Source organism: Streptomyces sp. LS-MS-L19, assembly GCF_058382285.1.
On sequence record NZ_JBYCLL010000001.1, the window covers coordinates 2,499,919 to 3,416,746 of the forward strand.

The window sequence follows — 916,828 nt, forward strand, 5'->3', positions numbered from 1 at the left end:
TGGAGTGCCGGGTCTTGGCGACCCACGGGTAGACCTTGTGGCCGGGCAGCTGGCCGCCCTCGCCGGGCTTGGCGCCCTGGGCCATCTTGATCTGGATGTCGTCCGCGTTGACCAGGTACTCGGAGGTCACACCGAAGCGGCCGGAGGCGACCTGCTTGATGGAGGACCGGCGGGCCGGGTCGTAGAGACGGTCCGGGTCCTCGCCGCCCTCACCGGTGTTGGACTTGCCGCCCAGCTGGTTCATGGCGATGGCGAGGGTCTCGTGCGCCTCCTTGGAGATGGAGCCGTACGACATGGCGCCGGTGGAGAAGCGCTTGACGATCTCGGAGACGGGCTCGACCTCGTCGACGGGGATCGACGGGCGGTCCGACTTGAAGCCGAACAGGCCGCGCAGCGTCATGAGCCGCTCGGACTGCTCGTTCACGCGGTCCGTGTACTTCTTGAAGATGTCGTAGCGGTTCGCACGCGTCGAGTGCTGGAGGCGGAAGACCGTCTCCGGGTCGAACAGGTGCGGCTCGCCCTCGCGGCGCCACTGGTACTCGCCGCCTATCTCCAGCGCGCGGTGCGCGGGAGCGATGCCGGAGGCGGGGTACGCCTTGGCGTGCCGGGCGGCGACCTCCTTGGCGATGACGTCGATGCCGACGCCGCCGATCTTGGAGGCGGTCCCGCTGAAGTACTTGGCGACGAAGCCCTCTTCGAGACCGACGGCCTCGAAGACCTGGGCGCCGCGGTAGGAGGCGACGGTGGAGATGCCCATCTTCGACATGACCTTGAGGACACCCTTGCCGAGGGCGTAGATCAGGTTCCGGATGGCCTTCTCGGCCTCGATGTCGGAGAGGAAGGTGCCGGCTCGGACCAGGTCCTCGACGGACTCCATGGCGAGGTACGGGTTCACGGCCGCGGCGCCGAAGCCGATCAGCAGCGCGACGTGGTGGACCTCGCGGACGTCACCGGCCTCGACCAGCAGGCCCACTTCGGTGCGCTGCTTGGTGCGGATGAGGTGGTGGTGGACGGCCGCGGTGAGCAGCAGCGACGGGATCGGCGCGTGCTCGGCGTCGGAGTGGCGGTCCGAGAGGACGATCAGCCGGGCGCCGTTGTCGATGGCCGCGTCGGCCTCGGCGCAGATCTCCTCGATGCGGGCGGCGAGGGCGTCGCCGCCGCCGGAGACCCGGTACAGGCCGGACAGGGTCGCGGCCTTGAAGCCGGGCATGTCGCCGTCGGCGTTGATGTGGATGAGCTTGGCCAGCTCGTCGTTGTCGATCACCGGGAAGGGCAGGGTGACCGTACGGCAGGACGCGGCGCTCGGCTCCAGCAGGTTGCCCTGCGGGCCCAGCGAGGAGCGCAGGGAGGTGACCAGCTCTTCGCGGATCGCGTCCAGCGGCGGGTTGGTGACCTGCGCGAACAGCTGGGTGAAGTAGTCGAAGAGCAGCCGGGGGCGCGAGGAGAGCGCGGCGATGGGTGAGTCGGTGCCCATCGAACCGATGGGCTCGGCACCGGCCTTGGCCATCGGGGCGAGGATGACGCGCAGCTCCTCCTCGGTGTAACCGAAGGTCTGCTGGCGGCGGGTGACCGAGGCGTGGGTGTGCACGATGTGCTCGCGCTCGGGCAGGTCGGAGAGCTCGATCTCCCCGGCCTCCAGCCACTCGGCGTAGGGCTGCTCGGCGGCGAGGGCGGCCTTGATCTCGTCGTCCTCGATGATGCGGTGCTCGACGGTGTCGACGAGGAACATCCGGCCCGGCTGGAGACGGCCCTTGCGGACCACCTTGGCGGGGTCGATGTCGAGGACGCCGACCTCGGAGCCGAGGACGACGAGGCCGTCGTCGGTGACCCAGTAGCGGCCGGGGCGGAGGCCGTTGCGGTCGAGGACCGCGCCGACCTGCTTGCCGTCGGTGAAGGTGACACAGGCCGGGCCGTCCCAGGGCTCCATCATCGTGGAGTGGAACTCGTAGAACGCGCGGCGGGCGGGCTCCATGGAGTCGTGGTTCTCCCACGCCTCCGGGATCATCATGAGCACGGAGTGCGGCAGTGAACGGCCGCCCAGGTGCAGGAGTTCGAGGACCTCGTCGAAGGACGCCGAGTCGGAGGCGTCCGGCGTGCAGATCGGGAAGATCCGCTCCAGGTCCTTGCCCTCGCCTCCGAAGAGGTCGGAGACCAGCTGGGACTCGCGGGCGACCATCCAGTTGCGGTTGCCCTTGACGGTGTTGATCTCACCGTTGTGCGCGACGAAGCGGTACGGGTGGGCGAGCGGCCACGACGGGAAGGTGTTCGTGGAGAACCGGGAGTGCACGAGCGCGATCGCGGAGGCGAAGCGGCGGTCGGACAGGTCCGGGAAGAAGGGCTCCAGCTGACCGGTGGTCAGCATGCCCTTGTAGACGATGGTCCGCGCCGACAGCGACGGGAAGTACACGTCGACCTCGCGCTCGGCGCGCTTGCGCAGCACGAAGGCCTTGCGGTCGAGGTCGATGCCCTCCGAGGAACCGTCGGTCACGAAGACCTGGCGGAAGGCGGGCATCGTGGAGCGGGCCGTGGCACCCAGCAGCTCGGGGGCGACCGGGACCTCGCGCCAGCCGAGAACCGTCAGTCCCTCGTCCGCGGCGATCGTCTCGATCTTCGAGACGGCGTCCTCGGTGCCCTCCTCGGGCAGGAAGGCGATACCGACGGCGTACGCACCGGCCGCGGGCAGCTCGAAGCCGGCGACCTCGCGGAAGAAGGCGTCCGGAACCTGGGACAGGATGCCCGCGCCGTCACCCGAGTCGGGCTCGGAGCCGGTGGCACCGCGGTGCTCCAGGTTGCGCAGAACCGTGAGCGCCTGCTCGACCAGCGCATGGCTCGCCTCGCCGGTGAGGGTGGCCACGAAACCGACGCCACAGGCGTCCTTCTCGTTGCGGGGGTCGTACATACCCTGCGCAGCAGGGCGAGCATCCATGAACGACCACTTCTGGCCATTCGTGGAGTGCTGGGACGGCTGGCGCGGCGTACGCATCGGCTCTCCCGTCGTCGTCAATTGGCATATTCAGCTTGCCGAGGGACGACGTTGGCCCTCTGCGTGAGTGCAAAATTTCGTGCAGGTTACATGATGGAGCGGATCTCGGGAACCGGATACTCCGTTCCAACATGCGGACGCCACGCGGTGCGAGGGGGGTGCCGCACACGTGGCTTGAAGTATGTGGGGGTCGAGCCGGACTGATCGGTCAGATCCTTGTCCGTCGACCCAGGAGGCGGGGAAGGCGTCGTCGCCGACCCCGCGGGTGCGCCGCAAGCGTCATTGCCCACAGTGCTTACGGCTCATGCCCAGTGGTCATGCAGTCGAAACCAGCGAGTAACGGCTACTTATGCGGCCCAACGCATAAGTAGCAGCCGACCTATCCTACGGCCGTTCCGAACAAACTGCCCAGGGCGTACGTCACACCGGCCGCCGCACCTCCCAGGGCGAGCTGCCGCAGTCCGCTGTACCACCAGGTCCGCGCGGTCACCCTGGCCACGACGGCACCGCACGCGAACAGCCCGAACAGGGCGAGCAGCAGGGCGGGCCAGAGCGCGGTCGCGCCGAGCAGATACGGCAGTACGGGGAGCAGGGCGCCCAGCGCGAAGGAGCCGAAGCTGGAGACGGCGGCGACGAGCGGCGAGGGCAGGTCGCCGGGATCGATGCCCAGCTCCTCGCGGGCGTGGATCTCCAGGGCCTGCTCGGGGTCCTTGGAGAGTTGCCGGGCGACCTCGCGCGCCAGCTCCGGCTCGACACCCCGCCCTTCGTACAGGGCCGCGAGCTCGGCCTCCTCGTCCTGCGGGTGCCGGCGCAGCTCGCGCCGCTCGACGTCCAGCTCGGCCTCGACCAGCTCACGCTGGGAGGCGACGGAGGTGTACTCACCGGCGGCCATCGAGAAGGCACCGGCGGCGAGCCCCGCGAGTCCGGTCAGCACGATGGTGTGCTGACCGACGGCTCCACCGGCGACACCGGTCATCAGGGCGAGGTTGGAGACCAGTCCGTCCATGGCCCCGAAGACGGCGGGCCGGAGCCAGCCGCCGTTGACGTCCCGGTGCGTGTGGTTGTCGCGGTGCGCCTCGTGCAGTGGCGCCTCGATGTCGATGATGGCCATTCCGGTCCCCCAGGGAAGCTAAGCCAAAGCTAACTTTGGACACGTTCTAATTCTCAACAACGCCCACAGTACGTCGGCTCATTCCCGTCCGCCAGCAAGGAAAGGCTGGGCTAACCTGCGGTTTTACCATCGAGCGCTCATTCGATAGCGCGGCTGCACAGATGTCGACCGGGTGACGTTGCGGGCCAGGAGGCTCCGGTCAACCGCCGATGGTGGGACACATCCGCGAAAGGTGTCTCAGCAAAAGGTGTCTCTGTGGAAAGGCCCGCGTATGACATCGATCGCCTGCGTTCCCCCGGTCCCCGCGCCCCAGGGCGCCGCCGAACTCCGCGAGCGGGCCCGCGGCGCCCTGCTGGGCCTGGCGGTCGGGGACGCCCTCGGCGCCCCCGCCGAGAACCTGAAGCCGTCGCAGATCCGGGACCGCTGGGGCCGTATCGAGGGCTTCGTGGCCGAGACCCCGTCGGGCACGGACGACACGGAGTACACGATCTTCTCGGGGCTGCTGCTGGCCCGGCACGGCTCGGCCCTCACCCCCGCCCATGTGGAGGGGGCCTGGCACGAATGGATCGCGGACCGCGACGAGGGCCCGTTCCGGGGCGCCGGTTTCAGCGAGCGGGGCACGCTGGAGAACCTCCGCCGGGGCCTCGCGGCCCCCATCTCGGCCCAGCACCGGCACGCCTGGAGCGACGGACTGGCCATGCGCGCGGCCCCCTTCGGCGTCTTCGCGGCGGGCCGCCCCGCCGAGGCGGCCCGGCTGGTGGCGATCGACGGCTCCGTGAGCCATGACGGCGAGGGCATCTACGGCGGCCAGGCGGTCGCCGCGGGAGTGGCGGCGGCGATGGCAGGGGCCCCGACGATCGCCGTCGTCGCCTCCGCGCTGGCGGTGATCCCGGACGACAGCTGGACGGCGAGGTCCCTGCGCAGGGCGGTGGCGGTGGCCCACCGGGGCGAGAAGGCGGTCCGCTCCGCGGTGGTGATCGGCGGCTACCCGTGGACCGACCTGGCCCCGGAGGCGGTGGCCCTCGCCTTCGGCGCGTACGCGGCGGCCGACGGCGACTTCCGCGAGGCGGTCCTGACGGCGGTGAACATGGGAAGGGACGCGGACACGACGGCAGCGGTGGCGGGAGCGCTGGCGGGCGCGACGCGGGGGGTGTCGGCGATCCCGGCCGCCTGGGCCACGGCCATCGGCCCGGCGAGAGGCAGCTGCCTCCCGTCGATGGCGGGCCGACACGTACTGGACGTGGCGGACCTGCTGGTACAGAGCACCGGGCCGGAGGCCACCTCATGACACCACCGCTCCCCTGGGACGAACCGACGACACTGACGGCACCGCCGAAGGAAGCCGCCGACGGCGAATTCGCCCCACAAGGGCCACCCGCACCCGACGACGAAAGCGAAACGGGTGGTTCGGGTGGGAACACAAGAGCCGAAGCCGAGGCGGGCAGAACCGTCGGCCTCCTGCTGGGCCTGGCCGCAGGCGACGCCGCCGGCTGGCCCTCAGCCCGCCACCGAGCCACCCGCCTCCCCGACTGGACCCGCCGCCTCACCCGCGAACTGGACACCTTCGCCGAGCAGAACGCCACCACCACCCTCCCCGTCCCCATCGCCCTCAACCAACCCCCCGACCCCCTCCGCCTCGGCCCCTCCGACGACGCCGAATGGGCGGCCCTCACCGCCGAGGCCCTCCTCAGAGCAGCCGACGGCACCGCCCTCGGCGACCTCCCCCGGGACCGCCGTACGAGAACCGCGATCGACCTCACCTGGAACGCCCTCGCCGACGAAGTGGCCGCCGCGACGGACAAGGCCCCGGAGATCGAGTCCGCCGAGATCCCCCTGCGCGCCCGCATCTCCGTACGCGCGGGACTCGGCAACCTCGCCACCGGCCTGCGCCCACCCGCCACCGGCCACGACAACCCCCACTACTTCGACGACGCGGCCTGCGTCCGGGCCTGTGTCCTCGCCGTCGCCCACCCCGGCGCCCCCCGACTCGCCGCCGACCTGGCCGAGTTCGACGCCCGCTACACCCAGGACGGCGACGGAGTGCACGGCGCCCGGGCGATGGCGGCGGCCGTCTCCCTCGCCCTGACGGGAGCGACCGTGGAGACCTGCGTGTCCGCCGCCCTCGCCGAACTCCCCGCCCAGACGGAGATCGGCCGCAACGCCCGCCACGCCCTGCACCTCGCCCAGTCCGCCGACAGCGCCTTCGCCCTGATCCCCGCCCTGGAACACGACATCGTCGACCACGTCTACAGCTACGGCATCGCGGCCGCCGAGACCGTCCCCGTGGCGCTCGCCCTGGCCACCGCCGCGCAGGGCCGGATCGCGGAGGCGATCCCCGCGGCCGCCTGTCTGTCCCGGGTCGCGGACTCTGCCCCGGCCCTGGTCGGCGCCCTGACCGGCGCGCTGGGAGGCAGCGGATCGATCCCCGCCACCTGGCAGGCCGCCTGCCGCACGCTCTCCGGCTGCGCCCTCCCCCGCCTCACCGGCACGGACCTCGTGGAACTCGCCGGACTCCTGGAAGCCGCACAACAACCCCTCCCAGGAGGATGATTCCGGGCATGACGCCCAAAAACCAAGAAAGCAGTCTTGAGGAACGGATCACCGGAGCCCTTGTGGGCGCGGCGGTGGGCGACGCCCTCGGCGGCCCCGTCGAGGGCTACTCCCCCGAGCAGATCCTCGAGCGCCACGCCGGCCGCGTCCACGGCATCGTCGGTCCCTGGAACGGCGAGGACTGGCGCACCGCCCGCCCCATCGCGCCGTACCACAAGGGCGACGGCCACGTCACCGACGACACCTTGATGACCCACGCCCTGATCAGGGTCTACGACCGGGTCGGGGACCACCTGGACGCCTACGCGGTCGCCGACCACCTGGTCCCCGACCTGATGACGACCCCGCGCTGGATCCCCGAACTGGAGGCGGAGGCCCTCCCCCTGCACCGCCTCTTCCTCGCGGAGAAATGGCTGGTCACCCGCCTCCACTACGGCCATGTCGATCCCCGGGAAGCGGGCGTCGGCAACATCGTCAACTGCGGTGCGGCGATGTACATGGCCCCGGTCGGCCTCGTCAACGCGGCGAACCCGGCCGCCGCCTACGCCGAGGCCCTGGACGTCGCGGGCGCCCACCAGTCGTCGTACGGCAGGGAGGCGGCGGGCGTGTTCGCGGCGGCCGTGGCGGCGGCGAGCACCCCGGGCGCCACCCCCGACTCGGTCGTCGCGGCCTGTCTGTCGCTCGCCAAGGACGGCACCCGCACCGCCGTCGAGAAGGTCTGCGAAGTGGCGTCCCGGCACACGGACTTCGAGTCGGCGCTACGGCCGCTGCGCGCGGCGGTGTCCCCCTACGACACCGTCGGCGACGACTACCGCGCCCCCTCGCTCGGTGCCCGCCGTCCCTCGCGCGTGCACGCGATCGAGGAACTGCCGGTGGCGCTGGCCATGTTGGTCGTGGCCGGCGGCGACTACCGGCACGCGGTCCTCGGCGCGGTGAACTACGGCAGGGACTGCGACTCGATCGCCACGATGGCGGGCGCGCTGGCGGGTGCCCTGGGCGACCCCGTCCCGGACGACTGGGCCAAGAAGGTCGCGGAGGCCAGCCGCCTGGACCTCTGGGGTCCGGCGACGACCCTGACCGCCGTCACCCGGCAGATCTTCGAACAGGACGTACGCCGTCGCCGGGCCCACGAGTCGGCCTTCACCGCGCTCGGAGGCCCGAGATGCTCCGACTGACCTGGGTCCAGCCGGAGGACCTGGTCGGCCACGAACTCCGCCAGGCGCGCCAGGACGGCCGGGAGCCGTCGGCGATCGCGGCCCGGTGGAAGGCGGCCGGTGGCGCGGAGGCGCCGATCCGGGCGGGTGCCTCTGCCGAACCCGCGACCAGGTACCTGCGGCAGCTCGCGGAGGACCTCCTGGACGAACTGGCGGACCTGCCGAGCAGGTTGGCGGACGACGAACCCACCGACCTCGCGAGCATCAGGGCCCGCTGCCCGGCGTGGCCGTCGCCCGCCCCGGCCGCGCTCACCCGGTCCGCGCTGGAAGCCGCCTGGCTGGGGCGGGCCGTCGGCTGCCTCCTCGGCAAGCCGGTGGAGAAGCTCCCCCTGGAGGCCATCCGTGAACTCGCCCGCCGCACCGGCAACTGGCCCCTGAGGACCTACTTCACGGCGAAGGGCGTCCCCGCGGACCTCCTCGCCGCGCACCCCTGGAACCGCCGCTCGGCCGCCACCTCCCTCGCCGAGAACATCGACGGCATGCCCGAGGACGACGACCTCAACTACCCCTTGCTGAACCTGCTGTTGCTGCAACGCCACGGCCGGGACTTCAGCACCGCGGACGTGGCGAGGCTCTGGCTCGACGAGCTCCCCGCGGGCCGCACCTTCACCGCGGAACGCCTCGCCTACCGCAACCTCCTGGAGGGCCTGGAACCCCCGCGGACCGCCCGCCACCGCAACCCCTTCCGCGAATGGATCGGCGCCCTGATCCGCGCCGACGTCCACGGCTGGACCAACCCCGGCGACCCGGCCGCGGCCGCCGCACAGGCCCACCGGGACGCCACCCTCACCCACACCGCGAACGGCGTCTACGCGGCGATGTTCACGGCGGCGGTGATCGCGCAGGCGGCGGTGACCCCGGACGTCCACGCCTGTCTGAGCACCGGACTCACCGTGATCCCCCCGGCCTCCCGCCTGGCCGGGGCGATCACCCACGCGATCGGGCTGGCCCGGCGGCACGCGGACTTCGACACGGTCGTGGACGAACTCCACGCCACCCACGCCGGGACCCACCACTGGGTCCACGCGATCCCCAACACCGCTCTCGTCGCCGCCGCCCTCACCCACGCGCACGGCGACTTCACCGGCTCCGTGTCCCGGGCGGTGGGCGGCGGCTGGGACACCGACTCCAACGGTGCCACGACCGGCAGCATCGCCGCCCTGCTGACCGGCTCCCCCGAACGCCTCCCCGACCACTGGACCGCGCCCCTCAAGAACCGGCTCGCCACCTCCGTCGCCGACTTCAACGGGGTCGGCTTCGACACCCTGGCCCACCTCACCCACCGGGAGGCTGCTCGCCCATGAACCGCATCGCCCACCGGGAGGCTGCTCAGCCATGACCCACATCGCCGTCCTCGGCAGCACGAACATGGACCTGGTCGCCTACGTCGAGAAGGCACCCCGGCGCGGAGAGACCGTCACCGGCAGGGAGTTCCGGACGATCCCCGGCGGCAAGGGCGCCAACCAGGCGATCGCCGCGGCCCGCGCCGGTGCCACCGTCTCGATGATCGGCGCGGTCGGCAACGACGGCTTCGGCCCCCGGCTGCGCTCCACCCTGGAGCACTCCGGCGTCACCACCGACCACCTGCGCACCGTCGAGGGCCCCACCGGCACCGCGCACATCGTCGTGGACGACGAGGGCGGCAACGCGATCGTCGTCGTCCCCGGCGCCAACGGCACCGTCGACCACCTCGTCCCCGGCGACGAGGGCCTGATCGCCTCCGCCGACGCCCTGCTCCTGCAACTGGAGATCCCCCTGGAGGCGGTCCTGGCCGGCGCCGAGACCGCCCGCGCGCACGGCGTCCGGACGATCCTGACACCCGCCCCGGCCCGGCCGCTGCCTCCCGAACTCCTCGCCGCCACCGACCTGTTGGTCCCCAACGAGTACGAGGCGGCCACCCTGACCGGTATCGTCGACCCGTTCGCCGCGGGCGCCGCCCTCCTCGACCGGGTCCCCCGGGTGGTGATCACCCTCGGCGCGGCCGGCAGCCTCTACCTGACCCGGGACGCCGAACCCCTCGCCGTCCCCGCGCCCCGGGTCACCGCGGTGGACTCCACGGGCGCCGGCGACACCTTCGTCGGCGCGCTCGCGGTCGCCCTCGGCGAGGAACGCCCGATCCGGGAGGCGATGGCCTGGGCCGCCGCGGCGGCCGCCCTCTCCGTCCAGCGGGAAGGCGCCTCGGCGTCGATGCCCTACCGCTCCGAGATCGAGGCCCGGTACACGTCATGACCGAGACCCCCCTCAAGGGCCTGCGCGTGCTCGACGCGGCCACCCTCTTCGCCGGTCCCCTCGCCGCCACCATGCTCGGCGACTTCGGCGCGGAGGTCGTCAAGATCGAGCATCCGACGAAGCCCGACCCCTCCCGTGGCCACGGCCCCTCGAAGGACGGCATCGGCCTGTGGTGGAAGCTGCTGGGCCGCAACAAGCGAAACATCACCCTCGACCTGTCGAAGCCGGGCGGACGTGGCACCTTCCTCAAGCTGGCCGGGACGGCGGACGTCGTCATCGAGAACTTCCGTCCCGGCACCCTGGAGAAGTGGGACCTCGGCTGGCCGGAGCTGTCCGCCGTCAACCCCCGTCTGGTCCTCGCCCGTGTCACCGCGTTCGGCCAGTTCGGCCCCTACTCCCGCCGCCCCGGCTTCGGCACCCTCGCCGAGGCGATGAGCGGCTTCGCGGCGATCACCGGCGAACCGGACGCGCCCCCGGTCCTGCCGCCCTTCGGCCTCGCCGACTCGATCGCGGGTCTGGCCACGGCGTACGCGGTGATGACGGCCCTCGCGGCCCGCGACCGCACCGGCGAGGGCCAGGTCGTCGACATGGCGATCATCGAGCCGATCCTGGCGGCCCTCGGACCCCAGCCCACCTGGTACGACCAGCTCGGTCACGTCCAGGAGCGCACCGGCAACCGCTCCGCCAACAACGCCCCGCGCAACACCTACCGCACCGCCGACGGCACCTGGGTCGCCGTCTCCACCTCGGCCCAGTCGATCGCGGAACGGGTGATGCACCTGGTCGGCCGCCCGGAGCTGATCGACGAGCCGTGGTTCGCGACGGGCGCGCAGCGGGCGGAACACGCCGACGTCCTCGACGCGGCGGTCGGTTCCTGGATCGCCGCACGCACCCGCACCGATGTCCTCGCGGCCTTCGAGAAGGCGGAGGCGGCCATCGCTCCCGTCCAGGACATCCGGGACGTGATGGCCGACCCGCAGTACCAGGCCCTCGGCACCGTCACCACCGTCGACGACCCCGAGCTCGGCCCGCTGCGCATGCAGAACGTCCTGTTCCGGCTCTCCTCGACCCCCGGCGCGATCCGCTGGGCGGGCCGCCCGCACGGCGCGGACACCGACGAGGTCCTGACGGAACTGGGCCTGACCGAGGCCGAGTTGAGGGCCCTGCGTACGGAGGGCGCCCTGTGAGACCGCACCCCCTCACCTGGCTCTACGTCCCCGGCGACCGCCCCCACGTCGTGGACAAGGCGCTGGGCTGCGGCGCCGACGTCGTGGTGATCGACCTGGAGGACGCGGTCGCCCCCGACCGCAAGGCGTACGCCCGCGAGGCGACGGCGGAACGCCTCACCGACCCCCAGCCGATGCCGGTCCACGTCCGCGTGAACGCCGTCGACACCCCCCTGGCGGCAGCCGACCTGGCGGCGCTCGCTCCCCTGGCCGGCCTCTCGGCCCTCCGCCTGCCCAAGGTCACCTCCCCGGCCCAGCTCACCCGCGTCGCCGAGACGACGGCACCGGCCGGGAAGGGCGCCCCACCCCTGTACGCCCTGCTGGAATCGGCCCTGGGCGTCGAGCGCGCCTACGACATCGCGCTCGCCCACCCCGCCCTGCGGGGCCTCGCGCTCGGCGAGGCGGATCTACGGGCCGATCTGGGCGTACGGCACGACGCGGGCCTGGACTGGTCCCGCTCCCGGGTGATCGTGGCGGCCCGAGCGGCGGCGCTGCCTCCCCCGCCCCAGTCGGTGCACCCCGACACCCGGGACCTGGAGGGCCTGAGAGCCTCCTGCGCACACGGCCGCACCCTCGGCTTCCTGGGCCGGGCCGCCATCCACCCCCGCCAGCTCCCGGTCATCGAGCGCGCCTACCTCCCCACCGAGGAGGAGATCGAGCTGGCGCAGTCCATCCTCGCGGCGGCACAGACCGACCCGGGAGCCCAGACCCTCCCGAACGGCACGTTCATCGACACGGCGGTGACAGCCCAGGCCCACCGGACCCTCTCGCTGACCCACCGCTCCTGACACACCGCTCCTGACACACGACGAGGGCGCCCCGGAATCCCGGGGCGCCCTCGTCGTCGTACAGGCGACCGTCAGGTCTTCTTCGCCGACTCGGCCGCGTCCGCATCGGCGTCGGCCTCGGCCTCAGTCCCGTCAGCGTCGGCCTTGTCCCCGTCGGCGGCGGCCTTGTCGGAGTCGGCCGCGGTCTTCTCGTCGCCGTCGGCCTTCTCGCCCTCTTCGCCCTCACCGTCGGCGGCACCGGGCTCGACGACTGCCTCGCGGCCCGGGCGCTTCTTCGCCGACACCACGATGTAGGTCACCGCGAGCAGGAACACGATGATCGCGGTCCAGACGTTGAGCCGGACCCCGAGGATGTGGTGGGCGTCGTCGATGCGCATGTACTCGATCCAGCCGCGCCCCGCGCAGTACGCGGCGACGTACAGCGCGAACGCCCGTCCGTGGCCCAGCTTGAAGCGGCGGTCGGCCCAGATGACGAGCAGGGCGACGCCGATGCACCACAGCGACTCGTACAGGAACGTCGGGTGGTAGTAGCCCGGCACCCGGCCGTCCGTCGAGGACGTGATGTGCAGGGCCCACGGCAGGTCGGTCGGCTTGCCGTACAGCTCCTGGTTGAACCAGTTGCCCCAGCGGCCGATGGCCTGCGCGAGGGCGATGCCGGGCGCGATGGCGTCGGCGTAGGCGGGCAGCGGGATGCCACGGCGACGGCAGCCGATCCAGGCGCCGACCGCTCCGAGCGCGATCGCGCCCCAGATGCCGAGGCCGCCCTCCCAGACCTTGAAGGCGTCCACCCAGTCACGGCCCTCGCTGAAGTACAGCTCGTAGTCCGTGATCACGTGGTAGAGGCGGCCGCCGAGCAGTCCGAACGGCACGGCCCAGACAGCGATGTCGGCCACCGTGCCGACCCGCCCGCCACGGGCGACCCAGCGTTTGTTGCCGAGCCAGACGGCTACGAAGACGCCGATGATGATGCAGAACGCGTAGCCACGCAGCGGGATGGGACCGAGGTGGATCACCCCGCGCGACGGGCTGGGAATGTAGGCAAGTTCCATGGCAGGGTCGACGCTACCCTGCCGGGCCGGGCCCACGGCAGGCGGCCCGGCAACGGGTCCATAACAGGGGGGCCTGAAATCCTTACCCCTTGGCGGCTTCCTGTACCTGCTGCCTGAGCTTCGCCGGGGTCATGGTCTGATCCTGGTAGATGTTCTTGCCGTTCAGCAGAACCGTCGGCGTACCGCTGAAGCCGCCGTTGCGGAAAGCCGCCGCGGACTTGTCGACCCAGCTGTCGTGGGTGCCCTTCTCGACACACGTACGGAACGCGGGGGTGTCCAGTCCGTCGACCTTCTTCGCCAGTTCGAGCAGTTTCGCGTTCTCGGCGTAGTCGTCGCTGGTCTCCTCGGGCTGGTTCTCGTAGAGCACGTCGTGGTACTCCGGGAACTTCCCCGCGTCCTGGGCGCAGGCTGCGGCATTGGCCGCGGTGCGGGAGCCGGTGCCGCCCATGTTGCCGTCGATGATGGTCGCCAGGTGGTACTCGACCTTGAGCTCGCCGGAGCCGGTGAGTTCGTGGATCACCGGGCGGTACGCCGTCTCGAAGGCCTTGCAGGCCGGGCAGCGGAAGTCCTCGTAGACGACGAGCGTGGACTTGGCGCCCTCCTCGCCGACCGGGATGGCGAGGCTGTCCTGGCCGTTGGCCCCCGAGGGTGCCACCACCGGGCCAGAGGAGTCCTTGGTGTCCTTTCCGGAGTTCGCCGCGACCACGCCGATCACCGCGGCCAGCCCCAGGACGCACACCACGCTCGCGCCCACGATCAGCACCCGGCGCCGCTTCTCCGCGGACTTCTGCTTCGCGCGCTCCTCCGCCAGCCGCTCCCGGGCGGTGCGCTTTCCCTCACGGTTCTTCTCACTCACACCCGCAGAACGAACCGGGGAGGCGCACCGCGCCTCCCCGGCCCCAGGTCCACCCGTTCGAGTGACCGAACCTTCCGTCACGCCATGACGGGCGTGGTGTGCCTACGCCTGTCGGCGCACGCCCTTGGCCAGCTCGGCGGCGAGTTCACGGACGCCCTCGACTCCGGCCTTGTCGTCCGGCGCGTCCAGCATGCGCTTCACGAAGGCCGAGCCGACGATCACACCGTCGGCGAAGCCGGCCACCTCGGCGGCCTGCCGCGCGTTGGAGACGCCGAGCCCGACGCAGACGGGCAGGTCGCTCCCGGTGGCCCGGGTGCGCTCGACGAGGTCCTGCGCCTGGGCGCCCACCGACTCACGCGTCCCGGTGACGCCCATCAGCGAGGCGGCGTACACGAACCCGCTGCCCGCCGCGGTGATCTCGGCGAGCCGCGCGTCCTTGCTGCTGGGCGCGACGACGAAGACGGTGGCGAGCCCGTGCTTCTGCGCGTGCTCCCGCCACAGCGCCGACTCCTGCACGGGCAGGTCGGGCAGGATGCAGCCGGCGCCCCCCGCTTCCGCCAGCTCGGCGGTGAAGCGCTCGACGCCGTAGCGGTCGATGGGGTTCCAGTACGTCATCACGAGCACCGGCTTCCCGGTGGCCTCGTGGGCCTCCTTGACCGTGCGCATGACGTCCGCGATCTTGACGCCGCCGCGCAGGGCGATGTCGTCGGCGGTCTGGATGACGGGACCGTCGAGGACGGGGTCGCTGTGCGGCAGACCGACCTCGACGACGTCCGCGCCGCCGTCGAAGACGGCCTTGATCGCCTCGATGCCGCCGTCCACGGTCGGGAACCCGGCCGGGAGGTAGGCGATGAGCGCGGACCGGCCCTCGGCCCTGGCGGCGGCGAGGGTCTCGGACAGCAGTTGGATGTTCCCGCTCACTTGGCGTCCCCCTCGATCTCCGCGCCGGTGCCGGCCTCGTCCGCGGCGACGGCCGCGTCCGTGTCGTAGAGGCCGAAGTAGCGTGCGGCGGTGTCCATGTCCTTGTCGCCGCGGCCGGACAGGTTGACGACGATCAGCCCGTCCTCGCCGAGCTCCCTGCCGACCTCCAGCGCGCCGGCCAGCGCGTGGGCGCTCTCGATGGCCGGGATGATGCCCTCGGTGCGGGAGAGCAGGCGCAGGGCCTGCATGGCCGCGTCGTCGGTGACCGCGCGGTACTCACCGCGGCCGGAGTCCTTGAGGTAGGAGTGCTCGGGGCCGATGCCCGGGTAGTCCAGACCGGCCGAGATGGAGTACGGCTCGGTGATCTGGCCTTCCTCGTCCTGGAGGACGTAGGAGCGGGAGCCGTGCAGGATGCCGGGCTCGCCCGCGGTGAGGGTGGCCGCGTGCTCGCCGGTCTCCACACCGTGCCCGGCGGGCTCGCAGCCGATGAGGCGTACGGCCGTGTCGGGGATGAAGGCGTGGAAGAGGCCGATGGCGTTGGAGCCGCCGCCGACGCAGGCGACGGCCGCGTCGGGAAGCCGCCCCGCCCGCTCCAGGAGCTGGCGGCGGGCCTCGACGCCGATCACGCGGTGGAAGTCGCGGACCATCGCCGGGAAGGGGTGCGGGCCCGCCACGGTGCCGAAGAGGTAGTGCGTGCGGTCGACGTTGGCGACCCAGTCGCGGAACGCCTCGTTGATGGCGTCCTTGAGGGTGCGCGAACCCGACTTCACCGCGATGACCTCGGCGCCGAGCATGCGCATCCGGGCCACGTTGAGGGCCTGGCGCTGGGTGTCGATCTCGCCCATGTAGATCGTGCACTCGAGGCCGAACAGCGCGCAGGCGGTGGCCGTGGCGACGCCGTGCTGGCCGGCGCCGGTCTCGGCGATCACGCGGGTCTTGCCCATGCGCTTGGTGAGCAGGGCCTGACCGAGGACGTTGTTGATCTTGTGGGAGCCGGTGTGGTTGAGGTCTTCCCGCTTGAGGAAGATCCGTGCGCCGCCGGCGTGCTCCGCGAAGCGGGGGACTTCGGTGAGTGCCGAAGGGCGTCCCGTGTAGTTCACGAGCAGGTCGTCGAGCTCGCGGGCGAACTCGGGGTCGTGCTTGGCCTTGTCGTACTCCACGGCGACCTCGTCGACTGCGGCGACGAGGGCCTCCGGGATGAACTTGCCGCCGAACGCGCCGAAGTAGCCTTCGGGGCTGGGGACTTGACCCTCGGGGTCAGGGATGAAGAACTCGCTGGGCATGACTGAACCTCACGGTGAGTTTGGAAATACCTGATCGCCGTGGGGGCGGGGTGTGTCCGACGGCTGACGGCCGCCTGTGGCTTGTCGCGCAGTTCCCCGCGCCCCTAAAGGGCGCGCTGCCATCGACGGCCGTTCACCTGCCCAGGTTCGTCGCCGATGACGTACCTCACCCTGCGGCCGTGCACCCTTCGCGCGGGTGCGCGGCAGCCCCGTGGACGGCAACCGCGCGCGAGGCGCGCGTGCCGGTCCGCGGTCGTCAGAGTGAGAGTCATCGGCAGCACCCTACCCGGTGATCAGCCGCGGCCGTGCCGCAATGCCGGGTGCTCGCCCGCCGCCACCAGGTCCGCGACCGCCGTCTTCGGGTCCTTGCCCGTGACCAGGGACTCGCCGACCAGGACCGCGTCGGCGCCGGCGTTGGCGTAGGCGATCAGGTCGTGGGGGCCGCGGACGCCGGACTCGGCGATCTTGACCAGGTTGGCGGGGATCTCGGGAGCGACGCGCTCGAAGGTGCCGCGGTCGACCTCGAGGGTCTTGAGGTTACGCGCGTTGACGCCGATGACCTTCGCTCCGGCGTCCACCGCCCGCTCGACCTCGTCCTCGTCGTGGACCTCGACGAGCGGGGTGAGACCGATGGACTCGGCGCGCTCGATCAGGGACTCCAGGGCGGGCTGCTCCAGGGCCGCGACGATGAGCAGCGCGAGGTCGGCGCCGTAGGCCCGGGCCTCCCAGAGCTGGTACGACGTGACGATGAAGTCCTTGCGCAGGACCGGGATGTCCACGCGCGCGCGGACGGCCTCCAGGTCGGCCAGCGAGCCGCCGAAGCGGCGCTGTTCGGTGAGGACGGAGATGACGGCCGCGCCGCCCGCCTCGTAGTCCGCGGCCAGCCCGGCAGGGTCGGCGATCGCGGCCAGCGCGCCCTTGGAGGGGCTGGAGCGCTTGACCTCGCAGATGACCTTGACGCCGTCGCCACGGAGGGCGGCCACGCCGTCCTTGGCGGCGGGAGCCTTCGCAGCGCGCTCCTTGAGCTCGTCGAGGCTGACGCGCGCCTGCCGTTCCGCGAGGTCGGCACGGACTCCGTCGATGATCTCGTCGAGCACACTCACGCGAGCGGCCCCCTTCCAGACGGTTGACAGTTCCAGCGACCGATGAAAACAGTGGTCACTGCGATGGTATCCGCAGGAGGGCGTAGGCCTCGCATCCGGTTGACGCCGTTCCCACTACCTGGACATTCACCAGTTGATCAAGGATGAAGCCAGCCACCGAACGGCAGGTTCCGGACAACCGTGAAGACCAGCGCCAATACCCCCACGGTCCACAGGTGCACGGGCCCGAGACCCAGCCGCAACGGCCGCCCGCGCACCGCGCGGACCACCCAGACGGTCCACAGCACCGCGAAGCCCAGATAGCCCACGACGGCCATCGCGTTGTCCTGGAGCGCGGCCAGGAAGTCGCCGTGGATGAACGCGTGCGCGCTGCGCAGTCCGCCGCAGCCGGGGCAGTACAGGCCGGTGATCCGGTAGAGCGGGCAGACCGGGTAGTGGCCGGGCTGGTTGGGGTCCACGGTCCCCACGTACGCGAAGGCCCCGGCGACGGCCGCGAAAATCCCGGCCGGGACCGCCACGCGTCCCAGCAGACCGTCGGGGGGCAGCGTTCGCTGCGTGTCGGCGTTCACGTCCCGCATTCTCCCCCGCCCTCCCGTCGAACGCGTGAGGGGCGGCCCCGGCGGTTTCGCCAGACCGCCCCTTCACGAGGTTCGTGTCAGCTCTTGGCGTCCGCCGCCTCGGCCTTCGAGGTGACGAGCGGCTTGTGGGCGTCCTTGGGCATGCCCATCCCCATCGCGCTCATGATCCAGCCGATGATGCCGCCGACGACCACGATCGCCATACCGGCCCAGAAACCCGCCGGCTCGGCCATCACCATGAAGACGCCCGCGACGCAGAAACCGATGAAGGCGATAGTGACACCGGTCCAGGCGGCCGGGGTGTGACCGTGGCTGCTGCCCGCCATTGCTTGCTCCTAGGTGCTGAGTACGTGACTGAGCCGAACGCTCGAAGCCCATTCTTCCGTACGCGAGGGAACGATGTCTTCGGGGGTCACCCTGACGCGCCCCTTCAGGGGCGCGGGGAACTGCGCGACCAGCCCCCACCGGCCCGCGGGCGAGATCCGACCGCTAGGCCCCCGTAGGGTCTTCCCCACGATCAAGCGCCTTCCAGATGTCCTCGGGCCGATCCGGATCTACGACCACCGGCTTACGACGAGCCCGAGGCGCCCCGTCCCGCTCGTACCGCCCCGACATCGCCGGCCACAACCGCCCGTACCGCAGAGCCAGCAACCCGGCGAGAAGAATCAGCGCACCACCCACCACGGCGACATACGGCCAAGCGGTATGGCTCAGCGCAGTGACCGTCGCCGAGGTGTCCCCGGACGCCTTCGCCGCCTCCTCGTCCAGCGCGGACGAATCCCCGGCACCGATCAGCGCCGCCGCCACGATGCCCGCCCCGGAGAGCGCGAGCACCCCGGCGACCAGCAGCCGCCCCGCCTTGCGTACGGCGAAGACGGCGACGAGCGCGGCGAGGCCCACTATGGCCAGCGCGGCCGGGACACCGGTCACGTCGCTGCCCTTGGCGGTCAGCGGAAACGCGCCGCCGGCCACCGTCGCGGTGCCCTCCGCCCATCGTTGACGGGTCGCGAGCAGCGCCACGGCCGCGCCCAGCGCACCGGACAGCAGTGCTACGGCGAGACTGAGGCGGCCGGCCCTGGCGGGTCCTGCGGCTTCGGAACGGGGGTGAGGTACGGCAGTCACGTACCCCACTATCACCCGAACCCCGGGCGAACGGTCACCCGGGGCTCCGTGAGAATCGCCCTACTTGCCCAAGCGGTTCGCGGTGTGCACCGCCCTGAGGACCGCCGCCGCCTTGTTGCGGCACTCGGTGTCCTCGGCGACCGGGTCGGAGTCGGCGACGATGCCGGCCCCGGCCTGGACGTAGGCGGTGCCGTCCCTGAGCAGCGCCGTGCGGATGGCGATGGCGGTGTCGGAGTCGCCCGCGAAGTCGAGGTAGCCGACGCAGCCGCCGTACAACCCGCGCCGGGACGGCTCGAGTTCGTCGATGATCTGCATCGCGCGGGGCTTCGGCGCCCCGGAGAGGGTGCCGGCCGGGAAGCAGGCGGTGAGGACGTCGAAGGCGGTGCGGCCCTCGGCGACCTTGCCGGTGACCGTCGAGACGATGTGCATGACGTGGGAGTACCGCTCGACGGACATGAAGTCGACGACCTCGACCGAGCCGGGTTCGCAGACGCGCCCCAGGTCGTTGCGGCCCAGGTCGACGAGCATGAGGTGCTCGGCGCGCTCCTTCGGGTCGGCGAGGAGTTCGTCGGCGAGGGCCTGGTCCTCCTGCGGGGTCGCCCCGCGCCAGCGGGTGCCGGCGATGGGGTGGACCATGGCGTGCCCGTCCTCGACCTTGACGAGGGCCTCGGGGGACGAGCCGACGACGTCGAAGCCGTCGAAGCGGAACAGGTACATGTACGGCGACGGGTTCGTCGCCCTGAGGACCCGGTAGACGTCCAGCGCGCTCGCCGTGCACGGGGTCTCGAAGCGCTGGGAGGGGACGACCTGGAAGGCCTCGCCGGCCCGGATGCGCTCCTTGATGTCCTCGACGGCCTCCTGGAAGTCGGGGCCGCCCCACAGCGCGGTGTACTCGGGGAGCTCGGACGGCGGGAGGACGGCCGGGGGCTGCGCGACCGCGCGCGAGAGGTCGGCCTCCATGGCGTCGAGGCGGGCCACGGCGTCGGCATAGGCCTCGTCGACGCCGGTGTCCAGGTCGTTGTGGTTGATCGCGTTGGCGATCAGCAGGACCGAGCCCTCCCAGTGGTCCATGACGGCGAGGTCGCTGGTCAGGAGCATGGTGAGCTCGGGAAGCTTCAGGTCGTCGCGCTCGCCGGGGCCGATCTTCTCCAGGCGGCGGACGATGTCGTAGCCGAGGTAGCCGACCATGCCGCCGGTGAAGGGCGGCAGGCCCTCCTGGTGCGGGGTGTGCAGGGTCTCGATGGTGGCGCGCAGGGCGGCGAGCGGGTCGCCGTCGACGGGGACGCCGACCGGCGGGGTGCCGAGCCAGTGGGCCTGCCCGTCGCGGGCGGTGAGGGTGGCGGCGCTGCGGACGCCCACGAAGGAGTACCGGGACCACGAGCGGCCGTTCTCCGCGGACTCCAGCAGGAAGGTGCCGGGGCGCTCGGCGGCGAGCTTGCGGTAGAGCGCGACGGGGGTGTCGCCGTCGGCGAGGAGCTTGCGCGTGACCGGGATGACGCGCCGGTCGGTGGCGAGCTTGCGGAAGGTCTCGAGGTCCATGGCGGCTGACCTTACTGATCCGAGGGGGCGGCACCGGAATCGGCGCCGTCCTTGAGGAGTACGTCGGCGTCGAAGCAGGTGCGCGCGCCGGTGTGGCAGGCGGCGCCGACCTGGTCCACCTTCACCAGCACGGTGTCGGCGTCGCAGTCCAGGGCGACGGACTTGACCCACTGGAAGTGGCCCGAGGTGTCGCCCTTGACCCAGTACTCCCGGCGGCTGCGCGACCAGTAGGTGCAGCGGCCGGTGGTCAGCGTGCGGTGCAGGGCCTCGTCGTCCATCCAGCCGAGCATGAGCACCTCACCGGTGTCGTACTGCTGGGCGATCGCGGGGACGAGCCCGTCGGCGCTGCGCTTGAGGCGCGCGGCGATCTCCGGGTCGAGGCTGCTGCTGGGCGGGGGCGTGCTGGTCATGAACGCCATTGTGCCGCGCGCCACTGACAGTGACCGGGGGGCGTCCACTGGGCGGACCCCGGGGGCGGTCGTAGGCTGACTGCATGTCGACTTTCGCCAAGCGTGAACGACTTCTCCTCGCCGACCTGTTGGAGGCCGAGGGTCCGGACGCCCCCACTCTCTGCGAGGGCTGGCTCACCCGGGATCTCGCGGCGCACGTGGTGGTGCGCGAGCGCCGCCCCGACGCGGCGGGCGGGCTGCTGATCAAGCAGCTCGCGCCCCGCCTGGACCGGGTGATGGCCGAGTTCTCGGAGAAGCCCTACGAGGAACTGATCCAGCTCATCCGCACCGGCCCGCCGCGTTTCTCGCCGTTCCAGCTCAAGCAGGTCGAGGAGCTGTCGAACACGGTCGAGTTCTACGTCCACACGGAGGACGTCCGCCGGGCCCGCGAGGACTGGGCACCGCGCGAGCTCGACCCGGTCTTCCAGGACACCCTGTGGTCCCGCCTGGAGCGCACCGCCCGCCTGATGGGCCGCAGCGTCCCCACCGGCCTGGTGCTGCGTCGTCCGAACGGCCAGACGGCGGTCGCCCACCGGGGCACACCGGTGGTCACGGCGACGGGCGAGCCGTCCGAGCTGCTGCTGTTCCTGTACGGCCGGCAGAGCGCGGCCAAGGTGGACCTGGAGGGCGACAAGGAGGCGATCGCCAAGCTGCACGAGGCGAAGGAACTCGGGATCTGACGAACCGGGAGGCCAGAGGTCCGGCCTCCGGAGTCGGAACACCCCGGCCGCGCTGAACGGGTCGGTCAGGTCGGGAGTTCGGCGCGGCGCAGGTTGCGGGCACACAGGGCGACGACGCCGCCGAGCCCGCACACCGCCGCGCTGGTCACGAAGACCGGGCCGGTGCCCCAGGCGCCGATCGCGGCGGCGGACAGCGGCATGCTGAGCGGTGCGAAGCCGAGGCTGACCAGTGAGGCCACGGCGGTGACCCGGCCCAGGTAGGCGGGGTCCGCCTGGGTCTGGAGCAGGGCACCGCACAGGGCGCCGCTGAGCCCGGCGAGGAGTCCGATCAGCAGGGCGACTCCGGCGGCCGCGACGACACCCGGGACGAAGGCCAGGGCGCCGATCGCGGCCGCCCCGCCGAGGCAGGCGTACGCGATCACGTGCCCGGCGTGCGGCACGCGCCCGCGCACGGCCAGCAGCAGCGAGGCGAAGCCGGCCCCGACCCCGAACCCGCCCAGCACCCAGCCCATCCCGGCGGCACCCCAGCCGCGCTCCTCGGCGAGCAGCGTCAGCCCGACGTTGAGCGGCCCGACGAAGCCGAGGTCACCGAGGGCTAGGGCCGGCATCAGCGGGGCGAGGACCCGATGCCGTCGGATGTACCGCAGCCCGACACACAGGTCGTCCCAGGCGCTGCCCACCACGGCCCTGGCGCCGGCTTTCTCACGACGGGCACCCGCGACGACGACGGCCGCATCATCGTCCGCCCCGGCTCCCCAGCCGTCCCCCGGCACCTCCCGTATCCGCACCGACACCAGCAACGGCACCGATATCGCGATCAGCAGCCCCGCGAAGGCGAACGCGGTCGCCGCTCCCCCGACCGCCACCGCGAGACCGCCGAGCGGGCCCCCCACGACGCCGGCGAAGCGGATGCCGAGCCCCCGCATACCCTGCACGCGCGCGAGCTGTCCGCGGCTCGTCACGCGCGCGGGGAGCGCCCCCACGGCCGGCATGAACACGGCGTCGACGGTTCCGAACACCAGCGCCAGCAGGGCCAGCGCCCACAGGCCGGGGCTGGCGAGGAACAGCAGCGCCGCCACCGCGAGCACCGCCGCGCAGCGCACCGCGTCGCTGCCGATGACCACCCTGCGCGGCCCGAGCCGGTCGGCGATCACTCCACCGCCCAGCATCAGCAGGGCCCGCGGCAGCGCGCTGACCGACATCACCACCCCGGCCTGCGCGGGTGTGCCGGACTGGACGGCCGCCCAGGACAGGGCGATGTAGTACACGCTGTCGCCGGTCATCGAGGCGGTGTAGGCGGCGAGCCAGCGCAGGACGTTGCCGTCGCGGTGGGCGGGGGTGTCGACGGCCTCGGCCGGGTCGGTCAGGGTGACGGTCACTGAGGCGGGTCCCTTCAGACGCGGAACGGAAAGCCGTACACGTGCAGCGCGACGTTCTCGCGCCCCTCGGTGTCGCCCGCGGCCTCGGCGGCCCGGCCCTTCTCGTCGTACTTCCTGGCGAGGGTGAGCAACTCCTCGCGCAGCTCGTCCAGTTCGCCGGCCGTCAGCCGCAGCAGCGACTCGCTGTCCGGGGCGGCCGCGTTCCACTCGGCGCTCCAGGTGGGCCGTTCGTCGAGGTAGCGGCGGTACATGTCGGCGCGCTGCTCGTGGAAGAGCCGGGTGGCCGCCAGGTGTGCCGCCGCCCGCTCCGGCGCGTCCCGGAAGTCCCGGTCGCGGATGCTCACGCCCTCGGACGAGGGCTGCCACCAGCGCTCCCGGCCGTCCCCGCTCTGCGGCTCGGCCTCCTCGATCAGCCCGTGCTCGGCCAGCTTGCGCAGGTGGTAGCTGACCAGGGACACGGCCTCGTCGACCTGGTCGGCGAGGTGCGAGGCGGTGGCGACCCGGGCCACGCACAGGCCCCGGTACAGCTGCATCCGCAGGGGATGGGCCAGTGCCTTGAGCGTGCCGAGGTCGGTGATGGGACGGTTCTCCTCGCGTGACATGAACTCACCGTAGATACGAAAGAAAAGTTGCACAATGGATTTTGCGCAACTTCTCTTTCGTACCTTGAGGGTTCAGCGAACCGGGTGCCCCGCCCCCCGCAGCGTCTCCTTGACCTCGCCGATCCGCAGATCGCCGAAATGGAACACCGAGGCCGCCAGGACGGCGTCCGCGCCCGCGCCGACGGCCGGGGGGAAGTGGTCCAGTGTGCCCGCGCCGCCGGAGGCGATCAGCGGGACGGTGACGTGCTTGCGGACGGCCTCGATCATCTCGATGTCGTAGCCGTCCTTGGTGCCGTCCGCGTCCATCGAGTTGAGCAGGATCTCACCGGCGCCCAGTTCGGCGGCCCGGTGCGCCCACTCGACCGCGTCGATGCCGGTACCGCGACGGCCGCCGTGGGTGGTGACCTCGAAGGAGCCCGACTCGGTGCGCCGCGCGTCCACCGACAGCACCAGCACCTGCCGGCCGAACCGCTCGGCGATCTCCTTGATCAGCTCGGGACGCGCGATGGCCGCCGTGTTCACGCCCACCTTGTCCGCGCCCGCCCGCAGCAGCTTGTCCACGTCCTCGGCCGTGCGGACCCCGCCGCCGACCGTGAGCGGGATGAAGACCTGCTCGGCGGTGCGGCGCACCACGTCGTAGGTGGTCTCGCGGTTGCCCGAGGACGCGGTGATGTCCAGGAACGTCAGCTCGTCGGCGCCCTCGGCGTCGTACACCTTGGCCATCTCGACCGGGTCGCCCGCGTCGCGCAGGTTCTGGAAGTTGACGCCCTTGACGACCCGGCCGTTGTCCACGTCCAGGCAGGGGATCACTCGTACGGCGAGGGTCATGCGGGGGCTCCTCGGAACGCCTCCACCTCGACCTCGACGACCAGGCTGGGGTCCACGAAGCCGGAGACGATGATCAGGGATGCGGCGGGCCGGACGGCGTCGAACAGCTCCTTGTGAGCGCGTCCGACCTCCTCCACGTCCCGCGCGTGGGTGATGTACAGGCGCGTCCGCACCACGTCGTCCCGGCCGAGCCCCAGCTCCCCCAGCGCCGCGAACGCGACGTCGAAGGAGTTGACGGTCTGCTCGTACGGGTCGCCCGCGACGATCTCGCCGTCGACCACCGAGGTGCAGCCGGACACCAGCACCAGGCCGTTGGGAAGTTCCACCGCGCGGGAGTACCCGAAGGTCTCCTCCCAGGGCGCACCGGTCGTGACGCGTCGCAGATCGCTCACTGAGCCACCGCCTCCAAGGCCTCTTCCAGGGTGAACGCCTTCGCGTACAGCGCCTTCCCGACGATCGAGCCCTCGACACCGAGGGGCACGAGCTCGGCGATGGCCCGCAGGTCGTCCAGCGAGGACACCCCGCCGGAGGCCACCACCGGGCGGTCGGTCGCCGCGCAGACGTTCTTCAGCAGCTCCAGGTTGGGGCCCTGGAGGGTGCCGTCCTTGGCGATGTCGGTGACGACGTAGCGGGCGCAGCCCTCCTTGTCGAGCCGCTCCAGCGCCTCGTAGAGGTCGCCGCCCTCACTGGTCCAGCCCCGGCCCTTGAGCGTCGTGCCGCGCACGTCCAGGCCCACCGCGATCTTGTCGCCGTGCTCGGCGATGACCTTGGCGACCCACTCCGGGCTCTCCAGGGCGGCCGTACCGAGGTTCACGCGGGTGCAGCCGGTGGCGAGCGCGGCGGCCAGGGAGGCGTCGTCGCGGATGCCGCCGGACAGCTCCACCTTGATGTCCATCGCCTCGGTGACCTGGCGGACCAGCTCGCGGTTGTCGCCGGTGCCGAAGGCCGCGTCCAGGTCGACCAGGTGCAGCCACTCGGCGCCCGACCGCTGCCAGGACAGCGCGGCCTCCAGCGGGGAGCCGTACGAGGTCTCCGTGCCGGACTCGCCGTGCACGAGGCGGACCGCCTGGCCGTCGCGGACGTCCACGGCGGGAAGGAGTTCGAGCTTCGAGGGCATCAGAGGGTTCCGATCCAGTTGTTCAGCAGCTGCGCACCGGCGTCGCCGGACTTCTCGGGGTGGAACTGCGTGGCCCACAGGGCGCCGTTCTCCACGGCGGCCACGAAGGGCTTGCCGTGCGTCGACCAGGTGACCTTCGGCGCGGTCATCGCCTTGTTGTGGGTCTCCAGCGACCAGTCGTGGACGGCGTAGGAGTGCACGAAGTAGAAGCGGGCGTCCGCGTCCAGGCCGGCGAACAGCTGGGAGTCGGCCGGCGCGTCGACGGTGTTCCAGCCCATGTGGGGCACCACGTCGGCCTGGAGCGGCTCGACCGAGCCGGGCCACTCGTCGAGGCCCTCGGACTCCACGCCGTGCTCGATGCCGCGGGCGAAGAGGATCTGCATGCCGACGCAGATGCCCATGACCGGGCGGCCGCCGGACAGCCGGCGGTCGATGATCCAGTCGCCGCGCGCCTCGTGCAGGCCCTTCATGCAGGCGGCGAAGGCACCGACACCCGGCACGAGCAGACCGTCGGCGTTCATGGCCTTGTCGTAGTCGCGCGTTATCTCGACCTCGGCACCCGCGCGCGCGAGGGCGCGTTCGGCGGACCGCACGTTGCCGAAGCCGTAGTCGAAGACGACGACCTTCTTCGAAGGAGAAGCGCTCAACTCCACACCTCCAGCCTCATGACACCGGCGACCAGACACATCCCGGCGGCGATGGAGAGCAGCACGATCAGACTCTTGGGCATCTGCTGCTTGACGAAGGAGTAGATGCCGCCGGCCAGGAAGAGGCCGACGACGATCAGGAGGGTCGACAGGCCGTTCACAGCGCGCCCTTCGTGGAGGGGAGGATGCCGGCCGCGCGCGGGTCGCGCTCGGAGGCGTAGCGCAGGGCCCGCGCGAGCGCCTTGAACTGGCACTCCACGATGTGGTGGGCGTTGCGGCCGTACGGCACGTGCACGTGCAGCGCGATCTGGGCCTGGGCGACGAAGGACTCCAGGATGTGCCGGGTCATCGTGGTGTCGTACTCGCCGATCATCGGCGCCATGTTCTCGGGCTCGGTGTGCACGAGGTAGGGGCGGCCGGACAGGTCGACGGTGACCTGGGCGAGGGACTCGTCCAACGGGACCGTGCAGTTGCCGAAGCGGTAGATGCCCACCTTGTCGCCGAGCGCCTGCTTGAAGGCGGCGCCGAGGGCGAGGGCGGTGTCCTCGATGGTGTGGTGCGAGTCGATGTGCAGGTCGCCCTCGGTCTTCACGGTGAGGTCGAACAGACCGTGCCGGCCGAGCTGGTCGAGCATGTGGTCGTAGAAGCCGACTCCTGTCGACACCTCGACCTTTCCGCTGCCGTCGAGATCGATCTCGACGAGCACCGAGGTCTCCTTGGTGACCCGTTCCACGCGTCCTACGCGGCTCATGTGCTCTGCTCCTTCTTCAACTCACGGACCGCGTCGAGGAACGCGTCGTTCTCTTCGGGGGTTCCGGCGGACACCCGCAGCCACCCCGGAATGCCGTTGTCCCGGACCAGGACGCCCTGGTCGAGGATCTTCTCCCAGGCCACGTGGGAATCCTCGAACCGCCCGAACTGCACGAAGTTCGCGTCCGACTCCACGACCTCGAAGCCGATCGCGCGCAGCTCGCTCACCAGCCGGTCCCGCTCGGCCTTCAGCTGCTCGACGTACTTCAGCAGCGTGTCGGTGTGCTCCAGGGCGGCCAGCGCGGTGGCCTGGGTGACGGCCGACAGGTGGTAGGGCAGCCGTACGAGCTGCACGGCGTCCACGACCGCCGGGTGCGCGGCCAGATAGCCGAGGCGCAGCCCGGCCGCGCCGAACGCCTTCGACATCGTCCGGGAGATGACGAGCTGGGGGCGCCCCTCGATGAGCGGCAGCAGCGAGTCGCCGTGGCTGAACTCGATGTAGGCCTCGTCGACCACGACCATGGACGGCTTCGCCGCCTGCGCGGCCTCGTACAGCGCGAGGACCGTCTCGGGCGGGACGGCGTTGCCGGTCGGGTTGTTGGGGGTCGTGATGAACACGACGTCCGGCTTGTGCGCGGCGATCGCCCGCACGGCCGCCTCGACGTCGATCGTGAAGTCCTCGTTGCGAGGGCCCGAGATCCAGCCGGTGCCGGTGCCGCGCGAGATGAGCGCGTGCATCGAGTACGACGGCTCGAAGCCGATCGCCGTACGGCCGGGCCCGCCGAAGGTCTGGAGCAGCTGCTGGAGGACCTCGTTGGAGCCGTTGGCGGCCCAGACGTTGGCCAGGCCCACCGCGTGACCGGACGTGTCCGTCAGGTACTTGGCGAGCTGCGTACGCAGCTCCACGGCGTCCCGGTCGGGGTAGCGGTTGAGGTCGCGGGCGGCCTCGCGGACGCGCTCGGCGATGCGCTCGACCAGCGGCTCGGGCAGCGGGTAGGGGTTCTCGTTGGTGTTCAGCCGTACGGGGACGTCCAACTGGGGCGCGCCGTAGGGGGACTTGCCGCGCAGCTCGTCCCGTACGGGGAGATCGTCGATGCCGAAGTTCACTTGCTCGTCGGTACCTTCCAGTCGAACCGCGCCTTGATCGCCGCGCCGTGCGCGGGCAGGTCCTCCGCCTCCGCCAGCGTGACCACGTGATGCGCGACCTCGGCCAGCGCGTCCTTCGTGTAGTCGACGATGTGGATGCCGCGCAGGAAGGACTGGACGGACAGGCCGGAGGAGTGGCAGGCGCAACCGCCGGTCGGGAGCACGTGGTTGGACCCGGCCGCGTAGTCGCCGAGGGACACGGGCGCCCAGGGCCCGATGAAGATCGCACCGGCGTTGCGCACCCGGTCGGCGACCTGAGCGGCGTCGGCGGTCTGGATCTCCAGGTGCTCGGCGCCGTACGCGTTGACGACCCTGAGGCCCTCGTCGATGCCGTCGACCAGGACGATCGCGGACTGCCTGCCCCCCAGGGCGGGCACGATCCGGTCCTCGATGTGCCGGGTGGCCGCGACCTGCGGCTCCAGCTCCTTCTCGACCGCGTCCGCGAGTTCGACGGAGTCGGTGACCAGGACCGCGGCGGCCAGCGGGTCGTGCTCGGCCTGGCTGATCAGGTCCGACGCCACGTGCACCGGGTCGGCGGTGGAGTCCGCGAGGACCGCGATCTCGGTCGGGCCTGCCTCGGCGTCGATGCCGATCTTGCCGGTGAAGTAGCGCTTGGCGGCGGCGACCCAGATGTTGCCGGGCCCGGTGACCATGTCGGCGGGCGGGCAGGACTCGGTGCCGTACGCGAACATCGCGACGGCGGTGGCGCCACCGGCGGCGTACACCTCGTCGACGCCGAGCAGCGCGCAGGCCGCGAGGATCGTGGGGTGCGGGAGGCCGTCGAACTCGGCCTGCGCCGGGGAGGCGAGGGCGATGGACTCGACGCCGGCCTCCTGCGCGGGCACCACGTTCATGATCACGGAGGACGGGTAGACGGACCGCCCGCCGGGCGCGTACAGCCCGACCCGGTCGACCGGCACCCACTTCTCCGTCACGCTGCCGCCCGGCACGACCTGGGTCGTGTGCGTGCTGCGGCGCTGCTCGCGGTGGACGAGCCGGGCCCGGCGGATGGACTCCTCCAGGGCCGCGCGCACGGCGGGGTCGAGTTCCTCGAGCGCCTTGTCGAGCGCGGCGGCGGGCACCCGCACCCGGTCCAGCCGCACCCCGTCGAACTTCTCGGCGAAGTCGATCAGCGCCGCGTCGCCCCGATGATGCACGGCCTCGCAGATCGGACGCACCTTCTCCAGGGCGGCCGAGACGTCGAAGTCGGCTCGGGGCAGCAGGTCGCGCAGGGCGGGGCCCTCGGGGAGGGCGTCGCCGCGCAGATCGATTCGGGAGATCACGTTCCCAATTCTCTCAGACCCTCCTCAGCGGCCGTCCGCGCATTCCAATGGCTGATACGCAACCCGGAAGATCCCCTTCACGTCTAGTGTTCTGGGCGTCACTCAGCGGGCATGAACGGTTGTACGAATCCCACGAGCCGCAGGACACGAGCCGCAAGGAGCTGGAAGAACCGTGACCGAGGGGGCCGGCATCCGGGGCATCCGCGACGGAGACCTGCCGGACGATCTGACCGCCGCCGAGGCCGGCATGTGGCAGGCCTTCCGCAACGGCAGCGTGTACGACCTGAGCAGCGGCGACACCGTCGTCGACGACCCGCACGGCGGGCATCCCTGGGGGCCCGAGCGGACGGTACGCGCGCGGATCATCTGCTGGCTGCTCCTGGACGGGCCGCCCGCGCTCGCGGGCCGGGTGTCGTCCCTGAAGCTCACCGGCGTGCAGATCAGCGGCACCCTGGACCTCGCGGGCGGCACGATCGTGCCGTACCTGGAGATGAAGGGCTGCCGCTTCGAGCGGGAGATCCTGCTGCCGGAGGCCCGCTTCACCACCGCGCGGTTCGTGGACTGCTCGGTACCGCGCCTGGAGGCCGCCCGGGTGCACACCGAGGGCGATCTGCATCTGCCGCGCTGCCGCTTCCACAACGGCGTCCGGCTGACCGACGCGCACATCGGCACCGACCTGCTGATGAACCAGGCGATCGTGTACCGCGACCGCAGCGGCCGCTCGATCGCCGCGGACGGCATGACCGTCGGCCAGGACCTCCAGGCCGAGCTCCTGGAGTCGCACGGCGAGCTGAGCCTGCGCAGCGCCACGATCGGCGTCTCGCTGAGCCTGCGCGGCGCCCGGCTGAACAACCCGTACACCCGGCTCGCGCTGAACGCCCCGCAGCTGACCGTCGAGCGCACGCTCTACCTGACCCCGGCGGGCGTCGGCGCGTCCATGCTGAGCGGGGCGACGCCCGCGCGCGGGACGCGGATCCAGCGCTTCGAGTGCCAGGGCGGTGTCCGGCTGGACGACGGGCGGTTCGGGGACGCCGTCGACCTGGAGCGGGCCCGGTTCACCTTCACCGACGAGCAGGAGCTGTCGCTGCGCCGCATCCAGGCCCCGGAGCTGCGCTTCCTGGGCGAGAAGCCGCAGCGCGGCAAGGTGGTCCTGTCGGGCGCCCGGGTCGGCAACCTGGTGGACCGGGCGACCGCCTGGCCGGGGCCCGGCAACCTCCACATGGGGGGCTTCGTCTACGAGAACCTCGTCCCGCACGGCCCCTTCCCGCTGGCCGAGCGCCTGGAGTGGGTGGCGGCCGCGACCGCCGAGTACAACCCGGAGCCGTACGAGAGGCTCGCCGCCGTGCTGCGGGCCGGCGGCGAGGACGAGGACGCGCGCGAGGTGCTGCTCGCCAAGCAGCGCCGGCGCCGGGAGACCCTGCCGCCCGCGGCGAAGTTCTGGGGCTATGTGCAGGACTGGACGGTGGCCTACGGCTACCGGCCGGGCCGGGCCGCCGTGTGGATGGCGGTGCTGTGGGCGGCGAGCTCGGTGGCGTTCGCACACGCGAGCCATCCGCCGCTCAAGGGAGGCGATCATCCGGCGTGGAACCCCGCCCTGTTCGCCCTGGACCTGCTGCTTCCGGTGATCGACCTCGGACAGGTCGGGTTCTGGCAGCTGCGCGGCGGCTGGCAGTGGCTGGCGGCGGTGATGGTTCTCCTGGGCTGGATCCTGGCGACCACGGTGGCGGCGGGTGCGACCAGGCTTTTGCGGCGGAATTGAGGAGGTCCGTGGTGCGGAAGGTGAACAAAGGTCTCGTCTTTACCGCGCCTTGACCATCCGCCGTACAACTTTCTACGAGTTGCACGTGCGCACTGGCGGAACGCCGAGTCGCGGTCCTTCAATGGTCGACACCATGGCTCTGCTGCCCCCCTTCCGCGCGTCGCGGAGACCCCCGTACCTCACCGGCGGACTGCCCGCCGACGACGAGGTGCTGCTCGACGCGCCCGACGACCGGCTCGGTCCCGCGCTGGTCGCCGCCGGACAGGGCTCCCACGGGCGGGCGGCCGCGCTGCTCGCCGCGACCCGCGAGGACGCCGCCTGGGAGCTGCGCGACCGGTACGTCCGGCGGCTGGCCGCCTTCGCCCGCTCGCGCTCCGAGTGGTACGACACCTGGCGCGCCGAGGCCCCGCAGGACCCGGACCGGCTGCTGCTGGCCGCCCAGCTCGCGGTGGACCGCGCCTGGGACTCTCCGGCCCGCGCGGAGCTGTTGCGCGAGGTGAGCCCGCTGATCACGGCCGCCGCGCGCGCTGAGGACCGCGACCCGGTGCCGTGGCGCCTCGCGCTGGACCACGCGCGCGGCTCGCAGGCCGGGCACACCTACTTCGGCGAGCTGTGGGAGGCGGCCCTGCGGCGCGCCCCGCTCCACTACGGCTGCCATGTGGCCGCCCTGCGCTATCTGGCGACCTCCTGGCGGGGCTCGCACCGGGAGTGCTTCGACTTCGCCGAGCGGGCCGCGCAGGACGCCCCGTCCCGCTCGCTCATCCAGGCGCTGCCCGCGCGGGCCACGCTGGCCTGTCTGACCGACGACGGCGGCACGGCGGTCGCGCGCGAGCGGCTCGACGCGGCGGCCGACCGGGCGATCGAGCTGTCCGACACGTTCGCGGTGGCCGACCCGTGGCCTGCGGAGATCCGCAACAAGCTGGTGTTCGTCCTGGTGCGCCTCGGCCGCTGGACGGACGCCCTGGAGCAGCTGCGCATGGTGGGCCCCTACGCCACCTCGTTCCCGTGGAGCCGGGAGTCGGAGGATCCCCTCGGCCGCTTCCTCGAGGTCCGCGAGGAGGTCCGGCGGCATGCCTTGATCCATCCACGGAGTGAGCACGGGGGACGTGTCCGCTCCGGAGGCCATTAGGCTTTGGCGCCGTGACCACCGTGCGGCTCCCGCTCTTCCCCCTGAACTCAGTGCTGTTCCCGGGGCTCGTGCTTCCTCTCAACGTCTTCGAGGAGCGCTATCGCGCCATGATGCGCGACCTGCTGAAGACGCCCGAGGAGGAGCCGCGCCGGTTCGCCGTCGTGGCGATCCGCGACGGCCACGAGGTGGCGCCCAGCGCACCCGGCATGCCGGACCAGACGTCGGTGCCGGAGCGCGGCCCGGCGGCCGGCTTCGGCGACGACCCGCTCAAGGCGTTCCACTCCACCGGCTGTGTGGCGGACGCGGCGACGGTACGGGAGCGTCCCGACGGCACCTTCGAGGTCCTGGCGACGGGCACCACCCGCGTCCGGCTGGTGTCGGTCGACGCCTCGGGCCCGTATCTGACGGCCGAACTGGAGGAGCTGGAGGAGTCGGCGGGCGACGAGTCGGGGCCGCTGGCCGAAGGGGTCCTGCGGGCCTTCCGCCAGTACCAGAAGCGCCTGGCGGGCGCCCGGGAACGCTCCCTGTCGAGCGGCACGGACCTGCCGGACGAGCCCTCCGTGGTCTCCTACCTGGTGGCGGCGGCGATGATGCTGGACACCCCCACCAAGCAGCGCCTGCTCCAGGCCCCCGACACCGCCTCCCGCCTCCGCGACGAACTGAGACTGCTGCGCGCGGAGACGGCGATCATCCGTAACCTTCCGTCGTTGCCGGCGTCGGAACTGACGCGCGGCCCGACGAGTCTGAACTGAACCCGGGGAACCGTCAGATGCCGAAGAAGGCCAAGAAGCAACAGCAGTCCGGAGGCACCCCGGCGACGGTGGCCCTGACCGCCGCGGGCGTGCCCTTCACGGTCCACGCCTACGACCACGACTCCTCCCACCCGTCCTACGGCGAGGAGGCGGCCGAGGCGATGGGCGTCTCCCCGGACCGCGTCTTCAAGACCCTGGTCGCGGACGTGGACGGCACGCTCACGGTGGCGGTGGTCCCGGTGGCGGGCTCCCTGGACCTCAAGGCCCTGGCGACGGCGGTGTCCGGCAAGCGGGCCGCGATGGCCGACCCAACCCTCGCCGAACGCACCACGGGCTACGTCAGGGGCGGTATCTCCCCGCTGGGCCAGCGCAAGAGGCTCCCCACGGTCCTGGACGCCTCGGCCTCCGCCCACCCCACGATCTGCGTCTCGGCCGGCCGCAGGGGCCTGGAGGTCGAACTCTCCCCCACCGACCTCGCCCGCCTCACCGACGCGACCCTCGCCCCGGTCGCCCGCGCGTGACCCCTCGACGGAGTCCCCTTCCTCGGTTATGAGAAGGGGTATGTCGAAAAGGACCCGCAAGCGCAAGTGGCGCACGAAGAAGGGCCGCTCGAACCACGGCAGGCGCCCGGCCTAGCGCGGGGCCGGCCGGTGCGAGAGTGCGCGAGGACGAGTGCTCGACGATCGCCGGCGGCGCGTCGGCCGTACCGGCCCTCGCGGCGGTCGCGCCGGCGGTCCGCGTCCACCGGCCCGAGCACCGCCGCTCCCGCTTCGAGACCACCCGCGGCCTGCTCCAGAAACCTTCGACGACGCCCGGACACCGGACCTGGGCGATCCGCGCCAGAGGGAGCCACTGCCGGCGACCGCGATCGAGGGCGGCACCGTCAAGGACCGGGATTCCGTCGCGGGATTCCACCGGCTGCTGTCCGCGCTCCAGTCCCGTGGAGTCGTCGACCAGGTCTTCGCGCCGGGTTCCTGTCCGGGCCGTGGGGTGCGCCCGTGCGAATGCCATCAGTGACGGAGCCCGGCCCCCGCCGGGGACGGCCCCGGAGCGCTACTGCGCAGGCGGACCGAACCCGCCCTCGGCCACCGGCCGCCCGTACGCCGGCTCGGGATCGCGCGGCCCGAACAGTGCCGTGAGTCCCAGGTGCACCAGGAGCGCGGCCAGCGACCAGGCCAGCAGGGCCCCCTTGGCCCCCAGCTTCAGCGGCGCGGAGAACGTGACCCCCTTGCCCACGGACTTCGCGTGGGCCAGCACGTCGGACGTGGGCCCGAGCCACAGGCCCACCCGCCACGCGAGCAGGGACCCCAGGAGCCCGCCGAGGGCCAGTCCGACGACCAGCGGCACCCCGCCGCGCCGCCGCCAGAGGAACACGGCCAGCGCGCTCACCGATCCGAACGCGAGCGCCAGCAGCGTGAACGTTCCGTCCACCCCGACCGCCTGCTCGCCCTCCGTGTCCTTGAGATAGACGACCCAGCCGCCCTGCTCGTCGACATCCCCGACGAGCGGCACATGCGGCGCCAGCCACCACCACAGCACCCCGAGCAGCACCCCGACGACCGCCACGCCGACCGTGATCACCGCGGCCTCCAGCAGCTCGGTCCGCATCCCGGGCCCGCCGTGCCCGTACCCGACGTCGGAGGGAGTCGCGTACCCGGCATCAGGAGCCTGCCACGCATCGTGCGAGGAGGGTTCGTGCGGCGGCGGAGGGGGAGTCAACGGTGCGGTCACCCTGACATCGTGCCAGGCCCGCCTGTGCGGCGCGTCACCGGACGGCCGCCCGGCGATAGGCCCAGGTGGCGACGGCCAGCGAGACCACGCCCACGCACCCGCACACGGCGAGGTCCCCGAGCACGAACGCCCAGTCGGGATGCGGCCCGAAGGTCCGTGCGAAGGCCTCGACGCCGTAGGTCGAGGGCAGCAGGTCCCGGGCGAAGCGCACCACCTCGGGCATCCGGTCGGCGGGCAGCACCCCGAGCAGCAGCGCGGCGGACATGCCGAGCTGTCCCAGCAGCGTGGCCAGTTCCGGCCGGGGCGCCAGCAGCCCGAGCGCGGCGCCGAGCCCCGCGAGGGCCGCACCGGCCAGCGGGATCACCGCCACCAGCACCCACAGGTGCGCCAGCGGCAGCCCGAACAGCACACACCCGAAGACGGCGGTCACCACGGTCCCGGGCACGGTGAAGGAGGCGTACGCGCCCGCGGCACCCAGTACCACCGCGGCCGGCGGCACCGGCAGCGTGGCGTAGTGGTCGAGCCCGCCGCTCGCCCGCAGCTGCCCGAAGTACTGCGCGAGCAGGTTGAGCGCGACGAAGGCGACCACGAGCACCGAGGCGCCCGCGACCACGGACCGCGCCTCGCCGGCGTCGTCCACGACCCCCCGCATCAGGATCATGATCCCGATGGACTGGAAGGTCGCCACGAACAGCAGCGGGATGCGCGCGACCCGAGCGCGGGACAGCTGCGCCCGGTACACGGCCACCAGCGACGGCCACAGCCGCGCGCGGGGCCCCAGCTCGGCCGCCGCGTCCCGGTCCGTCTCCTCGACGGCCAGGGCGCCGCCCGACAGAACCCCGGCGGGTACGACACTCACGTGGCTCTGCTCCTCTTCGCTCCGGCACTCGCCCTGTGACGTACGGATACGGCGGTCCGCGGACTCATCGTGCTCAAGCCTTCACCAGCCCCTGCTGCGCGGCCCCGCCCAGCGCGAGGTACACGTCCTCCAGGCTGGGCGTGGCGAGCGTGAAGTCGTCCAGCGCGGCGAACGCGGCCCCGCCGGTGACGGTGGCGACGACCGCGCGGGCCTCCTCGGGGGCGAGCCGCAGGGTCCAGCGGCGTCCGGCGGCCACGGCCCGGTCCTGGAGGGCGGCGACCTCGGGGACGTGCAGCGGGGCGGCCTCGCGCCACACCAGGTCCACGCGGACCTCCCCGGCGACCTGTTCCTTGAGGCCGGACGGCGTGTCGCAGGCGATGACCCGCCCCTGGTCGAGGACGGCGACCCGGTCCAACACGGTCTCCGCCTCGATGACGTTGTGGGTGACGAGCAGGACGGTCGTGCCGTGTTCGGCCCGCCGCCGGTCCACGGCGGACCACACCGCGCGCCGCGCCACGGGGTCCATCGCGGTGGTCGGCTCGTCGAGCACGAGCAGCGGCCGCTCCCCCACGAGCGCCGCGGCGAAGCACGCGAGCCGCCGCTGCCCGCCGGACAGCTTCTTGATCGGCCGCCCGGCGATGGGCGTGAGCCCCAGTTCGTCGAGTACGGCGTCCCGCTCGGCCCGCGCCTGCCGGGCCTCCAGGCCGCGCAGCCGGCCGGTGGTCTCGGCGGCGAGGGAGACGGTCAGTTCGTCGAGGGCGCTGGACTCCTGGCCGAGGTAGGCGAGGATCCGCGAGGCCCGGTCCGGGTGGCGCACGATGTCGTGGCCGAGGATCTCGACGCTGCCGCTGTCGGGGCGCATCAGCCCGGTGAGCTGACGTACGAGAGTGGTCTTGCCTGCGCCGTTCGGTCCGAGCAGCCCGAAGATCTCACCCCGCCGGATGTCGAGGCGCACGTCGTCGGTGGCCCGCACCTCGGGCGTGCCCGGGGCCCCGCGCCGGCCGCGGACCGCCGGATAGGTCTTGGTCAGCCCGCGCACCGCGCACACGACATCACCACGGTGTCGAAGTGCCGGTGCAGCGCGCGTACTCACAAGGCACGAGACTACGGGGTCGGGAGCGCTCCGCCGTTCCCGGGGCACCTCTCATACCGAAATACGCCGTAATACTCACTCACCGGCGGGCGCGTGTTCCGCGGCCGTCCGCACGTCGATCTCCCGCCAGAACCCTGCCCGGATCGCGTAGCGGTCGTGCTCGTCGATCTGGTCGTCCTTGTGCGCGAGCAGCCCGAACCGGGCCGCGTACCGCAGCAGCTCGCCGTCGATCCGGTGCGGCACCCGCGGGTACATCCCGGACAGCCGTTGCAGGTGCGCCTGGTCCCCGAGCCGCTCCATCCACCGCCGTGCGAAGACCTGCCCCACCTCGAAGGGGTCCCCGCCGACCGTGGTGATGTCCTCCTCCCGGTCGGCCCAGCGCTGTTCGGCGGTGGTCAGCTGCGCGAGGGTCGGCATGGACGCCACCTCGGGCGGCTCGGCGGCGCCCCCGGGGCGGTCGACCCAGCCCTTGTCGGAGGACCAGCGCAGGGTCGCGCTCGCGGGGTGCTGGGCGGGCTGGGTGCCCGGTGACCGCAGCGCGGCGAGGTCCTTGGGCGTCGGCACCCCCTTGGGCGCCGGCACCCGCTCCTGCGTGCCGTTCTCCGAGGGGGCGCCCGCCGGGGCGTGCTCGGTCTCCTCGTCGGTCCGCTCGGGTGCCCGGGAGAGCGCGGACTCGGGCAGCGGCGCGGAGAGGATCGCGGCGATCTCGGGCCGCGGCACGGGCGGCGGCGCGCACACCCCACCGAGGTCCTTCGCGCGGACGGCCTTGGTGATCCACGTACGGTCGAGCACCCGCCGCTCGTCCGCCTCGGCGACCAGGTCCTCCGACTGGTTGTAGTCCCCGTCGGCGGCCTGCACGGCCCACAGGTGTACGGCGACCCCGTGCTCCTTGGCCGCCATCATGCCCGGCAGCAGGTCGCCGTCGCCGGTGACGAGGACGACGTCGGAGCAGGCACGGTTGCGGGCCAGTTCGGTGAGCTCGGCGTGCATGGCGGCGTCCACGCCCTTCTGGGCCCAGCGTCCGTCGCTGCGGGTCAGGGCGCCGAGCCGGACGGTGACCCGGGGCATCACGCGCAGCCTGCGGTGCTCGGGCTGCGGGACGCGGTCGGGGGCGCCGTCGAACCAGTAGATGCGCAGCAGGGGCCGTTCCGTGTCGGACTCGGCCCGGTCGCGCAGCCCTTGGACCAGGGCGGCGTGGTCGACGGTGATGCGGGAACGGGAGGGCTCCCCGGCGAGGAGACTGGCGGCGGCCCCCAGCAGATACCCGGCGTCCACCAGGACGATGCAGCGGTCCACGCTTTCCACCCTCTTTCCGGGAGGTTTGCTTCGGGCTTGCTTCGAGTCTGCCCGACCGCGCGGGGGTTAACGGCCCGAACTCGATCTTCGGCGTGGCGTTTCGGGGCATTGCCCGGCGACATCCCCTGTCACGCACGGTAATTATCCGAAATGCGCCTGTTGTCAGCATATGTGAATCTGGTCCCGGCCCTGGCCCCTAGATCCCCACAGGAGGCATCACCATGGCCAAGAACAAGAAGCAGAACCGTAAGCCGTCGCAGCCCGAGCGCGCCCGGCAGGAGCCCCAGCACTCCTCGATGGAGACACAGACCGAGCAGCACGGGCCGCAGGTGACTCCCGGCGACATGGCCCGCAAGGGTCGGCAGAAAAACTTCGGCCACAACTGACATGTGCATAAAGGGTTGTTGAGACCCAGGTGCCCGAAGGGTCCTTGAGGCCCGGGTACACAGAGGGGCGCACCCCGTAAGGAGTGCGCCCCTCCGCATGTTCCGGGCCCGCTCAGCCCGCCAGGCAGGACGGTCCGAGCAGCACCTTCAGGTCACCGAAGAGCGCCGGATCCGGCTTCACCCGGTGCCGGTCCAGCCGCAGGACCGTCGTCTTGCTCGGTCCCTGGAGCTTGATGCGGACCTCGCTCTCGCCCTTGTGGTGGCTGAGGATCTCACCGAGCCTGCTGACCATCGGCGGGGTGACCTTCAGCGCGGGGATGGTGAGGATCACCGGCGCGTTGGTCCCCGCGTTGGACAGGTCCGGGACCTGGAGCTCCATGGCGACCAGGCGGGGCACGTCCTCGCGCTTGTCGAGGCGGCCCTTGACGAACACCACGGCGTCCTCGACGAGTTGGGTCGACACCAGCTGGTAGGTCGCCGGGAAGAACATGCACTCGATGGAACCGGCGAGGTCCTCGACGGTGGCGATCGCCCAGGCGTTGCCCTGCTTGGTCATCTTGCGCTGGAGGCCCGAGATGATGCCGCCGATCGTCACCACGGCTCCGTCGGCGTGCTCGCCGCCCGTGAGCTGGGCGATGCCCGCGTCGGCCTTGTCGGACAGCACGTGCTCCAGGCCGAAGAGCGGATGGTCGGAGACGTACAGACCGAGCATCTCCCGCTCCTGGGCGAGCAGATAGGTCTTGTCCCACTCGTCGTCGGTGAACTGCACGTCGAGTCCGAAGCCGGGCTCGTTGCTCTCCTCCTCGCCCATCCCGCCGAAGAGGTCGAACTGGCCCTCGGCCTCCTTGCGCTTGACCGCGACCACGTTGTCGATCATCGGTTCGTACTGCGCGGTCAGGCCCTTGCGGGTGTGCCCGAGGGTGTCGAAGGCGCCCGCCTTGATCAGCGACTCGGTGGTGCGCTTGTTGCAGGCGACCGCCTCGACCTTGTCGAGGTAGTCGGGGAAGGAGGCGTACTTCCCCTTGGCCTTGCGGCTCTTGATGATCGACTCCACCACGTTGGAGCCGACGTTGCGCACCGCCTCCAGGCCGAAGAGGATCACGTCGTCGCCCTGGGCCGCGAAGTTGTGCACCGACTCGTTGACGTTCGGCGGGAGCACCTTGATGCCCATGCGGCGGCACTCGTTGAGGTAGACGGCCGACTTGTCCTTGTCGTCCTTCACGGACGTCAGCAGGGCGGCCATGTACTCGGCCGGGTAGTTGGCCTTCAGGTAGGCGGTCCAGTACGACACCAGTCCGTACGCGGCGGAGTGCGCCTTGTTGAACGCGTAGCCGGCGAAGGGGACCAGCACGTCCCACAGGGCCTGGATGGCCTCGTCGCTGTAGCCGTTCTTCTGGGCGCCGGCCTGGAAGATGGTGAAGTTCTTCGCCAGTTCGTCGGGCTTCTTCTTGCCCATCACGCGGCGCAGGATGTCGGCCTCGCCGAGCGAGTAGCCGGCGATGATCTGGGCGGCCTTCTGCACCTGCTCCTGGTAGACGATCAGGCCGTAGGTGACGTCCAGGACCTCCCTGAGGGGCTCTTCGAGCTCCTTGTGGATGGGGGTGATCTCCTGGAGCTTGTTCTTGCGCAGCGCGTAGTTGGTGTGCGAGTCCATGCCCATCGGGCCGGGACGGTAGAGCGCGGAGACGGCGGAGATGTCCTCGAAGTTGTCGGGCTTCATCAGGCGCAGCAGGGAGCGCATGGGGCCGCCGTCGAACTGGAAGACGCCGAGGGTCTCGCCGCGCTGGAGGAGTTCGAAGGTCTTGGGGTCGTCCAGCGGGAGGCTCAGCAGCTCCAGGTCGATGCCCTTGTTGGACTTCACCATCTTGACGGCGTCGTCCATGATCGTCAGGTTGCGCAGGCCGAGGAAGTCCATCTTCAGCAGGCCGAGCGACTCGCAGCTCGGGTAGTCCCACTGCGTGATGGTCACACCGTCGGTGTGCCGGACCCAGACGGGCACGTGCTCGGTGATGGTCTCGCTGGACATGATCACGCCGGCGGCGTGCACGCCCATCTGCCGGACCAGGCCCTCGACGCCCTTGGCGGTGTCGATGACCTTCTTCACGTCCGGTTCGTTCTCGTACATCCCGCGGACCTCGCCCGCCTCCGAGTAGCGGGGGTGCGAGGGGTCGGTGATGCCGTTGAGGTCGATGCCCTTGCCGAGGACGTCGGCGGGCATCGCCTTGGTGATGCGGTCGCCCATCGCGTACGGGTAGCCCAGCACGCGCGCGGAGTCCTTGATCGCGTTCTTGGCCTTGATCTTGCCGTAGGTGCCGATCATGGCGACCTTGTCGGCGCCGTACTTCTCGGTCACGTACCGGATCACCTCGACGCGCCTGCGCTCGTCGAAGTCGATGTCGACATCGGGCATCGAGATGCGCTCGGGGTTGAGGAACCGCTCGAAGATCAGGCCGTGCGGGATCGGGTCGAGGTCGGTGATGCCCATGGCGTAGGCGACGATCGAGCCGGCCGCGGAGCCTCGGCCGGGGCCGACCGCGATGCCGTTGTTCTTGGCCCACATGATGAAGTCGGCGACCACGAGGAAGTAGCCGGGGAAGCCCATCGAGATGATGACGTCCATCTCATAGTCGGCCTGCTTCTGGCGGTCCTCGGGGATGCCGCCGGGGAAGCGGCGCTCCATGCCCCGGCGGACCTCCTCCTTGAACCAGGTGACCTCGGTGTAGCCGTCGGGGATGTCGAACTTCGGCATGAGGTTCTTGGCCTCGAACATGCCGGTGGTGTCGACCATCTCGGCGATCAGGAGGGTGTTGGCGCACCCCTCCTGCCACGCGTCCGAGGAGTCGATGGCGTACATCTCCTCCGTGGACTTCAGGTAGTAGCCGGTGCCGTCGAACTTGAAGCGGTCCGGGTCGGAGAGGTTCTTGCCGGTCTGGATGCACAGCAGGGCGTCGTGGGCGGTCGCCTCGTGCGCGTACGTGTAGTGCGAGTCGTTGGTGACCAGCGGGGGGATGCCGAGCTTCTTGCCGATCTCCAGGAGGCCGTCGCGGACCCGGTGCTCGATCTCGATGCCGTGGTCCATCAGCTCCAGGAAGTAGCGGTCCTTGCCGAAGATGTCCTGGTAGTCGGCGGCGGCCTTCAGGGCCTCGTCGTACTGGCCGAGCCGCAGCCGGGTCTGGAGCTCGCCGGAGGGGCAGCCGGTGGAGGCGACGATCCCCTCGGACCACTGGGAGATGGTCTCCTTGTCCATCCGGGGCCACTTCTGGAGCCAGCCCTCGGCGTAGGCGTCCGAGGAGAGCCGGAAGAGGTTGTGCAGGCCGGTGGAGTTCACCGCCCACATCGTCTTGTGGGTGTAACCACCGGAACCGGAGACGTCGTCCCGCTTCTGGTGCGGCTGGCCCCACTGGATCTTGCGCTTGTTGCGCCGGGACTCGGGGGCGACGTACGCCTCGATCCCGATGATCGGGGTGACCCCCGCCTTCTTCGCCGAGTGGAAGAAGTCGTACGCCCCGTGCAGGTTGCCGTGGTCGGACATGGCGATGTGGGTCATGCCCATCTCGTTGCACGCGTCGAACATGTCCTTGAGCCGCGCGGCACCGTCCAGCAGGGAGTACTGGGTGTGGACGTGCAGGTGCGTGAACGGCGGCTTTGACACGGCGTGGCCTCCATGGAAAACACTCGGCGACGGGCGGGCGGACAGATCCGGGGACAGCGTCGAAGTCTATGCCTCGGCACTGACACTCAAGGGGTCGCCCCGCGTACCTTCACAACGAGGGTCGCGGGCACTTTCACCCGGGCCCGCCCGTTGGACAGGACGACAGAAACGCTGTCGTACACATGCACCAGGAGGCACCCCGCGATGTCGGTACCGCAGCTCAACGACGAGCACCGCGGCGAGGAGATCCTCGCTGTCTTCGACACCGCCTTCGGCGAGCTCCTGGCCGCCGACCCGGCCGCGTTCCGCGTCAAGTTCCGCAAGATGGCGGCCTCGGCGTTCGCGTTCTACCGGGGCACGGCGTGCCTCTTCTACCACGACCTCGACGAGGAGAAGCGGGGCGGCCCGTACCTGGACGAGCGCACCTCGCGCGTGTGGATCCACGGCGACCTGCACGCGGAGAACTTCGGCACGTACATGGACGCCAACGGCCGGCTGATCTTCAACGTCAACGACTTCGACGAGGCCTACGTCGGCCCCTTCACGTGGGACCTGAAGCGCTTCGCCGCCTCCGTCGCGCTGATCGGGTACGCGAAGGCGCTCGGCGACGACCAGATCAGCGAGCTGGTGCGGGTGTACGCGGCCGCGTACCGGGAGCGGATCCACGCCCTGGCCACCGGCGCCAAGAGCGACGAGGTGCCGCCGTTCACGCTGGACACCGCCGAGGGCCCGCTGCTGGGCGCGCTGCGCGAGGCCCGCGCGCTCACCCGCTTCGGGCTCCTGGAGTCGATGACGGAGATCCGTGACTTCGAGCGCCGGTTCGCCGGGGGCGGCGGCTCGATCGAGCTGGACGCGGCCACCCGCTACAAGGTGCTGGCCGCCTTCGACGGCTATCTGGAGACCCTGCCGGAGGCCTCCCTGGACCGCCCGGACTCCTACCGGGTCAAGGACGTCGTGGGCCGCCGGGGCATCGGCATCGGCTCGGCCGGGCTGCCGTCGTACAACATCCTCCTGGAGGGCCACACCGACGCCCTGGAGAACGACGTCGTCATCTACATCAAGCAGGCCCAGACCCCGGCCGTCTCCCGGCACATCACCGACCCGGAGATCCGCGACTACTTCCAGCACGAGGGCCACCGCACGGTGATCTCCCAGCGCGCCCTCCAGCAGCACGCGGACCCGTGGCTGGGCTGGACCGAGCTGGGCGGCGCGGGCCAGCTGGTCGCCGAGATCTCCCCGTACGCCGTGGATCTGGACTGGAGCGACATCGACGACCCGGAGGAGATCGCGGCGGTCGTCGCCGACCTCGGCCGGGCGACCGCGACCATGCACGGGGCGGCCGACGACCAGTCCGGCGAGTCCCTGGTGCCCTTCTCCACCGAGCGGGCCATCGACGCGGCGATCGCGGCCGACGAGGAGGGCTTCGCGGAGCTCCTGGTCGACTTCGCGCACAGCTACGGCGCACGCGCGCGTGCCGACCACCAGACCTTCGTGGACCTGTTCCGCAACGGCCGCATCCCCGGCCTGTGACCAGGCTCGCACCGCTGTCGATAACGATAGGGCCGCGCACAGGGACTCTTTAGGGGTCCCTTACAGGCCCGCGTGACACACTCTCCACGCTATGGACATATCCGGGACCCAGCTACGAGCGCTCCGCGCGGCGCTGTTCACGGCACTCGTCGTGACGCTCAGCACCGCGTCGCACGTGCTGCTGTCCCGGGCTCCCCTGCCGCTGAACACGGTGGCGGCGGTCGCCGTCGCCGTGTTCGCGCTCGCCTACGCGCTGGCGGGACGCGAGCGCGGCTTCGGGCGGATCGCCGCCGTGCTGATCCCGCTGGAACTGGCCGCCGACACCGTCTTCACCACCGGCCAGCACGTCTGTTACGGCGCCGCGGGCGGCCCGGTCGCGGGCCCGCTGCGCACGGTCGGCTGGGACGTGTTCTGCGGCGACGGCACCAGCGTCGGCTCCCCGCTGGCCCGGATGACCGGGACCGACACCGACCGGCTCGGCGGCCTGCTCGCCCACGCCGATCCGCAGACCGCCTGGCTGCTGCTCGCCGCCCATGTCTCGGTGGGCCTCCTCGCGGCCGCCTGGCTGCGCCGCGGCGAGCGGGCCCTGGCCCAGCTGCTGCGGGCCGTGGCCGCCACCACCTTCCGGCCGCTGCTCCTCGCGGCGGCCGCGCTGACCGTGCGCCCGGCGCCGGAGCCGGGCCGCCCGGTGCGCCCCGGCCGCCGTACGGCCGTCGTACTCGACGAGATCCTCGCGCACTCCCTGGGACGGCGTGGACCGCCGTGCTCGGTCGCCTCCGCCTGAGCACCACCAGTCCCCTTCACGTACCCCCGCACACGATGTGCGCGCGTCCCCCTTTACGGAGAACACCACCATGAGCAAGCGGAACAGCCAGGCCGCGAAGACCGCCGCCCGCGAGCGGCTGCGCCAGGAGCGCGAGCGCCAGGCCAAGCGCGACAAGATGAAGCGTCAGCTCATCGTCATCGGCTCCATAGTCGGCGTCCTGGCGATAGCCGGCGGCATCAGCTACGCGGTCGTCCAGGGCAACAAGCCCAGTTACTGGGAAGAGGCCAAGAACGACAAGCTCGTCAAGCCGGCCAACTCCACGGGCACCGACGGCACGACGGTCGTGATGGGCAAGAGCACCGCCAAGAAGACCCTGGTCATGTACGAGGACCCGCGCTGCCCGATCTGCGCGCAGTTCGAGCAGACCGTCGGCCCGACGGTCAAGAAGGACTTCGACGAGGGCAAGTTCAAGATCCAGTTCGTCGGTGCGAGCTTCCTGGACGGCAACCTCGGCGGCGAGGGCTCCAAGAACGGCCTCAGCGCCCTCGGCGCGGCGCTGAACGTCAGCCCCGAGGCGTTCCTCAAGTACAAGGCCGCGATGTACTCGACGAAGTGGCACCCCGAGGAGAGCGGCCCGGACAAGTTCAAGGACGACTCCTACCTCATCAAGATCGCGCAGACCGTCCCGGAGCTGAAGGACAACAAGACCTTCCAGGACGCCGTGAAGAACGGCACCTACGACAAGTGGGCCCTGGACATGTCCGACAAGTTCAACAAGGACGGTGTGACCGGCACGCCTACCCTGAAGATGGACGGCAAGACCCTGACCGGTCCCGACGGCAAGAGCGCGCCGATGACGGTCGCCGACTTCAACACCGCGCTCGAGGCGGCCCTGAAGGGCTGACCGCGGCACTCTTCAGTCAAAAAGCGGGCGGACTTTCACGAGTTCGCCCGCTCTCGTTCATACCGATCAGTAACCTGATCGGCCGTGACTAGTAGACAGAGAACAGCCGACAGCAACTCCCTGTCCCCACGCCGCCGTACGGTCGTCAAGGCCGCGGCGGCGACCGCTGTCCTGGCCGCTCCGCTGGCCGCCGCATGGCCGGCCGGTGCCGCCGAGGCCCCCGCCTTCCTGCACGGCGTCGCGTCCGGCGACCCGCTCCCGGACGGCATCCTGCTGTGGACCCGGGTGACCCCGACCGAGGAGGCGACACCCGGCTCCGGGCTCGGTCCGGACGTGGAGGTCGCCTGGACGGTGGCGAAGGACAAGGCCTTCACGACCGTCGTCGCCAAGGGCTCCGTCACCGCGACCGCCGCCTCCGACCACACCGTCAAGGCGGACGTGCGCGGCCTCGCGCCCGCGACCGACTACTGGTTCCGCTTCTCGGCCGGCGGCACCGACTCCCCGGCGGCGCGCACCCGCACCGCGCCGGCGGCGGACGCCGCCGTCACCAACCTCCGCTTCGGCGTGGTCTCGTGCGCCAACTGGGAGGCCGGCTGGTTCTCCTCGTACCGCCATCTCGCCGCCCGCGGCGACCTGGACGCCTGGCTGCACCTGGGCGACTACATCTACGAGTACGGCACCGGCGAGTACGGCACCCGCGACACCGTCGTACGGCAGCACGCGCCGACCCACGAGATCCTCACCCTGGCCGACTACCGGATCCGGCACGGCAAGTACAAGACGGACCCGGACCTCCAGGCCCTGCACGCGGTCGCCCCGGTCGTGGCGATCTGGGACGACCACGAGTTCGCCAACGACGCCTGGTCGGGCGGCGCCGAGAACCACACCGAGGGCACGGAGGGCGCCTGGTCGGCCCGTCAGGCCGCCGCCAAGCAGGCCTACTTCGAGTGGATGCCGGTGCGCACGGCGACCGCCGGCACCACCTACCGCCGGCTGCGCTTCGGCAAGCTCGCCGACCTCTCCCTGCTCGACCTGCGGTCCTTCCGCTCCCAGCAGGTCGGCGTCGGCAGCGGCTCGGTCGACGACCCGAACCGTACGATCACCGGGCGCGCCCAACTCGACTGGCTGAAGGCCGGGTTGAAGTCCTCCGACACGACCTGGCGGCTGGTCGGCAACTCCGTGATGATCTCGCCGTTCGCAATCGGCTCGCTCACCGCCGACCTGCTCAGGCCGCTCGCGGAACTGCTCGGTCTGCCGAAGGAGGGCCTCGGCCTCAACCCCGACCAGTGGGACGGCTACACCGACGACCGCCGCGAGCTGCTGGCCCACCTGCGCTCCAACGCCATCCGCAACACCGTCTTCCTGACCGGTGACATCCACATGGCGTGGGCCAACGACGTGCCGGTGGACGCGGGCACCTACCCGCTGTCGGCCTCGGCCGCCACGGAGTTCGTCGTCACCTCGGTCTCCTCGGACAACCTCGACGACATCCTGAAGGTCCCCGAGGGCACGGTCACCGCGCTCGCCGCGCCGGTCATCCAGCTCGCCAACCGGCACGTCCACTGGGTCGACACCGACCGCCACGGCTACGGCGTCCTGGACATCACCACCGAGCGGGCGCAGATGGACTACTACGTGCTGTCCGACAAGACGAAGCAGAACGCGACCTCCACCTGGGCGCGTTCGTACCGCACACGGACCGGCACGCAGAAGGTCGAGCGGACCTACAGCCCCGTCTAGGGCCTGGTCAGAGGGTGTCGAGGAAGCCGAGGGCCACCCGCCAGGTGGCCTCGGCGGCCTCCTCGTCGTAGTCCGGCAGCTCGGGGTCGGTGTAGAGGTGACCGGCCCCGGCGTATCGGTAGACCTCCACGTCCGCGCCGGTACGGCCCATCTGGAGGTACCAGGCGCTCAGCCAGTCGTCGGTCTCGAAGGGGTCCGGCTCGGCCACGTGCAGCTGGACCGGCAGCCCGTCCGCGGTCGCGTTCGCCGCGATGTCCGAGGTGCCGTGCAGGAGCAGCAGGCCGCGGGCCCGCTCGTCGCCGAGGGCGAGGGTCTGGGCGACGGAGGCACCGAGCGAGAAGCCGGCGTAGACCAGGCCGCGCTCGGAGTAGGGCGCGGCCGCCAGGACGGCCCGCTTGAGCAGTTCGTCCTTGCCGATCTCCTCGTTGAAGGCCATGCCCTCCTCGACCGTGTCGAACGTGCGCCCCTCGAAGAGGTCCGGCGTCCACACCTCGTGCCCCGCCTCCCGCAACCGGTCGGCGGCCTGGCGGACGGCGGGCCTGAGGCCGTAGGTCGAGTGAAAGAGCATGATGTTCATGAGGCCATGGTGCCAGCCGGGACCGACAGTGCCGTTTCTCACGGGCGGCGAGCGGGTCCGGGGCCCTACCCACTTCGCGGCAGAAGTCACATGTTCATGCCCCCGCAGGGCCGGTTAGGTTCGGGGTCATGGAGAACGTACTCCGCCCACTGATCGTGGTCGGCGGCTCGGTGCTGCTCACCCTGCTGATCGGCTGGGCCACCGACCGACTGCTGCGCAAGGCCGACGAACGCCACAGCGAGACCCCGCTGTGGGGTCTGCTGCGCCGTGGCCGCATCCCCTACATGCTCGTGCTCTGCGCGGCCATGCTGAGAGGGTCGTACGACCAGGTGCGGCCGCTGCAACGGCACAACGCGGGCATCGGCCAGACGCTGACCCTGATCCTGATCGGGGCGACCGCCTGGCTGGTGATCCGGATCGCCGCCGCCGTCGTGGAGACGACGTACACCCGCTACGCGCGCGCCCACCACGACGCCGCCCGGGTCCGCCGGGTGCGCACCCAGGTCACCCTGATCATGCGGGTGGTCGCCGCGACGGTGGGCGTGGTGGCGGTGGCCGCGATGCTGCTGACGTTCCCCGCGATGCGCGCGGCCGGCGCCTCACTGCTGGCCTCGGCCGGAATCCTCGGCATCGTCGCCGGTGTGGCGGCCCAGTCCACGCTCAGCAACATGTTCGCCGGGCTCCAGATCGCCTTCGGCGACATGGTGCGCATAGGCGACACCGTGGTGGTGGACGGCGAGTGGGGCACCGTCGAGGAGATCACGCTGACCTTCCTGACGGTCCGCACCTGGGACGAGCGCCGGATCACCATGCCGGTGTCGTACTTCACGTCGAAGCCGTTCGAGAACTGGTCCCGGGGCACCCCGCAGATGACCGGCATCGTCTACTGGCACGTCGACCACACCGCTCCGGTGGAGCTGATGCGCGAGCGGCTGCGGGACATCCTGCGCGAGTGCCCGGCCTGGGACGGCCGCGACTACGGCCTGGCCGTCACCGACACCACCCCGAACACCATGCAGGTGCGCGCCCTGGTGACCGCCAAGGACGCCGACGACATCTGGACGGTCCGGGTCACGGTCCGCGAACAGATGATCCGCTGGCTGACCGACCACCACCCGTACGCGCTGCCGAGGGTCAACACGGCGGACGCGACCCTGGCTCCGGGCTTTCGACGGCTCAACGGCAACGAGAGGGACGGCGAGTCGTCCCGCCGCGCCCACGAGCCTCCGCGAACCGGGCGAGGCTGACGGTTCCTCATGGCGCCGGGTGCGGGGATCTACCTGGGGGCGCGGGGAACTGCGCGACCAGCCACGACGAGCCCGCACCCGCCCACCGACCGATCAGTGCCCCCTCTCGGCCCCACCATTGACCTGCACGACCTGCGAAGTCACATGCCCCGCCCCGGCCGACGCCAGCCAATGAAGCGTGGCGGCAACATCCCCCGGCGCCCCGGCCCGCCCGTTCAACGTGTCACCGACAAGCCGCTCCCGCCGAGCGGGATCGATCGCCGCCCCGAAGAACTCCGTGTCCTCGACATACCCCGGCGCCACCACGTTCGCCGTGATCCCCCGAGGCCCCAACTCCCGCGCCAGATCATGCGCGTACGGGTGCAGCCCCGCCTTCGCCGCCCCGTACGCCCCACTCCCGGAGCCCCGGTACGCGGCGATGGAGCTGACGAACAGCACCCGCCCTCCCGGCGAGGCGAGCCGCTCCTTCAGCCCCTCCGTGAGCAGCGCCGCGGTCAGCAGATTGAGCCGGAAGTTCACGGTCCAGTTGTGCGCGACGGCATCGAGCGCGTCGCCGCCCTCCACGGCCGGTTCGAGCTGCCCGGTCCCCCCGGCACTGTGGATCAGCACGTCCACGGTCCCGAGCTCCCGCTCCACGAACCCGACGACCCCGCGCACCGCGTCGACGTCGGCGAGATCGGCGGCGTACGTCAACGCCCCCGGCACGCCCGCCTTCTCCAGCACCTCGGCGCGCCGCCCGAGCAGCAGCACCCGGTCCCCCTCCGCCGCGAACACCTGCGCCGCCGCGCGTCCGATCCCCGTTCCGCCACCACTGATCACCACATTGCGAGCCATACGTCGACCCTACGAACCCACCGCCGGTCGGCTCACCCCGATTTACCTGATCTTCGCATCGCGGTCATCGCAGACTACGCACGTCCAGATGCCGCAACACCCGGTCCACGACCTCGGGATCGGCCCCCGGCTCGCTCCGCGCCGCCAGCACCTCGTGCCGCGCCGCGCTCAGCATCTCGCCCTGGATCCGCCGCATCCGCTTGAGCCGCCGCCGGGCCTCGCGCCGCTCCTCGTCCCCCATCTCCGGGTAGATCCGCACACCGATCTCGAACGCCCGCCGCTGCATCTGCTCCGACAGCTCCTCCGGCAGCTCCTCGGCACTCTCGATCTCCTTGAGCCGCTGCTTGGCGGCCTTCGCCGCCCGTACCGCCAGTGACTTCTCGAACTCCTTCTCCCGCTCGGAGTCGGCCGTCACCCCCAGCCGCTTCACCAGCCATGGCAGGGTCAGCCCCTGGAGCACCAGGGTCGCCATGATCACCCCGAACGCGATGAAGATGATCTCGTCCCGGTCGGGGAACCCCGCCCCGGACTCGGTCTCCAGCGGAATGGCCAGGGCCAGCGCGACGGATGCCACACCCCGCATCCCGGACCACCACATGATGACGGTCTCCCGCCACCCCACCGGGATCTCCTCCTCGTAGTCGCGCTTGGCGTGCATGCGTTTGGTCAGCGCGGTCGCCGGCAGCAGCCACGCGAGCCGTACGAACACGACCACGGCCACGATCACCCCGGCCCAGCCGAGCATCTCGCCCCAGCGTCCGGAGGCGGTCCTGATCGCGTTGTGCAGTTCCAGCCCGATGAGCCCGAAGGCCACCCCGGTCACGAGCGTGTCGACGATGTCCCAGAAGGTGTGCCCGGCGAGCCGGGTCATCACGTCGTCGGCGTCGGAGCCGTACTCGGCGAGGAACAGCGCGGTGGTCAGCACCGCGAGCACACCGGAGCCGTGCAGCTCCTCGGCGAGGACGTAGGAGGCGTACGGCACGAGGACCGTGAGCCCGATCTGGAGGGTCGCGTCGCCCAGCAGGTCCATCAGCTTGTTCGCGCCCCAGCCCAGCGCGAGCCCCACGGCGACGGCCACCACGGCGGAGAGCACCAGCTCGAGGGCGGCCTCGCCCGGGGTGAAGGAGCCGCTCACGGCGGCGGCGACGGCCACGTGGTACAGCACGATCGCCGTGACGTCGTTGAAGAGGCCCTCGCCCTCCAGGATGGACACCAGCCTGCGGGGCAGCCCGAGTTGGCCCGCGACCGCGGTCGCGGCGACCGGGTCGGGCGGTGCGACGAGCGCGCCGAGCGCGACGGCGGCGGCGATCGGCAGACCCGGCACGATGGTGTGGGCGACCGCCGCCACACACAGGGTCGTGACGAAGACGAGGGCGACGGCGAGCAGGAAGATCGGCCGTTTGTTCGCCGCGAACTGGCGCCAGGAAGTGCGCCGGACGGCGGCGTAGAGCAGCGGCGGCAACAGGATGGGCAGGATCAGATCGGGCGGGATGTCGACATTCGGCACGAAGTCGAGCACCGCGAGGACGATCCCGAGCAGGGTCATCAGCACGGGCGCCGGCAGACCGAACCGGTCCCCCACCGGGACGCTGATCAGAGCCCCCAGCAACAACACGAACAACAGGGCCAACTGATCCACGGTCAGAACTCCGGGCACCTCGACAAACCAACGGTCCCTTAAGTCTGCCCGCTCAACCCCCTGCCCTCCCCGACCGCCGCCAGTCGTCTACCGACCGTCCACCCGACCGACCGCTCTTCGCCTGCGCACCGGCCTCCCCTTCCGGCCGTCGCCGCATCCCGGCGGTGCCGAACCGACCGGACCCCCGCACCGGGAACCGACGGAACCCGAGCCAGAACCCGCCGGACCCGATCCAACAACCCGCCGAACTCGATCCAGCAACCCGCCGAACCGTCAGAGCACCCGCCGCATGGCCCGGTGCGCGATCCCCGCATCCGGGAATTCCGGCCCGTACGCCACGTACCCCAGCCGCTCGTAGAACCCCAGCGCATGCGTCTGCGCATGCAGATCCACCGCGGCCAGCCCACGCCCCCGCGCCGCGTCCTCGATGGCCCGCACCAGCGCCGCCCCCACCCCGAGCCCCCGCGCCGCCTGCGTCACCGCGAGCCGCCCCAGCGACCCCACCGACTCGTCGCCACCGGTCTTCCCGGCCGCCGCCGCACCGAACAGCAGCCGCCCGGTCCCGAGCGGCACCCCGTCCTCCCGCACGGCCAGCACATGCAGCGCTACGGCGTCGTAGGCGTCGTACTCAATGTCCTCGGGCACGCCCTGCTCACCGACGAAGACCTCCTTGCGCACCGCGAAGCAGGCCTCCTGGTCGGCGGGATCCTCGGCGACCCGCACCTCGTACGCGCGCGTGCTCACCCGTAGGTCTCCTCGCGCACCAGGTCCAGAGCGTGCTGGAGGTCCTCGGGATAGTCGCTCGCGAACTCCACCCACTCCCCGTCCCCGGGGTGCTCGAAGCCCAGCCGTACGGCGTGCAGCCACTGCCGGGTCAGCCGCAGCCGCTTGGCGAGCGTCGGGTCGGCGCCGTACGTCAGGTCGCCGACGCAGGGATGCCGGTGGGCCGCCATGTGGACGCGGATCTGGTGGGTGCGCCCGGTCTCCAGCTTCACGTCGAGCAGCGAGGCCGCGCGGAACGCCTCGATGAGGTCGTAGTGCGTCACGGACGGCTTGCCCTCCGCGGTGACCGCCCACTTGTAGTCGTGGTTGGGGTGCCGGCCGATGGGCGCGTCGATGGTGCCGCTGGTCGGGTCGGGGTGGCCCTGGACGAGCGTGTGGTACCGCTTGTCGACCGTGCGCTCCTTGAACTGGCGCTTGAGCGAGGTGTACGCCCGCTCCGACTTGGCCACGACCATCAGCCCCGAGGTGCCCACGTCGAGCCGGTGCACGATGCCCTGGCGCTCGGCGGCCCCGGAGGTCGAGATGCGGTACCCGGCGGCGGCGAGCCCGCCGATCACGGTGGTGCCGGTCCAGCCCGGCGAAGGGTGCGCGGCCACGCCGACGGGCTTGACGATCACGACCACGTCGTCGTCGTCATGGACGATCTCCATGCCCTCGACGGGCTCGGCGACGATCTGCACCGGCGCGGGCGCCTGCGGCATCTCCACCTCGAGCCAGGCCCCGCCGTGCACCCGCTCGGACTTCCCGACCACCGACCCGTCGACCGTGACCTTCCCCGAGGCGGCGAGCTCGGCCGCCTTGGTCCGGGAGAAGCCGAACATGCGGGAGATGGCGGCGTCGACGCGCTCGCCCTCCAGTCCGTCGGGCACGGGCAGGGTACGGATCTCGGGAATGGTGCTCACCCGTCGAGTATGCCGGACGGGTGACACCGCCCCGAACGAGCCTGTGGAAAACCCGGGCTCAGTCCTTGTGGACGGTCCCGTCCGGGTCCAGGCCCCTGAAGGACAGCAGCACGATCAGGATGCCGCCGCACACGATCGCCGAGTCGGCGAGGTTGAAGACCGCGAAGTGCTTGGGCGCGATGAAGTCGACGACCGCGCCCTCGAACACGCCGGGCGAGCGGAAGAGCCGGTCGGTGAGGTTGCCGAGGGCGCCGCCCAGCAGCAGTCCGAGCGCGATCGCCCAGGGCAGGCTGTAGAGCTTGCGGGCGAGCCGGGCGATGACCACGATCACGGCGGCCGCGATCACCGTGAAGATCACGGTGAAGGCCTCGCCGAAGCCGAAGGCCGCGCCCGCGTTGCGGATCGCCTCCAGCCTCAGCCAGTCCCCGATGATCTCGATCGGCTCGTGATGCTCCAGCTTGGCGACCACGATCATCTTGCTGATCAGGTCCAGGGCATACGCGAAAGCGGCGACCGTGAACAGCACGGCGACACGGCGCTTGCCCCGGGACCGCGCCGTCTGGTCCTGCTCCGGCTCGGCCCCCGCCGCCTCTGGGGTATCCGGCGTACCGATGATGCGCTCCGCCTCTGTCACGTGAGTCCCTCGACCTAGGTACCTGACTGAGGACGAGGGTACGACACGCCCACAAGGACCCTCAGTACCGGCGTTCCTGCTTCTGCTTGCACTCCACGCACAGGGTCGCGCGTGGGAAGGCCTGCATGCGTGCCTTTCCGATGGGATTGCCGCAGTTCTCGCACAGGCCGTAGGTGCCGGCGTCGAGGCGTCCGAGGGCGCGCTCGGTCTGGGTGAGCATCTCGCGCGCGTTGGCAGCGAGGGCCATCTCGCTCTCCCGCGTGATGTTCTTCGTGCCGGTGTCGGCCTGGTCGTCGCCCGCGCCGTCGCCGGAGTCCCGCATGAGCCCGACCAGGGACTCCTCGGAGGTGGTGATCTCGGTGCGCAGCCGCAGCACCTCGGCCGTCAGCTCCGCGCGCGCCTCCTCGACCTCCTCGGGCGTCCAGGGATCCTCACCGGGGCGTACCGCGAGTTCGCCGGGCTCCACCGCGGTGACACGCGCGTTGGGTACGGCGGCCTTGGCCGCCGTGGCCGTGCCAGGAGTCTTCTTCGCAACCACCGTCGTGGCTCCCGTCTTCTTCGCGGCCTCGGCCGCGCCCGCCTTCTTGGCCGTGCTCTTCCTGCCCGCCCGCTTCGTGGGGGTGCTCCTCCCGGAGGTGCCCTGCCCGGCATCCCCCTGCGGGACACCGGCCTCCGCGGCGACCGTCTCCTCGACCGTGGTGTCCTTCACGGCGGTCTTCTTCCCCGCGGCCTTCGTCGCAGCCGCCTTCTTGGCCGCGGCCTTGGTTCCGGCCACGCTCTTGGCCGTGCTCTTCGTGGCAGCGGCGCTCTTGGCCGCACTCTTCGTGGCAGCGGCGCTCTTGGCCGCACTCTTCGTGGCAGCCGCGCTCTTGGCCGCACTCTTCGTGGCAGCCGCGCTCTCGGCCGCACTCTTCTTCGTGACCGCCTTCTTCTTCGAGGCCGGGGCCTTCTTGGCGACGCCGGACTTCTCGGCGCCCCCGGCCTTCTCGGCCGCCTTCTTGGTGACCGCAGCCTTCTCGCCGGCCGCCTCCTTCGCGACCGCCTTCTTGCCTGCCGTTTTCCTCGCCGTCGCGGTCTGCTTCGTGACCGAGGCCTTCCCGACACCCCTGGTGCTCTCCGCCGTCCCGCCGACCGGCGGCCCGGCCGCCGGTCTCCCGGCCGAGCGCTCCTCCTCCGCGGCCCCCCGTCCGCCGGGAGCCGCCCCCGACGCCGTGGCCTTCTTGCCGGCGGCCTTCTTCGCAACGCTCTTCGCCGCCGCTCCGACCGCCTTCACGGCCTTGACCGCACCCTTGGCGGGCGACGCGGCGGACGCCCCCCGCGCGCTCTTCTTCCCGCCCGCCCCTTTGGCCTCGCCGCCGGAGGCCCGGGCATCGGTGGACCGGCCCGACGCCGACTGCTGTACGGCGGTCTTCTTCGCCACCATGCCGCGGCCCCTTCACATATTGTGATCTTGCTCGCGAATCGTGCTGGGACGATAAATCGACTTGAGTCCCGCGGCAACGGGGCACGCCGCCCGATTCGCCCGCCCCACGCGCGCGGGGCGGGAAGCATGCAAGCGTTGTGCCCAGCTCCCCGCCGGGTAATCCGCCGGACCGCCCGTCCCGGAATGCGAACAGCCGTGCCGCTCCATTCGGGTCACCCCACGCCCTACGGCGGCCTCCCCACCCGGCCCCGGAAAACCGGTCGGCCGCTGTCCCCGGGGCGCCGTACACTGGGCGGAGCGAGAAGCGTGGATGGGGACGAGTAGCGGCGTACGCAGCCCAGAGCGACCCGGGGACGGTGGAAGCCCGGGGGCGAGCGCGACGTGAAGATCACCCCGGAGCCGCCGGAAGAAACCCCCAGCAGGGGGCGTAGACCCGGCATCGCGACCCCAATGAGGGGGCTCACCGGCACACACCCCGTGTCGGCGGGCCAAGGAGGGTGGTACCGCGGGAGCGCGCCGAGACCGGCGTAGAGAACAAGGCTCTCGTCCCTCCGGACGGAAGGCAGCACATCCGCCGGAGGAAGACTGATGACGCAGTACCGCCAGGTGCCCGCCCAGGTCGACCTGCCCGCGCTCGAGCACGCGGTGCTCGACTTCTGGCGCGAGCAGAAGATCTTCGCCAAGACCCTGGAGCAGTCCGAGGGCCGCCCCGAGTGGGTGTTCTACGAGGGCCCGCCCACCGCCAACGGCATGCCGGGCGCGCACCACATCGAGGCCCGCGTCTTCAAGGACGTCTTCCCCCGCTTCCGCACCATGCGCGGCTACCACGTGGCCCGCAAGGCCGGCTGGGACTGCCACGGCCTGCCGGTGGAGCTCGCGGTGGAGAAGGAGCTCGGCTTCTCCGGCAAGCAGGACATCGAGAAGTACGGCATCGCCGAGTTCAACGCCAAGTGCCGCGAGTCGGTGACCCGCCACACCGACGCCTTCGAGGCGCTCACGACCCGCATGGGCTACTGGACCGACCTCCAGGACCCCTACCGCACGATGGACCCCGAGTACATCGAGTCGGTCTGGTGGTCGCTGAAGACGATCTTCGAGAAGGGCCTGCTGGTCCAGGACCACCGCGTCGCCCCCTGGTGCCCCCGCTGCGGCACCGGCCTCTCGGACCACGAGCTGGCGCAGGGCTACGAGACGGTCGTGGACCCGTCCGTGTACGTCCGTTTCCCGCTCACCTCCGGTCCGCTCGCCGGCGAGGCAGCGCTCCTGGTGTGGACGACGACCCCCTGGACCCTGGTGTCCAACACGGCGGTCGCCGCGCACCCGGAGGTCACCTACGTCGTCGCGACCAACGGCGAGGAGAAGCTCGTCGTCGCCGAGCCGCTGCTCGCCAAGGCGCTCGGCGAGGGCTGGGAGACCACCGGCCGATCCTTCACCGGCGCCGAAATGGAGCGCTGGACCTATCAACGTCCGTTCGAGCTGGTCGAGTTCCCGGAACCGGCACATTTCGTCGTCAACGCGGAGTACGTGACGACCGAGGACGGTACGGGCCTGGTCCACCAGTCCCCCGCCTTCGGTGAGGACGACCTCAAGGTCTGCCGCGCCTACGGCCTGCCGGTCGTGAACCCGGTCCGCCCGGACGGCACCTTCGAGGAGGACGTCCCCCTGGTGGGCGGCGTCTTCTTCAAGAAGGCGGACGAAAAGCTCACCGAGGACCTCCAGCAGCGCGGCCTCCTCTTCCGGCACATCCCGTACGAGCACAGCTACCCGCACTGCTGGCGCTGCCACACCGCGCTCCTCTACTACGCGCAGCCGTCCTGGTACATCCGCACCACGGCCATCAAGGACCGTCTCCTCCAGGAGAACGAGAACACCAACTGGTTCCCGGACACCGTCAAGCACGGCCGGTACGGCGACTGGCTGACCAACAACATCGACTGGGCGCTGTCCCGCAACCGCTACTGGGGCACCCCGCTGCCGATCTGGCGCTGCGAGGACGACCACCTCACGGTCGTCGGCTCCCGCGCGGAGCTCACCGAGCTGTCCGGCACGGACCACTCCGGCCTCGACCCGCACCGCCCGTTCATCGACGAGGTCACCTTCGCCTGCCCCCAGGACGGCTGCGGAAAGACGGCCACGCGCGTGCCGGAGGTCATCGACGCCTGGTACGACTCGGGTTCGATGCCGTTCGCGCAGTGGGGCTACCCGTACAAGAACAAGGAACTGTTCGAGTCCCGCTACCCGGCGCAGTTCATCTCCGAGGCCATCGACCAGACGCGCGGCTGGTTCTACACGCTGATGGCCGTCGGCACCCTGGTCTTCGACAAGTCGTCGTACGAGAACGTCGTCTGCCTCGGCCACATCCTCGCCGAGGACGGCCGCAAGATGTCCAAGCACCTGGGCAACACCCTGGAGCCGATCCCGCTGATGGACCGGCACGGCGCGGACGCGGTGCGCTGGTTCATGGCGGCCGGCGGCTCCCCGTGGGCGGCCCGCCGGGTGGGCCACGGCACCATCCAGGAGGTCGTCCGCAAGACGCTCCTGACGTACTGGAACACGGTCGCCTTCCAGGCCCTGTACGCCCGCACGTCGAACTGGGCGCCCAGCGCGGCCGACCCGGCCCCGGCCGACCGCCCGGTCCTGGACCGCTGGCTGCTGTCCGAACTGCACGCCCTGACCGACCAGGTGACCCAGTCCCTGGAGGCCTACGACACCCAGCGCGCCGGCAAGCTCCTCTCGGCGTTCGTCGACGACCTGTCCAACTGGTACGTACGACGGTCCCGGCGCCGCTTCTGGCAGGGCGACAAGGCCGCGCTGCGCACCCTGCACGAGGTCGTCGAGACGGTCACCAAGCTGATGGCCCCGCTGACCCCGTTCATCACCGAGCGGGTCTGGCAGGACCTGGTGGTGCCCGTCACCCCGGGCGCCCCGGAGTCGGTGCACCTGACCTCCTGGCCGGAGGCGGACCTCTCCGCGATCGACCCGGAGCTGTCGAGGCAGATGGTCCTGGTGCGCCGGCTCGTCGAGCTGGGCCGGGCCACGCGCGCGGAGTCGGGTGTGAAGACCCGCCAGCCGCTGTCCCGGGCGCTGATCGCGGCGACCGGTTTCGACGCCCTCGACCGTGAACTGCACGCGCAGATCACCGAGGAACTGAACGTGAGCTCGCTCGCGTCCCTCTCCGAGGTCGGCGGCAGCCTGGTCGACACCACCGCGAAGGCCAACTTCCGCGCCCTGGGCAAGCGGTTCGGCAAGCGCGTCCAGGACGTGGCCAAGGCCGTCGCGAACGCCGACGCGGCCGCGCTCTCCCTCGCCCTGCGCGAGGGCACGGCGTCGGTCGAGGTCGACGGTGAGACCATCACGCTCGCCCCCGACGAGGTGATCATCACGGAGACCCCGCGCGAGGGCTGGTCGGTGGCGTCCGACTCGGGTGCCACGGTCGCCCTGGACCTGGAGATCACCGAGGAGCTCCGCCAGGCGGGCCTCGCCCGTGACGCGATCCGCCTGATCCAGGAGGCCCGCAAGAACAGCGGCCTCGACGTGGCCGACCGGATCGCGCTGCGCTGGACGTCCACCGACCCGGCCGTGATCGCGGCGCTCACCGAGCACGCGGGGCTGATCTCCGACGAGGTCCTGGCGACGGACTTCGCGCAGGGAGAGGCGGACGGCTCCTACGGTGAGCCGTTCACCGACGAGGGCCTGTCCCTGACGTTCCGGCTGCGCAAGGCGTAAGCCTCCGGGACACGAAGGCCCGGCCTCCCCTTGAGGAGGCCGGGCCTTCGTCTTGACCGTCATGGTGATCAACACGCGTAAAAGGGAGGGGCCCCGGATCGAAATCCGGGGCCCCTCCCTGAACGCTGCCGACGCCTAAGGCGTATAAGAGGCCGTCAGTTGTCGTCCTCGTCGATGAGGAAGCCACGCATCGGCGACGGAGCCTGGCCCATCGGGCCGGGGCCCTGCGGCCGTACCGGCGCCATCGGCTGGGTCATGGCGGGCGACATCTGCTGCTGGCCGCCGTAGGACGGAGCGGCCGGCGAAGGACCGCCGCCCATGCCACCGGGGTTGCCGCCGTACGACGGGGCGCTCGCACCGGCCGGAGCCATGGAAGGCGCCGGGGACGGCGGCAGCGACGCGGTCGCCGGGGTACGCGGCGGAGCCAGCGAGTCGTCGGCCTGGGTCTCCAGCTGACGCAGCTGCGACTCGAGGTACGACTTCAGACGCGTGCGGTACTCGCGCTCGAAGCCGCGCAGGTCCTCGACCTTGCGCTCCAGCGTGGCGCGAGCGGACTCGAGCGAGCCCATCGCGACGCGGTGCTTCTCCTGCGCGTCCCGCTCCAGGGCGTCGGCCTTGGCACGGGCGTCACGCTCGAGGCCCTCGGCACGCGAACGCGCCTCGCCCACGATCTTGTTGGCCTCGGAGCGGGCCTCGGCGATCGCCTGGTCGGCGGTCTGCTGGGCCAGCGAGAGGACTCGGGCGGCGCTGTCGCCACCAGGGCCCTGACCGGGGCCGCCCATCGGACCGCCCATGGGGCCGCCCATCGGGCCACCCATCTGCTGCTGCATGGGCGGCTGACCGCCCATGGTGCCCTGGCCCATCGGACCCTGGCCCATGGGGCCCTGGCCCATCGGACCCTGACCCATCGGTCCGGGACCCTGCGGGCCGCCCTGGCCGCTGGGACCGGCGGGCAGCTGCGGCGCACCGCTCGGCAGCTGGGGCGGACCACCCATGGGGCCACCCATCTGCTGCTGCGGCGGCCCAGATATGCCGGCCGGTACGGGGGCGCCGGGACCGGGTCCACGCATGCCCTGCTGCGGCATCCCCTGTCCGGGCATGCCACCCTGCTGCTGCATGCCGCCCTGCGGTCCGTCCTGCTCCGGGGGCTTGCGCATGTTCTGCTGGTTCTGGGCAGCAGCGCGCGTGGCCGCGGCCAGTTTGGCGCGCAGGTCCTCGTTCTCGCGGAGCAGGCGCGTCAGTTCGGCTTCGACCTCGTCGAGGAAGGCATCGACCTCGTCCTCGTCATAGCCTTCTCGGAGGCGGACGGTCGTGAACTGCTTGTTCCGCACGTCCTCGGGGGTCAACGGCATCTCTTCACCTCAACGTAGTCGTCGGCATTCGGCAAGACCGTATCGTTCACAGCCGGCTCACGACGGAGATCAGGATGTAGACGATGATCATCAGTACGAAGAAGGACAGGTCGAGCGCCACGCCCCCGAGACGCAACGGCGGGATAACCCGCCGCAGAAGCTTGAGCGGTGGATCAGTGACAGTGTAGGTGGCCTCCAGAACGACCACCATCGCCTTGCCGGGTTGCCACGAGCGGGCGAACTGGAAGACATAGTCCATGACCAACCGGAAGATGAGCACGATGAGGAAACACATCAGCGCGATGTAGATCACCTGAACGACCACGCTCATTGCTGGTGCTTCCCTCTCCCCTGTTTCCGTGCTGCTGGGTACTGCTTTGTCCTGCTGTTTCCGGTCGTGCGTCTCAGCTCTGGTTGAAGAACCCGCCCTCTGCGATGCGGGCCTTGTCCTCCGCCGTGACATCGACGTTAGCAGGCGACAACAGGAACACCTTCTGCGTCACCCGCTCGATGCTGCCGTGAAGACCAAACACCAAACCGGCCGCAAAGTCGACAAGTCGCTTCGCGTCTGTGTCATCCATCTCAGTCAGATTCATGATCACCGGGGTGCCCTCACGGAAGTGTTCCCCGATGGTACGGGCCTCGTTGTAGGTCCGGGGGTGAAGTGTGGTGATCCGGTAAGGCTCTCGTTCCGACACGACCTTGGGCATGATCACCGGTGCGTTCTTCTCCAGGCTTGCGCGCTCTTGTGTGATGGATGCCACGGGCGCGATGCGCGCGGGGCGCACCGATTCCGCGGCGAGCGAAGCGGATCGCGGCACGGGGTCGCGCTGCACCGAGGGCTGCACGACTCTGACCGATTCGTCCCTTTCGGGCTGAAGTGCCTGATGTGACTGGTGAGACGGCTCATGCCGTCGCCGGTCCCGCTCGGGCTCCGGGTCGAGTTCGGGCTCGAAGTCGTCGTCGGGGTCAAAACCACGGCCGTCGTACCCATCGTCCTCCACGAGGCCGAGGTAGACCGCCATCTTGCGCATCGCGCCGGCCATTCTCTGAGTCCTCCGCTCTGTGGTGGATCGACTGACGACTGCCAAGTGCCCGCGATCCACGAGGTCGTTAATGCCGCCTTCCGGCGGTAATGACCATATTTTCTGCTGTGGTCCGACTTCCTGGCGACGTTACCCGAGCCTGGGGCGGACTCCGAGTACCGCGGTGCCGACGCGCACATGTGTCGCTCCGGCCGCCACGGCCTGTTCGAGGTCCGCACTCATCCCTGCCGAGACCATGTTCGCAGCCGGATGGGCTCGGCGCAGGTCGGTCGACAAATCCATCAACCGCTCGAACGCCGCCTGTTCGCGTCCCGCGTACTCCCCGGTGAGCGGAGCGACGGTCATCAGTCCGTCGAGCCGCAGCCCCGGAGCCCCGGCCACGAGATCGGCCAACTCCCCGATCCCGCCCGGCGCCACACCTCCCCGCTCCCCTCGCTCGCTCGAACCGGCGTCGAGAGCGACCTGGATCAGGCAGCCCACTTCACGCCCGGCCTTCACGGCCTCCTTGGAGAGAGCCGTCACCAGCTTGGAACGATCGACGGACTGCACCAGATCCGCATAACCCACAACAGATCGCACCTTGTTGGTCTGCAACTGGCCAACAAAGTGCCAAGTAAGGGGCAGATCGGAGCATTCGGCGGCCTTGGGCGCCGCGTCCTGGTCCTTGTTCTCGGCGACGTGCCGCACCCCGAGCTCGGCGAGGATCCGCACATCGCTCGCGGGGTAGGTCTTGGTGACCACGATGAGGGTCACCTCGTCACGCCCGCGCCCGGCGGCGGCGCACGCGGCGGCGATGCGCTCCTCCACTTTCGCCAGATTCGCGGCGAGTTCGTCCTTACGGTCCGTCATGCCCCATCAGCCCAGCCAGACATATCCCGCGAGTCGCCCCGTGGTGCGCTCGCGGCGGTAGGAGAAGTGGTCGTCCGACTCGATCGTGCACACCGGCGACTGCTGCCGGTCGCGCACTCCGAGCCGGTCGAGTTGCGCGTGCACTCCGGCGGTCACGTCGACCGCGGGGGTGCCCCAACTCGTCTCGGCGTGCGCCGCGGGTTCGACGGCGGCGACGTCGGCGCGCATCTCCTCGGGCACTTCGTAGCACTTGCCGCAGACGGCGGGCCCGGTGCGGGCGACGATCCGGGCGGGATCGGCGCCGAGTCCGGTCATCGCGCGTAGCGCGGCGGGGACGACTCCGGCGACCATGCCGGGCCGGCCGGCGTGGGCCGCCGCGACGATCCCGGCGACCGGGTCGGCGAGCAGCACCGGAGTGCAGTCGGCGGTCAGGACGGCGAGGGCGAGACCGCGTTCGGCGGTGACGATCGCGTCGACCCGGGGCACCGGCCGCTCACCCCACGGCGCGGAGACCACCTCGACGTCCGCACCGTGCACCTGGTTCATCCAGACCACCCTTGCCGGGTCGAGCCCGAGCGACTTGGCGGCCAGTTCGCGGTTGGTCCCTACGGCCTCGGGGTCGTCGCCGACCGCTCCGCCGAGGTTGAGCTCCTCATACGGAGCGGCGCTCACCCCGCCCCACCGGTCGGTGAAGGCGAAGTGCGCGCCGCTCACGCTCTCGCGCTGTCCTATCACTTCAGGAAGTCCGGCACGTCCAGTTCCTCGGCCGCGCTGTCGGAGTAGCTCCGCGACGGCGGTACCGGCGGGGCGACCGGGAGGTCGGCGACCGGCTCGGGCGCGGGCTCCGGGTCCTCCTTCGGCGTGACGCTGCCGAGCGAGCCGAAGGACGGACGGCTCTCGGGCTGCCGTACCGGAGTGGGCTCGTCGCGGCGGGCCGAGGAGGCGGACGAGCCCATGACGGTCTCGCGGCGGGCCGGCGGCTGGCCGCCGTCGAAGCCGGCGGCGATCACGGTGACGCGGACCTCGTCGCCGAGGGCGTCGTCGATGACCGCACCGAAGATGATGTTGGCCTCGGGGTGGGCGGCCTCGCTGACCAGCTGGGCGGCTTCGTTGATCTCGAACAGGCCGAGGTCGGAGCCGCCGGAGATGGAGAGCAGCACACCGCGGGCGCCGTCGATGGACGCCTCCAGGAGCGGCGAGGAGATCGCCATCTCGGCCGCGGCCACCGCGCGGTCGTCGCCGCGGGCGGAGCCGATGCCCATGAGGGCCGAACCGGCCTCGGACATGACCGACTTGACGTCGGCGAAGTCGAGGTTGATCAGACCGGGGGTGGTGATGAGGTCGGTGATGCCCTGGACACCGGAGAGCAGGACCTGGTCGGCCGACTTGAAGGCGTCGAGCACCGAGACCTGGCGGTCCGAGATGGACAGCAGCCGGTCGTTGGGGATGACGATGAGGGTGTCGACCTCTTCGCGGAGCTCCGCGATGCCGTCCTCGGCCTGGTTGGCGCGGCGCCGGCCCTCGAAGGTGAACGGGCGGGTGACCACGCCGATGGTGAGGGCGCCCAGCGAGCGGGCGATGTTGGCCACGACGGGCGCGCCGCCGGTGCCGGTGCCGCCGCCCTCACCGGCCGTCACGAAGACCATGTCGGCCCCCTTGAGGACCTCCTCGATCTCCTCGCGGTGGTCCTCGGCGGCCTTGCGGCCGACGGCCGGGTTGGCGCCGGCGCCGAGTCCGCGGGTGAGTTCGCGGCCGACGTCGAGCTTGACGTCGGCGTCGCTCATCAACAGCGCCTGCGCGTCGGTGTTGATGGCGATGAACTCGACGCCCTTGAGACCGACCTCGATCATCCGGTTGATGGCATTGACACCACCGCCGCCGACACCGATGACTTTGATGACTGCGAGGTAGTTCTGCGGTGCTGCCACGTCGAAGGCCTCTCGCCTCGAGTTACGTGTCGCCGAACCAACGAGGCACTGCTGCCTCGCGATCCGCCGACTGATGCCGAATGGGACGGTCCGTAGCGCCGACCCGAACCCTAACGCTGAAGTTTAGGGTTACCAGTGTGTCTGTTCCCTGGAGTCTTCTGAACAGGACACTAAGTCGACAAGTGGCGCACGTTCAACGAACACGCCGAACCTCCCGTTTTTCTTTTCACCCTATGTGATCAGCCGTAGCAGTGCCCAACCAGGGTGCTGGCCTGCGCTGATGTGCGTCAACTCCCCGATGACGCGGGGGCGGTGGGAACGCTGACGTCGAAGTGCCGTGCGTCGGGGGCCGCTTTGACGAGAGCGGTGAGCGTACGGGCCTTCGCGGCACCCTTCTCGCTGCTCCCCCACGCGACGGTCCGGCCGTCGTTCATCACCAGCAAGATGTCGTCGTAGGAACGCACCTTGACGGAACGCGTGGCGCGCGCGACGAAGGCCGGAATGTCACCCGCCACGCGCACCGCCTCACGCACCAGCCGGTCCTCTCCGAAGCGGCGCAGGCTCGCGGCGCGGGAGCCCGGCTGGGAGAGCGTCATTTGCAGTGCGGGGACGCCTTTCGGGGCTACGGAAACCGTGGCGAAACGGACACCGTCATCGTCCACTTCGACAAACTTTCCGCCCTTTTGGACAAGCAGAACCGGAGTTCGCTCGGTCACTTTCAGCCCGATTCCATGGGGCCAGGAACGGCTGACGTCAACCGAGTCAATTCGGGGCAATTTCCGGCGCAGTCGTGCCTCGATCGCATCGGTGTCGACGGAAATCAGCGGCGATCCGAGGGGCACGTCGGCGGCCTCGCTCACCTGCTTCGGGGTGAGCACCCTGGTCCCGGAGACCGAAACGCGTTCGACGCGCAGCCACTGGGAGCCGTACAACAGCCAGACGGTGCCCGCGGAGAGCAGGACGAGCACCACGGCGAGGATGATGATCACACGAAGCCGACGCACCCTCAACCGCCGGGCGGACGGCGGGCCGGACGACTCCTGCTGGCGTTCACCGCGCTCGGCGGTCGTCGGTCCGGCCACGCTTCCTGCCCTTCGTACACGGGTCCTAACGGCGCTGCGAGGCGATCGCCTCGTAGACCATGCCGACGAGCAGGTCGTCGGCGTCCCGGCGGCCGAACTCGGCGGCGGCGCGGGACATCTCGTACAGCCGGTGCGGGTCGGCGAGCACGGGCAGGACGTTGGCCCGGACCCAGTCCGGCGTCAGTTCCGCGTCGTCGACCAGCAGTCCGCCGCCGGCCTTGACCACCGGCTGGGCGTTCAGCCGCTGTTCGCCGTTGCCGATGGGCAGCGGGACGTAGGCGGCCGGGAGTCCGACGGCGGAGAGTTCGGCGACGGTCATCGCGCCCGCACGGCAGAGCATCATGTCGGCCGCGGCGTACGCGAGGTCCATCCGGTCCAGGTAACTTACCGGGATGTAGGGGGGCATTCCCGGCATCTGCTGTACATGCGGCAGTTCGTTCTTCGGGCCGACCGCGTGCAGGATCTGGATCCCGGCCTGCTGGAGCCAGGGCGCGACCTGCTGGACGACCTCGTTGAGGCGCCGGGCGCCCTGCGAGCCGCCGGAGACCAGCAGCGTGGGCAGGTTGGGGTCGAGGCCGAACATCGCGCGGGCCTCGGGACGGGCGGCGGCCCGGTCCAGGGTGGCGATGGTGTGGCGCAGCGGGATGCCGATGTACCGGGAGTTGCGCAGCTTGCTGTCCGGCGTGGCGACGGCGACCTGGGCGGCGTACCGGGAGCCGATCTTGTTGGCGAGGCCGGGGCGGGCGTTGGCCTCGTGGATCACGATCGGCACGCCGAGGCGCTTGGCGGCGAGGTAGCCGGGCAGCGCGACATAGCCGCCGAAGCCGACGACCGCGTCGGCCTTGGTGCGCTCCAGGATCTGCTCGGTGGCCTTGATCGTGCCGCGCAGCCGGCCCGGCACGGTGATCAGCTCGGGGGTGGGCTTACGGGGCAGCGGGACGGCCGGGATGAGAGCGAGCTCGTAGCCGCGCTGCGGGACGAGCTTGGTCTCCAGACCCCGTTCCGTGCCCAGGGCCGTGATCCCCACTCCCGGGTCCTGCCTGCGCAGGGCGTCCGCGAGGGCGAGCGCGGGCTCGATGTGGCCGGCGGTCCCCCCACCGGCGAGTACGACATGCACCGAAATTCACCGCTCTCCGGACGAACGCGCCGAGGGGGCGCGCCGTCGCATCGTGTTCCATCTCCGAGGCCCCCGTGCCGGCACGGCGCCTCCCGCCCGCTTTTTACCAAAGCGAGGTTGCCGCATCGACAGCGCCGCCCGCGCAGCGGGGTCGTCCCGCGCGAAGGCGATCAGCAGCCCGATGGCGAACATGGTCGGCAGCAGGGCGGACCCTCCGTAGGAGAACAGCGGGAGCGGGACGCCGGCGATCGGCAGCAGACCGAGCACCGCACCGATGTTGATCACTGCCTGAGCGGTGATCCAGGTGGTCACGCCTCCCGCGGCATACCTCACGAAGGGGTCCTCCGTGCGTCCGGCCACGCGGATACCCGCATAGCCTAGAGCCGCGAAGAGGGCGAGCACCGACAGCGTCCCCGCGAGGCCCAGTTCCTCACCCGTGACGGCGAAGATGAAGTCCGTGTGGGCTTCAGGGAGTTGGCCCCATTTCTCCACACTCGCACCGAGCCCGGAACCGAAGATTCCGCCGGAGGCGAGGGCGTAGATGCCGTGCACGGCCTGCCAGCAGTCGGCGGCGCCCGCCTTGGGCTCGGTGGCGCCGATGCAGGCGAGCCGGGCCATGCGGTTGGGGCTGGTCTTGATCAGGACGAACCCGATGAACGCGGCGACCGACAGCACCCCGACGAACAGCCGGGTCGGGGCCCCCGCGAGCCACAGCAGCCCGAACAGGATCGCCGTCAGGATGATCGCCGTACCCATGTCGCCGCCGAGCATGATCAGCCCGAGCAGCAGGAAGGCGACCGGGACGAGCGGCACCAGCATGTGCTTCCACTGGGTCAGCAGCTTCTTGTCCTGCTTGCGGGCCAGCAGGTCGGCCGCCCACAGCACGAGCGCGAGCTTGCCGAACTCGCTGGGCTGGATCTGGAAGGAGCCGCCGAGCGAGATCCAGTTCTGGTTGCCGTTGACCGACATCCCTATCCCCGGCACCTGCACCAGGGCCATCAGGAACACCGCGCCCGCCAGGATCGGGTAGGCGAGCGCCCGGTGCAGCTTGACCGGCATCCGGGAGGCCACCAGCAGCAGTCCGGCGCCGATGGCGGCGGCCAGGAACTGCTTGCGGAAGAAGAAGGAGCCCGGCAACGACATCTGGAGCGCGGTGATCTGGGAGGCCGAGTAGACCATCACCAGCCCGAGCACGGTGATCAGCAGACTGCCGCCGAGGATCAGGTAGTAGGCGGTCAGCGGACGGTCCCAGGCCTTGCGCGCGCGCGTGTAGAGCCGTAGGACGGGATTCTCGCGTGCGGGCCGGGCAGCGACGGGACGCCTGGCGGCCCGCTGGACGGGAGGCCGGCCTGTACGGCTACTGGACACAGAACACCGCCAGCCCCAACTCCCTAGGGGCGCGGGGAACTGCGCGACCAGCCCCCACGACCCGCAGCCGACCACGAACCGACCACACCCGAGTCACGCGCCCTCCAAGGTTCCTGTGAGCGCCCGCCTTGGCCGAAATCCGCCGTCAGGCGCCGGCGCCCGCGATGTCGCGAACCGCCTCCGCGAACGCCTCACCGCGCTTGTTGTAGTTGGCGAACATGTCCATCGACGCACAGGCGGGCGCCAACAACACGGTGTCGCCCGCGACGGCGAGACGCGAGGCCTCCTGCACAGCCGCGAGCATCGCACCAGTGTCGGTCCGGTCGAGGTCGACCACGGGTACTTCCGGGGCGTGTCGCGCGAGGGCTTCGCGGATCAGGGCGCGGTCCTGGCCGATCAGGACGACCCCGCGAAGTCGCTTTGCCGACTTGGCGACCAGCTCGTCGAAGGTCGCGCCCTTGGCGAGCCCGCCCGCGATCCACACGATCGACTCGTAGGCCGCCAACGAGGCTTCCGCCGCGTGGGTGTTGGTGGCCTTGGAGTCGTCCACGTACGAAACCCCGTCCACGTCGGCCACGTGGGCGATGCGGTGCGCGTCCGGGGTGAAGTTCCTGAGTCCGTCGCGTACGGCCCTCGGGGGCACCCCGAGAGCGCGTGCGAGGGCGGCCGCGGCAAGGGCGTTGGCGATGTTGTGCGGGGCCGGCGGGTTGACGTCGGAGATCTCGGCGAGCTCCTGGGCGTTCTTGTGCCGGTCCTCGACGAAGGCGCGGTCCACCAGGATGCCTTCCACGACACCGAGTTGGGACGGCCCGGGGGTGCCGAGGGTGAAGCCGATCGCCCGGCAGCCCTCCTCCACGTCCGCCTCGCGCACCAGGTCCTCGGTGGCCTTGTCGGCGACGTTGTAGACGCAGGCGACCCGATTGCCCTCGTAGACACGGCCCTTGTCGCGCGCGTACGCCTCCATGGAGCCGTGCCAGTCGAGGTGGTCCGGCGCGAGGTTCAGGACGGCCGCGGAGTGGGCGCGCACGGAGGGCGCCCAGTGGAGCTGGTAGCTCGACAACTCCACGGCGAGGACGTCGTACTGCTCGTCGCCGAGCACCGCGTCCAGCACGGAGACGCCGATGTTGCCGACGGCGGCCGTACGCAGGCCCGCGGCCTTCAGGATCGACGCCAGCATCTGGGTGGTGGTCGTCTTGCCGTTGGTGCCGGTGATCGCGAGCCAGGGGGCCGCGTCGGGGCCCCTGAGCCGCCAGGCGAGTTCGACGTCGCCCCAGATCTCGACGCCGGCCGCGCGGGCCGCCGTGAAGAGCGGCTTGTCCGGCTTCCAGCCCGGTGCGGTGACGACGAGTTCGGTGCCGTCCGGCAGGGTCGCGCCGTCGCCGAGCCGGACGGTGACGCCGAGCGCCTCCAACTCGGCGGCCTGCTCACGCGCGCGTGCGTCGTCGCCGTCGTTGACGACGGTGACGTGCGCCCCGCGCGCGTGCAGCACCTTGGCCGCCGGGATGCCGGAGACGCCGAGCCCGGCGACGGTGACGTGCGTGCCCTGCAGGTCGATCACTTCTCTGCTGCCCATCCCGCGTAGAAGAGACCCAGTCCGACGATCACACAGATGCCCTGGATGATCCAGAAACGGACCACGACCAGGACCTCGGACCAGCCCTTGAGTTCGAAGTGGTGCTGGAGCGGGGCCATCCGGAAGACGCGCTTGCCGGTGAGCCGGAAGGAGCCGACCTGGATGACGACCGACATGGTGATGAGAACGAACAGACCGCCCATGATGGCGACCAGGAGTTCGGTGCGGGACAGGATCGCGAGGCCGGTCAGGACACCGCCGAGGGCGAGCGAACCGGTGTCACCCATGAAGATCTTGGCCGGCGAGGTGTTCCACCACAGGAAGCCGAGGCAGGCGCCCATCAGCGCGGAGGCGATCACGGCGAGGTCGAGCGGATCGCGCACCTCGTAGCAGGCGTTGGGGTTGGTCAGGGTGCCCGCGTTGGCGCAGGACTCCTGGAACTGCCAGACGCCGATGAACGTGTAGGCACCGAAGACGAGCACGGAGGCGCCGGTGGCGAGGCCGTCCAGACCGTCGGTGAGGTTCACGCCGTTCGACATCGCGAGGATCATGAACAGCGCCCAGACCACGAACAGGATCGGGCCGATCTTCCAGCCGAAGTCGGTGATGAACGACAGCTTGGTGGAGGCCGGGGTGTTGCCCCGGGCGTCCGGGAACATCAGCGCGAGCACCGCGAAGCTGATGCCGACGATCAGCTGGCCGGCCATCTTCGCCTTGGCCCGCAGGCCCAGCGAACGCCGCTTGACGATCTTGATGTAGTCGTCGAGGAAGCCGACGAGACCCATGCCGCACATCAGGCCGAGCACCAACAGGCCCGAGTAGGTGGGCGGGTAGCCGGTGATGACCTTGGACAGGAAGTACGCCACGACGGTCGCCAGGATGAAGGCGATACCGCCCATCGTCGGCGTACCGCGCTTGCTGGCGTGCTCGCGCGGGCCGTCGTCGCGGATGTACTGGCCGTAACCCTTGCGCGCGAGCAGCTTGATCAGCAGCGGAGTGCCGACCAGGGTCAGAAAGAGACCGATGACTCCTGAGAACAGGATCTGCTTCATCATCGGGCGGCAACCTCACCCTCGGCGTCGAGCAGCGCCTGGGCGACGCTCTCCAGGCCGACCGAACGGGACGCCTTCACGAGGACGACGTCTCCCGGGCGCAACTCGCTGCGCAGCAGGTCGACCGCCGCCTGTGCGTCGGACACGTGCACCGACTCCTCACCCCACGAACCCTCGTTATATGCGCCCAGTTGCAGCCAGGACGCTTCCCTGCCCCCGACCGCGACGAGCTTGCCGACATTGAGCCGGACGGCGAGCCGTCCGACCGCGTCGTGCTCGGCGAGCGCCTCGTCCCCGAGCTCGGCCATCTTGCCGAGCACCGCCCAGGTCCGCCGCCCCTTGCCCATCGCCGCGAGCGCGCGCAAGGCCGCTCGCATGGACTCGGGGTTCGCGTTGTAGGCGTCGTTGACGATGGTCACGCCGTCCGGGCGCTCGGTGACCTCCATACGCCAGCGGGAGAGGGAGCCCGCCTCGGAGAGCGCGGTGGCGATCTCGGTTGCGGACATGCCCAGCTCATGGGCGACGGCGGCCGCGGCGAGCGCGTTCGACACGTGGTGCTCACCGTACAGGCGCATGGTCACTTCGCTTGCACCGGAGGGTGTGTGGAGCATGAAGGCGGGCTGTCCGCTGTCCATGAGTCGCACGTTCTCGGCGCGTACGTCCGCTTCGCCGGACTCTCCGAAAAGGAGCACCTTCGCCTTCGTACGGGAGGCCATGGCCCGTACGAGCGGATCGTCGGCGTTGAGGATCGCCGCGCCGTCCTCCGGCAGTGCTTCCACGAGTTCGCCCTTGGCCTGCGCGATCTGCTCGCGGCCGCCGAACTCGCCGATGTGGGCGGAGCCGACGTTCAGGACGAGGCCGATCCTCGGGGGCGTCAGATCGGTGAGGTAGGCGATGTGCCCGATGCCTCGGGCGCCCATCTCCAGGACGAGGAACCGGGTTTCCGCGGTGGCGGTGAGCGCGGTGAGCGGCAGCCCGATCTCGTTGTTGAGCGAGCCCGGTGTGAACACCGTCGGCGCCTTGCGCCGGAGCACCTGCGCGATCAGGTCCTTGGTGCTGGTCTTCCCGGCCGAGCCGGTGAGGCCGACGAGGGTCGCGCCGAGCCGTCGGACGACATGACGCGCGAGGGCGCCGAGGGCCGTCTGGACGTCGTCGACGACGATCGAGGGCACACCGACGGGGCGTTGGGCCAGCACGGCCACCGCGCCCGCCCGGACGGCCTGCTCCGCGTAGTCGTGGCCGTCGACGCGCTCTCCCACGAAGGCGGCGAACAGACTGCCGTCCGCCACCTGCCGGGAGTCGATGACGACGGGCCCGTGCACCTGCACCGACGGATCCGGTATGTCGTGCGTCTGCCCGCCGACGACTGAGGCGATCTCGGCGAGAGAGAGGGCGATCACAAGTTCATCCCTGGGTCTTCTGGATGGCTTCTCGAAGCACCTGGCGGTCGTCGAAGGGACGGACCACCCCGGCGATGTCCTGGCCCTGCTCGTGGCCCTTGCCCGCGACGAGCACGGTGTCACCGGGCTGCGCGCGGGCGACGGCTGCGGCGATCGCGGCGGCCCGGTCCTCGAAGACCTGGACCTCGCCGCGTTCGTGTACTGGCACGGACGCCGCACCCTCGAGCATGGTTGCGAGGATCGCGAGCGGGTCCTCGGAGCGGGGGTTGTCGGAGGTCAGTACGGCGGTGTCGGCGAGGCGGGCCACGGCGGCACCCATGGGCCCGCGCTTGGTGGTGTCCCGGTCGCCCCCGCAGCCCAGCACGACGTGCACCTTGCCCTCGGTGACCTTGCGGAGCGCCTTGAGCACCGACTCGACGGCGTCCGTCTTGTGGGCGTAGTCCACGACCGCGAGGTAGGGCTGCCCGGCGTCCACGCGCTCGAGTCGGCCCGGCACGCCCGGCACCGCGGCGACGCCGTCGGCGGCGGTCTGCGGGTCGAGGCCCGCGGCGGCCAGGGCGACGATCGCGGCGAGGGTGTTCGCCACGTTGAAGGGGCCCGGCAGCGGCGACCTGGCGGTGATCCGCTCGTCCTTGGGGCCGAGCACGGTGAACGTCGAGTCCATCGGGCCGACCCGGACGTCCTCGGCACGCCAGTCGGCGTCGGGGTGTCCCTCCGCGGAGAAGGTGACGACCGGGACCGAGGCCTCCTTGACCAGCCGGCGGCCGTACTCGTCGTCGAGGTTGACGACGCCGAGACGGCTGCGTTTCGGCGTGAAGAGCTGCGCCTTCGCCTGGAAGTAGTCCTCCATGCCGGAGTGGAACTCCATGTGCTCCGGGCTGAGGTTGGTGAAGACGCCGATGTCGAAGACGCAGGCGTCGACCCGGCCGAGGACCAGCGCGTGGCTGGAGACCTCCATGGCGACCGCCTCGACGCCGCGCTCACGCATGACCGCGAACAGGGCCTGGAGGTCGGTGGCCTCGGGCGTGGTCCGCTCGGACTTGATGCGCTCGTCGCCGATGCGCATCTCGACCGTGCCGATCAGCCCGGTGCTGTGGGAGGTCCTCAGACCGCCCTCGACGAGGTACGCCGTGGTGGTCTTGCCGGAGGTGCCGGTGATGGCGATCTGGAGCAGGTCGCGGCCCGGGTGGCCGTAGATCGTGGCCGCCAGTTCGCCCATCCGCGCGCGCGGGTCGTCGACGACCAGGACCGGAAGTCCGGTCGCGGTGGCGCGCTCGGCGCCGGTCGGGTCGGTCAGCACGGCGACCGCGCCGAGGCTCGCGGCCTGGTTGGCGAAGTCGGCGCCGTGCAGCCGGGCGCCCGGGAGGGCGGCGTACAGGTCGCCGGGGCGGACGGCGCGTGAGTCATGGGTGATGCCCGTGATCTCGGCGTCGCTCTTCGGCACATCGGCACCCAGCTGATCGGCGAGCTCCGCGAGGGGTGTTGCGGAGACCCGGACCGGCCGGGGCGGTCCCGGATAGGTCACGGGTGCGCCCTTCTGGGTGGTTTGGGACTGATCAGCGTGTGGCACGGCGGTGAGCGTACCGGGCGCACCCGCCTCGGAGCGAAGTGAGGGGCGGGGGGCGCCCTGGTTCCCGGCGTCGGAGGTGATCATCGTCACGAGGTGGTTCCTGGTGGCCTTTCCGAGGTGCGGACGAGGTGGCGGGGGCCGCTGATCAGGGCGTGTAGGTGACGGGCAGCCGCGCGGCCTTCGCCCCCGTGGGCGGGACCTGGAGGGTCTTCAGGGCGAACTCCATGACCTGCTTGTAGACGGGCCCGCAGATCTGGCCGCCGAAGTAGCTGCCCTTGGTGGCGTTCTGGATGGCGCAGTAGACGGTGATCCGGGGCTTGTCGGCGGGCGCGAAGCCCGCGAACGACGAGGTGTAGCCCTTGTACTTGCCGGTGGCCGGATCCACGCGGTTGGCGGTGCCCGTCTTGCCCGCGACCCGGTAGCCGGGGATGCGCGCCTTGGTGCCGGTGCCCTCCTGGTCGTCCACGACGGACTCCAGCATCTGGGCGAGGGTCCTCGCCGTCCTGGCACTGACGACCCTTGTCTCCTTGGGCTTCGCGGCGGGTGTGAAGCGTCCGTCGGGCCCCTTGGTGCCGCGTACCAGCGTGGGTTCGATACGGACGCCGCCGTTGGCGATCGTCGAGTAGACGGACGCGGCCTGCATCGCGTTGAGGGAGACACCCTGGCCGAAAGGAATCGTGTACTGCTGCGAGGTCGACCAGTCGGCGGGCTTGGCGAGGATGCCGGGGGTCTCGCCGGGGAAGTCGAGCCCGGAGTAGCTGCCGAGCCCGAACTTGCGCAGGTAGGAGTAGAGGACCTGGTTGGCCTGCGCCTGGGTCTTGCCGAGCTGGCCGGTCGCCAGGATGGTGCCGATGTTCGAGGACTTGGCGAGCACGCCGTTGAGCGTGAGGTACCACGTCTCGTGGTCGATGTCGTCCTTGAAGAGCCGGTCGCCGCGGTGCAGCCGGTTGGGGACGACGACATGTGTGAGCGGGGTGGCGACGCCCTGTTCCAGTACGGCGGCCATGGACATGATCTTGGCGGTGGAGCCGGGCTCGTAGGCGTCCTGGAGGGCCGCGTTGCCCATGTTCACCGAGCTCGCCTTGGACAGGTCGTTGGGGTCGAAGCCGGGCGAGTTGGCCATGGCGAGGACCTCACCGGTCCGGGTGTCCTGCACTATCACGTACCCGCGGTCCGCCTTGGACTCCTTCACCTGGTCGGTGATGGCCTTCTGGGCGGCCCACTGGATGTCACGGTCGATGGTGAGCTCCACGTCGCTGCCGGGCACCGCGGGTGTCTCGGTGGAACCCACCGTGGGCACCTGCCGGCCTCCGGACTGGGCGTAGCGGATCTTGCCGTCCTTGCCGGCCAGCAGCGTGTTCAGCTCCTGCTCGACCCCGCCGCCGCCCTTGCCGTCGGCGTTGACCCAGCCCAGTATCCCGGCGGCGAGATCGCCGTTCGGGTACACCCGCTTGGTGGTCGGCACCGACAGGACGCCCCCGAGGACGTTGGCCGTGCCCGGGTCGGTCCCGGACTTGGCCGCGAGCGCGGTCTTGAGGTCCTTGATCTGCTTCCAGACCTGCGGGGTCTGACGGCTCGCGAGCAGGACGTAGCGCAGCTTCTTGTCCTTGGGCCGCAGCTTCTGGACGATCTTCTCCTGCTCCTGCCCCAGGATCGGGGCGAGCAGCGCGGCGGCCTGCTCGGGGCCGTCGTCGATCTTCAGCTGCTTGCGGGTGAACAGCGTCGGGTCGGCGGTGATGTCGTACGCGTCCTCGCTGGTCGCGAGGGCCACCCCGGCGCGGTCGGTGATCCCGCCGCGCTCGGCGGCCAGGGTGTAGCCGACGTACCGGTTCTGCTCGGCCTTGGCCGCGTACGTGCTCGCGTCGACGGCCTGCACCTGGAGCAGTCGTACGACGAAGGCGGCCAGCACCAGCGTCAGCGCGACGCCGACCAGGCGCAGCCGGGGGCGGGGACTGCCCAGGCGGATGGTCTTGGGGGCCGCCGTGCGGGGCGCGGCGGGGCGGCGGGCCGGGCGGGCTCCGGGGCCCGGGCGCGGCCGGCCGACGGGGCGGGCGGAGCGCTCGGGGCGCGCGGGTCCGGGCACGCGGCGGCGCGGCGGCTGCCGGCCGAAATCGTCGGACACTGCCGTCACCTGCCGGGGGTCGGGGTCGGGTTCGTGGAGGGCGTGGCTTCGGGGAGGGCGGCCCCGGCGGGCGGGACCTGCGCGGGAGTAGTCCCGGTGACCGGCTCGACGGTTTCCGTCGGGGTGGGCACGGTGGCCGGGGTGGCGTCGGCCGCGGGCGTCGGGGCGGTCGCGCTGTCGATCACCTCGGGGGCGAGGACGAGCGGCATCCGCAGGGAGGCCGGGTCGGCGGCGGCGGGGGACGGGACGCCCTTGACGGTTCCGTCGGGGTCGAGGAACGCCGGGTCGCCGCCGGGCACCATGCCGAGTTCGCGGGCGCGGCGCACCAGGGCGTCGGGCGCGGAGTAGGCGTCGATGTCCCGCTGGAGGGCCTGCTGTTCGTCGGTGAGGCTCTTGGTGTCCTTCTGGAGGTCGGTGAGCTTGAACGACCCTTCGCTGAGCGCCGAGTTCAGCACCAGCAGGCCGATGAGGCCACCGCCGAGGAGCAGGACCACGAGGAGCACGAAGGGGGTGCGGGCCGCCTGTCCGGAGCTCGTGGGGCCGGGGAACAGGCGTGCGAGGCGGGCCGCCCTCCCCCTCAGTTCGGGTTTCCTACTCACACACCCTCCAGTGAGTCCGTTTCCCCAACTCACCTGCGCGGCTCACGCACTTCACTCGATGGACTCCCTGATTCGCTCGGCGCCCCTGCAGCGCGCCGGTGCGGCCCGCCGGTTCTCGGCGATCTCTTCCTCGGTGGGAAGTTCGGCACCGCGCGTGAGCAGCTTGAGCCGGGGCTGGTACTGCTCGGGGACGACGGGCAGTCCGGGCGGGGCGGTGGTGGCGGCACCGGCCGCGAAGACCTGCTTGACGAGCCGGTCCTCCAGCGAGTGGTACGACAGCACGGCGATCCGGCCGCCCACGGCGAGCGCCTCGACCGCGGCCGGGATCGCCCGTTCCAGGACGGCGAGTTCGCCGTTGACCTCGATGCGCAGGGCCTGGAAGGTGCGCTTGGCCGGGTTGCCACCGGTGCGCTTGGCGGCCTGCGGCAGGGAGTCCCGGATCAGCTCGACGAGCCGCGCGCTGTTGGTGAAGGGCTCCTTGTCGCGCTCGCGCACGATCGCGGACACGATCCGCTTGGCCTGCTTCTCCTCGCCGTACGCCCTGAGGATCCTGACCAGTTCGCCCGGCGGGTAGGTGTTGAGGACCTCGGCCGCGCTCATCCCGGTCGTCTGGTCCATGCGCATGTCGAGCGGGGCGTCCTGGGCGTAGGCGAAGCCGCGGTCGGCCTCGTCGAGCTGCATGGAGGAGACGCCCAGGTCGAAGAGGACGCCCTGCACGCGCGCGATGCCGAGCCGGTCGAGGACGTCGGGGAGCTCGTCGTAGACCGCGTGCACGAGGGTGGCGCGCTCGCCGTAGGGCGCGAGGCGTTCGCCGGACAGGCGCAGGGCCTCCTTGTCGCGGTCGAGGGCGACGAGCCGGGCCTCGGGGAAGCGCTGGAGCAGGGCCTCGCTGTGGCCGCCGAGGCCGAGGGTGCAGTCGACGACGACCGCTCCGGGCCGCTCCAGGGCGGGGGCCAACAGGTCCAGGCACCGCTGGAGCATCACCGGAACGTGTCGACTCTGACTCAAGGGGGCCTCTCAGGTCCGGCACGGGCCCTACGCACCGCCGGGTCCCCGCCCGCTCGTGGAAGGGGAGGCCGGCCGGCGCCGGAAGCGTCAGCCGACCGCAAGCGGGAGGAGGCCGAGCCGTACGTACGCGCCGCGCACGCGGGGAGACCGTCCGTGCGTGAGCCGGGGCCTCCGGGGAATGACAGCAGGGAGGCCTCGCCTCCCGCTTCGCGTCACTTTAGTCCACGGTGTCGCGCGGTCAATCAACCGGCCTGCGCGTCGCGCATCGACGCGGACTCGAAGCGGCAAATGAACGGAAACCACCCGTTCGGGTGCACCAGGCGCTCTTGTGGGTTACCTCACACAGAGGACGTGATGACGCTCTTTTTCCCATCTCACCGCAGGACCGAGTCGGCCGTGACCAGTACCGTCATGGTTATGACGACTTCCGCATCCGTTCCCACCGAAGGCGCCATAACCCGCGGCGGCGCCGTGACCGACCGCCTGGTCGAGGCCAACGAGCGGTACGCCGCTGCGTTCACGGACCCCGGCATGGACGCCCGCCCCGTCCTGCACGTCGCCGTCGTGGCCTGTATGGACGCCCGTCTCGACCTGCACGCGGCGCTCGGCCTGGAACTCGGCGACTGCCACACCATCCGCAACGCGGGCGGTGTGGTCACCGACGACGTGATCCGCTCGCTCACCATCAGCCAGCGCAAGCTCGGCACCCGCAGCATCGTCCTCATCCACCACACCGGCTGCGGCCTCGAGGCGATCACCGAGGACTTCCGCACCGAGCTGGAGATGGAGGTCGGCCAGCGTCCGGCGTGGGCGGTGGAGTCGTTCCGGGACGTCGACCAGGACGTACGGCAGTCCATGCAGCGCGTGCGGACCTCGCCGTTCCTGCTCCACACCGACGACGTGCGAGGCTTCGTCTTCGACGTGAAGACGGGTCTGCTGCGCGAGGTCGACCCCGCGTAGCGCCCGCGGCGAGCGGCCGCCCGGCGGCCGCTCAGCTGTCGTTTCGCTGTTGATTTCGGCCCCTGGGGTGCCCAAAACACCGTAAGACCCGACATAGTGCAGCCAGTTGTCCACAGTCGAGTGACACGAAACGGTAACGGCAGCAAGAATGCGGGTGTGGCGTCACGCGGAACTTTTCACGCGTGGTGTCCGTGATTCGGGGTGGGCCGGTTACGCATCACAGAGCGTCGGCCCGGAAAGTACGGGCCGAGGAGGGCCGGGTGACCACCTATGACGATCGATCGAGCCTCACTGATCTGACCGCCGTCGTGGAGCGGGTACGCAGTTCGGTGGAGGGCGTGATCGAGGGGAAGCCCGAGGTCGTACGGCTCTCTCTGACCGTGCTGCTCGCCGAGGGACATCTGCTGATCGAGGATGTCCCCGGCGTCGGCAAGACGATGCTGGCCAAGGCCCTGGCGCGGTCCATCGACTGCTCGGTGCGCCGCATCCAGTTCACGCCCGACCTGCTGCCCTCGGACATCACCGGCGTGTCCATCTGGGACCAGCAGCGCCGTGACTTCGAGTTCAAGCCGGGTGCGATCTTCGCGCAGATCGTGATCGGCGACGAGATCAACCGCGCCTCGCCGAAGACCCAGTCGGCGCTCCTGGAGTCGATGGAGGAGCGCCAGGTCACCATCGACGGGCAGACCTACGAGCTGCCCAGCCCCTTCATGGTGGTCGCCACCCAGAACCCGGTCGAGATGGAGGGCACCTACCCGCTCCCGGAGGCCCAGCGCGACCGCTTCATGGCGCGGGTCTCGGTCGGCTACCCCAGCGTGGAGGCCGAGCTCCAGATGCTCGACATCCACGGCGGGGTGAGCCCGCTGGAGGACCTCCAGCCGGTGGCCCACGCGCACGACATCGTGAAGCTGGTCGAGGCCGTCCGCGGTGTCCATGTCGCCGAAACGGTCCGGCGGTACGCCGTCGACCTGGTCGCCGCCACCCGCACCCACCCGGACCTCAGACTCGGGGCCTCCCCGCGCGCGACGCTGCACCTGCTGCGCGCCGCCAAGGCCTCCGCCGCCCTCAGCGGCCGCGAGTACGCGCTGCCGGACGACGTCCAGGCGCTCGCCGTGGCCGTCCTCGCCCACCGGCTGCTGCCCACCGCCCAGGCCCAGCTGAACCGGCGCACCGCGGAGCAGGTCGTGCAGGAGATCCTCCAGCGCACCGCGGTTCCCGCCGCGCCCCAGCAGGGCGGCATCGGGATCGGCCGGGGCGCGCCCGCCTATCCGCAGCAGCCGCCGCGGAGCCTGTGATGTCCTCCGGTGTGCCCTCGGCCGGCGGCCCCGAGGCCGACCGGGGCGACAAGGGCGGGGTGCGCACCGCGCTGGCCGGTCTGACCACCCGGGGCCGCTCCTTCTTCGCGGCCGGCATCGCGGCCGCGATCTGCGCCTACGTCCTGGGCCAGAGCGACCTGCTGCGGGTCGGCCTGCTGCTCGCCGTGCTGCCCCTGGTGTGCGCCACCGTGCTCTACCGCACCCGCTACCGGGTCGCGGGCAGCCGCAGGCTCTCCCCCGCGCGCGTGCCGGCCGGCAGCGAGGCCCGCGTCCATCTGCGCATGGACAACGTCTCGCGGCTGCCCACCGGCCTGCTGATGCTCCAGGACCGCGTCCCCTACGTCCTTGGCCCGCGCCCCCGCTTCGTGCTCGACCGCGTCGAGCCGGGCGGCCGCCGCGAGGTCTCCTACCGCGTCCGCTCCGACCTGCGCGGCCGCTACCCGCTGGGCCCGCTCCAGCTGCGCCTGACCGACCCGTTCGGGATGTGCGAGCTGACCCGCTCCTTCTCGACGTACGACACCCTGACCGTGATCCCGCGCGTGGAGGCGCTGCCGCCGGTGCGGCTGAGCGGCGAGGCCAAGGGGTACGGCGACGGCCGGCAGCGCTCGCTCGCGCTGGCCGGCGAGGACGACGTGATCCCGCGCGGCTACCGCTACGGCGACGACCTGCGCCGGGTCCACTGGCGCTCCACCGCCCGCTACGGCGAGCTGATGGTCCGCCGCGAGGAGCAGCCCCAGCGCGCCCGCTGCACGGTGCTCCTGGACACCCGGGGCCTCGCCTACGCGGGCGCGGGTCCGGACTCGGCCTTCGAGTGGGCCGTCTCGGGCGCCGCCTCGGTCCTGGTCCACATGCTCGAACGCGGCTTCTCGGTACGGCTTCTGACGGACACCGGCAACTCCGTGCCCGGTGAGGGCGCCGACGGCTTCGCGGGCGCCAGCCAGGGGACGGCGGACGCGGCCGGGCTGATGATGGACACCCTCGCGGTGATCGACCACTCCGTCGGCACCGGTCTGTCCCTCGCCTACGACGTGCTGCGCCGCGGGAACGAAGGGCTGCTGGTGGCCTTCTTCGGCGACCTCGACGAGGAGCAGGCCACGGTGGCCGCCAAGATGCGGCAGCGCAGCGGCGGCGCGCTCGCCTTCGTGCTGGACAGCGAGAGCTGGGTTCGCGAGCCGACCGATGTGCCGGGGCCCGCGACGGAGCACGAGGAGCGGCTGCGGATGCTGCGCGAGGCCGGCTGGACGGCCCTCGGTGTGCCCAGGGGCACCTCTTTGGAAGAGCTGTGGCGTCTCGCGGACCGCGAGCGCACGGGCGCCGGTGCGGCCGGCGCCGGGGAGGCATCGTGATGAGCGGGCGGGCACGACTGGCGCTGTGCGCGTGGGCAGCCACACTGATGGCCGCGTGCGCCCTGCTCCCGCTGGTCGAGCCGGTCACCTGGATCGTCCAGGCGGCCTTCCTGCTGGGCGTGCAGACCGTGGTGGGCTCGGTGACCCGGCGCATCCCGCTGGCCCGGCCCCTGACGGTGGCGGCCCAGACGGTCGTCACGCTGGTGATGCTGACCCTGATCTTCGCCCGTGACCAGGCCTTCCTCGGGCTGATCCCCGGCCCGAGCGCCTTCCTGCACTTCGGGGACCTGCTCCAGCAGGGCGGCGACGACATCGCGCGGTACGCGATCCCGGCGCCCCTGGAGTCCGAGGGCATCAAGCTGATGGTGTTCGGCGGGGTGCTGATCATCGGCCTCGCGGTGGACACCCTCGCGGTGACCTTCCGCAGCGCTGCACCCGCGGGCCTGCCGCTGCTGGCGCTGTACTCCGTCGCGGCGGGACTGTCCGACGGCGGGGGCGGCTGGCTGTGGTTCCTGGTCGCGGCGGGCGGCTATCTGCTGCTGCTCCTGGCCGAGGGCCGCGACCGGCTCTCGCAGTGGGGCCGCGTCTTCGGCGGGGCCGCGCGCACCCCGGGTATCGACACCGGCCCGGTGGCCCCGGTCCGCACCGGGCGGCGCATCGGCGTGCTCGCCTTGGGCATCGCGCTGGTGGTCCCGCTCGGGCTGCCCTCGATGAGCGGCGGTCTCCTGGACGCCGCCGGTGCGGGCGTGGGCGCGGGCAACGGGAACGGCGGCACGATCTCCGCGGTGAACCCCCTGCTCTCCCTGCGCGACAGCCTGAACGTCGACGAGGACCGCCAGGTCATGTCCCTGCAGACGGGCAGCACCACCGACATCTCCAACCTGTACCTGCGGATCGTCTCCCTGGACGACTTCGACGGCCGCACCTGGAAGCCGTCCAAGCGGTCCCTCACTGGCGTTCCGGACGAGTTCCCCACCCCGATCGGCCTCGGCACCGACGTCAAGCGCACCGAGGTGAAGACGACCATCGAGGCGGCGAACTGGTACGCCCAGGACTACCTGCCGATGCCGTACCCGCCGAGCGGTGTCAAGATCAGCGGCAACTGGCGTTACGAGCCCCAGGGCATGGCCCTCGTCGGCGACCACGGGCAGAACACGCGCGGGCTCGACTACCAGGTGACGAGCCTGGACGTGCAGCCGACGGCGGAGCAGCTGGCCTCGGCGCCGGCCCCTCCCCCGGCCATCGAGCGCGACTACACCGAGCTGCCCGACTCCCTGCCCGCGGTGGTGGCCAAGACCGCCCGTGAGGTCACCGCGGACGCGAAGAACCACTACGAGCAGGCGGTCGACCTCCAGGACTACTTCGCGGTGAACGGCGGGTTCGAGTACGACACCCAGGTGGAGGTCGGCGACGGGCCCAACGCGATCGCCAACTTCCTGCGCGACAAGCAGGGCTTCTGCGTCCACTTCTCGTTCGCCATGGCGGCGATGGCCCGCTCCCTGGGCATCCCGGCCCGGGTCGCGGTGGGCTTCGCGCCCGGCACCCCGCAGGCGGACGGCTCGGTGTCGGTGGGCCTCAAGGACGCCCACGCCTGGCCCGAGCTGTACTTCGAGGGGGTGGGCTGGACCCGCTTCGAGCCCACCCCGACCCGGGGCACGGTGCCCTCGTACACCGTCCCGGACGCCACCGGCAACGCGAACCCGGACATCCCCCGGCCGTCCGCGGGCTCCTCCACGGAGCCGTCGGCCTCGCCCTCGGCGAGCGAGAGCTGCTCGCCTCAGCTGCGGAAGCTGGAGGCGTGCGACAGCGCGTCCCCGGCTGCGGTGGCGGGTGGCGGCGGCAACGACCCCTGGTGGGCCGTGCAGGGCTCGTGGTGGTACCTGAAGCTGCTGTTCTGGGTGCTCGTCGGGCTGGCCGTGCTGCTGGTCCCCTTGTCGCCGATGCTGTGGCGGCTGCGCACCCGCGCGGCCCGTCTGGGCGGTCACGGCCGCAGCGAGGCGGACGCCGCCGCGCACACCCTGGCGGCCTGGCAGGAGCTGACCGACACGGCGTGGGACTTCGGGATCCCACCGGACGACTCGCAGACCCCGCGCAAGGCCGCGGCGCGGATCGTACGGCTCGGGCATCTGGACGCCACCGCCGCGGCCTCGGTGCACCGGGTGGCGGACGCCGTGGAGCAGGTGCTCTACGCCCCGCGGCCGCGGCTGACGGCCGGGCTGGCCCAGGACGTCCACCGGGTGATCGGTGGGCTGCGCGACTCCGTCAGCCGGGGCACCCGGATCCGCGCACTGATCGCCCCGCGTTCGACCGCCCGAGTGGTGTGGGCGGCGTCGGAGTGGTGGGCCGGGGTCAGGTCGCGCGCGGTGGCGGCCCGGCCGGCCCTGCGCAAGCCGTCGGGGCAGGAAGGCTGAAAGGCGCCGCCCCGAGGGAGGCGCACGTACGTGAGGGGGTGAGCACCCGGCCGGGTGCTCACCCCCTCAGCACATCTGTGGGAGCTGCTTGTCGAGCGGCTACTGGCCGCCCTGCTCGTCGCGGCGCTTCTGCCAGCGCTGCTCGATCCGGTCCATCATCGAGCGCTTCTGACGTCCCTGTCGACGGGCGTGCGGAGCGCCCGCCGCGGGCTGTTCACCCGGCTTGGGGGCCTTGCGCCAGCCGGTCACGGCGAGTACCGCACAACCCAGCATGACGAGGAACCCCACCACGCTGAGCCAGACCTGCTTGGCGACCATACCGGCCATGAGGAGCGCGATACCCACGAGGAAGCCGGCAACTGCCTGGTAGACCCGCCGCCGGGTGTACGTACGCAGCCCGCTTCCCTCGAGCGCCGACGCGAACTTGGGATCTTCGGCGTACAGCGCTCGCTCCATCTGCTCGAGCATGCGCTGCTCGTGCTCCGAGAGCGGCACGGAGTCCTCCTCATCGTGCAGTCGCCGGGGCGACTCGGGGGGTCCCTTCAGGATAGGCAGGGAATCGCCCCCGTGAAACCCGCCCCTCTGCGCCAATTGGCCAACCGGAATCCGCCATGAACGCTCCGGCCGCTGAATCTTGTCATTCCCCAGCTGCCGTCCCGTCATGCCGGGCGGTCTCCCTCGATCATACGGCGCTGGGCGCCTTATCGGGGGGCCTGTGGCGTACTCCATGTGCCGGCAAGTACCTGATCAGCAGTACGGCACAGGAGGCGGCTCAGGCCCCGGTGGCCTCGCGCGTCTCGCCGAGCACATGGAGCTGGGTGGCCACGGAGTGGAAGGCGGGGAGTTCGGCCGCCGCCTCCTCCAGCTTCAGCAGGGCCTCCACGGCGCCGGGCTCGGTGTCCACGAGCACTCCGGGCACCAGGTCGGCGAAGACCCGCACGCCGTGCACGGCGCCCACGGAAAGGCCCGCGCCCTCGACGAGCGCGGTGAGCTGTTCGGCGGTGAAGCGGCGCGGCACGGGGTCGCCGTCGCCCCAGCGGCCGTCCGGGTCGCCGAGCGCCTGCCGGGCCTCCTTGAAGTGACCGGCCAGGGCCCGCGCGAGCACGGCGCCGCCGAGTCCCGCGGCGAGCAGGCTGAGGACACCCTCGGGGCGCAGGGCGGCCACCACGTTGCGCACGCCCTCGGCGGGGTCGTCGACGTACTCCAGGACGCCGTGGCACAGCACCACGTCGTAGGCACCGCGCTCGGCCACGTCAAAGAGGCCGTGGGCGTCGCCCTGGACGCCCTTCACGCGGTCGGCGACTCCGGCCTCGGCGGCGCGGCGCTCCAGTGCGAACAGCGCGTTGGGGCTGGGGTCGACGACGGTGACCTGGTGGCCGAGGCGGGCGACGGGCACCGCGAAGTTGCCGCTGCCGCCCCCGGTGTCGAGGACGTCCAGCGCCTGGCGTCCCGTGGCCTTGACCCGGCGGTCGAGGGCGTCCTGGAGGACGTCCCAGACCACGGCGGTACGGAGGGAGGCGCGGGGTCGCAGCGGGTCCGACACGGCAGGTGGCTCCTCGGCGCGGTGGGAAGGTCTCAGGCGCCTTCCACCCTATTGCCTCCGGTACCCCACCTGGTCACTCCGGTGGCCCGCCCGCCGCACATCTCGAACGGCGGACCTGCCGGCCCCCGGCACGCGGTGCACCGCTCGTCCCGTCACCCGGCATCCGGGAAGTCGCGGTCGGTGCCGTGGCCGCTCCCCTCGGGCTCGTCCGCGTCCTGGCGTGGCTGGGGCAGGACCGGCTGGAGGACCAGCATCCGCTCGACGAGGCGCAGGAACATCGCCACGTCACGTATGAGGTCGTCCGCGTCCCGACGGCTGGCCGCGCCCTGGATGCCCGCTTCGGCCCGGGCACGGCGCCGGGCCCCGGAGGCGAAGAGCGCGCTCCACTCGGCGAGCTCGGGCGCGATCTCCGGGAGCACTTCCCAGGCACTCCGGATCTTGGCGCGCCGTCGGGGCGTGGGCTCGGGACGCCCTCGCGCGGCGAGCACGGCGGCCGCGGTGCGCAGGGCGGCGAGGTGTGCCGTGGCGTAGCGCTCGTTCGGCGTCTCCAGCGCCGAGGCCTCGTCGAGGCCGGCACGGGCCTGGGCGAGCAGGTCGAGGGCGGCGGGCGGGGCCGTCGCCCGGCGCAGCACGGGGTGTACGTCGCTCGCCGGGCCGGTCAGTGAGGGGGCAGGGCCGGTGGCGCGGCGCCGACGGGCGGCGGCTGCGTGGTAGCTGGCCATGACGAACCTCCTGTCGTCTGGTTGACGGCACATCCCGCTACGGAGTGCCGTATGTGCCCATCGTGAGGTATGGCACTGACAATCCGTTCTGACCTGCGGTTTTGCTTCGATCGCAGGTTCGGGTCTATTTTTGCACTGACCAGTCAGTTCAAAAAGTTGGCGGTTCAAGAAGAGTCCGCTTGGAGCAGAGTCAGGGGGTGGCCGTGGACGGAGCAGCTGTCACGGCCGAGGGGTTCGGGTTGAAGGGCCCTCGCGGCTGGGCGTTCCGCGGGATCGACCTCGCCGCGGAGTCCGGTGCGCTGATCGCCGTCGAGGGGCCTTCGGGGTCCGGCCGCACGAGTCTGCTGCTCGCGCTCACCGGGCGGATGAAGGCCTCCGAGGGGACGGCCACCGTGGGCGGGGCGCGACTGCCCAAGCAGCTCGCGGCGGTACGCCGGATCAGCGCGCCGTCGAACGTCGCCGGGGTCACCGACCTCGACCCCGCCCTGACCGTCGGGGAGCACCTGCGCGAACGGGCCCTGCTCCAGCGCCGGTTCGGTGACTCGGTGCGCGCGCTGCTGCGACCGCGCGCCGAGCGTACGGCCGAGGCGGGGCTGCGGATCGACACCGCCCTGACGGCCGCCGGGCTCGACCTGGAGCCGCTGCCCAAGGGCGCGCGGACCGCCGTACGCGATCTGGAGCGCCTGGAGGCCCTGCGGCTGTCGATCGCCCTGGCGCTGATCGGCCGCCCGCGGCTGCTCGCCGTCGACGACCTGGACCTGAAGCTGTCCGACGCCGAGCGGGCCGGGGCCTGGGCACTGCTCAGGTCGCTCGCCGCGGCCGGGACGACGGTGGTGGCGGTGTGCAGCGAGGCACCGGAGGACGCGGTGACGGTGTCCACGCGGGCCGAGACCGAGAAGGACGAGACCAGTGAGGGGACGAGCGATGCGATCACCGCGACTGGCCGCGCTTGAGCTGCGCCGTTTCGGCAGGGGGAAGCTGCCGCGGGCCGCGCTGGTGGCCCTTCTGGTGCTGCCGCTGCTCTACGGCGCGCTGTACCTGTGGTCCTTCTGGGACCCCTACGGCCGCCTGGACCGCATCCCGGTGGCCCTCGTGAACGACGACAAGGGCGCCACCGCCGACGGCCACAGGCTCACGGCGGGCGAGGACATCACCAAGGGGCTGCGCGAGAGCGACACCTTCGACTGGCACGAGGTGAGCGCCGCGGAGGCCCGCAAGGGCGTCGAGGACGGCACCTACTACCTGTCGTTGACCATGCCGGGCGACTTCAGCAGGCGGATCGCCTCCAGCGCGGGCGACTCCCCCGAGACGGGTGCGCTCCAGGTCCGTACGAACGACGCCAACAACTACATCGTCGGGCAGATCTCGCGGACCGTCTTCGCCGAGGTGCGCCAGGCCGCGTCCACCAAGGCCTCGCGGTCCTTCCTGGACCGGATCTTCATCTCCTTCTCCGACATCCACGGCGCCACCGTGAAGGCCGCGAACGGCGCCGACGACCTGGAGGGCGGCATCGGCAAGGCGGAGAAGGGCTTCCAGGATCTCGCCGCGGGCCTGAAGGACGCCCAGGCGGGCAGCGGCAAGCTGTCGGACGGGCTGGCCAGGCTCGACTCGGGCTCCGGCGAACTCGCGGCCGGCGCACGGCAGGTGGCCGACGGCACGCAGACGCTCGCCGACCGGGTCAACGGAATCGCGGACAAGGTGGGGCCCTTCGTCGCCGGCAACGAGAAGAGCATCGGCGACACCGCGCGGCTCGTCGCCGACTCCGCCGGAGCCGTCCGCCACAACCTCGGCACCCTGGTGAGGACCGCCCCGGCGGCCGCCCGGGGAGCCCACAAGGCCGCCGACACCCTGAACGCCGTCTACAGGACGCGCTGCACGGACCCGGTCCTGCCGGACGCGGCCTGCGCCGACCTCAGGAAGGCCGCTCAGGCAGCCGAGGACGTGGCGAGGGTCGCCGACGACGTCAACGCCCTGGTCGCCGACCAGAACGGCGACCTGAAGAAGCTCGACGGACAGCTCGCCGGCCTCCAGGAGCAGGCAAGGGCGCTCGCCGACCGGGCGCCCCGGCTCTCCGAGGACCTCGACGACGCCGTGGCGAAGGTCAACAAGCTGAACGAGGGCGCGCGGAAGGTCGCCGCCGGGGCCAGGACGCTCCACTCGGGACTGGGCAGCGCCAGCACCGGCGCTCAAGCCCTGGATCACGGCGTGGGCAGGCTCAGGACCGGCGCCGACACCCTGACCGGCGGCATGTACAAGCTCGCCGACGGCTCCGGGAGGCTCGCGGACGGTCTGCGCGACGGCGCCTCGCAGATCCCCGACTACGACAAGAAGGACCGCGACCGGCGCACCGACGTGATGGCCGACCCGGTCCAGCTGGTCTCCAAGGACCTGCACAAGGCGCCGAACTACGGCACCGGCTTCGCCCCCTACTTCATCCCGCTGTCCCTGTGGGTGGGCGCCATGGTGGCGTACATGCTGATCGCGCCGATGAACCGGCGGGCGCTCGCCGCCGGTGCCGCGGCCTGGCGGATCGCGCTGGCGGGCTGGCTGCCGGTGGTCGCGATCGGGGTGCTCCAGACGGTGGCCCTGATGTCGGTGCTGCACTGGGCCGTGGGCCTCCAGATGACCCGCGCGGCCGGGACCGTGGGCTTCCTGTTCCTGGTGACGGCGTGCTTCGCGGCGATCGTCCAGTGGCTGAACGCACGCTTCGGAGCGGCGGGCCGGATCCTCGTCCTCGCCCTCCTGATGCTCCAGCTGACGTCGGCGGGCGGCACGTATCCCGTCCAGACCAGCCCGGGCTTCTTCAACGCGCTGCACCCGTTCCTGCCGATGAGTTACGTCGTCGAGGCCCTCCGGAGGCTCATCACGGGCGGCGGTCTCGCTCCGGTGTGGCACGCGTGCGTGGTGCTCCTCGCCTTCACCGCGGGCGCCCTCGCGCTGACCGCCGTGTCCGCGCGCCGCCGCCAGGTGTGGACACTGGACCGGCTGCACCCGGAGCTGACCCTGTGAGCCGTTCCGCCACCTCAGGGGCCCTGACGCCTGTGAGAATCAGGACCATGGAAAGCAGCAGCGCCACGGCGGGCGTCAGCACGCGCCGCGAGGCCACCCGGCAGAAGCTCTACGAGGCGGCCGTCACGCTCATCGCCGAGCAGGGCTTCTCCGCCACCACGGTCGACGAGATCGCCGAGCGGGCCGGAGTCGCGAAGGGCACGGTCTACTACAACTTCGCGAGCAAGTCGGTGCTCTTCGAGGAGCTGCTGCGGCACGGCGTGGGCCTGCTCACCGCCTCTCTGCGGGAGGCGGCGGAAGCGACGGCACGCGCGGGCGGCGGCAAGGTGGACGCCCTGGACGCGATGATCCGCGCGGGCCTCGTCTTCATCGACCGCTACCCGGCCTTCACCCAGCTGTACGTGGCCGAGCTGTGGCGCACCAACAGGACATGGCAGTCCACGCTCATGGTGGTCCGTCAGGAGGCCGTGGCGGTCGTGGAGGGCGTGCTGCGCGAAGGCGTGGAGAACGGCGAGTTCAGCGACGAGATCGACGTCCCGCTGACCGCCTCCGCGCTGGTCGGCATGGTCCTGGTGGCCGCCCTGGACTGGCAGTCCTTCCAACCCGAGCGCTCCCTGGACGACGTACACGCGGCGCTGTCCCGGCTGTTGCAGGGGAGGGTGAGCGGGGGCAGAGGCTGAGGCGGGGCGGCCAGCGACGGCGCGGGGTCGGCATCCGGAACAAGCTCTTCGCCGGCATGCGAAAGCGCCGGTCCGGTGTGGCCGCGTCCCCCGCGGGCCACCTCGAACCGGCGCCTTCTTCCCCCGTGTCCCCCGATTTCCCCCGTGCCCCCCGGTTCCCCCCGTTGGGCCCCCGTTCGGTCGTTCCCCCGCTTTCCGGGTTCCCCCGTGCCTCGCTCCCGCCGACCGCGGCCGGCGGAAGGAGCGGGTCCGGGGCGGCTCCGTTCCGGCGCCCCGTGTCGCCGGTGCCGGAGCCGTTCCCCTTCGCCGTGCCTCCACTTTCCCGTTCACGCAGGTCGGAGCCCATCCGCGCGCGTACTCATCTCACCCCCTAGGTACGGATACTCAGTCCTGCGTGCTCATCCCCAGGACGCCCTGTGGCCGACTGGTTACGATCGCGTCCGTGTCCGTACTCCCCTTGGTGTTCACCAGCGGCTGGGCCAGCGGTGTCAACGCGTACGCGGTGGTGCTGCTGCTCGGCGTGTTCGGCGCGACCGGGCTGAGCGACGACGTCCCCGAAGCCCTACAGCGCCCCGAGGTCCTCACCATCGCGGGCGTGCTGTTCCTGTGCGAGGCGGTGGCCGACAAGATCCCGTACGTCGACTCGGCGTGGGACTCCGTGCACACCGTGGTCCGGCCGGTCGCGGGCGCCTGGGTCGGCGCGCTGCTCGCCGGTCAGAGCGGTTCGCTCAACGACGTGGTCGCGGGTCTGGTGGGCGGCTCGACGGCGCTGGCCAGCCACACGGTCAAGGCGGGCACGAGGATGGCCGTCAACACCTCCCCCGAGCCCTTCAGCAACATCGCCCTGAGCGTGGCCGAGGACCTGGGGGTGGCCGGCATCGTCTCGTTCGCGATATTCCACCCCACGGCGGCGGCGGTCATCGCGGGCGCACTGCTGCTGGCGGGCCTGGTGGTGCTGTACTTCCTGATCTCCCGGATCCGCAGATTCCGCAGACGCAGGGCGCAGCGCAAGGAGGAGAGACAACTGGCGGCACGACCACCTGCCTGACGGGGCACCCACCCCGACCGGCCGGAACTGTCAGTGGCGGCCGATAAAGTCGCAGGCATGGCAAGGATTGCGGTGATCGGCGCCGGGATGGGCGCGATGGCGGCCGCTGCCCGGCTGGCCGTCGCGGGCCACCGGGTGGCGGTGTACGAGCGGACGGAGACGTACGGCGGAGCGGTGCGCCGGTTCGAGCGGGACGGGTTCGCCTTCGACACCGGTCCCGGACTGCTCACGCTCCCCGCGGTCTACCGCGACCTGTTCGTCAAGACCGGCAAGGAGCCGCTGGAGTCGGTCGTCGAGCTGGTCCAGGTCGACCCGTCGTCACGGCACGTCTTCGCGGACGGCACCGAGGTGTCCCTGCCGAACGCGTCCCGCGCGGGAGTCGTCGCAGCGCTCGACGAGGCCCTGGGCGCAGGCGCCGGCGCCCGCTGGGGCGACTTCCTCGTCCGGGCCCGCGAGACCTGGGACCGCACGCGCAGACCGCTCCTGGAGGAGCCGCTGTGGCCCAACTGGTCGGTGCTGGCGGAGCGCGAGCCGTATCCGTCGGTGCCGCACAAGAAGTTCCTGCGCACCCGGCGGGCCGGCACCCTGGCCGAGGTGGGCGCCTGGGAGCTGCGGGACCCCCGGCTGGCGGCCCTGTTGTACGGCCACGCGCTCGCGTACGGCGTGGACCCCGGCACCGCCCCGGCAAGCGCGGCCGTCCTGCCGTACATGGAGCACGCTTTCGGGACCTGGTATGTCCGTGGCGGCATGCGGGAGTTGGCGCGGGCCGTGTACGAGCGGTGCGTCAAGCGCAAGGTCGAGTTCCACTTCCGCGCCGAGGTGACGGGGGTCCTGGAGAAGGACGGCCGCGCGGCAGGCCTGGAGCTGTCCGGCGGGACCGTCGTGGAGGCGGACATGGTCGTCGGCACCGGACCCTGGCGACTGCGCGACCTGGTGACAGGTCGTGAGCTCCACCGCTCGGAGGACGTCCCTCCCGACGCCGAGGACCTGCACCCGGGCCGAGTCGTGGTGTGTCTCGCCCTGAGCGGCCCCCGCGAGCCGGACGCGGTGCACCGCACGGTGGTCCACGGCCCCGACCCGGAGGGCGAGCTGGACCTGTTCCGGCACGGGCAGACGCCCGAGCCCACGATCCGGATCGACCGGCCGGACGACCCGGCCCTGCGCCCCGACGCGGAACACGAGTCCATGGTGCTGACGGCGACCGTGCCGTGCGGGCGGGGGCACGACTGGATCACGCCGGGGGTCGTCGACGCCTTCGCGGAGCGGATGCTCGCGGCGGCCGAGCGGGCGGTTCCGGGGCTGCGGGAGCGAATCCTGTGGCGCGAGGTGCGCACACCGGTGGACACCGAACGGGAGACGGGCGCTCAGGGCGGTGCCGTCCCGCCGCCCTCGCTGGCGGGCGGGGAGGGGACACTGCACCCGTCCAACAGCACCGCGCTTCCGGGCCTGTTCACGGCCGGCGGCTGGTCGCACCCCGGGGGCGGGCTCCCGCACGCCGGGATGTCAGGCGCCCTGGTCGCCGGACTCATCGTGGAGGGGCCGGAGTTCCGCGGCTCCCAGTGAGGGAGCCGCCCGGCGTCAGAAGCGGTACTGCTCGTCGTACCCCTGGCCCTGGTTCTGGTGTCCCTGGCCGCTGTTGTCCTGGTAGTACTGCTGCTCCTGCGGGAGTTCGCCGCCGTACTCGTCGGTGCGCTGCTGCGGCACCCAGACCCCGCCGGCCGGCGTCTCGCCGCCGTAGGTCCCGCCGTACTGGTCGTAGCCCTGCTGGGCGAACTGCTGCTGACCGCCGTAGGAGGTGTCGTACGACCCCGTCCCGTAGGTCTGCGTCCCGATGTACGGGTCGGAGTAGGCGGCGTACTGCTGCTGCCCGCTCGCGTCGTAGCCGTACTGCTGCTGGTCGTAGCCGGAGTAGCCGTCGTAGCCGTACGTCTGGTCGGCGGCGGCCGTCGCGTACTGGTCCTGGGGCTGGCCCGCGGCGGCGTAGGACTGGCCGCCGCCGTAGCCGGCATCGCTGTACACGCCGTAGGAACCGGTGTCGTCGGGCATGGGCTGGGGCTCGTAGACCGAGGTGGTCTCGGCGGCCGTGGCCGAGCGCGCCGGGGTGAAGACGTCGTCGCGGTCGTAGTCGTCGTCGTGACCGTAACCGGCGGTGTCCGGGCGAGACTGGTCGTACCCGGTCTCGTCGCCGTAGGCCGCGGCACCCGAGTCCAGGTCCGAGACGTCCAGCGCGGGCTCCTCGCGGCCGCGCTCCCGGCGGCTCTTCTTGCCGCCGGTCAGACCGCCCAGCGCGGCCGGCGGGTTGACCGCCCAGCCCTGTTCGAAGCCGCGGCGGAACGACAGGGTGACGTAGGTCTGGCCGACCGCGAACGCGATCGCGCCGAGACCGATGACGACGACCTGCGAGATCAGCACGCCGAGGACCACGCCCAGGAAGCCGACGAAGGCGAGCACCCGCCAGCGCAGCCGCGCCTTGTACTGCAACAGCACTTCGCCGAGCAGCCACAGCGCGACGAATCCGAACGCGATGTAGAGGACCGTCCAGCCCATGTACGCCCCTCTCCCAGTGACCGCTACGCAGTGTGTCGTATATCCGTGCGGCCGGTCTAGGCCTGCGGTCGGTGGTGCAGGCCCAGGTTTTCGTAGATTTCCAGCGATGCCGTGGAGTTGTTGAGCGTGATGAAGTGCAGTCCGGGCACTCCCTCGGACAGCAGACGCGCGCAGAACTCCGTGGCGAACTCGATTCCGATCGAGCGTACAGCGGCCGGATCGTCCTTTGCTGTGAGGATCCGCTCTTTCAGGGCGGAGGGGATGATCGCGTTACTGAGCTGCGGGAGCCGCTCCAGCATCCGCACGCTGGTCACGGGCATGATCTCGGGGATGACGGGCGTCGCGCAGCCCGCCGCGTCGACTCGGTCACGCAGGCGCAGATAGGACTCCGGCTGGAAGAACATCTGGGTGATGGCGTAGTCGGCGCCGGCCCGGCACTTGTCGACGAAGTGGGTGACGTCGGTGTCCCAGTCCGCGGAGCGCGGGTGCATCTCCGGGAAGGCCGCGACGCCCACGCAGAAGTCGCCCGACTCCTTGATGAGCCGGACGAGTTCGGCGGCGTAGGTCAGGCCCTGCGGGTGGGCCAGCCAGTCGCCCATGGGGTCGCCGGGCGGGTCGCCGCGCACGGCCAGCATGTTGCGGATCCCGGCGTCGGCGTACTGGCCGATGATGTTGCGCAGTTCGGCGATGGAGTGGTTGACCGCGGTGAGGTGGGCGACCGGGGTCAGGGTGGTGTCCGCGACGATCTGCTGGGTCTCCTTGACGGTGCCCGCGCGGGTGGAGCCGCCGGCGCCGTACGTCACGGAGACGAAGTCCGGGGCGACCGCCTCGACCCTCCTGAGCGCGCTCCACAGGTTTCGCTCACCCTTGGGAGTCTTGGGCGCCGAGAACTCGAAGGAGTACGTCGTCTTGCCCGTGGCGAGCATGTCGCGCACCGTGCGTGCGCGGTCCGTCCTGGTGGATGCGGTTCCGAGGGCCATACCGGAAGGTTAGTCAGGGGGCGGCGGCCACCCAACCGGATCCGGGAAATTTGCCCGGATTGTCGACTTGTTGTCCACCCCTCGGACACCTGAGGCGGTTACAGCGCGTGCCGGAGCCGCTTCGCGAACTCCGCGGCGGCCGCGCCGGGATCGTCCGCCTCGGTGATCGCCCGCACGACGACGACCCGGCGGGCCCCGGCCTCCAGGACCTCGTCGAGGTTGCCGAGATCGATGCCGCCGATGGCGAACCAGGGGCGGTCGGTACCGAGGGCCGCGGTGTACCGGACCAGGTCCAGGCCGGGGGCGTGCCGGCCGGGCTTGGTGGGGGTCGGCCAGCAGGGGCCGGTGCAGAAGTAGTCCACACCGTCCTGCGTCGCGGCCGCGGCGGCCTCCGGCTCGGCGTGGGTGGAGCGGCCGATCAGGACGTCGTCGCCGAGGATCGCCCGGGCGGCGGGGACGGGGAGGTCGCCCTGGCCCAGATGGAGTACGTCGGCGCCGGCGGCGTGGGCCACGTCGGCCCGGTCGTTGACCGCGAGGAGCTTGCCGTGCCGGGCACAGGCATCGGCGAGGACCTCGAGGTGCTCCAGCTCCTCGGCCGCCTCCATGCCCTTGTCCCGCAGCTGCACGATGTCGACGCCGCCGGCCAGGACGGCGTCCAGGAACTCGGCGAGGTCGCCCTGGCGCTTGCGGGCGTCCGTGCACAGGTAGACACGGGCGTCGGCCAGCTGGGCGCGGGCGGTGTCGGGCATGCGTGAGTCTCCCCCGGGTTCGGTGGTGTACGGGCCGTGCTCGACCGCGGCCGCGGCCCCGGCGGGCCCGGCCCGTACGCCGGTGCTGTCAGGTCAGACGGCGAGCGCCTGGGCCCGGCGCTTCACCTCCGTGCCGCGATTCTCGCTCAGGGCCTGTGCGGGGGTACCGGGCAGGCTCTCGTCGGGGGTGAAGAGCCACTCCAGCATCTCTTCGTCGGTGAAGCCGTCGTCCCTCAGGAGCGTCAAGGTGCCGGACAGGCCCTTGACGACCTTCTGCTCGGCCCCGTCGATGAAGGCGGCGGGGACGTGCAGCGCGCGGTTCTCACCACGGCGTACGGCGATGAGCTGGCCCTCCTTGACCAGCTGCCGCACACGCGTCACCTCGACGTCCAGCATCTCTGCGATGTCGGGGAGGGTGAGCCAGGCGGGGACGAGAGCATCGATCTTTGCGTCAATCTCGGTCACGGGATTAAGCGTGCCATCCCGCACTGACAGTCGGAAGCCGGGGCGCCTCCGGCGGGGCCGTCAGGGGGCCTGGACGCCGGTCCACCGACGGGCGTGGACGCGTTCGACCGACTGCGTACGGACGGCCACCCGCGGGACGAAAGGGGTGGAAAGCGGCGGAAAGGAGCCAACCGGAGTCCACCCGCTCCCCACGGCCACTCGCCCGACCTTCCGAGCACCGCTTGCCACGGCCGCCGATCCGCGCCCTCCGAGCACCGCGCGGCCGGCCGCCGCCGGACCGTATGCTGCCGGCCCGGCGCTCACGCAGTCGCCGCCTTCAACGGTCTCGCCGGGTCCGTCAGCAGGTCCGGGACGATCTCCGTGCCCGCCTCGATCAGGCGGCGGCCCTGGGCCAGGTCGCGGGGGCGGCCGACCGCCAGGAGGGCGACCAGGCGGTTGTCGCGGAGCCAGCACACCGACCAGGCGGGGCCGGACGGCTCCCCGCGCCACAGGGTCGTGTCAGCGGCCGCGTGGTGGCCGGCGTACTGGACGAAACGGCCGAACTGCTCGGACCAGAAGTACGGGACCGGGTCGTAGACCGCGGAGGTCTCGCCCAGGACGGCGGCGGCGACCGTGCGGGGCCCCTGGAGGGCGTTGTCCCAGTGGTGGACCATCAGCCGTTCGCCGTACCGCCCCGAGGGGAAGGAGGCGCAGTCGCCGACCGCGTAGACGTCCGGCGCGGAGGTCCGCAGCCGCTCGTCGGCGACGACCTCGCCGTGCGCGCCGAGCTCGATGCCGGAACCGGCGAGCCAGGCCGTGGCGGGCCGGGCGCCGATGCCGACCACGACCGCGTCGGCGGCCACCCGGGAGCCGTCGTCCAGGACGACCTCACCGGGCTCGACGCGCACCACGCGCGCGTGGGTGCGCAGATCGGCCCCCGCGTCGGCGTACCAGGACGTCATCGGCGCGGCCACCTCGGCGGGCAGCGCGCCTGCGAGCGGCCGGTCGGCGGCCTCCACGACCGTCACCGCGCAGCCCGCCTCGCGCGCGGCGGTGGCGAACTCGGCGCCGATCCAGCCCGCTCCGACGACCACGATGTCGTGCCGGCGGGCGAGCACGGGCCGCAGCCGCTCGGCGTCGTCCAGGGTGCGCAGCAGATGCACGCCGGGCACGCCCTCGGTCCCGGGCAGCCGCATGGGTTCGGCGCCGGTGGCGAGGACCAGGACGTCGTACGGCACGACCCCGGCCTCGGTGTCCAGTTCGTGCGCGTCGGGGCGCACGCCCAGCGCCTCGCGGCCGAGCAGCAGTTCGATGTCGAGGGCCTCGAAGTCCACGTCGAAGGCGGAACCCTCGGCCTTGCCCAGCAGGACCGCCTTCGAGAGCGGCGGACGGTCGTACGGCTGATGCGGCTCCGCGCCGATCACCGTGACGGTGCCCTGGAAGCCCTGTTCGCGCAGCGCGACCGCGGTCTGCACGCCGGCCATGCCCGCCCCGACCACGACCACCCGCCGCTGCGCCTGCGTCTGCTCGGTCATTTGATCACCCTAGCCAACTGACAATCAGTCAGTCAGGAGTCGTGCGCCGTGACCTGCTGCACAACCTCGCCGACCTGCTCCACGACACTCGTGCCGCTGCCCGGCTGCGACTCCCACTCCCATGTCTCCTCCAGCCTCACGCGGCCGTCGGGAAGGTCCACGACCGTGGAGAGAGAGCGACCCGAGGACGTCGTCCCGTCGTGCTTGAGCTGGACGTAGCGGAAGTCGAGCCGGTCCCCCGCGCGGGTGCCGACCAGGTGCCCGCGTACGACGTCGCCGCCCGTGTACTCGGCCCAGATCTCCCCGTCCTTCTCGTGGTACGTGAACCGGGTCCGGGTACCCACCTGACCCGGAGCCTGGTCGACGACCGGGGCGAGGACGAGACCGTCGAGCGAGCGTGCCACGAAAAGAGGCTCCCTTACTGAGACATACGGCGTCGGGCTAGGGTGGCCAACGTAGAGCACTCGCGGGAGCCCGGACGCACCGGGCTGAGAGGGAGGCTGGGCGGCCTCCGACCGTACGAACCTGATCCGGGTCATGCCGGCGAAGGGAGGGGCTGGACGCCCATGTCCTCACGTACGTCAGACGTCCTCGTCGTCGGGGGCGGCATCATCGGCCTGGTCACGGCCTGGCGGGCCGCGCAACGCGGTCTTCGCACGGCCGTGGTGGACCCGGAACCGGGCGGCGGGGCCGCCCGGGTGGCCGCCGGGATGCTGGCCGCCGTCACCGAACTCCACTACGGCGAGCAGACCCTGCTCGGTCTGAACCTCGCCTCGGCCCGCCGCTACCCGGACTTCGCGGCCGAGCTCACCGACCTGACCGGGCAGGACCTCGGCTACCGCCGCTGCGGCACGCTCGCCGTGGCCCTGGACGCCGACGACCGCGCCCATCTGCGCGAACTGCACGCCCTCCAGCGGCAGTCGGGCCTGGAGTCGGAGTGGCTGTCGGGGCGCGAGTGCCGCCGACTGGAGCCGATGCTCGCGCCGGGGGTGCGGGGCGGGCTGCGGGTGGACGGCGACCACCAGATCGATCCGCGCCGCCTCACGCGCGCGTTGCTGGCCGCGTGCGAGCGGGCGGGTGTGGTGTTCCACCGCGCGTGGGCGCAACGTCTGCGGGTCGTCCGGGGCCGGGCCGCCGGGATCACCACCACGGACGGCGACGAACTGGACGCGGGCCGGACCGTGCTCGCCGCCGGGAGCCTCAGCGGCCGCCTGGAAGGGGTCCCCGAGGCCCTCCTGCCGCCCGTGCGGCCCGTGAAGGGCCAGGTGCTGCGCCTGACCGTGCCGCCCCGGTACGCGCCCTTCCTGAGCCGTACCGTGCGGGCCGTCGTGCGCGGCAGCCAGGTCTATCTCGTGCCGCGCGAGAACGGCGAGCTGGTGATCGGCGCGACCAGCGAGGAGCTGGGCTGGGACACCACGGTGACCGCGGGCGGGGTGTACGAACTGCTGCGGGACGCGCACGAACTGGTCCCCGGCATCACCGAGCTGCCGCTGACGGAGACCCGCGCGGGCCTGCGTCCGGGCTCCCCCGACAACGCGCCCCTGCTCGGCCCGACGGACCTGCCCGGCCTGCTCCTCGCCACCGGGCACTACCGCAACGGCGTGCTGCTGACGCCGGTCACCGGGGACGCCATGGCGCACGTCCTGACCACCGGCGAACTCCCGGAGGTGGCCCGCCCGTTCACCCCGCGGCGGTTCCTGGAGCGGGTGGAGCAGCCGGCATGAACATCTCCGTCAACGGGGAGCCGCGCCAGTTCGCTCCCGGCACCGCTCTCGACACCGTCGTACGGGCCCTGACCCCGGCGCCCTCCGGGGTCGCCGCCGCGCTCAACGAAACCGTCGTCCCCCGGGCGCAGTGGTCCTCGACCTCCCTCGCCGAGGGAGACCGCGTGGAAGTCCTCACCGCTGTCCAAGGAGGCTGACCCATGGCCGACGATCCCTTTGTCATCGGCGGTACGTCCTTCTCGTCCCGGCTGATCATGGGCACGGGCGGGGCGCCCAGCCTGGACGTGATGGAGCGGGCGCTGGTCGCCTCCGGGACCGAGCTCACGACGGTCGCGATGCGGCGGGTGGACCCCTCGGTGCACGGCTCGGTGCTGTCCGTCCTGGAGCGGCTCGGCATCCGGGTGCTGCCCAACACGGCGGGCTGCTTCACGGCCGGTGAGGCCGTCCTGACGGCCCGCCTCGCGCGCGAGGCCCTCGGCACCGACCTGGTCAAGCTGGAGGTCATCGCGGACGAGCGGACCCTGCTGCCGGACCCGATCGAGCTGCTGGACGCGGCCGAGACCCTGGTCGACGACGGCTTCACGGTGCTGCCGTACACGAACGACGACCCGGTCCTGGCCCGCAGGCTGGAGGACGTGGGCTGCGCGGCGATCATGCCGCTCGGCTCCCCGATCGGCTCCGGGCTCGGCATCCGCAACCCGCACAACTTCCAGCTGATCGTGGAGCACGCGCGCGTGCCGGTGATCCTGGACGCGGGGGCCGGCACGGCCTCCGACGCGGCCCTGGCGATGGAGCTGGGGTGCGCGGGTGTGATGCTCGCCTCGGCGGTGACGCGGGCACAGGAGCCGGAACTCATGGCCCACGCGATGCGGCACGCGGTCGAGGCGGGCCGACTCGCGTTCCGGGCCGGACGGATTCCCCGGCGGCACTTCGCCGAGGCGTCGTCCCCGGCGGAGGGCAGGGCCGTACTGGATCCGGAACGCCCGGCATTCTGAACACACGTTCGACTCGGGACACGAGCAGGTGCGACCTCCGTCACAGCTCGGCTCCAGTACCGCCCCCGTTCCGGCCGAACCGGATGGACTGTCAGCCTCGGCTCGTACACTCGCCTGCGTGGATACGACCCTTCAGGACCCGCTGGTCGGGCAGGTGCTCGACGGCCGCTACCGCGTGGACGCGCGGATCGCGGTCGGCGGGATGGCCACGGTCTACCGGGCCCTGGACACCCGTCTGGACCGTGTGCTCGCCCTCAAGGTGATGCACCCCGCGCTCGCGGCGGACGGGACCTTCGTCGACCGGTTCATCCGGGAGGCCAAGTCCGTCGCCCGGCTGGCCCACCCCAACGTCGTGCAGGTCTTCGACCAGGGCACCGACGGGTCGTACGTCTATCTCGCCATGGAGTACGTCGCCGGCTGCACCCTGCGGGACGTGCTGCGCGAGCGCGGGGCCCTGCAGCCGCGCGCCGCCCTGGACATCCTGGAGCCGGTCCTCGCCGCGCTCGGCGCCGCGCACCGCGCCGGGTTCGTGCACCGGGACATGAAGCCGGAGAACGTCCTGATAGGGGACGACGGCAGGGTCAAGGTCGCCGACTTCGGGCTGGTGCGGTCCGTGAACAACGTGACCAACACCTCCGGAGCGGTCCTGGGCACCGTCTCCTACCTGTCCCCGGAGCAGATCGACCAGCCCGGCATCGCCGACGCCCGGGTCGACGTGTACGCGTGCGGTGTCGTCCTGTACGAGATGCTGACCGGCAGCCAGCCGCACGAGGGCGACTCCCCCGCGATAGTGCTCTACAAGCACCTCCACGAGGACGTACCGCCCCCGTCGGCGGTGGTCCCGGGGCTGCCGTACGAACTGGACGAGCTGGTCGCCTCCGCCACCGCCCGCACCCCGGACCTGCGCCCGTACGACGCCGTGGCGCTGCTCGCGCAGACTCACGAGGCACACAGCAGGCTGACCGCCGAGCAGTTGGACGCGGTGCCCCCGCAGGCGCTCTCCGCGCAGTACGCGGGCGCGGAGAACCGCACAAGCGTGATCCCGCGCTCCCTGACCGTGCCCCGGCCGCTCCCGGTCAACGAGGACGAGCCCGTCCACCGCACCAGCGTCCTGGAGACCCCGCCGCCCCCGCCCCGGCGCAACCGCGCCTCCGGAGGCCGTACCCGGCGCGGACCGCTCCTCCTCATCGCCGCGGTCTTGCTGGCGCTGGGCATCGGGGCGGGCGTCTGGTACATCAACTCGGGCCAGTTCACCCATGTCCCGGCCCTGCTGGCGAAGACCGAGGCACAGGCGCGTGACCGCCTGGACGAGGCGGGGCTGGAGACCGGCAAGGTCACCTACGCCTACAGCGACACCGTCAAGCGCGGCACCGTCATCAGCACGGACCCGGGAGTGGGCAGCCGCATCCGGGACCACGACTCCGTGGCGATCACCGTCTCCAAGGGCCCGCAGACGGTCAAGGTGCCCGACGTGGACGGCTACGAACTGGCCAAGGCGAGAGCCCGGCTGAAGACGGAGGGGCTCAAGCCCGGCATGGTCACCCGGGAGTTCAGCGAGGACGTCCCCAAGGGCTTCGTGATCAGCACGGACCCCGCGGGCGGCACCACACTGCGCGCCGGCTCGGCGATCGCCCTCACCGTCAGCAAGGGCGCCCCGGTCGACGTCCCGGACGTCACCGGCGAGGACCTGTCCGACGCCAGGTCCGACCTCGAGGAGGCCGGCCTGAAGGTGAAGATCGCCCCCGCGCGGGTCAACTCCGAGTACGACGCCGGCCAGGTGGCCCGCCAGAGCCCCGAGCCCGACAGCCAGGCCGCCGAGGGCGACACCATCACCCTGACCCTCTCCAAGGGCCCCGAGATGATCGAGGTCCCGGACGTCACGGGCGACAGCGTCGACGACGCGAAGACCGCGCTGGAGGGCGCCGGGTTCCAGGTCGAGGAGGACCGGGGACTGCTCGGATTGTTCGGCGACACGGTGAAGAAGCAGTCCGTGGAGGGCGGCGACACGGCACCGAAGGGTTCGACGATCACGATCACGATCCGCTGACGCCAGTGTGGTGCCGGGTGCGGTTGTGGGGCGGGTGCGGGTGAGTGGGGGCTGGTCGCGCAGTTCCCCGCGCCCCTGGGTGGGTCATGTGGACGCTCGTGCAGCCGCGTACGGCGTGAAGGGGACGGGGTGGGGGGTGTCCGCCCGCAGCGGCCGGCGTCCGTTACAGGGCCCCTCATAAGCGACCGAGCCGCCGGACCGAGGACGGATACCCCCCACCCCGGCACCGACCCCAAACCGAACCGAACGCGCTACACACGCCCCCACCGGGCCGCAAGAGGCCGCCGCAGGCCCCTCAGGGGCGCGGGACTGTGTCGATATGCGGCTCCGCCGCGTGGGCGCAAAAACGCCCGCCCCCACCAAGCCACACCCGCCAACACCCCTGCACCGCAGCCAATGGGAACCTTGACCGGTGACAACTCAGCGCAACCCCGTCGGCGGCCACGTCCCCGTAGCCGGCGGTCTCAATTCCGTCGGGCTCTCCTACGCCCGTGACCTGAACGCCGAAACCGTGCAGGTCTTCGTCGCCAACCCCCGCGGCTGGGCCACCCCCGCCGGAAACCCCAAGCAGGACGAGGCATTCCGCGAGGCCTGTGCCGACGAGGCGATCCCGGCGTACGTCCACGCGCCCTACCTGATCAACTTCGGCTCCCACACGGAGGCGACGGTCGAGAAGTCGGTCGACTCGCTCCGCCACTCCCTGCGCCGCGGACGCGCGATCGGCGCACTCGGCGTCGTCGTGCACACCGGCAGCGCCACCGGCGGCCGGGACCGTTCCGTGGCGCTGAAGCAGGTCCGCGAGCACCTGCTCCCGCTGCTCGACGAGCTCACCCACGACGACGACCCGTTCCTGCTGCTGGAGTCGACGGCCGGCCAGGGCTCCTCGCTCTGCTCACGTACCTGGGACTTCGGCCCGTACTTCGACGCCCTGGACGCCCACCCGAAGCTCGGCGTCTGCCTGGACACCTGCCACATCTTCGCCGCCGGCCACGACCTGACCGGCCCGAGCGGCATGCACCAGACACTGGACCTGCTGGTGGACACGGTCGGTGAGGGCCGGCTGAAGCTGATCCACGCCAACGACTCCAAGGACGTCGTCGGCGCCCACAAGGACCGCCACGAGAACATCGGCTCCGGCCACATCGGCGAGGACCCCTTCCGCGCCCTGATGACCCACCCCGCGACCGAGGGCGTCCCCCTGATCATCGAGACACCCGGCGGCAAGGAGGGCCACGCGGCGGACGTGGAGCGACTGAAGAAACTCCGGGACAGCTGAAGCAACTCCGGAACGGCCGACACATCCGCCCTTACGACGGCGTCAGCCCACTGCCACCGCAAGGAACGCGAACAGCAACCCCGCCCCCAGCAACGCCATCGACCGCCGCAGCCATCGGTACTTCGCCGAGAGAATGACGCTCACATCCTGGAACTGGGTCAGAAGCCAGCTGAGCCGGTCCGCACCGGCCTCGGCGGTGGCGCGACGCAACGCCTCCAGGTCCGTGGTGGGCAGGCCGTCGGCGTAGTACGTCGGGCCCGGCACCGAGCGGACGGTGCCGGTGCGGGGCAGGACGACCGCGAGGAGCAGCAGCGTGCCGATCGCCCAGAGCCCACCGCCTGTCGCGAGGAGGCCCAGGGCGATGCCCGATACGTCGGACGGCGCCCCTCGGCCCAGCACCAGAGCCGGTACCGCCACGGCGCCCGAGAGCAGGATCGACGCCTTCACGTCCGCCCGGCCCAGGTCCTCCCGCACGGTCAGCAGCAGCCGCTCGGCGACATAGTGCGCGGCCTCCGGTTCGTCCGACGTCACTCGCGGGCCCCTGGTCCGGACTCGTACTCCACTCCCGTGCCCTGCCCTGGGACCGAGTCCGTCGGCGGGGCAGGCGGGGTGGGTGGCGCGTCGGCCGAGGGAAGCGGCGGGACCGGCGGCGCGTCCGCCGGGGGCAGCGGCGGAGCCGGCGGCATCGGCGGTATCGGCAGCGAGGTCGGCGCCTGCGGGAGCCCGTTCGGGAAGACACCACCGGCGACCGTACGGCTGTAGTCGATGAGGGCTTGGACCTGGTCGTCGATCTGATGACGTTGGACCACGCCCTGGTTGATCAGGTTGGTCAGATAGTCCAGGGCACCCTGGCGCTGTTCCCGGGCCTGCTGCTGGAGCACACCCAGAATCTCGTGCGCGCGGCTCGGGTCCTGGGCCAGCATCGTGGCGTACTGGACGGTCTCCCCCGCGGTGATCAGCTTCTGCGCGTCGTCGAGGTTGGCCGCGATCCGCGCCTTGTGTGCGATGTCCATGGCCTCCTGGACCTTGCTGCTCTTCTCCACCGCGACCATCTGCGCCTGGTGGTCTGCGGCGGCCTGACCGAGGTCGATACGGATGAAGACCTGGGTGACCAGGCCGAGGTCGGCGCCGAAGTCGTTCCACCGGCCGCTGGCCAGCTCGTCCTGGATCGCCTCGTCGACCTGCTGGGCCGAGTCCAGGCTGTAGCGCCGGCTGATCCCACGCAACCTGGCCTCCAGCGGCGGCCGGAGCATGCGTTCCACGTCGACCACGCGCTTCTCGGCGGCGCTGTAGAAGTCATGCACCTCCCAGTTGACGTCGGCGCCCGCCTTGAACCGGGAGCGGTCGCCGTAGGTCGGCAGCTCGAGCTGGAAGGAGACCTGGTGCCGGCCCCGGGCGATCCAGCAAACCGAGGTGGGCTTGCCCATCAGCGGCTTGTTGACGTGCTCGGCGCCGCGGACGGTCAGGATGCTGTATCCACCGTTCTTGTAGTAGAGGACCGAGGCCACCTGGCTGTTGCGGTGCCGGTAGGCGGCCTGTGGGGCGAACTCTCGTACGAACGGGCCTCTGAGGTCGTGCGGGAGGACGAACTCCTCGTCCTGACGCGGCCACTGCTGGCCCCACTGGTTGTGCGTCATGGTGTACTCGCTCCCTGGACCGCCCCCCACAGGCGGCGGACCTGCTGTTCGTTCAGTGGTTGATCGGGGTCTTCGGTCAGTTCCCTGATGAGGTCCAGCAGCCGCTCCCGGTCGTCCTGGCTGTGCACCAGCAGCGGCAGGAACCGCTCCAGCCACGGGGCCCAGGGCTGGTCGGCCGAGTCGCGCAGCCAACCGGACAGCGTGTCGACGGCGGCCTCGTAGGACCGTGGGGTCTGGAGGGCCGTCCACAGGAGCCCGGCGAGTTCCGCGGCCAGGGCAGGCCGGACAGCGGCCAGGGCGAGCATCAGGGGCCAGTCGCCGTAACCCTCCAGGTCGTCGTGCCGGTTCCAGAGGTCGACGACCTGGACGGAGGCGAGAAAGACCGTGCTCTGGAGGCCGAGGTCCTGCTGGGGCCGGCGTTCGTCGGACAGCCAGGCGCGGATCCGTTGCGAGGCCAGGCCGTCGGGGTGGGCACCGGCGAAGTGGGCGATCTGGGCGGCCGCGTCGGCCCGCAACCTGCCCTCGTCCCACACGCCGATCCCGCCCAGCAGGTCCAGCGTCTCGCGCGGGGTGGCCGTGGCCCGCCCTCGGCCGAGCACGGCGCCTGCCGTCCAGCGCAGTTGTTCGTCGCCGTGCCGGGCCCAGGAGCCGACCAGGGCGCGGATCGCGCCGGCTACGTCCGACGAGCGCAGGGCCACGTCGAGCACGGTCGCGGCGAACAGTCGGCGACGGGCCGACTTGGCCTGGGCCATGGGCTGGACCAGTTCGTGCACGGTGTGCGAGAGGTCGAGCCGGCACAGCTGTCCGGCCGCGACGGCGGCCCGCACCCAGACCTGGGGCCGGTTGTCCTCGCACAGTCCGGCCAGCCACCGCAGCACCGGTCCGCGCGCGTTGTGCCGGTGCTGCCAGAGATGGCCGAGGACAGCTGGGGCGAGTGCCTCGCCGGCGAACCGCACGGTGCGCACCGGGACCTCCTCGGTACCGACCTCTTCCGTGCCCAGTTCGGCGACGGCGCGGGCGGAGACCAGCCGGGCGTCGACGCCGTCGCTGAACAGCGGGCGCCCCGGGGTGGCCTCCGGATCGACGGTGACGGCCAGTTCCCACGCGAGCACCTCGGCGGCCTCGGCGACGGCGCTGAGCGAAGCCCCGTCGAGTACGGCGACGGCGATCCGGTAGGCCGCGTCGCGCAACCGCTCGGGGGTCTCGGAGCGGACACCGCCGGCGAACCACTCGGCGGCCTGGCTCTCGGCGAACTTCCGGCACTCGGCGAGGAGTTCGTCGTGTGTGAGCTCGCCACGGGTGTTGCGGGCCAGCAGGGTCGCGAAGTGGGCCGCCTCCGAGGGCCGCAGGTCATCGAGCCCCCGCGCCTCCACCACCTCGGGGTCGAGAGCCATGGCCCGGGCCCGCTCGTAGGCGTCGGGTCCCGCCTCGTCGAGTTCGACGGCGAGATGCCCTTCGAGTACGGCGGTCTGGGCGGCCGGGGTGTGGGCCCGGTGGTGACGGCCGCCGCGGGAGAGCACGTCACCGGCTTCGGGGGTGGCCAACAGGACCGCGTACGCCTGCTTGTTGCGGAGCAGTTCGCACAGCCGGTCGAGGCCGGTCTCGTCGGGCACTCCGGTGACGCTGGGTTCCAGCACATAGCCATGGCCCTCGCTGATCTGGCCGTCCTCCAGGGTGTCCGGGTCGGTGCGCGGGTCGAGCCGCGAGACCTGGCCGCGGGTGAGGTCGTCCAGCAGGGACAGCGCGGTGTAGGCGCGGCCGGTGCCGGGCCGGCCGAGCAGGACCAGAAGCCGTCCGCCGCGGAGCTGCTCGCGGTGGCCGTCGTAGTCATCGGGCTCCTGGAACACTCGGCGCAGCCTGCGCAGTTCGTCCTCGGGGAGCGGGCCGGCCAGCAGCCGCTCGGCCGTCTGCCCGCCGTAGAAGTTCATGGTGTGGACGGAGCCTGAGCTGATGAGAGTCCCGGAACCGTGCGAGGACACGGTCGACCGGTAGATGCGGGAGGCGGCGGCCGCCGCTCCGGGCAGTGCGTCCTCGCCGAGCGGGTCGGCGGCGGCCCCGCCGATGACGCCGGGCTGGGGCTGCTCGGGGCCGGTACCCTGCTCGGCGCCCGCGGAATTGTCCGGCTCGGCCTTCTGCTGCGGCTGCTGCTGGGGTTTCGGACTGCCCTGGGCGGGTTGGGGATTCGGCGCGTTCACCGGTCACCGCCGTGCTGGTTGATGTGCAGTGTGTCGACCTTGCTGTTGGCGATGAACTGGCCGCTGCCGTGGTGGTGGTTGTTCTGGACGTAGCTGTCCCCGCTGCCCTGGGACGCCGGCTGTTCGGGCGGGGTGCCCGGCGCCGGTGTCGCCGGGGTCCCCGGCTCAGGTGGCCGGGGCAGCCCCGGAACCATGAACCAGGCGGCTCTGCGGCCCTCCTTCAGCTCCACCTCGTGCCGGCGGTAGTGGTCGGGTTCCACCCAGCGTCCGCCGGCGAGGACGACGTCCTCGTACAGCCGGTCGGAGGCGACGACCACCAACGGCGAGCCGACCGCGGCCTTGAGGATCGCCTTCGCGGTGTCGCAGTCGCCCAGCCGGCAGGCCAGGTCGACGGCTCGCCCGGAGCGGCCGTGCGCGTCGGCGGTGACCGGGCCGATGTGCAGGCCCACGCGCAGCCGCAGCGGCTTTCCCAGGTCACGGTTGAGCTGACGCAGGTTCTGGTGCAGGTACTCCAGCCACTCCCCCACCACCCGCTTCGGCGGCACGTCAGGAGCCAGGACGCTGAGGATGCCGTCGCCGCGGTCTTCTTGGTAGAGCCGCGGAGCGCGGATGCCGGCCTGCGTGAAGGCAGCGCCGGTGACCTCGTAGAGTCTGCGCCGCATCTCGGGTTTCTCGGTGTCGGACAGCAGGCCCGAGCCCTGTGCGTCCACGTTGACGATGAAGCCGTACGCGGCTTCCCCCTCCATCGTTCTCTCCTCCCTGCCGTCCCGTCCGTGCGCCGGCTCCATGGATGGTCGCGGAGCCGGCCGAGCACCGCTGTAGCCGTTTACACAGCAGTCGCCCGGTGTTTCTAGGTCTGTGTGCCAGGGGACTGTCCGGTGGCGAGAAGGCGGAGCGGATCCAGGTCGGCGACAGCGAGGGTGCCGGGGCCGGTGCGGACCAGACCCTGTTCGCGTAGCAGACGCAGGGCTTTGGCGACGGCCTCGCGAGTGGACCCCACGGAGGCGGCCAGTTCGTGCTGGGCGAGGGGCAGCCGTAGGGTCACCGCTTCGTTCTCGGGTCGGCCGGTGCGGTCGGCGAGTTCGACCAGGCGCTCGGCGAGCCGCTGCAACACCGTCATGGAGGCGAGAGCCCGGCGTTCGTGGTCCGCGCTGCGCAGCCGCTCGGTGAGCTGGCTCATCATCAGCGCGTTGGCGTGTGGCCGGGAGGCGAGGAAGTGCCGGAAGCGCTCGCCCGGTACGACCAGGCCGGTCACCGGGCCGAGGGCGCTCACCGAGGCGCTGCGGGGCCCGCCGTCGAGTGCGGCCATGTCACCCACGGCCTCGCCGGCCCGTCTGAGGGCCAGGATCAGTCGGCCGCCCCGCTCGGTCGGCGTCCACACCGTGCACCAGCCGCTGAGCAGGACGACCACGAACGTGGTGCGGTCGCCCTCAGCGAGGAGCGTGTCGTGGGGCAGGTATTCATGCCGGGTGCCGAGGCCCGATAACGCCTCGCGGTCGGCCGGGCCGAGGCCCCCTAAAAAGGTATGCCGCTCTCCGAACAGCCCCACCGTCGTCCCCCGTGCCGCGCTCCCCCGGATCGGACCGCAAGCGGAACCCCCCGGGGCCCCTCGGATCCGTTCCCGCCCGGCGTTTCCCTCCAGGCAGGAATCTCAGCGTAGCGCTCTGGGCACGGAATGTGCCGACCGTTACCGGAACGACGTCAGAACCTTCACAGGAATACCCCCAGGGGGTATATGGTTGGAAGCAGCCGGAAGGATCCGTCACCTGACACCGGGGGTCAGCCATGGACCATGAGCACGCCGCACACAGCCACACCGACCACGAGCACGCCGCACACAGTGGCGCCGCACACGCCGGCGCCACCTGGACCACCGCCATTCAGGCCACCCTCCACTGCCTCACCGGCTGCGCCATCGGTGAGGTGCTCGGCATGGTCGTCGGCACCGCGCTGGGCTGGGGGAATCTGCCGACGACCGTCCTGGCGATCGTGCTCGCCTTCTTCTTCGGCTACTCCTTCACCCTCTACGGCATCCTCAAGGCCGGCCTCGGTCTCGGCGCGGCCGTCAAGGTGGCCCTGGCCGCCGACACCCTGTCCATCGCCGTGATGGAGCTGATCGACAACGGGGTGATCGTCCTGTGGCCGAACGCCATGGACGCGGAACTCGCCGATCTGCTGTTCTGGGCGTCACTGGCGATCTCACTGGTCATCGCGTTCGTGGTGACCGTGCCGGTCAACAAGTGGATGATCGGCCGCGGCAAGGGACACGCCGTGGTCCACCAGCACCACCAGCAACACGGGCACCAGGCACACTCGGAGCACCACGGCCACTGAGCCTCACAGCTCCGGACCGTCCCCCGGCTCCTCCTGGTAGGAGTAGCGCTGCTCCTTCCAGGGGTCGCCGACGTTGTGATAGCCGCGCTCCTCCCAGAAGCCGCGGCGGTCGGCGGTCATGTACTCCACGCCACGGACCCACTTGGGCCCCTTCCAGGCGTACAGATGAGGCACGACCAGGCGGAGCGGAAAGCCGTGTTCCGCGGTGAGCGGCTCGCCGTCCTTGTGCGTGGCGAAGATCGTGCGCTCGGACGCGAAGTCGGCCAGGCGGAGGTTGGAGCTGAAGCCGTACTCGGCCCAGACCATCACATGGGTGACGGCGGGCGCGGGCGGGGCGATCTCCAGGACGGTGCGGGCGGGGACACCGCCCCACTCGCAGCCGAGCATGCTGAACTTCGTCACGCAGTGCAGATCGCCCACGACACTGGTGTACGGCAGTGCCGTGAACTCCTCGTGGTTCCAGCACTGCTTCCCGCCGTCCGCGGTGGCGCCGAAGACCCGGAACTCCCAGCGCTCGGGCCGGAACTTGGGCACCGGGCCGTAGTGCGTGACCGGCCAGCCACGCTGGAGCCGCTGCCCCGGCGGAAGCTCGGAGTGCGCCGCCGCTCCACCCTCGCGCTCCACCGGCTGACCCATGCCTTCCATCCTGACAGACCCGAGGGGATGCACCTGACCAGGCACCTCTCAATCCCTACCAAAATGGACTAAGCATGCCCTTACTTACTAAGTGAAGACTTACTGGACGATCTTCTTCGCCGGTGCGAGGATGCGGCGCAACCTGCCAGTTCCCCACGGTTGGAAGGAGCCCCGCGATGCAGGGCGACCCCGAGGTCATCGAATTCCTCAACGAGCAGCTCACGGGCGAGCTCACCGCGATCAACCAGTACTTCCTGCACGCGAAGATGCAGGAGAACTTCGGCTGGACGAAGCTCGCGAAGTACACGCGGCACGAGTCGTTCGACGAGATGAAGCACGCCGAGGTGCTCACCGACCGCATCCTCTTCCTGGAGGGACTGCCGAACTACCAGCGGCTCTTCCACGTCCGCGTGGGCCAGACCGTCAAGGAGATGTTCGAGGCCGACCGGCAGGTCGAGGTCGAGGCGATCGACCGCCTCAAGCGCGGCATCGAGGTGATGCGCGCCAAGGGAGACATCACGTCGGCGAACATCTTCGAGTCGATCCTCGCGGACGAGGAGCACCACATCGACTACCTCGACACACAGCTGGAACTGCTGGAGAAGCTCGGCGAGGCGCTCTACATCGCGCAGCTGATCGAACAGCCGGAGAGCTAGGCGGCCTCCTCGAGATCGGAGAGGACCGGGTCGACCACGGCCGCCCTGGTCGGGCACGCCCCCCGGCCCAGGATCGCCTGGATGCGCCGTACGCAGGAACCGCAGTCGGTGCCCGCCTTGCAGGCGGAGGCGATCTGGCGCGGCGTGCAGGCGCCGTTCTCCGCGTGCTGCTTGACCTGCGTCTCGGTCACACCGAAGCAGCTGCACACGTACACGCGGATTCACCTCCCGCCGGGATCGTTAAGGCTAACCTAACCTTACCCGGCGCCGGGTGGCCACAAAAGTGGCGTGGGGCGCGGATCGTATGTGATCCGCGCCCCACAGCCGTCTCAGGGACTCACTGGTCCCGGTACATCTCCGCCACGAGGAACGCCAGGTCGAGCGACTGGCTGCGGTTCAGCCGCGGGTCGCAGGCCGTCTCGTAGCGCTGGTGCAGATCGTCGACGAAGATCTCGTCGCCGCCGCCCACGCACTCGGTGACGTCGTCACCGGTGAGCTCGACGTGGATGCCGCCCGGGTGGGTGCCCAGGCCCTTGTGGACCTCGAAGAAGCCCTTGACCTCGTCGAGCACGTCGTCGAAGCGGCGGGTCTTGTGACCGGAGGCCGCCTCGAAGGTGTTGCCGTGCATCGGGTCGGTCACCCAGGCCACGGTCGCGCCGGACGCGGTGACCTTCTCGACCAGCTCGGGCAGCTTGTCGCGGACCTTGTCGGCGCCCATGCGCACGATGAAGGTCAGCCGGCCCGGCTCACGGTCCGGGTCGAGGCGCTCGATGTACTGGAGCGCCTCCTCGGCCGTGGTCGTCGGGCCCAGCTTGATGCCGATCGGGTTGCGGATCTTCGAGGCGAACTCGATGTGCGCGTGGTCCAGCTGCCGGGTGCGCTCACCGATCCACACCATGTGCGCCGAGACGTCGTACAGGTGCCCGGTGCGGGAGTCGACGCGGGTGAGCGCCGACTCGTAGTCCAGCAGCAGCGCCTCGTGCGAGGAGTAGAACTCGACCGTCTTGAACTCCTCCGGGTCGGTGCCGCAGGCCCGCATGAAGTTCAGCGCGTTGTCGATCTCCCGCGCGAGCTGCTCGTAGCGCTGGCCGGAGGGGGACGACTTCACGAAGTCCTGGTTCCAGGCGTGCACCTGGCGCAGGTCGGCGTAGCCGCCGGTGGTGAAGGCGCGCACCAGGTTCAGCGTGGAGGCGGAGGCGTGGTACATCCGCTTCAGCCGCTCGGGGTCCGGGATCCGGGCCTTCTCGTTGAACTCGAAGCCGTTGACGGAGTCGCCCCGGTAGGTGGGCAGCGTCACGCCGTCGCGGGTCTCGGTGCCCTTGGAGCGCGGCTTGGAGTACTGACCGGCGATACGGCCGACCTTGACGACCGGCACCGAGGCGGCGTACGTCAGCACGGCGCCCATCTGGAGCAGGGTCTTGAGCTTGTTGCGGATGTGGTCGGCCGACACCGCGTCGAAGGCCTCGGCGCAGTCGCCGCCCTGGAGGAGGAACGCCTCTCCCTTGGCGACGGCCGCCATCCGGGCGCGCAGCTGGTCGCACTCGCCCGCGAAGACGAGCGGCGGATACGACTCGAGGTCCGCGATCACTGCGCGCAGAGCCTCGGTGTCGGGGTACTCGGGCTGCTGCGCCGCGGGCAGGTCTCGCCAGGTGTTGCCAGCACTCGCGCTGGTCTTAGCGTTCACGGTCACGGCCTCAACATTACGGGGTCGTGTCGGGCCTGCTGCGCCATGCCCATCAAATGAGACACCGGAACCGCTCCCCGGACATGGGGTAGGGTTCCGCCCATGTTCGCGCACTCGACCCAGAACTGGTGGTGGACCGCTCATCCGGCGGCCCACTGACTGCGCGTACGCAAGACTTCGCGAAGGCCGCCCGAGGGGCGGCCTTCGGTGTTTCCGGGGTCGTTCCTCACCGCTATCGACACCAGACGGCAGAGGAACCCATGGACCTGACCCAGCTCCTGCACGACGACCGCCCCTTCGCCCTGCTGCGCCGCCGCACACCGGGCCATGACGAGAACACCGTCGAGGTGTTCCGCGGGCCCGTCAGCACCTACGACCGCCTCGCCGACCTCCCCGACGAGGGCCTGGCGCTCGTCCCCTTCCGGCAGATCCGCGAGCGCGGGTTCGACGTACGGGACGACGGCACCCCGCTCGCGGTGCTGCTCCCCGAGGAGAGGCACGAGCTCCCGCTCGCCGAGGCGCTGGCACAGCTCCCCTCCCACGACGTCCGGGTCGGGAACGGCGGCTTCGACGTCGCCGACGACACCTACGCGGAGATCGTCGGCCGGGTCCTGCGCGAGGAGATCGGGCGCGGGGAGGGCGCCAACTTCGTGATCCGGCGGACCTACGAGGGCGAGATCCCGGGATTCTCCCGCGCCGACGCCCTCGCCCTGTTCCGGCGGCTCCTGGAGGGCGAGCGGGGCGCGTACTGGACCTTCGTCGTCCACACCGGCGACCGCACGCTCGTCGGCGCCAGCCCCGAGGTGCACGTCCGGATGTCCGGCGGGACCGTCGTCATGAACCCGATCAGCGGGACGTACCGCTATCCCGCCGAGGGCCCCACCCCGGAGCACCTGCTCGACTTCCTCGCCGACGGCAAGGAGATCGAGGAGCTGTCGATGGTCGTCGACGAGGAACTCAAGATGATGTGCACGGTCGGCGACATGGGCGGGGTCGTGATCGGCCCCCGGCTGAAGGAGATGGCCCACCTCGCGCACACCGAGTACGAGTTGCGCGGCAAGTCCTCGCTGGACGTCCGCGAGGTGCTCAGGGAGACCATGTTCGCGGCGACCGTCACCGGCTCGCCCGTGCAGAACGCCTGCCGGGTCATCGAGCGGCACGAGGTCGGCGGCCGCGGCTACTACGCCGGCGCGCTGGCCCTGCTCGGCCGGGACTCCGGCGGTGCCCAGACCCTGGACTCCCCCATCCTCATCCGCACCGCGGACATCGCCGCCGACGGCCGGCTGCGGGTCCCGGTCGGCGCGACCCTGGTGCGCGGCTCGGACCCGGTGAGCGAGGTCGCGGAGACCCACGCGAAGGCGGCGGGGGTGCTGGCGGCTCTCGGCGTACGGCCGTCCCGGCCGCGTGGGGAGCACGCGCGCGTGAGTCTCGCCGACGACCCACGCGTGCGTGCCGCGCTCGACGGGCGCCGCGCGCACCTCGCGCCGTTCTGGCTGCGGATGCAGGAACCCGCCAGGGAACTCACCGGACACGCCCTGGTCGTCGACGGGGAGGACACGTTCACCGCGATGCTCGCGCATGTGCTGCGGTCGAGCGGGCTGGACGTCACCGTCCGGCGCTACGACGAGGAGGGGCTCCGGGACGCTGTGCTCGGCCACGACGGGCCCGTCGTCCTCGGTCCCGGCCCCGGCGACCCGTCCGACCTCGACGACCCCAAGATGGTGTTCCTGCGGGCCCTGACCGCCGAGGTCATCCGCACCCACCGGCACGGCGTGCTCGGCGTCTGCCTGGGCCACGAGCTGCTCGCGGCCGAGCTGGGGCTGGAGATCGTCCGCAAGGAGGTGCCGTACCAGGGCGCGCAGACGACGGTCGACCTGTTCGGGCGGCCGGAGACCGTCGGCTTCTACAACAGCTTCGTGGCGCGCTGCGACGACGAGACCGCCGAGGAGCTGGCCGCGCACGGCATCGAGGTGAGCCGGGCCGGCAACGGAGAGGTGCACGCGTTGCGCGGTCCCGGCTTCGCGGGCGTCCAGTTCCACCCGGAGTCGGTCCTGACGCTGAACGGCGCCGCCGTCGTACGGGAGTTGGTGGGGCGGCTGCGCCGCACAGCCGTCTAGGGGTCAGCCGAAGAACACCCCCACCTCTTCGTACAGCTTGGGATCGACCGTCTTGAGCTGTGCCGTGGCCTCCCCGATGGGGACGCGGACGATGTCGGTGCCGCGCAGGGCGACCATCTTGCCGAAGTCGCCGTCGCGGACCGCGTCGATGGCGTGCAGGCCGAAGCGGGTGGCGAGCCAGCGGTCGAAGGCGCTGGGGGTGCCACCGCGCTGGATGTGCCCGAGCACGGTGGTGCGGGCCTCCTTGCCGGTGCGCTTCTCGATCTGCTTGGCCAGCCATTCGCCGACGCCGGACAGGCGCACATGGCCGAAGGAGTCGAGCGACTGGTCCTTGAGGACCATGTCGCCGTCCTTCGGCATGGCGCCCTCGGCGACGACCACGATCGGGGCGTACGACGCCCTGAAGCGGGAGGTGATCCAGGCGCACACCTGCTCGATGTCGAAGCGCTGCTCGGGGATGAGGATGACGTTGGCGCCGCCCGCGAGCCCGGAGTGCAGGGCGATCCAGCCCGCGTGGCGGCCCATCACCTCGCAGACCAGGACCCGCATGTGGGACTCGGCGGTGGTGTGGAGGCGGTCGATGGCCTCGGTGGCGATGCCGACCGCGGTGTCGAAGCCGAAGGTGTAGTCGGTGGCGGAGAGGTCGTTGTCGATGGTCTTCGGTACGCCCACACAGGGCACGCCGTGCCGGTCGGACAGCTCCGCCGCCACGCCCAGGGTGTCCTCGCCGCCGATCGCGATGAGCGCCTCGATCTCCCGCGCGGCGAGGTTCTCCTGGATGCGGCGGATGCCGTCCTCCTGCTTCAGCGGGTTGGTGCGGGAGGAGCCGAGGATGGTGCCGCCGCGGGGCAGGATGCCGCGGACGGCCGGGATGTCGAGGGGGACGGCGGCGTCCTCCAGTGGACCCCGCCAGCCGTCCCGGAAGCCGGTGAAGTCATAGCCGTACTCCTGTACGCCCTTGCGGACGATGGCCCGGATGACGGCGTTGAGGCCGGGGCAGTCGCCGCCTCCGGTCAGTACTCCGACGCGCATGGACAGTTCCCTTCGCCGCAGGTGCCTGACGAAGGGTCAGTGTGACGCGCGTCTCACTCGTCGTCGAGGCCTCGTTCGATGGCGTATCGGACGAGTTCGACCCTGTTGTGGAGTTGCAGCTTCCCGAGCGTGTTCTGGACGTGGTTCTGGACCGTGCGGTGGGAGATCACCAGGCGCTCGGCGATCTGCTTGTAGCTCAGGCCCTTGGCGACCAGGCGCAGCACCTCGGTCTCGCGCTCGGTGAGCTGCGGGGCCTTGGGCTGGTCGGGGTCGCCGGAGGGCGCGGGGTCGGTGGCCAGGCGGCGGTACTCGCCGAGGACCAGGCCGGCGAGGCCGGGCGTGAAGACGGGGTCGCCGACGGCCGTGCGGCGGACCGCGTCCAGGAGTTCCTCGGTCGACGCCGACTTCAGCAGATAGCCGGTCGCGCCGGACTTCACGGCCTCCAGGACGTCGGCGTGCTCGCCGCTCGCGGAGAGGACCAGGACGCGCAGGGCCGGGTTGTGGCCGACGAGTTCCTTGCAGACCTGGACGCCGGGCTTCACCGGCAGGTTCAGGTCGAGGACCAGGACGTCGGGTCCCGCGGCCTTGGCCCGGCGTACGGCCTGGTCGCCGTCGCCCGCGGTGGCGACCACGTCGAAGCCGGACTCGGCCAGGTCGCGGGCGACCGCGTCGCGCCACATGGGATGGTCGTCGACCACCATCACCTTGATCGGGTCCTTGTCGTTCATCGCTGTCCTGCCTTCCCCCGTGAGACCTTCGGTACTTTCAGCTCGACCTCCGTGCCCTGTCCGGGAGGCGAGATCAGCTCGGCGCTGCCGCCGAGGTCGCGCAGTCGGCCCCGGATCGACAGGGCCACCCCGAGCCGCCCTTCGCCCTCGGCCTGGGCGAGCCGGCCCTCGGGGATGCCCGGTCCGTCGTCCCGGACGGTGACGATCACCTCGTCGGGCTCGTCCTCGACGAGGATCCACGCGCGCGCGTGCTCGCCGGCGTGCTGCCTGACGTTGTCCAGGGCGGCGCCGACGGCCGCGGCCAGCTCGCGGGCGGCGGGCGGGGGCAGCGGGACCGGGGCGCCGGGCTCGACCAGGGAGACCTTCGCCGAGGCGTAGGGCGCGAGCAGGGCGCGCAGGTCGAGCGGGCCGTCGTCGTCCGACGCGTCCTCCACGACGTGTACGACCGCCCCTTGGGCCGCGTCCGACGACACCCGGGACACGGACGTCAGGCCGCCGGAGACCAGGGTGCGCAGCGCCACCTCCTGCTCACCGGCCAGCCGGCCGAGCTCGGCCGCCTCGCCGCCCAGGACCGCGCCCCGGCGCTGCACCATGGCGAGCACCTGGAGGACGCTGTCGTGGATGTCCCGGGCCAGCCGCTCCCGCTCCCGGGTCGCCGCCTCGATCTCGAGGGCGCGGGCGAGGGTGCGCTCGGAGGCGCGGGCGACCTCGACGACGTAGCCGATGGCGATGGAGGCGACCCAGACGAGGATCACGTTGTGGACGGTGTCGCGGGCCGGGTGGCCGCGCTCGATCAGGTTGGCGGCGGCGACCGGCGTGGAGGCGAGCGCGGCCCACCGCCAGCCGCCCTTGATGGCGAAGGCGAGGACGGAACCGGCGGTCCATATCGACGGCAGGGTGGGTCCGCCGCTGTCGATGTGGTGCTGGTCGACGACCAGCGGGGTCAGGACGATGCCGGTGAGCGCGATGGCCAGGTCGACGGCGAGGAAGCCCTTGGTGCACGCGGCCGCGTTCTGGACGCGGGGCAGCGTGGCGAGCGTCCACACGCACAGGACGACGTAGTAGACGATGGCGATGCCGGGCCGGTCGAACTGGTCGTACTCGGTGGCGAAGAGCCCGACCGCGTACAGCATGGTGAGCACGCGGTATCCGGTCAGGGCACGCCACAGCGGCTGCTCGACGGACATGCGCATGACGCGTACCTGTTTGGCCATCTCCCCCACCCCCGGCCGGACTGCCGTGTCCCAGGATCCTAGGACGCTCAGCTGTCGGGCTTGTCCTTCTCGGCGCCCTCGGCCTTCGCGGCAGCCGCCTTGGCGGCCTTCTCCGCCTTGGCCGCTTCCGAGATCTGCCGCTTGGCGGCCGTCGCGTAGATGTCGACGTACTCCTGGCCGGAGAGCTTCATGATCTCGTACATCACCTCGTCGGTCACCGCGCGCAGCACGAACCGGTCGTGCTCCATGCCCTGGTAGCGGCTGAAGTCCAGGGGCTCGCCGATCCGGATGCCCGGGCGCATCAGCTTGGGCATGACCTTGCCGGGCGGCTGGATCTTCTCGGTGTCGATCATGGCGACGGGAATGACCGGGGCGCCGCTGGCGAGCGCCACGCGCGCGAGGCCGCCGGGCTTGCCGCGGTACAGGCGCCCGTCGGGCGAGCGGGTGCCCTCGGGATAGATGCCGAACAGCTCGCCGCGCTCCAGCACCTCGAGGCCGCTCCTGATCGCCGCCTCACCGGCGCCGCGCGCGCCGGAGCGGTCCACCGGGAGCTGGCCGACGCCCTTGAAGAAGGCGGCCGTGAGGCGGCCCTTCACGCCGGGCGTGGTGAAGTACTCGGCCTTGGCGATGAAGGTGACCTTGCGGTCGAGGACCGCCGGCAGGAAGAAGGAGTCGGAGAAGGAGAGGTGGTTGCTCGCCAGGATGGCGGCACCCTCGGCGGGAATGTTCTCCAGGCCTTCCACCCAGGGCCTGAAGGCGACCTTCAGCGGCCCGCCGATGGCGACCTTCATCGTGCCGTACAACAACCGAGTGCCTCCTGTGTCCGTCGCTCAGACCTTAACCCGGAGCTCTGTCAAACAGACCGACGGCCCTGGTCGGTGTCAGTGCGGTCGCGTACGGTGAACCACACCTGGACTTGCTCACGCTTCTTTCATGAACAGGAGACCTAGGTGCCGGTCCTCCCCGGAGCCGAGCCGTTCCGCCATGAGGGCGGGGAGGCCGGTGTCCTTCTCTGCCACGGCTTCACCGGTTCCCCCCAGTCGCTGCGTCCCTGGGCCCAGCACCTCGCCGACCACGGCCTGACGGTCTCCCTGCCCCTGCTGCCCGGGCACGGCACCCGCTGGCAGGACATGGCGCTCACCGGCTGGCAGGACTGGTACGCCGAGGTGGACCGCGAGCTGCGCGCCCTGAGCGAGCGCTGCACCTCCGTCTTCGTGGCCGGGCTGTCCATGGGCGGCACCCTGGCCCTCAGGCTCGCCGCCCGGCACGGGGACGCGGTGAGCGGAGTCGTGGTCGTCAACCCGGCGAACCGGATGCACGGCCTCGCGCCCTACGCCCTTCCCGTGGCCCGGCACTTCGTGCGCACCGCGCCCGGGATCGCCAGCGACATCAAGAAGGAGGGCAGCGTCGAGCTGGGGTACGACAAGGTGCCGCTGCACGCGGCGCACTCCCTGCGGACCTTCTTCCGGCAGGTCGACGGCGAGCTGCCGCAGGTCACCCAGCCGCTGCTGGTGCTGCGCAGCGCCCAGGACCACGTGGTGCCGGCGGCCGACACCGCGCGCGTGCTGAGCCGGGTGTCGTCCGTGGACGTGACGGAGATCGTGCTGGAACAGAGCTACCACGTGGCGACGTTGGACCATGACGCGGAGCGGATTTTCGACGAGAGCCTCGCGTTCATCGGCCGGCACACCACCGGCATCGGCAGTGAAGGGACGGCCGCCCGTGGCTGAGCACGACTCCGACCGCGAAGACCGCGAAGGCCACGAGCCGGAGGAGCAGGGCGTCCCGTTCGACGAGGAGGCCGCGTGGGCGGCCATCGTGGCCGGGTACGGCGAGGAGCCGAAGGACCCGCCGGGCACCAAGCCGTTCAAGTCGGTCGAGGATCTCGCGCTGCTGGAGACGGAGACCAACGACGAGTCGACCGCGACGGCCACCGAGCAGACGCCGGACCCGAAGCCGGAGAAGGACGACAAGCCCGCCAAGCCGCTGGGCGGTTCCGTCGCCTTCGCGCCGGGCGTCGGACCGCGCGACTACAGCGCCCCCGAGCCCTCCGAGGACGACTTCGAGGAGGACGACGAGGGCCACTTCGTGCCGCCGGAGCCGCCGCCGCTGCCCGCCGCCGACACCACCGCGAAGTTCGCGTGGCTGGGTGTGCTGGGCGGGCCGCTCCTGCTGCTGGTGGCGGTGCTGCTGGGCTGGGAGATGACCTGGTGGCTGGCCACGGTCGGGATCGGCGGCTTCCTGGGCGGCTTCGTCACGCTGGTGGCCCGGATGCGGACGGACGACGAGGACGACGGCGATCCCGGGCGGGGCGCGGTCGTCTAGTTCGTGGGGACGTTGAGGGTGGCCAGGACCGGGAGATGGTCGGTGGCCGCCCTCAGGTCTGTCCCGGTGATCCCGGGGAGGTCCGTGGGGACTCCGCAGCCGAGCACCTCGATGCCCTTGGTGGCGAAGATGGCGTCGATGCGCTGAGGGGGATCGCTGTGGGTCCAGGTGTGCTCGCCGCCGCGCGGGTTGGTCGCCCAGCAGTCCTGGAGGTTGGCGGCGATCCGGGTGAAGGCGGCGCCGGTGGGGCGGTCGTTGAGGTCGCCGCCGACGATCGCGTGGTCCACGCCCATGCCGGCGAGGCGGTCGAGGAGGGCGCCTGCCTGGTCGTAGCGCTCGTCCTTCTGGAGCGAGAGGTGACAGCTCAGTACGCCGAGGCGGGCGCCGCCGATGCGTACGACGGCTGTGGCGAAGCCCCTTCGGTGCAGCCCCGGAGTGAGGGGGAGCAGGACGTCTTCCGTGCGTTCGACCGTCGCCCGCAGGTGGCAGAGGATGGCCGGTCCCGCGGCGGTGCCGCCGCCGGTGAGCACGACCAGCCCGGTGGCCGACGCCAGCCTCGCGAGTTTCTTGCGCCAGCGGAAGAAGAGGGGGGCCTCTTGGATGAGGACGAGGTCGGGTTCACAGGCGCGGATGACGCGGGCCAGGGCGTCGGTGTCGTCGCGCATCGAGCGGATGTTGTAGCTCAGGACTTTGACCGGAACCATGTGGATCAATCTACGCCCACGAGAGAGGGGCGGGGGGATCGTGCGCGACTGCCGGTCGTCTGTGGCTGGTCGCGCAGTTCCCCGCGCCCCTGAAAGAGCACAGTCACCGTTACATGATCGGGTCCGGCTCTCTCGCCAGGTCGGCCGCTCCGACGAGGCCCGCCTTGTTGCCCAGTTGGGCGGCGATGACGTCGGCGACCGGGCGCCAGTTGCCGCCGACCAGCCAGCGCTTGTAGGACTTGCGGATCGGATCCAGGACCAGTTCGCCCTCGTCGGAGAGGCCGCCGCCGACGATGAAGGCGGAGGGGTCGAAGAGGGAGGCGAGGTCGGCGAGGCCCGCGCCGGCCCAGCGGGCGAGCTCGCGGTAGGAGTCGACGGCGACCGGGTCGCCCTGGCGGGCGGCCATGGAGATGTGCTTGCCCTCGATGCCGTCGGGGCTGCCGTCGCCGAGCCCGAGGAGGATCTCGGCGTTCTCCGGAGTGGCGTTGGCGCGCTGCTTGGCGTACCTCACCAGGGCCCGCCCCGAGGCGTACTGCTCCCAGCAGCCCTGCGAGCCGCAGCCGCACAGCAGGCCGTCCGGGACCATGCGGATGTGGCCGAACTCGGCGGCCACGCCGAAGTGGCCGCGGCGCAGCTTGTTGCCGATGATGATGCCGCCGCCGAGGCCGGTGCCGAGGGTGATGCAGATGACGTTGCGGTGGCCCTTGCCCGCGCCGAACTTGTACTCGCCCCACGCGGCCGCGTTGGCGTCGTTCTCCACGACGACCGGAAGGCCGACACGGGTCTCGACCTTCTCCTTCAACGGCTCGTTGCGCCAGTGGATGTTGGGCGCGAAGTAGACCTCCGAGCGCTGGCGGTTGACGTATCCGGCCGCACCGATGCCCACGCCCACGATGTCGTGCCCGGCACGGGCGCCCTCCACCGCCGAGGCGATGGCGTCCACGATGCCCTCGGCCGTGCCCGGAGTCGGCACCTTGTGGGTCGAGAGAATGTTGCCTTCCTCATCGACCACGCCGGCCGCGATCTTCGTGCCGCCGATGTCGACGCCGATGGTGAGTCCCATGAATCCCTCAGTTTCGGTCGAGCCCCGCTACGGTCAACCGTACCCGAGGCCCTGCCGTCAGAGGGTTTCAGTCCAAGTCGATGCGCTCGGGACCGGGGTCATCGCCCTTGTCGCGCAGGGTGTCGTCCCGCCGGCTCCAGCGCTGTTCCTGCGCCTGGACCGCGGAGCGGTACGCGGCGAGGAGTTCCCCGCCCGCGGCCGCGAGGTGGTCGAAGACGTCCGGGTTGCGCTCTATGACCGGCTCGACCGCGGCCTTGGCCTGCTGGACGACCTGCCGGACCACCTGCTGGGCGGCGGGTCCGGCGATGCCGCCGAGGAGCGGGGACTGGATGCCGGACAGCTTCTCCGCGACGTTGTCGACGAGCTTGCGCAGTTCCTCGGCGGCCGAGCCCGGGGGCGGGCCGTACTGGGCGCGACGGCGGGCCTTCTCCGCCGCGAGGTCCTCAGCGGCCGCCGTCGCCCACGCGTCGGCGTCGGTCGCCCGTACCTCGTCGTTCGCCTCGTGTTCCCCGGCGTCGGACGGGGGGAGCTCTTCGCTCATGACGGACTCCTGACTACGGTTCGTCCCTACGACGTTACCCGAATGGGCGTACGTGGTTCACGGGGTGCGGGGCCACAGATCCGGGTCCGGCGCGAACCGGATCCGCAGCTCGCCCTCGCGCAGGGCGGCGCCCGCGACGGTGCAGCGGCGCAGGGCGGAGGGCAGCGGGACGATCCGGCGGAACTGCCCCGCGGTGACGACGAGTTCGTCGCCGCGCCGGATCAGGTCCAGTTCCTCGCGTATGGCGCCGGGCAGCGGGATGTGCCACACCAGGACGCCGTCCTCGGCGAGCTGGTCGACGACGGGCCACTCGACGGTGGAGGGCGTCGCGTTGACTCCGGGGACGGCGAGGGCTTCGAGGTCGTCGGTGCCGCGCGGGTCGTGGCCGAGGTGCGGGACGACATGGACGTCGTACGACTCCTGCCACTCCTCCAGGGCCTTGCGCTGCTGGGCGACCAGGCCGGGGTGCCATTCCTCGGGTACGGCCCGGTTGGCGACCAGGGTGTCGGGGCGCAGGCCGCGCAGGGCGAGGGCGAGGCTCGCGGACCGTACGGCGTCGGTGCCGGCGGGGCCGGGTTCGGCGACCAGCCGTACGACGCGGTGCCGGTCGGCGAGGACGGCCTCGACCGCGCCGAGTTCGGTGTCCCAGCGGGCGGCGGTCTCGTACAGCCACTCCGAGGGCATGGGGACACCGGCGAGCCGACCGAGGACGGGCCGCAGACCGGCGGCGGCCTGGCGCTCGGCCGGGAGCAGTCGGCGCAGGTAGCGGCGCAGTTCCTCGGGGAGGGAGAGAAGGGCGAGGGCCTGCGGGGTGGGCGGCAGATCCACGACGAGCAGCTCGTGCCGCTCGGAGAGGGCCGCGTCGCGCAGGGCGCGCAGCAGGGTGAGCTCCTCGGCGCCGGGGAGGGGGGTGACCTCCTCGGGGTCCAGCCGGGAGGCGCCGAGCAGGTCGAGGACGTTGGAGGCACGGTCCTGGAACGCGGCGAGGTCGTCCCGGAAACCGGCGGTGGCGTCGGGACGCCAGGCGGTGAGGTTCTCGGAGACCTGGGCGGGGGTCGCGCCGGTCGGCGTACCGAGGATCGCGCCGAGGGTGTCGGTGCGGTCGGCACTCAGCACGAGGGTGCGGGTCCCCGCGCGGGCGGCGGTGAGCGCGGTGGCGGCGGCGACGGTGGTACGACCGCTGCCGCCGGGGCCGGTGATCAGGATGGTGCGCATAGGGGTGAACCGTAACGGACGCGGTCGTCCTGCGACTGCGGCCCGGTGGGGGCTTGTCGCGCAGTTCCCCGCGCCCCCGGACAAGTGGGTCACAGCCAGGCAGGCCGCGACCGCACCCACTCAGGGGCGCGGGGAACTGCGCGATCAGCCCCCACCGGCCCGCGGACGACAGTGAACCGGCGAAGCCCTACTGCCCCGACTCCACCCGCTTCTTCAACCCCGCCAGCGCCCGGTCGATGATGACCTTCTCCGCCTTGCGCTTGATCATCCCCAGCATCGGGATCTTGACGTCGACGGTCAGCAGATAGGTGACCTCGGTCGAACCCGCTCCGGCCGGCTTGAGCACGTACGACCCGTCCAGCTGCCGCAGCATCTGGGACTTCACCAGCGTCCAGGAGACCTCGTTCTCACCGGTCCAGGTGTAGCCGAGCACCTGGTCGTCCTTGATCGCGCCCGCGTCCATGACGAGACGGACCTGCTCGGCGCGGCCGGACGCGTCGGTCGACAGCACCTCCGCCTGCTTCACCTCACCCGTCCAGTCCGGGTAGCGGGCGAAGTCGGCGATCACGGCCATGACGTCGGCCGGCGCAGCGTCGATCGTGATGCTCGAACTGGTGTGTTCCGCCATCGCCGTGGCTCCTCCAGATACGGTCCGGTGAGGAAGGGTGACGCACGCGTACGCACGTCTGTGCAGCGTGAAGGCTACCGCGCGGACGGACTCACCATTCCAGCGCCCACGGCTTCCCGCTCCCCGCGAAGTGCCCCACGTTCACGCACTCCGTCGCCCCGATCCGCATCCGACGGACCAGGGGCTGGTGCACGTGACCGAACAGGGAGTACCGGGGCCGGGTCCGGCGGATCGCGTCCAGCAGCGCCCGGCTGCCCCGCTCGAACCGCCGCGCCACCGTGTCGTACACCAGCTCCGGCACCTCCGGCGGGATGTGCGTGCACAGCACGTCGACCTCGCCGACCGCCTCGATCTTCGCCGCGTACTCCTCGTCGCTGATCTCGTACGGCGTCCGCATGGGGGTCCGGAGGCCGCCGCCGACGAAGCCGAAGGTCCAGCCGCCGATCTCCACCCGCTCCCCGTCGAGCACGGTCGTACCGGGTCCGGCGTACTCCGGCCAGAGGGGCGGCATATCGACATTGCCGTACGTGGCGTACGTCGGCGTCGGGAAGGCCGCGAACATCTCGGCGTACTGCTTGCGTACGGCCTTCTCGATCACCGAGCCCCGGTCGGCGCCGATCCCGCCCCACAGCCGGGCGCCGAGTTCCCGCGCCTCCTCGAAGCGGCGGGCGGTGCGCAGTTCCACGATGCGGTCAGCGTTCTCCACCCCGAACAGGTCGGGGAAGATGCCGCGCGAGTGGTCGGCGTAGTCGAGGAAGAGGACAAGGTCACCCAGACAGATCAGGGCGTCGGCGCCCTCACCGGCTCTGGCCAGGTCACGGGCGTTGCCGTGTACGTCACTGACCACGTGAACGCGCTTCTTCCGGTTTCCGGCCGGTGTGGGTGCCATGACGATCAAGAGTAGGCCTGTGCGGCATACGTGAACAGTGGCGGCCGGGCCTGCGGTTACTGGCCAGTCAGTAAGCAGGTGGACTACTGTGCGCCAAGAACCCCAATCCGTGTGACGCAGCGAACATCTCGTCGGGACCCCCTGTCGAAGAAGCCATACCGGCGGGTAACGTCCGGGCAGTCCAGTCGTGCTCAGCATTCAATTACTGAAATCCTGAGCACCTGCCCGAGCCTTGGACCGACCGTCGCATCACACAACGTCGTGGCGCCGGCGCCCTATGAGGAGCAGCAGTCTTGCGCGAGTTCAGCCTTCCGGCTTTGTACGAGGTCCCTGCGGACGGCAATCTCACCGACATCGTCCGTAGAAACGCCGCGCAGCATCCCGACGTCGCCGTCATCGCCCGCAAGGTGGGCGGTCAGTGGCAGGACGTGACCGCCACGGCGTTCCTCGCCGAGGTGCACGCGGCCGCCAAGGGACTCATCGCCTCCGGCGTCCAGCCGGGCGACCGGGTCGGCCTGATGTCCCGTACCCGCTACGAGTGGACGCTGCTCGACTTCGCGATCTGGAGCGCGGGCGCGGTCACCGTGCCGGTGTACGAGACCAGCTCGCCGGAGCAGATCCAGTGGATCCTCAGCGACTCCGGCGCGACCGCCTGTGTCGTGGAGCTGGACGCCCACAGCGCGGCCGTCGAGTCGGTGCGCGAGCAGCTGCCCGCGCTCAAGCACGTGTGGCAGATCGAGGGCGGCGGGGTCGAGGAACTGGGCCGCGCGGGCAAGGACATCAGCGACGCGGCCGTGGACGAGCGCAGCTCGCTGGCGAAGGCCGACGACCCGGCGACCATCGTCTACACCTCCGGCACCACCGGCCGTCCCAAGGGCTGTGTGCTCACCCACCGCAGCTTCTTCGCGGAGTGCGGCAACATCGTGGAGCGCCTTCGCCCGCTGTTCCGCACCGGCGAGTGCTCGGTGCTGCTGTTCCTGCCGCTCGCGCACGTCTTCGGCAGACTCGTGCAGATCGCGCCGATGATGGCGCCGATCAAGCTGGGCATGGTCCCGGACATCAAGCAGCTCACCGACGAACTGGCGTCCTTCCGGCCGACGCTGATCCTCGGCGTCCCGCGGGTCTTCGAGAAGGTCTACAACTCGGCGCGCGCCAAGGCGCAGGCGGACGGCAAGGGCAAGATCTTCGACAAGGCCGCCGACACGGCGATCGCGTACAGCAAGGCCCTGGACACCCCGTCGGGTCCGTCGCTCGGCCTGAAGATCAAGTACAAGACCTTCGACAAGCTGGTCTACAGCAAGCTCCGCGCGGTCCTCGGCGGCAAGGGCGAGTACGCCATCTCCGGCGGCGCCCCGCTCGGCGAGCGCCTCGGCCACTTCTTCCGCGGTATCGGCTTCACGGTCCTGGAGGGCTACGGCCTGACCGAGTCCTGTGCGGCGACCGCCTTCAACCCGTGGGACCGCACGAAGATCGGCACGGTCGGGCAGCCGCTGCCGGGTTCGGTGATCCGGATCGCGGACGACGGCGAGGTGCTGCTGCACGGCGAGCACCTGTTCAAGGGCTACTGGAACAACGAGGCCGCCACGGCCGAGGCGCTGAAGGACGGCTGGTTCCACACCGGTGACATCGGCACCCTCGACGAGGACGGCTACCTGAGGATCACCGGCCGCAAGAAGGAGATCATCGTCACCGCGGGCGGCAAGAACGTCGCCCCGGCCGTGATCGAGGACCGTATCCGGGCGCACGCGCTGGTCGCGGAGTGCATGGTCGTCGGCGACGGGCGTCCTTTCGTGGGCGCGCTGGTCACCATCGACGAGGAGTTCCTGGGTCGTTGGGCCGAGGAGCACGGCAAGCCGGCGGGTTCCACCGCGGCGTCGCTGGCCGGGGACGCGGACCTGAACGCGGCGATCCAGGCCGCGGTCGACGACGGCAACGCCGCGGTGTCGAAGGCGGAATCGGTGCGGAAGTTCCGCATTCTGTCCTCCCAGTTCACGGAGGAGACGGGCCACCTCACGCCGTCCCTGAAGCTCAAGCGCAATGTGGTGGCGAAGGACTTCGCGTCCGAGATCGAGGCGATCTACGCGAAGTAGGACGCCTCCTGACGGAGCGTCATGGCGCGGTGTCCTCCACGAGGACCCGCGCCATCGTCCGTTCGGCGAGCGCGGTGATGGTGACGAACGGGTTCACCCCGATGTTGCCGGGGATCAGCGAGCCGTCGGTGACGTACAGCCGCGAATACCCCTTCACCCGGCCGTAGTTGTCGGTGGCCTTGCCCAACACGCAGCCGCCCAGCGGGTGGTAGGTGAAGTCGTCGGCGAAGACCCGGCTCGGGGAGCCGAAGAGGTCGTACCGGTAGATGGTCGAGTTGGCGGAGTTGATCCGGTCGAAGAGCTTCTTGGCCATGCCGGAGGAGACCGCGCTCTGTGCGGCGGTCCAGTCGAGGCCCAGCCCCCCGCTGCCGTAGGAGAATCTGGCGCGCTGCGGGTTCTTGGTGATCGCCAGGTACAGACTCACCCAGTGCTCCAGTCCCGTGGGTAAAGGAGCGATCTCGGCGAAGACGGGGTTGTCGGTGTTGGCCCAGTCGTCGATGCCCATGACCGGCATGGTCGACTGGTTGGCCCCGACGGTGTCCCACAGGTGGTTGGCCCGCCCGAGCATCGTGTTGCCGTTGGGTCCCCAGCCGTCCCCGACGCTCGCGTCCAGCGCCGGGAGCGTCCCCGACTGCCGTGACCGCAGCAGGAGTTCACTGGTGCCGAGGCTGCCGCCGCCGAGGAACAGGTAGGTGCAGGAGTACTGCTTGGTCTCGACGACCGCCCCGGTGTAGTCGATGCGGTCGGCGGTCAGCACCCAACTGCCGTCGCTCGCCCGGCTGATGCCGGTGACCTTCTCCAGGGTGTGGATGGTGACGTTGCCGGTGCCGAGCGCGGATGCCAGATAGGTCTTGTCGAGGCTCTTCTTGCCGAAGTTGTTGCCGTAGATGACCTCCTGGCCGAGGGCGGACTTGGTGGCGGTGCCGGCGGCCTCGCGCTGCATGTAGCCGAAGTCGTAGACGCTGGGCACGAAGGTGGTCTTCAGCCCGGTGTTCTGGGCGTGCTTCCGGGAGACCCGGCTGAACCGGTACCACTCGGTCGACTCGAACCAGGCTGGGTCGATGGTGTTGACGCCGAGCATGGCGCGGGCGCGCGGGAAGTACGTGGCGTACATCTCGGCGGTGTCGACGGTCGGGAACTGCTCGGCGAAGTAGGACTGGAGCGGGGTGACCGCCATGGAGCCGTTGACCAGGGAGCCGCCGCCGACCCCGCGGCCCACGAAGACGGACATGTTGGGGAAGCGGACGCGGTCCAGGACGCCCGGGTAGGGGGTGATGTCCTTGTTGACGACGTCCAGCCACAGGAAGGTGGCCAGCGGCGCCTCGGTGCGGTTGCGGAACCACATGGAGCGCTGGTCGGGGTTGGCGGTGTTGCAGAAGACCTTGCCGTCGGGGCCGGTGGTGTTCCAGAGCCGGCCCATCTCCAGGACGAGGGTGCGGATGCCGGCCTGGCCGAGGCGCAGGGCGGCTACCGAGGCGCCGTAGCCGGAGCCGACGACGATGGCGGGTGCGGACTCGACCGCGGCGGGCTCGTCCGCGCGGGCCGACTGGAGCCCGACGCGGGTGAAGCCGAGAGTGGCCGCCGTCTGGAGGGCGGCCATGCCAAGGATCTGACGTCTAGTCAGCTGACGCTGTATCAGTTTTGCTGTCATGGCCGCAGCATCGGCGGATTATCCGCCTCCGGCTATAGCAACGTCTTCAACTTTTCCGCCAACAAATCCCATCGCCACTTCTCCTCGACCCACTCCCGTCCCCGCTCCCCCATGCGTCTCCGCAGTTCCGCGTCACCGAGGAGGACGGTGATCCGCTCGGCGGCCTCCTCGGCGGACCCGCCCCGCACGACCCAGCCGGTCTCCCCGTCGAGCACCGCGTCCGGGGCGCCCCCGGAGTCGCCCGCGACCACCGGGAGCCCGGTGGCCGAGGCCTCCAGGTAGACGATCCCGAGCCCCTCGACGTCCAGCCCGCCCCGACGGGTCCGGCACGGCATCGCGAAGACGTCCCCGGCGCCGTAGTGCGCGGGCAGCTCGGCCCAGGGCACGGCCCCGGTGAAGCGCACGGAGTCGGCGACCCCGGTCTCCCGGGCGAGCTTCCGCAGCTCCTTCTCGTACGGCCCGCCGCCGACGATCAGCAGCACGGCGTCGGACTCCGCGGCCAGGATGCGCGGCATGGCGAGGATGAGGGTGTCCTGCCCCTTGCGCGGCACCAGCCGCGAGACACACACGACCACCGGCCGGTCCGTCAGCCCCAGCCGGGCCCGCACGGCGTCCCCGCCCGACCCGGGATGGAAGGTCTTCTCGTCGACCCCCGGCGGCAGCTGCACCATCCGCCCGGCCGCCGCCGGGGACAGCGCGCCGGCGATCCGCGACCGCGTGTACTCACCGAGGTAGGTGATCGTGTCCGTCGACTCCCCGATGCGCCCCAACAGCTGCCGTGCGGCGGGCAGTTGGGCCCACCCCGCCTCGTGCCCGTGGGTCGTCGCCACCAGCCGCTCAGCGCCCGCCCTCCGCAGCGCCGGCGCCATCAGCCCGAGCGGCGCGGCCGCCCCGAACCACACCGACGTACAGCCGTGCTCCCGCAGCAGCCCGACGGCCTTCCGGGTCGCCCCGGGCGTCGGCAGCAGCATGGTCGTGGAGTCCCGTACGACGGTGAAGGGCTGCTCGGCGTCGAAGGCCGCGGTCGCCTCGGCGCCCTCCCGGCCGCGCTTCCAGGTGGAGGCGTAGACGACCAGCCGCTCGGGGTCGAGCCGCAGTGCCATGTTGTGCAGGAACGCCTGGATGCCACCGGGACGGGGCGGGAAGTCGTTCGTCACGATCAGGGTCTTGTGCATCGCGGCCGACCCTACCGAACCGGCTGCTCACAGCCGGGCTCGGCCGCGTTTTATGGCACCCTCACAGGAGAGCGGGACATCATGTTCCCCTCAAGACCGAAAGAGAACGGCAGGGGATCACGTGGAGACGACGGCCTGGCGGCGGTCCCTGACCGGACTGCTGCTGACCTGGGGCGTGACCAGGCTGTTGCTGCTGCTCTGGGTCTACAGGGTGTACGTCTTCCCGGGCCCGGACGTCACCAGTGACGTGTCGGTCATCTACCAGGGCTGGTACGACGTCCTGCGCACCGGAACGTTCCCGCAGGACGACGTGACCTGGCAGTACCCGCCGGCCGCGGCCCTCGCGATCCTCTCCCCCGCGCTGCTGCCGTTCCTGGAGTACACCCAGGCCTTCTTCCTCGTCGCGTTCGCCGCCGACCTGGCCGTGCTCGCCCTGCTGCTGTACGCGGGCCTGCGCCCCGGGCGGCGGCTGCGCGGGGCGTGGGTCTGGGTGGCGGGCGTACCTCTGCTCGGACCGACCGTCTACTCCCGCTACGACGTGATGGTGACCGCGGTGGCGGTCGCGGCCGTGCTGGCGGCGGCCCGGCATCCGAAGGTGGCGGGGGCCCTGATCGGCTTCGGGGCCATGCTGAAGGTGTGGCCGGCGCTGGTCCTGGTCGGGATCCGCAGGCGGAGCGTCTGGGCCGCGGCGGCGGTGACGGCCGCCGTGGTGGCCGGCGTGTTCTCCCTCGCGATGCCGGGGGCCTTCGCCTTCCTGACCTTCCAGCGGGAGCGCGGCACCGAGGTGGAGTCGCTGGGCTCCCTGGTCTTCCACGTCGCCCGGCACCACGGCTGGGACGGCTCGGTGCTGCTCAACTACGGCTCGGTGGAGTTCCTCGGCCCCTGGGTGACCATGGTCAGCACGGCCGCCCTCGCGCTGACCGGGATGGCCTTCGGGATGCTGCTGCTGTGGCGGCTGACGGCCACCCGGTTCCGGGCGCACACGGCGGCCGACGCGGCGCTGGTGGCGGTGCTGATGTTCACCACGACCAGCCGGGTGATCAGCCCGCAGTACATGGTGTGGCTGGTGGGCCTCGCGGCGGCCTGTCTGTGCTTCCGCGCGAGCCGGATGGGCCTGACCGCGGTCCTGGTGCTGGCGGCGTGCTTCGTGACGGTCCTGGAGTTCCCGATCTGGTTCGCGGACGTGGTGGCCAGCACCCCGCGCGGCATCGCCCTGCTGGTGGTCCGCAACGGCCTGCTGGTCCTCGCCACGGTCATCGGCATGCGCGAGCTGTGGCGCGAGACGGTCCCGGAACGGCCCCTCCCGGCGGAGACGCCGGACCAGACCGAGGCGCCGGACCAGGCCGGGGCACCGGACCAGGCCGAGGCGCCGGATCAGAGCGAGACCCCCGCCCAGGAGGCCCCCGCCTCCTCCTGAGCCCCGGCACCCGCCCGCCGGACCAGAACCACCACCACCCCGCACTGCACCGCCATGCCCAACGCGAGCGCGAGCCCCACCCCGGGCAGCCCGAGCCCGGCGCATCCGTACGCCAGTACCAGCTGCACCGCCGTGCCGAACACCGTCACCCGCAGCAGCACCGGCGCTCCCCCACTGCCCTCGAAGACCCCGCCGAGCGCGATGCAGCAGGCCATCAGCACGAGATAGGGCCCGACACAGCGCAGGAACAGCACGCCCTCGTGGGCGACCTCGGGCCCCGCACCGAAGGCGGCCATGATCCAGGGCGCAATCACCAGAAACAGGACGGCGGCCCCGAGCCCGACAGCCCCCGACACAACCACGGCCTCCCGTCCGACCGCCCGCCGCGCGTCCAGCCCGGCGCCCCGCAGCCGCGCGGTGTGGATCGAGGCTGCCTGCCGGACGGCGTAGAAGGCCATCGTCGCCACGTACATGACCTTGTAGGCGATGGAGTAGGCGGCCACCGCCGTGACGCCGAGCCGCGCCACGATCGCGACGAGGACGAGGGCGCCGCCCTGGCGCACGGTGAAGTCGGCGGCCATCGGGAGCCCGGTGGCCAGCACGCGGCGCAGCGCGACCCCGCGCCCGGCACCGGACCGCAGCAGGGTGTTCCGGCGCAGGGCGAGCAGCCCCACCGCCAGCGCCACGCCCCGGCACAGCACGGTCGAGGCGGCGGCGCCCGGGACGCCGTACGCCTGGATCAGGAACGGGTCGCACACCAGGATCAGCCCGTTGGCCAGGAAGGCGAGGCGCATGGGTGTGCGGGTGTCGCCGGTGCCCTTGAGGATGCCGTCGACGAGTTGCTGGGCGAAGAAGACGGTGACGCCGGGCATCGAGAGCGCGAAGTAGGCGGTGGCGAGGGACACCGCCGGGCCGTCGTCGAGGGCCAGCCGGGCCAGCGGCTCGCGCAGCAGGAAGCCGCCCACGGCCACCACGGGGGTGACCAGCGCCCACAGCGCCGCGCCGCCCCGCACGGCCGCCCGTACCTCGCCGGGGTCCCGGGCGCCCCGGGCGTGCGCCACCAGCACGGTCGTACCGGAGCCGAAGACGAGTGCGACGCCGAGCAGCACGTTCTCGGTGTTGGTCGCCACGGCCACGGCGGCGACGGCGGGGCCGCCGAGCCGGGAGACCCACACCGTGTTGATGATCCCGGCCGCGACGGAGGCCAGCAGACCGAAGTAGACGGGGTGGGCGAGCGCGACGAGCTGTCTGCGGTGACTGTTCACTGATGTGTCCCCCTCGATACGAGCTACCTCGAATAGAGGTAGCTCGATAAGAGGTAGCATGGCGGTCGACGACCCCGCAAGGAGGAACCCCAGTGCTGGAGCTGTCGATCCTCGGCTTCCTCGCCGAGGAACCCCTGCACGGCTACGAGCTCAAGGAGCGCATCAAGGCACTCACCGGCCATGTCCGCCCGGTCAGCGACGGGGCGCTGTATCCGGCGATCACGCGCCTCGTCGGGGCCGGCAAGCTCGACGAGCGCGCCGAACCGGGCACCAGCGCGGCCCCGCGCCGCACGCTGTCCCTCACCGATCTCGGCCGCGAGGATCTCCTGGAGCGGCTGCGGCACCCGAAGCAGGTCGAGATCACCGACCAGGTCCGCTTCAACACCGTCCTCGCCTTCCTGCGCCACCTGCCGGACCCACGCGAACAGGCGGCCGTGCTGCGGCGGCGGCTGGAGTTCCTCGAGGAACCGACGAGCTTCTTCTACGACGCGGGCGCACCCGTGGGCGTGGAGGAGACCGGCGACCTGTTCCGGCAGGGCATGCTGCGGGTGGCCCGGGCGACGGGGCAGGCGGAGCGGGCCTGGCTCGGGGAGGCCATCGAGTGGCTGGAGCAACCGGGTTGACCGAGTGGCCCTGCCGACCGCGCCGATCGGCCTGTCCTGTCAGCCCAGTTCGTCACGCAGGTACTGGCTCCACTCGGCGGTGAAGGCCGGCAGGTCCGTGTCGAGGATCTTCGCCAGGGCCGTCTCGACCGCGCCGGATCGCTTCTCGTGTTCGCCCACCGCGCGGTAGAACGCGTCCAGCTTCGCCTCGCCCCACCGGTCCGCGATCATCCGGCAGGCCATCCAGCCGCCCTCGTAGGACCGCGCGAGGCCGGTCGCGCTGCCCGAGAAGCCGAAGTCCGCGTCGGACGGCAGAGCCCTCGGCACCCGGCGCGCGGAGACGGCCTCCGCCAGCTCCGGCGCGGCCTCGGCCGGGGTGCGCCCGGTGTTCCGGTAGCCGACCCAGTCCGCGTACCCCTCCGACAGCCACAGCGGGGTCGCGGCGGTGGTGGCGGTGCGGGTGGCGACATGGGTGGTCTCGTGGGTCAGCACGACCTGTCTGCCCAGCAGGCCGAGGAGCGCGTACGCGTCGGGGTTGACGATGATCCGGTCGGCGGGCGCCTGCGCGGGGGCGCCGGTCTCGCCGGTGGTGACGGCGGCGATCCCGCGGTACGAGGAGGCGGGCGAGCCGAGCAGGCCCGCCATGCCGTCCAGGGACTCCGGGACGAGCACGACGACGTGCCGGGACCAGTCGGTGCCCCAGGCGTCCGACACCGCGGGCACCGCGCGGTCGGCCAGGTCCGCGAAGGAGTGCAGCTTCTCGCCTGAGTGGCCGACACCGAGGACCATGCTGTGCGTGCCGCGGACGACGGTCACCCGCCCCTGGTCCCACAGCTGCTGCGGCGCCTTCCGAGCGGGCCGCTCCCTGACGACGTACCAGTGGTCGGAGGCGTCCAGGGAGAGGTTCAGGGTGCGGGCGACGGTGACCGGGGCGCTGTCGTAGCCCTGGACCCGGTAACGGAGTTCGGCGTCGGCGGTGGCGGTGGAGCCGCTGCGGTGCACCGCCGTGACCTTGTAGGACCAGGAGGCCAGCGGGACGGCACTGAGGTCGCTCCACCAGTCCGCCGCGCCCGTCCTGGCTATCGCCGCCCTGTCCCGGTCGAGGACGGCCGCGGCCCGCCGGTCGAGGACGAGTTGAACGGCGGTCTTCGCCGAGTCGGCGGCCGTGGGCCTGCCGCCGCACGCCACCAGGGAGGCCAGCAACAGGCACAGCACCACGACACCGTGCCTCGACGCCTGCCTTCGACCAGCCATGTTTCCCGATCGTACGGGTTCACCGGCCCCCGGTCAGGGGCGTGTGACCGTCGCCCCCGGCATCATCCCCACCGGGTCGTAGCGCACCGGGGCGCCGGGGTAGGGGGCGTGGATGACCTGGCCGTTGCCGACGTACATGCCGACATGGCTGGCGTCGCCGCGGTAGGTGACCAGGTCACCGGGACGGGCCTGGGAGAGCGGGACCTGGCGGCCGGCGTACCGCTGGGCCTGCGAGGTGCGCGGCAGGGAGACCCCGGCCCGGGCGTACGACCACTGCATCAGGCCCGAACAGTCGAAGCCGCTCGGCCCGTTGGCGCCCCACACGTACGGCTTGCCGAGCGCGGACTGCGCGGCGGCCACGGCGGCGGCCGCCCGGCCGGAGGGCGCCACCGCGCCCGAGAGGTCGGGCATCTCGCCGCGGCCGGAGCGGGAGGCCCGGTCGTAGGCGGCGCGCTCGTCGGACGGCAGGGCGTTGAGGAGTTCCCGCGCCCTGGCGAGCTTCTTCTCGACCGCGCGCTTGTGGGAGGCGACCGCCTTGCGGCTGGTCTCCAGGTCGCCGAGCTTGCGGGCCGCCTCGGCGCGGTCCTGGGCGAGTTCGCGCATGGCCTCCTGGAGGTCCTTGAGCTCGCCCGCCTGGTGGGCGTTGATCCGGTCGAGGACGGCGGCCTTGTCGAGGTAGTCCTCCGGGTCGTCGGAGAACAACAGCGCGAGGGACGGGTCGAGGCCGCCGGAGCGGTACTGGGCGCCGGCCAGCGAACCGAGGGCCTCCCGCATGGAGTTGATGCGCTCCTGCTGCCGGGCGATGCCGTCCTGCGCGGTGCTGACCTCCTCGCGCAGCGAGTCGGCGCGCTCGTCGGCCTTGTTGTAGGCCTCGGTGGCCTGTTCGGCCTCCTCGTAGAGGCGGTCCACCTCGGCCCGGGTGCCGTCGGAGGGGGCGGCGTTCGCCGGTACGGCGCCGAGCGCGGCGGCCGCCACGGACAGCACACCCAGGGCGGCACCGGCACCCCGGTTGAACCCGGACGTCTGGACAAGGCGGCGATGGGACCCCACGGGAAGCCGCGCTCCTTCCGCTGGCGGACAGGGAAACGCGGCCGACAGTAGCCCCGAGGAGGGGGCCTCTCCAACGACCTCCGCGCCCACGGAACGTGACACCCCGCCCACGACGCAGGTCATGGGCGGGGTGTGGGGTCAGCGGTAGTTGCCACAATTCGCCCGTTCGGGCGGTGCGGCGTCCCGTGTCAGATCCGCACGCCGAACTGGAACGGCATGTTGTTGATCGACTCGTAGCGCACGACGGTGCCGGTGCGGGGGGCGTGGATGACCTGGCCGTTGCCCGCGTACAGGGCGACGTGGTGCAGGTCGCCGTAGAAGATGACCAGGTCGCCGACCTTGAGCTGGCTCTCGGAGTAGATCCGGGTGCCGGCGTTGGCCTGGGCCTGGGAGGTGCGCGGGATGGTGACGCCGGCCTGCGCGTAGGCCCAGGAGGTCAGGCCCGAGCAGTCGTAGGAGGCGGTGCCGGTGGCGCCGTAGACGTACGGCTTGCCGAGCTGGGTCTGGGCGGCCTGGAAGGCGGCCTCGGCCCGGGCGGAGGCGGCGGGCGCGTCACCGAGGTCCACCCGCTCGGTGGCGGAGCGGCTGGCGCGGGCGTCGGCCGCGGCGAGGGCGGCCTTCTCGGCGGCGGTCAGCGTGTTGAGGAGCTTCTGCGCCTCGGCCAGCTTGCCCTGAACGGCCTTCTTCTGCTTGGCCAGTTCGGCGCGGGTGCTCGCGAGGTCCTGGAGCTTCTCGGTGGCCTCGGCGCGCTGCTGGGCGAGCTCGCGCTGCTTCTCCTGGATCTTCTTCAGCGCGTCCACCTGCTGGGCGCTGAGCTGGTCGGCCGTGGAGGCCTTGTCCAGGTAGTCCTCGGGGTTCGAGGACAGGAAGAGCTGGAGGGAGGAGTCGATGGAGCCGGAGCGGTACTGCGCGGCGGCCGCGAGGCCTATGGAGTCACGCAGTTCGTTGAGCTCCTCCTGGCCGCGGGCCACGTTGTCCTGGACCGTGGAGATCTCCTTCTGGAGATCCTGCTGCTTCTCCTTGGCGCCGTTGAGCTTCTCGGTGGCCTGCTCGGCCTGCTCGTAGAGCGCGTCGACCTTCGCCTTGACCTCGTCCTTGCTGGGCTTGTCGCTCGGCGCCGCGTTGGCGGCGTTGGCGCTGAGGGCTACGGCGGCAGCAGCTGCGGTGGTGAGCACGGTCACGCGCACACGGCTCGGCTGCTTGGGTCGACGGTGGGACGCCACGGAGGTGAACTCCTTCTTTTGAGTGATCACCCGCTCGGAGGTTCGAGAGCAGACCCTAGTGACCTTCCTGTGATCAGTTCAAATCCTCAGGAGCAAAATCCCGTCACGCCATGCATTCTTTACACACAACTCACGTGCGGTGATGCCCGCTTGACACTACGTTGCGTGACGATACGGCCAATTGGGACAATAAACCTGGACTTTGATGTTTAGGACAGCCGCTTCAGAAGTACCGCAGAAGCCACCGGCCGGGCCCCCGCCTTGGCGATCCCGTCGGCGACCTCGCGGTCGGTCGAGGCGACGATCACCGGTCGTCCGGGCGGCTCCGCGCGCACCAGCTGACGGATCAACTCGTCGGCGGTGACGCCGGGTTTGGAGAACAGCACCCGCACCCCGCGCGGCGGCGCGAGCAGCACCGGCGCGGCCAGCTCGGCCCCGTCGAAGACACAGGTCACCTCGGCCCCGGTCTGCGCGGCGAGCTGGGAGAGCTGCCCGAGGAGCCTGAGGCGCTGCTTCTCCAGCGGCATCTGGGGATAGCCGGTCTTGGTGACGTTGTAGCCGTCGACCACCAAGTGGGCCTGGGGCAGGGCGAGGAGCTGGTCCAGGATCGCCGGGTCGTTCTCGGACAGGGCCCGCGCAGCGATGTCCTTCGGGGTCATTCGTCCCGGTTCGACCGCGTCCACGGTCTCGGCGGGCCGGACCGAGACGGGCGGCAACGCCAGTTCCCGGCGCAGCCCTTGGGCCGCGTCGAGGACGGTGTCCAGAAGCAGCCGTACGCGCATGTCCTCGACACTGCGCCCCTCGCGCGCCGCTCTGCGGGCGGCCTCCAGGGCGGCCTCCGCCTCACCGAGACGGGCCTTCAGGCGCCGCGTCTCGCTCTCCGCGGCCGACACCTGGGCCTGTCCCTCGGCGCGTACGGCGTCCATCTCGCCCTGCACCTTGCGCAGGGCGGCCTCGCCGCGCTTGACGTCACTGTGGGCCGCGCGCAGTTTGCGGTGAAGCGATTCGGCTTCCTTCTTGGCCGATTCCAGCTCGGCGCGCAGCCGCTCGGTCTCGGCGCGCGTCTGGTCACGCGCCGCCGTGAGCTCCTCGCGCAGCCGCTCCAGCTCGGCGCGGGCCTCCTCGTCGGCCCGCTCGGCGTCCGCCCGCAGGGCCTCCTCGCCGGCCGCGGTGACCAGCTTGACCCACCCGGCGGGCCGCAGAACATAGGCCGCGGCCGCCACGTCGAGCGGATCCGCGGCCGGGGGCGGCGCACCGGAGTCGAGAGCACCGGCCAGCTCCGGCTGGGCCTCTCTGAACTTCTCCCCGATGCGCTGGCGGAACAGCGGATCGGTCTCCAGCGCGGCCGCCATCGCGTTGCCCGCGAACTTGGCGCGCCGGTTGGGGGCGAAGCGCGCGTACTGCCGCAGCTGGGCGGGCAGCTCGCCGACGGTCAGCCCGCCGAAGCCCTCCGAGACGATGTGCACGACCCGGCGTCGCACACCGTCGGGCAGCGGACGGTCGAGCACCTCGGCGGCGCCGTCGCCCGGCCCCCCGCCTGTGGTCTCCGCCATCCGTCACACCCCAATACCTGCGGGGCCGCTCCGCTCAGGAGTCGGCGCCCGGCCTGTCCACGAGTTCCACCTGGTCCACGGCGTTGCACCAGCGGCACCGCACCGACTCGATGGTCTCACTGACCACCTCGCGCTCCTCGACCTTGGGCTCTCCGGCCAGGTCGAGGTGGACGTACTCGACGACCTTCGACGAGCGGGTCACGTCGAAGCGCGTGAGGTTGCCGCAGAGGGTGCAGCGCCACCGCGTCGAGGCGGTCGGGAGGGGAACCGTCATCGTGACTGTGCTCTTTCCTTCTAGGCCTTCTATTGTCCGCGACACACCGGGGTCCCCGGGGTGTGGCACGTAACCCTACGGCCTGGCGGGTACTCGCCGCTCGGGCGTCCACGGCGGCGAGGCGGTCTGTCGGCTTGCGTCCCGTTACGTCATGCTCTGTGTTCATGATCCGCAACTGGAGGGTGACGGTCGGTGGAGCAAGCAGGTCGCTGTGGGGATCGGCACCGGTCACCTACGGTCTGATCGCGCTGTGCTTCCTGATCTTCCTGGTCGGCCCCGCGTCCGGCCTCAATCCGGCCTACGGCCACGGTGACGCGCTCCTGGCCGCCCAGCGGGCCTGGTTCCACCGCTGGGGCGTGGTCCCCGCCGAGCTCTTCGAGGACTCCGCCGGTGCCGCCCTGTCCCCGGCCACCGCGCTGTTCATCCACGGCAGCTGGGTGCACCTGCTGGGCAACATGCTCTTCCTCTACGTCTTCGGCGTGATGACCGAGGAACGGATGGGCCGGGTGCAGTTCCTCCTCTTCTACCTCGGCTGCGGCTACCTCGCCCTGCTGGGCTACGCGGCCGCCAACGCCGGCTCGGAGCAGTCCCTGGTCGGCGCGTCCGGGGCGATCTCCGCGGTCCTCGGAGCGTTCCTCTTCCTGTTCCCCGGGGCCCGGGTGACCAGTCTCCTGCCGTTCCTCTTCTTCCTGCCGCTGCGCTTCCCCGCCTGGGTCGTCCTGCCGTTCTGGGCGACCCTGCAATGGCTGGCGGCGGGCCGGGCGAGCGACGGACCGGGGGTGGCCTATCTGGCCCACGTGGTGGGCTTCGGCCTGGGCCTCGCCTACGCCTGGGTGCGCTTCGGCCCTGCCACTAGAGTGAAGGTCGCCCCAGCTCCGGCCCCCGAGGGAGAGAACCAGCCGTGATCACCGCGATCGTCCTCATCAAGACCAGCGTGGACCGGATCCCCGAGATCGCGGAGCGGATCGCCGCGCTGGAGTCCGTGAGCGAGGTCTTCTCCGTGACGGGCACGTACGACCTGATCGCGATGGTCCGGGTGAAGCAGCACGAGGACCTCGCCGAGGTCATCCCCGGCAGCATCAGCAAGATCCCCGGCGTCGAGGCCACGGACACCCACGTGGCCTTCCGCACGTACTCCCAGCACGACCTGGAGGCCGCCTTCGCGATCGGCCTCGACAGCTGACCGGCCTCGACGGCTGACCCGTCTCGTCGGCTAGGAGGCCGACGCGAGCACGGTGATGCCGTCGGCGGTCGCGACGTAGACCCGGCCGCCCCGGACCACCGGGGACTGGGTGCCGGTGGACGCGCCGCCCTCGACGCGTCGCTGCCAGGTCCGCTTCCCCTCGCGGTCGAGGCCGTACAGCGTCGAGCCGTGCCGTACGTAGACGGTGTCGCCGAAGACCACCGGGTCGCTGTACTGGCTTCCGTCGTCGGTGAACCGGAAGGACCACGCCGTCGATCCGTCGGCGGGGTCCAGGGCGACCACTTCGTAGTCGGACGCGGTGACGCCGAGACCGCCGAAGGGCACGCAGGTGAAGTAGCGGCTGCCGTACACCTTGTCGTTGCCCGAGTCCCACAGGAGCCTGCCCGCGCGGCTGAGGCCGTGCAGCATCTGTTCGCCGCCGGAGCCGACCATCAGCGTGCCGCCGACCAGCGCGGGCCGTCCGGTGTCGAGGCCGGCCTTCGTGGCCCAGAGCCGTTCGCCGGTCTTCGCGTCCAGGGCCTGCACCTGGTCCCCGAAGGTGCCGACGTAGACCACACCGTCGGCCACGAGGGGCTCGCTGGTGGGTGCCGCGCCGGTCGGCGTGGACCAGCGCACGCTGCCGTCGGGGGCGTAGGCCCGCACCCCGCCCGCGTCCGAGCCGTCGCCGTAGGACACCAGGACCAGTCGTCCCGAGGCCACCGGGAACTGGCTGTTCGCGGCGAACGTCTTCGTCCAGCGGACCTTGCCGCGCGGGCCGAGCGCGCACAGCTCGGAGGCGCCGTCCTGGTCGTCCTCCAGCAGGCAGTACACACCGTCGGCGGTGGCGAGCGGGGACATGGCCTCGGCGCCGAGCGAGGTCCGCCACTCGGTCCGCCCTTCCAGGTCCAGCGCGTGCAGCGCGCCGTCCGCGCCGCCGACGTACACGCGGGTGCCGTCGGGTGAGAGGGCCGCGCAGGGGCCGCGCCGCCCGCCGAGCCCCTGGACCTTGTACTGCCAGCCCGTCGCGGGCGCTCCCGGCGCGGACCCGGCCCCCGCCTCGACCGTGTCGTCCGGCCGGTCCCGCAGCCACAGCCAGCCGCCCGTGCCCGCGGCGGCCACCGCTCCGGCGCCGCCCGCCACGGCCCGCAGCAGCCTGCGCCGGGACGGCGGGGCGGGGGCCGGTGTCACATGGGTGACCGCGGGGACCTCAGTGACGGTCGCGGGCGCCACGTACTCCACCCGGCTCTCCCGCTCCCCCGAGTCGTGCGCGGGAACCCAGTGCGCCCCGCTCCGGGCTGCCTCGGGCTCCCGCACGGCACCGGGGGCGTACCACCCGGGGCGCAGGCCCTCGCGCAGCGAGCCCGCGGTGTGCCCCACGGCCGCGACCAGTTCGGCGGGCGTCGGCCGCGCCGCGGGATCGTCCCGCAGGCAGGCCTCCACCAGCGGCAGCTGTTCCTTCGGTACGGCGGACAGGTCGACGTCCCCGGTCAGGATCCGCAGCAGGACGACCGAGTCCTGCCCCTCACCGAACGGTTCCTTCCCGCCGGACGCGTACGCGAGGGCCGCGCCCAGGGAGAAGACGTCGCTGGCCGGGACCACCTGGGCGCCGTTGCGGATCTGCTCGGGCGAGAGGTAGCCGACCGATCCGACGACCACCCCGGTCCGGGTCAGCGCGGTGCCTTCCAGCGCCCGGACGATCCCGAAGTCGATGACCCGGGGCCCGTCGGGCGCGAGCAGGATGTTGGAGGGCTTGAGGTCCCGGTGCACCAGGCCCTTGGCGTGGATCGCGGTGAGCGCCTCGGCGAGCGCGCCCGCGAGGAGCCGTACCGCGTCCGCGGGCAGCGGGCCCCGGTCCAGCACCGCGTCCCGCAGGTTGGGGCCCGCCACGAACTCGCTGGCCATCCACGGCCGCGCGGCCTCGGTGTCCGCGTCCACGACCCGCGCGGTGTACGTGCCGGCCCCGCCGACGGTCTGCGCGGCCCGCACCTCGTGCCGGAACCGGGCACGGAAGGTGCGGTCCTCGGCGTGCTCGGCGCGTACCACCTTCACGGCCAGCCGCAGCCCGCCGCGCGCCTCGGCGAGGTACACCTCGCCCATCCCGCCGGATCCGAGTCTGCCCAGGACCTGGTACGGCCCGATGGTCCGCGGGTCCGTCTCGCGCAGCTCCTGCACCCCGTGCTCCCCCTGCTTCCGTACGGCTGCCGGGATCGAGCGTATACGCGGGGTGGACGCCCGTACGTCAGACGGCCGGGACGCAGCGGCCGTCCTCCGTGCGGTACGACCACTTCGCGCCGTCGGCGACCAGTTCCCTGACGGCGTTCACGAACCGCTCCACGTGCTCGTCCGGCGTGCCCGCGCCGAAGCTGACCCGGATCGCGTTCAGGGACTTCTCGCCGGGCGCCGCCTCGGGGGCCCCGCACTCGCCCTGGGTCTGCGGGTCGCTGCCGAGGAGGGTGCGGACGAGGGGGTGGGCGCAGAAGAGGCCGTCGCGGACGCCGATGCCGTACTCGGCGGACAGGGCGGCGGCGAAGTGGGAGCTGTTCCAGCCCTCGACGACGAAGGAGATCACGCCGACGCGGGGGGCGTCGTCGCCGAAGAGGGAGAGGATCCGCACCTCCGGGACCTCGGCGAGACCCGTCTTCACCTTCTCGATCAGGTGCTGCTCACGGGCCACCAGGGTGTCGAAGCCGGCCTCGGTGAGGGCCTTGCAGGCGGAGGCGATGGAGTAGGCGCCGATGACGTTCGGGGAGCCGGCCTCGTGGCGCGCGGCGCTGTCGTGCCACTCCACGTCCACTCCCCCGTCCTCGCGCCGGGTGACCTTGCGGCTGGCGCCGCCGCCCGCGAGGTAGGGGTCGGCCGCCCGGAGCCAGTCGGCGCGGCCGGCGAGGACTCCGGAGCCGAAGGGGGCGTACAGCTTGTGGCCGGAGAAGGCGACCCAGTCGACGTCGAGGTCACGGACGCTCACGGGGTGGTGGGGGGCGAGCTGGGCGGCGTCGAGGACGATCCGGGCGCCGTGGGCGTGCGCGGCGGCGGCCAGCTCGCGGACCGGCCACAGCTCGCCGGTGACGTTGGAGGCGCCGGTGACGCAGACCAGGGCCGGGCCCTGCGGGTCACGGGCGGCGAGGGCCTTCTCCAGGGTCTCGACGGCCTGGCGCGGGGTGCGCGGGGCGTCGAGGTAGCTGACCCGGGCGTCCTTCCAGGGCAGCAGGCTCGCGTGGTGCTCGGTCTCGAAGACGAAGACCTGGCAGTCGGCCGGGAGGGCGGCGGCGAGGAGGTTGAGGGAGTCGGTGGTCGACCGGGTGAAGATCAGCTGGTCGTCCTCGCGGCAGTCGAGGAACTCGGTGACGGCCTTCCGGGCGTTCTCGAACAGGTCGGTCGACAGCTGGGAGAGGTAGCCGGCCCCGCGGTGCACGCTGCCGTAGTACGGCGCGTAGGCCGCCACGTCGTCCCAGACGCGCTGGAGGGCGGGGGCGCTGGCCGCGTAGTCGAGGGCCGCGTAGGTGACTTCGCCGCCCGTGACGAGCGGGACGGTGACATCCCGGCCCAGAACGGGCAGCTGGGCACAAATGGTCTGGGCGGAGGCAGCGGTGGAGACAGACATGGGGAACTCCCGTGAAAAAGACAGGTGAAGGATGAGAGGGGTGCGCGGAGGCGGGGCTCTCGGCCCTATCGCATTCGCTTGCTCACGGAAGACTCCTCGAACGACCAGGATCCCTGGTTCGTGAGGGATCCGCGCTTGCCGCAGACCTCGCTGCCTACGGCCTGGTCTTCACCCGGGGCACCCCGCCACGGACGGAGGGTTGCCGGACAGTCGGCCGGGGCCTCATGACTGTCACTCATGACCTGGTCAAAAAACCTACGCGATGTGATCGTCGTCCCGCAACCCGTGTCCGGATCGCGGGACGACACCTGGTGCCCGTCAGGCGTTGCTCGCGGCCACCCAGCGCTCCAGCGTCCGCTTCGCCGACCCGGAGTCGATCGACTCCGCGGCCTTGTCCATCCCGGCCCGCAGCTGCTCGGCCAGCGTCCCGGTGCCGGGGTCCAGGGCCACCAGCGCGGCCGCCGAGTTCAGGAGTACGGCGTCGCGGACCGGGCCCGTCTCACCGTCCAGGAGCTTGCGCGCGACCTCCGCGTTGTACGCCGGGTCACCGCCGCGCAGGGCCTCCACCGGGACCAGCTCGAGGCCGACGTCCCGGGGGTCGAAGCTCTCCTCGGTGACCTTGCCGTCGCGGACGATCCAGACGCGGGAGGTCGACGTGGTGGTCAGCTCGTCGAGGCCGTCGTCACCGCGGAAGACCAGGGCGGAGTTGCCGCGCTCGGCGAAGACGCCCGCGACGACCGGCGCCATGCGCGGATCGGCGACCCCGACCGCCTGGGAGCGCACCCGGGCGGGGTTGGTCAGCGGGCCGAGGATGTTGAACACCGTGCGGATGCCCAACTGGCCGCGGGCGGCGCCGGCATGACGCAGCGCCGGATGGAACTTGATCGCGAAGCAGAAGGTGATCCCGGCCTCGCCTGCCACCTCCGCCACCCGCTTCGGCGTCAGCTCCAGATTGACGCCGAGCTTCTCCAGGACGTCCGAGGCGCCGGACGCGGAGGAGGCGGCCCGGTTGCCGTGCTTGACGACCGTGGCACCGGCTCCGGCCACGACGATCGCCGACATGGTGGAGATGTTGACGGTCTTGGCGCCGTCACCGCCGGTGCCGACGATGTCCACGGTCCGCCCGGGCACCTCGATCACGTTGGCGTGCGCGTACATCGTCCGCACCAGCCCGTTGATCTCCTCGACCGTCTCGCCCTTGGCCCTGAGCGCGACCACGAACCCGGCGATCTGCGCGTCGGTCGCCTCGCCCTGCATGATCCGGTCCATCGCCCACGCCGTCGCGTCGGCACTCTGGTCGCGCCCGTACAGCAGGGCGTTCAGCACCTCGGGCCAGGAACGGCCCGCCGCGGTGTCGCCTCCAGCGGGGGTCACAGCGCTCATGGGGCCGCTCCTGGGTGTCGTAAGAGAGTGGAACTCTCGCGCGAGAGTGTGCCCCCACCCTATCCAGCCCAGAGCACGGCAAAGGGCCCCGTCCGGTGATCGGACGGGGCCCTCCTACCGCGCGTGGCGAGCGCAGCGACAAGCAGCGATCAGTGGTGGCCGTGGCCGCTCGTGATCTCCTTGTACTCCTCGACGGTCGGCTTGGCGATCTGGGACTCCTCGCCGTAGTACGCCTCGCTCAGCTTGGCGCGCAGCTTCTCGGAGCCCTTGACCTTGCGCTCGACGCCGTTCTCGTCGACCGTGGCGCCGATCGCGGCCGGCTTGTACTGCTCGTGCGCCGTGAGCGTGTGCAGCTGCTCCTGGCTGAGCGGCTCGTGCACCTCGATGAACTCACCGTGCGGCAGGCGCTTGATGATGCCGGACTCGCGGCCGTGCAACACCTTGTCCTTGTCGCGGCGCTGGAGGCCGAGGCAGATCCGCTTGGTGACGATGAACGCGAGGACCGGGGCGACGAAGAACGCGACCCGCACGAACCAGGTGATGGCGTTGATCGACAGGTGGAAGTGGGTGGCCCAGAGGTCGTTTCCACCACCGATCAGCAGCACGAAGTACCAGGTGATCCAGGCGACACCGAACGCCGTCCGCGTCGGGGCGTTGCGCGGGCGGTCCAGGATGTGGTGCTCGCGCTTGTCGCCGGTGACCCAGGACTCGATGAACGGGTAGACCGCGATCGCGACCAGGACCAGCGGGAAGATCACCAGCGGGATGAACACGCCCAGGACGAGCGTGTGGCCCCAGAAGTTGATCTCCCAGCCCGGCATCACACGGATCAGGCCCTCGGAGAAGCCCATGTACCAGTCCGGCTGGGCGCCCGTGGACACCTGGTCGGGACGGTAGGGGCCCATCGACCAGATCGGGTTGATCGAGGCGATCGCCGCGATGACCGCGATGACACCGAAGACCAGGAAGAAGAAGCCTCCGGCCTTGGCCATGTAGACCGGCAGCAGCGGCATGCCGACGACGTTGTTGTTGGTCTTGCCGGGGCCCGCGAACTGCGTGTGCTTGTGGTAGAAGACCAGGATCAGGTGGCCGACGACCAGGCCGAGCATGATGCCCGGCAGCAGCAGGACGTGGATCGAGTAGAACCGGGCCACGAAGTCGCCGCCCGGGAACTCCCCGCCGAACAGGAAGAACGACAGGTACGTGCCGACGATCGGCACGGACAGGACCGCGCCCTCCATGAAGCGGACACCGGTGCCGGAGAGCAGGTCGTCCGGCAGCGAGTAACCGGTGAAGCCGGTGAACATGCCGAGGACGAACAGCAGGAAGCCGAACAGCCAGTTGACCTCACGCGGCTTGCGGAACGCACCCGTGAAGAACACGCGCATCATGTGCACGAACATGCCGGCGAGGAAGATCAGCGCCGCCCAGTGGTGGATCTGCCGGATCAGCAGACCACCGCGCACATCGAAGGAGATGTGCATGGTCGAGTTGAACGCCTCGGACATCAGCTGGCCCTGCAGCGGGACGTAGCTGCCGTGGTACTCCACCTCGTTCATCGACGGGTGGAAGAACAGCGTCAGGTACACACCCGTGAGGATGATGATGATGAAGCTGTAGAGGCAGACCTCACCCAACATGAACGACCAGTGGTCGGGGAAGATCTTGCGCATGTTGGCCTTGGCCAGGGAGTAGATCCCGAGCCGGCCGTCGGCCCAGTCGGCGACGCGCTCGCCGGCCGGTGCCTTCCCGCGAGAGCGGGCTTCGGTGGACTCTGTAGTGCTCATCCGCGCTCCCAGAATGCAGGACCGACGGGCTCCTCGAAGTCGCCGAGCGCTTCAAGGTAGCCCTCGTCGTTCACGCCGATGCGCAGCTGCGGCAGGGCGTGACCGGCGGGGCCGAAGATCACCCGGGCACCGTCGGAGAGGTCGAAGGTGGACTGGTGGCAGGGGCAGAGCACGTGGTGCGTCTGCTGCTCGTACAGGGAGATCGGGCAACCGACGTGGGTGCAGATCTTCGAGTACGCGACGATTCCCTCGTGCGACCACTCGAGCTCGCGCTTGTCCTTGATGTTCTCCGGCTGGAGCCGGACGATCATCAGGGCGGCCTTGGCGATCTCGGTCTGGAACTCCTCGGAGTGCTCCTCCAGGCCCTCGGGCTTGGCGAAGGTGAGGGAGCCGACCGCGACGTCCGAGGGACGCAGCGGCTGGTCGGTGTTCATGTTGACCAGCAGCTTGCCCTTGGACCACATGGTGTGGCGGAGCTTGGTGCCGGGCAGCGGACCGAGGTCGCGCAGCAGCATGACACCGGAGAGCGGGAACAGGGCCAGCGCGCCGAACATCGTGTTGCGGATCAGCTTGCGACGGCCGAGCGCCGACTCCTTGGCGCCCTGCTTGAAGTCCGCGTGCACCTTCGCGCGGACCTCGGGGGACGCCTCGATCGGGTGACGCTCGTCGGCGATCTCCTCGTCGGACATCAGGGTGCGGGCCCAGTGGACCGCGCCCGCGCCGATCGCGAAGAGGGCGAGACCGAGGGTCAGGCCGAGCGCGAAGTTCAGCGCGTTGATGTGCCCGATCGGGAAGACGTAGATCGACTTGTCGTGGGGGATGCCCACGTACGAGGCGATGAACCCGATCGTCGACAGCATCGAGACCGTGAACAGCATGGCCACCGTGCGCTCGGACCGCCTGGCGGCCCGCTCGTCGATGTCCTGCACCCGGTGCTCGTGGGGCGGCAGCCCGGGGTCGGCGAACGGGTTCTGCTCGTCCGCGACACTTACCGCGCCGTGCGCGTCCTGCTCTGCGGGCAGGTTCTCTTCTGGAATGTCTTGGCTACTCATGACTTCTTGGCCTTTGCGGTCCGAGCGGCGACCCAGACGGCGACCGCGATCAGCGCGCCGAGGCCGAAGATCCAGGCGAACAGGCCCTCGGAGACCGGGCCGAGACCGCCCAGCTCAAGGCCGCCGGGGCTCACGGTGTCGTCGCCGTTGACCGCGTTCAGGTACGCGATGATGTCCTTCTTGTTCTGCTCCGACAGCGTGGTGTCGGGGAACGACGGCATGTTCTGCGGGCCGGTCTGCATGGCCTCGTAGATGTGCTTCGGGCTGACGCCCTCGAGGCTCGGCGCGAACTTGCCGTGCGTCAGCGCGCCACCCTTGCCGGTGAAGTTGTGGCACTGCGTGCAGTTGTCGCGGAACAGCTCGCCGCCCTTGGCGATGTCGGCACCGTCGGGGCCGTACTGCGCCTCGGTCGGGATGCTCGGACCCGCGCCCAGCGAGGAGATGTACGCGGCCAGCTGGTCGATCTCGGCCTGCGTGTAGATGACCTTCTTGCGCGGAACCTGCGCGCCCGGCTGCTGGGCCGGCATACGACCCGTTCCGACCTGGAAGTCTACGGCCGCGGCGCCCACGCCGACCAGACTCGGGCCGTCGGAGGATCCCTGACCGCCGGTGCCGTGGCAGCTGGCGCAGCCTACGGCGAAGAGCTTCTTGCCCTCGTCGATGGCCAGGGACTGGGCGGTTTCATCTGCCTGCGCCTTGCTCGCGGGTGCGAACACGGCGTACAGCCCCCCGGTGCATGCCAGCGCGAGGAGTAGGACGACGAGCGCCGCCAGCGGGTGGCGTCGTCGTGCGGAGAGCTTTTTCACGGATTACCCCGGTGTCAGGATCTTCTGCGTCGATGCTTGCGATGTCGGGAGCGGGCCCGGCTACTTGATCATGTAGATCGTGGCGAAGAGGCCGATCCAGACGACGTCGACGAAGTGCCAGTAGTAGGACACGACGATCGCGGCGGTCGCCTGCTCGTGGGTGAACCTCTTGGCCGCGTAGGTACGCCCGAGAACGAACAGGAACGCGATCAGGCCGCCCGTCACGTGCATGCCGTGGAAGCCGGTGGTCAGGTAGAACACCGAGCCGTACGGGTCGGAGGACAGGGAGAGCCCGTCCTTCTTCACCAGCTCCGTGTACTCGTAGATCTGACCGCCGATGAAGATCGCGCCCATGATGAACGTGACGATGAACCAGCCCCGGAGCTTCTTCACGTCACCGCGCTCGGCGGCGAAGACGCCGAGCTGGCAGGTGAGCGAGGAGAGCACCAGGATCGTGGTGTTCGTCGCCGAGAACGGGAAGTTCAGGCTGTGCGCCATTTCCTTCCAGTGATCGGGTCCCGTCACCGATCGCAGGGTGAAGTACATCGCGAAGAGGGCCGCGAAGAACATCAGCTCGGAACTCAGCCAGATGATGGTTCCGACGCTGGTGAGGTTCGGCCGGTTGACCGACGGGTGCGCGTGCCCGGTTTCTACTGTCGTTGCTGTCGCCACGACCGACATTATGTCGGTCGCTTATCCCGCCCTCACTCCGGGGGGTGCCGTTCGGAGTGTCTCCCTGGTCCGTACCGGTGTTGACGTGGGGTGCAAGGGAGTAGCATCCGGGCCAACGGGCCTGTCCTTACGACGCTGACGTCACGGAGGAACAATGCAGCCGACCGCCACGGTGCTGGTCTACAGCGACGATTCCAACACCCGCGAGCAAGTTCGGCTGGCGACGGGACGCCGTCCCGCTCCCGATGTCCCGGTGGTGGAGTTCGTGGAGTGCGCGACCCCGGCGGCGGTGCTGAAGGAGCTGGACAGGGGCGGGATCGACGTCTGCGTCCTGGACGGCGAGGCCGTGCCCATGGGGGGTATGGGGTTGTGCCGGCAGATCAAGGACGAGGTGTTCCACTGTCCGCCGGTGCTGTTGCTGATCGGGCGGCCGCAGGACGCGTGGCTGGCCACGTGGAGCCGGGCGGAGGGTGCGGTGACGCATCCGGTGGATCCGGTGGAGTTCGCGTCGGCGCTGGCTTCTTTGCTGCGGGATCGGAAGGCCCTGAGCGCCTAGGAACTCGGGGACTTCTGTTTTCGGGCGACTGCAGACCGTCCGCGGCTGGGCGCGCAGTTCCCCGCGCCCCTGAGGAGTCCAGCGAGCCCCTGTCTAGACGCTCTGTGGCCTCAGTCTTGCCTGTTGCGCCGCGCTCGGGGCGTCCGGCAGTGCTGCTACCAGCGCGCTGCCCTCGCGCCACTTCTTCCAGTCGAGGTTCCAGTCGCCGAAGCCGTTGCCGAAGGGCTCCATGGTGTGGCCGTCGGAGTTGACGACCTTGACGACGTCGCCCTCGTGGACCGTCTCGAAGAACCACTCGGCGTTCGCGGTGCTCATGCCGGTGCAGCCGTGGCTGACGTTGGCGTAGCCCTGTGAGCCCACCGACCAGGGGGCGGCGTGCACGTACTCGCCGCTCCAGGTGACGCGGGTGGCGTAGTAGACCGGGAGGTCGTACGACTCCGAGGAACCCTCGGCGATGCCGATGCTGGTGCCGCGCATACGTACGAAGTACTCCTTGCCCAGTACGACCTTGACGCCGTTGCGGGTGTCGAAGCCGGGCTTGCCGGTGGTGACCGGGAGTTCCTTGATGACCTGGTCGTTCTTGTAGACCGTCATCGCGTGCGACGAGGCGTCCGTCACGGCGATGATGCGGTCGCCGGTGGTCAGCCTGACGGGCTTGCCCTTTCCGCCCCAGAGCCGGTCGCCGATCTTGACGCCCTCCAGCTCGCTGCGGACCTGGATGGTGGCGTGGGCGGGCCAGTACTCCCGGGGCCGGTAGTGGAGCTCCTTGTCGTCCACCCAGTGCCAGGCGCCCTGCACGGCAGGCGTCGCGTCGACCCTGAGGGCCCGCTCGACGACCGCCCGCTGCGCCTTGTCCTTGACGGGCTTGTCCAGCTTGGCGGTGATCGGCTGGCCGACGCCGTACGTGCCCGACTTGGGGCCGAAGGTGACGTTCAGGCGCTTCTTGCCGAGCGGCTTGCTGGTGTCGAAGTCGAGGACCTTGCGGCCCGGCGCCCCGTCCTCGTCCTCGGTGCTCACCCGGACCGTGTAGTGGGCGTTTGCGGCCAGCGCCGAGGTGCTGTGCCAGCGGGAGCCGTCGGCGGAGAGTTCGCCCGCCACGAAGCGGCCTGTGGCGTCCGTGGCGGTGACGTCGGTGATCCGGGCGTCGTCGTCCGCGGAGACTTCCAGGGGCTTGTCCGGGTCGGCCTTCTTGCCGTCGTCGGTGGGCGCGTTGAAGGAGACCTGGTCCGCCGCGTCGTACGGAGCGGCAGCCAGCGGGTTCCCGTCGGACCCGCAGGCTGAGGTGCTTATGCCGAAGGCGATCACCAGCATCGTGCAGCTGACGACGGTGCGGGTTCGCGGTGTGTGGTTCATGACTTCACGCTAGGAAGCGAAGTCAACTGCGGCACGCCGGGTGACTCGTACGAGTGATCAGTCTTGTGGCAAACGCAGGAGCCCGGACGCTCCTGACGGAGTGTCCGGGCTCCATTGAGCTCCGCTCGTGCTACTGGGTGCGGTTCTCACCGCGGTAGTACTCGAAGACCCAGCCGTACAGGCCGACCAGGATCACCGGCACCGAGAAGTACAGCAGCCACCAGCCGATCGCGACCGACAGGAAGGCGAGGGCGCCGCCGAAGCCGAGGGCGAGCGGCTGCCAGCTGTGCGGGCTGAAGAACCCGACCTCGCCGGCGTCGTCCGCGACGTCGGCCTCCTTGTTGTCCTGTGCGCCGGCGTCCACCCGCTTGGCCGTGAAGCCGAGGTAGAAGCCGATCATGACGGACAGGCCGAAGGCCAGGAAGAGCGCGGTGGTACCGGCCGGCTCCTTCGACCACACGCCATAGACGATCGCCATGACGAGGATGAAGACGCTCAGCCAGATGAACATCCGTCCCTGGATCTTCACTTGCCGGCCTCCTTGCCGCCGTTGCCGGCCAGAGCCTTCTCACCGTGACCGGCGTTCTCGAGCTGGTCGAGAGCGGCGATCTCCGGGTGGTGCAGGTCGAACGCCGGGGATTCGCTGCGGATCCGCGGCAGGGTGAGGAAGTTGTGCCGCGGCGGCGGGCAGGAGGTCGCCCACTCCAGGGAGCGGCCGTAGCCCCACGGGTCGTCGACGCCGACCGGCTTGCCGTACTTGGCGGTCTTCCACACGTTGTAGAGGAACGGCAGGATCGACAGGCCGAGCACGAACGAGCTGATCGTCGAGATCGTGTTCAGGGCGGTGAAGCCGTCGGCCGCCAGGTAGTCGGCGTAACGACGCGGCATGCCCTCGGCGCCCAGCCAGTGCTGGACCAGGAAGGTGCCGTGGAAGCCGATGAACAGCGTCCAGAACGTGATCTTGCCGAGGCGCTCGTCGAGCATCTTGCCGGTGAACTTCGGCCACCAGAAGTGGAAGCCGGAGAACATCGCGAAGACGACGGTGCCGAAGACGACGTAGTGGAAGTGCGCCACCACGAAGTACGAGTCGGAGACGTGGAAGTCCAGCGGCGGCGAGGCCAGGATGACACCGGTCAGACCACCGAAGGTGAAGGTGATCAGGAAGCCGGTGGCCCAGAGCATCGGGGTCTCGAAGCTCAGGGACCCCTTCCACATCGTTCCGATCCAGTTGAAGAACTTCACGCCGGTCGGTACGGCGATGAGGAACGTCATGAAGGAGAAGAACGGGAGCAGCACACCGCCGGTGACGTACATGTGGTGCGCCCACACCGTCACGGACAGACCCGCGATCGCGATGGTCGCGCCGATCAGGCCCATGTAGCCGAACATCGGCTTGCGGGAGAAGACCGGGATGACCTCGGAGATGATGCCGAAGAACGGCAGCGCGATGATGTACACCTCTGGGTGGCCGAAGAACCAGAAGAGGTGTTGCCACAGCAACGCTCCGCCGTTGGCCGCGTCGAAGACATGTGCCCCGAACTTCCGATCCGCCTCCAGCGCGAACAGCGCGGCGGCGAGGACGGGGAAGGCGAGCAGGACCAGGACCGCGGTCAGCAGCACGTTCCAGGTGAAGATCGGCATGCGGAACATGGTCATGCCGGGCGCGCGCATGCAGATGATCGTGGTGATGAAGTTGACCGCACCGAGGATCGTGCCGAAGCCGGAGAAGGCCAGACCCATGATCCACAGGTCGGCGCCGACGCCCGGGCTGCGGACCGCGTCCGACAGCGGGGAGTAGGCGAACCAGCCGAAGTCGGCCGCGCCCTGCGGGGTGAGGAAGCCGCCCACCGCGATCGTCGAGCCGAACAGGTACAGCCAGTAGGCGAACATGTTCAGCCGCGGGAACGCCACGTCGGGCGCGCCGATCTGCAGCGGCATGATCCAGTTGGTGAAGCCGGCGAACAGCGGCGTCGCGAACATCAGCAGCATGATCGTGCCGTGCATCGTGAACGCCTGGTTGAACTGCTCGTTCGACATGATCTGCAGGCCCGGACGGGCCAGCTCGGCGCGCATGAAGAGCGCCATCACGCCGCCGATCAGGAAGAACGCGAACGACGTGGCGAGGTACAGCGTGCCGATCGTCTTGTGGTCAGTGGTGGTGAGCCACTTGATGACCACACTCCCGCGGTTCTGGCGCCGGACCGGCAGTTCGTCCGCGTAGTGGGACCCTGCTTCGGCGGCACCCTGGGGTTCGTTGAGGATGCTCACAGGTTCGTCGTCTCCCGGTCCTTCTCGTGGGCGGTCTGCTCGATGCCCGCGGGAACGTAACCGGTCTGCCCCTTCTTCGCGAGGTCCTTGAGGTGCTGCTCGTAGCGCTCGGGGGAGACGACCTTCACGTTGAACAGCATCCGGGAGTGGTCGACGCCGCAGAGTTCGGCGCACTTGCCCAGGAAGGTGCCCTCCTTGTTGGGGGTCACCTCGAAGGCGTTGGTGTGGCCCGGGATGACGTCCTGCTTCATCAGGAACGGCACCACCCAGAAGGAGTGGATGACGTCACGCGAGGTGAGGACGAAGCGGACCGTCTTGCCCTTGGGGAGCCAGAGGGTCGGGCCGGGGTTGCCGGTCTGCGGGTTCCGCGTGGCGGGGGTGCCGAAGTCGTAGACACCGCCGGCGTTCGCCGGGAAGTCGTTCTTGAACCGGGTCGGAATCGCGTCCAGGTTCTTGTCGGTCTTCGCGTCGCCCGTCGAGCCCGCGACGGGCTCGATGTAGTTGAACGCCCAGCTCCACTGGTAGCCGACGACGTTGATGGTGACGTCGGGCTGCTTCTTGAGGCTGAGGAGCTTCGACTCGTCACGGGCCGTGAAGTAGAACAGGACCGAGACGATGACGAGCGGAACCACCGTGTACAGCGCCTCGATGGGCATGTTGTACCGGGTCTGCGGAGGAACCTCGACCTTGGTCCGGCTGCGCCGGTGGAAGATCGTGCTCCACAGAATCAAGGCCCACACCAGCACGCCGGTGGCCAGCGCGGCTGCCCAGGAACCCTGCCAGAGGGAGAGGATCCGCGGAGCCTCTTCCGTGGTCGGGGTGGGCATACCAAGGCGGGGGAAGTCCTTGTATGTGCAACCGGTGGCGGTCGCCAGGACCAGGCCCGCGGTCATTGCCTGCAGCAGCTTCCGCCGCATCGGGCGCCGCGGCGAGCGGTCGGAGCCGTTGGGACTCACGTAGCGCCTTCCCGAGAGTCTCGCCCGCGCGGATTGGCTGCGGCCTGCCTTCTTCGGTGGTCGGTCGCCGCCCTGCGTCGGGCAGGGGTTTGGATGTTTATGCGGACCAAACCCTAGCCGACGCCCTCCGGGGGTTCAGCGGGAGGGGTGCCTAGTCACTCGGTGGGTTCGCTTGATTGGCGGCTGCGGGTGCTTTGTGGCTGATCGCGCCCCGCGGCGGAGCCGCTGATCGACACAGCCCCGCGCCCCTACGGAGGTTAGCGTTGCCGTGTGTCATATTTCGACGCCGCTTCCGGTGCCCCCCTTCACCCCGTTGCCCGTCAGGCGCTGTTGGCCTCTCTGGATGACGGGTGGGCTGATCCGTCCCGGCTCTATCGGGAAGGGCGGCGGGCCCGGATGTTGCTCGATGCCGCTCGGGAAGCTGCCGCCGAGGCGGTGGGGTGTCGTGCCGACGAGTTGGCCTTCACATCCTCCGGGACCCAGGCCGTGCACCTCGGGATCAGTGGGGCGCTTGCCGGGCGGCGGCGGGTGGGACGCCACCTGATCGTGTCTGCTGTCGAACACTCCTCCGTCCTCCATTCGGCTGAGTCGTTCGACGTGACCGAGGTTCCGGTGGGGCGGACGGGAGCGGTGAGTCCGCAGGCGTACGTCGACGCGCTTCGGCCCGATACCGCTCTCGCCTGTCTCCAGTCGGCCAACCACGAGGTGGGGACCGTGCAGCCGGTGGGCGAGGTGGCCGCCGGGTGCCGGGAGGCCGGGGTGCCGTTGCTGGTGGATGCGGCGCAGTCGCTCGCGTGGGGGCCGGTGGAGGGCGGGTGGTCCCTGTTGACGGGCAGTGCGCACAAGTGGGGCGGGCCGTCCGGGGTCGGGCTGCTCGCCGTGCGCAAAGGTGTCCGGTTCTCGCCGCAAGGGCCCACCGACGAGCGGGAGTCGGGGCGGGTGCCGGGGTTCGAGAACCTGCCGGCAATCGTCGCGGCGGCGGCCTCACTGCGGGCGGTGCGGGCGGAGGCGGCCCAAGAGGCGGTACGGCTGCGGGAGCTGACCGCGCGGATCCGGGCGCGGGTGCCCGAGCTGGTGGCCGATGTGGAGGTGGTCGGCGATCCGGAGCGGCGGCTGCCCGGGATCGTCACCTTCTCCTGTCTCTATGTCGACGGCGAGACCCTTCTGCACGAGCTGGACCGGGAGGGTTTCTCCGTTTCCTCCGGTTCGTCCTGCACGAGCAGCACGCTGACGCCGAGCCATGTGCTCAAGGCGATGGGGGTGCTGAGTGAGGGGAATGTGCGGATCTCGTTGCCGCTCGGGGCGGTCTCCGAGGAGGTCGACCGGTTCCTGGAGGTGTTGCCGGGGGCGGTGGCGCGGGTCCGGGAGAAGCTCGGCGCGCCGGCGCCGACGGTCGCGCCGGCGGTCGGGGCGCGGGAGGACGCGCTGGTCGTGGACGCCGTCGGGAAGCGGTGCCCGATCCCGGTCATCGAACTGGCGAAGGTGATCGGGGACGTGCCGGTGGGCGGGACCGTCCGGGTCCTCTCGGACGACGAGGCGGCCCGCCTGGACATCCCGGCGTGGTGCGAGATGCGGGAGCAGGAGTACGTGGGAGAGGAACCGGCGGACCGGGGTTCCGCTTACGTGGTCCGCCGGATCTCCTAGCGGGTCACTTGAGGTAGGTGCGAACCTCTTCGGCCGCCTCGTCGCCGTACGCCTTGGTGAAGCGCTCCATGAAGCTCTCCCGCCGCAGCCGGTACTCCTGCGTCCCCACCGTCTCGATGACGAGGGTCGCCAGCATGCAGCCGACCTGGGCCGCCCGCTCCAGCGAGACGCCCCACGACAGGCCCGACAGGAAGCCGGCGCGGAAGGCGTCGCCGACGCCCGTGGGGTCGGCCTTGCGCTCCTCCTCCGCGCAGCCGACGACGATCGGCTCCTCGCCGGCCTTCTCGACCCTGACGCCCTGCGCGCCGAGCGTGGTGACCCGGTGGCCCACCTTCGCCAGGATCTCCGCGTCCGACCAGCCCGTCTTGGACTCGATGAGCCCCTTCTCGTACTCGTTGGAGAAGAGGTACGTGGCCCCGTCCAGGAGGATGCGGATCTCGTCGCCGTTCATGCGGGCGATCTGCTGGGAGAAGTCGGCGGCGAAGGGGATGCCGCGGGACCGGCACTCCTCGGTGTGGCGGAGCATCGCCTCGGGGTCGTCGGCACCGATGAGGACCAGGTCGAGGCCGTCCACGCGGTCGGCGACCGTCTTGAGCTCGATCTGACGGGCCTCGCTCATCGCGCCCGTGTAGAAGGAGCCGATCTGGTTGTGGTCGGCGTCGGTGGTGCACACGAAGCGGGCCGTGTGGAGCGTCTCGGAGATCCGCACGGACGCGGTGTCGACCCCGTGCCGGTCCAGCCAGGCGCGGTACTCGTCGAAGTCGAAGCCCGCGGCGCCGACGAGGATCGGGTTGGTGCCGAGCTGTCCCATGCCGAAGGCGATGTTCGCGCCGACGCCGCCCCTGCGGACGTCGAGGTTGTCGACCAGGAAGGAGAGCGAGACCGTGTGCAGCTGGTCCGCGACGAACTGGTCGGCGAAGCGGCCGGGGAAGGTCATGAGGTGGTCGGTGGCGATGGAGCCGGTGACTGCGATACGCACGGCGTGGCTCTCCTGAGGGAGGGTGTATTGACGGTTAACGCTATCGGGTCCGTATGGAGTACTGCGAGGCGGCAGACGGAGCGCTGAAGCAGGTAAAACTACCCGATAGTAGATCTTTCTTCGCGGGCTCCGGGGTGCTTACGGTTCCGTCATGACGAACCTCGAGCTGTACGCCCCCACCCCGGCCGGCCTGGACAGCGACCTCGCCTCGCTGCTCGGGGACTGCGCCCGGATGGCTCCCCACTGGGCGGTTCCGGAGCGGCTGGTTTCCCTTCCGGTCTCCCCCTCGCTCATCCACGGTGTGACGGTGCCGGAGGGCTCCGCCCGGCTGCTGGAGGCCATGTCGGAGTACGGCGACTGAGCCACGGGGCGCGAGTCGGCGCGTTCGAGGGAACCGCGCGCTCCCCCGCTGCGTCCCATCGCCGTCCCCCGGAAAGGGGATGCGGCATACGACCCGTTTGCCGACCATTTTGACAGGGTCGGGTCAGGGTCGAGGGACAGTTGCGCAGCAGAAGGAGCGATGCGGTGAACACCGAGCGACCCGACAACGGCGAGGCCTCCGGCGACGGGGACGGGAGCGCTGCGGAAGCCCACGGTTCCGATGAGGTCAGGGGTGCCGAGGAGGAGCGGGGTTCCGGGGCTCGGGCCGAGGTCGGTACCGAGGGCCGGGAGGCTGAGGAGGCGTCGGTCGCCGCCGGAGACACGGCGGAGCGGCCCGAGGACGCGATCGACGGCGGCACGGGCGGAACCCCGGCCGACGACACCCCTGCCGGCGCCGACGAGACCCCGGCTCCCGCCCGCACCGCCCTCGACAAGCTCACGGCTTCCGAGGCCGCCGCTTCCGACGAGTCCGCAGGCCCCGCTGAGGAGCCCGCGGACACCGGCACCAAGTCCTCCCGCCTTGACGAGACCGTGGACCCCCGATCCGAGTCCGATCAGTCTCCGGCCTCCCCCGATGCCGAGACCAACGCCGTGGCAGCGGCTGCCGCCGACGGCGATGCCGAAGCCGCGCCGGTGGGCCCTGCGGCACCCGGCGGCCTCCCCGCCCCCGACTCCGAGATCCCCCGTGACGAGGAGGCCGGCGCTCCCCGCTCCGGGCGGCTCCGGTCCCCCGTGGCCGTTGCCGCCGTAGCCGCTGCCGTGTTGTTGGTGGGTGGGGGTGGGGCCTATCTGGCCGCCAGTACGTCCGGTGACTCCGGTGGGGGTACGACCTCCGGGGCGGCCGGGGACGACACGCCGCCGCCTCTCGCGCTCGACGGGTACAGCGGGGGCGGTGACGGGGGCGGGAACGGCATCGCGCCGGGTGAGCCGAATCCGTACGGCGTGACCTATCGCGTGGACGGGAGCCTGCCGAAGGGGCCCGGTGCGGCTCCGGTGTACCGGGTCCAGGGGCAGGTCACCGAGGACGACGTGACGCGGCTCGCCGAGGCGCTCGGGGTGAGCGGGACGCCGGTCGTGCAGGGGCAGGTCTGGCGGGTCGGGGTCAAGGACGGTTCGGGGCCGAGTCTCCAGGTGAACCGGCAGGCGCCGGGAGCGTGGAGCTTCCAGCGCTACTCCCCCGTCATCGACCACTGCGACAGCGCCACCGTGTGCGGGGCGGAGCCCGGCGCCACCACCGACGAACCGGTGAGCGCGGCCGCCGCGGAGAAGGCCGCCGCGCCGGTACTGAAGGCGGTCGGCCAGGGCGGCGCGAAGCTCGACACGAGCCAGGTCATCGGCGCCCAGCGGGTGGTGAACGCCGATCCGGTCGTGGGCGGGCTGCCCACGTACGGCTGGGCCACCGGCGTCACCGTGAACGCGCAGGGTGAAGTGGTCAGCGGCAGCGGCCAGTTGGAGGCGCCGGTCAAGAGCGACACGTATCCCGTGCTGAGCGCGGAGAAGACGCTCGGCCTGCTGAACAAGGTGCCGGCGACCGACCACCGCATGGGCATCGGCGGCTGCGCCAGTCCCGTACCGCTGAAGGACCGCTTCGAGGCGCCCTGCGGGCAGTCGACGGCGAGCCCCGCGGGCAGCACCCTCACCGTCGACAAGGCGGTGTTCGGGCTCGCCTCGCACTTCGTGGGCGGCAAGCCGGCGCTGGTGCCGTCCTGGCTGTTCGAGGTGCGGGCGGCGGGTGCGAAGGACGCCTTCACGGTGACGTATCCGGCAATCGACCCGAAGTACATCGCCGCTCCGGCGACCGTGACGCCCGCCCCCACCGCCCCCTCCGGCGAACCGACCTCCGCGCCGAAGACCCGGGACGTCAAGGTCGACGGTTACACGGCCGAGGGCGACGAGCTGACCGTCAGCTTCACGGGCGGGGTGTGCGCGGACTACACGGCGGCGGCGAGCGAGGGTTCGGGCGAGGTGAAGGTCACGGTCACCGCCAAGCCCTGGCCGGACAAGGTCTGCATCATGATCGCCAAGGAGATCCAGAAGACGGTGTCGCTGGACGAGCCGCTCGGCGACCGCAAGGTCGTGGGCTCGGACGGCAAGGAGATCCCGCTGAAGAAGGCGGGGGCACGGCTGCCGGAGACCTCCGGGGCCCGGTGACCCTGCGGACATGTGAAGGCGGCGGCCCCTGCTCAGGGGCCGCCGCCTTTCGCGTGGTGTACGTGTCAGCCGTGGACGCTGTGCGCCTTAGCTGAAGGAGTCACCGCAGGCGCAGGAGCCGGTGGCGTTCGGGTTGTCGATCGTGAAGCCCTGCTTCTCGATGGTGTCCACGAAGTCGATGGACGCGCCGCCGAGGTACGGGGCGCTCATGCGGTCGGTGACGACCTTGACGCCACCGAAGTCCTTGACCACGTCACCGTCGAGCGAGCGCTCGTCGAAGAAGAGCTGGTAACGCAGGCCGGAGCAGCCGCCGGGCTGAACGGCGACGCGCAGGGCCAGGTCGTCACGGCCTTCCTGGTCGAGCAGGGCCTTGACCTTCGCCGCGGCGGCGTCGGACAGGATGATGCCGTCGGTGACGGTGCCGGTCTCGTCCGATACGGACATCTACATCTCTCCCGGGTTGTACGGAGACTGCTTGCCGACTGGTGCAACCGGCAAGGCCGCGGATTCATTCCGGGCCGGACGCCGGATTTTCGGCGCCTTCTTCATGCTCGCACATGCGGCGGTGAGCAGAAAATGCCGCGTCCGGGCCCCATGAGCCCCGTTTCGGGATTCACGTCACATCGACGCAATGACCATCGTCAAAGTGACGTGAACCGGGTTATGATAGATAACGTCAGTTCGACGAAAAGTAGAAAGGGTGCGTGTCGTGACCACCGCCCAGACCACGGAGCTCGACGTACAGCCGACTCCGCTCGCCCTGTTGCTGCTCGGCCGTGAGGCCGACCCGAGGAGCGAGCGGGGCGTCGAGTGCCCCGGCGACCTGCCTTCCCCGTCCGACCCCGACCTGGTCGAGCGCGCCCGCGCGGCCAAGGAGAAGCTCGGCGAGAAGGTGTTCGTCCTCGGCCACCACTACCAGCGTGACGAGGTCATCCAGTTCGCCGACGTCACGGGTGACTCCTTCAAGCTGGCCCGGGACGCGGCCGCGCGCCCGGAGGCCGAGTACATCGTGTTCTGCGGTGTGCACTTCATGGCCGAGTCGGCGGACATCCTCACCTCCGACGACCAGAAGGTCGTCCTGCCCGACCTCGCCGCCGGCTGCTCGATGGCCGACATGGCGACGGCCGAGCAGGTCGCCGAGTGCTGGGACGTGCTCACCGAGGCCGGCATAGCCGAGCAGGTCGTGCCGGTGTCGTACATGAACTCCTCGGCGGACATCAAGGCGTTCACGGGCAAGCACGGCGGCCTGATCTGCACGTCGTCGAACGCGAAGCGGGCCCTGGAGTGGGCCTTCGAGCAGGGCGAGAAGGTGCTGTTCCTGCCCGACCAGCACCTGGGCCGCAACACCGCCGTCCGCGACATGGGCATGTCCCTGGAGGACTGCGTCGTCTACAACCCGCACAAGCCGAACGGCGGTCTGACCGCCGAGCAGCTGCGGGACGCCAAGATGATCCTGTGGCGCGGCCACTGCTCGGTGCACGGCCGGTTCTCGCTCGAGTCGGTGGAGGACGTCCGCGCCCGCATCCCCGGGGTGAACGTCCTGGTGCACCCGGAGTGCAAGCACGAGGTCGTCGCCGCGGCGGACTACGTCGGCTCGACGGAGTACATCATCAAGGCGCTGGAAGCGGCCCCGGCCGGCTCGAAGTGGGCCATCGGCACGGAGCTCAATCTCGTACGACGGCTCGCGAACCGTTTCGCCCCCGAGGGCAAGGAGATCGTCTTCCTCGACAAGACGGTCTGCTTCTGCTCGACCATGAACCGCATCGACCTGCCCCACCTGGTGTGGACCCTGGAGTCGCTGGCCGAGGGCAAGCTGGTCAACCGGATCGAGGTCGACAAGGAGACCGAGGCGTTCGCGAAGCTGGCGCTGGAGCGGATGCTGGCGCTGCCGTAGCGCCGGTCCGAGGAGTGCTCACCCCGACGCGGAGGTCCGCTCGGGGTGGGCGGGGTCGAGGGTGAAGACGTCACCGGCCGGTGTGGTGACAACCAGGGCGCCCTTGTCGAGCAGCACCCGGGGCAGCAGCTCGTTCTGGGCGTTCACCCACTTGGCGCGCGGCAGGGTTTCCCACAGCAGCGTGCCCTTCCCCGCGTCCAGCGCCGCGACCCGGCCGCTGGCACTGGACAGACAGACCACGCGGGAGCCCGGGACCGGGGTGACTCCGCCGGGCTGCTCGAGGCTCGTGGGGGTCTGCCACAACTGCTTCCCGGTGTCGACCGACACGGCGGTGACCCGGCCGGAGGGCTCGGTGAACCACAGGGTGCCGTCCGCCGCCGTCGCGGTGCCCCCGACCTCCTTCGCCAGCTCCTTCGTCGTGGTGGCGCCGGTACGGGGGTCGATCAGCCGGATCCGGGCAAAGGGTCCCTCTTCGCCCGAGCTCAGGTGCCCCGCCACGTCCTCGGCGGCCTCCAGGTAGAGCAGACGGCCGTCGGACGTGCCGACGAGGGTCGAGTGATCGGGCACCTTCAGACGCCGCACCGACCCGTCGGCGCGGTCGAAGCCCAGGAGCAGGATGTCTTCGGTGGGCGTGCCGGGCAGGCACTCCAGGTAGAGGCCCGCGTTCGTGTGCGGCGGGTCGCACTGCGTCCCGGCCGGGAGCGGTGCCGTCCAGCGCTGGGCGCCGGTGCGCACCGACCGAGCGGTCAGCGATCCGCGGCCGATGTCCGGGACCAGCACCAGGTCGCCTGAGACGAACACGTGGGTCGCCTGCTCGTCCACCGTGCGGTGCCAGAGCCGTTTGCCCGTCCCGGTGTCGAGGGCGGTGACGGAGGTCTCGAGGTCGCCGCCCTCCGGCTGGTACTGCTGCTTGACCAGCATGACGTCGTCGGTGACCCCGAGGAGCCAGAAGAAGTACGACCGCTTCCTCGGGAGGGACGGCACTCCGTCGGCGCGCCAGTCGACCCGTCCGGTGGCCCCGTCGATCCGCACGGGCAGCACGGCGTCCCCGGCGCAGTAGAGGGAGCCCTCGTACAGCCGGCAGTCCGGGCCGCTGTCGACCCCGCCCTCCAGAAGGGTGATCCCCTTCTTCACACCCCGCTCCGCGGTGGCGTACACCGTCGTCTGCCAGGGCTGCCAGCCGCTGGGCAGCTGCGTCCAGCGGGAGGCGGCGCCCTCCGCACGGACCGTGCCATCCCCGCTGTCCTCGCCGGTCCGGCCCGGGCCGCTCAGCAGATACGCCGTCAGCCCGAGGGCCAGCGCGCCGATCGCGGCGGTCGCGGCCCAGAGCGGGCGCACCCGGCGCCGACGGCCGGGTGCGGTGGCCCGGTCCGGGTCCGGGGCGCCGGTGTCGGCGGGGTCCGGCAGGTCGCCGCGCGGAGTGACGGTCCGGGGGCCGTGCGGCGCCTCCTCGGGGAGCACGCGTGCGAGCTCCCGGGCAATTTCGTCGAGGCCGGGCCGGTCCGCGGCCTTCTTGGCCAGGCAGCTCTGCAGGACCGTCCGCAGCGGCGGTCGTACGCCGTCCAGGACGGGTTCGTCGTGGACCACCTGGTAGGCCGTGAGGTAGGGGCTGTCCGCGTCGAAGGGCCCCCGGCCGGTGAGGGTGTACACCAGCAGCGCGCCGAGCGCGAAGACGTCGGAGGCCGGACCGACCGTGCGGGCGTCGGTGAGCTGCTCCGGGGACATGAAGGGCGGGGTGCCGATCATCTGACCCGTCTCGGTGAGGGGGTTGTTCTCCGCCGCCCGGGAGATGCCGAAGTCGATGACACGGGGGCCGTCGTCGGCCATCAGGACGTTGGCGGGCTTCAGGTCGCGGTGCACCACACCGGCCCGGTGGATGTCCCGCAGGGCCTCCACCAGCCCCAGCGCCAGGCGCCGCAATTCGGTCTCCGGCAGGGGGCCGAGTTCGGTCATCCGCTCGGCCAGCGAGCGGCCGGGGACGTACTGGGTCGCCATCCACGGCCGTGCGGCGTCCGGGTCGGCGTCCACGACCGGGGCGGTGAAGGCGCCGCTCACCTTGCGGACGGCCTCGATCTCCTGGCGGAAGCGGGTGCGGAAGACGGGGTCCTCGGCGTACTGGGCGTGCACGACCTTGACCGCGACCTCGCGCCCGGAGCGTGATCTGCCCCGGTAGACGATGCCCATTCCCCCGGACCCGAGCCGGCCGACCAGCTTGTACCCGCCGACCGATCTCGGGTCGTCCTTGTGCAGCGGCACGTCCGCATCCCCTTCCCCCGTGCGGCAGTCCGAGGCTCCAGCATAGGTAACGGGGGTGGCCCGCCCGGTCTCGGGAAGGCCCCGGCCCGTCCCCTCAGTGCCGCGGGCGGGAGTTGAGGCGGGCGGCCTGGCGGGTCAGGTAGTCGCGTTCGGTGAGGGTGGGGGCCTTGGGGGCGGCCTCGGCGTACAGGCGGGCCGCGGTCGCGAGGTCGCCGGCGCGTTCGTGGAGGTAGGCCGCGACCGCGGTGTAGCGGGGCAGGGAGTCGTCCAGCGCGGCGAGGGCGGCCAGGCCCGCGCGGGGGCCGTCGGCCTCGCCCACGGCGACCGCGCGGTTCAGGCGGACGACCGGGCTGTCGGTCAGCCGGGCGAGTTCGTCGTACCACTCGACGATCTGCACCCAGTCGGTCTCCTCGGCGGTGGGCGCGTCGGCGTGCAGGGCGGCGATGGCGGCCTGGGCCTGGAACTCGCCCAGGCGGTCCCGGGAGAGGGCGGTCTGGAGGATGCGGACGCCCTCGGCGATCGCGGCGGTGTCCCAGCGGGTGCGGTCCTGTTCGGCGAGCGGCACCAGGGCGCCGTCGGGGGCGGTACGGGAGGCGCGGCGGGCGTGGTGGAGCAGCATGAGGGCGAGCAGGCCCGCGACCTCGGGGTGGTCGAAGGCCGCGAAGAGCTGCCGGGTGAGGCGGATGGCCTCGGCGGCGAGGTCGAGGTCGCCGGAGTAGCCCTCGTTGAAGACCAGATAGAGCACGCGCAGCACGGTGGCGACATCGCCGGGCTGGTCGAGGCGGACGCCGGAGACGGTCCGCTTGGCCCGGCTGATGCGCTGCGCCATGGTCGCCTCGGGCACCAGGTAGGCCGCGGCGATCTGGCGGGTGGTCAGGCCGCCGACGGCGCGCAGGGTGAGGGCGACGGCGGAGGACGGGGTCAGCGAGGGGTGGGCGCACAGGAAGTACAGGTGGAGCGTGTCGTCCACGGCGGACGCCGGGCCGGGCGCCGGTTCCTCGTCGACACGGTCCTCACGGCGGCGGCGTGCGGTGTCCGCGCGGGTCGCGTCGAGGAACTTGCGCCAGGCCACGGTGACCAGCCAGCCCTTGGGGTCCCGCGGCGGGTCGGCGGGCCAGACGCGCAGGGCCTCGACGAGCGCGTCCTGGACGGCGTCCTCGGCCGCCGCGAAATCGGCGCCGCGGCGGACGAGGACGGTCAGCACGGCCGGGGTGAGGCTTCTGAGGAGTGCCTCGTCCACCGGCGTGGCAGCCGCCCCGTCCGTCGGCGCGGGAGTCGGCTCATCCACCGGCGTGGCAGTCGTCCGTGGTGGTGGGCGAGGTCGCGTAGAAGGGGCGCAGCTCCAGCCACTCGTGGATCGGCTTCCCGCCGGCGCCGGGGGCGGCCGACAGCTCCCCGGCCAGTTCGAGGGCCCGCTCGTAGGTGTCGACATCGATCACCATCCACCCGGCGATGAGGTCCTTGGTCTCGGCGAACGGGCCGTCGGTGACGGGCGGGCGCCCCTCGCCGTCGTACCGCACCCACGTCCCCTCGGGAGCGAGCGCCTGGCCGTCGACGTACTCCCCGGTCTTCTCCAGCCGCTCCGCGAAGTCCCGCATGTACTGCACGTGCGCCGAGATCTCCTCGGGCGTCCACTTCTCCATGGGCACGTCGTTGGCCGGAGCCGGAGCGCCGCGGTAGTGCTTGAGCAGCAGGTACTTGGCCATGATGTCTCTCCTCGGTCCCGATGCGGCCCATTCTGGCCGCTCTCACCACGGGGACGGAGCGGGGCGCGGGTTCTCGACATCGTCGCGGGGACTTCTTTTCGCGAATCTCCCGGGGGAACGGCAGGAGCCCCTCGCAGTCGCGCCGCGAGGGGCTCCCGGGCAGGTCAGACGCCTGCCGTTTGCGGCTCCTCGGCCGGGGCCGGTGCCGCGGGGGTCTCGCCCCGCTTCGCCGCCCGCTTCTTCGCCCGGCGCTCCTTGCGGAGCTCCAGCATCGTGTAGAGCGTCGGGACGAGCAGGAGGGTCAGCAGGGTCGAGGTGATCAGGCCGCCGATCACGACCACCGCGAGCGGCTGGGCGATGAAGCCGCCCTCGCCGGTGACGCCCAGCGCCATCGGGAGGAGCGCGAAGATCGTCGCCAGGGCCGTCATCAGGATCGGGCGCAGCCGGTGTCGGCCGCCCTCGATCACGGCTTCGACGACGCCGTAGCCCTGCTCGCGGTACTGGTTGATCAGGTCGATCAGCACGATCGCGTTGGTCACCACGATGCCGATGAGCATCAGCATGCCGATCATCGCGGGGACGCCCATCGGGGTGCCGGTGACGACCAGGAGGCCGATCGCGCCGGTGGCCGCGAAGGGGATCGAGACCAGGAGGATCAGCGGCTGGGCGAGGGAGCGGAAGGTCGCCACCAGCAGCATGAAGACGATCGCGATCGCCGCCAGCATGGCCAGGCCCAGGTTCTTGAACGCCGAGTCCTGGTCCGAGGTGACCCCGCCGATCTCGGCCGTGGCGCCCTTGGGGAGCTTGAGGGCGTCCAGCTTGGAGGTGAGGTCCGCGCTGACCGCGCCGGTGTTGTCGCCGGTCGGCTTCGCCGTGATCGTGGCGGCCCGCTGGCCGTCGATCCGGGTCATCGAGACCGGGCCGTCCACCAGCTTCACCGTGGCGATGTCCCCGAGCTTCACCGGCCCGAGCCGCAGGTTCCGCAGCTGCTCCAGGGTGGCCGCCGGCTTCGCCGACTTGATGACGACGTCCCGCTCGGTGTCGTCCAGGACGGCCCGGCCGGCCGTGGTGCCCTTGACGGCCTGGGTCACCGCGGCGCCCAGGGTCTGGTCGTCGAAGCCCGCGGCCGCGGCCTTGTCGTTGGCCTTCACGGAGATGCGGGGCACGCTCTGCGCGAGGTCGCTGGTCACGTCGGTGACGTCGTCCAGCCCCGCCACCGTCTTGCGGACCTGCTCGGACGCCTTGCGCAGGACGTTCGCGTCGGCCGCCTTCACGACCACGCTGAGGTCCTGGCTGCCGAAGCCGTCCCCGGCGGCGACGGTCGTGGTGCCGATGCCGTCGAGCTTCTTCAGGCCCGCCTCGATGGCGTCCTGGACCCGGTTGTACTGCGCCGAGTCCTCCAGCATCACCTGGTAGGACGCCTGGTTGGTGTCCGTGCCGCCGCCGAAGGCCGCCATGAAGCCGGAGGAGCCGATGGTGACCTGGTAGTCCTTGACGCCCTTGGTGCCGGCGAGCAGCTTCTCGACCTTCCTCGCCTGGACGTCGGTCGCCGCCAGGCTGGTGCCGGGCTTCAACTCCTGCTTGACGGTGAGGACTTCCTGCTCGCCCTGGTCGAAGAAGTTGGTCTTCAGGAGCGGGGCCATGCCGAAGGTGCCGATCAGGATCACGGCCGCCAGCAGCACGCTGGTCAGACGGCGCCGTGTCGCGAAGCGCAGGACGGGGACGTAGAAGCGCTGGAGCCTGCTCCTCGCCTCCTTCTCCTCCGCGATCCGGCGTGCCTCGTCCGCGTCCTCGGGGGTGCCCTTCGGGGCGCGCAGGAACCAGTACGACAGGACCGGGACGACCGTCAGGGACACCAGCAGCGAGGCCAGCAGGGCCGCCGTCACCGTGAGGCTGAACGCGCCGAACAGGGCGCCCACCATGCCGCCGACCAGGCCGATCGGCAGGAACACGGCGACCGTGGTGAGGGTCGAGGAGGTGACGGCTCCGGCCACCTCGCGGACCGCGGTGAGGATCGCCGAGTGCCGCTCCTCGCCGTAGCCGAGGTGCCGCTTGATGTTCTCCAGGACGACGATGGAGTCGTCGACGACCCGGCCGATCGCGATGGTCAGCGCGCCCAGCGTCAGCATGTTGAGCGACAGGTCGCGGGTCCACAGCACGATCAGGGCCAGGACGACGGAGAGCGGGATGCTGACCGCCGTCACCAGCGTCGAGCGGACCGACGCCAGGAAGACCAGGATGACCAGGACCGCGAAGAGCAGGCCGAGCGCGCCCTCGGTGGTCAGGCCCGAGATGGCCTTCGCGACCGCCGGGCCCTGGTCGCTGACGACGGTGATCGTCGCCCCGGAACCGAGGTCTCGGCGCAGGCCGGGCAGCTTGTCCTCGACCGCGTCCGAGATGGCGACCGCGCTGCCGTCGTGGTCCATGGTGACCGCGACGGAGAGGCTGGGCCTGCCGTCGGTGCGGGTGATCGAGTCGGCCGGGGCCGGCACCTGCTTCACACCGGCCACGTCGGCCAGCCGGACCGGCTTGCCCGAACCCTTGAGCATGAGGTTCTGGATCTGCTCCAGCGAGGTGAAGCCGCCGCCGACCTGGACCGTCCGGTTGGCGCCGTCCTCGTCGAAGGAGCCGGCCGGGACGGTCGCGCCGCCCGCCTGGAGCGCCTGCGCGAGGGACTGGGTCGTCAGGCCCGCCGCCGCGAGCTTCTTCTCGTCCGGGGTCACGGCGACCTGGAGGTCGCGGACACCGCTGACGGTGACCTGGCCGACGCCGTCGATGTTCTTCAGCTCCGGTACGACGGTCCGGTCCAGCCGGTCCGCGAGGGCCTGCTGGTCCTTGTCCGAGGTGACGGCGAGCACCACCGTGGGCATGTCGTCCGTGGAGCCCGCGACCACCTGCGGGTCCACGTCCTGAGGCAACTGGGCCCGGTTGACGGCCAGTTGGACGTCGGCGACGAGCTGCTTGGTGTCGTTGCCGTAGTCGAAGGACGCCATGATCACGGCGTTGCCCTCGCTCGCCGTGGAGGTGACGCCGGAGATGCCGTCGACGGCTTCGAGGTTGTTCTCGATGGGCTCGACGACCTGCTTCTCGACGACGTCGGGGGCGGCGCCCTGGTAGGGCGCGATCACCGACACCATCGGCAGTTCGATGGTGGGCAGGAGTTGCTGCTTCAGCTGCGGGATCGCGATCGCGCCGAACGCGATCGCGATGATGGACATCAGCCCTATGAGGGCCCGCTGCGCGAGGCTGAATCGGGACAGCCAGGACATGGGTGAGGGTTCTCAATTCTGTGAGCGGCAGAAGTGGCCGATGCGACCGTGGTCGCCCCTCAACCCTGTGCCATCGGTGTGAGGTGTTTCGTAGCCCCCAGGTCCAGTTCCTTGTCCGGCGCCTACTCCGGCCGCAGTACGCGGGCCCGGAATCACTCCACCCTCGGCCGTACCAGCCCCGACTCGTAGGCGATCACCACGAGCTGGGCCCGGTCCCGGGCGCCCAGCTTGGCCATGGCCCGGTTGACGTGGGTCTTGACGGTGAGCGGGCTGACCTCCAGGCGCTCGGCGATCTCGTCGTTGGAGTGGCCGCCGGCGACCTGCACGAGGACCTCGCGCTCGCGGACGGTGAGGGCGTCGAGGCGTTCGGCGCGGACGGGGTCGTGCGCGTCGTCCGCGTCGCCCTGGGCGAGGAAGCGGGCGATCAGGCCCTTGGTGGCGGCCGGGGACAGCAGGGCCTCGCCGCCGGCGGCGACCCGGATGGCGCTGAGGAGCTCGTCGGGCTCGCTGCCCTTGCCGAGGAAGCCGGAGGCGCCCGCCCGCAGGGACTGCACGACGTAGTCGTCGACCTCGAAGGTCGTCAGGATGACCACGCGGACGTGCGCGAGGGACGGGTCGGCGCTGATCATCCGGGTGGCGGCGAGACCGTCCGTGCCGGGCATCCGGATGTCCATCAGCACGACGTCGGCGCGCTCCGCCTTGGTGAGCCGCACGGCCTCGGCACCGTCGGACGCCTCGCCGACCACCTCCATGTCCGGCTCCGAGTCGACGAGCACACGGAAGGCACTGCGCAGCAGCGCCTGGTCGTCGGCGAGCAGGACACGGATCGTCATACGGGCTCCCCCGGCTGGTCCTTGGCTGCGGATCGGGTCTTGACCGGCAGGATCGCATGGACGCGGAAGCCGCCTCCGTAGCGGGGACCGGTGGTGAGGGTGCCGCGCAGGGCGGTGACGCGCTCACGCATGCCGAGCAGTCCGTGGCCGCCGCCGCCGTCCGGGTCGTGGTCCTCGCCGTTGCCGTTGTCGAGGACGGTGATCTCCACGTTCGGGCCGACGCGTACGACGCTGACCTCGGCCTTCGCCTCCGTCCCCGCGTGCTTCTGGACGTTGGTGAGGGCTTCCTGGATGACCCGGTAGGCGGCGAGGTCGACGGCGGCGGGCAGGGTGGTGCCGTGGTCGGCGCGGGCGACCTCGACATGCAGGCCCGCGCTGCGGAAGGTCCCGACGAGTTCGTCGAGGCGGGCGAGGCCGGGAGCGGGTTCGGTGGGCGCCTCGGGGTCGCCGGACTGCCGGAGCAGACCGACGGTGGCGCGGAGTTCGTTGAGGGCTGAGCGGCTGGCCTCGCGGACGTGGGCGAGGGCCTCCTTGGCCTGGTCGGGCCGCTTGTCCATGACGTGGGCGGCGACCCCGGCCTGGACGTTGACCAGGGCGATGTGGTGGGCGACGACGTCGTGCAGGTCGCGGGCGATGCGCAGGCGCTCCTCGGCGACCCTTCTGCGGGCCTCCTCCTCGCGGGTGCGTTCCGCCTTCTCGGCGCGCTCCCTGATGGCCTGGACGAAGGCGCGGCGGCTGCGCACGGCGTCGCCCGCGGTGGCTCCGATGCCGGTCCAGGCGAAGATCGCGAGGTTCTCCTGGGCGTACCAGGGCAGCGGCCCGGCGAGCATGGCGACGCCGGTGAGCACGGTCATGGTGAGCAGGCCGACGCGCCAGGTGGTGGGGCGGTCGGTGGTGGAGGCGACCGTGTAGAGGGCGATCACGGCGGCCATGGCGACCGGGGCCCGGGGGTCGCCGGTGACGCACTCGGTGACGGAGGCGGCGCCGGTGAGGGCGAGGACCGTGAGGGGGGCGCGGCGGCGGAAGACCAGGGCGGCGGCCGCGAGGGCGATGAGGACGAGGCTGAGGGAGGCCGGGGTGCGGATGCTCCAGCTGACGTCGTGCTCGCCGTGGGGGTCCACGAAGGAGCCGGCGACCATGCAGACGAGGACTCCCGTGGCGAGGACGGCGTCCGCGGCGACGGGGTGTGCCTTGAGGTGGCGGCGGACTCGGTCTCGGGGGGTCACGTCTTCCTGCGGCGCTGGGGCCGGGGGTGTCGGGGGGTGACTGTGCGTTTTCGGCCTCGGGTGCGTGGGGGTGCGCGCGTCTGGGGGCTGCGCCCCCAGGCCCCCCTTCGGCCCTTGCGGGCCTCGTCCTCTAAGGCCGGACGGGCTGGAGTGACCTGAACCGGCGTCCGAAGGTACGGCCCTCAGCCTGGGATCAGGCCGTCGTCGCTGAGCAGTTCCCGGACTTCCTCCAGGGTGGCGTCCGGGGACGGGAGGATCAGTTCCGAGGGTTCCAGGGAGTCGTCCGGGAGGGGGTCGCCCAGTTCGCGGACCCTGGTGAGGAGGGCTTGGAGGGTGCGGCGGAAGCCTGGGCCGTCGCCCTTCTCCATCTCGGACAACAGCTCGTCGTCCAGCTTGTTCAGGTCGGCGAGGTGGCTGTCGGCCAGCCTCACCTGACCCTCCCCCATGATCCTTACGATCATGTCGCCCTCCTCGGCGTGGGCCCTACTGCTTGTCGAAGCGCGGGGTGTCCTGCGGCTGCTGCTGGGACTGCGACTGGCCGGTGCCGCCCTCGATCGCCTGCTGCGAGGACCCTCCCGCCAGCTCCGCCTTCATGCGCTGCAGTTCCAGCTCTACATCCGTACCACCGGAGAGCCGGTCCAGCTCGGCCTGGATGTCGTCCTTGTGCATCCCGGACTGGTCGTCGAGGGCGCCGGAGGCGAGCAGTTCGTCGATCGCGCCGGCCCGCGCCTGGAGCTGCGCCGTCTTGTCCTCGGCACGCTGAATCGCCAGGCCCACGTCGCCCATCTCCTCGGAAATGCCGGAGAAGGCCTCGCCGATCCGGGTCTGCGCCTGGGCCGCGGTGTACGTCGCCTTGATGGTCTCCTTCTTCGTACGGAAGGCGTCCACCTTGGCCTGGAGCCGCTGGGCCGCCAGGGTGAGCTTCTCCTCCTCGCCCTGGAGCGTGGAGTGCTGGGTCTCGAGGTCGGTCACCTGCTGCTGGAGCGCGGCACGGCGGGACAGGGCCTCGCGGGCCAGGTCCTCACGGCCGAGCGCGAGCGCCTTGCGGCCCTGGTCCTCAAGCTTCGAGGACTGCGACTGCAGCTGGTTGAGCTGGAGCTCCAGGCGCTTGCGCGAGGTGGCCACGTCGGCCACGCCCCGGCGCACCTTCTGGAGCAGCTCCAGCTGCTTCTGGTAGGAGTAATCGAGGGTTTCGCGCGGGTCCTCGGCCCGGTCAAGGGCCTTGTTCGCCTTCGCGCGGAAGATCATCCCCATACGCTTCATGACACCGCTCATGGGCTTCGCGCGCCCCCTTCTGACGGACTTCCAGCTCCAGCTCTGCGACAGAACCCACAGTACGGGCCCTGCATCCATTGACGCACTGTTCGGGGACGGATGCGCTCATCCCCAAGGACGACTGACGAATCCCTTGCTCCGGCGTAAGGAGTAGGTGACCTTCAGGGTGAGTGACCCGTCACCGGACGTCCCCTCTGTCCCCCTACATGACGACTGGTGTTGCCGGATCGTTCCCCACGGGGCTGGGGTCCAACCCCGGACACCCCTTACCCTTGGGTTTTGTGTTCCGTAGCCGTGCCACCAAGGAAGAGAAGGCCGCCGTCGCCGACAAGGCGCAGCTGACCGACTCCAAGCAGATCCGCGACCCGCAGGCCCCCAAGGGCCGGCCCACGCCCAAGCGCAGTGAGGCCCAGTCCCAGCGCCGCAGCGTCGCCAACACCTCGCTCACCCGCAAGGACGCCGCGAGGCGCCAGCGGGAGGAGCGCCGCAGCGCGCTGGAGAGGCAGCGCCAGGCGCTGGCCGGCGGCGACGAGCGCTACCTGCCCAAGCGGGACAAGGGCCCGGTGCGCAAGTTCGCGCGCGACTTCATCGACTCGCGGTTCAACGTGGCCGAGTTCTTCCTGCCCATGGCCGTGGTCATCCTCGTGCTGAGCCTGGTGCGGGTGGGTGCGCTGCAGAGCATCGCGCTGCTGCTGTGGCTGGTCGTGATCGTGCTCATCGTGCTCGACGCGATCGTCAACGCCTTCCGGTTGCGCAAGCAGCTCCTCCAGCGTTTCCCGGACCAGGACCGCAGGGGCGCGGTCGGCTACGCCCTGATGCGCTCCCTCCAGATGCGTCGCCTCCGGCTGCCGAAGCCTCAGGTCAAGCGCGGAGAGCGGCCCTGAGTACGACGTCTTTCTCCGGGGGTGCGGCCGATGCCTGGCTGGGCAAGCTGGGCGGGCTGCGGAACGTCGTACGGCAGGAGCTGGTGGCCCGGCAGCTCGACGAGCAGATAGTGGGGCGGTACCCGGTCGGGCAGCGGCTCAGAGTGCTCGACGTGGGGATGGGCCAGGGCACGCAGGCGCTGCGGCTGGCCCGTGCCGGACATCAGGTGACCGGGCTCGAGCAGGACTCCACGATGGTGGCGGCGGCCCGGGAGTCGCTGTCCGCCGAGCCGGAGGGCATCCGGGAGCGGATGCGGATCATCGAGGGCGACGGCCGGGACACCGGGGTGCACTTCCTGCCGGGCAGCTTCGACATCGTGCTCTGCCACGGCGTGCTCATGTACGTCGAGGAGCCCGACCCGCTGCTTGCCGGGCTGGCGCGGATGCTGGCTCCGGGCGGGCTGCTGTCGCTGCTGGTGCGCAACGGCGACGCGCTGGCGATGCGGCCGGGGCTGGCCGGGGACTGGACCGGCGCGCTCGGCGCCTTCGACACCACCGCGTACCGGAACCGGCTGGGCCTCGATGTGCGGGCCGACCGGCTGGACACCCTGACCGCGACGCTCGCGGGCATCGGGGCGCCGCTCCAGGCCTGGTACGGCGTGCGGGTGTTCACGGACACGGCCTTGGACGACGCCGAGGTACCGGACGACATCGAGACGCTGCTGGCCTGCGAGGAACGGGCGGGGCGCACGGATCCGTACCGGGGGGTCGCGGCGCTGCTGCACCTGTGCGGGGTGCGGGGCTGAGGCCGCGCGCATCTGTGCAGGGTGAGGGCTGAGGCCGCGCGCATCTGCACAGGGTGAGCGCTGAGGCCGCGCGCATCTGCGCAGGGTGAGCGCTGAGCCCCTACGACCTGCGCGAGCTGCGGGTTGAGGCCGCGCGGCCCGTGTCGAGTGTGAACAGAGCCCGTCCGCACCGATACCGCATGCGGGCTGAGCCCCTACGGCCTGCGGGCCAAGCCCGTACGACCTGTACCGGGTGTGAGCAGATCCCGTCCCCACCGGTGCCGGATGCGGAGCTGAGCCTGAGCGGGGTGCGGGGCTGAGCCCGTTCGGGCGAACAGCGCAGGGCCGGGGCTGCGCGCCGACGTGAGACTCGGGGCATGAATGCTTCGCGTACCCGTGCTCTGCGACTGTCCGTGGCGGTGCTCGTGTGTTCCGGCGGCCTGCTGTCCGGCTGTTCGGACTCGGACTCCGGTTCTTCCGGCCGCGAGGAGAGCTCGACCACCCAGGCCGTCGTGCCCGCCGCCGACAGCGACCTGCAGAGCGCCTACCAGAAGGTGATCAAGGACGTTCTGCCGTCGGTCGTACAGATCCAGGCCGGCGGTGATCTGGGGTCCGGGGTGGTGTACGACGACCAGGGGCACATCGTCACCAACGCGCATGTCGTCGGGGACGCGAAGACCTTCGAGGTGACCACGGCGAACAGCGAGAACGTGCTGACGGCGACGCTCGTCTACTCGTATCCCGAGCAGGACCTCGCCGTCGTCAAGCTGGACAAGGCGCCGGACGGGCTGCGGCCCGCGGCCTTCGGGAACTCCGCCAAGGTGGCGGTCGGGCAGATCGTCCTCGCCATGGGATCACCGCTCGGGCTGTCGTCCAGCGTCACCCAGGGCATCGTCTCGGCGACCGGACGGACCGTCAGCGAGGGCGGCAGCGACGGCGGTGCCGGCGCGACCATCCCCAACATGGTCCAGACGTCCGCGGCCATCAACCCCGGCAACAGCGGCGGCGCCCTCGTCAACCTCGACGGCCAGGTCATCGGCATCCCGACGCTGGCCGCCACCGACCCCCGGATCGGCAGCGCGGCGCCCGGGATCGGGTTCGCGATCCCCGCGTCGATGGTGAAGACGGTCGCCGGTCAGATCATCGAGGAGGGCAAGGTCACCGACTCGGGCCGGGCCGCGCTCGGCATCACCGGCCGGACCGTCGTGGACGGCGCGTTCCAGGCCGCCGGGGTCGCGGTCGCCGAGGTCGAGGAGGGCGGGGCCGCGGACGAGGCCGGCCTCCGGGAGGGGGACGTGATCACGCAGCTGGGCGACACCCCGGTCACGACGATCACCTCGCTGTCCGAGGCGCTGGCGGGGATGAAGCCGGGCCAGAAGACGTCCGTGACCTACACGCGGAACGGCAGCGCCAAGACGGTGGACGTGACGCTGGGTGAGCAGTAGGGGCGCGGTGGGCGGGGGCTTCCCGGGAAACCCCCGCCCTGCCACTGCTACGCCTCCTCGGCCGCCTTCAGGCTCATCGGGCCGTAGATCTCGGTGGCGTCCTCGAACAGCCGGACCTGTTCCGCGCCGCCCGCGAGCAGGGGTTTCCAGTACTCACCGAGCCAGGACTCGGCGTCCCCCTGGGTCGTGAACTCCTCCGGCTCGACCGCGGGCTCGGTCTCCGCACCGTCGGACTTCTCGAATCGCCAGGTCCATGTCGCCATGTGAGCCTCCCGTGTTTGAGCCGTTACGAAGAGCACCCTAAGCGGTGGTCCGGGGTCTGCGGGCAGGTGGGGGCCCGCAGGGGTGCCATTGCGCGCGCTTGATCGACAGTGACCGGAGAGAATCGTTTCCGTGGAACTCACTCTGCTCGGTACCGGCGCCCCCAGCGGCCTTCCCCGTCCCGACTGTCCCTGTGCCGCCTGCGCAACCGCTGTCGCCTCGGAGGCCCGCGCCGCCACCTCGTTGCTCGTCGACGAGACGCTGTTGCTCGATCTCACGCCCGGGGCCGCCTTCGCCGCCGCCCGCAGCGGACATTCCCTCGCCGGTGTGCGGCAGGTCCTGCTGTCGCACCCCCACGACGGGCCCCCCGTCGAGGTCCCCGCCGGGGTTCCGCAGCCGGGGCGGGTGCCGGACGGGCGGGAGTTGGCGTTGTTGACGGGGCATCGGGTACGGGCCGTGGCGATGGATGCGCCGGGGACCGGGTACGCCGTGACCGGCCCCGACGGGCAGCGGCTGCTGTATCTGCCGCCGGGGGGCGCGCCCGCGGGGCTGGAGGAGAGCGCCGTCGAGCCGTACGACATGGTGCTCGCCGATGTCGTACGGCGACCGGACGCGCTGGCGCGGCTGCGGGCGGTGGGGGCGGTGGGACCCACGACCGATGTCGTCGCCGTGCATGTGGACCACGACGTGCCTCCCGGTGCCGAGTTGCGGCGGCGGCTGGCCGCGGCCGGGGCGCGGGCCGTGCCCGACGGGACGACCCTCGCCGTCGGCGCCTACGAGGACGTACCGGATGTGCCGCGGCGGACGCTGGTGCTGGGCGGGGCGCGGTCCGGGAAGTCGGTGGAGGCGGAGCGGCGGCTGGAGGCGTTTCCCGAGGTGCTGTACGTGGCCACCGGGGGGACGCGGAGCGGGGACACCGAGTGGGGCTCGCGGGTCGCCGCGCATCGGGAGCGGCGGCCGGGGTCGTGGCGTACGGCCGAGACGTGCGACCTGGTGCCGCTGCTGAAGGACGACGGGGCGCCGCTGCTGATCGACTGTCTGTCGCTGTGGCTGACGGACGCGATGGACGCGGTCGGGGCCTGGGACGACGTCGAGTGGGCCGGCGGTGGGGAGCGGGAACTGCGGGCGCGGGTGCGGGAGTTGACGGAGGCGGTGCGCGCGACACGGCGGACCGTGGTCGCCGTGTCCAACGAGGTCGGGTCCGGGATCGTGCCGGCCACGGCGTCCGGACGCCGGTACCGGGACGAACTCGGGCGCCTGAACACGGCGTTCGCGACCGAGTGCGAGCAGGTGCTGCTGGTGGTGGCGGGCCAGGCCCTGGTCCTACGAGGCTGAGGACGCCGACGCCACGTCACCCTGCCCGCCGGCGCCCCGACCGACGCCGGGCCCGGCATCCACACCTTGGCCGTGCCCGTCCCCGGCGATCGCGCCCTGAGCGGCCATGTCCTGCCCGTGCCCGTCCCCGGCGATCGCGTCGCGAGCGCCCACGTCACGGGCCCGGGTGTTCGTGGTCTTGCGGGCGATCACCCGGTACGTGCCCGCGAAGCGGGTGCCGGACAGGAGGAGGGACAGGGTGTGGTCCAGGGCTCGGGCGGCCGGCAGCAGCGGGGTCAGGTTCGGGGGCAGCGCGGTCGCCACGCGGGGCGGGATGTGCGCGGATCTGCGGGACGTGGTGACGATCGTGCAGCCGTGGGACTCCAGTAGGGGCCGGGGGTCGTCGGGGGACTCCACGAGGAGGTGGCCGCCGGGGCGCAGGGCGGCGAGGGCGGCCCGGAGTTCCGCGGGGTCGGCCGGCCGGTTCAGGAGGCTGACGACGTCGTAGCGGGCGCGCAGGTGCGCGGCGAGGTGCGGGTCCGTCAGGGCGCCCCGGTACCCCTCCTCCAGGCGTTCGACGGCCTGGGCGTGCAGGACGCGGGGCGTGGGGTCGACGCCGTCGAAGGCGGTGTAGGGGAAGAACGTGCGGGCCGCCTCCGGGAAGTCCGCGTCCCCCGTCCCCACGTCCAGCCAGCTCTCCGGCTCCGGCAGCCACCGCAGCGCACGGGCGGTGGAGCGAAGTCGCCGTGGGGAAGGGGCGGTTGGTGCGGGCATGGGGCCTCCCGGGGCGCACGGCGATCCAGCACGGCAATTCGCTATAAAACGGAACGTATGGGATCGCGATCTTGGGTGCAACGACGTCATGGCCCCGTGGCGCCCCCGTGGCTCCCCCGTGTTCGATCAGGGCCGGTACTGTTCGGCGAATGAGCTCGCTTAATCTCGACGACTTCACCGATCTGATCGAGCGCCCCGACGGCGGGGTGCGTCGCGACGCAGAGGCGCGCCGGGAGCGTCAGATCGTGCCGCCCGGGGCGCTGGGCCGCCTCGACGACCTGGGTGAGTGGCTGGCCGCGGCGCAGTCGGCCGTGCCGGTACGGCCGGTCGAACGGCCGCGGGTCGTCCTGTTCGCCGGCGACCACGGGATCGCCTCGCAGGGGGTCTCCGGACGGCCCGCGGGCAGCGCCTCGGAGCTGGTGCGGGAGGTCCTGGAGGGCGGTCGTCCGGTGTCGATCCTCGCGCGGCGGCTCGGTGTGCCGGTGCGGGTCGTGGACATGGCGCTGGACTGCGATCCGGAGGGGCTGCCGGAGGAGGTCGTACGGCATCGGGTGCGGCGCGGGAGCGGTCGTATCGACGTCGAGGACGCGTTGACGCCGGAGGAGGCCGAGGCCGCGTTCCGGGCCGGGGTCGCGGTCGCCGACGAGGAGGCCGACTCCGGGACCGATCTCGTGGTGCTCGGCGATGTGAGCGTGGGCGGCACCACGGCGGCGGGCGTGCTGGTCGCCGCGCTGTGCGGGACCGACGCGTCCGTGGTGACCGGGCGCGGCGGGACCGGCATCGACGACCTGGCATGGATGCGCAAGTGCGCGGCGATCCGGGACGCCCTGCGGCGGGCGCGGCCGGTGCTCGGGGACCAGTTGCAGCTGCTGGCGACGGTCGGCGGGGCCGATCTCGCGGCGATCACGGGCTTCCTGCTCCAGAGCGCGGTGCGCAAGCTGCCGGTCGTGCTGGACGGCGTGGTCGTGTCCGCGTGTGCGCTGGTGGGGCAGCGGATCGCGTTCCGGGCCCCGGACTGGTGGCTGGCCGGGCAGAACAGCGGGGAGCCGGGGCAGACGAAGGCGCTGGACCGGATGGCGCTGGAGCCGCTGCTCGACCACGGGGTGACGGTCGGCGAGGGGGCGGGCGGACTGCTGGCCCTGCCGCTGGTGCAGGCCGCCGCCGCGCTGGCCGCCGAGCTGCCGGAGAAGCCCGAGGCCCCCTCCGAGGAGCCGGAGGTCGAGGAGCCGGAGAAGGAGGAGTAGCCGGGTCCGGCCGGTCGGGCACCGCCGGACCGGGTTCGGCCGGTCGGGCACCGCCGGGGTGCGTCGCCGTGGCTGAGCACCGCCACGGCGGACAAGCGGGGCAGGATCACCCTTCATGGGAGATGTCCTGGATTCCGGTACCCGTCGGCCGTCCACTACCGCCTCGCGGCGGGCCGCCGGGTTCGCCGTCTGGTACCTGCGGGTCGTCGCGTTCGTCAACTTCCTCAGCGCGGTGTGGGTGACGCTGGGGCAGGACGTGCGGCGGCACAACCAGGAGAACTACTTCACGCCGTATCTGCTGACGGCGGGCTTCGCCTCCGGGGTGTTCACGGCCTTCCTCGCCATCACCATGCGGCGGCGCAAGCGGGCCGCGTGGATCCTGAACCTGGTGCTCTCCGGGGCGTTCCTCGCGCTGTTCGTCCTCGCGATGGCGTTCCCGGAGATCCGCCGGTACGCGCAGAACTGGATCTCGCTGGCCCTCACCGCCGCGTTCGTCGTCGCGCTGCTGGTCGGGCGGCGGGAGTTCTACGCCAAGGGCGACCGGTCGAACCCACGGCTCGCCGCGGCCGTCGCGGTGGGCGGACTCCTCGTGTCCTCGCTGCTCGCCGCGCTGCTGGTGACCGTCACCAACGAGGCGCCCGGCTCGTCGAGCTTCACCGAGCGGTGGTGGTACGGCACCCTGCGGCTGGTCTCCGTCGCCTCCGACGACTCCCGCTTCGACGGGATCGCCACGCCGAACTGGGTCGACGTCGCCATCAACGTGCTCAGCACGATCCTCGTCCTGGCCGTCTTCTACGCCGCCTTCCGCTCCCGGCGTGCCGTCGACCCGCTCACCGAGGACGACGAGCGGCGCCTGCGGGAGCTGCTGGACAAGCACGGGGAGCGGGACTCGCTCGGGTACTTCGCGCTGCGCCGGGAGAAGAGCGTGGTGTGGTCGCCGACCGGGAAGGCGGCCGTGACCTACCGGGTCGTCGGCGGGGTCTCGCTGGCCTCCGGCGATCCGATCGGGGACCCGGAGGCCTGGCCGGGGGCGATCGAGCCGTGGCTCGCCGAGGCGCGGGTGCACGGGTGGTTGCCGGCGGTGATGGGCGCGGGCGAGGACGCGGGGACGGTGTACGCGCGACACGGCCTGGACGCGCTGGAGCTGGGCGACGAGGCGATCGTCGAGATCGCGGAGTTCACCCTGGAGGGCCGGGCGATGCGGACCGTGCGGCAGGCGTACAACCGGGTCAAGCGGGCCGGGTACACGGTCCGGATCCGGCGCCACGAGGACATCCCCGCCGAGGAGATGGCGGCGCTCGTGCGGCGGGCCGACGACTGGCGGGACGGGGCCACCGAACGCGGGTTCAGCATGGCGCTGGGGCGGCTCGGGGACCCCGCGGACGGCCGGTGCGTGGCGCTGGAGTGCAGGGACGGCGACGGCGAGCTGAAAGCCGTGCTGTCCTTCGTGCCCTGGGGGCCGCACGGGCTGTCGCTCGACCTCATGCGCCGGGACCGCGACGCCGACAACGGCCTCATGGAGTTCATGGTCATCGAGCTCCTCAACCGGGCCCGGGAGATCGAGATCACCCAGGTCTCGCTCAACTTCGCCATGTTCCGTTCGGTCTTCGAACGTGGGGCACGGCTCGGTGCCGGGCCGGTGCTGCGGCTGTGGCGCTCGCTGCTCAGCTTCTTCTCCCGCTGGTGGCAGATCGAGTCGCTGTACCGGGCCAACGCCAAGTACCGGCCCATCTGGGAGCCGCGCTTCCTGCTCTTCGAGAAGAGCGCGGACCTGCCGCGCATCGGCCTCGCGTCGGCCCGCGCGGAGGGGTTCCTGGAGGTGCCGGGACTGCCGGGGTGGCTGCGGCGGCGGGAGCACCTGAGCACGCACAGATGAGGACCAGGGGATGAAGAGGATCGCCCAGTGGGCGCGCGCGGAGTGGGGGGCGCTGTACGGCACCGTGCGCGAGCCGCTGCGGCGGCGGAGGTGGCGGGCGGTCCCCCTGGCCCTGACGTCCGTGTGCCTGACGGCGGCCCTGCACCTCGTGCACAACCAGTCGTGGGGGTACGACTTCGTCCAGGACGTAGGTGCCGTACGCGCCGCGGATCCCCTGTGGCTCGCCCTCCTCCGCACCCCTCTCTCCCTCTTCGTGCCCGCGCTGGACCTGCCGGTGTGGGGGGCGCTGGCACAGATCCTGTTCGTGTTCGGGATCGCCGAGATCTGTCTGGGCCGGTGGCGGACGCTCACGCTGGCCTACGCGGCCACGCTCGCCGGGACGCTGTACGCGCGCGCGGGCATCTGGCTGGGCCCCGACAACCCCCTCGGCCTCCCCGCCTCGGACGCCCACGTCGTCGACACCGGCCCGTCAGCGGCCGTGGTCGGCCTCGCCGTCTTCCTCGGCCTGCGCTATGGCGCCCGGGTCACCACGGGTGCGGTGATCACGGCGATGCTGGTCGAGGTGGCGGCCAAGGAGAACCTGGCCGGCCGAGAACACCTGGCCGCCATCGCAGCGATGCTCGTCCTGTGCGGCTCCTCGACGGCACGGCGACGCCGGGGCGGGTCGGGTGGCGGGGCTGGTCTTCGCCCCAGGGCCGGATCCGGGGCCGGGACGGACGGCGAGGCTGGGGCCGACCACGAGGCGGGGGCCGGTCGCCGGGCCACAGCCGACCGCGAGGATCGGACCGACTCCCATGCTGAGACCGGAGCCGACTCCCAGGCCGGGGCCGACCGCGAGGCTCGGGCCGACGCCCGGGCTGGAGCCGGAGCCGAGTCCCGGACCGGGGCCGGGGCTGGGCCTGGCGGCGGATGCCGGGCCGGAGCCGACGGCGAGGCGGAGGCGGACCCCAGAACCGCAGCCCACTCCCGGGCCGGGGCCGACCGCGAGGCGCGGACCGACTCCCGGGCCGGGGTCGGCGGCGAGCCGCGGACCGACCGCGAAGCTGGGGGCGACTCCCGGGCCGGGGAGGGTGGTGGGGGCTGTTTTGGGCGGAGTGGGCGTCGGCGCGGGGGTGCGGGTGGGCACGGCGGTCCGGCGGCCGGGGCCGGGGAGTCGCCTCGGGGTGTCTGAGGTGGGCAGGCGGGCTCGGAGACGGTCGGTGGGGGTCAGGGGTCCAGGGGACGTACCGGGTCCGGTTTGCCTCCGAGGAGGTCCTGGAATTTTCGGCGGGGGCCCGACCAGCGTTTGTCGCGGCGGTAGGCGCGGAGCAGGGCGCGGGCCCTGGCGCGCGGGCGGTGGCGGTAGAAGCGGCGGGCATAGGGGGAGTCGGGACGGGCCAGGCGGATCAGTCCGATGAGGCCCACCAGCGGGACGATCACGCTGAAGATCGCCATCCGGGTCTTGCCCTTGAGCAGGACGACCATCGCGAAGAGGAAGTTGAGCACCACGCTGGAGATGACTCCGCCGCGGTCCTGCGCCTCGTCCTGCGTCACGTCGTTGACGCCGAACGGCGAGAACCCGGCGAGCACCAGCCCGACAAGAGCCGCGGTGAGGACGACGACCTCGACGCTCTTGCGGCCCTCCTCGCTCCAGTAGACGTCGTCGAGGTGCAGGATCAGCGCGAACTCGTCCAGCACCAGCCCCGCGCCGATCCCGAACACGACCGCGCACAGCGCCGCCCCGAAACCGTGCCGCCCGCTCGCGACCGCACCGAACCCGCCGACGACGGACAGCACGACACCGGGCACCACGTGGTGGATGTGCACCCCGCCGGTGCTGATGTTGCCGAAGGGCCCCTTGCCCGCCCGGATGAGCCGGGTCACGCACCGGGTGATCAGGAAGGTCAGCACGAACGCGGTCAACGCCAGCAGCAGCGGCAGCTTGCCGGGTTCGACGATGTTGCGGTGCAGCCAGTGGCCCATGGCCCCAGTCTCACGGGACCGGGGGCGGCCCGCCCTGCCACTGCGGCGTCCGGGCTACCCTGCGGACGTGTCCATGACCCCGCCACCCACCGACGGCCTCCGCTTCGCCTTCGGCACGCTCAGCGTGCTCCCCGTGAAGGTGACCCGCTGGGACCGCGAGGCGGCACGCGGCGGCATGCTGTGCGCTCCGCTGGTCGGACTGGTGCTGGGCGGCATCTCGGCCGCCCTGGGCCTGCTGCTGCTGTTCCTCGGCGCCTCCGAACCGCTCGCCGCGGTCGCCACGGTGGCCGTTCCGGCGGTCCTCACCCGGGGCCTGCACCTCGACGGCCTCGCGGACACGGCCGACGGCCTGGGCAGCGGCAAGCCGGCCGAGGACGCCCTGCGGATCATGAAGCAGTCCGACATCGGCCCGTTCGGCGTGATCACCCTCGTCCTCGTCCTGCTCGCCCAGACCGCGGCGCTGACCCAGGTGTACGGCGACTCCTGGGCCCGGGGCGCGGTCGCCGCCGTGGTCTCGGCGACCGCGGCCCGCCTGGCCCTGACCCTGGCCGCCCGCGCCGGCGTCCCGGCGGCCCGTCCGGAGGGCCTGGGAGCGGCGGTGGCGGGAGTGGTCCCGCTCCGCGGCGCCGCACTGGTGGCCGCCGCGGTGACGCTGGCGGCGGCCGCGGCGGGCGCGCTCTTCGGGTCGTACGACGTCGTCCGCACGGTCCTCGCGGTCGCCGCCGCCGTGGCAGCGGCCGAACTCCTGCTGCGGCACTGCACCCGCCGATTCGGCGGGGTGACCGGCGATGTGTTCGGGGGGCTCGCGGAGACGGCGGCGACGGCGGCGCTGGTGATCCTTTCGATGACCTTCTAGCAAGCCCCCGACCTTCTAACAGGCCTCGCGCCACACCCCGAGCTCGTACTTCTTCAGCATCGAACTCAGCCTCAGGCGGCGGGACTCGGCGCAGAAGCGGCTGGTGGGCAGTTCGTACTCGACGTGGAAGACCGCCTTGTCCGCCGCGATGAACGGCTTCATGTCCCCGCACTCGTCGTACTGCGCGCACTGTTCGTTGACCGCGAAGTCGAAGTCCCCGACCAGGTCGGGTATCTGGTCGAGGTCGTTCTTCAACCCGACCGCCATGCCCCGCTCATGGGCCAGCCTCGCGATCAGGCGGTTGTAGCGCAGCTGGTCCGCCGCTGTGAGCTGGAAGCCCGTGCGGTTCTTGTAGCCGTCCATGTTGTCCGGCTCCACCGCGTCGAAGCCCTTGTCGCGGCACATGTCGAGGCGGTCCGCCATCAGGGGTTCGAGGACGTCCGTGGCCCGGATGTCGAGCCAGCGTTCGCCCTCCCAGCCGTTGCCGCGCCCGATCACCGACTTCGGGAACTTCCCGGCGTCGGGCCGCCAGTCCTCCCAGGCGCCGGTGGACAGGTAGCAGATGACCTTGCGGCCCTTGTCGTGCAGGGCGGACACCACCGCCCCGGACTGGTCGAAGCCGTCGATGTCGTAGACCGGCACGTCGACGGAGGTGTCGATCCGGCCGGTCAGCTGCCACTGCCAGGCGGTTCCGGGGCGGGGCCGCCATCGGGCGTCACCGGACCCGGTGTCGGACGCGGTCGAGCAGCCCGCTGTCAGGAGGAGCAGGGCGACGAGCAGGAAAGGGCGCTTCAAGGACTGGCTCCAGGGCATGCGGAACGATCGGCGGCCGACCCGAGCGTAGGCTCTTCCCGGGTGGTCGCCGACAGGGGTGAAGGCCCCGATCGGGACCCGTGTTCGGACACGAAATAGGGTCGGCCGTCGGGCCCGGTCGACCCACCCGCTCGACTCATGCGAACTTCACATCGGAAGCGAGAATTCACCACCGTGACTGCTCTGACTCTCAGCACCTCCGCGGCGCCCGGCCTGCGGGCCGACGCGATCGTGATCGGTGTCGCCAAGGGCACTGCGTCTGGGTCTGGGGACCTGGTCGTGGCGCCGGGCGCCGAATCCGTGGACAAGGCCTACGACGGCAAGCTCGCCGGCGTCCTGGAGACCCTCGGTGCCTCCGGCGCCGAGGGCGAGGTGACGAAGCTGCCCTCGCCCTCCGGCCTCAAGGCCCCGCTCGTGGTGGCGGTCGGCCTGGGCGCCGAGCCCGAGAAGGACTCCTCGTTCGCCGCGGAGACCCTGCGCAAGGCCGCCGGTGTCGCCGCCCGCACGCTGACGGGTTCGAAGAAGGCCGTGTTCGCGCTGCCGCTGGGTGACGCCGCCGACCTCGGCGCGGTCGCCGAGGGCGTGCTGCTCGGGGCGTACTCCTTCGACGCCTACAAGGAGAGCGGCAAGGACCCCAGGGCGAAGAACGGCAAGGCGCCGCTGGCCGAGGCCGCGCTGCTGGGCGGCAAGCCGCGGGACGCCGCGTACAAGGCCGCGCTGGCCCGCGCCGTCGCGGTCTCCGAGGAGCTCAACCGGGCCCGCGACCTCATCAACATGCCGCCGAACGACCTGAACCCCGAGGCCTTCGCCGCGATCGTGCAGGCGGCGGGCAAGGAGCACGGGCTCAAGGTGCAGGTGCTCGACGTGAAGGCCCTGGAGAAGGGCGGCTACGGCGGCATCCTCGGCGTCGGCGCGGGGTCGGCGTCGGGGCCGCGGCTGGTGAAGCTGTCGTACACCTCGTCGAAGGCGAAGAAGCACCTCGCGCTGGTCGGCAAGGGGATCACCTACGACTCGGGCGGCATCTCGCTGAAGCCGGCGGGTCACAACGAGACGATGAAGTGCGACATGAGCGGGGCGGCGGCGGTCTTCGCGGCCGTGGTCTCGGCGGCGCGGCTGGGTCTCGAGGTCAATGTGACCGGGTGGCTGGCGCTGGCCGAGAACATGCCGTCGGGGTCCGCGACGCGGCCGGGTGACGTGCTGCGGATGTACAGCGGCAAGACGGTGGAGGTGCTCAACACCGACGCCGAGGGCCGGCTGGTGCTCGCGGACGCGCTGTGGGCGGCGTCGGCGGAGAAGCCGGACGCGATCGTGGACGTGGCGACGCTGACCGGGGCGATGATGCTGGCGCTGGGCAGCCGGACGTTCGGGATCATGGCCAACGACGACGCGTTCCGTACGGCGGTGTACGAGGCCGCGGAGGAGGTGGGCGAGCCTTCCTGGCCGATGCCGCTGCCGGAGCACCTGCGCAAGGGGATGGACTCCCCGACCGCCGACATCGCGAACATGGGTGAGCGGATGGGCGGCGGGCTGGTCGCGGGGCTGTTCCTGCGGGAGTTCGTGGGCGAGGGGATCTCCTGGGCGCACCTCGACATCGCGGGGCCGGCGTTCAACGACGGCGGGCCGTTCGGGTACACGCCGAAGGGTGGGACGGGGTCCGCCGTGCGTACGCTGGTGCGGCTGGCCGAGTTGACTGCCTCGGGTGACCTGGGCTGATGCTCGCCTGACAGCTCGGCTCTTGAGGGGCGTGGGCGACTGCGGGCCGGTTGTGGCTCGCCGCGCAGTTCCCCGCGCCCCTGGGTGTCTCACCGGAGCTGTCCTTCTCATGTGAGCGTGTGGTGTCTCACACCCCGGCCCGGCGTCTCGTTCGGTGCTGACAAGTGCGAAGATGGGGCTCGGCAGGACAGGGCCCCCACCACAGGGCCGAAGAAAGAGCGGCCGGACACCAGCCGCCGACCGGTCACCGCTGACCGGCGTGGCGCACATGCATGGAGGACGTGACGTGGCGAACGACGCCAGCACCGTTTTCGACCTAGTGATCCTCGGCGGTGGTAGTGGCGGTTACGCCGCGGCCCTGCGCGGGGCGCAGCTGGGCCTGGACGTCGCCCTGATCGAGAAGGACAAGGTCGGCGGCACCTGCCTGCACCGAGGGTGCATCCCCACCAAGGCCCTGCTGCACGCGGGCGAGATCGCCGACCAGGCCCGCGAGAGCGAGCAGTTCGGTGTGAAGACCACCTTCGAGGGCATCGACATCGCCGGGGTGCACAAGTACAAGGACGGCGTGATCGCCGGTCTGTACAAGGGCCTCCAGGGGCTCGTCGCCTCCCGGAAGGTCACCTACATCGAGGGTGAGGGGCGGCTCTCCTCCCCGACCTCCGTCGACGTGAACGGCCGGCGCGTCCAGGGCCGCCACATCCTGCTCGCGACCGGCTCCGTGCCGAAGTCGCTGCCGGGCCTGGAGATCGACGGCAACCGCATCATCTCCTCGGACCACGCCCTCGTCCTCGACCGGGTGCCGAAGTCCGCGATCGTCCTCGGCGGCGGTGTCATCGGCGTCGAGTTCGCCTCCGCCTGGAAGTCCTTCGGGACCGACATCACCATCATCGAGGGCCTCAAGCACCTCGCCCCCCTCGAGGACGAGAACTCCTCCAAGCTTCTTGAGCGCGCGTTCCGCAAGCGCGGGATCAAGTTCAACCTGGGCACCTTCTTCCAGAAGGCCGAGTACACCCAGGACGGTGTCAAGGTCACCCTCGCCGACGGCAAGGAGTTCGAGGCCGAGCTGCTGCTGGTGGCCGTCGGCCGCGGGCCCGTCTCCGCCGGTCTCGGCTACGAGGAGCAGGGCGTCGCGATGGACCGCGGCTACGTCCTGGTCGACGAGTACATGCGCACCAACGTCCCGACCATCTCCGCCGTCGGTGACCTGGTCCCGACGCTCCAGCTCGCGCACGTCGGCTTCGCCGAGGGCATCCTGGTGGCGGAGCGTCTGGCCGGTCTCAAGACCGTTCCGATCGACTACGACGGTGTCCCGCGGGTGACGTACTGCCACCCCGAGGTCGCCTCCGTGGGCATCACCGAGGCCAAGGCCAAGGAGATCTACGGCGCGGACAAGGTCGTCGCTCTGAAGTACAACCTGGCGGGCAACGGCAAGAGCAAGATCCTCAACACCGCGGGCGAGATCAAGCTCGTCCAGGTGAAGGACGGTGCCGTGGTCGGCGTCCACATGGTCGGCGACCGCATGGGCGAGCAGGTCGGCGAGGCCCAGCTGATCTACAACTGGGAAGCGCTGCCGGCCGAGGTCGCCCAGCTCATCCACGCCCACCCGACGCAGAACGAGGCGCTCGGCGAAGCGCACCTGGCCCTCGCGGGCAAGCCGCTGCACGCGCACGACTGACCCTCGGTCGACGAAGCGACGACACAGACTTCCGCAATTCGTAAGGAGCAACCGAAACCATGGCGGTTTCCGTAACCCTTCCGGCGCTCGGCGAGAGCGTCACCGAGGGCACCGTCACCCGCTGGCTGAAGGCCGAGGGTGAGCGCGTAGAGGCCGACGAGCCGCTGCTCGAGGTCTCGACCGACAAGGTCGACACCGAGATCCCCTCCCCCGCCGCCGGCGTCCTGGCCTCCATCAAGGTCGCCGAGGACGAGACGGTCGAGGTCGGTGCCGAGCTGGCCGTGATCGACGACGGCACCGGCGCCCCCGCCGCTGCCCCGGCCCCGGCCGCCGAGCCGGTCGCCGAGCCCGCCCCGGAGCCGGCCGCGGCCGCTCCGTCCACCGAGCAGGCCGCCCCGGCGCCCGCTCCCACCGCCGAGGCCGCTTCCGGCGGCGGCTCCGCCGAGGGCACGGACGTCGTCCTGCCCGCGCTCGGCGAGTCCGTCACCGAGGGCACCGTGACCCGGTGGCTGAAGGAGGTCGGCGAGGAGGTCGCGGAGGACGAGCCCCTGCTCGAGGTCTCCACCGACAAGGTCGACACCGAGATCCCCTCCCCCGCCGCCGGTGTGCTGCTGGAGATCGTGGTCGGCGAGGACGAGACCGCCGAGGTCGGCGCCAAGCTCGCCGTCATCGGTGCCCCGGGCGCGGCTCCGGCCGCTGCCCCGGCCCCCGCCGCCCCCGCCCCGGCGCCCGCTGCTGAGGCACCTGCGCCCGCTCCGGCTCCCGCCCCCGCGGCTCCGGCTCCCGCCCCGGCCCCCGCTCCGGCTCCGGCTCCGGCTCCGGCTCCGGCTCCGGTCCAGGCCGCTGCCCCCGCCCCGGCGCCCGCGCCGGCCGCTCCGGCTCCCGTCACCCCGGCCCCGGCTCCCGCCGCGACCTCCGGTGACGACGGCGCCTACGTGACCCCGCTGGTCCGCAAGCTCGCCGCCGAGAACGGCGTCGACCTGGCGAGCGTCAAGGGCACCGGCGTCGGCGGTCGTATCCGCAAGCAGGATGTCGTCGCCGCCGCCGAGGCCGCGAAGGCCGCCGCCGCTGCTCCGGCTCCGGCCGCCGCTGCCGCTCCGGCCCCCGCCGCCAAGAAGGCGCCGTCCCTGGAGGCCTCCCCCCTCCGTGGCCAGACCGTCAAGATGCCGCGCATCCGCAAGGTCATCGGCGACAACATGGTCAAGGCGCTGCACGAGCAGGCGCAGCTGTCCTCGGTCGTCGAGGTCGACGTCACCCGTCTGATGAAGCTGCGCGCCCGCGCCAAGGACGCGTTCGCGGCCCGTGAGGGCGTCAAGCTCTCCCCGATGCCGTTCTTCGTCAAGGCCGCGGCCCAGGCGCTGAAGGCGCACGCGCCGATCAACGCCAAGATCAACGAGGGCGAAGGCACGATCACCTACTTCGACACCGAGAACATCGGTATCGCGGTGGACTCCGAGAAGGGCCTGATGACCCCGGTCATCAAGCACGCGGGCGACCTCAACATCGCCGGCATCGCGAAGGCCACGGCGGACCTCGCCGGCAAGGTCCGCGCCAACAAGATCACGCCCGACGAGCTGTCCGGCGCGACCTTCACCATCTCCAACACCGGTTCGCGCGGTGCGCTCTTCGACACGATCATCGTGCCGCCGGGCCAGGTCGCGATCCTCGGCATCGGTGCCACGGTCAAGCGGCCGGCGGTCATCGAGACCGAGGAGGGCACGGTCATCGGCGTCCGCGACATGACCTACCTGACCCTCTCCTACGACCACCGTCTGGTGGACGGCGCCGACGCGGCCCGTTACCTGACCGCGGTCAAGGCGATCCTGGAGGCGGGCGAGTTCGAGGTCGAGCTCGGCCTGTAAGGCACGTCGCTCGTACGGTGCCCCCGTCCGGTTTCCGGGCGGGGGCACCGGTGTGTTCTCACCGGGGCGTGAGCTGCCGGTCCGACCAGCCCCACAGCTCCTCCACCCACACGTTGGGGATGGACAGCCTGGGCGCGGGCGTGAGGTGCTTCGTCCGGTACGCCTTCAGGACGTCGTACGTCGCGTCCAGGCAGTCGCGTGAAGTGAGCTTGCCGGTCCTCGGGTCCACGCCGACGAGGAACCCGCGCGCCTCGACCGTACGGATCATGGCGCGGGCGCCGCTCACGTCGTGCGTCGGGGATTTCGTGCAGCGGTAGCGGCTGTAGGGGTGCTCGGACGTGCCGGGGTAGTGGGCGTCGGTGGACATCTCGCTGAGCATGCGGTCGTACGACCCCTGCGCGTGCCAGGCCCCGATGTCGCCGCCCGGCGGGGTGTACAGCTTGCCGCTGGGGTTCTCGACGGCGCCGTAGACCCAGCGGCCGGTGCCCGGGACCTTGAAGCCCCAGCCGACGTGCCCGAACTTCTGTGCCCCGTCCGGCTTGACGAAGACGCAGGCCGCGCCGCTGCCGCCGGCCGCGCCCGCCATCCCCGTGATCGCTCGCGAGCTGCTCGGTGTCGGCTCCGCGCTGCTCGGTGCCGGCTCCGCCGTCGCCCGTGCGGCCGGCTGTCCGCAGCCCGCCACGGCGACGATCGCGCCGATCACCGCCGCCCCGGCCAGTCCCCGTCGTCCCCCGATGTGCATGCCGTCCCCCCTGTGGTGCGAAGGGGCGCCCCGCGTGGGAACCCCTGACCAACGCGACACACCGGGAAAGCCGTGGGGTTCCGTGACTTGACAGAACTCGTGCGGCTGGGAGCGTGTAAGCCTCGTCTCACCTGCATGAAAGCGCCCCCGTGCGCCCCTCCCGGACGGGCCCCCGGCCTTATTGTCTTTACGTCAAACGCCCTTAAGGAGCTCTCATGACCGCGCCCGTCGTCCACTCGCTGCGCGAACAGATCCGCGAGCACATCGTGGAGGGGATCGTCAGCGGGCGCTGGCAGCCGGGCGAGCGGATCGTGGAACGCCGTATCGCGACCGAGCTGGAGGTCAGCCAGACGCCGGTGCGGGAGGCGCTGCGCGAGCTGGAGTCGCTGCGGCTGATCGAGTCGGCGCCGAACAAGGGCGTGCGGGTGCGGAACCTGACGGCGGCCGACCTGGAGGAGAGCTACCCGGTCCGGGCCGGGCTGGAGGCGATCGCCGCGGAGCTGGCGGCGGAGCGGCTGGCGCAGGACTGCTCGGCGCTGGAACCGCATGTCGCCGCGCTGTACGAGGCCGACCGGGACTCGGACGGCACCGGGCAGGTGCGGCACACGGTCGGCTTCCACCGCGAACTGGTGCGCGCGGCCGGCAACTCGGTGCTGCTGCACACCTGGGAGGGCCTGGGCATCGAGGTCTTCACCGCGCTGTCGATCCGCTGGCTGGGGACGGTCCAGCAGTCGTACGCGGAGGAGCACGAGGAGCTGGTGGCGGCCTTCAAGCGGCGGGACCCGCGGATCCCGGAGATCGTGAAGGCGCATGTCCTCGGGTGCGCTCCGCGCGCCTGACGCAGTCGAGCGCACCCGCGCTCACCTGCGGAAACCCCTCAAAAACAGGGCACCCGGTGTCTCCATCGGAGGCACCCCGTGCCTACTTTCTCGATATCGAGAAGTTTTGCCCGGGAACCCTTTGATCGATCATCGATCAGCGAGTTATTGTCGCCGACGGGCCCTTACCGGGGCCCTCCGCCCTGTCCTGCCAAAGACCAAGGGCACCCCCGAAACCCTGCCTGATTGAGGGAACCCCCTTCGACTGAGGAAGGCGGCGACATGACCGACCCCCACGCCATCCAGCCCAGCGAGCTCGACCAGCTCCCCGACCGGGACCCCGAGGAGACCGCCGAATGGCAGGCCTCCCTGGACGCGGTCGCCAAGGCGGCCGGCCCGCACCGCGCCGCGTACCTGATGCGCCGCACGCTGGAGAGGGCGGAGGGCAACGGCATCGCGCTGCCGAAGCTCCTCGAGACCGACTACGTCAACACCATCCCCACCGCCGCCGAGCCGGACCTGCCCGGTGACCCGGCGATGGAGGCCCGCATCACCGCGTGGAACCGCTGGAACGCGGCCGCGATGGTCACCCGCGGCTCCAAATACGGCGTCGGCGGCCACATCGCCACCTTCGCCTCCGCGGCCTGGCTCTACGAGACGGGCTTCAACCACTTCTTCAAGGGCAAGGAGGCCGACGGGTCCGGCGACCAGCTCTACATCCAGGGCCACGCCTCCCCCGGCATCTACGCCCGCGCCTTCCTCGACGGCCGGCTGGACGAGCACCACCTCGACCACTTCCGCCGCGAGTCCGGCGGCAACGGCCTCCCGTCGTACCCGCACCCCCGCCGCCTGCCCTGGCTGTGGGAGTTCCCGACGGTCTCCATGGGCCTCGGCCCGCTCTCCGCGATCTACCAGGCGCGCTTCAACCGCTATCTGACCAACCGCGGCATCAAGGACGTCTCCGCGTCCCACGTCTGGGCCTTCCTCGGCGACGGCGAGATGGACGAGCCGGAGTCCACGGCGGCCCTCGCGCTCGCCTCCCGCGAGGGTCTGGACAACCTGACCTTCGTCATCAACTGCAACCTCCAGCGCCTCGACGGCCCGGTCCGCGCGAACTTCAAGATCGTGCAGGAGCTGGAGGCCCAGTTCCGCGGCGCCGGCTGGAACGTCATCAAGACGCTGTGGGGCAACGCCTGGGACGAGCTGTTCCGCCTCGACACCACGGGCGCCCTCGTACGGCGGCTCCGCGAGGTACCGGACGCGCAGGTGCAGACGTACCAGACGCGCGACGCGGCCTACATCCGCCAGGACTTCTTCGGCAAGGACCCGGCGCTCGCCGAGATGGCGAAGCTGCTGTCCGACGACAAGATCCTCGAGTGCTTCCACTTCTCGCGCGGTGGTCACGAGGCGCGCAAGGTGTACGCCGCCTACAAGGCCGCCGTCGAGTTCAAGGGCGCGCCGACCGTGATCCTGGCCCAGACGGTCAAGGGCCACACCCTCGGCGAGGGCTTCGCGTCGAAGAACGCCAACCACCAGATGAAGAAGCTCTCGGTGGACGAGTTCAAGAACATGCGCGACCTGCTCGAACTGCCCATCAAGGACAGCGACTTCGTCGACGGCGTGGTCCCCTACGGCCACCCGGGCGCCGACTCCCCCGAGGTCCGCTACCTCCAGGAGCGCCGGGCCGCCCTCGGTGGCCCCGCCCCGGCCCGCCGCGTCCACCCGGTGGCCCCGCTGCCCGCCCCCGCCGAGAAGGCGTTCGCCTCCTTCGACAAGGGCTCCGGCTCGCAGAACGTCGCCACCACCATGGCCTTCGTCCGCCTGATCAAGGACCTGGTCCGCGACAAGGAGACGGGCAAGCGCTGGGTGCCGATCGTCCCCGACGAGGCGCGCACCTTCGGCATGGAGAGCCTCTTCCCGTCCCTGGGCATCTACTCCCCCAAGGGCCAGACGTACGAGCCGGTCGACCGCGACCAGCTGATGTACTACAAGGAGGCCAAGAACGGCCAGATCCTCAACGAGGGGATCACCGAGGCCGGTTCGATGGCCGACTTCATCGCCGCTTCGACGTCGTACGCGACGCACGGCGAGGCGATGATCCCGTTCTACATCTTCTACTCGATGTTCGGCTGGCAGCGCACGGCCGACCAGATGTGGCAGCTCGGCGACCAGCTGGGCCGCGGCTTCCTGGTGGGTGCCACCGCGGGCCGCACCACGCTGACCGGCGAGGGCCTCCAGCACGCGGACGGGCACTCGCCGGTGATCGCGGCGACGAACCCGGCGGCGCTGACGTACGACCCGGCGTTCGCCTACGAGGTCGCCGCGATCGTGAAGGACGGCCTGCGCCGCATGTACGGCGAGGCGGCCCCGGGTGAGGACCCGAACGTCTTCTACTACCTGACGGTCTACAACGAGCCGCTCCCGCAGCCGGCGAAGCCCTCGGGCCTCGGCATCGACGAGGGCATCGTCAAGGGCCTGTACCGCTTCAACACCGCGGAGTCCGCGGGCCTGTCCCCGGTCGCGAACGCCCCCCGCATCCAGCTGCTGGGCTCCGGCACCGCGATCCACTGGGTGCTCAAGGCGCAGCGGATGCTGGCCGAGGAGTGGGGCGTGGCCGCCGACGTGTGGTCCGCGACCTCCTTCACCGAGCTGCGCCGTGACGCGCTGGACGCCGACGCGGCCCTGCTGCGCGGCGAGGAGCGGGTGCCGTACGTCCGCCAGGCGCTGCACGGCGCCGAGGGCCCGGTGCTCGCGGTCTCCGACTACATGCGCCAGGTCCCGGACCAGATCGCGCAGTGGGTCGAGCAGGACTGGTCCTCGCTGGGCGCGGACGGCTTCGGCCTCTCCGACACCCGCGAGGACGCCCGCCGCCACTTCGGCGTCGACGCCGAGTCGGTCGTCGTCGCGGCGCTGGCCCAGCTGGCCCGCCGCGGCGAGGTCAAGGCGACGGCGGTGAAGGAAGCGCGGGAGAAGTACGGGCTGTAGGCGCCCGGGCTTCCATGCCTTCGACGAAGGGGTACGGCCACCGCCGTGCCCCTTCGCTGTCAGTGGGCCCCGGCATCATGGCCGTATGCGTGCTGCCCGACTCATCAAGATGGTGCTGTTGCTCCAGTCCCGGCCCTCCATGACCGCCGCCGAACTCGCGCGGGAGCTGGAGGTGTCGGAGCGGACCGTGACGCGGGACGCCCAGGCGCTGTCGGAGGCGGGGGTTCCGGTGTACGCCGACCGGGGGCGGGCCGGCGGGTACCGGCTGATCGGCGGGTACCGGACCCGGCTGACCGGGCTGGCCCGCGGTGAGGCCGAGGCGCTGTTCCTGTCCGGGGTGCCGGGCGCGCTGCGTGAGATGGGGCTGGAGGACGCGGCCTCCGCCGCCCGGCTGAAGGTGTCCGCCGCCCTCCTCCCCTCCCTGAGCGACGCCTCCCGTACGGCCGCCCAGCGCTTCCACCTCGACGCGCCGGGCTGGTTCACCGAGCCCAAGTCGCCGGAACTGCTGCCGGTCGTCGCCGAGGCGGTGTGGGACGACAGACGGGTCACCGCGCGCTACCGGGGTCAGGAGCGCGAGGTCGAGCGGGACCTGGAGCCGTACGGACTCGTCCTCAAGGCGGGGGTCTGGTACGTGTGCGCGCGGGTCGCGCAGGGCGGTTCCTTCCGGGTCTACCGGATCGACCGGTTCACGGCGGTGGAGGCCCGCGCCGACCGTTTCGTACGGGACGAGGAGTTCGACCTGCCCGGCTTCTGGGCGGAGCGGGCCGAGCAGTTCGCCCGGTCGATCCTGCGGGCCGAGGTGGTGGTACGGCTCTCCCCCGACGGGGTGCGGAGACTGCCGTACGCCGTCGATCCCGCCGCCGCCCGGGAGACACTGGCGGCCGCGGGCGGCCCGGACGGGGACGGTTGGCTGACCCTGACCCTCCCCGTGGAGTCCGAGCAGGTGGCCCACTCGCAGCTCATGGGGCTCGGACCGGAGGTGGAGGTGCTGGCGCCGCAGAGCCTGCGGGCGCGTTTCGTCGACGACGTGGCACGGCTGGGCCGCCTGTACGGGACATAACAATCCGCCACACTCCACGTGCGCCCCACGCTTGAAGGCCCGATGCTGGACCCGTGATGGACGAGACGGAGTTCTGGGAGCTGGTGGACGCCACCCGCGAGGCCGCCGAGGGTGACCCCGAGGAGCAGACCGACCTGCTCGTGAACCGGCTCCTCGCGCTGGACCCGGACATGGTCCTCGACTTCGCCCGTCACTTCGAGGCCCGCTTCAACCGCGCGTACACCTGGGACCTGTGGGGCGCAGCCTGGATCCTGCTGGACGGGGCGAGCGACGACGCCTTCGACTTCTTCCGGTGCTGGCTGATCGGCCAGGGGCGTGAGGTGTACGAGGGCGCGGTGCACGACCCCGACTCGCTCGCCGATCTCCTGGCCGACTTCGACGAGGAGATCGACGGCGACGGCGAGGAGCTGGGGTACGCGGCCGACGAGGCCTACGAGCAGCTCACCGGGACGGTCGCTCCCGACCTGGGCATTCCGCCGGCGCCCTCCGAGCCGCTGGGCGCGCCGGTCGACCTGGAGAACGACCGGGTGCTGGCGGAGCGGTATCCCAAGTTGTGGGAGCGGTTCAGGGGTTGAGGGCGGTTCAGGGGTTGAGGGCGGCTCAGGCTGCCGTTGTCCGGCGCCGGGTCGGGTCCGTCGGCAGGTAGGCCTGGCTCTGGTCGGCCTTCACCGAGTGGTGCAGGGGGGCCGCGTTGGCCTGGTCGAGGGCGGACGCGGTGACGGCGGCGGGGCCGAGGACCACCGTCGCGACCGCGCAGACGACGGTCCAGACCCGCTTGTTGCTCCTGTTGGTGCTGCTCATGATCCCCACCTCCGGTCGGCTTCTGGGACGACCGTAGGGCGCGGAGATCTCAGGGCCCTGCGGGAGGGCTGTGGCGTTCCTGTGAGGCCTGGTGTCGGGTCTCGTGCCGGGGCTCACGGGCGGCCCTGGAGGCGGGCGGCCGTCTGTCGGATCTCGGGGAGCCGTGCCCTGAGGGCGGCGCCGGGGCAGGTCGTCATGTAGCCGTCGTCGTGGCCGGCGAGGGCGGGGAGACGGACGGTGGTGCCGGCGGGGTAGCGGCTGAGGCTGTTGCTGGAGGTCAGCCGGACGGTGGCGCGGGGGTCGATTCCGGCCAGACCGAGCTTCCAGGCGGCGAGGGCGGCGATCGCGTCGGTCATGGCGCGGGGGACGGGGACGCCGGCGGTGAAGGTGCCGAGGGCGGCGATGCCGGCGGTGCGGTGGTTGAAGCCCTGGGTGTGGGCGCCGGTGACGGGACGGTCGACGCCGCCGGCCCGGCCCTCGTAGATGGTGCCGCAGCGGTCCACGAGGAAGTTGTAGCCGATGTCGTCCCAGTCGCGGTTGCCGGTCTGGCCGGCGGCGAGGTAGCGGATGATGCGGGGTGCGTCGGCGCAGTCGTAGGTGTTGGGCGAGTCGGTGTGATGGACGAACACGGCGACGACCTTGTCGTCGTAGCGCGGGACGGGCGGGGTACGGGCGGTGCCGTTCGCCTCACCGTCCCCCCGCGCCCAGACGTCCCGCGGCACGATGTGCGGCCGGGCCGCGGAGTACGTGACGACACCGGGCCGGAGCACGGCAGCGCGGCGCGCGTCCTTGTCGCCCACATCGCTCCCGAGCCCCCGAACACACAGCACCAGCACGAGAACCCCCACGAGCCCCGGCAACACACAGACGAGCCCCAACCGAAGGGCCCGGGGCAGCCCACGCCACCACAGGGCCACGCCCGACACGGAGACGGTGGCGCCGGGGGGAGGCAGGGGCTTCGCGGAGCCTGCGGGTACGGGTTGGGGGTCGGCAGCGGCCGAGGGCTCGGGGGGCGTGGAATCTGCGGGGGGTGGGGGTTCGGCGGGGGGTGGGGGTTCGGCTGGAGCCGCAGACGCCGGGGGCGCAGGATCGGCGGAGGCTGGCACGGGGGCAGGTTCGGCCGGATCCGCAGGCTCGGAGGGCCTGGAATCTGCGGGGGACGCGGGTATGGCTGGAGCCGCAGACGCGGGGGGCGCAGGATCGGCGGAGGCCGCCGACACGCGGCTGGGATCGGCCGGAGCCGCAGGCTTGGGGGCGGGATCGGCCGGAGCCGCAGGTATGGGTGGGGACCCGGGTGCGGGAAGGGCCCCAGGGGCGGCAGCGGGCGCGGGCCTGATCGGCGCGGTGGTCTCTGGGGCAGCCCCAGCTCCAGCCCCAGCCCCAGCCCCAGCCCCAGGTCCAGCTCCAGGGGGCGTAGAGCCGGCGGACGTCTCGGGGCGCGGGAAAGTCTTGGGAGCGGCGGATGAGGCCTGGTCGCGGCTCGGCGCCGGGCGGAAGCGGTGGGTGAGGTGGGTGAGGGCTGCTTTGCGTATGCGTGCCGCGTCGGCGCGTAGGCGCTCCGCCTCGGCGCGCAGTCGCACCGCGTCGCGTATGCGCGCCACGTCGCCTATTCGGGGTGCTCGGCGCCTTCGCGGGCCTCTCGGTCTTCGGACACGCATGACTCCCACTGTCGGCCGGATCCGTTCCGTCCGCGATGTGTGGTGTGCCACCCGGTGGAACCATCATCCTGGTCCGCGACGTTTTCCCAGGTGCACGCACACGTGGCCGGTTCCGGGCGGCACGCGCGCGCGTAGCTGATCACTGGACGCTTCGCCTGCGTACTGAAGGTTCCAAAGAGAAGGGCGGCTCCGTGGACGTGCTCGACATCCTGCTGATGCTGGTGATCGCCGCCTACGCGGCCTCCGGCTACCGGCGCGGCCTGGTGGCCGGCTGTGTCTCGCTCGCCGGCTTCGTCGGCGGCGCGATCGTGGGCGTGTGGGTGCTGCCGTGGATGATGGACCTGGTCACCCCGGGCAGCACCGCGGCGACGGTGACCGCGGTGCTGACTGTGCTGGCCCCGGCCGCCGTGGGCCACGAACTGGCGGGCCGGCTGGCGCTGCGGCTCAGGAGGGAACTGGACCAGGGGCCGCTCAGGGTCGCCGACGGCATCGGCGGCGCCGTGGCCAACTCGGTCGCCGTGCTCATCGTCGCCTGGGTCGCCGCGAGCGTCCTCGGCGCCTCCTCGTCCCCGCTGGTCACCACCGCCATCCGGGACTCCGCGCTGCTCGGCGCCGTACAGGACTCCATGCCGGACACCACCCCCTCGTGGTTCTCCCGGGCCACCTCCGCGCTCACCGAGGCGGGTTTCCCGCAGGTCTTCAACCCGTTCGAGAACGAGTCCACCGCCGAGGTCGCCAAGCCCACCGGCGACAGCGTGACCGCCGCCGCCACCAACGCCGCCAAGCTCAGCACCGTGAAGATCGAGGGCGCCTCCGGCACCCAGGGCCGCGAGGGCAGCGGATTCGTGTACGCGCCGGAGCACGTGATGACCAACGCCCACGTGGTGGCCGGCATCGACGAGCCCAGCGTCCGGATCGGCGGGGTCGGGCAGCCGTACGACGCACGGGTCGTGCTGTTCGATCCGGACAAGGACGTGGCCGTGCTGTACGTCCCGGAGCTCCGCGCCCCGGTCCTGCGCTTCGACGACAGTGCCGAGCGGGGCGACTCGGCGGTGGTGGCCGGCTATCCGCAGGACGGCGACCTGAACCTCCAGGCGGCCACGGTCGCGGGCCGGGTGAAGGCGAACGGCCAGAACATCTACAGCGACGCCACCGTCACCCGCGAGATCTACTCGATCCGCTCGACCGTCCGCCCCGGCAACTCCGGCGGCCCCCTGCTGACCACCTCCGGCCGGGTCTACGGCGTGGTCTTCGCCCGCTCCACCTCCGACGACGAGACGGGCTACGTGCTGACCGCCGACGAGGTCGCCGGTGACGCCGAGAAGGCGGCGACCGCCACGGCACCGGTGGACACGGGCGAGCTGGTCACGTCGTAGCGCCACGGGCTGCCGGATGATGGGGCCACGGTCCCGCAAGGCACCCCGGAGGCTGACGTGCCCGTGTTCTTCCTGATCTCGCTGTTCGTGGCGGGGGTCGCGCTCCACCTGGTGGTGCGCAGACGCCGTACGACCGCCGCGGCCGACCAGGTGCTCAGAGACGGCGCCCCATGATCACGTCGTCGACGTACTCCCCCGCCAGCAGCCATTCCTCGGGCAGGATCCCCTCGACCGCGAAGCCCTCGGACTCGTAGAGCCTGCGGGCGGGCGTGTTGTGGCCGAGGACGCGCAGGGTGAGGCGGCGGGCGCCCCGGCGGCGGGCCTCCTCGGTGATCGCACGGATCAGGGCCCGGCCGACCCCGCGGCCACGGGCCTCGGCGCTGACGACGAAACCCTGGATCTGGCGCACATGGGCGTTCGCCTCGAGCCCGGTCGGGAAACCGAGACGGATGTACCCGAGGATGCGCCGGTCGGCCTCCGCGACGAGACAGTCGTCGGGGAGGTGGCGCTCGTCGAAGAACGGCCGGTACGGCGGCCGCTGTTCGGGCAGGACCTCGTGCAGGGGCGACCACTCGGCGCGGTCGAGGCGGGCCAGCTCCTCTTCGTCGTCGGGGAGGGCGAGGCGTATGGACAGTTGGGACATGGCGGCCACCCTACGGCGCGGCGGGTACCGGAACCAGACATCGCTTTTACGCACCCACCAGGCAGGATGAGGTCATGCAACATTCAAGAATCGCGGTGGCCGGGGCCTCCGGACTGATCGGCTCGGCCCTGGTGCGCTCCCTCACCGCGGACGGGCACGAGGTGGTGCGTCTGGTGCGCCGGGAGCCCCGGGACGACATGGAGGTCCGCTGGGCCCCCGAGGCCGGGCGGGTGGACACGGCCGGCCTCGCCGGCTGCGACGCCGTGGTCAATCTCGCCGGGGCGGGGGTCGGTTCGCGGCGCTGGACGGACGCGTACAAGAAGCGGATCCACGACAGCCGGGTGAACGGCACGACCGCCCTCGCCCAGGCCGTCGCCGTCCTCGACGAACCGCCGAAGGTCTTCGTGAACGGCAGCGCGATGGGCTATTACGGCGAGACCGGCGACCGGGTCGTCGACGAGAGCTCGCCCGCCGGGGAGGGCTTCCTGCCCGAGCTGTGCGTAGAGTGGGAGGGCGCGGCCGCTCCGGCCCAACAGGCCGGTGTACGGACCGTGTTCACCCGCACCGGGCTCGTGGTGGGCCGCGGGGGCGGGGCCTGGGGCAAGCTGTTCCCGCTGTTCCAGGCGGGGCTCGGCGGACGGATGGGCGACGGCGGCCAGTACTGGTCGTTCATCGCGCTGCACGACGCAGTGGCCGCGATCCGGTACCTGTTGGAGACCGACGGGTTGTCCGGACCGTTCAACCTCACCGCTCCCGAACCCCTGACGAACCGTGAGATCACCGAGGCGATGGGCCGGGTGCTGCACCGGCCGACGCTCTTCCCCGTCCCCGCCCCGGTGCTGCGGGCCGTGCTCGGCGAGATGGCCGGTGATGTGCTGGGCAGCGCCCGGGTACGGCCGAAGCGGTTGCTGGAGTCGGGGTTCACGTTCGCGTTCCCGGACATCGAGGGGGCGATCCGGGCGGCCTGAAAAACACGCCGGACGCACGGCGCCTGAGGAACACGCCGGAAGCCCCTGTCGTCGTACGACCTCCTCGGCGACCGTCCGTGACGACATGCGACCGGCGTGCGACCGTGCCCTGTCGATGCGCGACTGTTCCTGACCGGTCCCGGCCCTACCCTCGACCCGAACTCGGGTATCCCCGGAGCCTGTTGGGGGCATCACGTCTCCACCGGCCGCGCAACCTCGAGGAGGGGCACGTGCTTGAGCCCGCGTACCAGGCGGACGTCGTGATCGTGGGAGCCGGGGTCGCCGGGCTCTCCGCGGCGCATCGGCTGACCAGCGCAGGAGTGACCGTCGCGGTGTTGGAGGCCGCCCCCTGGGCGGGCGGCCGCATGTCGACGGAGAAGGTCGACGGTTTCCGGCTCGACCGGATCGGACAGCTGCTGTCCACGGCGTATCCCGAACTACGTCTGACGCCCGGGCTCGACGGGCTCGTGCTGCGCCCCTTCGCGCCGGGGGTGCTGCTGCACGGCGACGGACGGCACCACCGGGTGGACGCTCCGGCGGGCGCCGGTGGCGCAAGGGGCGCACTGCACGCGGTGCGCGCCCTGGCGAGCGCCCCTCGGGGGGTGCCGGGGGCGCGCGGGGGCCCGGTGGCCGGGGCCGCGCCCAGGAGGGGGTTCAGGGTGCTGTCCGGCGCCGGTCAGGGGGCAGCGCCCCGGGCCGCTCGGGCGGGCGCGCCGCTCGGCGGGGCCGTCGACCAGGCGCGGCTGGGGGCCGCGCTCACCCGGCTCGCGAACGTGCCCGTCGACCGCCTCCTCGCCCGTCCCGAACTGCCCGCCGGACAGGCGCTCGCGGCGCGCGGGCTGCCCGCCCGCACGATCGACGGCTTTCTGCGCCCGCTGCTCGCCGCGCTGCTCTGCGACCCCGCGCTGACCACGTCCAGTCGGTGCGCCGACCTCGCGCTGCGGGCCTTCGCGGCCGGCCGCCTGTGTGTCCCCGAGGGGGGCGCCGAGATGCTCCCGGAACTGCTGGCACGCACGCTGCCCGCCGGGACCGTGCACACGGGGGTGCGGGTCACGTCCGTCGCGACGACCTCGGTGACGACGGCGGAGCACGGGGAGTTCCGGTGCCGGGCGGTGCTGCTGGCGACGGACGCGCGGGCCGCGGCGGAGCTGCTGCCGGGCCTGCGGGTGCCCGACGTCCATCCGGTGACGGTGGTCCACCACACGACGGACGAACCGCCGCGCACGGGTTCCGCGCTGCTGCTGGACGCCGACCGCGGCGGCCCGGTGGCCCACACGGCGGTGATCAGCGAGGTCGACCCGAGCCGGGCCCCCGCCGGGCGGGTACTGGTGTCGTCGACGGTCCTCGGACCGCCCCCGCCGGACCTCGACACCGCGGTCCGCACCCATCTCGCCCGCCTGTACGGCACGTCGACGCGGACCTGGGAGACATTGGCGGTCCACCACACCCGCGAAGCGGTCCCCGCCATGCGCCCCCCGCACGACCTGCGCCGCCCGGTCCGCCTCCTGGCCGGCCTCTACGTCTGCGGCGACCACCGCGACACGAGCACGGTCCAGGGAGCCCTGCACTCGGCCCACCGGGCGACGACAGCCATCCTCAAGGACCTTGGCGCGTCGGGCTCCCTGCACCGAGCAGACCCGACTCCGGCAGCCCAGGCGGCCTGACGGCCACCCCCCGCGCCCTTGAGGGGCGCGGGGAACTGCGCGATCAGCCACGACGGCGAGGCATTCGGCAACGGACCGTCGGAGTTACGGCGAGCCTCCTACTGAAGCGCAGCCACCTTGTCCCGATAGCTCCGAACCGGCGCAGCATCCTTGTACGGCTCCAACCGCCGCTCGAAGTCCCGCACATACTCCACCGCCCGCACCGACCGCATCTCCGCGGCCTGCCCGGCCGCCTCCGCCGCCAGCGAGCAGGCCTGGTCCAACTCCCCCAGCCCCAGCCGCGCGGAGGCCAGCACCACCCGGCAGAACAACCGGCTCCGCGCATACGCCGGCGCCCTCAACTGAAGCGAACGCTCGGCGTGTTGAGCCGCCGCCCGGAACTGCTGGAGATCCCGGTGGCAGTGCCCGAACTCGTCCGCCAGCTGTGCCTCGTCGAAGAACCGCGCCCAGTGCGGGACTTCGTCGCCGGGCCGTGCCGCCTCCAGGGCCCGCTCCGCGCGGACCAGGGACGCCGTGCAGGCCCGCACCTCCCCCAGCACCCCGTGCCCGCGCGCCTCGGCGGAGTGCAACAGCGCCTGCACCACCGGCGGAGCACTGGTGCCGACGCCCTGCTGGGCCACCCGCGCCAGCTGGATCGCCTCCCGGCCGTGCCCCAGGTACACGGCCTGGCGGCTCATCGTGACGAGCACGTAGGCCCCGTACGCCCGGTCCCCGGCCGCCTGCGCGAGCCGCAGCGCCTGGACGAAGTAGCGCTGGGCGAGTCCGTGCGCCGCGATGTCGTACGACGTCCAGCCGGCGAGCCGGGTGAGGTCCGCGGCCGCGGCGAACAGCCGGCGCCCGGTGGTCTCGCCGTAGGTGCCGCGCAGCATGGGTTCGCACTCGTGCTCCAGATAGCGCACCAGGGCCTGCCGGGCGTGCCCGCCGCCGTACTGGTCGTCGAGGGTGCGGAAGAGGCTCCCGACGGAGGCGAGCGCGGCGATGTCCCCGCCGGTGACGCGCTGCCCGGGTCCGCGCTCGGCCTGTCCGCGCTGCCGGGGGACCACCGGGCGCCCCTGGGGCGGGATCCGGACCGGTGGCTCGCCGCGGGCGACCCGGTCGTCGGGGCGGCCGATCAGCCAGTCGCGGCTGGGGACGACCAGGCCGGCCGGGGTGAAGGCGATCTTGCGCAGTTCGGCGTGGCTGCCGGAGTCCTTGCGCCACAGCCCGCTGACGATGTCGACGGCCTCCTCGGGACCGGCGGCGAACTCCAGCCCGGCGTAGACGGGGGCGCAGGCGTCGAGGCCGAGGTCCTGCGCGGAGAGCCGGCGGCCCAGGCGCCGGGTGAAGACCTCGGCGATGAGGGCCGGTGTGGTGCCCCGGGGCTGCTGCCCGCGCAGCCACCGGGTCACGGAGGTCTTGTCGTATCTGAGATCCAGCCCGTGTTCGAGACCGAGCTGGTCCACGCGTCGGGCGAGACCCGCGTTGGAGAACCCCGCTTCTGCGATGAGCGCGGCGAGCTGTCGGTTGGGAGTGCGCTGCGCGGGTCGTTCCGTCATCTGCGGTGCGGTCTCCTGCCTTTCGGGCCGTCACGTGGTCACGTGGTGCCCGGATTGCCTGTGAGCAGCCCTTATGGCCTCTGCGAACGGCGCGAATGTAGCGGAGAGTGAGCAGACGATCGCACACTTCGACGTTCGTTCATCCGATCGTGTGAGGATTGCCCCCGGAGCTGACGTCCGCGGGGCGGACGTACAGTGGCGTAGGCACCCTTCGTGCCTTACGACCTTCTAGGGAGGCGCTTGCCGTGAGTGGGTTGCGGTTCGTCCGCATGGGGTTCGGTGCGGACGCGGTCGAGTACCAGGTGGCGTGGGACGAGCAGCGCCGGGTGCACGCGGCGCGCTTCGAGGACGAGGTCCCCGACACCGTCCTGCTGCTCGAACACCCCCCCGTCTATACGGCGGGCCGGCGCACCGCGGACAACGAGCGCCCCCTCGACGGCACCCCGGTGATCGACGTCGACCGCGGCGGGAAGATCACCTGGCACGGTCCCGGCCAGCTGGTGGGCTACCCGATCCAGAAGCTCCCGCGCCCGGTGGACGTGGTGGCGCACGTACGGCGCCTGGAGGAGGCCCTGATCCGCACCTGCGCGGAGTTCGGCCTGGAGACCACCCGGGTCGAGGGCCGCAGCGGGGTGTGGGTCCTCGGCGAACCCCGACAAGGAGGCACGACGCGTCCGGCGATCGGCGGGCTCTCCCTGGACTTCGACCCCCGGCTCACGGACGAGGAGTTCGACCCCCGGATGAACGGGCCGGAGTACGCGCCGTCCAACGCCGGCCAGCGCCGGGAGGACCGCAAGATCGCGGCCATCGGCATCCGGGTCGCGAAGGGCGTGACCATGCACGGTTTCTCGCTGAACGTGAACCCGGACAACAAGTGGTTCGACCGGATCATCCCCTGCGGGATCCGGGACGCGGGCGTCGCCTCCCTCGCGAGCGAACTCGGCCGGGACGTCACCGTCGACGAGGTGCTGCCGGTCGTCGAGCGGCACCTGAAGGACGTACTGGAGAACGCGGACCTCAAGCCGAGGGTGATCGAGAAGACACCTGCGGCCTGAGACAGGCAGTGGGCTTTCAAATCCACGGGCGTACCCTTGAGCACGCCGAAGAATCAACGCTAGGGAGCCGGTCGTGTCCGCAGTCGCACCCGACGGACGCAAGATGCTGCGCCTGGAGGTCCGCAACGCCCAGACCCCCATCGAGCGCAAGCCCGAGTGGATCAAGACCCGGGCGAAAATGGGTCCCGAGTACACCGCGATGCAGAAGCTCGTGAAGAGCGAGGGTCTGCACACGGTCTGCCAGGAAGCCGGCTGTCCCAACATCTACGAGTGCTGGGAGGACCGCGAGGCGACCTTCCTCATCGGCGGCGACCAGTGCACCCGGCGCTGTGACTTCTGCCAGATCGACACCGGCAAGCCCGAGGCGCTCGACCGTGACGAGCCGCGCCGCGTGGGCGAGTCCGTGGTCACCATGGACCTGAACTACGCCACCATCACCGGCGTCGCCCGCGACGACCTGGAGGACGGCGGCGCCTGGCTGTACGCGGAGACGGTCCGCCAGATCCACGAGCAGACGTCCTCCCGGGAGGGCGGCCGTACCAAGGTCGAGCTGCTCGCCCCCGACTTCAACGCGGTGCCGGAACTGCTCCAGCAGGTCTTCGAGTCCCGCCCCGAGGTCTTCGCGCACAACGTCGAGACGGTCCCGCGGATCTTCAAGCGGATCCGCCCCGGCTTCCGCTACGAGCGCTCCCTGAAGGTCATCACCGAGGCCCGTGACTTCGGCCTGGTGACCAAGTCCAACCTGATCCTCGGCATGGGCGAGACCCGCGAGGAGATCAGCGAGGCGCTCCAGCAGCTGCACGACGCCGGCTGCGAGCTGGTCACCATCACGCAGTACCTGCGTCCGTCGGTGCGCCACCACCCCGTGGAGCGCTGGGTCAAGCCGCAGGAGTTCGTGGAGCTGAAGGAGGAGGCCGAGCGGATCGGCTTCTCCGGCGTGATGTCCGGCCCCCTGGTCCGGTCCTCCTATCGGGCGGGACGGCTCTACCAGATGGCCGTAGAGAAGCGTGGTTCCTACGTCGCCTCGCAGGCCGTCTGAGCCTCCCGGATGGCACGGAGTGCCACTCCAAACGTGTGAATCCGAGCACAAGCAACTACCTTCCGGTAGCGGCCAATTGACGCGGTCCTGGACGTCCCCGCAGATAGGGGGGCCATCAGGGCCGCGTCAGTGTTTTCAGGCCGAGTGACAAGGCTTCATTGGCGTTTGACCGGCCGGTCACGCCCTGGTAACACCATTCAGTGACCCTGGCTTTACAGCCAGTGCACCATTCACCAGAGCCGCCGCTCCCGAGGGGACCACCACCATGCAGGCCGCCCCCGTTCGCGCCACCGCGATCCCGTCGTTCACCGATGCACTCCGTGCCGTCGAGTCCGTGCTCCTGAGCAGCGGACAGCGCACCGCCCGCCGCAACGCCTGGACCTCCGTCCTGGAGGACCGCCGCCGCGCCAAGGACCGCGTCGAGGCCCAGCGCGTCCTCGAGCAGACCTTCACCGTCGGCTCCTGAAGCCTCCTCTTCGACGGCGGACACTGCCGTCGTAAGCGCCCACGGGGCCACGTAGACTTCGGGGCATGGCGAGAAGTGACAGTGCGGCCGATGCCGCGAACCCCGGGCGACTGAAGCAGATCGCCCTGACGTACAAGATGACCCGCAAGGCCGACAAGAAGATCGGCCTGGTGCTCGCGGGTGTCTTCATCCTCATCCTCGGTGTCTTTCTCGCGATCGGTTTCCTGATCGGCCACCCGGTCTACCTCGGCATCCTGGGCTTCCTGCTCGCCTTCCTCGGGACGGCGATCATCTTCGGGCGCCGCGCCGAGCGAGCCGCGTTCGGGCAGATGGAGGGCCAGCCGGGAGCGGCCGCGGCCGTACTGGACAACATCGGCCGGGGCTGGACGACCACCCCCGCGGTGGCGATGAACCGCAGCCAGGACGTGGTGCACCGGGCCGTCGGCAAGGCGGGCATCGTCCTGGTCGCCGAGGGCAACCCGAACCGGGTCAAGGGCCTGCTGGCCGCCGAGAAGAAGAAGATGAACCGCATCGTCGTGGACGTGCCGGTGCACGACATCATCGTGGGCACGGGCGAGGGACAGGTCCCCCTGAAGAAGGTGCGGACCACCATGCTCAAGCTGCCGCGCGTACTGACCGGCCCCCAGGTGACCGCCACCAACGACCGGCTGCGGGCCATGGGCGACCTGATGAGCAACATGCCGCTGCCGAAGGGCCCGATGCCCAAGGGCATGAAGCTGCCGAAGGGCGGCGGCAAGGCCCGCTGACTTTTCCCGTACGACGATGAGGGCGCCCGGAGTGATCCGGGCGCCCTCATCGTCGTACGGGATCAGCAGTCGTTCCGGGCCGGTCTGCCGGCGAACCGGTCGCCGAGCCAGGTGACGACGTCGCCGACGGCCTGGTTGTCGGTGAGCAGATGGTCGCCGGGGTAGATCTTCCAGCCGGTCCTCACGCCGGCCGCGCAGTAGGCGGTGCGGACGGCGTCCTCGGTGGCGGTGGGGATGACCTCGTCGAGGGCGCCCCGGTACTGGAGGACCGGGAAGGCGATCCTGTAGGTGCCGAGGTTCACGCCGAGCTTCTGGGCGTCGAGGACCTGGCCCCAGGTGCGGCCGTCGCTGCCGGGCTGCTGGTAGAGCTGGTCGAGGGTGAGCCCGGCCGTGGTGAAGTCCCTGATGCTCTTGCCCGCGAGGGCGGTGACGGTGCCGACCAGGCAGACGGACTTGGCGGTCCTCACGGCCTCCTTGCCCTGGTCGTTGAGGAGCGAGTCGAAGGGCAGCGCGGGGTAGGCGGCCTGGATGCCGAGGGCCGCGTCGGCGAGGAAGCCGGAGAAGGCGCCGCCGTCGAGCCCGGCCGCGACCTGCTTGAGGTCGCCCGGGATGCCACCGGAGGCGTCCCCGACCACGTTCAGCTCGGGTGCGTAGCCCGCCGCCAGCTGGGCGGCCCACAGGCTGGCCGCGCCGCCCTCGGAGTAGCCCCACAGCCCGATCCGGGCCTGCCGGGAGAGTCCGCTGCCCGGCACCGCGGGGGCGGCGCGGGCGATGTCGAGCAGGGCGTGGCCGGAGTCGGTGCCGGCGACATAGCGGTGCGTCTGGCCGTCCAGGTAACCGGGGCCGTCGGTGGCGGCGACCGCGTACCCGGCCTTGAGCAGGGCGGCGATGTTGTCGCCCTCGTACTCGTCCTGGAAGGCCCCGGCGAGCTGCTTGGAGAACGCGCACTGGGGGCCGAGGCCGAGGGTGCCGGGGTGGAAGGCGACGACGGGGCGGGCGCCGGTGCCGGTCCAGGGCGCGGTGGGGACGGCGAGGGTGCCGGAGACGGCGACGGGGCGGCCCTGGTGGTCGGTGGAGCTGTAGAGGACCTTCCAGGCGGACATCGCGATGGTGCCGGGCACCTGGCTCAGGGTGACCGAACGGCAGGCCAGCACGGTGCCGGGGGTGGCCGGGACGGTGGCGGGGGGTAGGTAGACGTCGGCGTCGGCGGCCGTGCAGGCGGGTGCGGCGGCGGAGGCTTCGGGGGCCGCGGAGACGAGGGTGCCGGTCAGCAGGGCGGTGACCAGGGTGGTGACGAGGGTGGTGACGAGGGCGGATCTCTTCATGGGTCCGGCGCGTCCCTTCGCAACGGGGGGAGGTTGCTTGGGTGCCAGACGCTAGGAGCCCCGACCTACTGACCTATAGTCAGCCGCCGCGCGTGTTCGTCGCGGCGGCTGTCAGGAGACGACAAAGGCGTCAGAGCCGTACTTCCACGGTCTTCGCCAGCCGGTCGTGCAGGCCCCGGCCGTCGCGGTCCCAGATCAGGGCCGGGACGGCGAGGCAGAGCAGAGCCGTGCGCAGCAGGGCGCGCAGGGGGCGGACGCGGCCCGTCTCCAGGGCGACCACGCGCAGACCGAACAGACGCTTGCCCGGAGTGAAGCCGATGGTGCCGACGGTGAGGGCGCTCATCAGGAAGAACACCAGAAGTGCCCAGTTCGAGGTCGCGGGGTCGCCGTAGCTCTGCGTGATGAGCTGGGATGCAATCAGGACGCTCATCGCCCAGTCCACGGCGAGTGCGCCGAGCCGGCGTCCCGGGCGGGCGATCGAGCCCGGTCCCTCCTCCGGCAGGCCGAGCTGCTGTCCGCGGTATCCGAAGTCGACACCGGCATCCTCGGCGGCCGCGCGGGGGCCCGAGAGCCACGATCCGATTGCATCCCTCTTGTCCACGCGTCCACGGTACTGCCAGCGTTTCGGGATACGGACAGTAGGGGCGGGGCCGCCGATGTCCGGTTAACTTGTGCGAAACAAATGGGTCACGCCCGAGAAACCACCCGTCCCTAGGGTCGTGGACAGCGTGTGCCACCGCACTGGCCGCACGAACGAACTACCACCCCGGTCCAGGAACGGTCGGGAGTAGGAGGAGCTGGATGTTCCAGAACGCCGACGAGGCCAAGAAGTTCATCGCGGACGAGGACGTCAAGTTCGTCGACGTCCGCTTCTGCGACCTGCCGGGCGTGATGCAGCACTTCACGCTGCCCGTCGAGGCGTTCGACCCGGACGAGGAGCTCGCGTTCGACGGCTCGTCGATCCGCGGTTTCCAGGCCATCCACGAGTCCGACATGGCGCTGCGCGCGGACCTGTCGACCGCGCGGGTCGACCCCTTCCGCCGTGACAAGACGCTGAACATCAACTTCTTCATCCACGACCCGATCACCGGCGAGCAGTACAGCCGTGACCCGCGGAACGTGGCGAAGAAGGCCGAGGCCTACCTCGCGTCGACCGGTATCGCCGACACCGCGTACTTCGGTCCCGAGGCGGAGTTCTACGTCTTCGACTCGGTGCGTTTCGCGACCTCGTCGAACGAGTCCTTCTACCACATCGACTCCGAGGCGGGCGCCTGGAACACCGGTGCGCTGGAGGACAACCGCGGTTACAAGGTCCGCTACAAGGGCGGCTACTTCCCGGTCCCGCCGGTCGACCACTTCGCCGACCTGCGTGCCGAGATCTCCCTGGAGCTGGCCAAGTCCGGCCTCCAGGTCGAGCGCCAGCACCACGAGGTGGGCACCGCCGGCCAGGCCGAGATCAACTACAAGTTCAACACGCTGCTGGCCGCGGCCGACGACCTCCAGCTCTTCAAGTACATCGTGAAGAACGTGGCCTGGCGCAACGGCAAGACCGCGACCTTCATGCCGAAGCCGATCTTCGGTGACAACGGCTCGGGCATGCACGTCCACCAGTCCCTGTGGGCCGGCGGCTCCCCGCTCTTCTACGACGAGGCCGGCTACGCGGGCCTGTCGGACACCGCCCGCTACTACATCGGCGGCATCCTCAAGCACGCCCCGTCGCTGCTGGCCTTCACCAACCCGACGGTGAACTCCTACCACCGTCTGGTGCCGGGCTTCGAGGCGCCGATCAACCTGGTGTACTCGCAGCGCAACCGCTCCGCGGCCATGCGTATCCCGATCACGGGCTCCAACCCGAAGGCCAAGCGCGTCGAGTTCCGCGCGCCCGACTCCTCCGGCAACCCGTACCTCGCCTTCTCGGCGCTGCTCCTCGCGGGCCTCGACGGCATCAAGAACAAGATCGAGCCGGCCGAGCCGATCGACAAGGACCTGTACGAGCTGGCTCCCGAGGAGCACGCGAACGTCGCCCAGGTCCCGACCTCCCTCCCGGCGGTCCTCAACTCCCTCGAGGCCGACCACGAGTTCCTCCTCCAGGGCGACGTCTTCACGCCGGACCTGATCGAGACGTGGATCGACTTCAAGCGCACGAACGAGATCGCCCCGCTCCAGCTGCGTCCGCACCCGCACGAGTTCGAGCTGTACTTCGACGTGTGATATCGCCCCAGGTCAGAGCGGGTTTCCGCTCCCCTGGGCCGTGTGTGGGCCGTCGGCCGTGTCCTTCCTCGCCGGAAGGACACGGCCGACGGCCTGTTTCGGGCCCGGCATCGGCTTCACCGGGCCGGCGTCCGCACCCGGTGCGCCGAACGCGGCATCAATGGCCCTGCGGGCACGGTCCTGGCTGTTCGGCATCAGGTACGTGTACGTCCAGATCGGCCGTGCGGAGTCCTGGCGATGTTCCGACCGGGTTAGCGGACGGGCAGCGCCTCGGCGTATGTGTCCCCTGCGGTCAGGGCGTGTGAGGTGTGCCCGTTGACTTGGCGGCCGGTTCGGTCGTGGTGGATCGGAAGCTGCGAGGCGCTCAGCGGAAGACCTGTTCCGCCGTGGCGGCCGGCGACGATCTCGGCCGCGATGGACAAGGCGGTCTCCTCGGGCGTGCGGGCTCCGAGATCGAGGCCGATCGGTGAGCGCAGGCGGGTCAGTTCGGCGTCGGTCAGGCCGGCTTCGCGGAGCCTGCGGTCGCGGTCACCGTGGGTGCGGCGGGAGCCCATCGCGCCGATGTAGGCGGCCGGCAGCCGCAGGGCCGTTTCCAGGAGGGGTACGTCGAACTTGGCGTCGTGGGTGAGGACGCAGACGACTGTGCGGTCGTCGGTCGGGGTGCGCTGCAGGTAGCGGTGCGGCCAGTCGACCACGATGTCGTCGGCCTCGGGGAAGCGTGTCCGGGTGGCGAAGACGGGTCGGGCGTCGCACACGGTGACGTGGTAGCCGAGGAACTTGCCCATGCGCACCAGGGCGGCGGCGAAGTCGATGGCGCCGAAGACGAGCATGCGGGGCGGCGGGACACTCGACTCGACGAACAGGGTCAGCTCCGGTTCGCAGTGGGATCCTCCCCCGGACTCCGTCCGGGGGGACCCCCGTCTCGCTTCGCTCGGCGCGATGTCGAAGGTGTCGGTGCGGCCGGCGTTGAGCAGGGAGTGGGTTTCGTTGACGACGGCGCGGTCCAGATCTGGATGTCCGCCGAGTCCGCCTTCGTAGGAGCCGTCGTGACGGACTGCCAGTGCCTGTCCGAGGAGCTCTGCCGGGCCGTGGACCACGCGGGCGAGTGCCACCGCCTCGCCCCGGGCGACGGCCGACAGTGCCGTCTGGAATGTCTTCCTGCCGGGCGCGTCGGCGGGTAGGGGCGTGACCAGGATGTCCAGGATCCCGCCGCAGGTCAGCCCGACGGCGAAGGCGTCCTCGTCGCTGTAGCCGAACCGCTCGCGCACCGTCTCGCCGTCAGCGAGTGCCTGGGTGCACAGGTCGTAGACGGCGCCTTCGACACAGCCGCCGGAGACCGAGCCGATGGCGGTGCCGTCGGCGTCGACGGCGAGCGCGGCGCCCGGCCCTCGCGGTGCGCTGCCGCTGACGGCCACGACGGTGGCCACGGCGAAGTCCCGCCCCTCCTCGAGCCACCTGTTCAGCTCGTCCGCGATGTCCAGCATGGTGTTTCTTTCTTGTGGTGGTCGGATGGGGCGGAGCTGTCGTGAGGCGGCTCAGTCCCCGTCGCGCCGCAGGCGCCCGAACGGGCTCGGCGCGACCGGACTTTGGGCCGCCGCCGCTTCAGAGCAGTTTGTCCAGCGTGATCGGCAGGTCCCGCACTCGCTTGCCGGTCGCGTGGTACACGGCGTTTGCCACGGCCGCTCCGACACCCGTGATGCCCACCTCGCCCGCGCCGATGATGCCGAGCGGCATCTTCGGATCCGGGTCGTCCAGGAAGGACACGTCGATGGGCGGGACGTCCGCGTGCACGGGGACGTGGTACTCGGCCAGGCTCGGGTTCATGATGCGGCCGGTGCGCGGGTCGACGAGGGTCTCCTCGGCCATCGCCAGGCCCAGGCCCATCACGATGCCGCCGCGCAGCTGGCTGGCCGCCGTCTTCGCGTTGATCACCCGGCCGATGTCGAACACCCCGACCCACCGCGACACCCGCGTCTCGCCGGTCTCGGCATCGACCTTCACCTCGCAGAACTGCACACCCGTGGCGGCCTTCACCCACCGCTGGGCCCCCAGGAGGAAGCCCGGGAGGAACCGCGCCCGTCCGCCGATCCTGCCGAGCCGCGTCTCCGACCCGATGACGGCCTCGACGTGCGGCACCTTCGCGCGCCGGAGGATCTCCTCGTAGCTCACGCCGCCCGTCTTGCCTGCCAGGGACTTCAGCTTCTGCTTGAGCTCCTCACACGCCTGCACGACGCCGGCCGCGACACTCGCGGTCTGGACGGATCCAGCGGCGGCCGGCCCCATCGGCAGATCGGAATCGCCGTACTCCACCCGGACGGCGTCGAACGGCACCCCCAGCGCATCGGCCGCGATCTGGGCCTGGGCCGTGGCGCCGCCCATGCCCATCTCGTTGAACCCGCAGCGCACCAGCACGCTCCCGTCGGCCGACAGGCGGACCGTGACATTGACCGGCATCATCAACGCCGGGTGGAACGCCGTTGCCACACCGGTCCCGACGAGCCACCGGCCCTCGCGCGTCGAACGCGGCTCGGGGTCACGCTGATGCCAGCCGAACCGCTCCGACCCCAGCGCGTACAGCTCCCGCAGCCTGCGGTGCGAGAACTTCTTCTTCCCCTCGATCGGGTCGACCGCGGTCTCATTGCGCAGGCGCAGCTCGATCGGATCCATGCCCAGCTCATAGGCCAGTTCGTCGATCGCGGACTCGAGCGCGAAGGTGCCGATCGCCTCACCCGGCGCCCGCATGAAGGCGTTCGCCAACACGTCGAGCTGTACGAGGTCATGTCGCGCGAGGATGTTGTCGGCGGCGTAGAGATGCTGGGACGCGGAGGTGACCTGCTCGAAGGGACCGCCGATCCGCCCGGTTCGGATGATGCTGGTGTGCAGCAGCGAGGTCAGCTTGCCATCGCGGTCCGCGCCCAGCGCGACCCGCTGGACGGAAGGGGTGCGCCCACCGACCGTGCGGTAGACCGCCTCCCGCGAGAGCACCAGCCGCACGGGCCTGCTGGTCGCTCGCGCGGCCAGCGCGGCGAGGATGGTGCCGGGCCAGATCGCGGACTTGCCGCCGAAGGCGCCACCGACGAACGGCGCCAGCACCCGCACGTTGGTCATGGGGACCGAGAACCGCAGCGCCAAGTGGGTGCGGAACCAGTCGATGGTCTGCGTCGCGTCGTGGACGGTGAGCCGGTCGCCGTCCCAGACGGCGGTGGTGGCGTGCAGTTCGAGCGCGTTGTGATTCTGCGGCGGAGTCGTGTAGCGCAGGTCCAGCGCCACCGCGGCCGTCTTGAGCGCGGCCTCCGCATCGCCCTTCTCGGCGCCTCGGGGGAAGAACGAGTCGTTCGGCTGAGGCCGGGCGTCCTTCTGGGCCGCCTCGAAGTCCACCACGGACTCGGTCACCACGTACTCGGCGCGCACCAGCGCGGCTGCCTCGCGGGCGGCAGCCGAGGTCTCCGCGACGACCACCGCGATCGGCTGTCCCTCCCAGTGCACCTCGTCGCTCTGCAGGTAGTTCACCGAGGTGCCCGAGAACGTGGTGGTGAAGTTGAACATGCTGGGCTTGGGAGCCGGTTTCAGAGGGGGCGCGTCGAGGTGCGTGATGACGGCGATCACGCCCGGCACCGCACTGGCCTCGTCGGTGTGCAGGGCGGTGATGCGGCCGCGGCTGATGGTGGCGTGCACGAGTACGGCGTGCGTGAGGTCGGGATAGAAGTGCTCGGCGGCGAACTTCGCGGCGCCGGTCGTCTTGACGCCGCCGTCGACGCGGTCGAGCGGTTGTCCGATCGTGGTCATGCCGCCCTGCCTTCTTCCGTACGGTCGTCCTGCCGCCCGCAGCGCGCGAGTCGCACGAATGGGGCGGGGATGGCTCTGCCTGTGGCTGTCTTCGATCTCGGCATCAGGCAGCGCTCCCATCGGTCAGCAGCTGCCGCAGGGTCGCCACGATCGTGCGCTGCGCGAGCTCGATCTTGAAGGTGTTCTGCGGTCCGCCCTGTGCGGCGGCGAGTTCGGCTTCCGCCGCCCGCCGGAAGGCTTCCTCGGTCGCCGGCCCGCCGAGGAGCACGCGTTCGGCTTCGGTGGCGCGCCAGGGCTTGGTGCCAACGCCTCCGAGTGCGAGCCGCACCTCGGTGACCACGCCGTCCTCGACGGCCAGCGCGGCGGCGACAGAGACCAGGGCGAAGGCGTACGACGCCCGGTCGCGGACCTTGCGGTAGCGCGAAAGCGTCGCGACCGGCACCGCCGGCAGCTCGACAGCGGTGATCAGTTCGTCGGCGGCCAGCACCGTCTCGATGTGCGGGGTGTCGCCGGGCAACTGGTGGAAGTCGGCGACCGGGATACGGCGGATGCCGCGCACGCTCTCCACCTCGACGACGGCGTCGAGCATCACCAGGGCCACCGCCATGTCCGAGGGATGCGTCGCGTTGCAGTGTTCGCTCGCCCCGAGCACCGCGCTGCCGCGGGAGAACCCGCCGATCGCGTCACAGCCGCTGCCGGGTGCGCGTTTGTTGCAGGCGGAGGTCTCGTCGTAGAAGTACATGCAGCGGGTGCGTTGCAGGAGGTTGCCTCCCACGGTCGCCATGTTCCGCAGTTGGGCCGATGCACCCAGCAGGATCGCCTGCGCGAGCACCGGATAGCGGGTGCGGACGAGGGGGTCCGCGGCGAGCCGGCTGTTGGTCACCAGGGCGCCGACGCGGAGGGTGCCGTCGGGGAGTTCGTCGATCCCGGTCAGCGGCAGGCGCGTGATGTCCACAAGCGTCGCCGGGTGCTCGATGCCCTCCCGCATGAGGTCGACGAGGTTCGTGCCGCCCGCGAGGACCTTCACGTCCTCGCCGTCCGCGATGGTGCGCAGCGCCGTGCCCACGTCGGGTGCCCTGAGGTAGGAGAACGACTTCACTTCGCGACCTCCTTGATCGCCGAGACGATGCCGTTGTAGGCGCCGCAGCGGCACAGGTTGCCGCTCATCCGCTCCCGGATCTCCGCCTCGTCCAGCTCTCCGCCGGTGTCGGCGAGGTGCTCGGTGGCCGCACTGGGCGCGCCGTCCTTGTGCTCGGCGAGCATGCCGATCGCCGAGCAGATCTGGCCCGGCGTGCAGTAGCCGCACTGGAATCCGTCCGCGCGCACGAATGCCTTCTGCAGGGGGTGGTCGACCCCTTCGATGGTCGTGATCTCACGGCCCTGGTACTGCACCGCCAGTGCGAGGCAGGCGTTGATCCGCCGGCCGTCGACCAGCACCGTGCAGGCGCCGCACGCGCCCTGGTCGCAGCCCTTCTTGGTGCCGGTCAGGCCCAGGTACTCACGCAGCGCGTCGAGCAGGCTCACCTGCGGCGCGACGTCCAGTCTTCGGGCGGACCCGTTGATCCGCAGTTCGATCTCCACCGTGTCATTCCTCCGGTTCACCCGAGGGCTCGTTCTCCAGGGGGCGCCATCAGGCACAAAGGGCTGGACGAGAAGGACTCCGGCCCGCGGCCTGAACCCGCGTTCCGCCTGCCCATGCGCGCGAATGGTGATCTTTGTTCAGGTCACGCGCTGTCGGCGGCCAGCGCCGGGTAGTCGGTGTAGCCGCGGTGGTCGCCGCCGTAGAAGGTGGCCGCATCGGGGGTGTTGTAGGGGCCGCCGGCTGCGAGGCGGGCGGGCAGGTCCGGGTTGGCCAGGAACAGCGCGCCGAAGGCGATGAGGTCCGCGGTGCCGTCCTCGATGAGGGCGAGAGCGCCGGGGCCGGTGGTCTCGGGGTGGGTGAAGGGGTTGAGGATGAACGCCGTCGGCCAGTCCTTGCGCAGCCGGTCGGTCAGATCGCGGTCCGGGCTCTCGAGCAGGTGCAGGTAGGCGAGGTCCAGCCGGGCGAGGCCGGTGATCAGGGTGGTGTAGGTCTCCAGCACGTCCGCCGGGTCGGTCTCGGCGATGTCGTTGTAGGGGTTTCCGGGGGAGATGCGGAAGCCGGTCCGATGGCCGCCGATCGCCTCCGCGACGGCCGTGGCGACCTCGATGCCGAAGCGGACCCGGCCCGCGGGCCCGCCGCCCCAGCTGTCGGTGCGCAGGTTGGTGTTGGGGGCGAGGAACTGGTGAATCAGGTAGCCGTTCGCCCCGTGGATCTCCACGCCGTCGAAACCGGCGGCGATCGCGTTGCGCGCGGCGTCGGCGTACTCGGCGATCGTCTGGGCGATGCCGTCGGGGTCCAGCTCCTTCGGCGTGACGTAGTCCTGGGGGCCCTCGTAGGTGAAGACCTGGCCCGCCGCCGCGACGGCGGAGGGGGCGACGGGGACGAGCCCGTCGGCCAGCAGGCTGGGGTGGCTGATCCGGCCGGTGTGCATCAGCTGCGCGAAGATCGTGCCGCCCTGAGCGTGGACGGCGTCGGTCACCTTCCGCCACGCGTCGACCTGCTCGGCGGAGTACAGGCCGGGGGTGTTGGTGTAGCCCTGGCCGGCCGCCGACGGCTGGATGCCCTCGGTGATGATCAGGCCGGCGCTGGCGCGCTGGGCGTAGTAGGTGGCCATCAGTTCCGTCGCCGTGGCTGCGGGCGCATCAGCGCGGCTGCGCGTCATGGGCGCCATCGCGATGCGGTTGGCGAGCCTCTTGCCGCCCAGGGCGATCGGGTCGAACACGGTGGTCATGGCAGATTCCTTCGAAGCATGGGGCGGGGGGATGAGAGGGGCAGCACCATGGGTCTGGCGGGGAGACCGAGACCTGAGCAGTCCTCGTTTTGCCTGGTCAAGTGGTCGTGCCGACGGTTCTCCCGGCTGAGGTTCCGCGCCGGCTGCCTTCCGGCCGGGCACGTGGCCAGCGTCCGGGACGGGTCGGCCTTCACCCAGGTCACGGCTTTGCGTATGCCTGCGATGCCTACCACTGGCTGGGTCAGGCTGATGTGCGTGCGACCGGGGATACTCGAGGCATGGACGAACACCCCGAACCGGTGCTCGGGCCCGCCGCCGGCGCTCTGGACACGCGTGCCGAGCTCAGCGAGTTCCTGCGCACCCGGCGGGCCCGGCTGAAGCCGGAGGACGTGGGGTTGCGAAGCTTCGGACGGTACCGGCGGGTGCCGGGGCTGCGCCGCGAGGAGCTGGCGCAGCTCGCCGGGGTGTCGGTGGCCTATTACACGCGGCTGGAACAGGGCAACGGCAGGCACGTGTCGGCGGAGGTCCTCGATGCCATCGCCCGGGCGCTCAGGCTGAGCGAGGCCGAGCACGCCCACCTCACGCACCTGGCGAAGCCGAAGCAGCACAAGAAGAAGCCGGCCGGCCGCACCCAGCAGGTGCGGGGCCCGCTGCGGACGCTGCTGGACACCATGGACGGCGGCCCGGCGATCCTCGTGGGGCGGCGCTCGGACATCCTCGCCTGGAACCGGATGACCGCGGCGGTCTTCGGCGACTGGGCCGAGCTGCCCGCACATGAGCGGAACTGGGCGCGGATGGTGTTCCTGCGGCCCGAGTACCGCGACCTGCTCGTGGACTGGGAGCACAAAGCGATCGACGTCGTTTCTCAGCTGCGCATGGACGCCGGCTCTCATCCGGATGACCCCCGGGTGTCCGCGCTGGTGGGCGAACTCTCCGTGAAGAGCGAGGAGTTCAGGCTGCTGTGGGCCGCTCACGACGTCCAGGAGAAGTGCCGCGGCGTCCAGCGACTGAACCACCCGCTCGTCGGCGAACTCGAGCTCCGCGTCGAGGCGTTCCACCTGGCCGACGACCATGAACAGATGCTGCTGACGTACCACGCCGAACCGGGCTCCCCGTCCGCGGAGGCACTACGACTGCTGGCCAGCTGGGGCACCGACGCGACAAGGGCAGAAGCAGGGATGCCGCCGAGACGCACGGCTTGATGCGCCCCCCGATGCCCACTCCTCCGACCTGAACCGGCTCACGGGCACGGCTTGCCGACATCCGCGACGAATTGATCACTCGAATCGCCGAAGCCGAGACACAAGGCCGGCACGGCGTGGCGCACATCCAGGCGTGCGCCGAGCGAGAGCCGCAGGACCTGGCCGTTCAGCGAGGAGCACCTGCCGCAGGGCCTGCTGACCCTGTTTCCCGGGCGAGCGCTGAAGGCTTCCATGGCGGCCGGGAGGAGGGCCTGGTGAAGCCTGCGATCCCGGGGCTTCACGGGGTGTCCCGCAGTGACCACCAGATGTCCCCAGCCGACTGAGCGATGCGCCGGATGCCGCCAGAGGATCGAGAGGTGCCTCGGCGACCGCCTCGCTGTGGGCCCCGACAAGGCGGCCCTGCGGGGTCGTACTCGACAAGCAAGGAGGTCCACCACGGCCTGGAGCGGGTGCGTGATGCCCAGGCCGACGTCGAGGCCGGCACGACGCCGGGCAAGCACGTGGTGCTGCTCGACGACTGAGAAACACACCATTCCGCGCCGGTCGGATCACTGCCGGCCCGCTCGGGCCTGCACGAAAGGAAGCGCCATGGGCGTCAACAAGGAAGAAATCAGCAAGACCATCATCGAGCTGGAGAAGTCCTTCAACGAGCGGTGGAGCGCCGGCGACAACCGCGGCTACCTCGACGCGTTCGCCGACGAGGTCAGCTACTTCGACCCGATTCTCAAGAACATCGTGGTCGGCCGGGACCAGGCCATCGCATGGATCGACTCCATCTACTCCGACCCGCACATCGTGCGCAGCGAGTACCTCAACCCGCAGGTTCACGTCAGCGACGGCGGCGACCTCGCTGTCCTCGCGTACAACCTGAACACCTACGTTCTCGACGAGAACGGCAGGGAGAAGCAGCTGCGCGCCTGGAACGCCACACATGGCTACCGCCTCGTCAACGACCAGTGGCGCATCGTGCACTCCAACTGGGCGTTCTCCCAGACCGTGACGGAGAACATCGCTTCCTGACCGGGTCGCCCCGAAGCAGCACACGTCATCGGAGATGACGGGATGGGTGACGAGGTCACCGAGAGGGCCTGCTGTGCCCCGAGGGCCGTGGCGGCCGCGGCGATGCGGGCTTGTGCCGCTCCCGCTTCACATGCCGGTCCTGGCTTCGCGGGCGGCGAAGGCGGCCGGGGTGAGACCGGTGTGGTGACGGAAGAAGCGGCCGAAGTTCGCGGGATCGGTGAAGCCGAGATGGACGGCCACAGCCCGGGCCTCCCAACCGGCGCCGGTCAGCAGGCGCCGGGCTTCGAGGAGGCGCCGCTCGTCGATGACCTCACGCACCCCTTTGCCGGTGGCGTCCCGGGCCGCGCGGCTGAGAGTGCGCACCGAGCAGCCGAGCAGCCCGGCATAGTCCGCGGCCCGATGCAGCTCCCGAAAGTGCAGTTCCAGGACGTCCACAAAGCGTGCGTACGTGTGCCTGCGCCCTGTGCCGCCCGCCGCCGCGCCGGTGGAGGTGACATCCGGGGAGTCGGCAAGGCGCAGCAGCAGCGATTCGAGCAGGCTGCGCCGCAGGGCATGGTGGACATCGAGCCGGCGGCGCCCCAGTGCACGGTGCTCGTCCAGGAGCTGCAGCGCCGTCTGCTCCAGCCAGGTCGCGTCATCGGGGTGCGGACTGAGCACGGCAGGGGCCTCGTGCGCGGTGAGCGGGGCCAGCAGGCGGGCGACCTCGGACGTCAGCACGTCCGGCTCGAACAGGACGAACAAGCCCTGCCCAAAGCCGAGCAACCCGTCGACCCCCACACCTACGGCACCAGCCAGGCGGCCCGGTGAGCGCGGCCGGTGACCGCCTCCAGGACACCGCACGCAAGGCGGCCCTCGCCCTCCCCGACGTCAGTCACGGCCGCCCCTTCACCCCCGAACTCGACGTGTACAAGGTCGCGGACAAGGTGTTCCTGATCGTCACCGACGACGCGGCCGAGCAGATCATCACGGTCAAGTGCGAGCCCGAGCACGCACGGGCACTGGAGCGCGGCTACGCCTCGATCACGCCGGGCCGCTACCTCGACAAGCGTCACTGGATCTCGCTGGGGCCCGGGCGGGGCATCACGAAGCAGCTGATCAACGAGGCGGTCCAGCACTCCTACGACCTGGTCAGCGATGGTCTGCCACAGAGCGAGCGCCCGCCACGAGCCTCTGGCCCGGACACGACCGCCAAGTGAACGCTGGGCGCTCCCCCTCGGACACCGGCTGGCCCAGGGACAGCCAGGCAGCGCAACCACTTCGAGGCGAGGCGGTGTGATCGAGCAGCTCCCAGACAGCGTGATCAGCGTCCCTACTGAAAGGGCATCCGCCGGGACGGCGCCATCAGCCGGTTCAGTGATGGCGCCACAGCTGTAGCACCCGATACGGTTGACCGCACCGGCGCTGAGGTCATCAAGTGTGCTTGCTTCCTGGCCATGCTGGAGACGAATGATGCGGCCCGGGACTCAGCGGGCTTCGTGCTGCCGGATATGGGTGCGCTGATCGAGATGACGGACCCGGTGCGGCCGTGTGTGGGCGGGGCGCTCTCAAGCCGCACTCGGAGGAAGACTCCACACGAGACAGCGCCAATGCGACGACATGACGCCTGGGGAACGAAAAATCCGGTTGCCTCACGCCCATGAGGCCGTGAACGCGGCGGCTCGGAGTAGTCGGTTCGACGACGAGAGGCGCCCGGTGTCGCACCGTGCGCCCGTCGGGTGCTCAGGGGCGGGCGCCGGGCTTGTTGACGACGCCCCAGGCCGCGCGGGCGCCGACCGTCTCCCCGTCGTTGCGGGTCTCCCCGAGGTAGGCGTAACTCTCGGGATCGAAGAAGATCTCCTGTTTGCCCTGCGCGCCCGAGGGCGCCCTCTCGGCGTAGTTCACGCTCACCCCGATCGCCGCGCGGCCGAGCGGGTCCTTGACGCCGGTCGTCACCCGGGCGCCGGGGATCTTCGCGAGAGCCCGGAACAGGCCTGCCTGGACTTTCGGCGGGATCAGCACCGACCGGTACAGGACGTCGATCTCCCGCCAGTCGCGCTGTGCGCGCGTCTCCCCGTTGATGGAGCCGATGGCGTGCTCCTCGCGGATGCGCTTCATCATGCGGTCGGGGTCGCTCGGCAGGGTGGCGAGGAAGCGGTAGAACTGCCGCTGGGAGCGGTCGTCGTACCCCTCCCGCTTCCACTTCTCCTCCTGGTTGGGGCCGTACCAGACCTGGAGCTTGTCGGGGTCGAAGTCCGAGATGTCACCAGCCGGGGGGATGCCGGGCAGATTGGCCTGTCCGGTGCCGTCCCAGCGGGTCCACTCCTCACTGCTCTGCGGCTTGCCCTGGAAGAAGACGGTGCTCTTCTCGTACACCCACTGCTTCGGGCCGGGTTCGGTGCCGTCGTGCTTCTCGACGGTCGCGGCGGCCAGTTCGAGGGCGTCGGCGGAGGCGCCCGCCGACAGCACCTGGGGGTGCTTCCCGGCGGGGGCGCGGGGGCTGTCGGCGGGCAGGGTCGCGACGATCCCGGCGGTCACGGCGAGGGCTCCTGCGGTGGCGGTGCCGACCAGGATCATCCGGCGCCTGGGAAGGGCTGCCCGCTCGCGGTGGGTCTCCTGCCGGAGCGCCGCAGTGAGCCGGGCCCGAGGCGCGGCGAGCTGGTCGGCGTCGGGAAGGGGAGCGTCGGCGCGCAGGCCGCGGGTTTGGGAGAGCTCGTTCATGCGGGGTCACCTTCGTGTATGCGAGCTTCGGTGAGGGGACCACCGGCCGCGCCGGTTGCGGTGCGCAGCTTGCGGCGGGCGCGGTTGAGGCGGGAGCGGACGGTGCCGACGGGAATGCCGAGGGCTTCGGCGATCTCCTGGTAGCTGAAGTCGGCCCAGGCGAAGAGCAGCAGGACGTTCCGGTCTCCCGCGGAGAGATGTGCCAGCGCCCGGGCCAGTGGGCGGGCGGCGGCCTCGGCAGCCAGGCGGTCGTCGGCGGAATCGGTCCAGCTGTCGGCGACCGGGTCGTGGCCGGTGCGGGCGAGCAGCTTCAGCGCCCTGACCTCCTCCCGGCGGTGCCGACCGATCTGTTTGACGGCGATGCCGTACAGCCAGGGCCGCACGCCGGCGCGGGCCGGGTCGAACCGGGCCCGTATCCGAAAGGCCGTCAAAAACGTTTCGGCGGTGACGTCGTCGGCTGCGTCCCGCCCCAGTCGTCGGACGACGTACTGGTGGATCGCCGGGGCGTGACGCTCGAAGAGCGCCGCGAAACGCTCGGGTTCGGCGAGTGAGGCCGCGATGAGTTCGGCGTCGCCGCCGGCCGAGTCGGTCATGGACTGTCCGTCCGTCGGTGGGGTCGGTGGGTGTCAGGATGGCGGGTGTTCACACCCTGTACTTGCCGATCCGCGGCGAACGGGTTCACGCGGCGGTGGCTTTGGGGCGCCCCCACTCCTGTTGTTCAGGGGTGGGGGCGTCGTCGTATCGTTTTCTGTACGGCTGTTCGAGAGGTGACGGGGGTCAGGGGATGCCGGAACAGGACGACGAGGCGCGGGAGTTCGACATCAAGTGGGCCGACGGGGCCGAGCTCAAGGAGCCCTCGGCGCGGGCCCGGATGCTGGCCGCCCGCTGGAAGGAGAACCCGCCGAAGCCGCAGCCGTTCCGGGCGGAGCCGGAGTTCAGGGCACGCCGTCGGTCGTCGCTCAGGACGCCTCGCCGGTCGTCGTGGGTGTCGACGGCGATCGTGTTCGGGTGCGTGGCGGCGGTCATCCTCCTGCTGGGGTACGCGAACTTCCGGGGGTCGTACTAGGCCCGCTCCGGCACCTGGAGCTGCTTCAGGGCGCTGAGCAGGTAATTCTTGGGCGCCCCTCCCCTTCTCCGCCTACGATCTGCGGATACGTCGAAGGCGGGGAGCGGGCGTGGACGGTGTCGGGGACATGGCGGTGGCGGCCGTACGGCTTGCCGAGGGGGCCGGGCTGGGAGAGGCCCTGGGCGATGTGGCCGACCCGGCGGTCTGGGTCGCGCTGGACGAAGAGGTGCGGCACGGCGTCTGGTCCCCGGCCGACGGCACCTGGCTGCCGGCCTGGCAGCGGACCGAGCAGGGGCGCACCCTCACCGACGCCCTGCGCCGTGGCGAACGGCTCACCGACGGGCGGCTCGCGCTCGCCCTGTGCCACCGGGACGGGAAGATCCGCGAGCGGGCGCTGGACCGGGCCGCGGGGCGCCCGGAATTGCTGCCCCTGGTCGTGCTGCGGTGCGCGGACTGGGCCCAACCCGTGCGGGAGACGGCCCGGCGACAGCTGTCCGAGGGGCTGGACGCCGAGGCCGCGGTACGGCTGCTGCCACTGATCCTGCGTCTCGGGCGCCGGGGCCGGGGTGACTTCGTCGCCGATCTGGCCGAGACCCTGCTGCGCACCGCCGCTCCCGGGACCCTCGCCCCGCTCTGCACGGACAACGACCGGACCGTACGCCGGTACGCCTACCGCCTCGCCGTCGAGGAGGGGCACCTCTCCCCCGCCGAGCTGGCCAGGGCCGCCGCCCGGGACACCGACGCGGTCGTCCAGTCCCGGTGCGCTGACGCGGCGCTGGCGGGCCTCGCGAAGGGTGCCGTGACGGACGGCTCCGCCTACGACGACGTGCTGGAGGCGCTGCTCGCTGCGCGTGGTGCGCAGGCCCGGGCGGCCGGTGTGACGGCGCTGCGGCGGGCCGGGCGCGGTGACCGGGCGGTGGGGTTCCTCGGGGACCGGGCCGGGGTGGTGCGGGCCTGTGCCCGGTACGTGGTGCGGCAGGGCGGGGGCGATCCGCTCGGCTGGTACCGGGAGCGGTGCGGGGCCGCCGATGATCTCGCTCCCGGTGTGGTGAGCGGGCTCGCGGAGTGCGGGGAGCGGGCCGACGCCGTCCTGTTGTGGGCGCTCACCTCGCATCCGGTGGCCGCGGTGCGGACGCGGGCGGTGGCCGGGCTGCGGGCGCTGAACGTGACGGACGTGGCGCGGCTGCGTGAGCTGCTCGACGACCCCGCGCCCGGGGTCGTACGGGAGGCGGCCCTCGCGCTGGTCCCTTCCGCGCGGAAGCTGGACGACCAGTGGCTGATGCGGCGGCTGGGCGCGGACCGGCCCCGGGCGGAACGGGTCGCCGCGTTCCGGCTGCTGAACGCGCACGACGGGGTCGTACGACTGCGGGCGGCCCTCGCGCTGATCGACGACCCGGACGACCGGCTGCGGCACTGGGCCCGGCAGTCGGTGCAGCGCTGGCAGCCGACGGCCGACGTGCCGCGCGGGTCGGCGGAGGTGGGCGAGCTGCTGGACCGGGCACGCTCCCTGATCAGCGCGTGGGTGCTGGAGCGGCACAGGTGGGAGACCGGGCTCCGGACCTGAGCCTTTGCTGGTCCTAGGGCTGATCGGGACCGCTTCATGGGCCGCGGCGGGTGCACACTGGAGCGTGGGACGAGTGCCTGACTGCGGGGTGATGCAGATGCGGAGCCGTTTCCGGAGCGACCGGCGCCTGACCGTGCGGATGACGGTCACGCTGTTCCTGCTCGGGCTGCTGTACGTGGCCTTCTTCGCCGCGTTGATCGTGTTGCTGAAGTCCTGGCTGCTGGTCGTGGCGTTGATCGCCGTGATGTTCGTGGCGCAGTTCTGGTTCTCCGACAAGATCGCCATGTTCGCGATGCGCGGGCGGGTCGTGGGGCCGGTGGAGTATCCCGAACTGCACGCCGTGGTCGACCGGTTGTGTGCCATCGCGGACATGCCCAAGCCCGTCGTCGCGGTGTCCACGATGGACATGCCCAACGCGTTCGCCACCGGCCGCAACCCGGACAACGCCGTGGTGTGCGTGACCACCGGGCTGCTCGACCGGCTGGAGCCCGCCGAGCTGGAGGGTGTCCTCGCGCACGAGCTGTCGCACGTGGCGCACAAGGACGTCGCCGTGATCACCATCGCCTCGTTCCTGGGCGTGATCGCCGGGCTGATCGTGCGGTTCGCCTTCTACAGCCAGCTGTTCAGCGGGCGCAAGGACCAGAACACCGCCATGCTGTTCGCCGGCGTGATGGGTGTCTCGGCGGCCGTGTACGCGCTCAGCTTCCTGCTGATCCGGGCACTGTCCCGGTACCGGGAGCTGGCGGCGGACCGGGCCGCGGCCCACCTCACCGGCCGGCCCTCGGCGCTCGCCTCCGCGCTCACCAAGGTCTCCGGTGAGCTGGCCCGCATCCCCACCAAGGACCTGCGTACCGCCCAGGCCTTCAACGCCTTCTACTTCACCCCGGCCACCGGCAAGGAGCCCGGCATCGAGCGGTACTTCTCGACCCACCCGTCCCTGGAGCAGCGGCTGGAGCAACTGGGGCGGATCTCCGCGGAGTTGGGCGAGCCCCTGGAGCCCGGGAAGGCGGGCTGAGGATGGGGCTGCTGGACATCCTGCTCGGGCGCACCAAGCCCGTCGCGCCCGATCTCGACCAGCTGTTCGCGCTGCCGTCGGCGGCCGTGACGCTGGAGGCGGCGGTCTCCCTCACCCCGACCGGGCGCGGAGCGGTCTGCTTCGCCACGGTCGAGGGAGCCGCCTTCGAGCAGACGCACCGGGAGGTCCAGGCCCTGCTGGACGCGGACGCCGAGCGGGACGGCCCGCCGGTGGAGCTGCGCCGGGACGACTTCGGTTACTCCTGGCTGGTCTCCGAACGCGTCCCGGAGCAGCTGCCGCAGCTGGTCAACGACCTGCACGCGGTGAACAGTTCGATGGAGGTCAACGGCTTCGGGCCCCAACTGCTGTGCTCACTGGCCGGGTTCCGGGACACCGGGGGCCGGTCGCTCGCGCTGGTCTACCTCTACAAGCGCGGCACCTTCTACCCCTTCGCGCCGCTGCCCGGCGAGGGGCAGCGCCGGGACAACGCGCTGGAACTGCGGGTGAAGGCGGCGCTCTCGAGCGATCTGCGGATCGAGGCGGACCTGAACCGGTGGTTCCCCCTGTGGGGCGCTCCCGGCCTCTGAGCCGTCGGTCTCTTCCCTAGCTCTTTCTCTCGCGCGCCTGGCGACGCGACTCCAGCGGGCGCTCGCGGCGGTACCTGCGGTCCCACTTGGCCTGCTTGTCGCGGCGGTCGCGGTACGCGCGGTAGCTGCCGGGCGAGGCTCCCGAGGCGCCCCCGGCCGCGCCGCCCGACGAGGACGCCGAGGTGCCACGGCCGTACTGCATGTACACGAAGAGCAGGGCTACGGCGACGAGCCACCAGGTGTGGTTCCCGAAGCCCAGGATCACCAGGACGACGGTCCCGGAAAGGATGATGGTGCCCATGACGGGCCTCCGTGTGCGTGGGTGTGGTGTAGAAGAGTAGCCCCGGAGGGGCGGGGTGATGCCTGCCCTGCGCGAGCTCTTTCCCCGCACTCTGGAGTTGGTGTCCATGCCCGTGCCCTTCACGCAGGAACACGACGGTGAGCGCCTCGCAGGCGTCCATGGCGGCGGTGACGGTACGGCCGCGGCGCCGACCGCCGTACTGCTGCACGGAGCCGGTCACGGCAGCAAGGAGCGACTCCTGCCGCTGCTCGACGAGTTCGTGGCGCACGGCTGCCGGGCGCTGGCCTTCGACTTCTCCGGGCACGGCGAAAGCTCGGGCGAACTGGCGGGGTCGAGTCTGCGCCGGCGGTTCGAGCAGGCGGTCGCCGTGATCGACGCACAGGTGCCGGCGGACGGCCCGCTGGTGCTGGTCGGCTTCAGCATGAGCGGGCAGACGGTGGCCGACCTCGTCCGGCACTACGGCGGGCGGGTCGCCGCCATCGGGCTGTGCGCGCCCGCGGTGTACGCCGGCGAGGCCTGGGAGGTGCCGTTCGGGCGTGGGGACGGGGAGTTCAGCGCGATCATCCGACGGCCGGACAGCTGGCGGCGGTCACCGGCGCTCACTGCGCTGCGGGGGTTCGAGGGGCGGGCGGTGCTCGCGGTGCCGGGCACGGACGCGGTGATCCCGCCGGAGGTGACCGAGGCCGTACAGGAGGCCCTGGCCTTCCGGGCGCAGTTCACGCGCCTCGAACTGCCGGACGCTAATCACCAGTTGGGCGTGCGGATGCGTGACCACGCGGACGACCGACGGGAGTTGGTGGCCGCCCTGCTGACCGGCCTCGGCGACGGGGGCTGGACCGCCACCCGTGGCTGGGTGGCCAAGCAGCTTCCCGAGGGCCGGTCGGTCGTCGACACCGGTTTCCTGTCCGGGGGTTGGAGCTCGCAGATGCGCCGGCTCACCCTCGACGACGGTTCCGAGCTGGTCCTGCGGTCGTTCGTGAAGCCCTTCTTCCGGCATCACGCGCCCGGGCTGCTGGGCCGGGAGGCGTCGGTGCTGGCCCTGCTCGCCGCCGAGGACGGAGTACCGGCCCCCGATCCGGTCGCCGTGGACGCGACCGCCGAACACTGCGACCACCCCTCGCTGTTGATGTCCCGGCTGCCGGGCCGGGTGCGGGTCGACGAGGAGGATCTGGAGCGGCGGCTCGACCTGCTGGCGGACCAACTCGTGCGGATCCACCGGGTCGTGCCCGGGGAACGGCCGCGCGCGTACCAGGCGTGGACCTCCCCGGAGCGGGTGCGGGGAGTGCGGGGCCCGCTGTGGGAGCGGGCCGTGGACGTGATCCGCCGGGACCCGCCGTCGTACGAAGGATGCTTCCTGCACCGGGACTTCCATCCGGGGAACGTGCTCTTCACCGGGGCGGGCGAGGGGCTCCGGGTCAGCGGGGTGGTCGACTGGGTGGAGACCTCGTGGGGGCCGGCGGACCTCGACGTCGCCCACTGCTCGACGGCCCTCGCCCTGCTGCACGGTCCCGAGGTCGGGCTGGGCTTCCGGGAGCGGTACGAGGCGCGGGGCGGACGCCGACTGGCCGACGGGCCCGCCCATTTGTACTGGCGGCTCCTGGACGCCCTCGCCTACTGCCCCGACGCGGCGAAGCTCGCCGGGCCCTGGCGCGAGCTCGGACGGACCGATCTGACCCCGGAGGTACTGGGGGTGCGGCTGGAGGGGTATGTGCGGGGGCTCGTGGAGCGGTACGGCTGACGTGTCGAGCCGGGCGGGCCGGGAATTCGTTGGACGGTGTGGTGTCCGGGCTGTAGCTTGCGGGGGACCGTGACACCGCCCGAGGAGGTGAGACCCATGAACGCTGTAGCGATGTGGGTGCTCCCCCTTCCCGTCATGGCCGGCGACTGACACAGGTGTCGCCGGGAGCGCCTCGACCACAAGGCACTCCCGAAAGGCAACACCCATGGACTCGGAGCAGTTCACCCCCGGGCAGACGTCGTTCGACGTGATCATCGCCGGGTGCGGGCCGACCGGCGCGTTCCTCGCCGCCGAACTCCGGCTGCACGATGTGCGGGTACTCGTCCTGGAGAAGGAGACCGAGCCGGCCTCGTACGTCCGCATCGTCGGTCTGCACATGCGCAGTCTCGAACTGATGGCGATGCGCGGGCTGCTGGATCGCCTTCTCGCCCACGGCAGGCGGCGTCCGGCCCGCGGTTTCTTCGCCGCCATCGACAAGCCGGTGCCCCAGGGCCTGGATTCCGCGCACGCCTATCTGCTGGGCATCCCGCAGCCGGTCGTCGTCCGCCTCCTGGAAGAGCACGCGGCCGGGCTGGGGGCGCGGGTCCGGCACGGTGTCGCGGTGACCGGTCTCGAACAGGACGACGAGGGGGTGACCGTCGAACTGGCCGACGGCGAGCGGTTGCGTTCGCGCTATCTCGTCGGCTGCGACGGCGGGCGCAGCACGGTGCGCAAGCTGCTCGGGGTCGGTTTCCCCGGCGAGCCCTCGCGGACCGGGACGCTGATGGGCGAGATGGAGGTGGGCGTGCCGCAGGAGGAGGTCGCCGCCAAGGTCGCCGAGGTCCGCGCGACCCAACAGCGGTTCTGGCTACGGCCGTTCGGTCCGCGTATCTACAGCGTCGTGGTGCCCGCAGCGGAAGTGGGCGAGCGCGCGACGCCACCCACCATCGAGGAGTTCAGGCAACAGCTGCGTGCCGTCGCCGGAACCGACTTCGGGGCGCACTCCCCCCGCTGGCTGTCCCGCTTCGGGGACGCGACCCGGCTGGCCGAGCACTATCGGGTCGGGCGGGTGCTGCTGGCCGGGGACGCGGCGCACATCCATCCGCCGATCGGCGGTCAGGGCCTCAACCTGGGGCTCCAGGACGCGTTCAACCTCGGCTGGAAGCTGGCCGCGCAGATCCGCGGCCGGGCGCCCAAGACGCTGCTGGACACCTACGAGGCGGAACGTCGTCCGGTCGCCGCGGACGTGCTGGAGAACACCCGCGCCCAGACGGAGCTCCTGTCCACCGAACCGGGGGCGCTGGCCGTGCGCAGGCTGCTGAGCGAGCTGATGGACTTCGACGAGGTGAACCGGCACCTGCTCGAGAAGATCACCGCGACCCGCATCCGCTACGACTTCGGCGACGGCCCCGACCTGCTCGGCCGCCGCCTGCCCGACCTCGACGTCGATCGGGGCCGCCTCTACGACCTGCTGCGTCACGGCCGCGGCCTACTGCTGGACCGCACCGCCCACCTGACCGTCGACGGCTGGTCCGACCGGGTCGACCACCTCGCCGACCCCACCGCGGCCCTGGACGCCCCGTGCGTCCTGCTGCGCCCCGACGGCCACGTGGCCTGGATCGGCGACGATCAGCGGGGCCTCGACGACCGGCTGGCACGGTGGTTCGGGGAACGGACGGGGTGATCCTCCGCGTCGGCTACTCCCCCGGTGCCGCTCTGAGGACGCCCGCTGCGATGGCCGTGGTCAGGGCCGCGTGGTCCTTGGTCGTCTGGGTGGCGTAGGCCAGGGCGAAGTCGGCCACCGCGCGGTCGAAGGTGTCGGCGCCGCCCAGGTACGCGGCGATCGCGACGCGGTCGCCGGAGCGGGCGTGGGCCCGGGCCAGGGTGGTGCCGCAGAGGCCGGCGTACGCCCTGAGGTCGGCCGGGGGCATGCCCGCGACGTCCGCCGAGCCCTTCATGTCGCGCAGTTGGCGCCAGTAGTACGCCCGGCCCTGGGGCCCGCTCATCCAGCCCAGGAAGATGTCGCTCGCGGCCTGGAGCAGACGCTGGCCCACGACCACCCGGCGCCCGTGATGGACGTACGGCCCATGCGGCAGGTGTTCCTCCAGCACCGACGGGCGGGCCTCCTTGATCTGGAGGAACAGCGGGTCGTCGGCGTCCCGGCCGGTCAGCAGGACGATGAAGCAGCGGGTACCGACACTGCCGACGCCGACGACCTTGCGGGCCGCGTCCACGAAGCGGTAGCGGTCCAGGAGCAGCCGGCGCTCCTCGGAGAGGGTGGAGCGGTAGTCGCTGAAGATCTTGCGCAGGCTGGCCATGTCGGGGGCGCCCGCGGGTTCGAGGAGCGGCGGGTCGGTGATGATGCGGCGGCGGCCGTCGACGGTCTCGGTGAGCTTGCCGAGGGCCTGGAGGCTGGTGCGGCGGCGGGCCCGGGTGAGGCTGGACTCGACGCGCCTGCGCCGGCGGGCGGAGCGGACGAGGGGCAGCAGGCTGTCGGCGTCGACGCTCTCGTACCAGACCTCCAGCTCCGCCATGGGGGCCAGGCGCCGCATGGCCGTGCGGTACGCGGTGACCGCTCCCCGGGCCGCCCGGTGGGCCTGGTCCTCGCTGTGCCCGTTCTCGCGGGCGGCCACGGCGACGCTCGCGGCGAGCCGCTTGACGTCCCACTCGAAGGGGCCCGGGAACGTCTCGTCGAAGTCGTTGAGGTCGAAGAGGAGGGAGCGTTCCGGGGAGGCGTAGAGGCCGAAGTTGAGGAGGTGGGCGTCGCCGCAGAGTTGCACCATGAGGCCGGTGTGCGGCTGGGAGGCCAGGTCGGCGGCCATCACGGCGGCGGAGCCGCGCAGGAAGGCGAACGGGGAGGCCGACATCCTGCCGTACCGGATGGGGAGGAGTTCCGGGAGGCGGTCGCGGCCCTGTCGTTCCAGTACGGCCACGGGGTCATGGCGGTCGAGGGACGGGAGCCAGGTGGCGTGGGCGGAGCGGGGGACGCGTCTGCGGGCGGCCCGGCCGCGGGTCTGCGGGGTGCCGGGGGTGTTCATGGGGCCTGCCTCTGGGTCACGCCCGCCTCCTGGTCGCCGGTGTGTCCGTCACCTCCTGATCGCAGTGAAGGGCGGGGGTGGGGCGGGCGCATGTGGAGTACGGCGATCGGGTGACGTGTGCATCGGGGGCGCGTTGTCAGTGGCGTCGGTCAAGATGGGCCGTATGGGCTTGGGTGATGCGGTTCGGTATGTCGGGGTGGATGAGCGGCGGGCTCGGCTGGGGTCGCGGCAGCAGTTGGCCGTCGAGGCTCGGGTGGGGACGCCGGAGGAGGTGGGCGGGGCGCTGGTCGCTCTGCACGGGTCCGATCCAGCGACCGTCTACCTCGCGGTGGGGGCTCGGCTCGTGGACGCGTCCGGGACCGTCGGGGAGACCGAGCGGGCGCTGTACGAGGACCGGACGTTGGTGCGGATGCACGGGATGCGGCACACGGTGTTCGCGTTCCCGACCGAGCTGACCGCCGTCGTACACGCCTCGACCGGGCTCACGGTCGCGGCGCGTGAACGGGCCTCGCTCATCAAGGACATGGCGAAGGCGGGCGCCCCGGACGCGGCCTGGCTGAAGGAGGTCGAGGAGTCGGCGCTGGCAGCGCTCGCCCGGCGCGGGCAGGCGACGGCGGCCGAACTCTCCCAGGACGAGCCGCGGTTGCGGGAGCAGTTCGTGTACTCGGCCGGCAAGAGCTACGAGGGCGTCCACACCGTGTCCTCCCGGCTGCTGCGGGTGCTCGGTGTGGAGGGCAAGGTGGTGCGCGGGCGGCCGCTCGGTTCCTGGATGTCCTCGCAGTTCCGCTGGGCGGTGGCACCGCCGCATCCCGAACTCGACGTGGCCGAGGCACAGGCCGAGCTGCTGCGGCGCTGGCTCACCGTGTGCGGGCCCGCCACCGAGGCGGACCTGAAGTGGTGGACAGGCTGGAAGGTGACCGACGTGCGCCGTGCGCTCGCGGCGATCCGCGCGGTCACGGTGACGGTCGACGAGGGTCCGGCCTACGTCGTGGAGGGCGACGACGGTCCGGTCGAGGGACCGTCGGAGCCGTGGGCCGCGCTGCTTCCCGGGCTCGATCCGACGGCGATGGGCTGGCAGCAGCGGGACTGGTATCTGGCCCCTGCCCTGCGTCCGGCCCTGTTCGACCGGAGCGGCAACGTGGGGCCGACGGTGTGGTGGAACGGGCGGGTGGTGGGGGGTTGGGGGCAGCGGGCCGACGGGGAGATCGTCTGGCGGCTGCTGGACCCGGAGGGCGTGGGGCCGGAGGCGGAGGCGGCCATCGCGGTGGAGGCCGCCCGCCTGCGGGAGTGGGTGGGGGCGACCCGGGTGAGACCCCGGTTCCGGACCCCCCTGGAGAAGGAACTGGCCGAGCCGACGACGTGACGGTCCCGTCCGGGCCGACCCGCTGACCGGGGCGGGCGGTTCATCGGGGGCCGGGTCGGCGTTCTGATCGGGGGGTCGGCTTGCCGAGTGGCCCAGGTCGGCTTTCTGGTCCGGGGGGCCGGCTTGCTGGGGCACCGGGTGGCTCCGGGAAGGGCATCCGGCTGACGGCGGCAGCCGGCTTGCCGGGACGGCAAGAGCTACCGCCTGACGGACGCCGGGAGGCTGACCGGAACGGCGAGAGCCGCCGGCCGACGAACTCCGGAAAGCCGACCGGCCCGGTCAGAGCCGCCGGCTGACGGGGGCCCCGGGCGGCTGACCGGAACAGCCAGGGCCGCCGGCTCACCGAGGCGACCGGCTTACCGGGACCGCCGGCGAAACCGGCTGGCTGGGGCAACCGGCCAACCGGGATGCCCGGGTCGACCTTCTGACGGGGGCAACCGGCTGACCAGGGCGACCGGCTTAGCAGGGCGCCGGGGTCTCCGGAACAGAGTTCACCCGGCGCCCCCGGTTCACCGTGCGTAGCGCATCAGCGCGCGCACCATGTGGCACGTGGTGTCCGACGGTGGGTGGACGCCGATCGTCTCCGCGGTGTCGCGGATCGTCTCGTTGCGGGCCTGGTTCGGGACGTAGACGCCGGAGTCGAGCAGGGCGATCGCGAGCCGCATCGCCTTGAGGCGGCGGTTGTGGGTGACGTACCACTCGCGGGGTCGGCCCGGCGGCAACGGGCGCTTCTCCACGGGGGCGTACGGAAGGTCGAGCAGCACCGGATGCTTCGCGGTGGACTGGGTGGGCAACGGCTTCGGCTTCAGTGCGGCAGCGGGCACAGGCATCCTCCTGTCGCGGTAAGGGCGGGAGCCGGGGTCCCGGCGACGCCCTCGAACACTGGTTTTATTCTACCGCCCGGCACTGACAAAAGCCCCTGGCCACAAGGGCTTTCGAGGGTGCTGTGACGCAGGTGGAGAACGGGTTTCCGGGTACCGTGGCGACATGGAGATCTGGATCAACCCGGCCTGTTCGAAGTGCCGCAGTGCGGTCAGTCTGCTCGACGCGGAGGGTGCCGAGTACACCGTCCGCCGCTACCTGGAGGACGTCCCGAGCGAGGACGAGATCCGCGAGGTGCTCGACCGGCTCGGCCTCGAACCGTGGGACATCACCCGCACCCAGGAGGCCGCCGCCAAGGAGCTGGGGCTCAAGGAGTGGGCCAGGGACGAGAGTTCGCGGGACCGGTGGATCACCGCGCTCGCCGAGCACCCCAAGCTCATCCAGCGGCCCATCATCACGGCGGACGACGGCTCGGCGGTGGTCGCCCGCTCCGAGGACGCCGTACGGGACGCCCTGGCCAGGAAATGACCGAGTGTGACGCAGGTTACGTCAGATGACTCCCGCAACCACTGAGTAACCTCGTTCGGTATCTCGTACATAGCGGCGTACGCTCCCCTAGCTCTCAGGAGGCGCGCATGTCGCGCAGGAGAACACTCGGCACGAAGAAGAAGGTCGCGCTGCTGGTGAGCGCGGCGGTGGCGGCGGGCGGTGGGGCCTTCGTGATGGCCAGCACCTCGAACGCCGCGAGTCCGCAGACGGCCGCGGAGTCGACCGTCTGCCAGGGCCTCGCCACCGCGCTCGGCAACAACCAGCGGTTCATCGAGGGGCAACGGGCCAATCCAGACGCCCAGTCGGCGGCCCGGATCACCAACCGGGAAGCGGTGATCGCGCAGATCAAGGTGCAGCAGGAGGCGTCCGGTTGCGTGGTCGGGGAGTCGGCTCAGGGCTCCCAGGCCGGCGCGGGACAGCCCCCGCAGGCCGCGTCCCCGTCAGCACCCGCCGCTTCCCAGGCCCCGCCCGCCTCTCAGGCTCCCCCGGCCGGCAACGCCGCCTCCGGGCAGCAGGTGTGCAACGGTTCGACCGTCACGCTGTCCGGTGAGGGCGGTGCCCCCGCCGCGTCCAGCAACCAGTTCCCGGCCGGCACGAAGCTGAAGGTCACCAACCTGGACAACAACAAGTCCACGACGGTGGAGGTCACTTCGGTCTCCGGCAGCTGCGCCCTGCTCAACAACGCGGCCTTCGAACAGGTACGGGAGCCCGGCAAGTTCCTCATCCGCCGGGCCGTGATCGAGAAGGTGGGGTGAGGTTATTCGCCTAGGAACTCGGTGAGGCGGCGCGCCAGTTCGGGAGGCGCGGACTGCGGCAGCGCGTGGTGGGAGACGCCGGGGACCACGTCGGCTTCCCCCCGCGGCAGCAGTCCGGCCGCCCGCGCTGTCACGTCGGACGTGTCATGGGTCCTGCTGTTCGCGGCCACGAGCAGCAGGACCGGCGTTTTCAGGGCGCGAAGCGCCTCCGGGGCGGGGCGCGGGCCCGTCACCGGTCTGATGGCGGGGAAACCGGCGGCCGCCTCCTGGAGCCGGAGCCAGTCGGGGTCCAGTGCGGCTCCCCCGGTCTCCCACCTCAGGAAGGCGCGGACCCGGGTCGGCGTCGGACGCAGCAGCATCGGCAGGGCGTGCCGGAGATACGCCGCCTTGAACCCGGCGAAGCACTGGGTCGGGTCCAGGAGGAACAGGCGGCGCATCCGGTCGGGGGCCCGCAGGGCGTGGTGCAGGGCGATCCAGCCGCCGTAGGAGTGCCCGCCGAAGTCCGCCTCCCCGACGCCGAGTTCGTCGAGGAGCGCGTCCAGCCAGGCGGACAGGTCGGCGGCCGTACGGGGGTGACGGTCGGCGGCCGGTGTGCTGCGGCCCGGGGCGCCGATCAGGTCGACGGCGAGGACCCGGTGGGTGCGGGCCAGGTGGGCGGCCTGGGCGTACCAGGAGGCGGAGGTCGCGCCCCCGCCGCCCGGCAGCAGGACGAGCGGGGGCGCGCCGGCCGGGCCGCACGCGTTGACGTGGGTCGTGCCGAAGGGCGTGGGCACCCGGAGCGCCTCCCGGTCGGCGGGCCAGCGCGCCATCACCTTGCCGTAGGCCGCGTCGAACGCGTCGGCGTCGAATCCGCGCATCGATCCCTCCCGTATTATCTCGCTCAGCAAGACACTCGATGAGCGAGATAGTAACGGAGGCCGCCCATGGCGCCCCAGGGTCCCGAGCTGGAGATCGTCCATCTGCTGCGTGCGGTGACGGTCGAACTCGGCCTGCACAGCGCCCGGTTCGCCCGGCGCAACGCCCTGCACCCGACCGACGTACGCGCCCTGATCGCGCTCATGGACTCCTCCCGCGCGGACGAGGAGATGTCGGCGGGACGGCTGGGCTCGCTGCTCGGGCTCAACTCGGCGGGCACGACCTCGCTCATCGACCGGCTGGAGCGGGGCGGGCATGTGCGGCGGGTGCGGGGGCGGGAGGACCGGCGCAAAGTGGTCGTCGAGGTGGACGAACGGGCGGTGGAGCTGGGCCAGGCCTTCTTCGGGCCGCTCATCGGGAGGACCGTGGAACTGCTCCAGGGGTACGACGAGCGGGAGCGGGCGGCGATCCGGGGGTTCCTGGAGGGAGTACGGGACGCGGCGGCGGCCGAGGAGGACTGACCTCACCCACCACCGACCCCCACCCGGCCCGCGACCTACGGACGACCCGCCAGCACCTTCGCCTCGGTCTCCGGGTCCAGCCCCACCACAGGCCGGTCCGGGCGTTGCGGAGCCACCCCGCCGAGTTCGCACAGCCAGGTCCAGGTGTCGGCGACCGTCTCGGTGACCGGGCGGCAGCGCAGGCCCGCCGCGGCGGCTCGGGAGGTGTTCGCGCCGTGGAGCGTGGTGTGCAGGTCGGAGCCCGGCGGGACCCAGATCGGCAGGTCGGTCCACGGTGCGATGCCCGCGCCGAGGACGATGTCCGGGTCGGCCCAGTGCAGTTCGGCGTCCGCGCCGGTCACCGTCACGCATGCCCGGAGGAGTTCGGACAGAGTGGTGTGTCCCTGCGGGCTCACCACGTTGTACGGGCCGCCCCGACCCGCCGCGGCGGCCGCCAGTACCCACTCCGCCAGGTCGCGGACGTCGACGTACTGAATGGGCAGGTCCTCGGGCCCGGGCGCGAGGACCCGGCCGCCGCGGGCGACCCGCCCCAGCCACCAGGGCAGGCGGCCGATGTTCTCGTACGGGCCGAGGATCAGGCCGGCCCGTCCGAGCAGGGAGCGGTCGGCGCCGAAGCTGTCCAGGACCGCGAGTTCGCCGCCCCGTTTGTCGCGGGCGTAGTCGGTCCGCCCCGCGTCGGCGAAGGCGCCCTCGACCACCGGAGCCTCCTCGGTGTACCCGGCCGGCTGGGGCCAGGTGTACACCGAGCTGCTCGACACGTATACGTACCGGTCGGCACGGTCCCGCAGCAGCCGTGCCGTGTCCCGGACCGCACGGGGCGCCCCCGACCAGGTGTCGACGACCAGGTCCCAGGGGCCGCCTCCGGCGAGGGCGGTGAGGCCGTCGGGCGCGGCGCGGTCGCCGTGCAGCGACCGCACCCCGGGCCCGGGTGCGTGCCGTCCGCGGTGGAAGACAGTCACGTCCCAGCCCTGGGCCAGGGCCGCCTCGGCGACGGCCCGGCCGACGAACTCGGTGCCACCGAGCAGGAGAAGTCTCATACCGGTGACTGTGCCCGCCGCGGCCCCGCGGTGGAACTCCGGTCTGCTGTCGGCAGAGGGTCAGTCGCCGGTCGGCGGGGTGTACTTGTAGCCGACCCGCCGCACGGTCTGGATCGCGCCCCGGAAGTCCGCGCCCAGCTTGCGGCGCAGCCGGGCGATGTGGACGTCGACGGTACGGCCGTCGCCGACATGGCCGTAGCCCCAGACCGTGGTGACCAGCTGGTCGCGGGTGTGGACCCGGTGCGGGTGCTGGACGAGGTGGGCGAGGAGCTCGAACTCCAGGTAGGTGAGGTCGAGTTCCTTGCCGTTGACCTCGGCGGTGCGCTGCACGGTGTCGATGCGGACGAGCGGGGCGGCGCTGTCGTCGGCGACCGCGGTCTCGGGCCGGTCCGGGACCGCTACCGGCAGGAACGGCGGCTGCTGGTCCGCCGGGACGAGCACCAGGTAGCCGATCATCGGCGGCTGGCCCGGCAGCGTCGGCAGGGTGTGCTGGGGAGCCGGCAGCCAGGTGGCGCCCGGCGGCAGGAAGTCCGCGACGTCCACGACCTCGTCCCGGTCGACGGCCCGCAGCCGGTGGCGCGCGGTGCCGTTCTGGGAGGAGGTCAGGGTGGCGGTGGAGAGAGAACGAGTGGTCGCCATGAGAGGTCAGCTCTTTCGCGCGAGGAGGTCAACAGGAGACGAACGTCGACTGCGCGCTGGCCGAAGGCCGGGGTGTACGGCTTTAGAGGGCCGGCGCGTTCATCGCGCGGCAACACACCCGGTCGAAGTCATGGTGCTGACGGGAGGGCCAGAAGGGCTCGAGGTCATGGCGACCCGTCGCGGTGTTCTTCTGGAAGCTGGCCATGAGCTCATTGAAGCAGACACAGGCCCGCAACAGGAGCCTCCTCTCACTGCTTGGACGCTTCCTTGGCGTGAAAACGACGTGGTCCTCCTCACCCCACCAGACGTTTGCGCCAGGTCAGGGGTCTGACCTCGATCGCCTTGTCCGGATTGCCGTCCCACACTGCGGACAGCCCGGCCGCGTCCAGTGCCGCCACGACCTCGCGCCCGACCGCCGCGGTGGTCTCGGCGGAGCCGTCGAAACCGCCGTAGAGCAGCGTGAGTCCGTGGCCTTCGGCCGCGCTCTCGGTGCACTGGGTGTGGAAGTACACGAAGCCGTGGTCGCCCTCGGCGCGCTCGGCGCCTATCTCCGCGGTGCCGCAGGTGCGGCAGCAGGTGAAGTTCTCGCGGGCGGTGATGCCTTGGGTGTTGAGGGTGTCGAAGGCACGGGTGAGGAGCTCGGGGTCCGTCGTGGTCCGCCACGTCTCCTGCTCGCCGAGCCGCTCCAGCCAGAGCCGGTCCACCAGGTGTCCGGCCTGGGCCCGGGAGACGGGCCGCTCGTCGCCGTCGACCAGCCACTCCTCGGCGTCCTCGGTGAGCTGGGCCCGGTCGTCGTAACCGCAGCGCAGCAGAAGTCGTACGCGATCCTCCACCTGCCGGCGGATCTCGTCGGGCAGCTCGGGGACCTCCTCGGCCGGACCGAGGTCCACCGGTTCCCACTCCAGGTCCGCGTCCCAGCCGTCCTCCTGCCGGGCCCAGCCGGTCAGCAGGTCGGCCACCCGGTCCGGGTCGGTCAGGCGGGTGCCGGAGAACGCGTCCCTGCCGCGGCGGTGTTCCAGCTGGTAGTCGCCGCCCTCCTCGTGCCACACCTGGGCGAACACGTCCGGCACGTCCGGGATGCGCTGGGCGACCAGGAAGCGGTTGCCCGGCCGCCCCAGGCCGGTCACGGCCGCGCGCAGTTCCACGGCCCGCATCCAGGTGTACTTCTGTCCGTTCTCGGTCCAGGCCCTGACGGCCAGACCCCCCTCGATCTCCATGTCCCCCACCATGCCAGCCGCCACTGACAACGCGCCGAGGGGCGCCCACCGGTCGGTGGGCGCCCCTCGGGAAGCAGCGTGCGGGATCAGACCTGGCCGGCCTTCTCCAGCGCCGAGCAGCAGGTGTCCACCAGGAGGCGGGTCACCACGTACGGGTCGACGTTGGCGTTGGGGCGGCGGTCCTCGATGTAGCCCTTGCCGTCCTTCTCGACCTGCCACGGGATGCGGACCGAGGCGCCGCGGTTGGAGACGCCGTAGGAGTACTCGTTCCACGGGGCGGTCTCGTGCAGGCCCGTCAGGCGGTCGTCGATGCCGGCGCCGTAGTTCTTGACGTGGTCGAGGGGCTTGGAGCCCTCACCCAGCGACTCGGCGGCGGTGATGATCGCGTCGTAGCCCTCGCGCATCGCCTTGGTGGAGAAGTTGGTGTGCGCGCCGGCGCCGTTCCAGTCGCCCTTGACCGGCTTCGGGTCGAGGGTCGCGGCGATGCCGAAGTCCTCGGCGGTGCGGTAGAGCAGCCAGCGGGCCACCCACAGGTGGTCGGAGACCTCCAGCGGGGAGACCGGGCCGACCTGGAACTCCCACTGGCCGGGCATGACCTCGGCGTTGATGCCGGAGATCGCGAGGCCGGCCTTCAGGCAGTTGTCCAGGTGCGCCTCGACGACGTCACGGCCGAAGATCTCGTCCGCGCCGACACCGCAGTAGTAGCCGCCCTGCGGGGCCGGGAAGCCCCCCTTGGGGAAGCCGAGCGGGTAGCCGTCCTTGAAGAAGGTGTACTCCTGCTCGATGCCGAAGATCGGCTCCTGCGCGGCGAACTTCTCCGCGACCTCGACCAGCGCGGCGCGCGTGTTGGAGGAGTGCGGGGTGAAGTCGATGTTCAGGACCTCGCACAGGACGAGGATGTCGTCGCCGCCGCGGATCGGGTCGGGGCAGGAGAAGACCGGCTTGAGGACACGGTCCGAGGAGTGCCCCTCGGCCTGGTTCGTGGAGGACCCGTCGAAGCCCCAGATCGGCAGCTCGGCGCCCTTCGCGTCGTCACCAAGGATCTTCGTCTTGGAGCGAAGCTTGGCCGTCGGCTCGGTGCCGTCGATCCAGATGTACTCAGCCTTGAAGCTCACGGGCCACATCCTTCGGGGGTGTGTCTGGGCGCACTTGCGGGTGCTGCGGCGCTGCGGCACTGAAACGCCGCCTCTCGATGCCCGCGAGCCTGTCAACAGGCGATTTCCCGGTCATTGCTCGAATGTGAACCCCGTGTTACCTGGTGGTGGTGTGGCGCGATTCACGGTGTGAGCGCGGCACGACGGGTACGGCGGTGTACCTGGCACCACCCCTGCCCCGGCCGTCCAGCACCCGTGACCCGGGGCCGCGCGCCGACCAGACTGGCGTCATGACCACACAGAAGCGGGGCGGCGGCGACACGAGCGTCGGGCAGATCGTGACGGCGGCCCTGCGGGGGCTGGGGCTGGCGCTGGTGGCGCTGCCGGGGGCGATCGTCGCTTTCGTGGTCTCCGTGGTGTCCATCGCTCTCGTCCCGATCGGCGTCGGGATCGTCACCACCCCCTGGGTCCTCACCGGTGTCCGGGCCTTCGCGAACCGGCGGCGGGTCCTCGCGGCCGAGTGGTGCGGCGTACGGATCCCGGCCGGGTACCGGCCGCTGCCGAAGGACGCCAATCCCTGGGCCCGCACCTTCGGGATGCTGCGCGACCCGGCGACCTGGCGGGACCTGCGGTGGCTGCTGGTGGACATGACGGCGGGGTTCGCCACCGCGCTGCTTCCGGCCGCGCTGCTGGTCTATCCGCTGGAGGGGCTCGCGCTGGCGGCCGGTCTGTGGCGGGTCTTCCCCGACGGTTACTGGTACGCCTTCGTGCCGGTCACCGGTCAGGCCTCCGCGCTCGGCGCCGGCGCCCTGGCCGTGGTCCTCCTGCTGCTGTTCCGCCTCCTCCCGCCGGCCGCGCTGCACGCCCACTTCCGGCTCACCCGGGCCGTCCTCGCCCCGAGCCAGGCCGAACTGGCCGAGCGGGTGCGGGTGTTGACCGAGACGCGGCGGGACGCGGTGGACACCTCGGCGGCCGAACTGCGGCGCATCGAGCGGGACCTGCACGACGGGGCGCAGGCCCGGCTGGTCGCCATGGGCATGGATCTCGGCACCATCGAGGCGCTCCTCGACAAGGACCCCGCCCAGGCGAAGCGGCTGCTGGCGCAGGCCCGTCAGTCCTCGGTGGACGCGCTCACCGAACTGCGCGACCTGGTGCGCGGGATCCATCCGCCGGTGCTGGCCGAGCGCGGACTGGGCGATGCCGTACGGGCGTTGGCGCTGCGGCTGCCGGTACCGACCGAGGTGGCCGTCGACCTCGGGGGCCGGGCGGACGCGCCGGTGGAGTCGGCCGCCTACTTCGCGGTCAGCGAGGTCCTCACCAACGCCGTCAAGCACTCGGGTGCCGACCGGATCTGGATCGACCTGCATCACACCGACGGGATGCTGCGGATCGGCGTCACCGACAACGGCCGCGGCGGCGCGGTGATCTCGGCCGGTTCGGGACTCGCCGGAATCGAGCGGCGGCTCGGTACATTCGACGGCGTCCTGGCCGTCAGCTCGCCCGCGGGCGGTCCCACCATGGTCACCATGGAGATCCCCTGCGCGCTGTCCTAGGCGGCCGTCGTGGAGATCCCCGGCGAGCCGGTTCGGCCCGCCGCGACGGAGACCCCTGCCGCCCTGGGAGCCCCCTTGCGCGTTGTCCTGGCCGAAGACCTCTTCCTGCTGCGCGACGGGCTCGTGCGGCTCCTTCAGGCACATGACTTCGAGATCGCCGCGGCCGTCGAGTCCGGGCCCGAGCTGGCCCGGGCGCTGGCCGAGCTGGAGCCGGACGTCGCCGTGGTCGACGTACGCCTGCCGCCGACGCACACCGACGAGGGCCTGCAGTGCGCGCTCGACGCCCGGCGGGCCAGACCCGGGCTGCCGGTGCTGGTGCTCTCGCAGCACGTGGAGCAGCTGTACGCGCGCGAGCTGCTGGCCGACGGCAGCGGCGGGGTGGGGTATCTGCTCAAGGACCGGGTGTTCGACGCCGAGCAGTTCGTGGACGCCGTACGGCGGGTGGCGGCGGGCGGGACCGCGATGGACCCGCAGGTGATCCAGCAGCTGCTGACCCGGCGGGCGGCCGACGACCAACCGCTCGCCCGGCTCACCCCGCGGGAGCGGGAGGTGCTGGAACTCATGGCGCAGGGTCGGACGAACGCGGCGATCGCCGGCCAGCTCGTGGTGACGGAACGGGCGATCGCCAAGCACACCGCCAACATCTTCACCAAACTGGGCCTCGAGGTGTCGGACGATGACAATCGCCGCGTTCTGGCGGTGCTCGCGTTTCTCGACCAGGGCCGGTGAGCAGCTCCTCATTTTCTGTAACTCCTGCTGCTCACAGGCTGGTTGGTGTACCAAGGACAGGTAAACCTCTGATTTGTTTGTGGGGCGGCTGAACGCCCCTGGGACGGCGTGCGTATGGGATGGCGCCGCTTCACTCCTGTCGGGCGCCTCGATAGCCCCGAAAAAGGAAGTCAGAGGAGTTCCATGGGACGCAATACACGTAAACGCCGCTCGTCGATGGCCACCAAGGCCATAGCCGCGTCGGCGGCCCTAGCGCTCGGTGGGGGCGGGCTGATCTGGGCGAACTTCTACGCTTCGGCGCACGAGTCCAACAACAACGGCTGGTCCCAGAACCAGACCAAGGCCGCCGCCGCGCAGGTCGCGACCATCTCGTGCCCCGACGTCGGTCAGAAGCTGACGAACGTGCCTCAGAACGCGCGTCAGGGGGTGGCCACGGAGCTGGCCAACCTGGACAAGCAGATCACCGAGGCCTACGCCAGGCTCGCCTCGACGCGCCAGGCCCAGGCGGGTGACCCGGGCTTCGTCCAGAACGCCATCGTCGGTCCCCTGAAGGAGAAGCGGGCGGCCACCATCGACCGGATCCGCATCGACATCCAGCGGGTCGGGGGACAGTTCAACACCTCGCTCAGCCAGCTGGCGGCCTGCACCACGCAGAACGCGCAGACCAACGCCGGCCAGGCCGGCGGTCAGCAGCAGAACGGCGGTCAGCAGCAGGGCGGCCAGCAGCAGAACGGCGGCCAGCAGCAAGGCGGTCAGCAGCAGAACGGCGGCCAGCAGCAGGGCGGTCAGCAGAACGGCGGCCAGCAGAACGGTGGTCAGCAGCAGGGCAACGGCGGACAGGGCGGCAACGGCCCGGTCGCGGCCGACTTCGTGGACATCACCAAGGTCCAGGGCAACGCCCAGCTCGGTGTCGGCCAGAACGGTCTGCCGGCCAACGGCAACTCCGGCTCGCGGGGCACCTTCACCACCAAGTGCGGTACCAACGGCAACGACAACCACAACACGGACAACGTGATCGTGGCCCCCGGTGTCGCCAACGGCGCCCACCACCTGCACGACTACGTCGGCAACCAGAACAACGACGCGTTCGCGAGCGACCAGGAGCTGGCGGGTGCCTCCACCAGCTGCCAGAACCAGGGCGACAAGTCCTCGTACTTCTGGCCGGTGCTGCGTCTGCAGAACGGTCAGCAGGACTTCGACCAGAACAACGACGGCGGCGGCAAGGAGGGCAACGTCGGCAAGATCCTCCAGCCGGCCCAGGCCCAGCTGAAGTTCGTCGGCAACAAGAAGGGCAATGTCGTCGCGATGCCGACGGCCCTGCGCATCATCACCGGTGACGCGAAGGCCTTCGTCAACGGCAACGCCAACGCCAACGTGAACTGGTCCTGCACCGGCTTCGAGAACAAGGTCCAGCTGCACGACAAGTACCCGATCTGCCCGCAGGGCAGCCAGGTGGTGCGCACGACCAACTTCCAGAGCTGCTGGGACGGTCAGAACATCGACAGCGCCAACCACCGCACCCACGTGGCGTTCGCCGCGGCGGACGGCAGCTGCGCCAACGGGTTCAAGGCGATCCCCCAGCTCCAGGTCCGGCTCGTCTACAACGTCCCGGCCCCGAAGCTGCAGAACGGCACGGTCGTCAACCCCTACGCGGTCGACACCTTCCCGGAGAACCTGCACAAGCCGATCACCGACCACAACGACTTCATCAACTTCTTCTCCACGAACCTGATGAACAAGATGGTCAACTGCATCAACACCGGCAAGAAGTGCCAGTGACCCGGTGACTGACTGAGAAAGCCGGCGGTGAGAATCCCTCACCGCCGGCTTTCGTGTGTCCGCGTCCTCAGTGCGCCGAGTGCGTGGCGCCCATCTTCGAGTGGTCCACACCCTCCTCGATGTCCCCGCCGAGCGTCTTGCGCAGCCCCGTCACCGTCCGGGTGGTGTCACCGACGGCGACCCACTTGCGGCCGACCAGGAAGTGACCGCCGTAGTCCTTGGCGCCGTTGATCCACTCGCGCTGGCCGCGGTCCGTCGCGAAGGTGGCGAGGATGAACTTGCCGTCGGCGTCCTTGGACTTCTTGCACACGGCCTGACGCAGCTCGTCGGCGTCGATCTGGATGTCGGGCGTGCACTTCACCTCGGCGGCCAGGTGCTCCAGGCTGCCGGTGGCCGCCGGCGGCACCGCGGCTGCGGCCTTCGCGTCACCGCCGGATCCGCAGCCCGCCAGCGCCAGCGCCGCGGCCGCGCCGGTCAGCGCGAGCATCGGTCGGGTCAACCTCATGTGTTCCTCCGGTCACGGGGTCACGTCGGACGGGCCCCGGCGGGGGTCCGTCTCCTCCCATACGGCTGCGGGGCGCGGGACGCTCAAATCCTGGTGTCACCGCTGCTACGGGTGTGCGAAAGTGTGCCGGTGAACGAGGACTGGGAAAAGCGGGTCGTGGCCGCCTGGGCCACCTTCGACGAGTATCCCGAGGAGCGGGCGGCCGAGTTCCGGGCCGTGATCGACACGCTCGTGGCCGAGCTGCCGGACGACAGCCCGGACGGCCCCTTCGAGCGGGCCTCCGCCTGGGACTCCACGGGGCACTCGGACAAGGCGGTCCCGCTGTACCGGGACGCGCTCGCGAAGGGCCTGACCGGCTACAAGGGCCGCCGCGCCAAGATCCAGCTGTCGAGCTCCCTGCGGAACACCGGACAGGCGGAGGAGGGCGTCAAGCTGCTCACCCCCGAACTGGACGCCCCCTCCGACGAGTTGGACGACGCGGTACGGGCCTGTCTCGCCCTGTGCCTGTCCAGCCTCGGCCGGGACCGCGAGGGCCTGTCCCTGGTCCTCGGCGCGCTGGCCCCCCATCTGCCGCGCTACCAGCGGTCGATGGCCAACTACGCGCGCGCCCTGGTCGACCCGGAAGGCTGATTCACTCGGTCGGCGGTGACCAACCCACGATTCGCTCGTTCTGCTGAACGTGCAGTCACAGGATGTCGCCCCGCGCCCCGCACCCGCATCAGGCTCCGCCGCCGACCCCGTCGTGGACGTCGAGCAGGCCGAGGCCGCGCTCGTCGAGCACTACCCCCGGCTGGTCCGGCTCGCCTATCTGGTGCTGCCGCCGGGCCTGGGCCGCAGCAGGCGGGTCCTGACCGCGCACGCCCTCACCCAGCGCGCGCTGCCCCGGGGCCGGGCCGCGACCCCCGTCATCCCGGCCCAGTCGGCCGGCCGCGAGGGCGACCCCGGCTACGCCTTCGTCCGCCTCCAGGTGGTACGTACGGCGCTGGAGGCGAGCCGGCCGCTCAAGCGCAGGGCGTGGCCCAAACGCTCCCAACTCCCGCCGCTGCTCCCCCAGGTGTGGGGCCTCAGGCTCTTCCCGCGCTCCGGGGGCGCCGACGAACTCGCCCTGGACCAGAGCCTGTCGGCACTCACCGGACCGGCCCGCGCCGCCTATGTCCTGCGCGGCCTGGAGAAGCTCCCGGACGGCGACGTACGCGAGGTGCTCACGGCCGCGGGCGTGGCCGACGTGGACGCGGCGCTGGAGGAGGCCGACTCCGAGGACCCCCGCTACGCCCTCCTCGACTCCCCCGAGTTCGACCCCTGTTCGCTCCAGGCCCGCCCCACCGACCTGATGCGGCGCCGGCAGCACATGAAGGCCGCGCTCGCCGCCGCCGCGGCGGTCGCCGTGTGCGGGGCGCTGCTCGGCATGCCCGGCGACGGCTGGGGCCCCGACGGCGCCGCCGCACCCGCGTACGCGCAGAACCCCGCCGCCCAGGCCGCCCTGGACCCGGCGCTGCTGACGAAGGTCCCGGCCGCCGCGTGGGAGTCCTCGGCCCGCACCGACTTCTCGGTGTGGCCCGCGCGCGGCGACCTCACCGGCGACAGCGCCCTGCTGCGCCGCGCCCTCGCCGTGTGGGCCCGCCCCGGCGAGACCGTCCAGGTCTCCGCGACCCCCGGCACCCCGTCGGGCGGCCCCTCCGGACCGCCGCAGCTCCTGTACGCCGGGACCGTCGACAACGCGCGCGTGGTCATCCTCTACGACGGTCTGCGCATCGTCCGCTACGCCGAGCCGCGCGACAGCACCAAGGGGGCCGCCCTCGACTTCGCCCGGGTCGACGGCGCGGACCGGGCCGGGGCGAGCGCGGTCGTGCTGGGCCGCGCCGACGGCAACATCCGCTATCTGACGGCCCCTTGGGTGACGAAGGCGGCCGAGCGGGACCTGCTGAAGCCGGGTTCCGGTGCCATGGAGCTGACGCTGTCCGGCGGCGCCACCGCCCCGATGGCCGGCCCCGTCCAGAGCGGCGCCTGCACCTCCTGGAACGTGCTCGAGCTGACGGACGCCTCCGGCACCCGGCTGCTGACCGACCTCGGCGAGCTGGTCCCGGCCCGCCTCACCACCGGCCGCCCCGGGTCCGTGAAGGACGCGTCCGGGGTGCGGGGGCTGCGCGCCTGGGCGCCGTACGCCTGCTCGCTGGGCGCGATGCGGTCCTCCGGCGTGCGGAGCGTGAACGCCTGGGGGTACGCGACGCAGCCGCTGCCGGGCGCGAGCGGCACGGCGGACTGGGTGTGCACCCGGGCGGAGACCTGGCAGGGCGGCGGGGAGCGGGTGCTGGCGCAGTTCCACACGCCGGGCTCGACGTACGGGGCGGTGGCGGCGAAGGCGGAGAACGTCCCGGCGTGCGGGGCGAAGGATCCGCAGGTGCTGGCCGGCGTGCTGTGGAAGTCGGGGACGGGGTCCTGGTACCTGCTGGCGGCGGGCAGCCGGGGCACGGCGTCGATCAGTGCGACGGGCGGGGTGAAGGGGTCCGCTCAGGGCAACCTGCTGGCGGTGCGGGCGGAGCAGGGGGCGCAGGCCGGGCTGAAGGGGACGCTGACGGACGGCCGTGAGGTCGGCGGGCTCCGCTAGCCATCGCGAACTCCGGTTCAGCCGACGGCTGTTGACGGTCGCGACGATCCCCTCCGTCGCGGGTGTGAAGTGAGCGACTCGTGCCGGACGTGTGAACACCACTGGCCGGACCGGTCCGTTCCGGGCCGGATCCGATCGGTAAGGTGTTCGTATGAGTACCGGGGTGCGTCGAAGAATGGGAGTCGAGGAACGGCGTCAGCAGTTGATCGGCGTCGCCCTCGAACTGTTCGCCCGTCGCTCGCCCGACGAGGTCTCCATCGACGAGATCGCGTCGGCGGCCGGCATCTCGCGGCCGCTGGTCTACCACTACTTCCCCGGCAAACTCAGCCTGTACGAAGCCGCGTTGAAGCGGGCGGCGGAGGATCTGGCGAGCCGCTTCGAGGAGCCGCACGTGGGCTCGCTGGGCGGCCGGCTGCTGCGGGTGATGCGCCGCTTCTTCGACTTCGTGGACGAACACGGGCCGGGTTTCTCGGCGTTGATGCGCGGTGGCCCGGCGGTGGGCTCGTCCGCGACGAACGCGCTCATCGACTCCGTACGGCAGGTCGCCTACGAGCAGATCCTGTCGCACCTGCGGGTGACGGACCCGCCCGCGCGCCTCGAACTGCTCATCCGCTCCTGGATCTCGCTCGTCGAGTCGACGGCCCTGATCTGGCTGGACGGCCGGCGCATCCCGCGCGCCGAGCTGGAGATCCAGCTCGTCCACGACTTCGCCGCGCTGGCGGCGGTGGGCGCGGCCTACGACGAGGAGATGACCGTACTGCTGCGGCACATGCTCAAGGACGAGCCGCACGACGGCCCCTTCACCGACCTCGCCGCGCGGCTGATCTCCCTGGCCTCCTAGAGCACGGCCTTGGTGTAGGAGGGGTCCAGGTCGCGTACCTCGGCGGAGAGGTGCACGGTGAGGCCGTCCGTGGGGCCGACGTGCTTGCGCAGCAGGTCCACGACGGCCTCGGTGAGCTTCGCCTTGGTCTCCTCGGACCGTCCGGCGAGCAGCGCGACCGAGACGTTCACGATCGCGTGGTTCTCCTTCTCGCCACCGACCGCCTCGTCCTCGGTGCGCAGCACCCGGGTCTTGCACGCCTCGAGCTTCGCGGCCGCCGTCTCGACGACGACCGGGTGCAGCGCCAGGGCGAACTCCTCCCAGTCGACGTGGTCGAGACGCGGGGAGCGTTCGATGGTGATCTGCGGCATGGGCACTCCTGTTCCAGGGCGACTGCACGTCACCCTAGCCGCAGCGCCAGCATGGCGATGTCGTCCTCCCGGTCGTGGCCGAAGGTGTCCAGCAGGGTGTCGCACAGGGCGTCCAGGCCGGGCAGGGCCCCGGAGGCGGCCGCGCGCAGGTGTTCCATGGAGGCCGTGAGATCGGTGCCCCGGGTCTCGATGAGGCCGTCGGTGACCATGAGGAGCCGGTCGGTGGGTTCGAGGTAGAGCTCGGTGGCCGGCGGATGGGGCAGGCCGACGCCGAGCAGCGGGCCGGCCGACTTGGCGTAGTCGGCGGTGCCGGTGTCGCGGACGATCAGGGGCGGGATGTGCCCGGCGTTGGCGATCCGGGTGCGTCCGGTGTCCGGGTCGACCAGGGCCAGGCAGACGGTGGCCGTGGTGTCGGGGTGGTAGCGCTGGAGCGTCCGGTCCAGGCGCTCGGCGAGGACGGCGGGGTCGCTCTCGTCGACGGCGTAGGCCCGCAGCGCGTGCCGCAGCTCGACCATGACGGTCGCCGCGTCCAGCGAGTGTCCGACGACGTCGCCGACCGCGGTGAGCACGCCCTCGTCCACCCGCAGCGCGGCGTAGAAGTCGCCGCCGATCTCGGTCTGCCGGGAGGCGGGGACGTAGCGGACCACGATGTCGAGGCCCGGCAGGTCGGGCAGCCGGTGCGGCTGGGGCAGGAAGCTGTGCTGGAGGGTGAGGGCGACATGCCGCTCGACCTTGTACATGAGCAGCGGTTCGGCGGCGAGCGCGGTGGCCTGCGCGAGCTGGGCCAGCAGGGTCTCGCCCTCCAGGCCGACCCTGCGCATCCCGCGCGCGGGCGCGGCCAGGCACACCGGTGCCCGGCCGTCCTGGGTGACGACGAGCGCGAGCCGGGCGTCCTGCTCGACGCCGGGCCGGAAGAACCCGGCCGGCCACAGCGGCGCGGGCACGGTGGTCAGCTGCACTCCGGCCTGGCCCCGGGTGAGGCGGCGCAGCAGCCCGGCAACGGTCCGGTCGGCGTCCTCGTCGGGCAGGGAGACGGGGATGCGGTCGCTGGACAGGCCGCGGTAGAGCTGGTCGTCCTGGTCGAGGACGAAGACGGCGGCGGGGGTGCCGGTGAGCCGGGAGACGCCCTCGGCGGCCGCGTCGGAGAGTTCCTGGAGGGTGCGGGCCGACTGGATGGTGACGATGGTCTCGGACAGCAGGGTGAGCCGTCGTACCAGCGCCCGGTCGCCCGCCCGCAGTTGCGCGTTGCGGACGGCGGCCCGGACCACCGCCTCGATCTCCAGGGGTTCGGCGGGCACTTTCAGATAGGCCTCGACGCCCATGTCCATGCCGGCGCAGTGCACGGCGGGCGGCACGGCGGAGGCGGAGAAGTGCACGACGGGCATTCCGGCGGTGTGCGGGCGTTCCTTGAACAGCCGGCACAGGTCGAAGCCGCTCATGTCGGGCAGCCCGACGTCCACGAGGGCGACGTCCGGGAGGGTTCCCTTGCGCAGCCGGGTGTCGAGTTCGGCGAGGGCCTCGCCGCCGGTGGCGACCGGGACCACGCGGTGTCCCGCGCGGCTCAGCACGGTGCCCATGGCGTACCGGCTGGCCTCCACGTCGTCCACGACCATCACGGTCGTGCCGGTGAGCTTGCCTTTGTCGTCCATCTGTCACCCCCTCGGGCAACACCGGTGGAGCGGACCGGGGTTCGGGGTCCGCTCCACCAAGGTAATGCCTTCAGCTAGGGATGGCGGAGGAAAACGGCCACGGTCCGCTCCGGAACGGCGAAGGTACCCGATTCCGTGTCGAAAGAGGCCTTCTTGACGGTAGAGTCCGCCCCTGCTACCTGCACCGGGTGCAGCCGGTACGTGCTTCCGGCCAGGGCCCGGACCCGCTGGTCCTGCTCCTTCGGGGTCGCGTTGAAGACGACCACGAGGTCGCCGAGTTCCATGGTGATGACGCCGGGCGTCTCGTCCTTCCCGGAGAGCGGGAAGGACAGCGTCGACTGCACCTGGTCGGCGGTGGCGAGCGAGAACGCCTGCTCCGTCGTACGGATCCTCAGCAGGTCCTGGTAGGCGGCCGAGGCCCCTTCGATCTGGGCGCAGCCGACCTTCACGGTGCCCAGCAGGGGCTTGGCGTACGGCCACTTGGACGCGTTGTCGGCCGCCATGGGCAGTCCGCGTCCGAAGCCGTTGCCGTCCTGGCAGTTCCAGTGGATCGCGTTGAACCAGTCGCCGCTGTCGTAGGAGTTGCGGTCCAGGGACTTGGAGCGCAGCAGGTCGGTGCCCGCCTGGGAGAGCGCCGGGCCCTGCGAGAGGGCGGCGGTGGCCATGGCGAGGACCTGCATCCGGGCGCGGTCTTCCGAACTGGTCGACGCGGGCAGCTTGTACGTCAGCGCGTCGAACAGCGACTCGTTGTCGTGCGCGTCGGCGTAGGCGAGGGCGTCGCCGGGCGCGTCCGCGTAGCCGGCGGGCTGTCCGTTGTAGTCGACCTGGGCGCCGGTGACCTCCTTGCCGTCGGTGTCGGTGAAGGTGAACTGCTTGAGGTTGCCGGACAGGCCGACCTTGATCAGGTCCTGGTAGTGGAGGAGGCGGGCCTTCTGCTCCTCCGGAGTGCCGTTGCTCTTCGAGGAGTTGGGGTCGGTGTAGAGCCCGGACGCGAAGCCCTGGACACCGGGGTCCTCGTCGAAGGGGCCGCCGCCGCGGACCGCGTCACGGGCGCGGTCGGAGAAGGTCGCGACGCCGGTGCCGGCCATGTTCTTCTGGGTGGCCTGCACGAAGCGGGCGTCGTCGGCGACCTCGCCGAAGTTCCAGCCCTCGCCGTAGAGGATGATCTTCCTGCCGTCGACGCCGTCCTTCTTGAGGGTCAGGGCGTCGAGGGCCTTGCGGACGGCCAGGATGTTGGCCTTGGGGTGGTGGCCCATGAGGTCGAAGCGGAAGCCGTCGACCTTGTACTCCCTGGCCCAGGTGACGATCGAGTCGACGACCAGCTTGCCCATCATGGCGTTCTCGGTGGCGGTGTTCGCGCAGCAGGTGCTGTTGGCGACCGAGCCGTCGGCGAGGAGCCGCTGGTAGTAGCCGGGCACGATCCGGTCGAGCACGCTCGTGGCGGCCTGGCCGCTCGCCGCGGTGTGGTTGTAGACGACGTCCATGACGACCCTGAGGCCGTCCTCGTTCAGGGACTTGACCATCCTCCGGAACTCGACCGTGCGGCCGGTGCCGTTCGGGTCGGTGGCGTAGGAGCCCTCGGGGACCGTGTAGTGGTAGGGGTCGTAGCCCCAGTTGTAGGCGTCCTTGGCGGCGGTCTTGGCGACGCACGCCTGCTGCTGGTCGGAGTCGGCCGGGTAGGAGGCGAGGTCGCAGTCCGGGGTCGCCTGGTCCTGGCGGCGTTCGGGAACGGTGGCGAGGTCGAAGGCGGGCAGGAGGTGGACGTAGCTCGTGCCCGACTTCGCGAGCTGCTTCAGGTGCTGGGAGCCGTCGCTGTTCTTGTCGGTGAAGGCGAGGTAGGTGCCCTGGTCCTTCGCGGGCACGGTCTTGTCCGCCACCGAGAAGTCCCGGACGTGCAGCTCCTGGATCTCGGCGTCCCTCAGGGGCACGGCCTTCGGCTTGGTGTACGTCGACCAGCCGCTCGGGGCCAGGGACCTGTCGGCCAGGTCCACGACGAGGCTGCGCGCCGAGTCGGTGGTCAGGGCGACCGAGTAGGGGTCGGTGACCTTGTTGGTGACCAGTTCACCGACGCTGGGGGCCCACACCTTCACGACATAGCGGTAGGGCTTGCCCTTCCAGGAGGCCGGGCCGGTGACGGACCAGACGCCGGTGGTGGCGTCGCGCTTCATCCTGACGGTGGACCCGGCGAGCTCCAGCGACACGTTCTGCGCGGTCGGCGCCCAGACCGCGAGGGTCGGGCGTCCCTTGCTGAACGTCGGTCCCAGAGCGGCCTTCGTCGCCGTCGGGTACAGGTCGTCGAGCACGCCCGCGATCTGGACCCCGGTGGCCGCCGACACGGCGCCGTTCGCGGCACGCTGGGAGGCGACGAGCTGACCGGTGAGGGCCTGCTTCACCCGGTCGCGGTCACGTGGGTCGACGGACCAGGCCGTGTAGTCCTTCAGGTGGGGGTACTTCGCCTTCTGGGCGTCGGTGAGGGTGGTTCTGGTGAGCCGCAGCCAGCGCTCGTCGTCGCTGGTCAGCGTCCCGTCCTTGACGGCGATCGAGCCGTCGTGGGAATACAGCAGCTGGGTGGAGGCGGCGGTGTCGTCGCCGTTCCAGGCGACCGTGTTCCGGTCGATCCAGACCGCCTTGGAGGTGGTCAGGTCGAGCGCGGCGGCGGACCCTGCGGGCTGCGGGAGCAGGTACTGCTCCTGGCCGCTCAAGAGCCACACCTCGTGGCCGTTCGCCGTGAGGTCCAGGGACTGGTCGGTGGGCAGGTCCTTCTCGTCGCCCTTGTGGATGATGTAACTGAGGCTGCCGGCCCCATCGTTGAGCGGCACCTCGTAGACCGCGCCGTAGGCGTCGGTCCGTACCGGCTCCAGCGGTTTCGACCACTCCGTGGGGTTCGCGGCGCCCGTCCAGACGTGCAGCCCCCAGCCGTCGTAGTTCCCGTCGGCGCGGTGGTAGTGGATGACCGCCTTGGTCCTGTCCTGTGCCGGGTAGTCGGGCCGCTCGGTCTGTACGGCGTCCTTGCCCTGCTCGATCCACACCTCACCGGTCTTGGTGACGTCGATCGTGCGGTCGGTGGAGACGTCCTTGTTGCCGTCCTTGTCGATGACGAGGAAGCCGACGTTGGAGGCGCCGGGCTTCAGCTTGACGTAGGCGAAGGCGCCGTAGGCGTCCCGGCCGACGAAGGGGTGGCCGGCGGGCCAGGTGGTGGACTCGCCGTCGGCGAGGTCGCCCCAGGCGTACAGGCCCCAGTCGGCGTAGTCGCCGTCGGTGCGCTTGTAGTGGACGACCGCGTAGTCGCGGGAGGAGGCGGTCGGGGGCTCCTCGGTGGGCGGGGTGCCGGTGACCGACTCGGCCGTCGCCGACGCGGTGCGGCCGGCCGTGTCGATGGCAACCGCCTTGTAGCGCAGGGTGGTTCCGGCTGGGACCGAGGCGCCGATGGTCTGCGTGACCTTGTAGGGGGCGTGGTCGGCCGAGCCGAGGACCTGCCACGTGCCGTTGCCGGTCTGGGCGGCGAAGACGACCCGGTTGAGCTGTCCGCCGGTCACGTCGGCGGTGAGCTCGACGGTGCCGGTGGCGCCGGTGGCCGGGGCCTTGAGGGTGATCGTGGGCTTGGTGGCGGGCTCGGCGAGCCTGCCGGCCGCCTTGAGGACGATCGTCGAGCCGGCGGGGACGGTGACGGTGATCTTCTTGGCGGCGTCGGAGCTGACGGTCGACGCACCGCCGTAGACGCCCTTGAAGGCCGTGTTCGCCGAACCGGTCGCGAAGGAGGCCGACTTGGCCGCGCCCGCGTTGTTGAAGGCGACGACGTACTCCTGGCCGGTCTTCGCGTCGGTGCGGGAGAAGGCGTAGATGCCGGCCCCGTCCGCCGCGTACCGCTGCTCCTGGACGCCGTCCGTCAGCGCGGGACTGGCCTTGCGGAGCTTGGCCAGCTCGGCGATCTGCCGGTACAGCGGTGCGCTGGTGTCGTAGGCGTCGCTCGCGTGGGTGCGGTCGGTGCCGATCTCGTCGTCGTCGAGGTAGTCGGCGGTCTTCGACGCGAACATCGTCTGGCGGGCGTCCTTGTCGCCGCCCGCGCCGGTGAAGCCCTGCTCGTCGCCGTAGTAGACGACGGGGTTGCCGCGGCTGAGGAACATCAGCTCGTTGGCGAGCCTGTCCTTGGCGAGGAGTTCGGCGTCGGTGGCCTTCGGGTTGTCCTGGTTCAGGAAGTACCCGATGCGGCCCATGTCGTGGTTGCCGAGGAAGGTGACCTGTTCGTATGCGTTGGCCTTGTCGGTCGTGTACTTGTAGTCGTCGCCGAAGACACCGGCGAGCTTCTGCGCGCTGCCGCCCTGGGAGGCGTACTGGCGTGCCGCCTCCTGGAAGGGGAAGTCCAGGGTGGCGTCGAGGCGGCCCTGGGTGACGTAGGGCGAGGTGATCGAGGTGTCGGCGGAGTAGACCTCGCCGAACATGAAGAAGTTCCTACGGCCCTGCTGGGCCGCGTAGGCGTCGAGGGCCGTGGCCCACTGGGTCCAGAACTCCATGTCGACGTGCTTCACGGTGTCGATCCGGAAGCCGTCGATGTCGAAGTCGCGCACCCACCTCTGGTAGATCTTCTCCATGCCCTTGACGACCTCGGGGCGCTCGGTCCACAGGTCGTCGAGGCCGGAGAAGTCGCCGTAGGTCGTGGACTCGCCGGCGTAGGTCGAGTCGCCGCGGTTGTGGTACATCGTGGGGTCGTTGAGCCAGGCCGGGACCTTGGCGCCGGTGTCGGTGACCGTGGGGGTGCGCGGGAAGGAGTCGGCGTCGACGGGCGGGAACGCCCTGGAGCCGTCGGCGTGGTCCGCGTCGTCGAAGGGCTCCCCGTCCTTGGTCAGGTACGGGAACGCGCCCTTGGAGAGGTAGTCGTAGGACTTCTCCTCGTAGTCGACGACGTCGGCCGTGTGGTTGGTGATGACGTCGAAGAAGACCTTCATGCCCTTGGCGTGAGCCTTGGAGATGAGGGTCTCGAGGTCCTTGTTGGTGCCGAAGTGCGGGTCGACCTGGGTGAAGTCGGTGATCCAGTAGCCGTGGTAGCCGGCCGAGGCGTTGGCCCCCGTGCCCTGGACGGGCTTGTTCTTGAAGATCGGGGCCATCCAGATGGCGGTGGTGCCGAGGCCCTTGATGTAGTCGAGGCGCTTGGTGAGGCCCTTGAGGTCGCCGCCCTGGTAGAAGCCCTTGTCGGTGGGGTCGTAGCCGGTGGAGAGACGGGAACCGGTCAGGCCGCCCTTGTCGTTGGCGGTGTCGCCGTTGGCGAAACGGTCCGGCAGGACGAAGTAGAACTGCTCACGGGTGTCGTCGTGCCGGGCCGGCTGTGCGGCGAGCTTGGCGTCGGAGGGCGGGGGCGGCGGGGTGTCCGCCCGGGCGGACAGGGGTGGGACGAGCGCTGCGGCCAGCGCGGTCACGGTGACCGCGGCGACCCGTCCGGCGTGCGTGCGGAGGCGCCTCGACGGCACCGGCCATCTCGGTATCACTGACGTGGACTCCTTGCGATGTACGGCTCTTCGGGTCCGACCCCGCGCGACCGTATCGCCGCCGCAAGGCTTACAGCAAGAGCCGTGAAACGACCGGAAAGAACTTTCACGAGCCATGTGCCGCTCATAATCGGTGGCCTTCGGATCGGCGCACGACTACCTTCCCGCGCATGGAGCAGGAACCTCCCCTGGTGCGCGAGATCCACCCGGAGCTGATCGACGAACTCGCCGCTCTCCTGGAGGCGGAGGGGGAGCGCGAGTTGGCCATCTGCGTGCGGGATGTCCGGCTGGTCGGCGCGTGCGGCTGCGGGGACGACTTCTGCCAGAGCATCCGGACCGCGGAGCATCCGCAGGGGCAGCCGTACGGTCCGGGACATCGCTGTGTGCCGCTGCTGCCTTCGTCGGGCGATCTGATCCTCGACGTCGTGCACGGGCGGATCGTGTACATCGAGATACTCGGACGACCGCCCCTGCGCCGGCGCGCACAGCCGGAACAGGGGCCGTCGGGGGTGGTTCAGCAGGTGGACTTGCCCGCGTAGATCGCCAGCGCCGTGTTGGCGCCGAGGGTGGCCGTGAACTGGCCGTTGGAGTTCACCGTCACGCTCGTGTTGTTCTGGACGTTGCAGTACGTCCCGGCCGGCAGCGAGGTCTGGTAGGTGCGGCTCAGGCTGCCCGACTCGTGGTTGATGGCGACGTAGCCCTTGGCGCCCCGCCCGAAGGCGATCGCGTCGCCGCCGTTGTCCCACCAGTTGGTGACCGACTCCCCGCGGACGGCGTTGCGGAAGGCGACCATGCGCAGGATCTCCGGCCAGGCGTGCTGGCACTTCCAGCCGTTCTGCCAACAGGCGCTCACGGAGCCGTTGTCGGGCGGTCCCGCGTCCGTGTCGGACCACTCGTAGCCGGAGTTGATGTCCGGGGCGCCGTACGGATAGGCCAGCATGAAGACGTTGGCCAGCGTGTAGTTCGCGCCGTCCTTGTAGTTCAGCGTGCTGCCGTTGCGCTCGGTGTCGTGGTTGTCGACGAAGACGCCCGCGACCGAGCTGCTCATGTAGCCCCAGCCCTCGCCGTAGTTCTTCAGGTAGGCGAGGTTCTCGTTGTTGAAGACCCGCTTGAGGTCGTAGGCGTAACGGAACTCCTGCACATCGCCGTTGCCCGTGTACTCGGTGGGCTGGACGGCCTCCCCGCTGCCGTAGATGACCTCCTGCTTCCAGTACACCGACGGGTTGCTGAGGCGGGACTTGATGGTGGCGAGGTCGGCGCTGTCGATGTGCTTGGCCGCGTCGATGCGGAAGCCGTCGACGCCGAGGGAGAGCAGGTCGTTCATGTACCCGGCGATCGCGCCGCGGACGTACGGCTCACCCGTGTCGAGGTCGGCCAGACCCACCAGTTCGCAGTGCTGGACGTTCCAGCGGTCCTGGTAGTTGGTGACCTGGGAGGTGCAGTCGTCGAAGTCGTAGGAGGAGTACAGGCCGGGGTAGGTGTACTTCGTGTACGACGACCCGCCCGTGCCGGTGCCGCTGCCCGCGGCCATGTGGTTGATGACGGTGTCGACGACGACCTTCACCCCGGCCGCGTGGCAGGTGTTCACCATGTTCTGGAAGGCCGTGCGGTCGCCGAGACGTCCGGCGATCCTGTAGCTGACCGGCTGGTACGAGGTCCACCACTGCGAGCCCTGGATGTGCTCGGCGGGCGGGGAGACCTGGACGTAGCCGTATCCGGCGGGGCCGAGGGTGGTGGTGCACTCCTTGGCGACCGAGGCGAAGTTCCACTCGAAGAGGACGGCGGTGACGTCCTTGCCGCCCGGTGGGGAGGCCTGGGCGGCGGTGGGGGTGAGGACGGCGACCGCGGCGGCGAACACGGTGGCCGCGGCGGTGGCGGTGGCTCTTGCGGACCATCTCGATATCACGTGGGGGTTCTCCTTGCCGGACGGCCAGGCGTCGTTGCCTGGCGCCGGCGAGAACGTACCGCTGTTGAAATGTTTACAGCAAGAGTCGAGAAAGTAACGGCAAGAACTTTCACACTTGCTCGGCGGGCCTGCTCGGCAGGTCGCCGCGGCGGCCCTCGCAGGAGTAGACGATCTCCACCGCCCCGCCGGGCAGGGCTCGTTGGCTCAGGAAGGTCAGTCCGGTCTCGGGGCTGAGCGCCGGGGTCAGCTGGGTGCCGCCGCCGAACAGCAGGGGCAGCACGACCAGTTCGAGGCGGTCCAGGGCGCCGAGCGCGTGGAAGGTCGCGATGGTCCGCGGGCCGCCGATGAGGTGGACGTCCCCGCCCCGGTTGGCCGCGCGGACCTTCTCGAGGAGCCGGACCGGGTCGCTGTCGGTGGTGACGTGGTCGGGGGTGCCCTCGGGCCGGTGCGAGCCGAGGACGAACACGTCCAGGTCCGGCCAGGGCCAGCGGCTGTTGGTCAGGGCCGGCTCGAAGGTCGTACGGCCCATGAGCGCGGCCTCGCAGTCCGCCAGGAACTCGCGGATGCCGTGGCTCTGGCCGGGGACGAACGCGGGGTCGGCGGTGAGCGCGGGCCAGCCGCTCGGCGTGGTCACATAGCCGTCGGCACTCGTGCTCAGGCGGGCGCGGATCTTCATGGTCTCTCCTCGGGCAGTCGGACACGGGGCGCTGTTAGCCCCTTCACCCAAGCGTCGAACGCGGGCCCCGCCGATCGACACGCCGGAGAAAGAAATCACCGGGCCCCCCTCAGGGCCCGGTGATTCGTCCTTCGGGTGCTCAGGCGGTCGTCCACCACACGGTCGTGTCGGCCGACACCTTCGCGTCCCCGTCGACCTCGGCGACCTCACCGCTGGCGAGCAGCAGACGGCCGTACGCCGGAGTCGTCACCGACTCACCGCTGGTGTTCGCGACGCACACGAAGTCCCCGCGCCGGAAGGCGAGGACGCCCTCGGGCGCCCGCAGCCACTCCACCGCGTCGCCGGCGCCGAGGTCGGGCCGCGCGCGGCGGACGGCGAGGGCCGAGCGGTACAGCTCCAGGGTGGAGCCCGGGTCGCCGGTCTGCGCCTCCACGCTCAGCTCCGCCCACTCCGGGGGCTGGGGCAGCCAGCTGCCGCCCGCTCCGAAGCCGTACGACGATCCCCCGCGCGTCCACGGGATCGGCACCCGGCACCCGTCGCGGAAGCCGTCCTGGCCGGCGCCGCGGAAGTACGCCGGGTCCTGGCGGACCTCGTCGGCCAGGTCGACGACGTCCGGCAGGCCGAGCTCCTCGCCCTGGTAGACGTACGCCGATCCCGGCAGCGCCAGCATGAGCAGCGTGGCGGCGCGGGCGCGGCGCAGCCCCAGCTCCCGGTCCCCCGCCGTGCGGATCTGGGTGCCGAGGCCGGGCGGGTTGGCGAAGCGGGTGGCGTGCCGGGTGACGTCGTGGTTGGAGAGCACCCAGGTGGCGGGGGCGCCGACCGGGCGCATCGCCTCCAGGGTGCGGTCGATGACCCCGCGCAGCTCCTCGGCGTCCCACGCGGTGCTCAGGTACTGGAAGTTGAAGGCCTGGTGCAGCTCGTCGGGGCGGACGTAGTTCGCGGTGCGCTCGACGGTCGGGGTCCAGGCCTCGGCGACGAAGATGCGCTCACCGCTGTACTCGTCGAGGATCAGCCGCCACTGGCGGTAGATCTCGTGGACGCCGTCCTGGTCGAAGAACGGCATGACATCGTTGCCCAGCAGCTTCACCTGGTCGTGGGATCCAAGGTCGGGAAGGCCCTCCGCCTTCACCAGGCCGTGGGCCACGTCGATGCGGAAGCCGTCCACGCCCATGTCCAGCCAGAAGCGCAGGATGGAGCGGAACTCGTCGCCGACGGCCGGGTGGTCCCAGTTGAAGTCGGGCTGCTCGGGGGCGAAGAGGTGGAGGTACCACTCGCCGAGCGAGCCGTCCGGTTCGGTGACGCGGGTCCAGGCGGGGCCGCCGAAGATCGACTCCCAGTCGTTGGGCGGGAGTTCGCCGTGTGCGCCCTTGCCGGGGCGGAAGTGGTAGCGGTCCCTGAGCGGCGATCCGGGGCCCTCGGCGAGGGCCCGCTTGAACCACTCGTGCTGGTCGGAGGAGTGGTTGGGCACCAGGTCGACGATGATCCTGAGTCCCAGCTCGCGGGCGTCGCGGATCAGGGCGTCGGCGTCCAGGAGGTTGCCGAACATGGGGTCCACGGCCCGGTAGTCGGCGACGTCGTAGCCGGCGTCGGCCTGCGGCGAGGCGTAGAAGGGGCTGAGCCACACGGCGTCCACGCCGAGGTCGCGCAGGTACGGCAGTCGGGTACGGATGCCCTCCAGGTCGCCCATGCCGTCACCGTTGCTGTCGGCGAAACTGCGCGGATAGACCTGGTAGATCACCGCGTCCCGCCACCAGTCGCTGCGCTTGGCTTCGGCGAGGTGGGGGGCCGGGGCGATGGCGGAGTGCTGCTGGCTCATGGCGTCCTTGGTACGTAACGGGTTCATCAGGTCAAAGGTATGAGAAGCGGGTGACGAGGCGGCCGCGGTGACAGCGGGGTCGGATGGACACTGCGGCCGCCTCGGGTCTTTTTCCGGCGTTCCGGCGGATCAGCCCTTCGTTCCACCGGCGGTGAGCCCGGTCACCAGGTTCTTCTGCACCAGGTAGAAGAACACCGACACCGGTATCGCGATCAGCACCGCCGTCGCCGCCATCAGGTTCCGCTGGGCGTCGTGCTCGCTGACGAAGCTCTGGAGCCCCACCGCGAACGTGTACTTCGTGTCGGACAGCATGAACGTCGACGCGAACGCGACCTCGCCGAAGGCGGTCAGGAAGCTGTAGAACCCGGCCACCGCGAGACCGGGCCGCGCGAGCGGCAGGATCAGCCGCGCGAACGTGCCGAAGGGGGTCAGCCCGTCGACCCGTCCGGCCTCGTCGATCTCGAACGGGATGGTGTCGAAGTACCCCTTGAGCAGCCAGGCGCAGTACGGCACGGCCGTCGAGCAGTACACGAGGACGAGCCCAAGGTAGGTGTCGATGAGCTTCAGGTCCGAGAGCATCTGGTACATCGGCACCATGAGTACGGCTACCGGGAACATCTGCGTGACCAGGAGCACCCACATGAACTTCCGGTAGCCCGGAAAGCGCATCCGGGACACGGCGTAACCGGTGGTCGCGGCGATCAGCACGCCGATCACGGTGGTGCCGAGCGAGACGATCAGCGAGCTCTTGAGCCAGCTGAAGAACTCGGTGTGCTGGAGGACGAACGAGTAGTTGTCGAACGTCATCTTCTTCCAGATGCCGCCCGGATGGAGGTAGTCGTCCTTGTCCGGGCCGAGCGACAGGAAGACCAGCCAGACGATCGGGAACAGCGCGACGAGGCTCGCGACGGTCAGGATGCCGTGCGAGACGAGGGAGCCGGCGAGGCTCTTCTCACCGCGGCCGCGGGCCCGGCGGGGCGCCTCGGCGGACCGCTCGCGCGCCTCGGCCGGGGTCTCGACTGTGGTCGTGCTCATGGGGACTCCGTCCTCAGATCGCGAGCTGCTGGTCATTGCGGTTCAGCCAGCGGCGGTAGAAGGAGGTGAAGACGATCAGGATGGCCAGCAGCAGGATGCCGTACGCGGCCGACTGCGCGAAGTCACGCGGCTGCTGTCCGAAGCCCAGGTAGTAGGCCCAGGTGACGAGGATCTGCGCGTCCGGCGCGGTGTTGCCGAACAGCAGGAAGATCACCGCGAACTGGTTGAACGTCCAGATGATGCCGAGGAGTACGACGGTGGAGCTGACCGATCGCAGGCCCGGGAGGGTGACGTACCGGAAGCGCTGCCAGGAGCTCGCGCCGTCCATCTCGGCGGCCTCGTACAGCGAGGCGTCGATGGACTGGAGGCCGCCGAGCAGCGAGACCATCATGAACGGCACTCCGCACCAGGTGTTGACCATGATCGCGGCGGTCCGCTGCCAGAAGGTGTCCTCCAGCCAGGCCGGTGACGGCAGGTGGAGTGCGTCGAGCGCGGTGTTGATGACGCCGCCGTCGGCGAGCATGAACCGCCAGCCGAAGACGGTGACGAAGGTGGGCACGGCCCAGGGCAGCACCAGGATCAGCCGGTACAGGGTGCGGCCGCGCAGCTTCTGGTTGAGCAGCAGCGCGAGGCCGAGGCCGATGCAGTAGTGCAGGGCGACGCACAGGGCGGTCCAGACGATCGTCCAGATGAAGTGCGACCAGAAGCGGTCGTAGGCGGTCGGACCCCACAGGATGTCGGCATAGTTGTCGAGGCCGATGAACTTGTAGGTGGCGTCGATGTGGTTGACGCCGATCGTGCGGGCCGTGTTGAGGCTGTTGGCGTCGGTGAGGGTCAGGTAGACGCCGTAGACCAGGGGGTAGAGCACGAGGACACCGAGGACGATCGCCACCGGGGCGATCATCGCGTACGCGTACCAGTGTCTCTGGTAGCCGTGCTTGAGGCGTTGGCCCAGCCCGGGCCGGGGCGCGCGGTCACCGCGGCGCTGCCCGGTGGCGCGGTCGATGGCGACTGTCATGTTCGACACCTTCTGGAAGTTCTACGGCTCTGAGAACTGCACGTTCTGCGGCTCTGCGAAGTGGCCGGGCCGAGCGGCTGCCCGGCCCGGCCACTTCCGGGACTCACTTGCTGAAGTCCGGCACCAGCTTGGCGATCGAGACCTCGACGTTGCTCAGGCCCTTGTCCAGGGACTCCTTGCCGCCGGCGATGGAGTTCAGCTCGGTGTCCAGCGGGGTCAGCAGGGAGCTGTACTCCGGCAGGGCCGGGCGGGGCTGGGCGCTGGCGAGGACCGTCTGGTAGCCGGCGATGCCCGGGTCGGCCTTGACCTCGGCGGTGTAGGCGTCGTCGCGGGTCGGCAGCGTGGAGTTCTTCAGCGCGATCTGCGTCTGCGACTTCGCGGAGGTCATGAAGCCGACGAACTTCTCGGCCGCCTTCTGGTGGGCGGAGTCCGAGCCGGCGTAGATCGAGAGGTTGTGGCCGCCGGTCGGGGCGCCCGCCTTGCCGGTGGAGCCGGCCGGGACGGTGGCGATGCCGAGGTTGGCCTTGTCGCTGAAGGCGGAGCCCTTGTAGAAGTTGGTGATCTCCCACGGGCCCTGGATGATCGCGGCGACCTTGCCGTTGACGAACGCGTCCTGGATGTGGGCGTAGGCGTCGGCGGTGGTGTCGGCCTTGTGCAGGCCCTTGCCGGAGAAGAGGCTCAGCCAGGTGCCGTAGCCCTTCTTGGCGGCGGGCGAGTTCACCGTGATCTTCTTGGCGGCGACGTCGACGGTGTCGGTGCCCTCGCCGAAGAGGAAGGTCTGGGCGTAGTAGGCCTGGGTGGAGCCCCAGTAGCCGTCGACGCCGGTCTTGTCCTTGATGGTGGCGGCGGCCTTCTTCAGGTCGTCCCAGGTCTTGGGGGCCTCGACGCCGGCCTTCGCGAAGAGCTGCTTGTTGTAGACCAGGGCGAGGGTGTCGGTGACGAACGGGACGCCGTAGGTCTTGCCGTCGTACTTGGCCTGCTCGATCAGGTTCGGCTTGAACTTGGCCTGGTCGGCGAGGGCCTCGGTACCGTCGAGGGGCAGGAAGTAGCCCTTCTTGGCGAAGGCGGGGGTCCAGCCGACGTCGGAACGCAGCACGTCCGGGGCGCCGCTCGCGCCCGCGGCGGTGTCGAACTTGTTCTGCGCCTGGTCGAAGGGGACGTTGACGTACTTGACCTTGATGCCCTTGTTGGCGGCCTCGAAGTCCTTGATCAGGGCCTTGTACGTCGGCGCCTCATTGGTGGCGTTGGAGGTGTCCCACCAGGTGATGGTGACCGGACCGTCGGCCTTGTCGCCGCTGTCGCTTCCGCCGCAGGCCGTCGCCGCGAGGGCGAAGGACGCCACCAGCGCGGTGGCCGCTATGCCACGCCGCATGAGATCTCCTTGAGGGTGATGGCCCGTGTGCTGCTGTACTGCTTGCTGCGAAGGGGGTCCCGTCCGCCTTCTCCGCCGGGCGTCGCCGAACGTAACAGCGATGCAAGCCTTGCGAAAGACCTTGCAGCAAAAAACTGCAAGAGCCGCTTGAAGTTATCCGGGCGTGACCTCCCGGCGACCCCCGTGAGACGCTTGTTCGCCGGGATCGAGCAGGGTCGGAGCGGGGTCCGGGCGTCTGTGCAAGACTCTGCAAGCTCTTGCCATCCAAGTACCGTACGGGAATCATCCCCTTGCGGGACAAGGGGCGCCGACCAGAACAGAGGGACCGCGATGACGATACGGCCGGTACAGTCCGGTGCCGTGACCACACGGCTAGCCGACATCGCTGCTCAGGCGGGGGTGAGCGAAGCGACCGTCAGCCGCGTCCTCAACGGGAAGCCGGGTGTCGCCGCCACCACGCGCCAGTCCGTGCTGGCCGCCCTCGACGTGCTGGGCTACGAGCGCCCGGTCCGGCTGCGGCAGCGCAGCGAGGGCCTGGTGGGCCTGATCACCCCGGAGCTGGAGAACCCGATCTTCCCGGCCCTGGCGCAGGTGATCGGCCAGGCGCTGACGCGGCAGGGCTACACGCCGGTGCTCGCCACCCAGACCCCGGGCGGTTCCACGGAGGACGAGCTCACCGAGATGCTCGTCGACCGGGGCGTGGCGGGCATCATCTTCGTGTCCGGGCTGCACGCGGACACCTCGGCGGACATGCAGCGCTACGAGCAGCTGCGGGCGCAGGGCGTGCCGTTCGTGCTGGTGGACGGGTTCTCGCCGAAGGTGCAGGCGCCGTTCATCTCCCCCGACGACCGCGCGGCGATGAGCCTCGCGGTGACGCACCTGGTGTCGCTGGGCCACACCAGGATCGGGCTGGCCCTCGGCCCCAAGCGGTTCGTGCCGGTCCAGCGCAAGATCGAGGGCTTCGTGCGCACCGTGCAGGACCTGCTGGGCCTGCCCGCCGCGACCGTCGAGGCGGAGCTGGTGCAGCACTCGCTGTACACCCTGGAGGGCGGGCAGGCGGCCGCCACGGCTCTCATCGAGCGGGACTGCACGGCGGTGGTGTGCGCGAGCGACATGATGGCGCTCGGCGCGATACGGGCGGCCCGGCAGCTGGGCCTGGACGTACCGCGGGACGTCTCGGTCGTGGGCTTCGACGACTCCCCCCTGATCGCCTTCACCGACCCGCCCCTGACGACGATCCGCAAGCCGGTGCCGGCCATGGGACAGGCGGCGGTGCGGACGTTGCTGGAGGAGATCGGCGGAACGCCCGCGCCGCACAGCGAGTTCGTGTTCATGCCGGAGCTGGTGGTACGGGGTTCGACGGCGTCGGCCCCCGGGGAACGCACTCGTCCGTAGGGCGGAGAAACCGGGCCCGAACCACTGCGGAAGTAGGAGAACGGGACAGTCTTCCCGCCGTAGGACATGCGACCCGAACCCGACCGCGGGATGATCGGGGGGACAGGGCCTTTCTGGCAGACTTTGTGTCTATGGGTGACTCGACCGTGACCAGTCTGGAAGACCGTGAGAACACGGCCGTTCCCGACTCCCTCACGGCCTCGGAACGACCCGGTCTCCTGCGCCGACTGCGCACTCCTCGCCGACCGCGCCTCTGGTTCGAGATCCTCTTGATCGCGGTGAGTTACTGGACGTACTCGCTGATCCGCAACGCGGTGCCGGAGCAGAAGGCGGAGGCGCTGCGCAACGCCGACTGGATCTGGCGGATGGAGCACCATCTCGGCATCGCCGTCGAGGAGTCCGTCAACCACGCGGTGAACTCGGTGACTTGGCTCATCATCGGGATGAACTACTACTACGCGACACTGCACTTCGTCGTGACGCTGAGCGTCCTGGTCTGGCTCTACCGCAGCCATCCCGGCCGCTACGCGGCGACCCGCCTGGTGCTGTTCGCGACGACGGGCGTGGCCCTGGTCGGCTACTACCTGTATCCCCTGGCGCCCCCGCGGCTGATGAACGGCGGCAACTTCGTCGACACCGTCATGGTCCACCGGACGTGGGGCTCGATGGCCTCCGGCGACCTCAAGCACATGTCGAACCAGTACGCCGCGATGCCGTCCATGCACATCGGCTGGTCCCTGTGGTGCGGTCTGACGATCTTCGCGCTGGCGTCGGTGCCGTGGGTGCGGGTCCTCGGCCTCCTCTACCCCGCGGCGACCCTGCTGGTCATCGTCGCCACCGCCAACCACTTCTGGCTCGACGCGGTGGGCGGCATCCTGTGCCTGCTGTTCGGCTTCACGGTGGCCCGGCTCTGGTACGGGGCCCTGCCGTACCGGCTGCCGAGGGCCGTCCCGGACAACGGCCCGCTGCTGCGAGCCAGGCTGTAGGACGGGAGTGGCCCGCGGACCCGTCCGGAGCGGTGCCAGGCCTGCCCGCCGTTCCCCCGGGCCGCCGACGCCTTCCACGGGCCCCCTGCGGTGAGCGGTCCCGGCTCGTCCAGGGCGAGGCGGAGCCGGGATGCGGCCCCGGCTGGTCCACCCCCGAGGCGGAGCCGGTATGTGGCCCCTGCCGCCACGCGGTCCTGCCCCCACCGGACCGCCCCGCCTAGCCCGCGGCAGCGTCCCGCAGCGCCGCGACGAAGGTCTCCAGGGCCGGTTGCGGCGACGCGGTCTGCCGTACGGCGGCCAGGATCGTCCGGGTCGGTTCCGGGCTCTTCAGCGGTCGTACGACGACCTCCGGATGCCGTCCGTCCAGGCCCAGCCGCGGGATCAGGGTGACCCCGAGTCCGGCCGCCACGAAGCCCTGCGCGGTGGCGTAGTCCTCGCTGTCGACGACGAAACGGGGCTGGAAGCCCGCCTCGGCACAGGCGGTGAGCTGGGCGTCGAGACAGGGGCCCGGCCACTCGCTGCCGACCCACGGCTCCTCGGCCAGGTCGGTCAGGCGGAGGGTGCGGCGGGCCGCGAGCGGGTGGGCCTTCGGCAGGACGGCGAGGTAGGGATCGTCCAGCAGGTGCAGCAGGCGTACGCCGTCGTGGTCACCCGGACCGACGACCAGGGCCAGGTCGGCGCGGCCCTCCCGGACGTCGGGGAGGGGGTCGGGGCCCGCCAGCCTCAACTCGATCCGGACCCCGGGCTGTTCGGCTCGCAGCCGGGCGACCGCGGGGGCGACCAGCCGGGCGCCTGCCGTGGCGAAGTAGCGCACCGAGAGCCGGCCCGTGCGGCCCGCGAGGAGGTCCGTGAGGGCGGTCTCCGCCTCGGCGACCTGCCGGCCGATCGCGTCGGCGTGCTCGGTGAGCAACAGCCCGGCGGCCGTGGGCCGCACCCCCCGCCCGACCCGTTCGAGGAGCTCGGTCCCGGCCTCCTTCTCCAGCGCCGCCACCTGCTGGCTGATCGCCGAGGGCGTGTAGCCGAGCCGGGCCGCGGCCGCGGTGACGGAGCCGCTGCTCACCACGGCCGCCAGCATCTGCATCCGTCGCACATCAAGCATGTACTCCAGCTTAATGATGCCTCCAGGATCTTTCACTTGTCCTCACGGGTCAGGCCCGGGACCGTGGAGTCATGTCACCCGCCTCCACCCTTCGCATGGCTGTTCTCGCGCTCCTGTGGGGCTCCGGCTTCCTCTGGATCAAGCTGGCCCTCGACCACGGCCTGTCCCCCGCCCAGATCACGATCGCGCGGTGCGCGCTGGGCACGGCCGTGCTGTTCCTCCTGGCCCGGGCGGCCGGCCAGCGCCTGCCCCGCTCCCGCGCCACCTGGGGCCACCTGACCGTGGCGGCCCTGTTCTGCAACGCCATCCCCTTCGCCCTGTTCGCGGTGGGCGAGCAGACCGTCGACTCCGGCGTCGCGGGCGTCCTGAACGCGACGACTCCGCTGTGGTCACTGCTGCTCGGCGTCGCCCTGGGCACGGACCGGGCCCTGCGCCCGCTCAGGCTGACCGGCCTCTTGGTCGGCTTCGCCGGCACGGTCCTGATCTTCGCCCCCTGGCACCGCTCGGGCCTGCTGACCTGGGGCGCCCTGGCCCTCCTGGCGGCGGCGGCAAGCTACGCGGTGGCCTTCGCCTACATGGCCCGCAAACTCACCTCGGGCCAGGCCCCGTTGGCGTACTCCACGGCCCAACTCCTGATGGCGACGGCGTGGACGACCCTGTCGGTACCGGTGGCCGGGCCGGTGGACGCCGACCTGACGGCACTGGGCGCGGTGACGGCCCTCGGCATCCTCGGCACGGGCGTCACCTTCTACCTCAACTACCGCCTGATCGCGGACGAGGGCCCGACGACGGCGGCAACGGTCGGCTACCTGCTGCCTGTTGTGTCGGTGGCCCTGGGAGCGATGGTGCTGGACGAACGCGTCGGGCTGCGCGTGCTGACGGGCATGGCGGTCGTCCTGACGGGGATCGCGCTGACCCACCTGGGGGCGCGGGGAACCGCGCGACCAGCCCCCACCGACCCGCAGCCGAAGAACGAACCCTCCTACGCCCCGTAGAACAGTTCCTCCACGACCCCCCGAGCCCGCCGAGCAGTCCTCCGGTAGTCGTCGAGCATGTCCCCCACATGCCCCGCCTCATACCCCAGATACCGCCCCACCGCGGCAAGCTCCCGCGCCTCGGAGGGAAACGTGTCCCCCGCCCGCCCCCGCACCAACATCACGGCATTGCGCACCCGCGTAGCCAGCACCCACGCCTCGTCGAGAACAGCGGCATCCTCCTCGGAGATCAACCCGGCGTCCCGCGCGGCGACAAGCGCCGCCCGCGTACGCGTGGTCCGCAGCCCCGCCTCCCCCGCCCCGTGCCGCATCTGCACCAACTGGACCGTCCACTCGACGTCCGACAACCCCCCGGGCCCCAGCTTGGTGTGCAGCTTCGGGTCGGCCCCGCGGGGCAGCCGCTCGGACTCCATCCGCGCCTTGAGCCGCCGGATCTCCCGTACGGCGTCCTCCCCCAGCCCCGCCGCCGGGTACCGCAACGGGTCGATCAGCTCGACGAAACGGCGCCCCAACTCCTCGTCCCCGGCGACCGGTTCGGCCCGCAGCAGCGCCTGCGCCTCCCACGTCAGGGACCAGCGGCGGTAGTAGGCCTCGTACGATGTCAACGTCCGTACCAGCGGCCCCGACTTGCCCTCCGGGCGCAGGTCGGCGTCGATCAGCAGCGGCGGGTCGGCGCTCGGGATCTGGAGCAGTCGGCGCATCTCGGAGACGACCTTGTTGGCGGCCTGGGAGGCCTCGCGCTCGTCGACGCCCTCGCGGGGCTCGTGCACGAACAGGACGTCCGCGTCGGAGCCGTAGCCGAGTTCGTGCCCGCCGAAGCGGCCCATGCCGATGACGGCGAACCGGGTGGGCAGGGTGTCGCCCCAGCCGTCCCGGACGACCGCGCGCAGGGTGCCGGCGAGGGTGGCGGCGGTCAGGTCGGACACGGCGGCGCCGACGCGGTCGACCAGGGCACCCTGGTCGGGTTCGGCGGGCTGGGTCTCGGTGCCGTAGGAGCCGACGATGTCCGCGGCGGCCGTACGGAAGAGTTCGCGGCGGCGGACCCCACGGGCGGCGGTGACCGCCTGGGCGGCGCCGTCGGCGCGGCGGACGGCGGCGAGGATCTCCTGCTCCAGGTGCTCGCGCCCGCGCGGTGCGAGCCCGCCGCCGTCACCGTCCCCGAGGAGGGCGACGGCTTCGGGGGCGCGCATCAGCAGGTCGGGGGCGAGGCGGCCGGCCGACAGGACCCGGGCGAGGTTCTCGGCGGCGGCGCCCTCGTCCCGCAGCAGCCGCAGGTACCAGGGGGTCTTGCCCAACGCGTCCGACACCTTGCGGAAGTTGAGCAGTCCGGCGTCCGGGTCGGCGGACTCGGCGAACCAACCCAGCAGGACGGGAAGGAGAGTTCGCTGGATGGCGGCCTTGCGGGTGACTCCGGAGGCGAGGGCCTCCAGGTGGCGCAGGGCGGAGGCCGGGTCGGCGTACCCGAGCGCGACCAGCCGCTCCCTGGCCGCTCCGGTGCTCAACCGGATCTCGCCGGGCCCGAGTTGGGCCACCGCGTCCAGCAGCGGCCGGTAGAACAGCTTCTCGTGCAGCCGTCGTACGACGGAGGCGTGCCGCTTCCACTCGCGGTTCAGCTCGGTCACCGGGTCGGTGCGCAGGCCGAGGGAGCGGCCGAGGCGGCGCAGGTCGGCCTCGTCCTCGGGGACGAGGTGGGTGCGGCGCAACCGGTAGAGCTGGATGCGGTGCTCCATGGAGCGCAGGAAGCGGTAGGCCTCGTCGAGCTGGGCGGCGTCGGCGCGGCCGACGTAGCCGCCGGCGGCGAGGGCCTGGAGGGCTTTGAGGGTGGTGCCGCTGCGCAGTGAGCCGTCCTCGCGGCCGTGCACCAACTGGAGGAGCTGGACGGCGAATTCGACGTCGCGCAGTCCGCCGGGGCCGAGCTTGAGCTGCCGGTCGAGCTCGGCGACGGGGATGTTCTCGACGACCCGGCGGCGCATCTTCTGCACGTCGGTGACGAAGTTCTCGCGCTCGGCGGCCTTCCAGACGAGGGGTTCGAGGGCCTCGACGTACTGCTCGCCGAGCTCGATGTCACCGGCGACCGGGCGGGCCTTGAGGAGGGCCTGGAACTCCCAGGTCTTGGCCCAGCGCTGGTAGTAGGCGAGGTGGGAGGAGAGGGTGCGCACGAGCGGGCCATTGCGTCCCTCGGGCCGCAGATTGGCGTCGACGGGCCAGATGGAGCCCTCGACGGTCGTCTCGGAGCAGACGCGCATCATGTGCGAGGCGAGCTTGGTGGCGGCGCGCAGGGCCTTGCCCTCGTCGGCCCCGTCGGCGGTCTCCGCGACGAAGATGACGTCGACGTCGGAGACATAGTTCAGCTCGTGGCCACCGCACTTGCCCATCGCGATGACCGCGAGCCGGCACAGCGCGGCGTCCTCGGGTGCGGCCGCGCGCGCTATGGCGAGGGCGGCCCGCAGGGTCGCGGTGGCGAGGTCGGCGAGCTCGGCGGCGGTCTCGGCGAGGTCGGTGGTGCCGCACACGTCCCGGGCGGCGATGGACAGCAGACAGCGGCGGTAGGCGACGCGCAGCGAGACGGGGTCGGTGGCCTCGGCGAGCCCGCGCTCGAACTCCTCGACGCCGGGGTGCAGGTCGCGCGGTTCGTAGGTGACGAGGGCGTGCCAGTCCCTCGGATGCCGTTGGAGGTGCTCGGCGAGCGCGGCGGACGCGCCGAGCACTCCCAGCAGCCGGTCCCGCAAGGGCTTCGCCGCTATCACCGTGTCGAGCAGCTCCCGGTCGGACTGCGCCTCCAGGAGCCGTACGAGACCGTGCAGCGCGAGGTCCGGGTCGGCGGTCGCGCCGAGGGCCTCCAGCAGCACCGGGTCATTGCGCACGCCGCTCAGCTCCGCGCTGTCCAGCAGCCGCTCGGCGGCGGACGGATCGGTGAAACCGTGCCGCAGCAGCCGCGTGAAGGTACTGCTCCTGCGCCCCGGCGCCGACGTCATCCCCGGCCTCCTGTCCGATCAAGGTCGTGTCGATCGAGCGTAACCGGAGAGGCGGGGATGAGCGCCGGGGAGCGGGTGGGGGGATTTGGGGATTGGGGGTCGGGGTGGGGGGGGGTCTCGGCGGCGGGGGGTGTGGGCCGAGGCGCGGCGGGGGGCATCGGCCGGGGCGTGTATCGGCCGGGGCACGCCTCGACGGAGGCGTCGGCTAGGCCGTGTCTCCACCGGGGGCGTCGGCCGGGTCGCGCCTTGGCCGAGGGGCGTCGGCCGGGGCACGTCTCGACCGGGGGCGGCGGTCGGGGCGCGTCCCGACCGGGGGGCGTCGGCCGGGGCACGTCTCGACCGGGCTTCGGCTGGGCTGCGTCTCGACCGGACGGCGTGTCGGCGGGCGGGTGCCGCGCCGGTCGCGTGCCTCAGCGGTCGGGTGTCTCAGCGGATGAGTACGACCGTCGTGGGCCGGGACGGGTCTGTGAGGATCCTGTCGCCCGGTCGGCGGCCGCCGGCGGGGGCGCCCTCGGTGGGCGGCAGCTCGGCCACCGGCGCCATGTGCCCTGCGACCGGGATCTCGATCCACCAGACGGTGCCCCGGGACACCCCGCCGGGCATGGAGACGTACTGGACGTCGAGGCACCGCTCGCGCAGCCGTGCGAGTACGTCGCGGACCGCGGCGCCCGTCGCGACCTCGGGGAGGTCGACGTACCGGTTCACCGCGGGGTCGAGGCCCGCGCACGCGTGGTCGTCGGGCGGCGGGGTGACCTGTCCGGGCCGACTCCCGCGCGGCCCGGACAGGGTGAGGTGGGTGCGTTCGGCGGCACCGGCCTTCGTGGCGTCGACGCGGATGGTGTCGCGGCGCAGCCACTGCACCGGGTTGCCGTCGAGCTCGGCCAGCGCCCAGTCGTCGGTGTCGACGAGGTAGGCGCTCTCGATCGCGGCGTCCTCCGGGGGCGGCAGCAACCGCTCGGCGTCGCGCCCGGCGCGCTCCGGCCGGGGCCAGTGGCGGAGCACCACCAGCAGCTGGTCCGAGGGCCGGTCGAAGGGGTACGCGCGGCCCGCGGTCACCGCGCGGTCGCCGGCCGGGGTGACCGCCGTACGGGACGCGCCGGAGACCTGGATGTCACCGCGCGGGCTCACCGAGAACCGTACGGACGAGAACGCGTCACCGGCGGCCTGTGCGTCGGCGGTGGTCGGAGCGGACGCCGTGTCGCAGCCGGTGGCGAGCAGGACGAGGGTCAGGGGGACGGTGCCCGCGAGGAGGGCCGCGGGCCGGTGCGGACGCTGTGGACGGGGTGGGCGTGGATGTGAACGCATGGGCTGTCTCCGTGTCTGTGGGCGACCGGGCCGGTCACCCGCAGAAGAGCGTGCGCGCTCCGACGGCCGTGGCCCATTCGTCATTTGGCGAATCCCCGGGCGGCGCGAACGGGCCCGGCGTAGCGTCGGGGCAGCACCCGTACTTCGGCCCGGGGAGGCCGACATGACCCCACCCCACACCACCGCCGAGGCCCATCTGCGGCGCATGGCGGACGTGCTGGAGGAAGCCCGGCAGTCTCTCGCGGGCGGCGGGGTGCCCCCGGGGTGTCTGCTGCCGGGGCTGATGCGACTGATCCCGTGCGACGCGGCGAGCTTCTGCGAGCTGGACATCCCCACCAGGAGAGAGCTCAATGCCCAGGCGATCGGTGACGAGGACGACGAGGACATGGACGGGTACTGGCGCTGGCGCCACCAGCACACCCAGTGCGTCCAGGTCTGCCGGCCGCACGACGTTCCCGAGACGACACAGATGGCGGAGTTCCGCTCGGTCCGCGAGCTGCGCAACCTGCCCATCTACACGGAGTTCCTCGCCCCGCACCCGACCATCGCGGCCATCGCCCTGCCCACCGCGCCGAACCGCACCCGGGTGTTCCAGTTATTCCGCAGGGACGGAAAGGCCTTCACGGACCACGAGATGACGACCCTGCGCATGCTGGCCCCGCACGTGTACGACCTCTACAAGCAGGCTGCCCGGCGCCGCAGGCAGCCCGTCCGTCTCACCCACCGCGAACTCGACGTCCTGCGCTGTGTGGCCCTCGGCATGGGCACCCCGCAGATCGCCGAGCAACTCTGCGTCTCCCCCAGCACGGTTCGCAAGCATCTGGAGAACGCCTTCGGCAGACTGGGAGTGTCGAGCCGGACCGCCGCGGTGGCCCGGGTGTTTCCCGAGCCGGAGGCTCTGTGATGACCGAGCAGGAACCCGAGACGTACCTCGACCCGCGCTACAGCGACCCCGACGCGACGGCGCACTCCTGGGCCGACGCCGAGTCGCTGCTGGCCTCCGCCGAGCTGTTCTGGATCTCGACGGTACGACCGGACGGGCGCCCGCACGTGACGCCGTTGCCGGGGGTGTGGGCGCACGGGGCGCTGCACTTCTGCACCGGTCCCGAGGAGCGCAAGGCGAAGAACCTCGCGCACAACGCGCACGTCACGCTGACCACCGGCACCAATATCTGGGACAAGGGCTACGACCTGGTGGTGGAGGGCGAGGCGGTGCGGGTCTCCGACGACGCGCGGCTGCGGGAGCTGGCGGCGGCGTGGGAGGCGAAGTACGGCGACTTCTGGCGCTTCGAGGTGCGGGAGGGGTATTTCCACCACGGTCCGGGACACGCCGTCGTCTATGCGGTGGCGCCGCGGACGGTTTTCGGCTTCGGTAAGGGACAGCCGTTCAGCCAGACGCGCTGGCGCTTCTGAGGACGGCCGAATGTACTGACGTCGACGAGGGAGTCACGCCATGGACATGAGCCTCGAAGTGATCCTGCTGCCGGTCTCGGACGTGGACCGGGCCAAGGAGTTCTACCGCGACAAGGTCGGCTTCCACGTGGATCTGGACGGCGAGGTGATGGAGGGCGTCCGCATCTGCCAGCTGACCCCGCCCGGCTCGGGCTGTTCCATCGCCCTGGTGGACGGCCTCCAGGTCCCCACGGGGGCGCCGCAGCCCGGCACGTACCACGGCATGCAGCTGTGCGTCACGGACGCGAAGGCGGCGTACGAGGAGCTCACCTCCCGCGGCCTGGACGTCAGCGAGCCGGTCCAGTTCGCCCCCCAGGACGGCGCCACCTTCATGTACTTCAAGGACCCGGACGGCAACGGCTGGGCGATCCAGGAGTACAAGCGCCGCGAGACGGAGCCCCTGCACCAGGTACTGGCCCAGCAGGCGGCAGCCCAGTAGCCGACCTTGGACGCCGCGTTGAGAGGAGTGCGGGTCTTTTCCACGGTTCTGGTCGTGGGAGGGCTGTGCGCGTGTGCCGCAGGAGCGGTCACCGGCGATGCCGTGCCGCTCGTACTCGGAGTGATCGCCGCGGTCAGCGGGGTGGTGCTGGCGGTCCTCGCCTTCCTGGGGCGACGGACGACCGGCTCATGACCCGCTGAACCACAAATGGGGCCGACGGTCCGTGACCGTCGGCCCCATTGCGCTGTGCTCTGCCCCTACAGCACCGGAAGCGTCGCGGCTACACGCCGCTGACGGCCCGCGCCCTTTGCCGATCAAGCTGGCCTATCAAGCGACGATGTGGGTCCATCGACTGAAATCCGGGCCGAGATCCCGAAGCTTGATGTCACCAGCTGCATCCATGCGTGCGGATGCAGCTTTCACGAATGCCCCGGAATCACTGCCTGCGCTACTATAGAGGAAGAGCTGGCTGCCTTCGTCGATAGGAATGGCACTCCAGAATCGACCTAGCGCGACGTTCTTCTTGTGGTTGAACGCACCTGCGGCAGTGAATTGTCCAGTTGCCTGAGGGAACGACACCCCATCGGTGTACTGGAAGAGGGCCCAGCGCCCCGAGAGGGCCGTAATGCTCGACCACTTTCCGAATTGGTTGACCGGGAAGCTCACGGTCTGGGAAAAAGCGCCGGAGGAGTCGAATTTTCCGATTGCGGCCTGCGTTCCGGCCTCATCGGAGAAGTCGCCGTTGTAGAAGAATACTTCACCCGTTTCGAAGGGGACGATGCTGTCCCATTTCCCAAACGTCCCGTTCGAGTAGTCCTTCAGGTTGGTGTAATTCCCGCTGGTGTCGAACCTGCCGATTTTAGCAGCACCTGTTTCGCGGTTGTAGAAGAACACGCGACCTGCACCGAGGGGAACAACGCGGAAGGACTTCGCGAACTGATTGGGCGCATAGTCCTTGAGGTGGAAAAAGCCGCCAGCACCGTCTACCCTGCCCGTCGCCGATAGCGTATTTGCCCCCTCGTCGTTGTAGAAAAAGATCACACTGCAGCCCAGGGACGCGATTTGCGTCCACTTAGCAAATTGATTGGCCGGAAACGTCTGAAAGTGAATGAAGGCGCCGGAAGCGTCGACCTTTCCTGTTGCAGCTGTCCTGGCGCTGTAGTCGTAGAAGAACATAATGCCACCTCTTCGAGTACCGCATCACGAGGGAGTATTTTTTCTCACCCGGAAAGCCGGGACCGCCAAGTGGGCAGTCACCTCGTGCGCGCAAACCAGACACTTCCCTTTGACTGTACGTCTACGCAGGGGCGCCTGCAACACGTTGCCGATTCACTTAAATCTGCAATATATGAAATAGGAACAGTTGATACCCCGATGGTTTAAGTGGCTCTTAGCAGGCCAGCGCGACGGGTTTTTCGACCCTGGATTTACACCAAGCCTGCGTGCCTCCGGACAAGGCTGTCCAGTAAATCCAGTGCCACGGAGGCGGATTGGTTCGCCGTCGACCTCAAGCGTGCGGCAAGTGTCGTTGGGGTCGGGTTGCTCGGTGTTGTGGTCCATCTGTCATCGCTCCTCGTTCTGTTGGACATCGACGAAAGCCTGGTTCACAGAGCATCCACCTTGCTCGGGCAGCCCGCCGTAACTCCGCTTCGTGGGAGTCGCCATGGCGGCGTTCGGCAGCGCGGAAGCAGGCGAGATCGTGTCAATCACCGTGGTTCCCCGTCAGTTACCGGCCGAACGGGCCACGCAGGGGCACGGGCACCTTCCGATCTGTAGCTCTCGTCGCCTGGTCCGTCGTCTCCACCTTGGTCCCGCTGGTAGCTGTAGCCAAATGGTGGCAGTGTCCCAGTCAGCTTCGGGAATCGACAGGCTCTTTCGCATCAGGAGGAGCAACTCGAGCACAGCTTCGTCGAACTTCTCCTGCCGTTCGGAGAAGCTAGGCTCGTCGGGAGCATCGTGTACACCGAACTGACCCCACGACCAGGCACCGCCGCAGGCAGCGAAAGCAGCAGCGACCACAGCCCGATCAGCGTAGAACTGCAACTGCGCGAGCTTGGCGAAAGCGTCGGACTGCCAGCCCTCTTCGAGCTCAGGCTCTTCTGTGAAGCCGTAGCAATGGTTGTAAGCGGTCCTGGCCAGAGTTCTTGCCGCTTCAGAGAACTCCACGTACGCCTGTCTGCGGTGCTCGAACGTACGGGCCTCGTCCTCACGAGCCCAGCTTTCGTGCTCGCGCTGTCGCTCACGCTCCCAGGCGGCTGTTTCGCGACGGTCTGACCAGCGCTGCGTGATCAGAGCGCCAACTGTCCCTGCGACCAGCGTCGCTACGACGACACCAGCGACCACTATTGGTACTCATAGGGAAGTTGACGTCACTCCTCAATGGTCACAGACGCGACCCGGCCAGGTGCAACATTCCCCGACGGTGACAGATTCTTGATGCCTCAACCCGCAGCTCGCCTCCGCTCAGTCGTGTCCCGCTGAGTGGTGTAGTCACGGCAGCTGTTTAAGTTCCGATTGCGGGGTGATCTGCGGTTCGCGTTCGGTTGCCTTGATGGTGGAGAGGTCGGCCACGGAGGCTTCGGAGAGGTAGCGGCGGTCGAAGACCTGCCATTCGTCGTGGAGTTCGGCCAGGACTACGGCGGCGAGTCGGTCCAGGGTGGCGGGGTTGGGGAAGACCTGGACGACGTCGGCCCGTCGTTTGATCTCCCGGTTCAGCCGTTCCAGCGGGTTGGTCGACCAGATCTTCTTCCAGTGCGCCGGCGGGAAGTCTGCGAAGGCTGTGATGTCGGTTGCGGCGTCCAGCAGCATCTTCTTGACCTGGGGGAACCGTCGTCCGAGCATGTCGGCGACCACGTTCAGCTGGGTGCGGACCTGCTCGCCGGTGGTCTGCGCGAAGATGGTGCGGATGGTGGCGGCGACCATCTCTCCGGAGGCCCTTTCGATCACTGAGAACACGTCGCGGACGAAGTGGACCCGGCAGCGTTGCCACGCTACTCCGAGGAAGACGGCGCGGATCGCGGCCACCAGCCCGCTGTGGCTGTCGGAGATGACCAGCAGCTGGACGTTGTCCAGGCCACGAGCCCGTAGGGACCGCAGGAACGTCGTCCAGAACGGCTTCGACTCGCTGTCGCCGGCCATCAGTCCGAGGATCTCGCGGTGCCCGGTGGCGGAGATCCCGGTCGCGATGACCACAGCCTGCGACGCGATCCGGTGATTCACCCTCGCCCTGCAGTAGGTGGCGTCCAGGAAGACGTAGGGGAAGACCGTGTGATCCAGCGGCCGTTCCTTGAACGCGGTCAGTTCCTCATCCAGCTCACCGCAGATCCGCGAGACCTCGGACTTGGAGATCCCCGAGTCCGCACCGAGCACTTTGATCAGGTCATCGACCGAGCGGGTCGACACGCCGTGCACGTATGCCTCCATCACCACAGCGAACAACGCCCGGTCGACCCGCCGCCGACGTTCCAGCAGCGACGGGAAGAACGACCCGCTGCGCACCTTCGGGATCTTCAGGTCCAGGTCACCGGCCTGCGTGGTCAACAGGCGCTCGCGGTGGCCGTTGCGCCAGGTCGTGCGCGTCTCGGTGTGCTCACGCGGTCCGGCACCGATCGCCTCGGTGGCCTCGGCCTCGATCAGCTCCTGCAGAATGCGCTCGCACGCCACCCTGATTGCTGCAACTCCATCGGCCCGCTGTAGTGACTCAAGCAACCGCATCAGCTCAGACTGGGACAAGGCCATCGCGTGCTCCTCCGGTCGAACTGCCCGTTCACCAGGGAGACTTGCGCGGTGGCCTGCCCTTGTTCAGGGGGCATGCACAGTCAGCGGATGCACGCCCCGGGCAGACACCCGCGCGTTCCGCGCCGCGGCCCGGCTACACCACTCCACGGGACGCGATCCTCCGCTCCCATCCCGTCCGCAGTCGGCCCGCACCCCGTGGAGCGGGCGTGGTTCATGGCGTCCAGGTGAAGGGCGCCACTGTGCGAACGATCTGGACGCCATGGGTCGCATCTGCTCGGCCCCTGCCTGGATCGACGGCAGACAGTGTTGGGAGCTCCAGCGCGCACGCCACCATTCGGCCGGCACTCGCGAACAGCGCCCCGTCCGTCTGGGAGCCTGAGCGCCGCGCCGGAAGCTCGCTCTGACCGTGGCCGTTGCGTCCAGGTTCTACCCAGGGCCGTGACTCGCTTGCGGCCCCAAGGCCTGGCCCCTTGGGCCAGGCCGCGCTTTGCGCGGGCCCTTGATCGTTGCAAACTTGCGACTACGACGTGCTGAGATCCGCCTGACGGCCCAGGGCTCGCGAAACGCGGTGGGGCTGCCGATATGTGACCGTCAGCCCCGCTCGCCCAAAGGACGGGTACCGCCCTCTGACCTGCCTTTACAGCACCGGCAGGTTCTTCCGCAGCTCGAACGCCGTCACCTCGGACCGGTACTCCTCCCACTCCTGCCGCTTGTTGCGCAGGAAGAAGTCGAAGACGTGTTCGCCGAGGGTTTCGGCCACCAGGTCGCTGCGTTCCATCAGGGTCAGGGCCTCGCCCAGGTTCTGCGGGAGGGGTTCGATGCCCATCGCTCGGCGTTCGGCGTCCGAGAGGGCCCAGACGTCGTCCTCGGCGCCCGGCGGGAGCTCGTAGCCCTCTTCGATGCCCTTGAGGCCCGCGGCCAGCAGGACGGCGTAGGCCAGGTACGGGTTGGCGCCGGAGTCGAGCGAGCGGACCTCGATCCGCGCCGAGCCGGTCTTGCCGGGCTTGTACATCGGGACGCGGACCAGGGCCGAGCGGTTGTTGTGGCCCCAGCAGATGTAGGAGGGGGCCTCGCCGCCGGCGCCGGCGGTGCGCTCGGTGCCGCCCCAGATGCGCTTGTAGGAGTTGACCCACTGGTTGGTGACCGCGGAGATCTCCGCCGCGTGCTTGAGCAGGCCCGCGATGAAGGAGCGGCCGACCTTGGAGAGCTGGTACTCCGAGCCCGACTCGTAGAACGCGTTCCGGTCGCCCTCGAACAGGGACAGGTGGGTGTGCATGCCCGAGCCGGGGTGCTCGGAGAACGGCTTCGGCATGAAGGTCGCCTGCACGCCCTGCTCCAGCGCCACCTGCTTCATGACCAGGCGGAACGTCATGATGTTGTCCGCCGTGGAGAGCGCGTCGGCGTAGCGGAGGTCGATCTCCTGCTGGCCGGGGGCGCCCTCGTGGTGGGAGAACTCGACCGAGATGCCCATCGACTCCAGCATGGTGATCGCCTGGCGGCGGAAGTCCATGCCGATGTTCTGGGGGGTGTGGTCGAAGTAGCCGGAGTTGTCGGCCGGGGTGGGGCGCGAGCCGTCCAGCGGGCGGTCCTTCAGGAGGAAGAACTCGATCTCCGGGTGGGTGTAGAAGGTGAAGCCCAGGTCGGAGGTGCGGGCGAGGGCGCGCTTGAGGACGTAGCGCGGGTCCGCGAAGGACGGGCTGCCGTCCGGCATGAGGATGTCGCAGAACATCCGGGCCGTGCCGGGGGCCTCCGCGCGCCAGGGCAGGACCTGGAAAGTGGACGGGTCCGGCTTCGCGATCATGTCCGATTCGTATACGCGGGCGAATCCCTCGATCGCGGAGCCGTCGAAGCCGATGCCCTCGTCGAAGGCCTGTTCCAGCTCCGCCGGGGCCACGGCGACGGACTTGAGGAAGCCCAGCACGTCCGTGAACCACAGGCGTACGAACCGGATGTCGCGCTCCTCCAACGTCCGGAGCACGAACTCCTGCTGCTTGTCCATTGTCGACTTCCCCATCCTTGCTGGTCAGGCCGCCTGTCTCCGTGTCCCGCAGGAGGCGGTCGGGCACCTGAGCATCACACCACAACAGCGTTTCGTGCGCGTTGCCGACCTTGATCGCCCGGGGGATCCGGGAGTGAACGCCTCACGTCCGGCGGATGTGCCGCTCTGCCGCCCATCTTGCCTGCTCGGACTGACATACGTAATGCCCGGCCCGCCCCGTCTCACCCGGCGCCCCGGTTTCCTGTGGGCTCCCTACGAGAAGCCGCGCCCGCCCCACTACGATCAGCGGACCGATCGTCACCGTCCGCCCCGCCCCTTTCCCCCAGAAGGACACACCTCATGGGTTCCGCCAAGAAGAGCACCGCAGCGGCACGCAAGGCGCGCATAGAGGAGATGCGGCGAGCCGAACAGGCCCGCGCGCGCCGCAACCGGATCCTCATCGTCACCGCCAGCGTCATCGCCGTGGCCGGCCTGGTCGCCGGTACCGTCGCCCTCGTCCGCTCGCAGTCCGACGACAGCGGCACGGCGGCCGACGGCAAGGGCACGGGGCACTTCGTCACGGGCTCGGACGGCGTGAAGACCTGGAAGGGCACGCTGGGCCGTACGCATGTCGCCAAGACCGTGAACTACCCGATGGAGCCCCCGGTCGGCGGCGACCACAACCAGGTCTGGATGAACTGCAACGGGAACGTCTACGACAAGGCGATCAACAACATGAACGCCGTGCACTCCCTGGAGCACGGCGCGGTCTGGGTGACGTACACCAGCGCGGCCAAGAAGGCCGACGTCGACGCGCTCGCGGCGAAGGTGAAGAAGACGCCGTACACGCTGATGAGCCCGGACGACAAGCAGAAGGACCCGATCATGCTGTCGGCCTGGGGCCACCAGCGGACGGTGACGAGCGCCACCGACCCGAACGTCGACAAGTTCTTCGAGAAGTTCGTGCAGGGCCAGCAGACGCCCGAGCCGGGCGCGGCGTGCACGGGTGGTCTGTCGCAGTGAGGTTCGCGGGAGTGGCCGTGGCGGTGGCGGGCGTGCTCGTCGCGGCCGGCGCGATCACCTACGCCGTGGCCGAGGACGGCTCGGGGGACACGCCCACCGCCGACTCGGCCGACGCCGGGTTCGCGCGGGACATGGCCGTGCACCACCAGCAGGCCGTCGAGATGTCGTACATCGTGCGCGACCGCACCAAGGACGTCGAGGTGCGGCGGCTCGCCTACGACATCGCGCAGACGCAGGCCAACCAGCGCGGCATGCTGCTGGGCTGGCTGGATCTGTGGGGGCTGCCGAAGGTGTCGGCGGATCCGCCGATGACGTGGATGGGCATGGGTGACATGCCGTCGGCCGGCGAGGGTTCGCTGATGCCGGGCATGGCGACCGACAGCGAGATGAAGAAGCTGGGCACGCTGAACGGCAAGCAGGCCGAGATCTTCTACCTCCAGCTGATGACGGAGCATCACAAGGGCGGCATCCACATGGCGAAGGGCTGTGTGGACAAGTGCACGGTCGGGGTGGAGAAGCGGCTCGCGCAGGGGATGGTCGACGCGCAGCAGTCGGAGATCGACCTGATGGCGGGGATGCTGAAGGAGCGGGGCGCGAAGCCGGGATCATAGAGGGTTAACCCTCGAACGAGCCTTTTTCATTAGGTTAATTGGGCTCTTCTTGGCATGCGCATTCCCCGCGCATGAAGGGTTCGTCGCAAGAGTGGCCACACCGTCGAGTGATCACTCGCGACGAACCGCATCCAGGGGGTTCCATGAGATCCAACCGCGCCAAACTTCGCGCCGGAGTGAGCATGGCGGCGACACTGCCCATGCTCGCGGGCGCGCTGGCGCTCGGTATACCCGCGGCCCACGCCGCGGACAACCCGGCGCGTGACACGCTGGCCGGGACCAAGCCCGCGTGGGCCACGGCCAAGGCCGACAAGGGCGCCACCTCGGACAGCGCCAAGGTCTCCGCCCGGGTCTACCTCGCGGGCAAGGACGCCACCGGCCTCGCCGCCTACGCGAAGTCCGTGTCCGACCCGGACTCGGCGTCGTACGGCAAGTACCTGAGCGCCGCGCAGGCGCAGGCCCGCTTCGGCGCGACCAAGGCGCAGGTCGCCGCGGTCAAGTCCTGGCTGACGGCCGCCGGTCTGAAGGTCACCGACGTCACCGAGCACTACGTCGCCGTCAGCGGTGACGTGGCCGCCGTCGAGAAGGCCTTCGGGACCCAGCTGCACAACTACACCAAGGGCTCGAAGACCTACCGCGCGCCGGACAAGGCCGCGTCCGCGCCGGCCGGCCTCGACGGTGCCGTGCTGACCGTCACCGGCCTGGACAACGCGCCGCACAAGGCGAGCAGCAAGGACCAACTGCCGCCGCCGGACGCCGTGTTCAAGAACGCCGGGCCGTTCTCCTCGTACTACGGCTCGAACACCGCGAGCACGCTGCCGTCCGCCTACGGCTCGAAGATCCCGTACGCGATCAAGGGCTACACGGGCAAGCAGCTGCGTGCCGCGTACGGTGCCGGCACGTACACGGGCAAGGGGGTGCGCGTGGCCATCACCGACGCGTACGCCTCCCCGACCATCGCCTTCGACGCGGCCACGTACGCGAAGAAGAACGGTGACGCGGCCTACACCAGCGGCCAGTTGAAGCAGGTCCTGCCCAAGAACTACACGAAGACCGAGGAGTGCGGGGCGGCCGGCTGGTACGGCGAGGAGACCCTCGACGTCGAGGCCGTGCACGCGGTCGCGCCGGACGCGAACATCACCTACGTGGGTGCCGCGTCCTGCTACGACGACGATCTGCTCGACTCGCTCAGCAAGGTCGTCGACAACCACCTGGCCGACATCGTCTCCAACTCGTGGGGCGACATCGAGGCCAACCAGACGCCGGACCTCGCGGCCGCCTACGACCAGGTCTTCCAGTTCGGCGCGGTCGAGGGCATCGGCTTCTACTTCTCCTCCGGCGACAACGGCGACGAGGTCGCCAACACCGGCACGAAGCAGGTCGACACCCCGGCCAACTCGGCGTGGGTGACGGCGGTCGGCGGTACCTCCCTCGCCGTCGGCAAGGGCGACAAGTACCTGTGGGAGACCGGCTGGGGCACCGAGAAGGCCACGCTGTCCGCGGACGGCAAGAGCTGGACGAACTTCCCCGGCGCGTTCACCTCGGGTGCGGGCGGCGGCACCAGCAAGACGGTCGCCGAGCCCTTCTACCAGAAGGGTGTCGTCCCGAACGCGCTCGCCACGGCCAACAACGCCACGGGCAACCGCGTGGTCCCGGACATCTCCGCGATCGCCGACCCCAACACCGGCTTCCTGGTGGGGCAGACGCAGACCTTCCCCGACGGCTCGCAGCAGTACAGCGAGTACCGCATCGGCGGCACCTCGCTGGCCTCGCCGGTGATCGCGGCCGTGCAGGCGCTGGCGCAGCAGGCGCGGGGCGGCAAGGCCCTCGGGTTCGCCAACCCGTCGATCTACTCGAAGTACGGATCGCGGGTGTACCACGACGTCACGGACAACCCGACGGGCTCCGGACTCGCGGTGGCGCGCGTGGACTTCGCCAACAGCTATGACGCCACCGACGGGCTGCTGACCTCGGTCCGCTCCCTCGGCAAGGACAGCTCGCTGTCCGCGGTGAAGGGCTACGACGACGTGACGGGTGTGGGTACGCCCGCGAACGGCTACGTCCAGTCGTTCCGGTCGTTCAACCGGCGCTGACCCGGACACACGTCCGACAGGGCCCGGTCCCGGAGGTGAGAGCCCCGGGACCGGGCCCTCGTGTGTGTCCGGCCCACCCTCGTCAGGTGCGCGCCCGGCGGCCGGCCGTCGCGTGGATCACGAGACCCGCGACCAGCAGAAGGGCCCCGACGACCAGGAACGGGACCGGCGTGTACTCGTCGGTGCAGGCCTGCCCGCCGGAGATCGCGTGGCAGACCTCCCCGGGGCCGCCCCGGTTCAGGTACGCGAGGTAGAACACGGGCAGGGCCAGGCCCGACACGGCGCCCACGACCGCGCGTCGGGGGCCCCGGCGGGCCAGGGGCACCGCGGCCACCGCGGCGAGTACGAGGAAGGCCGCCCCCACCGTCAGGATCGCCGCCAGGCCGATGCCGGCGCAGGCGCCGACGAGGAGCCAGGCCAGGAACCAGCCCCAGTCCGCCGCGAGGTGCCCACCGTGGTCCCGAGTGCCGCTGATGCCGGTCATACCGTCTATTGAAGACAAGGTCATGACAATCCGGCAATGGGTGGTGCGCGTAAGGCCTCTCACACCCCCAGAGGCCATAGCGTCGCTCTGACGATTACACTGGATCCGTGCCTCAGTCGAACTTCTGGTCCATCTATCAGCACGGGTTCGCACGCGTCGCCGCGTGTACGGGTCACACCGTCATCGCGGACCCGCCCGCCAACGCCGAAGCGGTGCTGCGTCACGCGCGCCGGTGCTCCGAGGAGGGGGTCGCCGTCGCGGTCTTCCCGGAGCTGGGGCTGTGCGGTTACTCCATCGAGGACCTGCTGCTCCAGGACGCGCTGCTCGACGAGGTCGAGGCGGCGCTCGGGGAGGTCGTGGCCGGGTCGGCCGGGCTGCTGCCGGTGCTGGTCGTGGGCGCCCCGCTGCGCCACCGCAACCGGGTCTACAACTGCGCGGTGATCGTGCACCGCGGCCGGGTCCTCGGGGTCGTACCGAAGTCGTACCCGCCCAACTACCGCGAGTTCTACGAGCGTCGGCAGATCGGCGACGGCGCCGACGAGCGGGGCGGCTCGATCCGCGTCGGCGGCACGGCCGTACCGTTCGGCGTGGACCTGCTGTTCGAGGCCGGTGACGTCCCCGGTCTCGTGCTGCACGCGGAGATCTGCGAGGACATGTGGGTGCCGGTGCCGCCCAGCGCGGAGGCCGCGCTCGCCGGTGCGACGGTCCTGGTCAACCTCTCCGGCAGCCCCATCACGGTCGGCCGGGCCGAGGACCGCAAGCTGCTGTGCCGCTCGGCCTCCTCGCGCTGCCTCGCCGCCTACGTGTACGCGGCGGCCGGACTCGGCGAGTCGACCACCGACCTGTCCTGGGACGGGCAGGCGATGGTCTACGAGAACGGCGTGCTGCTGGCCGAGACCGAGCGGTTCCCGCAGGGGGACGAGTACGCGGTGGCCGACGTGGACCTCGACCTGCTGCGGCAGGAGCGGATGCGGATGGGCACGTTCGACGAGAACCGGCGGACCCATCAGGCCCGCACCGGTGACTTCCGCACGGTGTCCTTCGAGCTGGACCCGCCGACCGGCGACCTGGGGCTCAAGCGCCGCCTGGAGCGCTTCCCGTTCGTGCCCGCCGACGCCGACCGGCTCGCCCAGGACTGCTACGAGGCCTACAACATCCAGGTCGCCGGGCTCCAGCAGCGGCTCGCCGCGATCGGCGGCCCCAAGGTGGTCATCGGGGTGTCCGGCGGCCTCGACTCCACGCACGCGCTGATCGTGGCCGCGCGCGCGATGGACCGCGCCGGGCGCCCGCGCAGCGACATCCTGGCCTGGACCCTGCCCGGGTTCGCCACCAGCGACCACACCAAGGACAACGCCCACAAGCTGATGGCCGCGCTCGGGGTCACCGCGGCCGAGCTGGACATCACGCCGACCGCGCGGCTGATGCTGGAGGAGATGGGCCACCCGTTCGCGTCCGGGGAGCCGGTCTACGACGTGACCTTCGAGAACGTCCAGGCGGGCCTGCGCACCGACTACCTGTTCCGGCTCGCCAACCAGCGCGGCGGCATCGTGCTCGGCACCGGCGACCTCTCGGAGCTGGCGCTCGGCTGGTCGACGTACGGCGTGGGCGACCAGATGAGCCACTACAACGTCAACTCGGGCGTACCGAAGACGTTCATCCAGCATCTGATCCGCTGGGTCATCAGCAGCGGCCAGTTCGACGAGGAGACCGGGCGCATCCTCGCCGCGATCCTCGACACCGAGATCAGCCCGGAGCTGGTGCCGGGTGAGGAGATGCAGTCCACCGAGTCGAAGATCGGGCCGTACGCGCTGCACGACTTCACGCTCTTCCATGTGCTGCGGTACGGGTTCCGGCCGTCGAAGATCGCCTTCCTGGCGTGGCACGCGTGGCACGACGTGGAGGGCGGCGAGTGGCCTCCCGGCTTCCCCGAGGGCAAGCGCGGGACGTTCGACCTGCCGGAGATCCGGCGGTGGCTGGAGGTGTTCTGCAAGCGGTTCTTCGCGTTCGCGCAGTTCAAGCGGTCGGCGATGCCGAACGGGCCGAAGGTGTCGGCGGGGGGTTCGCTGTCGCCTCGCGGTGACTGGCGGGCACCGAGCGATGGCTCTGCGCGGGCGTGGCTGCGGGATCTGGAGCGGTTCGACTGAGCGGTGCGGGTCGGCGGGGCCGGTGCGGGTAGGTGGGGGTGCGCGTCCTTGGGGGCTGCGCCCCCAGACCCCCATCGGCCCGAGGGCCTCGTCCTCAAACGCCGGACGGGCTGGATTTACCTGACCGGCGTACTGCTGCGCCCAGCTTCACGCCCCGTCATCTCCGCGTCGAACGTCTCCTGCGCCACCCGCATCGCCTCCGCGTACTCCGGCATGCTCAGCCGCTTCCACATCTCCTCCTCCGGCACGTCCTCGACGTGGGCGACGACCCACCAGATGGTGCCGAAGGGGTCCTTGATCCGGCCGCCGCGCTGGCCGAAGGCGCTGTCGGAGAGGGGCGTGACCACGCGGGCGCCGGCCGCCAGTGCCCGGGTGAACGTCTCGTCCGCGTCGGGCACGAACACCCGCAGCAGGCTCGGCATGACCGGCCAGTCGGGGCTCCGGTCGAAGGCCAGGACGACCGTGTCGCCGATCCGGATCTCGCCGTGTCCGATCGCGCCGGACTCGGTGGCGACCCTGCCGAGTTCCACGCCGTCGAACACCTCGGTGACGAAGTCGAGGAAGGCTCCGGTGTCGTCGGTGACGACCCAGGGGGCGACGGTGGTGTAACCCTCCGGTGCGGCGCTGGTCTGCTCGGACATGTCGGCCCCTTCGTCGGTGTCGGACCCGCACGACGTTAGGCGGGCAGTAGGTCGGATTCCGTCCTACACGAGCGTCCTGAACGGAGGACGCCCCGCCGACTGGGGGAAGATCGGCGGGGCGGTTGGTGCCACGGTGGCTCCGAGGGGCCGCGGGCCCTAGTGCACGGAGTGCTCCTCCAGCGGGAAGGTCCCGCCGACGACGTCCTCCGCGAAGGCCTTCACCGCGCCGGTCATGACCTCGCGCAGGTTGGCGTACTGCTTGACGAACTTCGGGACCCGGCCGCCGGTGAGGCCGAGCATGTCGGTCCAGACGAGGACCTGGGCGTCGGTCTCGGGGCCGGCGCCGATGCCGACGGTCGGGATGTGCAGGACCCGGGTGACCTCGGCGGCGAGCTCCGCCGGGACGAGCTCCAGGACGACCGCGAAGGCGCCCGCGTCCTGGACGGCCTTGGCGTCCCGGAGCAGCTGCTGGGCCGCCTCCTCGCCGCGGCCCTGGACGCGGTAGCCCATGGCGTTGACGGACTGGGGGGTCAGGCCGATGTGGGCCATGACCGGGATGCCGGACTCGACGAGCAGCCGGATCTGTTCGTGGGAACGCTCGCCGCCCTCCAGCTTCACGGCGCCGACGCCCGCCTCCTTGACCAGCCGGGTCGCCGAGCGCAGGGCCTGCACCGGGCCCTCCTGGTAGGAGCCGAAGGGCAGGTCGCCGACGATCAGGGCGCGCGAGGTGCCGCGTACGACGGCCGCCGACAGCATGGTCATCTCGTCCATCGTGACGGGCACGGTGGTCTCGTAGCCGAGGTGACAGTTGCCCGCCGAGTCACCGACGAGCATCACGGGGATGCCGGCCTCGTCGAAGACGGAGGCGGTCGTGGCGTCGTAGGCGGTGAGCATGGGCCACTTCTCGCCGCGTTCCTTGGCGAGGGCGATGTCCCGGACAGTGATGCGGCGTGTGCCCTTCCCCCCGTACAGCGCCTTGCTGCCGTCGGAGGGCGTGGTGCGGGCAGCCGAAAGCTGCGTCATTGCAACGGCTCCTTACGTCATCTCGAGGCGCCCTGACGGCGTCCCCGGATCACCTCCATGGTGGCACCTCGTGCCAGTCAGGGCCAGGGGCGGTCGATGTGACCGTTCAGGCACACAGGCGCTCGGGCATCGCGGCACGTAAGGTCTCGGTAAAGAATTACGATACGAGACGGTGCCGTATCGGAAATCCTCTACGCTCGGCCGCATGACTACCGCAGTCCCTGACTCCCGGATCCCGGAAGCGGTGCACCGGCGCCGCTGGGCCATCCTCGGCGTACTGATGCTGAGCCTGCTGATCGTGGTGCTCGACAACTCGATCCTGAACGTCGCGATCAAGACGATCTCGACTCCGGCGCCGACCGGCCTGGGCGCCACCCAGAGCGAGCTGGAGTGGGCGATCAACGCCTACACCCTGGTCTTCGCCGGGCTCCTGTTCACCGCGGGGCTGCTCGGCGACCGGCTAGGCCGCAAGAAGGTGCTGCTGGGCGGCCTGGTGGTGTTCGGCGCCGGGTCCGCCCTGGCCGCCTTCTCCGGCTCGCCGGTCCAGCTGATCGCCTTCCGCGCGCTGATGGGCCTCGGCGCCGCCTTCGTCATGCCGGCCACGCTCGCCGTCCTGATGAACGTCTTCGAGCGCGAGGAGCAGCCCAAGGCCATCGGCATCTGGGCGGGTGGCGTGGGCCTCGCCATCGCGATCGGCCCCATCACCGGCGGGGTGCTCCTGGACCACTTCTGGTGGGGCTCGGTGTTCCTCATCAACGTGCCGATCGTGGTGCTCGCCCTGGTGCTGATGCTGTGGCTGGTGCCGGACTCCCGCGACCCGAACCCGGGGCGGATCGACCCCATCGGCGTGGTGCTGTCGGTCATCGGCCTGGTCCTGCTCGTCTACGGCATCATCAAGGGCGGCCAGCTCGCCGACTTCACGGACGCGACCGTGCTCGCGACCATCGGTGCCGGTCTCGCCGTCCTCGTCGCCTTCGTGGTGTTCGAGAAGCGCAGCGACCATCCGTCGATCGACATCACCTACTTCAAGAACAAGGTCTTCTCGGCCGCGATCGGCGCCATAGGGCTGGTCTTCTTCGCGCTGATGGGCGTGACCTTCTTCTCGGTGTTCTACACCCAGAGCGTGCGCGGCTACTCGCCGCTCCAGACCGGTCTGCTGATGCTGCCGCTGGCCGCCGCGCAGCTGATCTTCGCGCCGCGCGCCCGGCTGGTCGTGGACCGCTTCGGCAACAAGGCGACGACCACCGGCGGCATGCTGCTGATCGCCGCGATGCTGTCCGCGTTCGCCTTCCTGGAGGCGGACACGCCGATCTGGCTCCTCGAGGTGATCTTCTTCCTCATGGGCACCGGCATGGCGCACATCATGACCCCGACCAGCGTCGTCATCATGCAGGCCCTGCCGCGCGAGAAGGCGGGTTCCGCGTCCGCGCTCAGCAACACCTTCCGGCAGGTCGGCGGCGCGCTCGGCATCGCCGTCCTCGGCTCGGTGCTCTCCACGGCCTACCGCAGCGGCATCGAGTCCCACCTCGGGACCGTCCCGGCAGGCGTACGGCACACCGCGGGCGAGTCCATCGAGGCCACGCTCGGTGTCGCCGCGAAGCTCGGCCCCCGGGGTGACGCCCTGGTCGGTCCTGCCAACGACGCCTTCCTGCACGCGATGCACGTCACCGCGCTGTGGGGAGCCGGGGTGGCGGTGGTCGGCGCCGTGGTGGTGGCGCTGTACCTGCCGGGCAGGCCGACGGAGCCTCAGCGGGGGCCGGAGGAGCAGGAGTTGGTGGCCGCGGGCGAGTAGGGCGAGCCGGTGGCCGGATCCCGGCCGCCGGCACCGCCGTGTCCGAGGGACAATCACTTCATCCCACAGAGAGGACCAAGCGACGTGAGCGGCCTCGCCGAGAGTCAGTCCGGGCAGGCGGTCCCGGTGCGGGGCCGGCCCCGCAGTGAGGCCGTGGAGCGGTCCATCATCGAGGCCGTCATCAAGCTGCTGGAGGACGGCGTGCCGCTGGCGGAGCTGTCCATCGAGCGGATCGCCCGGACCGCGGGCGTCGGCAAGGCCACCATCTACCGCCGCTGGAACGGCAAGGAGGAGCTCTTCGTCGACGTCGTGCGCACCGCCGAGCCGCCGGATCCGGAACTGCCCGGCACCTCGATGCGCGACGATCTCGTGGCGCTCCTCGAACAGCTGCGCCAGCGTGGGCTGATGACCCGTTCGTCGGCGCTGCTGCACAGCGTCTTCGCACAGATGAAGAGCAGTCCGAAGGTGTGGGGCGCCTACCACACGATCGTCGTCGCGCCCCGGCGCCGGAAGCAGCTCGACATCCTGCGCCGGGGGCAGGCGAACGGCGAACTGCGCGCGGACATCGACATCGAGCTGCTCAACGACCTGTTCGTGGGGCCCATGTTGTTCCGCACCATCATGCTGCCGGGCTCCGCGCTCCCCGAGGGCCTGTCGGAGCAGATCGTCGACAGCGTCCTGGAAGGGCTACGGCCCGTCAGTTCGCGCGTGTCGTAGCACCCGTGTGCGCGTTTCGTCACAGAGGGCGCTTTCCCGGCCGGGATCCGGAACTCGGCGCGCCGACTTGTACGTCATCGCCCCCGTACGGTCGTCATGGGACGACGAGACGGGAGCCGATCATCCCCTAGGGTCGTACGGGGTGTCTGACACCCCTCCGGCAACGGGGTGAACGGTGTGCACGGCAGGTAGTGAGGCGACGGTATGGCGCAGCAGGCGTACGTGACGGAGACGGCGGACGGCGGCTCGGGACCCGAGCGTCAGAGAGGCCGGTTCCGGCGCCTGCTCGGCCGTACGGTGTCCGGCTGGCGCGGTGACAGAAGGATCTGGCGCCGCGGCATCGTGCTGGCCGCCCTGTCGGTGCTCGTCGCGCTGGTGATGCTGCTGCACGCGCAGATCCCGAACGCCGTGGGCAACCTGGGCAGTCTCACCGAGACCTTCCTGCCGTGGCTGGGCCTGTTCGTCCCGGTGCTGCTCCTGCTCGGCTTCCTGCGCAAGTCGGCGACCGCGCTGATCGCGGTGGTGCTGCCGGCGGCCGTGTGGCTGAACCTCTTCGGCGGGCTGCTGTCCGACAAGAACGGCACCGGTGGCGACCTCACGGTGGCCACGCACAACGTCAACGCCGAGAACGCCGACCCGGCCGGCACCGCCCGGGACGTGGCCGCCTCCGGCGCGGACGTGGTGGCCCTGGAGGAACTGACCGCCTCCGCGGTGCCGGTGTACGAGAAGGCGCTGGCGTCGACGTACAAGTACCACGCGGTCGAGGGCACGGTCGGGCTGTGGAGCAAGTACCCGCTGACCGGGGTGCGGGCCGTCGACATCAAGCTGGGCTGGACCCGGGCGATGCGGGCCACGGTGACCGCCCCGGACGGCCAGGTCGCGGTGTACGTGGCTCATCTGCCGTCCGTACGGGTGAAGATGGAGGCCGGGTTCACCGCCCGCCAGCGCGACACCAGCGCCGACGCGCTGGGCGAGGCGATCGCCGACGAGAAGCTGCCCCGCAAGATCCTGCTCGGCGACCTCAACGGCACGATGAACGACCGCGCGCTGAACGCGGTCACCTCCCAGATGCGGTCCACGCAGGGCGCGGCGGGCAGCGGCTTCGGGTTCAGCTGGCCGGCGTCGTTCCCGATGGCGCGGATCGACCAGATCATGGTGCAGGGCGTGGAGCCGGTGAGCTCGTGGACGCTGCCCGAGACCGGCAGCGACCATCTGCCGGTGGCGGCGCGTGTGAACCTCGCCACCTCCTCGTAACCCGGGGGAAGCCTGGGGCGGGCGCGTTTGTTCCGTAACTGAACATAAGCTAGGTACGGAACTCCGCTCACCCCTTCGAAAGGCACGACCTCTTTATGCCTCTGGCCCTGCTCGCACTGGCCGTCGGCGCTTTCGGTCTCGGCACCACCGAATTCGTCATGATGGGCCTGCTGCCCGACGTCGCCGACGACCTGGGCATCTCGATCCCCACCGCCGGTCACCTCGTCTCCGCGTACGCGCTGGGCGTGGTGATCGGCGCCCCGCTGCTCGCCGCGGTCACCGCCCGGATGTCCCGCCGCAAGGTCCTCATCGGCCTGATGGGGCTGTTCGTGGCCGGCAACGCGGCCTCGGCCTTCGCGCCCGGTGAGGGATGGCTGCTGGCCGCGCGCTTCGTGAGCGGTCTGCCGCACGGCGCCTTCTTCGGCGTCGGCGCGGTCGTCGCCACAAGTCTCGTCGCCCCGGAACGCAAGGCCCGCTCGGTCTCCCTGATGTTCCTCGGCCTGACCCTGGCCAACATCGCCGGTGTGCCGGTCGCCACGCTCATGGGCCAGCACCTGGGCTGGCGGGCGACCTTCCTCGGCGTCAGCGCGATCGGCCTGGCGGCGATCGCCTCGCTGGCCCTGCTGATCCCGCACGACCACACCCAGGCGCCCCGGGTGGGCCTGCGCGGCGAACTGGCCGCCCTGCGCTCGCTCCCGGTCTGGCTGGCCCTCGGCACCACGGTCGCGGGCTTCGGAGCGCTGTTCTCCGCGTACAGCTACATCACGCCGATGCTCACGGACTCCGCCGGGTACGCCGACTCCAGCGTGACCCTCCTGCTCGCCCTGTTCGGGGTGGGCGCGACGGTGGGCAACCTGCTCGGCGGACGGCTCGCCGACCACTCCCTGCGCGGCACCCTGTTCGGCGGGCTGACCTCGCTGGTCGTGGTCCTCGCCCTGTTCCCGGCGCTGATGGCGGCGCAGTGGAGCGCCGCGCTCGCGGTGGTCCTGCTGGGCACGGCGGCCTTCGTCACCGGGTCCCCGCTCCAGCTGATGGTCATGGAGAAGGCGTCCGCCGCCCCCTCCCTGGCCTCCTCCGCCAACCAGGCCGCGTTCAACCTGGCCAACGCCGGCGGCGCCTGGATCGGCGGCCTCGCGCTCGCCGCGGGCCTCGGCGTGACGTCCCCCGCGGTGACGGGCGCCGGCCTGGCCGTGCTCGGCCTCGGCGTCGCCGCGGTGGCGGCGGTCGTGGACCGGCGACGCGTGGCCGCACCGGCCGGCCGGGAGCGCGTGATCGCCTCGCATGTGCCGGAGCACGCGGAGGCCGTGCGGCACTGAGCAGTCGTACGACCGAGGGGGGCGCCCGGAGATCACCGGGCGCCCCCCTTCGCTCACCCCACCGACTCCCGCGCCACGTCCAGGAACGCCAGCCGGTTGGCCTCCAGGTGGTCCCGTACGCTCTCGCCCTCCGGCAGGCCCTCCCACACGGTCCGGTTGAGGTCGAGGAAGTGAGCGCGGGCGGCTTCGTGCACCGCTAGCGGGAACTGGACGCGGATGAGGCGTTCGGCCACCCAGAGGCGGTTCATCGTGTCGCTGGTCGTGAGGAACCAGGGGTCGGTGGGCTCGTGATCGGCGGGGCGGGCATAGGCGGCGCGTTCCGCCTCGGCGCTGACCTCGATGAAGCGCTCCAGGAGGGCCAGGCGTTCCGCACGCCGGGCCTCCGACACCGCGGTCCGCTGTCGCCGCTCCTCGGCGCGTTCCGCCGACAGCTGGGTCCGATGCTGGACGAGGTAGGACAGCACGCCGCCCAGAGCGACGCCGCCCAGCGATATGAGAGACACCCAGACCTGGCCCGACACGCGGGTCATCGTCCCACGGGAGTGGCCCGCGCCGGGGCTGTCGGTGAGCTGTAGGGCCCTGTAGGCGGCCTGTCGGTGGTTTGTCGGTGGGGGCTGGGAGTGTTCTCGGCATGACGCGAATCGACAAGAACCCCCAGAGCGGGGACTCCGCCGTTTCCGTGCGGGGGCTGGTCAAGCACTACGGCGAGACCAAGGCGCTGGACGGCGTCGACCTGGATGTGCGCGAGGGCACCGTGATGGGTGTGCTCGGGCCGAACGGGGCCGGCAAGACCACCCTCGTACGCATTCTGTCCACCCTGCTCTCCGCCGACTCCGGGACGGCGACCGTCGCTGGCTACGACGTCGTACGGCAGCCCCGGCAGCTGCGACGCGTGATCGGGCTCACCGGGCAGTACGCCTCGGTGGACGAGAAGCTCCCCGGCTGGGAGAACCTCTACATGATCGGGCGGCTGCTCGACCTGCCCCGCAGGGAGGCCCGCGCCCGGGCCGACGAGCTGCTGGAGCGGTTCTCGCTGACGGACGCCGCGAAGCGGCCCGCGAGCACCTACTCCGGCGGTATGCGGCGCCGCCTCGACCTCGCCGCCTCGATGATCGGGCGCCCCCAGGTCCTCTTCCTGGACGAACCCACCACCGGTCTCGACCCGCGCACCCGCAACGAGGTGTGGGACGAGGTCAAGCGGATGGTCGGGGACGGCGTGACCGTGCTGCTGACCACCCAGTACATGGAGGAGGCCGAGCAGCTCGCCTCCGAGCTGACCGTCGTGGACCACGGCAAGGTCATCGCCGCCGGCGCCATCGAGGAGCTCAAGGCGAAGGTCGGCGGACGCTCGCTGCGGGTCCGGCCGGTCGATCCGATGCAGCTGCGGCCGCTCGCCGGGTGGATCGACGAACTCGGCATCACCGGGCTCGCCGGCAGCACCGTGGACACCGACAGCGGCACCGTCATCGTGCCGATCCTCAGCGACGAGCAGCTGACCGCCGTGGTCGGCGCGGTCACCGCACGCGGTGTCACCCTCTCCTCCATCACCACCGAACTGCCCAGCCTGGACGAGGTGTTCCTGTCCCTCACCGGCCACCGCGCCAGCGCCCCGCAGGACACCGTGCCCACCAACGACACCCGCGAGGAGGTCGCCGTATGAGTGCCGCAACCGCCACCATCACGGACGCCGACGCCCGGATACCGCTGCGCGGCCACCTGCGCCACACCGGCGCCCTCGTCCGCCGCAACCTGCTGTGGATCCGCCAGGACCCGGAGTCGATGTTCGACGCGATCCTGATGCCGGTCGTCTTCACCCTGCTGTTCGTCTACGTCTTCGGCGGCTCGATCGGGCAGGCCCTGGGCGGTGGGCAGGACGGCTACGTCCAGTACGTCATCCCGGGCATGATCGCGATGATGAGCATGACGCTCTCGCAGGGCGTCGGCACCGGCTTCAGCCAGGACTTCAACTCCGGTGTCATGGACCGCTTCCGGTCCCTGCCGATCGGACGCGGCTCGGTGCTGTTCGCGAAGATCTCCGTGGAACTGCTGCGGATGCTGTTCGCGACCACCGTGCTGATGATCGTGGCCGTCCTGGTCGGCTTCGACATCCACCACTGGGCCGGGCTGTTCGCGGCGGTGGGACTGTCCGCCGTGTTCGCCTCCTCCATCATGTGGGTGTTCCTCACCCTGGGCGTGATCCTGAAGAACGCCCAGTCCGTGCAGGCGATGGGCTTCCTGGTGCTGTTCCCGCTCCAGTTCGGCTCGTCGATCTTCGCGCCGACGGCCTCGATGCCGGGCTGGCTTCAGCACTTCACCGACTACAACCCGCTGTCCACGCTCGCCGACGCGGCCCGCGGCCTGATGGTCGGCGGCCCGGTCGCCCACGACCTGTGGGTGACACTCGCCTGGTCGGCGGCGATCACGGCGGTGGCGGCACCGTACGCGATCCACAAGTTCCGCACGAAGAACTGACCGGCCCGGGCGCCCGGGCGTCGGTGCGCGTCACACCAGGGCGGCGGCCTCCTCAGGGGAGAGGCCGCCGCCCTCCGCGTACGCCGACTCGTAGGCCGCGTCGCCGAGCACCGCGCGCAGGTCCCGCTCGGCGTTGCCCCGCACCGTGCGCTCGATGGTCGTCGGGGCGTGGTCGGCGGGCAGCAGCGCGTCGCCGGCCCGGAGGCACCGGGCGCCGTCCCGGGCGCGGGCACCGCCGTCGGCCGTGGCGAGGGCGAGCGCGGCGGTGTGCAGGTACATCGTGCGCATATGGGGGGCGATGGTCAGGGCCAGCGGGTCCCCGGACTTCTCCAGCGCCCGGCGCGTCAGCCTCAGACACTCGTCGTAACAGCCGTCCATGGCCTCCAGCCAGGCTTCCGTGCCGAGGATGAACGCGTCGAAGATGACGAAGTGGGCGATGCCGAACTGCTGGCGCAGCAGCCGCAGTTGCTCACGCGCCTCGGGGATGCGACCGGTCATGCCGAGCCGGCCGGCGAGGAACATCCGGGAGGCGGGCATCGCCTCGTTGCGGACGCCGTCCTGGTCGGCGATCACCTCACGCAGCAGCCGCTCGCCCCGCTCGGCCGCCCCCGGCTCCCCCGTCTCCAGCAGCGCGCTGCCCAGCCGGGCGTTGAGCACGGACCGCTGGGCGCGGGCACCGAGCTGTTCGGCCCGCTCGATCGCCCGCTCGTAGTCGTCGGCCGCGGCCCGCCACTCGCCCTTGCGTTCATGGGCCTCGGCACGCGCGGAGAGCGCCTCCGCGGTGCCCCACAGGTCGCCGATCCGCTCGTAGATCTCCAGCGCCTCCTCGGCGTCCTGGATGGCGTCGCCCGCCCAGTCGGAGCGGTTGGCGAGCAGGTTGGCCCGCCACTGGAGGGCGGCGGCCAGCTCCCACTCGTAACCCGGGGTGGCCCGGCAGGTGTCGACGGTCGCCTTGATGACGTCCCGCAGCCGGTCCATGTCCCCGGTGAGCATGATGGCGAAGAACCAGAGCGAGCCCGGCATCCGGCAGGTCTGCGCCATGCCGGGCTCGTAGGTCGCGGCGATGGTCCGCAGCTTGGCCTGCGCGTGCTGGTTCTGCCAGGCGTCCAACTCGGTGTCCATACAGGCGAGATGGACGAGATGGGCACCCCGCCGGGCCTCCTCCAGCACCTCGCCGGTCCAGGGCGGCGCCGTGTCCGTGCAGCGCTCCCGCACCGGCAGGGCAGGGCGGACCGGCTCGGCGAACGGGTCGGGGCCGAGTTGCTGCACCTCGCTGGACCAGTTGCGGGCCTCGATGCGCAGGTCGCGCATCTGCCAGTACCAGGCGAGCGACAGGACCAGACACAGCCCCTCCTGCTCGTCGCGGGCGGCGACGGCCCGGCGCAGGGCGGTCCGGAGGTTCTCGTACTCGCGCTCCAGGCGCCCGATGGCCTCGAGTTGACGGGGGCCGCGCAGCAACGGGTCGGTGGCGCGGGCGAGTTCGCGGTAGTACGTCAGGTGTGCGCGCTCGGCGTCGGCACGGATGCCGTCCGTCTCGTCCAGGCGCTCACCCGCGTACTCGGCGACGGTCTCCAGGAGCCGGTAGCGCATCTCCCCGTCCCCGGAAGGCGCCGCCACCACAAGGGACTTGTCGACGAGCGAGCCGAGCGCCTCCAGCGCGCCGGGTCCGCACACGGCCTCGGCGGCGGCGAGATCGCACCCGCCCGCGAACACCGACAGCCGCCGCAGGACATCCCGCTCCTCCTCGTCGAGCAGGTCCCAGGACCAGTCGACGACGGCCCGCAGGGTCTGCTGACGGGGCAGTACGGTACGGCTGCCCGAGGTCAGCAGCCGGAAGCGGTCGTCGAGCCGGTCGGCGATCTGACGCGGCGTCAACATCCGCAGCCGGGCGGCGGCGAGCTCGATGCCGAGCGGCAGTCCGTCGAGCCGCCGGCAGATCTCGGCGCACGCCTCCGGATCCTCGTCCACCCGGAACCCGGGCCTGGCCGCCGCTCCCCGGTCGGCGAGCAGCCGCAGCGCGACCGGCTCCGGCAGCGGCTCCACGGGTCGCAGCAACTCCCCCGGCACGCCGAGGGGTTCACGGCTGGTGGCCAGCACGGTCAGCCCCGGGCAGCGCTCCAGGAGCGTCTCCGTCAGCCGGGCGGCCGCCTCGACGACATGCTCGCAGTTGTCGAGGATCAGCACCATGCGCCGCCTGCCGCAGTGCTCGGCGAGCCGGTCCACGGGGTCGTCGTGCCGCTCGCTCCCGGCCGCCCGCATCGCCTCGGCACCGGCGCCGTACAGCACGGTCTCCCGGGCCCCCACAGCCGTCAGCACAGCCTCGGGCACGGCGTCCGGGTCGTCCACCGGAGCGAGCTCGGCCAGCCACACCCCGTCCCGCGCGGCCTCCCCCACGGTCTCCCCGGCCTCCTGCGACAACCGGGTCTTCCCGGCCCCGCCGGGCCCCAGCAGCGTGACGAGCCGCGCGTTCGCAAGGTCCCCGCGGATGGCCTCGATGTCGGCTTCCCGCCCGACGAAGGAGGTGAGACGGGCACGGAGGTTGCCGAGCGGCGGGGAGGTCGGTCCGGTGGCGTGGGCTCCGGCCGCGGGACCTTGCGGCAGGGCGGCCGGGGTGTACGTGGCCGCCGCGGACGGCGGTTCCGGCCGCAGCAACTCTCCGTGCAGCGCGCGCAGTTCGGGCCCCGGGTCCGCTCCCAGCCGGTCCGCGAGCAGCTGCCGTACGGACTCGTAGGCGGCCAGCGCCTCCGCGGTACGGCCGGTGTCGCGCAGGGCGCGCAGCCGGAGGGCCTGGAGGGGTTCGTCCAGGGGGTGGGTGTCGCAGAGGGCGGTCAGTTCGGGCAGGGACTGGTCGGCGTGGCCGAGGGCGAGCGCGGCGGCGTGGCGGGTGCGGAGGGCGTCCAGACGCCGGGCCTCGGCGCGGGCCGCCTCGGCCGTACGGTCGGGCAGGTCGGCCAGGGCGGGGCCGCGCCACAGGGCGAGGGCGTCGTCCAGGACCGTGGCCGCCTTGGCGGGGTCGCCGTCGGCCAGCGCCCGCACGCCGTCACCGGCGAGCCGCTCGAAGCGGTGCAGGTCGATGTCGTCCGGCGCGGCGGTGAGTCGGTAACCGCCGTCCACGGAGGCCACGGCCTCCGCCCCGATCGCCCTCCTGAGCCGCCCCACCAGCGCCTGCACGGCGCCGGTCGCGTCGGCGGGCGGCTCACCGTCCCACACCTCGTCCACCAGCACGGTCACCGGGACGGTGCGGGTGGGCCGCAGAGCGAGCACGGTCAACAGAGCACGCAGCCGCGCGCCGCCGACGGGGACGGTGGTGCCGTCGGGACGGAGTGCCTGGGTGGTGCCGAGGATGCGATAGCGCACGGGGCCATTGTCTCTGTTGGCGTCGGGACGGGTCACGGGGTTCCCTTGGGTGGGGTGTCGAGTACGCCTACGGGGGTGCCGGGTGCGGTTGTCGGGCGGGTGCGGGTGCGTCGTGGCTGGTCGCGCAGTTCCCCGCGCCCCTGGGTGGGTCATCTGGACGCTCGTGCAGACGCGTACGGCGTGAAGGGGACGGGGTGGGGGGTGTCCGCCCGCAGCGGCCGGCGTCCGTTACAGGGCCCCTCATAAGTGACCGAGCCGCCGGACCGAGGACGGATACCCCCCACCCCGGCACCGACCCCAAACCGAACCGCACGCGCTACACAAGCCCCCACCGGACAGCAAGAGGCCGCCGCAGGCCTCTCAGGGGCGCGGGGAACTGCGCAAAAACGCCCGCCCCCACCGAACCCGCACACGAAGGAACCCCCGCCCCACCCCAACACGTTCCCCCAGATGCCCGGTACCGTCGGGCCGTCCCCCCGCGAAGTACAGGGAGCCTCATGACCACCGCCACCACCCGCCACAGCGACCGACGGATCAGCCCCGTCTTTCTCGGGATCGTCGCCGTCGCGGCAGTGACCGGCTGGGCCACCTGGAGCGGATTCGCCGAGCTGCCCGGCGTGGCGGTGTTCCTCTTCGTCACCTCGGCCTGGGTGATCTCCCTCTGTCTGCACGAGTACGCACACGCGCGTACCGCCCTGCACAGCGGCGACATCACGGTCGGAAGCAAGGGCTACCTGAGCCTCAATCCCCTCGCCTACACGCACGCCCTGCTCAGCATCGTCCTGCCGGTGCTGTTCGTGATCATGGGCGGTATCGGTCTGCCCGGCGGCGCGGTCTTCATCGAGCGCAACCGCATCCGGGGACGCTGGAGGCACAGTCTGATCTCGGCGGCGGGCCCGCTGACGAATGTCCTGTTCGCTGCCGCCTGCACCGCACCCTTCTGGTTGGACGCCCTCGACGGCGTCCCGCGGGACTTCCGGTACGCCCTCGCGTTCCTCGCGCTGCTCCAGGTCTCCGCCGCTCTCCTGAACTTCCTGCCGGTCCCGGGCCTGGACGGCTACGGCGTCATCGAGCCCTGGCTGTCGTACAACATCAAGCGCCAGGTGGAGCCCTTCGCGCCCTTCGGCCTGCTGTTCGTGTTCGCCCTGCTGTGGGTGCCGGCGGTCAACCACGCGTTCTTCGACGTGATCGACTCGATCCTGGCCTGGCTCGGCATCAACGACCTCGAGACGTACTGCGGCCAGGACCTGTACCGGTTCTGGCAGACGAGCGACTTCTGCTCGGTCAGCGGCTGACGGACTTCGCGGCCCGCCCCCGCTTCAGGTAGTACCAGCACATGTTGGACGACAGCCCCGCCAGCAGCACCCAGACAACCCCCAGCCAGCTGCCCTGCACGAAGGACACGACCGCCGCCGCGACGGCGAGGAGGCAGACGGCGAGGGCGTAGAGGGCGAGGCGGGGCATTTCCACGGGCTCCTGTCAGGGGGACACTGCTGCACTACGCCGACCAGTGTCCCCCATCCCCTCACCGCCCGTGACCCGCAGCCCCGTCACACCTCACACGTCCGTGACCCGCAACCCCGCATGCGCCTTGTACCGCCGGTTCACCGAGATCAGGTTGGCGACCAGCGACTCGACCTGGTGGGCGTTGCGCAGCCGTCCCGCGAAGACCCCCCGCATCCCGGCGATGCGCCCGGCGAGCGCCTGCACGATCTCGACGTCGGCGCGCTCCTCCCCCAGCACCATCACATCGGTGTCGATCTCCTCGATCTCCGGGTCCTGGAGCAGCACCGCCGACAGATGGTGGAACGCGGCCGTCACCCGGGACTCCGGCAGCAGCGCGGCCGCCTGCTCCGCCGCGCTCCCCTCCTCCGGCTTCAGCGCGTACGCGCCCTTCTTGTCGAAGCCGAGCGGGTTGACGCAGTCGACGACGAGCTTGCCCGCGAGTTCGGCGCGCAGGGACTCCAGGGTCTTGCCGTGGCCCTCCCACGGCACCGCCACGATCACGATGTCGCTGCGGCGCGCGGTCTCGGCGTTGTCGGCGCCCTCGACACCGTGCCCGAGTTCGTCGGCGGCGGCCTGCGCGCGGTCGGCGGCCCGCGAGCCGATGATCACCTTCTGTCCCGCCCGGGCGAGCCGGTAGGCGAGGCCCTTGCCCTGCGGACCGGTTCCGCCGAGCACGCCGACGACGAGCCCGGAGACGTCGGGGAGGTCCCACGGGTCCTTGGCGGGAGCCTTCTGTGCACTGTCGCTAGAGGTCATGGGCCGACCTTACGTGCGCCCCGCCGACCCCGTCCGCTCAGGTGAGCCGCATCACGGGCGCCCACCGGAACACGCCCCGCTCGACCTCACGGGCGCCCCCCGGAACACGCCCCGCTCCACCTGCCCGGTTCGGGGGAATTCGAGGTGAACCACCGGTCGCGGCAGGCCGCTTGCGGCAGGATGCGGCGCCATGGACGCCGTACGGGTCGCGTTGTTGCGCGAGGTGCTCGCCGGGACCGAGTGGTGGGGGGCCACCCGCCGCTTCGGGGGTGTGCTGCGGGGCTCGGTGGTCTCGCACGGCGGGGGTCTGCTGCTGGTCGGGACACCGGAGTACGAACCGTGGCACCTGGCGGCCCACCTGGTCGACGAGGCCGCCTGGTCCGGCACCCCGGAGCTGGCCCCCACTCTCGTACGGCACGACGCGCGCCCCTCCGACCCGGCGCACCTGTCGGTCGGACCCGGCCGGCTGGCCGCGGCCCGGCGCGGTGAGACCCTCCTCGTGGTCTCCCCGACCGGCCCGGACGCGCCCCTGCTGGAGCACGTCCACGACGCCCGGCGGGCCGGTGCCACGATCCTCGCCCTCGGCCCCGGCGAGGGTGAACTCCCCGCGATGGCCCATGAGTCGCTCGCCGTGCCGGAGGGCACGGACCTCGACCTGGACACCGTGCAGCACCTGGTCAGCGCGGCGGCCGGGGAGAACGCCGGGCCCGCTCCCCGGGGCCCCCGGCGCTTCCGGGAGCGCCTCTCACGCCTGGCGGACCACCTGACGGCACCCCCGCCGACCAGGTGGTGAGCCGCCGTCGCGCCTCGTACCCGCGGCCCGAAAAGCGCTTGCCCGTCCCGCATCCCGCCCCGGACCATGGCCCTTCGTGACCGACGACTCCCCCCAACCCCCCTCCGGCCTGCGCGCCGTGCTCCCGGACCTCGCCCCGTGGCGGGCCTCCCGGGACTTCCGACGGCTCTGGTACTCGGGGCTGATCTCGAACTTCGGCAGCTTCCTGACCTTCGTCGCGCTGCCGGTGCAGCTGAAGGAGCTCACCGGTTCGGCCGCGGCGGTGGGCGCGATCGGCGCCGTGGAACTCGTCCCGCTCCTGGTCTTCGGTCTGTACGGCGGGGCGCTCGCGGACGCGTGGGACAAGAAGAAGCTGATCGTGTGGACGGAGGTCGGCCAGGGCCTGCTGAGCGCGGCCCTGCTGCTGAACGCGCTGCTGCCGCGGCCCGCGATCTGGCCGCTGTACGTCGTCGCCGCCCTGTCCTCGGCCGTGGTCTCGGTGCAGCGCCCCGCGCTCGACTCGCTCTGGCCCCGCATCGTGGCCCACGACCACCTGCCCGCGGCGGCCTCGCTGAACTCCCTGCGCTGGACGGTCGGAGGGGTCGCGGGACCGGCGCTCGCGGGTGTCGTGGTGGCCTACGCGGGCCTCGGCTGGGCGTACGGCGCGGACCTGCTGACCTTCGTGGTGTCGGTGGCCCTGGTCGTCCGGATCGCGGCCTCCCCGGCCTCCCACGAGGCGGCCAAGCCGTCGCTGAAGGCCATCGCGGAGGGCGCGCGGTACGCCTGGAGCCGCAAGGAGCTCCTCGGCACCTACGCCGTCGACCTGGCCGCGATGTTTTTGGCGATGCCGCTGGCCCTGCTGCCGTTCCTGGCGGACGAGCTGCATGCCGAGTGGTCCCTTGGCCTGATGTACGCGACGGTCCCGCTGGGCGCGATGGTGGTGAGCCTGACCAGCGGCTGGGCCTCCCGCGTGCACCGGCACGGCCGGATGGTGGTGCTGTCGGCCGCGCTGTGGGGCCTGGCGATCGCGGCCGTGGGGGTCGTCGGGAACGTGTGGCTGGTGCTGCTGTTCCTGACCGTGGCCGGGGGCTGCGACATGGTCAGCGGGATCTTCCGCGGGGCGATGTGGAACCAGACGATCCCGGACGAGCTGCGGGGCCGGCTGGCCGGGATCGAGCTGCTGTCGTACTCGGTCGGACCGACCGTCGGCCAGGTCAGGGCCGGCGGGTTCGCCGCGTGGTGGGGTGTGCGGACGTCGGTCTGGTCGGGCGGCCTGCTGTGCGCGGGGGCGGTGGGGCTGCTTGCCCTGTGCCTGCCGAAGCTGATGTCGTACGACGTCCGGACGAACGAGCACGCGACGCGGCTGCGCAAGCAACGCGAGGCAGCCGCGCCGGCCCCCGTGGAGGCGTGATCAGCCGTCCTCGGCACGGCTGGGGGCGTCGTGCCACTTCGGGTCGTTCTCCCACTCGAGGTTGCGCTCGCGGGCCGTCTCCATCGCGTGCTCGGCCTCCTTACGGCTCGCGTAGGGCCCGAAGCGGTCCTTGGCCGGGCAGTCCGGCCCCTCTTCGACCCGCTTGTGCTGGAGGCAGTAGTACCACTCCCCCGGCTTGCCGACCGTGCGCTTCTTGAACAAGGGCATGACCTGCTCCTCTCCGCCACCGACATGTTCCCCCATCGCCGCTGGATAGACTCGTCGGCATGTCTGGCCAGTCACTGCTCGTGCCCGGGGCGCTGTCCCCCACCCGTTCCGTGCCCGGAAACATCCGTCGCCCCGAGTACGTCGGCAAGCCCGCGCCGACGCCGTACACGGGTCCGGAGGTGCAGACCCCGGAGACCGTGGAGGCGATGCGGATCGCCGGCCGTATCGCGGCGCGGGCGATGGCGGAGGCCGCGAAGCTCATCGCGCCCGGGGTGACCACCGACGAACTGGACAAGGTGGCGCACGAGTACATGTGCGACCACGGCGCCTATCCGTCGACGCTCGGCTACCGAGGCTTCCCGAAGTCCCTGTGCACCAGCGTCAACGAGGTGATCTGCCACGGCATCCCGGACTCCACGGTGCTGCGCGACGGTGACATCGTCAACCTCGACGTGACCGCGTACATCGGCGGGGTGCACGGCGACAACAACGCGACGTACCTGGTCGGCGACGTGGACGAGGAGAGCCGGCTGCTGGTCGAGCGCACCCGGGAGTCGCTGGCCCGCGCGATCAAGGCGGTCAAGCCGGGCCGCCAGATCAACATCATCGGCCGGGTCATCGAGTCGTACGCCAAGCGCTTCGGCTACGGCGTGGTCCGCGACTTCACGGGCCACGGCATCAACTCGTCGTTCCACTCGGGCCTGATCATCCCGCACTACGACAGCCCGCACGCGACGACGGTCATCCAGCCCGGCATGACCTTCACGATCGAGCCGATGCTGACGCTGGGCACGCACGAGTACGACATGTGGGACGACGGCTGGACGGTCGTCACGAAGGACCGCAAGCGCACGGCGCAGTTCGAGCACACGCTGGTGGTGACGGAGGACGGCGCGGAGATCCTGACCCTGCCGTAGCGAGAGCCGTGGACCCGCCCCGGGCCGGGGCGGGTCTTTTCTTGTACGTTTTTACCGACAGGCTGTCGGCAAACCTATTGACTTAGGTAAGCCTAACCTCGGAGGATGGGCGTATGGACTCCTTCTCGACGGTCATCCGCACCGCGTCCCACGAACAGCACACCGAGGCGGAGACCTCGACGTTCATGAGCGACCTGCTCGGCGGCGGCCTGGGCCGGGACGCGTACGCCCGCTACACCGAGCAACTGTGGTTCGTCTACGAGGCGTTGGAGACCGGCGCCGAGGCGCTGGCGTCGGATCCGGTGGCGGGCGCGTTCATCCGGCCGGAGCTGTTCCGGCTGCGGGCGCTGGAGCGGGACCTGGCGCATCTGCGCGGGCCGCGGTGGCGCGCGGGACTGTCGGCCCTGCCCGCCACCCAGGCGTACGCGGACCGGGTGCGCGTCTGCGCCGAGCAGTGGCCGGCGGGCTATGTCGCCCACCACTACACGCGCTACCTCGGCGACCTCTCCGGCGGCCAGATCATCCGCGACCGGGCGGAGCGGACCTGGGGCTTCGAGCGCAAGGGCGACGGCGTCCGGTTCTACGTCTTCGAGGAGATCCCGAACCCCGCCGCCTTCAAGCGGACCTACCGCGGGCTCCTGGACGCGATCCGCGCGGACGACCTGGAGAAGCAGCGGATCGTGACCGAGTGCAAGAGGGCGTTCGCCCTGAACACGGCCGTCTTCCGGGCCCTGGGCGAGGAGTTCCCGCTCAGCGCGTAGCGCCGGTCCGGCGGACGATGGGGGCCCCGGGTCGCCGGCGTGATCCGCCGGACGGCCCTAGCGCTCCGGCTGGCGTTCCAGGATGACGCGGCCGCCGAGCTCGACCCAGCCGTAGGGCTGTGGGGCGGTGAGGAGCTGGGAGCCGGCGCCCTGGGTGATGTTGAGGGCGCGACCCAGTGCGGCGGTGAGCTGGAGGGCCGCCGCGCCGGTGGCCTCGTCCTCCTCGACGCCGTCGCCCCGGCCGGGGAATCCCCGGGCCCGGATCCGTCCGGCGGCCTCGTCCTCCCACGCCCAGGCGTAGATCCACTCGCCCTCCGGGGGCACGGCCAGGTCGTCGACCTCGGCGGCGGAGCCGTACTGCCGGAAGGTCCGCGGGGCCGCCCACTCCGCCCGCGCCTCGATCCAGCTGAACTCGCCGTCGAGCCGGGCCCCCACGACCCCGGCGGCGGTGACCAGCTCGGGCACGTCGAGGAGCCAGGCAGCGCCGACGCACGGGTATCCGGCGAAGGGGAGCCGCGTGGAGGGGGTGTAGATGTCGACGACTCCGCGCTCGGGGTCGTCCACGAACACGGTCTCGCTGAAGCCGAGCTTGGCGGCGAACGCCTGTCGCTCGTCCCGGTCCGGCAGCACCGATCCCTCGCGGACGACGCCCAGCTCGTTGCCGTAGCCGCCGTTCGGCGCGCAGAAGACGCGCAGCACGTCGTAGTCAGTCACGGGGGAATTGAAGCACCTGGTCGGGGCGCGGAGCGCCGTGCGCAGGCCCTTCCCGGGAACCTGTGGCCACGGATGATCCGGAACCTTTGAATCTCCTTTGACCTTCACTTGACGTTTATTTTGAGCCAAAGATAGATAAGCCTCAGATAAGTTAGGCGAGCCTCACCAACCCTCAGGAGCTCGTATGCGTGCCGTCCGACTGTCCCTCCTCGCCGCCACCGCCGCGGCGGCCCTCACCGCCGTCACGGGGTGCACGGAGAAGGGGAACTCCGGCGACAGCGACCGCGTGATCGACGTGACCGCCACCGACAGCAAGTGCGAGGTCTCCAAGAAGGAGTTCCCGGCCGGCCACGTGGAGCTCGCGATCGAGAACAAGGGCTCCAAGGTCACCGAGGTCTACGTCCTGTTCCCGGACGACCGGATCGTCACCGAGCGCGAGAACATCGGCCCCGGCACCAAGCAGAAGGTCACCGCCGAGGTGAAGGCCGGCGACTACACGATCGCCTGCAAGCCGGGCATGAAGGGCGACGGCATCCGCCAGGCCGTGAAGGCCACCGGCGGCACCGCGGCCAAGCGTGACCCGCGGCTCGACTCGGCCGTCGCCGCCTACCGCCAGTACGCGCAGGAGCAGGCCGACGCCACGCTGCCGCTGGCGAAGACGTTCGCCGCCGCGGTCAAGGCCGGTGACCTCGAAGCCGCCAAGAAGGCCTACGCGCCCTCCCGGATCGGCTGGGAGCGCACCGAGCCGGTCGCCGAGTCCTTCGGCGACATCGACCCCAAGGTGGACGTCCGGGCCGACGGCCTGGAGGCCGGCCAGAAGTGGACCGGCTGGCACCGCCTGGAGAAGTCCCTCTGGCAGGACAAGAAGATCACCGCCGAGGACAAGACCCTCGCCGACCAGCTGATCACCGACCTCACCGACTGGCAGAACCGGGTCGGCAAGGCGGACATCACCCCCACCTCCATGGCGAACGGCGCCAAGGAACTCCTCGACGAGGTCGCCACCGGCAAGGTCACCGGCGAGGAGGAGCGCTACTCGCACACCGACCTCGTCGACTTCAAGGCCAACGTCGAGGGCGCCGAGAAGTCGTACGAGCTGCTCAAGCCGGTCGCCCAGGAGAACGACGCGGCCCTGGTCACCGAGCTCGACAAGCAGTTCGCGGCGCTGAACACGCTGCTTGACAAGTACCGGGGCGACAAGACGTCGTACGACTTCACCTCGTACGACAAGGTCGGCGACGCCGATCGCAAGCAGCTGTCGGACGGGGTGAACGCGCTCGCGGAGCCGCTGTCCAAGCTCGCCGCGGCCGTCGTCACCAAGTCCTCCTGAGGCAGGGGCCATGACGGACACCGAGAAGACCACGGCTCCCTCGCGGCGCGCGCTCATCGGCTGGGGCGGGGCCGGGCTCGCGCTCGGTGCCGCCGCGGCCGGCGGCGCGGTCGCGATGACCCGCACCGGTGACGACCTCGCCCCGACCGCCGCCGAGGCGGGTGCCGCCGTGGAGTTCCACGGCGCCCACCAGGCGGGCGTCGCCACGCCCGTGCAGGACCGGCTGCACTTCGCCGCGTTCGACGTGACGACCGAGGACCGCGCCGAGTTCGTGCGGATGCTCAAGGACTGGACGGCCGCTGCCCGGCGGATGACCGCGGGCAAGGCCGTCGGGGAGGGCGCGTACGGCGGTCTCGCCGAGGCGCCGCCGGACGACACCGGGGAGGCGCTGGGGCTCAAGCCGTCGCGGCTGACGCTGACGATCGGCTTCGGGCCCTCCCTGTTCGAGAAGTTCGACCTGGCCGACCGGCGGCCCGAGGCGCTCGTCGACCTCCCGCAGTTCGCAGGGGACGCCCTCGACAGGAACCGCAGCGGCGGCGACCTGTGCGTCCAGGCCTGCGCGGACGACCCGCAGGTCGCCGTGCACGCGATCCGCAACCTCGCCCGGATCGGCTTCGGCAAGGTCGTCATCAAGTGGTCGCAGCTCGGCTTCGGCAAGACGTCCTCGACCACGCCCGACGAGCAGACCCCGCGCAATCTGATGGGCTTCAAGGACGGCACCCGCAACATCGCGGGCACCGAGACGGACCGGCTGAAGAAGTTCGTGTGGGTGGACTCCAAGGACGCCAAGGACGCCGCGTGGATGGCCGGCGGCTCCTACCTCGTCGCCCGCCGGATCCGCATGCACATCGAGACCTGGGACCGCACCTCGCTCCAGGAGCAGGAGGACATCTTCGGCCGGGACAAGGGCGAGGGCGCCCCGGTCGGCAAGGCCAAGGAGCGCGACAAGCCGTTCCTGCCGGCGATGAAGCCCGACGCGCACGTCCGGCTCGCGCACCCCGACTCCAACGGCGGGGCGACGATCCTGCGCCGCGGCTACTCCTTCACCGACGGCACGGACGGGCTGGGCCGGCTGGACGCGGGGCTGTTCTTCCTGGCGTACATGAAGGACGTCCGGGAGGGCTTCATCCGCATCCAGCGGCATCTGGCCACCGACGCGCTCAACGAGTACATCCAGCACGTGGGTTCGGCGGTCTTCGCTGTCCCGCCCGGCGTCCGCGACCAGGACGACTGGTGGGGCAGCACGCTGTTCTCCAAGGAGGCCTGACCCGTGTTCTCCAACTACCTGATCGGTCTGCGCGAGGGCCTGGAGGCCTCCCTCGTCGTCTGCATCCTCATCGCCTACCTGGTGAAGACGGGCCGCCGGGACGCGCTGAAGCCCATCTGGATCGGCATCGGCGTCGCCGTCGCGCTCGCCCTCGGCTTCGGCTGCGCGCTCGAATTCGGTTCCCAGGAGCTGACGTTCGAGGCACAGGAGGCCCTCGGCGGCTCCCTGTCGATCCTCGCGGTCGGCCTGGTGACGTGGATGGTGTTCTGGATGCGGCGCACCGCCCGGCACCTGAAGTCCGAGCTGCACGACAAGCTGGACTCCGCCCTCCAGATGGGCACCGGGGCCCTGGTCGCCACCGCCTTCCTCGCCGTCGGCCGGGAGGGCCTGGAGACCGCCCTGTTCGTGTGGGCGTCGGTGCGCGCGGCGGGCGACGGCACCCCGCGCCCGCTGGTCGGGGTGGCCCTGGGCATCCTCACGGCGGTCGTCCTGGGCTGGCTGTTCTACCGCGGCGCCCTGCGCATCAACCTCGCCAGGTTCTTCACCTGGACCGGCGGGATGCTGGTCGTCGTGGCCGCGGGCGTGCTGGCGTACGGCGTCCACGACCTGCAGGAGGCGAACTGGCTGCCGGGCCTGAACAGCAGGCCCTTCGACATCAGCGACACCGTCCCGCCGGACAGCTGGTACGGCACCCTCCTCAAGGGCGTGTTCAACTTCCAGCCGGACCCGACGGTGCTTCAGGTCACGGTGTGGCTGCTGTACTTGATCCCGACGCTCGTGCTGTTCCTCCTCCCGGTAGGGTTCGCCTCCGGGAAGGGGAAGGTGAAGGCACCTGATGAGCAGGGATCGCGGCCCTCGAAGGCCCCGCAGGCTTGACCGGAGCGCACTGATAGCAGCCTCGGTGACCGCTTTGTCGTTCACGGCGAGCGGATGCGTGGTGGTGCACGGCGAGCGGGAGGTGCTTCCCGCGACCACCAAGGCGGAGGCCGCCAAGGCGCTGGAGCAGTTCACGAACGCGTACAACGCGGCGGACAAGGCGTACGACAGCTCGCTGGACGCCGCGCATGTCACCGGCGCGCTCGGCGCCATCGACGCGGCGCGGCTGAAGGCCGGGAAGACGAACAGCCCCGGCGGCAACACCACGCACACACCGCTGAAGCTGTCGGACGTCACCTACACCATCCCGAAGAAGGCGGGCTGGCCGCGCTGGTTCGTCGCCGACGCGGCCGGCAACAAGGGCGGCACCGCGCGCTGGCTGCTGGTGTTCACCCGCAACGGTCTGAACGAGCCGTTCCAGGTGGCGTATCTGACGCTGGTGGCCGAGGGCAAGGTGCCGGAGTTCAAGAAGGACGCCGACGGCTGGGCCGAGGCCGTGCCGGCGAACTCCACGGACCTGGCCGCCGCTCCCGCGGACCTGAGCGAGGACTACGCGAGCTATCTGAAGAGCGGCAGCGACGTCTTCGCGGACGGCACCCACACCAGCGCGTGGCGGGCGGACCGGGCGAAGAACGCCATCAGGCCGGGCCTGGCCACCCAGTACATCGACGAGCCGCTGACGAACGACGCCTACACGCCGCTGGCGCTGCGCACGCGCGACGGCGGGGCGCTGGTGTTCTTCGCCACGCACCACTACGTGAAGCAGACCGCGCACGCCGGTGCCGCGATCCCCTCCCCCGGCGAGGCGGCGCTCGCGCTGACCAAGGGTGAGATCAAGCAGTCACTCACGATGGAGTTCGTCTCCAACGAGGTGGCTCTCGACCCGGCGAAGGGCGCGGGCGGCCAGAAGGTCACCGTGCTCGGGCGGATCCAGGGGCTGACGACCGCGGAGGGTTCGTAGGGACTGCTACCGGCGCAGGGGCCAGGCCGCGTCCGCGTGGTGCGGTTCCTGGCCGGCGTGCCGGGCGCAGGCGTCGGTGAGGAACTCCAGGAGGCTCAGCGGGTCAGGCAACGGGTGTTCCGGGCCGCGGACCCAGTGCACGGCCTGGTCGCCGGGCAGCCGGGCGGGCGGTACGAGGACGTAGGAGCCGCGGCAGTGCCAGCGCAGGCCGGGGTGTTCGTCGGCCGTCTCGGGGTGGCAGTCCAGCTCGCAGGGCCACCACTCGTCCTCGTCCTCGGGGGTGCCGCGGGTGAGGGTGAAGAAGAGGAGCCGGCCGTCGTCGCTCTCGGCGACCGGGCCGACCTCGACGCCGGCGGCGTGCAGCCGCTCCAGGGCCTCCCGGCCGGCCTCCAGGGGGACGTCCAGGACGTCGTGGACCATGCCGGTGGCGGTGATGAAGTTGGCCTGGGGCTGGTGCCGGGCCCAGCGCTCGATCTGCCCGCGGTCGGTGGTCGACTGGGTTTGCCAGGCGAAGGACACGGGGTGACGGGCCGGGGTGGGACAGCCGACGCGGTCGCAGGAACAGCGGTAGTCGGCGGTGGGATGGGCGGCGGGCGCGAGCGGGAGTCCCGCTGAGGCGGCGGCCAGCAGCAGGGCTTCACGGCCGCCGTCGTCCCCGGCGGCGGCCTCCTTCGGCCGGCGTCCGCGCAGCCACTGGGAGAGTTTGCCCTGCAGGCCGGTCCGGCCCCCCGACTCCGCGCTCATCTATCACCCTCGCCTCGCTGTCGTGCAAAACAGCATGCCCTATGGTCCCACCTTCCTCGGCTCCGGGGGGCCCTGAGGGGATATGTACGGTTGTGCGCGGGCGGCTCGGCGGGGCTCAGCGGGGGGCGAGGCCGTGGAGGGCGTAGTCGACGAGGGTGTCGGTGTAGTCGTAGGAGATCGGGCCGGTGTACTGGAGCCAGCGCTGGGCGAGCGGGGAGACCCAGAGTTCGAGGGCGATGCGCGGGTCGACCTCGGGGCGCACCTGGCCGGCCTCCTGGGCGGCGCGCACGCGGTCGACGTACAGCTGGAGCGAGGGTTCGAGGAGTTTGGCGACGAAGACCCGGCCGACCTGTTCGTTGACGACGCCTTCGGCGGCGAGGGCGCGGGAGGGGGCCTCGAAGCGGGGGTCCTTGAGCTGGTCGACGGTCATGCGCAGGACGGCCTTGAGGTCCGCGGCGAGGTCTCCGGTGTCCGGGATGGCGTACGCAGCGCCGGGGGCGGCCTCCTGTGCGGCCTGTTCGCTCAGGTCGAGGAAGGCCTCGAGCAGCACCTCCGCCTTCGAGGACCACCAGCGGTAGATGGTCTGCTTGCCGACGCCGGCCCGGGCGGCGATGCCCTCGACGGTGGTCCTGGGGTAGCCGACCTCGGCGACGAGGTCGAGGGCGGCGTCGTAGATCGCGCGACGGGACCTCTCGCTGCGGCGGGTGGCGTCGGGGGCGGGCTGCTTGGGCTTCTGGGTGGCCATGGGGCGAACTTACCAGTTGACAAGACGGTGCGTCTCGCCGGAGAGTGGTCGGGCGAGACGATACGTCTCGTCCGATCGCCTGATGCACGGGAGGAGCAGGTCATGGCACGAGGTGGAGCGGGCAACATGCTCGGAGTCGGCGGAACCCGCAGCAACATCAGCCGCGGCGCGCTGCGCGGCGGCAACCGCGGAACCCGGATCGGGGGCGCGCAGGACGCACAGGCACAGAAACGCGAGCTGCTGAGGAAGCTCCGGGAGGGGCGGGAGGGGGAGGCGGCGTCGGAGTGACCGGGCTCCGATGATCGGGGCTAGTGGTCCGCCGGGGGCCAGGGGTCGCCCCAGGCCGTGTCCCTCGCTGTCTTGTACAGGGCGCCGTGGCGTTTGGTGATGGTGCGGCGGGTGAGCTGTTCGTCGGGTTCGCAGAGGTCGAGGAGGACCTGGCCCTTGCGGGTCTGGGGGCGGCGGACGACCCGGGCGGGGGCCGGGGTGGTGGGGAGGCGGGTGGCGGCGACGTAGCTGAACTTCTCGTCCTCGTACGGCAGGGAGCCGCCCTTGACCTTGCGGTGCAGGGACGAGCGGCTGACCCGCGCCGAGAAGTGGCACCAGTCCTCGCCGGGCACGATCGGGCAGGCGGCGCTGTGCGGGCAGGGCGCGGCGATCCGGAAGCCGGCGGCGATCAGGCGGTCGCGGGCCTCGATGACACGGGCGTAGCCGGCCGGGGTGCCGGCCTCGACGATCACCACCGCCTGGGCCGCTGCCGCCGCGGTGTCCACGAGGGCGGTGCGGTCGGCCGGCGTGAGCTCGTTGAGGACGTACGAGACGGTGACCAGGTCCGTGGCGGGCAGGGTGAGGTCGCTGCCGATCCGGGCCCGCTCCCAGCGTGCGTCCCGCAGGGCCGGGTGCGCGGCGGCGATCTCGCGGCCGAGGGCGAGGGCGGGTTCGGCCCAGTCGAGGACGGTGACCGCGCGGTCGCCGGGCCAGGTGGCGGCCACGGCCCAGGTCGCGGCGCCGGTGCCGCCGCCGACGTCGATGTGCCCCGCGGGGGTCCAGCCGGGGGTGGCCTCGGCGAACGCCTCCAGCGCCGCGTGGACCGCCTCGAAGGTCGCGGGCATCCGATAGGCGGCGTAGGCGGCCACGTCCGCCCGGTCGCGCAGGATCGGGGCGTCGGTGGGAGTGGCTCCGCGGTAGTTGGCGATCAGCCGCTCCACCGCCTGCGCCGCCTGCTTCGGGGGAAGACCGTCGAGGAGGCCGGCGAGGGTGGTACGGAGGGTGTCGGACGGGAGCGCGGGGACGGTCACCCGCCGATTCTATGGGCGCCCGGCCCGAGACCTGCCCGCCGGTGGGCGCCCCGGCCGGGAACGGACCCCGAGGTCCTCCCACCCCGTGCGGCGCGCCCACGGATCGACCCGCCCGTACCGCTCCAGGACGGCGGCCACCTCATCGGGCCGCGACACCTCCGGCCGTACGGCGACTGCCGCGCCCTCCGGTACGAGGGCCGCCCTCTCCTCGGGCGTCCCCCGCCCTCCGTCGGCCGGCGCCACCAACCAGCCCCCGTCCGCAGCAGTTCCACAGCGGCCGCCCGACAGACCCGCGTCACGCCACTCGGCAGCCCCGCCCCCCGGACCGCCCGACAAACCCTCCCTCACGTCCCCCTGACCGCCCGCGCCACCCTCGTCGCGATCTCCGCCCGCGGCCTGTTGTCCGGAGGACGTCTGCGGGGGTGGACCGTGTTGGCCAGGAGGACCACGAAGGTGTCCGTGGCCGGGTCCAGGACCAGGGACGTGCCGGTGAAGCCCGTGTGGCCGGCCGCGCCGTGGCCCGCCAGTTCGCCCATGAACCACTTCTGGTCGATCGCGAAGCCGAGCCCCGGCGGGGTCAGCAGGAGTTCCACGAAGTCGGGGCCGAGGATGCGGGCCGGTCCGTACGCGCCGCCCGCGAGCAGGGCCCGGCAGAAGATCGCCAGGTCCCGGGCGGTCGAGAAGAGACCCGCGTGGCCCGCCACTCCGCCCAGCGCCCACGCGTTCTCGTCGTGGACCTCGCCCCGCAGCATGCCCCGGTCCGCCTTGGCCCACGGCCTGCGCTGGTCCTCCGTGGCCGCGGCCCCCGGGCAGGGGCCGAAGCGGGTGGACGTCATGCCGAGGGGGCGGGTGATGCCCTCGTGGACGAGGACGTCGAGCGGCCGGCCCGTGATGCGCTCCAGGACGTGCTGGAGGAGCAGGGGGTTGAGGTCGGAGTAGGTGTAGGTGCCGGGGACGCCGACGGGCGGCTCGGCGCGCAGCAGGGCGAGGCGTTCCTCGTCGTCGGCGCAGTCGTGGAGCGGGAGCTCGGGGCGCAGGCCCGAGGTGTGGGTGAGCAGCTCGCGGACGGTGGTGCCGTGGGTCACGGCCGCCGTGAAGTCCGGCAGGTATGCGCCGACCCGGGCGTCGATGCCCAGCGTCCCCCGCTCGATCTGCTGCACCGCCGCCACCGCCGTGAACAGCTTGGTGAGGGAGGCCAGGTCGAAGGGGGTGTCCACGCGGGCGGGGACCCGGCGCTCCGGGGGCAGTTCGACGCCCGCGTCGGTCCCGGGGTCGTAGGACGCGTAGCGGACCGCCCAGCCGGACGCCTCCTCCACGGCGATCACCGGGCCGCGCCCGGCGGCCAGGACGGCCCCCGCGGCCCAGGGGCGCAGGCCGGTGGTGAGGACCCGGAAATCCCGGACGAGGTGCCGGAGTTCCTCGGGGTCGAGGCCGGCCCGCTCCGGTGTGTCGGTGCGCAGTTTCGGTGCGCTCAGCGCTTCTCCTCCGTTCTCGAGTCCTCAGTCGCACGCCTGTTCCAGGGACGGCACATTGCCATGAAACACAGGAGCGCTACCAGTGCTGCCGCCACTTGGACGACGGCCATCGGGACGGCCGTGTCCTCTCCGGCCATCCCGACCAGCGGGGAGGCGATGGCGCCGATGAGGAAGGAGGACGTGCCGAGCAGGGCGGAGGCGGAGCCCGCGGAGTGCCGGGTACGCAGCAGGGCGAGGGACTGGGCGTTGGGCAGGGCGAGGCCCATCGCGGACATCAGGACGAAGAGCGCGGCGGCGACGGGCGCGAGGCCGACCTCGCCGAAGACGCCGGTCGCCATCAGCAGCAGCGCCACGGCCGCCGCGGTCACGATCAGGAGGCCCACGCCCAGTACGCGGTCGAGGCCGACCCGCCCCACCAGCACCTTGCCGTTGATCTGGCCGACCACGACGAGCCCGACCGAGTTCACGCCGAACAGCAGGCTGAAGGTCTGCGGGGAGGCGCCGTAGATCTCCTGGATCACGAACGGGGACGCCGAGATGTAGGCGAACAGGGCGGCGAAGGCGAAGCCGCCGGTGAGCATGTAGCCGGTGAACGGGAGGTCGGCGAGGAGGCGGCGCATCGAGTGCAGGGCGTCGACGACACCGCCCGTGTGCCGGTCGGACGGGGACAGGGTCTCGGGCAGCCGCGCCCACACCAGGACGGCCAGCAGCGCCCCGATGACGGTCAGGACCACGAACACGCCCCGCCAGTCCGTCACCCGCAGGATCTGCCCGCCGATCAGCGGCGCCACGATCGGCGCGACCCCGCCGATCAGCATGAGGGTGGAGAAGAAGCGGGCCATCGCGACCCCGTCGTACAGGTCCCGGACCACGGCCCGGGCGATCACTATGCCGGCGGCGCCCGCGAGGCCCTGGAGGAGCCGGAAGCCGACCAGGAACTCCACGGTCGGCGCGACGGCGCACAGCGCGGTGGCGACGACGTACACGAGGAGACCGGCGAGCAGCGGGCGCCTGCGGCCCCAGCGGTCGCTCATCGGGCCGACCACCAGCTGTCCGAGCGCCATGCCGAGCAGACAGGCGGTGAGGGTGAGCTGGACGGTGGCGGCGGGCGCGTGCAGGGAGTCGGTGACCTGCGGCAGCGACGGCAGGTACATGTCCATCGCCAGCGGCGGGGTGGCGGTGAGGCCGCCGAGGAGCAGGGTGACGAGCAGGCCGGTGCGGCGCACGGCGGCCGCCGGCGGTTCCGTGTCCGGTACGGCCGCCCCCTCGACGTCCGGTGCGCCCGCCGCCGTGACGTCCGGCGCGCCCGGCCCCTCGACGCGCCTCGGCTGCTCAAGATGCCCCTGCTCGGGCATATGCCCCTCCTCTTCGACTGGTCCGGCACCTATGCTCTCAGCTCGTACAAGGTGGCGACGGTCAGGTGAGCGAGGGTGGAGCCGGGCATGACGGAGCAGAGCGTGCGCTGGGGGATTCTGGCGACGGGCGGGATCGCGGCGGCGTTCACCGCGGACCTGGTGGACCTGCCGGACGCGGAGGTGGTCGCGGTGGCCTCCCGCTCCGAGCCCTCGGCGAAGGCCTTCGCGGAACGGTTCGGGATCGAGCGGGCGTACGGCGAGTGGGGCGCCCTCGCCGAGGACGCGGACATCGATGTCGTGTACGTGGCCACCCCGCACTCGGCGCATCGCGCGGCCGCCGGGCTCTGTCTGAGCGCCGGTCGCAACGTCCTGTGCGAGAAGGCGTTCACGCTGAACGCGCGCGAGGCAGAGGAGCTGGTGGGGCTCGCGAAGGACGGCGGCCGCTTCCTCATGGAGGCCATGTGGATGTACTGCAACCCGCTGATCCGGCGCCTCAAGGCCCTCGTCGACGACGGCGCGATCGGTGACGTGCGCACCGTGCAGGCCGACTTCGGGCTCGCCGGGCCCTTCCCGCCCGCGCACCGGCTGCGGGACCCGGCCCAGGGCGGGGGTGCGCTGCTCGACCTCGGGGTGTACCCGGTGTCGTTCGCGCATCTGCTGCTCGGGGAGCCCTCGGACGTCACGGCGAAGGCGGTGCTGTCCGAGGAGGGCGTCGACCTCCAGACGGGCGCGCTGCTGTCCTACGACGGCGGGGCGCTGGCCTCGCTGCACTGCTCCCTGACCGGCGGTACCGCCACGATCGCCTCGGTCACCGGCTCGCTGGGCCGCCTCGACATCCCGAACGGCTTCTTCCACCCGGACCGTTTCGTGCTGCACCGGGACGGGCGCGACCCGGAGGAGTTCGTCGCCGACCCGGCCGACGGTCCCCGCAACAGCCTCAAGCACGAGGCCCGCGAGGTCATGCGGGCGCTGCGGGCCGGGGAGACGGAGTCACCGCTGGTGCCGCTGGAGGGCACGCTCGCGGTGATGCGGACGCTGGACGCGGTACGGGACCGGATCGGCGTCCACTACCCGGGCGAACTCCGCACCCCGGCGTGACGCCCTGCCTCACCTACGCTGCGGGTTCATGGACACCAAGAACATGAAGACCGCCGTGGTGACCGGCGCGGGCTCCGGGATCGGGCGGGCGGTCGCCGTGGAACTGCTGCGGACGGGCTGGTCGGTGGCGCTGGCCGGGCGGCGGCCCGAGACGCTGGAGGAGACGGCGGCTCTCGTGCCGGAGGGCGCCGCGCTCGCCGTACGGACGGACGTGTCGCGGCCCGACGAGGTGGCCGCGCTGTTCGCCGCCGTCGTGGAGCGGTTCGGGCGGGTGGACCTGCTGTTCAACAACGCGGGGACGTTCGGTCCTGGCGGGGTGCCGGTGGAGGAGCTGCCGTACGAGGCCTGGCGGCATGTGGTGGACACCAACCTCAACGGCGCGTTCCTGTGCGCGCAGGCGGCGTACCGGCAGATGAAGGAGCAGGAGCCGCGGGGCGGCCGGATCATCAACAACGGGTCGATCTCGGCGCACACGCCCCGGCCGCACTCCGTCGCCTACACCGCGACCAAGCACGCCCTGACGGGCCTCACCAAGTCGCTGTCGCTGGACGGGCGGCCGTACGGCATCGCGGTGGGGCAGATCGACATCGGGAACGCGGCGACGGACATGACCGCGGGCATGGGGGCGGGGGCGCTCCAGGCCAACGGGGAGGTCGTACCGGAACCCGTGATGGACGTGGCCGACGTGGCCCGCACGGTGCGGCACATGGCGGAGCTGCCGCTGGAGGCGAACGTGCAGTTCGCGACGGTGATGGCGACGACCATGCCGTACGTGGGGCGGGGCTGAGCACCCTCGGGGTGGGCGGGGGACGGCCGATTTCCACAAGCGGAATATGTTCTTCCACCCCCGCCGCGGCTGGTCGGCGGCTTATGCTCGACACGCGCCCTCCACAAGAGCTTCACACTTGAGGGGTGGCGTTCCGTCGACCTCGCCCGAGGGGGGAGGCGGCGGCCGTCCATGGCCCGGGTGGGGGTGGATCTCGCGTGGGACCGCGAGGTGCGCACCGGGCCGTGGACGGCCGCCGCACATTCTCAGCTCCCGCACATCCCTTCTCAGCCTGCGCACAAGCCTTCCTCACGGCCCCGCAATGCGGCGTCCCTACCTTGAGGGCGCGCCCACAGCGGGCGCCAAGAACCTTCGAGGAACGGGATGTTTGGCATCTATCTCAAGCGCGAGCTGGGCCGGCGCAAGAAGGCGGCCCTGGTCATCGCACTGGGTCTGGCGCTCGGTATCGCCCTGGTCATCACCGTCAACTCGGTGTCCGCCGGTATGACCCAGGCGCAGGACAAGGTCCTGAAGTCCCTCTACGGGCTCGGCACCGACATGACCGTCACCAAGGCCAGGTCGGCCCCGACGTCGGGGAGTTCGGGCAGACCGAACTTCCAGTTCGACGCCAGTTCCGACGACAGCGACGACAAGCAGAGCTCCGACCGCGTGATGACCCAGGGCGGTCAGGCCCTGGCGTCCTCGGTGGTCACCAAGGTCTCGCAGCAGAAGGGGGTGGCGAGCGCGGTCGGGGCGCTGACCCTCAACGTCACCAAGGTGGACGGGTCCTTCACCCAGGGCAAAGCACAGAATTCCGGTGGAAACACCGGGAACAGCGGCGGTCAGGGCGGTCCCGGCAACAGCACCGCGGCTCCCCGGGTCCAGGGCGGCGGGGCGAACTTCGACGTGAACTCCTACTCGGTGGCCGGCGTGGACGTCACCGACCAGACGCTCGGCCCGCTGGCCGGCTCGAAGATCACCACCGGCAAGACCTTCACCGCCGCGCAGAGCAACGCGAAGGTCGCGGTCGTCAGCGCGTCGTACGCCAAGGAGAACTCCCTCAAGGTCGGGGGGACCCTGACCATCTCCGGCACCAAGTACACGGTCATCGGCATCGCGACGCCCGACAGCAGCGAGTCCACCACCGACGTGTACCTGCCCCTCAAGCAGGCGCAGACGCTGGCCGACGCCAAGAACCAGGTCACCACGATCTACGTCAAGGCGAGCGACTCGCAGCAGATCGACGCCGTCAAGTCGGCGATCCAGAAGAACATCTCCGGTACGACCGTCACGACCTCCGCGGATCTCGCGGAGACCGTCTCCGGGTCCCTGTCCACCGCCTCCAACCTCGCGACCAGCGTGGGCAAGTGGCTCTCCGTCGCGGTGCTCGCCGCCGCGTTCCTGGTGGCCGCGCTGCTCACCTCCTCGGCGGTCTCGCGCCGGGTCCGTGAGTTCGGCACCCTGAAGGCGCTGGGCTGGCCGAGCCGCCGGGTGACCCGCCAGGTCGTCGGCGAGTCGATGGTCAACGGCCTGCTCGGCGGCGCCCTCGGCATCGGCCTGGGCCTCGCGGCCGCCTACGCGGTCACGGCGATCAGCCCCAAGCTGACCGCACAGCTCGGGAACACCGGTGGCGGTGGCGGTATGGGCGGCGGTCCGGGCGGTGGCGGGGGCCCCGGTCAGCAGGCCGCGCGGAACACCATGGAGATCGCCCTGTCCGCGCCGGTCTCCCTGACCACCATCGCCCTCGCGGTGGGCCTCGCGATCACCGGCGGTCTGATCGCCGGCGCGATGGGCGGGTGGCGCGCGTCCCGGATGCGGCCCGCGGACGCGCTGCGCAGCGTGTCGTAACCCCCCTCACTACTTCGCTACGCGAATTCCCGATGGAGCTCTCATGTACCAACTCACCAGCGTCACCAAGCGCTACACGCGCGGCAAGGAGACCGTCGAGGCCCTGCGCGGTGTCGACCTCACCATCGAGGACGGCGACCAACTGGTCATCCAGGGACCGACCGGCGGCGGCAAGTCCACGCTGCTCCAGATGATCGGCGGGCTCGACCGGCCGACCGAGGGCAGCGTCGAACTGGACGGCGTCGACCTCGCACGCATCAGCGAGGCCAAGCTGACGCGGCTGCGGGCCGAGAAGATCGGCATCATCTTCCAGTCGTTCAACCTCATCCCCACGTTGACGGCTCAGGAGAACGTCGAGACCGCGCTGGTCCCGCTGGGAGTCAAGCCCGGGGAACGGCGGGAGCGGGCCGCCGAGGCGCTGCGCTCGGTGGGGCTGGGTGAGCGGCTCACCCATGCGCCCTCCGAACTGTCCGGCGGTCAGCAGCAGCGGGTCGCGATCGCGCGGGCGCTGGTGAAGAGGCCGAAGGTGTTGCTGGCCGACGAGCCGACCGGGAACCTCGACGAGTCGATGCGGGACGAGATCATGGGGCTGCTCGAAGGGCTGTGGCACGAGTACGGGTTGACGTTCGTCCTCGTCACGCACGACTCGTCGATCGCCCGGCGGGCTCCTCGGCTGGCGACGATCAAGGCGGGGCGGATCACGTTGACCGAGCAGCAACAGTCCTTCGTCCCGTAGGAGTTGGTCCGCTCACCGTCCGAGAACGCGGTCGATCTCGGTCAACTGGCCGGCGGTGAGCGGCCCCTTCTCGATCGCTCCCGCGTTCTGCTCCGCCTGGGACACCGAGCGGAAGCCCGGGATCGGGACCGTGCGCGGGCTCCGCGCCCAGATCCAGGCGAGCGCGCCCTGCGCGAGCGTACGGCCCTCACTGGTCAGGATCTCCCTCAGCGCGTCGATCCTCGACAGCCACTTAGGGTCGGCCGTGGTGCCGTCGCCGAAGCCCGGGAGCCAGGCCGGGGGCCTGCTGCGGATGTCCCCGGCGTCCTGCGGGCCTTGGCGCTTCCCGGCGAGCAACCCCATCGCCAGCGGACTGCGGTTGATGCTGGCGAGTCCGGACTCAGCGCACAGGGACAGCATGTCGGGGGCGTCCTGCAGCACGTTCAGCGCGTGCTGTACGGCCGCGCAGTGCTCCCCCTCGGCGAAGACGGCGGCGCGGGCCGGGTCGTCGGTGCTCCAGGCATAGGTGCGGATGAGGCCCTCGGTGACGAACTCCTCGCAGGCGTCCCGGAGTTCGGCCGCGCGCGCCGGGTCGAGGTCGGACAGGTGGAGCTGGTAGAGGTCGACGTGGTCGGTGCCGAGGCGGGCGAGGGACGCGGTGAGGGCGCGGCGGGCGTAGGCCGGGGTGTCGTCGGAGCCGGTGAGCGTGCGGGTGTCCTCGTCGAAGACGTTGCCCCACTTGGTGGCGAGGACGACGTCGTCCCGGCGCTTGCCGAGGGCACGGCCGAGGACGCGCTCGCTGTGCCCGGCACCGTAGGTGTCCGCGGTGTCGAAGAAGGTGATGCCGAGGTCGAGGGCGCGCCGGACCGCCCGTACGGACTCCTCGTCGTCCACCCTGCCCCAGCCGAGGGGCTGTCCTTCGGTGTTCTGCCACTCGCCGCCGATGGCCCAGCACCCGAAGCCGAGCGCGCTCACTTCGATCCCACCGCGACCGAGCGTCCTGTTGGTCTCCATGGCCGGAGACTAGGAGTTGGAGCGCACTCCAGGACAAGCGTTATGCCTGGCCGGTCTCGAAACGCGAGATGCGGCCGTCGTCGCCGATCTCGAAGTGCCATTTGGTGCGCATCTCGCCCCAGGTGTCGTTGCTGTAGCGGGCGATGAGGTCGCGGCCGCCCCGGGACTCGTTGTCGACGTCCATGTGGCCGTGGGAGGAGAAGATCTCCCGGTCGATCCAGTCGTCGAGGTCGCGGTCGCTGCCGTCGTCCGCCATGGTCGCGCCGGGTGCGAGGAGCGCCAGGAAGGCCTCGCGGTCATGGGCGTTGACGGCGGAGACGAAGGCGCGGACGGCCGGGTCGCTGAGCTTGGCTGTCTGAATCGTCATGCCAGTCAGACTCACACCGCGTGCCCGAGGCCGCCACCCGAACGGCCGCGCGGGTCTTCCGGGCAGGTGTGAGCGGTGCGACGGTGGAAACGCGAGGGGGGTTCCGTTCCGCATCTCGTGCTGGGAGTCATCGTGACCGCTTACGACCGACGTGATCTGGGCCTGCTGCTGCTCCGGTTGGGGACCGGGGGTGTACTGGCCGCCCATGGCGCGCAGAAACTGCTCGGCTGGTTCGGCGGGGGCGGGATCGAGGGGACCGGCCAGTTCATGGAGTCGGTCGGGTACGCGCCGGGCCGGGCCAGCGCCAGGGCGGCGGGGCTGGCCGAGGCGGGCGGTGGCACCCTGCTCGCGCTGGGCCTCGCGACCCCGGCGGCGGGCGCGGCGGCGGCCGGTGCGATGGCCGGCGCGTCCGCGGTGCACGCGCCCAACGGCTTCTTCAACGCGGGCGGTGGCTACGAGTACGCGGCCACGCTGGGCCTGACGGCGGCGGGCCTCGCCGTGACGGGCCCCGGCCGTCTCTCCCTCGACCACGCGCTCGGACACACCGTCAACCGCGGCTGGATGGTCCCGGTGGCGCTCGCGGTGACCGGGCTGACCACGGCGGCGGTCGTGGGGATGCGGGGGCGGCGGCTCCGGGAGAAGGAGGGGCAGTCGGACGACGCGCAGGAGGCGTTGTTCGAGGAGTAGGGGGTTGGGGTTGTGATCGGCTGCGGGTGCGTGGGGGCGGGTCGCGCAGTTCCCCGCGCCCCCGCGTGGGTGACAAGCTGCCCCGCATGAACGAGCCCGGCACCCTGCCCTCCGACCTCTGGACCTCCGTCGACGCCCTGTGGGCCTGGCTGGAGGCGGATCGGCCGGTGAGCGGCCGGGAGGGTCTGCTGCTGCGGATGCTGAAGCTCTCCGAGGAGGTCGGGGAGGTCGCCGAGGCCGTCATCGGGGCGACCGGTCAGAACCCCCGCAAGGGCGTCACCCACACCTGGGAGGACGTCGAGGCCGAGCTGTGCGATGTGGTGATCACCGCGCTGGTGGCCCTGCGCACCCTCACCCCGGACACCCGCGAGACGTTCATGGCCCACCTCGCCCGGGTCACGGAACGCTCACTGGGCCCTCGCTAGGGGCGGCGAGGAACTCCACCACCGCGAGCGCGAAGAGCAGCGTGAGCGCCAGGCCGAACACCACCCAGCCGGTCGGGTACGACCACAGCAGATACGTCAGTACGGCGGCGGCGACCAGCCCCCAGACGATCCAGCCGCGGAACCGCCGCACGAACGGCCCCACCGGGCCGGTCCGCAGCCCCGCCCGGTCCGCGACATGGCGTACGGCCCCGATGCACGCCGTCCACAGCCGGCGGACCCGAGTGGCCCGCGGTCCCGGCCCGGTGAGCCAGGCCGCGAGCGCCGTCACCGCGCCCAGGGCGACCACCACCCGCACGGCCCGGCGCAGGAAGCGGGTCAGCACGTCGTACACGGAACCGGCGGCGGGCTGGGAGAGGCCGGCCGGGAGGGCGTCCAGGTAGAGCACCCGGGCGACCGTGAGGCCCACGCCGAGCAGCGCGGTGGCGAGGGCGAAGCCCACCGCGCCCGCGATCAGGGCCCGGCGTCGGTTCCGGGCGAGCAGGACCCCCGCGGTCAGCAGGGCCACGGAGAGGACCGGCAGCCAGGTGCCGGCCAGCTGCGACAGCCGGAAGTACGTGCGCACCCGGCCGATGTCCTCGGCCTCGACCAGCGTCAGGTTCGTGTGCACCGACGGGATCTTCGCGGCGACGCCCATGCCGTCGTCCACCAGGCGCTGCTTGACCTGTTCGACGACCGGGCCGAGGTCGAGGGTGACCGTGTCGGTGTCGATCCGCAGGGCTCCGTCGGCGCTGCCGGTGAGCGCCTCCTCCACCGCGCTGTGCACCCGGCGGTTGGCGTCCCTCCAGACCCGGTGGAAGGTGTCCGAGGCGATCACGGACTGCGCCTTGTCCTGCACGAAGCTGCGCACGGCGTCCTCGATGGAGTCGCCGAGCTTGCCCAACGCCTGTTCCAGACGCGGGCGTTCGGCGGGGGCCGCGCCGGAGAGCAGCGCGATCAGGTCGAGGTGGCTCATCACGGCGTCGGTGACGCGCCGGGCCGCCTCCCGCTGGATGTCGGGATCGTCGGCGAGCGGCTCGACCGTCTTGACGTAACGCCCGGTGTCGCCGATGACGTCGGCGCTCCAGGAGGCCACGACGGACAGCGGCGCGAGCACACAGCCGAGCACGACGAGGAGCGCGGCGAGCAGGGACCGTACCGGACGCCTGCGGGACCGCTGCCGGGCCTCCAGCTCGGCGACCCTCGCCCGCAGCCGCTCCAGTTCCTCGGGCTCGTCCATGTCAGCCCCGGTAAGCGGCCGCGAACTCGCGCAGGAAGAGTGCCTCGACGTGGGCCATGTGCTCGATCTCCGTCGGATCGACGCTCTCGTTCGGGGCGTGGATGAGGCAGCGGGGCTCCTCCACGCCCATGAGGACGATCTCGGCCCGTGGGTAGGTGGTGGCGAGGACGTTGCAGAGCGGGATGGATCCGCCCTGGCCGAGGAAGGCGAGGGGTTTTCCGTAGACCTCTTGCACGGCCTTGCCGAGGGCCGCGTAGGCGGGGCCGTCGGTGGCGGCCCTGAAGGGCGAGCCGGTGCCCTCCGTCGCGACCGAGACCCGGGCACCCCAGGGGGCGGCCCGGGTCAGGTGGCCGGTGAGCGCCTCGAGCGCGACGCGGGAGTCGGTGCCCGGCGGCACGCGCAGGCTGACGCGGGCGCGGGCCGTCGGCGGGACGGCGGCCGCGGAGCCGACGACGGGCGGGCAGTCGATGCCGAGGACGGTGACGGCGGGGCGCGCCCAGAGGCGGTCGGCGACCGTGCCGGTGCCGGTGAGCCGGACGCCTTCCAACACACCCGCGTCGGAGCGGAACTGTGCCTCGTCGTAGCCCACTCCGTCCCAACTGCCCTCGCAGTCGAGGCCGTCGACGCGGGTGGCACCGGTCTTCGGGTCCCGCAGCGTCGAGAGGATCTGCACGAGGGCGGCGAGCGCGTCGGGTGCCGGACCGCCGAACATGCCCGAGTGCACCTCCCCCTGGAGGGTCTCCACGGTGACGACGACGTTGGCGAGGCCGCGCAGGGTGATCGTCGCCGTGCCGGTGCCGACCTCGGCGTTGCCGGTGTCGCACACCAGCAGGGCGTCGGCGAGGAACTGCTCCGGGTGCTGGGCGACGTAGGCCTCCAGGCCGCCCGTGCCCTGTTCCTCGGAGCCCTCGGCGACGAACTTCAGCCCGACCGGGATGTCCTCGCCGAGCGCCCTGAGCGCGGTGAGGTGCATGACGATGTTGCCCTTGCAATCGGCGGTGCCACGCCCGTACCAGCGGCCGTCGCGTTCGGTGAGCGTGAACGGCGGGGTGGTCCAGGCGTCGTCGTCGAGCGGGGGCTGGACGTCGTAGTGGCAGTAGAGCAGGACCGTGGGGGCGCCGGGCGGTGGCGGGCGGTGGCCGATCACGGCGTGGCTGCCGTCGGGGGTCTCGGCGAGGTGGACGTCCCTCAGGCCCGCCTCGGCGAAGGCGTCGGCGACCCAGCGGGCGGCCTTGAGGCACTCCTCGGGCGGGTACTGGCGCGGGTCGGCGACCGAGGGGACGGCGACGAGATCGGTGAGGTCCTGTTGGGCGCGGGGCATCAACGCGGCGATTCTCGCGGCCAGTTCGCTCATGCGTCTCGCCTCACCGTGTCGTCGGTCTTGAGGTCGTTCAGCCGGTCCTTGAAGTCGTCGAGCTTCTCCGGGCAGTAGATCTCCAGGATCTTGGCCTCCGCCTTCAGTGCCTTGCCGTCGCCGATGACCGGGCGCTGGCCCACGAAGGCGGCCCCGTTGGAGACGTTGATCTTCCACAGCGCGGAGTGCAGGGCGCTCGCGGGGTCCTCGCAGACGATGCCGCCGTCGTCGCCCAGCGCCCGCTCGATGGTCTCGGTGTCGGGGCGGGTCCAGCCGGCGTCCTCGGCGGCGTCGGCGAGCTTGTTCGCCTTCTCCGCCGTCTCGTTGGTGGTCTTCACGCTGTCGTACTGGATGATCCCGACGACCGCGAGGGCTACCAGGACGATGATCGCGCCAAGGTAGATCCACCGGTGCTCGGAGGCGAACCGGGTCGGGCTCATGACGGGCTCCCTTCCGCCGCCTCGGTACGCCAGCTCGGCTTGCGGAGCTTGAGGAAGGCGTACGGGATCAGCAGACCGAGGATGACCAGGCCGCCGCCGATGATGCAGATGTACGACAGGACGCTGTTGCTGCCGAACTGCGAGGGCGGCACGAAGCCGATGGCGAGGGCGGCGGCGGAGGAGAGGAGGCCGACCGTGCAGATCAGGTGCAGGGCCGGGACGCGGTAGCCGCGCGGGTGGTCGGGCTGGTTCTTCCTGAGACGCATCGCGGCGGCGAACATCAGCAGGTAGACGATGAGGTAGACCTGCGTGGTGATGGTCGAGAAGATCCAGTAGACGTCGGAGACGTTCGGGATCAGTGCGTACATCAGGGCGATGACGGTGGTGACGACGCCCTGGGTGACCAGGATGTTCTGCTGGATGCCGTACTTGTTGAGCCGCTGGAGGTAGGGCGGCAGATAGCCCTCGCTGCGGGAGATCTCCAGCAGGCCCTTGGACGGTCCGGCGAGCCAGGTGAGCATGCCTCCGAGGGAGGCGGCGATCAGCATCACGGCGGCGATCGGGGTCATCCAGCCGATGTGGAAGTAGGAGAAGAAGGCGTGGAAGGCCTGCATCACACCGGCGGTGAGGCTGGTCTGGTCGGCGGGCACCACCCAACTGATCGCCAGCGCCGGGAGGATGAAGATGAGCAGCACCAACCCCATGGCCAGGAACATCGACTTGGGGTACTCCTTCGCCGGGTTCCTCAGGGACGACACGTGGACCGCGTTCATCTCCATGCCGGAGTAGGAGAGGAAGTTGTTGACGATGAGGACGAGGCTGGCCAGGCCCGTCCATTGGGGCAGCAGATGGTCGGCGGTCATCGGGGCGGCGGAGGGGTTGCCCTGGCCGAGGAAGACGATGCCGAGGACCACCAGGATGGTGCCGGGCACCAGGGTGCCGATGATCAGACCCCAACTGGACAGTCCGGCAAGGGCCTTGGTGCCGCGGGAGGAGATCCAGACGCCGGTCCAGTACAGCACCATGATGACGATGGCGGTGTAGAGGCCGTTGGAGGCGAGGGCGGGGTCGATGACGTACGCGAGGGTGCTGGCGACGAAGGCCAGCAGGCTCGGGTAGTAGAAGATCGTCATCGCGAACTGGCACCACACGGCGAGGAATCCGAGCGGCTTGGACAGTCCCTCGCTCACCCACCGGTAGACCCCGCCGGACCAGCCCGAGGCGAGCTCCGCCGACACCAGCGCGGTCGGAAGCAGGAACACGATCGCCGGCACGAGGTAGAGGAACACGCAGGCCAGGCCGTACACGGCCATCGTCGGGGCGGCGCGCAGGCTGGCCACCGACGCGGTGGTCATCAGCGCCAGCGTGACCCAGGTGAGCACCGGGGCGGAGGTGGATCTCGCCGCCACCGCCTGCGCCGTGTCCTTCCGCTTCGGAAGGTCGGCCGGTACGTCCATCGATGCCATGGATGCCCTCCAGGGACGGGTCGTCGGAGTGTGGCCCAGCCTGTGCGGGGCGGCACCGGAGCGCATGAGGAGCTCCGCCGTCCGGGTGACGCCCCGGTGTAGCCCGTACGGCCCACCCGTCTCGCCGCGCTCTTCCGCCGCGCCGCACGCTGGTGCTGCCGCAGGGACCGCCGTCGAAGGAGCCGCCCGTGGAGTCACGTGCCGCGCCCGGCCTCGACGAGCTGACCGGTTTCCTCACCCGGCTCACGCGGCTGCTGCTGGACACCAGCGGTGAGGGTGCCGAGGGCGTCGAGGAGACTGTGAACGGTGCGGCCCGGGCGCTCGGCGGGGACGCGGAGCTGCTGCTGGTGCCGGACGGCGCCGCGCTCATGGTCACCGGGCCGGGCGGGGACAGCCGTACCGTCACCGTCCGGGCCTTCCCCGAGGTGTTCCGCCTCGACCGGGTCACCGCGCTCAAGCCGCTGTTGGCGCAGGTGCGCGCGGGCGAGGTCGCCCTACGGGAGGCCGATCGCCGGCTGGCCCGGATCACCGGGTCGAGGCCGCCGTATCCCTGGTGGGCCAAGCTGCTGGGCATCGTGCTGTTCTCGCTCGGCTTCGCGCCGTTGATGCAGCCGACCTGGTACGAGATCGCCACGACCGCGGTGCTCGCGACGATCGCCGCGGGTCTCGCGGTGGCCGCCGACCGTGTCCCGCGGCTGGCGGCGGTGCTGCCACTGGTGGTGTCGACGCTCGTGTCCGTGGTCACGGTCGAGGTGTTCGCCCGCACTCCGGAACATGGCGGGCCGGTGCTGCTGATGCTCCCGGCGCTGTTCTTCTTCGTCCCGGGGGACTATCTGAGCGCCGCGGCGGCCGAGTTGGCGGCCGGACGCATCACGACGGGAGCGATCCGCCTGGTGTACGCGGTGTTCCTGCTGGTGCAGCTGTATCTCGGCGTCCTGCTGGGCGTGTTCGCGACCGGTACGTCCACACGGGCGCTGTTCGATGTGGCGGCGGAGTCGGATCTGCCGCGCTGGGCGCTGTTCCTGGCGTGGATCGTGTTCACCGCCGGCACGGTCCTCGCCTTCGCGATCCCCCACCGGCTCTTCTGGCCGCTGCTCGCACTGGTGTACCTCACGGTCGCGGTGCAGTCCCTGGTGACCAAGCTGATCGGCGAGACCGGCGGCACGTTCGTCGCGGCGGCGGCGCTGACGGCGACGGCCTCGGTGCTGGCCCGCGCCCCGCACCGCCCGCCCCGTCTGGTCCTCCTCCTGCCGGGCTTCTTCACGCTCACCGTCGGCTCCCTCGGGATGCGGGGCCTGACGACCCTGGCGGGCGGCTATGTCGTCGAGGGCTTCCAGGACCTGCTGAAGCTGGTCACGATCGTCACCGCGATCGCGGTGGGGATGCTGTTCGGGGCGGTGGTGGTGGGGCGGTCGGGGGATCGGATCACGGGGACGGAGTGATGCCGGCCTTCACCCGTTCGGCGTAATCCCTCAGGCATCCCGCCCTCCGCCCCTCGGACGATGAAGCGGACGGCGACCACGTTCCGAGGAGCCTCATGACCGACTTCCCCGCCCCCTTCACGGAACAGGACTACGCGGCCCGTATGACCCGGGCGGCCAGGGACGCGGCGCAGACCGGTCTGGCCGGGCTGCTCGTGACGCCGGGCCCCGATCTGGTGTGGCTGTGCGGCTACCGGCCCACCGCGGTCACCGAGCGGCTCACGCTCCTCGTCGTCACCCCAGGCTCCGAGCCCCGCCTGCTGGTCCCGGCGCTGGAACGCCCCGACGCGGAGGCCGCCCCGGGCGCGGGCGCCGTGCGGATCTCGGACTGGCGCGACGGCCAGGACCCGTACGCCGCCGCCACCGGGCTCCTGCTGCCCAACGGCCGCTACGGCGTCTCCGACGTGACCTGGGCCCTGCACCTGCTGGGCCTCCAGGAGGCGCTCCCGCTGACCACCTACCGTCCGCTGTCCGTCGTCCTGCCGATGCTGCGCGCGGTGAAGGACGAGCACGAGGTGGCCCGGCTCGCGGCGGCTGGAGCGGCGGCGGACGCGGCGTACGAGGAGATCCTCTCGGTCCGCTTCAGCGGCCGCCGCGAGAGGGACGTGGCCGCCGACCTGGCCGACCTGCTGCGCCGGCACGGGCACAGCCAGGTCGACTTCACGGTGGTGGGTTCGGGCCCGAACGGCGCGAACCCGCACCACGAGGCGGGCGACCGCGTCATCGAGCACGGCGACACGGTCGTCCTCGACTTCGGCGGCCTCAGGGACGGCTACGGCTCCGACACCACGCGCACGGTCCACGTCGGCGACCCGACGGAGGAGGAACGCAGGGTGCACGACCTCGTCCGTACGGCCCAGCAGGCGGCCTTCGAGGCGGTCGCCCCCGGGGTCGCCTGCCAGGAGATCGACCGCCGGGCCCGCCGGGTGATCGAGGACGCCGGGTACGGCGAGTACTTCGTGCACCGCACCGGCCACGGCATCGGCGTCACCACGCACGAGCCGCCGTACATGATCGAGGGCGAGGTGACCCCGCTGGTGCCCGGCATGTGCTTCTCGATCGAACCGGGCGTCTACCTGCCGAACCGCTTCGGCGTACGGATCGAGGACATCGTGACGTGCACGGCGGACGGGGGGCGGCGGCTGAACGCGACGGATCACGCGATGGCGATCGTGGACTGACCTTGGCGAGTTGCCCGGTGGTGGTGTCCGCGCCCGCCGGCGCACCGAGTCGGCCGATCGGGTGCGTCCTAGCTCCGGCTTCTGCCGAAGTACCGGGCCCGGGCCCGGTCGAGCAGGATCGCGACGCCGAGGACCGCTCCCTGGACGACCTGCTGGTCGTAGGGGCTGACCTTGAGGGCGAGCAGGCCGTTGGTGATGAACTCCAGCAGGATGGCGCCCGCCGCGATGCCCGCGATACGGCCCTCGCCGCCGGAGAGCGACATGCCGCCGACCACCGCGGCGGCGATCGCGGTGAGTTCCCAGCCCGCGCCGACGGAGGGGTCGGCCACGTTCATCCGGCCGATCACCAGGATGCCGACCAGACCGGCGAGGGCGGAGCTGGCGACGTAGGTGGAGGTGATCCGGCGGGCGGTCGGGATGCCGGCGAGCCGGGCGGCCTCCTTGTTGCCGCCGACCGCGTAGATCTGGCGGCCCACGTAGGTGCGCTCCAGGACGAACCAGGCGACGACGGCCGCGCCGACGAAGAACAGTGCGGGGACCGGCACTTCGCCGAGGTAGTACTGGCTGAGGTTGCTGAACAGCGGGTCGAGGTTGTTGATGGGCGAGCCGCTGGTGATGGCGAGGGCGGTGCCCTGGGCGACGGTGTAGGTGACGAGGGTGATCACGAAGGGGGGCACGTTCAGGCGGGTGACCATGACGCCGTGCCACAGGCCGACGGCGGCGGTGATCACCAGCGTGAACAGGATGGCGAGCGGGGCGGGCAGGCCCTCGTTGACGTTCATCCAGCCGGCCAGGATGCCGGCCAGACCGGCGAGGGCGCCGACCGACAGGTCGATGCCTCCGGTGAGGATGACCAGGGACTCGCCGATCGCGAGGATGCCGACCTGGGAGAGGTCGCGGCCCATCACCTGGAGGTTGCCCACCGCCGTGTACGTCTCCGCGTTGGCGGCGATCGCCACGAACACCACCACGCAGGCGATGATCACGCCGGCCTCCGGGGAGGCGGCGAGTCTGCGGAGGAGGGTCGACGCGGCCGAACGGGGCTGCGGCGCGACCTCGTTCGGGGCGAGCGTGCTCTGCGCGCTCATGCTGTGGCTCCGTTCGTCACTTGGTGGGTCTCGAGAGGGGCGGTTCCGGCCGCGGCCGTCATGATCCGTTCCTTGGTGGCGTCGGCCCGGTCGATGACCTCGACCACCCGCCCGTGGTTCATCACCGCGACGCGATGGCAGATCCACAGCAGTTCCTCCAGTTCGGAGGAGGCGACCACGATCCCCATGCCCTGCTCGGCCGCCTGGTCGATGAGCTTGTAGATCTCCGCCTTCGCGCCGACGTCCACGCCACGGGTGGGCTCGTCGAGCAGCAGCAGACGGGGTTCGGCGGCGAACGCCCGCCCGAAGATGGCCCGTTGCTGGTTGCCGCCGGACAGCGAGCCGATCGGCTGCTCGACCGACTGCATGCGCACGTTGACGTTCTCGGTGATCTTCCGTGCCTCGGCGCGTTCCCGGCCCGGTCCGAGCAGGCCCCGGGTGCTGATGCGCTTGAGCACCGAGACGACGACGTTGGCCCGGATCGAGGCGAACAGCACCAGTGACTGTTCCTTGCGGTCCTCGGGGATCAGCGCGATCCCGGCCGCCACGCCGTCCCCGGCGCCGCGCGGCCGGTAGGGCTCGCCGCCCAGCAGCATCCGGCCGCCGGTGGCGGGCTGTGCGCCGGCGATCGTGTGGACCAGGCGGCTGCGGCCTGAGCCCATCAGCCCGGCCACGCCGAGGATCTCGCCCTCGCGCACCTCCAGGTCCACCGGTCCGAGGCCGTCCGCGGTGAGGCCCTCGGCGCGGAGCAGCACCGGGCTGGTGGCGGGCGGTGCCTTCGGTTCGCCCTGGGCGACCTCGCCGCCGACCATCTCCCGGATCAGCCGTTCCTCGGTGGCCTCGGCCGGTTCGAGGTCGGCGACCAGTCTGCCGTTGCGCAGCACCAGGACGCGGTCGCTGATGTCCCGCACCTCGTCGAGCCGGTGCCCGATGAACAGCACGGTGCCGCCGCGCTCGGCGAGTTGGCGGGCGAGGCCCAGCACCATGCCGGCCTCGACGGGTCCGAGGGAGGAGGTCGGCTCGTCGAGGATCAGCAGCTTGGGTTCACGGCCCCAGGCCTTGGCGATCTCGATCATCTGCCGGGTCGGCACGGGGAGGGTGCGGACCTCCCGGTTCACCGGGATCGTGTCGGCGGACAGACCGATCTCCGCGAGCATCGCCTTGGCCTCGGCCCGTTGCGCGGTGCCGTCCACCAGGAAGCGGCGCTTCGACTCGCGCGGGCGGCGGCCGAGGAGCAGGTTCTCGGCCACCGAGAGCTGTCCGACCAGCGGGAACTCCTGGGAGACCATGGCGATGCCGAGCTGTCCCGCGGCCTCGGTGGACCCGGCGGCGAGGGGCTCCCCGTCGATGAGGATCTCGCCGCCGTCCCGGTGCACCGAGCCGGCCAGGGTGCCCATCAGCGTGGACTTCCCGGCCCCGTTCTCGCCGACCACGCCGATCACCTGCCCGGCGTACAGGTCGAGTTCGGGCAGATCGAGGACGCGGACGGGGCCGTAGGACTTGTGGACTCCCCGCAGCCGCGCGGTGACCGCGCGGTCCGGGGCGTTCTTCTCGGGGGTCATGCTCAGCCGATCCCGAGCTGCGACTCGAGGGACTGGTAGGCGCTCAGGTCGGACTTGGTGACCAGGCCGACGCCGGAGCTCAGGGTCGAACCGTCCTTCTCCAGGTACGGCTTGACGAGGGCCATCGTCTTGTCCTTGCCCAGCACCTTCTCCGCGGCCAGGATGTACGCCCCGGTGTAGCCCTGCTGGTACGGCATCTGCACGACGGTCCCGGAGATCACCCCGGACTTGATGAACTTGAGCGTCTGGGCGTCGGAGTCGTCGGAGACGATGTGCACGGAGGCCGTCTTGCCGGCCGAGGTGACGGCCTGGGCGAGCGCGGGGCCGTCGTAGGAGTAGACGCCGTAGAGGCCGTTGACGTCCGGGTTGTTGGCGAGGATGGTCTCGGCGTCCGAAGTGGCCGTGCTGGCCTGGAGGTTGTCGTTGACCTTCTGGGCGACGGTGATCTGGGTGCCCTTGAGGGCGGCCTCGAAGCCGGCGATGCGCTGGGTGGCGTTGGACGCGGTGAGCGAGCCGACCAGGATGGCCACCTTGCCCTTGCCGCCGAGGACCTGCTTCATCGCGGTGCCCGCCTGGAAGCCGGCGGTGTAGTTCGGGGTGCCGAGGTAGAGGGAGGCGGCGTCGGTGCCGGGCAGCGGGGAGTCGATCGCGAGGACGCTGATGCCCTTCTGGACGTCGGTGTGGATGGTCCCGGCGGCCGAGGTCGGGTCGATCGCCGAGATCGAGTAGCCGGTGACACCCTGCGAACGCAGCGTCTCCAGCTCGGAGTTCTGCTCGGTGAGCTTGCCGTTCGGCGGGGCGAAGTAGGTGCACTTGCTCTTCGCGATGCCGAGGTCGGAGCAGCCCTTGAGGAAGCCGACCTGGCCGGCCTTCCAGTAGTCGGCGGCCACGTTCACGACCATCGCGATGTCCACCTTGGACAGGTCCTTGCCGGCCAGCGCGGACTTCAGGGCCGCGTCGAGCTTGGCGAGGTTGGCCTGGTTGAAGGTGACCGAACCGGCCAGCGTGATCGGGGCGGCGGCCTTGGTGCCGCTGCCGGAACCTGCGGTGTCGGAGCCGCCCGCGCTCTTGGAGCAGCCGGTGGCGGCGAGCGAGAGGAGCACGGCGGTGGCGGTGGCGGTGGCCAGGGTGCGGGACCTTCTGGTGCGGAGCATGGGGATCAACGCCCTTCTGAGTGAGGTGAGTTGGTAGAGCCGGGCGGCTGGACACACACCTGTGCACGGACATGCCGGTGCCGGGGAGGCGGGAACAGGCGTGGGTGTGGGCCGCTTCGAAGCGGTACGTGACGGAGGTGCCGGTGTCGACGGCGGGGGCTCATCGGGGTGAGCGCGGTGAGGGGCAGGCGTGGCTGACAGCCCGTCAGGGCTGGTAAGGCGCCGACCGCTTGTAGCGGCGGGCCGGAGTTGAGTTACGCGCTCCGTGCGTCGCGCGGCTCACAACAGACGCTGCGGGCAAGGGATTTGCTGATCTTGGTGCTACCGGGCGTCTGTCATGTCGGGCTCTCTGTTCGGGGTCGCGGGCGGGTCGCCGAGGTCCGCACGACGAGGCTGGGCGGTATGACGATGTGGGGTCTCATGCCGGACACCGGGATCCCGGAGTCCGGATCACCGACGATCTCGATCAGTGCACGCAGGGCACGCCGGCCGAGTTCGTCGAAGTCCTGGCGGACGGTGGTCAGGGACGGGCCGAAGTACTCGGTCTCCGGCATGTCGTCGAAGCCGACGACACTGATGTCCTCCGGCACGCGGCGCCCGCCCTGCTGAAGGGCCCGCAGCAGCCCGAGGGCCATGTGGTCGTTGGCGCAGAACACCGCGGTGATCTCGGGGTCGTCGGCGATCCGGTGACCGTGCTCGTATCCGGTACGGGCCGTCCAGTCGGCGCCGGCCAGGGGTTCGGGCACGGGAGCGCCCCGCTTCTCCAGGGTGGCGCGCCAGCCGGCCTCGCGTTCCTGCGCGTCGAGCCAGGTCCGCGGTCCGACCAGGTGGTGCACGGTGCGATGGCCGAGGTCGAGGAGGTAGGAGGTGGCGAGTTCGGCGCCGGCCTCGTTGTCCACGGCGACCGAGACCAGCGCGGTGTGGGTGCCGCAGCCGACGGCGACGAGGGGCACGTCCGTCGGCACGTTGGCCAGTGCGCCCACCGCGGCGGTCTGCGGTGCGATGACGACGATCCCGGCGACGCCCTGGTTCCGCAGCCGGTCCACGGCGTCCAGGACCGAACGCCGGTCGAGGGTGCCGACGGCGGCCACGGTGACGAAGTACTCGTGCTCCCTGGCGGCCTGCTCGATGCCGTAGAGCATGCAAGCGGGGCCGTACAGCGTGGTGTTGAAGCTGATCACACCCAGGGTGCGGGTGCGTCGGGTCGCCAGGGTGCGGGCGGCGGCGTTGGGCCGGTAACCGAGTTCCCGTACGGCGGCGAGGACCCGTTCCCGGGTGCGGGGCCGGACGTTCGGGTGATCGTTGAGGACCCGGGAGACGGTCTGGTGCGAGACGCCGGCGATCCGGGCGACGTCCGCCATGACGGGGGCACGCTCTGCTTCCATGGTCCGCCTCCTCACACGTCTTCGTGTTGTGTACGTCGTGACGAATTGTTAGCGCACACATTCTTGGAGGGTCAAGGCTCGTCGGACTCCGTGCCGGTGGGATTCCCCGACTGTGCGGAATTCGTCAAGTCCCTTCTGACCTGGCCGTATTGAGCCGTCCAAGCTCGTACCCGGCACGTTCGGGCACCTGGGTAAACAGACGGCACAGCTTTTGTTTTGGCACTCTTGACCGTTCAACCGTGTTGACCCGGTATTCATCCGGCCGTAAAAAGACGGAGCCGCGAGAGCGATCGCTCCCCCTGGCCGACCTGGCGTGAACGGTCTGCGCGCAGGTCAGCCTCCCCCCATCCCCCCTCCCCTCACCTTTTGCTGCGTCGAGCAGCACCGACGCCTCGTGAGGGCCCGGAATGTTAGCGCCCACATCACTGCCTCCCGGGCGCGCCCGGCACCGGACGAACGCAGCACCCACGACGGAAGAGGTTCACCGTGAACGGTCGAGTGACAGAACGCCGACGCCTCAGAGGACTCCTGCTCACCGTGAGCGCGGCCCTCACCCTCCTCGCAGGCATCCTCGCCGGAGTCGTAGGCACCGCCGGCACGGCCGCGGCCGCCTCATCCCTCCCCTGCGACATCTACGCCTCCGCGGGCACGCCCTGCGCCGCGGCCCACAGCACCACGCGGGCGCTCTACGCCTCCTACAGCGGCCCCCTCTACCAGGTGAAGCGCGCGTCGGACGGCGCGACGACGAACATCGGCGTGCTCAGCGCCGGCGGTTACGCCAACGCGGCCGCGCAGGACTCCTTCTGTTCGGGGACGACCTGCACGATCACCGAGATCTACGACCAGAGCGCGAACCACAACAACCTGACCATCGAGGGCCCCGGCGGCAACGGCGGCCAGGACGTGGGCGCGATCGCCGACGCCCTCCCCGTCACGGTCGGCGGCCACGCGGCGTACGGGGTCTACGTGTCGGCCGGCGTCGGCTACCGCGACAACAGCACCACGGGCATCGCCACCGGCAGCTCCCCCGAGGGCGCGTACATGGTGACCAGCGGCCACCACGTGAACAACCGCTGCTGCTTCGACTACGGCAACGCCGAGACGTCCGGCAACGACACCGGCAACGGTCACATGGACGCGATCAACTTCGGTACGGAGTGCTGGTTCTCGTGCACCGGCTCGGGCCCCTGGGTCGAGGCGGACCTGGAGAACGGCCTGTTCTTCGGCGCGAACGGCGCCTACTCCGGCAACACCGGCATCTCCAGCGAGTACGTCACCGCGATGGAGAAGAACAACGGCACGACGACGTACGCGATCAAGGGAGGCAACGCCCAATCCGGCTCCTTGAGCACCTTCTACAACGGGGCGCTGCCCACCACCAGCGGCTACGCCCCGATGCACAAGGAGGGCGCCATCGTCCTCGGCACCGGCGGCGACAACAGCAACGGCTCGGACGGCTCCTTCTTCGAGGGCGTCATGACCTCGGGCTACCCGACCGACGCCGCCGACAACGCCGTACAGGCCAACGTCACCTCGGTCGGCTACACCACCCCGACGGCGACCTTCCCGGTCACCGGCACCGCGTACCGCCTGACCAACACCAACTCCGGCAAGGTGCTGGACGCGGTGAACTGCGGTACCGCCAACGGCACTTCGATCGACCTCTGGGCCTCGCTCGGCAACACCTGCCAGCAGTGGAAGTTCGCGAGCGCGGGCAACGGCCACTACACCATCACCAACGTCAACAGCGGCACGGTCCTGGACGACAAGAACTGTGCCCAGGCCAACGGCACGGCCGTCCAGCTGTGGGCCTCGCTCGGCAACACCTGCCAGCAGTGGGACGTCACGAAGGTCGGCAGCCACTACACGATCTCCAACGTCAACACCGGTATGACGCTGGACGTGGCGAACTGCGGCACGGCCAACGGGACGGTCGTACGGCAGTGGCAGCAGCTGGACAACACGTGCCAGCAGTGGAACATCGCGCCGTGATCTGACGGTCGCGTAGGGCGCGGGCCCTTGGTCCCTCCCCACCGACGGGCCCGCGCCCGACCACGGCGTACTCCCTCACTCGTCTTCGACATCTTTCTTGCAAAGGAACCGCGCATGCCCTCAGAAACCGGACCGTCCCGCAGGGCCGTCCTGTCCGCCATCGGTGTCGCGTCCCTGGCCGGGACCTTCGCCGCGTCCACTCCTGCCATGGCCGCCCCCGCCGCCGGGACCACTCCCGTCACCCTCCCCTCCGCGTCGGCTCACTGGACCTTCGACGAGGGCACCGGCACCACCGCCGCGGACGCGTCCGGCAACGGCGAGACCGCGACACTCCAGGGCGCGGCGGGCTGGGGTGACGGCAAGGTGGGCGCCCACAGCCTGAACCTCACGGCGGGCGGCAACGCCACCGCGGCCGGACCGGTGGTGGACACCTCCAAGGCGTTCTCGGTGTCCGCGTGGGTCAACCTCGCCCAACTGGGCGGCTACCAGACCGCCGTGAGCATCGACGGCAAGGTGGTCAGCGCCTTCTACCTGGGCCTGCGCGACGACACGGGCACCTTCGCCTTCGCCCGCCTGGCGTCCGACGCCACGCAGGGAGCAGCGGTGGCGGCAGCCGCCTCGGCCCCGATCGCGGGCACGTGGACCCACCTGGTGGGCGTCAGCGACGCCGCGGCCGGTGTCACCCGCCTGTACGTGAACGGCGTACTGGAAGGGGAGACGGCGTACACGGCGGGCTGGGCCGGCACCGGGCCCACGGCGATCGGCCGTGCCCTGTACGGCGGCGGCCAGGTGGACCAGTTCCACGGCCAGATAGACGACGTACAACTGTTCCCGACGGCCCTCACCTCGGACCAGGTGGCGACGCTGGCGGGCGTCCCGGTGGAGTCCACGACCCCGCTGCTGAGCGTGGACGTGTCGAATCCGGCTCACGCCGTCTCCCCCATCCTCCCGGGCCTGATGTTCGAGGACATCAACCACTCCGGCGAGGGCGGCATCTACGCCGAACTGGTCCAGAACCGCTCGATGATGGCGAGCGACACGGATCCGGTGCACTGGTCGGCGGTGGGTGGATCGACCCTGTCTCTGGACACTTCGACCCCGCTGAACGAGGCCCTGAACCGCTCCCTGAAGGTGGTGCTGCCCAGCGGTACTGGAGTCGGGAGCCGGGCCGGTGTCTCGAACGACGGCTTCTGGGGCATCCCGGTCCGCCCCCGAACGACGTACACGGCCCGCCTGTTCGCGAAGGCGTCACGGCGGATGGGTCCGCTGACGGTGTCGATCGAGTCGGCGGACGGGGGGACGGTGTACGCGTCGGCGCGTCTTTCTCATGTAAGTACGACCTTCCCCGACCGCCCGTACGAACTGACCCTGCGCACAGGCGCGAACGCCCCGGTGACGGGCGACGCGCGACTGACGGTGACCACGTCGGATCCCGCCGCGTCGGGCGAGACCCTGTGGCTCCAGCACGTCTCCCTCTTCCCGCCCACGTACAACAGCCGGCCGAACGGCCTGCGCGTGGACCTGATGGAGAAGTTGATCGCGTTGAAGCCGAAGTTCCTGCGCTTCCCGGGCGGCAACTTCCTGGAGGGCAACACGATCGCGACCCGCTTCAACTGGAAGAACACGATCGGTCCGGTCTGGGAGCGCCCCGGCCACATGGACGACGCGTGGGGCTACTGGTCGACGGACGGCCTGGGCCTGTTGGAGTACCTGCACTGGGTGGAGGACATGAAGGCCCAGCCGGTCCTGGCGGTCTTCGCGGGCTACACGCTGAAGGGCGACCGCGTGACGGGGGACGCACTCCAGCCTTTCGTCCAGGACGCGTTGGACGAGATCGAGTACGTGACGGGCCCGGTCACCAGTAAGTGGGGTGCCCGGCGTGCGGCGGACGGCCACCCGAAGCCGTTCCCGCTGGAGTACGTGGAGATCGGCAACGAGGACTGGTTCGACGGCTCGGGCTCGTACGACGCGCGCTTCACGGCGTTCCACGACGCGATCAAGGCGAAGTACCCGCACCTGAAGCTGATAGCGACGACGACGGTGACGAGCCGCACGCCGGACTTGATAGACGAGCACTACTACTTGGCCCCGTCGGCGGCCCAGGCGGCAACCCACAAGTACGACAACAGGGACCGCGCGTCGACGAAGGTGTTCGTGGGCGAGTGGGCGGCGCAAGAGGGCCGCCCGACCCCCGACCTGAACGCGGCGTTGGGCGACGCGTCGTGGCTGGCGGGCCTGATCCGCAACTCGGACCAGGTGTTGATGGAGTGCTACGCCCCCCTCTTCTCCAACGTGAACAACAACGTCTGGGCAACGAACTTGATCGCCTACGACAACCTGACGAGCTACGTCTCCCCCAGCTACTGGGCCCAGCAGATGCTGACGAGCAAGCTGGGCGAGATGGTGCTGCCGGCTACGGCACGGGCGCTGCCGGGGTTGGCAACGGTGGTGACGCGGACCGGGAAGCACGTGTACCTGGCGGTGGTGAACTACGGGACGGAGAAGCTGGATGTGCCGGTGGAGCTGGAGGGCCTGGCGAAGGGGGTCAGGAAGAGCGCGAAGGCCACTGTGCTGACGGGCCCGTCCCCGACGGCGACGAACACCCTGACGGAGCCGACGACGCTGGTGCCCACAACCACGACGGTGTCGGGAGCGGGCCAGACGTTCACGACGACGTTGCCGCCGTTGTCTGTGACGGTGCTGGAGCTCACGCTGACGTGATGTCGGTGATCTCCACGGAGAGTTCAGTGCTCGCCGATGCGGTGCTGATCAGAGAGGGCCGGTAGCTCAGGCTGGTCTGGTTCGTCAGCTCGGCGGTCTGGATGACCGGCCCGGACTCGTCGCCGTGGATCTCGTACGTGATCTCGTAGACGGCGTCCGGGTCGAGGTCCGTGCTGGTGCCCAGGTAGGTGAGCTCGGGCTCCACGGTCACGTTGCAGCCGGCTGATCCGAAGCACTGGCGCTCGGTGGTGCGGAGGTCGATGGAGAAGCTGTCGGCGTCGACCTGGGCGTAGGTCGGTTCGGGGTCCGGTTCGGGGTCCGGTTCTGCGAAGGGGGCGGCGAGATCCTCGCCTGCGGAGCTGGGCGCTGCGGTGGTGGACGGTTTGTCGTCGTTGGGGGTGGACCCCCTGGTGGCCCCCACGACGACGATGCCGGTGGCGACGATCGCGGCGATCACGGCGGCGGCCGAGCCGATGACGACGGCGTTGGCGCGGCGCTTGTTGGATGGACTGGGCGCCTCGATCGGCGAGGGTGGTGGGAAGGCGGGCGGCGGGAGAACGGGCGGCGGCGGTGCCGCGGGAGGCTGCGGTGTCGCGGGAGGCTGTGGGAGGTTCTCGTCCATCGTCAGTTCCACCCGCCCAACAGACCGGCACTGACCTGGGCACTACAGATGTTGTAGTCACCGGCCGCGTGCCCCTTCTTGGTCTTCCCTCCTACGGTGACGGAGCAGTGGATGTCCCCGGACCCTTGGAGCTGCGCGGTGATGTTGAAGTACAGGGCGTCGTCGTCGAGGGGAAGGGTGGCCTTGAACTCCCCGTCCTTGAAGTCACCGTCGCGGTTGTCGGAGTCGGACCCGTAGGTGATGTTGAGGGGGCCGAGGGCACCGGCGGGGGCGGTGCCCCAGACCTTGAAGACAACGACCTTCTTGTCGGCCTTCTTGTCGGCCTTCTTGTCGCTGTCCTCCTTGCCCTTCTGTGCCACGTCACCGCCCGCCTTGGTGTCGTCGACACTCTTGCTGGTGTCCTTGGAGTCACTCGAACCGGAGCCACCGCCCACGACGGCACCGACGAGAGCGATCAGAACGAATAGCCCGACGAGCCCGAGACACCCGAGCCCGATGACCTTTCCAGCACCGCCCTTCTTCGGCGGCGGCGGAGCGAACGGCGGCTGCCCGAAGGGCTGTTGAGGTCCACCCCATCCGGGCTGCTGCGGCGGGTACTGCTGCTGGTTCATGGTTCCCCCTGGGGCGTGGGTCGTGCAGTGCATGGTGTGTGACTCGCACAGCTCCCACACGGTTTCCAAACCAGCTCAATTCACCTGATCGTGGAGCGCTCAGGGAGCCGAGCCAGTGCTGGTACGACATGCACAGGCGGCGGCAGGCGAGCCGGGTTGTCTTCGCCCGCAAGGGCTCGGGTGATCAGCTGCCGCACACAAACAGGTCCGTAGGTCGAGAACTCGTACTGCTTGGCAGTCCCTTCAACTCCTCGGCGTCGGGCTCCTGCCGCATACGTCCCGCGCCGCCGTGCAGCAGCCGGCGCGGCCGAGCTCAACTTCGGAGCCCCAGGGACGCCTACAGAAGCGGCCCGACCCCGGTAATCCCCCGGGCCGGGCCCAAGCCCTCACGCAGCCGTATGTCCGTGTATCGCAATGGCAGTTGTCGCATCAACTCGACACCAGAGAACACATTTTCTGCACGAATTGGTGCAACCATTTCCACATCCGGAGAGTCCGCGTCTACATGTACACGCGCATCCTGGACATGCAGGCGCAGTCGAGCCAGCCCGGCCACAGTCGTCGGCCTCGCTCGACACGTCCGCTGCGACATGCCGAGACCGGGGCGGCAGCCCGCTCAGCCGCACGCAAGCGAGACGCGCCCACTTCGCCCGACCGTTCGATGCCGCACGCCACCTCCCTTAACAGTGAGGCTCCAGCCCGTTGACAATGTCAACAGGCTAGATTTCTGTAAACTTGACCCGTCATCGTGTACGGTAACCACTGCCTCACTGTCCGTTCTGACACGATGGGCGTGCGGTAGCAAATCAGGGGGCGGGTTCCGTTTCGGAACCGCGAGAACGCGAGCAGTAGGCAGAGGAGCGGCAGTGAGCCACGAGCTCGTCGACGGCAGATTCCGCATCGGGCGCGTCATCGGCAGGGGCAACATGGGGGAGGTCCATCAGGCCGAGGACCTGCGCGCTCCCGAGGACTCGCCCGAGCGCACGGTCGCCGTGAAGACGATCCTGCGTCGCCGCACCGGAGGCCGGATCGAAACCGGCGGCGACACCAAGGCCGTGGAGCGCTTCGCCCGCGAAGTGAACATCATGCGCCAGCTGGACCATCACCCCAACATCACCAGGCTCATCGCCGGCGGCATCGCCACGGACTGCGACGGCCTGCCCTATCTCGCCATGGAGTACCTGGACGGCGAGTCACTGCGCGACCTCATCGAAGAGGAGCCGCAGCTCCCGGTCGCCTGGACCGCCGCCATCGGCGCCCAGATCGCCGCCGGCCTCGCCGCCGCCCACGCGAAAGGCGTGGTCCACCGCGATCTGAAGCCCGCCAACGTCATGCTCACGCGCGGCGGCACTGTCAAGCTGCTCGACTTCGGCATGGGCAGCATCGTCGACGACCCGGATCAGACCCGCCTGACCAGTACCGGCGTCAGCGTGGGCACCGCCCGCTACATGGCGCCCGAGCAGTGCCAGGCCAAGCAGGTCACCCAGGCCGCCGACCTGTACGCGCTGGGCTGTGTGCTGTACGAGACGCTGGTCGGCGTCCCGCCCTTCACGAGCGAGTCGGCGTACGAACTGGCCGAGCGGCATGTCCATCAGGAGCCGAGCCCCGTCCGCGCGATCCGCAGCGACGTCCCCGCCGAACTCGCCCGCCTCGTCGACCGGCTGCTGGCCAAGGACCCCGCGAACCGCCCCGCAGACGCCGTGACCGTACGGGACGCCCTGCTCCCTCTCGCCGTACCGGCGGCCGAAACCTGCCTCGTCCCCGCATGGATCGAGCGGGACCCGACACTCCCCCTGCGCGAGGCCGCCCCCGCCCCCGCGACCGTCCTGCCGCAGCAGCCGACACCGGTGACCGGCTCCAGCGCCGGCATGGACGTCTTCGGTGTCCACCAGAATCTGATCCGCGACTACCGCTCCTTCACCGAGGGCGGCACCGTCATCCGCGACGAGCGCATCAAGGCCTACGTCGAGAAGGACCTGGACGACAAGTCACAGTGGCCGAACCCCTGGCTGTCGCTCAACCCGTTCTTCCAGGGCGGCGGCACGGTGGTCGAGCTCGCCCAGCAGAAGGTGCTGCACCCCGAGTGCGCCCGCATCTTCCAGGCGAAGAAGACCGAGGGCGGCACCGTCTGTGACGGCCGTCCGCTGCTCCTGCACCGGCACCAGCGCGACGCCATCGACGCCGCCGCCTCCGGGGCGTCGTACGTCCTGACGACCGGCACAGGCTCCGGCAAGTCGCTCTCCTACATCGTCCCGATCGTCAACAAGGTGCTGCACGAGCGCGACGAGGAGGGTCCGAACGCTCCGAAGCGGGTGCGGGCGATCATCGTGTATCCGATGAACGCGCTCGCCAACAGCCAGCTGCGGGAGCTGGAGAAGTTTCTGCGCGACGGCTACGGCACGGGCCGCGAGCCAGTCACCTTCGCCCGCTACACCGGCCAGGAGGACGACGAGAAGCGCAAGGAGATCCGCGACAACCCGCCGGACATCCTGCTCACCAACTACGTGATGCTGGAGCTGATGCTGACCCGCCCGGCCGACCGGGCGAGCCTCATCAGGATGGCGCGAGGCCTTGAGTTCCTCGTCTTCGACGAACTGCACACCTACCGCGGCCGGCAGGGCGCCGATGTCGCCCTGCTCATCCGCCGCGTCCGTGAGGCCTGCCAGGCGGAGAACCTGCAGTGCATCGGCACGTCAGCCACCATGTCGACGGAGGGCACGCTGGAGGACCAGCGGCAGGTGGTCGCCGGTGTGGCGAGCACCCTGTTCGGCACGAAGGTCCGCCCCGAGCACGTCATCGGCGAGACCCTGGTCCGCGCGACGGGCGAGGCACCCGACACCGTACCGGCCGAGCGCCTGACCAGCCCCGCCCCCCGCGCCTACGACGACCTGGCGCGTGACCCGCTGGCCCGCTGGATCGAGGACCGCTTCGGCCTCGTCGAGGACAAGGTCACGGGCCGCCTGGTACGCCGGCCACCGACCCAGATCGAGGTCGCCGCACACGAGCTGCACGAAACGTCGGGCGTCGACGAGGAACAGTGCGCGAAAGCGATCCGCGCCACCCTGGAAGCCGGCTCGCAGGCACTCAACCCGCGCAACGAACGGCCGCTGTTCGCGTTCCGCCTGCACCAGTTCCTGTCCAAGGGCGACACCGTCTACGTCACCCTGGAGGACAAGTCATCCCGCCACCTGACCCGCTCCTACCAGCTCGAACAGCCTGGCAGCGGCGGCAAGTTGCTGATGCCGCTGGCCTTCTGTCGGGAGTGCGGCCAGGAGTACCTGACCGTGTGGCGCACGGAGAAGGACGGAGAGGTCCGCTACGAGGCCCGCCGCGACACCTCGGCGACCGGCGGCCGCCAGGGCGACGGCTACCTCTACGTCGACCACGAGCGCGAGTGGCCCTCCAACGTGCAGTACGCGGTGGACGACCGCCGACTGCCCGAGTCCTGGCTGGAGTTGGACGACAAGGGCCAGGAGGTCGTCAAGCGCGCCTACCGTGACCGCGTGCCGAAGGCCGTCACCGTCGACGCTTTCGGCCACGAGGGCCAGGGCGAGCTGAAGGCCGCTTTCATCCCGTCGCCGTTCCTGTTCTGCCTGCACTGCGGTGTGGCCTACGAGCAGACGCGCGGCCGGGACTTCGCCAAGCTGGCGACACTGGACCAGGAGGGCCGCTCCTCCGCGACCTCGCTGGTGTCGGCGTCCATCGTCCGCTCGCTGAAGTCGGTACCGGAGGAGGCCCTCGACCCGAGGGCGCGCAAGCTGCTCACATTCGTCGACAACCGACAGGACGCGTCCCTCCAGGCCGGCCACTTCAACGACTTCGTGCAGATCACCCAGCTTCGCGGAGCCCTGTACCGGGCGGCCCTGGACGCCGGCGACGACGGCCTGCACCATGAGGAACTGGCCTCCGCGGTGACCAACGCGCTCGCCATCTCCCCCTCCGACTACACCGGCGAGACCGAGCTGCCACCGTCGCTGGCCCGCAACGCGGCCCGCACGCTGCGCGATGTGATCGCCTTCCGGCTCTACCTCGACCTGGAGCGCGGCTGGCGCATCACCATGCCCAACCTGGAGCAGACCGGCCTGCTGGAGATCGACTACGAGGACCTGGGCTGGGTCGCCGACAAGCAGGACCGCTGGGAGGGCACACACCAGGCGCTGCGGGACGCCGACCCGGCACTGCGGGCCGAGGTCATGAAGGCCCTGCTGGACGAGATGCGCCGCTCCCTCGCCATCGACGTGTCGTACTTCCGTGACGACGCTTTCGACTCCCTCCAGCGCGCGAGCGAGGAGCGGCTCGTCGACCCGTGGGTACTGTCCTCCGCCGACAAGCCCCGCATCGGCACCGCCTTCCCGCACCCGTCCCGGCCCGGCACGGACCGTTCGAGCCTGTTCCTGTCGGCACGCGGCAAGTTCGGCAAGTACCTGCGGCGCACGGACCGTACCTTCCGCGACCTGGACCAGGACGACCTGCAGCTGATCATCGCCGAGCTGTTGAAGGTGCTGACCAAGGCGGGCCTGGTGAAGGAGGTGGAGGCCGTCCCGCAGCGGGCCGGCCGCTACCGCCGGGCTTCGTCCGTTGCCACGACCGGCTACCGGGTGGCCGCCCAGTCACTGGTGTGGCGCGCGGGCAAGGGAGAGTCGGGCGCGCACGACCCGCTGACCCGCACCTACCAGAGCGGCGACGGCCCGCGCATCAACACGTTCTTCCTCAAGCTGTACCAGGAGACCGCCGACGCGCTGTCCGGCCTGTACGCCCGCGAGCACACCGCGCAGGTGTCCCCGGAGGATCGCGAGGCGCGCGAGAAAGCCTTCCGCAAGGCGGAGTTGAAGCTCCTGTACTGCTCCCCGACGATGGAGCTTGGCGTCGACATCTCCGAGCTCAACGCGGTGATGATGCGCAACGTGCCGCCCACGCCCGCCAATTACGCCCAGCGTTCCGGCCGCGCGGGCCGCAGCGGCCAGCCCGCGCTGGTGACGACGTACTGCGCGACGGGCAATAGCCACGACCAGTACTACTTCCGCCAACCCTGGCGCATGGTGGCGGGCGCGGTGGCCCCGCCGCGACTGGACCTGGCCAATGAGGACTTGGTCCTCTCTCACCTTCAAGGCATCTGGATCGCCGAGGCCGGCCTGCGCCTGGGCCGCTCCGTCCCGGACGTCCTCGACGTGGCGTACCCGGACTCCGGCGAGCGCCCGGACCCCGCCTTGCACCTGCTGCCGGACATCCGGGACGCGGCCCACGACGACGGCGCCCAGCGGCGCACGGTCAACGCGGCACTGCGCGTCCTCGGCCCGTTGTTCCGAGACTTCGCGGACACCACGTGGTGGCACGACGACTGGATTGACGACAAGGTCCGCACCGTCGCCGAACGTTTTGACCGCGCCTTCGACCGCTGGCGGAGCCTGTTCCGGGCCGCCTTGGACGACCAGTACGTCCAGAACAAGCGCCGCCTGGACTACAGCCTCACCGAAGGCGACCGCAACCGCGCCAACGCCCGCCGACGCGAGGCCGAGACGCAGCTGAACCTCCTCATGAACGAGAGTGTCGACAGCAAGTCGGTCCTCTCCGACTTCAACCCCTACCGCTACCTGGCCTCCGAGGGATTCCTGCCCGGCTACAGCTTCCCGCGTCTACCGCTCGCCGCGTACATCCCGACGATCGGCCGCCGCCGCGGCGACGGCGACTACCTCCAGCGCCCCCGCTTCCTCGCCATCCGCGAGTTCGGCCCCGGTTCGCTGATCTACCACGAGGGCGCCCGCTACCAGGTCACCCGCATCCAGCTGCCCCCGGACTCCTCCGGCGAGCTGACCACCGGCGAGGCGCGCCGCTGCGCCAACTGCGGCTATCATCACGAGCCCAAGGAGCGCGAGGACCGCTGCGGCTTCTGCAACGAGACGCTGGGCGCCGCGACCTACGGCCTGCTGCACCTGCACACCGTGTACACCACCCGCCGCGAGCGCATCTCCTCGGACGAGGAGGAGCGGCGCCGGGCCGGCTTCCGGCTGGAGACGTCGTACCGCTTCCACGACCACGGCATCCGCAAGGGCCGCCTCAACGCGACGATCACCGCCCCGGACGGTCGGCTGGCGCAGATCACCTACGGCGACTCCGCCACCATCCGCATCACCAACACCGGCCGGGTGCGCGCCCGTACGGACGAGCCGCCGGGCTACTGGCTGGACCTGGCGGACGGTCGCTGGATGAACGACAAGGACGCGTCCGAGGCGTCCGGCGACTCCAGCGAGCTGCCGCTGGTGGACGCGGACGGCAACGAACGGCGCCGCAAGAAGCGTGTCATCCCGTTCGTGGAGGATCGCCGCAACATCCTCGTCGTCACCCTCGACGAAGCCCTGCCGGAGCCGATCGCGCTCACGCTGATGTACGCGCTGGAGCGGGGCATCGAGGCCGCGTTCGAGCTGGAGGACGCCGAGCTCTCCAGCGAACTGCTGCCGCCGGACGACGGCCCCAGGCGCCGCATCCTCTTCATGGAGGCGGCGGAGGGCGGTGCCGGCGTGCTGCGCCGCCTCCAGGCCGAGGACGACGCCCTCGCCAAGGCGGCCCGCCGCGCCCTGGAGATCTGCCACTTCTCCGCTGACGGCAAGGACGAGGGCGGTGAGGAACACCGCCCGGGACGGGCCTGCGCGCTCGGCTGCTACGAGTGCCTCCTCACGTACGGCAACCAGCTCGACCACGCCCAGATCAACCGGCACACGGTGGCCGGGCTGCTGGTGCGGTTCGCGTCGGCGACGGCTCAGCGGGAGTCGCGGGGCGAGTCGCGCTCGGAGCAGTACCGGCGGCTGCTGGCCGAAACCCCGGCCGCTCCCACGGCCGTAGAGACGTCTGCGGCTGAACTGGCCGCACAGGGCGACTTCCTGGGCTGGGCGAAGGCGCGCGGGCTGCGGCTTCCCGACGAGAAGGACGTCTTCCTCACCGACGCGAACGCGGCACCGGACTTCGTCTACCGGCTCCCGGGCGCCAACGTCGCGGTGTTCGTCGACGACCCCGACACCGAGCCGAGCGCGCTGCGCGACGCCGACGCCGAGGAGCGGCTGTTCGACGCCACCTGGGACGTGGTCCGCTTCCCGCACGGCGGCGACTGGGACGCGATCGCCGCCGCCAACACCCGGTACTTCGGCTCCCCCGCCGCCAACTAGTCACCCACTCAGAGGATTTGAAGAGCGCTATGGCATTCACGTACTCCGCCGGATCCCTGGTGAAGGCCCGTGGCCGCGAGTGGGTGGTACTCCCCGAGAGCGAGCCCGACCTGCTCGTCCTGCGCCCGCTCGGCGGCTCGGACGACGACATCGCGGCCGTGTTCCCGTTCGAGCCCGTCGAGGAAGCCCGCTTCGCCCCGCCGGAGCCGACCGACCTCGGCGACCAGCGGGCGGCGGGCCTGTTGCGTACGGCCCTGCGCGTGGGCTTCCGCTCGGGCGCGGGCCCGTTCCGTTCGCTGGCGGGCATCGCGGTGGAGCCGCGCGCGTATCAGCTCGTACCGCTCCTGATGGCCCTGCGCCAGAAGACGGTCCGCATGCTGATCTCGGACGACGTCGGTATCGGCAAGACGATCGAGGCGGGCCTGATCGCAAGCGAGATGCTGGCGCAGGGCGAGGCGAGCGGGCTGGCGGTCCTCTGCTCCCCGGCCCTGGCCGAGCAGTGGCAGCAGGAGCTGCGCAGCAAGTTCGGCATCGACGCGGAGCTGGTGCTGTCCTCGACGGTGTCGCGGCTGGAACGGGGGCTGGACCTGGGGCAGTCCCTGTTCGACAGGTACCCGAACGTGATCGTCTCCACGGACTACATCAAGTCCCCGCGCCACCGCGACGACTTCGTGCGCCACTGCCCGGACCTGGTGATCGTCGACGAGGCGCACACGTGTGTGGTCGCCGACGAGACCTCCACGAGCTCGCAGAGCCAGTTGCGCTACGAGCTGCTGCGCCGGGTGGCCGAGGACGCCGACCGCCATCTGCTCCTCGTGACGGCGACCCCGCACAGCGGCAAGGAGTCGGCGTTCCGCAACCTGCTCGGCCTGATCAAGCCGGAGCTGGAGCATGTGAGCCTGGACTCGGAGTCGGGCCGAAAGCTGCTGGCCCAGCACTTCGTGGCGCGCAAGCGGGCGGACGTACGGCAGTACCTCACGAAGGAGGACGGCCTGGCGGACGACTCCCTCGCCGAGCGCACGGCGTTCCCGTCGGACCGCTACTTCAAGGACGAGACGTACAAGCTGTCCCCCGAGTACCGGGCCCTGCTGGACGACGCGATCGCGTATGCGAGCGAGCGCGTCGAGGAGGCGGGCGGCCAGGGCAAGCGTGAGGCGCGAATCGCCTGGTGGTCGGCGATCGCGCTGCTGCGCTCACTGGTGTCGTCGCCGAGAGCCGCGGCGCAGACCCTGACGACCCGCTCGGCGGCCGCGATCGCGGCGAGCGCGGAGGAGGCCGACAAGCTGGGTGCACCGCTGAACAGCGACTCACCCGGCAACGATGCCCTGGAGGGCATCGACGTGGCGCCGGGTGCGGAGACGGCGGCCGACTCTCCCCTGGCCGACCTGGCGAAGCTCGCCGAGCAGTTGGAGGGCCCGGAGAAGGATCTCAAGCTGAAGGCCCTCATCAAGCACCTCAAGGCGCTGCTGGCCGACGGCTACAACCCGATCGTGTTCTGCCGCTACATCCCGACGGCCAAGTACCTGGCCGAGCAGCTGGAGAACGACCCCGAGAAGAAGAAGCGCAGCCCCCTGGGCGCGAAGACCGTCGTCAAGGCGGTCACCGGCGAGCTGTCGCCGCAGCAGCGCATCGAGCGGATCGAGAAGCTGGCGACGGAGGCCGGAGAGGACGCGGCGGCTCGCCGGGTCCTGATCGCCACGGACTGTCTGTCGGAGGGTGTGAACCTCCAGCACCACTTCGACGCCGTCGTCCACTACGACCTGGCCTGGAACCCCACTCGCCACGACCAGCGCGAGGGCCGCGTCGACCGCTACGGCCAGCGCCGCGACGAGGTCCGCGTCATCACCCTGTACGGCGACGACAACGGCATCGACGGCAAGGTCCTGGAGGTGCTGATCAAGAAGCACCGCCAGATCAAGAAGGACCTCGGCATCTCCGTGTCGGTCCCGGACGAGCTGTCGACCGGCGTCACCGACGCGATCGTGGAGTGGCTGCTGATGCGCGGCCGGGAGGACCAGGACGCCCTCTTCAGCGCGGACGCCTTCAAGGTGAGCAAGGAGAAGCTGGAGAACGACTGGAACTCGGCGGCGGAGCGCGAGCGCACCTCCCGCTCCCGTTTCGCCCAGCGCTCGGTGCACCCCGAGGAGGTGGCCCGCGAGGTCACCTCGATCCGCCAGGCACTGGGTGGCACGGGCGAGATCAGCACGTTCGTACGGGAGTCACTGGGCGCCCTGAACGCCGTACTCCGCGGCGACGGCGAGGACTTCACGGCACAGGTCGGCGGTACACCGGCGGGGTTGCGGGACGCCATCGCGTCCACCGTCGGCGCGGAGATGGTCGAGAAGGACCGCGAGATCCCGTTCCGCAGCGACCCTGCCGTGACGCGCGGGGAGGCGGCGCTGGTCCGCACGGACCCGGTGGTGGGGGCGCTGGCGTCCCACGTTCTGAACGCCGCACTGGACACCCAGGCGGAGGGTGCCCGGCCCGCACGCCGCTGTGGGGTGATCACCACAGATGTGGTGAGTACCAGGACGACGCTGCTCCTGGTCCGCTACCGCTTCCACCTCACACTGCCGTCGAGGAACGGTGAGCGGCAACTGGTGGCGGAGGACGCGAGACTGCTGGCCTTCGAGGGCGCGCCAAGGAACGCGGCGTGGTTGCCGCAGGAGCGGGCGGCCGAGCTGCTGGACGCGACGGCGTCGGACAACACGGACCCGCACTTCGGCGAGCGGACGATGACCCGCATCCTGGATCAACTGCCGGATACCAACGCCCATTTGGAAACCTACGGCGAGGAACTGGCGGCCGAACTGCTCGCCGCCCACCGCCGGGTGCGCACCGCGGCCGGCGAGATCGTCCGCGGCCTGTCCGTCACGGCCCAGAAGCCGGCCGACGTCCTCGGCGTCTACGTCTACCTGCCCGCCACCACGTCCGTCCCCGCTGGAGCGTCCGCCTGATGTCCGCCACCGCCCGCAACCAGGCGTTCACCGCTGTCCACACGGTCGGGGGGCTGCTTCCCACCGACATGCTGCTCAGGATCTCGGAGGGCAAGGACGTCCCGGGTTCCAAGCCTGCCGACTACGGCCTGCCGTCGTCCCGTTCGGTACGGGACGAGGCGGAACGCAGCTGGGAGTATCTCAAGCCGCTATGGCGGGAGTTGCGCACGCGCCTGCCGGAGAACCGCGAGACGGGCGTCCCCGCGGCCGACCCAACAGGAGTCGCCGACACGGACTGGTTGGCGCCGTTCTGGCGTGAGCTGGGCTTCGGCCGGCTCACGGCGATCGGCCCGGCGGGCATCACGGCCGACTCCGACGCGGAGAAGAGGTTCCCGGTCTCCCACCGCTGGGGCCAGGCCCTGATCCACCAGACGGCGTGGAACTCCGACCTGGACAAGCGGCCGGGCGGGGCGGGTACGGTCCCGCCGCAGTCGATGCTCCAGGAGTGCCTGAACCGGACGGAAGCCCACCTGTGGGGCGCTCTGACCAACGGCCGCCAGGTCCGCCTCCTCCGCGACTCCAGCGCGCTCGCCACGGCGTCGTACGTCGAGTTCGACCTTGAGGCCATCTTCGACGGTGAGTTGTTCAGCGAGTTCGTGCTGCTGTACCGGCTGCTGCACGCGTCGCGGTTCGAGGTGGCGGAGGGGGCGCCGCCGTCGACGTGCTGGCTGGAGTCCTGGCGTACGGCGGCCATCGAGTCCGGCACCCGCGCGCTGGAGCACTACCGCGACGGCGTGCAGCAGGCTTTGGCCGCGCTCGGCACGGGTTTTCTACGCCACCCCGACAACACGACCCTGCGGGAGGATCTGGACCCGCCGGCGCTCCAGTCGGCGCTGCTGCGGCTGGTCTACCGGCTGATCTTCCTGTTCGTCGCGGAGGACCGCGGCGCCCTGCTGGACCCCGAGGCCGGCGAGCAGGCTCACGACCGCTACCACAAGTACTTCTCGACGGCCCGGCTGCGCGAGCGGTCGCAGCGCAGGCAGGGCACCGCGCACAGCGACCAGTACGCCGCCGTGCAGCTCGTGCTGGCCGCGCTGGGTGAGGAACAGGGAAGGCCGGAGCTGGGTCTGCCGGGGTTGGGCGGTCTGTTCAACGTCACGGAGGCGGATGCGCCCCTGCGGGACGCCCGGCTCTCCAATCGGTACTTCCTGGAGGCGGTACGGCATCTTGCGCGCGTCCGTGACGCCGACTCCGGACGCTGGCGGTCCGCCGACTACCGGCATATGGGCGCCGAGGAGTTGGGCTCCGTGTACGAGGCGCTGCTGGAGCTCGTGCCGAAGCACAGCGCGACGAAACGGACGTTCGAGCTGGTCGACCGGACGGGCAACGACCGTAAAAAGACGGGCAGTTACTACACTCCGTCGGCGCTGACCGAGACGCTGCTCGACTCGACGCTGAACCCGGTGATAGACGCCGCCGTTGCGCGGGGCGAGGAGCGGGCGCGGTCGGAGGGGCTTTCCGACCCCGCCGAGGCGATCGTCGAGGAGCTGCTGTCGCTGACGGTTTGCGACCCGGCTTGTGGATCCGGCCACTTCCTCGTCGGCTCCGCCCGGCGTATCGCCAAGCGGGTGGCGTCGGTGCGGGAGCGTCTCCCCGAGCCGACGGAGGACGTGGTGGGCGAGGCCATGCAGGAGGTCGTCGCGCGGTGTGTCTACGGAGTGGACCTCAACCCCATGGCGGTGGAGCTGGCCAAGGTGTCCCTATGGCTGGAGGCCATGAAGCCGGGGCGGCCGTTGGGGTTCCTGGACGCGCATATCAAGCATGGGAACGGGCTGATCGGTGCGACGCCGGCGCTGATGAAGGACGGCATCCCCAGTCGGGCGTTCAAGAAGACCGAGGGCGACGACGAGGCTTTCGCGAAGCGGCTGTTCAACGAGAACGAGCAGCAGCGGCAGGGCCAGGGGCTGCTGTTCGAGGCGGAGGAGAAGGAGCCTACGGTCGCCAACACGGCCTTCGGGACGGGGTTGCGCCGGATCACCTTCGCGCCCGGTCGAAGGCTGAAGGATGTGCGCCGCAAGGAAGAGGCGTACAAGGCGTGGTCGACGTCGGCGGAGTATCTGCGGGCGTTGCATCGCGCCGATGCGTGGTGTGCGGCGTTCGTGTGGGAGAAGCGGGAGGATGCGCCGCCGGCCATCACGCACCAGGTGTTCATGGGGCTTGAGGACCCGGAGGGGGATGCTGCTCCGCGGTCGACTCACGATGAGATCGTGCGGTTGCGGGACCAGTATGCGTTCTTCCATTGGCACTTGGAGTTTCCTGAGGTGTTCCTTGTGCCGGAGGGGGATTCCGGTTCGGGTACGCCTGTGTCGGGGGTTGATCCTGCGACGGGCTGGGCGGGGGGATTCTCGTGCGTGGTGGGGAATCCGCCGTGGGACAAGGTCGACTTCGAGGACAAGAAGTACTTCAGCGTCGTCGATCCGGAGATCGCGGCGATCTCCGGGACGGCTCGGCGGACGCGGATTGTGGAATGGGAGCGGGAACATCCGGCGGAGGGGGCGCGGTATCGGGAGGCGCGCCGCAAAGTGAAAGCAACCTTTCACTTTGCCGGGGACTCCGGGGTGTTCCCTCTATGCGCGCAGGGCCTGACAGTCAAGGGTGTCACCATGATCCAGACAGACACTCTCTTTGCTGAGCGAATGTCGAGCATTGTCGCGCCCACAGGTCGGTTCGGTGCGGTCCTCCCCACGGCAATCGCCACTGGCGCCGGCTCCCAGCACCTGTTCTCAAGCTTCACGCGGCGGGAAGCGCTGGTATCCCTCTACGATTTCGAAGTGCGGCGCGCCAAATCGGCAGCACTCCCGCGCGGAGGAAAGTGGTTCGATATCGATTCCAAGCAGTCGTTCTGCTTGCTATCTCTTACCGGACGCGCCTTGCGAGAAACGGCCGCTCGTTTCGGCTTCTCGCTCAGCGACATCACTGACCTCGATGATCCGAACCGCGTCTTCGCCCTGACCGCTGAAGACATCAACCTAATCAACCCCAACACCGGTACGCTTCCTAAGTTCCGTTCCCGACGCGATGCAGACCTGACGACAGGAATTTACCGACGTTTCCCTGTCCTATGGAACGAGGGACAGCGGAACGGAAATCCGTGGCTAATGGCGTTCAAGGCCACGTTCTTCCACACAACTGACGACTCCGACCTTTACCGTACGCGTGAGGAATTGGAGGACGCTGGTTGGAAGCTGGAAGGCAACATCTTCGTGCGGGGCGGCGAGCGCTTGCTACCGGTGTACGAGGCCAAGATGATCCACCTCTACGACCATCGCTGGAACTCCTTCACTGGAACCGGCAGTGAGGATCGTCGCCGCCTCGAATCCGCCGAGAAGCAGAACCCGAAGGCGCACGCGGATCCTCGCTATTGGGTGGCCGAGAACGGCCCAATCGCAACGATCCGGAAGGGTAAGGAGAGGGAGGAGCGTGGGGTCACCGAGCGCCTCTCCGAATTGGGCTGGGACTGCAACTGGCTGCTCGGCTGGCGAGACGTCACCTACTTCACCAACGAACGAACGGCCATCCCGGCTTTCCTTCCTCGCACGGCAGGAGTTGAGACGCTCCCACTGATGTTGCCCCGGGTTGCTGCCCCGCTGGTTGCCGCCCTTGTTGCGGCCCAGTCCTCCCTAGTCTTCGACTTCGTGAGCCGCCAGAAAATCAACGGTGCGCACATGAAGCTGTACACCTGGAGGCAGCTCCCCGTCCCCACCCCCACCACCCTCGAACCTCACCTCCCCTTCCTCCTTCCCCGCGTCCTCGAACTCGTCTATACCGCCTACGACATGACCCCCCTCGCCCGCGACCTGGGTGACGAGGGTGAGCCGTTCCGCTGGGACGAGCCTCGACGGGCACAATTGCGGGCCGAGTTGGACGCGTACTTCTTCCACCTTTACGGCGTCTCGGCCGAGGACACCGACTACATCCTGGAGGCGTTCCAGTCGGAGTCGGGCGGCCTCAAGAACAACGAGATCGGCAAGTTCGGCGAGTACCGGACCAAGCGGCTCGTCCTCACCGAGTACGACCGCATGGCCACCGCCGGCCTGAGCCTGGAGAAGCCCCTCGTGGACGGCGAGACCTACACCTCCCCGCTCACCCCACCCCCGGGCCACGGCCCGCGCCACCCCGCCTGACAGCTCGTCCCAGAGACAGGAGCTCCACGGACCATGAGCGACCCGCAGTACCCGCAACAGCCCGATCTGCTTCCCTCGGACTACGAGCTCGACGCCTGGCGTGCCATCCAGCAGTTCAGGGGCCGCCCACTGTCACGAGCGATGGCCAACGCTGGCGAGCACGTGGCCAACGGAGTCGGAAAACTCGGCACACGTGTCGCGAAGCAACTGGAGAACCACCCACGCGCGCAATCAGCGGTCGCAAAGGGTGCTCAGAAGGTCGGCGCCGGGGCTCGTGGAGCCGCCGACGCACTGCCTGACTGGAGCGGCACAGCCGTTCAGTCCATACGGCAGACCCTGGGGCGGGTCTCGCGAGCGGGACTCTCCTCGAAGCGTGTGGTGACGCTCCACAAGAAGCGCGGGCACGAGGTCGAGTCGCTCCGCGACCTGCGCCGCCTCGACCTCGAGCTGGTCGACGCTGTCCGTGGACGGAAGGCGAGCTGGTACTACCCGGCCGCCGCGGCACTCTCAGGAGCGGGTGCCGGGCTTGTGATCTCCGGAGGAGAACTTGTCCTCGCCGCCTCCGCCGGCGCCGCGGCTGCGCCCTCCGGAGGTGCGATCGCGGGGGCGTTCGCCGCAGATACGGCTGCGGTCCTCGGACTCGCGTCCCGTGCCGTCGGCCAGGTCTCGCTGTTCTACGGCTACGACCCCGAAGAGCCCGCCGAGAAGCTCTTCGTGATGTCTGTCGTGAACGTCGGAACGGCGAGTTCGGCCACCGCCAAGAACGCCGCGATGGCCGACATCTCACGGCTCACCCAGGCGCTCTTCCGCGGCAAGGCATGGGACGTCCTCAGCGACTCGGTCGTCACCAAGGTCTCCCAGCAGTTCGCGAAGGCCTTCGGCTTCCGTCTCACCAAAAAGGGGCTCGGCAAGGCCGTACCCGCATTCGGGATCGCCATCGGAGGCACCCTCAACTGGGCCACTCTGGAGGGGATCGTCGACGCCGCCGAGATGGCCTACCGGCGACGGTTCCTCCTGGAGAAGTACCCGCATCTCGCCGACGAGGAGGAACCGGGACCGTTCCTCGGCGACGACCCCGACGTACCGGACGACGCCGACGAGGAGATCAGCGTGCTCGCCGAGATCGTCGAGGCGGGCGGACCCGACCTCCACTGACCCCTCGTGTCCCAGCGGTGCGCGCCGTCACGTGACCGCTGGGACGAACGGGGCTCAGTCCGCCGCTGCGAACTCCATGAACTGCGACCACTCCGCACGCCCGATGGCGAATTGCAGGCGCGTCTCGCCCCTGGAGTCGCGTACAGGCACAGACTGTTCGGCTGTACCTCCGCCTTCACCCCACCCCCAGGGAGGGCCCCGCCGTCTCCCTGACCCAACCACCGCCCGCTTTTAAGCCAGGAGCCAGGATGGTCTCGCCCACCTCCGAGGAAGACACCCGCAAGGTTCAGACGGCGGTCATCGGTGAGGCCGAGTCGGACTGGCCGGTGTTCCTGCCGTACGACCATGACGACTTCGACCGGTTCATGCGAGGCCGGACCCGCGACGACTTCTACTGCGGCGTCCTGCTGGGCGGCTGCGGCAAGAAGTTGACCCCGAAGCGGTACACGGAGAAGAAGTGCCACTTCGCGCACCGGCCGCCCGTGCACTGCCGCCGCACGGAGACCGGTGAGGCCAGCGCCGACCATCTCTACATCGGGCAGGCGCTACGACGCTGGCTGCAGCGGCAGGGGTACCAGGACGTCGAGGTCACGTACCTGGACCCCGGCTCGGTCCACGGTGGAGCCGTCGAGGTCCGGTTCGGCCAGGGCCGGTCCCGGCTCATCCGGGTCCAGTTGGCCCGGCTCTCCCTCCGCGAGTGGCAGGAGACTCGCGAACGCCTCGCCGACCGGCACACCCACGTCCACTGGGCGTACGGACCCTACTGTGGGCTCTCGCACAACGAGGTGGACGCCGCCGGGCATGCCATCCGCATCTCCTGCCGCACCGAGGGCGAGACCCGCGAGGTGTACGTCGGCACGCAGTACCCGGACAACAGCCTCGCGTGGTCGGCCCTCACCGAGTGCCGTCTCTCGGACGAGGGGATCCTCACGCCCCGCCTCGACGCCGAACCGCCCGCGAGCAGCACCCCCGCTCCCGCCCCTGCGGCCCCTACGCCCGTGGCCTTCCCGCTGGCTCCGGGCACCATCGCCTTCACCGCAGCGACCGAGCTCCCAGCACCACACCCCGACCCGGACGGCACCGCCGTACGCCTCTACGAGGCCGACCTCCAGCCGCTCGGCTCGGCCGTCGTCCGGGCCCGGATCACCCTGCCGCACGCCCACCCCGCCCCTCCTCCTCACCAGCTGCACGTCATCTACTCCACAGCCCACCTGCTGCCTCTCACCGAAGCGGCCCCCTCCGAGCCCGCCTGGCTCATACGCGCCGATGGCGCCTCGCCCCTACCCCAGCAGACCGACTCCCGTTGGCCGGACCTGCGCCCGGCATCTCCGCAGCCCGAGCCGTCCCCGCCAACCCCCACGACGAGCGAACCGGCCACCTCTACACCCCACCCTTTCCCCCTTGATGAGGCCGAGACGATCCGCGTCTTCCGCTCAAGGCTCGGTGATGTCGCCCGTGCCCGCGGCCTCATCAACTGGGAGACGCTCGTCAGCCACGCGGGAGCGGCACCCGGCGACATCACTCCGGAGGAACGCGTCCGCCTGCTCATCGCTGTGGACCACCCCCGAGCGAACGCCAAGCCCGTACTCTCGGCGCTCGTCAAACCCGCCCTGGCCCCAGCCGCGCCCGCCCCGTACTTCACCGACGTCCTTGCCGGCCTCGGCTGGCGATCCGACCTGTCCGAGGCGAAGGTGGCGGAGATCTGGGAACGCGAGCGAAGGACCGCCTACGCCCTCGCCGCATCGGCCCCCGCAGCGCAACAGCCCTCGGCCGGACTGTCAGAGGCGAAGGCCGGTAACGCCCACGTGCTGAACGAGGCGCGGCTCGTGGCCCGGCTCCGCGAGCATCTGGAAGTCGTCGCCAAAGGACGCGGCATCATCAAGTGGTCGACCCTGCTCAAGAAGCAGCACATCTCGCCGTCCACGATGTCCAGTGAGGACTGCGTTCGGCTGCTGGCCGCAGTAGACAGGTCCTACGTTCCCGGGCGTCGGTTGTTGTCGGCCCTGGTGAAGGCGGACGGGCAGACTCCAGGGCCGGCCCCGTTCTTCGGCGACGTGCTGACGGAGTTGGGCTGGAAGCCCGACGCTGCCACCCCGACCGTAGAGGCAGCATGGCGGGCCGCCGTGGACAGGGCCTACGCGCGGGGCTCACAAGCCGTGCCCGTGGCCCGAATCGCTCCCGCCGAGGAGAACCGCGTGCTCTGGGGCAAGCTCGGAACCACCAAGGCAGCCGTGGTCGTGGCCGTTCGGCGGGCACTGATCGACGCCGCCCGCCGCCAGGTTTGTGTGGGCTGGCACACGCTCGCTGCTGCTGCCGGGCTCAAGCCGACGGACCTCACCGACCGAGCCAGGGAAGCGATCCTCGTAGCGGTCGACAGCCCGCCCACCTACGGGGTGTTGCTCTCCTCCCTCGTGGTCGCCTCGGAGCACACGCCTGTGCCGTACTTCGACGCCATCCTCAAACGCCTCGGACGGCCACACGGTCTGCGCCCCATCGAACTGGGCCAGCTCCGGAAGGCGGAACAGGCCCGAGCGTTCGCGGCATTCAATGCTGCCGCCGACACCGCCGAGTACCCGAAGGAGAGAACATGAGAACGAACCGTCGTCGCCTCGCGATCGGCATAGCCGCTACCGCAGCCGTCGTCACCCTGTCCGGCGCGGTGGGAGCGGTCGCCGGCGCCTATTTCGTCACGACCGGCCAGACCGGCGCGCGGGGCCCGGCGGGACCGGAAGGCACACGGGGACCGCAAGGGCCTCAGGGTGAGCAGGGGCTACAAGGTGAGCGCGGCCCCAAGGGTGACCAGGGAGAGCCCGGCGCCTCCGCTGAACCAGCCGCCCTCGGCATACCGGACGCCGGTTCGACGGGCCCCGACCTCTCTGGCGGCCTGCTCATCAGCTCCGGCACATGCCCGGTAGGAACCTCTCAGTGGGACACCATCTACGTGGGCCGCAACTCCGTCCTCGGGTCGCCGGGCGACGTAGACATGCGCGCGATGACGCTCTGCAAGATCTTCTGAGCGCCACCGCGCACACCGCTCGGCTCAGGCCCCCGCCACGAACCCCACAAAGCGCGCCCACTCCGCGCGCCCGACGGCGAAGTGCGGGCGCGTCACGTCCTTGGAGTCCCGTACGCAGATGGCCTGTTCGGTGACGGCGATCTCGATGCAGCTGTCACCCGAGCTGCCGCTGTAGCTGGACTTGAACCAGACGAGTTCCGTCTTGCTCATAGCTCTCCTCGAAGTCGCTCCAGCAGACCTCGCGAGTCCTTGGGGTTGAGGGCCTGCGAGCGCAGTGTGTCATAGCGCTGCTGGAGGACGCGCACCTCTTTGCGGTCGGAGATCAGCCGGCCGTTCTCCTGCCCTTCGGAGTACGCCAGCCGCCGCCCCTCGGGCGTCTCCAACAGCTGCACCGGACCGTCCATGCAGGCATGGAACTCGGCCTCGGTCGGCATGACCTGGAGCATCACGTTGTGGGGTGCCGTCAGCTCCAACACGAGGTCCAACTGTCCCCGCAACACCTCACGCCCCCCCAACCTGCGCCGGAAGACGGACTCCTCCACGATGAAGTGAAACGGGACCGTCGGCCGCTCGTGCAACATCTGCTGCCGCTCCAGCCGCGCCTCGATCTGGGCCTCCGTCTGCTCCTCGGTTAGCAGCGGGAGCCGGTTCTCGAACAGGGCCCGCGCATACCCCTCCGACTGCAACAACCCCGGCACCAGCCTGCACTCATACGTACACAGACTCACCGCCACCCGCTCCAGCCGAGCCCACTGCCGGAACCAGGCCGCCAGCCCCACATCCCCCCGCCCCCGAGTCACGTACTTCGACGACTTCCGCAAAGCCCCTGTGTTCCCGAGGAGTTCCTCCGACCGCACCACGTACGACTCGTCGGGCATCCTTCGTCCTAGCTCCACCGACTCCACGGTGTGCTTGGAGAAGCGCACCAGGTCCGCAAACTCGGCCCTGCTGTACCCCGCGTGCTCGCGCAGCGCCTGCTGGACGGCACCCCAGGTCCGCAGACTGTCCGAGGGGTCGGGCTCACGATCCTGCTCGCCGCCGGCCGACTCGCCGTCGCCACCGTCGGCCATGATGTCGATGCCGCCCGTCATACGCGGCCACCTCCCGTTCCGTACAGGCACCACGCGCTACTCATCGCCCCACGCCAGACAGCACCCAGCGTGACGGAAGACCTCGCGTACCGTCCACAGAATGTGTCCGTACGCTGACGCACCGTACGGGCGTCACTTCTGGAACGAGCCCCCACGCGCCCGCCACGGTGGCCCCATGAACGCACCCCTTCCCCAAGCCCCCAGCTCCGTGGCCACGTTCGCCCAGCTCCTGTCCTCCACCCGCCGAGGCGCCCGCCTCGCCCGCCTCCTCGCCACCACTCAGTTCCGCGACTGGGGCCTGCCACCCGACGTGACCGAGCGAGCCGAGCAGATCGTCGCCGAACTGGCCGCCAACGCAGCCCTGCACGGCCACGTCCAGGGCCGCGACTTCCGGCTCGCCCTCACCCTCGACACAGCGACCGGCGTTCTCCGCATCGCAGTCACCGACGCCAAGGGCGGGCAACTCCCCGTCGCACCAACCGACTCTGCCGCCGACAGCGAGTCGGGCCGCGGTCTGCTCATGGTCGACGCGCTGGCCGACCACTGGGGCACCGAACCGCATCCGCCGGGCGGCAAGACCGTTTGGGCCGAGGTGAGCCACCGGTCCCGCTGACAAGTTCCCGTCCACGTCCTGAAGGCCGAATACGACGCGGACCCCGGCGGCCGCGCGTCCAGCTTCTCCGTCCACCCGCTCCTCGTACCCCTCGTCAACGAACTGGGAGACGAGGACGAGTCGTGACCGCCGACCGGGTGTCTCACGGAACGTAAGGTGTCGGAGAAGCCGCGTTGTTACTCTCCGCGCCATGGCTCATGCAGCAGCGCGGCAGATGCGCTCTCCGATCCTCTCGATCCACCCGTACATTCCGGCGTTCGAGCAGCATGACAAGGTCATCTGTTCCATGGCCACGAGCGGCGAGTGCGACAGGAAGCTCGTGGCGGAAGTGCGCACGGAGTTCCGCGACGGCAGCGTCCATCACTGGCGCGTGTGCGGCGAGTGGCTGACCACGCACCCGTCAGCCATCGCCCACATCGAAGCAAACGGCTTCCAGGAGCCCGTCACTCCTTGACGGTTGCGCGTCCACTCGCCGCCGGGATGACGTTTACGCCAGCCGGTAGACCGCCTGGCCCGGCTCCGGCCTCACGATCAGACCGTCGTCGGCGAGCTCGCGCAGGTTGCGGCGCGCTTCCTTGCCCGCGGCTTCTTCGTCCGCCGGCCGGTATCCGGCGACCCTTAGGGCCAGTACGGCACGCTCCGTGTCCCAGCTGCCGCCCAGCGCCTGGATCACGGCGGCGAGTGCCTGCTTGTGCGTCAGCGGCTTCTCGGTCATGTCACCCTCCCCTTGAAAGAACGCCACAGCATGGCACGGGGCGGCAGGACTTCTGCCACCGGTACAGCGGACGCGGTCACGCAGACCCGATACGCGCTACACCCCCTGGGGCCACGGCCGTTCCGGCATCATGACCCCCATGACCGAGGGTGTGGGGATATGGGAAGCAGCGGCCCGGTTCGACCGGAGTGCTGCCGCCAAGGACGAAGCCGCCGCGGAACAGGAGCGCAAGCAGGTGCTGGCCCAGTTCCCCCTGGAGGAGTGGCCCAGGCTGCCCCTGGAGCGGTACGCATTGGGCCTGGAGCAGTTCGGGCCGGGGATGACGTACTGCCGGCTCATGGAGTTCGGTACCCAGTCCCTGGGCAGCATCAAGGGCGGCAGCGCCGCGAAACACATCATGTACCGCCACAACTCCGGTGAGTGGCGGCTGGCGGCGCCTCTGCGCGGGATGGAGCCCCAGGCTGCGTGGGAACGTCTTCGGGCCGAGTTTCTCCGGGCGTTGACCGCCGTGCCCGTGAGCGACTTCGCGGCCGTGGACGAACTCGAGATCCTTCGGTTCGGGCCCGCGCTGGTGACCAAAACTCTCGCCACCTACTACCCCGAGCACTTCCTCCCGGTCTACTCCGCGGGGCACCTGCGGAAGTTCCTCGCCCTGCTGGGCGGCACGTCGGGCGCCGACTCACCGACCTGGCGCAGTAACCGGCAGCTCCTCGAACTCGTGCGGTCGCGGCCGGAGTTCGCGGGCTGGTCCGGGTACGAGGTGATGACCTTCCTCTACCAGGACTTCGACCCTCGTCCCCAGACGCGCACGATCTGGAAGATCGCCCCCGGTGAGCGTGGACGCCTGTGGGAGGAGTGCCGTGACGGCGGTTTCATCTGCGTGGGGTGGGACGAGCTTCGCGATCTGGGTGAGTATCAGACCGACATCGAGCTGAAGGAAGCCCTCGACGCCAACTGGCCTCGTGGCAGCGGTCGTAGTCTCACCACCGCGCGCAGACTCCTCGCCTTCCGGGACCTGGAGGCCGGAGACCGGGTGGTGGCCAACCGTGGGATGGACGAGGTGCTCGCCACGGGTACCGTCACCGGGGGATATCGGTTCGATCCCGAACGGCCGGAGTTCCGGCATGTGGTCCCGGTCGACTGGGACGTCTCCCACGCGCAGAAACTGTCAGGACCCCAGCACGGCTGGCGGTCCACGTTCGCCAAGGTCGACCCGACGCTCTTCTCCAAGCTCACCGCACATCGGGCAGCCGGCTCTCCCGCGCAAGCGGCGCCGTCGTCCACCGATCTGGCGCCCGAGGACGTGCGGGCCGTACTGGACGCGCTGGAACGGAAGGGGCAGGTGATCCTCCATGGACCTCCCGGCACCGGCAAAACCCGGCTCGCGCTCAGTGCCGCCCTCTTCATGGCCGGCCGCGCGGACGCGATCAACACCGACCCGGCCCGACGTTCCGCGGCCCAGGCCGAGATGCTGGGCGGCGAGCAGGTCCATCTCGTGACCTTCCATCCCTCCTACGGCTACGAGGACTTCGTCGAGGGCTTCAAACCGGATCTGAGCGCCACCGGCCCCGGGCTCACACTCGCCCTCACCGACGGGGCTTTCCATACCCTATGTGACCGGGCCTCGGCACATCCCGAGCAGACGTACCTCCTGATCATCGACGAGATCAACCGCGGTGACCTGCCCCGGATCTTCGGTGAGTTGATCACGCTTCTCGAACTCGACAAGCGCGGCCTGCCCCTCACCCTGTCCGTCAGCGGTCGGCGCTTCTCCGTGCCGCCGAACATCCGGATCATCGGCACGATGAACACCGCCGACCGGAGCATCAGCCACCTCGACGCGGCCGTACGCCGCCGCTTCGCCTTCGTTTCCGTCGGGCCTGACCCGGACGCCGTATCCGGCACGGTCGGCCCGCTGGACCTGGCGGAGTTCTTCGAGTCCCTCAACACCCGCATCACCCGCCACCTCGACGCCGACCACCAGATAGGACACGCCTACCTGCTGCGTGACGGCGCGCCGATCGCCACGGAGGACGACCTCGCCGCGGCCTTCCACCACGAGGTGATCCCGCTGTTGGAGGACTATTGCCTCGCCCGCGCCGACCTGCTCCACCGCATCCTCGGCAGCCTGGTCGACGCGGACACTGGTCGCACGGCGCTCATGTCTCCTCAGGACCTCGCCACGGCCCTGGCCGCCGAGTTCAGCGGCGGTCAGCCGAGTCCTGATGCCTGAGCGCACTGAGGTCCACCTCGGCGAGTACGAGTCCGTTCCGCTGGACATCGCACAGCTCACGTCCCGGGACGTCGATCGCCTGCACGCCCTTCAGGCAGGGGGTCACCTCACCCTGCGCCCCGACCGCTCCGGATGGCGGCTGCGGGCGGACTCGAGCGTCGGCGTCCTGATCCTCGACCGCGTCCGCATCGTGATCGAGCCCAAGTTCGCCATCCCGGGCGACCGGCTCATGGGCTGGCTCGCCTACGCCCTGGACGCGCCCACTCCCGTCCGGACGACGTCACGACGCTGGGCCACCGGCCCGGAAGGCTACGCCGACCTCGTGGCAGCGGCCCTCCTGGAGCAGTGCGAGCAGCTGGTGCGCGAGGGGCTGCGCCGCGACTACGTCCGTCACCAGAGCGTGGAACCGGTGCTGCGGGGGCGACTGGACTTCGCCGCCCAGGTCACGCGTCGGTACGGACAACTGGACCAGCTGCACATACGCACCTTCGACCGTGAGACCGACATCTGGGACAACCGCGTCCTGGGGACCGCCCTGAGTGTCGCGCTCAAGCTGACGGTCGGCTCTGGGCTGGCTCGCGACCTGCACGGGATCGCCGGCGCGTTTCCGCGGGCCGCCACCCCGGACGCGGCACTGCGCGCCCTGGACCGCATCAGGTACACGCGCCTGAACGCCCGCTACCGTCCCGCGCACACCTGGGCACGCCTGCTGCTGCGCGGTGGAGGCGTCACCGAACTGCTCACCGACCTGGGCAGCACGGCGGACGGCCTCCTGCTGCCCATGCCCGCGCTCTGGGAAGCCGTAGTACGACGCCTCGGCGCCGAGGCCGCCGCCCCGTGCGGCGGACACGCCGTCCCCAGCAGCGGCGAGACGGGCATCACCGTCCGCGGGGACCTCGGCAACACCTCGACCTTCCGCCCCGACCTGCTCCTGAGCCTCGCGACGCCTGACCGGCCTCACCGCGCACTGCTGCCCGTGGACGCCAAGTACAAGCGCTACGACCGCCACGGCGTCAGCGCCGCCGACATCCATCAACTCCTCACCTACAGCGCCGGCTACGCCCCCGCAGACGCTCCCACCGCGGTGATCGTCCATCCCCAGCCGGGCGGCCATGCCCATCGTGTCCTGCGGATCGACGGCTCGCAGGGCAGGCTCGGCACCGTTCACGTCATCGGCGTCGACACCCACACGCCCCCTCGACGAGCGGCCGCGTGGCTCACCGAGCGGGTCGCATCGGTCTGCGGACCATCGTCGCACTGAGCGGCGGACACGAGCAGTGACGTCCGCCGCAGCGCCGTCACCCGTTCCAGACGATGTTGCAGATGCGGCTGCCAGCCGTCAGATCGACCCACAGAGCGTCCGCGGCACCCAGGGGGATCAGGCCGTCCGCGCGACCGGGCGTGACACGCTCTGACATACCGACAAGCTACCGGCGCCGACGCCGCAGCGGGTCGGCGAGCGCTTCGGGCAGCCGGGCACCCACATGCAACTCGACGGCGCCAGCGCGCAGTTCGACTTCCGGATGGTGGCACCCACCACGCTTCATGCGGCCGGGAGCGGCTCCCAGGACGGCCCGTGGACGGCGCCCCCGCGCAGGTGCCGTCGTGCCCATCCAGTCAGTGGTGCACCTTTGAGCAGGCTTCACGTACCCCCTTCGCCTTGGTTGACCGGCGGTCTCGGCGCACCCCTGGGCCCGGTCAGGAGGCTCTCGATTTCCCGCATTGACCGGCGCCCGTCACATGCACACTGACCAGCGAACGCCCCATGAAATAGAGCTACTTCCGCACGAATGCCCGTTGCCGTACATTTGCCGCAGCCCACGGGCCATCGTTTACGAACGCACGCCCGACGGGCCGTTGCACTCCGGGAGTTAGTCGTGATCACCCTGACACCGACCGAACGCGACATCCACCGCGTCCTCAGCGCCCGCGCGCGTGAGGCCGATGCGGCAAAGCCGCGCGAGGCGTGTCTGACGTACAAGGAACTGGGGCTGCTGATCGACCCCGAGGGTTTCAACACCGGAATGAGCCGGCCGCCTTTCCGCACTCTCTTCCCCGCGCTGGGGCGCGTCAGCAGGTACGAGGTGGAGCACGGCCGACCCATGCTGTCCGCCCTGGTCGTGTCGCAGGACTCCCGCGTGCCCGGCCCGGGGTTCGTGGAACTGGCCCGGGATCTGCACCTCCCGATGAACGATCCGGACACGTACTGGGACGATGAACTCACCGAGCTCGTCCGCTTCTGGTCCGATCACGACCCCGTGCTGCTCCTTGATGCCGCCGTCGACCGGCTCATGAACGAACTCGGCGCAATCAAGGCGGCTGTTCAGCGCCTCGGTGAAGCCTGACGCAGGCCGCCGGCACTTCTGCCTGCCGTACCCGATCCCCCTACCACGTACCACTCTCGCGGAGTCCAGCCAGTGCGTCCTGCTCGTTGCGCCGTCACCACCTCACTACTGATCCTCTCGGCGCTCACGCTCGTCGGCTGCGGAAGCGATGACGACTCCGCTGCAGCGGCCCCCTCGTCGACCGCCACGGCGGCCAGCGCGCAGCCGTCTGCGGCGGACGATGCTGAATCCGCCGAGGCTGCGGGGGCTGCTGCGGAGGAGGACGACGACGACACGTCGGTCGTCGACTTCCTGCGCGCCGCCGGTGTCGGTGACGACCTGGTGAACCAGCTCGGCGAGGTCGGCGACGCCAACGGTTACGGTCTCGGCGAGGACGTGGCGACGGACCTGGAGTCCCGGCGACGGCTGGCGACCACGCAGGTCGAGACCTGCCGCAACGTTGCGGTGGGGCACCGTACTTGGGAAGGCATTCAGGCGTCGGACATGAGCGCCGGAGCCTCCGAGGGGCAGGCTGCCGCGATGGCGGACTTCCTCCGGACCGAGTTCTGCCCGCATGTCTCCCCCTACAAGGAGGCCGCGCTGCCGAAGCAGACCCTGAGCGGGGCAGCCCAGGATGCCCACGGTGGCCGGGGGCTGGCCTCCCCACTGTCGTGGTGGGACGCGCGTTATCCGCGTGTCTCCTGGTCCAAGGCCTGCGCACGCCAGACAGGACAGCCGCTTGGCGACCCGGTCGCCTACCGGCTTGCCGAGGACGCGGTCGTATGCGCCACGGTCCCACCGGCCAAGAGCCTCAAAAAGCACCTCATCAGCGTGGACATCGTCTTCGCCTCTCCGGTCGGCGAAGCTCGGGCACGGGACGCCGTGCTCACCCTCCTCCCCTCGGATGCCACGCCGGACGAGGAGACCGAGGGCACCAACGCCGACTGGTCCTACCTGGAAGGCGGGTGCCTGAACATCAACTTCAGGTCGGACCGGCTCAAGGACGTCGCGGCCGAGGTCGAGAAGGACGCCGAACCGTGGGCCAGCGCCCTCTACTACTCCGACGGCGCGACCTCCGACGGTGCCGTGGGCGCCTACACCGGCAAGATCAAGCAGATCCTGCTCTCCACCGACAAGAACGAACCGGGCCGCACCGGCGACCTGACCTGCTGACCGTCACTGCGCGCAGGTCGCCGTGCAGGGCCTCCTCGATCACGTGCGCTTCCCCCTCAGCGCAACAGATCCGCCGCTCGGCGCGGAATCCTTCGCAGGCGGCGCCCGGCCTGCCCGTGCAGCCGTCGAGCGGATCTGTCCGGGTGGCTGAGCACGGATCGAGGCCCTCAACTCGGGTGCCCACCCGCCTCTGCCGACCGTCGACGACCGTAAGGATCTCGTCGGCCGGACCAAGGCGCTCGTGGCGGCGATCCGGAGCAGTTCTGGGACCCAGAGCACCGGGGGCGCCCGATGCGCCCGTCCCCTGAGGCCCTGGTGACCGCCGCCGCCCGCCTCCTTCTGATCACCACCGGCACCGTGACCACCCTCCCCCGGCCTTCGCGCCCGTGCCGCCGCGGGCCTGCTCCGCATGGCGCTCGACCAGGCCCTGGACTCCTAGTGGCAGCGGGTCACTCCCTCGATGACGCGAGTCGGCAAGCATCGCATGCTGTGCCTGGAGTGGTACGCGGGCGGGACAGCTGTTCGGCAGCGGCAACCGCCCCTGAAGACCGCGCGGATGAGCCACGTCCCCCCGTGCGCAGCCCGCGCCCCCTCGCAGGTACCCGACGAAGCCCCCCCTCGTCAGCGAAGCCACACCAGTACCGGCCGCCTGGGCAGCCGGTACCGCGTCACGCGATGTCAAACCGGTGTCATGCGTGGAGCGCCACACATTCCCGCAGCAACGGCTCCAGCCGCAGCTGGCCGTGCTCGCGGTCGAAGACCTGAAGTGCGTCGAGGCAGGTGACGATCCAGCGGGCCTCGTCCTCGTCCTCGATCCGGGCCGCGGTCATGGCCACAGCGGTCACCGCGCTCTCCAGGTCGAACAGGTCCTCCTTGAACTCGGCTGCGAGTGCCTGGTAGCCCGTCGCGAGCATCGGATCCGTGTACAGGCCGGTCGCCTCGGCGAAGGAGCGTGCCTCAGCCCGGTCCGTGCGCAGGCCGGCCAAACGGCGCAACACCTCGTCGGGGTCGCCCAGCTCGCCGTGCAGACGATGAGCCCGATCGACCAGGAGGGGCCAGCCGCCGGTCAGTTCGTGGAGGCGATCCAGGCGGTCCTCCGTGTGGAACATCTCGACGCGCTGGGCCCAGCCGCGCAGGCTGCGTCGGTCGTGTCGGCGCAGCACGACGGGGGCGGCCTTGGTGGGTTCAGTCCCTGTCAACAGGGGCTGCCACAGAGCCAGTTGGGTGGGGTCGGTGACGAGGACGACCGCGCGGGTGACGCCCGGCGTGCCGGGCAGCTGCGTCTCGGCCTGGTCGACGGCCTCCCGGCAGGCTTCCGGGCGTGCCGGGTAGTTGGCGAAGTCGCTGATGACGACCCGCCGTTCACGCGGCACTCCGCCGGTGAGTTCCTGCCGGTAGACACGTGCGTTGCCGACGGGCGGCAGCTTCCAGTCGGCGATGCGTCCGGCGACCCTGCGCAGGGTGTCGCCGACGTCGGTGACGCCGGTCGCGGCGGTGCCGAGGACGACCCTCGTCTGGTTGGTCCGCTCGCCGAGCAGGTCGTCGAGCTGGGTGATCGTGAGCGGAGCCGGGCGGCCGTCGGGCAGTTCGGGACGGCCCTCCTGCACGATGCTCTCCTGGAGCTCGCAGTCCTGCTCGGCCCTGAGCAGACGGGCTTCCACCTCGTGGGAGCCGCCGATCATGCGCAGGGCGCTGGGACCGCGCAGGTGCCAGCCCAGACCGTCGTGGTTCGGGGCTAGGATGCCGAGGCCGACCATCTCGGAGAGGTAGGCGCGGAAGCCCTCGGTGTCGAGCTGTTCGAAGCCCTTGCGCCAATACGTCTCGCACTCCTCGCGCAGTTCGGTGTCGCTCAGCCGCACTTCCAGGCCACGGTGGCGGGCGTGATAGGCCAGCACGTTGGCGATCACGTCGTAACGGTGGTCGAGGCTCAGTGTGTCCTTGAAGGCCGCCGAGATGCTGTCCCTGAGGCCGGTGTCCGACTCCACGACCTCGATGTCGGCGAGCTCCACCGCGTACGGGGGTTCTTTGGGTCCCTCGGGTCCGCGCCGCGCCCGCTTGCGGTGCATCACCTCGACCAGCCGGTGTCCGAACATCTGGAGCAGGAAAGGCTGGTAGGAGCAGTAGCCGAGCACCCGGTTGACGAGGTCCAGGTCCAGGAACTCGAAGCCGAGCGCCCGCATCGGCTCGACCAGCAGCTCGGCGGCGAACTGGGGGGCGAGCGGGCCGATCACCTTGGGCGTCTGCGCGAGATGGCCGAACGGCCCGTTGCTCGCGAGCTTGGAGAACCGCTGCACGGAGTGCAGGCCGGCGAAGACGACCTTGGCGCGGTCCTTGGTGTCGTCCCCGAGACCCTTGAGCTTCTTGGTCTGGTTGAAACGAGGGGCATCCGCCTCGAAGAACTGGTCGCACTCGTCGAGCAGGATCAGCAGACGGCGACGCGAGTCTCCTTCGGTCCAGGCCTGGATGCCCGCACGCACCCGTTCGGAGATGTCCTTGGCGGGCCTGCGCCCCTGGGGACGGTTCAGCACCTGCGCCTCGGTCAGCTTCCTGTCCAGCACGCTCCACAGGGCCTCCGGCCCGAGCGAGCTGCCCTTTCCGATGTTCTCCTGGTCGAGGTTCACGTACACCGTCTGGTAGTAGCCGGGGCGCTGCTCCATGAACCTGTCCCCGGCGTCCGCGAGCAGAGCCGACTTGCCGAGGCCCCGGCCGCCGAAGATGACCTGGGTGCCCCGCGGGTCGAGGATGCTCTTGCGTTCGGCGTCACGGCCGTAGAACATCTCGCTACCGATCCGGCCGCGCTTCTCCCTGATGTACGGGTTGACACCGGAGAACGGCAACAGGATCTGCGTGGCGGTGCTGACCTGTCGGTTGCCGTGGGCCGCGAGATAGGCGAGGGCGGCGTCGTCCACCACCAGCAGCGGCTGCGACAACCGTCCCGAGCCGACGGCCAGTTCGACGCGGGCCTCGCGGCTGAGCGTGCCGAAGTAGACGACGAGGAGACCCGTTCCGCTGGTGTCGCGCTCCGCCCAGCTCATCACGACCTTGGCGGGCGGCCGACCCCACACCAGCATCACCCGGAGGTTGCCGCCCTGCTCCCTGATCTGCGAGCCGAACGCCGGTGCCTTCGCCCTGCCGTTGATCGCCACTTCGGTCGCTTCGAAGAGCCGGTACTCGCGCCGGTGCTGGGACCGCTCGTCGAGCGGCCTGGCGCTCTTGGCGTCGTAGCCGAGGAGCTTGAGGAGCGGCGGCACCCTCCGCGTGTAGGCGACGTGGAGCCGGTCTTTCGGCTCGGTGGTGCCCATCAGCCGCCACTCGTCGAGGGCATCGGCCGCCAGCGCGGCCTCGTCGGTGGACAGGGCGCTGTAGTCCAGAACGGGGATGGCCGGGTGTGTGCCACAGGACCGTACGAGGTCGACGAGGCCGCGGTCGATGCCCCCGCGCAGGCCGTCGGGCACGGCCGGGAAGAACTCGGCCAGATACGACTCACCGTTCTCGATCTCCGGGACGTCTTCGCCGATCTCCAGGAAGTAGACGAGGTCGGCGGCGGTGGCCAGGTCATTGGTCTCCAGGCGCCGCAGCACCTGGGCCCGCTGGTCCGGGGTTGAGTCCAGGACGTCGAGCCTGGCCCGGATCCGATCGGCCGCCTCCCGCCGGAAGTCCGGCAAGCTGCTCCGTACGGTGTCGAGTCCACGCCGGACGGCGACCAGGTCGTGCGTGTCCGCGCCGTCGAGTCGCTCGCGGGCGTCGGCCAGCAGCTCCTGCAGACGCAGATCCTGGTCGTCGGTCACGGCGCCGTCGGCCTGCGCGCGGTGCAGTTCGGCTACGAGTTCGTCGTGCGCCTTCCGCAGTTCTGTGCGCCGTACGGCCTCCCGCTCCTCGATCTCGGCGAGCTGGGGCGGCGTGAACTCCTTGGCCTGCGCGGCGGGCAGCATGCCACGTCCAGCCAGCTCGACGATGGTGCGGGCCGCGGCGAAGGCATCGTGGTCCAGCCGCTCGGTGAGGGCGTCCTGCCAGCTTCGGTCGACCGCCGTGAGCAGCTGGTCGGGCGACGGCCGCTCCTCCAAGGTGTCGCACACCTTCAGCAGCTCCACGTCCAGCACACGCTCAGGGGCGAGCGAACCGCCCGTGCGCATGGTCGCGGTGTCCCCGGTCAGCAGGGCGAACAGCTCCTCCATAGAGGCGCGTGCCGCCCATGCCGTAGCGGCGGCGAGGGCACCCGAGCGCCGGGCCAGCCGTTCGAGTTCACCGAGTACGGCCTCCCTGGCGTCCAACAGGGACTGGCGCAGCGAGGAGATCTCCTGGACCGCCCGGTTGCGGTCGGACCGGTCGCCGCGGCGGGTGCCGTCGACCACCAGACACCACTCCTTGGCCAGGCCGACGGCGCGCTCCACGAGATGCACCAGGTCCTGTCGCCCGGCGCCCTGAAGAGGTTTGCCGCTGGGTGAGCGGTGCTTGCGGTCCATGCGGTCGATCTCGTTGTTGACCTCGGCCAGTTTCGACAGGCGTTCGGTCTGCTCCCGCACGTGCCGGATCGCGTCACGGCGGTCGTGGACCACAGTCATGAGCAACGATCCGAGCATCCCGTCATCCGGGTTCAGCCATCGCTTGGCGATCTCCGTTGCCCGCGCGAACCGCAGCCTCTGTGGCGTGAGCAGGGCGTTGCAATGCTCACGCAACTCCCGCAGCCTCGCATCCCGCTCGGCGTCGTCGGCGATGACGACCAGCGGTGAGGCGAACAGTGCACCGCTGAGCGCACGGTCGGCCACGGCGGTCGCCATCTCGCCGAGACGGTCCGGGAGTCTGGGCACGAGCGCCTTGAGCTGAGCGCCCGCAAGATGATCGCCGGTGATCAGAGCGGTACGCAGCAGGGCGGGCAGCAGCAGGAGCTCGCCGCACTCCGTGTCGCGGCCCGCGTATCCGTCGTAGCTCTGCAGCAGGTCCGTGGTCAATCGGGCGCCCTGGCTGTCGCCGGAGGTCAGTAACGCGGCGGCACCGGCCAGGCGGAGCGCCGCCACTTGTGGTTCGGGGTGGTCGCCGGCACGCGCCACATGATGGGCGAGTCCGAAGCGCCGCTCGACGACCAGCCGCACCAGCGCCCGCTCGGTGACGTCCTCGACAGTGGCCTCGTCCTCTCCTGCCTTGTCGTCGTTCGCGGAAGTGGCCGCGGTGGGGGCCGTTTCCGGAGTGGGGACCTGCACGGGTTCGGGCGTGACTTCGGCGGCCGAAGGTGGGGGCGGCGCCGGGGAGCCGACAGCGGGTGTCGGAGCCGGTGCGTCATCGGCGCCAGGAGGACCGGCAACCGCCGGCGCCGCCGCGGGGGCTTCCGGTTCGGGAGCGGGCGCAGGCTCCTGGGTGAGGGCGGCGACTGTCACGTCCGCCGCGTTCTGGGCTGCGTCAGGCTCCGTGGCACCTGCCTCCGGTTGAGCAAGCTCCAGTTCAGGGGCCATGACGGCCGCCATCGCACACGCGGGCAGCACCCGCGCGACCTGTTCCTGCAACACCAGGATCTCCGCCGCGGCGTCCGCCTGCCGCCCCAGCCGAATGAGCCGGGTCAGGGCCACGAGGGCGGCGCTCTCGTCCCGTTGCCTCTGCTCCCACACCGGTGCGTCCAACAGGCGGCGGGTCACGTCTCGCACGGCCTCGGTGGCTGCGGCGGCGGGGCTGTCCGGTCGGCATACGACATCCAGCAGTTCCCGCAGGTTCTCACGTGCCCGGACGTCATGTTCGTGCGTCACCCGGTACGCGCTCGCGGCGCGTGTCATGTCCTCGAGACGGCGCGGCACCCCCACGATCCCGGCCGCGCGGAACACCGCCTCGGCTCGGTCGAACGTGTCGCCGAGCACGGTCAGCGGCGCCAGGTCCTCGTCCTGCGGAGGGCATCCGTCGGCGACCAGGGCTGTCACCTTCTCCGAGGTCTCACGGGCGCGGACGAGGGCCGACTCCAGCTCTCGGCAGACCACGTCGAGCTCCGCCAACCCGTCTGCCTGGGTGCCCTCTGCCGCTTTTCCGGACTCGTCGTCCGAGACGGGATCGGGCGGCGTCTCTCGCTCCTCCGACACGCCGGGCTCGAAGCCGGGGTACGCCGCCACGATCGACCGAGCCACGTCACCGACAGCAGCGAATCGCGCCGCCTCGTCATCATCGGCGGCTCCGGCGAACCAGTCCTGGTCTGCTGCCCAGGCAAGGACGTGGGCGTCGCCGACGGAGGCGTTGCTCCACGCGAAGACCGTGGCCCGGACCAACGGCTCGCCCCACCGGGAAACCGGGTCGGACACGGCTTCGCCGTCCTGAGCGAACACGAACCGGCCGACCTGGTTCATCACGATGTGGGTGAGTCCTTTGACCCCGCAGGTGCAGGTGTGCTGCCGTGCCTCGCGTTGCAGCCTCCCCAACACGTCCGCGCAGAGGGCCTTGCTCGCCCGTCGAGGGGCCGCGATGCGGATGCCCAGGCTGCCGAGAAGATCCTGCCTGTCCCTGGGCGACAGAGAGTTGAAGGCGAGTTCCACCGCGTTGACCGTGAGGTCGTTCAGAGCGGTTACGGCCGGGTGCGTCAGGGCGTTGAGCGCATCAGCCAATCCTTCGAGTTCCTCGGCCGAGACGCTCGACGGGGACAACGGCGGCCCGGTGACGACGCGGTAGCGGTCCTGCATGTGCACGTACTCCGTTTCTGTGGCTGTTCCAAGGACGGTCACGCGCGGGAGGTCCGCGGCCGGATCAATGACCGCGCGTGTGCTCGGTGACGAACGTGTAGCCGAAGGGCAGCTCCCAGCCATCCGCCTTGCCGAGCCTGCGGCAGTGGTCGCGAAAGGCCGCTCTCTGGACCTCGCTGGGCGAGCATCCCGGTCGCAGGCGGCGCAGATGACCGGGGACGAACTGGATGCCGGGCAGTCCGGCACCGCCCGGTTCCGTGCCGCCCCAAGGGCGTATCACCCGTCGCCGGACCGGGCGGTATCCGATGAGGGGGATGACCGGCTGCTGTTCTCGTGCCGGGTAGTGCGGCTGGCCCCAGGCGTCCCGGCTACCGAGGGCCGGTTCCAGAACCCGCTCCGCGAACAGTTCGTCGACCGCCGATTCCAGGGCGGCGGCCTGTGACGGTGCCGGCCGGCGCCCGTAGACCGCGCTCGGCAGGACCGAACGGTCCAACAGGGCATGGCCGTCCAGCGTGAGCAGCCCGCATCGACGCACGGTGCGCATCACCAGTTGCCGGGGCCCGAGGCCGACCGCGCTGTCACCATGGCGGCCGCTGCCGGGAACGTCCTCCCGTGTCAGTACACGAGTGTCGTAGCAGTGGTTGGTCTCACGGTCGCCGACCCGCACGCGCTCCTTGAGACGCATCGTCGCCACACGGATCACGGTGTCGCCGAGGACCCAGCGAATCTCTAGCATCAGGCCGGGAAAGAACCCCTGAGGCCAGAGGATGCCGGTCACCCGGTCCATGTCGTCGCCGAGTTCGACGGTGACATCCTGCACCGCCTCCTTCTCGTCCGACATCTCGCCGACGTGGTCGAGTTCGAGGCGCAGAGTGGAGCGCCGGCCGTACGACCGGCGAAGTTCTCGTACGACGTCCGGGTGCAGAGGGAACCAGCCGTCGATGAGGTGAGCCAGCCGTAAGGGTGCCCGCCAGACGACGCCGTTCGCATCACTCCGCAGAAGTTCGCTGGGACCGAGAGCGGCTTCGTCGGCGAGTGGCAGGTCGATCGGGTCCAGTTCCGCTTCCGGCTCCGGCTCCGGTTGCGCGGGCAGGGTGGACGCCCAGCCGTGTCCGGCCGGAGCCAGCGGATCTCCAGGGGGTTCCGCGTCACCAGGGTGATGGGACCGCCACACGCCTCCGCTCTCGAAGGCGTCGTCGAGCGTGACGCGGGAGCCGTTCGCGAACAGGCCCTGGTCACTGTCCCGTTGGACCACATCGGCGAGCGCCACGTTCGCCCGACACACCGCGGCGGCGTACCCCACTCCCATGAGCTGTTCCGCGGCCCCGGGAAATCCGCGAAGCCTCGGCCCGACCGCTGTGTACACGGAGACCGGCGAGATGAGCCCGTGACGCCGTTTCGCCGGGACGGCCGCGTGTTCCACCGCTGCCGCGAGGGACTTGAGATCGTCTCCGCCCAGCGGTCCGGTGTCGCGCCAGCATTCCGCGAGCGAGGTGCGGGTCATGGCGTAGTGACCCCAAGTGCGTAACTCCTCGCTGGAGTTGAGGACACCACGTACCGTGTCGAGAAGGCCGAGCAACCCCGACCGCAGGTCCTCGTCGCGGGTTCCGCCGACCAGCTCGGCGAGGGAGACGGGCACGAACGGGCTGAGCAGCTGCTCCCGTGCCGTCGTCAGGAGATGGTCCGCGTACGCCGCGAGATCGTCGCGTCCGGCGCCCTCCGCGGACGGGTAGCACACGTCGACAACGACATGACCGTCCGCGTTGATCCAGCGCCGACGCGTGCGTAACCGGTGGAGCTGGGCCGGCGACAGGCTCAGGGCCGGCCCGAAGGCGTGGACGTCTGGAACCAGCAGCTCCCTGCGCCGCGGGGTGGAGCCGCTTCCTGGCTCGCCCGGCCCTGCGGCACCCGCAGGCGCTCCCGACACCCAGGCTGGTACGTCACCGTGCGCGCTCACCTCCGGGTGGGCGCCTTCCCGATAGACGATCTCGGCGTAGAGCGGATCCGACCCGGTGGCGACACACACCATCGCGCCGACCGGCAGCACGGGAGCGCACTCACCGAAGGTGATCACGGGGAAGTCGTCGAGGTGCAGCGGGCTGCCGCCGTATCCCTCGCCGCCGAGGTCGTACCCGAAGTACACGGCATTGAAGGCGACCGCGGTGTGCACCGGCGCGGGGCGGGCTGCGACAACGGCTCCGAGGTAGCGCCGGAGTCGCTCGCGTTCCTGCTCGGGGACCGCGTCGTGCCCCATGGTCATGGCGGGAGTCAGCAGGGCCTGATCACCGTATGGATCGGGCACCCCCGTTTCCCCGTCGTCGCCAGCCGTTCCCGGCACATACGAGTCCCCACCCATGACACCTCCGCCGCACCACGACCCGCCCCGGCTCACCTGCGGTGATTCCGCAGACTATGCCGACACATGGCGTGCCTGTGGCACTTTCATCACTTTGCGTTCGTTGACAGTCACTCCGGTCTGCCCCCATGAGCATCGACCTGAACCGTGCGCACGACTGAAGGTAACGCTGGCTCGTTGACATCGTCAACAGACGTTAGGACATACATTCGTTGACATCGCTAACGCCCACTCGCCATACTGATGAGGCAACCCACCGTCAGCTCGCCGACCAGGGGACACGAAGATGACCACCGCAGGCCTGGACACCCAGCCCAGCGCGACCACGTACGAGCTGGGCGACCTCGTGGCCCAGGCCTGGAACGGCAGGATCCACGTTCCGCACTTCCAGCGCGACTTCCGCTGGGGCACCACCGATGTACTCCGTCTCTTCGACAGCATCGTCAAGGGCTACCCCATCGGGAATCTGCTCCTCTGGGTCCGCAAGACGCCTGCGCGTTCGTTCACGCTCGGCCAGTTGAAGATCGACGCGTCGGCTTCTCCGGACGCCTTCTGGGTGGTGGACGGGCAGCAGCGCATCACCAGCCTCGCCAATGCACTCAGTCCCGAAGGGCATCTGCACGAGCCGTTCTCCATCTACTACGACCTCAGGGAGAAGCGGTTCATCGGCCAGCCCAAGACGCGTGAGCCCGAGCACATCGCGTTGCCGGTCCTCTTCGATCTGAAGAAGCTTCTCAGTTGGTTCCGCACGGAGGGCGAACTGGTCCCCGAGCTCTTCGACGAAGCCGACCGCGTCGCCACCGCTCTGCGCCAGTACAAGGTGCCCGCTTATCTCGTACGGCAGGACGATCTCGACATCCTGACCGACATCTTCGACCGGATGAACAATTACGGGAAGCGCCTCAACCGGGCGGAGATCTTCTCCGCGCTCTACGCGGGTCCGGAAGAGGGAGCCGAGGAGCGGCTCAACCTCTCCCGCATCGCTGACCGCATCGCCGCCAGGACCGGCTTCGGCACCATCGACACGGACACCGTCCTCGCCTCGATCCTCGCGCGGCGCGGGCCCGACCCGTCGCGGGACATCCGCAACGAGTTCAGCTCCACCGGCCGTCGAACCGCCCCGGAGTTCGAGGACGAGGACCAGTACGCGGCCTACGGCGAGGGCGAAGAGGCCCTGGTCCGCGCCATCGGCTTTCTGCAGACCGAAGCGGAGGTGCCACACCTCGCACTCCTCGTCTACCGCGCACTGCTCGTCGTACTGACCCGCTTCTTCGCCCATTTCCCCGACCCCGAGCCCAATACCCGCCGTCTGCTGCGACGGCTGTACTGGCGTGTGGCCGTGTCCGGTCCCGCCGTGTTCAAGGGCAGCTTCACTCAGGTGTCGCGGGTCCTGTGCGCCCGTATCCGCAAGGGAGACGAGAGCGGTTCGATCATGGGGTTGATGGACGCCATGGCCGAGGCCCAGCCCGCGATCCCGACCATCGAGCGGTTCCGGACCAACGAGGCCGCCGCAAAGATCATCCTCAGCTCCTGGTGGTCTCTGCGCCCGCGCTCCCTGGTCACCGGCGCTCCCCTCGACCTCCAGAACCTCTCGACGCTGCTCGCCGACCAGAAGACGGCCGGCACGGTGGCTCATGTGGTCTTTCCTCGCGGACTCACCTCCCAGCAGGTCCTGTACGCGGCGAACCGGCTGTTCCTGCCCAGCGCGGAGGACCCCGTGTCCGAGATCACCACGCTGCTCGCTCGTCGTCCCCCTCACCTGGACGCGGAGACCTGGGACCAGGTCCTGGCCTCGCACACGATGAACGACCAGACCAGTCGGGCACTCGCCGAGGGAGATCGCGAAGGCTTCCTCCATCTGCGGCAGCAGATCATCCAGCAGCATCTGGCCGACTTCCTCGGGCGCATGGCCGAGTGGAACTACGAGGACACCCCCTCGTTGGACTCTCTGGATTTCGATGCCCTCGACGAACTCGAAGAGCCCGAAGAGCTGTTCTGACCAGTCCGCTCCCCCGCGAACAGGACACCGCCGCGCATGACCACGCTCCCGGAGACGTACTACGCCGTTCTCCTGCACTCCCGCCGGATCGGCACGCTGTGCCAGAAGGGTGACTACACGCGTTTCATCGTCAACGAGTCCTATGTGACCGACCCGAAGCGGCCGGTCCTCGGCCTCCGCTTCGAGGAGAATCTACGCGCCCCTTACGCGTCCGCTCTGCGGCTGCCCCGCTGGTTCTCCAACCTCCTTCCCGAAGGCCCGCTGCGGGAGTGGATCGCCGACGACCGGGGTGTCTCACTCGACAGGGAGATGGAACTCCTGGCCCAGGTGGGCCATGACCTGCCGGGCGCCGTCCAGGTGCTGCCTGCCGACGGCCCCGACGAAGGCTGGGAGTGGCCTGACAGCGAGCAGTCGGGACCAGACGGGAAACGCCCTGGCGGCACCTATGGTTTCCCCTCCGCCGACTCGCCATGGCGGTTTTCCCTGGCCGGGGTCGCTCTGAAGTTCTCCATGCTGGCCAGAGGAGACAGACTCACCGTCCCCGCCGCCGGCGTACACGGCGACTGGCTGGTCAAGTTCCCGGACTACCGTCATGCCGACGTACCGCGCAACGAGTACACCGTCATGTCCTTGGCCCGGGCCGCCGGACTGGACGTCCCGGACGTGCGCCTCATGCACCGCGATGAGCTCGAAGGCCTGCCCGACCGCATGTGGCCGAACGACGAGCAATGGGCCTATGCCGTCCGTCGCTTCGACCGAACCCGGGACGCCCGTCGCGCCCCCATCCACATCGAGGACTTCGCACAGGTCAGGGACAAGTACCCCCAGGACAAGTACCAGTCGACGTTCGAGACCGTCGCAGCCATCGCCTATCGCGGCCACGACGTGGACTCACTGCGTGAGGCGGCCCGGCGCATAGCCTTTTCCGTGGTGGTGGGCAACGGCGATGCCCACTTGAAGAACTGGTCGCTGATCTATCGAGACCGACGGCTCCCGTCACTGTCACCGGTGTACGACCTGGTGTCCACAGCCCCCTACGCGCCGAGCGACGAACCGGAGGACCTCGGGCTCAAGTTCGGGGGCAGCAAGTCGTTCGACCGGGTAAGACTCGCCGCCTTCGACCGGCTGGAAGGCGCCCTGGACCACCGTTTCGGGCCCACTCGCGCCCGGCTGACCGAGGAGGCCGTGCAAACCGTCGAACGGACGCGCGCCCACTGGCCGCAGTACGAGGAACACCTCGCGGACAACCAGACCCTGCGCAAGGCGATCGGAAGGTGGATCACCGACTCTGCCCAGCGCCTGCTCAGACACCCTTGACGGCGTTCGGCCACCTGAGGGGTGTCCGTGCTCCCAGTACGCTGCGGACCAAACCGGACCAGCGAGAAGGACGATCCATGGCTCACGAGTATCCGGAGTTCCGGCTGCGGCTGCCGGGGGGCGGTCCCGAGGCCCGGGGACGGCTGCTGAGCGAGAAGGGGACAAACGGCAGCCAGAAGTTCGTCGTCCTGGCCGGGTCGCCGGGGCGCCCGGAGGTCGTGCCGTCCTTCCCCGTCCGCATGCCGTCGTCGTATCGCCTGCGGCAGCGCCTGATCGAGGCCGGGATTCTCACGGAGTCGGAGACCTGGCCCGGCTGGTTGGAACTCGCGCAGGACGTCGAGTGCAACTCGCCGTCGGCCGCCGCCGAGATCCTGGTCGGTCGCAGTGCCAACGGCTGGCTGGAGTGGAAGACCGGCGACGGCCATCCGCTCTCGGACTACCTCGACCAGGTGTGGTGGGGGCCCAATCGAGCCTGGCTGGTGCGCGGTTCCAATGTCTCGGGCCTCGACCTCGTCCGGCGCCTGTGGTTGCCGGAGGGGCTGGTGACCCTGCGAGCGCGCCATCTGCGACAAGGCGTCGAGCTGGGTATCAGCAAGGACCGGCTGCGCAACGCCGTCGAGGAGGACTACGCCTCCACCGCGACGTACAACCAGAAAGTGCAGCTGGTCGAGGAACTGCACATGTTCCTCTCCCGGATGAGGCCGGGCGACACCATGTGCACCATTTCGGGCGGCCGACTGTACGTCGGCAAGATCACGGGAGACGCCGAGCAAATCGCCTCCGAGGACGGCCGGTCGGATCTGCGCCGACCGGTGGACTGGGCGGACGACGGGCACGCCTACGAAGGCCTGCCCGAGGCGCTCCAGCAGAAACTCTCCGCACAGCATGACGTCGTCGATCTGACCGCGGTGAAGGATCTCATTGACGGCCTGGGGATAAGCGACGAGGACCTGATCGAGGAGGCCGAGGCCGCCGATCGGGACCCGAGCCTGGAAATCCCCGCGCTCACCGCCCGACGCGAGCTGGAGCTGCCCGAGCCCACAGACGAGTTGACGGACGAGCTCCTCGTACACGACACCGCCTGGCTACGCGAGGTGCGTGATCTGCTCTGGGACGAACGACAGTTGGTGCTGTACGGCCCTCCCGGGACCGGCAAGACGTATCTCGCCCTTAAACTCGCCGAGTTCCTCGGCGGCGGGCCTGAGCAGGTCAAGCTCGTGCAGTTCCATCCGTCGTACGCGTACGAGGACTTCTTCGAGGGTTTCCGGCCGCAGGAGGATCCACAGACCCGCGAGGTCGCCTTCCGGCTCACTGCCGGTCCGCTGCGTGAACTCGCCGATCTGGCCTCCCGCGAAGGCAACCGGCACATCCCGCACTTCCTGATCATCGACGAGATCAACCGCGCCAACCTGGCCAAGGTTTTCGGCGAGTTGTACTTCCTGCTGGAATACCGCAACAAGTCGGTCCGGCTGACGTACTCCGGTGACGACTTCGCGCTGCCACCCAACCTCTTCGTGATCGGCACGATGAACACCGCCGACCGATCCATCGCCCTCGTCGACGCGGCAATGCGCCGACGCTTCGCGTTCGTCGAGCTGTCCCCGCGCACCGAGCCGACCAGCGGACTGTTGCGCCGCTGGCTCGCTCGCGAGGGCCACGATGCCGAGCCGGCCGACCTGCTCGATGCGCTCAACTCCCGTATCGACGATGCCGACTTCCGCGTCGGGCCCTCGTACTTGATGAAGAGGGGCGTCTATCGGGAGGGCGGGCTCGAAAGAACGTGGCGGACCAAGATCCTTCCGCTGCTGGAGGAGTACCACTACGGGGAAGGCGTGGACGTCGAGAAGCGGTACGGCCTCGCTGCCTTGCGGGAGTCGTCGAGGTGACCGGGGTCGTCGAACTCGTCGAGCACGCGCCGGCCGTGGGCGTTGCCCTGCCGGACGCGGTCGGACGAGCACTGGCGGCCGGGGACATCGTGGACGCGGTTCCTGATCCGTATGTCCCGGGCCACTGGTCCCTGCGGGCCGGCAGCAAGGTCGGCGCGGTGGCGGTCGCGATGCCGGGGAACGACGAGCCGGTCACCGTACGCGTCACCCCCAAGGTTCCCATCACCCGCCTGTTCTTCCTCCTGGGGTACAGCCTCGACCCGAAGGGCGGCTGGCGAGACGGTGAGGTGGATGTCACCGGGCACCGCGATCTGCTGCGCGCCCTCGCCCATGCCGTGGAACGGCAGGTCGACCGCGCCCTGCGACAGGGGCTCCTCCAGGGATATCAGAGGAGAGAGGAGACGTCCCTGGTCGTCCGGGGCCGCATCCGGGAAGCCGACCAGATACGACGGCGGTTCGGTGCGACACTTCCGGTCGAGGTGGAGTACGACGAGTTCACCACCGACATTGCGGAGAACCGCCTGCTGCGGGCTGCCGTCGAGCGCCTCCTTCGACTGCCCGGCGTACCCCCCGACGTACGTCGCAGGCTGCTGCATCAACGTGCCCGTCTGGTCGATGTCGCGGTGATCGTGCGCGGTCAACCCCTGCCTGTCTGGCAGTCGAGCCGGCTCAACACGCGCTACCAGCATGCGTTGCATCTCGCCCGAGTCGTCCTGGAGAACGCCTCTGTCGAGCACGCGCCCGGTGCACTGCGCGTCGACGGGTTCCTGTTCGACATGAACAAGCTCTTCGAGGACTTTGTGACGGTGGCTCTGCGGGAGTCGTGCCGGAGCTTCGGGCACTCGGCACGGCTCCAGGATCCCCATCACCTCGACGAGGCCTCCGCGATCCGTATGAAGCCCGATTTCGTGCTGTACGGACCGAATAGCACCCCGTGCGCCGTGGTCGACGCCAAGTACAAGGCCGAGAAGCGGGAGGGCTTTCCGGACGCCGACCTCTACCAGATGCTCGCGTACTGCACCGCCTTGGGCCTGCGCGAAGGTCACCTGGTGTACGCCAAGGGCAACGCGCCACACGCGGCCCACAGGGTGAGGCACGCGGGCATCGTGATCCACCAGCACGCTCTCGACCTCGATCAGGAACCCTCCGGCCTGCTGTCGGAGGTGGATCGGGTAGCCGCCCAGCTGGTGAACACCCCGCGCGTATGATCGATCGCGGAGTGTCCGTTCAGGATGGGGAGTGCGCCTCGTGCCGCAGCTCGCGTTCGCCAACAGTTTCTGGGAGAGCTACGACGTCCTGGAGCGGCCCGTCAAGGCCGGTGTGCGCAAGGCGATGCAGAAGTTCCAGCAACTGACCGTGCCCGAACTGCATGCGGACAAGGGGCTGCACCTGGAGTCCGTGGAGAACGCACGCGACCCCCGCATGCGGACCATCCGCGTCAACGACTTCTGGCGGGGCGTCGTCCTCGCCCCTGACGACGGCAGTGAAGTCTTCCTGCTCGTCAACGTCGTTCCCCACGACGACGCCTACACCTGGGCCGCGAAGCGGCTGTACACGACGAACTCCGCGACCCGGGCGCTGGAGGTCCGCAACGTCGCGGCGATCGAGCAGCTGACCCCGGCCCTGGAAAAGGCCGCCGCGGTCGCCGACTCGCTTCTCTTCGCTCAGTACTCGGACACGGTGCTGCGCCAACTCGGCATCGACGAACAGGTTCTGCGGGCCGTGCGGACCATCGTCGACAAGGCGCAGCTGCGGGCCTTCGAGACGCTGCTGCCGGAGGACCAGTGCGAGGTGCTGCAGTACCTCGCCGAGGGCTTCAGCCCCGAAGAGGTGTACCGGGACGTGGTCGCCGTCCGGCGGCCCGTCGACGCGGGGCCCGATCCCGACGAAAGCCTGGCCGTCGTCATCGCCAACACCACGAGTCGCATCACCCTCGTCACCGGCTCCGAGGAACTCGCCGACATCTTGGAGAAGCCGTTCACGGCTTGGCGGGTGTTCCTGCACCCCTCACAGCGCCGCGTCGCCTACCGGACGTCGTACGGCGGCCCGGTACAGGTCACCGGCGGCCCGGGGACCGGCAAAACCGTCGCGGCACTGCACCGGGTCAAGCACCTGCTCACCCGCTCACCGGACACCCGCGTTTTGCTCACCACGTTCACCAACGCCCTTGCGGCGTCACTGCGGGAGAACCTGGCCGTTCTCCTGGACGACGCATCACTGCTCACCCGCGTCGAGGTGACCACGGTCAACGCCTATGCGCACGGCATCGTCACGCGCTTCGACGGCCGGGCGCCCTCCCCGATCGGCGACCGGGAAGAGCGACAGATATGGCATCGGGTGGTCAAGAAGCTCGGCCTGCCCTGGACGGAGCAGTTCCTGGCCCAGGAGTACCGCCACGTCGTCCTCGCGCAGGATCTCCGTAACCTGGACGACTACCGCGCGGCCTCCCGGCGCGGTCGCGGCAGCGCGTTGTCGTCCGTCAAACGGGAGCAACTGTGGCCCGCCATCGAACTGTTCGAGTCCATGCTGCGCGACCAGAAATCCACCACCCATCTCAAGGTGTGCTCCCGCGCGGCCGAACTCCTGGCCGCTTCTTCCCCCACGCACGATCATGTGGTCGTCGACGAGGCGCAGGACTTGCACCCGGCCCAGTGGCGCGTCCTGCGCGGCGCAGTGACAGCGGGCAGCGATGACCTGTTCATCACCGGCGACCCGCACCAGCGGATCTACGACTCGAAGGTCTCCCTCGGTTCCCTCGGCATCTCTGTCACTGGACGAACGCACCGCCTGCGCATCAACTACCGCAGTACGGAAGAGATCCTTGCCTGGTCGACAGGCATCCTCACCCCGGTGTCGGTCGACGACCTGGGTGGCGAGGGCAGCGCTACCTTGGCGGGCTACCGGTCGCTCCTGCACGGCCGTACACCGCATATAAACGGATACGGCTCGGAACAGGCGGAGATCGCGGCGCTCGTCGAGCGCGTGGAGACCTGGATCGCGCAGGGCATCCGGTCGTCGGAGATCGGCGTGTGCGCCCGCTTCAACGTGCTGCTCGACAAGGCGTACGACAAGCTGGTCGCAGCCGGGGTGCCGGTGGTCCGGGTCAGGGACGACCCGCGGCCGGACACGGACGGCGTACGACTGGCCACCATGCATGCCATGAAGGGACTGGAGTTCCGCTGCGTCGCCGTCGTCGGAGCTACGGCGAGCGCGCTTCCTTTCACCCGCGAGGTGACGCCGGCCTCAGTGGACCCGCTGCAGCACGATTCGGACCTGCTCCGGGAGCGGTGTCTCCTGTTCGTGGCATGCACGCGTGCACGGGAGGCGCTCGCGGTGTCCTGGAGTGGATCGGCCAGTCCGTTCGTTCCGCAAGCGAAGTAGCGAACAGCTGCTCCCTCTATGTGACTGTCCGTCAATCTCCGGGTCTGAGAGCCCCGTTACCGAGTCCGTCCCGTGCCAGCGCCGATGCCTGTCCGCTGAGTTCCGCCACCCTGCGCGCCCGCTCCTCGAACTCCTGAAGTGCACGGAACGCTGCCCCGTATCGACGCTGCTCGACAATGTCCATCTGCGGGATGCGAGCCCCCTTGCCGTCGAGCCGATAGGTGCCACTGGCACTGGTGGACCGACGGGTGTTCGCCGCGCTGCGCAGAAATCCCTGAAGGTAATCGGTATCGAGTTGATCGCTCACCGATACCGGCTCCGGATCGCCGTACTCGACCAACCCTGCACGCGCGAGGTCGGCCACACTGACCGACGGCCCTTCCAAAGCACCGGCGCCGCCGCCTCCCATCAGACTCGGCAGCAGGTCGGCCAGCAGGCCCACCTGCTCGGCCAGCTCCTGTCGCAGCGCCCGGTATTCGGTCGCGTAGTCACGGTGGGACTCCTCGATGTGACGGCCGGGAGTGAGATCCACAGCGTCGTCGAGGAGTTCGATCAGGGGGACGTCCACCCACTGGTCGGCCTCTGGCTCCAACGGCGCGTCCGGATCGTTCGCCGTGAGATCGACCATGCGCACCTTGACGGTGGCGTCATCAAGGGATTGCGGGCGGCGCAGATGCCACAGATGCACAGGGAGAGCGTGTGAAGCAGCAGCGCCCGGGGGCAGGGCGATGATGTGTGTGAGGAGGCCGCGGCGCACAAGCTCGGCCCGGATACGGCGACCCGCCTTGCGGTAGGCGACCGAGGCCGGCATGACCATGAGAACGCGCCCGCCCGGCACGGTGTGTGCATAGGCGTGTTGCAGCCAGGCCAGTTCGCCTTCGGCACGTGAGGGTGTGCCGAGCTCCCACCTCGAGTCGAGGAGCAGGTCCTCACGTCCCCAGTCTGTAGTGCCGACAGGTGGATCACAGACGACGAGATCGGCCTTGAGGTCTGACCAGTGGTCATCGCGCAGGGAATCTCCCGTGCGGATGTCGACGTCGCTGCGCGCCGTGAGATCGGCTCGCAACTGCGCGAATCGAGCACTGCGGGCGTCGGCCTCCTGACCACACCGCGTCGGCCCGAGCTCGGGTCCGACAGCCAACAGGAGCGTTCCGATACCGCACGCCGGGTCGAAGAGGACCGCTTCAGCCGGCACTTCGCCGGCGAAGTGCCGCACGGCCCGCACGATACGCGGTGAGGTGACCTGGTCGGATCCCGCCCGGCGTACGGAGTCGGTGAAGCGCTCGGTGAGCGCACTCATCACGTCGCCGGGGGTCCCACTGTCGGCGAGCTGCCGCGCCAGTCGAACGACATCTGTTGGCAGAGCCTTTGGGGCCTCACCCTCACCACTGGCGAACATCTGGGCGACGTCGGCGAGCCCAGCGATCATCTCGTCGCCGTAGGCCGCTCTCAGTGCCTGCCACAGCGACACTTCTGCCGAGACATCCTGCCCCTTGCGCTGCTTGTCCAGCCACGCCTTCACCGCGGTCAGATCGAACAACGGGGTGTTCGCACCGCCGCCTGCGGGCGCGGGGAAATCCTCGTATCGACGCCTCCAGTTGGAGACAGCGGCACGTGTGACCCCTGCAAGCCGGGCGATCTCAGAGCCGGTGACTAGAGGTCCGCCAACTGGCGGGGCGGGATGGTCTGCCATACGCGCCACCGTACACGGGCCTCATAGCCCCATCAATGATCGAGCGCGTTGACAACGTACACACACCTATGGTGACCTGCGCGGCTGCGTACGTGCCTAGGGAGAACCGGTCTGCGCCAGCAGATTCGCTGGAACACCCTGTAGCGGCAGACGAGTCGGGCTATACGCGATACTTCTGATCATCGGCTGGCACAGCACAAGCAGCGTCACGGGGCTCGGGCGGGGCGTGCTGGCGGCCCTGTTCTGCGGCGGCATCCCGTTCGCCGTCATCATGCTCGGCGTGAAGCGCGGCAGCTGGACCGACAAACATGTAACAGTCCGTGAGCAGCGCGCCGTCCCCCTCCTCGCCACGATGACGTCGGTGCTCATCGGCATCTCGCTGCTCGTTGCCTTCAAGGCGCCTCGCGAGGTGTTCGCCCTGGTCGTCGCCATGCTCGTCGGCCTCATCGTGACCATGATCGTGACCGTCTGGTGGAAGGTCTCGGTGCACACCGCCGTCGCCAGCGGGGTAGTTGTGATCTTGTTGCTCGCCTACGGCATGAACATGGCTCCGTTGTTGCTCGGAATCGCAGCCATCAGTTGGTCACGTGTCGTCCTCCGCGATCACACCCCCACTCAAACCGTTGTCGGCGCCCTGCTCGGGGGGCTGGCAGCTGCCGTTGTGTTCAGCCTGATGCGCTGACACGACCGCCCTTCACCTGACCGCGGCGCCGCTTCTGACGAACGGAGTTCGGCGAGCGTTTGGTGACGGCCTCCCGCCACCGCTCCCGGTGACCGTTGTCGTGGAGCCGGTGGTACACGGTCTCGCGTCGTCCCCCCGCTCGCCACGCCGTCGTGACCGCCGATGTTGTGAGCGAGTAGGTCGTGAGCGAACGGGATGCTCCCGGCGGGACTGACCGCCTGCCTCGGCTCACCGAGCTCGATCTTGGGATGCGGGCCAACACCGGAGTGATCACGCGTTGCGGCGCCCCCTGGATCCTCCCAGAGCCGGCCAACCCCTCCCCGAACCCTCGACGGCCCTCTGAATCGACGGCCGGGACGCCGTACACGACCCGTGACAACCCTCGTCACCGACCACCGCCGGTATCTGCTCACCACCTCGGCGTAACGTTTGTGCGGTAGCAACCAAGCCATTCCCTGCATGTCTGACGTCACGTGCGAGAAGGCCGGGCCGCAAAAGCGCGGTCCGGCCTTCCCAGTTACGGCCAGAGAGGAGAAATCTCTACGAATCCAATCGCTGACCGTTTACCGTACTCGGCTCCCACTCAACGACTGCAGGGCGTTTCCCTTGATTAAAACAAAACTCCTCAAGGGCTTCTTTGACTTTTTGCACGGGTATCACATTCCGCTTGTCGTACCACAGCGGAAAGCAGGGGTCTGCCGTAACCCTGGGGTCGAAACTCGGTGGATCCTCACTGCTGGTTACCCAGTAGAAATAATCTGGATTTTCCTGCACTTGCTCACCCCACCAGATCATTCCTGCGTATCCCGTGGTTCGATTTATGCCGATAGTGAGGGAGTTCTCGGCGACCTTCGGAACATCCGCGCCTGCGGGCAGGTCGAATACGTGGAACGATGCGGTCGTTCCCGGGTCGAACCCTACAGGGACCTCTCGCTCCGATTCGAGCTCTTTCAGAGTTCGACTGATGGCGATTTCCACCTCACGTCGAGTCGAGGCTCGCCCCATTTGTCCGTTGATCCAGAATTCGACGATCACTGCTGCCTGCCTGGTCCTTTACCGACGAGCACTGTGGGTTCCCTTGCTCCAGGATAATACACGGTCAGCGTATTCCCCTCAGGAAGGATGGCCTCGACGAGTTCGGTACAGCTATCCCTGCCTGTACACACACCTCTGTTGTTGTTGATCACAACGGAGGCGTGTTCAACTCCGTTCGTCAACATTTTGTAAGCCAGTTTCGTTTCCACGTGGCTTTCTCCGTGGAAATTCGTCTGCAGTCGGTGACCATAACCGATCTCTTTCAAGTAGGCGATCACCGCGTCCCGATCCGCGTCGTTTGCGCTGATCATGCGGTCAGGAAGAGCCGGGATGGGGTTGCCATGGGCGTCCCGGACCACGCCGGTGGTCACCCATTCGTCGGCGATTCCTTCGAGGGCTTCGTCTACCCAAGCCAAGCAGCCGTCCGTGTTGTGCACCAGGACGTTGGTGGTGCCGGTGGAGACGTAGTAGGTGTGCAGGTCCTCGACAGTGAGGTCGTAGGCGTCCTGCAGGCCTCCCCAGCTGTGCGTGCGGGCAATGGTGGCAGTGCTGTTCTGCGGGGTGCGCAGGGTGTCGCCGACCGTGAGCGCGTCGGCGTTTTTCCACGACTGGTCGCTGACGGACCAGTAGGGGTGGTGGTTGGTCGAGGTGAGGGTGGAGCCGTCGGCCAGGGTGAGGTCGGTGAAGTTCCGGTCGTCGGGGGTGTGGATGGTACGGGTGACGCGCCGGGAGCCCGTCTCGCCGGTCGTGGGGTCGGTGGCCGTGACGTGGTCGCCGGCGTCGATCTGTTCGATCGGGCGTGCGGTGCCGTCGGCCATGAGCACGGGGGTACCGGCGGGGAAGCTGTGTGCGGCCCCGGTGAGGCAGCTGATGGTGCGGCGAGTGGATCGGAGTCCCTTGAGGGCAGCGACGCCGTCGCCGATCTTGGCGGCGAGTTTGAGCTTGCCCCAGGGCGTGACGCCGACGACGGCTATGACGCAGCCGACGGCGGTGGGGTTGTCGATGCAGCGCTGGACGTCGGCGAGGCCCGTCAGCTCCCAGATGATCGTGGCGTAGGTACGGGGGTCCTTCGCCAGCTCCACGGCCCTGTCGATTGCCCCGTCGTCACAGATGGTCGTGGCCGACCTGAGTGTTTCGAGCATGGGGCCAGGAAGCGAAAAACTGTCCAGCGGGAGGAGACTTGCGCAGCGGTTACGGGCAGTGTTGTCCTCCTGCGCTTTACGTTCTTCCTCCGCTTGTTTGCGGGCCTGTTCTGCCTCTTTTTCGGCGAGTGCGCGGGTGTTTTCCCAGGCCGCACTGGCGGCTGCTTCCGCTTCGTCGGCGGACTTGCCCGCGGCGATGGCCGAGGCCCGGGCCCGGTCTGCGGCGTTGTCGGCCTGCTGGGCGGAGTAGCGGGCGTAGGAGGCGGAGAACTCTGCGTCGGCCGCGGAGTCCTCAGCGGCGGTGGCATCCTGGGCAGCCCGGTCGGCAGCATCGCGGGCGGCGGTTGCAGAGGCGGCGGCGTCGGCGGCGCTCCGTACGGCGGCCTCGGCGGATGCGTCGGCGTCCGATGCGTACTTCGCGGCCAGGTCTGCGGAGTCCTGTGCCTTTGCCGCAGCGCTGGCAGCCTCGGCGGCGGCGTTGGTGGCTTTCGCGGCGGCTTCGGCGGCGCGCCAGGCGTCCTCGTTCGCCTGCGCGGCGACCAGGCCGCCTTCCGCGAGGAGGCGCTGGACCTGGTTGACGTGGACGTCGGCGAGGTCGTCCTTGCGTTGGGCCATGTACTGGCCAGTGGTGATGAACTCGTGGATGAGTTCGGGTGGGCCGGCGAGTGCGATCTTCGCGGCTGCCTGGACCTCGGCTCCGCCTGTCTCGGCGAGACGGGCGGTGATGACCTTCTCGTCGGTCAAGCGTGCTTCGTACTGGCCGATGTGCAGAAATGTCGCCAGTACCTTGCCGTTACTGCTGGCGAGGGCGCTCTTGGCGTCGTTGCTGACGCTGATGCCCCCGGTCTCGGCGAGCCGGGCGACCGCGACCTTCAGGTCGTCCAGGCCGGCCTCGTACTGGCCAGAGGTGTAGAACTTCTCGATCTGGGCCGGGGTGCCGCTGAGAGCAGCGGTCGCGGCGGTACGGATGGAGGCGTACGGACTCTGCGAGCTCAGGTCGACGACGCGCTGACGGATGTCGTGGCGGTCGGCTTCTTTCCAGCGGGTGCGCAGGTAATCCAGGACGTCCTGGTCGGTGCCTGCCAGTGCGCGAGCGGCTGCCTCCTGGTGCCAGGGACCGAGCAGCTTCAGGGCCTGCATCGCCAGCTCGCGCCCCCGGACGGCAGTGGCCTGGACGTCTACGTCAGGCCGGCTGGCTTCCTGCGCCAGTTCAGCCGCGGTGTCACTCAGCGACAAGGCCTCGACCTGGGCCGCAGCCGAGGCCGAGATGGACGCCGTGGAGGTCGTCTTCATCGAACGGGCTCGTTCGACGGCTGCGTCGGTGCGGGTTTCGAGGTCGGCGCTCTCCGTCTTTCGGGCCAGTTCGAAGATGTCTTTGGCCTTGGCTACGGCTGCTGTCGCGGCATCGGCAGCGGCCTTCGCAGCGTCGGCGTTCTTGCGTGCGGTGGCAGCGTAGGCGGCGGCGTTGCCGGCCTGTTCAGCTGCCTCGTCGGCGTAATCGGCGGACTTCTTGGCGTGGGCGGCGGCCGAGTTCGCGGCGTCACGGGCTCCATAGGCGGCGGTGGCCGCACGGCGAGCCAGATCGGCGGAGCGGACGGCTGCACGGTCGGCGGCATCGGCGTGGCGGCGTGCTTCTGCCGCAGCCTGCCGGGCCTCGCTGGAATGCAGGCCGGCCGCGTCCGCGTAACCGTTCGCTTCCTCTGCCGCATCGGCAGCAGCCCGGGCGTTGCCGGACGCGCTCATGGCCGAATCCGCTGCCACTGCTGCTGCGGCTGACGCCAGCCCAGCGTTCTGTGCGGCGATCGCGGATTCTTCGGCCGCCTCGCCCGCGGCCCTGGCTTGTTGCGCGGCCTGCTTGGCGGCGTCGGCATCTGCCTCGTCGCGGGCGGCGGCGATGGCTGCCTTGTAGGCGTTGTTTGCCGCTTCAGCGGCTGCGGCGGCCGCCGCAGCGGTCTGCGCGGCGGCCAGTGCGGCCCGTCGTGCAGCCGCGTTGGCGGCATTCGCGGCCCCGATGGCCTCCTGCGCGGCGTCAGCCGCAGCCCGCGCGGCGTCAGCGGCCTGCTTGGCCTTGACCGCGGCCTTCTTGGAGTCGTCCTTGGCAGCCGCGGTCTCGGCAGCCGCCTTCTGGGCAGCCTCCTTGGCCAACTCCGAGGCCTGTATCGCCTTCTTGGACGACTCCTCAGCAGTCTTCCTGGCGTCGTCGGCCAGTCGGCCGGCCCGCTCAGCCTGTTCGATCAGCTGGGCGACCGACGCATGCTCCTGGTCCCGGTTGCGGGCGGTGAACTGCCCGATCTCCAAGAACTCGACGATGTCCGCGGCGGTCCCGCGCAGTGCGACTTTGGCGGCTGCCTTCACGTTCGGGCCGCCGAGCGTTGCCAGGCGGGACACCTCGACGCGGTTGTCGTCCTGAAGAGCCGTGTACTGACCACTGTTGAGGAACAGCTCCCGGTCATCGGCCGTACCGCGCAAGGCGGCCTTCCCCGCCTCCCGTACGCCGGGGCCGCCGAGCGTGACCATGCGGGCGATCTCGACCTTGCGGTCCTCGTCCAGAGACTCCTCGTAGCCAGAGAGGAGGAATGTCTCCAGTTCGGCCGGTGACAGCCGCATCGCCTCTTTGGCAGCCTGCCGGAGGCCGGGCCCACCAGTCATCGCCAAGCGGGCCACGTCGACGCGGTCGTCGTCGTACGCAATGGCCGAGGCTTCGTTGAGGAACTTGCGGACCGCCTCGTCATCGCCGAGCAGAGCCTGCTCGGCGGCCTCCTTCAGACCCGCCCCGCCGGTCTCCCAGTAGCTGACGACGTCCGCCCGCACTCCTGCGGGCAGTGGCGTGGTCTCCTCCGCTACCGCAGCCGGCGCCCCCAGCAGGCCCGACAGCAGACCTGCGGACAGTAGTACCTGAAGCGCTCGTCGTGGCGTTGAATACTTTCCTATCGCTCCCGAACCAGAAATTCGGGAAGGCGTGCGCCGTCTCACCGGCAGCCCCCTATGCAAGGTGAAGAATGCCTAGGCGCCGAGCGTCGAAACGGCATCTAAAAACAACAACCTACGCCTCGAAATACACCTGACGACATAGCGAGGAATAGGCGAAAAAAGCACCGCCGCTCAGCGATCATGCTCAAAATCATGCACTTTACCCGACCTGCACCTCGTTGGCAGTCTTCACTCTTGAACACCGTTCGATCGAGGCATCTTTGCAGGTCAGGTAGACCATAAGTGCAGGACGAGTGAAGATCATACGTCAAGAGAAGGTCAAGCGGAAGGTCTCTGGCGGCCGATTTTACGCAAGGATCGTCACGCCCCTTATTGCGGCACTCGAGATACCGGTGGGTTGGCCGGAAATAGCCAGCCTCTTGTGACGCCCGTCACATCCGTTGACTTACCGCGAAGGCTTTATGTGTAATTCACTTCTCCAGTGACTGGCTCACTCTTGAATTCGCGACATCTATAGACCGAGGTGAACTATGGCAATCACGCGTAGACGCGGGGCCCTGCTCGCTGTACTGCTGTCAGCCGCTGCGGCCACCGCGACGACCCTCGGCGTGGCTCACGCCGACAACGCCGGCGGCAGCACGGCCGCGGCCACAGATGAGATGCCGCACGTCGTCGAGGACTTCAGCTACCCGGGTGCAGCCAGAATCAAGGCAGAGACCGGGGCAGTCCTCAAGCGCGGTGACGGCCATCTCCTGCTGATGACGTGCGACGGCAGCGAGGACATCTGGATTCAGAGCAGGAGCGGGCAGAAGGACTTCTGCTTCGACATCAAGGTGAAGCCCGCCTACCTCACGCTCGAGATCCCCCAGGCCTACGGCATCTGGACCTCGGCTGACCCGGTCAAGACCACCCTCAAGAAGGACGATGGCACCACCACCGTCCTCAATGCCCCTGCCAACGACTTCACCGGTTTCGGAGAGGCTGGCGCCGACGGCGACCCCACCATGCTCATCGAACTCCGCGTCACCGGCTGACCCGTATCTTCCAGCGCTTGCCCCAAGCCTGCGTCACGCCTCGCGTCTCACTGCAAGACGCCTCCAGCACCCAACGCAACGGGTTATCAGCCACCTAGGGCAGGCCCACGAGCGCCCCACTCCGTCTGCTACAAGCTTAAGGAAGACACACGTGCCCACCAGATGCTCCCGCCGCGCACGGGGAACGGCCCTGCTGGCAGCCATGACCGCAGCCTTGTTCCTCACTCCGTCACCCGCCATGGCGATTGGGGGAGATGCCGCTGCCGCCGGTGCTGACGCCTTCACCGTGAAACTCGACATCGGCGGGGAACGCGCCTGCACGGGCACGCTCCTGAACAACCAGTGGATCATCACCGCGTCCAGCTGCTTCGCGGACGGCCCTTCCGCACCCACCGCGCTGGCTGCGGGAGTGCCGAAGCTCAAGACCACGGCAGTAATCGGCCGCACGCTCCTGACAGGCACAGCCGGGCAGGAGCGTCAGGTGGTGAACCTGGTACCGCATCCTGAGCGGGACTTGGTGGTGGCCCAGCTGGACAGTCCGGTCCAGAGCATCGGCTGGCTGCACCCGGCCAGGACCGTGCCCACGACCGGAGAGACGCTACTGGGCGCGGGCTACGGGCGTACTGCGGACACTTGGGTACCCGACCAGCTCCACCAGGCGTCCTACACTGCGACCGCGGTCCAGGACGGCCAGATCGGGATTGACGGCACCCCGGTGTGCAAGGGCGACGCCGGATCGCCGGTGTTCCGCCAAGTGGACGGCCGTGCCGAACTGGTCGCCGTCACCAGCAAGTCGTGGCAGGGCGGCTGCCTGGAGGTCGACGAGACCCGTACCGGGGCCGTGGCGGAGCGCGTCGACGACATCCGCAACTGGATCACGGCCTCGACGGCGTCCACACTGAACCGGTGGAAGACCCAGACGCTGGCCCTGACGGATACCGGGCTGTACCACGCCATGCGGGACAGCAACGGCGACTGGACCGGGTTCGGCGACGTCGAGAAGGCCGCCGGCACGATCGAGAGTGTCTCCTACGCCGCCCACGCGGGCATTCGCGACACCGATTACGTCTTCGCTGTCGGCGGCGACGGACACGTCTACCAGGCGAGCCGGCGGCCCACCGGCGGATGGGGAGCCTTCACCGACATCACCTCCGTCCTGGGTGACAAGCCAGGCCTCACGGAAGCGGCCGTGACTTCGACCGGCGCGGGGCTGGCCCTGGTCGGCTTGGCCGGTGACCGCGTCTACCACGCCGTCATGAACGAGGACCTGACCTGGAGCAAGTGGGGTGACGTCACCAATCTGCTCGGCACCCTGCAGGGCGCCAGCCAGGTCACGGTCGCTCAGACCTCCGGCGGCAACACCCACGTCGGCGTGATCGCCGGTACCAAGGCCTACCACACCGTCCGGGCCTCGGACGGCTCCTGGTCCAAGTGGGGCCACGTCAACCAGGAGGCCATCACACCCGGCGCAGCCAACGGCATATCCTTCGCCGGTATCGGCGGAGATCTTCAGATCATCCTGACCAATGCCACCGGCGGTGCCCGGCACGGCATCCGCTCCGCCGACGGTAGCTGGAGTGCCTTCGGCAGCCTCACCAGCCGCCTTGGCTCCGAGGTCATGACGAGCGTCAGCGCCGCCGCAGTGAACGGAGAGTTCCAGACCGCCGTAGTCGCCAACACTGGACGTATCCGTCACACCCTCCGTCATGCCAACGGCAAATGGGATGCCACCGAACAGCTCACCGGCTACCCCGGAACCGCCAGCCTCGTCTCCCTCACCGGCAGCACCAGCTGACACCCGGCACCAAACGAACAGTGGCCGCCGAACGGGAGCTGTGCAACGGCCACGGCCGCAGATAAATTCGCCCTGCGAAAGTTGATCCCTCGCGAATCCTTGCTGGTCGTCATTGCACGCGTCTCAGGTGCCTCGGACGTCGCGCTTCAAGGCGGCCGATATGGCGCGCTGATGAACGAGACTGGTGCACACGAGCCGGGACTCCGGGGTGAAGCAGTCCACGATCGTCATGTGGTTGGCGGCCGGGCAGATGCCGCCGTCCACGATCACGGATGCGGCCACGCCCGTTGTCGTCAAAAAGTGGCCGACCTCGTCGAGGGTGATGGCCGGACCTGCGTCGTCGGGGCCGGCGTCCCCGGAAATGTTGACCGTGGTCGCGGCGAAGGGCGCTGTGGAGAGGGACGCCAACCGGCCGAGGAGGCCGGAGTCGTAGGTGGTCAGCGCGGGAGAGCCAACTGCCGTGTGCCTGGCGGCGTCGGCGGGATCGCGCCACGGCAGCAGGAGTGCGAGATCTCCGGGCCAGAACGCGTCGGCGAGCCGCCTGGCCTCCGCCGTGAGCTGGAAGCATTCCTCGCATGCCTCCAGGGAGGGCAGTACGAACGCCAGGGACTTGCCGGTCGGGCGCTTCTTGCTGTCGAAGATGCGCTTGCAGGCGTCCGGGTTTCCGGCGTCGGCGCAGATCATGTACCAGCGCTTGGTGGGTACGATCACCAGCTCGCCGGCCTCGATGGCGCGGGCGGCGATGTCGAAATCAGTGGGGTGGATCAGGCGCATGGAGGTGCTCCTCACGAGGTCGCGGTCGGTGTTCATCGGGTTGTCGGGGCGGTAGCCGTGACGGTGGTGAGGCGCGGATAGTCGAGCCACGGGTCGCGCAGGGCTTCGAGGCGGCGTTGGGCGTGGTGGGGATGCGACACGCGGAAGTACGCCATGAGCCTGGGCGTCGAGGTGTGGTTCCGGCCCACCGAGTGCGGGACGAGGTGGTGCATGAGCAGGCAGTCGCCCGGCTTGCCGAGAAAGGGTGTTCCGCTTTCGGTGTCGATCTGCGGGGGAACCTGCTCGGTGACGCCGAGGGACCACTCGGTGCCGAACCACCGGGCCATGGTGTGGTGCCCGCCGGGCAGGTAGCGCAGTGCTCCGCCTTCCGGATCGCTGATGTCGGAGAGCACCACGCCGACGAGCAGTGAGAAGGTGCGCAGTTCCTCGGGATCGAGATGCGGGCAGGCGACTCCGTCGACGTGCATCGCCTTCTCGGGCTGCGACGTCGAGAGCGCGTCCGGTATACGGATCTGGATCTGCGTGGTGGTGACCGGCTGGATGCCGCCGAGCAGTTCCCTCGCCAGTTCCTCCGCTCCCGATTTCGAGAACAGGCCAAGCAGGTCCGGGTGTTGGCCGAGTTCGGGTGCGAAGGTGCGTTGTGTGTACGCGGAGATCTGCGAGGAGTCCATCTCATCTCGGACCCAGCCGTCGATGAGGGATGAGGCTCGGGCGATCAGGTCCGCAGGGACGAGGCCATGGCGCGCCACCACTCCAGCCGGTCCGCCGACGCCTGCGGCAGGGCACGGACGACAACGCGCGCCAGGGCGAGGAGCGCGCCGGTGACGGTGGTCAGGACGAGGAGGCAAATAGCGGCCCACCACGGAACCGCAGAGAGGTCGAGCAGCAAGGGAACTCGGCCTTCCGAGAGCATGGGAGCGGGTCGCTGGCGGACCCAGTCAGGGCAATGCCGACGGGCGTGATGGCCGAGCGATGATGCCCATGCTGGTGGGAGATCGCTCGACTCGGCCCTGTTCAGGTGGCCCTATCACCGGGGTCGGCAGCCGGTGACGCCATTGGCGCCACGTCGGCCATGTGCATCCCCCTTGTGCTCTCTCCGTTCTTCGATGGTTTCCCGGTCGGGTGGTCGCTACACTCCGGCCGCTCGGCCGCGACGATGCAAGGAGTTCCATATGGAAGACCAGTGGGGAACATCGTTGTTGCCCTGATGGCGACGGGGCAGCGCGCTGGTCGACACCTTTCCGGGCGAAGACAGGTCACCGATCAGGCGGCGGTGGACGGACAGTGGCGACCACTGTCCGTCCACGTCCTACCTCGTGGTCGTTGCAAAGCCGTGGGCTCAGATCAACAGCGTCACCTCACGCCCCATAGATCGGACCAGCTCAGAGGTGTCCCACGCCCCTCTGCCCCAGGGACTTTTCAGGGACTTTCAGCGCTGTCCAAGGGACTTCCGAGGGATTTTCCGCCGTGTAACGCGGCAAGCCCCCGAAAGACCGGAAAGGGCCTCCGACGCAGGTCAGGGGCCCTTTCCCAGGCAAACCGCAGGTGGCGGCAGACGAGTCGGGCTATACGCCGGGTTCTGTCACCCAACCGCCTCGCGGCAGCCGGGGAGACGGCCATCCATCTAGGGTCGGCGTTGCCGCCGGCCTCGTGCGGTCTACCCGGGGACTCGGGCGGGCAGCCCTCGAACGTCCCCGCAGGAGCACCGGGGCGCTCCCTTTTGACCTTGCTCCGGGTGGGGTTTACCTAGCTGCCCAGGTCGCCCTGGGCACTGGTGGTCTCTTACACCACCGTTTCACCCTTACCGGAGACCGAAGTCCCCGGCGGTCTGTTTTCTGTGGCACTTTCCCGCGGGTCACCCCGGGTGGCCGTTAGCCATCACCCTGCCCTGTGGAGCCCGGACGTTCCTCGGGGAGCCCTCCAAGAGGGGACTCCACGCGGCCGTCCGCCCGGCTCGTCTGCCGTGCGGACCATGTTACCGGGGCTTCAGGGCAGGACGGTTCGGCGGTCACTCGGACCGGGCCCGCCGTCGCCAGCACCGAGCCCGCCAGGATCAGTGCGAAGGCCACGCCGACGCCCACGGTCAGCGGCTCCGACAGGAACAGCACCCCCGCCGCCACCGCCACCGCCGGATTGACGTACGTGATCACCGTCGCCCTCGTCGGGCCGATCTCCTTGATCAGTTCCAGGAACGCGACGAACGCCACCGCCGTGCAGATCACTCCCAGACCGGCCAGAGCCGCCAGGACCGACGAAGACGGCATGGAGGAAGGCCACGTCAGCGCCGCCCCCGGCGCGTACACCAACGCCGCCAGTGCCAGGCACGGTGCCGTCAGTTGCAATGACGGGATGTCCTTCAGCCAGCGTGCCGCGATCAGCGGGGCCGTCGCGTAGCCCACCACCGTCACCAGCACCTCCGCCATCGACTTCGCGTCGCCGCCGGTCAGGTGCGGGACGGTCAGGACTCCCACCCCTGCCAGCCCCAGCGCCAGGCCCGTCACCCGCCGAGCCCCCAGCCGTTCCGTGTCTCCGAAGAAGCGGGCCAGGAGCACGCCGACTATCGGTACGCCCGCTATCAGCAGGCCCGCCGTCGAGCTGGAAAGGTGGCGTTCCGCGTCCGTCAGCGTGTACCAGGGGCCCATGATCTCGATCACCGCGAAGGCCAGCATGGGCGGCCAGTGCGACCGTACGACGGCGAGAAGGCCACCTTGGCGGATCGCGAACGGGAGCAGGAGCAGTGCGCCCAGGGCGCAGCGTACGAACACCACCATCGCCGCCGACAGCGGGGCGTCCACCGCCACTTTGATCATCAGGTAGGGGATGCCCCACACCACTCCCATCAGGGAGAACAGGAACCAGCCGCGTGCAGTCATGCGGACATCGTCGGCGCGCTCAGCGGCTCGCGTCTTGAACGCTGTTGCGGTACGCCGCCGGGGTCACCCCCAGCACCCTGCGGAACCAGCGCGTCAGGTGGGCCTGGTCCGCGAAGCCCACCAGAGCCGCCACTTCCGAGGGGCGCAGGCCCGACTCCAGCAGGCACCGCGCCCGGTTCACCCGGTACTGGGCCAGCCAGGCGTACGGCGGTATCCCCATCGCCGTACGGAAGGCACGGAGGAGTTGGTAGCGGGACATGCCCAGGTCGCGGGCGAGGTCGGCGAGGGAAGGGGGTGCCAGCAACTCGTCGGCCAAGCGGTCGCGGACCAGGCGGGCGACCGCGTCCGCGCCCGGGATCACGCAGTCCGCGATGCGGGCCGTGGAGTGGCGGCAGGACAGAGCCGTCAGGAGCCATGGGAGGCGGGACTCCGTCTCCAACGGGTCGGGGCAGGCGCTGAGTTCGGTGTGGGCGAGGCGGAGGGCTGCGGCGAGTTCGGGGTCGTCTATCAGGGGGTCGCGGAAGTGCGGGAGGCCTATGGAGCCGTCCTGGAGGAGTGGGACGTCCGCGTACAGGGCGCGGTATGCGTATCCGTCCGTCGCTGTCCCCGGGCCGCCCGTGTGCATCTCCCCGGGTGCCAGGACGACGATCGATCCCGGGCCCGTGCGGATGTGGCCGCCCCGGTAGTCGATGATCTCTGAGCCGCCCACGCACACGCCGATCGTGTACTCGTCATGGGCGTGCGGGGCGTAGACGTGCTTGTCGAAGCGGGCGGTCAGGAGGTCCAGGGGCGGGCCGCCCCGGCCCAGCCGTGCCCTTGTCCACAGCGCCTGCTCCGCCATCGCCGCCCCCTGTCCGTCCGACTCAGGGTGCAACGCCGTCGTACTCAGAGAAAGTCCGCGGTCTCCAGGTCGAAGGAGAACGGGGCGGGGAGAGCGATCGGCTTGCCGAAGGAACGGGTGCAATGTTCCCGGTAGTCGTCCTCCTCGGGGGCGCTGAACAGGGTGACCGACGAGGCCTCGCGGTCTACGAGGAGGTAGAGCGGGATGCCGCCGCGGGCGTAGCAACGGCGCTTCGCCTCGCGGTCTGCCGCCGGTTTGGTCGACGTCACCTCAAGGACCATGGCGACTCCGTCGCAGGGCATCCAGGAGTCGGCGCTGCCGAAGAGGTCGAGGTCAAGTGGGGCGAGCGTGACGTCCGGGACCGCGTAGTTTTTCGGACAGGCCTGGCCGCTCTTGAGTTTGAGGCCCTTGTTCCCGGAAAAGTCCATCTCGGTGCGCGAACGCTTGATCACCTGCCGGACGATCCGGCTGATGTACTTCTCGTGCTCCCCGTCCGGCGGCGGCGTCACAACGATCTCCCCCTCGATCAGTTCAGCCCGGAAACCCTCCGGGGTGTCGAGGGCCAGGAAGATCTCCAGCAGTCCCTCAGCCGGCGTGAGCGGCTCATGGGCCACGGCACTCATGTCACGCCCCTCCTTCTGTCGCTCACCAGGCTGGGACATCGAAGATCACCTGTCCGTGAGATCGGGAACCGTTCCCTCGATCGTGGCACACCACCAGTGCCTCGACACGCGATCAAACAGGCGCGAAGCGCACCTTCGTCGTCCCCGGGGCGGACGCCACGACCCTCACCCTGAGCCGCTCCCCCGGCGACAACCCGTCCCCGTCGATCCGCCCGATCACCGCCGGTTCTACCAACTGCACGGTCCCCACAGCGGGTTGGCGCTCCTCCACCTCTACCACGCAGCCCTCGAACTCCTCCCCCACCCGGTCCTTCAGCACCGCCGCCTCGACGATGTCGACGCACTCCCGCTCGGCTTTCCCCGCGAGCCGGCCGCCCTCGGCCATCTCGCGGGGCAGCGCCTCGAAGGCCCCGAGCACCCAGTCCGGTACGGCCTTGCCGGCCACCGCCGCCAGGCAGATCTCCGAGGCGTAGCGGTCGACCAGTCGCCGCAGTGGGGCCGTGCAGTGGGCGTAGGGGGCGGCCACCGCCGCGTGCGTGGTGATGTCCGGCAGGACTCCGTCGCGGAACACCGTGTAGCCCGCGCCCCGCAACAGGGTCGTGCACTCCTGGAGGAAGGCCGCGTGCGACGGGACCCCGGGGTCCAGGGAGCGGACCAGCGCCGCGTACGACACATGGTGCGGCCAGTCGATGTGCAGGGCCTCGGCGGTACGGCGCAAGCGGCCCACCGCGCCGTCCGGGGCGGCCGGGAGCGTGCGGAGCACCCCCGTGCCGTACGTCAGCATCAGGTCCGCCGCCGCCATCCCCGTGAGCAGGGAGATCTGGGCGTTCCACCCATCCGCGGGCACCCCGGCCCGGTACGTCAGCTCGTACGTGCCGTCCCGCTCGACGATCTCCTGCTCCGGCACCCGCAGCGAGATCCCGCCCCGCTCGACCTCCAGCCGTTCCCGCAGCTCGCCGACCTCCTTCAGCAGAAGGACCGGCTCCTCCGCCGTGCCGGAGTCGATCGCCCGCTGCACCCCCTCGTAGTCCAGCTTGGCCCGGCTGCGGACCATCGCGCGGCGGACCTCGGCGGCGGTCGTACGGCCTTCCGCGTCCAGGTCGATCGTCCACAGGGCGGCCGGGCGGACCTGGTCCGGGAGCAGGCTCGCGGCGCCCTCGCTCAACACCGGGGGATGGAGCGGAACACGCAGGTCCGGGAAGTACAGGGTCATCACCCGCCGGTGCGTCTCCGCGTCCAGCGCAGACCCGGGGACGACGAAGGCCGCCACGTCGGCGATCGCGTACCGGACCCGGTAGCCGGACCCGTGCCGCGAGAGGTGCATCGCCTGGTCGAGGTCCATCGAACCGGGCGGATCGATGGTGAAGAGGGGGATGTCCGTCGCGTCCACGTGCGGCCCGGACACCGGGGCCCGCTCGGCCTCGGCCAGAACCGCCGGCGGGAAGTCCGACGGCACTCCGAGTTCGGTGCGCAGGGCGGCGAAGGCGGCACGTAGCGGGTCGTCGGTCACGCGTATGCGGCGGCGGGGCATACAGCGAGGGTAAGCAGATCGGGCCCCGTACGCTGTCCGGAGCTCAACAGAAGGAGATCCTCCGTGCTGGTCCTGCTGCCTCCCTCCGAAGGCAAGGCGTCCTCCGGTCGTGGCGCCCCGCTGAAGCTGGAGTCGCTGTCGCTGCCCGGGCTCAACGAGAGCCGGGAAGCCGTCCTCGACGCCCTCGTCGAGCTGTGCGCCGGGGACGAGGAGAAGGCACGGGAGGTCCTCGGGCTGAGCGAGGGGCTGCGCGGCGAGGTCGCGAAGAACGTCGGGCTCCGGACCGCCGGAGCGCGGCCTGCCGGTGAGATCTACACAGGAGTGCTTTACGACGCCCTCGACCTGGCTTCTCTGGACGCTGCGGCGAAGAGGCGCGCGGGGCGTTCCCTTCTCGTGTTCTCGGGGCTTTGGGGAGCGGTCCGGGTGACCGACCGGATTCCGTCGTACCGCTGCTCGATGGGGGTCAAACTGCCGGGGCTCGGGGCGCTGGGCACGCACTGGCGGGCTCCGATGGCCTCCGTGCTCGCCGAGGCCGCCGGGAACGGGCTCGTGCTCGACCTGCGGTCCTCCGCGTATGCCGCCGCGTGGAAGCCGAAGGGGGAGGTCGCGGGGCGGACCGCGACCGTGCGGGTGCTGCACGCGCCGACCCGGAAGGTCGTCAGCCACTTCAACAAGGCGACGAAGGGGCGGATGGTGCGGAGCCTGCTGTCGGCGGGGGTCGCGCCGAAGGGGCCGGCTGAACTGGTGGAGGCGCTGCGCGACCTCGGGTACGTGGTGGAGGCGGAGGCGCCGTCGAAGGCGGGTCAGGCGTGGGCCCTGGATGTGCTGGTGGACGAGATTCACTGAGCTGCGTTGCACAGCATGCAATGACCTTTGCGTAGGGTGCAGCACTTGGTCATGATGACGTCATGGCCTCCTCCCCGCATGCCTCGTTGCTCGACCTCGCCCCCGTCGTCCCCGTCGTCGTCCTGGATCACGTCTCCGACGCCGTACCGCTCGCCCGCGCCCTGGTCGCCGGTGGGCTCCCCGTGATCGAGGTGACCCTGCGGACGCCCGTCGCGCTCGACGCGATCCGGGTGATCGCCGGGGAGGTGCCGGACGCGGTGGTGGGGGCCGGGACCGTCATCACGCCCGCGCAGGTGGAGGAGTCGGTGGCGGCCGGCGCGCGCTTCCTCGTCAGCCCGGGCTGGACGGACGTACTCCTTGAGGCGATGCGGGGGGCCGGGGTGCCGTACCTGCCGGGGGTGTCGACCACGTCGGAGGTGGTGGCGCTGCTGGAGCGGGGGGTCACGGAGATGAAGTTCTTCCCGGCGGAGGCGGCCGGGGGGACGGCGTACCTGAAGTCGCTCTCCGGGCCGTTGCCGCAGGCGCGGTTCTGTCCGACGGGAGGGATCGGGGTCGGGAACGCCCCCGACTATCTGTCCCTGCCCAACGTCGGCTGCGTGGGCGGGACTTGGATGCTTCCGGCAGATGCGATCGCCGCGCGGGACTGGGAGCGGGTCGAGAAGCTCGCCCGGGAGGCGTCCCGGCTACGGCCGCAGGTGTGACGTGTCGTTGAGGAGCCGTACGCTCGCGTTGCCGTCGGCGTAGTACGCGACCGCGGAGATCGAGGCCGCCGAGAGTTCCATGCGGAACAGGGACTCCGGCGGGGCGCCCAGGGCGAGGCGCACGAACGTCTTGATCGGGGTGACGTGGGTGACCAGCAGGACCGTGCGGCCCGCGTACGCCGCGACGAGCTTGTCCCTGGTCGCGGCGATCCTCGTCGCCGTGGCCGCGAAGCTCTCGCCGCCGCCGGTGGGTTCGGCCTCGGGGTCCGCCAGCCACTTGGTCAGGTCGTCGGGGTAGCGCTCGCGCACCTCGCCGAAGGTGAGGCCCTCCCAGGCGCCGAAGTCGGTCTCGATGAGGCCGTCCTCGACGGTGACCTCGATGCCGAGCCGCTCGGCGACGGCGGCGGCGGTCTGGCGGGTACGGGTCAGGGGCGAGGCCAGGATGTGCTGGATCGTGCCGCGCCTGGCCAGCGCTTCGGCGGCCCGCTCGGCCTGCTCGCGGCCGATGTCAGAGAGGGAGGGGTCCGTACCGCCGCTCCCCGAGAACCGCTTCTGGGGAGTCAGCGGGGTCTCGCCGTGCCGCAGGAGCACGAAGGTGGCCGGCGCGCCCATGTCGGCCGGGGCCCAACCGGGGCTTGCCACGGCCTTGGCCGCCCGTACGTCGGCCTTGGCGTCGGCGTCCGACAGCTTCCGTACCGAACTCGCCGAACCCTCGGAGTCCATCGCCTCGTTCGCCAATCGGTCCGCCCGCTTGTTCTGCTCGCGCGGGATCCACTCGTAGGTGACCTGCCCCGGCGGGAACACCCGGCCCGCCTCCAGCGCCAGCGGCTTCATGTCCGGGTGCTTGATCTTCCAGCGGCCCGACATCTGTTCCACGACGAGCTTGGAGTCCATGCGGACGTGGACGCGGGCCGAGGGGTCGAGGTCGTGCGCGGCGCGCAGACCGGCCAACAGCCCCCGGTACTCGGCGACGTTGTTGGTCACGACGCCGAGGTACTCGTACGTCTCGACCAGCGTCTCCCCCGTCGCCGCGTCCAGCACCACGGAGCCGTACCCGGCGGGACCCGGGTTGCCCCGTGAGCCGCCGTCCGCCTCGACGATGAACTCCCGCACCTCCGGTGCCCCTTACAGGCCGGAGTCGGACGTGCGCACCAGGATGCGGCGGCAGTTCTCGCAGCGCACCACGGTGTCGGGCGCGGCCGCGCGGACCTCGTTGAAGTCCGTGATGGCGAGCTCCTGGCGGCAGCCCTGGCAGGTGCGCTGGTACAGCTTGGCCGCACCGATGCCGCCCTGCTGCTCGCGGAGCTTGTCGTAGAGCTTGAGGAGGTCGGCGGGGATGACGGCCGCGATGACCTCGCGCTCCTTGGTCACCGAGGCGATCTCGCCATCCAGTGTCTCGAAGGCCGCGTCGCGGCGGGCCGTCGCGTCGTCGATCTTCGACTGGACGGAGGAGACGCGCTCGGTGAGCTCGGCGACCCGCTCCTGCGCGGACTCGCGGCGCTCCATGACCTCCAGGACGATGTCCTCCAGGTCGCCCTGGCGCTTGGCGAGGGAGGCGATCTCGCGCTGGAGGTTCTCGAGGTCCTTCGGGGAGGTCACGGCACCGGAGTCGAGGCGCTGCTGGTCGCGGTTGGCGCGCTGGCGCACCTGGTCCACGTCCTGCTCGGCCTTGGTCTGCTCGCGGGCGGTGTCGCTCTCCTCGGTCTGCGCGGCGACGAGCAGGTCGCGCAGCTGGGTGGCGTCCTTGGTGAGCGCCTCGATCTCGGCGTGCTCGGGCAGCGACCGGCGCTTGTGGGCCAGTTGCTGGAGGCGGACGTCGAGGGCCTGGACGTCGAGGAGTCGGATCTGGTCGGCGGGCGCGGCGTTCAGTTGGGGGCTCCAGGTGAAGGGGAGTGGCTGGTCCAGGGGTCGGTGACCGTCTTGGAGACGTGCACGCGCAGGTCCCAGCCGTGGCGGTCGGAGATCTCGTCGAGCTGGGCGGCGGCCAGCTCGCACCAGGGCCACTCGGTGGCCCAGTGCGCCGCGTCGAGCAGCGCGAGAGGACTGTGGGCGACCGCCTCGGACACCGGGTGGTGGCGCAGGTCGGCGGTGAGGAAGGCATCGACGCCGGCCGCGCGGACCTGGTCGAAGAGGCTGTCGCCGGAGCCGCCGCTGACGGCGACCGTGCGGACGAGCGCCTCGGGGTCGCCGGCCACGCGGATGCCCTGCGCGGTGGCGGGGAGCCGTGCGGCGGCCCGTGCGGCGAGTTCGCGGACGGTCGTCGGGGGGTCCAGCTCGCACACCCGGCCCAGGCCGCGGCGCCCTTCCGGGTCCGTCGGGTCCGGCACCAGCGGTCGTACGACCCGGAGGTCGAGCGCGCCCGCGAGGGCGTCCGAGACGCCCGGGTCGGCGGTGTCCGCGTTGGTGTGGGCCACGTGCAGTGCGATGTCGTTCTTGATGAGGGTGTGGACGACCCGGCCCTTGAAGTGGCTCGCGGCGACCGTGGTCGTGCCGCGCAGGTAGAGGGGGTGGTGGGTGACCAGCAGGTCGGCGCCCAGCTTCACCGCCTCGTCGACGATCTCCTGGACCGGGTCCACGGCGAAGAGGACCCGCGCGACCTCCTGGTCGGGGTCGCCCACGACGGTGCCGACCGCGTCCCAGGACTCGGCCCGCTCGGCGGGCCACAGGTTCTCCAGCGCGGCGATGACTTCAGACAGACGGGGCACGGGGAAAAGGCTACCTGCCTGGTCCACCCCCTTGAACCCGAGCGGCCCCAGGCCGTCCCGCTCAGCACAGTCGCCCCGTTTTCCTCAGGCGAATCGTTCCTGGGCCACCCCTTTGTGTGAAGCGGAAGCCCGCCCGTCCCACGCCTGTGCGTGCGAAAACTACTTTCGAGGCCGGAGGTGATCAGACGATGACGGCCTGTGCCATCGAGCCCACGACCTCGGACGAGGACGAGTGCGAGAACGGAGACGGGGAGAGCCCGCGGACGGAATACGTGATCGCTGAGGACGGGGAGACCGGGGAGACGCCGGGGGCGGAGTCCGGGGACGCGGGGGGCTGGGTGGTTCCGGGCGCGGAGTACGGGGACGCCGGGGATCGCGTGGCGCCGGGGGCGGGGTATGGGGACGCGGGGGGCGGGGTGGCTCTGGGGGCGGAGACGGGGGACGCCGGGATTCGCGTGGCTCTGCCGGTGGAGTACGGGGACGCCGCCGGGGATGGGGTGGTTCCGGGGGTGGAGTACCGGGGCGCGGGGGACGGGGTGGCTCCGGTGTCGGAGACGGGGGACGCCGGGGACCGCATGGCACTGCCGGTGGAGTACGGGGACGCCGGGGACCGAGTGGGGCTGCCGATCGAGTACGGGGACGGGGTGGCTTCGCGGAGGGGTGGTGTGCCGGCCGGGGGCGAGGGGGGTTCGCGGGCCGGGTGTGTGATCACCGTCGATGGTTCCTATGCGGCTCGGCTCGCTCTGGACGGTGACTGCTGGTTCCCGGAGCGGTGGACCCTGGACGGTCCCGAGCCCTACGCGGTGCCGCTGCCCGGCCGCCAGCCCGAGGAGCCCGGCACCGAAGTGCACCCGATGGGCGACGGACGGGTCCTGATCAGGCGGTTCGCGGACGGGCGGCACAACTTCTCGCTGCTCTACCCGACCGGGCCCGAGACCGGCGAGCTGCCGCTCGGCGCCGTCGAGTGCCCCGACCCGGGGACGGTCCTGCGGCTGCTGCCGCCGGCGCCCGGTGGTGAGAAGGCGTACGCCCTCGCCGTGGGCCGGCGCTCCAGTGCCGTGTGGCTGGTGGCGGGCGGTGCCTTCGGACCGGAGCACCTTGCGGAGATCCCGGGGCGCTGCTCGGGTGGGGTGTGGCTGGACCGGGCGGGGCGGATGCTGGCCCTTGACCGCGAGGTGGGCGGGCGGACCAAGACGATCGTGGTGGACCTGGAGCGGGGCGGCGAGGTCTCCCCCCTGCTCCAGATCGCCGACGCCAGCGACGACCGGCTGCTGCTCGCCGCCCCGGACAGCGGGCTGCTGCTGATCTCCTCGGACGCGCCGTCGCCGGGGCGGCCGCGGCTGGGCTGGGGGGTGCTGGGCAGCACGCTGCCGGTGCGCTTCCCGGAGTGCCTGCGGGTGCCCGACTGCGCGGTGACGCCGTTCGCGATCCAGCCGGGGCAGGTCCTGATGCCGGAGAGCTGCGGGGTGGCGCTGCGCATCGACGGCCCGATGGGCAGCTGGGTGGGCGTGTGGCGCCCCGCGGCCCGACAGGTGCAGCATCTCCCGGCGCCCGAGGGATGGTTGACCGGTGCCGGCCTGTGGACCGAGGCGGGTGAACTGCTCCTGCCGTACGCCACGGAGGGGGCACCGTGCGGGGTGACACGGTGGGCGGCGGCCGGACCCCTCTCGGGGGAGACCGGGCCGAGGGGTGAGGACGCGAGGTCCGTGGGTGGGGAGGTCGAGTCTGTCGACGACGGGGAGTCGGGGCCCGTAGGCGGGAACGCGGGGTCTACCGATGGGGAGTTCGGGTCCCTCCGCAGGCAGACCGGACCCCTCGGCGGGGACGCCGGGTCCTTCCGCGGGGGCGCCGGATCCGTCGGCGGAGACCTGGGTGCCTTCGGCCCGGGCACCGGTTCTGTCGGCGGGGAGTTCGGGTCCCTCCGCGGGCAGGCCGGGTCCGCCAGCTGGGAGTCGGGACCCGTCGGCGGGGAGGCCGGGCCTCTTACCGGCGCCCCCGGACCCTTCACCGGGGAAGCGCAGGGTCAGGGGGATGCGGGGGCCGGGGAAACCGGAACGGGGGACGCGGTCCGGGAAGATCCCTACGGGACCCGCTCGGTCTCCGAACCGGCGCCTCCGGCACCCGTCGCACCGCGGCCTGTGCCCTTGCAGCAAGCCCCGTTGGGCAATCTTGTAACGAAGTAGTGCCGGTTGGTCAGGCCGCCTGGATTCGCCCCGTGGTGTGCCGGTTAAACTCGCCCCGCTGTAAGAAAGATCATGTTGACGGGGTGAATTACTTCCATGAGCGACGCCAGCACGAACCAGTCGACTGCCGACGTCCAGGAGCCCACGGGCCACGGCAAGCACCGCGGCCCGGTCTCGGTCCAGGACAGCGAGACGGCCCCGCGCGGCCGGCACCGCAAGTCGGTCGAGCAGACCGAGGTCGCGGCCTGACGGCGGACGACGACACACGGCCCGCTCCTCTCACGGGGAGCGGGCCGTTGCGTGTCTACTCCCGTTTCAGCCCCAGCACTTCGGCCGCAGCGAACGTCTCTCCCGCCGGCCGGCGCGCATAGTGCGGAGTGAGCAGCGCGTCCAGCTCGTCGTACGTGAAGGTGTCCTGCTTGCTGTCGAACTTGGCCTGCACCCGCGGTCGTTCGACGACGACGACCATCCCTCCGTGTACGACGAGCAGCTGGCCGTTGACGCGCTCGGCGGCCGGTGACGCCAAGTAGCCGACGAGCGGGGCGACATGCTCCGGAGCGAGCGGGTCGAGTCCCGACTCCGGCTGCTCGAAGCCCGCTCCCGAGAAGACGTCCTCGGTCATCCGGGTGCGGGCGCGCGGGCAGATGGCGTTGGCGGTGACGCCGTACTTGGCGAGCGCGAGGGCCGTCGACGTGGTGAGTCCGACGATCCCCCCTTTTGCGGCCGCGTAGTTGGGCTGTCCGGCGGACCCGGCGAGGAACGCCTCCGAGGAGGTGTTGACGATACGGCCGTACACCGGCGCGCCCGCCGCCTTGGACCGTTCGCGCCAGTGCGCCGCCGCGAACCGGGTGGTGTTGAAGTGGCCCTTGAGGTGGACCCGGATCACCGCGTCCCACTCGCCCTCGGTCATGGAGAAGACCATGCGGTCGCGCAGGATGCCCGCGTTGTTCACGAGGATGTCGAGCTTGCCGAACTCCGCGATCGCCAACTCGACCAGTTCCCCGGCCTGTTGGTGGTCGGCGACGTCCCCGGTGTGGGCGCGGGCCAGCCCTCCCGCGGCCCGGATCTCCTCGGCGACCTGCTCGGCGGGGCCCGCGGAGGCCTCGCCCGAGCCGTCCCGGCCGGGCTGTCCGTAGTCGTTGACGACCACGGCCGCGCCGAGCCGCGCCAGCTCCAGTGCCTCGGCCCGGCCCAGGCCCCGGCCGGCGCCTGTGACGACGGCCGACAGTCCCTCAAGTGGCAGCGACATCAGCGGGGTCCTCAGATCTCGATGCACGTGCGGAGCGAGGTCCCGGTCCGCATCTGGTCCAGTGCCTCGTTGATCTCGCTGAGCGGCACCCGGTGGGTGATCAGGCCGTCCAGGTCGACGCGGCCGGCCCGCCACAGGGCGATGGTCCGCTCGTAGGAGCCCAGGACGTCCCCGCCGCCGTACATGGACGGCAGGATGCGCTTCTCGTCGAAGAACAGCTCGAACATGTTGAGCTGGAGGAAGTCGTCCATGGCGCCCGCGCCGACGATCACGAGGGTGCCGCCGCGGCGGGTGGTCTCGTAGGCCGTGCGGGCGGTCGCCGACCTGCCGACGACCTCGAAGACGTAGTCGAAGCCCTCACCGGCGGTGATCTGCTGTTTGGCGTCGGCGAGTTCGTCCGGGGAGACGGCCCGGGTGGCGCCGAACCTCAGGGCGGCCTCCCGGCGGGAGGCGACCGGGTCGACGGCGACGATCTCGGCGGCACCCTTGAGGCGGGCCCCCTGGATCGCGGAGATGCCGACGCCCCCGCAGCCGATGACGGCGACCGACGAACCGGCCTCCACGTCCGCGGTGTTGAGCGCGGCCCCGAGTCCGGTGGTGACCCCGCAGCCGATCAGGGCCGCTATGTCGAAGGGCACGTCGTCGGGGATCGGCACCGCGCAGCCCGCGTCGACGACGACCTCCTCGGCGAAGGTGCCGGTGCCGGCGAAGCCGAAGACATCGCCGCCGGGGCGCCGGAAGTTGGGGGTGCCCGCGTTCATGAACCCGGCCAGGCACAGCTCGGTCTGCCCGCGCTTGCAGGCGGGACAGACACCGCAGGCGGGCAGCCAGCAGACGACGACCCGGTCGCCGGGCTTCAAGTGGCTGACACCTTCTCCGACTTCGACGATCTCTCCCGCGCCCTCGTGGCCGGGCACGAAGGGCGCCGGCTGTGGCAGCACCCCGCCCATCGCGGACAGGTCCGAGTGGCACAGGCCGGTGGCCCGGACCCGGATCCGCACCCTGCCGGGCCCGAAGCCCACCGCCTCGACGTCGTCGTGGACCTCGAGTTTTTCCTGGCCGATCTCGTGCAGTACGGCTGCGCGCATGGTGCGGCTCCCCTCGTACGGCGTGCTGGTTCAGGAGTGTTCCGGAGCGTGTGCTCAGGCGTGTTCGACGACGGTGTCGGCGAGGACGGGTGCGTCGTCGCGTTCTACTGCGCTGACGGCGACCCTGGTGGACCCCGGTGCCCCCTCCGGCCGGTGCCACATCCGGATCCGCAGGGTCTCCCCCGGGTAGACGACCCCGGCGAACCGGGTGGCGTAGGACGTGACCCGGGTGACGTCCCCGCCGAGCAGTGTGTCGACGACCGCCTTGAGCGTGATGCCGTAGGTGCACAGCCCGTGCAGGATGGGCCGTTCGAACCCGGCGACCTTGGCGAACTCCGGGTCGGCGTGCAGTGGGTTCCAGTCGCCGGAGAGGCGGTAGAGCAGGGCCTGGTCCTCGCGGATCGGGCGCTCGACGGTCCGGTCGGGCTCACCGGTCGGGGGCTCCAGTCGGGCCGAGGGGCCCCGGTCGCCGCCCCAGCCGCCCTCTCCGCGGACGAAGATCTGGGCGTCGTTGGTCCACAACGGGCCTTCGGCGTCCGCGACTTCGGTCCGCAGGACGAGGACGGCCGCCTTGCCCTTGTCGTAGACCGCGGCGATCCGGTTGGTGGCGGTGGCGGTGCCCGTCGCCGGGAGGGGCCGGTGGATGACGAGGCTCTGACCGCCGTGCAGGACGCGGGCGAGGTCGACCTCGATGCCCGGCATGGACAGACCGCTGATCACCCCGGGCGAACCGGACCCCGCGACGGTGGCGAAGCTCGGCAGGACGTGCAGCCGGGATTCGAGGGTGTAGCGGAGCTCGTCGGGGTCGGTGGCGGGGATGCCCGCGCCGATCCCCAGGTGGTAGAGCTGGACGTCCTTCGAGGTCCAGGAGATCTCGCCGGTCCGGGGCTCGGCGGCGAGGGCTGTGGCGGCATCGATGGGCATACGGCTCCTGACAGCGACGGATCCAAGACCCCGGTACGGCCGTCCGCACCGTCGGCCGCACCGAGGTCGTCACGGGCCGATCTAGAACGCGTTCCAGTCCGGCGCCCTCTGTATAGCCGAGCCCACCGCACTTGTGAAGGCTCCTGACGGAGTGTCAGGTCGGTGGTTGCTCCCGGCTCCGGCACCCGTGACATTTGTCCTGCCCGATGCCGTACATCCGCCTCTGCCGGGCGAGGGGGCCGATCCGTAGCGTTGTTCCCGTCGTCCCGGCGCCGCACCGGGAACCTCTGAGCGGAGGAACGGTCATGTTCTGGTCGCGCAAGCTCTCGTGCCGCGTGGGCGAGATCCGCGAAGAGGTGCGTTCGGCGCGGGAGCACCAGCGGTACTACGCGGCGAACAAGGAACGCCTCAACGCCGAGTACCAGGCCGCGCAGAAGGCCGGTAAGGTCCCCACCCACGCGGGCCTGGGCAGCGGGTTCGGTCTGCTGCCCTGGCTGCTGCTGGGAATGGGCGCCTTCTCCAACCTCTTCCAGGGCGAGGCCGCCAGCCCCTGGGTGGGCGGCCTCGGGCTGCTCACCTTCAACTCGCTCTACATCTACGTCGCCTTCCGCGCCTTCCGCCCGCAGACCCGGGACGCGCTCTCCACCCGGGTGGCGCTGGTGGCGCTGGGTCTGGTGACCTGTGGTCTGGCGATGGGGTACGGCGGCAACTGGCTGCTGTTCTTCCCCCTGTTCGGGCTCGCGACCGGCGCGGTCGTGCGGCTGCCGCACCTGCGCTGGGTGGGGGCCGTGGTGACCGTGGTCGCCGGTGCGGCCTCCGTCTTCCGGGACGGCTGGGGCGGGCTCGACACCGCGTACGCCACGTGGATCTCCACGATGGTCACGGCCGCGATCATGTCCCTCTCCGAGGCGGTACGGCAGTTGCGCGAGGCCCGCGAGGAACTGGCCCGGCGTGCCGTCGAGGAGGAACGCCTGCGGTTCTCCCGGGACCTGCACGATCTCCTCGGCCACACGCTGTCGGTGATCGTGGTCAAGTCGGAGGCGGCCCGCCGCCTGGCCCTCGCCGATCTGGACGCGGCGCTCGTGCAGATCGGCGACATCGAGTCGGTCGGCCGCCAGGCGCTCACCGAGATCCGCGAGGCGGTGACCGGTTACCGCGAGGGCAGCCTCAGCAACGACCTCGACCGGGCCGCCTCCGTCCTGCGGGCCGCGGGCATCGAGCCGACCGTCCGCCGCTCCGGTCCGCCACTGGCCGCCCAGACCGAGGCGCTGCTGGGCTGGGTGGTGCGCGAGGCGGTGACCAACGCCGTCCGGCACAGCGGGGCGGCCAGGTGCGAGATCTCCGTGGACGGCTCGGCGGAACGGGTGCGGCTGCGGGTGTGGGACGACGGCCGGGGATCGGCCGCGGGGACGCCCGGCCCCGAGAGCGCCCTCATGACACCGGGGACGCGGGCCTGCGACGACCTGCCGGCCACGCCACAGGCACCGACACCGACACCGACACCGGATATCGGCGGCACCGGTCTCAAGGGGCTCGCCGAGCGGCTGGCCGCGGCCGGAGGGCGGTTGGAGGCCGGGCCCGGACCCCGGGGCGGGTTCGTGGTGCGGGCCGAGCTGCCGGTCGAGTCGCTGGAGCCGGTGCGGCCGCGTGAGCCGGCGCGGACCGGTGAGCCGGCGCCGACTGTGTGAGGCCGGCTCCCCCACCGGCACCCGCCAACCCGCCCCTGTCCCCATCCCCGCTACACCCCCACCCCCCCACCCTTCACTCTTCAGTTCTCAAAGACCACGCGCTCAAGCGCACCCAGGTCAAGTCACCCCCCACCCCCCTACTCTTGGGCCGTGAACGAGATGCCCCGGGATCACCGGCCCGCCAAGTCGATCCGCGTCCTGCTCGCCGAGGACCAGGGCATGATGCGCGGGGCGCTCGCGCTGCTGCTCGGGATGGAGCCGGACATCCAGGTGGTCGCCAAGGTCGGGACGGGGGACGCGATCGTGGACGCGGCACTCACGCATCGCCCCGATGTGGCCCTGCTCGACATCGAGCTGCCGGGCATCAGCGGTCTGGACGCCGCCGCCGAGCTGCGCGACCAGGTGCCGGACTGCCGGGTGCTGATCCTGACCACCTTCGGGCGGCCCGGCTATCTGCGGCGGGCCATGGAGGCGGGTGCCGCCGGTTTCCTCGTCAAGGACGGGCCCGTGGAGGAGTTGGCCGCCTGCATCCGCCGGGTGCTGACCGGGGAGACCGTGATCGACCCCGCCCTCGCCGCGGCCGCCCTCAGCGCCGGCCCGAACCCGCTCACCACCCGCGAGTGCGAGGTCCTCAAGGCCTCCACGGACGGCGCGACGGTGGCCGACATCGCCGGCAGGCTCCACCTCTCCGAGTCCACCGTCCGCAACTACCTCTCCTCCGCGATCGGCAAGACCGGCACCCGCAACCGGATGGAGGCGGTCCGGGAGGCCCGGCAGCAGGGGTGGCTGTGAGCCCGCACATCCCGTCCCTGCCCGGTCAACCCGCTCCCCTCTACTCGATCACCTCCGCCGACTTGTACTGCGCCCCCTCCGGCGCCAGGCACACGAACCAGCTGTACGGGGAGCCCTCCGGCGAGCGGATCGCCGGGACGTCCGTACTCGTCTCGGAGTCGACCTTCTCCACCACCGTCGCCGTCTCGTCCGTCCAGTCGCAGTTGACGCGCTGGGCGGTCTTGGCGACGGAACCGATGACGAGCCGGACGTCCTTGGTGTCGCCGGGTTCGAGGGGGAGGGAGCCGGAGGTGAGGTCCGTGCCGGTCATGGTGTCCGACGCGGGGACCGTGTTCTCCATGACCTTCGTCGATGCGCCGCCGTAGTCGCGGTACACGAAGTACGCGATCTTGCCCACCAGGTCCGAGGCCCTGCGGACGTCGGGCGGGTCCTCGCCGTGCGCCCGCATCGCGTTCAGCGTCGCCCGGGCCTCCGCGGTGTCGACCGGCGCCGGCCAGGTGTCGAGGGTGACGCGCCACTCCTTGCCGTTCTCCGTGCCCGTCGCCAGCGTGGTCCGGTTGGCGGGCTCGAACGCCCGGGACGTGCCGGTGGCCGTCGGCCGGGTGGCGACCGCTCCCCCGCCGTCCCCGCCCGGCAGCCCCGCCACCGCGAGCGTCGCCGAGGAGCCGGCGAGCACCAGTGCCGTGGCCGCGGCCACCGCCCAGCGGCGAGCCCGGCGCCTTCTGCCACCGCGGATCACCGCGTCGTAGGGGGCTATGCCGATCTCGACCTCGTCGGCGGCGTCGGCCAGCAGGAGGGCGATGTCGCTGTCGCTCATGTGGTGGTCCTTCTCCCGGTCCGCGCTCATCACTGCCGCCCTCCCTGCGTCACCATGTCGGCCAGCTGGGGTATGGCGCGGAGTTTCGCGATCCCCTTGGCCGCGTTGCTCTTCACCGAGCCGATCGAACAGCCCATCGCCTCGGCGGTCTGGGTCTCGGTCAGGTCCTCCCAGTAGCGCAGGACCACCGCCTCCCGCTGCCGGGGCGGGAGTTGGGCCAGCGCCTTCAGCAGGGCGCTGCGGTCGTCGGCCTGGGCCATGCGGTCACCGGTGTCGGCGACCTCGCGCACCAGCCCCGAGTCGTCCCCCCGGGCCAGGAACTCCCTGAGCCTTCTGCGGTGCTTGCGCGCGTGGGCGTTGACCATCACGCGCCGTACGTACGCCTCCGGATCGTCCGCCGAGCCGACCCGGCGCCAGGCCACATAGGCCTGTTCGAGCGTCGACTGGACCAGGTCCTCCGCTGCGTGCTGCTCCCCCGTGAGGAGAAATGCCGTCCGCATCAGCCGCGGCCAGCGGCCGATGACAAAGCTCTGGAACTCCTCGTCCCGAGCCTGTTTCCGATCCCCCATGGGCACCTCCTAGATGTCTGAAGGAGTCCATGAGCGGCCCGGACCGTTGCCTCACCCCGCCAGGATTTTTCGGCGGCTCACCCGGCCGGGGTCCTCCTCGGCAGCCACACCAGCATCAGCACGACCGCCGCGACCAGCACGGACGTGCCCGCCCCGAAGGCCAGGGCGTACCCCTGCGTCAGCGCCTGCGCCGAATCCGCGCTGCCGGTCCGGGCGGCGGCGAGCGTCGAGAGCACCGCGAGTCCGAGCGAGCCGCCCATCGTGCGTGAGGTGTTGATCAGCCCGGACACCAGTCCCGCCTCGCCCGGCGCCGCCCCGGACGTGGCCAGCGAGGCGAGCGGGGTGGAGGCGAGGCCCGCGCCCAGCATCATCAGGATCCCCGGGCCCATGATCGAGGTGAGGTAGCCGCCGTCCGCCGTCATCGTCGACTGCCAGGCGTAGCCGGTGAGCGCGACGAGTGTTCCCAGGACCGCCACCCGGCGGGCCCCGGACCGGCGCATGAGGCGGGGCGCGAGCTTGGAGCCGAGCACGATGGCCAGGGAGCTCGGCAGCATCGCCAGGCCGGCGTCCAGCGGGGAGTATCCGAGGACGTTCTGGGCGTAGAGCGTGATGAAGTACCACGTGCAGAACAGGGCGGCGCCGCTGAGGAACATCGCCGCGTTCGCCGAGGCCACGGCGCGCACCCTGAGCAGTCCGAGCGGCATCAGCGGGGCGGCCGTACGGGACTCGACGAGGAGGAAGGCGCCCACGAGCGCGAGCCCGACCGCCAGCGGGACCAGGGTGGCGGCCGCCGTCCAGCCCTCGGCCTCGGTCTGCGAGATGCCGTACGCCAATACCGCCAGTCCGCCGGTGACCAGCAGGGCGCCCGGCAGGTCGAGGCGCCGGCCGTCCCCGGCGCGGCTCTCGGTCAGCCAGAGCAGCGAGCCCAGCAGGACCACCGCGCCGACCGGCACGTTGATCAGCAGGACCCAGCGCCAGGACAGGGTGTCCACCAGGAGGCCGCCGAAGAAGCCGCCCGCCGCGCCGCCGCCCGCGCCCACGGCCGTCCAGGTGGCGATCGCGCGGGCCCGCGCCGGGCCCTCCGGGACGGCCGAGGTCACGATGGTCAGGGTCGCGGGGGCCAGGACCGCCGCGCCGAGACCCTGCACCGCGCGCGCGAGCAGCAGTTGCCCGCCGCCCTCGGCGAGTCCGCCGGCCAGGGAGGCCACGGTGAACAGGCCGAGCCCGACCAGGAACATCCGCTTGCGGCCGTAGAGGTCACCGGCCCGGCCGCCGAGCAGCATGAACCCGGCGAAGGCGATCGAGTAGGCGTTCACGACCCACTGGAGGCCGCTTCCGCTCATGCCCAGGTCGGCGCGGATGGAGGGCAGCGCCACATTGACGACGGACACGTCGAGCACGACCAGGAACTGGCCCGCGCACGCCAGGGCGACGACCAGCCAGGCAGGGGGTGCGGAGCGGGGACGGCCGGACACCCGGGCGACATCTGCGGCTTCGAGCATGGTCGTCATGGTCTCAACCGGTCCCGACTTCCCCAAGAGAATATAAAGAAATCGTTAGTACGCCGAAGCATCGGAATAGTTGCCCATGCATACGTAGTTCAGGCAACACGTAACCCGGTTCCACCGCACGCAACCCGTTCTCCAGGCCCGGAGGCCTCCCTCACATGACGCACACGCCGACCGACCAGCCCACCCGGAGAGCGTCCGGCGCTGTCGTCCCGGTGCTCGCCTTCGCGGGCATCGTGGTCGCGGTGATGCAGACCCTGCTCGTCCCGGTCATCAAGGACCTGCCGCAACTGCTGGACACCGCCCCCAGCAACGCCACCTGGGTCCTCACGTCGACCCTGCTCTCGGGTGCCGTCGCCACCCCGATCATGGGCCGCCTCGGCGACCTGTACGGCAAGCGCCGCATGCTGATCCTCAGCCTCGCGGTGATGGTCGTCGGCGCCCTGATCAGCGCCCTCACCAGCGATCTGCTCACGATGATCGCCGGCCGCACCCTCCAGGGCTTCGCCATGGGCGCGATCCCCCTCGGCATCGGCCTGATGCGCGACATGCTGCCCCGCGAGAAGCTCGGCTCGGCCATGGCCCTGATGAGCTCCTCGATCGGCGTCGGCGGCGGACTCGCGCTCCCGCTCGCCGCCCTGATCGCCCAGCACGCCGACTGGCACGCCCTCTTCTACGGCGCCGCGGGCCTCGGCGCCCTCTCGATCGTCCTCACCCTCCTCGTCGTACCGGAATCCCCGGCCCGCGCGGAGGGCACTTTCGACGTCCTGGGCGCACTCGGACTCTCCACCGGCCTGGTCCTCTTCCTCCTGCCGATCACCAAGGGCAGCGACTGGGGCTGGACCTCGGGCACCACGCTCGGCCTCTTCGCCGCCTCCGCCGTCGTCCTCGTCCTGTGGGGCGTCATGGAGCTGCGCGTGAAGGCCCCCCTGGTCGACCTGCGCACCACGGCCCGCCCGGCGGTCCTCTTCACCAACCTGGCGTCGATCATGGTGGGTGTCTCCTTCTACGTCGTCTCGCTCGTCCTCCCCCAGCTCCTCCAGCTCCCGAAGGCGACCGGCTACGGCCTCGGCCAGTCGATGGTCGTCGCGGGCCTCCTGGTCGCCCCGCTGGGCCTGACGATGATGGTCACGGCGCCGGTGTACGCCCGGCTGTCGGCCAAGTACGGCCCCAAGTTCACCCTCATCCTCGGCATGCTGATCATCGCGATCGGCTACGGCGCGGGCCTCGGCCTCATGAGCGCGGCCTGGCAGAGCCTCGTGATCGCGGTCGTGCTGGGCGCGGGCATCGGTCTCGCGTACTCCTCGCTGCCCGCGCTGATCGTCGGGGCGGTCCCGGCGTCGGAGACGGGGGCGGCGAACGGCCTCAACACGCTGATGCGTTCCATCGGTACGTCCGTGTCGAGCGCCGTGATCGGGATGGTGCTGGCGAACACGGCGAACGACGTCGGCGGTGTCGAGATCCCCACGATGCACGGCTTCCGGGTGTCGTTCCTGATCGCGACGGGTGCGGTGGCGATCGGCCTGCTGATGGCGGTGTTCCTGCCGAAGCCGAACCGGGCTCCGCAGCTGCGGGCCAGCAGCGAGGAGGAGGCGAACCTGGAGCACGCCGAGGAGGTCCTCCGGGGGTTCCGGGGCCGTGTCCTCGACGCGTCCGGGGCTCCGGTCGCGCGCGCCACGGTCACCCTGATCGACCCGCGGGGGCGCCAGGCGGGGTCCGCCGTCGCCGACGAGGAGGGCGTGTACGCGCTCAGGGTGCCGGGCGAGGGCTCGTACGTCCTCGCGGCGCGCGCCACCGGCCACGGCCCCCTGGCCTCCTCGGCCACCCACACGGGCGACCGCGCGATCGACCTCGACCTGGCCCTCCCGGGCGAGACGGTCACGGCCTGACCGACGGGTCTCCGGAGCACACCCCCGCCCCGCACCGGGGCGGGGGTGTGGTGCGTCGAGGGGTGCCAGGAAGGCCGTAGGACCGATGCGGGGCTCGCAGCCGTGGGCCGCGTCGCCCGACAGCTCCCCGCCCCGCACCCCCCGTCCCCCTCCCCAGGGGCGTGCGGCAGCATGGGGAGGCCGAGACGACCGTCCCGTACGACCGAGAGGAACCCCATGGCCGCGGCCGCACCCAAGCCCGAGATCCTGGCCGCCTTCGAGGCCGCCAAGGGGTTCATGCCCGTGGACGAGGGGCTGGCCCTGTACGCGGCCGCCCTGGACGCCGGGCGGCTCGGGCTGCCGTTGCTGGAGGTGGGCACGTACTGCGGCCGCTCCGCGGTCCTGCTCGCCGACGCGGCCCGGGAGTCCGGTGTCACGGCGCTCACCGTCGACCACCATCGGGGCAGCGAGGAGCAGCAGCCCGGGTGGGAGTACCACGATCCGCAGACCGTGGACCCGGAGCTCGGGGTGATGGACACGCTGCCGGCCTTCCGGCGGACCCTGTACCGGGCCGGCCTGGAGGAGCACGTCGTCGCTCTGGTCGGGCGGTCGCCGCAGATCGCGAAGGTCTGGGCGACACCGCTCGGGCTCGTCTTCGTGGACGGCGGCCACACCGACGAGCACGCGAACGCCGACTACGAGGGCTGGGCCCCCCACGTGGCCGAGGGCGGACTGCTCGTCATCCATGACGTGTTCCCGGAGCCGGAGGACGAGTTCACCGGCCAGGCCCCGTACCGCGTCTACCTCCGAGCCCTCGCCTCCGGCGCCTTCACGGAGGTCTCCGCGACCGACTCGCTGCGGGTGCTGCGGCGGACGCGGGCGGGGATCTGACGGCGGGGTTAGAGTCGCAGACGTGTCGTACGCAGGCCCTGAATTCGAGTCCCCCCAGCCCCACCGCCCCCGGCGCCGGTCCCTGACGCTCGCTCTCGCCGTGCTCGTGCCGGGTGCGCTGCTCGGGTGGCTGGTGTACGAGGGGGTGGGCGGGGCGGCCGACGGTGGCGGGACGCCTGCCGTGGCGAGTCCGCGGGCGAGCGCTCCGCCGACCGTTTCCTCCACCACCGCCGAGGACAAGAAGCCGCTCGCCTCGCTCCGGGGCAAGGTCGTCGTCATCGACCCCGGACACAATCTCACCAACTTCCGGCACACGGCCGAGATCAACCGCAAGGTCGACATCGGCACGAACCGCAAGGAGTGCGACACGACGGGGACGTCCACCAACTCCGGTTACGCGGAGGCCAAGTTCACCCTCGATGTCGCCCACCGGCTGCGCACCCTGCTGGAGCGCAAGGGCGCGACGGTGAAACTCACACAGGACGGCGACCGCCCCTTCGGCCCCTGCGTGGACGAGCGGGCCCGGATCGGCAACAACGCGAAGGCCGACGCGGTGGTGTCGATCCACGCGGACGGCGCGGGCGCCGGACAGCGCGGCTACCACGTGATCCTCCCGGGCCGCGTCCACCAGGGCATCGCCGACACCCGCCGCATCGTCGGCCCCTCCGCGACCCTCGGCCGGCTCCTCGCGACCGACTTCGGACGCGCCACGGGCACCGAACCCTCCAACTACATCGGCGACGGCACCGGCCTCGACACCCGCACGGACCTCGGCGGCCTCAATCTGTCAACGGTCCCCAAGGTCTTCATCGAATGCGGCAACATGCGCGACAGCAAGGACGCGGCTCTGCTCACGAGCGCGGCCTGGCGACAGAAGGCCGCGCAAGGAATCTCTGAGGGAATCGTGAGTTTCCTGCGCGGGTAACGATCAGCGCGCACAACCCGTCGTACGCTCCGCCGGGGCGGACGATAGGGTCTACCGACGACGAGACGACCTACGAAGGACCTGAAGTGAATATCCGCTCCCTCACTCGAGGCGACGGCGTCGTGATCGGAGCAGCGGTATTGCTGTTCATCGCGTCGTTCCTCGACATCTACGCGGTCGACGGGGCTCCCGACGACGCCGAACTCCCCAACTCCTGGGAGAGTGGCCCGGTCCTGATGGGGGTCATTCTCGCGGGCATCATCGGTGCCGGGCTCGTCGTCGCCTCGCGCGGCCTGCCGCAGGTTCCCAAGGTCGCCGGGCTCGATCTCGGCCAGTTCGGCGTCGCGTTCACCGTCTTCGCCGCCTGGACCGCGCTCGGGAACATCTTCGACCCGCTGGGCGGCGCCGACAACGGCAGCTCCGGTTCGGGCAGCGGCGTCAGCGCCGGCACCGGTCTGATCCTCGCTCTCGTCGCGACCCTCGTCATGGCCGGGGCCGCCATCGCCACCCCCCTGGTCCCCGCCCTCCAGGCCGGCCTGATCCCGGCGCCGAAGCCGCCCCAGCCGCAGCCCTACGGCGCCCAGCCGCCCGGTGGTTACGGCTACCCGGGCGCCCAGCAGCAGGGGCAGCCCGGACAGCCGGGTCAGCCCTACGGCGGTCAGCCGCAGCCCGGTCAGCCGTTCGGCGCGCAGCCGCAGGCGTCGGCCCCGCAGCCGCCGGCCGCGGAGTTCTCGCCGTTCTGGTTCGCCGTGCCGGTGCCGCGTCCGCTGTTCGCGGAGGACGGCTCGCCGACGCCGATCGCCGAACTCGCTCCGGGCACCTGGTACTTGGCCGTCGAGCAGCGCGGTCCCGGTCTGGTCGCCCAGACGCAGGACGGTCGCCGCGGGGTCCTCCAGGACACGAGCGGCATCCAGCGCGGCTGAGCCCTTCGAGGTCGTACGACGGCCCCTCGCCCCTTCCGGGCGGGGGGCCGTTGCCGTACATGACCCTTCCGGGCGGGAGGCCGTTGCCGTACATTCGCGAGCGGTCATCGGAGATCTGACGTTGCGTCAGGAGGCGTCGTGCGACTCGGTCTTGCGCTCGGTTACTGGGGTCGCGGCCCCTCCCCCGACCATGTGCCGCTGGCCCAGGAGGCCGAGCGGCTCGGCTACCACTCGGTGTGGACGGCCGAATCGTGGGGCTCCGACGTGTTCACCCCGCTCACCTGGATCGCCGCGCGGACGTCAACCATCAAGCTGGGCACGGCGGTTGCGCAGATGGCCGCAAGGTCGCCCACCACGACCGCCATGCACGCCCTCACCCTGGACCATCTCTCCGGGGGCCGGGTCATGCTGGGCCTCGGCCTGTCCGGTCCGCAGGTCGTCGAGGGCTGGTACGGCCGCCCGTTCCCCAAGTCACCGCTGACCGCGACCCGGGAGTACGTCGAGGTCGTACGGCAGGTGCTGCGGCGGGAGGCGCCGGTCGCGTCGGAGGGGCGTTTCCATCCGCTGCCGTACCGGGGGCCGGACGGGACGGGCCTCGGCAAGGCATTGAAGCCGATCACCCACCCCCTCCGCCCCGACCTGCCGATCCTGCTCGGCGCCGAGGGCCCGAAGAACGTCGCCCAGACGACCCGGATCGCCGACGGCTGGCTGCCGTTGTACTGGTCGCCGACCCGGCCCGAGGTGTACGAGGCCTCGCTCGCCGACGCCCCGGAAGGGTTCCTGATCGCCCCCATGGCCCAGGTCCGGGTCTGCGACGACGTGACCGAGGGGCTGCTGCCCGTCAAGACGATGCTCGGCTTCTACATCGGCGGCATGGGGCACGCGGCCCGCAACTTCCACGCCGACCTCATGGCCCGCATGGGGTACGAGGAGGAGGCCCGCAGGATCCAGCGGCTGTTCCTCGACGGGCGGCGGGAGGAGGCGGTGCTCGCCGTGCCCGACGCGTTCGCCGACGAGATCTCCCTGGTCGGCCCGCGCGAACGGATCGCCGAGCGGCTGGAGTTGTGGCGCAAGGGTCCGGTGACGGACGTGCTGGCGCTGGCGCCGGATCCGCACAGTCTGCGGGTGCTGGCGGAGCTCAACGGATGACGCCAGGTTTCGTTCGAGCAATCCCGGCCATTCGAACACCATGTCCACTCATACGCGCCGTGGTGCCAATTCCGCCGGGACGGTCATAGCGGTCGTCGCCGACATCATGGCCCTCATCCTGGGCCTGTGGATTCTCATGTACCTGCTGGACGCCAACCGCGGGAACGACTTCGTGCAGTTCATCCACGACGCCGCCCGCTGGCTCGCCGGCTGGTCCTACGACCTCTTCACCTTCGACGAGGCCTGGGCCCGCGTAGTCGCCGGCTACGGCCTGGCCGCGGTGGTGTACCTGTTCGTCGGCCACGCCATCGCCAATAGGGCTCACCGCCACTGACCCAAGTCAGGGGCGCGGGGAACTGCGCGACAAGCCGCGAACAACCCGCAGTCGCCGGCATGCAGAAGTCCCCGTGCTCTCAGGCGCAGCAGTCCGGGTCCAGCCCCGACGGCAACCGGTCCCCCGAGAACACCGCACAGGTCGCCTCGTGTCCCCCCAGCGCGGCGACTGCCAGCAGCAGGGAGCCGGCCGTCCAGGTGGTGAGTTCGCGGGGCCAGATCGCCTGGTCCTCGAACACGAACCCGGTCCAGTACAACCCGCTCTCCGCGTCCCGGAGATGCTGGATGGACTGGAGGATCTCCAGCGCCCGGTCGGACTCGCCGGTCGCCCACAGGGCGAGGGCGAGTTCGGCCGACTCGCCGCCCGTCACCCACGGGTTGGGGACGACACACCGCACGCCGAGGCCGGGCACGACGAACCGCTCCCAGCCCTCCTCGATACGGGACTTGGCCTCCGCGCCGGTCAACGCCCCGCCCAGGACCGGGTAGTACCAGTCCATGGAGTAGCGGTTCTTGTCGAGGAAGCGTTCGGGATGGCGACGGATCGCGTGGCGCAGTGCCCCTAGTGCCAACTCCCAGTCCGGCTGGGCCTCTTCACGCTGTTCGGCGATCGCGAGCGCGCAGCGGAGAGCGTGGTGGATCGACGACGACCCGGTGAGCAGGCCGTCCGCGACAGCCGTACCGTCGTCCTCCCGCTTCCACCCGATCTGCCCGCCCGGCTGCTGGAGCCCCAGCACGAACTCCATCGCCGCGTACACCGTCGGCCACATCCGGTCGAGGAACGTGTCGTCGCCGGTGGACAGGTAGTGGTGCCACACTCCTACGGCTATGTAGGCGACGAAGTTCGTCTCGCGCCCCCGGTCGGTAACCTCCGTGAAGTTTCCGTCCTGGTAGGCCGCGTACCAGGAACCGTCCGTGTTCTGGTGCCGGGCGAGCCACTCGTAGGCGCGCTCGGCGGCGTCGTGCTCGCCCGCCGCGTCCAGCGCCATCGCGGCCTCGGTGTGGTCCCACGGGTCGAGGTGGTGTCCGCGGAACCACGGGATCGCCCCGTCCTCCCGCTGCACGGCCAGGATCCCGGCGACGGTCGCGGTGGCCTGCTCGGCGGTCAACACACCGGGCAGGACCAGGTGTTCGGTACGCGGAGTCGTCACCGCGCGTCCACGGAGGACACGGCGGACACGGCGGGAAGGTGCGGCTTGGTCGCGTAGGCCACGAAGCTCTTGCCGATCAGGGGGTTGAGGGCCTGTTCGGCGACCCGCGTGGCCAGCGGCTTCTTCATGATGTCCCAGACCAGCAGCTTGTGGTACGCCTTCACCGGCAGCGCCTTGTCGTTGTCGACGCCGAAGGCGCACTTCAGCCACCAGTACGGGGAGTGCAGGGCGTGCGCGTGGTGGGTGCCGTACGGCTTCAGCCCGGCCTCGCGGATCTTCGCGAGCAGTTCGTCCGCCTTGTAGATGCGGATGTGGCCGCCCTCGACCTCGTGGTACGCGTCGGAGAGCGCCCAGCAGACCTTCTCGGGGCCGTAGCGCGGGACGGTGATGGCGATACGGCCGCCCGGCTTCAACACCCGGACCATCTCGGCGAGTACGCCCTTGTCGTCGGGGATGTGCTCCATGACCTCGGAGATGATCACGACGTCGAAGGACTCGTCGGGGAAGGGCAGCGCGAGCGCGTCGCCCTCCATGGCGGTGGCCGTCGCGCCCTCGGGGGCCTCGCCGGCCTCCTTCATCGCCGCGAACCACTTCGCGACCTCGCGGATCTCCTCGGCGTTCTGGTCCAGGGCCACGACCTGCGCGCCGCGCCGGTAGCACTCGAACGCGTGCCGGCCGGCCCCGCAGCCGAGGTCCAGGACACGGTCACCCGGCGCGAGCGGGAACCGGGAGAAGTCGACGGTCAGCACGTGGCCCTGCTTTCGGGATAGACACCGGTGTCTGGGGTGGAGGCTGCGGGGGCAGCGGCGGTCTTGGGAGCGGCGGACCCGACACCGGCGCCGCCGCTCGGGGACGCGGGGGTGCCGCCGACCGGTTCCGGGGCTGCGACGGTGTCGGCAGGCTCCGGGGCGGTGGCTGTGGCCGTGACCGTGACCCTAGGCTCCGGGGCGACGCGCGAGGTGCCCCCCGCCGCACCCCCGGCGATCGCCTCCCGGTATCTGCTCACCGTGCCCTCCGCCGCCCGGGCCCACGTGAAGTGGGCGAGGACGCGTTCGCGTCCCGCCGCTCCGAGGCGGGCCCGCAGGTCCGGGTCGCCCAGCAGTCGGCTCAGCCCCACCGCCAGTGCGCCGGAGTCGCCGGGCGGTACCGCGAGGCAGGTCTCGCCGTCGCGGCCGGCCACCTCGGGGATCGCGCCGCCCGTGGTCGCGACCAGCGGGGTGCCGGTCGCCATGGCCTCGGCGGCCGGGAGGGAGAAGCCCTCGTAGAGCGACGGCACGCAGGCGACCTCCGCCGAGCGGACCAGGTCGACCAGTTCCGCGTCCGAGATGCCCTTGACGAACTCGACGGCGCCTTCGAGGCCGTAGCGCTCGATGGCGACGGCGACCGGGCCCTCGGTGGGGCGCTTGCCGACGACGACCAGGTGTGCGGCGGGGTGTTCGGTGCGCACCTTCGCGAGCGCCTCGACGAGGAAGACCAGGCCCTTGAGCGGGACGTCCGCGCTGGAGGTCGTGACGATCCGGCCGGGCACGACCTTTACCGAGGGATCCGGCTTGAACAGGTCGGTGTCGGCGCCGATGTGGACGACGTGGATACGGTCCTCGCGGACCCCGAGGTGGTCGACGATCTCCTGGCGGGAGGTGCCGGAGACGGTGAGCACGGAGGGCAGCCGGCGGGCGACGCGCTTCTGCATGCGGGTGAAGGCGTACCAGCGGCGCTTGGACAGCCGCTGCTGCCAGCCCTCCGCCGCGTCCAGCTCCAACTGCCGGTCCACGGTGATGGGGTGGTGGATCGTGGTCACCAGCGGCGCGCCGACGTCGCCCAACAGGCCGTAGCCGAGGGTCTGGTTGTCGTGCACCACGTCGAACTCGCCGCTGCGGGCCCGGAGATGGCGTCGGGCCCGCAGGGAGAAGGTGAGCGGCTCGGGGAAGCCGCCGGTCCACATCGTGGCGACTTCCAGGGCGTCGATCCAGTCCCGGTACTCGTCCCGTTTCGGGGTGCGGAAGGGGTCCGGGGAGCGGTACAGGTCGAGGCTGGGCAGCTCGGTGAGCGGGACACCCCCGTCGAGGACGGGGTACGGCTGCGCACCGATCACCTCGACGCGGTGGCCGAGACGGGCCAGCTCGCGCGAGAGGTGCCGGGTGTAGACGCCCTGGCCCCCGCAGAACGGGTTCCCCTTATAGGTGAGGAGCGCGATTCGGAGCGGTCGCTCGCCGTCGGCGGCCAGGTCCTCCAAAGACCCCGCCTGACTGGCCTCAGCGGTCACTCTGGGCCCCCTTCTGCCTGCACTGTCCCGCGAGATTACGACGAGACGGTAATCTAGAACAAGTTTCAGACTTGATCGTTCAGGAGGCTCTGAATCTACCGGCAGGTAGGGGCCCTGTGAGCGGTGGATCAGGTGATTCACGCCACGAACGCCGCGCCCGCGCCACGGCCCGGCACCCTGTCATGCTGAGTGATCACACGCCCTCACGGACTGTCACGGAACCCAAGGTGGACAAGGTGGCCAAGCCGCCCAGAGTGGAAGCCAGTACCGCGCGACCGGACGCGCCGCCGCTGACCGAGCGGCAGGAGGCGCGGCGCCGCCGCATCCTGCACGCGAGCGCGCAGCTGGCGAGCCGGGGCGGGTTCGACGCGGTGCAGATGCGGGAGGTCGCGGAGTCCTCGCAGGTGGCGCTCGGCACGCTGTACCGCTACTTCCCGTCCAAGATCCATCTGCTGGTCGCCACCATGCAGGACCAGTTGGAGCACATGCACGGCACACTCCGCAAGAAGCCGCCGCAGGGCGAGACGGCGGCCGAGCGGGTCGCGGAGACCCTGATGCGGGCCTTCCGCGCCCTCCAGCGCGAGCCGCACCTGGCCGACGCGATGGTCAGGGCGCTGACCTTCGCGGACCGCAGCGTGAGCCCGGAGGTCGACCAGGTCTCCCACCAGACCACGCTGATCATCCTGGACGCGATGGGCCTTCAGGACCCGACGCCCGAGCAGCTCTCCGCGGTCCGCGTGATCGAGCACACCTGGCACTCGGCCCTGATCACCTGGCTGTCGGGGAGGGCCTCCATCGCCCAGGTGAAGATCGACATCGAGACGGTGTGCCGGCTGATCGACCTCACGGAGCCACGGCGGTAGGCCTGTTGGCCGGCGAGCTCCCTCACCGGCCACGCGTGCCGTACGGCCGACTAGGACTTGTCCGGCCGGTCCTCGGCGGGCCGCTGATGCCCGCACGGCACCAGGTCGCCGTTCCTGTCGAAGACCTCGGCGTCATGCCCCCCGTTCACCCACACCGTGATGCCCTGGTCATGCACGACCACGTTGAACGGCGACTGCTCCGGCTCCGTCTCGGTCACCACCGTGAACTCCTCACCCGGACGCATCCAGTGATCGGTTCCCCACGGCTCGACCCACAGGCAGACCACGTCGCCGGTCTCGTTGCTCACGCTCGTCTTTGACACGCTCGCACCCTGACAGCGACATGACCGGCCGGACAAGTCCTGGCCGACCGTCGCGAGTCCGCTCCAGGTCCGTCCGACCGCCGACTCCCCCGCCCAGCGCTCCAGCAGCCGCCTGGCCTCCTCCTCGGGGGCGACGAGAGTGCGAGGAGTGCCTCCAGGTCGGCCGACTCGCCCGCGGCCACGGTGACCTGCGCCGGCCGCGAGTCGGCACAACCGCTCGATCCGGGCGACCTCGCGCTCACCGCCGGTGTCGAGGCGTCGCGCGCGGCCTGGGGCGCCGAGGAGCGGGTGCGGGCGCCGACTTGTACGGGCGGGTGCTCGCTCACTTCCCGGACCTGGCAGCGAGGGCGGTGTGGTGGTACGACGCCGCGCTCGCCCACAAGCTCCTGCGAAACCGGGCCAACGCCTGCTGCGAGCCGGGCCGGGAGGCAGCCACCCGCGCGGCAGCGTACGCCGTCGTTCCCGGCACGCGTACACCGGCACCGGACCGGCACCGGCGCACAGGACCGGCACCGGCACCCCACCGGACGGCACCCCCACCGCACCGCTCCCTACTCCTCCGGCGGAAACACCGGCTCCCCGCTCCCCAGCAGGCTGATCATGATCGCCTCGACCGGGCAGTTCTCGGCGGCCGCCAGGATCTTCTCGTTGGCGTCGGTCTCCGGGTCGGTGGGGTGGGACTGGCGGGCCGTGTCGAGGTGGAAGGCGTCCTGGGCGGTGTGGACGCACTGGGCCGAGCCGATGCACAGGGAGCGGTCGACCTCGACGTGCCAGCGGTCCCCCATCGCCTCAGCCCTCCCAGCCGGCCGGCAGGTGGATCATCTTGTGCTCCAGGTACTCGCCGTAGCCCTCCGGCCCGAACTCCCTGCCCAGACCCGAGTTCTTGTAGCCGCCGAAGGGGCCGAGCATGTCGAGGCTGAAGGTGTTGACGTTGTACGTGCCGGTGCGGACCTGCTTCGCGACCTCGATGCCGTGCTCGACGTCGGCCGTCCACACGCTGCCGGAGAGGCCGTAGTCGGAGTCGTTGGCGATCTTCACCGCCTCGGACTCGTCGCCGTACGGCAGCAGGCAGATCACCGGGCCGAAGATCTCCTCCCGCGCGATCCGCATCGAGTTGTCGACGTCCCCGAAGAGCGTCGGCTCGACGTACCAGCCGCGGTCCAGCCCGGCGGGGCGTCCGCCACCCGTGAGGATCTTCGCGCCCTCTTCCTGGCCGATCCTGATGTAGTCGAGGTTGCGGCGCTGCTGGCGTTCGGCGACCAGGGGGCCGACCTGGGTGGCCGGGTCGAGCGGGTCGCCCACGACCAGGGAACTGGCCGCCGCGGCAAGGGCTTCGGCGAACTCGTCGTAGCGGGAGCGGGGCAGCAGGATGCGGGTCTGGGCCACACAGGCCTGGCCGTTGTTCATCCAGGCGGACGGGACGATCCCGGCGACCGCCGTCTCCACGTCCGCGTCCGGGAGGACGACGGCCGCCGACTTCCCGCCCAACTCCAGTGTCACGCGCGTGAGATTGCGCGCGGCGACCTCCATCACCCGCTTGCCCGCACCCACCGAGCCGGTGAAGGAGACCTTGTCGATCCCCGGGTGCCCGACCAGGTACTCGCTCACCTCGCGGTCGGCCGGGAGGATGGACAGGACGCCCTCCGGCAGCCCGGCCTCCCTGGTGATCTCGGCCAGGATGTACGCGTCCAGCGGCGACTCGGGCGACGGCTTGAGCACCACCGTGCAGCCCGTGAGCAGCGCGGGCGCGAGCTTGGCGGCGGCCACGAACTGCGGGACGTTCCACGGCACTACGGCGGCCACGACCCCGACCGGCTCACGGCGCACGAGGATGCGGCCGAGGACCCCGTCGCGGGTCTCCTCGTAGACGAAGTTCCGCGCGACCGTGATCGCCGAGTCCCAGACCATCATCGCGCCGAGGGCCTGGGCGAGGACGCTCCAGGAGTACGGCGACCCGTTCTCGGAGGAGATCACCCGGGCGATCTCCTCGTGCCGTATCGCGATGGCGTCCTTGATCCTGGTGACGACCTCGATGCGCTCGTCGAGGGACATCCGCGGCCAGGGTCCCTCGTCGAAGGCGGTGCGGGCGGCGGCGACGGCCGCGTCCACGTCCGCGCGGGAGGCGTGCGGCACCCGGCCGATGACCTCCTGGGTGTGCGGGGAGATGACCTCGATGACGTCCGTGCCCCGGGGGTCGGTCAACTCCCCGCCGATGAACAGCTGTCCGTGTTCCACGAGCTCGGCCATGGCGAACGCCTCCCAGGGGCGGCTTGCTGACGATCCATCAGATACGGAACTGATACCAGCTCCACTCGGAGGAGTCCACGGCCCGCACACCACGGCTGTTGGTGACCTCAGGCTACCGTCGAAACCGGTTCTAGTTATGATGGCCGGAACGCGGTGATTGGGGAGCTCATGGCGCAGGTGTACGACCATGGTGGCGGCGTCCGGTCCGTCCAGGTGCCCATCCCCGACAACCCCCTCGGCCACACGCTCGTGTACGTCGTCGAGACCGACCGGGGGCCGGTGCTGGTCGACACCGGCTGGGACGACCCGGCCTCCTGGGACACCCTCGCCGAGGGGCTGACCGCGTGCGGGACCGGCGTCAATGAGATCCACGGCGTGGTCGTCACCCACCACCACCCCGATCACCACGGCCTGTCCGGACAGGTGCGCGAGGCCTCCGGCGCCTGGATCGCCATGCACGCGGCGGACTCCGCGATCGTGCGGCGCACCCGGGAGACCCGGGCCGAGCGCTGGTTCAGCTACATGACGGCCAAGCTGGAGGCGGCGGGCGCACCCGAGGAGCACGTGGCACCCCTGCGCACCGCCCGCCGTCGCCAACTCCCGGGATTCTCCCCAGCGTTGCCCGACCGCGAGATCGTCCCCGGCGAGCTCCTCGACCTCCCCGGGCGCAGACTCCGCGCGATCTGGACCCCGGGCCACACCCCCGGCCATGTCTGCCTGCACCTGGAGGAGGACCACCCGGCCCGGCTCCCGGGCCACGGACGCCTGTTCTCCGGCGACCACCTGCTCCCCGAGATCACCCCGCACATCGGCCTGTACGAGGACCCCGACGACGCCACCGTGACCGACCCCCTCGGTGACTACCTCGACTCCCTGGAGCGGATCGGCCGCCTCGCGCCCGCCGAGGTGCTCCCCGCCCACCAGCACGTCTTCACCGACGCGTCCGCCCGCGTCCAGGAGCTGCTCGCCCACCACGAGGAACGCCTCACCGACCTGCGCTCCCTCCTCGCCGAGCCCCTCACCCCCTGGCAGCTCGCCGAGCGCATGGAGTGGAACCGGCCCTGGGAACAGATCCCCTACGGCTCGCGGAACATCGCGGTCTCCGAGGCCGAGGCGCATCTGCGGCGGCTGGTGAAGCTGGGGCGGGCGGAGGCGGTGACGGGGAGCGATCCGGTGACATACATGGCCGTATAGGGACGGACACCCACCATCGAGACCTCACAGGCGGCTCTCAGCGGCTTCCCTACGGGCGAGTAGAGTGGCCAGGTCGTATCACACCCGTACGGGGGGAAGCCGGTGCAATTCCGGCGCTGACCCGCAACCGTAAGCCGTCCTCCAGGCGGTGAGCCGGACTGCCCCGCACGGTTCGTGACCGGCTCGCGCGCACCGGCAACCGGCCGGTGCGCGGCACCGTCGAGGTACACGGAGCCGAGCCGCCCGGGGGTCCTCCCGTGCTGCCCGGCTCCCCGCAGGGAGAAGGGCATCCGCCGATCATGAACGTCCGCCGCAGCGCCGCGGTCCTGGCCGCCGCCGTCGCGATCGGTACGGCCACGCCCGCCGTCGCCGCTTCACCGTCCCCGACGCCGTCCCTCCCCTCGGGGCTGTACGGCAGCGGCGACCCCACGTACGACGGGGTCTGGCGGCAGTCCTTCGCGCTGATCGCCCTGCACCGGGTCGACGTGGCGCCCGCCGCCGCGGCCGTCGACTGGCTGGCCGGGCAGCAGTGCGCGAACGGGGCGTTCCCGGCGTTCCGCGCGGACCCGGCCAAGGCCTGCGACGCCAAGCTGATGGTCGACACCAACAGCACGGCCGCCGCCGCCCAGGCCCTGTCCGCGGTCGGCGGGCACGGCACCGCGGTCACGAAGGCGGTGACCTGGCTGAAGTCCGTCCAGAACAAGGACGGCGGCTGGGGCTACGCGCCCGGCGGGGCCAGCGACGCCAACTCGACGTCGGTGGTGATCGGCGCCCTGGCCACCCAGGACACCCCGGTCTCGAAGATCCGCGTCGGCGCCCATTCGCCCTACGACGCCCTGCTGAAGCTGTCCCTGCCGTGCGCCGATGGGGGCGCCTTCGCCTACCAGCCGGACAAGAAGGGCAAGCTCAAGGCCAACGCGGACGCGACGGCGGCGGCTGTCGTCGCCGCGCGCGGAACGGGCCCGCTGACGGCGCGGGCCGGCGCCACGGCGGAGAGCTCCTGCGCCGACGCATCGCACCTCACCCCGGCGAGGGCCGCGGCCAACGGAGCCTCCTTCCTCGCCGAGGCGGTCGCGAAGGACGGCTACCTGAAGTCCGTCCTGCCCGGCGCCGAGAACCAGCCCGACTACGGCAACACGGCGGACGCGGTGGTCGCACTGGCCGTGCAGGGCGGTACCGGAGCCGCGCGGAAGCCCCTGACCTGGCTGGAGCGGAACTCCGCGAAGTGGGCCCAGCAGAACGGCCCGGCGGCCTGGGCCCAGCTGATCCTCGCTGCCGAGGCGGCCGGCGCCGACCCGCGCGACTTCGGCGGCACGGACCTGGTGCAGCGGCTCACCGCGACGGGACCGGCGCCCGAGACCACCTCGCGCGCCACCGCCGACTCGGGCACCTCCGCCGACTCCGACGACTCCGGCAGCTCCGTCTGGTGGGTGGTCGGCGCGGGTCTCGCCGCCGGCGCGGGCATCGGCTTCCTCCTCAGCGGCCGCAACAAGAGGAAGCGGCCGTGATCCGCCGGGCGGCCCTCCTCTGCGTCCTCGCCGGGCTGCTCCTCTCCGTCACGGCACCGGCCCACGCCACCGGCTACCGCTACTGGTCCTTCTGGGACCGCACGGGCACGACCTGGACGTACGCCACACAGGGCCCGTCGACCGCGGTCCCCTCGGACGGCGACGTCCAGGGGTTCCGCTTCGCGGTGAGCGAGGACTCCTCGGACGCGACCAGGCCCCGCGGGTCGGCGTCGTTCCACGCGATCTGCGCGCGCACGCCTGCTGAGGAGGGCCGCAAGCGCGTGGCCCTGGTCATCGACTTCGGTACGGCCGCGGACGCGCCCTCCGGTGAGCGGCCACCGGCCCGGCGCACCGTGTGCGCGGTGGTGGCCCCCGACGCGACGACCGCCGAGGCCCTGGCCGCGAGCGCGAAGCCGCTGCGCTACAACACCAACGCCCTGCTGTGCGCGATCTCGGGGTATCCCCGGACGGGTTGCGGCGAGGCGGTGGCGGGGGCGAAGAAGACGGCACCCGCCGAGAAGAAGCAGGACGACGGCCCGGCGCTGGGCCTGTGGGCGGGAGCGGCGGCCGTGGTGGCACTGGCCGCGGCGGCGACCTGGCAGGCGAGGCGCCGCCGCGATGCGTAGTACGGCCGTGCGCCCGACGGACGGGGCCGGCACCCGGCCTGCCCCGGCCGCCCGTCGCCCGGCGTCCCTGCACCCCGGTGCCTGGTGGCTGTGGGCGCTCTCCCTCGGTGTCGCGGCCACCCGGACCGGCAACCCGCTGCTCCTCGCCCTCCTGGTCGCCGTCTCCGCCTACGTGGTGGCCACGTGCCGCCGCCCCTCCCCCTGGTCCCGCTCCTACGGCGCCTTCCTCAAGCTCGCGCTCGCGGTCCTCCTCGTCCGCCTCCTGTTCACCGTCGTGCTCGGTTCCCCCGTACCCGGCACCCATGTCCTGGTCACGCTGCCCGAACTCCCGCTCCCCGACTGGGCGCAGGGCATCCGGCTGGGTGGGAGGGTGACCGCGGAGTCCCTCGTCTTCGCCCTCTACGACGGCCTGAAGCTGGCCACGCTGCTCATCTGCGTGGGCGCGGCGAACGCCCTCGCCAACCCGCACCGCCTCCTCAAGTCCCTCCCCGGCGCCCTCTACGAACTCGGCGTCGCCGTGGTCGTGGCGCTCACCTTCGCCCCGCACCTCATCGCCGACGTCCAGCGCCTGCGCGCCGCCCGCCGTCTCCGCGGCCGCCCGGACACCGGTCTGCGCGGTCTCCTCCAGGTCGGACTCCCGGTCCTGGAGGGCGCGTTGGAGCGTTCGGTCGCCCTCGCCGCCGCGATGGACGCCCGCGGCTACGGCCGCACCGCCGAGGTCGCGCCCCGAGTCCGCCGTACGACCACCGCACTCACCCTCGGCGGTCTGCTCGGGGTCTGCGCGGGAACGTACGGGCTGCTCACCGCCGAAGGCGGCACGTACGGCCTTCCCGTCCTGCTCGCCGGCCTGGCCGCCGCCCTCGCGGGCCTGCGTCTGGGCGGCCGCCGCACCCCGCGCACGCGCTACCGGCCGGACCGCTGGACTCCCCGTGCCTTCCTGGTCGCCGGATCCGGCGCGGCCGCCGCGGCCGCGATGTCCGTCGCGAGCGTCACCGACCCGGCCGCCCTGCACCCCGGCGTGGTCCCGCTCGTCGCACCCGCCCTTCCCCTGTGGCCCGCCGCGGCCGTCCTGGTGGGCCTCCTGCCGGCCTTCCTCACCCCCGCCCCCAAGGAGCCGTCGCCGTGATCCGCTTCGAGGACGTCTCCGTGACGTACGACGGGGCCGCCGAACCCACCGTCCAGGGCGTCGACTTCGAGGTTCCGGAGGGCGAACTGGTCCTGCTCGTCGGCCCGTCGGGGGTCGGCAAGTCCACGGTCCTCGGCGCGGTCAGCGGACTGGTCCCGCACTTCACCGGCGGCACCCTGCGCGGCCGGGTCACGGTGGCCGGCCGCGACACCCGCACCCACAAGCCGCGCGAACTGGCCGACGTGGTCGGCACGGTGGGCCAGGACCCGCTGTCCCACTTCGTGACGGACACGGTCGAGGACGAACTCGCCTACGGCATGGAGTCGTTGGGCCTGCCGCCGACGGTGATGCGGCGCCGGGTGGAGGAGACGCTGGACCTGCTGGGCCTGGCCCCGCTGCGCGACCGGCCTCTTGCCACCCTCTCCGGCGGTCAGCAGCAGCGCGTGGCGATCGGCTCGGTCCTCACCCCGCACCCCGAGGTCCTGGTCCTGGACGAACCGACCTCGGCCCTGGACCCCGCGGCGGCCGAGGAGGTCCTGGCCGTCCTCCAACGCCTGGTCCACGACCTCGGCACCACGGTCCTCATGGCCGAACACCGCCTGGAACGCGTCATCCAGTACGCCGACCAGGTCACCCTCCTCCCGTCCCCGGGCACCCCGCCGCGCCTGGGCACCCCGGCCGAGATGATGGCCGTGTCCCCGGTGTACCCACCGGTGGTGGACCTGGGCCGCCTGGCGGGCTGGACCCCACTGCCGTTGACGGTGCGGGACGCACGGCGCAGGGCGGGGGACCTGCGGGAGCGACTGACCGGGCATGTACCGACAGACAGCGCACCCGCGGCCGCCGACGGCGGGCTCGCCCCACAGGGGCCACCCAACGAAAGCGAAACGGGTGGTGCGGGTGGGAACCCCGGAACGCCCCGCCGAAGGCGGGCGCTCCGCGCGCGCCCCACTCCCCCCGCACCGAACATCGCCGACGTCACCGCCCTCTCCGTCCGCCGCGCCCACGTCCAGGCCCTGACCCACATCGACCTGACCGTCCGCCCCGGCGAGACCATCGCCCTCATGGGCCGCAACGGCGCCGGAAAGTCCACCCTCCTCAACACCCTCGTAGGACTCGTCGCCCCGAGCACCGGCACGGTCCGAGTAGGCGGTGCCCCGCCCCACCGCACCGCGCCCCGGGACCTCGTCCGCCGGGTCGGTCTCGTCCCGCAGGAACCCCGGGACCTGCTCTACGCCGACACGGTCGCCGCCGAATGCCGGGCCGCCGACAAGGACGCCGACGCGGCACCCGGCACCTGCCGCGCCCTCGTGACGGACCTGCTCCCGGGAGTGACCGACGACACCCACCCCCGGGACCTGTCCGAGGGCCAGCGCCTCGCCCTCGCGCTCGCCGTGGTCCTGACCGCCCGCCCACCCCTCCTGCTCCTGGACGAACCGACCCGCGGCCTGGACTACGCGGCCAAGTCCCGCCTGGTCACTCTGCTGAAGGACCTCGCCGCCACCGGCCACGCGATCATGCTGGCCACCCACGACGTGGAACTCGCCGCCGAGCTCGCCCACCGGGTGATCCTGCTGGCCGAGGGCGAGGTGATCGCCGACGGTCCGGCGGCGGACGTCATCACGTCCTCCCCCTCCTTCGCCCCGCAGGTCAGCAAAATCCTCGCCCCGCAACGGTGGCTCACGGTGGCCCAGGTGCGAAAGGCCCTGCCATGACCCGGCCCTCCGGCACGCCTCGCACCTCCAACGCCGTCCGCCTCGGCCCCCGCTCCCTCCTCACCCTCGCCCTGGTCAGCGCCGTGGGCGTCGTCGCCTTCGGCTGGCCCTTCCTGGCCCCGCCGGACTCACAGGTCGGCAGCCACACCCAGGACGCCCCCTGGCTCTTCGCCGGTCTGCTGGTTCTCCTCGTCGCGGTGGTCGCGGCGTCGATCGCGGAGTCGGGCCTGGGCCCCAAGGCCGTGGCGATGCTCGGTGTGCTCGCCGCGACCGGCGCCGCCCTCAGACCCATCGGCGCGGGCACCGCCGGTATCGAGCCGATGTTCTTCCTGATGGTGCTGAGCGGCCGGGTCCTCGGCCCCGGCTTCGGCTTCGTGCTCGGCAACGTCACGATGTTCGCGTCCGCCCTGCTCACCGGCGGGGTCGGGCCGTGGATGCCGTTCCAGATGCTGGCCATGGGCTGGTTCACGATGGGCGCGGGTCTGCTGCCGGTACCCGCCCGCACAGGGCGCCGTACAGAGGTCCGGGTCCTTGCCGCCTACGGCTTCCTCGCCGCCTTCGCCTACGGCACCGCCATGAACATGGCCGGCTGGCCCTTCATGGGCGCCCTCGCCTCGAACATCGCCTTCGACCCGCACGCCGGGGTCCCCGCCAACCTGGCCCGGTTCGTGGCGTACTGCCTGGCCACGTCCCTCGGCTGGGACCTCGGCCGGGCGCTGGTCACCGTCGTCCTGACGCTCACCCTCGGCCCGGCCCTCCTCAGGGGGCTGCGCCGGGCCACCCGTCGCGCCGCCTTCGAGGCCCAGGTCACATTCGAGGCGCCCGGGCGGTGAAGCGCCCCACATGACCCAGCTCACCTACTACAGGGAACAGTAGGAACAATTCCGACATAACGCCCAGCACACACCCCCTCTGACCTGCACTTTGAGAGCCGGATCACACGGGCGGTCATTCCCGGCGATTCGACCACAACTAGTAAAAGGGGTCATTGCGGACGCCTTCCGAGCCTGTTTCTGTGGACGACGTCGCACGGCGCCGACAAGCCCACGGGCCTCGGCGCCGACGCATGTCCCCCGGGACCGCGAGCGACACCACCGTCCCCGAAGAAAAGGTTCCTCGTGTCCGTCTCCCGCTTCGCCCGCCGCATCGCTTCCCCGAAGAAGGCCATCACCACCGCCGCGATGGCCGCCGCCACCGCCGGCCTGGTCCTGACCGCGGCGCCGGCCCAGGCGGCCACGACCAGCTCCTCCGCCCAGGCCAAGGCCATCGCTCACCAGATGATCCCGAACGCCGCCCAGTACAACGCGTTCAGCAAGATCGTCGAGCACGAAAGCGGCTGGGACGTCAACGCCACGAACTCCTCCTCCGGCGCCTACGGCCTGGTCCAGGCCCTCCCGGGCTCCAAGATGGCCTCCGCCGGCTCCGACTGGAAGACCAACGCCAAGACCCAGATCAAGTGGGGCCTGGACTACATGAACTCCCGCTACGGCAGCCCGACCGGCGCCTGGGCCTTCTGGCAGGCCAACGGCTGGTACTGAGCCGACGCGCCCAGCACCGCCGTACCCCCTCGGCACACCGCGCCGCTCACCGCCGTACGCCGTCGAAGAACCGCACCACCTGCGGGGCCGACACCACGACCGACCCGAAGTGGTCCACGGCCCCCTGCTCGACCACCCGCACCCTCGCTCCCTGACCTGCGAGGGTGCGGGCGCATGTCCGGGTGTTGGCGAGCGGCACGTCGGTGTCGCCGCCGGCGGCGTACAGCCGCACCGGCACCTCCGGTTTCCAGTCGCAGGTGTGGTCGGCGGCGCGCATCGCCTCCAGCACGGCGCCGGACGGGTGCCGAAGACGCTCGTAGAAAAGAGGCGTGAGCAGCCGCCGCACCGAGGGCGCGAGTCCCCTGACGACCTCCTCCTGCTCGTGGCTGCCGTCGAGGAGGCGCTCGACCCGGCTCGCGTACGGCGCGCGGAACGCGTCGGCGGGGTCCTTGTAGAGGGGGTGCAGCCGGTTCTGCGCGACCAGCCAGTACGCGGTGTACAGGACCCCGCTGACGTCGTTGACCCGGCCGTCGAACAGCGCGGGCATCTCCTGGCCCTCCAGGTCGTACGGGCCGCTGACCGGGGCGAGTGCCTTGAGCCGGAAGTTCCGGTCGGCGCCGCCGTCCAGCGCCTTCCCGAGCGCCATCGCGACCTGGCCGCCCTGCGAGAAGCCCGTCACGTACAGGTCCCCGGTGAGCGGACGGCCGAGCCGGTCCGCCGCCGTCCGGGCCGCGCGCAGCATGTCGAGGGAGGCGGTCACGGACGAGGCGGTGTCCATGTACGGGTGCGGGCCCGGCCCCCCGCCGAGGCCGAGGTAGTCGGGGGCGGCGACCGCACGGCCCGCGCTCGCGTTCAGGTACGACGGGATGCGCCCGAAGTCCTCGCTCGCCGAGGGCGCGTAGTCGCGGTCGACCATCGTGCCGTGGGTGTCGGAGACCAGGTCGAGGCGGTGCGGGCCGCCCCCGGGGAGCGTCAGCAGGCCGGTCGCGGTGGTGGGGGCGCCGTGCGGGTCGACGGTCCGGTAGGTCAGCCGGTACGCCCGTACGCCGTACCGCACCACGCCGGCGTCGACGTCCCGCCCGGTCAGGAACGCCCTGACCTGCCCGGCGTCCCGGTCGGCGACCGGGGCGACGGAGACCAGCTCACCGCGGGCCGTCCGCTGCGTGGGCTCACCGGCGGCCGCCGCCACCGGGGCCGCGGCGAGCCCGGCCAGGAGCAAGGCCGCCGCTCCGGCGAGTCCGCGTCGCCAACTCGCCCTTTTTCCATGGGATTCACGTGTCTCATCACTCATGTCCGTCGACGCTACGGACGCCCGGATCCCCCCGACATCCGAGAGCCCCCCGCTTCCGTGGTGGACTTGGGTGCACCCTGCCCGTCCGGCCGTCCGGAGACTCGATGAGCGAACAGAGCGGCGCCGACACGAAGCCCGCCCACGACCCCGAGGCACGCGGACTGCGCCTGGTGCCCGTGCTGCTGGGGCTGACGGTGGTCAGCGGACTGATCGACGCGGTCAGCTATCTGGGCCTGGAACACGTCTTCACCGCGAACATGACCGGCAACGTGGTGGTGCTCGGGTTCGCGGCGGCCGGCGCACCCGGCTTCTCGGTGGAGCACACCCTGACCTCGCTGGGGTCCTTCGTGGTCGGCGCGATGGCGGGCGGCCGGGTCGCCGTACGGCTCGGCGCCGGCTCCCGCCGCACCTGGGCCCGCCTCACGCTCGCCGCCGAGGCGGTGCTGCTGGGCATCTCGGCCGTGGTCGCCTTCGCCGCGCCGGGCGCCACGGCCACCGCCTACACCCTGATCGCCGTGACGGCCTTCGCGATGGGCCTGCGCAACGCCACGGTCCGCAGGCTCGGCGTCCCTGACCTGACGACGACCGTGCTGACCATGACGTTGACCGGCCTCGCCGCGGACTCCCGGGCCGGAGGCGGCCCCGGCACGCGCTCCCCCCGCCGTACGGCGTCGGTGATCGCGATGGTGGCCGGGGCCGGGATCGGCGCGTGGCTGGTGCTCCACCACGGCCTCGCCCTTCCGCTGGCGATCGCCGCGGGGCTGGTGGCCCTGCTCGCGGTGACCGCCTCGGGGCGCGAGTGACCCCTTTCCCGGGGGTGCCTCGGGGCGCGAGCAGCCCGCTTACTTGGCCAGGAAGGCCAGCAGCGCCGAGGTGACCTCCTCCGCGTGGGTCCACAGCAGGCCGTGCGGGGCGCCCTCGATCTCGACGTACTCGGCGGACGGCAGCAGCGCGTGGAAGGGCCGGCCGGTGGCGTCGATGGGCAGGATGCGGTCACCGGTGCCGTGCAGGATCAGCGCCGGCACGTCGATCTTCGCCACGTCCGCGCGGAAGTCGGTGATCCAGGTCGGCACGCAGGCCACCGAGGCGTGCGCCGAGGCACCCGCGGCCACGTTCCAGCTGCCGCGCACGGCCGCCTCGCTGATCCGGCTGCCGAGCGTCTCGTCCAGGTTGTAGAAGTCCTGGTAGAAGGCGTCGAAGTAGGCGTACCGGTCCTTGGTCACGGCCTCCAGGATGCCGTCGAACACCGACTGGTCCACGCCCGTCGGGTTGTCGTCGGTCTTGAGCAGGAAGGGCTCCAGGGAGGCCAGGAAGGCCGCCTTCGCGACCCGGCCCGAGCCGTAGGTGCCCAGGTAGCGGCCCACCTCGCCGGTGCCCATCGAGAAGCCGACAAGGACGGCGTCGGTCAGGTCGAGGGTGGTGAGGACCTTGTCGAGGTCGGCGGCGAAGGTGTCGTAGTCGTAGCCCGTGGTGGGCTGCGAGGAGCGGCCGAAGCCGCGGCGGTCGTAGGTGATGACCCGGTGGCCGGCCTCCAGGAGCGCGGGCAGCTGCTTCTCCCAGGAGTGGCCGTCGAGCGGGTAGCCGTGGATCAGCACGACCGGCTGTCCGGTGCCGTGGTCCTCGTAGTAGAGCTCGATCGGGGCGCTGTTCTCTTGACCGACGGTGATGTACGGCATGTGGGTCGTCCTTCGCGTAGGGAGATTCCAGCTCACCAGGATCGGCGTGTGCCCGCCAGGCAGAAGTACAGGCGGAACTAGAGAGCGCTTGTTCTAATTGTCGTGATGACCAGTCATGCACCTGAACCACCGCAGTCCGAACCGCCCCCCGGCAGCACCCCCTTCGGCGTGATGCTGCGCTCCCTGCGCCGGGCCGCCCGGCTCACCCTGGAGGAGTTGTCCGAGGCGTCCGGGGTGAGTGTGCGCGCCCTCGGTGACCTGGAGCGCGGCCGCAGCCGGGGCCCGCAGCGCCGTACCGTCGACGCGCTCGCCGCCGCCCTCCGGCTCGACACCGAACAGCGCGAGCGCCTCCAGCGGCTGGCCGACGCCGGCCGGGAGCGCGCGCCGGCACCGACACCGCCGTATCTCCTGCGGACCGTCCCGGACTTCACCGGGCGCCGGCAGGAACTGGCGGACCTGGAGGCGCTCGCCACCGGCACGCGCACGCGTGCCGCGGTCCTCTTCGGGCCGGGCGGGCAGGGCAAGACGACCCTGGCCGCGGAGGCCGTACGGCGGCTGAGCGGCGCCTTCCCGGACGGCAGTGTCTGCGTCCAGCTGCACGGCATGAGCGAGGCGCCGCTGCCGCCCGCCGAGGCACTGGTCCTCCTGCTCACCGCGCTCGGCCAGCCGTCCGACCGGATCCCGGTGGACCCGGTCGCCCGCGAGGCCCTGTACCGGACCACGCTCGCCGGCCGGCGGGCCTTGATCGTCCTGGACGACGCGGCCGACGAGGCGCTCACCCGGCCGCTGCTGCCGGACGCCGAGGGCAGTTTCGTGCTGGTCACCAGTCGACGGCCGCTGGCCGGTCTCGAAGGGGTACGGCGGATCAGGCTCGGCGGGCTCAGCGGCGGGGAGTCGGCGCGGCTCCTCGGGCGGATCCTCGGCGCCCCGCGCACCGACGGCCAGTCCGAGGCGATCACCCGGCTGACCGAGCTGTGCGGCCACCTCCCGCTGGCCCTGCGGATCGTCGGCAACCGCCTCTCCAGCCGCCCGAGCTGGACCCCGGCCCGGCTGGTGGGCCAACTCGCGGACGAGGAGCGCCGGTTGAGCGGCCTGGTGGCGGGTGACCTCGCCGTCCGCAGCGCCCTCGCCCTCTCCTACGGCCAACTCACCGACCCGCACCGGCTGTTGCTGCGCCGACTCGCCCTGGTCCCGGGCCATGACACCGGCGTCGAGCTCGCCGCCGTCCTGACCGGCGAGGACCCGCCGACCACCGAGGGCTCCCTGGACCTGCTGGTCGACCGGGGGCTGCTGGAGGAGACCGCGCCCGGCCGATACGCCCTGCACGACCTCGTGCGGCTCTTCGCGCGGGAGCGCCTGCGGGACGAGGAGGAGACCGCGGAGGCGGTCCGACTCGGCATGGCGGACTGGCTGTTGCGGTCGGCCTCGGCGGCGGGGCGCTGGTTCGAGGCGCCGGGCGCGCCGGAGCCGTGGCCGGGCGAGGTCGCCGCCTTCGCCCCCGGGTCCGCGGAGGCGGCGGAGGAGTGGCTGACCGCCGAGCGCGCGAACTGGGCGGGCGCCCTGCCGGTGCTGTGCGCGGCGGACCGGCACGCGGAGATCCTGCATGTCTCGCGCACCCTGTACTGGTTCTCCGACCGCCGCCACCAGTGGCCCGAGTGGCGGACCCTCTTCTCGTACGGCGCCCGGTCCGCGGCCGCGCTCGGGGACCGCACGGCCGAGGCCCACCAGCTCAACTGCCTCGCCTGGGCCCACTCGGTCGGCGCCTACCAGTACGTGCAGGGCGAGGAACTGGCGCGCAGGGCGCTGGAGTTGGCGACCGGGACCGGTGCCCTCGGCGAGCAGGCGTGGGCGTGGGCGTACATCAGCGGGGCCTGTCTGAGTCTGAAGCGGCCCGCGGAGGCGGCGGAGGCGGCCGAGCGGGCCTCCCGGCTCTTCGAGGAGACCGGCGACACCGCGGGCCGTGCGGTCTCGCAGCGGGTGCTCGGCAAGGCGCTGCGTGAGTCCGGCCGCGCGGAGGAGGCGCTGACCCTGCACCGGGCCCTGCTGGGCACCTCCGCCGGGGACGTGCCCGGCCTGGACGCCTACGTCGAGGCCCTGCTGCGGCACGAGATAGCGAACGACCTGCTGGCCCTGGAGCGCTGGCCCGAGGCGGTGGCGGCCTTCCGGATCGTCACCGCACCCCGCTCCCACGGCGACCTCGACCGCTTCCACGCCCAGGCCCTCACCGGCCTCGCGACGGCGCTGCGCCACTGCGGCGAAGTCACCGAGGCCCGCACCCACTTGGTGCGGGCCCGGGAACTGTTCACGGCAGCCGGCGACACGACGGCCGCGTCGAACACGGCGACGGCCATCGAGGAGCTCGGGGGCGTCGGTTGATGTGCGGTCGACCCGGGAGTCGGCTGAGGTGCGGGGGGTCGGCTGAGGTGACCGGGGGGTCGGCTGAGGTGCGGGAGTCGGCTGAGGTGAGCGGGGCGTCGGATCCGCTACACCCTCACCCGGTGATCCGGCCGTCCGTCCTTCGCCAGCATCGAGTGCGCCTGCGCCACCGCCCGGTAGAGCCGCATCCCACTGGCGCCGCGCACGTCGTCGAGGGTCCAGACCCGCCCGCCGTGCAGAAGCGTCCGCCGTGAGTACACCTCCAACACCTCCTCGGCCCCTTCCACGACCTCCTCGGCGACGGCGGACATGTACACCCCCTGCCCGGTACCGATCTCCGCCGACGAGTCGAAGACGACGATCCCCACCTCGGGCCGCACCGCGATGTTCCGCGAGTGGACCGCCTCCGGCGAGGACACCCAGAAGAAGTCCCGGCACCCGGCATGCGCGAAGTAGACCGGTGTACTCCACGGCCGTCCCTCCGCGTCCGCCGTGGCCAGCACCAGATACCGGCTCGCCTCGACGATTTCGCGTGCGTTCTCCCTGCTCGGCCGCATCTCAGCGGCTCCTTCGGTACGTCAGCGCGAAGTCCGTCTCCCACTCCGCCGACGCGGCCTTCGACTGCTCCCACACCCCGTGGATGCTGTCGCCGTCCGCGCTCAGCCGCCCGGTGAAGCGCTGCCGGAAGGACAGCGGGGAGAAGTCCTCCTCCTCACGCAGCAGCTGCCACACCTCGCCGTCGAAGGTCATCGCGTACAGCCGTACGACACCCCGCGAGTCGAAGTAGTGCTGCGTGTACGCCCCGGTCTCCGGCTCGACCGACACGATCGCCATGCTGTCCGGCGCGGGATCCGGCGCCAGCGTCCGCTGCACCAGGAACTGCCCACCGAGCTCCCATCCGAACACACTCCGCCCCGAGCCGGCCTCCTGCCCGGGGAACTCGGCCTCGACCACCCACTCCCCGACCAGACCGTCCAACCGCCGAAGAGCCTCTTCCCGCTCCGCCGCGCCCATCGCGACCACCTCCTGAGAGCAAGGACGGCGGCAGCGGTCGGAACTCATCGGTGGAGCCACCGCCGCTTCACAGGACACCAGAGCATGTCCATGGCAGAATCCGACCCTTGGTGTTGATCATCTCTGGGGGGAGACGCAAGCGTGTTCCGACATGCCTGGACCATGGGAGTCGTGGCGGCTTCCTTACTCGCCACCGCCTGTACGGCGAGCGCGGACCCAGCGTCCGCACCACGGTCGCCGTCCGTGGCCTCCACAGCTGCCCCGCCGTCCCCGGCGCCTTCCCCGAAAGAGAAGACCCGGGACGACGTGATCAGCGACTTCCGCTACGCGACCGAGGCCTTCGACCTGGGGCTGACCGTGGTCAAGGACCCGTGGAAGCGTGAATGCGTGGCGGATTCCACCGCCTTCTCCCGGACCGAGCCCGGCAAGAAGGACCTGCTGCGCGTGGTCAGCCGGCTCAAGGAGCGCGGATGGCGCGTGCGGGGCGATGTGGATGCCGACGGCGCCACCTTCCTGGAGTCGGGCGGCTGGGACATCATCACGGGCGTCGGTCCCATTCCGGGCGACATCAAGGATCGGGTGCCCTCCTCGGCATCCGGCGCCCTCGCGTTGAGCGCCATGTCGAAGTGCACCAAGCCGCCGAGCCCGTCCCCGCGGTAGGGGCCGCGACGCAGGACTCCTACATCCGCTGAATGATCGTGCCGGTGGCCAGCCCACCCCCCGCACACATCGTGATCAACGCGAACTCCTTGTCCGCGCGCTCCAGTTCGTGCAGCGCCGTCGTGATGAGCCGCGCCCCCGTCGCCCCCACCGGATGCCCGAGTGCGATCGCGCCGCCGTTGACGTTGACCTTCTCCAGGTCCTGTTCGAAGACCTGGGCCCAGCTCAACACCACCGACGCGAACGCCTCGTTGATCTCGACGAGGTCGATGTCCTTGAGGGACATGCCCGCCTTGCCGAGGACCGCGCGGGTCGCGTCGATCGGTCCGTCGAGATGGAAGTGCGGGTCGGCACCGACCAGCGCCTGTGCCACGATCCGCGCCCGCGGCTTCAGCTTCAGCGCCCGCGCCATCCGCTTCGACGCCCACATGATCGCCGCGGCCCCGTCGCTGATCTGGGACGAGTTGCCCGCCGTGTGGATCGCCGTCGGCATGACCGGCTTCAGGCCGGCCAGCGCCTCCATGGACGTGTCCCGCAGCCCTTCGTCCCGGTCCACCAGCCGCCACATGCCCTGCCCGGCCCGCTGTTCGTCCTCGGTGGTCGGCACCTGGACCGCGAAGGTCTCCCGCTTGAAGCGCTCCTCGGACCAGGCCACGGCCGCCCGTTCCTGGGAGATCAGACCGAGCGAGTCGACGTTCTCGCGGGTCAGCCCCCGGTGCCGGGCGATGCGTTCGGCCGCCTCGAACTGGTTGGGCAGGTCCACGTTCCACTCGTCGGGGAACGGCTTGCCCGGCCCGTGCTTGGAGCCCGACCCCAGCGGCACCCGGGACATCGCCTCGACCCCGCAGCTGATCCCGACGTCTATGACTCCGGCCGCGACCATGTTGGCCACCATGTGGGAGGCCTGCTGGGAGGAGCCGCACTGGCAGTCGACCGTCGTCGCCGCCGTCTCGTAGGGCAGCCCGACCGTCAGCCAGGCCGTGCGCGCGGGGTTCATGGACTGCTCGCCGGCATGCGTGACCGTGCCGCCGACGATCTGTTCGACCGCGTCGGCGGGGATGCCGGTCCGGCCGAGGAGTTCACGGTAGGTCTCGCCCAGCAGATAGGCGGGATGCAGATTGGCGAGCGCGCCACCGCGCCTGCCGATGGGGGTGCGGACGGCTTCGACGATCACGGGTTCGGCGGCCATGGGTGCGGGTCCTCTCCTCCGAACGGATCCCTGGAACTCCGAAAACTCTGGAACTAGTACGTGTTCTAGTTGGCGCGCTGCTTGCAGTCTGCTGACGATTCATCCACCACCGCAAGGGTCTTGCAGGCAATTGAGGTCTCCGCACCCCTTGCCTCTTGTAGAACCCGTTACTACCTTCACGGCAGCTCTGTTCCTGATGGGCCGTCAGAAAGCTGTCGAACAGCTGGAGTGAGTTGCCGATGCAGTGTCCAGCGCTTCCCGACGGGTTCGACTTCACCGACCCCGACCTGCTGCAAAGCCGCGTACCGCTGCCGGAGTTCGCCGAACTGCGCCGGGCCGAACCGGTGCGCTGGATCCCCCAGTCGGGCAACATCGCCGGCTTCCAGGACGAGGGGTACTGGGCGGTCACCCGGCACGCGGACGTCAAGTACGTCTCCACCCACCCGGAGATCTTCTCGTCGTACCTCAACACGGCGATCATCCGCTTCAACGAGCACATTCAGCGGGACGCGATCGACGCGCAGCGCCTGATCCTGCTGAACATGGACCCGCCGGAGCACACCCGGGTCCGCGGGATCGTCCAGCGGGTCTTCACCCCCCGGGCGATCCGCGCCCTGGAGGAACGCCTGCGCAACCGGGCCCACGCGATCGTCGAGACCGCCCGCGCGCTGCCCGGCGCCTCCTTCGACTTCGTCACCCAGGTCGCCTGCGAACTGCCCCTCCAGGCCATCGCCGAGCTCATCGGCATCCCGCAGGACGACCGGGCGAAGATCTTCGACTGGTCCAACAAGATGATCTCGTACGACGATCCCGAGTACGCGATCACCGAGGAGGTCGGCCAGGAGTCGGCCATGGAGCTCATCGCCTACGCGATGAACATGGCGGCCGACCGCAAGCAGTGCCCGGCCGAGGACATCGTCACGAGACTGGTGTCGGCGGAGGACGAAGGCAGCCTGAACTCCGACGAGTTCGGCTTCTTCGTGCTGATGCTCGCGGTCGCCGGCAACGAGACGACCCGCAACGCCATCACCCACGGCATGCACGCCTTCCTCACCCACCCCGACCAGTGGGAGAAGTACAAGGCGGAACGCCCCTCGACGGCCGCCGAGGAGATCGTCCGCTGGGCGACCCCCGTCAACGCCTTCCAGCGCACGGCCACCCAGGACACCGAGCTCGGCGGGCAGCAGATCAAGAAGGGCGACCGGGTGGGCATCTTCTACGCCGCCGCCAACCACGACCCCGAGGTCTTCACCGACCCGGACGTCTTCGACATCACCCGCGACCCCAACCCGCACCTCGGCTTCGGCGGCGGCGGCCCGCACTACTGCCTCGGCAAGTCCCTGGCGGTCCTGGAGATCGACCTGATCTTCAACGCGATCGCCGACGCCATGCCCAACCTCCGGGCGGCCGGCGATCCACGCCGGTTGCGCTCGGCGTGGATCAACGGCGTCAAGGAGCTCCAGGTCACCCTGGGCTGACCCCGGTTCCGGCGCCACGGGCCGACGGCTTGCGCGAGCCGGCGGTCCGTGCCGCCACGGGTGCCCGGCCGGTCCGCCCCGCGAGATGCCGTACGACGAACTCCGCGTCCCGTCCCACGCCCTGGATCATCGACGAGGCCATCGCGTACTGGAACAGCCGCCCCACGAAGTACAGTCCGGGCCGCCCCTCGACGACTCCGCGCCGCTGCGCGGGCTCCCCGTCCGCGTCGAACACGTCCAGGTCGATCCACGAGGTGTCCGGGCGGAACCCGGTGCACCACAGCACGTTGGCCACCTCGGGCCGGGTGCCGTCGGCCAGCTCCAGCCGCCCGTCCCGCACTCCGGCCGTCCGGGCCACCCGCTCGACCCCGGCCGCCTTCAGGTCCCGCGCCTTGACCCGGATCAGCGGCGCGCTGTGCGCGAGCACCCTGGGCCGCAGCTTGCGCCCCATCGGCGTGCGTACGGTCAGCACGTGCCGGAACAGGAAGAACAGCACCGGGGTCAGCGCCCGGGACACCCGCTGCTCGATCCGCCAGGGGATCTGTCCCGGATGCGGCCCGGACAGGAGGACGCGCCGCGTCGCCGACAGCTCCAGCGCGATGTCCGCCCCCGAGTTCCCGGCCCCGACGACCAGCACCGGCCCGTCGTTCAGCTGACCCGGACCGCGGTAGGCGACGGCGTGCAACTGCCGTACGTCCGGGTGGAGTTCGGCCGCGAAGTCCGGCACCTTGGGCAGCCGGTCGTACCCGGCCGCGACCACCACGTTGTCGGCGGTGTACGTCGACTCCCCGTCCGTCTCGACGACGTACCGCGTCCCGTCGTACGACAGCCTCCGCACCCGCACCCCGGTCCGCACCGGCAGCTCCGCCCAGGCCGCGTACGCCTGGAGGTAGTCGGCGAACTCGTCGCGGGTCGGGAACGACCAGTCGTCGCCGGGGTAGGGCAGTCCCGGCAGGCCGTCGAAGCGGGCGGGGCTGAACAGCCGCAGCGAGTCCCAGCGCTCCCGCCAGCAGTCGCCGATCCGCTCGCCCGCCTCCAGGATCACGAAGGGGCGGCCGCGGCGCGCGAGGTGGTACCCGGTCGCGAGCCCCGCCTGTCCGCCCCCGACGACCACGGTCTCGATGTGCTCGTGCCGCTGTTCGCTGCTCATGCCGGCTCCTCGGTCCTGCGGTCGGCCGCGGTTCGGCCGGCCCCCGTCCGTGTCCGGCGGTCGGCCTCGTAGATCTCCACGGCCTGCCGCAGCACCCGCTCCGCCTCGGCGTACTCGCCGCTCACCCGCAGCAGCACCCCGAGGTCCGCGGCACAGTCGGCGAGCCTCAGCCGGGCCGTCCGTACCTGTTCGCGGAGGGTTCTCACGTCGTCGGACACGCTTCGATGCTCGCCGCGCGGGCCGGGCGCGCGCATCGACAGCAATGCCCATCCGGTACGGGCCCGGCATGGGTGGTTCTACGCAGAGCCGTCCGGCCCGAGCAGCCCGTGCTCGTAGGCGTACGCCGCCACCGCGGTGCGGGAGCCCACGTCGAGCTTGACGAAGATGTTGCTGAGGTGCCGGGCCACCGTCTTCTCGCTGAGGACCAGCTCGGTGGCGATGGCGTGGTTGGTCCGGCCCCGCGCGAGCAGCCGTACGACCTCGAGTTCGCGGGGTGAGAGGACGGAACGGCCCCCGCCCGTGAGCCGTGCCGCCCGCCGCGCGTCCGGTCCGGCGCCGAGCCGCTCGAAGGTCTGGCGGGCCGTGTCGAACTCCAGCACCGCGCAGTCCTCGTCCCCCAGCGCCCGGCAGGCGAGGCCCACCAGCACCCCGACCCGCGCCGCCTCGTACGGCACCTCCAGCTCCCGCCACCACCGCCCGGCCTCCCGCAACGCGGGCAGCGCCGCCTTTGCGTCGCCCTCGGCCAGTCGCACGGCACCCCGCGCCTGCCCGGCCGTCGCCCGCAGCGCGGCGGCACCCTGGGCGTCGGCGATCAGCGCGAGTTCATCGGCCGCCCGGGCGGCCTCGGTGAGGTCACCCCCACCGTCCCCACCGTCCTCAGCCGCCTCCGCCACCCCAGCCTCTCCACCCGCCAACAGCACCTCCACCGCGGCCGCCAGCAGCCGTGCCCGCCGCATCGGCTCCCCGGTCTCCGCCAGGGCCCGGCGGAGAGCCGCCAGGGCGGTCGGGCGCCGGCCCTGGGCGAGCCGGAGCAGTGCAAGGCCCGGCTGGGTGTCCCAGCCGTAGCGCAGGGTGTCGCGGTAGGCCTGCTCGGCCTCCGGGTACGCGCCCCGCAGCCGGTGCAGTTCCGCGAGCTGGTAGTACGCGCAGCCCGCGACGGCCTCCCCGTACCCGGCGGTGAGCTGGGCGCAGGCGAGGCGGGCCTCGTGGACGGCGTCCGGCCAGTCGCCACCGAGCTGGAGGAGGGCCGCCCGGTGCACCCGGCACAGTCCCCGGTAGGCGCCGGAGAAGTCGGGCTGGGCGGCGCACCACTCGGCGAGGGCCTCGCTCCACTCCTGGGCGCGGCTCAGTTCCTGGAGTTCCTGGCAGGTGCCGATGACGACGCAGTAGATCATCCCGGTCATCCGGGCCGACATGGTCCGCTCGGCGACCGCCACCATGGCCTCGTCCAGCTGGGCGAGTCCGGCCGCGGTGTCGCCGTTGCTGACCAGGGCGAGCCCGAGGGTCATCGCCGTGCCGGCCACGAGATCGGCGTCCGCCCCGGCCCCGACGGCCTTGTCCAGGCGCCGGGCCACGTCGATCATCGGAGCGTGCTCACCGGCCCGGAAGTGCAGCTCGGCCTCCAGCATGAGCAGATAGGCGCACTCCTGGCAGCCGGGATCGCTCTCCGAGAGGCGCCGGGCCCGCCCCAGCCAGGCCCCCGACTGCGCGAACTCCCCACCCCAGGCCAGCCCCTTGCACAACCAGTAGGCACAGCGCAGAGCCGCTCCCACGGCCCCTTCCTCGGCGTACGCGCTGAAGGCCCGGCGCAGCAGCACGATCGCCTCGTCCCCGTGCCCCAGCATGTCCGCGGCCTCGGCCAGCAGTTCGACGTCCGCGGTGTCGAGCGGTCGTACGGCATCGGCGGCCCCGAGCAGCGCGTGCGCCTCACCCCAGGCCTGCCGCCGCCCGGCGTCCCGCCCCTCCAGCAGAGCCACGTCCACGTCCATGCCGCCTCCGCCACCATTGTGGTCCAACGGCGACAAGGACGCGCCCCTCCCGGAGCACCCCAGCGGGCCCACTCACCGCTTCACGAGCGACCGTTCCCCAGCGTCCTCCGCCGCCACGGCCAACACGCGGGCCCGCGGCCCCTGGAACAGGTACGACAGCCCGAACCCGCCGGCGACGACCGCCGCTCCGCCCACCGCGTCCAGCACCCAGTGGTTCCCGGTGGCCACGATCGCCGACACGGTGAAGAGCGGGTGCAGCAGCCCCAGCGCCTTCATCCACCACTTCGGCGCGACGATCGCGATCACCACTCCGCACCACAGCGACCACCCGAAGTGCAGCGAGGGCATCGCCGCGTACTGGTTGGTCAGCGCGGTGAGGGTGCCGTAGTCCGGCTTCGAGAAGTCCTGCACGCCGTGCACGGTGTCGATGATCCCCAGCGTCGGCATGAGCCGGGGCGGTGCCAGCGGGTAGAGCCAGAACCCGACCAGCGCCAGCAGCGTCGCGAACCCCAGCGACGCCCGGGCCCACCGGTAGTCCACCGGTCGCCGCCAGTACAGGACGGCGAGCACGCTCAGCGGCACCACGAAGTGGAAGGACGTGTAGTAGTAGTCGAAGAAGTTCCGCAGCCAGTCGACCTTGACGACCGCGTGGTTGACCCAGTGCTCAATGTCGATGTGCAGCCATCGCTCCAGGTCGAGGACCTGCTGCCCGTGCTTCTCGGCGGTGAGCCGCCCCGCGGAGTTGCTGCCGCCGGTCGCCGCGAGTCTGACCTGCTGGTAGGCGGCGTAGGTGACACGAATCAGCAGCAGTTCGAGCAGCAGGTTCGGCCGGGCCAGCACCCGGCGCAGGAACGGCAGCAACGGCACGTGCCGGAACCGGGCGGGAACCGGTGGGGCGTACCGGGTGGGGATCGGGGTCGCGTAGTACGGCGAGGTCCGGGACAGGAACGGGATCACCGTGGCGGCGGCCAGCGCGGCCAGCAGCACCGCGTTGTCCCGCAGGGGGTACAGCGCCGAGATGTGCGGCAGCAGCATGCTCGCCGGGAGCGTCATCACCACGACGATGGCGACCGGCCACACATACCGGTCGGAGGCCCGCTTCCCGACCCGCCCGACGACCGCGAGCAGCACCCACAGCAGCTGGTGCTGCCAGGCCGTCGGCGAGACGGCGATCGCCGCGCAGCCGGTGATCGCGACCGCGAGCAGCAGCTGGCCGTCGCGCGCGTAGCGCACGGCCCGGCGGACGCCGAGGAAGGCCACCCCCGCGCCCAGCACCAGGAAGAGCGCGATCTCCAGCGAACCGGAGACCCCGAGGCGCAGCAGCAGTCCGTGCAGGGACTGGTTGGCGAGAGCGTCGGCGGGTCCGCCGAGGCCGGTGCCCGCGAGGTGGTGCACCCAGTAGGTGTACGAGTCGTGCGGCATCGCGGCCCAGGCGAGCGCGGTGCTCGCGGCGAAGGTCGCGCCGGTGGTCAGGGCGGCCTGTCGGCGGCCGGTGAGGAAGAGCAGGGCGCCGAAGAGCAGGACCGTGGGCTGGAGGGCCGCGGCGAGGCCGATGAGCAGGCCGGCGGCCCGCTGGTCACGGACGGTGAAGCAGGCGAGCAGGACCAGCAGGACCGGGATGATGCTGGTCTGGCCGAGGTAGAGCGTGTTGCGCACGGGCAGCGACAGCATGAGGAGGCTGATCGCGACCGGCGCGGCGAACAGCGCGGTGCGGCGGCTGACCGGCCGGGGCAGGGCGCGGGCGACGACCAGGCCGAGGGCGACGACCAGCAGGAGGGTGCCGAAGGTCCAGCCCCAGCCGAGCGCCTGCTCGGCCGCCCGGGTCAGGGGCTTGAGGACGAGTCCCCCGAAGGGAGTACCGGTGAACTGCGTAGAGTCGTAGAGCGAACCCTTCACATGCAGGACGCCGTCCGGGCCGACCCAGGTCTCCAGGTCCGTCAGGCGCTCGCCCTTGGGGGTGCTGAGGACGACGGCCACCTGGCGTACCGCGAGGACGGCAGCCACCAGCCACAGGGCGAGCCTGGCCGCGCGCAGCCGCGCCTGGACCTCGCTGGTCCCACTGTGCTCCGCATTCGCCACGCCTCGTCGGCCTCCCGTCCCGTCCGTGCCACGAGTCCATGAGGGAGGACGCAGGGAACCCCCGCTTCACCTGACGCCCGATCTCCTTTTGTCCGGATGACGATAGTCCGCGCACCATCCGGTTGCGCGCGCAGGGCGCGAGAAGGATCACATGAGATCCGGAAAGCGGGGTATCGGATCCGGAGCCGAGTACCTGCATACAGCACATTTATGCACGCTCGGTGACCGAAAAGGGGCGCCGCGTGACCCGGTCAAGTCCCCTTATGGTCGCTTTTTGCCCTTGTCCCCGTCGAAAGGCAGGCGAGCGAAGTTTTGCCGAGTGCTCCAGCCATCACCCCCTCGGTCCACACCCCCCGCACCCCCGACACGCCCGAAGCCGTCACCGTCGACCCGGCGCTCGTGAAGCGCGCGGTGAAGGCCGCCGCCCTGGGCAACGCCATGGAGTGGTTCGACTTCGGCGTCTACAGCTACATCGCGGTCACCCTGGGCAAGGTCTTCTTCCCGTCCGGGAACCCGACCGCCCAGCTCCTGTCGACCTTCGGCGCCTTCGCCGCGGCCTTCCTGGTCCGCCCGCTCGGCGGACTGGTCTTCGGCCCGCTGGGCGACCGCGTCGGCCGCCAGAAGGTCCTCGCCGTCACCATGATCATGATGGCGGCCGGCACCTTCGCCATCGGCCTGATCCCGTCGTACGCCTCGATCGGCGTCGGCGCCCCGCTGCTCCTCCTGGCCGCCCGCCTGGTCCAGGGCTTCTCCACCGGCGGCGAGTACGCGGGCGCCTCCACCTTCATCGCCGAGTACGCCCCCGACAAGCGGCGCGGCTTCCTCGGCAGCTGGCTGGAGTTCGGCACGCTCGCCGGGTACATCGCCGGCGCCGGCCTGGTCACCCTGATGACGGCCCTGCTGTCCACCGAGGACCTGGTGTCCTGGGGCTGGCGGATCCCGTTCCTGATCGCGGGCCCGATGGGCGCCATCGGCCTCTACCTGCGGCTGCGCCTGGAGGAGACCCCGGCGTTCGCGGCCGAGGTCGACAAGGCCGAGTCGAGCCGCCCGAAGGTCCCGCTGCGCGAGATGATCACCGGCCAGTGGCGGGCGCTGCTGCTCTGCGTCGGCCTGGTCCTGGTCTTCAACGTCACCGACTACATGCTGCTGTCGTACATGCCGAGCTATCTGACCAGCGAGCTCAAGTACGACGAGACCCACGGCCTGCTGGTCGTCCTGGCCGTGATGGCGCTGATGATGGTCGTCCAGCCCTTCGCCGGCGCCCTGAGCGACCGCGTCGGCCGCCGCCCGGTGATCGCCGCGGGCTGCGCCGGCTTCCTGCTCCTGTCGGTCCCGGCCCTGCTGCTGATCCGCCAGGGCAGCCTGTTCGCGATCGCCCTCGGCATGGGCGCGCTGGGCCTGCTCCTGGTCTGCTTCACGGCAGCGATGCCGTCGGCCCTCCCCGCCCTGTTCCCGACCCGGGTCCGCTACGGCTCCCTCTCCATCGGCTTCAACGTCTCGGTGTCCCTCTTCGGCGGCACGACGCCGCTGGTGGTGACCGCGCTGATCGGCGCGACGGGGAACATGATGATGCCCGCCTACTACATGATGGCCGCGGCCGTGATCGGCGGCGTGGCGGTGTGGTTCATGACGGAGTCGGCGGGCCGGCCGCTGCCGGGCTCCCCGCCTCAGCGGTAATTGCCCTGACAGGAGCCGGGAGCACGCCTATATTCATTAGCGCAACTAGTTAGCTGACCTAACTAGGCCGATGAAAGGCACAGGTGTATGAGCGAGTCGCAGTTCTGGGAAGACGTCGACGACTACTTCACCACCCACCTCGCCCCGGAGGACGAAGCACTCCGGGGCGCCCTGCGCGACAGTGAGACCGCCGGTCTCCCGTCCATCGCCATCACGGCGCCGCAGGGCAAGCTCCTCCAGCTCCTGGCTCAGATCCAGGGCGCCCGCACGATCCTGGAGCTCGGCACGCTGGGCGGCTACAGCACCATCTGGCTGGCCCGCGCCCTGCCCGCCGACGGCCGCCTGGTCTCCCTGGAGTACGACCCGCGGCACGCCGAGGTCGCGAACCGCAACATCGCCCGCGCGGGCCTCGACAAGGTCGTCGAGATCCGCGTCGGTGCCGCGCTGGACTCCCTGCCCCGGCTGGCCGACGAGAACCCGCCCCCCTTCGACCTGGTCTTCATCGACGCCGACAAGGGCAACAACCCGCACTACGTGGAGTGGGCGCTCAAGCTCACCGGCCCGGGCAGCCTGATCGTCGTCGACAACGTCGTACGGAACGGCCGGGTCGCCGACCCCGACAACCCGGCCCCCGACGTCCGGGGGACGCGCACGGCCCTCGAACTCATCGGCCGGCACCCGAAGTTGAGCGCCACGGCGATCCAGACCGTGGGCAGCAAGGGCTACGACGGCTTCGCGCTGGCACGAGTGCTGCCGTAACCCCTCCTGCCGTCGGGGCCGTCCCGCTCAGACCTCGTGGTAGAAGCCGACGTTGACGCTGCGCGGGGCGGTGCGGTCGCGGATGACGATCTCGCCGTTGCCGCCCCGGGGCAGGGTCACGGAGCCGCCGTAGACCAGCGGCTGGGCGTAGGCCCCGGAGACCAGCTGTACCTCGGACGAGGGATCGGGCTGCGAGCCCTGGAGCCAGGTCACCTGCCAGACACCCTCGGGTCCGCACAGGAACTCCAGGTGCACCCGGGAGACGAACAGCCAGTCGTCGGGCGTCACGAGCCGGCACACGGACTTGTCCCGGCCCACACGCAGCACGGTGCCCGGGTCACTGGGCGCCTCGGTCATCTGCATCCCGGCCGTGGCACCCTCCTCCGCCGCGGTGACGACGGCCATGGTGAGTTCGAGCACGTGCGCTCCTCCTGGATGGTTCCTTGCGCGGCGCCCCCGTTGGACCACCGCCGCCGCATGATAAATCGCCCGGCACGGCGGTGTCCGGTGCAAGGCAACGCAGACCGGCCCGCTGCCCGGGTCCGGGCAACAGGCCGGTCGTGTGTACGAACGGGACGTCAGCTGTGCAGCAACCGCTCCGTCAGCTCGCGGTAGTCCCGCAGCGCCAGCCGGAGTTGCTCGGTGTCACCGGCGCCGACGGCCTTGCCCTGACCGCCCTCGCCGGTCTGCCAGGAGTTGCGCAGCGTACGCCGACGCTGCTTCACCGCGTCGGCGAACCGCGCGGCGACCTCCTCCAGCACGTGGTCGGCCTCCTCGACGGCGGACCGGGGCTCGTCGACGAACCCGGCGACGGCGTGCTGGAGCCGCGTACTGAGCTTGTCGCACTCCTCGTGCGGCAGCAGCCGGGAGTCATGCCCGGAGGCACCGCGAACGGCGGAGGTCTTGTCACCACCGGCAGCGGAGTCACGGCCGAGGCCCGACTCGCCGGACTCACGGCCGAGGCCGCGCTCGCCGGAGTCGCGACCGAAACCGCTCTCGCCGCCGCGCACACCGTCCCGGTCGCCGGCGGGGGGCACCGCGCCCGGCACGGACTCACGACGCCCGGCGCCCTCGACGCCGTCCGCACGCTCTTCCGTACGGCGGCCCACGCGCTCCTCCGTACGACCCGTACGCTCGGTACGGCCGTCCCCGTCCCGCTCACCGCGGGACGTGCCCAGATCCGGCGCCTCGGTCTCGGTGGGAGTCACCAGGGGGCTGTGCGCGCCCGTGGGCTCACCGGTCGTGCCCTTGCCGCCGATCCTGCCCTCGCCCCGGGTGCCGTCGGCGCCCGGCCTGCTCGTGGCATCCGTCATGTCACTCAACTCCCCTTCGCGTGACGCCTGTTGAATGCCCACGGAAGGTGGCCGCGGCCGTTCTCACGGCCGTCGCGGGGCTGGCCCGCGCGCACCTGGGACTCGTCCGTGGGGGTGCGGGACTCCTCGCGGCGCTGCGGCGGCCCGACGAGGTCCTCGAAGAGCGCCCGCGCCTCGACCATGGCCTCGCGCAGTTCCTCGGTGTTCACCCGCCCGTCGCCGTCCCGGTCGGCGTTCACACGGGCACCGGCCAGGGTGTGCACCCGCCGGTAGCCGTGCACGTGGTGCGCGTGGTGCACGGACAGCGCGGCGAACTGCTCCTCGTACTGCCCGCCGTCCGGGAAACCGCGGTCCTTGGCGAGCTCGGCGAGCAGCCGGTCGGCCTCGGCGACGGCCTCCCGAGGGGAGTCGACGAAGCGTTCCTGGGCGGCGGTCCAGCGCTCCTCGTACTGCTGGCGCCGCGCCGGTTCGAGGGGCTGCTCGCGCAGGGATCCGTGCCGCTCCACGCGCTCGGTGAGTTCGCGCTCGGCGGCCTTCTCGTCCCCGTCGTGCCGGGCCACGGCGCGGTCGTACTCGGGCCCGAAGCGGCGCTTCAGGCCCCGGCCGTGCTGCGGGCCCCGGCCTCGCAGGGTCAGGACGGCCGCCACGACTAGGACGGCCGCCACGATCACGATCAGAGCGATGATCAGGCCTGTTGACATATCAGCCGGGTTGCCGTGAACTCCCCCTTCAAACCGTCTCCGCATGTGTGAACGCGGCCGCCTAGGGGGTGCCGGGTTCGGTTGTCGTGCGGCTACGGGTGCGTCGTGGCTGGTCGCGCAGTTCCCCGCGCCCCTGGGTGGGTCATCTGGACGTGCGCCCCCACGCACCGTTCGCCGCCGACGGCGCGCAGGGGACGGGGTGGGGGGTGTCCGCCCGCAGCGGCCGGCGTCCGTTACAGGTCCCCTTCTCGATGGACCGAGCCGCCGGACCGAGGACGGATACCCCCCACCCCGGCCCCGACCCGGAGACGACCAGGACGCGCTACGCACGCCCCCACCGGACAGCGACAGGCCGCCGCAGGCATTTCAGGGGCGCGGGGAACTGCGCAAAAACGCCCGCCCCCACCGAACCCGCACCCGCCCGCCTCACAACCGAGCCCCCGCCCCACCCCCACGCGGCTCCTCCCGATCCGACCCGCACAGCTCGTCGTTCAGGGACTTCACCAACTGGACCAGATCCGTGGGCCGATCCGGCCCCCACCAGTCCCCCAGCAGCTCCGCCAACGACTCCTCCCGCGCGGAAGCCAACCGCACGGCAACCTCCCGCCCCGCATCCGTGAGCCGGAGATCGAGCCCCTCCCGCTCCGCCAGCCCCCGCTCCTCCACCTGCCGAGCCGCCTCGATGATCACGCTCAGCGGCACGGACGTCCGCTCCGTGAGCAGCGCCGGCTCCACCCACCCGTACCGCCGCATCCGCAGCACCAGCCAGCTCGACGCCGGCAGCAGGTCGTACCCGGCCCGCTCCGTGATCTTCCGGTACACCTCCCGCCGCCCCTGCCGGGTCCCCAGCAGCGACAGCGCCCGGCACACCTCGTCGTACGACGACCGCTCCACCGGATTGCTGGCCAGCGTCTCGGTGACGTCGGGCGCCGTGACCGACCCCCGCAGCCGGTCCTCCTTGAGGAACCACGCGAGCAGGAACCCGAGGAACGCGACGGGCGCGGCGTACAGAAAGACGTCGGTGATGGACGAGGCGTACGCGTGCAGCGCCGCGGGACGCAACGCGGCCGGCAGCTCCCCGAGCCCCCGGGAGTCGGACTCCAGCCCGGACACCGAGACGCCGGGCGGCAGTTGAGCCCCCCGCAGCGCCTCGGCCAGTTTGTCCCCGAGCCGGTTCGCGAACACCGTGCCGAAGATCGCGACACCGAAGGACGCCCCGATCGACCGGAAGAAGGTCGCACCGGACGTGGCGACGCCGAGATCCTCGTACGAGACCGCGTTCTGCACGATCAGCACCAGCACCTGCATGACGAGCCCGAGCCCCAGCCCGAACACACAGAAGTACACGCTCATCACCCAGGTGGAGCTGCCCTCGTCGAGCCGGTGCAGAAGCAGCAGCCCCAGCGTCGTGACGGCCGTCCCCGCGACCGGGAACACCTTCCACCGCCCGGTACGGCTGACGATCTGCCCGGAGACCGTCGAGGACAGCAGCAGCCCGAACACCATCGGCAGCATGTGCACGCCGGACATCGTCGGCGAGACTCCCTGCACCACCTGGAGGAACGTCGGCAGATAGGTCATCGCCCCGAACATCGCGAACCCGACGATGAAGCTGATGACGGCGGACAGCGCGAAGGTCCGGATCCGGAACAGCTTCATCGGCAACACCGGCTCCGCGGCCCGCCGTTCGACCGCCACGAACGCGACCGCCAGCGCCACGCCCAGCACCGCGAGCCCGACGATCTGCGGCGACCCCCAGCCCCACGTCGTGCCGCCCAGGGAGGCCACCAGCACCAGACAGGTGGCGACGGCGGCGATGAGGAACGTCCCCAGGTAGTCGATGACATGCTTCGCCGACCTGCGCGGAATCCGCAGCACGACCGCGATGACGGCCAACGCGACCACGCCCACCGGCAGGTTGACGTAGAACACCCACCGCCAGCTCAGATGCTCGGTGAACAGCCCGCCCAGCAACGGCCCGAGCACACTCGTCGCCCCGAAGACCGCCCCGAACAGCCCCTGGTAGCGCCCGCGTTCCCGCGGCGGGACGAGATCGCCGACGATCGCCATCGACAGCACCATCAACCCGCCGCCGCCCAGCCCCTGCAGGGCCCGGAACGCGATGAGCTGGGGCATGTCCTGGGCCATGCCGCACAACGCCGACCCGATCAGGAAGATCACGATCGCGGTCTGGAACAGCCGCTTGCGCCCGTACTGGTCCCCGAGTTTGCCCCACAGCGGGGTCGCGGCGGTGGAGGCCAGCAGATACGCCGTCACCACCCAGGACAGATGCTCCATCCCGCCGAGATCGCTGACGATGGTGGGCAGCGCGGTGGAGACGATCGTCTGGTCCAGCGCGGCGAGCAGCATGCCGAGCAGCAGGGCCCCGATCGAGACGAGGACGTTGCCGGACACATGTTCTTCTCCGGTGTCTCGCACTTTCCCCGTCATACCCTGCGCATCCGCCGTCATGAAGACCTCCCGGGGCTCTCGTTACAGCTCCATCGTGGTCGGTGTGACCGTTTATGGCCTGTCGAGTCCTTTTGGAAGCTGTTGTTCCGGGGGCTTCCGTACACCGACTGTGGAGGGGTTCTGCATAATCTCTGGGGTTTGTGAGGGGAGGGACGAACACATGGCGGAGTCGAACAGTCATCTGTGCCCGGAGTGCGGGGCACCCAGAGGGGCCGACCACACCCCGTCCTGCGGCTGCACCCGGCGCGCGGCGGACGCGTTGCGCGAGACGCGCACCGCGGAGGCCGCGGCGGCGGAGGACTTCGACCCGCTCCGCATACGCCCGTACGTGGATCTGGACGACGAGACCACCCCCGTACCCCAGGTGCCCGCCACCGAGGAGACGATGCCGCTACGGCCCGTCCCGCCCGCACCCGCACCCCACGAAACAAGGGCACTCCCCGCCGACCTGAGCCTCTTCCAGGCGACAGACCCCCCGGCCACCCCCGACACACCCACCGCCGACCACCCCCGCCGCTCCCGCTCCCGCCGCCCCACCGTCCTCCTCGCCGCGGCAGGAGCGGTCGTGGCCGTGGTGGCCGCGGCCGGCTTCGCCAGCGGGCTGTTCGCGTACGAGTCGCCGTCCCGGGACGAGGCGGCCCCGCAGGACGTGCGACCGGCCGTCCCCGACGCGACGACGACCCCCGCGTCCGCGTCGCCGTCCCGGACCACGGAGTCCGTACGACCGCCCGCCGCGCCCCCGTCCCCGACGGCGAGCGAGAGCACCTCGGCCTCGCCGTCCGCGTCGGTGTCCAGCGCCTCGCCGAGCCCGTCCCGTTCGACGGCGCCCGCGGCCACCCCGACGGCCTCCGCGGCGACGGACTCGGCGGCCGAGTCGGACGCGGCCCGGGAGGCGGCTCCGCCGGTGCTGCGGCGGGGGTCGGAGGGACCCGAGGTCGTCGAGCTCGAACTGCGTCTCACCCAGCTGGGGCTGTACACGAGGAAGGCGAGCGGCCACTACAACGAGGGCGTCGAGGACGCGGTGAGCCGGTACCAGTGGGCCCGGGGCGTCCAGCCCGCGGAGTACGGGGTGTACGACCTGGTGACCCGGCAACGCCTCGAGTCGGAGACGACGGAACCCTAGGTCGCCTTACCGGGTGACGGGCGCCGACGAGGGACCCCGGGGGATGACGTCCAGTAAGGGGCCCCCGGGGCGAGGGCCGCTGGGCCCCGGAGTGAGGGTCGGTGGGCCCCCGGAGTGAGGGCCGCCCCCACGGGAGACCTCCGCCTAACCGACCCGCAGCCGTACGCCCCCGTCCGCCAGACCCTCCACCCTCACCCGTGTCAGGTCCGCCACCGTCACGTCCGGGCCGTACAGCCCCGCCCGCGCCCCGATCCCGACCACCCGCATCCCCGCGGCGCGGCCCGCCGCGATGCCCGCGCCGGAGTCCTCGAAGACCACGCAGTCCGCGGGCGCGACACCCAGCTCGGCCGCCCCCTTCAGGAACCCCTCGGGGTCCGGCTTGCTCGCCCCGACGGACTCGGCGGTGATCCGGACCTCCGGGAGCGCGAGTCCCGCCGCCGCCATCCGTGCCGTGGCCAGCGGGACGTCGGCCGAGGTGACCAGCGCGTGCGGCAGCCCGCGCAGGGACGCCAGGAACTCGGGCGCCCCCGGCACCGCCACCACGCCGTCCATGTCGGCGGTCTCCTCCGCGAGCATGCGCGCGTTGTCCGCGAGGTTCTGCTCCACGGGCCGCTCGGGCAGCAGGAGCGCCATCGAGGCGTGGCCCTGGCGGCCGTGGACGACCTTCATGACCTCGTCGCCGTCGAGTCCGTGCCGTTCGGCCCAGCGGCGCCAGACGCGTTCCACGACGGCGTCGGAGTTGACGAGGGTGCCGTCCATGTCGAGCAGGAGGGCGCGGGCGGTGAGCACGGTGGACACGGCGGCCGTCATCGGCAACTCCAAGCACAGTCGACAGAGACAAGGCGGCCCCGCCCGCCGGTCAGGGAAAACGGGCGGGAGCCACTTTGTTCCTCCACGGTACAAAACCGGGACGGGTTCTCGCCACCGCCTTCGGGAACCACCCGGAACTGTTCACTCACCGTTCAGCTCAGCCGGCCACGGCCTCCCACAGGCTCCACAGCCCGAGCGCCAGCATCAGCAGCGCCGCGACCTTGGTGATCAGCTTCAGCGGAACCCGCTTCATCAGGGCCTTTCCGCCCACGATGCCGAGCCCGGCCACCGCCCACAGCGCGAGCACCGCGCCGAGGCCCACGGAGAGCGGGTCGTCGTAACGGGCCGCGAGGTTGGCGGTCATGATCTGGGTGAGGTCACCGAACTCGGCGACCAGGATGAGCATGAACCCGGCCCCGGCGACCTTCCAGAAGGACTGGTCCTCGGGCTTGCGGATCTCCTCCTCGCCGTCGTCCTTCTTCAGCAGCAGGACGGCCGCGCCGCCCAGGAAGAGCACGCCCGTGAGCGCCTGCACGATCTGCTGCGGCAGCAGGGTCAGCACGCTGCCGGCCGCGACGGCGAGCGCGACATGCAGCGCGAAGGCGGCGGCGACGCCCGCGAAGACGTACGAGGCGCGGTAGCGGGTGCCCAGGACGAGGCCCGCGAGCGCGGTCTTGTCGGGCAGTTCGGCGAGGAAGACGACGCCGAACACGACGGCCGTCACGGTCAGGCTGATCAAGGGTCCTCAATCGGTCGGGGCCGCCCCACCGAGAGTGTTCCTGCGAAACGACGCCCCGGCACGGCAGCACACAGTCAGTGCACTACTGGCCGAAGGTCTCGCTGGCCGGTCCGTGAAGACCTGCCTCCGGGCGCCGGCTCAGACGAGCTGAGCAGTATGTCGACGGTCCGGCGAAGAGCTACTCCCCTTCAACTCCGGTCAAGTCTACGTGATCGTTTCGCCGTAAACCTTGTCGTGTCATGTACGCGTCACTAACTTCTCACCGAACGCACATCTCCCCGCAACACGGAGCCGCGAGCATTCGATCGCTCGCGCTCCAACGCCCCCGCCCCCCAAGGGAGTTCGCATGCCGAAGTTCTACGCGCGTCGACGGCTCAGCATACTCGGAGCGCTCACCGCGCTCATAGCCTCCGTCGCGGTCCTCAACGGCCCGACCGCCTCCGCCGCCCTCCCCACCCCCGTCAGCGCGGCCACCGCCCGCACCTACCTCGCCTCGCTCACGGTGGCCACCGAGAACCGCACCGGTTACGCCCGGGACCTGTTCCCGACCTGGATCACCATCAGCGGCACCTGCAACACGCGCGAGTACATCCTCAAGCGGGACGGCTCGAACGTCGTCACCGACTCCGCCTGCGCCGCCACCAGCGGCAGCTGGTACTCCCCCTACGACGGCGCCACCTGGACCGCCGCCTCCGACGTGGACATCGACCACCTGGTCCCGCTCGCCGAGGCCTGGGACTCCGGCGCCAGCGCCTGGACCACCGCCCGCCGCCAGTCCTTCGCCAACGACGTCACCCGCCCGCAGCTCCTCGCGGTCACCGACAACGTGAACCAGTCCAAGGGCGACCAGGACCCGGCCACCTGGATGCCGTCCCTGACCTCGTACCGCTGCACCTACGTCCGCGCCTGGGTCCAGGTGAAGTACTACTACGACCTCTCCGTCGACTCGGCCGAGAAGACCGCGCTGACGAACTACCTCGCGAACTGCTGACGATTCCGCGCCGGAACCTCCCCGCAGGCCTCCGTCGTTCCGTACCGTACGGGGCGACGGAGGAGGATCACGTGACCGATCTGCGGCTTGGCCCCCTGCTCAGGTACGTCGACGGCTCGTCCGCGACCGTGTGGGTCGAGACGAGCCGTCCGTGCGCCGCCGAGGTGCGGTGCTCGGACGGCACCACCGGCGCGTCCGACACCTTCCAGATCGCGGGCCACCACTACGCCCTCGTCCCGGTCGACGGCTTCACCCCCGGCACGACCCGGTCGTACGAGGTGTTCCTGGACGGCACGCGTGTGTGGCCGCTGCCCGACTCGCCGTTCCCCCCGTCGGTCATCCACACGCCCGCCGCGGACGCCGCGGTCCGTGTCGCCTTCGGCTCCTGCCGCTGGGCCGCGCCCCCGGAGGGCGAGAAGGACCCCGTCGGCCCCGACGCCCTGGACACCCTCGCGACCCGGATCGCCGCCGACCCGGGCGGCGAGCGCCCGGACGTCCTGCTGCTGCTGGGCGACCAGGTCTACGCCGACGAGACCTCCCCGGCCACCCAGCGGTGGCTGGCCGCCCGCCGCGATCTGAGCGACCCGCCGGGCGACCAGGTGGCGGACTACGAGGAGTACACCCACCTCTACTACGAGTCCTGGCTCGACCCCGAGGTGCGCTGGCTGTTGTCCACCGTGCCCAGCTGCATGATCTTCGACGACCACGACGTCATCGACGACTGGAACACCTCCGCGTCCTGGCTGGAGGACATGCGCGCCGTCTCCTGGTGGCGCGAGCGCCTGCTGAGCGGCCTCATGTCGTACTGGGTCTACCAGCACCTCGGCAACCTCCCGCCGACCGAACTGGCCGCCGACCCGCTCTACGCCGCCGTACGGCGATCCCCGGACGGCACCGACGAGTTGCGCGCCTTCGCCTGCAAGGCCGACGCCGACGCGGCCTCGGTGCGCTGGAGCTACCGGCGCGACTTCGGCCGGGTGCGGCTGCTCATGGTCGACTCCCGCGCGGCCCGCGTCCTCGAGGAGGAGAACCGCTCGATGCTCGACCCCGGCGAGGCCGCGTGGCTGCGCGAACAGGTGCTGGAGGAGCGTTCGTCCTACGACCATCTCCTGATCGGCACCTCGCTGCCCTGGCTGCTGCCGCACCTGGTGCACGACGCCGAGGCCTGGGACGCGGCGCTGTGCCGGGGGGAGCGCGGGGCACGCTGGGCCCGGTTCGGGGAGGACCTGCGGCGCAAGGCGGACCTGGAGCACTGGGCGGCGTTCCCGCGGTCCTTCGCGGCCCTGGCGGACCTGATCGCCGAGGTCGGATCGGGGCCCGAGGCGCCGGCGACGGTGCTGGTGCTGTCGGGGGACGTGCACCACGCGTACGTGGCCGAGCCGAAGTGGCACACCGGCGGTCCCGACGCGCGGGTCCTCCAGCTCACCTGCTCCCCCGTCCACAACTCCGTCCCCGGCTACATCCGGTTCGGCTTCCGCTTCGGCTGGAGTGCGACCGCGCGGGCGCTGGGGCGGCGCCTCGCGCGGCACGGCCGGTGTGAGCAACCGCCGGTGTCCTGGCGGCACACGGGCGGCCCGTGGTTCGGCAACCAGCTCATGACGCTGACGCTGGACGGCCGTTCGGCCGAGCTGCGGCTGGAGCAGGCGCGGGAGTCGGAAGGGCGGACCCACCTGCGCACGGTGTCGGAGTCCGAACTCACCGGCGAGAGCGGGCAGAAGAAGTCCCGGCTTCCGAAGGTGTGACAGTGCTCACTGCTTGATGGATCGTCAAGAGGGTTTCCCCGCAAGGGAGTTCGTGCCGCGGCGGGGAACCCACCCAGAGGTGGATTCGGACACACTTTCGGAAGCGGACAGGGCCGCAAAAGCCCTCTCACGTGCGGCTCCGAGCGAAACGGATGGGGCGACTGAGACGAATCCGTGGCCAAATGTTGAACTTGCAAGCATTGACTTGGGGCACCTACCGTGGATGGCTCACTCGGTCCCATCCCCCTGGGGCGACCCCCCTCGTGGGACCGACCCGACCGAAGGAGTCCCCCACATGACCGGACGCCTCAACAGCGCCCAGCCATACGCCCTCGGCCTGTACCGCATCGTCGTCGGCCTGCTCTTCCTCTGTCATGGCGCCGCCTCGCTCTTCGGCGTCCTCGGCGGTGCCGCGGGCACCGGCGGCACCCTTGAGGCCGGTACCTGGCCCGGCTGGTACGCGGCCGTGATCCAGCTCGTCGGCGGCGCCCTCGTGCTGCTCGGCCTGGGCACGCGCGTCGCCGCGCTCGTCGCGGCGGGTTCCATGGCGTACGCGTACTTCAAGGTCCACCAGCCGACGGCCCTGTGGCCCATGGAGAACGGCGGCGAGGCCGCGGCGATGTTCTGCTGGGCCTTCCTGCTGCTGGTCTTCACCGGGTCCGGCGCGTTCGGCCTGGACCGGCTGTTCGCGAAGCGCGCAGCGACGGAACGGAAGCCGGCCGCCGAGCCGGTGGCGGTCTGAGCCGACCTCGTACGGTGCCCTCCTCATGTCCGTGGGGAGGGCACCGGCGCGTCCGGAAGCCGTCCTGCGGTGCCCGGACCCGGCAGCCGGGTGAACATGCCGCGTCCATCTCATGAGCCCCCCGTGAATCTCCTGTCACACCCCGCGCGTACGCTGTATGGCTGTCCACGGGGGAATCACGGGGAGTCGCGGGTGTTGGAGAGTCTGGGGTCGCTGACCGGCAGTCCATGGATCTACGCCATGGTCGCGCTGTCGGTGCTCCTCGATGTGTTCCTGCCGTTGCTGCCGAGCGGGGTGCTGGTCATCACGGCCGCTACGGCGGCGGCCGCGGGCAGTGCGGCGACCGGGCGGGTCCCCGACGTCCTTGCCCTGATCCTCTGCGCGACGACGGCCTCCGTCCTCGGCGACCTCGCGGCCTACCGCCTCGCCTTCCGAGGCGGCGCACGCCTCGACCGCGCCATCGCCCGCTCGCGTCGGCTCACCACGGCGCAGGAACGTCTCGGCGACGCACTGGCCGCGGGGGGCGGGGCGTTGGTGGTGCTGGCCCGCTTCGCACCGGCCGGCCGCTCGGTGGTCTCCCTCCTCGCCGGTACGGCCCACCGCCGGGCCCGCGACTTCCTCCCCTGGTCCGCCCTCGCCGGCCTCTCCTGGGCCGCGTACAGCGTCGCCCTCGGTTACTTCGGCGCGCACTGGCTGGGGGCGACATGGCTGGCGACGGGGGTGTCGGTGGCAGCGCTCTTCGGCGCGGGCGCGGGAGCGGGCTACGTCATGCGCCGCCGCCCGGAAACGGCACGCTAGGGACACCGCCGGCCCACCTGAGGGCGAGGCCCGTCCGGCGGCTCACCCGGGACACGTTCACCTCAGAGCCCCGCTCCGGCTGGACCCAGCACACGCCCCCCAGGTCACCCCGGACATACTTACCCCGGGACGCCTGTCCCAGGGCCAGCCACCCCTAAAGCCAGGTCAACCGGGGCGCCCACAAGGCCCACGCACCCCCGGACCCGGAGCACCCAGGGGCAGTAAACCCCAGGTGTTCACTTCCTCCCGCCCAGCTCCCCCCCGAAGCCCCGCTCCCTCTGGGCCGAGCACACCCCGCCGACGTCACCCCGGACACTCACCCCAGCGCGCTCACCTCAGGGCCGACTCCCCCCCCAACCAGGCGCCCTGCGCGCTCCCCCGGGACCCCGCTCACCCCGCCGCTCGTCGTGGGGCGCCGCGGACCTCCAGGTTGGCCAGGAGTTCCGCGGTTGCCTCGGTGATCACCTCCACGGCGCGGTCGAACACCTCCTGGTTGTGGGCGGCCGGGGCGCGGAACCCCGAGACCTTGCGCACGTACTGGAGCGCGGCGGCCCGGATCTCCTCCTCCGTCGCCTCCTCGGGCAACACGGGCGGACGAAGCGTCTTGATACTGCGGCACATACCGACAGTCTCCCTCCCGGAGCGGATCGGCGCTTCCGTCCGCCCCTGCCGAATGCCATGATCCTCGCCGAGGCGGCCACCGACCCCGGGGCCGACCGACGAGAGGAACCCACTCACCATGGCGCACGACTCCGCGCACCACCTTGCACACCGAGAACTCACCGTGGCCGTCCTGGGCCCCGGCGGCACCGGAGGCCTCCTCGCCGCCCTCCTGGCCCGTGCCGGACACCGCGTGATCTGCCTGGCCGGCGAGACCACGGCGACCACCCTGCGCACCACCGGCATCCAGGTCCGCAGCGGGGCCTTCGGCGACTTCACGACCCCCGTCGAGGCCGACACCGAACTCCGCGAACCCGTCGACGCCTGCGTGGTCGCCGTCAAGCACACCTCCCTCGACGCCGCCCTGGACCGCGTCCCGCCCACGGCCCTCGGCGACGGCCTGATCGTCCCCGTGCTGAACGGCGTCGAACACCCGGCGTCCCTCCGCGCCCGCTACCGCCCGGACCGGGTCGCCCCGGCGGTGATCCGCGTCGAGTCGACGAGGATCGCCCCCGGTGTCATCGAACACGGCAGCCCCTTCGCCGAGCTCGACCTGACCGGCGACGGCGTCCCCCGCGACCGCCTCGACGCACTCGCCGCCGCCCTCACCGAGGCCGGCCCCCGAACCCGCGTCCTGGACGACGAGTCGGCCACCCTGTGGGCCAAGATGTCCTTCCTCGCCCCCTTCGCCCTGCTGACCACCCTGCACGGCCTCCCCCTCGGTGACGTCCGCACCCGCCACCGCGACGAACTCACCGCTCTCGTCCAGGAGACGGCCGCCGTCAGCGCTGCCTGCGGAGGTCCCTCGGACCCCGCCCAGGCCCTCGCCCGCTACGACGCCTTCCCCGCCACCATGAAGTCCTCGATGCAGCGCGACGCGGAAGCCGGCCGCCCGCTCGAACTGGACGCGATCGGCGGGGCGTTGCTCCGCGCGGCGGACCGCCACGGCGTGAAGGTGCCGGTCGCGACCCGAGTGGTACGGGAGCTCACGGACGCCACCCAAGCCGAACCCACGACCCCCTGACCGGCTGACGGGCTGACGGACTGACGGGCATCACCTCACACCTGAATCGCCTCAGCCCTCCCCTCCCTCCAGATCGAACCGCCAGTCGTTGGACGTGAGCCAGTGCCCCTTCGGGTACTCGAACTCGGCCTGTCCCAGCAGCGTGAAGCCCGCCCGGCGGCAGACCCCGTTGGACGCCGCGTGCTCCACGCTCGGGAAGGCGTGGAGATACCGGTGTCCGCCCGCGGCCCGTGCCTCGGCCATGAGTGCTCGGGCCGCCCACGCGGCCAGCCCCCGCCCCTGGAACTCCGGCAGGATCCCCCACCCGGTCTCCCACACCGTCGCGTCCCGCCACTCGCGCTCCCAGAACCCGATCGAGCCGACCGTCTCCCCGCTCTCCACCAGCGTGACCCGGTACATCCGGCCCGCCGACAGCTCGACGTACCGCCGATGCCGCGCGACGAGCTTCTCCGCGCTCTCGGGCCCGCCCAGATGCGCGGTCATCTCCGGACTGTTGGTCCGCTCCAGCAACCAGAAGTCCCCCTCCCCCCAGGGCACCAGCCGCACCTGCTCCACTCGCTCCACCACCACACCCGCCTCCACCGCAGCCATGTCCCCCACAGTAGGGGCCGGGTCTGACAACGCCCCCGGCCACGGCTGCGCCCCACCCACGACACCGACCGCGGGCACGAGAGGCCACGGGATGAAGCGCCCGCCCGTCCCCGCTGGACCGGACCCGTCGCCGAACGTCATCGCCGTACGGCCGGACCGTGCTCCTCCTCGCGTTCGGCCCGCCTCGCCGGCCGCGCGGCCACCATCATCACGGCGACGGAGGTCAGGGCGATGGCCGCGCCGACGTAGAGCGGGGCGGCGTAGCCCAGGCCCGCTGTGATCGCGAGGCCTCCGGCCCAGGCGCCCAGGGCGTTGCCGAGGTTGGAGGCCGACACGTTGGCGCCGGCGGCCAGGACCGCGCCCTGTGCGTGGTCGGTGACGCGCGTGATCATGCCGGGTACGGCGGCGAACCCGAACAGCCCCATCAGGAACACCAGGAGTACCGAAGCCGTGACGTCGGCGGCCAGCAGCCCGAACAGGGTCAGGGTGACGGTGAGGCCGGTCAGGGCCAGGACCAGCGTGCGGTCGCGGTCGTGGTCGGCGGCCCGTCCGCCGAGCAGGTTCCCGACGACCAGGCCGACGCCGTAGACCATGAGCAGCCAGGGGACATCCGCCGAGGAGAAGCCGCCGACCTCGGTGAACGTGTAGGCGATGTAGCTGAACGCGCCGAACATCCCGCCGTAGCCGAGCGCGGTGGCCGCCAGGGTCAGCCACACCTGCCCGGACCGGAACGCGCCGATCTGGGTGCACAGTCCCATGGGCGGCGCGGGTCGGATCGGCGCCGTGTCCCCAGCCCCGGACCCCGCTGCGGCCCCGGTCCCGGTCCCGACCGGCACATACGCGGCGATCCCCGCGAGCGCGACCAGGCCGATCGCGGTGACCGCCCAGAACGCGGCCCGCCAGCCCCAGCGCTCCCCGACCAACGCGCCGAACGGCACGCCCAGCACGTTGGCGACCGTCAGTCCGGCGAACATGACGGCCACCGCGCGGGTCCCTCGGCCCGGGGCGACGAGAGAGCGCGCGACCAGGGAGCCGATGCCGAAGAACGAACCGTGGCACAGGGCCGCGACGATCCGTCCGAGCAGCATCACGCGGTAGCTCGGCGCGACGGCCGACAGCAGGTTGCCGACGACGAACAGGACGACGAGAGCGACCAGTACCCACTTGCGGGGCAGCCGTGCCGTGGCGGCGGTCAGGACGATCGCACCGACCGCGACACTCAGCGCGTACCCGGAGATCAGCCACCCCGCCGCCGCTTCGCTGACCCGGAAATCCGCCGCCACCTGCGGCAGCAGCCCCGCGATCAGGAACTCGGTCAGCCCGATCCCGAACCCGCCGACGGCCAGCGCGACGAGCCCGGCCGGGACCCGCCGGGACCCGGTCGCCCGCTCATGCACCACAATCCCCGAGATCCGCGCTCATGGACCGACCCTCGCGCGCGGCCGCGGGCCGGTCCATGGACAAAGAAGCGACGATGGTTGGACGGAAGTGGGGCGACGTGATGTTCACGGTCGAGGAACGGGACCGTCTCAGATGGCGGTTGCTCGCCCGCGCCGAAGCCGACGAGACCGTCGTGGGCGCCGCCTTCACCGGCTCGTACGCCGTCGGGGAGGGCGACCGCTGGTCGGACACGGACCTGGTCCTCGCCGTCCGCGGCGACCTCGCCCCGACCCTGCGCAGGTGGACCGAGTGGCTCTACGACGACCTCGGTGCCCGGCACCACTGGGACCTGCCGGTCGGGGCGGCCGTCGTCCGGGTGTTCCTCCTGCCGGGCTGGCTGGAGATCGACCTGACGTTCGCACCGGAGGACGGGTTCGGGCCCCGGGGCCCGCAATGGCGGACGGTCTTCGGGCGGCCGCGCACGCTGGAGCCCTTCGCGGCGCCGGACGGCGACACCCTGATCGGTCTCCTGTGGCATCACGCGCTCCACGCGCGCGTGTGCGTGGACCGTGGTCGCTGGTGGCAGGCCGAGCACTGGATCAGCGGTCTGCGGGACCATGTGATCACCCTGGCCTGTCTGCGGCTCGGGCACGCGCACGCGTACGCGAAGGGCGCCCATCTGCTCCCGGACGACCTCTCGGCCGAGTTGGAGAGGTCTCTCGTACGTTCGCTCACCGCGACGGAGCTCGATCGCGCCCTGACCGCCGCGATCGGCGCCGCCTCGGCCGAAGTCGAGCGTTCCCGTCCCGGCCTCGCCCCGCGGCTGGCCCCGATGTTCGCGGAGCTGGCGAACACACCGCGCGCGTAATGCCGTTGAGCCGTGGGCCGCGGTGGACGAGGCTCTGTGGTCATGGAGTTCTTCTGCTACCACCGTGACCGGCCCGGCTCCCTCCCCTTGCGCGAGGAGCTGACGGAAGCGCACTGGTCCTACATGGACGGCTACGAGGCCGAACTGATCGCCCGCGGCCCGACGTTCACCACCGACGGGGAGACGCTCACCGGCAGTGTGCACATCGTCGACCTGCCCGATCCCGCCGCCGCCCGCGCGTTCGCCTTCGACGAGCCGAACTACCAGGCCGGCGCCTACCGGGACGTGCTGCTGCGCCGCTGGCGGAACCTGCTGGGCCGCACCATGTGGGACTTCCCGGGCGGCCGGACCGGCGACGACCGGTACCTGGTGCTCGGTCTCGGCTCGGGAGAGGCCGCCGACCTCGCCGTACCGCCCCACGAGGACGACCTGATCGCGTACGGCCCGCTGCTGTCCGACGACGCGACCGCCTGGCTGGGCACGGCGGCCCTGGTCCGCGCGGCGGACCCGGACCGGGCGCGGGCCGTGCTGACCCGGGAGCGGTACGCGTCCGTGGAGGTCTACGGGTGGGAGTTCGGCGGACGACGCTGACAAGCCGGGTTCACGGGGCAGGTGCACTGGGAGCCGCCGTACGACGAGGAGCGCCATGGGTACCGCCGTCCACGTCCCGCAGACCAGGGACATGATCGGGGACGAACTCTCCGGAGACGAGGCGTTCGCCGCCCTGCGCCACTACGGAGGGCTGCGGCTGCTCACCGACTCCTTCGCGCGGTTCCGGTACGCGGACGGCTTCACCAACGCGCGGGCCCTCGCCTTCCAGGTGGTGCTCGGGCTGGTGCCGTGCACCGTGGCGCTGGTGGGCCTGGCCACCTCGGTGCACACGGAGGGCGTGGGCCGGATCATCGAGCTCACGCTCGGCCGGATCGTGCCGGGCGCCAGCGCCGACATCGTCGAGGAGGCCTTCGAGGGGACGCGGCGCACCGCGCACGGCAGTGTCTGGAGCACGCTGGCCCTGTGGCTGGGCCTCGGCTTCGCGCTGCTGAACCTCGCCTCGGCGATGGGCCAGATCGAGCGCGGCGCCAACCGGATCTACGGCATCGAGCGCGACCGGCCCTTCCCGCGCAAGTACGCGCGCGGGATCGTGCTCGCGCTCGCCGCGGGGCTGCCGCTGGTGCTGGGCTTCGTCGTGCTCGTGGCCGGGGAGGCGGTGGGCGACGCGGTGGCCCGGACCCTCGGTGAGGAGGGCGGCGGGCCGCGCTGGTGGAGCGTGCTCGACGTGCCGGTGGGGCTGGCGCTGGCCTGGGTGGCGTCCGCGGTGATCTTCCGCTGGTCGCCGCGGCGGGTGCAGCCCGGTTACACCTGGCTGGCCTTCGGCTCGGCCGTGCATCTGCTGCTGTGGGTGGCGGCCACGTGGCTGCTCGCGCTGTACGTCGAGGAGAGCGGGGCCTTCGGTGCGGTGTACGGCCCGCTCACGGCCTTCATCGCCCTGCTCCTGTGGGCCAACCTGACCGCGGTCGCCCTCTTCCTGGGCATCGCCTTCGCCGCCCAACTGGAAGCGGCCCGAGCGGGCATCGAATCAGCGGTCCACCCGGACCCGGGCCCGGGGGACTGAGCGCGGGCTCGGGGCCGGGCGGGCCGGGGGGTGAGACCGGCCCCTGGGCGGGAGCTGAGGCGGGCCCGTGGGCGGGAGCTGAGGCCGGCCCGTGGACGGGAGCTGAGGCCGGCCCCAGGGCGGGATCTGAGGCCGGCCCCAGGGCGGGATCTGAAGCGGGACAGGGCCGGGGACTGAGACCGGCCCCTGGGGGAGTTGAGGCGACCCGGGCGGGGGCTGAGGCGAGAGCCCAGGCCGGGGGCTGAGGCCGGACCCGGCCGCGAGGGCTGCGGCTGGACAGCGATCCCGGTGACCGGGGCCAGGCGACGATCGGGTGGCCGACTCTGGACCGCGAGCCCAGTGCCCCGGACCAAGCAACGATCCGGTGACCGAGACCGGATGGCGACCTGAGTGACCGGGACCAGGCGGCGATCCCTTAGCCATGACCGGACCGATCCGGTGACCGAAACCGGACCGCAACCCCCGTGACCGACACCGGACCGCAACCCTCGTGACCGACACCCGGCGACGGTCCAGGTCGCCGAGACCGGACGGCCACCCAGACGTCAGGCTTCCGCCGCCGCCGTCACCGTCGCCGGGTCCACTCCGGTCAGTTCGACGATGCGGTGCGGGGGGACGCCGGCGGCCAGGGCGCGGCCGATCAGGTCGTCGCGGCCGTCCGCGCAGTCGCGGTAGGCCAGCAGCTCCTCCTCGACGTCGGCGTGCGACCCCGGTCCCGCGAGGTGGCGGACGCGGCTCAGCTCCTCGTCGCTGAGCGGCACGGGCAGGCGTTCCGCCCCCTCCGGAACGGCCGCGTTCTCCTCCGGCGGCAGCAGCCGCAGGTGCGGTGAGGTCGGCGTGGTCTTCTGGGCGTCCAGCCACGCCCGGACGGCCGGAGTCTCCATGCACGCGAGCTCTCCGACGGCGGCGGGAGCCACCCCGAGCGGCAGGGAAGCGTCGTCGAGCAGGAACAGATAGGCGTCGTCGGTCATCCTCGGCTCCTCCGCCACAGGGGCTGATCGTCTTCTCAACAGCGGCTGATCGACGTCCCATTACCCCGCCTCGCCCGGATTACCGCGCCCGCTCCGCCCCGGCGGCACACCCGTTCGCGTGAACCCCCAGAAGACACTCGCCACCCAAAATCGAACAGGCGTAGCATTGTGCCGTGGCTACGACCCATGACTTCCCGAGTGACCTCCTCGCCGGTCAGGAGGAGCTGCATCAGGTCCGGGCCGAGCTGTCGGCCCTGCTCAAGCGGCTCCCCTGGGCGGTCGTGCCCCTGGACGGCTTCAGCGACGACAGCGGCTGGCGGAAGGTGGAGCGCCCCGCCTCCCCCGGCTGGACCCCGGACGAACAGGCCGAGGTGGAGAAGCTCCGGCAGCGCGAACACGAACTCGCGGTCTTCGTCACCACCCACCGCTTCTGGACGGAGGTGGCCTCGCCGGACCGCGTGGACGCCCGCTCCCGGCTGAAGCACGCGCACGAGTCCGGCACACCGGAGACCGACTGACGGCGAGAGGAACGCGGCAGAACACGAGAAGACCCCGGCCGGGATCGGCCGGGGTCTTCTCCTGGTGTGGGCGCGGACGGTTTCGAACCGCCGACATCCTGCTTGTAAGGCAGGCGCTCTACCCCTGAGCTACGCACCCGAGACGAGTCGACAGCCTACCTTGCCGGGGGCCCTGCCCTGCAAACCCTTACTCGGACGCCCGACGGGATCAGGGTCGGCCCTCAGGGTGGACCGGGGGAAAACCCCACCCCGGATCCGGGAGCGGCCCGGATCCCCCTCCCCCACCCCGGTCCCTAGGGTCGAAGCAGGGTCGCGGAGTGCCCGCGGCCGCCCGCCCAGGGCCAGTTCAGGGGGAGATCGTCATGGTCCGTTCCGTTCCCGCACGTGCCGCCGCCGCGGCCGGGGTCGTCGCGCTCGTCGTCGCGGGGGCCACCGCCTGCGGTGCCTCCGCCACGGACGACAAGACCCCCGACCACAAGTCCTTCACCCTCCAGGGCCGCACCCTCACCGTCGACTCCGACGACTCGGCGCTGGAGATCGTCACCACCGATGCGAACAAGTCGGGCACGGTCGAGGTGACCCGCTGGTTCCAGGGGACCGTCGCCGTCGGCAAGGACCCCGAGGTGACCTGGTCGATGAAGAACGACCGGCTGAAGCTGCGGATGAAGTGCAGCGGTGTCGTGGCCGACTGCGCGGCCAAGCACCGCATAGAGGTGCCCCGGGACATGGCCGTGAAGGTCGAGGACGGTGACGGCAGCGTGCGGGCCCGCGGGTTCACCCAGCCGCTGAGCATCCGCACCGGTGACGGCTCGGTGCGTGTGACCGACTCCAGCGGGCCGCTGGACCTGCACACCGGTGACGGCTCGGTGCGCGCGGAGGTCGCCTCCCGCCGGGTGACCGCCCGCACCGGCGACGGCTCGGTCCACCTCGAACTGCGCGCCGTACCGGACCGGGTGGAGACCCGCAGCGGCGACGGCTCCGTGACGGTCTCACTGCCGAAGGCCACCTACCGCGTGGACACCAGGACCGGTGACGGAGGGGCCGACGTGTCCGTGCCCCGCTCCGACTCCAGCGAGCACGTCGTGTCCGCCGAGAGCGGAGACGGGAACGTCACCGTGCGAACCGCGAACTGATCGGCCCGTGTGTTCGTCCTTCACCGGTGGGAGAATGACACCGGGCACCGCCAGGACGGAACACAGCACGGGAGAGGGATGTGACGGCGACACCGAAGCAGCCGCACTTGTCGCCGTCGACGCCGCGCGCGCACCGCCAGGCGCTCAAGGACACCCTCGCCCTGGTCGGGCTGCCGCTGCTCGCCGCCCTCGCACTGCCGGCCGCGTTCGCCGGCGGCGGCACCCGGCGCTGGTTCGGCGGGCGGGCGGAGAGCCAGCGGGCCGAGGCGCAGGCCGCGAAGGACGCCGCCGCGGCCGCGTTCTACGAACTGGACACCGCCCAGCGGGACCTGCGGATCTCGATAGAGACCATCACGGCCGTCGACGACTCCCCCGCCGCCCGGCGCGCGGTCGCCGACTTCCAGGCGATCAGCGGGCGCATCGACGAGGCGAGCCACCGCTACATCGAGGCGGTCGACGCCCATGACCTCGACCGGGACGACCTGGAGGCCTCGGTCGCCGCCCACGCGCGGACCGAGCTCACCCGGGCCAAGGACGACCTCGGCAACGTCAAGAAGGAGCTGGACCGTTTCGGCGACAGCCTCGGCCCGCTGCTCGGCAAGGCCGAGACCCAGCTGGCCCGGCTCGCCCCGGCCGTGGAGCGCGCCCGGCAGGGTCTGCTGGCCGCCTCCAACGCCCTGGACGCCGTACGGGAGTCGGGGCTGAAGGCGGACGACCTCGCCGCCCGGCTGGCCGCCCTCGGCCCGGAGCTGACCAAGCTCAACCAGGGCGCCGGGCAGCACGGCGTGCCGCTGACCCTGGAGCGGGCCGAGCGGGTGGCCCGGGAGGCCGGGGCGATCCGGGCGGAGGCCGAGCGGCTGCCGGAGCGGGCCGCGGAGATCGACCACCGGCTCGTCTCCCTGCGCACCCGCGCGGAGGCCCTCACCACCCGTGCGGGCCAGGTCGACCCGGTGCTGAGCGAACTGCGCCGCAGGTTCACCGCCGCCTGCTGGCAGGACCTCCAGCACGTCCCGGACCAGGCCGCGGAGAACGTCCGGCAGGCCGAGTCGAAGCTCCGCGAGGCCCGGGCCGCACGCGACGAGCAGCGCTGGCCGGACGCGACCTCGCTGCTCTCCACGGTCCGCGCCCTGCTCAACACCACCGACGAGGCCGTCTCCGCGGCCGGCGACCGGCTGCGCCGGCTGAACGCCGTGCAGAAGGACCCCCAACAGGAGATCGACCGCACCCGCTTCGCCCTGCGGGACGCCCAGCGCCTCGCGATGACCGGCCGCACCACCCCCGACCCACGCCACGCGCGGCCCCTGGACGACGCGGTGGCCCGCCTGGACCGGGCGATCGGCACGCTGGAGGGCCGCCACCCCGACTACTGGCACTTCCTGACCGAGACGGAAGCGGTGCGGCAGACGGTGACGCGGGTGGTCTCCCAGATCCGCGAGGAGCGCGGCGGCGCGCACTGACACGCGCACTCCGACACCGTGCACTCTGCACGGTGCACTCCGAATTGGACATTTCATCCCTTTTTGCATAGATCGTCCCAATGCGGTGACATGGAACTAGACCCGCAAATCTCTCCAAAAGGAGATGGTGGTATGTCTTCCACCGAGTTCCAGCTCGACGACCTCACCGAGGTCCAGGGCATCGACGTCGAAGCGGCTCTCGACCCCGTCGAGGCCGACGGTTTCTACCGCGACAGCCGCCAGTGCGCGGCGCTCGCTCTGACGTCCTCGTCGAGCAACCTCCTGCTGTCGCCTCCGACGCCACGGCCGAAGAAGGGCTGACGGGAGAACCCGCATGGAGCAGTCAGGCGCTTCGACCCGTCTCGCGGGCGCGGTGCAGGGCCTCATGTCGGAACTGGTCTCCGCTCTTCGGAGCGGAGACCGCTTCCGGCTCGCAGGCCTGGTCGACGTCGGCAACAGCCCCGAGGTGACCGCCGACCCGGCCCTCGCCGCCGTCCGTGTGGTGGGCGCGGACGTCGTCCTGCCGAGCGTGCTGCTGCGCTGCGCGCCCCCCGGGCCGGACGATCTCACCGTGCTCGGCAGGGCAGTTCACGCCTACCCGCCACCCGCCGGAGCCCCGCCCACCTCGGTGTGGAGCCACTGGGCGATGAGACGGGCGCTGTCGCGGCTGGACGCCGGCCTCGACGGCCGGCCGGACGACGGGACCGAGCCCGGGGCCGAGTGGCTCGAGGACGCCCCCTGGCAGTTCCTGACCCACCAACTCGCCGTGCTCGCCCCGCTCGCGCTGCCCGGCGAGGACTGCGCGGTGGCCCGCGTGGCGCGCGGCCGACCGGTCGACGTGGCCCGGGGATTCGTCCGGGCGGTCCGCCGCCGCGACTGGCTCCAGGCGGCCGGAGCGGGCCGCTGGCTGGTCCTTCTCGACGGTGTGCCGCACACCCTGGGGCTGGACGCCGGGCTGGAGTTCGTGGTGCAGATGGGCGGCGAGGACGCCCGCGTGGCGTTCCAGGTGCAGGCCGCCCGGCTGATGCGGACCGGGGTGCTGGTGTGACGGCGGCCCCCGAGGTCCGCCCCGCCCGCGGGGTCCGGGAGTTGGGCGAGGCCGCGCTGCGGTGGGTGTCCGCCCATCGCGACGGCTTCGCGCTCGACGAGGACGCGCTCGCCGAGCACGGCGACGTGAACACCACCTGGAAGCCGCTCGGCGAGCTGGCCCAGGTGTGCGTCTGCGTACGGCGGCACACCGAACGGACCGACCCGCTCCACGTGCTGGCGTCCGACCTGCTGGCCTTCGCGTGGCAACAGACCGGGCGGGGCGCCCTGTTCGTGGAGTTGCAGCGCCTCGAACCCTTCGCCACGTATCCGCTGGAGGTCTACGCGGCCTTCGCCTCGGCGGGCCTGCGCCACGACCGTTACGAGAGCGCCACCGCCACGGTGGCCCGCACCCGCGGCTGGCAGGTGACGGAGCAGGAACCCAACCGCCGCCTGAGCGTGCTCAACTCCGAGCGCCGCAGCGGCCTCCCGGAACACGGGGACATGGGTCGGGCGCTCGAACGCACCTGGCTCGCCGGGCTGCCGGAGCCGTGGACCTTCGAACTCGCCGCCGGCTACACGCTCACCCACGTGATCTTCCATCTCACCGACTGGGGCCTGACCCCGCGGGCCGTGCCCCCGCCGGTCGCGGACTACCTGCGGCACTGGCTCCCGCCCTGGCTCGACACCTGCCTGGAGGACGAGCAGTGGGACCTCGGCTGCGAACTCCTGGCCGTGGCGAGCAGCCTGCCCGGGCCGCCCGAGCGTGCCCTGCTCCAGGAGTCCTGGGCGCGGCTCGCGGTGGCCCAGGACGACTCGGGCGCCGTCCCCGAGGTCGGCGGACGAGGCAGCCGTACGACCGCACCCGCCTTCCTCGACTGCTACCACTCGACCCTGATGACGGCCTTCGCCGCCGCGCTGACCCTCGACCGGCTGCGCGCAGCCGACGGACAGGGGGTACCGGGATGACCCACACGCGTCTCATCCACCAGGTCGGCGTCGGAGCCCTGGAGTGGCTGCACGCCCACCGCGAGGGATTCCGGCTGGAGTTGGACGTCGATCCGGAGGTCGGCTTCCTGGAACGCTTCAAGCCGGTCGGTGAACTGGCCCTCATCTGCAAGGTGTTGTTCCGTGAGGGCGTCGCCGGGTCCCGACAGGCCATGCTGGCACGGCAGTTGATCGACCACGCCTGGCGCCACACCCTGGACGGCGGCCGGATGCTGGTGCGCGGCCAGCATGTCGAGCCGCTCTCGCCGATCCCCTTCGAGGTGTATCTGCCGTTCTGGGAACTGGGGTACAGCAGCCCCGAGGCCGAGCGCGCCTTCCGGCTCAACCAACGCCTCGACAGCTTCAACGCCCTGGAGATGGCGCCGGTCCGCCGCCTCGGCCTGTCCGCCTTCCAGCGCCGCTTCGGCGTGCCGCCCCGGCCGCCGGAGGAGGACGTCATCGGCGCGACGTGGCTGGGCCGTTCCCCCGAACCCTGGACGGTCGAGGGGCACATCGCCTACGACATCACGCACACCGTCTTCCACCTCACCGACTGGGGAGAGCACCCCGAGGGCCTGCCGTCCGGGATCGCCGACTACCTCGCGCACTGGCTGCCGGTCTGGCTGGACGACTGGCTCGATCTGCGCCGCTGGGACCTGCTCGGTGAACTGCTCGTCGTGGACGCCTGCCTGCCGGACCCCACGTTCGACGAGCGGGCCTGGGAAGGCTTCGCCGCCGCCCAGCAGCCCGACGGCGCGATGCCCGCCGTACGCACGATGCCCGAGGGCGGGCCCGACGAGGTCTTCGACGTCGTCTACCACCCGACGCTGGTCGCCGCGTTCGCCTCCGTCCTGGCCACCTCCCGCGCCCTGACGCGGCTGGCGCGCACACCGTCATGACGACCGACGCACCCCCGACCCACCCCGCTCCCTGGCCGGACGACCCGGTCGGCCTCACCGGCGCACTCCCACCCGACCTCACCGAGGTGCTCCCACCCGACGGCCCCCCGCCGGCCACCTCCGCGGCGGACGGCGAGGACCTGCGGCAGCTCGACGCGGCAGACCGCGAGGACCTGCGGCAGCGGCTCGACGCGGCCGTCGACGCCGTGGACGCGCCCGACGTGGTCTTCGCCCTCTCCCGGCACGGTCACCGCACCGTGCGCACCGGCGGCACCGCACCGCCCCCGCCCGTCCCACGCCACCGCCAGCGCTACGAGTTGGGCTCGGCCTCCAAGACCTTCACCGGACTGCTGCTGGCTCAACTGACCCGGACCGGGCCGCTGTCCGCGGGCCTGCCGGCCGCCGCCCTGCTGGACCCGGCCCGGCGTTCGGGCGGGGACCCCGGCACCCCCGTCACCCTCGCCCATCTGATCACCCACACCGCCGGACTGCCCGCCCTGCCCGCCGACTTCTTCGTCCGCGCGCTGCCGGCCTGGCGCACCAACCCCTACGCCCGCTATCCGGCCGAGCGCGTGATCGACGCCTTCCTGCGCCACCGGCCGCACCACCGGCCCGGCACCCGCTGGCACTACTCCAACTTCGGTGTCGCCGTGCTCGGGCACGCCCTGACGGCGGCGACCGGCACCCCGTGGGACGACCTGCTCACCGGTCACGTGCTGCGCCCCCTGGGGCTGAACGGCGCCGCGCTCACCCCCGGCGGACCGGACACCGACGCCACCGGACACCGCAAGGACGGGACGACGCCCGTGCCCCCGCTGGCCGTGGGCGGCTTCCAGGCGGCCGGTGCCGTCCGGGCCGCCCCTGACGACCTGCTCACGTTCCTCGAAGCGCACCTGGATCCGTCGGACCGGCCTCTGGCCGGTGCGCTGCGCACGGTCCGCCGCCCGGTGCTCCGGCGTGGGATCGGGCACCGGCACGTGCACACCATGGCCTGGTTCCAGCACCCCACGGAGCGCGGCCCGATGTACTTCCACGGGGGCGCGACCCTCGGTCAGCAGGCCTTCCTGGGCTTCCGGCCCGACACCGGCGCGGCGCTGGCCGCCCTATGCACCCGCCGCTTCCGCGCCCGCGACGCCTTCGTGCCGACGGCGTACGCCCTGCTGGCCGAGCTCTGACACTCACGGCGGGAGGACGGCCGGGCCTCGGCCGCCCACCCGCCTGCCCCGGCCCGTCCTCAGACCAGCTGCCACAGCCCCGGAGCAAGCGCCGGCTGCCAGACGGTCTGCGCCTGGTGGGCCTGAAGGCACTCGTAGGAGAGGCCGTCGTGGGTCACCCGCGCTCCGACCTCGTACACCCGGCCCGCGACCCAGCCGTCCGAGGAGCCGCCGTCCTCGGGGGCGGGCGTGCCGCTCTCGGCGCTGCTGGTCCTGAGCGTCAGGCCGTAGGTGCTGAGCAGCGGGTTGATCGGCTGGTAGAAGGTCGTGCCGCCGCTCGTGCAGTCGCCGGAGCCGCCGGACGTGACGCCCTGGGCCTGGACGCCGGAGATGTAGGAACCGCCGGAGTCGCCCGGCTCCGCGCACACGGTCGTCCGGGTCACGCCGTCGACGGTCCCCTCGGCATAGCTGACGCTCGTGTCGTGCTGCTCGATCGTGCCGCAGTGCCAGCCCGTGGTGGATCCCGAGCGGCACACCGCGGCACCCGCCAGGGCCTGCACCGAGCCGGCGGTCTGCACGTCCTGGCCGCCCTCGCCCTTGACGGCGGGCGTCGCGGTCCAGTCGGAGTTGACCCCCACCCAGGACATGTCCTGTCCGGGGAAGACGGACGCCTGGAAGGTGCCCTGGGCGACCTGGTTGTACCCGGTGGTCGTCGCGCCCGCCTTACCGCAGTGGCCGGCCGTGGCGAAGCCCTGCTGGTCGCCCTTGGTGACACCGAATCCCACGGAGCAGCGGGCCGTGCCGTCGATGTAGAAGGCGTCGCCGCCCTTGATGTCGTACAGCGCGCGGGGCTGGTCGGCCGAGACCTTGACGTCCACGAGCGCGCTGTCGACGCCGGCGGCCTCGACCAGCGTGTCCGCGGCGGCGCGGCTCGTCGCCTGCACCGTGACCCGGTTGGTGCGTACGTCGACGTACCGGACCGGTGTGTCGAGGGCCTTGCCGGTCACGGCACCGTCCAGCTTGGCCTTGGCGGCCCTCAGCTCCTCCAGCGGGGTCGTGACGACCAGGGCCCGCGCGCCACCGGCCTCGATGGCCGGGGTGTCCGCGATGTCGGTGGAGGCGACCGTCAGCTCGGCGGACGTGGCGCCGCTGACCCACGCCCCGGCGAAACGCTTGCCCAGCGCGTTCTGGAGCCGGCCGGCGCGTGTGCCCGCCTCGGCCTCGTTCACCAGGCGGGTCTTCGCCTGCGCCTCGGTCAGGCTCAGATCACGCTCCATCGCCCGCAGGACCGCGGGCGAGGGATCGCCCGCGCCGAGAGTCTCGGCCGCGGAGACCTCCGGTGCGGGCGTGGGGGGTCCGGCGGCCGCGGCCGCGGGCAGTCCCGCGAGCACGAGCGCGCCGAGCACCGTCAATGCGGCACAGCCGGCCGAAGCGTGTCTGTGGACCATCGGGCATCTCCTCGGGTGGGGGTGCGAACGTCACGAAACATCTCGAATCCCTAGGTTTTGCCGAAAAGACCTCAGAGGATGTCCGCTTCCCGGCCGTTCCGCGCATCGGACGACACGAGGGGGCCGCCCGGCGCAGCACGGGATGCCGACGGACCGGCGTCCCGGGTAGTCCGGACATGCCTGACGGGGCGCCGGTTAACCTGTGCTCATGCCTCGCTACGAATACCGCTGCCGGACCTGCGGCGACACCTTCGAAGTCAGCCGCCCCATGGCCGAGTCCTCGGCCCCCGCCGACTGCCCGGCCGGCCACGACGACACCGTGAAGCTGCTGTCGACGGTGGCGGTGGGCGGCACCTCGACCGCCGCGTCCGCTCCCGCGCCCCAGGGCGGCGGTGGCGGTGGCTGCTGCGGCGGAGGCTGCTGCGGCTGACTTCAGGTTGCCTTCAGGTCCGCTTCCCTAGCGTGGGCCCATGTCAGCCATCGAGTGGGTCAACGGCCTCATGGACACGCTGGGCGCGCCCGGCGCCGGGGTGGCCATCGCCCTGGAGAACCTCTTCCCGCCCATCCCGAGCGAGGCGATCCTGCCGCTCGCGGGCTTCGCGGCGAGCACCGGCGAGCTGAGCCTGCTCGCCGTGCTGCTGTGGACGACGGCGGGCTCGGTGGTCGGCGCCCTCGCGCTCTACGGCGTCGGCGCGCTCCTCGGCCGGGACCGCACGGTGGCACTCGCGGCCCGGCTGCCGCTCGTCAAGACCGCCGACATCGAACGCACCGAGGCCTGGTTCCTGCGGCACGGCACCAAGGCGGTGTTCTTCGGCCGCATGATCCCGGTCTTCCGCAGCCTCGTCTCCGTCCCGGCCGGCGTCGAACGCATGCCGCTGCCGGTGTTCCTGGCGCTGACCACGCTCGGCAGCGCCCTGTGGAACACGGCGTTCGTCCTCGCGGGCCACGCCCTGGGCGCCAACTGGACCCAGGTCACCGACGTGGTGTCCGCGTACTCGAAGGTCGTCCTGGTGGCCGCCGCCGTCGCGGTCGCGGTCTTCGTCGTCGTACGACTGCGGCGGCGGCCCGAGCCCGCTACGGACGGGACGCCTTCAGGAACTCCCGAAGGATCCGCTCCCCCGCCAGCACGCCCCTCTCGGGCAGGGCGCTGATCGCCGGAGCGGTCCAGCCGGCCTCGGCCAGCTCCCCGTGCCCCGGCCGCCAGCCCCGGTCGGCGGCCAGCAGCAGGTCGGCGTCGAGCAGGGAGTCGCCCGCGGCCAGCGTCCAGGTGGCCCCGGTCCGCCGGGCCACCTCGCGCACGGCCGCGCTCTTGGTGAGCGGCTTGGGGACGGCGTAGATCTTGCGGCCCTGGAGGGACACCGTCCAGCCGCGGTCCTCGGCCCACACCGCGAACTCCTTCACCCAGTCCTCGGGCAGCAGTTCGCGCTCGACGACGAGGTAGGCGAAGAGGTCCTCGGCGATCCGGTGCTTGCGCACCCACAGCGGGTCGGCCGTCACCTGGAGGTGCGCGCTGATCTCGGCCAGCGGGGCGCACTCGTCGGCGAGGCGGGCGGTGACCCGGGCGTGCCAGTCGGGGTCGGTGACGCCGTCGACCAGCAGATGACCGCCGTTGGCGCAGATCGCGTAAGCAGGCGGGGGGCCGGGGAGGTTGATGCGCTGGTACTGCTTGCGGGTGCGGGTCGTCGTCGGCACGAACACCGCGGCGTCGCCGAGTTCGGAGAGCAGTCCGGCCGCGGTCTCCGTCATGTACGACAGCGGTCGGCTCTCGTGCACCTCGACACAGAGCAGCCGGGGCGCCCGCGCGTCCGGCATGGTCAGCGCGAGGGCGGCGGCGGAGTAGATGAGCGTGCGGTCGAGGTCGCTCGCGACGAGCACCGGAGCCTGGGGCTGGGCCTGAGTCGGCATCAGAGGGCCACCGTCCGGCCGTCGGCGCCGGTCGCGCCCCGCGTGTACTTGGGGTGGATCAACCCCACGCAGGTGTACGGGAGTTCGGCGACCTCTTCCACGGGAACACCTCTCTGTTCGGCCAACAGGCGCACATGGTCCAGGTCGGCGCCGGCCCCGGCCCGCGCCAGGATCTTCCAGGGCACCCGGCGCAGCAGCACCCGGGTGGTCTCGCCGACGCCCGGCTTGACGAGGTTGACGTCGTGGATGCCGTACTCCTCACTGATGCGTTCGACGGCCGCCCAGCCCTCCCAGGTCGGCTCGCGATCGCCGGCCAGCAGTTCCTTCACGGTGGAGTCAACGGCGTCCACGACCTCCGGGAAACAGGCGGCCACGGCGTCCAGGAAGTCCACCGACACGTCCACGCCCGCGAGTTCGCGGTAGAACTTCGCGCCGTGGAAGTCGTGCGGGCCGACCAGGTCCGCGCGCAGGACCGTACGCGAAATCAGGCCGGACACCGTGGAGTTGAGGCAGGCGGACGGGATGAGGAAGTCCTCACGGGTGCCGTACGTCCGCACACAGGAACCGGGGTCGGCGAGTACGGCGATCTCCGGGTCGAAGCCGGCGGGACCGCCCTCGGCCTCGAACTCCTTGACCGCTTCCGCCAGTTCGCGGGTGATCGCGCCCTTGCCGGTCCAGCCGTCCACGAACACCACGTCGGCGGGGTCGTGGTGGGCGGCCAGCCAGCGCAGGGCGTTGGCGTCGATACCGCGGCCGCGGACGATCGAGACGGCGTAGTGCGGCAGTTCGAGGCCGTGCCGGAACTGGGCCCAGCGGCGCATCAGGACGCCGACCGGGGTGCCGGCGCGGGCCAGGGAGACGAGGACGGGGCGCGGTGAGCGCTCCTGCAACACGATCTCCGTGACGGCGCCGACGGCCTGGGCGAGCCTCGCGGAGGACTCCTTCAGGGCCGCCTGGAACAGCTCCTGGTACTGCTCGCTCGGCTGGTACTCCACGGGCAGCGACTCCGCGTAGTGCGCGCCGCCGCTCTGGATGGCCTCCTCGCGCTCCTCGGTCGGCGCCTCCAGGGTGACGTCCGAGAGATCCTGGAGCAGCCAGCCGACCTCTTCGGGCGCGTAGGAGGAGAAGGCGGGGCCGCGGAGGGGCTCGGGGAGCATGGCGGGCCTTTCGGGGGTGTAGCTGGGGATCACGGCGAGGACCACGTGCGGGATGTGCGCGGCCAGCTGCGCCAACAGGCCGTCCGGGGCGTGGAGTTCGGGGGTGTCGGCGGTGTCGTCGACCACCGCGACCACGGCGTCGAAGCGGGCGCCGGCGACGTTGTAGGCGTAGCGGTCGCCGGGGCCGTCGGCCGGGTTGTCATGGGCGGGGAAGGTGAGGCGGGTGCGGATGGCGTATCCGGGGTCGTCCACGGCGAGGACGGGTGAGCGGGTGGTCGTCGAGTACCGCACCTCGGCATCGATGACCTGCTCCAGTTCACGGGCGAGCCTCAGCGGGGCGTACATCAGCTCTTCGAAGCCGAGGATGTGCACGCGGTGCGCGTCTCGTGGGAGGGCTTCTGCCAGGCGGGCGGCCATCGCGGGGAGTTCGGATTCGAGGCGTATTCGGTGGTGCGGAGTGAATCCGTGGCGGCCGCCGTCGGGGAGGTCCCGGGGCCAGAAGAGGTCCACACGGTTGTATGCCGGGTGCGGGGCTGTGGGGGCTGGTCGCGCAGTTCCCCGCGCCCCCAGGGCGTCTGACTCGAACCTCGTCACAAGGTCCTGGCCCTTCTCCAGCACGTCCTCCGGCAGCCTTACGGTGCCCGATGCCGCTGCCACCAGGTCCACCCTCGCGCCGATCTCCCCGGCGAAATCGGACAGCCGCCCCGCGTCCCCCTCCGACCGCATGTCCACCAGGGCCACCACCACGTACCGGTCCCGGGGATACCGCTCGTGGAGGTCTCTGATCGTGTTCAGGACCGTGTTGCCCGTGGAGAACTCGTCGTCCACGAGGACCAGGGGGCCGTCGCCGGCCAGCAGGGCCGGGTTCTCGGGGAGCAGGAGGTGGCTCGTGGCGTGGGAGTGGGATTCCTCGAAGCCGCCCGCGGGAGTGACTCCGGGGACGGGGCGGCGGGTGGAGTGGAGGTAGGGGGCGAGGGCGAGGCCGTCAGCGACCGAGTGGCCGAGCCCCGTGGCCGTCTCCGCGTAGCCCAGGACCACCGCTCGGGCCGCCTCCCCGTCTCCCAGCAGGTCACGGACCCGGCGGCCCAGGGCGAATCCCTGGCCGTAGACCACCGCCGGGGACTGCGGGACGTGTTTGCCGAGGACGTTGGAGACCAGCAGGTGGGCCCGCTTGGGGTTGCGCCTGAGGGCGAGGCCCAGCAGGTCGGTCAGTCGGCTGTCGCCCACGAGTTCGACGCCGAGCCGGTCGGCGACCCAGGTCCCCGACCAGACCTCGTCCTGCGTCCGGTCGTTCACTGCCTTGTTCATGCGTCCCTTGGTGTCCACGAATGCCACGAATGATCAGCTGGTTATTCCGGCGGCGAGCAGCTCCACGAAGCCGATGTCCTCGTTGGCCACGCCGAAGACCTCGGCGCGCAGCAGGGTCCGCTCGGCCCAGGCGCGATGCGGCTTCACTTCGTTCATCTTGTTCGTGTACTGCGACCTGAGCACCCCGCCGCCACCGCGCTCCGGCCGCAGGATGTCCTGTGCGTCGCTGAACTCCTCGTGACTGACCACGGACAGTGCGTGGACGGGCAGCACGTGGGAGGGGTGGATGCAGGTCTTGCCGAGCAGTCCGTTGGCCTGGTCGAGGGTGATCTCGCGGAGCAGGCCGTCCATGGCGTGCTCGATGAGGGCCTCGCGCAGTTCCTCGGCCTGTCCCTCCAGGAAGGGGCTGCGGCGCAGCTGGGGCTTGAACATGCGCTCCTGGACCCGGAAGTACTCCCAGACCGGCCCGGTGACGGTGAAGCCGGTGCCGTCGGCGCGGCCCAGCATGTTGACCACGTCGGCGATCACGGAGGCGACGATCTGGACGTCCCACGCGGTCATGTCGGGGGCGCGGCGCAGGCCGTAGGAGGAGCAGAAGTCGGTGACGCCGAGACGCAGCGCGAGGACCCGGTCGCGGTACTTGTCGACCGCGCGCGCGATGCCCTCCAGGGTCTCCACGCGCGTCTCGCGGTAGAGCAGCTCCGGCGACTCCAGCACGGGCATGGCGAAGAGCCGGTGGCCGCTCGCGGCCTCGGCGACGGAGAGGGCCTCCAGGAAGGGGATGCCGCGCTCCTCGGTGAACTTCGGGAGCACGAATCCGGACAGCAGGCGGACCGCGGGACCGAGGCGTCGTACGAGATCGGGGATCTGCTCGGGGAAACGGACCCGGATGAAGAGCAGCGGCAGGTCCACCGCGCGCTCCGCGAGGTCGGTGAGCTGCCGGACGAGGTTCTCCTCGCCCGCGGCGACGTCCTCGTCACCGATCGAGTCCTCCAGGCACAGCACCATCGAGACCACGCCGAGCCCTGCCTGTTTGACGATGTCGTCGGCGAGCCGCGGCCGGGTGGCCGGACTGTAGAGCGTGGCGCCCAGGGCCGCGGAGAGCAGCCGGGCCGGGGAGTCCGCGGTGAACTCGCAGGGCTCCTGGTGGAAGAGGCGCTGACGCACCTCAGGGGCAATGTGCCCGAAATGACGCATATGACTCCCCCGTGGCAGTTGTGCCGCCTGTGAACGGCTCACAGGTGGCCGGTAATAGTACGTAGGTACCCATGTCCCAGGTTCCCATTGGGCATGAATTTCAGGTAACGCAGACGAACACAGCCCGCTGGACAGCGGTACGACATGAACCGCTGTTCCCCACCCCCGCGTTGTCGTGACCAGGACCGAGAGGGCAGGATGACCGCATGACGCACGCCATGCTGAAGGGGTCGAACGTCCCGCTGGATGCCACCACGGTACGCGCTGTGCTGCGCTGGGCGCCTGGGCAGGGGGTTCCGCCCGTCGACGCCTCGGCACTGCTCCTCGGCCCCGACGGCCGCGTGCGGTCCGACGAGGACTTCGTCTTCTACAACCAGCCCCGCCATCCTTCCGGCAAGGTCTGGCTGCTCGGCAAGAAGCGTCTCGCCGAGGGCCCCACCGACACGATCCAGACAGATCTGAGCGGTGTCGAGGCCGACGTCAGCCAGATTCTCCTGGTCGCCTCGGCGGACGGCGCCACCTTCGACCGGGTACAGGACCTGCGCATCCTGCTGTACGACGCCGCGGTCGCCGACGGGGCGCCGCTGGCCTGCTTCGACATCAAACCGGCGACGGGCCAGGAGACGGCCATGATCTGCGGCGAGCTGTACCGCCGCGGCGAGGGCTGGAAGTTCCGCGCCACGGGCGAGGGCTACGCGGACGGCCTCCAGGGCCTGGCCACGGACTTCGGCATCACGGTCGACGAGTCGGACCCCGAGGACCCCGCGCCCCAGCCCGAGCCCACGTCGTTCCCGCTCCCCCCGGAGCAGCCGGCCCAGTCGGCCACCTCGGTCCCGACCCAGCCGGCCTACGGCTACCCCCAGCCGACGACCCCGCCGGCGACGGTCCCGGCCTCGGGCTACGGCTACCCGCAGCCCGTGGCCCCGGTGCCGGTCGCGGCGGGCGAGTTCCGGATGCCCCCGCAGGGGCCACAGTTCATCGGACGGTAAGGGTGGCGCCCCAAACGGGCGCGGGACTGTATCGATGTGCGGCTCCGCCGCGTGGGCGCGATCAGCCACAGACGACCCGCAGCCGCCAACCGACAGAACCCCCCGAGCTCTCAGGCGAAACTCACCGATCCGCCTTCGCCTTGTAGCCCCGCCCCCACTGCAACCCCCACCCGTACAACCGGTCCAGCTCCCCCTGGAACCCGTACACGAACTGCACCTCACGCCGTACGACCAGCTCGCCCTTGACGTTCTCGATCATCACCACCGCACACGACCGGGCCTGGGGGTGCCGCTCGTCGAGGCCTATCTCGATCCGCGGCCCGTTGCTCGGGTACAGCGTCACGATCGCGTGCGTACGGTCGAACGCCGGCGTCTGGTCGTAGATGTACACGAAGACCAGCAGCCGCTTGATCTGCTCCCGGTGATCGAGGTTGACGTACATCGTCTCGCCGGACGCCGACCCGAACCGGTCGTCCCCGCTGAGCTTCACGTACGGCGGCGCGTTGACGTCCCCGAGCAGCCCGCCGAGCGGCTGTACGACCCCCTTCGTGCCGTCGGCCAGCTCGTACAGGCAGCCCAGGTCGAGGTCGACGTTGACCATGGACTGGCTGTGCCCGAGGACCTCCGGCGGCTTGAGCGCCTTGAAGGGGTGCCTCAGCAGCGACTCCCGCTGTGATCCGCCGATGTCGGAGGTCCGCATCCGCCAGGTCAGGTTGATGCGGAGGTTGCCGGTCGCCGCTCCCTGCTTGGTGAGCGAGACCCTGTTGTGCCGCTTGGTCAGTTCGATCGCGTTGCTGGCCGCGCTGCCGGAGTCGAAGTCGACCTCGCGGCCGCCCCGGAGTCCGTCCAAGAAGCCCATTCCCGCCCCCACGCTCGCTTTGGAAAACCGGCGTCACCAGGAAAACCGGCGGGGCGGCCGGAGGCCGGCCGCCCCGCTCAGAGCGTTCCTCACCAGGAAGGGTGTCACACCCCGGACGAGACCTCAGTCTTCTCGTCCGAGCCCTGGTCTTTTCCCTCCGCGGCCGCCAGCGCCCTGTTGCGGCGCACCGAGGACCAGAAGGACCAGCCGATCAGGACCACCCCGACCAGGCCGGTGATGATCTCGTTGATCTCGTACTGGATGGTGACCATGAGGATCACCGCGAGGGCGCCGATCGCGTAGTGGGCGCCGTGCTCCAGGTAGACGTAGTCGTCGAGGGTGCCCTGGCGGACCAGGTAGACGGTGAGCGACCGGACGTACATGGCGCCGATGCCGAGGCCCAGTGCCATCAGGACGATGTCGTTGGTGATGGCGAACGCGCCGATCACACCGTCGAAGGAGAAGGAGGCGTCGAGGACCTCCAGGTACAGGAACATGAAGAACGCGGCCTTGCCGGCCATCACGACGGCCGACTTGGGCTTGCCCTCGCGCTCGGCGCGTTCCTCCTCCTCGTGCTCGCGTTCCTCCTCCTCTTCGAGCTTGTCCTCGAAGTAGCCGGAGAGGCCGCCGACGACCATGTAGGTGATCAGGCCCGCGATACCGGAGATCAGGACGGTCTGCGCCTTGTCGACATGCGCGCCGCCGTGCTGGTGGGCGTGGGTGGCGAAGGTGAACGCGGTGATCAGCAGGACGACCAGGGCGATGCAGACCGACAGCATGTCGACCTTGCCGAGCTTGGCCAGCGGGCGCTCGATCCAGCGCAGCCACTGGATGTCCCGGTCCTCGAAGATGAAGTCCAGGAAGATCATCAGCAGGAACATGCCACCGAACGCGGCGATCGCCGGGTGCGCGTCGGTGACCAGTTCCTGGTAGTGGTCCTTGTTGTTGAGGGCGAGGTCGACCGCCTCGATGGGCCCCATCTTGGCGCTGATCGCGACGATCACGACGGGGAAGACCAGCCGCATGCCGAACACGGCGATCAGGACGCCGATGGTGAGGAAGATCTTCTGCCAGAAGGCGTTCATCTTCTTCAGGATTCCGGCGTTGACCACCGCGTTGTCGAACGACAGCGAGATCTCGAGGATGGAGAGGATCGCCACGACGCCGAAGCCCTCCCACCCCCCGTAGAAGACGGCGGCGACCAGGCCGAGCGCGGTGACCGCGAACGACCAGCCGAAGGTTTTGAGAACCACTGGCTACCCAATCCGTACGTGTACGGGGCTCCCCCGTGCCGCACTCGGCTTTACGAAACTTTGAAGCGAAGTGTAGTCCGGCACCCTCGGCGCCCCACCCGGCCCCGGATTTTGCTCATATCGCGTTATGAGACGTTGACCCCGAAGTCCAGGGCGATGCCCCTGAGGCCCGACGCGTACCCCTGCCCCACAGCCCTGAACTTCCACTCGCCCTGGTAGCGGTAGACCTCGCCGAAGATCATCGCGGTCTCGGTGGAGGCGTCCTCGGAGAGGTCGTAGCGGGCCAGTTCCTGGCCGTCGGCCTGGTTGACCACACGGATGAAGGCGTTGCTGACCTGGCCGAAGGTCTGGCCGCGGTTGTCGGCGTCATGGATCGAGACCGGGAAGACGATCTTGTCGCAGCCCGCCGGCACCTTGGAGAGGTCGATCAGGATCGACTCGTCGTCGCCCTCGCCCTCACCGGTGAGGTTGTCGCCGGTGTGCTCGACCGAGCCGTCCGGGCTCTTGAGCTGGTTGTAGAAGATGAAGTAGTCGTCGCCCAGGACCCGCCCACCCGCGCACATGAGGGCGCTGGCGTCGAGGTCGAAGTCGGCTCCGGTGGTGGAGCGCGCGTCCCAGCCGAGCCCGACCATCACCTGGGTGAGGTTGGGTGCGGCCTTGGACAGGGAGACGTTTCCTCCCTTGGCGAGCGTGACGCCCATGTGCTGTCCCTCCCCGAGAGTGCTGCTGTGCTGTACCTGCGCGTCCGGCGCCGCACGCAAACCGTGCGACGCCGGACGGGACGACCTTCGAGCGGGTCCGAGGGCCTGCCCGGCGGGGCAGGGGTCCTCAGACGTTGACGCCGAAGTCCTGGGCGATACCGCGCAGGCCCGAGGCGTAGCCCTGGCCGATGGCGCGGAACTTCCACTCCGCGCCGTTGCGGTAGAGCTCGCCGAAGACCATGGCGGTCTCCGTGGACGCGTCCTCGGAGAGGTCGTAGCGGGCGATCTCGGCGCCGCCGGCCTGGTTGACGACGCGGATGAACGCGTTGCGCACCTGGCCGAAGGACTGCTGACGGTTCTCGGCGTCGTAGATCGAGACCGGGAAGACGATCTTGTCGACGTCGGCCGGGACACCGGCGAGGTTGACCTTGATCTGCTCGTCGTCGCCCTCGCCCTCACCGGTGAGGTTGTCGCCGGTGTGCTCGACCGAGCCGTCCGCGCTCTTGAGGTTGTTGAAGAAGACGAAGTTGGCGTCGCTGGCGACCTTGCCCGCCGCGTTCAGCAGCAGTGCGCTGGCGTCCAGGTCGAAGTCGGTGCCGGTCGTGGTGCGGACGTCCCACCCCAGACCGACGATGACCGCGGTCAGGCCCGGGGCCTCCTTGGTCAGCGATACGTTGCCGCCCTTGCTGAGGCTGACTCCCACGAGTCCTCCATAGGTTTGCTGTTTGAGATGCTGCCGGATCAACGATTCGATCCTAGTGACGGGTTCCCGCCCCACGCAGTCCTTGGAGGCGAACAATCACAGGGTGTCGAGCGCCTTCACGTACTCGTTGAGGTCCCGGGCGTCCGGCAGGGCGTTCACGACGGTCCAGCGGACCACGCCCTCCTTGTCGATGACGAAGGTGCCGCGCACCGCGCAGCCCTTGTCCTCGGCGAAGACGTCGTAGGCGCGGGAGACCTCGCCGTGCGGCCAGAAGTCGCTGAGCAGCGGGTACTCCAGGCCCTCCTGCTCGGCGAAGACGCGCAGGGTGTGGATGGAGTCGTTGGAGACGGCGAGCAGCTGGGTGTCGCGGTCGGAGAACTGCGGAAGGTTGTCACGCAGCTCGCACAGCTCACCGGTGCACACGCCGGTGAAGGCGAAGGGGTAGAAGAGCAGTACGACGTTCTTGCTGCCACGGAAGTCGGACAGCCTCACGGTCCGCCCGTGGTTGTCCTTGAGCTCGAAGTCGGGGGCCTTGTCGCCGACCTGGATCGCCATCGCGTGGATGTCCCTTCGGGAGCTGTTCGAGTGACGGAACCACCCTACGCAGCGATCACCGCACGGAAGCGGACGGGCCGGTCACACCGGCCCGTCCGGTCCCACGGGGCTACTTCTTGGACTTGGCCGCCTTGGGCGTCACCAGCCGGCTGCCGCTCCAGTCCTTGCCCACGCTGACGCTCTTGGAGGCGGACAGGCCCGCCGTCGTCGCGGCTTCGGAGATGTCGCTCGGCTCCACGTAGCCGTCCCGGCCGGTCTTCGGCGTCAGCAGCAGGATCGAGCCACCCTCCTCGATGTACGTGGTGGCGTCCACCAGTACGTCGGTCAGGTCACCGTCCTCGTCACGGAACCAGAGCACCACGGCATCGGCGACGTCGTCGTAGTCCTCGTCCACAAGGTCGCTGCCGATGACCTGCTCGATGGCCTCGCGGAGTTCCTGGTCTACGTCGTCGTCGTAGCCGATCTCCTGGACCACCTGCTCGGGCTGGAACCCCAGCCTCACGGCAGGGCTCGTCTCCGCGTGGTCCGCGGTCGCGCTCACGGGGTGCCTCCTGATCTTGTCTTCGAATGGGTCCCCCCAGGCCGCTCGGGCTCTGGGGGAGTCTCAGCCACGCGCGTGCGCGAAGCAATGGCCGTAGTCCACACGGGCGGGGCGGATCGCGCAAGTACCCGGCGTTTCAGACCGCCGAAACGGTGACGTTCCGGAACGTCTCACCGCAACTCCAGTCACATCATCGCGGTGGGCTCGTGATGCATGCCACACCTTTCTGCCCCCTTTGCGTGTTTGGGAACCATACCCGGGTACAGGGCCTCGGGTTACCCCGGAGTAGAGATGACGTTTGGCCCCCCGAGGTACACGATGGGGAGCGGTGCAGACATACAGAAATACGGCCCTCTGACAGGTAAGGAACAGCGTGGCTTCCGGATCCGATCGCAACCCGATCATCATTGGCGGCCTTCCGAGTCAGGTTCCTGACTTCGATCCCGAGGAAACCCAGGAGTGGCTCGACTCCCTCGACGCCGCCGTGGACGAGCGCGGCCGGGAGCGGGCCCGCTATCTGATGCTGCGGCTCATCGAGCGGGCCCGCGAGAAGCGCGTGGCCGTGCCCGAGATGCGCAGCACGGACTACGTGAACACCATCCCGACCCGGGCTGAACCGTTCTTCCCCGGCAACGAGGAGATCGAGCGGAAGATCCTGAACGCCACCCGGTGGAACGCGGCCGTCATGGTCTCGCGCGCCCAGCGTCCCGGGATCGGCGTCGGCGGGCACATCGCCACCTTCGCCTCCTCCGCCTCCCTCTACGACGTCGGCTTCAACCACTTCTTCCGCGGCAAGGACGAGGGCGACGGCGGCGACCAGGTCTTCTTCCAGGGCCACGCCTCCCCGGGCATCTACGCGCGCGCGTTCCTGCTCGACCGGCTCAGCGAGGACAACCTCGACGCGTTCCGCCAGGAGAAGTCGAAGGCGCCGCACGGGCTGTCCTCCTACCCGCACCCGCGCCTCATGCCGGACTTCTGGGAGTTCCCGACCGTGTCGATGGGCCTCGGCCCGATCGGCGCGATCTACCAGGCGCGAATGAACCGCTACATGCACGCGCGCGGGATCGCCGACACCAGCAAGTCGCAGGTGTGGGCGTTCCTCGGCGACGGCGAGATGGACGAGCCGGAGTCGCTCGGCCAGCTGACCATCGCCGCCCGCGAGGGCCTGGACAACCTGACCTTCGTCGTCAACTGCAACCTCCAGCGCCTGGACGGCCCGGTGCGCGGCAACGGCAAGGTCATCCAGGAGCTGGAGTCGGTCTTCCGGGGCGCCGGCTGGAACGTCATCAAGCTGATCTGGGACCGCACCTGGGACCCGCTGCTCGCGCAGGACCGCGACGGGATCCTCGTCAACCGGATGAACACCACGCCGGACGGCCAGTTCCAGACGTACGCGACCGAGTCCGGCGCGTACATCCGCGACCACTTCTTCGGCGACGACCAGCGGCTGCGCGCGATGGTCGAGGGCATGACCGACGACCAGATCCTGCACCTGGGCCGCGGTGGTCACGACCACAAGAAGATCTACGCGGCCTTCAAGGCGGCCGTGGAGCACAAGGGCCAGCCGACGGTCATCCTCGCGAAGACGGTCAAGGGCTGGACGCTGGGCCCCAACTTCGAGGGCCGCAACGCCACGCACCAGATGAAGAAGCTGACGGTCGACGACCTCAAGGGCTTCCGCGACCGGCTGCACCTGCCGATCTCCGACAAGGAGCTGGAGTCGGGCGCGCCGCCCTACTACCACCCGGGCCGGGACTCGGAGGAGATCCAGTACATGCACGACCGCCGGCTGGGCCTCGGCGGGTACGTCCCCACGCGCGTGGTGCGCGCCAAGCCGCTCGCGCTGCCGGACGACAAGACGTACGCGACCGTGAAGAAGGGCTCCGGGCACCAGTCGATCGCCACGACCATGGCTTTCGTGCGGCTGCTCAAGGACCTCATGCGGGACAAGGAGCTCGGCAAGCGGTTCGTGCTGATCGCGCCGGACGAGTACCGGACGTTCGGCATGGACTCGTTCTTCCCGAGTGCGAAGATCTACAACCCGCTCGGTCAGCAGTACGAGTCGGTGGACCGTGAGCTGCTCCTTGCGTACAAGGAGTCGCCGACCGGGCAGATGCTGCACGACGGCATCTCGGAGGCGGGCTGCACGGCCTCGCTGATCGCGGCGGGTTCGGCCTACGCGACGCACGGCGAGCCGCTGATCCCGGTGTACGTCTTCTACTCCATGTTCGGTTTCCAGCGCACCGGAGACCAGTTCTGGCAGATGTCGGACCAGCTGGCGCGTGGTTTCGTGCTGGGTGCGACCGCAGGGCGTACGACGCTGACCGGTGAGGGTCTTCAGCACGCGGACGGCCACTCGCAGCTGCTCGCCTCGACCAACCCGGGCTGTGTGGCGTACGACCCGGCGTTCGGGTTCGAGATCGCGCACATCGTGCAGGACGGGCTGCGGCGGATGTACGGCCCGGACAGTGAGGACGTCTTCTACTACCTCACCGTCTACAACGAGCCGATCCAGCACCCGGCCGAGCCTTCGGGCGTGGACGTCGAGGGCATCCTGAAGGGCGTCTACCGCTTCAGCGAGGGCACGTCGGGGTCGATCCCGGCGCAGATCGTCGCGTCCGGGGTGGCGGTGCCGTGGGCGGTCGAGGCGCAGAAGATCCTCGCCGAGGAGTGGAACGTCAAGGCGGACGTCTGGTCGGCGACCTCCTGGAACGAGCTGCGGCGCGAGGCGGTGGCCTGCGAGGAGTACAACCTGCTGCACCCGGAGGAGGAGCAGCGGGTGCCGTACGTGACGCGCAAGTTCGCCGGCGCGCAGGGTCCGTTCGTGGCCGTGTCCGACTGGATGCGGGCGGTTCCGGACCAGATCGCGCGGTGGGTGCCGGGGACGTACCAGTCGCTGGGCGCGGACGGGTTCGGTTTCGCGGACACCCGGGGGGCGGCGCGGCGGTTCTTCCACATCGACGCGCAGTCGATCGTGGTGGGGGTGCTGACGGAGCTGGCCCGGGAGGGGAAGGTGGACCGGTCGGTGCTGAAGCAGGCGATCGACCGGTACCAGTTGCTGGATGTCGCCGCCGCTGATCCTGGGGCGGCCGGCGGGGACGCGTAACCGCTGCGCTCGGCTCGGACGAACGAGGGGCAGGTGGGCTTCGGCTCCCCTGCCCTTCACCGTTTCCTTACGATGCGGGCATGAAAGAACTGTCGGCGCAGGCCCGTTGGGAACAGCACACCCAGCGGCCCCTTCTGGCGCTCGCGGTGCTGTTCGCCGTCGCCTATGCCGTGCCGATCGTCGACACCTCGGCGGGGCATTCGCTGACGGCGGCGTGCACGGTGGTCGAGTGGGTGGTGTGGGCGGTGTTCGCCGTCGACTACCTCATGCGGTTGTCGCTCTCGCAGGACCGCCGTGGGTTCGTACGGCAGCACTGGATGGACCTGTGCGCCGTGGTGCTCCCCCTCATACAGCCCCTGCGGCTGCTGCGGCTGGTCTCCACGCTGCTGCTGGTGGGGCGGCGGGCGCGGATGGCCTCGCAGATCAGGGTGACGACGTATGTGGGCGGGGCGGTCGTCGGGCTGCTGATGTTCGGCTCACTGGCGGTGCTGTCGGTGGAGCGGGACTCCCCGGACGGGAACATCCGCACACTGGGTGACGCGGTGTGGTGGTCCTTCACCACCATGACGACGGTCGGCTACGGCGACCATGCTCCGACGACCGGCCTGGGCCGGATGATCGCGGTAGGCCTGATGCTCTCCGGCATCGCCCTCCTCGGTGTCGTCACCGCCAACATCGCCGCGTGGTTCATCGAACGCTTCGAGAAGGACGACGTGGAGGAACGCCAGCAGACGGAGGCGATCAGAGCCCTGACGGAGGAGGTACGGGCACTGCGCGCGGAGGTGGCGGCCTTGCGCAAGACATCGGTCGGCGGCTGAAGGCAGCCCCGGCCGAAGACGCGGACGGGCCCCCGGTCGTCCCACCGGGGGCCCTTCCCTCACGCGCCCCGGGTCAGAACATGCCGCTGCCCGGGGTGGCCGCTCCGACGAGCCAGATGATCGCCAGGAGCGTGTCGATGGCGCCCAGTACGAAGGCGACCAGGGCCGGCCAGGCACGGTCGCCGCCACCCGGCCACCTACGGCCCATGGCAAGCCAACCGCAGACGATCGCGACCGGGCCCAGGATGATGCCCAGCACGAAGAAACCGGCGACCGCGCAGATACCGACCCCTCTGGGGGACACCCCCAGACCCCCGGCGATGATTCCGAGCGTCGCGCGATCCGGCCCGCTCCGTGACCACCACAGCAAGTCCACGGAGCCGCGCGAGCCGTCGGCAGACATGAGGCGGGCCCCCGGTCGTCCCACCGGGGGCCCTTCCCTCACGCGCCCCGGGTCAGAACATGCCGCTGCCCGGGGTGGCCGCTCCGACGAGCCAGATGATCGCCAGGAGCGTGTCGATGGCGCCCAGTACGAAGGCGACCAGCGCCGGCCAGTTACGGTCGCCGCCGCCCGGCCACCTACGGCCCATGGCAAGCCAACCGCAGACGATCGCGACCGGGCCCAGAATGATGCCCAGCACGAAGAAACCGGCGACCGCGCAGATGACTCCGATGATTCCGAGCGTCGCGCGATCCGGCCCGCTCCGTGACCACGTCCGGCCACGTGATCGGGGGTACTTGCGCGTTCCGTGTCCCAAGCCCGCCATCATCAACTCCCTGACACCCTTGGTTGGTTGGGTTCGTCTCGGGTTCAACGATGCGGGTACCCCGGTTCCGGCCGATAATCCTCCGGCCTTGCGGCGCGCCGCCCCCCTCCGGCAGCGCGCCGCAGCGCCGTCCGCCCTCCCCGTGACACTCAGCGTGCCGTGCGGAGGGCTTGACTTACTGTGACCTGCGGCGTGCACCGGGTGCGAGAAATCTTTAGCCCCTTCACCCTGATAGGGGAAGAACGCTGACGTCCCGTCAGGCGTGACCAGCGGTTTCTCAGATGTGCCCCACGCCCGCGCCCGCTTCCGCGTTCGCACCGCGCTTGGTGAGCAGGGCGACGAGAACGGCGAAGGCGGCGACACCGGCCGCGACCAGGGACGCGAGGCTCATGCCCGAGATGAAGGTGTCGTGGGCCACGTCCGCGATCTTCGCCGCGATCTCCGGCGGGGTGCCCTTGGCGACCGGCGGCACACCCACCTGCACCGCCTCCGACGCCTGGTCCAACTGCGCCGGCGTGAGCGGAGGCAGGCCCGCGTCCTTCCAGTTGCCCGCGAGGTCGCCGTCCACCTTGGAGGCCATCACGGCGCCCAGGACGGCCGTACCGAGGCTGCCGCCGATCTGCATCGCGGCCTGCTGGAGACCGCCGGCCACCCCGGACAGCTCCATGGGCGCGTTGCCGACGATGACCTCGGTGGCGCCGACCATCACCGGCGCGAGGCCGAGGCCGAGCAGCGCGAACCACAGGGACATGACCGCGCTGCCGGTGTCGGTCTCCAGCGTGGACATCCCGAACATGGCGATCGCGACCGACGCCATACCGCCGGCCAGCGGGATGCGCGGGCCGAGCTTGGTGATCAGCACCCCCGCCAGCGGGGAGCCGACGATCATCATCCCGGTGAGCGGGAGCAGGTGGAGACCGGCGTCGATCGGGCTCATGCCGTGCACGTTCTGCAGGTAGAACGTCACGAAGAACAGGCCGCCCATGAAGGCGATCGCCATCAGGACCATGAGCACCACGCCCGCCGACAGCGGCACCGAGCGGAACAGCGCGAGCGGGATCAGCGGCTCCTTGACCTTCGTCTCCCAGAAGGCGAACAGCCCGAAGCCGACCACGGAGGCGAGGATGAAGGTCCACGTCAGTCCGTCGCCCCAGCCCCAGGTCGGGGCCTTGATGAGCGCCCACACCAGGCAGAACATGGCGGCGGACAGCAGGGCTATGCCCAGCACGTCGAAGGAGCGCGGGGCGTTCTCCGCGCGGTGGTCGAGCAGGATCAGCACACCCAGGACCAGGGCGAGGACGCCGACCGGCACGTTGATGAAGAACACCGACTGCCAGTTGACGTGCTCGACGAGCACACCGCCGAGGATCGGGCCGCCGGCGGTGGAGGCACCGATGACCATGCCCCAGATGCCGATCGCCATGTTGAGCTTCTCGGCCGGGAAGGTGGCCCGCAGCAGACCCAGCGCGGCCGGCATCAGCAGCGCGCCGAACAGGCCCTGGAAGACGCGGAAGGTGACGACCGCGGCGATGGAGCTGGACAGCCCGATCGCGCCCGAGGCGGCGGCGAAGCCGACGACACCGATCAGGAAGGTCTGGCGGTGGCCGAAGCGGTCACCGAGCTTGCCCGCGGTGATCAGGGCGACCGCCAGGGCGAGGAAGTAGCCGTTGGTGATCCACTGGACGTCCGCGAAGCTCGCCTTGAGGTCGGCCTGGATGGCCGGGTTGGCGATCGCCACGATGGTGCCGTCGAGGGCCACCATCATGACGCCGACGGCCACGGTCAGGAGGGTGAGCCACGGGTGGCCGCGCAGCCCGGAGGCGGGCGCCCGATCCGACGGGGACGCTCCGTCCCCCGGCCCCGTCTTGTCGAGGGTGGTCTGACTAGTCATGTGTTCGAGGCTAGTGACAGCCACTGACAATTGACAAACCAATTCACAAGTCGGTAACTGACACCAATGGAAACACTGCGCGAACGCAAGAAACAGCGCACCCGGGAGGCTCTGCTCCGGGTCGCCATCGAACTGTTCACCACCCGCGGCTACGAGGGCACGACCGTCGACGACATCGCCGACGCCGTCGGCGTCTCGCAGCGCACCTTCTTCCGCTACTTCGCCGGCAAGGAGGACGCAGCCCTCGCGCTCGACGAGATGACGGTCGCGCGCTTCGTCGAGGCGGTACGCGCGCGCCCCGCGCACGAGACCCCGCTGGAGGCGCTGCGCCAGGCCGTGCTGGAGGGCTGGGACACCCTGCACGAGGTCGTCGACTCGGTCGTACCGGTGGAGCGGTTCCTCGCCCTGTACCGGGTGATCGAGTCGACACCCGTCCTGCTCGCCGCCCATCTGCGGCGCTCCGTGGAGGTCGAGGACGTCCTCGCGCGCGTGCTCGCCGACCGCGAGGGCCTCGACGCGGACACCGACCCGCGGCCGCGCCTGATGGTGGCCGCCTTCGGCGGGGTGATGCGGGTGACGGAGCGGCAGTGGCTGACGGAGGGGGACTTCAGCCTGGAGGCCATGCGGGAGCTCACGGTCTCCCACCTCGAACTGCTGGGACCGGCCCTGGCGGGCAAGTGGGCCCCTTACACCAAAACGTGATACCCGTCACTCGATTAACCCGAGACCGTCCCGTTCTCCTAGTGTGTCCTTTCAGTGACTTCCTTCGACACCTCCCCGCAACTCAACGTCTGGCGCGCACTGCTCGCGCTGGCCGTGGTGTTCGTGATGCTGGCGACCACCGGATGGACCGCGCTGCGCAACCAGCGGGAGGCCACCCCGCTCCAGGCCTCCCTCGACTCCTGGACGCACGGCCGCCTGCACGGACACCGGCTGCCCGACCCGGACGCCGCCCCCGCCCAGCTCTCCCGGTTCTTCGCCTCGCTCACCTCGCAGGACCGCGTCCGCCTCGCCCAGCGCTACCCGCTCGCGGTCGGCAACATGAACGGCGCCCCGGTCGGACTGCGGTACCAGGCCAACCGTCTCGCGCTGCTCAAGGCCCGTGCCGTCGAGCGTGAGCGCATGCACGACTCCCGGCTCACGCCGGCCGGTCAGCAGGAGGCGGGCCGCCGTATGCACCGCTTCGAGGCGCTGACCGCCCCGGACCGCCACATCCTCGCCTTCAACCCCGACGGCTCCGGCCGCGTCGCCGAGGTCTTCGGCGATCTGCGCACGGCGGAGCGGGTCTCCGTCGTCGTCCCGGGCGTCGACACCGACCTGCTCACCTTCCAGCGCACCAAGCGCAGTTGGTCCGCGCCGGTCGGCATGGCCAAGGCCCTGTACCGGGCCGAGCGCGACGCGAGCCCCGCCACGCGTACGGCGGTGATCGCCTGGGCCGACTACACCGCGCCCGCCGGTCTCGGCATCGACTCGGCCACCGCGATGCGCGCCGAGGACGGCGCCGTACGGCTGAACGCGCTGGTGCGCGCGCTGCCCGGCGCCACACCCGTCTCCCTGTTCTGCCACAGCTACGGCTCGGTGGTGTGCGGGGTCGCCGCGCACGCGCTGCCCGGCCGGGTGGCCGACATCGCGGTGGCGGGCAGCCCCGGGATGCGGGTCGCCAACGCCTCCCACCTGCGCACCTCCGCGCATGTGTGGGCCATGCGGGACACCGACGACTGGATCCAGGACGTGCCGTACCTGGAGGTCGGCGGGCTCGGCCACGGGGCCGACCCGGTGTCCTCCGCGTTCGGTGCGCGGGTGCTGTCCGCGCGGGGCGCGGACGGCCACGCCGGTTACTTCGAGCCCGGAACGGAGAGCCTGCTCAACTTCGCCGAGATCGGCATTGGCGCATACCACGCGGTGGCCTGCGCCCACGAGGACGAAGCCTGCCGCGCCGGTTTGTCCGGCACGGCCACGGCCGGACGCGCGTAGAGACTGCAGGAACTGCGGTCTGCGCGAGGAGGGGACGAAGAAGCTCGTGCCGCATACGATGACCCGCATGGGTGACGTACTGGCCGGATTTCATGCCGCCTGGGAGTTCGAGTCCGACTCCGTGCTCATCCGCTACGAACGGGGGATTCGCACACCGAAGCTGTTCCAGGCGCTGGGGGAACGACGGATCCCCCTGGAGGCGATCTCCGGGGTGACGCTGACTCCCGGCAAGCGGGGCACGGTGGTCCTGCACGCCGTGCCGCGGGCGGGGGCGGATCCGCTCATGGAGGCGGCGGCGGGGCAGCTCAAGGAAGGGTGCGATCCGTACCGGCTGGTGCTGCCGGCGGACAAGGAGACGCTCGCCGAGTACTACGCGGACGAGCTGCGCGCGCTGCTGAAAGAGGACGACGAGCAGGCGGAACGTTTCCTGGTCGCGGCGCCCGAGGTGCCGTTGCAGTTCAAGGCGTACGACGGGAAGGCGTCCTTCGACGGCCGTACCGTCGCCTTCCGGTGGTTCTGGACCGGGGCGTCGTCGGCGAAGTGGAAGGCCGGCGACCAGAGTTTCCCGGTGTCCGAGCTGACCGGCGTGGAATGGCGGTCGCCGGAGGTCTTCGAGGGCCATCTGCGGCTGCTCCGCGGCGAGCCGGGGCCGGTGCAGGCGGACCAGGATCCCGCGGCGGTGGTCTTCGGGCTCGGGTACGGGCCCGTGCACGAGTCGCTGCCCTTCGCCGCCGCGGTGCTGGCCGCGGTGAAGCAGCGCGGGGCCACGGCGGCGGTCACGGCCGTGGCCGCGCCGCGCCGGGACCCCGCGGACATCGCCGAACGGATCCGCCATCTCGGGGAGTTGCATCAGGCCGGGCTGGTCACCGACGAGGAGTTCTCCGTGAAGAAGGCGGAGTTGCTGGCGGAGCTCTGACCTACTCCCGGCCCGCCGACGAGAACCGCATGTCCGCGTAACGGTCGCCCGCCACCTGGCCGGCTATCGGCTCCAGCAGCTCCAGTTCCTCCTTCGTGAGCTCGATGCTCGTCGCCGCCGCGTTCTCCTCCACCCTGCTCGGCTTGCGGGTGCCCGGGATCGGGACGACCGGGAGGGCGTGGACCGTCGACTGCTGCTGGACCCAGGCGAGGGCGATCTGGCCCGGCGACACCCCGTGCGCCTCGGCCACCGTGCGGATCGGGGCCAGCAGGGCCGCGTTGGCCGCCGCGTTCTCGCCCGTGAAGCGGGGCTGCTGGCGGCGGAAGTCGTCCGCGGTGAGGTCCTTGTCGGCGTTGGTGAAGGAGCCGGTGAGGAAGCCGCGGCCGAGCGGGGAGTACGGGACGAGGGTGACGCCCAGTTCGCGGGCGGCCGGGACCACCTTGGCCTCGATGTCCCGGCTGAACAGGGACCACTCCGACTGCACGGCGGCGATCGGGTGGACGGCCTGGGCCGCGCGCAGCTCGTCCGCGGTGACCTCGCTCAGGCCCAGGTGCTTGACCTTGCCCTCGCGCACCAGCTCGGCCATCGTGCCGACGGACTCCTCGATCGGCACGTTCACATCGCGCCGGTGCATGTAGTAGAGGTCGATCACGTCGACGTCCAGGCGCTTCAGGCTCGCCTCGACGGCCTGGCGGATGTAGGGCGGGTCGTTGCGGATGATCCGGCGGGTCGGGTCGTCCGGGGGTATCGACAGGGCGAACTTGGTGGCGATCACGACCTCGTCGCGGTGGGCCTTGAAGAACGGGGACAGGAACTTCTCGTTCTCCCCCTGGCCGTAGGCGTCCGCGGTGTCGTAGAGCGTGATCCCGAGCTCCAGGGCCCGCTCCAGGGTGGCCCGGGACGCCTCCGCGTCCACGGGGCCGTACGCGAAGCTCATGCCCATGCAGCCGAGTCCCTGGACGCCGACCTCCGGGCCCGTCTCGCCCAGTCGTGCGGTGGGGATCCTGCTGTCGGTCATCCTGCCTTCTCCTTCTCCCAGTCGGCGCGATCGGCCTCGGCGTAGAAGCTGATCTTGTGGTCCAGCACGGCGAGGGTGTCCTGGAGTTCCGCGATCCGGGACAGGACGTCCCGGCGGGTCGCCTCAAGGAGCTTGAAGCGGTCGCCGAAGGTCTGGTCGCCCTCCCGCACCAGTTCCGCGTAGCGGACCATGTCGGCGACCGGCATGCCGGTCAGCCGGAGCTTGCCGACGAAGTCGAGCCAGTCGAGGTCGCGGTTGCTGTAGCGGCGCTGGCCGGTGTGCGAGCGGTCGATGTGCGGCATCAGGCCGATGCGCTCGTACCAGCGCAGGGTGTGCGCGGTCAGGCCGGTGAAGGCGACGACCTCGCTGATCGTGTAGCTGTCCTGGCCGTTGGGGCGCCGGTGCGGATGCGGCGGGGCGGCACAGCTGTCGGTCCTGGTACTCGTGGTCTCCATCACCGTCATGGCCTCAACGCTATGGCCTTGGAGTGCACTCCAAGCAAGCGGTACCGGTAAGAAATCGGCAGGACGTCACGCGGAGCGGGTTCGTGTGCCAGGCCGACCCCACGATGATTCTCGGGCTGTGCGCGGCTTAGGCTCGGTGGCATGTCCTTGCAGAGCCTCGCGTTGATCGAGAACTGGCCGGTTCCCACCGCCGCGGCGGGTGTGGTGCGGGCCGACGGCACCGTCCTCGGCACCCACGGTCCGGCCGGCCACCGCTTCCCGCTGGCGTCCGTGACCAAGCCGCTCGCGGCCTACGCGGTTCTCGTCGCGTACGAGGAGGGGGCGATCGAGCTCGACGAGCCGGCCGGGCCGAGCGGGTCGACCGTACGGCATCTGCTCGCGCACACCTCGGGGCTGGCCTTCGACGAGCACCGGGTCACCGCCCCGCCCGGGGAGCGGCGGCTGTACTCCAACGCCGGGTTCGAGCAGCTCGGGGACCACCTCGCGAAGGCGACGGACATCCCGTTCGCGGAGTATCTGCGGCAGGCGGTCCTGGAGCCGCTGGGCATGGCGTCGACGTCCCTGGAGGGCTCGCCGGCGAAGGACGGGGTGTCCACGGTCGAGGACCTGCTGAGGTTCGCGGCGGAGGTGCAGGCACCGCGGCTGCTGGACCCGCGCACGGTCGCCGAGGCCATCACGGTCCAGTACCCGGGCACCAAGGGCGTGCTGCCCGGCTACGGCCACCAGAACCCCAACGACTGGGGCCTGGGCTTCGAGATCCGGGACTCCAAGTCCCCGCACTGGACGGGCTCCTCGTCCTCGCCGCGTACCTTCGGGCACTTCGGGCAGTCCGGTACGTTCCTGTGGATCGACCCCGACGCGGGGGCGGCCTGCGTGGCCCTGACGGACCGCGCGTTCGGGCCCTGGGCGGTCGAGGCGTGGCCGCCCTTCACCGACGCGGTGCGCTCCGAGCTCTAGGACATCTCCCACAGCAGCAGTTCGGCCCCGGTCAACGCCACCACGTCCAGCTCCTTGGCGTCGGTGGCCCGGGCCGCGTCACCGGGGCCCAACTCCGCGCCGTCCAGCCGCACTTCGCCCCGCACCACATGGACGTAGAGGTACCGCCCGTCCGGCACCGCGGTCCGCTCCCCCGCGGCCAGCCGCCGCACATGGAGCATCGCGCCCGCCTCCGGGATCGCGTACGGCGTCGAGTCGGCGATCCCGCGGACGATCTCGTACGACGGCTCGCCACCCGGCTCCAGGGGCGCGAGCCAGGTCTGCACGAAGGTCAGCGGGGTGCCGGCGTCGTTGCGCTCGACGTGCCGGACGCCCGCGGCGGCGCTGAGCCGCTGCACGTCACCGGCCCGTACGACCGTCTCGTGCCCGGTGGAGTCCCGGTGCGTCAGCTCCCCCTCGACCACCCAGGTCACGATCTCGGTGTGGCTGTGCGGATGCTCGTCGAACCCGGCGCCGGGCGCGAGCCGCTCCTCGTTGCAGGCGATCAGCGCGCCGAACCGGAGGTTGTCGGGGTCGTAGTGCGGCCCGAACGAGAAGGCGTGCCACGACTCGATCCCGGCCCCGGGGTCCCCGCCTGGGTAGCGCTCCGCGGCGCGCCGTACGTCCGTCACGGGACCACGGTAGTCGCGTGGCCACGTGTCCGACGGCGTCAGGGCCGAGTCGGGCAAGTGCCCACCGAGTCGGGCTGCACCCCGGACACCGGCCGTGAGGGAGCCGTAACCGGCTGAGGCGCCCCCGGAGGCGACCGAACCATCAAGCACAACCCCGGCGGCGCGCACTGACGTCCGGATAAGGCAGTCTTGTCCACGTGCCCGAACCCGAACTCCGCAAGTCCGATCCCGCCGCGTCCGTCGTCCATGCCCACGCCGCGACCCTGAAGCGGCTGGAGAAGTCGTCCGGGTCGCTCGCCCAGCAGGCCATCGCGCGCATGGACGAGACGCTGCCGTGGTACCGGGCGATGCCCCCGGAGAACCGTTCCTGGATCGGGCTGGTCGCCCAGGCCGGTATCGCGGCCTTCACCGAGTGGTTCCGGCGCCCCGACGCCCCGCAGGCGATCTCCACCGACGTGTTCGGGACGGCTCCCCGGGAGCTGACCCGGGCCATCACGCTCCGGCAGACCGTCGAGATGGTGCGGACGACCATCGAGGTCATGGAGTCCGCGATCGACGAGGTCGCTGCCCCCGGTGACGAGTCCGTCCTGCGCGAGGCCCTGCTCGTCTACGCCCGCGAGATCGCCTTCGCCACCGCGCAGGTGTACGCCCAGGCCGCCGAGGCACGCGGTGCCTGGGACGCCCGCCTGGAGTCGCTGGTCGTCAACGCGGTGCTCAGCGGGGAGGCCGACGAGGGTGCCGTGAGCAGGGCCGCCGCGCTGGGCTGGAACTCGCCCGAGCATGTGTGCGTGGTGCTGGGCGCCGCCCCCGAGGGGGACTCCGAACTCACCGTCGAGGCCATCCGGCGGGCCGCCCGGCACGCCAAGCTCCAGGTGCTGACCGGGGTGCTCGGGGCCCGGCTCGTCGTGATCGCGGGCGGCAGCGACAACCCGCTCGCCGTGGCCAAGTCGCTGATCGGGCCTTATGCGGCCGGACCCGTGGTCGCAGGGCCCGTCGTACCCGATCTGCTGGCCGCGACCCGGTCCGCGCAGGCGGCCGCCGCCGGGCTCAAGGCGTGTTCGGCCTGGCAGGACGCGCCGCGCCCGGTACTGGCGGACGACCTGCTTCCGGAACGCGCGATGGCCGGTGATCCCAGTGCGCGCGAGCAGTTGGTGGAGGAGATCTACAGACCGCTGGAGGAGGCCGGCTCCGCGCTCCTGGAGACGCTCTCCGTCTACCTCGAACAGGCGTCCAGTCTGGAGGGTGCGGCCCGGATGCTGTTCGTGCATCCCAACACCGTGCGCTACCGGCTTCGACGTGTGACTGACGTCACCGGTTGGTCGCCTTCCGATGTACGGTCGGCGTTCACACTGCGGATCGCGCTCATCCTGGGGCGTCTGGCCGACGGTGATCTCCAGCCCTAGGCTTTTGTCGGGGGCCAACAAAACCCCTTCATGTTCTTCGTCCCTGTCCCCACGGGCGGCTTGGGCCGCCCTCAAGAGAGAGTGTGAGAGTGCTCGTACTCGTCGCTCCCGGCCAGGGCGCCCAGACGCCCGGCTTCCTGACCCCCTGGCTCGAACTCCCCGGTGCCGCGGACCGCGTCGCCGCGTGGTCCGACGCCATCGGACTGGACCTCGCCCACTACGGCACACAGGCCGACGCGGACGCCATCCGGGACACCTCGGTGGCCCAGCCGCTGCTGGTCGCGGCCGGAATCCTGTCCGCCTCGGCACTCGGTGCCATCTCCGACCTCGCCCCGGGCGCGGTCGCCGGGCACAGTGTCGGTGAGATCACCGCCGCCGCCTTCGCGGGCGTCCTGGACGACACCGCCGCCCTCACCCTCGTACGCAAGCGGGGTCTGGCCATGGCCGACGCCGCCGCGATCACCGGGACCGGCATGTCGGCGCTGCTCGGGGGCGACCCGGAGGTCTCCGTCGCGCACCTGGAGAAGCTGGGTCTGACCCCGGCGAACGTCAACGGCGCCGGGCAGATCGTCGCCGCGGGCACGCTGGAGCAGCTCGCCGCCCTCAACGAGGAGCCGCCGGAGGGTGTCCGCAAGGTCGTCCCGCTGAAGGTCGCCGGCGCCTTCCACACGCACCACATGGCCCCCGCGGTCGACGCGCTGGCCAAGGCCGCCGCCGACCTCACGCCGGCCGACCCGACGGTCACGTACGTCTCCAACAAGGACGGGCAGACCGTCGCCACCGGCGCCGAGGTGCTGGAGCGGCTGGTCGGCCAGGTCGCCAACCCGGTCCGCTGGGACCTGTGCATGGAGACCTTCAAGGAGCTCGGCGCCACCGCGTTCATCGAGGTCTCCCCCGGCGGCACGCTGGTCGGCCTCGCCAAGCGGGCGCTGCCCGGTGTGAAGACGCTCGCGCTCAAGACCCCCGACGACCTCGACGCTGCTCGCGAGCTCATCGCCGAGCACGGTGCCTGAGAAGGAGCACGAGAGCATGTCGAAGATCAGGCCCAGCAAGGGCGCCCCGTACGCGCGCATCCTCGGGGTCGGCGGCTACCGTCCGACCCGGGTCGTGCCGAACGAGGTGATCCTCGAGACGATCGACTCCTCCGACGAGTGGATCCGCTCGCGCTCCGGCATCCAGACCCGGCACTGGGCGAACGACGAGGAGACCGTCGCCGCCATGTCGATCGAGGCGTCCGGCAAGGCGATCGCCGACGCCGGGATCTCCGCCGAGCAGATCGGCGGCGTGATCGTCTCGACCGTCTCGCACTTCAAGCAGACCCCGGCCGTGGCGACCGAGATCGCGGACAAGCTGGGCACGGACAAGGCCGCCGCGTTCGACATCTCGGCGGGCTGCGCTGGCTTCGGCTACGGCCTCACCCTCGCCAAGGGCATGATCGTCGAGGGCAGCGCGGAGTACGTCCTGGTGATCGGCGTCGAGCGGCTGAGCGACCTGACCGACCTGGAGGACCGGGCCACCGCCTTCCTGTTCGGCGACGGCGCGGGCGCGGTCGTCGTGGGCCCCTCCCAGGAGCCGGCCATCGGCCCCACGGTCTGGGGCTCCGAGGGCGACAAGTCCGAGACGATCAAGCAGACCGTGGCGTGGAACGAGTACGACAGCTCCACGGACAAGTTCCCTGCGATCACGCAGGAGGGCCAGGCGGTGTTCCGCTGGGCCGTGTTCGAGATGGCGAAGGTCGCCCAGCAGGCGCTGGACGCGGCCGGGATCAGCCCGGACGACCTGGACGTCTTCATTCCCCACCAGGCCAACGAGCGGATCATCGACTCGATGGTGAAGACGCTGAAGCTGCCGGAGCACGTCACGGTCGCGCGTGACGTGCGCACCACCGGCAACACCTCGGCCGCCTCGATCCCGCTCGCCATGGAGCGGCTCCTGGCGACCGGTGAGGCGAAGAGCGGCGACACCGCGCTCGTCATCGGATTCGGGGCGGGTCTCGTCTACGCCGCCACTGTCGTTACCCTCCCCTAGGCACTCCGTGCCGGATCATGCGGTCCGGGACGGGAAGCACTGCCAACCCTCTGGATAAGAAAACGAAGGAGCGCCAACATGGCCGCCACTCAGGAAGAGATCGTCGCCGGTCTCGCCGACATCGTGAACGAGATCGCCGGCATCCCGGTTGAGGACGTCCAGCTGGACAAGTCCTTCACCGACGACCTGGACGTCGACTCGCTGTCCATGGTCGAGGTCGTCGTCGCCGCCGAAGAGCGCTTCGACGTCAAGATCCCCGACGACGACGTCAAGAACCTCAAGACGGTCGGCGACGCGACCGACTACATCCTCAAGCACCAGGCCTGAGTCCCTGCTCGGGCCGGACGCTGACCGGCCCCGCCACCCGGCGGTGGCGCCGCTTAATCCTCGTACCGTTGGAGAAAGATTTCCCGTGAGCCCGACCAATCGCACCGTGGTCGTCACCGGTATCGGCGCAACCACACCGCTGGGTGGCGACGCAGCCTCTACCTGGGAGGGCCTGGTCGCCGGCAAGTCCGGCGTCAAGCCCCTGGAGCAGGAGTGGGCCGCCGACCAGGCGGTCCGTATCGCGGCGCCCGTCGCCGTGGAGCCGACCGAGGTCATCCCGCGGCCGCAGGCCCGGCGCCTCGACCGCTCGGCGCAGTTCGCGCTGGTCGCCGCCAAGGAGGCGTGGGCGGACGCGGGCTTCGAGGGCAAGGCCGGTGAGGAGGGCTCGGTCGGCGACGTCGACCCGGACCGCCTCGGCGCCGTCATCGCCTCCGGCATCGGCGGTGTGACGACCCTCCTCGACCAGTACGACGTGCTGAAGGAGAAGGGCGTCCGCCGCGTCTCCCCGCACACCGTCCCGATGCTGATGCCGAACGGCCCCTCGGCGAACGTGGGCCTGCTGGTGGGCGCCCGTGCGGGCGTGCACACGCCGGTCTCCGCGTGCGCCTCGGGCGCCGAGGCCATCGGCTACGCCATCGAGATGATCCGCACCGGCCGCGCCGACATCGTGGTCGCCGGTGGCACGGAGGCGGCGATCCACCCGCTGCCCATCGCCGCGTTCGGCAACATGATGGCGATGTCCAAGAACAACGACGACCCGCAGGGCGCCTCGCGCCCCTACGACACCGCCCGGGACGGCTTCGTCCTCGGCGAGGGCGCGGGTGTGGTCGTCCTGGAGTCCGCGGAGCACGCCGCCAAGCGCGGGGCCCGGGTGTACGCCGAGGCGGTCGGTCAGGGCATCTCCGCCGACGCCCATGACATCGTGCAGCCCGAGCCGGAGGGCCGGGGCATCTCGGCCGCGCTCCAGCACCTGCTCGAGAACACCGACCTGAACCCGGCGGAGATCGTGCACGTCAACGCGCACGCCACGTCGACGCCGGCCGGTGACATCGCCGAGCTCAAGGCGCTGCGGAAGGTGTTCGGGGACGACGCCGACCACATGGCGGTCTCGGCGACCAAGTCGATGACCGGTCACCTGCTGGGCGGCGCCGGCGGCATCGAGACGGTCGCGACCGTGCTCGCCCTGTACCACCGGGTGGCTCCGCCGACCATCAACGTCGAGAACCTCGACCCGGAGGCGGAGGCCAACGCCGACGTCGTCCGCGGCGAGGCGCGCAAGCTGCCCGTGGAGGGCCGTATCGCCGCGCTGAACGACTCGTTCGGCTTCGGCGGGCACAACGTGGTGCTGGCGTTCCGCACCGTCTGAGAACGTGACTGAAGGCCCCCACCGAGCGCGGTGGGGGCCTTCATGTGTACGGCGGACTCAGACCACTTGGTGGAGCCACCGCACGGGGGCGCCCTCGCCCGCGTACCGGAAGGACTCCAACTCGTCGTCCCACGGCTTGCCGAGGAGCTTCGCCAGCTCCGCCTCCAGGTCCGTCTCCCCCCGCTGGGAACGCGTGAGGGCCGCGCGCAGGCGGTCCTCCGGGATCAGGATGTCGCCGTGGATGCCGGTGACCGCGTGGAAGATGCCCAGTTCAGGGGTGCAGCTGTAGCGCTCGCCCTCGGCGGTGGCGCAGGGCTCGGCGGTCACCTCGAAGCGCAGCAGGTGCCAGCCGCGCAGGGCCGACGCGAGCTTGGAGGCGGTGCCCACCTCGCCCTTCCAGGAGAACTCGGAGCGCCAGGTGCCGGGCGCGGCCGGCTGCCGGATCCAGTCGAGGTTGACGCGCGTGCCGAGCACCCCGGCGATCGCCCACTCGACGTGCGGGCACAGCGCGCGCGGCGCGGAGTGCACGTACAGAACTCCACGTGTCGTCACCGGGACCTCCGGGCAGAGCGGGACAAGTCTTGCTGGTTGGCACGGCGGCGATGGCGGGCAGCCGCGTTGATGGCGAGGCTACCGTGCGGCGGCGCAAGGAGTGTGACGTACCGTCGGTCCCGATGCCCCGAAACGCCCGCCATTCACCCGGCAGGACGCTAGTACGGGTCCCGATCGTTCCCTCGGGGCCGCCGGGAACTCGGGTGCGTTGTTATGAGAGGACCACCATTTCACGAGGGGAACTCCACGGATGCGCAAGCAGGGCCACCGCTCGCGGGCCGTCGTCGCCGTCCTGACCGCGGCTCTTGTGGGCGTCGCCGGCTGTGACGCCGTGGGCGGCGACTCGGCGGCACCGACCCAGAAGGCGAAGCCCTCGTCGAAACCGACCCCGGCCTGGGACAGCAGCCCGGCCTCGCTGGCCGCCGTCGGGGACTCCATCACCCGCGGCTTCGACGCGTGCGGGGTCCTGACGGACTGCCCCGACGTCTCCTGGGCCACCGGCAGCAGCGCGCAGGTCGACTCGCTCGCGGTGCGGCTGCTGGGGAAGGCGCGGGCCGCCGAGCGCAGCTGGAACTACGCGGTGTCCGGGGCGCGGATGGCCGACCTGTCCGCGCAGATGTCCCAGGCGGCCTCGCGCGCGCCGGCGCTGGTGACGGTGATGGTGGGCGCCAATGACGCCTGCCGGGACTCCACGGCGGCGATGACGCCGGTGGCCGACTTCCGGGCCGGTTTCGAGGACGCGCTGAGCGTGCTGCGCGAGAAGGCGCCCAAGGCGCAGGTGTACGTGGCGAGCGTGCCCAACCTCAAGCGGCTGTGGTCGCAGGGGCGCACCAACCCGATGGGCAAGCAGGTGTGGAAGCTGGGGGTGTGTCCGTCGATGCTGGCCGACGCGGACGCCCTGGACGCGGCGGCGACCGAGCGGCGGAACACCGTGCAGGAGCGGGTGGAGGAGTACAACGCCGTACTGAAGCAGGTGTGCGGCAAGGACGCGCACTGCCGGTACGACGGGGGCGCGGTGTACGACTACCGCTTCGGCACCGACCAGCTCAGTCACTGGGACTGGTTCCATCCGAGTGTGAACGGCCAGGCGCGGCTGGCGGAGATCGCATATCGCAAGGTCACGTCCGTGTCCTAAAGTTCCGCACATGAACGAACTCTTCGCCACACTTCCCGACGGCACACCGGTCCACCGCTGGACCCTGGAGCGCGCGGGCGTCCGCGTGCGGATCCTGTCCTACGGCGGGATCGTGCAGTCGGTCGAGGTCCCGGACCGGGAGGGGCGGACCGCGGACGTGGTGCTGGGGTTCGCCGATCTGGAGGGGTACCTGGAGCACGCCGGTCCGTATCTCGGTGCCTTCATCGGGCGGTACGCGAACCGGATCGCGGGCGCCCGTTTCGAGCTGGACGGGCTGACGTACGCGCTCGCGGCCAACAACGCGCCGAACTCCCTGCACGGCGGGGAGAACGGTTTCGACAAGCGGGTGTGGGACATGGAGCCGGCCGGTGAGCACGGGGTGCGGCTGAGCCGGGTCAGCCCGCACGGCGAGGAGGGCTTCCCGGGCCGTCTGGAGGTCTCCGGGACCTACGCGCTGGACGAGTCGGGCGCGCTGCGGTTCTCCTACGAGGCGGTCACCGACGCGCCGACGCTGGTGAACCTGACCAACCACAGCTACTTCAACCTGGCCGGGTCCGGGAACGCGGGCGGGCACGAACTGCGGATCGACGCCTCGCGGTACACGCCGGTCGACGCGGATCTGATCCCGACGGGGGTCGAGGAGGTCGCGGACACCCGGTTCGACTTCCGTGCGGCGCGGAAGGTGGGGGCCGGGTACGACCACAACTTCGTGCTGGACAAGGGGAGCACCGCCGAGGCGGTCGAGGTGGCCGAGCTGTACGACCCGTCCTCCGGGCGGGTGCTGACGGTGGCGACCACCGAGCCGGGGCTCCAGCTCTACACCGCCGACCATCTCCCGGAGCCCTTCGCGCCGGGTGACGGCATCGCGCTGGAGACCCAGCACTTCCCCGACTCCCCGAACCGCCCGGAGTTCCCGAGCACGGTGCTGCGGCCGGGTGAGGTGTACCGGTCGGAGACGGTGTACGGCTTCTCCACCCGGTAGGGCGGTCCACGGCTCGCACCCGGTGGAACAGACGAGCCCCGGCCCAGGGGTCAGGTCCCGGGCCGGGGCTGCTTGTGTGAGGGCTGTGCCCTCTGGGATCAGACGTTAATCGTCGCGGTGACCCGGCGGTCCTCGATCGAGCGCCCCACCTGGATTTCGTACGAACCCTTCACATGCGCCCACGACGAGGTCTTCTCGTCCCAGATCTCGAACGCCCGGCGCGGGATCTCCACGGTGACCTCGACGCTCTCGCCGGGACCGGCCTCGGCTCCGGCGAACCCGGCGAGCCTGCGGGCCGGGCGCTCGGCGTCGGGCTCGGCGGGGGCCAGGTAGACCTGGACGACCTCGCGGCCCGCGCGGGTGCCGGAGTTGCGCAGCCGGACCCGGAGGGTGGTGCCCTGGACCTCTAGGGACTCGTAGGTCCACTCGGTGTAGCCGAGGCCGTGGCCGAACGGGTAGGCCGGGGTGCGGCCCGCCTTCTCCCAGGCCGTGTACCCGATGAAGACGCCCTCGTCGTAGGGGAGTTCGCCGTCCGCCGGACGGACCCGGGTGACCGGGGCGTCGGCCAGGGTGCCCCAGGTGGTGGGGAGCCGGCCGCCGGGTTCGTGGGCGCCGGTCAGCACCTCGGCGAGGGCCGCGCCGCCCTCCTGGCCGGGGAACCAGCTGAGCAGGATCGCGGCGACGTCCTCCCGCCAGGGCAGCTCCACCGGGGAGCCGGAGTTGACGATCACGACGGTGTTCGGGTTGGCGGCGGCGACCGCGCGGACCAGGTCGTCCTGTCGGCCGGGCAGGGTGAGGTCCTTGCGGTCGTAGCCCTCGGACTCGACGCGGTCGGTGGTGGCGACCACGACGACGGCCGTGTCCGCGTTCCGGGCCGCTTCGACGGCCTCGGCGATCAGCTCGTCGGGGTCGCGCCGCGGGTCCTGGTGGGCGAGGGAGAACGCGACGACCTTCATCGGCATGTTCTCGGGGAGGTCGACGACGTAGGTCAGGGAGACCTCGACGGGCTCGCCCGCGGTCAGCGCGACCCGGGCGCGGGGTTCGGGGGCGCCGAAGAAGGTGACGAAGGGGTCGTCCTCGTCGGTGCTCTGCACGTCGTCGTAGTACGTGGTGCCGTCGACGACCAGCTTGAAGGCGCCGAGTCCCTTGATGCCGAAGGTGTGTTCACCGGTCTCGCGCGGGGTGAAGGTGCCGGTCAGCTCGACGGTGTGCAGGTTCTCGTGGGTGACGCCCTCGGGGAGGTCCGAACCCATCCACTGGATCTGGCCGCTGGGCGCGGAGGCCGTGCCCACGACGTTCCCGTGCGTGTCGCGGCAGACAGTTCCGAGGGTGAACCCCTTGTCGGCGACGCCGAGTTCGGTGTTCGGGTCGGCGCCGACTGCGTAGCTCAGCGCGCCCTCGGGGAGAGCCGCGGTGAGGCCGTCGAGCGGGGAGACGATCCGGTCCGGGAAGACGGTGGCGGAACCGCCGCCGAGGACCCGGGCGTCCCGGGCGGCCGCCCCGCTGAGGGCGACCGTGCCCTGCCGCAGGGGCAACGCGCCCTGGTTGCGCACCAGGACGAAGGAGCGGCGGGCGATCTCGCGGGCCAGCGCGACGCCGTCGACGGTGTCCGGGAGTTGGGTGACGACGGGTTCGGCGCCGTCCAGGATGCCGACGCGGGCGGCGAGCCGCAGCACGTTGCGTACGGCGGTGTCGACCGCGCCCTCCTCGACCTCGCCGGCCCGCACGGCCCGGGCGAGGGGCTCGCCGTAGACGGTCACCGGGCCGGGCATGGCGACGTCGAGGCCGCCCTCGATGGCGCCCTTGGTGGAGCGGGCGGCCATCCAGTCGGAGACGTTGTAGCCGTCGAAGCCCCATTCACCGCGCAGGACTTCGTTGACGAGGTAGTGGTGCTCGGTCATCGTCGTGCCGTTGACCGTGTTGTAGGCGGTCATGATGCCCCACGGGTGGGCGTTCTCCACGATGTGCTCGAAGGGGGCCAGGTACAGCTCGCGCAGGGCGCGTTCGGAGACCAGGTTGTTCACCGTGAAGCGGTCGGTCTCGGCGTCGTTGGCGACGAAGTGCTTGACGGTGGTGCCGACGCCGCCCTCCTGGACGCCGGTCACGTACCCGGCGCCGATCCGTCCCGTGAGGTACGGGTCCTCGCTGTAGGCCTCGAAGTGGCGGCCGCCGAGCGGGGAGCGGTGGAGGTTCACGGTCGGGGCGAGCAGGACGTGGACGCCCTTGCGGCGGGCCTCCTGGGCGAGCAACACGCCTGCCCTGCAGGCGAGTTCCGGGTCCCAGGCGGCGGCCAGCGCGGTCGGGGAGGGCAGGGCGATCGACGGGTCGTCGGCGCTCCAGCGCACGCCCCGGACACCGATCGGGCCGTCGGACATGACGAGGGAGGGCAGGCCGATCTCCGGGAGCGCGGGCAGCGACCACATGTCCTGGCCGCCCAGGAGCCGGGCCTTGGCGTCCAGGTCCAGGCGGGCCAGGGCCGCCTCGACGGCCGCCTCGCGGGCCAGGTCGGCGGGGGTGGTGCCCTCGGGTCCCTCGGGTGCCGCCATGGCGGTGCCTCCTCGTTGACGTCCGTGCGGTCCTCTCATCCTGCAACGGTTACCTGGTGATCGGTAGGTTTCGTTACGTTCCTGTTATATTTGACTCACGAGCATGCCGTACGGTGACGCCATGAGCGCCAGGACCAGAAGCGAGGAGCGCCGGGCCGAGATCGTCCGGGCGGCCCTGGAGGTCATCGCCGAGCGCGGCTACCGGGGCGCGAGCCTGGCCGCGGTGGCCGAGCGGGTCGGGCTGACCCAGCAGGGGCTGCTGCACCACTTCCCGACGAAGGAGGCGCTGCTGGTCGCGGTGCTGGAGGAGCGGGACAAGTGGGACGCGGTTCCGGCCGGCAGCTGGCGGGTCGACCTGCTCACCTCGCTCGTCGAGTACAACGCGATGCGGCCCGGGATCATCCAGACCTTCTCGGCGCTGCTCGGCGAGAGCGTGACGGAGGGGCATCCGGCGCGGGAGTACTTCACCGACCGCTACACCCGGGTGCGCGAGTCGATGGCGGTGGCGCTGCGCGCCGAGTACGGCGACCGGCTCCCCAACGGCCTGACCCCGGAACGCACCGCACCGCTGCTCGTGGCCGTGATGGACGGCCTCCAGTACCAGTGGCTGCTGGACCCGGGGTCGGTGGACATGCCGGAGGCGTTCCGGGACTTCCTGCGACTGCTGGGCGAGGAAGCCTGAACGTCCTTGCTACTGGTCCCACTTGACGGCCAGGGCCTTGCTCACCGCACAGAGGGCGGCGAGCACGAACGCCCACACCTGGGCCCCGGCGGCGAAGAGGGCGACGACACCCGCCCCGAACCAGAGGACCTCGAAGCCGACCCGGGCGGCGCCGCTCACCTTGTACGGGGCGCGCGGTGAGCCGAACAGCGCCCACAGGACGACGAGTACGGCGGGCGCGGCGAGGCCGAGGGGCCAGGACACGGTGAAGCCCCAGTAGGCGGCACCCGCCAGGGCGCCCAGCTCGACGAGGAAGAGAACACCCAGGTTGGCTGCCTTCATGGGCGGCAGTATCACCCGGCCGCCGGCACCGCCGCCACGATTTCGATCTCGATCCGGGCCTCGGGGCGGAACAGCCGGGACACCTCGAAGGTCATGCTGGTGGGCGGGGTACCGGTGAGGAACTCCCGGCGTACAGCGCCGTATTGCTCCAGTTCCGAGATGTCGGTCAGGTAGGTGCGGATGTTGACGACGTCGGCCAGGCTCGCTCCGTGCGCCGCCAGCAGCGCGGCAAGGGTCTCGAAGACGCCCCGGGACTGCTCGGCGAGCGTGTCGCCCTCGGCGATCTGCCCGGAGACGAACAACAGGACGCTGCCGTCGGCCTGTTCGACGCGGGCGACCTGGGAGTAGTAGGGGCTCAGCGGCTGGGGCGCGCCGACGGGGTTGTCGAGGGTGACCTTCATGCCGTCGACGCTAGGGCCGCCCTTGCGATGCGACAAGCGAATGTCCAGCATGGCTGCCATGCCTCACCCGCATCGCACCGAAGGCCCCGATCTCGCCACCGTCTGGCTGCGGGTCTTCCTGGAGGTGGCCCGGCAGGAGTCGTTCACCGTGGCCGCGCGCACCCTGGGGTGGACGCAGTCGGCGGTGTCCCGGCAGATCTCCTCGCTGGAGCAGGCTCTCGGCGGGGCGCCGCTGTTCGACCGGCTGCCGCGCGGGGTGCGGCTGACGGAGGCCGGGCAGGTGCTGGTGCCGTACGCCGAAACCGTCACCGGGGCCCTGCACGGGGCCGCGCGCGAGCTGGCCGCGCTGCGGGAAGCGGCGGGCGGGCGGCTGCGGTTCGGGGCGTTCCCGACCGCGGACGCGGCGCTGGTCCCGCACGCCCTCGGCGTCTTCCGCGACCGCCATCCACAGGTGCGGGTGTCCCGCGAGGAGGGGCTCACCCCGGCCCTGCTGGACCGGCTCTCGGGCGGTCACCTGGACCTCGCGGTCGTGTCGACGACCGGGGGCGCGCCGCCGGAGTCGTACGCGCTCCACCATCTGCTCGACGAGTCGCTGTACGTCGCCGTCCCGGCCGGGCATCCGCTGGCGGAGGGTGGTCCGGTACGGCTGGGCCGGCTCGCGGACGCCGACTGGATCTCGGGGAGCCCGCGGCCCGAGGGCACGCTGCTGCACGCGGCGCTGCGGGAGGGGTTCCGGCCGCGGATCGCGCATGTCGTCGGCGAGTGGACCGCCAAGCAGGGGTACGTCGCCGCGGGGCTCGGGGTGGCACTGGTGCCGGCGCTCGCCGCGGAGTCGGTACGGCCGGACGTGGTGCTGCTGCCGGTGCTGGACGAGGGGGCGCCGGCGCGGGCGGTGTACGCGGCGGTGCCGCGGGGGCGGTCCCTCTCGCCGGCCGGGGAGGCGTTCGTGCGGGCGCTGCGGGAGGCGGCGGGGCGGATTCCCGGCACCTCGCGCCCCATGGCGTAGACCACTTGCGTCACGCGATACTGCCGTGGTCCCGCACCACTCGCGCCCCACAGCGACGGAAGGACCCGACTCCCTTGACTTCCCTGCGCGTTCGGATCGGCATGCTCGGACTGGTACTGCTGGCGGGGCCGGTGGTCCCCACCACCGCGACGGCGGCCGAGGCGGCGCCCTCGCCCACGGTGGAGGAGCAGCGGCTCGACAGGGCGGTACCGCGGGAGATCCTGGAACGGTCCGGGTTCGACGCGGTGACGCGGCACTTCACCCGGGCACTCGGGTCGGCGCGTTCCTACGCGGAGGCCCGGAAGGTCGTCGTACGGGAGGGGTCCGGGCTGTGGCGGCGGGCCGTGGACCGGGCGCAGGGGCGGGGGCCGGCCGGTGGCGATCTGAGCCGGGACGACGACCGGCCGCTGTACTGGGCGCGGTTGGGGATGACGCGTGAAGTGCGGACCTGGGAGCCGTCGTTCGGGCTGTCGGACGCCCAACGAACGGCTCTGCTGAGCGAGTTGGAGCGGACCTCGCGGGGGCAGGACGCGGTGCGGTATCCGGCCGGTCAGCGGCTGAAGCGGGTGCTGGTGACCGGGTTCGACCCGTTCACGCTGGACCGGGACATACGGATATCGAATCCGTCCGGGGCGAGTGCGCTGGCGCTGGACGGGACGGTGATCGAGACGGCGAAGGGGCCGGCCCGGGTGGAGACCGTCGTGTTTCCCGTGCGGTGGCAGGACTTCACGGACCAGACGGTGGAGCGGGCGCTGCGGCCGTATCTGAAGAAGGTGGATCTCTTCACGACCGTGAGTCAGGGGCGGGTGGGGCGGTTCGACGTGGAGCGGACCAACGGGGCCTGGCGGGGCGGGTTCCCGGACAACGACAACATCGGGGTGACGGGGACGGTGCCGGTCGCCGATCCGGGCTCGCAGCCGCAGTGGACGACGACGACCTTGCCGTACAAGGCGATCGTGGACGCGGACACCGGGCGGTTCCCCGTCTACGACAACACGAGCGTGACCGAGATCCCGGCGGGCGGGACCGACGCGGTCGTCCGTCCGGACGGGCCGACGGCGGGGTCCGCCGCGCGGGCCGGGGGCGGGGGGAACTACCTCTCCAACGAGATCGCCTACCGGGCCACGCTGCTGCGGGACCGTCTTGGGCTGCACGACTCGCTCCCGGGCGGGCATGTGCACACACCCGTGCTGGAGTTCGGAACCGGCAACACCACCGAGATCACCGACCCGGCGTTCGTGCGGAACCGACTGGACATCATCGCGCAGGTACGGGCGATCGTCTCGGTGGCGGTGGGGGCGTAGGGCCCCCGGGGGCTAGGAGCCGGAAACCGGCTCCTCGGCGTCCTCCTCGTCCTCCTCGTCCCCGTCCCGCGTCTCCTCGCCCAGCAGTTCCCGTGCCATCAGGGTCGCTCCCGCCACCGCTCCCGGCATCAGGAACACCGCGACGAAGGGGATCAGGAAGGACAGGCCCAGGGGGGTGCCGAAGCCCCAGATGAGGGTCTTGCGGGAGCGGAGGAGGGTGAGGCGGGCCCGGAGGTCGATGTTGCGGCGCTGCAGGGCCACCGCGGTCAGTTCCTCGGTGAGGAAGAAGCCCGTGACGAAGAAGCCGAGCACGGGGACCACCGTCTGTCCGACCAGGGGGATGAAGCCGAGGGCGAAGAGGAGGACGGCCCACAGGACGGCCCGGATCACGATGCGCAGGCTGTCCCTCGCGGAGATCCACAGCTCACGCCAGAGCGGGAGGCCGGACTCGGGGGCCGTGCCGTCCGGGGACACGTCCCGGTCGACCTTCTCGGAGAGGCTCTCGTAGAAGGGCTGGCCGATGAGCAGGGTGACGGCCGTGAAGGTCAGGACCGCGAGGAGCAGGGCCAGGGCGAACAGGAGCACCGCGAGGAAGCCGCGGAACAGGCCCTGCCACGGGCCCGACCAGTCGTCCGCGAAGGGGGTCGCCCAGGACACCAGGTCCTCGCCCCAGGTCGCCAGGGACACCAGGGCGCCCACGTACAGCACCAGGGTGATCAGGCCCGGGATCAGTCCGAAGCCGTACTGCTTGCCGTGCCGGGCCACCCATCGCTGGCCCTTCAGGAGATAGTGGAAGCCCGCCCCGAGATCACGCATGGCCAGAACCCTATCGGGTGCCCGTCAGGCCGGGGTCACGGCCACCACCACCCCCTGTTCCGCCGCCGGCGACACCGCCGCGGACACCCTGACCGCGACCGTCCGCGCCAGGCCGCCCACCCGGGAGGCGGCGGCCAGCAGCGCGGGCTGGAGCCGCTCCAGGCCGGTCACGAGCAGCTCCTCCCCCGCGATCAGCACCGGCCGGGCCGCCTTCGCCGTGGCCGCCGCCGCGTCCGTCAGGTCGGCGAACGGGGGCAGCGTCGCGCGTACGACACCGGCGCCGGCGCCCGCCGCACGTTCGGCCAGCGCCACCTGCAACGGCATCAGCGGAGCCAGCGCGGCCGTCAACGCGTCCGCGATGCGCCGCAGTTCGGGGCTGGAGTCGCGCAGGACGTCGGTCGCCGCGCGGATCAGCGGGGTGAGGGCGAGGAGCACTCCCGCGGCCACGCCCGCCGCCGCGGGGAGCAGCGGGGAGCTCGCCTCGACCAGCTCGCCCAGCGCGGCCGCGAACTCCTCGACCGCCGGTTCCACCGCGTCCAGGACGGGCAGCAGGCTGTCGCCCAGCGCCGCGAGCAGCACCCGGGCCGGTTCGCTCACCGGGTGCACGGCCAGGGGGGCGCCGCTGGTGCCGAGCCGGGTGAGGGTGTCGACGATCCGGTAGAACGCCTCCTGCGCCTGCGGGGACGCGCTCACCTCGGCCAGTTCGGCCGTCGTCTCGCGCAGCACCCGCAGCATCTCGGGGCCCGAACCGTCCTTCGGGTCGAAGGTGTTGATCGCGATCCTGGTGATGTTCCCGGCCGTGTCGAGCAGTTGGCCGGTGATGTCGGTGGTGCTGCGTGCCATGCGCAGGAGGTCGGTCCTGCTGGGGAGGGAGGGGATCGTTGCCATGGGCTTCTCCTGTGGGACTCGCCGCCCGCTTCCGCCGAGCACAGCATGCCCCGTCCGGACGGCCCGGGATGCGCCATCCGGGGCATCCGCGCCACCGACTCCCTCCTGGTGCGGTTGAGTCGAACAGGTACATCTCGCCGTACCGATCTCAGGAAGCTCCGGAGGAGGTACGCGTGCACACCACGAGCGGGCAGGCCGGCCGTGGAGCCGGTGGACGGCGACGGCGTGGTGCGCGGGGAGCGGTCGTACGCCACCGGGAACCCGCTGGTCCGCGCGCCGTCGGGCCTGTTCCGCCCTGGCGCACGCGAGCAGCGGCTGAAGTTGAGGAGAGCGGATGACGCAGGAGATCCACGGCACCGTCGCGGACGGCTTCGAGGCGGTGCGCGAGGAGTTCGCCGCTTTCGTGGCCGGCGAACGGCCCGACTACGAAGGGCAGTTGTGTGCCTATGTGCACGGCAGGCGGGTCGTCGACCTGTGGGCCGGCACGGACACCCGGCCCGACTCCCTCTACGGCGTGTTCTCGTCGACCAAGGGTGCCGCGCATCTGGTGGTGGCGCTCCTCGTCCAGGAGGGCACGCTGGAGCTGGACCGCAAAGTGACCTACTACTGGCCGGAGTTCGGGGCCGAGGGCAAGGCCCAGCTGACCCTGCGCGACCTGCTGGCGCACCGGGCCGGTGTGGTGGGCATCGACGGCGGTTTCAGCGCGCAGGAACTGGCGGACGACCGGGCGATGGCGGAACGGCTCGCGGACCAGAAGCCGTTCTGGCGGCCCGGCACGGCCTTCGGCTATCACGCCTACGTCATCGGCGCGCTCACCGGTGAGATCGTCCGGCGGGCGACCGGCCGCACCCTCCAGGAGGTGTACGAGGAGCGGATCCGGGCGCCGTACGGTCTGGACTTCCATCTGGGGCTGCCCGCGTCCCTGGAGCCGCGTTTCCGCTCCGTGCAGCCCATGGACCCGACGGCCGAGCAGCAGGCCCTGCTCGACGCGACGCCGACGGGGCCGCACACCCTGACCGCGATCGCCTTCAACCTCCAGGCGGCGGAGCCGCAGGAGCTGCTCGACCACGCCAACTCCCGTGCCGTGCGCGCGAAGGGACCGGCCTCGGCGGGCGGAGTGGCGGCGGCGCGCGGTCTGGCCGGGATGTACGCGGCGGCGATCAGCGAAGTCGGCGAGCGGCCGCCCCTGTTGAAGCCGGACACCATCGCGGAGGTGGGTCAGATCCACTCCATCGGCTACGACCTGGTCTCCCGCGCCCACCGGTCCTTCGGGCTGGGCTTCCAGGCCACGGCCGACATGACCCACCCGTTCCTCGGCGCCGGCGCCTTCGGGCACAGCGGCGCCGGCGGCTCGCAGGCCTTCGCCGATCCCCGCAGCGGCCTGGCCTACGGCTACACCCGCCGCCGGATGGCGTTCCCGGGAGGGGCGGCGCCGGAGAACCAGCGGCTCGTCAGGGCCGTACACCGGGCGGCGCTGGCGGTGTGACACGGGCGGGCGGCGCCGGCGGTGTGGCACGGGCAGGCGCCGGCGGTGTGACACGGGCAGCGCCGGCGGTGTGACACGAGCGCGGGCGGCACCCCACGTCCAGGGGTGCCGCCCGCGCCTTGTACGACCAACGAGTTCCGTCAGGCAAGCGTCACGGAGATGTTCCCGCGGGTCGCCTTCGAGTACGGGCAGACCTGGTGGGCCTTCTCGAGGAGGGCCCGGGCCGTGGTCGCGTCGGTGTTCGGGAGGGTCGCCGAGATCTCGACGATCAGTCCGAAGCCGTCGGCGTTCCTGCCGATGCCGACCTTGGCGGTGACCGTCGAGCCGGAGATGTCGGCCTTCTCCTGGCGGGCGACGACCCCGAGGGCGCCCTGGAAGCAGGCGCTGTAGCCGGCCGCGAAGAGCTGCTCGGGGTTGGTGCCGTGGCCGCTGCCGCCCATCTCCTCGGGCGGGTTGACGACCACGTCGAGCCTGCCGTCGTCGGTGGCGACCCGGCCGTCGCGGCCGTTCTCGGCGGTGGCGACGGCGGTGTACAGGACGTCGGACTGCTGGATCTCCGGCATGCGGTTGTCTTCCTCCTCGGTCCACCGCGACTCGCGCCCACGATCGACGGCGGGATTCGGAAAGAAGTTATCGCATGCCGGAAGTCCAGCACAGGGTCACAGCTTGACGATCATCTTTCCGGTGTTGTCGCCGCGCAGGACGCCGAGGAACGCCTCCAGGTTGTTCTCGATCCCCTCGACGACCGTCTCGCGGTACTTGAGCTGCCCGGACGCCACCCACGGGCCGACCTCGGAGACGAACTGGGGCTGGAGGTCGTAGTGGTCGCCGACCAGGAAGCCCTCGATGCGGCCGCGGGTCTGGATCAGGCGGGCGAGGTTGCGCGGGCCGGGGGCCGCCTCGGTGTTGTTGTAGACGGAGATCATGCCGCAGACCGCGATCCGGCCACCCTGGTTCAGGGAGCCGATGGCGGCCTCCAGGTGGTCGCCGCCGACGTTGTCGAAGTAGATGTCGACGCCGTCCGGGGCCGCCTCGCGCAGCTGGTCGCTGACCTTGCCGTTCTTGTAGTTGAAGGCAGCGTCGAAGCCGTACTCCTCGACGAGCAGCTTGACCTTCTCGTCGGAGCCGGCCGAGCCGATGACCCGGGAGGCGCCCTTGAGCTTGGCGATCTGACCGACCTGGCTGCCGACGGCACCCGCGGCGCCGGAGACGAAGACCGAGTCGCCCTCCTTGAAGGAGGCGGCGCGCAGCAGGCCGGCGTAGGCGGTGAGGCCGGTCATGCCGAGGACGCCAAGGTAGGTGGACAGGGGCGCGGCGTCGGCGTCGACCTTGACGGCCTGCTGGGCGTCGAAGGTGGCGTACTCGCGCCAGCCGCCGAAGTGCAGGACGTGGTCGCCTACGGCGACGCCCTCGGCGTTGGAGGCGATGACCTCACCGACCGCGCCGCCCTGCATGGCCTTGTTCAGCTCGAAGGGGGCGGTGTACGACTTCGCGGCGCTCATGCGGCCGCGCATGTACGGGTCGACCGAGAGGTACTTGTTCCGCACCAGGACCTGTCCCTCACCGGGCTGCCGGACCTCCGCCTCGACCAGGGCGAAGTCCTCGGGCTTGGGCCAGCCGACGGGACGGCTGAGCAGGTGCCATTCGCGGTTGATCATGACAGAGCCTTTCGGGTTCACTTCAGTGCGATTTACTTCAGTACCTGAAACAACCATGCCTCTGAATATTTCAGGTTGTCAAGTAACGGGGTACGCTGGAGGGCATGTCCACTCCTCACAAGACCCGGCCCGACCCGCTGACCATGGAAGTCGTGGAGCTCATCGGGGACGTGGTGGCCCGCTTCCACTCGGACTACGAGGACGCGGCCGCGGAGCACGCCCTCACCGGAGCGCAGGCGCGGCTGCTGAGTCTGCTGTCCCTGGAGCCGCTGCCCATGCGCAAGCTGGCCCAGAAACTGAAGTGTGAGCCGTCCAACGTCACCGGGATCGTGGACCGGCTGGAGGCGCGCGGGCTGGTGGAGCGGCGGCCGGATCCGGCGGACCGGCGGGTGAAGGTGGCGGTGGCGACGGAGGCGGGGCTGGGGGTGGCCCGGTCACTGCGGGAGGGGTTGCGGTTCGCCCGGGAGCCGCTGGCGGGGTTGTCGGCGGGTGAGCGGGAGTCCTTGCGGGACTTCTTGCGGCGGATGCTGGAGGTCTAGCGGCGGCGGGGGTGCGGGGTGCCGTGCGGTGCCGGGTGCGGGTCCGTGGGGGCTGGTCGCGCAGTTCCCCCTGAAAGCGGTGGGTACAGCTGGGCACGCTCCGACTGCACCCACCCAGGGGCGCGGGGAACTGCGCGACCAGGCTCCACCGGGCCGCGGCCGAAGGACTCGGCTAGGTGCACCACCACAGGAAGCGTTCGCATTCCGTCGGGGACGGGTCCGGGCTCGGCGCCGGCGTCGTGGGGGCGGCCGTCGGTGCCGAGCCGCCGCCCGTGGCCGTCGCCGTAGCCGTCGGAGTCGACGCACCGGGCGTCTTCGTGGTCGCCGACTGCGCGTCGGGGCTCTTGCTCGCGTCGGCGTCCTCGCTCTTGGACGGGGAGGCCGACGGGGATGTGGAGGCCTTTGACGGGGGGGACGCCGAAGGAACGGTTCCGCTGGAGCCGGTGGCCGTGGACGCCGACTCGCTCGCCTCCGGGGAGGCCCCGCCCTCGGCCGACTCGTCGCCCGCCGCGGCCGGCTTGGGGGAGGATCCCGGGGCGTCCATGCCGAGCTCCGCGAGGCTCAGCCCGCCGGCCGCGAGCACGAAGCCGGCGGCTATGAGCAGGGTCCTGCGGCGGCGCCGGCGGTGGGCGGCGGCTTTGCGATCGCGTCGGCTCGCGCCGGCGGCGGAGGCGTCGGGGCCCTCGTCGTCTGCGTCGTACTCGTCGCCCCCGTCGTAGCCGCCCTGCCCGTCGCCACCCTCGGGGGCGTCGTCGGTGTGGGCGGTGCCGTCGGTGCCGTCGGTGCGCTGCGTGTCCTCGGCGCCCCGGCCCCGCGCGCGCCGCCGCGAGGCCCGACCGGTCGGCTCCGCCGCGTCGGCAGGGGTGCCGCTCGCGGGGTCGCCACCGGCAGCGGAGGGACTGTGCTCGGCGCCAGGGTCGGTCACGGAACCGAGGCCGCCCTCAGAACCCTGCGCCAGGCCGCCAGCGGAACCGTGGCCGGCGCCGGGCCTCTGGCCGGGACCGGGACCCTGACCGGGGCCGGGGCCGGGACCCTGGGCTTGGCCGGCGCCGGGACCTTGGCCTGAGCCGAAGCCCTGGCCGGCGCCGGCACCCTGGCCGAGGCCGCCACCTGAGCCCTGGCCAGGGCCGAACCCCTGGCCTTGGCCAGCGCCGGAGCTCAAGCCGGAGCCAGAACCGGAGCCTCCGCCGACGTGAGCCGAGCCGTGGTCCACCCCGGCCCCGCCGGCCATCGAGGGGCTCGCGTACGGGGCGTCGCCGTGGCCCCCGCCGCCGTAAGAAGAATCACCCTGCGCCCCGTAGGCCGTGCCGCCCTGTCCCCCGCCGTGGACGCCCTCGCCGCCGTAAGCCGCTCCGGCCTCACCACCCCCGGCGTTCCCGCCGTACGAGGCGAAGGCGCGCGGGCCCGTCTCCGTGCTCGGGCTGTACCCGGCAGAACCCTGGGCCCCGTAGCCGCCGCCCGCGTACGCCCCGGCCGTCACCTCATGGGTCGTATACGCGCCCGCGTGGGAGCCGGTGGTGTACTGCGCCTCCGTGCCGTACGTCACGTACGCCGGGGTGGGTGAAGGATTCTGCGGGTGGGCCTGGGCCGGCACGCGCGGGGCGCTCGCGCGCAGGTCTTCGATCGAGGTGCCGCACCCCGGGCAGGCGAGGGCGCCGTTGAGGTGCCGTCGGCACGGGTCGCAGTAGTCCATGTCGCGGGAAGACTAAGTTCCTCTCACGTGGCATTCATAGTCGCACCTGTGAAGGTTGTGTGCTGAACTACCCGTGACGGCGTGGCGAGTTGAGGGTTTCGCCGGGGACCGTTCGGGCATCCTTCCCGATCTCCCCGAAACCGCCTCCGAAAGCCGTGTCGAAAGCAGTGTCGAAACCGTTATGCGTGCGCCCCATTGACACTCCCCTCACCCCCTCCTTACTGTCACGTCAGCATTTCGAACGTATGACGAAATTTCGAACAGCGTCACTGAGCCGACGAAGCAACGAGGGGCAACCGCCGTGCGCATCACCGGAATCAGCACACACGTGGTCGGGACGCCTTGGCGCAACCTGACGTACGTCCTGGTGCACACCGACGACGGCATCACCGGAGTCGGCGAGACCCGGATGCTGGGACACACCGACGCGCTGATCGGCTACCTGCGTGAGGCCGAGGCCAATCACATTCTCGGCTCCGACCCCTTCGCTGTCGAGGACCTCGTCAAGAGGATGAAGTACGGCGACTACGGCCGGGCCGGCGAGATCGTGATGTCCGGAATCGCCGTGATCGAGATGGCCTGCTGGGACATCAAGGGCAAGGCTCTCGGCGTACCGGTCTGGCAGCTCCTCGGCGGCAAGGTCACCGACAAGGTCAAGGCGTACGCCAACGGCTGGTACACCACCGAGCGGACGCCCGAGGCGTACCACAAGGCCGCCCTCGGCGTGATCGAGCGCGGCTACAAGGCGCTCAAGATCGACCCCTTCGGCACCGGCCACTTCGAGCTGGACCACGAGCAGAGCCTGTACGCCGTCTCCCTGATCGAGGCCGTACGGGACGCCATCGGCCCGGACGCCGAGCTGATGCTGGAGATGCACGGCCGGTTCTCGCCGGCGACCGCGGTCCGGCTGGCCAAGGACCTCGCGCCCTTCAAGCCCGCGTGGCTGGAGGAGCCGGTGCCGCCGGAGAACCTGAAGGCGCTGGAGAAGGTCGCCGCCAAGGTCGACATCCCGGTGGCCACCGGTGAGCGGATCCACGACCGCATCGAGTTCCGCGAGCTCTTCGAGAGCCAGGCCGTGGACATCATCCAGCCCGACGTCGGCCACATCGGCGGCATCTGGGAGACCCGGAAGCTGGCCGCCACCGCCGAGACCCACTACATGCTGGTCGCCCCGCACAACGTCGGCGGGCCGGTGCTGACCGCCGCCTCCCTCCAGGTCGGCTTCACCACCCCGAACTTCAAGATCCTGGAGCACTTCAACGACTTCGCCGACGCGGAGATCAAGAAGGTCGTCAAGGGCGCCCCGCAGGTCGTGGACGGCTACTTCCACCTCTCCGACGCGCCCGGTCTCGGGGTCGAGCTGGACGTGGACGCGGCCGCCGAGTTCCCCCAGCAGCAGGCGCGCTTCGACCTGTGGGCCGAGGGCTGGGAGCAGCGCAAGCCGAAGGGCACCCTGTGAGCTCTCAGGTCGTCATCGAGGCGCCCGGCGAGCACCGGCTCGACGAGCACACGCCTCGTGAGCCCGCGGCCGGGGAGGCGCTGGTGCGCGTCCACGCCGTGGGGATCTGCGGCAGCGACCGTGAGGTGTACGAGGGCAACCGGCCCGAGGGATATGTCCGCTATCCCCTCACCCCAGGCCACGAGTGGTCCGGGACGGTCGAGGCGGTGGGTGCGGCGGTGCCTTCGACTCTTGTCGGCCGGAAGGTCGTGGGCGAGGGCTTCCGCAACTGCCAGGTCTGCGAGCGCTGCCACGCGGGTGAGACGACCCTGTGCGTGGCCGGGTACGAGGAGACCGGGTTCACCCAGCCGGGTGCGATGGCCCCCACCCTCACTCTGCCTGCGCGTCTGCTCCATGTGCTGCCCGACAACGCCGACCTCACGGCTGCGGCGCTGCTGGAGCCGGCCGCCTGCATCGCGTCCGCCGTGCTCAAGGTGAACCCCCAGCCCGGCGAGCGGGTGGCCGTGGTGGGGGCCGGCACGCTCGGGATGCTCGCCGTTCAGTTCCTGAAGGCGTACTCGCCGGGCGAGCTGCTCATGGTGGGCACCCGGCCGGACCGGGCGGGGCTTTCGAAAGCTTTCGGCGCCGACGTCTTCCGGACGAAGGACCAGGAGCTCCCCCACGACTTCGACGTCGTCATCGAGACCGCCGGGTCCGCGTCCGCCGCGCGCACCGCGGCCTCGCTGCTCCGGCGCGGCGGACGCCTGGTCCTGACGGGCATCCCGGCACCGGGTGCCGAGGGTCTCGACCCGACGGACCTGGTCGTACGGCAGCTGGAGGTGCGCGCCGTCTTCGGGGCCCCGCCGAACGCGTGGGCGCACGCGGTGCGGGTCTTCGGCGCCGGTGTGCTGAATCTTCTGCCGTTGGTGACGCACGAGCTGCCGCTGGACGAGTTCCCGGAGGCGATCGAGCTGGTCGGGTCCGGCGATCCGATGGTCGGGAAGGTGCTGCTCCGCCCCTAGACGTACGTCGGTACGGGGTGACCTGACCACCCCGTACCGGCGTACCCCACGCCCCGCACGACCTGAGCCGCGAACCTTGTCCGACATATCGAACACGAAGGACAGCACGTGACGACCGACGCATCCGCTCCGGCGGCCCGCAGACCCGGTGAGCCGGCCCTCACCGCGCTCGGCCTGGGTTCGCCCGCCCCCGATCCCGCCGACGCCTCGCCGCACGCCTTCCCCGGCGGCGGCCGGTGGCGCACCGAGATCCCCTCGTGCGAGGGTCCGGAAGCGCTGGCCGTCGTCCTGAAGGAAGCCTCGCGGCTGGACGTGCCGATCCACCGGATCAGCCAGGGCAGTGGCGTGTGGATGCTGACCGACGCCGAGATCACGGAGATGGTCGACGGGACGAACGAGCGGGACATCGAGCTCTGCCTGTTCACCGGTCCACGCGGCACCTGGGACATCGGCGGCTCGGTGCGCACCGACTCGCGCGGCGGGGGTCTGCGGGCCCGCGGACTCGACGCGGTGGCCGGCTGCGTCGAAGACGCCGTCCGGGCAACGGAGTTGGGCGTCAAGTGCCTCCTCGTGGCCGACGAGGGCGTGCTGTGGACCCTGCACCGGGCGCGCACCGCCGGGCTCCTCCCGGCCGACACCACACTGAAGTTGAGCGCGCTCGTGGGGCCGGTCAATCCGGCCGCGTTCGCGGTCTACGAGAACCTGGGCGCCGACTCCATCAACGTGCCCAGCGATCTGACGCTCGATCACCTCACCGAGATCCGGCGGGTGTCGGCCGCTCCGATGGACATGTACATCGAGGCGCCCGACGACCTCGGCGGTTATGTGCGGATGTACGAGGTCGCCGAACTGATCCGGCGCGGCGCACCGCTCTACCTCAAGTTCGGCCTGTCCAAGGCCCCGGGGATCTACCCCTACGGCCACCACCTGCGCGACCTCACCCTGAACACGGCCCGGGAACGGGTGCGGCGGGGGCGGCTCGCCCTGGATCTGCTCGCCCGGCACGGAGCGGACGGCGACATGGCGCCGCTCGGCTCCCGGCTGCCGGGCGCACTGCAACGGTTCGGAACACCCTCATAACGTTCCGGGCAACGCCCCTTCACAAAACACGACGCAGCCACACACAATCCAACACACCTTTTCTCGGTCAGAGCCCGCACCTCCTTGCCAGAGTGTCCTCGCACCACCAGACCGAGCCCGTCCCGACATCAAGGATGATGATCATGCGTACTCGTCGAGCCGCACTCACCGCCATAGCCGGCGCCGCCTCCCTCGCCCTGACCCTCACCGCCTGCGGCCAGGACAGCGAGGGCGGCAGCAAGGAATCCACCGGAAGCGCGAAGGGAGGCACCATCGGCATCGCGATGCCGACCAAGTCCTCCGAGCGCTGGATCGCCGACGGCAACAACGTCGTCAAGAACCTCCAGGCCAAGGGCTACAAGACCAAGCTCGTCTACGGCGAGGACGACCCGGACCAGCAGGTCTCGCAGATCGAGAACCTGATCACGCAGGGCGTCAAGGGCCTGATCGTCGCGGCGATCGACAACAAGTCCCTGAACAACGTGCTCCAGCAGGCCAAGGACGCCAAGATCCCGGTCATCGCCTACGACCGCCTGATCCTCGGCACGCCGAACGTCGACTATTACGCGTCCTTCGACAACACCAAGGTCGGCGAGCTCCAGGCCAACTACATCGTCGACAAGCTCGGCCTGAAGAGCGGCAAGGGCCCCTTCAACATCGAGCTGTTCGCCGGCTCCAACGACGACAACAACACCAAGTACTTCTTCGGTGGCGCGATGAGCGTGCTCCAGCCGTACATCGACAGCAAGAAGCTCGTGGTCAAGTCCGGCCAGACCAAGCTCACCCAGGTCACCACCCTGCGCTGGGACGGCGCCACCGCCCAGAAGCGCATGGAGGACATCCTCACCTCGACCTACACCAGCGGTAAGGTCGACGCGGTCCTGTCGCCGTACGACGGCATCTCCATCGGCATCCTCGCCGCCCTGAAGTCGGACGGCTACGGCAAGGGCAGCAAGCCGATCCCGGTCATCACCGGCCAGGACGCCGAGCTCGCCTCGGTGAAGTCGATCATCGCGGGCCAGCAGACGCAGACCGTCTACAAGGACACCCGCAAGCTCGCCGAGGTCGCCTCGACCATGGTGGACGACGTCCTCAACGGCAAGAAGCCCGAGGTCAACGACACCAAGACGTACGACAACGGCACCAAGGTCATCCCGGCCTACCTGCTCCAGCCGGTGAGCGTCGACAAGACCAACTACACCAAGGAACTGGTCGACACGGGCTACTACAAGGCGAGCGAGCTCAACTAGTCAGCGCTCATCCGTCGGCCCGATTCCCCACTGATTGAAAGGCACGACCATGGCGGGACCCGTCCTGGAAATGCGCTCGATCGTCAAGACCTTTCCCGGCGTCAAAGCGCTGTCGGACGTCACTCTGACCGTCCGTCAGGGCGAGGTCCATGCCATCTGCGGTGAGAACGGCGCCGGGAAGTCCACCTTGATGAAGGTGCTCTCCGGCGTCCATCCGCACGGCACGTACGAGGGCGACATCCTCTTCGAGGGAGAGATCGTCTCCTTCAAGGACATCCGCGCGAGCGAGCAGCACGGCATCGTGATCATCCATCAGGAACTGGCCCTGGTGCCGTTCCTGTCGATCGCGGAGAACATCTTCCTCGGCAACGAACACGCCTCCGGCGGGTTCATCAACTGGAACGAGACGCTGAAGCACGCCACCGAGCTGCTGCGCCGGGTGGGTCTGAGCGACCACCCGGAGACCCGGATCGCCGACATCGGCGTGGGCAAGCAGCAGCTGGTGGAGATCGCCAAGGCGCTCTCGAAGAAGGTGAAGCTGCTGATCCTGGACGAGCCGACCGCGGCTCTGAACGACGAGGACAGCGGCAAACTCCTGGATCTCATCCTGGAGTTGAAGAAGCAGGGCATCACCTCGATCATCATCTCCCACAAGCTCAACGAGATCCGCCGGGTCGCCGACTCGGTCACGATCATCCGCGACGGGAAGTCGATCGAGACCCTGGACGTGAAGGCCCCGGAGACCACCGAGGACCGGATCATCTCGGGCATGGTCGGCCGCGACCTCGACCACCGCTTCCCCGAGCGCACTCCCTACGAGGGCGAGAAGGACGCGGCCCCGGCCCTCGAGATCCGCAACTGGACCGTGCACCACCCGATCGACCAGCAGCGCAAGGTCGTCGACGACGTGTCGATCCATGTGCGGCGCGGGGAGATCGTCGGCATCGCGGGCCTGATGGGCGCGGGGCGCACCGAACTCGCGATGAGCGTGTTCGGGCGCACCTACGGCCGGCACGCGGGCGGTCAGGTCTTCAAGGACGGCGAGGAGATCCGTACGAAGACCGTCGCGGAGGCGGTCGAGCACGGGATCGCGTACGTCACCGAGGACCGCAAGCACTACGGCCTCAACCTCATCGACAACATCAACCGGAACATCTCGCTGACGGCCCTGAACAAGGTCGCCAAGCGCGGGGTGGTCGACGAGCACGAGGAGCGGAAGGTCGCCGAGCGCTTCCGCAAGTCGATGAACATCAAGGCCCCGACCGTCTTCGAGACGGTGGGCCGGTTGTCCGGCGGCAACCAGCAGAAGGTCGTCCTCAGCAAGTGGATCTTCGCGGGTCCCGAGGTGCTGATCCTGGACGAGCCCACGCGCGGGATCGACGTGGGCGCCAAGTACGAGATCTACACGGTCATCGACCAGCTGGCCGCCGAGGGCAAGGCGGTCGTCTTCATCTCCTCCGAGCTGCCGGAGCTGCTCGGGATGTGCGACCGCATCTACACCATGGCCGCCGGACGGCTCACGGGTGAGGTCCCGCGGGCCGAGGCCACGCAGGAAGTGCTGATGCGCCAGATGACGAAGGACAAAGAGGTAACGCGATGAGCACCGATGTGACGAAGGTTCCGGCCACGGCGCCGCCGGGCAAGGGCGGGGGGTCGTCCTCCGGTGAGGGCCTGCTCCAGCTGATGGTCGGCGGACTGCGCCGCAACATGCGGCAGTACGGCATGCTGATCGCGCTCGGCCTGATCGTCGCGCTGTTCGCGGTGTGGACCGACGGCGACCTGCTGCTGCCGCGCAACGTCTCCAACCTGGTGCTCCAGAACAGCTACATCCTGATCCTCGCGATCGGCATGATGCTGGTGATCATCGCGGGGCACATCGACCTGTCGGTCGGTTCACTGACCGCGTTCGTGGGCGCCTTCGCGGCCGTGCTGACCGTGCAGCACGACGTGGCCTGGCCGATCGCGCTGGTGCTGACCCTGGTGGTGGGCGCGGTCGCGGGCTCGGTGCAGGGCTATCTGATCGCGTATCTCGGCATACCGTCGTTCATCGTGACCCTGGCGGGCATGCTGCTCTTCCGCGGTCTGACGGAGATCCTGCTGGAGGGCCAGACCCTCGGCCCGTTCCCGGACGGTCTGCAGAAGCTCGGCAACGGCTTCCTGCCCGAGGTCGGCCCGGACACCAACTACCACAACCTCACCCTGCTGCTGGGCTTCGCGCTGCTGGCCTTCGTGATCTACCAGGAGGTCCGCGACCGCAAGCGCCAGCAGGAGTTCGCGCTGGACGTGCTGCCCAGGAACGCCTTCCTGCTCAAGCTCGTCGCGATCGCCGCGGCGATCCTCGCGGTCACGATGCTGCTCGCCAGCTACCAGGGCGCGCCGATCATCCTGATCGTCCTGGGCGCGCTGGTGGTCGGCTACGGCTACGTCATGCGCAACGCGGTCTTCGGCCGGCACATCTACGCGATCGGCGGCAACCTGCCGGCCGCGAAGCTGTCCGGCGTCAAGGACAAGAAGGTCACCTTCCTTGTCTTCCTGAACATGGGCGTGCTCGCGGCCCTGGCGGGTCTGGTGGTAGCCGCCCGCCTGAACGCGGCCTCCCCGAAGGCGGGCCTGAACTTCGAACTCGAGGCGATCGCCTCGTCGTTCATCGGTGGCGCGTCCATGAGCGGCGGTGTGGGTACCGTCCTCGGCGCGATCATCGGTGGTCTCGTCCTCGGTGTGCTGAACAACGGTATGAACCTCCTGAGCGTCGGCACCGACTGGCAACAGGTCATCAAGGGCCTCGCCCTGCTGGCCGCGGTCGGGTTCGACGTCTGGAACAAGCGCAAGTCCGGTTCGTAACACATCTCTCGGGCCCCGTCGGAACAACCGGCGGGGCCCGCTTCCTTCACAGGAGCCGCTAGATGGAACTGAACAGACGCACGGTCATCGCGGGTGCCGCGGCCGCGGGCATCGCCGCCACCACCCTCGGAGGCACCGCCGAGGCCGCCGGCAGCAAGAAGCCGACCAAGAAGCTCTTCGGCAAGCTCGCCGACGGCACCAAGGTCTACATCTGGTCGCTGGCCAACGGCGGCACCCGCCTGAAGGTCCTCTCCTGGGGCGGCGTCGTGCAGTCCCTGGAGATCCCGGACCGCAAGGGCCACTACGCCAACGTCTCGGCGGGCTTCGACAACATCGAGGACTACGTCGCCAAGACCCCGTACTTCGGCGCGCTGATCGGGCGTTACGGCAACCGCATCGCCAAGGGCCAGTTCACCCTCGACGGCAAGAGCTACCAGCTCTCCGTCAACGACGGGGTCAACAGCCTGCACGGCGGCACCCAGGGCTTCGACAAGCGGGTGTGGGACGTCGAGCCGTTCACCAAGGGCACGGACGTCGGCCTGCACCTGTACTACACCTCGGTCGACGGCGAGATGGGCTACCCCGGCACCCTCAAGGTGAAGGTGACGTACACCCTCACCCGGCACGGCGACTGGCGGATCGACTACGAGGCCACCACCGACAAGGCCACCGTGGTCAACCTGACCAGCCACGTGTACTGGAACCTGGGCGGCGAGGGCACCGGCACCATCGAGGACCACGAGCTGAAGATCGCCGCCTCCCGCTACACGCCCACCGACTCGGGCCTCATCCCGACCGGTGAGCTGGCGAAGGTCGCGGGCACCCCCTTCGACTTCCGCAAGGGCAAGGCGATCGGCCGGGACATCCGCACCGGGCACCCCCAGCTGGTCACCGCCAAGGGCTTCGACCACAACTGGGTCCTGGACAAGGGCATCACGGCCAAGCCGGAGCACGTGGCGACCCTGCGCGACCCGCACTCGGGCCGTACCCTGAAGATCGCCTCCAACGAGCCCGGGCTGCAGTTCTACTCGGGCAACTTCCTCGACGGCACCCTGGTCGGCCCCTCCGGCCACACGTACCGTCAGGGGGACGCGCTGTGCCTCGAGACGCAGCACTTCCCGGACTCGCCGAACCACCCGTCGTTCCCCTCGACGGTGCTGCGTCCCGGCCAGACGTACAGGACCACGACGATCCACTCGTTCGACGCCTGACCTGGTAAGACGCCGAGTCCGGGACCGGGGTTCCCGAACTCACACTTCTTTCACACCCGTTGAACAGCGCCACGCAGGAATCCGTATGTAAGGGCGGCCCGTGCTCCCCCGCGCGGGCCACCCAATGACGACGGGCCCGGTCGTCCCCGCCGGGCCCGCCCCATACGGAGGTTCCATGGCCGACAACGTCACCTCGTTGTTCCGCAGCACGGCTGCGCACAGCCCGTCCATGGCGGCGCTGGCGCGTGAAGGCGGAGACGGGACGGGGCCGGTGGACTTCTGTATCCCCTGCAATCCCTACTTTCCCACCCCGGCGATGATGGACACCATGGCCGCGCGGCTGAAGGACATCATCACCTACTACCCCAGCAGCGCCGACACGATCACCGCCGAGCTGTGCAACCTGCTCCAACTGCCGCCGCAGGCCGTGGCGATGGGCAACGGCTCGACCGAACTGATCACCTGGATCGACCACCTGCTGGTCCGCGAGTCCCTCGCCGTCCCCGTCCCCACCTTCGGCCGCTGGACCGACCAGCCGATGGAGACCGGCAAGCGGGTCGACATGTTCCCGCTCCAGGAGTCCAGCGGATTCGCCCTGGACCTCGCGCAGTACGCCGAGTTCATACGCACCCGGGGCACGCGGGTCGCGGTCATCTGCAACCCGAACAACCCCGACGGCGGCTTCCTGCACAAGCACGCGCTCGTGCAGTTCATGGACGCCATGGCCGACCTGGACCTCATCGTCATCGACGAGTCCTTCCTGGAGTTCGCGGACGCCGAGCAGGAGCCGAGCGTCGTCCAGGAGGCGATGATCCGGCCGAACGTCATCGTGCTGCGCAGCCTCGGCAAGAACTTCGGCCTGCACGGCATCCGCTTCGGCTACATGGTCGCCAACCCCTCCCTCGCCGGCCGGGTCCGCTCGATGCTGCCGAAGTGGAACCTCAACGCCTTCGCCGAGTACGTGGTGTTCATGCTCAAGGAGCACGGCGCCGAGTACGCGCAGAGCCTCCACCAGGTCCGCCGGGACCGCCTCGACATGGCGAGCCAGCTCGCCCAGCTGCCCGGCCTGACCGTCTACCCCTCGCAGGGGAACTTCCTCTTCGTGCGCCTGCCGGTCGGCGCCGAGGGCACCGTGGTCCGGGACCGGATGCTCACCGAGCACCGCATCCTCGTCCGCGAGTGCGGCAACAAGATCGGATCCTCCAGCCGCTTCCTGCGGCTCGTGGTGCGCCCCCAGGTGGACGTGCGTCGCCTGGTGTCCGGCCTGGAACAGGTGCTCTACGGGACCAGGAGGGGAGCCGCCGTGCCCGAGCTCGCTCAAGGGACCAGCTACAGCTCGGGTACGGCGGCAGTGGACCGGCTGGTAGGCCAGACCAACGGGGCCGGTCTCCAGGGACTCGCCGCGATGGCCTCCGGCGGTTCGGCGGCGGGGGTCGGCATGCCGATGCCGGTCGCCCAGCCGGCGGCGGTGGCCGCGGCGGCGCCGATGGGGGCGGTCGGCTCGATGGGTACGGTGGGCTCGATGGGGGCGGTCGGCTCGATGGGTGCGGCCGCTTCGATGGAGTCGCCCGGGTCCATGGGGGCGGGGGTGCCGATGCCGGCCCAGATGCCGGCTCCCGCTCCGGCCCCGATGCAGGCGCCCGCCCCGATGCCGGCCCCGGCTCCGGTGCCCGCGCCCGTGCCCGTTCCCGCCCCGCCGGCTCCCGCGCCCTTCGGGCCGACTCCGCCGGGGGTCCCGGCCCGTGGCGGGCTCACCGCGGCACAGGTCCGCGGAATGACGGCACCGGCACCGGGAGCTCCACAGGAACTCTCCCAGGCCCCGGCCACGGGCTGGCCCAACGCGCAGAGCTGGCCGAATGCGGCGGGGATGGGACAGGCGGGCTAGGACACGGCACCGCTGCCGGTCAATCGCCGGTCACGACATTCGAGTTGCACCCGACACCTCCGGGGCGCCGAGAGCCGGCCGGCGCGGTCGCGGTGCCGCGCCGTGCGGCGGCTCTCCGACAGCCGCCGCGGGCCGGCCGCCGCTCACGACCGCCCGCGCGAGCGGCATCGGGCGCTCCCCGGAAGGGCGCGGACGACGCCGCCGTGTCACGCGATGCGCTGGCTCAGCCCTTCACACCGCGGCCTGCTGTTCGCCGCCGCAGTTGGGGCAGAAGAGAGCCTCTCGGGGCCGCCGGTGTCCGCACCGGTGGCAGTAGGCACCGTTCGGAGGCGGTGAACCGGCGAGTCGGTGCAGGCGGTTCAGGGTCAGTTCGGCCACCTTGATCGCCTCGTCGTCCAGCCCGGCCTGGTTGACGAGCCCCCAGACCTGGGTCAGCAACACCGGCCAGGTGACGAGCATGGCGATCATGAACGGCACCGCCTGCTTCCCGAAGATCCCGACGCCGGCGCGGACCAGGGTGCCGGTCGGCTGCGGCAAGATCTCGATCTTGAGGGCCGTACGCAGACCGAGCGCCTTCTTGAAGACGCCCCCTTTGGTGATGTCGATCTCGTGACCGCCGTCAGGCACCGCGACGCGGACCGTGTCGTAGCCCCGCTCCTTGAAGTGGGCGGTGACGTCGTCCGCCACCTCCATGAGGTCGGGAACCGTGACGGGGATCAGCTTCTCGCTGCTGAAGGCGCTCATGAGCCCGCCCCCGCCCCGGCCGTCGCCCCGAGTCCGGTCCCGCACTTCTGGCAGAACAGCCAGTCGGCCCGCGCCGGCTCACCGCAGTGGCCGCAGACCGCCGGGCCGGTGCGCTGAGCGAGCGCCCGGAGCTGCCGGTAGGCCTCGGACTCGGCCCAGCGCTGCACCTCACGGAACCGAAGTGCCGCGTTCGGGTGGGTGCCTTCCCTGTCCAGGTGGCGCATGAGGTACCGGTCCAGCTTCTTCTCCCCCATCACCGCGTCGAGTTCGTCGGCCTGGGCGGCGAACGCCGCGTAGCTGATCTGGTCCTTCGGCATGGTGTGGGGCATGCCGTGGAGGTGGAAGAGCGCCTGCTGGAGCTCGCGCGGGCCGCCCATGAACATGACCGCCGCCCGGTCGGCGGTCAGCTCGCTCTTGCGGTACCAGTCCAGCAGGGCCGCCTTCAGCGGTTCGGAGAACAGGCTGACGGCCGTACCGAACCTCCCCCCGAGGGTCTCCACCCCGCTGAACACCGTCATCGCCATCTGGCGGTAGAGAACGTGCTCGGCGAGGATGTGCCCGCACTCGTGGGCCAGCACCGCCTGGATCTCCTCCGGAGGCAGGGCGCTGAGCAGCTCGGTCTGGAGAACCACGCAGGGGCGCGAGTGGCCCAGCGTCATCGCGTTGGCCGCTCCGGCGGCCAGATACAGCTCGGGCTGCTCGATGCCGAAGGCCTCACAGATCGGCGGCAGCAGCCGGTAGTAGTCCGGCGCCTGGTCGGGGCCCAGACGGATCGCGTTGGACAGCAGCAGCGCCCGGTCGCGGCGGTCCGCGATCACACTGCGGTACTTCTTCGCCGCGAGCTGGAGCCCCGGAATCTTCTCCAGCTGCTGCCGGGCGGCGAGATCGAGCGGATGGAGAATGTCATGGATGTCGAAGGACGCGAACGCCACCGTACCCCCCTGGTCGTGCGGGCCTTGTCCTCGATGGTGCAAGGCCAGGGGTGAATGGTGGCGCAGCGACCTACGCGGCCGAAGGCACTTCGCACGCCGATCGCCCCGAGGTGTACCGGAGATCAGCCGGTGACGGTTCGTCGGGTACGGCAATGAGCGGACGGCACCTCAGTACGCGACCGGCCAACCCGTGCTCCAGTTCAGCAGGTTGATGCCGAGCTTGGGAGTGCCGTTGTCGTTGCCGTCGTAGTAGTGGTAGACGATCAGGTCGCCGTCGGAGTCGTTCATGATCGACTGGCCGCCGGGGCCGATGTAGCGGCCGTGGGACTCCAGGACCGGGGTGCCGCCGTTGTTCATCATCGAGACGCCGTTCTTGTCGACGTACGGCCCGGTGACGCTGGTGGCGCGGCCGACCTTGACCTTGTAGGTCGAACTGGTGCCGGCGCAGCAGGTGTCGTAGGAGGCGAAGAGGTAGTAGTAGCCGCCCCGCTTCACGATGTACGGCGCCTCGACGGCCTTGGTCCCGGTGGGGCGGGAGGCGATCGAGTAGCGGGTGGTGTTGGTGGAGAGCTGCTTGCCGGTGGCCGGGTTGATCTGGATCATCTTCAGGCCGGTCCACCAACTGCCGAAGGACAGCCACCACTTGCCGTCGCCGTCGACGAAGAGGTTCGGGTCGATGGCGTTGTAGTCGCTGGAGGTGGTGGAGGTGTACACGGTGCCCTGGTCGGTCCAGGAGCCGGGCAGGCCGGTGCTCGAAGTCGCCAGCCCTATAGCGGACTTGTTGGATCCGAAGGTCGAGACGGCGTAGTACATCAGGTACTTGCCGCCCTGGTACGAGATGTCGGGCGCCCAGGCCTCGGTCGCGTACGTCGACCACCAGCCCGGCTTGGTGGCGAAGGCGTCGCCGCCTGCCGTGAACGCGATCCGGTCGGTGGAGGTGCGGTAGCCGAGGCCGCCGCCGGTGCCGTAGAGGAGGTAACGGCCCGCCGACGTACGGATCATGGTGGGGTCGTGGATGGTGGTGGCACCGGTGACGGTCCCGGGGTTGGGGTAGGCCGACGCCGTGCTCGGAACCAGGGCCAGAAAGAAGGCTGCGGGTATCGCCAGAAAGGACATGCGGCGCACGCGGACGCTCCTTGAGTGGGGGGATGTTCGACATGTCGATCACCGATCAGAGCTTCGGACGGGACCGTAGAATCGAACACCTTGCGCGTCAAGAGCCACGTCAAGAGCCACGGGGGCGAGATGGCCGAGGTGCATGTGACGGTGTGGGACGACCAGGTCGAGGACGGAGCGGACACTCCGGCGCTCTTCGTCCACAACATCTTCACCTGGGGGGACGACCCCGAGTACGGCTTCGCCGGTCAGCGTCCCCTGGCGGCGGACAGACGCCTGCTCCTGATGGACCGCCGGGGGTACGGCGACAGCCCGGACACCGCGCGCGGCGACTTCGAGGTGGACGCCGGGGACGTCGTGGCGCTGCTCGGCGATGGCGCGCATCTCGTCGGGCACGGCAACGGCGGTGTCGTCGCACTCCTCGCCGCCGCACGGCGACCCGACCTGGTGCGTTCCCTGGCCCTGATCCAGCCCTCCGCGTTCACGGCGGCCGCGGACCGTCCGGCGGTCGCCGACCTTCTGCATCGGGTCCGCGAGGGCGTCCCGGCTACCCCGGACGACCTCACGCCCGGGGACTTTCTGCGGGCGTCCACGGAGGGCATCGGGCTGCCGGTGCCGGAGCCGACTCCGCGTCGGCTGCGGGCCGTCGGCACATCGATGCGGGAGCGGCCGATCTGGGAGGCGGAGATCCCGCTGGAGGCGATCCGGAGCGCGGATGTGCCGGTTCTGGTGCTCTGCGGGACCTGGGAGGACGCGCCGACGGCGTACCGCGAGCACGTGGGGGTGCCCCTCATGGAGGTGGCGGAGTCCCTCACGGACTCCCTCGGGGCCCGCCTCGTCCGGGTGCCCGGGTACTACCCGCACACCCAGCGGCCCGCCCAAGTCAACGCGGCCCTGCGGGTGTTCTGGGACTACCCGGCATGAGGTGCTTACGGCTCAGGCGACCTGTTCGAAGACCATCGACCACCAGCTGTCCGGCTGGGCGAAGGCGTACGGGTCGCGGGACTTGAGGTAGTCGACGAGTTTGTCGGTGTAGGGGGCGCGGTCCTGGGGGGCGGCGTGTTCCAGGTGCTTGGTGCGCAGGGCGAAGCGGTACAGGAACTCGACGAGGTCGGCCAGGGTGCGGTTGGCGATCTCGGCGCGGGGCTCCTCGTCGAAGGAGATGAGGATGACGTAGCCGCGGTCCAGGTCGAGGCAGTAACGCAGCGCGGGGTCGTCGGTCGGGCCGCCCAGGACCAGGATGTGGGTCTCCTCGCCGCCCGCGGCGACCGGCACCACGGTGAACGGGTCGGGGCCCTCGTCGGCGGTGTCGAGGGTGAACAGGACGTCCACGAACGTCGGCACACCGACCTCGCACAGCACCTCGGCGTCGGCCTCGGACAGTCCGTGCTCCTCGGCGACGGCACGGTCCAGCGTGACCACGCGGTCCGCGCCGAACAGCTCCGTCATCTCGTCATGGGTGGCCATGCGTCCCCTTCTCCCCTTTCGTCCCGCGTCGGCTTTCGTCCCGCGTCAGCCGCTGAGGCCGGCTCGGCGCAGCAGCTTCAGCCAGTCGTCGTGCTCCACCAGCTCGTCGTCGACCAGGGCGAGCCGCTGGTACTCGGCGGGATCGGCCAGCCGGTCCAGGAAGAACTCCTCGATCCCGGACGCCAGCCGCTCGAAGCGCTCCGCGTCGACCCAGTCCGGGCCCGCCTCCGGGGCGCCGAGGACGCCCCCGCCCGCGCGGTCGAGGAAGACCGGGGCCTCCTGGACCATCCCGACACAGTAGAGCTTGTCCGGGGACAGCGGCAGCGGGGAGTCGACCACCGGCTCGCAGTAGAACTGGTGCTCCTCGGCCTCCTCCAGGCCGAAGAGCTGCACGGACGGCCCGCAGCTCGCGCCGTCCAGCACCCGGCAGAAGTCCAGGTACGCGCGCGGCACCCCGTCCGCCGCCGCCTCGGCTGCCGTCGCCTCGTCGAGCGTCCCGCCGAGCGTGGACCCGAGCAGGTCCGTGCTGCCCGCCAGCGCCGTCCGCAGGGCGTCCACCGTCCCGGTCAGACGGGACGGTCCCGGGCTCCCGCTAGTCATCTGGCCACCACTTGATGTCGATGTTGATCGGATTGCCGTCCGGAAGATCCTTGATCTGCGGACGTATCTGCTGCGTGCCGATGTCGAAGTTCGTCATCCGGTCGAGCATCCGCAGGTTACGCCACGCGTCCGGCCCACCGGTCTGGAGCTCGTTGACGTGGTCGGGTTGCATTTTACGGGCGGCCACCGCGGCCTCTTCGGCGAAGTCGGGGTCGTCCTTGTGGTTCCGGCGGATCAGGGCTTCCAGCGCGCCCTTGTAGTCCGAGGTGATCTTCTTGTCCCGGTAGTCCTCGGTCTTGCCCTTGAACTTGAAGAGCTTGCCCTCCTCACCCAGCCGCTGGAGGGCCCGCGCCTTGCGCTCGAAGGCCTGCTTGGGCATCCCGGGCTTCCACTCCAGGGTGACGGTGTGCGCGTCCTTGGTGGTGTCGGGGCGGTCCTTGCCGATCCCGCCGCCGTCCCGTACGGCGTCCTGGTCGCGCGAGCGCTTGACGATGCTCTGGAGCATCGTCTCGATGTTCTTGTCGTTGCGCGCGTGGTTGTCGCCCATCGCGCGCACGCCCTTGGACACGTCCTGGAGGTGCTTGTGGAGCTGGTCCTCGGCCTCCTCGATGGCCTTGAGGATCTTCTCCGCCCCGGTCTCGACGGCCGCGGCGAGCGCTCCCTTGCCGCGGGTGCGGTTCAACCCGGCCCGGCTGCGGCGCAGATGGGGGCGGGCGCCGGACTCGTGCTCGTCGGCCTGGGAGGTGATCCGGTCGGCGAGCCGGTCGTGCAGGTCCTTGTCGCTGCGTACGGTGTCGCTCACGCGGCGCCGCCCTTCTGGGTGAAGGTCCCCGTGGTGCCGTCGAGCCCTTCCTGGAATCCCTCGGTGCCCGCGCGCAGGGTCTTGCCGGGGCTGTAACCGTCCTGGAGGCCCACGGCGTTGGCGCCGAGCTGGAGGACGAGGTCGGTGGCCATGTTGCCGAGCGCGGAGTAGACCGGCCCCATGGCGACGGACATCAGCTCCTCCACAAGAAGCTGCTCCGCCTCCTTCAGCAGCCGCCGCACGATGAGCCGGGTGGCCTGGGTGGCACCGAGCGCGCCGACCTCGGAGAGCCCGAGGGTGAAGGGCGCGGCGGCCTGGGCGGCGATGATCTCGGCGGCGAGGATGCCGAGTTGGACGATCGCGGCCACCTTGGCGCCGGCCACGGCGACGGCGGCCCCGTCGAGGGCCATGGCCCCGAGGTCGGCGGCCTCACCGAGACGTTCCAGGTGTACGTCGCTGACCTTGCCCCAGTGTTGCTGGAAGGCGGCGGTCGCGATGCCCTCGTTGCCCTCCAGGAACTCCCGGACAATGCCCGCCGTGGCGTCCTTGCCGGCCCGCAGCTGCGAGGCGAACGAGCGCAGGCCGTCGGCCATGTCGCGGTAGTCGTCCTCGTCGACGTTGGGCCACTCGACGCCGATGAGGTCCAGCACCCAGGCCGCCTCGTCGGGCAGCACGACCCCCATGCGCGTTCCCCCTTTGTCTTGGCAGGACCATTTCAGGTCACGCTGACGACGGCCGAACTGTACTACGGGGACGGGGATTTGCTGCCGTTACGGGAGGGAGAGGGGGGTTGTCGACGGGGGCCGGGGTGTCAAGTGCCGCTGGCGGGAAGGAGGTTCAGCGAGGTCCGAAGCGGTTGCGGGGCGGGTCGCCGCGGAGCGGATCCGGGCCGCGGAGACCGTGCGTACTGCCCAACCCGCCGTGCGTCCCGCTCAACCCGGCGTGCGTCCCGCCCAACCCACCGTGCGCGGCGGGCCGTTCCGCACTCGCCCCGTCCTGCTGCTGCCGCCCCTCCGGCCCCGTCTCCTCCTCGCGTTCCCGCTCGGCGTCACGGGCCCGCTGCCACTCCCCGAAGCGGGCGCCGGCCTCCCGGGCCTCGGCGTCGGACCGCAGCTCCCCGGCCCGCCGGACCTTGTCCGCGCCGGAGAACAGGGCGGCGGTGTACTCCGGGTCGGTGAAGGCCTGTTCGGCGGAGAGACGACCGCGCAGCACGCCGTTCGCCATGTCCCGCAGCTTCGGATCGGGCCCGGTGCTCAGGGTGCGCAGTGCGCGGAGCAGGCTGCGGGCCCGCTCCTCGTCCTTCGCGACACCCAGCAACTCCCCCTGGTCCACCTCACGTCCGTCCGACACCCGAACCTCCCCCTTCCGTACGCCGGCCGCCCCAGTATCCAACAGCCCCGCGTGTCCCGGGAGTCGGACGCGGCTACGCCCGCCAGGACGGGAGCGCGTCCCGCATGGCCTTCGCGGTGGCCGCCGGGTCGTAACCGTCGGGAACGCCCTCGACGAGGATGATGTCGCCCTGGATGTGGCGCGAACGCAGCGGTGCGATCTCCTGATACGCGTCGGACTCCCACCAGGCCCGCGCCGCACCGATCCCGGGAAACCCGATCACCACGACATGCCCGGGCCAGTCGCCCTCCCGCACCTCGTGCCGGGTCCCGTGCACGAGGAAGCGCCCACCGTACGGCTCGAAGGTCCCGGTGATCCGCTCGATGTACTCGGCGACCTCGGGGTGGGGGGTGGCCTCCCGGAGGTGGGCTATGGCGTACGCGGTCATGGTGTCCTCCCGGTTGGTCGGTCGCGCTGGGTACGGGGAGGAGCCTGGCAGGTGGGGCGGGGTGGGGGCGATTACCTCAGATGTAAGGGGACCGGGACGGCGAGGGGTCCGGGTCCGGCGTTCTTACGCGGGTCTGCACGGCCCCATGGAGCTGCTGGAGACCCCGGGGAACAGGTGGTTCGCCTACTCGGAGGCGCCGGTGGCGACTGCGTAGAGCTCGCCACCTCCTCGCCCACCTCACAGGTGACCCGGGCGCAGGAGCCTGACGGCGCCCGCGCCGGTTCACCCGGTCGTCACCTCTCAGGCCCGAAGTCCGCTTCCAGCCGCTCCTTCCACCCCGAGTCCGCCAGTCCCGCACCCACCAGCACGTCCCGCCAGTCCTCCTTGGCCAGCTGGACGGCGTCGAGCAGGCGGTCCACCCGGCCCTGGCCGCAGAGCAGCGTCGCCGCGGCGATGCGCTCCTTGTCCTCCTGGTCGCCCCGGTCGGTCAGGTGGTTGACCAGCTCGGTGAGGAGATCCCCCACCACCTCACCCTCCCGGCCGGGAAAGTCCTCCGCGATGCGCCGTTCGACCCGCACGGTAAGCCCCATTTACCCTCCTTGTCGGCATACGCCCCGGTACGGTATCGCGCCCACCCCTCCCGACAGCGCAACCTGTCTCGCAAGAAACTTGACCACCCCTCTTTTTGCCGAACTGACAGCCCATCAACAGCAAGCCCTCCTACGGTGCCGTGTTCATGACAGAAACCCCCGCGAACGAGACCCCCATCGGCCGCCGGACCCTCCTCGTCGCCACCGGCGCCACCGCGGCGACCCTCGCCGTCGGCGCCGCCGCGACCGACACCGGCGCCGAACCCCAGGCGTCCCCCCACACCGCCCCCGTCGCCGCCGCGGCCGTCTGCACCCTCACCAAGGAGATGACCGAAGGCCCCTACTACCTCGACGGCCAGTACGTCCGCGCCGACATCACCGAGGGCAAGACCGGCTTCCCGCTCAAGCTCGCCCTCACGGTGGTCGACGACGACACCTGCGCCACGATCAGCAACGCCCTCGTCGAGATCTGGCACTGCGACGCGCTCGGCGAGTACTCGGGCTACGTCGGCAACAACGGCCACGACGAACCCGACAGCGGCACCTTCCTGCGCGGCGGCGTGCTCACGAACTCCAGCGGCGTCGCCGACATCACCACGGTCTACCCGGGTTGGTACGTGGGCCGCTGCGTCCACATCCACGTCAAGGTGCACGTCGGCGTCACCCTCACCGCCGACGGCTCCTTCACCGGCGGCACCGAACTCCACACCGGCCAGCTCTTCTTCGACGAGACGGTCACCGCCAGGGTCGGCGCGCTCTCGCCGTACTCGGCCAACAGGGTCACCCGCACCACCCTCGCCCGGGACTCGATCTACGACGACGGCGGCGCCGCGTCCGGCCTCCTGACCCTGACCGCCCTGGGCAGCTCCCCCTCCGCCGGGTACTCCGGCACCCTGACCCTCGGCGTCGAGAAGTGACCCAGGCACCCCCGTCCCCGTGACCGACCGAGCCGCCCGCCACCCCGAGGAGGTGGCGGGCGGCCCCGGTCTCACCGACCGCCGGTCACTTGCCGGGGCACTCCTTCCACGCCATGTGGTAGATGGTGCTGATGTCGCCGTCCGTCGAGTCCATGGTCATGAAGCTGACCTTGGACGGCGAGGAGGAGCCGGCGTTGACCCGGATCTCGGTGTTGATGTTGAAGTTGCGCTGGACCCCGCAGGGAGCCCAGACCAGCTGGGCCCAGTCGGTGGTGTCGGTCGCCTGCCAGTTGTCGTTGAGGGCGCCGGTGAAGTTGTGGGTCTTGAAGGCCGTCTGCGAGGAGCCCTGGAAGTAGTACGAGGCTCTCTGGACCGCGCTCGCGCCGGACTGGAGCGAGGCGAAGCCGCGGTAGTCCGCGCTGGCGATGGCGTACGTGAAGCCCTGCGGGACGTGGACGATCAGGTTGAGCTGGCAGTTCTTGCGGAACGCCGTGGGGTCGGAGTTGCCGCCGACCTGGGCGAGGTAGTCGCTGTAGGTCACCGTGAACGCGGTGTTGTCCTCGGAGACCGCGACGGCCGCCGTGCCCGCGGGACAGCCGGAGCCGTTCACCGTGGCGACGTTGATGACGATCTTGTCCGGCGGCGGGTCGACGAACCCGCCGGACGGGTTGTGCGCGGGCATCGCCGCGGTGACGAGAGCGGCTACGGCGCCGCCCAGGAGCAGTCCACTTGCCATGGGGGGTCTCTCCTCTGCGCTGTACGCGCTGAATGTTGAAGCGTGGAGAACCTGTGTGGTTTCTGTGAAGCACCGCGGCGAGGGAATCGTAGGGAGCACGTCATGGGCATGCCAGAGCGAACTCCGGCCATTCCCACGATGGCCGAACGCACGTGTAAATGGCTGGAGTTGATCGCGTCGACGCGGCCGCGCGCTACGGGTTCTCCCAGGCCGCCGGTTCCGCCGCGAGGCGCTGTACCGGCTCGGGCAGCGCGTCGCCCGCGATGTCGGCGATGGTGACGCCCTCCAGGATCTTGCGGACGTTGGCGCGCAGGGCGATCCACAGCGGGAGCAGCGGCTGGGCGGAGCCCGTGTACTCCAGACCGGTGGGGCGCTCGCCGCGCACCGACACGATCGGGCCGTCCACCGTACGGATGACGTCCGCGACGGTGATGGCCGAGGCCTCGCGGGCGAGCCGGTAGCCGCCGCCCCCGCCGCGCCTGCTGTCGACGATCCCGCCCCGCCTGAGGTCGCCGAGGATCCCCTCCAGGAACTTGTGCGGAATGCCCTGGACCGCGGCGATGGCCTCGGCCTTCACCGGTTCGGTGTCCTGCCGCACGGCAAGCTCCAGCACCGCCCGTACCGCGTAGTCCGCCCGCGCAGAGATCCTCATACGACAATTGTGCGCGTCCGGCCGTAGAGAATGGCCACACCACAATGGCCTCACCACTCACAGCCCGGTGGACGGGCCGGGCACGGCACGAGGACAGGCACGACCAGGAGGCGCTCCCTTGGAGCTGAGCAGACGTACATTCAGCGCCCTCGCCGGCACCACGGCGCTCGGCTTCGCGCTGAGCGGCAGTGGTGGGGAGACCACCCGGGCGTACGCCTCCCACAGCGTGCCCACCGGGCCCGCGCCGGGCGCGCCCGCCGCCGACCGGGCCCGCCACCAGGTCGGCTTCGACGAGTACTCACTGCTGGTCGACGGCCGCCGTCTGGTGCTGTGGTCGGGCGAGATGCACCCCTTCCGGCTGCCGAGCCCGTCGCTGTGGCGGGACGTCCTGCAGAAGATGCGCGCCCACGGCTTCAACGCGGTGAGCGTGTACGTGGCCTGGAACTACCACTCCCCCGGCCCCGGCCAGTACGACTTCACCGGGGTCCGCGACCTCGACCTGTTCCTGCGGACGGCCACCGAGACCGGCCTGTACGTGATCCTGCGTCCGGGCCCGTACATCAACGCCGAGGTCGACGGCGGCGGCTTCCCGGGCTGGCTCACGGCGACCGCGGGCCGGGCCCGCACCTCCGACCCGACCTATCTGTCGTACGTCGACGAGTGGCTGACCGAGGTCAACGCGATCGCCGCCCGGCACCTGTTCACCAGGGGCACCGGCACGGTCCTGCTCTACCAGATCGAGAACGAGTACGACGCCTTCACCGACGAGCCCCTCGGCCGGGACTACATGTCCCACCTGTACAAGAAGGTGCGCGGCGACGGGATCGACGTACCCCTGTTCCACAACGACAAGGGCCGGAACGGCTACTGGACGCCCGGGTCCTTCAACACCGGGGGCGAGGAGCACGGTTGGCTGTACGGCTTCGACGGCTACCCGGCGCCCGGTGAAGTGCCGCCGGACTGGGGGCACTTCGGGGAGGGCGGGCTCAAGGGCGGGGCGACGGCCAGTCCCCGTACGCCCGGGTTCGTCCCGGAGTTCGGCGGTGGCTGGTTCGACCCGTGGGGCGGGGCCGCCTTCGACGGCAAGGGGTACGCCGAGGCCCGGTACAGCCGGGACGCGGCCTACGAGCGGCGCTTCCAGCTGACCAACCTCGCCAACGGCATCACCGTGCACAACGTCTACATGACCTTCGGCGGCACCTCGTGGGGCTGGCTGCCCGCGCCGCAGGTCTACACGTCGTACGACTACGGGGCGGCGATCGACGAGGCCCGCCGGCAGACGCCGAAGCTCGCTCCCCAGCACCAGCTCGGCCATCTCCTGCGGACCGTGCCGGACTTCGCCAAGCTGGACCGGGCGGACGCGGTGCGGGCGGCGGACGAGCGGCTGAAGGTGTACCACCTGACCAACCCGGACACCGGCTCCCATGTGTACGTGGTGCGCAACGACACCGACGCGCCGATCACCACGACCGTCCCGGACGCCGGGATCGACGTGGCGTTCACCGTCGCCGCCCATGACGCCCGGCTGCTCACCACGGGCCTCCAACTGGGCGGCCGCAGGCTCAGGTTCGCCACCGCGCAGCCGATGATGTGCCTCAAGGTCGGGCGGCTGGACGTGGCCGTGTTCACGGCCCCGCACGGCGAGATGACGCAGGTGCTCCTGGAGTGCCCGGAGGAGCCGCTGGTCACCCGGGGCGACGCGGAACCCGCGTGGAACTACGATCTCGGCGTCCTCAGGGTCACCGTGCCGATGGGCGTCGGCGGCCCGGCCCGGGTGCGGATCGAGGGCGGCGGCAGCGGCGGCGACACCCCGCTGCTGCTGATCTTCGCCGACGACCCGGGTTCGCTGCGCCTGTTCCCGGTGGACACCCCGACCGGTCCGGTCCTCGTGTACGGGCCCTCGCTGGTGCGTGAGGTCACGATGGACGGCGCGACGGCCCACCTGACCGGCGACACCGTCGAGGGCACCGGCATGGAGGTGTGGGGGCCGCGGGGCCTGGGCCGGATCACCTGGAACGGGCGCCCGCTGCGCACCTCGATCACCCCGATGGGCAGCCTGCGCGCCGAGATGCCGCCGGTCCCGGGCCAGCTGCCCATCCCGGCCGTGGGCGAGGTGCGGCTGCCCGCGCTGGGCGGCTGGCGGCGCCGTACCGAGAACTTCGAGGCCCTCCCGGACTACGACGACTCCGGCTGGACACCGGCCGACCGCACCGGCTCGTACAGCACCACCCCGGTCCCCAAGGGCGGGCCGGTGCTGTTCGCCGACGACTACGGCTTCCACTACGGCGACGTCTGGTACCGGGCGCGGCTGACGGACGCGGCGGACCTGGAGTCGGTGTCGCTGGCCTACAGCACCGGCACGCAGGGGCTGCTGATGGCGTGGCTGGACGGGGAGCCGCTGGGCACGCACCGGATGCCGGTGCCGGACAAGTCCACCGCACGGAAGGGGAGTTGGACGGCCACGGCCACCTTCAAGGCGCCACCGCCCGCGGCCTCGGCAGGCTCGCCCCGTGTGCTGTCGGTGCTGGTCCGGCGTATGGCTCATGACATGGACGGGGAGTCGGCCGACTCCCACAAGGTGGCCCGGGGGTTGACGGCGGTCTCGTTCAAGGGCGGCTCCCCCAAGGCGAGTTGGCGGATCCAGGGCGAGACGGCACCGGACCCGGTGCGCGGGCCGCTCAACAACGGCGGGCTGTACGGGGAGCGCAAGGGCTGGCATCTGCCCGGGTTCGGCGAAGAGCACTGGGAGGACACGCAGTTGCCGCGCGCCGACCGGCGCCAGGGGGTCACCTGGTACCGGACGACGTTCCGGCTCGCCGTGGACTCCGGCATCGACGCCTCCGTCGGTCTCGTCCTCGACGACGACCCGAAGCGCGCCTACCGCGTCCAGATCTTCCTCAACGGCTGGAACATGGGTCAGTACGTCAACGACGTGGGCCCACAGCACACCTTCGTCCTGCCCAACGGCATCCTGCGCACCCGGGGCACCAACACCCTTGCCCTGGCGGTCCTTTCGGACGGGACGACGGAGTCCGGCCCCGGGGACGTACGGCTGAGGCTGCTGGGGACGTCGGCCGGGGGTGTACCGGTCACACCGGTGGCATCCCCCGGCCGCTAGCCTGATGTCGTTGAACTTTCGAGCATCGGTACCCGTATCTTCGAGCAGGCGTACTTGGGAAAGGTGACCCGCGATGTCGCTGAGCCCCGGCGATCCGGAGTCCATCGGCGGCTACGCGCTGGTCGACCGGCTCGGCAGCGGTGGCATGGGGGTCGTCTACCTCGGCCGTTCGGACTCCGGGCGGCAGGTGGCGGTCAAGCTGGTGCACCCCGCGTACGCGCTGGACGAGGAGTTCCGCACCCGCTTCCGGCAGGAGGTCGCGGCGGCCCGCCGGGTGAGCGGGGCGTTCACGGCCCCGGTGGTGGACGCGGACCCGGACGCCCCGCAGCCGTGGATGGCGACGCTGTACGTCCCGGGCCGCACCCTCGCGGACATCGTGGCCCAGGACGGACCGCTGCGCGGGGGCGCGCTGCGGGTGCTCGCGCTGGGTCTCGTCGAGGCGCTGCGGGACATCCACCGGGTCGGCATGGTGCACCGGGACCTGAAGCCGAGCAACGTCCTGATGGCCGAGGACGGGCCCCGGGTCATCGACTTCGGCATCTCGTACGCCGTCGACAACGAGGCGCTCACCATGACCGGGCGGCTGATCGGCACCCCGCCCTTCATGTCCCCGGAGCAGTTCGCCGCGCCGCGCGAGGTCACCGGCGCCTCGGACGTCTTCTCGCTGGGCTCCCTGCTGGTCTACGCGGCCACCGGCAACCGCCCCTTCGACGGCAGCAGCCCGTACCTGACGGGCTACCAGGTCATGTACGAGCCACCGGCCCTGGACGGGGTCGCGGAACCGCTGCGGAGCATCGCCGAACGCTGCCTGGACAAGGACCCGGGGGCGCGGCCGGACCTGGGTGAACTGCACGAGCTGCTACGGGCGTTGCCGGACGACACGGGCGCACCGGAAGCGTCGGTCGCATCGGCCCCGTCGGTCGCATCGGGCGCGTCGATCGCGTCGGTCACATCGCCCGTACCGGTGCCGCCCGTGCGCCCGGTGCCGTCCGGCTCCGCGGAGACCCACCACCAGGTCTCCACCACTCCCCCCGACGCCTCCGGCCGGAGGCCCCGGCGCCGCGTCCTCGTCGGACTCGTCGGGCTCGTCGCCGCCCTGGCCGTCACCGGGCTGAGCATCGCGGCGGTGCGGGCCGGGTCGGACAGCGCGAGCCCGTCCCCGGCACCGACCGGACAGACGGCCTCCACCGGACCGGCCTCCACCGCCCCCGTGGCCCCCGCATCCGTGACCCTCCCGCCCGAGCACGTGCCCTGGGACTACCAGATCGGCGGCGCGTACCCCCCGGCGGCGAACGTCCGTGTGGTGAGCCGCAGTTACGAGGACGCCCCCGCTGCCGGGCTCTACAACATCTGCAACATCAACGCCTACCAGGCGGAGTCGGGCGAGGAGCGCGACTGGGACGCCGACCTGCTGCTGCGGGACGCCGACGGGAAGGTCGTCCACGACAAGGACTGGGACGAGGCCGTCCTGGACATCCGTACGGCCGCCAAGCGCGAGCGCATCGCCGCCAAGCTGGACACCTGGATCGACACCTGCGCGGCCAAGGGCTACCGGGCCGTGGAGCCCGACAACTACGACTCCTTCACCCGCTTCCCGTCGTATCTCGAAGCCGGCCAGGCCAAGGCCCTGATGAAGCTGCTGGCGGTCCACGCCCACGCCAAGGGTCTTGCCATCGCGCAGAAGAACACCGCGGAACTGCTCTCCGACCACGCCTCGGTGGGCCTGGACTTCGCCGTCGTGGAGGAGTGCGCGGAGTACGACGAGTGCGGCGAGTTCGCCGACGCCTTCGGCGGCAACGTCCTCGTGGTCGAGTACACCGAGAAGGGCCTGGCCCGAGCGTGCGCCGACTGGGGCGGCACCCTCAGCGTGGTGCGCCGGGACGCGGAGGTCGTGCCCGAGGGCGCCGCCGGTTTCCTGCGCGGAACCTGCTGACGCCCTCGGGGACCCGGTTCAGCCGAGCCGGATCACGTTCCAGGACAGCGGCTCCAGTACGGCGGTGAGGGTGCCGTCCTTCAGCGCGGTGCCCTCGGCCGGGTGCGGGGCGACCCGCTCGGGCTCGTCGAGGGTGTTGCGGGCGTCCGGGTCGGCGTCGGCGAGGACGCTGTGCTCGACGACGTCCGTCAGGTCGAGGCCGCTCAGGGCGACTTCGAGCGGCAGGGGCTCGGTCCGGCTGCGGTTGACGGCGAAGACGGTCACCGTGCCGTCCTCGGCGCGCACCGCGGTGGCGTGCAGCAGGTCGGTCTCGCCGTACTTCTTCGTCTCGTACGTCGGCGAGTCGACCCGTACGTCGAGGACCTCGCCGCGGCCGTGCCTGGAGGCCTGGGCGAACGGGAAGAACGTGGTCTGGCGCCAGGCCGGGCCGCCGGGCTCGGTGAGGATCGGGGCGATCACGTTGACCAGCTGGGCGAGGCAGGCGACGGTGACGCGGTCGGCGTGCCGCAGCAGGGCGATGAGGAGCGAGCCGAAGACGACCGCGTCGAGGACGCTGTAGTTGTCCTCCAGAAGGCGGGGGGCCTCCGCCCAGTCCCGCGTGACGGAGTTCTCGATCTCGTGCCACTCCGACATGTACCAGACGTTCCACTCGTCGAAGGAGAGGTTGATCTTCTTCTTCGACTTCAGCTTGGCGCCGATGTGGTCGGCGGTGGCGACCACGTTCTCGATGAAGGACTCCATGTCGACGGCGGAGGCCAGGAAGGAGTCGAGGTCGCCGTCCTCGGGCTGGTAGTAGGCGTGCAGGGAGATGTGGTCGACGAGGTCGTACGTCTCCTCCAGGACCGTCGCCTCCCAGGCGGCGAAGGTCGGCATGGACTGGCTGGAGGAGCCGCAGGCGACGAGTTCGACGCCCGGGTCGATCTGGCGCATCGCGCGGGCGGTCTCGGCGGCGATCCGGCCGTACTCCTGGGCCGTCTTGTGGCCGGTCTGCCAGGGGCCGTCCATCTCGTTGCCCAGGCACCACAGCCTGATGCCGAAGGGGTCCTTGTCGCCGTGCTCGACCCGGAGGTCGGACAGGGCGGTGCCGGCGGGGTGGTTGGCGTACTCCTGGAGTTCGAGGGCCTCGGCGACGCCCCGGGTGCCGAGGTTGAGGGCCATCATGGGCTCGGCCTGGGGGCCGACCTTCTTCAGGAAGGCGATGTACTCGGACAGGCCGAAGCGGTTGGTCTCGGTGGAGCGCCAGGCGAGGTCGAGGCGGCGGGGGCGGTTCTCGACGGGGCCGACGGAGTCCTCCCACTTGTAGCCGGAGACGAAGTTGCCGCCGGGGTAGCGGATGGTGGTGACGCCGAGTTCGCGGACGAGGTCCAGGACGTCGGTGCGGAGGCCTTCGGCGTCGGCGGTGGGGTGGGTCGGCTCGAAGATGCCGGTGTAGACGCAGCGGCCGAGGTGTTCCACGAAGGAGCCGAACAGGCGGGGGTTGACTTCGCCGATCTTGAAGGCGGGGTCGAGGGTGAAGCGGGCGGGGCTCATGAGCGCCTTTCGGGATGGGTGGTTCTGTCGCGTTGGCGGCTGCGGGTCGTGGGGGTGCTCGCGCAGTTCCCCGCGCCCCTAGAAGACCTCGGGCCAGCCGTTCTTCGTCCAGCCGAGGCGGTTCAGTCCGAGCTTGGGTGTGCCTGAGTCGTCCGCGTCGTAGTAGTGGTAGGCCAGCCAGTCCTGGCCGCGGGTACGGAAGACGGACTCGCCTCCTGTGCCGACGTAACGGCCGTGGCCCGCGAGGAGCAGGTCGCCGCCGCCGTCCAGGAGTGGCTTGCCGGTGCTGTCGGTGTACGGGCCCGTGATCGCCGTTGATCTGCCCACTCTGATCTTGTACGTGGAGTTCACTCCGGCACAACAGGCGTCGTAGGAGGCGAAGAGGTAGTAGTAGCGGCCGTGCTTGACGAGGGACGGGCCCTCCACGGCGTACGGGGCGTCGGGGCGGGTGGCCAGGTGGTGGACGGTGGCTCCGGCTCGCGCCTTGCCGGTGCGCGGGTCGAGCTCGACCATGCGGATGCCGGTCCAGTACGAGCCGAAGGTCATCCACAGCCGGCCGTCCGCCTGGATGATCGACGGATCGATGGCGTTCCAGGAGTCGGTGGTCTCGGAGGTGAAGGCCTTGCCGTGGTCGGTCCAGGTGCCGGGCAGGCCGGACGGGGAGGTGGCCACGCCGATCGCGGAGTGGTTGGTGCCCCAGGAGGAGACGGCGTAGTAGAGCCAGTAACGCCCCGCGCGGTACGAGAGGTCGGGCGCCCAGGGGTCCCCGGTGCCGTTGTACTCGTACCACCAACTCGGCGGCTCCCCGAAGGCGTTGCCCGCGTCGTCCCACTGCCGCAGGTCGCGCGACAGCCGCGCGCCGATCACCCCGCCGGTCGAGTAGGCCACGTACTGCCCGGACTTGAGCCGCAGAACGGTCGGATCATGGATGATCCGCTGCCCGGTGATCGGGAGCGGGTCGGGGTAGGGGGCGTCTGTCTGGGCCGCGGCCGGGAGCGTGGCGGGGGCCGCGGTGCCCGCATGAGCCCGGTCCCCGAGCGGGCCGGCGTCGGCGGTGCCCGCATGAGCCGTGGCCGGCAGCAGGGCCATGACGACGGCGGCCAGGACGGCGACCGTTCCAAGACGCTTCAACTGGGGCTCCCTGTGTCGGTGTCGGTGTCGGTGCCGGTGATGGCCTGCCGAGGCGGCCGGACGCGGCTCGGGCGGCGAGGCCATCGGGCGGTCTTGCAGGGATGGCCGGGGCGGCGAGACCCTCCGGCGGTCCTTGCAGAGGCGGCCGGGACGGCGCGGCCATGCGGCGGCCTGAAGAGACGGCCGGGCAAGCGAGACGCCCCCCGGCCACCTCGAAGGGACAGCTCTGGGCCGTTCTCGCGACGGTTCCGGAGACGCGCCGGGGCGGCCCGCCGGGCAGGCCCAGGTCATGGGCCCGGCGCGCCCCTGGCCAGCAGCCGCCCGCAGGGCCGTCGCTCCAGGCTGCACCGCCACCGCGTCGCGACCGACGACAGAACCCACGCCCTGCCGCGGTCCGTACGCAGCCCGACGGCCGCACCCGGCCCACGCGGCCCGTCGGACTCCGCCCACGGCCCACGCGGCTTCGCCGACAACGCACACGCCGGACCCGGCCCCGCCGGCGCCGCACGCGGTCGGTGTGGTCTCGGTGGCCGTCACTAGGCACATGCTCGGCACTGGGCACACGGCCCTCCACGGGCGGGGCCGGCCGGATGGGCGGGTCACTGGCCGGCCAGGCCCGTGTGGGCCACGCCGGTGACGATCTGGCGTTGGAAGAAGACGAAGACGATGATCAGTGGGAGGCCTGCCATGAGGCCGCCTGCCATGAGTTGGGCCCACTGGATGCCGTAGGAGTTCATGACGGTCGCGATGCCGTTCGGCATGGTCATCGGGTCGGGGTTGTTGGTCACCATGTAGGGCCACAGGAAGTTGTTCCAGGAGGCGATGAAGGTGAAGATGCCGACCGCCGCCAGAGACGGCCTCGCCAGCGGGACCACGATCGTGAAGAAGACCCGCCAGCGGCCCGCGCCGTCGATGAAGGCCGCCTCCTCCAGCTCGCGCGGGATGCCCTGGAAGAACTTGTAGAGGATGTAGACCATCGCGGCCGGGGCGCACTGGGGGAGGATCATGCCCCAGTAGGTGTCGACCATCCCCATCTGCTGGACCGTCGTGAACAGGGGCACGCCGAGGACCGCCGGGGAGACCATCAGGCCCGACATGACCAGCCCCATCAGCACGCCCTTGCCGCGGAACTCCGTGCGGGCGAAGCCGTATCCGGCGAGGGCGCTGACCGTCAGCACGACGGAGGTGACGCAGACCGACACCACCAGGGAGTTGACGAACCAGTTGGTGATGTTGCCGGTCTCCCACAGCGCCTTCCACGCCTGTCCCGTCCAGACCTCCGGCAGCCAGTGCGGCGGTATCTCGGCCGCCTCCGCCTCCGACTTGAGCGAGGTGAACAGCGCGGCCGCGATCGGCGCCACGAACACCGCCGAGACGGCGACACCGATCAGGGTCAGGACGATCTGGCTGGGGGTCCAGGAACTGCGCGGCTTGAGCCGTATCCCGGTGCTGCTCATCGGGCTCCCTCCTCGCGGGTGCGCAGCAGCCACATCCGGGCCAGCGCGACGACCGCGATGATCACGAAGAAGATGATGGACATCGCGGAGGCGTAGCCCACGCGGTAGCTGGTGAAGCCCTGTTCGAGGGTGTACTGGACGAAGGAGCGGGTGGAGAGCTCGGGTCCGGGGCCGAAGTCCATCATCACGACGGCCTGGTCGAACAGCTGGAGCGAGGCGAGCACCTGGAGCGCGATCACCAGCCCGGTGATGTTGCGCAGCATCGGCAGCGTGATGTGGACCATCCGGTGCCAGGCGTTGGCGCCGTCCAGCTTCGCGGCCTCGTACAGGTGGCCGGGGATGCCCTGGAGGGCGGCGAGGTAGAGCAGGAAGCTGAAGCCGACCGTCCACCACAGGGTCTCGATGACGATGGCGATCATCGCGTACGACTTGTCGGTGAGCCAGGGTGTGGTGATCCCGAAGGTCTCGTTGACCAGGCCGATGCCCTGGGTGAACAGCCACTGGAACATGTTGGCGGCGACCGTCGAGGGCAGCAGGAACGGCACGAAGAAGCACAGCCGCCACAGCCACTTCCCGCGCTCGATGTGGTGCGCGAGCATCGCGAGCAGGAAGGCGAGCAAGGTGATGCACGGGACGACCAGCAGCGTGAAGTACGCGCTGTGGCCGAGCGCGTCCCACATCGCCTGGTCGTGCAGGGCCTCGCGGTAGTTGTCGAGGCCGACGAAGTTCGCCCCGTCGCCGGAGATGTTGGCATCGGTGAAGCTGAGGTAGACCCCGCGCAGCAGCGGCCAGACCACGAACAGCGCGAAGAGCACCAGGAAGGGGGCGACGAACCAACCCCCGTGCTGGAAGCCCTGCTTGCGGCGGACGGTCGCCGTCGCGGTCGCGGTCCTGGCGCGTGCGCCCGGGAGAACGGTGTGAGCGCTGGTCGTCATGCGACGGCACCTCCCTGCGCGGCGGTCCTGCCGTCCATCGGGTTCTTCGAGGCGAGCAGCTTGGTGAGGTGCTTCTTCATGGTCTGCGCGACCGACGCCGGCTTGGCGGAGCCCATCGTGGAGGAGACGACGACCGGGCCGAGGTCCTGGGCGAGGACGCCGGTGGAGCCCGCGAACCACACCTTGGGCTCGGTGGCCTGGTGGTCCATGGCGCTGACGTACTCGTTCTGCGGGGTGAGCTTCTTGTACGCGGCGGTGGACAGCGTCGGTGTGTAGGCGGGGATGTGGCCGCCGGCCGCCCACTGGAGGGCGTGCTTGACGACGTAGGCGGCGAGTTCGTGGGCGCCCTCGTCGGTGGCGCCGCCGCGGCCGGCCTGGTGGGGCAGGACGAAGGCGTGGGACTCGGCGTGGGTGGCCTGCCGGCCGAAGACGGGCGGCAGCGGGGTAGCGCCGTAGTCGAGCTTCGCGCCGGAGAAGACCGGCACGGACCAGTTGCCCTCCCAGGTGAAGGGGGCGCCGTTGATGAACTGTTCGCCGGTGGGGGCGCCGGGGATGACGTATCCGTCAGTGACGTGCCTGCGGAGGAACTCCAGGACCTGGGTGGCCTTGTCGGGGTCGAAGAGGACCTCGGTGTTGGCGTCGTCGAACCACTTGCCGCCGAGCTGGGTGTAGAAGGCGACGAAGAACCACCACTGGAAGTTCTGGTCGTTGGTCCACAGACCGATCGTCTGGAGGCCCTTCTTCTGGGCGGACTTGGCCTTCTTCAGGACGTCGAACCACTCGTCGGTGGAGGTGACCGGGATCATCCGGCCGTCGTCGCCGAGCAGGCCCGCCTTGCCGAGCACGTCCTTGCGGTAGAAGCAGAGCTGGACGTGGATGTCGAGCGGGAGGGCGTACAGCTTGCCGTCGATGACCCCGCGCTTCCACAGGGCGGGGTTGTAGTCCTGCTCCCGCACGCCGTACTTGGCGAGCAGGTCGACGTCCCAGGGGTCGAGGAGGCGGCCGGGCGAGAAGCCGGTGACCCGGCCCATGTGCATGACGCCGAGGTCGGGTGCGCGGTTGCCCGCGGCGGCCATGGCGAGCTTGGTGTAGAAGGGGTTGCCCCACTGGAGGGTGGAGTCCTTCACGTCGATGTCCGGGTGGCTGTGCCGGAAGGCGTCCAGCATCGCGATCATGTTGGCGCCGTCGCCGCCGCTGAAGAGGTTCCAGTAGCGCACCCGGGTGTCCGCGCCGGAGGCGAGCGCGTCGGCGCCGGTGCCGAGGGCCGCGAAGCCGAAGCTCGCGGCGACGGTGAGGCCGGCGGCCGCGCCGAGAAGGTGTCTGCGACTCAGGTCGGGTCGTCCCATACCCTGCCCATCTGTTCGAGATCTCGAATTGCGCTCGTAACTTCGAACGGGACCGTAGGCAGGAAGCGCTTTCCAGTCAATGGGGCGTGCAGCAAAATCGGATCGCGTGACGGGACACTTCGGGGCGCGTACTCTCGAACAGCCCGTCCTACGGCGGCGGGAAGGCTCAGGGGGTGGGATGGACATCGCGGGCGCGCGCAGGAGTGCGGCCCGGATCGCCTCGGCGCTACGACGCACCCGTGCGACCTCGGCCATGCGCGATCTGGTCTCCCACCTCACCACCGCGGTCCGGGCCAGACCCCGCCCCCCGGCCGACGTGCCCGAGCTGTGCCGGGCCCTGTGCCAGGAGATGAGCGCCCGCCGCGGCGGCCGCCCCGTCGACCTGCGCTTCGAGCGCTTCCCCGACGAGATCGCGGTCACCGGGCTGTGGGTGGAGTTCCAGGACTTCGACCTCGTCATCGTCGAGGAACGCGCCGAGGCGATGCAGCAGTTGGTCATCCTGGGCCATGAGCTGTGGCATCTGCACGCGGGTCACGCCCATCACCACGCGGCCGCGGCCGACGCCCTCGCGAGCCGGCCCGGCTGGGACTCCGTCGCCCTGACGGTGGCCGCCCGCAACGGCTCCCGGGCCGCGGACGAGGCCGAGGCCGACGACTTCGGGCACCGGCTGGCGGCCGCCTTCCGGCAGGTGGTGACGCAAGGAGGCGGCAGCGCCGGGTCCGACCCGGTCCAGCGGTCGCTCGGCTACCGGGGACGCGGAGGCGGTGCCCTGTGACGTCCCAGCACCTGGCTGAGGGCCCGGCCGCCTTCTTCACCGGCCTGTACATCTCCTTCTGGCTCCCGGGCCTGGTCCTGGGCGCCGCCCTGGCGATCAAGCTGCCCAGCATCGTCAAGCTGTGGCGGGACCCCCTGCTGCGCGCCGTCGGCGGCCTGCTGCTGGTCGCCTGCGCGGTGTTCGTCTTCGCGGCGCCGAGCACCATCGCCTGGCTGAACCGGGTGACCGGCGTCCCGAACATCGCGGCCCCCTGGGTGTACTCCCTGATCACCGCGCTGTCCGCGTCCTGGCTGCTGCTGGTGGTGCACTGGCGCAACGGCCACCCCGACCGCCGCGAGGTGACCCGGCGGGCCACCCGGTGGGTGGTCGGCCTCTACACGGCCGTGGTGGTCGCCCTGTGGGTCCTGTTCGCCTGCGCCGACGTGCCCGTGGAACAGATCAGGAACCTGGACACCTACTACGCCAGTACGCCGTTCATGCGCGAGGAGATCCTCCTCTACCTGATCGTGCACACGGCGGCCTGTCTGATCACCGCCCGGCTCATCTGGACCTGGATCCGCACCGACGGACTCGACGGCTGGCTGCGCTGGGGCCTGAGGTTCATGAGCGTCGGCTACGTCACCAACCTCGCGTTCAGCGCCGCCAAGTTCACCGCCATCGTGGCCCGGTGGACCGGGCACGACCTGGACTGGCTCAACACCAACATCGCGCCGTCCGCCGCCTGCATCGGGGCCACCATGGTCGCGACCGGCGTCATCGTCCCGCACGCCGGGCAGTACCTGCACGAGCGCTGGCTGCTGCGCCGCCGGCGCCGGGAACTGAAGCCGCTGGCCCGGGCGCTGCGGGCCGTCCCGGGCACCCGCGAGCCCCTCTCCCTCCAGGCGACCCCCGAGATCCGCCTGATCCGCCGGGAGACCTACATCCGCGACGCGCTCCTCCAGCTCTCCCGGCACCTCGACGAGGACCTGCGACAACGCTCGTACGACGCCGCCCTCGCGCGCGGCGCCGAGCCCGCCCGGGCCCGGGCCCTCGCCGCCGCCGTGACAATCCTGGAGGCCGTGGAGACCGGGCGGCACACCGCCGACGGCGGCGAGGCGACCGCGCTCGACACCGCCTACCTGCTCCAGGAGATCCACGCCGTCTCCGCGGCGCTGCGCAGTCCCGACGAGATCACGGCGGTGCGCGCCCGCGCGGCCGTCCCGGCAGAGAGCATGTCCACGCATGACTGAACGCCTTTCCCCCGCCAGACTCGCCGTCGTCCTCGGGGGGTCCCACACCGGCATGCTCGCGGCGGCCGCCCTGGCCGGGCTCGCCGACCGGGTCGTCGTCGTGGAGCGCGATGTCCTGCCCACCGGGCCCGTGCCCCGCAAGGGACTTCCGCAGGCCCGCCACGTCCACCAGCTGTGGTCCGGCGGAGCGGTCGCGCTGGAGGAGCTGTTGCCGGGGGTCACCGGGCGCCTGCGGGCGGCGGGGGCGCACCGGCTGCCGGTGACCACGGACATGGTGGCGCTGTCCCCGCAGGGCTGGTTCCGCCGCTGGGCCGAGTCGCACTTCATGCTGCTCTCCAGCAGGGACCTGCTGGACGCCACGGTCCGCGCCCAGGTGCTGACCGACGACCGGATCGAGCTGCTGGAGGGCGCGGAGGTGCTCGGGCTCGACGGCACGGGTGCCGCGGTCACCGGCGTCCGCGTCCGGGTGGCCGGAGCCGAACGCGCCCTGCGCGCCGACCTGGTGATCGACGCGACCGGCCGCGCCTCGCGAACCCCGCACTGGCTGGCCGAGCTCGGCCTGCCCGCCCCCCGCAGCCGTACCGTGGACTCCGGCCTCACCTACGCCAGCCGCCTCTTCCGGGCCCCCGAGGCCGCCCGCGACGGCTTCCCCGTCGTCAACGTCCAGCTCGACCCGCGTTCCGGGCCGGGACGCGGCGGCGTGCTGCTGCCGATCGAGGACGGACAGTGGCTGGTGACCCTGTGCGGCACCCGCGGCGCCGAACCCACCGCCGATGCCGCCGACTTCGCCCGGTACGCCCGCGCGGAGCTGCGCCACCCCGTCATCGCCGACCTCCTCGAACAGGCCGAGCCGCTGACGGACGTGACCCTCACCCGTACGACCGCCAACCGCCGGGTCTTCTACGAGCGGATGCCCGCGTGGCCCGAGAACCTCGTCGTGCTGGGAGACGCCGTCGCCGCGTTCAACCCGGTGTACGGGCACGGCATGTCGGTGGCGGCGCAGGGTGCGGTGGCCCTGCGAGCGCTGGTACGGCGGCACGGCTGGGGCACACCCGGCCTGTCCCGCCGGGTGCAGAAGGCGGTCGCCCGGCCGGTCGGGGCCGCGTGGGATCTTGCGATCGGGCAGGACGTGTTCTACCCGGGCGCCACCGAGGACGGGCCGACGCGGCGGGACCGGCTCGTGTCCGCGTACGTCGACCGGCTGATGTACACGGCCACCGGCAACGGCCGGATCGCCCGCCGGGTCACCGACGTGACGTCGCTGGAGCGGCGGGCGGAGGTGCTGCTGGCGCCTTCCGTGCTGCTGGCGGCGGCGGTGGGGCCGTTGCGGCCGCGGCTGACCGGGCCGCCGTTGACCGCCGAGGAGTTGAAGAGGGCGGGGCTCGAGTAGTCAGCCCGCGAAGGGCTGTTGGGGCACGCCCTTCCCGGCTCCCGGCACCACCAGCAGCGAACCCGCCACCGGATGCGGCGAGTTCAGTCCCACCCGGGCCGTCGTGACGTACAGGTCGGTGAGGTCCGGGCCGCCGAACGCGCAGGCGGTGACGCGCGGGACCGGCAGGGGGATCACCCGGTCCAGGACACCCTCCGGTGTGTAGCGGCGGACGGCCGCCCCGTCCCACAGCGCGACCCAGACGCAGCCGTCGGCGTCGACGGTGAGGCCGTCGGGGAAACCGGCGCCGTCCTCGATCGCGACGAAGGTACGGCGGCCGGTGATCCGCCCGTCCTCGTGGTCGAGGACGTCGACGCGCCGGGTGGGCGAGTCGACGTAGTACATGAGCCGCCCGTCCGGGCTCCACCCGGTGCCGTTGCTGACGGCCACGTCGTCGAGGACGGTGGTGTGGGTGCCGTCGGCGGTGATCCGGGACAGGGTGCCGCCGCCGGGCGCCTCGTCGTAGCGCATGGTGCCGGCCCACAGGGAGCCGTCGGGGGCGACGGCGGCGTCGTTGGCGCGGCGGCCGGGGACGGGCTCGTGGTGGAGCCAGCGGAAGGTGCCGTCGGCGTCGAGTACGGCCACGCCGTCGCGGAGGTTGAGGACGAGACCGCCGCCCGCGCGCGGCTTGACGGCGCCGAGGTGCTGGTCGAGGACGCGGACCGTGCGGCGGCCGGTGGCGGGGTCGTAGGTGTGCAGCCGGGCGCCGAGGATGTCGATCCACAGCAGCCGGTTCCCGGCGGCGTCCCAGGTGGGCCCCTCACCGAGGGCGGCCTCGGCCCGGACGGCGACGTCGTACCTGCTCGGGCGGGTCATGCCAGGCCCCGGTGACCGAGGCGCTCGGAGAGTTCGGCGGCGCCCTTGAGGGCGAGCTGCTCGAGTTCGGCGCGGCGGTCGTCGCTCCAGCGGATCATCGGCACGGAGATGGAGAGCGCGGCGACGACCTGGCCGGTGCGGTCGCGGACCGGGGCGGCCACGCAGGAGACGTCCGGGTTGGACTCCCGGTTCTCGACGGCGATGCCGCGCTGCCGGATCTCGTCCAGGGCCTCGCGCAGGATGCCGGGGTCGGTGATGCTGTTGGGCGTCATGGCGACCAGTGGGACGCCGTCCTGGATACGGGAGGCGAGCTGCGACTCGGGGAGGGAGGCGAGGAGCATCTTGCCGACGGAGGTGCAGTGGGCCGGGAGCCGGCGCCCCGCAGCCGAGACCATCCGCACCGCGTGCGTCGAGTCGACCTTGGCGATGTAGATGACGTCGGTGCCCTCCAGGATCGCCACGTGCACGGTCTCGTCACAGGTCTCGGCGACGGACCGGGCGACCTGCTGCCCCTCGGCGGCGAGGTCGAGCTGCTCGGCGTAGCGGCTGCCGAGCTGGTACGGCCGGACCCCGAGCCGGTAGCGTCCCGGCTGGCCCGGCACCTGGACGATGTACGAACGGGCGGCCAGAGTGGTCACCAGCTCGTGGACCGTGGTGCGGGGCAGCTGGAGCCGGCGCACTATGTCGGGGGCGGAGAGCGTGCCGTCCCCGTCGAGGAAGAGCTCGAGAATGTCGAGAGCCCGGGTCACGGCAGGTACGAGGCGTCCCACAACCGGCCCCCTCTCTATGTTGTCTAAGGCGTCTGCGTTCGATATTTCAACAGACGATCGGCATGACGAACACAGGCTAGCGACAGGCAGTTTCCCCGGGCAATGGGCCTGCGGGGCGTTCACCCCCACTCCGTGTGCGACACGTCACACTGCGTCGCTCAGGCCAGCTCCCCCCGCAGTCGGCGCGCCCGGAGTACCAGTTCCAGTTCGAAGCGGCGGTCCGGGTCGTCTATCTCGTCGCCCCAGAGTTCTCGGATCTGGCGTAAGCGGTAGCGGACCGTCTGGGGGTGGACGCCCAGGCGGGTGGCGACCTCCGGGGCGCCGCCGCGGGTCTCCAGCCAGGCGAGCAGGGTTTCGGCGAGGCGGCGGGCGTGGGTGGGGCCGCAGTGCTGGAGGGGGGACAGACAGCGCAGGGCGAGGTCGTCTATCAGCTCCTCCGGTTGCAGGAGGACCAGGGCCTCGGTGTGTTCGGTGCAGTACAGGACCTCGCCGGTGGGCAGCAGGTCCCGTTCCATCAGGCGTACGGCCGCCTCGGCCCAGCGCAGCGACTTCGCCGCGTCGGCCAGCGGGACCGGGGGGCCGATCGCGCCCGACCAGCCGGTCAGGGCCCGGTGCAGGAGCTCGGGGCGGCCGGCCGCGTCCGGTTCCGGGACGACCATGCGGGGCTGTTCGTAGTCCATGTCCAGGAGCACGCCCTGGGTCACCGCGGGCGGCACCGCCTCGCGGGCCGGGCGGAGGAGGACACCGACCGCGACCTTCTTCGGGAGCGGCCAGCCGATACGGGCCGCGCGTTCGGTGAGGGCCTCGGCCGGGTCGCCGTGGTGGCGGTCGGCGAGCAGCAGCTCCATCAGGCGGCGCTGGAGGCGGAGGCGTTCCCCCGCCTGCCTGGCCGCCGCCTCCGCGTAGCCGCGGACCGACTGGTCGACCAGTCCGTCCAGGTACTCGTAGCCCGCGTCGACCAGCTCGTACATCGCCGGCGGCGGGATCTCCACGCGCTGGCCGATGTCGGCGAAACGGCGCCAGGCCAGGCGTACGCCCATGCGGTAGATCGCCTGGAGGGAGTCGAGGCTGCGGCCGTTCAGGCCCTCGCCCCGGCCGAACTCCTGGAAGACACCCGGGGGGACCCTCGGACGGCCCTCCGCGGTCTCCAGGTGCTGGACGAAGACCTCGATCGCGCGGCGGATGCCGACCAGGGCCATCGGTTCGCCGGACTCGTCCAGGACCACCGGCAGATGCGGGTACTCGCGGCGGATCTCGCGCAGGATCTCCTCCGCGAGCGCCGGGGCCTCGGACATGGCGATGGCAGCGAACCGGCGGACCTGGAGACGCGGCACGTCATGCCAGGCGGAGCGGGTGTTCACGGCTGCCGGGCGGGCGGTCACGGGTCAACTCCCCTGATCCGTCTGCTCGTAGGTGATCAAGGGCGTGTTGGGCTGCTCGGGCGTCGCCTCCAGCAGCGCGACGATGCCGAGCGCGGCACCGAGGGCGAGCAGTGCGGCGGCGACGACGGTCAGTGCGGCGGCGAGCAGTCTGGACATCGCAGGGGCAGCCTCTCTCGAGCGGCTCGATCCGGCATGCGTCCCCACCCGGAACCCGGTACCCACCCTGCCTGTCGACCCAGTGTCGACAGCACCTTGACAATCCGTCAAGACGTTGACACCCGGTGCCAAGACGCCTACGGTTCCCGGCCCATAGAGCGGCCCGAACTCCGTCATCTCACGCCCCTGGAGTGTCCGGATGCGCCGTACAGCCTCTCCAATCTCCCTGATCCTGCTGGGACTCGGCACGTTTCTGCTGGTACTGGCGCCCCTGCTCGCGTGGTACGTGGAACCACGCGCCGCCGTGAACCCGATCGACATCGACCAGACCGCCGTCTACCGCGGGACGGGCAGCGTCTTCGACACCGAGGAGCTGGAAACCGTCCCCGGTCAGCGGATCACCGTCACCCAGCGGGTGCGCGGCGACGTCGAGGCCAGCGAGCGCAGCGGCCGGGCCGCAGTGTGGGACGTGACCACCACCGTCGACACCGACAAGTCGCTGCCGGCCTCCGACCCGCACGACGCCCTGGAGTTCGTCCCGCACCGCTGGGTCATGGACCGCGAGACCACCAAGCCGGTGCACTGCTGCGGCGAGAAGCCGTACATCGAGGGCGAGGCCTATCTGAAATTCCCCTTCGACGTGCAGCGACGCTCCTACCAGTGGTGGGACAACTCCCTGGGATCGACGGTGACGTTGCGTTACCAGGGTACGAAGAAGGTTCAGGGGTACACGGGTTACCGGTTCACCGGCACCGTCGCCCCGGCGAAGGTCGGGACACGGCTGGTGCCGGGCACGATCGTGGACGAACCCGACCGGCCGCAGGTGCTGGCCGAGGAGTGGTACTCCAACCACGGCATCGAGCTGGTCGTGGACCAGGCGACCGGCCGGGTCGTCTACGCGCAGGTGGGCCCCAGGCGCACCCTGCGGGCGCCCGGTGCGAAGAAGGACGCCGTGGTCCTGCTGGACAGCCGGAAGATCGCGTTCACTACCGCGACCCAGAAGGACGCGGTACGGCTGGCGAAGCGGGACAGCGGACAACTGCGAGCAGTGGGCCGGACGTTGCCGATCGGGGCCGCTGTGGCTGGATTCGTACTGGCTGCCGTGGGGGGCGTTTTGGTGGTACGGGGACGCAGGCGCCCCGAGTCCACCGATATGAGCGATACGCCCGAGCCCGTCCTCACGATGTGACTGGACGTCAGCTCTAATAAGCCCGGAAATTGTCACGTACGTGAGTAGCCACGGCGAACGGGTGGGCGAAAACTGTGCCACCCCACCCAAGCACAACCCACCCACACCCACCCCCTAGGAAGCGCACAGTCCCCCCACAAGCAGGCGGAAAACACCGCTGAGTTCCGCACCCTGAGACGAGTTGGAGCACCCATGCCCCAGCACGTGCCCCATCCGCTGCGGCCGCCTTCCCAGGCGTCGCAACGGCAACCCTCATTGCACACCCCGCAGTACGACCCACCGCACGACTCGCAGCACCCCGCGGCGCTCCCCCCACCACCGCGCCGCATCGTCTTCCTCGCCCATCGCGACCTCGACAACCCGGCCGCCGGCGGCTCCGAGCTGCTCGTCGACCGGCTCGCCGACGGACTGACCCGACTCGGCCACCAGGTGACCCTGCTGTGCGGCGGGCCCGCCTCCTACCGGGACTACCGGGTCGTGTCGGCGGGCGGTGAGTTCGGGCACTACCTGCGCGCCCGTACGGCCTTCAGCCGCCAGGTCGGCGAGACCGACCTGCTGGTCGAGGTGTGCAACGGCATGCCGTACCTGGCGCCCCTGTGGCACCGCGGCCCCACCCTGTGCCTCGTCAACCACGTGCACACCGATCTGTGGAAGATGCGGTTCGGCGGGCCCCTGGCGCCCGCGGCGCGGCTCGGCCGAAGACTGGAGCACTGGGCGCTGGCCGGGGCGGCGGCCCGTCACCGGAGTCTGCTGGTCGCCGTGTCCCCGTCGACCGCCCACGCCCTGCGCGCGATCGGAGTCGAACGGGACCGCATCCGGGTCGTGCACAACGGCGTCGAGGAGCCGGAGCCGCTGGTGCGGCGCTCGCCGGAACCGCTGTTCGTGGCCGTGGGCCGGCTGGTCGAGTACAAGCGGATCGATCTGCTGCTCCGTCTTTGGGAGCGGGTGCGGCCGGTGACCGGTGGCCGGCTGGTGATCGTCGGGGACGGTCCCGAGCGGGCCAGGCTGGAGCAACTCGCCGGTCCCGGCGTGGAGTTCACCGGGCATGTGTCCGAGGCGGAGAAGCACCGGCTGCTGTGCGAGGCGTGGCTGCTGCTGCATCCGTCCGCCGTGGAGGGGTGGGGGCTCGTGGTGACCGAGGCGGCGACCCGTCAGACGCCGACCATCGCCTTTGACGTGCCGGGGCTGCGGGATTCCGTCGTGGACGGGGAGACGGGCGTACTGGCGCGGGGTGAGTCCTCCTTCGCGGCGGCCTGGTGCACGCTCGCCTTGTCGGGACATCGCCGTGAGTCGATGGGCAAGGCGGCTCGTGACAGGGCCGCTCGATTCCGTTGGCATCGGACTGTCAGACAGTTCCGTGCGGTTGCTTCGGAGGCGGTGAGGGGCTGGGGGCCGTGACTCGCGTGCGGCGCCGTCGTGGCTGGTCGCGCGCACGCGGCGGTAGCCGCATATTCAATACTGCCCCGCGCCCCCAAGCCTTCAGGGACCCCTCGTTCAGACGATCCCTGAGTCTGTTCAAAGCCTTCAGGCACGAGCAGGAGGACCCCGAGTCCTGCTACTCCCTGCTCGCCCGTGACGCCGTCGATCAGGTCGAGGCCTACGACGGGCCCGTCGCCGGTCGTACCGTCGTGGACGTCGGTGGTGGGAGCGGGTACTTCACCGAGGAGTTCCGACGGCGAGGGGCGGACGCGTTCCTGTTCGAGCCCGATCCCGCCGAACTGGGGGAGAAGCCCCCCGACTCCACCGTGATCGCCGACGGCTATCTCCTCCCCCTCCAGGACGCCTCCGCCGACGTCACCTTCTCCTCCAACGTGCTGGAGCACGTGTCCGATCCGCAGACCTTCCTCAGTGAGCTGATCCGGGTCACCCGGCCCGGTGGGCTGATCTACGTGTCGTTCACCAACTGGCTGTCCCCGTGGGGCGGTCACGAGTGGGCGCCCTGGCACTACCTGGGTGCCGAGCGGGCGCGGGCCCGCTACCGGCGCCGTACCGGAAAGGCCGCCAAGCACACCCTCGGCGAGAACCTGTTCGCCGTGCACATCGGCCCGACCCTGCGGCAGGTGCGTGCCCGGGACGACGTCACGGTCGTCTCGGCGCGCTCCCGCTACTGGCCCTTCCTCGCGGAGACCGTCGTCCGGGCTCCCGGCATCCGCGAGGTCGCCACCTGGAACCTCCTCCTCATCCTCCGGCGGTGTCCACCATGACGACGTCCACGGTCCAGGCCCCTCCTCCGGCAGCCGCCCCCAGCACCGCGATCATGTCGGGGCCGCCGGAGGGCCCGCGGTCGCGGCGCTGGCTGCTCGGGTTCTGGGCCGTGGTGTTCGTGCTGTTCCTGGTGGTGCACCCGGGGCGGCAGACCTTCGACACCAAGCTCGGCGTCACCACCGACCCCGGGCGGTTCCTCGCCGGTCTCGGACAGTTGTGGCACGACCAGGGGTCCTTCGGCGGGATCCAGGACCAGTACGTCGGCTACCTGTGGCCGATGCTGCCGTTCTACTGGCTGGGCCACGCCCTTCAGTTGCCGGTTTGGCTGGTGGAACGGCTGTGGCTGTCGCTGGTGGTGTCGGTCGCGTTCTGGGGCGCGCTCAGGCTGGCCGAACGGCTGCGCGTCGGCAACGGCGCCTCCCGGCTGCTCGCCGCCGTCGCCTACGCGCTGTGGCCCGTCTTCACGATCGTCGTCGGCTCCACCTCCGCCGCCGCACTGCCCGGCGCCTTCCTGCCGTGGGTGCTGCTGCCGCTGACGAACGAGCGCTACAGCGCCCGGATCGCCGCCCTGCGCTCGGCGCTGGTCATCCCCTTCATGGGTGGTGTGAACGCGGCCTCCACCCTCGCCTGTCTGCTGCCGGTCGGGCTGTACCTCCTGTCCCGGCCGCCCGGGCCACGACGGCGCAAACTGATCACCTGGTGGGTGCCGGGCGTGATCCTGGCGACCGCCTGGTGGGTGATCCCGCTGCTGCTGCTCGGCTTCTACGGCGAGAACTTCCTGCCGTACGTCGAGAACGCGCGGACCACGACCGAGACGATGTCGGCGACGGAGGCGCTGCGCGGAGCCGGGAACTGGGTCGCCTATCTGCACCTGACGGAGGCGTGGCTGCCGGCCGGCTGGACCGTGGCCTCCTCGGTGATCGTGATCCTCTGCTCGGCGTTCGCCGCCGGGCTCGGCCTCGCGGGCCTGGCCCGGCGGGACATGCCGGAGCGGCGCTGGCTGGTGCTGACCGTGCTGACCGCGGTCCTGGTGCTGCTCGCGGGGTACGGCGGCGCGTTCGGCGCCCCCTTCCACGGGCTGGTGCAGGACTGGCTGAACGGCGGTCTCGCCCCCTTCCGCAACATCTACAAGTTCCAGCCGGGCCTGGCCCTCGCCCTGGTGCTGGGCCTCGCCCATCTGGTGGGGACGGCCGCCGAGACGCGCGGGGCGAGAGAGATCAGGGGCCGCCGGTACGCGCCGCTCGTGGCGGCCGTCCTGATCCTGCCCGGACTGCTGTGGCCGTATCTCAACGGCTCGATCCTGAACCCCGGTTCCTTCCAGGAGCTGCCGAAGTACTGGCACACCACGGCCGACTGGCTGGAGAAGTACTCCCCCGACTCGCGCGCCCTCGTGGTCCCCGCGACCGCGCACGGCATCTACACCTGGGGCTCGCCCATCGACCAGCCGCTCGACGTCCTCGCCGAGTCCCGCTGGGCACAACGCGACTACGTCCCCTTCGGCACCCCCGGCAACCGGCGGGCCACCGACGCGGTCGAGCAGGCGCTGATGACGGGCGGCGAGATACCGGGCCTCGCCGACTACTTGAGCCGGGCCGGGGTGTACTACGTCGTCGTCCGCAACGACCTCGACCCCGACCAGATCGGCACCGTGTCGTCCTCGGTCGTCAAGCGGGCCCTCGAACAGTCCGGCTACGAGCGGGTGACGGGTCTCGGGCCGCTCATGACGGGCGGGCGGATCGCGCCCGACACCCCGCTCCAGGTCGAGGGCCTGTACCCGAGGCAGCGGGCGGTGGAGATCTACCGGCCGGCGAGCGAGGACGTGCTCCGTCCGGGACAGGCCGGGCTGCTGCCGGTCGCCGACACGGCCCAGGTGTCCGGCGGCCCCGAGTCACTGCTGCCGCTGGCGACCGAACTGCGCGGCCGGGCCACGGTGTTGACCGGTGACAACCACCCCGGGCTGGGCACCCCGTCGCTCCAGATCGTGGGTGACGGGCTGCGGCGCGCCGACACCCGCTTCGGACTCGTCAACGCCAACACGTCGTACACGTACACCGAGGACGAGCGGAACGCCTCCGGGGCCGCCCAGGACGCCGGGGAGAAACCGCACCAGATCCTGCCGACGAAGGGCCTCGACCACCAGACGGTCGCCGAACTGCGCGGCGCCCGCTCGGTGACGGCGTCGTCGTACGGCAACTGGCTGTTCCACCTCCCGCAGTTCGACCCGGTCAACGCCTTCGACGGCAACCCGGACACCGCGTGGGCGGAGGGCGTCGCGGGCTCGCCGGACGGGCAGTGGCTGCGCATCGCCTTCTCCGATCCGGCGTACGACATGCCCTCGTCGTTCAAGGTCACCCCGTTGCCGCAGGAGAGCGTGCGGTCGGCGGCGACCAAGGTGCGGGTGGAGACGGAGAACGGGTCACGGACCAGCTTCCTGCGCGCCGACGGCTCGACGCAGAGCATCAAGTCGCCTCCTGGGACGACGGGTTGGATGAAGCTGACGATCACCGACTCGGTGGCCCGGCGGACCGGGCTCGCCGGGGCCGGTTTCTCGGAGATCGACCTGCCGGACGTCCAGGTGACCCGGCTGCTGCGGCTGCCGACCGACGCGGACTCCTCCGACGCGGCCGCCGAGACCTTCTCCCTGCACCGGGTGCCCGACCCGGCCGGGATCTCCCCGACCGGCACCGAGGCGGGCCTGCACCGCCGGTTCACCACCGAGACGTCGGGGACGTACGCCGTGAAGGCGAGCGCGGTGCCGGTGAGCGGGGAGGCACTCGACAAGCTGCTGTACGAGGTCGCCCCGGACCAGCGCAACCGCATCACCGCGACCGCCGACTCCACGGCCGCCCTCGGCACGGGCCTGTCCGCCCGCAACCTCACCGACGGCGACCTCACGACGGCCTGGATCGCGGGCGACCGCCCCACCATCCACCTGAGCTGGAACGGGAAGCAGCCCATCTCCGAGATCGTGCTGGCACCCGCGGGCGGCCTGTCCACCCGGCCCACCGAGGTGGACATCACCTCGCCGGACGGCGCGACGGTCGCCGGGGTCGACGAGAACGGCGCGGTGCGCTTCCCGGCGATCACCACCGACCGCCTCGACATCACGATCACCAGGACGGCCCCGCTGACCCTGCACAACCCGGTCGCCGACGAGGACCTCCAACTCCCGGTGGGCCTGACGGAGGCGTACCTCCCGGCCCTCGACCAGTACCGGACCCCGCAGCCCAAGGCCACCCGGACGTTCTCGCTGCCGTGCGGCAAGGGGCCGGTGGTGGCGGTCGACGGCAAGCTGTACCAGACCGGCGTGTCGGGCCGGATCCGGGACCTCACCGACCGACGCGAGCTGACGGTGACGCTCTGTCAGAGCGGGCGCTCCGACGCCGAGTTGTCCCTCGCCTCGGGCGAGCACGTGGTCGAGGCCGGCGACGCCGGACCGCTCGCCCTCACCGACCTCACCCTGACCCGTGGCACGGTCGCCGAACCCACCGCGCTCACCCGTGAGGTGCGCATCCAGGACTGGCTCGGCGACAAGCGCGCGGTCACGGTCGGTGCGGGAGCGGCCTCGTACCTGACGACGTACGAGAACCACAACGACGGCTGGAAGGCCACCCTGAACGGCAAGACGCTGTCGCCGGTCCGGCTGGACGGCTGGCAGCAGGGCTGGCGGATCCCCGCGGGCGCGGGCGGCACGGTGAAGCTGTCCTACGAGCCCGCGACGACGTACGACGGCGCGCTGATCGGCAGCGGGGTCGCACTGGCGGTCCTGGTGGGCCTGGTGCTGTGGCGCAGGCGCTCCCCGAACCCCGACGAACCGCAGCGGGTGCCCCCGGCGCCCGGGGTGTGGCTCGGGGCGGTGGCGCTGACGCTGGTCGGCGTGGTCATGGCCGGCTGGTTCGCCCTGCTGGTCCCGGCGCTGGCCCTGCTCGCCTCCCGACGCCACACCTGGCTGGTGCCGATCGCCCTGGTGTCCCTGGCGGGGGCCGGGATCGCGGCGGCCACCGGGGCGGGCGAGCCGGTGGGCGCGGCGGCGGGAGCCTTCGGTCACGCGGCCCAACTGCTGGCTCTGATCGGCCTGTTCGCGGCACTGGTGAGCGTGCGCGAGCCGGAGACACCACCCGAGTCCGAGGCACCCACGCAGCAACTCCCGCCGGTTCAGGTGGAGAAGGAAAGGGGCGAACCGGCATGACGCCTCCCGCACGGATCCCGTTCCCGGTGGTGGACGAGGTCTCCCGCCACTGCCTCCAGGAGGAGGAACCGGAGACGGTCCACATCGAGGTACACCTGCCGGGACGGCTGGACCCGGCACGCATGAGGAAGGCGTTCACGGAGGCACTGCGACGACACCCACGGATCCTGATGAGGGAGGCGCAGGGGGGCTGGTACCGCCGCCGCTACGAGTGGGAGCTGACGGCGGAGCCGGATGTGGAGGTGGTGTCTTTTCCGGCTCCGGGACGAAACGCATTGCGGGACGCGAGAACAAGGTCCCTGGCAGAGGCACCTCCACTCTCACTGTCCCCACCGATACGACTGGAGGTGGTCGAGGGAGAGGGATTTGTTTGGGGGCGCGGGGAACTGCGCGACCAGCCCCCAGCAAGCCGCACCCAAGACTCAACCGTCCTCTTCCTCACCATCAACCACACAGCCCTGGACGGCCCCGCCTGCCTCCGCATCCTCGCCACAGCAGCGGAAATCTACGGCGGCAAGGACAACTCCCCGGCCCCAGCCCCCACCCGCGCCCAGGAACAACCCGCACCCCCCGAGAGCACCCCCTCGAACTGGACCCGCCCCGCCCGCGTAGCGCACGGCACACCCGAGAACTCCCCCGGCAACGGCCTCCTCGTCACCGAACTCCCCCTCCCCCACCGCCCCAAGGGCTCCCCCTACACGGTCAACGACCAGCTCATGGTCACCACGGCCCTGACGATCGCCCACTGGAACAGAGAACACGGCGAGACCCCCCGCCCCCTCCGCATCACCATGCCCGTGGACGACCGCCCGAGGGACATGACGATGCCGATAGGAAACGGCACCAGACTCGTAGAAGTACCTTTCGCTCCAGCGGAGTTGGCGCGCAGGAAGCCCGAGGACATGCCCGACCTCCTGCGCCGCACCGCGCAGCGGACCCGCGCCCTGAAATCCCTCAGCCGCCCCCAACTGGGCCACGGCGCGGGCCTCCTCACCGCCCCCATCACCCCCGTGACCTGGCGTGCCGCACTCACCAGAGGTCTCCGCAAGGCCGCCGCCCCCTGGACCTCCACCACCCTGCTCAGCAACATCGGCCGCGTCCCGTACCCCCTGGACTTCGGCGAGGAGGCCGGCCGCGCGCACGCCGTGTGGTTCTCGGCGCCCGCCAGGATGCCCCGCGGCCTCACGGTCACGACGGCCTCGACCGCGGGCCGGCTGCACCTCGCGCTGCGCTGGTCACGGGCCCTGCTCAGCCACGGCGACGGCGCCCACCTGCGGGACCTGTTCGAGCACTACCTGCACACCACGGAGGTCGCCCCGTGAACACCACCGCGTCCTCCACGGAGGTGGCCCCGTGAACACCACCGCGCCCCCACGCCGCGGCGGCCTCCGGGACTTCTACGAGGACCCCGCCGTCCCGGTCGCCTCCGGCACCCCCCGCTCCCTGCGCCAGGCCCGCATGCTGGTCCGGGCTCTCAGGGCCCCCGAAAAAAAATCGTGCACCGTCCTCGACATCGGCTGCGGCGACGGCACCGCCGCCGCCACCGCCGCCCCGCTCCTCACCGGTCACCGGATCGTCGGCGTCGACTGGTCCCAGGACGCCCTCAAGCGGGCCCGCGCCAGGCTGCCGTACGCCGTCCGGGGTGAACTGACCGGCGCCGGGCTGCCGTTCAGGGACGGCTCCGTGGACGCCGTGCTGTTCAGCGAGGTCGTCGAGCACCTCGTCGACCCGGACTCGGCGCTGGACGAGATCCGCCGCGTCCTGCGTCCCGGAGGTCATCTCATGCTGTCCACCCCGAACCTGGCCGCCTGGTACAACCGCGGACTGCTCCTCGCCGGGGTCCAGCCGGTCTTCTCGGAGGTGAGTCTGCGGGCCGTCCACGGCCGGCCGGGTCGGGAGGTCGTGGGGCATCTGCGGCTGTACACGGCGCGTGCGCTCCGGGAGTTCGTGGCGGCGGCCGGCTTCGAGGTCGTACGACTGGAAGGGGCCCCTTTCCACGGGGTGCCGCGTCCCCTGCGGGCGCTGGACCGGCTGGCGTGTGCCAGACCGTCGCTCGCGTCGATCCTGCTGCTGCACGCGCGCAAGACAGGGCCTGTCCGGCGGATCAGGCCGACGGAAAGGAACGGCTAGTGATGAACGCAGGCGAGCGGGGCGTGGTGCGTGCAGCTGCAAGGCGGAGGAGGGAGTCGACGCGGAGCGTCGGCGACCGACGACAACGCGGCAGATGTGCGTGCCACGCCCCGCGACGTCGGCATGATCCGCCGGACAGGCCCTGAGGGGGCGTGGACCATGTGGTGGGGAGTGGCGGCGGCCCTGTTGGCGAACACCCTGTACAGCGTCGGATTCGTGCTGGAGAAACGGGCGTTGAGCTCCCTGCCGGAGGTGACGATCCGGCAACCGGCGAAGCTGCTGGGGCTGGTGCTGCGCAGTCCGCTGTGGATCGGCGGGTCGCTCTCGCTGGCGGCCGGGTTCGGGGCGCAGCTCGCGGTGTACCGGACGCTGCCGATCGCGGCCGCGCAGGGCATCTTCGTCTCCGGTCTGGTGCTGCTGGTGCTGCTGTCCGCGCGGCTGCTGGGCGAGGAGACGTCCGGGCGGGAACGGTACGCGCTGGGCGCCATCCTGCTCGCGCTGCTCATGGTCGTGCTGTCCCTGAAGGAGGGCTCGGACCGGGTCAGCCGGGACGCCCCCTACCAGCTGATCCTGCTGGTGTGCGTGCCGTCGCTGGCGGCGGGCGTGTGGCTGTACGGGTCCGCCGAGCGGCGCACCCGGCACCGGCACCGGATGCCGACGACCGGTGTCGAGTACGGCGTGGCGGTGGGCCTGCTGTACGGGGTCAGCTCACTGGCGATCAAGGGGGTGTCGAGTTATCTCACGTCAAGTGGCCTGGGCAGCGCGGTGGTTGAGCTGTTGGGCTCCCCGTATCCGTATCTCCTGTTGTTCACCGGGGCGTTCGGCCTGGTGATGTCGCAGGCGGCGCTGCAACGCTGCCGGGCCTCGCTGATCGTGCCGGTGTGCACGACGGTGACCTGTCTGTACACGGCGGTGCTCGGCACGCTCTCGTTCGGCGAGTCCCTGCCCCACGACCCGTTGCGGCTCGCGCTGCGGCTCGCCGGCACGGTGCTCGCCGTCGCCGTACTGCTGGCCATGCCCAAGCACGATCCGGCTCCTCAACCCCCCATCGGTGCCAAGGAGTTGACACCCCCATGAACCCCGACGACCCGCTGCTCCAGATCCTGGCCTGCCCGCTCGACAAGGGCCCGCTGCACCTCGTACCGCCGGACGAGGCCCTCTACAACCCGCGACTGCGGCGCCGCTACCCGATCGTCGACGGCATCCCGCAGCTGCTGCCTGCCTCCGGTGAACAGGTGTCGGACGACGAGCACGAGGACCTGCTGAAGCGCTGTGCCGGCGCCTCCCCCGAGACCCCAGGGATGACTTCATGACCGGACCTGCCCGCACCTGGGCGGCGAGAGTGGCCCCCCTGCTGCCCACCCGTCTCGTCGCGGCGGCCGCGCGGGCCGTGTACCCGCGGTTCGAGCCGGAGCTCGCCCGGCTGGCCGAGCTGTGCCCGGCGGGCTGCGGGACGGCCGTGGACGTGGGCGGCTGGTACGGGCCGTGGACGCGAAGGCTGGCCGGGCGGGCACGGCGGGTGGTGACCGTCGAGCCGGTGCCCCGTCTGGCCCGGCTGCTGACCGCGGCGGCCCCGCCGAACGTGCGGGTCGTCCAGGCCGCCGCCTCGGACAGTCCGGGGATCGCCCGGCTGTGGCTGCCGCCCGGCGACGAGGGCGACCGCGGGGTGTCCTCGCTGGTCCGGCGGGACATCCACGGCCGGGCGCTGAACGTCCGCTGCGTCACGCTGGACGAACTGGCCCTGAAGGACGTCGGGTTCATCAAGATCGACGTGGACGGGAGCGAGCTGGCGGTGCTGCGCGGCGCCACCGGCATCCTCTCGCGCGACCGGCCCGCGCTCTTCGTCGAGCTGGAGTCCCGGATCCAGCCGATCGCCCCGGTGATCACGTACCTCTCGCTGCTCGGCTACGACGGCTGGGTGCTGCCGCGCGCCACCTGGGTCCCGCTGTCCGGCTTCCCCCTGGAGGCGCACCAGGCGCGGGCCTCGTACGTCGTCTCCCAGGGGCTGTTGCGCCGGGTGCTGCCCTTCCTGCACCGGCCGCGGTACGTCAACTCGGTGCTCTTCCTCCCGGACGGCCGCCGGCCCGGTGTCAGTGCCGTCGGGGAGGATGGGGACCATGCCCTCCGGAAAGCCCCCGGCCGGTCCCTTCACCGTCCATGACTTCCAGCTGGTCCTGCTGCGCCGCATGGCCGACCACAACCCCGGCCCGGTGGAGGACGCCCGGCGCGCCCTGGGCGTGTCGATCGCGGACATGCGGGAGGCCAACCGGCGCTGGCAGGCGATGGTCCGTTCCCCGCGCGCCCGCGCCGCCGCCTCGCGGTACCGCTCGGTCCTCGGCACCCCCGAGACCGTTCTCACCCGGACGGTGGGCGACCTGGAGTGCGAGGCCTGGCTGTGGCCCGTCCCGCTCTGGCCGGACCTGCGCTTCGAGGTCCTGCTGGCCCCGACCGGCGCCGTCTGGAACGAGTGGCTGATCCGGGCGCCGGGCGCCGCGGGGCCCGCCCTGCGCACGCTCGCCGACCTCACCCCGTGGTCCTGCACGGTCGACGAGGCGGCCCGCGCCTTCGCCCCGGCCCGCCCGCTGGAGGGCACGGCCCCGACCCGCTGGGGACTGTCATTCACCGCCCCGGACGAGGAGGGGGTCCGGCGGGAGGTGGTCGCCGAGTTCACCTGGGGCCTGCTCCAGAGATGGACCCCGCGCTGACCCGCTCCGCCGCCGCGTCCCCACCAGCGTGGCCAGGTCCGCCGCCAGGGGTATCTCGACCGTGTCCAGGGCCGGGTGCTCCAGCCAGTACAGCCGGGGCCGGTCCACGGACTCCCCGTGCCGGGGTGGCCAGTCGGTCGCCGGGGTGAAGTCGTCGACGACGATCCGGCCGCCCGGGACGAGGAGCCGCGCCGGGTCGGCCGGGGTGTCGTCGGGGGTCTTGCCGGTGCCGCCGCCGTCGAGGACCAGGAGGTCGTAGGGGCCGTCGTCCTCGACGCGGGTCCAGTCGCCGTGCAGGACCCGCACGCCGGGCCGGCCGGCGAAGACCTCGGCGGCCACCCGCGCCCGGTGCGGGTCACGCTCGACGCTGGTCAGCCGTACGCCGTCCCGGGCTCCCGAGGCCAGCCACGCGAGCCCGACCCCGCAGCCGGTGCCCGTCTCCCCGATCCGCTCCCGGGCCCCGCCCGCCAGGGCGTGCAGCAGGCGGCCCTGTTCCGGGCGGCAGGAGTACGGGAAGCCGTGCGCGCGGGCCGCGGCGAGGGCGCGCTCGACGAGCGGCGGGAGCCCGGTCTCCCGGTCGTACGCGTCCGTTCCGGAGAGCGACATGGCCGTGATGCTGCCAGTCCTCAGGCCGCCGTCGCCACCAGGTCCGCCACCACACAGCTCACGTTGTCCGGGCCGCCGGCCGCGTTCGCGGTGTCGACCAGGGCGTGCACGGCCGCCTCGGGATCGGGGGCGGCCGTGAGCAGGTCGCGCACGGCGGCGTCGGGGACGACCGTGGAGAGGCCGTCGGAGCACAGCAGGTAGCGGTCGCCGGGTTCCGCGTCGTGCAGCCTCAGATCGGGCGCCCCGGTCGTGAGCGCCTTCAGGAGCAGCGCCCGCCGGGGATGGGTGACGGCCTCCTCGGCGGTCAGCCGGCCCTCGTCGATCAGCGACTGCACCACCGTGTGGTCGTGGGTGATGCGGAAGAGCGCCCCGTCGCGCAGGAGGTAGGCGCGGCTGTCACCGATGTGCACCAGGGCGAGACGGGCACCCGTCCACAGCAGAGCGGTCAGGGTCGTGCCGTTCTCGTCGGTGCCGTCGCCGGCCTCCCGTACCGCCTCGGTCGCCCCGTGCACGGCCTCTTCCAGGACATTGAGCACGTCGCCGGCCGGCAGCTCCGCGCTGTCCAGGAACCGCAGGGCCGCCACGGCCGCGCTGCTGGCGGGCGCGCCGGCCGGTCCGTAGCCGTCGGCGACCGCGAGGAGGCGGGCTCCCGCGTAGGCCGTGTCCTGGTTGGCGGCGCGGACCCGGCCTCGGTCCGAGTGGGCGGAGTAGCGCAGTTCGAGCATGGTGGTGTCCTTCCTCGGCGGCGCCGTCAGCTCGTCGACGAGGCACGCGGCGAGATCCCGCCGTACGGCCGTCGCCGCCTCCACCTCGGCCCAGTACGCCCGGATCTCGCCGGCGGCCGCCGCGGGCGGCAGGGCGCACACCGTGCGGATGCGGGCCAGCGGCATGCCGAGGCGGCGCAGCCACGCCACCAGACGGGCCTGCTCCAGCTGGGCCGGGCGGTAGTAGCGGTAGCCCGTCGCCGGGTCGACGCGTGCCGGACGCAGCAGCTCCAGCTCGTCGTAGAGCCGCAGTGCCTTCGGCGACAGGCGCGACGCCCGCGCGAAGGCACCGATCGTCAGCCACTCCATACGGTGTCCTCCGTTCCTCGGTCCCGATGGTGGGGGTTCACCGAGGGGGAAGGTAAAGGGGTTGCCGCGGGTTCCCACCCGGCGACTAGCCTGCCGGACGAGCCCCCTGGGAAAGGAACCCGCTGTGCCCCGAGTCGCCCTCGTCACCTACGACCCCCGACCGGAGCCCCACAAGGACGCCGACCTGCCCGTGCTGGTGGCCGCGCTGCGCGGGGCCGGGGCGGACGCGGAGGTCGTGTGCTGGGACGACGACGCCGTCGACTGGGCCGGCTACGACCTGGCCGTCATCCGCTCCACCTGGGACTACAGCTGGCGGGCGGCCGAGTTCACGGCGTGGGCGGAGCGCTGCGGCAAGGCGACCCGGCTGGCCAATCCGGCGGAGGTCGTGCGCTGGAACACCGACAAGCGCTACCTCGGGGAGCTGGACCGGGCGGGGGTGCCGGTGGTGCCGACCGGCTATCTCGCGCCCGGTGACCCGGTCGTGCTGCCGACCGACCACGAGTACGTCGTCAAGCCCACGTCCGGGGCGGGTGCGCGCTACGCGGCCCGGTACACGCCCCAGCGGCACGAGGATGCCGTACGGCAGCTGGAGCGCATGCACGCCGAGGGGCTCACGGCGATGGTCCAGCCGTACATGCGGGGCATCGACGCGGGCGGTGAGCGGGCTCTCCAGTTCTTCGGGGGCCGGCTCCTGCACGCCAGCCGCAAGCGGGCCGTCCTTGCCCCCGGCACCGCCTTCGACGCGGACAAGGTCGCCCACCCGGGCCTCGAACCCTGGACCCCGACGCCGGCCGAGGTCGTCGTCGCCGAGCAGGCGCTGGCCGCCGTACCGGGGGCGCCGGAGCTGCTGTACGCGCGCGTGGACCTCGTCGACGGGGAGGACGGGCTGCCGCGGGTGATGGAACTGGAGCTGGTCGAGCCGAACCTCTTCCTGTTCCTGCATCCGGGGTCGGTGCCGCGGGTGGTGGAGGCGGTACTGGGCGCCGCTGGCCGGTGATGACCGGGTCCGTGATCGGGTAGGACCGACAGGTGACGACACGGCTTAGGAGTGGTGCAGCGTGACCTCCCTCTTCCCGGCCCTCAGGGGCACCGCGGCGGCCCGTCCCGCCCTGCGGTTCGGTGACCGCGCGCTGACCTACGCGCGCCTCGCCGCCGCGGCCGACGCGCTGGCCGGCCGGCTCGCGCGGTACGACCGGGTGGCCGTCTGGGCGACCCCGGAACTGGAGACCGCGGTGGCCGTGGTGGCGGCGCTGGAGGCCGGTGTCGCCGCGGTGCCGCTCAACCCGAAGTCCGGGGAGAAGGAGCTCGGGCACATCCTGAACGACAGCGCGCCGGGCCTGCTGCTCGCCGCGCCGGGTGCGGAACTGCCTTCTTCCGTACGGCACTTGGAGCGCGTCGACATCGATGCGCACAGCACCGGCACCGGCACCGCTCCCGTGAGCAGCGCCCAGGACGGCGACCCCGCCCTCGTCGTCTACACCTCCGGCACCACCGGCCCGCCGAAGGGTGCCGTCATCCCGCGCCGGGCCGTCGCCACCACCCTGGACGCCCTCGCGGACGCCTGGCGGTGGACGGCGGACGACGTCCTCGTGCACGGCCTGCCGCTCTTCCACGTCCATGGCCTGGTGCTGGGCATCCTCGGCCCGCTCCGGCGCGGCGGTTCGGTCCGCCACCTCGGCCGCTTCAGCACCGACGGCGTGGCCCGCGAGCTGAACGACGGCGCGACCATGCTCTTCGGCGTCCCGACGATGTACCACCGGATCGCCGAAACCCTGGCGGAGGACCCGGAGTTGGTGAAGGCGCTGGCCCACGCCCGGCTGCTGGTCTCCGGCTCGGCCGCGCTCCCGGTCCACGACCACGAGCGCATCGCGGCCGCGACCGGCCGCCGGGTCATCGAGCGCTACGGCATGACGGAAACTCTCATGAACACGAGCGTGCGCGCGGACGGCGAGCCCCGCGCCGGGACCGTGGGCGTCCCGCTGCCGGGCGTGGAGCTGCGGCTGGTGGAGGAGGACGGGACGCCGATCACGTCGTACGACGGCGAGACGGTGGGCGAGATCCAGGTGCGCGGCCCGAACCTGTTCACGGAGTACCTGAACCGGCCGGACGCGACGGCGCAGGCGTTCACGGCGGACGGCTGGTTCCGTACCGGCGACATGGCGGTCCGCGACACCGACGGCTACGTCCGGATCGTCGGCCGCAAGGCCACCGACCTGATCAAGAGCGGCGGGTACAAGATCGGGGCGGGCGAGATCGAGAACGCGCTCCTGGAGCACCCGGGGGTGCGGGAGGCGGCCGTGACCGGGGAGCCGGACCCCGATCTCGGCGAGCGGATCGTGGCGTGGATCGTCCCGGCGAACCCCCAATCACCCCCAACCTTGGAGGAGTTGGCGGACCACGTGGCCCGCCGTCTCGCCCCGCACAAGCGGCCCCGGGTCCTCCACCACCTCACCGGGCTCCCGCGCAACGACATGGGGAAGATCATGAAGCGGGCCCTGCATGCCTGAGCGCAGGTCCGCCCGCGAGGTCCTCGCCCTGGTCGCCGACGACTTCGCCGAAATCCCGTACCCCGAACGGCAGTCGAGGCCCGACGGCCCGCTCGCCTGGCAGGGCTACGACGCCTCGCGCGCCCGGGCCGCCGAGCGCACCGGCGAGGAGGAGTCGGTGGTCTGCGGCACCGCGCACGTCGAGGGCGTCCGGGCCGTCCTGATCGCCTTCGAGTTCGGCTTCCTCGGCGGCTCCCTGGGCGAACACACCGGCGACCGCCTGGAGGCCGCGTACGCCTACGCCCGTGAACACCGGCTGCCCGTCGTCCCGTTGGTGGCCACCGGCGGCAGCCGCATGCAGGAGGGCATGCTCGCGCTGACCCAACTCCAGCGCGTGGCCCGGCAGTCGGCGCTGACCCGCGAGGCCGGTCTGGCTCAGATCGCAGTGCTGCGGGACCCCACCACGGGCGGCGGCTGGGCCACCCTCGGAGCGGGCGCGGACGTGATCCTCGCCCTGCCCGGCGCCCAGGTCGGCTTCGCGGGGTCCCGGGTCCGGCCGCCGGACGCGGACCCCTCGGCGTACACGGCGGAGGCCCAGGTGGCGGCGGGGGCGGCCGACGCGGTCGTACCGGAGGAGGAGCTGCGCCGGACACTGGGGCGGTGGCTGCGGCTGCTGACGTCCGCGTCGGACGAACCCGCCCCGGTGCCCGCCCCCCTCGGCGCCACCGGGCTCCCCGCCACCGGCTGGGAGGCGGTCCGGCGCGCCCGTGCGCCCGAGCGGCCGCGTGCGACGGCCTACCTGGACGCCTACTTCACCCACCGGGTGGCCGTCTCCGGCGACCGCTGCGGCGGCACCGACCCCGGCATGCTCTGCGGCTTCGGGGAGCGGGACGGCCGTACGGTCGCGTACGCCGCACAGACCGGCACGGCCACTCTCCCGGCCGGCTACCGCACCGCCTCCCGCCTGATCCGCCTCGCGGACCGCCTGGGCATCCCGGTGCTCACGCTCGTGGACACCCCGGGCGCCGCCAACGACGCCGAGGCCGAGCGACTCGGCGCGGGCGCGGCGATCGCCGACCTGTTCCTCACACTGGCCGCCACCCGGACCCCGGTCACCACCCTCCTGATCGGCGAGGGCGGCTCCGGCGGCGCACTGGCCCTCGCGGCCTCCGGGAACACGTACGCCACCCCGGACAGCTACTTCTCGGTCATCGCGCCGGAGTCGGCGGCGGCGATCCTCAAGCGCCCACCACACGAGGCGGAGGAGACGGCGGACCAGTTGCGGATCAGGCCGCAGGATCTGAGGGAACTCGGAGTGACCGCACCCCCCGAGCAGACTCGGACATGAACCCTCAAAGCCGAGCCGGAAACCGGGACAAGTGCAAGTACCGTCCGTGACAATGACGGAGCGAAGGGTCACACGAACGGGGGCGCCATGGAAGGTGTGGTCGAGTTCACGACCGCCGACGGTGCGGTGATCGCCGTCGAAGGCGCAGAGGAGGAGTCGGGTTCACGTCTCGTCGCACGCGACGACGGCACCGTCCGGGCGACCCGCACCTTCGAGGAGGCGCTGGACGGGGTGCGCTCGGCGGCCGAGTCGGCACTGCGCGTGTTCCGGGACGTCTCGCTTCAACCCGACTCCGTGGAGATCGAGTTCGGGGTGAAGCTCAGCGCGGAGGCGGGCGCCCTGATCGCGAAGAGCGCCGTCGAGGGACATCTCGTGGTCAAGCTCTCCTGGTCTCCGGGGCGCAGTGCCGGCCCCGCGGAGACCACCCCGGCGCCATGAGGAGCGCGGCCTGGCACGCCAGGATCGTCTGCGGCCCCACCACCGGTACCGGCTTCCTGGTCACCGAACGCCATGTGATGACCTGCGCGCACGTCGTCGCTCGCAGCCAGGCGGACCCGATCCGGGTGACGTTCCCACACCGCGGCGCGGAGTCCGTCGGCGCCCGGGTGGTCGCCCACGGAGGCTGGGACGGCCGTACGACCGACACCGGCGACGTGGCCGTACTGGAACTCGACCGCAAAGTCCGGCTGAAGCCCGCGCAGTTCGCCGCTTCGACGGACGCCTTCGGGCATCCCCCGCGCAGACTCGTGGCCTACGGCTTCCCCAAGGCCCACGACGACGGGACCTTCGCCGAATACCGCGCCACCTACGATCAGTTGATCGCCGGAGACTGGATCCAGGTCGAGGCCTGGGCCGCGCACGGCCAGCCGCTGGTACGCGGCTTCAGCGGCGCTGCCCTGACCCTCGCCGACACCGGGCAGGTCGTGGGCATGGTCACCGAGGCGGCCCGCGACCCGGCCATCCGCAACGGCCGGATGCTGCCCGTCCAAGTGCTGGCCCGCTACTGGCCGCCGCTCGCCGAACTCATCCCGACTCCGGGTTTCACCCGGGAGGAGAAGACGCGGCTGCGGGAGTCGGTGACCGCGCTGTCCGTCCAGGAAGAGCGAGGCCGCCTGGAATGTCACCCCGAGCGGCTCTACCGCACGTCCGTGGGCTCGAACGGCCCCGACCCCACCCACGCCATCCGCTCACTGTGGGACGCGGTGTGCTGCCTGCTCTTCGAGGTGCCCCAGCCGTCGGCCCTCGTCAAGTTCACCGAGCGGCTCGCGGACTTCGCCGAGGATGTCTCGCTGCGCGGAGCCCTGCGCTCCTGGTCACACCAGTCGTACGCGCCCCCGGACCCGCCTGCGCCGGTGCGCCCCTCCGCGGCCACTCCCCCTTGGTCGCCGATTCTCGTCGAGATCTCGCAGAGCGGTTCGGGCGAGGGCCGCTTCATGGTGGAGGTGTCCGTGTACGACGGGCAGTACCGCCGGATGGTGGGCTCCCGCACCCTCCCCGCCGAGCGGGTGCGCGGTTACGCACTGGAGCGCATCGACGACGCCTACCGTCTGCTGGACCAGGACGCCCGGGAGCTGATCGCCTTCGTGCTGCCGCGCCGCTGGCTGAACACGGGGGTGGCGCGGTGGCCGCGGAGCGACGACGACGCGAGCCCGCTCGGCGCGATCGCTCCGGTCGTCGTGCTCGATCTGGAACGGCGGCGCAGCGGTGTGCTGCAGCGGCATCTCACCCAGAACTGGCGGCGTCTCGACACCCGTGCGGCCGCCCGTATGCAGCGCGTCGGCTGCGAGCCGACCGGGCAGGATCCGCAGGATGAGGTGAAGCTGACCATCGAACTGCGTGGCGACGCGGACGTGGTGGGCTTCGGCGTTCCCCCGCGCGGAGCGGGCGCCGTCGGCCTCTTCAGGGCGACCCTGAACGCCGCGGTGCCGGTGCTGGTGTGGCCGCACTCCGGCTGTCAAGGCCGCGACTCGCACGAGGACTGCCGGGGCGCGACCTTCCTGGACCGCCTCGCCGAGCACCTCTCGGACCTTCCCCCGGGGGAACTCCCCCACCATGTACGCCTGTTGCGCGAGAAGGCGTACACCTCCCAGGAGACGGAGCCGCACTGGGCGTACGACCTCGCGCTGCTGTGGGAGGACCCCCGGTGCCTGCCCGATCCCGTCGGCTACCGGCACACGCCGGTAGCCGACCCCTCGCGTCCCTGAGGAGCACGCATGTCCCTGTGGCCCGTGTACACCGGTACGAGCGAGCCGCACGACGGCATCGAGTTGCTGCCCCCAGCGCCGCCCTGGCGCGCCTTCGACGGCGGCCCGGCGCTGCCCACGCCCGTCGACGGCGGTGACAGCGCGGCCACTTCGCCCGATCGCCGGCATCGCGCCCGCACCTATCTGGCCACGGACGAGGCGGTCCAGCTGGTCAATGCCGCCCTGTACCTGCGCCGCCCGCTGCTGGTGACGGGCCCGCCGGGCAGCGGCAAGTCGAGCCTGCCGTACTCGGTGGCGCGCGAGCTCGGTCTCGGCCCGGTGCTGCGATGGAACATCACCAGCCGCACCACGCTCCGTGAGGGGCTCTACCACTACGACCCCCTCTCCCGCCTGTACGCCGCCGGCCGTGCCTCCTCCGTGGAAGCCCCGTCCGACACCGAGGTCCAGGACCATCTGCGGCTCGGCCCGCTCGGCACCGCCCTCCTGCCCTACGAACGCCCGCGCGCCCTGCTGATCGACGAGTTCGACAAGAGTGACCTGGATCTGCCCAATGACCTGCTGAACGTCCTGGAGGAGGGCCAGTACGAGATCCCGGAGCTGGTCCGGGTGGCGCAGCGCGCCCCGACTGCCCAGGTGATGGTCGACGGCACCTCCGACCATGTACGCGTGGACGAGGGCCGGGTGCGCTGCCGGGCGTTTCCGTTCGTGGTGCTGACGAGCAATGGCGAGCAGGAGTTCCCGCCCGCGTTCCTCAGGCGGTGCGTCCGTCTGACGCTGCACCGGCCGAGCAGGGAGCATCTCGAGAGCATCGTCCGGGCGCACCTGGGCGAGCCCGACGAGTACGCCGCCGAGCTGATCGACCGCTTCCTGCAACGGCAGGTCCTGGGGGAGCTCGCCACGGACCAGTTGCTGAACGCGATCTACCTGGCCGGCACGGCGGGCCCCGAGCTGGACGCGGTGTCCCGTGACGAACTCGCGGAGCGGTTGATGCCGTATCTCAACGCGATGCAGGACAGCCGGGTCCGGGACGATTCCGATGTCTTCTGACCGGAGCCAGGGGCCTTCGGGACGCCTCCCGCACGACGGCCGCCTCACGGGCGCGGACCGGCTGGCCGACGTGCTCGCCCGGGCGGTAGGCGGTGCGGGGCCGACGCCGGTGGAACTGGCCGAGGCCCTCTGGCTGGCCCAGCACGTCGCGGGTCCGGACGACTTCCGGCCCCCTCCCCCGCGGCCGTCCCGGCGCTTCACCTCCGCGCCCGCCCCCGACGGGCCGGACACGGAACGGCCACCGCCCCGCGAATCCCCGCGGGACGCCGCCTTCGCGGTGCCGGAGTTCCCCGGCGACCGCGTCCCCCTGCGCCTGCCCGGCAAGAAGAAGGACCCCGTGCGGGAAGGCATGGAGCTGCTGGCCCCCGGCCCCCCGATGCTGACCCACCCCCTCGCCCTGCAGCGCGCCCTGCGCCCCGTCAAGCGCCGGGTCGACGCGCCGGTCGGCCACGAACTGGACGAGGAGGAAACCGCCCAGCGCATCGCGCGGCTCGGCACATGGTGGCTGCCCGTGATGCGCCCGGCCGCCGAACGCTGGCTCACTCTCCGCCTCGTGCACGACACCGGCCCGACGATGCCCGTGTGGCGCCCGCTGGTCCACGAACTGCACACCGCGTTGGCGCAGTCAGGTGTGTTCCGCATGGTGGAGCTGCACCGGCTGAGCGCCGACGGCACGGCGGGGACGGCCGGATCCCGGTCGTACACGGCGGGCCGCACGGTCACGCTCCTCGTCAGCGACTGCATGGGGCCGCAATGGCGGGAGGGCGCGGCCGGGGACCGCTGGTACCGGACCCTGCGCAGCTGGGCGGCGCGCATGCCGGTCGCGGTCCTGCAACCGCTGCCGGAGCGTCTTTGGCGTACGACGGCCCTGCCGGCGCTGACGGCCCGGATCTCCGCGCCGGGGCGGGTGGCTCCCAACACGCGGTACACCGTGCACTCGTACGCGGCCGACGGCCTCGCCCACGACGTCCTTCCGGTGCCCGTCCTGGAGCCATCGGCGCCCTGGCTGTCCGCCTGGGCGAGGCTGGTGTCGGGCGTCGTCGAGGAGGAACTCCTGGGTTCCGTGGCCCTGTTGCCCGGCGGGCCCTCTCCCGCATCCGTCGACGGCGAGGGAGGGGCCGACGAGGTCCACGTCTCGGCCCAGGAGCTGGTGCTGCGTTTTCGCTCCCTCGCCTCGCCCGAGGCCTTCCGTCTCGCGGGACACGTGGCGGTGGGCGAGCCGGTGCTGCCCGTGATGCGTCTCGTGCAGGCCGCGATCGAGCCGTGGCCGCAGCCGCAGCACCTGGCGGAGGTCATCCTCAGCGGTCTGCTCATCACCGTGCCGGGACCGCCCGGCTCGTACGCCTTCAGACCCGGTGTCCGCGAAGTGCTGCTGGGCACGCTGCCCCGCACCGCCCACGACCGCACGGCCCAACTCCTGAGCTGGACCGGTGCGTTGATCGACGCGCGGGCCGGTGTGGCACGCGGGGAGTTCCCCGTGGTGGCCCCCGGCGGAGGTGACAGTCCGGCCGGGAGCGATCCTTTCGCGCGGGCCCGGGAGGAGAGCGTGCGACGGATGGGCGGCGACGCCCCGTCGGACTCCGCTCGGCTGATCCTCGGCAGATACCGGCTCGGGCGGCGGCTGGGCCGGGGCCGCGGCGATGCGGTGTGGCAGGCGGAGGACACCCGGTCCGGCCGACCGGTGGCGTTGCACGCGTACTCCTTCGAGCGGTCCGAAGACGGCAGGCGCCTCATGGACGAGGCGCGCGCTCTCTGCGCGGTGCGGCATCCCAACGTGGTCGCCGTCCTCGATCACGGCATCGACGACCGCTTCGCGTGTGTGGTCACGGAGTTCACGGAAGGACTCAGCGTGGCGGAACTCACCGCCGACGGTGCCTTCGCGCTGCCCTTCGCACTGCTGGCCCCGCTCGCCCGGCAGGTCGCGCTCGGGCTCAGCGCGGTGCATGAGCACGGTCTCGCCCACGGCAGGCCGGCCGCGGACGCCGTGCTGGTGTGTCCGGACGGCACCGTGAAGATCACCGATTTCGTCCTGGGAACGGAGCGCCCTCGTGACGCCGTCAGGGACCTGCGTCGCTTCGGGCACCTGATCGGCGACCTCGCGCGGGGGCCGTACGGGGACCTCACCCGCATACCCAGCGAGTTCAGAGCCCTGTTCCACGATGCCGTCACCCCGCTCACCTCGTCGGATCCAGCCGCCCAGCGGCGCGGCAGGGACCTCTTCCTCACCCCGTCGTTCCGTCAGGCCCTGGAGGCCGCGGCGGCCGAGCGGTACCGCTACCGGCTGCTCGGCCCCTTGCGGATCAGCCAGGGGGACCGCGCCCTGCCCGTCGGCTCGCCCCAGGAGCAGGCCCTTCTGTGCATGCTGCTCCTGGCCCACGGCAGCCCGGTCCCGTACTCCGAACTGGCCGAGGGACTGTGGGGCGAAGACGCTCCGCAGAACGCCGACCGCCTTCTCGCCGATCAGGCCACCGGACTGCGCGAAACCCTGGGGCCCGGGCTTCTGGCCACCACCGCGGGCGGATACGCCCTGTACACGGGCCCGGACGCCGTCGACGTCGGCCGCTTCGAGAGCCTCGTCGCCGACTCGGTGGAGCACCGGCACGCAGGAGACCGGGTGGCCGCGCGCGCCGCTCTGCACAGCGCCCTCGCTCTGTGGACCGGGTACCCGGTCGAGGGAGTGCCCGGACCCGCCGCCCGCAGGACCCGCAACCGACTGCGCGCCCTGCGCCTGGACCTGCGCCGCGCCGGAGCCGAACTCGACCTGGAACTGGGCCAATTCGAGCGGGCCGCGGCAGATCTCGGCGACCTCCTGCGCTCCCACCCGGCCCATGCCGCCCTACGGGAACTGCACATGCTCGCCCTCAGGGGTCTGGGACGCGCTTCCGAGGCCGTCGCCTCGTACGAGGCGTTCACGCGGTACGGCGAGCCGAGCCCGGCCATGCTGCGGCTGTACGGGGAGTTGCGCGCCGGCGCCGGGGACGGCGACCACGTCGGCATCGACGTGCGCTACCCCCAGGGCACGCCCGGCGCCACGCGCGACGCCGTCAGCCGGACCTTGACGCGGCTGCTCTCGGACGGCGAGCCGGCCGCAGTCTCCCTTGCGCAACGCGTCCGGGAGGACTGTTCCCTCGTCCTCCCGGTGTCGACGCGTCCCGCTCTCACACTGCTGTCCCTGGTGATGAACGAACTGCCGTTCGCACTGCTGGAGTTGGCGGATCCGCCGACGATCCGCGCGACCTTCTGGCACACCGTGCCGCCGGAGGAGGTCAGGGGTCTTCCCGATTCGGACGACGAGCCCGTGCTGGTCGTGCTCTCCCCCGAGTTCCACGGACGCCTGGCCGGCGACTCCTCCGGGCCCGACCCGGCACGCTTCTCCCTCGGCGACCCACCCGACGCCTGGTACTGCCCGCTGGGGCGGCGCACCGCACCTCCGCCTTCCGAGCCCGGACGAGACCTCGTGCGCGGCCCCTTCACCACCCGCGACCTGCGCTCCCTGCGTACCCCGGATCCTCGCAGCAGCGCGATCGTGCACACCCTGCCTCCCGACGACTCGTTGACCCTCCTCAACCCCGACCGGCCGCTCGGAAAGCGCACGTCGTGGCCCCTGATCACGTACTACGAGGTCGCTCTCACCTCGCAGCGGCTCGACCGCGACCTGTCCCTGCCCAGTTCGGGCGGTGGCACCTTCGCGGCCACGGCCGCGCTGATCTGGCACATCGACGATCCGGTCGCCTTCGTGCGCGCCGCGGCCCCGGAGGTACAGGAGCGCCTTTTCGCCCACCTCGTGGAGGAGGGCGGGCGGATCACCCGCCGCTACCCCCTACGTCGCGCCACCGCGGCCGAGCAGGCGCTGCGTCAGGGGCTGCACACGTGGCCGGTCCCGGGCCTCTCCGTGACCTGCGAGGTGCGGCTGACTCCCGATGAGAAGCCGTCGTCGGCGGCCCGGGCCCGCCAGGCCACCACCAAACGGCGCGGACGCAGGGCTCCCTGACCTCACATCAAGAAACCTTACAGATTATTTATATCGGGCATAACAGACAAAACCCCCCATTCAGCGGCACCCCACCCGGCCCCCCAGAAAAGGCGCCTCCTCCCCCGCCCCCGCACGATGCCACTAGGCCCGCCACCCGGCGCGGCCACGGTCTGTGCTCTCGGGAGGACCTGCGATGACCGCCAGTCTGGAGCAGCTGCGCCGCTGCCACTTCGCCGTCGACCTGGGCGCGGCGAGGACCCGGGTGTACGTGAAGGGGGCCGGGCTCGTCGTCGACCAGCCGTCGGCCGCCGCCGTGAACACCCGTACCGGTGCGCTGATCGCGGTCGGTGAGTTCGCCGAGAAGATGACGGGCCGCACCCCCGACTACATCCGGGTCGTCCGGCCGGTCTCCGGCGGCACCGTCGTCGACATCGAGATGGCCCAGCGGATGCTGCGCCACCTGCTCGGCGACAAGATCCGCCGCGCGCTGCGCCGCAAGCCCATCCTGCGGGCCGCCGCCTGCACCCCGCACGACGCCGACCCGCTCGCCCAGCGCGCCGCCATCGAGACCCTGGTCGGCCTCGGCGCCCGCCGGGTCGAACTGGTCGACACCCTGATCGCCGCCGCCGTCGGCTGCGGACTGCCCGTCGAGCGGCCCGAGGCCACCATGATCATGGTGTGCGGGGCCGCCGCGACCCAGGTCGCCGTGCTCTCCCTCGGGTCGATCGTGACCGCCGAGCGCATTCCGGTCGGCGGCGAGGCCGTGGACCACGCGATCGTCCAGCACCTGCGCCACGAGCACGAGCTGATGCTGCCCAGCCAGTCCGTACGACCGCTCCAGCTGGCCCTGTCCGGCAACGGCCTCACCCCGCAGGGCCCGGCCTCCACGGAGATCCACGGCCGGGACGTCGCCACCGGCCTCGCCCGTTCCGTGCAGGTCGACACCGCCGCCGTCCGGGACGCCATCGAGACCCCGCTGACCGCCGTCCTGGACGGCATCGGCCGGGTGCTGCGCAACTGCCCGCCGGACCTGGTGGCCGACCTCGCCGACCGCGGGATCATGATGGTCGGCGGCTCCGCCTTGCTCCCCGGGCTCGACCAGATGCTGCGGCACGCCACCGGGATGCCGGTGCACATCGCCGAACGGCCCGACGTCTGCGCCGTACAGGGACTGGGGTACATGCTGGAGGGCCGCATCGAGCCGCTGTCGCTGGACCCGCTGGCCGGCTGAGCCGCCGTAGCGCAGGCCCGAGGACGCCTGCCGTCAGAGCGCGAACCAGCAGCGGATCGTGGTGCCGTCGGGGCCCGTGTGGACGCGGACCAGGTCGGCGACGAGGTTGACCATGAGCAGGCCGCGGCCGCCCCGCTGGTCCCGGGAGGGCGGGCGACGGCCGGCCAGCGGGTCGGACAGCCGCCCCTTGTCGCGGACCTCGCACACCACGTGGCCGTCCTCGGCCCACACCCGCAGCACACCCGAACCGCCGCCGTGCACCACGCTGTTGGTGGTCAGCTCGGCGGTGGCCAGGGCCAGGTCGTCGAGCCGGGGCCGCACCAGACCGAACCGCGCGCCCGCCTCGGTGGCGAGGTGCCTGACCTCTCCGAGCACCTCGGCGACGAAGGCGTGGGCCGGGACGTCGGGGGCCGGGGGCAGCGGTTCGTTGTAGCGGGCGTGCACGGCCTCGACGTCGTACGGCCCGCTCTCCCGCTCCCGCCCGGAGCCGGCGTCGACGATCACGGGGTGGGTGGCGTAGGCGTCGGCGACGACCTGGGGGTCGAGGCGCTGGGTGTCGTACGGGCACAGGATGGTGACCGCACGCCCCTGGAAGGCGGCGTTGATCAGCGCCTCGTGCTGCACACAGGCGGGGTACTCGGTGGCGCTGCGGCCGGCCCAGATCGGTTCGCCGACGATCCGCACCCGGGTGCCGGGCGGCTGGGCGTCGGCGAAGGCCCGCAGCACCGAGGGGATGATCCGGCCGGGGTTGCGCCCGGCCTCCCGCATGTCGAGGAACCGTACGGCCTCCCCGGTGCCGATCTCCCGCTTCAGCAGCCGCAGGTTCTCGGTCGGCACGGCCACCGCCACCGGCTCCCCGGCGGCGAGTCCCTTCCGGACGAACGGCACCACGCCGGCGAGGTACTCCCGCTGGTCACGGTAGAAGAGGGCGGGATGCACGAACGGGCCCGCGGGTCCGGTCAGGGTGCTCACGGCGGCGTCACCGTGCTCCCGCGCACCAGAAGCCGACGCCGTGGCGCCTCGTACCCGATGTCCACATCCGCTCCCCGCTGTCGGCCGGACGCTCTCTCCTCCGATACGTCTCCCCTCCCGGAACTCTCTCAGCAATGTCTGGACGAGTCCGCGTTTACCCCCGACGGCCGCCGGTCATTCCCCGGCGAGCCGGGTGTAGGCCCCGGTGCTCAGGGCAGGCGCACTCCAGCAACGCCGATCCCCGCGGCCGCACCCAGGGCTAGCCGGAGGGCCGGCGGTGATCGGTGACTCAACGTCGTGACGACTGTGGGGAGCAGCGAGGCGGACATGAGCTCAGCGACACACACATCGCTCGCGGGGCGGCTGGACGCCCTGACCGTCGACGGCCGGGTGGACGGGGACCGGGCCGTGCTCGTCCCCCGCGGCGAACTGGTCCACGGCTGTGCACAGGTCCTGGCCAGGACGCTGGCGGGGTTGCCGGACGCCGTCCGCAGGGTTCATCTGGACATGCGGGAGGTGTCCTTCATGGACACGGCGGGGCTCCAGTTCCTGGAAGCGCTCGACACCTACGGGCGGCTCCGGCGCGTGCCGGTGACGGCGACCGGCTGGAACGACCAGCCGCGCCGGGTCCTGGAGACGGCCGGCCTGGATCCCGGGGACCCGCTGAACGGACCCGCCACGCGCCGGGAACCGGTGCCCTCGGTGGTGGTCCTGGAGCGCACCCAGCAGCTGGACCTGCTGCGCACGGAGGTGGAGCAGTTGCGCCGGGCGATCGTCAGCCGCCCGGTCATCGACCAGGCACGCGGGGTCCTGATGGCCACCCACGCCTGCTCCCCGGACCAGGCGTGGGACGTCCTGCGGGAGGCCTCCCAGCTCTCCAACACCAAGCTGCGCACGGTCGCCGCGGTGGTCACGGCCGGGGCCGGTGGCGAGGAACCGCACGCGTCGCCGGCGGTACGGCGGGCACTGCGGACGGCGATAGACCGGTGCCTGAACTGACGTGTGCCTGGGCCGACTTCAGCCTGACCTCACGTGTGCCTGAACTGACGTCCGCCTGAGCCGACTTCGGCGTGACATCGCTTCTGCCTGAACTGACGCCTGCCTGAGCCGACTTCGGCGTCGGCCGGTGGGTGGGGTCAGTACGGCAGCAGGCGTCCCGACGGGGTGCGGCGGTCGATCTCGGGCTGCCGGGTGTCACGGGTGGACGAGGGCCGACGGGTGACGCGAACACGGATCTGGCGGTTCATGGCGCCCTCCTCGGGCCTGGATTGCTGTTCCCCGACACGAACCAGCCTCGCCCTCGAGACCCGCCCGCACATCGTGCCCACGGAGGCACCTGCCCTGCCGCCCCGGGACGACTGCCCGCCCTCCCGCTACTCCCGGGGGAGGAGAACTACCCCCGACAACCCCCGATCAAGCCTGGTCCGCGCCACGCGGCCGGGACACGTGGAGACACCGACCCGCGCACGGGGCGCACACCGGCGCAGTACGCCCGTCCAATTTCGGCAATACCCGGTCAAGACTTCCCAATGAACGCTTGTGAGCTTGTGCGGGGGCACCGATCATTGGCCGAATCCCGCCTGTCCCGCTCATCCGCAGGAGCCCCTGGTGACCGCTGGCCCCCTGACAAAAGAGCCGGCCGGCCCGCCGGCGGCAGCCCAGTCGGAACGGCAGAAGCTGCGCAAGCACTTCGGCCGCTTCGACATCCTGTTCTTCCTGCTGTGCACGATCGTCGGCGTCGACACCATCGGCACGGTGGCCTCCTCCGGCGCGGAGGCCTTCACCTGGCTCATCGTGCTGGCCCTGGTGTTCTTCGTCCCCTCGGCGCTGCTCACCGCCGAACTCGGCGCCGCCTTCCCCGACGAGGGTGGCCCCTACATCTGGACCAGCCGCGCCTTCGGCCGCCTGGCCGGCGCGGTCAACAACTTCCTCTACTGGATCACCAACCCGGTGTGGCTGGGCGGCACGCTCTCCGTCTCGGCCGTCACCGCGTACACGACCTTCTTCAACGGCGGCAAGGACCTGAGCACCCCCGCCTTCTACGTCTTCACCCTGGTGTTCGTCTGGGTGGGCGTGCTCGCCGCGATCCTCTCCTTCGACGTCGGCAAGTGGATCCCCACCATCGGCGCCTGGAGCCGCTTCCTCCTGCTCGGCCTGTTCACCGTCACCGTCGTGGTCTACGGCGTCCAGCACGGCCTGCACGGATTCGGCCTCGGCGACTTCTCCCCCACGTACGCGGGCTTCGTCGGCCTGGTGCCGGTCCTGATGTTCAACTTCGTCGGCTTCGAACTGCCCAGCACCGCGGGCGACGAGATGACCGACGCGCAGAAGGACGTGCCGTACGCCGTCTTCCGCAGCGCCGCCCTCTCCGTGCTCCTCTACGCCCTGCCCATCCTCGGCATCCTGCTCGTGCTGCCCGTCAAGGCCATTACCGGCCTCGGCGGCTTCATCGACGCGATCCGGCAGGTCTTCACGGTCTACGGCGGCCATGTCGCCGGCGACGGCACCGCGACCCTGAGCGGGGCCGGCAGCGCGCTCGGGGACCTCGCCGCGATCCTGTTCATCCTCACGGTGCTGTCCTCGGGCGTGACCTGGGTGATGGGTTCCGACCGCGCGCTCGCCGTCTCCGGCTACGACGGCGCGGCCCCGCGCTTCCTCGGCGTCATCTCCAGCCGCTTCGGCACCCCGGTCCGCGTGAACGTCCTGAGCGGTCTGGTCTCCACGGCCGTCCTGGTGCTGGCCCACGAACTGACGAACGGCAGCGCGGCGAAGCTCTTCGGCGCGGTCCTGGGCCTGGCCGTCTCCACGACGCTGGTCAGCTACCTGGGCATCTTCCCGGCGCTCGCGGTGCTGCGTTACAGGGCTCCGCACGTGCCGCGCCCCTACACGGCGCCCGCACCCCTCGCCATCAGCGTGGTCCTCACCGCACTCGTCGTCTTCGCGACCGTGCAACTGGTCGCGCCGGGCCTCGGCGACCACTGGTTCAGCAAGGCCTACGCCCCGGACGGGTGGCACCACGGAGAGCGGGTGAAGTACCTCCTGACCGAGGCCCTCCCCCTCCTCGGCTTCATGCTCCTCGGCGTCCTCTTCTGGGCGCTGGGCAGCCCGACGCGCAGGGCGGAGGCCGACGCGAGCCGGTGACGCGAGGCGGGTGCCGCGTCACCGGCTGTGCTGCCGGCCGTGGACCGGCCCTGTGCGGGCCGGGGCTGCTACGAGGCGGTGATCACCTCTGCCGGGCCGTCGGTGACAGCCGCCCGCGGAGCAGTGCGAAGGCCACCACGCCCACGGCCACCAGGCTGGACAGGACCACCTGGTCCCGGCCGCCGCCGGAGGCGGTGTCGGTGAGCATGTAGCCGAGCACGAACACGATCAGGGCGATGGTGGCCCACGTCAGGTACGGGAAGAGCCACATGCGCACGACGAGCTTCTCCGGCGACTCGGCCTGGATGATCCGGCGCATGCGCAGCTGCGAGAAGCAGATGACGAGCCAGACGAACAGGGCGATGGCACCGGAGGAGTTGAGCAGGAACAGGAAGACCGTGTCGGGCCAGACGTAGTTGAAGAACACCGCGACGAAGCCGAAGACGACCGAGGCGAGGATCGCGGCCTGCGGCACACCCCGGCGCTTGGTCCGGCCGAACGCGGCGGGGGCGTCACCGCGGCGGCCGAGGGAGAAGGCCATGCGGGAGGCCGTGTAGAGGCCGGAGTTCAGGCAGGACAGCACGGAGGTGAGCACGATGAAGTTCATGACCTGCCCGGCGTGCGCGATGCCGAGGGAGTCCAGGGCGGCGACGTACGAGCCGTCCTTGGTGATGGCCGGGGAGTTCCAGGGCAGCAGGGTCAGCACGATGAAGATCGAGCCGAGGTAGAACACGCCGATCCGCCAGATGACGCTGTTGGTGGCCTTGGTGACCGCGCGCTGCGGGTCCTCGGACTCCCCGGCCGCCAGGGTGACGATCTCGCTGCCCATGAACGAGAAGACCACCATCAGCACACCGGTGAGGATCTTGCCGGGTCCGTTGGGCAGGAAGCCGCCGTGCGCGGTGAGGTTGGACAGCCCCGCGGTGTCGCTGTGCGTGCCCGGCAGGATCCCGAAGACCGCCAGGAGGCCGACCCCGATGAACGCGACGATGGCGACGACCTTGATCCCGGCGAACCAGAACTCGAACTCGCCGTAGGAGGAGACCGAGGCGAGGTTGGAGACGGTCAGTACGACCATCACTATCAGGGCCCAGGCCCACTGCGGCACGCCCGGTATCCAGCTCTCCAGGATCTTCGCGCCGGCGGTCGCCTCCACGGCGAGCACCACGACCCAGAAGAACCAGTACAGCCAGCCGATGGAGAACCCGGCCCAGCGGCCGAGCGCGCGGTCGGCGTAGGCGGAGAAGGAGCCGGAGGTCGGGTTCGCGGCGGCCATCTCGCCCAGCATGCGCATCACGAGCACGACCAGGGCGCCCACGAGTGCGTACGACACGAGAATGCCGGGCCCCGCGGCGGCGATGCCCGAGCCGGAACCGACGAACAGCCCCGCTCCGATGACACCGCCGATCGCGATCATCGACAGATGGCGGTTCTTCAGTCCGGCCTGCAGGCCGGATCCGGCTGGGGTGCCTTCGGTGGTGGTGACCTTGTCGGGAGCGGGTGCAGGGGGACGTGTTGTCATCGCGACATCCAGGGGTCTGGCGGGGAACGGGGACGATCCCGGCGAGGCGGACGGAGATGGCCGTGCGGATTCGCCGGGCGGGGCGCGCGGGGGTGCCGGGTCGGGGGTGGTGATCACGGACGCGGGGAGGGCATGGTGGACCACGACCGGAGGCCGGTGTCTGCCGTATCGGCCACCCGGTGACGCCGAGGAAAATAGTTCAGGGCGATCAGAAAAAACAAGAGACCCCAGCGGCCGAGGGACGGCATTCGCGCGGCACCCGACAGGGGAACGACGCCTCCCGGGCACACGCGCACACACCCTCGACGCCTCCCGCAGGCACACCCCTCCGGGCGTGAATCCCCAGCTCAGGGCCTTTTCTTCGCGACCGCCTGAACACCCTTCCCCGCTACTGCCGGACCGGTCGCGGCAGGGTCTTGTTTAACTGTTCACCTTGCTCTAATTTTTTCCTCCAGCCGCCGTCCCCGCCCCCTGGGAGCCCCTGTGCACCACACTCGCGCGAGCCCTCCTCCGGGGACCGGGACCGCGTTCAGCAGGCCGTTAGGGTGGCGTCGTGGTGAATGCAGCGGGCAAGTTCGGGCCTTACAACCAGCCGGGCCCGGCTCGGACGGCGTCGGTCACCGGCGTGGGACACGCCCGCGCCCTGCCCGGCGGGGGCCAGAACGGCTCCGATCTCGTCCGGTCGAGAATCGCGCTGCGGGTACGCCTGCGCTCCGTGCGACCGGGAGACCGGCTGCCGGACGCCGGGGTCCTCGCCGAGGAACTGGGGATCAGCGAGATCACCGTCCGCCGCGCGCTGGAGGGCATGTGCCAGGACGGCCTGCTCGACCGCCGGCGCGGACGGGCGGGCGGCACCTTCGTCGCGCAGGACTGGGACACCGTCGTCGCCGTGATGCACGACGCCGAGGAGGCCGCCGCACTGGACGCCTTCCATCTGCTGCTCGAATGCGGCCTCGTGGCGCACGGCTCGGGAGAAGTCCCGGCCGAGCGGCTGGAGGGGCTCCGGGCGCTGGTCGATGAGACGGAGCGGACCGGCGATCCGGCACACCTGGCCGAGTTGGAGGCCCGCTTCCACCTGGACCTCGCGGAGACGCTCGGCGGCGCCGGAATGCGCGAGCTCACCGCCGACCTGCTCGGCCGGCTCTGCCTGCTGCTGCCCGCGCCGCACCCCGAGGCGGTACGGGCCCTGAACCACTGCCACGCCGAACTGCTCACCGAACTGGGCCGGGGCGCGACCGATCCGGCCGTACAGGCGGTGAAGGCGCACCAGCGATCCCGGCACCGCTGACGCCCGCTCGTGCCGGTCCGACCGTCGAAAAACCCGCGCCGGTGGCCGGACCGGCGCCCCTCAGGCCACCACCGCACAAGGAGTTGCCGCCATGCCCCACCCCGGAGCAGGCCCGCTGTCCCCGCCGGGTCCCGTCGGCGGCGCCTCGCAGCGGCTGCGCGGCGGCGTCCTCGGCATGGCGGACATCGCGGCCGCCACGATGGCCAACGTCGGCCCGGCCATGAGCTTCTTCTTCGGCTTCGCCTTCCTGGCCACCACCGCGGGCGTGGCCTCACCCCTGACCATCGTCGCCGCGGGCGTCGCGGTCGCGCTGCTCGGCAACACGCTGGCGGAGTTCTCCCGGGCACACCCCTCGGCGGGCAGCTTCACCACCTTCGTGGGCAAGACCTTCGGGCCCGTCAGCGCGGTGACCACGGCACTGCTGGCGGGGCTCGGCTACATCATCGCGATGGCCTCCGTCATCGCCATCTCCGGCGGGTTCGTGCAGATCACCCTGTACCACTACACCGGCGTGGACCTGCCGTGGATCATCTGGACCCTGCTGCTCACCGGGCTGGCCGTGGGGCTGATGCTGCGCGGGATCGTGGTCTCCACCAAGTGGGCCGGCTACTTCTTCGGCGTGGAGATGCTGGTCCTGGCCGTGGTCTCGGTCGCGGCGCTCGTGGAACACCGCGGCTCCCTCTCCCTCGATCCGTTCCTGCCCGGCCACATCAGCCACGGCTTCAGGGGACTGGCGGCGGGCTTCCCCCTGGCGGTGTACCTGTTCGTCGGCTGGGAGAACTCGGCCGCGCTCGCCGAGGAGACGGAGAACCCCCGGCGCAACGTCGGCCGCGCGGTGTTCTCCTCCATCGCGATCATGACAGTGAGCTACGTGCTCTTCGCCTACGCCACGGTGACCGGCTTCGGCTACGACGTGAACCGACTCGGCGCCTCCCCGATCCCGTTCATCGAGGTGGCCCAGCACACCCTGGGCGCACTGGCGTTCCTCACCTACCTGGGCGGTCTGACCTCCACGCTGGGCGTGCTGGTCGCCGGCATCAACTCCCAGGCCCGCGTGGTGTTCAACGCCGGACGCGAGGGACTGCTCCCCTCCTTCTTCGGCTACGTGCACCCCACCCGTCGTACGCCGAACAACGCGATCGTCACCTTCGCCGTCACCGCCCTGCTGATCATCGGCGGCTGGGGCCTGGGCCACCTGCTGGGATCCGGCGGCGACTCCATGGACCCGGTGGTCTTCTTCACCGAGTCCTCGACCCTCGGCACCATCCTGATCCTGCTGGTCTACCTCGCCTCCAACATCGCCCTGCCGCTGTACTACCGCAGATACCGGCCGCAGGAGTTCCGGGTGGTCCGGCACCTGGTGCTGCCCGCGCTCGGCACCGCGGCCATCCTGGTCCCGCTGTACTACCTCGCCAAGCCGGGCCAGCCCGCCCCGTACAACTGGTTCCCGTACGCGGCCCTGGCCGCCCTGCTCGCCGCCGTCGGCTACGCGGCCCTTCTGGTCCGCCGCGACCCGGCTCTGGCCGACCGGGTCGGGTCCGTGGTCGCGGACGCGGACTGAAGGCACGGAGCCGAGATCAGCCGCGTACGTCCCGCTGCTGAACTTCCTTGAGCACTCCGGCCACGGTCGCGAAGTCGGTGTCCACGTGGAGGACGGTGTGCCCGTGATGAACCGCGGTCGCACACACCAACAGGCCGATCGCTCCGGCCGCACGATGCTGCCCTTGCTGGGTCAGTTTGTACTGGGCGGTATCCACCCAACGCCAGGCAGTCTTCGAAACGGGAGAGAGCCGGCACAGTGCGTCCACAGCGCGGACGTGTCGAGCAGGTATGTGATCACTCAAAAGCCTCGCGCCGGGCACGCTTGCCCGCGTCATGCGCCGCCGCGGCCTGTTCGCACTCGCCACGCGCACCACGCGCGGCCAGACGCTCTGCGGCTTCGAGGCGCTTGATCCGTGCCACATAGTCCCGCAGGGCCGTGTTGACGGTCTCCTTCTTCGTGGTGGCACCCATCAGCCGCATGGCCTCGGCGAGTGCCTCGTCATCGAGATCAATCCGCGTGACGGACATCCGCCCACCTCCAGCATCCGTGCTGTGCGCCGACGGAACACATCACTACATTGCCGCCCCCATGCAACTCGGAACCACCCTCCGCGACCCGGCACGACCAGGGCTTGTGCAAAACGTTTTGGATCCTTAACGTCCGGTTCGAACGGAAGGATCCGCATGACGCGCCGACTGATCGTGACGTCCTGCTCGGTGCTCGTGACGCCCGAGCAGGCCCCCTGCCGAGTGGAGACGGACCAGGACATCCTGGTCCAGGACGGAGTGATCGCCTGGCTGGGCCCGGCGGGCTCCGGGCCCGAGGCACCCGGGGTGGAGACCGTGGACGGCACGGGACTGCTCGCCGTGCCCGGTCTGGTGAACGCCCACACGCACGGACCGATGACGCTGATGCGCGGCGCCGCCGAGGACGTGAGCGTGGAGGCCTGGTTCAACGAGCGGGTGTGGCCCATGGAGGTCAACCTCACCCCCGCCGACATCGGCCTCGGCGCGGAGCTGGCCTGTGCGGAGATGCTGCTCAGCGGGGTGACCACGTTCGCCGACCACTACTTCCACGCCGAGCGGATCGCCGACGCCGTCGTACGGAGCGGTATCCGGGCCGACCTCGCGCCGACCTTCTTCAGCAGCAGGGGCCGCGCGGCCCTGGAGGAGAGCGCCGAGACCGCCGTAGCCCTGCACGGCACGGGCGACGGACGGATCACGGCGTCGCTGGGCCCGCACGCGCCGTACACCGTCGACGACGCGGACCTGGTCCGTCTCGCGGAGCTGGCCCGGGAGGCGGGCCTGCGCATCCACATCCACGCCGCCGAGCACCTCGAGCAGACCGAGTCGAGTCTCGCCCGGCGCGGCATCACCCCCATCACGGTGCTGGAGCGGACCGGGGTGCTGGACGCGGGCGCGCTGATCGCGCACGGGTGCGGCATCGTCCCGGACGACCTGCCGACCCTGGCCGCGCACCGGGACCGTACGGGCGTGGCCTGCTGCCCGAAGGTGTATCTGAAGCACGCCCTGCATCCGCTCACCCCGGTACGGGGCCTGCTGGACGCCGGTGTCGCCGTCGGGGCCGGGACGGACGGGGCGGCGGGGCACAACACGCTGGACGTGTGGGAGGCGATGCGGCTGATCGCGCTCACCCAGAAGCAGGCCGAACGGGACGCGACCTGGATGACGGTCTCCGACACCGTCCGGCTGGCCACGCGTGGCGGGGCCCGGGCCCTGGGTCTCGGGGACCGGATCGGCGCGCTGGAGCCGGGCCGGGCCGGGGACATCGTGCTGGTCGACCTCGGCGGAGCGCACTGCCGTCCGGTGCACGACCCGGTGGCGGCCCTGGTCTACAGCGCCCGCGCGAGCGATGTGCGCACGGTCGTGGTCGACGGCCGGGTCGTGGTGCGGGACGGCCGGCTGCTCACGGTGGACCTGCCCGCGCTGCTGGCCGAGATCGAGGCACGCGTGCCCGCGCTTCTCGACACCTCGCACGGCAGGGCGGTGCAGCACTATGACCCCTGAGCGGGACGTGGAGCCGGGGCGCCGCCGGTTGCGGCGGCCCGCGTCGATCAAGGACGTGGCGGCCGCCGCCCGGGTCAGCCCGACCACCGTGTCCCACGTGCTGAGCGGCAACCGCCCGGTCGCGGAGGAGACCGCCGAGCGGGTCCGCGCGGTCGTCAGCCGGCTGGGTTACGTCCCGGCGTCCACGGCCCGCAACCTCCAGGCCGGTTCGACCAACGTCATAGGTCTGCTGGTGCCCGACATCACCAACCAGTTCTTCGCCGAACTCGCCAAGGGCGTCGACGACGCGGCCCACGACCTCGGCTACGGGGTCATCCTGTGCAACACCGAGTTCGACCCCGACCGCGAGGACCGCTATCTGGAGATGCTCCGCGGCCGGTTCATCGACGGCATGGTGTACGCCTCCGGCTCGCCGCCCTCCCGTAACCGGCTGGCGTCGCTGCTCGGGCGGTTCCCCATCGCCCTGGCCGACGAGGTCGTCCCCGGGCTGCTGGAACAGACCATCCTGGTCACCGCCGACCACCGCGCCGGCGGCCGGCTGATCGGGCAGCACCTGCGGGAGCTGGGCCACCGCCGGGTGCTGGCGATCAGCGGGCCGGTGGACCTGGTCAGCAGCCTGGAGCGGATCGCCGGTTTCCGGGAGGCGTTCGGCGATACGGGCGTCACCGAGGTCGAGGGCGCGTTCGTCGAACGGTCCGGCTACGACATGGTCGCCACGGCCCTGGAGCGCGGCGGTCCGCGTCGCTTCACCGCGGTGTTCGCCGCCAACGACCTGATGGCGCTCGGCGCGGTCGCCGCCCTGGAGGACGCGGGCCTGCGCGTCCCCGGCGACGTCTCGGTGGCGGGCTTCGACGACATCATGCTCGCCTCCCGCGTCCACCCCCGCCTCACCACCGTCCACCAGCCCGCCTACGACATCGGCCGCACGGCCGGCGCCCAGCTCCTGAGCTACGTCCACCGGGACGAGGTACCCCCCGCGTCCCGGCACATCCTGCCGGTCCGGCTGAAGGTCCGCGACAGTACGGCGCCCGTGCGCCCGGCCCGCTGACCGGGGCACCGCCGCCCCACCACCCCACTCCACACCCCTCTTGTGAAAGGCCGTACAGCGATGCCCCATGTCCTCGTCGTGGGTGAGTCCTGGTTCACCCACTCCGTCCACCAGAAGGGGTTCGACTCCTTCTTCACCTCCGAGTACGTCGAGGGCGCACAGGTCTTCCTCGACGCGCTGCGCGACCGCGGCCACACGGTGACGTACGTCCCGGCGCACGAGATAGCGAGCAGAGTGCCCGCCACCGCCGAGGGCCTGGACGCCTACGACGTCGTCGTGATCAGCGATGTCGGGGCCAACAGCTTCCAGCTCACCCCGCAGACCTTCGCCCACTCGGTCCCCGCGCCGGACCGCACGGAACTGCTCCGGGGGTACGTCGAGCGCGGCGGGGGCCTGCTGATGGTCGGGGGCTACCTCACCTTCACCGGCATCGACGCCAAGGCCCGCTGGGGCCGCACCCCGCTGGCCGCCGCGCTGCCGGTCACCCTGCACGACCGGGACGACCGGGTGGAGCTGCCCGCCGGGGCCGCACCCCGGGTCCTCGCCCGGCACCCGGTGGTCGACGGACTGGACGCGACCTGGCCTGAGCTGCTCGGCCTCAACGAGGTGGCGGTACGGGAGCGCGCGGAGCTGCTCGTCGAGTGCGCGGGCCATCCGCTGCTGGCGGTCGGCGAATACGGCGCGGGGAGGTCGGCGGCCTTCACGTCGGACCTGGCGCCGCACTGGGCCCCGCCCGGCTTCCTCGACTGGCAGGGCTATCCCGAGCTGTGGGACCGGCTGGTCCGCTGGCTGTCCGGCACCCCGGCAGAGACAGAGGAGCAGGCCTGATGGTCACCCCCCACCTCTCGGCCGCCCCCGGCGACTTCGCGCCGGACGTGCTGATGCCCGGCGACCCGCGCCGGGCCCGCCGGATCGCGGAAACGATCCTTCAGGATGCCCGGCTGGTCACCGACGTGCGGGGCATCGAGGGGTACACCGGAACGTACCGAGGGGCGCCGCTGTCCGTGCTGGCCTCCGGTATGGGCATGCCGTCCGTCACGATCTACGCCACCGAGCTGTTCCGCTTCTACGGCGTGCGTCGCATCGTGCGGGTGGGCACCGCGGGCGCCCTCCCCGCCTCGGTGCGGCTGCGGGACGTCGTCGTGGCCACCGCCGCCCACACCGACTCGGCGATGGGCAGCCGCCGTATCGACGGAGTGCACCTCAGTCACACCGCCTCCTTCGGCCTGGCCGCGGCGGCCGCACGGGCCGCCGAGACCGGGGCCGGTGGTGGAGCACGCACGCACATCGGGCCGGTGTTCACCACCGACCACTTCTATCTGGAGCGTCCGGCGCTGTTCGAGCGGCTGGAAGCACACGGGACCCTCGCCGTCGAGATGGAGGCCGCGGGCCTGTACGCGACCGCCGCCGCCGAGGGCGGCCAGGCGCTCGCCGTCCTGACCGTCAGCGACCACGTGCGCCGCGCCGAGGCGCTCACCCCGGCCGAACGGGAGACCGACTTCGACAGGGCCGTCACCATCGCGGCCACCGCGCTGCTCCCGGAAACAATCTCCTAACGCGAGAGAACACAAAGACCCGTAGCCAAAACGTTTTGCATTGCATAGCTTTCGGCCAATGACCGGGAATGCCCCCCGCAGAGAAAGTGAATCCAGGCGATGAACAAGATCAGAATTCTGGGAGGCGTCGCCGCGCTCTCCCTCGCCCTCGCCGCGTGCGGCGCCTCGACGGACTCCGACTCCGCCCGGTCCGGGAAATCCGGAAAGCTGAGAATCAAGTTCGTCATCAACGGAAACCTCGGCGACCGCTCCTTCTTCGACTCCGCGTACGCGGGCCTGAAGAAGACCGAGAAGGACCTCGGCTACAGCCTGAAGGTCGTCGAGCTGGGCAGCGACCGCACCAAGTGGTCCTCCGGCTTCGAGGACGCCGCCGCCGGCGACGACTACGACGTGCTCGCCGCGGGCACCGTCGACACCGTCGGCTTCGTCTCCAAACTGGCCCCGGAATACCCGGACAAGAAGTTCTGGCTCTTCGACGGCTCCGTCGACTACACGGGCAAGAGCGGCTGCTCCAACAAGTGCGCGAACGTCTACTCGGTCACGTTCAAGCAGAACGAGGCCGCTTATCTCGCCGGATTCCTCGCCGACAAACTCGTCGCCGCCAACTCCCTTCCCGGCAGCACCGGAAACGGCAAGGTGGGCGTGATCGGCGGAGTGAAGATACCCGTCATCGAGGACTTCGTCGTCGGCTTCAAGGCGGGCTTCGAGGCGGCGGGCGGAAATCCGTCCTCCGGTGTCCTCGTGCAGTACGTCGGCGGCGACAACCCGTTCGGCGACCCGGCGAAGGGCAAGCAGATCGCCTCCGCGATGTACGGACAGGGCGCCGAACTGGTGTGGCCCGTCGCCGGATCCTCCGGGCTCGGCGTGTTCGAGTCGGCCGTCGCCGCCAAGCGGTACGCCTTCGGCGTCGACTCCGACCAGTACAAGACGCTCACCGACCCCGCTCAGCGGGAGACCGTCGTCACCTCCATCCTCAAGAACGCCGGCAACGCCCTCTACCTGGCGGCCGAGGCGAACAAGGCCGGCACGCTCGCCTACGGGAAGCCCGCCGCCGTGGGCCTGGCCGAGGACGGCGTGGGTTACGTGGACAACGCCAACTTCGACAAGCTCGTCCCCGCCGCCGTACGCGCCGAGCTCGAGGCGCAGGCCGCGAAGGTCAAGTCCGGTGCCGTCAAGGTCCCTTCGGCCTTCTGACCTCCGAGGAACACTGGTGGAACCCATCGAGGAAACCGACGCGGCCGTGCACGGCGCCGCGGAGAAGGCCCCACCCGCCCTTGCGGCCACGGGCCTGGGCAAGACCTACCCCAACGGCACCCGCGCCGTGATCGACGTCGACCTGTCGGTGCCCGTCGGCGAGATCAGGGCGATCGTCGGGCAGAACGGCGCCGGCAAGTCCACCCTGATGAAGCTGCTGTACGGGCTCGAACAGCCGTCGGCCGGGCAACTCAGCGTGCACGGCAGGCCGGTCAGGTTCTCCCGGCCGCAGGACGCCATCGCCCTCGGGGTGGGCATGGTCCACCAGAACCTCATGCTGGTGCCGTCGTTCACCATCGCCGAGAACGTCGTCCTCGGCGTCGAGCCGGGCCCAGCCGGCCGCGTCGACCGCGCGGCCGCCGCCGAACGCACCGCCGCGCTGGCCGAGGAGGCGGGGCTCGCCGTCGACCCGGAGGCCAGGGTCGACGCGGTGTCGGTGGGGATGCGTCAGCGCGCCGAGATCCTCAAGGCCCTGCACCGCGGCGCCCGCATCCTGATCCTCGACGAGCCCACCGCCGTGCTCACCCCCCAGGAGACCACCGACCTGTTCACCGCGGTCCGCAGACTGCGCGACTCGGGCATGACCGTGCTGTTCATCTCGCACAAGCTCAAGGAGGTACGGGAGATCAGCGACCGGGTCACCGTCATGCGCGCCGGGTCGATGATCGCGACCGTACGCACCGAGGAGGCGACCCCGGCGCAGCTCGCGTCCATGATGGTCGGCCGGGAGATGACCCTCGACGTGACCAGGCCCCCGGCCCGCCCCGGAGCGGGAGTGCTCCGGGTACGAGGACTCTCCGGCCCCTCGGTGCACGACGTGTCCCTCGACATCGCGGCCGGTGAGATCGTCGGACTCGCGGGCGTCGAGGGCAACGGCCAGACCGAACTCGTCGAACTCCTCGCCGGACTGCGCCGCCCCACCGCCGGAACGGTCACCGTGGACGGCACCGACGTCACCCACCTCGACGCGGCGGGCCACCGCCGGGCCGGTGTCGCCCACGTGCCCGAGGACCGGCTGTCCAACGGGGCGGCCCTGGACCGCTCCCTCGCCGACAACCTGATCGTCGACCGCCACGACCGGCCCCCCGTCGCCCGCCACGGCATCCTGCGCACCCGCCGCATCCGTGAACTGGCCGAGGACCTGATCGGCCGGTACGCGATCCGCGCCCCGCATCCCGACGCTACGGCCGGTTCGCTGTCCGGCGGCAACCTGCAGAAGGTCGTCGTCGCCCGCGAACTGTCCGCGAAACCACGCCTGTTGCTCGCCGCCCAGCTCACCCGGGGCGTCGACATCGGCGCCATGCAGTTCATGTACGAACGGCTCGTCGCGGCCCGGGACGCGGGCGCGGCGGTACTGCTGGTCTCCGCCGACCTCGGTGAACTGCTCGCGCTCTCCGACCGGTTGCTGGTCATCAAGGACGGCCGACTGGTCGCCCGCTTCGACGATCCGGCCGGGCTCACCGAGGAGGCCACCGGCCTGTACATGCTCGGTGTGGAGCGGCATCCGGACGAGCGGATCACGGCAGGTGTCCGATGACCTCGATCCTGGAACCGGACGCGGAACGGCAGGGGCGGCCCGAGACACAGGGGCGCCGGGAGTTCCTGGCCACCCGGCGGCGTACGGCGCTCGTCGAGCTGACGATGACCGTGCTCACCGTCGCCGTCGCCGTCCTGATCGCCTTCCTGGTCGTCCTGGCCACCGGCAAGGACGCCACCGGCGCGCTGCACGCCCTGCTCACCGGCCCGTTGGAGCGCACGCCCCGGATCGGCCGCTGGCTCGCCGACGCCACCACCCTGGCGCTGCTCGGCCTGTCCGTGTCGATCCCCTTCCGGGCCCGGCAGATCAGCCTCGGCGCGGAGGGCCAGGTGTACGCCGGTGCTCTGGCGAGCGCACTGGTCGCGATCCACCTGCACCTGCCGCCCGTCGCCGCCGTCCTGGTGCCGCTCGCCGTCGCCGCCCTCGCCGGGGGTGCGCTGGGCGCGGTCCCGGGGGTGATGAAGGCCCGCCTCGGCGCCAACGAGATCGTGGCCACCCTCATGCTGAACGCCGTCGTCGTACGCGTCTTCGACTATCTCCTCACCGACCACATCAAGGCGCCCGACAGCAGCGCCGTGCAGTCCGCCCCGGTGCGGCCCGACTCGGCGCTGCCCCTGCTCTCGGACTTCTTCGGCGTCCCGCTGGACCAGGCGAACATCGGCCTGTTCGGGATGCTCGCGGTGGCCGCGGCCGTCTGGTTCCTGCTCGCGAGGACACCGCTCGGCTACCGCATCCGGATCACCGGCTCCAACCCGGACTTCGCCCGCTACGGCGGCCTCGACGTACCGCGCACCATCGAGTGGAGCTTCGTCATCGGCGGCGCGCTCGCCGGTCTCGCCGGGGCGCACCTCGCGCTCGGCGTCTACGGCGGCCTCCAGCCCGACATGGCCGGCGGCCTGGCCTTCGAGGGCATCGTCGTCGCCCTGCTGGGCCGCAACAACCCGGTCGGCGTGGTCGCCGCCGCGCTCCTCTACTCGTATCTGCGCGTCGGCGGCGATGTGATGGAGCAGCAGACCGACGTCGGCTCCGAGGCCGTGACCATCATCCAGGCGGTCATCGTGCTGCTCGTGACCGCCCGGGCGCTGCCCGAACTCGTCAAGCGGTACCTCGCCCGAAGGGAGGCCCGCTGATGGGCCCGGTCCTCGACGTCGTGCTCAGCACCGGTTTCCTCGCGGCGATCCTCGGGGTGTCCACGCCGTACGTCCTCGCCGCCCTCGGCGGTCTGCTGGCCGAGCGGGCCGGCGTGCCCAACATCGCGCTGGAGGGCTCGATGCTGACCGCCGCCTGCACGGGTGCGCTGGTCGCCGGGTACAGCGGCTCGGTGTGGGCGGGCGCCGTCTGCGGGATCGCCGGGGGCGCGCTCCTCGCGCTGCTGCTCGGCGTGCTGCACCTGTACCTCGGCGCGGACGCCATCATCGCCGGCATCGGGCTCAACCTGCTCGCGGCGGGCGCGACCGCTTACACCGTGTACGCGCTGCTCGGCGACAAGGGCGGGACCAGCAGGCTGCACAGCGGGGCGCTGCCCTCGGTCCGGCTGCCCCTCATCGAGGACGTTCCCGGTCTCGGCGCGGTGCTCAGCGGGCAGAACGTGCTGACCTGGGCCGCGCTCGCCGCCGCCCCCGCGGTGGCCTGGCTGCTGTACCGGGCCCGGTTCGGCTTCCATCTGCGTGCCGTCGGCGAGCATCCCGAGGCGGCCCGCTCGGTCGGCATCCACGTGCACCGGGTCCAGTTCCGCGCCCTCGCGCTCAGCGGCGCGCTGGCCGGGGCGGCCGGAGTGTTCCTGAGCATGGGCGCGGTGTCCTTCTTCGTCACCGGCATGACCGCGGGCCGCGGCTACATCGCCCTGGCCGCCGTCTTCCTCGGCGCCCTGCGCCCCTGGGGCGTCTTCCTCGCCGCCCTCGGCTTCGGCACCGCCGAGGCCCTCGCCGTCCAGCTCGGCAACCTGGACATCCCGTCGCAGCTGGTCTCGGCGATCCCGTACGCCTTCACCCTGGTCGCCCTCGCGTTCTTCGCCTGGCGGCGCCGTCGCGCGTCCCGTACCGCGCCCGCGTCCCCTCCCGGCCTGCCCTCCCCACACCTCACGGAGACCCCATGAGCATCCGCGCCGCCCGCGCCCGGATCATCGCCACCGCCGTCGTCCTCGCCGCGCTTCCCGCCCTCATCGGCACCCCGGCCGCCGCTCACGACAGCGGCGTACGGCTGGATCTCCTCGGCGAGCGGGAGCTGCCGAACGCCATGCCCTTCCAGGGCACCACCGTCGGCGGGCTGTCCGCCATCAGCTACGACGCGAAGTCCGGCACGTACTACGTGATCAGCGACGACCGGTCGCAGACCGGCCCCGCCCGCTTCTACACCGCCCGCGTCGACCTCACCGGCGGCACCCTCAAGGGCGTAGAGCTGACCGGCACCCACCCCTGGCTCCGCCCGGACGGCACCGCTTTCCCGCCCACCTCGACCGCCACCGCCACCGTCGCACCCGACCCGGAGGGCATCGCCGTCGACCCGCGCGACGGCAGTCTGGCCTGGACGAGCGAGGGCGAGCGCATCGTCCCGTCCGACGGCCCGGCCCTGCTCGGCGACCCCTGGATCCGCCGCGCCACCACGACCGGCGCCTGGACCGGACAGCTCCCGCTGCCCCCGCAACTGCACATGAATGCGCAGGAGTTCGGCCCCCGCAAGAACCAGACGCTGGAAGGAGTCACCTTCACCCCGGACGGCCGGCGGATCGTCACCGCCATGGAGGACCCCCTCTACCAGGACGGCGACGACCCCACCCCCGAGCACGGCGCGCTGACCCGCATCACCGTCCACGACACCCGTACCGGACAGCCGCTGGCCCAGTACGCCTACCCGCTGGAGCCGCTGTTCGCCACGACCCCGGCGGGCAGCACCGACACCAACGGGGTGAGCGACCTCGTCGCCCTCGACCACGACCGCTTCCTGATCCTGGAGCGCGCCTCGATCTACGCCGACAACAACTGGAAGGCCCGGATCTACCTGGTCGACCTGCGCGGCGCCACCGACGTCCTCGGCCGCGACTCCCTCACCGACCCGTCCGCGCCGCCCGTGCGACCGGTCCGCAAGACGCTGGTGAGCGACCTGTCCGACGTACCCGGGCTGTCCCGGGTCGACAACGTCGAGGGCATCACCCTCGGCCCCCGCCTCCCCGACGGCCGCCGTACCGTCGTCCTGGTCTCCGACGACAACTTCGCCGCACGCCAGGTGACCCAGTTCATCGCCTTCGCGATCCGCGGATGATCCTGTCGATGCCTTCCGGCACGGCTGACCGCCGTAGGTGCTGAGCAGGATCGGCCGTTGCACAGAAGCGCCGCCGGCCTCGCCGTAGGGCGAGGCGCGGCGGCGCCGACGGTTCGGGTCAGTGGTGCCGGGGCGTCATCAGCTCCTGGTCCACTGCTGGTTGCTGCCGCCGTTGCAGTACCAGACGTCGACCGCCGTGCCGTTGCCGGTGCCCGCGCCGGCCGCGTCCAGGCAGAGCGCCGGGTTGGCGACGCTGGTCACCGAGAGGTCCGCGTTCACGTTCCACTGCTGGGCCGCCGCGCCGGTGCAGTCGGAGATGACCACGGGGTCCCCCGCCGAGGCTCCGCTGCCGCCCAGCGTCATGCACTTGTTGCCGTAGACGGTGAGCTGCTTGTTCGCGTCCCAGTTCCAGGTCTGGTTGCCGCCGCCGTTGCAGTCCCAGAGGTCGAGCTGGGTGTTGTCGGTGGTGCTGAAGCCGGGCACGTCGACGCAGCGGTTCGAGCCCACTCCGCGCAGGACCTCGCCGGGAGGGGCCGGCGGCAGGTCGTTGACCGGCGGGGTCGTGCCGAAGCCGTAGCCCCAGCGCAGCAGCGCGACGCCGGTGGCGCTGTTGTCCACCAGGTTGCCGTCGGCGTCCAGCGACTCGATCGAGTAGGCGTCCCCGAACCGCAGGCCGGGCCAGTACACCAGGCCCATGCCCTTGCTGCGGGCGGTGTTGGCCACGGCCGCCAGGTACGAGGTGTAGACGTTGCCGTTCCAGGCGCCGTAGTTCAGGCCGATGGTCATCGGGGAGCCGGCCTCGTCGATGACGGTCCGGCCGGCGTACTTGCCGATCCGGGCCTCGAGGTCGGCGGTCCAGTCCGCCTGCGTGGTGTGGCTGGCCCAGTAGCCGTAGAAGTGCAGCGACAGCAGCGTGCCGCGCAGCGCGGGGGCCGCGCCGACACCGGTGACGTTGTCGTTGTAGCCGGTGCCGCTGATCACGACCCGCCCGCGCGGGACGTCCTTGTGCCGGCCCAGCCAGCCGCTGGTGACCGAGACCCACTGGTCCAGGGTGTAGCCGTGCGGCTCGTTCATGGGCTCGAAGTAGACCCGCGGGTTGTTCTTGTACTCCCGCACCACGGTGTTCCACATGGTGTTCCAGGCCGCCGGGTCGTCGACCAGCCCGTCCTTGCTGCTGTCGGCCTCCCAGTAGCTGACGATGACCTTGTCCCCGGAGGCGGTGGCCGCGTCGATCGTCGCCCGGTACGACTTCCACCAGGTGGTGCCCACGCTCGCCGGGTTGATCGGCAGTCGCAGCGTGTTGGCGCCCAGGTTCTTCTTGAAGCCGCGCACCATCTTCTGCGTGGTGCGGTACACGGTGCCGTAGCTGTCGGTCACCTTGAGCCCGCTGGGCACCACGGCGTCACTGGCGTAGTTGTCGCGCGGGTCGGCCCAGTTCACGCCGCGGAAGTCACTGGTGGCGCCCTTCGGCGCGGGCTTGGCCGGCGCGTACGAGGCGGCTGACGTCGTCCCGGCCGACTCGGCGAGGGCGGGGTGGGGGGCGGTCAGCAACATGAGTGTCGCGCCGAAACCGGCCATGAGCACACTGGCCAGTCTTCTCGACCTCGTCGGGGTCTTGGTCATGTCGTCTCCAGTGACGAAAAACGCGGAGGGGCGGGTGCGGGTTCGCCACCTGAGCCGAGCCATGGATGAGCCCGGGGCCCCGTTACGGACGCCCCAAACCCATGCAAACCGGCCATGGTTACGTAACCATCGCCCGGACACTCGCACGACGCGCCCACCGGTGACAAGACCTTTGACGGTTCCGAAACCCCGTGCGGCCGAGTGGTCTCGCGCGACGGGCGCGGGCTGAGGTCTTGGTGGCTCGTCGGCGACCACACTTGCGTGCGCTTGTGTGACCGGTCACTTGCGTGACAGGATTGTGAGCGGTCACATTGCAGGAGACCGTCCTGTGAGCGTGAACGCCCAGCTCAGCCCAGCGCCGGAACCCTAGCGGAACCGAACCGTCCCGGAAGGGGAATCACGTTGACCGCTGCCGTAGCCGAGCGATCCCGTATCTGGGCGTGCCCGGAACTGGGGCTGCATGCCGTCGTGGACAGCACCGGATCGGTGAGACTGGGCAGACCCGGCCAGGACATGGCCTGTCTCGTTCCGCTGGTGGAGGTCACGGCGACCGGGCATGGGCGCCTGTGGTCGGGCGAGCGGTTCATCGAGACGGCCATCGGCGAGCGTCTGGCGTACCGCGACCACGAGACGGTCGAGGTGGGGGGCGGGCGCGAGCGTACGACGATCAGGCTGACGGACGCGGTGACCGGCCTGACCGCGGAGGTTGTGCTGGAGACGGGGGTGGGGGGGTCTGCCGGGGCAGTCTCGGCTGGGGCGGGATCGGCGGGGTCGGGTGATGTCGCTGAGAGCTGGGCCGGCGTGGATACGACCGCGGCGGGTTCTGTGGGTTCGGGTTCCGCCCCTGAAAGCTGGTCCGGCGTGGACCCGGCCGGAGCGGGATCGGCGGGATCGGGTTCCGCGCCCGCGGGCCCGGCCCGTACGACCAGGCGGCTCGCCCGCGGCGGGTTCCTGAGGGCCCGGGTGCGGTTGGTCAACGAGGGCAGTGTGCCGGTCCGGCTGGAGAGCGTGAGCACCCTGACCCTCGGCGGCATCGCCGAAGGCGCCCTCGACGGCCTCACCCTGCACTGGGCGGACAACGACTGGCTCGCCGAATGCCGTTGGCGGCAGGCCCCCTACCGCGACCAGGTCGTCCCGTTGAACAGGTCCGCCCACGGGCACGAGGGCCGCGGCTGCTTCGAGCGGTACTCGCAGGGAAGCTGGTCCACCGGCCGCCACCTCCCCGTCGCCGGCCTCACCGACCGGGACGGCCGCGCCTGGCTGTGGCAGATCGAGTCCAGCGCCGGCTGGCGGTTCGAGACCGGTGAACGCGAAGGCGCCGCCTACGTAGCCCTGTTCGGCCCCGACGACGCCCACCACCAGTGGCAGCACACCCTCGCCCCCGGCCAGGAGTTCACCACCGTGCCCGCCGTCCTGGTGCGGACGGAGACCGGTGGCCTGGACGCCGCGTTCGGGGTCCTGACGGACTACCGCAGGAGCATCCGCCGCGACCATCCCGACCACCGCGCGCTGCCGGTGATCTACAACGACTACATGAACACCCTCATGGGTGACCCCACCACCGAACGGCTGCTGCCCCTGATCGAGTCCGCGGCCGCCGCCGGAGCGGAGGTGTTCGTCATCGACGCGGGCTGGTACGACGACGACGCCCAGGGCTGGTGGGACGCCGTCGGAGCATGGGAAGCCGCTCCGAACCGGTTCCCGGCCGGTCTGCCGGAGGTCCTGGACACGATCAGGCGCCACGGCATGACCCCGGGGCTCTGGCTCGAACCCGAGGTCGTCGGCGTCCGCAGCCCCCTGGCCCACGCCCTGCCCGACGAGGCGTTCTTCCGGCGGGGCGGGCTCCGCGTCACCGAACACGGCCGGCACCACCTCGACCTGCGCCACCCGGCCGCCCGTGCCCACCTGGACGAGGTCGTGGACCGGCTGGTCGGCGAGTGGGGGGTCGGCTACCTCAAACTCGACTACAACATCAACATCGGCCCCGGCACGGAGAACGGCCCCGAGAGCCCGGGGGCGGGCCTGCTCGGACACCACCGCGCCCATCTCGACTGGCTGGCCGGTGTCCTCGACCGGCATCCCGGCCTGGTCCTGGAGAACTGCGGTTCCGGCGGTCTGCGCATGGACTACGCGCAGTTGGCCCTGACCCAGCTCCAGTCCACCAGCGACCAGCAGGACTACCTGCGCTACCCCCCGATCGCCGCGGCGGCGCCGACCGCGGTGACCCCGGAGCAGGCGGCGGTGTGGGCCTACCCGCAGCCGCACTTCAGCCCGGACGAGATCGCCTTCACCCTCACCGGCGCACTCCTGGGCCGTATCCACCTCTCCGGCTTCCTCAACCTCATGAGCGCCGAACAGTTCGCCCTCGTCCGCTCGGCCATCTCCGTCTACCGGGACATCCGGCCGGAGATCCACGACGCCCACCCCTTCTGGCCCCTCGGTCTGCCGGGCTGGGAGGACACGTGGATCACGCATGGCCTGCACACCGCCGACGGCGCGCTGCTCACCGTGTGGCGCCGGGAGTCACCCGCCGGCGCGCCCGGCCCCGACGTCGTCACCATCCCCCTCCCCCACCTGCGGGGCAGCCACCCCGAACCGGTGGTCCTCTACCCGACGGTCTCCGACTGCACCGCGCGATGGGACCCGGCCCGCGGACTGCTCAGCGTCCACCTGCCCCGCCCCGGCACCGCCGCCCTCCTCCGCCTGCACACCGTGAGCTGAGCGACCTCGGGCGCCCCGGAGAACGGGCTCGACATCCCCCGCCCGCATGGCGATGCGCCGAGGGGGAGGCGAAAATGGGAGCGGAACAGAACCAGGACTCCGGCCGCGACTGCGGACAGGAACACAGGTGATCGTTCATGTGCCGATGGCTCGCTTACTCGGGAACCCCCCTGCTCCTCGACACCATCCTCTACAAACCGGCCCACTCGCTGATCGACCAGAGCCTCCACTCACGCATGGGTGTCGAGACGACCAACGGTGACGGTTTCGGCGTCGGGTGGTACTCGGAGGAGAGCATCGACACCCCGGCCCTGTTCACGGACGTGGGCCCCGCGTGGAACAACCGGAACCTGAGGGAGCTCGCGGACCATGTCCGCTCCCCGTTGTTCTTCGCCCACATCAGGGCGACCACCGGCACGGCGGTGCAGCAGACGAACTGCCACCCGTTCCGGCACGGCCGCTGGATGTGGATGCACAACGGCGCCATCGCGGACTTCCACCTCGTACGCCGCGACCTGTCCCTGCTCGTCGAGCCCGGCCTGTACGCCGACATCGAGGGCACCACGGACTCGGAGGTGATGTTCTACCTGGCGCTCACCTTCGGCCTGGACGAGGATCCGCCGGGCGCGGTGTCCCGGATGGTGGGCGCGGTGGAGCGCGTCGGCCACGCCCACGGTGTGGAGTTCCCGCTGCAGATGACGATCGGCGTGACCGACGGCGTGCGCATATGGTCGTTCCGCTACTCGAGCCAGGGCGCTTCCCGGTCGCTGTTCTACAGCACCCGCGTGGACACCCTGCGCACCCTGCACCCCGACGCGGCGTTCCTGCGGGAGGTCTCCGACGACACCCGCCTCGTCGTCTCCGAACCCCTCGGCAACCTGCCCGGCGCCTGGAACGAGGTGCCGGAGAGCAGTTACGGCGTCATCCAGGACGGGGCCGACGAGCTGTACCGCTTCGTCCCGGAACCCGTGTGACGCGCCGGCCGCTTCCCGTCAGCCGCTCTTGGCCCTCCTGGCGTCGGTGCCGGTGCGACCGGACCGGGCGGGGACGGTCTTCTTCCCCGCGGCCTTCTCCGTACGGGCGGCCGACTGCGACGGTGCCGTCCGGGGCCGTCGCGTCGACCACTTGAACTCGATCTCCAGCTCGATCTCCCCGTCTCCGACCTCGACCTCCACCTCGGTGCGCAGGTCGTCGGGGATCCGCAGGCTCACCGTCGTTCCGGAGCCGAGTTCCAGTTCGGCCTCCCCGCCCTCTCTCAGCGCGGCCGCGAGCGCGTCGAGCCGGTCAGCCGCCTCGGCGCGCGACAGCGAGCTCTTCTGCTCGAACTTGAGATCTTTCATGAGGTGGCTCCCATCCACAGAAACAGGACATAACGCCAATTCTGCGGCCGCGAGCGTGATCGGACATCCCCGCGGGCGTCCGGGTGAAGCGCTCCCCGCTCAATCGGCGCTGGAGAGACCGGGCGCGGCCGCGGACGACCGGCGCACCCGCAGGGCGAAGCCGGCGCTCTCGCAGCGGCCGGGGAGGCCCCGGAAGTCCTCCAGGTCCATGCGCGAGCGCAGCAGCGACACCGCCGTGCGGGCGATCACCGCGCGCTGCGGGTCGACGGTGGTCAGCGGCGTCGAGGCGAAGCGGGCTGCCTCGATGTCGTCGAAGCCCGCCAGGGCCACGTCGTCCGGGACGGAGACGCCGCTGCGGGCCAGGACCGACAGCGCACCGATCGCGACCACGTCGTTGTAGCAGAACAGGGCGTCGAAGCGGACGCGGGTGCGCAGCAGACGGGCCACCGCGCCGGCGCCGGAGGACCACAGGTCGGCGTCGTCCACACCGATCACCAGCGAGTCGTCGTAGGCGACCCCGGCGTCCTCGAGAGCTCTGCGGTAACCGCGCAGACGCCGGCCGCCGGCCCGGGGTTCCACCTGTTCGCACAGCGCTGCGATACGGCGCCTGCCCTGGGCGAGGAGATGGCTGACGGCCGCGTGGGTGCCCTGCTCGTCGGCGATCTCGACGTAGTCCAGGTGCGTCCCGGCCGCCTGGGCGGGGCGCTCGCCGAGGACGACGGTGGGCTGGGTGAGCGGCAGCGGCAGGTACTCCTCGGCGGTGAGGGCCTGCGGCACGTAGATGACCCCGTCCACGAGTTCCTTGTGCGAGGTGGACAGGACGGCGCGTTCCCGCTCGGCGTCTCCCCGGGTGGTCTCGACGACCACCTTCAGGCCCTGGGTCTCCGGAGCCCGGATGACCTGTTCGGCCAGCTCCGCGTTGAACGGCTGGTGGACGTTCGGGAGCACCAGCGCGATGGTGCCGGTGCGCTGCGAGCGCAGCCCGCGGGCGAAGGGGTTGAGCCGGTAGCCGAGTTCCTCGACGGCCGCACGGACGCGGTGCTCCGTCTCGGGACTGAAGGAGCCCGTGCCGTTGATGACGTTGGAGACCGTCTTCGTCGACACGCCCGCCTTCTCGGCCACGGTACGCATGGTCACGCTCCGCCCCATGCGGGCATCCCTCCCAAAGTCGATTCACGGACGGTCAGTTGGTGGTCGGCGACGACCAGCCGGCCGGAATCCCGCTCGACCGTACCGTTCATGCGGTCGTTCAGCAGGACCAGGGCCTCGCGTGCGATCTGGCTCCTGCCGGGGGCGAGCGAGGTGAGCGCCGGGTGCGCGTACCGGGCGTCGTCGGTGTCGTCGAACCCGGCGACGGCCACCTCGGCCGGGACCCGCACCCCCGCCTCCTGCAGGGTGTGCAGGGCGCCGAGCGCCAGGACGTCCGCGAAGGCGACCACGGCGTCGAAGGGGACACCCTGGTCGATCAGCCGGCGCATGGCGGTGGCTCCCTCCTGGCGGTTCCAGTGCGGGGTGCCCACTTCGAGGACCAGGTCGGGGTCGTAGGGCAGACCGGCGTCCCGCAGTCCCTTGCGGTAGCCCTTCAGGCGCAGGTGGGCGGCGGCCCGCTCGGGCCGGTCGGTGTGGTCGGCGCCGAGGGCCGCGATCCGGGTGTATCCCAGCGACACCATGTGTCCGACGAGGGCCCGGACGCCTTCCTGGTTGGCCATGGCGACCCGGTCGACGGGTGCGTCGTAGGCCCGTTCGGAGATGAACACGGTCGGCACGGTCCGGGCCACGGTGAGGGCCTGGGCGTCGGACAGCCCCACCGGGTACATCAACAGCCCTCCCAGGTGCGGACCGTGCTCCCGGACCAGGGCGAGTTCGGCCTCGGCGGCTCCTTCGGTGAGCTCGATCAGCACCGTGAGCCCATGGCGTTCCGCCTCGCGCATGATCTCCTCGGCGAGCGAGGAGAAGTAGGGCTGGGACAGGTGGGGCAGGGCGAGTCCGACCAGGTCGATCCGGCCGGTGCGCAGGTTGCGGGCGACCGAGTTGGGCCGGAAGTCCAGCTCGGCTATGGCCGCGTCGACCTTGCGCCGGGTCTGTTCGCTGACGTTGGGCTCGCCGTTGACCACACGGGAGACCGTCTTCAGTGACACCCCGGCCCGCTGGGCCACGTCATGCATCGTGGACATGACCGAACCTTAGGCTCCGGCGGGGGCCGGGCTGCGCAGCCCCGCGCACTCGGCCGCGGTGAGCGGCAGCACCGAGCCGTGCCGGAGTCCCGGCGGCAGGACGCAGAACTCCGGGTCGGCCACGGGGAGCCACACGGGACTGTCCAGGCGGTCGGCCCGGAACGGCACGTAGCCGCGGCCGAGGAACTCGTCCAGCAGGAGCAGCCAGCCCCGCCCGTCGGGTGCCGGGAGCACGATCGGCCCTTCCGCGTGCGCCAGCCCGGGCAGTCCTCCGGCGCCGCGGCCCACGCCCTGTGCGACGGGCTCGTAGTCCGGGGCGGTCAGGTCCCGGGAGCGCTCCACGAAGACGAACTTGGCGTCCGGGGCGTCCGCGGTGCCGGGCAGCCGCTCGTCCTTCGTGAACCGGTAGAACCAGCCCTCGTGCTCCACGACCGTGGAGTCGATGACGGGATAGCCCTTGTCGACCCACACCCGTGCCTCGTCGAACGTGCGGAAGTCCTTGGTGGCCGCGCGGTACATGCGCTGGTACGACGGGCTCTCGTGCCCGGGGTCGTCGTCCGGGTAGACGGTGGACGCCCAGAACACCAGGTACTCCTCGCGGTCCGGGTCGTAGACGGCCTCGGGTGCCCAGACGCACCCGGCCTGCTCCGGCATGACCTGGATCCGGTGCGGCCCGTCCCACTCGCGCAGGTCGGCCGAGTGCCACACCAGCAGGTCGCGGCTGCCGTGCGCGATCGCCTGTTCCCAGCCCGCGCCGCCGTGGATGCGCAGGTCGGTGGCGAGCAGATGGAACCCGCTGCCGTCCGCGGCCCGCACCAGGTACGGGTCCCGGGCCCCGCCGCCCGCGGGGGCGAGCGGGGGGACATCTTCGAGTTCGGTCCATCGGTCCATGCGGGGGGTGTCGCTGAGCGCGAAACGGATCCGCTCGCCGTCGGGGCGGTGCTCGCCGGCGAAGTGGGCGAAGAGGTAGCCGGCGGGCCGTTCGGCCTGGTGGTCGCGGGGGGCGCTCTGGGGCACGGGGCCGGTCTCCTCGTCTGCGGGGGTCGGTTGAGGTGAGGCGAGCTTCGCACCAGAGATTCATCGTTGTCAAAGGAAGAGAAGTCCGGTGGCGCGCAGCGGTCTCCTTGCGGGGGTGCGCGGGAGCTGGAGGAAGCGACGAAGTGAACAGCCGTGACCTGCAAAGATCACGGGCATGGCGTGGATGCTCGGGGACGCCCTTTGATGTCGGTCTGGAAAAAGACCGACCAAAGAGGCTTGACGACGATGTACCCGACGGACATCCTGATCCCGCTTCACCCAGCTGTAACACCGGGTTCATCCGGTTACTTCGGCATTCTCCCGACAAGGCCGGCTCCCGCCGGCAGAAGAAGGTCGTCATGGCCTCCCTTGCCTCCGCCCCGGCGCCCCTGTACGAGGACCCCGTCCACGCGGGCCCGACCGATCCCGTCGTGCAGTACGACGGCCGGCAGTGGTGGATGTTCTACACACAGCGTCGCTCCGACGTGTCGGCGCCCGGCGTCGCCTGGGTGCACGGCACCGCGATCGGCGTCGCGACCAGCACGGACGGCCGCGAGTGGCTCTACCGCGGGGTGCTGGACAGCCTCCCGTTCGAACCGGGCACCAACACGTTCTGGGCCCCGGAGATCGTGCGGGCGCCCGACGGGGTGTTCCACATGTACGTCAGCTACATCCGCGGGGTGCCGGACCGCTGGGAGGGCCACGAGCGGCGGATCCTGCACTACACCAGCGGGGACCTGTGGCACTGGGTGCTCGCCGGGCCGGTGCCGCTCAGTTCACGCCGGGTCATCGACGCCTGCGTCCATCCGCTGCCGGACGGCTCGGGCTGGCGCATGTGGTACAAGGACGAGGCCCACGGCTCGCACACCTGGGCCGCGGACTCGGCCGACCTGTACGACTGGCGGGTGCGGGGGCCCGTGCTGGAGCACCGGCCGCACGAGGGACCGAACGTCTTCGCGCTGGACGGCCGGTACTGGATGGTCGTGGACTGCTGGGACGGCCAGGACGTGTTCCGCTCCGCCGACCTCGACGACTGGACCCCGGCGGGCCGCATCCTCGACGGCTCGGGCACCCGCGAGGACGACCGGGGTGTGGGACACCACGCCGACGTCGTCGCGGGCCCCGACGCGGCCTGGATCTTCTACTTCACCCACCCCGACCGGGAGACGGAGCCCCCGTCCGCCGACGGCCCGGCGCAGCGCCGCTCGGTGATTCAACTGGCCCGCCTCACGACGGACGGCGACCGCCTCCGCCTGGACCGCGACACGGTCCCGTTCCACACCTTGCCACTCCCCTGACCCGCCCTTTCCTGCCCCGACCCCTTGCTCCCGTCCCAGACACCCCGCCTGCCGCTCCCCGGAACCCCGGCCCGCCCCAGGCCCCCACCTCCGCCGGGGCACCGATTTCACACCCCTGCTCCCACCGAGCACCGCCCCCTCCACACCGGCCCCGTCACCCGTCGGCGGCCCCGACATCTCCACTCCTAGCCCTGCCCCTCCGACTCAGCCCAGGCAACCCGCGTCCGCCGGGGCACCCCGCCCCTCCGGCCTCTCGCCCCGATCCAGCGCCGCCCCGGCCTCGACACTCCCCCTCTCGGCCTGACACCACCGCCCCACCCAGCGCCGCACCCCCGCCCCAGGCTCCTCAACATCAGCTGAGGAACCCGCCCGCTCCCGGCACGCACGCCCCGCTCGGCACGACACCCCCGGGCCACGACACCCCGCCTCGCCCGGCACCTCCGCCTCCGCCCGACCCCGGCCCTCCTCCCTCCGCCCACCCCCGGCCCAGGCGCCCACTTCCGCTCAGTGCACCGGGTTCGCACCCCGCTCCCGCCCAGGACAGCGCCTCGGCCCTGCTCCCTCCGCCCCGTACACACCACACCCGCCCCCGCCTCACGCGCTCCCCGAAAGGACCCACCATGTCCACCAACCCCACCGCAGACAGCACCCCCCAGCTCACCAGACGACGCTTCGTGCAGGGCAGTCTCATGGCCGCCGTTCTCGGGGGGACCGCGCTGGGTGCCGCCGCCTGTTCCACCAGCACCGCGGTCGGCGGGGGCGGCGGAAAGGGGTCCGTGTCCTTCTTCTCCTGGGACACCCAGACCGTCATGAAGCCCGTGCTGGACCTGTTCACCAAGCAGACCGGCACCTCGGTCTCCTTCTCCTACGCCCCGCCCGTGCCGCAGTACGTCTCCACCCTGCAGACCCGCCTCCAGGCCCACACCGGCGCCGACGTCTTCATCCTCACCGCCGAGGACAAGCAGCTGGTCAGCGGCGGCTTCGTGAAGAACCTGACCGGCCAGAAGTTCCTGGAGCCCATGAACTCCGCCAACAAGGAGTTCATGACGGTCGACGGCAAGGTCTACGGACTGTCCATCTCCTCCTGGGCCGGCGGGATCATGTACAACAAGGAGCTGCTCGCCAAGGTCGGCGCGGACAAGCTGCCGGACAGCTGGGACGGATTCCTGGACCTGTGCCGCAAGCTCAAGGACAAGGGCATCACCCCGTACTACGACGCCGCCCACGACGGCAACTTCATGGCGCTGTGGGGCCTGCTCGGCGGGTACTTCGACAGCCGGACCGCCTTCCCCGACGCCGACATCTTCGCGGGCAGAACCACCTTCGCCGACACCTGGACCGACCCGCTGGTCGCCTACTGCAAGCTGTACACCGAGAAGCTGACGCCCAAGGCCGTGCTGGGCCTGACCGGCGACCAGGTGGTCAGCGAGTTCGCCAACGGACGTGTGGCCATGTTCGGCGCCGGCACCTGGAACGTGCCCGCGGTCCAGAAGAGCGCCCCGAAGCTGTCCTTCCAGACCGAGGCCATCCCCGGCATCACCCCGGGCACCAGCTACTGGACCGGTGCCGCCAGCCCGGGCTACGCGATCAACCCCAAGGCCAAGAACCCCGAAGCCGCCCTGAAGTTCCTGGAGTTCCTGGCGAGCCCCGACGCCGTGAAGGCGTACGGCAAGTCCAGCGGCGCGATCACCACGACCAGCAACTACACGCCGAGCTTCGCCGACAGCATCACCAACCAGGCCCTCGGCGCCCGCTCCGGCAAGATCTACCTCCCCGTCGTCGCCTGGCCGCGCCACTCCAACGAGCTCAGCCAGGAGCTCAACACCCAGATGCAGCAGATGATCCAGGGCTCGGTCAAGCCCAAGGACATCCCCGCCGCGCTGGACAAGAAGCTCAAGCAGCTCGACGCGAAGTAGGCGGGAAGCGACAGCCCTCATGGCCATACAGACCCCCGACCTCCCCACCCGGGCCCGCGCCGGCACCGCGCCGGACGGCACGTCCGGCGGGACCCGCCCCGGCCGCCGCCGGCTGCGCGAGCAGCTGACCACGCAGGCGTTCCTGGTGCCGATCGCCCTCGTCCTGGTGGTGCTGTTCGTGGTGCCGCTCGCCGAGTCGGTGTACTACAGCTTCACCGACTACAGCGGCTCCTCACCGACCCGGCACCTGGTCGGGCTGCGGAACTACCGGCAGATCTTCACCGACCCCTCGGTGCTGACGGGCCTCGGCTTCACCCTGCTGTACGCGGTGGCGACCACCCTGATCGTGACCGTCCTGGCCATCCCGCTCGCGGTGATCCTCAACCGCCGCTTCCCCGGCCGGAGTCTGGTCCGTGCGGCGTTCTTCTTCCCCGCCGTACCCAGCATGGCGATCCTCGGCCTGGTCTGGACGTTCGTCCTGTCGCCACTGTCCTCCGGGGTGATCAACTCCGTGCTGGGCGGCCTCTTCGGAGTCGGCCCGGTGCCGTGGCTGTCGGACAACACCCTGGCCAAGGTCTCTGTGATCGTGGTCGGGGTCTGGGCGCAGACCGGCTGGCACGCCGTCCTCTACCTCGCCTACCTCCAGTCCGTCCCCCGGGACTACTACGAGGCCGCCACCATCGACGGGGCCACCCCGCGCCAGCAGTTCTTCCGCATCACGCTGCCGCTGCTCGCCCCGGCCATGACGGTCAGCCAGTTCCTGCTGCTCATCAACGGCCTGAGGGTGTACGACCTGCCGTTCACCCTCACCAACGGCGGGCCCGGCTACGCCACCTTCACCATGACCCAGGTACTCGTGCAACGCGGCATCGTCGAGGCCGACTACGGGCTCGGCGCCGCACTGAGCGTGATCTTCCTGATCGCGGTCGCCGCCGTGCTGTCCCTCCAGCTCTCGGTGACCCGCAGGCTGGAAAGGAGGTTCCGGTGACGGCGATCCTCTCCCGGCTGCGCACCCGGGGCTGGCTCACCAGCGTTTACATGCTGCCCCTCTCGGCGGTGATGGCGCTGCCCTTCTACTACGTCCTCGTCAACACCCTCAAGTCGCAGGCGCAGACCACCGGTTCACCCCTCGCGCTGCCGACCTCACCGGACTTCTCCACCTACCGCCGGGTCCTCGACCAGGTCCCCGTCGCGGCGGCGTTCGCGAACACCCTCTACGTCACGGTGGTCTCGGTGGCCCTCATGGTGCTGATCGGCGCCATGGCCGCGTACGCCCTGACGATCCGCCCCACCAGGTTCAACCGGCGTTTCGGCAAGCTCCTGCTGCTCGCGTTCGTCGTGCCCACCCAGTCCACGCTGATCCCCGTCTACCAGATCTTCGTCGAACTGAACCTGGTCAACAGCCTGAACGGCCTGGTCCTGGTCTACAGCGCGGGCTCGATCTTCTGCTGGTTCGTCATCCAGGGCTACATGGCCACCCTGCCGTTCGAGGTCATCGAGGCCGCCCGGCTGGACGGCTGCGGTCCCTGGCAGGTCTTCTGGCGGATCGTGCTGCCGCTGATCCGGCCCATCCTGGCCACGGTCGCGGTGTTCCAGACCATGTGGATCTGGAACGACTTCTTCACCCCCAACGTGTACCTGAGCGACCCGGGCAAGAGCACGATCGTGCTGGAGGTCTACACCTCGGTCGGGCAGTTCCAGGTCGACTGGCCGGCCTTCCTGACCCTGAGTGTCATGGCCCTGGTCCCCATGGTGGTCTTCTTCGTCGCGGTCCAGCGGCACATCGTGTCCGGCCTGCTCAGCGGCGCCGTCAAGGGCTGAACCCCACCCCTGACGAGCTGACCGCCGCCCTCTCCCCAGATCGACCGGTGCGTTCGGCGCGCCCTCTCCCCGCACCGCCCGGCACGGCGTGCGCACCGGTCCGCTCCACCTCACTCATCCGCTCCGTTCGAAGAGGAACGCAATGCGAAGATGGCCACGCCGCCTCCTGGCGGCCCTGGGCAGCGCGGCAGCCACGCTGGGACTCGTACTCGTCCCCAGCACGGTTGCGCACGCGGCGACCTGCACCACGTACTACGTCTCGTCGTCGTCCGGCAGCGACAGCAACGACGGATGCAGTACCGCCACCCCGTGGAAGACGCTCACGAACGTCAATGCGACGACGTTCACGGCCGGCAACCAGATCCTGTTCCAGGCCGGCGGTTCCTGGACCGGCGAACTCCAGCCCCAGGGCTCCGGCGCCGCCGGCAACCCGATCGTGATCGGCAGTTACGGCTCCGGTGCCGCGCCCATCCTCAACGGCGGGGGCGCCGCGGCCACCGTCTACCTGCACAACCAGCAGTACTGGACCGTCCAGAACCTGGAGATCACCAACCCGGCCGCCAGCGCGGCCGTACGCAGCGGCATCCAGCTGGAGAACGACACCACCGGCATCCTCGCCGGGATACACATCCTGAACAACAACATCCACGACGTGAAGGGGTACTGGGCGAACGTCCAGAACCCCGTGCAGCCGAGCCAGTCCTCCGGCATCGCCTTCGACGTCACCGACAACAACACCACCAGCGGCTGGGACGACGTCCAGATCAGCAACAACACGCTGACACGCGACGACGCCGGCGGCATCTACATCGGCTCGCTCGTGGGCCTGAACCACAACATCAACACCACCAACGTCGTCATCGACGGCAACACCCTCACCGACATGGGCGGCAACGACATCGTCTGCGTGTTCTGCGCGTCACCGCTCATCCAGAACAACGTGGCCACGGACAACGGCTACCGCTACTCCGGCGCCGGTCTGTGGAACGGGTGGACGACCAACGCGGTGTTCCAGAACAACGAGGTCTCCCGGCAGTACCGCAACTTCGTCGACGGCCAGGCCTTCGACATCGACAACAACAACTCCGGCACCGTCATCCAGTACAACTGGAGCCACGACAACCCGTTCGGCTTCACGGAGTGGTGCTGCCGCAGCGGCTTCGGCGCCAAGTCCTCGGTGATCCGCTACAACATCAGCCAGAACGACGGCGCGTCCAACGCGGTCTTCCCCGGCATGGGCGGCGTCGACAGCAACACCACCGCCCAGGTGTACAACAACACGATCTACATGGGTGAGGGCGACAACGGCAATGTGACCGGCGGGACCCCGAACAGCACGGTCGCCTTCTCGAACAACATCGTCTACAAGCTGGGCACCGGCGGCTACGCCACCAACAGGACGACCTGGACCCACAACCTGTTCTACGGCAACCACCCCGCGAGCGAACCGGCCGACTCGGCGAAGATCACCACCGACCCGCTGTTCGTGAACCCGGGCGCCGGCGGCACGGGCCGGGCCTCCGCGGCGGTCTACAAGCTGCGCAGCGGCTCCCCCGCCCTCGGCGCGGGCGCGGTGGTCTCCTCCAACGGCGGCCAGGACTACTTCGGCAACGCCGTCTCCGCCACCGCCGCGCCCAACATCGGCGCCTACAACGGCCCGGCCGTCTCCGGACCCACGGCCCACGCAGGCGCGTACTGGCCGCTCGAAGAGGGCTCCGGCACCGCCACCGCCGACCTGACCGGCGGCGCCAACAACGGCACCCTCCAGGCAGGGGCGTCCTGGACGACCGGCACGGTCGGTACGGGCGCGCTCAGCCTGACCGGCGCGAGCAACTCCTGGGTGGACATCCCCACCACCGCCCTCGACACCAGCGGCAGCTACACGGTCTCCGCCTGGGTGAAGCCGAACAGCCTCACCGGCAACCAGACCTACGCGAGCATCGACGGCGCGAACATCAGCCCCTTCTACCTCCAACTGTCGGGCGGCACCTTCGCCTTCACCGTCCGCAGCGCCGACTCGACCGGCGCCACCTACAAGCAGGTCACCGGCGGCAGCCCCGCCACCGGCACCTGGTACCACCTGACCGGCGTGTACGACAACAGCGCCCACACCATCGCGCTGTACGTCAACGGCCAGCTCCAGGGCAGCACGGCGTTCTCCTCCCCGTGGAAGGCCACCGGCCACACCACGATCGGCCGGGCCAAGTGGAACGGCGGGAACGTGGACTTCGCCAACGGCGCCGTCGACGACGTACGGATGATCCCCCGGGCGATCACCGCCCGCGAGGCGTACGCCCTGGGCACCGGCGCCGCCGGCTACTACCAGCTCGACGAGGGCAGCGGCCACACCGTCACCAACCTGCTCGGCAACACCGACGACGGCTACACCGAGGGCAACGCCGGCTGGGCGGGCAGCGGCAAGGTCGGCAGTGACTCGCTCAGCCTCGACGGCACCGCCGTCACCATGGCGGTCGTCCCCTCGTCGGTGATCGACACCAGCCAGAGCTACGCGGTCGGTGCCTGGGTGAAGCTGAACTCCGTCAGCGGCAACAACCAGACCTTCGCCAGCCTGGTCGGCGGCAAGGTCAGCCCCTTCTACCTGCAACTGTCAGGAGGCAAGTTCACCTTCGTCACCCGGGCTTCCGACGCGAACGCGTCCGCGGCCACGACGGTGACGGCCGGCTCGGCGGCCACGACGGGCACCTGGTACCACGTCCTCGGCGTGTACGACAGCGGCGCCCAGACGATCTCGCTGTACGTCAACGGCACCCTCCAGGGCAGCACGTCCTTCACCTCTCCCTGGAAGGCGATCGGCGCCACGCTCATCGGCGCCGGCACCTACAACCAGGGACCGGTGGACTTCACCAACGGCCAGATCGACGACGTCCACTTCTACAACCGGGTCCTCGGCACCGCTGAGATCCAGACGCTCGCCGCCGGCTGAACCGACGACGGGACGGGACGGGTGCCCGCCCGGAGCATGAGGGTGCTCCGGGCCGGGCGCCCGCCCCCTTCAGGACGGCCCCAGGAGAGAGGAGGAGCCGGCGATGAGCACGTCGACCAGGCACCGGCCCAGGACACCGGCGACGAACACTCCGCGCGTCGTCGTACCGCTCTGGACGACAGCCGTCACCGCGGTGGTGGCTGCGGTCACCATCGCCGTGGTGGCGCTGCTGTCCGGCCCGCGGCACAGCCGGCCACCGGCCGCCGCACCGGCCCCACCGGTCACGGCCGTGGCGGCGACGATCGACGGCCAGGACATCCCCGTACGGGAACTCGCCCTCTACCTCGCCCAGGAGCGGTCGGCGACCTTCACGCACTTCCGGCAAAAGTTCGGCGCCGAGGACGGCCCCGGCTTCTGGACCACGGAACACGACGGCCGGACGCCCGCCGCCTACCTCCGCGAGCGCGCCCTGGCCGACGTCACCAGGGTCACCGTCACACTGCACCTGGCCCACGACCAGGGCCTCTTGGCGGATTCCGGATACGACGCCTTCCTGCGCAACTGGCAGACGGAGAACGCCCGCCGCCGCACGGCCGTCGCCGCTCACCAGGTCATCTACGGCCCGGTGCAGTACACCGAGTCGAACTACTTCACCTACGTCCTGAACAACCTGGCCGCCGCCCTCCGCGACAGGCTCACCGCCACGCGGGCCATCACCACCCCGGACAGCGCCCTCAGGTCCTGGTTCACCACCCACCGCGCCGACTTCCCGCACCAGTCGTTCGCCACGGCACACGACCAGATCCGCCAGTCGTACGTCCTGGCCCGCTACCAGGCGCTGATCGACCACCTCGCGGGATCGGCCCACGTCCGCGTGCACGACCGCGTGTTCGACGCTGTCCCGGTCGTCTGACGTCCCATGCCGCACGGCCATTTCCCGGGGCGGGTCACCCCTTGGCGGGAAGTCACGGACCGTACGGATGCGTGGCGGGCACCCGGTCCGTAGCGTCGAAGCCGTCGGGCTGTGGGCGGCCCATCGGGAGAGGAAGCGTGAGGCCATGGGTTCCCGACGTACGACGGTGGGTGCCGCACTGAGCGCGGCCGTCGGCCTGGTCCTGCTCGCCGTCGGCTGCTCCAGCACAGCGAGCGGGAGATTCGCCGAGAACCGGGGCAGCGGCACTGATGACCCGGTCGTCCTGACGCTCGCCACGCCGATGGGCGGGAGTGAGGAGTTCGACGCCTTCCTGCGGAACGTGCGGACGCTGTCCCACGGCTCGATCCAGATCTCGGCCGAGTTCGACGCCCACCACGAGGAGGGGCCGGACTTCGAGGAGCGACTGCTCGATGACGTGCGGTCCGGACGGGTCGATCTGGCCGCCCTCGGCAGTCGGGTCTTCGACATCCGGCGGGCCCCCGCCCTGGGCGCCCTGACCGCCCCGCTGCTGATCAACAGCTTCGACGCCGAGGAGAAGGTCCTCAGCGCACCGGTCGCCCAGCGCATGATCCGCGAGGTCGACGGCGACGGTCTCACCGGCGTGGGCCTGCTCCCGGGCAGCCTGCGCCGCCCCTTCGGCGCCGGGACCCCGCTGCTCGGTCCGCAGGACTACAAGGGGCGCACCATCGGCGTCCAGGAGTCCAAGGTCGCCGACTCCACCATGCGCGCCCTCGGCGCGAAGCCGGAATGGTTCGGCGCGGGCAGCTCGGTGGCGGGTCTCGACGGGTTCGAGCAGCAGATCGGATCCGTCAACGGGAACCGCTACGACGAAGCGGGGATGATCGGCACTTCCAACGTCGTTCTGTGGCCCCGCCCGATCGTCCTGGTCGCCAACACCAAGGTCGTCGAACGGCTCGGTGAGGACCGGCGCGGGCTGCTGCAAGAGGCGGCGCGGCAGGCGGTGCACGGCGCCGCCGCGGACCTGCGCGCAGAGGAGAACAAGGACCTGGAGAGCCTCTGCGCCCGCGGCCAGAAGTTCGCCGCCGCGAGCCCGGCCCGGTCGGCCGCACTGCGCGAGGCGGTGCAGCCGGTGTACGACCGGCTCTCCCGGGACCGGCGGACCAAGGAGTACCTCGACACCGTCACCGCTCTGGTGCGGGACGTGCCGGCCGAGCGGCCCGTGTCCTGCGGGGGCTGAGCCGAAGGGCTCCCGCGCGTCACGTCCTCGCGGGAGCCGTTCCTCACCGCCGACGCGGTCGCGGCGTCACGGGCGGAGCAGCAGGCTGTCGCCGCGCTCCTTGGCGGCCGCGTAACGCTTCGCCACGTCCTGCCAGTTGACCACGGCCCACATGGCGTCGATGAAGTCGACCTTCTGGTTCTTGTACTGGAGGTAGAAGGCGTGCTCCCAGGCGTCGAAGACCAGGACCGGGGTCGAGCCCTGGCCGACGTTGCCCTGGTGGTCGTAGACCTGCTCGACGACGAGTCGCCCGCTGAGCGGCTCGTAGGCCAGGACGCCCCAGCCGGAGCCCTGGGTGGTGGCCGCCGCCTTGGTCAGCTGTGCCTTGAAGCCCGCGAAGGAGCCGAAGGACTCGGTGATCGCGTCGGCGAGGTCGCCCACGCCGTCGGCGGCGAGGGGCTCGCCGCCGCCGTCCTTCGGGCCGGTCATGTTCTGCCAGTAGATGGAGTGCAGGATGTGCCCGGAGAGGTGGAAGGCCAGGTTCTTCTCCAGGCCGTTGATCGAGCCCCAGGTCTCCTTGTCGCGCGCCTCCGCCAGCTGCTCCAGCGTGTCGTTGGCGCCCTTGACGTAGGCCGCGTGGTGCTTGTCGTGGTGCAGTTCGATGATCTCCGGGCTGATCACCGGCGCGAGCGCCGAGTAGTCGTAGGGAAGCTCCGGGAGCGTGTAGACCGCCATGTCCAATGTCCTCCGACACTATTGCCACTCATGTGCAGTTGCACGCTAGCAGCAAGAACCTCGGTGGCCGATCAGGCATTGGTCCTAGGACTCGGACTGGGACTCGGACTTGACGGAGCCGGGCCCTCACACGCTGAGCGCGGCCCGTACCGTCTGCTCTGCGCCCGTGCCGCCCTCGCCCGAGGACGTCACCCGGCCCGCCTCCAGGACGTAGTACTGCTGCGCGGCCCGCATGGCGAAGCCGACGTGCTGCTCCACGAGGAGGACCGAGAGGCCGCCGCGCCGGGTGAGGGCGAGGATCGTCTCCTCGATCTCGGCGACGACGGACGGCTGGATGCCCTCGGTCGGTTCGTCGAGCAGGAGCAGCCTCGGCCGGGTGATCAGGGCGCGGGCGATGGCGAGTTGCTGCCGCTGCCCGCCGGAGAGCAGGCCGGCGCGTCGGCCGGACAGTTCCCGCAGGACGGGGAAGAGGTCCAGGGCCTCGGCGGTCGCCTCCTTGCCGTCGGGGCGTCCGTCGGCGACGAGTTGGAGGTTCTCGGCGGTGGTCAGATGCGGGAAGGACTGCTGGCCCTGGGGGACGTACGCCATGCCGCGGGCCACCCGCTGGTGCGGGGCGAGGCGCGTGATGTCCTCGCCGTCCAGCAGGACCGCGCCCTTCTTCGGCTTGAGCAGGCCCATGGCGACCCGCAGGAGGGTGCTCTTCCCGGCGCCGTTGTGGCCCAGGACGGTGGCGACCGCGTCCTTCGGCACCGAGACCGTCACACCGTGCAGCACGGTGGTGCGGTCGTAGCCGGCCTGTACGGAACTGATCTCCAGCATGGGTCTCAGGCCTCCTCGGTGACGGCGACGGATGGGGTGGGCGTCGCTTCGGGTTCGGGTTCGGAGGCGCGTCCGAGGTAGACCTCCTGGACCTTGGCGTCGGCCTGCACCTCGGCGACCGTGCCCTCGCTGAGCACCTTGCCGGCGTGCAGGACGCTGACGCTGCGGGCGAAGGAGCGCATGAAGTCCATGTCGTGCTCGATGACGACGACCGTGTGGTCCTCGCTCACCCGCTGCAACAGCCCGCCGGTGGCCTCCCGTTCCTCGTGGCTCATACCGGCCACCGGTTCGTCGAGCAGCAGCAGCTTCACGTCCTGGACGAGCAGCATGCCGATCTCCAGCCACTGCTTCTGCCCGTGGGCGAGCACGCCAGCGGGGCGGTCGCGCAGTTCGGTCAGGCCGGTGGTCTCCAGTGCCCTCGCGACCGGTTCGGGGATGTCCTTGCGGCGGCGCAGCATCGTCCACACGCCCCGCCCGGCGCCCGCCGCGATGTCGAGGTTCTGAAGGACGGTGAGTTCCTCGAAGATGCTGGCCGTCTGGAACGTACGGCCGATGCCCATGCGGGCGATCCTCTGCACCGGTTTGCCGAGCAGGTCCTGGTCGCCGAAGCGGACGGATCCGGTGGCCTTCACCAGGCCGGTGATCGCGTCGACGAGCGTGGTCTTGCCGGCGCCGTTCGGGCCGATGAGGAAGCGCAGGTCGCCGGGGCGGATGTCCAGGTTGACGCCGTCGACGGCGGTGAACCCGTCGAACGTCACCCGCAGGTCGCGGACGGTCAGTCCCTCGCCGCTCATGCTGTCTCTCCAGTCGCAGGAGTACCGGTACGGGTGCGGCGTCGGCGCAGGACGACGCCGAGGGAGGCCAGGCCGCCGGGCAGGAAGCCGACCGCCAGCACGAACAGCAGTCCCTGGAGGTAGGTCCACGCGGCGGGGAACTCGTCGGACAGCGTGCTCTGCGCCCAGGCCACGGCGATCGCACCGAGCACCGCTCCCACCAGGGACGCCCGGCCGCCGACCGCCGCGCCGATGACGAAGCCGATGGACGGCACGATGCCGATCAGGGCCGGGGAGATGATCCCGACGGCCGGGACGAACAGGGCTCCCGCGAGGCCCGCCATGCCGGCCGCGACGACGTAGGCGACGAGCTTGACGTTCGCCGGGTTGTAGCCGAGGAAGCGCACCCGCTCCTCGGAGTCCCGTACGGCGACGAGGAGTTCGCCGTAGCGGCTGACGAAGAGCTGGCGGGCGAGGGCCATCAGCAGGAGCAGCACGGCGGCGATGATGAAGTACACCATCCGCTGGTTGACCGGGTCGTCGAGGGAGTAGCCGAAGAAGCCCTGGATGTCGGTGAGTCCGTTGGTGCCGCCCGTGGTGGCCTGCTGGCCGACCAGCCAGATGGAGAGGGCGGCGGCGAGGGCCTGGCTGAGGATCGCGAAGTAGGCGCCCTTCACCTTGCGCCGGAACACCAGGAAGCCGAGCAGCGCGGCCACCGCCATGGGCAGCAGTACGGTCATGGCGAGCGCGAACCCCGGGTTGGCGAAGGGCTTCCACCACCAGGGCAGGGCGTCGCCGGTGCCGTACAGCTGCATGAAGTCCGGCAGCTTCTCGCCGGTGGCGGCGGCGTCGGTGAGCTTGAGGTGCATGGCCATGGCGTAGCCGCCGAGGCCGAAGAAGACGCCCTGGCCGAGCACCATGAGTCCGCCGCGGCCCCAGGCCAGGCTGACCCCGACGGCCACGATCGCGTAGCACAGGTACTTGGCGAGGAGGGAGAGGCGGAAGTCGGAGAGGGCGAGCGGGGCGACGCCGAGCAGGAGCACCGCGCCGAGGGCGAAGCCGGCGGGCACCCGGAAGCGGTGCAGCAGGGGTGTGGCGGGCGGGGTCACGGTGGCGGGGGGCGTGGTCGTGGTCGTCATGCCAGGCTCCGGGTGCGCAGTGTGTACAGGCCCTGGGGTCGCCACTGGAGGAAGGCGACGATCGCCACCAGCACGACCACCTTGGCCACGCTGACCGTTGTGGAGTACTCCAGTACGGACTGCAGCACGCCCAGCGCGAACGCCGTGATGACGGCGCCCTTCAGCTGTCCGATGCCGCCGACGACCACGACCAGGAAGGCGTCCACGATGTAGTTGGTTCCCATCGTCGGGCCGATCGGTCCGACCAGGGTGAGCGCGACACCGGCCACGCCCGCAAGGCCCGAGCCGATGAAGAAGGTGATCCGGTCGACCTGTCCGGTGGCGATGCCGGAGACCTCGGCGAGGTCGCGGTTCTGCACGACGGCCCGGATCCGGCGGCCGAGCGGGGTGAACCGCAGGACCAGGGTCAGGCCGAGGACGCAGAGCAGCGCCAGTCCCAGGATGAACAGGCGGTTGTTGGCGAAGGTGACCGAGCCGGCCGAGATGTTGCCGGTGAGGATGTCGGGGGCGGCCGTCTGCACGTTGGGGGCGCCGAAGACGTCCCGGGCCAGCTGCTGGAGCATCAGCGAGACGCCCCAGGTGACCAGCAGGGTGTCCAGCGGCCGCGTGTAGAGGCGCCGGATGAGCAGCCATTCAAGGAGCGCGCCCATGGCTCCCGCGACCAGGAACGCGAGCGGCAGGGCGACGAGGAGGGAGACCCCGGCGCTGCTGATGGACTTCTGCAGGACGTACGTCGTGTAGGCGCCGGCCATGATGAACTCGCCGTGCGCCATGTTGATGACGCCCATCTGACCGAACGTCAGGGTCAGGCCGAGGGCGATGAGAAGCAGGACGGCACCGATGCTGATGCCGGTGAAGGACTGGTTGAGGACGACCGTCATGAAGCGGCTCCGGGTCGGGTACGGACGTACGGGCTGGCGTGTGCGGGCTCCATGGGCGTGGCCCGGCCCCGTGACGGAGCCGGGTCGATCCCGTGGGGCGTGGCTCAGGACAGGCCGGCGGCCCAGGAGTAGCCCTTGAGGTACGGGTCCGGCTTGATCGGCTTGCCGGAGTTCCAGACCTCCTCGATCAGGCCGTCGGAGCCGACCTTGCCGATGCGGGCGGTCTTGTAGACGTGCTGGGTGGCGCCGTCGACGGTGACCTTGCCCTCGGGGGCGTCGAGGACGATGCCGTCGGAGGCGGCCTTCACCTTGGCGACGTCGAAGGAGCCGGCCTTCTCGACCATCGCCTTCCAGAGGTAGACGGAGATGTACGCGGCCTCCATGGGGTCGGAGGTCGGCTTGTCCTTGCCGTAGGCCGCCTGGTAGGCCGCGACGAACTTCTTGTTCGCGGCGCCCGGGGTGGTCTCGTAGTAGTTCCAGGCCGTCAACTGGCCTTCCAGGTACTGCGTTCCGATGCTCTTGACCTCCTCCTCGGCGATCGAGACGGAGAGCACCGGCAGGCTCTTGGCGGTCAGGCCCGCGGACTTGTACTCCTTGAAGAAGGCCACGTTGCTGTCGCCGTTGAGGGTGTTGAACACCGCGTCGGCGCCGGAGCCCTTGACCTTGTTGACGATGGTGCTGAACTCCGTGGAACCGAGCGGCGCGTAGTCCTCGCCGACCACCGTCATGCCCTTGGCCTTCGCGTACGCCTTGATGATCTTGTTGGCGGTGCGCGGGAAGACGTAGTCGCTGCCGACCAGGTACAGCTTGGTCAGACCCTGCTTCTTGAGGTAGTCGAGGGCGGGCACGATCTGCTGGTTGGTGGTGGCGCCGATGTAGAAGATGTACGGCGACTGCTCCAGGCCCTCGTACTGCACGGGGTAGAACAGCAGCGACTTGTACCGCTCGAAGACCGGCTTGACGGCCTTGCGGCTGGCCGAGGTCCAGCAGCCGAAGGTGGCCGCGACCTTGTCGTCCGTGATGAGGGCCTCGGCCTTCTCGGCGAACGTCGGCCAGTCGGAGGCGCCGTCCTGGCTGATGGGCTTGAGCTTCTTGCCCAGGACGCCCCCGGAGGCGTTGATCTCCTTGATGGCGAGCAGCAGCGAGTTGTGGACCGTGACCTCGCTGATGGCCATGGTGCCCGACAGCGAGTTGAGCAGACCGACCTTGACGGTGCTGCCGGACGTGTCCGCCGTGGCCGCGGAGCCCGAGGTCGACTCGGTGCCGGTCTTGGCGCCACAGGCACTGAGGGCGGCGGACGCGCCGGCCGCCGAAATGCCGGCCAGAAGACCGCGTCTGCTGATGCTGAGCCCGGACATGCACAACCTCCTTGCCCCGAAGGGCGAAACGAATTGAGCGGAGTGGCTCGAAAGAGCCGTGGGAGGGAATGAGAGGGACACGCTTCAGAAGCGGCGGCGTTGGCGCACGGGTTCCCCAGCCGTTCCGGGGTGGCGTCCGGGCTGGTCGCTGAAGTGCGTCCACAGCCTGCGAGGAGACTGTTTCCGGTGCGTTTCACGGCAATTGAAGAACGGTTTCCAGTGGAAGCAATATTGCTCGTAAAACAAAAGAGCCCCCGCTGGCGACGCACGTTTGACGGCATCTCAGCGGCGGCATTTATTGCTTCCTGCGGAAAGGATCAGTTTCTCGGTTCCCCTTGTCAAGGGGACGGTGATCACAGGTAGGCTCGGACACCGTCGGACGGCACGAGCGGAGGACCACGATGGCGAGGCAGCCCCAGGACCTGCTCTACCTGCTGACCCGGGCCGAACGTCTCGCCGTGCGCCGAGTGCAGTCCGTACTGGACGAGTTCGACTGCTCGGTGGAGGCGTGGAGGGTGCTCGACCTGCTGTCCGACGGGCAGGGGCACAACATGACGGCCCTCGCCGACCACGCCTTCCTGCCGGCCCCGAGCCTCACCAAGCTGGTCGACCAACTCGTCGACCAGAACTGGGTCTACCGCCGCGTCGACCCCACGGACCGGCGTCGGGTGCTGGCCCACCTCACTCCCCGGGGCATGCAGCGCTGGCAGCTGCTGTCCCGTGAAGTACGGCTCGGCTGGGGGGACTTGGAGGAGTCGCTGCCGGGTGCCGAACTGGACGGACTGCTCGCGCGGCTGGCCGAGGCCTTGGAGGGTCCGGGTGCCTCGGGGCGGGGCACCATCCCTGGCGGAGTCACACCAGGTCGTGCGGAGCGCGGAGTTGGGCGAGCACGTTGAAGTCGAGTCCGTCCGCCTCCGCGAGGTAGATGCGCTGGCGCACATGCCGGTCGCGGAGGTGGAGCAGGCCGCGCGGCCCTTCGTAGGAGACGGTCTCGGCGGCGGCGGAGATCGCGGCGACGTCCAGGGTGCGGGCCCGCTCGATGAGTGACGCGAGCAGCAGCACGCCTTCGTAGCAGGACTCACCGAGGCTGCCGGGGGCCGGAGCCTCGATGCCGAAGCGGTCGGCGTACTGGCCGTGGAAGTCCAGGGTGTCCTGGTTGGCCAGCGAGGCGAAGAACCCGGCCGTGCTGAACAGGTCACCGGTCGCCTCCGGACCGCTGGCCATGAGCATGTTCTCGTCCATGAGCGTGCTCAGCCTGAGGCACCGCTGGTCGAGGCCGGAGGCGGCGAAGGCCCGGTTGAAGCGGACCGCGTCACTGCCGACCAGCAGCATCAGCACGCCGTCCGCGTCCGTGTGCTCGATGCGCCGCAGCACGTCCTGGAAGTCCTCGGCGCCCAGCGGGAGATACGCCTCACCGCAGACCCGCCCGCCCCCGCACGCGCGGGCGTAGCGGCGGGCGGCCCGGGCCGTGGTCCGGGGCCAGACGTAGTTGTTGCCGACGACGAACCATCGCCGTACCCGCCGGGTCTCGGCCAGGAGCCGCATGGCCGGCAGCAGTTGCCAGTCGGGCGTCTCGCTGGTCATGAAGACCCCGTCGGTGCGCTCCCCGCCCTCGTACAGGGCGGTGTAGACGTACGGCACCAGGTGCGCGACGCGCGGCGCCACCGCCTGCCGGACCGAGGAGATGTGCCAGCCGGTGACACCGTGCACGACCCCGGTCGCCACCAGCGCCTCGACCTCGTCGGCGACCTTCCGCGGGTCGGCGCCCCCGTCGACCTCCAGCAGCCTCAGCTCCTTGCCGAGTACCCCGCCGGCCCTGTTGACCTCCTCGGCGGCGAGCCGCGCGCACGCCTCACAGGCGGGACCGAAGATCCCGCCGGGCCCCTGCATCGGGTACACGAACGCGACGTTCAGGGCCGAGTCGTCGGCCGTGAACCACTCGGGGGTGTGGAGGCTGAGCGGCCGGTGCATGGCGACATGATTGCGGGGCGACCGTCGACGCCCAAGGGTTGGCTGGGATTGAGACCGATTCGTAGGGGTGAGGGGGCGGGACACGCCCTGGGCCTGCACCCCCGCGGGGGGTGAAGGGGCGGGGCACGCCCTGGTCCTGCACCCCCGCGGGGGGGGTGAGAAGGCGGGGCACGCCCTGGTCCTGAACCCCGCGGGGGGGGGGGAGAGGGGGCGGGGCACGCCCTGGTCCTGCACCCCCGCGGGCACGGCCGTTGCGCTGCCGCCGGCTGCCCGCCGTCTCCGCGCTCACACGGTCGCCTTCTCCGTGGCTCCGAGGCCGGTCCGTCGTGCGAGTTGCTGCCGCTGGGCCCAGGCGACGGTCGTCGGCGTCAGCAGGCCGGTCACCGCGAACAGGGCTCCCACGACGTACCACCCGGGGCGCCCCCAGGTGATGCACAGGGCGATCAGCAGCCCCGGCCCGAGGGCTTCGGCCAGTCCTGCGCCCAGGCCGAAGACGCCCAGGTACTGGCCGGTGGCGTGCCGAGGGGCCAGCGCGAAGGAGACTTCGAAGCCGGCGGCGGAGTGCCACAGTTCACCGACCGTGTGGATCACGACGCCGGTGACGAGCAGGCCCGCGGCGGCCCAGGCCGGTACTCCGGCGGACAGGGAGACGACCGAGCAGGAGAGGAGAAAGGCCACCCCCGCTCGCCGGTAGGCGCGTCCGCCCGCCTCGGGGGAGTCGATGTCCCGGCTGGCCCGTACCTGGAACAGGACGACGATGACGGTGCCCGTGAGCATGGTGCCGGAGATGAGCCAGTGCGGGGCGGCGGTGGCGCCGACGAGCCAGAGCGGGATGGCCACGGTGAGCACCTTGAACTGGATGGCCATGACGCCGTCGAGGATGGTGAGGAGCAGGTACGGCCGGTCCCTGAGGGCGATCCAGCGCGGGCCGTCGGCGCTCGGGAGGGGCGCGACCGGCGGGAGGAGTGCCAGCAGAACGGCGGAGACCACGAAGGCGACCGCGTTGCCGGCGACCATGAGCTGATAGGCGGTCACGGTGCCCACCTGCACCGCCCAGCCCGCCCCCACGGCGCCCACGGACACACCGACGTTGGTCACCGCACGGAGGTACGCCCGGAACTCCTGCGGCCGTTCTCCTCCGTAGTGCCGGATGAGCGGCGAACGGGCGGCCACCCCGGCCGCCTTCGCGGCGGCGGCCACGCAGACGACGAGCACGAACGGCCAGAAGCTGTCGGCCAGTACGAACCCGGCGGTGGCCAGTGCCTGGACCAGGAGAGTCGCCCCGTAGACCCCACGCGCCCCGCACCGATCCGCCAGATGCCCCACCCCGACGCCCGACACCAGCGCGAAGAGCCCGGCGACACCGAGCCCGAGTCCGACCTGACCGGCCGGAAGGCGTACGGCCTCGGTGAAGTACAGGACCCCGGCGGTCAGATAGAGCCCGCTGCCCACGGTGTAGACGAAGTTCGACGCGGCGAGGACGCGCTGGGGCCCGGAGTCCGGGATGAAACGGGGCATGGCGGGGCTCCAGGTCACCGACGACGAGTAAGGACCCGAACAGCTTGTTGCATATTACTTACGTCGACAAGACCGCACCCTCCGGACGAGACCGCGCACCACGCAGGAACACGGCGCTGGTGACGGCGCCGAGGAGGACGAGGGCGGCGTTGACCGCGATGGCCGTCTTCAGTCCGCCGAGGACCGCCGAGGCTCCTGTGCCGGTCATCGCGGCGGTGGCGAGGGCGCTCATGATCGGCGTGCCCATGGTGATCCCGATCTGCTGGGTCATGGTCGCGAGCCCGGTGGCCAGGCCCTGTTCGTGGTCGGCGAGACCGGAGGTGGCGGTGACCATGAAGCCGACGATGACGAGCATGTTGCCGACACCTCCGGCGAAGGTGGCGACGAGGAGCAGCCACAGCGAGGAGTGAGCGGTGCCGAGGCCGAGCAGGGCGGCCGTGCACACGGTCTGCAGGACGCCGCCGGTGATCAGCGTCTGTCCGGTGCCGGTCCTCCCGATGACCTTCGGGGCGACCGAGCCGCCGACGACCGTTCCGATGCCCAGCACACCGAAGGACAGACCGGCGGCCAGCGGGGAGAAGCCGAGCACCTCCTGGAGGTAGAGGGTCAGCAGGAAGACCAGGGAGGTCTCGGTGAGGAAGGCGATCAGACCGGCGACGTTGCCCCAGGCCACCGAACGCTTGCCGAGCACGCCGAGCGGCACCAGCGGGGCACTCGCCTTGCGCTCGACGGCCCAGAACACGATCAGCAACAGCACACCGGCCGTCGGCGGCAGCAGGGCGTTGGCGGAGCCCCAGCCGTGCTCACCGGCCTGGGTGAGGCCGAAGACGATGGCCAGCAGACCGAGGGTGACGCTGAGGGCGCCGGGCACGTCCAGCTTCGGGCGCTCGTCGGGCCGGGACTCCTTGATGACCGTCGGGGCGACGATCAGGACGGCGAGGGCGACGGGCACGTTGATGAAGAACGCCCAGCGCCAGGAGAGCAGGTCGGTCAGCAGGCCGCCGAGGATCGCGCCGGTGGTGAAGCCGGCGGACATCAAGGCCCCGTTGCGGCCGAGGGCCTTGTCCCGCAGCGGGCCCTCCGGGAACGAGGTCGTCAAGAGGGAGAGGCCGGCCGGAGTCACCGCGGCGGTCGCGAGACCCTGGAAGACGCGGGCCGTGATCAGCACCTCCGGGTTCTGTGCCAGGCCGCCCACGAGCGAGGCCGCGCCCAGCACCACCAGACCGCCGAGGAAGAGGCGGCGACGGCCGAAGAGGTCCGCGACCCGGCCGAACAACAGGGTGAAGCCCGCCGCGCACAGGGCGAACGCGGTGCCGATCCACGGCAGATCCGCCGGCGAGAAGCCCAGGCCCTCGCCGATCACCGGCAGCGCCACGTTCAGGATGGAGAAGTCCACGGCCAGCATGAACTGGGCCGCGAGCAGCAGCACCAGTACCAGCCGCAGGCGCGGGGTGAGGAGGGCCGGGGCCGGTCCCACGGCCGTACCGGCCGGGTCCGGATCGGTGACGGACATGACGTCGAGTCCCTTTCGTTCGAGCTTCGCCGGTGCGTCTGTCGTGCGCACCGCCGGCAAAGAGGCTCGTCCCGGCTCGGGACCCCAACCAGCACCCTGTCTCGCCCAGCCGCCACAAGGGTGGTCATCACATGACCACCCTCACGGCTCACCACCCGCTCGGCGGGCGGGCACCATGGAGGGAAGCGATCGGGAGGCATCGATGGACGCTCCGTCCGAACTGGGAGACTTCCTCAAGTCCCGCCGTGCCGCACTGCGCCCGGAGGACGTCGGCATCACCCCGCATCCGACCCGCCGCCGGGTCAGCGGGCTCCGCCGGGAGGAGCTGGCCATGCTCGCCGGGGTCAGCATCACCCACTACACCCGCCTCGAACAGGGCCGCGCCCTCAGCGCCTCGGACTCCGTGCTGGACGCGATCGCGCGCACCCTACGGCTGACCGACGACGAGACCGCGCATCTGAAGGACCTGGCCCGCCGCACCGCCACCACGACCCGCTCCACCACTCCCCGTGCGGAGCAGGCCGGCGCCTCGGCCCGGCAGTTGCTGGCGGCCATGTCGGAGGTGCCGGCACTGATCCTGGACCGCCGCAACGACGTACTGGCCTGGAACCGGCTGGGGCACGCGCTGCTCGCCGCGCATCTGCCCGCGGACAGCCCCGAGACGCCGGGCACCCGGCCCAATGTGACGCGGATGCTGTTCCTGGACGACCGCTACCGCGCCCTGTACACGGACTGGAACGACGAGGCGCAGCTCGCGGTCGCCTCGCTGCGGCTGATCGCCGGCCGTCACCCCGACGACCGCCGACTGACCGGGCTTGTCGGCCAACTCACCGTGCAGTGCGACGAGTTCGCCTCCCGCTGGGCCCGCCATCCGGTGCGCACCTGCACCTCGGGGGTGAAGCGGCTGCGTCACCCGTCGGTCGGCACGATGGACCTGAGCTTCGAGAACCTCGTCATCCCCGGCTCGTCCGGCCAGCGCCTGATCGCCTACACGGCCGAACCCGGCTCACCCTCCGAGGCGGCTCTGCGCCTGCTGGGCAGCACAGCCGTACCCGGGGTCGAGAGCACTGCCGTGACAGCGTGAGGCGGAGCGCGCCGGTCGGCCGGCAAACCCTTTCCGTGCTGTCAGTGGCCTCTGTTAGCTTCAGGCGCTCGTGTGATCCACGAGTGTCAAGCATTCACAGGGGAGGACCACTTGACCAGGTTCACGAGGACGGGCCGACGCAGACGGACGACGGTGGTGGGGAGTTGTGCGGCGGCCCTGTTGGCCACGGCTGCCGGGACGGCGTACGCGGTGGGCAACCTGCCGCCGAACCAACCGCTTGTCCAGGACCTCCAGTCGGGAGGCAAGGCATGCGCGACCGGTGACGACACGCCCTACGTTTCGGCGCCGCCGAGGCTCAGTGCGGTGCTGTACGACCCCGAGGAGGACAACCAGCCCTCCGAATCGAGCCCGCTGAGCGGCGAGTTCGAAGCCTGGTGGACGGACGCGGCCGGAGTGAAGCAGCAGCGTGGCTTCACCACCATCGTTCTTTCCTCGGGGTCGCGCCAGTACTGGACGATGCCGAACGACATCCCGGCGAACACCGTCGTCTCCTGGCATGTCCGCGCGAACGACGGCAAGGCGACCTCCCCGTGGAGCGACGAGGGCGACGGCGCGGTCTGCTCGTTCGTGTACGACGACGTGAGCCCGGTGAAGGCCACGATCACCTCTCCGGAATACCCCGACCCGGAGGACGTGTTCTGGGTGGACGGAGTGGGCGTCTACGGCCACTTCACCATGGACTCGCCCTCCGATGACGTGGTGTCGTACAAGTACGGCTTCATGGGCGGCCCTTACGGCACCGTCTCCGCGGAGCGGCCGGGCGCGGCCGTGACCATTCCGTACCTGCCGCTCTCCGCGGGACCCAAGTCGCTGGCGGTCCAAGCGATCGACAGGTCGGGCCGGATCAGCGGGGAGTCGCGCTACGACTTCAACGTGAAGGCCGGCCGTGCCCCCGTCGCCCGCTGGAAGCTGGACGACCCGGCGGACTCCACCTCGGCCGCCGCCGAGACCGGCACCGCCGCCCGTGCCGGGACCGGCGTGACCTTCGGCGGCCCGGCGCCCACAGGCACCACGGCCACCGCCACGGTCGGCCTCGACGGCAGCAGCCAGGCATTCCTCAGCCCGGACACCTCGGTGACCGACATCCGTAAGACCTTCGCGGTGAGCGCGTGGGTACGGCCCGCCGAGACCGACCGGGACATGACCGTCGTCAGCCAGGATGCCGACGAGCAGCCCGGCTTCGACCTCGGGCTGCGCCACCAGGACTCCGGGGCCGCATGGTCGTTCGCGATCGGCGGCGCACACGTGTCCGGCGGCGCGCCCGAGACCGGCGAGTGGGCCCATCTGCTGGGGCTGTACGACGCCGAGACCGGAAAGGCGCGGCTGTACGTCAACGGCCACGAGGCCGGCACCGCCGCCGACGCGACTCCCGCGGCGGCGGCCGGCCCTTTCCAGATCGGGCGTGCCCTCGGGACTGCCGGCTACGAGGACCAGTGGCACGGGGACATCGGTGACGTACAGGTTCACGACCGTGTCGTAGTGCCGGACGAGGTGACCGAACTCGCCCAACGCAAGCCGAAGTTGCTCGGCCACTGGTCGCTGGAGAACGCCACCGACGGGGTGAGCCCCGAGCAGTCGGACGGCGCGCCGCTGCGGCTCGGCGCGGGGGCCTCGATCTACCGGGGCTCCGACAGTTCCTGCATCCCGGAGATCGACCCGGACTGCACCTACGTGCCGCCGCCACTCGTCGGTGACGGGCATCTGGTGCTGGACGGCGAGAGCGGGTACGCCGCTGCTGACGGGCCCGTCGTGGACACCGGGGACAGTTTCACTCTCGGCGTCGTCGTTCGCCTCGCGGACTCCGAGCCCGCCCACCCGATGACCGTGCTCTCGCAGGCCGGCGAGCACAACGACGCCTTCAAGGTGCGCTACGAACCGTCCACGCACACCTGGCAACTGGTGATGCCGGAGAAGGACGAGGCCGGAGCCCCCGAGAAGGTGGTGTCCCAGATCGTGGGCGCGGACGGAGGCGAGGGCCAAGGCCATCGCCTCGCCGTGGTCTACGACGACGCCACCGACACGATCAAGCTCTTCCTCGACGGCCACACCAACGCCCAGGCGACCGCGAGCCTCCCCAACGGCTGGCACAGCACCGGTGCCCTCCAGATCGGCCGGGCGATGTCCGATGACGGCTGGGGCGAGTACCTGCACGGCGACGTGGACGAGGTACAGGCCTACGCGGGCGCGCTGACGGACAGGGGCGTCTCCGGCCTGGGCTCAGGTACGGACCCTTGTCTGTGCTGATCCCCTGATCCCTGACCTCCCCGACGGCCCGCCCGAACCCAGGTTCCGGCGGGCCGTCCTGGTCTGAGCTCGTTCCCGTCGTTGTCGGTCTCGACGCCGATTCCGGCCGCACCGTCAGCGCAGGACGGCGATCCGCTGCCCCCGACGGAACCGACTTCTGTTGGTGGGTTCGTTGGTGAGCTGAAGCCGCGGCGATGTGGGCCGTCACCCCGGGTATCGCAGGCGGGTCCGTCGGCGAGATCGGTCTGTGGTGGGGCCATGCTGACCGGGGGCCCGGCCAGCATGGGTCCGATGCTGCCGACCGGAGCTCGGCGGCGTGGAGGAGAGCGGGCAGGTCGCGGCGGCGGTGGAGGAAGGTGCGGTCGGCGGCGGCCGTCTGCCCTGGCTGTGCTTATGCGGTCCTTGTGGTGTGTACGCCGTGCAGGGTCCCGCCGAGCATCACGCGTTGTTCGGAGGTTGCTCCAACACCACCTGTCCGGATGGGCGTTGGGGCAGCAGCGGCGGATGCTGGAGCCGTGAGCGGCCCGGGCCGGGGTGGAGGCGGGAGCTTCACACCCCGGCCCGGGTCTCACCGGATGTGCTTCGCCGGCTTGGTGGCGGCGTTGAGCAGGTGCTCCAGGGGGCCGCGGCGGAAGAAGCGGGACCAGATCGCGGCGAACAGGATGGCTGCGAGGACGTACATGAGCAGGGGCAGCCAGGACTGTTGGGTGCCGGTTCCGGCGGGCGTGGACAGTGCGGTCTGGGCGAGGAAATGGCCGACGTAGGCGGTCAGGGACATGGTGCCCACGGCGATGACGGGCTTGGCCAGGCGGCGCAGTCGCGGCAGGCGGTCCATCGCCACCGTCGCACCCACGATCACGAGGATCGCGATGCCGACGCTGCCGACGATGTCGAACGTGGTGCCGCTGTGCGGGCCGCCCGTCAGGAGCATCGACGCCGGCATGTCGGGGAACGACCCCCCGTCGGGCATCGACCCGCTGCCGAGGGGCATCGACCCGGAGCCGCCGGACGACGACCCGTCTTGCGCGAGGCTCCGCAACGCGCCTTTGCCGGCGAGCAGCAGGGACGTGCCGTAGGCGACCGCGGTGAGGCCGGCGCCGAGCGCGGCCAGGCGCTTCTGGACGGTGCCGCTGGAGAGGTCGAGGCGGCCCAGCGCCATGCCCGCGATGACGAACGACATCCAGGTGAGCGCCGGGTAGAAGCCGGTGAGCAGCAGATCGAGGACGCCGACCTCACCGAGGTGGCGGAGCGGGTCGTAGGTGTTGATGCTCTGCTGGACCGACGGGGTCAGCAGCGAGGTGAGCAGGAACGCCAGCTGCGGTGCGACGAGGGCGAACGCGGCCGCGATGATCGCGAGGGTCCTGGCGCCCAGTCGCACCAGGGGCAGGGCGAGGAGGAAGTAGACGCCGTAGAAGCCGAGGATGATCACGCCCCCGTACTCCATCGCCATCACGGTGCCCAGCGCCAGGAGGATCACGGCACGGATCGCGATACGGGCCCTCGCCTGCCGGCCCGCCCGGCCGGTCCTGGGCTCGCGGCGGCCGGCGAGCAGCATCAGGGAGAACCCGGCGAGGGTGGCGAACAGGACCGACGAGTGACCGTCCGACATGTACCGGATCCAGCTGGCGACGCCGGTCGTGGCGGACAGCGGGGGGCCGATGTGCACGACGTACATGCCGAACACCGCCAGCGCGCGGGCCAGGTCCACCCCGACGAGGCGTCCCATCGAGGGACCGGGCGGGGCCGGGGACTCGGGTGGGGTCCGGTGCGGCGGAGGCGACTTCTCCTGCGGAGCGGACGTGTCCTGCAGAGCTGACGTCTCCTGCAGAGCTGACGTCTCCTGCGGCGGCTGTGTCTGTGTCATACGGAGAACCTCGCGTGGGCCTCCGGGTGCGGACCATCCGGCAGTCTTCGGGCTCTCCCCCGCCGACCGGCGGGTACGGCCCTGCCGACCGGCGGAGTCCGGTCCTGACCGGTCGGTCCGGTGCTGCCGGACGGGCGGTGTCGTTCAACCACTTCGCGCAAACCGCGCCGACGGGCGAGTGGCCCACCCGGCACGTAGAGGAGTGTGCGGTGCGATACAGGCGAAGATCGTCGACCATGAAGCGCGCCGAGCCGACCTGGCCCGAGCACTGTGGTCGGTGGTGCGACGCGACGGGGTGAACGCCGCATCGATCCGTGCGGTGGCCGCCGAAGCGGGATGGACCTACGGCTCGGTCGCCCACTACTTCAAGACCCGTGACGAGATGCTCCTGTTCGCCTACCGGCTCGCCTTCAGCCGCGAGCGGGAGCACTTTCCCGTCGGGAACGATCGGCTCAACGCGCTCGACCGGCTGGTAGGAGTGCTTCTGCGAGCTCTGCCGGTCGACGAGGCTTCGACCATCGACTTCCAGATCTGGCTCGCCTTCATGGGACGCGTGGCAGACGATCCGTCGCTCGCGGAGTCCGTTCGTCAGGAACACGACCTGTTCCACGACGACGTGCGCGTGCTCGTCGAAGAGGCGGTGGTGGCCGGTTTCCTGGGGCCGGAGCACGGGGTCGCGGCACTGGTGGAGACGGTGGTCACCTTCGTGAACGGACTGGGCGTCGTGGCCGCGCTGGACCCCAGGCACCACGGCCCCGAGCAGCTGGAGCGCAAGCTCAGGGATTTCCTGTCGAAGTTCGCCCCGACCGGCGGCGCCGCCACGGAAGCGCACCGCGAAGCCGGATGACACCGCTCCGGCCGATCGCCTTCACCCGCCGGCCGACCTCCGACCGCGGAAGCGCACCGGCCCGAACGGTGCGTGCCCACCCGATGCGAACTAACGCCTACGGCCCCAGAGTTGACCTGAATCCCACCCGGATGAGACGTTTCCGCAGGTCAGGGACGTGCACAGTGGGGCGGGTGGGACTCGAACCCACGGCCGACGGATTATGAGTCCGCTGCTCTAACCGGCTGAGCTACCGCCCCATAGCGGCGTGTCGCGTACATGTGTGCGCGCCGTCTGCCGCAGCATAGCCGCTCATACGATCTCCTGCTTCGCAGGGGCGACTTCGCATGCCCTTGAGGACTCCGCCGTGACCTGCACAGTTCCCTCGGACATGAAATCGGACATGAAAAAGGACCCCATCGGGGTCCTCCTTCGTGCTGTCCTCTTCCCTGCTCTCCCGACTGGACTCGAACCAGTAACCTGCCGGTTAACAGCCGGCTGCTCTGCCAATTGAGCTACGGAAGATCGAAGCTCCCCCGACTGGACTCGAACCAGTAACCTGCCGGTTAACAGCCGGCTGCTCTGCCAATTGAGCTACGGAGGATCGCCTCGGTGCATCGAACGTACCTCCCTGGGTATTCGCCAGGGGGCGGGCGCTCGCTGCGACACATACATTAGCGCAAGCAGGGGGGTGCTCCGCCAATCGGTTCCCCCGGCACCGACGTCGCACCGGAGACCACGCGAGAGAGAGGGCGGCCACCATGCGCTACAAGCTCACGTTCGTTGTCGGACTGACACTGGGTTACGTGCTGGGCACCCGTGCCGGGCGCGAGCGCTACGAACAGCTGAAGAAGTCCGCCCGTCAGGTCGCCCAGAACCCCGCGGTCCGCAACACCGCCGAGACGGCCGCCCAGCAGGGCCGCCAGTTCGCCGGCAAGGCGTACCACGTGGTCAGCGACAAGGTGGGTGACCGGGTGCCGGAGTCGGTGACCCAGCGGGTGCGCTCGCTGCGGGACCGCAACCACAACGGCGCCCCGGAGGACGACTGGGGCACCAGCAACACCTGAATCCCGGGGTGACGAAAACAACCCTGAAGCGCGGCGGACGGCGCGACCAGCCAGGACGATCCAGCGGCCGCCGTCGCCGCGCGCCGGGCACGACGCTACGCCCATAGAATTTGCGCCATGGGGATAGTCGCCGGGTTGGACAGCTCGCCCGAATTCACTCGCATCGTGGTCTGCGACGCAGACTCGGGAGCCGTGCTCAAACAGGGGTACGCGCCACACCCGGTCGAGGGCCGTCCGTCCGACGTCGACCCCCAGGCCTGGCTCCTCTCCCTCGGTGAGGCGGCCGGCGGGGGCCTCCTCGAAGGCGTGCAGGCCATCGGGGTGTCGGCCCAGCAGAACGCGGTCGTGCCGCTCGACGCCCAGGGCAACACCGTCCGCCCCGCCATGGTCGGCGGCGACAAGCGCGCCCAGGTCGCCGCGGCCGACCTCGTCGACGCGCTCGGCGGTCGCGAGGCGTGGGCCCAGGCGGTGGGGTGTGTCCCGCAGGCCGCCCAGCCCGTCACCAAGCTGCGCTGGCTGAACAAGACCGAACCCGACGCCGCCCTGCGCACCGCCGTGCTGCTCCAGGCGCACGACTGGCTGGTGTGGCAGCTGCTCGGCCGCCCGGTCAGGAGAACCACCGACCGCGGCGGCGCCTCCGGCACCGGCTACTGGTCCGCCGCCACCGGCTCCTACCGTTCCGACCTGGTCGAGCTGGCCCTCGGCCACCAGGCGATGCTCCCCGAGGTGATCGGCCCGGCGGAAGCGGCCGGTACGACCCCGGAGGGGCTGCTGATCTCCGCCGGCACCGGCGAGACCATGGCCGCCGCCTTCGGGCTCGGCATCGGGCTCGGGGACGCGGTCGTCTCGCTGGGCGCCTCCGGGTCCGTGATGGCCGTCCACCCCGAGGCCCTCGTCGACAACACCGGGATGATCACCTCCCTGGCCGACGCGACCGGCATGCACCTGCCCGTCGTCACCACCCTGAACGCCGTACGGACCCTGCGCGGGGCCGTCGAGATGCTCGGGCTGAACGACCTGGAGAGCCTGTCCGACCTGGCGATGAAGTCCACGCCGGGCTCCCACGGGCTCGTCCTGCTGCCCTATCTGGAGGGTGAGCGGACTCCGAACCTGCCGCACACGGCGGGCACGCTCAGCGGGCTGCGGCGGGAGTCGATGAAGCCGGAGCACCTGGCGCGGGCCGCGTTCGAGGGCATGCTGTGCGGGCTCGCCGACGCGCTGGACGTGCTGCGCGGGAGAGGCGTCGAGGTGCGGCGGGTCTTCCTGCTGGGGGCGGCCGCCGAGCTGTCCGCCGTACAGGCCGCCGCGCCCGCGCTGTTCGGCGCGCAGGTCGTCGTGCCGCAGCCGGCGGACTACGCGGCGATCGGTGCCGCCCGGCAGGCGGCCTGGGCGCTCGGGGTCTCGCAGGGCACGCTGGACCCGCGCACCCCGCCGATGTGGCAGGGGCCGGCCGCGCAGGTCCTGGAACCGGGCGAGGAACTGGCCGTGGGACAGGCGGTGCGCCAGCAGTTCGTGTCGGTACGGGAGCAGATGTACCCGGGAGCGTTCCGCTAGCCCGAAAGCAAGGTCCGGAAGGTAAGACTCCGGTAGGAGTCGGCCGTCACCGGCCCCCGTAAGGCCGTACCGCGCACTGCTCTCGGCTTAATCGGTTGAGGTAACGCGGGTGGAGTGTCCGACGATAGGGGCCAGGGGCAACCAACCGCCCCGTCGCCGACTCCGAGAGACGTAGCGTGCTCATACGACTTCTACGGACCTATCTCAGGCCCTACAAGAAACCCATCAGCATCCTGGTGCTGCTCCAGTTCCTCCAGACCTGCGCCACCCTGTACCTGCCCACGCTCAACGCCGACATCATCGACAACGGCGTGGTCAACGGGGACACCGGCTACATCCTCGGCTACGGCGCCCTCATGATCGGCATCTCGCTGGCGCAGGTGGTGTGCAACATCGGGGCCGTGTTCTACGGCGCCCGGACCGCCGCCGCGCTCGGCCGGGACGTGCGGGCGGCCGTGTTCGACCGGGTGCAGTCGTTCTCGGCGCGCGAGGTGGGTCAGTTCGGCGCGCCCACCCTGATCACCCGTACGACCAATGACGTGCAGCAGGTCCAGATGCTGGCCCTGATGACGTTCACCCTGCTGGTGTCGGCGCCCATCATGTGCGTGGGCGGCATCGTGCTGGCGCTCGGCCTGGACGTACCGCTGTCCGGGGTGCTGGTGGCGGTGGTGCCGACGCTGGGCATCTGCGTGACGTTGATCGTACGGCGGCTGCGGCCGCTGTTCCGGTCCATGCAGGTGCGTCTGGACACCGTGAACCGGGTGCTGCGCGAGCAGATCAGCGGCAACCGGGTCATCCGGGCGTTCGTGCGGGACGAGTACGAGGAGGACCGGTTCCGGAAGGCGAACACCGACCTCACGCAGATCTCCCTGAAGACCGGCAACCTGCTGGCGCTGATGTTCCCCGTGGTCATGACGACGGTGAACCTGTCGTCGATCGCGGTGGTGTGGTTCGGCGCCCACCGGATCGACAGCGGGGGGATGCAGATCGGTGATCTGACCGCGTTCCTCGCCTATCTGATGCAGATCGTCATGTCGGTGATGATGGCCACCTTCATGTTCATGATGGTGCCGCGTGCCGAGGTGTGCGCCGAGCGCATCCAGGAGGTACTGGACACCTCGTCGAGCGTGGTCCCGCCGACGGCGCCCGTCACCCAGCTGCGCCGGCACGGGCACCTGGAGATCCGGGCCGCCGGCTTCCGCTACCCGGGTGCCGAGGAGCCGGTGCTCAGGGCGGTCGACCTGGTGGCCCGGCCCGGTGAGGTGACCGCCGTGATCGGGTCGACCGGCAGCGGCAAGACCACCCTGCTCGGCCTGGTCCCCCGGCTGTTCGACGCGACCGACGGCGAGGTCCTCGTCGACGGCACCGACGTGTCCACCATCGAGCCCCAGCTGCTCGCGCGGACCGTCGGTCTCGTGCCGCAGAAGCCGTACCTCTTCGCGGGCACGGTCGCCACCAACCTGCGCTACGGCAATCCGGACGCCACGGACGAGGAGCTGTGGCACGCGCTGGAGGTGGCGCAGGCCAAGGACTTCGTCGAGCGGCTGGAGAACGGGCTCGACTCCCCCATCGCCCAGGGCGGCACCAATGTCTCCGGCGGTCAGCGGCAGCGGCTCGCCATCGCGCGCACGCTCGTGCAGCGGCCGGAGATCTACCTCTTCGACGACTCCTTCTCGGCCCTCGACTACGCGACCGACGCGGCCCTGCGCGCGGCGCTCGCCGAGGAGACCTCGGAGGCGACCGTCGTGATCGTGGCCCAGCGGGTGGCGACCATCCGCGACGCCGACCGGATCGTCGTCCTCGACGAGGGGCGGGTCGTCGGCACCGGCACCCACCGCGAGCTGATGGCGGACAACGAGACCTACCGGGAGATCGTGCTCTCCCAGCTCACGGAAGCGGAGGCTGCCTGATGGCCGGGCCCATGGGGCGCATGATGGCCGGCGGCGGTCCCGAGAACCGCTCGCTCGACTTCAAGGTGTCCGGCAGGCGGCTGCTCGCCCAGTTCAAGCCGGAGCGGTTCACCCTCTACGCGATGCTGGCCTGTGTCGTGGTGAGCGTGGGCCTCAACGTGGTCGGTCCGAAGATCCTCGGCCAGGCCACCGACCTGGTCTTCGCGGGCATCATCGGACGGCAGATGCCGGCCGGCGCGAGCAAGGAGGAGGTCCTCGCGGGGATGCGGGAGCGCGGCGAGGGTCAGGTCGCCGACATGCTCCGCAGCACCGACTTCACGCCCGGCGAGGGCATCGACTTCACCGCCGTGGGACATGTCCTGCTGTTCGCGGTCGGGGTGTTCCTGATCGCCGGGCTGCTGATGGCGGTGGCGACGCGGCTGGTCAACCGGACCGTCAACCGCACGATGTTCCGGATGCGCGAGGACGTCCAGACGAAGCTGTCGCGGCTGCCGCTGTCGTACTTCGACAAGCGCCAGCGCGGCGAGGTGCTGTCCCGGGCCACCAACGACATCGACAACATCGGGCAGACCCTCCAGCAGTCGATGGGCCAGCTCATCAACTCGCTGCTCACCATCATCGGGGTGCTCGCCATGATGTTCTGGGTGTCCTGGCTGCTGGCCCTTGTCGCGCTGGTCACCGTGCCGCTGTCGTTCGTCGTCGCCACGCGTGTGGGCAAGCGCTCGCAGCCGCACTTCGTGCAGCAGTGGCGCTCCACCGGCAAGCTCAACGCCCACATCGAGGAGATGTACACCGGGCACACCCTGGTGAAGGTGTTCGGCCGTCAGGACGAGTCGGCGGCGCAGTTCGCCGAGCAGAACGAGGCGCTGTACGAGGCCGGGTTCAAGGCGCAGTTCAACAGCGGGGTCATGCAGCCGCTGATGATGTTCGTCTCGAACATCAACTACGTGCTGGTGGCGGTCGTGGGCGGGCTTCGGGTCGCCTCCGGTGCGCTGTCCATCGGTGACGTGCAGGCCTTCATCCAGTACTCGCGCCAGTTCTCGATGCCCCTGACGCAGGTCGCGTCGATGGCGAACCTGGTCCAGTCGGGGGTCGCCTCCGCCGAGCGGGTCTTCGAACTCCTGGACGCCGAGGAGCAGGAGGCGGATCCCGAGGTCTCCGAGAAGCCCGAGGAACTGCGCGGGCGGGTGGCCCTGGAGCACGTGTCCTTCCGCTACGACCCCGAGAAGCCGCTCATCGAGGACCTCTCCCTGAAGGTCGAACCCGGGCACACCGTCGCGATCGTCGGCCCGACCGGCGCCGGCAAGACGACCCTGGTCAACCTGCTGATGCGGTTCTACGACGTCTCCGGCGGCCGGATCACCCTCGACGGCGTGGACATCGCCCGGATGACCCGGGACGAACTGCGCGCCGGGATCGGCATGGTCCTCCAGGACACCTGGCTGTTCGGCGGCACCATCGCGGAGAACATCGCGTACGGCGCCTCGCGCGAGGTGACCCGGGGCGAGATCGAGGAGGCGGCGCGGGCGGCCCACGCGGACCGGTTCATCCGCACCCTCCCCGACGGCTACGACACCGTGATCGATGACGAGGGCAGCGGGGTGAGCGCGGGCGAGAAGCAGCTCATCACGATCGCCCGGGCGTTCCTGTCCGACCCGGTGATCCTGGTCCTCGACGAGGCGACCAGCTCGGTCGACACCCGCACCGAGGTCCTGATCCAGAAGGCGATGGCCAAACTGGCCCACGGCCGCACGTCGTTCGTCATCGCCCACCGCCTGTCGACGATCCGCGACGCGGACACCATCCTGGTGATGGAGAACGGCTCGATCGTCGAACAGGGCACGCACACGGACCTGTTGGAGGCGGGGGGAGCCTACGCCCGCCTGTACAAGGCCCAGTTCGCACAGGCGGTGGCGGAGGTGGACTAGCGGAAAGGGGTCGTTGTGAAACGACCCCTTTCTCAGTCCAGGTATCCCCTCAACTGATCCGCAAAAGCGTGATCCCGCAGCTTGTTCAGAGTCTTCGACTCGATCTGCCGTATCCGCTCCCGCGTGACCCCGAAGATCCGCCCGATCTCCTCCAGCGTCCGGGGACGGCCATCAGCCAACCCGTACCGCAGCTGAACGACCTTCCTCTCCCGCTCCCCCAGCGTGGACAGCACCGCCTCAAGGTGCTCCCTGAGCAGCAGGAACGCCGCCGACTCCACAGGTGACGTCGCGTCGCCGTCCTCGATCAGGTCACCGAGGGCGACGTCGTCCTCCTCGCCGACCGGAGCGTGCAACGACACCGGTTCCTGGGCGAGTCGGAGGACCTCACTGACCCTCTCCGGGGCGAGATCCAGATGCGCGGCCACTTCCTCCGGCGTCGGCTCGTACCCGCGTTCCTGCAACATGCGCCGCTGCACCCGGACGACCCGGTTGATCAGCTCGACGACATGGACCGGGACCCGGATCGTCCGGGCCTGGTCGGCGAGGGCCCGGGACATGGCCTGGCGGATCCACCAGGTGGCGTACGTCGAGAACTTGTAGCCGCGGGCGTAGTCGAACTTCTCGACCGCGCGGATGAGACCGAGGTTGCCCTCCTGGACCAGGTCGAGCATGGTCAGGCCGCGGCCGACGTACCGCTTGGCGACGGAGACGACCAGGCGCAGGTTGGCCTCGATGAGGCGGCGCTTGGCCATCCGGCCCATCACCACCAGCCGGTCCAGGTCGAGCGCCAACTGGCTGTCCAGGGAAGGGGTGTTGCTCAGCTTCTCCTCGGCGAACAGACCGGCCTCGACCCGGCGGGCGAGTTCGACCTCCTCGGCCGCGGTGAGCAGCGGGATGCGGCCGATCTCCCGCAGGTACTGGCGGAACAGGTCCGAGGACGGCCCGCCGGTGTCGGTGGTGCGGCCGCGGGGTGGTTCGGGGGGCTCGACGGGTTCGGTCTCCACGGTGTCGAGCGCTTCGGCGGGCGGGGCGTCCGGCTCCGCCTCGGGGTGGTGCACGACACGGCTCTGCGGGGGCACCGCGACGAGTACGTCGGTCTCGGCGTCCGGCTCTGCCGTGTCGTCCGCACTGTTCTCGGTCTGTGTGAGGGTCTGGGTCTGCACGGGGGCGACCTCCAGGATGATCGCTGCCAAGGAGTACGGCAGCGGTACTTCGGGGGCGGAGTCGGCGGCCTCGCCGCTGTCCGTCCCGTACGCGATGAGCGGAACCGCGGGGGTCTGGGACCCGCTGGGGACGGATCGGCCGCGCTCCGAGGACTCAGGCACCGGAACCCAGTGTGGAGTACGACACATGGCCGCCACGAGGGGCGTGCGGTGACTTTTTGCAATCGGGCCGTGACCGTGCAGTTACCGCTCCGTACGGTTCCTCAGAGGGCGGAGGCCCCGTGCTCGCGTAGTGCCTGGCCGTACTGCTGGAGGACCCACAGTTCGTTCTGTACGGCGGCCAGGTGGGCAGGGTCGCCGCCGGTGCCGAGGCGGATCAGGGTGCCCTGGATCTCCTGGATGCGGCGGTCGACGGCGCGGCGGCGGACCCAGACGAGCTGTTCCCCCGCGTAGTTCTCGTCGACCGTGCGCCGCATGATCGCCTCGACGGCCAGCTCCGTGACCATCGCGCGGACCGCGTCGTCGGGGGCGGCCTCGCGGACCCGGACCAGGTAGTCCTGGGAGTCCTGGACGCCGTACTCGGCGCCGCCCGCGTCCATGATGGCCTGGCGTACGGCGGCGTAGGGCGGGGCGGTGAACTCGTCGACGCCGTACGCGTCGAAGGCCGGGGAGACCAGTTCGGGGCGCTGGAGGGCGAGCTTGAGCAGTTCCCGCTCGGTGGCGTAGACGGGGTTGCGCAGGGTGAGGGCGGGGCCGGAGACGGCGGGCCGGTGCGTCCCGTCGTACGACGGCTGCTGCGGCCCGCGTCCCTGCGGGGCCGGGCCCTTGCCGCCGCGGTCGCGGGCCCAACGCGCCAGCTGGGCCACCCGCTTGACGACGAACTGGGTGTCGAGGATGCCGAGCATGCCGGCGAGCTGGACGGCGACCTCGTGCTGGGCGCCGCTGTTCTTGATGCGGGCGACGATGGGGGCCGCCTCGTCGAGGGCGGCGGCGCGGCCGGCCGGGGTGTCGAGGTCGTAGCGGACGACGATCTGGCGCAGCGCGAACTCGAAGAGCGGGGTGCGGGGTTCGACCAGGTCGGCGACCGCGTCGTCGCCCTTGGCGAGGCGCAGGTCGCAGGGGTCCATGCCGTCGGGGGCGATGGCGATGTAGGTCTCGGCGGCGAACTTCTGGTCGTCCTCGAAGGCGCGCAGGGCCGCCTTCTGGCCGGCCGCGTCACCGTCGAAGGTGAAGATCACGCGGGCCGAGCCGTTGTCCATCAGCAGGCGGCGCAGGATCTTGATGTGCTCGCCGCCGAAGGCCGTGCCGCAGGTCGCGATCGCCGTCGTCACGCCGGCGAGGTGGCAGGCCATGACGTCGGTGTAGCCCTCGACGACGACCGCGCGGGAGGCCTTGGCGATGTCCTTCTTGGCGAGGTCGATGCCGTAGAGGACCTGGGACTTCTTGTAGATCGCCGTCTCGGGCGTGTTGAGGTACTTCGGGCCGTTGTCCGCCTCGTAGAGCTTGCGCGCGCCGAAGCCGACGACCTCGCCGCCGATGTCGCGGATGGGCCACATCAGGCGGCCGCGGAAGCGGTCGATGGGGCCGCGGCGGCCCTCCTGGGAGAGGCCCGACAGGAGCAGTTCCTTGTCGGTGAAGCCCTTGCCGCGCAGGAAGCGGGTGAGGTGGTCCCAGCCCTGGGGGCTGTAGCCGACGGAGAAGTGCGCGGCGGCGGCCTGGTCGAAGCCGCGCTCGGCGAGGAACTGGCGGCCGGTGTCGGCCTCCGGGCTGCTCGCGAGCTGCTCCATGTACCAGTCGGCGGCGATCTTGTGGGCCTCGACCAGCCGGATCCGCTCGCCGCGCTGGTGGGCGGGGTTGTAGCCGCCCTCCTCGTAGCGCAGGGTGATGCCGGCCTGGGCCGCGAGGCGCTCGACGGCCTCGGAGAAGGAGAGGTGGTCGACCTTCATCACGAACGTGATGGTGTCGCCGCCCTCCTGGCAGCCGAAGCAGTGGAAGAGACCCTTGCTCGGACTGACCTGGAAGGACGGCGACTTCTCGTCATGGAAGGGGCACAGGCCCTTCAGGTTCCCGCCGCCCGCGTTGCGCAGCTGGAGGTACTCGGACACGACGGCGTCGATCGGGACCGCGTCCCGTACCGCCTTCACGTCCTCGTCGTTGATCCGTCCTGCCACGCGTGAAGTCTACGGGGAGGTACTGACACCTACGGGACGAGGCTGACGAGTGGAACGTGCGGGTCCGCCAGCGCCTCCATGTCCACCTGAGCCCCTGACCGGATCAGTCCCTGAATCGGCTCTGTGACGTCCCACACGTTGACGTTCATCCCGGCCAGCACACGGCCCTGCTTCACCCAGAAGGCGATGAACTCGCGCTTGCCGGCGTCTCCCCGGATCACCACTTCGTCGTACGAGCCCGGGGGCGCCCAGCCGCTGTACTCCATCCCCAGGTCGTACTGGTCGGAGAAGAAATAGGGCACCCGGTCGTACGTCACCTGGCGGCCCAGCATCGCCCGCGCCGCCGCCGGGCCGCCGTTGAGGGCGTTGGCCCAGTGCTCGACCCGCAGTCGGTCACCGAAGAGGGCGTGGTGGAAGGAGGCCACGTCACCGGCCGCGTAGATGTCAGGGTCGGAGGTGCGCAGTTGTCCGTCCACCGCGATCCCGCCGCCGTGCGCCCGGTCCGCCAGCTCCAGCCCCGACTGCTCCGCGAGCGCGACCCGCGGGGCCGCGCCGACCGCCGCGAGGACGTCGTGCGCCGGGTGCTCCTCGCCGTCGTCGGTACGGGCGGCGAGGACCATGCCGTCCTGTCCGACGATCTCCGTCAGTCTCGCCCCGAAGTGGAAGCGGACGCCGTGCTCGCGGTGCAGCTCCGCGAAGACATTGCCGAGCTCGGGGCCGAGGACCGAGTACAGCGGGGTGGACAGGGGCTCGACGACGGTGACCTCGGCGCCGTACTCGCGGGCCGCGGCCGCGACCTCCAGGCCGATCCAGCCGGCGCCGGCGATCACGAGGTGGCCGTTGTCCCGGCCCAGGGTGGCCAGGACGCCCTTGAGGCGTTCGGCGTGGGCGAGGCGGCGCAGATGGTGGACGCCCGCCAGGTCGGTGCCGGGGATGTCCAGCCGCCGGGGTTCGGCGCCGGTGGCCAGCAGCAGTTTGTCGTAGTGGACGGCGGTGCCGTCCTCGCCGAAGCGGACCGTCTTCGCCGTACGGTCGATGGCGTCGACGGTCTCGCCGAGGTGCAGTTCGATGTCGTTGCGCGCGTACCAGGCGGGTTCGTGGACGAAGACGCTGTCGCGCTCCTCCTTGCCGAGGAGGTAGCCCTTGGAGAGCGGCGGGCGCTCGTAGGGGTGGTCGCGTTCGTCACAGATCAGTATCACGCGGCCGGTGAAGCCCTCCGTGCGGAGCGTCTCGGCCGCTTTCGCACCGGCGAGACCTCCTCCCACGATGACAAAAGTCTGATCCGCGTCGACCACTTGATGCCTCCTCTTTGACATGCCGCCACCTTGGAGCGTCCCGCACGGAGCGTGAGGGGGGAAGAGGGAGTGGCCCGATCAGGCCACGGAGGGTCACATTCGGGCGCGTTTCCCGTCACTCCTGTCGCGTGCTTTCTACACGTGCCCCATGAGACGCGCATGAAGCGAGCGGGCCGACGCGTCGGTCAGGGACGCGATCTGGTCGACGATCACCCGCTTGCGGGCACGGTCGTCGGGGGCCCGGTCGAACAGCGCGCGGAACTGCGGGTCGAGGCCGTCCGGGGCGCGGGCGGTGAGCGCCTCGGCGAGTTCCGCGACCACGATCCGCTGGTCGGCCCGCAGCCGCTCCTGCTCGGCGCGCTGCATGACGTACCGGTCGGCGACGGCCTTGAGGACCGCGCACTCCAGGCGGGTCTCGTGCGGTACGACGAGTTCGGCGCCGTATCTGGTGAGCCGCCCGGTGCCGTACCGCGCGCGCGTGGCGGCCTCGGCGGACAGGCAGAAGCGGCCGATGAGCTGGCTGGTGGCGTCCTTGAGGCGGGCCTGGGCGACGGCGGAGCCGTCGTAGCCGTGCGGCCACCACTCCTGGTCCTGGAGGCGGTCCAGGGCGGCGGCGAGTTCGGCGGGGTCGGTGTCCTCGGGGACGTACCTGCCGAGGGCGACCTCGAAGACCGCCCGGCGTTCCGGTTCGGCGTGCAGGCTGTTGGGGTCGATATGGCCCGCGTGCAGTCCGTCCTCGACGTCGTGGACGGAGTACGCCACGTCGTCGGACCAGTCCATGACCTGGGCCTCGAAGGTGGTGCGGGTGTCGGGGGCCTCCTTGCGGATCCAGTCGAAGACGGGACGGTCGTCCTCGTACACGCCGAACTTCCGGGTGGGGTGCGCGCCGCGTGCCCAGGGGTACTTGGTGGCCGCGTCGAGGGTGGCCCGGGTGAGGTTCAGGCCCACCGAGCCCTCCTCGGTGAAGCGCTTGGGCTCGATGCGGGTGAGGAGGCGCAGGGACTGGGCGTTGCCCTCGAAGCCGCCGCAGTCGTCGGCGAACTCGTTCAGGGCCTGTTCGCCGTTGTGACCGAACGGGGGGTGGCCGAGGTCGTGGGCGAGGCAGGCGGCCTCCACCAGGTCGGGGTCGCAGCCGAGGGCCGCGCCGAGTTCGCGGCCGACCTGGGCGCATTCGAGGGAGTGGGTGAGGCGGGTGCGGGGGCTGGCGTCCCAGACCTGGCTGAGGGTGCCCGGCGTGACGACCTGCGTCTTTCCGGCGAGCCTTCTGAGCGCGGCGGAGTGGAGGATCCTCGCGCGGTCGCGTTGGAAGGCGGTGCGGCCGGGGCGTTTGTCGGGTTCTGGGGCCCAGCGTTCGGTTGACTGCGGGTCGTACGGCATGTCTTGACAGTACGGGCAGGGACTGACAATTCGCCGGTGCGGCTGCCGGGTTCCGGTGATCGGGCGGGTGCGGGTCCGTTGTGGCTTGTCGCGCCCCGCGGCGGAGCCGCACATTGACACAGCCCCGCGCCCCTAAGCGGCTGACGTCACCCGAGCCGCCGATGCCTGGTCGTAGCGGTGCAGGATCAGGTCGGCCATCGCCGGGTGGGTGCCCAGCGGGGCCGACGCGATCCACGGGGCCTTCTCCGCGCACTGCCTGGCGAACAGGCCCGGAGCCGTGAAGTACGAGGCGACCGCGACCTTGTGGCGGCCCCTTGCCGTCAGGGCCCTGATCGCCGTTTCCACCGTCGGCGTGGCGGCGGAGGCGTAGGCGGGAACCACCGGGACTCCCAGGCGGTCCGCCAGGAGCTGGGCCGTGCGGCGGGTGTCCACGGCCGAGTCGGGGTCACGGGAGCCCGCCGACGCGAGGACGACGGCGCCGGCGCGGCGGGTCTCCTCGTCCGTGTGCCAGCCCGCCTCGACCAGACGGGCGTGCAGGGTCTCCACGAGCAGCGGGTGCGGGCCCAGCGGGGCCGCCACGCGCGTGCGTGCCCGGGACGCGGCCGCCATCTCCGGGATGTCGCGCTTCACGTGGTAGCCGCGGGACAGGAGCAGCGGGACCAGGACCGCCTCCGCCTGCCCCAGGGACGCCAGCGTGTCCGGGAGCAGCGGTTCGTTGAGCTCGATGTGGCCCAGGTGGACCGGCAGGTCGGGGTGCCGGTCGCGGAGCCGGTCCAGGAGGTCGTGGACCGTGCTCAGGGTGCGCGGGTCGCGGCTGCCGTGGGCCACCAGGACGAGCGCGGGCGGCTCGGTGCGGCGCCTGTCGTCGAGGGAGACGAGGCCGGGCTGGCTGCTGATCCGGTTCATGTCAGTGATGGTGGCGGGCCGAGGTTGCCTCCCCGTTTCACGGCAATAACGTGTGCTTTCCGGGGCTTCACGGTGCGGGGAGACGTCATGTGAGGTGGCGTGACCTGCGCTTTCGCGAGCGCGAGTGAGGCTGGTCACGCCGGGTTGGACGAACCGGGCGGCCCGGCGGGACGTCCTGGTTGTCGGAAAGCCGACCGGGAGGGACCGTCCGATGCGACTGCCGAAGGTGCGCAGACCCCGTCTGCCCCGCACGCGTGCCGGGCGGCGCAGGCTGGTGCAGGCCGTGATGGCGGGGTGTGTGCTCGCGCTGCTGCCGTCGACGTGGCTGTACGTCACCACGGAGGGCAGGCTGCGAACCCCGGCCGACGCGCCCCGTACCGCGGTGGCCGTCGTGTTCGGCGCCGGGCTGTGGGACGGCGAGCCGTCGCCGTACCTCGCCCACCGGCTCGACGCGGCGGCGCAGCTGTACCGGGAGGGGCGGATCAAGGTCGTCCTCGTCACCGGCGACAACAGCCGCGAGGACTACGACGAGCCCGACGCCATGCGCGCCTATCTGACCCGGCACGGCGTCCCGGACACCCGGATCGTCAGCGACTACGCCGGCTTCGACACCTGGGACTCGTGCGTCCGCGCCAGGAAGATCTTCGGCGTGGACCGGGCGGTGCTGATCAGCCAGGGATTCCACATCCGGCGCGCGGTCGCGCTCTGCGAGGCGGCGGGGATCACGTCGTACGGCGTCGGGGTGACCGACCGGCACGACGTCACCTGGTACTACGGCGGCGCGCGGGAGCTGTTCGCGGCGGGCAAGGCGGCCCTGGACGTGGCGTTCCGGCCGGATCCGCGGTTCCTGGGACCGAAGGAGCCGGGCGTGACGAACGCGCTGGCCTCGGCGCACTGAGGCGCGCTGAAGCGCACTGACACGTACTGAAGCGCACGGAGACCTGCTGAGGCGCGCCGAGCAAGCGGGTGCTCGGCGTCCGCACGGGGCGATGTGGTGAACGGTGCATGACACCCCACCGGCGGGACGCGACGGCCTCGCATGATGGGACGCGAGAGTCCGACCGCTACCCAGGGGGAAAGCATGCTCTCGTCCGTCAAGCACGCCCTGACCAGGCGTCGCCGGGCAGCCACCGTCATCGCCACGGCCCTGCTCACCGCGGGTGCCGGGCTGACGTTCGCGCCGTCCGCGAGCGCCGACCCGTTCCGGTGTCCGCCGGATGTCGGCAGTGACAGTCAGTCGCTGTGCGCCCATGTCATCAAGATCGACCCGGGCAGCTCGCTGACCGTCCGCTCCGGCCCCGGCAGCGGCTACTCCAACGTCGGCAGCCTGCCCAACGGGGCGATTGTCGAGGTGGAGTGCTGGACCTACGGCTCCGCGGTCCAGGGTTACACCATCTGGACCCGGCTCTACAGCGCCGGCGGCAGCCGGTACGTCAGCGACTACTACCTCGACACCGGACACGTGCAGAACTTCCTGCCCCGCTGCTGAGGTGAGAGCGGGCGAGTGCGCCCCTCACCGCTTCCGGGCCCCGAACGGGAGGTCGCCGTCTTGGGCGCGTAACAAAGGGCCCTCCCCGGCGTAACACGGCCGAAGCACGCTGAGAGACATGCCGAACTCCGCGACGCCCACGCACTGCCCGTACTGCGCCCTGCAGTGCGGGATGAACCTGACCCCCGCCCCGGACGGGACCGTGGAGGTCAGTGAGCGCGCGGACTTCCCGGTGAACCGGGGCGCGCTGTGCGGCAAGGGCCGTACCGCGCCCGCGGTGCTCTCGTCCCGGGTGCGCCTGACCTCCCCGTTGGTGCGCTCCGGGGGCACGCTGGTGCCCGCGACCTGGGACGAGGCACTGGACCGGATCGCCGAGGGGCTGTCCCGCACGCGCACGGAGCATGGCCCGGACGCGTGCGGGGTCTTCGGCGGCGGCGGCCTGACGAACGAGAAGGCGTACACGCTGGGCAAGTTCGCCCGGGTCGTCCTCGGCACCTCGCAGATCGACTACAACGGCCGCTTCTGCATGTCCTCCGCGGCGGCCGGCGGGATGAAGGCCTTCGGCCTGGACCGCGGGCTGCCGTTCCCGCTGGAGGACATCCCGAAGTCCGGCTGTGTGATCCTCGTGGGCTCGAACCTCGCCGAGACCATGCCGCCCTCCCTGCGGTTCTTCACCGAACTCAAGGAGAACGGCGGCACGCTGATCGTCATCGACCCGCGCCGCACGAAGACCGCCGAGCAGGCCGACCTGCATCTGATGCCCCGGCCGGGCACGGACCTGGCCCTCGCGCTCGGGCTGCTGCACCTGGTGGTGGCGGAGGGCCGTACCGACGAGGCGTACATCGGCGAGCGCACGGTCGGCTGGGAGGACGCGCGGGCCGCCGCGATGGCCCACTGGCCGGAGTACGTCGAGCGGATCACCGGTGTTTCGGTGCCCCAACTCCGGGAGGCGGTACGGCTGTTCTGCGAGCCGGAGTCCGCCATGGTGCTCACCGCGCGTGGGCCCGAGCAGCAGTCCAAGGGCACCGACACCGTGAGCGCGTGGATCAACCTGTGCCTGGCGACCGGGCGCGCGGGACGGCCGTACAGCGGATACGGCTGTCTGACCGGGCAGGGCAACGGACAGGGCGGGCGCGAACACGGCCAGAAGGCCGACCAGTTGCCCGGCTACCGCAAGCTGGACGACCCGGCGGCGCGGGCCCATGTCGCCGAGGTGTGGGGCGTGGACCCCGACTCGCTGCCCGGACCGGGGCGCAGCGCCTACGAGTTGCTGGACGCGCTCGGCACGGACATCAGGTCGCTGCTGCTGATGGGGTCCAACCCGGTGGTGTCGGCGCCGCGCGCCGCGCACATCGAGGAGCGCATCAAGTCCCTTGATTTCCTTGCCGTCTGTGACGTCGTCCTCTCGGAGACGGCGGCCCTCGCGGACGTGGTCCTGCCGGTGACGCAGTGGGCCGAGGAGACGGGCACGACGACCAACCTGGAGGGGCGGGTGCTGCTGCGCCGGAAGGCGATCACGCCCCCGGACGGCATCCGCAGCGACCTGGAGGTCATGCACGAGCTCGCCGACCGGCTCGGCGTGGAGAAGGGCTTCCCGACCGACCCCGAGGAGGTCTTCGAGGAGCTGCGGCGGGCGAGCGCGGGCGGTCCGGCCGACTACTCCGGGATCACCTACCGGCGCCTGGCCGAGGAGAACGGGGTGTTCTGGCCGTGCCCCACAGAGGACACGGCGGTGCACCCCGGCACCCCGCGGCTCTTCCTGGACCGTTTCGCCCACCCGGACGGCCGGGCCCGCTTCGTCCCGGTCTCGCACCGGGCGGTCGCGGAGGAGCCCGACGAGGAGTACCCGGTGCTGCTGACGACCGGACGGGTCGTGGCGCAGTACCAGTCCGGTGCGCAGACCCGCCGGGTGGACGAGCTGAACGCCGCCGCGCCGGGGCCGTTCGTGGAACTGCACCCGCGGCTCGCGGAGCGGCTCGGGGCCGCCGAGGGCGACCCGGTGGCCGTGGTCTCGCGGCGCGGGCGGGCCGTGGCCCCGGCCCGGATCACCCTCGGGATCCGCCCGGACACCGTCTTCATGCCCTTCCACTGGTACGGCGAGGGCCGCGCCAACACCCTCACCAACCCGGCCCTGGACCCGACGTCCCGCATGCCGGAGTTCAAGGCGTGCGCGGTGCGGGTGGAGGCGGTGGAGCGGTAGCTCACCGCGTCAGCCAGTCGCCGCTCTCGATCAGCTTGCCGTGCGCTCGCAGGCGTACGGCGACGGAGGGCGCGGCCACGTAGACCCACGCGCGTACGGCCGTGCCGTCGGCGACGCGCACGACCTCGTGGGCGACGCGTTCGTAGAGGTTGCGCGGGTCGCCCGGTGTGTACTCCTCCAACTCGTCGAGCGCGGTGAGCAGTTCGTCGTAGTCCTCGGGGTTCGCGGTGACGAGCTCGCCGAAGACCGGTCCGCCGTCCGGCTCCGCCACGGCGTACGGGTATCCGGGGCCGTCGTAGAGCAGCGCGTCGGGCAGCCGGCCCGGTTCCTCGGAGCGGACGCGGCCGCGCAGGAAGAGGTCGTGGTTGACCTCGCCGGGGCGGAGGGTGCCGTAGACGAAGAAGGGGAGGCTTTCGGGGGTCACAGAAACGATTCTCTCCCCTCACATACCTGCACGTGACGCGGTATGGACACGGCTTGTCATGGCCTCTTAAATCTTCGTCAACGTCCGCGCCACCCCCACGCGCCCCATTGGCGCCTTTCTGAGGAGACCGATGAGTCGGATACGGCCGTACGTCCGAGGTGCCCGTTCCCGTCGTCTCGCCACCGCCGGAGTGGCCGCCACCGCCGCCACCCTGCTGGCCGCCGCCCTCTCCCCCGCCGCCGGTGCGGCCGACAGACCCACCAGGGCAGACGCGCTCGACAACGCCGCGTCGGCGCTCGCCGACCAGGCCCCGGCGCTCGGGCTCACCTCCGCGCAGCGCACGAAGGTCCGTGACGTGATCGTCGACCCCGACGGCACCCAGCACGTCCGCTACGACCGCACCTACCGCCAACTCCCCGTGCTCGGCGGTGACTTCGTGGTCCACCTGGCGCCGGACGGGGCGTACAAGAGCTCCTCGCGCGCCACCAGGAACGCGATATCCCTGGCCAGTGTCACCCCCGCGCTGTCCGCCCCGAAGGCCGCCGACCTCGCCGCGAACGCGCTCAAGGCGGCCAACCTCGGCGAGACCCTGAAGAAGCTCACCGCCAAGCCGCAGCTGGTCGTCGACGCCCTGCACGGGCCGCCGAAGCTGGCCTGGCGGACGAACGCGGCCGCGCAGGACTCGCTCGGCAACCCGGTCGCCCGGACCGTCCTCACCGACGCCCGCACCGGCGCGCAGATCGACGCGTGGGACAGCATCGAACAGGCCGCCGGTGACGGGAAGTCGCTGTACAGCGGCACGGTCGCGCTGAACACCACGCAGTCGGGATCGACGTACCAGCTCAAGGACGCGACGCGCGGGAACACCTACACCGGTGACGCGGCCAACAAGACCGACCTGTGCTTCCTGACCATCTGCATCAGCAGGGCCCCGGCGACCCTGTTCACCGACGCCGACAACCACTGGGGCACGGGGGCGACTTCGGACCGGGCCACGGCGGCGGTGGACGCGCAGTACGGGACCGACGTCACCTGGGACTACTACAAGAACGTCCACGCGCGGAACGGCATCGGCGGCGACGGCAAGGGGTCCTACAACCGCGTCCACTACGGCAACAACTACAACAACGCCTTCTGGGACGACAGTTGCTTCTGCATGACGTACGGCGACGGTGACGGGACGCAGATGGGCCCGCTGGTGTCGCTGGACGTGGCCGGGCACGAGATGTCGCACGGCGTGACGTCCAAGACGGCGGCGCTGACGTACTCGGGCGAGTCGGGCGGGCTCAACGAGGCGACCTCCGACATCTTCGGCACGCTGGTGGAGTTCTACGCGGGCAACTCCTCCGACACCGGTGACTACCTCATCGGCGAGAAGATCGTCCGCTCCGGCTTCGGGCGGGACGCCCTGCGGTACATGGACAAGCCCTCCAAGGACGGCAAGTCCGCGGACTCCTGGAGCAGTTCGGTGGGCAACCTCGACGTCCACTACTCCTCCGGGGTCGCGAACCACTTCGCGTATCTGCTGGCGGAGGGCAGCGGCGCCAAGACCATCAACGGCGTCAGCTACAACTCCCCCACCTCCAACGGCTCCACGGTCACCGGGATCGGCCGGGACAAGCTGGGCGCGATCTGGTACCGGGCGCTGACGGTCTACATGACGTCCTCGACGAACTACGCGGGGGCGCGGACGGCCACGCTGAACGCGGCGAAGGATCTGTACGGTGCGGGCAGCGCGGAGTGCAACGCGGTGGCGGCGGCCTGGAGCGCGGTGAACGTGAACTGACGTTCCCTGATCCCCGGACGTACGACGCGGCCGCCTCCGATGCCGGGGGCGGCCGTACTCATGGGAAGGGAGAGGCACTTGGGCGAGGGCGATCCGCACATCCACGTCGAGGTGAAGGTGGTCCGGGGTGAGGCCGCCGTGCGCACCATGCTCGCGTCCACGTTCGGTCTGGTGGGCGATCTGCCGAGTGTCGTCGCCACCGGGTGCGGGCTGCGGGTGCCGTACGCCATGACCTCGCCGCGTCCCGACCGTGTGACCTGTCTGGCCTGCCGGGAGCACGCGCGCGCCGAGCATCTGCGGTTCGCCGACGACATCGAGCGCATCGGCAGCCTGCCGGGGTCCTCCGTCACCCCCGCCGCGGCCCGGCAGGCGGCGGCACGGCATCGCACGCTCGCGGAGCGGTTCTCGTCGGGCACCGGGGACTGAGGGAAAAGCGCTGGCATCCGGCTCGCGCGCGCGGATACGCTCCCCCGCCGACGCCCGCCCCACTCCCCCTGGAGCCCCATGCCGTCCACCACGAAGATGCACGCCGACGAGCTCGACATCGACGGGGAGCTGGTGAGCGGGCTGATCGCGGACCAGTTCCCGCGCTGGGGCGAACTCCCGGTCTCCCGCGTCGACTCGGCCGGGACGGACAACGCGATGTTCCGGCTCGGGGACGACATGGTCGTACGGCTGCCGCGGTTGCCCGGCGGCGGGCGGCAGGTGGAGTTCGAGCACCGGTGGCTGCCCCGGCTGGCACCGCGGCTTCCGCTGGCGGTGCCGGAGCCGTTGGCGAAGGGGGAACCCGGCCGGGGGTACGCGCTGCCCTGGGGGGTGTACCGGTGGCTGGACGGTGACAACGCCTACGACTCACCGATCGCCGAACTCACCGACGCCGCGGTGGAGTTGGGGCGGTTCGTCACCGCGTTGCGGGGGGTCGACGCGACCGGCGGGCCGGCCTCCTACCGCCCCGGGCCCCTGCACCTCTTCGACGACGGCAACCGGCTGGCGATCCGGGACCTGGGCGCCGCCGGCATCCTGGACGCGGGCCGGGCGAACGCCCTCGCCGACGAGGCGCCGGGACTGCCCGGGTGGGGCGGGGCTCCCGTCTGGCTCCACGCGGACCTCCTCCCCGGCAACCTGCTCACCGTGCACGGCCGCCTCACCGCGGTCATCGACTTCGGCTGCCTGGGCGTCGGGGAGCCCACGGCGGACACCCTGCCCGCCTGGACCGTGTTCACCGGCGAGAGCCGCCGTCTGTTCCGGGAGGCGGCGGAGTTCGACGAGGCCACCTGGGAGCGGGGCCGCGCGTGGACCCTGCGCTGGGGAGTGGGCGCGGTGCACTACTACCGGGACGGCAAGAACCCGGTCCTCGCGGCGGTGGGCCGACGGGCGATCGACGAGGCGCTCGCGGGGTTTTGAGCGGTTGGCGAGGTGCGCTGCGAGCGCGGGGCGTGCCGGCCCGCGACCTCACCGGCCACGACGACCCTCGACGGCGGAAGCGCGCCTTGGGGAGCGGGCCGGGGGCCGTCAGGGACGCGCGCTCGCGCCGGAGTCGCGAAGCGGTCCGCAAGGTGCGCTGCGAGTCCGCCGGCACCACTGCGACTGCCCCACCGACCAGGACGGCGGGCGCGGGCGTGCGGAGTGGGCCGGGGGCCGTCAGGGACGCGCGCTCAGCCGAGGTCCGGGAGGGTGAGGGTGCCGTCCTCTGCCAGGGGGAAGCTCGGGTTGTACGCCAGTTCCCAGGCATGGCCGTCCGGGTCGGTGAAGGCGCCGGAGTAGAAGCCGACCGCGTTGACCGCGGCCGGCTTGGTGACCGTGCCGCCCGCCTCCGCCACCTTGGTGAGGAGGGCGTCGACCTCCGCCTCGGAGCGGACGTTGTGGGCGAGGGCGATACCGCCGAAGCCGGTCGCGGGGCCCGGCTCCAGCCCGCAGTCCGCCGCCAGCCTGTCCCGGCTCCACAGCACCAGGCCCAGGCCGCCCGCCTGGAAGAAGACCGTCTCCGCGACCTCCTGGCCCCGCCAGCCGAGGGCCTCGTAGAAGGCCTTGGAGCGGGCGAGGTCGAGGACGCCCAACGTGATCAGGGTGATGCGCTGTTCCATGCCCATCACCTCACCGTAGCCCGGAAGCGGACGTGCCTCAGCGGCCGTACGGCAGCGCCGCCCTCCCCGCCCTGAGCACCTTCCCCCACCACACCAGCTGGTCCAGCATCGACTTCGCCGCCGCATCCGGGCCCTCCGCGTCCTTCGGGCGGCCGTCCTCGAAGGACGCTCCCGCGTTGTGGAAGCTCACCGTGTCCCGCACCGTCACCGCGTGGAGCTCGGCGAAGACCTGGCGCAGGTGTTCCACGGCCCGCAGGCCGCCCGAGACACCGCCGTAGGAGACCAGGGCCACCGGCTTGGCCTGCCACTCGGTGAAGTGCCAGTCGATCAGGTTCTTCAGGCCCGCCGGGAACGAGTGGTTGTACTCGGGGGTGAGGACCACGAACGCGTCCGCCGACGCGAGTTTCGGGGTGACGGGGGAGGGCGCCGGAGGAGCGGCGAAGGACATGGGCAGGTCGGCCTCGGCCACGTCCACGACCTCGGCGACCAGGTCGTCGCGGTCGCGCAGGCGGTCGAGGAGCCAGTCGGCGACGACCGGGCCGAAACGGCCGTGCCGGTTGCTGCCGATGACGAGGGCGACCTGGAGGGGAGCGGTGTCTGTCTGCATGGAGGACAGCCTGATACCTCGACCAAAGTTGAGGTCAAGCGCGGACGGCGACTCGGCCGTCACCCGTTCACACCCGCGCCCCGCACCCTTCGGGTTCTCTTCCGCGACACCCCTGCCGTACGGCGATGACCTGCTGAAACTCGGGCCGACCCGGTCTGGCGGGCGGCGATCTGACACCCATTCACCGCATTTCTGACGCCCTCTCAGGAAGCGGTCGCGGCGCACTGCGACTTACCTCGAAAGCACAGGGATTCCCACCGAGAGCTCGAGGGAGCACCATGCGCACCACCGTCCGCCTGCTGACCGGCAGCGCGCTCGCCGTCGCCGCCGCGGGTCTCGTCTGCGCGCCGGCCCACGCCGGGGACGCCGACGGGCTGGACGTCGTCCCGTCCTCGGTCGTGCCGGGCGGGCAGGTCACCGTGAACACGGCGGCGTGCGGGGACGACGGTGCCGGGACGGGGGACGCCAGTGCGGTGGGCGCGGGCGCGTTCACGCTGGCGCCCAGCATGCACGGGGGTGACACGACCGGACGGTTCCGGGTGCCGCCGAGCGCGCAGCCGGGGACGTACGAGATCGTCGCGACCTGCGCGCAGAGCGGCCGGCAGGTGACCGGCGACCTGGTGGTCACGCTGACCTCGCAGCGGCAGCCGGTGCATCCCAGAGGAAGTGTGAAGACGGGGGTCGGTGGCGCGCTCGGCCCCGACCCCGTGCAGACCGCGGCCGGTGTGGCGGCTCTCGCCGTCGCCGCCGCGGGCGGTACCTGGCTCCTGCATCGCCGGGCGAGAGGCGACAGGATCTGACGGACACCCTCCGCTGTCCGTCCGCCGGTACCGCATGTCCCCTCCCCCTCCGGGTCCGACGCCCCTCGCGGCCCGGAGGGGGACGGGCAGGCCAGCCGTAGAGGAGGCTCCTGTGCGCAACGCCAGGCTCGGGAACACCGCCATAGCCGGGATCAACCGCAGACTCGGGAACACGGCCATAGCCGGGGTCACCGTGGTGGCCCTGTGCGGCGGCGCGTGGCTGCTGCGCAGCGGCGCCGAGACACACCCCCCGCCGCAGCCGTCCGCCGCCCAGGCGCACTCCGCCCGCGGGGGCGCAGCGGAACTCGACGCGGCACCCGCCCTGGCGCCGTCCCCGCCGGACCGCGTCCGCATCCCCGCGATCCAGGTGGACGCCCCCCTGATGGGCCTCGCCCTCACCCGCACCGGCAGCCTCGACGTGCCGCCGGCCGCGAAGAAGAACCTCGCCGGCTGGTACGAGGCCGGCACCACCCCCGGTGAGAAAGGCACCGCGATCGTCGCCGGGCATGTCGACAACGCCGAGGGACCCGCCGTCTTCTACGACCTCGGCGCCCTCCGCAAGGGCAGCCCGATCGAGGTGGACCGGCGCGACGGCAGCGTGGCGGTGTTCACGGTGGACGCGGTCGAGGTGTACGACGCGAAGGACTTCCCCGACGAGAAGGTGTACGGCGCCGCGGCACGGCCCGAGCTGCGGGTGATCACCTGCGGCGGGGGCTACTCACGCGCGACCGGCTACCGGGGCAACGTGGTGGTGTTCGCGCATCTCACGGGGAGCCGCTGACCAGTCTCACGGGGAGCCGCTGACCACGGCCTCGGCGATGGTTCGCGCACACACCAGGGCCTCGGTGCGGGTGGTGTCCACCTCCAGGTCGTAGACCACTCCCTGGTGCACGAGCGTCGCCTGCTTCTCGGCCATCCCGCGCGCCCGGTCGCCCCGGACGATCTCCCGGCCCGCGGCGACCTCGGCGTCGCAGCGCACGCCGACCCACAGCACGTCCAGGCCGTCGAGGCTCTTGCGCCAGCGCTCCTGGGAGTGCGCGCCGCCCAGGAAGACGTCGTCGACGATCACCCGGGCGCCCGCCCACGCCGTGGCGGCGACCCCGGCCCGCCAGGCCGCCTCCAGCCGCGAGAACTCCTCGCCGACGCTCACCCCGCCGTCCGCCGCGACGTCGATGCCCGCCTCCGAGGACTGGAGCGAGAGGGGCATCGACTCGACGAACCCGTCGATCCCGAAGGCCAGCCACGGGTCCGGCAGCACCGCCTGGAGGCACCGCGCGATCCCGGACTTGCCGGAACTGGAACCGCCGTTGAGCACGATCACCTGAGTCGTCACGGCGTCACCGTAACGTCAGGCGAGCCACTGTTCGTACGCAATATTCGCGACCAGCGCGAAGACGACGGTCAGCAGGACCACCCGAACGAACCCGCTGCCCTTCTTCAGCGCGGTGTGCGCGCCCAGGGTGCCGCCGGCGAGATTGAAGACGGCCATCAGGGCGGCCAGTTGCCACAGCACCGTGCCCTGCCAGGCGAACATCGCGAGCGCGCCCGCGTTGGTGCAGCAGTTGACGATCTTCGCGGTGGCGGAGGCGGTCACCAGGTCGAGGTGGAGGACCGCGGTGAGGGCGAGGACCAGGAAGGTGCCGGTGCCGGGCCCGACGAGTCCGTCGTAGAAGCCGATGCCGAGGCCCGCGAGGCCGATCGCGGCGAGGCCCTGGCGGCGGGTGGCCGGGCCGGTCGCGGGGGCGGTGCCGAAGGCCGGGCGCAGGATCACGAAGGCGGCGACCCCCAGCAGCACGACCAGGATCAGCGGCTTGAGGACCTCCGTGCTCATCCCGGCCGCGAAGAACGCGCCGGCCGAGGAGCCGGCGAGGGCCGCGAGCCCGATACGGACGGCGAGCCGTACGTCGACCTTCGTCCTGCGGGCGTACGTCACCGCGGCCCCCGAGGTGCCGACGATGGCGACCGCCTTGTTGGTGCCGAGCGCGTACGCGGCCGGGGTGCTCGCGGGCAGGCCGAGCAGCAGGACCGGCAGCAGCAGGAGGCCCCCGCCGCCGACCACGGCGTCGATCCAGCCGGCCGCGAGAGCCGCGAGGCACAGGACGACGACCGTGGTCAGGGATATGTCGGGCATGATCGCGACCCTATGGGACGGGCTCCACGGCGACGCCACGGGGCAGGATCCACGCCCACGCCACCCACCTGGGCGCGGGCCTCCTCACAGCGCTCCCCCGGCGCCGCCCCCGAACCCTCACACCCGCCCCCGGCCACTGCTGAGGGCAGCGTTCCTCGCGGGAAACAGAGGTGATGCGGTCGGGTAACACCCACCACGCACGCTCCTGGACATGACCTCGAATACGCGTGTGGTGGTGATCGGCGCCGGGCTCGCGGGCGTCCGGCTCGCCCGGCGGCTCGGAGAGCTCGGCACGCCCGTGACGCTCGTCGGCGAGGAGGAGCACCGCCCGTACAACCGGGTGCTCCTCGCCGAGGTGCTGGCGGGACGGTACACCCCGGACGTGATCGCGCTCCCGGCGCCGGCCGCGCTGACCCGTGCCCGGGTCACCGGCATCGACCGCGGGGCCCGGACCGTCGAGTGCGCCGACGGCTCGAAGATCGCATACGACACGCTCGTCCTGGCCACCGGCTCCAACCCGGTGCTGCCGCCGCTGCGCGGTCTGTTCACCGCGGACCACGAACTGCCGAAGGGCGTCCACGCATTCCGCACCATGGACGACTGCCTCGGCCTGTCCGAGGCGGTCCGGCCGGGAGTGAAGGCGGTCGTGATCGGCGGCGGCCTCCTCGGGGTCTCCGCGGCCCGCGCGCTCGCCCAGCGCGGCGCCCAGGTCGTCCTCGCCCAGCAGGCCGAGCGGCTCATGGAGCGCCAGCTCGACCCGAGCGCCTCCAAGCTGGTCCGGCGCCACCTCGGGGACCTGGGCGTCGAGGTCCACACCGATCTGCGCGTGCGGGACGTGCGCTGCGTCGGCGGTGCGGTCCGCTCGGTCGAGATGGCCGACGGTTACGCCCTGGACGCCGAGATCGTGGTCCTGGCCTGCGGGGTCCACCCCCGCGTCGGTCTCGCGCAGACCGCCGGCCTGGACGTGCGCAAGGGCATCGTCGTGGACGACGAACTGCGCACCTCCGACCCGCACATCCACGCCATCGGCGACTGCGCCCAGCACGACGGCACCGTCTACGGCCTCGCCACCCCGGCCCTGGAACAGGCCGACGCGCTGGCCGAGTTGCTGGCGTCCGGCTCCGGGAACAAGGGCGCCCGCTACACCGGCACCCGCGCGCTGACCCGGCTCACGCTGCCCGGACAGGCCGCCTTCGACCTGGCCGCGTTCGGCGAGACCGAGGCACTCCCGGGCGACGACGTCGTCCAGCTCGCGGACGCCACCCGCGGCACCTACCGCAAGGTCGTCGTCCGCGACGACCGCCTGGTCGGCGGGGTCCTCGTCGGCGAACTCGGCACCGTCGGCGCGCTCGCCCGCGCCTGGGAGGGAGCAGAGCCGCTCCCCTCCGACGGCGGACCGCTGCTCCACCTGCTCACCAACGATGGAGGCTCCTGATGACCGCCCACCCGGAGGCCACGGAGGCCACCCCCACGATCGTCCTCGTCGGCCACGGCATGGTCGGCCAGCGCTTCCTGGAGGCGCTCGCCGCGCGCGGCCTGACCGCGACCCACCGTGTGGTCGTGCTCTGCGAGGAGCCGCGTCCGGCGTACGACCGCGTCGCGCTCACGTCGTACTTCTCGGGGAAGACGCCCGAGGAACTGTCCATGACGGACATGGAGTTCATCGAGACGCACGGCATCGAGCTGTACGTCGGCGACCCGGCCGTCACGATCGACCGGGACGCGAAGAAGGTCACCGCGAAGTCCGGACAGGTCTTCGCGTACGAGACCCTGGTCCTCGCCACCGGCTCCTTCCCCTTCGTGCCGCCGGTGCCGAACAAGGACGCCAAGGGCTGTTTCGTCTACCGCACGATCGAGGACCTCCTCGCCATCGAGGAGTACGCGAAGACCCGCACCACCGGTGCCGTGGTCGGCGGTGGTCTGCTCGGTCTGGAGGCGGCCGGCGCGCTCAAGGGGCTCGGACTGACCTCCCACATCGTGGAGTTCGCGCCGCGGCTGATGCCGGTGCAGGTCGACGAGGGCGGTGGCGCGGCGCTGCTGCGGACCATCGAGGAGATGGGGCTCTCCGTCCACACAGGTGTCGGCACGCAGGAGATCGTGGTCGACGAGGACGGCGCCGTCACCGGCATGAAGCTGTCCGACGGCTCCGAACTCGCCACCGACCTGGTGGTGTTCAGCGCCGGTGTCCGCCCCCGCGACCAGCTGGCCCGCGACTGCGGACTGACCGTCGGCGAGCGCGGCGGCATCACCGTCGACGAGCAGTGCCGTACGGTCTCCGACCCGCACGTCTTCGCGATCGGCGAGTGCGCGCTGGCCGCCGACGGCCGGGTGTACGGCCTGGTGGCCCCCGGTTACGAGCAGGCCGAGACCGCGGCGGCGACCATCGCCTCCGACGAGGCCGCCTTCCTCGGCGCCGACCTCTCCACCAAGCTGAAGCTGCTCGGCGTGGACGTGGCCTCCTTCGGTGACGCGCACGGCGCGACCGCGGACTGCCTGGACGTCGTGTACTCCGACTCCCGCGCGGGCCTGTACAAGAAGCTGGTCATCGGCCGGGACGGCACGCTGCTCGGCGGCATCCTGGTCGGCGACGCGGAGGCGTACGGCACGCTGAAGGCGTTCACCGGCTCGGTGCCGCCGGTCAAGCCCGAGTCGCTGGTGCTGCCGGCCGGTGCCGGGGAGTCGGTGCAGCTCGGCCCGACCGCGCTGCCGGACGACGCGATCATCTGCTCCTGCAACAACGTCCGCAAGGGCACGATCCGCGGAGCGGTCACCGAGCACAACTGCACCACCGTGCCCGAGGTGAAGAAGTGCACCAAGGCCGGTACGACCTGCGGCAGTTGCGTCAAGGTACTGGGCCAGCTGGTCACCGCGGAGCTGGAGGCGTCCGGCGTCGAGGTCGACAAGGGCCTGTGCGGCTGCTTCTCGCAGACCCGCGAGGAGCTCTACGAGATCGTCCTCGCCCTGCGCATCAACACCTACCAGGACCTCCTCGACCGCTACGGCCGTGACGGCGCCCGGGGCGGCGACGGCTGCGAGATCTGCAAGCCGGCCGTCGGCTCGATCATCGCCTCCCTCGCCCCGACGATCGGCGCGAGCGGCTACGTCCTGGACGGCGAGCAGGCGGCCCTCCAGGACTCCAACGACCACTTCCTCGCCAACATCCAGAAGAACGGCTCCTACTCGGTCGTGCCGCGCATCCCCGGCGGCGAGATCACCCCCGAGGGCCTCATCACGATCGGCGAGATCGCCCGCGACTTCGGCCTCTACACGAAGATCACCGGTGGCCAGCGGATCGACATGTTCGGCGCGCGGGTGGAACAACTCCCCCTGATCTGGACGAGGTTGGTCGACGCCGGCTTCGAGTCCGGGCACGCCTACGGCAAGTCGCTGCGCACCGTGAAGTCCTGCGTCGGCCAGACCTGGTGCCGCTACGGCGTCCAGGACTCGGTCCGCATGGCGATCGACCTGGAGCTTCGCTACCGGGGACTCAGGTCGCCGCACAAGCTGAAGTCGGCGGTGTCGGGCTGCGCCCGCGAGTGCGCCGAGGCCCAGTCGAAGGACTTCGGCGTGATCGCCACCTCCAACGGCTGGAACCTCTACGTCGGCGGCAACGGCGGCGCGACCCCGCGCCACGCGGACCTGCTCGCGCAGGACCTCACCGACGCCGAACTGGTCAAGCTGATCGACCGGTTCCTGATGTTCTACATCCGCACCGCGGACCGCCTGGAGCGCACCTCGACCTGGCTGGAGCGCATCCCCGGCGGCCTGGACCACGTCCGTGACGTGGTCGTGGAGGACTCCCTCGGCATCTGCGAGGAGCTGGAGTCCCTGATGACGGCCCACGTGGCGCACTACGCCGACGAGTGGGCGACCACCATCAACGACCCCGAGAAGCTCGCCCGGTTCGTGTCCTTCGTGAACGCCCCCGACACTCCCGACCCGGTCGTCGGGTTCGTCCCCGAGCGCGAGCAGATCAAGCCCGACCTGCCGCTGCTGACCATCGGCCACCGTCCCCTGGAAGGAAGCGCCCAGCGATGACCCTGGCACCCGAGACCACCGACCTGAAGGTCGAACTCCAGCTGAACGGCGACTGGTTCGCGGTCTGCGAACTGGCCCGGCTGCTCCCCGGCCGGGGAGTCGCGGCCCTGCTGCCCGACGGCCGGCAGGCGGCCCTGTTCCGCGACCGCGCGGGCAACCTGTACGCCATCGACAACCGCGACCCCTTCGGCGGCGCGGCGGTCCTCTCCCGCGGCCTGACCGGCAGCCAGCAGGGCCGCCCGTTCGTGGCCTCCCCCCTGCTGAAGCAGCGCTTCGACCTGGAGACCGGGCAGTGCCTGGACGACGAGTCGGTGCGGATCGCCACGTACCAGGTGCGGGCGGCGTAACAGGGTTTCCTGACCGCGCCCTCACCCGGGGGCGCGGCACCGGACCCCCTCCGCTACGGCGCCCGCATCGACGCGGTCAGCCCCGGCGCGGTGGCCACCGGCCTTCAGCGGGTCGCTGGGTCAGCTCTTCAGCGCGTCGTACGTCACTCCCGTCAGCTCTTCAGCGCGTTGTACGTCACTCCCGTCAGCTTCTCCGACGCGGCCCAGAGGCGTTGCGCCGCCCGGTCGTCGCGGGTCCACGGGGCCCGCCAGGAGGGGCCCGGGGCACCGCGCCAGCCGGCGAGGGAGGGGCCGGTGAAGGAGTCGGGGGTGACCCCGGGGGCGGTGGCGGCGTAGAGGGTGGGCAGGGCGCCGGCGTCGGCGGACTGGGCGAAGAAGCGGTTGCCGACCAGGAAGAAGCGTTCCGCCGCCGTGCGGCCCTCCATCTTCACGCTCGCGGTCTGGAGGTTGGTGGCCGCGTACCCGGGATGCGCGGCCGCCGCGATCACGTCCGAGCCGTGCGCCGCCAACCGGTGCGCGAGTTCGTGGACGAAGAGCAGGTTGGCGGTCTTGGAGCGGGCGTAGGCGATCCAACGGCGGTAGCGGCGCTCGCTGTTGAGGTCGTGGATGTCGATGTTGGCGACCGCGTGCATGGTGCTGGAGACCGTCACCACGCGCGCCCCGGGTGTCGCGAGGAGCGGGGGGAGCAGCAGGCCGGTCAGCGCGAAGTGGCCCAGGTGGTTGGTGCCGAACTGGGTCTCGAAGCCGTCCGCCGTCGTGCTGTACGGCAGCGCCATCACGCCCGCGTTGTTGACCAGCAGGTCGAGGCGGTCGTACGGGAACGAGGTCGCGAACTCCCGTACGGAGGCCAGGTCCCCGAGGTCCAGGCGGGCGAACTCCGCGTTCGTGCTCGGCACTTCGCCCAGCAGCCGGTCCCGGGCCTCGCCGCCCCGCCGCTCGCTGCGGCAGGCGAGCACCACGCGGGCGCCCTTGCGGGCCAGTTCCCGCGCGGTGGCGTACCCGATCCCGCTGTTGGCCCCGGTGACCACGGCGACGCGTCCGCGCTGGTCGGGGATGGCCTTCTCGCTCCATGCGGGCATCCCGGGCTCCCTCCACCGACGGCTGTTCCTCAGCCTACGAGGGGCGGCCGTGGCGGGCATCGTCCGGGACGGGCCGGGTGTCCAGGTAGAACCATTCGACGCCCGGGGTGGGTTCCGTCGCCACGGGTTCGGTCGCCGCGGGGTGGGTCGCCATGGGGTGGGTCGCCATGGGGTGGGTCGCCATGGGTTCGGCGGCGGTGAAGTCGTGGGTGTCGGGGATCGGGGTCCGGCGGAGGGCGGCCGTGGCCGCACCGGTTGCAGCGACGGGTGGGTCGAACGCACCGCGCTCGAAACCCCACTCGGCAGCGCCCCCGCTCGCAGAGCCCGCGGGCAGCGTGCCCTGGGTCCTCTCGTCGGGCTGCAACGCTCCCGCGGCCGCCCCGGGCCCCGGCATCAGGAGTTCCACCCGCAGGCCCCGCCCCCGCTGCTGGGCCGTGAACTCCTCCACCTGGTTGCGGCAGGCGTGGTCGAGGTGGGTCACGCCAGTGAGGTCGAGGCGGATGCGGGGCTTGCCGGAGGCGGCGGCCGACTCGAGGGCCTCGATGACCTTCGGGAGGCGCAGGAAGGTCGCGTTGCCGGCCATGACGATCTTCGCGGTGTCGTCCTCGATGTGCTGCCGGATCACGGTCTGCGACATCCGCAGCGCGGCCAGCACGATCCCCGCCGCGAGCCCCACGAGCACGCCCTCCAGGAGCGCCGTCGCGACGATGACGAGCGTGGTGACCGTCATGACCACGAACTCGCCCCGGTCCTGGCGCCACATCTTCGGGAACTCCCCCGGCGCGAGCAGCTTCCAGCCGCTGTGCACCAGCACGCCCGCCAGCACCGAGATCGGGATCAGCGCGAGGACCTGCGGGAGCAGCAGCGCGAACGCCAGCAGCCACAGGCCGTGCAGGGTGCGGGAGAGCCGGGTCTTCGCGCCCGCCTGGACGTTCGCCGAACTGCGCGCCACGACCGCCGTGACGGGCAGCGCGCCGAGGATCCCGGCCACGGTGTTCCCGGCCCCCTGGGCGACGAGCTCGGTGTTGTAGCGGGTGCGCGGACCGCTGTGCATACGGTCCACGGCCGCCGCGGTGAACAGGCTCTCCGCCGAGGCGATGACCGTGAAGGTGAGGATCGACGTGATGATCGCCGGCTCGGCCAGCCCCGCGAACTGCTCGGCGCCCGGCACCTGGACGGCCGCGAGCAGATTCCCGACCTGGAGGGTCTTCACCTCGACCCCGGGCAGGGCGGCGACCGCGATCCCGATGCCCACGGCGACGAGCGCGGCCGGGATCCGCCTGACCGGTCCGGGCGCCTTCTTCCACAGGAAGCTCAGGGCGACGGTGACGATGCCGAGGAGCAGGGCGGTCATCGCCTGCCGGTCGGTCAGGACGTCCGCGAGCAGCCCCGGCACCCCGGCCATGTTCTCGACCGGGACGCCGGGCGCCTTGTTGTCGGCCATCGGGTAGAGCTGGCTGAACATCAGCGGCAGCCCGATCCCCGCGAGCATGCCCTGCACCACGGCGATCGAGATGGCCTGGAACATCCGCCCGAGCCGTACGACCCCGAGCACGATCTGCAGGATCCCCGAGCCCAGGACGATCACCCCGAGCATGGCCACCCCGTGCTCGGCGACGGTCTCCGCGACCAGCGCCGCGAGCCCCGCGGCGGGGCCACTGACCTGGAGGGTGCTGCCCCGGACCGCGCCGACCACGAGCCCGCCGATCACCCCGGAGATGATCCCCAGCTCGGCCGGGACCCCGGAGGCCACGGCGACTCCGATGCAGAGCGGCAGGGCGACGAGGAAGACGACGAGAGAGGCGGTGATCTCGGTGCCGAGGTCACCCTTGGGGGCCTTCACCGGCCTCCCAGCGTCCGCCGGCCTTACAGACTCCGCTACGGCCGCTGCCTCCGCCGACCCGGCCCCCGTGGACGAACTCCCCCGTCCCTGACGGCTTTTCGGCGCGGCCCTGTCCCCCCGCCCGCGCGCGTGCGCCCCGCTCACGCGGCATGCACCCGGAACCGGCCGTCCTCGTCGAGCTCGTGCACCTGCCCGGTGTCGACCTCGTAGTACCAGCCGTGCAACCGCAGCCGGTCCGCGTCGAGCCGCTGCCGCACCACGGGGTAACTGCGCAGTGCGGCCAACTGGTTGACGACGTTGCGCTGGACGACGTCGGCGAGCGGGGGCGCGTCGGTGAGCACGGGGGCCAGGGACGGGCGGGCCAGGCCCAGCCACGCGTCCACGCCCGGCAGCGCGGTCAGGTCGTCGCCGGACCGCAGGGCCCCCATCGCCCCGCAGTGTGAGTGACCGCACACGACCACGTCCTGAACCCCGAGCACCTCCAGCGCGTACTCGATGGTGGCGGCCTCACCACCGGCCGCGTGCTGTCCGTACGACGGCACGATATTGCCCGCGTTCCGCAGCTCGAATATCTCACCGGGCCGGGCGCCGGTGATCAGCGCGGGAATGACCCGCGAGTCCGAGCAGCTTATGAAGAGTGCCTCGGGATATTGCCCGTCGGCCAGTTTCCGGTATTCACCGCTCTCGAAATCCGCCCGCCTCCTGAACGAGCGCGCACGATCCAGCAATGCCTTCAAGGGTGCCTCCTGAGCTGCCGTTTCTGCCAGTTCTCAGCACCATAGAGAGGTGATGCACAGAGGAAGGTTAATAGCGGGCCAGAGTCCGGCCAGGAGCAGGACATTCTTTTTCCCGACTCCCGGGAGGCGCCCGCTTCTTGTAGCGTGTCGGGCACAGGGCGGAATATGAATTCGGGTGGGAGAGATACGGCGTATGGGCCTGCGTGTGCTGCTCATCGAGGACGACGAGACGATCGCCGAACCGCTGGCCGAGGGCCTCGCGCACTTCGGCCTGGCGGTGGATCACGTGACCACCGGCACCGAGGGACTGAGAGCGCCGTACGGCGATGTCGTGCTCCTGGACCTGGGGCTGCCGGACATGGACGGCATCGACGTCTGCCGGGGCATCCGGGAGGTGTCGGACGTGCCGATCGTCATCCTCAGCGCACGCGGGGAGGAGGCGGACCGGGTGCTGGGACTGGAGCTCGGCGCCGACGACTATCTGGCGAAGCCGTTCAGCGTACGGGAGTTGGTGGCCCGGGTGCGGGCGGTGACCCGGCGGACGCGGCGGACGCAGGAGACACCCGCCCCGGCATTCCCGGCATCCCCCGCGCCTTTGTCCCCGCCCCCGGCCGCGCCCACGGCGCCCGCGCCCGCCGGGGCGCCCGGCCATGACCCGGGCCCGCTCGCCGTGGACCGCCGTACCCGGCAGGTCTGGGTCGGCGAGTCCCAGGTGCCGCTCACACCGAAGGAGTTCGACCTGCTCGCGCTGCTCACCGAGGACCCGGGCGCGGTGTACTCCCGGCAGCAGATCCTCGACCGGGTCTGGGATCCGTTCTACGAGGGCCCGACGAAGACGCTGGACGTCCATGTCGCCTCGCTGCGGCGGAAGTTGGGGCACCCGGCCTGGATCCAGACGCTGCGCGGGGTCGGCTTCCGGCTGGCGGTGCACAGCGGACCGGACGGTCCGGCATGACGCGCCGGCTGCTGCTGAGCTATCTCACGCTGGCCGCCCTGGTGCTGCTCTGTCTGGAGATCCCGCTGGGGTTCGTGTACTCGCGGGGCGAGCGGGAGCGGGTGGTGGGGGCGGCCCGGGACGAGGCCGAGTCGGTGTCGGCGTACGCGGCACTGACTCTGGCGACCGGCCGCGCGGAGCGGGACCTGCCCGAGCGGGTGGCGCACTGCGCCGCGCGGATCGGCGGGACGGTGGTGGTCGTGGACGGCGCGGGCGCGCTGCTCGCCACCTCGCATCCGCTGTCGGGTGAGGTGACCCGGTCGCTGTCCTCGCGGCCGGGGATCGCGGCGGCACTGCGGGGCACGTCGACGGCGGACGTGCGCACCTCCACGATCGGCGGGGTGGATTACCTGTCGGTGGCCGCGCCCATGGGACACGGAGCCCAGGGTGCCGTCTGGCTGACCGTGCCCACCCGGACGGTGCACGAGCGGGTGCACCACGTGTGGCTGCTGCTCGCCCTCGGCGGGGTGGGCGTCCTCACGGCCGTCGTCCTGGTCGGTTTCGGCATCGCCCGCTGGACGGGTCGGCCGATCCGTGAACTGGAGCGTGCGACGCACGAGTTGGCGGAGGGGGGCCGGGCGACTCCGGTGACGGTGACGAAGGGGCCGCCCGAAGTGCGGAGTCTGGCGGCCGCGTTCAACCGTACGGCGGCCCGGCTCGCCCATCTCCTCGACGCGCAGCGGGCGTTCGCGGGTGAGGCCTCGCACCAGCTCAAGACACCGCTGGCGGCACTGCGGCTGCGCCTGGAGAACCTGGAGCCCAGTGTGTCCGCGCGCGGCCGGGGCAGCCTGACCGCGGCCGTGACCGAGACGGACCGGCTGGCGCGCATGGTGGAGGGGCTGCTCGCGATGGCCCGGCTGGAGGAGGACGCGGCGCGGCCGGTGCCGGTGGACGTCGGCGAGGTCTGCGCGGAGCGGCACCGCACCTGGCTGCCGCTGTACGGCCGGCAGGGGGTGTCGCTGGTCCTGTTCACGGGCGGTGCGGGCCCGGTGTCGGCACTGCCGGGTGCGGTGGAGCAGATCCTGGACAACCTGCTGTCCAACGCACTGCGCGCGTCCCCCGTCGGCAGCACGGTGACCGTGGAACTCCGCCCGCACACCCCGTCCCGGCGCGGCCCGCGCTCCGGCTGGATCGACCTGCACGTCACCGACGAGGGCCCCGGCATGTCGGCCGACCAGCGCGCCCGCGCCTTCGACCGGTTCTGGCGGGCGCCGGGCGCCCCCAAGGGCGGCACCGGACTCGGCCTCGCCCTGGTCCAGCGGCTGGCCCACGCGAGCGGCGGCGAGGCGACGCTGCGTGAGGCGGCGACGGGCGGCCTGAACGCGACGATCCGCCTCCCGTCGCCCCACCCGGCACCGGGCCCCGGGCATCCGGGCCGCCCGCCCGGCCGACGGTGGGAGGCGCCGGCCGTACGGGCGTGACGGCGTGACATGTAATAGTCACGGAATGAACACTTCAACTCCACATCTGCGGCACCAGCAATACGGTCATCCCCTCACGTAACGCCTTCAGGGGGACGACATGACCAATCCGTACACCTCGCAGCCGCAGCCGCAGCCGCAGCCCGCACCGCCGTGGCCGCCCGCGCCGCCGACCGCTTCCCGGCCCACCCCCAAGTGGGCCCGGAAGCGGTACGTCCTGCCCGCTCTCGCACTGGCCCTGTTCCTCGGTGTCGGCATAGGCAGCGGCGACCAGTCCGGGACGACGGCCGACGCGAAGCCCGCCGCCGCGAAGCCGCAGCCGACGGTGACCGTCACGGCGACCGCCACGGTGACACCGGAGCCGGAACCGGCGCCCACGGTGACCGCCACGAAGACGGTCAAGGTGACCAAGACCGTGACGGCCGAGGCGAAGGCGGACGCCGGCACCTCGGAGTCCGATTCCGGCTCCGGCAGCGTCTACTACCAGAACTGCACCGAAGCCCGTGCCGCCGGCGCCGCGCCCATCCACCGCGGTGAGCCGGGCTACGCCTCCCACCTCGACCGGGACAACGACGGGGTGGCCTGCGACAGTTGAGTCGCCGGCGCCACGCTTGCGGAGAGCTACCTTCCGGTCACGTCACGTTCGCATCACGGGTTTCTCATGTGGCCGACACGGCATCCGCGCCTCACTAGGTTCGTCACCTCTCACGAACCCGGAAGGACGTGCTGTGAACCTGCTCCGCAAGCCCGGCGCCATCGTCGTCGCCGCGCTGGCCCTGGCCCTGCTGCCGGGGGCCGCCTCGGCCCATGACGGCGACCACCCGTTCGCGAACTGCGCCGAGGCGTACGCCGCCGGGTACGCGAACCTCCCCAAGGGCAACGAGCACTACGGCAGCCATCTCGACCGGGACGGCGACGGCATCGGCTGCGACCAGCCGCCCGCGGACTTCAAGCCCCACGACGACGAAGTGACCGCCGGCGACCCCGGCGAGCAGCACCGAGACCTCGCCGAGACCGGCGGCGGCGACACCGCGGTATACCTCGCCGCCATCGGCTCGACGGTCCTCCTCACCGGCGGCGCCCTGGTGGCATCGGCCCGCAGGCGCCGCGCCATGCGCTGACGGCAGATCTCCGAGGGGGCGGCACCCGGCGCGGGGTGCCGCCCGTTCCGCAGGACGCTGTACGCGGGCGTACGCAGGAAGGCGGAAACCGAGCGGATTCCCGTGTACCTCACCCTCAATTCCCGCCGGACACTGGGAGCTTGGCTGAAGAGGCTGCACCAGGCCGACGGGGGAACATCGTGGACTGGCCCACTGCGATCATGTGCGGCGCGCTCGGTGGCTGTGTCATCGAGGCGATCGCCTTCTACGGCAACGTCTCCGCATGGCAGGCCGAACGGCGGGAGCTGCTGGCCGGGCCGCGGGAGGACAGACCGCTGCCGACCCTGCGCGCGCGGATCGACATCCCTGCGGACTCCCTGGTCTTCCTGACCCGCCTGGCGCTCGGCGCGCTCGCGGGTGCCCTGTTCCACTCCCAGGTCATCGGGATGACGGCGGCGGTCGCGGTGGGAGCCTCGGCACCCGGGCTGCTGCGCCAACTCGGGGCCACGAGGCTGGTGCAGGAGGCGGTGCGCGAACCGGAGCCCGCCCAGGAGACGGCCACCATGGCCCAGCGACAACCGCCACCGGCCCCAGAGCCGACCCCAACCCAAACCCCAGCCCCAGATGCTCCTGGAGTGCTGTTGCCGCCCGTTCCGGGCGAGGTGCCGGCGGAGTGACCGGGACACCGTTCCGTCGGCGTTGTCGGGACGCCCTCGCCGGCCGCCGGCCTCCCGTCGTGTACCGTCCGACCTCGGCCTCGCCGCTCTGGCGCCGCTACCTCGCCGCCCTGTTCGACGTACCGCGCACCCCCCGTCCGAAGCCCCCCGCGGCGCCCGCCCGGGCTCCGCTCGCGCGGCTCCCCCTGGTCCTCATCCTGGCCGCGGTAGCCGCGAGCCTGCTGCTGGGCGGCACGACGGTCGCGGTCCTGCAGGCGGGCAGCGAACGCGACCTGGGCAACCCACCGTTCAGCGCCCCGGCCTCGACACCGGGAGGGCCGACGGACGGTCCGACGGAGGAGCCGACAGGTGATCCGACGGAGGAGCCGACGGGCGGGCCCACGGATGGTTCGACGGGCGGGTCCACGACGTCCCCACTCCCGCCCCAGTCCTCGCCTCCTACCCCTACCCCGAGCCCGAGCCCGACCGAAGAACTCCCCCGAACCGGCCCGTCCGCCTTCTCCCTCGCCGTACTGGCCGCCCTCGCCGCCCTGGGAGTGACGCTCCTCGCCGTCGGAGCCACGGGCATGCTCCTCACCCGCTTCCGCCCATAGCCGTCAGGCGTGGTCGTACCAGGCCAGAGCCGCGATACGCCACCCCTGTGACGTGCGGACGAACTGAACGGTCTTGGTCCCCCCGCCCTCGAACGGCTCCCCGTCCAGGACCCCGGACTTGCGGTACGTGCTGAACCGGGAGGCGATGTCACCCGCGATGTCGGTCCGTTCGGAGGTCTCCCACTCGGAGAACTCCACCAGCCGTCCCTCGGTCAGCAGTAGCAGCCGGGGCTCGATGAACTCCTCCACGGTGTAGACCGTGAACTCCGGTCCGGTCTTGGTGATCACGCCCCCGGGAAGGACCAGCCGCCGAATGCGTCCGACGTCGGCGGCGCTGCCGCCCCGGTTGTCGAAGGCCCCGAAGAACTCGGCGGTCACCGCGTCCAGTTCGCTCTTGGACATCGCGCGACGGTAACAGCCGGACCGAGCACGCACGAGAGGGCGGCACCCCCGCACAAGGGTGCCGCCCTCTCTTCGTGGTCCGGAGCCGCCGCCCATCGGTTGAGGGTCGGGGACGGGCGGCGGATCCGGGGTTGCAGGGGCCGTAGGGCCTACCGGTGGTCGCTGCCGTTCGCCGTGATGGCCGCGCGCCCCGCCTCCAGGCGGGCCACCGGGATACGGAACGGGGAGCAGGAGACGTAGTCCAGACCCACCTCGTGGAAGAAGTGGACCGACTCCGGGTCACCGCCGTGCTCACCGCAGACGCCGAGCTTGAGGTCGGGGCGGGTCGCGCGGCCCGCCTCCGCCGCGAGCTTGACCAGGGAGCCCACTCCGTCCTTGTCGATCGTCTCGAACGGGCTGACTCCGAAGATGCCCTTCTCCAGGTACGCCGTGAAGAAGCTCGCCTCCACGTCGTCCCGGCTGAAGCCCCACACCGTCTGGGTGAGGTCGTTGGTGCCGAAGGAGAAGAACTCCGCCGCCTCCGCGATCTGACCGGCGGTCAGCGCGGCGCGCGGCAGCTCGATCATCGTGCCGATCGACAGCTTCAGCTCCACACCCGTGGCCGCCTCGACGTCCGCGACGACCTGGTCGGCCTCCTCGCGGACGATCTCCAGCTCCTGGACCGTGCCGACGAGCGGGATCATGATCTCGGCGCGCGGGTCGCCCTTGGCGTTCTTGCGCTCGGCCGCCGCCTCGGCGATCGCGCGGACCTGCATGGTGAACAGACCCGGGATCACCAGACCGAGGCGTACACCGCGCAGACCCAGCATCGGGTTCTGCTCGTGCAGACGGTGCACGGCCTGGAGGAGACGCAGTTCGTTCTCGTGCGGCTCCTGGCGGGACTCCGCCAGCGCCACGCGGACCGACAGCTCGGTGATGTCGGGGAGGAACTCGTGCAGCGGCGGGTCGAGGAGGCGGATCGTGACCGGCAGGCCGTCCATCGCCGAGAACAGCTCCACGAAGTCCTGCTTCTGGAGCGGGAGCAGCTCCTTCAGCGACTCCTCGCGCTCGGCCTCCGTGTCGGCCAGGATCAGCCGCTCGACCAGCTCACGGCGGTCACCGAGGAACATGTGCTCGGTACGGCACAGGCCGATGCCCTGGGCGCCGAAGCGACGGGCGCGCAGCGCGTCCTCGGCGTTGTCCGCGTTGGCGCGCACCCGCAGTCGGCGCTTGCGGTCGGCGAACGCCATGATCCGGTGCACGGCCTCCACCAGCTCGTCGGCGTCGTTGGCGCCCGCGTGCATCCGGCCCTCGAAGTACTCCACGACGGGGGACGGCACGACCGGGACCTCACCGAGGTACACCTTGCCGGACGACCCGTCGATGGAGATGAGGTCGCCCTCCTCCACGACGTGCCCGCCCGGAACCGTCATCCGGCGCCGCTTGGTGTCGACCTCCAGCTCCTCGGCACCGCAGACACAGGTCTTGCCCATGCCGCGCGCGACGACGGCCGCGTGGGAGGTCTTGCCGCCCCGGGAGGTCAGGATGCCCTCGGCCGCGATCATGCCGTCGAGGTCGTCGGGGTTGGTCTCCCGGCGGACGAGAATCACCTTCTCGCCCGAACGCGACCACTTCACCGCGGTGTACGAGTCGAAGACCGCCTTGCCGACGGCCGCGCCCGGCGAGGCCGCGATGCCCCGGCCGACCTGCGCGACCTTGGTGTTCTCGTCGAAGCGCGGGAACATCAGCTGGGCCAGCTGGGCGCCGGTGACGCGCTGGAGCGCCTCGGCCTCGTCGATCAGGCCCTGGTCGACCAGCTGGGTGGCGATCCGGAAGGCCGCGCCCGCCGTGCGCTTGCCGACGCGGGTCTGGAGCATCCACAGCTGACCGCGCTCGATGGTGAACTCGATGTCGCAGAGGTCCTTGTAGTGGTTCTCCAGCGTCTCCATGATCTGCATCAGCTGGTCGTACGACTTCTTGTCGATCTGCTCCAGCTCCGCGAGCGGCACGGTGTTGCGGATGCCCGCGACGACGTCCTCGCCCTGGGCGTTCTGGAGGTAGTCGCCGTAGACGCCCTGGTGGCCGGAGGCGGGGTCGCGGGTGAAGGCGACGCCGGTGCCGGAGTCGGGGCCGAGGTTGCCGAAGACCATGGAACAGACGTTGACGGCCGTGCCCAGGTCGTGCGGGATGCGCTCCTGGCGGCGGTAGAGCTTCGCGCGGTCGCCGTTCCACGAGTCGAAGACCGCCTTGATGGCGAGGTCCATCTGCTCGCGCGGGTCCTGCGGGAAGTCCCGGCCTGCCTCCTTCTTGACGATCTTCTTGAAGGCGGTGACGAGCTTCTTGAGGTCGGCGGCCTCCAGGTCGGTGTCGACCGTGACCTTCTTGGCCTCCTTGGCCTTGTCGAGCGCCTCCTCGAAGAGGTCGCCGTCGACGCCGAGGACGGTCTTGCCGAACATCTGGATGAGGCGCCGGTAGGAGTCCCAGGCGAAGCGGTCGTCGCCGGCCTGCCGGGCGAGACCCTGGACCGACTTGTCGGAGAGGCCGATGTTCAGGACCGTGTCCATCATTCCCGGCATCGAGAACTTCGCGCCGGAGCGGACCGAGACGAGCAGCGGGTCGTCGGCCTGGCCGAGCTTCTTGCCCATGCGCTGCTCCAGCGCGTCGAGGTGCGCACTCACCTCGTCACGCAGTGCCGCGGGCTCCTCACCGCTGTCCAGGTAGACCTTGCAGGCTTCCGTCGTGATGGTGAAGCCGGGGGGAACGGGGAGTCCCAGGTTGGTCATCTCGGCGAGGTTCGCGCCCTTGCCACCCAGGAGGTCCTTGAGGTCCTTGTTTCCCTCGGTGAAGTCGTAGACGAACTTCGCTACGTGGGGTTCGTTGTTTTCCGACACGGGTCTCGACTCCCTCGAGGACGCGGTGGCTGCCCTGACGGCGAGGAACATACCCAGATCAAAGGCTTCTGGGTACGTCTGCTCGGGCGTCATACGCCCGTAACCAGTCGTCCGCCAGCGGATCGAAAGTCAAAGCTTGGCAAGCGTCAGCCGCCGGATGTTTTCATTTCTTGAAGGCAAGGGCGCTCACCCACCCCGTTTCCGCTCACATGAGCGCACCGGCACCACATCTGATTTCGATCGATGAACGATCAAGGGGTGGCACTCAGTGCCACCCCTTGGAGAAGTGCAGTCACCCAAGATCCGCTCATCTGAGCTTGACCCTTATCAGGCGTGGCGAGAATCACGCTGCCACAGCGCGCCGGATTTCACCATGCGGACCTCACACGCCCATCGCCAGCAACCGCTCCTCGACCCGCTCCGGCGCGTACAACCGCTCCACCACCAGCGCACCCGCCCCGACCAGCCCGGCCCGCTCCCCGAGCCGTGAGGTCACCACCTCCAGCCGGGCGGTGGAGCGCGGCAGCGCCCGCTGGTACAGGAGTTCCCTGACCCCCGTGAGGAAGGGAGTTCCGGCCAAATCCCCCGCGATCATCAGGACCCCGGGGTTCAGCAGGGTTACGACCGTCGCCAGCACGTCCCCGACCAGCCGCCCTGCCTCCCTCGCGAGCGCGGCCGCCTCCGGGTGCCCGGACGCGAGCAGGTCCCGCACATCCGAGCCGGAGGCCGCCGGCACCCCGGCCGCGGCCAGCCGCCGGGCCACGGCACCGCCACTCGCCACGGCGGCGAGGCAGCCGTAGGAACCGCACCGGCACAGCGCCTCGGCACCGGCCGGCACCCGGATGTGGCCCAGGTCGCCCGCGCCCCCGTCGACGCCCCGGTAGACCGAGCCGTCGACCACGACCCCGGCGCCGATCCCGGTCGAGACCTTGACCAGCACGAACGCCGAGCAGTCGGGATACGCGGTGCGCTGTTCGCCGTACGCCATCAGGTTGGCGTCGTTGTCGACGAGCACGGGGACCGGGCCGGACCCGGTGTGCTCGGTGAAGGCTCCGGCGAGGCGGCCTCGTATGTCGTAGCCGTCCCAGCCGGGCATGATCGGCGGCTGGACCACCCGGCCGCTCTCCAGGTCCACCGGCCCCGGCACCGCGAGCCCGATGCCGCAGACCTCCTCGGCCCGGTGGCCCGCCTTCTCCAGCAGTTCGGCGAACCAGCGGCCCAGCTCGCCGAGCACGGTGTCCGGGCCGTCCTCGATGACCAGGGTGCCGCTGTGCTCGGCGAGGATCTCGCCGGTCAGGGAGAGCACGGCCGCGCGCGCGTGCCGGGTCTCCAGGTCGGCGGCGAGGACGACGGCATGGGCGTCGTCGAACTCCAGGGTGATGGAGGGGCGGCCGCCCAGCGGGGAGTCCACGGGCCCGCCGGCACCCTCGCGCAGCCAGCCCGCGCGGAAGAGCCGGTCGAGGCGCTGGCCGACGGTCGCCCGGGACAGTCCGGTGGCCTGCTGGAGCGCTCCGCGCGTGACGGCACGCCCGCTGCGGACCAGTTCGAGCAGATCTCCGGCGCCGGTCTGACTCCGTCCAGCCATGCGCACCCCCTTGTGTTTCTCAACTCTGCATTACATATTGGGTTTTGCGTGTTAAATAGACGTAACCCTACGGTAGCCCTGACCGAACCGGTCAGCCACACGTCTTTCGGGGAGCCCCGAGTGGATCGCACTGCCCAGCTCGTCAGCCCTTCCGCGGAGCGCTCGATCGCATACGATCCGCCGAACACGTCGGATTCCCTGCACGCCAGGGCGGCGAGGGTGCTGGAGGGCAACTGGACCGGCACCTCCACGGTCCCCTCGCGCGGCCTGTACCCGCACCAGTGGTCCTGGGACTCCGCGTTCATCGCGATCGGCCTGCGCCACCTCTCGCCGCTGCGCGCGCAGACGGAGCTGGAGACGCTGCTCACAGCCCAGTGGGGCGACGGGCGGATCCCGCACATCGTGTTCAACCCCTCCGTACCGCTCGACGCGTACTTCCCGAGCCCCGACTTCTGGCGCTCCTCGACCGCGGGGCACGCCGCGGGCGCCCCGCGCACCGTACAGACGTCGGGCATCGTGCAGCCACCGGTGCACGCCCTGGCCGCGTGGCTGGTCCACCGCGCCGACCCCGGCCTCTCCCGGGCCCGCGGCTTCCTCGCCCGGGTCTACCCGCGCCTGGCGGCCTGGCACCGCTACCTCCTGCACCGCCGCGATCTCGGCGGCGGCGGCCTCGCGTCCGTCGTGCACCCCTGGGAACAGGGTATGGACAACAGCCCCGCCTGGGACCTCCCCCTGTCCCGCGTCACCCCGGCCCCGGCCCGCTCCTTCCGCCGCGCCGACCTCGACCACGGGGCCGCCGAGGACCGGCCGACGGACCTGGACTACGGGCGGTACGTGCGGCTCGCGACGGAGTACCGGGACGGCGCGTACGCCGACGGCGCCGGGGAGTTCGCGGTGGAGGACCCCGCCTTCAACGCCCTCCTGATCGCCTCCGAGCACGCGCTGGCCCGGATCGCCGAGGAGCTGGGCGCGACCGGCACGGCCCGGCACGCGCGCGCGGAACGGCTGACGGAGGCGTTGGTGGAGCGGCTGTGGGACGCCGGCCGGGGGATGTTCCTGTGCCGGGACCTGCGGGACGCGGGCGCGGCCGGCGGTTCCCTCGTCCCCGAGCGCGGGGTCTCCGGCCTGGTCCCCCTGCTGCTGCCCGGTCTGCCCCGCGAGGTCGTCCGGGCGCTCGTGCGTACCGCGACCGGCCCGCACTTCGGACTCGGCGCCGAGACCAGGCTCCCGCCGAGCTACGACCTCCTCGGCGAGGCCTTCGACCCGCACCGGTACTGGCGCGGCCCGGCCTGGTTCAACACGAGCTGGCTGCTGGAGCGGGGCCTGCGCACCCACGGCGAGCGCCGACGCGCCGACGCGCTGCGGGAGTCGGTGCTCGACCTCGCCGCGGCCACCGACTTCGCGGAGTACGTCGACCCGTACACCGGCGCGGCCTGCGGGGCGACCGGCTTCAGCTGGACGGCCGCGCTCGCACTCGACCTGCTGCACAGCGACACCGCGACCACCGGGGTGACCACCGGCACCACGGTCACGGCGGACATGGGATTCAAGGGAGGGAACCGGCGATGACGGACCGGCATCATCTGCTCGTGCACGGCGGGACGTTCGCGGCCGTGGGTGACGGCGGGGACATCAGCGGGGTCCGGGGCGGCGGCAGCTCCCCGGACGGCCTGTTCGTACGGGACGCCCGGCATCTGAGCCGCTGGCAGCTCACCGTCGACGGCGCGGTCCCGGAGACCCTGTCACCGGTCGCCGACGGCGACACCGCCCGCTGCGTCCTGGTCCCCCGGGGCGGCCGCCAGGAACCCCCCGCCCACACCCTGTTCCGCGAACAGGCCGTGGGGGACGGCTCGTTCGTCGAGTCCCTGCGCGTCACCAGCAACCGCCCGGTGCCCACGACGGTCCGGCTCGCGGTCACCGCGGACGCCGACTTCACCGACCAGTTCGAACTCCGCTCCGACTACCGCACCTACACCAAGACCGGCGCCACCCGCTCCCGCGAAGTCCTCGACGACGGCGTGGAGTTCACCTACCAGCGCCGAGAATGGCGTTCGTGTACGACGGTGACGGCCGACCCCGCCCCGGACGGCGTCGAGGAGACGGGCACCGGAGCGCGGCGCCTGGTGTGGACGCTGGACCTGGAACCGCACGGCTCGGCGGAGCTGACCCTGCGGGTGATGGCCCGCCCGCACGGCGACAAGCGGGCCCGCCGGGTACCGAGCTCCCCCGCCGCCCTGAACCGCCAACTCCTGCGACTGGAGGGCGAGTTCGTGGAAGGGGTGGCCTTCCCCACCGGCTGGCCGGAGCTGGCGGCGGCCTGCGCCCGCGGCCTCGCCGACCTGGCCTCGCTCCAGGTCCCGGCCACGGGCCCGGACGGCGAGGACCTGCGCGTCCCGGCCGCGGGAGCCCCCTGGTTCCTGACCCTGCTCGGCCGCGACGCCCTCCTCACCTCCCTGTTCGCCCTCCCCTACCGCCCCCAGCTGGCCGCCGCGACCCTCCCCGCGCTCGCCGCGACCCAGGCCACCGAGACCGGCGCGGCCTCCGTCGCCCAGCCCGGCAAGATCGTGCACGAGGTACGGCACGGCGAGCTGGCGCACTTCGGGCAGGTGCCGTACGGCCGCTACTACGGCTCGGTCGACGCCACCCCGCTCTTCCTGGTCCTCCTCGGCGCGTACGTGGAGCAGACCGGGGACGCCTCGCTCGCCCGGCGCCTGGAGACCCACGCCCGCGCCGCGATCGGCTGGATGCTCGACCACGGCGGCCTGACCTCGCGCGGCTACCTCGTCTACCGCGCCGACCAGGGCGGCCTCGCCAACCAGAACTGGAAGGACTCCCCCGGCGCGATCTGCGGCGCCGACGGCACCCGCGCGAGCGGCCCGGTGATGGCGGCGGGCGCCCAGGGCTACGCGTACGACGCGCTGCGCCGCACCGCGTGGGTCGCCCGCACGGTGTGGAAGGACGAGACCTACGCGGCCCTCCTCGAACAGGCCGCGGCCGACCTGCGGGACCGTTTCCAGCGGGACTTCTGGATGCCGGACCGCACGTTCCCCGCCCTCGCGCTGGACGGGGAGGGCCGCCAGGTCGACGCGCTGGCCTCCGACGCCGGGCATCTGCTGTGGTCCGGGCTGCTCGACAAGGAGTACGGCGAGATGGTCGGCCGCCGACTGCTGGAACCGGACTTCTTCTCCGGGTGGGGAGTGCGGACCCTGGCCGCCGGACAGCCGGCGTACCACCCGCTGTCGTACCACCGCGGCTCGGTGTGGCCGCACGACAACGCGCTGATCACCCTCGGCCTCGCGCGCTACGGGCTGCACGACGAGGCACGGGCGGTGGCGCACGGGCTGGTGGACGCGGCGACGGCTACCGGTCACCGGCTGCCGGAGGTCCTGGCCGGGTACGGCCGGGAGTCCCACGGGGAGCCGGTGCCGTATCCGCACGCGTGCGTGCGGGAGTCCCGCTCGGCGGCGGCGCCGCTCGCGTTGCTGACGGCGGTCGGCGGCGCGTAGCGCTCCGCGGGCAGAGCCGCGGAACCTGACCGTTGACCAAGCGTTGGGGCGGTGTTTGCCCTAGGACGTGAACTGTGGCCCGAGGTGGGCCGTACGGGAATGTGGCGGATCCGAGACCCCATATCGGGTCCGCCTTCTACCAGGACCCGTACGGAAGGACCCTCGGGTGTCCGAGACCCTTGCAGAGATCACGTCACCCGAGGCCGAGGCGACCGAGGCGGACAAGCCGTCCCTGCGCAAGCGGTTCGCCCGTTGGCGCGACGCGCACCCCACCGCCGTACGGAACACCCGCTGGGCGCTCAACGCCCTCGCCGCGCTGCTGGTCCTCGGAGCCCTGCTGCTGCCGAACAAGATCGCGAACCTGCATGTCGGGGAGTTCCTGCGGATCCCGGCGGAGGCGATCCTCGGGGCGGCCCTGGCGCTGGCGCTGCCGCGCCGGCCACGGCTCGCCCTGGCCGTACTGGCGGGGGCCGGGCTCGGGGTGATGACGATCCTGAACCTGCTCGACATGGGGTTCTACGACTACCTGGGGCGCGCCTTCAACCCCGTCCTCGACTGGGAGCTGCTCGACGACGCGCGGTCGTACGTGGCCGACTCGATGGGCCAGGGCGTGGCCATCGGTGCCGTGGTCGGCGTGACCGTCCTCGTGCTCCTGGTGCCGGCCGTCATGACACTGGCGATGGTCCGGCTGAGCGGCCTGCTGGCCCGGCACCGGCAGAAGGCGACCCGGGGCACCCTCGTCGCGGCCACCGTGTGGGTCACCTGCTCCGCCCTCGGACTCCAGGTCTTCGGCACCCCGCTCGCCTCCGAGCACACCGCCGCGCTCACCGGGCGCCAGGCCAAGCGGGTGCTGTACACACTGCGGGACGAGGCGGAGTTCCAGAAGGTGGCCAAGGTCGACGCGTTCGGGAACACGCCGGGTTCCCAGCTGGTGCCCGACCTGCGGGGCAAGGACATGATCTTCACCTTCATCGAGAGCTACGGCCGCAGCGCCGTCGAGGACCCGGTCATCGCGCCCGGCGTCGACAAGACCCTCGACACCAGCACGGCGGCCCTCGCGAAGGCCGGCTTCCACGCGAAGAGCGGCTGGCTGACCTCGGCGACGTACGGCGGCAGCAGTTGGCTGGGCCACTCCACCACCCTCTCCGGCCTGTGGATCGACAACCAGCAGCGCTACCGGACGGTCATGGCCAGCGACCACCTCAGCCTCACCAAGGCCTTCAAGAAGACCGGCGACTGGGACACGGTCGGGGTGATGCCGGGTGTCCAGAAGGGCTGGCCGGAACAGGCGTACTACGGCCTCGACAAGGTCTACAACGCCTTCCAACTCGGCTACCAGGGGCCCAAGTTCAGCTGGTCCACCATGCCCGACCAGTACGCGCTGGAGGCCTACCAGAAGCAGGTCCACGGCAAGAAGCGCACCAAGCCGCTGATGTCCGAGATCATCCTGACCTCCAGCCACCAGCCCTGGGCGCCGATCCCCAAGATGGTCGACTGGAACGACCTGGGCGACGGCTCGGTCTTCAAGGCCATCCAGAAGGCCGGCAACAAGCCGTCCGACATCATCGCCAACTCCACCCGCTCCAAGCAGGAGTACGGCAAGTCCATCTCCTACTCGGTCACGTCCCTCACCCAGTGGCTGGAACGCTACGGCACCGACGACACGGTCCTCGTCTTCCTCGGCGACCACCAGCCGATCGCCCGTGTCAGCGGGGAGAACGCGAGCCGTGACGTACCGATCTCGATCGTGGCGAAGGACCCCAAGGTCCTGTCCGCGATCACCTCCTGGAACTGGACCGACGGCCTGAAGCCGGCCCACAACGCCCCGGTCTGGAAGATGAGTGCATTCCGAGACAAGTTCCTGACGGCGTACGGCTCGACTCCGCATCCGTCCAAGGGATAGCGCCTACGGGGGTGCCGGGTGCGGTTGTTGGGCGGGTGCGGGTGCGTTGTGGCTGGTCGCGCAGTTCCCCGCGCCCCTGGGTGGGTTGCAGTTGGCCTGCGCCCCCACGGGCCGTCAGCCGCCGCGCCCGCCCCAGTGGGCCGTTGGCCGCGTAGGGCGTGAAGGGGACGGGGTGGGGGGTGTCCGCCCGCAGCGGCCGGCGTCCGGAACCGGGCCCCTCATGAACGACCGAGCCGCCGGACCGAGGACGGATACCCCCCACCCCGGCACCGACCCACCCACCGGACCCCACGCGCTACGCACGCCCCCACCGGACCGCAAGAGGCCGCCGCAGGCATCCAGGGGCGCGGGGAACTGCGCAAAAACGCCCGCCCCCACCGAACCCGCACACACCCCGTCAGCCCCCCGACGTATCCACCTCCGCATCCTCCCCAACCCCCACCGCACAGTCATACGGATCCCGCAGCCACCCATCCGGCAGCACAACCCTGTTGTTCCCCGACGTCCGCCCCCGAGGCCCATCCGCCCCCACCGGCCACGCCTGATCCAGATCCAGCTCGTCCAACCCGGCCCGCAGCTCCGCCAACGACGACGTGATCGCCAACCGCTTCCGCATCTCCGACCCGACCGCGAACCCCTTCAGGTACCAGGCCACATGCTTGCGGAAGTCGATGACCCCCCGCGCCTCGTCCCCGATCCACTCCCCCAGCAGCGTCGCGTGCCGCACCATCACGTCCGCGACCTCCCGCAACGCCGGACGACGGAAATCGGTACGCCCCTCGAACGCCGCCACCAGATCCGCGAACAGCCACGGCCGCCCCAGACACCCCCGGCCCACGACGACCCCGTCACAGCCCGTCGAACGAACCATCCGCAACGCGTCCGACGCCGACCAGATGTCCCCGTTCCCGAGCACGGGAATCTCCGGCACATGCTCCTTCAGACGCGCGATCGCGTCCCAGTCCGCCGTACCGCCGTAGTGCTGGGCAGCGGTCCGCCCGTGCAGAGCGATCGCCGTCACGCCCTCCTCGACCGCGATCCGCCCCGCGTCCAGGTAGGTGATGTGGTCGTCGTCGATCCCCTTGCGCATCTTCATCGTGACCGGCAGATCCCCCGCCCCGCTCACCGCTTCGCGGAGGATCGCCCGCAGCAGGGGCCGCTTGTACGGAAGCGCCGACCCCCCGCCCTTGCGGGTCACCTTCGGCACCGGGCACCCGAAGTTCAGGTCGATGTGGTCGGCGAGGTCCTCCTCCACGATCATGCGGACGGCCTTGCCGACGGTGACGGGGTCGACGCCGTACAGCTGGATCGAACGAGGCTTCTCGGTCTCGTCGAAGTGGATCAGCTGCATGGTCTTCTCGTTGCGCTCGACCAGCGCCCGAGTCGTGATCATCTCGCTCACGAACAGCCCCTTGCCCCCGCTGAACTCTCTGCACAGGGTGCGGAAGGGCGCGTTGGTGATCCCGGCCATGGGGGCGAGGACGACGGGCGGCTGGACGGTGTGCGAGCCGATCTGGAGCGGCGAGGCGGTCGTGGACATTCCCCCATTGTCACGCACGCCCCGGGGTACCCGTACGCCGATCATGTAGCGACCATTAGTTAGACGCACTATCGAAATCGGCGTACGATGAACCGCATGCCCGAGCTCAGCCACCGCCGACGCATGCTGGTCCTCGCGATCTGCTGTATGAGCCTTCTGATCGTGAGCCTCGACACCACCGCGCTCAACGTCGCCCTGCCCGCCCTCCAGCGCGGCCTGGACGCGAGCACGGCGGGCCTCCAGTGGACGATCGACGCCTACACGCTCGTCCTCGCCTCCCTGCTGATGCTGGCCGGCTCCACCGCCGACCGGATCGGCCGCAAGCGGGTCTTCATGGCCGGCCTGGTCGTCTTCACGATCGGCTCCGCGCTGTGCTCCGCCGCCCCGAACCTGGACGCGCTGATCGCGTTCCGCATGGTGCAGGCGGTCGGTGGCTCGATGCTGAACCCGGTCGCGATGTCGATCATCACCAACACCTTCACGGACCCGCGCGAGCGGGCACGGGCGATCGGGGTGTGGGGCGCGGTCGTCGGCATCTCCATGGCCGCCGGTCCGCTGGTCGGCGGAGTGCTCGTGGACGCGGTCGGCTGGCGCTCGATCTTCTGGGTCAACCTGCCCGTCGGGCTCGCCGCCCTGCTGCTCACCCTGCGGTACGTCCCCGAGTCCCGGGCGCCCAGGGCCCGTCGGCCCGACCCGGTCGGGCAGGTCCTCGTGATCGCCCTGTTCGGCTCGCTGACGTACGCGATCATCGAGGCGCCGACCTCGCCCCTCGCCTCGGTCCTGCCCTTCGCCGCGGTGGCCGTCGTCGCCCTGGCGGGACTCCTCTGGTACGAGCCCCGGCGCGACGAACCCCTCATCGACCTGCGCTTCTTCCGCTCCGCGCCCTTCAGCGGGGCGACGGTGATCGCGATCAGCGCGTTCGCGGGGCTCGGCGGGTTCCTGTTCCTGTCGACGCTGTACCTCCAGAACGTCCGGGGGCTGGACGCGCTGCACGCGGGCCTGTGGATGCTGCCGATGGCGGTGCCGATGTTCCTGTGCGCGCCGCTCGCCGGGCGGCTGGTGGGGAGCCGGGGGCCGCGGCTGCCGTTGGTGGTGGCGGGGTTCGCCATGACCGCGAGCGGGGTGCTCTTCGCGGCCTTCGACGCGGAGACGTCCGACGTGACGCTGCTGCTGGGGTACGTGGTGTTCGGGATCGGGTTCGGGTTCGTCAACGCGCCGATCACCAACACGGCGGTGTCGGGGATGCCACGGGCGCAGGCCGGGGTTGCGGCGGCGGTCGCCTCCACGAGTCGTCAACTCGGGCAGACGCTCGGGGTTGCGGTGATCGGGGCGGTGCTGGCGTCCGGGGTGGGGTCGTCGTCGTACCAGGATGCGTTCGTGTCCGCCGCGGTGCCGGGGTGGTGGATTCTGGCCGGCTGCGGGTTCGCGGTGCTGACTTTGGGGGCGGTGACCACAGGGCCGTGGGCTCGGCGGACTGCTGAGCGGACGGCTGAGCGGCTGAAGTCGGGTGAGGTGCGCGAGGCCGCGGGGGTCAGCGCGTAGTTCGGCGGCCGGCCGCCGGTGGGGGCTTGTCGCACAGTTCCCCGCGCCCCTGAAGGCCGGTCAGCGCAACCCCCATCGATCTCGTACCGTTCGCTCCACAGCCGGTAGAAACCTCTGCCCCGCCACCGCCAGTCCGATCGCCGCCCCCACCCCCGCCCATGCCACCGGGCCCAGTGGTGTGCAGCCGAACAGCTGGCTCACGCCCGGTGTCTCCACCACCGCGAACAGGACCGCCGCCGAGCCCAGGGACGTCACCCGGACCAGCGGGCTCTCCTTGCGGTCCGCCCAGGTCTGGGCCAGCTGCGTGCCCACCACCGCGCACAACGCCATCGTCGTCGAGCGGCGGGCCGTGCCCGGGGTGAAGCGGCCGATGAGCCAGGCGACCGTGGCGCCGAGGCAGGTGGTGAGGGCGCGGGCGCGGATCTGGTGGGTCAGGGAGGGGCCGAGGACCGTGTCGACCGAGGGGTCGTCGTCCGTCGGTTTCTCCGTCGGGGTGACCGCCACCGCCATCGCCGGGAACAGGTCGGTGAAGAGGTTCACCAGGAGCATCTGACGGGTGGAGAGGGGCGCGGCGCCCGAGAGGAGGGTGCCGAGGATGCCGAAGCCGACCTCGCCCGCGTTGCCGCCGATGAGGATGGCGATGGCGTCGGCGACGCTGTGCCACAGGGCGTGGCCCTCGCGGACGGCCTCGATGAGGACGGAGAGGTCGTCGCCGGTGAGGACGAGGTCGGCGGCGTTGCGGGCGGCCGCCGAACCACGGGCGTTGATGCCGACACCGATGTCGGCGGCACGGATGGCGGCCGCGTCGTTGGCGCCGTCGCCGACCATGCCGACGACCCGGCCCGCGTCCCTGAGCGCCTCGACGACCTGGAGTTTCTGCTCGGGCGCGACCCGGGCCACGACATCGGCGTCGCGCAGCATCCGGGAGCGGGCGGTGCGGTCGGCGGCGGCGAGTTCGTCGCCGGTGACGACGGTGGCGTCCTCGGGCCAGCCGAGGTCGGTGGCGATGGCGTGGGCGGTCCGCGGGTGGTCGCCGGTCAGCACGACGGGTCGTACGCCCGCCTCGCGCAGCCCGTGCACCAGGGCGGGCGAGGTCTCCCGGGGAACGTCGGCGAGACCCAGCAGGCCCACGAACTCCAGGTCCCGCAACGGCTCTTCGAGTACGGCCGTCCCGTCGCCGTACCCGTTCCCGTTCCCGTCGCCGTCGAGCGGGCGGCGGGCCACCGCCAGGACGCGCAGGCCGTCGGCCGCGAGGGAGTGGGCCCGGTCCTCGGCGTCGGCGGGGAGGCCGGTGCAGGCCGGCAGGACGGTTTCCGGGGCGCCCTTGACCACCAGGACCGGAGTGTCGTCGCCGGTGTGTCCGACGGCGGCCGCGTAGCCGCGGGCGGCCTCGAAGGGCAGGCCCTCCAGCTGGGTCCAGCGCTCGTCGGGGGCGGCCGCGTCCAGGACGGCCTCGTCGGTGGCATGGGCCGGGCGCTCCTCGGAGTCGCCGTCGAGCTGGGGGCAGGCGCGGGCCGCGACGCGCAGCGTGCCGTCGGCGCCGGGTTCGCCGGGGGTGTGGGGGGTGCCGTCCGGGTCGGTGACGCGGACCAGGCGCAGCCGGTTCTCGGTGAGGGTGCCGGTCTTGTCGAAGCAGATGGTGTCCATGCGGCCCAGCGCCTCCAGGGTGCGCGGGGCGCGGACCAGGATGCCGTGCGCGCTGAGCCGGCGGGCGGCCGCGAGCTGCGCGACCGTGGCGACCAGCGGCAGCCCTTCCGGTACGGCGGCCACCGCGACCGCCACTCCCCCGCTGACCGCCTGTCGCAGGGGTGTGCCGCGCACCAGGGCGAGCCCGGTGACCGCGGCACCGCCGGCCATCGTCAACGGCAGGGCCTTGCGGGTGAGTTCCTGGAGCCGGGCCTGGACTCCGGCGGCGGCCGGGGTGCGGGCGGCGAGCGCGACGGCGCGGGCGGCCTCGGTGCGTTCGCCGGTGTCGACGACGACCGCGCGGGCGTGTCCGGCGACCACCGTCGTCCCCTCGAAGACCATGCAGTGCCGTTCGGCGACGGGGGCGCGCGGGCTCGGGTCGGTGCGCTTGTCCACCGGGAGGGACTCGCCGGTCAGGGCGGACTCGTCGACCTCCAGGCCGTCCTCCCACAGCAGGCGGGCGTCGGCGGGCACCACGTCGTCCAGGGCGAGCTCGATGACGTCACCGGGGCTGAGCCTGGCGGCGTCGACCACGTGCGGTTCCTCGTCGCGGTCCTCCTCCGCCACCCTGGCCTTCTGCTGCTGCTGGGCGAGCAGCCCGGACAGGGCCCGCTCGGCGCGCAGCCGCTGGAGCCCGCCGACGAGCGCGTTCAGGTCGAGGGCGCCGACCACCAGCAGGGCGTCCATCGCGGAGCCGAGGATCGCGGAAGCGGCCGAGCCGACCGCGAGCACGGGGGTGAGCGGGTCGTCCAGCTCCCCGCGCACGGCCCGGGCGAGCTGCGCGGACCACCGGGCGGGGGCCAGCACGGGCAGTCGTACGACGGTGTCGGCGGCGGTGCGCACCCGCGCGGAGGTCTGCTCGACGAGCGTCGGCTCCGGGGGCGCGTCCCGCTCCAGCCGGTCACGGACGTCGTCCGGGTCCAGGGCGTGCCAGGCCACCCGGGGCCGTGGGTGCGGCAGGCCGGTGGTCGCGACGCGCAGGGCGGCGCGGGCGCCGGTGAACAGGGCGGCGGCCGCGGCCGCGTCGACGGGCGCGTGCCGGAGGCCGGGGAGTGCCGTACGGCGGCCGCCGCGGCCCGACTCGCCGACGGCGACGAGGAGTCCGGACAGGGCGGCCCCGGAGCGGGCCAGGGTCTGGGAGCGGCGGCCGACCCCGCGGGCGGCCGGGACGGCGGTCAACAGCCGCCAGACGTCGGGGAGTCCGTGCGGGGCGAGGAGGTCGGCGCCCCAGGCGACCGCGCAGCCGCCGTCGGTGAGGGAGACGGCGATGTCGCCGCGCAGGAGTCCGGCGACGACGTCGGGGTCCTGCGGGCGGGCGACGGTGAGGACACCGCTCGCGCCTTCGCTCCCGTCTTCGCTCCCGCCCTCGCTCCCGTCTTTGCTCTCGTCGCGGAGTTGGTCGACGACCTCCCTCAACGGCCGTTCGGCGGACACGACTTGGTCGGCGAGGCCGGTGAAGTCGGCGAGGGCGGGGTCGTCCACGACGACGACCCTCAGTCCGGCGCGACGGGCCGCGTCCAGTACGGGTTCGGCCCAGGGGTCGGCGCCCGTGCCCGGGGTGCGCAGGGCGCTCGGGTGCAGCAGGACGGTGCCGACGGTCTCCAGCAGGCGTAGCCGGTCCGGGTCGCGCACCAGGACGCCGGAGCGGGACAGGGCGGCGCTCAGCACGGCGTGGTAGGCGGCGGGGCCGTAGCGCGCGGCCTTGGGGGAGCCCGCGAGGACGGCCTCCGCGGCCTCGGTCACGTCGTGCTTGACGAGCAGCGCGGCGACGGCGCCGGCGAGGCTTCCCGCGGAGGCGTGGCTCGCGTACTCCTGGGCGGGCGAGGGGAGCGGGGGCGGGCGCAGGGCCGGGTCCACGGGCACGCCGTCCCGGTCGGGGACGCACAGGTCGTCGTGGACGGCTTCGAAGGTGGCCGTCCGCACGATCGCCTCGGCCAGCTGGCAGGCGCGGAGCGTGCCGTCGAGCAGGAGGGAGGTGGGGCTCTGCCCCGCGCCGTGCACGGCGGCGTTCACGACGGCGAGCGCCACGTCGGTGCGCGCGTCGCCGAGCCGCCCGCGCAGCCAGCCCCTGAAGCGGGGGTTCTCCCGCAGCAGCATCACGGCCGCGGTCAGCGGCCGCGGCGAGGCCGGCAACCGCAGCGCGGACCCGGTGACCGCGGCGGCCACTCCGACGGCGTCTGCGCCGAGCGCCAGGGCGGCGGTCCGCACGGAGCCGGGGTCGCCGGGATGGGTGAGCTCCTCGACGTCCTGTCCGTCCGCCACGAGTCCGTACCGTTCGGCGAGCGTGGCGACCCGCTCCTCGACCCGCTCGGTCGCCACGCCCTCGACGGCGGTGACGACCAGCCGCCCGAGACCGCGGTCCCAGTAGGCCAGGGCGATGTCGGGGTGCTCGGCGAGCGCGGCGGCGAGGTGGCGGGCACGGTGTTCGGTGCGTCCCTCCGCCCCCTCCCTGCGTCCCTCCGCTCCCTCCGTGCGTCCGCGTCCGTCCTTGTCCTCCGCGAAACCCCTCACCTCCCCCGGTCCGTCCGTCCCCTCCGCGCACAGTGGCACGTGGACGCGGGGGCCCGCTCGCCAGCCCTGGGGTGCGCCCGGGAGGGCCGCGCGGGCCACCCTCGCCGTGCGGGCCGCGAAGTCCGCGGTGCGGACACCGGCCCGGGCCGTTCCGGCCACCGCGCCGGCGGCGGCACCGATCGCGGCGGGCGTGCCCCTGGCGAGGAGGCGGGGGCCGGCCAGGACGAGGTCCGCGGCGGCGGTCGTGGGGCGGGTGAGCAGTCCTCGGATCATCGCCGGTCCCCGGCGGAGCCTCGTGCCCCGCCACGGGGGCCGGACGGCGAGGCCGTCTCGTGCACGGGCAACCTGTCCGACGGCGACGAGGCGGCCGACGCCCGGGAAGACGTCGTACCCGCGGAACCAGGCCCCCCGGAGGACGGCGTTCCGTGGGTCGAGGCCAGTACCCGCGGCGTGGGCCGGTCACCGAAGTCCCCCGAACCTCCGGAGTCCCCGGAGCCCCCGGCGCCGTCCCCGGCGCCCCCGTGACTCTCCCGCTCCCCCGGCCTCGGCTGGGTCAGCCAGGCCACCGCCGCCCCGGTGACCGCGATCGGCCATTCCACGATGCCCGCGACGCCGAGCACTCCCGCGCCGGCGTACACCGCGAGCCGTCGGCCGCGTGGGGACACCGCCGCGACCCGGTCCAGCGTTCCCTCGGCCACCCGGCCCACGGTCCCGGCGCCGGGGACCTTTCCCAGTACCGACACGGCCGCCCGCAGCGGCTGCGGAAGCGGTTGCCGTGCCTTCTCCGGGGACTCGTGGGCTGCCTGCTGCGACGACTTCTGCTCGGCCATGATTCGCCTCGCCCGATTTGCTCGCCTGTGGGGGGGTCTCACCTTCGGACCGCCCGAGTGCCCGCGCCGGGCACGCTCATCCCCCCGGACGGGGATTGATCAGGCGCTTACCAGTGCGGGCCGGGCCGCGTCCCGCAGTGCCTCGGCGAGGTGCTCCGCGTGGGGGTGGGGGTTCGTGCGCGGATAGGCGTAGTGGAGGACGGCCGGCGGGGCCCCGGCGAGCGGGAGGTAGAGGACGTCGGGGTCGGGGTGCTGGCTCGCCACCGACGCCGGAAGGACGCCCACTCCGCGGCGGGCGGCCACCGCGTGCAGGTACTCGTCCAGGTTGGCGGCCTCGGCCCCGATCTCGGGGCGGGCCCCCGCCGGCCAGTCGTCCGGCGTGAGGGTGCCGCTGACGGTGTTGAGGACCAGGCAGCGGCGGCCCAGATCGCGCCAGCTCACCCGGGACCGGGTGGCGAGGGTGGAGCGGACCGACACCGCGGCAACCCGCTCCTCGCGGGCGATCTCCACGCTGTGCAGGCGGGGGTCGTCGACCGCGCCCCACAGCAGCGCCGCGTCCACGGCGCCGGTGTGCACGCCGGCCAGCCGCTCGTCCCGGCGCACCGGCTCGACCAGGATGTGGTGCCGGCGTTCGACCAGGTCGATGGCGTCCCGGCCGCGTCGGCGGGGGAAGCCCCAGGTGTAGCCGAGGCTGAGGGGTTCGTCCTGCGGGACGGGACGCAGGGCCGCCTCCAGGCGGGGCAGCAGGACCTGGAGCTCGGTCCGCAGCCGCTCGCCGTCCGGGGTCAGCCGGGGGTGGCGGGTGGTGCGGTCGAGCAGGTGGCAGCCGACCTGCTCCTCCAGCCTGCGGATGGTGCGGCTGAGCGTGGGCTGGGGGATGCCGAGCCGTTCCGCGGCCCAGGTGAAGTGCTGTTCCTCGGCGAGCGTGAGGAAGCAGCGCAGCTGTTGCAGTCCTACGTCCATTGTCACGACGGTACTACTCACCCGCGGGGACCGATTCCGGCGTCCGTACGTTCCGGCCAGGTGCGGTCTCCGCCTCCGCGGACCGGGGCATGCGGACCAGGACCAGGTGCAGCACCAGCCCGAGGGCCACGAGTCCGCCCGTCCAGTACGGCAGGTCCGCGGGGGCCACTCCGGCGGCGAGGACGACCCCGCCCAGGGCGGAACCGAGCGCGCTGCCCAGGTAGACGGCCGAGCTGTTGAGGGAGACCGCGACGGGCGCCTGGTCGGGGCGGGCGGCGATCAGCTGGTGCTGCTGGGGCACCTGGAGCGCCCAGCCGGTCGCGCCCCACACCACCAGCGGCACGGCGAGCACCCACGTGACGTGGGCCGCGACGGGCAGCAGCAGGTGGGAGAGGCACAGCAGGAGCAGCACGACGGTGACGACGGCGTACGGCCGTCCCGTGCGGTCGACGATCCGGCCGATCAGGAGGCTTCCGGCCACGCCGCCCAGGCCCCAGGCCCACATCGCGCCGAGCGTGCCGTCGATGCCGCCGGCGTCGGCGAGGAAGGGCGCGAGGTAGGTGTACAGGCCGAGGCTGGTGACTCCGGCGATGAGGGACACCCCGGCGATCGCGGCGACGGGTCGCCGGGCCAGGATGCGGGCCCGCTCGCGCAGGGGCGGCGGCGGGGCGGCCTCCAGGCGGGGCAGGGCGAGCGCGAGCCCGGCGATGGCGACGGCGCCGAGGCCGGTGATCAGCCAGAGCGTGCCGCGCCAGCCGACGTGGTCGGCGAGCAGCACGCCCACCGGTACGCCGATGACCGTGCCGATGCTCATGCCGCCCATGACGAGGGCGAGGGCCCGGCCGCGCCGCTCCTCCCCGGCGAGGGAAGCGGCGGTGGCGGCGGCCATCGGCGAGTAGACACCGGCGCCGACGCCCGCGAGGGCCCGGGCGACGAGCAGCACGGCCAGGCTGCCGGCGACGGCGGTCAGCGCGTTGGCGGCGGTGAACAACAGGAGTGCCAGGGTGAGGACGGTCTTGGCGGGCCGTCCGGCCAGGGCGGTCGCGAACACCGGGGCGGCGAGGGCGTAGCAGAGGGTGAACAGGGTCACCATCTGGCCGGCCGCGGACTCGCTGGTGTGCAGGTCGGCGGCGACCTTGGGCAGCAGTCCGGCCATGACGTAGGCGTCGAGGCCGAGCGCGAAGGCGCCGAGGACGAGGATGGAGAGCCGGTTCATGGGGGTGGTGGGGGTGGGCGTGGTCATCCGAGGCGCTCCCAGTCCACTTCGGTCACCGGCGTGCGGCCCTGCGGGAAGTAGCGGGCCGGGCCGGTGGTGCGGGCGGTGGTTTCGATGTCGTTGAGCAGCCGCTGCGTGGCCACGGACTCGGTGAGCCCGGCGAACGGCACGCGCGGCGGGGTCCCGTCGGCGACATGGCGTACGACGTCCAGGGCGAGGCGGCGCAGTTTGACGACCGCGCGCTGTGCGTCGGGCACCCGGACGTCCCGGGTGTCGACCTCGCACAGGGTGTGCTCCTGGCCGTCCTCGCGCCGCCAGACGCGCAGGTGGTCGGCGTCCCAGACGGGGGTGTCGTAGACGCAACTCGCGTACACCAAACCGCCGTTCGGGTCGCGGAAGGCGAGGTCGACGGTGCGCTGACGGACGATGTTGGTGAAGCTGCTGTACACCGTCACCGGCGCCCCGCCGAGGGTGGCGGTCAGGGCGACGCTGTCGAGGACCTCGGGTCCGGAGACCGAGAAGTCGGAGGTGACGCCGAGCGCGTCGCGCACCTCCAGGGGCTCGTCGCCGCCCGTGACGTACCGGAGCAGGTCGAGGCTGTGGATGACCTCGCTGGTGACGCCGACGGTGGGCCGGTGGTCGTTGATGCGGTCCTTGCCCCACGTCAGGTGGGCGCGGACGAGCCGGAGTGCGTGCTCGCGGACGTACGAGCGCAGGGCCTCGGTGGCGTCCGAGTAGCGCTCGACCAGGTCCAGGGCGAAGCCCCGGGCGTCGGTGAGGGCCTTGGCGACGGCGTCGAGGTCGTCGTGCGGGGAGGTGAGGGGTTTCTCCGCGAGGACGAAGCCGCGGTAGCCGTGCAGCCGGGTGAGGAGGTCCGCGTGGGCGGAGTCGGTGGCGGCGACCACGACCAGGTCGGGGGCGTGCTCGGCGAGGGCACCCTCCAGGGTCGGGTGGTACGGGACGTCCTCCCGGGTGCGGTGCCGGGCGTGGTAGGCCAGCTCGAACGGCTGGTCCAGGCTGCGGAAGGCGGTCAGGAAGCGGGAGCCGGCATATCCCATGCCGACGATCAGGACGTTCACGCGGCGACACTCCTCGACGTCAGTGTGCGGAACAGCAACTCCTCGCCGCTGGAGGCGAATCCGAGGCGCCGGTAGAAGCCGGTGGCGTTCTCGGTGGTCTGGAGCAGCACCTCGTCGACGCCCTGTCCGGCGAGCCAGCCGTGCAGGTGCTCGAGGAGCCGGGCGCCGAGCCCCTGGCCCCGGGAGGCCGGGTCGACCACGACGGACTGGAGCCAGCCCGCGCGGCCCGAGGGGCAGGCCGGTGAGGGGGCGCGCCGGTCGACGATCGCGGTCGCGCAGGCGGCGAGTCCGGTGCCGTCGGGCAGCGGGACGACCGCGACCCGGATGCCCTCCGGTTCGGTGAGCTGTGCGGTCAGCCAGGCCCGGTAGTCGCGCCGCCAGGCCTCCCGGGCCGCCGAACCGCCGGCCTTGTAGGGCAGGTCGGCGTCGGGCGCGTCGAGCAGATGGGCGCGCAGCCGGACGAGTTCCTCGATGTCGGCGAGGCCGGCGGGACGGACGACGGTCATGCCGCCACCGCCTCGGCGACGCGCTCGGCGCCGGCCGGCGGCTCGGCCCCGGCGAGGACCTCGGAGAGCGCCTCCACGAGGTGGGCGATGTCGTCCTCGGTGTGGTTCGGGGTCACGTTGACGCGGAACCGCTCCGTCCCGACGGGCACGGTCGGGGAGTTGATGGGCTGGAGGTAGATGTCGTACTCGTCCAGCAGCCGTACGGCGGCCCGCTTGCAGGCGGTGGCGTCGCCGACCAGGACCGGCAGGACGTGGGTGGTGCTGCACGGCATCACGGTGATGCCGGCCGCGGTGAGCGCGTCGCGCAGCAGGCGGGTCTTGTCGTGCAGGGCCTGCCGTTCGGCCTCGGAGTTCTTCAGGTGCTCGACGCTGGCGTGGCAGGCGGCGACGACGGCGGGCGGCAGGGAGGTGGTGAAGATGAAGCCGGAGGCGAAGCTGCGCACCGCGTCCACGAGGGTCGCGGAGCCGGCGATGTAGCCGCCGATCACGCCGATCGCCTTGGCCATGGTGCCCTGCACGATGTCGACGAGGTGGTCGACGCCGAGGTTCGCGGCGATCCCGGAGCCGCGCGGACCGTACATGCCGATGGCGTGGACCTCGTCGAGGAACGTCAACGCGTTGTGCTCGCGGGCGAGTTCGACGATCTCCTCGATCGGGGCGACGTCGCCGTCCATGGAGTAGACCGACTCGAACACGACGATCTTGGCGCGGTCGTGGGGCTGTGCGGCGAGCAACTCCCGCAGGTGGTCGACGTCGTTGTGGCGGAACACCGCGCGTTCGGCGCGGGTGCTGCGGATGCCGTTGATCAGCGAGGCATGGTTCAGCTCGTCGGACAGCACGACGGGGTCGGGCAGCAGCCTGAGCAGGCACTGGAGGGTGGCGTCGTTGGAGCCGTAGCCGGTCGGGAAGACCAGCGCGGCCTCCTTGCCGTGCCATTCGGCGAGCGAGGCCTCAAGTGCCCGGTAGTGGGCGTGGGTTCCGCCGATGTTGCGTGAACCGCCCGACCCGGCACCGTACTCGTCGACCGCGCGGTGCATGGCGTCCAGCACCTCGGGGTGCTGGGACATGCCGAGGTAGTCGTTGCTGCACCAGACGGTCACCTCCCGCCGGGTGCCGTCGGACAGCCGGCGCAGTGCCGTCGGATAGGCACCCGCCCGCCGGTCGATGTCCACGAACTCCCGGTACTGTCCGCCCGCTCGCAGGTCACGCAGCTTCGCCGACAGGAACTGCTCGTACACGCTGATGTTCTCCCCTGTGACTGGGCCGTGCTTGTGGCACGGCCTCGATCAGTCCGGGAAGTACACCGAGCGGGCGGGCGATTGATCCAATACGTCAGGTGCATGTTGCATCCGTCTGCCGCATAGGAGGAGGTGGGAGCCGTGGGAGAACGGCGGTTGAGATCTCCCTCACGCGGCCTGCGAGACCCGCTCCAGGGCGATCGCGTGCAGCTTCTCCAGCCGCAGCCGGGACTCCTCGTCGGCGGGGGCGTAGGTCACCATGCGTGAGCCCGTCTCGGGGCTGAGCCACAGGTCGGTGTGGTCGACGGCGATGAGGCCGACGTACCGGTTGCGGAACTCCTTGCGGCGCGGGCGGGACGCCCCCACCTCGTGGCGGTCCCAGACCTCGCGGAACTCCGCGGACTCGCAGCGCAGCCGCTTCAGGAGCGTCTTCCAGGCGGGCTCGGCGAGGTGTCCGGCCATGCCGGCGCGGAAGCGGGCGGCCATCAGCCGCTGTGTGTCCTTCAGGTGCACGATCGAGGAGCGCCACTCCTCGTGGGTGTAGGAGAGCAGCATGGCGTTGCGGTCCTCGGGCGGCACCGCGTCCAGGTCGCACAGCAGCAGGCCGTAGGTGCGGTTGTAGGCGAGGATGTCGTAGCGGCTGTTGGACACGCAGGCCGGGATCGGCCCCAACTGGTCGAGGACCAGCCGCAGTCCGGGTGTGATCGACGGGCAGACGGTGGCCGGCGTCGGGTCGACCGCCCCGGCGAGCTGGAAGAGGTGGGCCCGCTCGACGGGGTCGAGGAGCAGCGCCCGGGCGAGGGCGTCCAGGACCTGCACGGACACCTGGATGTCCCGGGCCTGCTCCAGCCAGGTGTACCAGGTGACGCCGACCGCGGAGAGGTGGGCGACCTCCTCCCGGCGCAGGCCCGGGGTGCGGCGGCGGGCGCCGCGGGGCAGGCCGACCTGCTCGGGGGTGATGTGCTCGCGCCGGTGGCGCAGGAAGGCGGCGAGCTCATGGCGCCGGATCTCCGCGGGCGACACGGGCGCGGGTACGGCGGTCTCCTGGGCCATGGTCGTCATGCCTCCAGCCTGCCTCCACCGGGTCCCTGTTTCCAGGTGGTTCTTCTACCAGGATAAGGACACTCTGGTACCCCTCTGCGGACGGGCGCAGGCTCGACGCGTGACCACCGAAACCACGACTCCACGCCTCGTCCGTCCCGCCGCGCCGCCCGAGCTGGGCGGCCTGGGACTGTTCACGGTGCTGCTCGCCGCGGCACTCCCCCTCATCGACTTCTTCATCGTCAACGTGGCGCTGCCCACCATCGCCGCGGACCTGTCCGCCAGCGAGTCGGTTCTCGAACTCGTCGTCGCGGGCTACGGGTTGGCGTACGCCGTCCTCCTCGTCCTCGGCGGCCGGCTCGGCGACCTGTTCGGGCGGCGCCGGATGTTCCTGGCCGGCATGGCCGCGTTCGGGCTGACCTCGCTGGCGTGCGGGCTCGCGCCGAGCGCGTGGGCGCTGGTCGCGGCCCGGGTCGCCCAGGGCGCCGCGTCGGCCGCGATGCTGCCGCAGGTGCTCGCGACCATCCAGTCGGCGACCGCCGGACCCCGCCGGGCCCGGGCGATGGGCCTCTACGGCGCCACGGCGGGCCTCGCGATGGTGGCGGGCCAGATCCTCGGCGGTGTGCTGGTGGCCGCCGACATCGCGGGCACGAGCTGGCGGGCCGCGTTCCTCGTCAACGTCCCGGTCGTGCTGGTCGGACTGGTCCTCGCGGCCCGTGCGGTCCCCGAGACCCGCTCCCCGCGCCCGGAGCCGGTGGACGGCCCCGGCACGGTCCTGCTCGCCGCGTCCCTCCTCGCCCTGCTGGCCCCGCTGACCGAGGGCCGGGCGGCGGGCTGGCCGCTGTGGACCTGGCTGTCGCTGGCCGCGTTCCCGTTCCTGGCGGGGGCGTTCCTCGCGGTGGAGCGCAGGGCGGACCGCGCGGGCCGGACACCGCTGGTCCCGCCGAGCCTCTTCCGGCTGGTGTCGCTGCGCCGGGGGCTGATCCTGATCCTGCCCTTCTCGATGGGCTTCTCCGGCTTCATGTTCGTGATCGCGGTGGCGCTCCAGGAGGGCGCGGGCCGCAGCCCCGTCCAGGCGGGCCTGGCCCTGGTCCCGCTGGCGGTGACCTTCCTGTTCACGTCGATCGCCGGACCGCGGCTGATCAACCGCTACGGCACCCGGGTGGTGACCGCGGGCGCGCTGATCCAGGGGCTCGGACTCGGCCTGATCATCCTGGCCGCCCGGCTCTCCTGGCCCGACCTGGGCCTGCTCACCCTGCTGCCCGGTGGCGCGATCGCCGGGATCGGCCAGGCGCTGCAACTCCCCGTGGTGCTGCGGCTGGTGCTGTCCGAGGTGCCGCCCGCGCGGGCCGGTGTCGGCAGCGGGGTGATGGTCACGACCCAGCAGGCGTCGCTGGCCCTGGGCGTGGCGACGCTGGGCAGCCTCTTCCTCGCCCTGGTGCCGGGCATGGGCATGCGGGACGCCCTGGTGACGACCCTGCTCGTGCAGCTGGCCGGGGTGGCGCTGACGGGCGTACTGAGCCTGCGGCTGCCGCGCACGATGGTCTGACCGGGATCAGGGCCCGTTCAGGTCCCGGCTCGACTCCCCGGAACAGGTCCCGGCTCGACTCCCCGGCTCAGATCCGGGCGAACACCCCGTGAAGACACTGCTGTTGATGTTGTTCTTGCTGCACACTCCTTGCCGGAGGCGAGGCACATGGTGCAGACGAGCACGAGCAAGGTGAGCCGCTGGGACCAGCACGGGCGGGAGCACGTCGTCCAGGTGCTCCGCAAGGGCCCGCAACGCATGATCAGCTGCGGGACCTGCGGCTGGCGCAGGGCCGCGCAGTTCCTGCCCTGGCTGAAGGCGGAGGAGCATCTGGCCGAGGCGCACCAGGCCACGGTGGATCCGTCGGAGGGCTGACCCTCAGGCTCCCCCGGGGGTGTCCAGGTCGCCGACCAGGCCCCGCAGCAGCGGTCCGTACTCGGGGTGGGCCAGGGCGTGCGCCATCTGGGCCACCAGGTAGTCGGCGGGATTGCCGGTGTCGTACCAGCGGCCCTGGATGACCTGGCCGTACACGGCCCGGGTCGCCGCGTAGGCGTTGATGGCGTCGGTCAGGTAGATCTCGCCGGTGCGGTGCTCGTACCAGCGGCGGGTGCGCTCGCGCAGTTCGTCGATGATGCCCGGGGTGACGACATAGCCGCCGATGGCCGCGAACGCCGAGGGCGCGGCGCTGGGGTCGGGCTTCTCGACCAGGCCGGTGATGCGCAGGGTGCCGCCGCCGAGGTCCTCCTTGACGACGGGCACGCCGTAGCGCTGGGACTCGGTGGGGTCCATCGGCAGGAGGGCCAGCACCGGGCAGCCGGTCTGCTCGTAGGCGCGGATGAGCTGCTGGGCGCGCGGCACCTCGGCCACGAACACGTCGTCGGGCCACAGCACGAGGACGGGCTCGTCGCCGAAGGAGCGGGCGGCGTTGAGGACGGGGGTGCCGTTGCCGTAGGGGCCGTGCTGGTCGAGGTAGGTGATGTGGCCGCGGCGGGCGAGTTCGGCGATCTCCTCGACGGCGTCCGCGTAGGCCGTCTTGCCGTCGGCGCGGAGCTGTTCGACCAGGGCGGGGTTGGGGCGGAAGTGGTCCTGGATCAGGGACTTGCCGCCGGAGACCACGATGGTGATGTCGGTGATGCCGGAGTCCACCAGCTCCCGCACGGTGTGCTCGATGACCGGCTTGTCGCCGACCGGGAGCATCTCCTTCGGCGTGGCCTTGGTCAGCGGCAGCAGCCGCGAGCCGAGCCCGGCGGCGGGGATCACGGCCCTGCGGATGGTCGGGGGCATCGGCTCTCTCGGCTTCCTGTCGGGAGCGGCGTCAGGGGGACGGTACCGCCCCGCCGGACCGCAGTCCGCCGAGCAGCAGGTCCAGGACGGCCGCGAGGTCCTCGTCGATGCCGGGTTCCTGCCAGGTGGAGGCGTGGGCGGGGTCGTGGAAGCAGGCGGTGGCCTGGAAGAGGGCGCGGGCCGTGACGTCGGGGTCGGCGCCGGCGAAGGTGCCCGTGGCGACGCCGGCCCGGACGAGTTCGGCGAGCTGGCCGGTGAGTTCGTCGACGTGGGCGCCCACGAGTTCCCCGCTCTCGGCGGCGAGGGCCATGTAGGTGGCGAAGAGCTCCGGGTCGAGGCCGGCCTTGCGGCGCTTGGCCTCGAAGAAGGTGGTGAACCACGTGCGCAGCCGAGCCTCCGGTTCCTGGCCGGTGTCGGCGACGATGCCGGCCAGCACCTCGGTCGTCAGGTCCAGCCAGCGCCTCGTCACGGCCTCCCGCAGTGCCGTCTTGGTGCGGAAGTGCCGGTAGACGCTGCCGTGGCTGACGCCGAGCGCGCGGGCCACGTCCACCACGGTGGCCTTGGCGGGGCCGTGGCGGCGCAACACCTCCTCGGTGACTTCGAGGATGCGCTCGGCGGTCAGGGGCACGGTGGTCGGAGGCATGCCTAGACGGTACCCGGCACGGCGATCAGCGTTCGCTGTCGAGCATGGCCATCAGCGGCGCCGCGTACCGCTCACCGGCCGCCGAGTCCGCCGGTACGGCGTCCTCCAGCGCGGCGAGGTCGGCGGCGTCCAGGGTCACGTCCAGGGCGCCCAAGGCCTCCCCGAGCCGGTCACGGGTCCTGGCGCCGACCAGCGGGACGATGTCCTCGCCCTGGGCGAGCACCCAGGCGATGGCGATCTGCGCGACGGTGACGCCCTTCTGTTCGGCGATCTTGCGCAGGGACTCGACCAGCGTGAGGTTGTGCCGGCGGTTCTCGCCCTGGAAGCGGGGCGCGTGGGCGCGGAAGTCGTGCGTGGCGAGCTGCCGGTCGGCCGTGAAGTGGCCGGAGATCAGCCCGCGCGCGAGCACTCCGTACGCGGTGACACTGATGCCCAGCTCCCGCAGGGTGGGCAGGATCTCCCGCTCGGGGCCCCGGGATATCAGGGCGTACTCGATCTGGAGGTCGGCGATGGGGGCGGTGGCGGCGGCCCGGCGGATGGTGTCGGCGCCGACCTCGCTGAGCCCGATGTGGCGGACCCAGCCCTTCTCGACCAGTTCGGCGATGGCGCCGACGGTCTCCTCGATCGGTACCTGCGGGTCGAGCCGGGAGGGGCGGTAGACGTCGATGTGGTCGACGCCGAGGCGCTGGAGGGAGTACGCGGCGAAGTTCTTCACCGCGGCGGGGCGGCCGTCGAAGCCGGCCCAGCTGCCGTCCGGGTCGCGCAGGGCGCCGAACTTCACACTGAGCAGCGCGTTCTCGCGCAGGGCGGCCGGAGCGGTGCGCAGTGCCTCGCTGATCAGCAGTTCGTTGTGGCCCATGCCGTAGAAGTCGCCGGTGTCGAGCAGGGTCACGCCGGCGTCCAGGGCGGCGTGGATGGTGGCGAGCGACTCGGCGCGGTCCGAGTCGCCGTACATACCGGACATGCCCATGCAGCCGAGGCCGAGGGCGGAGACGCGGGGGCCGGTGGTTCCGAGGGTTCGGGTACGCATCGTCATGCCCCCCACCCTGGCATGACAGCTGACAGATTTCAATATCTGTCAGCTGTCACGTGTCAGGCACAAAAAACGGCCCCCGGTGCGGGGACGCATCCCTGCACCGGGGGCCGAAGGAAGTGGCTAGGCGCCGACGAGCCGCCCGGCCAGGTAGCCCTCGATCTGGTCGAGGGACACCCGCTCCTGCTTCATGGAGTCACGCTCGCGGACCGTCACCGCGTTGTCCTCGAGGGTGTCGAAGTCGACCGTCACGCAGTACGGCGTGCCGATCTCGTCCTGGCGGCGGTAGCGGCGGCCGATCGCGCCGGCGTCGTCGAACTCGATGTTCCAGTGCTGGCGCAGCGCCTGGGCGAGGCCCTTGGCCTTCGGGGACAGCTCGGCGTTGCGGGACAGCGGCAGGACCGCGACCTTCACCGGGGCGAGGCGGTGGTCGAGACGCAGCACCGTGCGCTTCTCCAGCTTGCCCTTGGCGTTGGGGGCCTCGTCCTCGACGTACGCGTCGAGCAGGAACGCCAGCATCGCGCGGCCGACACCCGCCGCGGGCTCGATGACGTACGGCGTCCAGCGCTCGCCCGCCTCCTGGTCGTAGAAGACGAGGTCCTGGCCGGAGGCCTTGGAGTGGGCCGTGAGGTCGTAGTCGGTGCGGTTGGCCACACCCTCCAGCTCGCCCCACTCGTTGCCGCCGAACTGGAAGCGGTACTCGATGTCGGCGGTGCGCTTGGAGTAGTGGGAGAGCTTCTCCGCCGGGTGCTCGTACCAGCGCATGTTCTCCTCACGGAGACCCAGGCCGGTGTACCAGTTCCAGCGCTGCTCCATCCAGTACTCCTGCCACTTCTCGTCCTCGCCCGGCTTGACGAAGAACTCCATCTCCATCTGCTCGAACTCACGGGTGCGGAAGATGAAGTTGCCGGGCGTGATCTCGTTGCGGAAGGACTTGCCCATCTGCGCGATGCCGAACGGCGGCTTCTTGCGCGAAGCGACCTGCACCTGGGCGAAGTTGGTGAAGATTCCCTGCGCGGTCTCCGGACGCAGGTAGGCGACCGAGCCGGTGTCCTGGGTCGGGCCGAGGTGGGTGGAGAGCAGACCCGAGAACTGCTTGGGCTCGGTGAACTGGCCCTTGTTGCCGCAGTTGGGGCAGTTCACGTCCGCCAGACCGTTCTCCGGGGCGCGCTTGTGCTTGGCCTCGTAGGCCTCCTCCAGGTGGTCCGCGCGGAACCGCTTGTGGCAGGAGGTGCACTCGGTCAGCGGGTCGGTGAAGGTGGCCACGTGACCGGAGGCGACCCAGACCTCGGGGGCCAGGATCACGGACGAGTCGAGACCGACCACGTCCTCACGCGACGTCACCATGTAGCGCCACCACTGACGCTTCAGGTTCTCCTTGAGCTCGACACCCAGCGGTCCGTAGTCCCAGGCGGCGCGCTGACCGCCGTAGATCTCACTACAGGGGAAAACGAAGCCCCGGCGCTTGCTCAGGCTGACGATGGTGTCGATCTTGTCGGCGGCCACGGTGCTCTCTTCATGCGAATGGACGGCAGCGAATGCCTCAGGTTACCGGCGCGGCCACCCCTCGTATCAAATCGGTTCGCGACCCGGACTTTGTTGACAACGGTTTCCATATTTGATGAAAATGACTGTCATGAACGTACGACGACGCCTCATACCCGCGGTCGCCGCCGCCGGTGCCCTCGCCGCCCTCTCCGCGTGCTCCACCGACAGCGCCGCCGCGGGCAACACCGACAAGTTCGACGTCGTCGCGTCGTTCTACCCGATGGCCTTCCTCGCCGAGCAGATCGGCGGGGACCACGTGCACGTCACCAGCCTGACCGAGCCCGGCCAGGAGCCGCACGACCTGGAGATCAGCGCCCAGCAGACCGCGCAGCTCCAGGAGTCCGACGCGGTGCTCTACCTGAAGAACCTCCAGCCCTCCGTCGACGACGCGGTCGCCCAGTCCGAGATCAAGACCAAGATCGACGCGACCGCGCTGACCTCCCTGGAGGAGCACGGCAACGAGGTCGGCGGCCACGCGGCCGAGCACGACGACGAACACGGCGAGGAATCCGGCGGCAAGGACCCCCACATCTGGCTCGACCCGGTGAAGTACGCCGAGGTCGCCAAGGGCGTCGGCGCCGCCTTCGAGAAGGCCGACCCGGACCACGCGGCCGCCTACAAGGCCAACACCGCGGCCCTGGTGAAGAAGCTCGACGCCCTGAACACGAAGTTCGAGGACGGCCTCGCGCACACCGACTCCAAGGTCTTCATCACCACCCACGCGGCCTTCGGCTACCTCGCCGAGCGCTACGGCCTCACCGAGGAGGCCATCAACGGCCTGAACCCCGAGTCGGAGCCCAGCGCCAACCGCGTCAAGGACCTTGAGAAGATGGCGAAGGCCGACGGCGTCACCACCGTGTTCTACGAGACGCTCGTCAGCGACAGGACCGCGAAGACCATCGCCTCCGACGCCGGGCTGAAGACGGACGTCCTCGACCCGATCGAGGGCATCACCGCCAAGTCCCGCGGCAAGGACTACTTCTCGGTCCAGGAAGCCAACCTCAAGGCGCTGCAGAGCGCCCTGGGAGCGAAATGACACCGGAGGACGGCATGACCGAGCCCGTCATCACGCTGCGCGGGGTCCGCGCCGACCTGGGCTCGCGCCCCGTCCTGCGCGGCATCGACCTCACCGTGGAGCGCGGTGAGGTCGTCGCGCTGCTCGGGGCCAACGGCTCCGGGAAGTCGACCGCGATCCGCACGATCATCGGCCAAGTCCCCACGTCGGCCGGGGAGATCGAGCTCTTCGGCACCCCGCGCGGCCGGTTCCGGGACTGGGCCCGGGTGGGGTACGTCCCGCAGCGCACCACGGCCGCCGGCGGGGTCCCCGCGACCGTCACCGAGATCGTCTCCTCCGGGCGGCTCTCCCGCGCCCGCTTCGGGATGCTCCGCAAGGCCGACCACGAGGCCGTACGGCGGGCCCTGGAGCTGGTCGGCATGGCGGACCGCGCGAAGGACTCCGTCAACGCCCTCTCCGGCGGCCAGCACCAGCGCGTCCTGATCGCCCGCGCCCTCGCCGCCGAACCCGAACTCCTGATCATGGACGAGCCGATGGCGGGCGTGGACCTGGCCAGCCAGGAGGTGCTGGCGCGCACCCTGGAGGAACAGGTCGCGCAGGGCACCACGGTCCTGCTCGTGCTGCACGAACTCGGCCCGCTGGAGCCCCTGATCGACCGGGCGGTCGTCCTGCGGGACGGCTGTGTCCAGCACGACGGCCCTCCCCCGCGCGCGGTCGGCCAGCATGCCCTGCCCGGCCACGACCACGTCCACCCCCACTCCCCCGAGCACGAGCCGATGCGCACAGGACTGCTGAGCTGATGGACTTCCTCGACTACGCCTTCATGCAGCGGGCCCTGCTCGCCGCCGTCCTGGTCGGCATCACCGCCCCCGCGGTCGGCATCTACCTGGTCCAGCGCCGCCAGGCCCTGATGGGCGACGGCATCGGCCATGTCGCGATGACCGGCGTCGGTCTCGGCTTCCTGCTGTCCTGGTCGCCGGTGTGGATGGCGACCCTGGTCTCGGTGCTCGGCGCGGTCCTCATGGAGCTGATCCGCTGGTACGGAAAGACCCGCGGTGACATCGCCCTCGCGATGCTCTTCTACGGCGGTATGGCCGGCGGCGTGATGTTCATCAACCTCGCGCCCGGCGGCTCCAACGCCAACCTGACGTCGTACCTGTTCGGTTCGCTGTCCACGGTCTCCGAGTCGGACGTGACGGCGATCTGCGCGCTGGCCGCCTTCGTGGTGCTGGTCACCCTGGGCCTGCGCCGGCAGCTCTTCGCGGTGAGCCAGGACGAGGAGTTCGCCCGGGTCACCGGTCTCCCGGTGCGGGCGCTCAACCTGCTGACGGCGGTCACGGCCGCGGTGACGGTGACCGTCGCCATGCGCGTGGTCGGACTGCTGTTGGTGAGCGCGCTGATGGTGGTGCCGGTGGCGGCGGCGCAGCAGCTCAGCCGGAGCTTCGCGGCCACCTTCGCGATCGCGGTGGCGATCGGGGTGACGGTGACGATCGGCGGCACCGTGACCTCGTACTACCAGGACGTGCCGCCCGGCGCGACGATCGTGCTGCTGACCATCGCCGCGTTCATCCTGCTGACGGCCCTCGCCACCCCGCTGGCCCGGCGCCGCGCCCGCGCGCTGGCCGCCCGGCAGCCGGCCGGGGACCCCGCCGAGTGTGCGATTCCGGCCACTCGGCAGCCGGAGGGCACCGTCGGCGTCTGACCGGGCACAGGCCGGGCTGGCACAATGGCCCGGCAGGTGCCGAACGAAGGAGGAACCCGTGACGACCGCTGGACCGCCCGTGAAGGGCCGCGCCACCCGGCAGCGGGCCGCCGTGGCGGCGGCCCTCGACGAGGTCGACGAGTTCCGCAGCGCGCAGGAACTGCACGACATGCTCAAGCACAAGGGTGACGCCGTCGGTCTGACCACGGTCTACCGCACCCTCCAGAACCTCGCCGACGCGGGCGAGGTCGACGTCCTGCGCACCTCCGACGGCGAGTCCGTCTACCGCCGCTGCTCCTCCGGCGACCACCATCACCACCTGGTCTGCCGGGTCTGCGGCAAGGCCGTCGAGGTCGAGGGCCCGGCCGTCGAGAAGTGGGCCGACGCGATCGCCGCCGAGCACGGCTACGTCAACGTGGCGCACACCGTGGAGATCTTCGGCACCTGCGCGGACTGCGCGACCGCCGCCCAGGGCTGACCTACAGGAAACACACAGCAGAGCCGAGGGATAACCCTTGGCTCGTACTCCTTTGCATGACATGACCCGGACAACCGTGCCACGCTCCCTCCAGCTCTCACGCAGTTCCCGCACGGCACCTCCACCCCCGTCGTCGCAGTAGGAGTACGAGTGAGACCCTCCCCACGAAGATCAGCCGTCGCCGCGTCCCTGGTGGCCGCCGCGTCCCTCCTCGCCGTAGGCGTCCAGACGGTCCCCGCGGCCGCCGGGCCCGCCTCCCCCCACCCCAGCCCGCTGCGCACCGGAGGCCTGGAGGCCAAGCTCTCCCCGGCCCAGCGCACGGCACTGATCCAGAGCGCATCCGGCAGGGCCGGGGCGACCGCCGACTCCCTGGGCCTCGGCGCCAAGGAGAAACTGGTCGTCAAGGACGTCGTCAAGGACAACGACGGCACCCTGCACACCCGTTACGAGCGCACCTACGACGGCGTGCCCGTCCTCGGCGGCGACCTGGTCGTGCACACACCCCCGGCCGCCCGAGCCACGGGCACGCTCGGCGCGACCTTCAACAACAACCGCCGTACCGTCTCCGTGAAGTCCACGACCGCCACCTTCGGCAAGGCGGCCGCCGAGTCCAAGGCGCTGAAGACCGCCAAGGCGCTCAAGGCCGAGAACCCCGCCGCGCAGAGCGCCCGCAAGGTGATCTGGGCCGGTTCGGGCACCCCGAAGCTCGCCTGGGAGACCGTGGTCTCCGGCTTCCAGGACGACGGCACGCCCAGCAAGCTGCACGTCATCACCGACGCGACCACCGGCGCCGAGCTCTCCCGCTTCGAGGGCGTCGAGACCGGCACCGGCAACAGCCAGTACAGCGGCACGGTCACCCTGGGCACCACGCTGTCCGGTTCGACGTACCAGCTCTACGACACCTCGCGCGGCGGCCACAAGACGTACAGCCTCAACAACGGCACCTCGGGCACCGGCACCCTGATGACCGACGCCGACGACACCTGGGGCACCGGCTCCGGCTCCAACACCCAGACCGCCGGGGTGGACGCCCACTACGGCGCCCAGGAGACCTGGGACTTCTACAAGAACACCTTCGGCCGCAGCGGCATCAAGAACGACGGGGTCGCCGCCTACAGCCGCGTGCACTACAGCTCGGGGTACGTCAACGCCTTCTGGGACGACGACTGCTTCTGCATGACCTACGGCGACGGCTCGGGCAACACGCACGCGCTGACCTCGCTGGACGTGGCCGGGCACGAGATGAGCCACGGCGTCACCTCCAACACGGCCGGGCTCAACTACACCGGTGAGTCGGGGGGCTTGAACGAAGCCACCTCCGACATCTTCGGCACCGGCGTGGAGTTCTACGCCAACAACTCCTCCGACGTCGGCGACTACCTCATCGGCGAGAAGATCGACATCAACGGCGACGGCACGCCGCTGCGGTACATGGACAAGCCGAGCAAGGACGGCGGTTCGGCGGACAGTTGGTACTCGGGGGTCGGCAACCTCGACGTGCACTACTCGTCCGGGCCCGCGAACCACATGTTCTACCTGCTCTCCGAGGGCAGCGGCACCAAGACCATCAATGGCGTGACCTACAACAGCCCGACCTCCGACGGGGTCGCCGTCGCCGGGATCGGCCGGGCCGCCGCCCTGCAGATCTGGTACAAGGCGCTGACGACGTACATGACGTCCAGCACCAACTACGCCGGGGCCCGCACCGCCGCCCTGAACGCGGCCGCGGCCCTCTACGGCACCAGCTCCGCGCAGTACGCAGGGGTCGGCAACGCCTTCGCGGGCATCAACGTCGGCAGCCACATCACCGTGCCGTCGACCGGCGTCACGGTGACCAACCCGGGCAGCCAGACGTCGACGGTCGGCACGGCCGTGAGCCTCCAGGTCAGCGCGAGCTCCACCAACAGCGGCGCCCTGACCTACGCGGCCACCGGGCTGCCCGCCGGTCTGTCGATCAGCTCCTCCACCGGTGCGATCACCGGTACGCCGACGACCGCGGGGTCGTACAGCACGACCGTCACGGTCACCGACAGCACCGGGGCCACCGGCACCGCGTCCTTCACCTGGACGGTCAACTCGTCCGGCGGTGGCGGCAGTTGCACCTCCACCCAGCTGCTGGGCAACGCGGGCTTCGAGTCGGGCAACACGACCTGGACCGCGTCCAGCGGTGTCATCACCAACGACAGCGACCAGGCCGCCCGCACCGGCTCCTACAAGGCGTGGCTGGACGGCTACGGCTCCACCCACACCGACACGCTCTCCCAGTCGGTGACGGTCCCGAGCGGCTGCACGAAGACCACGTTCACCTTCTACCTGCACGTCGACACCGCGGAGACCACCACCAGCACGCAGTACGACAAGCTGACGGTGACCGCCGGGTCGACGACCCTGGCCACGTACTCGAACCTCAACGCGGCCAGTGGCTATGTGCAGAAGTCCTTCAGCCTGTCGGCCTTCGCCGGGCAGACGGTCGCCCTGAAGTTCACGGGCGTCGAGGACTCCTCGCTCCAGACCAGCTTCGTGATCGACGACACCGCGGTCACCACCGGCTGACGCGGTAGCGCCCGAGGGGCGGCTCGGAGGCTCAGGCCTCCGGGTCGCCCTTCATCGCTTCCTCCATCGCGAGCAGCTCCTCGTTCGGGACGGCCCCGCCGAAGCGGCGGTCGCGGGAGGCGAACTCGACGCAGGCCCGCCACAGGTCGCGGCGGTCGAAGTCGGGCCACAGGACGTCCTGGAAGACCATCTCGGCGTACGCGCTCTGCCAGAGCAGGTAGTTGGAGGTGCGCTGCTCGCCGCTGGGCCGCAGGAACAGGTCCACGTCGGGCATGTCCGGGTAGTACAGGTACTTCGCGAGGGTCTTCTCGGTGACCTTGGCCGGGTCGAGGCGGCCCGCCTTCACGTCCTCGGCGAGGGCCTGCGCGGCATCGGCGATCTCGGCGCGGCCGCCGTAGTTCATGCAGAAGTACAGGGTCAGTTTGTCGTTGTCCTTGGTCTGCTCCTGGGCGACCTGGAGCTCCTTGGCGACGGACTTCCACAGCTTGGGCATCCGGCCCACCCAGCGCACCCGGATGCCCAGCTCGTCGAGCTGGTCGCGGGTCTTGCGGATGAAGTCGCGGTTGAAGTTCATGAGGAAGCGGACCTCGTCGGGCGAGCGCTTCCAGTTCTCGGTGGAGAAGGCGTACAGCGAGATGTTCTTCACACCGGCCTCGATGGCGCCCTGGAGGACGTCGAGGACGCGCTCGGCGCCGACCTTGTGCCCCTCGGTGCGGGGCAGGCCGCGCTCCTTCGCCCAGCGGCCGTTCCCGTCCATGACGATCGCCACGTGCTCGGGGATCAGCTCACCGGGGAGCTTCGGCGCGCGGGCGCCGGACGGGTGCGGCTCGGGCGCCCTGTACTCACGGCGCTGACGACCGAGGATCCCGCGTACGACCATGGTGGTTCTCGTCTCCCTCTCAGGGTTGCTTCTCTACGTAACGCAAGGACCTGAGCCCGCGTTCCAGATGCCAGTGCAGGTAGGCGGACACCAGGCCGCTGCCCTCCCGGACGTACCGCGGCTCGCTCGCGTCCGCGGTCTCCCAGTCTCCCGTAAGCAGCGCGGCGAGGAGTTCCAGGGTCTGCGGCGAGGGTACGACGCTGCCGGGCACCCGGCAGTCCACGCAGACGGAGCCTCCGGCGGCGACGGAGAAGAAACGGTTCGGGCCGGACATTCCGCACTTCGCGCAGTCGCTGAAGCTGGGGGCGTAGCCGTTGACGGCGAGGGAGCGCAGCAGGAAGGCGTCGAGGACGAGGTGGGGGGCGTGCTCACCCCGGGCGAGGGTCCTGAGGGCCCCCACGAGCAGCAGGTACTGCTGTACGGCGGGCTCGCCCTCGTGGTCGGTGAACCGCTCGGCGGTCTCCAGCATGGCCGTCCCGGCGGTGTACCGGGCGTAGTCGGAGACGATCCCGCCACCGTAGGGCGCGATGGTCTCACTCTGGGTGCACAGCGGCAGCCCGCGCCCGATCAGCTCACTCCCCCGCGCGAAGAACTGCACGTCGACGTGGGAGAAGGGTTCGAGCCGGGCCCCGAACTTGGACTTGGTCCGCCGCACCCCCCGAGCCACGGCCCGCACCCGCCCGTGCCCGCGGGTGAGCAGCGTGATGATCCGGTCCGCTTCCCCGAGCTTCTGCGTCCGCAGCACGACCCCGTCGTCCCGGAACAGACTCACCGCACACCCCCACCGGTCACCGGCCGGGGGTCCGGGGGTTGCCCCCCGGGCAGACACAGCATGATCCGGTCCGCCTCGCCCAGCTTCTGGGTGCGCAGCACGATGCCGTCGTCGCGGAACAGACTCATGGGCCCATTCTCGCCTACGCGGGCCTGTGGTCGTCCGGGTCCGCAGGAGACACCTCGCCGTGGTCGGGCCCGAGGGGGGTAAACCCCCCTGACAATCCGGCAGTTGACCGGATGGGGCTGCGCCGGGAGATCCGCGAGGCTCCTGGCATGAAGCAGATGACGAAGAGTCTCGCCCTGATCGCCGCCGCCTCCGCTGTCGTCTTCGGTGTCGTGACGCCGCTGACCGCCTCCGCCGCCTCCCGGACACCTGCGCTGAAATGGACGAAGTGCGAGGGCCCCGGCCTCGATCCGCGCCAGCGGTGCACGACCGTCTCCGTGCCCATGGACCACACCGACCCGGACGGCCCGAGGATCGAGATCGCCGTCTCCCGTATCCCCAGCGAGAACCCGGCCGCCCGGCGCGGTGTCCTCCTGCTGGTCCCCGGCGGGCCCGGCGGCGACAGCATGAACGACCCCTCCGGGAAGGGGCAGAAGCTGCCGAAGAAGGTCCGCGAGGCCTACGACCTGATCGGGTTCGCGCCCCGCGGGATGGCCCCCTCGACGGCCGTCGACTGCGGTCTCGAACAGCGGGACCTGGCCCGGACCACCCTGCTGCCCTGGCCCGCCGCGGACGGCTCGGTCGACGCGAACATGGCCGCCGGAAAGCGCGTCGCCGAGGCCTGCGAGCGCAACGGCGGCGAACTGATCCGGCACATCAGCACCCTCAACGAGGCCCGCGACCTCGACCGCGTCCGCGCCGCGCTCGGCGAGCGGAAGGTGTCCCTGTGGGGTGTGTCGTACGGCACCTACGTCGGCGACGCCTACCTCCAGCTGTTCCCGGGCCGCACCGACCGGGTCGTCCTGGACAGCAACGACAACCCGGACCCCGTGCTCGGGGAGCGTGCCTGGCTCGCCGCGTTCGAGCGGGGCGCCGAGGACAACTTCCCGGAGTTCGCCGCGTGGGCGTCCGCGCCCGGCAATCCGGACCGCCTCGCCGGCACGGCCGCCGAGGTGCGCCCGCTGTTCCTGGAGCTCGCCGCCCGTCTCGACCGCGAGCCGATCCCCTGGCCGGGCGCCAACCCCGCGGAGCTGAACGGCAACGTCCTGCGCCAGGCGATGCTCGACTCCTTCTACGACCCCGACGACTACCCGACGCTCGCCGAGCTGATCCTCGCCGCGCGGAAGGGAACCGTGCCGCCCGCGCCGGCCGGTCCGCCCGAGGCCGCCCTCCAGAACGCCACCGCGGTCGCCGCCGCCACCATCTGCAACGACGTCGACTGGCCGGGCGACCCCGCGGTCTACCGCGAGGGCGTGGCCGCGAGCCGGGCCGGGTTCCCGCTGACCGCGGGCATGCCGAGGAACGCCATGCCGTGCACCGCCTGGCCGTGGGAGCCGAAGGAGGCACCGGTGCACGTCTCCGACCGGGGCCCGTCCAACATCCTGATGGTGCAGAACGAACGGGACCCCGCCACCCCGCTCAGCGGTGCCCTCAAGCTCCGTGAGGCGCTCGGCCGGCGGGCCGTGATGGTCGTCAACGACTCCACCGGGCACGACGCCTACCTCGACAACGGCACCGCGTGCGGGGACGCGATCGTGTCCCGCTTCCTGGCCACGGGCGAGCGGCCCGACCGGGACCGCTACTGCCGCTGACGGCACCTCCCGTACCGCCGGGCCAGCGCGTGGAACGCCTCCTTCGGTTCCCAGTGCCAGTCCGAGCGCGGGTCGTCGGGGCGGTCCTTGATCGCCTTGACGATGCCGTAGCTCGCCATGTCGAGGTCGTGGCGGGGGTCGTCGGGGCGGTGCGGGGCGTCCGCGGTGAGGAATTCGAAGGCCATCGCCGCGTAGAGGCCCATCGACTCGAAGACGTCGAGGAGCCGGGTCAGGTGGACGGCCTGGGTGCGCTCGCTGCGGACGACGTTCCCCTTGATCTCCGGCGGGTCCTTGTCGTAGTCGACGATGTCCCAGCCCATGCCGCCCGCTTCGGGGGCGCCGAGGAAGGTGCAGCTGCCGAACTCGGTGACGGCGACGGGCTTGCCCCAGCGGAGGTACTGCCGCAACTCGCGCACGTAGTCCCGGGGTTGACGGAAGAAGGAGTAGTAGTCGATGCCGACCACGTCGAACAGGTTCCAGTCGACCTTGTCGTCCTGGGCGGCGGCGTAACTCAGGCGGCCGTGGAAGACCGAGCGGCCCACCTCGGCCGCCCGCGCGGTGAAGCGGTCCAGTTCGCGCTGCGTCCGCACCGGGTCGTAGGCCCCCTTCATCAGGTTCTCGATCCGCTCCGGGGCCGTGTCCCCCGGCACGATGCCCGGCACGAACAGCCAGAACTCGCAGCCGACGCTGAGCTCCACGCTCGCGCCCTGCCGCCGCAGCCGCTCCGCGAACCGGCCCGTCTCCGCCAGGTGGTCGAGGATGTCCCGCCGGGGGACGTCCCCGAGGGTCGGCTGGAGCCAGACGTGTAGCCCGCGTTCGGCCACCTCGGCGGCGGTGGCGGTGAGCCGTTCGACGCCGTCACCGGTGACGTCGACGGTGTCGGCGTGCAGGTCGTCGCGGATGGCCCGGATGTCCCCGCGCATCCGGGCGGCGCTCCAGGCGGTGCCGGGCGTCTCGCCGGCGCCGACGGTGTAGACGACGCCGTGGCGCTCCAGTCCCGGCTTGCGCGCGGTCCCCTCCGCCCGGCCCGCCGGCAGCAGCGCGGCGGCCCCGATCCCGGCCGCTCCCGCCAGGAACCGGGCCCGGTTGATCCCCGTGGTGTTCTCCATACCGCCACTGTGTCGGCCGCGGACGGGGCCTGTCCGTCCGCCGATGGTCCACGGCCGTGCAACCAAGGGATGACCGTCGGCGTCGATCACTGAAGAGATCGGCATCTGTCCCCTGACGAAGGAGAGCGAGATCTTGGTCTCCGGAAAACTGTCCCGACGCACCCTCCTGGCCGCCGGTACGGCGACCTTCCTGACCGGCACGAGCGCGTACGCCGCCGACGACGGCGTCTCCACCCGCCTGCGCGCGCTGGAGCAGCGGTACGACGCCCGCCTCGGTGTCTTCGCGCACCGCCTCACGACCAAGCGGTCCGTCCGCTTCCGCGCCGACGAGCTCTTCCCCATGTGCTCCCTCTTCAAGGCCCTCGCGGCCGCCGCGGTCCTGCGCGACCTCGACCGGCACGGCGAGGTGCTCGCCCGCCGGATCCACTACACCGAGGCCGACCTGGTGCAGCCGGGCTCCGACCGGACGGCGGCCCACCTCGCCGAGGGCATGACGATCGCCGAGCTCGCCGAGGTGGCCATCACCTTCAGCGACAACACGGCCGGCAACCTCCTGCTGCGCGAACTCGGCGGCCCGACCGCGATCACCCGCTTCGCCCGCTCCCTGGGCGACGGCGTGAGCCGCCTCGACCGCTGGGAGCCCGAGCTCAACACCGCCGAGCCGTGGCGGCTGACGGACACGACGAGCCCGTACGCCATCGGTCGCACCTACGGCCGGCTGGTCCTCGGCGACGCCCTGAACCGCCGGGACCGCGACCTGCTCACGCACTGGTTGCTGTCCAACACGACCAGCGTCGACCGCTTCCACGCGGGTCTGCCGAAGACATGGCGGATCGCCGACAAGACGGGCAGCGGCTCCTACGGCACCGCCAACGACGTGGGTGTCGTCTGGACCGAGAAGGGCGATCCGATCGTCCTGTCCGTCCTGTCGACGATGCCCACACCGGACGCCGTACGCGACGACGCCCTGGTAGCCGACGCGGCCGCGGTGGTCGCCGACGCCCTGGGCTGACGGGTCAGAAGCGCCGGACGTACCGGCGCTGCCAGGGGGTCTCCACCGCTCGCCGGTCGTAGTGCGCGCGGACGTAGGCCACCGCCTCCGCGGGCGGCACCCCGTCCAGAACCGCCAGGCAGGCAAGGGCCGTTCCGGTGCGGCCCTTGCCGCCGCCGCACGCGATCTCCACGCGTTCGCCGGCGGACCGCCGCCAGGCGTCGGTGAGCACCGCACGGGCCTGGGCGCGGTCCGCGGGCAGCCGGAAGTCCGGCCAGCGCAGCCAACGGGACTCCCAGGGGACCTCGGGAGGCTTCCCGCCGAGGAGATAGACGCCGTACGACGGTGTCGGCGCGGCCGGATCCAGCCCGTGCCGCAGGCCACGGCCCCGCACCAGGCGCCCGGACGGCAACCGGAGGATGCCCGGCCCTTGTTCGTCCCACCCGTTCATGGGGACATTCGAACCTGTCGTCGCCGCACGGGCAACCGAATCCGCCGCGACCGTGGTCTGGAGGGCGAGGGAGGGTGCTTGATGCAGGCCGAACAAGAGGATCGGTTCCAGGAATTCGTCAGAGCCAGGTGGTCGCACCTCGTGCGGACCGCCTATCTGCTCACCGGCGACGCACACCACGCCGAGGATCTGACGCAGACGGCGCTGGCGAAGGCGTACCGCTCCTGGCGGCGCGTCGCGGGCAGCGACAACCCGGAGGCGTACGTCCGGCGGATGCTCGTCACGTGCAACAGCGACCGCTTCCGCAAGCGGCGGGTGAAGGAGTCGCTGACGGACGCGCCGCCGGAGCGGGCGGGCCGCGACGAGGCGGTGGCCCGGGTCGACGAGCGGGGCGTGCTGCTGGGCGCGCTGGCCGGACTGCCGCCCAGGCAGCGGGCGGTGATCGTCATGCGCTACTGGGAGGACCTGTCGGAGGCGGAGGTCGCCGAGGTGCTCGGCTGCTCGCAGGGCACGGTCAAGAGCCAGGCGTCCAAGGGACTGGCGAAGTTGCGTACGTATCCGGGGCTCGCGCAGGTCATGGACCGCGCCCCGCAGGGAGGCACGAGGTGAGCGACATGAGCGAAGGGGAGCGGGACTTCGAGGAGCAACTGCGGGAGCTGCTCAGCGAGGACGCGTACACGATCCGCCCCTCGCCGGTGCCGTACCCGCAGATCCGCCGCCAGGGCGTGGTCGAGCGGCGCCGCCGGGTGGTGGTGGCCGGGGCGGCCCTGGTGACGCTGGCCGCGGTGCCGGTGGGGGCGTTCGCGGTGGGCGGCGGGGGGACCGGGACGGCCGACACGGCGACGACACCCAGCGCGTCCGCGAGCCCCACGCCGAAGGCCACGCCCTCCCCCACCCCCAGTGGACCGGCGGGGCCCGCCACGGCAGGGCAGCTGCGGGACGGGATCACGCCGGCGCAGGCGGTGAAGGGGCTCGAGAACTGTCTCGCCTGGGACCGGGCGAACGTGGCCATGGGCTCCCGGGACATGCACCTGGGCACGGCCGACGAGTACCGGATCATCCTGGCGCTGAACAGCACGGGTGACTCCAACGCGCCCGGTGACGGCATCTGGGTGGTGGCCGTGAAGGAGCAGCCGACGCAGATCCGGCTGGCCTGCAACATCAAGGACGGCGAGACCTCCGGCGCCAACATCAGCAGCGGCAGCGACCGGAAGGCGGACTCACCGCCCGTGGTGGCCGACATCAACACCAACAAGCTCTACCAGCAGTCCTTCCTGGACAAGGGCAACTGGAAGCTGCCGTTCAGCTGGGGCTTCATCGGTGAGGTCGCTCCGACGGTGGCCAAGGTGACCGTCTCCTACGGCGGTGCCACCAGCGAGGCCGCCCTCGACCACGGCTGGTTCGTCGCAGGCGGCACCCTGACCGAGCAGGTCACCAGGAACCCGCACGTCAAGGGCTACGACAAGGACGGCAAGCTGATCTACGACTCGGACGAGGACAAGACGTACCAGCAGGTGCAGTAGCGGGCCGGCCCGGGGCAGGGGGCGCCGTACAGGGGTCGGCGCCCCCTCGCCCGGTGCGGGAGGATCGGTGGACGGCCGATCCCGAGGAGCCCCGATGACCCTTCCCGCCCCGCTGACCGGTGTCGTACCGCCCGTCTGCACGCCTCTGACACCGGACCGCGAGGTGGACGTGCCCTCGCTGCTCAGGCTCGTCGACCATCTGGTCGCGGCCGGGGTGCACGGGCTGTTCGTGCTCGGCACCTCGTCCGAGGCGGCCTTCCTGACCGACGCCCAGCGCAGGCTGGTGGTCGAGGCGGTGACCGGGCACGTCGGGGGCCGGCTCCCGGTGCTGGCCGGGGCGATCGACATGACGACGGCCCGGGTCCTGGACCATGTGCGTGCCGTCACGGCGGCGGGCGCCGACGCGGTCGTCGTCACGGCCCCCTTCTACACCCGCACCCACCCGGCGGAGATCGCCCGCCACTACCGGCTGGTCGCGGCGGGCAGCCCGGTCCCGGTCCTGGCCTACGACCTTCCGGTGGGCGTGCACACCAAGCTCCCCGCGGACCTCGTCCTGGACCTCGCCGCGGAGGGCGTCCTCGCCGGTCTCAAGGACTCCAGCGGCGACCTCGCCGCCTTCCGGGAGGTCGTCTCGGGCGCCCGCACCCGCCCCGACATCACCGGCTTCAGCGCCCTGACCGGCTCCGAGCTCCTCGTCGACGCGGCCCTCGCGGTGGGCGCGGACGGCGCGGTGCCCGGGCTCGCCAACGTGGACCCCGAGGGGTACGTCCGTCTCCACCGGCTGTTCCGCGAGGGCGACCTGGACGCGGCCCGGGCCGAACAGGAGCGGCTGTGCGCCCTGTTCGGCATGGTGAGCGTGGGCGACCCGGCCCGCATGGGTGCCTCGTCGTCCGCCCTGGGCGCCTTCAAGGCGGCGCTGCACCTGCGGGGTGTCATCGACTGCCCGGTGACGGCGGAGCCGCAGGTGCCGTTGTCCGGGGCCGAGGTGGCGCGGGTGGGGAAGTTCCTGGCCGGGGCCGGACTGCTCTAGGGCGCCGGCCCGTCACGGGGTCCCCGGTGTCACCAGCCCCGACTCGTAGGCCACGATGACCAGTTGGGCCCGGTCCCGGACCCCCAGCTTGCCCATGATCCGGCTGACGTGCGTCTTCGCGGTGAGCGGGCTGAGGCCCAGCGCCTCCGCGATCTCGGTGTTGTTGAGGCCCCGCGCGACCAGGGCCAGCACCTCGCGCTCCCGCTCGGACAGGCACTCGGGGCCCTCGCCCGTGCCCGCCGTCGGCATGGACGGGCTGCGCAGGAACCGCTCGATCAGCCGGGCCGTCGGCCCCGGCGAGAGCAGTGCCTCGCCGGCCGACACCGTCCTGATGGCGTCGAGGAGTTCGGCGGGGCGGGTGTCCTTGACGAGGAAGCCGGAGGCCCCGGCGCGCAGCGCCTCGACGATGTTCTCGTCGGTGTCGTAGGTGGTCAGCACCAGGACCCGCACCCCGGCGAGCGTCTCGTCGGCCGCGATGAGCCGGGTCGCCTCGATGCCGTCCAGGTCGGGCATGCGGATGTCCATCACCACCAGGTCGGGCCGCACCTCGCGGGCCGCGGCCACGGCCTCCCGCCCGCTGCCCGCCTGTCCCACGACCTCCATGTCCCGCGCCGACTCGACGAGCATGGCGAACGCGGCCCGTACCAGCGTCTGGTCGTCTGCGAGCAGTACGCGGATGGTCATATGGTTCCCTCCCCCATGGTGAGCGGCAGCGCGGCCGTCACCTCGAAGCCGCCGTCCGGCCGTGGTCCGGCGTCGAGTGTGCCACCCACGCTGCGGGCCCGCTCCCGCATTCCCACCAGTCCGAAACCGGGGGTGCCGCCGGGTGCGGGCCCGGTGCCGTCGTCGGTCACCGACACCCGCAGGGCGCCGGGTTCGTCGTACAGCCGCAGGTGTACGGCCGGTCGGGGCCCGGCGTGCCGGACCGCGTTGGTGAGGGCTTCCTGCACGATCCGGTAGGCGGCGGCCCCGACGGCGGGCGGCGGGTCGGCGCGCACGCGCAGGTCCTGGTCGACGCGGGCGCCCGCGAGCCGGGCCGCGGCGACCAGGTCGGGCAGGCCGTCGAGGCCGGGCAGCGGGCCGCGGGCGTCGGGCAGGCCGTGCTCGCGCAGCACCTCCAGCGTCGTGCGGAGTTCGCCGCGCGCGGCACGGCAGGTCCCGGCGATGTCGTCGAGGGACTTGGCGATCGTCTCCCGGTCCAGGCGCTCGGGGTCGGCGGCCAGGACGTGGGCGGCGACGGAGGTCTGCACGCCGATGAGGGTGATGGTGTGCGCGAGGAGGTCGTGCAGGTCGCGGGCGATGCGCAGGCGTTCCTCGGCGACCCGGCGGCGGGCCTCCTCCTCGCGGGTGCGCTCGGCGCGGACGGCGCGCTCGACGATGGAGGAGACGTACTGGCGGTAGTAGCGGACGTCGATGCCGCAGAAGAGGACGGCGATGATCCAGCCGGAGGTCTGCAGCAGTTCGAGGGCCCGGTGGGCGTTGACGGTGAGCATCACGGTCAGCGAGACACTCAGCACGACGGCGCCCGTCAGGACCGTCCGCAGGGGGCGGCCGGTCACGGCGACCGTGTAGAGGGCGACGCAGGCGACGAGGGTGGGGGCCGCGTGGTTGTTGTCGCGGGCGTGGTACGGCGCAATCAGCGCCACCATCGCGGCCAGCACGAGCAGCGGACGGCGCCGCCGCCACACGATCGGTACATGGGCGGCGAGCAGCAGCGTCCAGCCGAGGGCGTCCGGGCGGCGACCGTCGTCGATGAACAGGGCGGCGCAGACGGCCGCCGCCGCCAGCACGACGGCGAGCAGCGCGTCGTTGCGGGTGCCGTGCGGGGCGGTCCGGGGGTCCCGGTTGACCGCCGCCATGATCCGCTCGCCGAGTCGGGGTCCGGTGATCTGCTGCACGGATTCATCTTCGCCGCGGAGGGCGCCCTTCCGGGAGGGAAGGGCGCTGGGGACCGACCGCGTCACACGGGTTCCCGCTGCTCGTCTTTGCGGCCCCCATCGACGGGCCTCCCTCCGGTTCGGACGTCTGCGTCGGTTCCAGACTCCCGGCGGGGAGGAGGCGAATCGTCGGACCGGAGGGCGAGTCGGGGGTACTGCCGGGGGTGGCCCGGCAGTCGGCGTTACTCCCCCGGGAGTATCAGGACGGCGTCCGGGCCGCCGCCAGCAACCGCGTCACGTCGTCCGCGCAGATCGTCAGGGCCGTGCCGACCGTCGAGAGGGCGTCCCGTTCCGCCGGGGTGTAGGGGCCGTCCGCGAGCGCGATACGGGCCGCCTGGAGGAGGATCGACTCGCGGCCCGCCGGGGCGAGGTGCGGGGCGAGCGGGTCCAGGGCCTCGTGGAGCTCTATGGCGAGGCCGGCTCCGCAGGGGCGGTCGTAGACCCGGCCGGTGTCCTCGGCGAGGGCCTCGACCAGGGTCTCCAGCTGGTTCTCCGTGCAGTCGTCGAAGCCGGCCGCGCGGACCGTGGCGGCCGCGACCTCCAGGGAGGTGCGGGAGCAGGTGCCGCCCGCCGCGAGGACGGCGAGCGCGACCGTGTGCACGGCGTCGCGGAGCATCGCGGAGAAGCGGGTGGTGGTGGGGTGGTCCAGCACGTCCATGCCGAAGTGGCGCATACAGGCCGCGCATTCCACCACCGGGCCGGTGTCGCCGCGCGGCAGGACCGGGACGCCGAGCAGCGTGAAGCGGCGGCGGCCGGTCAGACGCTGGTAGTTGCGGTCCCCTCCGCACCCGGGGCAGAAGAACTCGCCGTCGCCGACGGTCGTCCACGCGGTACGGGTGCCCAGGAGGCGCGCAGGCCTGGCAGCACGGCCGTTTCGTCCCCGTCCAGGCAGCACGTCAGCACCTCCGTAACGCCACGGCAACATCGCCGCGCTTGCGTGATGTTAGCCACAGGAGTGAGGTGGAGTCAGCACCTCGGACGAGACCTGCTCGTGACCTCCACGGTCCGATGGCTGATAAACGACGGGGCCTTGATCGCCGTATACAGCGATCAAGGCCCCAAAACCCCCGGTCAGAGGGATTATCGAGCGGCTCGGTTGACGGCCGAGACGACCGCCTTCAGGGACGCACGCGTCGTGTTCGCGTCGATGCCGATTCCCCACAGAACCTTGCCGTCGATCGCGCATTCGATGTAGGAGGCGGCCTGGGCGGAGGCGCCCTCGCTCATCGTGTGCTCCTGGTAGTCCAGGAGCCGGGCGTCGATGTCGACCTTCGCCAGCGCGTCGAAGAACGCGGAGATCGGGCCGTTGCCGGAGCCGGTCAGGACGGTGTCGACGCCGTCGACCGTGGCCTCCACCTTGAGCGTGTCCACGCCGTCGGTGTCGGTCGTCGACTGGCCGTTCTTGACCTGGATACGGCCCCACGGGTTCTCGGGGTTCGGCAGGTACTCGTCCTGGAAGACCGCCCAGATGTCGGAGCCGGTGACCTCGCCGCCCTCGGCGTCCGTCTTGGCCTGGATCAGCTTGGAGAACTCGATCTGCATCCGGCGGGGCAGGTCCAGCTTGTGGTCGTTCTTCAGGACGTACGCGATACCGCCCTTGCCGGACTGGGAGTTGACCCGGATCACGGCCTCGTAGGAGCGGCCGACGTCCTTCGGGTCGATGGGCAGGTACGGGACCGCCCACTCGATGTCGTCGACGGTGACGCCCTTCGCGGCCGCGTCGGCCTCCATGGCGTCGAAGCCCTTCTTGATGGCGTCCTGGTGGGAGCCGGAGAAGGACGTGTAGACCAGGTCGCCCACGTACGGGTGGCGCGGGTGGACCTCCATCTGGTTGCAGTACTCCCACGTGCGACGGATCTCGTCGATGTCGGAGAAGTCGATCTGCGGGTCGACGCCCTGCGAGAACAGGTTCATGCCCAGGGTGACCAGGTCGACGTTGCCGGTGCGCTCGCCCTGGCCGAACAGACAGCCCTCGACGCGGTCGGCGCCGGCCATCAGGGCCAGCTCGGCGGCGGCGACGGCGGTGCCGCGGTCGTTGTGCGGGTGGATCGAGATGCACACGTACTCGCGGCGGGACAGGTTGCGGTGCATCCACTCGAAGCGGTCCGCGTGCGTGGAGGGGGTCGAACGCTCCACCGTGGCGGGCAGGTTGAGGATGATCTCGCGGCCCGGACCCGGCTGGTAGACGTCCATCACCGCCTCGCATACCTCCAGCGCGAAGTCCAGCTCGGTGTCGGTGAAGATCTCGGGGCTGTACTGGTAGCCGAACTCGGTCTCCGGGCCCAGCAGCTTCTCCGCGTACTCCATGACCAGGCGGGTGCCGTCGACGGCGATCTGCTTGATGTCGTCCTTGGAGCCCCGGAAGACGACCCGGCGGAAGACCGGCGCGGTGGCGTTGTACAGGTGGACGGTGGCCCGCTTGGCGCCCTTCAGGGACTCCACGGTCCGCTCGATCAGGTCCTCGCGGGCCTGGGTCAGTACGGAGATCGTCACGTCGTCCGGGATCGCGCCCGGCTCCTCGATGATCGACCGTACGAAGTCGAAGTCCGTCTGGCCCGACGCCGGGAACCCGACCTCGATCTCCTTGTAGCCCATCTTGACCAGCTGGTCGAACATCCGGCGCTTGCGCTCGGGCGACATCGGGTCGATCAGGGCCTGGTTGCCGTCGCGCAGGTCGGTGGAGAGCCAGCGGGGGGCGACGGTGATCCGCTTGTCCGGCCAGGTGCGGTCCGGGATGTCGACCTGCTCGTACTGGCCGTACTTGTGGATCGGCATGGAACTGGGCTGCTGGCGGTTCGCCATGATTGCGGGGCTCCTAGAGGTGTCCGGAAAGGACGGCCGACACGCAACACGAAGCTCCGCGGGGAGGGAGTCGACCTGGACTACAGGCCCTCGCCGCGGCAGCTAAGAAGAAGCAGCCCGAAACGCATGATGCGAAGCATGCTAGCCGAGCCGGTTCCGGTGCGGGGCGCCGTATCAGTATGCGGGACCCGAGAGATAAACGGGACAAAAAGTGCGCCATACCACTTCGTCACGGAGCGTGCTCGCTTCTGTCCGTATATTTCACCAATCATGGTTGCGACTAGTGACACGGTCATGACCCAGTGCAAGGGTGCCGGGCATGACGACCAACGGGGGCTTCGAGCCCGTCTTCTGTACCGTCATTCCGCCGCATGTCCTGGACAAGCTGGCCCGGAACGACGATCCCGCACTCTCCGGTCCCGCCCAGCGCACCCTGATGCGCGACAGCGAGCTGCGCGGCCGCCGCCGCGTCACCACCGAGTTCGGCCTCGCGGCCGCGCCGACGGCGAAGGCACCGTCGGACCAGCCGCTGCGCACGATCTACGACGCCGAGCACAGGAACGACCTGCCGGGCACGAAGGTCCGCGCCGAGGGCTCCGACCCCGGCCAGGACGCCACCGTCAACCGCGCCTACGCCGGCCTCGGCGCCACCTTCGACCTCTACCTCAAGGCCTACACCCGCCACTCCATCGACGGCGACGGCCTCCCGCTGGACGCGACCGTCCACTTCGACGAGAACTACAACAACGCCTTCTGGAACGGCGAGCAGATGGTGTTCGGCGACGGTGACGGCGAGATCTTCCTCGACTTCACCATCCCGATCGACGTCATCGGCCACGAACTCACCCACGGCGTCACGCAGTACACGGCGAACCTCACCTACTACGGCCAGCCGGGCGCCCTCAACGAGTCGATGTCCGACGTCTTCGGCTCGCTCATCAAGCAGTACACGCTCGGCCAGACCGCCGCCGAGGCCGACTGGCTGATCGGCGCCGGGCTCCTCGCGCCCAGCGTCTCCGGCAAGGCCCTGCGCTCCATGAAGGAGCCGGGCAGCGCGTACGACGACGACGTGCTCGGCAAGGACCCGCAGCCCGCGACCATGGACGACTACGTCCGCACCGGCCGCGACAACGGCGGCGTGCACATCAACTCCGGCATCCCCAACCACGCCTTCTACCTGGTGGCGACCGCCCTCGGCGGCCACGCCTGGGAGCGCGCGGGCCAGATCTGGTACGACGTCCTGACCGGCGGCGAGCTGAGCGACCGCGCGCTGTTCAACGACTTCGCCAAGCTGACCGTGAAGGCCGCGCGCGAGCGCTTCGGAGACGGCGGCGAGGAGCTCCAGGCCGTGTCGAAGGCCTGGGAGCAGGTCGGGGTGCGGATCCTGTGAGTCCGTACTAGACAGGGACCCATGCGTATTCAGGTGAGGCGCACGGGCGGGTTCGCGGGCATCGAGCGGCACAAGGAGGTCGACACCTCCGGGCGGCCCGATGCCCACGAATGGCAGGCCCTGGCCGAGAAGGCGCTCGCCGCCGGCCGGGGCACCCGCCCGATCGGCGTCCCGGACGGCTTCAGCTACGAGATCACCGTGGACGGCAGGACGGTGTACGCGGCCGATCCCCGGCTGACGGAAGAGCAGCGGAAACTGATCTCGAAGGTACTCAAAGAGGGCGCGTAACTGCTTGTTCACGCCTGCCCGTTGACTTCCCTACCCGCCGGTACCCATGATCCGGCGCATGGCGACTGAAGAGCATGCGATCCCCCGGTTCCCCGACGGTTTCCTGTGGGGCGTCTCGACCTCGGCCCATCAGATCGAGGGCGCGGCGGACGAGCGCGAGCGGTCCGTGTGGGACGCGTTCACGGCCGAGCCGGGCCGGGTGAAGGACGGCTCGACGGCGGCGGTGGCCTGCGACCACTACCACCGCTACCGCGAGGACGTGTCCCTCCTGGCGGGCCTCGGCGTGGACGCGTACCGCTTCTCGATCTCCTGGCCGCGGGTACGCTCCGAGGGCGGCCTCGACTTCTACGACCGTCTCGTGGACGAACTGGCCGCGGCGGGCGTCCGTCCGGTGCCGACGCTCTTCCACTGGGACCTGCCGGTGGCCCTCCAGGAGGAGGGCGGCTGGCTGAACCGGGACACCGCGTCCCGGTTCGCCGAGTACGTCTCCCTCGTCGCCGACCGCCTCGGCGACCGCGTCACCAAGTGGATCACCCTCAACGAGCCCGCGGAACACACCCTGTTCGGCCACGCGCTCGGCGCCCACGCCCCCGGCAAGCAGCTGATGTTCGACGCGCTGCCGGCTGCCCACCACCAGCTCCTGGGCCACGGCCTGGCCGTCCAGGCACTGCGCGCGTCCGGCGCCACGGACATCGGCATCGCCAACTCGCACGGCCCGACCTGGCCGGCCTCCCAGGAGCAACCCGACCTGGAGGCCGCGGACTTCTACGACCTGCTCCTGAACCGCCTGTTCGCCGAACCGGTCCTCCTGGGCGAATACCCCTCAGGACTGGGCGACTTGATGCCGGGAGACGTCGCGGCCGACCTCAAGGTCATCAGCGAACCGCTCGACTTCTACGGGGTCAACTACTACGCCCCGACCCGCGTGGGCGCCCCCCAGGGCGAGGACATCGAGTTCGGCGGTCTGACGATCCCCGCCGAACTCCCCTTCTCCGTCCAGGAGATCGAGGGCGTCCCGGTGACGGACTTCGGCTGGCCGGTGGTCCCGGAGGGCCTGACCGAGCTCCTCACCGGCATGCGCGAGCGCTACGGCGACCGCCTCCCGCCCGTGGTCATCACCGAGAACGGCTGCTCCTACGAGGGCGTCGACGACCAGGACCGGATCGCCTACCTGGACGGCCACGTCCGCGCCCTGCACCGGGCCATCGAGGCGGGGGTGGACGTCCGCGGGTACTTCGTGTGGTCGCTGATGGACAACTTCGAGTGGGCGGAGGGGTACGCGCGGCGCTTCGGCCTGGTGCACGTCGACTTCGAGACCCTGACCCGGACCCCGAAGGCGTCCTACGGCTGGTACCGGGACCTGCTCCGGGCCCAGAGGTGAGCACGGCCCTCACGGAGCCGGTCGAGCGGGTCGGCAGGGGCTGGACGGCGTCCCTCTCCCTCGCCAACGTGGCGATCTGGGTGGGCTGGTACGGCCCCCTCCAGATCCTGCTGGCCCGCCAGGCGGAGGACTTCGCGCCCGGCACCGGCATGTCGAAGGAGACGCTGCTGGCCTGGGTCACCGGCGTGGGCGCGGTGGTGTCGCTGGCGGCGAACCCGTTCTTCGGCGCGCTGTCGGACCGCACCACGGCCCGCTGGGGCCGCCGCAGCCCCTGGATCGTGGCCGGGGCGGCGGGCGGCGCGCTGTCGCTGCTGCTGCTCGCGGGCGCGGACGGGCTCTGGCTGATGACACTCGGCTGGTGCCTGGTCCAGCTGACCCTGAACGCGGCGTTCGCGGCGGTCACGGCGGCCGTCCCCGACCGGGTGCCGCGCCTCCAGCGGGGCGTGGTGGGCGGCTGGATCGGGGCGGCCCAGATCCTGGGCGCGGTCGTCGGCACGGGCCTCGCGACGGCGGCGGGCGGCATCGCGGCAGGCTATGCGGCGTGCGCGGTGTTCGCGGTGGCGGGTGTGCTGCCGTACGTACTGCGCCACCGCGACCTGGCACTGGCGCCCGAGGACCGACCGCCCTGGTCCTGGCGGTCGTTCGTCCGCGGGTTCTGGCTGAGCCCGCGCCGCCACCCCGACTTCGCCTGGGCCTGGCTGACCCGCTTCCTGATCAACCTCAGCAACGCGCTGGTGATCCTCTACCTCCTCTACTACCTGCGGGACCGCCTCCATCACGACGACCCCGAGCAGGGCGTACTGATCCTCACGGCGGTGGACAGCGTGGCCCTGCTCGCCACGGTCGTGGTCGGCGGCATCTGGTCGGACCGCGTGGGCCGCCGCAAGCCGTTCGTCCGCTGGTCAGGGATCCTGATGGCGGTGGCCACGGCCCTGCTGGCCGTCTGGCAGACCTGGCCGAGCGCGATCGTGGTGGCGGCGCTGCTCGGGGTGGGTCTGGGGGTGTTCATGTCGGTCGACTTCGCGTTGATGACGGACGTCCTGCCCAAGGCCGCGGACCGTGGCAAGGACTTGGGCGTCATCAACGTGGCGAACGCGCTCCCCCAGGTGGCCGCCCCCGCGTTGGCCGCGCCGATCGTCACCCACCTCGGCGGATACCGGGTGCTGTACGGGGTGGCGGCGGCGGTGGGTTTGGCGGGAGCGATACTGGTCGGCCGTATAAGGAGCGTCGACTAGAGGCTTTCAGGGGCGCGGGGCTGTGTCGATTTGCGGCTCCGCCGCGTGGGCGCGACCAGCCACAACGGCCCCGCAGATCACAACGCCCCGGCCTCCCGAGCCGCATAAACAGACGGATACCCCGGCCGAAACCCCAGCTCCCGCCGAATCCGCTCCGTAGACATGATCACCAGCCACGGATCCGGATCCACCCGCTCGTACAACTCCCCCGGAATCTCCACCCCGTTGAGCTGATGCAACTCCACCGCCGTCACCGGCGCGTCGTCGGCGATGTTGTAGACCCGCCCCGAGATCCCCGGCGCATGAAGCAGCCGCAGCAGCCCCTGAGCGACATCCGCGTGGTGCCCCATGTGCAACCGCTGGGCCGACGCCCAGTTCTTCGCCCACATCAGCGACTGCGCGAGATGCGGATCCCCTTCGCCGTACACGAAGGGAAGCCGGGCGACGCGCACATCCAGCCCCTCCAGCGCGAGCAACGCCCGCTCGGCCGCCGCCTTGGACTCCGGGTAGGCACCCCACATCGACCCGCCCGGGAGGGACTCGTCGTCCTCGGTGAGCGGCCGCCCCCGCCCGGTGCCGTACACCAGACCGGTGCTGACCTGCACGAACCGCCGAACGCCGGAGGCCGCCGCGGCACGGCCCAGCTCCACCGCCGCGTCCCGGTTGACGGCCCGTGCCTCCTCGTCCGGCACTCCACGGAAGGCCGCGGCGACGTTCACCACCGCGTCGGCCCCGGCGACCGCCTTGCCGAGCGCCTCGCTGTCCCGCAGATCTCCTACGACGACCTCGGCGCCGAGTTCCGCGAAGGGTTCGCCGCGCGAGGCGTCCCGTACGAGGACCCGCACCCGCTCCCCCGGCCGGGACTGCGCGATCAGCCTCGGCACGAAGCGCCGGCCGACCTGTCCTGTCGTACCTGTCACCAACGTCAGCATGTTGCTGCTCCTCTCGTCCGGACCAGCGTGGAACGGCCGCGCGGGCACCGGGAGAGACCTCTTGATCAGGGGATCGACAGTCCCTGGATAAGCCGGCCGACGTGCCGCACGCTGGAGGGGTGAACCGACCCGAACTCGCCGATTTCCTGCGCCGTGGCCGCGCCCGGCTGAACCCGTCCGACGTGGGCCTGACACCGGGCGCCCGGCGTCGCACACCGGGTCTGCGCCGGGAGGAGGTGGCGCAGCTGGCGGGGATGTCGGTGGACTACTACACGCGGCTGGAGCAGTCCCGTGGCCCGCGGCCGTCCCGTCAGATGCTGACGGCGCTGGCCCGGGCGCTGCGCCTGGCGGACGTGGAGCAGGACCATCTGTTCCACCTGGCCGGTGAGGAGCCGCCGCGCCGGGAGACGGCGTCGGCGCATGTCCGCCCGGGGCTGCTGCTGATCCTGGACCGGCTGCACGACACCCCGGCGCAGGTGGTGAACGACTGCGGGGAGGTGCTGGCGCAGAACGCGATGGCGAGGGCGCTGGTCGGTGACGTGATGTCCCGCCCGCGGCGCGAGCGCAATCTGACCCGGCTCTTCTTCCTGGACCCGAGCGCGCGCACGCTCTTCCCCGAGGAGGACCTGGCGGACCACGCGCGCACCCAGGTCGCCACGCTGCGCGCGGTGGCCGCGGCTCGCCCCGACGACCCGGAACCGACCGCCCTGGTCGCCGAACTCCGGTCGGCCAGCGCCGAGTTCGCCCGGCTGTGGGACGAGCACGAGGTGTCCCAGCGCAACAAGGCCACGAAACGCTTCGTGCACCCGGTGGTCGGCCTACTGGAGCTCGACTGCGAGGTCATGGTCAGCCACGAACACCACCACCTCCTGGTCGTCCACACGGCCCGCCCGGGCACGGACGCGTACGAGCGGTTGCAGTTGCTGCGGGTGGTGGGCCTGCAGGACCTGACCCCTCAGGGGACAGCCCCCTAGAACCCCAGCTTCCGCAACTGCCGCGGATCCCGCTGCCAGTCCTTCGCCACCTTCACGTGGAGGTCCAGGCTGCATCGACATGCGGCTACCGCCGCGCGGCCGCGACCCGCTGGTAGGACGACAAAGCGCCGACCTCCTTCAGGCGCTCGCACGCACGACTACCGCCACCAACCCCCGCTCAAAACCCCAGCTTCCGCAACTGCCGCGGATCCCGCTGCCAGTCCTTCGCCACCTTCACGTGCAGGTCCAGGAAGACCGGCGTGCCCAGAAGCGCCTCGATCTGCTTGCGGGACTTGATGCCGACCTCCTTCAGGCGCTTGCCCTTGGGGCCGATGATGATGCCCTTCTGGCTGGGGCGCTCGATGTAGACGAAGGCGTGGATGTCGAGGAGGGGCTTGTCGGCGGGGCGGTCCTCGCGGGGGAGCATCTCCTCGACGACCACCGCGATGGAGTGCGGGAGCTCGTCGCGGACGCCCTCGAGCGCCGCCTCGCGGATCAGCTCGGCGATCATCACCTGCTCGGGCTCGTCCGTGAGGTCGCCCTCGGGGTAGAGCGCCGGGCCCTCCGGCAGCAGCGGGACGATCAGGTCGGCCAGCAGACCCACCTGCTTGTCGCCGACCGCCGAGACCGGCACGATCTCCGCCCACTCGAAGCCCAGCTCCTTGCCCAGCTGGTCGATCGCGATGAGCTGCTCGGCGAGGGTCTTGGAGTCGACGAGGTCGGTCTTGGTGACGATCGCGATCTTCGGCGTCTTCTTGATCGACGCCAGCTCCTTCGCGATGAAGCGGTCACCGGGACCGAGCTTCTCGTTCGCCGGCAGGCAGAAGCCGATCACGTCGACCTCGGCCCACGTCGTACGCACCACGTCGTTCAGCCGCTCGCCCAGCAGCGTGCGCGGCTTGTGGAGCCCAGGCGTGTCGACCAGGATCAGCTGGGCGTCCTCCCGGTGCACGATCCCCCGCACCGTGTGCCGCGTGGTCTGCGGCTGGTTGGCGGTGATCGCCACCTTCTGGCCGACCAGAGCGTTCGTGAGGGTGGACTTGCCCGCGTTGGGGCGGCCCACGAAGCAGGCGAAGCCGGCGCGGTGGGCTGTCTGCGACGCGGGCGACGGCTCGGATGACTGACTACGAACGCTCATGCGGCCCATTCTCCCTGATCCACAGACGCCCGCCGCACGGTGAGGTCCCGGTAACCCGTACGCAATGAAACGTCACGGAAACATATACGTACGCAAGCAGAAATACACAGCGGTGACCCTCTGACGAGCCCCCACCCCGTTGGAGACCCCCATGCCCCTCGCCGCCGCACAAGCAGCAGCGCGCATCGACACCGGCGACACCGCCTGGCTGCTCGCCGCCACCGCCCTCGTCCTGCTGATGACCCCGGGCCTGGCCCTGTTCTACGGCGGCATGGTCCGCACGAAGAGCGTCCTCAACATGCTGATGATGAGCTTCGTGTCGATCGCCCTGGTCACGGTGGTGTGGCTGGTGGCCGGGTACTCCCTCGCGTTCGGTGAGGACACCTTCGCCGGGCTCATCGGCGGCCTCGACCACGCCGGCATGAGCGGCCTCGGCCCCGACAGTGTCCACGGCACCGTCCCCACCCTCCTCTTCGCGACCTTCCAGCTCACCTTCGCGATCATCACGGCGGCCCTGATCAGCGGCGCGATCGCGGACCGCGCGAAGTTCGCGGCATGGCTGGTGTTCGTCCCGGTCTGGGCGCTGCTCGTATACGTTCCCGTCGCGCACTGGGTGTGGGGCCCGGGCGGCTGGGTCCTGGACAGGCTCGGCGCCCTCGACTTCGCGGGCGGTCTGCCGGTCGAGATCACCTCCGGCGCCTCCGGTCTCGCCCTCGCGCTGGTCCTCGGCCCGCGTCTCGGCTTCAAGAAGGACGCCATGCGCCCGCACAACCTCCCCATGGTCATGCTCGGCGCCGGTCTCCTCTGGTTCGGCTGGTTCGGCTTCAACGCGGGCTCCGCGCTGGGCGCCAACGGACTGGCCGCGGCCGCCTTCCTCAACACCCTCGCCGCCGGCTGCACCGGCCTGCTCGGCTGGCTCTTCGTCGAGCAGAAGCGCGACGGCCACCCCACCACCCTGGGCGCGGCCTCCGGCGCGGTCGCGGGCCTGGTCGCGATCACCCCGTCCTGCGGCTCGGTCTCCCTCCTCGGCGCCCTCGTCGTCGGCCTCGCGGCCGGTGTCGTCTGCTCGTACGCGGTGGGCTGGAAGTTCAAGCTGAACTACGACGACTCGCTCGACGTCGTCGGTGTGCACCTGGTCGGCGGGATCATCGGCACCCTGCTGATCGGCGTCTTCGCGGAGAAGGCGATGACCGGGGGCGCCGAGGGCCTGCTGTACGGCGGCGGGCTCGCCCAGCTCGGCAGGCAGGCGGTGGCGGTGGCCGCCGTGGGGGCGTACGCCTTCGCCGTGACGTACGGCCTCGGCAAGCTGATCGACAGGACGATGGGCTTCCGGGCCGACGAGGAGCACGAGCACACCGGCCTGGACCTTACGGTGCACGCCGAGACGGCATACGATCACGGCGTCCTGGGCCACGGTGCCCCGGTCAGCGCGTCCACCGTCCCCTCCGCCCAGAAGGTCAAGACCCAGTGAAGCTCATCACCGCGATCGTCAAGCCGTACCGCCTCGACGAGGTCAAGACCGCGCTCCAGGAGATCGGCGTGCACGGCCTGACCGTGACCGAGGCCAGCGGCTACGGCCGTCAGCGCGGCCACACCGAGGTGTACCGCGGCGCCGAGTACCAGGTCGACCTGGTCCCCAAGGTCCGTATCGAGGTGGTCGTGGACGACGCCGACGCGGACACCGTCATCGACGCGATCGTCAAGGCGGCCCAGACGGGCAAGATCGGCGACGGCAAGGTGTGGGCGCTGCCGGTGGAGACGGTCGTACGGGTACGGACGGGCGAGCGCGGGCCGGACGCGCTCTGAGGGGGCTGCGCGCCCTACACCCACACCTCGTACGCCCGGCTGACCGTCGCCGGACTCGTCGCCTCGACGGAACACCCTCCCGCACAGCGCCCCGCGCCGAAGAAGGACGTCCTGGGCCGTGACTAGGCGACCGGTGTCCGTGCCCTGGGCTGCGGGTGGACGACCGGTGTCCGGGTCCGCCGTGACCTGACGAACAGCGTCACCCCCACGGCGGCCGCCGCCCCGAGCACCACCGCGACCAGCCACGGCAACGCGAAGAACCCCGCGCTCGCCGACTCCCGGGTGTCCTTCGCGGTCGCCGTCAACTTCACGTTCCCCCAGTCGAGTTGCGGCGCCCCGTCCCACGGCTCGCTCAGCCGCACCCGCTGGCCCGGCAGCAACTCTCCAGGGATACGGGCGAGTTCGCGGGAGAGCAGCGTACGCCCGAACAACCCCGTCGCCCGCAGCTCCACCTTCGGGTTCAGCGTCACGTTCCCGGTGTTGCGCAGGGTGTAGGAGACCGTCGCCCCGCTGTCCCCCAACCCCGGTACCAGCGGCTGGTGATGGCTGACGCGGACGTCCTCGACGGCGATCGCCGGCACGGTGGGCCCGCCGACCCGCAGGTAGATCCGCGCGGCGACGGCCCGCTGCACACCGAGCGCCACCGTGCCGTCGCCCTTGTCGACCCGTTCGTCCAGCGCCACCAACGCGCCGGGATGGTCGCCCGGTTCGGCGCCCTCCGGCACCGACAGCGTGAAGGGCACGGTGACCTTGCCGTGCGCGGGGACGGTCACCCGGGACTTCGCGGGTTTCGCCCAGGCCCCGACCCCGCGCTGCTTCTCCGCGACCGTGCGCACGGCGAAGCCGCCGTCGCGGGCGGTGTTGTACGCGTCGGCGGCGTAGAGCCGGAAACTCAGCGGCCGGTCCGTCTTGTTGGTGACGACCACCTTGTCGTCGATGCTCTGCCCGGGATCGGCGGAGAGGTAGAAGTAGGGCCGCGCCGCGATCTGGGAGGCGGCCGGGTACACCGACCAGCTGCCGTTGTCGGCGGCGTGCGCGGACACGGGCGCGGCGGCCAGGAACAGGCTCAGGAGGAGGACGTACAGCTTGCGCATGGGTGCGGACCCCCACAGACGGAGAGGGACGGACGGGCGGGTGCGGGCGCCCGTACGGTTCAGCTGAGCGTGAGGGTGAGAACGCCGGAGTACGAGCCGACCGGGGTGAACGCCGGTACGTTCAGCGAGAGTCCGGCGTCCACGGTGAACTCACCGCCGGTGAGCGCCGCGTTGGGGGTGGACGCGAGGGTCGCCCCCGAGGAACCGACCGCGCCGGCGGAACCGGCCTGGCAGGTGCTCGGGCTGCCCGCCTTGGTGGCGCAGGCAGGAGTCCAGCTCAGGGCACTGGCACCGATCTTGGCGCCGGGCCCGGTGAAGTCGGTGACCTTGCCGGTGAGGGACCAGCCGGCGGGCCCGCCGCGGAAGTCCTTGACCGTCACCTGGTTGAGGTTGCCGGTCGAGGCCCCGCCCTTGCCGTAGTCCACCGCCGAGAGGCTGACGGAGTCCCCGGCCTGGGACATGGACAGCGTGCCGGCCTTCACCGTGGTGGTGATCTTCTGGCTGCCGGCCGGGACGGGCGTGTCGTCGATGACGACGTACGCCTTGGGCCCGGCCCCCTTGGCGTCGCTCCACGCGCTGCCCTCGTACGCCACGATCCCGGTCGTCGTCTTGTCGTTGACGACCAGCGAGCCGCTGAAGGCGCCCGAGGAGTCGGCGGTCGCGGTGGCGGTGTCCGCGGTCTGGGCGCTGCCGGCCCGCCCGGCCAGGGTGACCGTGGCGCCCGGGGTGAACTTGCTGCCGGTGACGGTGACGCTGTCACCGGGCTTCCCGGAGGCCGAACCGAGGGTGATGTCCCGCTCGTTGACCGGGTTCGCGTCGGTCGCGGTGACCGTCTCGGAGACCGGGGCGGGCGGGGTGATCACCGTGCAGGGGGTGTCCAGTTCGAGGATGTAGCTGGTGTGGATGTTGTAGTCGCCGGGCGAGAGGGTGATCGCGCCGGGCGCGGTGACCTTGAAGGTGCCGGTCATGGAGAAGGACGGGAAGGCGCCGTTGCCGGGCACCGGGTCGTTCTTCTTGGGGCCCGCGACCGTCACGGCACCGGTCTGGGCGCCGCCGAGGGTGACCTTGCCGGTCGGGGTCATGATGTCGGCCGGAAGCGCGATGGCCGTGGGGTTGCTGGCGGCGGGCTTGACCACCGTGTAGGTCACGGTGACGGTGTCGCCCACTTTGGGGCTGGCGTTGTCGACCGTGATCCTGCCGGTGGTCGTGCCGTCGATCGGCGGGATGCCCGCGACGGCGGGCGGAATGCAGTGCGTGGCGAAGTCCACGTCGGTGGCGGCGCCGGCCGGACAGGCCAGTGCGCCACCCGCCGTGACCGCGAGCGCGGTCGCCCCGAGCAACGAAGCCCAGCGGCGTCTTCGGGTTGTCGAACCCATGGGAGTGCCCCCTCTCTTCTGCGCTCACTGGGGGCATTGATGTGTGGATCGCGTGAAAAGTCAATGGAGCCGCCGCAGAAACCTGACGACTCATCAGTTTCTGCGGCGGCCCGGGGAGTTGCTCAGTCGAACACGAACGGACCCGGCGACTGCGGCCCGGTCGCCGTGCATGTGACGGTGATGCCGAAGACGACGATCTGGAGCGAACCGCCGTACGCCTCCAGGCTGTCACCGGAGTTCACGGTGCCGCTGAGCGGGCCGACGGTGACGGGGTCGCCGGCCGCGATGGCCGGGTTCTCCGTGCCGGTGAACGTGGCGGTGCCGCCGTTGGCGTCCACCAGCGTGAGGGTCGAGGTGATCGAGTCCTCGGAGAGCGCGAGCGGGGCGTTGATCGCCGAGGTGACCGTGAGGGTGGCGGCGGTGCCGTCCTGGGTGGCGGTGAGGGTGGCCTGTCCGCTGCCGTAGATGCCGCAGTCCGCGTCGATGGTCGCGGTGTCGGGGGTGACGGCGAGTGCGGCGGGCGCGAACGCCAGCCCGGTGGCCGCGAGCGTGCCGACCACCAGTGCCGCACCGGTACTGATGCGTTTGCCGTTCATGGAATCCGGTTCCCTTCCCGTGGTGGGGACTGCCATGTGGGGATGGACGGGGGGTGCGTTCCGACGGACGGCCGGCCGGCACGGGCGTGGTGCGGGACGCCGCGGGCGAGCTGGAATCTGACGGTCCGTCGGAATTTCCGGTTCCATTGATGCGCGTGGGGCGAGGTACGGCAAGCGGGAAATCCGGCCAAGTGTTACCCGGGGTATCAGCCGGCGGTCACGGTGCTCCGTACGGTGCCGTCGGGCCCCGCCACCAGCACCGGGGTCCCCGGGCCGCCCAGGTCCCGGACCGCGGCGCGGTCCTCGTCGGAGGCCGATTCCGCGTCCGTCACCACGGCCGCCGCCTCCAGCGACTTCGCCCCCGACGCCACGGCCATCGCCACCGCCGTCCGCAAAGCACTCAGTTGCAACGAGGGAAGGGCCACGGTCCCGGCCACATACGTCCGCCCCGTCTCGTCCCGTACGGCCGCCCCCTCGGGCACGCCGTTCCGGGCCCGCGCCGAACGGGCCAGGGTCACGATCTTGCGGTCCTCGGGGTCAAGCGCACTGTTGTCGGTCATGACAGGAGCATACGAACCGGACCCCGCGTCATCCCGCCACGGGGTACATCGCCCCGCGCCGCCCCTCCGGGGAGGCCAGCCACTCCAGCTTGGCCGCGGTGTTCGCCTCGCTCAGCGGGGTGTGCAGGACGACGGTCAGATCGGGACGGGCCGGCACCTTCATCGCCGTGGACTCCACGCACAGCAGCCCGACCAGCGGATGGTCGAGCTCCTTGCGGATCACCCCGGCGTCCTCGATGTCCCGCCGCTCCCACAGCTCGGTGAACTCGGCGCTCGCCGCCATGACCCGGGCCAGCACCTCCTGGTACCCCTCGTCGTCCGGCCGCGCCGAGGAGGCCGCCCGGAACTGGGCGACGACCGTGCGCGCGTTCTGTTCCCAGCTGTGCGAACGCGACCGGTACAGCGGATCGGTGAAGAAGTCGACGAGACAGTTCTGGGTGTTCTCCGGCCGCATGCCCAGCACCCAGCCGGCCGCGTCGTTGTACAGCACGCAGTTGTAGTACGCGTCCATGATGTGCGCCGGATACGGCATCCAGGCGTCGATCAGCCGCCTGAGCCCCTCGCAGCCGTGGTCGGCGGCCGGTTCCGGCGCGGGCGGGTTCAGCCCGGCCAGCACGTACAGATGCCGCCGCTCGGCGTTGCTGAGCCGCAGCACCCGCCCGACGGAGTCCAGGACCTGCGGGGAGACGGAGATGTCCCGCCCCTGCTCCAGCCACTGGTACCAGGAGGCGCCGACCCCGGCGAGCACGGCGACCTCCTCCCGCCTGAGGCCCGGCGTGCGCCGCCGCGCCCCGCCGTCCGGCAGCCCCGCCTCGGCGGGCGAGACCCGGGCCCGCCGGCTCATCAGGAACTCGCGCAGCTCACGGTGCCGCTCACTCTTGGGTACGACCTCGGGCACGAACGCTTCCCCCTCGTTGCTGCCTGGTGGTGCCACCACCAGCACAACTTCCGGCTCCCCACGGCTATTCCGGCGGCCGCAGGCTCTTGCCCATGGCGATCGACACCACAAGCCCCACCACCGACCCGCTCGACACCCCCCGGCTGTCGACGCGCGACAAGCTCGTCCTGTTCGTCCTGTGCGCCGCCCAGTTCATGGTGGCGCTGGACTTCTCCGTCCTGAACGTCGCCCTGCCCGTACTCGGCGCGGACCTCGGCATGAGCCAGTCCGCCCTCCAGTGGGCGGTCACGGCCTTCGCGCTGCCGTCCGGCGGCTTCCTGCTCCTGTTCGGCCGCACCGGCGACCTGTACGGCCGCAGGAAACTCTTCCTGTCCGGTCTCGCCCTGTTCGGCGCGGCCTCGCTCCTCGCGACCTTCGCGTGGGACCCGGCGTCCTTCCTCGCCGGACGCGCGCTCCAGGGACTCGGCGCCGCGGCGATCGTGCCGACCGGCATGTCCCTGCTCACCACGACCTTCCCGGAGGGACCCGCCCGCGACCGCGCGCTGGGCATCTCCGGCACCCTGCTCTCGCTCGGCTTCACCGTCGGCATGGTGGCCGGCGGCACCCTCACCGACACCCTCGGCTGGCGCTCCACGATGGGCCTGCTCTCCCTGTTCGCCCTGATCGTGCTGCCGCTCGCCCCCGCCCTGCTCCCGGAGTCCCGCACCCCGGACCGCCCCCGCCTGGACATACCCGGCGCGATCACCGTCACCGGCGGTCTGCTCTCCCTGATCTACGCCCTGTCCACGGCCGCCGACCACGGCTTCGGCCGCCCCGACGTCGTCACCACCCTGATCGCGGGCCTGCTGCTCCTCGCCGCCTTCGTCAAGGTCGAGTCCCGCACCGCACAACCCCTGGTGTCCCTGCCCATGCTGCGCCGCCGCACGGTGGCGTGGGGCAACATCGGCGGTCTGGTCACCTTCTCGATGATGTCGACGGTCGTCTTCGCCCTGACCCTCTACCTCCAGGAGGTCCTGCACCTGTCCGCCTTCGAGACCGGCCTGGTCTTCGGCGTCCAGGGCGTCCTCTCGGCGGTGGCCGGCACCTACGCCCCGAAGGTCATCGGCCGCTTCGGCCCGCGCCGCACCCTCGTCGGCTCGCTCGTCGGCCAGGGCGCGCTGACCGCCGCCCTGCTCGCCCTGGACACCGGGACCTGGTCCGTCTGGCTCGCCACCGCCGCCGTCTCCCTGGCCAGCATGTGCCACCTGGGCGCGATCATCTCGTACGGCATCACGGTCACCTCCGGCGTCCCGGACGAGGAACAGGGCCTGGCCACCGGCCTGGTCACCTCGACCCAGCAGGTCGGCATCACCGTGGGCATCCCCCTGCTCGGCGTCCTCGCCACCACCTCCCCCACCCTGCTGACCGGAGTCCACACGGTCCTCGCCCTGGACACGACGATCGTGCTGGCGGCGGCGGTGCTGGTCGCGGTGGGACTGCGGGTGCGCTCAGGGGCGGTCGAGACGCAGCCGCTCGGCGCGCGGTAGACCGGCCACCACCAGGTCGTACGAGTCCTCCACGAGCTCCCGGACCAGACGGTCCGGGAGCTCACCGTCCACGGTGACGGTGTTCCAGTGGCGCTTGTTCATGTGGTAGCCGGGGATGATCAGCCCCGGGTGGTCGGTACGGAGCCGGATCGCGTCCTCCGGGTCGCACTTGAGGTTGACCGTCAGGGGGCGGTTGTCCAGCCAGCTCAGGGCGAACATCTTGCCGAGGACCTTGAAGACCGAGATCTCCGGGCTGAACGGGAAGTCCTCCACCGCCGCGTTGAACGACAGGCACAGGGCACGCAGTTCCTCGGGGGTCACTCGGACTCCTTCTCCGCCTCGGCGGGTTCGAGGGCGGCCACCGGCTCCACCAGCACCGTCACGATCTTGTTCCGGCGTCCGGCGGCGGCCTCCGCGGTGAGGCGCAACGACCGGCCGTCGGGCAGCTCGACGACGCTCGACGCCCCGGCGATGGGCACCCGGCCCAGCGCCTTCGCGAGCAGACCGCCCACGGTCTCCACGTCCTCGTCGTCGTACTCGTCCAGCCCGTACAGCTCGCCCAGGTCGGTGATGTCGAGGCGGGCGGTGACCCGGTGGCGGTCGTCGCCGAGGTCCTCCACCGGCGGGAGTTCACGGTCGTACTCGTCGGTGATCTCTCCGACGATCTCCTCGAGGATGTCCTCGATGGTGACGATGCCCGCGGTGCCGCCGTACTCGTCGATGACGACGGCCACGTGGTTGCGGTCCTGCTGCATCTCGCGCAGCAGGTCACCCGCGTTCTTGGTGTCCGGCACGAAGGCGGCGGGCCGCATGGCCGTCGAGACCAGCTCGGACTCGGCGTCCCGGCTGATGTGCGTCTTGCGGACCAGGTCCTTCAGGTACACGATCCCGACGATGTCGTCCTCGCTCTCCCCGGTCACGGGAATGCGCGAGAACCCGGAGCGGAGCGCGAGGGTGAGCGCCTGACGGATCGTCTTGTAGCGCTCGATGACGACGAGATCGGTGCGCGGCACCATGACCTCCCGCACCAGGGTGTCGCCCAGCTCGAAGACCGAGTGCACCATCCGGCGCTCGTCGTCCTCGATGAGGGACTCCTTCTCGGCGAGGTCGACCAGCGCGCGCAGCTCCGCCTCGGAGGCGAACGGGCCGCGGCGGAAGCCCTTGCCGGGGGTGAGCGCGTTGCCGATGAGGATCAGCAGCGACGGGATCGGGCCCATGATCCGGGCCAGCGGGAGCAGGATGTACGCGGCCGCGGTGGCCGTGTTGAGGGGATGCTGACGCCCGATGGTGCGCGGGGACACCCCGACGGCGACGTACGACACGAGCACCATCACCCCGATAGCGACCAGCAGGGCCCGGGTGGTGCCCGGGAACTCCTGGAGGCAGGCGTAGGTGACCAGGGCGGCCGCCGCCATCTCGCAGGCGACGCGCACCAGCAGCGCCACGTTGAGATACCGGGTCGGGTCGGCGGCGACCTGGGCGAGCTTGGCACTGCCCCGCCGCCCGTTCCGTACGGCTTCCTCGGCGCGGAAGCTGGAGACGCGCGCGAGGCCCGCCTCCGCGCAGGCGGCGAGCCACGCGACGACGACCAGGGCGATCGCGCCGGAGACGAGGGGCAGGCTCATGAGACGGTCGGCGCGGGGGACGGACCGGTCAGACCCTTCTCCTGCCTCCACCCGTCGACGATGGCCGCCTGGAGGCCGAACATCTCGGCCTTCTCGTCCGGCTCCTCGTGGTCGTAGCCGAGGAGGTGCAGCACGCCGTGGACGGTGAGGAGTTGGAGCTCCTCGTCCATGGAGTGCTGCGTCTCGGCCTCCTCGCCCTGCTTCTTGGCGACCTCGGGGCACAGCACGATGTCGCCGAGGAGACCCTGCGGGGGCTCGTCGTCGTCCTTGCTGGGCGGCCTGAGCTCGTCCATCGGGAAGGACATGACGTCGGTGGGCCCCGGCAGGTCCATCCACTGGATGTGCAGCTGCTCCATGGCATCTTCGTCCACGACGATCACCGAGAGCTCGGAGAGCGGGTGGATGCGCATCCGCGCGAGCGCGTAGCGGGCGATGTCGAGGATCGCCTGCTCGTCGACCTCGGTTCCGGACTCGTTGTTGACGTCGATCGACATGGTGCTGGCTTGTCTACTTCCGCTTGTTCCGGCCGCCCTTGTGGGTGCCGTTCTCCGTACCGTTCTCGGTGTCGTACTTCTCGTACGCGTCGACGATACGGCCGACCAGCTTGTGCCGTACGACGTCCTGGGACGACAGGCGGGAGAAGTGCACGTCCTCCACACCCTCCAGGATGTCCTGCACCTGCCGCAGCCCCGACTTGGTCCCGTTGGGCAGGTCGACCTGCGTCACGTCACCGGTGATGACGATCTTCGAGTCGAACCCGAGCCGGGTGAGGAACATCTTCATCTGCTCGGGCGAGGTGTTCTGTGCCTCGTCGAGAATGATGAAGGCGTCGTTCAACGTACGTCCACGCATGTACGCCAGCGGCGCGACCTCGATGGTGCCCGCGGCCATCAGGCGGGGGATCGAGTCCGGGTCCAGCATGTCGTGCAGGGCGTCGTACAGCGGGCGCAGGTACGGGTCGATCTTCTCGTAGAGGGTGCCGGGCAGGAAGCCCAGGCGCTCTCCCGCCTCCACCGCGGGGCGGGTCAGGATGATGCGGTTGACCTGCTTGGACTGGAGGGCCTGGACCGCCTTGGCCATGGCCAGGTAGGTCTTGCCGGTGCCCGCGGGGCCGATGCCGAAGACGATCGTGTGCTTGTCGATCGCGTCGACGTACCGCTTCTGGTTGAGGGTCTTGGGGCGGATGGTGCGGCCGCGCGAGGACAGGATGTTCTGTGTGAGCACCTCGGCCGGGGTCTCCTGGCCGTCGCTCGTCCCGTTCTCGCTCGCTCGCAGCATGGCGATCGAGCGTTCCACTGCGTCCTCCGTCATCGGCTGTCCGGTGCGGAGCACCAGCATCATCTCGTCGAACAGGCGCTGGACGAGGGCGACGTCCGCCGCCGCGCCGGTCGCGCTGATCTCGTTGCCCCGGACATGGATGTCGGCCGCCGGGAAGGCCTTCTCGATCACGCGCAGGAGCGAGTCGCCGGACCCCAGGACCGAGACCATGGGGTGCTGGGCGGGGACGGTGAACTGTGCTCTCGCCTGCCCCTGCGCGGGGCTGTGACCTGTGGGTGTCTGAGTCATGGGCCGGCGCTTAAGGCCTGCGGTTCCTCCTCGTCACGGCCGCATCGGAAGGCGGCCTCGCGGTTCCAAGGGTACGACGGTGCACTGACAACGCCGTAGGGCTTTTCGACGGTGAGGGCGCCCTCCTTGCCGCGGTGAGCCCTGCATGCTCCCCCCGCACCCCGGGGAAGAATGCGCTCGCTGCCACGCGTGTTCGAAGCCGGTCAGAAGGCCTGGTGTCTGTCAGAAGGCCAGGAGAAAGCGGGAAAACCGTGCTGTTGCGTCTGCCCACCTCCCTGCCCGAGGCACAGGAGTGTCTGACCGACGGGGCGATACCCGTCGGTGGCGCCACGCTGGTGTGGGCCGCCTGGCAACGCGACGGCTTCCCCGAGCAGGCCGTCTCGCTGCGGGAGGTGCCGGAGGCGAACGTCCTGGGCGCCGGGGAACTGGGCGCGGCGGTGCTGCTGCACCGGATCGACGAGCGGGTGCCGGAGGTGCTGCGCCGGGCCGCGTCCGGGATCGGCACGGGGGCCGTGCGGCGGACCGCCACGGTCGGCGGCAACGTCGTCGGCAGCACCCTGCGCTGTCTGCTGCCCGCAGCGCTCGTCCTGGACGCCCGCGCGCGGGTGCTGGCGGCGGAGGGGCCGTTCGAGACGGACCTCGCCGAGCTGCTCGCCAAGAAGCCGCTGCTGTTGAGCCTGCACTGGGACGAACCGCTGGTCAGCGGCTACCGCAAGGTGGCCGAGGCGCCGGGCGGTCCGCCGCCCCTGGTCGTCGCCACGGCGGTGGACGCGACCGGGGAGGGCGGCCGTGTCCTGCGCGTCGCCGTCCGCGACGGCTACGAGTTCCTCAGCGAGAGCGTGCCCTGCTCAGCGGGCGCGGACAGCGCGCTGGACGCGTTGGGCGGTACGACGATCGGGGCGCTGCCGACCGAGGCCCGCGAGGTGGTCAGGGACCAGGTGGCGGAGGTGCTGGAGCGAGCCGCGGGCCTCTGAACCCCGAGCTCACCCCGACCACCCGAACGGACCGCCCACCCCCGACCTCACGCCGACCTCCCGAACCCGATCGTCGGTACCGCCCTCCGAAGAGGCCAGGCCGGGCTCTCCTCCTCCGGGATCAGGCCGGCCAGGAAGGCGTAGCGGCTCAGGGCGGTCGGGTCCTGGGTGGTGACGGACTGGACCTTGCGCCACCAGGCGCCGATCTCGGACCAGCCCGGCGCGGACAGGGAGCCGCCGAACTCCTGGACGGAGAGCGCGGCGGTCAGTCCGGCGAAGGCGAGCCGGTCCGCCAGCGGCCAGCCCGCGAGGGTGCCGGTGACGAAGCCGGCCACGAACACGTCCCCGGCACCGGTCGGGTCCAGTGCCTCGACCTCGATGGCCGGGACCTCGGCGGTCTCCCCGGTCCGCCGGTCCACGGCGTACGCGCCCTCCGCGCCCAGGGTCACCACGGCCAGCGGCACGTGCTCGGTGAGGGCGTGCGCGGCCTCCCGGGGGCAGCCGGCGCCGGTGTAGCGCATGGCCTCCTCCGCGTTGGGCAGGAAGGCCTCGCAGTGCGCGAGGTCGGGCAGGCCGGCCAGGTCCCACGCCCCGCTGTCGTCCCAGCCGACGTCGGCGAAGATGCGGGTGCCCTCGCGGGCGGCCTGGGCGATCCAGGGGGCCCGTCTGCCCGGCTCCAGCGAGGCGACGGCCGCACGCGCGCGTGGCGGGCAGTCCGGTGCGGGCTCCTCCGGGGGCGGTTCGTGGCCGTGGGAGACCATGGTGCGCTCGCCCTCGTAGGCCATGGAGACGGTGACCGGTGAGTGCCAGCCGGGGACGGTGCGGGACGGCGAGAGGTCGATGCCCTCGCCCTGCTCCAGGGCGTCCCAGCAGTATTCGCCGTAGTGGTCGTCGCCGAAGGCCGCGGCCAGTGAGGTGCGCAGTCCGAGCCGCGCCAGGGCGGTCGCCATGTTCGCCACTCCGCCGGGGCTCGACCCCATGCCGCGGGCCCAGGACTCGGTCCCGCGCACCGGGGCGGAGCCGAGCCCGGTGAAGACGATGTCGAGGAAGACGGTGCCGGTGAGATAGACGTCCCAGGGCGGATCGCCGGCTGCGCGCACTGCGGCCAGGGGGTCGACCTGGGCCTTGTACGACGGTCCCTTCCCGTTGGACGCGATCACGGTGAGCTCCCTGCACGTGGTGCCGATCAGCCCAGTCTGCACCACGGCACCGACATCGGGCCGCCACCCACACCCGACCCGCCCGTCACGTCAGCGCGCGCCCCGGGGTGTCACCAGCGAGGCACCTCCGGCGTCACCCACCCCGGCTCGGCCACCCGCATCGCCGCCGCGTCGTCCCGCTCGCGCAGGGAGCCGTCGTCGTCCAGCCACCGCCGGTGCAGGAACTCCACCTTCTCCGGGTCGAGCTCGACTCCCAGTCCCGGCGCGTCGGAGACGGTCACGGAGCCGCCCTCGAAGACCAGCCGCTCGGTGAGCACGTCCTCCGACTGCCACGGGTAGTGCGAGTCGCAGGCGTGGTGGAGGTCGGGCACGGTGGAGGCGACCTGGGTCATCGCGGCGAGGCTGATCCCGAGGTGGGTGTTGGAGTGCATGGACACCCCCACCCCGAACGTCCGGCAGATCGCGGCGAGTTGCTGGGTGTTCCGCAGCCCGCCCCAGTAGTGGTGGTCGGAGAGCACCACCTGGACGGCGTCCCGCGCGAACGCCTCCTTGATCTCGGCGAAGGTGGTGACGCACATGTTGGTGGCCAGCGGCACCCCGGTCCCGGCGGACACCTCGGCCATCGCCGCCGTGCCCAGCGCGGGGTCCTCCAAGTACTCCAGGACGTCCCCGAGCTCCCGGGCGACCTTCAGCGAAGTCTCCACGCTCCACGCCCCGTTGGGGTCGAGCCGCAGCGGATGCCCCGGGAACGCCTCGGCGAGGGCGCGGATCGCCGCGATCTCCTCGTCCGGCGGGAACACCCCGCCCTTGAGCTTGAAGGACGTGAACCCGTACCGCTCGGTGAACAGCCGGGCCTGTGCGACGACCCCCGAGGGGTCGAGGGCCGCTCCCCAGTCGTCCTTCTCCGCGGTCACGCCCTCGGGGTGGGACGCCCACTTGTAGAACAGGTAGGCGCTGTACTCCACGGCGTCGCGCACCTTGCCGCCGAGCAGGGCGTGCACGGGCAGCCCTAGCGTCTTGCCGAGCGCGTCGAGGCAGGCCACCTCGAACCCGGAGACCACGGACAGCCGTAGTTTGTCGGCGGTCTGCACGCCCCGCAGCCCTCCGACGTCGACCTGCCCGGAGACCCGGGAGGAGTCGACGGCCACCTGGTCCGCGACCGTGAACAGCCCGTTCAGGTCGCTGACCTGGCGCCCGACCAGTTTCGCCGCGAACGGCCGTGCCAGTTCCAGGTACTTGGTGTCGCCGTACGTCTCCCCGACCCCGGTCACCCCGTCCGCGGTCTCGACCTCGACGATCAGCCGGGGCGTGTACGGCTGGTGCACGCCCTGCGTGTTCAGCAGCGGCGGGTCGGCGACGAGGATCGGGGTGAGGCGGACGTCGGTGATCGTCAAGTCCGCGGCAGGGGTGGCAGTGGGCGTGGCAGTGGGGGTCACAGCGCGGCTCCTACGAGGTCGAGGCCGATGGTCAGCAGCTGCCGGAGATCCGCGAGATCGGCGGCCGTCGGATCGGTGAGCGGCGCGCGCACCGGACCCACCGGGTGTCCCCGCAGCCGGGCCGCGGCCTTCACCAGCGACACGGCGTACCCGGGCACCCGGTCCCTGAGCTCGACGAGCGGGACGTAGAAGTCGCGCAGCAGCTTGTCGACCGTGCCGTCGTCGCCGTCGCGCAGGGCCGTGAAGAAGGCGTCGGCGATCTCGGGGGCGAAGGCGTGGACGGCCGAGGAGTAGGCGGGGACGCCGACGGTGGCGTAGGCGCGGGCCTGGATCTCGGCGGTGGCGGCGCCGTTGAAGAACAGGAAGTCCTCGGGGGCGGCGAGGGTGAGCCGCTGGAGCCGGTCGAGGTCGCTGTGGCCGTCCTTGAGCCCGATGACGCCGGGGATCCGGACGATCCGGCGGAACGCGTCCAGGCCGAAGGCGACCTGGCCGCGCTGGTAGGCGATGAGCGGCAGCCGGGTGCGGGCCGCGATCTGCTCCAGCTGGGCGACCAGGCCGTCCTGCGGGGCGGCGACGAGGTAGTGCGGGAGCACGAGCAGCGCGTCCGCGCCCGCGTCCTCCGCGATCCGGGCGAAACGGACGGCCTGCGCCCAGCCGTAGCCGATGCCGGCGACGACGGGCACCCGGCCACCGGCCTCCTCGACGGTGATGGTGACGACCTGGCGGTACTCGTCCTCGTCCAGCGAGAAGAACTCGCCGGTGCCGCAGGCGGGGAAGACCGCGCCGGGGGCGGTGGCGATCCGGGCCGCGACATGGGCGCGGAAGCCGTCCGGGTCGAGGGTGCCGTCGTCGTGGAAGCTCGTGAGCGGGAACGACAGCACACCGCGCGCCATGCCGTCCCGCAGCCGTCGGGCCGTGTCCGGGTCGAGGGTCACCCTCGCTCATCTCCCCATGTAGATGTCATCCACGTATGAGGATGGAGATTAGATAGGCGAACTGTTCTCGTCAATGGGTCGGTATCAGGTTTGGCGGGACGATTACGATCGGCCCATGTCAGAGACAGGTGGCGTCCGCGAGGTGAAGTCGGCGGCCCGCACGGTGGAGCTGCTCGAACTGCTGGCCGCGCGCGGCGACCGCCCGGCCCGGCTCCAGGAGCTCGCGGACGAGCTGGGCGTGCCCCGCAGTTCGATGTACGCGCTGCTCCAGACCCTGATCTCGCGCGGCTGGGTCCGCACGGACCTCACCGGCTCGCTCTACGGCATCGGCATCCACGCCCTGCTCACCGGCACCAGCTACCTGGACTCCGACCCGCGCGTGCGGGCCGTACGGCCGTATCTCGACGAGGCGTCCGAGGCGCTGGGCGAGACCATCCACATGGGCCGGCTCGACGGCCGGGACGTGGCGTACCTGGCGACGCGGGAGTCGCATGAGTACCTACGGACGATCAGCAGGGTGGGCCGTCGGCTGCCCGCGCACGTGGGCGCGCTCGGCAAGGCGCTGCTGGCCGAGTGGCCCGACGAACGGCTCCCCGAGGGGCCGTACGAGGCACTCACCCCGAACTCCCACACCACCCGCGAGTCCCTGCTGGCCGACCTCGCCGAGGTCCGGGCGCGGGGTTACGCGATCGACCGCGAGGAGGGCGTCCCCGGCATCGTCGGCTTCGGGTTCTGCCTGCGCTACGACTCCCCCGCCCAGGACGCCATCAGCTGCTCGGTACCGGTCGCCCGTCTGACGCCGGAGCACGAACAGCAGATCGTCACGGTGATGCGGGAGATCAGGGGCAAGATCGAGGCGACGGCACCGGGCGCGGGAGGCGCCCCGAACTGGCGCTAGACGCACCGGAAAAGGCGCTATTCTACCCGGCGTCTTCCACCCCAAACGGAACGTGATCCAGATCACGCCACCCGGGCTGTTTCCGCAACCGCGTGCTTGATACAAATTCCTCGCGCGTTCCTGTCCGTCGACGGCCTGCGCCATCCCCCCTCTTTTTGAGCCGCTTTCGCATGCCCTGGGAACGCCCGTGTTCGCCCGTCGCTCCACCCTGCCCTGGCCCCTCATTGCCCTCTTCACGGCCGGGTACCTCGCCCCCTACCTCCTCCCGACCACCGTCGGCAGGCTCGACTCGGGGCTCCCGCTCACCGCCACCGAGGCCGGCGCCGTTGGCAGTGCCCTGCTGCTGAGTTCGGCGGCGGCGGGCTTCCTGCTTGCCGCCCGCGTGGACCGTCTCGGCCCCCGCACCCTGGCCCGCGTCGGCCTCACCCTGGCCGTCCTCGGCTACGGCGGAGCCGCCCTCGCCCACGCCGTCCCGGCCGTCGTCGCGGGCGCCCTGATCGGCGGCTTCGGATCCGGTACGGCGACGGCGGTGGCCGCCACCGGCATCGCCGCCCAACCCGACCCGCACCGCACCACCACGGCCGGCCTCCTGGGCGTCTCCGCCCTCGCGGGCGCCGTCTACCTGACCGTCCCGCACCTGGGCCAGGGCCACGGCCAGCCCCTGGCGGCGATCGCCCTCACCGCCCTGCTGGTCTGGCCCCTGACGGGCCGTCTCCCCCTCGCCACGGCCCCCGCCCGCAACCGGGACACGGCGACCGCACCGCTCCCCCACCTCCGCGCCGGCCTCCTCCTGGCCGCGACCCTCCCCTGCTGGTCGCTCGCCCAGAACGCCCTCTGGGGCGTCAGCGGCCGCATCGGACTCACCCAGGCGCACCTCTCCGAGGCCACGGTCGGCGCGGTCTTCGCGATCGCCCTCGGCGCGGGCCTGCTGGGCGTCGTCGGCGCGGGCGCGCTGGGCCCCCGCCTCGGCCGCGCCCTCCCCATCGGCGGCGGCACGGTCCTCATCGCCGCCTGCATCACCCTCAGCGCCTCGGCGACCGACCTCACGACCTTCGCGACCGGCGAGATCGCGTGGAACACCCTCTACCCGATCGTCCTGTCGTACGTCATAGGCCTGGCCGCCTCCCTTGACCCCCGAGGCCGCTGGGCGGTCCTGGTCGGCTCGGCATCATCCCTGGGCACGGCTGCCGGCCCCCTGACAGGCAGCCTCCTCGCATCCGAGGCCGGCTTCCCCGTGATGGGCACGGTCCTGGCAGCGGGCCTGCTGCTGATCGCGGTCCCGATGACGGCGGTGGCGCTGGGCGCGGGCAGGCGGCAACTCCCGGTCGTGGAGATCCAGGTGGAAACCCAGGCCTACGACAAGGCAACGGCTGCCTGAGGGCCTTTTGCTTTTAGGGGCGCGGGGAACTGCGCGACAAGCCACGAAGCACCCGCACCCGACAACGCACCTCAGAACTCGTAAGCATCAACTTCCGCAAGATACCGAGCCCGCAGCTCCTCATCGTGCTCCAAGAAGGCCGCGAGGAAGGAGTTGCGGGCAAGCTCCCGCAACCGCTCCTCCCCCAACCCCAACTTCACCCGCACCGCCTCGAAGTTGTCCCCCGCGTACCCCCCGAAATACGCCGGGTCATCAGAGTTCACCGTGCACAGAAGCCCCGCATCCAGCATCGCCGGCAACGGATGATCCCCCAGCACATCAACCGTCCGAAGCCGCACGTTGGACAAGGGGCACAACGTCAGCGGCACCCGATCCCGCACCAGACGAGCCACCAGCTCCGGCGACTCCACACACCGCAACCCGTGGTCGACCCGCTCCACCCCGAGCACATCCAGCGCCTCGACGATGTACTCCGGCGGCCCCTCCTCCCCGGCGTGAGCCACCCGCCGCAGTCCCAGCGCGGCGGCGGCCTCGTACACCTCACGGAACTTCACCGGCGGATGCCCCACCTCGGCGGAGTCGAGCCCGACCCCCACGATCCGGTCGAGATACGGCTTCGCGGCCTCGAGCGTCTCCATCGCCGACTCCGCGGACTCGTCCCGCAGGAAGCACATGATCAGCTGGGTGGTGACACCGTGGTTCTCCGCACTGCGGCCCAGCGCCCGCCACAGCCCCTCCACCACGGTCCCCATCTCCACACCCCGCACGGCATGCGCCTGCGGGTCGAAGAAGATCTCCGCGTGCCGCACCCCCTGCGCCGCGGCCCGGGCGAGATACGCGTTCGCCAGGTCCTCGAAGTCCCGCTCGGTGCGCAGGACGGCCATGAGCTCGTAGTACAGGTTCAGAAAGGACTGGAGGTCCTCGAAGTCGTACGCCTTGCGGAGCTCGTCCGTGGAGGCGTACGGCAGCTCGACGCCGTTGCGCGCGGCCAGCTCGAACGCCAGCTCCGGCTCCAGGGTGCCTTCGATGTGCAGGTGCAGTTCAGCTTTGGGGAGGGACATCAAAGCATCGTACGGCTGCTCTATCGCCGTTTCGGAACCGGCACCCGCAGCAGGTCATGGGCCACGGTCAGCTCGCCCTCGTACCCGGCAGCCCGGGCCTGCCGCTCGAACTCGTCCGGGTCGGAGTAGCGCTGGCTGAAGTGGGTGAGCACGAGATGCCGTACGCCGGCATCGCGAGCGACCCGCGCCGCCTGACCGGCGGTCAGGTGACCGTGCTCCACGGCGAGTTGCTCGTCCTCGTCGAGGAACGTCGACTCGATGACGAGCATGTCGACGCCGTCCGCGAGGGCGTGGACGCCGTCGCAGAGGCGGGTGTCCATGACGAACGCGAACCGCTGGCCCCGGCGGACCTCGCTGATGTCGTCGAGCGAGACGCCGTTCAGCGTGCCCTCGCGCTGGATCCGGCCGACGTCGGGTCCCTTGATGCCGTGCGCGGCGAGCCGGTCGGGGAGCATGCGGCGGCCGTCGGGTTCGGTCAGGAGGTAGCCGTAGGACTCGACGGGGTGGGAGAGCCTGCGGGCCTCCAGGGTGTAGCCGCCGGTCCGGGCGATCACCCCGTCCTCGGCGACCGGTGCCTCGGTCAGCCGGACCGTCTCGCGGTAGGCCGTCGCGTACCGCAACCGGTCGAAGAAGCGCTGTCCGGACTTGGGGTAGTGGGCGGTGACCTCGTGCGGGACCCGGTCGAGGTTGATGCGCTGGATCACGCCCGCGAGGCCGAGGGAGTGGTCGCCGTGGAAGTGGGTGACGCAGATCCGGTTCAGGTCGTGGGCGGCGACCCCGGCGCGCAGCATCTGGCGCTGGGTGCCCTCGCCGGGGTCGAAGAGGAGTCCCTCGCCGTCCCAGCGCAGCAGGTAGCCGTTGTGGTTGCGGTGCCGGGTGGGGACCTGGCTGGCGGTGCCGAGGACGACCAACTCACGTACGGACAAGGCGGATCACCCGGGGGGCCACTGGAGGCCGCGGCCGCCGATCACATGGGCGTGGGCGTGCCAGACGGTCTGGCCCGCGCCGCTGCCGGTGTTGAAGACGGTCCGGTAGCTCTCCAGCTTCTCGTCCTCCGCGACGGCCTGGGTCTCGCGCAGCACGTCGGCGGCGAGCTCCGGGGCCCCGGTCGCCAGGGCGGCGGCGTTCTCCCAGTGGGCCTTGGGGATCACGAGGACATGGGTGGGGGCCTGGGGGTTGATGTCCCGGAAGGCGACGGTCGTCGCGGTCTCCCGGACGATCGTCGCCGGGATCTGGCCCGCCACGATCTTGCAGAACAGGCAGTCGTCCTGGGGTTCCCCAGCCATGTCGTTCCTTTCGTCGCGGGCCTGAGGCATCTTAACGAGGCGTCGCCGGTGGAGTCTTCGCAGGACTGGCCTCCAGGGACTCCAAAGCGATCCGCACCGCCTCGTCGAGCTGGGCGTCCCGGCCCGCCGCGTAGTCCTGGGGCCGTTGCAGCACCTCCACGTCGGGGTCGACGCCGTGGTTCTCGACGCCCCACTCGTAGCCCTCCAGCCAGAACGCGTACTTCGGCTGGGTGATCAGCGTGCCGTCGACCAGGCGGTAGCGGCTGTCGATGCCGATGACACCGCCCCAGGTGCGGGTGCCGACCACCGGGCCGATGCCCAGCGCCTTGATCGCCGCGTTGACGATGTCACCGTCCGAGCCGGAGAACTCGTTCGCCACCGCGACGACCGGCCCCCTGGGCGCGTCCCACGGGTAGCTGTACGGCCGCATCCCGCGCGGTACCGCCCAGCCGACGATTTTGCGGGCCAGCTTCTCGACGACCAGCTGGGAGGTGTGGCCGCCGCGGTTCTCGCGGACGTCCACCACGAGGCCCTCGCGGGCCACCTCCACCCGCAGGTCGCGGTGGATCTGGGCCCAGCCCGGGGCCTGCATGTCCGGGACGTGCAGGTAGCCCAGCCGTCCGCCCGACTTCTCGTGGACGTAGGCGCGGCGGTCGGCGACCCAAGCGTGGTAGCGCAGCGGCTCCTCGTCGGCGATCGGTACGACGACGGCGTGCCGCAGTTCGCCGCCGCCGGACGGGGAGATGGTCAGCTCGACCGGCTTGTCGGCCGTACCGACGAGGAGCGGGCCGGGCCCGGTGACCGGGTCGACCGGGTGGCCGCCGACCGCGACGATCGCGTCCCCGGCACGGACCGCGACACCGGGTGCGGCCAGCGGGGAGCGGGCGTGGGGGTCGGAGGTCTCGGTCGGCAGGATGCGGTCGATGCGCCACAGCGCCGATCCCCGCGGACCGTCCTCGTGGCGGGAGATGTCGGCGCCGAGGAGCCCCTGCCGGAGCCCGTGCCCGTGCCCGCCGCGCGGGGTGACGTAGGCGTGCGAGGTGCCGAGTTCGCCGTGCACCTCCCACAGGAGGTCGACGAGGTCGTCGTGGGTGGCCAGGCGGTCCAGGACAGGGCGGTAGCGGTCGAGGACGCCGTCCCAGTCGACACCGCTCATGTCGGGCCGCCAGAACTGGTCCCGCATGATGCGGCCGGTCTCGTCGTACATCTGCCGCCACTCGGCCGACGGGTCGACGGTCTGGCGGATCCGGCCCAGGTCGACGCTGATGTTGGTGTCGCTGTCGTCGTCGTTCGAGGCACGGCGGTCGCTCGGTACGACCTTCAGGCGGCCGTCGGTCCACAGCAGCACCCGCTTGCCGTCGCCGCTGACGGCGAAGTGGTCGGCGTCGCCGGCGAGGTGCTCCAGGCGCTGCTGGGCGAGGTCGTAGCGCTGGAGGTCGGTCTTGGGGTCGGGGTCGTCCGGGGTGGCCCGGGAGGAGCCGAGGACGCCCTGGACGGGGTGGCGCAGCCACAGCACGCCGTCCTTGGCCGCGCGCAGGTTGGAGTAGCGGCCGGCCTCCACCGGGAAGGGCACGATCCGGTCGGCGAGGCCCTCCAGGTCGACGCGGGTGGTCGGGGTGCCCTCGCTGTCGGGGGTCTCGTCCTTGTCGGGGGTCTCGAAGGGGCGGCCGTGGCGCTGCGGTCCGAACGGGGACGGGGTGGTCGCGGCGAGGGTGATCAGGTGCGGGCGGTCGCCGACCACGAAGGCGAGGTCGAAGACGTGCTCGTCGTAGACCGGGTCGAAGGAGCGGTTGGACAGGAACGCCAGGTGCTTGCCGTCGAGGGTGAAGGCGGGGGCGTAGTCCTGGAAGCGGAGCGGGGTCGCCTCGGTGACCGAGAGGTCGGTGGTGTTGGCGAGGCGGAGCTGGGCGAGCGGGCCGGGGCCGGGGTGCGACCAGGCGAGCCAGGCCGAGTCGGGCGAGAAGGTCAGGCCGCGGACGTCGCCGTCCTCGCTGCGGTCGACCTCGCGGACCTCGCCGGTCTCCCGTTCGACGAGCAGGACGCGGCCGTCGTGCGCGGCGACGGCGGCCCGGCTGCCGTCGGGGGCCATCGCGAGGCCGAGGACCCGGCCGAGCTGTCCGGCGGCGAGGCGGCGCGGGGTGGCGCCGGGGGCGAGTCCGGTGGCGGGCGCGAACTCCAGGGCGTCGTCGCCCTCGGCGTCCGTCACCCACACCACCCACTCCTCGCCCTCCGTGCGGAAGGTGCGCGGCAGCCGGGCCCGGACTCCGGGTTCGACGGCGAGGGCGCGGGCCGGTCCGGCGCGGTGGGTGACCCAGTGGACGGCTCCGCGGACGGCGACCGCGCTGCCGCGACCGGTGTGGTCGGGGGCGGCCGAGCCGAACCAGTGGGCGGCGTTGACCGGGAACGGCTGCCGGTCGGCGCGCTGGCCGCCGAGCCGGACCTCCAGACGGCGCGGTTCGGCGCCGTCGAGGTCGTCGAGGATCCACAGCTCACCGGCGGAGGAGTAGACGACCCGGGTGCCGTCTCCGGCGGCGTGCCGGGCGTAGTAGCCGTCGAGCGGGGTGTGGCGGCGCAGGTCGGAGCCGTCGGCGAGGGAGGAGTAGAGGGCGCCGGTGCCTTCGTGGTCGGAGAGGAAGGCGATCCGGTCGCCGGCCCACACCGGGTACTCAAGGTTTCCGTCCAAATCCTCGTGCAGCCGTACGAACTCGCCGTCGCCCTCGCGGTCGATCCACAGCTTGCCCGCCGTACCGCCCCGGTAGCGCTTCCACCACGCGGCCTCGCGGCCCATGGGAGCGGACAGCAGCACGGTCGCGGGGCCGTGGGCGACATGGCCGACGGGCCCGTAGGGCAGGGTGGTGCCGGGGCCGCCGTCGAGCGGGACGGTGTGCGCCCAGCTGCGGCGCAGGCTGGCCTGGCCGTGGGTGGTGATCGCGAGAACCTCGCCCTCGGGGGTCCAGCCGCGCACCTGGGTGCGGGAACTGCCCCAGTGGGTCAGCCGCTTGGACGGGCCGCCGTCGACCGGGGCGATGTGCACCTCGGGGGCTCCGTCGCGGGTGGAGGTCCAGGCGACGGTGGTTCCGTCGGGCGAGATGCGGGGGTGGGTGACGGGGACGTTGTCCGCGCTGACCCGCCAGGCGCGCCCGCCGTCGAGCGGCGCGAGCCACACGTCGTCCTCGGCGGTGAAGGCCACCAAGTCGCCCTGCAGATGCGGAAACCGGAGATATGCAGACGTCGCAGGCTGTGTCACCCGATCACCCTATGCACGCGCGGTCGCCGTGCACAGGGGTTTCGATCACTTGCCGTCGGGCCAGCACTGCGGGTCCCGCTGGCACCAGATGGTCTTCGTGACGGTCACGGTGACCGTGGGGCCGGGCTGCCGGGGGTTGTTGACGGGCGGGGTCGGGGTGGCAGTGCAGTCCCCGAGCCCGCTCACCCGGAACCACTGCTTCCCGCCCACGGTGGCGGTCAGGTCCCCGCGCACACACGCGCCGCTGACGGTCCGGGTCACCTTCCCCTTGACGGTGATGTCCTTGCCGTCCCGCGTCTTGCCGTCGCAGTCGACCGTGGCAACGGCATTCGCACTGGCACTCGGCGTCCGGCCACCGTCGTACGAGGCCGTACAGGTCAGCCAACTCACGTCGGCCTTCTGCCGGTCGAGCTCCTTGGTGACCAACTGGTCAGTGGTGTACGACACGGTCGCGGAACTGACCACCCCGGTCGGATCACAGGCGGAGAGCCCGCCCACGGCCAGCACGGCCACCCCGACCACACCCGCCACTCGCACCCCGCGCGGCCGACGCCAGTCCCGCCTCAACGCCACCATGGAGGGCAGCCTGCCACTGCGCACCGTCCGGCGGTAGGGCGCATACGGTCATTGGGCGCGCCGGTTGCGAGTGCCCCCGCGCCGACGGAAAGGACCGTCAGCCGCGCAGCAGCAGCCACTCCTGCAACTCCACCAGGTTGCCCTCCGGGTCCTTGAGGTGGGCTACGCGCATACGGTCCGTCATGGGGGCGGGGCCGTGCAGGAGGGTGGCGCCGCGGGAGGCGATCTGCTCGCAGTAGGTGTCCAGGTCGTCGACGCGGAGCACGACCAGGGAGCGGTGGCCGGTGGCCGTGCCGCCCAGTTCGTCCAGGACCGCGGCCATCATCGAGCGGTCCTGGAGCGCGATGCCGGCCGAACCGGTGGCGGGGCTGAACTTCTCGTAGGGCCCGTCCGCCGCCCCCGACTGGGGCTTGAGGCCGAGGACCTCGGCGTAGAAGCGGTAGCAGGCGGCGAAGTCGCTGACGAGCAGGCGTACTTGGGCGAGTTCCACGGGCGTTCTCCCAGGGGTCAGGACCAGCGGCCGGTGCGGCCGAGGAGCAGGGCGGTCGCCGCGGTCCCGGCGGTGGAGGTCCGCAGCACGGTCGGCCCGAGGACGTAGGCCCGCGCCCCGGCCTCCTCGAAGAGCGCCAACTCGTCCTTGGCCACGCCCCCTTCGGGCCCGACGACCAGCACGATCTCACCCTCGGCGGGCAGTTCGGCGGTGGCCAGGGGCTCACTGCCGCGCTCGAAGTCGGAGTGCAGTACCGCGGCGAAGTCGGCTTTGGCGAGAAGTGCGGCAACCTGCTTGGTGCTCGCCGCGTCCGCGACCTCCGGGAACCGGACCCGCCGGGACTGCTTGCCGGCCTCGCGGGCGGTGGCCCGCCACTTGCCGAGCGCCTTCAGACCCCGGTCGCCCCGCCACTGGGTGATGCAACGGGCCGCCTGCCACGGCACGATCGCGTCGACGCCGACCTCGGTCATGGTCTCCACGGCGAGTTCACCGCGGTCCCCCTTGGGCAGGGCCTGCACGACGGTGATCCGGGGGGCGGGCTCCGGCTCCTCGGCGACGGCGGCCCACCGGACGACCAGCCGGTCCTTGCCCTCGGCGGCGACCACCTCGCACACGGCGTAGCGCCCGGCGCCGTCGGTGAGGACGACCTCCTCGCCGGGCTGGAGCCGCTTCACGGAGACGGCGTGCCGGCCCTCGGGCCCGTCGAGGACGTACTGTCCGCCGCCGCCCGTGTCGAAGTGCTCGACCACGAACACCGGAGCGGTCATCGCAGGCCTCCCTTGGCCGACAACGCTGTCTGGGCGTCCGCGAGTTCGGCCGCGAGTATCTCCACGAGCTGCCCCGCGGGCAGGTCGCGGGCCATGCGGTGGCCCTGCCCCGCCCACAGCGCCATGCCCTGCGGGTCCTTGGCCTTGGCGGCGGCCTTGCGCAGCGGCGCGGTGAGGTGGTGGACCTCGGGGTAGGCGGCGGGCGCGTAGGGGCCGTGCTCGCGCAGGAAGCGGTTGACCAGTCCGCGGGCGGGGCGGCCGGAGAAGGCGCGGGTCAACTCGGTGCGGACGTAGAGGGGGTTGGTCAGCGCCTGCTTGTGCACGTCGGGGGCGCCGGACTCGTGGGTGGCGAGGAACGCCGTGCCGAGCTGGGCCGCGCTCGCGCCCGCGGCGAGGACGGCGGCGATCTGGCTGCCGCGCATGATGCCGCCGGCGGCGACGATCGGGATGGTCACGGTCTCGCGGATCTGCGCGACCAGGGACAGCAGTCCGAGCCCGGAGCCGTCCTGCTCGGGGATGTCCCGGTGGGTGCCCTGGTGACCGCCGGCCTCCACGCCCTGCGCGATCACGGCGTCGGCGCCCGCGTACTGGACGGCGAGGGCCTCTTCCGGGGTGGTCGCGGTGACCAGGGTGAAAGTGCCGGCCCGGCGCAGCGACTCCAGGGCCTCGGCGCTCGGGATGCCGAAGTGGAAGGAGGCCACGGGGACCGGGTTGTCGAGGAGTACGGCGAGCTTGGCGTCGTAGCCGTCGTCCCGTCCGCTGTCGGGATCGCCGAGCTCGGTGTCGTACCAGCCGGCCTCACCGGCCAGCTGGTGGGCGTACACCTCGACGGCGGCGGGGTCGGCATACTCGGGCTGCGGCATGAAGAGGTTGACGCCGAAGGGGCGCTGGGTGAGCCCGCGCAGCTGCTTGATGTCCTGGTACATCCCGTCGGCCGTCTTGTACCCGGCGGCCAGGAACCCGAGCCCGCCCGCATCGGACACGGCGGCGGCGAGCTGCGGCACGGAGACGCCACCCGCCATGGGGGCCTGCACGATCGGATGAGGGAAGAGATCGGTCAGTGCGGAGGACATGACGGCATGTTGTCACGTCCTCCGAACAAGTCCGAATCCGACCTTCACACCACTCACGTACGCCCGTTGAACGCGTCCTTCAACCGCGAGAACAACCCTTGCTGCCCCGGCTGGAACTGCCCCGTAGGCCGTTCCTCGCCGCGCAGCTTGGCCAGCTCGCGCAGCAGGCGTTCCTGCTCCGGGTCCAGCTTGGTCGGGGTCTGGACCTCGACGTGGACGATGAGGTCGCCCCGGCCGCCGCCGCGCAGGTGCGTGACACCCCGGCCGTGCAGCGGGATCGACTGGCCGGACTGGGTGCCGGGCCGGATGTCGACCTCCTCCAGGCCGTCCAGCGTCTCCAGCGGCACCTTCGTGCCGAGCGACGCCGCGGTCATCGGGATGGTGACCGTGCAGTGCAGGTCGTCGCCGCGCCGCTGGAACATCGCGTGCGGCAGCTCGTGGATCTCGACGTAGAGGTCACCGGCGGGACCGCCACCGGGACCGACCTCGCCCTCGCCCGCGAGCTGGATCCGCGTGCCGTTGTCCACGCCGGCCGGGATCTTCACGGTGAGCGTGCGGCGCGAGCGGACCCGGCCGTCGCCCGCGCACTCCGGGCACGGGGTCGGGACGACGGTGCCGAAGCCCTGGCACTGCGGGCAGGGGCGCGAGGTCATGACCTGGCCCAGGAAGGACCGCGTCACCTGCGACACCTCACCGCGACCGCGGCACATGTCACACGTCTGCGCGGAGGTCCCCGGCGCGGCACCCTCACCGCTACAGGTGGTGCAGACGATCGCCGTGTCGACCTGGATGTCCTTCGTGGTGCCGAAGGCCGCCTCGTCGAGCTCGATCTCCAGACGGATCATCGCGTCCTGGCCGCGCCGGGTCCGCGAGCGCGGACCCCGCTGCGAGGCCGTACCGAAGAACGCGTCCATGATGTCCGAGAAGTTCCCGAACCCACCGGCGCCGAAGCCGCCCGCGCCACCGCCGCCGGCCTGCGAGAGCGGGTCGCCGCCGAGGTCGTAGACCTGCTTCTTCTGCGGGTCCGACAGCACCTCGTAGGCGGCGTTGATCTCCTTGAACCGCTCCTGGGTCTTCGGATCCGGGTTGACGTCCGGGTGCAGCTCGCGCGCGAGCCGGCGGAACGCCTTCTTGATCTCATCCTGCGACGCGTCGCGGCGCACGCCGAGAACGGCGTAGTAGTCCGTGGCCACTTACGACTCCGCCAGGATCTGTCCGACGTACCGTGCCACTGCGCGTACCGCTCCCATCGTTCCCGGGTAATCCATGCGGGTCGGTCCGACCACGCCGAGCTTGGCGACTGCCTCGCCGCCCGAACCGTAGCCGACCGACACCACCGAAGTGGAGTTGAGTCCCTCGTAGGCGTTCTCATGACCGATACGGACGGTCATGCCCGAATCCCCGGCCTCGCCAAGGAGTTTGAGGAGGACGACCTGCTCCTCCAGTGCCTCCAGGACGGGCCGGATGGTGAGGGGAAAGTCATGTCCGAAGCGGGTGAGATTGGCGGTGCCGCCGATCATCAGCCGCTCCTCGTTCTCCTCGACGAGTGTCTCCAGGAGAGTGGAGAGCACTGTCGCGACCGTACCCCGATCCTCGACGTCGAAGCCCTCGGGCAGGTCCTCGACCAGCCTCGGCACATCGGCGAACCGGCGGCCCGCGACCCGGCTGTTGAGCCGCGCCCGCAGATCGGCGAGCGAGGCCTCCCCGAAGGGCGCCGGGCAGTCGACCAGCCGCTGCTCGACCCGGCCGGTGTCCGTGATCAGCACGAGCATCAGACGGGCGGGCGCGAGCGAGAGCAGTTCGACGTGCCGCACGGTCGAGCGGGTGAGCGACGGATACTGCACCACCGCCACCTGCCGTGTGAGCTGCGCCAGCAGGCGAACGGTCCGCGCCACCACGTCGTCGAGATCCACGGCGCCGTCGAGGAAGTTCTGGATCGCGCGCCGCTCGGGCGCGGTCATCGGCTTGACGCCCGCCAGCTTGTCGACGAACAGCCGGTAGCCCTTGTCGGTGGGGATCCGCCCGGCACTGGTGTGCGGCTGGGCGATGAACCCCTCGTCCTCCAGGGCGGCCATGTCATTGCGGACGGTCGCGGGCGACACCCCGAGGTTGTGCCGCTCGGTCAGGGCCTTCGACCCGACCGGCTCCTCGGTGCCGACGTAGTCCTGGACGATGGCGCGCAACACCTGAAGCCTGCGTTCACTCAGCAATTCGCGCACACCTCCAGAAGTCGTTCCCTTGGCGTCTCGCCTGGCACTCTGTCCGTCCGAGTGCCAGCGCTCCCCGGGCCAGTGTACGGCGGTGGGGTACTCCCTGGGCAAGGTCGGTCCTGCGGGGCGGGTTCCTGCCGTTAGCGTCGCGGTATGACGGTGACTTGGGAAGAGCTCGGGTGGGAGCGGGTCGCGACCGGCGTGGGGCGGTGCCGGCTGCCCGGCTGGGACTGCACGGCGGGCCTGGTGATCGGCGCGGGCACGGCCCTGTTGGTCGACGCGGGCTCCGGTCTCGCGGAGGGCGCCCGGCTGCGCGCCGAGGCCGAGGAACTCGCCGGCCACCGTGTGACCCATCTCGCGCTGACCCACCCCCACTTCGACCATGTCTTCGGGGCGGCGGCGTTCGCGGGGGCGGAGGTGTTCGGCGCGGTGGGCGCGGAGACGGTGCTGGCGGGACGCCTGGGCCGCGCGGAACTGCGGGCGGACGCGGTACGCAACGGCCTGGACCCGGCGGTCGCCGACGAGGCGGTGGACGCCCTCGTCGCTCCCCGCCATCACGTCTCCGGCGAGTGGACGCTCGACCTGGGCGAGGGCCGTCAGGTCCTGCTGGCCAACGTCGGCCCCGGCCACACCGCCCACGATCTCGCGGTCCTCGTCCCCGGCTCGCCGGAGGTGGTCTTCTGCGGCGACCTGGTCGAGGAGTCGGGCGAACCGCAGGCGGGCCCGGACGCCGTACCGCCGCACTGGCCGGCCGCCCTGGACCGCCTCCTCGACCTCGGCGGCGAGGACGCGCTGTACGTGCCCGGTCACGGAGCGGTGGTCGACGCCGCGTTCGTACGGTCGCAGCGGGACGCGCTGGCGAGGCGTTTCGGCGTGTCGCGTTAGCCGGCGGCGGGCTTCTCCTATCGTCATCCGAATGCGCCAGTACTCCGCCGACCTGACCCCTCCGTGGAAGAAGCCCAAGCCCGTCCCCGAGGTGCCGGCCGAGCCCGGCCTGGTGGTCGAGGAGCCCGGCACCGGCTTCTGCGGCGCGGTGATCCGCTGCGAGGCGGGCACGGTGACCCTGGAGGACCGCTTCGGCAAGCACCGGGTCTTCCCGCTGGAGCCCCGCGGTTTCCTGTTGGAGGGCCGGGTGGTGACCCTGGTCCGGCCTGCGGCCGCGTCTCCCGTACGACCGTCCCGTACCGCTTCCGGCTCGGTGGCCGTCCCCGGCGCACGCGCGCGCGTGGCCCGTGCCGGCCGTATCTACGTCGAGGGCCGCCATGACGCGGAACTGGTGGAGAAGGTCTGGGGCGACGACCTGCGCATCGAGGGCGTGGTCGTGGAGTACCTGGAGGGCGTGGACGATCTCCCGGCGATCGTGGCCGAGTTCGCGCCGGGCCCGGACGCGCGGTTGGGCGTCCTGGTGGACCACCTGGTGCCGGGCAGCAAGGAGTCCCGGATCGCCGCGTCGGTGACCAGCGAGCACGCGCTGGTGGTGGGCCACCCGTACATCGACATCTGGGAGGCGGTGAAGCCGTCGTCCCTGGGCATCGAGGCGTGGCCCCGGGTACCGCACGGCCAGGACTGGAAGACGGGCGTGTGCAAGGCGCTGGGCTGGCCGTCGGAGAACACGGGCGCGGTGTGGCAGGCGATCCTGAAGCGGGTCGGGTCCTACAAGGACCTGGAGCCGGAGTTGCTCGGGCGAGTGGAGGAACTGATCGATTTCGTCACGGCTCAGTGACGCCCACCTAGGGGCGCGGGGAACTGCGCGACAAGCCCCCACCGGCCCGCGGCCGCCACTCAACCGGACGCGGCACCCCCATCGGGCGCTCAGTCCACCAGATCCCGCACCACCGCATCCGCCAGCAACCGCCCCCGCAGCGTCAACACGGCCCGCCCCTGCTCATACGGCCCGGTCTCCAGCAGCCCCTCCCCCAGCGCCCGGCGGGAAGCAGTCAGCCCCTCCTCGCGCAGAAGACCGAGCGGCACCCCCTCCCGCAGCCGCAGCTCCAGCAGGATCCGCTCCACCCGCCGGTCCTCCTCCGACAGCAGCTCACGGCCCGCCCCCGGCGACTTCCCAGCAGCCAGCGCCGCCGCGTACGCGCCCGGGTGCTTCACGTTCCACCAGCGCACCCCGCCCACGTGCGAGTGCGCCCCGGGGCCGGCCCCCCACCAGTCCGCGCCCCGCCAGTACAGCTCGTTGTGCAGGCAGCGGCCCGCCTCCGAGGTGGCCCAGTTCGACACCTCGTACCAGTCGAACCCTGCCTCCGCCAGCACCGAGTCCGCGATCAGGTACCGGTCCGCGTGCACGTCGTCGTCGGTCATCGGGACCTCGCCCCGGCGGATGCGCCGGGCCAGCTGGGTGCCCTCCTCGACGATCAGCGCGTACGCCGACACATGGTCGGGACCGGCCCCGATCGCCGCCTCCAGGGACGCCCGCCAGTCGTCGTCGGACTCCCCCGGGGTGCCGTAGATCAGATCGAGGTTGACGTGCTCGAACCCCGCCGCCCGGGCCTCGGCCACGCACGCCTCGGGCCGCCCGGGGGTGTGGGTGCGGTCCAGCACCTTCAGTACGTGCTGCCGGGCGCTCTGCATGCCGAAGGACACCCGGTTGAAGCCGCCCTCGCGCAGGGCGGAGAGGTACGCCGGGTCGACGGACTCCGGGTTCGCCTCGGTGGTGATCTCCGCGTCCTCGGCCAGCCCGAACTCGTCGCGGATCGCCGCGAGCATCCGTACGAGATCCCCGGCGGCCAGCAGCGTCGGCGTACCGCCCCCGACGAACACCGTCCGCACCGGCCGCGGGTCGTCGCCCAGCACCTTGCGGGCCAGCCTGATCTCGTCGATCAGGGTGTCCGCGTAGTTGTCGCGGGAGGCCAGCACCCCGCCCGTGCCGCGCAGCTCGGTCGCCGTGTAGGTGTTGAAGTCGCAGTAGCCGCAGCGGGTCGCACAGTAGGGGACGTGCAGGTAGAAGCCGAGGGGGCGGTCGACGGAGCCGGTGAGCGCGGACGCGGGGAGCGAGCCGTCGTCGGGGACGGGTTCGCCGTCGGGGAGTGCGGAGGGCATGTCCTCCATTGTCCAGCACCCCGGCGGGGACCTACTCCGCCTGGAGCACCAGCAGCGCCAGATCGTCCTCCGGCGGGCGCGCCCCGAACTCGTGCACCAGCCGCTTGATCCGTTCCGCGATCAGCTCGGCGTCGAGGCCCGCGCAGCCCGCGAGCGCGTCCGCGAGCCCGTCCTCGTCGTCGAACTGCCGGCTGCCGCTGCGCCGCTCGGTCACCCCGTCGGTGACGCACAGCAGGCTGTCGCCGGGCCGCAGCTCGAAGGTCTCGCTGGTGTACGTCTCGTCCTCGACGACCCCGAGCAGGGTCTGCGGGCGGGCTGCCGTACGGACCTGGCCGCCCGCCCCGAGCAGCAGGGGCAGCGGGTGGCCCGCGGAGGCCAGGGTGCAGCGCACTCCGCCGTCGAAGGGCACGAGCTCGCCGTAGAGGAGGGACAGGAAGCGGGTCTGCGGGCCGTCCCCGGGGTGCGGGGGGCGGCCGCCGGCGGAGGCGAGGGCCCGTGCCGCCGCGTCGGCGGCCTCCGTGGCGTCGTCGAGGAGCAGCTGGTTGAGGCGGTCGAGGACGTCGGCGACGCGGTAGCCCTCGCGGGCGAGCAGCCGGAGCCAGGGGCGGGCCAACCCGATCACCACGGCGGCCTCGGGGCCCTTGCCCTGCACATCACCGACGGCGAAGCACCAGCGGCCGTCGCCGGCCGGGAAGAGGTCGTAGAAGTCGCCGCTGGGCCCGCCCTTGTCGCACGGCTCGTACACCAGGGCGCTGCGCACACCGGGTATCTCGGCCACGGCACCCGGCAGCAGCCCGCGCTGGAGCACCGCGCTGATGGTGGCCTGACGGGCGTACTGACGGGCAGCCCCGATGGCGAGCGCGACCCGCCGACTGAGGTCCTCGACAAGCCCGGTGATCTCATCGGGAATCCCGGCCGGCCCGGCCCGCCCGATCACCAGGGTGCCGAGCGGGCGACCACCGGCGGTGAGGCGGTAGGCGAGGGCGGAGCCTTGTGAGGGGGTGGGGGTGGGGGTGGGAGGGGAGGCGGGGCCGGAGCCGGGCGAGGAGTCGGGGCCGTGCGCGGAGGCGGGCGGGGAGCCTGGGGCTGAGCCGGGCGTGGAAGCGGGCGGGGAGCCTGGACCTGAGCCGGGCGTGGAGGCGTGCTGGGAGCCTGGGCCTGCGCCGTGCGCGGAAGCGGGCGAGGAGGCGGATCCAGAGCCGGGCGAGAGGTCGGACCCGGCGACGGGCCAGGAGCCGGGCCCGGCGGCAAGCGGGGAGCCGGACCCGGCGGCGAGCGGGGAGCCGGTGGTGGGCGCGCCGAGGGCCTCCGTCGGCCAGGGGAAGGGGGCGGGGCCCACGCGGTCCGGGCCGCCGGGCAGTCGTGGTGGCTCCTTCTCCAGCACCCGTTTCAGGTCCTCGATACGGCTCTCGCTGCTGTGCCACACCCGGGCCAGCCGGGGCCCCGGCGCACCGCTGTCGCCCCAGCCCCCGCCGCTGTCCGCCTCACCCGGGCGGGAGGAGCCCCAGCGCCCGGCGACCTCGTCCTCCAACCACACCGCACACCAGTCGGCCAGCCGCGGCACGATCAGCTGACCGGCCAGCGCGGCCACGAGGTTCTCGTCCAGCTGCCCGGCCAGCAGGTCGGACGCCTCGGCGAGGAAGGAGAGGGCACCGCGGTTGAGCCAGTCACGGTCCTGCTCCCAGGCCGGAACTGCGGTCGAGGGTGAAGCTGAGGGCGTGGTCGGGACCAGGGACGCTACCGAGGACGGAATCGAAACCGAAACCGCGGCCGAGAGCGAGGGCGCACCCGAAGTCGATTCCGCGGCCGACAGCGAGGGCGCACCCGAAGTCGATTCCGAGGCCGAGAGCGAGCGCGCACCCGACGTCGATTCCGAGGCCGACGCCGAGCCGGGCCCCGAACCCGCGGTGGACGCCGAGCCGCCTGCCAGCGAGGCCACCGACCCCGATCCCGGCACCAACCCCGATCCCAACGCCGGCCCCGGCGCCGACGGCTCGCTCGCCGTCACCGCCCCCTCCGGCGCGAGCACCCCCGGCCCACACATGTCCCCGTCCTCCCCCGCATACGCCTGGATCCCGTCCACCGCCTCCTTCCCCCCGGCCGGCACCCGTGCCCACACCGTCTTGGCGCCCGTCCGATACGTGATCCCCCAGGACTCGGCGAGCGCGGCGACGAGGCGCAGTCCGCGCCCGTACTCCGGTATGCCGTAGGGCGTCTCGGTGTCACCGTCGCGTGGGGCGCGCGAGGGGTGGTGGTCGAGGACCTCGATGACGAGGCCACCGGTGTGCGTCTCCAGCCGGCAGTCCAGCTCCACCTCTGTGCCGGCGTGCACGACGGCGTTGGTGACCAGCTCGCTGACGACCACCACGGCGTCGTCCGACTGCCGGTCGGTGAGGAACTCGGTTCCGGGCAGGGCGAGTTCGGCCCATTCGCCCAGCGCGGCCCGTAACAGCGCCCGGGCCCCGCCCGGAGTGAGCGGACTGCCGGGGAAGGTGGCACGGACGTGCGCCACGGCGGGCGCCCCACCGGCGCAGGGCGCACACGTGTCGGCCCCACGGGCAACGGGTTCCCGTTGCGCAGGAATGGCCCCCATGTCCGTCTCCCCGAGCAGTTCGGACGATTACGCCTCTCGATGCGGACAGAGTGACAGACTGGCCACGCCCATAAGCGCCGAGTTACCGAAGTGGGCCGCCATGAGTGAGAACAGTGGTACGCCTGTGTTCGAAGAAGGACAGAAAGAAGCCTGGATTCGAGCATCGGACCTACGCCCTCTGCTCGCCGCGATGACCGCTGCCCGGGACGGCGACTTCCGCCGGATGCCGGAGGCAGGCGACGGGATCGTGGCCGAACTGACGGCCATCTTCAATCAACTGGTCGACCGCAACGTCCACTTCACCGGTGAGGTCAACCGGGTGAAGCGGGAGCTGGTGCGGCACGGCCGGCTCGACGAGCGGCTCTCCCCCAGCCCGGGGCAGGGCTCGTGGACCTCCCGGGTCAACGACGTGAACCAGCTGCTCGACGCCCTGGTGGCCCCGGCCGCCAACGCGACCCGGGTCCTGGACGCGGTGGCCGGCGGCGATCTGACCCAGCGCGTCGACCTGCACGACGGCAACCGCCAACTGCGCGGTGATCTACGGCGTCTGGGCCGGGCCGTGAACAAGATGGTCGACCAGCTCTCCCTGTTCACCGGCGAGGTGACCCGGGTGGCCCGCGAGGTCGGCACCGAAGGGCGGCTGGGCGGCCGGGCCAAGGTGACGGGTCTGTCCGGCAGTTGGCGGGATGTGACCGAGGCGGTCAACACCATGGCGTCCCGGCTGACCGCCCAGGTCCGTGACATCGCCCTGGTGACCACGGCGGTGGCCCGCGGCGACCTGACCCGCACGGTCACGGTCGAGGCGACCGGCGAGCTGCTCGAACTGAAGCTGACCGTGAACACGATGGTCGACCAGCTCTCCGCCTTCGCCGACGAGGTGACCCGCGTCGCCCGCGAGGTCGGCACCGAGGGGCAGCTGGGCGGCCGTGCCCAGGTGCGGGGCGTGTCCGGGGTCTGGAAGGACCTCACCGACAACGTCAACTTCATGGCGTCGAACCTGACGTCTCAGGTCCGGAACATCGCCCAGGTGACGACGGCCGTCGCCAACGGCGACCTGTCCCAGAAGATCACCGTGGACGCGCAGGGCGAGATCCTCGAACTGAAGTCGACCATCAACACGATGGTCGACCAGCTCTCCGCCTTCGCCGACGAGGTGACCCGCGTCGCCCGCGAAGTCGGCACCGAGGGCAACCTCGGCGGCCGGGCCCAGGTGCGAGGCGTCTCCGGCGTCTGGAAGGACCTCACCGACAACGTCAACTTCATGGCGGACAACCTGACCTCGCAGGTCCGCAACATCGCTCTCGTCTCAACCGCCGTGGCCCAGGGCGACCTCGGCAAGAAGATCACGGTCGAGGCGAAGGGCGAGATCCTGGAGCTGAAGTCGACCATCAACACCATGGTCGACCAGCTCTCCGCCTTCGCCGACGAGGTCACCCGCGTGGCCCGCGAGGTCGGCACCGAAGGAAACCTCGGCGGTCAGGCGCAGGTGCGGGGCGTGTCTGGCGTCTGGAAGGACCTCACCGACAACGTCAACTTCATGGCCCTGAACCTGACTTCACAGGTGCGGAACATCGCCCAGGTGACGACCGCCGTCGCCAACGGCGATCTGTCGAAGAAGATCACGGTCGACGCCCGCGGCGAGATCCTCGAACTCAAGGACACCGTCAACACGATGGTGGAGCAGCTGCGGGCCTTCGCGGACGAGGTGACCCGCGTGGCCCGCGAGGTCGGCACCGACGGCCGGCTCGGCGGGCGGGCCCAGGTCCTCGGCGTCTCCGGTGTCTGGCGGGATCTGACCGACAACGTCAACTACATGGCCGACAACCTGACGTCGCAGGTCCGGAACATCGCCCAGGTGACGACCGCGGTGGCCAACGGCGACCTGTCCAAGAAGATCGACGTGGACGCGCGCGGCGAGATCCTGGAGCTGAAGACCGCCATCAACACCATGGTCGACACGCTCTCCTCCTTCTCCTCCGAGGTCACCCGCGTGGCCCGCGAGGTCGGCTCCGAGGGCCAACTCGGCGGCCAGGCACGGGTCGAGGGCGTGTACGGCACCTGGAAGCGCCTGACGACCAACGTGAACGAACTCGCCTCCAACCTCACCACCCAGGTCCGCGCGATCGCCGAGGTGGCCTCCGCGGTGGCCCAGGGCGACATGTCCCGCTCGATCACCGTGGAGACACAGGGCGAGGTCGCCGAGCTCAAGGACAACATCAACCTGATGGTGGCCAACCTCCGCGAGACGACCCGCGCCAAGGACTGGCTGGAGTCCAACCTGGCCCGCCTGGCCGCCCTGATGCAGGGCCACCGGGACCTCATGGAGGTCGCCGACCTGATCCTGCGCGAGCTGACCCCGCTGGTGAACGCCCAGTACGGGGCGTTCTTCCTGGCCGACCCGGACGAGGACAGCGCCTCGCTGCGCACTACGGTCCCCGCGAAGGGACTGGCGTTCATCGCGGGCTACGGCTCGGCGCAGGGCGCAACGGTCGACACCGGCGGCATGCCGGTGCACGGGCTGGTCCGGCAGGCGGCCCGGGAGAAGAAGCGGATCCTGGTGGAGGAGGCCCCGCCGGACTACATCAAGATCAACAGCGGGTTGGGCGAGGCGGCCCCGGCCAGCGTGGTGATCATCCCGATCCTCTTCGAGGACAAGCTCCTCGGCGTCATCGAACTCGCCTCCTTCTCCCGCTTCTCCGACGTCCACCTGGCGTTCTTCGACCAGTTCGTGAACACCATCGGCGTCGCCATCAACACCATCATCGCCAACTCCCGCACCGAGTCCCTGCTCGGCGAGTCCCAGCGCCTGGCCATGCAGCTCCAGGAGCGCTCGGACGAACTCCAGATGCAGCAGGCCGAGTTGCAGCGCTCGAACGCCGAACTGGAGGAGAAAGCAGCCCTGTTGGCCACCTCCTCTCAGTACAAGTCGGAGTTCCTGGCGAACATGTCCCACGAGCTGCGCACCCCGCTGAACTCCCTGCTGATCCTGGCCAGGCTGCTCTCCGACAACCCGGACGGCCATCTCTCCGACCAGGAGGTCCAGTTCGCGACGACGATCCACCGCTCGGGCTCCGACCTGCTCCAGCTGATCAACGACATCCTGGACCTGTCGAAGATCGAGGCCGGCCGGATGGACGTACGGCCGAAGAAGCTGCCGCTGATCAAGCTGCTCGACTACGTCCACGCCACCTTCCGCCCACTCACCCTGGACCGGGGGCTCGCCTTCGAGGTGGCGGTCGGCGAGGACGTGCCGCGCGAGATGTACTCCGACGAGCAGCGCCTCCAGCAGATCCTGCGCAACCTGCTCTCCAACGCGATCAAGTTCACCGCCTCCGGCCGGGTCGAACTGCGCGTGAACCGCGTCATGGACCCCGAGCACCGGTACGTCCGGGACAGCGACGACGTGGTCGCCTTCGCCGTCACCGACACCGGCATCGGCATCGCGCGCGAGAAACTCCCGGTGATCTTCGAGGCGTTCCAGCAGGCCGACGGCACCACCAACCGCAAGTACGGCGGCACCGGGCTCGGGCTCTCCATCAGCCGGGAGATCGCGGGCCTGCTGGGCGGCCGTATCGTCGCCGAGAGCGAACCCGGCAAGGGCTCCACGTTCACGCTCTACGTCCCGGTGGTCAGCCCCGGCCACACGGCCACCGGCCCGACCACCGAGGACCGTCTGCTGCCGGCCCCCGAGGACCTGTCCACCGAGCCCTACCCGACCGCCCACGACGCCGAGGACTCCTGGCCCGCGCCCACCAGGCTGGAGGCGTGGAAGTCGGGCCGGGCGGGTCAGGTGCTGTCCGGGCGGCGGGTGCTGATCGTGGACGACGACATCCGCAATGTCTTCGCGCTCACCCATGTGCTGGGCCGGGTCGGCATGCCGGTGCTGTACGCGGAGAACGGCCGCGAGGGCATCGAGACCCTGGAGCGCAACCCGGACGTCGAGCTCGTCCTGATGGACATCATGATGCCGGAGATGGACGGCTACGAGACCATCGCCGCCATCCGCCGCACCGCCCGCTGGGCCGGGCTGCCCATCGTCGCGCTCACCGCGAAGGCGATGCCGGGAGACCGTGAGAAGTCGATCGCGCGCGGTGCCAACGACTACGTACCCAAGCCGGTGGACGTCGACCAGCTCCTGACCGTCGTCTGCGCGCTCCTGGACCCCGAGGGCGCGGAGACGGAGGAGCGGACCGACGCCGAGGAGGCGGTGGTCCCGCCCACCGACGACTGAATGAAGGCAGTCACATGAGCGCTGAGGCAACGACCGACGACCGTGCCGGCATCCTCCTCGTCGACGACATGGAGGACAACCTGATCGCGCTGGAGGCGGTCCTGGGGTCCCTCAACGAACCACTGGTGCGCGCCCGTTCGGGCGAGGAGGCGATGAAGGCCCTGCTCCGCCGCCGGTTCGCCCTGGTCCTCCTGGACGTCCGGATGCCGGGCATGGACGGCTTCGAGACCGCCGCCAACATCAAACGCCTCGACCAGACGAAGGACGTCCCGATCATCTTCCTCACGGGCACGGACGACGACTCGGGGTACGCCTTCCGGGGCTACGCGACGGGGGCGGCCGACTATCTGACCAAGCCGTTCGATCCGTGGGTGCTGCGCGCGAAGGTGAGCGTGTTCCTGGACCTGCACAGGAAGAACCAGCAGCTGGAGCGGCTGCTGGCACGGCAGCGGACGGATTACGAGGAGGTGGCGAGGCAACTGACCGAACTGGAGCCGGAATTGACGGAACCTCAGCAGGTGAGGATCAAAGAACTCCGGCGCCTCCTGGAGAAGCGTTGAGGTGTTTCACCCAGGGGCGCGGGGAACTGCGCGACCAGCCACAACGCACCGCCGGCCGCACACGCTCCCCAGCCCCCCTCACGCCTCCCGAGACCCCGCGTACATCTCCTCGATCAACGCCTTGTACTCCCGCTCCACCACAGGCCGCTTCAGCTTCAGGCTCGGCGTGATCTCCCCGTGCTCCACGTCGAGATCCCGCGGCAGCAACCGGAACTTCTTGATCGTCTGCCACCGCTGAAGCCCCTCGTTGAGCTGCTTCACATACCCCTCGACCAGGGACACCGTGGCCGGCGCGGCGACGACCTCCGCGTACGACTTCCCCTCGAGCCCGTTCTCCTTGGCCCAGTCGAGGATCGACACCTCGTCCAGCGCGATGAGCGCGGTGCAGAAGTTCCGGTCCGCCCCGTGCACCAGGATGTTGGAGACGTACGGGCACACCGCCTTGAACTGCCCCTCGACCTCGGCGGGCGCGATGTACTTGCCGCCGGACGTCTTGATGAGGTCCTTCTTGCGGTCGGTGATCCGCAGGTACCCGTCGGGCGAGAGTTCCCCGATGTCCCCGGTGTGGAACCACCCGTCCGCCTCGAGGACCTCGGCGGTCTTCTCGGGCAGCCCGTGGTAGCCCTCCATGATGCCGGGGCCCCGCAGCAGGATCTCCCCGTCGTCGGCGATGCGGACCTCCGTGCCGGGCAGCGGCTTTCCGACCGTGCCAGTGCGGTAGGCCTCGCCGGGGTTCACGAAGGACGCCGCCGAGGACTCCGTGAGGCCGTAGCCCTCGAGGATGTGGATGCCGGCGCCGGAGAAGAAGTAGCCGATCTCGGGGGCGAGCGCGGCGGAGCCGGAGACACAGGCCCGCAGGTTGCCGCCGAACGCCTCCCGGATCTTCGCGAAGACCAGCGCGTCGGCCACCTTGTGCTTGGCGCTCAGCCCGAAGGGCGCGGACGCGACCCCGGTGCGCCGGAAGTTGTCCTGGGTGACCTTGGCGTACTCGCGGCCCACCTCGGCGGCCCACTGGAAGATCTTGTACTTGGCGCCGCCGCCCGCACGGGCCTTCGCGGCGACCCCGTTGTAGACCTTCTCGAAGATGCGCGGGACGGCCGCCATGTATGTCGGCTGCACAACCGGAAGGTTCTCGATGATCTTGTCGACGCGGCCGTCGACGGCGGTGACGTGACCGACCTCGATCTGCCCCGAGGTGAGCACCTTGCCGAAGACGTGCGCGAGCGGCAGCCACAGGTACTGCACGTCCTCGCCGCTGATCAGGCCGGTCGCCGCGATCGCCTTCGCCATGTAGGCCCAGTTGTCGTGCGGCAGCCGTACACCCTTGGGACGCCCTGTGGTGCCGGAGGTGTAGATCAGGGTCGCGAGCTGGTCCTTGGTGATCGCGCCGACCCGCTCCTTGATCAGGTCGGGGTCCTTCTCCAGGCGGGCGGCGCCCCGGGCCTCCAGCTCGGCGAGGGTGAGCACGAAGTCACTGGTCTCGACGCCCGCAGGGTCGACCACCACGACGTTCGTCAGCGCGGGCAGCTCACCGCGCTTCTCGACGGCCTTGGCGAGCTGGGCCGCGTCCTCCGCGATCAGCACCCGGCTCTCCGAGTCGGAGAGGATGAACGCCGACTCGTCGGCGTTGGTCTGCGGGTAGACCGTGGTCGTGGCGGCGCCGGCGCACATGATGCCGAGGTCCGCGAGGATCCAGTCGAGCCGGGTCGAGGAGGCGAGGGCGACCCGCTGCTCGGGCTGCACGCCCAGCTCGATCAGGCCGGCCGCGATGGCGTGCACCCGCTCCGCGGCCTGCGCCCAGGTGAGCGACTTCCACTCGTCCGGGCCCTCGCCGGAGGCCGCCGGCACCGGGTAGCGGTACGCCTCGGCGTCCGGTGTGCTCGCAACGCGCTCCAGGAAGAGGGTCGCCACACTCGGCGGACGGTTCTCGATCAGTGTCTGTGTGTCGCTCACGACATCCTCCGGGGCCCGCGACAGTGCGGCTGGCTCTCAGGTTTGCGGCTGTTGTTTAACTCGCGAGTAACTATCGAGCAGAGATCAGAGTAAAGCGCGACCGACCCATTGGTAAGGGGCCGCGGCCTGTCACTTCCTACAGAGCGCGACGTTACGCACGCGTAGGGGCCCGCCACGCTTTCGCACGACGGACCCCTTTCCATCCGATTCGACAGGTAACCGGCTGTAACCCGCGGTTACTTCTTGCCCTTGCCCGACCCCGCGCTGTCATCGCTGGAGAGCACGGCGATGAAGGCCTCCTGCGGAACCTCCACGGAACCCACCATCTTCATCCGCTTCTTGCCTTCCTTCTGCTTCTCCAGGAGCTTCCGCTTCCGGGAGATGTCACCGCCGTAGCACTTGGCGAGGACGTCCTTGCGGATGGCGCGGATGGTCTCGCGGGCGATGACCCGGGAGCCGATGGCGGCCTGGATCGGCACCTCGAAGGCCTGCCGCGGGATGAGCTCGCGCAGCTTGGCGACGAGCCGCACCCCGTAGGCGTACGCGGCGTCCTTGTGGGTGATCGCCGAGAAGGCGTCCACCTTGTCGCCGTGCAGCAGGATGTCGACCTTGACCAGGGAGGACGTCTGCTCGCCGGTGGGCTCGTAGTCCAGCGAGGCGTACCCGCGCGTCTTCGACTTCAGCTGGTCGAAGAAGTCGAAGACGATCTCCGCGAGGGGGAGCGTGTAGCGGATCTCGACCCGGTCCTCGGAGAGGTAGTCCATGCCGAGCAGGGTGCCTCGCCGGGTCTGGCACAGCTCCATGATCGAGCCGATGAACTCGGTCGGGGCGAGGATCGTGGCGCGTACGACGGGCTCGTACACCTCGTTGATCTTGCCCTCGGGGAACTCGCTCGGGTTGGTGACGGTGTGCTCGGTGCCGTCCTCCATCACGACCCGGTAGACCACGTTGGGCGCGGTCGCGATCAGGTCGAGCCCGAACTCGCGCTCCAGGCGCTCACGGATCACGTCGAGGTGGAGCAGACCGAGGAAGCCGACGCGGAAGCCGAAGCCGAGGGCCGCGGAGGTCTCCGGCTCGTAGACGAGCGCGGCGTCGTTGAGCTGGAGCTTGTCCAGCGCCTCGCGCAGTTCGGGGTAGTCGGAGCCGTCCAGCGGATACAGGCCGGAGAAGACCATGGGCTTGGGGTCCTTGTACCCGCCCAGGGCTTCCGTGGCCCCCTTCTGCTGGCTGGTGACGGTGTCACCCACCTTGGACTGGCGGACGTCCTTCACGCCGGTGATGAGGTAGCCCACCTCACCGACACCGAGGCCGTCGGCGCCCAGCATCTCGGGCGAGTTGGTCCCGATCTCCAGCAGCTCGTGGGTGGCGCCGGTCGACATCATCTTGATGCGCTCGCGCTTGTTGAGCTGGCCGTCGATGACACGGACGTACGTCACGACACCGCGGTAGGAGTCGTAGACCGAGTCGAAGATCATCGCGCGGGCGGGGGCGTCGGCGACACCGACCGGGGCCGGGACCTCCTTGACGACCCGGTCGAGCAGCGCGTCGACACCGAGCCCGGTCTTGGCGGAGACCTTGAGGACGTCGGACGGGTCGCAGCCGACGAGGTTCGCGAGCTCCTCGGCGAACTTCTCGGGCTGCGCGGCCGGCAGGTCGATCTTGTTGAGCACCGGGATGATCGTGAGGTCGTTCTCCATCGCCAGGTACAGGTTGGCGAGAGTCTGGGCCTCGATCCCCTGGGCGGCGTCCACGAGGAGGACGGTGCCCTCGCACGCGGCGAGCGACCGCGAGACCTCGTAGGTGAAGTCGACGTGCCCCGGGGTGTCGATCATGTTGAGGATGTGCGTGTTGCTCTTGTCGTGGGTCGGGGCCCACGGCAGACGCACCGCCTGCGACTTGATCGTGATTCCGCGCTCACGCTCGATGTCCATGCGGTCGAGGTACTGAGCACGCATCTGGCGCTGCTCGACCACACCGGTCAGCTGGAGCATCCGGTCGGCGAGCGTGGACTTGCCGTGGTCGATGTGCGCGATGATGCAGAAGTTGCGGATCAGAGCCGGGTCGGTACGGCTCGGCTCGGGCACGTGGCTGGGGATCGCGGGCACGCAGGGTCCTGATTCTTGAGGCGTCCGCAGTGTCTGCGGTCTCGGGTCGGATCGATACGTAGCCTCCATGGTCCCACGGGCGGGGACCGGCGACCGGTTTGGGCCACGTGCCGGGCCGCTGGTAGTCTGGGCAGCTGTGTCTCATGCCCTCTCAGCGCGAGGCACGACTCCAAGAAATCACCTGGTACGGGACCCGGCTCTTCCCTCGCGGAATCCTCCTGGCCCCGTGCCTGAACCTGTAGAGGCTCATTCGTGGCGAACATCAAGTCCCAGATCAAGCGGATCAAGACCAACGAGAAGGCCCGGCTGCGCAACAAGGCCGTCAAGTCCTCCCTGAAGACCGCGATCCGCAAGGCCCGCGAGGCCGCTGCCGCGGGTGACGTCGAGAAGGCCACCGAGTACCAGCGCGCTGCTGCGCGTGCGCTCGACAAGGCCGTCTCCAAGGGCGTCATCCACAAGAACCAGGCCGCCAACAAGAAGTCGGCGCTTGCTTCGAAGGTCGCGGCCCTCTAAGCCTGACTCCTTCCTGATCTGACGCCGGAAGGACCCGAGCGGGCCCTCTCTCATCCGCTCCCGACCGGCACCCCAGGAGCCACGCGCGGCCTGCGTTCGCCACGCGGGCGTGGTCTCCGACCAGCTTGAACCGAAGGCCCCGGCACCTCGCCCTTCCCCAGGGCGGGGCAGCCGGGGCCTTCGGCATGTGCGTGTCGGTGCCGGTGTTCCGGTGCCTGTTTTCGGCGCCTGTTTTCGGTGCCTACGGGTGGGTGTCAGTCCGACCAGAACTCGTTGTTCTTGTCGATGTCCGCGACGCACTCGTCGAGATCGGTGACCTTGTCTCCTACGATCCGGAAGACGATGCATCCGGTGTCGTCCAGCCGCCGACCCTTCCTTTCGGCGGTCACCCGGCACATCCCGACGGCGTGCCCCCGCCCGTCGACGGCGATTCCCAGCATCTCGAGCCGCATCGACCCCTGGGTCTCCTGGCCGAGCCGCTGATACATGTCGATGATCGCGTCCTGCCCCTTGAAGTCCCCGGAGAGCGGGTGACTACCGGGCACATGATGCGTCGCGTCCTTCGCGATCAACTCCCGCAGCGTGTCGAGATCCCCGCGACTGAACGCCTCGAACCCCTTACGCACGAGCGCTGCATGCGGATGCTCAGCCATGACGACCGCCACCTCTCCGTTGTCCGGCGATGTTCGGCTGACATGTCCGATTCTCCTCGGGGTCGGCGACAGGGTCCAGCTATGGCGAGAGCCGCGTGCACCCACCCAGGGGCGCGGAGAACCGCGCGACCAGCCCCCACTCACTCGCACCCGATCCCGGATGCTGCTCTCTAGCCCCGCCCCCGGGACCGAGCCGCTCGGGCAATCGCCACCACGGCCTTCTCCAGGGCGTACTCGGGATCATCCCCGCCACCCTTCACCCCGGCGTCCGCCTCGGCCACGGCCCGCAGCGCGACCGCGACCCCGTCCGGCGTCCACCCCCGCATCTGCTGCCGCACCCGGTCGATCTTCCACGGCGGCATCCCCAGCTCCCGCGCGAGATCGGCGGGCCGCCCGCCCCGCGCGGACGACAGCTTCCCGATCGCCCGCACCCCCTGCGCCAACGCACTGGTGATCATGACCGGCGCGACCCCCGTCGCCAGCGACCACCTGAGCGCCTCCAACGCCTCCGCGGCCCGCCCCTCCACGGCCCGGTCGGCGACGGTGAAGCTGGAGGCCTCGGCCCGCCCCGTGTAGTACCGCCCCACGACGGCCTCGTCGATCGTCCCCTCGACATCGGCGGTCAACTGCGACACCGCGGACGCCAGCTCCCGCAGATCACTCCCGATCGCGTCGACGAGCGCCTGGCACGCCTCGGGCGTGGCGGACCGCCCGGTCGCCCGGAACTCCTGCCGCACGAAGGCCAGCCGATCCGCCGGCTTGGTCATCTTCGGACAGGCGACCTCCCGCGCCCCCGCCTTCCGCGCGGCATCGAGCAGTCCCTTGCCCTTGACCCCGCCGGCGTGCAGCAGCACCAGGGTGATCTCCTCGGCGGGCGCCCCGAGATACGCCTTCACGTCCTTGATCGTGTCGGCCGACAGGTCCTGCGCGTTGCGCACGACCACGACCTTGCGCTCCGCGAACAACGACGGGCTGATCAGCTCGGCGAGCGTCCCCGGCTGCAACTGATCCGAGGCCAGGTCCCGCACATCGGTGTCGGCGTCAGCGGCCCGAGCAGCGGCGACCACCTCCTGCACAGCCCGATCAAGCAACAGCTCCTCCTGCCCCACGGCAAGGGTCACCGAAGCGAGCAGGTCCTCATCAGCACTCTTCTTGGCCATCCCGTACAGCATGGCACGCCCCACTGACAGCGAGACGGGGGTGGCGTGATGGCAGGGCTGTAGCTGCGGAGGTGACGTGATGGCAGGGCTGTAGCTCGGGGGGCCTAGCTGTGGGGGCCGTAGCCGCGGACGTGCCGCAGCCGCAGAGGTGCCGTAGCCGACAGCCGTCCCAGCTGCGGGCAGTCGTGCCGCTGGGGCGGCACGGGTGGGCGCAGCGGCACCCGCCCAGCGGCGGCGAGCGAAACCCACCCCCGGCCGGCGCCAACACACCGCACCGCAGCGCCCACACCTCCGGCCGAACAACCTACGGCTCCTCCCGCCACCCCTCCCACTCCCCCGCGAACGCGTCCAGCTCCCCCGGATCCAGCCGCCCCGCCTCGTCCCGGAGCACGACCAGCCACTGCGCGTCCTCCGCATCGTCCTCCCCCGCCAACGCGTCCCGGACCACCTGCGGCTCCTCCACGACCCCGAACCGCTCCCGCAGCGCCTCGACGACCTCCTCCGCGGCATCCCGATCAGGCAGCACCAGCACATGTCTCACATCGCTCACGGAACCATTTTCCAGGTCACCGCCACAGCTACAGCCACAGCCGCCGCCTCTACCGGCGCCGCCCCACGCACCGCTAACCGCCCCGCCCGGGGTTCCGCACAACCGGCACCCGATCCAGCCCAATCCCGAACCGCTCCCGGTACACCCCCAACACCTCCTCGTCCGTCCCCAACTCCCGCTCCTCCCGCTTCCCGTCCGCCGCCGTGACCTTGAGGACCCGCCCGCTGAGCGTGATCCGCCCGCCGTCCTCCGTCACCCTCGAACACACCAGGGACTGGGTGAAGTGCGAGGCGGGCGAGGTGCTGTGCCACCACGCCCCGGCCACGAAGTCACCGAGCACCCGCGGCCGCACCTCCAGCCGGTACTGACGCCTGCCGCCCGCGACGACATCCAGATCCGCGACGTCACCCCCGCCCTTCGCCCCCGCGCCCTCCCCGCCCCGCACGCCCGCCGCGTCGGGCCCCGCCTCGACGATCCGGAAGGTCCCGGCGGGATCCTCCTGCTCGTCCCGCGCCCCGAACGCCAGCGGATAGTGACTGTGCGCCCCGAACCCGACGTCGGCCAGCCACTCGCCCCCGTCCACCGTCCGCACCCGCAGCGCGAGATGGTCGTACGGGATCCCGAGCCGCCCCTCGTCGCCGTACACCCGCCCCGCGAGCAGCGTGACGTCGAAGCCGAGCGCGGCCAGCAAGGCCCCGAACGCCCCGTTCAGTTCGTAGCAGAACCCTCCCCTCCCGGCGCCCACCACCTTTTCCACCAGCCGCTCCTCCTGCAGCACGATCTCCTCGCCGAGGTGGACCGACAGGTTCTCGAAGGGCACGGTCTGCAGATGGCGCAGATGCAGCTCGCGCAGGACCTCCACGGTGGGCCACGCCGGGTGCTGGACTCCCAGGCGGCGGAGATATGCGTCAACCTGTGTGGGATTCATGCCCTCAGTCTCGCGCCACCCAGAGCTCCCCACCGCCCGCACCACGGCTTCTCCCCCCATCCACGTCTCCGCCCGCCTCTCCGGCGTCCGCACCCCCACCCCCTCCGCGCCCTGCGCCGCGGTCGCCACCGGACCCGACGACCGCCAACGCCCCGTCCCGGTCCGTCCGCAGCACCACCGCACCCCCGGCCCGCAGCGCGGCGACCGTACTGGGCGCCGGGTGGCCGTAGGAGTTGCCGGCCCCGACCGAGATGAGCGCCAGCCGCGGGGCGACCCGGCGTATCAGCTCCGGGTCCTGGTAGGCCGACCCGTGGTGGGCGACCTTGAGAACGTCCACCCCGGCCAGCCGTGCCCCCGCCGGTGACCGCAACAGCTCCTGCTGTGCCGGGGGTTCGAGGTCCCCGAGGAGGAGGAAGCGCAGCCCGGCAGAGCGGACGAGCATCGTGACACTGGCGTCGTTCGGCCCGTCCGCCGCCACCGCCGCCGGTCCCGCGGGCGGCCACAGCACCTCCCAGGTCAGCGCCCCCGTACGCCGCTGCTCCCCGGCCGCCGCACGCGTCACCGGAATCCGCCGGGCCGCCGCCTCCCGCCGTACGAACTCGGCCTGGTCCACCGGCTCCCCGAACCCCGTCGTCTCGATCGCCCCCACCGAGCGGCCCCGCAGCACCCCGGGCAGGCCCGCCACGTGGTCGGCGTGGAAGTGGGTCAGGACCACGAGCGGCACCTTGGTGATGCCGAGGGTGCGCAGGCAGTCGTCGACGAGCGCCGGATCGGGTCCGGCGTCCACGACCACGCCCGTGCCCTCGCCCGCCGCCAGCACCGCCGCGTCGCCCTGACCCACATCGCACATCGCCATCCGCCAGCCCGGCGGCGGCCACCCCGTGACCACCCTGGTCAGCGGTGGCGGCTGCACGACCGCCAGCACGAACAGCACCGCGCAGACCGCGCACCACCAGGGGTGCCCGAGCAGTCGTCGCCCGACGAGCAGCACCAGCGCGGTGGCGAGGGCCAGCAGCCCCGCCCCCGTCCAACTGCCTGGCCAGTCCACGCCCCCGCCCGGCAGCGACGCCCCGGTTCGGGCGACCTCCGCGATCCACCCGGCGGGCCAACTCGCGCACCACGCCAGCCCCTTGGCCACCGGCATCGCGAGAGGTGCCGTCGCCAGCGCTGCGAACCCCAGCACCGTCGCCGGTGCGACCGCGAACTCCACGAGCAGATTGCACGGCACCGCCACCAGGCTCACCCGCGCCGACAGCACCGCGACCACCGGCGCGCACAGGGCCTGTGCCGCGGCCGCCGCCGCCAACGCCTCCGCCGGCCTCGGCGGCACCCGGCGCCGCCGCAACGCCAGGCTCCAGCGCGGCGCGAGCGTCAGCAGGGCCCCGGTGGCCAGGACGGAGAGCAGGAAGCCGTAACTGCGGGCCAGCCACGGGTCGTAGAGCACCAGCAGCAGTACGGCCGTCGCCAGCGCCGGGATCAGCGATCTGCGCCGACCGGTCGCGAGGGCGAGCAACGCGACGGCCCCGCAGGCCGCGGCCCGCAGCACACTCGGGTCCGGCCGGCACACGACGACGAACGCCAGCGTGAGCCCACCGCCGAGCAGCGCGGTCGCCCGCAGCGACACCCCCAGCCGGGGTGCCAGTCCCCGTCGCTCGACGAGCTGGGCGAGGCCGGGCGGCCCGATGAGCAGCGCGAGCAGGATCGTGAGGTTGCTGCCGGAGACGGCGAGCGTGTGCGCGAGGTCGGTCTCCTTGAAGGCCTCGTCCAGCTCCGGCGTGATCCGCGAGGTGTCCCCCACGACCAGCCCCGGCAACAGAGCCCGGGCATCCGCCGGCAGTCCCTCGGTGGCCTCCCGCAGCCCCGCCCGCAACCGCCCCGCGAACCGCTGCGCCCCCGACGCCTCCCCCACGACCTCGGGCCCCGCCCGATCCCGCACCCGCAACACGGCCGCGACCCGATCACCCCCGACCATCGCCGGCCCGACCCGCGCGACGACCCGCACCCGCGTACTCGGCAACAACCCGAGCCAGGGCGACCGCGGCGGATCGTCCGCGACCGACGGCGACCCGTGTGCGACCCCTCCGACACCGGAACGCCGAGCACCCCCTTTCCCCGCTTCCGCACGCACATCGATGATCAAGAGCACGGGCGTCCGGGTCACCAACACGGTCCTCCGGCCCGCCCCCTCCCCACTCCCGCCCGCCATCGGGGTCCGCCCCACTACCGGCGTCCGGCCTTCCGCCATCGCCGGCGCCCTCCCGTCCACCGTCTCCAAGCGCCGCACGTCGGCCTTGATGATCACGGCGGTCGGGGTCGTGTGGTCCCCGGTGATCCGGGATCGGGTGAGGCGGGGGTCGGCGGTCAGCTCGACCTCGGCGGTCACCGTGGCGTACTGCCGGGCCAGTTCCGGCACCGGTCCCCGCCGCAGATCCGCCCCGTGCAGCCCGGCTGACACTGCGGCCGCGGCGACACAGAGCAGCACCGCGGCGACCGGCACCCTGGCGCTTCCGCCGATGCCCCGCACCCGGCGCCGGAGTCCGGACAACAGCACGCAGGCGACGACGACACACCCGGCCACCAGCCCCGTGACCCACCCCGCCGGCGCCCCCAGGGCCACCGCTGCCGTCACCCACGCCGCCAGTGCCGAGGGGACCAGGCGCAGATCCGTAGGAGCTTCCTGACGAGGGTGAGCAGCCCCGAGCCGCTTCCCGGAAGCGGCGTGCACGGCGGAGCGTCCCCGCCGCCCACCTCCGGCCGCCCGCTGCGCCTCGCCCTCGTCCCCTCGCGGGACCCCCGAGCGGTACCTCATGGCCGTACGAGATTTCGCAGGTCGGCGAAGCGGCGGTCGCCGATGCCGTTGACTTCCCGCAGTTCGTCCACCGAGCGGAAGCCGCCGTGCTGGGTGCGGTAGTCGAGGATGTGCTGGGCGAGCACCGGGCCGACGCCGGGCAGGGTGTCGAGCTGGTCCACGGTGGCCGTGTTCAGGGAGACGGGGGCCGCCGCACCGGCCGGGCCGCCGCCACCCACAGGACCCGGAACGCCGTTGACAGGACCGCCGACCGTGCCGGGTGCGGGAGCCGGGCCGCCGACGACGACCTGCTCACCGTCCACCAGAAACCGCGCACGGTTGAGGGCGTCCGTGTCCGTACCCGGCCGCACACCACCCGCCGCCTTCAACGCGTCGGCGACCCTGGACCCGGCCGGCAGCCGATGGACCCCGGGTTCACGGACCTTGCCGCTGACGTCCACGACGATCTCGGCGCCCACCGTGTTGGAGTCCCCTCCCGAGACCGCCGGCTGAGTCTCCCCTGACGGGCCGTCCTCCTGGCCTGCCCCGCTCTGACCGAACGGAGCCGCCGCCCGCACCACTTCGGGCGCCTGGACCGACTGGGTCCGGCCGGTCCAGAAGTGCTGCACGGCGAACACCGCGGCCACGACCAGCAGTACCGAGAGTGCTACTACGTTCCGCCGCTCCAGACCGCACCGCGCCTGCAACCACACCGGCAACCGCTCCCGCAGAGCCATCCCGGCCCGCTCCCGCCAGGCACCGTCCCCGGAATCAACACCATGCCGGTCCTCATGCCCGCCATCGGGACCGCCCCGCGCCTCATGCCGGGGATCGACACCACGCCAGTCCTCGTCCCCGAAATCGGCACCCCGGGTAGGGGCGTTCCAAGCATCAGGGTCCCGGACATCGGTGTCTCGCCAGTCCCAGCCCCCGTCCCCGGGACCACCCCCGTCAACCGCCGAACCGCCCCCGACGAGATCGGCGGCACCACCACCCGCCTCCTCCTCCGCCAAACCCCGCGCGCCCGTCGGCGGCCCCTTCCCCGAGTCCCTCCGCGCCCCGACCCGTTCGGCGAACAACACCTCCGCCCGCCGCTGGAGTTCGTCCGCGGAGGAGGCATGTCGATGCCGGGTCCGGCCCCCGCCTCGACGGGCGGGCGGGCGGCGGTGCCGTGAGCGTCCGTCGGAGTGGGGGCCGCGGCCCGGTCCGCTGGTAGCCGTCGCTGTACGTGAACGTGATCGAAGTGCCATGCGCCGAGGATCGGCCACACCCGCACTCTCGCGATGATCTTGGTCAATTCCCGTGGACTACCCACCGGTTGTGGAAAACTTCGCCACCCACACGAGTGACTCTCCCCCTCCCCGAGCCCACGCATCCACAACCTACGACCCTCGACGCCACCTCACCGGGCCGAGACGACAACCCCCAGCAACCCGGGCCCCGTATGCGCCCCGATCACCGCCCCGACCTCGCTCACATGCAGGTCGGCCAGTCCCGTCACCCGGGTCCGCAGCCGGTCCGCGAGGGCCGTTGCCCGGTCGGGGGCGGAAAGATGGTGCACCGCGATGTCGACCGGCGCGCTGCCGGCCCGGTCGGCCGCGATCTCCTCCAGGCGGGCGATGGCTCTCGACGCCGTCCGCACCTTCTCCAGGGGCTCGATCCGGCCGCCGTCGAGCTTGAGCAGCGGCTTGACCGCGAGCGCGGAGCCGAGGAGGGCCTGCGCGGCCCCGATCCGGCCCCCGCGGCGCAGATAGTCGAGGGTGTCGACGTAGAAGTAGGCGGACGTGCCCGCGGCCCGTTTCTCCGCGGCGGTGACCGCCTCGTCCACCGTGCCGCCCGTCTCGGCGGCCTCGGCGGCGGCCAGCGCGCAGAATCCGAGGGCCATCGCGATCATGCCGGTGTCGACCACGCGCACCGGAACCGGGGCCTCGCGCGCCGCCATGACCGCCGCGTCGTAGGTGCCGGAGAGTTCGGCGGACAGGTGCAGCGACACGATGCCCGTGGCTCCGGACTCGGCGACCTTGCGGTAGTGCTCCGCGAAGGCCTGGGGGCTGGGTCGCGAGGTGGTGACGGGGCGTCGCTTCTGGAGGGCTTGGGCGAGCGAACGGGCCGTGATCTCGGTGCCCTCTTCCAGCGCGCGGTCGCCGAGGACCACGGTCAGGGGGACCGCTGTGATGCCGTGCCGCTCCATCGTCCCCTGCGGCAGGTAGGCCGTTGAATCCGTGACGATCGCGACATGGCGGGACATGAGCTGGAGGTTACCTGCCGTAGCGTGCGGGCGGCAGTCCGGCCCCTGTCGCCCGGGGCTGCCGTGTCAGGTTCGGGGCGGACGTGGGGCTGTGTCTCAAGTCGTGCTCTCCGGGCGGGGTTTCTTCTGCCAGGGGTAGGTCGGGCGGGTGCCCGGCGGGGTGATCGCGGGCCGCGTCGGTTCCTCGGCGGTGCGGGAGCGGGGCGTCTCGGGCCAGGTCTGCTGGTCGCTGTTGTCCTCGGCGGCGGGGGCCTCGGGCCACGGCGGCGGCGCGGCGGGCTCGGTCCTGGTCCAGTGCCGCAGGGCTCCGGACTCGACGTCGATCTGCGCGCTCAGGGTGTCCAGGTCGTCGTCGGCGAACCGGCGGGCACGGTCACGGGCCGCCCAGCGCAGGGAGTCGGCCGACTGTGTGATGCGCTCGGTGCGCTCCCGCAGTCCGGGCAGGCGCTCGGCGAGCGTCGTGCGGTCGGGCTCCGACTCCAGGCGCTTGAGCTCGCCGTCCAGTTCATGGCCGTGGGCGCTGAGCCGCTGGAAGAGCCCGATCGACTCCTTGAGGGATTCGTCCTCGGCGGCGCCCGCGTGCAGCGCGTCCTGGGTGGCCCGCATCGAGGTGCGCAGCTTCAGCCGCAGCTGGGCCAGTTCGCCCGCCGGGCCGAGCTGGGCGAAGGACTTGGCACGCAGGGTGTGGTCCTCGACCGTGCGCCGGGCCTGGGTGATGGTGCGGTCCACGCCTCGCTTGGCGGCGCCGACCACCTTCACCGTGGCGTACACGCCGAGCGCCACGAAGAGCACGAAAAGCAGGGCCACGATCGCGATCACTGCTTCCACGTCTCTCCTCCTCCGACCGGCACGGCACGCGCCGCGCCGCTCTTCCAAGGTAAACGCAGCGGGCAGGCCCGGAGTTCCGGAAGAACCCCGAACCTGCCCGCACGAAACCCCTAGGGGGCCACGACCCGGGCCCCCGGCTAGGCACATCACCGGAGGTGCCCAAGCCTCGCCAACTCCGGAGAAGCCCTACGCCGGAACGATGTTCACCAGCTTCGGCGCCCGCACGATCACCTTGCGGATGTCCGCCCCGTCCAGCGCCGCCACGACCTTCTCGTCGGCCAGCGCGACCTTCTCCAGCTCGTCCTCGGAGATGGCCGGCGAGACCTCCAGGCGGGCCTTGACCTTGCCCTTGATCTGGACCACGCAGGTCACGGTCTCGTCCACGACGTAGGCCGGGTCGGCGACCGGGAAGTCCTGGTGGACGACCGAGTCGGTGTGGCCCAGCTTGCGCCACAGCTCCTCGGCGATGTGCGGGGCCAGCGGCGTGACCAGCAGCACCAGCGCCTCGGCGACCTCGCGCGGCACCGCGCCGCCCGCCTTGGTCAGGTGGTTGTTCAGCTCGGTGACCTTGGCGATGGCGGTGTTGAAGCGCAGGCCCTCCAGGTCGTGCCGCACCCCGTCGATCGCCTTGTGCAGGGCACGCAGCGTGGCCTCGTCGGGCTCGGCGTCGACGACGGTCACCTCGCCGGTGGCCTCGTCGACGACGTTGCGCCACAGCCGCTGCAGCAGCCGGTACTGGCCGACCACCGCGCGCGTGTCCCACGGCCGCGAGACGTCCAGCGGGCCCATGGCCATCTCGTACAGGCGCAGGGTGTCGGCGCCGTACTCGTCGCAGATCGCCTCGGGAGTGACGGCGTTCTTCAGGGACTTGCCCATCTTGCCCAGCTCGCGCCTGACGGGCTCACCGGCGTAGAAGAACTGGCCGTCGCGCTCCTCCACCTCGGCGGCCGGCACCGCGAAGCCCCGGCTGTCGCGGTAGACGAAGGCCTGGATCATGCCCTGGTTGAACAGCTTGTGGAACGGCTCGGGCGACGAGATGTGCCCCAGGTCGAACAGCACCTTGGACCAGAAGCGCGCGTACAGCAGGTGCAGCACGGCGTGCTCGGCGCCGCCGACGTACAGGTCGACACCGCCGTGCGGCTGACCCGCGCGGGGGCCCATCCAGTACCGCTCGATCTCCGGGTCGACCAGAACGGAGTCGTTGTGCGGGTCCAGGTAGCGCAGTTCGTACCAGCAGGAACCCGCCCAGTTGGGCATGGTGTTGGTCTCGCGGCGGTACGCGCGCGGGCCGCGGCCGTCGCCCAGGTCCAGGGTGACGTTCACCCAGTCCTCGTTGCGGGACAGCGGGGTCTCCGGGGAGGTGTCCGCGTCGTCCGGGTCGAAGGTGCGCGGCGAGTAGTCCTCGACCTCGGGCAGCTCCAGCGGCAGCATCGACTCGGGCAGCGCGTGAGCGATGCCGTCCTCGTCGTAGACGATCGGGAAGGGCTCGCCCCAGTAGCGCTGGCGGCTGAACAGCCAGTCACGCAGGCGGAAGTTGACGGTGCCCTCACCGACGCCCTCGCGCTCCAGCCACTCGGTGATGCGCGCCTTGGCCTCGACGACGCCCAGCCCGTCCAGGGAGACCCCCGCGCCGGTGGAGTTGACGATCTTCGCGTCGTACGAGACGAAGGCGTCCTCCCACGTGGCGGTGTCGGTACCGCGGCCGTCGGTCGGCTCCACGACGCACCGGATCGGCAGCTCGAAGGCGCGCGCGAACGCGAAGTCGCGGGAGTCGTGGCCCGGAACGGCCATGATCGCGCCGGTGCCGTAGCCCATCAGGACGTAGTCCGCGATGAAGACGGGGACCGGCTCGCCGTTGACCGGGTTGGTGGCGTACGAGCCGATGAAGACGCCGGTCTTGTCCTTGGCCTCGGCCTGCCGCTCCACGTCGGACTTGGAGGCGGCCTGGGCGCGGTAGGCGGCGACGGCCTCGCCCGGGGTCGCGTGACCGCCGGTCCACACGTCGTGGGTGCCCTCCGGCCACACGGCGGGCGTGAACTTCTCGACCAGCGGGTGCTCGGGCGCCAGCACCATGTAGGTCGCGCCGAACAGGGTGTCGGGGCGGGTGGTGAAGACGGTGATGCGCTCGCCGTCGATCGGGAAGTCGACGCGGGCGCCCTCGGAGCGGCCGATCCAGTTGCGCTGCTGCAGCTTGATGGCCTCGGGCCAGTCCAGTTCGTTCAGGTCGTCCAGCAGCCGGTCGGCGTACGCGGTGATCCGCATGTTCCACTGGCGCAGCTTGGCCTTGAAGACCGGAAAGTTGCCGCGCTCGGAGCGGCCGTCCGCGGTGACCTCCTCGTTGGCCAGCACGGTGCCCAGCCCGGGGCACCAGTTGACCGGCGCGTCGGAGGCGTAGGCCAGCCGGTACTCGCCCAGGACGTCGGCGCGCTCGGCGGCGGTCAGGGCGTCCCAGGAACGGCCGCCGGGGACCACGCGCTCACCGGACTCGAACGCGGCGACCAGCTCGGAGATCGGGCGGGCCTTCTTCGCCTCGTCGTCGTACCAGGAGTTGAAGATCTGCAGGAAGATCCACTGGGTCCACTTGTAGTAGTCCGGGTCGATCGTGGCGAACGACCGGCGCTTGTCGTGGCCCAGGCCCAGCCGGCGCAGCTGGGACTTCATGTTGTTGATCGCGGCCTCGGTGGTGATCCGCGGGTGCTCGCCGGTCTGGACGGCGTGCTGCTCGGCGGGCAGGCCGAAGGCGTCGAAGCCCAGGGTGTGCAGGACGTTGTGGCCGGTCATCCGCTGGAAGCGGGCGAATACATCGGTGGCGATGTAGCCCAGGGGATGGCCGACGTGCAGGCCCGCGCCGGAGGGGTACGGGAACATGTCCATGACGAACTTCTTGGGCCGGGCGGCGACCTCCGGGTCGCCCGCCAGGTCGCCCTTGGGGTTCGGCGCCGCGTAGGTGCCGTCGGCGTCCCAGAAGTCCTGCCAGCGTGCCTCGATCTCGGCCGCGACGGCGGCCGTGTAGCGGTGCGGCGCGGCCGGCTCGGCGGCAGCGGGGTTCGTCTCGCTCATGGTCCTCAAAGCTCCATCGATCGTCTCTGCCAGCGGCTGTGTCGTCCGGAAACGAAAAATCCCCTCGCACAGGAGGGGACGCCGCGCCGATTCCGACCACGTCTTCACCGGTGGTCGGGACTGATCAGCGCGGCTCGCTAAGCAGAAGGCGTACGGCACGCATGGCGTTAGGGTACCGCAGCCGTTGAGCACGCCGCGACGAACTTACGTATGCCTCTTTGGCACCGGGTGCCGCACTCGCCGCCGCAGTCGAGCCGCACCGTATTCCACCCGAGAGGACGGGAGCAAGGCCAGAGGTTACTTCGCGTAACAGCCACTAAGGGGCATCGCAACAGCCCCACGACCGTTTGATAACAGCGCAATAACTCAAACGCCGTACCCATCGGTATGGCGCCACTTAGAGTGCGGCAGCGGGACCGCCTTCCCGAACCGCTCGGAGTTGCCCCCATGAACCCTCGTAGTAGCAACAGCACGCTCCCCAGGACGGGCCGGTCGGCCTATGGGGTGGCGACGGCCGTCTTCCTGCTGGCCATCCCTCTGGTCGTGGTGTACGGAGGTGTCTGGCTCCAGGACTTCCTCAACTTCGGGGCGGGCGTGGTGACGCTTGTCCTGCTCACCTGCTCCGTGATCTGGGGGCTGGTCGCCCAGGACCGGCTGATCCTCAACACCCGCCAGCGGATCGTCGCGCAGGGTGTGCACCGGATCACCGCCGTGGGCTCGATCGCGTTCCTTCTGCTGCACATCGGGATCAAACTCACCCTCGAACACACGACGTGGATCGCCGCGTTCATCCCGTTCGGACTCGGGTTCAGCAGCAGCGGAGGGCTCATCGGCCTCGGCACCCTGGCCGGCCAGCTCATGATCTTCGTCGGCATCACCGGCGCGCTGCGCAACCGCTTCGCGTCCCCGGCCCCGGTCGCCGCGCGCTGGCGGGCGATGCACATGCTGGCCTACCCCGCCTGGTGCGCCGGCCTGATCCACGGCCTGTACGCGGGCCGCGCGGTGAAGGCCCCGATCTTCACGTACATGTACGCGCTCTGCGTCCTCGGCGTCATCATCGCCCTCGCCCTGCGCGCGGCGCCGCGCCCCTTCAAGCGCAAGGTCACCGACCGGGTCGCCATGCTCCTCGGCACCGAGGAGCGGCCCGGCCGCGAGGAACTGGAGGCGAGCCGGGCCAGGAGGGCCGCCGAGACGGCCGGAGCGGGCCGCGAGAGCCGCCGGGGCGCCGAGTCCGGCGGCCGGCGTTCGGAGTCCGCCCTGCCCGGCTACGAGGGCCTGTCGCAGACCGGCGCCAACCCCATCTACCAGGCTCCCCCGGCCCCCGAGCCCGCGGGCAGCGGATTCGCCGCCGCCTACCGCGCCATGTCCCCGGGAGCGCAGCAGCCCTACGACACCGGCCAGACCGCGCGCATGGACCTGCCGATGGACATGCAGGCGGCCACCGAGCCCATCGCCCGCGCGGAGGGCATCGGCAGCACCTCCGGCAACTGGCCGATCCCGTCCCCGCCTCCGGTCGGCGAGGCACCCCCGTCCGCCTACGACCCGCTCCAGGACACGGGGTACAACATCCCCACCTATGGCAGCAATTCGGGCACGGCCAGCTATCTGACAGGTGATGTGCGCGACACCGGTGAGACAAACAACCTGTACGGCACGTACAACCCGAATGACACGTACAACAGCGGTCCCGCCACTGATCAGACGTCCGGCCAGTCGTACGACTTCGACTCGCCGGGCTCGGGGGAACCTTGGAACACGCCTTCCGGAGGCTATAGGTGAACGAGGCCCTGCCCGACGTCCCGGAAGTCCGCGTGGTCGGGCTTCCCCAGCTCACGTCGGGCTTCGACCTTGTCGAACGACTTGACCTGCCCATGCACCTGAAGGTGCACGGGCCGCTCGAACCCATGGGCGGCGAGCAACTCGCGAAGCTCTCCGAAGCCATCAACCTGAAGGGGCGCGGCGGTGCCGGCTTCCCCTTCCACAAGAAGCTGCGCTCGGTCGCCGAAGCGGCGATCAAGCGCGGCGTCCGGCCGGTCGTCGTCGTCAACGGCAGCGAGGACGAACCGGCCTGCCGCAAGGACACGGTCCTCATCAACCGTGCCCCGCACCTCATCCTGGACGGCGCCCTGCTGGCCGCCGAGGCCCTGGGTGCCCGCACGCTCGTGGTGGGGGTCACCCGGGAGTCCACCCAGCGCTCCATGGAGGCGGCGCTCGCCGAACGCGGCCTGAGCAACGGCCGACGATCAGCTCTACGCGCGCGCGTGCAGCGCAACCCGGTCCGCATGGTCACCGGAGCGGCGGCCTCACTGATCCGTTCCATCGACGGCGGCCCGGCCATCCCGCCCGGCCGCAAGATCAGCGCCTCCCAGAGCGGCGTCGGCGGCGCGCCGACACTGCTCTCCAACGCGGAGACCTTCGCGCAACTGGCCATCGCCGCCCGCATCGGCCCGGAGCGCTACGGCAACACCGGTCTGTACGACGAGCCGGGCACCGTCATGCTCACGGTCTCCGGTGCCGTCGCGCGCCCCATGGTGATCGAGGTCCCGACGGGCGTACCGCTGCGCTACGTCCTGCAGTTGGCCGGCGCCCCGCCGGTCCCGCAGGGCGTGCTGACCGGCGGCTACCACGGCAAGTGGATCGACGCGGCGACCGTCAACGAGGCGATCGTCTCCCGCAACTCCCTGGACGCCGTGGGCGGCGCGCTCGGCGCCGGCGCGATCCTGCCGATCACTCAGGAGACCTGCCCGCTGGGCGAGTCGCTGCGGGTGGCGCAGTGGCTGGCCGAGGAGAGCGCGGGCCAGTGCGGCCCCTGCTACCTCGGTCTGCCGGCCGCCGCGCGCGGCATGGAGGACATCCTCAACGGCGGCGGCCCGGCGGCCCTGGAGGCGCTCAAGCAGGTCGCCAAGAACGTGAAGCGGCGCGGCGCGTGCTCGCACCCGGACGGCTCCGCGATGTTCCTGGAGTCGACCATCAAGGCGTTCACCGACGACCTGGCCGCCCATGTCCTCGGCAACGGCTGCGGACGGCCCGTGGAGGGCGTTCTGCCGCTCTTCGAGGGCGGAAAGATGCCGACGGGCATCCCGGGCGGCGGCGAGGCCGAGGAGAACGGCCCGAGCCGTCAGAAGATCTACGTCGACTGGACGCTGTGCCGGGGTCACGGTCTGTGCGCCGACATCCTCCCCGAGGTCTTCGAACTCGGCGCCGACGGCTTCCCGACCGTCGCCCAGGCCCAGGTGCCCCGCTACGCCGAGGCGAAGGCGCTCCGCGCGGTGCGTCGCTGCCCCGCGCTGGCGCTGCGCCTGGAGGAGGAGGCCCCGCGCGACAAGGGCCCCACCCGCAACCTCCCGGTCCTCTCCCAGGGCCGCGGGCGGCGAGCGCTGGGCCGCTGAACCGCAACGCAGTTACGGCTGAGGGGCCGCCCCGAACGGGGCGGCCCCTCAGCCGTAACTGCCGTGGAAAACAAGCAGATCCCGCCGGTTCGAGATGACCCGGCGGGATCTTTCTGTGGAGCTAAGGAGATTTGAACTCCTGACCCCCTGCATGCCATGCAGGTGCTCTACCAACTGAGCTATAGCCCCGTGCTTGGTGTTCCGCCCGGTTTCCCCGGCGGCGGAGCCAACATTACACGGTCTCCAGGGTGGAACACCAAATCGTTTCCCGGCTCAAGCAGTGACGAACGAGTAGAACCGTTTGAGCGTGCAGTGTTCCTCGAGGAGGCGGCCGTAGATCGGCTCGCCCTCCAGTTCACGGTACGTCTCGATGGGGTCGCCTTTTATGATCAGCGCCCGCGCGCATTCCTCGCACCAGTACTGGTAGTCGGGATTGAGCGGCTCCATGTCGCGCACGATCGGCGTCCCGCTGCCGCACCAGTCGCACTTTCGCCTGTGTGCACCCATCGATCAGCTCCAGCTGTGGCCGCAGGCCGTGCACACGTAGGAGACCCCGCCGTTGTCGCCGAGTACTTGCGCCACGTGGACGGAACCGCAGGAAGGGCAGATGAGGCGGACCGTCGTGTCCCTTGTCGACGCCGCTTCGTGGAGGTGGCCGACCTCCACGAGGATGCTCGCAGGCATCACTACTCCCTCCCGTCGGGCCGCGCCCCCTCCGGCCGTTTGATTCTGCCACGGCCGGACCAATACGGTCAGCGACGCCTGAGTACCAGTCCGGACACGGCGCCCACCGCGGCGGTCCCGGCCAGCGCGAACATGCACGCCAACAGCGCCTTCGCAGAGGTATACGCCTCAGAGGGGCCGAGTGACTCAAGTCGGTTGAAGAAGAGTGTGCCGAAGCCCGCGACGCCGACCAGTTGGCCGAGCTGGGTGACCGTGGCGAGCAGACCGCTCGCGTCCGCCGCGTACCGGGGCGGCACGGTGGACAGGGCCCGGGTGAGCGTGGGACTGAAGGCGAGCGCGAGCCCCACTCCCAGGCCCGTGTACGCCGCGTACAGCGCGACGCCGCCCTCGCCGCCGTCCCGCAGCGACAGGCCGACGCCGAGCGCGGCCAGCGCGGTGATCACGAAGCCGGCCGGCGTCAACAGGCCCTGCCAGGACGCGGGCCAGTGCCGCCAGGTCAGTCCGACGATCCCGAAGACCACCGCGGTCGGCGCGAAGGAGAGCCCGGCCCGCAGCGCGCTGTAGCCGAGGCCGCCCTGCACGTACAGGGTGAGCACGAAGAGGAAGCCGCCGTTGACGGCCATGACCGCCATGATCCGGAACACGGCGAGCCCCATGCCGGGGTGGCGCAGCACACTCGGTGTGATCAGCGGGGCCCCGCCGCGCCGGGCCAGCCGCGCCTCGTAGCCGCAGAAGACGGCGAACAGGACCGCGGCGGCGGCCAGGGACAGCCAGGACCACAGCGGCCAGTCCTCCTCCTGTCCCAGCACCAGCGGCACCGTGCACAGCGACACGGCCGCGCCGAGCAGCACCAGGCCGGGCAGGTCGAGACCGCGGGACCGGTCCCGCGGCGTCCTGCGGTCCCCGGGGAGCAGGACGCGCGCGCCCGCGGCCAGCAGGGCGAGGCCGACCGGCACGTTCACGAGGAACACCGGCCGCCAGCCGGTCCCGAACAGGTCGGCACTGACCAGGACTCCGCCGACGACCTGTCCGGCGGCGGCGCCGACCGCGAGGACCGCGGAGTACACGCCGAGCGCCCTCATCCGGGCCTCGCCGGTGAAGTTGCGCTGGATCAGGCTGAGCACCTGCGGGATCATCACCGCCGAACCGGCGCCCTGCACCAGCCGGAAGACGATCAGCTCCGTGACGCCCTGCGCCAGCCCGCAGGCGAGCGAGGCCGCCGTGAACAGGGCGAGCCCGGCGAGATGGACCCGGCCGTGCCCGAACCGGTCGCCGAGCCGGGCGCCGGTGATCAGCAGCACCGAGTACGTGATGGCGTATCCGGCGATGACCAGCTGGAGTTGGGCGCCGGAGGCGTGCAGTTCGGTGCCGATGGTGGGGGCCGCGACGTTCACGATGAACACGTCGAGCAGCGCCATGAACTGGGCGGCGAGCACGAGCGCGAGCAGCGGCCGGGGCCGGGGCCGGTTGTCAGTGGCGGGTGCTTCACTGTGGACAGGTCGGGAAACGGACGCGGGATCCGGTCCCGTCCGAGGTGTCGTCGTCATGCTGTCGAGCCTGAGGACGTTCCGGTACGGGTGCCGAGAGCCCGCCGATGCTGGTACTGCCAGCACCTGGCAGGCACCGGCTCCGGCATCGAGGATGGTCGTGCAGGGAGCGTGACGACGAGGGGCGTCACAACGGCGGGGTGGACACGGGGACGGGACGCGGGGACGGGGGACGTGCCCATGGGGGACATGGCGATGGGGGACACGCGATGAGGACGACACAGCGACGACGGCCCGAGCTGGCCTCGTTCCTGCGCAGCAGGCGCGCCCGGGTGACCCCGGCGGACGTGGGGATGCCGCCGGGCCTCAGGCGCCGCACCCCGGGGCTGCGCCGCGAGGAGGTCGCCCAGCTCTCCGGCGTCGGGGTGACCTGGTACACCTGGCTGGAGCAGGGCCGCCCGATCAACGCCTCCGCACAGGTCCTGGACGCGGTGGCCCGCACGCTGCGGCTCGACCTGCCGGAGCGGGAGCACCTGTACCGCCTGGCGGAGGTGCCCTTCGCCGGCGCCCCGGAGCGACTGCCCCAGGAGACGGGGCCGGAGGTGCAGGGCATCATCGACGCCCTCGACCCGCTCCCGGCGGTCGTCTACAACTCGCGCTACGACATCCTGGCCACGAACCAGGGCTACCGGGACCTGTTCCTCATCCGGGAAGTCGTCGAGATCGGGATGTCCAACGCGCTGTGGACGCTGTTCACGGTGTCCGAGGAAGCCTGCCCGGTGCTGTACCGGGAGCGCGAGCTGCCGGTCATGGTGGCGACGCTGCGGTCCGCATACGGCAGACATGTGGGCGAGCCGGCGTGGGAGGGCTACATAGCCGCGCTGGCGGCGGCCAGCCCCTACTTCGCCGAACTCTGGGCGAGCGGAGAGGTGGTCCGGCCCGGACCCCGGGTGAAGACCTTCCGCCACCGGGCCGTGGGTGTCCTGCGGATGACGTCCCAGTCGCTGTCGATCGACGGAATGCCCGAGTGCCGGATCGTGGTCTACACCCCGGAGGACAAGGAGACACGTGAAAAATCCCGCCTCCTGAGGGAGACGGGATTCTCATCAAGTGGAGCTAAGGAGAATTGAACTCCTGACCTCCTGCATGCCATGCAGGCGCTCTACCAACTGAGCTATAGCCCCTTGCGTTCTTCCCGCTCGGCGGGCGAACAAGAAGAACTTTAGCCTGCGACCTGCCGGAAAGTGAAATCCGGGTCCGGCGCTGGTCGGCGCCGGTTCCGCCACCGCTCAGTCGTCGTCCCCGAGCACCGGCTCCGGCAGGGTGCCGGCGTTGTGTTCCAGGAGGCGCCAGCCGCGGGCGCCCTCGCCGAGGACGGACCAGCAGCAGTTGGAGAGGCCGCCGAGGCTCTCCCAGTGCCGGGGCTCCAGACCGAGCAGCCGTCCGATGGTGGTGCGGATCGTGCCGCCGTGGCTGACCACCACGAGGGTGCCGTCCTCGGGGAGCTTCTCGGCGTGCCGGAGCACGACGGGGGCGGCGCGGTCGGCGACCTCGGTCTCCAGTTCGCCGCCGCCGCGGCGGACCGGCTCACCGCGCTTCCACGCGGCGTACTCCTCGCCGTGCCGGGCGATGATCTCCTCGTGCGTCAGCCCCTGCCAGACGCCCGCGTAGGTCTCGCGCAGGCCCTCGTCGTGGGACACCTCGAGGCCGGTGAGCGCGGAGAGCTCGGCGGCCGTGTTCGCGGCCCGCTGGAGGTCGGAGGCGACGATCGCGTCGGGCTGGAGGGAGGCCAGCAGCCGGGCGGCGCGACGGGCCTGGCCGATGCCGGTCTCGGTGAGTTCGACGTCGGTGGTGCCCTGGAAGCGGCGCTCCACGTTCCAGGAGGTCTGGCCGTGCCGCCACAGAATGAGGCGGCGGCCCCGGCCCTTGCGGTCGGCGGCAGCGGTCACCGCTGCTCCCCGAACTCGGCGTCGTCCTCCTCGGCCCGGAGCTTGGCGTGCTCCTCGCCCTTGCCGCGGGTCGCCTTGGCGTCGGCCGGCAGCTCCAGCTCGGGGCAGTCCTTCCACAGCCGCTCCAGGGCGTAGAAGACCCGCTCCTCGCTGTGCTGGACGTGGACCACGATGTCCACGTAGTCGAGCAGGACCCAGCGGGCCTCGCGGTCGCCCTCGCGGCGCACCGGCTTGGCGCCGAGCTCCTTGGAGAGCCGCTCCTCGATCTCGTCGACGATGGACTTGACCTGGCGGTCGTTGGGTGCGGACGCCAGCAGGAAGGCGTCGGTGATCGAGAGGACGTCACTGACGTCGTAGGCGATCACATCATGGGCGAGCTTGTCGGCGGCCGCCTGCGCGGCGGTGTGGACGAGCTCGAGAGAACGGTCAGTGGCGGTCACTACGAGGCTTTCGGTCGGCGGTCACTTGACCTCAAGGGTCTCACGGACCGCCGACGGCACCCCACGTGATTGTTGTGGACCCGTGGGGTGCCGTTGCCAGCCGGGGCCCGGCTAGGACGAGGAGGACGGCTTGTAGTCCTGGCCGAGGATCACCGCGACGTTCGCGCTGGAGGAGACCGTGCCCTTGGTCACGGCACTGCCGGGCAGGCCGAGGGTCTTGGCGACCTCGGTGGCGTTGGCCTTGTCGCCCGGGTCGGCGTAGACGACCTTGGAGGTGGCCCGGGTGCCGGAGGGCGTGCCGCCGTCGAGGAAGGTGAAGCCGCCGTTGAGGAGGACGACGCGGGCCTTCTCGGTGTTGTCCTTGGTGCCGGTGGCGTTCTGGACGGAGACGCTGACCGCCGCGTCCTTGTCGGGGCTCTTCGCCTTGCCGCCGAGGACGTCGTTGACGACGCTCGCGCTGGCCGCCGCGCTCAGGGTGCCGTCCTGCTGGACGGGCAGCAGCGCGGTCTTGTAGTCGCCGCCCTTGGCGAGGTCGGCGAGCTTGGCGAGGAAGGTGCCGAGGTCCTTGTCGGTCAGGGACGGGTCGAGGATCTGGGCCAGGGTCTGCACGGTGGTGGTCGCGGCCGTCGGGTCGGAGGACAGCTTGCGCAGCACGCCCTGCATGACCTGGCCGAAGCGCTCCAGCTGGGCGTTCTGGGCCTCGCCGGGGGCGCGGTAGGTGGCGTAGGCGACGGCCATCTTGCCGCTGAGGGTCTGGCCCTTCCCCTTGTTCACCAGGGGCGCCTGGCCCTTCTTCTTGGCGGCCGGGTCGGGGACGGCGGTGTCGGTGTCGACGTCGATGTTGCCGACGAGGTCGACGAGGTTCTGCAAGTAGGGGGTGTCCAGGCGCCAGGTGCCCTCGATGTCGGTGCCGAGGACGGTGTCGAGGGCGTCGAGGGTCCCCGAGGAGCCGTCGTCGTCGACCGACTTGGCGAGGGTGGTCGTGGTGCCGTCGTCGGCCGTGAGGTTGAGGGAGTTGGGGATCAGGACGGTGGTGCCCTGGTCGGTGGTGGTGTTGTCGACGAGGAGCGCGGTGGAGGTGCCGCCCTTCGCGGTGTTGTGCAGATGGACGACGATCACGTCCCGGTTCTGGGCGCTCGACGCGATCGTGGTGCCCTTCTTGGTCTCCGGATCCGACAGGCCGGGCAGCTTCCCGGCGTACCAGAGGTAGCCGACCCCGCCGACCGCGACCAGGGCGAGGACGACGACCAGGGCGACGAGCCGGCTGCGGGCCCGGCGCTTGGCCTCCTCGCGGCGCTCGGTGCGGTTCTCGGTGAAGTTGAGCCAGTCGATGACGTCCTCGGAGTCCCCGTCGGGCTCCTCGACGAACGCGAACTGGGCGGTGTGGTACTGCCGTTCGTCGTCGGCGGAGTCCACGCCGGTCTGCGCCGTCGCCGGTGCTTCCCCGGCCTGCGCGCCCTCGCCGTACCCCCGGCCTCCCTGCGGTGCGTCGGCGGCCGGGCCGCCCTGCTGGGGGATGTAGGCCGTTTGCTCGGTGACCCGCTGCTGCCCGGTGACCCGCTGCTGCTGCCCGCTCGCGGCGGCCTGCCCGTAGGGGTCGTACGCCGTCGCCGGACCGCCGGCCTGTCCGCCCGCGCCCCGGCCCCCGTACGGGTCGTAGGGCGGCACCGGCGCCTGCTGTCCGGTGTCGCCGGCGCCGTAGGGGTCGTACGGCGGGACGGGGCTCTGGCTGCCGGTGTCGTACGGCGCCTGCTGTCCGCCCGTGGCGTACGGGTCGTAGCCGTAGCCCTGCTGTGCGTAGGGGTCGTACTGCTGCTGGGACTGCTGAGGCTGCTGCCGCGAAGCCTGTTGCGGGATCTGCTGGTACACCGGCCGGCCGTACTCGTCGTAGCCGACGAGTTCGTACTGGTTCTCGTGATCGCCGCCGTAACCCGCGTCGTATCGGTCGTTCACCGGTGCCCCTCTCGGTTCACTCGCCGCGGTACAGCTCGCGCTTGTCGATGTAGCGCACGACGCCGTCCGGCACCAGGTACCAGACGGGGTCGCCCTTGGCGACTCTCGCCCGGCAGTCGGTGGAGGAGATGGCCAGGGCCGGGACCTCGACCAGCGAGACCCCGCCCTCGGGCAGCCCGGGGTCGGCCAGGGTGTGGCCGGGCCGGGTGACTCCGATGAAGTGCGCGAGGGAGAACAGCTCTTCCGCGTCCCGCCAGGTGAGGATCTGGCCGAGGGCGTCGGCGCCCGTGATGAAGAAGAGGTCGGTGTCCGCGTTGAGGGACTTCAGGTCGCGCAGTGTGTCCGTGGTGTAGGTCGGGCCGCCGCGGTCGATGTCGATCCGGCTGACCGAGAACTGCGGGTTCTCGGCGGTCGCGATGACCGTCATCAGATAGCGGTCCTCGGCCGCGGACACCCTGCGGTGGGTCTTCTGCCACGGCTGGCCGGTCGGTACGAACACGACCTCGTCCAGGTGGAACTGCGCGGCGACCTCGCTGGCCGCCACGAGGTGCCCGTGGTGGATCGGGTCGAACGTTCCGCCCATGACGCCGAGGCGGCGCTTGCCGGGGTTCGACGGGCTGTTGCCCGGGCCGGTAGGCATGTCCTGCTCTCCCATGCGTGCAGACCCTACCGGCCCGACCTGAGGGCACCGGACGGCGCGGGCCCGGAGTGCCCCGTCATGGGCACTCCGTGCCTCAGCGGTCGCGGTTGAAACGGGTGGTGATCCACAGCAGGAGCAGCAGGATGAGGAACGCGGCGCCGCCGGTCACCAGGGGGTCGAGGCTCTCGTGGTTGCCGCCGTGCTCCTCGCCCTCTGCGGCGAGGGTGACCAACTGGGCAGCGGTGCTGTGGAAGCTCATCTTCGGCAGACCTATCCGATGGAGGAGGGCGGGATAAAGACGTCGGCCCATGGTAAGCGGGCCCGGTGAGCGCGATCACCCCGACTCCACCATTGGAGGCCGCCCGTGGGGCACGGGGGAACCGGCGGGGAACCTTCGCTCCCGCTCACTCGTCCTTCCGCTTGTACCCCCGCAGCAGGAACCACGCGGTGAACGCACAGCCCACGAACATCACGACCAGTACGACCCGGAGCAGGTTTCCGGCCCCTTGCTGCTCGGCGGCGCTAGCGGCCTCGGTGAGCCAGGCGGCCCGGGTGTGCTCCATGACGTGGACTCCTTCGCTGTACTGCCCGTCCACGCTATCTCCGCCTAGGCTGGGCTCTGCTTCGGGGGCGCAAAGGCCCGCACAAGGGTCCGCAAAGGATCACAACGGGCCGAGGGGCACGGCCAGAGAGCACAGCTGAAGAGGCACGGCTGGCAGGCACCGCCAAGGTGGCACAGCCAAGACGCACATGGGGGAAGACATGTCCGACGACGGCCATCAGAACAACGGACACGAGCACGTACCGAGCAGGCAGCGCCGGCGTTTCCCGGGGATCTCCTCGCGTGCGTACGAGCACCCCGCCGACCGTTCCGCCCTGGTGGCGCTGCGCAAGCTGAGCGGTTTCGACACGGTGTTCAAGGCGCTCAGCGGTCTGCTCCCCGAGCGGAGCCTGAGGCTGCTGTTCCTGTCCGACTCGGTGCGCGTCTCCGACCAGCAGTTCGCGTACCTCAACGACATGCTGCGGGACGCCTGTTACATCCTGGACCTGGAGAAGGTCCCGCCGATGTACGTGAACCAGGACCCGCAGCCCAACGCGATGTGCATCGGCCTGGACGAGCCGATCATCGTCGTCACCACGGGTCTGGTCGACCTCCTCGACGAGGAGGAGATGCGGGCCGTCGTCGGCCACGAGGTGGGCCACGCCCTCTCCGGCCACTCGGTCTACCGGACCATCCTGCTGTTCCTGACCAGCCTCGCCCTCCGGGTGGCGTGGATCCCGCTGGGCAACATCGCGATCATGGCGATCGTGACCGCGCTGCGGGAGTGGTTCCGCAAGTCGGAGCTGTCGGCGGACCGGGCGGGCCTGCTGGTCGGCCAGGACCTGAGGGCCTCGATGCGCGGCCTGATGAAGCTGGCCGGCGGCCACCACCTGCACGAGATGAACGTGGACGCGTTCCTGAAGCAGGCCGAGGAGTACGAGGCGGGCGGCGACCTGCGCGACTCGGTCCTCAAGATCCTCAACGTCCTGCCGCGCACCCACCCCTTCACCACGATCCGGGCGGCCGAGCTGAAGAAGTGGTCCGAGTCCCGCGACTACCAGCGGATCATGGACGGCCACTACCCGCGCCGCTCCGAGGACAAGGACACCTCGGTCACCGACAGCTTCCGCGAGTCGGCGGCGAGCTATGCGAGCAACGTGAAGAACTCCAAGGACCCCCTGATGAAGCTGGTCAACGACATCGCGGGCGGGGCGGGCGACCTGGGCGGCAGGGTGCGCAGGGGCTTCGGCGGCTTCTCCAGCTCGGCCCCGAGGAACGACGACCGGCCCGACGAGGAGGGCGGCGCGACCCCGGCCGGTTAGAACCCGCCCCAGGCCGGTCAGCACCCGACCCAGGCCGGTCAGAACAACCCGCCGCAACGACCCGCCGCAACCACCTGCCGTTCCTCTACACCTTCGGCTGCGCGCTGGTCGCCAGCGACCCGCACAACGCCGTGGCGCTGCCCGTCGCGTAGGGATCCGTCCCCGCCGGCCCGCCCGCCTTCGCGGTCTGCCCGGCCAGCAGCGGATGCAACCGGTTCGTGGAGTCCACCGCGCACGAGAGCGGCCCGGCCTGGACGTACGACACGACCAGCTGGGCCGTGTGCATCCGCAGGTCGTCCCGGTCGAACCGGAAGTGCAGCTCCCGCCGGACGGTGAACAGCGAGACCTCGCTGGAGGCGCCCGCGGCGGCGGACCGCAGCGCGTACACGAACGTGTGGTCCGCGGTCACCTCCAGGGTCGAGGAGTCTGTCTCGGCGGCCTGAAGGCTCCCCTGGACCCGGATCTGCCCGTCGGCGAGCCGCGCCTCGGCGGGGTCGAAGCGGACCAGCCACCCGGTCGGCGCGTGCCGCCCGTCCGCCGCGGGGTGGGCGAAACTCTGGTCGAACTGGTCGAGTTGGTCCGTGTCGAGCAGCACCCGCACGGCACGGACCTGGCCCCCGGCGAGGACATCGGGGTCCAGTGAGGACCGCACGATGTAGTCCTTGGCGGTGGTCAGCGCGCTCACCACCTGGCTGTCGGAGAAGTGCTCGGTGCGGCGGGAGGGCGGCAGCGGGATGCCCTTGGCACCGACGCGGTACTGCGCGGCGGGGCTGTGCGCGTACAGGTACTCGGCGTCGTCGTGCCCCGGGACCCTGCCCTCCGGGGCCAGCGGGATGACGGTCATCCGGAGCGGCTCCACCGGCTGCGGGATCGCGGAGGTCTGGTAGGGGTGCCGTACGCCCATGTAGATCGCGGTGCCGAAGGCGACGGCGATCAGCAGGACCAGGATCAGCACCTGTCGGGACAGGCCCCGCCGGAGGGGCGGGCGGCGGCGTACGGCGGGCGCGTGGTCGGCCATGCGCTCCTGCGCGGAGAACTCCTGGAGGCGGGCAGCACGGACGAACGACTCGTCGAACACGACGGATCGGTACTCGTCCTCTCCACCTGCCGGGCCGCCCTCGGGTGGCCCCTCAGGCGGGTCTCCTGGCGCTCCCATATCTTCAGAGTAGGTCTCGGGAAGCTCAGGTAAACGCCCCGCCGCACGACAACTTCTGACAGGTTCTCACCAGGTCCGAACGAGAACCTGTGCGCAGTGCGACGCGCTCCGGCCGGCACCGGTCGGAGATCGGCCGGAACCGGCTCAGGGTGTGCGCGGGACCGCGGACACGGCCGGCTGGGAATAGTCCGCGGACGCCGAGGGCGTGACCGTGCTCCCCTGTTCCAGACCGGTCGAGGCGGGCGGCGGCACCCGGTCGCGGCTGCCCGAGGAGGCGCCCCGGTAGACCGCGGTGAAGGCCAGCGCGACCATGCCGATGCCCATGACGAGGGCGAGCATCCAGGCGACCGGGCGGTGCCAGCGGACCTGTTTGCCGTAGGTGCCGGGAGCGCCGTAGCGGCCTTCGAGGATCTCGGTGTCGTCCAGCTCGTCGAGGTCGGGATCATGGCCGAAACCGCCGGAGCCGAACCCGTCCTCGTACCGCTCGCCTCTGGGGCGGGCTCTGCGGGCCTCGGCCTCGGAGGCCTCCGCTCTCGCCTGGGCGGCGGCCAGGAGGCGCTCGACGGCGGTCGGCTCGTGCACCACGGCCGCCCGTACGAAGGCCTCGTCGAAGACCACGGAGGCGAACTCTTCGTCCGACACCCCGCGGTCGTGGTCGTCGTCGGGCTCCCAGCCGTCAGGGAACGGCGTGCCCCCCACGTCCTCCGGCACGGATCCAGAGTAGACCTGGGGGGTCAATTTGGGCAGACGGTATGGAAATTCATCCGCCTGGTGAGACACCTCTCGTACGGCCCGGAGGGGGTCGGGGGCGGAAAGCCGGCGCGTGCCTTACGCATATGCCCAGGCCCTGCGCGCCCTGCGTGCCTCACGGCCGCCCCGCTCAGCGGCGGATGTGCCCGTCCCCGGTGACGATGTACTTCGTGCTGGTGAGCTCCGGTAGCCCCATCGGGCCGCGCGCGTGCAGCTTCTGGGTGGAGATGCCGATCTCCGCGCCGAAGCCGAACTGGCCGCCGTCGGTGAAGCGGGTGGAGGCGTTGACCGCGACGGTCGTGGAGTCGACCAGCTGGGTGAACCGGCGGGCCGCCTGCTGCGAGGTGGTGACGATGGCCTCGGTGTGACCGGAGGTCCACAGCCGGATGTGCTCGACGGCCTTGTCCAGCGAGTCGACGACGGCGGCGGCGATGTCGTAGGAGAGGTACTCGGTGTCCCAGTCCTCCAGAGTGGCCTCGACGACGGTCGCCTTGGTGTCCTTCGCGTACGCCAGCACCCGCTGGTCGGCGTGGACGGTGACGCCGGCCTCGGCGAGGGCGTCCAGGGCGCGCGGCAGGAACTCGGGGGCGATGTCCTGGTGGACCAGGAGGGTCTCGGCGGCGTTGCAGACGCTGACCCGCTGGGCCTTGGAGTTGATCAGGATGTCGACGGCCATGTCGAGGTCGGCGTGGGCGTCGACGTAGACGTGGCAGTTGCCGGTGCCGGTCTCGATGACGGGGACGATCGACTCGGTCACGACGGTCTGGATCAGCGAGGCGCCGCCGCGCGGGATGAGCACGTCGACCAGGCCCCGGGCGCGCATCAGCTCGCGCACGCTCTCGCGGGACTCGCCGGGCACGAGCTGGATCGCGTCGGCGGGCAGTCCGGCGCCGCCCACCGCGTCGCGCAGGACCCGTACGAGGGCGCTGTTCGACTCGTACGCGGAGGCCGAGCCGCGCAGCAGGACGGCGTTGCCGGACTTCAGGCACAGGGCGGCGGCGTCCACGGTGACGTTCGGGCGGGCCTCGTAGATGATGCCGACCACGCCGAGCGGGACACGGACCTGGCGCAGGTCGATGCCGTTCGGGAGGGTCGAGCCGCGCACGACCTCGCCGACGGGGTCGGGCAGCGCCACGACGTCCCGGACGTCGGAGGCGATGGCGCGCACCCGCTCCGGCGTGAGGGTGAGCCGGTCGACGATCGCCTCGCTGGTGCCGGCCTCGCGGGCCTTGGCGATGTCCTTGGCGTTGGCCTCGACGATCTCGCTCGTACGGACCTCCAGGGCGTCCGCGATGGCGAGCAGCGCGTCGTCCTTCTCGGCCCTCGGCAGCGGGGCGAGGTCGGCGGCGGCGGCCTTGGCCCGGTAGGCGGCCTGGACGACCGGGGTCATGGAGTCGTACGGCGAGAGCGAGGTCATGGGGGAAGCGTAGTGCGCCGCGCCGGGCCGTCCACCGCGCATTCCACAGCGCGAGACGGGATCAAAGGGACACTCCCCAGGGGGCGGGTCAGTACGGGTGCACCCCCACCGGTGAGGCCGGCGGCGGCCCGTACCCCTCGGCGATGCGCTGGTGGTAGGTCTGCCGGTCGATGACCTCCAGGCCGACGATCTCCCAGGGCGGCAGGCCCGCGGTCTGGCGGTGCTCGCCCCACAGGCGCAGGGCGACGGCGGCCGCGTCGTGCAGGTCGCGGGCCTCCTCCCAGTACCGGATCTCGGCGTGGTCGTTGGCGTAGCGGCTGGTCAGCAGGAAGGGGTGGTCGTGGGCGAGCTGCTGGAGGGCGCGCCGGACCTCCTTCAGCGGGGCCTCCTCGCCGGAGACGCTGAGGGTGACATGCCACAGGCGGGGCAGGTCCTCGGGCCTCTCCCCCTCGAACCGGTCCCCCGCGGCGACGCTCGTCAGGGTCCGCTCCTCACCGGCCGGCCTCGCCACGGCGTTCCCGGACCCGCCGCGGGAAGCCGCCGCGCCGTCGCGGGACGCCGCCGCCCCAGGGCGCACTCGTCTCACGACGGCCTCCTTCACGCACAGAGTCCGGCCCCACGGGCCGGGCGGAATGTGTCCCTGGGACAAAGTTGAGCAGGCCGCAAGGGCTCGCGGGGCGATTTTGCGGAACGTCCACCTCAGGGCGACGCCCTTGGCAGGGCGTTCACCCCGTTTTCGGGCACACACGGCACCCACCGGCACCCACCGGCACCCACCGGCACCCACGGGCACCGGAAAGCACCGCAAGGCACCGCACGGCACCGCACGCACCCGACGCCCCTCAGGGATGCAGGATCACCAGATCGTCCCGGTGGACGACCTCCCGCTCGTACGCCGGCCCCAGTTCCCGCGCCAGTTCCCGGGTCGAGCGGCCGATGAGCCGCGGCATCTCCTTGGCGTCGAAGTTGACGAGCCCCCGGGCCACCGCGTGCCCGGTGCCGTCCCGCAGTTCGACGGGGTCGCCCGCGACGAACTCGCCCTCGACGGAGGCGATCCCGGCCGGCAGCAGCGACTTGCGGCGCTCGACGACCGCCTTGACCGCCCCGTCGTCCAGGGTCAGCGAGCCCTGCGGGGTGGACGCGTGCTGGAGCCACAGCAGCCGGTCGGCCGAGCGCTTGTCCGCGGGGTGGAAGTAGGTGCCGGTGTCGCCGCCGGACAGCGCGTCGCCCGCGTGGATCGCGCTGGTGAGGACGACGGGGATGCCGGCGGCGGCCGCGATCCGGGCGGCCTCGACCTTGGTGACCATGCCGCCGGTGCCGACGCCCGCCTTGCCCGCGCTGCCGATCTCGACGTGCGCCAGGTCCTCGGGGCCCCGGACCTCCGCTATCCGCGAGGTACCCGGCTTGCTCGGGTCGCCGTCGTAGACGCCGTCGACGTCGGAGAGCAGGACCAGCAGGTCGGCGTGGACCAGGTGGGCCACCAGCGCGGCGAGCCGGTCGTTGTCGCCGAAGCGGATCTCGTCGGTGGCGACGGTGTCGTTCTCGTTGACGATCGGGAACGCGCCCATCGCGAGGAGCTTGTCGAGGGTGCGGGAGGCGTTGCGGTGGTGGGCGCGGCGGCTCATGTCGTCGCTGGTCAGCAGCACCTGGCCGACCCGGACGCCGTAGCGGGCGAAGGAGGCGGTGTAGCGGGCGACGAGCAGGCCCTGGCCGACGCTGGCGGCGGCCTGCTGGCGGGCCAGGTCCCTCGGGCGGCGACGCAGGCCCAGCGGGGCGAGTCCGGCGGCGATGGCGCCGGAGGAGACCAGGACGATCTCCCGCTCTCCCCCGCTGCGGCTCTTGGCGAGGACGTCGACGAGTGCGTCGACCCGGTCGGCGTCGAGGCCGCCGGAGGCGGTGGTCAGCGACGAGGAACCCACCTTGACGACGATCCTGCGGGCCTCGCCCACGGCCTGCCTTGCCCCTGCCACCTTGTGTCCTGTCCCCTCGCGCCACTTCGGGTACCTCGCCCGCAATGTACGCGAAGGGGACGCGGTGACGCGCGTCCGTCCAGACCCCGGACCCGATACGACCCAGTCCCCGAACCCGGTACCGGACGCCTCGCGGGGCCATTCCGGTTCCCACGCCCGAAAAAGTGGAATTACACCTTCCTGTTAATCGGAAGTGAATTCTTTCCGACTTCCGGGTGCACAACCATTCACCCCCTCCTCGTGTCGAACTGGCCGACATCAAGGTCATTGCCGTAGCTCGAGAAAGCCCTGCCCATGACGATCCGTCGGTTGTGCGCCGTCCTGCGCGTTCGCGGGAAGACCGAACTTCTCCTGGTGATCCTTTTCGCCGCCGGTTTCGCGGCACTCCCCGTCCTCGCGCTGCTGCCGTCGCTGTGGGGCTTCACGGTGGCCTGGGCGGTGACCTATGCGACCGACGAGGCACTGCACGCGAAGGCCCCGGGATTCGTCCGCCGACTGGCAACACTGCAGCTCAGCCGCACCATGCGGTTCGCCGTGCGGACGGTGATGCTGCTCGCCCTGGCGGACCGGACGGACGCGCCGGACGCGGTGCTGGTCACCGGACTCGCCGTCCTCAGCGCCCATTTCCTGCTCGTGATGATGTATTCGGCACTGCATCACGCAATCCGCAGGCGCCGCGTCCTCCCGGTGATCGTGCGCAATCTCGACATGAGCGGGATCGACGTCCCCGAACCCCCGCCCGCCTGTCTCTACCGGCGTTTCCTGCGCAAGCTGCTGCACCTCGACCTGCCCGCCCACATCGGATTGATCATCGCGCTGGCGAGCGGCACCTGGTATTTCGCCTACGCCGGCTACGCGCTGACGATCGGCGCCGCCCTGGCCGCCCTCGCGGCGCTGCTGGGTCAGTTCCGCTCGGTCCGCGCCATGCCCGGCCGGGACGCGGTGATCGGCGAGGTCAACCGCCAACTCGCCGTATACCGGCCCGAGGTGGCCCTGTACTTCAGCTTCGCCGCGGTGTCCCGGGACTTCATGTACCAGGTCAACATGTGGATCGAGACGCTGGAGCAGCTCGACCGGCGCCCGGTGATCGTGCTGCGCGAGCGGGCCTCCTTCCGCTTCCTCGGCCGCACCCGGATCCCGGTGGTCTGCGTGCCCAAGGCGGACGACCTGGCCGAGCTGGAGCTGTCCGGGGTGCGGGTCGTGCTCTACCCCGGCAACGCCGGCAAGAACGTCCACATGCTGCGGATCGCCGAGGCCAAGCACGTCTTCATCGGCCACGGCGACAGCGACAAGCTCGCCAGCAGCAACCGCGTCAGCAAGGTGTACGACGAGATCTGGGTGGCCGGCCGGGCCGGACGGGACCGCTACCGGCGGGTGCGGCACGCCATCAGCGACGGGGCCATCGTCGAGGTGGGCCGCCCGCAGCTGGCCCCGGTCCGGCTGCACGCCGACCACGTGCCGGGTCCGGTGCCCGTCGTCCTGTACGCGCCCACCTGGGAGGGCTGGAGCGACGACGACTGCCACACCTCCCTGATCCCCATGGGCGTACCCCTGATCGAGAGGCTCCTCGCGGAGAACGTCCGGATCATCTACAAGCCGCACCCCCTCACCGGCAAGCGCTCGGCCGAGGCGGCCGCCGCGGACCGGACCATCCGGGAGCTGCTGCGCGCCGACGAGGACCGGCACACAGCGGACGACGCGAGACCGCGGCTCCAGGAGATCCGGGCCCGCCTCGACGAGCTGTCCGGGCGTCACGAGGGCGACGACGCCCAGCAGTTGAGGGACGCGCGCACACCCGGCCCGGACGGGGCGGCGCAGTGGCAGGAGCTGCACGCCGAATGGCACCGGCTCTTCTGGGCGAGCCGTTCCGGCGCCCGGCACCACGTGATCCTCGAACAGCTCCCCACCCTCTACGAGTGCTTCAACCAGGCCGACCTCCTCATCAGCGACGTCTCCTCGGTGGTCGCGGACTTCGTGGCCAGCCTCAAGCCGTACGTCCTGACCAACGCCCAGGACCTGCCCGACGCGGAGTTCCGGGCCGCCTACACCACCGCGGGCGGCGCGTATCTGCTCGACCGGGCCTGCACCCGGCTGCCGGAGATCCTGCGCTCGGTGCGCGAGCCCGTGCACGACCCGATGGCCCCCGAGCGCCGCGTCCTCAAGGAGTACGTGCTCGGCCCGGACCGTCCGACCTCCATGGAGCGCTTCAACGCGGCCGTGAACGACCTGGCCGACAAGGCCGTGGCGGAACGGGCGGAGGACCTCGTCACGCCGATCGCGGAACCGACCGCGCAGCCGATCCTTTAGCACTTCCCCGCCCCGCCCGCACAGGTACACGCGCGTGTCGTCCGGAGGTCGGCTCGCGTTAACCAAGGCGTCCGTCTCGCGACGACCCTGGAGTGACCCCCGTGCGAAAACCCCTGTCCCGCCTGCGCTCCGCGGTGCGGCTGCCGGGCCGGCAGACCATGACGAGAGTCCTGGTCGCCGCCGTCCTGGCAGCCGCCGTCGTCGCCCAGGTCGTCGCCGCCCTGCGTCCGCACGTCCCGCTGCTGCTCGCCGCGACCGCCGCGTCCCTGGCCGTCGAGGGCGTCCTGCACCGCTGGCAGCGCGGCATGGTCTCGCTGTTCGCCAAGTCGCACGCGGACCTCACCGTGCGGCACGTCCTGCGGGACCTGCTGCTGGTCGTCGGCCTGCTGCGGCTGACCCCAGAGGCCGAGGAGACGGCGTACACCGTGCTGGTGGCCGGTCTGCTCGCCTTCTACGCACTGCACTGCGCGGTCCAGGCGGCCTCCGTCCTGGTCCGCCGCACCCGCACCCTCCCGGTGCTCACCCGCAACATCGACGCCTCCGCGCTCCGCCTCACCCCGGCCCCGCCCGCCCTGCTGCGCCGCCCAGGCCCCCGCCTCCTGGTGCACGGCCTGCCCGCCACCGCGGGCCTGCTGGTCACCGCGGCCACCGGTGAACCCCGCTGCGCGGCCTTCGGCATCGCGATGTCCCTGGGGCTCGCCCTCATGGGCCTGTACGACCTTCTCGTACGACTGCTGCCGAGCCGTCGGCCGGCGGGCGAGCAGGAGGTGCTGGACTGGTTCGACGCCTGGCTGGCCGAGTACCGGCCGACCGTGGGCCTGTACTTCTCCGGCGGGGTCTCCTCCGCCTACCAGGCCGACATGTGGCTGGAGCCGCTCGCGAAGCTCGACGGGAAGCCGGTGATCATCCTGCGCGAGCGGTTCATGATGCAGAAGATCGCCGCGACCGACGTGCCGATCGTCTGCCTGCCGAAGGTCTCCACGCTGCTGCGCCTGGAGCAGTCCACGCTCCAGGTCCTGATCCACCCCTCGAACTCCGGCAAGACCTCCCAGGTGCTGCGCATCCCGACGATCAAGCACACCTTCGTCAACCACGGCGAGAGCGACAAGCTGTCCTCCTGCAACCCGTACGCGAAGGCCTACGACGAGGTGTGGGTGGCCGGCCCCGCGGCCCGGGAGCGGTACGCGGCGGCCCAGGTCGGCGTCGAGGACAAGGACGTGGTGGAGATCGGCCGCCCCCAGCTGGACGCCGTACGGCCGTACGCGGGACCGCCCACCGGCCGGGTCACGGTCCTGTACGCGCCGACCTGGGAGGGCTGGGACGGCAACCCCGGCAACACCTCGGTCGTCGAGGCCGGGGAGCACCTGGTGCGGGCGCTGCTGGCGGATCCCGGGGTCCGACTGCTGTACAAGCCGCATCCGCTGACCGGGTCGGTGGACGCGCGGGCGGGCGCCGCGGACCGGCGGATCCGTGAGCTGGTCCGGGCCGCGAACCGGGAGCGGGCGGGGCAGCGCCCCGTCGACGACGGTGAACTCGCCCGCCGGACACGGGAGCTGGACCGGCTCACCACCTCGGACTTCCGGCCCGCCGCGGACTCGGTCGAGCGGATGCTGCTCCAGTCCACGCCGGAGCGGGGCCGCGCGGGGGCGGTGACCCGGGCCACCGCGGCCTGGGAGCGGGCCTACTGGGCCTCGCTGCCCGAGTGGGAGCACCAGGTCGTCACCGACGCCCGGCCGACGCTGTACGCCTGCTTCAACCGGGCCGACCTGCTGATCAGCGATGTGTCGAGCGTGGTCAGCGACTTCCTGGCGAGCGGGAAGCCGTACGCGGTCGCGAACACCAGCGGGCTGGGCGAGGCCGAGTTCCGTGCCGCGTTCCCCACGGCGGGGGCGGCGACGGTGCTGACGCCGGACGCGGCGGGAGTGCCGGGGCTGCTGGATGCCGTACGGCACCCGGAGCGGGACGAACTCCGCTCGGCGCGGGCCGCGTTGAAGCGGCGGCTGCTCGGTCCCGACGAGCCGTCCTCGCAGGAACGGTTCGACATGGCCGTACAGGCCCTCTCGGCGGCGGCTCGCAGGCGGAGGCTGCCGGGGCAGCGGCGGGAGGAGGAGACCGTGTCGGCCTCCGGGAAGCTCACGCTGCTGGGATGAGGACCCTGCGTGCCTTGCGGACCGCCCGGCGCAGCAACTGGTCGACCCCGACCTCCCGGTAGCCCGTGACCTCGCGGGCCTCCCTCGGCTCGGCCAGGTAGAGGGAGTCCGGGAGGCCCGTCGCGCGGTCCCGGAAGCGCGGGTACGCGAAGTACACCCGTCGGCCGCGCTTCTCCAGCACCGCCTCCGGAGTCTTCTTCGTCCGCATGAACTCCAGGACTTCCAGGAGGAGATCGGGGCGGCCCGACGCGACCAGCTGGAGCCGCAGGCGTTCGTGGACGCGGAGGCGGTGGGCCACCTCGCCCGTCCAGTAGGCGTCCATCAGCGGCTTCGCCAGCTCCAGCTTCTCCCGGCGTACCGCCTCGCTGTCCTTCAGGAACTTCGGGCCGAACTGCGGGAGCAGGGTGACGAGGAAGGGGCGGACCATCAGCGCGTCACGGCTCGCGCCGGCCGGGACCAGGTCGGCGATCAGGGTCATCAGGGCGCGCGCGGAGTCGAAGCGCAGGGTGTGGCTGCCGGTCTTCGTGACGTGTTTGCCGTCCTCGCGGCCCACCAGGTAGTAGCAGGTGTGGTCGGCGATCACGGAGACGCCGTCGGCCCGCAGATAGGCCTCCATGGTGAACAGGGCGTCCTCGCCGGTCCACAGGGACTCGTCGAAGCGCATGCTGTGCTGTTCGAGGAAGGCGCGGCGGAACAGCTTCTGGGCGCTCAGCGTGAACTTGATGTTGGAGGAGAAGACGTCGGTGCGCTCCAGGGTCTGCCCCCACATCGAGGTCGGCGGCTTGCGGTTGACGCCCTCGACCCGGCCGAGGACGACGTCCGTGCCGGCCCGGTCGGCCATCGCGACCATCCGCTGAAGCGCCTCGGGGCCGAGCCGGTCGTCGGCGTCCAGGAAGAAGACATAGCGACCGCCGGCCTTGCCCAGACCGACGTTGCGCGGGCCGCCGGGACCGCCGGAGTTGTCCTGCCGGACCACCATGACGTCCAGGGAGCTGCGCGCGGCGAACTCCTCCAGGTACTCCCCGGTGCCGTCGGTCGAGCCGTCGTCCACCGCGATGACCTCGATGCGGGCGTGGTCGAGGGTCTGCGCCTCGACGGACGCCAGGCAGTCGACGAGGTAGGGCATCGCTTCGTACGCCCCGATGACCACGGTCACGTCGGGCTGGGCAAAGGTCATTTCTCCCCCAGTAGCGGTGGGTTTCGTCCGGCACCAGGGGATACGCAGAAGGGCCCGGTTTTCGGGGATCACCCCCGAAAACCGGGCCCTTTCTTTGCGAAGAGCAGGTCAGGCCTTGGTCGTGGCCTCCGCGGCCGAGGCCGCCGCCCGTGACTCCTGGCCGACATTGCGCGCCTCGGCCTTGATCGCGAGGTTCGCCACCGCGGTGTTGAACTGCTCGATGGACGTGGGCTCGTCGGGCCCGAGCAGGTACTGCCTGAGCTCCACCCGGTCCTCGGCCAGCGGGTCGCCCGCGGGGTCGCGGACCGCGTCCAGCAGCTCGCCCAGCTCGGTCGCCTTGTTGGACAGGATGGTGGCGGCCCGCACCGCGGTGTTCTGCCGCTTGAACTCCTCGACGCCCAGCCCGGCGGAGTCCGTGACCGCGTACGGCTTGCCGCTCGCGATGAAGTCGGAGACCACGCTGGAGATGTCGGAGACCATCGCGTCGGAGACGTTGAAGCAGTCGTACAGCCGGGGCTCGGCGCCGGTGATGACCTTGTGCTCCCACACCGGGAAGGAGCGCCAGTACGCGTCGTTCCACTCGCCGCGCAGGCGGGCGATCTCCTCGTACCTGGCCACGTCGACCACACCGTCACGGGTGGCCTCGGCCTCGTCGCCCTTCTCTCCGCCGCCGCTGCCGACGAGGACCGTGAGCCGGGCCTCGATCCGGGCGAGCTCGGCCTTGGCCGCGGCCACCGCGGCCGCGTCGGCCTGGAAACGGGGGTCGGCGGCGCGCTCGGCCGACGCCTTCTCGATCAGCTCGGTGACCTTCTGGTGCGCGGCCCCCGCCTTGGCGAGGACGGTGCCGGTGAAGGGGTGCGGCTTGTAGAGGACCCGGACCGGCGGGTCGGCCTTGAGCAGCTTCTTCACGATGTTCTCGCCGGCCAGCATCAGCGAGGTGTTGCCCGGGTCGCCGTCCCAGCCCTCCCAGGTGGGCGCGTACAGCACGGTGGGCATACGGCCCTCCGGCACGCCCTGCCAGTCCTGGATCGGCGCGAGCTGCGGGCGGCCCACCTCGACGATGTCCTCGTCGCGGACGCCGACGTCGGCGATGGCGTAGCGGTCGCGGCCGGCCCGGCCGGCGGTCCACACCTCGTCGTAGGCCTTGCTGAACGGGTTGACGCTCGCCAGCTTGTCGCTGTCGCCGTGGCCGATGAAGACGTGCTTCATGGTGGGCACGCGCAGCAGGTGGATGTTCTTGCCGACGTTGGCCGCGTACAGCGCGACCCGCACCGAGGACAGGTCCATGTTCATCAGGTGCACCCCTCCGGGCACGCAGATGACGGGGACCGTGGTGGGCGCGAGGTTCTGCAGGATGACCCGCTCACGCAGGATGATCAGCGGCCGGGAGTCCAGCTGCTCCATGGTCTCCAGCCACATGTTGACCTGGTAGGCGGAGTCCTTGGAGCCGGAGAAGTACAGCGCGGTCTCCGGCTGGTAGTCGCGCAGCCATTCGTCGACCTTGGCGAGCACCTTGTCGGCGTTCGGCGGGACCTTCTTGCCGCGCACGTACGGCATCAGTGCGACGACGTACAGGGAGCCGAGCCCTATGGTCACGCCGATGCCGATGAAGCCGGGCGTCGCGGAGTCCAGCTGGGCGGCGACGAGTATGCCGACCACGGCCGCGAGGTCGAGGTGCAGCATCTTCTCGGCCGACCGGTTCAGCAGGCCGAACCGCGGGGCGTCCGGGATGCGGATGCGGGAGGCCAGGTCGACGTTGCGGGTGGCGACGGGGAGCCGGCGGCGGTTGCGGATCAGGGTGACCAGCGCGCCGTGCGGGGCCTGGAGGCCGTAGAACGCGATGAAGCAGGCGGTGGCCCCGTAGAAGATCAGGTTGTTCGAGAGGTCGAGCCGGGCCAGCAGCAGGATCAGGAGGAGCTGTCTGATCAGGAAGCGGATCGAGAGGCCGGCGCGCACCTTGCTGAGGCGGTTGATCAGATAACTGCCCTGGCGGTGCAGATAGTGGTCCGCAAGGTACGTGACGGCCGTCGCGGCCGCGAAGGCGGGGACGCTCGGGATGAGCGCGGCCACCATTATGGCGGGGAATCCCGCCAGCATGAGGACCGCCGCGGCCAGCTCGGCCGCGCTGCCCACCCGGGCGACGCGAATAGCGGTGCTTATCACTGAAAACCTGCTCTGGGAGGGATGCCGGTTGTTTACGGATTCAGGCCCCTGCGAATGCACCATGAACGGGCAGCCACAGAGGCCTGAATTACGTGAGTCTATTTGCCTTGATTATGCCACGCCGTCCTGGCGGTCCAGGACACTGGCGAGCGCGGCCTCGAAGCCGGACGCCTGGCCCGCGGAGGCCGTCGGGTCCTGCTGGCGGACGTCGATGACATGGCCGGTCAGCTCGGAGAGCAGCACGTCGAGCGAGGTGCGGGCGACCGCCTCGGAGGAGAGCAGGCTGCCCGCGGGCTCCTGGCCGAAGGCCTTGGTGCGCATGGGCGTGGCGGTGCGCTCGGGGTTGATGCAGTTCACCCGGATGCCGTCACCCGCCCATTCGTCGGACAGGGCCTGCGTGAGGTTGACCATGGCGGCCTTGGTCGAGGAGTACAGGCTGTACTCGGCGCGGCCGCGGGTGTAGCTGCTGGAGGTGTACAGCAGCAGCTGGCCCTTGGTCTCCGCGAGGTACTTGTAGCTCGACCGCGCGATCTGCACCGGGGCCAGGTAGTTGACCTTCAGCGCCTCCTCGATGGTGGCGTTGTCGGTCTCCGCGAGCTTGCCGATGCGCAGCACTCCGGCGGTGTTGACGACGTAGTCGATGCGCCCGGTCTCGCCGTACGCCTTGGACAGCGCGTCGTCGACCTCCTCCGGGTTCTCCACGTGGGTGCCGGTGGTGGAGCGGCCCAGCGCGTACACCTTGGCGCCGTAGGACTCGGCGAGCTCGGCGATGTCCTTGCCGATGCCGTAGGAGCCGCCGAAGACGACGAAGGTCTTGCCGGTGAGCAGCTCGCGGTAGGCCTCGTCGCCGTTCTGCTCGGGGGCCGCGGTGGAGGCGAGCTGGAAGAGCTTGTCGGCGATGAAGACGTCGACGGGCTGGGTGACCTTCATGTTGTACTCGTCACCCGCGACGACGTGGATCGGCACGTCGGGCAGGTACTTGAGCACGACCGAACAGTCGTCCGTGGCCTGGAAGTTGGGGTCACCGGCGGCGACCTCGTAGGCCCGCTTGATGGTGGACAGCTTGAAGGCCTGCGGGGTCTGGCCGCGGCGCAGCCGGGAGCGGTCCGGGATCTCGGTGATGAACTCGCCGTCCTGACCGTGGGTGCGCGTGACGATGATGGTGTCCGCGGAGGGGATCGCCACGTCGACGGCCTGGTAGCGCTCCAGGGCGGTCACGCAGTCGTCGATCACGCGACGGGACAGCAGCGGGCGCACGGCGTCGTGGAACAGGACGTTGAGGTCCTCGCCCTCGGCCAGGCCCTCGCCGAGGGCCTCGATGGCACGCTCGGTGGTCTCGTTCCGGGTGGCGCCACCCTCGATGATCTTCTTGACCTTGGTGAACCCGGCCTTGGCGACGATCTTCTCTATGTCGGGCACATAGCCCGGCGCCATCAGGACGATGATGTCGTCGATGGAGTCGGCCTTCTCGAAGGTGGTCAGAGTGTGCTCGATGACTGCCTTGCCGGCGATCTTCAGCAGCTGCTTGGGGATCGAGAGACCCACGCGCTGACCGGTACCACCGGCCAGGATCACTGCGGTGGTACGGGGCTTGGCGATGTGCTGGGACACAGAAGACCTACCTCGGGGCGACAGGGAACGGTGAAATGGTCCCACTTGCGGTTACCGCAGTGCAAGGTGACCGCCGTTCACCGCATATGTACGCGCTACCTGTCATTCATCTTGCACTGCCGGTGACGGGGATGTCGTCCAGGGCAGGCGCCCTCGGTACGGCGCAGAGGAGACCGGGATCACTTACGGCCCGCATCCCCGTGTCCCATTACCAGGGAATTCCTTGTGAAGATTCCGCAGCTTTTCGGTCTCGGCGAGGGCAAGAGAACGAAAGAGGGGGCGTGGGACCGCGACGAGGCCCACGCTCCCCTCGAAAGGAGTCCTCAGACCAGCCGGACTCCGGGCTCACCGTCGTCCACCCGCAGCTGGGCGATCGTGCTCGCTGTCGCCTGCGGTCTGACGACCGTGTCCACGACCCGGACCTGCGCGTCGATGCCGTACCGGTCGATGTCGAACAGGTGGTAGCCGCGGTGGGCGTCGATGAACTTCCAGTGCGGGTTGTCGGCCTTCAGCGGGTCCCACTGGGCGTGGAAGGCGGCCTGGTCCTGGTCGCCGTTGCTGGAGATCGACGTGCCGACGAACTCGGCGCCGACGACCTGGGACGACGGGTCGGCGTAGTCCGCCTTGAGGTCGCTGATCATCGTCAGATGACGGTCGCCGGAGAGCACGACCGGGTTGCTCACGCTCCGGAACTCCTCCAGGAGGGCGTTGCGTTCCACCTGGTAGCCGTCCCAGGCGTCGTAGTACCAGAGCTTGCCCTCGCCGGGCAGGATGTCGGTCTCGGCCATCATGATCTGCGAGGCGATCAGGTTCCAGCGGGCCGGTGAGTCCTGGAGCGAGTCCAGGAGCCACTGCTTCTGCCCGGCGCCCAGCATGGTGAGCGCCGGGTCCTGGGCGGCGGCCTGGCTGGTGACCTGGTCGCTGCGGTACTGCCGGGTGTCGAGCACGTTCAGCCGGATCAGGCGGCCGAAGTCCAGGTTCCGGTACATCTGGATGTGCGGCCCGTTCGGGACGGCCGTGGCGCGCACCGGCATGTGCTCGTAGTACGCCTGGAAGGCCGCCGTCATCCGGGCCACGAACGCGTCGTGCGGCTGCTTGTCGGGGTCCTGCGGGATCTCGCCCGCCCAGTCGTTGTCTACCTCGTGGTCGTCGAAGGTGACCACCCAGGGCGCGTTCGCGTGCACCTCGGCGAGGTCCGGGTCGGTGCGGTACTGGGCGTACCGGTTGCGGTACTGCACGAGGGTGTACGGCTCCCCCGCGCCCTCGTGCCGACGCGGGCCCGCCGAGGACGGCGCCGACTCGTAGATGTAGTCGCCGACGAACAGCACGACGTCGGGGTCCTGGTCCAGCATGTCGGCGTACGGCGTGAAGTAGCCGTTCTGCCAGTTCTGGCAGGAGGCGAGCGCCACCCGCAGGGAACCCTGGGTGGAGTGCTTGGCGGGGGCGGTGCGGGTGCGGCCGGTGCGGGAGAGCTGGCCGTCGGCGCGGAAGCGGTACCAGTAGGTGCGGCCCGCGCGCAGGCCCCGTACGTCCACGTGAACACTGTGCCCGTATTCGGGCAGGGCCTGGGCGGTGCCCTGGACGAGGGCCTTGGTGAAGTTCTCGTCCTCGGCGAGCTGCCAGTCGACGGAGACCACTCTGTCGGGCATGCCTCCGCCGTGGAGCGGGTCCGGGGCGAGCCGCGTCCACAGCACGATGCCGTCCGGCAGCGGGTCGCCGGAGGCCACGCCGAGGCTGAACACCCCGTCCGGCAGCGGAGTGTCCGCTGCTCGGGCGGTGCTCGGCAGCCACAGCTGCGCGGAGGCGGCTGCGCCGAGCAGAGCGGCGGAGGCGGTCAGAAAGCGGCGTCGGTTGGGTGATGCTGCTCCTTGCACGGGCGAACTCCCTTGCGTCGCTGACCTTTTGGACACCCTGGAAGCTCACGCTTCGGGGTGATCCGTGCGTTGAACCAGGGTGTTCGCGTGCATGACAAATAGGTAGACAACAGAAGAGCCGTTGCGACTCGGAAATCACATGATGAACATGACTCCGGCGCAACGGCCTTCAGGACACCGCCGACTGACGATCTTTTGGTTTCTAGTTGGCGAAGCCCGAGCCCAGACGGGCCTTCGCCGCGGTTGTGCCGAGGAGCGTGTGGCCGAAGGTGAACGTTCCGTTCGGCCCGAGAACCGTGGCCGGAAGCGGCACACCGCCCGGCGAGGCCAGGTACTCCCCGCGGGAGCGGAAGGACCACACCGCGCCGGCGTTCGCGTTCTCGCCGGGCGCGCCGACCACGAGGTCGGCCAGTCCGTCCCCGTTCGCGTCACCCACATGGACGGCCCCGCCGAAGGCGTCGCCCTTCTCGGCGGCCCCCGGCACGCCCGTGCTGTTCTGCGTGACCACCTGGTGCGAGCCGGCCCCGGTCAGCCCGTCGGCCCGGCCGCTGACCACCACCACGGACCCGGCGTCGGGCCAGCGGTCCGGGTCGGTGGGGGTGCCCAGGTCCTCGCCGGGGACACCGGTGACCACGTCGAGGTACCCGTCGCCGTCGACGTCCGCGAGCTGCACGTCGGTGCCGAAGCGGTCACCCTTTTCGGCGGTGCCGGGCACCCCGGGGCTGTCCTGGTTGACGGCCTGCTCCTTCACTCCGTCAGGAGCGCCCGAGGTGCCGGGTATCCAGGTGACCCGGCCGCCCTTGGCCCGGTAGGCGTCGTAGTCGCTCGCGTAGCCGTCGACGGCCCGGCCCACCACGATGTCGGCGTAGCCGTCCCGGTTCACGTCCCCGACGGCGAGGTTCTCGCCGCCCTGGAGCGTGGCGCCGTCGATGTCCCAGACCAGGGTCCAGGGCGTGAGGCCGTCCTTGGTGCCCCACCAGTACGCGATCCGCCGGGAGTCGAAGGTCTCGCCGGTCTGGGCGGCCACGACGTCGGTGATCCCGTCGCCGTTGAGGTCGCCGACGTCGAGGTCGAGGACCGTGCTGGGGTACCGGTCCTTCACCACCTGGCGCTCGCCCCGGGCCGAGCCGGAGCGGGTGAAGGGTCCGCCGGTCGCCACCAGGCCGTAGCGGTCCACCGCGGTCAGCAGATCGGTCGCGCCGTCCCCGTCGACGTCACCCGCCGCGAGGTGTCCCGCGGAGCCCAGCCGGTCGCCGGCCGCGCCGGAGGCCAGGGTCGCTCCGCCGGACAGACCGCGGGCGCCGCCCCACAGGACCTGCACCCGCCCGGAGCCGCCGTCCTCGCCGCCCACTCCCACGATCAGGTCGGTGTACCCGTCCCGGTCCAGGTCGGCGGTGGTGAGCGCGCTGCCGAAGCGGTCGCCCGCCTCGGAACCACCGGGCACACCTGCCGTGTTCTGGCTGAACACCCGCTTCGTGGACGCCTTCAGACCGCTCGCCGAGCCGTACAGGACGCCGACGAACCCGGCCTTCGCCCTGCCGCCCACCGTCCCGTCGGGCGCGGCCACCGCGAGGTCGGCGTAGCCGTCCCCGTTGAAGTCGTCCCGCACCTGGTGAGGGGCGGCTCCCGCGGCGGCGGGCAGGGCGACGACTCCGCCGAGCGCCAGGGCTACGGCGAGCGCCGTGCGCCACCCTTTTCTTTGAACGCGCATACCGCACCCCTTCCGTGACGGTCGTACAGATGTGCCCGGTACGACTCACAGGAAGGGCGGTTGGTTGTCCTGCGCCACATCTGGACGGCGCCCGGCGTTCACCCGGAGCTACGGGACGCCCGCCGGTCGGCTCAGAACGGCTCGAAGTCGTCGAACTCCTGGCTGGCCTCGTCCCGTTCGGCCTGCTTGTCACGGCGGCGCTGCGCGGCGGGCCGGGGTGCCTCGAAGCGGTGGTCCTCACCACGCCGGCCGAGCATCTCGGCGCCGGCCATGACGGTCGGCTCCCAGTCGAAGACGACCGCGTTGTCCTCGGGGCCGATGGCGACGCCGTCACCCGAACGGGCGCCCGCCTTCATCAACTCCTCCTCGACACCGAGGCGGTTGAGGCGGTCGGCGAGGTAGCCGACGGCCTCGTCGTTGTTGAAGTCGGTCTGGCGCACCCAGCGCTCGGGCTTCTCGCCGCGCACCCGGAAGAGGCCGTCCTCCTCGCGGACCACGGTGAAGCCGGCGTCGTCCACGGCCTTGGGCCGGATGACGATGCGGGTCGCCTCCTCCTTGGGCCTCGCGGCCCGCGCCCGGCCGACCAGGTCGGCGAGCGCGAAGGACAGCTCCTTCAGCCCCATGTGGGCGACCGCGGACACCTCGAAGACGCGGTAGCCGCGCGCCTCCAGGTCCGGCCGGACCATGTCGGCGAGGTCCTTGCCGTCCGGTACGTCGATCTTGTTCAGGACGACGATGCGGGGACGGTTGTCGAGGCCGCCGTACTCCCTGAGCTCGGCCTCGATGATGTCGAGGTCGGAGACCGGGTCGCGCTCGGACTCCAGCGTGGCGGTGTCCAGGACGTGCACGAGGACACTGCACCGCTCCACGTGCCGCAGGAACTCCAGGCCCAGGCCCTTGCCCTGGCTGGCGCCCGGGATCAGGCCCGGCACGTCGGCGATGGTGTAGACGGTCTCGCCGGCGGTGACCACGCCCAGGTTCGGGACCAGCGTGGTGAAGGGGTAGTCGGCGATCTTCGGCTTGGCCGCGCTGAGCACCGAGATCAGCGAGGACTTGCCGGCGCTCGGGTAGCCGACCAGCGCCACGTCGGCGACGGTCTTGAGCTCCAGGACGATGTCCTGGAGGTCGCCGGGGACGCCGAGCAGCGCGAAGCCGGGGGCCTTGCGGCGGGCGGAGGCCAGCGCCGCGTTGCCGAGGCCGCCGCGGCCGCCCTGGGCGGCGACGTAGGAGGTGCCGTGTCCGACGAGGTCGGCGAGGACGTTGCCCTGGCGGTCCAGGACGACGGTGCCGTCCGGCACGGGCAGGACCAGGTCCTGGCCGTCCTTGCCGGAGCGGTTGCCGCCCTCACCGGGCTTGCCGTTGGTGGCCTTGCGGTGCGGGGAGTGGTGGTACTCGAGCAGCGTGGTGACGGACTGGTCGACGGTGAGGATCACATCGCCGCCCCGGCCGCCGTTCCCGCCGTCGGGTCCGCCGAGCGGCTTGAACTTCTCACGGTGGACGGAGGCACAGCCGTGACCTCCGTTACCCGCGGCGACATGCAGTTCGACGCGGTCCACGAAGGTGGTCATGGTCAGTGCCTCCAAAAAGCGTATGGGTACTACTGGCGTAACACGCGAAAGGCGGACCCGCCTTCCCACCAGGGAAGTGAGGTCCGCCTCGCGAAAAGTTCGGTCTGGGCCTGAGCTCAGGCGACCGGAACGATGTTCACGACCTTGCGGCCACGGTGGGTGCCGAACTGCACCGCACCGGCGTTCAGCGCGAACAGCGTGTCGTCGCCGCCGCGGCCGACGCCCGCACCCGGGTGGAAGTGGGTGCCGCGCTGGCGGACCAGGATCTCGCCCGCGTTGACGACCTGACCACCGAAGCGCTTCACGCCGAGGCGCTGAGCGTTGGAGTCACGACCGTTACGGGTGGACGATGCGCCCTTCTTGTGTGCCATCTCTCCTCAGTCCCTTACTTCGCAGCCGCGGGGATCTCAGTGACCTTGATCGCCGTGTACTGCTGGCGGTGGCCCTGACGACGGCGGTAGCCGGTCTTGTTCTTGTAGCGAAGGATGTCGATCTTGACGCCCTTGTGGTGGTCCACGACCTCGGCCTGGACCTTGATGCCGGCCAGGACCCACGGGTCGCTGGTCACAGCGTCGCCGTCGACAACGAGCAGGGTCGAGAGCTCGACCGTGTCGCCAACCTTGGCGGTGGAAATCTTGTCAACCTCAACGATGTCGCCGACAGCAACCTTGTGCTGGCGACCACCGCTGCGCACGATGGCGTACACGCGGATCTCACTCTCTCGCTCGGGAACGGCACCCCCGCAGTCCAGCCGCCCGGCAGAGCGAACGGCCTCTCCCGGCCGGAAGAACGGCCCGAGAGGAAGAGGTTTACGGGGATGTGGCGTGTCACCAGTGGACACGCCGACGGTCTAGGTTACGGGGCCGCGGCCGAACGGGTCAAACCGGGCCCCGCTCCCGCTCAGCTGCCGAGGCCCTGCCGGTACGCCACGCACTCCTCGTAGGAGGGCAGCAGCCCCTGCTCGCGCGCCTCGGCCAGGGTCGGCGCCTGCTCGTCCTTGGGGGACAGCAGCGGGGTGATCCCCTCGGGCCACTCGATGCCGATCTCCGGGTCGAGCGGGTGGACGCCGTGCTCGCGCTGCGGCGCGTACCCCTCGGAGCACAGGTAGACCACGGTGGCGTCGTCGGTGAGCGCCATGAACCCGTGGCCGAGCCCCTCGGAGAGGTAGACGGCGTGGTGGTCCTGGTCGTCCAGGCGGACGATCTCCCACTGGCCGTAGGTGGGCGAGCCCACCCGGATGTCCACGATCACGTCGAGGACCGCGCCGCGCACGCACTTGACGTACTTGGCCTGCCCGGGCGGCACGTCGGCGAAGTGGATGCCGCGCAGGGTGCCCCGGCTGGAGACCGACATGTTGGCCTGGGCCAGGCTCAGCGGGTGACCCGCGGCCTCCGCGAAGACGGGGGCCTTGAACCACTCGTGGAAGCTGCCGCGGCCGTCGGGGAAGACCTTCGGCTCGAACACCCAGGCACCGGAGATGGAAAGGGGTCGCATCGCGGGTCTCAGCCCTTCTTCTGGTTGGTCAGGGCGCGCTTGATGCGCCCGGCGGCCCGGCGCCACAGGGGGCGCGGTGCCTTCTTCGTGGGGGCGGCGGCCTTCTTCGCGGCGGGCTTCGCGGACGGGGTGTGCCGGTCGATGACCTTGGCGGCACCGTCGGCGTCCACCACGACGTCGACGGGCAGCCGCGTCCACTTGCGCTCCCCGCGGGCCGCGGACGGCACCCCGACCCGCACCGCCCAGCGCATCCCGGTGAGCTTCTCCAGCGGCAGCTCGGCGGTGGCGATACGGCCGTCCAGGGTGGCGTCGGCCGGGTACTTGCCGACGTTCTTGCGCTCGAAGCGCAGTTGGACGGAGTCCCCGCCGGTCGCGGCGATGTGCAGCGGCAGGGGCAGCCGTACGGCGGAACCCTCGACCGCGCCCTCGGCGGGCGGCATGAAGGCGACCGCCTCGCCCTCCAGCTTGTTGGTGTGCTGGTCCACGTCGAGCGAGAGGTTGCCGGGACCCTCGGTCCAGTACGGCAGCACGAGCCGCTTGGGCTCGCCGGTGAGGGCGGCCAGGCGACCGGCCTCCACGTCCTCGCCGCGCACCGCGCCGAGCCGGGTCTCCTTGCTCCAGCCGCAGGACTTGATCCTGAGGTGCAGGTCCCACAGGCCCTTGTCGAGCGGGGCGCCGGAGGCCGCGGTCTCGGGGTCGAGCTCGGCGCGGGCGGAGATCCGCTGCCGGAAGACACCCTCCCCGGCCTCGATCTCGTGCGGCTCGCTCGTGACGGGCAGGTAGAACTGCCGGGCGTCCTCGCGGTGCCGGACCACCAGGTCGACGTCGCTCTTGGCGAGCGGGGCGTCCAGCTTGATGCCCTGGTCGTCGAGGGCCTTCAGCGCCTCGTCGGACAGCGGCAGCCCGAGCAGCTGCCGCTCGCCGTCCCGACGGAACGTCATCGGCTCGCCGTCGATCTGGAGTTCGGAGTCGAAGCCGACCTTCAGGGTGCCGTCCTGCCACTCCAGCGAGGTGAGCTCGCCGGTCGGCTTGATCCCGGCCTCCCACTCGGCGAGCGTGCGGATGTCCTGGTAGCGGTCGGCGAAGACCAGCCCCGCGACCACCTTCTGGGTGAGGCCGAGACGGGCGACGACACCGGGGCCGAAGCGCTCGGTGACCACCTTGTGGATCTCGGTGTACAGCTCCTCGGCGTAGTCCTCGGGGAGCTTGAGGAGGCGCTGGCCGCGCAGCCGCTCGACCATCTCGTTGCGCAGCCAGCGGCTGAACAGCTTGTCGCGCAGCGCGCCCGGCTCGGTCAGCTCCTCGACGACGTCGAGGGCCTCGCGCAGGTTGCCGAAGTAGCCGACCGGGTCGAAGCGCTGGAAGCCCGCGTTCGAGCCGTCGTCACGGGTGATGTGGTAGTAGCACAGGTAGTCGCCGAGCACGGCGACGCTCTTGGCGCGCAGGTAGGCCTCGACGACGAAGACGTGGTCCTCGAGTCGGCGACGGCCCTCCTTGAAGCGCATGGTGTGCTCGTTGAGGAACTCCCGCCGGAACATCTTGTGCGGGGTGAGGCTGTCGATCAGCGGCGCGTTCTCCACGGTGGCGCGCGGCCGGTTGACCCGGAACAGCTCCTGCGGGACCGGGCGGCCGATGCCGGCCATCTTGCCCACGACCACGTCGGCCTCGTTGGCCTTGCCGTAGTCGTACATCCGCTCGAGGGCCTCGTCGCCCAGCCAGTCGTCGTGGTCGACGAACATGACGTACTCGCCCTGGGCGGCCTCGATGCCGGTGTTGCGGGGCTTGCCCGACCAGCCGGAGGACTCCTGGTGGATGACGTGGAAGTGCGGGTGCTCGGCGGCGAGCTGGTCCAGGCGGGCCGGCGTCTCGTCGGTGGAGCCGTCGTCGACGAAGAAGACCTCGAACTCGTCCGGGGTCAGGCTCTGCCGGAGCAGGCCCGTGATGCAGTCCTCGACGTACTTGCCGGGGTTGTAGACCGCGATGACGACGCTGACCTTGACCGTCACGCCGTGTTCTCCTTCAGATGGACCCGGTGGATCTCCGGGAAGGCCTCGGTGAGGGCCGTACGCCAGTCGCGCAGCGGCTCGATGCCGGCCTCGGCGAACCGGCCGTGACCGAGGACGCTGTAGGCGGGGCGGGGCGCGGGGCGCACGAAGGCCTCGCTGGTGGTGGGGCGGACCCGGTCCGGGTCGGTGCCCAGCAGCCGGAAGATCTCCTGGGTGAAGCCGTGCCAGGTGGTCTCGCCGGAGTTGGTGCCGTGGTAGACGCCGGCCGGGGCGGTGCCGGCGAGGGCGCCCAGGCCCAGCTCGACCAGCAGGCCCGCGAGGTCGGCGCTCCAGGTGGGCTGGCCGCGCTGGTCGTCGACGACGTCGAGGGTGTCCTTGACGCCCTCCAGCTTGATCATCGTCTTGACGAAGTTGGGGCCGCCGGTGCCGTACAGCCAGGCGGTGCGCACGACGTACCCGCGCTCGATCCCGAGGACCGCCTTCTCGCCGGCCAGCTTGGTGCGGCCGTAGGCGCTGCGGGGCGCGGTGGGCGCGTCCTCGGCGTAGGGCGCGGTGGCGTCCCCGGCGAAGACGTAGTCCGTGGAGACGTGCAGCAGGACGGCGCCGGTGCGGGCGCAGGCCGCCGCGAGGTGGGCCGGGCCGTCGCCGTTGATGGCGAGCGCCTCGTCCTCACGGGTCTCGGCGTCGTCCACGGCGGTCCAGGCCGCGCAGTTGACGACGACGGCGGGCCGGTGCTCTTCGAGTGCCGCGCTCACGGCGTCGGCGTCGGTGAGGTCCAGCGCCTTGCGGTCGAGGGCGACGTACCGCTCCCCCGACTGGGCCAGCCGGGCCAGGACGTCCTGGCCCAGCATGCCGCCCGCGCCCGTGACCAGCCAGGTGCGGTTGTCGGTCACAGCGCGGCCCGCTCCTTCAGCGGCTCCCACCAGGCACGGTTGTCGCGGTACCACTGCACGGTCTCGGCGAGGCCCTGCTCGAAGGACTTGCGCGGCTCGTAGCCGAGCTCCTCACGGATCTTCGTGCAGTCCACGGAGTAGCGGCGGTCGTGGCCCTTGCGGTCCTCGACGTACTCGACGCTGGTCTCCCAGTCGGCGCCGCAGGCCTTCAGCAGCAGGCCGGTGAGCTCCTTGTTGGAGAGCTCGGTGCCGCCGCCGATGTTGTAGACCTCGCCCGCGCGGCCCTTGGTGCGCACCAGCTCGATGCCCTGGACGTGGTCGTCGATGTGCAGCCAGTCGCGGACGTTGCCGCCGTCGCCGTACAGCGGGACCTTCTTGCCGTCGAGGAGGTTGGTCACGAAGAGCGGGATGACCTTCTCGGGGAAGTGGTGGTGCCCGTAGTTGTTGGAGCAGCGGGTCACCCGCACGTCGAGGCCGTGGGTGCGGTGGTACGACAGCGCGATCAGGTCGCTGGACGCCTTCGCCGAGGAGTACGGCGAGTTGGGCTCCAGCGGGTGCGTCTCGGGCCAGGAGCCCTCGTCGATCGAGCCGTAGACCTCGTCGGTGGAGATGTGCACGAAGGTCTTGATGCCCGCGCGGTGGGCCGCGTCGATGAGGGTGTGGGTGCCGACCACGTTGGTGCGCACGAACTCGGCGCCGCCGTCGATGGAGCGGTCCACGTGCGACTCGGCGGCGAAGTGCACCACCTGGTCGTGCTCGGCCATCAGCTTGCCGACCAGCTCGGGGTCGCAGATGTCGCCCTGCACGAAGGCGAAGCCCGGGTGCTCGCGCACCTCGTCGAGGTTGGCCGGGTTGCCCGCGTACGTCAGCTTGTCGAGGACGGTGATCGAGACGTCACCGGGGCCCTGGGGGCCGAGCACGGTACGGACGTAGTGCGAGCCGATGAAGCCGGCGCCGCCGGTCACCAGAATCCGGGTTGTCATGAAGAGATCTGCACCTTGCTGTGATCACCGAGCACGAGCCGGTGTGCCTTGGGGTTACGGGGCGCGGGCGTGACCTCTACGTCACGTCCGATGAGGGAGGCCTCCACGCGGCGCACGCCGGTCACGGACGAGCCGCGCAGCACGATGGAGTACTCGATTTCGCTGTCCTCGATCCGGCAGTCCTCGGAGACGGACGTGAACGGACCGATGTAGGCGTCGTTGACCACCGTGCCGGCACCGATGATGGCAGGACCGACGATGCGGCTGCCACTGACGCTGGCGCCCGCCTCGACGCGCACCCGGCCGATGATCTCGCTGGACTCGTCGACCGTGCCCTCGACCACCGGCTCGACGGTCTCCAGGACCGACCGGTTGACCTCCAGCATGTCGGTGACGTTGCCGGTGTCCTTCCAGTAGCCGGAGATGGTCGTGGAACGGACGTCACGCTTCTGGTCGATCAGCCACTGGATCGCATGGGTGATCTCCAGCTCCCCGCGCCAGGACGGCTCGATGGAGCGGACGGCCTCGTGTATGGCCGGCGTGAAGAGGTAGACGCCGACGAGGGCGAGGTCGCTCTTGGGCTGCTTCGGCTTCTCCTCCAGGCCCACCACCCGGCCGCCGGCGTCGAGCTCGGCGACACCGAAGGAGGTGGGGTTGGGGACGCGGGTCAGCAGGATCTGCGCGTCGGGCCGCTCGGCGCGGAACTCGTCCACCAGACCGGTGATACCGCCGACGATGAAGTTGTCGCCGAGGTACATGACGAAGTCCTCGTCGCCGAGGAACTCCTGCGCGATGAGCACGGCGTGGGCGAGGCCCAGCGGCGCTTCCTGCGGGATGTAGGTGACCTTGATCCCGAACTGGGAGCCGTCGCCGACCGCCTCACGGATCTCGTCCGCGGTGTCGCCGACGACGATCCCGACCTCACTGATCCCGGCCTCGGCGATCGCCTCCAGGCCGTAGAACAGCACGGGCTTGTTGGCGACCGGCACCAACTGCTTGGCGGAGGTGTGGGTGATCGGGCGGAGGCGGGTGCCCGCTCCCCCGGAGAGCACGAGAGCCTTCACGAAAATCCCTATTTGTCTAAATTAAGCGTCAATCTCGGCTCACATCATAACCCTGGGGACAGGCCGGGGATTCACCGGCCATTCACATGATCGATCACCGGTTGACAACTTTCCGTCGGACGCAATACCCACAGAATCACGAAATCCGCCCCCGGCGAACCAGGGGCGGATTTCGATCACCGATCGGCCGAATTCATTCGGTGACCGTCCGTCAGGACTCGTCCGCCTGGGTGGAGACGGAGCCCGGCGACTGCTGCTCGGCGGCCACCGTCTTCTTCGACGCCGCCTTCTTCGCGGTCGTCTTCTTGGCCACGGTCTTCTTCGCGGCCGTCTTCTTGGCGACGGTCTTCTTGGTCGCGGCCTTCTTCGCCGTGGCCTTCTTGGCCGTCTTACGGGCGGTCTTCTTGGCCGGAGCGGCCTCCTCCTCGGCGGACTCCGCGGCAGCGGGCTCCTCCGTCACGGCCGGCGTCTCCGCCGAGGGCACGACCACGACGGCCGCCTCCTCGGACGCGGTGGGCGCGGTGGCCTTGCGGACGGCCCGGCGGCGCGGACGGGCCGGGGCGGCGCTCTCGGCAGCGGCCTCGGGCTCGGCCGCGGCGGCCGCCGGGGGCTCCTCGGCGGGTGCCTCGGCCACCGGCGCGGTCTCGGCGACCGTCACCACGGCGGCCTCCGCCCCCGCGGGCGACCCGGCGGGCGCGGACACCTTGCGGGTGGCGCGCCGACGGGTACGGCCCTTGGGCGCGGCCTCCTCGGTGACCGGCGCCTCGGCGGCGACCACCGGGTCCTCCGCGGCGACCGGCTCGGCCTGTGCCTCGGCGGCCGTCTCCGGCCGCACGGGACGCTCGGCCTCGACCTCGGCGGGCACCGCCTGGGCGGTCGGCACCTCGACGCTCTCGGAGACCGGGCCCTCCTCGACGGCCGGCTCCTCGAAGCCACCCGACCTGCGCGACCCGGCACCTCGCGGCGCACCGGCCGGAGCCGACGCCCGGCGGCTCGCCCGGCGACGGCCACGCCCGCGCGTGGCGGCCGCCTCCGCCTCGGCGATGCTGCTGTAGAGCTCCTCGTCGGGCTCGAACTCGGCCGGGGCCAGCGAGATCGGCTCGGCCACCTCGGCGGCGAGCTCGGCCTCGGTCTCGACCTCCTCGGGCGCCTCGGGAGCCTCTACGGCGGCCACGGCCTCGTGGGTGTGCTCGTGCCCGTCGCCGCCGCGCCCGCGCTTCTTGCGCTTGCCGCCGCCACCGGCGGAGCTCGGCTGCTCCATGTGCACGATGACACCGCGGCCGTTGCAGTGGACGCAGGTCTCGGAGAAGGACTCAAGGAGACCCTGGCCGACCCGCTTGCGGGTCATCTGGACCAGGCCCAGCGAGGTGACCTCGGCGACCTGGTGCTTGGTCCGGTCCCGGCCCAGGCACTCCAGGAGGCGCCGGAGCACCAGGTCCCGGTTGGACTCCAGGACCATGTCGATGAAGTCGATCACGATGATGCCGCCGAGGTCGCGCAGCCGCAGCTGGCGCACGATCTCCTCGGCCGCCTCCAGGTTGTTCCTGGTGACCGTCTCCTCCAGGTTGCCGCCCTGGCCGGTGAACTTGCCGGTGTTGACGTCGACGACGACCATCGCCTCGGTCCGGTCGATCACCAGCGAGCCGCCGCTGGGCAGCCAGACCTTGCGGTCCAGCGCCTTGGCGAGCTGCTCGTCGATCCGGTACGTGGCGAAGACGTCGACCTCGGAGGTCCACTTCTGGAGCCGCTCGGCGAGGTCGGGGGCGACGTGGGAGACGTATCCGTGGACGGTCTCCCAGGCCTCCTGACCGCTGACGACGACCTTGGAGAAGTCCTCGTTGAAGATGTCGCGGACGACCCGGACGGTCATGTCCGGCTCGCCGTAGAGCAGCGTCGGGGCGTTGCCGCTCTTGGCCTTCTTCTGGATGTCCTCCCACTGCGCCTGGAGCCGCTCGACATCGCGGCGCAGCTCGTCCTCGGAGGCGCCTTCCGCGGCCGTGCGGACGATGACGCCCGCGTCCTCGGGGACGATCTTCTTGAGGATGGTCTTCAGCCGCGCCCGCTCGGTGTCGGGCAGCTTGCGGCTGATGCCGGTCATGGAGCCCTCGGGGACGTACACGAGGTAGCGGCCCGGCAGGGAGACCTGGCTGGTCAGACGCGCGCCCTTGTGCCCGATCGGGTCCTTGGTGACCTGGACGAGCACGGACTGGCCGGACTTCAGCGCGGACTCGATGCGGCGCGGCCCGTTGGCCATGCCGAGCGCCTCGAAGTTGACCTCGCCGGCGTAGAGCACCGCGTTGCGGCCCTTGCCGATGTCGATGAAGGCGGCCTCCATCGACGGCAGCACGTTCTGGACCTTGCCCAGGTAGACGTTGCCGACGTACGAGGTGGCCTGCTCCTTGTTGACGTAGTGCTCGACCAGCACGCCGTCCTCGAGCACGCCGATCTGGGTGCGCTCGCCGTGCTGCCGCACGACCATCACGCGCTCGACGGCCTCGCGACGGGCGAGGAACTCGGCCTCGGTGATGATCGGCACCCGTCGGCGGCCCTGCTCGCGGCCTTCCCGGCGGCGCTGCTTCTTGGCCTCCAGACGGGTCGAGCCCTTGATGGACTGCACCTCGTCGGACGGCTCGGCCTTCGGGCGCGGCTCGCGCACCTTGACGACGGTCCGCTCGGGGTCGCCGTCACCGGGCTCGGTGTCGGCGGCGGAGTCCCCGGCCCGACGCCTGCGGCGACGGCGGCGACGGCTGCTGGAGCTGGAGCCACCGGACTCGTCGGAACGGGCGTCCTCGTCGTCCTCGTCGTCCTGCTCGGCCCCGTCCTCGTCCTGGGCGGACTGGTCGGCGGCCTCGTCGGAGTCGTCCGGCTCCTCGTCACCGGACGCCTCGGCGGACTCGCCCCGGCGACGGCGACGGCCACCGCGCCGACGGCGACGCCGCGACCCGGTCTCCTCGGCCTCGTCCTCGTCGACGGAGTCCTCGGCGCCGTCGTCCGGCTCCTCGTCCTCTACGACGGTCTCGGGGGCGGTCTCCCGCGCCTCGGGCTCGTCGGCGGCACCCCGGCGCCGGCGGCGGCGCCGCGACCCGGTCTGCTCCTCGGCGATCTCCTCGGCCGGCTCGGCGGTCACGACGGCCTCGGCTGGCTCGCTCTGCCCGGCCTCCGCCTCCGCGGCGGCCTCGGCTGCGGCCCGCTGCGGGGTCTGGAACTGCGGCTCGGTGAAGACGGGCGCCTGGAACACGGCGACCGCGGGCCGCGCGGGACGGCGCGAGCCGTTCTCCTCGTCCTCGGCACCGGCGGACCGGCGGGCGGGCTCGGAGAACCCGACGGCGGCCTGCCGCACGGCACGACGGCGGCCACGGCGGGGGGAGGCGTCCTCGACAGGGGCCTCGGCGGCGGGCTCCGCGACGGGGGCGGGCTCCGCGGCGGGGGCCTCTGCCTTCGCCTCTGCCTTCGCAGCGGGGGCCTCGGCGGCGGGTGCCTCCGCGGCGGCGCTCTCGGCGGGCGCGGCGGTGTCGGCGGCCGGCGTGGACACGCGGCGGGTGGCACGGCGACGGCGACGCGGGGCGGCGTCCTCGGAGCCGGCCTCGGAGTCGGCCTCGGCGGCGGTCCGGACACCTTCGGCGGGCGCGGCGGGCGCCTCGGCGGTCACCGGCTCAGCGGTCTCGGCGACCTCAGGGGCATCGGCAGGCGCCGCGGCACGCCGAGTGGCCCGGCGCCGGGTACGGGCGGCAGGCGCGGCGGTCTCCACGGCGGGCGTCTCATCGGCGGACTCGGCCGCGGCGGGCGCCTCGGCGGCCACCGGCACCACGGTCTCGGCGGCCTCGGTGTCAGCGGTCGCGGCGGGCGCCGACACACGACGGGTCGCACGCCGACGCGTACGCGGCGGAGCGGCGTCCTCGGTGCTGGTCTCGACGGCGGGCACGCTCTCGGCGGCCACGGCTTCGGCGGGCGCCTCGGCGGTCACCGGCACCACGGTCTCGGCGGCCTCCGCCGCCGCGGGCGCCCCGGCGGGCGCGGAGGCCCGACGCGTGGCACGCCGACGCGGACGCGCGGCGGGCGCAGCAGCCTCGGCAGGCGCCTCGGCCCCGGTGCTGTCGCCGTTCTCCGCGCTTTCGACGTTCTCGACGTTCTCGTCGAGCTTCTCCTCCTCGTCCGTGACGAGGTCCTCGGCCTCCGCGGCCGGTATGGCCGGAGCGACGACCTCCTCGCCCGACGAGGCGGCATCGGTCGGCGGACCCGCCGGCCGGGACGCGGCACGGCGCCGACGACGCGGCGGCAGGGTGTCGCTGGGGGTGTTCTGTTCGGAACCCTCGAGGGGTTCGGTCGGCTCGAGCATGCGGGCTTGTCTCCCGTCAGGCTCCCGGGCGCCGCGCCTGGTCCGGCGGGATGCCGGTGACGTCCGCGGCTCGCGCGATGCGCGGTGCCGCCGTCCGGGGCGCGGGCGCCGCTCGGGAGCTCTCTGTGTCCTGTCTCGCCGGTTCCGTACGCCCTGTTGGGTACGGCCTGGCGAAAGTCTTCTGTGTGGGTGCGCTGCCCGACCCAGGTGGCTCCCGAGTACGAGGGCGGCGCTACGACGTCGGTCCTTCGCGGGACCTTCCTTACGCCGACGCCTTCGCGGCGGCGGTCGGTTCGGCCGTTGAGTGGGCCTCGACAGCCTCGCGGTCGGGCGCGAGCGGGTCGGTCACCGTGCCGGTCTCTTCATCGAGCAGCCCCTGCGCCAGCCTGGTCACCGCTGCGGGGACCGGCGGCGCCAGGTCGGCCACGGCGCGGAGACCGGACAGGACGTCGTCGGGTCGTACGGCAGGCGTCACGTGCCGAACAACCAGCCGCAGTATCGCACAGGGCTGGTCCGTCGGCCTATCAGCAGGGTCACTGTGCGTTTCAAGTCGTACGACCGCGGGGCGGGCGTCGAAGGTCCGGAGGCCGTTCTTGGTGGTGCGCTGGACCTCGACCGCCTCGGCGGCGTTGAACGCGGCGACCGCGCGCTCGGCCTCGGCGGGCTCCACTCCGTCCAGCCTGAGCTCCCAGACGGAAGCGGTGAGCCGGTCGGCGAGTCCCGAGGTCCTGGCCTCGACCGCGTCGACGACGTCGAGCCCGGTGGGCAGCGACTCGTCGAGGAGGAGCCGGAGCTTCTCCGGGTCACGGGCCTGGGTGAGCGCGATCTCCAGGTACTCCGCCTCACTGCCCGTGCCGGTGGGTGCGGCATTGGCGTACGACACCTTCGGATGCGGCGTGAACCCCGCCGAGTACGCCATGGGCACCTCGGCGCGGCGCAACGCACGCTCGAAGGCGCGCTGGAAGTCACGGTGGCTGGTGAACCGGAGGCGGCCGCGCTTGGTGTAGCGCAGTCGGATGCGCTGCACCGCCGGTGCGGGCGGCGGGCCTTCGGGCTGTCGCTTGCCCAGTGTCGCTCAGTCCTTCGTGAGTGCGGTCGTACTGCTACCAAGAGTACGTGTGTCGGCGCCCGTCGGTTCCCGCCGGGCCACCGCTTCCCTCTCACGGGGTTCGCCGAAGAGCATGCGCCGGAAGTCGGCGCGGGCCTCCCGCACGCTCTCGCGGGCGGAGGCGATCGCTGCCCGGGTGATCCGCCCCACACTGCGGGCGGCCTCGGCGACCGGGCGCAGCACCACGTCCCGGATGACGTGCCCGACCGGGGTCAGCACGGTGCGGTACACCCAGCGCACCGGCTCGACGAAGATCCACCGGAAGAGGGTCCCGAGGAACCGTCCGACGGCGAGCGAGATGTGCCCGGCGATCCGCCAGGCGTGCCCGAGCGCGTCCCACACCTCCCGCCCGACGACGGCGAGAACTCTCCCTACCGGCGCGAGGATCCAGCGCCACAGGGCGACGGCGGGGAGCACGAGCAGGATGCGGGCGATCCAGTACAGAGCGACGCCGACGCCGTTGAGGATCGTGCCCGCCAGCCACACGATCCCGCCGACGCACCAGGCGAGGGCGCGCCCGATGGGGGTGAAGATCCAGGCGAGCACGGCCCCGACGCCCTTGAGGAGCCACACGATCCCGTGCCCGATCGGGGTGAGCACGCGCGCGTACACCCACTCCAGCCCGGCGACGATCCCGCGCGCGACCCAGGCGATGCCGTGTCCGACCGGCGTCAGGACGTACCGGTACAGCCACACCAGCGGGATGACGAGGAGCACCTTGCCGAGCCACCCGACCGCCTTGGCGAAGGGCACGACGACGTACCGCCACAGGGCCGTCAGCGGCCAGACGACCAGGGCCCGCCACAGCGGCCGCAGCACGCTGTCCCGCAGGAACCGCCCGACCACGACGAGCGCGTCCCACACCATCCGCACGGGCACGACCAGCACGAGCACGACGATCCGCACCGGGATGCGGATCGCGACGGTCAGACATCCCTCGGGCGCGGGCCGCTGCGGCGCGGGGTGCTGCGGCGCAGGCCGCTTCTCCAGGTCCATAACGACGTAGACGCCTCAGTTCCCCGTCCGGATCCAGTACCGCAGCTTTACACCGCGCCGGTCCTCGAATTCTCCGCCATTGGCCTCGATCACCTTACGAGACGCGGTGTTGGTGGTGTCACAGGTGAGCAGAGCCCGCTCGATGCCGAGTCGACGGCAGTACGGCAGCGCGTCCCGGAGCATGGCCGTGGCGTGCCCCCGTCGCCAGGCGCCGGGGCGGATCGCGTAGCCGATGTGGCCGCCGTAGTCCAGCAGGAAGGGGGTGAGCCGGTGCCGGATGGAGAGCTTGCCGAGGAAGGTGTCGCCCTCGACGTACCAGAAGTTGGTCATCGGCACCCAGTCCGGCCTGCGCGGCCGTTCCGTCTCCGCGCGGAGCATGTCCACGTACGCGGCGAAGCCCCCCGGCTCGCGCCAGGACTTCTCGTACGGCCCGGTCTCCTCGCCCACCAGCACAAGGGGGTTGAGGCCCGCCTCGGTGAACTCCCGTACGGCGTCGAGGTAGGAGGCCTGGAAGCGGGCGTCGGGCAGGGTCAGTTCGGGCATCTCCCCATGATGGCGAGGCCTGGCGTCACCGGTCGACCGGGTTTCGCGGGCCCGTCCTGGGAGTGCGGCGGCGGTCCGTGCAGTATGTCCCCATGATTACGCTCACGAAGGAAGACGGCCCCGCCGACCTGGACGGCGTGACCCATCTGTCCATAGGGGTCTCCTGGGACCCCACGGCCGGCGCCAGCGGCGGAGTGATCGGCAAGCTGCGCCGCAAGACCGGCACGGACCTCGACCTGATCGCCATCGCCATGCACGACGGCGACCCGGTGCGCCTCGCGGGCCTCGACTCCCTCGACCCCATCGGCAACGGCTCCCTGCTGCACAGCGGCGACAACCAGACCGGCCACGGGGACGGCGACGACGAGACGGTCACCGTCGAGTTCGCGAAGATCCCGCCGCACATCACGTCGATCGTCTTCGTCGCCGCGGCCTACAAGAAGGGCAGCTCCTTCCAGAAGGCCCGCAACATCAGCTTCAAGGTCTACGACGCCACCGGCGGCAGCTCCCAGCAGGTCGCCGACATCTGGCCCAGCATGCTCACCACGGACAACGGCTGCGCCGTGGCCAAGGCGGTCCGGGTCGGCACCACCTGGAAGCTCGAGGTCATCAACGTCACGGGCAAGATCAAGCAGGGCGACGAACTGGCCCTGATGCGCTTCGCGGCGAGCAAGTAACAGGTCATGAGCGGGAGGGCCACGGCACGGCGGCCGTGGCCCCTCGCCACCTCTCCTCCTGCCGGCCGATGAGTTCCGGAGCCGGGCGGGGTCTACCCCCGCACCAGCACAACCGTGCCGAGCTCTGTGAGGGGACTCATGACCGCACACGCGCTACCTCCCGTCGTCGACACCGCGACGTGGGAACACCGACTCGAGGCACTGCGGGCCCGGGAGAAGGCCGCGACGCGCGAGCTGGACGCCATCGCCGCCGAGCGCCGCCGCCTGCCGATGGTGCGGATGCCGGACTACACACTGGAGGGCGAGGACGGCCCCGTACGGCTGGCGGACGTCTTCGAGGGCAAGCGGCAACTGATCGTCTACAACCACATGTGGTCCCCGGGTCAGGAGTGGCAGTGCCCCGGCTGCACGGGGTTCACCTCGCAGTTCACCCGCCTGGAGTTCCTGGACAACTACGACGCGCGGTTCGTCGTGGTCACCCAGGGACCGATCAGGGAGGCCCTCGCCTACCGGCACCGGGTCGGCAACCGCATGCCCTGGTACTCGACCGCCGACAGCTCCTTCGGAGCCGACGTCGGCGCCCCACCGGACGGCGGCTTCGCGGTCAACGTCTTCCTCCGCGACGGCGACACCGTCTACCGCACCTGGCACACCAACGGCCGCGGCACCGAGCAACTGAGCCACACCTTCGCCCTGATCGACCTCCTCCCCTACGGCCGCCAGGAGAACTGGCAGGACTCCCCCGAAGGCTGGCCCCAGTCCCCCACGTACAGCCGCTGGTCGGCCTCCAAGGACATCGCCGCCCTCTACGGGCCGGCCTCCGAGAGCACCCTCTGAGCCCCTCTCACGGCAGGAAGGGGCTCCCAGCGGAGCGCCGGTCAGTTCGTCAGTTCGTCAGTTCGTTCAGCAACTCGCGGACGCGCCGCTCGATCCCGTCCCGGATCGGGCGGACCGCGTCCACGCCCTGTCCGGCCGGGTCGTCCAGCTGCCAGTCGAGGTAGCGCTTGCCCGGGAAGACCGGGCAGGTGTCGCCGCAGCCCATCGTGATCACGACGTCCGACGCCTGGACGGCATCCACCGTGAGCACTTTCGGCGTCTCGGCGGAGATGTCGATGCCGACCTCCTTCATCGCCTCCACCACGGCCGGGTTGACGGAGTCGGCAGGTGCCGAGCCGGCGGAGCGGACCTCGACGCGGTCCCCCGCGAGGTGGGCGAGGAAGGCCGCGGCCATCTGGGAACGCCCCGCGTTGTGGACGCAGACGAACAGGACCGAGGGGCGGTCGCTGGGAGCAGTCATGGTGAGTCTTCCTGGGGCACGGTGGATCAGGGAGCGACGGCTTCGGCGGCATGCGGGGCAGGGGTGTTCGCCGTGCCGGGGTGGGGACGTCCGAACAACACCGCCACCAGCCCCAGGCCGATGACCCCGCCGACCAGTTGGGCGACGACGAACGCGGGGACCGAGGCGGGCGCGATCCCGGCGAACGTGTCCGTGAAGGCCCGCCCGATGGTCACGGCCGGGTTGGCGAACGACGTGGACGAGGTGAACCAGTAGGCCGACCCGATGTAGAGCGCCACCGCCGCCGGAGACAGGTGCGTGCGCCCCGTACGGGTCAAGCCGAAGATCAGGAGTACGAGACCGGCGGTGGCGACCGTCTCGCCCAGCCAGAGGTGACCGGCGGAACGGTCGTGCGTGGACCACTTCACGAGGGGTTCGGCGAACATGGCGTCGGCGAGGACCGAACCAGCGACCGCGCCCACAGTCTGAGCCGAGATGTATGCCGCCGGCTCCCGAGCGGCCGGCGCGTCTTCGCTGGTGCGCCCGGAGAACCAGACCGCGAGCGTCACGACCGGGTTGAAGTGGGCGCCCGAGACCGGCCCGAGGAGCGCGATGAGCACGCCCAGGCCGAACACGGTGGCCAGCGAGTTGGCCAGCAACTGCACCCCCACGTCACGCGAGAGCTCGGCCGCCTGGATCCCGGAGCCGACCACGACGGTGACGAGGGCGGCCGTGCCGACGCCTTCCGCCAGCGCACGCCGCGCCAAGGAGGGAGTCACCCGGGCACCGTCGCCGGTTCGGCCGTGGTCAGAAACGCGGCCAGGCGCTCCAGCACCCCGGGCAGCACCCAGTAGTAGACCCAGGTTCCGCGGCGCTCGCAGTCGATGAGCCCGGCCTGCCGCAGCAGCTTGAGGTGGTGCGAGATGGTCGGCTGCGACAGCGCGAAGGCCGGCGTCAGCTCGCACACGCACACCTCACCGCCCTCTCCGCGCGAGGCGATCATCGACATCAGCCGCAGGCGGACCGGATCACCCAGGGCCTTGAAGACCTTCGCCAGATCCTCGGCCTGGTCCTCGTCCAGCGGAGCGGAGGCAAGTCCCTGGCAGCAGCCCTCGTCGGCCCCCTGGCCGAGGACCCTCAGTCCTTGTTTCGACATGCCTCTATGTTGACGTTTTTCGATCCAAGGCGCAAGCTTGCATCAATGAACGTCAATACAGGCCGTTCCGGGGCAGTGCCATGCCCCGTCATCCAGGAGTGAGACATGTCCGACCAGTCCACCGACCTGCGCGAAACCGTCCGACAGCGCTACGCGGCCGCAGCCGTGAAGGTCACCGAGGGCGGCTCCGCCTGTTGCGGGCCCGAACCCGTCGAGGTCGACGAGAACTTCGGCTCCACCCTCTACGCCGCGGACGAGCGCGACACCCTGCCCGCCGAGGCCTTGGCAGCCTCCCTCGGCTGCGGCAACCCCACCGCCGTGGCCGACCTCCACGAGGGCGAACGGGTCCTCGACCTCGGTTCGGGCGGCGGCATCGACGTCCTGCTGTCCGCCCGCCGTGTCGGCCCGACCGGCAGGGCGTACGGCCTCGACATGACGGACGAGATGCTCGAACTCGCCCTGGCCAACGCGGCGAAGGCGAAGGCGACCAACGTCGAGTTCCTCAAGGGCACGATCGAGGCGATCCCGCTCCCGGCGAACACCGTCGACGTGGTGATCTCGAACTGCGTGATCAACCTCTCCACCGACAAGGCCGCCGTCTTCGCCGAGACCTTCAGGGTCCTGAGGCCGGGAGGCCGCATCGGCGTCTCCGACGTGATCGCCGACGACTCCCTCACCCCGGCCCAGCGCGCGGAACGCGGCGACTACGTCGGCTGCATCGCCGGAGCCCTGTCCTTCACGGAGTACCACGAGGGCCTCGCGGCGGCCGGCTTCACCACCATCGAGATCACCCCCACGCACCCCGTCGCCGACGGCATGCACTCAGCGATCGTACGAGCGACCAAGCCCCTGCCGGCAGACACCACCGAGGCCTGCTGCGGAGTCACCGCCTGCTGCACTTCGACCGAGACGGCCACCGACCCGACGACAACTGTGGCCGAGGCCAAGTCAGCCTCCGGCTGCGGCTGCCAGAACTGACCGTCAGGGGCAGCGCCTCCTCGCCCATCGAGCAGATGATGCCGGACCCGGGGCTGGATCCACCCGGCCGGGTCTACTGGATGACGTGTTCCATCCGGTTCGACACTCTCGTCTCGGTCGGCAACTTCAACGTCATGCCTCCCATTTTGAGCTCCTTCTGCTGCTCTGTGGTGAGCGAGATGACGTAGAAATCTCGACCAGTGCCGACCTGGGCGTCTTCGAGATTGACGGGGAACGAGTGGGATCCAGGACCCGTCGCGTCCAGTTCCCCCTTGGGATAGAACTCGGGATGGCTCTCCCCGGCTCCATCGGGGTCTTCGCGCTCAGCGATGACCACGTAGTGCTTTCCGGCAGGGAGAGAACCGCAGTTGACGGTGTATTCAAGGTCGAAGGCTCGCTGTGATCTCCGCGGACCAGTGAGGGTGACTGGATACCTCGAACACGCGGAGGAAGATGCCCCGACCGTGGCGGAAGCGGAGGAGGTGGGTTCCGGGGAGACGGTGGAGCCGGACGGGGGTAATGCGGACTGGCTCAGAGGGGCCGGGGGGAGAGCGGTGCTGCCGTTTGAGCCGGTGCTCCTATCGTTTCCCTGAACGGAGGCAGCGATGATCCCACCGATGGCAGCGATGAGCGCGAAGATGATCCCCCCGATGATGTAGGCCTTGTTGCTCGGCCCCCCACCGGCCCCACCCGCGCCGCCGGCGCCGCCCGCACCGCCGATCCCACCGTTGTAGCCTGCGCCGCCCGCTCCACCCGCTCCACCCGCTCCAGGGCCGGAAGCGGAAGCGGGAGGGCTGCCGGGAGTGATGCTCACGTGAACGCCTCCAGCGTGCTGTGCATGTGTACTCAGCGACGAGGACGGACTGCGGCGTCCGGCGAGTTCCGGGAAAGGGACGAGCGAATAGATTTCCGATTCATCGCCCTATCCTTCTCAATCAGCCCTGCCCGTGGTGGATCCCGCGCTCAGTAACTGGCAGTCCGGTCAAAGCTGGTCACGTTGAGCTTGATGCCCTTCGCGCTCTTGAGCGTCGTGGGGAACTCTCCCCGAGCCGTCTGGCCGGCTTGCACGTTGGTCTCCAGCTGCGAACCGTCCTCCACGCGAGTGCCTGCGGTGTCGACCGCTTCCCAATCCCAGGCGTAGTTGGACTTCTCGCTGCTGCTGTTCTTGATCGTCCAGACGAGCCAGATGTTGCTGATTCCGGCTTGTGAGCGGTCGTCGATTTGAAAGCTGATGAGGTCAGCCCGTTCCCCTACGGGTTCCCCTGTCTGCCTCTGCTGCGTCTTCGCCGTGGGCGTCGTACTGGGCGCAGGCCATGGGACACGTCGCGAACCGAGTGCAGCCACTCACGCGAAAGCCACCAAGGACGGGCTTCTCGGGCTCACAGCCCTCAGACCCACTGGAGCTCGCAATGGACAGCTGTCGACCCTCCAGGGAGGCAGCGCAGGCGTTCTCTATGCCTCACGCACGATCGCGCGCCGCCGACTCTCCGCCCCGAGGGCCCTCTGGACGGCAGCAGGCGCCGCCTCGCGTTCTTGACCGCAAGCGACAGCAGCTGCTTCCCCGTCGGGCCGATCTGAATGTGCGCGTCATCTGCGGACACGGTCCGAACCGCAACCCCTCAAGCCTGTCGCCGAGAAAGCGACAGTCGACGTCGCTCGCGGTCGACGTCCGTGACGACAACCGTCAACCGATCGCCGACCTGTACGACGTCCTTTAGCGCCGCCCCAGGCGCCGAGTTCAGCTCGGACAGATGCACCAGGCCCTCGATGCCGTCGGCGACCTCCACGAAGACACCGAACGGAACCAGTTTCGTGACCCGCCCACTCAGCCTCTGTCCCACCACGATGCCGTCGGTGAACACCAGGAAGGGGTCCGGCTGCATCGCCCGGAGGGACAGCCGAGCCTCTCCGTTCCATGTGTCGAACTGCAAGAACTCACACGACACCCGCTGCCCGACCTCGACGACATCGGACGCCGCGTCGAAATGACGCCAGGACAACTCGGGATTCGTGATGAAGCCGACGCCGGGATACACCGGATGCTCGGGACCCTCGTCCAGGGCCACGAAAACACCGAACCGCTCGATCGCCGCCACCGTGCCGGACAGGAGCTCACCCTGACGAAGCCGCTTGAGGAACGCCCAGAGCTCCGGGTTCTCCGTCGCAGCCATCGACAGCCGCACCCGGCCCGCATCGAGATCAACCGCGGTCACCTCGCCGGCGACCCTCTGCCCGACCACGGCAACGTCGGAGAAACGCCGACGCCAGGAACCGTCCAACGACCCCACCGTCCCGAGCGGCCGGTCGGTGAAGTCGTCCAAGAGCACGGACATCTCGGACGGAGAAACTGAAGCAACCCTGCCACGGCACACGTCACCGACACGGATCTCCGCCAGAAACCGCCGGACATCCTGTCCAGCCGACGCATCCCCCATGCCGCCAAGGCTCTCACGGGGAGATCGCCGAACCAGCCCACCTCAGACTGAACCCGGAAAGGAAGCTGCCCAGCGCCGCAAGAGTCACCAGAGTGGCCGTGAGAAGCGCCCCGGCCAGGACACACCCACCACTGCCCCAAGCACCGAGCATTGTTCATCTAGAGATGAGTCGTCGTCTCCTTGGCTGGCCGCGGGCGGGAGCCTGTGGTGAAGATCGTCTATCGGGCCGATGAGTAAGGCCTCCACGCCAGGTCTACATGCAGTGACACCAGTCCGGAGGAAGACCACAGGAGGTCGAAGTGTCCAGATCAGTGCTCGACATGTCGGTGTCGGTCGACGGGTACATCGCCGACACCGACGATTTCCTCGGCGGTGACGACGGCGAGCGGCTGCACAAGTGGGCCGACGCCGACGGGGAATCCGGCCTGCCGTCCGGCCCGGCTGCGCAGTTCCAGGACGAATGGAACGCGGCCGGTGCGGTGCTCGCGGGACGGCGGACTGCCGAGCTCATGGATCACTGGGGTGGTGATCACGGCGGTCTCCCGATCTTTGTGCCCAGCCACCGCCCGCCCGGCCCGGCCGCCCGTTGGGGCTATCCACTGGTGACGTACGTGACCGATGGGATCGAGAGCGCGATGGCACAGGCGAAGGCCGCAGCCGGAGGCAAAGACGTGCAGGTGCGCGGCGCGTACACGGCGCAGCGCGCGCTCGAGGCCGGGGTGCTGGACGAGGTGCAGATCCATCAGATCCCCGTGCTCCTCGGGCGGGGCCGTCGACTGTTCGACGTGTTGCCGTCAGAGAGTTGGAAATCGTCCAGGTGATCGACACACCACAGGCCACCCACATCCGCTACCGCGTCCGTCGCTGAGCGCACGGGCAGACGATCCAGTACGCGATCACCGAAAGCAGACCTGGAGGCTCAGCCCCACTCCGACCACGGGAACGATCCGCTACGACCCCCCAGGACCTGGCAGCGGCGTGCGGCCGGACACCGACAACGCTCCGGGGCGAGCAGTAGAAGCGCCAGCCGCAACAAGCGCAGCCGACAACTCGTCCTCACCCGCCCCTGCCAGCGCCTCAATCACCCGATCAAAGCGCCTCGCTCACCTCAGTGCGAGTGCCCACTCGAAGCCGGCGCAGCCCCCGCGTTCTTCACCGTCAGCGGCAGCAGCTTCTTGCCCGTCGGGCCGATCTGGATGTGGGTGTCCATCTGCGGACACACCCCGCAGTCGAAGCAAGGCGTCCACCGGCAGTCCTCGACCTCCGTCTCGTCGAGGGCGTCCTGCCAGTCCTCCCAGAGCCAGTCCTTGTCGAGGCCGGAGTCCAGGTGGTCCCAGGGGAGGACCTCCTCGTAGGTCTTCTCGCGGGTCGTGTACCAGTCGACGTCCACGCCGAAGGCCGGCAGCGTCTTGTCGGCGCAGGCCATCCAGCGGTCGTAGGAGAAGTGCTCGCGCCAGCCGTCGAAGCGGCCGCCGTCCTCGTAGACCGCGCGGATCACCGCGCCGACGCGACGGTCGCCGCGGGAGAGGAGGCCCTCCACGATGCCCGGCTTGCCGTCGTGGTAGCGGAAGCCGATCGAGCGGCCGTACTTCTTGTCGCCGCGGATCTTGTCGCGGAGCTTCTCCAGGCGCGCGTCGGTCTCCTCGGCGGAGAGCTGCGGGGCCCACTGGAAGGGGGTGTGGGGCTTGGGGACGAAGCCGCCGATGGAGACCGTGCAGCGGATGTCGTTCTGGCCGGAGACCTTGCGGCCCTCGGCGATCACCTTCGTGGCCATGTCGGCGATCTGCAGGACGTCCTCGTCGGTCTCCGTCGGCAGGCCGCACATGAAGTACAGCTTCACCTGGCGCCAGCCGTTGCCGTACGCCGTGGAGACCGTGCGGATGAGGTCGTCCTCCGAGACCATCTTGTTGATGACCTTGCGCATGCGCTCCGAGCCGCCCTCCGGCGCGAAGGTCAGACCGGACCTGCGGCCGTTGCGCGTCAGCTCGTTCGCCAGGTCCACATTGAAGGCGTCCACGCGGGTCGACGGGAGGGACAGGCCGATCTTGTCCTCCTCGTACCGGTCCGCCAGGCCCTTCGCGATGTCGCCGATCTCCGAGTGGTCCGCGCTCGACAACGAAAGAAGGCCCACCTCCTCGAAGCCCGTCGCCTTCAGGCCCTTCTCCACCATGTCGCCGATGCCCGTGATGGAGCGCTCGCGGACCGGGCGGGTGATCATGCCCGCCTGGCAGAAGCGGCAGCCGCGGGTGCAGCCGCGGAAGATCTCCACGGACATCCGCTCGTGGACCGTCTCCGCCAGGGGGACCAGGGGCTGCTTGGGGTACGGCCACTCGTCCAGGTCCATGACCGTGTGCTTCGACACGCGCCACGGGACACCCGACTTGTTCGGTACGACACGGGCGATACGGCCGTCCGGGAGGTACTCGACGTCGTAGAACGCCGGGATGTACACCGAACCGGTGCGAGCGAGGCGGAAGAGGACCTCCTCACGGCCGCCCGGCCGGCCCTCGGCCTTCCAGTCACGGATGATCTTCGTCATGTCGAGCACGGCCTGCTCGCCGTCGCCGATGATCGCCGCGTCGATGAAGTCCGCGATCGGCTCGGGATTGAAGGCCGCGTGGCCGCCGGCCAGGACGATCGGGTCGTCCAGACCCCGGTCCTTCGACTCCAGGGGGATGCCCGCCAGGTCCAGCGCGGTGAGCATGTTGGTGTAGCCCAGCTCCGTGGAGAAGGACAGGCCGAACACGTCGAAGGCGCCCACCGGGCGGTGGCTGTCCACCGTGAACTGCGGGACGTGGTGCTCCCGCATCAGCGCCTCCAGGTCCGGCCACACGCTGTACGTGCGCTCGGCGAGGACGCCCTCCTGTTCGTTCAGGACCTCGTAGAGGATCATGACGCCCTGGTTGGGCAGTCCTACCTCGTAGGCGTCCGGGTACATGAGCGCCCAGCGGACGTCGCAGGACTCCCACGGCTTGACGGTGGAGTTGAGCTCTCCGCCGACGTACTGGATCGGCTTCTGCACATGCGGGAGCAGAGCTTCGAGCTGCGGGAACACCGACGCGGCGGTTTCGGCTGACATCTCGCACTTCCATGGACTGACAGGGGTGACCATCTAGCCTAACGCGGCGATGACCACCCCCCGTACGCCCCGAGGGCTCACAGGCCGTCCGCCGCGCCCTTCACCCCGTCCCAGAACCCGGGCAGCTCGGCCTCCACGGCCGCCGCCCGCCGCTCCTCACGGCCGTACAGCAGCCCGTACGTGAAGGCGCTCTCCCCCGCCGCGTGGGCGACCGCGGAGAGCTCGCGCAGGGTGCCCCGGGCCATCACGCTGTCCTGGTGCTCGCCCAGCAGGTTCTGGAGCGACTTCATGGACTTGACCAGGGACTTCGCCGGCTCGCCGAGAGCCGGGCGGGCCGCCTCGGCCGCGTAGCGGGTGCGCTTGGTCTTCTTGCGGGCCTCGTGGATCGCGACATCGCGGTCGGTGCCGGGCTCCAGCTCCAGCGCCCGCCCCACCAGTCCGGAGACCTTCTTGAAGTCCTTGGTCACGGCCTTGGCGATCACCTTGTGGGACTCCTTCCCGGCCGCCTTCCGCAGCGGCGGGTCGGCGATCAGCGCGTCCAGGGTGTCGAGCAGGGCGAGATAGCGGTGCGAGTCCAGGACGCCGATCAGCCGGGCGCTCGCCCCGCCGGGGCTGTCCCCCGCCCAGACCCTCAGCCGCTCGGCGACTGGCCCCGAGACCAGCGCCCCGGGCACCTCGTCGAGGGCCGTCGACAGCCGTTCGGCCAGCACCTCGCGGTCCCGGTCCACGCCCAGTTCCCCGGCGAGCCACTTCAGCTCGTCGCCGATCGGGTCGGTGACGGCCCGGTCCAGGACCTTGCCGTACGACTTGAAGGTGCTGCGCAGTCGGCGGGTGGCGACCCGCATGCTGTGCACGGAGTCCTCGGCGTCCTGCCGGACCGCCGGGTCGAGCTCGAGGATCGCGTCCCGCTGGGCGCGGACGTAGGCGAGGACGTGGTCGCCTGCGGTCACGGGGTCCGCCGGGCCGGCGGCCTTCTTCCTGGGTGCCGTCTCCGCGAGGGCCCTGGCCAGCTTCGAGGAGGACCCGGACGGCCGTACGCCCGCCTTGCGCAGCCGTTTCTCGACCTTGTCGAGGAAGGCGGGGTCGCCGTCGTCGGCGAGCTCCACCTCGATCTCGGTCCACTGGGCGTCGCCGACGCCGCCGCTGAGCCGTTCGGCGTGCACGGCGTCCACGCTGACCTCGGCGAGCAACTGCCCGTCCGCGTCCAGGAGGTGGCGCACGTCGCGGTCCGAACGCAGCCGGACCACGGGGAGCAGCTCGACGTCCCGGACGCGGGAGCGGACCAGGCCGGCGAGTTCGTCGGGGAGGGTGTCGGACAGGGGTGCCCTGATCTCGTCGCGGACGCCTTCGGAGACGGGGAGTTTCAGGTGCCAGCCCGCGTCCGAGCCACCGGTGCGGCGGCGCAGGGTGATCGAGGACGCCAGGAGGCGTTCGTCGGGGGTGTCGTAGTAGGTGGCGTCCAGATGCGCCACGCCCTTGTCGACGACGGCCTCGACGCCGGCGACTCCGGTCAGGTCCGGCAGCCCGCTGTCGTCGGACTCGTACTTCCGCTCGATCTCCCGCTTTGTGTCCGCCATGACCCGAATCTAGTGGTCGTACGCCGGTCACGGCAGGGGGCCGCCGCCGGTCGGGGCACTCCGCCCACCGCCGGACAGGGTCCACCCACCGCCGGTCGTGGCCCTCCGCCCACGCCGGTCGGACACCCTGCTCACCGCCGGGCAGGGTCTTCCGCCCACCGCCAGCCAGGACCCTCCACCCACGCCGGTCAGGGCACCCCACTCACGCCGGTCGGGGCACCACGCCCACCGCCAGGCAGGACCCTCCGCACCGACCGCCAGTCGGGACACCCCGCCCACGCCGGGCAGGGCCCCCGGCCCACGCCGATGGGAGCACCCACCCACGCCGGTCCGGGCACTCCGCCCACCGCCGGGCAGGACCCTCCGCACCGACCGCCAGTCGGGACACCCCGCCCACGCCGGGCAGGGCCCCCGCCCACGCCGGGCAGGGCCCCCCGCCCACGCCGATCGGGGCACCCACCCACGCCCGTCCGGGCACTCCGCCCACCACCAAACAGGCCCCTCCGCCCGACGCCCCCCACCTACGCCGACATCGGCCGCTGCACCCTGATCGACTGCAACAGCCCCACCGCCACCCACACCGCGAACATCGACGATCCGCCGTACGACACGAACGGCAGTGGCAGGCCGGTGACCGGCATGATCCCGAGGGTCATGCCGATGTTCTCGAAGGACTGGAAGGCGAACCAGGCGACGATGCCGGCGGCCACGATCGTGCCGTACAGCTCGGTCGTCTCGCGGGCGATCCGGCAGGCCCGCCACAGCACGATGCCGAGCAGGACGATGATCAGACCCGCGCCGACGAAGCCCAGCTCCTCACCGGCGACGGTGAAGACGAAGTCGGTCTGCTGTTCGGGGACGAACTGGCCGGTGGTCTGCGAGCCGTGGAAGAGGCCCGCGCCGGTCAGGCCGCCCGAACCGATGGCGATCCGGGCCTGGTTGGTGTTGTAGCCGACGCCCGCCGGGTCGAGGCTCGGGTTGGCGAAGGCGGCGAAGCGGGCGATCTGGTACTCGTCGAGGATCCCGAGCTGCCACACCGCGACCGCGCCCAGCGTGCCCGCACCCAGCAGGCCGAAGACCCAGCGGTTGGAGGCGCCGGAGGCGAGCAGCACACCGAGCACGATGATGACCATGACCATCACCGACCCGAGGTCGGGCATGAGCATCACGATCAGCATCGGTACGGCGGCCAGGCCCAGCGCCTGGAGGACCGTGCGGTGGTCGGGGTAGGGCTTGTCGCCCGCGTCGACCCGGGCCGCGAGCAGCATCGCCATGCCCAGGATGATCGTGATCTTCACGAACTCCGAGGGCTGGAGCGAGAAGCCGCCGCCGAGCACGATCCAGGAGTGGGCGCCGTTGACCGTGGAGCCCAGCGGGGTGAGGACCAGCAGGATCAGGAAGACCGAGGCGCCGTAGAGCAGGGGGACGGCGGTGCGCAGGGTGCGGTGGCCGACCCACACGGTGCCGATCATCAGCGCGAACCCGATGCCGGTGTTCATGAGGTGCCGGATCAGGAAGTAGTACGGGTCGCCCTGGTTGATCTCGGTGCGGTTGCGGGTCGCCGAGAAGACCAGCAGCGAGCCGATCATGGACAGCGCGAGGGCCGAGAACAGTATCGGCCAGTCGAGCCGACGGGCCAGCGAGTCGCGGGCCAGCAGCCGGGTCCAGCCCGCGCGCGCGGGGCCGTACCCGGAGACCTGGAAGCTGTTGGCCCCGGTCATGTGAGCATCCTCCGGTTTCCGCGCACACGGCGCCGGCGACGGGTGAGGCGGTTCCCGCCCGTCGACGTGTTCACGGTCGCGGCCTGCTGGGTCTCGTCCGGCTCGGGCGCGCCCTCCTGGCTCGCCCGCTGGTCCTTGGCCGGGTCCTTGGCGACCTTCGGGGCCTTGATGGTCCCGTCGGTCTGGATCTTCGGCAGGCTCTTCTCGGGGGTCGGCAGCAGCGCGTTCTTCTTGTTGATGGTGCCGTCGTCGGAGACGCCGTACAGCGCGTCGTAGATGTTGCGGACGGCGGGGCCCGAGGCGCCGGAACCCGTACCACCCTGGGAGATCGTCATGACGACCGTGTAGTCCTTGGTGTACGTGGCGAACCAGGACGTCGTCTGCTTGCCGTAGACCTCGGCGGTACCGGTCTTGGCGTGCATCGGGATCTTCGCCTGCGGCCAGCCGACCTGGGCGAAGCGCCAGGCGGCGGTGCCCTCGGTGGCGACGCCCGCGAGGGCGGTGTCCATCTTCTTGAGCGTGGCCTGGCTTATCGGCAGCCTGCCGTGCGACTTGGGCTTGATCTCCTGCACGCTCTTGCCGTCGGCGCTCACGATGGCCTTGCCGACCGTCGGGTCGTGCAGGGTGCCGCCGTTGGCGATCGCCGCGTAGATCGTGGCCATCTGGATCGGGGTGACCATGGTGTCGCCCTGGCCGATGGAGTAGTTGATCTCGTCACCGGCGCGCATCTTGTTGCCTTCGAGGCAGTTCTCGTAGGCGATCTTCTGGACGTAGTCGCCGTCCTTCTTGCCGGTCTTGCACCAGGCGTCCTTGTTGGCCTCCCAGTAGTCCTGCTTCCACTGGCGGTCGGGGATGCGGCCCGGGACCTCGTTGGGCAGGTCGATGCCGGTGGTCTTGCCGAGGCCGAACTGGTGGGCGGCCTTGAAGAAGTAGTCCTTGGGCTCACCCTTCTTCGGGTTGATGCCGCCGTCCTTCTGCCACTGCTGGTGGGCGAGGCCGTAGAAGACGGTGTCGCAGGAGACCTCCAGGGCCCGGCCGAGCGAGATGGGGCCGAAGTTCTCCGACTCGAAGTTCTTGAAGACCTGGCCGCCGACGGAGTACGAGCTGGTGCAGGGGTAGCGGCCGTCGAAGTCGTAGCCGGCCTCCACGGCGGCGGCCGTGGAGATCACCTTGAAGGTGGAGCCGGGTGCGGACAGGCCCTGGATGGCCCGGTTGAGCAGCGGGTAGTTGGAGGACTTGCCGGTGAGCTTGGCGTAGTCCTTGGCGGAGATGCCGCCGACCCAGGCATTCGGGTCGTACGTCGGGTTGGACGCCATGGCGACGATCCGGCCGGTCTTGGCTTCCATGACGACGACCGCGCCGGAGTCGGCCTTGTACTTCTCGTTGGTGTTGCGGTCCCACTGGGTGCGGGCGACCTTCATCGCGTCGTTCAGCTCGTACTCGGCGACCCGCTGGACGCGGGCGTCGATGCTGGTGACGAGGTTGGCGCCGGGCTGGGCCTCGTCGGCCTCGGCCTGGCCGATGACCCGGCCGAGGTTGTCGACCTCGTAGCGGGTCACGCCGGCCTTGCCGCGCAGCTCCTTGTCGTACTCGCGCTCCAGGCCCGAGCGGCCGACCTGGTCGGAGCGCAGGTAGGGCGAGTCGGTGTCCTGGGCCTTGGTGATCTCCTCGTCGGTGACCGGGGAGAGGTAGCCGAGGACCTGGGCGGCGTTGGACTTGGCGGGGGCGCCGTAGCGGCGTACGGCCTCGGGCTCGGCGGTGATGCCGGGGAAGTCCTCGGCGCGCTCGCGGATCTGGAGGGCCTGCTTGGCGGTGGCCTCGTCGGTGATGGGGATCGGCTGGTAGGGCGAGCCGTTCCAGCAGGGCTGGGGGGTCTTCGCGTCGCAGAGCCGGACCTTCTGCATGACCTCCGCGGGCTTCATCCCGAGGACGCCGGCCAGCTTGGTGAGGACGGCCTTGCCGTCGTCCTTCATCTTCAGCAGGTCGGTGCGGGAGGCGGAGACCACGAGCCGGGTCTCGTTGTCCGCGAGGGGCACTCCGCGGGCGTCCAGGATCGAGCCGCGCACGGCGGGTTCGACGACCTGCTGGACGTGGTTGCCGGAGGCCTCCTTGGCGTACTCGTCGCCCTCGCGGATCTGGAGGTACCACAGGCGCCCGCCGAGGGTGCCGAGGAGGGACAGCACGAGGATCTGGATGACGACGAGACGGATCTGGACCCGTGGGGTCCGCCCGGTCTCGGGGATGTTGGTCACTGCGGCTGCCGCCCCCTCTCAGTGTGTGTATGTGTCATATACGGCGAACCTGTGAACCGGGTCCGCCAACCACCGTGGGGTCACAGCCGCTTGACCCCCTTGATACGGCCCACCCGGGCCGTCCTCGTCCGCGCCTTGGTCTTCAGGCTGCCGAGTCCGCCGCGCTGGCCGCCGATCTTGAGGCCGGTGCCGGAGGAGAGCCAACCGGAGGAGATGTCCGCCGACTTGGCCGCCGAACTGGTCTCGGCCAGCGGGTCGTTCTCGGCGCGGCGGGCGAGCGCCATGATGCCGGGCACGACGAACGGGGCGAGCAGCAGGTCGTACAGGGCGGCGGTGAACAGCAGGCTGGGCAGGCCGACATGGCGGGCGGTGGTGTCGCCGACGAGGGCGCCGACCCCGGCGTACAGCAGGGTGGTGCCGAGGGCGGCGGCGACCACGACGACCATGGGGCCGGTGGCCGACTTGAGGCGGCCGTTCTCCGGCTTGGCGAGGCCGGCGAGGTAGCCGATGACGCACAGCACGAGGGCGTACCGGCCGGCCGCGTGGTCGGCGGGCGGGGCGAGGTCGGCGAGGAGGCCGGCGCCGAAGCCGACGAGGGCGCCGCCGACATGGCCGTAGACCAGGGCGAGGCCCAGGACGGTCAGGAGCAGCAGGTCGGGGACGGCGCCCGGGAGGTGGAGGCGGGCGAGGACGCTCACCTGGAGGACCAGGGCGACGACGATGAGGGCCGACGACAGCAGGATCCGGTTGACGCGCATCAGGGACAGCTCCTACTGCTCTTGCTGGATCTCGCCGTCGAGCGGCGCGTTGGCGGACGGGGTGACGGTGACCGTCACGGTCGGCGTGGGCGTCGGTTTCGGCTTGGCGGGCAGCACCGTGTCGCGCGGGTCCTTCTTCGGGGCCTCGACGACGACGCCGACGATGTCGAGCTTGGTGAAGCTGACGTACGGCGTGACGTAGAGGGTGCGGGTGAGGTCGCCGCCGGAGGGGTCGACGCGGGAGACCACGCCGACCGGGACGCCGGGCACGAAGGGCTTGTCGGCCTGGGAGCCGAAGGTGACCAGGCGGTCGCCCTTCTTCACCTCGGCCTTGCCGTTGAGGAGTTCGACGCGCAGCGGCCGGTCGCCCTGTCCGGAGGCGAAGCCGAGTTCGTCGCCGGCCTCCATGCGGGTGCCGACGGTGAAGTCGGGGTCGTTGGCGAGCAGCACGGTGGCGGTGTTCGGGCCGACGGTGGTGACCCGGCCGACCAGTCCGTCGCCGTTGAGGACGGTCATGTCGCGCTGGATGCCGTCGTCGGCGCCGACGTCGATGGTGATGGTCCAGGAGAAGCCCTGGGCCGCCCCTATGGCGATGACCTGGGCGCCCTTGATGCCGTACTGGCCCTCGCCGGCGATCTTCAGCATCTTGTCGAGCTGCTTGAGGCGGCTGGTGTTGCGGTCGTCGCTGCCGAGCTTCGCCTTGAGGGCGGCGTTCTCCTTCTCCAGCTCGGCGAGCCGGTCGTGCCGCTCGCCGGAGTCGCGGATGGCCGACACGGCGTTGCCGACCGGGTTGACCGCGGACGACACGCCGTCCTCGATCGGGCCGAACACGGCGGCCGCGGCCTGGCGGGCACCGTCGACCGGTGAGTCCTCCCCGCCGCGGATGTCGACCGTGATCAGCGCGAACGCGACGGCGATCAGCAGCACCAGGAGCAGCCGGCTCTCTCGTGTGTCCCTCACGTGCGGCGGCCGTGCCCTTCTCATTGAAGTTGCTTTTGTGGAGTTTATGCCTCTATATCAACGATCCGCCGCACGAGAGGAGATCGTCCCGTACGGCGGAATCGAAGAGTTACGTCATCTGCGCGGCTGGGCGTCCAGCACCTGCTGGAGTGCCTCGAACTCCTCGACGCACTTGCCGGAGCCGAGCGCCACGCTGTCCAGCGGGTCCTCGGCGATGTGGATCGGCATGCCGGTCTCCCGGCGCAGCCGCTCGTCCAGGCCGCGGAGCAGGGCGCCACCGCCGGTCAGAACGATTCCTCGGTCCATGATGTCGCCGGAGAGTTCCGGCGGGCACTTGTCGAGGGTCGTCTTGACGGCGTCCACGATCGCGTTGACGGGTTCCTCGATCGCCTTGCGCACTTCGGCGGCCGAGATGACGACGGTCTTGGGCAGCCCGGAGACGAGGTCCCGGCCGCGGATTTCGGTGTGTTCGTCAGCGTCGAGGTCGTACGCCGAACCGATCGTGATCTTGATCTGCTCGGCCGTCCGCTCACCCAGCAGGAGGGAGTACTCCTTCTTGATGTGCTGGATGATCGCGTTGTCCAGTTCGTCGCCGGCGACGCGGATGGACTGGGCGGTGACGATGCCGCCGAGGGAGATGACCGCGACCTCCGTGGTGCCGCCGCCGATGTCCACCACCATGTTGCCCGTGGCCTCGTGGACCGGCAGGCCGGAGCCGATGGCGGCCGCCATGGGTTCCTCGATGATGTGCACCTGACGGGCGCCGGCCTGGGACGACGCCTCGATGACGGCGCGGCGCTCGACGCCGGTGATGCCCGAGGGGACACACACGACGACGCGCGGCCTCGCGAGATACCGCCGCTTGTGGATCTTCAGGATGAAGTAGCGGAGCATCCGCTCGGTGATCTCGAAGTCGGCGATCACGCCGTCCTTCAGCGGACGCACGGCAACGATGTTGCCCGGGGTCCGCCCGATCATCTTCTTCGCTTCGGCGCCGACAGCCAGGATTCCACCGGTGTTCGTGTTGATCGCGACGACGGACGGCTCGTTGAGTACGATCCCGCGACCCCTGACGTACACCAGCGTGTTGGCGGTCCCGAGGTCGACAGCCATGTCACGGCCGATGAACGACATTGAGTTCCCCATCAGGATTCGTCTGGCCTTCCCGGGAGCTTTTGAGGGCTTTTCAGGTCGGCGAAGTGGGTGCTGTGACGTGAAGGCTTCCATCGTAGACGCGCCTGCACGAACACTGCGCGAGGGTCTTCGCCATTGTCAGCAGATGGAAAGCCGCCCCGCTTGTGGAGACGGTCCATAGGGGGCATGCGTTCCCCCGATCGGCGCGCATATGCCAAGGGACGGCCGAAAATGTACGGCCGTCCCTGGTCAGGCAGTCGGGTGAACTGACACGCCGTCAGAAATTGCCACCAAACCTACGCACGGACCTATGCGCGCCCGGGGAAGAAGATCTTCACCTCGCGCTCGGCGGACTCCTCCGAGTCACTCGCGTGGATCAGGTTCTCGCGGACGATCACACCGAAGTCACCCCGGATGGAGCCGGGCGCGGCGGCGATCGGGTCGGTCGGGCCCGCCAGCTGGCGTACGCCCTCGATGACCCGCTCCCCCTCGACGATCAGCGCGACGACGGGGCCGGAGGCCATGAACTCCACCAGCGGCTCGTAGAAGGGCTTGCCCTTGTGCTCGCCGTAGTGCTGCTCCAGCGTGTCCTGGTCGAGGGTGCGCAGCTCCAGCGCGGTGATCTGCCAGCCGGCCTTGCGCTCGATACGGCTGATGATCTCGCCGGTCAGGCCACGACGGACGGCGTCGGGCTTGAGGAGGACGAGGGTGCGCTGGCTCACGAGGGGCTCCTTGGCTGCTGACATGTGCGGTGGGACGAGATTACAGGGCGTGTCGGCTCGCCGGTCACACAGCGTCAGGTGTAGAGGGGTCGGCCTGCGCGGCCTGGGCGGCGAACCGCGCCTTCGCCTCGTCGATCTTCCGGCCGTAGTGGACGGAAGCCCACCACAGCAGCGCGAACAGCACGCCCATGACGAACATGGCCGGCAGGACGAAGCCCGAGGCGATCAGGGCGATCTGGAGGGCCCAGCCGAGGGCGATGCCGCCGGGCCGGGTGACCATCCCGCACAGCGCGAGGCACAGGAACATGGCGATGCCGCTGACGGTCCACACCGTGGAGGTCGCCAGATCCGGGTCCTTCATCGCGACCAGTCCGGCGAAGCCGATGACGAAGAACTCGCCGATCAGGGTCGATGCACAGAGCGTACGCATGGCGCGGCTCAGCCCCTTCCGAGCAGCAGCCGGGCCTCGCCGACCGTGATGACCGACCCGGTGACGAGCACCCCGCCGCCCGCGAACTCGCCCTCCTCCTCGGCCAGCGTGATCGCCTCCTCCAGCGCGTCCGGCAGCCGCGGCTCGACCTGGACCCGCTCCTCGCCGAACACCTCGACGGCGATCGCGGCGAGCTCGTCGGCGTCCATCGCCCGGTGGCTGGTGTTCTGGGTGATCACGACCTCGGCGAAGATCGGCTCGAAGGCCTCCAGGAGCCCCCGCACGTCCTTCTCGCCGCTCGCGCCGACCACGCCGATCAGCCGGCTGAAGTCGAAGGCCTCACCGACCGCCTCGGCGGTGGCGCGGGCGCCCGCCGGGTTGTGGGCGGCGTCCAGGACGACGGTCGGGGACCGCCGTACGACCTCGAGGCGGCCCGGGGCGGAGACGGCCGCGAAGGCCTTGCGGACCGTGTCGATGTCGAGCCGGTCGGGGCGCTGGGCGCCGACGCCGAAGAACGCCTCGACGGCGGCGAGCGCCACGGCGGCGTTGTGCGCCTGGTACGGGCCGTGCAGCGGGAGGTAGACCTCTTCGTACTCGCCGCCGAGGCCGCGCAGGGTCAGCAGCTGCCCGCCGACGGCGACCTGCCGCGAGACGACCCCGAACTCCAGCCCCTCGCGGGCGACCGTGGCGTCCACCTCGACGGCCTTCTTCAGCAGCACCTGCGCCGCGTCCACCGGCTGCTGGGCCAGGATGACGGTCGCGTCCTGCTTGATGATCCCGGCCTTCTCGACCGCGATCTCACCGGGGGTCTCGCCCAGCCGGTCGGTGTGGTCCAGGTCGATGGGGGTCACGACCGCGACATCGCCGTCGATGACGTTGGTCGCGTCCCAGGAACCGCCCATCCCCACTTCCACGACGGCCACGTCGACGGGGGCGTCCGCGAAGGCGGCGTACGCCATGCCGGTCAGCACCTCGAAGAAGGACAGCCGGTACTCCTGAGCCGCGTCGACCATCTCGACGTACGGCTTGATGTCGTCGTACGTCTCGATGAACCGCTCGGCGGAGATCGGGGCGCCGTCCAGGCTGATGCGCTCGGTGATCGACTGGACGTGGGGGCTGGTGTAGCGGCCCGTGCGCAGTTCGAAGGCGCCGAGGAGGGCCTCGATCATGCGGGCGGTGGAGGTCTTGCCGTTGGTGCCGGTGATGTGGATCGAGGGGTACGACCGCTGCGGCTCGCCCAGCACGTCCATCAGGGCGGCGATGCGGCTGACGCTCGGCTCCAGCTTGGTCTCGCCCCACCTCGTCGCGAGATCCGCCTCGACCTGGCGCAGCGCCCTGTCGACCTCGGGGTCCTCGGGGCGGGCCGGCACGTCTGCCTCCGGCGGGGCGCCCTGGGTGCGGAGGGTGCGGCTGCCGGCCTCGATGACCGCGAGGTCGGGGTCCCGGTCGGTCTCGTTGGCGATGATCTCGTCGAAGGGGTCGGTGTCGCTCACACGGTCAGTTTAGGGCTGCGCCCACGGGGAGGGGTGGCTGGTCCCGTTTGGCGGGCGCGGGGAGGTTTGTGGCTGGTCGCGCCCACGCGGCGGAGCCGCACATCGATACGGCCCCGCGCCCCTACAGGTGTCCTACTGCTGAGGCAGACCGTCCAGCTGGGCCTGGATCCGCTTGATGTCCTCCTCCGCCTTGGCCAGGCGGCCGCGGATCTTGTCCACCACGTTGTCCGGGGCCTTGGCGAGGAAGGCCTCGTTGCCGAGCTTGGCGTTGGCCTGGGCCTTCTCCTTCTCCGCCGCGGCGAGGTCCTTGGCCAGCCTCTTCCGCTCCGCCGCCACGTCGATCGTGCCGGAGAGGTCCAGGGCGACCGTGGCCCCGGCGACCGGCAGGGTGGCCGTGGCCGCGAAGCCCTCGCCCTCCGGCTGGAGACGCAGGAGCTGGCGGATGGCGGCCTCGTGGGAGACGAGCGCGGTGCCGGTCAGTTCCAGGCGGGCCGGGACCTTCTGGCCGTCCTTGAGGCCCTGGTCCTTGCGGAACCGGCGGACCTCCGTGATGACCCGCTGGACCAGCTCGATCTCCCGCTCAGCGGCCTCGTCGCGGAAGCCGCTGTCGGCCGGCCAGTCGCCGATGACCAGGGACTCGCCGCCGGTCAGGGTGGTCCACAGGGCGTCCGTGACGAACGGGATGACCGGGTGGAGCAGACGGAGCATGACGTCGAGGACCTCGCCGAGGACCCGGCCGGAGACCCGGGCCGGCTCGCCGCCCGCGAAGAACGTGGTCTTGGACAGCTCGACGTACCAGTCGAAGACCTCGTCCCACGCGAAGTGGTAGAGGGCGTCGGCGAGTTTCGCGAACTGGTAGTCGTCGTAGTACGCGTCGACCTGGGCGACCGTGGTGTTCAGGCGCGAGAGGATCCAGCGGTCCGCGGCCGACATCTCGGAGGCGTCCGGCAGCGGGCCCTCGATGGTGGCGCCGTTCATCAGGGCGAAGCGGGTGGCGTTCCAGATCTTGTTGGTGAAGTTCCGGGAGGCCTTGACCCAGTCCTCGCCGATCGGCACGTCCGCGCCCGGGTTGGCGCCGTTGGCGAGGGTGAAGCGGACGGCGTCGGAGCCGTAGGCGTCCATCCAGACCAGCGGGTCGACCGCGTTGGGGTTCGACTTCGACATCTTCTTGCCGAACTCGTCGCGGACCAGGCCGGTCAGCGCGATGGTGTGGAAGGGGACCTGGCCGTCCATGGCGTAGAGGCCGAACATCATCATCCGGGCGACCCAGAAGAAGATGATGTCGTGGCCGGTCAGCAGGACGTCGGTCGGGTAGAACTTCCGCAGGTCCTCGGTCTGTTCGGGCCAGCCGAGCGTGGAGAACGGCCACAGGCCGGAGGAGAACCAGGTGTCCAGGACGTCGGAGTCCTGGGTCCAGCCCTCGGCCTCCGTGCCGGGCGGCTCCTCGTCCGGGCCGACGCAGACGACCTCGCCGTCGGGGCCGTACCAGATCGGGATGCGGTGGCCCCACCACAGCTGGCGCGAGATGCACCAGTCGTGCATGTTGTCGACCCAGTCGAAGTACCGCTTCGACATGTCCTCGGGGTGGATCCTGACGCGGCCGTCGCGGACCGCGTCACCGGCGGCCTTGGCGAGCGGGCCGACCTTGACCCACCACTGCATGGACAGGCGCGGCTCGACGGTGGTCTTGCAGCGCGAGCAGTGGCCGACGGAGTGCATGTAGGGGCGCTTCTCGGCGACGATCCGGCCCTGCTCCTTGAGCGCGCCGACGACGGCCGAGCGGGCCTCGAAGCGGTCCAGGCCGAGGAACGGGCCGTGGACGGTGATCACACCGTGCTCGTCCATGATCGTCAGGGACGGCAGGTCGTGGCGGCGGCCGATCTCGAAGTCGTTCGGGTCGTGCGCCGGGGTCACCTTGACCGCGCCGGTGCCGAACTCGGGGTCGACGTGGGTGTCGGCGACGACCGGGATGGTGCGGTCGGTCAGCGGGAGCTTGATCTGCTTGCCGATGAGGTGCCGGTAGCGCTCGTCGTCGGGGTGGACGGCGACGGCGGTGTCACCGAGCATCGTCTCCGCGCGCGTGGTCGCGACGACGAGGCTGTCCTCGCCCTCGCCGTAGCGGATGGAGACCAACTCGCCCGCGTCCTCCTGGTATTCCACCTCGATGTCCGAGATGGCCGTCAGACAGCGCGGGCACCAGTTGATGATCCGCTCGGCGCGGTAGATCAACTCGTCCTCGTACAGGCGCTTGAAGATGGTGAGGACGGCCTTGGACAGGCCCTCGTCCATGGTGAAGCGCTCGCGGTCCCAGTCGACGCCGTCACCGAGCCGGCGCATCTGGCCGAGGATCCGGCCGCCGTACTCCTCCTTCCACTGCCAGACGCGCTCGACGAACTCCTCGCGCCCCAGGTCGTGTCGGGACTTGCCCTCCTCGGCGAGCTGCTGCTCGACCTTGTTCTGGGTGGCGATACCGGCGTGGTCCATGCCGGGCAGCCACAGCGCCTCGTAGCCCTGCATGCGCTTGCGGCGGGTGAGGGCGTCCATGAGGGTGTGCTGGAAGGCGTGCCCGAGGTGCAGGCTGCCGGTGACGTTCGGCGGCGGGATGACGATGGTGTACGGCGGCTTGTCGCTCTTCGCGTCGGCGGCGAAGTAACCCCGCTCCACCCAGCGCTCGTACAGCGTCCCCTCTACCTCGGCCGGCGCGTACTGGGTCGGCAGTTCGGTGATGGGCGCTGTGGGCTGCTGCTGAGCGTTCTCGGTCACGGGGTCAGTTTAGGGGTGTCCCGGGCGTGTCCCGAAACGCGTTTGTTCTGTAACGGTGGGGCCCCCGATGCCGTGCGCCGGGTTGGCCTGGGCCAGGATGTCAGGAACACATAAGCATCTGGAGGGGAACCCAGAGATGAGTCACAACCAGCCGGGCCCGTACGGGCAGCCCCAGCAGCCCGGGCAGCCGCAACAGCCCGGGCCGTACGGCCAGCCGGGCCCCTACGGCCAGCCGGCGCAGAACCCGCAGGCGCCCCAGCCCGGCTACGGCTACCCCCAGCAGACCCCGCCGCCGCAGCAGCCGGGACAGCCCCCGCAGCAGCCCGGCCAGCCGCCCCAGCAGGGCTACGGCTACCCGCAGCAGGGCGGCGTCCCGCCGCAGACCCCGCCGTACGGGCAGCCCCAGGCGCCCTACGGCCAGCAGCAGGCCCCGTACGGACAGCAGGCCCCCTACGGACAGCAGCAGCCGTACGGCCAGGCCCCCTACGGCGCCCCGCAGCCCCCTCCGGCGGGCGGCGGCAACGGCAAGAAGATCGGCATCATCGTCGGCGCGGTGGCGGTCGTGGCCGCGATCGCGGTCGGCGCGTACCTCGTGATCGGCGGCAGCGGCAGCGGCGGCTCCGACATCGCCGACGACGGGGCGCACACCCTGACCACGCCGGCCACCGTCCTGACCGACTACAAGAAGTCCGCGAGCTCCGGCGAGGACGGCTTCAGCGCGGACGACGTCAAGGACGCCGAGAAGCACGGCGTGAAGAACGCCAAGGACGTCAACGCGACCTACCAGTCCGGCGACGCGAAGGACTACCTGGCCATGAAGATGGTCAACTTCATGGGCGTCTACGGCGACATCGACGACCCCGAGAAGGTCGTCGACGCGATGTTCACCGAGATGAAGAAGAGCGCGGCCGAGGACTCCGAGGGCGAGGCCGTCGGCAGCCCGAAGGCGTACACGCCGGCCGGTCTCGACGGCGCGGTCCTCAAGTGCCAGGAGACGAAGATCAAGGACAGCTCCGGCTCCGGCCCGAGCTCGATCAGCATGCCGGTGTGCATCTGGGGCGACCACAGCACCCTGGGTGTGGTCATCCCGATCGACATGGCGGACGCCATGGCCGGCAAGTCCGCGGACCTCGCGGACGCCGCGGACATGACCGCCAAGCTCCGCAAGGAAGTTCGCGTCAAGGCCTGACGCCACGGTCTCAACGCCGAAGGGGCCCCGGTCGGTTGACCGGGGCCCCTTCGCTGTCGTGCGTGCGGTGCTACGCCGTCTTCTGCTCGCCCGAACCCCGGCCGCGGGCGTCCCGCGGGATGAGGGTCGGGTTGACGTTGGAGTGGACGACGTCCGCGGTGATGACGACACGGGCCACGTCCTTGCGGGACGGGATCTCGTACATGACGCCCTGGAGGACCTCCTCCATGATGGCGCGCAGGCCGCGCGCGCCGGTCTGGCGGAGGATGGCCTGGTCGGCGATGGCCTCCAGCGCCTCGCGCTCGAAGTCCAGCTCCACACCGTCGAGTTCGAAGAGGCGCTGGTACTGCTTCACCAGCGCGTTGCGCGGCTCGACCAGGATCTGGAGGAGCGCCTCGCGGTCGAGGTTGTGCACGCTGGTGATGACGGGGAGGCGGCCGATGAACTCGGGGATCATGCCGAACTTGACCAGGTCCTCGGGCATGACGTCCTCGAACTGGTCCTTGGCCTCCAGCTCGCGCTTGGAGCGGATCGTGGCGCCGAAGCCGATGCCCTTGGCGCCCGCGCGGGACTCGATCAGCTTCTCCAGACCGGCGAAGGCACCGCCCACGATGAACAGGACGTTCGTCGTGTCGATCTGGATGAACTCCTGGTGCGGGTGCTTGCGTCCGCCCTGCGGCGGGACGGAGGCCGTGGTGCCCTCCAGGATCTTCAGCAGGGCCTGCTGCACGCCCTCGCCGCTCACGTCACGCGTGATCGACGGGTTTTCACTCTTCCGCGCGACCTTGTCGATCTCGTCGATGTAGATGATCCCGGTCTCGGCCTTCTTGACGTCGTAGTCGGCCGCCTGGATCAGCTTCAGCAGGATGTTCTCGACGTCCTCGCCGACGTAGCCCGCCTCGGTGAGCGCGGTGGCGTCCGCGATCGCGAACGGGACGTTCAGCATGCGGGCCAGGGTCTGGGCGAGGAGGGTCTTGCCGGAGCCCGTGGGGCCCAGCAGGAGGATGTTGGACTTCGCGAGCTCGATCGCGTCGTCACGGCCGCTCGCGCCGCCGTTCTCGCCGGCCTGGACACGCTTGTAGTGGTTGTACACCGCCACGGAGAGAGCCTTCTTGGCCGCCTCCTGGCCCACCACATAGCCCTCGAGGAACTCGTAGATCTCGCGGGGCTTGGGGAGTTCCTCCCAGCGCACCTCGCTCGTCTCGGCGAGCTCCTCCTCGATGATCTCGTTGCAGAGATCGATGCACTCGTCGCAGATGTACACACCAGGCCCTGCGATGAGCTTCTTGACCTGCTTCTGGCTCTTGCCGCAGAACGAGCACTTGAGCAGATCGCCGCCGTCACCGATGCGTGCCACGGTGTGCTTCCCCTTCGCCTGGGAGACGCCTAGGTCCAGCGGCTCCTGGTGCTGCCTTATGTCCGACGGTACCTTGCCGGGCCCCCCGTTCGGGCCCCCCTTGGCAGGGTTCACTTTGACGTGCACGGTGCCAAGGGGCGGCATATCCTACGGGGTCCGCCTAGCGGACTGCGGCGTTGTTCATCTTCCGGGTGGAGATGATCTGGTCGACCAGGCCGTACGCCAGCGCGTCCTCGGCCGTGAGGATCTTGTCGCGCTCGATGTCCTCGCGGATCTTCTCGATCGGCGTGGTGGAGTGCTTGGCCAGCATCTCCTCCAGCTGCGAGCGCATCCGGAGGATCTCGTTGGCGGCGATCTCCAGGTCGGAGACCTGGCCGCGGCCGGTCTCGCTGTACGGCTGGTGGATCAGCACACGCGCGTTGGGCAGCGCCATGCGCTTGCCGGGCGTGCCGGCGGCCAGCAGGATCGCGGCGGCGGAGGCCGCCTGGCCCATGCAGACCGTCTGGATGTCCGGCTTCACGAACTGCATCGTGTCGTAGATCGCGGTCAGCGCCGTGAAGGAGCCGCCGGGGCTGTTGATGTAGACCGAGATGTCCCGGTCGGGGTCCATCGACTCCAGGCACAGCAGCTGTGCCATGACGTCGTTGGCGGAGGCGTCGTCGATCTGCACGCCGAGGAAGATCACGCGCTCCTCGAAGAGCTTCGCGTACGGGTCGTACTCGCGGATGCCCTGCGAGGTGCGCTCGACGAAGCGGGGGATCACGTACCGGGACTCGGCCCGCGGGCCGGTGTACTCGGCCTCGGTGCGGGCGTAGAGGCCGCTGCCGGGGAAGTCGTTCACTGTCTGTCTCCTAGGGGCTGTGACGGTCGGCTGGGGGCTGTGCGGGGCGTTTCGGGCCCCGCGGTGGGGCTCAGGTCCCGCATGGGGCTCAGGCCCCGGTGCCGCCGCCGCCCGGCATGCCGGCGGCCGTGGCGATCACGTCGTCGATGAGGCCGTACTCCTTGGCCTCGAAGGCGTCGAACCAGCGGTCGCGGTCCGAGTCGCGGGTGATCTGCTCGATCGTCTGGCCGGTGTGCTGCGAGGTGAGCTCGGCCATGCGCTTCTTGGTGTGCAGCAGCCGCTCGGCGTGGATCTTGATGTCCGAGGCCGAGCCGGCGAGGCCGGCGGACGGCTGGTGGATCAGGATCTCGGCGTTCGGCAGCGCGAAGCGCTTGCCGGGGGTGCCGGCGCTGAGCAGGAACTGGCCCATGGAGGCGGCGAGGCCCATGGCGATGGTCACCACGTCGTTCTTGATGTACTGCATGGTGTCGTAGATCGCCATGCCGGCCGTGATCGATCCGCCGGGGCTGTTGATGTAGAGGTAGATGTCCTTGTCGGGGTCGGCGGCAAGGAGCAGCAGCTGTGCGGTGATCTTGTTGGCGATGTCGTCGTCGACCGGCTGGCCGAGGAAGATGATCCGCTCGTTGAGCAGCCGGTTGTAGACATGGTCGCCGAGGCCACCGCCGATGGAAGGCTCGCCGGCGGCGGAGGGCATCAGATTCGTCACGTATCCACCTGCTCGTCTTACGACGGCGCCGGGCCGTCTTACGTTTCCCTATCAAGGGACCCTAACGCGCTGGTCCCTTCGGGGAATCCCGGATGGAGGGCTGTTCGCCGGGGGCGTAGAGACCGCGGCGGGTAGGCCGACGGGCCCTGGGTGCATACGCTCCCAGGGCCCGTCGTACGACATTCGAGGCGCCGTAGGCGATCAGGCCTCGGTCTTGTCCTCGCCCTTGTCCTCGGCCGGGGTCTCCTCGGAGGTGGCCTCGACCGTCTCGGCGGTCTCGTCCTCGTCGTCGTCCAGGTCGATGACCTCGCCGTTGGTGTCCTTGACCGTGGCGGCCTCGACCACGACGGCCAGGGCCTTGCCGCGGGCGACCTCGCCGACGAGCAGCGGAACCTGGCCGCCCTCGACGACCGCCTGGGCGAACTGGTCGGGGGACATGCCGGAGGAGGCCGCGCGGCGCATGAGGTGCTCGGTGAGCTCCTCCTGGTTGACGTTCAGCTTCTCGCGCTTGACGAGCTCGTCCAGGACGAACTGGGTCTTGATGCCCTTGACCGCGGCGTCCTTGGTCTCGGTGTCGAACTCCTCGGCGGTCTTGCCCTGGATCTCGAGGTACTTCTCGAGGTCGAGGCCCATCTGGCCGAGCTGGTGGTGCTCCAGGTTGTGCTTGCGGGTGTTGATCTCGTCCTCGAGGAGCTTCTCGGGGACGGGCACCTCCACGAGCTCCAGGAGCTTCTCCAGGACACGCTCCTGGGCCTGGGTGGCCTGGTCGTACTGCTTCATGTTCTCGAGGCGCTTGCGGCTGTCCGCCCTCAGCTCCTCCAGCGTGTCGAACTCGGAGGCGAGCTGCGCGAACTCGTCGTCCAGCTCGGGCAGTTCGCGGGCGGCGACCTGGGTGACCTTGACGGTGACCTCGGCCTCCTTGCCGGCCGCCGAGCCGCCCTTGAGCTCGGAGGTGAAGGTGGCCTCGCCACCGGCCTCCAGGCCCTTCACGGCGTCGTCGATGCCGTCGAGGAGCTCGCCGGAGCCGATGGTGTAGGAGACGCCGCTCGCGACGCCGTCCTCCAGCACCTCGCCGTCGACCTTGGCCTCCAGGTCGATGGTGACGACGTCGCCGTCCTCGGCGGCCCGCTCGACCGGGGAGGTCGAGGCGAAGCGCTCACGGAGCTGCTCGACCGACTTCTCGATGTCCTCGTCGGTGACCTCGACCGCGTCGACCTCGACCTCGATGCCGGAGTAGTCCGGGATCTCGATGGTCGGGCGGACGTCGACCTCGGCGGTGAAGTTCAGCGTCTCGCCGTCCTTCAGCTCGGTGATGTCGACCTCGGGCTGGCCCAGGACGTCGATCTCGGCCTCGTTGACCGCCTCGGTGTAGAACTTCGGCAGCGCGTCGTTGACGGCCTCCTCCAGCACCGCACCGCGGCCGAACCGCTGGTCGATGACGCGCGCCGGGATCTTGCCCTTCCGGAAGCCCTTCACCGTGACCTGCTGGTTGATCTTCTTGTACGCCGCGTCGAGGCTGTCCTTGAGCTCCTCGAAGGGCACCTCGATGCTGAGCCGAACCCGGGTCGGGTTCAGGGTCTCCACGGCGCTCTTCACGGTTCGGTCTCCTTGGGGGCTGACTTCTTGGTTTCTGCCGGAGCCAGAGCGGCTCCGGCGGATTCGCCGCCCGGAGGACTTCCAGAGGAGATCCAGTGGATGAGGCACACGGGCGTGCAGCTTGCATAGTAACGGCAGCGGCGACACGCCCCAAAGGCGATCACTGAGTACGGTCGCGCGAGGTGATCGCGCAGGTGGTCGGGGTGGCGGGATTTGAACCCACGGCCTTCCGCTCCCAAAGCGGACGCGCTACCAAGCTGCGCCACACCCCGTCTGGTGCGACACGTAGGGTACATGGCCGCAGGCAGCGGGGTTACCGCATTTCGCGAGCGCCGCGGCGGGCACATCCGCGTCCGAGGCGGAAGGGGTGTGCGACAAGGCGTGACGACCCGCTACGATGCTTGCGTGCCGCCGGGGAGTGATCCGTGGCGTGTGCTGTGCGGGCGTAGCTCAATGGTAGAGCCCTAGTCTTCCAAACTAGCTACGCGGGTTCGATTCCCGTCGCCCGCTCCAGACGGCTCAGGGCCAGGCCGGAGGATCACTCCTCCGACCTGGCCCTGATCGTTTCCGAGACCTCGGGTCACCCCTCTGTGCGCAGCGCAGCCATCGCCTTGTTGCTCCTGGGCGCGTTGACCGCGGTGGGCGCGAGCCTCGATCACGTCCTCCCTCGGCCGAAGCGACGCCGGGCACTCGACAGGCGAGACCCGTGCCCCCCCTTGCTGTCGATCCGCGAGATCACGGGCTGTGGGGGACCTAGAACTGGATCGAGTTGATGGTGTCCGCTATCGAGTCCAGGAAGCGTTGGATGTCGTCGGCCATGCCGGTCGAGGCGAGGAAGAAGCCGAAGAGCACCGCGACTATGGCGGGGCCGGCCTTGATGGAGCCTCCCCGCATCAACACCACCAGGATGATCCCCAACAGCAGCACCACTGACAGCGAAATGGCCACAACTGATCACACCCTCGGTCGGTCCGCTCTCCCGGCCCGGGGACGCGACCCCGCGACCCCCGCCAGAACCATCGTGCCACCAACGCGGCCCGCATATGCGGCCGGTGAGGCAACGTTTGCCCATGTCGATACACGCCCCGCAGTCCCTGGCCGGTTCCTTTCGGTCCTCATCCCCCGTGCCCGCACACCCCGTTCGCAGGGAATTCGAATCACCGGCACAGGTGTGCAGTGGGCGTGCTCATGTGGCACTTGAGGGGGATTGATCCGGACAATCCAGGCATGTTGAAGTCGCCGCAGAAGTGAACAACGGGCCATCAAACAGCCGGTTTTACGGAAACGCACAGCCGCGGCTAGGGTCCCTCAGATGTTTCAAGCCGCCAAGCCACGCGACGCCTTCTTCGACAACGCCAAGTACCTGGCGATCGTCCTGGTGGCGGTCGCGCACTCCTGGGAGCCGCTCAAGGGCGACAGCCGGATCCTGGAGGGCGTGTACACGGTCGTGTACTCGTTCCACATGCCGGCGTTCATCCTCATCTCCGGCTTCTTCTCGCGCAGTTTCGACATGCGCCCGGACCGGCTGAGGCGGCTCGTCACCGGTGTCGCGGTGCCGTACATCGTCTTCGAGACGGCGTACTCCCTCTTCAAGCGCTACGCCGACCACGACCCCGGCATGGAGATCAGCCTCCTGGACCCGTGGTTCCTCACCTGGTTCCTGGTGGCCCTGTTCATCTGGCGGCTGACCACGCCGATCTGGAAGCTGGTGCGGTGGCCGCTGCCCCTCGCGCTCGGCATCGCGATGCTCGCCTCCGTGACCCCGGACATCGGTGACGACCTGGACCTCCAGCGGGTGCTCCAGTTCCTGCCGTACTTCGTGCTGGGCCTGGTCATGAAGCCGGAGCACTTCCGGATGGTGCGCCGGCGCTCGGTGCGGATCGCGGCGGTGCCGGTGTTCGCGGCCGCCCTCGCCGTCGGCTGGTGGGCGGTGCCGCGCATGGACACCGAGTGGTTCTACCACCGCAACGCCGTCCAGGAGATGGGCGCGCCCTGGTGGACGGGACCGGTCATGGTGCTGGCCATGTTCGGCAGTTCGCTGCTGCTGACGGCCTGCTTCTTCGCCTGGGTGCCGGGTCGGCGGATGTGGTTCACCACACTCGGCGCGGGCACGCTCTACGGCTATCTGCTGCACGGCTTCCTGATCAAGGGCGCCGGTTTCGCGGGCTGGTTCGACCACGCCTGGCTGCACCGGCCGGCCGGTGAGCTCTTCGTGAGCGCCCTCGCCGCGATCGCCGTCACCCTGTTGTGCACCGCGCCGGTGCGCCGGGTCTTCCGGTGCGTCATGGAGCCCGACATGGGCTGGGCGTTCCGGCGCGAGGCGGCCGAGCCGGACAAGGGGCGCGCGCCGGAGAAGGCCGCCGCGCCCCGCGAGAAGGTCAACGCCTAGTCAGTCAGCCGCGGCCAGACCGAGAAGCGCGCGCATCCTCGCGTACTTCTCGGCCAGTCGTGTCCGCGTCTCCTCGTCGAGGACCGCGAGGCGGCCCGGGTCCGCGTTGTGGGCCAGGTCGGCCTCCTTCACCAGCAGCGCGCCGGGGGTGGCGAGGATGCGCCCGGCGTACGCCTCGGGCGGCTCTCCGGCCCGCTTGGTGACGGCGAGCACGATGTCCTTCGTACGGCGGCTCAGCGCGGCCTCCTCGAGCCACCGGGCGGACAGGGCGTCGTCCTCGACGGAGTCGTGCAGCCAGGCCGCCGCGATCTGCTCGTCGTCGCCGCCCCGCGCGCGGACGCCCTCGGCGACGGCCCGGAGGTGTTCGGCGTACGGCCGTCCGGCCTTGTCGGTCTGGCCCTCGTGGGCGGCGCGGGCGGTGGCCTCTACTTCGGCGAGCGTCAGTGGGTTCACTCGTCCAGTGTGTCCCGGCGCGGTGAGCCCGTCCGTCGGCGGACGGGCGCCTACCGCGGCAGCCCCTGGGCCGTCGGGCCCTCGCGGGAGATCAGGAGCAGCGCCCGGTCGTCGTTGACGTCCTTCGCGACGGCCTCGATCAGGTGCCAGGCGGCGCCGTGGAAACCGCCCGCCACATACCGGTCGGCCTCCCCGGTCAGGCGGTCGATGCCCTCCACTATGTCCCGGTCGGACGTCTCCACCAGGCCGTCGGTGAAGAGCATCAGGACGTCACCGGGGCGCAGCGAGCCCTTCACGGGGTCGAACTGGGCACCGTCGTACACCCCGAGCAGGGGCCCCTCGGCGGCCTTCTCCTCCCAGCGTCCGCTGCCGGCGCTGAGCTGGAGGCCCGGCGGATGACCGGCCGAGTAGAGCTCGTAGTCACCGGAGTCCAGGTCCAGGACCAGGTGGATCGAGGTCGCGAACCCCTCGTCCCAGTCCTGGCGCAGGAGGTAGCCGTTGGCGGCGGGCAGGAAGGCGTGCGGGGGCAGGGAGCCCAGCAGTCCGCCGAAGGCGCCCGAGAGCAGCAGCGCGCGCGAGCCGGCGTCCATGCCCTTGCCGGACACGTCGGTCAGCACGACCTCCAGGGTCCGGCCGCCGTTGGTCCGGGCCGCGACCACGAAGTCGCCGGAGAACGACTGCCCGCCCGCGGGCCGCAGCGCCATCTCCCGGTGCCAACCCTGGGGCAGCGTCGGCAACTTGCTCTGCACCCGGATGCGCTCGCGCAGGTCGAACAGCATGGTGCCGCCGCGCCGCCAGGGCACCCCGACGCGGCTGCGGAACTGGGCGATGAGCAGACCGAAGAAACCACAGGCGGCCACCACCAGGACCACGCCGGGCGTGACCCGGGACGGCCCCTCGGTGTACGGCCCCAGCTGCACCGACTCCACGATCAGCGCGGTCGCCGCCGCCGCGTACAGGCCGAGCAGGCTCGCCGGGCGCAGCAGCAGGCCGCCCGCCACGATCGGCAGGACCAGCGCGGCCGGTGAGCACCACACGGAGTTCATGAGAGTGACGGCCGAGATCAGGGGCACGGTCAGGAGGAGACCTGCGAGCGCCACCCAGTCCGAGCCGTCGCCGCGGAAGTAGTCCACGGCACTTCTGCGCAGCCCGACGCGGGCCCGGTGCCACTGCATCTTCAACCGGGCCGTGAACGTCTCGGCTTCCGCGCGCCGCTCTCGTCCTACTGCCATTAGTTCGGGACCCTATCCATCGAACCAGCTGCTTGGCACGGGAGGTCCCACTTGTCCCCCGTCCGAGGCTCAACTTCACAGTGAACTTCACGGACGGCCGTCGCGCCGCCGCCAAGAGGAAATTCCCTCGCCCGTCCCGCAACGCCCTGGTAGGCATGGGTCATGGGGACTGACTTGCGGGTGCTTCGGCAGGACGAATGGGACGAGTGGTACGACAGCCTGATCCGCGCCTTCGGCGGGGTTCCGGAGTCGGCCGAGGAACGGGAGCTGTTCCGTGAGCTCACGGAGGAGGACCGGTCCATCGGCGTCTGGGACGGCGGCCGGTGCGTGGGCACTGCGGGGGCGTTCAGCTTCCGGCTGACCGTGCCGGGCGGGGCCGCCGTGGCCGCGGCCGGCGTGACCATGGTCGGCGTCGCCGGCACCCACCGGCGGCGCGGGGTGCTGACCTCGATGATGCGGCGCCAGCTGGACGACGTGCGCTCCTGGGGCGAACCACTGGCCGTGCTCACGGCCTCCGAGCCGGTGATCTACGGCCGCTTCGGGTACGGCATCGGCACCTACCAGGTGAACGCGGACATCGACACGGGCCGGGTCCGGCTGTCCGTGCCGCCCGGCACCGACGACGTACGGCTGCGGTACGCGGAGCCCGCCGACGTGCTGGACGCCTGCGAGGCCGTGTACGCCCAACTCGTGCCCCGGCGGCCCGGGATGGTGGCGCGGATCCCCGGCTGGGAGCGGATGTGGGTGCTGGACCCGGAGAGCGACCGGGGCGGCGCCTCACCGTTGCAGTGCGTGGTCGCGGAGCGGGACGGCGAGGTCGTGGGGTACGTGCGGTACCGGGTCAAGGCGGACTGGGAGGCGGCCGGACCCAAGGGCACGGTGGTCGTCTCCGACCTGGAGGCGCTGGATCCGGCCGGGCACGCCGCGCTGTGGCGGTTCCTGTTCGACCTCGACCTGACCTCCCGGATCGACGTCCGGCGCCGACCCGTCGACGAGGCCTGGCAGTACCTCGTCTCCGACATCCGGCGCTGCTCGGTGCTGGTGCGGGACTCGCTGCACGTACGGCTGGTGGACGTGGGCGCCGCGCTTCAGGCGCGGACCTATCAGGCGCCGGTGGACGTGGTGTTGGAGGTCGAGGACGCCTTCTGCCCCTGGAACGCGGGGCGTTGGCGGCTCAGCGGGGACACCAAGGGCGCGTCGTGCGAGCGTACGACGGACTCGGCCGATCTCTCGCTGTCCGTACGGGAGTTGGGGGCGGCGTATCTCGGGGGCGTGAGCCTCGCCTCGCTGGCCGGGGCCGGGCTGGTGCGGGAGCAGCGGCAGGGGGCGCTGGCGGAGGCGTCGGTGGGGTTCGGGTCGGTCGTGGCGCCCTGGCTGCCGCACGGCTTCTGAGGCCTCCGGGGGGCGCCGGTGCGCGGCCCGGGCGACCGGCTTCCGGCTTCCGGCTTCCGGCTTCCGGCTTCCGGCTTCCGGCTTCCGGCTCAGGGTTTCTGGCAGGTAGGGCACCAGAAGAGGTTGCGGGCGGCGAGATCGGCGGTGCGGATCTCGCCGCCACAGATGTGACAGGGCAGGTTGGCCCTGCGGTACACGTAGACCTCGCCGCCGTGGTCGTCCACGCGCGGCGGGCGGCCCATCGCCTCCGGGGTGTGTTCGGGGCGGACGGTGTCGATGCGGTTGTTCCTGACGCCCTCGCGCATGAGGTCGACGAGGTCGGTCCAGATCACGTCCCACTCGGTGGGCGTGATGTCCTTGCCGGCCCGGTAGGGGTCGATGCGGTGCCGGAAGAGGACCTCGGCGCGGTAGACGTTGCCGACGCCCGCGATGACCTTCTGGTCCATCAGGAGGGCGGCGATCGTCGTACGGCTGCGGGAGATCCTCCGGTACGCCGCCCGCGGGTCGGCGTCGGTGTCGGCGCGGAGGGGGTCGGGGCCGAGACGGTCGTGTATCGACTGCTTCTCGGTGGGGGTGATCAGGGCGCAGGTGGTGGGGCCGCGGAGGTCCACGTACGCCGTGCTGTTCGCCAGGCGGAGGCGGACGGTGTCGGTGGGTGGGGGTGCGGGGGCGGGGCCGAAGGTGACCTTGCCGAAGAGGCCGAGATGGATGTGGATCCAGTCGGTGGCGCGGAAGCCGAGGAAGAGGTGCTTGCCGTGGGCTTCGGTGTGGGTGAGTTCCGAGCCGGTGAGGAGTTCGGCGGCGTCGGAGAACTTGCCCTGGGGGCTGGTGACGTGGGGTTTCGTCCCCTGGAACGCGGCGCCGTAGTCCTGGGCCAGCCGGTGGATCGTGTGGCCCTCGGGCACGGTGGCTCCTAGTTCGTTTGCGGGTGGGGGTGCGGGCGGATCTTCTCGCCCCCGCCGCCCCTACCCGTCCCATCACCAGGGGGCGCCGCCCCCTTCGACCCCCGTCGCGGGGGCCAGCCCCCGCACCCCCGCTCCTCAAACGCCGGAGGGGCTGGATTTCGCGCAGGTGACCTACCCAGGGGCGCGGGGAACTGCGCGACCAGCCCCCGCTCACCCGCACCCGGACGACGACCCCTGCCGCCCCACCGCCGGAGGCTACTGCTGAGGGTGGTGTGCCGGGATCGGCGGCAGGTCGCCCGTCGTCTCGTACGCCGACAGCATGTCGATGCGGCGCTGGTGGCGTTCGTCGCCGGAGAACGGGGTCGCGAGGAAGGTCTCGACGAACTTGGTCGCCTCCTCCTGCGTGTGCATGCGCGCCCCCACCGCCACCACGTTGGCGTTGTTGTGCTGGCGGCCCAGCGACGCGGTCTCCTCGCTCCAGGCGAGTGAGGCGCGGACGCCCTTGACCTTGTTCGCCGCGATCTGCTCGCCGTTGCCGGAGCCGCCGATCACGACGCCGAGGGCGTCGGGGTCGGCCGCCGTGCGCTCGGCGGCGCGCAGGCAGAACGGCGGGTAGTCGTCCTGGGCGTCATAGATGTGGGGGCCGCAGTCGACCACGTCGTGGCCGGCCTCCTTGAGCCAGTCGACGAGGTGGTTCTTGAGTTCGAAGCCCGCATGGTCGGAGCCGAGATACACGCGCATGGAACGAGTGTGACACGGCTGTTTCGGGGCAGCAGCCCCGGGTGTCAGGCAGGAAAAATGTGACCCTGACAATGGAACCTCAAGGAAACCTCAAGTAACGATCTGGATTCAAAGGTTCAGGAATTCCTTTACCTCCGATTCACTGGACCGACCCGTACCCCGCTCGTACGGGATCCCCCCACCCCGGCACGAAGGAATTCCCCGTATGACTGGTCTCCAGGCCGGACTCAAGAACCGCCACCTCTCGATGATCGCCATCGGCGGAGTCATCGGCGCGGGCCTCTTCGTGGGCTCCAGCTCCGGTATCGCCACCGCCGGACCCGGCATCCTGCTGTCGTACGCGCTCGTCGGCACGCTCGTGGTGCTGGTGATGCGGATGCTCGGTGAGATGTCGGCCGCCAACCCCACCTCCGGCTCGTTCTCCGCGCACGCCGACCGGGCGCTCGGGCGCTGGGCCGGGTTCTCCATCGGCTGGCTGTACTGGTTCTTCTGGGTCGTCGTGCTCGCCGTCGAGGCGACCGCCGGCGCCAAGATCCTCGAAGGGTGGATACCCGCCGTACCGCAGTGGGGGTGGGCGCTGATCGTGATGGTGGTGCTGACCGCCACCAACCTGGTGTCGGTCGGGTCCTACGGCGAGTTCGAGTTCTGGTTCGCCGGGATCAAGGTCGTGGCCATCGGCGCCTTCATCGTCGTCGGACTGCTCGCGGTGTTCGGCGTGCTCCCCGGGGTCGACACCGACCAGGCGTCCTTCTCCAACCTCACCGGCCATGGCGGCTTCCTGCCCAACGGGCCCGGCGCCATCCTCACCGGCGTCCTGCTCGTCGTCTTCTCCTTCATGGGCAGCGAGATCGCGACTCTCGCGGCCGGTGAGTCGGAGGACCCGCAGCGGGCCGTGACCAAGTCGACCAACAGCATCATCTGGCGGATCGCGGTCTTCTACCTGGGGTCCATCTTCGTCGTCGTCACGCTGATCCCGTGGGACTCCAAGTCCATCCAGGACGACGGCTCCTACGTCGCGGCCCTCGACTCCCTCGGTATCGCGCACGCCGGTCAGATCATGAACTTCATCGTGCTGACCTCGGTGCTGTCCTGTCTCAACTCCGGTCTCTACACGGCCTCCCGGATGGCCTTCTCGCTCGGTGAGCGGGGCGACGCGCCGAAGGCGTTCGCGCGGGTCAACGGGCGGGGGGTGCCGATGGCCGCGATCCTCGCGTCGGTGGTGTTCGGCTTCGTCGCCGTCTTCTTCAACTACCTCTCCCCCGACAAGATCTTCCTGTTCCTCGTCAACTCCTCCGGTGCGGTGGCCCTGTTCGTGTGGCTGGTCATCTGCTTCTCGCAGCTGCGGATGCGGAAGATCATCCAGGCCGAGGCGCCGGAGAAGCTGGTCGTGCGGATGTGGCTGTACCCGTATCTGACCTGGGCGACGGCCGCGTTGATCGTGTTCGTCCTCGGGTACATGCTGACCGACACGGAGCACGACGGGCGGGAGACCGTGCTGCTGTCGCTGCTCGTCGCCGCGGTGGTGCTGGTCATCGCCGTGGTGAAGGAGAAGGCCGGCGGCGGGCGTTCGGCGTCCGCGTCGGCGGGTGAGGTGACGGACAAGGTCTCCGTCGGCTGACCTCTCGGACGGTTGTGAAGGGCCCCGTGGCGTGTGCCGCGGGGCCCTTGCCGTGTCTGCTCACAGGACCGTGAAGCTGTCCTTCACCCTCTCGTACGTCTTGAGGGCCTGCGTCTCGGTCTCCGGCTGGTACCAGGTGTTGATCTGGTACGACTTGTCGCCCACGTTGAAGCCGAGCAGCCGGGCGTGCCAGGGGACGCCGCCGAGGGTGAAGGTGTACTCCCAGACGACGGCGGGGTGATCGCGGAACGTCGTCTCCTCCAGGCGGATCTTTTGGTAGTCCTGGCCCTGGTGGGCGTTCTGCTCGGAGGTCTCCCAGGTCTCCATCAGGTCGCCCCTCGCCAGGGAGGACTTGGCGGCGAGTTCCTGCTTGCCGTCGGGCGAGGTGTAGTGGACCTCGGCTCCGGTCTTCACGTCCCGCCGCCAGCCGGTGGGGGTCGCCCACGCGAAGCCTCCGGCCTCCTCGTGTGCGCCGGGTGGGAGGGAGCGGGGGCGGGAGGTGCCCTCGACGGTGGAGGAGGGGGTGCCGCCGGGGGTGGAGGCGCCGGGTTCGGCGACGGAGGCGGAGGCCGAACTCGACGGGGAGCCGTCCGCCTTGTCGTCGCCGGGTGAGCCGGAGGTGGTGGCGAGGATGACCGCGACCACGATGCCGGCCGCGGTGACGACGGTTCCGGCGGCGACGAGGGCGGTACGGCGGCGGGGGCGGTGGGGGGTGGCGGGGCGAGCGGGGCGGGCGGGGCCCGGGAGTTCGCCTTCGCCGGGGGGTTCCTCGGGGGGCACGCGGTGAGGGTGCGGACCGAGGACGAGGGCCGGAGCGGGGTCGGGGCCGGTGAGGGGGTGGGTGTCGGTGCCGGGGGTCTCGGTACGGACGGCGGAGTTGCCGCTGCCGCCCGCGGGGGCCGGGGCGGGGTCCTCGCCCTGGTGCCGGTCGGGTACGGGCTGATGGCCACGGATCAGGGAGACGCCGGGGCGGGAGCGGGGGGCCGGGCCGATACGGGTGGGAGCGGAGGCCGCGCGGGTGGGGGTGTCCCGGGTCGGCGCGTCCGGCATGGGGTAGTGCTCGGTGGGGGCGCCCGCGGAGAGGGAGTCCTGGGTGGGAGCGCTCGCGAGGGGCGTACTGGTCGTGGTGGCCCCGGCCCGGAGCGCGGCCCCCACGGAGTTCCCGGACGGCGCCTCGGACCTGACCTCCGAGCGCTCCTCGGACAGCGCCTCGGAGGACGCACTGGCCCCGTGCCCGGCCGGGGCGAGCGGCCCGCTGGAGGGGGGCGGTTCGACGGGGGTGCGCCCTGGGGGTACGGACGGTTCCGCGTGGGTGGGCGGCTCGTCCGAAGCGGACGGCTCGGACCCTGCGGAGCGCTCCGCGGGGGCCGACAGTTCTGGCTGTTCGGTCACCGCCTGAGGAGAGGGAGAGTTCTCGACCGCCGGACCCGCCTCCGCGCCTGGCTGTGCCGTCGGCTCCGGCGATGGCTCCGTGCCTCCCTCACCGGCGGCACTCACACCCGCGAAGGCGGCCGGTACGGCGTCCGACGGTTCCGCCTCGGCGGCTTCACCCGGCTGTTCCGGTACGGCCGGCTCGGGGCCGGTCGCCGGCTCCGGCACCCGCGGGTCCCGCACCGCCCGCACGATGCGCGGCTCCAGATAAGCCGGCGTCGGCGACTCCCGCGGAGCCCACGGCCGCGTCGGTGTCACCGCAGACTCGTCCGCCGGGTCCGGCGCGGCGCCTGGCGTGTCCGAGGGCCCGGCTTCGTCACCCGACTCGTCCGCCCCGTCCGGTCCGGCGCCCGTGTTGGAAACACCCGGTGTTCCTGGAGCCCCCGCAGTCCCAGGAATGCCCAATGTCCCCGTGCTCGGCTCCGTCGTTTCCGTGGCCTCCGCCGGACCCACCCGCAGTGTCGGCGTAGGGGCCGGGAACGCGACCGTGTGGAGGGCCGATTCGACCTCGTCCAGGCCCGGCCGTATCGACGGGTCCTTCTCCAGGAGGGCCGCCAGGATGTCGGTCAACGGGCCTGCCGCGGCGGGGAGTTCGGGCTCCTCGTAGAGGACCGCGTGCAAGGTCGCCAACGTGGTGTCGCGGGAGAAGGGGGAGCGGCCGCCCAGGGCCGCGCAGAGCGTCGCGCCGAGGGACCAGATGTCCGACGGCGGCCCCTGGGGGCGGCCCGAGACCCGCTCGGGCGCCATGTAGTCGGGCGAGCCGACGAGCATGCCGACCATGGTGAGCGCCTTGGCGTCCTGCATCGCCGCGATGCCGAAGTCCGTGAGGACGATCCGGCGGCCGGTCCGGGAGCCGGACTCCACCAGGACGTTCCCCGGTTTGATGTCCCGGTGCAGCACCCCCCGCGCGTGCACCTGGCGCAGCGCCTCCACCAGGCCGAGACCGAGCAGGGCCGTCGCGCGCGGGTCCAGCGGGCCGTCCTCCACCATCATCCGTTCCAGGGAGCGGCCCTTGACCAACTCCATGACGATCCACAGGCGTTCCCCCTCGTCCACCACGTCGTAGACCCGTACGACGTTCGGGTGGTCGATCCGTGCCGTCGCCCTGGCCTCGCGCAGGGTGCGTTCACGGCGGGTGCGGGTGTCCTCCGCGTCGAGGCCGTCGATCCGCATCTCCTTGACCGCGACCTGCCGGTCGAGCATCTCGTCGGCGGCTCGCCACACCCGCCCCATTCCCCCCTGGCCGATACTCTCGACCAGGCGATAACGCCCCGTCACCAGGAGCCCTGGAACTCCGCCGCGCCTCGCATTTCCCGTGTCTCCCGTATTCCCCGGCAATCCGCTGCACCCCCTCAACGATGTCCCGAGTGGAACACAATGGTCACACTTCGCGCCGTACCAGCATAGTGCGGAGAAATCTTGTGGTACCTCTTCAAGTACTGCGAATTCAGGCGCAGCCAAGGGGGACGAACATGAGTTCTCGTCGTATGACGACCATCGCCGGATCGCTGGTCACGGCATCCTTCTCGACGGTGATGATCCTGTCCTTCACCGCGAGCGCGGACGAGGGACCCGCAAGCAGCAAGGGGGGAAAGGCCGTTGACAAGGCGCCGGCCGGTGTGGAGCTGACGACCACACTGCCCGGCACGATCTCTGTCGACAACAGCTCGCAGAAGACCGATCTCACGGCCTCCGTGAAGAACGACGGGAGCAAGGACAGCGGAAAGATCAGGCTTTTGGTCGTCGGATTCGACGGCATGACGGTCAAAAACGTTCAAGGCTGCTCTCCGATCGAAGAAAAGGATCTGCCGGAGGGTTCGAACAGCGGTTTCGCCTGCCCCATCGACAATCTCGCGGCCGGTAAGTCGAAGTCGTACGCCGTCGACGCGACATTCGATCTCGGCAAGACCGGAAAGATCTGCCTGCCGGTGCAGACCAGCGACGGGAAGAAGACGTTCTGGCAGCAGGGACCGGTTCCGTTCGGTACGACGAACCCGTCGCCGAACGCCCCGGCCACCCCGCTGCTGCTGGGCACCGACAACAAGCCGGTGGCACCTGGCGGGGACACCCCGGGCGAGTTGCCGAAGACCGGTGTGGGACGTGACCTGCTGCCTCTCGGGGCCGCGGGCGCGGCGCTGATGACGGCGGGCACGGCCGGGCTCTGGTGGTCGCAGCGGCGGCCGCGGCGCACGGTCTGATCCACAAGAACCAGGGAAACCCATGGGGGCATAACCTGACGGAAACTGTCAGGTTATGCCTCCATCCTGTCCGGCATGAACACCTCGACCCACGACGAAGTCAGCAGTTTCCAGACCGGGTTCGCCCTGCGCCCCGACCGCGTGTTCCCGGTGCGCTCCCAGGATGACGTGGTCGCCGCCGTGCGCCACGCGGCCGACGCGCGGCTGCCGGTGACCGTGCTGGCCACCGGACACGGGCTGCCCGGCGCGGTGGAGGGCGGAGTCCTCATCAGCACCCGGCACATGGACCGGGTGACCATCGACGCCGGGGCCCGTACCGCCCGCGTCCAGGCGGGTGTCCGCTGGGGTGACGTGGTGGCGGCCGCCGCACCGCACGGGCTCGCGCCGCTCAACGGCTCCGCGCCGGGCGTCGGTGCCGTGTCGTACACGCTCGGCGGCGGACTCGGCATCCTGGCCCGGGAGTTCGGTTACGCCGCCGACCACGTCCGCTCGCTCGACGTGGTCACCGGGGACGGCCGGCCACGGCACGTGACCCCGGACTCGGAGCTGTACTGGGGTCTCCTCGGCGGCGGACACCGCCTCGGTGTCGTCACCGAGCTGGAGATCGGGCTCGTCCCCGTGCGGACGCTCTACGGCGGTTCGCTCGCCTTCGACGGACGTGAGGTCGATCCGGCGGCCGCGCTGCGGACGTACGAGGAGTGGACCAGGACCGTGCCGGACAGGCTCACCTCGTCCTTCGCGGCCGTACCGTACCCGGACCTGCCGGCGCTGCCGCCGCACCTGCGTGGGCGGTACGTCCTCTCGGTCCGGGTCGCGTACACCGGCACCGGCGGGGAGCGACTCCTCGCCCCGCTGCGGGAGACCGGGCCGGTGCTCGCGGACACCCTGCGCGAGATGCCGTACGCCGACAGCCACACCATCCACAGCGATCCCGACGTCCCGCACAGCTACTACGGGGACAGCGCGGTGCTGGGCGAGTTGGACGTGGAGCGGGCGGGTGAGCTGCTCGGGCGGACCGGGCCGGACGCGGGCGCCATGGTCGTCGTACAGATCAACCATCTGGGCGGGGCGCTGGCACGACCGGCGCCGAACTCGGTGCCGTACCGCGAAGGGCGGTTCCTGGTACGGCTGTTGACCATGGGCGAGCGGCGGCGGGCGCGTGCGCTGCTGGATCCGGCCTTCGCGCTGCTCGCGCCCGTCACCCTGGGCCGCAGTGTCAACTTCGCCTTCGGGGCCGGGGACCGGACCGAGGGGCTGCACGACGCCGAAACGCGCGAGAGGCTCGCCGAGTTGGAGTCGCGGTACGACCCGGCGAGCCTCTTGCGGCGGGGTGTCAGCGCCTGACGAGCTTCCACGCGGTGGGCAGGACGCCCATCGCCAGGGCCGCCTTGAGGGCGTCGCCGAGCAGGAACGGGGTGAGGCCGGCCGCGATCGCGGCGGACAGCGACAGGTCGGCGGCGTAGGCGAGGTAGGGCACGCCGACGGCGTAGATGATCGCCTCGCCGACCAGCATGGTGCCGGCCGTCCGCCAGACGTTGCGGTCGGCGCCGCGGCGGGCCAGGGCGCCGACCGCGGCCGAGGCCAGGATCATGCCGAGGATGTAGCCGAAGGAGACGGAGAACCCGGAGGTGCCCTGGGCGAACCACGGGAGACCGGCGAGGCCGGCCAGCGCGTAGAGCGCGAGGGAGGCGACACCGCGGCGGGCGCCGAGGCTCGTGCCGACGAGCAGCGCGGCGAAGGTCTGGCCGGTCACCGGCACCGGGGAACCCGGCACGGGCACGGCGAGCTGCGCGGCGAGACCGGTGAGCGCGGCGCCGCCGACCACGAGCGCGACGTCCCGCACGCGGGAGGCGGGGATCAGGTCGGCGAGGACCTGACCGGTGCGGGCGGGGACGACGGCGGTGCTCATGGGGACTCCGCGGGGGTGAACGACGGGGGACACGGTGACGCTATCCCGGCGCCCTGGAGCCGATCACCGTCAACGGTCGACAAAGCGGGGAACAGGGGCTTGGTGGGCTCCGGACAAAGAGTGTGGGTTACACCCGGTCCGGCGTGACCCCTGTCACTGAGGTGAGGTGGCCGGGGCGACAGGGGGGCCTGTGCACACGGCTGTGGGGAATCACCAAACGAACCCTAGTGGTCTGGTCGGATTCACCCTTCCTGACCTACCCTTCCAGACATGGTCGCCCAGTCCCGGTACTTCTCCTCGCGTCGCCACGTCGACCTGCGACGCGTGGGCACGGCCGTCTGTCGCCGTCCGGTGTGAGACGGGCTCCGGCCCGCCTCGCCCTCCGAGACGTGTCGGCCCCCGTTCCCGAGGACGGTCCTCCATGCCCCGTACCGCGGTGCCCCCTGCCACCCCCACTCCCACCTCCCGGCGCCGGACGAGCGCCAGTGTCGTCCTGCGGTCCGTGCTGGAGCACGGGCCGGTGGCGCGCAGCACCATCGCCCGGCTGACCGGGCTGTCCCCGGCGTCCGTGACGGACTACTGCTCCCGCTTCACCGAGCTCGGCCTGATCCGGGAGTCGGAGGTGCCCAAGCGCTCCCAGGGTGTGGGCCGCCCCCATGTGCCCGTCGACCTGGACGACTCACGGTTCGTCGTGGGTGGCGTCCATGTGGCCGTCCCCTATACGACCGTCACGCTGCTCGATCTGCGCGGCCGGGTGGTGGCCGTACGGGAGCTGCGGCACGACCGCGCCGACGGCTGCGGAGGCATCGACGGCAGCGACGCCCCCGCGATCCTGGCGCGGGCCGCCGCCGGGCTCACCGCGCTCCTCGACCGGTCCCCGCGGCTCAGGTGCCTGGGGGTCGGCTTCGCGGCCGGCGGCTGGGTGGACCGGGACTCCGGGACCGTGGTCGAGCACCCCCTGCTGGGCTGGCGCGAGGTGCCGGTGCGTGAGCTGCTCGGCGCCCGCACCGGCCTGCCGGTCCATGTGGACGGCCACGCGCGGGCGTTGGTCAACGCGGAGCGGCTGTTCGGGCGGGCGCGCGGCAGCCGGAGCGTGCTGCATCTGTTCGTCGGCAACGTGGTGGACGCGGCGTTCGCCACCAACGACGAGGTGCACCACGGGCCGCGCTCCCAGGCCGGGGCGATCGCCCATCTGCCGGTGCCGGGCGGCACCGAGCCCTGCGCGTGCGGGCGGACCGGCTGCCTCCAGGCCGAGTTGAGCGAGCGCACCCTGTGCCGGCGGGCCCGGCGGGCCGGGGTCACCGAGGGCGTGAACCCGATGCACGTGGTCACGGCGGCGGCCGCGGGTGACCCGGCGGCGCTGCGGCTGCTGGTGGAGCGGGCGAACGCCGTCGGGCGGGCGGCCCGGCTGCTGCTCGACGTGCTGAACCCGGAGACGGTCGTGGTGACCGAGGTCGGCATCCTGCACCGGGAGGACTGCCTCCTCGCCCTGCGCGAGGGGGTCGGCGACGACCGCGCGAGTTCCGTCGTGCCGTCGAGTTTCCCGGATTCCGTCCTTGCCGTGGCGGGCGGTTCGGTGGCCCTCGACGTGCTCTACCGGGATCCCCTGGCCGCTTCACCTGAGGCTATTTAATTCAGAAACTCCGAATGTTGACAGGGCTTCCACGGAACGGAGAACATCCTGTTCATGAGCCCGAACCTGCACTGTCGCGCCTTCTGTTGCTGACACGTTGCCCCGTGTGACGCGCTCATTTCCCCTGCGTGAACGCATTTTTTCGTGACTTTCTCCTGCACTGATTCAGGGAGCATTCCCATGCCCAATTCCCGCACGTCCGGCATCGACCGGCGGCTGTTCCTCTCCTCGGTCCTCGGCGCCGCGGCCGGTGTCGCCGGCCTGAGCGGCTGCGCCGGCAGCAGTGCCGCCGCCGACAGCAAGGACGCCCTGTCCGCCCCGCTCGCCGCCAAGGTCCCGGCCGGTACGAGCCTGAAGATCTCCTCGTATTCCGGCACCCAGCAACTTCAGCTGAAACTCGGGAAGTTGGGGGAACTACCGTTCAAGGTGTCCAGCTGGGCCAATATCAGCGCCGGTCCCGACGTCATCAACGCATTCCGCGCGGGCTCCCTGGACGTCGCCAACAACGCGGGAATCCCGCCGATCCAGGCGCACTTCCAGGGGTTCGACGCGAAGATCGTCGCGATCAACATCACCCGCAAGCCGAACTACCTCTTCGCCACCAAGCCCGGAAGTGACATCCGCACGGTCGAGGACTTCAAGGGGAAGAAGCTCGCGTTCTCGCAGGGGCAGGCCCAAGGGGTCGTGCTGCTGCGGGCGTTGAAGAAGGCCGGGCTCTCCTACGACGAGGTGAAGCTCGTCCCGCTCACCAGCAACCAGTTCTTCACCGCGCTCCAGTCCGGCCAGGTGGACGTGGCCCCGCTCGCCAACAGCCAGGCGCCCGCCTACCTCCAGCAGTACGAGGCGAAGGGCGCCCACGCCATCACCACCGACGTGGTCGACCTGCTCAACCTGCTGTGGGCGCCGGCCTCGGTGCTGAGCGACCCCGCCAAGGCCGCCGCGGTCGCCGCCTACATCCCCTTCTGGGCCAAGGGCCAGGTGTGGACGTACGAGAACCCCGACCTCTGGAACGAGGAGTTCTACGTGAAGACGCAGAACCTGACGCTCCCGCAGGCGAAGGCGGTCGCCGCGCTCGCCAACAAGCCGCTCTTCCCGCCGAGTTGGGCTGAGGCGATCAAGTGGGAGCAGGAGACCGCGGATCTGCTGGCGGAGGGCGGCTTCGTGAAGAAGTTCGACGTCGGCGAGCTGTTCGACCACCGCTTCGAGGGCATCGCCGCGAAGTCCGTGCCGGCGGAGTACCAGCGGTGAGCGCCGTGACCACGACGGTGGCCGTCGCCGCGCCCGAGGTGAGCACGCAGGTCCGCAGGCGCCGCCGGCTCTCCCCCGGCAGGCGGCTGCCCGCCGCGCGGCTCGTCGGACCGGTCCTCCTGCTCGCGCTGTGGGCCGCCGCCTCCGCCGCGGGTCGGCTCGACACCGCCGCGATCCCGGCGCCCTGGACGGTGGTGGAGACCGGCGCCCACCTGTGGACCGCCGGGACCCTGCCCACCGACATCCTGACCTCGCTCCAGCGGGCCGCGTCCGGCTTCGCGATCGGTCTGGCCGCCGGTGTCCTGCTGGCCCTGGCCGCCGGGCTCAGCCGGGTCGGCGAGGCGCTGATCGACGGGACGGTGAACCTCAACCGGGCGATTCCGACCCTCGGCCTGATCCCGCTGTTCATCCTCTGGCTGGGCATCGGCGAGTCCTTCAAGGTCGCCATCATCGCGATCGTCGTCTACATCCCGATCTACCTCAACACCCATGCCGCGCTGGCCGGCATCGACCACCGCTACGTCGAACTCGCCGAGGTCCAGGGGCTGTCGAGGTTCGCCTTCGTACGGCAGATCGTCATTCCCGGCGCGCTGCCCGGATTCTTCGTGGGACTCCGGCTCGGCGTCACCGGCTCCTGGCTCGGCCTGGTCGTCCTGGAGCAGATCAACGCCACCAGCGGACTCGGCTACATGATGTTCCAGGCCCAGAACTACGGCCAGAGCGATGTGATCCTCGTCGGTCTCGTCGTCTACGGCGTCTTCGGCCTGGTCTCCGACAGCGCGGTCCGTCTCATCGAACGGAGGGTGCTGTCATGGCGCCGCACACTGAGCAGCTGACCCGGCCGACCGTACAACTGCGCGGCCTGACCCGGTCGTTCGACGGGCGTACGGTCCTCGACGGCATCGACCTCGACATCCCGGCCGGACAGTTCGTCGCCCTGCTCGGGCACAGCGGTTCCGGCAAGAGCACGCTGCTGCGGGCGGTGGCGGGGCTGGACCACGAGGTGGTGGGCAGCGGGCAGCTGACCGCTCCCGAGCGGGTGTCCGTGGTCTTCCAGGACTCGCGGCTGCTGCCGTGGCGACGGGTGCTGGACAACGTGCTGCTGGGCACCGACGGGGAGGAGCGGGGCCGGGAGGCGCTCGCCGAGGTCGGGCTGAAGGGACGGGAACGGGCCTGGCCGAGCGAGCTGTCCGGCGGTGAGCAGCAGCGGGCCGCGCTGGCCCGGTCGCTGGTGCGGGAGCCGGAGCTGCTGCTGGCCGACGAGCCGTTCGGGGCGTTGGACGCGTTGACGCGGATCAAGATGCACGCGTTGCTGCGGGAGTTGTGGAGGCGGCATCAGCCGTCGGTGCTGCTGGTCACCCATGACGTGGATGAGGCGATTGTCCTCGCGGACCGGGTGCTGGTGCTGGAGGCGGGTCGGATCGGGCTGGACCTGACGATCGAACGTGACCGTCCGCGGGACGAGTACCGGGTGCGGTTGCTGGCGGCGCTGGGGGTTTCCGTCGGCTCCGGGTGACCGTCCCTGGGGGCTGCGCCCCCAGACCCCCATCGGCCCGAAGGGCCTCGTCCTCAAACGCCGGACGGGCTGAAAGATGCCGAACCCGGCACCTCACAAGCCCCCTGCTCTCACTCCAGCAAAGGAACCCCCATGCCCCGCCACCTCCACCTCAACGCCTTCCTCATGACCACCGGGCACCACGAAGCCTCCTGGCGGTTGCCCGAGAGTGATCCGTTCGCCCATGTGTCGCTCGAGCACTACGTGCGGCTCGCCCAGATCGCCGAGCGGGGGACCTTCGACTCGCTGTTCCTGGCCGACGGGCCGCAGTTGTGGAGCAGTCTCGCCCAGCGGCCCGCCGGTGCGCTGGAGCCGCTGACCCTGCTGACCGCACTGGCGACGGCCACCGAGCACATCGGGCTGATCGCGACCGCGTCCACGTCGTACAACTCGCCCTACAACCTGGCTCGGAAGTTCGCCTCGCTGGACATCATCAGCGGGGGCCGGGCGGGCTGGAACATCGTCACCACCGCCGGCAAGGAGGCCGCCCGGAACTTCGGTCTGGAGCACGAGCCCGCGCACGCGGAGCGGTACGCCCGGGCCGCCGAGTTCCTCGACGTCGCCCTCAAGCTCTGGGACAGCTGGGAGGACGACGCGATCGTCGGCGACAAGGCGGCCGGCGTCTGGGGCGACGACGCGAAGATCCACCCGCCCCGCCACAAGGGGACGTACTTCAGCGTCGAGGGCGCGCTCAACGTCCCCCGCTCGCCGCAGGGTTACCCACTGCTCGTGCAGGCCGGGTCGAGCGAGGACGGCAAGGAGTTTGCGTCCCGGTACGCGGAGGCCGTGTTCACCGCGCAGCAGACCATCGAGGACGCGCGGGCCTTCTACGCCGACCTCAAGGCCCGGACCGCGAGCGCGGGTCGCGATCCCGAGCACATCAAGGTGCTCCCCGGCATCGTCCCCGTCATCGGCGCCACGGAGGCCGAGGCGCTCGCGAAGGAGCAGGAGCTGGAGGACCACATCGTGCACCGGCACGGCGTGGCCAACCTGGAGAGACTGCTGCAACTTCCGGAGGGCGCACTGGAGTTGGACCGCCAGCTGCCCGCGGACCTGCCGCCCGAGTCGGCCGTCGAGGGCGCCAAGAGCCGGTACACGCTCGTCGTGGAGCTGGCCCGGCGCGACCGGCTCACCGTGCGGCAGCTGATCGGGCGGCTCGGCGGCGGCCGCGGTCACCTCACCTTCGCCGGTACGCCCGAGCAGGTCGCCGACGCGATCGAGACCTGGTTCACGCAGGGTGCCGCCGACGGCTTCAACATCATGCCGCCGGTGCTCCCCTCCGGCCTGGACGCCTTCGTCGACCACGTCGTCCCGATCCTGCGCGCCCGCGGCCTGCTCCGCACGGAGTACGGCCCGCGCACGACCCTGCGGGAGCGCTACGGCCTCCCCCGCCCCGCCAACCAGCACGTCCAGCCCGTCTACGCCTAGGAAGGACCCCTCCCATGTCCGGTATCGAGATCCGCAAGGTCACCGCGAACATCGGCGCCCACATCTCCGGCGTCGACCTCTCCCGCCCGCTCGACGAGGAGACGGCCACCGCTCTCCGCGAGGCCCTCAACGCCCACAAGGCGCTGGTCTTCAGTGACGTGAACCTCGACGACGCGGGCCAGCAGGCCTTCGCGCGGCACTTCGGCGAGCTCACCACCGCCCACCCGACCGTGCCCGCGATCGACGGCTCCCCGAACGTCCTGCCGGTCGACAGCGAGGGCGGCCGGGCCGCCAACCACTGGCACACCGACGTCACGTTCGTCCTCAACCCGCCCCAGGCCAGCACCCTGCGCAGCCTGACGATCCCGCCGTACGGCGGCGAGACCCTGATCGCCAACTCGGCGGCCGCCTACCGGGACCTCCCGGAGCCCCTCCGGCGCCTCGCCGACGACCTGTGGGCCGAGCACACCAACGACTACGACTACGCCGTACCGGAGGAGACGCTGGACGAGGAACAGGCCGCCCGGCGCGCCCAGTTCACCTCGATCAAGTACCGCACGGCGCACCCTGTGGTGCGGGTGCACCCGCTGACCGGTGAACGCGGGCTGTTCATCGGCGGGTTCGCGCAGCGGATCGTGGGCCTGTCGACCGGCGAGTCCCGCAAGCTGCTCGACATCCTCCAGTCGTACGTGACCCGGCCGGAGAACCTGCTGCGCCACCGCTGGTCGGAGAACCAGCTCGTCCTCTTCGACAACCGCATCACCCAGCACTACGCCGTCGACAACTACGACGGTCTGCCGCGCCGGCTGCACCGGGTGACCGTCGCCGGGGACATCCCGGTGAACATCGAGGGCAAGGAGAGCTACTCGATCGAGGGCGACGCCTCGCACTACACGGCCGTAGCCGCGTAGTCACGGCCGTAGCCGCGTCGTCACAGCAGGTGCCGGACCCGTCCGCATGATGGGCGGTCTCCTCTCTGGCCAGGGGAGACCGCCCAGACTGTGGGCGTTTTTGCCGTCTCACGCACTGGACGAACCGCGCCCATGCCCAGCACCACGGTCAAGGCTCCACAAGAGTCCGCCGCCTCGCTCTCCCACGGTCTCAAGCAGCGCCATCTGTCGATGATCGCCCTCGGCGGGGTGATCGGCGCCGGACTGTTCGTCGGTTCCGGCGCGGGGATCGCCGCCGCCGGCCCGTCGATCGTCCTCGCCTACACGCTCTCCGGCCTCCTCGTGATGCTGGTGATGCGGATGCTCGGCGAGATGTCGGCCGCGTATCCCTCCTCCGGCTCCTTCTCCGCGCACGCCGAGCGGGCGATCGGCCCGTGGGCCGGATTCACGGCCGGATGGTCGTTCTGGGTGCTGCTGTGCACCGCCGTGGGCCTGGAGGGCATCGGCGCCGCGAAGATCGTGACCGGCTGGCTCCCCGGGACCCCCGAGTGGGCCTGGGTGGCCCTGTTCATGCTGGTCCTCTGCGCCACGAACCTGGCCGCGGTGAAGAACTTCGGCGAGTTCGAGTTCTGGTTCGCCGCCCTGAAGGTCGGTGCGATCGGCCTGTTCCTGGTCCTGGGAGCCCTGGCGATCGCCGGCGTCCTGCCCGGCACGGACTCCCCCGGCACCGCCAACCTCACCGGCCACGGGGGCTTCTTCCCGGGCGGCGGCGAGGGCCTGGTCGTCGGCCTGCTCGCCTCGGTCTTCGCGTACGGCGGCCTGGAGACGGTCACCATCGCGGCCGCCGAGTCGGAGGACCCGGTGCGCGGGGTGGCGAGCGCGGTGCGTACGGCGATGTGGCGCATCGCGCTGTTCTACGTCGGCTCGATGGCGGTCATCGTCACGCTGGTCCCCTGGGACGCGAGGGCCGTCGTGGAGAAGGGCCCGTACGTCGCCGCCCTCGACGAACTGGGCATCCCGGGTGCCGGGCAGCTGATGAACGTGGTGGTGCTGGTGGCGCTGCTCTCCGCGATGAACGCCAACCTCTACGGCTCCTCGCGCATCGCCTACTCGCTCGTCACGCGCGGTCTGGGCCCGAAGTCCCTCGGCCGGGTGTCCGCCGGCGTCCCGCGGATCGCGGTGCTGGTCTCGTGCGTCTTCGGCTTCGGCTGTGTGGTGCTGAGCTACTGGCGGCCCGACGACGTCTTCTCGTGGCTCCTCAACATGATCGGCGCGGTGGTCCTGGTCGTGTGGACCATCGTCGCCGTCTCCCACCTGCGGCTGCGCCGCTCCCGGGCCTTCCCCCTGCTGACCTGGGCCGCCCTGGCGGGCATGGCGGCGATCCTCGTGCTGATGGCCCGGGAACCGGGCACGCGGGTGCAGTTGTACGCGACGGGCGCGATGACGCTGGCGCTGGCGGTCGCCGGATACGCACGACAGAAGGCGCTTCCTGTTGCTAATGTGTAGTTGCAAGCCACTTGCAATAAGGCGCCTCGCCTCGTGATCGTCTTCTCAACCTTCACGGGGGCGGGTGGAGAAAGGAAGGCCCCCGCGAGGACGTGACTCGCGGGGGCCTTCCGTGTTCGGGGGCCGTCAGGGCTTGCGGCCCACACCGCCGTGCTGGCCGATCGGGGCCGGTGCCGCGTCGCCGTCCGGGCGCCACAGCGGGACCGACACCACACCCGGGTCCACCAGCTCCAGGCCCTCGAAGAACGCCTCGATCTTCTCGACCGGGCGCAGGAAGTAAGGCACCGCACCGGTCTCGTTGTAGGCGTCCTGGGCCTGTTCGTAGTCCGGGTCGGTGCCGCGGGACCCGTCGTTGACGCACAGGTAGCTGCCGGAGGGCAGACCCGCCAGCAGCCGGCGGACCAGGTCCCGGGCCAGGTCGTAGTCGGTGACATGGCCGAGGATGCCACTGAGGATCAGGGCCGTGGGGCGGGTCAGGTCGAGGGTCCGGGAGGCCGCCTCGAGGATCTTCTCCGGCTCGTACAGCGTCAGGTCCTCGTACGCCGTCTCGCCCTCCGGGGTGGAGGTGAGCAGGGCGCGGGCGTGGGCGAGGACCAGCGGGTCGTTGTCGACGTAGACGATCTTCGCCTCGGGGGCGAAGCGCTGGGCGACCTCGTGGGTGTTGTCGACCGTCGGCAGCCCGGTCCCGACGTCCAGGAACTGGCGGACGCCCGCCTCCTCGACCAGGTACCGGATGCTGCGGCCGAGAAAGGCCCGGCTGCTGCGGGCGATCGTGACGATGCCGGGGAAGACGGCGGTGTAGGCGTCGCCGGCCGCCTCGTCGACGGGGTAGTTGTCCTTCCCGCCGAGCCAGTAGTTCCAGATCCGGGCCGAATGCGGCACCGAGGTGTCGATCTCCGTCATGGTCCTATCGTGCTACGACCGGTCCTGCTCGCACGGCACATTGAGCGAGAGAAGTGCGGCGGATCCGTCCTTGTCGAGGCGGAGTTCGGTGATCGCCGCGTTGCGCAACCGCGGGAACACTCTGCGGTACTGGGCGAGCGGGATACCGAGGAGGGTGCACAGCACCAGCCGCAGCAGGGTGTTGTGGGCGACGACCAGGACCCGTTCGCCGGGATGGGCGGCGGCGATGCGGCGCAGGGCCGCGGTGCCGCGGGCGGCGGCCGCCGTCGGATCCTCCGCGCCGGGGAAGGGGTACGTCACCGGGTCCGCGCGGAACGCCTCGGCCGCGTCGGGGACTTCGGCGGCGAACTCGTTGAGGGTGCGGCCCTCCACCACGCCGAAGTCGCACTCCCTGAGGCCGGGTTCGCGGTTCGGGGTGATGCCGAGGGCCCGTGCGGCCGGCTCGGCGGTGGCGATCGCCCGCGACAGGTTCGACGTCCAGATCGCGTCGGGACGGTGGGTGGTGGCCCATCTCCCGAGTGCCTCCGCCTGTTCGCGGCCCTCGTCGGTGAGGCCGATGTCGCTGACGCCCGCGTAGCGGTTCTCGGCGTGCCAGATGGTTTGGCCGTGGCGGGTCAGGAGGAGGGTTGTGCCTGTGGTCATGGGCTGGTCCAGTCGGTAGGTGCGGCGCCGTCGGGGCTGGTCGCGCAGTTCCCCGCGCCCCTGGGTGGGTTCAGTCGGCTGTACGCCTGCGCCGCGACCGGAGCTGGAAGCCAGCCCCGCTGGGTGAGTTCGTCGACGAGGCGGGCGTACGGGTCGGCGAAGAGGGTGGTGCGCTTCAGGTTGGGATCGAACGTCGTGCGGATGCGGACCATGCGCTCCGCGACGTCCGCCAGCGGCTCCCCCGTGACGCCGTGGGCCGCCAACGCGGCCATCCCCAAAGCCGGTTCCGGCTGTTCCGGGACTCGGGCCGGGCGGCCCAGGATGTCGACACGCAGCTGGTTCCAGTAGGCGCTGCGGGCCGCGCCGCCGGTGAAGGTGAGGGGGCCGTCGAGCGGGGCGCCCAGGTGGTGCAGGTAGTCCAGGCACAGGCGCTCCGCGAACCCGACGCCCTGGAGGAGCGCGGCCCAGTGGTCGGCGTCGTCGGCCGGGGTGCCGAGGAGGAAGGTCGTGGCGTCCGGGGCGCGGAACGGGAACCGCTCCCCGCGCGACACCAGCGGGTAGGCGATCGCGCCGGACGGCTCGAACGCGGCCGCCCGTTCGTCCATGGCCGCGGGGTCGGCGTCCGCCGGAAGGGCACCCGCGCCCACGCTCGACGCCCCGCCCGGCAGCCAGGTCCCGTCCGGTGCGCGGTGGTTGTAGACCACGCCGGTGGGGTCCCGGACCGGTTCCGGGGCGGCCCCCTTGAGGACGAGGGTCGTGCCGAGCACCGAGTTCCAGGAGCCGGGCCGCAGCGCGCCCGCCGCGATCTGGGCCGCGCAGCCGTCGGTCATCCCGGCGACGACCGGGGTCCCGGCCGGGATGCCGGTGGCCTCGGCGGCGGCCGGGCAGACCTCGCCGAGCCGGGTGCCGGGGCGGACCACCTCGGGGAGGTCGAGGGCGATGTCCGGCCAGGCGTCGCGCTGAAGGTCGTAGCCCGTCTTCAGGGCGTGACTGGAGTCGGTGGGCACCGGCGCGCCGACCAGCCGGGCGGTGACGGTGTCGGGCTGGTGGGTGACCCGGCCCCTGCCGTGGGCGGCGACGAGCCACAGCGCCTTCGGCAGCGCCCAGGTGTCCTGGACCGCGAGGCCCGCCGCCCGCAGTCCGGCCGCCTCGGTCGCCGCGCGGGCGTCGTCGTACATGAGTGCGGGGCTGGTCGGGCGGCCCTGCCGGTCCGTCAGCAGCACGGTCCCGGACGTCCCGCAGACCGCGAGGCCGCCGATCCGTACGCCCGTCCGAGTGGTGAGCGCCGCCCGGGTCGCCGTGCGCACGGCCTCCCACCACTCCCCCGGGTCCTGCTCGTGCCGCGCGCCCTCGCGCCGGCCGCCGAGCGGAGCGGAGCCCCGGCCCAGCACGGTTCCGGTGGCCGTGACCACCAGCGCGCGCACGCTCTGCGTGCCGAGGTCGATCCCCAGCCACGCCGTCTCGTTCTCGTCGGTCATCTCCGCCATCTCCGCCCTACGGGCACCTCCCACCCGCACGGGGTCTATGCGTACCCCGGACCGGCGGCTCAACATCGTGACAGTGAAGCGACGATCCGGAGGTCGACGATGACCCACAGGACCGATCCCGTACGTGTCGTGGCGGCCGGCGACCACTTCGTACTGCCGGGGCTGATCGCCGGGGCCGTCGAGGCCGAGCTGGGCGACATCGCCGTGGAGACGAAGGAGTTGACGCTCGGCTGGCCCCTCGAACCCTTCGGGCCCGTCTCCGAGGTGACGGAGGCCAGTGACGCCGAGGACGAGCTGATCGAGGCGCTGGACGGCGCGGAGGTCCTCGTCACCCAGATGGGCCCCGTCACCGAGCGGGTGCTCGACGCCGCCGACCGGCTGAAGCTGGTCGTGGTGTGCCGGGGCGGCCCGGTCAACGTGAACCTCGACGCGGCCAAGGCCCACGACGTACGGGTGTGCTTCGCGCCCGGGCGCAACGCCGCCGCCACCGCCGAGTTCACCGTCGGCATGCTGCTCGCCGCCCTGCGCCGCATCCCGCAGGCCCACCACCTCCTGGCCGCACAGGACCGCTGGGAGAGCGGCGCCGCCTACTACACCTACGAGCACAGCGGCCTGGAGCTGGAGGACCTGCCCGTCGGACTCGTCGGCTACGGCGCCGTCGGCAGCCGGGTCGCGCGCGTGCTGTGCGCCTTCGGGGCGCAGGTCATGGTGTACGACCCCTATGTGCGCGGCGAGATCCACGGCCTGCGGGTGAACTCCCTGGACCAGCTCCTCGCCCGCTCCCGGGTCATCACCCTGCACGCCCGGCTCACCGCCGAGACCCGCGGTCTGATCGGCGCCCGCGAGCTGGCGCTGCTGCCGGAGGGGTCGGTCGTGGTGAACGTGGCGCGCGGCCCGCTGATCGACGAGAGCGCCCTGTGCGACGCCCTGGAGGCCGGCCGGCTGTCGGCGGCCGCCCTCGACACCTACGAGCTCGAACCGCTGCCCGCGGACTCCCGGCTGCACGCCCTGGCCGACCGGGTCGTCCTGACCCCGCACCTCGGCGGGGCGAGCCGGGCGGTGGCGGAGAAGGCGGCGAGGATCGCGGCGGAGGAGGTGGGCCGCTGGGCGCGCGGGGAGCGGTTGGCGCACTGCCTGACCTGACGGCCGTAGAAGGGAATGCGTATGTACGTCGGTATCGATGTGGGCACGTCCGTCGTCAAGGCCGCCGCCTTCGACGGTGAGGGACGCCAACTGGCCGTCGAGTCGCGCCCGGTGGAGCTCTCCCTGCGCGGCGGCTTCGTCGAGCAGGACATGACCGAGGTCTACGACGCCGTCGTCGACGTCCTCGGCAAGCTGACCGCGCGGGTGCCGGAGCCGGTGGAGCTGGCCGGGCTGACCGGACAGGGCGACGGCGTGTGGCTGGTCGACAAGGAGGGCCGGCCGGTGCGGTCCGCGGTGTCCTGGATGGACGGGCGGGCACACGAACTGCTCGACCAGTGGCTGGCGGACGGCACCTTCGAGACGGTGTTCCGGCGGACCGGCGGCGCGATGTTCCCGGGTTCACCGGGTCCGCTGCTGGCCTGGCTGGACCGGTACGACCCGAAGTCCCTGGACTCTGCCGCGGCCGCCGTGTACTGCAAGGACATGGTCTTCCAGCGGCTGACGGGTGCTGCGCGGGCTTTGACGGACGTGTCGGACGCGTCCATGCCGTTCCTCGATCCGCGGACCCGGACGTACGACAACCGGGTGGTGGAGCTGCTGGGGCTCACGCGCCGGCGTCGGTTGCTGCCCTCCGTCGAGGACCGGATCGCCACGGGGGCGGCTCGGGGGGAGGGACTGCCGTCCGGGACGCGGCTCTCGAACGGTCCGTACGATCTGCCGGCCTGTGCGCTGGGGGCGGGGGTCACGGAGCCGGGGGACGGACTGCTCATCGTCGGTACGTGTCTCGCCGCGCTGGTCGCCACGACCGAGCTGGATCTGAGCGGTGAGCCGGCCGGGCTGTACATCTCGACCGACCGGCCGGGGTATCGGCTGCGGGCCATGCCGGCGATGGTGGGGACGGCCGCGCTGGACTGGGTGCTGTCGACGACGGGGGTGACGCATGCGGAGGTGGACGGGTTGCTGGCGTCGACTCCTCCGGGGGCGCACGGGGTGCGGGTGCTGCCGTACTTCGCTCCCTCCGGGGAGCGGGCGCCCTTCGTCGAGCCTCATCTGCGGGCCGAACTGAGCGGGGTGTCGCTGGAGACGACCAAGGCCGATCTGATCCGGGCGACCTGTGAGGGGATCGGGTACGCGGCTCGGCACTGTCTGGAGGCGGCCGGGCTGACGGGGTCGCTCGCGGTGTGCGGTGGGGGGACGCGGAGTTCGGCGTGGATGCGGTTGCTGGCCGATGTGCTCGGGCGGCCGCTCAGGGTGGTGGAGGGGGAGGTGGGGGCTCGGGGGGCGGTGCTGGCCGCGGCTGAGCGGTACGGGGTGTCTCTTGATGCCGGGGTCTGGACGGAACCTACGGCGATTGTTGAGCCGGATCCTGGGCGTTCCGCGTATTACGCCGAGGGGTTTCAGGAGCATTTGGCGCGGTTGGATGTGGCTCGGGGGACGGCCGGTCGTTAGCCGCGGCACCGTCGTGGCTGGTCGCGCCCACGCGGCGGAGCCGCATATCGATACAGCCCCGCGCCCCTGGGTGGACTGGAGTACTCGATGTTCATGCGGTGCTCGAATTGTGGTGGGTCGCTTCAGGAGTTCCGGGCTCTCACCGACGAGGAGCAGAAGTTCGTCCGGGAGCACAAGCCCAAGCACACGCGCCTGGGCTCGTACTACCGGTGTGCCCGTGAAGGGTGTCTGCGATATCAGCGGCTCGGGGATCAGAACGACGGAGGTTCCTTCCCCGAGCCGGAGAAGTGACTACAGGTTGCTGAAGTCGGGGCCCTTGGTGCGGGTGCGCTTGATCTCGTAGAAACCCGGGACCGAGGCGACCGCCACCGTGCCGTCCCAGAGGCGGGCGGCCTCCTCGCCCTTGGGGGCCGGGGTGACGACCGGGCCGAAGAAGGCGATCTGCCCGCCGTCGGGGCCCGGGACCGCGATGACCGGGGTGCCGACGTCCTGGCCGACCTTGTCGATGCCCTCCTTGTGGGAGGCGCGCAGCTCGGCGTCGAACTCGAAGTCCTTCTGGTCGAAGTACTCGATCAGGTCGGCGGGCAGGCCGACGTCCGCGAGGGCGCCCTCGACGGCCTCGCGCGTCGGGCCCTGGCCCTCGTTGTGGATCCGGGTGCCGAGCGCCGTGTACAGCGGGCCGAGGATGTCGGAGCCGTGCTTCTGCCAGGCCGCGGTGACCACCCGGATCGGCTGCCAGGCCTTGGTCTCCAGGAGCTCGCGGTACTCCTCGGGCAGCTCGTCGAGCTTCGGCTCGTTGAGCACGGCCAGGCTCATGATGTGCCAGCGCACCTCGATGTCGCGGACCTTCTCCACCTCCAGGACCCAGCGGGAAGTCATCCAGGCCCAAGGGCACAGCGGGTCGAACCAGAAGTCGACGGGGGTCTTCGTGGAGGTGGTCTCGGACATGCGTCTCCTCAAGAAGTGTTCGATTGCCAGGAGAACGTCGGCCGCACCCCGCCCATTCCCGGCTGACCGATGTCAGGAGCACATGGCAGGATCGGGCCTGTCCGCATGCTGAACACCATCCGAGGGAGCATCGCCCGTGCCCGGTGAGAATCTGTCCCGTGACGAGGCCCGGGAGCGGGCCGCCCTGCTGTCCGTCGACGGGTACGACGTGTCGCTCGACCTGCGCTCGGCGGTCGGCGACCAGGCCGGGGACGGTCCGCGCACCTTCCGGTCCGTGACCACGATCCGCTTCCGGTGCAACGAGCCGGGGGCCACCAGTTTCGCGGACCTGATCGCGCCGAGCGTCACGGCCGTGTCGCTGAACGGGCGGGACCTCGACCCGGGCGAGGTCTTCGACGGCTCCCGGATCGCCCTGGAGGACCTGGCCGCGGACAACGAACTGGTCGTCGACGCCCAGTGCGCCTACTCCCGCACCGGCGAGGGCATGCACCGCTTCGTCGACCCCGAGGACGGTGAGGTCTACCTCTACACGCAGTACGAGCCGGCCGACTCCCGCCGGGTCTTCGCCAACTTCGAGCAGCCGGACCTGAAGGCGCCGTACCGCTTCGAGGTGCGGGCGCCCGAGGGCTGGACGGTGTGGAGCAACGGGGTCGGCGCGGAGAGCGACGGCGTGTGGCGGTTCGCGGAGACCAAGCCGATCTCGACGTACATCACGTGTGTGGTGGCCGGTCCCTACCACTACGTGACGGACTCCTACGAGCGGGTCCTCGAGGACGGCACCCGTCTGGAGATCCCCCTCGGCGCCCTGTGCCGCAAGGGGCTCGCCCCCCACTTCGACTCCGACGACGTGTTCCTCGTGACCAAGCAGGGGCTGGACTTCTTCCACGAGCACTTCGACTACCCGTACCCCTTCGGGAAGTACGACCAGGCGTTCGTGCCCGAGTACAACCTCGGGGCGATGGAGAACCCGGGTCTGGTGACCTTCCGCGAGGAGTTCATCTTCCGGGGCAAGGTCACGCAGGCGTCCTACGAGGGCCGGGCCAACGTCGTCCTGCACGAGATGGCGCACATGTGGTTCGGCGACCTGGTCACCATGGTGTGGTGGGACGACCTGTGGCTGAAGGAGTCCTTCGCGGACTTCATGGGCACCTTCGCCAACGTGGGCGCGACCCGCTTCAAGGACGCCTGGATCACCTTCGCCAACCGCCGCAAGGCCTGGGCCTACCGCGCCGACCAGCTGCCCTCCACGCACCCGATCACCGCTGACATCCGCGACCTCCAGGACGCCAAGCTCAACTTCGACGGCATCACCTACGCCAAGGGCGCCTCCGTACTGAAGCAGCTCGTCGCGTACGTCGGCCAGGACGCGTTCCTCGAAGGCGCGCGGCGGTACTTCAAGCGGCACGCGTACGGCAACACGCGGCTCGGTGACCTGCTGTCGGTCCTGGAGGAGACCAGCGGCCGTGACATGGGCGCGTGGGCGCGGTCCTGGCTCCAGACGGCCGGGGTCAACTCGCTCACCCCGCAGGTGCTGCTGTCCAGGGAAGGGCTCGTGGACGAGCTCGCGGTCGTGCAGGAGGCCGCGGAGTCGCACCCCGAGCTGCGGCCGCACCGGGTGGCGGTGGGGCTGTACCGCTCCTCGGCGGACGGGGCGCTGGAGCGGTACGCGCGCGCCGAGGTCGACGTCGACGGCCCGCGCACGGTCGTGGCGGAGCTGGCCGGTGCCGAGGCACCGGAGCTGGTGCTGGTCAACGACGACGACCTGACGTACTGCAAGACCCGCTTCGACGCGGGCTCCCTGGAGACCCTGAAGTCCGGGCTCGGCTCGGTGTCCGACCCGCTGGCCCGCGCCCTGTGCTGGTCGGCGCTGTGGAACATGACACGGGACGCGCTGCTGCCGGCGCGGGACTTCGTGGAGCTGGTGACGCGGTTCGCGGGGCGCGAGTCGGACATCGGTGTGGTGCAGATGCTGCACGCCTGGGCCGAGTCGGCGGTCACGCACTACGCGGCCCCCGACTGGCGTCCGCGCGGCGCCGCCCTGCTCGCCGAGTGCGCCGAGCGGGAGCTGCTGGAGCGGGCCGAGCCGGGCAGCGAGCACCAGCTGGCGTGGGCACGCTTCTTCGCCCGCACGGCCGAGACCGCGGGCGGCTTCGACCTGCTGCGGGGGCTGCTGGACGGCACGTCGACGGTGCCGGGTCTGGAGGTCGACCAGGAGCTGCGGTGGGCGTTCCTGGAGCCGCTCGTGGTGCACGGGCTCGCCGGTGAGAAGGAGCTGGAGGCGGAGCTGGCCCGGGACGACACCGCGTCCGGCAAGCGCCACCAGGTGCGGTGCCTGGCCGCGCGGCCGTCCGCCGCGGTGAAGGCGCAGGGCTGGGCGCAGGTCGTGGAGTCGGACGCGCTGTCCAACGCGCTGGCCGAGGCGACGATCGCGGGCTGGGGCCGGCCGAGCCAGCGGGAGCTGCTCGCCCCCTACACGGAGAAGTACTTCGCGGCGCTCACCCGGATCTGGCGGGACCGTTCGATCCAGATCGCGATGAACATCGTCTCGGGGCTGTTCCCCTCGCTCCAGGACTCGGGGGCCACACTGGACGCGGCCGACGCGTGGCTCGCGGCGCACGAGGACGCGGCGCCGGCGCTGCGCAGGCTGGTCCTTGAGGGGCGGGACGATCTGGCGCGGACGCTGCGGGGGCAGGCGTGCGACGCGCAGGCCGTCAACCGGGGCTGACCTCTGGCCTGAGCTTGAGCGTCCGGTAGCCGTTACGAAATTCGTTCCCCAGCGGCCGTAACCCCTGGTCCCACCCGAATGGACCAGGGGTTTTCGCTGCCTACTCGGCATCCGAACACCCGTCCTTTAGTGCTGCCTTGTCCGTATTTGTCGACGGGCTTGTAACAGCGGTTAGCGGGCCGATCAGGTGCGGGAATCTCCGCTGCATGAACCACAACACCCCGGTCCCCCCGCTCTCCCCCCGCCCCCTTCGTCACCTCGCCGAGGTGCACCGCCGTGTCATGACGGCCGGCCGCCTCCGTTCGCAGGGCGTCTCGGCCGCCGAAGCCAACGAGCAGTGCCGGCCCGGCGGCCCCTGGCAGCAGCTCCTCCCGGGTGTCTTCCTGCTCCACCCGGGCCCGCCGACCAGCGAGGAGCGGCTGCACGCGGTGCTGATGTACGCGGCACGGGAACGCGGCACCGGGGTGCCCGCCCAGCCGGGCGCGGAGGACCCGCACCGGCCGGTGTACGCCGAGGCCATGATCACGGGCCTGGCGGCGCTGACCCTGCACGGCTTCAGCTCGACCCCGCCGCTGCTCTCCCTGGACCGGATCGACGTGCTGGTGCCGCGGATGCGCCGGCTGCGCTCGGCGGGCGGCGCGCGGATCGTCCGCACCTCGGCGCTCCCGGCCCCCGAGCAGGTCACCGGTCTCCCGGTCGCCCCGGTGCCGCGCGCCCTCGCGGACGCGGTCACCGAGCTGACGGACCCGGGCGCGGTACGCCGGCTGCTGACCGAGGCGGTGCGCGGCGGCCACTGCGAACCGGCCGCCGTCGTACGGGAGTTGAACAACGCCAAGCTGCTGAGCCGACCGCACGTGGTGGACGCGGTGGACTCCCTGCTCGCCGAGGGCCGCGCCATCGCGGAGGACCGCCTGTACCGGATGGTCCGGGAGTACGGTCTGCCCGACCCGGTGTGGAACGTCGACCTGCGGCTCCCGGGCGGACCGCACCTGGGCGGCCTGGACGCGTACTGGCCCGAGCAGGCCGTGGCGGTGGAGCTGGACACCCGGGCGCCCCGGCAGGACGAGGACGCGCTCTGGTCCGAGTACGCGCGCAAGCGCGAGCACCTGGAGCGGCTCGGCATCACGGTTGTCCACATCACCCCGCGCAAGCTCCGCGACGCGATGGAACAGCAGGCCACGGTCGTCCGTACGGCCCTGATGGCCTCCGGCGACCGAGATCCCGCGGCCTATGTCGTGGTCCTGCCCCGGTAGTGACGGACCGGGGAGGGATCAGGAGGGGAGAGGAGGGGCCCACCGGGACTGGGGAACCGGGGGCCCCTCCTCGTCGCGTACCCCGGGTCTAGAACGGCTCCGGAAGCGCCGGGCGGGTGGCGTTCGTGGCGGCGCGGTCCAGCAGGGCCGCGTACGACGCGATCATCCTCGTACGGCTGAAGCGTTCCCGGCTCGCCGCGAGGGCCGGGGCGAGGTCGGCGCGTGAGGCCACCGCCCGCGACCAGGCCGCCGCGATCGCCTCCGGGTCCGGGTCGGTGACCAGACCGACGCCCGCGACGATCGCCGCGCTGTCGCCGACGTCCGTCGCCACCGGGACCGCGCCGCACATCATGCCCTCGATCAGGCACAGCGGGGCCGCCTCGCCCCACGCGGAGGTGAGGGCGACGACGTCGGAGGCGGCGTACAGCAGCTCCATGTCACGGCGGACACCGAGCAGGCGCAGCCCCCGGTCCGCCAGGCCCGCGGCTCCCGCGAACGCCGTCGCGATGTCGGCGATGAGTCCGGGGTTCGCCGCCGTCATGCCCGCCCCGCACAGCAGCACCCGGCCGTCCGGGACGCGGGCGAGCCAGGCGCGGGCGGCGGCGAGCAGCAGGGGGACGTTCTTCATGCCGTCGTAGCGGGCGGCGAAGACGACCACGGGGGCCGCGGGGTCGATGCCGAGCTCCGCGCGCAGGGCACGGCGGCGGGCCGCGTCGGGGCGGAAGCGGGCGAGGTCGACGCCGTTGGGGATCACGTGGAGCAGGTCGGCCGGGACGCCCGCGGCCTGGTAGGCGGCCCGCGTCGACTCGGCGCAGCAGACGCAGGCCACGACCGTGCCGTCGGCGATGGCGGCCTTCAGTTCGCCGAGGGCGGTGCCCTGGTTCTCCGGGTCGGAGCGGTGCAGACAGACCACGACCGGGCGGCGCGGCAGGCCCGCCTGGTTGAGCATCGCGAGCGGCTGCTCCTTGAGGGAGAGGACGACGTCGGCGCCGGCCGTGGCCCGGGCGGTCTCGGCCAGCTCCGGGCCGGTGAAGCCGGCCGGAACGCCGGGGCCGTGGAAGGTGCGGCCGAGGGAGGTGACGCCCACTCCGGCGGCGGTCAGCGCTCGGTAGCAGGTGTCGTCCGTCATCCGCTGCCGGGTCGCCTCCCGGTGCACCTCGCCGTGCAGGCTCAGCACCTGGTGCCGCTGGCCGCCCTCGGTGAGGCCCAGCACGATGTCGCTGTGGACGATCCGGGCCCCACCGGAGAAGAAGCCCTCGTAGACCGACAGCACCCGCAGTTCGTGTCCCGTACGCACACGACCACCCGCCTTGCACACAGATCGAGCCATCCCCGTGAAGTGCGGGTTAGCCGATATGAGGCGGTACGGACGTTACGTCCGGATGAACTGCGTGCTTCCGGCCGGGGTCGGGGCGTCTACCTGCCGCAGAACTCCGCCTCGACCACCGCGTCGGTGTCCCCCGACCAGTCGCCGTTGAAGTTGAAGGCGAGGGAGTGCCGGCCGTCGGCCGTGGTCACGGCCACGGAGTTGGAGCCGTGGATGCCGCCGTCGTGGCCCCAGACATGGACCCCGCAGCTGAGCTTGCGGTCGATGAGCCCGAGGCCGTAGCCGGCGTTCGGGATCCCCTCGACGGTCACCGTGGCCTTCATCTCCTTCAGCTGCTTCGGCGGCAGCAGCCTGCCCTTCAGCAGGGCGGAGTAGAAGCGGTCGAGGTCGGCCGAGTCGGAGATCATCTCGCCCGCCGAGGAGGCCAGTGAGGGGTTCAGCCTCGTGACGTCGTACGTCGGTCCCGTCGCCGTCTGCGCGAGCTTGGAGTAGGCCCGGCTGCTGGGCCGCGGGACGGTGACGCGGGTGCCGGGGACCGAGGTGGCGGTGAGGTGGAGGGGCTCGATGATCCGGTCCCGGATCTCCTCGCCGTACGACCGACCGGTGACCTTCTGGATCACCATGCCGGCCAGCACGTAGTTGGTGTTGGAGTAGTTCCAGGAGGTGCCCGGCGCGAAGTCCGGCTGGTGGGCCATGGCCACCGCCACGAGCTGCTCGGGGGTCTTGGTGTCGTAACGGTGCCCGAGGAAGCCGTCCTTGAGGAAATAGGTGCGCCCGAAGGTCTCGTCGGCGGTGTAGTTGAAGATCCCGCTCGTGTGGTTGAGCAGCTGGCGCAGCGTGATCCGGCTGCCGTCGTGGCCGTTGCCGTGGACCACTCCGGGCAGCCACTTCTCCACGGTGTCGTCGAGCGACAGCCGTCCCTCCGCCTCCAGTCGGAGCACGACGGTGGAGACGAAGGTCTTGGTGATCGAGCCGACCCGGTAGCGGTCGTCCGCCGAACGCGGGGCGTGGGTGCGGAGGTTGCCCACCCCGGCGGTCGTCGACCAGGTGCGCCGGCCGTCCTTCGCAGTGAGCGTCACCCCGGGCACACCGTCCTTCACCGCGGCCCGGACGGCCTGCCGGGTGGCCTCGTGCGGGTCGGCCCCGGCCGCCATCGCCGGGGCGGCGAGGCCGGTCGCGAGCGCCACGGCGGTCGCCCCGACCACCACAGTCGTACGTACGGTCATGTCTTCCCCCTGTTCCGGCACGCTCGGCGAGCGCAATCGGCGGGAGAGACTCGGCACGGACAGGGAAGGTTGAGGTGGATCAAGGGGGTTGAGCCGGTTTCAGCCCTTCTTCAGTACCAGCTCCGTGTTGCGGTCCGCCGAGCCGCCGCCCAGCTTGTCGCTCGAGCCCGGGGCGTTGTAGGCCAGTTCGCGGTAGAGGGCGGCGAGGCCGGTCTGGGAGAGGTCGGTGAAGTCGGTGCGGTGGGGGGCCGCGGACTCGACCAGGGTGGTGAAGATCGAGAGGGTGCCGTCCTTGTTGTCCACCAGCTCGATGATCCGGGCCAGGTGCGGGAAGTCGATGTGGGAGGCGGTGGAGATCTCCCAGAAGGAGCGGCCGTCGGGGGCGGAGTGGGCGGTGATCACATTGCGGTGGATGTGACCGTTGACCCAGGCCAGGACGTTGCTGTGGCTCGCGAGGAGGGCGACGACGTCCTTGCCGCCGTAGCGCCGCTCGCCCGGGTGGGCCGGGTCCCGGCGCAGGTTGTCCATCGAGTCGCTGGTGTGGTGGCTGAAGACGACGACGAAGGAGTCCTTGTTCTCCCGCAGCGTCTGGTCCAGCCAGCGCAGCTGCTTGGTGCCGATGGAGCCCTGGTAGTGGCCGCCCGGGTCGGTGGTGTCGAGGCTGATGCCGATCACGTCGTCGGCGATGCGGAAGCTGTAGTACTGGGTGCCCGCGTCGAGGTTGGCGGTGGAGTAGCCGTGCCCGACCGGGCCCACACCGCGGTACGCGGGGTCGAGGTGGGCCTTGAGGTAGTCGCGGGCGGTGTAGGGGGCGCGCCGCTCGTCGGGGGTGACCGAGCGCATGTTCCGGGTGTGCGCCTTGAGCAGGTCGCGGAAGGCGTGGCCCTGGGGGTCGGAGGCCTTGCGGATCATGTCCTGGAGCTTCTTCGCCTCGGACGCGGGCAGCGACATCAGCTTCTTGCCGCCGACGGCGTACTCGGCGAGCCAGGAGTCGCCGTGGCCGTAGCAGCCGAGCGGCAGGCTGTCGTGGTTGCCGACCGTGGAGTACCAGGGGATGTTCAGGCCGGGGCTGTTGACCTCGCGGATGGCGGCGGCCAGGTAGCCCTGGAGGTGCGGGAAGCCGAGCTGCTTGTCCTGGTCGCGGGTGGTGGAGTCGGGCTGCCAGTACTGCTTGAGGCCGCTGTTCTGGACGCCTTCGTAGTGGCGCGGGTCCCCGGAGTTGGGGGTGATCCGGCCGCCGCTCATGACGGTGAGGAACCAGTCGAGCTCGGTGTGGGAGTTGTTGTCGGTGTTGTCGCCGGTCGTCATGGCGAACTGGAGCGGGGCGCCGGTGACGGGTCCGCCGCGCAGCGCGTTGATCCGCTCGACGAGCGAGATCGCGCCGGGCACGGTGAGCGCCTCCTGGGGCCGCCAGCTGTGCACATCGGTCGAGCGCAGGTACTCCAGGCGCGCCGGGTGCTGGCTGTCCATCAGGTGCAGGTCGGTGAACTGCACGAAGGCGGCCAGCGAGGTGCGGCGGCCGGCCCGTCCGGACTTCGGGGCGGCGAGCTCGGAGCGCACCGTGCGGCTCCAGCCAGGGCCGTCGCCGAGGCGCCGGTAGCCGGAGGAGGTGCGGGGGGCGGCGATGGAGGCGACGGTGGTGCCGCGGGTGTACGGGGCGAGGGGGGCCTCGACCGGGGCGGCGGCCCGGTGGACGGTCCGGGTCATCGGCGCCCCGGCGGCACCGGTGGTCGTCGCGGCCTGGCTGTCGGTGGGCCGCAGGGCGTAGCCGACGCCCGCGGAGGCGGCGGCCGCGCCCGCGGCGGCGAGGACGGTACGGCGGTGGACCGCCGGCGTGGTGCTGGCGACAGAGCGTATGCGCGACATGGCGCGATCTCCCCGAGTGCGAACTGCGTCGGCAGTGGTCGCGGGTGATCGCGTTCGCGAACAACCCGCTCGCTCTGGATGCTTGGCACCGGGAATGACCTGCGCGTGAACGAGACGGCAACGCGCAACGCCGATCACCGTACGTGGATCTTCGCCCACCCCGCGCGTTCGGGAGCGCTCGTCGAACGGCCGGGGGGCGGTCACGCCGTGTTCATCTTGCGGGGTACGACACCTAGTCCGCGGGCCGCCCGGTCACCGGCCGCTCGCGCCACAGCCGCAGGCCGAAGTCGACCATGGGCACCCGGTTCAGCGCGGGTACCGCGTCCAGGTCGTGCCATGCGGCCATGTCGGTGGAGCCGCCGACTTCGTACCGCAGTTCGCCGCCGGTGACGCGGGCCTCGTACATGAGCCCCACGTGGTGCTGGTCGGTCCTGCGGCCGAAGCGGCGGCGGGACGGGAAGCGCACCGAGCGCACCCCGAGCAGCCCGGTGACCTCGACGCGGTACCCCGTCTCCTCCGCCACTTCCCTCAGCACGGTGTCATGGAGGTCCTCGCCGTGGTCCATGCCGCCACCGGGCAGCGTCCATTGGTGCCGGCCGTGGTTGAGCCAGCGGGCCAGCAGGATCTGTCCGTCGCGAACACACACGGCGTAGGCCGCCACCCTCAACTTCTTGCGCATACGGGCAAGTTAGCCCGCCGGGTCCGGATTGGCCGGTGAGTATTCGGGCGCGGACCAGCGCAGCGGGACGGCGGACGGGGTCTCGATCGCCTCCCGCAGGGTGAAGCGGACCCTGCGTTCCGGACCGAACTCGGTGTGCGCCTCGCCGGTCAGTTGCAGTGCGGTGCCGGTCGTCCAGTCGAGGAAGAGCAGTCCGGCCCGGGGGTCCGCGGCGAGGTTGCCGAGGGTCAGGAACATGGAGTTGCCGGGGTAGTCGGGCCAGCTGAGCTCGTTCGGCGAATCGACCCGTACGAAGCCGGGGTTGCCGCCCCGGTGGCTGACGTCGGCGCCGCCCCGGTGACCGACGGAACCCTCGTCGTCGGCCCCCTCCTCGTGCACGGTGGCCAGGAAGAAGGTGTCGGCGAGGGCGACGAACCCGGCCTGCTCGTCGGTGAGTTCGGCGGTGCGCCGGGGCTCGTCCGGTCGGCGGTCCGGCACGAGCTCGAAGGACTCCCTTCGCTGGAGGTACCTCGGGCAGTTCGCGAACACCTGGTCGGCGTCCACCGCGAACCCCCGTGCGGTGGGCGTGAGTCGGCCGTTGAGACGCATCCGGCGGCGGGTGCGGGGGGCGAGGGCGATGGTGCCGACGGGGGTGCCGGGTGTGCCGAAGGCCGTCGCGAGGGGGTCGGAGGGCGGTAGTGCGGTGGTGACCGAGATGCGGTGCGGGCCCGTCGCCCGCACGAAGCCCGGCGTCCCGGTGAGCGGGGAGGCCCAGACCCGGCCCGTCGAGGGATCCGCCGCGCCGACGACCAGCAGCGGCTGGAGCTCCAGGAAGGCCGCCGCGACCTCCCTGATGCCCCGGCCGACCGAGCGGCCCACGTGATCGGCCTGCGCACGCACCCCGACCCGGTCCTGCACGGCCCGCGAGCCCGCGTGATAGACGCCCATGACTAGAAGAACCCGCAGGTCGGAGCCGTACCGGAAGGTGCGGGTGCGCCTTCGGCGCCGCTCGGCACGGAGATCTCCAGGCGGGTGCCGTCGGGGTCGTGGAAGAAGATGCCGCCCGACCCGGCGCCCTCGCGGTGGGCGACCACGCCGTCGTGGGCGAAGTCGGCGCCGTAGGCCCGCAGCGCCTCCTCGTACTCCCTGACCCGCTCGATCGAGTCCGCCTCCAGGGCCAGGTGGTGCAGGCCCGCGCGGTCGGGGCCGTACGGCTGCCCGGCCTGCTGCCAGAGGGTGAGGGCGAGCCGCTCGCCGTCGCCGAGGAAGGCGTAGCGGCGGCCGCCTGAGGGTCCGTCCTCCTCCTTGCCCTCGGTGAGCAGCGAGAAGCCGAGGACGTCCCGGTAGAAGGCGAGCGAACGGTCGAGGTCGGTGACGTTCAGGCCGATGTGGCCGGTGCGCAAGGTCACGGCTGTCCCCTTCAACTTGGTTAACCCTTGTAGGTGACTTTAAAGGTTAGAAGAGCCGTGCGCAACCAGTCACGTACACTTGACCGGTTAGAACGAAAGGGAGCCCCCCATGCCCGCCACCCGCGACCCCCGCCCGCTCACCGGCGAACCGCTCGCGCTGGACCTGCTCAACACGCAGTGGATGAGCGACGGAACCCTCCAGGACCTGCTCGCCGACGTCGGCGGTCTCGCGGTGTGGCTCGACTCGACCGGGCTGAGCGGCGCGCACGCCCCCGACAGCCGGATGCTGCGGAACGTGCGGCAGGCCCGGGAGGCCGTGCGGGCCGCGGTGGACGGGTCGCCACAGGAGGGGGCGCCGCTGGTCGACGCCGTGCTCGGACACGGCCGGGTCCGCCTCTCGCTGACCCCTCAAGGGCCCGTCGAACTGCCCGAGTTGAGCGACCCCGCGTGGGGCCCCGCCTGGCTCGCCGCCCGCAACTACCTGGAACTGCTCGACACCGCGCCCGACCGGATCCGCTCATGCGCCCACGAGTCGTGCGTGCTGCACTTCTTCGACACGTCGAGGAACGGCACCCGGCGCTGGTGCTCGATGGCGACCTGCGGCAACCGCGCGAAGGCGTCCCGGCATTACGCGCGCACCAAGGAAGCGTGAAGGCCATCGGGGCGAATTGACCGCTTCCTCACGCACCTTCACCGATGTCCCAAAGGGCATCGCGGGTTTTCCCCATACACCCATATCGATTCGGTCAACTCTCCCTAAACATCCTTCCCATGCGTAAAGCTGAGCGGTCATCCGGGGTCTTCTTCCGGATCACCGTGGCCAGGACCGATCGGTCCCGGTCACACACCCGCTCGTTCCTTTACCTACAAGGGATGCCGATGACCCTCACCCCCCAGCGCGCCCCGATATCGGGCGCGAGACGTGTGGCGCGCATAGCAGCGGCCGCCGGACTGGTCGCCGCGCTGTCCGCGGCGGGGCCGATACCCATGGCCTTCTCCGCAGACGCGGGCACCACCCCCGCGGCGTCGGACCCGGGCCTCAAGTCCGCCGACCAGAAGCTCGGTTCGGACGACGCCGACGCGCTCGCCGAGGCCAAGGCCGCCGGCGACAAGAACATCACGCTCATGGTGGCCACCGCCCCGGGGAAGACCGAGCAGGTCGCCGACCAGCTGGACGCGGTCAAGGGCGGCTCGGTGGGCCGGACCTACGACAAGCTCGGCTACGTCCGCGCCACCGTCCCCACCGGCAAGGCCGACTCGGCCATCGCCGCCGCCGCGAAGCTCTCCTCCGTGCACGGCATCGACGTCAAGCAGGACATCCCGCTGGACGACCCGACGCCGAGCGCCGACACCGCCAAGGGCGCCGCGAGCAAGGGCACCAAGGCCTACCCGGCGCCGGGCAGGAAGACCCCGGCCACGAACCCGTACAACCCGTCCTTCGAGACGGGCGCCGTCGACTTCGTCGAGGACCACCCGAAGGCGGACGGCCGCGGAGTCACCATCGGCATCCTGGACTCGGGTGTCGACCTCGGCCACCCGGCGCTCCAGAAGACCACCACCGGTGAGCGGAAGATCGTCGACTGGGTGACGGCGACCGACCCGATCACCGACAGCGACGGCACCTGGCGCGCGATGACCACCTCGGTCTCCGGCCCCAGCTTCAGCTACGGCGGCCAGACCTGGACGGCGCCCGCCGGGTCGTACCAGGTCAACCTGTTCCGCGAGTCCGTGACCGCGGGCGGCGACGCCAAGGGCGACGCGAACCGCGACGGGGACACCACCGACAGCTGGGGCGTGCTCTACGACGCCGCCGCCGGCACGGTCCGCGTCGACCTGAACAACAACCACGACTTCGGTGACGACACCCCGATGAAGCCGTACAAGAACGGCTTCCAGATCGGGTACTTCGGCACCGACGACCCGTCCACCGACGTGGTGGAGCGCCAGCCGTTCGTCGTGGAGATCCGCAAGGACGTCCCGATGGACCCCTACGGCGGTGACTGGGTCGGCCAGAAGCGCGACTTCGTCAACATCGGCGTCATCGAGTCCGAGCACGGCACCCACGTGGCCGGCATCACCGCCGCCAACGGCCTGTTCGGCGGCAAGATGAACGGCGCGGCCCCGGGCGCGAAGCTCGTCTCCTCCCGTGCCTGCACCTGGACCGGCGGCTGCACCAACGTGGCGCTGACCGAGGGCATGATCGACCTCGTCGTCAACCGCGGCGTCGACATCGTCAACATGTCGATCGGCGGCCTGCCGGCGCTGAACGACGGCAACAACGCGCGTGCCGAGCTCTACACGCGCCTCATCGACACCTACGGCGTCCAGCTGGTGATCTCCGCGGGCAACTCCGGCCCCGGCGCGAACACCATCGGCGACCCGGGCCTGGCCGACAAGGTCATCTCGGTCGGCGCGACCATCTCCAAGGAGACCTGGGCCGCCAACTACGGCTCGGCCGTGGAGAAGAAGTACGCCATGATGCCGTTCTCCTCGCGCGGTCCGCGTGAGGACGGCGGCTTCACGCCGACCCTGTCGGCCCCCGGTGCCGCGATCAACACCACCCAGACCTGGCTGCCGGGCTCCCCGGTCGCCGAGTCGGGCTACACGCTGCCGGCCGGCTACTCCATGCTCCAGGGCACCTCGATGGCCTCCCCGCAGGCCACCGGCGCCTCCGCGCTGCTCATCTCGGCCGCCAAGCAGAAGCACATCGCGCTGACCCCGGCCACCCTGCGCACCGCCCTGACCTCGACCGCCGACCACATCAAGGGTGTGCAGGCGTACGAGGAGGGCGCGGGCCTCATCGACATCGTGGACGCGTGGGACTCCATCAAGGACGGCGCCACCGCCCACGACTACACCGTCAAGGCCCCGGTCGACACCGCGATCGACCAGCTCCTGAAGACCCCGGGCTACGGCACCGGCATCTACGACCGCGAGGGCGGTCTGAAGGCCGGCCAGAAGAAGACGTACGACGTCACCGTCACCCGTACGTCCGGCGCGGACAAGGCGCTCCGCCACGAGCTGTACTTCGAGAACAACGCCGGTGACACCTTCCGGATCCTCGGCAAGGACGACATCAAGCTCCCGCTGAACCAGCCGGTGACCGTCAAGGTCCAGGCCCAGCCGAGGTCCGCGGGCCTCAAGAGCGCGATCCTGGTCGTCGACGACCCGAGGACCGAGGGCGTCGACCAGCAGATCCTGAACACGGTCGTGGTCTCGGCGCCGGTGAAGTACACCTGGTCCGCGTCGAACACCGTGCAGCGCAACAGCACCCAGTCGTACTTCGTGACCGTGCCCGCGGGCGCCAAGTCGCTGGAGGTCGCGATCGGCGGGCTCAAGGACAAGAGCCAGACCCGCTTCATCGCCATCCACCCCTACGGCGTCCCGGTCGACGTCACCAGCACCCCGAACTGCTACAACAACTACCTCGACGGCAACGGCTGCAAGCCCGACGCCCGTTCCTACGCCGACCCGCAGGCCGGTGTCTGGGAGATCGAGGTCGAGTCGCGCCGCACCTCGCCGCTGCTCGACAACCCGTACAAGCTGGACGTCGCCGTCTACGGCGCGGTCTTCGACCCGGAGACCGTGACCGTCCCCGAGGCCAAGGTCGGCACCCCGGCCACCGCCTCCTGGAAGGTGACCAACACCCTCGCCGCGATCGACGGCAAGCTGGCCGGCGGCCCGCTCGGCTCGTCCAAGACGGCCCGCCCGACCATCGCCGAGGGCGCCACCCAGACCACCACGGTCGAGGTGCCCGCGGGCGCCACGTCGCTGGACGTCGCCATCGGCAACGTCTCCGACGTCTCCGCCGACCTGGACCTCACGGTCTACAACGCGGCCGGCACCGTGGTCGGCCAGTCCGCCGACGGCGACTCCGAGGAGGCCGTCTCGGTCGCCTCGCCCGCCGCCGGTACGTACACCATCGAGGTCGTGGGCTACTCGGTCCCGGCCGGCTCCACGGCGTACGACTACCAGGACGTGTTCTTCTCCAGCGCCCTGGGCACCGTCACCGTCGCCGACACCCCGGTCAAGCTCGCCACGGGTGCCTCGACCACCGTCTCCGGCAGCGTCACCGCCCTGGCGCCCGCTCCGGAGGGCCGTGAGTTCTTCGGCCAGGTCAGCCTCGTCAACGCGCGCGGCACCGTCGCCGGCCTCGGCAACGTGAAGATCGAGAAGGTCACGCCGTAACACTTCTCCGTACGGCGATCGAAGGGGCGGGCGTCCGTGAGGGCGCCCGCCCTTTCCCGTGCCCCGGTTCAGCAGGGCAGCGTGCGCGACTCGGGCAGCGAGGCGGTGATCCAGGCCCGCTCCAGGGCGATCTCCTTCTCCCCGACGACCCAGTGGTCGGGACTCGGTGAGCCCCCGGGCACGCCGAACAGGACGCGAGTGCCCTTGGTGAGGGGTTCGGGAAGGTCGTACTCGCCGATCACGTAGGTGAGGTCACCGGCGCCGCGGTTCGGCTTGTAATAGCGGGTGACGTGCACGGTGACCTGTAGTTCTCCGCCGGCGGGCAGCTCCTTGACGGCGGTGACCTCGCCCTCGGCGACCGTCGTGGCGCAGGCCAGATAGGCCGGGCTGCCGAAGCGGACCCCTGCCTCCGCCTTGGAGTCCGAGTCGGCGCTGGAGCTCGCGTCCTGGTTCATCCCGCCGCTGTGCCCGAGGAGCCAGCCGAGCCCCGTGACGACACTCGCGGCGGCGGCCACGGCGAGGGTGCCGAAGGCCAGGGTGCGGACGCGGCGGCGGGCCGGGGAAGGCCGTAGCCGCGCGGGAACGGGTTTCGGCTGGGGCGGCGGTTCGGCGAGGGTCTCGCCGAGGATGCCGAGCTGCTCCCTCAGCAGCGCGATGTCGGCCTCGGCGGCCCGGTACCCGGCCAGGAAGGCGGCGTCCGCGAGGGCCTCGTCGGCCGGCTCCTCACCGGTGATCGCGGCCATGAGCGCGTCGCTGTCGTACGTCTCGTTCTCGGCGCTCATGTCACACCACCTCGTCCTCGTGCAGGCGGGCGCGCAGGGCCCGGACCGCCGTGTGCAGGCGGCTCTTGACCGTGCCCTCCGGGACGCCCAGCTCCTGGGCGATCGAGCGCACCGGCAGGTCGGCGAAGAACCGCAGCACGAGGACCTGGCGCTGCTGGTCGGGCAGCTCGTCCAGGCCCTGCGCGACGGAGAGGGACAGCACGCTGGTGTCCTCCCCGGAGGGGAGCTCGTGCTGCCTGAGCGAGGCCAGCCGCTCCCCCAGCCGCTCCTGGCGCTTCTTCGCCCGGTGCCAGTCCATGGCGAGGTTGGAGGCGACGACGGCGGCCCACGCGGACACGTCCCGCGGCGCCTCGTAGCCCTTGGCCGCCCGCTCCAGCAACCGCAGGCGGACCTGCTGCACCCCGTCCGGCAGGTCCGCCTGCGGCACCCCGCCCAGCGCGAGCACCGCTCGCACCCGGCGTTCCTGCGCCGCGTCCAGGGGATCCCCTTGCTGTTCCCCCTGGCCACGGCGGACGATTCTGCGCAGCACAGACACCCTCCCCTCACCGCGTTTCTCCTACGACGCGGGTGGCGCCGGAAACGTTCGGCCGGGGCCGGGAGAATTTCTCCGAGGCGTACGTCACACCGGGCGCGGCGCGCCGCACGGCTTGCGGCGCGGAGCCGCAGGAGGGCGAATTTCTCCAGCTCAGCGGGGGTGCGACGCGAGTTCCGCAACCGGTGATCGTGAGCCCGCGTCCCAGCCCTCGGGCATGGAGGACAAAGAATTGGACAGGCTGACCCGGGTCGGCCGCATGATGGAAAAGCCGCAGACACATCCAGGACACGCAGAGGGAGTCACCGTGAGGGTCGGAATCGTCGGAGCCACCGGTCAGGTCGGCACGGTCATGCGCGGGATCCTCAAGGAGCGGAACTTCCCGGTCACGGAGCTGCGCCTGTTCGCCTCGGCGCGCTCGGCGGGCTCGGTCCTGGACGGCGTGACGGTGGAGGACGCGGCGACGGCGG

The 916,828-nt window shown here is 71.1% G+C and carries 790 protein-coding genes, 8 tRNA genes, 1 other RNA gene, 6 pseudogenes and 2 riboswitches (2 of these 807 running past the window's edge); of the genes and pseudogenes, 359 read left to right on the forward strand and 446 right to left on the reverse strand.

The features are described 5' to 3' along the window. Both gltB and AC2XR2_RS11045 read right to left on the reverse strand, forming a co-directional pair. Positions 1-2,983: the 5' portion of a glutamate synthase large subunit gene (gltB, locus tag AC2XR2_RS11040; protein ID WP_491514931.1), read on the reverse strand. It extends 1,616 nt beyond the left edge of the window; the window shows 2,983 of its 4,599 coding nt (coding positions 1-2,983); its start codon is at positions 2,981-2,983; its stop codon lies off the left edge, out of view. 379 nt (positions 2,984-3,362) lie between these two features. After that, a complete protein-coding gene (locus AC2XR2_RS11045; RefSeq protein ID WP_330267592.1) occupies positions 3,363-4,094 on the reverse strand; it encodes a VIT1/CCC1 transporter family protein in 732 nt (243 codons plus the stop codon). Between the two features lie 271 nt (positions 4,095-4,365). On the opposite strand from AC2XR2_RS11045, the gene AC2XR2_RS11050 reads away from it, so the two are divergent. Genes AC2XR2_RS11050 through AC2XR2_RS11080 form a run of 7 tightly spaced genes read left to right on the forward strand, consistent with a single transcriptional unit; the run spans position 4,366 to position 12,101 of the window. Beyond that, complete coding sequence (locus tag AC2XR2_RS11050) at positions 4,366-5,382, forward strand: ADP-ribosylglycohydrolase family protein (protein ID WP_330267591.1); 1,017 nt, start codon at positions 4,366-4,368, stop codon at positions 5,380-5,382. Then, the gene (locus AC2XR2_RS11055) at positions 5,379-6,644 is read left to right on the forward strand and encodes an ADP-ribosylglycohydrolase family protein (protein ID WP_491514932.1); all 1,266 of its coding nucleotides are present in this window, start codon (positions 5,379-5,381) and stop codon (positions 6,642-6,644) included. Before AC2XR2_RS11050 ends, AC2XR2_RS11055 begins: the two co-directional genes overlap by 4 nt. An 8-nt stretch (positions 6,645-6,652) precedes the next feature. Continuing rightward, positions 6,653-7,819, forward strand: coding sequence for an ADP-ribosylglycohydrolase family protein (locus AC2XR2_RS11060; protein WP_491514933.1), 1,167 nt, complete (start codon positions 6,653-6,655; stop codon positions 7,817-7,819). After that, positions 7,807-9,162 carry an ADP-ribosylglycohydrolase family protein gene (locus AC2XR2_RS11065; RefSeq protein WP_491514934.1) on the forward strand — a complete coding sequence of 452 codons (1,356 nt, stop codon included), beginning with the start codon at positions 7,807-7,809 and terminating at the stop codon, positions 9,160-9,162. The genes AC2XR2_RS11060 and AC2XR2_RS11065 overlap by 13 nt, the downstream gene beginning before the upstream one ends. 31 nt (positions 9,163-9,193) lie before the next feature. Further along, positions 9,194-10,087 carry a ribokinase gene (gene rbsK, locus AC2XR2_RS11070; protein WP_491514935.1) on the forward strand — a complete coding sequence of 298 codons (894 nt, stop codon included), beginning with the start codon at positions 9,194-9,196 and terminating at the stop codon, positions 10,085-10,087. Continuing rightward, positions 10,084-11,274 carry a CaiB/BaiF CoA transferase family protein gene (locus AC2XR2_RS11075; RefSeq protein WP_491514936.1) on the forward strand — a complete coding sequence of 397 codons (1,191 nt, stop codon included), beginning with the start codon at positions 10,084-10,086 and terminating at the stop codon, positions 11,272-11,274. Before rbsK ends, AC2XR2_RS11075 begins: the two co-directional genes overlap by 4 nt. After that, positions 11,271-12,101, forward strand: a complete 831-nt coding sequence (locus AC2XR2_RS11080; protein ID WP_491514937.1) for an HpcH/HpaI aldolase/citrate lyase family protein — start codon at positions 11,271-11,273, stop codon at positions 12,099-12,101. The genes AC2XR2_RS11075 and AC2XR2_RS11080 overlap by 4 nt, the downstream gene beginning before the upstream one ends. Positions 12,102-12,172: 71 nt before the next feature. Here AC2XR2_RS11080 and lgt read toward each other — a convergent pair whose 3' ends face one another. The 11 genes from lgt to hisI form a co-directional block, all read right to left on the reverse strand. Next, complete coding sequence (gene lgt / locus AC2XR2_RS11085) at positions 12,173-13,150, reverse strand: prolipoprotein diacylglyceryl transferase (protein ID WP_449351666.1); 978 nt, start codon at positions 13,148-13,150, stop codon at positions 12,173-12,175. An 82-nt stretch (positions 13,151-13,232) separates the two neighbouring features. Beyond that, positions 13,233-14,006 (reverse strand): DsbA family protein, encoded by a 774-nt coding sequence (locus AC2XR2_RS11090; RefSeq protein ID WP_449351667.1) that lies wholly within the window; start codon positions 14,004-14,006, stop codon positions 13,233-13,235. 102 nt (positions 14,007-14,108) lie between these two features. Beyond that, entirely contained in the window at positions 14,109-14,927 is an 819-nt protein-coding gene (gene trpA / locus AC2XR2_RS11095) for a tryptophan synthase subunit alpha (protein ID WP_449351668.1), read from the reverse strand. Continuing rightward, the gene (gene trpB / locus AC2XR2_RS11100) at positions 14,924-16,210 is read right to left on the reverse strand and encodes a tryptophan synthase subunit beta (RefSeq protein WP_449351669.1); all 1,287 of its coding nucleotides are present in this window, start codon (positions 16,208-16,210) and stop codon (positions 14,924-14,926) included. The genes trpA and trpB overlap by 4 nt, the downstream gene beginning before the upstream one ends. 104 nt (positions 16,211-16,314) lie before the next feature. After that, positions 16,315-16,482 (reverse strand): tryptophan biosynthesis modulator TrpM, encoded by a 168-nt coding sequence (gene trpM, locus AC2XR2_RS11105; RefSeq protein WP_381302860.1) that lies wholly within the window; start codon positions 16,480-16,482, stop codon positions 16,315-16,317. Positions 16,483-16,503: 21 nt separating this feature from the next. Next, positions 16,504-17,313: an indole-3-glycerol phosphate synthase TrpC gene (gene trpC / locus AC2XR2_RS11110; protein ID WP_030318893.1), complete on the reverse strand. Its 810-nt coding sequence runs from the start codon at positions 17,311-17,313 to the stop codon at positions 16,504-16,506. Positions 17,314-17,450: 137 nt separating this feature from the next. Next, entirely contained in the window at positions 17,451-17,891 is a 441-nt protein-coding gene (locus tag AC2XR2_RS11115) for a DUF2752 domain-containing protein (RefSeq protein ID WP_381302861.1), read from the reverse strand. Positions 17,892-17,968: 77 nt separating this feature from the next. After that, positions 17,969-18,217, reverse strand: coding sequence for an HGxxPAAW family protein (locus AC2XR2_RS11120; RefSeq protein WP_330267579.1), 249 nt, complete (start codon positions 18,215-18,217; stop codon positions 17,969-17,971). Between the two features lie 163 nt (positions 18,218-18,380). Next, positions 18,381-19,022, reverse strand: coding sequence for a TIGR02234 family membrane protein (locus tag AC2XR2_RS11125; protein ID WP_381302862.1), 642 nt, complete (start codon positions 19,020-19,022; stop codon positions 18,381-18,383). Positions 19,023-19,073: 51 nt separating this feature from the next. Next, positions 19,074-20,552: an anthranilate synthase component I gene (locus AC2XR2_RS11130; RefSeq protein WP_491514938.1), complete on the reverse strand. Its 1,479-nt coding sequence runs from the start codon at positions 20,550-20,552 to the stop codon at positions 19,074-19,076. Positions 20,553-20,563: 11 nt separating this feature from the next. Continuing rightward, entirely contained in the window at positions 20,564-20,962 is a 399-nt protein-coding gene (gene hisI, locus AC2XR2_RS11135) for a phosphoribosyl-AMP cyclohydrolase (RefSeq protein ID WP_123764906.1), read from the reverse strand. Positions 20,963-21,045: 83 nt separating this feature from the next. Here hisI and AC2XR2_RS11140 point away from each other — a divergent pair, with 83 nt between their 5' ends. Beyond that, positions 21,046-21,681 (forward strand): TIGR03085 family metal-binding protein, encoded by a 636-nt coding sequence (locus AC2XR2_RS11140; protein WP_330267576.1) that lies wholly within the window; start codon positions 21,046-21,048, stop codon positions 21,679-21,681. Between the two features lie 65 nt (positions 21,682-21,746). Here the strand turns inward: AC2XR2_RS11140 and AC2XR2_RS11145 are convergent, their stop codons facing one another. From AC2XR2_RS11145 to hisD, 10 genes are all read right to left on the reverse strand, one after another. Then, a complete protein-coding gene (locus AC2XR2_RS11145) occupies positions 21,747-23,060 on the reverse strand; it encodes an MFS transporter (RefSeq protein WP_381302864.1) in 1,314 nt (437 codons plus the stop codon). Between the two features lie 14 nt (positions 23,061-23,074). After that, positions 23,075-23,662, reverse strand: coding sequence for an ArsR/SmtB family transcription factor (locus AC2XR2_RS11150; protein WP_491514939.1), 588 nt, complete (start codon positions 23,660-23,662; stop codon positions 23,075-23,077). 72 nt (positions 23,663-23,734) lie between these two features. Further along, positions 23,735-24,490 (reverse strand): imidazole glycerol phosphate synthase subunit HisF, encoded by a 756-nt coding sequence (gene hisF, locus AC2XR2_RS11155; RefSeq protein WP_381302866.1) that lies wholly within the window; start codon positions 24,488-24,490, stop codon positions 23,735-23,737. Further along, entirely contained in the window at positions 24,487-24,882 is a 396-nt protein-coding gene (locus AC2XR2_RS11160; protein WP_381302867.1) for a RidA family protein, read from the reverse strand. Before AC2XR2_RS11160 ends, hisF begins: the two co-directional genes overlap by 4 nt. Continuing rightward, the gene (gene priA, locus AC2XR2_RS11165) at positions 24,879-25,607 is read right to left on the reverse strand and encodes a bifunctional 1-(5-phosphoribosyl)-5-((5-phosphoribosylamino)methylideneamino)imidazole-4-carboxamide isomerase/phosphoribosylanthranilate isomerase PriA (protein WP_381302868.1); all 729 of its coding nucleotides are present in this window, start codon (positions 25,605-25,607) and stop codon (positions 24,879-24,881) included. The genes AC2XR2_RS11160 and priA overlap by 4 nt, the downstream gene beginning before the upstream one ends. After that, positions 25,607-26,254, reverse strand: coding sequence for an imidazole glycerol phosphate synthase subunit HisH (hisH, locus tag AC2XR2_RS11170; RefSeq protein ID WP_436801407.1), 648 nt, complete (start codon positions 26,252-26,254; stop codon positions 25,607-25,609). The genes priA and hisH overlap by 1 nt, the downstream gene beginning before the upstream one ends. Next, entirely contained in the window at positions 26,251-26,415 is a 165-nt protein-coding gene (locus tag AC2XR2_RS11175; protein WP_185092791.1) for a hypothetical protein, read from the reverse strand. The genes hisH and AC2XR2_RS11175 overlap by 4 nt, the downstream gene beginning before the upstream one ends. Further along, positions 26,412-27,005: an imidazoleglycerol-phosphate dehydratase HisB gene (gene hisB / locus AC2XR2_RS11180; RefSeq protein ID WP_007381383.1), complete on the reverse strand. Its 594-nt coding sequence runs from the start codon at positions 27,003-27,005 to the stop codon at positions 26,412-26,414. The genes AC2XR2_RS11175 and hisB overlap by 4 nt, the downstream gene beginning before the upstream one ends. Further along, positions 27,002-28,111, reverse strand: a complete 1,110-nt coding sequence (locus tag AC2XR2_RS11185) for a histidinol-phosphate transaminase (RefSeq protein WP_491514940.1) — start codon at positions 28,109-28,111, stop codon at positions 27,002-27,004. Before AC2XR2_RS11185 ends, hisB begins: the two co-directional genes overlap by 4 nt. Next, a complete protein-coding gene (hisD, locus tag AC2XR2_RS11190; RefSeq protein WP_491514941.1) occupies positions 28,108-29,433 on the reverse strand; it encodes a histidinol dehydrogenase in 1,326 nt (441 codons plus the stop codon). Before hisD ends, AC2XR2_RS11185 begins: the two co-directional genes overlap by 4 nt. Before the next feature lie 172 nt (positions 29,434-29,605). Here hisD and AC2XR2_RS11195 point away from each other — a divergent pair, with 172 nt between their 5' ends. The 4 genes from AC2XR2_RS11195 (at position 29,606) to ybaK (ending at position 33,594) form a co-directional block, all read left to right on the forward strand. Then, on the forward strand, positions 29,606-31,192 hold the full coding sequence (locus AC2XR2_RS11195) for an oxidoreductase (protein ID WP_330267567.1): 1,587 nt from the start codon (positions 29,606-29,608) through the stop codon (positions 31,190-31,192). A gap of 121 nt (positions 31,193-31,313) precedes the next feature. Further along, complete coding sequence (locus tag AC2XR2_RS11200) at positions 31,314-32,321, forward strand: hypothetical protein (RefSeq protein WP_491514942.1); 1,008 nt, start codon at positions 31,314-31,316, stop codon at positions 32,319-32,321. Positions 32,322-32,332: 11 nt separating this feature from the next. Then, complete coding sequence (locus tag AC2XR2_RS11205) at positions 32,333-33,073, forward strand: LON peptidase substrate-binding domain-containing protein (protein WP_330267565.1); 741 nt, start codon at positions 32,333-32,335, stop codon at positions 33,071-33,073. A 17-nt stretch (positions 33,074-33,090) separates the two neighbouring features. Further along, the gene (ybaK, locus tag AC2XR2_RS11210; RefSeq protein ID WP_491514943.1) at positions 33,091-33,594 is read left to right on the forward strand and encodes a Cys-tRNA(Pro) deacylase; all 504 of its coding nucleotides are present in this window, start codon (positions 33,091-33,093) and stop codon (positions 33,592-33,594) included. Positions 33,595-34,126: 532 nt separating this feature from the next. Here the strand turns inward: ybaK and AC2XR2_RS11215 are convergent. The 4 genes from AC2XR2_RS11215 to AC2XR2_RS11230 all read right to left on the reverse strand — a co-directional run bounded on the left by AC2XR2_RS11215 (position 34,127) and on the right by AC2XR2_RS11230 (position 38,052). Then, positions 34,127-34,804 carry an AAA family ATPase gene (locus AC2XR2_RS11215; protein ID WP_491514944.1) on the reverse strand — a complete coding sequence of 226 codons (678 nt, stop codon included), beginning with the start codon at positions 34,802-34,804 and terminating at the stop codon, positions 34,127-34,129. Between the two features lie 34 nt (positions 34,805-34,838). Then, positions 34,839-35,663: an ABC transporter permease gene (locus AC2XR2_RS11220; protein WP_356465946.1), complete on the reverse strand. Its 825-nt coding sequence runs from the start codon at positions 35,661-35,663 to the stop codon at positions 34,839-34,841. 73 nt (positions 35,664-35,736) lie between these two features. Further along, the gene (locus AC2XR2_RS11225; RefSeq protein WP_123760132.1) at positions 35,737-36,711 is read right to left on the reverse strand and encodes an ABC transporter ATP-binding protein; all 975 of its coding nucleotides are present in this window, start codon (positions 36,709-36,711) and stop codon (positions 35,737-35,739) included. A 120-nt stretch (positions 36,712-36,831) separates the two neighbouring features. Beyond that, positions 36,832-38,052 carry an NYN domain-containing protein gene (locus AC2XR2_RS11230; protein ID WP_381302876.1) on the reverse strand — a complete coding sequence of 407 codons (1,221 nt, stop codon included), beginning with the start codon at positions 38,050-38,052 and terminating at the stop codon, positions 36,832-36,834. A gap of 221 nt (positions 38,053-38,273) precedes the next feature. On the opposite strand from AC2XR2_RS11230, the gene AC2XR2_RS11235 reads away from it, so the two are divergent. Continuing rightward, positions 38,274-38,438, forward strand: a complete 165-nt coding sequence (locus AC2XR2_RS11235; RefSeq protein WP_491514945.1) for a hypothetical protein — start codon at positions 38,274-38,276, stop codon at positions 38,436-38,438. A 112-nt stretch (positions 38,439-38,550) separates the two neighbouring features. Here the strand turns inward: AC2XR2_RS11235 and dnaE are convergent, their stop codons facing one another. Beyond that, a complete protein-coding gene (dnaE, locus tag AC2XR2_RS11240; RefSeq protein ID WP_381302878.1) occupies positions 38,551-42,090 on the reverse strand; it encodes a DNA polymerase III subunit alpha in 3,540 nt (1,179 codons plus the stop codon). Positions 42,091-42,294: 204 nt separating this feature from the next. Here dnaE and AC2XR2_RS11245 point away from each other — a divergent pair, with 204 nt between their 5' ends. From AC2XR2_RS11245 to AC2XR2_RS11260, 4 genes are all read left to right on the forward strand, one after another. Further along, positions 42,295-43,620, forward strand: a complete 1,326-nt coding sequence (locus AC2XR2_RS11245; protein ID WP_330267558.1) for a DUF2252 domain-containing protein — start codon at positions 42,295-42,297, stop codon at positions 43,618-43,620. 91 nt (positions 43,621-43,711) lie between these two features. Continuing rightward, a complete protein-coding gene (locus tag AC2XR2_RS11250; RefSeq protein ID WP_330267557.1) occupies positions 43,712-44,404 on the forward strand; it encodes a hypothetical protein in 693 nt (230 codons plus the stop codon). A 70-nt stretch (positions 44,405-44,474) separates the two neighbouring features. Continuing rightward, on the forward strand, positions 44,475-45,290 hold the full coding sequence (locus AC2XR2_RS11255; protein WP_491514946.1) for a thioredoxin domain-containing protein: 816 nt from the start codon (positions 44,475-44,477) through the stop codon (positions 45,288-45,290). An 84-nt stretch (positions 45,291-45,374) separates the two neighbouring features. After that, entirely contained in the window at positions 45,375-47,030 is a 1,656-nt protein-coding gene (locus AC2XR2_RS11260) for an alkaline phosphatase D family protein (RefSeq protein ID WP_491514947.1), read from the forward strand. A gap of 7 nt (positions 47,031-47,037) precedes the next feature. Here the strand turns inward: AC2XR2_RS11260 and AC2XR2_RS11265 are convergent, their stop codons facing one another. Then, positions 47,038-47,607, reverse strand: coding sequence for a dienelactone hydrolase family protein (locus tag AC2XR2_RS11265; protein WP_381302880.1), 570 nt, complete (start codon positions 47,605-47,607; stop codon positions 47,038-47,040). 128 nt (positions 47,608-47,735) lie between these two features. On the opposite strand from AC2XR2_RS11265, the gene AC2XR2_RS11270 reads away from it, so the two are divergent. After that, on the forward strand, positions 47,736-48,854 hold the full coding sequence (locus AC2XR2_RS11270) for a mechanosensitive ion channel family protein (RefSeq protein WP_381302881.1): 1,119 nt from the start codon (positions 47,736-47,738) through the stop codon (positions 48,852-48,854). 93 nt (positions 48,855-48,947) lie between these two features. Here AC2XR2_RS11270 and AC2XR2_RS11275 read toward each other — a convergent pair whose 3' ends face one another. The 6 genes from AC2XR2_RS11275 to AC2XR2_RS11300 form a co-directional block, all read right to left on the reverse strand. Further along, positions 48,948-49,688, reverse strand: a complete 741-nt coding sequence (locus AC2XR2_RS11275; RefSeq protein ID WP_381302882.1) for an SDR family NAD(P)-dependent oxidoreductase — start codon at positions 49,686-49,688, stop codon at positions 48,948-48,950. Positions 49,689-49,752: 64 nt separating this feature from the next. Continuing rightward, positions 49,753-51,327: a Na+/H+ antiporter gene (locus AC2XR2_RS11280; protein WP_491514948.1), complete on the reverse strand. Its 1,575-nt coding sequence runs from the start codon at positions 51,325-51,327 to the stop codon at positions 49,753-49,755. Between the two features lie 273 nt (positions 51,328-51,600). Next, positions 51,601-52,071, reverse strand: a complete 471-nt coding sequence (locus tag AC2XR2_RS11285) for a GNAT family N-acetyltransferase (RefSeq protein ID WP_449352134.1) — start codon at positions 52,069-52,071, stop codon at positions 51,601-51,603. Beyond that, positions 52,068-53,012: an RluA family pseudouridine synthase gene (locus tag AC2XR2_RS11290; RefSeq protein ID WP_123760144.1), complete on the reverse strand. Its 945-nt coding sequence runs from the start codon at positions 53,010-53,012 to the stop codon at positions 52,068-52,070. Before AC2XR2_RS11290 ends, AC2XR2_RS11285 begins: the two co-directional genes overlap by 4 nt. 58 nt (positions 53,013-53,070) lie before the next feature. Continuing rightward, complete coding sequence (lspA, locus tag AC2XR2_RS11295; protein ID WP_381302885.1) at positions 53,071-53,646, reverse strand: signal peptidase II; 576 nt, start codon at positions 53,644-53,646, stop codon at positions 53,071-53,073. Positions 53,647-53,707: 61 nt separating this feature from the next. Continuing rightward, on the reverse strand, positions 53,708-55,069 hold the full coding sequence (locus AC2XR2_RS11300; RefSeq protein ID WP_491514949.1) for a TraR/DksA family transcriptional regulator: 1,362 nt from the start codon (positions 55,067-55,069) through the stop codon (positions 53,708-53,710). A 588-nt stretch (positions 55,070-55,657) separates the two neighbouring features. On the opposite strand from AC2XR2_RS11300, the gene ileS reads away from it, so the two are divergent. Next, positions 55,658-58,795, forward strand: a complete 3,138-nt coding sequence (gene ileS / locus AC2XR2_RS11305; RefSeq protein WP_491514950.1) for an isoleucine--tRNA ligase — start codon at positions 55,658-55,660, stop codon at positions 58,793-58,795. A 155-nt stretch (positions 58,796-58,950) separates the two neighbouring features. On the opposite strand, the gene AC2XR2_RS11310 is transcribed toward ileS, so the two are convergent. The 16 genes from AC2XR2_RS11310 to rsmH form a co-directional block, all read right to left on the reverse strand. Then, the gene (locus AC2XR2_RS11310) at positions 58,951-60,147 is read right to left on the reverse strand and encodes a DivIVA domain-containing protein (protein WP_330267546.1); all 1,197 of its coding nucleotides are present in this window, start codon (positions 60,145-60,147) and stop codon (positions 58,951-58,953) included. Between the two features lie 46 nt (positions 60,148-60,193). Further along, positions 60,194-60,478: a YggT family protein gene (locus AC2XR2_RS11315; protein ID WP_020137460.1), complete on the reverse strand. Its 285-nt coding sequence runs from the start codon at positions 60,476-60,478 to the stop codon at positions 60,194-60,196. 73 nt (positions 60,479-60,551) lie between these two features. Continuing rightward, positions 60,552-61,193, reverse strand: a complete 642-nt coding sequence (locus AC2XR2_RS11320) for a cell division protein SepF (protein ID WP_356465918.1) — start codon at positions 61,191-61,193, stop codon at positions 60,552-60,554. A gap of 129 nt (positions 61,194-61,322) precedes the next feature. Next, positions 61,323-62,042: a YggS family pyridoxal phosphate-dependent enzyme gene (locus tag AC2XR2_RS11325; protein ID WP_330267544.1), complete on the reverse strand. Its 720-nt coding sequence runs from the start codon at positions 62,040-62,042 to the stop codon at positions 61,323-61,325. A gap of 6 nt (positions 62,043-62,048) precedes the next feature. Continuing rightward, entirely contained in the window at positions 62,049-62,777 is a 729-nt protein-coding gene (pgeF, locus tag AC2XR2_RS11330; protein ID WP_330267543.1) for a peptidoglycan editing factor PgeF, read from the reverse strand. Next, positions 62,774-63,970 carry a cell division protein FtsZ gene (gene ftsZ, locus AC2XR2_RS11335; RefSeq protein ID WP_330267542.1) on the reverse strand — a complete coding sequence of 399 codons (1,197 nt, stop codon included), beginning with the start codon at positions 63,968-63,970 and terminating at the stop codon, positions 62,774-62,776. Before ftsZ ends, pgeF begins: the two co-directional genes overlap by 4 nt. Before the next feature lie 287 nt (positions 63,971-64,257). Further along, entirely contained in the window at positions 64,258-65,052 is a 795-nt protein-coding gene (locus tag AC2XR2_RS11340; RefSeq protein WP_449352138.1) for a cell division protein FtsQ/DivIB, read from the reverse strand. 25 nt (positions 65,053-65,077) lie between these two features. Further along, positions 65,078-66,169 carry an undecaprenyldiphospho-muramoylpentapeptide beta-N-acetylglucosaminyltransferase gene (murG, locus tag AC2XR2_RS11345; RefSeq protein ID WP_020137454.1) on the reverse strand — a complete coding sequence of 364 codons (1,092 nt, stop codon included), beginning with the start codon at positions 66,167-66,169 and terminating at the stop codon, positions 65,078-65,080. A gap of 6 nt (positions 66,170-66,175) precedes the next feature. After that, positions 66,176-67,537 carry a putative lipid II flippase FtsW gene (ftsW, locus tag AC2XR2_RS11350; RefSeq protein WP_381302891.1) on the reverse strand — a complete coding sequence of 454 codons (1,362 nt, stop codon included), beginning with the start codon at positions 67,535-67,537 and terminating at the stop codon, positions 66,176-66,178. Between the two features lie 145 nt (positions 67,538-67,682). After that, positions 67,683-69,110, reverse strand: coding sequence for a UDP-N-acetylmuramoyl-L-alanine--D-glutamate ligase (gene murD, locus AC2XR2_RS11355; RefSeq protein ID WP_491514951.1), 1,428 nt, complete (start codon positions 69,108-69,110; stop codon positions 67,683-67,685). Further along, complete coding sequence (gene mraY / locus AC2XR2_RS11360; RefSeq protein ID WP_280894318.1) at positions 69,092-70,165, reverse strand: phospho-N-acetylmuramoyl-pentapeptide-transferase; 1,074 nt, start codon at positions 70,163-70,165, stop codon at positions 69,092-69,094. The genes murD and mraY overlap by 19 nt, the downstream gene beginning before the upstream one ends. Continuing rightward, positions 70,162-71,562, reverse strand: a complete 1,401-nt coding sequence (locus AC2XR2_RS11365) for a UDP-N-acetylmuramoyl-tripeptide--D-alanyl-D-alanine ligase (RefSeq protein ID WP_381302893.1) — start codon at positions 71,560-71,562, stop codon at positions 70,162-70,164. Before AC2XR2_RS11365 ends, mraY begins: the two co-directional genes overlap by 4 nt. A gap of 4 nt (positions 71,563-71,566) precedes the next feature. Further along, the gene (locus AC2XR2_RS11370) at positions 71,567-73,087 is read right to left on the reverse strand and encodes a UDP-N-acetylmuramoyl-L-alanyl-D-glutamate--2,6-diaminopimelate ligase (protein ID WP_491518433.1); all 1,521 of its coding nucleotides are present in this window, start codon (positions 73,085-73,087) and stop codon (positions 71,567-71,569) included. A 190-nt stretch (positions 73,088-73,277) separates the two neighbouring features. After that, on the reverse strand, positions 73,278-75,254 hold the full coding sequence (locus AC2XR2_RS11375; protein ID WP_381302894.1) for a peptidoglycan D,D-transpeptidase FtsI family protein: 1,977 nt from the start codon (positions 75,252-75,254) through the stop codon (positions 73,278-73,280). Between the two features lie 5 nt (positions 75,255-75,259). Next, entirely contained in the window at positions 75,260-75,853 is a 594-nt protein-coding gene (gene ftsL / locus AC2XR2_RS11380) for a cell division protein FtsL (RefSeq protein WP_491514952.1), read from the reverse strand. A 51-nt stretch (positions 75,854-75,904) separates the two neighbouring features. Continuing rightward, entirely contained in the window at positions 75,905-76,861 is a 957-nt protein-coding gene (rsmH, locus tag AC2XR2_RS11385; RefSeq protein ID WP_330267534.1) for a 16S rRNA (cytosine(1402)-N(4))-methyltransferase RsmH, read from the reverse strand. A 354-nt stretch (positions 76,862-77,215) separates the two neighbouring features. Here rsmH and AC2XR2_RS11390 point away from each other — a divergent pair, with 354 nt between their 5' ends. From AC2XR2_RS11390 to AC2XR2_RS11405, 4 genes are all read left to right on the forward strand, one after another. After that, a complete protein-coding gene (locus AC2XR2_RS11390; protein ID WP_330269760.1) occupies positions 77,216-77,821 on the forward strand; it encodes a beta-class carbonic anhydrase in 606 nt (201 codons plus the stop codon). 260 nt (positions 77,822-78,081) lie between these two features. Continuing rightward, entirely contained in the window at positions 78,082-79,116 is a 1,035-nt protein-coding gene (locus AC2XR2_RS11395; protein WP_330267533.1) for an AAA family ATPase, read from the forward strand. Next, the gene (locus AC2XR2_RS11400) at positions 79,116-80,483 is read left to right on the forward strand and encodes a DUF58 domain-containing protein (protein WP_491514953.1); all 1,368 of its coding nucleotides are present in this window, start codon (positions 79,116-79,118) and stop codon (positions 80,481-80,483) included. The genes AC2XR2_RS11395 and AC2XR2_RS11400 overlap by 1 nt, the downstream gene beginning before the upstream one ends. Further along, complete coding sequence (locus tag AC2XR2_RS11405; protein ID WP_491514954.1) at positions 80,483-82,894, forward strand: transglutaminase TgpA family protein; 2,412 nt, start codon at positions 80,483-80,485, stop codon at positions 82,892-82,894. The genes AC2XR2_RS11400 and AC2XR2_RS11405 overlap by 1 nt, the downstream gene beginning before the upstream one ends. A gap of 99 nt (positions 82,895-82,993) precedes the next feature. Here AC2XR2_RS11405 and AC2XR2_RS11410 read toward each other — a convergent pair whose 3' ends face one another. The 3 genes from AC2XR2_RS11410 to AC2XR2_RS11420 form a co-directional block, all read right to left on the reverse strand. Then, entirely contained in the window at positions 82,994-83,389 is a 396-nt protein-coding gene (locus AC2XR2_RS11410; protein WP_053846972.1) for an SCO2097 family morphological protein, read from the reverse strand. A 277-nt stretch (positions 83,390-83,666) separates the two neighbouring features. Continuing rightward, the gene (locus AC2XR2_RS11415) at positions 83,667-84,437 is read right to left on the reverse strand and encodes a methyltransferase (RefSeq protein ID WP_330267530.1); all 771 of its coding nucleotides are present in this window, start codon (positions 84,435-84,437) and stop codon (positions 83,667-83,669) included. Positions 84,438-84,589: 152 nt separating this feature from the next. Continuing rightward, on the reverse strand, positions 84,590-85,159 hold the full coding sequence (locus AC2XR2_RS11420) for an SAV_6107 family HEPN domain-containing protein (RefSeq protein WP_356465882.1): 570 nt from the start codon (positions 85,157-85,159) through the stop codon (positions 84,590-84,592). Between the two features lie 197 nt (positions 85,160-85,356). On the opposite strand from AC2XR2_RS11420, the gene AC2XR2_RS11425 reads away from it, so the two are divergent. The 5 genes from AC2XR2_RS11425 to AC2XR2_RS11445 all read left to right on the forward strand — a co-directional run bounded on the left by AC2XR2_RS11425 (position 85,357) and on the right by AC2XR2_RS11445 (position 91,459). Next, positions 85,357-86,112, forward strand: coding sequence for an ATP-binding cassette domain-containing protein (locus tag AC2XR2_RS11425; RefSeq protein WP_491518434.1), 756 nt, complete (start codon positions 85,357-85,359; stop codon positions 86,110-86,112). Then, positions 86,084-88,168, forward strand: a complete 2,085-nt coding sequence (locus tag AC2XR2_RS11430; protein WP_491514955.1) for a YhgE/Pip family protein — start codon at positions 86,084-86,086, stop codon at positions 88,166-88,168. Before AC2XR2_RS11425 ends, AC2XR2_RS11430 begins: the two co-directional genes overlap by 29 nt. A 47-nt stretch (positions 88,169-88,215) precedes the next feature. Then, entirely contained in the window at positions 88,216-88,848 is a 633-nt protein-coding gene (locus AC2XR2_RS11435; protein ID WP_330267526.1) for a TetR/AcrR family transcriptional regulator, read from the forward strand. 442 nt (positions 88,849-89,290) lie between these two features. Further along, positions 89,291-89,896, forward strand: a complete 606-nt coding sequence (locus AC2XR2_RS11440) for a DUF4126 domain-containing protein (protein ID WP_491514956.1) — start codon at positions 89,291-89,293, stop codon at positions 89,894-89,896. Between the two features lie 57 nt (positions 89,897-89,953). Continuing rightward, the gene (locus AC2XR2_RS11445; protein ID WP_491514957.1) at positions 89,954-91,459 is read left to right on the forward strand and encodes a phytoene desaturase family protein; all 1,506 of its coding nucleotides are present in this window, start codon (positions 89,954-89,956) and stop codon (positions 91,457-91,459) included. Positions 91,460-91,474: 15 nt separating this feature from the next. Here the strand turns inward: AC2XR2_RS11445 and AC2XR2_RS11450 are convergent, their stop codons facing one another. From AC2XR2_RS11450 to AC2XR2_RS11475, 6 genes are all read right to left on the reverse strand, one after another. Next, a complete protein-coding gene (locus AC2XR2_RS11450; RefSeq protein WP_491514958.1) occupies positions 91,475-92,443 on the reverse strand; it encodes an SCO2102 family sporulation regulator in 969 nt (322 codons plus the stop codon). Positions 92,444-92,499: 56 nt separating this feature from the next. Continuing rightward, the gene (gene metF, locus AC2XR2_RS11455; RefSeq protein WP_356465868.1) at positions 92,500-93,423 is read right to left on the reverse strand and encodes a methylenetetrahydrofolate reductase [NAD(P)H]; all 924 of its coding nucleotides are present in this window, start codon (positions 93,421-93,423) and stop codon (positions 92,500-92,502) included. 98 nt (positions 93,424-93,521) lie between these two features. Further along, complete coding sequence (gene thiE / locus AC2XR2_RS11460; RefSeq protein ID WP_381308352.1) at positions 93,522-94,172, reverse strand: thiamine phosphate synthase; 651 nt, start codon at positions 94,170-94,172, stop codon at positions 93,522-93,524. A 93-nt stretch (positions 94,173-94,265) separates the two neighbouring features. After that, positions 94,266-94,637: an Rv2175c family DNA-binding protein gene (locus tag AC2XR2_RS11465; protein ID WP_123760175.1), complete on the reverse strand. Its 372-nt coding sequence runs from the start codon at positions 94,635-94,637 to the stop codon at positions 94,266-94,268. Positions 94,638-94,936: 299 nt separating this feature from the next. After that, positions 94,937-96,151, reverse strand: coding sequence for an NAD(P)/FAD-dependent oxidoreductase (locus AC2XR2_RS11470; RefSeq protein WP_381308348.1), 1,215 nt, complete (start codon positions 96,149-96,151; stop codon positions 94,937-94,939). A 32-nt stretch (positions 96,152-96,183) separates the two neighbouring features. Then, positions 96,184-96,555: an avidin-fold protein gene (locus AC2XR2_RS11475; RefSeq protein WP_491514959.1), complete on the reverse strand. Its 372-nt coding sequence runs from the start codon at positions 96,553-96,555 to the stop codon at positions 96,184-96,186. A 52-nt stretch (positions 96,556-96,607) separates the two neighbouring features. Continuing rightward, positions 96,608-96,720: riboswitch (TPP riboswitch) on the forward strand. On the opposite strand from AC2XR2_RS11475, the gene thiO reads away from it, so the two are divergent. From thiO to AC2XR2_RS11500, 5 genes are all read left to right on the forward strand, one after another. After that, positions 96,718-97,875 carry a glycine oxidase ThiO gene (thiO, locus tag AC2XR2_RS11480; protein WP_330267518.1) on the forward strand — a complete coding sequence of 386 codons (1,158 nt, stop codon included), beginning with the start codon at positions 96,718-96,720 and terminating at the stop codon, positions 97,873-97,875. It overlaps the preceding riboswitch by 3 nt. Then, positions 97,872-98,072: a sulfur carrier protein ThiS gene (thiS, locus tag AC2XR2_RS11485; RefSeq protein ID WP_491514960.1), complete on the forward strand. Its 201-nt coding sequence runs from the start codon at positions 97,872-97,874 to the stop codon at positions 98,070-98,072. Before thiO ends, thiS begins: the two co-directional genes overlap by 4 nt. 3 nt (positions 98,073-98,075) lie before the next feature. Further along, positions 98,076-98,870 carry a thiazole synthase gene (locus tag AC2XR2_RS11490; RefSeq protein WP_449353476.1) on the forward strand — a complete coding sequence of 265 codons (795 nt, stop codon included), beginning with the start codon at positions 98,076-98,078 and terminating at the stop codon, positions 98,868-98,870. A gap of 118 nt (positions 98,871-98,988) precedes the next feature. Then, complete coding sequence (gene pknB, locus AC2XR2_RS11495) at positions 98,989-100,917, forward strand: Stk1 family PASTA domain-containing Ser/Thr kinase (RefSeq protein ID WP_491514961.1); 1,929 nt, start codon at positions 98,989-98,991, stop codon at positions 100,915-100,917. Positions 100,918-101,329: 412 nt separating this feature from the next. Next, positions 101,330-102,193 (forward strand): deoxyribonuclease IV, encoded by an 864-nt coding sequence (locus tag AC2XR2_RS11500; protein WP_491514962.1) that lies wholly within the window; start codon positions 101,330-101,332, stop codon positions 102,191-102,193. A 42-nt stretch (positions 102,194-102,235) separates the two neighbouring features. On the opposite strand, the gene AC2XR2_RS11505 is transcribed toward AC2XR2_RS11500, so the two are convergent. From AC2XR2_RS11505 to AC2XR2_RS11525, 5 genes are all read right to left on the reverse strand, one after another. Continuing rightward, complete coding sequence (locus AC2XR2_RS11505) at positions 102,236-102,724, reverse strand: Pycsar system effector family protein (RefSeq protein ID WP_391193029.1); 489 nt, start codon at positions 102,722-102,724, stop codon at positions 102,236-102,238. Continuing rightward, positions 102,721-103,830 (reverse strand): hypothetical protein, encoded by a 1,110-nt coding sequence (locus AC2XR2_RS11510; RefSeq protein WP_491514963.1) that lies wholly within the window; start codon positions 103,828-103,830, stop codon positions 102,721-102,723. Before AC2XR2_RS11510 ends, AC2XR2_RS11505 begins: the two co-directional genes overlap by 4 nt. Beyond that, the gene (locus AC2XR2_RS11515) at positions 103,827-106,025 is read right to left on the reverse strand and encodes a hypothetical protein (RefSeq protein WP_491514964.1); all 2,199 of its coding nucleotides are present in this window, start codon (positions 106,023-106,025) and stop codon (positions 103,827-103,829) included. The genes AC2XR2_RS11510 and AC2XR2_RS11515 overlap by 4 nt, the downstream gene beginning before the upstream one ends. Further along, positions 106,022-106,771, reverse strand: coding sequence for a nucleotidyl cyclase domain-containing protein (locus AC2XR2_RS11520; RefSeq protein ID WP_491514965.1), 750 nt, complete (start codon positions 106,769-106,771; stop codon positions 106,022-106,024). Before AC2XR2_RS11520 ends, AC2XR2_RS11515 begins: the two co-directional genes overlap by 4 nt. A gap of 104 nt (positions 106,772-106,875) precedes the next feature. Then, positions 106,876-107,574, reverse strand: coding sequence for a Crp/Fnr family transcriptional regulator (locus AC2XR2_RS11525; protein ID WP_491514966.1), 699 nt, complete (start codon positions 107,572-107,574; stop codon positions 106,876-106,878). A gap of 236 nt (positions 107,575-107,810) precedes the next feature. On the opposite strand from AC2XR2_RS11525, the gene AC2XR2_RS11530 reads away from it, so the two are divergent. Continuing rightward, complete coding sequence (locus AC2XR2_RS11530; protein WP_491514967.1) at positions 107,811-108,359, forward strand: DUF4396 domain-containing protein; 549 nt, start codon at positions 107,811-107,813, stop codon at positions 108,357-108,359. 3 nt (positions 108,360-108,362) lie between these two features. On the opposite strand, the gene AC2XR2_RS11535 is transcribed toward AC2XR2_RS11530, so the two are convergent. Then, positions 108,363-108,995 carry a sulfite oxidase-like oxidoreductase gene (locus AC2XR2_RS11535; RefSeq protein WP_381304268.1) on the reverse strand — a complete coding sequence of 211 codons (633 nt, stop codon included), beginning with the start codon at positions 108,993-108,995 and terminating at the stop codon, positions 108,363-108,365. A gap of 176 nt (positions 108,996-109,171) precedes the next feature. On the opposite strand from AC2XR2_RS11535, the gene bfr reads away from it, so the two are divergent. Then, positions 109,172-109,651: a bacterioferritin gene (bfr, locus tag AC2XR2_RS11540; protein WP_007381448.1), complete on the forward strand. Its 480-nt coding sequence runs from the start codon at positions 109,172-109,174 to the stop codon at positions 109,649-109,651. Here bfr and AC2XR2_RS11545 read toward each other — a convergent pair. Continuing rightward, positions 109,648-109,866, reverse strand: coding sequence for a (2Fe-2S)-binding protein (locus tag AC2XR2_RS11545; protein ID WP_330267511.1), 219 nt, complete (start codon positions 109,864-109,866; stop codon positions 109,648-109,650). The two genes, bfr and AC2XR2_RS11545, sit on opposite strands and share 4 nt — an antisense overlap. Before the next feature lie 122 nt (positions 109,867-109,988). Next, complete coding sequence (locus AC2XR2_RS11550) at positions 109,989-111,341, reverse strand: class II 3-deoxy-7-phosphoheptulonate synthase (protein WP_381304265.1); 1,353 nt, start codon at positions 111,339-111,341, stop codon at positions 109,989-109,991. A gap of 96 nt (positions 111,342-111,437) precedes the next feature. On the opposite strand from AC2XR2_RS11550, the gene AC2XR2_RS11555 reads away from it, so the two are divergent. Together AC2XR2_RS11555 and AC2XR2_RS11560 are read left to right on the forward strand one after the other, a co-directional pair. Beyond that, on the forward strand, positions 111,438-111,494 hold the full coding sequence (locus AC2XR2_RS11555; RefSeq protein WP_071528813.1) for a trp operon leader peptide: 57 nt from the start codon (positions 111,438-111,440) through the stop codon (positions 111,492-111,494). Between the two features lie 101 nt (positions 111,495-111,595). Further along, a complete protein-coding gene (locus tag AC2XR2_RS11560) occupies positions 111,596-113,452 on the forward strand; it encodes an anthranilate synthase family protein (RefSeq protein ID WP_491514968.1) in 1,857 nt (618 codons plus the stop codon). A 3-nt stretch (positions 113,453-113,455) separates the two neighbouring features. Here AC2XR2_RS11560 and AC2XR2_RS11565 read toward each other — a convergent pair whose 3' ends face one another. The 4 genes from AC2XR2_RS11565 to AC2XR2_RS11580 are packed head-to-tail and all read right to left on the reverse strand — an operon-like array spanning position 113,456 to position 117,232. Further along, entirely contained in the window at positions 113,456-114,484 is a 1,029-nt protein-coding gene (locus AC2XR2_RS11565) for a 6-phosphofructokinase (protein ID WP_491514969.1), read from the reverse strand. A gap of 53 nt (positions 114,485-114,537) precedes the next feature. Beyond that, positions 114,538-115,212 carry a response regulator gene (locus tag AC2XR2_RS11570; RefSeq protein WP_381304260.1) on the reverse strand — a complete coding sequence of 225 codons (675 nt, stop codon included), beginning with the start codon at positions 115,210-115,212 and terminating at the stop codon, positions 114,538-114,540. Continuing rightward, on the reverse strand, positions 115,209-116,426 hold the full coding sequence (gene macS / locus AC2XR2_RS11575; RefSeq protein ID WP_491514970.1) for a MacS family sensor histidine kinase: 1,218 nt from the start codon (positions 116,424-116,426) through the stop codon (positions 115,209-115,211). Before macS ends, AC2XR2_RS11570 begins: the two co-directional genes overlap by 4 nt. Positions 116,427-116,473: 47 nt before the next feature. Then, the gene (locus tag AC2XR2_RS11580; RefSeq protein ID WP_330267505.1) at positions 116,474-117,232 is read right to left on the reverse strand and encodes a lysophospholipid acyltransferase family protein; all 759 of its coding nucleotides are present in this window, start codon (positions 117,230-117,232) and stop codon (positions 116,474-116,476) included. A 144-nt stretch (positions 117,233-117,376) separates the two neighbouring features. On the opposite strand from AC2XR2_RS11580, the gene AC2XR2_RS11585 reads away from it, so the two are divergent. Both AC2XR2_RS11585 and AC2XR2_RS11590 read left to right on the forward strand, forming a co-directional pair. Further along, positions 117,377-118,156, forward strand: a complete 780-nt coding sequence (locus tag AC2XR2_RS11585; protein ID WP_330267504.1) for an alpha/beta hydrolase — start codon at positions 117,377-117,379, stop codon at positions 118,154-118,156. Continuing rightward, entirely contained in the window at positions 118,149-118,751 is a 603-nt protein-coding gene (locus AC2XR2_RS11590) for a hypothetical protein (protein ID WP_491514971.1), read from the forward strand. The genes AC2XR2_RS11585 and AC2XR2_RS11590 overlap by 8 nt, the downstream gene beginning before the upstream one ends. Here the strand turns inward: AC2XR2_RS11590 and AC2XR2_RS11595 are convergent. The 6 genes from AC2XR2_RS11595 to AC2XR2_RS11620 all read right to left on the reverse strand — a co-directional run bounded on the left by AC2XR2_RS11595 (position 118,748) and on the right by AC2XR2_RS11620 (position 123,749). Continuing rightward, positions 118,748-119,455, reverse strand: a complete 708-nt coding sequence (locus tag AC2XR2_RS11595) for an endonuclease/exonuclease/phosphatase family protein (RefSeq protein WP_491514972.1) — start codon at positions 119,453-119,455, stop codon at positions 118,748-118,750. The genes AC2XR2_RS11590 and AC2XR2_RS11595 overlap by 4 nt on opposite strands. A 109-nt stretch (positions 119,456-119,564) precedes the next feature. Continuing rightward, on the reverse strand, positions 119,565-120,518 hold the full coding sequence (locus tag AC2XR2_RS11600) for an ROK family glucokinase (protein WP_007381458.1): 954 nt from the start codon (positions 120,516-120,518) through the stop codon (positions 119,565-119,567). Between the two features lie 67 nt (positions 120,519-120,585). Further along, positions 120,586-121,059: a DUF5304 family protein gene (locus AC2XR2_RS11605; RefSeq protein ID WP_491514973.1), complete on the reverse strand. Its 474-nt coding sequence runs from the start codon at positions 121,057-121,059 to the stop codon at positions 120,586-120,588. 57 nt (positions 121,060-121,116) lie between these two features. After that, positions 121,117-122,274 (reverse strand): ArsA family ATPase, encoded by a 1,158-nt coding sequence (locus AC2XR2_RS11610; RefSeq protein WP_491514974.1) that lies wholly within the window; start codon positions 122,272-122,274, stop codon positions 121,117-121,119. A gap of 187 nt (positions 122,275-122,461) precedes the next feature. Then, positions 122,462-122,902: an SRPBCC family protein gene (locus tag AC2XR2_RS11615; RefSeq protein WP_330267499.1), complete on the reverse strand. Its 441-nt coding sequence runs from the start codon at positions 122,900-122,902 to the stop codon at positions 122,462-122,464. Between the two features lie 91 nt (positions 122,903-122,993). Further along, the gene (locus AC2XR2_RS11620; RefSeq protein WP_381304275.1) at positions 122,994-123,749 is read right to left on the reverse strand and encodes a metallophosphoesterase family protein; all 756 of its coding nucleotides are present in this window, start codon (positions 123,747-123,749) and stop codon (positions 122,994-122,996) included. A 335-nt stretch (positions 123,750-124,084) separates the two neighbouring features. Here AC2XR2_RS11620 and AC2XR2_RS11625 point away from each other — a divergent pair, with 335 nt between their 5' ends. Beyond that, the gene (locus AC2XR2_RS11625; RefSeq protein WP_330267498.1) at positions 124,085-125,881 is read left to right on the forward strand and encodes an AMP-dependent synthetase/ligase; all 1,797 of its coding nucleotides are present in this window, start codon (positions 124,085-124,087) and stop codon (positions 125,879-125,881) included. Between the two features lie 19 nt (positions 125,882-125,900). On the opposite strand, the gene AC2XR2_RS11630 is transcribed toward AC2XR2_RS11625, so the two are convergent. Together AC2XR2_RS11630 and AC2XR2_RS11635 are read right to left on the reverse strand one after the other, a co-directional pair. After that, positions 125,901-127,532, reverse strand: coding sequence for a GMC oxidoreductase (locus tag AC2XR2_RS11630; RefSeq protein WP_491514975.1), 1,632 nt, complete (start codon positions 127,530-127,532; stop codon positions 125,901-125,903). Positions 127,533-127,564: 32 nt separating this feature from the next. Then, entirely contained in the window at positions 127,565-128,707 is a 1,143-nt protein-coding gene (locus tag AC2XR2_RS11635; RefSeq protein WP_491514976.1) for a glycosyltransferase family 4 protein, read from the reverse strand. Positions 128,708-128,828: 121 nt separating this feature from the next. Between AC2XR2_RS11635 and AC2XR2_RS11640 the strand changes: the two genes are divergently transcribed. Next, positions 128,829-130,124, forward strand: a complete 1,296-nt coding sequence (locus AC2XR2_RS11640) for a glycosyltransferase 87 family protein (protein WP_491514977.1) — start codon at positions 128,829-128,831, stop codon at positions 130,122-130,124. Here the strand turns inward: AC2XR2_RS11640 and AC2XR2_RS11645 are convergent. Further along, positions 130,082-131,389 carry an MATE family efflux transporter gene (locus tag AC2XR2_RS11645; RefSeq protein ID WP_491514978.1) on the reverse strand — a complete coding sequence of 436 codons (1,308 nt, stop codon included), beginning with the start codon at positions 131,387-131,389 and terminating at the stop codon, positions 130,082-130,084. The genes AC2XR2_RS11640 and AC2XR2_RS11645 overlap by 43 nt on opposite strands. Positions 131,390-131,481: 92 nt before the next feature. On the opposite strand from AC2XR2_RS11645, the gene AC2XR2_RS11650 reads away from it, so the two are divergent. Further along, positions 131,482-132,012, forward strand: a complete 531-nt coding sequence (locus tag AC2XR2_RS11650) for a PadR family transcriptional regulator (protein ID WP_491514979.1) — start codon at positions 131,482-131,484, stop codon at positions 132,010-132,012. Between the two features lie 39 nt (positions 132,013-132,051). Here the strand turns inward: AC2XR2_RS11650 and AC2XR2_RS11655 are convergent, their stop codons facing one another. The 5 genes from AC2XR2_RS11655 to AC2XR2_RS11675 form a co-directional block, all read right to left on the reverse strand. After that, on the reverse strand, positions 132,052-133,245 hold the full coding sequence (locus AC2XR2_RS11655) for a hypothetical protein (RefSeq protein ID WP_491514980.1): 1,194 nt from the start codon (positions 133,243-133,245) through the stop codon (positions 132,052-132,054). Between the two features lie 33 nt (positions 133,246-133,278). Beyond that, the gene (locus AC2XR2_RS11660; RefSeq protein WP_449353466.1) at positions 133,279-134,295 is read right to left on the reverse strand and encodes a C40 family peptidase; all 1,017 of its coding nucleotides are present in this window, start codon (positions 134,293-134,295) and stop codon (positions 133,279-133,281) included. A 188-nt stretch (positions 134,296-134,483) separates the two neighbouring features. Next, positions 134,484-135,518, reverse strand: coding sequence for a C40 family peptidase (locus AC2XR2_RS11665; RefSeq protein WP_330267491.1), 1,035 nt, complete (start codon positions 135,516-135,518; stop codon positions 134,484-134,486). Between the two features lie 209 nt (positions 135,519-135,727). After that, positions 135,728-137,071, reverse strand: a complete 1,344-nt coding sequence (locus AC2XR2_RS11670; protein WP_381304234.1) for an NYN domain-containing protein — start codon at positions 137,069-137,071, stop codon at positions 135,728-135,730. Between the two features lie 34 nt (positions 137,072-137,105). Next, positions 137,106-137,345, reverse strand: coding sequence for a hypothetical protein (locus tag AC2XR2_RS11675; RefSeq protein ID WP_020137397.1), 240 nt, complete (start codon positions 137,343-137,345; stop codon positions 137,106-137,108). Between the two features lie 164 nt (positions 137,346-137,509). On the opposite strand from AC2XR2_RS11675, the gene AC2XR2_RS11680 reads away from it, so the two are divergent. Next, positions 137,510-138,250, forward strand: coding sequence for a rhomboid family intramembrane serine protease (locus AC2XR2_RS11680; RefSeq protein WP_330267489.1), 741 nt, complete (start codon positions 137,510-137,512; stop codon positions 138,248-138,250). Continuing rightward, entirely contained in the window at positions 138,247-138,528 is a 282-nt protein-coding gene (locus AC2XR2_RS11685; RefSeq protein WP_020137395.1) for an Lrp/AsnC family transcriptional regulator, read from the forward strand. The genes AC2XR2_RS11680 and AC2XR2_RS11685 overlap by 4 nt, the downstream gene beginning before the upstream one ends. A gap of 30 nt (positions 138,529-138,558) precedes the next feature. Here the strand turns inward: AC2XR2_RS11685 and AC2XR2_RS11690 are convergent, their stop codons facing one another. The 7 genes from AC2XR2_RS11690 to ctaE form a co-directional block, all read right to left on the reverse strand. After that, positions 138,559-140,700 (reverse strand): protein kinase domain-containing protein, encoded by a 2,142-nt coding sequence (locus AC2XR2_RS11690; RefSeq protein WP_491514981.1) that lies wholly within the window; start codon positions 140,698-140,700, stop codon positions 138,559-138,561. Positions 140,701-140,767: 67 nt separating this feature from the next. Next, positions 140,768-142,129: an aminotransferase class V-fold PLP-dependent enzyme gene (locus tag AC2XR2_RS11695; protein WP_491514982.1), complete on the reverse strand. Its 1,362-nt coding sequence runs from the start codon at positions 142,127-142,129 to the stop codon at positions 140,768-140,770. A gap of 126 nt (positions 142,130-142,255) precedes the next feature. After that, positions 142,256-142,372, reverse strand: a riboswitch (SAM riboswitch). A 75-nt stretch (positions 142,373-142,447) separates the two neighbouring features. Then, the gene (gene trpD / locus AC2XR2_RS11700; protein WP_449353462.1) at positions 142,448-143,512 is read right to left on the reverse strand and encodes an anthranilate phosphoribosyltransferase; all 1,065 of its coding nucleotides are present in this window, start codon (positions 143,510-143,512) and stop codon (positions 142,448-142,450) included. Positions 143,513-143,661: 149 nt separating this feature from the next. Next, a complete protein-coding gene (gene qcrB / locus AC2XR2_RS11705) occupies positions 143,662-145,299 on the reverse strand; it encodes a cytochrome bc1 complex cytochrome b subunit (protein ID WP_381304226.1) in 1,638 nt (545 codons plus the stop codon). Next, positions 145,296-146,351 (reverse strand): cytochrome bc1 complex Rieske iron-sulfur subunit, encoded by a 1,056-nt coding sequence (qcrA, locus tag AC2XR2_RS11710; protein ID WP_330267484.1) that lies wholly within the window; start codon positions 146,349-146,351, stop codon positions 145,296-145,298. The genes qcrB and qcrA overlap by 4 nt, the downstream gene beginning before the upstream one ends. After that, a complete protein-coding gene (gene qcrC, locus AC2XR2_RS11715) occupies positions 146,348-147,157 on the reverse strand; it encodes a cytochrome bc1 complex diheme cytochrome c subunit (protein ID WP_330267483.1) in 810 nt (269 codons plus the stop codon). The genes qcrA and qcrC overlap by 4 nt, the downstream gene beginning before the upstream one ends. A 60-nt stretch (positions 147,158-147,217) precedes the next feature. Next, positions 147,218-147,838 (reverse strand): aa3-type cytochrome oxidase subunit III, encoded by a 621-nt coding sequence (ctaE, locus tag AC2XR2_RS11720; RefSeq protein WP_053849778.1) that lies wholly within the window; start codon positions 147,836-147,838, stop codon positions 147,218-147,220. Positions 147,839-147,983: 145 nt separating this feature from the next. Here ctaE and AC2XR2_RS11725 point away from each other — a divergent pair, with 145 nt between their 5' ends. Then, a complete protein-coding gene (locus tag AC2XR2_RS11725; protein ID WP_330267482.1) occupies positions 147,984-148,385 on the forward strand; it encodes a response regulator in 402 nt (133 codons plus the stop codon). 93 nt (positions 148,386-148,478) lie between these two features. Here AC2XR2_RS11725 and AC2XR2_RS11730 read toward each other — a convergent pair whose 3' ends face one another. From AC2XR2_RS11730 to ctaC, 4 genes are all read right to left on the reverse strand, one after another. Further along, positions 148,479-149,738: a L,D-transpeptidase gene (locus AC2XR2_RS11730; RefSeq protein WP_381304221.1), complete on the reverse strand. Its 1,260-nt coding sequence runs from the start codon at positions 149,736-149,738 to the stop codon at positions 148,479-148,481. A gap of 130 nt (positions 149,739-149,868) precedes the next feature. After that, complete coding sequence (locus AC2XR2_RS11735) at positions 149,869-150,267, reverse strand: cytochrome c oxidase subunit 4 (protein WP_123760216.1); 399 nt, start codon at positions 150,265-150,267, stop codon at positions 149,869-149,871. Then, positions 150,264-152,006, reverse strand: a complete 1,743-nt coding sequence (gene ctaD / locus AC2XR2_RS11740) for an aa3-type cytochrome oxidase subunit I (protein ID WP_330267480.1) — start codon at positions 152,004-152,006, stop codon at positions 150,264-150,266. Before ctaD ends, AC2XR2_RS11735 begins: the two co-directional genes overlap by 4 nt. After that, a complete protein-coding gene (ctaC, locus tag AC2XR2_RS11745) occupies positions 152,003-152,962 on the reverse strand; it encodes an aa3-type cytochrome oxidase subunit II (RefSeq protein ID WP_381304219.1) in 960 nt (319 codons plus the stop codon). Before ctaC ends, ctaD begins: the two co-directional genes overlap by 4 nt. Positions 152,963-153,232: 270 nt before the next feature. Here ctaC and AC2XR2_RS11750 point away from each other — a divergent pair, with 270 nt between their 5' ends. After that, positions 153,233-154,606 (forward strand): cysteine desulfurase/sulfurtransferase TusA family protein, encoded by a 1,374-nt coding sequence (locus AC2XR2_RS11750; RefSeq protein ID WP_491514983.1) that lies wholly within the window; start codon positions 153,233-153,235, stop codon positions 154,604-154,606. Positions 154,607-154,610: 4 nt separating this feature from the next. On the opposite strand, the gene AC2XR2_RS11755 is transcribed toward AC2XR2_RS11750, so the two are convergent. Then, positions 154,611-155,585: a carbohydrate kinase family protein gene (locus AC2XR2_RS11755; RefSeq protein WP_491514984.1), complete on the reverse strand. Its 975-nt coding sequence runs from the start codon at positions 155,583-155,585 to the stop codon at positions 154,611-154,613. 151 nt (positions 155,586-155,736) lie between these two features. On the opposite strand from AC2XR2_RS11755, the gene AC2XR2_RS11760 reads away from it, so the two are divergent. Both AC2XR2_RS11760 and AC2XR2_RS11765 read left to right on the forward strand, forming a co-directional pair. Continuing rightward, positions 155,737-155,946 (forward strand): hypothetical protein, encoded by a 210-nt coding sequence (locus AC2XR2_RS11760; protein WP_491514985.1) that lies wholly within the window; start codon positions 155,737-155,739, stop codon positions 155,944-155,946. A gap of 164 nt (positions 155,947-156,110) precedes the next feature. Continuing rightward, positions 156,111-158,117, forward strand: a complete 2,007-nt coding sequence (locus tag AC2XR2_RS11765) for a hypothetical protein (protein WP_491514986.1) — start codon at positions 156,111-156,113, stop codon at positions 158,115-158,117. 87 nt (positions 158,118-158,204) lie between these two features. Here AC2XR2_RS11765 and AC2XR2_RS11770 read toward each other — a convergent pair whose 3' ends face one another. Further along, positions 158,205-158,561, reverse strand: coding sequence for an iron-sulfur cluster assembly accessory protein (locus AC2XR2_RS11770; protein WP_020137379.1), 357 nt, complete (start codon positions 158,559-158,561; stop codon positions 158,205-158,207). Between the two features lie 265 nt (positions 158,562-158,826). Between AC2XR2_RS11770 and nadA the strand changes: the two genes are divergently transcribed. Next, positions 158,827-160,011, forward strand: a complete 1,185-nt coding sequence (gene nadA, locus AC2XR2_RS11775; protein ID WP_123764913.1) for a quinolinate synthase NadA — start codon at positions 158,827-158,829, stop codon at positions 160,009-160,011. 18 nt (positions 160,012-160,029) lie between these two features. Here nadA and AC2XR2_RS11780 read toward each other — a convergent pair whose 3' ends face one another. The 8 genes from AC2XR2_RS11780 to AC2XR2_RS11815 all read right to left on the reverse strand — a co-directional run bounded on the left by AC2XR2_RS11780 (position 160,030) and on the right by AC2XR2_RS11815 (position 170,549). After that, complete coding sequence (locus AC2XR2_RS11780) at positions 160,030-162,267, reverse strand: serine/threonine-protein kinase (RefSeq protein WP_491514987.1); 2,238 nt, start codon at positions 162,265-162,267, stop codon at positions 160,030-160,032. Positions 162,268-162,361: 94 nt separating this feature from the next. Beyond that, a complete protein-coding gene (locus tag AC2XR2_RS11785; protein ID WP_491518435.1) occupies positions 162,362-163,507 on the reverse strand; it encodes an RNA polymerase sigma factor in 1,146 nt (381 codons plus the stop codon). 40 nt (positions 163,508-163,547) lie between these two features. Beyond that, a complete protein-coding gene (locus AC2XR2_RS11790) occupies positions 163,548-163,973 on the reverse strand; it encodes a YciI family protein (protein WP_330267474.1) in 426 nt (141 codons plus the stop codon). A gap of 164 nt (positions 163,974-164,137) precedes the next feature. Next, complete coding sequence (locus tag AC2XR2_RS11795) at positions 164,138-167,242, reverse strand: efflux RND transporter permease subunit (RefSeq protein WP_491514988.1); 3,105 nt, start codon at positions 167,240-167,242, stop codon at positions 164,138-164,140. A gap of 152 nt (positions 167,243-167,394) precedes the next feature. Beyond that, positions 167,395-168,075 (reverse strand): response regulator, encoded by a 681-nt coding sequence (locus tag AC2XR2_RS11800; RefSeq protein ID WP_381305275.1) that lies wholly within the window; start codon positions 168,073-168,075, stop codon positions 167,395-167,397. Further along, positions 168,072-169,301: a sensor histidine kinase gene (locus AC2XR2_RS11805; RefSeq protein ID WP_491514989.1), complete on the reverse strand. Its 1,230-nt coding sequence runs from the start codon at positions 169,299-169,301 to the stop codon at positions 168,072-168,074. The genes AC2XR2_RS11800 and AC2XR2_RS11805 overlap by 4 nt, the downstream gene beginning before the upstream one ends. 182 nt (positions 169,302-169,483) lie before the next feature. Beyond that, entirely contained in the window at positions 169,484-169,762 is a 279-nt protein-coding gene (gene pspAA, locus AC2XR2_RS11810; RefSeq protein ID WP_330267470.1) for a PspA-associated protein PspAA, read from the reverse strand. 22 nt (positions 169,763-169,784) lie between these two features. Then, complete coding sequence (locus tag AC2XR2_RS11815) at positions 169,785-170,549, reverse strand: PspA/IM30 family protein (protein WP_028809590.1); 765 nt, start codon at positions 170,547-170,549, stop codon at positions 169,785-169,787. A 233-nt stretch (positions 170,550-170,782) separates the two neighbouring features. Here AC2XR2_RS11815 and AC2XR2_RS11820 point away from each other — a divergent pair, with 233 nt between their 5' ends. The 3 genes from AC2XR2_RS11820 to AC2XR2_RS11830 all read left to right on the forward strand — a co-directional run bounded on the left by AC2XR2_RS11820 (position 170,783) and on the right by AC2XR2_RS11830 (position 173,669). Then, positions 170,783-171,460 carry a DUF3043 domain-containing protein gene (locus AC2XR2_RS11820; protein ID WP_381305272.1) on the forward strand — a complete coding sequence of 226 codons (678 nt, stop codon included), beginning with the start codon at positions 170,783-170,785 and terminating at the stop codon, positions 171,458-171,460. An 83-nt stretch (positions 171,461-171,543) separates the two neighbouring features. After that, positions 171,544-172,245, forward strand: a complete 702-nt coding sequence (locus AC2XR2_RS11825; RefSeq protein WP_330267468.1) for a methyltransferase domain-containing protein — start codon at positions 171,544-171,546, stop codon at positions 172,243-172,245. A 356-nt stretch (positions 172,246-172,601) separates the two neighbouring features. Continuing rightward, positions 172,602-173,669: a S1C family serine protease gene (locus tag AC2XR2_RS11830; RefSeq protein ID WP_491514990.1), complete on the forward strand. Its 1,068-nt coding sequence runs from the start codon at positions 172,602-172,604 to the stop codon at positions 173,667-173,669. Positions 173,670-173,716: 47 nt separating this feature from the next. Here AC2XR2_RS11830 and AC2XR2_RS11835 read toward each other — a convergent pair whose 3' ends face one another. Beyond that, positions 173,717-173,932, reverse strand: a complete 216-nt coding sequence (locus tag AC2XR2_RS11835) for a hypothetical protein (protein WP_020137368.1) — start codon at positions 173,930-173,932, stop codon at positions 173,717-173,719. A 130-nt stretch (positions 173,933-174,062) separates the two neighbouring features. Here AC2XR2_RS11835 and AC2XR2_RS11840 point away from each other — a divergent pair, with 130 nt between their 5' ends. Next, positions 174,063-175,265, forward strand: coding sequence for a bifunctional adenosylcobinamide kinase/adenosylcobinamide-phosphate guanylyltransferase (locus AC2XR2_RS11840; protein WP_491514991.1), 1,203 nt, complete (start codon positions 174,063-174,065; stop codon positions 175,263-175,265). On the opposite strand, the gene AC2XR2_RS11845 is transcribed toward AC2XR2_RS11840, so the two are convergent. After that, the gene (locus AC2XR2_RS11845) at positions 175,254-176,018 is read right to left on the reverse strand and encodes a methyltransferase domain-containing protein (RefSeq protein ID WP_491514992.1); all 765 of its coding nucleotides are present in this window, start codon (positions 176,016-176,018) and stop codon (positions 175,254-175,256) included. The genes AC2XR2_RS11840 and AC2XR2_RS11845 overlap by 12 nt on opposite strands. Before the next feature lie 149 nt (positions 176,019-176,167). Between AC2XR2_RS11845 and cobT the strand changes: the two genes are divergently transcribed. The 3 genes and pseudogenes from cobT to AC2XR2_RS11860 all read left to right on the forward strand — a co-directional run. Then, the gene (gene cobT, locus AC2XR2_RS11850) at positions 176,168-177,262 is read left to right on the forward strand and encodes a nicotinate-nucleotide--dimethylbenzimidazole phosphoribosyltransferase (RefSeq protein WP_449353453.1); all 1,095 of its coding nucleotides are present in this window, start codon (positions 176,168-176,170) and stop codon (positions 177,260-177,262) included. Between the two features lie 115 nt (positions 177,263-177,377). Continuing rightward, positions 177,378-179,138, forward strand: a complete 1,761-nt coding sequence (locus AC2XR2_RS11855; RefSeq protein ID WP_491514993.1) for a phosphatidylglycerol lysyltransferase domain-containing protein — start codon at positions 177,378-177,380, stop codon at positions 179,136-179,138. 10 nt (positions 179,139-179,148) lie between these two features. Beyond that, a pseudogene (locus AC2XR2_RS11860) lies at positions 179,149-179,832 on the forward strand (hypothetical protein); the annotation flags it as partial. A 512-nt stretch (positions 179,833-180,344) separates the two neighbouring features. On the opposite strand, the gene AC2XR2_RS11865 reads toward AC2XR2_RS11860, so the two are convergent. Next, positions 180,345-181,100, reverse strand: a complete 756-nt coding sequence (locus tag AC2XR2_RS11865; RefSeq protein ID WP_381305254.1) for a hypothetical protein — start codon at positions 181,098-181,100, stop codon at positions 180,345-180,347. Positions 181,101-181,173: 73 nt separating this feature from the next. Here AC2XR2_RS11865 and AC2XR2_RS11870 point away from each other — a divergent pair, with 73 nt between their 5' ends. Next, positions 181,174-181,956: an adenosylcobinamide-GDP ribazoletransferase gene (locus AC2XR2_RS11870; RefSeq protein WP_491518436.1), complete on the forward strand. Its 783-nt coding sequence runs from the start codon at positions 181,174-181,176 to the stop codon at positions 181,954-181,956. Positions 181,957-181,971: 15 nt separating this feature from the next. On the opposite strand, the gene AC2XR2_RS11875 is transcribed toward AC2XR2_RS11870, so the two are convergent. Beyond that, complete coding sequence (locus AC2XR2_RS11875; protein ID WP_381305251.1) at positions 181,972-182,751, reverse strand: endo alpha-1,4 polygalactosaminidase; 780 nt, start codon at positions 182,749-182,751, stop codon at positions 181,972-181,974. A 192-nt stretch (positions 182,752-182,943) separates the two neighbouring features. On the opposite strand from AC2XR2_RS11875, the gene AC2XR2_RS11880 reads away from it, so the two are divergent. The 3 genes from AC2XR2_RS11880 to sucB all read left to right on the forward strand — a co-directional run bounded on the left by AC2XR2_RS11880 (position 182,944) and on the right by sucB (position 188,019). Beyond that, complete coding sequence (locus tag AC2XR2_RS11880) at positions 182,944-184,482, forward strand: leucyl aminopeptidase (protein ID WP_381305248.1); 1,539 nt, start codon at positions 182,944-182,946, stop codon at positions 184,480-184,482. A gap of 286 nt (positions 184,483-184,768) precedes the next feature. Then, on the forward strand, positions 184,769-186,157 hold the full coding sequence (gene lpdA / locus AC2XR2_RS11885) for a dihydrolipoyl dehydrogenase (protein WP_381305245.1): 1,389 nt from the start codon (positions 184,769-184,771) through the stop codon (positions 186,155-186,157). Between the two features lie 59 nt (positions 186,158-186,216). Beyond that, positions 186,217-188,019, forward strand: coding sequence for a 2-oxoglutarate dehydrogenase, E2 component, dihydrolipoamide succinyltransferase (gene sucB / locus AC2XR2_RS11890; protein WP_330267458.1), 1,803 nt, complete (start codon positions 186,217-186,219; stop codon positions 188,017-188,019). Between the two features lie 58 nt (positions 188,020-188,077). On the opposite strand, the gene AC2XR2_RS11895 is transcribed toward sucB, so the two are convergent. Further along, a complete protein-coding gene (locus AC2XR2_RS11895; protein WP_491514994.1) occupies positions 188,078-188,761 on the reverse strand; it encodes a hypothetical protein in 684 nt (227 codons plus the stop codon). Between the two features lie 215 nt (positions 188,762-188,976). On the opposite strand from AC2XR2_RS11895, the gene AC2XR2_RS11900 reads away from it, so the two are divergent. The 4 genes from AC2XR2_RS11900 to AC2XR2_RS11915 all read left to right on the forward strand — a co-directional run bounded on the left by AC2XR2_RS11900 (position 188,977) and on the right by AC2XR2_RS11915 (position 194,199). Beyond that, positions 188,977-189,600 (forward strand): GntR family transcriptional regulator, encoded by a 624-nt coding sequence (locus AC2XR2_RS11900; protein ID WP_020115869.1) that lies wholly within the window; start codon positions 188,977-188,979, stop codon positions 189,598-189,600. A gap of 261 nt (positions 189,601-189,861) precedes the next feature. Further along, entirely contained in the window at positions 189,862-192,564 is a 2,703-nt protein-coding gene (gene aceE / locus AC2XR2_RS11905; RefSeq protein ID WP_491514995.1) for a pyruvate dehydrogenase (acetyl-transferring), homodimeric type, read from the forward strand. A gap of 85 nt (positions 192,565-192,649) precedes the next feature. Further along, positions 192,650-193,624, forward strand: a complete 975-nt coding sequence (locus AC2XR2_RS11910; protein WP_491514996.1) for a helix-turn-helix transcriptional regulator — start codon at positions 192,650-192,652, stop codon at positions 193,622-193,624. A 56-nt stretch (positions 193,625-193,680) separates the two neighbouring features. After that, on the forward strand, positions 193,681-194,199 hold the full coding sequence (locus AC2XR2_RS11915; RefSeq protein ID WP_330269755.1) for a DUF4240 domain-containing protein: 519 nt from the start codon (positions 193,681-193,683) through the stop codon (positions 194,197-194,199). Positions 194,200-194,224: 25 nt separating this feature from the next. Here AC2XR2_RS11915 and AC2XR2_RS11920 read toward each other — a convergent pair whose 3' ends face one another. Together AC2XR2_RS11920 and AC2XR2_RS11925 are read right to left on the reverse strand one after the other, a co-directional pair. After that, complete coding sequence (locus AC2XR2_RS11920) at positions 194,225-194,425, reverse strand: hypothetical protein (RefSeq protein WP_491514997.1); 201 nt, start codon at positions 194,423-194,425, stop codon at positions 194,225-194,227. 113 nt (positions 194,426-194,538) lie between these two features. Then, entirely contained in the window at positions 194,539-195,351 is an 813-nt protein-coding gene (locus AC2XR2_RS11925) for a peptidoglycan recognition protein family protein (RefSeq protein ID WP_491514998.1), read from the reverse strand. 923 nt (positions 195,352-196,274) lie between these two features. On the opposite strand from AC2XR2_RS11925, the gene AC2XR2_RS11930 reads away from it, so the two are divergent. Then, positions 196,275-197,459 carry a MarP family serine protease gene (locus AC2XR2_RS11930; protein ID WP_381305225.1) on the forward strand — a complete coding sequence of 395 codons (1,185 nt, stop codon included), beginning with the start codon at positions 196,275-196,277 and terminating at the stop codon, positions 197,457-197,459. A 154-nt stretch (positions 197,460-197,613) separates the two neighbouring features. Here the strand turns inward: AC2XR2_RS11930 and AC2XR2_RS11935 are convergent, their stop codons facing one another. Then, positions 197,614-198,102, reverse strand: a complete 489-nt coding sequence (locus AC2XR2_RS11935; protein WP_381305222.1) for a GNAT family N-acetyltransferase — start codon at positions 198,100-198,102, stop codon at positions 197,614-197,616. A 74-nt stretch (positions 198,103-198,176) separates the two neighbouring features. On the opposite strand from AC2XR2_RS11935, the gene AC2XR2_RS11940 reads away from it, so the two are divergent. Continuing rightward, positions 198,177-199,070 (forward strand): TIGR01777 family oxidoreductase, encoded by an 894-nt coding sequence (locus tag AC2XR2_RS11940; protein ID WP_491514999.1) that lies wholly within the window; start codon positions 198,177-198,179, stop codon positions 199,068-199,070. A 230-nt stretch (positions 199,071-199,300) separates the two neighbouring features. Then, positions 199,301-200,734, forward strand: a complete 1,434-nt coding sequence (locus AC2XR2_RS11945; RefSeq protein ID WP_381305217.1) for an NAD(P)/FAD-dependent oxidoreductase — start codon at positions 199,301-199,303, stop codon at positions 200,732-200,734. 98 nt (positions 200,735-200,832) lie between these two features. On the opposite strand, the gene AC2XR2_RS11950 is transcribed toward AC2XR2_RS11945, so the two are convergent. Beyond that, positions 200,833-202,269 carry an NsdA family TPR-like regulatory protein gene (locus AC2XR2_RS11950; protein WP_020137345.1) on the reverse strand — a complete coding sequence of 479 codons (1,437 nt, stop codon included), beginning with the start codon at positions 202,267-202,269 and terminating at the stop codon, positions 200,833-200,835. Between the two features lie 245 nt (positions 202,270-202,514). Between AC2XR2_RS11950 and lipB the strand changes: the two genes are divergently transcribed. From lipB to AC2XR2_RS11970, 4 genes are all read left to right on the forward strand, one after another. Beyond that, positions 202,515-203,324, forward strand: a complete 810-nt coding sequence (gene lipB / locus AC2XR2_RS11955) for a lipoyl(octanoyl) transferase LipB (RefSeq protein WP_491515000.1) — start codon at positions 202,515-202,517, stop codon at positions 203,322-203,324. A 73-nt stretch (positions 203,325-203,397) separates the two neighbouring features. Then, positions 203,398-204,363 (forward strand): lipoyl synthase, encoded by a 966-nt coding sequence (gene lipA, locus AC2XR2_RS11960; RefSeq protein ID WP_381305208.1) that lies wholly within the window; start codon positions 203,398-203,400, stop codon positions 204,361-204,363. 265 nt (positions 204,364-204,628) lie between these two features. Beyond that, positions 204,629-204,829, forward strand: coding sequence for an SCO2195 family GlnR-regulated protein (locus AC2XR2_RS11965; RefSeq protein WP_330267446.1), 201 nt, complete (start codon positions 204,629-204,631; stop codon positions 204,827-204,829). A gap of 65 nt (positions 204,830-204,894) precedes the next feature. Continuing rightward, positions 204,895-205,596, forward strand: a complete 702-nt coding sequence (locus AC2XR2_RS11970) for a DUF4191 domain-containing protein (protein WP_062024895.1) — start codon at positions 204,895-204,897, stop codon at positions 205,594-205,596. A 62-nt stretch (positions 205,597-205,658) separates the two neighbouring features. Here AC2XR2_RS11970 and AC2XR2_RS11975 read toward each other — a convergent pair whose 3' ends face one another. Then, a complete protein-coding gene (locus AC2XR2_RS11975; protein ID WP_491515001.1) occupies positions 205,659-206,921 on the reverse strand; it encodes a lipase family protein in 1,263 nt (420 codons plus the stop codon). A 130-nt stretch (positions 206,922-207,051) separates the two neighbouring features. After that, entirely contained in the window at positions 207,052-207,522 is a 471-nt protein-coding gene (locus AC2XR2_RS11980; RefSeq protein WP_381309183.1) for an RDD family protein, read from the reverse strand. 200 nt (positions 207,523-207,722) lie between these two features. Here AC2XR2_RS11980 and glnA (AC2XR2_RS11985) point away from each other — a divergent pair, with 200 nt between their 5' ends. Then, the gene (gene glnA, locus AC2XR2_RS11985) at positions 207,723-209,132 is read left to right on the forward strand and encodes a type I glutamate--ammonia ligase (protein WP_123760256.1); all 1,410 of its coding nucleotides are present in this window, start codon (positions 207,723-207,725) and stop codon (positions 209,130-209,132) included. A 251-nt stretch (positions 209,133-209,383) separates the two neighbouring features. Here the strand turns inward: glnA (AC2XR2_RS11985) and AC2XR2_RS11990 are convergent, their stop codons facing one another. The 5 genes from AC2XR2_RS11990 to AC2XR2_RS12010 all read right to left on the reverse strand — a co-directional run bounded on the left by AC2XR2_RS11990 (position 209,384) and on the right by AC2XR2_RS12010 (position 215,731). Beyond that, positions 209,384-210,616 carry an XdhC family protein gene (locus AC2XR2_RS11990; protein WP_491515002.1) on the reverse strand — a complete coding sequence of 411 codons (1,233 nt, stop codon included), beginning with the start codon at positions 210,614-210,616 and terminating at the stop codon, positions 209,384-209,386. Positions 210,617-210,734: 118 nt separating this feature from the next. Then, positions 210,735-212,918, reverse strand: a complete 2,184-nt coding sequence (locus tag AC2XR2_RS11995) for a xanthine dehydrogenase family protein molybdopterin-binding subunit (RefSeq protein WP_491515003.1) — start codon at positions 212,916-212,918, stop codon at positions 210,735-210,737. Between the two features lie 103 nt (positions 212,919-213,021). After that, positions 213,022-214,017: an FAD binding domain-containing protein gene (locus tag AC2XR2_RS12000; protein WP_491515004.1), complete on the reverse strand. Its 996-nt coding sequence runs from the start codon at positions 214,015-214,017 to the stop codon at positions 213,022-213,024. Next, a complete protein-coding gene (locus AC2XR2_RS12005) occupies positions 214,014-214,499 on the reverse strand; it encodes a (2Fe-2S)-binding protein (protein ID WP_491515005.1) in 486 nt (161 codons plus the stop codon). Before AC2XR2_RS12005 ends, AC2XR2_RS12000 begins: the two co-directional genes overlap by 4 nt. A 143-nt stretch (positions 214,500-214,642) precedes the next feature. Next, positions 214,643-215,731, reverse strand: a complete 1,089-nt coding sequence (locus AC2XR2_RS12010) for an alkene reductase (RefSeq protein ID WP_491515006.1) — start codon at positions 215,729-215,731, stop codon at positions 214,643-214,645. Between the two features lie 278 nt (positions 215,732-216,009). Between AC2XR2_RS12010 and AC2XR2_RS12015 the strand changes: the two genes are divergently transcribed. From AC2XR2_RS12015 to AC2XR2_RS12025, 3 genes and pseudogenes are all read left to right on the forward strand, one after another. After that, positions 216,010-216,933 carry a helix-turn-helix domain-containing protein gene (locus tag AC2XR2_RS12015; RefSeq protein WP_449353438.1) on the forward strand — a complete coding sequence of 308 codons (924 nt, stop codon included), beginning with the start codon at positions 216,010-216,012 and terminating at the stop codon, positions 216,931-216,933. Positions 216,934-217,358: 425 nt separating this feature from the next. Next, positions 217,359-217,454, forward strand: a pseudogene (locus tag AC2XR2_RS12020) (zinc-binding dehydrogenase); the annotation flags it as partial. 67 nt (positions 217,455-217,521) lie between these two features. Next, on the forward strand, positions 217,522-217,953 hold the full coding sequence (locus AC2XR2_RS12025; RefSeq protein WP_491515007.1) for a YybH family protein: 432 nt from the start codon (positions 217,522-217,524) through the stop codon (positions 217,951-217,953). A 126-nt stretch (positions 217,954-218,079) separates the two neighbouring features. Here the strand turns inward: AC2XR2_RS12025 and AC2XR2_RS12030 are convergent. Then, positions 218,080-218,697: pseudogene (locus tag AC2XR2_RS12030) on the reverse strand (helix-turn-helix domain-containing protein); the annotation flags it as partial. A 59-nt stretch (positions 218,698-218,756) separates the two neighbouring features. Here AC2XR2_RS12030 and AC2XR2_RS12035 point away from each other — a divergent pair. Beyond that, the gene (locus AC2XR2_RS12035; RefSeq protein WP_381301854.1) at positions 218,757-219,149 is read left to right on the forward strand and encodes an MmcQ/YjbR family DNA-binding protein; all 393 of its coding nucleotides are present in this window, start codon (positions 218,757-218,759) and stop codon (positions 219,147-219,149) included. 523 nt (positions 219,150-219,672) lie between these two features. Here the strand turns inward: AC2XR2_RS12035 and AC2XR2_RS12040 are convergent. Together AC2XR2_RS12040 and AC2XR2_RS12045 are read right to left on the reverse strand one after the other, a co-directional pair. Beyond that, positions 219,673-220,650 carry a CU044_5270 family protein gene (locus AC2XR2_RS12040; protein WP_491515008.1) on the reverse strand — a complete coding sequence of 326 codons (978 nt, stop codon included), beginning with the start codon at positions 220,648-220,650 and terminating at the stop codon, positions 219,673-219,675. Continuing rightward, positions 220,647-221,243: an RNA polymerase sigma factor gene (locus tag AC2XR2_RS12045; RefSeq protein WP_449353432.1), complete on the reverse strand. Its 597-nt coding sequence runs from the start codon at positions 221,241-221,243 to the stop codon at positions 220,647-220,649. Before AC2XR2_RS12045 ends, AC2XR2_RS12040 begins: the two co-directional genes overlap by 4 nt. 191 nt (positions 221,244-221,434) lie before the next feature. Between AC2XR2_RS12045 and AC2XR2_RS12050 the strand changes: the two genes are divergently transcribed. The 4 genes from AC2XR2_RS12050 to pspAB all read left to right on the forward strand — a co-directional run bounded on the left by AC2XR2_RS12050 (position 221,435) and on the right by pspAB (position 224,882). Next, a complete protein-coding gene (locus AC2XR2_RS12050) occupies positions 221,435-221,716 on the forward strand; it encodes an SCO2583/SCO2584 N-terminal domain-containing protein (RefSeq protein ID WP_381301850.1) in 282 nt (93 codons plus the stop codon). 127 nt (positions 221,717-221,843) lie between these two features. After that, the gene (locus AC2XR2_RS12055) at positions 221,844-223,280 is read left to right on the forward strand and encodes a hypothetical protein (protein WP_491518437.1); all 1,437 of its coding nucleotides are present in this window, start codon (positions 221,844-221,846) and stop codon (positions 223,278-223,280) included. A gap of 97 nt (positions 223,281-223,377) precedes the next feature. Next, complete coding sequence (gene htpX, locus AC2XR2_RS12060) at positions 223,378-224,295, forward strand: zinc metalloprotease HtpX (protein ID WP_350870161.1); 918 nt, start codon at positions 223,378-223,380, stop codon at positions 224,293-224,295. Positions 224,296-224,297: 2 nt separating this feature from the next. Next, complete coding sequence (pspAB, locus tag AC2XR2_RS12065) at positions 224,298-224,882, forward strand: PspA-associated protein PspAB (protein WP_330267439.1); 585 nt, start codon at positions 224,298-224,300, stop codon at positions 224,880-224,882. 16 nt (positions 224,883-224,898) lie between these two features. Here the strand turns inward: pspAB and AC2XR2_RS12070 are convergent, their stop codons facing one another. Next, the gene (locus AC2XR2_RS12070) at positions 224,899-225,183 is read right to left on the reverse strand and encodes a hypothetical protein (protein WP_123760260.1); all 285 of its coding nucleotides are present in this window, start codon (positions 225,181-225,183) and stop codon (positions 224,899-224,901) included. A gap of 106 nt (positions 225,184-225,289) precedes the next feature. On the opposite strand from AC2XR2_RS12070, the gene AC2XR2_RS12075 reads away from it, so the two are divergent. Continuing rightward, positions 225,290-226,921: an alpha/beta fold hydrolase gene (locus AC2XR2_RS12075; RefSeq protein WP_491518438.1), complete on the forward strand. Its 1,632-nt coding sequence runs from the start codon at positions 225,290-225,292 to the stop codon at positions 226,919-226,921. A gap of 205 nt (positions 226,922-227,126) precedes the next feature. Beyond that, a complete protein-coding gene (rox, locus tag AC2XR2_RS12080) occupies positions 227,127-228,584 on the forward strand; it encodes a rifampin monooxygenase (protein WP_491515009.1) in 1,458 nt (485 codons plus the stop codon). A gap of 13 nt (positions 228,585-228,597) precedes the next feature. Here rox and AC2XR2_RS12085 read toward each other — a convergent pair whose 3' ends face one another. Continuing rightward, positions 228,598-229,938, reverse strand: coding sequence for a DUF2252 domain-containing protein (locus tag AC2XR2_RS12085; RefSeq protein ID WP_491515010.1), 1,341 nt, complete (start codon positions 229,936-229,938; stop codon positions 228,598-228,600). 163 nt (positions 229,939-230,101) lie between these two features. On the opposite strand from AC2XR2_RS12085, the gene AC2XR2_RS12090 reads away from it, so the two are divergent. Next, entirely contained in the window at positions 230,102-231,301 is a 1,200-nt protein-coding gene (locus tag AC2XR2_RS12090; RefSeq protein ID WP_491515011.1) for a winged helix DNA-binding domain-containing protein, read from the forward strand. 509 nt (positions 231,302-231,810) lie between these two features. Here AC2XR2_RS12090 and AC2XR2_RS12095 read toward each other — a convergent pair. Continuing rightward, entirely contained in the window at positions 231,811-232,125 is a 315-nt protein-coding gene (locus tag AC2XR2_RS12095) for a hypothetical protein (protein WP_330267435.1), read from the reverse strand. A 163-nt stretch (positions 232,126-232,288) separates the two neighbouring features. On the opposite strand from AC2XR2_RS12095, the gene AC2XR2_RS12100 reads away from it, so the two are divergent. Both AC2XR2_RS12100 and AC2XR2_RS12105 read left to right on the forward strand, forming a co-directional pair. Continuing rightward, a complete protein-coding gene (locus AC2XR2_RS12100; RefSeq protein ID WP_330267434.1) occupies positions 232,289-232,651 on the forward strand; it encodes an arsenate reductase family protein in 363 nt (120 codons plus the stop codon). A gap of 107 nt (positions 232,652-232,758) precedes the next feature. Continuing rightward, positions 232,759-233,427, forward strand: coding sequence for an RlpA-like double-psi beta-barrel domain-containing protein (locus tag AC2XR2_RS12105; RefSeq protein WP_491515012.1), 669 nt, complete (start codon positions 232,759-232,761; stop codon positions 233,425-233,427). 2 nt (positions 233,428-233,429) lie between these two features. Here AC2XR2_RS12105 and AC2XR2_RS12110 read toward each other — a convergent pair whose 3' ends face one another. After that, entirely contained in the window at positions 233,430-234,284 is an 855-nt protein-coding gene (locus AC2XR2_RS12110; protein WP_491515013.1) for an alpha/beta fold hydrolase, read from the reverse strand. Between the two features lie 66 nt (positions 234,285-234,350). Between AC2XR2_RS12110 and AC2XR2_RS12115 the strand changes: the two genes are divergently transcribed. Then, a complete protein-coding gene (locus tag AC2XR2_RS12115; protein WP_491515014.1) occupies positions 234,351-234,803 on the forward strand; it encodes a MarR family winged helix-turn-helix transcriptional regulator in 453 nt (150 codons plus the stop codon). 35 nt (positions 234,804-234,838) lie between these two features. On the opposite strand, the gene AC2XR2_RS12120 is transcribed toward AC2XR2_RS12115, so the two are convergent. From AC2XR2_RS12120 to glnII, 4 genes are all read right to left on the reverse strand, one after another. Further along, on the reverse strand, positions 234,839-235,840 hold the full coding sequence (locus AC2XR2_RS12120; RefSeq protein ID WP_491515015.1) for an NAD-dependent epimerase/dehydratase family protein: 1,002 nt from the start codon (positions 235,838-235,840) through the stop codon (positions 234,839-234,841). Between the two features lie 60 nt (positions 235,841-235,900). Further along, entirely contained in the window at positions 235,901-236,479 is a 579-nt protein-coding gene (locus AC2XR2_RS12125; RefSeq protein WP_491515016.1) for a winged helix-turn-helix domain-containing protein, read from the reverse strand. Positions 236,480-236,772: 293 nt separating this feature from the next. Continuing rightward, positions 236,773-237,696: a DUF6891 domain-containing protein gene (locus AC2XR2_RS12130; RefSeq protein ID WP_491515017.1), complete on the reverse strand. Its 924-nt coding sequence runs from the start codon at positions 237,694-237,696 to the stop codon at positions 236,773-236,775. An 86-nt stretch (positions 237,697-237,782) separates the two neighbouring features. Then, positions 237,783-238,811, reverse strand: coding sequence for a glutamine synthetase (gene glnII / locus AC2XR2_RS12135; RefSeq protein WP_330267427.1), 1,029 nt, complete (start codon positions 238,809-238,811; stop codon positions 237,783-237,785). Positions 238,812-239,080: 269 nt separating this feature from the next. On the opposite strand from glnII, the gene AC2XR2_RS12140 reads away from it, so the two are divergent. The 3 genes from AC2XR2_RS12140 (at position 239,081) to AC2XR2_RS12150 (ending at position 242,851) form a co-directional block, all read left to right on the forward strand. Then, a complete protein-coding gene (locus tag AC2XR2_RS12140; protein WP_491515018.1) occupies positions 239,081-240,343 on the forward strand; it encodes a sensor histidine kinase in 1,263 nt (420 codons plus the stop codon). Positions 240,344-240,418: 75 nt separating this feature from the next. Continuing rightward, positions 240,419-241,072 carry a response regulator transcription factor gene (locus tag AC2XR2_RS12145; RefSeq protein ID WP_330267425.1) on the forward strand — a complete coding sequence of 218 codons (654 nt, stop codon included), beginning with the start codon at positions 240,419-240,421 and terminating at the stop codon, positions 241,070-241,072. A 183-nt stretch (positions 241,073-241,255) separates the two neighbouring features. Then, positions 241,256-242,851: a DUF1996 domain-containing protein gene (locus AC2XR2_RS12150; RefSeq protein WP_381301821.1), complete on the forward strand. Its 1,596-nt coding sequence runs from the start codon at positions 241,256-241,258 to the stop codon at positions 242,849-242,851. Positions 242,852-242,918: 67 nt separating this feature from the next. Here AC2XR2_RS12150 and AC2XR2_RS12155 read toward each other — a convergent pair whose 3' ends face one another. After that, entirely contained in the window at positions 242,919-243,356 is a 438-nt protein-coding gene (locus tag AC2XR2_RS12155) for a hypothetical protein (protein ID WP_491515019.1), read from the reverse strand. 129 nt (positions 243,357-243,485) lie between these two features. On the opposite strand from AC2XR2_RS12155, the gene AC2XR2_RS12160 reads away from it, so the two are divergent. From AC2XR2_RS12160 to AC2XR2_RS12170, 3 genes are all read left to right on the forward strand, one after another. Continuing rightward, on the forward strand, positions 243,486-243,986 hold the full coding sequence (locus AC2XR2_RS12160; protein WP_381301816.1) for a tetratricopeptide repeat protein: 501 nt from the start codon (positions 243,486-243,488) through the stop codon (positions 243,984-243,986). Between the two features lie 49 nt (positions 243,987-244,035). Continuing rightward, entirely contained in the window at positions 244,036-245,961 is a 1,926-nt protein-coding gene (locus AC2XR2_RS12165; RefSeq protein WP_491515020.1) for a hypothetical protein, read from the forward strand. 151 nt (positions 245,962-246,112) lie between these two features. Beyond that, positions 246,113-246,802, forward strand: coding sequence for a TetR/AcrR family transcriptional regulator (locus AC2XR2_RS12170; protein WP_330267420.1), 690 nt, complete (start codon positions 246,113-246,115; stop codon positions 246,800-246,802). Here AC2XR2_RS12170 and AC2XR2_RS12175 read toward each other — a convergent pair. From AC2XR2_RS12175 to pulA, 3 genes are all read right to left on the reverse strand, one after another. Further along, a complete protein-coding gene (locus tag AC2XR2_RS12175; RefSeq protein ID WP_449353424.1) occupies positions 246,799-247,152 on the reverse strand; it encodes a 5-carboxymethyl-2-hydroxymuconate Delta-isomerase in 354 nt (117 codons plus the stop codon). The genes AC2XR2_RS12170 and AC2XR2_RS12175 overlap by 4 nt on opposite strands. 29 nt (positions 247,153-247,181) lie before the next feature. Then, on the reverse strand, positions 247,182-248,801 hold the full coding sequence (locus AC2XR2_RS12180) for a SpoIIE family protein phosphatase (RefSeq protein ID WP_381301811.1): 1,620 nt from the start codon (positions 248,799-248,801) through the stop codon (positions 247,182-247,184). Positions 248,802-248,875: 74 nt separating this feature from the next. Next, positions 248,876-254,281, reverse strand: coding sequence for a pullulanase-type alpha-1,6-glucosidase (pulA, locus tag AC2XR2_RS12185; RefSeq protein ID WP_491515021.1), 5,406 nt, complete (start codon positions 254,279-254,281; stop codon positions 248,876-248,878). A gap of 170 nt (positions 254,282-254,451) precedes the next feature. Here pulA and AC2XR2_RS12190 point away from each other — a divergent pair, with 170 nt between their 5' ends. Beyond that, complete coding sequence (locus AC2XR2_RS12190) at positions 254,452-254,820, forward strand: hypothetical protein (protein ID WP_491515022.1); 369 nt, start codon at positions 254,452-254,454, stop codon at positions 254,818-254,820. On the opposite strand, the gene AC2XR2_RS12195 is transcribed toward AC2XR2_RS12190, so the two are convergent. From AC2XR2_RS12195 to AC2XR2_RS12220, 6 genes are all read right to left on the reverse strand, one after another. After that, the gene (locus tag AC2XR2_RS12195) at positions 254,796-256,187 is read right to left on the reverse strand and encodes an alpha-amylase (protein ID WP_491515023.1); all 1,392 of its coding nucleotides are present in this window, start codon (positions 256,185-256,187) and stop codon (positions 254,796-254,798) included. The genes AC2XR2_RS12190 and AC2XR2_RS12195 overlap by 25 nt on opposite strands. A gap of 109 nt (positions 256,188-256,296) precedes the next feature. Further along, a complete protein-coding gene (locus AC2XR2_RS12200; protein ID WP_330267414.1) occupies positions 256,297-256,863 on the reverse strand; it encodes a dihydrofolate reductase family protein in 567 nt (188 codons plus the stop codon). 139 nt (positions 256,864-257,002) lie between these two features. Then, positions 257,003-258,679: a glycoside hydrolase family 13 protein gene (locus AC2XR2_RS12205; RefSeq protein ID WP_381301870.1), complete on the reverse strand. Its 1,677-nt coding sequence runs from the start codon at positions 258,677-258,679 to the stop codon at positions 257,003-257,005. 129 nt (positions 258,680-258,808) lie between these two features. Further along, positions 258,809-259,714 (reverse strand): sugar ABC transporter permease, encoded by a 906-nt coding sequence (locus AC2XR2_RS12210; RefSeq protein ID WP_381301805.1) that lies wholly within the window; start codon positions 259,712-259,714, stop codon positions 258,809-258,811. A gap of 13 nt (positions 259,715-259,727) precedes the next feature. Beyond that, the gene (locus tag AC2XR2_RS12215) at positions 259,728-260,732 is read right to left on the reverse strand and encodes a carbohydrate ABC transporter permease (RefSeq protein ID WP_381301803.1); all 1,005 of its coding nucleotides are present in this window, start codon (positions 260,730-260,732) and stop codon (positions 259,728-259,730) included. A 103-nt stretch (positions 260,733-260,835) separates the two neighbouring features. Further along, the gene (locus AC2XR2_RS12220) at positions 260,836-262,104 is read right to left on the reverse strand and encodes an extracellular solute-binding protein (RefSeq protein ID WP_381301801.1); all 1,269 of its coding nucleotides are present in this window, start codon (positions 262,102-262,104) and stop codon (positions 260,836-260,838) included. 360 nt (positions 262,105-262,464) lie between these two features. Between AC2XR2_RS12220 and AC2XR2_RS12225 the strand changes: the two genes are divergently transcribed. Both AC2XR2_RS12225 and AC2XR2_RS12230 read left to right on the forward strand, forming a co-directional pair. Then, on the forward strand, positions 262,465-263,499 hold the full coding sequence (locus AC2XR2_RS12225; protein ID WP_381301799.1) for a LacI family DNA-binding transcriptional regulator: 1,035 nt from the start codon (positions 262,465-262,467) through the stop codon (positions 263,497-263,499). A gap of 131 nt (positions 263,500-263,630) precedes the next feature. Next, positions 263,631-264,485: a phosphatase PAP2 family protein gene (locus tag AC2XR2_RS12230; protein ID WP_381301797.1), complete on the forward strand. Its 855-nt coding sequence runs from the start codon at positions 263,631-263,633 to the stop codon at positions 264,483-264,485. Between the two features lie 217 nt (positions 264,486-264,702). Here the strand turns inward: AC2XR2_RS12230 and AC2XR2_RS12235 are convergent, their stop codons facing one another. Then, positions 264,703-265,584, reverse strand: coding sequence for a LysR family transcriptional regulator (locus AC2XR2_RS12235; protein WP_491515024.1), 882 nt, complete (start codon positions 265,582-265,584; stop codon positions 264,703-264,705). 95 nt (positions 265,585-265,679) lie between these two features. On the opposite strand from AC2XR2_RS12235, the gene AC2XR2_RS12240 reads away from it, so the two are divergent. Then, on the forward strand, positions 265,680-266,579 hold the full coding sequence (locus AC2XR2_RS12240) for a DMT family transporter (protein WP_449353419.1): 900 nt from the start codon (positions 265,680-265,682) through the stop codon (positions 266,577-266,579). On the opposite strand, the gene AC2XR2_RS12245 is transcribed toward AC2XR2_RS12240, so the two are convergent. Further along, positions 266,567-269,554, reverse strand: a complete 2,988-nt coding sequence (locus AC2XR2_RS12245) for a bifunctional [glutamine synthetase] adenylyltransferase/[glutamine synthetase]-adenylyl-L-tyrosine phosphorylase (RefSeq protein WP_491515025.1) — start codon at positions 269,552-269,554, stop codon at positions 266,567-266,569. The two genes, AC2XR2_RS12240 and AC2XR2_RS12245, sit on opposite strands and share 13 nt — an antisense overlap. Before the next feature lie 426 nt (positions 269,555-269,980). Further along, the gene (locus AC2XR2_RS12250) at positions 269,981-270,859 is read right to left on the reverse strand and encodes a hypothetical protein (RefSeq protein WP_491515026.1); all 879 of its coding nucleotides are present in this window, start codon (positions 270,857-270,859) and stop codon (positions 269,981-269,983) included. Between the two features lie 163 nt (positions 270,860-271,022). Here AC2XR2_RS12250 and AC2XR2_RS12255 point away from each other — a divergent pair, with 163 nt between their 5' ends. The 4 genes from AC2XR2_RS12255 to AC2XR2_RS12270 are packed head-to-tail and all read left to right on the forward strand — an operon-like array spanning position 271,023 to position 272,942. Continuing rightward, positions 271,023-271,763, forward strand: coding sequence for a helix-turn-helix transcriptional regulator (locus tag AC2XR2_RS12255; protein WP_491515027.1), 741 nt, complete (start codon positions 271,023-271,025; stop codon positions 271,761-271,763). Continuing rightward, a complete protein-coding gene (locus tag AC2XR2_RS12260; protein WP_330267403.1) occupies positions 271,763-272,272 on the forward strand; it encodes a pyridoxamine 5'-phosphate oxidase family protein in 510 nt (169 codons plus the stop codon). Before AC2XR2_RS12255 ends, AC2XR2_RS12260 begins: the two co-directional genes overlap by 1 nt. A gap of 40 nt (positions 272,273-272,312) precedes the next feature. Next, positions 272,313-272,750, forward strand: coding sequence for a VOC family protein (locus AC2XR2_RS12265; RefSeq protein ID WP_449353418.1), 438 nt, complete (start codon positions 272,313-272,315; stop codon positions 272,748-272,750). A 54-nt stretch (positions 272,751-272,804) separates the two neighbouring features. Further along, positions 272,805-272,942, forward strand: a complete 138-nt coding sequence (locus AC2XR2_RS12270; protein WP_491515028.1) for a hypothetical protein — start codon at positions 272,805-272,807, stop codon at positions 272,940-272,942. A 135-nt stretch (positions 272,943-273,077) separates the two neighbouring features. Here AC2XR2_RS12270 and AC2XR2_RS12275 read toward each other — a convergent pair whose 3' ends face one another. Beyond that, on the reverse strand, positions 273,078-273,926 hold the full coding sequence (locus AC2XR2_RS12275; protein ID WP_491515029.1) for a hypothetical protein: 849 nt from the start codon (positions 273,924-273,926) through the stop codon (positions 273,078-273,080). Positions 273,927-274,706: 780 nt separating this feature from the next. Here AC2XR2_RS12275 and AC2XR2_RS12280 point away from each other — a divergent pair. Beyond that, positions 274,707-275,024, forward strand: coding sequence for a hypothetical protein (locus tag AC2XR2_RS12280; protein ID WP_491515030.1), 318 nt, complete (start codon positions 274,707-274,709; stop codon positions 275,022-275,024). 216 nt (positions 275,025-275,240) lie between these two features. On the opposite strand, the gene AC2XR2_RS12285 is transcribed toward AC2XR2_RS12280, so the two are convergent. After that, entirely contained in the window at positions 275,241-276,488 is a 1,248-nt protein-coding gene (locus AC2XR2_RS12285) for an IS256 family transposase (protein ID WP_491515031.1), read from the reverse strand. 637 nt (positions 276,489-277,125) lie between these two features. Next, a complete protein-coding gene (gene glnA / locus AC2XR2_RS12290; RefSeq protein WP_330267401.1) occupies positions 277,126-278,487 on the reverse strand; it encodes a type I glutamate--ammonia ligase in 1,362 nt (453 codons plus the stop codon). 339 nt (positions 278,488-278,826) lie between these two features. Here glnA (AC2XR2_RS12290) and AC2XR2_RS12295 point away from each other — a divergent pair, with 339 nt between their 5' ends. From AC2XR2_RS12295 to AC2XR2_RS12305, 3 genes are all read left to right on the forward strand, one after another. Beyond that, complete coding sequence (locus AC2XR2_RS12295; protein WP_449353417.1) at positions 278,827-279,489, forward strand: thioredoxin-like domain-containing protein; 663 nt, start codon at positions 278,827-278,829, stop codon at positions 279,487-279,489. Positions 279,490-279,500: 11 nt separating this feature from the next. After that, on the forward strand, positions 279,501-280,100 hold the full coding sequence (locus AC2XR2_RS12300; RefSeq protein WP_381301868.1) for a DUF305 domain-containing protein: 600 nt from the start codon (positions 279,501-279,503) through the stop codon (positions 280,098-280,100). Between the two features lie 143 nt (positions 280,101-280,243). Next, positions 280,244-282,193 carry a S53 family peptidase gene (locus AC2XR2_RS12305; protein WP_381301786.1) on the forward strand — a complete coding sequence of 650 codons (1,950 nt, stop codon included), beginning with the start codon at positions 280,244-280,246 and terminating at the stop codon, positions 282,191-282,193. 82 nt (positions 282,194-282,275) lie between these two features. Here the strand turns inward: AC2XR2_RS12305 and AC2XR2_RS12310 are convergent, their stop codons facing one another. Beyond that, positions 282,276-282,677 (reverse strand): hypothetical protein, encoded by a 402-nt coding sequence (locus AC2XR2_RS12310; protein WP_381301784.1) that lies wholly within the window; start codon positions 282,675-282,677, stop codon positions 282,276-282,278. A 107-nt stretch (positions 282,678-282,784) separates the two neighbouring features. On the opposite strand from AC2XR2_RS12310, the gene AC2XR2_RS12315 reads away from it, so the two are divergent. Beyond that, entirely contained in the window at positions 282,785-284,821 is a 2,037-nt protein-coding gene (locus AC2XR2_RS12315; RefSeq protein ID WP_381301783.1) for an NAD(+) synthase, read from the forward strand. A 116-nt stretch (positions 284,822-284,937) separates the two neighbouring features. Here the strand turns inward: AC2XR2_RS12315 and AC2XR2_RS12320 are convergent, their stop codons facing one another. Next, on the reverse strand, positions 284,938-285,462 hold the full coding sequence (locus AC2XR2_RS12320; RefSeq protein ID WP_491515032.1) for a VOC family protein: 525 nt from the start codon (positions 285,460-285,462) through the stop codon (positions 284,938-284,940). Between the two features lie 156 nt (positions 285,463-285,618). Next, positions 285,619-286,485, reverse strand: coding sequence for a 3-methyl-2-oxobutanoate hydroxymethyltransferase (gene panB / locus AC2XR2_RS12325; RefSeq protein ID WP_330267394.1), 867 nt, complete (start codon positions 286,483-286,485; stop codon positions 285,619-285,621). 205 nt (positions 286,486-286,690) lie between these two features. Here panB and AC2XR2_RS12330 point away from each other — a divergent pair, with 205 nt between their 5' ends. The 4 genes from AC2XR2_RS12330 to AC2XR2_RS12345 all read left to right on the forward strand — a co-directional run bounded on the left by AC2XR2_RS12330 (position 286,691) and on the right by AC2XR2_RS12345 (position 291,564). Next, the gene (locus AC2XR2_RS12330; RefSeq protein ID WP_449353414.1) at positions 286,691-288,277 is read left to right on the forward strand and encodes an MFS transporter; all 1,587 of its coding nucleotides are present in this window, start codon (positions 286,691-286,693) and stop codon (positions 288,275-288,277) included. An 84-nt stretch (positions 288,278-288,361) separates the two neighbouring features. Beyond that, positions 288,362-288,994 (forward strand): TetR/AcrR family transcriptional regulator, encoded by a 633-nt coding sequence (locus tag AC2XR2_RS12335; RefSeq protein ID WP_491515033.1) that lies wholly within the window; start codon positions 288,362-288,364, stop codon positions 288,992-288,994. Between the two features lie 204 nt (positions 288,995-289,198). Continuing rightward, positions 289,199-290,248: an endonuclease/exonuclease/phosphatase family protein gene (locus AC2XR2_RS12340; RefSeq protein ID WP_330267391.1), complete on the forward strand. Its 1,050-nt coding sequence runs from the start codon at positions 289,199-289,201 to the stop codon at positions 290,246-290,248. Positions 290,249-290,343: 95 nt separating this feature from the next. Further along, positions 290,344-291,564, forward strand: a complete 1,221-nt coding sequence (locus tag AC2XR2_RS12345) for an MFS transporter (RefSeq protein ID WP_381301775.1) — start codon at positions 290,344-290,346, stop codon at positions 291,562-291,564. A 53-nt stretch (positions 291,565-291,617) separates the two neighbouring features. Here the strand turns inward: AC2XR2_RS12345 and AC2XR2_RS12350 are convergent, their stop codons facing one another. Next, the gene (locus tag AC2XR2_RS12350) at positions 291,618-292,094 is read right to left on the reverse strand and encodes a hypothetical protein (RefSeq protein ID WP_449349709.1); all 477 of its coding nucleotides are present in this window, start codon (positions 292,092-292,094) and stop codon (positions 291,618-291,620) included. A gap of 101 nt (positions 292,095-292,195) precedes the next feature. Between AC2XR2_RS12350 and AC2XR2_RS12355 the strand changes: the two genes are divergently transcribed. Both AC2XR2_RS12355 and AC2XR2_RS12360 read left to right on the forward strand, forming a co-directional pair. Continuing rightward, a complete protein-coding gene (locus tag AC2XR2_RS12355; RefSeq protein WP_381301771.1) occupies positions 292,196-293,224 on the forward strand; it encodes an ATP-binding cassette domain-containing protein in 1,029 nt (342 codons plus the stop codon). Then, a complete protein-coding gene (locus AC2XR2_RS12360; protein ID WP_391193134.1) occupies positions 293,221-294,036 on the forward strand; it encodes an ABC transporter permease in 816 nt (271 codons plus the stop codon). The genes AC2XR2_RS12355 and AC2XR2_RS12360 overlap by 4 nt, the downstream gene beginning before the upstream one ends. Positions 294,037-294,066: 30 nt before the next feature. Here the strand turns inward: AC2XR2_RS12360 and AC2XR2_RS12365 are convergent, their stop codons facing one another. After that, positions 294,067-297,393 (reverse strand): AfsR/SARP family transcriptional regulator, encoded by a 3,327-nt coding sequence (locus AC2XR2_RS12365; RefSeq protein WP_491515034.1) that lies wholly within the window; start codon positions 297,391-297,393, stop codon positions 294,067-294,069. 497 nt (positions 297,394-297,890) lie between these two features. On the opposite strand from AC2XR2_RS12365, the gene AC2XR2_RS12370 reads away from it, so the two are divergent. Then, positions 297,891-298,688, forward strand: coding sequence for a site-2 protease family protein (locus AC2XR2_RS12370; protein ID WP_449349707.1), 798 nt, complete (start codon positions 297,891-297,893; stop codon positions 298,686-298,688). Here the strand turns inward: AC2XR2_RS12370 and AC2XR2_RS12375 are convergent. Further along, positions 298,678-298,857 (reverse strand): hypothetical protein, encoded by a 180-nt coding sequence (locus AC2XR2_RS12375; protein WP_381302581.1) that lies wholly within the window; start codon positions 298,855-298,857, stop codon positions 298,678-298,680. The two genes, AC2XR2_RS12370 and AC2XR2_RS12375, sit on opposite strands and share 11 nt — an antisense overlap. Before the next feature lie 93 nt (positions 298,858-298,950). Next, on the reverse strand, positions 298,951-299,655 hold the full coding sequence (npdG, locus tag AC2XR2_RS12380; RefSeq protein ID WP_330267384.1) for an NADPH-dependent F420 reductase: 705 nt from the start codon (positions 299,653-299,655) through the stop codon (positions 298,951-298,953). A 190-nt stretch (positions 299,656-299,845) separates the two neighbouring features. Here npdG and AC2XR2_RS12385 point away from each other — a divergent pair, with 190 nt between their 5' ends. Continuing rightward, positions 299,846-300,448, forward strand: a complete 603-nt coding sequence (locus tag AC2XR2_RS12385; protein WP_449349706.1) for a hypothetical protein — start codon at positions 299,846-299,848, stop codon at positions 300,446-300,448. A gap of 76 nt (positions 300,449-300,524) precedes the next feature. After that, a complete protein-coding gene (locus AC2XR2_RS12390; protein WP_491515035.1) occupies positions 300,525-301,838 on the forward strand; it encodes an MFS transporter in 1,314 nt (437 codons plus the stop codon). Here the strand turns inward: AC2XR2_RS12390 and AC2XR2_RS12395 are convergent, their stop codons facing one another. After that, on the reverse strand, positions 301,839-302,066 hold the full coding sequence (locus tag AC2XR2_RS12395; RefSeq protein WP_330267381.1) for a hypothetical protein: 228 nt from the start codon (positions 302,064-302,066) through the stop codon (positions 301,839-301,841). A gap of 59 nt (positions 302,067-302,125) precedes the next feature. On the opposite strand from AC2XR2_RS12395, the gene map reads away from it, so the two are divergent. Then, positions 302,126-302,983, forward strand: coding sequence for a type I methionyl aminopeptidase (gene map / locus AC2XR2_RS12400; protein ID WP_330267380.1), 858 nt, complete (start codon positions 302,126-302,128; stop codon positions 302,981-302,983). Positions 302,984-303,096: 113 nt separating this feature from the next. After that, positions 303,097-303,744 (forward strand): biliverdin-producing heme oxygenase, encoded by a 648-nt coding sequence (locus AC2XR2_RS12405; RefSeq protein WP_449349705.1) that lies wholly within the window; start codon positions 303,097-303,099, stop codon positions 303,742-303,744. Between the two features lie 57 nt (positions 303,745-303,801). Here the strand turns inward: AC2XR2_RS12405 and AC2XR2_RS12410 are convergent, their stop codons facing one another. Next, positions 303,802-304,458 carry a PhzF family phenazine biosynthesis protein gene (locus AC2XR2_RS12410; RefSeq protein WP_381302587.1) on the reverse strand — a complete coding sequence of 219 codons (657 nt, stop codon included), beginning with the start codon at positions 304,456-304,458 and terminating at the stop codon, positions 303,802-303,804. Positions 304,459-304,642: 184 nt separating this feature from the next. Here AC2XR2_RS12410 and efeO point away from each other — a divergent pair, with 184 nt between their 5' ends. The 4 genes from efeO to AC2XR2_RS12430 are packed head-to-tail and all read left to right on the forward strand — an operon-like array spanning position 304,643 to position 308,892. Next, positions 304,643-305,788, forward strand: a complete 1,146-nt coding sequence (efeO, locus tag AC2XR2_RS12415) for an iron uptake system protein EfeO (RefSeq protein WP_491515036.1) — start codon at positions 304,643-304,645, stop codon at positions 305,786-305,788. Between the two features lie 10 nt (positions 305,789-305,798). Next, on the forward strand, positions 305,799-307,055 hold the full coding sequence (efeB, locus tag AC2XR2_RS12420) for an iron uptake transporter deferrochelatase/peroxidase subunit (protein WP_449349704.1): 1,257 nt from the start codon (positions 305,799-305,801) through the stop codon (positions 307,053-307,055). Positions 307,056-307,058: 3 nt separating this feature from the next. Beyond that, a complete protein-coding gene (gene efeU, locus AC2XR2_RS12425) occupies positions 307,059-307,931 on the forward strand; it encodes an iron uptake transporter permease EfeU (RefSeq protein WP_491515037.1) in 873 nt (290 codons plus the stop codon). After that, positions 307,891-308,892: an SCO2278 family lipoprotein gene (locus AC2XR2_RS12430; RefSeq protein WP_491515038.1), complete on the forward strand. Its 1,002-nt coding sequence runs from the start codon at positions 307,891-307,893 to the stop codon at positions 308,890-308,892. The genes efeU and AC2XR2_RS12430 overlap by 41 nt, the downstream gene beginning before the upstream one ends. A 6-nt stretch (positions 308,893-308,898) precedes the next feature. On the opposite strand, the gene AC2XR2_RS12435 is transcribed toward AC2XR2_RS12430, so the two are convergent. Continuing rightward, complete coding sequence (locus AC2XR2_RS12435; RefSeq protein ID WP_330267373.1) at positions 308,899-309,636, reverse strand: bifunctional DNA primase/polymerase; 738 nt, start codon at positions 309,634-309,636, stop codon at positions 308,899-308,901. Between the two features lie 115 nt (positions 309,637-309,751). Further along, entirely contained in the window at positions 309,752-310,381 is a 630-nt protein-coding gene (locus AC2XR2_RS12440; RefSeq protein ID WP_330267372.1) for a TetR/AcrR family transcriptional regulator, read from the reverse strand. Positions 310,382-310,483: 102 nt separating this feature from the next. On the opposite strand from AC2XR2_RS12440, the gene AC2XR2_RS12445 reads away from it, so the two are divergent. After that, positions 310,484-310,669: a DUF6243 family protein gene (locus AC2XR2_RS12445; RefSeq protein WP_491515039.1), complete on the forward strand. Its 186-nt coding sequence runs from the start codon at positions 310,484-310,486 to the stop codon at positions 310,667-310,669. Between the two features lie 20 nt (positions 310,670-310,689). Here the strand turns inward: AC2XR2_RS12445 and AC2XR2_RS12450 are convergent, their stop codons facing one another. The 3 genes from AC2XR2_RS12450 to AC2XR2_RS12460 form a co-directional block, all read right to left on the reverse strand. Next, the gene (locus tag AC2XR2_RS12450) at positions 310,690-311,679 is read right to left on the reverse strand and encodes a small ribosomal subunit Rsm22 family protein (protein WP_491515040.1); all 990 of its coding nucleotides are present in this window, start codon (positions 311,677-311,679) and stop codon (positions 310,690-310,692) included. Positions 311,680-312,023: 344 nt separating this feature from the next. After that, positions 312,024-313,154: a serine hydrolase domain-containing protein gene (locus AC2XR2_RS12455; protein WP_491518439.1), complete on the reverse strand. Its 1,131-nt coding sequence runs from the start codon at positions 313,152-313,154 to the stop codon at positions 312,024-312,026. Next, positions 313,151-314,509 carry a multidrug effflux MFS transporter gene (locus AC2XR2_RS12460; protein WP_491515041.1) on the reverse strand — a complete coding sequence of 453 codons (1,359 nt, stop codon included), beginning with the start codon at positions 314,507-314,509 and terminating at the stop codon, positions 313,151-313,153. The genes AC2XR2_RS12455 and AC2XR2_RS12460 overlap by 4 nt, the downstream gene beginning before the upstream one ends. A gap of 87 nt (positions 314,510-314,596) precedes the next feature. On the opposite strand from AC2XR2_RS12460, the gene AC2XR2_RS12465 reads away from it, so the two are divergent. The 4 genes from AC2XR2_RS12465 to AC2XR2_RS12480 all read left to right on the forward strand — a co-directional run bounded on the left by AC2XR2_RS12465 (position 314,597) and on the right by AC2XR2_RS12480 (position 318,957). Next, entirely contained in the window at positions 314,597-315,607 is a 1,011-nt protein-coding gene (locus AC2XR2_RS12465; RefSeq protein ID WP_491515042.1) for a Gfo/Idh/MocA family protein, read from the forward strand. 28 nt (positions 315,608-315,635) lie between these two features. Beyond that, positions 315,636-316,394: an SDR family oxidoreductase gene (locus tag AC2XR2_RS12470; RefSeq protein ID WP_381302602.1), complete on the forward strand. Its 759-nt coding sequence runs from the start codon at positions 315,636-315,638 to the stop codon at positions 316,392-316,394. A 363-nt stretch (positions 316,395-316,757) separates the two neighbouring features. Beyond that, positions 316,758-318,221: an ABC transporter permease gene (locus AC2XR2_RS12475; RefSeq protein ID WP_491515043.1), complete on the forward strand. Its 1,464-nt coding sequence runs from the start codon at positions 316,758-316,760 to the stop codon at positions 318,219-318,221. Positions 318,222-318,264: 43 nt separating this feature from the next. After that, positions 318,265-318,957 (forward strand): ABC transporter ATP-binding protein, encoded by a 693-nt coding sequence (locus AC2XR2_RS12480; RefSeq protein ID WP_491515044.1) that lies wholly within the window; start codon positions 318,265-318,267, stop codon positions 318,955-318,957. A 12-nt stretch (positions 318,958-318,969) separates the two neighbouring features. Here the strand turns inward: AC2XR2_RS12480 and AC2XR2_RS12485 are convergent, their stop codons facing one another. Then, positions 318,970-319,950 (reverse strand): aldo/keto reductase, encoded by a 981-nt coding sequence (locus AC2XR2_RS12485; RefSeq protein WP_491515045.1) that lies wholly within the window; start codon positions 319,948-319,950, stop codon positions 318,970-318,972. A 40-nt stretch (positions 319,951-319,990) separates the two neighbouring features. Further along, positions 319,991-320,317 (reverse strand): nuclear transport factor 2 family protein, encoded by a 327-nt coding sequence (locus tag AC2XR2_RS12490; protein ID WP_330267363.1) that lies wholly within the window; start codon positions 320,315-320,317, stop codon positions 319,991-319,993. 132 nt (positions 320,318-320,449) lie between these two features. Here AC2XR2_RS12490 and AC2XR2_RS12495 point away from each other — a divergent pair, with 132 nt between their 5' ends. Further along, complete coding sequence (locus AC2XR2_RS12495) at positions 320,450-321,004, forward strand: DoxX family protein (protein WP_330267362.1); 555 nt, start codon at positions 320,450-320,452, stop codon at positions 321,002-321,004. A gap of 86 nt (positions 321,005-321,090) precedes the next feature. After that, positions 321,091-321,429, forward strand: coding sequence for a MazG-like family protein (locus AC2XR2_RS12500; RefSeq protein ID WP_381302605.1), 339 nt, complete (start codon positions 321,091-321,093; stop codon positions 321,427-321,429). Here the strand turns inward: AC2XR2_RS12500 and AC2XR2_RS12505 are convergent. Genes AC2XR2_RS12505 through gadC form a run of 4 tightly spaced genes read right to left on the reverse strand, consistent with a single transcriptional unit; the run spans position 321,401 to position 325,926 of the window. Then, on the reverse strand, positions 321,401-322,666 hold the full coding sequence (locus tag AC2XR2_RS12505) for a hypothetical protein (protein WP_491515046.1): 1,266 nt from the start codon (positions 322,664-322,666) through the stop codon (positions 321,401-321,403). The two genes, AC2XR2_RS12500 and AC2XR2_RS12505, sit on opposite strands and share 29 nt — an antisense overlap. A gap of 1 nt (position 322,667) precedes the next feature. Beyond that, positions 322,668-324,020, reverse strand: coding sequence for a dipeptidase (locus tag AC2XR2_RS12510; RefSeq protein ID WP_491515047.1), 1,353 nt, complete (start codon positions 324,018-324,020; stop codon positions 322,668-322,670). Beyond that, positions 324,017-324,460 carry a hypothetical protein gene (locus tag AC2XR2_RS12515; protein WP_491515048.1) on the reverse strand — a complete coding sequence of 148 codons (444 nt, stop codon included), beginning with the start codon at positions 324,458-324,460 and terminating at the stop codon, positions 324,017-324,019. Before AC2XR2_RS12515 ends, AC2XR2_RS12510 begins: the two co-directional genes overlap by 4 nt. Next, positions 324,457-325,926, reverse strand: coding sequence for a glutamate/gamma-aminobutyrate antiporter GadC (gene gadC / locus AC2XR2_RS12520; protein ID WP_491515049.1), 1,470 nt, complete (start codon positions 325,924-325,926; stop codon positions 324,457-324,459). Before gadC ends, AC2XR2_RS12515 begins: the two co-directional genes overlap by 4 nt. A 188-nt stretch (positions 325,927-326,114) precedes the next feature. On the opposite strand from gadC, the gene AC2XR2_RS12525 reads away from it, so the two are divergent. After that, positions 326,115-327,368: a threonine/serine exporter family protein gene (locus tag AC2XR2_RS12525; protein WP_491515050.1), complete on the forward strand. Its 1,254-nt coding sequence runs from the start codon at positions 326,115-326,117 to the stop codon at positions 327,366-327,368. A gap of 95 nt (positions 327,369-327,463) precedes the next feature. Then, entirely contained in the window at positions 327,464-328,588 is a 1,125-nt protein-coding gene (locus tag AC2XR2_RS12530) for an aminopeptidase P family protein (protein ID WP_491515051.1), read from the forward strand. Between the two features lie 68 nt (positions 328,589-328,656). On the opposite strand, the gene AC2XR2_RS12535 is transcribed toward AC2XR2_RS12530, so the two are convergent. The 4 genes from AC2XR2_RS12535 to AC2XR2_RS12550 all read right to left on the reverse strand — a co-directional run bounded on the left by AC2XR2_RS12535 (position 328,657) and on the right by AC2XR2_RS12550 (position 333,777). Then, a complete protein-coding gene (locus tag AC2XR2_RS12535) occupies positions 328,657-329,676 on the reverse strand; it encodes an ABC transporter permease (RefSeq protein ID WP_449351621.1) in 1,020 nt (339 codons plus the stop codon). Beyond that, on the reverse strand, positions 329,673-331,238 hold the full coding sequence (locus tag AC2XR2_RS12540; protein WP_491515052.1) for a sugar ABC transporter ATP-binding protein: 1,566 nt from the start codon (positions 331,236-331,238) through the stop codon (positions 329,673-329,675). The genes AC2XR2_RS12535 and AC2XR2_RS12540 overlap by 4 nt, the downstream gene beginning before the upstream one ends. Positions 331,239-331,240: 2 nt before the next feature. Next, positions 331,241-332,392: a substrate-binding domain-containing protein gene (locus AC2XR2_RS12545; protein WP_491515053.1), complete on the reverse strand. Its 1,152-nt coding sequence runs from the start codon at positions 332,390-332,392 to the stop codon at positions 331,241-331,243. 335 nt (positions 332,393-332,727) lie between these two features. Beyond that, positions 332,728-333,777: a LacI family DNA-binding transcriptional regulator gene (locus tag AC2XR2_RS12550; protein WP_491515054.1), complete on the reverse strand. Its 1,050-nt coding sequence runs from the start codon at positions 333,775-333,777 to the stop codon at positions 332,728-332,730. A 486-nt stretch (positions 333,778-334,263) separates the two neighbouring features. Here AC2XR2_RS12550 and AC2XR2_RS12555 point away from each other — a divergent pair, with 486 nt between their 5' ends. Beyond that, positions 334,264-335,769, forward strand: a complete 1,506-nt coding sequence (locus AC2XR2_RS12555; protein ID WP_491515055.1) for an arabinofuranosidase catalytic domain-containing protein — start codon at positions 334,264-334,266, stop codon at positions 335,767-335,769. Positions 335,770-335,883: 114 nt separating this feature from the next. After that, positions 335,884-338,490 carry an alpha-L-arabinofuranosidase family protein gene (locus AC2XR2_RS12560; RefSeq protein WP_491515056.1) on the forward strand — a complete coding sequence of 869 codons (2,607 nt, stop codon included), beginning with the start codon at positions 335,884-335,886 and terminating at the stop codon, positions 338,488-338,490. Here AC2XR2_RS12560 and AC2XR2_RS12565 read toward each other — a convergent pair. After that, entirely contained in the window at positions 338,477-339,112 is a 636-nt protein-coding gene (locus AC2XR2_RS12565; protein WP_491515057.1) for a hypothetical protein, read from the reverse strand. The genes AC2XR2_RS12560 and AC2XR2_RS12565 overlap by 14 nt on opposite strands. 2 nt (positions 339,113-339,114) lie before the next feature. Further along, a complete protein-coding gene (locus tag AC2XR2_RS12570; protein ID WP_491515058.1) occupies positions 339,115-339,723 on the reverse strand; it encodes a hypothetical protein in 609 nt (202 codons plus the stop codon). 866 nt (positions 339,724-340,589) lie between these two features. On the opposite strand from AC2XR2_RS12570, the gene AC2XR2_RS12575 reads away from it, so the two are divergent. The 6 genes from AC2XR2_RS12575 to AC2XR2_RS12600 all read left to right on the forward strand — a co-directional run bounded on the left by AC2XR2_RS12575 (position 340,590) and on the right by AC2XR2_RS12600 (position 358,171). Next, positions 340,590-346,880, forward strand: a complete 6,291-nt coding sequence (locus AC2XR2_RS12575) for a protein kinase domain-containing protein (RefSeq protein WP_491515059.1) — start codon at positions 340,590-340,592, stop codon at positions 346,878-346,880. A gap of 29 nt (positions 346,881-346,909) precedes the next feature. After that, the gene (locus tag AC2XR2_RS12580; protein WP_491515060.1) at positions 346,910-349,837 is read left to right on the forward strand and encodes a DEAD/DEAH box helicase; all 2,928 of its coding nucleotides are present in this window, start codon (positions 346,910-346,912) and stop codon (positions 349,835-349,837) included. Beyond that, complete coding sequence (locus AC2XR2_RS12585; RefSeq protein WP_491515061.1) at positions 349,837-354,000, forward strand: Eco57I restriction-modification methylase domain-containing protein; 4,164 nt, start codon at positions 349,837-349,839, stop codon at positions 353,998-354,000. Before AC2XR2_RS12580 ends, AC2XR2_RS12585 begins: the two co-directional genes overlap by 1 nt. Positions 354,001-354,033: 33 nt before the next feature. Further along, positions 354,034-355,155 carry an EcsC family protein gene (locus tag AC2XR2_RS12590; protein ID WP_491515062.1) on the forward strand — a complete coding sequence of 374 codons (1,122 nt, stop codon included), beginning with the start codon at positions 354,034-354,036 and terminating at the stop codon, positions 355,153-355,155. A 248-nt stretch (positions 355,156-355,403) separates the two neighbouring features. Beyond that, positions 355,404-357,746: a competence protein CoiA family protein gene (locus AC2XR2_RS12595; RefSeq protein ID WP_491515063.1), complete on the forward strand. Its 2,343-nt coding sequence runs from the start codon at positions 355,404-355,406 to the stop codon at positions 357,744-357,746. Beyond that, a complete protein-coding gene (locus AC2XR2_RS12600; RefSeq protein ID WP_491515064.1) occupies positions 357,743-358,171 on the forward strand; it encodes a hypothetical protein in 429 nt (142 codons plus the stop codon). Before AC2XR2_RS12595 ends, AC2XR2_RS12600 begins: the two co-directional genes overlap by 4 nt. A 24-nt stretch (positions 358,172-358,195) precedes the next feature. Here AC2XR2_RS12600 and AC2XR2_RS12605 read toward each other — a convergent pair whose 3' ends face one another. Together AC2XR2_RS12605 and AC2XR2_RS12610 are read right to left on the reverse strand one after the other, a co-directional pair. Beyond that, positions 358,196-358,381 (reverse strand): DUF397 domain-containing protein, encoded by a 186-nt coding sequence (locus tag AC2XR2_RS12605; protein ID WP_491515065.1) that lies wholly within the window; start codon positions 358,379-358,381, stop codon positions 358,196-358,198. Beyond that, positions 358,378-359,262: a helix-turn-helix domain-containing protein gene (locus AC2XR2_RS12610; protein WP_491515066.1), complete on the reverse strand. Its 885-nt coding sequence runs from the start codon at positions 359,260-359,262 to the stop codon at positions 358,378-358,380. The genes AC2XR2_RS12605 and AC2XR2_RS12610 overlap by 4 nt, the downstream gene beginning before the upstream one ends. Before the next feature lie 175 nt (positions 359,263-359,437). On the opposite strand from AC2XR2_RS12610, the gene AC2XR2_RS12615 reads away from it, so the two are divergent. Both AC2XR2_RS12615 and AC2XR2_RS12620 read left to right on the forward strand, forming a co-directional pair. Continuing rightward, positions 359,438-359,875 (forward strand): ATP-binding protein, encoded by a 438-nt coding sequence (locus tag AC2XR2_RS12615; protein ID WP_491515067.1) that lies wholly within the window; start codon positions 359,438-359,440, stop codon positions 359,873-359,875. Positions 359,876-360,065: 190 nt separating this feature from the next. Further along, positions 360,066-360,329, forward strand: a complete 264-nt coding sequence (locus tag AC2XR2_RS12620) for a hypothetical protein (RefSeq protein WP_491515068.1) — start codon at positions 360,066-360,068, stop codon at positions 360,327-360,329. A gap of 33 nt (positions 360,330-360,362) precedes the next feature. Here the strand turns inward: AC2XR2_RS12620 and AC2XR2_RS12625 are convergent, their stop codons facing one another. Continuing rightward, the gene (locus AC2XR2_RS12625) at positions 360,363-360,590 is read right to left on the reverse strand and encodes a hypothetical protein (protein WP_330267341.1); all 228 of its coding nucleotides are present in this window, start codon (positions 360,588-360,590) and stop codon (positions 360,363-360,365) included. Positions 360,591-360,729: 139 nt separating this feature from the next. Between AC2XR2_RS12625 and AC2XR2_RS12630 the strand changes: the two genes are divergently transcribed. The 4 genes from AC2XR2_RS12630 to AC2XR2_RS12645 all read left to right on the forward strand — a co-directional run bounded on the left by AC2XR2_RS12630 (position 360,730) and on the right by AC2XR2_RS12645 (position 366,320). Beyond that, the gene (locus tag AC2XR2_RS12630; protein WP_491515069.1) at positions 360,730-362,823 is read left to right on the forward strand and encodes a DUF8426 domain-containing protein; all 2,094 of its coding nucleotides are present in this window, start codon (positions 360,730-360,732) and stop codon (positions 362,821-362,823) included. Beyond that, the gene (locus AC2XR2_RS12635; protein WP_491515070.1) at positions 362,816-364,084 is read left to right on the forward strand and encodes an McrC family protein; all 1,269 of its coding nucleotides are present in this window, start codon (positions 362,816-362,818) and stop codon (positions 364,082-364,084) included. The genes AC2XR2_RS12630 and AC2XR2_RS12635 overlap by 8 nt, the downstream gene beginning before the upstream one ends. Before the next feature lie 616 nt (positions 364,085-364,700). After that, on the forward strand, positions 364,701-365,168 hold the full coding sequence (locus AC2XR2_RS12640; protein ID WP_491515071.1) for a hypothetical protein: 468 nt from the start codon (positions 364,701-364,703) through the stop codon (positions 365,166-365,168). 72 nt (positions 365,169-365,240) lie between these two features. Next, positions 365,241-366,320, forward strand: coding sequence for a hypothetical protein (locus tag AC2XR2_RS12645; RefSeq protein WP_491515072.1), 1,080 nt, complete (start codon positions 365,241-365,243; stop codon positions 366,318-366,320). A 689-nt stretch (positions 366,321-367,009) separates the two neighbouring features. On the opposite strand, the gene AC2XR2_RS12650 is transcribed toward AC2XR2_RS12645, so the two are convergent. Continuing rightward, positions 367,010-372,970 carry a hypothetical protein gene (locus AC2XR2_RS12650; protein WP_491515073.1) on the reverse strand — a complete coding sequence of 1,987 codons (5,961 nt, stop codon included), beginning with the start codon at positions 372,968-372,970 and terminating at the stop codon, positions 367,010-367,012. Between the two features lie 64 nt (positions 372,971-373,034). After that, a complete protein-coding gene (locus AC2XR2_RS12655; RefSeq protein WP_491515074.1) occupies positions 373,035-375,272 on the reverse strand; it encodes a hypothetical protein in 2,238 nt (745 codons plus the stop codon). Positions 375,273-375,612: 340 nt separating this feature from the next. On the opposite strand from AC2XR2_RS12655, the gene AC2XR2_RS12660 reads away from it, so the two are divergent. The 5 genes from AC2XR2_RS12660 to AC2XR2_RS12680 all read left to right on the forward strand — a co-directional run bounded on the left by AC2XR2_RS12660 (position 375,613) and on the right by AC2XR2_RS12680 (position 383,909). Then, positions 375,613-377,325 carry a DUF262 domain-containing protein gene (locus AC2XR2_RS12660; RefSeq protein WP_491515075.1) on the forward strand — a complete coding sequence of 571 codons (1,713 nt, stop codon included), beginning with the start codon at positions 375,613-375,615 and terminating at the stop codon, positions 377,323-377,325. Positions 377,326-377,361: 36 nt separating this feature from the next. After that, positions 377,362-378,642, forward strand: coding sequence for a type II toxin-antitoxin system HipA family toxin (locus tag AC2XR2_RS12665; RefSeq protein WP_491515076.1), 1,281 nt, complete (start codon positions 377,362-377,364; stop codon positions 378,640-378,642). A gap of 77 nt (positions 378,643-378,719) precedes the next feature. Continuing rightward, positions 378,720-380,528 (forward strand): DUF4357 domain-containing protein, encoded by a 1,809-nt coding sequence (locus AC2XR2_RS12670; RefSeq protein ID WP_491515077.1) that lies wholly within the window; start codon positions 378,720-378,722, stop codon positions 380,526-380,528. Next, positions 380,525-381,736: an McrC family protein gene (locus AC2XR2_RS12675; RefSeq protein ID WP_491515078.1), complete on the forward strand. Its 1,212-nt coding sequence runs from the start codon at positions 380,525-380,527 to the stop codon at positions 381,734-381,736. The genes AC2XR2_RS12670 and AC2XR2_RS12675 overlap by 4 nt, the downstream gene beginning before the upstream one ends. A 40-nt stretch (positions 381,737-381,776) precedes the next feature. Further along, positions 381,777-383,909, forward strand: coding sequence for a UvrD-helicase domain-containing protein (locus AC2XR2_RS12680; protein WP_491515079.1), 2,133 nt, complete (start codon positions 381,777-381,779; stop codon positions 383,907-383,909). 31 nt (positions 383,910-383,940) lie between these two features. Here AC2XR2_RS12680 and AC2XR2_RS12685 read toward each other — a convergent pair whose 3' ends face one another. Continuing rightward, on the reverse strand, positions 383,941-385,602 hold the full coding sequence (locus tag AC2XR2_RS12685; protein WP_491515080.1) for an N-6 DNA methylase: 1,662 nt from the start codon (positions 385,600-385,602) through the stop codon (positions 383,941-383,943). A 226-nt stretch (positions 385,603-385,828) separates the two neighbouring features. Between AC2XR2_RS12685 and AC2XR2_RS12690 the strand changes: the two genes are divergently transcribed. Continuing rightward, the gene (locus tag AC2XR2_RS12690; RefSeq protein WP_491515081.1) at positions 385,829-386,284 is read left to right on the forward strand and encodes a phosphatase PAP2 family protein; all 456 of its coding nucleotides are present in this window, start codon (positions 385,829-385,831) and stop codon (positions 386,282-386,284) included. Between the two features lie 540 nt (positions 386,285-386,824). Here AC2XR2_RS12690 and AC2XR2_RS12695 read toward each other — a convergent pair. Together AC2XR2_RS12695 and AC2XR2_RS12700 are read right to left on the reverse strand one after the other, a co-directional pair. Continuing rightward, on the reverse strand, positions 386,825-387,319 hold the full coding sequence (locus AC2XR2_RS12695) for an Imm1 family immunity protein (protein WP_491515082.1): 495 nt from the start codon (positions 387,317-387,319) through the stop codon (positions 386,825-386,827). Beyond that, complete coding sequence (locus tag AC2XR2_RS12700; protein ID WP_491515083.1) at positions 387,316-391,272, reverse strand: DddA-like double-stranded DNA deaminase toxin; 3,957 nt, start codon at positions 391,270-391,272, stop codon at positions 387,316-387,318. The genes AC2XR2_RS12695 and AC2XR2_RS12700 overlap by 4 nt, the downstream gene beginning before the upstream one ends. Before the next feature lie 650 nt (positions 391,273-391,922). Between AC2XR2_RS12700 and AC2XR2_RS12705 the strand changes: the two genes are divergently transcribed. Next, a complete protein-coding gene (locus AC2XR2_RS12705; RefSeq protein ID WP_491515084.1) occupies positions 391,923-392,426 on the forward strand; it encodes a hypothetical protein in 504 nt (167 codons plus the stop codon). Between the two features lie 202 nt (positions 392,427-392,628). Continuing rightward, the gene (locus AC2XR2_RS12710; protein ID WP_491515085.1) at positions 392,629-394,221 is read left to right on the forward strand and encodes a trypsin-like serine protease; all 1,593 of its coding nucleotides are present in this window, start codon (positions 392,629-392,631) and stop codon (positions 394,219-394,221) included. Between the two features lie 123 nt (positions 394,222-394,344). Here AC2XR2_RS12710 and AC2XR2_RS12715 read toward each other — a convergent pair whose 3' ends face one another. The 8 genes and pseudogenes from AC2XR2_RS12715 to AC2XR2_RS12750 form a co-directional block, all read right to left on the reverse strand. After that, entirely contained in the window at positions 394,345-394,995 is a 651-nt protein-coding gene (locus AC2XR2_RS12715) for an L-threonylcarbamoyladenylate synthase (protein WP_491515086.1), read from the reverse strand. Between the two features lie 32 nt (positions 394,996-395,027). After that, complete coding sequence (locus AC2XR2_RS12720; protein WP_491515087.1) at positions 395,028-395,666, reverse strand: phytanoyl-CoA dioxygenase family protein; 639 nt, start codon at positions 395,664-395,666, stop codon at positions 395,028-395,030. Positions 395,667-395,710: 44 nt separating this feature from the next. Next, positions 395,711-395,884, reverse strand: coding sequence for a hypothetical protein (locus AC2XR2_RS12725; protein ID WP_491515088.1), 174 nt, complete (start codon positions 395,882-395,884; stop codon positions 395,711-395,713). Positions 395,885-396,547: 663 nt separating this feature from the next. Next, an RNA gene (gene rnpB, locus AC2XR2_RS12730) (RNase P RNA component class A) lies at positions 396,548-396,952 on the reverse strand. Positions 396,953-397,085: 133 nt separating this feature from the next. After that, positions 397,086-397,868 (reverse strand): annotated as a pseudogene (locus AC2XR2_RS12735) (DMT family transporter); the annotation flags it as partial. A gap of 19 nt (positions 397,869-397,887) precedes the next feature. Further along, the gene (locus tag AC2XR2_RS12740; protein WP_491515089.1) at positions 397,888-398,709 is read right to left on the reverse strand and encodes a helix-turn-helix domain-containing protein; all 822 of its coding nucleotides are present in this window, start codon (positions 398,707-398,709) and stop codon (positions 397,888-397,890) included. Positions 398,710-398,753: 44 nt separating this feature from the next. Then, a complete protein-coding gene (locus tag AC2XR2_RS12745; RefSeq protein WP_491515090.1) occupies positions 398,754-399,332 on the reverse strand; it encodes a Uma2 family endonuclease in 579 nt (192 codons plus the stop codon). Positions 399,333-399,444: 112 nt separating this feature from the next. Beyond that, positions 399,445-400,863, reverse strand: coding sequence for an RNB domain-containing ribonuclease (locus tag AC2XR2_RS12750; protein ID WP_491515091.1), 1,419 nt, complete (start codon positions 400,861-400,863; stop codon positions 399,445-399,447). Between the two features lie 63 nt (positions 400,864-400,926). Between AC2XR2_RS12750 and yaaA the strand changes: the two genes are divergently transcribed. Both yaaA and eda read left to right on the forward strand, forming a co-directional pair. Next, a complete protein-coding gene (gene yaaA, locus AC2XR2_RS12755) occupies positions 400,927-401,709 on the forward strand; it encodes a peroxide stress protein YaaA (protein ID WP_491515092.1) in 783 nt (260 codons plus the stop codon). 62 nt (positions 401,710-401,771) lie between these two features. Beyond that, positions 401,772-402,410 (forward strand): bifunctional 4-hydroxy-2-oxoglutarate aldolase/2-dehydro-3-deoxy-phosphogluconate aldolase, encoded by a 639-nt coding sequence (gene eda, locus AC2XR2_RS12760; RefSeq protein ID WP_491515093.1) that lies wholly within the window; start codon positions 401,772-401,774, stop codon positions 402,408-402,410. Here eda and AC2XR2_RS12765 read toward each other — a convergent pair. Genes AC2XR2_RS12765 through AC2XR2_RS12775 form a run of 3 tightly spaced genes read right to left on the reverse strand, consistent with a single transcriptional unit; the run spans position 402,393 to position 405,115 of the window. Beyond that, complete coding sequence (locus AC2XR2_RS12765; protein ID WP_491515094.1) at positions 402,393-403,523, reverse strand: bifunctional RNase H/acid phosphatase; 1,131 nt, start codon at positions 403,521-403,523, stop codon at positions 402,393-402,395. The two genes, eda and AC2XR2_RS12765, sit on opposite strands and share 18 nt — an antisense overlap. A gap of 12 nt (positions 403,524-403,535) precedes the next feature. Further along, positions 403,536-404,279 carry a zinc ribbon domain-containing protein gene (locus AC2XR2_RS12770; RefSeq protein ID WP_449351633.1) on the reverse strand — a complete coding sequence of 248 codons (744 nt, stop codon included), beginning with the start codon at positions 404,277-404,279 and terminating at the stop codon, positions 403,536-403,538. Beyond that, positions 404,276-405,115 (reverse strand): Nif3-like dinuclear metal center hexameric protein, encoded by an 840-nt coding sequence (locus AC2XR2_RS12775; protein WP_330267320.1) that lies wholly within the window; start codon positions 405,113-405,115, stop codon positions 404,276-404,278. The genes AC2XR2_RS12770 and AC2XR2_RS12775 overlap by 4 nt, the downstream gene beginning before the upstream one ends. 575 nt (positions 405,116-405,690) lie before the next feature. Here AC2XR2_RS12775 and AC2XR2_RS12780 point away from each other — a divergent pair. Both AC2XR2_RS12780 and AC2XR2_RS12785 read left to right on the forward strand, forming a co-directional pair. After that, positions 405,691-406,875, forward strand: a pseudogene (locus AC2XR2_RS12780) (hypothetical protein); the annotation flags it as partial. A gap of 519 nt (positions 406,876-407,394) precedes the next feature. After that, entirely contained in the window at positions 407,395-407,547 is a 153-nt protein-coding gene (locus AC2XR2_RS12785; protein ID WP_330267318.1) for a hypothetical protein, read from the forward strand. A gap of 55 nt (positions 407,548-407,602) precedes the next feature. Here AC2XR2_RS12785 and AC2XR2_RS12790 read toward each other — a convergent pair whose 3' ends face one another. From AC2XR2_RS12790 to AC2XR2_RS12800, 3 genes are read right to left on the reverse strand one after another with little or no spacing between them, the layout of a single operon-like run. Further along, on the reverse strand, positions 407,603-408,547 hold the full coding sequence (locus AC2XR2_RS12790; protein WP_449351593.1) for a 3-oxoacyl-ACP reductase: 945 nt from the start codon (positions 408,545-408,547) through the stop codon (positions 407,603-407,605). A gap of 11 nt (positions 408,548-408,558) precedes the next feature. Continuing rightward, positions 408,559-409,635, reverse strand: coding sequence for a Zn-dependent alcohol dehydrogenase (locus AC2XR2_RS12795; RefSeq protein ID WP_491515095.1), 1,077 nt, complete (start codon positions 409,633-409,635; stop codon positions 408,559-408,561). Positions 409,636-409,689: 54 nt separating this feature from the next. Next, entirely contained in the window at positions 409,690-410,559 is an 870-nt protein-coding gene (locus tag AC2XR2_RS12800; RefSeq protein WP_381298955.1) for a MaoC/PaaZ C-terminal domain-containing protein, read from the reverse strand. A 305-nt stretch (positions 410,560-410,864) separates the two neighbouring features. Here AC2XR2_RS12800 and AC2XR2_RS12805 point away from each other — a divergent pair, with 305 nt between their 5' ends. Further along, entirely contained in the window at positions 410,865-412,247 is a 1,383-nt protein-coding gene (locus AC2XR2_RS12805; RefSeq protein WP_491515096.1) for a sensor histidine kinase, read from the forward strand. Positions 412,248-412,406: 159 nt separating this feature from the next. Beyond that, positions 412,407-413,039, forward strand: a complete 633-nt coding sequence (locus AC2XR2_RS12810; RefSeq protein WP_491518440.1) for a response regulator — start codon at positions 412,407-412,409, stop codon at positions 413,037-413,039. Positions 413,040-413,079: 40 nt separating this feature from the next. Here AC2XR2_RS12810 and AC2XR2_RS12815 read toward each other — a convergent pair whose 3' ends face one another. The 3 genes from AC2XR2_RS12815 to AC2XR2_RS12825 all read right to left on the reverse strand — a co-directional run bounded on the left by AC2XR2_RS12815 (position 413,080) and on the right by AC2XR2_RS12825 (position 415,936). Further along, positions 413,080-413,886, reverse strand: a complete 807-nt coding sequence (locus AC2XR2_RS12815) for a hypothetical protein (RefSeq protein ID WP_491515097.1) — start codon at positions 413,884-413,886, stop codon at positions 413,080-413,082. Next, entirely contained in the window at positions 413,886-414,425 is a 540-nt protein-coding gene (locus AC2XR2_RS12820) for a SigE family RNA polymerase sigma factor (RefSeq protein ID WP_491515098.1), read from the reverse strand. Before AC2XR2_RS12820 ends, AC2XR2_RS12815 begins: the two co-directional genes overlap by 1 nt. Before the next feature lie 77 nt (positions 414,426-414,502). Beyond that, positions 414,503-415,936, reverse strand: coding sequence for an MFS transporter (locus AC2XR2_RS12825; RefSeq protein ID WP_381298952.1), 1,434 nt, complete (start codon positions 415,934-415,936; stop codon positions 414,503-414,505). A gap of 155 nt (positions 415,937-416,091) precedes the next feature. On the opposite strand from AC2XR2_RS12825, the gene AC2XR2_RS12830 reads away from it, so the two are divergent. From AC2XR2_RS12830 to AC2XR2_RS12855, 6 genes are all read left to right on the forward strand, one after another. Continuing rightward, positions 416,092-417,822: an MFS transporter gene (locus AC2XR2_RS12830; protein ID WP_381298951.1), complete on the forward strand. Its 1,731-nt coding sequence runs from the start codon at positions 416,092-416,094 to the stop codon at positions 417,820-417,822. A 216-nt stretch (positions 417,823-418,038) separates the two neighbouring features. Beyond that, positions 418,039-418,692, forward strand: coding sequence for a class I SAM-dependent methyltransferase (locus AC2XR2_RS12835; protein WP_381298950.1), 654 nt, complete (start codon positions 418,039-418,041; stop codon positions 418,690-418,692). Positions 418,693-418,714: 22 nt separating this feature from the next. Further along, entirely contained in the window at positions 418,715-419,617 is a 903-nt protein-coding gene (locus AC2XR2_RS12840) for an N-acetylmuramoyl-L-alanine amidase (protein WP_381298949.1), read from the forward strand. An 86-nt stretch (positions 419,618-419,703) separates the two neighbouring features. Then, positions 419,704-420,540: a DUF5336 domain-containing protein gene (locus AC2XR2_RS12845; RefSeq protein WP_330267307.1), complete on the forward strand. Its 837-nt coding sequence runs from the start codon at positions 419,704-419,706 to the stop codon at positions 420,538-420,540. Between the two features lie 138 nt (positions 420,541-420,678). Beyond that, positions 420,679-421,689, forward strand: coding sequence for an LLM class F420-dependent oxidoreductase (locus AC2XR2_RS12850; RefSeq protein ID WP_449351588.1), 1,011 nt, complete (start codon positions 420,679-420,681; stop codon positions 421,687-421,689). Positions 421,690-421,729: 40 nt separating this feature from the next. Then, a complete protein-coding gene (locus AC2XR2_RS12855; protein WP_028810033.1) occupies positions 421,730-422,023 on the forward strand; it encodes a hypothetical protein in 294 nt (97 codons plus the stop codon). Between the two features lie 79 nt (positions 422,024-422,102). Here the strand turns inward: AC2XR2_RS12855 and AC2XR2_RS12860 are convergent, their stop codons facing one another. From AC2XR2_RS12860 to AC2XR2_RS12870, 3 genes are read right to left on the reverse strand one after another with little or no spacing between them, the layout of a single operon-like run. Continuing rightward, entirely contained in the window at positions 422,103-423,173 is a 1,071-nt protein-coding gene (locus AC2XR2_RS12860; RefSeq protein ID WP_491515099.1) for a prenyltransferase/squalene oxidase repeat-containing protein, read from the reverse strand. Further along, on the reverse strand, positions 423,170-423,922 hold the full coding sequence (locus AC2XR2_RS12865) for a class I SAM-dependent methyltransferase (protein ID WP_330267304.1): 753 nt from the start codon (positions 423,920-423,922) through the stop codon (positions 423,170-423,172). The genes AC2XR2_RS12860 and AC2XR2_RS12865 overlap by 4 nt, the downstream gene beginning before the upstream one ends. Next, positions 423,916-425,436, reverse strand: coding sequence for a glycosyltransferase family 4 protein (locus AC2XR2_RS12870; RefSeq protein WP_491515100.1), 1,521 nt, complete (start codon positions 425,434-425,436; stop codon positions 423,916-423,918). Before AC2XR2_RS12870 ends, AC2XR2_RS12865 begins: the two co-directional genes overlap by 7 nt. A 227-nt stretch (positions 425,437-425,663) precedes the next feature. Between AC2XR2_RS12870 and AC2XR2_RS12875 the strand changes: the two genes are divergently transcribed. Beyond that, positions 425,664-426,299, forward strand: a complete 636-nt coding sequence (locus AC2XR2_RS12875; RefSeq protein WP_381298945.1) for a TetR family transcriptional regulator — start codon at positions 425,664-425,666, stop codon at positions 426,297-426,299. Between the two features lie 50 nt (positions 426,300-426,349). On the opposite strand, the gene AC2XR2_RS12880 is transcribed toward AC2XR2_RS12875, so the two are convergent. From AC2XR2_RS12880 to AC2XR2_RS12890, 3 genes are all read right to left on the reverse strand, one after another. Further along, on the reverse strand, positions 426,350-426,622 hold the full coding sequence (locus AC2XR2_RS12880; RefSeq protein ID WP_381298944.1) for a hypothetical protein: 273 nt from the start codon (positions 426,620-426,622) through the stop codon (positions 426,350-426,352). Between the two features lie 551 nt (positions 426,623-427,173). Continuing rightward, positions 427,174-427,407, reverse strand: a complete 234-nt coding sequence (locus tag AC2XR2_RS12885) for a ferredoxin (protein WP_381298943.1) — start codon at positions 427,405-427,407, stop codon at positions 427,174-427,176. Between the two features lie 4 nt (positions 427,408-427,411). Beyond that, a complete protein-coding gene (locus AC2XR2_RS12890) occupies positions 427,412-428,869 on the reverse strand; it encodes an aldehyde dehydrogenase (protein WP_491515101.1) in 1,458 nt (485 codons plus the stop codon). Positions 428,870-429,037: 168 nt separating this feature from the next. Between AC2XR2_RS12890 and AC2XR2_RS12895 the strand changes: the two genes are divergently transcribed. The 7 genes from AC2XR2_RS12895 (at position 429,038) to AC2XR2_RS12925 (ending at position 436,576) form a co-directional block, all read left to right on the forward strand. Next, on the forward strand, positions 429,038-430,063 hold the full coding sequence (locus AC2XR2_RS12895; RefSeq protein ID WP_381298941.1) for a Strvi_7410 family MBL fold metallo-hydrolase: 1,026 nt from the start codon (positions 429,038-429,040) through the stop codon (positions 430,061-430,063). A 299-nt stretch (positions 430,064-430,362) separates the two neighbouring features. Further along, positions 430,363-431,571: an SCO2321 family membrane protein gene (locus AC2XR2_RS12900; protein WP_491515102.1), complete on the forward strand. Its 1,209-nt coding sequence runs from the start codon at positions 430,363-430,365 to the stop codon at positions 431,569-431,571. Continuing rightward, positions 431,568-432,197 (forward strand): SCO2322 family protein, encoded by a 630-nt coding sequence (locus tag AC2XR2_RS12905; RefSeq protein ID WP_491515103.1) that lies wholly within the window; start codon positions 431,568-431,570, stop codon positions 432,195-432,197. The genes AC2XR2_RS12900 and AC2XR2_RS12905 overlap by 4 nt, the downstream gene beginning before the upstream one ends. Further along, positions 432,190-433,323 carry an energy-coupling factor transporter transmembrane component T gene (locus AC2XR2_RS12910; protein ID WP_491515104.1) on the forward strand — a complete coding sequence of 378 codons (1,134 nt, stop codon included), beginning with the start codon at positions 432,190-432,192 and terminating at the stop codon, positions 433,321-433,323. The genes AC2XR2_RS12905 and AC2XR2_RS12910 overlap by 8 nt, the downstream gene beginning before the upstream one ends. Then, a complete protein-coding gene (locus tag AC2XR2_RS12915; RefSeq protein ID WP_491515105.1) occupies positions 433,320-435,038 on the forward strand; it encodes an ABC transporter ATP-binding protein in 1,719 nt (572 codons plus the stop codon). The genes AC2XR2_RS12910 and AC2XR2_RS12915 overlap by 4 nt, the downstream gene beginning before the upstream one ends. Beyond that, positions 435,035-435,871 carry an ECF transporter S component gene (locus tag AC2XR2_RS12920; RefSeq protein WP_491515106.1) on the forward strand — a complete coding sequence of 279 codons (837 nt, stop codon included), beginning with the start codon at positions 435,035-435,037 and terminating at the stop codon, positions 435,869-435,871. Before AC2XR2_RS12915 ends, AC2XR2_RS12920 begins: the two co-directional genes overlap by 4 nt. Before the next feature lie 285 nt (positions 435,872-436,156). Continuing rightward, positions 436,157-436,576, forward strand: a complete 420-nt coding sequence (locus AC2XR2_RS12925) for an aggregation-promoting factor C-terminal-like domain-containing protein (protein ID WP_381298935.1) — start codon at positions 436,157-436,159, stop codon at positions 436,574-436,576. Between the two features lie 46 nt (positions 436,577-436,622). On the opposite strand, the gene AC2XR2_RS12930 is transcribed toward AC2XR2_RS12925, so the two are convergent. Beyond that, on the reverse strand, positions 436,623-437,867 hold the full coding sequence (locus AC2XR2_RS12930; RefSeq protein ID WP_491515107.1) for an alpha/beta hydrolase family protein: 1,245 nt from the start codon (positions 437,865-437,867) through the stop codon (positions 436,623-436,625). A 104-nt stretch (positions 437,868-437,971) separates the two neighbouring features. Here AC2XR2_RS12930 and AC2XR2_RS12935 point away from each other — a divergent pair, with 104 nt between their 5' ends. Further along, positions 437,972-438,670, forward strand: coding sequence for a YoaK family protein (locus AC2XR2_RS12935; RefSeq protein WP_491515108.1), 699 nt, complete (start codon positions 437,972-437,974; stop codon positions 438,668-438,670). Positions 438,671-438,709: 39 nt separating this feature from the next. On the opposite strand, the gene AC2XR2_RS12940 is transcribed toward AC2XR2_RS12935, so the two are convergent. Further along, positions 438,710-439,543, reverse strand: coding sequence for an alpha/beta fold hydrolase (locus AC2XR2_RS12940; RefSeq protein WP_356454331.1), 834 nt, complete (start codon positions 439,541-439,543; stop codon positions 438,710-438,712). A gap of 105 nt (positions 439,544-439,648) precedes the next feature. Here AC2XR2_RS12940 and AC2XR2_RS12945 point away from each other — a divergent pair, with 105 nt between their 5' ends. Next, positions 439,649-441,919, forward strand: coding sequence for an ATP-binding protein (locus AC2XR2_RS12945; RefSeq protein ID WP_491515109.1), 2,271 nt, complete (start codon positions 439,649-439,651; stop codon positions 441,917-441,919). A 107-nt stretch (positions 441,920-442,026) separates the two neighbouring features. On the opposite strand, the gene AC2XR2_RS12950 is transcribed toward AC2XR2_RS12945, so the two are convergent. After that, on the reverse strand, positions 442,027-442,476 hold the full coding sequence (locus AC2XR2_RS12950; protein ID WP_381298931.1) for a pyridoxamine 5'-phosphate oxidase family protein: 450 nt from the start codon (positions 442,474-442,476) through the stop codon (positions 442,027-442,029). Between the two features lies 1 nt (position 442,477). Next, entirely contained in the window at positions 442,478-442,933 is a 456-nt protein-coding gene (locus tag AC2XR2_RS12955; protein WP_491515110.1) for a hypothetical protein, read from the reverse strand. Positions 442,934-443,176: 243 nt separating this feature from the next. Between AC2XR2_RS12955 and AC2XR2_RS12960 the strand changes: the two genes are divergently transcribed. Beyond that, entirely contained in the window at positions 443,177-443,593 is a 417-nt protein-coding gene (locus AC2XR2_RS12960) for a hypothetical protein (protein WP_491515111.1), read from the forward strand. A 19-nt stretch (positions 443,594-443,612) separates the two neighbouring features. Here AC2XR2_RS12960 and AC2XR2_RS12965 read toward each other — a convergent pair whose 3' ends face one another. Beyond that, positions 443,613-444,782, reverse strand: coding sequence for a steroid 3-ketoacyl-CoA thiolase (locus AC2XR2_RS12965; RefSeq protein ID WP_330267284.1), 1,170 nt, complete (start codon positions 444,780-444,782; stop codon positions 443,613-443,615). Between the two features lie 239 nt (positions 444,783-445,021). Here AC2XR2_RS12965 and AC2XR2_RS12970 point away from each other — a divergent pair, with 239 nt between their 5' ends. Then, positions 445,022-446,260 carry a cytochrome P450 gene (locus tag AC2XR2_RS12970; protein ID WP_381298928.1) on the forward strand — a complete coding sequence of 413 codons (1,239 nt, stop codon included), beginning with the start codon at positions 445,022-445,024 and terminating at the stop codon, positions 446,258-446,260. Here the strand turns inward: AC2XR2_RS12970 and AC2XR2_RS12975 are convergent. The 4 genes from AC2XR2_RS12975 to AC2XR2_RS12990 form a co-directional block, all read right to left on the reverse strand. Continuing rightward, positions 446,247-447,410, reverse strand: a complete 1,164-nt coding sequence (locus AC2XR2_RS12975) for a flavin-containing monooxygenase (protein WP_491515112.1) — start codon at positions 447,408-447,410, stop codon at positions 446,247-446,249. The two genes, AC2XR2_RS12970 and AC2XR2_RS12975, sit on opposite strands and share 14 nt — an antisense overlap. Then, complete coding sequence (locus AC2XR2_RS12980; protein ID WP_391193193.1) at positions 447,407-447,628, reverse strand: tetratricopeptide repeat protein; 222 nt, start codon at positions 447,626-447,628, stop codon at positions 447,407-447,409. Before AC2XR2_RS12980 ends, AC2XR2_RS12975 begins: the two co-directional genes overlap by 4 nt. A gap of 78 nt (positions 447,629-447,706) precedes the next feature. After that, positions 447,707-449,398, reverse strand: coding sequence for a LuxR C-terminal-related transcriptional regulator (locus tag AC2XR2_RS12985; RefSeq protein ID WP_491515113.1), 1,692 nt, complete (start codon positions 449,396-449,398; stop codon positions 447,707-447,709). Between the two features lie 72 nt (positions 449,399-449,470). Next, on the reverse strand, positions 449,471-451,477 hold the full coding sequence (locus AC2XR2_RS12990) for a bifunctional glycosyltransferase 87/phosphatase PAP2 family protein (protein ID WP_491515114.1): 2,007 nt from the start codon (positions 451,475-451,477) through the stop codon (positions 449,471-449,473). A 312-nt stretch (positions 451,478-451,789) separates the two neighbouring features. Here AC2XR2_RS12990 and proP point away from each other — a divergent pair, with 312 nt between their 5' ends. Together proP and AC2XR2_RS13000 are read left to right on the forward strand one after the other, a co-directional pair. Continuing rightward, on the forward strand, positions 451,790-453,154 hold the full coding sequence (gene proP / locus AC2XR2_RS12995) for a glycine betaine/L-proline transporter ProP (RefSeq protein WP_381298923.1): 1,365 nt from the start codon (positions 451,790-451,792) through the stop codon (positions 453,152-453,154). 87 nt (positions 453,155-453,241) lie between these two features. Beyond that, positions 453,242-453,913 carry an O-methyltransferase gene (locus tag AC2XR2_RS13000; protein WP_491515115.1) on the forward strand — a complete coding sequence of 224 codons (672 nt, stop codon included), beginning with the start codon at positions 453,242-453,244 and terminating at the stop codon, positions 453,911-453,913. Positions 453,914-453,940: 27 nt separating this feature from the next. Here the strand turns inward: AC2XR2_RS13000 and AC2XR2_RS13005 are convergent, their stop codons facing one another. The 4 genes from AC2XR2_RS13005 to AC2XR2_RS13020 form a co-directional block, all read right to left on the reverse strand. Further along, entirely contained in the window at positions 453,941-454,333 is a 393-nt protein-coding gene (locus AC2XR2_RS13005) for an FHA domain-containing protein (protein ID WP_330267277.1), read from the reverse strand. Positions 454,334-454,491: 158 nt separating this feature from the next. Continuing rightward, positions 454,492-455,226: a hypothetical protein gene (locus AC2XR2_RS13010; RefSeq protein ID WP_491515116.1), complete on the reverse strand. Its 735-nt coding sequence runs from the start codon at positions 455,224-455,226 to the stop codon at positions 454,492-454,494. A gap of 5 nt (positions 455,227-455,231) precedes the next feature. After that, entirely contained in the window at positions 455,232-455,927 is a 696-nt protein-coding gene (locus AC2XR2_RS13015) for an EF-hand domain-containing protein (protein ID WP_381298920.1), read from the reverse strand. A gap of 426 nt (positions 455,928-456,353) precedes the next feature. Continuing rightward, on the reverse strand, positions 456,354-458,399 hold the full coding sequence (locus tag AC2XR2_RS13020) for an MDR family MFS transporter (protein ID WP_491515117.1): 2,046 nt from the start codon (positions 458,397-458,399) through the stop codon (positions 456,354-456,356). A gap of 160 nt (positions 458,400-458,559) precedes the next feature. Here AC2XR2_RS13020 and AC2XR2_RS13025 point away from each other — a divergent pair, with 160 nt between their 5' ends. Next, positions 458,560-459,522 (forward strand): peptidoglycan-binding domain-containing protein, encoded by a 963-nt coding sequence (locus AC2XR2_RS13025; RefSeq protein ID WP_491515118.1) that lies wholly within the window; start codon positions 458,560-458,562, stop codon positions 459,520-459,522. A gap of 144 nt (positions 459,523-459,666) precedes the next feature. On the opposite strand, the gene AC2XR2_RS13030 is transcribed toward AC2XR2_RS13025, so the two are convergent. Both AC2XR2_RS13030 and AC2XR2_RS13035 read right to left on the reverse strand, forming a co-directional pair. After that, positions 459,667-460,332: an HAD-IA family hydrolase gene (locus tag AC2XR2_RS13030; protein ID WP_381303190.1), complete on the reverse strand. Its 666-nt coding sequence runs from the start codon at positions 460,330-460,332 to the stop codon at positions 459,667-459,669. Positions 460,333-460,489: 157 nt separating this feature from the next. Continuing rightward, entirely contained in the window at positions 460,490-461,071 is a 582-nt protein-coding gene (locus AC2XR2_RS13035) for a TMEM165/GDT1 family protein (RefSeq protein ID WP_330267270.1), read from the reverse strand. 346 nt (positions 461,072-461,417) lie between these two features. On the opposite strand from AC2XR2_RS13035, the gene AC2XR2_RS13040 reads away from it, so the two are divergent. The 4 genes from AC2XR2_RS13040 (at position 461,418) to AC2XR2_RS13055 (ending at position 465,344) form a co-directional block, all read left to right on the forward strand. Then, positions 461,418-462,062, forward strand: a complete 645-nt coding sequence (locus tag AC2XR2_RS13040; protein ID WP_330267269.1) for an HNH endonuclease family protein — start codon at positions 461,418-461,420, stop codon at positions 462,060-462,062. Positions 462,063-462,133: 71 nt separating this feature from the next. Then, positions 462,134-463,804 carry an alkaline phosphatase D family protein gene (locus AC2XR2_RS13045; protein WP_381303194.1) on the forward strand — a complete coding sequence of 557 codons (1,671 nt, stop codon included), beginning with the start codon at positions 462,134-462,136 and terminating at the stop codon, positions 463,802-463,804. A 295-nt stretch (positions 463,805-464,099) separates the two neighbouring features. After that, the gene (locus tag AC2XR2_RS13050) at positions 464,100-464,546 is read left to right on the forward strand and encodes a DoxX family protein (RefSeq protein ID WP_491515119.1); all 447 of its coding nucleotides are present in this window, start codon (positions 464,100-464,102) and stop codon (positions 464,544-464,546) included. 240 nt (positions 464,547-464,786) lie between these two features. Further along, entirely contained in the window at positions 464,787-465,344 is a 558-nt protein-coding gene (locus tag AC2XR2_RS13055; protein ID WP_491518441.1) for a DedA family protein, read from the forward strand. A 390-nt stretch (positions 465,345-465,734) separates the two neighbouring features. Here the strand turns inward: AC2XR2_RS13055 and AC2XR2_RS13060 are convergent, their stop codons facing one another. Beyond that, complete coding sequence (locus AC2XR2_RS13060) at positions 465,735-465,965, reverse strand: DUF2277 domain-containing protein (protein ID WP_381303198.1); 231 nt, start codon at positions 465,963-465,965, stop codon at positions 465,735-465,737. Between the two features lie 118 nt (positions 465,966-466,083). Between AC2XR2_RS13060 and AC2XR2_RS13065 the strand changes: the two genes are divergently transcribed. Next, positions 466,084-467,028, forward strand: a complete 945-nt coding sequence (locus AC2XR2_RS13065) for a ketopantoate reductase family protein (RefSeq protein WP_491515120.1) — start codon at positions 466,084-466,086, stop codon at positions 467,026-467,028. Between the two features lie 51 nt (positions 467,029-467,079). Here the strand turns inward: AC2XR2_RS13065 and AC2XR2_RS13070 are convergent, their stop codons facing one another. Beyond that, positions 467,080-467,619, reverse strand: a complete 540-nt coding sequence (locus AC2XR2_RS13070; RefSeq protein WP_491515121.1) for a GNAT family N-acetyltransferase — start codon at positions 467,617-467,619, stop codon at positions 467,080-467,082. 137 nt (positions 467,620-467,756) lie between these two features. Further along, entirely contained in the window at positions 467,757-469,016 is a 1,260-nt protein-coding gene (locus AC2XR2_RS13075; RefSeq protein ID WP_491515122.1) for an MFS transporter, read from the reverse strand. A gap of 77 nt (positions 469,017-469,093) precedes the next feature. Here AC2XR2_RS13075 and AC2XR2_RS13080 point away from each other — a divergent pair, with 77 nt between their 5' ends. From AC2XR2_RS13080 to AC2XR2_RS13090, 3 genes are read left to right on the forward strand one after another with little or no spacing between them, the layout of a single operon-like run. Continuing rightward, on the forward strand, positions 469,094-469,867 hold the full coding sequence (locus AC2XR2_RS13080; RefSeq protein WP_491515123.1) for a hypothetical protein: 774 nt from the start codon (positions 469,094-469,096) through the stop codon (positions 469,865-469,867). A gap of 42 nt (positions 469,868-469,909) precedes the next feature. After that, complete coding sequence (locus AC2XR2_RS13085) at positions 469,910-470,458, forward strand: YciI family protein (protein WP_381303206.1); 549 nt, start codon at positions 469,910-469,912, stop codon at positions 470,456-470,458. 55 nt (positions 470,459-470,513) lie between these two features. Further along, positions 470,514-471,479 (forward strand): YihY/virulence factor BrkB family protein, encoded by a 966-nt coding sequence (locus AC2XR2_RS13090; RefSeq protein ID WP_330267259.1) that lies wholly within the window; start codon positions 470,514-470,516, stop codon positions 471,477-471,479. Between the two features lie 545 nt (positions 471,480-472,024). Here AC2XR2_RS13090 and AC2XR2_RS13095 read toward each other — a convergent pair. Beyond that, positions 472,025-472,450 carry a DUF6003 family protein gene (locus AC2XR2_RS13095; RefSeq protein WP_381303210.1) on the reverse strand — a complete coding sequence of 142 codons (426 nt, stop codon included), beginning with the start codon at positions 472,448-472,450 and terminating at the stop codon, positions 472,025-472,027. A gap of 173 nt (positions 472,451-472,623) precedes the next feature. Between AC2XR2_RS13095 and AC2XR2_RS13100 the strand changes: the two genes are divergently transcribed. Next, a complete protein-coding gene (locus AC2XR2_RS13100) occupies positions 472,624-472,968 on the forward strand; it encodes a DUF8825 domain-containing protein (protein ID WP_381303212.1) in 345 nt (114 codons plus the stop codon). A gap of 67 nt (positions 472,969-473,035) precedes the next feature. On the opposite strand, the gene AC2XR2_RS13105 is transcribed toward AC2XR2_RS13100, so the two are convergent. Then, positions 473,036-473,107: transfer RNA gene (locus tag AC2XR2_RS13105), tRNA-Val, on the reverse strand. A 223-nt stretch (positions 473,108-473,330) separates the two neighbouring features. Here AC2XR2_RS13105 and AC2XR2_RS13110 point away from each other — a divergent pair. The 7 genes from AC2XR2_RS13110 (at position 473,331) to AC2XR2_RS13140 (ending at position 479,645) form a co-directional block, all read left to right on the forward strand. Next, complete coding sequence (locus AC2XR2_RS13110) at positions 473,331-474,101, forward strand: DUF4097 family beta strand repeat-containing protein (RefSeq protein WP_491515124.1); 771 nt, start codon at positions 473,331-473,333, stop codon at positions 474,099-474,101. A gap of 80 nt (positions 474,102-474,181) precedes the next feature. Continuing rightward, positions 474,182-475,558, forward strand: coding sequence for a hypothetical protein (locus tag AC2XR2_RS13115; protein WP_491515125.1), 1,377 nt, complete (start codon positions 474,182-474,184; stop codon positions 475,556-475,558). Between the two features lie 132 nt (positions 475,559-475,690). After that, positions 475,691-475,879 (forward strand): hypothetical protein, encoded by a 189-nt coding sequence (locus tag AC2XR2_RS13120; RefSeq protein ID WP_330267254.1) that lies wholly within the window; start codon positions 475,691-475,693, stop codon positions 475,877-475,879. Positions 475,880-475,892: 13 nt separating this feature from the next. Further along, a complete protein-coding gene (locus tag AC2XR2_RS13125; RefSeq protein ID WP_491515126.1) occupies positions 475,893-476,606 on the forward strand; it encodes a hypothetical protein in 714 nt (237 codons plus the stop codon). Beyond that, positions 476,603-477,553 (forward strand): DUF6895 family protein, encoded by a 951-nt coding sequence (locus AC2XR2_RS13130; RefSeq protein WP_381303221.1) that lies wholly within the window; start codon positions 476,603-476,605, stop codon positions 477,551-477,553. Before AC2XR2_RS13125 ends, AC2XR2_RS13130 begins: the two co-directional genes overlap by 4 nt. Continuing rightward, positions 477,550-478,470, forward strand: coding sequence for a DUF6895 family protein (locus tag AC2XR2_RS13135; RefSeq protein WP_491515127.1), 921 nt, complete (start codon positions 477,550-477,552; stop codon positions 478,468-478,470). Before AC2XR2_RS13130 ends, AC2XR2_RS13135 begins: the two co-directional genes overlap by 4 nt. Then, positions 478,467-479,645 carry a serine hydrolase domain-containing protein gene (locus AC2XR2_RS13140; RefSeq protein ID WP_491515128.1) on the forward strand — a complete coding sequence of 393 codons (1,179 nt, stop codon included), beginning with the start codon at positions 478,467-478,469 and terminating at the stop codon, positions 479,643-479,645. Before AC2XR2_RS13135 ends, AC2XR2_RS13140 begins: the two co-directional genes overlap by 4 nt. Before the next feature lie 59 nt (positions 479,646-479,704). Here AC2XR2_RS13140 and AC2XR2_RS13145 read toward each other — a convergent pair whose 3' ends face one another. Further along, positions 479,705-481,072 carry an alpha-lytic protease prodomain-containing protein gene (locus AC2XR2_RS13145; RefSeq protein WP_491515129.1) on the reverse strand — a complete coding sequence of 456 codons (1,368 nt, stop codon included), beginning with the start codon at positions 481,070-481,072 and terminating at the stop codon, positions 479,705-479,707. 208 nt (positions 481,073-481,280) lie between these two features. Here AC2XR2_RS13145 and AC2XR2_RS13150 point away from each other — a divergent pair, with 208 nt between their 5' ends. Together AC2XR2_RS13150 and AC2XR2_RS13155 are read left to right on the forward strand one after the other, a co-directional pair. Next, positions 481,281-481,502 (forward strand): FmdB family zinc ribbon protein, encoded by a 222-nt coding sequence (locus AC2XR2_RS13150; protein ID WP_381303229.1) that lies wholly within the window; start codon positions 481,281-481,283, stop codon positions 481,500-481,502. A gap of 40 nt (positions 481,503-481,542) precedes the next feature. Further along, positions 481,543-482,223: a DedA family protein gene (locus tag AC2XR2_RS13155; RefSeq protein ID WP_491515130.1), complete on the forward strand. Its 681-nt coding sequence runs from the start codon at positions 481,543-481,545 to the stop codon at positions 482,221-482,223. Here the strand turns inward: AC2XR2_RS13155 and AC2XR2_RS13160 are convergent. From AC2XR2_RS13160 to AC2XR2_RS13170, 3 genes are read right to left on the reverse strand one after another with little or no spacing between them, the layout of a single operon-like run. Next, entirely contained in the window at positions 482,147-482,977 is an 831-nt protein-coding gene (locus AC2XR2_RS13160; protein WP_330267246.1) for an HAD family hydrolase, read from the reverse strand. The two genes, AC2XR2_RS13155 and AC2XR2_RS13160, sit on opposite strands and share 77 nt — an antisense overlap. Further along, positions 482,977-485,442 (reverse strand): phosphoribosyltransferase, encoded by a 2,466-nt coding sequence (locus AC2XR2_RS13165; protein WP_491515131.1) that lies wholly within the window; start codon positions 485,440-485,442, stop codon positions 482,977-482,979. The genes AC2XR2_RS13160 and AC2XR2_RS13165 overlap by 1 nt, the downstream gene beginning before the upstream one ends. A gap of 33 nt (positions 485,443-485,475) precedes the next feature. After that, positions 485,476-486,639 carry an HpcH/HpaI aldolase/citrate lyase family protein gene (locus AC2XR2_RS13170; RefSeq protein ID WP_381303235.1) on the reverse strand — a complete coding sequence of 388 codons (1,164 nt, stop codon included), beginning with the start codon at positions 486,637-486,639 and terminating at the stop codon, positions 485,476-485,478. A 206-nt stretch (positions 486,640-486,845) separates the two neighbouring features. On the opposite strand from AC2XR2_RS13170, the gene AC2XR2_RS13175 reads away from it, so the two are divergent. Then, positions 486,846-487,628 carry a TerD family protein gene (locus AC2XR2_RS13175; protein WP_381303237.1) on the forward strand — a complete coding sequence of 261 codons (783 nt, stop codon included), beginning with the start codon at positions 486,846-486,848 and terminating at the stop codon, positions 487,626-487,628. Positions 487,629-487,749: 121 nt separating this feature from the next. Here the strand turns inward: AC2XR2_RS13175 and AC2XR2_RS13180 are convergent, their stop codons facing one another. The 6 genes from AC2XR2_RS13180 to AC2XR2_RS13205 form a co-directional block, all read right to left on the reverse strand. After that, the gene (locus AC2XR2_RS13180) at positions 487,750-488,487 is read right to left on the reverse strand and encodes a TerD family protein (RefSeq protein WP_123760453.1); all 738 of its coding nucleotides are present in this window, start codon (positions 488,485-488,487) and stop codon (positions 487,750-487,752) included. Positions 488,488-488,591: 104 nt separating this feature from the next. Next, positions 488,592-489,740, reverse strand: coding sequence for a DUF475 domain-containing protein (locus tag AC2XR2_RS13185; protein WP_381303240.1), 1,149 nt, complete (start codon positions 489,738-489,740; stop codon positions 488,592-488,594). A gap of 125 nt (positions 489,741-489,865) precedes the next feature. Then, positions 489,866-490,441, reverse strand: a complete 576-nt coding sequence (locus tag AC2XR2_RS13190; RefSeq protein WP_123760455.1) for a TerD family protein — start codon at positions 490,439-490,441, stop codon at positions 489,866-489,868. 127 nt (positions 490,442-490,568) lie between these two features. Further along, on the reverse strand, positions 490,569-491,144 hold the full coding sequence (locus AC2XR2_RS13195; protein ID WP_383546070.1) for a TerD family protein: 576 nt from the start codon (positions 491,142-491,144) through the stop codon (positions 490,569-490,571). Positions 491,145-491,240: 96 nt separating this feature from the next. Continuing rightward, complete coding sequence (locus tag AC2XR2_RS13200) at positions 491,241-491,699, reverse strand: peroxiredoxin (RefSeq protein ID WP_123760457.1); 459 nt, start codon at positions 491,697-491,699, stop codon at positions 491,241-491,243. 109 nt (positions 491,700-491,808) lie between these two features. Then, complete coding sequence (locus tag AC2XR2_RS13205; RefSeq protein ID WP_020116104.1) at positions 491,809-492,240, reverse strand: DUF3052 domain-containing protein; 432 nt, start codon at positions 492,238-492,240, stop codon at positions 491,809-491,811. Positions 492,241-492,613: 373 nt separating this feature from the next. Here AC2XR2_RS13205 and aceE (AC2XR2_RS13210) point away from each other — a divergent pair, with 373 nt between their 5' ends. Then, the gene (gene aceE, locus AC2XR2_RS13210; RefSeq protein WP_491515132.1) at positions 492,614-495,346 is read left to right on the forward strand and encodes a pyruvate dehydrogenase (acetyl-transferring), homodimeric type; all 2,733 of its coding nucleotides are present in this window, start codon (positions 492,614-492,616) and stop codon (positions 495,344-495,346) included. 80 nt (positions 495,347-495,426) lie between these two features. Continuing rightward, complete coding sequence (locus AC2XR2_RS13215) at positions 495,427-496,164, forward strand: potassium channel family protein (RefSeq protein WP_330267240.1); 738 nt, start codon at positions 495,427-495,429, stop codon at positions 496,162-496,164. Between the two features lie 73 nt (positions 496,165-496,237). Here AC2XR2_RS13215 and AC2XR2_RS13220 read toward each other — a convergent pair whose 3' ends face one another. The 3 genes from AC2XR2_RS13220 to AC2XR2_RS13230 form a co-directional block, all read right to left on the reverse strand. Then, positions 496,238-496,567: a small hydrophobic protein gene (locus AC2XR2_RS13220; protein ID WP_491515133.1), complete on the reverse strand. Its 330-nt coding sequence runs from the start codon at positions 496,565-496,567 to the stop codon at positions 496,238-496,240. A gap of 52 nt (positions 496,568-496,619) precedes the next feature. Further along, on the reverse strand, positions 496,620-496,934 hold the full coding sequence (locus tag AC2XR2_RS13225) for a small hydrophobic protein (RefSeq protein WP_449351119.1): 315 nt from the start codon (positions 496,932-496,934) through the stop codon (positions 496,620-496,622). A gap of 274 nt (positions 496,935-497,208) precedes the next feature. Further along, positions 497,209-498,822, reverse strand: coding sequence for an MFS transporter (locus tag AC2XR2_RS13230; RefSeq protein ID WP_381303252.1), 1,614 nt, complete (start codon positions 498,820-498,822; stop codon positions 497,209-497,211). Between the two features lie 66 nt (positions 498,823-498,888). On the opposite strand from AC2XR2_RS13230, the gene AC2XR2_RS13235 reads away from it, so the two are divergent. The 3 genes from AC2XR2_RS13235 to AC2XR2_RS13245 are packed head-to-tail and all read left to right on the forward strand — an operon-like array spanning position 498,889 to position 501,712. Beyond that, on the forward strand, positions 498,889-499,524 hold the full coding sequence (locus AC2XR2_RS13235) for a TetR family transcriptional regulator (RefSeq protein WP_330267237.1): 636 nt from the start codon (positions 498,889-498,891) through the stop codon (positions 499,522-499,524). 54 nt (positions 499,525-499,578) lie between these two features. Next, a complete protein-coding gene (locus tag AC2XR2_RS13240) occupies positions 499,579-500,796 on the forward strand; it encodes an alpha/beta hydrolase (protein WP_491515134.1) in 1,218 nt (405 codons plus the stop codon). Between the two features lie 58 nt (positions 500,797-500,854). Next, the gene (locus tag AC2XR2_RS13245; RefSeq protein ID WP_330269747.1) at positions 500,855-501,712 is read left to right on the forward strand and encodes a DUF4429 domain-containing protein; all 858 of its coding nucleotides are present in this window, start codon (positions 500,855-500,857) and stop codon (positions 501,710-501,712) included. A gap of 1 nt (position 501,713) precedes the next feature. On the opposite strand, the gene AC2XR2_RS13250 is transcribed toward AC2XR2_RS13245, so the two are convergent. Then, a complete protein-coding gene (locus tag AC2XR2_RS13250) occupies positions 501,714-502,730 on the reverse strand; it encodes an aldo/keto reductase (RefSeq protein WP_381303258.1) in 1,017 nt (338 codons plus the stop codon). Continuing rightward, positions 502,727-503,194: a MerR family transcriptional regulator gene (locus AC2XR2_RS13255; protein ID WP_356454432.1), complete on the reverse strand. Its 468-nt coding sequence runs from the start codon at positions 503,192-503,194 to the stop codon at positions 502,727-502,729. The genes AC2XR2_RS13250 and AC2XR2_RS13255 overlap by 4 nt, the downstream gene beginning before the upstream one ends. A 141-nt stretch (positions 503,195-503,335) precedes the next feature. On the opposite strand from AC2XR2_RS13255, the gene AC2XR2_RS13260 reads away from it, so the two are divergent. After that, on the forward strand, positions 503,336-504,151 hold the full coding sequence (locus AC2XR2_RS13260; RefSeq protein WP_449351115.1) for a serine hydrolase domain-containing protein: 816 nt from the start codon (positions 503,336-503,338) through the stop codon (positions 504,149-504,151). Here AC2XR2_RS13260 and AC2XR2_RS13265 read toward each other — a convergent pair. Further along, positions 504,148-504,801, reverse strand: coding sequence for a pirin family protein (locus tag AC2XR2_RS13265; RefSeq protein ID WP_491515135.1), 654 nt, complete (start codon positions 504,799-504,801; stop codon positions 504,148-504,150). The genes AC2XR2_RS13260 and AC2XR2_RS13265 overlap by 4 nt on opposite strands. A 197-nt stretch (positions 504,802-504,998) precedes the next feature. On the opposite strand from AC2XR2_RS13265, the gene AC2XR2_RS13270 reads away from it, so the two are divergent. From AC2XR2_RS13270 to fabF, 5 genes are all read left to right on the forward strand, one after another. Continuing rightward, positions 504,999-506,204, forward strand: a complete 1,206-nt coding sequence (locus AC2XR2_RS13270; protein WP_356454440.1) for a PucR family transcriptional regulator — start codon at positions 504,999-505,001, stop codon at positions 506,202-506,204. An 89-nt stretch (positions 506,205-506,293) separates the two neighbouring features. Then, a complete protein-coding gene (locus tag AC2XR2_RS13275) occupies positions 506,294-507,217 on the forward strand; it encodes an ACP S-malonyltransferase (protein WP_381303267.1) in 924 nt (307 codons plus the stop codon). 16 nt (positions 507,218-507,233) lie between these two features. Then, on the forward strand, positions 507,234-508,232 hold the full coding sequence (locus AC2XR2_RS13280) for a ketoacyl-ACP synthase III (RefSeq protein WP_330267230.1): 999 nt from the start codon (positions 507,234-507,236) through the stop codon (positions 508,230-508,232). A gap of 78 nt (positions 508,233-508,310) precedes the next feature. Next, entirely contained in the window at positions 508,311-508,559 is a 249-nt protein-coding gene (locus tag AC2XR2_RS13285; RefSeq protein ID WP_007381745.1) for an acyl carrier protein, read from the forward strand. 85 nt (positions 508,560-508,644) lie between these two features. Then, a complete protein-coding gene (fabF, locus tag AC2XR2_RS13290; protein ID WP_123760472.1) occupies positions 508,645-509,925 on the forward strand; it encodes a beta-ketoacyl-ACP synthase II in 1,281 nt (426 codons plus the stop codon). 57 nt (positions 509,926-509,982) lie between these two features. Here the strand turns inward: fabF and AC2XR2_RS13295 are convergent, their stop codons facing one another. Further along, positions 509,983-510,477, reverse strand: a complete 495-nt coding sequence (locus tag AC2XR2_RS13295; RefSeq protein WP_123760473.1) for a DUF3145 domain-containing protein — start codon at positions 510,475-510,477, stop codon at positions 509,983-509,985. A 250-nt stretch (positions 510,478-510,727) separates the two neighbouring features. Here AC2XR2_RS13295 and AC2XR2_RS13300 point away from each other — a divergent pair, with 250 nt between their 5' ends. Together AC2XR2_RS13300 and AC2XR2_RS13305 are read left to right on the forward strand one after the other, a co-directional pair. After that, complete coding sequence (locus AC2XR2_RS13300; protein ID WP_491515136.1) at positions 510,728-511,612, forward strand: SGNH/GDSL hydrolase family protein; 885 nt, start codon at positions 510,728-510,730, stop codon at positions 511,610-511,612. A 10-nt stretch (positions 511,613-511,622) separates the two neighbouring features. Next, a complete protein-coding gene (locus AC2XR2_RS13305; RefSeq protein ID WP_381303272.1) occupies positions 511,623-512,594 on the forward strand; it encodes an aldose epimerase family protein in 972 nt (323 codons plus the stop codon). 98 nt (positions 512,595-512,692) lie between these two features. Here AC2XR2_RS13305 and AC2XR2_RS13310 read toward each other — a convergent pair whose 3' ends face one another. Further along, complete coding sequence (locus AC2XR2_RS13310; RefSeq protein WP_491515137.1) at positions 512,693-515,140, reverse strand: glycoside hydrolase family 3 protein; 2,448 nt, start codon at positions 515,138-515,140, stop codon at positions 512,693-512,695. Positions 515,141-515,243: 103 nt separating this feature from the next. Here AC2XR2_RS13310 and AC2XR2_RS13315 point away from each other — a divergent pair, with 103 nt between their 5' ends. Further along, positions 515,244-515,822 carry a TetR/AcrR family transcriptional regulator gene (locus AC2XR2_RS13315; protein WP_491515138.1) on the forward strand — a complete coding sequence of 193 codons (579 nt, stop codon included), beginning with the start codon at positions 515,244-515,246 and terminating at the stop codon, positions 515,820-515,822. A 9-nt stretch (positions 515,823-515,831) separates the two neighbouring features. Here the strand turns inward: AC2XR2_RS13315 and AC2XR2_RS13320 are convergent, their stop codons facing one another. Next, positions 515,832-516,143: a YrdB family protein gene (locus AC2XR2_RS13320; protein WP_491515139.1), complete on the reverse strand. Its 312-nt coding sequence runs from the start codon at positions 516,141-516,143 to the stop codon at positions 515,832-515,834. Between the two features lie 11 nt (positions 516,144-516,154). Beyond that, positions 516,155-516,544 carry a RidA family protein gene (locus AC2XR2_RS13325; RefSeq protein ID WP_491515140.1) on the reverse strand — a complete coding sequence of 130 codons (390 nt, stop codon included), beginning with the start codon at positions 516,542-516,544 and terminating at the stop codon, positions 516,155-516,157. A 58-nt stretch (positions 516,545-516,602) separates the two neighbouring features. Between AC2XR2_RS13325 and AC2XR2_RS13330 the strand changes: the two genes are divergently transcribed. Next, a complete protein-coding gene (locus tag AC2XR2_RS13330; protein WP_491515141.1) occupies positions 516,603-517,550 on the forward strand; it encodes a LysR family transcriptional regulator in 948 nt (315 codons plus the stop codon). Between the two features lie 74 nt (positions 517,551-517,624). Then, positions 517,625-518,854, forward strand: coding sequence for a pyroglutamyl-peptidase I (locus tag AC2XR2_RS13335; RefSeq protein ID WP_449351109.1), 1,230 nt, complete (start codon positions 517,625-517,627; stop codon positions 518,852-518,854). 12 nt (positions 518,855-518,866) lie between these two features. On the opposite strand, the gene AC2XR2_RS13340 is transcribed toward AC2XR2_RS13335, so the two are convergent. Then, positions 518,867-519,670, reverse strand: a complete 804-nt coding sequence (locus tag AC2XR2_RS13340; protein ID WP_491515142.1) for an EI24 domain-containing protein — start codon at positions 519,668-519,670, stop codon at positions 518,867-518,869. 24 nt (positions 519,671-519,694) lie between these two features. Then, positions 519,695-520,558: a hypothetical protein gene (locus AC2XR2_RS13345; RefSeq protein ID WP_491515143.1), complete on the reverse strand. Its 864-nt coding sequence runs from the start codon at positions 520,556-520,558 to the stop codon at positions 519,695-519,697. 334 nt (positions 520,559-520,892) lie between these two features. On the opposite strand from AC2XR2_RS13345, the gene AC2XR2_RS13350 reads away from it, so the two are divergent. Then, positions 520,893-522,044 carry a serine hydrolase domain-containing protein gene (locus AC2XR2_RS13350; RefSeq protein WP_491515144.1) on the forward strand — a complete coding sequence of 384 codons (1,152 nt, stop codon included), beginning with the start codon at positions 520,893-520,895 and terminating at the stop codon, positions 522,042-522,044. A gap of 140 nt (positions 522,045-522,184) precedes the next feature. On the opposite strand, the gene AC2XR2_RS13355 is transcribed toward AC2XR2_RS13350, so the two are convergent. Next, complete coding sequence (locus tag AC2XR2_RS13355; protein ID WP_491515145.1) at positions 522,185-522,607, reverse strand: organic hydroperoxide resistance protein; 423 nt, start codon at positions 522,605-522,607, stop codon at positions 522,185-522,187. 96 nt (positions 522,608-522,703) lie between these two features. Continuing rightward, entirely contained in the window at positions 522,704-523,702 is a 999-nt protein-coding gene (locus AC2XR2_RS13360; RefSeq protein WP_491515146.1) for an NADP-dependent oxidoreductase, read from the reverse strand. 104 nt (positions 523,703-523,806) lie between these two features. Between AC2XR2_RS13360 and AC2XR2_RS13365 the strand changes: the two genes are divergently transcribed. After that, positions 523,807-524,241: a MarR family winged helix-turn-helix transcriptional regulator gene (locus AC2XR2_RS13365; protein WP_330267215.1), complete on the forward strand. Its 435-nt coding sequence runs from the start codon at positions 523,807-523,809 to the stop codon at positions 524,239-524,241. Between the two features lie 172 nt (positions 524,242-524,413). On the opposite strand, the gene AC2XR2_RS13370 is transcribed toward AC2XR2_RS13365, so the two are convergent. Next, positions 524,414-525,934, reverse strand: coding sequence for an SCO2400 family protein (locus AC2XR2_RS13370; RefSeq protein ID WP_491515147.1), 1,521 nt, complete (start codon positions 525,932-525,934; stop codon positions 524,414-524,416). A 301-nt stretch (positions 525,935-526,235) separates the two neighbouring features. On the opposite strand from AC2XR2_RS13370, the gene AC2XR2_RS13375 reads away from it, so the two are divergent. From AC2XR2_RS13375 to AC2XR2_RS13410, 8 genes are all read left to right on the forward strand, one after another. Then, positions 526,236-527,393 carry a mandelate racemase/muconate lactonizing enzyme family protein gene (locus tag AC2XR2_RS13375; RefSeq protein ID WP_491515148.1) on the forward strand — a complete coding sequence of 386 codons (1,158 nt, stop codon included), beginning with the start codon at positions 526,236-526,238 and terminating at the stop codon, positions 527,391-527,393. After that, a complete protein-coding gene (locus AC2XR2_RS13380) occupies positions 527,390-528,394 on the forward strand; it encodes a zinc-dependent alcohol dehydrogenase (RefSeq protein ID WP_381301884.1) in 1,005 nt (334 codons plus the stop codon). The genes AC2XR2_RS13375 and AC2XR2_RS13380 overlap by 4 nt, the downstream gene beginning before the upstream one ends. A gap of 108 nt (positions 528,395-528,502) precedes the next feature. Then, a complete protein-coding gene (locus AC2XR2_RS13385; protein WP_381301886.1) occupies positions 528,503-529,474 on the forward strand; it encodes a hypothetical protein in 972 nt (323 codons plus the stop codon). A 143-nt stretch (positions 529,475-529,617) separates the two neighbouring features. Continuing rightward, positions 529,618-530,724, forward strand: a complete 1,107-nt coding sequence (chvE, locus tag AC2XR2_RS13390; protein ID WP_381301887.1) for a multiple monosaccharide ABC transporter substrate-binding protein — start codon at positions 529,618-529,620, stop codon at positions 530,722-530,724. Between the two features lie 49 nt (positions 530,725-530,773). Further along, a complete protein-coding gene (gene mmsA, locus AC2XR2_RS13395; protein ID WP_123760490.1) occupies positions 530,774-532,324 on the forward strand; it encodes a multiple monosaccharide ABC transporter ATP-binding protein in 1,551 nt (516 codons plus the stop codon). Beyond that, positions 532,321-533,565, forward strand: a complete 1,245-nt coding sequence (mmsB, locus tag AC2XR2_RS13400) for a multiple monosaccharide ABC transporter permease (protein ID WP_381301889.1) — start codon at positions 532,321-532,323, stop codon at positions 533,563-533,565. Before mmsA ends, mmsB begins: the two co-directional genes overlap by 4 nt. Positions 533,566-533,627: 62 nt before the next feature. Beyond that, positions 533,628-534,776, forward strand: coding sequence for an aldose epimerase family protein (locus tag AC2XR2_RS13405; protein WP_449351105.1), 1,149 nt, complete (start codon positions 533,628-533,630; stop codon positions 534,774-534,776). 175 nt (positions 534,777-534,951) lie between these two features. After that, positions 534,952-536,661, forward strand: a complete 1,710-nt coding sequence (locus tag AC2XR2_RS13410; protein WP_381301893.1) for a pyridoxal phosphate-dependent aminotransferase — start codon at positions 534,952-534,954, stop codon at positions 536,659-536,661. A gap of 231 nt (positions 536,662-536,892) precedes the next feature. Here AC2XR2_RS13410 and AC2XR2_RS13415 read toward each other — a convergent pair whose 3' ends face one another. The 3 genes from AC2XR2_RS13415 to AC2XR2_RS13425 all read right to left on the reverse strand — a co-directional run bounded on the left by AC2XR2_RS13415 (position 536,893) and on the right by AC2XR2_RS13425 (position 539,453). Then, complete coding sequence (locus tag AC2XR2_RS13415) at positions 536,893-537,405, reverse strand: zinc ribbon domain-containing protein (protein ID WP_381301894.1); 513 nt, start codon at positions 537,403-537,405, stop codon at positions 536,893-536,895. After that, the gene (locus tag AC2XR2_RS13420) at positions 537,402-538,337 is read right to left on the reverse strand and encodes a M48 family metallopeptidase (protein WP_491515149.1); all 936 of its coding nucleotides are present in this window, start codon (positions 538,335-538,337) and stop codon (positions 537,402-537,404) included. The genes AC2XR2_RS13415 and AC2XR2_RS13420 overlap by 4 nt, the downstream gene beginning before the upstream one ends. Before the next feature lie 168 nt (positions 538,338-538,505). Beyond that, positions 538,506-539,453 carry an arabinan endo-1,5-alpha-L-arabinosidase gene (locus AC2XR2_RS13425; protein WP_491518442.1) on the reverse strand — a complete coding sequence of 316 codons (948 nt, stop codon included), beginning with the start codon at positions 539,451-539,453 and terminating at the stop codon, positions 538,506-538,508. Positions 539,454-539,582: 129 nt separating this feature from the next. On the opposite strand from AC2XR2_RS13425, the gene AC2XR2_RS13430 reads away from it, so the two are divergent. Next, positions 539,583-540,377: an alpha/beta fold hydrolase gene (locus tag AC2XR2_RS13430; RefSeq protein WP_491518443.1), complete on the forward strand. Its 795-nt coding sequence runs from the start codon at positions 539,583-539,585 to the stop codon at positions 540,375-540,377. A gap of 12 nt (positions 540,378-540,389) precedes the next feature. Here AC2XR2_RS13430 and AC2XR2_RS13435 read toward each other — a convergent pair whose 3' ends face one another. From AC2XR2_RS13435 to AC2XR2_RS13465, 7 genes are all read right to left on the reverse strand, one after another. Further along, positions 540,390-540,920 carry an SUKH-4 family immunity protein gene (locus tag AC2XR2_RS13435; protein ID WP_330267204.1) on the reverse strand — a complete coding sequence of 177 codons (531 nt, stop codon included), beginning with the start codon at positions 540,918-540,920 and terminating at the stop codon, positions 540,390-540,392. Positions 540,921-540,965: 45 nt separating this feature from the next. Further along, entirely contained in the window at positions 540,966-541,520 is a 555-nt protein-coding gene (locus AC2XR2_RS13440; RefSeq protein WP_449351103.1) for a hypothetical protein, read from the reverse strand. Continuing rightward, a complete protein-coding gene (locus AC2XR2_RS13445) occupies positions 541,513-542,322 on the reverse strand; it encodes a hypothetical protein (RefSeq protein ID WP_123760508.1) in 810 nt (269 codons plus the stop codon). Before AC2XR2_RS13445 ends, AC2XR2_RS13440 begins: the two co-directional genes overlap by 8 nt. After that, the gene (locus AC2XR2_RS13450) at positions 542,319-543,005 is read right to left on the reverse strand and encodes a WXG100-like domain-containing protein (protein ID WP_330267202.1); all 687 of its coding nucleotides are present in this window, start codon (positions 543,003-543,005) and stop codon (positions 542,319-542,321) included. The genes AC2XR2_RS13445 and AC2XR2_RS13450 overlap by 4 nt, the downstream gene beginning before the upstream one ends. A gap of 154 nt (positions 543,006-543,159) precedes the next feature. After that, entirely contained in the window at positions 543,160-543,672 is a 513-nt protein-coding gene (locus tag AC2XR2_RS13455) for a hypothetical protein (RefSeq protein ID WP_449351102.1), read from the reverse strand. A 73-nt stretch (positions 543,673-543,745) separates the two neighbouring features. After that, positions 543,746-544,099 carry a DUF1330 domain-containing protein gene (locus AC2XR2_RS13460; protein WP_381301906.1) on the reverse strand — a complete coding sequence of 118 codons (354 nt, stop codon included), beginning with the start codon at positions 544,097-544,099 and terminating at the stop codon, positions 543,746-543,748. A 293-nt stretch (positions 544,100-544,392) separates the two neighbouring features. Beyond that, positions 544,393-544,689 (reverse strand): hypothetical protein, encoded by a 297-nt coding sequence (locus AC2XR2_RS13465; RefSeq protein ID WP_120052459.1) that lies wholly within the window; start codon positions 544,687-544,689, stop codon positions 544,393-544,395. A gap of 146 nt (positions 544,690-544,835) precedes the next feature. On the opposite strand from AC2XR2_RS13465, the gene AC2XR2_RS13470 reads away from it, so the two are divergent. Continuing rightward, a complete protein-coding gene (locus AC2XR2_RS13470; RefSeq protein WP_381301908.1) occupies positions 544,836-545,606 on the forward strand; it encodes an intradiol ring-cleavage dioxygenase in 771 nt (256 codons plus the stop codon). Positions 545,607-545,691: 85 nt separating this feature from the next. Here the strand turns inward: AC2XR2_RS13470 and AC2XR2_RS13475 are convergent, their stop codons facing one another. Both AC2XR2_RS13475 and AC2XR2_RS13480 read right to left on the reverse strand, forming a co-directional pair. Beyond that, a complete protein-coding gene (locus tag AC2XR2_RS13475) occupies positions 545,692-546,342 on the reverse strand; it encodes a DUF4360 domain-containing protein (RefSeq protein ID WP_330267198.1) in 651 nt (216 codons plus the stop codon). Between the two features lie 193 nt (positions 546,343-546,535). Next, a complete protein-coding gene (locus AC2XR2_RS13480) occupies positions 546,536-546,994 on the reverse strand; it encodes an RrF2 family transcriptional regulator (RefSeq protein ID WP_330267197.1) in 459 nt (152 codons plus the stop codon). Positions 546,995-547,112: 118 nt separating this feature from the next. On the opposite strand from AC2XR2_RS13480, the gene AC2XR2_RS13485 reads away from it, so the two are divergent. After that, positions 547,113-550,112, forward strand: a complete 3,000-nt coding sequence (locus AC2XR2_RS13485) for a beta-galactosidase (RefSeq protein WP_491515150.1) — start codon at positions 547,113-547,115, stop codon at positions 550,110-550,112. A 73-nt stretch (positions 550,113-550,185) separates the two neighbouring features. Next, the gene (locus AC2XR2_RS13490; protein WP_491515151.1) at positions 550,186-552,045 is read left to right on the forward strand and encodes an endo alpha-1,4 polygalactosaminidase; all 1,860 of its coding nucleotides are present in this window, start codon (positions 550,186-550,188) and stop codon (positions 552,043-552,045) included. Between the two features lie 18 nt (positions 552,046-552,063). On the opposite strand, the gene arfA is transcribed toward AC2XR2_RS13490, so the two are convergent. From arfA to AC2XR2_RS13515, 5 genes are all read right to left on the reverse strand, one after another. Next, positions 552,064-553,575, reverse strand: a complete 1,512-nt coding sequence (gene arfA, locus AC2XR2_RS13495) for an arabinosylfuranosidase ArfA (protein ID WP_491515152.1) — start codon at positions 553,573-553,575, stop codon at positions 552,064-552,066. A gap of 78 nt (positions 553,576-553,653) precedes the next feature. Then, on the reverse strand, positions 553,654-554,706 hold the full coding sequence (locus AC2XR2_RS13500; RefSeq protein ID WP_491515153.1) for an arabinan endo-1,5-alpha-L-arabinosidase: 1,053 nt from the start codon (positions 554,704-554,706) through the stop codon (positions 553,654-553,656). A 599-nt stretch (positions 554,707-555,305) separates the two neighbouring features. Then, positions 555,306-556,163, reverse strand: a complete 858-nt coding sequence (locus AC2XR2_RS13505; RefSeq protein WP_491515154.1) for a carbohydrate ABC transporter permease — start codon at positions 556,161-556,163, stop codon at positions 555,306-555,308. Continuing rightward, a complete protein-coding gene (locus tag AC2XR2_RS13510; protein ID WP_491515155.1) occupies positions 556,160-557,098 on the reverse strand; it encodes a carbohydrate ABC transporter permease in 939 nt (312 codons plus the stop codon). Before AC2XR2_RS13510 ends, AC2XR2_RS13505 begins: the two co-directional genes overlap by 4 nt. Next, entirely contained in the window at positions 557,095-558,444 is a 1,350-nt protein-coding gene (locus AC2XR2_RS13515; protein ID WP_381301923.1) for an extracellular solute-binding protein, read from the reverse strand. Before AC2XR2_RS13515 ends, AC2XR2_RS13510 begins: the two co-directional genes overlap by 4 nt. Before the next feature lie 178 nt (positions 558,445-558,622). Here AC2XR2_RS13515 and AC2XR2_RS13520 point away from each other — a divergent pair, with 178 nt between their 5' ends. From AC2XR2_RS13520 to AC2XR2_RS13530, 3 genes are read left to right on the forward strand one after another with little or no spacing between them, the layout of a single operon-like run. Beyond that, positions 558,623-559,219 (forward strand): toxin-antitoxin system, toxin component family protein, encoded by a 597-nt coding sequence (locus AC2XR2_RS13520; protein WP_381301925.1) that lies wholly within the window; start codon positions 558,623-558,625, stop codon positions 559,217-559,219. Then, a complete protein-coding gene (locus AC2XR2_RS13525; protein WP_491515156.1) occupies positions 559,216-560,448 on the forward strand; it encodes an MAB_1171c family putative transporter in 1,233 nt (410 codons plus the stop codon). Before AC2XR2_RS13520 ends, AC2XR2_RS13525 begins: the two co-directional genes overlap by 4 nt. Beyond that, positions 560,441-561,838 carry an FAD-dependent oxidoreductase gene (locus AC2XR2_RS13530; protein ID WP_491515157.1) on the forward strand — a complete coding sequence of 466 codons (1,398 nt, stop codon included), beginning with the start codon at positions 560,441-560,443 and terminating at the stop codon, positions 561,836-561,838. The genes AC2XR2_RS13525 and AC2XR2_RS13530 overlap by 8 nt, the downstream gene beginning before the upstream one ends. Here the strand turns inward: AC2XR2_RS13530 and AC2XR2_RS13535 are convergent, their stop codons facing one another. From AC2XR2_RS13535 to AC2XR2_RS13550, 4 genes are all read right to left on the reverse strand, one after another. Further along, on the reverse strand, positions 561,839-562,693 hold the full coding sequence (locus AC2XR2_RS13535; protein ID WP_491515158.1) for an SMP-30/gluconolactonase/LRE family protein: 855 nt from the start codon (positions 562,691-562,693) through the stop codon (positions 561,839-561,841). Continuing rightward, on the reverse strand, positions 562,690-563,463 hold the full coding sequence (locus tag AC2XR2_RS13540) for an IclR family transcriptional regulator (RefSeq protein WP_381301931.1): 774 nt from the start codon (positions 563,461-563,463) through the stop codon (positions 562,690-562,692). The genes AC2XR2_RS13535 and AC2XR2_RS13540 overlap by 4 nt, the downstream gene beginning before the upstream one ends. 158 nt (positions 563,464-563,621) lie before the next feature. Then, positions 563,622-564,845, reverse strand: coding sequence for a PucR family transcriptional regulator (locus AC2XR2_RS13545; protein ID WP_381301935.1), 1,224 nt, complete (start codon positions 564,843-564,845; stop codon positions 563,622-563,624). Positions 564,846-564,848: 3 nt separating this feature from the next. Beyond that, positions 564,849-565,001 carry a hypothetical protein gene (locus tag AC2XR2_RS13550; RefSeq protein ID WP_185092818.1) on the reverse strand — a complete coding sequence of 51 codons (153 nt, stop codon included), beginning with the start codon at positions 564,999-565,001 and terminating at the stop codon, positions 564,849-564,851. Between the two features lie 199 nt (positions 565,002-565,200). On the opposite strand from AC2XR2_RS13550, the gene pgfA reads away from it, so the two are divergent. The 10 genes from pgfA (at position 565,201) to AC2XR2_RS13600 (ending at position 577,419) form a co-directional block, all read left to right on the forward strand. Next, complete coding sequence (gene pgfA / locus AC2XR2_RS13555) at positions 565,201-566,190, forward strand: cell envelope lipid trafficking protein PgfA (protein WP_381301937.1); 990 nt, start codon at positions 565,201-565,203, stop codon at positions 566,188-566,190. Positions 566,191-566,382: 192 nt separating this feature from the next. Continuing rightward, positions 566,383-567,588 (forward strand): glycosyltransferase family 4 protein, encoded by a 1,206-nt coding sequence (locus AC2XR2_RS13560; protein ID WP_381301939.1) that lies wholly within the window; start codon positions 566,383-566,385, stop codon positions 567,586-567,588. Between the two features lie 50 nt (positions 567,589-567,638). Then, a complete protein-coding gene (locus AC2XR2_RS13565; RefSeq protein WP_491518444.1) occupies positions 567,639-568,394 on the forward strand; it encodes a class I SAM-dependent methyltransferase in 756 nt (251 codons plus the stop codon). Continuing rightward, complete coding sequence (locus AC2XR2_RS13570; protein ID WP_491518445.1) at positions 568,391-572,584, forward strand: DUF3367 domain-containing protein; 4,194 nt, start codon at positions 568,391-568,393, stop codon at positions 572,582-572,584. The genes AC2XR2_RS13565 and AC2XR2_RS13570 overlap by 4 nt, the downstream gene beginning before the upstream one ends. After that, positions 572,581-573,906: a condensation protein gene (locus AC2XR2_RS13575; RefSeq protein ID WP_491515159.1), complete on the forward strand. Its 1,326-nt coding sequence runs from the start codon at positions 572,581-572,583 to the stop codon at positions 573,904-573,906. The genes AC2XR2_RS13570 and AC2XR2_RS13575 overlap by 4 nt, the downstream gene beginning before the upstream one ends. Positions 573,907-573,937: 31 nt before the next feature. Continuing rightward, the gene (locus AC2XR2_RS13580) at positions 573,938-574,714 is read left to right on the forward strand and encodes a class I SAM-dependent methyltransferase (protein ID WP_449348190.1); all 777 of its coding nucleotides are present in this window, start codon (positions 573,938-573,940) and stop codon (positions 574,712-574,714) included. Positions 574,715-574,885: 171 nt separating this feature from the next. Beyond that, positions 574,886-575,791 carry a hypothetical protein gene (locus AC2XR2_RS13585; RefSeq protein ID WP_491518446.1) on the forward strand — a complete coding sequence of 302 codons (906 nt, stop codon included), beginning with the start codon at positions 574,886-574,888 and terminating at the stop codon, positions 575,789-575,791. Beyond that, positions 575,788-576,027 (forward strand): Trm112 family protein, encoded by a 240-nt coding sequence (locus AC2XR2_RS13590; protein ID WP_381301944.1) that lies wholly within the window; start codon positions 575,788-575,790, stop codon positions 576,025-576,027. The genes AC2XR2_RS13585 and AC2XR2_RS13590 overlap by 4 nt, the downstream gene beginning before the upstream one ends. After that, positions 576,024-576,875, forward strand: a complete 852-nt coding sequence (locus AC2XR2_RS13595) for an FkbM family methyltransferase (protein ID WP_330267179.1) — start codon at positions 576,024-576,026, stop codon at positions 576,873-576,875. Before AC2XR2_RS13590 ends, AC2XR2_RS13595 begins: the two co-directional genes overlap by 4 nt. Beyond that, positions 576,823-577,419: a hypothetical protein gene (locus AC2XR2_RS13600; RefSeq protein ID WP_381301949.1), complete on the forward strand. Its 597-nt coding sequence runs from the start codon at positions 576,823-576,825 to the stop codon at positions 577,417-577,419. The genes AC2XR2_RS13595 and AC2XR2_RS13600 overlap by 53 nt, the downstream gene beginning before the upstream one ends. Here the strand turns inward: AC2XR2_RS13600 and AC2XR2_RS13605 are convergent. Both AC2XR2_RS13605 and AC2XR2_RS13610 read right to left on the reverse strand, forming a co-directional pair. Beyond that, positions 577,330-578,025: an O-methyltransferase gene (locus AC2XR2_RS13605; protein ID WP_449348189.1), complete on the reverse strand. Its 696-nt coding sequence runs from the start codon at positions 578,023-578,025 to the stop codon at positions 577,330-577,332. The genes AC2XR2_RS13600 and AC2XR2_RS13605 overlap by 90 nt on opposite strands. A gap of 20 nt (positions 578,026-578,045) precedes the next feature. After that, the gene (locus AC2XR2_RS13610) at positions 578,046-579,098 is read right to left on the reverse strand and encodes a MerR family transcriptional regulator (protein WP_491515160.1); all 1,053 of its coding nucleotides are present in this window, start codon (positions 579,096-579,098) and stop codon (positions 578,046-578,048) included. 124 nt (positions 579,099-579,222) lie between these two features. Here AC2XR2_RS13610 and AC2XR2_RS13615 point away from each other — a divergent pair, with 124 nt between their 5' ends. From AC2XR2_RS13615 to AC2XR2_RS13650, 8 genes are all read left to right on the forward strand, one after another. Continuing rightward, positions 579,223-580,095, forward strand: a complete 873-nt coding sequence (locus tag AC2XR2_RS13615; RefSeq protein ID WP_491515161.1) for an ATP-grasp domain-containing protein — start codon at positions 579,223-579,225, stop codon at positions 580,093-580,095. A gap of 61 nt (positions 580,096-580,156) precedes the next feature. After that, positions 580,157-581,605, forward strand: a complete 1,449-nt coding sequence (locus tag AC2XR2_RS13620; RefSeq protein ID WP_491515162.1) for an acyl-CoA synthetase — start codon at positions 580,157-580,159, stop codon at positions 581,603-581,605. Next, on the forward strand, positions 581,598-582,932 hold the full coding sequence (locus AC2XR2_RS13625) for a carboxyl transferase domain-containing protein (RefSeq protein WP_491515163.1): 1,335 nt from the start codon (positions 581,598-581,600) through the stop codon (positions 582,930-582,932). Before AC2XR2_RS13620 ends, AC2XR2_RS13625 begins: the two co-directional genes overlap by 8 nt. A gap of 87 nt (positions 582,933-583,019) precedes the next feature. After that, complete coding sequence (locus tag AC2XR2_RS13630) at positions 583,020-583,370, forward strand: CU044_2847 family protein (protein WP_449348186.1); 351 nt, start codon at positions 583,020-583,022, stop codon at positions 583,368-583,370. Next, positions 583,367-585,136, forward strand: coding sequence for a VMAP-C domain-containing protein (locus AC2XR2_RS13635; protein WP_491515164.1), 1,770 nt, complete (start codon positions 583,367-583,369; stop codon positions 585,134-585,136). Before AC2XR2_RS13630 ends, AC2XR2_RS13635 begins: the two co-directional genes overlap by 4 nt. Positions 585,137-585,145: 9 nt before the next feature. Further along, entirely contained in the window at positions 585,146-586,183 is a 1,038-nt protein-coding gene (locus AC2XR2_RS13640) for an AAA family ATPase (protein ID WP_449350247.1), read from the forward strand. Beyond that, positions 586,173-590,174, forward strand: a complete 4,002-nt coding sequence (locus tag AC2XR2_RS13645) for an SAV_2336 N-terminal domain-related protein (protein ID WP_491515165.1) — start codon at positions 586,173-586,175, stop codon at positions 590,172-590,174. Before AC2XR2_RS13640 ends, AC2XR2_RS13645 begins: the two co-directional genes overlap by 11 nt. A gap of 175 nt (positions 590,175-590,349) precedes the next feature. Continuing rightward, the gene (locus AC2XR2_RS13650; protein WP_330267168.1) at positions 590,350-591,387 is read left to right on the forward strand and encodes a rod shape-determining protein; all 1,038 of its coding nucleotides are present in this window, start codon (positions 590,350-590,352) and stop codon (positions 591,385-591,387) included. Positions 591,388-591,420: 33 nt separating this feature from the next. Here AC2XR2_RS13650 and AC2XR2_RS13655 read toward each other — a convergent pair whose 3' ends face one another. Continuing rightward, positions 591,421-592,350: an anti-sigma factor RsbA family regulatory protein gene (locus AC2XR2_RS13655; RefSeq protein ID WP_381301991.1), complete on the reverse strand. Its 930-nt coding sequence runs from the start codon at positions 592,348-592,350 to the stop codon at positions 591,421-591,423. Between the two features lie 336 nt (positions 592,351-592,686). Between AC2XR2_RS13655 and AC2XR2_RS13660 the strand changes: the two genes are divergently transcribed. Continuing rightward, a complete protein-coding gene (locus AC2XR2_RS13660) occupies positions 592,687-593,358 on the forward strand; it encodes an ANTAR domain-containing response regulator (RefSeq protein WP_491515166.1) in 672 nt (223 codons plus the stop codon). 609 nt (positions 593,359-593,967) lie between these two features. Continuing rightward, a complete protein-coding gene (locus tag AC2XR2_RS13665; protein ID WP_491515167.1) occupies positions 593,968-595,500 on the forward strand; it encodes an APC family permease in 1,533 nt (510 codons plus the stop codon). 82 nt (positions 595,501-595,582) lie between these two features. On the opposite strand, the gene AC2XR2_RS13670 is transcribed toward AC2XR2_RS13665, so the two are convergent. Then, complete coding sequence (locus tag AC2XR2_RS13670) at positions 595,583-597,022, reverse strand: amino acid permease (RefSeq protein ID WP_491515168.1); 1,440 nt, start codon at positions 597,020-597,022, stop codon at positions 595,583-595,585. 553 nt (positions 597,023-597,575) lie between these two features. Here AC2XR2_RS13670 and AC2XR2_RS13675 point away from each other — a divergent pair. Next, positions 597,576-598,310, forward strand: coding sequence for a FadR/GntR family transcriptional regulator (locus tag AC2XR2_RS13675; RefSeq protein WP_449348229.1), 735 nt, complete (start codon positions 597,576-597,578; stop codon positions 598,308-598,310). Positions 598,311-598,401: 91 nt separating this feature from the next. Further along, positions 598,402-599,871 carry an APC family permease gene (locus AC2XR2_RS13680; protein WP_491515169.1) on the forward strand — a complete coding sequence of 490 codons (1,470 nt, stop codon included), beginning with the start codon at positions 598,402-598,404 and terminating at the stop codon, positions 599,869-599,871. Positions 599,872-599,887: 16 nt separating this feature from the next. On the opposite strand, the pseudogene AC2XR2_RS13685 reads toward AC2XR2_RS13680, so the two are convergent. Both AC2XR2_RS13685 and AC2XR2_RS13690 read right to left on the reverse strand, forming a co-directional pair. Further along, positions 599,888-600,118: pseudogene (locus AC2XR2_RS13685) on the reverse strand (PIN domain-containing protein); the annotation flags it as partial. Between the two features lie 28 nt (positions 600,119-600,146). Further along, a complete protein-coding gene (locus tag AC2XR2_RS13690) occupies positions 600,147-600,380 on the reverse strand; it encodes a type II toxin-antitoxin system VapB family antitoxin (RefSeq protein ID WP_491515170.1) in 234 nt (77 codons plus the stop codon). Positions 600,381-600,536: 156 nt separating this feature from the next. Here AC2XR2_RS13690 and AC2XR2_RS13695 point away from each other — a divergent pair, with 156 nt between their 5' ends. From AC2XR2_RS13695 to AC2XR2_RS13735, 9 genes are all read left to right on the forward strand, one after another. Continuing rightward, on the forward strand, positions 600,537-601,880 hold the full coding sequence (locus AC2XR2_RS13695) for an amidohydrolase (protein ID WP_491515171.1): 1,344 nt from the start codon (positions 600,537-600,539) through the stop codon (positions 601,878-601,880). Further along, positions 601,870-602,928: a LacI family DNA-binding transcriptional regulator gene (locus tag AC2XR2_RS13700; protein WP_491515172.1), complete on the forward strand. Its 1,059-nt coding sequence runs from the start codon at positions 601,870-601,872 to the stop codon at positions 602,926-602,928. The genes AC2XR2_RS13695 and AC2XR2_RS13700 overlap by 11 nt, the downstream gene beginning before the upstream one ends. A gap of 60 nt (positions 602,929-602,988) precedes the next feature. After that, the gene (locus AC2XR2_RS13705) at positions 602,989-603,756 is read left to right on the forward strand and encodes a glutamine amidotransferase (protein ID WP_449348233.1); all 768 of its coding nucleotides are present in this window, start codon (positions 602,989-602,991) and stop codon (positions 603,754-603,756) included. Next, positions 603,756-604,484, forward strand: a complete 729-nt coding sequence (gene deoD, locus AC2XR2_RS13710; RefSeq protein ID WP_381301980.1) for a purine-nucleoside phosphorylase — start codon at positions 603,756-603,758, stop codon at positions 604,482-604,484. The genes AC2XR2_RS13705 and deoD overlap by 1 nt, the downstream gene beginning before the upstream one ends. A gap of 99 nt (positions 604,485-604,583) precedes the next feature. Beyond that, entirely contained in the window at positions 604,584-605,678 is a 1,095-nt protein-coding gene (locus AC2XR2_RS13715; RefSeq protein WP_449348234.1) for a BMP family lipoprotein, read from the forward strand. Positions 605,679-605,694: 16 nt separating this feature from the next. Continuing rightward, positions 605,695-607,275 (forward strand): ABC transporter ATP-binding protein, encoded by a 1,581-nt coding sequence (locus AC2XR2_RS13720; RefSeq protein ID WP_491515173.1) that lies wholly within the window; start codon positions 605,695-605,697, stop codon positions 607,273-607,275. Next, positions 607,272-608,405 (forward strand): ABC transporter permease, encoded by a 1,134-nt coding sequence (locus AC2XR2_RS13725; RefSeq protein WP_491515174.1) that lies wholly within the window; start codon positions 607,272-607,274, stop codon positions 608,403-608,405. The genes AC2XR2_RS13720 and AC2XR2_RS13725 overlap by 4 nt, the downstream gene beginning before the upstream one ends. Beyond that, positions 608,405-609,370, forward strand: coding sequence for an ABC transporter permease (locus AC2XR2_RS13730; RefSeq protein ID WP_381301984.1), 966 nt, complete (start codon positions 608,405-608,407; stop codon positions 609,368-609,370). The genes AC2XR2_RS13725 and AC2XR2_RS13730 overlap by 1 nt, the downstream gene beginning before the upstream one ends. Continuing rightward, on the forward strand, positions 609,367-610,533 hold the full coding sequence (locus AC2XR2_RS13735; RefSeq protein ID WP_491515175.1) for an esterase-like activity of phytase family protein: 1,167 nt from the start codon (positions 609,367-609,369) through the stop codon (positions 610,531-610,533). Before AC2XR2_RS13730 ends, AC2XR2_RS13735 begins: the two co-directional genes overlap by 4 nt. A gap of 138 nt (positions 610,534-610,671) precedes the next feature. On the opposite strand, the gene AC2XR2_RS13740 is transcribed toward AC2XR2_RS13735, so the two are convergent. Next, complete coding sequence (locus AC2XR2_RS13740) at positions 610,672-612,156, reverse strand: ricin-type beta-trefoil lectin domain protein (RefSeq protein ID WP_491515176.1); 1,485 nt, start codon at positions 612,154-612,156, stop codon at positions 610,672-610,674. Positions 612,157-612,669: 513 nt separating this feature from the next. Between AC2XR2_RS13740 and AC2XR2_RS13745 the strand changes: the two genes are divergently transcribed. Both AC2XR2_RS13745 and AC2XR2_RS13750 read left to right on the forward strand, forming a co-directional pair. Then, a complete protein-coding gene (locus AC2XR2_RS13745; RefSeq protein ID WP_491518447.1) occupies positions 612,670-614,877 on the forward strand; it encodes a glycoside hydrolase family 36 protein in 2,208 nt (735 codons plus the stop codon). A gap of 137 nt (positions 614,878-615,014) precedes the next feature. Then, positions 615,015-615,851: a class II glutamine amidotransferase gene (locus AC2XR2_RS13750; RefSeq protein ID WP_330267150.1), complete on the forward strand. Its 837-nt coding sequence runs from the start codon at positions 615,015-615,017 to the stop codon at positions 615,849-615,851. Positions 615,852-615,869: 18 nt separating this feature from the next. Here the strand turns inward: AC2XR2_RS13750 and AC2XR2_RS13755 are convergent, their stop codons facing one another. The 4 genes from AC2XR2_RS13755 to AC2XR2_RS13770 all read right to left on the reverse strand — a co-directional run bounded on the left by AC2XR2_RS13755 (position 615,870) and on the right by AC2XR2_RS13770 (position 619,408). Then, on the reverse strand, positions 615,870-616,217 hold the full coding sequence (locus AC2XR2_RS13755; protein ID WP_381299813.1) for an amphi-Trp domain-containing protein: 348 nt from the start codon (positions 616,215-616,217) through the stop codon (positions 615,870-615,872). Positions 616,218-616,316: 99 nt separating this feature from the next. Further along, positions 616,317-617,348, reverse strand: coding sequence for a LacI family DNA-binding transcriptional regulator (locus AC2XR2_RS13760; protein ID WP_491518448.1), 1,032 nt, complete (start codon positions 617,346-617,348; stop codon positions 616,317-616,319). Positions 617,349-617,350: 2 nt separating this feature from the next. Further along, on the reverse strand, positions 617,351-618,391 hold the full coding sequence (locus AC2XR2_RS13765; protein ID WP_491515177.1) for a LacI family DNA-binding transcriptional regulator: 1,041 nt from the start codon (positions 618,389-618,391) through the stop codon (positions 617,351-617,353). 9 nt (positions 618,392-618,400) lie between these two features. Then, positions 618,401-619,408 (reverse strand): glycoside hydrolase family 43 protein, encoded by a 1,008-nt coding sequence (locus tag AC2XR2_RS13770; RefSeq protein ID WP_491515178.1) that lies wholly within the window; start codon positions 619,406-619,408, stop codon positions 618,401-618,403. Between the two features lie 359 nt (positions 619,409-619,767). Here AC2XR2_RS13770 and AC2XR2_RS13775 point away from each other — a divergent pair, with 359 nt between their 5' ends. From AC2XR2_RS13775 to AC2XR2_RS13805, 7 genes are all read left to right on the forward strand, one after another. Then, positions 619,768-620,706 (forward strand): glycoside hydrolase family protein, encoded by a 939-nt coding sequence (locus tag AC2XR2_RS13775; protein WP_449348240.1) that lies wholly within the window; start codon positions 619,768-619,770, stop codon positions 620,704-620,706. A gap of 620 nt (positions 620,707-621,326) precedes the next feature. Continuing rightward, on the forward strand, positions 621,327-622,622 hold the full coding sequence (locus AC2XR2_RS13780; RefSeq protein ID WP_491515179.1) for an ABC transporter substrate-binding protein: 1,296 nt from the start codon (positions 621,327-621,329) through the stop codon (positions 622,620-622,622). A gap of 19 nt (positions 622,623-622,641) precedes the next feature. Further along, on the forward strand, positions 622,642-623,610 hold the full coding sequence (locus AC2XR2_RS13785; protein WP_491515180.1) for a carbohydrate ABC transporter permease: 969 nt from the start codon (positions 622,642-622,644) through the stop codon (positions 623,608-623,610). Continuing rightward, entirely contained in the window at positions 623,607-624,443 is an 837-nt protein-coding gene (locus AC2XR2_RS13790) for a carbohydrate ABC transporter permease (protein WP_381299819.1), read from the forward strand. Before AC2XR2_RS13785 ends, AC2XR2_RS13790 begins: the two co-directional genes overlap by 4 nt. A 142-nt stretch (positions 624,444-624,585) precedes the next feature. Then, on the forward strand, positions 624,586-627,387 hold the full coding sequence (locus AC2XR2_RS13795) for a LamG-like jellyroll fold domain-containing protein (protein WP_449348242.1): 2,802 nt from the start codon (positions 624,586-624,588) through the stop codon (positions 627,385-627,387). Between the two features lie 103 nt (positions 627,388-627,490). Continuing rightward, the gene (locus tag AC2XR2_RS13800; RefSeq protein ID WP_491515181.1) at positions 627,491-628,300 is read left to right on the forward strand and encodes a hypothetical protein; all 810 of its coding nucleotides are present in this window, start codon (positions 627,491-627,493) and stop codon (positions 628,298-628,300) included. A 145-nt stretch (positions 628,301-628,445) separates the two neighbouring features. Further along, positions 628,446-629,519 (forward strand): TRAP transporter substrate-binding protein, encoded by a 1,074-nt coding sequence (locus AC2XR2_RS13805; protein ID WP_491515182.1) that lies wholly within the window; start codon positions 628,446-628,448, stop codon positions 629,517-629,519. 66 nt (positions 629,520-629,585) lie between these two features. On the opposite strand, the gene AC2XR2_RS13810 is transcribed toward AC2XR2_RS13805, so the two are convergent. From AC2XR2_RS13810 to urtA, 6 genes are all read right to left on the reverse strand, one after another. Continuing rightward, complete coding sequence (locus AC2XR2_RS13810; RefSeq protein WP_055634704.1) at positions 629,586-630,233, reverse strand: superoxide dismutase; 648 nt, start codon at positions 630,231-630,233, stop codon at positions 629,586-629,588. A gap of 126 nt (positions 630,234-630,359) precedes the next feature. Continuing rightward, positions 630,360-631,052 carry an urea ABC transporter ATP-binding subunit UrtE gene (gene urtE, locus AC2XR2_RS13815; protein ID WP_330267139.1) on the reverse strand — a complete coding sequence of 231 codons (693 nt, stop codon included), beginning with the start codon at positions 631,050-631,052 and terminating at the stop codon, positions 630,360-630,362. Between the two features lie 5 nt (positions 631,053-631,057). Beyond that, positions 631,058-631,846, reverse strand: coding sequence for an urea ABC transporter ATP-binding protein UrtD (gene urtD / locus AC2XR2_RS13820; protein ID WP_491515183.1), 789 nt, complete (start codon positions 631,844-631,846; stop codon positions 631,058-631,060). Continuing rightward, positions 631,843-632,964 carry an urea ABC transporter permease subunit UrtC gene (gene urtC, locus AC2XR2_RS13825; protein ID WP_491515184.1) on the reverse strand — a complete coding sequence of 374 codons (1,122 nt, stop codon included), beginning with the start codon at positions 632,962-632,964 and terminating at the stop codon, positions 631,843-631,845. The genes urtD and urtC overlap by 4 nt, the downstream gene beginning before the upstream one ends. Then, positions 632,961-633,845 carry an urea ABC transporter permease subunit UrtB gene (gene urtB, locus AC2XR2_RS13830; protein ID WP_037717241.1) on the reverse strand — a complete coding sequence of 295 codons (885 nt, stop codon included), beginning with the start codon at positions 633,843-633,845 and terminating at the stop codon, positions 632,961-632,963. Before urtB ends, urtC begins: the two co-directional genes overlap by 4 nt. Positions 633,846-633,949: 104 nt before the next feature. Then, on the reverse strand, positions 633,950-635,203 hold the full coding sequence (urtA, locus tag AC2XR2_RS13835) for an urea ABC transporter substrate-binding protein (protein WP_449348247.1): 1,254 nt from the start codon (positions 635,201-635,203) through the stop codon (positions 633,950-633,952). Positions 635,204-635,604: 401 nt separating this feature from the next. On the opposite strand from urtA, the gene AC2XR2_RS13840 reads away from it, so the two are divergent. Next, entirely contained in the window at positions 635,605-636,099 is a 495-nt protein-coding gene (locus AC2XR2_RS13840; protein WP_381299827.1) for a MarR family winged helix-turn-helix transcriptional regulator, read from the forward strand. On the opposite strand, the gene AC2XR2_RS13845 is transcribed toward AC2XR2_RS13840, so the two are convergent. The 3 genes from AC2XR2_RS13845 to AC2XR2_RS13855 all read right to left on the reverse strand — a co-directional run bounded on the left by AC2XR2_RS13845 (position 636,056) and on the right by AC2XR2_RS13855 (position 640,205). Continuing rightward, positions 636,056-637,174: a substrate-binding domain-containing protein gene (locus AC2XR2_RS13845; protein WP_491515185.1), complete on the reverse strand. Its 1,119-nt coding sequence runs from the start codon at positions 637,172-637,174 to the stop codon at positions 636,056-636,058. The genes AC2XR2_RS13840 and AC2XR2_RS13845 overlap by 44 nt on opposite strands. 285 nt (positions 637,175-637,459) lie before the next feature. Further along, positions 637,460-638,692, reverse strand: a complete 1,233-nt coding sequence (locus tag AC2XR2_RS13850) for an MFS transporter (protein WP_491515186.1) — start codon at positions 638,690-638,692, stop codon at positions 637,460-637,462. Positions 638,693-638,750: 58 nt separating this feature from the next. Beyond that, a complete protein-coding gene (locus AC2XR2_RS13855; RefSeq protein ID WP_491515187.1) occupies positions 638,751-640,205 on the reverse strand; it encodes an MFS transporter in 1,455 nt (484 codons plus the stop codon). 202 nt (positions 640,206-640,407) lie between these two features. On the opposite strand from AC2XR2_RS13855, the gene AC2XR2_RS13860 reads away from it, so the two are divergent. Beyond that, entirely contained in the window at positions 640,408-641,289 is an 882-nt protein-coding gene (locus tag AC2XR2_RS13860) for a helix-turn-helix transcriptional regulator (RefSeq protein WP_491515188.1), read from the forward strand. Between the two features lie 153 nt (positions 641,290-641,442). Then, positions 641,443-643,554: a laminin G domain-containing protein gene (locus tag AC2XR2_RS13865; protein ID WP_491518449.1), complete on the forward strand. Its 2,112-nt coding sequence runs from the start codon at positions 641,443-641,445 to the stop codon at positions 643,552-643,554. A 568-nt stretch (positions 643,555-644,122) separates the two neighbouring features. On the opposite strand, the gene AC2XR2_RS13870 is transcribed toward AC2XR2_RS13865, so the two are convergent. Continuing rightward, positions 644,123-645,280, reverse strand: a complete 1,158-nt coding sequence (locus AC2XR2_RS13870; RefSeq protein WP_491515189.1) for a DUF418 domain-containing protein — start codon at positions 645,278-645,280, stop codon at positions 644,123-644,125. Between AC2XR2_RS13870 and AC2XR2_RS13875 the strand changes: the two genes are divergently transcribed. Beyond that, a complete protein-coding gene (locus AC2XR2_RS13875; protein WP_491515190.1) occupies positions 645,228-646,265 on the forward strand; it encodes a TetR/AcrR family transcriptional regulator in 1,038 nt (345 codons plus the stop codon). The genes AC2XR2_RS13870 and AC2XR2_RS13875 overlap by 53 nt on opposite strands. 165 nt (positions 646,266-646,430) lie before the next feature. On the opposite strand, the gene AC2XR2_RS13880 is transcribed toward AC2XR2_RS13875, so the two are convergent. The 3 genes from AC2XR2_RS13880 to AC2XR2_RS13890 all read right to left on the reverse strand — a co-directional run bounded on the left by AC2XR2_RS13880 (position 646,431) and on the right by AC2XR2_RS13890 (position 646,848). Further along, a tRNA-Ile gene (locus AC2XR2_RS13880) sits at positions 646,431-646,504 on the reverse strand. 192 nt (positions 646,505-646,696) lie between these two features. Further along, positions 646,697-646,769 (reverse strand) — tRNA-Asn (locus AC2XR2_RS13885). A gap of 6 nt (positions 646,770-646,775) precedes the next feature. Further along, a tRNA-Asn gene (locus AC2XR2_RS13890) sits at positions 646,776-646,848 on the reverse strand. A gap of 157 nt (positions 646,849-647,005) precedes the next feature. On the opposite strand from AC2XR2_RS13890, the gene AC2XR2_RS13895 reads away from it, so the two are divergent. The 4 genes from AC2XR2_RS13895 to AC2XR2_RS13910 all read left to right on the forward strand — a co-directional run bounded on the left by AC2XR2_RS13895 (position 647,006) and on the right by AC2XR2_RS13910 (position 652,703). Then, positions 647,006-647,311 (forward strand): hypothetical protein, encoded by a 306-nt coding sequence (locus tag AC2XR2_RS13895; RefSeq protein ID WP_020136332.1) that lies wholly within the window; start codon positions 647,006-647,008, stop codon positions 647,309-647,311. A gap of 117 nt (positions 647,312-647,428) precedes the next feature. Continuing rightward, positions 647,429-648,865, forward strand: a complete 1,437-nt coding sequence (locus tag AC2XR2_RS13900) for a xylulokinase (RefSeq protein WP_381299862.1) — start codon at positions 647,429-647,431, stop codon at positions 648,863-648,865. A gap of 176 nt (positions 648,866-649,041) precedes the next feature. Further along, positions 649,042-650,775: an ABC transporter ATP-binding protein gene (locus AC2XR2_RS13905; protein WP_381299863.1), complete on the forward strand. Its 1,734-nt coding sequence runs from the start codon at positions 649,042-649,044 to the stop codon at positions 650,773-650,775. Beyond that, positions 650,775-652,703: an ABC transporter ATP-binding protein gene (locus AC2XR2_RS13910; RefSeq protein WP_449348260.1), complete on the forward strand. Its 1,929-nt coding sequence runs from the start codon at positions 650,775-650,777 to the stop codon at positions 652,701-652,703. The genes AC2XR2_RS13905 and AC2XR2_RS13910 overlap by 1 nt, the downstream gene beginning before the upstream one ends. Positions 652,704-652,735: 32 nt before the next feature. Here AC2XR2_RS13910 and AC2XR2_RS13915 read toward each other — a convergent pair whose 3' ends face one another. From AC2XR2_RS13915 to AC2XR2_RS13935, 5 genes are all read right to left on the reverse strand, one after another. After that, positions 652,736-654,028 (reverse strand): RNA polymerase sigma factor, encoded by a 1,293-nt coding sequence (locus AC2XR2_RS13915; RefSeq protein ID WP_356454653.1) that lies wholly within the window; start codon positions 654,026-654,028, stop codon positions 652,736-652,738. A gap of 101 nt (positions 654,029-654,129) precedes the next feature. Continuing rightward, the gene (gene dnaG / locus AC2XR2_RS13920) at positions 654,130-656,037 is read right to left on the reverse strand and encodes a DNA primase (RefSeq protein ID WP_449348261.1); all 1,908 of its coding nucleotides are present in this window, start codon (positions 656,035-656,037) and stop codon (positions 654,130-654,132) included. Positions 656,038-656,066: 29 nt separating this feature from the next. Continuing rightward, entirely contained in the window at positions 656,067-657,332 is a 1,266-nt protein-coding gene (locus AC2XR2_RS13925; RefSeq protein ID WP_491515191.1) for an NAD(P)/FAD-dependent oxidoreductase, read from the reverse strand. Positions 657,333-657,467: 135 nt separating this feature from the next. After that, on the reverse strand, positions 657,468-658,709 hold the full coding sequence (locus AC2XR2_RS13930) for a deoxyguanosinetriphosphate triphosphohydrolase (protein ID WP_491515192.1): 1,242 nt from the start codon (positions 658,707-658,709) through the stop codon (positions 657,468-657,470). 132 nt (positions 658,710-658,841) lie between these two features. Beyond that, entirely contained in the window at positions 658,842-659,615 is a 774-nt protein-coding gene (locus AC2XR2_RS13935; protein ID WP_491515193.1) for a sirohydrochlorin chelatase, read from the reverse strand. A gap of 211 nt (positions 659,616-659,826) precedes the next feature. Here AC2XR2_RS13935 and AC2XR2_RS13940 point away from each other — a divergent pair, with 211 nt between their 5' ends. The 3 genes from AC2XR2_RS13940 (at position 659,827) to AC2XR2_RS13950 (ending at position 663,304) form a co-directional block, all read left to right on the forward strand. Then, positions 659,827-660,513, forward strand: coding sequence for a SanA/YdcF family protein (locus AC2XR2_RS13940; RefSeq protein WP_381299868.1), 687 nt, complete (start codon positions 659,827-659,829; stop codon positions 660,511-660,513). A gap of 183 nt (positions 660,514-660,696) precedes the next feature. Continuing rightward, a complete protein-coding gene (locus AC2XR2_RS13945; RefSeq protein WP_449348264.1) occupies positions 660,697-661,104 on the forward strand; it encodes an SH3 domain-containing protein in 408 nt (135 codons plus the stop codon). A gap of 118 nt (positions 661,105-661,222) precedes the next feature. Next, positions 661,223-663,304, forward strand: coding sequence for a molybdopterin oxidoreductase family protein (locus tag AC2XR2_RS13950; protein ID WP_491515194.1), 2,082 nt, complete (start codon positions 661,223-661,225; stop codon positions 663,302-663,304). 1 nt (position 663,305) lies between these two features. Here AC2XR2_RS13950 and AC2XR2_RS13955 read toward each other — a convergent pair whose 3' ends face one another. Beyond that, positions 663,306-663,728 carry a gamma-glutamylcyclotransferase family protein gene (locus AC2XR2_RS13955; RefSeq protein ID WP_381299871.1) on the reverse strand — a complete coding sequence of 141 codons (423 nt, stop codon included), beginning with the start codon at positions 663,726-663,728 and terminating at the stop codon, positions 663,306-663,308. A 130-nt stretch (positions 663,729-663,858) separates the two neighbouring features. Between AC2XR2_RS13955 and AC2XR2_RS13960 the strand changes: the two genes are divergently transcribed. The 3 genes from AC2XR2_RS13960 (at position 663,859) to AC2XR2_RS13970 (ending at position 666,918) form a co-directional block, all read left to right on the forward strand. Then, positions 663,859-665,514, forward strand: a complete 1,656-nt coding sequence (locus tag AC2XR2_RS13960) for a M4 family metallopeptidase (protein ID WP_491515195.1) — start codon at positions 663,859-663,861, stop codon at positions 665,512-665,514. A 78-nt stretch (positions 665,515-665,592) separates the two neighbouring features. Then, positions 665,593-665,940 carry a hypothetical protein gene (locus tag AC2XR2_RS13965; protein ID WP_381299873.1) on the forward strand — a complete coding sequence of 116 codons (348 nt, stop codon included), beginning with the start codon at positions 665,593-665,595 and terminating at the stop codon, positions 665,938-665,940. Positions 665,941-666,018: 78 nt separating this feature from the next. Then, on the forward strand, positions 666,019-666,918 hold the full coding sequence (locus tag AC2XR2_RS13970; protein WP_491515196.1) for an aminoglycoside phosphotransferase family protein: 900 nt from the start codon (positions 666,019-666,021) through the stop codon (positions 666,916-666,918). 251 nt (positions 666,919-667,169) lie between these two features. Here the strand turns inward: AC2XR2_RS13970 and AC2XR2_RS13975 are convergent, their stop codons facing one another. Together AC2XR2_RS13975 and AC2XR2_RS13980 are read right to left on the reverse strand one after the other, a co-directional pair. Beyond that, the gene (locus AC2XR2_RS13975; protein ID WP_491515197.1) at positions 667,170-667,598 is read right to left on the reverse strand and encodes a VOC family protein; all 429 of its coding nucleotides are present in this window, start codon (positions 667,596-667,598) and stop codon (positions 667,170-667,172) included. Between the two features lie 37 nt (positions 667,599-667,635). Then, entirely contained in the window at positions 667,636-668,205 is a 570-nt protein-coding gene (locus tag AC2XR2_RS13980; protein ID WP_491515198.1) for an NADPH-dependent FMN reductase, read from the reverse strand. A 278-nt stretch (positions 668,206-668,483) separates the two neighbouring features. On the opposite strand from AC2XR2_RS13980, the gene AC2XR2_RS13985 reads away from it, so the two are divergent. Then, positions 668,484-669,005, forward strand: coding sequence for a GVDTG sorting domain-containing protein (locus AC2XR2_RS13985; RefSeq protein WP_381299877.1), 522 nt, complete (start codon positions 668,484-668,486; stop codon positions 669,003-669,005). 112 nt (positions 669,006-669,117) lie between these two features. Next, entirely contained in the window at positions 669,118-669,786 is a 669-nt protein-coding gene (locus tag AC2XR2_RS13990; RefSeq protein ID WP_491515199.1) for a class F sortase, read from the forward strand. A gap of 6 nt (positions 669,787-669,792) precedes the next feature. On the opposite strand, the gene cpt is transcribed toward AC2XR2_RS13990, so the two are convergent. Then, positions 669,793-670,338 carry a chloramphenicol phosphotransferase CPT gene (cpt, locus tag AC2XR2_RS13995; RefSeq protein ID WP_381299879.1) on the reverse strand — a complete coding sequence of 182 codons (546 nt, stop codon included), beginning with the start codon at positions 670,336-670,338 and terminating at the stop codon, positions 669,793-669,795. 15 nt (positions 670,339-670,353) lie between these two features. Continuing rightward, on the reverse strand, positions 670,354-671,136 hold the full coding sequence (locus AC2XR2_RS14000; RefSeq protein ID WP_491515200.1) for a sulfite exporter TauE/SafE family protein: 783 nt from the start codon (positions 671,134-671,136) through the stop codon (positions 670,354-670,356). 211 nt (positions 671,137-671,347) lie between these two features. On the opposite strand from AC2XR2_RS14000, the gene AC2XR2_RS14005 reads away from it, so the two are divergent. Genes AC2XR2_RS14005 through nirD form a run of 3 tightly spaced genes read left to right on the forward strand, consistent with a single transcriptional unit; the run spans position 671,348 to position 675,521 of the window. Further along, positions 671,348-672,571 carry an NAD(P)/FAD-dependent oxidoreductase gene (locus AC2XR2_RS14005; protein ID WP_381299880.1) on the forward strand — a complete coding sequence of 408 codons (1,224 nt, stop codon included), beginning with the start codon at positions 671,348-671,350 and terminating at the stop codon, positions 672,569-672,571. After that, positions 672,571-675,174 (forward strand): nitrite reductase large subunit NirB, encoded by a 2,604-nt coding sequence (gene nirB, locus AC2XR2_RS14010; RefSeq protein ID WP_381299881.1) that lies wholly within the window; start codon positions 672,571-672,573, stop codon positions 675,172-675,174. Before AC2XR2_RS14005 ends, nirB begins: the two co-directional genes overlap by 1 nt. Next, entirely contained in the window at positions 675,171-675,521 is a 351-nt protein-coding gene (nirD, locus tag AC2XR2_RS14015) for a nitrite reductase small subunit NirD (RefSeq protein WP_449348272.1), read from the forward strand. Before nirB ends, nirD begins: the two co-directional genes overlap by 4 nt. A 152-nt stretch (positions 675,522-675,673) precedes the next feature. Here the strand turns inward: nirD and AC2XR2_RS14020 are convergent, their stop codons facing one another. The 3 genes from AC2XR2_RS14020 to AC2XR2_RS14030 form a co-directional block, all read right to left on the reverse strand. Next, on the reverse strand, positions 675,674-676,600 hold the full coding sequence (locus AC2XR2_RS14020) for an oxidoreductase (protein ID WP_491515201.1): 927 nt from the start codon (positions 676,598-676,600) through the stop codon (positions 675,674-675,676). Between the two features lie 34 nt (positions 676,601-676,634). Then, positions 676,635-678,443, reverse strand: a complete 1,809-nt coding sequence (locus tag AC2XR2_RS14025) for a SulP family inorganic anion transporter (RefSeq protein WP_491515202.1) — start codon at positions 678,441-678,443, stop codon at positions 676,635-676,637. Positions 678,444-678,583: 140 nt separating this feature from the next. Then, positions 678,584-679,180, reverse strand: a complete 597-nt coding sequence (locus tag AC2XR2_RS14030; RefSeq protein ID WP_330267068.1) for a carbonic anhydrase — start codon at positions 679,178-679,180, stop codon at positions 678,584-678,586. A gap of 193 nt (positions 679,181-679,373) precedes the next feature. Here AC2XR2_RS14030 and AC2XR2_RS14035 point away from each other — a divergent pair, with 193 nt between their 5' ends. The 6 genes from AC2XR2_RS14035 to AC2XR2_RS14060 all read left to right on the forward strand — a co-directional run bounded on the left by AC2XR2_RS14035 (position 679,374) and on the right by AC2XR2_RS14060 (position 683,965). Next, positions 679,374-680,135 carry a response regulator transcription factor gene (locus AC2XR2_RS14035; protein WP_491515203.1) on the forward strand — a complete coding sequence of 254 codons (762 nt, stop codon included), beginning with the start codon at positions 679,374-679,376 and terminating at the stop codon, positions 680,133-680,135. Further along, complete coding sequence (locus AC2XR2_RS14040) at positions 680,132-681,595, forward strand: HAMP domain-containing sensor histidine kinase (RefSeq protein WP_491515204.1); 1,464 nt, start codon at positions 680,132-680,134, stop codon at positions 681,593-681,595. Before AC2XR2_RS14035 ends, AC2XR2_RS14040 begins: the two co-directional genes overlap by 4 nt. Before the next feature lie 100 nt (positions 681,596-681,695). Beyond that, positions 681,696-682,190, forward strand: coding sequence for an excalibur calcium-binding domain-containing protein (locus AC2XR2_RS14045; RefSeq protein WP_491515205.1), 495 nt, complete (start codon positions 681,696-681,698; stop codon positions 682,188-682,190). A 133-nt stretch (positions 682,191-682,323) separates the two neighbouring features. Next, positions 682,324-682,716 (forward strand): excalibur calcium-binding domain-containing protein, encoded by a 393-nt coding sequence (locus AC2XR2_RS14050; protein ID WP_381299888.1) that lies wholly within the window; start codon positions 682,324-682,326, stop codon positions 682,714-682,716. 179 nt (positions 682,717-682,895) lie between these two features. After that, positions 682,896-683,372, forward strand: coding sequence for a hypothetical protein (locus tag AC2XR2_RS14055; RefSeq protein WP_491515206.1), 477 nt, complete (start codon positions 682,896-682,898; stop codon positions 683,370-683,372). Positions 683,373-683,431: 59 nt separating this feature from the next. Next, positions 683,432-683,965 (forward strand): hypothetical protein, encoded by a 534-nt coding sequence (locus AC2XR2_RS14060; RefSeq protein WP_381299891.1) that lies wholly within the window; start codon positions 683,432-683,434, stop codon positions 683,963-683,965. Positions 683,966-683,968: 3 nt separating this feature from the next. Here the strand turns inward: AC2XR2_RS14060 and AC2XR2_RS14065 are convergent, their stop codons facing one another. The 3 genes from AC2XR2_RS14065 to AC2XR2_RS14075 all read right to left on the reverse strand — a co-directional run bounded on the left by AC2XR2_RS14065 (position 683,969) and on the right by AC2XR2_RS14075 (position 688,822). Next, positions 683,969-684,367: a DUF4440 domain-containing protein gene (locus tag AC2XR2_RS14065; protein WP_491515207.1), complete on the reverse strand. Its 399-nt coding sequence runs from the start codon at positions 684,365-684,367 to the stop codon at positions 683,969-683,971. A 149-nt stretch (positions 684,368-684,516) separates the two neighbouring features. Next, a complete protein-coding gene (gene ppdK / locus AC2XR2_RS14070) occupies positions 684,517-687,237 on the reverse strand; it encodes a pyruvate, phosphate dikinase (protein ID WP_491515208.1) in 2,721 nt (906 codons plus the stop codon). Positions 687,238-687,619: 382 nt separating this feature from the next. After that, a complete protein-coding gene (locus AC2XR2_RS14075; protein ID WP_381299894.1) occupies positions 687,620-688,822 on the reverse strand; it encodes an ROK family transcriptional regulator in 1,203 nt (400 codons plus the stop codon). A gap of 120 nt (positions 688,823-688,942) precedes the next feature. On the opposite strand from AC2XR2_RS14075, the gene AC2XR2_RS14080 reads away from it, so the two are divergent. From AC2XR2_RS14080 to AC2XR2_RS14090, 3 genes are all read left to right on the forward strand, one after another. Continuing rightward, the gene (locus tag AC2XR2_RS14080) at positions 688,943-690,391 is read left to right on the forward strand and encodes an MGH1-like glycoside hydrolase domain-containing protein (protein WP_449348279.1); all 1,449 of its coding nucleotides are present in this window, start codon (positions 688,943-688,945) and stop codon (positions 690,389-690,391) included. After that, positions 690,388-692,328 (forward strand): amylo-alpha-1,6-glucosidase, encoded by a 1,941-nt coding sequence (locus tag AC2XR2_RS14085; RefSeq protein ID WP_491515209.1) that lies wholly within the window; start codon positions 690,388-690,390, stop codon positions 692,326-692,328. The genes AC2XR2_RS14080 and AC2XR2_RS14085 overlap by 4 nt, the downstream gene beginning before the upstream one ends. Positions 692,329-692,494: 166 nt before the next feature. Beyond that, positions 692,495-694,231, forward strand: coding sequence for an alkaline phosphatase family protein (locus tag AC2XR2_RS14090; RefSeq protein ID WP_381299897.1), 1,737 nt, complete (start codon positions 692,495-692,497; stop codon positions 694,229-694,231). A 397-nt stretch (positions 694,232-694,628) separates the two neighbouring features. Here the strand turns inward: AC2XR2_RS14090 and dusB are convergent, their stop codons facing one another. Continuing rightward, entirely contained in the window at positions 694,629-695,771 is a 1,143-nt protein-coding gene (gene dusB, locus AC2XR2_RS14095) for a tRNA dihydrouridine synthase DusB (RefSeq protein WP_491515210.1), read from the reverse strand. Between the two features lie 96 nt (positions 695,772-695,867). On the opposite strand from dusB, the gene AC2XR2_RS14100 reads away from it, so the two are divergent. After that, positions 695,868-697,313, forward strand: coding sequence for an MFS transporter (locus tag AC2XR2_RS14100; RefSeq protein WP_491515211.1), 1,446 nt, complete (start codon positions 695,868-695,870; stop codon positions 697,311-697,313). Positions 697,314-697,373: 60 nt separating this feature from the next. On the opposite strand, the gene AC2XR2_RS14105 is transcribed toward AC2XR2_RS14100, so the two are convergent. The 8 genes from AC2XR2_RS14105 to AC2XR2_RS14140 form a co-directional block, all read right to left on the reverse strand. After that, positions 697,374-701,783: a cation-translocating P-type ATPase gene (locus AC2XR2_RS14105; RefSeq protein WP_491515212.1), complete on the reverse strand. Its 4,410-nt coding sequence runs from the start codon at positions 701,781-701,783 to the stop codon at positions 697,374-697,376. Next, positions 701,780-702,340, reverse strand: coding sequence for a hypothetical protein (locus AC2XR2_RS14110; RefSeq protein WP_449348285.1), 561 nt, complete (start codon positions 702,338-702,340; stop codon positions 701,780-701,782). The genes AC2XR2_RS14105 and AC2XR2_RS14110 overlap by 4 nt, the downstream gene beginning before the upstream one ends. Before the next feature lie 99 nt (positions 702,341-702,439). Continuing rightward, positions 702,440-703,303: a LysR family transcriptional regulator gene (locus AC2XR2_RS14115; protein WP_491515213.1), complete on the reverse strand. Its 864-nt coding sequence runs from the start codon at positions 703,301-703,303 to the stop codon at positions 702,440-702,442. A 13-nt stretch (positions 703,304-703,316) separates the two neighbouring features. Further along, on the reverse strand, positions 703,317-704,546 hold the full coding sequence (locus AC2XR2_RS14120) for an MFS transporter (RefSeq protein WP_491515214.1): 1,230 nt from the start codon (positions 704,544-704,546) through the stop codon (positions 703,317-703,319). Continuing rightward, positions 704,543-705,598 carry a Gfo/Idh/MocA family protein gene (locus AC2XR2_RS14125; protein ID WP_491515215.1) on the reverse strand — a complete coding sequence of 352 codons (1,056 nt, stop codon included), beginning with the start codon at positions 705,596-705,598 and terminating at the stop codon, positions 704,543-704,545. Before AC2XR2_RS14125 ends, AC2XR2_RS14120 begins: the two co-directional genes overlap by 4 nt. Further along, the gene (locus AC2XR2_RS14130) at positions 705,595-706,104 is read right to left on the reverse strand and encodes a GNAT family N-acetyltransferase (RefSeq protein ID WP_381300568.1); all 510 of its coding nucleotides are present in this window, start codon (positions 706,102-706,104) and stop codon (positions 705,595-705,597) included. Before AC2XR2_RS14130 ends, AC2XR2_RS14125 begins: the two co-directional genes overlap by 4 nt. Beyond that, positions 706,101-707,342 carry a 5-aminolevulinate synthase gene (gene hemA / locus AC2XR2_RS14135; protein WP_491515216.1) on the reverse strand — a complete coding sequence of 414 codons (1,242 nt, stop codon included), beginning with the start codon at positions 707,340-707,342 and terminating at the stop codon, positions 706,101-706,103. Before hemA ends, AC2XR2_RS14130 begins: the two co-directional genes overlap by 4 nt. A 168-nt stretch (positions 707,343-707,510) precedes the next feature. Next, positions 707,511-708,404 (reverse strand): helix-turn-helix transcriptional regulator, encoded by an 894-nt coding sequence (locus AC2XR2_RS14140; RefSeq protein ID WP_330267048.1) that lies wholly within the window; start codon positions 708,402-708,404, stop codon positions 707,511-707,513. A 100-nt stretch (positions 708,405-708,504) separates the two neighbouring features. Here AC2XR2_RS14140 and AC2XR2_RS14145 point away from each other — a divergent pair, with 100 nt between their 5' ends. Next, positions 708,505-709,932 (forward strand): MFS transporter, encoded by a 1,428-nt coding sequence (locus tag AC2XR2_RS14145; RefSeq protein ID WP_491515217.1) that lies wholly within the window; start codon positions 708,505-708,507, stop codon positions 709,930-709,932. A gap of 147 nt (positions 709,933-710,079) precedes the next feature. Beyond that, complete coding sequence (locus tag AC2XR2_RS14150) at positions 710,080-710,286, forward strand: hypothetical protein (RefSeq protein ID WP_381300574.1); 207 nt, start codon at positions 710,080-710,082, stop codon at positions 710,284-710,286. A 3-nt stretch (positions 710,287-710,289) separates the two neighbouring features. Here AC2XR2_RS14150 and AC2XR2_RS14155 read toward each other — a convergent pair whose 3' ends face one another. The 4 genes from AC2XR2_RS14155 to AC2XR2_RS14170 form a co-directional block, all read right to left on the reverse strand. Continuing rightward, positions 710,290-711,195, reverse strand: coding sequence for a UTP--glucose-1-phosphate uridylyltransferase (locus tag AC2XR2_RS14155; protein ID WP_356454743.1), 906 nt, complete (start codon positions 711,193-711,195; stop codon positions 710,290-710,292). A 31-nt stretch (positions 711,196-711,226) separates the two neighbouring features. Beyond that, the gene (locus tag AC2XR2_RS14160; RefSeq protein WP_491515218.1) at positions 711,227-711,838 is read right to left on the reverse strand and encodes a TetR/AcrR family transcriptional regulator; all 612 of its coding nucleotides are present in this window, start codon (positions 711,836-711,838) and stop codon (positions 711,227-711,229) included. A 25-nt stretch (positions 711,839-711,863) separates the two neighbouring features. Then, positions 711,864-712,874, reverse strand: coding sequence for an aldo/keto reductase (locus AC2XR2_RS14165; protein WP_491515219.1), 1,011 nt, complete (start codon positions 712,872-712,874; stop codon positions 711,864-711,866). 120 nt (positions 712,875-712,994) lie between these two features. Further along, complete coding sequence (locus AC2XR2_RS14170) at positions 712,995-714,377, reverse strand: glycine--tRNA ligase (RefSeq protein ID WP_330267042.1); 1,383 nt, start codon at positions 714,375-714,377, stop codon at positions 712,995-712,997. Between the two features lie 130 nt (positions 714,378-714,507). Between AC2XR2_RS14170 and AC2XR2_RS14175 the strand changes: the two genes are divergently transcribed. From AC2XR2_RS14175 to AC2XR2_RS14195, 5 genes are all read left to right on the forward strand, one after another. Then, positions 714,508-715,455 carry a metal ABC transporter substrate-binding protein gene (locus AC2XR2_RS14175; protein WP_491515220.1) on the forward strand — a complete coding sequence of 316 codons (948 nt, stop codon included), beginning with the start codon at positions 714,508-714,510 and terminating at the stop codon, positions 715,453-715,455. Continuing rightward, a complete protein-coding gene (locus tag AC2XR2_RS14180; RefSeq protein WP_491515221.1) occupies positions 715,452-716,234 on the forward strand; it encodes a metal ABC transporter ATP-binding protein in 783 nt (260 codons plus the stop codon). The genes AC2XR2_RS14175 and AC2XR2_RS14180 overlap by 4 nt, the downstream gene beginning before the upstream one ends. Then, the gene (locus AC2XR2_RS14185; RefSeq protein WP_491515222.1) at positions 716,234-717,136 is read left to right on the forward strand and encodes a metal ABC transporter permease; all 903 of its coding nucleotides are present in this window, start codon (positions 716,234-716,236) and stop codon (positions 717,134-717,136) included. The genes AC2XR2_RS14180 and AC2XR2_RS14185 overlap by 1 nt, the downstream gene beginning before the upstream one ends. Positions 717,137-717,194: 58 nt before the next feature. Then, positions 717,195-717,614 (forward strand): Fur family transcriptional regulator, encoded by a 420-nt coding sequence (locus AC2XR2_RS14190; RefSeq protein WP_381300581.1) that lies wholly within the window; start codon positions 717,195-717,197, stop codon positions 717,612-717,614. 150 nt (positions 717,615-717,764) lie between these two features. Further along, positions 717,765-720,167 carry a M4 family metallopeptidase gene (locus AC2XR2_RS14195; protein WP_491515223.1) on the forward strand — a complete coding sequence of 801 codons (2,403 nt, stop codon included), beginning with the start codon at positions 717,765-717,767 and terminating at the stop codon, positions 720,165-720,167. 31 nt (positions 720,168-720,198) lie between these two features. On the opposite strand, the gene AC2XR2_RS14200 is transcribed toward AC2XR2_RS14195, so the two are convergent. From AC2XR2_RS14200 to AC2XR2_RS14210, 3 genes are read right to left on the reverse strand one after another with little or no spacing between them, the layout of a single operon-like run. Then, positions 720,199-721,047: an isoprenyl transferase gene (locus AC2XR2_RS14200; protein WP_381300583.1), complete on the reverse strand. Its 849-nt coding sequence runs from the start codon at positions 721,045-721,047 to the stop codon at positions 720,199-720,201. A 19-nt stretch (positions 721,048-721,066) separates the two neighbouring features. Continuing rightward, entirely contained in the window at positions 721,067-721,819 is a 753-nt protein-coding gene (recO, locus tag AC2XR2_RS14205) for a DNA repair protein RecO (RefSeq protein WP_330267036.1), read from the reverse strand. After that, positions 721,816-721,947: a hypothetical protein gene (locus tag AC2XR2_RS14210; protein ID WP_491515224.1), complete on the reverse strand. Its 132-nt coding sequence runs from the start codon at positions 721,945-721,947 to the stop codon at positions 721,816-721,818. Before AC2XR2_RS14210 ends, recO begins: the two co-directional genes overlap by 4 nt. 147 nt (positions 721,948-722,094) lie before the next feature. Here AC2XR2_RS14210 and AC2XR2_RS14215 point away from each other — a divergent pair, with 147 nt between their 5' ends. Continuing rightward, entirely contained in the window at positions 722,095-723,576 is a 1,482-nt protein-coding gene (locus AC2XR2_RS14215) for an alpha/beta hydrolase (protein ID WP_381300585.1), read from the forward strand. On the opposite strand, the gene AC2XR2_RS14220 is transcribed toward AC2XR2_RS14215, so the two are convergent. Then, on the reverse strand, positions 723,564-724,685 hold the full coding sequence (locus tag AC2XR2_RS14220) for a glycoside hydrolase family 113 protein (protein WP_381300586.1): 1,122 nt from the start codon (positions 724,683-724,685) through the stop codon (positions 723,564-723,566). The two genes, AC2XR2_RS14215 and AC2XR2_RS14220, sit on opposite strands and share 13 nt — an antisense overlap. A 130-nt stretch (positions 724,686-724,815) precedes the next feature. Between AC2XR2_RS14220 and bla the strand changes: the two genes are divergently transcribed. Then, positions 724,816-725,697, forward strand: coding sequence for a class A beta-lactamase (bla, locus tag AC2XR2_RS14225; RefSeq protein WP_381300638.1), 882 nt, complete (start codon positions 724,816-724,818; stop codon positions 725,695-725,697). A gap of 4 nt (positions 725,698-725,701) precedes the next feature. Here bla and AC2XR2_RS14230 read toward each other — a convergent pair whose 3' ends face one another. After that, positions 725,702-726,127, reverse strand: coding sequence for a protein-tyrosine phosphatase family protein (locus tag AC2XR2_RS14230; protein WP_381300588.1), 426 nt, complete (start codon positions 726,125-726,127; stop codon positions 725,702-725,704). A gap of 81 nt (positions 726,128-726,208) precedes the next feature. Between AC2XR2_RS14230 and AC2XR2_RS14235 the strand changes: the two genes are divergently transcribed. From AC2XR2_RS14235 to AC2XR2_RS14245, 3 genes are all read left to right on the forward strand, one after another. Then, on the forward strand, positions 726,209-726,736 hold the full coding sequence (locus tag AC2XR2_RS14235) for a SigE family RNA polymerase sigma factor (RefSeq protein ID WP_330267031.1): 528 nt from the start codon (positions 726,209-726,211) through the stop codon (positions 726,734-726,736). Between the two features lie 5 nt (positions 726,737-726,741). Continuing rightward, a complete protein-coding gene (locus AC2XR2_RS14240; protein WP_449348293.1) occupies positions 726,742-727,650 on the forward strand; it encodes a hypothetical protein in 909 nt (302 codons plus the stop codon). 94 nt (positions 727,651-727,744) lie between these two features. Beyond that, a complete protein-coding gene (locus AC2XR2_RS14245) occupies positions 727,745-728,680 on the forward strand; it encodes a dihydrodipicolinate synthase family protein (protein WP_491515225.1) in 936 nt (311 codons plus the stop codon). Positions 728,681-728,692: 12 nt separating this feature from the next. Here the strand turns inward: AC2XR2_RS14245 and AC2XR2_RS14250 are convergent, their stop codons facing one another. The 4 genes from AC2XR2_RS14250 to leuA form a co-directional block, all read right to left on the reverse strand. Next, positions 728,693-729,364, reverse strand: coding sequence for a response regulator (locus tag AC2XR2_RS14250; protein WP_381300591.1), 672 nt, complete (start codon positions 729,362-729,364; stop codon positions 728,693-728,695). Continuing rightward, complete coding sequence (locus tag AC2XR2_RS14255; protein WP_491515226.1) at positions 729,361-730,644, reverse strand: sensor histidine kinase; 1,284 nt, start codon at positions 730,642-730,644, stop codon at positions 729,361-729,363. Before AC2XR2_RS14255 ends, AC2XR2_RS14250 begins: the two co-directional genes overlap by 4 nt. Before the next feature lie 172 nt (positions 730,645-730,816). Further along, a complete protein-coding gene (locus tag AC2XR2_RS14260; RefSeq protein WP_491515227.1) occupies positions 730,817-731,512 on the reverse strand; it encodes a TerB family tellurite resistance protein in 696 nt (231 codons plus the stop codon). Positions 731,513-731,697: 185 nt separating this feature from the next. Beyond that, positions 731,698-733,419: a 2-isopropylmalate synthase gene (gene leuA, locus AC2XR2_RS14265; protein ID WP_330267025.1), complete on the reverse strand. Its 1,722-nt coding sequence runs from the start codon at positions 733,417-733,419 to the stop codon at positions 731,698-731,700. 319 nt (positions 733,420-733,738) lie between these two features. On the opposite strand from leuA, the gene AC2XR2_RS14270 reads away from it, so the two are divergent. Genes AC2XR2_RS14270 through AC2XR2_RS14285 form a run of 4 tightly spaced genes read left to right on the forward strand, consistent with a single transcriptional unit; the run spans position 733,739 to position 737,713 of the window. Further along, positions 733,739-734,809: a M4 family metallopeptidase gene (locus tag AC2XR2_RS14270; protein WP_381300594.1), complete on the forward strand. Its 1,071-nt coding sequence runs from the start codon at positions 733,739-733,741 to the stop codon at positions 734,807-734,809. A gap of 21 nt (positions 734,810-734,830) precedes the next feature. Continuing rightward, positions 734,831-735,097, forward strand: coding sequence for a protealysin inhibitor emfourin (locus AC2XR2_RS14275; protein WP_123760637.1), 267 nt, complete (start codon positions 734,831-734,833; stop codon positions 735,095-735,097). Between the two features lie 46 nt (positions 735,098-735,143). Beyond that, positions 735,144-736,478, forward strand: a complete 1,335-nt coding sequence (locus AC2XR2_RS14280) for a GH1 family beta-glucosidase (protein WP_491515228.1) — start codon at positions 735,144-735,146, stop codon at positions 736,476-736,478. Then, positions 736,475-737,713 (forward strand): MFS transporter, encoded by a 1,239-nt coding sequence (locus AC2XR2_RS14285; RefSeq protein ID WP_491515229.1) that lies wholly within the window; start codon positions 736,475-736,477, stop codon positions 737,711-737,713. The genes AC2XR2_RS14280 and AC2XR2_RS14285 overlap by 4 nt, the downstream gene beginning before the upstream one ends. Positions 737,714-737,790: 77 nt before the next feature. On the opposite strand, the gene AC2XR2_RS14290 is transcribed toward AC2XR2_RS14285, so the two are convergent. Next, entirely contained in the window at positions 737,791-738,645 is an 855-nt protein-coding gene (locus AC2XR2_RS14290) for an NAD-dependent epimerase/dehydratase family protein (RefSeq protein ID WP_491515230.1), read from the reverse strand. A gap of 119 nt (positions 738,646-738,764) precedes the next feature. Between AC2XR2_RS14290 and AC2XR2_RS14295 the strand changes: the two genes are divergently transcribed. Further along, positions 738,765-739,619: a helix-turn-helix transcriptional regulator gene (locus AC2XR2_RS14295; RefSeq protein ID WP_391193361.1), complete on the forward strand. Its 855-nt coding sequence runs from the start codon at positions 738,765-738,767 to the stop codon at positions 739,617-739,619. A 178-nt stretch (positions 739,620-739,797) separates the two neighbouring features. Here AC2XR2_RS14295 and era read toward each other — a convergent pair whose 3' ends face one another. Next, positions 739,798-740,757 carry a GTPase Era gene (gene era / locus AC2XR2_RS14300; RefSeq protein WP_381300600.1) on the reverse strand — a complete coding sequence of 320 codons (960 nt, stop codon included), beginning with the start codon at positions 740,755-740,757 and terminating at the stop codon, positions 739,798-739,800. Between the two features lie 151 nt (positions 740,758-740,908). Between era and AC2XR2_RS14305 the strand changes: the two genes are divergently transcribed. Further along, the gene (locus tag AC2XR2_RS14305) at positions 740,909-742,228 is read left to right on the forward strand and encodes an ammonium transporter (RefSeq protein ID WP_491515231.1); all 1,320 of its coding nucleotides are present in this window, start codon (positions 740,909-740,911) and stop codon (positions 742,226-742,228) included. After that, positions 742,225-742,563, forward strand: a complete 339-nt coding sequence (locus AC2XR2_RS14310; RefSeq protein WP_123760644.1) for a P-II family nitrogen regulator — start codon at positions 742,225-742,227, stop codon at positions 742,561-742,563. The genes AC2XR2_RS14305 and AC2XR2_RS14310 overlap by 4 nt, the downstream gene beginning before the upstream one ends. 122 nt (positions 742,564-742,685) lie before the next feature. Here AC2XR2_RS14310 and AC2XR2_RS14315 read toward each other — a convergent pair whose 3' ends face one another. The 5 genes from AC2XR2_RS14315 to AC2XR2_RS14335 form a co-directional block, all read right to left on the reverse strand. Further along, entirely contained in the window at positions 742,686-743,657 is a 972-nt protein-coding gene (locus AC2XR2_RS14315; RefSeq protein WP_491515232.1) for a WxL protein peptidoglycan domain-containing protein, read from the reverse strand. Positions 743,658-743,716: 59 nt separating this feature from the next. Then, on the reverse strand, positions 743,717-745,033 hold the full coding sequence (locus tag AC2XR2_RS14320; protein WP_449348303.1) for a WxL domain-containing protein: 1,317 nt from the start codon (positions 745,031-745,033) through the stop codon (positions 743,717-743,719). A gap of 122 nt (positions 745,034-745,155) precedes the next feature. Then, a complete protein-coding gene (locus AC2XR2_RS14325; protein WP_330267015.1) occupies positions 745,156-745,629 on the reverse strand; it encodes a hypothetical protein in 474 nt (157 codons plus the stop codon). 206 nt (positions 745,630-745,835) lie between these two features. Beyond that, positions 745,836-746,189: a cytidine deaminase gene (locus AC2XR2_RS14330; RefSeq protein ID WP_330267014.1), complete on the reverse strand. Its 354-nt coding sequence runs from the start codon at positions 746,187-746,189 to the stop codon at positions 745,836-745,838. A gap of 28 nt (positions 746,190-746,217) precedes the next feature. Further along, positions 746,218-747,033, reverse strand: coding sequence for a helix-turn-helix transcriptional regulator (locus tag AC2XR2_RS14335; RefSeq protein WP_330269733.1), 816 nt, complete (start codon positions 747,031-747,033; stop codon positions 746,218-746,220). Between the two features lie 146 nt (positions 747,034-747,179). Here AC2XR2_RS14335 and AC2XR2_RS14340 point away from each other — a divergent pair, with 146 nt between their 5' ends. Continuing rightward, positions 747,180-748,613: an MFS transporter gene (locus AC2XR2_RS14340; RefSeq protein ID WP_449348305.1), complete on the forward strand. Its 1,434-nt coding sequence runs from the start codon at positions 747,180-747,182 to the stop codon at positions 748,611-748,613. On the opposite strand, the gene AC2XR2_RS14345 is transcribed toward AC2XR2_RS14340, so the two are convergent. Genes AC2XR2_RS14345 through AC2XR2_RS14360 form a run of 4 tightly spaced genes read right to left on the reverse strand, consistent with a single transcriptional unit; the run spans position 748,575 to position 751,804 of the window. Next, entirely contained in the window at positions 748,575-748,934 is a 360-nt protein-coding gene (locus AC2XR2_RS14345; RefSeq protein WP_123760650.1) for an MmcQ/YjbR family DNA-binding protein, read from the reverse strand. The genes AC2XR2_RS14340 and AC2XR2_RS14345 overlap by 39 nt on opposite strands. Continuing rightward, on the reverse strand, positions 748,931-750,238 hold the full coding sequence (locus AC2XR2_RS14350; protein WP_381300605.1) for a hemolysin family protein: 1,308 nt from the start codon (positions 750,236-750,238) through the stop codon (positions 748,931-748,933). Before AC2XR2_RS14350 ends, AC2XR2_RS14345 begins: the two co-directional genes overlap by 4 nt. Next, a complete protein-coding gene (ybeY, locus tag AC2XR2_RS14355) occupies positions 750,235-750,732 on the reverse strand; it encodes an rRNA maturation RNase YbeY (RefSeq protein WP_020136251.1) in 498 nt (165 codons plus the stop codon). Before ybeY ends, AC2XR2_RS14350 begins: the two co-directional genes overlap by 4 nt. Before the next feature lie 13 nt (positions 750,733-750,745). Then, positions 750,746-751,804, reverse strand: a complete 1,059-nt coding sequence (locus AC2XR2_RS14360) for a PhoH family protein (RefSeq protein ID WP_078959977.1) — start codon at positions 751,802-751,804, stop codon at positions 750,746-750,748. Between the two features lie 251 nt (positions 751,805-752,055). Between AC2XR2_RS14360 and AC2XR2_RS14365 the strand changes: the two genes are divergently transcribed. Further along, a complete protein-coding gene (locus tag AC2XR2_RS14365; protein WP_491515233.1) occupies positions 752,056-752,778 on the forward strand; it encodes an FAD binding domain-containing protein in 723 nt (240 codons plus the stop codon). Positions 752,779-752,825: 47 nt separating this feature from the next. Here the strand turns inward: AC2XR2_RS14365 and AC2XR2_RS14370 are convergent, their stop codons facing one another. The 3 genes from AC2XR2_RS14370 to AC2XR2_RS14380 form a co-directional block, all read right to left on the reverse strand. Beyond that, a complete protein-coding gene (locus tag AC2XR2_RS14370; protein ID WP_491515234.1) occupies positions 752,826-753,938 on the reverse strand; it encodes a carbohydrate kinase family protein in 1,113 nt (370 codons plus the stop codon). 110 nt (positions 753,939-754,048) lie between these two features. Then, positions 754,049-755,374: a glucarate dehydratase family protein gene (locus AC2XR2_RS14375; protein WP_381300608.1), complete on the reverse strand. Its 1,326-nt coding sequence runs from the start codon at positions 755,372-755,374 to the stop codon at positions 754,049-754,051. Beyond that, the gene (locus AC2XR2_RS14380) at positions 755,371-756,309 is read right to left on the reverse strand and encodes a 5-dehydro-4-deoxyglucarate dehydratase (RefSeq protein WP_381300609.1); all 939 of its coding nucleotides are present in this window, start codon (positions 756,307-756,309) and stop codon (positions 755,371-755,373) included. The genes AC2XR2_RS14375 and AC2XR2_RS14380 overlap by 4 nt, the downstream gene beginning before the upstream one ends. Before the next feature lie 115 nt (positions 756,310-756,424). On the opposite strand from AC2XR2_RS14380, the gene AC2XR2_RS14385 reads away from it, so the two are divergent. Beyond that, entirely contained in the window at positions 756,425-757,207 is a 783-nt protein-coding gene (locus AC2XR2_RS14385) for an IclR family transcriptional regulator (RefSeq protein WP_449348309.1), read from the forward strand. 187 nt (positions 757,208-757,394) lie between these two features. Then, positions 757,395-758,585, forward strand: a complete 1,191-nt coding sequence (locus AC2XR2_RS14390) for an MFS transporter (RefSeq protein WP_491515235.1) — start codon at positions 757,395-757,397, stop codon at positions 758,583-758,585. A 71-nt stretch (positions 758,586-758,656) separates the two neighbouring features. On the opposite strand, the gene AC2XR2_RS14395 is transcribed toward AC2XR2_RS14390, so the two are convergent. From AC2XR2_RS14395 to hrcA, 10 genes are all read right to left on the reverse strand, one after another. After that, positions 758,657-759,646: an adenosine deaminase gene (locus tag AC2XR2_RS14395; RefSeq protein ID WP_491515236.1), complete on the reverse strand. Its 990-nt coding sequence runs from the start codon at positions 759,644-759,646 to the stop codon at positions 758,657-758,659. Positions 759,647-759,666: 20 nt separating this feature from the next. Continuing rightward, a complete protein-coding gene (locus AC2XR2_RS14400; RefSeq protein ID WP_381300614.1) occupies positions 759,667-760,572 on the reverse strand; it encodes a ribonuclease Z in 906 nt (301 codons plus the stop codon). 6 nt (positions 760,573-760,578) lie between these two features. Further along, the gene (locus AC2XR2_RS14405) at positions 760,579-760,932 is read right to left on the reverse strand and encodes a histidine triad nucleotide-binding protein (RefSeq protein ID WP_330267003.1); all 354 of its coding nucleotides are present in this window, start codon (positions 760,930-760,932) and stop codon (positions 760,579-760,581) included. A gap of 31 nt (positions 760,933-760,963) precedes the next feature. Further along, a complete protein-coding gene (locus tag AC2XR2_RS14410; RefSeq protein WP_491515237.1) occupies positions 760,964-764,179 on the reverse strand; it encodes a S41 family peptidase in 3,216 nt (1,071 codons plus the stop codon). A gap of 45 nt (positions 764,180-764,224) precedes the next feature. Next, positions 764,225-764,755: a hypothetical protein gene (locus AC2XR2_RS14415; RefSeq protein WP_491515238.1), complete on the reverse strand. Its 531-nt coding sequence runs from the start codon at positions 764,753-764,755 to the stop codon at positions 764,225-764,227. A gap of 97 nt (positions 764,756-764,852) precedes the next feature. Next, complete coding sequence (locus AC2XR2_RS14420; RefSeq protein ID WP_449348312.1) at positions 764,853-765,245, reverse strand: VOC family protein; 393 nt, start codon at positions 765,243-765,245, stop codon at positions 764,853-764,855. Positions 765,246-765,262: 17 nt separating this feature from the next. After that, positions 765,263-766,012, reverse strand: a complete 750-nt coding sequence (locus AC2XR2_RS14425; RefSeq protein ID WP_491515239.1) for a 16S rRNA (uracil(1498)-N(3))-methyltransferase — start codon at positions 766,010-766,012, stop codon at positions 765,263-765,265. Beyond that, positions 766,009-767,085, reverse strand: a complete 1,077-nt coding sequence (locus AC2XR2_RS14430; protein WP_330266997.1) for a nitronate monooxygenase — start codon at positions 767,083-767,085, stop codon at positions 766,009-766,011. Before AC2XR2_RS14430 ends, AC2XR2_RS14425 begins: the two co-directional genes overlap by 4 nt. A gap of 53 nt (positions 767,086-767,138) precedes the next feature. Next, a complete protein-coding gene (dnaJ, locus tag AC2XR2_RS14435) occupies positions 767,139-768,278 on the reverse strand; it encodes a molecular chaperone DnaJ (protein WP_330266996.1) in 1,140 nt (379 codons plus the stop codon). Further along, entirely contained in the window at positions 768,279-769,295 is a 1,017-nt protein-coding gene (gene hrcA, locus AC2XR2_RS14440) for a heat-inducible transcriptional repressor HrcA (RefSeq protein ID WP_020136235.1), read from the reverse strand. It abuts the gene before it with no gap. Positions 769,296-769,448: 153 nt separating this feature from the next. On the opposite strand from hrcA, the gene AC2XR2_RS14445 reads away from it, so the two are divergent. Next, a complete protein-coding gene (locus AC2XR2_RS14445) occupies positions 769,449-770,180 on the forward strand; it encodes an MBL fold metallo-hydrolase (protein ID WP_449348314.1) in 732 nt (243 codons plus the stop codon). Between the two features lie 31 nt (positions 770,181-770,211). Next, positions 770,212-771,018, forward strand: a complete 807-nt coding sequence (locus tag AC2XR2_RS14450; protein WP_491515240.1) for a DUF3097 domain-containing protein — start codon at positions 770,212-770,214, stop codon at positions 771,016-771,018. An 89-nt stretch (positions 771,019-771,107) separates the two neighbouring features. Here AC2XR2_RS14450 and hemW read toward each other — a convergent pair whose 3' ends face one another. Further along, the gene (hemW, locus tag AC2XR2_RS14455; protein WP_491515241.1) at positions 771,108-772,340 is read right to left on the reverse strand and encodes a radical SAM family heme chaperone HemW; all 1,233 of its coding nucleotides are present in this window, start codon (positions 772,338-772,340) and stop codon (positions 771,108-771,110) included. A gap of 31 nt (positions 772,341-772,371) precedes the next feature. Beyond that, positions 772,372-774,852 (reverse strand): SpoIIE family protein phosphatase, encoded by a 2,481-nt coding sequence (locus tag AC2XR2_RS14460; RefSeq protein WP_491515242.1) that lies wholly within the window; start codon positions 774,850-774,852, stop codon positions 772,372-772,374. A 181-nt stretch (positions 774,853-775,033) separates the two neighbouring features. Here AC2XR2_RS14460 and AC2XR2_RS14465 point away from each other — a divergent pair, with 181 nt between their 5' ends. Both AC2XR2_RS14465 and AC2XR2_RS14470 read left to right on the forward strand, forming a co-directional pair. Next, positions 775,034-779,164: a HAMP domain-containing protein gene (locus tag AC2XR2_RS14465; RefSeq protein WP_491515243.1), complete on the forward strand. Its 4,131-nt coding sequence runs from the start codon at positions 775,034-775,036 to the stop codon at positions 779,162-779,164. Positions 779,165-779,178: 14 nt separating this feature from the next. Then, a complete protein-coding gene (locus tag AC2XR2_RS14470; RefSeq protein WP_381300626.1) occupies positions 779,179-779,724 on the forward strand; it encodes a response regulator in 546 nt (181 codons plus the stop codon). Between the two features lie 78 nt (positions 779,725-779,802). Here the strand turns inward: AC2XR2_RS14470 and AC2XR2_RS14475 are convergent, their stop codons facing one another. Together AC2XR2_RS14475 and lepA are read right to left on the reverse strand one after the other, a co-directional pair. Then, positions 779,803-781,677, reverse strand: coding sequence for an AMP-dependent synthetase/ligase (locus tag AC2XR2_RS14475; RefSeq protein ID WP_449352328.1), 1,875 nt, complete (start codon positions 781,675-781,677; stop codon positions 779,803-779,805). A 236-nt stretch (positions 781,678-781,913) separates the two neighbouring features. Beyond that, positions 781,914-783,782 (reverse strand): translation elongation factor 4, encoded by a 1,869-nt coding sequence (lepA, locus tag AC2XR2_RS14480; RefSeq protein ID WP_030314689.1) that lies wholly within the window; start codon positions 783,780-783,782, stop codon positions 781,914-781,916. 252 nt (positions 783,783-784,034) lie between these two features. Between lepA and rpsT the strand changes: the two genes are divergently transcribed. Further along, complete coding sequence (gene rpsT, locus AC2XR2_RS14485) at positions 784,035-784,295, forward strand: 30S ribosomal protein S20 (protein WP_123760672.1); 261 nt, start codon at positions 784,035-784,037, stop codon at positions 784,293-784,295. Between the two features lie 254 nt (positions 784,296-784,549). Here rpsT and AC2XR2_RS14490 read toward each other — a convergent pair whose 3' ends face one another. The 9 genes from AC2XR2_RS14490 to leuS all read right to left on the reverse strand — a co-directional run bounded on the left by AC2XR2_RS14490 (position 784,550) and on the right by leuS (position 796,510). After that, a complete protein-coding gene (locus AC2XR2_RS14490; RefSeq protein ID WP_491518450.1) occupies positions 784,550-784,948 on the reverse strand; it encodes a nuclear transport factor 2 family protein in 399 nt (132 codons plus the stop codon). Positions 784,949-785,118: 170 nt separating this feature from the next. Next, a complete protein-coding gene (holA, locus tag AC2XR2_RS14495; RefSeq protein WP_491515244.1) occupies positions 785,119-786,108 on the reverse strand; it encodes a DNA polymerase III subunit delta in 990 nt (329 codons plus the stop codon). A gap of 304 nt (positions 786,109-786,412) precedes the next feature. Beyond that, on the reverse strand, positions 786,413-786,658 hold the full coding sequence (locus AC2XR2_RS14500; RefSeq protein ID WP_330266985.1) for a hypothetical protein: 246 nt from the start codon (positions 786,656-786,658) through the stop codon (positions 786,413-786,415). 73 nt (positions 786,659-786,731) lie between these two features. Then, a complete protein-coding gene (locus AC2XR2_RS14505; RefSeq protein WP_491515245.1) occupies positions 786,732-787,586 on the reverse strand; it encodes an arylamine N-acetyltransferase family protein in 855 nt (284 codons plus the stop codon). 4 nt (positions 787,587-787,590) lie between these two features. Beyond that, entirely contained in the window at positions 787,591-790,311 is a 2,721-nt protein-coding gene (locus AC2XR2_RS14510) for a ComEC/Rec2 family competence protein (protein ID WP_491518451.1), read from the reverse strand. 80 nt (positions 790,312-790,391) lie between these two features. Continuing rightward, entirely contained in the window at positions 790,392-791,624 is a 1,233-nt protein-coding gene (locus tag AC2XR2_RS14515) for a ComEA family DNA-binding protein (RefSeq protein WP_491515246.1), read from the reverse strand. A 152-nt stretch (positions 791,625-791,776) separates the two neighbouring features. After that, the gene (locus AC2XR2_RS14520; RefSeq protein ID WP_123760676.1) at positions 791,777-792,622 is read right to left on the reverse strand and encodes a DegV family protein; all 846 of its coding nucleotides are present in this window, start codon (positions 792,620-792,622) and stop codon (positions 791,777-791,779) included. Between the two features lie 96 nt (positions 792,623-792,718). Beyond that, complete coding sequence (locus tag AC2XR2_RS14525; RefSeq protein WP_381300633.1) at positions 792,719-793,450, reverse strand: hypothetical protein; 732 nt, start codon at positions 793,448-793,450, stop codon at positions 792,719-792,721. A 186-nt stretch (positions 793,451-793,636) separates the two neighbouring features. Beyond that, complete coding sequence (leuS, locus tag AC2XR2_RS14530) at positions 793,637-796,510, reverse strand: leucine--tRNA ligase (RefSeq protein ID WP_491515247.1); 2,874 nt, start codon at positions 796,508-796,510, stop codon at positions 793,637-793,639. A 447-nt stretch (positions 796,511-796,957) separates the two neighbouring features. Here leuS and AC2XR2_RS14535 point away from each other — a divergent pair, with 447 nt between their 5' ends. Both AC2XR2_RS14535 and AC2XR2_RS14540 read left to right on the forward strand, forming a co-directional pair. Beyond that, positions 796,958-798,289 carry a ferric reductase-like transmembrane domain-containing protein gene (locus AC2XR2_RS14535; RefSeq protein ID WP_381300637.1) on the forward strand — a complete coding sequence of 444 codons (1,332 nt, stop codon included), beginning with the start codon at positions 796,958-796,960 and terminating at the stop codon, positions 798,287-798,289. Beyond that, positions 798,286-799,899, forward strand: coding sequence for an NADH-ubiquinone oxidoreductase-F iron-sulfur binding region domain-containing protein (locus AC2XR2_RS14540; RefSeq protein ID WP_330266977.1), 1,614 nt, complete (start codon positions 798,286-798,288; stop codon positions 799,897-799,899). Before AC2XR2_RS14535 ends, AC2XR2_RS14540 begins: the two co-directional genes overlap by 4 nt. A 116-nt stretch (positions 799,900-800,015) precedes the next feature. On the opposite strand, the gene AC2XR2_RS14545 is transcribed toward AC2XR2_RS14540, so the two are convergent. The 4 genes from AC2XR2_RS14545 to AC2XR2_RS14560 all read right to left on the reverse strand — a co-directional run bounded on the left by AC2XR2_RS14545 (position 800,016) and on the right by AC2XR2_RS14560 (position 802,019). Next, positions 800,016-800,088: transfer RNA gene (locus AC2XR2_RS14545), tRNA-Ala, on the reverse strand. A gap of 84 nt (positions 800,089-800,172) precedes the next feature. Beyond that, a complete protein-coding gene (locus AC2XR2_RS14550) occupies positions 800,173-800,406 on the reverse strand; it encodes a hypothetical protein (protein WP_019523121.1) in 234 nt (77 codons plus the stop codon). Between the two features lie 3 nt (positions 800,407-800,409). Next, positions 800,410-800,583: a hypothetical protein gene (locus tag AC2XR2_RS14555; protein ID WP_020136213.1), complete on the reverse strand. Its 174-nt coding sequence runs from the start codon at positions 800,581-800,583 to the stop codon at positions 800,410-800,412. A 68-nt stretch (positions 800,584-800,651) separates the two neighbouring features. Then, on the reverse strand, positions 800,652-802,019 hold the full coding sequence (locus AC2XR2_RS14560) for an MFS transporter (RefSeq protein WP_491518452.1): 1,368 nt from the start codon (positions 802,017-802,019) through the stop codon (positions 800,652-800,654). A 320-nt stretch (positions 802,020-802,339) separates the two neighbouring features. Here AC2XR2_RS14560 and AC2XR2_RS14565 point away from each other — a divergent pair, with 320 nt between their 5' ends. Continuing rightward, positions 802,340-803,200: a helix-turn-helix transcriptional regulator gene (locus AC2XR2_RS14565; protein WP_491515248.1), complete on the forward strand. Its 861-nt coding sequence runs from the start codon at positions 802,340-802,342 to the stop codon at positions 803,198-803,200. On the opposite strand, the gene AC2XR2_RS14570 is transcribed toward AC2XR2_RS14565, so the two are convergent. The 7 genes from AC2XR2_RS14570 to AC2XR2_RS14600 form a co-directional block, all read right to left on the reverse strand. Beyond that, a tRNA-Ala gene (locus AC2XR2_RS14570) sits at positions 803,182-803,254 on the reverse strand. The genes AC2XR2_RS14565 and AC2XR2_RS14570 overlap by 19 nt on opposite strands. Positions 803,255-803,359: 105 nt before the next feature. Further along, positions 803,360-804,019 carry a histidine phosphatase family protein gene (locus AC2XR2_RS14575; RefSeq protein ID WP_381299908.1) on the reverse strand — a complete coding sequence of 220 codons (660 nt, stop codon included), beginning with the start codon at positions 804,017-804,019 and terminating at the stop codon, positions 803,360-803,362. Next, the gene (gene rsfS, locus AC2XR2_RS14580; RefSeq protein ID WP_020136211.1) at positions 804,016-804,459 is read right to left on the reverse strand and encodes a ribosome silencing factor; all 444 of its coding nucleotides are present in this window, start codon (positions 804,457-804,459) and stop codon (positions 804,016-804,018) included. The genes AC2XR2_RS14575 and rsfS overlap by 4 nt, the downstream gene beginning before the upstream one ends. 111 nt (positions 804,460-804,570) lie before the next feature. Further along, on the reverse strand, positions 804,571-806,412 hold the full coding sequence (locus AC2XR2_RS14585; protein WP_491515249.1) for an LCP family protein: 1,842 nt from the start codon (positions 806,410-806,412) through the stop codon (positions 804,571-804,573). 16 nt (positions 806,413-806,428) lie between these two features. Beyond that, positions 806,429-807,067: a nicotinate-nucleotide adenylyltransferase gene (nadD, locus tag AC2XR2_RS14590; protein WP_381299912.1), complete on the reverse strand. Its 639-nt coding sequence runs from the start codon at positions 807,065-807,067 to the stop codon at positions 806,429-806,431. Between the two features lie 79 nt (positions 807,068-807,146). Further along, on the reverse strand, positions 807,147-807,311 hold the full coding sequence (locus AC2XR2_RS14595; protein ID WP_031051387.1) for a hypothetical protein: 165 nt from the start codon (positions 807,309-807,311) through the stop codon (positions 807,147-807,149). A 145-nt stretch (positions 807,312-807,456) separates the two neighbouring features. After that, a complete protein-coding gene (locus tag AC2XR2_RS14600; RefSeq protein WP_086723901.1) occupies positions 807,457-807,615 on the reverse strand; it encodes a hypothetical protein in 159 nt (52 codons plus the stop codon). 199 nt (positions 807,616-807,814) lie between these two features. Here AC2XR2_RS14600 and AC2XR2_RS14605 point away from each other — a divergent pair, with 199 nt between their 5' ends. Then, the gene (locus tag AC2XR2_RS14605; protein WP_356454896.1) at positions 807,815-808,915 is read left to right on the forward strand and encodes a M48 family metallopeptidase; all 1,101 of its coding nucleotides are present in this window, start codon (positions 807,815-807,817) and stop codon (positions 808,913-808,915) included. Positions 808,916-809,000: 85 nt separating this feature from the next. Here AC2XR2_RS14605 and AC2XR2_RS14610 read toward each other — a convergent pair whose 3' ends face one another. The 5 genes from AC2XR2_RS14610 to proB all read right to left on the reverse strand — a co-directional run bounded on the left by AC2XR2_RS14610 (position 809,001) and on the right by proB (position 814,187). Then, a complete protein-coding gene (locus AC2XR2_RS14610; protein WP_330266971.1) occupies positions 809,001-810,071 on the reverse strand; it encodes an SCO2583 family membrane protein in 1,071 nt (356 codons plus the stop codon). Between the two features lie 144 nt (positions 810,072-810,215). Further along, positions 810,216-810,782, reverse strand: coding sequence for an SCO2584 family spore wall biosynthesis protein (locus AC2XR2_RS14615; RefSeq protein ID WP_330266970.1), 567 nt, complete (start codon positions 810,780-810,782; stop codon positions 810,216-810,218). A gap of 169 nt (positions 810,783-810,951) precedes the next feature. Next, positions 810,952-812,238, reverse strand: coding sequence for a glutamate-5-semialdehyde dehydrogenase (locus AC2XR2_RS14620; protein WP_381299916.1), 1,287 nt, complete (start codon positions 812,236-812,238; stop codon positions 810,952-810,954). A gap of 88 nt (positions 812,239-812,326) precedes the next feature. Next, positions 812,327-812,824, reverse strand: a complete 498-nt coding sequence (locus tag AC2XR2_RS14625; RefSeq protein ID WP_330266968.1) for a DUF8830 family protein — start codon at positions 812,822-812,824, stop codon at positions 812,327-812,329. Between the two features lie 256 nt (positions 812,825-813,080). Next, positions 813,081-814,187, reverse strand: coding sequence for a glutamate 5-kinase (gene proB / locus AC2XR2_RS14630; protein ID WP_381299991.1), 1,107 nt, complete (start codon positions 814,185-814,187; stop codon positions 813,081-813,083). A gap of 315 nt (positions 814,188-814,502) precedes the next feature. Between proB and AC2XR2_RS14635 the strand changes: the two genes are divergently transcribed. Both AC2XR2_RS14635 and AC2XR2_RS14640 read left to right on the forward strand, forming a co-directional pair. After that, positions 814,503-816,515, forward strand: a complete 2,013-nt coding sequence (locus AC2XR2_RS14635) for a hypothetical protein (RefSeq protein ID WP_491515250.1) — start codon at positions 814,503-814,505, stop codon at positions 816,513-816,515. Positions 816,516-816,673: 158 nt separating this feature from the next. After that, positions 816,674-818,665, forward strand: coding sequence for a hypothetical protein (locus AC2XR2_RS14640; RefSeq protein WP_491518453.1), 1,992 nt, complete (start codon positions 816,674-816,676; stop codon positions 818,663-818,665). On the opposite strand, the gene AC2XR2_RS14645 is transcribed toward AC2XR2_RS14640, so the two are convergent. From AC2XR2_RS14645 to AC2XR2_RS14725, 17 genes are all read right to left on the reverse strand, one after another. Further along, positions 818,649-819,842 carry a glycosyltransferase family 2 protein gene (locus AC2XR2_RS14645; RefSeq protein ID WP_491515251.1) on the reverse strand — a complete coding sequence of 398 codons (1,194 nt, stop codon included), beginning with the start codon at positions 819,840-819,842 and terminating at the stop codon, positions 818,649-818,651. The two genes, AC2XR2_RS14640 and AC2XR2_RS14645, sit on opposite strands and share 17 nt — an antisense overlap. 108 nt (positions 819,843-819,950) lie before the next feature. Continuing rightward, positions 819,951-822,005, reverse strand: coding sequence for a hypothetical protein (locus AC2XR2_RS14650; RefSeq protein WP_491515252.1), 2,055 nt, complete (start codon positions 822,003-822,005; stop codon positions 819,951-819,953). Positions 822,006-822,116: 111 nt separating this feature from the next. Beyond that, complete coding sequence (locus AC2XR2_RS14655; protein ID WP_123760695.1) at positions 822,117-823,616, reverse strand: D-ribitol-5-phosphate cytidylyltransferase; 1,500 nt, start codon at positions 823,614-823,616, stop codon at positions 822,117-822,119. Positions 823,617-823,939: 323 nt separating this feature from the next. After that, complete coding sequence (locus tag AC2XR2_RS14660) at positions 823,940-825,490, reverse strand: alkaline phosphatase D family protein (RefSeq protein WP_381299921.1); 1,551 nt, start codon at positions 825,488-825,490, stop codon at positions 823,940-823,942. 202 nt (positions 825,491-825,692) lie between these two features. Beyond that, a complete protein-coding gene (locus AC2XR2_RS14665) occupies positions 825,693-827,201 on the reverse strand; it encodes an FG-GAP and VCBS repeat-containing protein (RefSeq protein WP_491515253.1) in 1,509 nt (502 codons plus the stop codon). A 131-nt stretch (positions 827,202-827,332) separates the two neighbouring features. Beyond that, on the reverse strand, positions 827,333-828,769 hold the full coding sequence (gene obgE, locus AC2XR2_RS14670; RefSeq protein WP_330266962.1) for a GTPase ObgE: 1,437 nt from the start codon (positions 828,767-828,769) through the stop codon (positions 827,333-827,335). A 116-nt stretch (positions 828,770-828,885) separates the two neighbouring features. Then, the gene (gene rpmA, locus AC2XR2_RS14675) at positions 828,886-829,140 is read right to left on the reverse strand and encodes a 50S ribosomal protein L27 (protein WP_030961848.1); all 255 of its coding nucleotides are present in this window, start codon (positions 829,138-829,140) and stop codon (positions 828,886-828,888) included. A gap of 14 nt (positions 829,141-829,154) precedes the next feature. After that, complete coding sequence (gene rplU, locus AC2XR2_RS14680) at positions 829,155-829,475, reverse strand: 50S ribosomal protein L21 (protein WP_007381993.1); 321 nt, start codon at positions 829,473-829,475, stop codon at positions 829,155-829,157. Positions 829,476-829,669: 194 nt separating this feature from the next. Further along, on the reverse strand, positions 829,670-830,263 hold the full coding sequence (rfbC, locus tag AC2XR2_RS14685) for a dTDP-4-dehydrorhamnose 3,5-epimerase (protein WP_381299924.1): 594 nt from the start codon (positions 830,261-830,263) through the stop codon (positions 829,670-829,672). An 8-nt stretch (positions 830,264-830,271) separates the two neighbouring features. Next, complete coding sequence (locus tag AC2XR2_RS14690) at positions 830,272-832,269, reverse strand: glycosyltransferase family 2 protein (protein ID WP_491515254.1); 1,998 nt, start codon at positions 832,267-832,269, stop codon at positions 830,272-830,274. Continuing rightward, a complete protein-coding gene (gene rfbD, locus AC2XR2_RS14695; protein ID WP_491515255.1) occupies positions 832,266-833,162 on the reverse strand; it encodes a dTDP-4-dehydrorhamnose reductase in 897 nt (298 codons plus the stop codon). The genes AC2XR2_RS14690 and rfbD overlap by 4 nt, the downstream gene beginning before the upstream one ends. After that, positions 833,159-834,145: a dTDP-glucose 4,6-dehydratase gene (gene rfbB, locus AC2XR2_RS14700; RefSeq protein ID WP_306981288.1), complete on the reverse strand. Its 987-nt coding sequence runs from the start codon at positions 834,143-834,145 to the stop codon at positions 833,159-833,161. Before rfbB ends, rfbD begins: the two co-directional genes overlap by 4 nt. After that, a complete protein-coding gene (locus AC2XR2_RS14705; protein ID WP_330266957.1) occupies positions 834,142-835,209 on the reverse strand; it encodes a glucose-1-phosphate thymidylyltransferase in 1,068 nt (355 codons plus the stop codon). Before AC2XR2_RS14705 ends, rfbB begins: the two co-directional genes overlap by 4 nt. A 211-nt stretch (positions 835,210-835,420) precedes the next feature. Continuing rightward, positions 835,421-839,545, reverse strand: coding sequence for an Rne/Rng family ribonuclease (locus AC2XR2_RS14710; protein ID WP_491515256.1), 4,125 nt, complete (start codon positions 839,543-839,545; stop codon positions 835,421-835,423). Positions 839,546-839,807: 262 nt separating this feature from the next. Further along, positions 839,808-840,572, reverse strand: coding sequence for a TIGR03936 family radical SAM-associated protein (locus AC2XR2_RS14715; RefSeq protein ID WP_381299928.1), 765 nt, complete (start codon positions 840,570-840,572; stop codon positions 839,808-839,810). A gap of 48 nt (positions 840,573-840,620) precedes the next feature. Beyond that, on the reverse strand, positions 840,621-841,649 hold the full coding sequence (locus AC2XR2_RS14720) for a hypothetical protein (protein WP_491515257.1): 1,029 nt from the start codon (positions 841,647-841,649) through the stop codon (positions 840,621-840,623). A 15-nt stretch (positions 841,650-841,664) separates the two neighbouring features. Further along, positions 841,665-842,192 (reverse strand): GNAT family N-acetyltransferase, encoded by a 528-nt coding sequence (locus AC2XR2_RS14725; RefSeq protein WP_491515258.1) that lies wholly within the window; start codon positions 842,190-842,192, stop codon positions 841,665-841,667. Between the two features lie 92 nt (positions 842,193-842,284). Between AC2XR2_RS14725 and AC2XR2_RS14730 the strand changes: the two genes are divergently transcribed. Then, on the forward strand, positions 842,285-842,869 hold the full coding sequence (locus AC2XR2_RS14730) for a TerD family protein (protein WP_280851527.1): 585 nt from the start codon (positions 842,285-842,287) through the stop codon (positions 842,867-842,869). A gap of 138 nt (positions 842,870-843,007) precedes the next feature. Continuing rightward, positions 843,008-843,706, forward strand: coding sequence for a DUF899 domain-containing protein (locus AC2XR2_RS14735; protein ID WP_491515259.1), 699 nt, complete (start codon positions 843,008-843,010; stop codon positions 843,704-843,706). 49 nt (positions 843,707-843,755) lie between these two features. Here the strand turns inward: AC2XR2_RS14735 and AC2XR2_RS14740 are convergent, their stop codons facing one another. From AC2XR2_RS14740 to AC2XR2_RS14750, 3 genes are read right to left on the reverse strand one after another with little or no spacing between them, the layout of a single operon-like run. Then, a complete protein-coding gene (locus AC2XR2_RS14740; protein ID WP_449351322.1) occupies positions 843,756-844,166 on the reverse strand; it encodes an arsenate reductase ArsC in 411 nt (136 codons plus the stop codon). Positions 844,167-844,192: 26 nt separating this feature from the next. Beyond that, the gene (locus AC2XR2_RS14745) at positions 844,193-844,924 is read right to left on the reverse strand and encodes an aquaporin (protein WP_491515260.1); all 732 of its coding nucleotides are present in this window, start codon (positions 844,922-844,924) and stop codon (positions 844,193-844,195) included. Then, positions 844,921-845,301 carry an ArsR/SmtB family transcription factor gene (locus AC2XR2_RS14750; protein WP_391193396.1) on the reverse strand — a complete coding sequence of 127 codons (381 nt, stop codon included), beginning with the start codon at positions 845,299-845,301 and terminating at the stop codon, positions 844,921-844,923. Before AC2XR2_RS14750 ends, AC2XR2_RS14745 begins: the two co-directional genes overlap by 4 nt. 105 nt (positions 845,302-845,406) lie before the next feature. On the opposite strand from AC2XR2_RS14750, the gene arsM reads away from it, so the two are divergent. Continuing rightward, on the forward strand, positions 845,407-846,279 hold the full coding sequence (gene arsM, locus AC2XR2_RS14755; RefSeq protein ID WP_491515261.1) for an arsenite methyltransferase: 873 nt from the start codon (positions 845,407-845,409) through the stop codon (positions 846,277-846,279). 73 nt (positions 846,280-846,352) lie between these two features. Here arsM and AC2XR2_RS14760 read toward each other — a convergent pair whose 3' ends face one another. The 3 genes from AC2XR2_RS14760 to AC2XR2_RS14770 form a co-directional block, all read right to left on the reverse strand. After that, positions 846,353-846,616 carry a hypothetical protein gene (locus tag AC2XR2_RS14760; RefSeq protein WP_491515262.1) on the reverse strand — a complete coding sequence of 88 codons (264 nt, stop codon included), beginning with the start codon at positions 846,614-846,616 and terminating at the stop codon, positions 846,353-846,355. 626 nt (positions 846,617-847,242) lie between these two features. After that, positions 847,243-847,623, reverse strand: coding sequence for a hypothetical protein (locus AC2XR2_RS14765; protein WP_491515263.1), 381 nt, complete (start codon positions 847,621-847,623; stop codon positions 847,243-847,245). Positions 847,624-847,898: 275 nt separating this feature from the next. Continuing rightward, entirely contained in the window at positions 847,899-848,714 is an 816-nt protein-coding gene (locus AC2XR2_RS14770) for a S1 RNA-binding domain-containing protein (RefSeq protein WP_491515264.1), read from the reverse strand. 299 nt (positions 848,715-849,013) lie between these two features. Between AC2XR2_RS14770 and AC2XR2_RS14775 the strand changes: the two genes are divergently transcribed. Further along, a complete protein-coding gene (locus AC2XR2_RS14775) occupies positions 849,014-849,535 on the forward strand; it encodes a dihydrofolate reductase family protein (RefSeq protein ID WP_491515265.1) in 522 nt (173 codons plus the stop codon). 287 nt (positions 849,536-849,822) lie between these two features. Here AC2XR2_RS14775 and AC2XR2_RS14780 read toward each other — a convergent pair whose 3' ends face one another. From AC2XR2_RS14780 to AC2XR2_RS14830, 11 genes are all read right to left on the reverse strand, one after another. Continuing rightward, complete coding sequence (locus AC2XR2_RS14780; RefSeq protein WP_491515266.1) at positions 849,823-851,793, reverse strand: TIGR03960 family B12-binding radical SAM protein; 1,971 nt, start codon at positions 851,791-851,793, stop codon at positions 849,823-849,825. 77 nt (positions 851,794-851,870) lie between these two features. Beyond that, complete coding sequence (locus tag AC2XR2_RS14785) at positions 851,871-853,370, reverse strand: CYTH and CHAD domain-containing protein (RefSeq protein ID WP_491515267.1); 1,500 nt, start codon at positions 853,368-853,370, stop codon at positions 851,871-851,873. 521 nt (positions 853,371-853,891) lie between these two features. Beyond that, the gene (gene rodA, locus AC2XR2_RS14790; RefSeq protein WP_362668833.1) at positions 853,892-855,091 is read right to left on the reverse strand and encodes a rod shape-determining protein RodA; all 1,200 of its coding nucleotides are present in this window, start codon (positions 855,089-855,091) and stop codon (positions 853,892-853,894) included. Then, the gene (gene mrdA, locus AC2XR2_RS14795) at positions 855,088-857,343 is read right to left on the reverse strand and encodes a penicillin-binding protein 2 (RefSeq protein ID WP_381299950.1); all 2,256 of its coding nucleotides are present in this window, start codon (positions 857,341-857,343) and stop codon (positions 855,088-855,090) included. The genes rodA and mrdA overlap by 4 nt, the downstream gene beginning before the upstream one ends. Before the next feature lie 80 nt (positions 857,344-857,423). Beyond that, positions 857,424-858,101: a rod shape-determining protein MreD gene (gene mreD, locus AC2XR2_RS14800; protein ID WP_330266940.1), complete on the reverse strand. Its 678-nt coding sequence runs from the start codon at positions 858,099-858,101 to the stop codon at positions 857,424-857,426. A gap of 12 nt (positions 858,102-858,113) precedes the next feature. After that, entirely contained in the window at positions 858,114-859,061 is a 948-nt protein-coding gene (gene mreC / locus AC2XR2_RS14805) for a rod shape-determining protein MreC (protein ID WP_330266939.1), read from the reverse strand. 114 nt (positions 859,062-859,175) lie between these two features. Then, a complete protein-coding gene (locus tag AC2XR2_RS14810; protein ID WP_004931372.1) occupies positions 859,176-860,195 on the reverse strand; it encodes a rod shape-determining protein in 1,020 nt (339 codons plus the stop codon). Between the two features lie 308 nt (positions 860,196-860,503). Continuing rightward, on the reverse strand, positions 860,504-860,917 hold the full coding sequence (gene ndk / locus AC2XR2_RS14815; protein WP_007382017.1) for a nucleoside-diphosphate kinase: 414 nt from the start codon (positions 860,915-860,917) through the stop codon (positions 860,504-860,506). A gap of 64 nt (positions 860,918-860,981) precedes the next feature. Further along, complete coding sequence (locus AC2XR2_RS14820) at positions 860,982-861,347, reverse strand: DUF4233 domain-containing protein (RefSeq protein ID WP_030314566.1); 366 nt, start codon at positions 861,345-861,347, stop codon at positions 860,982-860,984. 8 nt (positions 861,348-861,355) lie between these two features. Continuing rightward, positions 861,356-862,840 carry a bifunctional tetrahydrofolate synthase/dihydrofolate synthase gene (folC, locus tag AC2XR2_RS14825; RefSeq protein WP_491515268.1) on the reverse strand — a complete coding sequence of 495 codons (1,485 nt, stop codon included), beginning with the start codon at positions 862,838-862,840 and terminating at the stop codon, positions 861,356-861,358. A gap of 132 nt (positions 862,841-862,972) precedes the next feature. Further along, on the reverse strand, positions 862,973-865,603 hold the full coding sequence (locus AC2XR2_RS14830) for a valine--tRNA ligase (protein WP_491515269.1): 2,631 nt from the start codon (positions 865,601-865,603) through the stop codon (positions 862,973-862,975). Between the two features lie 136 nt (positions 865,604-865,739). Between AC2XR2_RS14830 and AC2XR2_RS14835 the strand changes: the two genes are divergently transcribed. Next, the gene (locus AC2XR2_RS14835) at positions 865,740-866,792 is read left to right on the forward strand and encodes a hypothetical protein (RefSeq protein ID WP_491515270.1); all 1,053 of its coding nucleotides are present in this window, start codon (positions 865,740-865,742) and stop codon (positions 866,790-866,792) included. A 70-nt stretch (positions 866,793-866,862) separates the two neighbouring features. On the opposite strand, the gene clpX is transcribed toward AC2XR2_RS14835, so the two are convergent. The 5 genes from clpX to AC2XR2_RS14860 all read right to left on the reverse strand — a co-directional run bounded on the left by clpX (position 866,863) and on the right by AC2XR2_RS14860 (position 871,564). Further along, positions 866,863-868,149 carry an ATP-dependent Clp protease ATP-binding subunit ClpX gene (clpX, locus tag AC2XR2_RS14840; protein WP_062027566.1) on the reverse strand — a complete coding sequence of 429 codons (1,287 nt, stop codon included), beginning with the start codon at positions 868,147-868,149 and terminating at the stop codon, positions 866,863-866,865. A gap of 160 nt (positions 868,150-868,309) precedes the next feature. Further along, the gene (locus tag AC2XR2_RS14845; RefSeq protein WP_046586779.1) at positions 868,310-868,990 is read right to left on the reverse strand and encodes an ATP-dependent Clp protease proteolytic subunit; all 681 of its coding nucleotides are present in this window, start codon (positions 868,988-868,990) and stop codon (positions 868,310-868,312) included. A gap of 88 nt (positions 868,991-869,078) precedes the next feature. Beyond that, positions 869,079-869,684: an ATP-dependent Clp protease proteolytic subunit gene (locus AC2XR2_RS14850; protein WP_053846476.1), complete on the reverse strand. Its 606-nt coding sequence runs from the start codon at positions 869,682-869,684 to the stop codon at positions 869,079-869,081. Positions 869,685-869,897: 213 nt separating this feature from the next. After that, positions 869,898-871,292, reverse strand: coding sequence for a trigger factor (tig, locus tag AC2XR2_RS14855; protein WP_381299955.1), 1,395 nt, complete (start codon positions 871,290-871,292; stop codon positions 869,898-869,900). A 195-nt stretch (positions 871,293-871,487) separates the two neighbouring features. Further along, positions 871,488-871,564: transfer RNA gene (locus tag AC2XR2_RS14860), tRNA-Pro, on the reverse strand. 167 nt (positions 871,565-871,731) lie between these two features. Here AC2XR2_RS14860 and AC2XR2_RS14865 point away from each other — a divergent pair. Further along, positions 871,732-871,805, forward strand: a tRNA-Gly gene (locus tag AC2XR2_RS14865). A gap of 240 nt (positions 871,806-872,045) precedes the next feature. On the opposite strand, the gene AC2XR2_RS14870 is transcribed toward AC2XR2_RS14865, so the two are convergent. Continuing rightward, positions 872,046-872,240 carry a hypothetical protein gene (locus AC2XR2_RS14870; protein ID WP_020136157.1) on the reverse strand — a complete coding sequence of 65 codons (195 nt, stop codon included), beginning with the start codon at positions 872,238-872,240 and terminating at the stop codon, positions 872,046-872,048. 364 nt (positions 872,241-872,604) lie between these two features. On the opposite strand from AC2XR2_RS14870, the gene AC2XR2_RS14875 reads away from it, so the two are divergent. Continuing rightward, the gene (locus AC2XR2_RS14875; RefSeq protein ID WP_491515271.1) at positions 872,605-873,681 is read left to right on the forward strand and encodes an acyltransferase family protein; all 1,077 of its coding nucleotides are present in this window, start codon (positions 872,605-872,607) and stop codon (positions 873,679-873,681) included. On the opposite strand, the gene AC2XR2_RS14880 is transcribed toward AC2XR2_RS14875, so the two are convergent. Next, entirely contained in the window at positions 873,682-874,134 is a 453-nt protein-coding gene (locus AC2XR2_RS14880; RefSeq protein WP_491515272.1) for an HD domain-containing protein, read from the reverse strand. 50 nt (positions 874,135-874,184) lie between these two features. After that, positions 874,185-875,366 (reverse strand): PP2C family protein-serine/threonine phosphatase, encoded by a 1,182-nt coding sequence (locus AC2XR2_RS14885; protein WP_330266932.1) that lies wholly within the window; start codon positions 875,364-875,366, stop codon positions 874,185-874,187. Positions 875,367-875,528: 162 nt separating this feature from the next. Here AC2XR2_RS14885 and AC2XR2_RS14890 point away from each other — a divergent pair, with 162 nt between their 5' ends. Further along, positions 875,529-876,758, forward strand: coding sequence for a GNAT family N-acetyltransferase (locus tag AC2XR2_RS14890; RefSeq protein WP_491515273.1), 1,230 nt, complete (start codon positions 875,529-875,531; stop codon positions 876,756-876,758). 89 nt (positions 876,759-876,847) lie between these two features. On the opposite strand, the gene AC2XR2_RS14895 is transcribed toward AC2XR2_RS14890, so the two are convergent. After that, the gene (locus tag AC2XR2_RS14895) at positions 876,848-877,663 is read right to left on the reverse strand and encodes an Fpg/Nei family DNA glycosylase (protein WP_491515274.1); all 816 of its coding nucleotides are present in this window, start codon (positions 877,661-877,663) and stop codon (positions 876,848-876,850) included. Between the two features lie 255 nt (positions 877,664-877,918). Next, positions 877,919-878,404 (reverse strand): ribose-5-phosphate isomerase, encoded by a 486-nt coding sequence (locus tag AC2XR2_RS14900; RefSeq protein WP_330266929.1) that lies wholly within the window; start codon positions 878,402-878,404, stop codon positions 877,919-877,921. A gap of 205 nt (positions 878,405-878,609) precedes the next feature. On the opposite strand from AC2XR2_RS14900, the gene AC2XR2_RS14905 reads away from it, so the two are divergent. Next, positions 878,610-880,022: an amino acid permease gene (locus AC2XR2_RS14905; protein WP_449351295.1), complete on the forward strand. Its 1,413-nt coding sequence runs from the start codon at positions 878,610-878,612 to the stop codon at positions 880,020-880,022. A 60-nt stretch (positions 880,023-880,082) separates the two neighbouring features. Here the strand turns inward: AC2XR2_RS14905 and AC2XR2_RS14910 are convergent, their stop codons facing one another. Further along, on the reverse strand, positions 880,083-882,677 hold the full coding sequence (locus tag AC2XR2_RS14910) for a protein kinase domain-containing protein (protein ID WP_491515275.1): 2,595 nt from the start codon (positions 882,675-882,677) through the stop codon (positions 880,083-880,085). A 248-nt stretch (positions 882,678-882,925) separates the two neighbouring features. On the opposite strand from AC2XR2_RS14910, the gene AC2XR2_RS14915 reads away from it, so the two are divergent. Both AC2XR2_RS14915 and AC2XR2_RS14920 read left to right on the forward strand, forming a co-directional pair. Further along, entirely contained in the window at positions 882,926-883,651 is a 726-nt protein-coding gene (locus tag AC2XR2_RS14915) for a hypothetical protein (protein ID WP_491518454.1), read from the forward strand. Positions 883,652-883,726: 75 nt separating this feature from the next. Further along, positions 883,727-884,995: an FAD-binding oxidoreductase gene (locus AC2XR2_RS14920; RefSeq protein WP_491515276.1), complete on the forward strand. Its 1,269-nt coding sequence runs from the start codon at positions 883,727-883,729 to the stop codon at positions 884,993-884,995. Here the strand turns inward: AC2XR2_RS14920 and AC2XR2_RS14925 are convergent. Next, complete coding sequence (locus tag AC2XR2_RS14925; protein ID WP_330266925.1) at positions 884,985-885,560, reverse strand: biotin transporter BioY; 576 nt, start codon at positions 885,558-885,560, stop codon at positions 884,985-884,987. The two genes, AC2XR2_RS14920 and AC2XR2_RS14925, sit on opposite strands and share 11 nt — an antisense overlap. Positions 885,561-885,830: 270 nt before the next feature. On the opposite strand from AC2XR2_RS14925, the gene AC2XR2_RS14930 reads away from it, so the two are divergent. The 8 genes from AC2XR2_RS14930 to AC2XR2_RS14965 all read left to right on the forward strand — a co-directional run bounded on the left by AC2XR2_RS14930 (position 885,831) and on the right by AC2XR2_RS14965 (position 893,820). Continuing rightward, positions 885,831-885,917 (forward strand): putative leader peptide, encoded by an 87-nt coding sequence (locus AC2XR2_RS14930; protein ID WP_353963568.1) that lies wholly within the window; start codon positions 885,831-885,833, stop codon positions 885,915-885,917. A gap of 64 nt (positions 885,918-885,981) precedes the next feature. Beyond that, positions 885,982-887,193 (forward strand): ROK family protein, encoded by a 1,212-nt coding sequence (locus AC2XR2_RS14935; protein WP_491515277.1) that lies wholly within the window; start codon positions 885,982-885,984, stop codon positions 887,191-887,193. A 180-nt stretch (positions 887,194-887,373) separates the two neighbouring features. Further along, entirely contained in the window at positions 887,374-888,441 is a 1,068-nt protein-coding gene (locus AC2XR2_RS14940) for an ABC transporter substrate-binding protein (protein WP_491515278.1), read from the forward strand. Then, positions 888,438-889,277, forward strand: coding sequence for an ABC transporter permease (locus AC2XR2_RS14945; protein ID WP_330266922.1), 840 nt, complete (start codon positions 888,438-888,440; stop codon positions 889,275-889,277). The genes AC2XR2_RS14940 and AC2XR2_RS14945 overlap by 4 nt, the downstream gene beginning before the upstream one ends. Then, positions 889,253-889,957 carry an ABC transporter ATP-binding protein gene (locus AC2XR2_RS14950; RefSeq protein ID WP_491515279.1) on the forward strand — a complete coding sequence of 235 codons (705 nt, stop codon included), beginning with the start codon at positions 889,253-889,255 and terminating at the stop codon, positions 889,955-889,957. The genes AC2XR2_RS14945 and AC2XR2_RS14950 overlap by 25 nt, the downstream gene beginning before the upstream one ends. 132 nt (positions 889,958-890,089) lie before the next feature. Further along, entirely contained in the window at positions 890,090-891,424 is a 1,335-nt protein-coding gene (locus tag AC2XR2_RS14955; protein WP_491515280.1) for an LLM class flavin-dependent oxidoreductase, read from the forward strand. Positions 891,425-891,438: 14 nt separating this feature from the next. Further along, positions 891,439-892,335, forward strand: coding sequence for a TauD/TfdA dioxygenase family protein (locus tag AC2XR2_RS14960; protein ID WP_491515281.1), 897 nt, complete (start codon positions 891,439-891,441; stop codon positions 892,333-892,335). 132 nt (positions 892,336-892,467) lie between these two features. Further along, a complete protein-coding gene (locus AC2XR2_RS14965; protein WP_491515282.1) occupies positions 892,468-893,820 on the forward strand; it encodes an amino acid permease in 1,353 nt (450 codons plus the stop codon). Positions 893,821-893,946: 126 nt separating this feature from the next. Here the strand turns inward: AC2XR2_RS14965 and AC2XR2_RS14970 are convergent, their stop codons facing one another. Genes AC2XR2_RS14970 through AC2XR2_RS14980 form a run of 3 tightly spaced genes read right to left on the reverse strand, consistent with a single transcriptional unit; the run spans position 893,947 to position 896,843 of the window. Continuing rightward, positions 893,947-894,723 (reverse strand): SAM-dependent methyltransferase, encoded by a 777-nt coding sequence (locus AC2XR2_RS14970; protein ID WP_330266917.1) that lies wholly within the window; start codon positions 894,721-894,723, stop codon positions 893,947-893,949. A gap of 12 nt (positions 894,724-894,735) precedes the next feature. Continuing rightward, entirely contained in the window at positions 894,736-895,365 is a 630-nt protein-coding gene (locus tag AC2XR2_RS14975; RefSeq protein ID WP_491515283.1) for a histidine phosphatase family protein, read from the reverse strand. Further along, positions 895,362-896,843, reverse strand: a complete 1,482-nt coding sequence (locus tag AC2XR2_RS14980; RefSeq protein WP_491515284.1) for an FGGY-family carbohydrate kinase — start codon at positions 896,841-896,843, stop codon at positions 895,362-895,364. Before AC2XR2_RS14980 ends, AC2XR2_RS14975 begins: the two co-directional genes overlap by 4 nt. A gap of 108 nt (positions 896,844-896,951) precedes the next feature. Between AC2XR2_RS14980 and AC2XR2_RS14985 the strand changes: the two genes are divergently transcribed. After that, positions 896,952-897,995 (forward strand): 2-hydroxyacid dehydrogenase, encoded by a 1,044-nt coding sequence (locus AC2XR2_RS14985; RefSeq protein WP_381299974.1) that lies wholly within the window; start codon positions 896,952-896,954, stop codon positions 897,993-897,995. A gap of 21 nt (positions 897,996-898,016) precedes the next feature. Beyond that, positions 898,017-899,444, forward strand: a complete 1,428-nt coding sequence (locus AC2XR2_RS14990; RefSeq protein WP_491515285.1) for an FGGY family carbohydrate kinase — start codon at positions 898,017-898,019, stop codon at positions 899,442-899,444. A 291-nt stretch (positions 899,445-899,735) separates the two neighbouring features. On the opposite strand, the gene AC2XR2_RS14995 is transcribed toward AC2XR2_RS14990, so the two are convergent. Further along, a complete protein-coding gene (locus AC2XR2_RS14995) occupies positions 899,736-900,392 on the reverse strand; it encodes a mycothiol-dependent nitroreductase Rv2466c family protein (protein WP_381299976.1) in 657 nt (218 codons plus the stop codon). Between the two features lie 136 nt (positions 900,393-900,528). Between AC2XR2_RS14995 and pepN the strand changes: the two genes are divergently transcribed. After that, entirely contained in the window at positions 900,529-903,117 is a 2,589-nt protein-coding gene (gene pepN, locus AC2XR2_RS15000; RefSeq protein ID WP_381299978.1) for an aminopeptidase N, read from the forward strand. A gap of 206 nt (positions 903,118-903,323) precedes the next feature. Then, positions 903,324-904,370, forward strand: a complete 1,047-nt coding sequence (locus AC2XR2_RS15005) for a hypothetical protein (RefSeq protein WP_330266910.1) — start codon at positions 903,324-903,326, stop codon at positions 904,368-904,370. An 88-nt stretch (positions 904,371-904,458) separates the two neighbouring features. On the opposite strand, the gene AC2XR2_RS15010 is transcribed toward AC2XR2_RS15005, so the two are convergent. The 6 genes from AC2XR2_RS15010 to AC2XR2_RS15035 all read right to left on the reverse strand — a co-directional run bounded on the left by AC2XR2_RS15010 (position 904,459) and on the right by AC2XR2_RS15035 (position 910,856). Beyond that, entirely contained in the window at positions 904,459-905,643 is a 1,185-nt protein-coding gene (locus tag AC2XR2_RS15010) for a glycosyltransferase (RefSeq protein ID WP_491518455.1), read from the reverse strand. Positions 905,644-905,786: 143 nt separating this feature from the next. After that, positions 905,787-906,923, reverse strand: a complete 1,137-nt coding sequence (locus AC2XR2_RS15015; protein WP_491515286.1) for a serine hydrolase domain-containing protein — start codon at positions 906,921-906,923, stop codon at positions 905,787-905,789. Positions 906,924-907,022: 99 nt separating this feature from the next. After that, entirely contained in the window at positions 907,023-908,789 is a 1,767-nt protein-coding gene (locus AC2XR2_RS15020) for a TIGR03767 family metallophosphoesterase (RefSeq protein ID WP_491515287.1), read from the reverse strand. Between the two features lie 232 nt (positions 908,790-909,021). Continuing rightward, a complete protein-coding gene (locus tag AC2XR2_RS15025) occupies positions 909,022-909,468 on the reverse strand; it encodes an NUDIX domain-containing protein (RefSeq protein ID WP_491515288.1) in 447 nt (148 codons plus the stop codon). A 9-nt stretch (positions 909,469-909,477) separates the two neighbouring features. Beyond that, the gene (locus AC2XR2_RS15030) at positions 909,478-910,395 is read right to left on the reverse strand and encodes a pyridoxamine 5'-phosphate oxidase family protein (protein ID WP_491515289.1); all 918 of its coding nucleotides are present in this window, start codon (positions 910,393-910,395) and stop codon (positions 909,478-909,480) included. A gap of 2 nt (positions 910,396-910,397) precedes the next feature. After that, on the reverse strand, positions 910,398-910,856 hold the full coding sequence (locus AC2XR2_RS15035) for a VOC family protein (RefSeq protein WP_491515290.1): 459 nt from the start codon (positions 910,854-910,856) through the stop codon (positions 910,398-910,400). Positions 910,857-910,965: 109 nt separating this feature from the next. On the opposite strand from AC2XR2_RS15035, the gene AC2XR2_RS15040 reads away from it, so the two are divergent. Further along, positions 910,966-911,508, forward strand: a complete 543-nt coding sequence (locus AC2XR2_RS15040; protein ID WP_381299986.1) for a CGNR zinc finger domain-containing protein — start codon at positions 910,966-910,968, stop codon at positions 911,506-911,508. A 227-nt stretch (positions 911,509-911,735) separates the two neighbouring features. Beyond that, positions 911,736-915,044: a S8 family serine peptidase gene (locus AC2XR2_RS15045; RefSeq protein WP_491515291.1), complete on the forward strand. Its 3,309-nt coding sequence runs from the start codon at positions 911,736-911,738 to the stop codon at positions 915,042-915,044. Positions 915,045-915,112: 68 nt separating this feature from the next. Here AC2XR2_RS15045 and AC2XR2_RS15050 read toward each other — a convergent pair whose 3' ends face one another. Together AC2XR2_RS15050 and AC2XR2_RS15055 are read right to left on the reverse strand one after the other, a co-directional pair. Continuing rightward, positions 915,113-915,826, reverse strand: a complete 714-nt coding sequence (locus AC2XR2_RS15050; protein ID WP_491515292.1) for a hypothetical protein — start codon at positions 915,824-915,826, stop codon at positions 915,113-915,115. 1 nt (position 915,827) lies between these two features. Next, a complete protein-coding gene (locus AC2XR2_RS15055; RefSeq protein WP_381299989.1) occupies positions 915,828-916,361 on the reverse strand; it encodes a sigma-70 family RNA polymerase sigma factor in 534 nt (177 codons plus the stop codon). Positions 916,362-916,665: 304 nt separating this feature from the next. Between AC2XR2_RS15055 and AC2XR2_RS15060 the strand changes: the two genes are divergently transcribed. Then, positions 916,666-916,828 carry the beginning of an aspartate-semialdehyde dehydrogenase gene (locus tag AC2XR2_RS15060; protein WP_381299990.1) on the forward strand. Its footprint extends 857 nt past the window's final position, so 163 of the gene's 1,020 nt are visible here — the first part of the coding sequence; the start codon lies at positions 916,666-916,668; its stop codon lies beyond the right edge, outside the window.

Excerpts from the sequence above, each read along its gene's own strand:
- AC2XR2_RS11045 (WP_330267592.1), bottom strand. The coding sequence starts at position 4,094 with ATGGCCATCATCGACATCGAGGCGCCACTGCACGAGGCGCACCGCGAC.
- AC2XR2_RS11050 (WP_330267591.1), top strand. The coding sequence starts at position 4,366 with ATGACATCGATCGCCTGCGTTCCCCCGGTCCCCGCGCCCCAGGGCGCC.
- AC2XR2_RS11055 (WP_491514932.1), top strand. The coding sequence starts at position 5,379 with ATGACACCACCGCTCCCCTGGGACGAACCGACGACACTGACGGCACCG.
- AC2XR2_RS11060 (WP_491514933.1), top strand. The coding sequence starts at position 6,653 with ATGACGCCCAAAAACCAAGAAAGCAGTCTTGAGGAACGGATCACCGGA.
- AC2XR2_RS11065 (WP_491514934.1), top strand. The coding sequence starts at position 7,807 with ATGCTCCGACTGACCTGGGTCCAGCCGGAGGACCTGGTCGGCCACGAA.
- rbsK (WP_491514935.1), top strand. The coding sequence starts at position 9,194 with ATGACCCACATCGCCGTCCTCGGCAGCACGAACATGGACCTGGTCGCC.
- AC2XR2_RS11075 (WP_491514936.1), top strand. The coding sequence starts at position 10,084 with ATGACCGAGACCCCCCTCAAGGGCCTGCGCGTGCTCGACGCGGCCACC.
- lgt (WP_449351666.1), bottom strand. The coding sequence starts at position 13,150 with ATGGAACTTGCCTACATTCCCAGCCCGTCGCGCGGGGTGATCCACCTC.
- trpB (WP_449351669.1), bottom strand. The coding sequence starts at position 16,210 with ATGCCCAGCGAGTTCTTCATCCCTGACCCCGAGGGTCAAGTCCCCAGC.
- trpM (WP_381302860.1), bottom strand. The coding sequence starts at position 16,482 with ATGACTCTCACTCTGACGACCGCGGACCGGCACGCGCGCCTCGCGCGC.
- AC2XR2_RS11115 (WP_381302861.1), bottom strand. The coding sequence starts at position 17,891 with ATGCGGGACGTGAACGCCGACACGCAGCGAACGCTGCCCCCCGACGGT.
- AC2XR2_RS11120 (WP_330267579.1), bottom strand. The coding sequence starts at position 18,217 with ATGGCGGGCAGCAGCCACGGTCACACCCCGGCCGCCTGGACCGGTGTC.
- AC2XR2_RS11130 (WP_491514938.1), bottom strand. The coding sequence starts at position 20,552 with ATGGACCTCGAGACCTTCCGCAAGCTCGCCACCGACCGGCGCGTCATC.
- hisI (WP_123764906.1), bottom strand. The coding sequence starts at position 20,962 with ATGACCAGCACGCCCCCGCCCAGCAGCAGCCTCGACCCGGAGATCGCC.
- AC2XR2_RS11140 (WP_330267576.1), top strand. The coding sequence starts at position 21,046 with ATGTCGACTTTCGCCAAGCGTGAACGACTTCTCCTCGCCGACCTGTTG.
- AC2XR2_RS11150 (WP_491514939.1), bottom strand. The coding sequence starts at position 23,662 with ATGTCACGCGAGGAGAACCGTCCCATCACCGACCTCGGCACGCTCAAG.
- hisF (WP_381302866.1), bottom strand. The coding sequence starts at position 24,490 with ATGACCCTCGCCGTACGAGTGATCCCCTGCCTGGACGTGGACAACGGC.
- priA (WP_381302868.1), bottom strand. The coding sequence starts at position 25,607 with ATGCCCTCGAAGCTCGAACTCCTTCCCGCCGTGGACGTCCGCGACGGC.
- hisB (WP_007381383.1), bottom strand. The coding sequence starts at position 27,005 with ATGAGCCGCGTAGGACGCGTGGAACGGGTCACCAAGGAGACCTCGGTG.
- AC2XR2_RS11200 (WP_491514942.1), top strand. The coding sequence starts at position 31,314 with ATGGTCGACACCATGGCTCTGCTGCCCCCCTTCCGCGCGTCGCGGAGA.
- ybaK (WP_491514943.1), top strand. The coding sequence starts at position 33,091 with ATGCCGAAGAAGGCCAAGAAGCAACAGCAGTCCGGAGGCACCCCGGCG.
- AC2XR2_RS11235 (WP_491514945.1), top strand. The coding sequence starts at position 38,274 with ATGGCCAAGAACAAGAAGCAGAACCGTAAGCCGTCGCAGCCCGAGCGC.
- AC2XR2_RS11245 (WP_330267558.1), top strand. The coding sequence starts at position 42,295 with ATGTCGGTACCGCAGCTCAACGACGAGCACCGCGGCGAGGAGATCCTC.
- AC2XR2_RS11250 (WP_330267557.1), top strand. The coding sequence starts at position 43,712 with ATGGACATATCCGGGACCCAGCTACGAGCGCTCCGCGCGGCGCTGTTC.
- AC2XR2_RS11255 (WP_491514946.1), top strand. The coding sequence starts at position 44,475 with ATGAGCAAGCGGAACAGCCAGGCCGCGAAGACCGCCGCCCGCGAGCGG.
- AC2XR2_RS11265 (WP_381302880.1), bottom strand. The coding sequence starts at position 47,607 with ATGAACATCATGCTCTTTCACTCGACCTACGGCCTCAGGCCCGCCGTC.
- AC2XR2_RS11270 (WP_381302881.1), top strand. The coding sequence starts at position 47,736 with ATGGAGAACGTACTCCGCCCACTGATCGTGGTCGGCGGCTCGGTGCTG.
- AC2XR2_RS11275 (WP_381302882.1), bottom strand. The coding sequence starts at position 49,688 with ATGGCTCGCAATGTGGTGATCAGTGGTGGCGGAACGGGGATCGGACGC.
- AC2XR2_RS11300 (WP_491514949.1), bottom strand. The coding sequence starts at position 55,069 with ATGGTGGCGAAGAAGACCGCCGTACAGCAGTCGGCGTCGGGCCGGTCC.
- ileS (WP_491514950.1), top strand. The coding sequence starts at position 55,658 with ATGACGCAGTACCGCCAGGTGCCCGCCCAGGTCGACCTGCCCGCGCTC.
- AC2XR2_RS11310 (WP_330267546.1), bottom strand. The coding sequence starts at position 60,147 with ATGCCGTTGACCCCCGAGGACGTGCGGAACAAGCAGTTCACGACCGTC.
- AC2XR2_RS11315 (WP_020137460.1), bottom strand. The coding sequence starts at position 60,478 with ATGAGCGTGGTCGTTCAGGTGATCTACATCGCGCTGATGTGTTTCCTC.
- AC2XR2_RS11320 (WP_356465918.1), bottom strand. The coding sequence starts at position 61,193 with ATGGCCGGCGCGATGCGCAAGATGGCGGTCTACCTCGGCCTCGTGGAG.
- AC2XR2_RS11325 (WP_330267544.1), bottom strand. The coding sequence starts at position 62,042 with ATGACGGACCGTAAGGACGAACTCGCCGCGAATCTGGCGAAAGTGGAG.
- murD (WP_491514951.1), bottom strand. The coding sequence starts at position 69,110 with ATGGGCAGCAGAGAAGTGATCGACCTGCAGGGCACGCACGTCACCGTC.
- mraY (WP_280894318.1), bottom strand. The coding sequence starts at position 70,165 with ATGATGAAGCAGATCCTGTTCTCAGGAGTCATCGGTCTCTTTCTGACC.
- AC2XR2_RS11390 (WP_330269760.1), top strand. The coding sequence starts at position 77,216 with ATGACGCTCTTTTTCCCATCTCACCGCAGGACCGAGTCGGCCGTGACC.
- AC2XR2_RS11400 (WP_491514953.1), top strand. The coding sequence starts at position 79,116 with ATGTCCTCCGGTGTGCCCTCGGCCGGCGGCCCCGAGGCCGACCGGGGC.
- AC2XR2_RS11405 (WP_491514954.1), top strand. The coding sequence starts at position 80,483 with ATGAGCGGGCGGGCACGACTGGCGCTGTGCGCGTGGGCAGCCACACTG.
- AC2XR2_RS11420 (WP_356465882.1), bottom strand. The coding sequence starts at position 85,159 with ATGGCCAGCTACCACGCAGCCGCCGCCCGTCGGCGCCGCGCCACCGGC.
- AC2XR2_RS11430 (WP_491514955.1), top strand. The coding sequence starts at position 86,084 with ATGCGATCACCGCGACTGGCCGCGCTTGAGCTGCGCCGTTTCGGCAGG.
- AC2XR2_RS11435 (WP_330267526.1), top strand. The coding sequence starts at position 88,216 with ATGGAAAGCAGCAGCGCCACGGCGGGCGTCAGCACGCGCCGCGAGGCC.
- AC2XR2_RS11445 (WP_491514957.1), top strand. The coding sequence starts at position 89,954 with ATGGCAAGGATTGCGGTGATCGGCGCCGGGATGGGCGCGATGGCGGCC.
- AC2XR2_RS11450 (WP_491514958.1), bottom strand. The coding sequence starts at position 92,443 with ATGGGCTGGACGGTCCTCTACATCGCGTTCGGATTCGTCGCGCTGTGG.
- metF (WP_356465868.1), bottom strand. The coding sequence starts at position 93,423 with ATGGCCCTCGGAACCGCATCCACCAGGACGGACCGCGCACGCACGGTG.
- thiE (WP_381308352.1), bottom strand. The coding sequence starts at position 94,172 with ATGCCCGACACCGCCCGCGCCCAGCTGGCCGACGCCCGTGTCTACCTG.
- AC2XR2_RS11470 (WP_381308348.1), bottom strand. The coding sequence starts at position 96,151 with ATGACCGAGCAGACGCAGGCGCAGCGGCGGGTGGTCGTGGTCGGGGCG.
- thiO (WP_330267518.1), top strand. The coding sequence starts at position 96,718 with ATGTCCTCACGTACGTCAGACGTCCTCGTCGTCGGGGGCGGCATCATC.
- thiS (WP_491514960.1), top strand. The coding sequence starts at position 97,872 with ATGAACATCTCCGTCAACGGGGAGCCGCGCCAGTTCGCTCCCGGCACC.
- AC2XR2_RS11490 (WP_449353476.1), top strand. The coding sequence starts at position 98,076 with ATGGCCGACGATCCCTTTGTCATCGGCGGTACGTCCTTCTCGTCCCGG.
- AC2XR2_RS11510 (WP_491514963.1), bottom strand. The coding sequence starts at position 103,830 with ATGACGCACAACCAGTGGGGCCAGCAGTGGCCGCGTCAGGACGAGGAG.
- AC2XR2_RS11520 (WP_491514965.1), bottom strand. The coding sequence starts at position 106,771 with ATGGAGGGGGAAGCCGCGTACGGCTTCATCGTCAACGTGGACGCACAG.
- AC2XR2_RS11530 (WP_491514967.1), top strand. The coding sequence starts at position 107,811 with ATGGACCATGAGCACGCCGCACACAGCCACACCGACCACGAGCACGCC.
- AC2XR2_RS11535 (WP_381304268.1), bottom strand. The coding sequence starts at position 108,995 with ATGGGTCAGCCGGTGGAGCGCGAGGGTGGAGCGGCGGCGCACTCCGAG.
- bfr (WP_007381448.1), top strand. The coding sequence starts at position 109,172 with ATGCAGGGCGACCCCGAGGTCATCGAATTCCTCAACGAGCAGCTCACG.
- AC2XR2_RS11560 (WP_491514968.1), top strand. The coding sequence starts at position 111,596 with ATGGACCTGACCCAGCTCCTGCACGACGACCGCCCCTTCGCCCTGCTG.
- AC2XR2_RS11565 (WP_491514969.1), bottom strand. The coding sequence starts at position 114,484 with ATGCGCGTCGGAGTACTGACCGGAGGCGGCGACTGCCCCGGCCTCAAC.
- AC2XR2_RS11570 (WP_381304260.1), bottom strand. The coding sequence starts at position 115,212 with ATGAACGACAAGGACCCGATCAAGGTGATGGTGGTCGACGACCATCCC.
- macS (WP_491514970.1), bottom strand. The coding sequence starts at position 116,426 with ATGGCCAAACAGGTACGCGTCATGCGCATGTCCGTCGAGCAGCCGCTG.
- AC2XR2_RS11595 (WP_491514972.1), bottom strand. The coding sequence starts at position 119,455 with ATGGTTCCGGTCAAAGTCCTGAGCTACAACATCCGCTCGATGCGCGAC.
- AC2XR2_RS11600 (WP_007381458.1), bottom strand. The coding sequence starts at position 120,518 with ATGGGACTCACCATCGGCGTCGACATCGGCGGCACGAAGATCGCGGCC.
- AC2XR2_RS11605 (WP_491514973.1), bottom strand. The coding sequence starts at position 121,059 with ATGAGCGAAGAGCTCCCCCCGTCCGACGCCGGGGAACACGAGGCGAAC.
- AC2XR2_RS11610 (WP_491514974.1), bottom strand. The coding sequence starts at position 122,274 with ATGCGCACCATCCTGATCACCGGCCCCGGCGGCAGCGGTCGTACCACC.
- AC2XR2_RS11615 (WP_330267499.1), bottom strand. The coding sequence starts at position 122,902 with ATGGCGGAACACACCAGTTCGAGCATCACGATCGACGCTGCGCCGGCC.
- AC2XR2_RS11630 (WP_491514975.1), bottom strand. The coding sequence starts at position 127,532 with ATGACAGCAAAACTGATACAGCGTCAGCTGACTAGACGTCAGATCCTT.
- AC2XR2_RS11635 (WP_491514976.1), bottom strand. The coding sequence starts at position 128,707 with ATGCACAAGACCCTGATCGTGACGAACGACTTCCCGCCCCGTCCCGGT.
- AC2XR2_RS11655 (WP_491514980.1), bottom strand. The coding sequence starts at position 133,245 with ATGGCTGGTCGAAGGCAGGCGTCGAGGCACGGTGTCGTGGTGCTGTGC.
- AC2XR2_RS11670 (WP_381304234.1), bottom strand. The coding sequence starts at position 137,071 with ATGGCGGAGACCACAGGCGGGGGGCCGGGCGACGGCGCCGCCGAGGTG.
- AC2XR2_RS11675 (WP_020137397.1), bottom strand. The coding sequence starts at position 137,345 with ATGACGGTTCCCCTCCCGACCGCCTCGACGCGGTGGCGCTGCACCCTC.
- AC2XR2_RS11680 (WP_330267489.1), top strand. The coding sequence starts at position 137,510 with ATGATCCGCAACTGGAGGGTGACGGTCGGTGGAGCAAGCAGGTCGCTG.
- AC2XR2_RS11695 (WP_491514982.1), bottom strand. The coding sequence starts at position 142,129 with ATGTCTGTCTCCACCGCTGCCTCCGCCCAGACCATTTGTGCCCAGCTG.
- trpD (WP_449353462.1), bottom strand. The coding sequence starts at position 143,512 with ATGAGCGCTGTGACCCCCGCTGGAGGCGACACCGCGGCGGGCCGTTCC.
- qcrB (WP_381304226.1), bottom strand. The coding sequence starts at position 145,299 with ATGAGCACTACAGAGTCCACCGAAGCCCGCTCTCGCGGGAAGGCACCG.
- qcrA (WP_330267484.1), bottom strand. The coding sequence starts at position 146,351 with ATGAGTAGCCAAGACATTCCAGAAGAGAACCTGCCCGCAGAGCAGGAC.
- ctaE (WP_053849778.1), bottom strand. The coding sequence starts at position 147,838 with ATGTCGGTCGTGGCGACAGCAACGACAGTAGAAACCGGGCACGCGCAC.
- AC2XR2_RS11725 (WP_330267482.1), top strand. The coding sequence starts at position 147,984 with ATGCAGCCGACCGCCACGGTGCTGGTCTACAGCGACGATTCCAACACC.
- AC2XR2_RS11730 (WP_381304221.1), bottom strand. The coding sequence starts at position 149,738 with ATGAACCACACACCGCGAACCCGCACCGTCGTCAGCTGCACGATGCTG.
- AC2XR2_RS11760 (WP_491514985.1), top strand. The coding sequence starts at position 155,737 with ATGACGAACCTCGAGCTGTACGCCCCCACCCCGGCCGGCCTGGACAGC.
- AC2XR2_RS11770 (WP_020137379.1), bottom strand. The coding sequence starts at position 158,561 with ATGTCCGTATCGGACGAGACCGGCACCGTCACCGACGGCATCATCCTG.
- AC2XR2_RS11790 (WP_330267474.1), bottom strand. The coding sequence starts at position 163,973 with ATGGCCAAGTACCTGCTGCTCAAGCACTACCGCGGCGCTCCGGCTCCG.
- AC2XR2_RS11795 (WP_491514988.1), bottom strand. The coding sequence starts at position 167,242 with ATGTCCTGGCTGTCCCGATTCAGCCTCGCGCAGCGGGCCCTCATAGGG.
- AC2XR2_RS11800 (WP_381305275.1), bottom strand. The coding sequence starts at position 168,075 with ATGACGATCCGTGTCCTGCTCGCCGACGACCAGGCGCTGCTGCGCAGT.
- pspAA (WP_330267470.1), bottom strand. The coding sequence starts at position 169,762 with ATGATCGTAAGGATCATGGGGGAGGGTCAGGTGAGGCTGGCCGACAGC.
- AC2XR2_RS11815 (WP_028809590.1), bottom strand. The coding sequence starts at position 170,549 with ATGATCTTCCGCGCGAAGGCGAACAAGGCCCTTGACCGGGCCGAGGAC.
- AC2XR2_RS11820 (WP_381305272.1), top strand. The coding sequence starts at position 170,783 with ATGACGACTGGTGTTGCCGGATCGTTCCCCACGGGGCTGGGGTCCAAC.
- AC2XR2_RS11830 (WP_491514990.1), top strand. The coding sequence starts at position 172,602 with ATGAATGCTTCGCGTACCCGTGCTCTGCGACTGTCCGTGGCGGTGCTC.
- AC2XR2_RS11835 (WP_020137368.1), bottom strand. The coding sequence starts at position 173,932 with ATGGCGACATGGACCTGGCGATTCGAGAAGTCCGACGGTGCGGAGACC.
- AC2XR2_RS11845 (WP_491514992.1), bottom strand. The coding sequence starts at position 176,018 with ATGCCCGCACCAACCGCCCCTTCCCCACGGCGACTTCGCTCCACCGCC.
- cobT (WP_449353453.1), top strand. The coding sequence starts at position 176,168 with ATGAGCTCGCTTAATCTCGACGACTTCACCGATCTGATCGAGCGCCCC.
- AC2XR2_RS11855 (WP_491514993.1), top strand. The coding sequence starts at position 177,378 with ATGGGAGATGTCCTGGATTCCGGTACCCGTCGGCCGTCCACTACCGCC.
- AC2XR2_RS11865 (WP_381305254.1), bottom strand. The coding sequence starts at position 181,100 with ATGGGCCACTGGCTGCACCGCAACATCGTCGAACCCGGCAAGCTGCCG.
- AC2XR2_RS11870 (WP_491518436.1), top strand. The coding sequence starts at position 181,174 with ATGACCCCGCCACCCACCGACGGCCTCCGCTTCGCCTTCGGCACGCTC.
- sucB (WP_330267458.1), top strand. The coding sequence starts at position 186,217 with ATGGCGGTTTCCGTAACCCTTCCGGCGCTCGGCGAGAGCGTCACCGAG.
- AC2XR2_RS11895 (WP_491514994.1), bottom strand. The coding sequence starts at position 188,761 with ATGCACATCGGGGGACGACGGGGACTGGCCGGGGCGGCGGTGATCGGC.
- AC2XR2_RS11900 (WP_020115869.1), top strand. The coding sequence starts at position 188,977 with ATGACCGCGCCCGTCGTCCACTCGCTGCGCGAACAGATCCGCGAGCAC.
- aceE (WP_491514995.1), top strand. The coding sequence starts at position 189,862 with ATGACCGACCCCCACGCCATCCAGCCCAGCGAGCTCGACCAGCTCCCC.
- AC2XR2_RS11910 (WP_491514996.1), top strand. The coding sequence starts at position 192,650 with ATGCGTGCTGCCCGACTCATCAAGATGGTGCTGTTGCTCCAGTCCCGG.
- AC2XR2_RS11915 (WP_330269755.1), top strand. The coding sequence starts at position 193,681 with ATGGACGAGACGGAGTTCTGGGAGCTGGTGGACGCCACCCGCGAGGCC.
- AC2XR2_RS11920 (WP_491514997.1), bottom strand. The coding sequence starts at position 194,425 with ATGAGCAGCACCAACAGGAGCAACAAGCGGGTCTGGACCGTCGTCTGC.
- AC2XR2_RS11935 (WP_381305222.1), bottom strand. The coding sequence starts at position 198,102 with ATGTCCCAACTGTCCATACGCCTCGCCCTCCCCGACGACGAAGAGGAG.
- AC2XR2_RS11940 (WP_491514999.1), top strand. The coding sequence starts at position 198,177 with ATGCAACATTCAAGAATCGCGGTGGCCGGGGCCTCCGGACTGATCGGC.
- AC2XR2_RS11950 (WP_020137345.1), bottom strand. The coding sequence starts at position 202,269 with ATGACGGAACGACCCGCGCAGCGCACTCCCAACCGACAGCTCGCCGCG.
- AC2XR2_RS11965 (WP_330267446.1), top strand. The coding sequence starts at position 204,629 with ATGCAGGCCGCCCCCGTTCGCGCCACCGCGATCCCGTCGTTCACCGAT.
- AC2XR2_RS11970 (WP_062024895.1), top strand. The coding sequence starts at position 204,895 with ATGGCGAGAAGTGACAGTGCGGCCGATGCCGCGAACCCCGGGCGACTG.
- AC2XR2_RS11975 (WP_491515001.1), bottom strand. The coding sequence starts at position 206,921 with ATGAAGAGATCCGCCCTCGTCACCACCCTCGTCACCACCCTGGTCACC.
- glnA (WP_123760256.1), top strand. The coding sequence starts at position 207,723 with ATGTTCCAGAACGCCGACGAGGCCAAGAAGTTCATCGCGGACGAGGAC.
- AC2XR2_RS11990 (WP_491515002.1), bottom strand. The coding sequence starts at position 210,616 with ATGCTGGACATCGCGGACGAGCTGAACAGGTGGCTCGAGGAGGGGCGG.
- AC2XR2_RS11995 (WP_491515003.1), bottom strand. The coding sequence starts at position 212,918 with ATGACCACGATCGGACAACCGCTCGACCGCGTCGACGGCGGCGTCAAG.
- AC2XR2_RS12010 (WP_491515006.1), bottom strand. The coding sequence starts at position 215,731 with ATGACCACCGTGTTCGACCCGATCGCCCTGGGCGGCAAGAGGCTCGCC.
- AC2XR2_RS12015 (WP_449353438.1), top strand. The coding sequence starts at position 216,010 with ATGGACGAACACCCCGAACCGGTGCTCGGGCCCGCCGCCGGCGCTCTG.
- AC2XR2_RS12025 (WP_491515007.1), top strand. The coding sequence starts at position 217,522 with ATGGGCGTCAACAAGGAAGAAATCAGCAAGACCATCATCGAGCTGGAG.
- AC2XR2_RS12040 (WP_491515008.1), bottom strand. The coding sequence starts at position 220,650 with ATGAACGAGCTCTCCCAAACCCGCGGCCTGCGCGCCGACGCTCCCCTT.
- AC2XR2_RS12045 (WP_449353432.1), bottom strand. The coding sequence starts at position 221,243 with ATGACCGACTCGGCCGGCGGCGACGCCGAACTCATCGCGGCCTCACTC.
- AC2XR2_RS12050 (WP_381301850.1), top strand. The coding sequence starts at position 221,435 with ATGCCGGAACAGGACGACGAGGCGCGGGAGTTCGACATCAAGTGGGCC.
- AC2XR2_RS12055 (WP_491518437.1), top strand. The coding sequence starts at position 221,844 with ATGGCGGTGGCGGCCGTACGGCTTGCCGAGGGGGCCGGGCTGGGAGAG.
- htpX (WP_350870161.1), top strand. The coding sequence starts at position 223,378 with ATGCGGAGCCGTTTCCGGAGCGACCGGCGCCTGACCGTGCGGATGACG.
- pspAB (WP_330267439.1), top strand. The coding sequence starts at position 224,298 with ATGGGGCTGCTGGACATCCTGCTCGGGCGCACCAAGCCCGTCGCGCCC.
- AC2XR2_RS12070 (WP_123760260.1), bottom strand. The coding sequence starts at position 225,183 with ATGGGCACCATCATCCTTTCCGGGACCGTCGTCCTGGTGATCCTGGGC.
- AC2XR2_RS12075 (WP_491518438.1), top strand. The coding sequence starts at position 225,290 with ATGCCCGTGCCCTTCACGCAGGAACACGACGGTGAGCGCCTCGCAGGC.
- rox (WP_491515009.1), top strand. The coding sequence starts at position 227,127 with ATGGACTCGGAGCAGTTCACCCCCGGGCAGACGTCGTTCGACGTGATC.
- AC2XR2_RS12085 (WP_491515010.1), bottom strand. The coding sequence starts at position 229,938 with ATGAACACCCCCGGCACCCCGCAGACCCGCGGCCGGGCCGCCCGCAGA.
- AC2XR2_RS12090 (WP_491515011.1), top strand. The coding sequence starts at position 230,102 with ATGGGCTTGGGTGATGCGGTTCGGTATGTCGGGGTGGATGAGCGGCGG.
- AC2XR2_RS12100 (WP_330267434.1), top strand. The coding sequence starts at position 232,289 with ATGGAGATCTGGATCAACCCGGCCTGTTCGAAGTGCCGCAGTGCGGTC.
- AC2XR2_RS12105 (WP_491515012.1), top strand. The coding sequence starts at position 232,759 with ATGTCGCGCAGGAGAACACTCGGCACGAAGAAGAAGGTCGCGCTGCTG.
- AC2XR2_RS12110 (WP_491515013.1), bottom strand. The coding sequence starts at position 234,284 with ATGCGCGGATTCGACGCCGACGCGTTCGACGCGGCCTACGGCAAGGTG.
- AC2XR2_RS12115 (WP_491515014.1), top strand. The coding sequence starts at position 234,351 with ATGGCGCCCCAGGGTCCCGAGCTGGAGATCGTCCATCTGCTGCGTGCG.
- AC2XR2_RS12120 (WP_491515015.1), bottom strand. The coding sequence starts at position 235,840 with ATGAGACTTCTCCTGCTCGGTGGCACCGAGTTCGTCGGCCGGGCCGTC.
- AC2XR2_RS12125 (WP_491515016.1), bottom strand. The coding sequence starts at position 236,479 with ATGGCGACCACTCGTTCTCTCTCCACCGCCACCCTGACCTCCTCCCAG.
- AC2XR2_RS12130 (WP_491515017.1), bottom strand. The coding sequence starts at position 237,696 with ATGGAGATCGAGGGGGGTCTGGCCGTCAGGGCCTGGACCGAGAACGGA.
- AC2XR2_RS12140 (WP_491515018.1), top strand. The coding sequence starts at position 239,081 with ATGACCACACAGAAGCGGGGCGGCGGCGACACGAGCGTCGGGCAGATC.
- AC2XR2_RS12150 (WP_381301821.1), top strand. The coding sequence starts at position 241,256 with ATGGGACGCAATACACGTAAACGCCGCTCGTCGATGGCCACCAAGGCC.
- AC2XR2_RS12155 (WP_491515019.1), bottom strand. The coding sequence starts at position 243,356 with ATGAGGTTGACCCGACCGATGCTCGCGCTGACCGGCGCGGCCGCGGCG.
- AC2XR2_RS12170 (WP_330267420.1), top strand. The coding sequence starts at position 246,113 with ATGAGTACCGGGGTGCGTCGAAGAATGGGAGTCGAGGAACGGCGTCAG.
- AC2XR2_RS12175 (WP_449353424.1), bottom strand. The coding sequence starts at position 247,152 with ATGCCGCAGATCACCATCGAACGCTCCCCGCGTCTCGACCACGTCGAC.
- AC2XR2_RS12180 (WP_381301811.1), bottom strand. The coding sequence starts at position 248,801 with ATGGACGACAAAGGCAAGCTCACCGGCACGACCGTGATGGTCGTGGAC.
- AC2XR2_RS12190 (WP_491515022.1), top strand. The coding sequence starts at position 254,452 with ATGGAGCAGGAACCTCCCCTGGTGCGCGAGATCCACCCGGAGCTGATC.
- AC2XR2_RS12200 (WP_330267414.1), bottom strand. The coding sequence starts at position 256,863 with ATGAAGATCCGCGCCCGCCTGAGCACGAGTGCCGACGGCTATGTGACC.
- AC2XR2_RS12205 (WP_381301870.1), bottom strand. The coding sequence starts at position 258,679 with ATGAGCCAGCAGCACTCCGCCATCGCCCCGGCCCCCCACCTCGCCGAA.
- AC2XR2_RS12210 (WP_381301805.1), bottom strand. The coding sequence starts at position 259,714 with ATGAGCACGACCACAGTCGAGACCCCGGCCGAGGCGCGCGAGCGGTCC.
- AC2XR2_RS12215 (WP_381301803.1), bottom strand. The coding sequence starts at position 260,732 with ATGACAGTCGCCATCGACCGCGCCACCGGGCAGCGCCGCGGTGACCGC.
- AC2XR2_RS12220 (WP_381301801.1), bottom strand. The coding sequence starts at position 262,104 with ATGCGGCGTGGCATAGCGGCCACCGCGCTGGTGGCGTCCTTCGCCCTC.
- AC2XR2_RS12230 (WP_381301797.1), top strand. The coding sequence starts at position 263,631 with ATGGGTGACTCGACCGTGACCAGTCTGGAAGACCGTGAGAACACGGCC.
- AC2XR2_RS12235 (WP_491515024.1), bottom strand. The coding sequence starts at position 265,584 with ATGCTTGATGTGCGACGGATGCAGATGCTGGCGGCCGTGGTGAGCAGC.
- AC2XR2_RS12240 (WP_449353419.1), top strand. The coding sequence starts at position 265,680 with ATGGCTGTTCTCGCGCTCCTGTGGGGCTCCGGCTTCCTCTGGATCAAG.
- AC2XR2_RS12245 (WP_491515025.1), bottom strand. The coding sequence starts at position 269,554 with ATGACGTCGGCGCCGGGGCGCAGGAGCAGTACCTTCACGCGGCTGCTG.
- AC2XR2_RS12250 (WP_491515026.1), bottom strand. The coding sequence starts at position 270,859 with ATGCGTTCACATCCACGCCCACCCCGTCCACAGCGTCCGCACCGGCCC.
- AC2XR2_RS12255 (WP_491515027.1), top strand. The coding sequence starts at position 271,023 with ATGACCCCACCCCACACCACCGCCGAGGCCCATCTGCGGCGCATGGCG.
- AC2XR2_RS12260 (WP_330267403.1), top strand. The coding sequence starts at position 271,763 with ATGACCGAGCAGGAACCCGAGACGTACCTCGACCCGCGCTACAGCGAC.
- AC2XR2_RS12265 (WP_449353418.1), top strand. The coding sequence starts at position 272,313 with ATGGACATGAGCCTCGAAGTGATCCTGCTGCCGGTCTCGGACGTGGAC.
- AC2XR2_RS12275 (WP_491515029.1), bottom strand. The coding sequence starts at position 273,926 with ATGTTCTTCTACGACTACAGCGCCAGGACAGCTGCAACAGGAAAGGTC.
- AC2XR2_RS12285 (WP_491515031.1), bottom strand. The coding sequence starts at position 276,488 with ATGGCCTTGTCCCAGTCTGAGCTGATGCGGTTGCTTGAGTCACTACAG.
- glnA (WP_330267401.1), bottom strand. The coding sequence starts at position 278,487 with ATGGACAAGCAGCAGGAGTTCGTGCTCCGGACGTTGGAGGAGCGCGAC.
- AC2XR2_RS12295 (WP_449353417.1), top strand. The coding sequence starts at position 278,827 with ATGGGTTCCGCCAAGAAGAGCACCGCAGCGGCACGCAAGGCGCGCATA.
- AC2XR2_RS12305 (WP_381301786.1), top strand. The coding sequence starts at position 280,244 with ATGAGATCCAACCGCGCCAAACTTCGCGCCGGAGTGAGCATGGCGGCG.
- AC2XR2_RS12310 (WP_381301784.1), bottom strand. The coding sequence starts at position 282,677 with ATGACCGGCATCAGCGGCACTCGGGACCACGGTGGGCACCTCGCGGCG.
- AC2XR2_RS12320 (WP_491515032.1), bottom strand. The coding sequence starts at position 285,462 with ATGTCCGAGCAGACCAGCGCCGCACCGGAGGGTTACACCACCGTCGCC.
- panB (WP_330267394.1), bottom strand. The coding sequence starts at position 286,485 with ATGACGCAGCTTTCGGCTGCCCGCACCACGCCCTCCGACGGCAGCAAG.
- AC2XR2_RS12330 (WP_449353414.1), top strand. The coding sequence starts at position 286,691 with ATGACTACCGCAGTCCCTGACTCCCGGATCCCGGAAGCGGTGCACCGG.
- AC2XR2_RS12340 (WP_330267391.1), top strand. The coding sequence starts at position 289,199 with ATGGCGCAGCAGGCGTACGTGACGGAGACGGCGGACGGCGGCTCGGGA.
- AC2XR2_RS12345 (WP_381301775.1), top strand. The coding sequence starts at position 290,344 with ATGCCTCTGGCCCTGCTCGCACTGGCCGTCGGCGCTTTCGGTCTCGGC.
- AC2XR2_RS12350 (WP_449349709.1), bottom strand. The coding sequence starts at position 292,094 with ATGACCCGCGTGTCGGGCCAGGTCTGGGTGTCTCTCATATCGCTGGGC.
- AC2XR2_RS12355 (WP_381301771.1), top strand. The coding sequence starts at position 292,196 with ATGACGCGAATCGACAAGAACCCCCAGAGCGGGGACTCCGCCGTTTCC.
- AC2XR2_RS12360 (WP_391193134.1), top strand. The coding sequence starts at position 293,221 with ATGAGTGCCGCAACCGCCACCATCACGGACGCCGACGCCCGGATACCG.
- AC2XR2_RS12370 (WP_449349707.1), top strand. The coding sequence starts at position 297,891 with ATGACCACCGCCACCACCCGCCACAGCGACCGACGGATCAGCCCCGTC.
- AC2XR2_RS12375 (WP_381302581.1), bottom strand. The coding sequence starts at position 298,857 with ATGCCCCGCCTCGCCCTCTACGCCCTCGCCGTCTGCCTCCTCGCCGTC.
- npdG (WP_330267384.1), bottom strand. The coding sequence starts at position 299,655 with ATGACCTCTAGCGACAGTGCACAGAAGGCTCCCGCCAAGGACCCGTGG.
- AC2XR2_RS12385 (WP_449349706.1), top strand. The coding sequence starts at position 299,846 with ATGGACGCCGTACGGGTCGCGTTGTTGCGCGAGGTGCTCGCCGGGACC.
- AC2XR2_RS12395 (WP_330267381.1), bottom strand. The coding sequence starts at position 302,066 with ATGCCCTTGTTCAAGAAGCGCACGGTCGGCAAGCCGGGGGAGTGGTAC.
- map (WP_330267380.1), top strand. The coding sequence starts at position 302,126 with ATGTCTGGCCAGTCACTGCTCGTGCCCGGGGCGCTGTCCCCCACCCGT.
- AC2XR2_RS12405 (WP_449349705.1), top strand. The coding sequence starts at position 303,097 with ATGGACTCCTTCTCGACGGTCATCCGCACCGCGTCCCACGAACAGCAC.
- efeO (WP_491515036.1), top strand. The coding sequence starts at position 304,643 with ATGCGTGCCGTCCGACTGTCCCTCCTCGCCGCCACCGCCGCGGCGGCC.
- efeB (WP_449349704.1), top strand. The coding sequence starts at position 305,799 with ATGACGGACACCGAGAAGACCACGGCTCCCTCGCGGCGCGCGCTCATC.
- AC2XR2_RS12430 (WP_491515038.1), top strand. The coding sequence starts at position 307,891 with ATGAGCAGGGATCGCGGCCCTCGAAGGCCCCGCAGGCTTGACCGGAGC.
- AC2XR2_RS12435 (WP_330267373.1), bottom strand. The coding sequence starts at position 309,636 with ATGAGCGCGGAGTCGGGGGGCCGGACCGGCCTGCAGGGCAAACTCTCC.
- AC2XR2_RS12440 (WP_330267372.1), bottom strand. The coding sequence starts at position 310,381 with ATGGCCACCCAGAAGCCCAAGCAGCCCGCCCCCGACGCCACCCGCCGC.
- AC2XR2_RS12445 (WP_491515039.1), top strand. The coding sequence starts at position 310,484 with ATGGCACGAGGTGGAGCGGGCAACATGCTCGGAGTCGGCGGAACCCGC.
- AC2XR2_RS12460 (WP_491515041.1), bottom strand. The coding sequence starts at position 314,509 with ATGCCCGAGCAGGGGCATCTTGAGCAGCCGAGGCGCGTCGAGGGGCCG.
- AC2XR2_RS12465 (WP_491515042.1), top strand. The coding sequence starts at position 314,597 with ATGACGGAGCAGAGCGTGCGCTGGGGGATTCTGGCGACGGGCGGGATC.
- AC2XR2_RS12470 (WP_381302602.1), top strand. The coding sequence starts at position 315,636 with ATGGACACCAAGAACATGAAGACCGCCGTGGTGACCGGCGCGGGCTCC.
- AC2XR2_RS12475 (WP_491515043.1), top strand. The coding sequence starts at position 316,758 with ATGTTTGGCATCTATCTCAAGCGCGAGCTGGGCCGGCGCAAGAAGGCG.
- AC2XR2_RS12480 (WP_491515044.1), top strand. The coding sequence starts at position 318,265 with ATGTACCAACTCACCAGCGTCACCAAGCGCTACACGCGCGGCAAGGAG.
- AC2XR2_RS12485 (WP_491515045.1), bottom strand. The coding sequence starts at position 319,950 with ATGGAGACCAACAGGACGCTCGGTCGCGGTGGGATCGAAGTGAGCGCG.
- AC2XR2_RS12490 (WP_330267363.1), bottom strand. The coding sequence starts at position 320,317 with ATGACGATTCAGACAGCCAAGCTCAGCGACCCGGCCGTCCGCGCCTTC.
- AC2XR2_RS12500 (WP_381302605.1), top strand. The coding sequence starts at position 321,091 with ATGAACGAGCCCGGCACCCTGCCCTCCGACCTCTGGACCTCCGTCGAC.
- AC2XR2_RS12505 (WP_491515046.1), bottom strand. The coding sequence starts at position 322,666 with ATGGACGAGCCCGAGGAACTGGAGCGGCTGCGGGCGAGGGTCGCCGAG.
- AC2XR2_RS12510 (WP_491515047.1), bottom strand. The coding sequence starts at position 324,020 with ATGAGCGAACTGGCCGCGAGAATCGCCGCGTTGATGCCCCGCGCCCAA.
- AC2XR2_RS12515 (WP_491515048.1), bottom strand. The coding sequence starts at position 324,460 with ATGAGCCCGACCCGGTTCGCCTCCGAGCACCGGTGGATCTACCTTGGC.
- gadC (WP_491515049.1), bottom strand. The coding sequence starts at position 325,926 with ATGGCATCGATGGACGTACCGGCCGACCTTCCGAAGCGGAAGGACACG.
- AC2XR2_RS12530 (WP_491515051.1), top strand. The coding sequence starts at position 327,464 with ATGACCGACTTCCCCGCCCCCTTCACGGAACAGGACTACGCGGCCCGT.
- AC2XR2_RS12535 (WP_449351621.1), bottom strand. The coding sequence starts at position 329,676 with ATGAGCGCGCAGAGCACGCTCGCCCCGAACGAGGTCGCGCCGCAGCCC.
- AC2XR2_RS12540 (WP_491515052.1), bottom strand. The coding sequence starts at position 331,238 with ATGACCCCCGAGAAGAACGCCCCGGACCGCGCGGTCACCGCGCGGCTG.
- AC2XR2_RS12545 (WP_491515053.1), bottom strand. The coding sequence starts at position 332,392 with ATGCTCCGCACCAGAAGGTCCCGCACCCTGGCCACCGCCACCGCCACC.
- AC2XR2_RS12550 (WP_491515054.1), bottom strand. The coding sequence starts at position 333,777 with ATGGAAGCAGAGCGTGCCCCCGTCATGGCGGACGTCGCCCGGATCGCC.
- AC2XR2_RS12560 (WP_491515056.1), top strand. The coding sequence starts at position 335,884 with ATGCCCTCAGAAACCGGACCGTCCCGCAGGGCCGTCCTGTCCGCCATC.
- AC2XR2_RS12565 (WP_491515057.1), bottom strand. The coding sequence starts at position 339,112 with ATGGACGAGAACCTCCCACAGCCTCCCGCGACACCGCAGCCTCCCGCG.
- AC2XR2_RS12570 (WP_491515058.1), bottom strand. The coding sequence starts at position 339,723 with ATGAACCAGCAGCAGTACCCGCCGCAGCAGCCCGGATGGGGTGGACCT.
- AC2XR2_RS12580 (WP_491515060.1), top strand. The coding sequence starts at position 346,910 with ATGGCATTCACGTACTCCGCCGGATCCCTGGTGAAGGCCCGTGGCCGC.
- AC2XR2_RS12585 (WP_491515061.1), top strand. The coding sequence starts at position 349,837 with ATGTCCGCCACCGCCCGCAACCAGGCGTTCACCGCTGTCCACACGGTC.
- AC2XR2_RS12590 (WP_491515062.1), top strand. The coding sequence starts at position 354,034 with ATGAGCGACCCGCAGTACCCGCAACAGCCCGATCTGCTTCCCTCGGAC.
- AC2XR2_RS12595 (WP_491515063.1), top strand. The coding sequence starts at position 355,404 with ATGGTCTCGCCCACCTCCGAGGAAGACACCCGCAAGGTTCAGACGGCG.
- AC2XR2_RS12600 (WP_491515064.1), top strand. The coding sequence starts at position 357,743 with ATGAGAACGAACCGTCGTCGCCTCGCGATCGGCATAGCCGCTACCGCA.
- AC2XR2_RS12605 (WP_491515065.1), bottom strand. The coding sequence starts at position 358,381 with ATGAGCAAGACGGAACTCGTCTGGTTCAAGTCCAGCTACAGCGGCAGC.
- AC2XR2_RS12610 (WP_491515066.1), bottom strand. The coding sequence starts at position 359,262 with ATGACGGGCGGCATCGACATCATGGCCGACGGTGGCGACGGCGAGTCG.
- AC2XR2_RS12615 (WP_491515067.1), top strand. The coding sequence starts at position 359,438 with ATGAACGCACCCCTTCCCCAAGCCCCCAGCTCCGTGGCCACGTTCGCC.
- AC2XR2_RS12620 (WP_491515068.1), top strand. The coding sequence starts at position 360,066 with ATGGCTCATGCAGCAGCGCGGCAGATGCGCTCTCCGATCCTCTCGATC.
- AC2XR2_RS12625 (WP_330267341.1), bottom strand. The coding sequence starts at position 360,590 with ATGACCGAGAAGCCGCTGACGCACAAGCAGGCACTCGCCGCCGTGATC.
- AC2XR2_RS12630 (WP_491515069.1), top strand. The coding sequence starts at position 360,730 with ATGACCGAGGGTGTGGGGATATGGGAAGCAGCGGCCCGGTTCGACCGG.
- AC2XR2_RS12635 (WP_491515070.1), top strand. The coding sequence starts at position 362,816 with ATGCCTGAGCGCACTGAGGTCCACCTCGGCGAGTACGAGTCCGTTCCG.
- AC2XR2_RS12650 (WP_491515073.1), bottom strand. The coding sequence starts at position 372,970 with ATGCAGGACCGCTACCGCGTCGTCACCGGGCCGCCGTTGTCCCCGTCG.
- AC2XR2_RS12660 (WP_491515075.1), top strand. The coding sequence starts at position 375,613 with ATGACCACCGCAGGCCTGGACACCCAGCCCAGCGCGACCACGTACGAG.
- AC2XR2_RS12665 (WP_491515076.1), top strand. The coding sequence starts at position 377,362 with ATGACCACGCTCCCGGAGACGTACTACGCCGTTCTCCTGCACTCCCGC.
- AC2XR2_RS12670 (WP_491515077.1), top strand. The coding sequence starts at position 378,720 with ATGGCTCACGAGTATCCGGAGTTCCGGCTGCGGCTGCCGGGGGGCGGT.
- AC2XR2_RS12685 (WP_491515080.1), bottom strand. The coding sequence starts at position 385,602 with ATGGCAGACCATCCCGCCCCGCCAGTTGGCGGACCTCTAGTCACCGGC.
- AC2XR2_RS12705 (WP_491515084.1), top strand. The coding sequence starts at position 391,923 with ATGGCAATCACGCGTAGACGCGGGGCCCTGCTCGCTGTACTGCTGTCA.
- AC2XR2_RS12710 (WP_491515085.1), top strand. The coding sequence starts at position 392,629 with ATGACCGCAGCCTTGTTCCTCACTCCGTCACCCGCCATGGCGATTGGG.
- AC2XR2_RS12715 (WP_491515086.1), bottom strand. The coding sequence starts at position 394,995 with ATGCGCCTGATCCACCCCACTGATTTCGACATCGCCGCCCGCGCCATC.
- AC2XR2_RS12720 (WP_491515087.1), bottom strand. The coding sequence starts at position 395,666 with ATGGACTCCTCGCAGATCTCCGCGTACACACAACGCACCTTCGCACCC.
- AC2XR2_RS12740 (WP_491515089.1), bottom strand. The coding sequence starts at position 398,709 with ATGGCGGAGCAGGCGCTGTGGACAAGGGCACGGCTGGGCCGGGGCGGC.
- AC2XR2_RS12745 (WP_491515090.1), bottom strand. The coding sequence starts at position 399,332 with ATGAGTGCCGTGGCCCATGAGCCGCTCACGCCGGCTGAGGGACTGCTG.
- AC2XR2_RS12750 (WP_491515091.1), bottom strand. The coding sequence starts at position 400,863 with ATGCCCCGCCGCCGCATACGCGTGACCGACGACCCGCTACGTGCCGCC.
- eda (WP_491515093.1), top strand. The coding sequence starts at position 401,772 with ATGGCCTCCTCCCCGCATGCCTCGTTGCTCGACCTCGCCCCCGTCGTC.
- AC2XR2_RS12785 (WP_330267318.1), top strand. The coding sequence starts at position 407,395 with ATGAGCGACGCCAGCACGAACCAGTCGACTGCCGACGTCCAGGAGCCC.
- AC2XR2_RS12790 (WP_449351593.1), bottom strand. The coding sequence starts at position 408,547 with ATGTCGCTGCCACTTGAGGGACTGTCGGCCGTCGTCACAGGCGCCGGC.
- AC2XR2_RS12795 (WP_491515095.1), bottom strand. The coding sequence starts at position 409,635 with ATGCGCGCAGCCGTACTGCACGAGATCGGCCAGGAAAAACTCGAGGTC.
- AC2XR2_RS12800 (WP_381298955.1), bottom strand. The coding sequence starts at position 410,559 with ATGCCCATCGATGCCGCCACAGCCCTCGCCGCCGAGCCCCGGACCGGC.
- AC2XR2_RS12805 (WP_491515096.1), top strand. The coding sequence starts at position 410,865 with ATGTTCTGGTCGCGCAAGCTCTCGTGCCGCGTGGGCGAGATCCGCGAA.
- AC2XR2_RS12810 (WP_491518440.1), top strand. The coding sequence starts at position 412,407 with ATGCCCCGGGATCACCGGCCCGCCAAGTCGATCCGCGTCCTGCTCGCC.
- AC2XR2_RS12815 (WP_491515097.1), bottom strand. The coding sequence starts at position 413,886 with ATGAGCGCGGACCGGGAGAAGGACCACCACATGAGCGACAGCGACATC.
- AC2XR2_RS12820 (WP_491515098.1), bottom strand. The coding sequence starts at position 414,425 with ATGGGGGATCGGAAACAGGCTCGGGACGAGGAGTTCCAGAGCTTTGTC.
- AC2XR2_RS12825 (WP_381298952.1), bottom strand. The coding sequence starts at position 415,936 with ATGACGACCATGCTCGAAGCCGCAGATGTCGCCCGGGTGTCCGGCCGT.
- AC2XR2_RS12830 (WP_381298951.1), top strand. The coding sequence starts at position 416,092 with ATGACGCACACGCCGACCGACCAGCCCACCCGGAGAGCGTCCGGCGCT.
- AC2XR2_RS12835 (WP_381298950.1), top strand. The coding sequence starts at position 418,039 with ATGGCCGCGGCCGCACCCAAGCCCGAGATCCTGGCCGCCTTCGAGGCC.
- AC2XR2_RS12855 (WP_028810033.1), top strand. The coding sequence starts at position 421,730 with ATGTCCACTCATACGCGCCGTGGTGCCAATTCCGCCGGGACGGTCATA.
- AC2XR2_RS12885 (WP_381298943.1), bottom strand. The coding sequence starts at position 427,407 with ATGGGGGACCGCTGGCACGTCGAGGTCGACCGCTCCCTGTGCATCGGC.
- AC2XR2_RS12890 (WP_491515101.1), bottom strand. The coding sequence starts at position 428,869 with ATGGCCGAGCTCGTGGAACACGGACAGCTGTTCATCGGCGGGGAGTTG.
- AC2XR2_RS12895 (WP_381298941.1), top strand. The coding sequence starts at position 429,038 with ATGGCGCAGGTGTACGACCATGGTGGCGGCGTCCGGTCCGTCCAGGTG.
- AC2XR2_RS12900 (WP_491515102.1), top strand. The coding sequence starts at position 430,363 with ATGAACGTCCGCCGCAGCGCCGCGGTCCTGGCCGCCGCCGTCGCGATC.
- AC2XR2_RS12910 (WP_491515104.1), top strand. The coding sequence starts at position 432,190 with ATGCGTAGTACGGCCGTGCGCCCGACGGACGGGGCCGGCACCCGGCCT.
- AC2XR2_RS12920 (WP_491515106.1), top strand. The coding sequence starts at position 435,035 with ATGACCCGGCCCTCCGGCACGCCTCGCACCTCCAACGCCGTCCGCCTC.
- AC2XR2_RS12930 (WP_491515107.1), bottom strand. The coding sequence starts at position 437,867 with ATGAGTGATGAGACACGTGAATCCCATGGAAAAAGGGCGAGTTGGCGA.
- AC2XR2_RS12935 (WP_491515108.1), top strand. The coding sequence starts at position 437,972 with ATGAGCGAACAGAGCGGCGCCGACACGAAGCCCGCCCACGACCCCGAG.
- AC2XR2_RS12940 (WP_356454331.1), bottom strand. The coding sequence starts at position 439,543 with ATGCCGTACATCACCGTCGGTCAAGAGAACAGCGCCCCGATCGAGCTC.
- AC2XR2_RS12945 (WP_491515109.1), top strand. The coding sequence starts at position 439,649 with ATGACCAGTCATGCACCTGAACCACCGCAGTCCGAACCGCCCCCCGGC.
- AC2XR2_RS12950 (WP_381298931.1), bottom strand. The coding sequence starts at position 442,476 with ATGCGGCCGAGCAGGGAGAACGCACGCGAAATCGTCGAGGCGAGCCGG.
- AC2XR2_RS12955 (WP_491515110.1), bottom strand. The coding sequence starts at position 442,933 with ATGGGCGCGGCGGAGCGGGAAGAGGCTCTTCGGCGGTTGGACGGTCTG.
- AC2XR2_RS12965 (WP_330267284.1), bottom strand. The coding sequence starts at position 444,782 with ATGGCCGCCGAACCCGTGATCGTCGAAGCCGTCCGCACCCCCATCGGC.
- AC2XR2_RS12970 (WP_381298928.1), top strand. The coding sequence starts at position 445,022 with ATGCAGTGTCCAGCGCTTCCCGACGGGTTCGACTTCACCGACCCCGAC.
- AC2XR2_RS12975 (WP_491515112.1), bottom strand. The coding sequence starts at position 447,410 with ATGAGCAGCGAACAGCGGCACGAGCACATCGAGACCGTGGTCGTCGGG.
- AC2XR2_RS12985 (WP_491515113.1), bottom strand. The coding sequence starts at position 449,398 with ATGGACGTGGACGTGGCTCTGCTGGAGGGGCGGGACGCCGGGCGGCGG.
- AC2XR2_RS13000 (WP_491515115.1), top strand. The coding sequence starts at position 453,242 with ATGAGCGAGTCGCAGTTCTGGGAAGACGTCGACGACTACTTCACCACC.
- AC2XR2_RS13010 (WP_491515116.1), bottom strand. The coding sequence starts at position 455,226 with ATGACGGATGCCACGAGCAGGCCGGGCGCCGACGGCACCCGGGGCGAG.
- AC2XR2_RS13015 (WP_381298920.1), bottom strand. The coding sequence starts at position 455,927 with ATGTCAACAGGCCTGATCATCGCTCTGATCGTGATCGTGGCGGCCGTC.
- AC2XR2_RS13020 (WP_491515117.1), bottom strand. The coding sequence starts at position 458,399 with ATGACGGCGGATGCGCAGGGTATGACGGGGAAAGTGCGAGACACCGGA.
- AC2XR2_RS13025 (WP_491515118.1), top strand. The coding sequence starts at position 458,560 with ATGGCGGAGTCGAACAGTCATCTGTGCCCGGAGTGCGGGGCACCCAGA.
- AC2XR2_RS13030 (WP_381303190.1), bottom strand. The coding sequence starts at position 460,332 with ATGACGGCCGCCGTGTCCACCGTGCTCACCGCCCGCGCCCTCCTGCTC.
- AC2XR2_RS13040 (WP_330267269.1), top strand. The coding sequence starts at position 461,418 with ATGCCGAAGTTCTACGCGCGTCGACGGCTCAGCATACTCGGAGCGCTC.
- AC2XR2_RS13050 (WP_491515119.1), top strand. The coding sequence starts at position 464,100 with ATGACCGGACGCCTCAACAGCGCCCAGCCATACGCCCTCGGCCTGTAC.
- AC2XR2_RS13055 (WP_491518441.1), top strand. The coding sequence starts at position 464,787 with ATGGTCGCGCTGTCGGTGCTCCTCGATGTGTTCCTGCCGTTGCTGCCG.
- AC2XR2_RS13060 (WP_381303198.1), bottom strand. The coding sequence starts at position 465,965 with ATGTGCCGCAGTATCAAGACGCTTCGTCCGCCCGTGTTGCCCGAGGAG.
- AC2XR2_RS13065 (WP_491515120.1), top strand. The coding sequence starts at position 466,084 with ATGGCGCACGACTCCGCGCACCACCTTGCACACCGAGAACTCACCGTG.
- AC2XR2_RS13070 (WP_491515121.1), bottom strand. The coding sequence starts at position 467,619 with ATGGCTGCGGTGGAGGCGGGTGTGGTGGTGGAGCGAGTGGAGCAGGTG.
- AC2XR2_RS13080 (WP_491515123.1), top strand. The coding sequence starts at position 469,094 with ATGGTTGGACGGAAGTGGGGCGACGTGATGTTCACGGTCGAGGAACGG.
- AC2XR2_RS13085 (WP_381303206.1), top strand. The coding sequence starts at position 469,910 with ATGGAGTTCTTCTGCTACCACCGTGACCGGCCCGGCTCCCTCCCCTTG.
- AC2XR2_RS13090 (WP_330267259.1), top strand. The coding sequence starts at position 470,514 with ATGGGTACCGCCGTCCACGTCCCGCAGACCAGGGACATGATCGGGGAC.
- AC2XR2_RS13095 (WP_381303210.1), bottom strand. The coding sequence starts at position 472,450 with ATGACCGACGACGCCTATCTGTTCCTGCTCGACGACGCTTCCCTGCCG.
- AC2XR2_RS13110 (WP_491515124.1), top strand. The coding sequence starts at position 473,331 with ATGGTCCGTTCCGTTCCCGCACGTGCCGCCGCCGCGGCCGGGGTCGTC.
- AC2XR2_RS13120 (WP_330267254.1), top strand. The coding sequence starts at position 475,691 with ATGTCTTCCACCGAGTTCCAGCTCGACGACCTCACCGAGGTCCAGGGC.
- AC2XR2_RS13125 (WP_491515126.1), top strand. The coding sequence starts at position 475,893 with ATGGAGCAGTCAGGCGCTTCGACCCGTCTCGCGGGCGCGGTGCAGGGC.
- AC2XR2_RS13135 (WP_491515127.1), top strand. The coding sequence starts at position 477,550 with ATGACCCACACGCGTCTCATCCACCAGGTCGGCGTCGGAGCCCTGGAG.
- AC2XR2_RS13140 (WP_491515128.1), top strand. The coding sequence starts at position 478,467 with ATGACGACCGACGCACCCCCGACCCACCCCGCTCCCTGGCCGGACGAC.
- AC2XR2_RS13145 (WP_491515129.1), bottom strand. The coding sequence starts at position 481,072 with ATGGTCCACAGACACGCTTCGGCCGGCTGTGCCGCATTGACGGTGCTC.
- AC2XR2_RS13150 (WP_381303229.1), top strand. The coding sequence starts at position 481,281 with ATGCCTCGCTACGAATACCGCTGCCGGACCTGCGGCGACACCTTCGAA.
- AC2XR2_RS13155 (WP_491515130.1), top strand. The coding sequence starts at position 481,543 with ATGTCAGCCATCGAGTGGGTCAACGGCCTCATGGACACGCTGGGCGCG.
- AC2XR2_RS13160 (WP_330267246.1), bottom strand. The coding sequence starts at position 482,977 with ATGCCGACTCAGGCCCAGCCCCAGGCTCCGGTGCTCGTCGCGAGCGAC.
- AC2XR2_RS13165 (WP_491515131.1), bottom strand. The coding sequence starts at position 485,442 with ATGAACAAGGCAGTGAACGACCGGACGCAGGACGAGGTCTGGTCGGGG.
- AC2XR2_RS13170 (WP_381303235.1), bottom strand. The coding sequence starts at position 486,639 with ATGCGTCATTTCGGGCACATTGCCCCTGAGGTGCGTCAGCGCCTCTTC.
- AC2XR2_RS13175 (WP_381303237.1), top strand. The coding sequence starts at position 486,846 with ATGACGCACGCCATGCTGAAGGGGTCGAACGTCCCGCTGGATGCCACC.
- AC2XR2_RS13180 (WP_123760453.1), bottom strand. The coding sequence starts at position 488,487 with ATGGGCTTCTTGGACGGACTCCGGGGCGGCCGCGAGGTCGACTTCGAC.
- AC2XR2_RS13190 (WP_123760455.1), bottom strand. The coding sequence starts at position 490,441 with ATGGGCGTCACGCTCGCCAAGGGAGGAAACGTCTCCCTGTCCAAGGCC.
- AC2XR2_RS13200 (WP_123760457.1), bottom strand. The coding sequence starts at position 491,699 with ATGGCGATCCAGGTCGGCGACAAGGCCCCCGACTTCGAGCTCAAGGAC.
- AC2XR2_RS13215 (WP_330267240.1), top strand. The coding sequence starts at position 495,427 with ATGAAAGAACTGTCGGCGCAGGCCCGTTGGGAACAGCACACCCAGCGG.
- AC2XR2_RS13220 (WP_491515133.1), bottom strand. The coding sequence starts at position 496,567 with ATGTCTGCCGACGGCTCGCGCGGCTCCGTGGACTTGCTGTGGTGGTCA.
- AC2XR2_RS13225 (WP_449351119.1), bottom strand. The coding sequence starts at position 496,934 with ATGATGGCGGGCTTGGGACACGGAACGCGCAAGTACCCCCGATCACGT.
- AC2XR2_RS13230 (WP_381303252.1), bottom strand. The coding sequence starts at position 498,822 with ATGACTAGTCAGACCACCCTCGACAAGACGGGGCCGGGGGACGGAGCG.
- AC2XR2_RS13235 (WP_330267237.1), top strand. The coding sequence starts at position 498,889 with ATGGAAACACTGCGCGAACGCAAGAAACAGCGCACCCGGGAGGCTCTG.
- AC2XR2_RS13245 (WP_330269747.1), top strand. The coding sequence starts at position 500,855 with ATGACCCGCATGGGTGACGTACTGGCCGGATTTCATGCCGCCTGGGAG.
- AC2XR2_RS13250 (WP_381303258.1), bottom strand. The coding sequence starts at position 502,730 with ATGACCGACAGCAGGATCCCCACCGCACGACTGGGCGAGACGGGCCCG.
- AC2XR2_RS13255 (WP_356454432.1), bottom strand. The coding sequence starts at position 503,194 with ATGACGGTGATGGAGACCACGAGTACCAGGACCGACAGCTGTGCCGCC.
- AC2XR2_RS13260 (WP_449351115.1), top strand. The coding sequence starts at position 503,336 with ATGTCCTTGCAGAGCCTCGCGTTGATCGAGAACTGGCCGGTTCCCACC.
- AC2XR2_RS13280 (WP_330267230.1), top strand. The coding sequence starts at position 507,234 with ATGTCGAAGATCAGGCCCAGCAAGGGCGCCCCGTACGCGCGCATCCTC.
- AC2XR2_RS13285 (WP_007381745.1), top strand. The coding sequence starts at position 508,311 with ATGGCCGCCACTCAGGAAGAGATCGTCGCCGGTCTCGCCGACATCGTG.
- AC2XR2_RS13300 (WP_491515136.1), top strand. The coding sequence starts at position 510,728 with ATGCGCAAGCAGGGCCACCGCTCGCGGGCCGTCGTCGCCGTCCTGACC.
- AC2XR2_RS13305 (WP_381303272.1), top strand. The coding sequence starts at position 511,623 with ATGAACGAACTCTTCGCCACACTTCCCGACGGCACACCGGTCCACCGC.
- AC2XR2_RS13310 (WP_491515137.1), bottom strand. The coding sequence starts at position 515,140 with ATGGCGGCACCCGAGGGACCCGAGGGCACCACCCCCGCCGACCTGGCC.
- AC2XR2_RS13315 (WP_491515138.1), top strand. The coding sequence starts at position 515,244 with ATGCCGTACGGTGACGCCATGAGCGCCAGGACCAGAAGCGAGGAGCGC.
- AC2XR2_RS13320 (WP_491515139.1), bottom strand. The coding sequence starts at position 516,143 with ATGAAGGCAGCCAACCTGGGTGTTCTCTTCCTCGTCGAGCTGGGCGCC.
- AC2XR2_RS13325 (WP_491515140.1), bottom strand. The coding sequence starts at position 516,544 with ATGAAGGTCACCCTCGACAACCCCGTCGGCGCGCCCCAGCCGCTGAGC.
- AC2XR2_RS13330 (WP_491515141.1), top strand. The coding sequence starts at position 516,603 with ATGCCTCACCCGCATCGCACCGAAGGCCCCGATCTCGCCACCGTCTGG.
- AC2XR2_RS13340 (WP_491515142.1), bottom strand. The coding sequence starts at position 519,670 with ATGCGTGATCTCGGGGCGGGCTTCCACTATCTCCTGAAGGGCCAGCGA.
- AC2XR2_RS13345 (WP_491515143.1), bottom strand. The coding sequence starts at position 520,558 with ATGGCAACGATCCCCTCCCTCCCCAGCAGGACCGACCTCCTGCGCATG.
- AC2XR2_RS13350 (WP_491515144.1), top strand. The coding sequence starts at position 520,893 with ATGACGCAGGAGATCCACGGCACCGTCGCGGACGGCTTCGAGGCGGTG.
- AC2XR2_RS13355 (WP_491515145.1), bottom strand. The coding sequence starts at position 522,607 with ATGCCGGAGATCCAGCAGTCCGACGTCCTGTACACCGCCGTCGCCACC.
- AC2XR2_RS13360 (WP_491515146.1), bottom strand. The coding sequence starts at position 523,702 with ATGATCAACCGCGAATGGCACCTGCTCAGCCGTCCCGTCGGCTGGCCC.
- AC2XR2_RS13365 (WP_330267215.1), top strand. The coding sequence starts at position 523,807 with ATGTCCACTCCTCACAAGACCCGGCCCGACCCGCTGACCATGGAAGTC.
- AC2XR2_RS13370 (WP_491515147.1), bottom strand. The coding sequence starts at position 525,934 with ATGGACTACTGCGACCCGTGCCGACGGCACCTCAACGGCGCCCTCGCC.
- chvE (WP_381301887.1), top strand. The coding sequence starts at position 529,618 with ATGCGTACTCGTCGAGCCGCACTCACCGCCATAGCCGGCGCCGCCTCC.
- mmsA (WP_123760490.1), top strand. The coding sequence starts at position 530,774 with ATGGCGGGACCCGTCCTGGAAATGCGCTCGATCGTCAAGACCTTTCCC.
- mmsB (WP_381301889.1), top strand. The coding sequence starts at position 532,321 with ATGAGCACCGATGTGACGAAGGTTCCGGCCACGGCGCCGCCGGGCAAG.
- AC2XR2_RS13405 (WP_449351105.1), top strand. The coding sequence starts at position 533,628 with ATGGAACTGAACAGACGCACGGTCATCGCGGGTGCCGCGGCCGCGGGC.
- AC2XR2_RS13410 (WP_381301893.1), top strand. The coding sequence starts at position 534,952 with ATGGCCGACAACGTCACCTCGTTGTTCCGCAGCACGGCTGCGCACAGC.
- AC2XR2_RS13415 (WP_381301894.1), bottom strand. The coding sequence starts at position 537,405 with ATGAGCGCCTTCAGCAGCGAGAAGCTGATCCCCGTCACGGTTCCCGAC.
- AC2XR2_RS13425 (WP_491518442.1), bottom strand. The coding sequence starts at position 539,453 with ATGTCCTTTCTGGCGATACCCGCAGCCTTCTTTCTGGCCCTGGTTCCG.
- AC2XR2_RS13430 (WP_491518443.1), top strand. The coding sequence starts at position 539,583 with ATGGCCGAGGTGCATGTGACGGTGTGGGACGACCAGGTCGAGGACGGA.
- AC2XR2_RS13435 (WP_330267204.1), bottom strand. The coding sequence starts at position 540,920 with ATGGCCACCCATGACGAGATGACGGAGCTGTTCGGCGCGGACCGCGTG.
- AC2XR2_RS13440 (WP_449351103.1), bottom strand. The coding sequence starts at position 541,520 with ATGACTAGCGGGAGCCCGGGACCGTCCCGTCTGACCGGGACGGTGGAC.
- AC2XR2_RS13450 (WP_330267202.1), bottom strand. The coding sequence starts at position 543,005 with ATGGGGGTCGTGCTGCCCGACGAGGCGGCCTGGGTGCTGGACCTCATC.
- AC2XR2_RS13460 (WP_381301906.1), bottom strand. The coding sequence starts at position 544,099 with ATGACCGCGTACGCCATAGCCCACCTCCGGGAGGCCACCCCCCACCCC.
- AC2XR2_RS13465 (WP_120052459.1), bottom strand. The coding sequence starts at position 544,689 with ATGGGGCTTACCGTGCGGGTCGAACGGCGCATCGCGGAGGACTTTCCC.
- AC2XR2_RS13470 (WP_381301908.1), top strand. The coding sequence starts at position 544,836 with ATGACAGAAACCCCCGCGAACGAGACCCCCATCGGCCGCCGGACCCTC.
- AC2XR2_RS13475 (WP_330267198.1), bottom strand. The coding sequence starts at position 546,342 with ATGGCAAGTGGACTGCTCCTGGGCGGCGCCGTAGCCGCTCTCGTCACC.
- AC2XR2_RS13480 (WP_330267197.1), bottom strand. The coding sequence starts at position 546,994 with ATGAGGATCTCTGCGCGGGCGGACTACGCGGTACGGGCGGTGCTGGAG.
- AC2XR2_RS13490 (WP_491515151.1), top strand. The coding sequence starts at position 550,186 with ATGTCGCTGAGCCCCGGCGATCCGGAGTCCATCGGCGGCTACGCGCTG.
- arfA (WP_491515152.1), bottom strand. The coding sequence starts at position 553,575 with ATGAGCCCCGCCCGCTTCACCCTCGACCCCGCCTTCAAGATCGGCGAA.
- AC2XR2_RS13505 (WP_491515154.1), bottom strand. The coding sequence starts at position 556,163 with ATGAGCAGCACCGGGATACGGCTCAAGCCGCGCAGTTCCTGGACCCCC.
- AC2XR2_RS13510 (WP_491515155.1), bottom strand. The coding sequence starts at position 557,098 with ATGACGACCAGCGCTCACACCGTTCTCCCGGGCGCACGCGCCAGGACC.
- AC2XR2_RS13515 (WP_381301923.1), bottom strand. The coding sequence starts at position 558,444 with ATGGGACGACCCGACCTGAGTCGCAGACACCTTCTCGGCGCGGCCGCC.
- AC2XR2_RS13520 (WP_381301925.1), top strand. The coding sequence starts at position 558,623 with ATGGACATCGCGGGCGCGCGCAGGAGTGCGGCCCGGATCGCCTCGGCG.
- AC2XR2_RS13530 (WP_491515157.1), top strand. The coding sequence starts at position 560,441 with ATGACTGAACGCCTTTCCCCCGCCAGACTCGCCGTCGTCCTCGGGGGG.
- AC2XR2_RS13535 (WP_491515158.1), bottom strand. The coding sequence starts at position 562,693 with ATGACCCGCCCGAGCAGGTACGACGTCGCCGTCCGGGCCGAGGCCGCC.
- AC2XR2_RS13550 (WP_185092818.1), bottom strand. The coding sequence starts at position 565,001 with ATGTCCAGACTGCTCGCCGCCGCACTGACCGTCGTCGCCGCCGCACTG.
- pgfA (WP_381301937.1), top strand. The coding sequence starts at position 565,201 with ATGCGCCGTACAGCCTCTCCAATCTCCCTGATCCTGCTGGGACTCGGC.
- AC2XR2_RS13560 (WP_381301939.1), top strand. The coding sequence starts at position 566,383 with ATGCCCCAGCACGTGCCCCATCCGCTGCGGCCGCCTTCCCAGGCGTCG.
- AC2XR2_RS13570 (WP_491518445.1), top strand. The coding sequence starts at position 568,391 with ATGACGACGTCCACGGTCCAGGCCCCTCCTCCGGCAGCCGCCCCCAGC.
- AC2XR2_RS13575 (WP_491515159.1), top strand. The coding sequence starts at position 572,581 with ATGACGCCTCCCGCACGGATCCCGTTCCCGGTGGTGGACGAGGTCTCC.
- AC2XR2_RS13590 (WP_381301944.1), top strand. The coding sequence starts at position 575,788 with ATGAACCCCGACGACCCGCTGCTCCAGATCCTGGCCTGCCCGCTCGAC.
- AC2XR2_RS13595 (WP_330267179.1), top strand. The coding sequence starts at position 576,024 with ATGACCGGACCTGCCCGCACCTGGGCGGCGAGAGTGGCCCCCCTGCTG.
- AC2XR2_RS13600 (WP_381301949.1), top strand. The coding sequence starts at position 576,823 with ATGGGGACCATGCCCTCCGGAAAGCCCCCGGCCGGTCCCTTCACCGTC.
- AC2XR2_RS13605 (WP_449348189.1), bottom strand. The coding sequence starts at position 578,025 with ATGTCGCTCTCCGGAACGGACGCGTACGACCGGGAGACCGGGCTCCCG.
- AC2XR2_RS13610 (WP_491515160.1), bottom strand. The coding sequence starts at position 579,098 with ATGGAGTGGCTGACGATCGGTGCCTTCGCGCGGGCGTCGCGCCTGTCG.
- AC2XR2_RS13625 (WP_491515163.1), top strand. The coding sequence starts at position 581,598 with ATGCCTGAGCGCAGGTCCGCCCGCGAGGTCCTCGCCCTGGTCGCCGAC.
- AC2XR2_RS13630 (WP_449348186.1), top strand. The coding sequence starts at position 583,020 with ATGGAAGGTGTGGTCGAGTTCACGACCGCCGACGGTGCGGTGATCGCC.
- AC2XR2_RS13635 (WP_491515164.1), top strand. The coding sequence starts at position 583,367 with ATGAGGAGCGCGGCCTGGCACGCCAGGATCGTCTGCGGCCCCACCACC.
- AC2XR2_RS13640 (WP_449350247.1), top strand. The coding sequence starts at position 585,146 with ATGTCCCTGTGGCCCGTGTACACCGGTACGAGCGAGCCGCACGACGGC.
- AC2XR2_RS13645 (WP_491515165.1), top strand. The coding sequence starts at position 586,173 with ATGTCTTCTGACCGGAGCCAGGGGCCTTCGGGACGCCTCCCGCACGAC.
- AC2XR2_RS13650 (WP_330267168.1), top strand. The coding sequence starts at position 590,350 with ATGACCGCCAGTCTGGAGCAGCTGCGCCGCTGCCACTTCGCCGTCGAC.
- AC2XR2_RS13660 (WP_491515166.1), top strand. The coding sequence starts at position 592,687 with ATGAGCTCAGCGACACACACATCGCTCGCGGGGCGGCTGGACGCCCTG.
- AC2XR2_RS13670 (WP_491515168.1), bottom strand. The coding sequence starts at position 597,022 with ATGACAACACGTCCCCCTGCACCCGCTCCCGACAAGGTCACCACCACC.
- AC2XR2_RS13680 (WP_491515169.1), top strand. The coding sequence starts at position 598,402 with ATGCCCCACCCCGGAGCAGGCCCGCTGTCCCCGCCGGGTCCCGTCGGC.
- AC2XR2_RS13690 (WP_491515170.1), bottom strand. The coding sequence starts at position 600,380 with ATGTCCGTCACGCGGATTGATCTCGATGACGAGGCACTCGCCGAGGCC.
- AC2XR2_RS13695 (WP_491515171.1), top strand. The coding sequence starts at position 600,537 with ATGACGCGCCGACTGATCGTGACGTCCTGCTCGGTGCTCGTGACGCCC.
- AC2XR2_RS13700 (WP_491515172.1), top strand. The coding sequence starts at position 601,870 with ATGACCCCTGAGCGGGACGTGGAGCCGGGGCGCCGCCGGTTGCGGCGG.
- AC2XR2_RS13705 (WP_449348233.1), top strand. The coding sequence starts at position 602,989 with ATGCCCCATGTCCTCGTCGTGGGTGAGTCCTGGTTCACCCACTCCGTC.
- deoD (WP_381301980.1), top strand. The coding sequence starts at position 603,756 with ATGGTCACCCCCCACCTCTCGGCCGCCCCCGGCGACTTCGCGCCGGAC.
- AC2XR2_RS13715 (WP_449348234.1), top strand. The coding sequence starts at position 604,584 with ATGAACAAGATCAGAATTCTGGGAGGCGTCGCCGCGCTCTCCCTCGCC.
- AC2XR2_RS13725 (WP_491515174.1), top strand. The coding sequence starts at position 607,272 with ATGACCTCGATCCTGGAACCGGACGCGGAACGGCAGGGGCGGCCCGAG.
- AC2XR2_RS13730 (WP_381301984.1), top strand. The coding sequence starts at position 608,405 with ATGGGCCCGGTCCTCGACGTCGTGCTCAGCACCGGTTTCCTCGCGGCG.
- AC2XR2_RS13735 (WP_491515175.1), top strand. The coding sequence starts at position 609,367 with ATGAGCATCCGCGCCGCCCGCGCCCGGATCATCGCCACCGCCGTCGTC.
- AC2XR2_RS13740 (WP_491515176.1), bottom strand. The coding sequence starts at position 612,156 with ATGACCAAGACCCCGACGAGGTCGAGAAGACTGGCCAGTGTGCTCATG.
- AC2XR2_RS13745 (WP_491518447.1), top strand. The coding sequence starts at position 612,670 with ATGGCCTGTCTCGTTCCGCTGGTGGAGGTCACGGCGACCGGGCATGGG.
- AC2XR2_RS13750 (WP_330267150.1), top strand. The coding sequence starts at position 615,015 with ATGTGCCGATGGCTCGCTTACTCGGGAACCCCCCTGCTCCTCGACACC.
- AC2XR2_RS13755 (WP_381299813.1), bottom strand. The coding sequence starts at position 616,217 with ATGAAAGATCTCAAGTTCGAGCAGAAGAGCTCGCTGTCGCGCGCCGAG.
- AC2XR2_RS13760 (WP_491518448.1), bottom strand. The coding sequence starts at position 617,348 with ATGCGTACCGTGGCCGAGAAGGCGGGCGTGTCGACGAAGACGGTCTCC.
- AC2XR2_RS13765 (WP_491515177.1), bottom strand. The coding sequence starts at position 618,391 with ATGTCCACGATGCATGACGTGGCCCAGCGGGCCGGGGTGTCACTGAAG.
- AC2XR2_RS13775 (WP_449348240.1), top strand. The coding sequence starts at position 619,768 with ATGGCCTCCCTTGCCTCCGCCCCGGCGCCCCTGTACGAGGACCCCGTC.
- AC2XR2_RS13780 (WP_491515179.1), top strand. The coding sequence starts at position 621,327 with ATGTCCACCAACCCCACCGCAGACAGCACCCCCCAGCTCACCAGACGA.
- AC2XR2_RS13785 (WP_491515180.1), top strand. The coding sequence starts at position 622,642 with ATGGCCATACAGACCCCCGACCTCCCCACCCGGGCCCGCGCCGGCACC.
- AC2XR2_RS13795 (WP_449348242.1), top strand. The coding sequence starts at position 624,586 with ATGCGAAGATGGCCACGCCGCCTCCTGGCGGCCCTGGGCAGCGCGGCA.
- AC2XR2_RS13800 (WP_491515181.1), top strand. The coding sequence starts at position 627,491 with ATGAGCACGTCGACCAGGCACCGGCCCAGGACACCGGCGACGAACACT.
- AC2XR2_RS13805 (WP_491515182.1), top strand. The coding sequence starts at position 628,446 with ATGGGTTCCCGACGTACGACGGTGGGTGCCGCACTGAGCGCGGCCGTC.
- AC2XR2_RS13810 (WP_055634704.1), bottom strand. The coding sequence starts at position 630,233 with ATGGCGGTCTACACGCTCCCGGAGCTTCCCTACGACTACTCGGCGCTC.
- urtE (WP_330267139.1), bottom strand. The coding sequence starts at position 631,052 with ATGCTGGAGATCAGTTCCGTACAGGCCGGCTACGACCGCACCACCGTG.
- urtD (WP_491515183.1), bottom strand. The coding sequence starts at position 631,846 with ATGAGCGGCGAGGGACTGACCGTCCGCGACCTGCGGGTGACGTTCGAC.
- urtC (WP_491515184.1), bottom strand. The coding sequence starts at position 632,964 with ATGACGACCACGACCACGCCCCCCGCCACCGTGACCCCGCCCGCCACA.
- urtB (WP_037717241.1), bottom strand. The coding sequence starts at position 633,845 with ATGACGGTCGTCCTCAACCAGTCCTTCACCGGCATCAGCATCGGTGCC.
- urtA (WP_449348247.1), bottom strand. The coding sequence starts at position 635,203 with ATGTCCGGGCTCAGCATCAGCAGACGCGGTCTTCTGGCCGGCATTTCG.
- AC2XR2_RS13840 (WP_381299827.1), top strand. The coding sequence starts at position 635,605 with ATGGCGAGGCAGCCCCAGGACCTGCTCTACCTGCTGACCCGGGCCGAA.
- AC2XR2_RS13845 (WP_491515185.1), bottom strand. The coding sequence starts at position 637,174 with ATGCACCGGCCGCTCAGCCTCCACACCCCCGAGTGGTTCACGGCCGAC.
- AC2XR2_RS13850 (WP_491515186.1), bottom strand. The coding sequence starts at position 638,692 with ATGCCCCGTTTCATCCCGGACTCCGGGCCCCAGCGCGTCCTCGCCGCG.
- AC2XR2_RS13855 (WP_491515187.1), bottom strand. The coding sequence starts at position 640,205 with ATGTCCGTCACCGATCCGGACCCGGCCGGTACGGCCGTGGGACCGGCC.
- AC2XR2_RS13860 (WP_491515188.1), top strand. The coding sequence starts at position 640,408 with ATGGACGCTCCGTCCGAACTGGGAGACTTCCTCAAGTCCCGCCGTGCC.
- AC2XR2_RS13875 (WP_491515190.1), top strand. The coding sequence starts at position 645,228 with ATGCCGAACACCGCCAGCGCGCGGGCCAGGTCCACCCCGACGAGGCGT.
- AC2XR2_RS13870 (WP_491515189.1), bottom strand. The coding sequence starts at position 645,280 with ATGGGACGCCTCGTCGGGGTGGACCTGGCCCGCGCGCTGGCGGTGTTC.
- AC2XR2_RS13895 (WP_020136332.1), top strand. The coding sequence starts at position 647,006 with ATGCGCTACAAGCTCACGTTCGTTGTCGGACTGACACTGGGTTACGTG.
- AC2XR2_RS13900 (WP_381299862.1), top strand. The coding sequence starts at position 647,429 with ATGGGGATAGTCGCCGGGTTGGACAGCTCGCCCGAATTCACTCGCATC.
- AC2XR2_RS13910 (WP_449348260.1), top strand. The coding sequence starts at position 650,775 with ATGGCCGGGCCCATGGGGCGCATGATGGCCGGCGGCGGTCCCGAGAAC.
- AC2XR2_RS13930 (WP_491515192.1), bottom strand. The coding sequence starts at position 658,709 with ATGCCGTACGACCCGCAGTCAACCGAACGCTGGGCCCCAGAACCCGAC.
- AC2XR2_RS13935 (WP_491515193.1), bottom strand. The coding sequence starts at position 659,615 with ATGAACCGGATCAGCAGCCAGCCCGGCCTCGTCTCCCTCGACGACAGG.
- AC2XR2_RS13940 (WP_381299868.1), top strand. The coding sequence starts at position 659,827 with ATGCGACTGCCGAAGGTGCGCAGACCCCGTCTGCCCCGCACGCGTGCC.
- AC2XR2_RS13945 (WP_449348264.1), top strand. The coding sequence starts at position 660,697 with ATGCTCTCGTCCGTCAAGCACGCCCTGACCAGGCGTCGCCGGGCAGCC.
- AC2XR2_RS13950 (WP_491515194.1), top strand. The coding sequence starts at position 661,223 with ATGCCGAACTCCGCGACGCCCACGCACTGCCCGTACTGCGCCCTGCAG.
- AC2XR2_RS13960 (WP_491515195.1), top strand. The coding sequence starts at position 663,859 with ATGAGTCGGATACGGCCGTACGTCCGAGGTGCCCGTTCCCGTCGTCTC.
- AC2XR2_RS13970 (WP_491515196.1), top strand. The coding sequence starts at position 666,019 with ATGCCGTCCACCACGAAGATGCACGCCGACGAGCTCGACATCGACGGG.
- AC2XR2_RS13975 (WP_491515197.1), bottom strand. The coding sequence starts at position 667,598 with ATGGAACAGCGCATCACCCTGATCACGTTGGGCGTCCTCGACCTCGCC.
- AC2XR2_RS13980 (WP_491515198.1), bottom strand. The coding sequence starts at position 668,205 with ATGCAGACAGACACCGCTCCCCTCCAGGTCGCCCTCGTCATCGGCAGC.
- AC2XR2_RS13985 (WP_381299877.1), top strand. The coding sequence starts at position 668,484 with ATGCGCACCACCGTCCGCCTGCTGACCGGCAGCGCGCTCGCCGTCGCC.
- AC2XR2_RS14000 (WP_491515200.1), bottom strand. The coding sequence starts at position 671,136 with ATGCCCGACATATCCCTGACCACGGTCGTCGTCCTGTGCCTCGCGGCT.
- AC2XR2_RS14005 (WP_381299880.1), top strand. The coding sequence starts at position 671,348 with ATGACCTCGAATACGCGTGTGGTGGTGATCGGCGCCGGGCTCGCGGGC.
- nirB (WP_381299881.1), top strand. The coding sequence starts at position 672,571 with ATGACCGCCCACCCGGAGGCCACGGAGGCCACCCCCACGATCGTCCTC.
- nirD (WP_449348272.1), top strand. The coding sequence starts at position 675,171 with ATGACCCTGGCACCCGAGACCACCGACCTGAAGGTCGAACTCCAGCTG.
- AC2XR2_RS14020 (WP_491515201.1), bottom strand. The coding sequence starts at position 676,600 with ATGCCCGCATGGAGCGAGAAGGCCATCCCCGACCAGCGCGGACGCGTC.
- AC2XR2_RS14035 (WP_491515203.1), top strand. The coding sequence starts at position 679,374 with ATGGGCCTGCGTGTGCTGCTCATCGAGGACGACGAGACGATCGCCGAA.
- AC2XR2_RS14040 (WP_491515204.1), top strand. The coding sequence starts at position 680,132 with ATGACGCGCCGGCTGCTGCTGAGCTATCTCACGCTGGCCGCCCTGGTG.
- AC2XR2_RS14045 (WP_491515205.1), top strand. The coding sequence starts at position 681,696 with ATGACCAATCCGTACACCTCGCAGCCGCAGCCGCAGCCGCAGCCCGCA.
- AC2XR2_RS14065 (WP_491515207.1), bottom strand. The coding sequence starts at position 684,367 with ATGTCCAAGAGCGAACTGGACGCGGTGACCGCCGAGTTCTTCGGGGCC.
- AC2XR2_RS14075 (WP_381299894.1), bottom strand. The coding sequence starts at position 688,822 with ATGGCTGGACGGAGTCAGACCGGCGCCGGAGATCTGCTCGAACTGGTC.
- AC2XR2_RS14085 (WP_491515209.1), top strand. The coding sequence starts at position 690,388 with ATGACGGACCGGCATCATCTGCTCGTGCACGGCGGGACGTTCGCGGCC.
- dusB (WP_491515210.1), bottom strand. The coding sequence starts at position 695,771 with ATGTCCACGACCGCCTCGCCGCTCCAGATCGGCTCGCACACCGTCCAG.
- AC2XR2_RS14100 (WP_491515211.1), top strand. The coding sequence starts at position 695,868 with ATGCCCGAGCTCAGCCACCGCCGACGCATGCTGGTCCTCGCGATCTGC.
- AC2XR2_RS14105 (WP_491515212.1), bottom strand. The coding sequence starts at position 701,783 with ATGATCCGAGGACTGCTCACCCGCCCCACGACCGCCGCCGCGGACCTC.
- AC2XR2_RS14110 (WP_449348285.1), bottom strand. The coding sequence starts at position 702,340 with ATGGCCGAGCAGAAGTCGTCGCAGCAGGCAGCCCACGAGTCCCCGGAG.
- AC2XR2_RS14115 (WP_491515213.1), bottom strand. The coding sequence starts at position 703,303 with ATGGACGTAGGACTGCAACAGCTGCGCTGCTTCCTCACGCTCGCCGAG.
- AC2XR2_RS14120 (WP_491515214.1), bottom strand. The coding sequence starts at position 704,546 with ATGACCACGCCCACCCCCACCACCCCCATGAACCGGCTCTCCATCCTC.
- AC2XR2_RS14130 (WP_381300568.1), bottom strand. The coding sequence starts at position 706,104 with ATGACCGTCGTCCGTCCCGCCGGCCTCGCCGACATCGAGGAACTCGTC.
- AC2XR2_RS14140 (WP_330267048.1), bottom strand. The coding sequence starts at position 708,404 with ATGACGACCATGGCCCAGGAGACCGCCGTACCCGCGCCCGTGTCGCCC.
- AC2XR2_RS14150 (WP_381300574.1), top strand. The coding sequence starts at position 710,080 with ATGGTGCAGACGAGCACGAGCAAGGTGAGCCGCTGGGACCAGCACGGG.
- AC2XR2_RS14155 (WP_356454743.1), bottom strand. The coding sequence starts at position 711,195 with ATGCCCCCGACCATCCGCAGGGCCGTGATCCCCGCCGCCGGGCTCGGC.
- AC2XR2_RS14160 (WP_491515218.1), bottom strand. The coding sequence starts at position 711,838 with ATGCCTCCGACCACCGTGCCCCTGACCGCCGAGCGCATCCTCGAAGTC.
- AC2XR2_RS14165 (WP_491515219.1), bottom strand. The coding sequence starts at position 712,874 with ATGACGATGCGTACCCGAACCCTCGGAACCACCGGCCCCCGCGTCTCC.
- AC2XR2_RS14175 (WP_491515220.1), top strand. The coding sequence starts at position 714,508 with ATGAACGTACGACGACGCCTCATACCCGCGGTCGCCGCCGCCGGTGCC.
- AC2XR2_RS14180 (WP_491515221.1), top strand. The coding sequence starts at position 715,452 with ATGACACCGGAGGACGGCATGACCGAGCCCGTCATCACGCTGCGCGGG.
- AC2XR2_RS14185 (WP_491515222.1), top strand. The coding sequence starts at position 716,234 with ATGGACTTCCTCGACTACGCCTTCATGCAGCGGGCCCTGCTCGCCGCC.
- AC2XR2_RS14200 (WP_381300583.1), bottom strand. The coding sequence starts at position 721,047 with ATGGTCGTACGCGGGATCCTCGGTCGTCAGCGCCGTGAGTACAGGGCG.
- AC2XR2_RS14210 (WP_491515224.1), bottom strand. The coding sequence starts at position 721,947 with ATGAGTCTGTTCCGCGACGACGGCATCGTGCTGCGCACCCAGAAGCTG.
- AC2XR2_RS14215 (WP_381300585.1), top strand. The coding sequence starts at position 722,095 with ATGAAGCAGATGACGAAGAGTCTCGCCCTGATCGCCGCCGCCTCCGCT.
- AC2XR2_RS14220 (WP_381300586.1), bottom strand. The coding sequence starts at position 724,685 with ATGGAGAACACCACGGGGATCAACCGGGCCCGGTTCCTGGCGGGAGCG.
- AC2XR2_RS14230 (WP_381300588.1), bottom strand. The coding sequence starts at position 726,127 with ATGAACGGGTGGGACGAACAAGGGCCGGGCATCCTCCGGTTGCCGTCC.
- AC2XR2_RS14235 (WP_330267031.1), top strand. The coding sequence starts at position 726,209 with ATGCAGGCCGAACAAGAGGATCGGTTCCAGGAATTCGTCAGAGCCAGG.
- AC2XR2_RS14240 (WP_449348293.1), top strand. The coding sequence starts at position 726,742 with ATGAGCGAAGGGGAGCGGGACTTCGAGGAGCAACTGCGGGAGCTGCTC.
- AC2XR2_RS14245 (WP_491515225.1), top strand. The coding sequence starts at position 727,745 with ATGACCCTTCCCGCCCCGCTGACCGGTGTCGTACCGCCCGTCTGCACG.
- AC2XR2_RS14250 (WP_381300591.1), bottom strand. The coding sequence starts at position 729,364 with ATGACCATCCGCGTACTGCTCGCAGACGACCAGACGCTGGTACGGGCC.
- leuA (WP_330267025.1), bottom strand. The coding sequence starts at position 733,419 with ATGGCGAACCGCCAGCAGCCCAGTTCCATGCCGATCCACAAGTACGGC.
- AC2XR2_RS14270 (WP_381300594.1), top strand. The coding sequence starts at position 733,739 with ATGACGACCAACGGGGGCTTCGAGCCCGTCTTCTGTACCGTCATTCCG.
- AC2XR2_RS14275 (WP_123760637.1), top strand. The coding sequence starts at position 734,831 with ATGCGTATTCAGGTGAGGCGCACGGGCGGGTTCGCGGGCATCGAGCGG.
- AC2XR2_RS14280 (WP_491515228.1), top strand. The coding sequence starts at position 735,144 with ATGATCCGGCGCATGGCGACTGAAGAGCATGCGATCCCCCGGTTCCCC.
- AC2XR2_RS14290 (WP_491515230.1), bottom strand. The coding sequence starts at position 738,645 with ATGCTGACGTTGGTGACAGGTACGACAGGACAGGTCGGCCGGCGCTTC.
- era (WP_381300600.1), bottom strand. The coding sequence starts at position 740,757 with ATGAGCGTTCGTAGTCAGTCATCCGAGCCGTCGCCCGCGTCGCAGACA.
- AC2XR2_RS14305 (WP_491515231.1), top strand. The coding sequence starts at position 740,909 with ATGCCCCTCGCCGCCGCACAAGCAGCAGCGCGCATCGACACCGGCGAC.
- AC2XR2_RS14315 (WP_491515232.1), bottom strand. The coding sequence starts at position 743,657 with ATGCGCAAGCTGTACGTCCTCCTCCTGAGCCTGTTCCTGGCCGCCGCG.
- AC2XR2_RS14320 (WP_449348303.1), bottom strand. The coding sequence starts at position 745,033 with ATGGGTTCGACAACCCGAAGACGCCGCTGGGCTTCGTTGCTCGGGGCG.
- AC2XR2_RS14325 (WP_330267015.1), bottom strand. The coding sequence starts at position 745,629 with ATGAACGGCAAACGCATCAGTACCGGTGCGGCACTGGTGGTCGGCACG.
- AC2XR2_RS14330 (WP_330267014.1), bottom strand. The coding sequence starts at position 746,189 with ATGACCGACAACAGTGCGCTTGACCCCGAGGACCGCAAGATCGTGACC.
- AC2XR2_RS14335 (WP_330269733.1), bottom strand. The coding sequence starts at position 747,033 with ATGAGCCGGCGGGCCCGGGTCTCGCCCGCCGAGGCGGGGCTGCCGGAC.
- AC2XR2_RS14340 (WP_449348305.1), top strand. The coding sequence starts at position 747,180 with ATGGCGATCGACACCACAAGCCCCACCACCGACCCGCTCGACACCCCC.
- AC2XR2_RS14350 (WP_381300605.1), bottom strand. The coding sequence starts at position 750,238 with ATGAGCCTGCCCCTCGTCTCCGGCGCGATCGCCCTGGTCGTCGTCGCG.
- ybeY (WP_020136251.1), bottom strand. The coding sequence starts at position 750,732 with ATGTCGATCGACGTCAACAACGAGTCCGGAACCGAGGTCGACGAGCAG.
- AC2XR2_RS14360 (WP_078959977.1), bottom strand. The coding sequence starts at position 751,804 with ATGACTCAGACACCCACAGGTCACAGCCCCGCGCAGGGGCAGGCGAGA.
- AC2XR2_RS14385 (WP_449348309.1), top strand. The coding sequence starts at position 756,425 with ATGTCAGAGACAGGTGGCGTCCGCGAGGTGAAGTCGGCGGCCCGCACG.
- AC2XR2_RS14395 (WP_491515236.1), bottom strand. The coding sequence starts at position 759,646 with ATGTCCCTCCCCAAAGCTGAACTGCACCTGCACATCGAAGGCACCCTG.
- AC2XR2_RS14405 (WP_330267003.1), bottom strand. The coding sequence starts at position 760,932 with ATGGCTGGGGAACCCCAGGACGACTGCCTGTTCTGCAAGATCGTGGCG.
- AC2XR2_RS14415 (WP_491515238.1), bottom strand. The coding sequence starts at position 764,755 with ATGGTGGCGTTGAGGCGGGACTGGCGTCGGCCGCGCGGGGTGCGAGTG.
- AC2XR2_RS14425 (WP_491515239.1), bottom strand. The coding sequence starts at position 766,012 with ATGACCGCTCCGGTGTTCGTGGTCGAGCACTTCGACACGGGCGGCGGC.
- AC2XR2_RS14430 (WP_330266997.1), bottom strand. The coding sequence starts at position 767,085 with ATGTCCTCCGCACTGACCGATCTCTTCCCTCATCCGATCGTGCAGGCC.
- AC2XR2_RS14445 (WP_449348314.1), top strand. The coding sequence starts at position 769,449 with ATGACGGTGACTTGGGAAGAGCTCGGGTGGGAGCGGGTCGCGACCGGC.
- AC2XR2_RS14450 (WP_491515240.1), top strand. The coding sequence starts at position 770,212 with ATGCGCCAGTACTCCGCCGACCTGACCCCTCCGTGGAAGAAGCCCAAG.
- hemW (WP_491515241.1), bottom strand. The coding sequence starts at position 772,340 with ATGCCCTCCGCACTCCCCGACGGCGAACCCGTCCCCGACGACGGCTCG.
- AC2XR2_RS14465 (WP_491515243.1), top strand. The coding sequence starts at position 775,034 with ATGAGTGAGAACAGTGGTACGCCTGTGTTCGAAGAAGGACAGAAAGAA.
- AC2XR2_RS14470 (WP_381300626.1), top strand. The coding sequence starts at position 779,179 with ATGAGCGCTGAGGCAACGACCGACGACCGTGCCGGCATCCTCCTCGTC.
- AC2XR2_RS14490 (WP_491518450.1), bottom strand. The coding sequence starts at position 784,948 with ATGGCTGAGCATCCGCATGCAGCGCTCGTGCGTAAGGGGTTCGAGGCG.
- holA (WP_491515244.1), bottom strand. The coding sequence starts at position 786,108 with ATGGCCAAGAAGAGTGCTGATGAGGACCTGCTCGCTTCGGTGACCCTT.
- AC2XR2_RS14505 (WP_491515245.1), bottom strand. The coding sequence starts at position 787,586 with ATGAATCCCACACAGGTTGACGCATATCTCCGCCGCCTGGGAGTCCAG.
- AC2XR2_RS14515 (WP_491515246.1), bottom strand. The coding sequence starts at position 791,624 with ATGGCACTTCGATCACGTTCACGTACAGCGACGGCTACCAGCGGACCG.
- AC2XR2_RS14520 (WP_123760676.1), bottom strand. The coding sequence starts at position 792,622 with ATGTCCCGCCATGTCGCGATCGTCACGGATTCAACGGCCTACCTGCCG.
- leuS (WP_491515247.1), bottom strand. The coding sequence starts at position 796,510 with ATGAGCGAGACGAACCCCGCTGCCGCCGAGCCGGCCGCGCCGCACCGC.
- AC2XR2_RS14535 (WP_381300637.1), top strand. The coding sequence starts at position 796,958 with ATGAACCCTCGTAGTAGCAACAGCACGCTCCCCAGGACGGGCCGGTCG.
- AC2XR2_RS14550 (WP_019523121.1), bottom strand. The coding sequence starts at position 800,406 with ATGGGTGCACACAGGCGAAAGTGCGACTGGTGCGGCAGCGGGACGCCG.
- AC2XR2_RS14555 (WP_020136213.1), bottom strand. The coding sequence starts at position 800,583 with ATGCCTGCGAGCATCCTCGTGGAGGTCGGCCACCTCCACGAAGCGGCG.
- AC2XR2_RS14565 (WP_491515248.1), top strand. The coding sequence starts at position 802,340 with ATGAGGACGACACAGCGACGACGGCCCGAGCTGGCCTCGTTCCTGCGC.
- nadD (WP_381299912.1), bottom strand. The coding sequence starts at position 807,067 with ATGGGAGAGCAGGACATGCCTACCGGCCCGGGCAACAGCCCGTCGAAC.
- AC2XR2_RS14595 (WP_031051387.1), bottom strand. The coding sequence starts at position 807,311 with ATGAGCTTCCACAGCACCGCTGCCCAGTTGGTCACCCTCGCCGCAGAG.
- AC2XR2_RS14600 (WP_086723901.1), bottom strand. The coding sequence starts at position 807,615 with ATGGAGCACACCCGGGCCGCCTGGCTCACCGAGGCCGCTAGCGCCGCC.
- AC2XR2_RS14605 (WP_356454896.1), top strand. The coding sequence starts at position 807,815 with ATGTCCGACGACGGCCATCAGAACAACGGACACGAGCACGTACCGAGC.
- AC2XR2_RS14610 (WP_330266971.1), bottom strand. The coding sequence starts at position 810,071 with ATGGGAGCGCCAGGAGACCCGCCTGAGGGGCCACCCGAGGGCGGCCCG.
- AC2XR2_RS14620 (WP_381299916.1), bottom strand. The coding sequence starts at position 812,238 with ATGACCTCGCTCTCGCCGTACGACTCCATGACCCCGGTCGTCCAGGCC.
- AC2XR2_RS14635 (WP_491515250.1), top strand. The coding sequence starts at position 814,503 with ATGACGATCCGTCGGTTGTGCGCCGTCCTGCGCGTTCGCGGGAAGACC.
- AC2XR2_RS14640 (WP_491518453.1), top strand. The coding sequence starts at position 816,674 with ATGACGAGAGTCCTGGTCGCCGCCGTCCTGGCAGCCGCCGTCGTCGCC.
- AC2XR2_RS14645 (WP_491515251.1), bottom strand. The coding sequence starts at position 819,842 with ATGACCTTTGCCCAGCCCGACGTGACCGTGGTCATCGGGGCGTACGAA.
- AC2XR2_RS14665 (WP_491515253.1), bottom strand. The coding sequence starts at position 827,201 with ATGCGCGTTCAAAGAAAAGGGTGGCGCACGGCGCTCGCCGTAGCCCTG.
- obgE (WP_330266962.1), bottom strand. The coding sequence starts at position 828,769 with ATGACCACCTTCGTGGACCGCGTCGAACTGCATGTCGCCGCGGGTAAC.
- rpmA (WP_030961848.1), bottom strand. The coding sequence starts at position 829,140 with ATGGCACACAAGAAGGGCGCATCGTCCACCCGTAACGGTCGTGACTCC.
- rfbC (WP_381299924.1), bottom strand. The coding sequence starts at position 830,263 with ATGCGACCCCTTTCCATCTCCGGTGCCTGGGTGTTCGAGCCGAAGGTC.
- rfbB (WP_306981288.1), bottom strand. The coding sequence starts at position 834,145 with ATGACAACCCGGATTCTGGTGACCGGCGGCGCCGGCTTCATCGGCTCG.
- AC2XR2_RS14710 (WP_491515256.1), bottom strand. The coding sequence starts at position 839,545 with ATGCTCGAGCCGACCGAACCCCTCGAGGGTTCCGAACAGAACACCCCC.
- AC2XR2_RS14720 (WP_491515257.1), bottom strand. The coding sequence starts at position 841,649 with ATGGACCTGGAGAAGCGGCCTGCGCCGCAGCACCCCGCGCCGCAGCGG.
- AC2XR2_RS14725 (WP_491515258.1), bottom strand. The coding sequence starts at position 842,192 with ATGCCCGAACTGACCCTGCCCGACGCCCGCTTCCAGGCCTCCTACCTC.
- AC2XR2_RS14730 (WP_280851527.1), top strand. The coding sequence starts at position 842,285 with ATGATTACGCTCACGAAGGAAGACGGCCCCGCCGACCTGGACGGCGTG.
- AC2XR2_RS14735 (WP_491515259.1), top strand. The coding sequence starts at position 843,008 with ATGACCGCACACGCGCTACCTCCCGTCGTCGACACCGCGACGTGGGAA.
- AC2XR2_RS14740 (WP_449351322.1), bottom strand. The coding sequence starts at position 844,166 with ATGACTGCTCCCAGCGACCGCCCCTCGGTCCTGTTCGTCTGCGTCCAC.
- AC2XR2_RS14750 (WP_391193396.1), bottom strand. The coding sequence starts at position 845,301 with ATGTCGAAACAAGGACTGAGGGTCCTCGGCCAGGGGGCCGACGAGGGC.
- arsM (WP_491515261.1), top strand. The coding sequence starts at position 845,407 with ATGTCCGACCAGTCCACCGACCTGCGCGAAACCGTCCGACAGCGCTAC.
- AC2XR2_RS14770 (WP_491515264.1), bottom strand. The coding sequence starts at position 848,714 with ATGGGGGATGCGTCGGCTGGACAGGATGTCCGGCGGTTTCTGGCGGAG.
- AC2XR2_RS14780 (WP_491515266.1), bottom strand. The coding sequence starts at position 851,793 with ATGTCAGCCGAAACCGCCGCGTCGGTGTTCCCGCAGCTCGAAGCTCTG.
- AC2XR2_RS14785 (WP_491515267.1), bottom strand. The coding sequence starts at position 853,370 with ATGGCGGACACAAAGCGGGAGATCGAGCGGAAGTACGAGTCCGACGAC.
- rodA (WP_362668833.1), bottom strand. The coding sequence starts at position 855,091 with ATGACCGGGGCCAACAGCTTCCAGGTCTCCGGGTACGGCCCCGCGCGC.
- mreD (WP_330266940.1), bottom strand. The coding sequence starts at position 858,101 with ATGCGCGTCAACCGGATCCTGCTGTCGTCGGCCCTCATCGTCGTCGCC.
- AC2XR2_RS14810 (WP_004931372.1), bottom strand. The coding sequence starts at position 860,195 with ATGTCGTTCATCGGCCGTGACATGGCTGTCGACCTCGGGACCGCCAAC.
- AC2XR2_RS14820 (WP_030314566.1), bottom strand. The coding sequence starts at position 861,347 with ATGCGTACGCTCTGTGCATCGACCCTGATCGGCGAGTTCTTCGTCATC.
- AC2XR2_RS14835 (WP_491515270.1), top strand. The coding sequence starts at position 865,740 with ATGAGTCACAACCAGCCGGGCCCGTACGGGCAGCCCCAGCAGCCCGGG.
- AC2XR2_RS14850 (WP_053846476.1), bottom strand. The coding sequence starts at position 869,684 with ATGCCCTCCGCCGCCGGCGAGCCTTCCATCGGCGGTGGCCTCGGCGAC.
- AC2XR2_RS14875 (WP_491515271.1), top strand. The coding sequence starts at position 872,605 with ATGTTTCAAGCCGCCAAGCCACGCGACGCCTTCTTCGACAACGCCAAG.
- AC2XR2_RS14885 (WP_330266932.1), bottom strand. The coding sequence starts at position 875,366 with ATGGCAGTAGGACGAGAGCGGCGCGCGGAAGCCGAGACGTTCACGGCC.
- AC2XR2_RS14890 (WP_491515273.1), top strand. The coding sequence starts at position 875,529 with ATGGGGACTGACTTGCGGGTGCTTCGGCAGGACGAATGGGACGAGTGG.
- AC2XR2_RS14900 (WP_330266929.1), bottom strand. The coding sequence starts at position 878,404 with ATGCGCGTGTATCTCGGCTCCGACCATGCGGGCTTCGAACTCAAGAAC.
- AC2XR2_RS14905 (WP_449351295.1), top strand. The coding sequence starts at position 878,610 with ATGACTGGTCTCCAGGCCGGACTCAAGAACCGCCACCTCTCGATGATC.
- AC2XR2_RS14915 (WP_491518454.1), top strand. The coding sequence starts at position 882,926 with ATGAGTTCTCGTCGTATGACGACCATCGCCGGATCGCTGGTCACGGCA.
- AC2XR2_RS14920 (WP_491515276.1), top strand. The coding sequence starts at position 883,727 with ATGAACACCTCGACCCACGACGAAGTCAGCAGTTTCCAGACCGGGTTC.
- AC2XR2_RS14925 (WP_330266925.1), bottom strand. The coding sequence starts at position 885,560 with ATGAGCACCGCCGTCGTCCCCGCCCGCACCGGTCAGGTCCTCGCCGAC.
- AC2XR2_RS14930 (WP_353963568.1), top strand. The coding sequence starts at position 885,831 with ATGGTCGCCCAGTCCCGGTACTTCTCCTCGCGTCGCCACGTCGACCTG.
- AC2XR2_RS14935 (WP_491515277.1), top strand. The coding sequence starts at position 885,982 with ATGCCCCGTACCGCGGTGCCCCCTGCCACCCCCACTCCCACCTCCCGG.
- AC2XR2_RS14940 (WP_491515278.1), top strand. The coding sequence starts at position 887,374 with ATGCCCAATTCCCGCACGTCCGGCATCGACCGGCGGCTGTTCCTCTCC.
- AC2XR2_RS14950 (WP_491515279.1), top strand. The coding sequence starts at position 889,253 with ATGGCGCCGCACACTGAGCAGCTGACCCGGCCGACCGTACAACTGCGC.
- AC2XR2_RS14955 (WP_491515280.1), top strand. The coding sequence starts at position 890,090 with ATGCCCCGCCACCTCCACCTCAACGCCTTCCTCATGACCACCGGGCAC.
- AC2XR2_RS14960 (WP_491515281.1), top strand. The coding sequence starts at position 891,439 with ATGTCCGGTATCGAGATCCGCAAGGTCACCGCGAACATCGGCGCCCAC.
- AC2XR2_RS14965 (WP_491515282.1), top strand. The coding sequence starts at position 892,468 with ATGCCCAGCACCACGGTCAAGGCTCCACAAGAGTCCGCCGCCTCGCTC.
- AC2XR2_RS14970 (WP_330266917.1), bottom strand. The coding sequence starts at position 894,723 with ATGACGGAGATCGACACCTCGGTGCCGCATTCGGCCCGGATCTGGAAC.
- AC2XR2_RS14975 (WP_491515283.1), bottom strand. The coding sequence starts at position 895,365 with ATGACCACAGGCACAACCCTCCTCCTGACCCGCCACGGCCAAACCATC.
- AC2XR2_RS14980 (WP_491515284.1), bottom strand. The coding sequence starts at position 896,843 with ATGACCGACGAGAACGAGACGGCGTGGCTGGGGATCGACCTCGGCACG.
- AC2XR2_RS14985 (WP_381299974.1), top strand. The coding sequence starts at position 896,952 with ATGACCCACAGGACCGATCCCGTACGTGTCGTGGCGGCCGGCGACCAC.
- AC2XR2_RS14990 (WP_491515285.1), top strand. The coding sequence starts at position 898,017 with ATGTACGTCGGTATCGATGTGGGCACGTCCGTCGTCAAGGCCGCCGCC.
- AC2XR2_RS14995 (WP_381299976.1), bottom strand. The coding sequence starts at position 900,392 with ATGTCCGAGACCACCTCCACGAAGACCCCCGTCGACTTCTGGTTCGAC.
- AC2XR2_RS15005 (WP_330266910.1), top strand. The coding sequence starts at position 903,324 with ATGAACCACAACACCCCGGTCCCCCCGCTCTCCCCCCGCCCCCTTCGT.
- AC2XR2_RS15015 (WP_491515286.1), bottom strand. The coding sequence starts at position 906,923 with ATGACCGTACGTACGACTGTGGTGGTCGGGGCGACCGCCGTGGCGCTC.
- AC2XR2_RS15020 (WP_491515287.1), bottom strand. The coding sequence starts at position 908,789 with ATGTCGCGCATACGCTCTGTCGCCAGCACCACGCCGGCGGTCCACCGC.
- AC2XR2_RS15025 (WP_491515288.1), bottom strand. The coding sequence starts at position 909,468 with ATGCGCAAGAAGTTGAGGGTGGCGGCCTACGCCGTGTGTGTTCGCGAC.
- AC2XR2_RS15030 (WP_491515289.1), bottom strand. The coding sequence starts at position 910,395 with ATGGGCGTCTATCACGCGGGCTCGCGGGCCGTGCAGGACCGGGTCGGG.
- AC2XR2_RS15040 (WP_381299986.1), top strand. The coding sequence starts at position 910,966 with ATGCCCGCCACCCGCGACCCCCGCCCGCTCACCGGCGAACCGCTCGCG.
- AC2XR2_RS15045 (WP_491515291.1), top strand. The coding sequence starts at position 911,736 with ATGACCCTCACCCCCCAGCGCGCCCCGATATCGGGCGCGAGACGTGTG.
- AC2XR2_RS15050 (WP_491515292.1), bottom strand. The coding sequence starts at position 915,826 with ATGAGCGCCGAGAACGAGACGTACGACAGCGACGCGCTCATGGCCGCG.